770 protein-coding genes, 6 tRNA genes, 37 pseudogenes, 2 riboswitches and 1 other annotated feature (1 of these 816 running past the window's edge) are annotated in these 922,746 nt (G+C 44.6%); of the genes and pseudogenes, 494 read left to right on the forward strand and 319 right to left on the reverse strand.

Going from position 1 to position 922,746, the window contains the following annotated elements; translation table 11 throughout:
* Nucleotides 1–23 precede the first annotated feature (23 nt).
* Both KJB05_RS05595 and KJB05_RS05600 read left to right on the forward strand, forming a co-directional pair.
* Complete coding sequence (locus KJB05_RS05595) at nt 24–572, forward strand: NAD(P)H nitroreductase (RefSeq protein ID WP_038896083.1); 549 nt, start codon at nt 24–26, stop codon at nt 570–572.
* A gap of 102 nt (nt 573–674) precedes the next feature.
* Nucleotides 675–2,642, forward strand: a complete 1,968-nt coding sequence (locus tag KJB05_RS05600; RefSeq protein WP_208444929.1) for a DNA topoisomerase III — start codon at nt 675–677, stop codon at nt 2,640–2,642.
* 62 nt (nt 2,643–2,704) lie between these two features.
* On the opposite strand, the gene KJB05_RS05605 is transcribed toward KJB05_RS05600, so the two are convergent.
* Entirely contained in the window at nt 2,705–2,911 is a 207-nt protein-coding gene (locus tag KJB05_RS05605) for a hypothetical protein (RefSeq protein WP_208444928.1), read from the reverse strand.
* 150 nt (nt 2,912–3,061) lie between these two features.
* Complete coding sequence (locus KJB05_RS05610) at nt 3,062–3,751, reverse strand: SDR family oxidoreductase (protein ID WP_208444927.1); 690 nt, start codon at nt 3,749–3,751, stop codon at nt 3,062–3,064.
* 282 nt (nt 3,752–4,033) lie between these two features.
* Between KJB05_RS05610 and KJB05_RS05615 the strand changes: the two genes are divergently transcribed.
* From KJB05_RS05615 to KJB05_RS05625, 3 genes are all read left to right on the forward strand, one after another.
* Nucleotides 4,034–4,954: a histone deacetylase gene (locus KJB05_RS05615; protein ID WP_039986873.1), complete on the forward strand. Its 921-nt coding sequence runs from the start codon at nt 4,034–4,036 to the stop codon at nt 4,952–4,954.
* A gap of 532 nt (nt 4,955–5,486) precedes the next feature.
* Entirely contained in the window at nt 5,487–6,662 is a 1,176-nt protein-coding gene (locus KJB05_RS05620) for a YjgN family protein (RefSeq protein WP_208444926.1), read from the forward strand.
* The gene (locus KJB05_RS05625) at nt 6,662–7,657 is read left to right on the forward strand and encodes a M48 family metallopeptidase (RefSeq protein ID WP_208444925.1); all 996 of its coding nucleotides are present in this window, start codon (nt 6,662–6,664) and stop codon (nt 7,655–7,657) included. Before KJB05_RS05620 ends, KJB05_RS05625 begins: the two co-directional genes overlap by 1 nt.
* Nucleotides 7,658–7,718: 61 nt before the next feature.
* Here KJB05_RS05625 and KJB05_RS05630 read toward each other — a convergent pair whose 3' ends face one another.
* From KJB05_RS05630 to KJB05_RS05645, 4 genes are all read right to left on the reverse strand, one after another.
* A complete protein-coding gene (locus KJB05_RS05630; protein WP_213053070.1) occupies nt 7,719–8,912 on the reverse strand; it encodes an ISL3 family transposase in 1,194 nt (397 codons plus the stop codon).
* A gap of 497 nt (nt 8,913–9,409) precedes the next feature.
* Nucleotides 9,410–9,500 (reverse strand) — tRNA-Ser (locus KJB05_RS05635).
* Between the two features lie 139 nt (nt 9,501–9,639).
* Nucleotides 9,640–11,448 carry a DUF3413 domain-containing protein gene (locus KJB05_RS05640; RefSeq protein ID WP_005439714.1) on the reverse strand — a complete coding sequence of 603 codons (1,809 nt, stop codon included), beginning with the start codon at nt 11,446–11,448 and terminating at the stop codon, nt 9,640–9,642.
* 22 nt (nt 11,449–11,470) lie between these two features.
* A complete protein-coding gene (locus KJB05_RS05645) occupies nt 11,471–11,698 on the reverse strand; it encodes a YejL family protein (protein WP_009707299.1) in 228 nt (75 codons plus the stop codon).
* Between the two features lie 85 nt (nt 11,699–11,783).
* Between KJB05_RS05645 and yejK the strand changes: the two genes are divergently transcribed.
* From yejK to KJB05_RS05660, 3 genes are all read left to right on the forward strand, one after another.
* Entirely contained in the window at nt 11,784–12,782 is a 999-nt protein-coding gene (yejK, locus tag KJB05_RS05650) for a nucleoid-associated protein YejK (RefSeq protein WP_005432897.1), read from the forward strand.
* Between the two features lie 110 nt (nt 12,783–12,892).
* Nucleotides 12,893–14,251: an Hpt domain-containing protein gene (locus tag KJB05_RS05655; protein WP_208446292.1), complete on the forward strand. Its 1,359-nt coding sequence runs from the start codon at nt 12,893–12,895 to the stop codon at nt 14,249–14,251.
* A 112-nt stretch (nt 14,252–14,363) separates the two neighbouring features.
* Nucleotides 14,364–15,527: a chemotaxis protein gene (locus tag KJB05_RS05660; RefSeq protein ID WP_208446293.1), complete on the forward strand. Its 1,164-nt coding sequence runs from the start codon at nt 14,364–14,366 to the stop codon at nt 15,525–15,527.
* Between the two features lie 97 nt (nt 15,528–15,624).
* Here KJB05_RS05660 and nhaC read toward each other — a convergent pair whose 3' ends face one another.
* Nucleotides 15,625–17,061: a Na+/H+ antiporter NhaC gene (gene nhaC / locus KJB05_RS05665; protein WP_005439709.1), complete on the reverse strand. Its 1,437-nt coding sequence runs from the start codon at nt 17,059–17,061 to the stop codon at nt 15,625–15,627.
* A gap of 437 nt (nt 17,062–17,498) precedes the next feature.
* On the opposite strand from nhaC, the gene asd reads away from it, so the two are divergent.
* Nucleotides 17,499–18,614 carry an aspartate-semialdehyde dehydrogenase gene (asd, locus tag KJB05_RS05670; protein ID WP_009707295.1) on the forward strand — a complete coding sequence of 372 codons (1,116 nt, stop codon included), beginning with the start codon at nt 17,499–17,501 and terminating at the stop codon, nt 18,612–18,614.
* 126 nt (nt 18,615–18,740) lie between these two features.
* Nucleotides 18,741–19,253 (forward strand): type II secretion system protein, encoded by a 513-nt coding sequence (locus KJB05_RS05675; protein ID WP_045413087.1) that lies wholly within the window; start codon nt 18,741–18,743, stop codon nt 19,251–19,253.
* Between the two features lie 281 nt (nt 19,254–19,534).
* On the opposite strand, the gene KJB05_RS05680 is transcribed toward KJB05_RS05675, so the two are convergent.
* Together KJB05_RS05680 and KJB05_RS05685 are read right to left on the reverse strand one after the other, a co-directional pair.
* Entirely contained in the window at nt 19,535–20,383 is an 849-nt protein-coding gene (locus KJB05_RS05680) for an ion transporter (RefSeq protein ID WP_005439706.1), read from the reverse strand.
* A 62-nt stretch (nt 20,384–20,445) separates the two neighbouring features.
* Nucleotides 20,446–21,084: a YchE family NAAT transporter gene (locus tag KJB05_RS05685; protein WP_005439704.1), complete on the reverse strand. Its 639-nt coding sequence runs from the start codon at nt 21,082–21,084 to the stop codon at nt 20,446–20,448.
* Nucleotides 21,085–21,735: 651 nt separating this feature from the next.
* Between KJB05_RS05685 and adhE the strand changes: the two genes are divergently transcribed.
* Nucleotides 21,736–24,435 carry a bifunctional acetaldehyde-CoA/alcohol dehydrogenase gene (gene adhE / locus KJB05_RS05690; RefSeq protein WP_005439701.1) on the forward strand — a complete coding sequence of 900 codons (2,700 nt, stop codon included), beginning with the start codon at nt 21,736–21,738 and terminating at the stop codon, nt 24,433–24,435.
* Nucleotides 24,436–24,647: 212 nt separating this feature from the next.
* A complete protein-coding gene (gene tnpA, locus KJB05_RS05695) occupies nt 24,648–25,082 on the forward strand; it encodes an IS200/IS605 family transposase (RefSeq protein WP_033007908.1) in 435 nt (144 codons plus the stop codon).
* Nucleotides 25,083–25,195: 113 nt separating this feature from the next.
* Here the strand turns inward: tnpA (KJB05_RS05695) and KJB05_RS05700 are convergent, their stop codons facing one another.
* A complete protein-coding gene (locus tag KJB05_RS05700) occupies nt 25,196–25,939 on the reverse strand; it encodes an SDR family oxidoreductase (protein WP_020196362.1) in 744 nt (247 codons plus the stop codon).
* Nucleotides 25,940–26,073: 134 nt separating this feature from the next.
* Nucleotides 26,074–26,577: a VC2046/SO_2500 family protein gene (locus KJB05_RS05705; protein ID WP_208446523.1), complete on the reverse strand. Its 504-nt coding sequence runs from the start codon at nt 26,575–26,577 to the stop codon at nt 26,074–26,076.
* Between the two features lie 220 nt (nt 26,578–26,797).
* On the opposite strand from KJB05_RS05705, the gene KJB05_RS05710 reads away from it, so the two are divergent.
* Entirely contained in the window at nt 26,798–28,177 is a 1,380-nt protein-coding gene (locus tag KJB05_RS05710; protein ID WP_213053097.1) for an IS4 family transposase, read from the forward strand.
* Between the two features lie 71 nt (nt 28,178–28,248).
* On the opposite strand, the gene sodB is transcribed toward KJB05_RS05710, so the two are convergent.
* Nucleotides 28,249–28,833, reverse strand: coding sequence for a superoxide dismutase [Fe] (sodB, locus tag KJB05_RS05715; RefSeq protein ID WP_005439697.1), 585 nt, complete (start codon nt 28,831–28,833; stop codon nt 28,249–28,251).
* Between the two features lie 242 nt (nt 28,834–29,075).
* Between sodB and KJB05_RS05720 the strand changes: the two genes are divergently transcribed.
* Both KJB05_RS05720 and KJB05_RS05725 read left to right on the forward strand, forming a co-directional pair.
* The gene (locus KJB05_RS05720; protein WP_009707292.1) at nt 29,076–29,411 is read left to right on the forward strand and encodes a Grx4 family monothiol glutaredoxin; all 336 of its coding nucleotides are present in this window, start codon (nt 29,076–29,078) and stop codon (nt 29,409–29,411) included.
* A 75-nt stretch (nt 29,412–29,486) separates the two neighbouring features.
* Nucleotides 29,487–30,116: a DsbA family protein gene (locus KJB05_RS05725; RefSeq protein WP_208444830.1), complete on the forward strand. Its 630-nt coding sequence runs from the start codon at nt 29,487–29,489 to the stop codon at nt 30,114–30,116.
* An 88-nt stretch (nt 30,117–30,204) separates the two neighbouring features.
* On the opposite strand, the gene KJB05_RS05730 is transcribed toward KJB05_RS05725, so the two are convergent.
* Both KJB05_RS05730 and rnt read right to left on the reverse strand, forming a co-directional pair.
* Complete coding sequence (locus KJB05_RS05730; protein WP_208444831.1) at nt 30,205–31,530, reverse strand: Na+/H+ antiporter family protein; 1,326 nt, start codon at nt 31,528–31,530, stop codon at nt 30,205–30,207.
* A gap of 28 nt (nt 31,531–31,558) precedes the next feature.
* Nucleotides 31,559–32,203 (reverse strand): ribonuclease T, encoded by a 645-nt coding sequence (gene rnt, locus KJB05_RS05735; protein WP_208444832.1) that lies wholly within the window; start codon nt 32,201–32,203, stop codon nt 31,559–31,561.
* A 306-nt stretch (nt 32,204–32,509) separates the two neighbouring features.
* On the opposite strand from rnt, the gene KJB05_RS05740 reads away from it, so the two are divergent.
* Nucleotides 32,510–33,391, forward strand: coding sequence for an OmpA family protein (locus KJB05_RS05740; protein ID WP_208444833.1), 882 nt, complete (start codon nt 32,510–32,512; stop codon nt 33,389–33,391).
* A 103-nt stretch (nt 33,392–33,494) separates the two neighbouring features.
* On the opposite strand, the gene KJB05_RS05745 is transcribed toward KJB05_RS05740, so the two are convergent.
* The 11 genes from KJB05_RS05745 to KJB05_RS05795 form a co-directional block, all read right to left on the reverse strand.
* Entirely contained in the window at nt 33,495–33,929 is a 435-nt protein-coding gene (locus KJB05_RS05745) for a DUF2753 domain-containing protein (protein ID WP_005439686.1), read from the reverse strand.
* Between the two features lie 135 nt (nt 33,930–34,064).
* Nucleotides 34,065–34,481 (reverse strand): lactoylglutathione lyase, encoded by a 417-nt coding sequence (gloA, locus tag KJB05_RS05750; RefSeq protein WP_020196364.1) that lies wholly within the window; start codon nt 34,479–34,481, stop codon nt 34,065–34,067.
* A complete protein-coding gene (nth, locus tag KJB05_RS05755; RefSeq protein WP_208444834.1) occupies nt 34,481–35,161 on the reverse strand; it encodes an endonuclease III in 681 nt (226 codons plus the stop codon). Before nth ends, gloA begins: the two co-directional genes overlap by 1 nt.
* A 79-nt stretch (nt 35,162–35,240) precedes the next feature.
* Nucleotides 35,241–35,933, reverse strand: a complete 693-nt coding sequence (locus KJB05_RS05760; RefSeq protein WP_005439683.1) for an electron transport complex subunit E — start codon at nt 35,931–35,933, stop codon at nt 35,241–35,243.
* Nucleotides 35,926–36,564, reverse strand: a complete 639-nt coding sequence (rsxG, locus tag KJB05_RS05765; RefSeq protein ID WP_208444835.1) for an electron transport complex subunit RsxG — start codon at nt 36,562–36,564, stop codon at nt 35,926–35,928. Before rsxG ends, KJB05_RS05760 begins: the two co-directional genes overlap by 8 nt.
* 7 nt (nt 36,565–36,571) lie before the next feature.
* Nucleotides 36,572–37,618: an electron transport complex subunit RsxD gene (gene rsxD, locus KJB05_RS05770; RefSeq protein ID WP_009707287.1), complete on the reverse strand. Its 1,047-nt coding sequence runs from the start codon at nt 37,616–37,618 to the stop codon at nt 36,572–36,574.
* Nucleotides 37,618–40,461, reverse strand: a complete 2,844-nt coding sequence (rsxC, locus tag KJB05_RS05775) for an electron transport complex subunit RsxC (protein WP_208444836.1) — start codon at nt 40,459–40,461, stop codon at nt 37,618–37,620. The genes rsxD and rsxC overlap by 1 nt, the downstream gene beginning before the upstream one ends.
* A gap of 8 nt (nt 40,462–40,469) precedes the next feature.
* Nucleotides 40,470–41,063 carry an electron transport complex subunit RsxB gene (rsxB, locus tag KJB05_RS05780; RefSeq protein ID WP_005439677.1) on the reverse strand — a complete coding sequence of 198 codons (594 nt, stop codon included), beginning with the start codon at nt 41,061–41,063 and terminating at the stop codon, nt 40,470–40,472.
* Nucleotides 41,064–41,066: 3 nt separating this feature from the next.
* Nucleotides 41,067–41,645, reverse strand: coding sequence for an electron transport complex subunit RsxA (gene rsxA, locus KJB05_RS05785; protein ID WP_005425202.1), 579 nt, complete (start codon nt 41,643–41,645; stop codon nt 41,067–41,069).
* Nucleotides 41,646–41,957: 312 nt separating this feature from the next.
* Nucleotides 41,958–44,255, reverse strand: a complete 2,298-nt coding sequence (gene pflB / locus KJB05_RS05790; protein ID WP_208444837.1) for a formate C-acetyltransferase — start codon at nt 44,253–44,255, stop codon at nt 41,958–41,960.
* A 374-nt stretch (nt 44,256–44,629) separates the two neighbouring features.
* Nucleotides 44,630–44,705 (reverse strand) — tRNA-Asn (locus KJB05_RS05795).
* A gap of 559 nt (nt 44,706–45,264) precedes the next feature.
* Between KJB05_RS05795 and uvrB the strand changes: the two genes are divergently transcribed.
* The 11 genes from uvrB (at nt 45,265) to KJB05_RS05845 (ending at nt 61,481) form a co-directional block, all read left to right on the forward strand.
* The gene (uvrB, locus tag KJB05_RS05800; RefSeq protein ID WP_208444838.1) at nt 45,265–47,295 is read left to right on the forward strand and encodes an excinuclease ABC subunit UvrB; all 2,031 of its coding nucleotides are present in this window, start codon (nt 45,265–45,267) and stop codon (nt 47,293–47,295) included.
* Nucleotides 47,296–47,620: 325 nt separating this feature from the next.
* Nucleotides 47,621–49,024, forward strand: a complete 1,404-nt coding sequence (luxO, locus tag KJB05_RS05805) for a quorum-sensing sigma-54 dependent transcriptional regulator LuxO (protein ID WP_208444839.1) — start codon at nt 47,621–47,623, stop codon at nt 49,022–49,024.
* The gene (gene luxU, locus KJB05_RS05810) at nt 49,021–49,365 is read left to right on the forward strand and encodes a quorum-sensing phosphorelay protein LuxU (protein WP_039842196.1); all 345 of its coding nucleotides are present in this window, start codon (nt 49,021–49,023) and stop codon (nt 49,363–49,365) included. The genes luxO and luxU overlap by 4 nt, the downstream gene beginning before the upstream one ends.
* 190 nt (nt 49,366–49,555) lie before the next feature.
* Nucleotides 49,556–51,013 (forward strand): gamma-mobile-trio recombinase GmtY, encoded by a 1,458-nt coding sequence (gene gmtY / locus KJB05_RS05815; protein WP_208444840.1) that lies wholly within the window; start codon nt 49,556–49,558, stop codon nt 51,011–51,013.
* 4 nt (nt 51,014–51,017) lie between these two features.
* A complete protein-coding gene (locus KJB05_RS05820; protein WP_208444841.1) occupies nt 51,018–53,681 on the forward strand; it encodes an integrase family protein in 2,664 nt (887 codons plus the stop codon).
* Complete coding sequence (gene gmtX, locus KJB05_RS05825; protein ID WP_208444842.1) at nt 53,681–54,358, forward strand: gamma-mobile-trio protein GmtX; 678 nt, start codon at nt 53,681–53,683, stop codon at nt 54,356–54,358. The genes KJB05_RS05820 and gmtX overlap by 1 nt, the downstream gene beginning before the upstream one ends.
* Nucleotides 54,351–54,482 (forward strand): hypothetical protein, encoded by a 132-nt coding sequence (locus KJB05_RS28860; RefSeq protein WP_280528751.1) that lies wholly within the window; start codon nt 54,351–54,353, stop codon nt 54,480–54,482. The genes gmtX and KJB05_RS28860 overlap by 8 nt, the downstream gene beginning before the upstream one ends.
* A gap of 436 nt (nt 54,483–54,918) precedes the next feature.
* Entirely contained in the window at nt 54,919–55,374 is a 456-nt protein-coding gene (locus tag KJB05_RS05830) for a hypothetical protein (RefSeq protein ID WP_208444843.1), read from the forward strand.
* A gap of 17 nt (nt 55,375–55,391) precedes the next feature.
* The gene (locus KJB05_RS05835; RefSeq protein WP_208444844.1) at nt 55,392–59,834 is read left to right on the forward strand and encodes a PAAR-like domain-containing protein; all 4,443 of its coding nucleotides are present in this window, start codon (nt 55,392–55,394) and stop codon (nt 59,832–59,834) included.
* 11 nt (nt 59,835–59,845) lie between these two features.
* Nucleotides 59,846–60,778: a hypothetical protein gene (locus KJB05_RS05840; protein WP_208444845.1), complete on the forward strand. Its 933-nt coding sequence runs from the start codon at nt 59,846–59,848 to the stop codon at nt 60,776–60,778.
* A 61-nt stretch (nt 60,779–60,839) separates the two neighbouring features.
* Entirely contained in the window at nt 60,840–61,481 is a 642-nt protein-coding gene (locus KJB05_RS05845) for a hypothetical protein (RefSeq protein ID WP_208444846.1), read from the forward strand.
* Here KJB05_RS05845 and KJB05_RS05850 read toward each other — a convergent pair.
* A pseudogene (locus tag KJB05_RS05850) lies at nt 61,429–61,615 on the reverse strand (hypothetical protein); the annotation flags it as partial. The gene KJB05_RS05845 and the pseudogene KJB05_RS05850 overlap by 53 nt on opposite strands.
* A gap of 530 nt (nt 61,616–62,145) precedes the next feature.
* Entirely contained in the window at nt 62,146–63,039 is an 894-nt protein-coding gene (locus KJB05_RS05855) for a YvcK family protein (RefSeq protein ID WP_005439666.1), read from the reverse strand.
* 175 nt (nt 63,040–63,214) lie between these two features.
* A riboswitch (molybdenum cofactor riboswitch) is annotated at nt 63,215–63,348 on the forward strand.
* Here KJB05_RS05855 and moaA point away from each other — a divergent pair.
* The 13 genes from moaA to KJB05_RS05920 all read left to right on the forward strand — a co-directional run bounded on the left by moaA (nt 63,337) and on the right by KJB05_RS05920 (nt 75,604).
* Complete coding sequence (gene moaA / locus KJB05_RS05860) at nt 63,337–64,326, forward strand: GTP 3',8-cyclase MoaA (RefSeq protein ID WP_005439665.1); 990 nt, start codon at nt 63,337–63,339, stop codon at nt 64,324–64,326. Its footprint overlaps the riboswitch before it by 12 nt.
* 101 nt (nt 64,327–64,427) lie before the next feature.
* Nucleotides 64,428–64,940 (forward strand): molybdenum cofactor biosynthesis protein B, encoded by a 513-nt coding sequence (gene moaB / locus KJB05_RS05865; RefSeq protein ID WP_005433210.1) that lies wholly within the window; start codon nt 64,428–64,430, stop codon nt 64,938–64,940.
* 26 nt (nt 64,941–64,966) lie between these two features.
* The gene (gene moaC, locus KJB05_RS05870; RefSeq protein WP_005439664.1) at nt 64,967–65,443 is read left to right on the forward strand and encodes a cyclic pyranopterin monophosphate synthase MoaC; all 477 of its coding nucleotides are present in this window, start codon (nt 64,967–64,969) and stop codon (nt 65,441–65,443) included.
* A complete protein-coding gene (gene moaD, locus KJB05_RS05875; protein WP_208444847.1) occupies nt 65,443–65,700 on the forward strand; it encodes a molybdopterin synthase sulfur carrier subunit in 258 nt (85 codons plus the stop codon). The genes moaC and moaD overlap by 1 nt, the downstream gene beginning before the upstream one ends.
* A 1-nt stretch (nt 65,701) precedes the next feature.
* On the forward strand, nt 65,702–66,157 hold the full coding sequence (gene moaE / locus KJB05_RS05880) for a molybdopterin synthase catalytic subunit MoaE (RefSeq protein ID WP_009707279.1): 456 nt from the start codon (nt 65,702–65,704) through the stop codon (nt 66,155–66,157).
* A gap of 561 nt (nt 66,158–66,718) precedes the next feature.
* Nucleotides 66,719–68,350, forward strand: a complete 1,632-nt coding sequence (locus KJB05_RS05885; protein WP_208444848.1) for an ABC transporter substrate-binding protein — start codon at nt 66,719–66,721, stop codon at nt 68,348–68,350.
* Nucleotides 68,351–68,457: 107 nt separating this feature from the next.
* Complete coding sequence (gene oppB / locus KJB05_RS05890) at nt 68,458–69,378, forward strand: oligopeptide ABC transporter permease OppB (protein ID WP_005433208.1); 921 nt, start codon at nt 68,458–68,460, stop codon at nt 69,376–69,378.
* Between the two features lie 15 nt (nt 69,379–69,393).
* Nucleotides 69,394–70,296: an oligopeptide ABC transporter permease OppC gene (oppC, locus tag KJB05_RS05895; RefSeq protein WP_020196374.1), complete on the forward strand. Its 903-nt coding sequence runs from the start codon at nt 69,394–69,396 to the stop codon at nt 70,294–70,296.
* 30 nt (nt 70,297–70,326) lie between these two features.
* Complete coding sequence (locus KJB05_RS05900; RefSeq protein WP_039842198.1) at nt 70,327–71,298, forward strand: ABC transporter ATP-binding protein; 972 nt, start codon at nt 70,327–70,329, stop codon at nt 71,296–71,298.
* Nucleotides 71,295–72,287, forward strand: a complete 993-nt coding sequence (gene oppF / locus KJB05_RS05905; protein WP_005439644.1) for a murein tripeptide/oligopeptide ABC transporter ATP binding protein OppF — start codon at nt 71,295–71,297, stop codon at nt 72,285–72,287. Before KJB05_RS05900 ends, oppF begins: the two co-directional genes overlap by 4 nt.
* A 184-nt stretch (nt 72,288–72,471) precedes the next feature.
* The gene (locus KJB05_RS05910; RefSeq protein ID WP_045480723.1) at nt 72,472–73,416 is read left to right on the forward strand and encodes a glutathione S-transferase family protein; all 945 of its coding nucleotides are present in this window, start codon (nt 72,472–72,474) and stop codon (nt 73,414–73,416) included.
* A 135-nt stretch (nt 73,417–73,551) separates the two neighbouring features.
* Nucleotides 73,552–74,823: an MgtC/SapB family protein gene (locus KJB05_RS05915; RefSeq protein WP_208444849.1), complete on the forward strand. Its 1,272-nt coding sequence runs from the start codon at nt 73,552–73,554 to the stop codon at nt 74,821–74,823.
* Between the two features lie 160 nt (nt 74,824–74,983).
* Entirely contained in the window at nt 74,984–75,604 is a 621-nt protein-coding gene (locus KJB05_RS05920) for a hypothetical protein (RefSeq protein ID WP_005439641.1), read from the forward strand.
* 60 nt (nt 75,605–75,664) lie between these two features.
* Here KJB05_RS05920 and pta read toward each other — a convergent pair whose 3' ends face one another.
* Nucleotides 75,665–77,830, reverse strand: a complete 2,166-nt coding sequence (pta, locus tag KJB05_RS05925; RefSeq protein WP_005439640.1) for a phosphate acetyltransferase — start codon at nt 77,828–77,830, stop codon at nt 75,665–75,667.
* Nucleotides 77,831–77,968: 138 nt separating this feature from the next.
* Entirely contained in the window at nt 77,969–79,165 is a 1,197-nt protein-coding gene (locus tag KJB05_RS05930) for an acetate kinase (protein WP_005439639.1), read from the reverse strand.
* Nucleotides 79,166–79,510: 345 nt separating this feature from the next.
* Here KJB05_RS05930 and yfbV point away from each other — a divergent pair, with 345 nt between their 5' ends.
* From yfbV to KJB05_RS05960, 6 genes are all read left to right on the forward strand, one after another.
* On the forward strand, nt 79,511–79,963 hold the full coding sequence (gene yfbV / locus KJB05_RS05935; RefSeq protein ID WP_005439638.1) for a terminus macrodomain insulation protein YfbV: 453 nt from the start codon (nt 79,511–79,513) through the stop codon (nt 79,961–79,963).
* A 316-nt stretch (nt 79,964–80,279) separates the two neighbouring features.
* Nucleotides 80,280–81,245 carry an ABC transporter substrate-binding protein gene (locus KJB05_RS05940; RefSeq protein ID WP_208444850.1) on the forward strand — a complete coding sequence of 322 codons (966 nt, stop codon included), beginning with the start codon at nt 80,280–80,282 and terminating at the stop codon, nt 81,243–81,245.
* A 55-nt stretch (nt 81,246–81,300) separates the two neighbouring features.
* On the forward strand, nt 81,301–82,236 hold the full coding sequence (locus tag KJB05_RS05945) for an ABC transporter permease (RefSeq protein ID WP_208444851.1): 936 nt from the start codon (nt 81,301–81,303) through the stop codon (nt 82,234–82,236).
* On the forward strand, nt 82,233–83,027 hold the full coding sequence (locus KJB05_RS05950; protein ID WP_208444852.1) for an ABC transporter ATP-binding protein: 795 nt from the start codon (nt 82,233–82,235) through the stop codon (nt 83,025–83,027). The genes KJB05_RS05945 and KJB05_RS05950 overlap by 4 nt, the downstream gene beginning before the upstream one ends.
* Nucleotides 83,028–83,168: 141 nt before the next feature.
* Nucleotides 83,169–84,995, forward strand: a complete 1,827-nt coding sequence (malZ, locus tag KJB05_RS05955; RefSeq protein ID WP_208444853.1) for a maltodextrin glucosidase — start codon at nt 83,169–83,171, stop codon at nt 84,993–84,995.
* A gap of 114 nt (nt 84,996–85,109) precedes the next feature.
* Nucleotides 85,110–86,570 carry a GGDEF domain-containing protein gene (locus tag KJB05_RS05960; RefSeq protein WP_208444854.1) on the forward strand — a complete coding sequence of 487 codons (1,461 nt, stop codon included), beginning with the start codon at nt 85,110–85,112 and terminating at the stop codon, nt 86,568–86,570.
* Between the two features lie 77 nt (nt 86,571–86,647).
* Here the strand turns inward: KJB05_RS05960 and dusC are convergent, their stop codons facing one another.
* Entirely contained in the window at nt 86,648–87,607 is a 960-nt protein-coding gene (gene dusC, locus KJB05_RS05965) for a tRNA dihydrouridine(16) synthase DusC (protein ID WP_208444855.1), read from the reverse strand.
* 451 nt (nt 87,608–88,058) lie between these two features.
* Here dusC and KJB05_RS05970 point away from each other — a divergent pair, with 451 nt between their 5' ends.
* Complete coding sequence (locus KJB05_RS05970; RefSeq protein WP_208444856.1) at nt 88,059–88,667, forward strand: SEC-C metal-binding domain-containing protein; 609 nt, start codon at nt 88,059–88,061, stop codon at nt 88,665–88,667.
* 83 nt (nt 88,668–88,750) lie between these two features.
* Here the strand turns inward: KJB05_RS05970 and dsbB are convergent, their stop codons facing one another.
* Together dsbB and nhaB are read right to left on the reverse strand one after the other, a co-directional pair.
* Complete coding sequence (dsbB, locus tag KJB05_RS05975; RefSeq protein WP_032802976.1) at nt 88,751–89,287, reverse strand: disulfide bond formation protein DsbB; 537 nt, start codon at nt 89,285–89,287, stop codon at nt 88,751–88,753.
* 86 nt (nt 89,288–89,373) lie between these two features.
* On the reverse strand, nt 89,374–90,960 hold the full coding sequence (gene nhaB, locus KJB05_RS05980) for a Na(+)/H(+) antiporter NhaB (protein WP_005439621.1): 1,587 nt from the start codon (nt 90,958–90,960) through the stop codon (nt 89,374–89,376).
* A gap of 639 nt (nt 90,961–91,599) precedes the next feature.
* Here nhaB and fadR point away from each other — a divergent pair.
* On the forward strand, nt 91,600–92,439 hold the full coding sequence (gene fadR / locus KJB05_RS05985; RefSeq protein WP_005439619.1) for a fatty acid metabolism transcriptional regulator FadR: 840 nt from the start codon (nt 91,600–91,602) through the stop codon (nt 92,437–92,439).
* Nucleotides 92,440–92,524: 85 nt separating this feature from the next.
* Here fadR and KJB05_RS05990 read toward each other — a convergent pair whose 3' ends face one another.
* Together KJB05_RS05990 and metG are read right to left on the reverse strand one after the other, a co-directional pair.
* Entirely contained in the window at nt 92,525–93,331 is an 807-nt protein-coding gene (locus KJB05_RS05990) for a hypothetical protein (protein ID WP_038897685.1), read from the reverse strand.
* A 212-nt stretch (nt 93,332–93,543) separates the two neighbouring features.
* Nucleotides 93,544–95,604 carry a methionine--tRNA ligase gene (gene metG / locus KJB05_RS05995; RefSeq protein ID WP_208444857.1) on the reverse strand — a complete coding sequence of 687 codons (2,061 nt, stop codon included), beginning with the start codon at nt 95,602–95,604 and terminating at the stop codon, nt 93,544–93,546.
* Nucleotides 95,605–95,761: 157 nt separating this feature from the next.
* Between metG and apbC the strand changes: the two genes are divergently transcribed.
* From apbC to KJB05_RS06010, 3 genes are all read left to right on the forward strand, one after another.
* Nucleotides 95,762–96,838 carry an iron-sulfur cluster carrier protein ApbC gene (gene apbC, locus KJB05_RS06000; RefSeq protein ID WP_208444858.1) on the forward strand — a complete coding sequence of 359 codons (1,077 nt, stop codon included), beginning with the start codon at nt 95,762–95,764 and terminating at the stop codon, nt 96,836–96,838.
* Between the two features lie 181 nt (nt 96,839–97,019).
* Nucleotides 97,020–97,661, forward strand: coding sequence for a uridine kinase (udk, locus tag KJB05_RS06005; protein WP_005439612.1), 642 nt, complete (start codon nt 97,020–97,022; stop codon nt 97,659–97,661).
* Between the two features lie 189 nt (nt 97,662–97,850).
* Nucleotides 97,851–99,938: an AsmA family protein gene (locus tag KJB05_RS06010; protein ID WP_208444859.1), complete on the forward strand. Its 2,088-nt coding sequence runs from the start codon at nt 97,851–97,853 to the stop codon at nt 99,936–99,938.
* Between the two features lie 75 nt (nt 99,939–100,013).
* Here KJB05_RS06010 and cobO read toward each other — a convergent pair whose 3' ends face one another.
* Nucleotides 100,014–100,619 carry a cob(I)yrinic acid a,c-diamide adenosyltransferase gene (gene cobO, locus KJB05_RS06015; protein WP_039987832.1) on the reverse strand — a complete coding sequence of 202 codons (606 nt, stop codon included), beginning with the start codon at nt 100,617–100,619 and terminating at the stop codon, nt 100,014–100,016.
* A 117-nt stretch (nt 100,620–100,736) separates the two neighbouring features.
* Here cobO and KJB05_RS06020 point away from each other — a divergent pair, with 117 nt between their 5' ends.
* Nucleotides 100,737–101,186, forward strand: coding sequence for a low molecular weight protein-tyrosine-phosphatase (locus KJB05_RS06020; RefSeq protein ID WP_208444860.1), 450 nt, complete (start codon nt 100,737–100,739; stop codon nt 101,184–101,186).
* Nucleotides 101,187–101,266: 80 nt separating this feature from the next.
* On the opposite strand, the gene KJB05_RS06025 is transcribed toward KJB05_RS06020, so the two are convergent.
* The 3 genes from KJB05_RS06025 to rne all read right to left on the reverse strand — a co-directional run bounded on the left by KJB05_RS06025 (nt 101,267) and on the right by rne (nt 107,740).
* Complete coding sequence (locus KJB05_RS06025) at nt 101,267–102,826, reverse strand: SulP family inorganic anion transporter (RefSeq protein ID WP_005439600.1); 1,560 nt, start codon at nt 102,824–102,826, stop codon at nt 101,267–101,269.
* Nucleotides 102,827–103,127: 301 nt separating this feature from the next.
* Nucleotides 103,128–104,507, reverse strand: a complete 1,380-nt coding sequence (locus KJB05_RS06030) for an IS4 family transposase (RefSeq protein WP_213053078.1) — start codon at nt 104,505–104,507, stop codon at nt 103,128–103,130.
* A gap of 158 nt (nt 104,508–104,665) precedes the next feature.
* Entirely contained in the window at nt 104,666–107,740 is a 3,075-nt protein-coding gene (gene rne / locus KJB05_RS06035) for a ribonuclease E (RefSeq protein ID WP_208446253.1), read from the reverse strand.
* Between the two features lie 637 nt (nt 107,741–108,377).
* Here rne and rluC point away from each other — a divergent pair.
* Nucleotides 108,378–109,322, forward strand: coding sequence for a 23S rRNA pseudouridine(955/2504/2580) synthase RluC (gene rluC / locus KJB05_RS06040; RefSeq protein ID WP_208446254.1), 945 nt, complete (start codon nt 108,378–108,380; stop codon nt 109,320–109,322).
* 376 nt (nt 109,323–109,698) lie between these two features.
* Here rluC and KJB05_RS06045 read toward each other — a convergent pair whose 3' ends face one another.
* Nucleotides 109,699–110,280 (reverse strand): nucleoside triphosphate pyrophosphatase, encoded by a 582-nt coding sequence (locus KJB05_RS06045; protein WP_208446255.1) that lies wholly within the window; start codon nt 110,278–110,280, stop codon nt 109,699–109,701.
* 149 nt (nt 110,281–110,429) lie between these two features.
* Between KJB05_RS06045 and yceD the strand changes: the two genes are divergently transcribed.
* From yceD to KJB05_RS06120, 15 genes and pseudogenes are all read left to right on the forward strand, one after another.
* Entirely contained in the window at nt 110,430–110,954 is a 525-nt protein-coding gene (yceD, locus tag KJB05_RS06050; protein ID WP_005439592.1) for a 23S rRNA accumulation protein YceD, read from the forward strand.
* 59 nt (nt 110,955–111,013) lie between these two features.
* Nucleotides 111,014–111,184 (forward strand): 50S ribosomal protein L32, encoded by a 171-nt coding sequence (gene rpmF, locus KJB05_RS06055; protein ID WP_005396978.1) that lies wholly within the window; start codon nt 111,014–111,016, stop codon nt 111,182–111,184.
* A 10-nt stretch (nt 111,185–111,194) separates the two neighbouring features.
* Nucleotides 111,195–112,219 (forward strand): annotated as a pseudogene (plsX, locus tag KJB05_RS06060) (phosphate acyltransferase PlsX).
* Between the two features lie 5 nt (nt 112,220–112,224).
* Nucleotides 112,225–113,175: a beta-ketoacyl-ACP synthase III gene (locus tag KJB05_RS06065; RefSeq protein ID WP_009707029.1), complete on the forward strand. Its 951-nt coding sequence runs from the start codon at nt 112,225–112,227 to the stop codon at nt 113,173–113,175.
* A gap of 75 nt (nt 113,176–113,250) precedes the next feature.
* Complete coding sequence (gene fabD / locus KJB05_RS06070) at nt 113,251–114,174, forward strand: ACP S-malonyltransferase (protein ID WP_208446256.1); 924 nt, start codon at nt 113,251–113,253, stop codon at nt 114,172–114,174.
* Nucleotides 114,175–114,208: 34 nt separating this feature from the next.
* Nucleotides 114,209–114,942: pseudogene (gene fabG, locus KJB05_RS06075) on the forward strand (3-oxoacyl-ACP reductase FabG).
* Between the two features lie 245 nt (nt 114,943–115,187).
* Nucleotides 115,188–115,421, forward strand: coding sequence for an acyl carrier protein (gene acpP, locus KJB05_RS06080; RefSeq protein ID WP_004406112.1), 234 nt, complete (start codon nt 115,188–115,190; stop codon nt 115,419–115,421).
* Between the two features lie 93 nt (nt 115,422–115,514).
* Nucleotides 115,515–116,762, forward strand: a complete 1,248-nt coding sequence (gene fabF / locus KJB05_RS06085; protein WP_009707027.1) for a beta-ketoacyl-ACP synthase II — start codon at nt 115,515–115,517, stop codon at nt 116,760–116,762.
* 107 nt (nt 116,763–116,869) lie between these two features.
* Complete coding sequence (gene pabC, locus KJB05_RS06090; protein ID WP_208446257.1) at nt 116,870–117,685, forward strand: aminodeoxychorismate lyase; 816 nt, start codon at nt 116,870–116,872, stop codon at nt 117,683–117,685.
* Nucleotides 117,682–118,698 carry an endolytic transglycosylase MltG gene (gene mltG, locus KJB05_RS06095; RefSeq protein WP_208446258.1) on the forward strand — a complete coding sequence of 339 codons (1,017 nt, stop codon included), beginning with the start codon at nt 117,682–117,684 and terminating at the stop codon, nt 118,696–118,698. The genes pabC and mltG overlap by 4 nt, the downstream gene beginning before the upstream one ends.
* Nucleotides 118,695–119,327 (forward strand): dTMP kinase, encoded by a 633-nt coding sequence (tmk, locus tag KJB05_RS06100; RefSeq protein WP_208446259.1) that lies wholly within the window; start codon nt 118,695–118,697, stop codon nt 119,325–119,327. The genes mltG and tmk overlap by 4 nt, the downstream gene beginning before the upstream one ends.
* 24 nt (nt 119,328–119,351) lie before the next feature.
* Nucleotides 119,352–120,314 carry a DNA polymerase III subunit delta' gene (locus tag KJB05_RS06105; RefSeq protein ID WP_199460068.1) on the forward strand — a complete coding sequence of 321 codons (963 nt, stop codon included), beginning with the start codon at nt 119,352–119,354 and terminating at the stop codon, nt 120,312–120,314.
* Nucleotides 120,305–121,072 (forward strand): YchF/TatD family DNA exonuclease, encoded by a 768-nt coding sequence (locus KJB05_RS06110; protein ID WP_005439577.1) that lies wholly within the window; start codon nt 120,305–120,307, stop codon nt 121,070–121,072. The genes KJB05_RS06105 and KJB05_RS06110 overlap by 10 nt, the downstream gene beginning before the upstream one ends.
* Before the next feature lie 445 nt (nt 121,073–121,517).
* Nucleotides 121,518–122,948, forward strand: coding sequence for a PTS glucose transporter subunit IIBC (gene ptsG, locus KJB05_RS06115; RefSeq protein ID WP_005439576.1), 1,431 nt, complete (start codon nt 121,518–121,520; stop codon nt 122,946–122,948).
* 246 nt (nt 122,949–123,194) lie between these two features.
* Nucleotides 123,195–123,596 (forward strand): hypothetical protein, encoded by a 402-nt coding sequence (locus tag KJB05_RS06120; protein WP_208446260.1) that lies wholly within the window; start codon nt 123,195–123,197, stop codon nt 123,594–123,596.
* Nucleotides 123,597–123,632: 36 nt separating this feature from the next.
* Here the strand turns inward: KJB05_RS06120 and KJB05_RS06125 are convergent, their stop codons facing one another.
* From KJB05_RS06125 to KJB05_RS06140, 4 genes are all read right to left on the reverse strand, one after another.
* The gene (locus KJB05_RS06125; protein WP_213053074.1) at nt 123,633–124,970 is read right to left on the reverse strand and encodes an IS4 family transposase; all 1,338 of its coding nucleotides are present in this window, start codon (nt 124,968–124,970) and stop codon (nt 123,633–123,635) included.
* Nucleotides 124,971–125,106: 136 nt separating this feature from the next.
* Complete coding sequence (locus tag KJB05_RS06130) at nt 125,107–125,205, reverse strand: MetS family NSS transporter small subunit (RefSeq protein ID WP_005536518.1); 99 nt, start codon at nt 125,203–125,205, stop codon at nt 125,107–125,109.
* Entirely contained in the window at nt 125,205–126,665 is a 1,461-nt protein-coding gene (locus KJB05_RS06135; RefSeq protein WP_045411760.1) for a sodium-dependent transporter, read from the reverse strand. The genes KJB05_RS06130 and KJB05_RS06135 overlap by 1 nt, the downstream gene beginning before the upstream one ends.
* A gap of 481 nt (nt 126,666–127,146) precedes the next feature.
* Entirely contained in the window at nt 127,147–127,737 is a 591-nt protein-coding gene (locus tag KJB05_RS06140) for an outer membrane beta-barrel protein (protein ID WP_208446483.1), read from the reverse strand.
* Between the two features lie 127 nt (nt 127,738–127,864).
* On the opposite strand from KJB05_RS06140, the gene KJB05_RS06145 reads away from it, so the two are divergent.
* The 3 genes from KJB05_RS06145 to KJB05_RS06155 all read left to right on the forward strand — a co-directional run bounded on the left by KJB05_RS06145 (nt 127,865) and on the right by KJB05_RS06155 (nt 130,649).
* Entirely contained in the window at nt 127,865–127,957 is a 93-nt protein-coding gene (locus KJB05_RS06145; protein ID WP_005444835.1) for a YnhF family membrane protein, read from the forward strand.
* 18 nt (nt 127,958–127,975) lie between these two features.
* Nucleotides 127,976–129,121 carry a patatin-like phospholipase family protein gene (locus tag KJB05_RS06150; RefSeq protein ID WP_020196405.1) on the forward strand — a complete coding sequence of 382 codons (1,146 nt, stop codon included), beginning with the start codon at nt 127,976–127,978 and terminating at the stop codon, nt 129,119–129,121.
* A gap of 148 nt (nt 129,122–129,269) precedes the next feature.
* Nucleotides 129,270–130,649 carry an IS4 family transposase gene (locus KJB05_RS06155; RefSeq protein ID WP_213053078.1) on the forward strand — a complete coding sequence of 460 codons (1,380 nt, stop codon included), beginning with the start codon at nt 129,270–129,272 and terminating at the stop codon, nt 130,647–130,649.
* A 53-nt stretch (nt 130,650–130,702) separates the two neighbouring features.
* Here KJB05_RS06155 and pyk read toward each other — a convergent pair whose 3' ends face one another.
* The gene (pyk, locus tag KJB05_RS06160; RefSeq protein WP_009707016.1) at nt 130,703–132,145 is read right to left on the reverse strand and encodes a pyruvate kinase; all 1,443 of its coding nucleotides are present in this window, start codon (nt 132,143–132,145) and stop codon (nt 130,703–130,705) included.
* A gap of 319 nt (nt 132,146–132,464) precedes the next feature.
* Between pyk and KJB05_RS06165 the strand changes: the two genes are divergently transcribed.
* Both KJB05_RS06165 and KJB05_RS06170 read left to right on the forward strand, forming a co-directional pair.
* On the forward strand, nt 132,465–133,682 hold the full coding sequence (locus KJB05_RS06165) for an ROK family protein (protein ID WP_009707015.1): 1,218 nt from the start codon (nt 132,465–132,467) through the stop codon (nt 133,680–133,682).
* A gap of 231 nt (nt 133,683–133,913) precedes the next feature.
* Nucleotides 133,914–134,870 carry a chemotaxis protein CheV gene (locus KJB05_RS06170; RefSeq protein WP_005439567.1) on the forward strand — a complete coding sequence of 319 codons (957 nt, stop codon included), beginning with the start codon at nt 133,914–133,916 and terminating at the stop codon, nt 134,868–134,870.
* 316 nt (nt 134,871–135,186) lie between these two features.
* Here KJB05_RS06170 and KJB05_RS06175 read toward each other — a convergent pair whose 3' ends face one another.
* From KJB05_RS06175 to KJB05_RS06190, 4 genes are all read right to left on the reverse strand, one after another.
* Nucleotides 135,187–138,261 (reverse strand): error-prone DNA polymerase, encoded by a 3,075-nt coding sequence (locus tag KJB05_RS06175; protein WP_208444351.1) that lies wholly within the window; start codon nt 138,259–138,261, stop codon nt 135,187–135,189.
* 27 nt (nt 138,262–138,288) lie between these two features.
* Nucleotides 138,289–139,692 (reverse strand): DNA polymerase Y family protein, encoded by a 1,404-nt coding sequence (locus KJB05_RS06180; RefSeq protein ID WP_208444352.1) that lies wholly within the window; start codon nt 139,690–139,692, stop codon nt 138,289–138,291.
* Nucleotides 139,693–139,696: 4 nt separating this feature from the next.
* A complete protein-coding gene (gene imuA / locus KJB05_RS06185; RefSeq protein ID WP_208444353.1) occupies nt 139,697–140,389 on the reverse strand; it encodes a translesion DNA synthesis-associated protein ImuA in 693 nt (230 codons plus the stop codon).
* Nucleotides 140,390–140,520: 131 nt separating this feature from the next.
* The gene (locus KJB05_RS06190; protein ID WP_005439551.1) at nt 140,521–141,267 is read right to left on the reverse strand and encodes a YciK family oxidoreductase; all 747 of its coding nucleotides are present in this window, start codon (nt 141,265–141,267) and stop codon (nt 140,521–140,523) included.
* A gap of 274 nt (nt 141,268–141,541) precedes the next feature.
* On the opposite strand from KJB05_RS06190, the gene sohB reads away from it, so the two are divergent.
* The gene (sohB, locus tag KJB05_RS06195) at nt 141,542–142,603 is read left to right on the forward strand and encodes a protease SohB (RefSeq protein ID WP_005439550.1); all 1,062 of its coding nucleotides are present in this window, start codon (nt 141,542–141,544) and stop codon (nt 142,601–142,603) included.
* An 81-nt stretch (nt 142,604–142,684) separates the two neighbouring features.
* On the opposite strand, the gene KJB05_RS06200 is transcribed toward sohB, so the two are convergent.
* Nucleotides 142,685–143,728 (reverse strand): polysaccharide lyase family 7 protein, encoded by a 1,044-nt coding sequence (locus KJB05_RS06200; RefSeq protein WP_208444354.1) that lies wholly within the window; start codon nt 143,726–143,728, stop codon nt 142,685–142,687.
* Between the two features lie 292 nt (nt 143,729–144,020).
* Here KJB05_RS06200 and cmk point away from each other — a divergent pair, with 292 nt between their 5' ends.
* From cmk to KJB05_RS06235, 7 genes are all read left to right on the forward strand, one after another.
* The gene (gene cmk, locus KJB05_RS06205; RefSeq protein WP_005438973.1) at nt 144,021–144,701 is read left to right on the forward strand and encodes a (d)CMP kinase; all 681 of its coding nucleotides are present in this window, start codon (nt 144,021–144,023) and stop codon (nt 144,699–144,701) included.
* A 110-nt stretch (nt 144,702–144,811) separates the two neighbouring features.
* Nucleotides 144,812–146,482 (forward strand): 30S ribosomal protein S1, encoded by a 1,671-nt coding sequence (gene rpsA, locus KJB05_RS06210; protein ID WP_005438969.1) that lies wholly within the window; start codon nt 144,812–144,814, stop codon nt 146,480–146,482.
* Nucleotides 146,483–146,695: 213 nt separating this feature from the next.
* A complete protein-coding gene (ihfB, locus tag KJB05_RS06215; protein ID WP_005438967.1) occupies nt 146,696–146,980 on the forward strand; it encodes an integration host factor subunit beta in 285 nt (94 codons plus the stop codon).
* Nucleotides 146,981–147,120: 140 nt separating this feature from the next.
* A complete protein-coding gene (locus KJB05_RS06220; RefSeq protein ID WP_005431104.1) occupies nt 147,121–147,414 on the forward strand; it encodes a lipopolysaccharide assembly protein LapA domain-containing protein in 294 nt (97 codons plus the stop codon).
* An 18-nt stretch (nt 147,415–147,432) separates the two neighbouring features.
* Nucleotides 147,433–148,608 (forward strand): lipopolysaccharide assembly protein LapB, encoded by a 1,176-nt coding sequence (gene lapB, locus KJB05_RS06225; RefSeq protein WP_005438965.1) that lies wholly within the window; start codon nt 147,433–147,435, stop codon nt 148,606–148,608.
* Between the two features lie 83 nt (nt 148,609–148,691).
* Entirely contained in the window at nt 148,692–149,393 is a 702-nt protein-coding gene (gene pyrF / locus KJB05_RS06230; RefSeq protein WP_009707008.1) for an orotidine-5'-phosphate decarboxylase, read from the forward strand.
* A 424-nt stretch (nt 149,394–149,817) separates the two neighbouring features.
* A complete protein-coding gene (locus KJB05_RS06235) occupies nt 149,818–151,665 on the forward strand; it encodes an extracellular solute-binding protein (RefSeq protein WP_208444355.1) in 1,848 nt (615 codons plus the stop codon).
* Between the two features lie 70 nt (nt 151,666–151,735).
* On the opposite strand, the gene KJB05_RS06240 is transcribed toward KJB05_RS06235, so the two are convergent.
* The 3 genes from KJB05_RS06240 to KJB05_RS06250 form a co-directional block, all read right to left on the reverse strand.
* Nucleotides 151,736–151,975: a hypothetical protein gene (locus KJB05_RS06240; protein WP_005438959.1), complete on the reverse strand. Its 240-nt coding sequence runs from the start codon at nt 151,973–151,975 to the stop codon at nt 151,736–151,738.
* A gap of 158 nt (nt 151,976–152,133) precedes the next feature.
* Nucleotides 152,134–152,616: an SRPBCC domain-containing protein gene (locus KJB05_RS06245; protein ID WP_208444356.1), complete on the reverse strand. Its 483-nt coding sequence runs from the start codon at nt 152,614–152,616 to the stop codon at nt 152,134–152,136.
* A gap of 82 nt (nt 152,617–152,698) precedes the next feature.
* The gene (locus KJB05_RS06250) at nt 152,699–153,478 is read right to left on the reverse strand and encodes a hypothetical protein (protein WP_009707005.1); all 780 of its coding nucleotides are present in this window, start codon (nt 153,476–153,478) and stop codon (nt 152,699–152,701) included.
* 440 nt (nt 153,479–153,918) lie between these two features.
* On the opposite strand from KJB05_RS06250, the gene KJB05_RS06255 reads away from it, so the two are divergent.
* The gene (locus KJB05_RS06255; RefSeq protein ID WP_020197185.1) at nt 153,919–154,305 is read left to right on the forward strand and encodes a DUF4345 domain-containing protein; all 387 of its coding nucleotides are present in this window, start codon (nt 153,919–153,921) and stop codon (nt 154,303–154,305) included.
* A gap of 9 nt (nt 154,306–154,314) precedes the next feature.
* Nucleotides 154,315–155,817: an arylsulfatase gene (locus KJB05_RS06260; RefSeq protein WP_208444357.1), complete on the forward strand. Its 1,503-nt coding sequence runs from the start codon at nt 154,315–154,317 to the stop codon at nt 155,815–155,817.
* 118 nt (nt 155,818–155,935) lie between these two features.
* On the opposite strand, the gene KJB05_RS06265 is transcribed toward KJB05_RS06260, so the two are convergent.
* The 10 genes from KJB05_RS06265 to dsrO all read right to left on the reverse strand — a co-directional run bounded on the left by KJB05_RS06265 (nt 155,936) and on the right by dsrO (nt 168,260).
* On the reverse strand, nt 155,936–156,508 hold the full coding sequence (locus KJB05_RS06265) for a TetR/AcrR family transcriptional regulator (protein WP_208444358.1): 573 nt from the start codon (nt 156,506–156,508) through the stop codon (nt 155,936–155,938).
* A gap of 95 nt (nt 156,509–156,603) precedes the next feature.
* A complete protein-coding gene (locus KJB05_RS06270; RefSeq protein ID WP_009707000.1) occupies nt 156,604–157,173 on the reverse strand; it encodes an ABC-type transport auxiliary lipoprotein family protein in 570 nt (189 codons plus the stop codon).
* A complete protein-coding gene (pqiB, locus tag KJB05_RS06275) occupies nt 157,173–158,819 on the reverse strand; it encodes an intermembrane transport protein PqiB (RefSeq protein WP_208444359.1) in 1,647 nt (548 codons plus the stop codon). The genes KJB05_RS06270 and pqiB overlap by 1 nt, the downstream gene beginning before the upstream one ends.
* Complete coding sequence (locus KJB05_RS06280) at nt 158,812–160,143, reverse strand: paraquat-inducible protein A (protein WP_005438939.1); 1,332 nt, start codon at nt 160,141–160,143, stop codon at nt 158,812–158,814. Before KJB05_RS06280 ends, pqiB begins: the two co-directional genes overlap by 8 nt.
* Before the next feature lie 133 nt (nt 160,144–160,276).
* Nucleotides 160,277–161,281: a substrate-binding domain-containing protein gene (locus KJB05_RS06285; RefSeq protein WP_009706997.1), complete on the reverse strand. Its 1,005-nt coding sequence runs from the start codon at nt 161,279–161,281 to the stop codon at nt 160,277–160,279.
* Between the two features lie 150 nt (nt 161,282–161,431).
* The gene (locus tag KJB05_RS06290; RefSeq protein WP_244142887.1) at nt 161,432–162,493 is read right to left on the reverse strand and encodes a c-type cytochrome; all 1,062 of its coding nucleotides are present in this window, start codon (nt 162,491–162,493) and stop codon (nt 161,432–161,434) included.
* Complete coding sequence (locus KJB05_RS06295; protein ID WP_208444360.1) at nt 162,490–163,113, reverse strand: c-type cytochrome; 624 nt, start codon at nt 163,111–163,113, stop codon at nt 162,490–162,492. Before KJB05_RS06295 ends, KJB05_RS06290 begins: the two co-directional genes overlap by 4 nt.
* Before the next feature lie 175 nt (nt 163,114–163,288).
* Nucleotides 163,289–166,381 (reverse strand): tetrathionate reductase subunit A, encoded by a 3,093-nt coding sequence (locus tag KJB05_RS06300; protein ID WP_208444361.1) that lies wholly within the window; start codon nt 166,379–166,381, stop codon nt 163,289–163,291.
* Nucleotides 166,382–166,398: 17 nt separating this feature from the next.
* A complete protein-coding gene (nrfD, locus tag KJB05_RS06305; protein WP_208444362.1) occupies nt 166,399–167,496 on the reverse strand; it encodes an NrfD/PsrC family molybdoenzyme membrane anchor subunit in 1,098 nt (365 codons plus the stop codon).
* Nucleotides 167,493–168,260 (reverse strand): sulfate reduction electron transfer complex DsrMKJOP subunit DsrO, encoded by a 768-nt coding sequence (gene dsrO / locus KJB05_RS06310; RefSeq protein WP_009706991.1) that lies wholly within the window; start codon nt 168,258–168,260, stop codon nt 167,493–167,495. The genes nrfD (KJB05_RS06305) and dsrO overlap by 4 nt, the downstream gene beginning before the upstream one ends.
* Before the next feature lie 171 nt (nt 168,261–168,431).
* Here dsrO and KJB05_RS06315 point away from each other — a divergent pair, with 171 nt between their 5' ends.
* The gene (locus tag KJB05_RS06315; protein WP_208444363.1) at nt 168,432–170,324 is read left to right on the forward strand and encodes a sensor histidine kinase; all 1,893 of its coding nucleotides are present in this window, start codon (nt 168,432–168,434) and stop codon (nt 170,322–170,324) included.
* Complete coding sequence (locus tag KJB05_RS06320) at nt 170,317–170,916, forward strand: response regulator (protein WP_208444364.1); 600 nt, start codon at nt 170,317–170,319, stop codon at nt 170,914–170,916. Before KJB05_RS06315 ends, KJB05_RS06320 begins: the two co-directional genes overlap by 8 nt.
* A gap of 96 nt (nt 170,917–171,012) precedes the next feature.
* On the opposite strand, the gene KJB05_RS06325 is transcribed toward KJB05_RS06320, so the two are convergent.
* The 3 genes from KJB05_RS06325 to KJB05_RS06335 all read right to left on the reverse strand — a co-directional run bounded on the left by KJB05_RS06325 (nt 171,013) and on the right by KJB05_RS06335 (nt 176,382).
* Complete coding sequence (locus tag KJB05_RS06325) at nt 171,013–174,105, reverse strand: beta-galactosidase (protein WP_208444365.1); 3,093 nt, start codon at nt 174,103–174,105, stop codon at nt 171,013–171,015.
* A 90-nt stretch (nt 174,106–174,195) separates the two neighbouring features.
* Nucleotides 174,196–175,071, reverse strand: coding sequence for a MalM family protein (locus KJB05_RS06330; protein ID WP_208444366.1), 876 nt, complete (start codon nt 175,069–175,071; stop codon nt 174,196–174,198).
* 69 nt (nt 175,072–175,140) lie between these two features.
* Entirely contained in the window at nt 175,141–176,382 is a 1,242-nt protein-coding gene (locus tag KJB05_RS06335) for a carbohydrate porin (RefSeq protein WP_005438917.1), read from the reverse strand.
* A gap of 839 nt (nt 176,383–177,221) precedes the next feature.
* Between KJB05_RS06335 and KJB05_RS06340 the strand changes: the two genes are divergently transcribed.
* The 4 genes from KJB05_RS06340 (at nt 177,222) to KJB05_RS06350 (ending at nt 184,421) form a co-directional block, all read left to right on the forward strand.
* The gene (locus tag KJB05_RS06340) at nt 177,222–179,339 is read left to right on the forward strand and encodes an alpha-galactosidase (RefSeq protein WP_208444367.1); all 2,118 of its coding nucleotides are present in this window, start codon (nt 177,222–177,224) and stop codon (nt 179,337–179,339) included.
* 395 nt (nt 179,340–179,734) lie between these two features.
* Nucleotides 179,735–181,108 carry a melibiose:sodium transporter MelB gene (gene melB, locus KJB05_RS06345; RefSeq protein ID WP_005438913.1) on the forward strand — a complete coding sequence of 458 codons (1,374 nt, stop codon included), beginning with the start codon at nt 179,735–179,737 and terminating at the stop codon, nt 181,106–181,108.
* Nucleotides 181,109–181,286: 178 nt separating this feature from the next.
* Nucleotides 181,287–181,730: a hypothetical protein gene (locus KJB05_RS28525; protein WP_244142888.1), complete on the forward strand. Its 444-nt coding sequence runs from the start codon at nt 181,287–181,289 to the stop codon at nt 181,728–181,730.
* Nucleotides 181,731–181,742: 12 nt separating this feature from the next.
* Entirely contained in the window at nt 181,743–184,421 is a 2,679-nt protein-coding gene (locus KJB05_RS06350) for an HD domain-containing phosphohydrolase (RefSeq protein WP_244142889.1), read from the forward strand.
* A 66-nt stretch (nt 184,422–184,487) separates the two neighbouring features.
* Here KJB05_RS06350 and KJB05_RS06355 read toward each other — a convergent pair whose 3' ends face one another.
* Nucleotides 184,488–185,393, reverse strand: coding sequence for a LysR family transcriptional regulator (locus KJB05_RS06355; RefSeq protein WP_005438909.1), 906 nt, complete (start codon nt 185,391–185,393; stop codon nt 184,488–184,490).
* A 139-nt stretch (nt 185,394–185,532) separates the two neighbouring features.
* Between KJB05_RS06355 and KJB05_RS06360 the strand changes: the two genes are divergently transcribed.
* The 19 genes from KJB05_RS06360 to KJB05_RS06445 all read left to right on the forward strand — a co-directional run bounded on the left by KJB05_RS06360 (nt 185,533) and on the right by KJB05_RS06445 (nt 200,559).
* Entirely contained in the window at nt 185,533–185,931 is a 399-nt protein-coding gene (locus KJB05_RS06360; RefSeq protein ID WP_244142890.1) for a hypothetical protein, read from the forward strand.
* Nucleotides 185,932–185,997: 66 nt separating this feature from the next.
* Nucleotides 185,998–188,109: a protein-disulfide reductase DsbD domain-containing protein gene (locus KJB05_RS06365; RefSeq protein WP_208444369.1), complete on the forward strand. Its 2,112-nt coding sequence runs from the start codon at nt 185,998–186,000 to the stop codon at nt 188,107–188,109.
* A complete protein-coding gene (locus tag KJB05_RS06370; RefSeq protein WP_208444370.1) occupies nt 188,106–188,618 on the forward strand; it encodes a protein disulfide oxidoreductase in 513 nt (170 codons plus the stop codon). The genes KJB05_RS06365 and KJB05_RS06370 overlap by 4 nt, the downstream gene beginning before the upstream one ends.
* A gap of 106 nt (nt 188,619–188,724) precedes the next feature.
* Complete coding sequence (locus KJB05_RS06375) at nt 188,725–189,354, forward strand: class I SAM-dependent methyltransferase (protein ID WP_208444371.1); 630 nt, start codon at nt 188,725–188,727, stop codon at nt 189,352–189,354.
* 25 nt (nt 189,355–189,379) lie between these two features.
* Nucleotides 189,380–190,135 carry a class I SAM-dependent methyltransferase gene (locus KJB05_RS06380; protein ID WP_208444372.1) on the forward strand — a complete coding sequence of 252 codons (756 nt, stop codon included), beginning with the start codon at nt 189,380–189,382 and terminating at the stop codon, nt 190,133–190,135.
* Nucleotides 190,136–190,152: 17 nt separating this feature from the next.
* On the forward strand, nt 190,153–190,587 hold the full coding sequence (locus KJB05_RS06385) for a GNAT family N-acetyltransferase (RefSeq protein WP_208444373.1): 435 nt from the start codon (nt 190,153–190,155) through the stop codon (nt 190,585–190,587).
* Nucleotides 190,584–191,117: a GNAT family protein gene (locus tag KJB05_RS06390; RefSeq protein ID WP_102387008.1), complete on the forward strand. Its 534-nt coding sequence runs from the start codon at nt 190,584–190,586 to the stop codon at nt 191,115–191,117. Before KJB05_RS06385 ends, KJB05_RS06390 begins: the two co-directional genes overlap by 4 nt.
* A gap of 17 nt (nt 191,118–191,134) precedes the next feature.
* Nucleotides 191,135–191,527: a hypothetical protein gene (locus tag KJB05_RS06395; protein ID WP_244142891.1), complete on the forward strand. Its 393-nt coding sequence runs from the start codon at nt 191,135–191,137 to the stop codon at nt 191,525–191,527.
* Nucleotides 191,528–191,783: 256 nt separating this feature from the next.
* A complete protein-coding gene (locus KJB05_RS06400) occupies nt 191,784–192,632 on the forward strand; it encodes an MBL fold metallo-hydrolase (protein ID WP_208444375.1) in 849 nt (282 codons plus the stop codon).
* A 30-nt stretch (nt 192,633–192,662) separates the two neighbouring features.
* A complete protein-coding gene (locus KJB05_RS06405; protein ID WP_208444376.1) occupies nt 192,663–193,127 on the forward strand; it encodes an acyltransferase in 465 nt (154 codons plus the stop codon).
* Nucleotides 193,128–193,155: 28 nt separating this feature from the next.
* The gene (locus KJB05_RS06410; protein ID WP_244868317.1) at nt 193,156–193,695 is read left to right on the forward strand and encodes a GNAT family N-acetyltransferase; all 540 of its coding nucleotides are present in this window, start codon (nt 193,156–193,158) and stop codon (nt 193,693–193,695) included.
* A complete protein-coding gene (locus KJB05_RS06415) occupies nt 193,676–194,131 on the forward strand; it encodes a GNAT family N-acetyltransferase (RefSeq protein ID WP_199460006.1) in 456 nt (151 codons plus the stop codon). Before KJB05_RS06410 ends, KJB05_RS06415 begins: the two co-directional genes overlap by 20 nt.
* 75 nt (nt 194,132–194,206) lie before the next feature.
* A complete protein-coding gene (locus KJB05_RS28530) occupies nt 194,207–194,431 on the forward strand; it encodes a hypothetical protein (protein ID WP_244142892.1) in 225 nt (74 codons plus the stop codon).
* The gene (locus tag KJB05_RS28535; protein ID WP_244142893.1) at nt 194,431–194,667 is read left to right on the forward strand and encodes a hypothetical protein; all 237 of its coding nucleotides are present in this window, start codon (nt 194,431–194,433) and stop codon (nt 194,665–194,667) included. Before KJB05_RS28530 ends, KJB05_RS28535 begins: the two co-directional genes overlap by 1 nt.
* Nucleotides 194,668–194,946: 279 nt before the next feature.
* A complete protein-coding gene (locus KJB05_RS06425; protein WP_208444378.1) occupies nt 194,947–196,083 on the forward strand; it encodes an efflux RND transporter periplasmic adaptor subunit in 1,137 nt (378 codons plus the stop codon).
* On the forward strand, nt 196,076–197,347 hold the full coding sequence (locus KJB05_RS06430; protein WP_208444379.1) for a TolC family protein: 1,272 nt from the start codon (nt 196,076–196,078) through the stop codon (nt 197,345–197,347). Before KJB05_RS06425 ends, KJB05_RS06430 begins: the two co-directional genes overlap by 8 nt.
* The gene (locus KJB05_RS06435; protein WP_208444380.1) at nt 197,344–198,558 is read left to right on the forward strand and encodes an ABC transporter permease; all 1,215 of its coding nucleotides are present in this window, start codon (nt 197,344–197,346) and stop codon (nt 198,556–198,558) included. The genes KJB05_RS06430 and KJB05_RS06435 overlap by 4 nt, the downstream gene beginning before the upstream one ends.
* A gap of 2 nt (nt 198,559–198,560) precedes the next feature.
* On the forward strand, nt 198,561–199,844 hold the full coding sequence (locus KJB05_RS06440) for an ABC transporter permease (RefSeq protein WP_138942254.1): 1,284 nt from the start codon (nt 198,561–198,563) through the stop codon (nt 199,842–199,844).
* Nucleotides 199,845–199,866: 22 nt separating this feature from the next.
* Nucleotides 199,867–200,559: an ABC transporter ATP-binding protein gene (locus KJB05_RS06445; RefSeq protein ID WP_039842270.1), complete on the forward strand. Its 693-nt coding sequence runs from the start codon at nt 199,867–199,869 to the stop codon at nt 200,557–200,559.
* A 55-nt stretch (nt 200,560–200,614) separates the two neighbouring features.
* Here the strand turns inward: KJB05_RS06445 and KJB05_RS06450 are convergent, their stop codons facing one another.
* Nucleotides 200,615–201,229: a 3'-5' exonuclease gene (locus KJB05_RS06450; protein ID WP_208444381.1), complete on the reverse strand. Its 615-nt coding sequence runs from the start codon at nt 201,227–201,229 to the stop codon at nt 200,615–200,617.
* Between the two features lie 635 nt (nt 201,230–201,864).
* Here KJB05_RS06450 and KJB05_RS06455 point away from each other — a divergent pair.
* Genes KJB05_RS06455 through KJB05_RS06465 form a run of 3 tightly spaced genes read left to right on the forward strand, consistent with a single transcriptional unit; the run spans nt 201,865 to nt 204,560 of the window.
* Nucleotides 201,865–202,431: a hypothetical protein gene (locus KJB05_RS06455; protein WP_208444382.1), complete on the forward strand. Its 567-nt coding sequence runs from the start codon at nt 201,865–201,867 to the stop codon at nt 202,429–202,431.
* Nucleotides 202,432–202,444: 13 nt separating this feature from the next.
* Nucleotides 202,445–203,311 carry an aminotransferase class I/II-fold pyridoxal phosphate-dependent enzyme gene (locus KJB05_RS06460; protein ID WP_208444383.1) on the forward strand — a complete coding sequence of 289 codons (867 nt, stop codon included), beginning with the start codon at nt 202,445–202,447 and terminating at the stop codon, nt 203,309–203,311.
* Complete coding sequence (locus KJB05_RS06465; protein WP_208444384.1) at nt 203,301–204,560, forward strand: hypothetical protein; 1,260 nt, start codon at nt 203,301–203,303, stop codon at nt 204,558–204,560. Before KJB05_RS06460 ends, KJB05_RS06465 begins: the two co-directional genes overlap by 11 nt.
* A gap of 435 nt (nt 204,561–204,995) precedes the next feature.
* On the opposite strand, the gene eamB is transcribed toward KJB05_RS06465, so the two are convergent.
* Entirely contained in the window at nt 204,996–205,580 is a 585-nt protein-coding gene (gene eamB / locus KJB05_RS06470; protein ID WP_208444385.1) for a cysteine/O-acetylserine transporter, read from the reverse strand.
* 112 nt (nt 205,581–205,692) lie between these two features.
* Between eamB and KJB05_RS06475 the strand changes: the two genes are divergently transcribed.
* The 3 genes from KJB05_RS06475 (at nt 205,693) to KJB05_RS06485 (ending at nt 208,857) form a co-directional block, all read left to right on the forward strand.
* Nucleotides 205,693–206,568, forward strand: coding sequence for a LysR family transcriptional regulator (locus tag KJB05_RS06475; protein WP_208444386.1), 876 nt, complete (start codon nt 205,693–205,695; stop codon nt 206,566–206,568).
* Nucleotides 206,569–206,823: 255 nt separating this feature from the next.
* Nucleotides 206,824–207,798, forward strand: a complete 975-nt coding sequence (locus KJB05_RS06480; RefSeq protein WP_005443333.1) for a DUF1852 domain-containing protein — start codon at nt 206,824–206,826, stop codon at nt 207,796–207,798.
* 30 nt (nt 207,799–207,828) lie between these two features.
* Nucleotides 207,829–208,857, forward strand: coding sequence for a methionine synthase (locus KJB05_RS06485; RefSeq protein ID WP_208444387.1), 1,029 nt, complete (start codon nt 207,829–207,831; stop codon nt 208,855–208,857).
* A 257-nt stretch (nt 208,858–209,114) separates the two neighbouring features.
* Here KJB05_RS06485 and KJB05_RS06490 read toward each other — a convergent pair whose 3' ends face one another.
* Nucleotides 209,115–210,008: a DMT family transporter gene (locus KJB05_RS06490; protein WP_208444388.1), complete on the reverse strand. Its 894-nt coding sequence runs from the start codon at nt 210,006–210,008 to the stop codon at nt 209,115–209,117.
* A gap of 419 nt (nt 210,009–210,427) precedes the next feature.
* Between KJB05_RS06490 and KJB05_RS06495 the strand changes: the two genes are divergently transcribed.
* Complete coding sequence (locus KJB05_RS06495) at nt 210,428–210,946, forward strand: MarR family transcriptional regulator (RefSeq protein WP_244142894.1); 519 nt, start codon at nt 210,428–210,430, stop codon at nt 210,944–210,946.
* 333 nt (nt 210,947–211,279) lie between these two features.
* Here the strand turns inward: KJB05_RS06495 and KJB05_RS06500 are convergent, their stop codons facing one another.
* Together KJB05_RS06500 and KJB05_RS06505 are read right to left on the reverse strand one after the other, a co-directional pair.
* The gene (locus tag KJB05_RS06500; RefSeq protein WP_045412076.1) at nt 211,280–212,299 is read right to left on the reverse strand and encodes a DUF2955 domain-containing protein; all 1,020 of its coding nucleotides are present in this window, start codon (nt 212,297–212,299) and stop codon (nt 211,280–211,282) included.
* Between the two features lie 9 nt (nt 212,300–212,308).
* On the reverse strand, nt 212,309–213,373 hold the full coding sequence (locus KJB05_RS06505) for an HlyD family secretion protein (protein ID WP_208444389.1): 1,065 nt from the start codon (nt 213,371–213,373) through the stop codon (nt 212,309–212,311).
* A gap of 114 nt (nt 213,374–213,487) precedes the next feature.
* Here KJB05_RS06505 and KJB05_RS06510 point away from each other — a divergent pair, with 114 nt between their 5' ends.
* The 4 genes from KJB05_RS06510 (at nt 213,488) to KJB05_RS06525 (ending at nt 216,114) form a co-directional block, all read left to right on the forward strand.
* The gene (locus KJB05_RS06510; protein WP_208444390.1) at nt 213,488–214,348 is read left to right on the forward strand and encodes a LysR family transcriptional regulator; all 861 of its coding nucleotides are present in this window, start codon (nt 213,488–213,490) and stop codon (nt 214,346–214,348) included.
* A gap of 117 nt (nt 214,349–214,465) precedes the next feature.
* Nucleotides 214,466–215,008: a hydrolase gene (locus tag KJB05_RS06515; RefSeq protein ID WP_005435018.1), complete on the forward strand. Its 543-nt coding sequence runs from the start codon at nt 214,466–214,468 to the stop codon at nt 215,006–215,008.
* 51 nt (nt 215,009–215,059) lie between these two features.
* A complete protein-coding gene (locus KJB05_RS06520; RefSeq protein WP_208444391.1) occupies nt 215,060–215,536 on the forward strand; it encodes a GNAT family protein in 477 nt (158 codons plus the stop codon).
* A gap of 83 nt (nt 215,537–215,619) precedes the next feature.
* Nucleotides 215,620–216,114, forward strand: coding sequence for a GNAT family N-acetyltransferase (locus KJB05_RS06525; RefSeq protein WP_208444392.1), 495 nt, complete (start codon nt 215,620–215,622; stop codon nt 216,112–216,114).
* An 81-nt stretch (nt 216,115–216,195) separates the two neighbouring features.
* On the opposite strand, the gene KJB05_RS06530 is transcribed toward KJB05_RS06525, so the two are convergent.
* The 3 genes from KJB05_RS06530 to KJB05_RS06540 form a co-directional block, all read right to left on the reverse strand.
* The gene (locus tag KJB05_RS06530) at nt 216,196–217,647 is read right to left on the reverse strand and encodes a hypothetical protein (protein ID WP_208444393.1); all 1,452 of its coding nucleotides are present in this window, start codon (nt 217,645–217,647) and stop codon (nt 216,196–216,198) included.
* Between the two features lie 93 nt (nt 217,648–217,740).
* Nucleotides 217,741–219,093 (reverse strand): LysM domain-containing protein, encoded by a 1,353-nt coding sequence (locus KJB05_RS06535; RefSeq protein WP_208444394.1) that lies wholly within the window; start codon nt 219,091–219,093, stop codon nt 217,741–217,743.
* Between the two features lie 360 nt (nt 219,094–219,453).
* A complete protein-coding gene (locus KJB05_RS06540; protein WP_045412057.1) occupies nt 219,454–220,350 on the reverse strand; it encodes a 1-aminocyclopropane-1-carboxylate deaminase/D-cysteine desulfhydrase in 897 nt (298 codons plus the stop codon).
* Between the two features lie 221 nt (nt 220,351–220,571).
* Here KJB05_RS06540 and KJB05_RS06545 point away from each other — a divergent pair, with 221 nt between their 5' ends.
* On the forward strand, nt 220,572–221,810 hold the full coding sequence (locus tag KJB05_RS06545; protein WP_208444407.1) for a leucine-rich repeat-containing protein kinase family protein: 1,239 nt from the start codon (nt 220,572–220,574) through the stop codon (nt 221,808–221,810).
* Between the two features lie 94 nt (nt 221,811–221,904).
* Here KJB05_RS06545 and KJB05_RS06550 read toward each other — a convergent pair whose 3' ends face one another.
* Both KJB05_RS06550 and KJB05_RS06555 read right to left on the reverse strand, forming a co-directional pair.
* Complete coding sequence (locus tag KJB05_RS06550; RefSeq protein WP_041058243.1) at nt 221,905–223,203, reverse strand: HAMP domain-containing sensor histidine kinase; 1,299 nt, start codon at nt 223,201–223,203, stop codon at nt 221,905–221,907.
* On the reverse strand, nt 223,200–223,877 hold the full coding sequence (locus KJB05_RS06555) for a response regulator transcription factor (RefSeq protein WP_208444395.1): 678 nt from the start codon (nt 223,875–223,877) through the stop codon (nt 223,200–223,202). Before KJB05_RS06555 ends, KJB05_RS06550 begins: the two co-directional genes overlap by 4 nt.
* Nucleotides 223,878–224,029: 152 nt before the next feature.
* On the opposite strand from KJB05_RS06555, the gene KJB05_RS06560 reads away from it, so the two are divergent.
* The 8 genes from KJB05_RS06560 (at nt 224,030) to KJB05_RS06595 (ending at nt 233,864) form a co-directional block, all read left to right on the forward strand.
* A complete protein-coding gene (locus KJB05_RS06560; protein WP_208444396.1) occupies nt 224,030–225,070 on the forward strand; it encodes a glycosyltransferase family 2 protein in 1,041 nt (346 codons plus the stop codon).
* A 2-nt stretch (nt 225,071–225,072) separates the two neighbouring features.
* A complete protein-coding gene (locus tag KJB05_RS06565; RefSeq protein ID WP_208444397.1) occupies nt 225,073–226,479 on the forward strand; it encodes a glycosyltransferase family 39 protein in 1,407 nt (468 codons plus the stop codon).
* 4 nt (nt 226,480–226,483) lie between these two features.
* Complete coding sequence (locus tag KJB05_RS06570; RefSeq protein ID WP_208444398.1) at nt 226,484–226,906, forward strand: GtrA family protein; 423 nt, start codon at nt 226,484–226,486, stop codon at nt 226,904–226,906.
* A gap of 388 nt (nt 226,907–227,294) precedes the next feature.
* Nucleotides 227,295–229,391, forward strand: a complete 2,097-nt coding sequence (locus KJB05_RS06575) for a methyl-accepting chemotaxis protein (RefSeq protein ID WP_039842287.1) — start codon at nt 227,295–227,297, stop codon at nt 229,389–229,391.
* 551 nt (nt 229,392–229,942) lie between these two features.
* Nucleotides 229,943–230,611 carry a PAS domain-containing protein gene (locus tag KJB05_RS06580; protein WP_208444399.1) on the forward strand — a complete coding sequence of 223 codons (669 nt, stop codon included), beginning with the start codon at nt 229,943–229,945 and terminating at the stop codon, nt 230,609–230,611.
* Between the two features lie 24 nt (nt 230,612–230,635).
* Nucleotides 230,636–231,019: a RidA family protein gene (locus KJB05_RS06585; protein WP_208444400.1), complete on the forward strand. Its 384-nt coding sequence runs from the start codon at nt 230,636–230,638 to the stop codon at nt 231,017–231,019.
* Nucleotides 231,020–231,059: 40 nt separating this feature from the next.
* Nucleotides 231,060–232,466: a cation:dicarboxylase symporter family transporter gene (locus tag KJB05_RS06590; protein ID WP_020197900.1), complete on the forward strand. Its 1,407-nt coding sequence runs from the start codon at nt 231,060–231,062 to the stop codon at nt 232,464–232,466.
* 75 nt (nt 232,467–232,541) lie between these two features.
* Complete coding sequence (locus KJB05_RS06595) at nt 232,542–233,864, forward strand: CoA-disulfide reductase (protein WP_208444401.1); 1,323 nt, start codon at nt 232,542–232,544, stop codon at nt 233,862–233,864.
* Nucleotides 233,865–233,945: 81 nt separating this feature from the next.
* On the opposite strand, the gene KJB05_RS06600 is transcribed toward KJB05_RS06595, so the two are convergent.
* From KJB05_RS06600 to KJB05_RS06610, 3 genes are all read right to left on the reverse strand, one after another.
* On the reverse strand, nt 233,946–234,899 hold the full coding sequence (locus tag KJB05_RS06600) for a hypothetical protein (protein ID WP_208444402.1): 954 nt from the start codon (nt 234,897–234,899) through the stop codon (nt 233,946–233,948).
* Nucleotides 234,900–234,902: 3 nt separating this feature from the next.
* Nucleotides 234,903–238,424 carry a T6SS effector BTH_I2691 family protein gene (locus KJB05_RS06605; RefSeq protein ID WP_208444403.1) on the reverse strand — a complete coding sequence of 1,174 codons (3,522 nt, stop codon included), beginning with the start codon at nt 238,422–238,424 and terminating at the stop codon, nt 234,903–234,905.
* A gap of 287 nt (nt 238,425–238,711) precedes the next feature.
* Entirely contained in the window at nt 238,712–241,075 is a 2,364-nt protein-coding gene (locus tag KJB05_RS06610; protein ID WP_208444404.1) for a YgiQ family radical SAM protein, read from the reverse strand.
* 413 nt (nt 241,076–241,488) lie between these two features.
* Between KJB05_RS06610 and KJB05_RS06615 the strand changes: the two are divergent.
* From KJB05_RS06615 to KJB05_RS06625, 3 genes and pseudogenes are all read left to right on the forward strand, one after another.
* Nucleotides 241,489–242,256 (forward strand): annotated as a pseudogene (locus KJB05_RS06615) (PAS domain-containing protein); the annotation flags it as partial.
* A gap of 82 nt (nt 242,257–242,338) precedes the next feature.
* Nucleotides 242,339–243,676, forward strand: coding sequence for an IS4 family transposase (locus KJB05_RS06620; protein WP_213053103.1), 1,338 nt, complete (start codon nt 242,339–242,341; stop codon nt 243,674–243,676).
* A 9-nt stretch (nt 243,677–243,685) separates the two neighbouring features.
* Nucleotides 243,686–245,385: pseudogene (locus KJB05_RS06625) on the forward strand (EAL domain-containing protein); the annotation flags it as partial.
* Between the two features lie 68 nt (nt 245,386–245,453).
* Here the strand turns inward: KJB05_RS06625 and KJB05_RS06630 are convergent.
* A complete protein-coding gene (locus tag KJB05_RS06630; RefSeq protein WP_208445026.1) occupies nt 245,454–249,149 on the reverse strand; it encodes an Ig-like domain-containing protein in 3,696 nt (1,231 codons plus the stop codon).
* Between the two features lie 212 nt (nt 249,150–249,361).
* Between KJB05_RS06630 and KJB05_RS06635 the strand changes: the two genes are divergently transcribed.
* Nucleotides 249,362–250,072: a hypothetical protein gene (locus tag KJB05_RS06635; protein ID WP_208445027.1), complete on the forward strand. Its 711-nt coding sequence runs from the start codon at nt 249,362–249,364 to the stop codon at nt 250,070–250,072.
* A 184-nt stretch (nt 250,073–250,256) separates the two neighbouring features.
* Complete coding sequence (locus tag KJB05_RS06640; RefSeq protein WP_009706930.1) at nt 250,257–250,457, forward strand: DUF4250 domain-containing protein; 201 nt, start codon at nt 250,257–250,259, stop codon at nt 250,455–250,457.
* A 22-nt stretch (nt 250,458–250,479) separates the two neighbouring features.
* On the opposite strand, the gene metR is transcribed toward KJB05_RS06640, so the two are convergent.
* A complete protein-coding gene (metR, locus tag KJB05_RS06645; protein WP_009706929.1) occupies nt 250,480–251,391 on the reverse strand; it encodes an HTH-type transcriptional regulator MetR in 912 nt (303 codons plus the stop codon).
* A gap of 264 nt (nt 251,392–251,655) precedes the next feature.
* On the opposite strand from metR, the gene metE reads away from it, so the two are divergent.
* The gene (metE, locus tag KJB05_RS06650; RefSeq protein ID WP_208445028.1) at nt 251,656–253,938 is read left to right on the forward strand and encodes a 5-methyltetrahydropteroyltriglutamate--homocysteine S-methyltransferase; all 2,283 of its coding nucleotides are present in this window, start codon (nt 251,656–251,658) and stop codon (nt 253,936–253,938) included.
* 94 nt (nt 253,939–254,032) lie between these two features.
* On the opposite strand, the gene KJB05_RS06655 is transcribed toward metE, so the two are convergent.
* The 15 genes from KJB05_RS06655 to KJB05_RS06725 all read right to left on the reverse strand — a co-directional run bounded on the left by KJB05_RS06655 (nt 254,033) and on the right by KJB05_RS06725 (nt 268,987).
* On the reverse strand, nt 254,033–254,434 hold the full coding sequence (locus KJB05_RS06655) for a GspS/AspS pilotin family protein (RefSeq protein WP_005434979.1): 402 nt from the start codon (nt 254,432–254,434) through the stop codon (nt 254,033–254,035).
* Between the two features lie 3 nt (nt 254,435–254,437).
* Nucleotides 254,438–254,734, reverse strand: a complete 297-nt coding sequence (locus KJB05_RS06660; protein WP_005434977.1) for a YciI family protein — start codon at nt 254,732–254,734, stop codon at nt 254,438–254,440.
* 120 nt (nt 254,735–254,854) lie between these two features.
* Nucleotides 254,855–255,250: an acyl-CoA thioester hydrolase YciA gene (yciA, locus tag KJB05_RS06665; RefSeq protein ID WP_009706926.1), complete on the reverse strand. Its 396-nt coding sequence runs from the start codon at nt 255,248–255,250 to the stop codon at nt 254,855–254,857.
* A gap of 143 nt (nt 255,251–255,393) precedes the next feature.
* Nucleotides 255,394–255,966 carry a septation protein A gene (locus tag KJB05_RS06670; protein ID WP_005434973.1) on the reverse strand — a complete coding sequence of 191 codons (573 nt, stop codon included), beginning with the start codon at nt 255,964–255,966 and terminating at the stop codon, nt 255,394–255,396.
* Between the two features lie 128 nt (nt 255,967–256,094).
* Nucleotides 256,095–256,337, reverse strand: coding sequence for a hypothetical protein (locus KJB05_RS06675; RefSeq protein ID WP_009706924.1), 243 nt, complete (start codon nt 256,335–256,337; stop codon nt 256,095–256,097).
* A 94-nt stretch (nt 256,338–256,431) separates the two neighbouring features.
* Nucleotides 256,432–258,981, reverse strand: a complete 2,550-nt coding sequence (locus KJB05_RS06680) for a hybrid sensor histidine kinase/response regulator (protein WP_208445029.1) — start codon at nt 258,979–258,981, stop codon at nt 256,432–256,434.
* Complete coding sequence (locus KJB05_RS06685; RefSeq protein WP_208445030.1) at nt 258,974–260,173, reverse strand: acyl-homoserine-lactone synthase; 1,200 nt, start codon at nt 260,171–260,173, stop codon at nt 258,974–258,976. The genes KJB05_RS06680 and KJB05_RS06685 overlap by 8 nt, the downstream gene beginning before the upstream one ends.
* A gap of 162 nt (nt 260,174–260,335) precedes the next feature.
* A complete protein-coding gene (locus tag KJB05_RS06690; RefSeq protein ID WP_208445031.1) occupies nt 260,336–261,595 on the reverse strand; it encodes a dicarboxylate/amino acid:cation symporter in 1,260 nt (419 codons plus the stop codon).
* A 337-nt stretch (nt 261,596–261,932) separates the two neighbouring features.
* Nucleotides 261,933–262,739: a tryptophan synthase subunit alpha gene (gene trpA / locus KJB05_RS06695; RefSeq protein ID WP_208445032.1), complete on the reverse strand. Its 807-nt coding sequence runs from the start codon at nt 262,737–262,739 to the stop codon at nt 261,933–261,935.
* A complete protein-coding gene (trpB, locus tag KJB05_RS06700; RefSeq protein WP_064368599.1) occupies nt 262,739–263,929 on the reverse strand; it encodes a tryptophan synthase subunit beta in 1,191 nt (396 codons plus the stop codon). The genes trpA and trpB overlap by 1 nt, the downstream gene beginning before the upstream one ends.
* A 64-nt stretch (nt 263,930–263,993) precedes the next feature.
* A complete protein-coding gene (trpCF, locus tag KJB05_RS06705; RefSeq protein WP_199438066.1) occupies nt 263,994–265,433 on the reverse strand; it encodes a bifunctional indole-3-glycerol-phosphate synthase TrpC/phosphoribosylanthranilate isomerase TrpF in 1,440 nt (479 codons plus the stop codon).
* A gap of 13 nt (nt 265,434–265,446) precedes the next feature.
* The gene (gene trpD, locus KJB05_RS06710) at nt 265,447–266,457 is read right to left on the reverse strand and encodes an anthranilate phosphoribosyltransferase (protein WP_208445033.1); all 1,011 of its coding nucleotides are present in this window, start codon (nt 266,455–266,457) and stop codon (nt 265,447–265,449) included.
* Between the two features lie 37 nt (nt 266,458–266,494).
* Entirely contained in the window at nt 266,495–267,103 is a 609-nt protein-coding gene (locus KJB05_RS06715) for an aminodeoxychorismate/anthranilate synthase component II (RefSeq protein WP_208445034.1), read from the reverse strand.
* A 16-nt stretch (nt 267,104–267,119) separates the two neighbouring features.
* Nucleotides 267,120–268,685 carry an anthranilate synthase component 1 gene (locus KJB05_RS06720; RefSeq protein WP_208445035.1) on the reverse strand — a complete coding sequence of 522 codons (1,566 nt, stop codon included), beginning with the start codon at nt 268,683–268,685 and terminating at the stop codon, nt 267,120–267,122.
* Between the two features lie 126 nt (nt 268,686–268,811).
* Nucleotides 268,812–268,915: a sequence feature (Trp leader region), on the reverse strand.
* Entirely contained in the window at nt 268,862–268,987 is a 126-nt protein-coding gene (locus KJB05_RS06725; RefSeq protein WP_009706915.1) for a tryptophan operon leader peptide family protein, read from the reverse strand. Its footprint overlaps the feature before it by 54 nt.
* Nucleotides 268,988–269,082: 95 nt before the next feature.
* Between KJB05_RS06725 and KJB05_RS06730 the strand changes: the two genes are divergently transcribed.
* Both KJB05_RS06730 and KJB05_RS06735 read left to right on the forward strand, forming a co-directional pair.
* Nucleotides 269,083–269,961: a PHP domain-containing protein gene (locus tag KJB05_RS06730; protein ID WP_208445036.1), complete on the forward strand. Its 879-nt coding sequence runs from the start codon at nt 269,083–269,085 to the stop codon at nt 269,959–269,961.
* 38 nt (nt 269,962–269,999) lie between these two features.
* Complete coding sequence (locus KJB05_RS06735) at nt 270,000–270,620, forward strand: L-threonylcarbamoyladenylate synthase (RefSeq protein WP_005434958.1); 621 nt, start codon at nt 270,000–270,002, stop codon at nt 270,618–270,620.
* 96 nt (nt 270,621–270,716) lie between these two features.
* On the opposite strand, the gene KJB05_RS06740 is transcribed toward KJB05_RS06735, so the two are convergent.
* A complete protein-coding gene (locus tag KJB05_RS06740) occupies nt 270,717–271,427 on the reverse strand; it encodes a calcium-binding protein (protein WP_009706913.1) in 711 nt (236 codons plus the stop codon).
* Between the two features lie 346 nt (nt 271,428–271,773).
* On the opposite strand from KJB05_RS06740, the gene rluB reads away from it, so the two are divergent.
* Entirely contained in the window at nt 271,774–272,712 is a 939-nt protein-coding gene (gene rluB, locus KJB05_RS06745) for a 23S rRNA pseudouridine(2605) synthase RluB (RefSeq protein ID WP_005434955.1), read from the forward strand.
* 167 nt (nt 272,713–272,879) lie between these two features.
* Here the strand turns inward: rluB and KJB05_RS06750 are convergent, their stop codons facing one another.
* Nucleotides 272,880–273,200, reverse strand: a complete 321-nt coding sequence (locus KJB05_RS06750) for an HI1450 family dsDNA-mimic protein (protein WP_005431208.1) — start codon at nt 273,198–273,200, stop codon at nt 272,880–272,882.
* Nucleotides 273,201–273,202: 2 nt separating this feature from the next.
* Nucleotides 273,203–273,769, reverse strand: coding sequence for an elongation factor P-like protein YeiP (gene yeiP, locus KJB05_RS06755; RefSeq protein ID WP_005431209.1), 567 nt, complete (start codon nt 273,767–273,769; stop codon nt 273,203–273,205).
* Between the two features lie 187 nt (nt 273,770–273,956).
* On the opposite strand from yeiP, the gene KJB05_RS06760 reads away from it, so the two are divergent.
* On the forward strand, nt 273,957–274,724 hold the full coding sequence (locus KJB05_RS06760; RefSeq protein WP_208445037.1) for a nucleotidyltransferase domain-containing protein: 768 nt from the start codon (nt 273,957–273,959) through the stop codon (nt 274,722–274,724).
* A 39-nt stretch (nt 274,725–274,763) separates the two neighbouring features.
* Here KJB05_RS06760 and KJB05_RS06765 read toward each other — a convergent pair.
* From KJB05_RS06765 to KJB05_RS06775, 3 genes and pseudogenes are all read right to left on the reverse strand, one after another.
* A pseudogene (locus KJB05_RS06765) lies at nt 274,764–276,455 on the reverse strand (DNA polymerase II); the annotation flags it as partial.
* 543 nt (nt 276,456–276,998) lie between these two features.
* Entirely contained in the window at nt 276,999–277,241 is a 243-nt protein-coding gene (locus KJB05_RS06770; protein ID WP_208445039.1) for an MbcA/ParS/Xre antitoxin family protein, read from the reverse strand.
* 781 nt (nt 277,242–278,022) lie between these two features.
* Nucleotides 278,023–281,631 carry an ATP-binding protein gene (locus KJB05_RS06775; protein WP_208445040.1) on the reverse strand — a complete coding sequence of 1,203 codons (3,609 nt, stop codon included), beginning with the start codon at nt 281,629–281,631 and terminating at the stop codon, nt 278,023–278,025.
* 688 nt (nt 281,632–282,319) lie between these two features.
* Between KJB05_RS06775 and avs1a the strand changes: the two genes are divergently transcribed.
* The 3 genes from avs1a to avs1c are packed head-to-tail and all read left to right on the forward strand — an operon-like array spanning nt 282,320 to nt 289,522.
* Complete coding sequence (gene avs1a, locus KJB05_RS06780) at nt 282,320–283,498, forward strand: AVAST type 1 anti-phage system MBL fold metallo-hydrolase Avs1a (RefSeq protein ID WP_208445041.1); 1,179 nt, start codon at nt 282,320–282,322, stop codon at nt 283,496–283,498.
* Between the two features lie 2 nt (nt 283,499–283,500).
* Entirely contained in the window at nt 283,501–289,248 is a 5,748-nt protein-coding gene (avs1b, locus tag KJB05_RS06785; protein WP_208445042.1) for an AVAST type 1 anti-phage system protease Avs1b, read from the forward strand.
* Nucleotides 289,249–289,261: 13 nt separating this feature from the next.
* The gene (gene avs1c, locus KJB05_RS06790; RefSeq protein WP_108173272.1) at nt 289,262–289,522 is read left to right on the forward strand and encodes an AVAST type 1 anti-phage system protein Avs1c; all 261 of its coding nucleotides are present in this window, start codon (nt 289,262–289,264) and stop codon (nt 289,520–289,522) included.
* A gap of 395 nt (nt 289,523–289,917) precedes the next feature.
* On the opposite strand, the gene KJB05_RS06795 is transcribed toward avs1c, so the two are convergent.
* Nucleotides 289,918–291,804 (reverse strand): PIN-like domain-containing protein, encoded by a 1,887-nt coding sequence (locus KJB05_RS06795; protein ID WP_208445043.1) that lies wholly within the window; start codon nt 291,802–291,804, stop codon nt 289,918–289,920.
* A gap of 708 nt (nt 291,805–292,512) precedes the next feature.
* Between KJB05_RS06795 and KJB05_RS06800 the strand changes: the two genes are divergently transcribed.
* Nucleotides 292,513–293,439, forward strand: a complete 927-nt coding sequence (locus tag KJB05_RS06800) for an FRG domain-containing protein (protein WP_208445044.1) — start codon at nt 292,513–292,515, stop codon at nt 293,437–293,439.
* A 356-nt stretch (nt 293,440–293,795) separates the two neighbouring features.
* On the forward strand, nt 293,796–296,063 hold the full coding sequence (locus tag KJB05_RS06805; RefSeq protein WP_208445045.1) for a DUF2971 domain-containing protein: 2,268 nt from the start codon (nt 293,796–293,798) through the stop codon (nt 296,061–296,063).
* A gap of 184 nt (nt 296,064–296,247) precedes the next feature.
* On the opposite strand, the gene KJB05_RS06810 is transcribed toward KJB05_RS06805, so the two are convergent.
* From KJB05_RS06810 to KJB05_RS06820, 3 genes are all read right to left on the reverse strand, one after another.
* On the reverse strand, nt 296,248–296,637 hold the full coding sequence (locus tag KJB05_RS06810) for a hypothetical protein (RefSeq protein WP_208445046.1): 390 nt from the start codon (nt 296,635–296,637) through the stop codon (nt 296,248–296,250).
* A gap of 310 nt (nt 296,638–296,947) precedes the next feature.
* Nucleotides 296,948–298,981 (reverse strand): hypothetical protein, encoded by a 2,034-nt coding sequence (locus tag KJB05_RS06815; RefSeq protein ID WP_244142923.1) that lies wholly within the window; start codon nt 298,979–298,981, stop codon nt 296,948–296,950.
* Between the two features lie 471 nt (nt 298,982–299,452).
* Entirely contained in the window at nt 299,453–301,270 is a 1,818-nt protein-coding gene (locus tag KJB05_RS06820; RefSeq protein WP_208445048.1) for an ATP-dependent endonuclease, read from the reverse strand.
* A gap of 1,380 nt (nt 301,271–302,650) precedes the next feature.
* Between KJB05_RS06820 and KJB05_RS06830 the strand changes: the two genes are divergently transcribed.
* On the forward strand, nt 302,651–303,136 hold the full coding sequence (locus KJB05_RS06830) for a hypothetical protein (protein ID WP_208445049.1): 486 nt from the start codon (nt 302,651–302,653) through the stop codon (nt 303,134–303,136).
* A 281-nt stretch (nt 303,137–303,417) separates the two neighbouring features.
* On the opposite strand, the gene KJB05_RS06835 is transcribed toward KJB05_RS06830, so the two are convergent.
* Nucleotides 303,418–304,245: a restriction endonuclease gene (locus KJB05_RS06835; protein ID WP_208445050.1), complete on the reverse strand. Its 828-nt coding sequence runs from the start codon at nt 304,243–304,245 to the stop codon at nt 303,418–303,420.
* Between the two features lie 414 nt (nt 304,246–304,659).
* On the opposite strand from KJB05_RS06835, the gene tssI (KJB05_RS06840) reads away from it, so the two are divergent.
* Genes tssI (KJB05_RS06840) through KJB05_RS06850 form a run of 3 tightly spaced genes read left to right on the forward strand, consistent with a single transcriptional unit; the run spans nt 304,660 to nt 310,067 of the window.
* Nucleotides 304,660–306,918, forward strand: a complete 2,259-nt coding sequence (gene tssI, locus KJB05_RS06840) for a type VI secretion system tip protein VgrG (RefSeq protein WP_208445051.1) — start codon at nt 304,660–304,662, stop codon at nt 306,916–306,918.
* Entirely contained in the window at nt 306,900–307,493 is a 594-nt protein-coding gene (locus tag KJB05_RS06845) for a DUF4123 domain-containing protein (protein ID WP_052437596.1), read from the forward strand. Before tssI (KJB05_RS06840) ends, KJB05_RS06845 begins: the two co-directional genes overlap by 19 nt.
* Nucleotides 307,494–307,505: 12 nt before the next feature.
* Nucleotides 307,506–310,067 carry a LysM domain-containing protein gene (locus tag KJB05_RS06850; protein ID WP_213053105.1) on the forward strand — a complete coding sequence of 854 codons (2,562 nt, stop codon included), beginning with the start codon at nt 307,506–307,508 and terminating at the stop codon, nt 310,065–310,067.
* 35 nt (nt 310,068–310,102) lie between these two features.
* On the opposite strand, the gene KJB05_RS06855 is transcribed toward KJB05_RS06850, so the two are convergent.
* The 3 genes from KJB05_RS06855 to KJB05_RS06865 all read right to left on the reverse strand — a co-directional run bounded on the left by KJB05_RS06855 (nt 310,103) and on the right by KJB05_RS06865 (nt 315,293).
* Complete coding sequence (locus tag KJB05_RS06855) at nt 310,103–311,182, reverse strand: SUMF1/EgtB/PvdO family nonheme iron enzyme (RefSeq protein ID WP_208446314.1); 1,080 nt, start codon at nt 311,180–311,182, stop codon at nt 310,103–310,105.
* An 817-nt stretch (nt 311,183–311,999) separates the two neighbouring features.
* Nucleotides 312,000–314,360 carry a DNA polymerase II gene (locus KJB05_RS06860; RefSeq protein WP_208446313.1) on the reverse strand — a complete coding sequence of 787 codons (2,361 nt, stop codon included), beginning with the start codon at nt 314,358–314,360 and terminating at the stop codon, nt 312,000–312,002.
* 621 nt (nt 314,361–314,981) lie between these two features.
* Complete coding sequence (locus KJB05_RS06865) at nt 314,982–315,293, reverse strand: helix-turn-helix transcriptional regulator (RefSeq protein ID WP_208446311.1); 312 nt, start codon at nt 315,291–315,293, stop codon at nt 314,982–314,984.
* Nucleotides 315,294–315,397: 104 nt separating this feature from the next.
* Between KJB05_RS06865 and KJB05_RS06870 the strand changes: the two genes are divergently transcribed.
* Entirely contained in the window at nt 315,398–315,928 is a 531-nt protein-coding gene (locus KJB05_RS06870) for a hypothetical protein (RefSeq protein WP_208446310.1), read from the forward strand.
* A pseudogene (locus KJB05_RS06875) lies at nt 315,922–317,303 on the forward strand (DEAD/DEAH box helicase family protein). The gene KJB05_RS06870 and the pseudogene KJB05_RS06875 overlap by 7 nt, the downstream one beginning before the upstream one ends.
* A 255-nt stretch (nt 317,304–317,558) precedes the next feature.
* On the opposite strand, the gene KJB05_RS06880 reads toward KJB05_RS06875, so the two are convergent.
* The 5 genes from KJB05_RS06880 to KJB05_RS06900 form a co-directional block, all read right to left on the reverse strand.
* Entirely contained in the window at nt 317,559–318,146 is a 588-nt protein-coding gene (locus KJB05_RS06880; RefSeq protein WP_208446308.1) for a hypothetical protein, read from the reverse strand.
* Between the two features lie 259 nt (nt 318,147–318,405).
* Nucleotides 318,406–320,088: a hypothetical protein gene (locus KJB05_RS06885; protein WP_208446307.1), complete on the reverse strand. Its 1,683-nt coding sequence runs from the start codon at nt 320,086–320,088 to the stop codon at nt 318,406–318,408.
* On the reverse strand, nt 320,085–320,759 hold the full coding sequence (locus KJB05_RS06890; RefSeq protein ID WP_208446306.1) for a hypothetical protein: 675 nt from the start codon (nt 320,757–320,759) through the stop codon (nt 320,085–320,087). Before KJB05_RS06890 ends, KJB05_RS06885 begins: the two co-directional genes overlap by 4 nt.
* Nucleotides 320,760–321,246: 487 nt before the next feature.
* Complete coding sequence (locus KJB05_RS06895; RefSeq protein ID WP_208446305.1) at nt 321,247–322,248, reverse strand: hypothetical protein; 1,002 nt, start codon at nt 322,246–322,248, stop codon at nt 321,247–321,249.
* Entirely contained in the window at nt 322,245–323,126 is an 882-nt protein-coding gene (locus KJB05_RS06900; RefSeq protein ID WP_208446304.1) for a site-specific integrase, read from the reverse strand. The genes KJB05_RS06895 and KJB05_RS06900 overlap by 4 nt, the downstream gene beginning before the upstream one ends.
* A gap of 16 nt (nt 323,127–323,142) precedes the next feature.
* On the opposite strand from KJB05_RS06900, the gene KJB05_RS06905 reads away from it, so the two are divergent.
* On the forward strand, nt 323,143–324,063 hold the full coding sequence (locus tag KJB05_RS06905) for an IS5 family transposase (RefSeq protein WP_213053073.1): 921 nt from the start codon (nt 323,143–323,145) through the stop codon (nt 324,061–324,063).
* Between the two features lie 39 nt (nt 324,064–324,102).
* Here KJB05_RS06905 and KJB05_RS06910 read toward each other — a convergent pair whose 3' ends face one another.
* Both KJB05_RS06910 and KJB05_RS06915 read right to left on the reverse strand, forming a co-directional pair.
* Nucleotides 324,103–324,495, reverse strand: coding sequence for a site-specific integrase (locus KJB05_RS06910; protein WP_208445943.1), 393 nt, complete (start codon nt 324,493–324,495; stop codon nt 324,103–324,105).
* Nucleotides 324,496–324,594: 99 nt separating this feature from the next.
* Nucleotides 324,595–325,272, reverse strand: a pseudogene (locus tag KJB05_RS06915) (DNA polymerase II); the annotation flags it as partial.
* 433 nt (nt 325,273–325,705) lie between these two features.
* On the opposite strand from KJB05_RS06915, the gene uvrY reads away from it, so the two are divergent.
* The 10 genes and pseudogenes from uvrY to nspC all read left to right on the forward strand — a co-directional run bounded on the left by uvrY (nt 325,706) and on the right by nspC (nt 336,163).
* The gene (gene uvrY, locus KJB05_RS06920) at nt 325,706–326,350 is read left to right on the forward strand and encodes a UvrY/SirA/GacA family response regulator transcription factor (protein ID WP_005434947.1); all 645 of its coding nucleotides are present in this window, start codon (nt 325,706–325,708) and stop codon (nt 326,348–326,350) included.
* A 1-nt stretch (nt 326,351) separates the two neighbouring features.
* Nucleotides 326,352–328,183, forward strand: a pseudogene (uvrC, locus tag KJB05_RS06925) (excinuclease ABC subunit UvrC).
* Between the two features lie 46 nt (nt 328,184–328,229).
* Nucleotides 328,230–328,787, forward strand: a complete 558-nt coding sequence (gene pgsA, locus KJB05_RS06930) for a CDP-diacylglycerol--glycerol-3-phosphate 3-phosphatidyltransferase (protein ID WP_009706909.1) — start codon at nt 328,230–328,232, stop codon at nt 328,785–328,787.
* Nucleotides 328,788–329,188: 401 nt separating this feature from the next.
* A tRNA-Cys gene (locus KJB05_RS06935) sits at nt 329,189–329,262 on the forward strand.
* Between the two features lie 21 nt (nt 329,263–329,283).
* A tRNA-Gly gene (locus KJB05_RS06940) sits at nt 329,284–329,359 on the forward strand.
* Nucleotides 329,360–329,439: 80 nt separating this feature from the next.
* Nucleotides 329,440–329,526 (forward strand) — tRNA-Leu (locus tag KJB05_RS06945).
* 10 nt (nt 329,527–329,536) lie between these two features.
* A tRNA-Gly gene (locus KJB05_RS06950) sits at nt 329,537–329,612 on the forward strand.
* A gap of 916 nt (nt 329,613–330,528) precedes the next feature.
* Nucleotides 330,529–333,420, forward strand: a complete 2,892-nt coding sequence (locus tag KJB05_RS06955) for a pyridoxal phosphate-dependent class III aminotransferase (RefSeq protein WP_208445944.1) — start codon at nt 330,529–330,531, stop codon at nt 333,418–333,420.
* An 18-nt stretch (nt 333,421–333,438) separates the two neighbouring features.
* The gene (locus tag KJB05_RS06960) at nt 333,439–334,692 is read left to right on the forward strand and encodes a carboxynorspermidine synthase (protein ID WP_009706907.1); all 1,254 of its coding nucleotides are present in this window, start codon (nt 333,439–333,441) and stop codon (nt 334,690–334,692) included.
* Nucleotides 334,693–335,029: 337 nt separating this feature from the next.
* Nucleotides 335,030–336,163 carry a carboxynorspermidine decarboxylase gene (nspC, locus tag KJB05_RS06965; RefSeq protein ID WP_045416258.1) on the forward strand — a complete coding sequence of 378 codons (1,134 nt, stop codon included), beginning with the start codon at nt 335,030–335,032 and terminating at the stop codon, nt 336,161–336,163.
* 81 nt (nt 336,164–336,244) lie between these two features.
* Here the strand turns inward: nspC and KJB05_RS06970 are convergent, their stop codons facing one another.
* Together KJB05_RS06970 and KJB05_RS06975 are read right to left on the reverse strand one after the other, a co-directional pair.
* Nucleotides 336,245–336,757 (reverse strand): ACT domain-containing protein, encoded by a 513-nt coding sequence (locus tag KJB05_RS06970; protein ID WP_039987755.1) that lies wholly within the window; start codon nt 336,755–336,757, stop codon nt 336,245–336,247.
* A gap of 241 nt (nt 336,758–336,998) precedes the next feature.
* On the reverse strand, nt 336,999–337,901 hold the full coding sequence (locus KJB05_RS06975; protein ID WP_208445952.1) for a DUF3943 domain-containing protein: 903 nt from the start codon (nt 337,899–337,901) through the stop codon (nt 336,999–337,001).
* Nucleotides 337,902–338,100: 199 nt separating this feature from the next.
* Here KJB05_RS06975 and KJB05_RS06980 point away from each other — a divergent pair, with 199 nt between their 5' ends.
* On the forward strand, nt 338,101–339,333 hold the full coding sequence (locus KJB05_RS06980) for a CinA family nicotinamide mononucleotide deamidase-related protein (protein ID WP_039987757.1): 1,233 nt from the start codon (nt 338,101–338,103) through the stop codon (nt 339,331–339,333).
* A 77-nt stretch (nt 339,334–339,410) separates the two neighbouring features.
* On the opposite strand, the gene yfaE is transcribed toward KJB05_RS06980, so the two are convergent.
* The 4 genes from yfaE to ubiG all read right to left on the reverse strand — a co-directional run bounded on the left by yfaE (nt 339,411) and on the right by ubiG (nt 344,394).
* On the reverse strand, nt 339,411–339,689 hold the full coding sequence (gene yfaE, locus KJB05_RS06985; RefSeq protein WP_005443370.1) for a class I ribonucleotide reductase maintenance protein YfaE: 279 nt from the start codon (nt 339,687–339,689) through the stop codon (nt 339,411–339,413).
* Nucleotides 339,689–340,822 (reverse strand): class Ia ribonucleoside-diphosphate reductase subunit beta, encoded by a 1,134-nt coding sequence (nrdB, locus tag KJB05_RS06990; protein ID WP_208445945.1) that lies wholly within the window; start codon nt 340,820–340,822, stop codon nt 339,689–339,691. The genes yfaE and nrdB overlap by 1 nt, the downstream gene beginning before the upstream one ends.
* Before the next feature lie 81 nt (nt 340,823–340,903).
* Entirely contained in the window at nt 340,904–343,186 is a 2,283-nt protein-coding gene (gene nrdA / locus KJB05_RS06995; protein ID WP_005443373.1) for a class 1a ribonucleoside-diphosphate reductase subunit alpha, read from the reverse strand.
* 500 nt (nt 343,187–343,686) lie between these two features.
* Nucleotides 343,687–344,394, reverse strand: coding sequence for a bifunctional 2-polyprenyl-6-hydroxyphenol methylase/3-demethylubiquinol 3-O-methyltransferase UbiG (gene ubiG / locus KJB05_RS07000; protein WP_208445946.1), 708 nt, complete (start codon nt 344,392–344,394; stop codon nt 343,687–343,689).
* Nucleotides 344,395–344,703: 309 nt separating this feature from the next.
* Between ubiG and gyrA the strand changes: the two genes are divergently transcribed.
* From gyrA to KJB05_RS07015, 3 genes are all read left to right on the forward strand, one after another.
* Complete coding sequence (gyrA, locus tag KJB05_RS07005) at nt 344,704–347,343, forward strand: DNA gyrase subunit A (RefSeq protein ID WP_039838898.1); 2,640 nt, start codon at nt 344,704–344,706, stop codon at nt 347,341–347,343.
* Nucleotides 347,344–347,464: 121 nt separating this feature from the next.
* Nucleotides 347,465–348,100, forward strand: coding sequence for a tetratricopeptide repeat protein (locus KJB05_RS07010; RefSeq protein ID WP_208445947.1), 636 nt, complete (start codon nt 347,465–347,467; stop codon nt 348,098–348,100).
* Nucleotides 348,101–348,129: 29 nt separating this feature from the next.
* On the forward strand, nt 348,130–348,684 hold the full coding sequence (locus KJB05_RS07015) for a hypothetical protein (RefSeq protein ID WP_009706900.1): 555 nt from the start codon (nt 348,130–348,132) through the stop codon (nt 348,682–348,684).
* 129 nt (nt 348,685–348,813) lie between these two features.
* Here KJB05_RS07015 and nrfA read toward each other — a convergent pair whose 3' ends face one another.
* The gene (nrfA, locus tag KJB05_RS07020) at nt 348,814–350,241 is read right to left on the reverse strand and encodes an ammonia-forming nitrite reductase cytochrome c552 subunit (protein ID WP_208445948.1); all 1,428 of its coding nucleotides are present in this window, start codon (nt 350,239–350,241) and stop codon (nt 348,814–348,816) included.
* A gap of 451 nt (nt 350,242–350,692) precedes the next feature.
* Between nrfA and nrfB the strand changes: the two genes are divergently transcribed.
* From nrfB to KJB05_RS07100, 16 genes are all read left to right on the forward strand, one after another.
* Nucleotides 350,693–351,295 carry a cytochrome c nitrite reductase pentaheme subunit gene (nrfB, locus tag KJB05_RS07025; RefSeq protein WP_009706898.1) on the forward strand — a complete coding sequence of 201 codons (603 nt, stop codon included), beginning with the start codon at nt 350,693–350,695 and terminating at the stop codon, nt 351,293–351,295.
* A 1-nt stretch (nt 351,296) separates the two neighbouring features.
* Nucleotides 351,297–351,983 carry a cytochrome c nitrite reductase Fe-S protein gene (nrfC, locus tag KJB05_RS07030; protein WP_017636123.1) on the forward strand — a complete coding sequence of 229 codons (687 nt, stop codon included), beginning with the start codon at nt 351,297–351,299 and terminating at the stop codon, nt 351,981–351,983.
* Nucleotides 351,980–352,951: a cytochrome c nitrite reductase subunit NrfD gene (gene nrfD / locus KJB05_RS07035; protein WP_005443386.1), complete on the forward strand. Its 972-nt coding sequence runs from the start codon at nt 351,980–351,982 to the stop codon at nt 352,949–352,951. Before nrfC ends, nrfD (KJB05_RS07035) begins: the two co-directional genes overlap by 4 nt.
* A gap of 9 nt (nt 352,952–352,960) precedes the next feature.
* On the forward strand, nt 352,961–354,868 hold the full coding sequence (nrfE, locus tag KJB05_RS07040; protein WP_208445949.1) for a heme lyase NrfEFG subunit NrfE: 1,908 nt from the start codon (nt 352,961–352,963) through the stop codon (nt 354,866–354,868).
* On the forward strand, nt 354,846–355,379 hold the full coding sequence (locus KJB05_RS07045) for a DsbE family thiol:disulfide interchange protein (RefSeq protein ID WP_208445950.1): 534 nt from the start codon (nt 354,846–354,848) through the stop codon (nt 355,377–355,379). Before nrfE ends, KJB05_RS07045 begins: the two co-directional genes overlap by 23 nt.
* A complete protein-coding gene (gene nrfF, locus KJB05_RS07050) occupies nt 355,366–355,776 on the forward strand; it encodes a heme lyase NrfEFG subunit NrfF (protein WP_208445951.1) in 411 nt (136 codons plus the stop codon). Before KJB05_RS07045 ends, nrfF begins: the two co-directional genes overlap by 14 nt.
* A 146-nt stretch (nt 355,777–355,922) precedes the next feature.
* A complete protein-coding gene (locus KJB05_RS07055; protein WP_009706892.1) occupies nt 355,923–356,099 on the forward strand; it encodes a hypothetical protein in 177 nt (58 codons plus the stop codon).
* A 229-nt stretch (nt 356,100–356,328) separates the two neighbouring features.
* Complete coding sequence (gene ribA / locus KJB05_RS07060; protein ID WP_171371056.1) at nt 356,329–356,976, forward strand: GTP cyclohydrolase II; 648 nt, start codon at nt 356,329–356,331, stop codon at nt 356,974–356,976.
* Between the two features lie 157 nt (nt 356,977–357,133).
* Nucleotides 357,134–358,513, forward strand: a complete 1,380-nt coding sequence (locus KJB05_RS07065) for an IS4 family transposase (protein ID WP_213053077.1) — start codon at nt 357,134–357,136, stop codon at nt 358,511–358,513.
* Between the two features lie 154 nt (nt 358,514–358,667).
* Nucleotides 358,668–359,930: an imelysin family protein gene (locus KJB05_RS07070; RefSeq protein WP_020196502.1), complete on the forward strand. Its 1,263-nt coding sequence runs from the start codon at nt 358,668–358,670 to the stop codon at nt 359,928–359,930.
* A gap of 92 nt (nt 359,931–360,022) precedes the next feature.
* A complete protein-coding gene (locus KJB05_RS07075) occupies nt 360,023–361,405 on the forward strand; it encodes a di-heme oxidoredictase family protein (RefSeq protein ID WP_208445116.1) in 1,383 nt (460 codons plus the stop codon).
* 10 nt (nt 361,406–361,415) lie between these two features.
* A complete protein-coding gene (locus KJB05_RS07080) occupies nt 361,416–362,453 on the forward strand; it encodes an imelysin family protein (protein WP_208445117.1) in 1,038 nt (345 codons plus the stop codon).
* On the forward strand, nt 362,434–363,516 hold the full coding sequence (locus KJB05_RS07085) for a DUF1513 domain-containing protein (protein ID WP_208445118.1): 1,083 nt from the start codon (nt 362,434–362,436) through the stop codon (nt 363,514–363,516). The genes KJB05_RS07080 and KJB05_RS07085 overlap by 20 nt, the downstream gene beginning before the upstream one ends.
* A gap of 104 nt (nt 363,517–363,620) precedes the next feature.
* On the forward strand, nt 363,621–365,213 hold the full coding sequence (locus tag KJB05_RS07090; protein WP_032802896.1) for a L,D-transpeptidase family protein: 1,593 nt from the start codon (nt 363,621–363,623) through the stop codon (nt 365,211–365,213).
* 170 nt (nt 365,214–365,383) lie between these two features.
* Complete coding sequence (locus tag KJB05_RS07095) at nt 365,384–365,932, forward strand: DUF882 domain-containing protein (protein ID WP_038895173.1); 549 nt, start codon at nt 365,384–365,386, stop codon at nt 365,930–365,932.
* Between the two features lie 130 nt (nt 365,933–366,062).
* On the forward strand, nt 366,063–366,719 hold the full coding sequence (locus KJB05_RS07100) for an MBL fold metallo-hydrolase (protein WP_005430620.1): 657 nt from the start codon (nt 366,063–366,065) through the stop codon (nt 366,717–366,719).
* 12 nt (nt 366,720–366,731) lie between these two features.
* Here KJB05_RS07100 and KJB05_RS07105 read toward each other — a convergent pair whose 3' ends face one another.
* Nucleotides 366,732–367,400: a DUF2982 domain-containing protein gene (locus KJB05_RS07105; protein ID WP_039838926.1), complete on the reverse strand. Its 669-nt coding sequence runs from the start codon at nt 367,398–367,400 to the stop codon at nt 366,732–366,734.
* 271 nt (nt 367,401–367,671) lie between these two features.
* Between KJB05_RS07105 and KJB05_RS07110 the strand changes: the two genes are divergently transcribed.
* The 6 genes and pseudogenes from KJB05_RS07110 to KJB05_RS07135 all read left to right on the forward strand — a co-directional run bounded on the left by KJB05_RS07110 (nt 367,672) and on the right by KJB05_RS07135 (nt 373,616).
* Nucleotides 367,672–368,034 carry a hypothetical protein gene (locus KJB05_RS07110; protein ID WP_005438876.1) on the forward strand — a complete coding sequence of 121 codons (363 nt, stop codon included), beginning with the start codon at nt 367,672–367,674 and terminating at the stop codon, nt 368,032–368,034.
* Between the two features lie 415 nt (nt 368,035–368,449).
* On the forward strand, nt 368,450–369,544 hold the full coding sequence (locus KJB05_RS07115) for a TRAP transporter substrate-binding protein (RefSeq protein ID WP_020196510.1): 1,095 nt from the start codon (nt 368,450–368,452) through the stop codon (nt 369,542–369,544).
* A 131-nt stretch (nt 369,545–369,675) separates the two neighbouring features.
* Nucleotides 369,676–370,215, forward strand: coding sequence for a TRAP transporter small permease subunit (locus KJB05_RS07120; protein WP_208445119.1), 540 nt, complete (start codon nt 369,676–369,678; stop codon nt 370,213–370,215).
* A gap of 12 nt (nt 370,216–370,227) precedes the next feature.
* Complete coding sequence (locus tag KJB05_RS07125) at nt 370,228–371,514, forward strand: TRAP transporter large permease subunit (protein ID WP_005438870.1); 1,287 nt, start codon at nt 370,228–370,230, stop codon at nt 371,512–371,514.
* Between the two features lie 116 nt (nt 371,515–371,630).
* A pseudogene (locus KJB05_RS07130) lies at nt 371,631–372,985 on the forward strand (cache domain-containing protein).
* Nucleotides 372,978–373,616, forward strand: a complete 639-nt coding sequence (locus KJB05_RS07135) for a response regulator transcription factor (RefSeq protein WP_009706881.1) — start codon at nt 372,978–372,980, stop codon at nt 373,614–373,616. Before KJB05_RS07130 ends, KJB05_RS07135 begins: the two are co-directional and overlap by 8 nt.
* A gap of 53 nt (nt 373,617–373,669) precedes the next feature.
* Here the strand turns inward: KJB05_RS07135 and cosR are convergent, their stop codons facing one another.
* Nucleotides 373,670–374,146, reverse strand: a complete 477-nt coding sequence (gene cosR, locus KJB05_RS07140) for a MarR family transcriptional regulator CosR (RefSeq protein WP_005438864.1) — start codon at nt 374,144–374,146, stop codon at nt 373,670–373,672.
* Nucleotides 374,147–374,542: 396 nt separating this feature from the next.
* Here cosR and KJB05_RS07145 point away from each other — a divergent pair, with 396 nt between their 5' ends.
* Both KJB05_RS07145 and KJB05_RS07150 read left to right on the forward strand, forming a co-directional pair.
* On the forward strand, nt 374,543–376,114 hold the full coding sequence (locus KJB05_RS07145) for a BCCT family transporter (protein ID WP_005438862.1): 1,572 nt from the start codon (nt 374,543–374,545) through the stop codon (nt 376,112–376,114).
* Nucleotides 376,115–376,341: 227 nt separating this feature from the next.
* Nucleotides 376,342–378,225 (forward strand): methyl-accepting chemotaxis protein, encoded by a 1,884-nt coding sequence (locus tag KJB05_RS07150; RefSeq protein WP_208445121.1) that lies wholly within the window; start codon nt 376,342–376,344, stop codon nt 378,223–378,225.
* 101 nt (nt 378,226–378,326) lie between these two features.
* Here the strand turns inward: KJB05_RS07150 and KJB05_RS07155 are convergent, their stop codons facing one another.
* Together KJB05_RS07155 and KJB05_RS07160 are read right to left on the reverse strand one after the other, a co-directional pair.
* Nucleotides 378,327–379,046: a 3'-5' exonuclease gene (locus KJB05_RS07155; RefSeq protein ID WP_208445122.1), complete on the reverse strand. Its 720-nt coding sequence runs from the start codon at nt 379,044–379,046 to the stop codon at nt 378,327–378,329.
* An 8-nt stretch (nt 379,047–379,054) separates the two neighbouring features.
* The gene (locus tag KJB05_RS07160; protein ID WP_005438856.1) at nt 379,055–380,944 is read right to left on the reverse strand and encodes a DUF294 nucleotidyltransferase-like domain-containing protein; all 1,890 of its coding nucleotides are present in this window, start codon (nt 380,942–380,944) and stop codon (nt 379,055–379,057) included.
* Between the two features lie 218 nt (nt 380,945–381,162).
* Here KJB05_RS07160 and KJB05_RS07165 point away from each other — a divergent pair, with 218 nt between their 5' ends.
* Nucleotides 381,163–381,804: an outer membrane beta-barrel protein gene (locus KJB05_RS07165; protein ID WP_009706877.1), complete on the forward strand. Its 642-nt coding sequence runs from the start codon at nt 381,163–381,165 to the stop codon at nt 381,802–381,804.
* Nucleotides 381,805–381,923: 119 nt separating this feature from the next.
* On the opposite strand, the gene KJB05_RS07170 is transcribed toward KJB05_RS07165, so the two are convergent.
* The 4 genes from KJB05_RS07170 to KJB05_RS07185 all read right to left on the reverse strand — a co-directional run bounded on the left by KJB05_RS07170 (nt 381,924) and on the right by KJB05_RS07185 (nt 389,245).
* The gene (locus KJB05_RS07170; protein ID WP_009706876.1) at nt 381,924–383,114 is read right to left on the reverse strand and encodes an amino acid aminotransferase; all 1,191 of its coding nucleotides are present in this window, start codon (nt 383,112–383,114) and stop codon (nt 381,924–381,926) included.
* A 182-nt stretch (nt 383,115–383,296) separates the two neighbouring features.
* Complete coding sequence (locus KJB05_RS07175; protein ID WP_208445123.1) at nt 383,297–384,763, reverse strand: HD domain-containing phosphohydrolase; 1,467 nt, start codon at nt 384,761–384,763, stop codon at nt 383,297–383,299.
* Between the two features lie 524 nt (nt 384,764–385,287).
* Nucleotides 385,288–387,009, reverse strand: a complete 1,722-nt coding sequence (locus KJB05_RS07180; RefSeq protein ID WP_208445124.1) for a solute:sodium symporter family transporter — start codon at nt 387,007–387,009, stop codon at nt 385,288–385,290.
* A 133-nt stretch (nt 387,010–387,142) separates the two neighbouring features.
* A complete protein-coding gene (locus KJB05_RS07185; protein ID WP_208445125.1) occupies nt 387,143–389,245 on the reverse strand; it encodes an alpha-galactosidase in 2,103 nt (700 codons plus the stop codon).
* Between the two features lie 232 nt (nt 389,246–389,477).
* On the opposite strand from KJB05_RS07185, the gene KJB05_RS07190 reads away from it, so the two are divergent.
* Nucleotides 389,478–390,539: a LacI family DNA-binding transcriptional regulator gene (locus KJB05_RS07190; protein ID WP_208445126.1), complete on the forward strand. Its 1,062-nt coding sequence runs from the start codon at nt 389,478–389,480 to the stop codon at nt 390,537–390,539.
* Nucleotides 390,540–390,682: 143 nt separating this feature from the next.
* Here the strand turns inward: KJB05_RS07190 and KJB05_RS07195 are convergent, their stop codons facing one another.
* On the reverse strand, nt 390,683–390,982 hold the full coding sequence (locus KJB05_RS07195) for a hypothetical protein (protein WP_005438842.1): 300 nt from the start codon (nt 390,980–390,982) through the stop codon (nt 390,683–390,685).
* 200 nt (nt 390,983–391,182) lie between these two features.
* Complete coding sequence (locus tag KJB05_RS07200; RefSeq protein WP_020196940.1) at nt 391,183–391,413, reverse strand: hypothetical protein; 231 nt, start codon at nt 391,411–391,413, stop codon at nt 391,183–391,185.
* A 176-nt stretch (nt 391,414–391,589) separates the two neighbouring features.
* Between KJB05_RS07200 and KJB05_RS07205 the strand changes: the two genes are divergently transcribed.
* The 3 genes from KJB05_RS07205 to KJB05_RS07215 all read left to right on the forward strand — a co-directional run bounded on the left by KJB05_RS07205 (nt 391,590) and on the right by KJB05_RS07215 (nt 393,690).
* Entirely contained in the window at nt 391,590–392,993 is a 1,404-nt protein-coding gene (locus KJB05_RS07205; protein ID WP_208445127.1) for a PLP-dependent aminotransferase family protein, read from the forward strand.
* Nucleotides 392,994–393,077: 84 nt separating this feature from the next.
* Nucleotides 393,078–393,299, forward strand: coding sequence for a hypothetical protein (locus tag KJB05_RS07210; RefSeq protein ID WP_009706870.1), 222 nt, complete (start codon nt 393,078–393,080; stop codon nt 393,297–393,299).
* Nucleotides 393,300–393,330: 31 nt separating this feature from the next.
* Entirely contained in the window at nt 393,331–393,690 is a 360-nt protein-coding gene (locus tag KJB05_RS07215; RefSeq protein ID WP_033005870.1) for a hypothetical protein, read from the forward strand.
* A gap of 129 nt (nt 393,691–393,819) precedes the next feature.
* On the opposite strand, the gene asnS is transcribed toward KJB05_RS07215, so the two are convergent.
* Nucleotides 393,820–395,220, reverse strand: coding sequence for an asparagine--tRNA ligase (gene asnS / locus KJB05_RS07220; protein ID WP_208445128.1), 1,401 nt, complete (start codon nt 395,218–395,220; stop codon nt 393,820–393,822).
* A gap of 186 nt (nt 395,221–395,406) precedes the next feature.
* Nucleotides 395,407–397,032, reverse strand: coding sequence for a methyl-accepting chemotaxis protein (locus tag KJB05_RS07225; protein WP_208445129.1), 1,626 nt, complete (start codon nt 397,030–397,032; stop codon nt 395,407–395,409).
* A gap of 532 nt (nt 397,033–397,564) precedes the next feature.
* Here KJB05_RS07225 and queD point away from each other — a divergent pair.
* Entirely contained in the window at nt 397,565–397,927 is a 363-nt protein-coding gene (gene queD, locus KJB05_RS07230; protein ID WP_005376896.1) for a 6-carboxytetrahydropterin synthase QueD, read from the forward strand.
* A 130-nt stretch (nt 397,928–398,057) separates the two neighbouring features.
* Here queD and KJB05_RS07235 read toward each other — a convergent pair whose 3' ends face one another.
* Nucleotides 398,058–398,843, reverse strand: coding sequence for a LuxR C-terminal-related transcriptional regulator (locus KJB05_RS07235; protein ID WP_208445130.1), 786 nt, complete (start codon nt 398,841–398,843; stop codon nt 398,058–398,060).
* Nucleotides 398,844–399,108: 265 nt separating this feature from the next.
* Between KJB05_RS07235 and KJB05_RS07240 the strand changes: the two genes are divergently transcribed.
* The gene (locus KJB05_RS07240) at nt 399,109–399,246 is read left to right on the forward strand and encodes a hypothetical protein (RefSeq protein ID WP_009706865.1); all 138 of its coding nucleotides are present in this window, start codon (nt 399,109–399,111) and stop codon (nt 399,244–399,246) included.
* Between the two features lie 55 nt (nt 399,247–399,301).
* Here KJB05_RS07240 and KJB05_RS07245 read toward each other — a convergent pair whose 3' ends face one another.
* The 5 genes from KJB05_RS07245 to KJB05_RS07265 all read right to left on the reverse strand — a co-directional run bounded on the left by KJB05_RS07245 (nt 399,302) and on the right by KJB05_RS07265 (nt 405,481).
* On the reverse strand, nt 399,302–399,769 hold the full coding sequence (locus KJB05_RS07245) for a GNAT family N-acetyltransferase (protein WP_009706864.1): 468 nt from the start codon (nt 399,767–399,769) through the stop codon (nt 399,302–399,304).
* A 107-nt stretch (nt 399,770–399,876) separates the two neighbouring features.
* Nucleotides 399,877–401,592 (reverse strand): EAL domain-containing protein, encoded by a 1,716-nt coding sequence (locus KJB05_RS07250; RefSeq protein ID WP_208445131.1) that lies wholly within the window; start codon nt 401,590–401,592, stop codon nt 399,877–399,879.
* Between the two features lie 230 nt (nt 401,593–401,822).
* Nucleotides 401,823–403,184, reverse strand: a complete 1,362-nt coding sequence (locus KJB05_RS07255) for an L-serine ammonia-lyase (protein ID WP_005438813.1) — start codon at nt 403,182–403,184, stop codon at nt 401,823–401,825.
* Nucleotides 403,185–403,281: 97 nt separating this feature from the next.
* Nucleotides 403,282–404,535: an aromatic amino acid transport family protein gene (locus KJB05_RS07260; RefSeq protein WP_208445132.1), complete on the reverse strand. Its 1,254-nt coding sequence runs from the start codon at nt 404,533–404,535 to the stop codon at nt 403,282–403,284.
* A 346-nt stretch (nt 404,536–404,881) separates the two neighbouring features.
* Entirely contained in the window at nt 404,882–405,481 is a 600-nt protein-coding gene (locus KJB05_RS07265; protein WP_020196933.1) for a CoA pyrophosphatase, read from the reverse strand.
* Nucleotides 405,482–405,605: 124 nt separating this feature from the next.
* On the opposite strand from KJB05_RS07265, the gene KJB05_RS07270 reads away from it, so the two are divergent.
* Together KJB05_RS07270 and KJB05_RS07275 are read left to right on the forward strand one after the other, a co-directional pair.
* Nucleotides 405,606–406,145: a heme NO-binding domain-containing protein gene (locus tag KJB05_RS07270; protein ID WP_009706860.1), complete on the forward strand. Its 540-nt coding sequence runs from the start codon at nt 405,606–405,608 to the stop codon at nt 406,143–406,145.
* Between the two features lie 6 nt (nt 406,146–406,151).
* Entirely contained in the window at nt 406,152–407,852 is a 1,701-nt protein-coding gene (locus KJB05_RS07275; RefSeq protein ID WP_208445133.1) for an ATP-binding protein, read from the forward strand.
* Nucleotides 407,853–407,965: 113 nt separating this feature from the next.
* Here the strand turns inward: KJB05_RS07275 and pabB are convergent, their stop codons facing one another.
* Nucleotides 407,966–409,336, reverse strand: a complete 1,371-nt coding sequence (pabB, locus tag KJB05_RS07280) for an aminodeoxychorismate synthase component I (RefSeq protein ID WP_208445140.1) — start codon at nt 409,334–409,336, stop codon at nt 407,966–407,968.
* Between the two features lie 533 nt (nt 409,337–409,869).
* Here pabB and KJB05_RS07285 point away from each other — a divergent pair.
* From KJB05_RS07285 to KJB05_RS07320, 8 genes are all read left to right on the forward strand, one after another.
* Nucleotides 409,870–411,387: a fumarate hydratase gene (locus KJB05_RS07285; protein ID WP_033006433.1), complete on the forward strand. Its 1,518-nt coding sequence runs from the start codon at nt 409,870–409,872 to the stop codon at nt 411,385–411,387.
* A 174-nt stretch (nt 411,388–411,561) separates the two neighbouring features.
* Entirely contained in the window at nt 411,562–411,747 is a 186-nt protein-coding gene (locus tag KJB05_RS07290) for a hypothetical protein (RefSeq protein WP_009706856.1), read from the forward strand.
* Nucleotides 411,748–411,903: 156 nt separating this feature from the next.
* A complete protein-coding gene (locus KJB05_RS07295; RefSeq protein WP_208445134.1) occupies nt 411,904–413,280 on the forward strand; it encodes a YcjX family protein in 1,377 nt (458 codons plus the stop codon).
* Complete coding sequence (locus KJB05_RS07300; protein WP_208445135.1) at nt 413,277–414,317, forward strand: TIGR01620 family protein; 1,041 nt, start codon at nt 413,277–413,279, stop codon at nt 414,315–414,317. The genes KJB05_RS07295 and KJB05_RS07300 overlap by 4 nt, the downstream gene beginning before the upstream one ends.
* Nucleotides 414,318–414,417: 100 nt before the next feature.
* On the forward strand, nt 414,418–415,962 hold the full coding sequence (tyrR, locus tag KJB05_RS07305) for a transcriptional regulator TyrR (protein WP_009706853.1): 1,545 nt from the start codon (nt 414,418–414,420) through the stop codon (nt 415,960–415,962).
* Between the two features lie 65 nt (nt 415,963–416,027).
* A complete protein-coding gene (gene rimJ / locus KJB05_RS07310; RefSeq protein ID WP_208445136.1) occupies nt 416,028–416,612 on the forward strand; it encodes a ribosomal protein S5-alanine N-acetyltransferase in 585 nt (194 codons plus the stop codon).
* Complete coding sequence (locus KJB05_RS07315; RefSeq protein WP_208445137.1) at nt 416,613–417,200, forward strand: HD domain-containing protein; 588 nt, start codon at nt 416,613–416,615, stop codon at nt 417,198–417,200.
* Between the two features lie 13 nt (nt 417,201–417,213).
* Nucleotides 417,214–417,687: a DUF2947 domain-containing protein gene (locus KJB05_RS07320; protein WP_038896805.1), complete on the forward strand. Its 474-nt coding sequence runs from the start codon at nt 417,214–417,216 to the stop codon at nt 417,685–417,687.
* A gap of 58 nt (nt 417,688–417,745) precedes the next feature.
* On the opposite strand, the gene KJB05_RS07325 is transcribed toward KJB05_RS07320, so the two are convergent.
* Nucleotides 417,746–418,708: an integron integrase gene (locus tag KJB05_RS07325; RefSeq protein ID WP_208445138.1), complete on the reverse strand. Its 963-nt coding sequence runs from the start codon at nt 418,706–418,708 to the stop codon at nt 417,746–417,748.
* Between the two features lie 334 nt (nt 418,709–419,042).
* Here KJB05_RS07325 and KJB05_RS07330 point away from each other — a divergent pair, with 334 nt between their 5' ends.
* Nucleotides 419,043–419,798: a DUF2971 domain-containing protein gene (locus KJB05_RS07330; protein ID WP_213053106.1), complete on the forward strand. Its 756-nt coding sequence runs from the start codon at nt 419,043–419,045 to the stop codon at nt 419,796–419,798.
* A 177-nt stretch (nt 419,799–419,975) separates the two neighbouring features.
* Here the strand turns inward: KJB05_RS07330 and KJB05_RS28540 are convergent, their stop codons facing one another.
* Nucleotides 419,976–420,278, reverse strand: coding sequence for a hypothetical protein (locus KJB05_RS28540; RefSeq protein WP_244143002.1), 303 nt, complete (start codon nt 420,276–420,278; stop codon nt 419,976–419,978).
* 244 nt (nt 420,279–420,522) lie between these two features.
* Here KJB05_RS28540 and KJB05_RS07345 point away from each other — a divergent pair, with 244 nt between their 5' ends.
* The 23 genes and pseudogenes from KJB05_RS07345 to KJB05_RS07495 all read left to right on the forward strand — a co-directional run bounded on the left by KJB05_RS07345 (nt 420,523) and on the right by KJB05_RS07495 (nt 438,327).
* Entirely contained in the window at nt 420,523–421,080 is a 558-nt protein-coding gene (locus KJB05_RS07345; protein WP_208446400.1) for a nucleotidyltransferase domain-containing protein, read from the forward strand.
* 146 nt (nt 421,081–421,226) lie between these two features.
* Nucleotides 421,227–421,631: a DUF1801 domain-containing protein gene (locus KJB05_RS07350; protein ID WP_208446401.1), complete on the forward strand. Its 405-nt coding sequence runs from the start codon at nt 421,227–421,229 to the stop codon at nt 421,629–421,631.
* Between the two features lie 682 nt (nt 421,632–422,313).
* Nucleotides 422,314–422,727: pseudogene (locus tag KJB05_RS07355) on the forward strand (VOC family protein).
* 177 nt (nt 422,728–422,904) lie between these two features.
* Nucleotides 422,905–423,255 (forward strand): hypothetical protein, encoded by a 351-nt coding sequence (locus KJB05_RS07360; RefSeq protein WP_208446402.1) that lies wholly within the window; start codon nt 422,905–422,907, stop codon nt 423,253–423,255.
* Between the two features lie 168 nt (nt 423,256–423,423).
* Complete coding sequence (locus KJB05_RS07370; RefSeq protein WP_208446403.1) at nt 423,424–423,774, forward strand: nucleotide pyrophosphohydrolase; 351 nt, start codon at nt 423,424–423,426, stop codon at nt 423,772–423,774.
* Between the two features lie 137 nt (nt 423,775–423,911).
* Nucleotides 423,912–424,283 carry a hypothetical protein gene (locus tag KJB05_RS07375; RefSeq protein WP_208446404.1) on the forward strand — a complete coding sequence of 124 codons (372 nt, stop codon included), beginning with the start codon at nt 423,912–423,914 and terminating at the stop codon, nt 424,281–424,283.
* Between the two features lie 191 nt (nt 424,284–424,474).
* On the forward strand, nt 424,475–424,783 hold the full coding sequence (locus tag KJB05_RS07380; RefSeq protein ID WP_004413754.1) for a transposase: 309 nt from the start codon (nt 424,475–424,477) through the stop codon (nt 424,781–424,783).
* Complete coding sequence (locus KJB05_RS07385; protein WP_208446405.1) at nt 424,780–425,631, forward strand: IS3 family transposase; 852 nt, start codon at nt 424,780–424,782, stop codon at nt 425,629–425,631. The genes KJB05_RS07380 and KJB05_RS07385 overlap by 4 nt, the downstream gene beginning before the upstream one ends.
* Before the next feature lie 53 nt (nt 425,632–425,684).
* The gene (locus tag KJB05_RS07390; RefSeq protein ID WP_208446406.1) at nt 425,685–426,353 is read left to right on the forward strand and encodes a hypothetical protein; all 669 of its coding nucleotides are present in this window, start codon (nt 425,685–425,687) and stop codon (nt 426,351–426,353) included.
* A 4-nt stretch (nt 426,354–426,357) separates the two neighbouring features.
* Nucleotides 426,358–426,460, forward strand: a pseudogene (locus tag KJB05_RS07395) (DUF3265 domain-containing protein).
* Nucleotides 426,461–427,644: 1,184 nt separating this feature from the next.
* Complete coding sequence (locus tag KJB05_RS07410; RefSeq protein ID WP_208446407.1) at nt 427,645–428,121, forward strand: GNAT family N-acetyltransferase; 477 nt, start codon at nt 427,645–427,647, stop codon at nt 428,119–428,121.
* 1,191 nt (nt 428,122–429,312) lie between these two features.
* Nucleotides 429,313–429,894 carry a hypothetical protein gene (locus tag KJB05_RS07420; RefSeq protein ID WP_213053107.1) on the forward strand — a complete coding sequence of 194 codons (582 nt, stop codon included), beginning with the start codon at nt 429,313–429,315 and terminating at the stop codon, nt 429,892–429,894.
* A 715-nt stretch (nt 429,895–430,609) separates the two neighbouring features.
* Nucleotides 430,610–431,176, forward strand: coding sequence for a hypothetical protein (locus tag KJB05_RS07430; protein ID WP_038887977.1), 567 nt, complete (start codon nt 430,610–430,612; stop codon nt 431,174–431,176).
* A gap of 152 nt (nt 431,177–431,328) precedes the next feature.
* The gene (locus KJB05_RS07435; protein WP_208446544.1) at nt 431,329–432,003 is read left to right on the forward strand and encodes a hypothetical protein; all 675 of its coding nucleotides are present in this window, start codon (nt 431,329–431,331) and stop codon (nt 432,001–432,003) included.
* A 157-nt stretch (nt 432,004–432,160) separates the two neighbouring features.
* Complete coding sequence (locus KJB05_RS07445) at nt 432,161–432,790, forward strand: hypothetical protein (protein WP_208446473.1); 630 nt, start codon at nt 432,161–432,163, stop codon at nt 432,788–432,790.
* A 1,294-nt stretch (nt 432,791–434,084) separates the two neighbouring features.
* Nucleotides 434,085–434,516 (forward strand): hypothetical protein, encoded by a 432-nt coding sequence (locus tag KJB05_RS07460; protein ID WP_053340749.1) that lies wholly within the window; start codon nt 434,085–434,087, stop codon nt 434,514–434,516.
* A gap of 670 nt (nt 434,517–435,186) precedes the next feature.
* Nucleotides 435,187–435,753, forward strand: a complete 567-nt coding sequence (locus tag KJB05_RS07465; protein WP_208446471.1) for a hypothetical protein — start codon at nt 435,187–435,189, stop codon at nt 435,751–435,753.
* Nucleotides 435,734–435,860, forward strand: a pseudogene (locus tag KJB05_RS07470) (DUF3265 domain-containing protein). The gene KJB05_RS07465 and the pseudogene KJB05_RS07470 overlap by 20 nt, the downstream one beginning before the upstream one ends.
* A 609-nt stretch (nt 435,861–436,469) precedes the next feature.
* The gene (locus tag KJB05_RS07475; RefSeq protein WP_208446469.1) at nt 436,470–436,865 is read left to right on the forward strand and encodes an ACT domain-containing protein; all 396 of its coding nucleotides are present in this window, start codon (nt 436,470–436,472) and stop codon (nt 436,863–436,865) included.
* A gap of 2 nt (nt 436,866–436,867) precedes the next feature.
* Nucleotides 436,868–436,991: pseudogene (locus KJB05_RS07480) on the forward strand (DUF3265 domain-containing protein).
* A gap of 154 nt (nt 436,992–437,145) precedes the next feature.
* Nucleotides 437,146–437,409 carry a DUF4345 family protein gene (locus KJB05_RS07485; RefSeq protein WP_244868324.1) on the forward strand — a complete coding sequence of 88 codons (264 nt, stop codon included), beginning with the start codon at nt 437,146–437,148 and terminating at the stop codon, nt 437,407–437,409.
* A pseudogene (locus KJB05_RS07490) lies at nt 437,402–437,516 on the forward strand (DUF3265 domain-containing protein). Before KJB05_RS07485 ends, KJB05_RS07490 begins: the two are co-directional and overlap by 8 nt.
* Nucleotides 437,517–437,598: 82 nt before the next feature.
* The gene (locus KJB05_RS07495) at nt 437,599–438,327 is read left to right on the forward strand and encodes a hypothetical protein (RefSeq protein ID WP_208446519.1); all 729 of its coding nucleotides are present in this window, start codon (nt 437,599–437,601) and stop codon (nt 438,325–438,327) included.
* A 786-nt stretch (nt 438,328–439,113) separates the two neighbouring features.
* Here the strand turns inward: KJB05_RS07495 and KJB05_RS28555 are convergent.
* Nucleotides 439,114–439,416 (reverse strand): hypothetical protein, encoded by a 303-nt coding sequence (locus KJB05_RS28555; RefSeq protein WP_244143002.1) that lies wholly within the window; start codon nt 439,414–439,416, stop codon nt 439,114–439,116.
* A gap of 252 nt (nt 439,417–439,668) precedes the next feature.
* On the opposite strand from KJB05_RS28555, the gene KJB05_RS07515 reads away from it, so the two are divergent.
* The 8 genes from KJB05_RS07515 to KJB05_RS07570 all read left to right on the forward strand — a co-directional run bounded on the left by KJB05_RS07515 (nt 439,669) and on the right by KJB05_RS07570 (nt 444,559).
* A complete protein-coding gene (locus tag KJB05_RS07515) occupies nt 439,669–440,115 on the forward strand; it encodes a GNAT family N-acetyltransferase (RefSeq protein WP_208446551.1) in 447 nt (148 codons plus the stop codon).
* 308 nt (nt 440,116–440,423) lie between these two features.
* On the forward strand, nt 440,424–440,738 hold the full coding sequence (locus KJB05_RS07520; RefSeq protein WP_213053108.1) for a hypothetical protein: 315 nt from the start codon (nt 440,424–440,426) through the stop codon (nt 440,736–440,738).
* A 244-nt stretch (nt 440,739–440,982) separates the two neighbouring features.
* Nucleotides 440,983–441,282, forward strand: coding sequence for a WYL domain-containing protein (locus KJB05_RS07525; RefSeq protein WP_072036459.1), 300 nt, complete (start codon nt 440,983–440,985; stop codon nt 441,280–441,282).
* A gap of 133 nt (nt 441,283–441,415) precedes the next feature.
* Nucleotides 441,416–441,862, forward strand: a complete 447-nt coding sequence (locus KJB05_RS07535; protein ID WP_025543099.1) for a hypothetical protein — start codon at nt 441,416–441,418, stop codon at nt 441,860–441,862.
* Nucleotides 441,863–442,006: 144 nt separating this feature from the next.
* Nucleotides 442,007–442,366, forward strand: coding sequence for a hypothetical protein (locus KJB05_RS07545; protein ID WP_208446552.1), 360 nt, complete (start codon nt 442,007–442,009; stop codon nt 442,364–442,366).
* Nucleotides 442,367–442,500: 134 nt separating this feature from the next.
* Nucleotides 442,501–442,893 carry a hypothetical protein gene (locus KJB05_RS07555; protein WP_208446482.1) on the forward strand — a complete coding sequence of 131 codons (393 nt, stop codon included), beginning with the start codon at nt 442,501–442,503 and terminating at the stop codon, nt 442,891–442,893.
* A 142-nt stretch (nt 442,894–443,035) separates the two neighbouring features.
* Nucleotides 443,036–443,434, forward strand: a complete 399-nt coding sequence (fos, locus tag KJB05_RS07565) for a FosG/FosC2-related fosfomycin resistance glutathione transferase (protein ID WP_208446481.1) — start codon at nt 443,036–443,038, stop codon at nt 443,432–443,434.
* 159 nt (nt 443,435–443,593) lie between these two features.
* Complete coding sequence (locus KJB05_RS07570; protein WP_208446480.1) at nt 443,594–444,559, forward strand: type I restriction enzyme HsdR N-terminal domain-containing protein; 966 nt, start codon at nt 443,594–443,596, stop codon at nt 444,557–444,559.
* Between the two features lie 140 nt (nt 444,560–444,699).
* Here KJB05_RS07570 and KJB05_RS07580 read toward each other — a convergent pair whose 3' ends face one another.
* Entirely contained in the window at nt 444,700–445,197 is a 498-nt protein-coding gene (locus KJB05_RS07580) for a GNAT family N-acetyltransferase (RefSeq protein ID WP_017420533.1), read from the reverse strand.
* Nucleotides 445,194–445,466 carry a DUF1778 domain-containing protein gene (locus KJB05_RS07585; protein ID WP_017420534.1) on the reverse strand — a complete coding sequence of 91 codons (273 nt, stop codon included), beginning with the start codon at nt 445,464–445,466 and terminating at the stop codon, nt 445,194–445,196. The genes KJB05_RS07580 and KJB05_RS07585 overlap by 4 nt, the downstream gene beginning before the upstream one ends.
* Before the next feature lie 292 nt (nt 445,467–445,758).
* On the opposite strand from KJB05_RS07585, the gene KJB05_RS07595 reads away from it, so the two are divergent.
* The 8 genes from KJB05_RS07595 to KJB05_RS07640 all read left to right on the forward strand — a co-directional run bounded on the left by KJB05_RS07595 (nt 445,759) and on the right by KJB05_RS07640 (nt 454,547).
* The gene (locus KJB05_RS07595; RefSeq protein WP_208446478.1) at nt 445,759–446,193 is read left to right on the forward strand and encodes a hypothetical protein; all 435 of its coding nucleotides are present in this window, start codon (nt 445,759–445,761) and stop codon (nt 446,191–446,193) included.
* A complete protein-coding gene (locus tag KJB05_RS07600; protein ID WP_208446477.1) occupies nt 446,194–446,889 on the forward strand; it encodes a hypothetical protein in 696 nt (231 codons plus the stop codon).
* A 151-nt stretch (nt 446,890–447,040) separates the two neighbouring features.
* On the forward strand, nt 447,041–447,715 hold the full coding sequence (locus KJB05_RS07605; RefSeq protein WP_208446544.1) for a hypothetical protein: 675 nt from the start codon (nt 447,041–447,043) through the stop codon (nt 447,713–447,715).
* 156 nt (nt 447,716–447,871) lie between these two features.
* Nucleotides 447,872–448,648, forward strand: coding sequence for a choline kinase (locus tag KJB05_RS07615; RefSeq protein WP_208446437.1), 777 nt, complete (start codon nt 447,872–447,874; stop codon nt 448,646–448,648).
* Between the two features lie 160 nt (nt 448,649–448,808).
* A complete protein-coding gene (locus KJB05_RS07620; protein WP_208446436.1) occupies nt 448,809–449,504 on the forward strand; it encodes a restriction endonuclease PLD domain-containing protein in 696 nt (231 codons plus the stop codon).
* Between the two features lie 1,923 nt (nt 449,505–451,427).
* Entirely contained in the window at nt 451,428–451,694 is a 267-nt protein-coding gene (locus KJB05_RS07630) for a hypothetical protein (RefSeq protein WP_017188766.1), read from the forward strand.
* Nucleotides 451,695–452,330: 636 nt separating this feature from the next.
* Nucleotides 452,331–452,777: a GNAT family N-acetyltransferase gene (locus KJB05_RS07635; protein WP_208446435.1), complete on the forward strand. Its 447-nt coding sequence runs from the start codon at nt 452,331–452,333 to the stop codon at nt 452,775–452,777.
* A 1,176-nt stretch (nt 452,778–453,953) separates the two neighbouring features.
* Nucleotides 453,954–454,547, forward strand: a complete 594-nt coding sequence (locus KJB05_RS07640) for a hypothetical protein (RefSeq protein WP_208446434.1) — start codon at nt 453,954–453,956, stop codon at nt 454,545–454,547.
* Nucleotides 454,548–454,585: 38 nt separating this feature from the next.
* Here the strand turns inward: KJB05_RS07640 and KJB05_RS07645 are convergent.
* The 3 pseudogenes from KJB05_RS07645 to KJB05_RS07655 form a co-directional block, all read right to left on the reverse strand.
* A pseudogene (locus KJB05_RS07645) lies at nt 454,586–454,783 on the reverse strand (IS30 family transposase); the annotation flags it as partial.
* 51 nt (nt 454,784–454,834) lie between these two features.
* Nucleotides 454,835–455,753: pseudogene (locus tag KJB05_RS07650) on the reverse strand (IS5 family transposase).
* Nucleotides 455,754–455,832: 79 nt separating this feature from the next.
* Nucleotides 455,833–456,615: pseudogene (locus tag KJB05_RS07655) on the reverse strand (IS30-like element ISVa6 family transposase); the annotation flags it as partial.
* A gap of 361 nt (nt 456,616–456,976) precedes the next feature.
* On the opposite strand from KJB05_RS07655, the pseudogene KJB05_RS28575 reads away from it, so the two are divergent.
* The 9 genes and pseudogenes from KJB05_RS28575 to KJB05_RS07720 all read left to right on the forward strand — a co-directional run.
* Nucleotides 456,977–457,105, forward strand: a pseudogene (locus KJB05_RS28575) (DUF4345 domain-containing protein); the annotation flags it as partial.
* 128 nt (nt 457,106–457,233) lie between these two features.
* A pseudogene (locus tag KJB05_RS07665) lies at nt 457,234–457,348 on the forward strand (DUF3265 domain-containing protein).
* Between the two features lie 653 nt (nt 457,349–458,001).
* A complete protein-coding gene (locus tag KJB05_RS07675; RefSeq protein ID WP_208446476.1) occupies nt 458,002–458,331 on the forward strand; it encodes a hypothetical protein in 330 nt (109 codons plus the stop codon).
* 152 nt (nt 458,332–458,483) lie between these two features.
* Nucleotides 458,484–459,086 (forward strand): hypothetical protein, encoded by a 603-nt coding sequence (locus tag KJB05_RS07680; protein WP_005378539.1) that lies wholly within the window; start codon nt 458,484–458,486, stop codon nt 459,084–459,086.
* A 146-nt stretch (nt 459,087–459,232) separates the two neighbouring features.
* On the forward strand, nt 459,233–460,015 hold the full coding sequence (locus KJB05_RS07690; RefSeq protein WP_053319094.1) for a hypothetical protein: 783 nt from the start codon (nt 459,233–459,235) through the stop codon (nt 460,013–460,015).
* 180 nt (nt 460,016–460,195) lie between these two features.
* Nucleotides 460,196–460,666: a GNAT family N-acetyltransferase gene (locus KJB05_RS07695; RefSeq protein ID WP_038888886.1), complete on the forward strand. Its 471-nt coding sequence runs from the start codon at nt 460,196–460,198 to the stop codon at nt 460,664–460,666.
* A 148-nt stretch (nt 460,667–460,814) separates the two neighbouring features.
* Nucleotides 460,815–461,222 (forward strand): hypothetical protein, encoded by a 408-nt coding sequence (locus KJB05_RS07705; protein ID WP_208446475.1) that lies wholly within the window; start codon nt 460,815–460,817, stop codon nt 461,220–461,222.
* A 144-nt stretch (nt 461,223–461,366) separates the two neighbouring features.
* Nucleotides 461,367–461,843, forward strand: coding sequence for a hypothetical protein (locus KJB05_RS07715; protein ID WP_176247059.1), 477 nt, complete (start codon nt 461,367–461,369; stop codon nt 461,841–461,843).
* A 143-nt stretch (nt 461,844–461,986) separates the two neighbouring features.
* Nucleotides 461,987–462,664 carry a hypothetical protein gene (locus KJB05_RS07720; protein WP_208446474.1) on the forward strand — a complete coding sequence of 226 codons (678 nt, stop codon included), beginning with the start codon at nt 461,987–461,989 and terminating at the stop codon, nt 462,662–462,664.
* 788 nt (nt 462,665–463,452) lie between these two features.
* Here KJB05_RS07720 and KJB05_RS07730 read toward each other — a convergent pair.
* Both KJB05_RS07730 and KJB05_RS07735 read right to left on the reverse strand, forming a co-directional pair.
* Entirely contained in the window at nt 463,453–463,752 is a 300-nt protein-coding gene (locus KJB05_RS07730) for a type II toxin-antitoxin system RelE/ParE family toxin (protein WP_208446539.1), read from the reverse strand.
* A 7-nt stretch (nt 463,753–463,759) separates the two neighbouring features.
* Nucleotides 463,760–464,002, reverse strand: a complete 243-nt coding sequence (locus tag KJB05_RS07735; protein WP_005443875.1) for a type II toxin-antitoxin system Phd/YefM family antitoxin — start codon at nt 464,000–464,002, stop codon at nt 463,760–463,762.
* 229 nt (nt 464,003–464,231) lie between these two features.
* Between KJB05_RS07735 and KJB05_RS07745 the strand changes: the two genes are divergently transcribed.
* The 4 genes from KJB05_RS07745 to KJB05_RS07770 all read left to right on the forward strand — a co-directional run bounded on the left by KJB05_RS07745 (nt 464,232) and on the right by KJB05_RS07770 (nt 467,189).
* Nucleotides 464,232–464,678 carry a hypothetical protein gene (locus tag KJB05_RS07745; RefSeq protein WP_025543099.1) on the forward strand — a complete coding sequence of 149 codons (447 nt, stop codon included), beginning with the start codon at nt 464,232–464,234 and terminating at the stop codon, nt 464,676–464,678.
* Nucleotides 464,679–464,829: 151 nt separating this feature from the next.
* The gene (locus KJB05_RS07755; RefSeq protein ID WP_208446537.1) at nt 464,830–465,552 is read left to right on the forward strand and encodes a hypothetical protein; all 723 of its coding nucleotides are present in this window, start codon (nt 464,830–464,832) and stop codon (nt 465,550–465,552) included.
* A gap of 760 nt (nt 465,553–466,312) precedes the next feature.
* Entirely contained in the window at nt 466,313–466,582 is a 270-nt protein-coding gene (locus KJB05_RS07765; protein WP_208446538.1) for a hypothetical protein, read from the forward strand.
* Between the two features lie 154 nt (nt 466,583–466,736).
* Entirely contained in the window at nt 466,737–467,189 is a 453-nt protein-coding gene (locus tag KJB05_RS07770) for a hypothetical protein (protein WP_244142998.1), read from the forward strand.
* Here the strand turns inward: KJB05_RS07770 and KJB05_RS07775 are convergent.
* Nucleotides 467,186–468,720, reverse strand: a protein-coding gene (locus KJB05_RS07775; protein WP_208446524.1) for an IS3 family transposase whose coding sequence is annotated in 2 segments (ribosomal slippage) — nt 467,186–468,258 and nt 468,258–468,720 — 1,536 coding nt in all. Because the reading frame shifts where the segments join, the coding sequence is not laid out codon by codon here. The genes KJB05_RS07770 and KJB05_RS07775 overlap by 4 nt on opposite strands.
* A 69-nt stretch (nt 468,721–468,789) precedes the next feature.
* Here KJB05_RS07775 and KJB05_RS07780 point away from each other — a divergent pair.
* From KJB05_RS07780 to KJB05_RS07820, 6 genes and pseudogenes are all read left to right on the forward strand, one after another.
* Nucleotides 468,790–469,170: a hypothetical protein gene (locus tag KJB05_RS07780; protein ID WP_244142996.1), complete on the forward strand. Its 381-nt coding sequence runs from the start codon at nt 468,790–468,792 to the stop codon at nt 469,168–469,170.
* A 159-nt stretch (nt 469,171–469,329) separates the two neighbouring features.
* Nucleotides 469,330–469,536 (forward strand): hypothetical protein, encoded by a 207-nt coding sequence (locus tag KJB05_RS07785; protein ID WP_244142995.1) that lies wholly within the window; start codon nt 469,330–469,332, stop codon nt 469,534–469,536.
* A gap of 424 nt (nt 469,537–469,960) precedes the next feature.
* Nucleotides 469,961–471,495, forward strand: a protein-coding gene (locus tag KJB05_RS07790; RefSeq protein ID WP_208446524.1) for an IS3 family transposase whose coding sequence is annotated in 2 segments (ribosomal slippage) — nt 469,961–470,423 and nt 470,423–471,495 — 1,536 coding nt in all. Because the reading frame shifts where the segments join, the coding sequence is not laid out codon by codon here.
* A 506-nt stretch (nt 471,496–472,001) separates the two neighbouring features.
* Nucleotides 472,002–473,105 carry a hypothetical protein gene (locus tag KJB05_RS07795; protein WP_208446497.1) on the forward strand — a complete coding sequence of 368 codons (1,104 nt, stop codon included), beginning with the start codon at nt 472,002–472,004 and terminating at the stop codon, nt 473,103–473,105.
* Nucleotides 473,106–473,240: 135 nt separating this feature from the next.
* Entirely contained in the window at nt 473,241–473,768 is a 528-nt protein-coding gene (locus tag KJB05_RS07805) for a hypothetical protein (RefSeq protein ID WP_208446499.1), read from the forward strand.
* A gap of 761 nt (nt 473,769–474,529) precedes the next feature.
* Nucleotides 474,530–474,975, forward strand: a pseudogene (locus tag KJB05_RS07820) (GNAT family N-acetyltransferase).
* Between the two features lie 208 nt (nt 474,976–475,183).
* Here KJB05_RS07820 and KJB05_RS28930 read toward each other — a convergent pair.
* Nucleotides 475,184–475,487, reverse strand: a pseudogene (locus KJB05_RS28930) (hypothetical protein).
* 417 nt (nt 475,488–475,904) lie between these two features.
* On the opposite strand from KJB05_RS28930, the gene KJB05_RS07830 reads away from it, so the two are divergent.
* From KJB05_RS07830 to KJB05_RS07840, 3 genes are all read left to right on the forward strand, one after another.
* On the forward strand, nt 475,905–476,219 hold the full coding sequence (locus KJB05_RS07830; RefSeq protein ID WP_213053108.1) for a hypothetical protein: 315 nt from the start codon (nt 475,905–475,907) through the stop codon (nt 476,217–476,219).
* A 251-nt stretch (nt 476,220–476,470) separates the two neighbouring features.
* Nucleotides 476,471–476,815, forward strand: a complete 345-nt coding sequence (locus tag KJB05_RS07835; protein ID WP_208446489.1) for an antibiotic biosynthesis monooxygenase — start codon at nt 476,471–476,473, stop codon at nt 476,813–476,815.
* Between the two features lie 466 nt (nt 476,816–477,281).
* Nucleotides 477,282–477,896: a nucleotide-binding protein gene (locus KJB05_RS07840; protein WP_244142990.1), complete on the forward strand. Its 615-nt coding sequence runs from the start codon at nt 477,282–477,284 to the stop codon at nt 477,894–477,896.
* Nucleotides 477,897–478,057: 161 nt separating this feature from the next.
* Here the strand turns inward: KJB05_RS07840 and KJB05_RS07850 are convergent, their stop codons facing one another.
* Both KJB05_RS07850 and KJB05_RS07855 read right to left on the reverse strand, forming a co-directional pair.
* Nucleotides 478,058–478,753 carry a hypothetical protein gene (locus KJB05_RS07850; RefSeq protein WP_208446488.1) on the reverse strand — a complete coding sequence of 232 codons (696 nt, stop codon included), beginning with the start codon at nt 478,751–478,753 and terminating at the stop codon, nt 478,058–478,060.
* On the reverse strand, nt 478,753–480,003 hold the full coding sequence (locus tag KJB05_RS07855) for an ATP-binding protein (protein WP_208446487.1): 1,251 nt from the start codon (nt 480,001–480,003) through the stop codon (nt 478,753–478,755). Before KJB05_RS07855 ends, KJB05_RS07850 begins: the two co-directional genes overlap by 1 nt.
* Nucleotides 480,004–480,300: 297 nt before the next feature.
* On the opposite strand from KJB05_RS07855, the gene KJB05_RS07860 reads away from it, so the two are divergent.
* The 12 genes and pseudogenes from KJB05_RS07860 to KJB05_RS07925 all read left to right on the forward strand — a co-directional run bounded on the left by KJB05_RS07860 (nt 480,301) and on the right by KJB05_RS07925 (nt 487,448).
* Nucleotides 480,301–480,600 carry a WYL domain-containing protein gene (locus tag KJB05_RS07860; protein ID WP_072036459.1) on the forward strand — a complete coding sequence of 100 codons (300 nt, stop codon included), beginning with the start codon at nt 480,301–480,303 and terminating at the stop codon, nt 480,598–480,600.
* A gap of 144 nt (nt 480,601–480,744) precedes the next feature.
* Nucleotides 480,745–481,344, forward strand: coding sequence for a cytochrome c oxidase assembly factor Coa1 family protein (locus KJB05_RS07870; RefSeq protein WP_208446512.1), 600 nt, complete (start codon nt 480,745–480,747; stop codon nt 481,342–481,344).
* 713 nt (nt 481,345–482,057) lie between these two features.
* Nucleotides 482,058–482,504: a GNAT family N-acetyltransferase gene (locus KJB05_RS07875; RefSeq protein WP_208446511.1), complete on the forward strand. Its 447-nt coding sequence runs from the start codon at nt 482,058–482,060 to the stop codon at nt 482,502–482,504.
* Nucleotides 482,505–482,652: 148 nt separating this feature from the next.
* On the forward strand, nt 482,653–483,120 hold the full coding sequence (locus tag KJB05_RS07880) for a hypothetical protein (RefSeq protein WP_052036750.1): 468 nt from the start codon (nt 482,653–482,655) through the stop codon (nt 483,118–483,120).
* A gap of 176 nt (nt 483,121–483,296) precedes the next feature.
* Nucleotides 483,297–483,878 carry a hypothetical protein gene (locus KJB05_RS07885; RefSeq protein WP_213053109.1) on the forward strand — a complete coding sequence of 194 codons (582 nt, stop codon included), beginning with the start codon at nt 483,297–483,299 and terminating at the stop codon, nt 483,876–483,878.
* Nucleotides 483,868–483,985: pseudogene (locus KJB05_RS07890) on the forward strand (DUF3265 domain-containing protein). Before KJB05_RS07885 ends, KJB05_RS07890 begins: the two are co-directional and overlap by 11 nt.
* Before the next feature lie 44 nt (nt 483,986–484,029).
* Complete coding sequence (locus KJB05_RS07895) at nt 484,030–484,521, forward strand: hypothetical protein (RefSeq protein ID WP_208446533.1); 492 nt, start codon at nt 484,030–484,032, stop codon at nt 484,519–484,521.
* A gap of 136 nt (nt 484,522–484,657) precedes the next feature.
* Nucleotides 484,658–484,960, forward strand: coding sequence for a hypothetical protein (locus KJB05_RS07900; protein WP_208446532.1), 303 nt, complete (start codon nt 484,658–484,660; stop codon nt 484,958–484,960).
* Between the two features lie 64 nt (nt 484,961–485,024).
* On the forward strand, nt 485,025–485,945 hold the full coding sequence (locus KJB05_RS07905; protein WP_213053073.1) for an IS5 family transposase: 921 nt from the start codon (nt 485,025–485,027) through the stop codon (nt 485,943–485,945).
* Between the two features lie 130 nt (nt 485,946–486,075).
* Nucleotides 486,076–486,246 carry a hypothetical protein gene (locus KJB05_RS07910; RefSeq protein WP_155485622.1) on the forward strand — a complete coding sequence of 57 codons (171 nt, stop codon included), beginning with the start codon at nt 486,076–486,078 and terminating at the stop codon, nt 486,244–486,246.
* 5 nt (nt 486,247–486,251) lie between these two features.
* Entirely contained in the window at nt 486,252–486,479 is a 228-nt protein-coding gene (locus tag KJB05_RS07915; RefSeq protein ID WP_208446526.1) for a hypothetical protein, read from the forward strand.
* A gap of 177 nt (nt 486,480–486,656) precedes the next feature.
* On the forward strand, nt 486,657–487,448 hold the full coding sequence (locus tag KJB05_RS07925) for a pentapeptide repeat-containing protein (RefSeq protein WP_208446528.1): 792 nt from the start codon (nt 486,657–486,659) through the stop codon (nt 487,446–487,448).
* Here the strand turns inward: KJB05_RS07925 and KJB05_RS07930 are convergent.
* Nucleotides 487,390–488,924, reverse strand: a protein-coding gene (locus KJB05_RS07930; protein ID WP_208446524.1) for an IS3 family transposase whose coding sequence is annotated in 2 segments (ribosomal slippage) — nt 487,390–488,462 and nt 488,462–488,924 — 1,536 coding nt in all. Because the reading frame shifts where the segments join, the coding sequence is not laid out codon by codon here. The genes KJB05_RS07925 and KJB05_RS07930 overlap by 59 nt on opposite strands.
* Before the next feature lie 106 nt (nt 488,925–489,030).
* Between KJB05_RS07930 and KJB05_RS07935 the strand changes: the two genes are divergently transcribed.
* The 3 genes and pseudogenes from KJB05_RS07935 to KJB05_RS07945 form a co-directional block, all read left to right on the forward strand.
* Nucleotides 489,031–489,741, forward strand: a complete 711-nt coding sequence (locus KJB05_RS07935) for a tetratricopeptide repeat protein (RefSeq protein WP_208446507.1) — start codon at nt 489,031–489,033, stop codon at nt 489,739–489,741.
* Nucleotides 489,742–489,925: 184 nt separating this feature from the next.
* Nucleotides 489,926–491,281 carry a Fic family protein gene (locus KJB05_RS07940; protein ID WP_208446506.1) on the forward strand — a complete coding sequence of 452 codons (1,356 nt, stop codon included), beginning with the start codon at nt 489,926–489,928 and terminating at the stop codon, nt 491,279–491,281.
* Nucleotides 491,282–491,419: 138 nt separating this feature from the next.
* Nucleotides 491,420–491,665 (forward strand): annotated as a pseudogene (locus KJB05_RS07945) (GNAT family N-acetyltransferase); the annotation flags it as partial.
* Nucleotides 491,666–491,717: 52 nt separating this feature from the next.
* Here KJB05_RS07945 and KJB05_RS07950 read toward each other — a convergent pair.
* From KJB05_RS07950 to KJB05_RS07960, 3 genes and pseudogenes are all read right to left on the reverse strand, one after another.
* Nucleotides 491,718–492,026, reverse strand: a pseudogene (locus KJB05_RS07950) (transposase); the annotation flags it as partial.
* A gap of 29 nt (nt 492,027–492,055) precedes the next feature.
* Complete coding sequence (locus tag KJB05_RS07955) at nt 492,056–493,462, reverse strand: IS66 family transposase (protein WP_208446529.1); 1,407 nt, start codon at nt 493,460–493,462, stop codon at nt 492,056–492,058.
* A gap of 103 nt (nt 493,463–493,565) precedes the next feature.
* A pseudogene (locus tag KJB05_RS07960) lies at nt 493,566–494,189 on the reverse strand (IS5 family transposase); the annotation flags it as partial.
* 167 nt (nt 494,190–494,356) lie between these two features.
* Here KJB05_RS07960 and KJB05_RS07965 point away from each other — a divergent pair.
* The 6 genes from KJB05_RS07965 to KJB05_RS08000 all read left to right on the forward strand — a co-directional run bounded on the left by KJB05_RS07965 (nt 494,357) and on the right by KJB05_RS08000 (nt 497,892).
* The gene (locus tag KJB05_RS07965; protein ID WP_005448240.1) at nt 494,357–494,614 is read left to right on the forward strand and encodes a type II toxin-antitoxin system Phd/YefM family antitoxin; all 258 of its coding nucleotides are present in this window, start codon (nt 494,357–494,359) and stop codon (nt 494,612–494,614) included.
* Nucleotides 494,602–494,904, forward strand: coding sequence for a type II toxin-antitoxin system RelE/ParE family toxin (locus tag KJB05_RS07970; RefSeq protein ID WP_010448451.1), 303 nt, complete (start codon nt 494,602–494,604; stop codon nt 494,902–494,904). The genes KJB05_RS07965 and KJB05_RS07970 overlap by 13 nt, the downstream gene beginning before the upstream one ends.
* 260 nt (nt 494,905–495,164) lie before the next feature.
* A complete protein-coding gene (locus tag KJB05_RS07980; RefSeq protein WP_244142992.1) occupies nt 495,165–495,407 on the forward strand; it encodes a zinc ribbon domain-containing protein in 243 nt (80 codons plus the stop codon).
* 181 nt (nt 495,408–495,588) lie between these two features.
* Nucleotides 495,589–496,056 carry an Sbal_3080 family lipoprotein gene (locus KJB05_RS07985; protein ID WP_208446495.1) on the forward strand — a complete coding sequence of 156 codons (468 nt, stop codon included), beginning with the start codon at nt 495,589–495,591 and terminating at the stop codon, nt 496,054–496,056.
* Nucleotides 496,057–496,749: 693 nt separating this feature from the next.
* Nucleotides 496,750–497,295 (forward strand): DUF1643 domain-containing protein, encoded by a 546-nt coding sequence (locus tag KJB05_RS07995; protein ID WP_208446494.1) that lies wholly within the window; start codon nt 496,750–496,752, stop codon nt 497,293–497,295.
* A 114-nt stretch (nt 497,296–497,409) separates the two neighbouring features.
* A complete protein-coding gene (locus tag KJB05_RS08000) occupies nt 497,410–497,892 on the forward strand; it encodes a hypothetical protein (RefSeq protein ID WP_208446493.1) in 483 nt (160 codons plus the stop codon).
* Here KJB05_RS08000 and KJB05_RS08005 read toward each other — a convergent pair.
* Together KJB05_RS08005 and KJB05_RS08010 are read right to left on the reverse strand one after the other, a co-directional pair.
* Nucleotides 497,889–499,423, reverse strand: a protein-coding gene (locus KJB05_RS08005; RefSeq protein ID WP_208446524.1) for an IS3 family transposase whose coding sequence is annotated in 2 segments (ribosomal slippage) — nt 497,889–498,961 and nt 498,961–499,423 — 1,536 coding nt in all. Because the reading frame shifts where the segments join, the coding sequence is not laid out codon by codon here. The genes KJB05_RS08000 and KJB05_RS08005 overlap by 4 nt on opposite strands.
* 206 nt (nt 499,424–499,629) lie before the next feature.
* On the reverse strand, nt 499,630–499,932 hold the full coding sequence (locus KJB05_RS08010) for a hypothetical protein (protein WP_176310706.1): 303 nt from the start codon (nt 499,930–499,932) through the stop codon (nt 499,630–499,632).
* A 194-nt stretch (nt 499,933–500,126) separates the two neighbouring features.
* Here KJB05_RS08010 and KJB05_RS08020 point away from each other — a divergent pair, with 194 nt between their 5' ends.
* Both KJB05_RS08020 and KJB05_RS08025 read left to right on the forward strand, forming a co-directional pair.
* On the forward strand, nt 500,127–500,372 hold the full coding sequence (locus KJB05_RS08020) for a type II toxin-antitoxin system CcdA family antitoxin (RefSeq protein ID WP_038140558.1): 246 nt from the start codon (nt 500,127–500,129) through the stop codon (nt 500,370–500,372).
* Nucleotides 500,372–500,689, forward strand: a complete 318-nt coding sequence (locus KJB05_RS08025) for a CcdB family protein (RefSeq protein ID WP_038140554.1) — start codon at nt 500,372–500,374, stop codon at nt 500,687–500,689. The genes KJB05_RS08020 and KJB05_RS08025 overlap by 1 nt, the downstream gene beginning before the upstream one ends.
* A 114-nt stretch (nt 500,690–500,803) precedes the next feature.
* On the opposite strand, the gene KJB05_RS08035 is transcribed toward KJB05_RS08025, so the two are convergent.
* Nucleotides 500,804–501,163, reverse strand: coding sequence for a hypothetical protein (locus KJB05_RS08035; RefSeq protein WP_208446552.1), 360 nt, complete (start codon nt 501,161–501,163; stop codon nt 500,804–500,806).
* Between the two features lie 203 nt (nt 501,164–501,366).
* Between KJB05_RS08035 and KJB05_RS08040 the strand changes: the two genes are divergently transcribed.
* The 21 genes and pseudogenes from KJB05_RS08040 to KJB05_RS08180 all read left to right on the forward strand — a co-directional run bounded on the left by KJB05_RS08040 (nt 501,367) and on the right by KJB05_RS08180 (nt 516,868).
* Nucleotides 501,367–502,901, forward strand: a protein-coding gene (locus KJB05_RS08040) for an IS3 family transposase (protein WP_208446524.1) whose coding sequence is annotated in 2 segments (ribosomal slippage) — nt 501,367–501,829 and nt 501,829–502,901 — 1,536 coding nt in all. Because the reading frame shifts where the segments join, the coding sequence is not laid out codon by codon here.
* Between the two features lie 11 nt (nt 502,902–502,912).
* Nucleotides 502,913–503,110, forward strand: coding sequence for a hypothetical protein (locus KJB05_RS08045; protein WP_208446447.1), 198 nt, complete (start codon nt 502,913–502,915; stop codon nt 503,108–503,110).
* A 136-nt stretch (nt 503,111–503,246) separates the two neighbouring features.
* Nucleotides 503,247–503,546, forward strand: a complete 300-nt coding sequence (locus KJB05_RS08050) for a hypothetical protein (protein WP_033006601.1) — start codon at nt 503,247–503,249, stop codon at nt 503,544–503,546.
* A gap of 248 nt (nt 503,547–503,794) precedes the next feature.
* Nucleotides 503,795–504,106: a hypothetical protein gene (locus KJB05_RS08060; protein WP_213053110.1), complete on the forward strand. Its 312-nt coding sequence runs from the start codon at nt 503,795–503,797 to the stop codon at nt 504,104–504,106.
* A gap of 132 nt (nt 504,107–504,238) precedes the next feature.
* Nucleotides 504,239–504,748 carry a DUF4303 domain-containing protein gene (locus KJB05_RS08070; RefSeq protein WP_208446445.1) on the forward strand — a complete coding sequence of 170 codons (510 nt, stop codon included), beginning with the start codon at nt 504,239–504,241 and terminating at the stop codon, nt 504,746–504,748.
* Between the two features lie 146 nt (nt 504,749–504,894).
* Nucleotides 504,895–505,342: pseudogene (locus KJB05_RS08080) on the forward strand (GNAT family N-acetyltransferase).
* A 191-nt stretch (nt 505,343–505,533) separates the two neighbouring features.
* The gene (locus tag KJB05_RS08085) at nt 505,534–505,788 is read left to right on the forward strand and encodes a type II toxin-antitoxin system prevent-host-death family antitoxin (protein ID WP_208446444.1); all 255 of its coding nucleotides are present in this window, start codon (nt 505,534–505,536) and stop codon (nt 505,786–505,788) included.
* Nucleotides 505,781–506,050 (forward strand): Txe/YoeB family addiction module toxin, encoded by a 270-nt coding sequence (locus tag KJB05_RS08090; protein WP_069509627.1) that lies wholly within the window; start codon nt 505,781–505,783, stop codon nt 506,048–506,050. The genes KJB05_RS08085 and KJB05_RS08090 overlap by 8 nt, the downstream gene beginning before the upstream one ends.
* Before the next feature lie 261 nt (nt 506,051–506,311).
* Nucleotides 506,312–506,623, forward strand: coding sequence for a hypothetical protein (locus tag KJB05_RS08095; RefSeq protein WP_213053110.1), 312 nt, complete (start codon nt 506,312–506,314; stop codon nt 506,621–506,623).
* 708 nt (nt 506,624–507,331) lie between these two features.
* Entirely contained in the window at nt 507,332–507,688 is a 357-nt protein-coding gene (locus KJB05_RS08110) for a hypothetical protein (RefSeq protein WP_208446443.1), read from the forward strand.
* Nucleotides 507,689–507,690: 2 nt separating this feature from the next.
* Nucleotides 507,691–508,872, forward strand: a complete 1,182-nt coding sequence (locus KJB05_RS08115; RefSeq protein WP_191116413.1) for a PcfJ domain-containing protein — start codon at nt 507,691–507,693, stop codon at nt 508,870–508,872.
* Nucleotides 508,873–509,014: 142 nt separating this feature from the next.
* The gene (locus KJB05_RS08120; protein ID WP_244868318.1) at nt 509,015–509,419 is read left to right on the forward strand and encodes a hydrolase; all 405 of its coding nucleotides are present in this window, start codon (nt 509,015–509,017) and stop codon (nt 509,417–509,419) included.
* Between the two features lie 33 nt (nt 509,420–509,452).
* Nucleotides 509,453–510,987 (forward strand): IS3 family transposase gene (locus KJB05_RS08125; RefSeq protein ID WP_208446524.1). Its coding sequence is split into 2 segments (ribosomal slippage): nt 509,453–509,915 and nt 509,915–510,987, totalling 1,536 coding nucleotides; the frame shifts between segments, so codons are not numbered across the junction.
* Nucleotides 510,988–511,655: 668 nt separating this feature from the next.
* On the forward strand, nt 511,656–512,258 hold the full coding sequence (locus tag KJB05_RS08135) for a hypothetical protein (protein ID WP_208444461.1): 603 nt from the start codon (nt 511,656–511,658) through the stop codon (nt 512,256–512,258).
* Between the two features lie 156 nt (nt 512,259–512,414).
* Nucleotides 512,415–513,179, forward strand: coding sequence for an ATP-binding protein (locus tag KJB05_RS28935; RefSeq protein ID WP_208444460.1), 765 nt, complete (start codon nt 512,415–512,417; stop codon nt 513,177–513,179).
* Nucleotides 513,180–513,331: 152 nt separating this feature from the next.
* Nucleotides 513,332–514,444, forward strand: a complete 1,113-nt coding sequence (locus tag KJB05_RS08145) for a DUF4236 domain-containing protein (RefSeq protein ID WP_208444459.1) — start codon at nt 513,332–513,334, stop codon at nt 514,442–514,444.
* Nucleotides 514,445–514,583: 139 nt separating this feature from the next.
* Complete coding sequence (locus KJB05_RS08155; RefSeq protein WP_244142897.1) at nt 514,584–514,988, forward strand: hydrolase; 405 nt, start codon at nt 514,584–514,586, stop codon at nt 514,986–514,988.
* A gap of 214 nt (nt 514,989–515,202) precedes the next feature.
* A complete protein-coding gene (locus KJB05_RS08165; RefSeq protein WP_000086647.1) occupies nt 515,203–515,484 on the forward strand; it encodes a type II toxin-antitoxin system Phd/YefM family antitoxin in 282 nt (93 codons plus the stop codon).
* A complete protein-coding gene (locus KJB05_RS08170) occupies nt 515,481–515,768 on the forward strand; it encodes a type II toxin-antitoxin system RelE/ParE family toxin (RefSeq protein WP_182020508.1) in 288 nt (95 codons plus the stop codon). The genes KJB05_RS08165 and KJB05_RS08170 overlap by 4 nt, the downstream gene beginning before the upstream one ends.
* 151 nt (nt 515,769–515,919) lie before the next feature.
* On the forward strand, nt 515,920–516,378 hold the full coding sequence (locus KJB05_RS08175) for a GNAT family N-acetyltransferase (RefSeq protein ID WP_038898338.1): 459 nt from the start codon (nt 515,920–515,922) through the stop codon (nt 516,376–516,378).
* Nucleotides 516,379–516,478: 100 nt separating this feature from the next.
* Nucleotides 516,479–516,868: an MAPEG family protein gene (locus KJB05_RS08180; protein WP_208444457.1), complete on the forward strand. Its 390-nt coding sequence runs from the start codon at nt 516,479–516,481 to the stop codon at nt 516,866–516,868.
* 77 nt (nt 516,869–516,945) lie between these two features.
* Here the strand turns inward: KJB05_RS08180 and KJB05_RS08185 are convergent, their stop codons facing one another.
* Both KJB05_RS08185 and KJB05_RS08190 read right to left on the reverse strand, forming a co-directional pair.
* Complete coding sequence (locus KJB05_RS08185; RefSeq protein WP_005442035.1) at nt 516,946–517,176, reverse strand: PAS factor family protein; 231 nt, start codon at nt 517,174–517,176, stop codon at nt 516,946–516,948.
* 421 nt (nt 517,177–517,597) lie between these two features.
* Nucleotides 517,598–517,996, reverse strand: coding sequence for a helix-turn-helix domain-containing protein (locus KJB05_RS08190; protein ID WP_080641587.1), 399 nt, complete (start codon nt 517,994–517,996; stop codon nt 517,598–517,600).
* A gap of 140 nt (nt 517,997–518,136) precedes the next feature.
* Here KJB05_RS08190 and KJB05_RS08195 point away from each other — a divergent pair, with 140 nt between their 5' ends.
* The 4 genes from KJB05_RS08195 to KJB05_RS08210 all read left to right on the forward strand — a co-directional run bounded on the left by KJB05_RS08195 (nt 518,137) and on the right by KJB05_RS08210 (nt 520,747).
* On the forward strand, nt 518,137–518,616 hold the full coding sequence (locus KJB05_RS08195) for an ester cyclase (protein ID WP_208444456.1): 480 nt from the start codon (nt 518,137–518,139) through the stop codon (nt 518,614–518,616).
* Between the two features lie 115 nt (nt 518,617–518,731).
* Complete coding sequence (locus tag KJB05_RS08200) at nt 518,732–519,394, forward strand: peptidase E (protein WP_208444455.1); 663 nt, start codon at nt 518,732–518,734, stop codon at nt 519,392–519,394.
* Nucleotides 519,395–519,476: 82 nt separating this feature from the next.
* Nucleotides 519,477–519,893 (forward strand): tetratricopeptide repeat protein, encoded by a 417-nt coding sequence (locus KJB05_RS08205; protein ID WP_244868319.1) that lies wholly within the window; start codon nt 519,477–519,479, stop codon nt 519,891–519,893.
* Nucleotides 519,894–520,378: 485 nt separating this feature from the next.
* Complete coding sequence (locus KJB05_RS08210) at nt 520,379–520,747, forward strand: hypothetical protein (protein ID WP_208444453.1); 369 nt, start codon at nt 520,379–520,381, stop codon at nt 520,745–520,747.
* 134 nt (nt 520,748–520,881) lie between these two features.
* On the opposite strand, the gene KJB05_RS08215 is transcribed toward KJB05_RS08210, so the two are convergent.
* Nucleotides 520,882–521,343, reverse strand: coding sequence for a DUF417 family protein (locus tag KJB05_RS08215; RefSeq protein WP_208444452.1), 462 nt, complete (start codon nt 521,341–521,343; stop codon nt 520,882–520,884).
* A gap of 131 nt (nt 521,344–521,474) precedes the next feature.
* Here KJB05_RS08215 and KJB05_RS08220 point away from each other — a divergent pair, with 131 nt between their 5' ends.
* The 5 genes from KJB05_RS08220 to KJB05_RS08240 all read left to right on the forward strand — a co-directional run bounded on the left by KJB05_RS08220 (nt 521,475) and on the right by KJB05_RS08240 (nt 525,856).
* Entirely contained in the window at nt 521,475–521,954 is a 480-nt protein-coding gene (locus KJB05_RS08220) for a GNAT family N-acetyltransferase (protein ID WP_208444451.1), read from the forward strand.
* Entirely contained in the window at nt 521,951–522,427 is a 477-nt protein-coding gene (locus KJB05_RS08225) for a GNAT family N-acetyltransferase (RefSeq protein ID WP_208444450.1), read from the forward strand. The genes KJB05_RS08220 and KJB05_RS08225 overlap by 4 nt, the downstream gene beginning before the upstream one ends.
* A gap of 209 nt (nt 522,428–522,636) precedes the next feature.
* A complete protein-coding gene (locus KJB05_RS08230) occupies nt 522,637–524,055 on the forward strand; it encodes an SLC13 family permease (protein WP_171370927.1) in 1,419 nt (472 codons plus the stop codon).
* Nucleotides 524,056–524,058: 3 nt separating this feature from the next.
* Nucleotides 524,059–525,396: an ATP-binding protein gene (locus KJB05_RS08235; RefSeq protein ID WP_038896477.1), complete on the forward strand. Its 1,338-nt coding sequence runs from the start codon at nt 524,059–524,061 to the stop codon at nt 525,394–525,396.
* Entirely contained in the window at nt 525,383–525,856 is a 474-nt protein-coding gene (locus tag KJB05_RS08240) for a response regulator (protein WP_005442071.1), read from the forward strand. The genes KJB05_RS08235 and KJB05_RS08240 overlap by 14 nt, the downstream gene beginning before the upstream one ends.
* An 89-nt stretch (nt 525,857–525,945) precedes the next feature.
* On the opposite strand, the gene KJB05_RS08245 is transcribed toward KJB05_RS08240, so the two are convergent.
* Nucleotides 525,946–527,652 (reverse strand): EAL domain-containing protein, encoded by a 1,707-nt coding sequence (locus tag KJB05_RS08245; protein WP_208444449.1) that lies wholly within the window; start codon nt 527,650–527,652, stop codon nt 525,946–525,948.
* A 460-nt stretch (nt 527,653–528,112) separates the two neighbouring features.
* On the opposite strand from KJB05_RS08245, the gene KJB05_RS08250 reads away from it, so the two are divergent.
* From KJB05_RS08250 to KJB05_RS08265, 4 genes are all read left to right on the forward strand, one after another.
* The gene (locus KJB05_RS08250; RefSeq protein WP_208444448.1) at nt 528,113–529,324 is read left to right on the forward strand and encodes an HD-GYP domain-containing protein; all 1,212 of its coding nucleotides are present in this window, start codon (nt 528,113–528,115) and stop codon (nt 529,322–529,324) included.
* Nucleotides 529,325–529,670: 346 nt separating this feature from the next.
* Entirely contained in the window at nt 529,671–530,297 is a 627-nt protein-coding gene (locus KJB05_RS08255) for a LysE family translocator (RefSeq protein ID WP_208444447.1), read from the forward strand.
* Nucleotides 530,298–530,503: 206 nt separating this feature from the next.
* A complete protein-coding gene (locus KJB05_RS08260; protein ID WP_132699036.1) occupies nt 530,504–532,048 on the forward strand; it encodes a YjjI family glycine radical enzyme in 1,545 nt (514 codons plus the stop codon).
* Nucleotides 532,049–532,069: 21 nt separating this feature from the next.
* Nucleotides 532,070–532,951, forward strand: coding sequence for a YjjW family glycine radical enzyme activase (locus tag KJB05_RS08265; RefSeq protein WP_208444446.1), 882 nt, complete (start codon nt 532,070–532,072; stop codon nt 532,949–532,951).
* Nucleotides 532,952–532,971: 20 nt separating this feature from the next.
* Here the strand turns inward: KJB05_RS08265 and KJB05_RS08270 are convergent, their stop codons facing one another.
* A complete protein-coding gene (locus tag KJB05_RS08270) occupies nt 532,972–533,928 on the reverse strand; it encodes a LysR family transcriptional regulator (RefSeq protein WP_005442091.1) in 957 nt (318 codons plus the stop codon).
* A 603-nt stretch (nt 533,929–534,531) separates the two neighbouring features.
* On the opposite strand from KJB05_RS08270, the gene KJB05_RS08275 reads away from it, so the two are divergent.
* Nucleotides 534,532–535,299 carry a TerC family protein gene (locus tag KJB05_RS08275; RefSeq protein WP_020195945.1) on the forward strand — a complete coding sequence of 256 codons (768 nt, stop codon included), beginning with the start codon at nt 534,532–534,534 and terminating at the stop codon, nt 535,297–535,299.
* A 167-nt stretch (nt 535,300–535,466) separates the two neighbouring features.
* Nucleotides 535,467–536,069 carry a 2OG-Fe(II) oxygenase gene (locus tag KJB05_RS08280; protein ID WP_005442095.1) on the forward strand — a complete coding sequence of 201 codons (603 nt, stop codon included), beginning with the start codon at nt 535,467–535,469 and terminating at the stop codon, nt 536,067–536,069.
* 106 nt (nt 536,070–536,175) lie between these two features.
* On the opposite strand, the gene KJB05_RS08285 is transcribed toward KJB05_RS08280, so the two are convergent.
* Complete coding sequence (locus KJB05_RS08285; protein WP_208444445.1) at nt 536,176–537,441, reverse strand: HD domain-containing phosphohydrolase; 1,266 nt, start codon at nt 537,439–537,441, stop codon at nt 536,176–536,178.
* Nucleotides 537,442–537,734: 293 nt separating this feature from the next.
* Between KJB05_RS08285 and KJB05_RS08290 the strand changes: the two genes are divergently transcribed.
* The gene (locus KJB05_RS08290) at nt 537,735–538,367 is read left to right on the forward strand and encodes an SDR family oxidoreductase (RefSeq protein ID WP_208444444.1); all 633 of its coding nucleotides are present in this window, start codon (nt 537,735–537,737) and stop codon (nt 538,365–538,367) included.
* Nucleotides 538,368–538,405: 38 nt separating this feature from the next.
* Here KJB05_RS08290 and KJB05_RS08295 read toward each other — a convergent pair whose 3' ends face one another.
* Both KJB05_RS08295 and KJB05_RS08300 read right to left on the reverse strand, forming a co-directional pair.
* Nucleotides 538,406–539,833 (reverse strand): GGDEF domain-containing protein, encoded by a 1,428-nt coding sequence (locus tag KJB05_RS08295; RefSeq protein WP_005442103.1) that lies wholly within the window; start codon nt 539,831–539,833, stop codon nt 538,406–538,408.
* 8 nt (nt 539,834–539,841) lie between these two features.
* Nucleotides 539,842–540,339, reverse strand: a complete 498-nt coding sequence (locus tag KJB05_RS08300; protein ID WP_005442105.1) for a hypothetical protein — start codon at nt 540,337–540,339, stop codon at nt 539,842–539,844.
* A gap of 164 nt (nt 540,340–540,503) precedes the next feature.
* Here KJB05_RS08300 and KJB05_RS08305 point away from each other — a divergent pair, with 164 nt between their 5' ends.
* The 4 genes from KJB05_RS08305 (at nt 540,504) to KJB05_RS08320 (ending at nt 544,775) form a co-directional block, all read left to right on the forward strand.
* Nucleotides 540,504–541,697, forward strand: coding sequence for an iron-containing alcohol dehydrogenase (locus KJB05_RS08305; RefSeq protein ID WP_208444443.1), 1,194 nt, complete (start codon nt 540,504–540,506; stop codon nt 541,695–541,697).
* Nucleotides 541,698–541,870: 173 nt separating this feature from the next.
* Nucleotides 541,871–543,076, forward strand: a complete 1,206-nt coding sequence (locus KJB05_RS08310; protein ID WP_009704250.1) for an aromatic amino acid transport family protein — start codon at nt 541,871–541,873, stop codon at nt 543,074–543,076.
* A 258-nt stretch (nt 543,077–543,334) separates the two neighbouring features.
* A complete protein-coding gene (locus tag KJB05_RS08315) occupies nt 543,335–544,459 on the forward strand; it encodes an HD domain-containing phosphohydrolase (RefSeq protein WP_038896487.1) in 1,125 nt (374 codons plus the stop codon).
* 100 nt (nt 544,460–544,559) lie between these two features.
* Nucleotides 544,560–544,775, forward strand: a complete 216-nt coding sequence (locus KJB05_RS08320; RefSeq protein ID WP_005442113.1) for a hypothetical protein — start codon at nt 544,560–544,562, stop codon at nt 544,773–544,775.
* Between the two features lie 184 nt (nt 544,776–544,959).
* Here KJB05_RS08320 and KJB05_RS08325 read toward each other — a convergent pair whose 3' ends face one another.
* The 6 genes from KJB05_RS08325 to KJB05_RS08350 all read right to left on the reverse strand — a co-directional run bounded on the left by KJB05_RS08325 (nt 544,960) and on the right by KJB05_RS08350 (nt 552,934).
* The gene (locus tag KJB05_RS08325; RefSeq protein WP_020195938.1) at nt 544,960–545,508 is read right to left on the reverse strand and encodes a hypothetical protein; all 549 of its coding nucleotides are present in this window, start codon (nt 545,506–545,508) and stop codon (nt 544,960–544,962) included.
* A gap of 263 nt (nt 545,509–545,771) precedes the next feature.
* On the reverse strand, nt 545,772–547,550 hold the full coding sequence (locus KJB05_RS08330) for an ABC transporter transmembrane domain-containing protein (RefSeq protein ID WP_208444442.1): 1,779 nt from the start codon (nt 547,548–547,550) through the stop codon (nt 545,772–545,774).
* Between the two features lie 2 nt (nt 547,551–547,552).
* The gene (locus tag KJB05_RS08335) at nt 547,553–549,292 is read right to left on the reverse strand and encodes an ABC transporter transmembrane domain-containing protein (protein ID WP_208444441.1); all 1,740 of its coding nucleotides are present in this window, start codon (nt 549,290–549,292) and stop codon (nt 547,553–547,555) included.
* Nucleotides 549,293–549,562: 270 nt separating this feature from the next.
* Complete coding sequence (locus tag KJB05_RS08340; RefSeq protein WP_045411328.1) at nt 549,563–550,054, reverse strand: type II secretion system protein; 492 nt, start codon at nt 550,052–550,054, stop codon at nt 549,563–549,565.
* Nucleotides 550,055–550,284: 230 nt separating this feature from the next.
* Nucleotides 550,285–551,628 carry a sodium/glutamate symporter gene (locus KJB05_RS08345; RefSeq protein ID WP_208444440.1) on the reverse strand — a complete coding sequence of 448 codons (1,344 nt, stop codon included), beginning with the start codon at nt 551,626–551,628 and terminating at the stop codon, nt 550,285–550,287.
* 427 nt (nt 551,629–552,055) lie between these two features.
* Entirely contained in the window at nt 552,056–552,934 is an 879-nt protein-coding gene (locus KJB05_RS08350) for a LysR family transcriptional regulator (RefSeq protein ID WP_208444439.1), read from the reverse strand.
* Between the two features lie 103 nt (nt 552,935–553,037).
* Here KJB05_RS08350 and KJB05_RS08355 point away from each other — a divergent pair, with 103 nt between their 5' ends.
* Together KJB05_RS08355 and KJB05_RS08360 are read left to right on the forward strand one after the other, a co-directional pair.
* Nucleotides 553,038–553,325 (forward strand): antibiotic biosynthesis monooxygenase, encoded by a 288-nt coding sequence (locus KJB05_RS08355; protein ID WP_061008507.1) that lies wholly within the window; start codon nt 553,038–553,040, stop codon nt 553,323–553,325.
* Between the two features lie 11 nt (nt 553,326–553,336).
* Nucleotides 553,337–554,314: a Gfo/Idh/MocA family oxidoreductase gene (locus tag KJB05_RS08360; protein ID WP_208444438.1), complete on the forward strand. Its 978-nt coding sequence runs from the start codon at nt 553,337–553,339 to the stop codon at nt 554,312–554,314.
* A gap of 84 nt (nt 554,315–554,398) precedes the next feature.
* On the opposite strand, the gene KJB05_RS08365 is transcribed toward KJB05_RS08360, so the two are convergent.
* On the reverse strand, nt 554,399–555,085 hold the full coding sequence (locus tag KJB05_RS08365; RefSeq protein ID WP_208444437.1) for a DNA-3-methyladenine glycosylase I: 687 nt from the start codon (nt 555,083–555,085) through the stop codon (nt 554,399–554,401).
* Nucleotides 555,086–555,171: 86 nt separating this feature from the next.
* On the opposite strand from KJB05_RS08365, the gene KJB05_RS08370 reads away from it, so the two are divergent.
* Complete coding sequence (locus KJB05_RS08370) at nt 555,172–555,366, forward strand: hypothetical protein (RefSeq protein ID WP_005377692.1); 195 nt, start codon at nt 555,172–555,174, stop codon at nt 555,364–555,366.
* Between the two features lie 85 nt (nt 555,367–555,451).
* On the opposite strand, the gene KJB05_RS08375 is transcribed toward KJB05_RS08370, so the two are convergent.
* From KJB05_RS08375 to KJB05_RS08385, 3 genes are read right to left on the reverse strand one after another with little or no spacing between them, the layout of a single operon-like run.
* Nucleotides 555,452–558,262, reverse strand: coding sequence for an Hsp70 family protein (locus tag KJB05_RS08375; protein ID WP_208444436.1), 2,811 nt, complete (start codon nt 558,260–558,262; stop codon nt 555,452–555,454).
* A gap of 55 nt (nt 558,263–558,317) precedes the next feature.
* Nucleotides 558,318–560,282, reverse strand: a complete 1,965-nt coding sequence (locus tag KJB05_RS08380; protein WP_045401831.1) for an Hsp70 family protein — start codon at nt 560,280–560,282, stop codon at nt 558,318–558,320.
* Complete coding sequence (locus tag KJB05_RS08385) at nt 560,282–560,914, reverse strand: DUF2760 domain-containing protein (RefSeq protein ID WP_005442696.1); 633 nt, start codon at nt 560,912–560,914, stop codon at nt 560,282–560,284. The genes KJB05_RS08380 and KJB05_RS08385 overlap by 1 nt, the downstream gene beginning before the upstream one ends.
* 286 nt (nt 560,915–561,200) lie before the next feature.
* Between KJB05_RS08385 and KJB05_RS08390 the strand changes: the two genes are divergently transcribed.
* Both KJB05_RS08390 and KJB05_RS08395 read left to right on the forward strand, forming a co-directional pair.
* A complete protein-coding gene (locus tag KJB05_RS08390) occupies nt 561,201–562,742 on the forward strand; it encodes a sensor domain-containing diguanylate cyclase (RefSeq protein WP_208444435.1) in 1,542 nt (513 codons plus the stop codon).
* Nucleotides 562,743–562,824: 82 nt separating this feature from the next.
* Nucleotides 562,825–563,355, forward strand: coding sequence for a 3'-5' exonuclease (locus tag KJB05_RS08395; RefSeq protein WP_005442698.1), 531 nt, complete (start codon nt 562,825–562,827; stop codon nt 563,353–563,355).
* Nucleotides 563,356–563,577: 222 nt separating this feature from the next.
* On the opposite strand, the gene KJB05_RS08400 is transcribed toward KJB05_RS08395, so the two are convergent.
* The 4 genes from KJB05_RS08400 to KJB05_RS08415 form a co-directional block, all read right to left on the reverse strand.
* On the reverse strand, nt 563,578–564,018 hold the full coding sequence (locus KJB05_RS08400; RefSeq protein WP_005451837.1) for a TerB family tellurite resistance protein: 441 nt from the start codon (nt 564,016–564,018) through the stop codon (nt 563,578–563,580).
* Nucleotides 564,019–564,161: 143 nt separating this feature from the next.
* Nucleotides 564,162–566,102, reverse strand: coding sequence for an alkaline phosphatase D family protein (locus KJB05_RS08405; RefSeq protein ID WP_208444434.1), 1,941 nt, complete (start codon nt 566,100–566,102; stop codon nt 564,162–564,164).
* A gap of 22 nt (nt 566,103–566,124) precedes the next feature.
* Nucleotides 566,125–566,475, reverse strand: a complete 351-nt coding sequence (locus KJB05_RS08410; RefSeq protein ID WP_005442702.1) for a hypothetical protein — start codon at nt 566,473–566,475, stop codon at nt 566,125–566,127.
* 177 nt (nt 566,476–566,652) lie between these two features.
* Nucleotides 566,653–568,707, reverse strand: a complete 2,055-nt coding sequence (locus KJB05_RS08415; protein WP_208444433.1) for a M4 family metallopeptidase — start codon at nt 568,705–568,707, stop codon at nt 566,653–566,655.
* Nucleotides 568,708–568,963: 256 nt separating this feature from the next.
* On the opposite strand from KJB05_RS08415, the gene KJB05_RS08420 reads away from it, so the two are divergent.
* The 6 genes from KJB05_RS08420 (at nt 568,964) to KJB05_RS08445 (ending at nt 575,955) form a co-directional block, all read left to right on the forward strand.
* Nucleotides 568,964–570,277: a MipA/OmpV family protein gene (locus KJB05_RS08420; RefSeq protein ID WP_020195926.1), complete on the forward strand. Its 1,314-nt coding sequence runs from the start codon at nt 568,964–568,966 to the stop codon at nt 570,275–570,277.
* A 524-nt stretch (nt 570,278–570,801) separates the two neighbouring features.
* Nucleotides 570,802–573,249, forward strand: coding sequence for a DmsA/YnfE/YnfF family dimethyl sulfoxide reductase (locus KJB05_RS08425; protein ID WP_208444432.1), 2,448 nt, complete (start codon nt 570,802–570,804; stop codon nt 573,247–573,249).
* On the forward strand, nt 573,249–573,878 hold the full coding sequence (locus KJB05_RS08430; RefSeq protein ID WP_005433785.1) for a DMSO/selenate family reductase complex B subunit: 630 nt from the start codon (nt 573,249–573,251) through the stop codon (nt 573,876–573,878). Before KJB05_RS08425 ends, KJB05_RS08430 begins: the two co-directional genes overlap by 1 nt.
* Complete coding sequence (locus KJB05_RS08435) at nt 573,878–574,729, forward strand: DmsC/YnfH family molybdoenzyme membrane anchor subunit (protein WP_009703242.1); 852 nt, start codon at nt 573,878–573,880, stop codon at nt 574,727–574,729. The genes KJB05_RS08430 and KJB05_RS08435 overlap by 1 nt, the downstream gene beginning before the upstream one ends.
* A gap of 130 nt (nt 574,730–574,859) precedes the next feature.
* Nucleotides 574,860–575,471: a molecular chaperone TorD family protein gene (locus KJB05_RS08440; protein WP_208444431.1), complete on the forward strand. Its 612-nt coding sequence runs from the start codon at nt 574,860–574,862 to the stop codon at nt 575,469–575,471.
* Nucleotides 575,458–575,955, forward strand: a complete 498-nt coding sequence (locus KJB05_RS08445; RefSeq protein WP_208444430.1) for a 4Fe-4S binding protein — start codon at nt 575,458–575,460, stop codon at nt 575,953–575,955. Before KJB05_RS08440 ends, KJB05_RS08445 begins: the two co-directional genes overlap by 14 nt.
* Before the next feature lie 55 nt (nt 575,956–576,010).
* Here KJB05_RS08445 and KJB05_RS08450 read toward each other — a convergent pair whose 3' ends face one another.
* Nucleotides 576,011–576,595, reverse strand: coding sequence for an FMN-dependent NADH-azoreductase (locus KJB05_RS08450; RefSeq protein WP_038872312.1), 585 nt, complete (start codon nt 576,593–576,595; stop codon nt 576,011–576,013).
* A 196-nt stretch (nt 576,596–576,791) separates the two neighbouring features.
* Here KJB05_RS08450 and hrpA point away from each other — a divergent pair, with 196 nt between their 5' ends.
* The 3 genes from hrpA to KJB05_RS08465 all read left to right on the forward strand — a co-directional run bounded on the left by hrpA (nt 576,792) and on the right by KJB05_RS08465 (nt 582,234).
* Entirely contained in the window at nt 576,792–580,808 is a 4,017-nt protein-coding gene (gene hrpA / locus KJB05_RS08455) for an ATP-dependent RNA helicase HrpA (protein WP_208444429.1), read from the forward strand.
* Between the two features lie 215 nt (nt 580,809–581,023).
* Entirely contained in the window at nt 581,024–581,503 is a 480-nt protein-coding gene (locus tag KJB05_RS08460) for an outer membrane beta-barrel protein (RefSeq protein WP_009704276.1), read from the forward strand.
* Nucleotides 581,504–581,718: 215 nt separating this feature from the next.
* The gene (locus KJB05_RS08465) at nt 581,719–582,234 is read left to right on the forward strand and encodes an outer membrane beta-barrel protein (RefSeq protein ID WP_009704277.1); all 516 of its coding nucleotides are present in this window, start codon (nt 581,719–581,721) and stop codon (nt 582,232–582,234) included.
* Between the two features lie 108 nt (nt 582,235–582,342).
* On the opposite strand, the gene KJB05_RS08470 is transcribed toward KJB05_RS08465, so the two are convergent.
* From KJB05_RS08470 to KJB05_RS08490, 5 genes are all read right to left on the reverse strand, one after another.
* Nucleotides 582,343–582,750 (reverse strand): hypothetical protein, encoded by a 408-nt coding sequence (locus KJB05_RS08470; RefSeq protein WP_208444428.1) that lies wholly within the window; start codon nt 582,748–582,750, stop codon nt 582,343–582,345.
* Nucleotides 582,734–584,332, reverse strand: coding sequence for a S41 family peptidase (locus KJB05_RS08475; RefSeq protein ID WP_208444427.1), 1,599 nt, complete (start codon nt 584,330–584,332; stop codon nt 582,734–582,736). The genes KJB05_RS08470 and KJB05_RS08475 overlap by 17 nt, the downstream gene beginning before the upstream one ends.
* 357 nt (nt 584,333–584,689) lie before the next feature.
* Entirely contained in the window at nt 584,690–585,418 is a 729-nt protein-coding gene (pilW, locus tag KJB05_RS08480; RefSeq protein ID WP_208444426.1) for a type IV pilus biogenesis/stability protein PilW, read from the reverse strand.
* Nucleotides 585,419–585,567: 149 nt separating this feature from the next.
* On the reverse strand, nt 585,568–586,509 hold the full coding sequence (gene metA / locus KJB05_RS08485) for a homoserine O-succinyltransferase (protein WP_005442735.1): 942 nt from the start codon (nt 586,507–586,509) through the stop codon (nt 585,568–585,570).
* A gap of 1,046 nt (nt 586,510–587,555) precedes the next feature.
* Nucleotides 587,556–587,858 carry a DUF1330 domain-containing protein gene (locus tag KJB05_RS08490; RefSeq protein ID WP_005442737.1) on the reverse strand — a complete coding sequence of 101 codons (303 nt, stop codon included), beginning with the start codon at nt 587,856–587,858 and terminating at the stop codon, nt 587,556–587,558.
* A 352-nt stretch (nt 587,859–588,210) separates the two neighbouring features.
* On the opposite strand from KJB05_RS08490, the gene KJB05_RS08495 reads away from it, so the two are divergent.
* The 4 genes from KJB05_RS08495 to KJB05_RS08510 all read left to right on the forward strand — a co-directional run bounded on the left by KJB05_RS08495 (nt 588,211) and on the right by KJB05_RS08510 (nt 590,471).
* The gene (locus tag KJB05_RS08495; protein WP_208444425.1) at nt 588,211–588,612 is read left to right on the forward strand and encodes a hypothetical protein; all 402 of its coding nucleotides are present in this window, start codon (nt 588,211–588,213) and stop codon (nt 588,610–588,612) included.
* A 2-nt stretch (nt 588,613–588,614) separates the two neighbouring features.
* On the forward strand, nt 588,615–589,112 hold the full coding sequence (locus tag KJB05_RS08500; protein ID WP_039989251.1) for a GNAT family N-acetyltransferase: 498 nt from the start codon (nt 588,615–588,617) through the stop codon (nt 589,110–589,112).
* A gap of 192 nt (nt 589,113–589,304) precedes the next feature.
* Complete coding sequence (locus tag KJB05_RS08505) at nt 589,305–589,985, forward strand: hypothetical protein (protein ID WP_080642196.1); 681 nt, start codon at nt 589,305–589,307, stop codon at nt 589,983–589,985.
* A 132-nt stretch (nt 589,986–590,117) separates the two neighbouring features.
* The gene (locus KJB05_RS08510) at nt 590,118–590,471 is read left to right on the forward strand and encodes a multidrug efflux SMR transporter (RefSeq protein ID WP_009704286.1); all 354 of its coding nucleotides are present in this window, start codon (nt 590,118–590,120) and stop codon (nt 590,469–590,471) included.
* A gap of 94 nt (nt 590,472–590,565) precedes the next feature.
* On the opposite strand, the gene KJB05_RS08515 is transcribed toward KJB05_RS08510, so the two are convergent.
* Nucleotides 590,566–591,993 carry an APC family permease gene (locus KJB05_RS08515; protein ID WP_045481789.1) on the reverse strand — a complete coding sequence of 476 codons (1,428 nt, stop codon included), beginning with the start codon at nt 591,991–591,993 and terminating at the stop codon, nt 590,566–590,568.
* Between the two features lie 524 nt (nt 591,994–592,517).
* Nucleotides 592,518–593,147, reverse strand: a complete 630-nt coding sequence (locus KJB05_RS08520; RefSeq protein WP_020197651.1) for a LysE family translocator — start codon at nt 593,145–593,147, stop codon at nt 592,518–592,520.
* A gap of 338 nt (nt 593,148–593,485) precedes the next feature.
* Between KJB05_RS08520 and KJB05_RS08525 the strand changes: the two genes are divergently transcribed.
* The 4 genes from KJB05_RS08525 (at nt 593,486) to thpR (ending at nt 596,791) form a co-directional block, all read left to right on the forward strand.
* Entirely contained in the window at nt 593,486–594,424 is a 939-nt protein-coding gene (locus KJB05_RS08525; protein ID WP_208444424.1) for a LysR family transcriptional regulator, read from the forward strand.
* Between the two features lie 366 nt (nt 594,425–594,790).
* Nucleotides 594,791–595,738, forward strand: a complete 948-nt coding sequence (locus tag KJB05_RS08530) for an LpxL/LpxP family Kdo(2)-lipid IV(A) lauroyl/palmitoleoyl acyltransferase (RefSeq protein WP_208444423.1) — start codon at nt 594,791–594,793, stop codon at nt 595,736–595,738.
* Between the two features lie 122 nt (nt 595,739–595,860).
* On the forward strand, nt 595,861–596,259 hold the full coding sequence (gene fos, locus KJB05_RS08535; protein WP_208444422.1) for a fosfomycin resistance glutathione transferase: 399 nt from the start codon (nt 595,861–595,863) through the stop codon (nt 596,257–596,259).
* 10 nt (nt 596,260–596,269) lie between these two features.
* Nucleotides 596,270–596,791 (forward strand): RNA 2',3'-cyclic phosphodiesterase, encoded by a 522-nt coding sequence (thpR, locus tag KJB05_RS08540; protein ID WP_208444421.1) that lies wholly within the window; start codon nt 596,270–596,272, stop codon nt 596,789–596,791.
* 69 nt (nt 596,792–596,860) lie between these two features.
* Here the strand turns inward: thpR and KJB05_RS08545 are convergent, their stop codons facing one another.
* On the reverse strand, nt 596,861–597,295 hold the full coding sequence (locus tag KJB05_RS08545; protein ID WP_041059872.1) for a MarR family transcriptional regulator: 435 nt from the start codon (nt 597,293–597,295) through the stop codon (nt 596,861–596,863).
* A 96-nt stretch (nt 597,296–597,391) separates the two neighbouring features.
* Here KJB05_RS08545 and KJB05_RS08550 point away from each other — a divergent pair, with 96 nt between their 5' ends.
* Together KJB05_RS08550 and KJB05_RS08555 are read left to right on the forward strand one after the other, a co-directional pair.
* On the forward strand, nt 597,392–597,886 hold the full coding sequence (locus KJB05_RS08550) for a DUF2798 domain-containing protein (RefSeq protein ID WP_208444420.1): 495 nt from the start codon (nt 597,392–597,394) through the stop codon (nt 597,884–597,886).
* Nucleotides 597,887–597,906: 20 nt separating this feature from the next.
* Complete coding sequence (locus KJB05_RS08555) at nt 597,907–598,206, forward strand: DUF3861 domain-containing protein (protein ID WP_208444419.1); 300 nt, start codon at nt 597,907–597,909, stop codon at nt 598,204–598,206.
* A gap of 92 nt (nt 598,207–598,298) precedes the next feature.
* Here KJB05_RS08555 and KJB05_RS08560 read toward each other — a convergent pair whose 3' ends face one another.
* Entirely contained in the window at nt 598,299–599,777 is a 1,479-nt protein-coding gene (locus tag KJB05_RS08560; protein WP_208444418.1) for a carboxypeptidase M32, read from the reverse strand.
* Nucleotides 599,778–600,045: 268 nt separating this feature from the next.
* Between KJB05_RS08560 and KJB05_RS08565 the strand changes: the two genes are divergently transcribed.
* Both KJB05_RS08565 and KJB05_RS08570 read left to right on the forward strand, forming a co-directional pair.
* Nucleotides 600,046–600,681: a LysE family translocator gene (locus KJB05_RS08565; RefSeq protein WP_045481827.1), complete on the forward strand. Its 636-nt coding sequence runs from the start codon at nt 600,046–600,048 to the stop codon at nt 600,679–600,681.
* Nucleotides 600,681–601,247: a threonine transporter RhtB gene (locus KJB05_RS08570; RefSeq protein WP_208444417.1), complete on the forward strand. Its 567-nt coding sequence runs from the start codon at nt 600,681–600,683 to the stop codon at nt 601,245–601,247. The genes KJB05_RS08565 and KJB05_RS08570 overlap by 1 nt, the downstream gene beginning before the upstream one ends.
* Before the next feature lie 100 nt (nt 601,248–601,347).
* Here KJB05_RS08570 and KJB05_RS08575 read toward each other — a convergent pair whose 3' ends face one another.
* The 5 genes from KJB05_RS08575 to KJB05_RS08595 form a co-directional block, all read right to left on the reverse strand.
* A complete protein-coding gene (locus KJB05_RS08575) occupies nt 601,348–602,016 on the reverse strand; it encodes a ParA family protein (protein WP_009704307.1) in 669 nt (222 codons plus the stop codon).
* A gap of 221 nt (nt 602,017–602,237) precedes the next feature.
* Nucleotides 602,238–603,710: an aerolysin family beta-barrel pore-forming toxin gene (locus KJB05_RS08580; protein ID WP_208444416.1), complete on the reverse strand. Its 1,473-nt coding sequence runs from the start codon at nt 603,708–603,710 to the stop codon at nt 602,238–602,240.
* A gap of 517 nt (nt 603,711–604,227) precedes the next feature.
* Nucleotides 604,228–604,689 (reverse strand): hypothetical protein, encoded by a 462-nt coding sequence (locus KJB05_RS08585; protein WP_208444415.1) that lies wholly within the window; start codon nt 604,687–604,689, stop codon nt 604,228–604,230.
* Nucleotides 604,689–605,435 carry a winged helix-turn-helix domain-containing protein gene (locus KJB05_RS08590; RefSeq protein WP_208444414.1) on the reverse strand — a complete coding sequence of 249 codons (747 nt, stop codon included), beginning with the start codon at nt 605,433–605,435 and terminating at the stop codon, nt 604,689–604,691. The genes KJB05_RS08585 and KJB05_RS08590 overlap by 1 nt, the downstream gene beginning before the upstream one ends.
* A gap of 451 nt (nt 605,436–605,886) precedes the next feature.
* Entirely contained in the window at nt 605,887–607,263 is a 1,377-nt protein-coding gene (locus KJB05_RS08595) for a sodium:alanine symporter family protein (RefSeq protein ID WP_005446084.1), read from the reverse strand.
* Between the two features lie 116 nt (nt 607,264–607,379).
* Nucleotides 607,380–607,481, reverse strand: a riboswitch (glycine riboswitch).
* 530 nt (nt 607,482–608,011) lie between these two features.
* Here KJB05_RS08595 and KJB05_RS08600 point away from each other — a divergent pair.
* The gene (locus KJB05_RS08600; RefSeq protein ID WP_005434065.1) at nt 608,012–608,170 is read left to right on the forward strand and encodes a hypothetical protein; all 159 of its coding nucleotides are present in this window, start codon (nt 608,012–608,014) and stop codon (nt 608,168–608,170) included.
* 31 nt (nt 608,171–608,201) lie between these two features.
* Complete coding sequence (locus tag KJB05_RS08605; RefSeq protein ID WP_005443528.1) at nt 608,202–608,936, forward strand: chromosome segregation ATPase; 735 nt, start codon at nt 608,202–608,204, stop codon at nt 608,934–608,936.
* A gap of 122 nt (nt 608,937–609,058) precedes the next feature.
* Here KJB05_RS08605 and KJB05_RS08610 read toward each other — a convergent pair whose 3' ends face one another.
* Complete coding sequence (locus tag KJB05_RS08610) at nt 609,059–609,442, reverse strand: hypothetical protein (RefSeq protein WP_009704311.1); 384 nt, start codon at nt 609,440–609,442, stop codon at nt 609,059–609,061.
* A gap of 175 nt (nt 609,443–609,617) precedes the next feature.
* A complete protein-coding gene (locus KJB05_RS08615; protein WP_208444413.1) occupies nt 609,618–611,555 on the reverse strand; it encodes an LTA synthase family protein in 1,938 nt (645 codons plus the stop codon).
* Between the two features lie 395 nt (nt 611,556–611,950).
* Between KJB05_RS08615 and cysS the strand changes: the two genes are divergently transcribed.
* Complete coding sequence (gene cysS / locus KJB05_RS08620; RefSeq protein ID WP_208444412.1) at nt 611,951–613,324, forward strand: cysteine--tRNA ligase; 1,374 nt, start codon at nt 611,951–611,953, stop codon at nt 613,322–613,324.
* 71 nt (nt 613,325–613,395) lie between these two features.
* Here cysS and KJB05_RS08625 read toward each other — a convergent pair whose 3' ends face one another.
* Nucleotides 613,396–614,805: an MATE family efflux transporter gene (locus KJB05_RS08625; RefSeq protein ID WP_208444411.1), complete on the reverse strand. Its 1,410-nt coding sequence runs from the start codon at nt 614,803–614,805 to the stop codon at nt 613,396–613,398.
* A gap of 372 nt (nt 614,806–615,177) precedes the next feature.
* Between KJB05_RS08625 and KJB05_RS08630 the strand changes: the two genes are divergently transcribed.
* The 9 genes and pseudogenes from KJB05_RS08630 (at nt 615,178) to KJB05_RS08670 (ending at nt 625,508) form a co-directional block, all read left to right on the forward strand.
* Nucleotides 615,178–617,058: a DUF294 nucleotidyltransferase-like domain-containing protein gene (locus tag KJB05_RS08630; RefSeq protein WP_208444410.1), complete on the forward strand. Its 1,881-nt coding sequence runs from the start codon at nt 615,178–615,180 to the stop codon at nt 617,056–617,058.
* Nucleotides 617,055–617,804, forward strand: coding sequence for a 3'-5' exonuclease (locus KJB05_RS08635; RefSeq protein ID WP_208444409.1), 750 nt, complete (start codon nt 617,055–617,057; stop codon nt 617,802–617,804). Before KJB05_RS08630 ends, KJB05_RS08635 begins: the two co-directional genes overlap by 4 nt.
* Nucleotides 617,805–618,029: 225 nt before the next feature.
* Nucleotides 618,030–619,694, forward strand: coding sequence for a BCCT family transporter (locus KJB05_RS08640; RefSeq protein WP_009704320.1), 1,665 nt, complete (start codon nt 618,030–618,032; stop codon nt 619,692–619,694).
* 343 nt (nt 619,695–620,037) lie between these two features.
* Nucleotides 620,038–620,596: pseudogene (ectA, locus tag KJB05_RS08645) on the forward strand (diaminobutyrate acetyltransferase).
* A 10-nt stretch (nt 620,597–620,606) separates the two neighbouring features.
* The gene (gene ectB / locus KJB05_RS08650) at nt 620,607–621,872 is read left to right on the forward strand and encodes a diaminobutyrate--2-oxoglutarate transaminase (RefSeq protein ID WP_208444408.1); all 1,266 of its coding nucleotides are present in this window, start codon (nt 620,607–620,609) and stop codon (nt 621,870–621,872) included.
* 13 nt (nt 621,873–621,885) lie between these two features.
* Nucleotides 621,886–622,272, forward strand: a complete 387-nt coding sequence (locus KJB05_RS08655; protein ID WP_005393369.1) for an ectoine synthase — start codon at nt 621,886–621,888, stop codon at nt 622,270–622,272.
* 161 nt (nt 622,273–622,433) lie between these two features.
* Nucleotides 622,434–622,868: an IS200/IS605 family transposase gene (gene tnpA / locus KJB05_RS08660; protein WP_033007908.1), complete on the forward strand. Its 435-nt coding sequence runs from the start codon at nt 622,434–622,436 to the stop codon at nt 622,866–622,868.
* A gap of 99 nt (nt 622,869–622,967) precedes the next feature.
* Nucleotides 622,968–624,392: an aspartate kinase gene (locus KJB05_RS08665; RefSeq protein WP_208446388.1), complete on the forward strand. Its 1,425-nt coding sequence runs from the start codon at nt 622,968–622,970 to the stop codon at nt 624,390–624,392.
* Between the two features lie 267 nt (nt 624,393–624,659).
* Nucleotides 624,660–625,508, forward strand: a complete 849-nt coding sequence (locus tag KJB05_RS08670; protein ID WP_208446389.1) for an alpha/beta hydrolase — start codon at nt 624,660–624,662, stop codon at nt 625,506–625,508.
* A gap of 88 nt (nt 625,509–625,596) precedes the next feature.
* On the opposite strand, the gene dkgB is transcribed toward KJB05_RS08670, so the two are convergent.
* On the reverse strand, nt 625,597–626,397 hold the full coding sequence (gene dkgB, locus KJB05_RS08675; RefSeq protein ID WP_208446390.1) for a 2,5-didehydrogluconate reductase DkgB: 801 nt from the start codon (nt 626,395–626,397) through the stop codon (nt 625,597–625,599).
* 124 nt (nt 626,398–626,521) lie between these two features.
* On the opposite strand from dkgB, the gene KJB05_RS08680 reads away from it, so the two are divergent.
* The gene (locus KJB05_RS08680; protein WP_208446391.1) at nt 626,522–627,421 is read left to right on the forward strand and encodes a LysR family transcriptional regulator; all 900 of its coding nucleotides are present in this window, start codon (nt 626,522–626,524) and stop codon (nt 627,419–627,421) included.
* Nucleotides 627,422–627,495: 74 nt separating this feature from the next.
* On the opposite strand, the gene KJB05_RS08685 is transcribed toward KJB05_RS08680, so the two are convergent.
* Nucleotides 627,496–628,482 carry a cytochrome-c peroxidase gene (locus tag KJB05_RS08685; RefSeq protein ID WP_208446392.1) on the reverse strand — a complete coding sequence of 329 codons (987 nt, stop codon included), beginning with the start codon at nt 628,480–628,482 and terminating at the stop codon, nt 627,496–627,498.
* A gap of 633 nt (nt 628,483–629,115) precedes the next feature.
* Between KJB05_RS08685 and KJB05_RS08690 the strand changes: the two genes are divergently transcribed.
* The 5 genes from KJB05_RS08690 to KJB05_RS08710 all read left to right on the forward strand — a co-directional run bounded on the left by KJB05_RS08690 (nt 629,116) and on the right by KJB05_RS08710 (nt 634,416).
* On the forward strand, nt 629,116–630,720 hold the full coding sequence (locus tag KJB05_RS08690) for a S8 family peptidase (protein ID WP_208446393.1): 1,605 nt from the start codon (nt 629,116–629,118) through the stop codon (nt 630,718–630,720).
* Between the two features lie 407 nt (nt 630,721–631,127).
* Nucleotides 631,128–631,892 (forward strand): hypothetical protein, encoded by a 765-nt coding sequence (locus tag KJB05_RS08695; RefSeq protein WP_244142986.1) that lies wholly within the window; start codon nt 631,128–631,130, stop codon nt 631,890–631,892.
* A 71-nt stretch (nt 631,893–631,963) separates the two neighbouring features.
* Complete coding sequence (locus KJB05_RS08700; protein ID WP_208446517.1) at nt 631,964–632,602, forward strand: adenylosuccinate synthase; 639 nt, start codon at nt 631,964–631,966, stop codon at nt 632,600–632,602.
* A gap of 2 nt (nt 632,603–632,604) precedes the next feature.
* Entirely contained in the window at nt 632,605–633,927 is a 1,323-nt protein-coding gene (locus KJB05_RS08705) for an ISL3 family transposase (RefSeq protein ID WP_208446516.1), read from the forward strand.
* 12 nt (nt 633,928–633,939) lie between these two features.
* The gene (locus KJB05_RS08710; RefSeq protein WP_244142997.1) at nt 633,940–634,416 is read left to right on the forward strand and encodes a hypothetical protein; all 477 of its coding nucleotides are present in this window, start codon (nt 633,940–633,942) and stop codon (nt 634,414–634,416) included.
* An 86-nt stretch (nt 634,417–634,502) separates the two neighbouring features.
* Here the strand turns inward: KJB05_RS08710 and KJB05_RS08715 are convergent.
* From KJB05_RS08715 to KJB05_RS08755, 10 genes and pseudogenes are all read right to left on the reverse strand, one after another.
* Nucleotides 634,503–634,913 (reverse strand): annotated as a pseudogene (locus KJB05_RS08715) (hypothetical protein); the annotation flags it as partial.
* 19 nt (nt 634,914–634,932) lie between these two features.
* Nucleotides 634,933–636,312 carry an IS4 family transposase gene (locus tag KJB05_RS08720; RefSeq protein ID WP_213053097.1) on the reverse strand — a complete coding sequence of 460 codons (1,380 nt, stop codon included), beginning with the start codon at nt 636,310–636,312 and terminating at the stop codon, nt 634,933–634,935.
* 105 nt (nt 636,313–636,417) lie between these two features.
* Nucleotides 636,418–636,920, reverse strand: a pseudogene (locus KJB05_RS28615) (hypothetical protein); the annotation flags it as partial.
* A gap of 18 nt (nt 636,921–636,938) precedes the next feature.
* Nucleotides 636,939–637,274: pseudogene (locus tag KJB05_RS28620) on the reverse strand (AAA family ATPase); the annotation flags it as partial.
* Between the two features lie 365 nt (nt 637,275–637,639).
* Nucleotides 637,640–638,791: an ABC transporter permease gene (locus KJB05_RS08730; RefSeq protein WP_208446164.1), complete on the reverse strand. Its 1,152-nt coding sequence runs from the start codon at nt 638,789–638,791 to the stop codon at nt 637,640–637,642.
* On the reverse strand, nt 638,788–639,975 hold the full coding sequence (locus tag KJB05_RS08735; RefSeq protein ID WP_208446165.1) for an ABC transporter permease: 1,188 nt from the start codon (nt 639,973–639,975) through the stop codon (nt 638,788–638,790). Before KJB05_RS08735 ends, KJB05_RS08730 begins: the two co-directional genes overlap by 4 nt.
* 18 nt (nt 639,976–639,993) lie before the next feature.
* Nucleotides 639,994–640,974 carry a biotin/lipoyl-binding protein gene (locus KJB05_RS08740; RefSeq protein ID WP_208446166.1) on the reverse strand — a complete coding sequence of 327 codons (981 nt, stop codon included), beginning with the start codon at nt 640,972–640,974 and terminating at the stop codon, nt 639,994–639,996.
* Between the two features lie 3 nt (nt 640,975–640,977).
* Nucleotides 640,978–642,369 (reverse strand): TolC family protein, encoded by a 1,392-nt coding sequence (locus tag KJB05_RS08745; RefSeq protein ID WP_086369326.1) that lies wholly within the window; start codon nt 642,367–642,369, stop codon nt 640,978–640,980.
* Between the two features lie 152 nt (nt 642,370–642,521).
* The gene (locus tag KJB05_RS08750; RefSeq protein WP_012128083.1) at nt 642,522–642,749 is read right to left on the reverse strand and encodes a hypothetical protein; all 228 of its coding nucleotides are present in this window, start codon (nt 642,747–642,749) and stop codon (nt 642,522–642,524) included.
* A 466-nt stretch (nt 642,750–643,215) separates the two neighbouring features.
* On the reverse strand, nt 643,216–643,377 hold the full coding sequence (locus KJB05_RS08755; protein WP_208446167.1) for a hypothetical protein: 162 nt from the start codon (nt 643,375–643,377) through the stop codon (nt 643,216–643,218).
* Nucleotides 643,378–643,606: 229 nt separating this feature from the next.
* On the opposite strand from KJB05_RS08755, the gene KJB05_RS08760 reads away from it, so the two are divergent.
* The 7 genes from KJB05_RS08760 (at nt 643,607) to KJB05_RS08790 (ending at nt 651,827) form a co-directional block, all read left to right on the forward strand.
* A complete protein-coding gene (locus KJB05_RS08760) occupies nt 643,607–645,226 on the forward strand; it encodes a sensor histidine kinase (RefSeq protein ID WP_208446168.1) in 1,620 nt (539 codons plus the stop codon).
* Nucleotides 645,223–645,909 carry a response regulator gene (locus KJB05_RS08765; RefSeq protein ID WP_208446169.1) on the forward strand — a complete coding sequence of 229 codons (687 nt, stop codon included), beginning with the start codon at nt 645,223–645,225 and terminating at the stop codon, nt 645,907–645,909. The genes KJB05_RS08760 and KJB05_RS08765 overlap by 4 nt, the downstream gene beginning before the upstream one ends.
* Nucleotides 645,910–646,554: 645 nt before the next feature.
* A complete protein-coding gene (zwf, locus tag KJB05_RS08770; RefSeq protein ID WP_005426592.1) occupies nt 646,555–648,057 on the forward strand; it encodes a glucose-6-phosphate dehydrogenase in 1,503 nt (500 codons plus the stop codon).
* On the forward strand, nt 648,054–648,770 hold the full coding sequence (gene pgl / locus KJB05_RS08775; protein ID WP_208446170.1) for a 6-phosphogluconolactonase: 717 nt from the start codon (nt 648,054–648,056) through the stop codon (nt 648,768–648,770). Before zwf ends, pgl begins: the two co-directional genes overlap by 4 nt.
* Before the next feature lie 40 nt (nt 648,771–648,810).
* The gene (gene gnd / locus KJB05_RS08780) at nt 648,811–650,259 is read left to right on the forward strand and encodes a decarboxylating NADP(+)-dependent phosphogluconate dehydrogenase (RefSeq protein WP_005531010.1); all 1,449 of its coding nucleotides are present in this window, start codon (nt 648,811–648,813) and stop codon (nt 650,257–650,259) included.
* A gap of 199 nt (nt 650,260–650,458) precedes the next feature.
* Entirely contained in the window at nt 650,459–651,301 is an 843-nt protein-coding gene (locus KJB05_RS08785; protein WP_045381086.1) for a hypothetical protein, read from the forward strand.
* Entirely contained in the window at nt 651,294–651,827 is a 534-nt protein-coding gene (locus tag KJB05_RS08790) for a hypothetical protein (RefSeq protein ID WP_208446171.1), read from the forward strand. Before KJB05_RS08785 ends, KJB05_RS08790 begins: the two co-directional genes overlap by 8 nt.
* Nucleotides 651,828–651,841: 14 nt before the next feature.
* On the opposite strand, the gene KJB05_RS08795 is transcribed toward KJB05_RS08790, so the two are convergent.
* On the reverse strand, nt 651,842–652,048 hold the full coding sequence (locus tag KJB05_RS08795) for a hypothetical protein (protein ID WP_010448329.1): 207 nt from the start codon (nt 652,046–652,048) through the stop codon (nt 651,842–651,844).
* A 272-nt stretch (nt 652,049–652,320) separates the two neighbouring features.
* Here KJB05_RS08795 and KJB05_RS08800 point away from each other — a divergent pair, with 272 nt between their 5' ends.
* The gene (locus KJB05_RS08800; protein WP_208446172.1) at nt 652,321–653,841 is read left to right on the forward strand and encodes a DUF1254 domain-containing protein; all 1,521 of its coding nucleotides are present in this window, start codon (nt 652,321–652,323) and stop codon (nt 653,839–653,841) included.
* A gap of 91 nt (nt 653,842–653,932) precedes the next feature.
* Here the strand turns inward: KJB05_RS08800 and KJB05_RS08805 are convergent, their stop codons facing one another.
* Nucleotides 653,933–654,835: a LysR family transcriptional regulator gene (locus tag KJB05_RS08805; protein ID WP_182053179.1), complete on the reverse strand. Its 903-nt coding sequence runs from the start codon at nt 654,833–654,835 to the stop codon at nt 653,933–653,935.
* A gap of 342 nt (nt 654,836–655,177) precedes the next feature.
* Between KJB05_RS08805 and KJB05_RS08810 the strand changes: the two genes are divergently transcribed.
* Entirely contained in the window at nt 655,178–655,315 is a 138-nt protein-coding gene (locus KJB05_RS08810) for a hypothetical protein (protein WP_012128074.1), read from the forward strand.
* 63 nt (nt 655,316–655,378) lie between these two features.
* Here KJB05_RS08810 and KJB05_RS08815 read toward each other — a convergent pair whose 3' ends face one another.
* Nucleotides 655,379–657,142 carry a sigma-54-dependent Fis family transcriptional regulator gene (locus KJB05_RS08815; protein WP_208446173.1) on the reverse strand — a complete coding sequence of 588 codons (1,764 nt, stop codon included), beginning with the start codon at nt 657,140–657,142 and terminating at the stop codon, nt 655,379–655,381.
* Nucleotides 657,143–657,390: 248 nt separating this feature from the next.
* On the opposite strand from KJB05_RS08815, the gene KJB05_RS08820 reads away from it, so the two are divergent.
* Nucleotides 657,391–658,911: an aldehyde dehydrogenase family protein gene (locus KJB05_RS08820; protein ID WP_208446174.1), complete on the forward strand. Its 1,521-nt coding sequence runs from the start codon at nt 657,391–657,393 to the stop codon at nt 658,909–658,911.
* 66 nt (nt 658,912–658,977) lie between these two features.
* Here the strand turns inward: KJB05_RS08820 and KJB05_RS08825 are convergent, their stop codons facing one another.
* On the reverse strand, nt 658,978–660,315 hold the full coding sequence (locus tag KJB05_RS08825; RefSeq protein ID WP_213053074.1) for an IS4 family transposase: 1,338 nt from the start codon (nt 660,313–660,315) through the stop codon (nt 658,978–658,980).
* 166 nt (nt 660,316–660,481) lie between these two features.
* Between KJB05_RS08825 and KJB05_RS08830 the strand changes: the two genes are divergently transcribed.
* Nucleotides 660,482–661,495 (forward strand): IS110 family transposase, encoded by a 1,014-nt coding sequence (locus tag KJB05_RS08830; protein WP_213053086.1) that lies wholly within the window; start codon nt 660,482–660,484, stop codon nt 661,493–661,495.
* A 247-nt stretch (nt 661,496–661,742) separates the two neighbouring features.
* On the opposite strand, the gene KJB05_RS08835 is transcribed toward KJB05_RS08830, so the two are convergent.
* Nucleotides 661,743–662,282, reverse strand: coding sequence for a hypothetical protein (locus tag KJB05_RS08835; RefSeq protein ID WP_279612223.1), 540 nt, complete (start codon nt 662,280–662,282; stop codon nt 661,743–661,745).
* 98 nt (nt 662,283–662,380) lie between these two features.
* Between KJB05_RS08835 and KJB05_RS08840 the strand changes: the two genes are divergently transcribed.
* Nucleotides 662,381–663,589, forward strand: a complete 1,209-nt coding sequence (locus tag KJB05_RS08840; RefSeq protein ID WP_001352368.1) for an IS4-like element ISVsa5 family transposase — start codon at nt 662,381–662,383, stop codon at nt 663,587–663,589.
* A gap of 19 nt (nt 663,590–663,608) precedes the next feature.
* On the opposite strand, the pseudogene KJB05_RS08845 reads toward KJB05_RS08840, so the two are convergent.
* A pseudogene (locus KJB05_RS08845) lies at nt 663,609–664,181 on the reverse strand (alkene reductase); the annotation flags it as partial.
* A 282-nt stretch (nt 664,182–664,463) separates the two neighbouring features.
* Between KJB05_RS08845 and KJB05_RS08850 the strand changes: the two are divergent.
* The gene (locus KJB05_RS08850; RefSeq protein WP_208445484.1) at nt 664,464–665,435 is read left to right on the forward strand and encodes a TAXI family TRAP transporter solute-binding subunit; all 972 of its coding nucleotides are present in this window, start codon (nt 664,464–664,466) and stop codon (nt 665,433–665,435) included.
* A 98-nt stretch (nt 665,436–665,533) separates the two neighbouring features.
* Here KJB05_RS08850 and KJB05_RS08855 read toward each other — a convergent pair whose 3' ends face one another.
* The 4 genes from KJB05_RS08855 to KJB05_RS08870 form a co-directional block, all read right to left on the reverse strand.
* On the reverse strand, nt 665,534–666,304 hold the full coding sequence (locus tag KJB05_RS08855) for a sulfite exporter TauE/SafE family protein (RefSeq protein WP_208445485.1): 771 nt from the start codon (nt 666,302–666,304) through the stop codon (nt 665,534–665,536).
* 154 nt (nt 666,305–666,458) lie between these two features.
* Nucleotides 666,459–667,985 carry a tripartite tricarboxylate transporter permease gene (locus KJB05_RS08860; protein ID WP_005451899.1) on the reverse strand — a complete coding sequence of 509 codons (1,527 nt, stop codon included), beginning with the start codon at nt 667,983–667,985 and terminating at the stop codon, nt 666,459–666,461.
* Nucleotides 667,986–668,005: 20 nt separating this feature from the next.
* A complete protein-coding gene (locus KJB05_RS08865; RefSeq protein ID WP_005451900.1) occupies nt 668,006–668,500 on the reverse strand; it encodes a tripartite tricarboxylate transporter TctB family protein in 495 nt (164 codons plus the stop codon).
* Between the two features lie 228 nt (nt 668,501–668,728).
* Nucleotides 668,729–669,706 (reverse strand): tripartite tricarboxylate transporter substrate binding protein, encoded by a 978-nt coding sequence (locus tag KJB05_RS08870; RefSeq protein ID WP_038890064.1) that lies wholly within the window; start codon nt 669,704–669,706, stop codon nt 668,729–668,731.
* A gap of 284 nt (nt 669,707–669,990) precedes the next feature.
* Between KJB05_RS08870 and KJB05_RS08875 the strand changes: the two genes are divergently transcribed.
* Entirely contained in the window at nt 669,991–670,389 is a 399-nt protein-coding gene (locus KJB05_RS08875; RefSeq protein WP_039974401.1) for a GFA family protein, read from the forward strand.
* Between the two features lie 158 nt (nt 670,390–670,547).
* On the opposite strand, the gene KJB05_RS08880 is transcribed toward KJB05_RS08875, so the two are convergent.
* On the reverse strand, nt 670,548–670,997 hold the full coding sequence (locus tag KJB05_RS08880; RefSeq protein WP_009704384.1) for a GNAT family N-acetyltransferase: 450 nt from the start codon (nt 670,995–670,997) through the stop codon (nt 670,548–670,550).
* A gap of 92 nt (nt 670,998–671,089) precedes the next feature.
* The gene (locus KJB05_RS08885) at nt 671,090–671,578 is read right to left on the reverse strand and encodes a prepilin-type N-terminal cleavage/methylation domain-containing protein (RefSeq protein ID WP_005442162.1); all 489 of its coding nucleotides are present in this window, start codon (nt 671,576–671,578) and stop codon (nt 671,090–671,092) included.
* A gap of 517 nt (nt 671,579–672,095) precedes the next feature.
* Between KJB05_RS08885 and KJB05_RS08890 the strand changes: the two genes are divergently transcribed.
* Complete coding sequence (locus KJB05_RS08890) at nt 672,096–675,224, forward strand: HD domain-containing phosphohydrolase (RefSeq protein ID WP_208445486.1); 3,129 nt, start codon at nt 672,096–672,098, stop codon at nt 675,222–675,224.
* A gap of 208 nt (nt 675,225–675,432) precedes the next feature.
* Nucleotides 675,433–678,576: an HD domain-containing phosphohydrolase gene (locus KJB05_RS08895; protein WP_208445487.1), complete on the forward strand. Its 3,144-nt coding sequence runs from the start codon at nt 675,433–675,435 to the stop codon at nt 678,574–678,576.
* Between the two features lie 26 nt (nt 678,577–678,602).
* Here KJB05_RS08895 and KJB05_RS08900 read toward each other — a convergent pair whose 3' ends face one another.
* The 19 genes from KJB05_RS08900 to tssI (KJB05_RS08990) form a co-directional block, all read right to left on the reverse strand.
* Nucleotides 678,603–679,319 (reverse strand): protein kinase, encoded by a 717-nt coding sequence (locus KJB05_RS08900; RefSeq protein WP_208445507.1) that lies wholly within the window; start codon nt 679,317–679,319, stop codon nt 678,603–678,605.
* A gap of 2 nt (nt 679,320–679,321) precedes the next feature.
* Nucleotides 679,322–682,711 (reverse strand): type VI secretion system membrane subunit TssM, encoded by a 3,390-nt coding sequence (gene tssM / locus KJB05_RS08905; RefSeq protein ID WP_208445488.1) that lies wholly within the window; start codon nt 682,709–682,711, stop codon nt 679,322–679,324.
* Entirely contained in the window at nt 682,708–683,961 is a 1,254-nt protein-coding gene (gene icmH, locus KJB05_RS08910; RefSeq protein ID WP_208445489.1) for a type IVB secretion system protein IcmH/DotU, read from the reverse strand. Before icmH ends, tssM begins: the two co-directional genes overlap by 4 nt.
* 6 nt (nt 683,962–683,967) lie before the next feature.
* The gene (tssK, locus tag KJB05_RS08915) at nt 683,968–685,299 is read right to left on the reverse strand and encodes a type VI secretion system baseplate subunit TssK (protein WP_208445490.1); all 1,332 of its coding nucleotides are present in this window, start codon (nt 685,297–685,299) and stop codon (nt 683,968–683,970) included.
* Between the two features lie 26 nt (nt 685,300–685,325).
* Nucleotides 685,326–685,808, reverse strand: a complete 483-nt coding sequence (tssJ, locus tag KJB05_RS08920) for a type VI secretion system lipoprotein TssJ (protein ID WP_208445491.1) — start codon at nt 685,806–685,808, stop codon at nt 685,326–685,328.
* Complete coding sequence (locus KJB05_RS08925; RefSeq protein ID WP_208445492.1) at nt 685,808–686,746, reverse strand: type VI secretion system-associated FHA domain protein; 939 nt, start codon at nt 686,744–686,746, stop codon at nt 685,808–685,810. The genes tssJ and KJB05_RS08925 overlap by 1 nt, the downstream gene beginning before the upstream one ends.
* A gap of 3 nt (nt 686,747–686,749) precedes the next feature.
* Complete coding sequence (locus KJB05_RS08930) at nt 686,750–687,553, reverse strand: ABC transporter substrate-binding protein (RefSeq protein ID WP_240538044.1); 804 nt, start codon at nt 687,551–687,553, stop codon at nt 686,750–686,752.
* A 12-nt stretch (nt 687,554–687,565) separates the two neighbouring features.
* Nucleotides 687,566–690,172 carry a type VI secretion system ATPase TssH gene (tssH, locus tag KJB05_RS08935; protein ID WP_208445493.1) on the reverse strand — a complete coding sequence of 869 codons (2,607 nt, stop codon included), beginning with the start codon at nt 690,170–690,172 and terminating at the stop codon, nt 687,566–687,568.
* A gap of 57 nt (nt 690,173–690,229) precedes the next feature.
* Nucleotides 690,230–691,168, reverse strand: a complete 939-nt coding sequence (locus tag KJB05_RS08940; protein ID WP_208445494.1) for a type VI secretion system baseplate subunit TssG — start codon at nt 691,166–691,168, stop codon at nt 690,230–690,232.
* A gap of 12 nt (nt 691,169–691,180) precedes the next feature.
* On the reverse strand, nt 691,181–692,932 hold the full coding sequence (tssF, locus tag KJB05_RS08945) for a type VI secretion system baseplate subunit TssF (protein WP_208445495.1): 1,752 nt from the start codon (nt 692,930–692,932) through the stop codon (nt 691,181–691,183).
* Entirely contained in the window at nt 692,925–693,347 is a 423-nt protein-coding gene (gene tssE / locus KJB05_RS08950) for a type VI secretion system baseplate subunit TssE (protein WP_199458592.1), read from the reverse strand. The genes tssF and tssE overlap by 8 nt, the downstream gene beginning before the upstream one ends.
* The gene (locus KJB05_RS08955; RefSeq protein WP_208445496.1) at nt 693,347–694,741 is read right to left on the reverse strand and encodes a type VI secretion system contractile sheath large subunit; all 1,395 of its coding nucleotides are present in this window, start codon (nt 694,739–694,741) and stop codon (nt 693,347–693,349) included. Before KJB05_RS08955 ends, tssE begins: the two co-directional genes overlap by 1 nt.
* A 68-nt stretch (nt 694,742–694,809) precedes the next feature.
* The gene (gene tssC, locus KJB05_RS08960) at nt 694,810–696,288 is read right to left on the reverse strand and encodes a type VI secretion system contractile sheath large subunit (protein WP_041060079.1); all 1,479 of its coding nucleotides are present in this window, start codon (nt 696,286–696,288) and stop codon (nt 694,810–694,812) included.
* Nucleotides 696,288–696,791 carry a type VI secretion system contractile sheath small subunit gene (gene tssB / locus KJB05_RS08965; RefSeq protein ID WP_208445497.1) on the reverse strand — a complete coding sequence of 168 codons (504 nt, stop codon included), beginning with the start codon at nt 696,789–696,791 and terminating at the stop codon, nt 696,288–696,290. Before tssB ends, tssC begins: the two co-directional genes overlap by 1 nt.
* A gap of 20 nt (nt 696,792–696,811) precedes the next feature.
* Nucleotides 696,812–697,333: a type VI secretion system tube protein Hcp gene (locus KJB05_RS08970; protein ID WP_005443647.1), complete on the reverse strand. Its 522-nt coding sequence runs from the start codon at nt 697,331–697,333 to the stop codon at nt 696,812–696,814.
* Nucleotides 697,334–697,366: 33 nt separating this feature from the next.
* Complete coding sequence (locus KJB05_RS08975; RefSeq protein ID WP_208445498.1) at nt 697,367–698,815, reverse strand: type VI secretion system ImpA family N-terminal domain-containing protein; 1,449 nt, start codon at nt 698,813–698,815, stop codon at nt 697,367–697,369.
* Nucleotides 698,816–699,016: 201 nt separating this feature from the next.
* Entirely contained in the window at nt 699,017–699,319 is a 303-nt protein-coding gene (locus KJB05_RS08980) for a PAAR domain-containing protein (RefSeq protein WP_005426629.1), read from the reverse strand.
* Nucleotides 699,316–699,924 (reverse strand): hypothetical protein, encoded by a 609-nt coding sequence (locus tag KJB05_RS08985; RefSeq protein ID WP_208445499.1) that lies wholly within the window; start codon nt 699,922–699,924, stop codon nt 699,316–699,318. Before KJB05_RS08985 ends, KJB05_RS08980 begins: the two co-directional genes overlap by 4 nt.
* Nucleotides 699,924–701,906 (reverse strand): type VI secretion system tip protein TssI/VgrG, encoded by a 1,983-nt coding sequence (gene tssI / locus KJB05_RS08990; protein ID WP_208445500.1) that lies wholly within the window; start codon nt 701,904–701,906, stop codon nt 699,924–699,926. The genes KJB05_RS08985 and tssI (KJB05_RS08990) overlap by 1 nt, the downstream gene beginning before the upstream one ends.
* A gap of 134 nt (nt 701,907–702,040) precedes the next feature.
* Between tssI (KJB05_RS08990) and KJB05_RS28940 the strand changes: the two are divergent.
* The 10 genes and pseudogenes from KJB05_RS28940 (at nt 702,041) to KJB05_RS09040 (ending at nt 716,141) form a co-directional block, all read left to right on the forward strand.
* Nucleotides 702,041–702,932: pseudogene (locus tag KJB05_RS28940) on the forward strand (hypothetical protein).
* A gap of 277 nt (nt 702,933–703,209) precedes the next feature.
* Complete coding sequence (locus KJB05_RS09000; RefSeq protein WP_009696948.1) at nt 703,210–703,929, forward strand: GntR family transcriptional regulator; 720 nt, start codon at nt 703,210–703,212, stop codon at nt 703,927–703,929.
* Nucleotides 703,930–703,941: 12 nt separating this feature from the next.
* Nucleotides 703,942–704,838: a methylisocitrate lyase gene (gene prpB, locus KJB05_RS09005; RefSeq protein ID WP_088880852.1), complete on the forward strand. Its 897-nt coding sequence runs from the start codon at nt 703,942–703,944 to the stop codon at nt 704,836–704,838.
* Nucleotides 704,839–704,957: 119 nt separating this feature from the next.
* Nucleotides 704,958–706,100 carry a 2-methylcitrate synthase gene (gene prpC / locus KJB05_RS09010; RefSeq protein WP_005443640.1) on the forward strand — a complete coding sequence of 381 codons (1,143 nt, stop codon included), beginning with the start codon at nt 704,958–704,960 and terminating at the stop codon, nt 706,098–706,100.
* Between the two features lie 132 nt (nt 706,101–706,232).
* Nucleotides 706,233–708,842 carry a Fe/S-dependent 2-methylisocitrate dehydratase AcnD gene (acnD, locus tag KJB05_RS09015; protein ID WP_208445501.1) on the forward strand — a complete coding sequence of 870 codons (2,610 nt, stop codon included), beginning with the start codon at nt 706,233–706,235 and terminating at the stop codon, nt 708,840–708,842.
* A 23-nt stretch (nt 708,843–708,865) separates the two neighbouring features.
* Nucleotides 708,866–710,053, forward strand: coding sequence for a 2-methylaconitate cis-trans isomerase PrpF (prpF, locus tag KJB05_RS09020; protein WP_208445502.1), 1,188 nt, complete (start codon nt 708,866–708,868; stop codon nt 710,051–710,053).
* A 61-nt stretch (nt 710,054–710,114) separates the two neighbouring features.
* Nucleotides 710,115–711,995, forward strand: a complete 1,881-nt coding sequence (locus tag KJB05_RS09025) for a propionyl-CoA synthetase (RefSeq protein WP_208445503.1) — start codon at nt 710,115–710,117, stop codon at nt 711,993–711,995.
* A gap of 162 nt (nt 711,996–712,157) precedes the next feature.
* The gene (locus KJB05_RS09030) at nt 712,158–712,640 is read left to right on the forward strand and encodes a GNAT family N-acetyltransferase (protein ID WP_208445504.1); all 483 of its coding nucleotides are present in this window, start codon (nt 712,158–712,160) and stop codon (nt 712,638–712,640) included.
* 200 nt (nt 712,641–712,840) lie between these two features.
* Nucleotides 712,841–714,394, forward strand: a complete 1,554-nt coding sequence (locus KJB05_RS09035) for a trypsin-like serine protease (protein WP_208445505.1) — start codon at nt 712,841–712,843, stop codon at nt 714,392–714,394.
* Between the two features lie 307 nt (nt 714,395–714,701).
* Complete coding sequence (locus KJB05_RS09040; RefSeq protein WP_208445506.1) at nt 714,702–716,141, forward strand: bifunctional NUDIX hydrolase/phosphatase PAP2 family protein; 1,440 nt, start codon at nt 714,702–714,704, stop codon at nt 716,139–716,141.
* Between the two features lie 46 nt (nt 716,142–716,187).
* On the opposite strand, the gene KJB05_RS09045 is transcribed toward KJB05_RS09040, so the two are convergent.
* Together KJB05_RS09045 and KJB05_RS09050 are read right to left on the reverse strand one after the other, a co-directional pair.
* A complete protein-coding gene (locus KJB05_RS09045; RefSeq protein WP_213053112.1) occupies nt 716,188–717,525 on the reverse strand; it encodes an IS4 family transposase in 1,338 nt (445 codons plus the stop codon).
* Nucleotides 717,526–717,656: 131 nt separating this feature from the next.
* Nucleotides 717,657–718,466: a Cof-type HAD-IIB family hydrolase gene (locus KJB05_RS09050; protein WP_009704409.1), complete on the reverse strand. Its 810-nt coding sequence runs from the start codon at nt 718,464–718,466 to the stop codon at nt 717,657–717,659.
* Between the two features lie 165 nt (nt 718,467–718,631).
* Between KJB05_RS09050 and queE the strand changes: the two genes are divergently transcribed.
* A complete protein-coding gene (queE, locus tag KJB05_RS09055; RefSeq protein WP_038894142.1) occupies nt 718,632–719,282 on the forward strand; it encodes a 7-carboxy-7-deazaguanine synthase QueE in 651 nt (216 codons plus the stop codon).
* A gap of 14 nt (nt 719,283–719,296) precedes the next feature.
* Nucleotides 719,297–719,995, forward strand: a complete 699-nt coding sequence (gene queC, locus KJB05_RS09060; protein WP_208446468.1) for a 7-cyano-7-deazaguanine synthase QueC — start codon at nt 719,297–719,299, stop codon at nt 719,993–719,995.
* On the opposite strand, the gene KJB05_RS09065 is transcribed toward queC, so the two are convergent.
* The 5 genes from KJB05_RS09065 to KJB05_RS09085 form a co-directional block, all read right to left on the reverse strand.
* The gene (locus tag KJB05_RS09065; protein ID WP_208446467.1) at nt 719,952–721,919 is read right to left on the reverse strand and encodes a GGDEF domain-containing protein; all 1,968 of its coding nucleotides are present in this window, start codon (nt 721,917–721,919) and stop codon (nt 719,952–719,954) included. The genes queC and KJB05_RS09065 overlap by 44 nt on opposite strands.
* A 191-nt stretch (nt 721,920–722,110) precedes the next feature.
* Nucleotides 722,111–722,464 carry a DUF2750 domain-containing protein gene (locus KJB05_RS09070; RefSeq protein ID WP_208446466.1) on the reverse strand — a complete coding sequence of 118 codons (354 nt, stop codon included), beginning with the start codon at nt 722,462–722,464 and terminating at the stop codon, nt 722,111–722,113.
* A gap of 95 nt (nt 722,465–722,559) precedes the next feature.
* A complete protein-coding gene (locus KJB05_RS09075; protein ID WP_213053084.1) occupies nt 722,560–723,753 on the reverse strand; it encodes an ISL3 family transposase in 1,194 nt (397 codons plus the stop codon).
* Nucleotides 723,754–723,873: 120 nt separating this feature from the next.
* Nucleotides 723,874–724,488, reverse strand: coding sequence for an OmpA family protein (locus KJB05_RS09080; protein WP_208446274.1), 615 nt, complete (start codon nt 724,486–724,488; stop codon nt 723,874–723,876).
* A 3-nt stretch (nt 724,489–724,491) separates the two neighbouring features.
* Complete coding sequence (locus KJB05_RS09085) at nt 724,492–725,802, reverse strand: TolC family outer membrane protein (RefSeq protein WP_208446275.1); 1,311 nt, start codon at nt 725,800–725,802, stop codon at nt 724,492–724,494.
* Between the two features lie 402 nt (nt 725,803–726,204).
* On the opposite strand from KJB05_RS09085, the gene KJB05_RS09090 reads away from it, so the two are divergent.
* A complete protein-coding gene (locus KJB05_RS09090; protein ID WP_208446276.1) occupies nt 726,205–737,244 on the forward strand; it encodes a tandem-95 repeat protein in 11,040 nt (3,679 codons plus the stop codon).
* 101 nt (nt 737,245–737,345) lie between these two features.
* Here the strand turns inward: KJB05_RS09090 and KJB05_RS09095 are convergent, their stop codons facing one another.
* Both KJB05_RS09095 and KJB05_RS09100 read right to left on the reverse strand, forming a co-directional pair.
* Nucleotides 737,346–737,972 carry an OmpA family protein gene (locus KJB05_RS09095; protein WP_033007034.1) on the reverse strand — a complete coding sequence of 209 codons (627 nt, stop codon included), beginning with the start codon at nt 737,970–737,972 and terminating at the stop codon, nt 737,346–737,348.
* A gap of 1 nt (nt 737,973) precedes the next feature.
* Nucleotides 737,974–739,290, reverse strand: a complete 1,317-nt coding sequence (locus KJB05_RS09100) for a TolC family outer membrane protein (protein ID WP_005443787.1) — start codon at nt 739,288–739,290, stop codon at nt 737,974–737,976.
* A gap of 402 nt (nt 739,291–739,692) precedes the next feature.
* Between KJB05_RS09100 and KJB05_RS09105 the strand changes: the two genes are divergently transcribed.
* Nucleotides 739,693–747,447, forward strand: a complete 7,755-nt coding sequence (locus KJB05_RS09105) for a Calx-beta domain-containing protein (RefSeq protein WP_213053113.1) — start codon at nt 739,693–739,695, stop codon at nt 747,445–747,447.
* 51 nt (nt 747,448–747,498) lie between these two features.
* Here KJB05_RS09105 and KJB05_RS09110 read toward each other — a convergent pair whose 3' ends face one another.
* Together KJB05_RS09110 and KJB05_RS09115 are read right to left on the reverse strand one after the other, a co-directional pair.
* Complete coding sequence (locus KJB05_RS09110; protein WP_208445553.1) at nt 747,499–748,692, reverse strand: class I SAM-dependent methyltransferase; 1,194 nt, start codon at nt 748,690–748,692, stop codon at nt 747,499–747,501.
* Between the two features lie 186 nt (nt 748,693–748,878).
* Complete coding sequence (locus tag KJB05_RS09115; protein ID WP_009706143.1) at nt 748,879–750,282, reverse strand: methyl-accepting chemotaxis protein; 1,404 nt, start codon at nt 750,280–750,282, stop codon at nt 748,879–748,881.
* A gap of 88 nt (nt 750,283–750,370) precedes the next feature.
* Between KJB05_RS09115 and yccX the strand changes: the two genes are divergently transcribed.
* On the forward strand, nt 750,371–750,643 hold the full coding sequence (gene yccX, locus KJB05_RS09120) for an acylphosphatase (protein ID WP_033007078.1): 273 nt from the start codon (nt 750,371–750,373) through the stop codon (nt 750,641–750,643).
* Between the two features lie 45 nt (nt 750,644–750,688).
* Here yccX and KJB05_RS09125 read toward each other — a convergent pair whose 3' ends face one another.
* From KJB05_RS09125 to KJB05_RS09150, 6 genes are all read right to left on the reverse strand, one after another.
* A complete protein-coding gene (locus tag KJB05_RS09125; protein WP_005443942.1) occupies nt 750,689–751,018 on the reverse strand; it encodes a TusE/DsrC/DsvC family sulfur relay protein in 330 nt (109 codons plus the stop codon).
* A 353-nt stretch (nt 751,019–751,371) separates the two neighbouring features.
* Nucleotides 751,372–752,034: a Bax inhibitor-1/YccA family protein gene (locus KJB05_RS09130; RefSeq protein ID WP_005446774.1), complete on the reverse strand. Its 663-nt coding sequence runs from the start codon at nt 752,032–752,034 to the stop codon at nt 751,372–751,374.
* Nucleotides 752,035–752,388: 354 nt separating this feature from the next.
* Nucleotides 752,389–753,138: an amino acid ABC transporter ATP-binding protein gene (locus tag KJB05_RS09135; protein WP_005443945.1), complete on the reverse strand. Its 750-nt coding sequence runs from the start codon at nt 753,136–753,138 to the stop codon at nt 752,389–752,391.
* Between the two features lie 23 nt (nt 753,139–753,161).
* The gene (locus tag KJB05_RS09140) at nt 753,162–754,259 is read right to left on the reverse strand and encodes an amino acid ABC transporter permease (protein ID WP_039989208.1); all 1,098 of its coding nucleotides are present in this window, start codon (nt 754,257–754,259) and stop codon (nt 753,162–753,164) included.
* Nucleotide 754,260: 1 nt separating this feature from the next.
* Complete coding sequence (locus KJB05_RS09145) at nt 754,261–755,466, reverse strand: amino acid ABC transporter permease (RefSeq protein WP_039989207.1); 1,206 nt, start codon at nt 755,464–755,466, stop codon at nt 754,261–754,263.
* Nucleotides 755,467–755,546: 80 nt separating this feature from the next.
* The gene (locus KJB05_RS09150; protein WP_208445554.1) at nt 755,547–756,575 is read right to left on the reverse strand and encodes an amino acid ABC transporter substrate-binding protein; all 1,029 of its coding nucleotides are present in this window, start codon (nt 756,573–756,575) and stop codon (nt 755,547–755,549) included.
* Nucleotides 756,576–757,036: 461 nt separating this feature from the next.
* On the opposite strand from KJB05_RS09150, the gene KJB05_RS09155 reads away from it, so the two are divergent.
* Nucleotides 757,037–757,957: a bifunctional precorrin-2 dehydrogenase/sirohydrochlorin ferrochelatase gene (locus tag KJB05_RS09155; protein WP_122067573.1), complete on the forward strand. Its 921-nt coding sequence runs from the start codon at nt 757,037–757,039 to the stop codon at nt 757,955–757,957.
* A 135-nt stretch (nt 757,958–758,092) separates the two neighbouring features.
* On the opposite strand, the gene KJB05_RS09160 is transcribed toward KJB05_RS09155, so the two are convergent.
* On the reverse strand, nt 758,093–758,575 hold the full coding sequence (locus KJB05_RS09160) for a YajQ family cyclic di-GMP-binding protein (protein ID WP_005443962.1): 483 nt from the start codon (nt 758,573–758,575) through the stop codon (nt 758,093–758,095).
* A gap of 32 nt (nt 758,576–758,607) precedes the next feature.
* Entirely contained in the window at nt 758,608–759,660 is a 1,053-nt protein-coding gene (locus KJB05_RS09165) for a 3-deoxy-7-phosphoheptulonate synthase (RefSeq protein WP_005443964.1), read from the reverse strand.
* 396 nt (nt 759,661–760,056) lie between these two features.
* On the opposite strand from KJB05_RS09165, the gene KJB05_RS09170 reads away from it, so the two are divergent.
* The gene (locus KJB05_RS09170; protein ID WP_009706137.1) at nt 760,057–760,548 is read left to right on the forward strand and encodes a DUF4442 domain-containing protein; all 492 of its coding nucleotides are present in this window, start codon (nt 760,057–760,059) and stop codon (nt 760,546–760,548) included.
* Nucleotides 760,549–760,570: 22 nt separating this feature from the next.
* Here KJB05_RS09170 and KJB05_RS09175 read toward each other — a convergent pair whose 3' ends face one another.
* Entirely contained in the window at nt 760,571–761,923 is a 1,353-nt protein-coding gene (locus tag KJB05_RS09175; RefSeq protein ID WP_005443968.1) for a hypothetical protein, read from the reverse strand.
* A gap of 183 nt (nt 761,924–762,106) precedes the next feature.
* On the opposite strand from KJB05_RS09175, the gene KJB05_RS09180 reads away from it, so the two are divergent.
* Nucleotides 762,107–762,943: a S1-like domain-containing RNA-binding protein gene (locus KJB05_RS09180; RefSeq protein ID WP_208445555.1), complete on the forward strand. Its 837-nt coding sequence runs from the start codon at nt 762,107–762,109 to the stop codon at nt 762,941–762,943.
* A 336-nt stretch (nt 762,944–763,279) separates the two neighbouring features.
* Here KJB05_RS09180 and rsmF read toward each other — a convergent pair whose 3' ends face one another.
* From rsmF to KJB05_RS09200, 4 genes are all read right to left on the reverse strand, one after another.
* A complete protein-coding gene (rsmF, locus tag KJB05_RS09185; protein WP_208445556.1) occupies nt 763,280–764,716 on the reverse strand; it encodes a 16S rRNA (cytosine(1407)-C(5))-methyltransferase RsmF in 1,437 nt (478 codons plus the stop codon).
* Nucleotides 764,717–764,850: 134 nt separating this feature from the next.
* A complete protein-coding gene (locus tag KJB05_RS09190; RefSeq protein ID WP_208445557.1) occupies nt 764,851–767,505 on the reverse strand; it encodes an MlaD family protein in 2,655 nt (884 codons plus the stop codon).
* A complete protein-coding gene (locus KJB05_RS09195) occupies nt 767,498–768,745 on the reverse strand; it encodes a paraquat-inducible protein A (protein WP_208445558.1) in 1,248 nt (415 codons plus the stop codon). Before KJB05_RS09195 ends, KJB05_RS09190 begins: the two co-directional genes overlap by 8 nt.
* Nucleotides 768,746–768,769: 24 nt before the next feature.
* Entirely contained in the window at nt 768,770–770,566 is a 1,797-nt protein-coding gene (locus tag KJB05_RS09200; RefSeq protein ID WP_005440095.1) for an ABC transporter ATP-binding protein, read from the reverse strand.
* Nucleotides 770,567–770,658: 92 nt separating this feature from the next.
* On the opposite strand from KJB05_RS09200, the gene KJB05_RS09205 reads away from it, so the two are divergent.
* The 14 genes from KJB05_RS09205 (at nt 770,659) to rmf (ending at nt 791,820) form a co-directional block, all read left to right on the forward strand.
* Nucleotides 770,659–771,132, forward strand: coding sequence for a GAF domain-containing protein (locus tag KJB05_RS09205; protein ID WP_208445559.1), 474 nt, complete (start codon nt 770,659–770,661; stop codon nt 771,130–771,132).
* A gap of 98 nt (nt 771,133–771,230) precedes the next feature.
* Nucleotides 771,231–771,857, forward strand: a complete 627-nt coding sequence (gene proQ / locus KJB05_RS09210; RefSeq protein ID WP_020197434.1) for an RNA chaperone ProQ — start codon at nt 771,231–771,233, stop codon at nt 771,855–771,857.
* A 17-nt stretch (nt 771,858–771,874) separates the two neighbouring features.
* On the forward strand, nt 771,875–773,869 hold the full coding sequence (gene prc / locus KJB05_RS09215) for a carboxy terminal-processing peptidase (protein ID WP_005440088.1): 1,995 nt from the start codon (nt 771,875–771,877) through the stop codon (nt 773,867–773,869).
* A gap of 210 nt (nt 773,870–774,079) precedes the next feature.
* Nucleotides 774,080–774,745: a hypothetical protein gene (locus KJB05_RS09220; protein ID WP_009706130.1), complete on the forward strand. Its 666-nt coding sequence runs from the start codon at nt 774,080–774,082 to the stop codon at nt 774,743–774,745.
* A gap of 232 nt (nt 774,746–774,977) precedes the next feature.
* Nucleotides 774,978–777,584 (forward strand): aminopeptidase N, encoded by a 2,607-nt coding sequence (pepN, locus tag KJB05_RS09225; RefSeq protein WP_208445560.1) that lies wholly within the window; start codon nt 774,978–774,980, stop codon nt 777,582–777,584.
* Between the two features lie 66 nt (nt 777,585–777,650).
* Nucleotides 777,651–777,869, forward strand: coding sequence for a DUF2835 domain-containing protein (locus KJB05_RS09230; RefSeq protein ID WP_208445561.1), 219 nt, complete (start codon nt 777,651–777,653; stop codon nt 777,867–777,869).
* A 199-nt stretch (nt 777,870–778,068) separates the two neighbouring features.
* Complete coding sequence (locus KJB05_RS09235; protein ID WP_208445562.1) at nt 778,069–782,910, forward strand: NAD-glutamate dehydrogenase; 4,842 nt, start codon at nt 778,069–778,071, stop codon at nt 782,908–782,910.
* A 304-nt stretch (nt 782,911–783,214) separates the two neighbouring features.
* The gene (gene pyrD, locus KJB05_RS09240; RefSeq protein ID WP_208445563.1) at nt 783,215–784,225 is read left to right on the forward strand and encodes a quinone-dependent dihydroorotate dehydrogenase; all 1,011 of its coding nucleotides are present in this window, start codon (nt 783,215–783,217) and stop codon (nt 784,223–784,225) included.
* 164 nt (nt 784,226–784,389) lie between these two features.
* Complete coding sequence (locus KJB05_RS09245; RefSeq protein WP_005426674.1) at nt 784,390–784,932, forward strand: cell division protein ZapC; 543 nt, start codon at nt 784,390–784,392, stop codon at nt 784,930–784,932.
* 511 nt (nt 784,933–785,443) lie between these two features.
* Nucleotides 785,444–787,567, forward strand: a complete 2,124-nt coding sequence (gene rlmKL, locus KJB05_RS09250; protein WP_208445564.1) for a bifunctional 23S rRNA (guanine(2069)-N(7))-methyltransferase RlmK/23S rRNA (guanine(2445)-N(2))-methyltransferase RlmL — start codon at nt 785,444–785,446, stop codon at nt 787,565–787,567.
* Between the two features lie 18 nt (nt 787,568–787,585).
* Nucleotides 787,586–787,837: a glutaredoxin family protein gene (locus tag KJB05_RS09255; protein ID WP_082245649.1), complete on the forward strand. Its 252-nt coding sequence runs from the start codon at nt 787,586–787,588 to the stop codon at nt 787,835–787,837.
* Nucleotides 787,815–789,734 carry an ABC transporter ATP-binding protein gene (locus KJB05_RS09260; protein ID WP_208445565.1) on the forward strand — a complete coding sequence of 640 codons (1,920 nt, stop codon included), beginning with the start codon at nt 787,815–787,817 and terminating at the stop codon, nt 789,732–789,734. The genes KJB05_RS09255 and KJB05_RS09260 overlap by 23 nt, the downstream gene beginning before the upstream one ends.
* A gap of 7 nt (nt 789,735–789,741) precedes the next feature.
* Nucleotides 789,742–791,475 (forward strand): DUF3466 family protein, encoded by a 1,734-nt coding sequence (locus KJB05_RS09265; RefSeq protein ID WP_208445566.1) that lies wholly within the window; start codon nt 789,742–789,744, stop codon nt 791,473–791,475.
* Nucleotides 791,476–791,646: 171 nt separating this feature from the next.
* Nucleotides 791,647–791,820 (forward strand): ribosome modulation factor, encoded by a 174-nt coding sequence (rmf, locus tag KJB05_RS09270; protein ID WP_005532367.1) that lies wholly within the window; start codon nt 791,647–791,649, stop codon nt 791,818–791,820.
* 155 nt (nt 791,821–791,975) lie between these two features.
* Here rmf and KJB05_RS09275 read toward each other — a convergent pair whose 3' ends face one another.
* From KJB05_RS09275 to KJB05_RS09285, 3 genes are all read right to left on the reverse strand, one after another.
* Entirely contained in the window at nt 791,976–793,355 is a 1,380-nt protein-coding gene (locus KJB05_RS09275) for an IS4 family transposase (protein WP_213053077.1), read from the reverse strand.
* A 145-nt stretch (nt 793,356–793,500) separates the two neighbouring features.
* The gene (gene fabA, locus KJB05_RS09280) at nt 793,501–794,016 is read right to left on the reverse strand and encodes a bifunctional 3-hydroxydecanoyl-ACP dehydratase/trans-2-decenoyl-ACP isomerase (RefSeq protein WP_005440057.1); all 516 of its coding nucleotides are present in this window, start codon (nt 794,014–794,016) and stop codon (nt 793,501–793,503) included.
* Between the two features lie 70 nt (nt 794,017–794,086).
* Complete coding sequence (locus tag KJB05_RS09285) at nt 794,087–795,727, reverse strand: Lon protease family protein (RefSeq protein WP_208446428.1); 1,641 nt, start codon at nt 795,725–795,727, stop codon at nt 794,087–794,089.
* Between the two features lie 211 nt (nt 795,728–795,938).
* Between KJB05_RS09285 and matP the strand changes: the two genes are divergently transcribed.
* The 11 genes and pseudogenes from matP (at nt 795,939) to KJB05_RS09340 (ending at nt 805,518) form a co-directional block, all read left to right on the forward strand.
* The gene (gene matP / locus KJB05_RS09290; protein WP_208446427.1) at nt 795,939–796,388 is read left to right on the forward strand and encodes a macrodomain Ter protein MatP; all 450 of its coding nucleotides are present in this window, start codon (nt 795,939–795,941) and stop codon (nt 796,386–796,388) included.
* 10 nt (nt 796,389–796,398) lie between these two features.
* Entirely contained in the window at nt 796,399–796,710 is a 312-nt protein-coding gene (locus KJB05_RS09295) for a DUF3634 family protein (protein ID WP_009706121.1), read from the forward strand.
* Nucleotides 796,711–796,827: 117 nt separating this feature from the next.
* Nucleotides 796,828–797,151: a hypothetical protein gene (locus tag KJB05_RS09300; protein ID WP_038894164.1), complete on the forward strand. Its 324-nt coding sequence runs from the start codon at nt 796,828–796,830 to the stop codon at nt 797,149–797,151.
* A 130-nt stretch (nt 797,152–797,281) separates the two neighbouring features.
* Nucleotides 797,282–797,644: pseudogene (locus tag KJB05_RS09305) on the forward strand (hypothetical protein); the annotation flags it as partial.
* A gap of 503 nt (nt 797,645–798,147) precedes the next feature.
* Nucleotides 798,148–798,321 (forward strand): annotated as a pseudogene (locus tag KJB05_RS09310) (DUF3693 domain-containing protein); the annotation flags it as partial.
* 158 nt (nt 798,322–798,479) lie between these two features.
* On the forward strand, nt 798,480–799,457 hold the full coding sequence (locus tag KJB05_RS09315) for a hypothetical protein (protein ID WP_208446426.1): 978 nt from the start codon (nt 798,480–798,482) through the stop codon (nt 799,455–799,457).
* Nucleotides 799,458–799,509: 52 nt separating this feature from the next.
* On the forward strand, nt 799,510–799,701 hold the full coding sequence (locus tag KJB05_RS09320; protein ID WP_208446425.1) for a hypothetical protein: 192 nt from the start codon (nt 799,510–799,512) through the stop codon (nt 799,699–799,701).
* A complete protein-coding gene (locus KJB05_RS09325) occupies nt 799,685–801,337 on the forward strand; it encodes a hypothetical protein (RefSeq protein WP_213053114.1) in 1,653 nt (550 codons plus the stop codon). The genes KJB05_RS09320 and KJB05_RS09325 overlap by 17 nt, the downstream gene beginning before the upstream one ends.
* Nucleotides 801,240–802,433 carry an ISL3 family transposase gene (locus tag KJB05_RS09330; protein WP_213053070.1) on the forward strand — a complete coding sequence of 398 codons (1,194 nt, stop codon included), beginning with the start codon at nt 801,240–801,242 and terminating at the stop codon, nt 802,431–802,433. The genes KJB05_RS09325 and KJB05_RS09330 overlap by 98 nt, the downstream gene beginning before the upstream one ends.
* 87 nt (nt 802,434–802,520) lie before the next feature.
* Nucleotides 802,521–804,956, forward strand: a complete 2,436-nt coding sequence (locus KJB05_RS09335; protein ID WP_208446429.1) for a hypothetical protein — start codon at nt 802,521–802,523, stop codon at nt 804,954–804,956.
* A 118-nt stretch (nt 804,957–805,074) separates the two neighbouring features.
* The gene (locus tag KJB05_RS09340; protein WP_208446430.1) at nt 805,075–805,518 is read left to right on the forward strand and encodes a hypothetical protein; all 444 of its coding nucleotides are present in this window, start codon (nt 805,075–805,077) and stop codon (nt 805,516–805,518) included.
* 195 nt (nt 805,519–805,713) lie between these two features.
* On the opposite strand, the gene KJB05_RS09345 is transcribed toward KJB05_RS09340, so the two are convergent.
* From KJB05_RS09345 to KJB05_RS09375, 7 genes are all read right to left on the reverse strand, one after another.
* Entirely contained in the window at nt 805,714–806,361 is a 648-nt protein-coding gene (locus tag KJB05_RS09345; RefSeq protein ID WP_208446431.1) for a hypothetical protein, read from the reverse strand.
* Nucleotides 806,351–809,017, reverse strand: coding sequence for a DUF2235 domain-containing protein (locus tag KJB05_RS09350; protein ID WP_244142988.1), 2,667 nt, complete (start codon nt 809,015–809,017; stop codon nt 806,351–806,353). Before KJB05_RS09350 ends, KJB05_RS09345 begins: the two co-directional genes overlap by 11 nt.
* A 377-nt stretch (nt 809,018–809,394) precedes the next feature.
* On the reverse strand, nt 809,395–809,811 hold the full coding sequence (locus KJB05_RS09355) for a hypothetical protein (protein ID WP_208446432.1): 417 nt from the start codon (nt 809,809–809,811) through the stop codon (nt 809,395–809,397).
* Nucleotides 809,812–809,823: 12 nt separating this feature from the next.
* Nucleotides 809,824–810,744 carry an IS5 family transposase gene (locus KJB05_RS09360; protein ID WP_213053073.1) on the reverse strand — a complete coding sequence of 307 codons (921 nt, stop codon included), beginning with the start codon at nt 810,742–810,744 and terminating at the stop codon, nt 809,824–809,826.
* 50 nt (nt 810,745–810,794) lie between these two features.
* Nucleotides 810,795–811,673 (reverse strand): hypothetical protein, encoded by an 879-nt coding sequence (locus tag KJB05_RS09365; RefSeq protein ID WP_208446273.1) that lies wholly within the window; start codon nt 811,671–811,673, stop codon nt 810,795–810,797.
* 128 nt (nt 811,674–811,801) lie between these two features.
* Nucleotides 811,802–813,523, reverse strand: coding sequence for a GTPase domain-containing protein (locus KJB05_RS09370; protein WP_208446272.1), 1,722 nt, complete (start codon nt 813,521–813,523; stop codon nt 811,802–811,804).
* Nucleotides 813,523–815,649 (reverse strand): GTPase, encoded by a 2,127-nt coding sequence (locus tag KJB05_RS09375; RefSeq protein ID WP_208446271.1) that lies wholly within the window; start codon nt 815,647–815,649, stop codon nt 813,523–813,525. The genes KJB05_RS09370 and KJB05_RS09375 overlap by 1 nt, the downstream gene beginning before the upstream one ends.
* Before the next feature lie 794 nt (nt 815,650–816,443).
* Between KJB05_RS09375 and KJB05_RS09380 the strand changes: the two are divergent.
* The 11 genes and pseudogenes from KJB05_RS09380 to KJB05_RS09430 form a co-directional block, all read left to right on the forward strand.
* Nucleotides 816,444–816,575: pseudogene (locus tag KJB05_RS09380) on the forward strand (flavodoxin family protein); the annotation flags it as partial.
* A gap of 264 nt (nt 816,576–816,839) precedes the next feature.
* A complete protein-coding gene (locus KJB05_RS09385) occupies nt 816,840–818,744 on the forward strand; it encodes a 3-dehydroquinate synthase (RefSeq protein WP_208446270.1) in 1,905 nt (634 codons plus the stop codon).
* An 8-nt stretch (nt 818,745–818,752) separates the two neighbouring features.
* Nucleotides 818,753–819,661 (forward strand): UbiA family prenyltransferase, encoded by a 909-nt coding sequence (locus tag KJB05_RS09390; protein ID WP_208446269.1) that lies wholly within the window; start codon nt 818,753–818,755, stop codon nt 819,659–819,661.
* Nucleotides 819,662–819,688: 27 nt separating this feature from the next.
* Nucleotides 819,689–820,417, forward strand: a complete 729-nt coding sequence (locus KJB05_RS09395; RefSeq protein WP_208446268.1) for an EboA domain-containing protein — start codon at nt 819,689–819,691, stop codon at nt 820,415–820,417.
* 42 nt (nt 820,418–820,459) lie between these two features.
* The gene (locus tag KJB05_RS09400; RefSeq protein ID WP_208446267.1) at nt 820,460–821,350 is read left to right on the forward strand and encodes a TatD family hydrolase; all 891 of its coding nucleotides are present in this window, start codon (nt 820,460–820,462) and stop codon (nt 821,348–821,350) included.
* Nucleotide 821,351: 1 nt separating this feature from the next.
* Nucleotides 821,352–822,581, forward strand: a complete 1,230-nt coding sequence (eboE, locus tag KJB05_RS09405; RefSeq protein WP_208446266.1) for a metabolite traffic protein EboE — start codon at nt 821,352–821,354, stop codon at nt 822,579–822,581.
* Entirely contained in the window at nt 822,578–824,053 is a 1,476-nt protein-coding gene (locus tag KJB05_RS09410) for a nucleotide pyrophosphatase/phosphodiesterase family protein (protein WP_208446265.1), read from the forward strand. Before eboE ends, KJB05_RS09410 begins: the two co-directional genes overlap by 4 nt.
* Before the next feature lie 10 nt (nt 824,054–824,063).
* A complete protein-coding gene (locus tag KJB05_RS09415; RefSeq protein WP_208446264.1) occupies nt 824,064–825,062 on the forward strand; it encodes a hypothetical protein in 999 nt (332 codons plus the stop codon).
* A 1-nt stretch (nt 825,063) separates the two neighbouring features.
* A complete protein-coding gene (locus KJB05_RS09420) occupies nt 825,064–826,365 on the forward strand; it encodes a hypothetical protein (protein ID WP_208446263.1) in 1,302 nt (433 codons plus the stop codon).
* A gap of 12 nt (nt 826,366–826,377) precedes the next feature.
* Entirely contained in the window at nt 826,378–828,273 is a 1,896-nt protein-coding gene (locus KJB05_RS09425; protein WP_208446262.1) for a hypothetical protein, read from the forward strand.
* Between the two features lie 59 nt (nt 828,274–828,332).
* Nucleotides 828,333–829,394 (forward strand): hypothetical protein, encoded by a 1,062-nt coding sequence (locus KJB05_RS09430; protein WP_208446261.1) that lies wholly within the window; start codon nt 828,333–828,335, stop codon nt 829,392–829,394.
* Between the two features lie 468 nt (nt 829,395–829,862).
* Here the strand turns inward: KJB05_RS09430 and KJB05_RS09435 are convergent.
* The 4 genes from KJB05_RS09435 to KJB05_RS09450 form a co-directional block, all read right to left on the reverse strand.
* A protein-coding gene (locus tag KJB05_RS09435; protein ID WP_208446524.1) for an IS3 family transposase occupies nt 829,863–831,397 on the reverse strand; the annotation gives its coding sequence in 2 pieces (ribosomal slippage) (nt 829,863–830,935 and nt 830,935–831,397; 1,536 coding nt in all).
* A gap of 457 nt (nt 831,398–831,854) precedes the next feature.
* Entirely contained in the window at nt 831,855–833,585 is a 1,731-nt protein-coding gene (locus tag KJB05_RS09440; protein WP_208444060.1) for a response regulator, read from the reverse strand.
* The gene (locus KJB05_RS09445; protein ID WP_208444061.1) at nt 833,575–834,762 is read right to left on the reverse strand and encodes an FIST N-terminal domain-containing protein; all 1,188 of its coding nucleotides are present in this window, start codon (nt 834,760–834,762) and stop codon (nt 833,575–833,577) included. Before KJB05_RS09445 ends, KJB05_RS09440 begins: the two co-directional genes overlap by 11 nt.
* Nucleotides 834,763–834,875: 113 nt before the next feature.
* A complete protein-coding gene (locus tag KJB05_RS09450) occupies nt 834,876–835,232 on the reverse strand; it encodes a hypothetical protein (RefSeq protein WP_039840888.1) in 357 nt (118 codons plus the stop codon).
* Nucleotides 835,233–835,488: 256 nt separating this feature from the next.
* Between KJB05_RS09450 and ccoN the strand changes: the two genes are divergently transcribed.
* The 10 genes from ccoN to uspE all read left to right on the forward strand — a co-directional run bounded on the left by ccoN (nt 835,489) and on the right by uspE (nt 844,475).
* A complete protein-coding gene (ccoN, locus tag KJB05_RS09455; protein WP_009706109.1) occupies nt 835,489–836,916 on the forward strand; it encodes a cytochrome-c oxidase, cbb3-type subunit I in 1,428 nt (475 codons plus the stop codon).
* A 12-nt stretch (nt 836,917–836,928) separates the two neighbouring features.
* Complete coding sequence (gene ccoO, locus KJB05_RS09460; protein ID WP_005441610.1) at nt 836,929–837,549, forward strand: cytochrome-c oxidase, cbb3-type subunit II; 621 nt, start codon at nt 836,929–836,931, stop codon at nt 837,547–837,549.
* Between the two features lie 9 nt (nt 837,550–837,558).
* A complete protein-coding gene (locus KJB05_RS09465; RefSeq protein ID WP_208444062.1) occupies nt 837,559–837,735 on the forward strand; it encodes a CcoQ/FixQ family Cbb3-type cytochrome c oxidase assembly chaperone in 177 nt (58 codons plus the stop codon).
* Nucleotides 837,735–838,709: a cytochrome-c oxidase, cbb3-type subunit III gene (gene ccoP, locus KJB05_RS09470; RefSeq protein WP_208444063.1), complete on the forward strand. Its 975-nt coding sequence runs from the start codon at nt 837,735–837,737 to the stop codon at nt 838,707–838,709. Before KJB05_RS09465 ends, ccoP begins: the two co-directional genes overlap by 1 nt.
* A gap of 89 nt (nt 838,710–838,798) precedes the next feature.
* Nucleotides 838,799–839,275 (forward strand): FixH family protein, encoded by a 477-nt coding sequence (locus KJB05_RS09475; RefSeq protein ID WP_009706107.1) that lies wholly within the window; start codon nt 838,799–838,801, stop codon nt 839,273–839,275.
* Nucleotides 839,276–839,279: 4 nt separating this feature from the next.
* On the forward strand, nt 839,280–841,643 hold the full coding sequence (locus tag KJB05_RS09480) for a heavy metal translocating P-type ATPase metal-binding domain-containing protein (protein WP_208444064.1): 2,364 nt from the start codon (nt 839,280–839,282) through the stop codon (nt 841,641–841,643).
* A 14-nt stretch (nt 841,644–841,657) separates the two neighbouring features.
* Nucleotides 841,658–841,822, forward strand: a complete 165-nt coding sequence (gene ccoS / locus KJB05_RS09485) for a cbb3-type cytochrome oxidase assembly protein CcoS (protein ID WP_005429857.1) — start codon at nt 841,658–841,660, stop codon at nt 841,820–841,822.
* 9 nt (nt 841,823–841,831) lie between these two features.
* Entirely contained in the window at nt 841,832–842,509 is a 678-nt protein-coding gene (locus KJB05_RS09490) for a sulfite exporter TauE/SafE family protein (RefSeq protein WP_208444065.1), read from the forward strand.
* A 90-nt stretch (nt 842,510–842,599) separates the two neighbouring features.
* Nucleotides 842,600–843,346, forward strand: coding sequence for an FNR family transcription factor (locus KJB05_RS09495; protein ID WP_005429849.1), 747 nt, complete (start codon nt 842,600–842,602; stop codon nt 843,344–843,346).
* Between the two features lie 181 nt (nt 843,347–843,527).
* Nucleotides 843,528–844,475, forward strand: coding sequence for a universal stress protein UspE (uspE, locus tag KJB05_RS09500; RefSeq protein ID WP_005441604.1), 948 nt, complete (start codon nt 843,528–843,530; stop codon nt 844,473–844,475).
* Nucleotides 844,476–844,600: 125 nt separating this feature from the next.
* Here the strand turns inward: uspE and ttcA are convergent, their stop codons facing one another.
* The 4 genes from ttcA to KJB05_RS09520 all read right to left on the reverse strand — a co-directional run bounded on the left by ttcA (nt 844,601) and on the right by KJB05_RS09520 (nt 847,999).
* Nucleotides 844,601–845,494, reverse strand: coding sequence for a tRNA 2-thiocytidine(32) synthetase TtcA (gene ttcA / locus KJB05_RS09505; RefSeq protein ID WP_005441601.1), 894 nt, complete (start codon nt 845,492–845,494; stop codon nt 844,601–844,603).
* Between the two features lie 198 nt (nt 845,495–845,692).
* Nucleotides 845,693–846,355: a DUF2987 domain-containing protein gene (locus KJB05_RS09510; RefSeq protein WP_005441599.1), complete on the reverse strand. Its 663-nt coding sequence runs from the start codon at nt 846,353–846,355 to the stop codon at nt 845,693–845,695.
* Nucleotides 846,356–846,372: 17 nt separating this feature from the next.
* Nucleotides 846,373–847,209 carry a glucosaminidase domain-containing protein gene (locus KJB05_RS09515; protein ID WP_208444066.1) on the reverse strand — a complete coding sequence of 279 codons (837 nt, stop codon included), beginning with the start codon at nt 847,207–847,209 and terminating at the stop codon, nt 846,373–846,375.
* Nucleotides 847,202–847,999 carry a hypothetical protein gene (locus KJB05_RS09520; protein WP_005441595.1) on the reverse strand — a complete coding sequence of 266 codons (798 nt, stop codon included), beginning with the start codon at nt 847,997–847,999 and terminating at the stop codon, nt 847,202–847,204. The genes KJB05_RS09515 and KJB05_RS09520 overlap by 8 nt, the downstream gene beginning before the upstream one ends.
* Before the next feature lie 401 nt (nt 848,000–848,400).
* On the opposite strand from KJB05_RS09520, the gene potA reads away from it, so the two are divergent.
* The 5 genes from potA to KJB05_RS09545 all read left to right on the forward strand — a co-directional run bounded on the left by potA (nt 848,401) and on the right by KJB05_RS09545 (nt 853,550).
* Complete coding sequence (gene potA / locus KJB05_RS09525) at nt 848,401–849,516, forward strand: spermidine/putrescine ABC transporter ATP-binding protein PotA (RefSeq protein ID WP_009706100.1); 1,116 nt, start codon at nt 848,401–848,403, stop codon at nt 849,514–849,516.
* The gene (gene potB, locus KJB05_RS09530; RefSeq protein ID WP_005441590.1) at nt 849,497–850,357 is read left to right on the forward strand and encodes a spermidine/putrescine ABC transporter permease PotB; all 861 of its coding nucleotides are present in this window, start codon (nt 849,497–849,499) and stop codon (nt 850,355–850,357) included. Before potA ends, potB begins: the two co-directional genes overlap by 20 nt.
* Nucleotides 850,357–851,127: a spermidine/putrescine ABC transporter permease PotC gene (gene potC / locus KJB05_RS09535; protein ID WP_005389180.1), complete on the forward strand. Its 771-nt coding sequence runs from the start codon at nt 850,357–850,359 to the stop codon at nt 851,125–851,127. The genes potB and potC overlap by 1 nt, the downstream gene beginning before the upstream one ends.
* A 102-nt stretch (nt 851,128–851,229) precedes the next feature.
* The gene (locus KJB05_RS09540) at nt 851,230–852,261 is read left to right on the forward strand and encodes an extracellular solute-binding protein (RefSeq protein WP_009706099.1); all 1,032 of its coding nucleotides are present in this window, start codon (nt 851,230–851,232) and stop codon (nt 852,259–852,261) included.
* A 251-nt stretch (nt 852,262–852,512) separates the two neighbouring features.
* On the forward strand, nt 852,513–853,550 hold the full coding sequence (locus tag KJB05_RS09545; protein ID WP_005528441.1) for an extracellular solute-binding protein: 1,038 nt from the start codon (nt 852,513–852,515) through the stop codon (nt 853,548–853,550).
* A 196-nt stretch (nt 853,551–853,746) separates the two neighbouring features.
* Here the strand turns inward: KJB05_RS09545 and cobB are convergent, their stop codons facing one another.
* Nucleotides 853,747–854,478: a Sir2 family NAD+-dependent deacetylase gene (gene cobB, locus KJB05_RS09550; protein WP_208444067.1), complete on the reverse strand. Its 732-nt coding sequence runs from the start codon at nt 854,476–854,478 to the stop codon at nt 853,747–853,749.
* A gap of 120 nt (nt 854,479–854,598) precedes the next feature.
* On the opposite strand from cobB, the gene KJB05_RS09555 reads away from it, so the two are divergent.
* Entirely contained in the window at nt 854,599–854,781 is a 183-nt protein-coding gene (locus KJB05_RS09555; RefSeq protein WP_009706097.1) for a hypothetical protein, read from the forward strand.
* A 102-nt stretch (nt 854,782–854,883) separates the two neighbouring features.
* Here KJB05_RS09555 and KJB05_RS09560 read toward each other — a convergent pair whose 3' ends face one another.
* The 9 genes from KJB05_RS09560 to KJB05_RS09600 all read right to left on the reverse strand — a co-directional run bounded on the left by KJB05_RS09560 (nt 854,884) and on the right by KJB05_RS09600 (nt 863,789).
* A complete protein-coding gene (locus KJB05_RS09560) occupies nt 854,884–855,300 on the reverse strand; it encodes a membrane protein (RefSeq protein WP_045389662.1) in 417 nt (138 codons plus the stop codon).
* On the reverse strand, nt 855,284–856,336 hold the full coding sequence (locus KJB05_RS09565) for a formate dehydrogenase subunit gamma (RefSeq protein WP_009706095.1): 1,053 nt from the start codon (nt 856,334–856,336) through the stop codon (nt 855,284–855,286). Before KJB05_RS09565 ends, KJB05_RS09560 begins: the two co-directional genes overlap by 17 nt.
* A 13-nt stretch (nt 856,337–856,349) precedes the next feature.
* Nucleotides 856,350–856,958: a formate dehydrogenase FDH3 subunit beta gene (fdh3B, locus tag KJB05_RS09570; RefSeq protein ID WP_005427693.1), complete on the reverse strand. Its 609-nt coding sequence runs from the start codon at nt 856,956–856,958 to the stop codon at nt 856,350–856,352.
* Between the two features lie 11 nt (nt 856,959–856,969).
* Nucleotides 856,970–859,825, reverse strand: a complete 2,856-nt coding sequence (locus tag KJB05_RS09575) for a formate dehydrogenase subunit alpha (RefSeq protein ID WP_033006499.1) — start codon at nt 859,823–859,825, stop codon at nt 856,970–856,972.
* 10 nt (nt 859,826–859,835) lie between these two features.
* Entirely contained in the window at nt 859,836–860,036 is a 201-nt protein-coding gene (locus KJB05_RS09580; protein ID WP_005427585.1) for a twin-arginine translocation signal domain-containing protein, read from the reverse strand.
* Between the two features lie 73 nt (nt 860,037–860,109).
* Entirely contained in the window at nt 860,110–860,742 is a 633-nt protein-coding gene (locus KJB05_RS09585) for a molecular chaperone (RefSeq protein WP_005441574.1), read from the reverse strand.
* Between the two features lie 9 nt (nt 860,743–860,751).
* Nucleotides 860,752–862,413: a 4Fe-4S dicluster domain-containing protein gene (locus KJB05_RS09590; protein ID WP_038875053.1), complete on the reverse strand. Its 1,662-nt coding sequence runs from the start codon at nt 862,411–862,413 to the stop codon at nt 860,752–860,754.
* Between the two features lie 310 nt (nt 862,414–862,723).
* Entirely contained in the window at nt 862,724–863,347 is a 624-nt protein-coding gene (locus KJB05_RS09595; protein WP_208444068.1) for a DUF3306 domain-containing protein, read from the reverse strand.
* The gene (locus tag KJB05_RS09600) at nt 863,337–863,789 is read right to left on the reverse strand and encodes a DUF3305 domain-containing protein (RefSeq protein ID WP_005441569.1); all 453 of its coding nucleotides are present in this window, start codon (nt 863,787–863,789) and stop codon (nt 863,337–863,339) included. Before KJB05_RS09600 ends, KJB05_RS09595 begins: the two co-directional genes overlap by 11 nt.
* Before the next feature lie 315 nt (nt 863,790–864,104).
* On the opposite strand from KJB05_RS09600, the gene KJB05_RS09605 reads away from it, so the two are divergent.
* On the forward strand, nt 864,105–864,929 hold the full coding sequence (locus KJB05_RS09605; protein WP_208444069.1) for a formate dehydrogenase accessory sulfurtransferase FdhD: 825 nt from the start codon (nt 864,105–864,107) through the stop codon (nt 864,927–864,929).
* Nucleotides 864,930–865,213: 284 nt separating this feature from the next.
* Here the strand turns inward: KJB05_RS09605 and KJB05_RS09610 are convergent, their stop codons facing one another.
* Nucleotides 865,214–866,806 carry an ABC-F family ATPase gene (locus tag KJB05_RS09610; protein WP_208444070.1) on the reverse strand — a complete coding sequence of 531 codons (1,593 nt, stop codon included), beginning with the start codon at nt 866,804–866,806 and terminating at the stop codon, nt 865,214–865,216.
* Between the two features lie 400 nt (nt 866,807–867,206).
* Between KJB05_RS09610 and KJB05_RS09615 the strand changes: the two genes are divergently transcribed.
* Both KJB05_RS09615 and KJB05_RS09620 read left to right on the forward strand, forming a co-directional pair.
* The gene (locus tag KJB05_RS09615; protein WP_041055827.1) at nt 867,207–869,552 is read left to right on the forward strand and encodes an ATP-binding protein; all 2,346 of its coding nucleotides are present in this window, start codon (nt 867,207–867,209) and stop codon (nt 869,550–869,552) included.
* Between the two features lie 2 nt (nt 869,553–869,554).
* Nucleotides 869,555–870,433, forward strand: a complete 879-nt coding sequence (locus KJB05_RS09620) for a mechanosensitive ion channel domain-containing protein (protein ID WP_005427576.1) — start codon at nt 869,555–869,557, stop codon at nt 870,431–870,433.
* 100 nt (nt 870,434–870,533) lie between these two features.
* Here KJB05_RS09620 and KJB05_RS09625 read toward each other — a convergent pair whose 3' ends face one another.
* Both KJB05_RS09625 and KJB05_RS09630 read right to left on the reverse strand, forming a co-directional pair.
* Nucleotides 870,534–872,576, reverse strand: coding sequence for a cache domain-containing protein (locus tag KJB05_RS09625; protein ID WP_208444071.1), 2,043 nt, complete (start codon nt 872,574–872,576; stop codon nt 870,534–870,536).
* Nucleotides 872,566–874,017 (reverse strand): sigma-54 dependent transcriptional regulator, encoded by a 1,452-nt coding sequence (locus KJB05_RS09630; protein ID WP_039840901.1) that lies wholly within the window; start codon nt 874,015–874,017, stop codon nt 872,566–872,568. Before KJB05_RS09630 ends, KJB05_RS09625 begins: the two co-directional genes overlap by 11 nt.
* Nucleotides 874,018–874,360: 343 nt before the next feature.
* Between KJB05_RS09630 and KJB05_RS09635 the strand changes: the two genes are divergently transcribed.
* From KJB05_RS09635 to KJB05_RS09660, 6 genes are all read left to right on the forward strand, one after another.
* Nucleotides 874,361–875,179: a substrate-binding domain-containing protein gene (locus KJB05_RS09635; RefSeq protein ID WP_005441551.1), complete on the forward strand. Its 819-nt coding sequence runs from the start codon at nt 874,361–874,363 to the stop codon at nt 875,177–875,179.
* Between the two features lie 6 nt (nt 875,180–875,185).
* Nucleotides 875,186–875,884 (forward strand): ABC transporter permease, encoded by a 699-nt coding sequence (locus tag KJB05_RS09640; RefSeq protein WP_005427748.1) that lies wholly within the window; start codon nt 875,186–875,188, stop codon nt 875,882–875,884.
* 43 nt (nt 875,885–875,927) lie between these two features.
* Nucleotides 875,928–876,647, forward strand: coding sequence for an energy-coupling factor ABC transporter ATP-binding protein (locus KJB05_RS09645; RefSeq protein WP_005441550.1), 720 nt, complete (start codon nt 875,928–875,930; stop codon nt 876,645–876,647).
* Nucleotides 876,625–877,212, forward strand: a complete 588-nt coding sequence (mobA, locus tag KJB05_RS09650) for a molybdenum cofactor guanylyltransferase MobA (RefSeq protein WP_042605238.1) — start codon at nt 876,625–876,627, stop codon at nt 877,210–877,212. The genes KJB05_RS09645 and mobA overlap by 23 nt, the downstream gene beginning before the upstream one ends.
* Nucleotides 877,209–878,987, forward strand: a complete 1,779-nt coding sequence (locus KJB05_RS09655; RefSeq protein ID WP_208444072.1) for a bifunctional molybdopterin-guanine dinucleotide biosynthesis adaptor protein MobB/molybdopterin molybdotransferase MoeA — start codon at nt 877,209–877,211, stop codon at nt 878,985–878,987. The genes mobA and KJB05_RS09655 overlap by 4 nt, the downstream gene beginning before the upstream one ends.
* 74 nt (nt 878,988–879,061) lie before the next feature.
* Nucleotides 879,062–879,328, forward strand: a complete 267-nt coding sequence (locus KJB05_RS09660; RefSeq protein WP_005441547.1) for a DUF2960 domain-containing protein — start codon at nt 879,062–879,064, stop codon at nt 879,326–879,328.
* A 76-nt stretch (nt 879,329–879,404) separates the two neighbouring features.
* On the opposite strand, the gene KJB05_RS09665 is transcribed toward KJB05_RS09660, so the two are convergent.
* From KJB05_RS09665 to KJB05_RS09675, 3 genes are all read right to left on the reverse strand, one after another.
* Nucleotides 879,405–879,902, reverse strand: coding sequence for a hypothetical protein (locus tag KJB05_RS09665; protein ID WP_208444073.1), 498 nt, complete (start codon nt 879,900–879,902; stop codon nt 879,405–879,407).
* Nucleotides 879,903–880,119: 217 nt separating this feature from the next.
* Nucleotides 880,120–881,028, reverse strand: coding sequence for an N-acetylglucosamine kinase (gene nagK / locus KJB05_RS09670; protein WP_005445828.1), 909 nt, complete (start codon nt 881,026–881,028; stop codon nt 880,120–880,122).
* A 173-nt stretch (nt 881,029–881,201) separates the two neighbouring features.
* Nucleotides 881,202–881,951 (reverse strand): tRNA-uridine aminocarboxypropyltransferase, encoded by a 750-nt coding sequence (locus tag KJB05_RS09675; RefSeq protein ID WP_208444074.1) that lies wholly within the window; start codon nt 881,949–881,951, stop codon nt 881,202–881,204.
* A 183-nt stretch (nt 881,952–882,134) separates the two neighbouring features.
* Here KJB05_RS09675 and KJB05_RS09680 point away from each other — a divergent pair, with 183 nt between their 5' ends.
* The gene (locus KJB05_RS09680; protein WP_005441536.1) at nt 882,135–882,953 is read left to right on the forward strand and encodes a sterol desaturase family protein; all 819 of its coding nucleotides are present in this window, start codon (nt 882,135–882,137) and stop codon (nt 882,951–882,953) included.
* Nucleotides 882,950–883,174 carry a hypothetical protein gene (locus KJB05_RS09685; protein ID WP_050566735.1) on the forward strand — a complete coding sequence of 75 codons (225 nt, stop codon included), beginning with the start codon at nt 882,950–882,952 and terminating at the stop codon, nt 883,172–883,174. The genes KJB05_RS09680 and KJB05_RS09685 overlap by 4 nt, the downstream gene beginning before the upstream one ends.
* A gap of 6 nt (nt 883,175–883,180) precedes the next feature.
* Here KJB05_RS09685 and KJB05_RS09690 read toward each other — a convergent pair whose 3' ends face one another.
* The 6 genes and pseudogenes from KJB05_RS09690 to KJB05_RS09715 all read right to left on the reverse strand — a co-directional run bounded on the left by KJB05_RS09690 (nt 883,181) and on the right by KJB05_RS09715 (nt 887,623).
* Entirely contained in the window at nt 883,181–883,399 is a 219-nt protein-coding gene (locus tag KJB05_RS09690; protein WP_005441533.1) for a hypothetical protein, read from the reverse strand.
* A 42-nt stretch (nt 883,400–883,441) separates the two neighbouring features.
* On the reverse strand, nt 883,442–883,822 hold the full coding sequence (locus KJB05_RS09695; protein ID WP_020197396.1) for a hypothetical protein: 381 nt from the start codon (nt 883,820–883,822) through the stop codon (nt 883,442–883,444).
* 201 nt (nt 883,823–884,023) lie between these two features.
* A complete protein-coding gene (locus tag KJB05_RS09700; protein ID WP_208444075.1) occupies nt 884,024–884,350 on the reverse strand; it encodes a YceK/YidQ family lipoprotein in 327 nt (108 codons plus the stop codon).
* A 149-nt stretch (nt 884,351–884,499) separates the two neighbouring features.
* A pseudogene (locus tag KJB05_RS28945) lies at nt 884,500–884,969 on the reverse strand (hypothetical protein).
* Entirely contained in the window at nt 884,966–885,382 is a 417-nt protein-coding gene (locus KJB05_RS09710) for an NUDIX domain-containing protein (protein WP_208444076.1), read from the reverse strand. Before KJB05_RS09710 ends, KJB05_RS28945 begins: the two are co-directional and overlap by 4 nt.
* A gap of 207 nt (nt 885,383–885,589) precedes the next feature.
* Nucleotides 885,590–887,623: a methyl-accepting chemotaxis protein gene (locus tag KJB05_RS09715; protein WP_208444077.1), complete on the reverse strand. Its 2,034-nt coding sequence runs from the start codon at nt 887,621–887,623 to the stop codon at nt 885,590–885,592.
* Nucleotides 887,624–887,763: 140 nt separating this feature from the next.
* Between KJB05_RS09715 and KJB05_RS09720 the strand changes: the two genes are divergently transcribed.
* Nucleotides 887,764–888,252: an NlpC/P60 family protein gene (locus KJB05_RS09720; protein ID WP_208444078.1), complete on the forward strand. Its 489-nt coding sequence runs from the start codon at nt 887,764–887,766 to the stop codon at nt 888,250–888,252.
* Between the two features lie 34 nt (nt 888,253–888,286).
* Here KJB05_RS09720 and KJB05_RS09725 read toward each other — a convergent pair whose 3' ends face one another.
* The 3 genes from KJB05_RS09725 to KJB05_RS09735 all read right to left on the reverse strand — a co-directional run bounded on the left by KJB05_RS09725 (nt 888,287) and on the right by KJB05_RS09735 (nt 890,702).
* The gene (locus KJB05_RS09725; protein WP_005427720.1) at nt 888,287–888,631 is read right to left on the reverse strand and encodes a DUF3802 family protein; all 345 of its coding nucleotides are present in this window, start codon (nt 888,629–888,631) and stop codon (nt 888,287–888,289) included.
* 140 nt (nt 888,632–888,771) lie between these two features.
* Nucleotides 888,772–889,734, reverse strand: a complete 963-nt coding sequence (locus KJB05_RS09730; protein ID WP_208444079.1) for a GGDEF domain-containing protein — start codon at nt 889,732–889,734, stop codon at nt 888,772–888,774.
* The gene (locus KJB05_RS09735) at nt 889,734–890,702 is read right to left on the reverse strand and encodes a response regulator (protein ID WP_009706071.1); all 969 of its coding nucleotides are present in this window, start codon (nt 890,700–890,702) and stop codon (nt 889,734–889,736) included. The genes KJB05_RS09730 and KJB05_RS09735 overlap by 1 nt, the downstream gene beginning before the upstream one ends.
* Before the next feature lie 224 nt (nt 890,703–890,926).
* On the opposite strand from KJB05_RS09735, the gene KJB05_RS09740 reads away from it, so the two are divergent.
* Together KJB05_RS09740 and KJB05_RS09745 are read left to right on the forward strand one after the other, a co-directional pair.
* A complete protein-coding gene (locus tag KJB05_RS09740) occupies nt 890,927–891,793 on the forward strand; it encodes a fructosamine kinase family protein (RefSeq protein ID WP_009706070.1) in 867 nt (288 codons plus the stop codon).
* A 252-nt stretch (nt 891,794–892,045) separates the two neighbouring features.
* Nucleotides 892,046–892,240, forward strand: a complete 195-nt coding sequence (locus KJB05_RS09745; RefSeq protein ID WP_005427574.1) for a CPXCG motif-containing cysteine-rich protein — start codon at nt 892,046–892,048, stop codon at nt 892,238–892,240.
* A gap of 118 nt (nt 892,241–892,358) precedes the next feature.
* On the opposite strand, the gene KJB05_RS09750 is transcribed toward KJB05_RS09745, so the two are convergent.
* Nucleotides 892,359–892,970: a riboflavin synthase subunit alpha gene (locus KJB05_RS09750; protein WP_208444080.1), complete on the reverse strand. Its 612-nt coding sequence runs from the start codon at nt 892,968–892,970 to the stop codon at nt 892,359–892,361.
* 281 nt (nt 892,971–893,251) lie between these two features.
* On the opposite strand from KJB05_RS09750, the gene KJB05_RS09755 reads away from it, so the two are divergent.
* Entirely contained in the window at nt 893,252–894,622 is a 1,371-nt protein-coding gene (locus KJB05_RS09755) for an MATE family efflux transporter (protein WP_208444081.1), read from the forward strand.
* 105 nt (nt 894,623–894,727) lie between these two features.
* The gene (locus KJB05_RS09760) at nt 894,728–895,744 is read left to right on the forward strand and encodes a DUF3080 domain-containing protein (protein WP_208444082.1); all 1,017 of its coding nucleotides are present in this window, start codon (nt 894,728–894,730) and stop codon (nt 895,742–895,744) included.
* Between the two features lie 7 nt (nt 895,745–895,751).
* Here KJB05_RS09760 and KJB05_RS09765 read toward each other — a convergent pair whose 3' ends face one another.
* Nucleotides 895,752–896,594 carry a DNA ligase gene (locus KJB05_RS09765; RefSeq protein WP_005440958.1) on the reverse strand — a complete coding sequence of 281 codons (843 nt, stop codon included), beginning with the start codon at nt 896,592–896,594 and terminating at the stop codon, nt 895,752–895,754.
* A gap of 317 nt (nt 896,595–896,911) precedes the next feature.
* Between KJB05_RS09765 and KJB05_RS09770 the strand changes: the two genes are divergently transcribed.
* The 13 genes from KJB05_RS09770 (at nt 896,912) to KJB05_RS09830 (ending at nt 912,075) form a co-directional block, all read left to right on the forward strand.
* The gene (locus KJB05_RS09770; protein WP_005440957.1) at nt 896,912–897,232 is read left to right on the forward strand and encodes an STAS domain-containing protein; all 321 of its coding nucleotides are present in this window, start codon (nt 896,912–896,914) and stop codon (nt 897,230–897,232) included.
* A 28-nt stretch (nt 897,233–897,260) separates the two neighbouring features.
* A complete protein-coding gene (locus KJB05_RS09775; RefSeq protein WP_020198006.1) occupies nt 897,261–898,109 on the forward strand; it encodes an OmpA family protein in 849 nt (282 codons plus the stop codon).
* Complete coding sequence (locus KJB05_RS09780) at nt 898,106–900,205, forward strand: SLBB domain-containing protein (RefSeq protein ID WP_208444083.1); 2,100 nt, start codon at nt 898,106–898,108, stop codon at nt 900,203–900,205. The genes KJB05_RS09775 and KJB05_RS09780 overlap by 4 nt, the downstream gene beginning before the upstream one ends.
* The gene (locus tag KJB05_RS09785; RefSeq protein WP_208444084.1) at nt 900,205–900,894 is read left to right on the forward strand and encodes an AAA family ATPase; all 690 of its coding nucleotides are present in this window, start codon (nt 900,205–900,207) and stop codon (nt 900,892–900,894) included. The genes KJB05_RS09780 and KJB05_RS09785 overlap by 1 nt, the downstream gene beginning before the upstream one ends.
* Nucleotides 900,895–900,906: 12 nt before the next feature.
* Nucleotides 900,907–901,290, forward strand: coding sequence for an Hpt domain-containing protein (locus tag KJB05_RS09790; RefSeq protein WP_208444085.1), 384 nt, complete (start codon nt 900,907–900,909; stop codon nt 901,288–901,290).
* A gap of 213 nt (nt 901,291–901,503) precedes the next feature.
* Entirely contained in the window at nt 901,504–903,063 is a 1,560-nt protein-coding gene (locus KJB05_RS09795) for a sigma-54 dependent transcriptional regulator (protein WP_208444086.1), read from the forward strand.
* Nucleotides 903,038–904,114: a glycosyltransferase family 4 protein gene (locus tag KJB05_RS09800; RefSeq protein ID WP_208444087.1), complete on the forward strand. Its 1,077-nt coding sequence runs from the start codon at nt 903,038–903,040 to the stop codon at nt 904,112–904,114. Before KJB05_RS09795 ends, KJB05_RS09800 begins: the two co-directional genes overlap by 26 nt.
* A 152-nt stretch (nt 904,115–904,266) precedes the next feature.
* The gene (locus tag KJB05_RS09805; RefSeq protein WP_208444088.1) at nt 904,267–905,451 is read left to right on the forward strand and encodes a glycosyltransferase; all 1,185 of its coding nucleotides are present in this window, start codon (nt 904,267–904,269) and stop codon (nt 905,449–905,451) included.
* A 10-nt stretch (nt 905,452–905,461) separates the two neighbouring features.
* Entirely contained in the window at nt 905,462–906,634 is a 1,173-nt protein-coding gene (locus tag KJB05_RS09810) for a glycosyltransferase family 4 protein (RefSeq protein ID WP_208444089.1), read from the forward strand.
* On the forward strand, nt 906,627–908,048 hold the full coding sequence (locus KJB05_RS09815) for a lipopolysaccharide biosynthesis protein (RefSeq protein WP_208444090.1): 1,422 nt from the start codon (nt 906,627–906,629) through the stop codon (nt 908,046–908,048). The genes KJB05_RS09810 and KJB05_RS09815 overlap by 8 nt, the downstream gene beginning before the upstream one ends.
* Entirely contained in the window at nt 908,045–909,430 is a 1,386-nt protein-coding gene (locus KJB05_RS09820) for an O-antigen ligase family protein (RefSeq protein ID WP_208444091.1), read from the forward strand. The genes KJB05_RS09815 and KJB05_RS09820 overlap by 4 nt, the downstream gene beginning before the upstream one ends.
* Nucleotides 909,431–909,526: 96 nt before the next feature.
* Nucleotides 909,527–910,651: a glycosyltransferase gene (locus KJB05_RS09825; protein WP_208444092.1), complete on the forward strand. Its 1,125-nt coding sequence runs from the start codon at nt 909,527–909,529 to the stop codon at nt 910,649–910,651.
* A complete protein-coding gene (locus KJB05_RS09830; protein WP_208444093.1) occupies nt 910,648–912,075 on the forward strand; it encodes a chain-length determining protein in 1,428 nt (475 codons plus the stop codon). Before KJB05_RS09825 ends, KJB05_RS09830 begins: the two co-directional genes overlap by 4 nt.
* A 34-nt stretch (nt 912,076–912,109) precedes the next feature.
* Here KJB05_RS09830 and KJB05_RS09835 read toward each other — a convergent pair whose 3' ends face one another.
* Both KJB05_RS09835 and KJB05_RS09840 read right to left on the reverse strand, forming a co-directional pair.
* Nucleotides 912,110–913,618, reverse strand: coding sequence for an ABC transporter ATP-binding protein (locus KJB05_RS09835; protein ID WP_208444094.1), 1,509 nt, complete (start codon nt 913,616–913,618; stop codon nt 912,110–912,112).
* A complete protein-coding gene (locus KJB05_RS09840) occupies nt 913,615–914,679 on the reverse strand; it encodes a molybdopterin guanine dinucleotide synthesis B family protein (RefSeq protein ID WP_208444095.1) in 1,065 nt (354 codons plus the stop codon). The genes KJB05_RS09835 and KJB05_RS09840 overlap by 4 nt, the downstream gene beginning before the upstream one ends.
* A 394-nt stretch (nt 914,680–915,073) precedes the next feature.
* Here KJB05_RS09840 and KJB05_RS09845 point away from each other — a divergent pair, with 394 nt between their 5' ends.
* Genes KJB05_RS09845 through KJB05_RS09855 form a run of 3 tightly spaced genes read left to right on the forward strand, consistent with a single transcriptional unit; the run spans nt 915,074 to nt 918,040 of the window.
* Nucleotides 915,074–916,186, forward strand: a complete 1,113-nt coding sequence (locus tag KJB05_RS09845; protein ID WP_208444096.1) for a glycosyltransferase — start codon at nt 915,074–915,076, stop codon at nt 916,184–916,186.
* Nucleotides 916,183–917,391: a glycosyltransferase family 2 protein gene (locus KJB05_RS09850; protein ID WP_208444097.1), complete on the forward strand. Its 1,209-nt coding sequence runs from the start codon at nt 916,183–916,185 to the stop codon at nt 917,389–917,391. Before KJB05_RS09845 ends, KJB05_RS09850 begins: the two co-directional genes overlap by 4 nt.
* Nucleotides 917,392–917,401: 10 nt before the next feature.
* Nucleotides 917,402–918,040, forward strand: coding sequence for a sugar transferase (locus tag KJB05_RS09855; RefSeq protein WP_208444098.1), 639 nt, complete (start codon nt 917,402–917,404; stop codon nt 918,038–918,040).
* Between the two features lie 47 nt (nt 918,041–918,087).
* Here the strand turns inward: KJB05_RS09855 and KJB05_RS09860 are convergent, their stop codons facing one another.
* On the reverse strand, nt 918,088–918,477 hold the full coding sequence (locus KJB05_RS09860) for an ATP-binding protein (RefSeq protein WP_208444099.1): 390 nt from the start codon (nt 918,475–918,477) through the stop codon (nt 918,088–918,090).
* Nucleotides 918,478–918,790: 313 nt separating this feature from the next.
* Here KJB05_RS09860 and KJB05_RS09865 point away from each other — a divergent pair, with 313 nt between their 5' ends.
* Nucleotides 918,791–922,746, forward strand: the 5' portion of a protein-coding gene (locus tag KJB05_RS09865; protein ID WP_208444100.1) for an SslE/AcfD family lipoprotein zinc metalloprotease. 445 nt of this gene lie beyond the right edge of the window; 3,956 of the gene's 4,401 nt are visible here — the first part of the coding sequence; its start codon is at nt 918,791–918,793; its stop codon lies beyond the right edge, outside the window.

The raw sequence follows: 922,746 nt of genomic DNA on the forward strand, positions 1-922,746 counted from the left end.
TTCAATCAAATAAGGACTTGCTCATGGAAGCTCTCGATCTTTTGCTCAACCGTCGTTCTATTGCCAAGTTGTCTGAGCCTGCGCCAGAAGGTAAAGCGTTGGAGAATATTATTCGTGCAGGTCTGCGCGCGCCTGATCACGCGGGTTTAACCCCTTGGCGTTTTGTGATTGCTCAAGGCGATGGCTTAAAGAAACTGTCGGACATTCTTGTTAGAGCCGCTGAAGCGGAAAACAGTGAAGAAGCGGTGGTTGAAAAAGTAAAAAATGCCCCGTTTCGTGCGCCAATGGTCATCACGGTGATTGCGAAGGTGACAGAACATGAGAAAGTCCCTGCATTCGAGCAATACTTGTCAGCAGGCTGTGCGGCACAAGCGATGCAAATGGCAGCGGTAGCACAAGGGTTCCAAGGTTTCTGGCGCTCGGGTAAGTGGATGTTCCACCCAGAAGTGCATCAAGCTTTTGGCCTTGAAGGCGAAGATCAAATCGTAGGATTCTTATATCTTGGCACACCAGGTTGCACCCCAATGAAAGTGCCAGAGCGTGACCTGTCTCAGTTTGTTGAGTTTCAGTAAGCTAGAAAGTGACGCTATAACTGTTCATCTGTACAGTTTTCCTTGATTTGTTAGGGCTACATTAGATAATGTGGCCCTAATTATTATGATTTCCAAAACCTTATGTCTCGTCTGTTTATTGCTGAAAAACCAAGTCTAGGTCGCGCGATTGCGGCTGCACTACCAAACCCTCAAAAGAAAGATCAAGGCTTTATCCGTTGTGGTAATGGTGACGTCGTGACTTGGTGTATTGGTCACTTGTTAGAGCAAGTTGAGCCCGATGCCTACGATGAACGCTATAAAAAATGGAATATAGCTGACTTGCCGATTATTCCTCAGCAATGGCAATTAAGACCGAGAAAAAGTGCCAGTAAACAGCTCACGGTAATACGTAAACTCCTTAAAGATGCGACAGAAGTTATCCATGCAGGCGACCCGGATCGAGAGGGTCAATTGTTGGTTGATGAGGTGTTGGACTACTGTAAGCTCTCCAAAACCAAGAAAGAAGCGACACAACGACTTCTCATTTCAGACTTGAACTTACCCGCGGTCAAGCGTGCATTGAGCTCGATGCGCAGTAATCGCGATTTCATTCCTCTTTCTGTTTCAGCTTTAGCACGTTCTCGGGCTGATTGGCTTTACGGAATGAACATGTCTCGCGCTTATACGTTGCTGGGCCAAAAAGCAGGCTACCAAGGTGTCTTATCGGTAGGGCGAGTTCAAACGCCTGTACTTGGTTTGGTGGTACGTCGCGACGAAGAAATCGAAAACTTTGTCCCTAAAGACTATTTCACTCTGCATGCATTGATCCCTTATCAAGATCAAAATGGTTCGTTTGATATTCGCGCTCGTTGGAAGCCAAGTGAGGCATGTAAACCTTGGCAAGATGAAGAAGGTCGAGTTCTTAACCGAAAGCTCGTTGAGAACGTAGCAAATCGCATTGCTAACCAGCCTGCGAAAGTCACGGAATCCGAGCAAAAGCAAACGAAGCAGTCTGCACCACTTCCTTATTCATTATCAGCCTTGCAGATTGATGCTGCCAAACGCTATGGCATGAGTGCCCAACAGGTTTTGGATACTTGTCAGGCGTTGTATGAGAAGCACAAACTGATCACGTACCCACGTTCTGATTGTCGCTACTTACCTATGGAGCATTATTCGCAAGCGGGTTCCGTTACTTCGGCTATTGCTAACAATGCCAAAGAGCTACAAAGCGCGGTGCAAGGTGCGGATTTATCGATTAAGTCTAAAGCGTGGAACGACAAAAAAGTCGATGCTCACCACGCAATCATTCCAACGCCAAAACAAGCAAATGTGAATGCATTATCAGGTAATGAGATGAAGGTGTATCAGCTCATTGCACGTCAATATTTAATGCAATTCTATCCAGCTGCAGTTTACGCAGAAGCGAAGCTCGTCTTTGATATTGCTGGTGGTACGTTTATCGCTAAAGGTCGCCAGCTTGTTTCTCCGGGCTGGAAAGCGTTGATGGGGAAAACGGACAAAGAAGACGATGGTATCGATGCTGTGCCGCCGCTTGCTGAGGGCACCGTGCTGACTTGTCGTGAAGGTGAAATCAAAGATCGTAAAACAGAGCCCCCAAAGCACTTTACTGAGGCAACACTGCTTCAAGCCATGACGGGCATCGCTCGTTATGTGGCAGATAAAGAGCTAAAGAAGATATTGCGTGAAACCGATGGTCTGGGCACAGAAGCGACGAGGGCTGGCATTCTTGATACCTTGTTCAAACGCCAGTTGCTGACTCGTCAGGGGAAATCGATTTTGAGCTCACCAGCAGGACGTGGCTTGATTCATGCCTTGCCAATGGACTCGACGTACCCAGATATGACCGCGCATTGGGAACACCAATTACAAGGAATGGCAGAAAGAAATCAAGCGTATCAACCTTTCATGCAAGCGTTAGAACAACGTATAGACGGGCTGATGGGCGAAGTGAAATCGGGTCCGATTCCGGAATCTCTGCGTCATCTTCCAAAAGTAGAGCGACCAGCATTCAAGCGTAAGAAGCGCAGTTACAACAAATCTAGTGCATCAAAAACGACGACCACCAAACGTAAATCCTCTAAGTAACTCATGTTTACTTCCAATCAAGCGGCACCATCCAGTGCCGCTTTCTTATATTAAGGTCATGGCTAGTCGAACAAGTTATCGTTCTTGTCGATTGCGCCTCTGACGTCATCTTGAGTTAGCACTCGTTTACCTAAATCCTGTTTTACTTGTCGTCCTAAGTCGATCAGCGTATCGCGATTCGCTTGAGTTTGACGTTTACCTGCACTTCTTAAGCAGTAATTGAGCTCATGATCTTCACTGAAATTCACCAGATCTTTATCTGTGGCCATGGTTACTCTCCTTAGTGGGGTTAATACCTCACTAAGTCTGGATAGGAAATGGTGAAATTCAAGTTAAGTAATGAGATTGGAGAAGTTGAGAGTGGGCGACGAAACTAGGAACCTTTCGTCGCGTAACGTTAACTTATTGATAGTTGACTATTACCAAGGAAGTTCGGTGCCATCATAGTTGATAAACTGCCCCGACTTTTCTTGCGTGCTTTGCTCAATCACTTTTGCTAAACCATCAGCAGACGTTTGTGGGTCGATAAGCGCATTAGGCCCACCCATTTCAGTACGTACCCAGCCCGGATGAAGTGCCAAAACAGTGAATCCCTCATCGGTTAGGTCATTACTCAAACTTTTTACAACAGAGTTGAGCGCTGCTTTGGAAGAGCGATAGATGTAACCACCACCAGAGGTGTTTTCCGTCATGCTGCCAACTTTAGAGGAGATACACGCAATTTTTTTCGCTTTGCCTTGTTGTAGCAGCGGATAAAAGCTTTCCACTAACTTCAATGGAGCGATGGTATTTATCTCGAAAACTTGTCGCCACTCTTCGATGTCGGTATTACCAAAACCATAGCCTTTAGGCCCGTAGTAACCGGCATTGTTGATCAGTAGATCGATTGCTGGGAGTTCGCTTGTGAGTTGGGCGACTCCTTGGTAATCCGTCACGTCTAATTCATGTAGCACCAAGGTACTATAACGCGATGCTAATGCGTGTAGTGCTTTACTTTCTGTTAGGTTACGGCTTGTCGCGTGAACTTGAGCGCCTTGTTGCAAATAGAGCTCGGTTAAACTCAAACCGATACCGCGATTCGTACCAGTAATAAAGACTGTCTGACTCATGAGTACACCTATCTGTCTGATTCAATGGGGTTAAGTGGAAACAGAACCATTGTGTTAGCTAAGGGCGATAAAATCAACTAACCACCATGCACCTAACATCATAGACATGAACAAAGACATCGCGCAGAAAGAACCAAAGAAAGCGCCGAGTATCGTATATAAGGTTTTATTCATAACAGGTAGAAATTTAATTGATATTGAAAATCATTATCAATTAAATTTCTTTTTAATCAACTCTGGGAGTTGGTACTATTTCACAACGTTTTATGAAAAGAATGTCTCATGCTGCCACTGATTTACCACCCTATTTACTCGCAACTCGATCTACCAGATGGTCACCGTTATCCGATCATGAAATATCGTTATCTTTATCAAGCTGTGATGGAGAAGCTCGCGAGTGAAGATTGGGGAGGGCAAATTGAATGCTTCCAACCAAGCCCTCTAAGTATGGATGATATTAAACGCGTGCATGATGGGGAGTATGTCGACTTGTTGGTGACGGGAGCTATGCCTGCGGCCAAAATGCGTCGAATTGGGTTTCCTTGGAGTGAGGCGTTGATAACACGGACACTGACATCCACCGCCGGAACGGTACTGACCGCAGAAAAGGCATTAGAACATGGCGTCGCGATTCACCTAAGCGGTGGCTATCATCATGCGCACAAAAACTTTGGCAGTGGTTTTTGTCTGTTCAACGATCTGGCGATTGCTGCTAAGCACATGCTTGATCATGAACACGTCGATAAAGTGATGATCATCGATAGTGATGTCCACCATGGCGATGGCACAGCAACGATTTGTGAAAGTGAACCCGACATTGTCACCTTGTCTTTCCATTGCGATAAAAACTTCCCGGCGAGAAAGCCAGACTCTGATCTTGATGTCCCTTTGAGTCGCGATACCAATGATGAAACGTATTTGATGACGTTTAAAGAGGTCGTCGAGATGGCGATTAACTTGCATCGTCCAGACATGGTGATATATGACGCTGGTGTGGATATTCATGTCGACGACGAACTGGGTTACTTCAACGTGTCGACGGAGGGCATATTTGAGCGAGACCGTTTCTTAATGCAGTTGATGAAAGACAGAGGTATTCCTGTTGCGGCTGTCGTTGGTGGTGGTTATCGAAGTGAACACGCGGATTTGGTGCCTATTCATATGCAGCTGTTGAATGCTGCTGAATTCGTTTTTAAAGACTGAATCTAGAATGTTGAAAATCGAGGTAATGGACTCAGTTCTCGAATGAACATTTAGGGCTGGGAATCCTTTCCCAATTTTATTTTCCTAGCCTTTGACGTTGTCTAAAACAACAAATGGATGGATTTAGCTAATGCAGAAAGAAGATGCTCCTGCCTTATGCCGAGGCGAATATTAGGGGGCTTCGCGGTATTTAGATAGTTATAAACACCTTACAATTCGCCTGATAAAAAATGTAATCAGCAACTAACCTTTTGATTGGTAAGGTGACGTCTCAGGTTTTGAGTTTTTTAGTGATAATGAGCCATTGTCGATTAAATTCACTGAGTGGGTGGTTTCTATCACTTTAGATGCTTTCATTTGCGCGGAAATGACCATTAAATTATTTTGTCGGTGAATTTGAATTCATAATTAATATGTGTTTTATAAATAATTGATGTTTAGTTTGCTTATGGCAGTCAAGTTTATCAATTTATGAATGAGATAGGATAACGCCTTTAAATTCATAAAATTAAATAAACTATTCGGACTGTATATGAACCATCAACGCATTTCCAATACCATCTCTTTTAAAGGGCGAGGGGGAGAGTTTTTTGGCATCTGGATTGTCAATGTTCTACTTTCTATCGTTACGCTTGGAATTTACTCTGCTTGGGCCAAAGTAAGAACAAAGCGCTACTTCTACGGTAACACGTACATCGACGGTGATAACTTTGAGTATCATGCCGAGCCAATGCAAATCTTAAAGGGGCGTTTAGTCGTGCTGGCGATTGTATTGGTATGGGGTATCGCAAACTCATTCATTCCCCAACTGGCGCTTGTGCTCTTACTTCTGTTTTATGTCGCCCTGCCATGGTTGTTATGGAGCAACGCACGATTTGATTCTGCAATGACGAGTTACCGCAATGTTCACTTCTCTTTTAATTCGTCACTAAAAGATGCATACATCACCATACTTGGCCGAGGCTTTGGTGCTGCGCTGGCAGTCATGGTTTTCATTGGTATCTGTGTGGCGGTTGCAAGCGTTTCACAAGCTGCGTCGGTTATTTTAGGGCTTTGCTCAGTCGTCGTTATGGCTGCACTTTATGGTTGGGTTGTGGTTGGCGTTCAACGCTACTTTGTTAATGGCTACCGTTATGGTGATTGGCAGTTTAGTGGCGAACTTGAAACCAGTTTCTTTGTAAAAACCTATCTGAAAGCCGTAGCAATCGGTCTTAGCACAGCTATCGCGATTGCGATTGTAGCGGTCATTGTGATGGTTGGGAGCTCAGGGCTAATGGAAGCAGCAACGGGCGACTTGGCTTCACTGAATGAATCTAGCCCTGTCATTACAATGGTAGTTATGTACCTTGGTATGATTGGCTTAACCATCGGCTTGACGGCATACACAGCAACAAGAACTCGTAACTACTTGTTCTCCCAAATGAAGCTAGAAAAAGAAGGGCAAGAAGAAAACAACTTTACGTTTAAGTCTACCTATACAGTTGATGGCTACATGTGGCTGATTATCTCAAACTTCCTATTACAAGTTGTGACCTTGAGTATTGCGAGACCATGGGTAATGGTTCGTACTTCTCGCTATGTTGCTGATAAGACGGTCGTCGTTGGAGACATGAGCCAACTGAAAGCAGCAGACCAAGATTCAAAAGTGAAATCAGCGATTTCTGATGAAGTTGCACAAGCCTTCGATCTCGGTGTTGGAATCGGTTAATGCAGTTTGAAGGAACCGCGTTTCCACCAAAAAGCTCTGAGCGACATCAAGCCAGATTGGATGTCGCTCAAGCTAACTCGCTGAGTTTGGTTGTTGCTGACAATATTTTTAGCTGTGATCAGCAACATGCGGACATTACTGCTCCAGTAGGCAATTTACCCGTCAGATTTAAGCTGCCCAATGGTTGGGTTTTCGTTACCGAGCGTACTGAAGAAGTGTCTCGGTGGCTGGAGGCAAATAAAAGGTCGAGCTTTGTTGATAGAATTGAATCGAACTGGCTTGCTTGGGTCGTGTCTGCGATGGCATGTATTGCGGTTGTGCTTGGGGGGTATTATTACGCGTTACCTTGGGTGAGCGATAAAGTCGCATACGCGATTCCTGACAGTGTCTCAGTTGTACATGGCGAAAAGGTACTCGAAAGCTTGGATTCCCGTTGGAACCCGAGCGAGCTGAGTAAAGCCGAACAAGAAGCCATTCGAAGCAGGGTAGAGCAGCACTTAACACAGTTAGAGGCGTTGCCTTACCAAGTAGAGATTGTTTTCCGATCTTCTGAGCTAGGAGCGAATGCGTTTGCCTTACCTGGTGGAAAGATTGTGTTGCTCGATGAATTAGTCGCGTTGTCTAAAAACCAGCAACAGTTGGACAGTATTATTCTTCACGAGCTTGGTCATATTCATCATCGCCACATGCTAAAGAGGTTGGTGTATTCGAGTGTCCTTTCTGTTGGTGTCGCCCTGTTAACTGGTGAAAGTTCTGGCATCGTGGACAATCTTGCCGGCGCAAGTGTGTTTGTGTTGTCCAGTGGTTACTCCAGAGAAGCCGAAATACAAGCCGATGCATTCGCAAGAGAGGCGATGCTCAAGGTTTATGGCGACACAAAGCCGATGGCTGAAATGTTTGAGTTGTTCCGTAACCAAGGTTATGACGAGTTGCCTGAGTGGTTGAGTACTCATCCAGACCTCGATAAAAGGATTGAGGCAGCGAAAGGAAACTAACTCTTTCATACCAATACTTAACGAAGAGAGCTCACTAAATATTAGTGGGCTTTTTTCTGGTTCATCGCGGCTTTCCGGGGAAAGCCGCTTTTATCTTTAAGAAGAAGTAATCAGTATCTCGATAGCCATATCCCATCCGCTTAATTAACTTTATCTTGTTATTTATCCCTTCAAGCGTACAGGTATTCAGCGGGTAGCTTGCTGAAGCAGTGATCCCATGAAGGTATGGACGGAGCTTTCGAGCGAACTCTTTGAGCGGCTTAATTCCACTCTCATTCACTTGTCCCAACCATACCTGCCACAGGTTTTTAGCCTGAAGTTCAGAGCCGCAACGCCATAGCTCTTTTAATTGCGCACCCAGTAAGTAGGTTGTCATCAAGTCCTGATTCATATTCAATATTTCTGTGAGGTAGCTTTCCTGTTGTGTATTTAAATTATCCTTATTTTTCAATAATACCCAGCGCGAACGCTTGACCCATTGCCTTGCTTTTTTATCCTGTTTTAGCTTATTGGCTTGGTCGACTCTGACTCTATCCATCACTTCACGACCGAACTTAGCAACAACGTGGAACAAGTCATAAACGACACGGGCATTTGGGCAATGCTCTTGGACTTCAAGGTCAAAAGCCGTATTCATATCCATTGCTACTGCTTCGATATTTTTTCCGTGCTCGCCTAATTGTTCAAAGAACGGTCGAATATCCTTGCGGCTACGACCTAGCCCTATCCAGATAACCTGATGACTTTTCGCATCTGCAATGACTGTCGCGTAACGGTGCCCTTTAAAAATGGCGAACTCGTCCATGACGAGTTGCCTTAATTCACCCCATTTAACTGGCGGTACTACCTGTTGAAGCCGACGTTTATCTATCTCTTTGATTGTGTGCCAATGAACACCAGTCACTTGGGCTATATGTTTGATTGGTAGCAGGGGCAACAACTGTTCTATATAGCTTCGTAGGCGGTTAGTGATACGAGCATAGGGTTCCAACCAAGATAGTTGTTCTGTTTTAATGCCGCAGTGGCTGCACTTGATGCGTCGGGTTTGAACGGACAGTTCAACGGGAGCTCCTAGCAGTGTGGCTTCCTTCACGTTACGCCATTGATACTCATGTATGGCTTGAGCTTTAAGCCCGCACGGACACCTAGCGATAGAGTTAGGTTTGAGAGTGAGCTTTATTAATGATGGCGTCTGATGAGACTTTACTATATGAAAGCCTTCCCAGAATGAAGATAGGAAAGTATGATTCGACATGAAAACGGTAGTTTGTGTAGGTTTTGTTTGGCGATAAAACTCTATCACTTACTACCGTTTTTGTTTTCAGTTCCCGCTTATCCGCGATGAACCTTTTTTCTTGCGTATCGGAAAGTGCCTAGAGGACCAGACCGGCTTTTTCTGAATGTGGCTGAGTACGGTGACGCTTGGACTGAAATTAGCTGAGAGCCGGGGTTGCGCTCAACTAGGAGTGATTTAGAAATCCCGAAATTTTCTAAGCGCTAAAACGACGAAAGCTCGCAATGAATGCGAGCTTTCTAAATGTGGCGTGAGTGCTGGGCTTGCATTCAAGGAGGGATTTGTCTAAATCCCTCTTTAAGCCTCAGATACGAAAAAGCCCACTAATTGCTTAGCGGGCTTTTTCTAAATGTGGCTGAGAGCCGGGGTTGCGTTCAACTAGGGATTTACAAATCCCGTAATTTCCCAAGCACTAAAACGACGAAAGCCCGTTGATTTCTCAACGAGCTTTCTAAATGTGGCGGAGAGATAGGGATTTGAACCCTAGATACGCTATTAACGTATGCCGGTTTTCAAGACCGGTGCTTTCAACCACTCAGCCATCTCTCCGTTGTTGACGCGAATAATATAAGGCTTTGAAAATCTTGTAAACCCCAAAATGAACCGTTTGGATGTTTACTGCACGATTTTGTGTTGTTTGTGGAGAAAAGAAACGAAAAAGCTCTCCGAGTGGAGAGCTTTTGTTCAATTAATTGCTTTTTGAATAGAAGCGCTGAAGTTCTGTAAGCCCTTGCATTAGCACTGGGAGCTTCGGTGTCGATTCTCTCAAACGCTTATAATTGTCGTCATAGAGCTTATAGTTACCGAATTTGTCTATAACGGTTGTTTGTGAGCTAGTGATAAGCGCAATTTCACGCGTGTCACCAGCTAGAATCCAGCGGCGACGGCTCTCATCAAATAAGTTTCGGCCACTGCTGTAATCGTAAGGGTTTGAAGATACACCCAACATGTCTTGTAAAAGCGTTACAGACAAATCTAAGTGGCTTGTACTGTGCGTAAACTCGGCTGGTAGCATTCCCGGCCAGTGAATCACCATAGGTACTTGGAGTTGGTAACGGCTGTAGTTGCTGTTTGCTCCCCAGCTGTTGGTATTGGTTTCGTTAAACTCACTGCCGTGATTCGAGGTAATAACCACAATGGTGTTCGCCAGTAACTCATTCGCTTCCAAATCAGCAATAATTTCTGCAACGGTTTTATCTGCGGATTTTACTGACTGCTCATAAGCTTTCTTAAATCGTTCGCTGGCTGGGATCTCTTCGTTAGCAGCCATCGGCTCAGATTCAAAGTTGTCGACAGTGGTAACTTCGATGTAGCTAAACCAAGGCTTTTTCGCTTGTTCAGTTAGCCATGTATTCCAAGCTGCAATCGACTGCTTGTCGGTATGAGCTTGTGTGCCATCTAGCTCATTAGCCAGATTCAAGCCTCGGAAGATAACTTCTGAATACAGGTCATCTTCAAAACCATTACCGCTGAATAGACCAAAGCTGTAATCCTGATCTTTTAGTACGTCTAGTAATACTGGCGCACTGCCTTGCGCTTTGATGCTGCTTGCGTAACTGCTTGGCAAGCCATAGAACAAGCCAAATGCACCGTAAGTGTCATTGCTTGAGCTGTAATGATTCGTAAAGTTTTGATTGTCTTGCGCAAACTTGTACAAGTTCGGCATTTCGTTCTGGTTAAGTGCATCTGCACGAAGGTTATTCACGCTGATCATCAGCACGTTTAACTTGTTACCACGACGATTGAATTCAAGCTTCTCTAGCGGGTAGCTGACTAAATCGATGTTGCCTTGGTTCTCTGCTAAGCGTTTTAGGTACTCTTCACGGTCAAGAAGGCCATGTTTTTCCATAAAGCTCTTCGCCGTCATCGGGTATGACAATGGGAAGTTAGAGCGTTGGCTAGTAATCGGATTATAGAAGTAAGCATCAGCCCAAATGTAAACCAAATGACTGGTCATAAAGCTTAAGAAGAACACGGCAGCTAAAGGACGGCCAACGTGTTTATGGGAAAGTTTGCGTTGTTTGCGCCAAACCCACTCAGAAAGAGCAAGTTGCACCAGGAAAATAAGCGGCATCACCACAAAAAGGTGTTGGAGATCAGAGCTGATCGCGCTTTTGTCTTCGCTAAACAACAGCTCCCAAACCACAGGGTTCAGGTGCAAATTAATGGATTGATACGCTTGAGTATCAATTAATAAAACGGTTTGACCAACCGTTGCGAATATCACTGCCACCAAGCGGAAAAGTTTCCTTGATGGCAGGACAAACGTCAGCGGGAATAGAACTAATAAGTACAGGGCGAAAACAAGGAAGCCAAAATGACCAACCCAAGATGCAGCCAGATAAAATTGCCCCATAAGGGTTTCTGGCCAAGGCGATTGAACGATATAGCGTGTACCTATCAACATCGATGCAACGATGTTGAAGAATGCAAACCAGTGACCCCAACCTACTAGTCGAGATACGCGTTCGCCGTATGAGTTTCCGCTGTCTACCATGTACTTGTTCTATTATCCGTTATTAATGTGTTTTTGGCGCTTCAAGAGAAGACATCAGTGCCTGAGCAAATTTTTCAGCAATAACTTTGCGTTGTGAAGCAGCAACTTGTTGATTTAAGACATTGGTTGCGATATTTCCCGCAATCATTAGCGTCAACTCAGGAGAGGCAGCGTGTTTATCAAGTACAGCACCCACTTCAGCAAGAATTTTCTCTACTTGTTCGTCAGTATATTTAGATGTAATCGGCATAAAGACTCTAATAATGATAGTAAAAGCGGCTTATGATAACCTACAATGCCCAACAACTTAAACCTTGTAGCAAGATAAAATCACTATGAGCCTTCATCTTTCAAACGTTATTCTGCATCAATTGTGCAAAAACGATCAGGACGAACTGGTTGTTAAACTTCGCCCGGCGTCGTTAGAAAACGATACCTCTACTGAAAACCTTGTCGCGGAACTGCATCGCGTATTCCACTCGAAAGCAGGCAAAGGTTTCGGCTCTTTCCAATCAGACAGCGAATTTCAATTTTGGCTTCAAGAAATGCGCAAAGGGGAGAGAGATTTCTATGATTTCTCACAAATAAGTGCAAATCGCTTGAAAGAAGAGCTGATTAAGTACCCATTTGCTGATGAGGGTATCTTAGTCTTTGCTGAGTACCAAAGCTTAGCAACTGACTATTTGTTTATTGGTATCTTGCCAATGAACCAAAGTCTAAAAGTGACTGAAGGCTTGGATATTGATGCGACGGATTACCTAGACATCACTAAGATGGACATTGCTGCGCGCATTGATCTTTCAAGTTACGACACAGACCGTGAGTCAAATCGTTACCTTTCTTACATCAAAGGTCGCGTTGGTCGCAAAGTAGCAGACTTTTTCCTCGATTTCCTACAAGCGGATGTTGGTCTAGATACTAAGCAGCAAAACCAAGTGCTAATGCAAGCGGTAGAAGACTTTTGTGCGGATTCTAAGCTTGAGAAGCAAGAAGCGAACGAGTACAAAAAGCAGGTTTACAACTACTGTAACGAGCAAATCAAATCAGGCGACGAAGTACAAATTTCTGAACTGTCTGGTGAGTTGCCACCAAGCCAAGATGGCACAAGCTTTATGGACTTTACCAAAGAGCAAGGTTACGAGTTGGAAGAGTCTTTCCCTGGTGACCGCTCTACCGTACGTAAGCTAACTAAGTACGTTGGCGCTGGTGGCGGTTTGAATATCAGCTTTGATAGCTTGTTACTTGGCGAGCGTATTTTCTACGATCCAGAGACAGACACGCTAACGATCAAAGGCACGCCACCAAACCTAAAAGATCAGTTAAGCCGTAACTAATTGATAATAAGAGAGCATTATGCTCTCTTTTTTTATGTGAAGTGCGCACAGTCAGTGCGTGCTTCATGGTATATGCTTGTTATTAATAAGAAATAGTCGAGGGAAAAGCATTGCTGCAATTCAAAGAGGGAATTAGAAGAGCTGTCTGGCTTTTGTTTGCTGTGTGGTGTGCATTTGCCGTGGGTATTTGGCTGCAAGCGCAACAAACTATCCGCACGATCTCGACCATTGACGAACTCAGCAGCAAAGTGGACGAGGTGCGCAATATCTTCCACTTCGAATTGCCTTATCGTGCACAACACGTTGATCAAGTCTCTCTGAAGCTTCAGCTTGTTTACGCTGTTCGCTTACAACTCGAAAGCGAACATTCTGCCGGGTGGGGTTCCCCGGATTTAACTCAGCTGCTTTATTCCACAGACCGTTTTCTTGAAGGCGCTAGAACCTTTATTGGGAGCGATAGTGAGCTAGTTGCTCTCGCAGATCAGTTACACAACAGTCGCGAGTCTGCCAGCAATTCAGAGCAACTTCGCACCATGTATTACCGTTTGGGTGCTTTGGTACTGGAAGCCATGTTCAGCGACGCAGCAACAAGTGCTGACACATACCAAGAACTGGATTCTTTGTTTACTGAGTCACAAAACCTTGAACCCAAAGAACAAGCCTCATTTCAACGTCGATTAGCCCAGACTTCAAGCGTATTGGCCGCTCACGCGCAGGGTAGCCACCTTTCTAATCAACTGCTTAACCCCGAGTTTCCAAATCAACTCGCTTCAGTGATTAGTACCCTTGAGCAAAAGCTGACGTTTTACATCACTTTTCTTGCGTTAGTAAGTGGTTCCTTACTTGCGCTTATCTCTTGGGCTCTATTCTCTAAAACAGTGCTTGTGACGGAAGAATCGTCAACGCCAAATAAGAATGAAGAGACGCCAACCGTTCCATCTACTCCTGTTTTGGAAAAAGCGCATTTGGCAGAAACGAAACATGAGATGGTTGAAAAAGCAGAATCTGTGGTTCAGACAGACCCAACTCGTCCTAAAGAGGATGATGATGCAACGCCTCCGACTCAGAACATGGCTACCGAGAGCGAAGATTCAGACATCAAAGAGCCTTATATTGATATAGAGAAAATGCTCGACTCACTGTCTGGCGATGAAGAGTCAGTGCGCATGTTATTGGAAGTGTTCATCCAAGATCACGCTGAAGACAGCGAAAAGCTCAAAGGTCTTATTGCTGAAGGGAAGGATAAGGAGCACGCTCAACGTGTTGCGCACAGTTTGAAAGGGGTATCGGGCAGTATAGGTGCAATGCCTCTACACTATATCTCTGGGGATATCGAATCTTTAATCAAACAAGGCGAGCAAGTCTCAGACGATAAATTGGATCAGTTAGAAGATACGTTACAGAAAACGACACTTTTTGCTGAAAGAGTTCTCAATAGTGAAAACATTCGAGAAGTGCTAACGGATTGATATTCCTCTGACTTAAAATAGAAAAGATTAAGGTATTTAAGGGACGCTCGCGAACCTGATGCCTTGGTTCGTCACTGTTCCTGTTCTACACATTTTGACCATAGGTAATTTCATGTCCATCCGTCGACTGTCCTCATTGATGGTGGCTTGTTTGGTTTTAAGTCTTTCAGGGTGTTCTCTGTTAGAGGTGAAAATCGACAGCCAAACTGTACCGCTCACCAAACAAGAGCTGAACATGCGTATTATGACGCGTGAATATGCTCAGCAATTCTTTGCTCAAGTCGAGCAAGCCGCCGATGTGCTCCAAGAAAACTATGAGCCGAGCGATAAGGTAAACCAATCCTATATTCTGCTTTGGAAAATCAATGCGGAAGAGGGGCTTCAAGCTGCCGCTTACCAAGTTTCACCAATGGCTGCGTTGATTGATACGTGGGTGTTCACTCACCAGATGAACCAGTTCTACAGTGAAGGGGCGGGCAAAGACCTATTTGCGACTGGCGAAGCAAAAAAAGTGTCTGAACATTTGGCAAAAGAAGTCGATAAGCTAGCGAAATCGCTATTGAAGAAAGACGTGTACGAAAAGACCCAAGTATTCGTGGCAGACTTTGTCGAGAAGTATCCTTTTGCTGACTTAAGCATGATCAGAACGCCGGCTTACCGAGCATGGTTGCAAGCAAACCAAATCAGCGAGGAAGAAGCCGTTACCACGCTTGGTACAATGCCTGAAGCAATCGGTGATGTATCCGACCGTTTAAGTTTGGTCTCAGAACAAACACCTAAGATCATGACTTGGAAAGCGCAGTTGCTGGCACTCAATAGCTCAGCAAGTATTGAACAAGTCAACGCAGCGCTAAACAGCTTGAAGGTAACTTCTGAGTCGTTGAAGGACTTTATCGACAACAACCCTGAGTACATGCGTAACTTGGCAGAGCAGATGGCCGTTCAATTGCAGCCTCTAGTGGAAGACATTGACCAAAAAACAGAAGAGCGTTTGTCTCAGTTGAGTGATGAGCGTCAGGCTTTGGAATTGATGGTGGCGAGAGAGCGCCAAGAGATCGCTCAAATCATCACAAGTGAGCGTGAGAAGTTTGCTCAGGATCTAGACCATGTTTCACAAGAAGTGGTGAATCTGGCGATGAACAAATTGATTGAGCTTGTGAAGAGCACCATCATCTACTTTATTCTGTTTATCCTAGTGATCTTCTTTGCTCCTCTCGTACTTGGTTATGCCTTGGGTAAGCGCTCTGCGGTAAGAGCCAGCACTAAATCGGCGTAATTATTTAGAAGTCACAACACGAAATAGCAGACACAAAAAAGGACCGAATCATCGGTCCTTTTTTATTTATGGAAGGTTTCCATCTATAGCTGAAGCCTTAAGCTGTTTGTTGCTTTAGTTCAGCTTCTGTTTGTTCTTCTGTTGCTGGAGCCGTTGGTTCGCATTTATCAACAAACCAGCCCATGTAAGAAGTAAAGATGGTCACGATGATACACACGAAGCTCAGCCACATGAACGGTGCGTACGACAATGTTGCCACACCCAAGATGCTTGCCATGTAGATACCATTATCGCTCCACGGCACCATACCGGAAGTCAGTGTGCCACCAAACTCTGCGTTACGAGATAGGTTCTTGCGTTTGTAGCCAAGGCGGTCGTAGTTCTTAGCACAGATCTTAGGAGTAAGAATCAGTGATACGTACATCGCAGAACCGAATACGTTACCCATGAAGGCCGTACCAATTGTGCTGGTTGCCAGTGAACCTGCGCTTTGAACGCGTCGTTCGAACAGTTTTGCAATCGTTTCTAGTACGCCAACCTTATCTAGTAGGCCGCCAAAACCTAGGCCAAATACGATCACAGCAACAGAGCCCAGCATAGAAGACATGCCACCACGGTTTAGAATCGAGTCAATGAAATCCACGCCTGAAGAAATAGCAAATGGTGCCCAAGCGGTATTAAATGCCGTTAGGAAGTCTACATCCTGAATCATCACTGCCCAGATAATACCCAGTAGTGAACCGAAGCTGATCACAGGGAAAGAAGGCATGCGCATCGCCAATAGAGCCAATACGATGATCACTGGGACAAAGGAATAAGGCGTGATGAAAAATTGTTGTTCCATTGCCTGAATAACAGAATCCACTTGGCTCATATCCACTTTACCTGCGAAGTGGAAGCCAAATGCGGTAAACATGATACCTGTGATGATGTAGCTGATCAGCGCGATAGGCAGCATGCCCTTGATGTGCTCAACCACTTCTACATTCGACATAGAAGAAGCAAGGATCACGGAATCTGAAAGTGGAGACATCTTGTCACCAAAGTAACAACCCGATAGAACCGCACCCGCAGTGATTGGTGCTGGAACACCAAGACCTTGACCGATACCCATCATCGCAATACCTGCTGTACCCGCTGCACCCCAAGATGTACCTGTTGCCAATGCAGTCAGAGAACAAATGATCATGGTTGCCAGTAAGAAGATAGAAGGGTGAATGGCTTTCAGACCGTAGTAGATGATGGTTGGTACGATACCACCAGAGATCCAAGTGCCCACTAAGGCACCTACAGCAAGAAGAATAAGCACTGCGCCCAAACCATTAGAAATACCGTTTAGTGCTGCTTTTTCTAGGTCTTTGTATTGATGGCCGAGTCTTAAGCCCAATAGCATGATAATGAACCAGCCAATATACAGCGCGAGCTGAATTGGAAGGTCTAGTTTGGCAGTAAATGAAAATGCCAAAAGAAGAAACAAACCTAGTGAGATAAATACCTGTATCAGACTAGGAAGACGTGTTGTAACTTGCTTCATATGTGCCTCTGTCGTTCATGGAGCAATAGAGGAAGGCCGCTCCCTGTTTTAATCGCGCCTAACATACATTAACAAAAATTATATTTCGAACATTTGGTGATTTATCTTGACTTTTGTCCGCATAAACGTTTGCTTGTGAAATTAATAACTAAAAAACTTTAAGTTTAATAGTTTGAAATGTTTTGTGATGTAAAAAATATGTGCTGCAATTGTTGTTTTCTCACTGAGTGGTAGGACCTTATCGTGTGACGTTCACAGTTTTCTGGGCAGAATTAGATGGTTAATCAATAAGAAAAGAGAAGAAAATAACTGGGATTATAAAAATTCGCGGCAAACGTTAAAAAAGTTGTGTTTATTTGCAAATTAGGGCTTGAGATTTTGTGGCGAAAATTGAACTATGGAGAAAGTTTCAAAAATATACATGGAGAGTTAATGCGATGAGAGTAGGTTTAGTTGGTTGGCGCGGCATGGTCGGTTCAGTTCTGATGCAGCGCATGGTCGAAGAGAAAGACTTCGATCTGATCGAGCCAGTTTTCTACAGCACGTCTCAAATAGGTATCCCAGCTCCAAACCTAGGTAAAGAAGCTGGTCTACTTCAAGATGCGTTCGATATTGACAGTTTAAAACAACTTGACGCAGTGATTACGTGTCAAGGTGGCGGTTACACAGAGAAAGTTTATCCAGCACTTCGTCAAGCTGGTTGGAAAGGTTACTGGATCGATGCGGCTTCGACACTTCGTATGGCAGAAGACTCCATCATCACTCTAGATCCTGTAAACCTAGCGCAAATTCAACAAGGCATTCACGGCGGCACTAACACCTTTGTTGGTGGTAACTGTACCGTTAGCTTGATGCTCATGGGCCTTGGTGGCCTGTTCGAGAAAGGTTTGGTTGAGTGGACAAGTGCAATGACGTACCAAGCGGCGTCTGGCGCAGGTGCACAAAACATGCGTGAGCTGATTTCTCAGATGGGTGTGATCAACGATTCTGTAAGCTCTGAATTGGCTAACCCAGCAAGCTCTATTCTAGACATTGACAAGAAAGTTGCCGACACAATGCGCAGCTCTTCATTCCCAACAGATAAGTTTGGTGTGCCGCTAGCTGGCTCTTTGATTCCTTGGATCGACGTTAAACGCGACAACGGTCAGAGTAAAGAAGAGTGGAAAGCGGGTGTAGAAGCGAACAAGATCCTTGGTTTCCAAGATGCACCAGTGCCAATCGATGGTACATGCGTACGTATCGGTGCGATGCGTTGTCACTCTCAAGCATTGACTATTAAGCTTAAGCAAAACGTGCCAATGGATGAGATTGAAGAAATCATCGCAACGCATAACGATTGGGTTAAAGTGATTCCAAACGACCGTGACATCACGGCTCAAGAACTCACTCCAGCGAAAGTAACAGGTACACTTTCTATTCCAGTAGGCCGTCTACGTAAGATGGCAATGGGCGATGACTTCTTAAACGCATTCACAGTCGGTGATCAGCTTCTATGGGGCGCCGCAGAGCCACTACGTCGTACTTTACGCATTATTCTTGCTGAGAAGGCTTAATTTGTCTCAACTCTGAGATGTCTATTTTGAAAGCGCCCAACTGGGCGCTTTTTTGATATTTCAATGACAGTAAGCTGACTTTTGTTGCATAACGTTGCCGCGAATTTAATCAATTGGAGTGCGGTAATGAAACAGAATACAAAAGGTTTTACTCTCATAGAGTTAGTGGTTGTCATCGTAATTCTCGGCATTCTAGCCGTTGTTGCCGCACCTAAGTTTTTAAATCTTCAACATGATGCTAGAGCTTCCTCTATTCAAGGTATGGCTGCTTCTGTACACAATGCAGCGGAAATGGCATATGGGAAAGCAGCCGTTGAAGGAGAAGAAAACTCGCCGTCGTACCATGTAGAAGGTGCGGGTAACGTACACTTTGGCTATCCTGCAGTAGAGAATGATGGTTTGGAAGATTTCCTAGATGCAGATCTGGGTTACAAAGACGGTACAAAAGACTGGGTTTGGGATGCGTACAATACTGGTGGTAGCGTAGCCGACCCAGACTATAAAGTTATTACCCAATCAGAATGGGTTCAAAAGTATGACCGCGAAGCAATCAAAGCGAGTAACTGCTACGTGAAGTACACCGCGGCAATGGAGCCGGGAGATGAATACAAGGTGGAAGTGTTCACTGACGGTTGCTAAGTCGAGAATAGACCTTGTCCACAGGAAATGTTTGTTTCTTGAGAGCCAAAAGTTATGTAGAAGCCGATGTGAAGTCATCGGCTTTTTTGATCGTGGAGTTAGAAAGGGCGTTCAGAATGCAGCGCTCCAATAACCGGAAGCGCTACATTGGAAGGCAAGTGAAAGAAACTACGTTCTAAACGCGTTGACAGAATCTGTCCCCAGAAATACAAAATATCGCCGATTCCCGATTCCCGATTCCCGATTCCCGATTCCCGATTCCCGATTCCCGATTCCCGATCCTAATCTTCTTCGTCTGCGCTCACGACGCGATTGTCAGGATCCGCTAACTCACTACCACAATGCTTACAGTGCATCGCATCAGAATCATGGCCGGAGCGGTTACAGTTTGGGCATTTTACTAGCTCTTTATGAGCATTCATCTCATTACTCAATTCTGCGGTAATAATGCCAGTGGGAACCGCCAGTATCGAATAACCAAGCAACATGGTTAATGACGCGATCGCTTTCCCGAGGTGTGTTTGCGGCACCATGTCGCCGTAGCCCACGGTAGTGATCGTCACAATTGCCCAGTAGATGCTTTTCGGAATACTTGTAAAGCCATTGTGTGGGCCTTCAATAACGAAGATCAGCGCACCAAAAATGGTGACCAGAATACCCACAGTACTAAAGAAGATAAGAATCTTACGACGCGCCATTAACAGAGAGCGCAACAAGATGTTGGAATCTTGGAGGTAGCGTACAAGTTTTAGGATTCGGAAGATGCGCATGACGCGCAGCAATCGCACGACACCCATAAACGATGCGCCAGGGAAGAAGATCGCCAGATACGTTGGCAAAATAGCCAACAAATCGACCACGCCATAAAAGCTGGTGGCGTAAGACTTAGGCTTAGGAGAACAGTAAAGTCTTAATAAATACTCAACTGTGAATAGGGCAGTAAAAGTGTATTCAATATAACGCAGTTCTCGTGACCATTCTGTCATCACAGATGGTAAGGACTCTAAGATGAGAACCACAAGAGAAGTGATGATCGCAATAATCAGCGCGATATCGAAAATGCGCCCAGCACGGGTGTGCGTGCCGAAGATGATGACGTATAAATGATGCTTAAGAGACTTGCGAGGCATGATGTTGCACTGTCAGCGTTAAAATGAAACGGATTGCAACATCATACCAGAAGTTGGGAAAGTTAGGCTAAACCAGGGAATAGGTTTCTTAGGCCGTTAGCAATGAACTCAATACCTAATGCGCCAAGGATCAGGCCCATAATACGCGTGATCACGTTGATACCTGTCTGGCCAAGGAAGCGTACGATCAAAGGCGCAGAACGGAATAGCAACCAAGAACAGAAACAGAACAACATGATGGTGACACTAATACCAACGGTATCAAGAGCGCTCGGGTAACGCGCACCGTAAACGATGGTTGAACTGATGGCACCAGGGCCTGCCATTAATGGCATCGCCAGTGGTACTACGCCGATTTGCTCGCGGCTGACGTATTCTGATTTCTCTTGCTTGTTCTGCTTATCTTCACCCAACTTACCGCTCATCATCGAGAACGCGATACTAAGAAGTAGCAAGCCGCCAGCAACACGGAAAGAATCCAGAGAAATGCTGAACATATCTAGCAACAACTGACCAGCAAAAAGAGAAATGATCAAAATGACCGCAACCGCAACATTGGCTGTCGTGGCGGTTTTGCTTTTCTCTTCTGGTGTCATATGACCGGTCAGTGATACGAACACAGGCATGATACCAACAGGGTTCACTGCTGCGACCAAACCTAAGAAAAACTGTAGGAAAATAGCTAACTCTAAAGTCTGCATGTTGCTTACTCGTAAACGTTCACAATAGTGAAAAAGAGAGGGGGTAATTTTAGGCGGTAATGTAAGGCAAAAGTGCGGTCGGAAGAAATGAAAAAAACTAACGTATTTGGCCTAGTATTTGTGAGAAAAACTAATTATTGAAGAAAATGTATGCAATCTGGAAACGAATTGTTACGTAGAAGATTGGTGGCAACCTGAACTGATTTACACAAACGTTAACATTCGCACATTTTTCACAAAAAGAAAGGTGGTTTGTAGAGAGATATGACGCATTCGATATACTCTCAGTAGCACAAAAATTAGGGTCCACATGTAATTTTGTTGGCTAAAAATGAAACTTTTTTACAGATTATTGTTGTTTCTTTTAGTTTTTGGTTCGTTTGCTTCTTTTTTGCTCAATTAAAAATGAAGTTTAATTTATTTGTTTATCAATGATTTAAGTCGTTTTATTGTGGTAAACCACTACTTTGGGGGTATTTCAGTTGTGAGAAGTGATCCAAGTCAATTTTTTTCACACTCTGAAATATTATACTCAGCCCTGAAAGCAATTTACTAAGATGGTTGTTAGTTAAGTCGCTGATAAACAGTAGAAACGAAAGACAATAGCCTTACTAAAAAGTTTTTAATATTTATTATTTTAGGAGATCCACCATGCCTGTAACTAACTTAGCTGAACTAGATGCTCTAGTAGCACGCGTTAAAGCAGCACAAGAAGAGTTCGCAACATTTTCTCAAGAGAAAGTAGATGCAATCTTCCGCGCAGCTTCTCTTGCAGCTAACCATGCTCGTATTCCACTAGCACAACAAGCAGTTGCTGAATCTGGAATGGGTATTGTTGAAGATAAGGTAATCAAAAACCACTTCGCTTCAGAATTCATCTACAACAAATACAAAGACGAAAAAACATGTGGCATCTTGGAAGAAGATGACAACCTAGGCACGATGACTATCGCAGAGCCTGTAGGTATCATCTGTGGTATCGTTCCAACGACTAACCCAACTTCTACTGCAATCTTCAAATCTCTAATTTCTCTAAAAACTCGTAACGGCATCATCTTCTCGCCACACCCACGTGCGAAGAACTCTACTAACGATGCAGCTAAACTAGTTCTAGACGCAGCAGTAGCAGCGGGTGCTCCAAAAGACATCATCGGTTGGATCGACCAACCATCTGTAGAGCTTTCTAACGCTCTTATGAAGCACGACGGCATCGCTCTTATCCTTGCAACTGGTGGTCCAGGCATGGTTAAAGCAGCTTACTCTTCTGGTAAGCCAGCAATCGGTGTAGGTGCAGGTAACGTTCCTGTAGTTATCGATGAAACAGCTGACATCAAACGTGCTGTTGCTTCTATCCTTATGTCTAAGACTTTCGATAACGGCGTAGTATGTGCTTCTGAGCAAGCTGCAATCGTAGTTGGCGAAGTATACGACGAAGTGAAAGAGCGTTTCGCTTCTCACAAAGCTCACGTTCTATCTAAAGCTGACGCTGATAAAGTACGTAAAGTACTTCTTATCGACGGTGCATTAAATGCGAAAATCGTAGGTCAACCTGCTCCAGCAATCGCTGAAATGGCTGGTGTTAAAGTTCCTGCTGATACAAAAGTACTTGTAGGTGAAGGTCTAGGCAAAGTTTCTTACGATGATGAGTTCGCTCACGAGAAACTATCTCCAACTCTAGGTCTATTCCGTGCTGACGACTTCGAAGACGCAGTTGCTCAAGCGGTAACAATGGTTGAAATCGGTGGTATCGGTCACACATCTGGCCTTTACACTAACCAAGACGTTAACGCAGACCGCATCCGTTACTTCGGTGACAAGATGAAGACTGCACGTATCCTTGTAAACATCCCGACTACTCACGGTGGTATCGGTGACCTTTACAACTTCAACGTAGCACCTTCTCTAACTCTAGGTTGTGGTTCTTGGGGTGGTAACTCTATCTCTGAGAACGTAGGTCCTAAGCACCTTATCAACAAGAAAACTGTAGCTAAGCGAGCTGAAAACATGTTGTGGCACAAACTACCTAAGTCTATCTACTTCCGTCGTGGTAGCCTTCCAATCGCAATGAGCGACCTAGAAGGTAAGAAACGCGCATTCCTAGTAACTGACCGTTTCCTATTCAACAACGGTTACGCTGACGAAGTAGTTAAACTGCTTAAAGAGCAAGGCATCGAAGTTCAAACATTCTTCGACGTAGAAGCGGATCCAACACTATCTGTTGTTGAGAAAGGTGCAGAAGCAATGAAGAGCTTCCAACCTGACGTAATCCTAGCTCTAGGTGGTGGTTCACCAATGGATGCTGCGAAGATCATGTGGGTAATGTACGAGCACCCAGAAACTCACTTCGCTGAACTAGCAATGCGCTTTATGGACATCCGTAAACGTATCTACAAGTTCCCTAAAATGGGTAAGAAAGCTGAGCTTGTATGTATCACTACAACTTCAGGTACTGGTTCAGAAGTTACTCCATTCGCGGTTGTTACAGACGACAAGACTGGTGCTAAGTACCCACTAGCTGACTACGAAATCACGCCAAACATGGCTATCGTTGATGCTAATCTAGTAATGAACATGCCTAAGTCTCTAACAGCATTCGGTGGTTACGATGCAGTAACTCACGCTCTAGAAGCTTACGTATCTGTTCTTGCGAACGAGTACTCAGACGGTCAAGCTCTACAAGCACTTAAGATGCTTAAAGAGTACCTACCTTCAAGCTACGCGAACGGTGCAAACGACCCAATCGCTCGTGAGAAAGTACACAACGCGGCAACTATCGCTGGTATCGCATTTGCGAACGCATTCCTAGGTGTTTGTCACTCTATGGCGCACAAGATTGGTGCTGAGTTCCACCTACCTCACGGTCTAGCGAACGCACTACTAATCTCGAACGTGGTACGTTACAACGCGAACGACAACCCAACTAAACAAACTGCGTTCTCTCAATACGACCGTCCACAAGCACGTCGTCGTTACGCTGAAGTTGCTGACCACCTAGGCCTAAGCCAAGAAGGTGACCGTACTGCTCAGAAGATTGAACGTCTACTAGCATGGTTGGACGAGCTGAAAGGCGACCTAGACATCCCAATGTCTATCCAAGCTGCAGGTGTTTCTGAAGCTGACTTCGTAGCGAAACTAGACGAGCTAGCTGTTGAAGCGTTCGATGACCAGTGTACAGGTGCTAACCCACGTTACCCTCTAATCACTGAGCTGAAAGAAGTGCTAATGGCTTCTTACTACGGTAAAGCATTCGTTGAAGGTGAAACTTTCGAAGGTACTACTGTAATCAAGAAGAAAGCAGACCAAGTAGCTAAGCCAGCAGCGAAAGCAAAGAAAGAAAAAACTAACGCATAAGTAACACGTTAGTTATGAGATAGGTTTTCGCTAGCACGAAACCTACAATCGGGAAAAAGCAAAGCCCCAGTCGAGAGACTGGGGCTTTTTTTATTTTCAGCCCTAAACCACCTACTTCAGTAGGTGGTTATCATCCGTTTCGGCTTTGCCTGTAAAACTACTCATGCTAAATGCGTCTTTGATTTTTCCAGAAGTCAAAGAGGACAAATAACATGAGTAGATACAATCAAGCTTCCCACGTATTTTGGCGATGTCAATACCATATAGTGTGGACTCCAAAGTATCGATTTAGGATCTTGAAGAACAATATAGGTAAAGAAGTTTATCGATGTATTTATGTTTACTGTAATCAACTTGGATGTGAAGTAGTAGAGTTAAACATACAAGTTGACCACGTGCATTTAGTAGTAAAGATTCCACCAAAGCTATCGATATCCAAGTTGATGGGGGTATTGAAAGGCAAAATAGCCTTAAAGCTATTTAGTAAGTTCCCTCATCTTAGGAAGAACAGGCTTTGGGGTAATCACTTTTGGCAAAGAGGCTATTTTGTCGATAGTGTTGGAATCAATGAAGAAATCATACGCCGATATGTAAGACATCAAGAGAAGCAAGAGCGAGTAGAGCAGCACCAGTTGGCGTTGGATTAAACAAAGGCCCCCTTTTAGGGGGCTCACACAAAGCCACCTTCTTTAGAAGGTGGTAATTTACTTCTTAATTTATCCGCGTTACTGACGAAAGGTGGCCTAAGGTCGAGGGAGGATTAGACTTCAGTAGTGACGACGCGGCCGCTGAAGTACTCATTAGCAACAATGTAGGCTGTGTTTCTAACTAGCTCATCTTGGATCTGTGCCCAGTGTCTTTCGTCTAGGTCTTCACTGGTGTGATTAACTGAAGGGATCACACCGCCAACGCGAATATTGAATGGCGTCAGTTCTTTTGCCCAACTATGAGTAAAACCGGATACCAAAGCCGCCATGCTTTCTACGCCTGTCAGATCTTCATGATTATCGTGTGAGATAACGTTGACGATAACGCCTTTCTTTTCTCTTGAGCGGAAGCGCTCTGCACTCACTTGTCCGTAGGTATAGAGGAATCGTGCCGCCGAGGAAAGGTGGTCGATATAGGTGCTCATTGGCTCTGGCGCCATTAAGCTTGGCATTGGTGAGCTCGTCCAGCAATTTACGATAACGTCTGGCGTTGCCCCTAATTGTGATTCGATTTGGTCAAACAACAGATTAATGGATGTGGTGTTGTCACTGCACACATTCATCGCATAGACCTTGTCGGAGAAGGCACTGATTTGTTCGTAGCTTGCCTTTAAGGCACTAGGGTTCTGGTCACAGAGTACCAACGTCGCACCAAGATGGGCGAAGTGGTTAGAGCAAGTCCTGCCTAAGACAGAGCCTGCAGACGTGACGAGAATGATTGATTCTTTGATATCCATAGCACCTTCACTGTAATTTCTTGTGTTAAAGAATACATCAGTGGTTTGTGCTAATAGCATGGACGAATTTATTTGAGCTCAGTGTGAAAAGCTTCAAACTAACGCTTTCGAGCAACAACAATTGTTTTGGAATTTGTAAGGCGTCACATTTCTGACGTGTCGAGAATGTAAGCCGTTGGAGAAAAAGCTGATCTCTAAGCTTGCGTTTGAATTTGGTACTGACGTTGAGCTGTCACGAGTTGATTATACAACCCAGCTTCAGGGATCAATTGCTTGTTGCGTTCGCCCAAACTACGGCGCTCATGACCAGATAGGTTGTGATAAACCTCTTCTGGTAGATTGAAAGTATCTTCAGGAAGGTAGGTCAGTGCATCTGGTTTTAAGTAGTAGCTCAGTTTTGCGGAGGGCAGTCCTGCATCATGGAACTGTTTTGCTTGCTCAGCTGCAAGTTCGTAGCTGCTGCTATCAGAACGAAGCGCTTGAGGTTGAGATAACCCGAACTGTTGGCGAAGAATGTCATCACTCGTGAGTACTTCTTGGACTTCTTCAACCGGAACCACATCGCGAACATCATTCGAGAACATAGACAGAATAAGTGAGAAATCAGCGCGACGACCTTCGTGTACGGCATGGTTAATACCATTGCCGAACTGAAGTTCGTTGATGATTGCTGCTTTGTCTAAAGTATGGATTTGCATGATGTTCCTCGCTTGATGCACTTTTAACGGCAACAACGGAAAGAACTTTAGGAAAAAGAGGGGATTAATTGAATAAACTGGTTTTAGGAGCAATAAAAAAGCCCGCAATAGTGCCTGTCTCTTATACACAAATCCCCAAGCTTATAGCTTGGGGATTTTTTTTGAACTCTTTAACGTGTGTGCGCTCTGATCACTTAAGAATCCTTACTGAAACACTAAGATGACACACTCAGACGCTAAACTTTGGGCACAAGAACAATTTGGACAAGCACAACTTAAAGACCCTCGAAGAACACAACGCCTCATCAGTTTAGCGACTTCCATTGCTAATCAACCAGGAGTCTCCGTGGCTAAACTTCCTTTTTCTCCCGCCGATATGGAAGGGGCATATCGCTTTATCCGCAATGAAAACATCGATGCAAAAGACATCGCTGAAGCAGGTTTTCAATCAACGGTATCTCGAGCTAACGAGCATGAGGAATTACTCGCGCTTGAAGATACAACAACGCTCTGTTTTCCTCATCGAAGTATAAAAGATGAACTCGGGCACACGAATCAAGGCGACAGAATTCGAGCTCTCCATGTACATTCGACGTTACTTTTTGCACCACAAAGTCAGACCATTGTTGGTCTTATAGAGCAACAACGATGGAGCCGAGATATTACTAAGCGTGGGCAAAAGCACCAACACGCGACTCGTCCTTACGAGGAGAAAGAGAGTTACAAATGGGAGCAAGCTTCTCGCCGTGTCGTTGAGCGCCTAGGGGATAAGATGTTAGATGTTATCTCGGTCTGTGACCGAGAAGCTGACCTATTCGAATACTTAACTTATAAACGTCAACATCAGCAGCGTTTTGTCGTTCGTTCAATGCAAAGCCGCTGTCTAGAAGAGCACGCTCAAAAGCTTTACGACTATGCGCAAGCGTTACCAAGCGTCCAGACAAAAGAGCTTACCATCCCCCAAAAAGGAGGAAGAAAAGCGAGAGATGTAAATCTTGATGTTAAATATGGTCAGGTGACATTAAAGGCTCCAGCAAACAAAAAGGAGCACGCAGGCATACCTGTTTATTATGTTGGTTGCCTTGAGCAAGGGACATCAAAAGACAAGTTAGCATGGCACCTCTTGACGTCGGAGCCAGTAAACAACGCTGAAGACGCCATGAGAATTATCGGTTATTACGAGCGTCGATGGCTGATTGAAGACTTCCATAAAGTCTGGAAAAGTGAAGGTACGGATGTGGAGTCACTAAGACTCCAAAGTAAAGGTAACTTAGAGAGGTTAAGTGTCATCTATGCCTTTGTTGCGACACGTTTATTGGCGTTACGCTTCATTAAAGAGGTTGATGAGCTATCAACAGAAAGTTGTGAAAAGGTCTTGGGCAAAAAAGCTTGGAAGCTGCTGTGGTTGAAACTAGAAAGTAAGACGTTACCTAAAGAAACGCCGGATATGGGCTGGGCGTACAAGAATCTCGCTAAATTAGGCGGTTGGAAAGATACCAAGAGGACGGGCAGAGCTTCAATAAAGGCACTTTGGGAAGGATGGTTTAAACTACAAACCATCCTTGAAGGCTACGAACTCGCAATGTCTCTTGATCACTAGACTTGTGATCAAGAGACAGGCAATAGTGCGAGCTTTTAAATATGACTAAATTGAACTTAGGGGGAAGTAAATTACTTCGCTAGGTTCTCTGCTACGAAGTCCCAGTTTACAAGAGCCCAGAAGCCGTTCATGTAATCAGGACGTACGTTGCGGTAATCGATGTAGTAAGCGTGTTCCCATAGGTCAACAGTTAGAAGTGGAGTAGTACCTTCTTCTGTTAGAGGAGTCGCTGCGTTAGACGTGTTAACGATCTCTAGAGAACCGTCAGCTTTCTTAACTAGCCAAGTCCATGAAGAACCGAAGTTGTTGATTGCTGAATCAGTGAATTTTGCTTTGAATTCTTCGAAAGAACCGAACGCTGCGTTGATCGCGTCAGCAACTGCACCTGTTGGTTCGCCGCCTGCGTTTGGCGCTAGACAGTGCCAGTAGAACGTGTGGTTCCAGATCTGTGCTGCGTTGTTGAATACGCCACCAGTTGAAGTCTTGATGATCTCTTCTAGTGTTTTGCCTTCGAACTCAGTACCAGGGATAAGACCGTTTAGCTTAACAACGTAAGTGTTGTGGTGCTTACCGTGATGGAAATCTAGAGTCTCTGCAGAGATGTGTGGTTCTAGTGCGTCTTTCGCGTAAGGTAGAGCTGGTAGTTCAAATGCCATTGCTCAATTCTCCATAGATATGAAAGGGTTACCTTTCGATTGCTTCCAGTGTTTTTATTTATATGTAGTCTTTACGACTGACTTGAAAAGTATTTTAGCAAGTTTTTACTTTATTAAAACCCCGATATGAAAATATTTTAAGATAAAACCAATAAAGACTTACTAATTATATGGTTTTTATTCTGTGTTTATTGAGTAAAATGTGGCAATAATTAAAGTTCACATCCATGAATGAGGAAGCGATGGAAACTATCGATAAAATCAAACAGCAGATCTCTGAAAACACAATCTTGCTGTACATGAAAGGATCACCGAAACTGCCTAGCTGTGGTTTCTCTTCTCAAGCAGCACAAGCGCTAATGGCATGTGGCGAGAAGTTCGCTTACGTAGACATTCTACAAAACCCAGACATTCGTGCTGAACTACCTAAATACGCTCAATGGCCTACATTCCCACAACTATGGGTTGAAGGCGAACTGATCGGTGGTTGTGACATCATTTTGGAAATGTTCCAGAAAGGTGAGCTTCAGCCTCTTATCAAAGAAGCGGCAGCACGCGTTGAAGGTGACGCTGAGTAATTCGTAAATACTCACATTTGGCGATAGAATACAAAGGAGCCGCATTGGCTCCTTTTTCTTTTTTAGGTTAGTGGAATGAACTTGAAGCTTTACTACGTACATGATCCTATGTGCAGCTGGTGTTGGGGCTACAAACCAACCATCGAAAAATTGAAGCAGCAACTGCCGGGTGTGATTCAGTTTGAGTATGTTGTGGGTGGGCTCGCGCCAGATACTAATCTGCCTATGCCACCGGAAATGCAGCAGAAAATTGAGCAAATTTGGAAGCAAATCGAAGGTCAGCTTGGTACCAAGTTTAACTACGATTTCTGGACGTTGTGCACACCAGTACGTAGCACTTACCAATCTTGCCGTGCCGTTATCGCTGCAGGCTTCCAAGATTCTTATGAACAGATGCTAGAGGCGATTCAACACGCTTACTACTTACGTGCGATGCCGACTCATGAAGAAGCAACTCATCTGCAACTCGCAAGAGAGATTGGCTTAAACGTTCAGCAGTTTAAGAATGATATGGATGGCACTTTGCTGGAAGGTGTTTTCCAAGACCAGTTAAGCCTTGCTAAGAGTCTTGGTGTAAATTCTTACCCGAGTTTGGTACTGCAAATTAACGACGCTTACTTCCCGATTGAAGTGGATTATGTGTCGACAGAAAACACGTTGAAGCTGATTCGCGAGCGCATTATCGACAACATGCCAACGCAATAAGACGAAACCGGTTTTCAAAGCCCAAACAACAAAAAGCCGCTCAATGAGCGGCTTTTTCGTAACGAATTGTATCCATTCAATGGCGCGATTACAGCACCATTGCAGCAATCCAACCGAAGATGATCAGAGGGATGTTGTAGTGGATAAATGTCGGTACTACGGTTTCCCAAATGTGCTCGTGCTGACCATCGGCGTTTAGACCCGATGTTGGACCTAACGTTGAGTCAGAAGCAGGAGAACCCGCGTCACCTAGAGCTGCTGCTGTACCTACTAGTGCGATTGTCGCCATTGGTGAGAAACCAAATGCTAGTGAAAGCGGCACATAGATAGTTGCAAGGATTGGAATCGTAGAGAACGATGAGCCGATGCCCATTGTTACCAACAGACCAACGATCAGCATAAGTAGTGCTGCAAGAGGCTTGTTGTCACCGATGCTGGTTGATAGCGATTGTACCAGTGTTTCAACGCCGCCAGTTTGTTTCATTACTGCAGCAAAACCTGCCGCTGCAATCATAATGAAGCCAATCATTGCCATCATGTGTACACCTTTAGTGAACACGTCGTGCGTCTCTTTCCATGCGATAACACCACCGAAAGTGAACACCATGAAGCCTGCTAGTGCACCGATGATCATTGAGCCCGTGTATAGCTGTACGCTTAGCGCAGCAAGAATACCTAAGCCTGCAACCACGATATGTTTTTTGTTTAGCTTCTCTTCAGATTCTTGAACAACGGTCAGTTTAGTCTCTTTGTATTCACGAGGTTTACGGTAGCTAAAGAAGATCGCAGTTAGAAGACCAAACAACATACCTGCGCCCGGCAACAGCATTGCTGTCGGTACTTGGCTTGCCACGACATCTGTTAGACCGTTGTCATGTAAGTTCTTCAATAGGATGTTGTTTAGGAAGATGCCACCAAAACCGATTGGTAGAATCATGTATGGCGTGATCAAACCAAAGGTAAGCACACAAGCAACCAAACGACGGTCCAGCTTCAGCTTAGCGAATACGCCCAAAAGAGGTGGAATCAAAATTGGAATGAAGGCGATATGTACCGGAATCACGTTTTGAGATGACATGGTAACAAGTACAAGAGCAACCAATACTGCGTATTTTAGACCCGTAGTCGACGCAGAGCTCTCTTTACCATTTAGGCGCTTGATAACGCTTTTTGCCAGAAGGTCAGTGATTCCAGAACGAGAAATCGCAACAGCGAAAGTACCTAGCATTGCGTAGCTTAGCGCGATAGTCGCACCGCCACCCAGACCACTTTCAAATGCAGCAACCGTATCCCCAAGGCTCATGCCTGCAACAAGGCCACCAACGATGGCACTAAACGTGAGGGCAACCACCACGTTTACGCGCATCAATGCTAACACGAGCATGACGCACACAGATATAACGACAGGATTCATACTTTTCCTAATATGTTGTGTTTATTTATTATTCTTCGTCGACAAGCGGCCAACCGCCTAGGGCCTTCCATTTGTTGACGATGCCACAGAATAACTCTGCAGTTTGTTGTGTATCGTAAAGGGCAGAATGTGCCTCACGATTGTCGAATTCCATCCCTGCAGCTTTACATGCTTTAGCGAGAACAGTTTGACCATAAGCAAGCCCACTTAATGTTGCGGTATCAAAAGTGGCAAATGGATGGAAAGGGACTCTTTTTAGTTTGCAGCGCTCATTAGCTGCATTAACAAAACTTAAGTCGAAAGCGGCGTTGTGTGCCACCATGATGGCGCGCGAACAATCGGCCGCTTTTTGCTCTTTACGGATCAGCTTGTAGATTTCTTTGAGTGCTTCTTGTTCTGAAACTGCTCCACGTAAAGGGCTGAATGGGTCACGAATACCATTGAATTCAAGGGCTTCTTTTTCTAAGTTCGCGCCTTCGAAAGGTTCGATATGAAAATGAATGGTCGAGGCAGGATGCAAATCGCCATTTTCATCCATGCTAAGGGTAACGGCGCAGACTTCTAAAAGTGCATCAGTTTGAGCATTGAAACCTGCGGTCTCAACATCAACTACCACTGGAAAATAACCACGAAAACGTTTTTTCAGGGTCAGAGCTTCATTTTCTATTGTCATGTTGGCTTATATTTGTGTGACGAAGGCTGCATTATTGCAGATTCTACCGATGAGAAAAACCGCAATTTCGGAGAAATGTAGAATTCTATTCCTCCGTTAACCAGTAAGGGTTATAACCAAAAACAAGGTAGTCGGTCACCTGTTATTCTCGCGATGTTATTTACCATTTTATGCACTTGCCAAAGTGGGGGTTAACTCCTTATAACCCCTTAAAATTCCATGTTGGCGGGATTTTTGCATTGTTCTGCATGTTTTCAATTGATTCATGTAAGCGGCAATAGACTGCCGTTTGAGAGAAGTACTTAGATGAATAAATGGCTAGTAACCAGTGGTATCGTGATGTCTTTGCTTAGCGCGAACAGTTTTGCGTCGATGGGGAAGCGTTATGTTGCTACACCGCAGCAGTCACAATGGGAAATGGTGATGAACACGCCATTGGAATGCCAGCTTGTGCATCCTATCCCTGGGTTTGGTGACGCGGTATTTTCGTCTCGTGCGAGTAAAAAGATTAACTTGGATTTTGAGCTAAAGATGCGTCGCCCTATGGGTGAAACGCGTAACGTTAGTTTGATTTCTATGCCACCACCTTGGCGTCCGGGTGAGAATGCCGATCGTATTACTAACCTGAGGTTCTTCAAGCAGTTTGATGGTTATGTTGGCGGGCAAACCGCTTGGGGCATTCTGTCTGAGCTAGAAAAAGGGCGCTACCCAACGTTTAGTTACCAAGATTGGCAGAGCCGTGATCAGCGTATTGAAGTCGCGTTGTCCTCGGTATTGTTCCAAAGCAAATACAACGCTTTTAGTAACTGTATTGCTAACTTGCTGAAGTACAGTTTCGAAGATATCGCCTTCACGATTCTTCACTATGAACGCCAAGGCGATCAGTTAACTAAAGCCTCGAAGAAGCGTTTGTCGCAAATTGCTGATTATGTTCGTCATAATCAAGATATCGATTTGGTGCTGGTGGCGACTTACACCGATTCAACAGAAGGTAAGAGCGCAAGTCAAAGCTTATCGGAGCGACGTGCTGAATCGCTGCGTACTTACTTTGAGTCGCTGGGGCTATCTGGAGATCGCATTCAAGTGCAAGGTTACGGCAAGCGTCGTCCAATTGCAGACAATGGCTCACCAATTGGTAAAGATAAAAACCGTCGCGTGGTAATTTCGCTAGGACGCACTCAAGTCTAATTGAAGTTAACCAATAAAAACGCCAGAGTTTGACTCTGGCGTTTTTGTATCCGTTTGACGTTGTTTATTTTATTCGTTGCCACTTAGCTTTGTGTCATGTGTTTTAGTTTAGGCGGAACTTAGCAATGATTTCGCAATTGGTCGCAGTATCGATTTTCTCGACTTGTTTTGCGATTGCAGGGTTGGGGTGGCGCTTCATGAAATCAATCAGTGCTTTTGTGCAACAGCCAATGGAATCAATAAAGCTTGCACAATCTTTGTTTGGGCATTGAGGAATCAGAGTGAGTACTTTTTCTGAAGCCAGTTGAAGGTATTTGAGTTCATATTCGGTATCACCAGCCCAACGCCAGAATTGGGCGAGGTTATGGCATGAAATCACCGAAATCAATAATCTCTCGTCGGCTTCTATTTCCACGCATTCGCTAATATCTTCACTCAGGCTAAGGGCTTGCTGGTAATGAAGAATGCTGCGAACAGGGTCATCTAGTTGAAGTGCAGTATCGGCTAGAAGTGTGTGTTTTTCCCATTCACTGATCATTATCGTGTCCCACATATCGATGTTGCGGATAAATCTAAACGATAATTATTATCAAGTAAAGTGATTTGTTGATAAAAGAAAGGCAGGTCTCAGACCTGCCTGCAAAAATATAGCGTGTTTCAATAAAAGAACTTGCTAGCCTTCTAGTCCTGCTGACGCTTGTTTGTTTTGAATCAACTCAATCATGTAGCCATCAGGGTCTTTCACGAAAGCGATGTGCGTTGTACCGCCTTTTACTGGACCCGCTTCACGAGTGACATTGCCACCTGCTGCTTTGATTGCGTCGCAAGTTGAGTAGATATCGTCTACGCCAATTGCGATATGGCCAAATGCAGAGCCTAAGTCGTACTCGGTTGTACCCCAGTTGTAAGTCAGCTCAATGACGGCACCTTGAGACTCATCACCGTAGCCTAGGAATGCCAGCGTGTACTCGTACTCTTTGTTTTCATTGGTACGAAGTAGCTGCATGCCCATTACTTCAGTGTAGAACTTGATAGATTTGTCTAGATCACCCACGCGTAGCATGGTGTGAAGAATTCGACCGTTTGACATTATTTGCTCCTAGCGATTGTTTCAGACGGGTTTATTCGTCTGGGTACACTTTCTTTTGGTGGAGAGTATTCACAGAGATCTTCAATGATGCAGCTACCACAGCGCGGCTTTCTTGCCACACATGTGTAACGACCATGAAGGATCAGCCAGTGGTGTACATCAAGCTTAAACTCTTTTGGCACCACTTTTAGCAGTTTTTCTTCTACGTCATCGACGGTTTTACCCATCGCAAACTTTGTACGGTTAGAAACACGATAGATGTGCGTGTCCACTGCAATAGTTGGCCAACCGAAGGCGGTATTCAGTACTACGTTAGCGGTTTTACGACCTACACCCGGCAAAGCTTCAAGTGCTGCACGATCTTCTGGCACTTCACCGTTGTGCTTCTCTAGCAAGATCTTACAAGTTTTGATGGTGTTTTCGGCTTTTGAATTAAACAGTCCGATGGTTTTGATGTATTCCTTTAAACCATCGACACCCAAATCAAGAATGCCTTGTGGCGTGTTCGCAACAGGGTAGAGCTTGTCTGTTGCTTTGTTTACGCTTACGTCCGTCGCCTGCGCAGAAAGCAGTACGGCGATAAGCAACTCAAACGGTGTGCTCCAGTTGAGCTCCGTCTGAGGATTGGGATTGTTTTCTCGGAGTCGTTCGAGAATTTCAATTCTTTTGACTTTGTTCATTGCTGACTTCCAAACCCGTCTTTGCGGTTTATGAAAAAGGCCCTACGAGTGGTAGAGCCTTGATTTTAGTATTCTTATATTATGCGTTAGTTACGCGGGCGCGCTCAATGGCTGGTTTTTCTTCTTTCGGTTGACGTTCCTGAATTGAGCTGTCGATAACGTTTTTCAACGCAATCAAAAGTCCTACGCCGATAAACGCACCTGGCGGCAACAATGCTAGTAAGAAGCTGCTATCGAAGTGGAAAACTTGAATACGCAGTGCTGCAGCCCAGTCACCCAATAATAGGTCTGCACCATCGAACAAGGTGCCGTTACCGATAAGTTCACGCATAGCGCCAAGTACAACCAATACCGTTGTCATACCGAGACCCATCCAGAAACCATCCAATGCTGCTGGCAATGGATCATTCTTCGAGGCGTAAGCTTCCGCACGGCCGATGATAATACAGTTGGTTACGATCAGTGGGATGAAGATGCCCAGAGATAGATACAATCCGTAGGCATATGCGTTCATCAAGAGTTGAACACAAGTTACCAAGGCTGCGATGATCATAACGAAAACCGGAATACGGATTTCTTTTGGTACGTAGTTACGAATCAGTGAAACTGTTAGGTTAGAACCGACAAGCACCAACAAAGTCGCAATACCCAAACCAAGGGCGTTGGTAATGGTCGAAGAAACCGCAAGTAGAGGACATAAACCCAGAAGTTGTACTAGGGCAGGGTTGTTGCTCCACATGCCGTTTTTCATTAGCAGTTTATTTTCACTCATGGTTGCCTCCTGCGCAGTCTAGGGGCTGATTCAGAATCTCATCACGAGACTTATTTACGTAGTTTACTGTGTTTCTCACCGCTTTCACTACCGCACGAGGGGTAATAGTTGCGCCAGTAAACTGATCGAAATCGCCACCATCTTTACGAACTCGCCAAGAATTCCAGTTACTTTCTGTCACTTGCTTACCAGTGAAGCTCAAGATCCAATCCGTAACGCGTAAATCAATTTTATCACCCAATCCAGGCGTTTCTTGATGGCTTAGGATACGACTACCAAGGATCTTGCCTTGGTTATCGATGCCGGTGATGATTTTGATTTCACCGTTGTAGCCATCTGGTGCGATGGACTCAATTGCCATTGCCGTTGGTTGACCATCTTTGGTGGCAATGTAAGTTGGCATCGAGCGAACCGTACCTAGATCGGGCGCAGATACCATAGTACATGCCGCAACAAGGTTGTTGTCATGCATTTCTTCCGGAATCACTTGGTTAAGAACCGACAGCAATTGCTTTTGTTCCTGAAGCTTAATTTGATCTTTTGTTAGGTACTGAGTCAGTGCCACAAGACCGGTTGTTGCACAGGCGAAGATCGCCAATGTCAGACCATTTTTTCTAATAGCGGTTAACATGTTTACCTCAGTGACCGTAAGTTCTTGGTTTGGTGTAGTAGTCGATCAACGGTACACACATATTGGCAAGCAGAACGGCGAACGCAACGCCATCTGGGAAGCCACCCCAACTACGAATAATGAATACCAACGCGCCGATCAGAGCACCGAAAATCAAGCGACCTTTCACGGTCGTTGATGCTGAAACAGGATCGGTAGCGATAAAGAACGCGCCTAACATCGTTGCACCTGATAGTAGGTGGAAGATTGGTGACGCGGTTTCTCCCGGCATGATCAAGCTAAATACGGTACTAAACAGTGCCAAGCTACCTAGGAAACCAACAGGAATGTACCATTGGATGATGCGCTTTTTGATCATCACTAGGCCACCAACCAAGTAGGCTAGGTTTACCCATTGCCAACCGATACCCGCAAGTCCGCCAAACATTGGCTGTGAAAGCACCTCACTTGGCGTTGCACCAGTATGAATACCGGTTTTGAATGCATCTAATGGGGTTGCCATTGTTACGCCATCCACGCCGGCACGAACTTGTTGCAGAGACAAACCATCAAAATCATAGCCAGTGAAGATCAGAGACAACGCGTCTGCAAAAGTCACATGCTCAGACATCAACGAAACAGGTGCGCTCCAACTTGTCATTTGGACTGGGAAGGAGATAAGCAATACAACGTAAGCGACCATCGCTGGGTTAAATAGGTTTTGGCCAATACCACCGTATAAGTGCTTCGCAATAACGATGGCAAAAATCAAACCGATCACCATGATCCACCAAGGGGACCATGGTGGGATTGCTACGGCTAATAGCCATGCTGTCACGATGGCACTGTTATCACGTAGCGCACGCATTGGAGAACGCTTACGCACAAGCATGACTAATGCTTCAAGTGACACTGCGACCGCAATAGCGAACACAAGTTGAATGATGGTGCCCCAACCAAAGAAATAGGTTTGAGCCACTAAGCCAGGAATAGCGCACAATGCTACCCATTTCATCAAATCAGGCGTGCTGCGACGGCTGTGAGCGTGTGGTGAACTGGCAATAAAAAACGACATTACTCGTTCTCCTTAGTATTGTTCTTATTCGCTTCTTGCTGAGCTTTACGTGCTTTAGCGCGAGCAATGGCTGCGGCAACAGCAGCTTTCTTTGGATCCACTTCCGGCTCTTCAGAAGGCGTTTCTTCAACAGATTCTGTTTGTGCTTCCTGCTGCGCTTTACGTGCTTTGGCACGAGCAATAGCAGCGGCAACCGCGGCTTTCTTCGGATCCACTTCTGGTTCTTCAGAAGGAGCTTCCGCTTCAACCGATTCCGTTTGTGCTTCTTGCTGAGCTTTGCGTGCTTTGGCACGAGCAATAGCAGCGGCAACCGCGGCTTTCTTCGGATCTTCAGCTTGTTCAGCTGGCGCTTCCGCTTCTGCAGATTCAGTAGAGCTTTCTTGTTGAGCTTTACGCGCTTTAGCACGGGCAATGGCAGCGGCAACAGCGGCTTTCTTCGGATCTTCGGCTTGTTCAGCAGGCGCTTCCGTTTCTACAGATTCACTAGAAACGTCTTGCTGAGCTTTACGTGCCTTAGCGCGAGCAATGGCTGCGGCTACTGCAGCTTTCTTTGGATCTTCAGCTTGTTCAGCAGGTGCTTCTGTTTCTGCAGGTTCAGTCGAGCCTTCTTGCTGAGCTTTACGCGCTTTAGCACGAGCAATAGCTGCTGCAACAGCCGCTTTCTTCGGATCTTCAGCTTGTTCTGCAGGCGCTTCCGTTTCTGCAGATTCAGTAGAGCTTTCTTGCTGAGCTTTACGTGCTTTAGCACGAGCAATCGCAGCGGCAACAGCGGCTTTCTTTGGATCTTCAGATTGTTCTGCTGGTGTTTCCGCTTCTGCAGGTTCCGTAGAGTCATCTTGCTGAGCTTTGCGCGCTTTTGCACGAGCAATGGCTGCGGCAACAGCGGCTTTTTTCGGATCTTCAGCTTGTTTAACAGGTGCTTCCGTTTCTACAGATTCGGTCGAATCTTCTTGTTGTGCTTTTTTCGCTTTAGCTCTGGCGATAGCTGCCGCGACGGCTGCTTTCTTGTCACCAGTTTCAGCAGGTGTTGATGCGTCTGCTTGTTGAGCTTTCTTCGCTTTAGCACGGGCAATCGCTGCTGCAACCGCTGACTTCTTATCGTCAGCATTATCCGTAGATGCGTCGCCTTGTTCTTTTTGCGCTTTGCGTTCGCGAGCAAGACGTTTGCGTTCTTCGCGTAGCTTCGCCATTTCTGAGTTATCAGGCTCGGCTGCACCAGATTGAGCTGCTGCAGCTTGTTTCGCTTTTGCTTTGGCAATCGCGGCGGCAACCGCAGGTTTCACTGCTGGCTCGGCTTTCGCTTCAGTATTCTCTTTTTGTGCTTTCACGCGAGCGATGGCTGCAGCAATCGCATCGTCACCGCCAGAGGCTTTCATGTCTTTACGACGATCATCCGCGGCTTTCTTAAAGCGATTTTCACGTTCTGCTTTTTCGCGTTCCATACGCGCTTTCTTCTCTTCAAAGCGCAGCTTAGCTCGTTCAGCTGCTGCGGCTTCTTGAGCGCGTGTACGGATTTCAGCTTTCGCTTGGCGATAGTATTGAACCAGTGGAATTTCACTTGGGCACACAAACGCGCACGCGCCACATTCAATACAGTCTTTTAAGTTCAGCTCTTCGAGCTTTTCGTATTCTTGGCTTTTTGCATACCACTGAAGCTGCTGTGGCAATAGCGATGCAGGGCACGCTTCCGCACATTGGCTACAACGGATACATTCCATTTCGTATTGGTCAGAAGCGATCTCTCGACGCTTCGGTGCCAGAATACAGTTTGCCGTTTTAGTGATAGGAACCTGAGCGTGGGGTAGGGTAAAGCCCATCATTGGACCACCCATGATCAGGCGCTGCAGTTTCTTATCTGCTTTATAGCCAAACTCGTCTAAAAGTGCTTGTACTGGCGTACCAAGTAACGTCCAAACGTTACGTGGTTGCTTGAAGGTTTTACCCGTCAGAGTCACGATGCGATTTACTACAGGTTCGCCATCGATCACTGCACGTTTAATTGAGTAGAGAGAACCAACGTTTTGAACCAGGATGCCAATATCCGCAGGGATAGCGCCGCTAGGAACTTCTTTGTTGGTCAAAATCTTGATGAGCTGCTTCTCACCACCAGAAGGGTATTTGGTTGGGATAACGCGGATCACGATGTCTTTGTTCATCGCCGCTTGTTCCAGCGCTTTGATTGCTGCTGGCTTGTTATCTTCAATACCAATGATGGTCAGTTTTGGCTTAAGGATATGCTCGACGATCTCGATACCTTGGATCAGTTCGTCTGCATGTTCCTGCATGAGTTTGTCATCGGCGGTGATGTAAGGTTCACATTCAGCCGCGTTAACGATAAGAATTTCGGTACGTGCAATACCCGATTGGATCTTCTTCGCCGTTGGGAAGCCTGCGCCACCCATGCCCGAGATACCAGCAAGACGGATCACATCGATCAACGCATCTGCAGATTCTTGGGTGTAATCGGCAACTGGCGTTTTCTCACACCAAGTATCGTTACCATCTGGCGTAATCACTGCGCACAGTTCGCTTAAACCTGATGGGTGCGCAACAGTGCGTGGCTCAATAGTTGTTACTTGCCCAGAAGTTGGAGCATGAACAGGAACGGTGAAACCACTGTCTGACGCCGTCAGCTGTTGACCTTTCAACACTGTGTCACCAACAGCAATCAATAGATTACCTGCTTTACCGATGTGTTGTTTTAAAGGTAGGACGATTTCCGACGGAATGGCTGCATGAACCAATTCAGTTTTGTTGGATTGCTTTTTGTTTTCTGCCGGATGCACTCCGCCTGGGAAATCCCATAGCGAACCAGTACGAATTTGTTCAATCAAAGACAACATACGAAACCTTATTTAATTGAATCAGTCACGTTCGCTGCATTGGCAGCATCCGTAATGTTAACCACTGGAATGGCGTTAAGTTTCCATTTCCAGCTCTCTGTGGTGGTTTCCACAGGAATCATTTCAATACAGTCAGTTGGACAAGGCGCAACGCACAAGTCACAACCCGTACATTCGTCTTTGATCACGGTATGAAGGGCTTTAGTACCACCAACAATCGCATCCACAGGACACGCTTGGATACACTTGGTACAACCGATACACATGTCTTCATGGATGAAAGCAACCGTTTTGACTTTGCTGTCGAGATCGTGTGCCGACTCTTCCGCTTCAACGCCCATCAGATCTGCCAGTTTCTCGATCGTCGCTTGACCGCCTGGAGGACACTTATTGATTTTGTCGCCGTTAGCGATCGCTTCAGCGTATGGACGACAACCAGGGTAGCCACACTGACCACACTGAGTTTGCGGGAGAATAGAGTCGATTTGATCGACAATTGGATCCGCTTCGACTTTGAAGCGAATCGATGCAAAACCGAGTATTGCCCCGAATACAGCGGCGAGGGCAGCAAGAGCAATGATCGCAATTAAAATCGTACTCATCGTTTACTTCACCAAACCTGTAAAGCCCATAAAGGCAAGAGACATAAGGCCTGCGGTGATCATCGCAATCGATGCGCCTTTAAATGGCACAGGTACATCAGCTGCAGCAATACGTTCACGCATTGACGCAAATAGGATAAGTACCAAAGAGAAGCCAACCGCTGCGCCAAAACCGTAAATGATCGATTCGATAAAGTTGTGGTTTTCATTGATGTTAAGTAGAGCAACACCCAGAACCGCACAGTTCGTTGTGATCAGCGGTAGGAAGATACCCAACAGACGATAAAGTGTCGGGCTGGTTTTGTGCACGACCATTTCGGTGAACTGTACAACAACAGCGATCACCAAAATAAAGCTCATGGTTCGTAGATATTCGATGCCCAGTGGACGCAAAACATAGCTTTCCACCAAGTATGCACACACAGACGCGAGCGTTAGTACAAAAGTTGTAGCTAAGCCCATGCCAATTGCTGTTTCCAGTTTTTTAGACACGCCCATAAAAGGACACAAGCCTAAAAACTTCACCAGTACAAAGTTGTTCACCAGCACAGTGCCGACCAACAACAAAATATATTCGGTCATAGTTATTACGTTCTTAAAATCCGATCCCAATATTATCGTGTTTTGTGACACCAATAACAACCAGAGAACGGTGTGGTTTTATGCACCCGATGGAAAATTATACGTGTATGTGATGTGAGCGGATGAATTAATAAGAAATTGAAAAGTTTGGTGAATGGTTGTTAACAAAGAAAAACGCAATTACCGCCACTGATTTAACGCACGCGTTGTTGATGGTTTTGGTATCACTTCGTATGGTTCGCCAGAAACGACAAAAGCTCATACCCCTAATGAGTTAGAGGCATGAGCTTTGATTATTTTACAATCTCGCGATTACAGTTTTTCTGTGAAAGTTCGGCTGATCACGTCTTGTTGTTGCTCTCGAGTTAGCGAGTTAAAACGTACTGCGTAGCCGGACACTCGAATCGTCAACTGAGGGTATTTCTCTGGATGTTCAACCGCATCCAATAACATCTCTCGGTTAAGAACGTTGACGTTAAGGTGTTGGCCACCTTCAATCGCAATGCCTTCGTTGCTCGCTTCGTGATGGAAGTAGCCATCCATTAGCGCCGCTAGGTTTTTCTTCTGACTTAATTCATCTTTACCCAGTGCGTTAGGCACAATTGAGAAGGTGTAAGAAATACCATCTTTCGCGTAAGCAAACGGCAGTTTAGATACCGATGCCAAAGACGCAACCGCACCTTTTTCATCACGACCGTGTATTGGGTTTGCACCTGGGCCAAAAGGCATACCTGCGCGACGGCCATCTGGTGTGTTACCCGTTTTTTTGCCGTAAACCACGTTAGATGTGATCGTTAGGATCGATTGAGTTGGCACAGCTTCGCGGTAGGTGTGCATCTTCTGAATTTTCTTCATGAAGCGCTCAACCAGATCACAAGCAATGTCATCAACACGGGCATCGTTGTTACCAAATTTTGGATAATCACCTTCAATTTCAAAATCAACGGCGATGCCATCTTCATCGCGAACAGGCTTCACGGTCGCGTATTTAATTGCTGCCAAAGAGTCAGCGACAACAGACAGACCTGCAATACCACAAGCCATGGTGCGGTGCACGTCGCGATCCATCAATGCCATCAGTGATGCTTCGTAGCTGTAACGGTCATGCGAGTAGTGGATGATGTTCAACGCTGTGACGTATTGTGTTGCTAGCCATTCCAACATGTTGTCGAAGCGTGGCATCAAAGCGTCAAAGTCGAGAATTTCATCTTGAACTTTGTCTACGACTGGACCCACTTGCGCTTTCGATTTTTCATCGATACCACCATTGATGGTGTAAAGCAGCGCTTTTGCAAGGTTGGCACGTGCACCAAAGAACTGCATGTGTTGACCAACAATCTGCGGGCTCACACAACATGCAATCGCGTAGTCATCATTGTCGAAATCAGGACGCATTAGATCGTCGTTTTCGTATTGAACAGAAGAGGTATCAATCGACACTTTTGCAGCGTATTGCTTGAACGCTTCTGGCAATTGCTCTGACCAAAGAATCGTCATGTTTGGCTCAGGAGCAGGACCCATAGTGTGTAGGGTATGTAAGTATCGGAATGTCGTTTTAGATACGAGCGTACGGCCATCAACCCCCATACCTGCCATCGCTTCCGTTGCCCAGATTGGGTCGCCAGAGAACAATGAATCGTATTCTGGTGTACGAAGGAAGCGAACCATGCGCAGTTTCATGATGAAGTGGTCGATCATCTCTTGCGCTTGTGATTCATCAATCAAGCCATTTGCGATATCACGTTCTAGGTATACGTCTAGGAAAGTCGATGTACGACCTAATGACATTGCTGCGCCATTTTGTGATTTAACTGCGGCCAAGTAACCAAAGTAGGTAAATTGAATCGCTTCTTGCGCTGTTTTTGCAGGTAGCGACATATCAATGCCGTATTTCAAACCCATTTGACGAATGTCTTCAAGTGCTTGAACTTGGTCTGCAATTTCTTCACGTAGACGAAGCGTTTTCTCAAGATCGCCACCGCGCTCTAGGAAAGTCTGTGTCGAATTGTATTGCTCTTTTTTGTCTGCTTTTAAGAAGTCGATACCGTAAAGGGCGATACGACGGTAGTCACCAATGATGCGACCACGGCCATAGGCATCAGGAAGACCAGTGATGATGCCTGATTTACGACACGCTAGGATTTCTTTGGTGTAAAGGTCGAAACACGCTTTGTTGTGAGTTTTACGGTATTCAGTGAAGATCTTTTCAACTGTTGGATCCAATTCGCGGCCATAAACTTCGCACGAGTTTTTCACCATGCGAATACCACCATTAGCAATGATTGCACGTTTTAGAGGCTGATCGGTTTGTAAGCCAACGATCTTTTCTAGATCTTTGTTGATGTAACCCGCATCGTGAGAAGTAATCGTTGATGGCAGATCGGTATCGAAATCAACAGGAGCGTGTGTGCGGCTTTCTTGTTTAATGCCTTCAAGCACTTGGTTCCATAATGCTGAAGTAGATGCGCTAACCTCGGCTAAGAAGGACTCGTCTCCCTCATATGGTGTGTAGTTTTTTTGGATGAAGTCACGAGTGTTGACAGAGTTTTGCCATTCACCAGCAGTGAATCCAGCCCATGCGTCTAGCATATCAGTCGTCGGAATAGTCATTAGTAAATCCCTAAGTTATTGATAAATAGAATGGAGGCGACGAGTAGGACGGAACCATTCTTAACCCTGTCAATCGTATGGATTTACTATCTATGAGTAAAATGAATGCTTTTCATTTTTTGAATGATTAATTTGCATTAATCTGAAATTCAATGGCTTATGTATTTAAATTGCCTTGAGATATGCAAATTTATTGTTGATACAGTGAACTTGTGGGCGAATTGATAGTACAAGCTGCTGACGAAAGAGCTTAAGTTAGCCGGACTTGCAAAGATACGTATTGATGAAACGATACAGCGCCTATCTTGATGTTAACATTCAAGAAGGGCAGATACGAAAAAAGCCCAGTTTTTCAACTGGGCTTTTCGGGAATTTGGCTCCTCCTGCTGGATTCGAACCAGCGACCTGCGGATTAACAGTCCGTCGCTCTACCGACTGAGCTAAGGAGGAATTGCTTTGCTTGAAAGCGGGTCGAATCTTACCGAGCACCTATATTTCTGTCAACACCAAAAATACACATTTCTAGCAAAAAATAGTGCTTTTTTTTCTTTACTTTTTTGTATGCCTTATCAGTAAAGGGCTGGAGTTAGTTATCCACCAAAATTGTGGATAAGTATGTTGATGAGATCTGAGTAAAGATCTTTTATATGCAACAGTGCTAGTTTGTTTTGAGTTTTTAATCAGAAATATGCACTGAATAATCATATAAAACAGTGATTTATTTAATTCGACGCAAAATTGCTTAAAGTGGATAAGATTTGCTCTTTTGGGGATAAAGGATAATATTGGGTGTTTCTGGGGAAAAGTTGTGGAAATTAAATTGTGATGATTTGGGGACGTTCATCAACTAGGGCGAAAGACTATAACAGAGTCGCCTGACTAAGGCTAGATCAAAGTAAAGAAAGCGCAAAAATTAATTACAATGAGCTATAAATCTAAAATAGACGTAGATTTCATCTAACAAGGTGTATATATATACAGCTAAAGTGCAGTAAATTTAAGGAAGGGTATGAGTAAAGTTTATGAACTGGTCTCTGAATATCAACCATCCGGTGATCAGCCAACCGCGATTAAGCAGTTGTTAGAAGGGTTAGATGCAGGTCTTGCCCATCAGACATTATTGGGCGTAACTGGCTCTGGTAAAACATTCACACTGGCAAATGTTATCGCAGAAGCACAGCGACCAGCGATTCTTCTTGCCCCTAACAAAACCTTAGCTGCTCAATTGTACGGCGAAATGAAGTCTTTCTTCCCCAATAACGCGGTGGAATACTTTGTGTCGTACTACGACTACTACCAACCAGAAGCGTACGTTCCGACCACGGATACCTTTATAGAGAAAGACGCTTCAGTTAACGCGCATATTGAACAAATGCGTTTGTCCGCTACAAAAGCACTACTAGAACGTAAAGATGCCATTATTGTCGCGTCGGTATCGGCTATCTATGGCTTGGGTGACCCTGAATCGTATCTACAAATGATGTTGCACTTACGTCGCGGTGATGTGATTGATCAGCGCGATATGCTACGTCGTCTTGCAGAGTTGCAATACTCGCGCAATGACGTCGCATTTGAACGTGGCCAGTTCCGTGTTCGAGGTGAAGTGATTGACATCTTCCCAGCCGAATCAGACCAAGATGCTGTGCGCGTAGAGATGTTTGACGATGAAGTTGATTGCATCAGCGTATTCGACCCATTGACCGGTGTGGTCAAGCAGCGCGACTTGCCGCGTTATACTATTTATCCGAAGACGCACTATGTTACGCCACGTGAGCGTATTCTTGATGCCATTGAAAGCATTAAAGACGAGCTTGAAGTACGTAAGAAGCAGCTTCTGGATAACAACAAGCTTCTAGAAGAACAACGCATCAGCCAACGAACTCAGTTCGATATTGAAATGATGAACGAATTGGGCTTCTGTTCAGGTATCGAAAACTACTCTCGTTACTTGAGTGGACGAGCGGAGGGTGAGCCACCACCGACACTGTTTGATTATTTGCCTCACGATGGTTTGCTGATCATCGATGAGTCCCACGTGACAGTTCCGCAAATTGGTGCCATGTACAAAGGTGACCGTTCACGTAAAGAGACGCTGGTGGAGTTTGGTTTCCGCCTGCCTTCTGCATTGGATAACCGTCCGATGAAGTTCGAAGAGTTTGAAGCGATTTCTCCGCAGACGATATTTGTCTCGGCGACACCGGGTAACTACGAGCTTGAAAAATCAGCCGATGAAATTGCTGATCAGGTGGTACGTCCAACAGGTCTGCTTGACCCAGAGTTGGAAGTACGTCCGGTAGCGACTCAGGTTGATGATTTGTTGTCTGAAATTCGAATTCGAGCGGCGAAAGCTGAACGCGTTCTGGTGACGACGTTAACCAAGCGTATGGCAGAAGACTTGACCGAATACCTACATGAGCACGATGTGAGAGTTCGTTACCTGCACTCTGATATTGATACGGTAGAACGTGTTGAAATCATTCGCGACCTTCGTTTAGGCGAGTTCGATGTGCTGGTGGGGATCAACTTGTTACGAGAAGGTTTGGATATGCCTGAAGTGTCGTTGGTGGCAATCCTAGATGCGGATAAAGAAGGTTTCTTGCGCTCCGAACGTTCACTGATTCAGACCATTGGTCGTGCTGCTCGTAATATCGAAGGTAAAGCGATTCTGTACGCGGATTCGATCACTAAGTCGATGAAGAAAGCGATGGACGAAACGGATCGTCGTCGTGAGAAGCAAAAAGCGTATAACGCAGAGATGGGTATTGAGCCTCAGGCCTTGAAGCGCAATATTAAAGACATCATGGAATTGGGTGATATCACTAAGTCGAAGCGTCAGCGCAATACTAAGCAAGTGCCGCTATCGAAAGTGGCAGAACCTTCGCAAACCTACGAGATTATGTCTCCGCAGCAGTTGGAGAAAGAGATCAGCCGTTTGGAAGCAGCGATGTACCAACACGCTCAAGATCTAGAGTTTGAGTTGGCAGCCCAAAAACGTGATGAGATAGAGAAGTTGCGCGCTCAGTTCATTGCCAATAGCTAATTCAACGCGCCTTATAATGCCCAAGTGCTTGTGTCTACAGACGGTGCTTGGGCATTTTATTATTCCCTGTTCAACAGACAAAAAAGAAGCCAATAGGCAGTCGGGTCTATTGGCTCGTTTTGTGAACATGTCGTTCACTAACAACGTCAGTTGGCTAGGTGACCCGAGGGGTCATTATTTATACAGCATGGTTTGTGCCACTATTTAACCTGTTGATATTCGGTTTAATTTGGTTAGAATACCCACAATCCAACAAATGATTATTTGCAAAATGCAAAGCGTAATGCGATTATTATTTAAAACACAACAAAAAATCGGCTAGGCTATGCAACAAATAACAGAAGGTCAAAAGTCTCGTTATCTACTAATGGTAGAAGACACCGCATCCGTTGCGGCATTGTACCGTTCTTACCTGACGCCTCTCGGCATCGATATTAATATTGTTGGAACAGGCAGAGACGCCATCGAAAGCCTGAACCATCGAATTCCCGACCTGATTCTGCTCGATCTCCGCTTACCTGATATGACGGGGATGGACGTATTGCACGCGGTGAATAAAAGCCACCCAGACGTGCCAATCATCTTTATGACAGCTCATGGCTCTATCGATACTGCGGTAGAAGCGATGCGTCATGGTTCTCAAGACTTCTTAATCAAACCATGTGAAGCCGACCGTCTCCGTGTCACGGTGAACAACGCAATTCGCAAAGCAACCAAGCTTAAGAATGAAGCGGATAACCCGGGTAACCAAAATTACCAAGGTTTTATCGGCAGTAGCCAAACCATGCAGCAGGTTTACCGAACCATTGACTCCGCTGCGAGCAGTAAAGCGAGTATTTTCATCACAGGTGAAAGTGGTACCGGTAAAGAGGTGTGTGCCGAAGCCATTCACGCAGCAAGCAAACGTGGCGATAAGCCGTTTATCGCTATTAACTGTGCTGCGATTCCAAAAGATCTAATTGAAAGTGAATTGTTTGGTCACGTAAAAGGCGCGTTTACCGGTGCTGCGAATGATCGCCAAGGTGCGGCTGAGCTTGCCGATGGTGGCACGTTGTTCCTTGATGAATTGTGTGAAATGGACTTAGATCTTCAAACTAAGTTATTGCGCTTTATCCAAACGGGTACTTTCCAAAAAGTGGGCTCTTCAAAGATGAAGAGTGTTGACGTGAGATTCGTGTGTGCGACCAACCGCGATCCTTGGAAAGAAGTGCAAGAAGGCCGTTTCCGTGAAGATTTGTACTACCGTTTGTACGTGATTCCTTTGCACCTTCCACCGTTGCGTGAGCGCGGCGAAGACGTGATTGAAATTGCGTATTCGCTACTGGGCTATATGTCTCACGAGGAAGGCAAGAGTTTCATCCGTTTTGCACAAGATGTGATTGAACGTTTCAACAGCTACGAATGGCCGGGTAACGTTCGTCAGTTGCAAAACGTGTTGCGCAATATAGTGGTACTGAACAACGGCAAAGAAATTACGTTGGACATGCTGCCACCACCACTGAATCAACCAGTGGTTCGTCAATCGATTTCAAAATTTATTGAACCTGAAATCATGACGGTGTCAGACATTATGCCGCTTTGGATGACTGAAAAAATGGCCATCGAGCAGGCGATTCAGGCGTGTGACGGCAACATCCCACGCGCTGCGGGCTACCTAGATGTCAGCCCATCGACGATTTATCGCAAGTTGCAAGCTTGGAATAGCAAGGACGAAAAACAGAACGTATGAGTACGGACGTATTAAATCAGCAAAAAATTGAAGAACTCTCTGCCGAAATTGGCCGTGATAATGTTCCTGTTTTGCTTGATATTTTTCTTGGGGAAATGGATACCTACATCAGCAACCTATCCACTCTTGTAGGTACTGAGCAGTTGGTTTACTTAAAAGAGATAAGCCACGCGTTGAAGAGCAGCGCAGCGAGTTTTGGTGCTGATCGACTGTGTGAATTGGCTATTGCCATTGATAAGCAAGCCAAAGCAAATCAGTTGGCAGAGCAGGGGAGTGAAGTTGGTGAGATGCTCGATTTACTGCATGTGACTCGCGAGACTTACCGTTCTTGGACAAAGTAACCAACTCAGATAGCCATACAAAGCAATAACAGCCGTTTATAAACACGAAGCCCTTCCGATGTCTTATATATAGTGACCTAAAGGGTGTATATTGTGTATTAAAGGCAGAGAAATCTGCCTTTTTATTGCATAATGATTGGGCTAGGCATACAGTTAATTGTATGTATATAGTGTATGGAAAAAGAATGGTTTGTCATCAGTAAAAGTCAGAGCGACGATTGTAGAGGATAATACGGGCATCAAAAGCCAACTCCCTATCTTGCTAACTGAGGAAGGAGAGTTAGGTACGGTCACGGACTACCTGCTCAAGCTAGAGGCGGACGGTGTGAGTAACTCCGTCATGAATGGATTTCTTCAAGCGGTGTCCTTGTTGCTGGATTATATGGAAGCAAACAGAGGGTTGTTTGATGATCCGAAGTTGCTCTTCCAGACCTTTTCTAAGCGGTTGTACACAGGAACTATTGGTGAGGATGGACTTGACCCCTCTTATTTATATTGGGTGCCAAGCTCAACCAGTAACGTGAATAAGCATATTCATCGACTGACGGCATTCACCGATTGGTTGGCAGACAGGCAAGACATTGTGCCAATGAACCCCTTGCGTGATGCCACCCCTCATGAGCAGCGATTGAATTACGCTGCATGGTATCGTAAAAACCAGAATGATTTTCTCGGTCATATCGAAGATAAAACCGTCAATAAAACCATCCGTAAGGCGCGAACCATTAAAGGGCGCACACCACTCACTAAAACCGAGGATGATGCTATCGCCTTTCCTGAAAAGCATTGGGAAGATTTTTATATGAACGGTATTGGAGGCGCAACCGACCCACGAGTGGCACTCAGGGACAAATTAATACTCCTACTCATGCACGGTGGCGGACTACGCGAAAGCGAGGCTTTAACCCTTTGGGTGACAGATGTGTTTGAAGGCCCCGATAACCCAGATAGTGCAATCGTTCGAATTTACAATGAAGTCGATGGCAAAGCGCCAAATGACCCTGAAGTTCGCTCTAAAAGCCAGAATAGAGAAACGTACTTAAAAGAAAAGTATGCGCGTATCCCTCGCCAACGCATGAAAGGCACCGCACACCTCGGTTGGAAATGTCGTGTGGTTGACCATAAAGACAACTACATACAGGTTCAATGGTTTCCCACCGACTATGGCAAAGTGTTTATGTCACTTTGGAAAAACTATCAAAAGTATCGCGCCAGCATCGACTGTCACCATCCTTATGCGTTCATTTCTTTTCATCACAGCGCGTTAGGCAATCCTTATACTATCAACGCTTTCCATGACAACTACGCCAACGGCTTAAAGCGCATAGGTTTAGAAGCAAACAAGGCTGAAGGTAAAGACCCTCACGGGCATCGTCATAATTACGGTAGACGATTAGAACGTTCAGGGTTGAACCCGTTGGTGATTCGGCGCTGTATGCACCATAAGTCCCTAGATTCACAAACCCCCTACACAGGCAAAGGGCAGCAGGAAATCTCTGATGCATTGACCCAAGCAACACTGCAACTTGCAAATCCCGAATCGAAAGCCAAAGCACTGGATTGGAAAGCGCTGATTGAGCATGGTTTTGATGACATAGACCCGCAGGGGTGCTTCACTGGCAAATATCCAAAGCTGAGAGGTAAGTAATGTAATGCCGAAAAAAAGAAAATATGACGGACGTTCATCGGATTTAACTTTCTCTTGGATGCTCACCACTCTTGGTACCGAGTGGCAACAATGGCAAGAGTTGGCTGCTGAGTGGATGGCAGAACAAAACACAGGGGTTTGCTATAAACTAGAAGCTATGGCTCGATTCTTCGAATCCTATCTTGCTGAATATGCACCTTATGCCATCGGCAATATAGATTTGTTTTTTAAGGGCTACTGCGGTCATCAATGCTCTAGCGAAGAGTTGAAGATTCTTGTAACGAAAACACAAAATGCCCCAGAAGCCATAGTTAAAGGTGTGAATTTTCCTTGTGACTTTATCGATTTTGTTATTAAAAAAGTGTTCTCCGAGGAAGATGACAATGGCAAGCTAGTACCGCTGGTTCAAAACCCTCTCAGTAAAATCAAAGCGCAAGGTTCTGCTATAGAAACTGTGCGCAACCCTCTGCCATATCGCTACATTCAGGATTTACGGCAAATCCTTTGTCCGTTGCCTGATAAAACCGAACTTGCGGTCATTCAGCAAAACCTCAAGGACGGTGAAACCTTGTTGCCTGCCTATTGCTATCGGCACTTCAAACACTGGACATGGGCGCAGCAGCAAACAGGGCAAGGAGAAAGAGGAGGTGATGGTGACTGGTTTGAAGTAGAGCTTGAGATGATTGATAAAACCGACCCTGATTGTGTGTGGCGTAGCAAAGAAGTCACTCGAAATAACAAGAAAGTCACCGTTCACCAACTCTGGTCGCCCGTCAAAGCGATGGTGGTTTTTATAAAACTTCACCTACCACTGCGTATCTATCAGGTGCGGATGCTCGATAGTGGGGAAGCAGATACATGGCGCTATGAGCAAGGTCAATGGGTAGTGAATACCAAGCATGATTTTGCCCTTGGCAGTGAAAAGCGTCCGTTCGGAAAAGGCATCTTCCGCCGAATTTACGACCTTATGACAGGGTTGTATTCAACAGGTCTATATATCAACACAAACAAGACCGCTGACCAGAACAAAAATGAACTGGAGCGTGGTTACATCATCCCGTGGCAAAACGAGGAAGTGCTTTACTGGCTGGAAAAGCTGCGCAACTGGCAAGAAAAATACAACCCGATTGCAAAGCCCACTGACTGCACCACGCTACAGGTAAAACACACAAAACATAAAAAGTCGAGAGCATACCTAGAAAGTATGGGAGAAATTGCCTTTCTGTTTCGTGATGCATCAGCAAGGGGCGAGGATAAGCACAAACCCGTCATGGACAATTCGCTAGACTCTTTTTGGTATCAACTTCTATTGACATTAGAAAACCAACTCGCAGAGCAAAGCAACACCCTAGAAAACGGCGAACGGCTAAAACTGGTTGTGGATTACCCTGAAGGTACGGCTAAAGGTGCTATGCTTGCCACACACTTTCCTCTACACAGTTTGCGTGTTTCACTCATCACAGCGTATACAATGGATACCCAACTGCCATTACCTGTGATTTCTAAGCTATTGGCGGGGCATACGCGCCTATTGATGACCATCTACTACAACAAAATCACCCCGTCAGTGATGGCAGAAAAAATGGATGAAGCACATGGTGAGTTGGATTCCAAATCCAAACAATCGGTACGCAATTTCCTCAAAGACGCCTCAATGGAACAAATTCAGTGCAAGATGGTGTATCACAGCGATAACAGCATTCAGGCGGCACTGGTTAACCGCAACCCGATAGGTTGGGAAGAGCGTTCGTGTGGTTTGTGCTTGGTTGGCGGTAACACCGTAAAGTCGGATGAAGTCAGTACCCTTGGCGGCTGTTGGAACGGTGGCGAGTTGATTAAAAGTGCAAAATCTGCTGCTAATCGCATTTACGACAGCGTGTCGCACGGCCCTGAGAACTGTCCTCGTTGCCGTTGGTTTATCACCGAGGCTCGTTACCTCCCAGCGCTCAATGCCCACTTCAATCAACTGAGTTACAAAGCACATCAAGCGGCTAATCTCTCTGTGGAAATTGAGGGTGAGTTAGAAGCACTGAAAGACGAACAATTCTTTTGCGAAGAGCAAGGTAAGCCGTTCATCAAGCACGACGAGCTGCAAGCACTACAGCGCCGCTATGAAAAACAGCAAGTCGAAGCTGATGAATATGCAAAAGACCTCGTGGCTTGCTTTGAACTCATTATCAAAATCATGCGTGTCGAAGAAGCCAGAAATGAGAATGACACTAACGATAAACTTATTGCGGTTGGCTCTGAGCAAGATGTCTGTCATGCTTTAAAGTTTATCGAAACCGACTCAGAGTTACTGCACCTATCTCTTATTTGTGACGATGCGGAGTTCTATCCTGATTTGCAGGACGAACTGCGTAAAACCCCTGTAATAGAAAAGCGTTCACGTAAGCTCAGTCGTGTACTGATGAAAAAAGGCTTTGAGCCGATTTTCATGGAAATGGACGACAAACAACAGCTCATCGCCGCCAATGCCATGCTGCGCCAAATGGCGAAAATCGCTGCCCCTGACGACAAACTTGAAGGCTACCGCAAAGTGGCGAGCTACATCGAAGCAGGAGAATACCTGACTGATAACAAGCTGTTCTCTCAGGGTATTCATGCGCTGAAGGATAAAGCCATTAACCTAAATAGCATCGTACTACCGAACTTATTGGAGGACTAATGGAACTCGATATTGATGTCATTCTGGCTGACTTAAAAGAAGGGAAAGTACCTCGCACTCAGCAAAACCTCGATAAGCTCAACGACACGCTAAAAAACTATGCGGAATCAGGTCAGCGTGACTTCTCCATCACGCAAATTGGGCGGGTGTCTGCGGAAAATGGCGGATTGGCGTATGAGGCTTTGCGTGCTACCCGTAACAAGCACTACCGAATACTCATCGAAGCGTGGGCGGCAAAATGCAATACCAATACCAAAAAGCCGCTATCCAACACCTCTCGGTCTAAATCTATCCCTGCGGATAACAAGCTGTTAGAGCGCATCCCAGATCCTGCGGTACGCGCCTTGTTTGGTCAAATTATTGCCGAGCGAAACCGTTACCGCAAAGAGGTCAATTTGCTCAAGCAACACGCGAATATTACCATCGACAAACGCCCTGTGCGCCAGTTTGAGCCCACCGCTGAACCAAGCGTGGAAGTGCTGCCATCCCTATCAGGCCTACTCACCGAATCAGAGAAAAAAGCTGTAGCGTATGCCATTTCTGATGAATGCATGGACAAGAACGACTGGCAGTATACTCAGGCTGGTCAGGTAAAAGACATGGAATACAACAGCGAAATATTCCCTAGAGGCTTTATCACAGGACTTCGCAAGCTATTGGGTGAGGTAGATGACTAATGGCAAGTGGGCAATAGAAAGTGCAGCAAAACCTTGGACATTTGAGGTCTGGAAAACCACGCAGACGGACGATAGCTTTAAACAAATTGCTTCCAGAGAGTGTATTAAGAAGAAGATCGGGTAACAACCCTTGGGTTCGAAATCAAGGGTCACAAGTTCTTTCTGCCACTTTACGTGAGTGATGCCATGTTATTTAAGCAGAATCACTATGACAAAGGCATTTAGAACGGCTCACTTGATATGCTAGCCTGCGTCAAACCTTCTGGTAATAATTACCGTGAGATGACGATAGATACAGGTAAAAAGGTCGAGATAACTCAAACCGTTCTCGACTGAATGGAGTGCATTAGACCAATGTCACACTTTTGCCTTTTCTGACATTTTTAGTGTTCGAACGCAATAACTAGGGTATTCGCCTTATTGTCTAGCTCATAGGTTGTCATGACCAATCAAACAGACAGATTACCTGTATTTTCATCCGTACTTGCCAATAAACGCTGACGCTATCTTCCTAATTTCATTGTTAAAATCCTGCGTTATTTTCTGACAGGAATAGGATAATGCTTGATTCTAACCCCTCATCATCCCCCGTAGAACTCTACTCTCGAACAGGGTGGATCAATGAAGTTCACCCCGATAATCGTCATGTCAAAGTCGATTTTGAGGGCAACCCGCTTGGTCAGTCGGTGTGGGCGGTGCTTGGCCGTCTGTTCACGAAAGCGGATTTACAACTTGCGATAGATCACCGTCTGGATTGCCGTATTGAGTTCGTGGCAGGAGATATCTACACGCCGATGTTAACCAATATTTATTCTTCACTTTTGGATGAAGAGCTTATCGTACTGCGCGCGAAAAAGGTAATCATAGACGGAGAGGAATGTGTTGAACTCGGGGCTGGTGAGGCTAAGACCTCTATGATTGCGAAAAGTGGTACGGTTAAAACCACCGCCCAAAACATCAATACATCGGCAGATAAGCTACAAAAAATTCAAGCGACCAAAGTGCGCTTAAACTGATTGAAAAGGAAAAAATTATGGCATCAACCATCGGCGCTAATGGGCTGAGTATTGTACATAAAGGCTCAGGCGGTGAAGCGAATGCGTCTGTGCCGGACGTCTGTTTGACCAAAGTCGGAAAGCCTGTTGTTCCTATTCCGTACGGCAACAACGCTAAATCTGCCGATTTGGTGGACGGTTCAACCAGTGTCACAGCCGATGGTGGCAACAGTATTGCCTTGCAAGGCAGTAAGTTCTCAAAAAGTACAGGTGATGCCGCTGGCGATAAAAAAGGCGTGAGTTCAGGAACCATTGAAGGAGAAGCACAGTTTGTGACGTCTTCTCCGAATGTCCTTATCGAAGGAAAAGGAGTGGCGCGCCAGAGTGATCAAATGACCATGAACAATGGCAATACCATGTGCTTCGGCGTACAGAACCCATCTTTCTCGGTCGAAGAAGATCTTGAAGAGACCTTTATCATGGACGTTTGTGTGCGTCACCCAAACGGTCAACGGCTGGTGAATGCGCCATTTAAACTCAGTGATGAGCAAGGTTCGACGGTATATGAAGCCACTTTGGATGATAAAGGACGCAGCGATGCCGACCCGCTCAAAGGGGGGAAAGTCAAGCTGCTGGTCGAAGAGAGTCAAGACCCGTTTGTGGTGACTCCGGTTCGTCGCGAGAACCCTCGCCATGTAGACAGCCAGTCGGATGATGATTTTTTCAATATCGCTTCCAAAGGTCAGCGCGGCTTTTGGCAGCCAACCAGAATTGAGACCGTTGGCACGGCTTGGGGCAGTATTGGTCAAACGTTGAGTAGCGATCGCTATTTCCAAGACATGCTCAGTGCTGAGGTCATTCAGCACTTTACCCATTATCACCCAGATACGACATTCGATGTATCAAAGACCTGTGAGGCTCTTATTGGTAACCTTGACCAACCTTTGCCGCATACCACTGAATCGCTGCTCGCTTATACCCTGCCTCAAGTATTAGAAGAAGGGGAGTTACTGTCGGTATTGCTGAGGCTAGCACCGCATGAGACCACTGACCGAATGCTGGCGTACATGCGTGCGCGAGGTAAAGGCAACCCACAAACCTATTTGGCTGGCTATGATTGGCAAGCGGCAGAAAAGAGCATCAATAGTGAACTCGACGCGCTGCTTAACAAGGTGAAAAGTCGTTTAACCTTCTTACGTGATGAAGCCAGTAAACTGCAATACGCGTACCTGTCTGAGGATGTGTTCGATAAGCACATCGATACGTTAAGCTCGTACATGAAGTTACTACCCGACCTCATCTCAGGTGTGTTCAGTAAAATGCAAACCAAAGCCAGCGAGCTTCTGGCGAACACTGACAACGTAAAGGTCATCAAAGCGGCAGACGACTTACACTCGATTGAGAGTGAATCGATTGAAGCCGTGGTTAACACCACCAAAACCATCGACACGGTGGAGCCATTCATGAACGAAGTGGCTGGTGTGATTGAGAATGTCATTCCGATTTATCCGGTGCGTTATGGCTACGCAAACTTCTTTGATGAAGTGATGCCAGCGCAAGCCCCGCCAAGCATGTTAGAAATGAATGGTGCTACTGGGCTGAAAGACACCGGTGGCTACCTGCTTCGCCTTCTACGTGAGGGTTGGTTGTACATCAAAGAAGAGAGCGAAGACGAGACCGCGCCTTTCCACATATTCAAATATGCGCAAACCCAAACGCCGACCGGTGTGATTGAAAAGTTTGAGAAATACTATTTCACCAATGAAGAAAACGCTCAAGAGGGATTAACGCTCGATACCTCATCGGGTTCCACTTTCTATCCTTTTGCGTTTGTGACGCCGAAAGCGAAAAAGATTTCCATCGTTTACTCTGAGCACGAATGGTCTGCCGCCATCATTGATAACATGAACAGCGATGAAGAGCTGCGCAAAAAAGCGATGCAGCAGGTGGATTTGACTGCGCCGCAAACCGACTTTAGCCAAGCGGCTACACAAGATAACCTCAGCGCCTTGGTGGAAGACTATCGCCGTAGCGATGAAAAATGGCTGGCTCTTGAGAACAACAGTCAAGCCAATCCGATGGGGCTCGATGTGTTCACAACGGAAAATAACCACTACCTCTCCCCTTTAGGGATAGTGGAAACCATGCAAAAAAGTCACAGTGAAAAGAAAGATGGCACCTTAGTTGCGCTCTTCGATCCCGTTGGACGACAGAGTGACATTGCCTTCGTTCTTTCGATGTTATTTGGGGTTGAACAATCCGACCAAGCCAGTGAAATGTACCCGAAAACCATTGGTGAGTTCATTTTACAGCTGAACCACGGCTCGTCAGACGATGCGCAAATACAAGCGGCTATCAACGAAAATATCGATGTGGCAGCGCTGGCGGAGTTCTATCAACAAAGCCGTGAAAAGAGCGAAGCGCTCAGCGCCTTGCGAGTCGAATATCTGGATTTATTCTCGGCGTTTGCTTACCGAGATTTGGCAGATGGTAACATCGGCTCACTCGATGGTTATCTGGAGCTTTTCTTTGACTCTCAAAGCGCCGTGGAGCCTTTTAAAGAGCTGCAAAAGCTCAACGCGACCATGTCAGCCATGTTCGGTAGCCTTGGCGCCACAAAAGAAGGCCATAATACTGTTGTCAGCATGATCAATGCGGCCTACGAAGAAGGGGCAAACAATACCTATCTCACGTTTGAAGAGAAGCTGAAGCTTATCTTGCTTCAGTGTCAAAGTAGCGTGGATTGGGGAGAGTTGGCCACAGAACTGGCGGAAACTACACCGAGTGTCTTTCAGTTTCTCTGGAGTTGGACTGCCGCAGTCGCAAAATATGGCCAAAGTCATGTGGTCAACTCTGCGCTGCAATTAAAGCCGGTGGCGTATTCTGGGTTGCTGAACTTTATTCCTGTCTTTTTCGAAAAAGGTTTTGGGATCAAAGAACTCGATGGCACCGTCAGAGTGACGCTTGATGAGTTGGGCCGCATCTTAGCGAAGAACATCGACTCCAATGGAAAAAATCATTTCCCGATGTTGAAAGCGCAGAGCGCCTTACCATTTGCCCGAAAGTTGATCATTTGGGGAGAGCTAGAGAAAGCCTTGACGTTACCAGATTGGGAAAAAGTCGCGAAAAAATCCCCACTGCCCACGCTCACGATGCCGAACTACAGCCATCGTTACGTGAACTATGAAGCTGAGACCACTCAGGCCTTACTCGGAAAAACCCTTGATGGCGCCCTGTCGATGCTCTCTCTGAGAGCCAATATTGACGTGCTAATGCAACTAACGCAAATCAACGGATTTGAGCAAGCAGACCCAACCACTCCCCACAACTGGGTGGCGCCAACGCAAACACTGTCAACGGCCGTCGCGACGATCTCTGCTGCGATTGTCGATAGAGCGGGCGCGCAGCGCGCGCAGTTATTGCTGGCGAACAAAGCGTTAAATTCTCGCTATTTTTATTCTGCCGTTCGGATGGGGCTGCCTTCCTTACTCGCTGCGGCCACCAAAGGTGGGGCTAAATTAGCCAGTGCCAAGATAGATACAAAACTGGAGCATATGAAAGCCGCGAACTACGCGGCAGGGTTAACTCGTTTGATTGCGGTGTCTAACCTCGCGCTGTTAGTATCGTCCACCGCCGAGGCCGTAGACGCCTATGATTCTGGAAATCGAGGCTTGATGTACGCGAACATCAATGGAATGATAAGTTACTCTATGTTTGCTGCTGGTCCTATCTTAACCATGCGCAGTATTTCCTCAACGACGATACAATCTGGTTACTTTGCCTTGATTGGTTTTGCGCTCTTACTCGTTGCGGAGGGGATGAAGGTCAAATACAGCAAGTCAGCGCTCGAAAACCTGCTGTTTCGCTGCTTTTGGGGCAAGAGTGAGAAATATTCATTTTGGTATTTTTTGAACGAGGGTAAGCATACTATTGAGCAAAGGCTAACCCTTTCTCCCAAGTCTATAGTTCTCCCTGAGCTTCAGTTAGCTCTACAAGTGGAACAGCAAGAATTTATGAATCTCTTACTGTGCCCTGAGCTCAAAGTATGGATCAAAGAAGAGTTATCTCCGACAAGAAAAATCTACGGTTATCGTATGCGCCTACCTGGTTTTATACCCGGCGAATCGAATGTTGTCGGAGCCGTTTGCAGCACTCGGCAGCGACCAGTCGATATTATGCAACCGATTAACAAGATGGTGAGATACCACGCCGTTGAGAATAAATCAGCCACACAGGCGTTCCAACAAGCCCTCAATGATGCAGTGAACAGCAATGATTTCTTCAAAAGAGAGCTTATCGATGGCACGTTGCATCTAAACTTCGAGGTTGAAATGGAAAGTGAGGACGGAGAAGCATTGAATGTGCACTGGTACTACCAACAGAGCCCTGAGGTGATGGTGCCAAAACGTATGCTGACCTCTGAAGGCGTGTTAGAAAAAACGTATTATGGCATGGTTGATGATAAGCCAAGCAATATATGACAGGACGAAAAATGAAAAGAACAAACAGCCAAGGCTTTTTAGTTAGATACCAATACCCACAGAGGCTCAGTCAATGGCGAGAGACCTTTGCTTCCCAGTTTAAGCCTATTAAGCCCGCTCAAGATCCGTTAGAGCCTTTTATGACGGTGACCGATGATGTCCTGACGGTGCGTGATGCAAGGCACGGTCTACGATTTGCCTACCTTCTACCTTTGGTTGTAGGGCTTTGGATTTTGTCGTTTCTTTTTATCGGAGATTTAGGCCCTAGTACTGCGCAAATATCTTTTGCAAAAACGGTTTCACAATTGGATGAGCATGATAGAGATGGTCTAAATTCTGAATACTTTGAAGCCATGTTAGGTGAAAATGGCGATGGAACGTTTATTGACTATATCACTGCTGTTATTAAATATGGCCCAGAAAATTATAAGGAGCATGTATATTTTAAGCTTATAATTGCTTTGATCGTGAGCTTCCTTGCGGTATTGGCGACTGTCTTTTTCATCAAATCCCCGAAGCCGGCACATATATACTTCGACCGAAAGCGTGGCCTTGTTTACACTTGGTTTTTTGGACGACTGGCTGCTTGCCGTTTTGAGAATTTAGGGTTCTTAGAGCGCAAAACAGGCTTGCTTCTCTACTTATATTGCGAAAACAACAAGCGTAAAGGTGGCTATGACGTCTTTCCTATCACCATCCAACCGACAGGGAAAGTACACCTCAACTCAGAAAGGGATAATAATTACTTCTTCGCTCAAGTGTTTAATTTTATGGACAACGGAAAGAGTGCGGTTATAACCGGCGAGAGCTTCAATCGACCGGAATCAAAAACGTACTTTTTTGTCGATAAAAGACCAGAGCCATTTGAAGAGCGCTTAGAAAAACTCCTCGAACATGAACACGTGTTACCTGATCTGTATGAAAATCTTAAGGTCGTGAATTAAGAGCTAATCCCAAAGCTTTTCTAATATAGAAGGTTTTCCACAAAACCGTAATGGCATATTGATGATTAGTAGACGTAGTAAATATAAACAGAAAGATCTATCTTCAGAGATCCCCGCCAGCTTCATAGAACGCTCTTGGCATAGACCTATGGGTTGGTTTTTTACCATCGGTGTTGGTGTATTTGTTCCATTGGTACCCTTACATCCATTTCAATACTTCCTTGGCTTGCTAGGGTTGTGGTCCGTGATGAGGAAAAAGCAACTCACTTGGGATGTAAATCAACGTCAATGGTTATATCGTTCGCGAAATTTCTGGTTCTGGCGTGAAAAGCGCTATCCGATGAGCGCAAACGATATTATCGATCTTACTTGGGAGCGAAGAGCTGCTCATCCAGACAGTTTCGGCGGTGACCGATATGGGTTTAACCTGTCCTTTATACCTAACGCGCCTGATTTCACCAAAAAGAAGGCTCTTTTTGATCGTCTTACGCTAAAAAGATTCGCGAGTCATGAGGAGTTTTCAGTTGTGGCTCGCTACACAAAGCAGGTACTTAAGACGTATGACAAAGCAGGAATGAATGTCAATTTTGAATACGACTTTGGACGTCTAAATACGCAAAAATGCGATGAAATACGTCAAAATCTAGGAATTAAATGTCTTCATAAACCTGAACTTGACTCAGATATTTATTTACAGCTTTAGAACCCAAAAGGGATTTATTCCAAACAATTAGGTCACAAGCAAAATGCAACATGGCTTCGTAGATTGCTTGTTCTCTTCTCCCAATGAACAAGCAATCTACGATAACGGTTTAACCAGCTGTGGTGGCGCTCCACTTCACAATCAAACGATGACCCTTAAAATGATTGACAGGGGGAGCTACCTGTATTTTGAGCATGCTAGAAACGCTTTAGTTTGGCAGTCATCCATAGGCATAGAATGCCGATCAACACCCGAGTGAATAAACATTACGCATAGATAATTTGGCTGATGAGCGCTTACCTGATTTCGCTCCTAGCTAATAATTCTCCAGAAACTAGCGACAAGTGATGGTAAAAAAAAAATTATAAATGCTTAGCGAATAGTGAGCAGTGTGAACGTCAAGAGTGGCTTTATTATTTTTTACCATCATTTCCCTTAAATACCCTTTTGGCAGGGTGATGGATTCACGCAGTTAGGCAATCGCCTTGCTAAGCCTTCAGGAATAAAAAAGCGTACACACCAATATACATAGTGTGTACGCTTTAAATATCAAAAATAAGCATTGCCAACAAAGGGCTACCACTCACTCACACGCAAATAGACATAGTTTTTACTATAAACTCTGTTGTAGAAGGGCTTTTTTATGAACTTTGCTTAATGATGGTTAATCAGTGAGTAACTGGCTCTCAATCGCAAGCTTCAGCTTTTCACGGTCGTGACGCCAATCGCGGTTAGTCGACGCCAATGATTCAGTGACAACGTTCCAGTTATCTAGAACTTCTTGTTCAGTCTCTTCGGCTAATACGACATCTATTTTTCTGCCTTGGCAAGCGCGCTCACACCATTCAAGCTTTTGCTTCATCGTCATTCGACCTGCAGGGCCATATTCCGGGCTTAAGTTCGCCACAAAAATGACTTTTGCTTTTTGGTTAGCGGCAATCGCTTTACCAAGTTCTGGCAGCAGTAATGGCGGCATGATGCTCGTTAAGAAGCTACCAGGGCCAAGAATAATTACGTCTGCTTCTGCCAGTGCAGTCACGGCTTCTTTCGTTGCAGGAACTTCTGGTGACAGATCGAGGCGACGCAGATCGGTGTCCATCTCATCAACGTTGGTTTCACCCGTCACCCACTGCCCATCCACTGACAACGCGGTGAGATCGGAAGGGTGCTCAGACATAGGAAGAATGTGAACGTCCACTTTCAGCATATTGCGGATAAGGTTGATCGCATCGAGAGGGCGTACCGATAGGTTATCCAGTGCGGTCAGCATTAGGTTACCGAGGTTGTGTCCGTCGAGTTCACCAGTACCTTTAAAGCGGTACTCGAACATCATAGAACTGATCGATGGCTCGGTGATCAACTGGTTGATACAGTTGCGCGTGTCACCCCAAGCAATACCACCCTGACAATGGCGGATGCGACCAGTTGAACCGCCGTTATCGGTTGTTGCCACTATGCCTGTTGCATTGCTGCCAAAATCTTTTAACGCCGCCAACATACGGCCCAAACCGTGACCACCACCAACTGCGACCACTTTCTTATCGGTGTAGATATTCATTACGTTCTTCTAATAATCTTGTAAAAAACGACTACAATTTAACTTAATGAGTGCCAAAGGGGTACTCACTAAGCGGTAAATTGTGTTTCTAGAGAGTTTTTTATCACTCAAGTCTGGATTCCATTACAAATATTAAGTATTTTACACGGCAAAGCTATCAGGGGTTTACCTCCTCTGGTTGCCATAACTCCGAGCTCACTATGCTAAGTCCTAGGATAAGCGTCTTGAGCCAGTGACATTCTGTCACAAGGGCATAATTGGAAATGATTATGCCTCCCGTGTTTGGAAAGGTGTTCCGTGGCGCAACAATTCGAAGACAAATTTCATCGTAAGTTCTATTACTTGCGTCTGTCAGTGACTGACGTTTGTAATTTTAAATGTACCTATTGCCTTCCTGACGGCTACAAGCCATCGGGCAATAAAAACTCGTCATTTCTTTCTCTCCCAGAGATCAAACGTGTCGTAAAAGCGTTTGCAGATTGTGGTACCTCAAAGGTACGTATCACAGGTGGTGAGCCGAGTTTACGCAAAGACTTTACTGACATTATCCACTCAGTAGCAACCACGCCGGGTATCAAAAAGGTCGCGACAACGACCAATGGCTACCGTATGGCAAAACAAGTTGCTGACTGGCGTGAAGCTGGCTTGACCAACATCAACGTGAGTGTGGATAGCCTTGACCCGCGTATGTTCCATCAAATCACAGGTGAAAATAAGTTCACTGAAGTGATGAATGGTATCGAACGTGCATTTGAAGTGGGTTATGAGCAAGTCAAAGTTAATGTGGTACTAATGAAAGACCTCAACCACAACGAGCTACCTGCTTTCCTCAACTGGATTAAAGACCGTCCTATCCAACTGCGTTTTATCGAGCTAATGCAGACGGGAGAAATGGATGATCTGTTTGCTAAGCACCATGTTTCTGGTGTCGCTATCCGCAATCAATTAATTGCCAATGGTTGGTTACTCAAAGTACGTTCTCACAATGATGGCCCTGCGCAGGTATTTGTTCATCCAGATTACAAGGGTGAAATTGGCCTGATCATGCCATACGAAAAAGACTTCTGTGAGAGCTGTAACCGACTTCGTGTCTCCGCTTTGGGTAAACTGCATCTGTGTCTGTTCGGTGACCATGGCGTGGAACTGCGTGACCTACTAGAGCGTGACGAGCAAGAAAATGAATTGATTGAACGTATCCAAGCGCAGCTGCAAACGAAATCCGTGAGTCACTTCTTGCACGATGGCAACACAGGTATGACGCCACATCTCGCGTCTATCGGCGGTTAATTCCAATCAGATTTCACATCGGGAGCTGACGTGGCTTTCGATGATTTTTTCCAGAATCGATACTCTGCGTATCAAAGCAAAAATAGAGAATAGGTGAACAAATGGGTCACGCTGAAAGCAAATTTCAACCTGCAAACATTGCCGTTCTGACGGTATCTGACACTCGTACTGAAGAAAACGACACCTCTGGTGGTTACCTAGTTGAACACGCAAAAGAAGCGGGTCACAACGTAGTAGATAAGCAGATCGTTATCGATGACATGTACAAGATCCGTGCGATCGTTTCTCAATGGATTGCTGACGAAAATGTACAAGCAATCATGATCACTGGCGGTACGGGATTCACTTCACGTGACAGCACGCCAGAAGCACTTAAGCCACTATTTGATAAAGAAGTAGAAGGTTTTGGTGAACTATTCCGTTTGGTTTCTTACGAAGAGATTGGTACTTCAACCATTCAGTCTCGTGCGATTGCTGGTTTCGCTAACCACACTGTTATCTTTGCAATGCCGGGTTCTACTGGTGCGTGCCGTACTGGTTGGACGAAGATCATCAAGCAACAGCTAGATGCAAGCCATCGTCCTTGTAACTTCATGCCACACCTATCTGTATAACCTTTCCTAAAAGCGAAGGAAAAACAATGACCCAATTTACACATATCAACGCGTCTGGCGAAGCTAACATGGTGGACGTATCAGCAAAAGCGGAAACCGTTCGTGAAGCACGTGCTGAAGCGTTCGTGCACATGGCACCAGAAACACTGCAACTTATTGTTTCAGGCCAACACCACAAAGGTGATGTGTTTGCGACGGCTCGTATTGCTGGTATTCAAGCTGCTAAGAAGACATGGGATTTGATTCCTCTTTGTCACCCTCTGTTGCTTTCTAAGGTTGAAGTTCAACTGGAAGCCATCGAAGCAGAAAACAAAGTACGTATCGAATCTGTATGTAAGCTAGCGGGTAAAACAGGCGTGGAAATGGAAGCGCTGACGGCGGCTTCAGTGGCGGCGTTAACGATTTACGATATGTGTAAAGCGGTGCAGAAAGACATGGTTATTGAACAAGTTCGTCTCCTAGAGAAGACGGGCGGTAAATCTGGACACTTCAAGGCGGAATAATGATTAAAGTACTTTTCTTTGCTCAAACGCGAGAGCTAGTTGGTATGGATGGTCTAGAACTTGAAGGCCAGTTTGATAATGTAGAAGCTATTCGAGCTCACCTTGTTGAGTCAGGTGCTGGCAAAGAAGGCAAGTGGGATTTAGCGCTAGAACCAGGTAAGTTACTGGCAGCGGTAAATCAGTCTATCGTGCCTTTAGATACAGCTGTGAAAGCGGGTGATGAAGTTGCCTTCTTCCCACCGGTAACAGGGGGCTAATATGGATCCTCGTGTTTCTGTTCAAGCTGAAGACTTTTCGGTTGATCAAGAGTACCAACGCCTATCAGAAGGCACTTCTTCTGGTGCGGTAGTGACCTTCATCGGTAAAGTTCGTGATATGAACCTTGGCGATAACGTGATTGGTCTTCACCTAGAGCATTATCCGGGTATGACGGAGAAAAGCCTGATCGACATCTGTGATGAGGCGGAATCACGTTGGCCTTTGTTAGGCGTTCGTGTTATCCACCGTATTGGTGATCTCGATACTGGTGACCAAATCGTTTTTGTTGGTGTGTCTAGTGCACACCGTGGTGCGGCATTTGATGCTTGCGAGTTCATTATGGACTTTCTAAAGACCAAAGCACCATTCTGGAAAAAAGAGCGCACCACCAGTGAAAACCGCTGGATTGAGTCTCGCGATACCGATCATCAAGCTGCACAGCGCTGGGAAAAGTAGGGTAGTTTTTTATTCTGCTAGCAAATCGTTCAAAGCCAGATGTTAATAGCGTCTGGCTTTTTGTTTTTTTAGCGTAAAAAGCGAGCTCATTTTCTACTCTCAATTGCCGTCAAAACCACCATTTTTCCTCTCTTTCTCCTCTCGGTGACCTTGTTCACAATAAAAAATATCGAACGAGATATATGCAATTATTAATTAGACTCAATGTGTCATAAATGTTAATTTTTGTACATATATCTAGCATAAGATGCTATCAAAGAGTTTGAATTTAGATTTATCGAAAGTTTTGCCTGTCAAATGACCATGCGAATCTGTATTTCTCTACTCAATACTTTTTGTGCGGTATTTATTGCTAAATATGGGCACTATTTACAGAATTATTAGTTTTTTTGCTACATTTTTATGGCAAATTACTTCAATGGTTGCTAATGTGTGCCGCAGTCTTTGTAAGGTTTTAGTGTTTTGTGCTCAAAAAGTGCGCTAAAAAATTCTAAAATTCTGACCGTTCCAGTCCCTTGCAGAGAAGTCATGGATGCTAATGAAAAACTTGGAGTTTTACGCATGTATAAGAACAAAATCACCCAAGCCCTTCTTCTAGGTGCTGGTCTGGCAGTGGCTGCCTCTTCTACTACCGCTTTCGCTGCTGACGTTCCAGCAGGCACTAAACTTGCTGAGAAACAAGAAATCGTTCGCGGTAACGGTACCGAAGTTGCAACAATTGACCCGCACAAATCTCAAGGTGTTCCAGAGTCGCATGTGATTCGTGATCTCCTTGAAGGCTTAGTGAACCAAAATGCAGACGGCGACACTATCCCTGGTGTAGCTGAGAGCTGGGAAACCTCAGACAACAAAACTTTCACTTTCCACCTACGTAAAGACGCTAAATGGTCTAACGGCGATCCTGTAACAGCACAAGATTTCGTATACAGCTGGCAGCGTGCAGTCGATCCTGCAACCGCTTCGCCATACTCTTGGTACATGGAATACACCAAGATGAAAAACGCGAAAGACATCGTTGCGGGCAAAAAAGACAAGAGCGAGCTAGGTGTTAAAGCGACAGACGACCACACACTTGTGGTTGAGCTAGACACAGCGGTTCCTTACTTTGTAATGATGGCTGGTCACACAACAATGAAACCAGTACATAAAGCGACAGTTGAGAAGTTTGGTGATCAATGGACGAAACCAGAAAACTTCGTAGGTAACGGCGCTTATGTAGTAAACAACTGGGTTGTGAACGAGCGTCTAGAGCTTGTTCGTAACGAACAGTACTGGGATAACGGCAAAACCGTTATCAACAAAGTAACGTACCTTCCAATCGAAAACGGCGTTGCTGAAATGAACCGTTTCCTATCTGGTGAAATCGACTTCACGTCTAAACTGCCGACTGAGCACTTTAAGCGTCTGAAGAAAGAGCACCCAGAGTCAGTATCGGTTGAAGGCAGCCTGTGTACTTACTACTACTCATTCAACACTAAGAAAGAGCCTTTCAACGACGTTCGCGTTCGTAAAGCAATTTCTTACGCTATCGACCGTAACATCGTAGCAAACGCGATTCTTGGCCAAGGCCAGAAGCCTGCTTACTTCCTAACGCCTGAAATCACTGCGCACTTCAACCCTGAGCTTCCAGCTTACGGCAAGATGACGCAAAAAGAGCGTAACGAAGAAGCGGCCCGCCTATTGGCAGAAGCGGGTTACGGCAAAGACAACCCTCTTAAGTTCTCTCTTCTATACAACACAGATGAGAACCACAAGAAACTGGCAGTAGCGCTTGGTTCTATGTGGAAGAAAACTCTAGGTCTAGACGTAACGCTAGAAAACCAAGAGTGGAAAACTTACCTATCTACGAAAGATCAAGGTGATTTCGAAGTAGCACGCGCTGGTTGGTGTGGCGACTACAACGAAGCATCTTCATTCCTAACCCTTATGGTTAGCTCGAACACAACTGGTGGTCAGCACTGGGGTAACAAAGAGTACGATGCTCTGATCGACAAAGCGATCAAGTCGACTTCAGAAGAAGAGCGTACCAAGATCTACCTAGAAGCTGAGCAACTGATGGCTCAAGATATGCCTATCGCGCCTATCTACCAGTACGTTCGTTCTCGTCTACTAAACCCGCACGTTGGTGGTTTCCCTGCTAACAACGCGGAAGAAAAGATCTACACCAAAGATCTTTACATCAAAGCAGACTAATTAAAGTCGCTTCAAGACTATAAGAATAAGGCCCACACGTCCCTACAAGGGGACGTGCGGTGCCTATCATCAATTTTTTAACTGTCACAGACTGAAAGAGTGAGTTTATGCTTAAATTCATCGCAAAAAGGATATTTGAGGCGATCCCAACAATGTTGGTTTTGATCACCGTATCTTTCTTTCTTATGCGTTTTGCACCGGGTAACCCATTCTCGAGCGAGCGTCCATTACCGCCAGAAGTTATGGCGAACATTGAAGCCAAATACGGCCTAGATAAGCCAGTATTTGAGCAGTACACCACGTACTTGACTAACGTTGTCCAAGGCGACTTTGGTCCTTCATTCAAATACTTAGATTACACAGTAAACGAGCTAATCTCGGTAGCACTGCCAGTATCGGCGAAGGTGGGTTTCATTGCCTTTATCTTCACGGTCATCCTGGGGGTGACGATCGGGACCATAGCCGCGCTCAAACAAAACTCGTGGCTTGACTACACCATTATGTCTACGGCGATGCTTGGGGTAGTAATGCCATCCTTCGTGTTGGCGCCGGCTTTGATTTACTTGTTCTCGCTCCACTGGAATTTATTCCCTGCAGGCGGTTGGCATGATGGCTCATGGCAATATTTGGTGCTGCCAGTGATTGCAATGTCACTGCTTTATGTCGCCACGTTTGCTCGTATCACTCGTGGTTCAATGATCGAGACATTGAACAGTAACTTTATCCGTACTGCCCGTGCGAAAGGTCTAAGCTACCGTTACATCATCCTGAAACACGCATTAAAACCAGCCCTGCTTCCTGTAGTGTCTTACATGGGACCTGCGTTTGTTGGCATTATCACCGGCTCGGTAGTTGTTGAGACCATCTTTGGTCTGCCAGGTATTGGTAAGCTGTTTGTAAACGCAGCCTTCAACCGTGACTACTCGCTAGTAATGGGTGTAACCATTTTGATTGGTTTCCTATTCATCTTGTTCAACGCTATCGTTGATATTCTGCTAGCAATGATTGACCCGAAAATTCGCTACTAACAGGGAAGTATGGTTATGTTAACGAAAAAAGAGAATCTTGAAGCGGTCGAGAAATTTGCAGAGAACCTGGAAGTTGAAGGCCGTAGTTTGTGGCAAGACGCCCGCATCCGCTTTATGCGTAACAAAGCGGCGATGGTGAGCTTGTTCATTCTTGCATTGATGACCCTTGCGGTAATCTTCCTGCCAATGCTGGCACCTTACACATTTGACGATACAGACTGGTACGCAATGCACGTTGGTCCAAGTGCAGAGCACTGGTTCGGTACTGACAGCTTAGGTCGAGACCTTTACGTACGTACGTTGATTGGCGGTCGTATCTCTCTAATGGTTGGTGTTCTAGGTGCATTGGTTGCGGTTGTGATTGGTACGCTTTACGGTGCAGCTTCTGGCTTCATCGGCGGTAAAGTTGACCGTATCATGATGCGTATTCTTGAAATCCTATACGCGGTTCCGTTCATGTTCCTAGTTATCGTACTAGTAACATTCTTCGGCCGTAACATCGTTCTTATCTTCGTCGCTATCGGTGCTATTGCGTGGCTAGATATGGCTCGTATCGTACGTGGCCAAACGCTAAGTCTACGTAGTAAAGAGTTTATTGAAGCGGCACACGTTTGTGGTGTGAGCAAGTGGAAGATCATCACTCGCCATATCGTACCAAACGTACTGGGTATCGTAGCGGTTTACTCAACTCTACTTATCCCAAGCATGATTCTGACTGAATCATTCCTTTCATTCCTTGGTCTTGGTGTACAGGAACCAATGACAAGTTGGGGCGCACTTCTACAAGAAGGTTCGCAAACAATGGAAGTAGCAATCTGGCAGCTGGCTTTCCCAGCAGCATTCATGGTTGTGACTCTATTCTGCTTCAACTACGTTGGTGACGGTCTGCGCGATGCGCTGGATCCAAAAGACAGATAATTAAAAATAGAAAGAATAAAGGAAGCAATGATGAGTTTATTAGATGTCAAAGATCTGCGCGTCGAATTTACCACGCAAGATGGTATCGTAACCGCAGTAAACGATTTGAACTTCTCTCTGAATCAAGGTGAGACCCTAGGTATCGTAGGTGAGTCTGGTTCAGGTAAGTCACAAACTGTATTCGCAATCATGGGTCTACTGGCTAAGAACGGTATTATCTCTGGTAGTGCGAAATTTGAAGGTCGAGAAATCCTTAACCTTCGAGAAAAAGAGCTGAACAAGGTTCGTGCGGAACAGATCGCAATGATCTTTCAAGACCCGATGACGTCTCTTAACCCATACATGAAAGTTAGTGATCAGCTGATGGAAGTACTGATGCTGCACAAAGGTATGGGTAAAGCAGAAGCGTTCGAAGAGTCGGTTCGCATGCTTGAAGCCGTAAAAATCCCAGAAGCTCGTAAGCGTATTACCATGTACCCACACGAGTTCTCAGGCGGTATGCGTCAGCGTGTAATGATCGCAATGGCGCTACTGTGTCGTCCAAAACTGCTTATTGCGGATGAGCCAACCACGGCATTGGACGTTACGGTTCAAGCGCAGATCATGGATCTGCTGAATGAGCTGAAATCTGAGTTCAACACTGCAATCATCATGATCACGCACGACCTTGGTGTCGTAGCCGGTTCATGTGACAAAGTACTGGTGATGTACGCGGGTCGTACTATGGAGTACGGCACTGTGAACGAAATCTTCTACAACCCAAGCCACCCTTACGCGGAAGGTCTATTGAAGGCGATTCCTCGTTTGGATACAGAAGGCGAGATTCTACCAACGATTCCTGGCAACCCGCCTAACTTGCTTCGTCTACCACCTGGCTGTCCTTACCAAGATCGCTGCCACCGTGTGATGGATCGTTGTAAGCGTGAAGCACCAATTCTGACGCCGTTTGGTGATGGTCGTCAGCGTGCATGTTTTTCTGAATGGGAGGCTTGGAGCAAATGAGTACAGATAAAAAGCTAATTCTGGATGTATCTGATCTGAAAGTTCACTTCAGCATTGCATCAAAATCTGCATGGCCTTGGGCAAAACCTTCAAGCCTAAAAGCGGTAGACGGCGTAAACGTTCGTCTATACGAAGGTGAGACTCTTGGGGTAGTAGGTGAGTCTGGTTGCGGTAAATCGACGTTTGCTCGCGCGATCATTGGTTTGGTTGAAGCAACAGATGGCGAAGTAGTTTGGTTAGGCCAAGACCTAACGAAGATGAAAGACGTCCAACGCCGTGAAACGCGCAAAGAAATCCAAATGATTTTCCAAGATCCTTTGGCTTCTTTGAACCCGCGTATGACTGTGGGCGACATCATCGCTGAGCCGCTAGAGACGTTCTACCCAGAACTGACTAAGCAAGAAGTGAAAGACCGCGTTAAAGAGATGATGGCGAAGGTAGGTTTACTGCCAAACGTTATCAACCGTTACCCACACGAGTTCTCAGGTGGTCAGTGTCAACGTATTGGTATCGCTCGTGCGCTTATTCTAAAGCCGAAGATGATCATCTGTGACGAACCGGTATCAGCACTGGACGTATCGATTCAAGCTCAGGTAGTTAACCTATTGAAAGAGCTGCAAAAAGAGCTTGGTCTTTCATTGGTATTCATCGCGCACGATTTGTCAGTGGTGAAACATATCTCTGACCGCGTATTGGTTATGTACCTAGGTAATGCTGTTGAACTGGGTGAAGCGGAAGCATTGTTTGCCGATCCAAAACACCCATACACACGTGCGCTGATGTCAGCGGTTCCAATTCCGGATCCGGAAATTGAACGCAGCAAGAAGATTCAGATGCTAGAAGGTGATCTGCCATCACCAATTAATCCTCCTTCTGGTTGTGTGTTCCGTACTCGTTGTCCTCAAGCGACGGATGAGTGTGCTAAGACCAGACCACACATCGAAGGTTCAGACGTTCACGCAGTATCTTGTCTACACGTAGCAGTGTAATTAAATTCAGCCTGTGACGGGCTTAAGCGCGGCTCCTTTTATAGGGTCGCGCTTTTTTTATGCCTACGATATTGGCCGGAATCAGTTCATTCGAAATTCTTGAACAAGATGGACTAAGTAGCCGGATTATAAGCTTTGCGTGATTCGCTAATATAGTGGAAAACAAATTAAGAGGAGAGCAGTCATGGGTAAGTTAGTTGAGGGCGTTTGGCACGATGTATGGTACGAGACTAAATCTAATGGCGGTAAGTTCGTTCGTGAAGATGCGGGCTTTCGTAATTGGATAAAGAACAAACCTGATGCGACATTCCAACCTGAAACGGGCCGTTACCACCTTTACGTTTCTCTTGCTTGTCCATGGGCACACCGCACACTTATCTTCCGCAAACTCAAAGGTTTGGAAAAGCACATCGATGTCACGGTCGTTTGCCCAGACATGCTCAGCGAAGGTTGGCAGATGGGCTTACCTGAGCCACTGTTTGGCCATACTCGTATGCACCAAATCTACACTCAAGCCAAGTCCGATTACACTGGTCGTGTTACTGTTCCGGTGTTGTGGGACAAAAAGACCAACACCATCGTGTCGAATGAGTCGTCTGAAATCATCCGTATGTTTAATTCTGAGTTTAACGAACTCACCGGGAACAACGATGATTATTACCCAGAGCAACTTCAAAGCGTGATTGATGAGTGGAATGACTACATTTACCCGAACGTGAATAATGGTGTATACCGTTGTGGCTTTGCGACAACGCAAGAAGCTTATGAAGAAGCGTTTGATTCACTGTTTGCTGCACTGGATAAAATCGACGCTCACCTTGCAACGCATCGTTATCTAGCGGGCAATAAAATCACCGAAGCAGATTGGCGCTTGTTTACGACCCTTGTTCGCTTTGATGCGGTATACGTAGGTCATTTCAAATGTAATAAACAACGCATTGCCGATTACGCAAACATTCAAGGCTATTTGAAAGAGCTATATCAAGTTGAAGGCGTGGCAGAAACCACAGACTTCTACCACATTAAGCGCCACTACTATTTCAGTCATACTGGTATCAACCCAACCCAAGTGGTACCTAAAGGCCCTGAATTAGATTTGGATTCGCCTCATGGTCGAGAATCTATCTAAGTTTAAAACTTCTAAGAAAAGCGCCATTTGATGTGGCGCTTTTCTTTTTTCTCAATATCTTCTCACCATCACAGCTTCTTCCTACCGATCACATAAACTGATGATATAACAACCGATCTTTGACTGAGGTGGGGTATGGATATCAATGAGTTTGTCAGTGGCGAGCATCTAATTTGGAATCTGTTTGTTGCTCTGCTTTTGGGAGCGATTGTGGGAACACAACGCGGCTGGGTGATGCGCAACAGCGTCGAAGGCAGTCGCGTTGCTGGTATCCGCACCTTTTCTTTAGTCGGTTTGCTTGGTGGCTTGGTTGGGATTCTTGCCAATCTGTATACGCCTTTGTTACTCGGCTTTGCTCTTATTGCTTTGGTGATTCTCGCTTGCATTGCGTTTGTTATTCAGCAGAAAAGGAGTGAGGACATCAGCATTACCGGCGTGGTCAGTTTGGTGATCACCTTTGTACTTGGCAGCCTGGCTGTTTCTGGTGAGGCGGTGCTTGCTGCTGCGGCGGCAGTCATCACAGCTGTCGTGCTGGATAACAAGAAAGAGCTTCATCAGGCTTTGCAGCGCCTTCAAGAGTACGAACTCGATGCAGCTTTGCGTCTTCTGCTTATTTCCATCGTTTTATTGCCTCTTTTACCCAACCAAGCTTACGGTCCTTGGAAGGCTCTGAACCCTTATGAGATTTGGTGGATGGTGGTGCTGATCGCCAGTATTTCATTTGTCGGTTATTTCGCGATTAAGATCGGCGGAGCGAAGCGGGGCATATTGTTTACGTCTGTCTTTGCTGGCTTAAGTTCTTCTACCGCACTTACGTTGCAGTTCTCCCATCTTTCACGTGAGCAAGAAGGCATCAGTCCTCTGCTCGCAAGCGGAATCTTATTGAGCTGCGGGACTATGTTTCCTCGCTTGTTGATTGTCCTATCTGTTCTCAATCCTCAATTAGTCAGTCTGTTATGGCCGATTGTTTTAGTCATGATGATTGCGCTTTATTTGCCGGCTTGGTGGATATGGCGTCGAAGTGAAGTAGAGAAAATAGAGCAATCAAACAAACAGAGTAACCCTTTGGCGCTTCAATCGGCACTGTTCTTTGGTGTCGTGTTGGCGATCATTATGTTGTTATCTCATGCGCTTTCAGATTGGTTTGGTAGTGCAGGTATCTTAGTTCTATCTGCGGTGTCGGGGATTACGGATGTTGACGCCATTTCACTGACTTTAGGACGACAAAGTACTCAGTCATTGGCGATAGATGTTGCTGTGCTCGGGATATTTATCGCGGCTTCAGTGAATACCATTGTTAAGATGGGGATGGTACTTATGATAGGCGCTCGTCAACTGTGGGCTAAGGTTGTTCCACCTATGTTGAGTGCGGTTTGTTTGGGTGGGCTTGTCTATTTGGCGCTTTAGAACAAATAACCGTCTGATGCAAAAACAATTTATTAGGTCGCGAGCTAGGTTCCAATCTGTAATTATCAATCAAGTAAAACTCATTCCTTTTTCTATACTGATTCACCAAGTGCTGAGCTTTCGTTCTAAGCGCTAGGAATCTGAACAAGGAAGAAACGATATGATTACTGTATTTCCAGGAGTGGTCGAAGGTACGGGCTTTAAATGGAAAACCGTGGAACAACCTATCACTAAATATAACGACGCTGTGGCCTATTTACGCCAATCTAGTGCGGCCGCAGCACTATTAGATTTCCTCTCGGGAGGCGAAGAGGTCACGTTGCTTTGTACAACTGACACTACCAGCAGCTTTTTTCCTGCAGAAATCGTAAAACAAGCAGGTTGCAATGTTCGCGGCAGTTTAGTTACTTGGAATCCTTTTGATAGCTTGAATGTAAACGACATTAAGCGCAATAAACCCGTTGGGCGCAGTCGTGTGCCAAATAACAATGTATCTAGAGGGACGCAATCACCAGCGGTTGGACTTATTCATGAGTTCGGTCACGCGCGTCAATACATGTTGAAACGAGATTGGTTCATGACACACTATCGCGCAGCCTCAAGTGGTAGTGATAGCGATAGGCTCATCATAGAAAATGATAACTTGCTTACCGTAGAGTCCGTCGTTGCTCGCCAGCTCAATGAAGGTGTTCGTTGGAAGTATAGGGATATTGGATCGAGTAATACGAATTTGAACGTGCAGTATCAATTAAACCGTCCAATGGACCCGATTCTTGTCTAGCAACAAGAAATAAAAAACCTCGCCGTGGCGAGGTTTTTTCATTCAGAAAGATGCGGTTAATTAGTTAACAGCTTTTTCTTTTGCTTGGTCAGCTTGATCTGCCTGAATCGCAGTTAGAGCAACTGTGTACACGATATCGTCTACTAGTGCACCGCGAGAAAGATCGTTTACAGGCTTGCGCATACCTTGCAGCATTGGACCGATAGATACTAGGTCAGCTGAACGTTGTACCGCTTTGTAAGTCGTGTTACCAGTGTTTAGGTCTGGGAATACGAATACTGTTGCTTTACCTGCTACTGGAGAGTTAGGCGCTTTAGAAGCTGCCACGTTTTCCATGATTGCTGCGTCGTATTGTAGAGGACCGTCGATCACTAGATCTGGACGTTTCTCTTGAGCAATCTTAGTCGCTTCACGTACTTTATCTACGTCTGCACCTTTACCAGATTCACCAGTAGAGTATGAGATCATAGCAACGCGAGGATCGATACCGAATGCTGCTGCAGAATCAGCAGATTGGATAGCGATTTCAGCAAGCTGTTCCGCTGTTGGATCTGGGTTGATCGCACAGTCACCGTAAACCAATACTTGGTCAGGTAGCAGCATGAAGAATACAGAAGATACGATAGACGCATCAGGTGCAGTCTTGATGATTTGGAACGGAGGAACGATAGTGTTTGCTGTGGTGTGAACCGCACCAGAAACTAGACCGTCTACTTCGTCGTTCTCAAGCATCATTGTGCCTAGGAATACTGAATCTTGTAGCTTCTCACGAGCAACGACTTCAGTCATACCTTTCGCGCCACGTAGTTCAACTAGACGAGCAACGTAGTTTTCACGAACTTCATCAGAGTTGATGATAGTTACGCCAGCACCTAGCTCAACGCCTTGTTGTGCAGCAACGCGACGGATTTCGTCTGGGTTACCTAGAAGCACACATTCAGCGATGCCGCGCTCAGCACAGATAGCCGCAGCTTTAACTGTACGTGGCTCATCACCTTCAGGAAGAACGATACGCTTGCCAGCTTTACGAGCGAACTCAGTTAGCTGGTAACGGAATGCTGGTGGGCTTAGACGACGAGACTTCTGAGTGCCTTCAGTCATAGACTCGATCCAGTTACCGTCGATGTGACCAGCAACGTGCTCGTTGATGAACTCGATACGCTCTTTATCGTCCGCAGGTACTTCGATAGAGAAGCTCTGTAGGTTTAGAGAAGTCTGCCAAGTGTTACCTTGTGCTTTGAAGATCGGTAGACCAGTTTCGAACGCTGGCTTACAAAGACCAGTGATCTCTTCAGGGATGTCGTAACCGCCAGTCAATAGAACTGCACCGATATCAACACCGTTCATTGCTGCAAGTGCTGCTGCAACGATTACGTCTGGACGGTCTGCTGAAGTAACAAGTAGAGAACCTGGTTTGAAGTGCTCAATCATGTTTGGCAGAGAACGTGCACAGAAAGTGATGCTCTTGATACGACGAGTCGCAATGTCACCTTCGTTGATGATGTCAGCATTTAGGTGCTGAGCCATATCGATTGCACGAGTAGCGATAAGATCGATGCTCCATGGCACGCAACCTAGTACACGAATTGGAGAAGTGTTGAAGATTTCCATCACTTTCATTTCGTTTTGCTTCGCGCTGTCTGCATCGTCAAAGATTTCAGATAGGTCAGGGCGAGTACGGCCAGCTTCGTCAACAGGTGCGTTTAGCTTGTTGATGATTACGCCAGAGATGTTCTTGTTCTTAGTACCACCGAAGTTAGAACATGCTACTTCGATGCGCTCTTTAAGTTGAGCTGGGTTATCTGTACCAGGAGTTGCAACAAGAACGATTTCCGCACCTAGAGTTGCTGCGATTTCCGCGTTCACTTGGTTAGCGAATGGGTGCTTACGAGTTGGTACTAGACCTTCGATAAGCGTTACGTCTGCATCTTTGTTGATTTGGTTGTAACGCTCAACAACAGTTTCTAGCAGCTCGTCCATGTTGTCGTTACCGATTAGGCTTTCAGCAACAGACATCGCTAGTGGTTGACCGATCTTCATATCGCTGTTGTAACCAACGATAGTTGAAGTTAGATCAGGTTGATCACCGCCAGAACGTGGCTGTGAAATTGGTTTGTAGAAAGAAACCTTAACGCCTTTGCGCTCCATTGCGCGAAGAACACCCATGCTTACGCTAGTTAGACCAACACCAGCACTTGCAGGGATAAGCATAATAGTACGAGACATTCGTAGAGTACCTTTAGCTATTGGGGGATAAAAGCTCAACTCTTATTCCATGAATAATTCAGAGAATAGGAGTTAAGCCCCTAAGAAATTCTTTTGGAAGAAAAACTGGCTAGCCGAGTGGCTAGCCAGTTAAATCTATTAAAGACCTGCTAGGCGTGCAGTGTCTTCAGCAATTACTAGCTCTTCGTTAGTAGAGATAACCATTGCTGGGATACGGCTGTTAGCTGTAGTGATAGTACCTTCGCCGCCGAAACGTGCTTTAAGGTTAGCTTCACCATCAACTTCGATGCCGAAGATACCTAGACGGTTTAGAACCATTTCACGGATAGGACCAGAGTTTTCGCCGATACCGCCAGTGAAAGTGATTGCGTCTAGACGACCTTCCATAGAAGCAGTGTAACCAGCTACGTACTTAGCTAGACGGTGACAGAACACGTCCATTGCGCGAGTTGCTTCTTCTTTCTCACCGTAGTTGTCTTCAACGAAACGACAGTCAGAAGTCACTTCAGTTAGACCAGCAAGACCAGACTCTTTAGTTAGCATGTTGTTGATTTCTTCAACAGAGTAACCTAGAGCGTCGTGTAGGTGGAATACGATAGCTGGGTCGATATCACCACAACGAGTACCCATTACTAGACCTTCAAGAGGAGTAAGACCCATAGAAGTGTCTACAGATTTACCGTTCTTGATTGCACAAACAGAAGCACCGTTACCTAGGTGACAGTTGATGATGTTTACTTCTTCAACTGGCTTGTTTAGTAAGCCTGCAACTTCACGAGTGATGAATAGGTGTGAAGTACCGTGCATGCCGTAACGACGGATACCGTGCTCTTTGTATAGTTTGTATGGAAGAGCGTATAGGAAAGACTCTTCAGGCATAGTTTGGTGGAACGCAGTGTCGAATACAGCAACGTTTTGAAGCTCTGGGAAGTTGTGCTTAGCAGCTTCGATACCGATGATGTGCGCTGGGTTGTGAAGCGGTGCGAAAGTCGCAGCGTCTTGAATACCTTTTAGTACGTCATCAGTGATTAGTGCAGATTGAGTGAACTGCTCACCACCGTGTACGATACGGTGACCGATAGCGCCTAGGTTAGCTTTAAGCTCTGGCTTAGAAGCAAGAATAGTTTCAACCATGAACGCTAGTGCTTCTTCGTGTGCTGCACCGTTACCTAGTTGAGCTTCGTGTTTACCGTCAAGTTTCCACTTGATACGTGCTTCAGGAAGGTGAAGACATTCAGCAAGACCTGATAGGTGCTCTGCACCTGTTTCTGCATCAACAACAGCAAATTTAAGAGAAGAACTACCGCAGTTTAAAACTAAAACTAGCTTAGACATGTGTGACTACCTGTTATTCGTCTGATCAAAATCAGTTAAAGGATGAAAAATTAATCACAAGAATAGACGATACCGCCAAGGGTGCGTACTAATCTTGGTCAAAAATTGTTCTAATTCCGTATAAATGAATAGTGATGAACCCATCCACCACTATGAAGCGATCCGTGCAGAATAAAATCTCGGAGTTGCTTAAGTTGTAAATAACAGCAACAATGAGATTGAGGGTCTGCAAAGGATAGCGATAATAGGCAATGATAACAAAAAAATTTTGAAAGAATATTAACTTTCATCAATTTTTTGCGCCTTCAGTTGAAATGTTCAACTATTTTTTAGTGAGAGAGCGGTATGAGCAAACAAGTCGGATTGATCCATAGCCTGAAAGACGGCCAAAGTTACATGGAGATCTGGCCGGTTCGTAAAGAGCTGAACGCCATTTTTCCCGAACAACGCATTATTAAAGCAACGCGCTTTGGCATTAAAGTGATGCCAGCGGTCGCCGCGATCGGTGTGCTCACTCAAATGGCATTTAATAACTATGACGCACTTCCTCAAGCGATCGTAGTTGCACTGTTCGCAATCAGCATGCCGCTGCAAGGTATGTGGTGGTTGGGCAGTCGTTCCAACACCAAATTGCCACCAGCGTTGGCCTCTTGGTATCGCGAGCTGCACCAAAAAATCACAGAGTCAGGATTCGCACTAGAGCCAGCAAAAGCTCGTCCAAGATACAAAGAACTTGCGGTGATCCTAAACCGAGCGTTCCGCCAGTTGGATAAGACTGCATTAGAGCGTTGGTTCTAACTCCTCAAATCTACAATTAACTCATTGAAATGGAGTGTGCTTTCTAGCCGCTCCATTTTTTATGCCCGCAACATGACTTTTCGCCCTTATCTTAGTTTGCAATAACCGCCTCTCGTACCGATTGCGAGATCACAAATGTTACTTTGTTGTTAAATCTTGCTTTTCTTTCCCAACACTTAGCGTTAATAATGACAGTTAGATGCACAAAAAGTGCGCAGCAATAAACACAACATCCCATCTTCCTCATTATTTCTGTTAAGCATTCATTTTCGATGAGGCTTTCAGTTCAAGGACGAAGAGACATCAAGGAGTCATGATGAAAACGAAACGTTTACTCGCCACTGCTATTCTTGCCGCGACCACGGTTTTTTCCTCAGCTAATGTGCTTGCTAACACTGCGACGGTTGCTGTTTCACAAATCGTGGAGCACCCAGCGCTCGACGCGACTCGCCAAGGTTTACTAGATGGCTTGAAAGCGAAAGGATATGAGCAAGGGAAGAATCTAGAATTTGACTACAAAACCGCACAAGGTAACCCAGCTATAGCAGTACAGATTGCGCGTCAGTATGTGGGGGAGAGTCCTGATGTGCTTGTGGGTATTGCCACGCCATCGGCTCAAGCTTTGGTGTCAGCTACGCGTTCTATTCCAGTAGTGTTTACTGCGGTAACGGATCCGGTGGGCGCAAAGCTTGTGAAATCCATGCATCAGCCGGGCAAAAACGTAACGGGTCTTTCTGATTTGTCTCCGGTTGCTCAACATGTTGCTTTGATTCAAGAGATCTTGCCAGAAGCGAAATCCATTGGCGTGGTCTACAACCCTGGTGAAGCCAATGCAGTGACTTTGGTGCAACTGTTAAAAGAGAGTGCAGTTGCAAATGGACTTAAAGTGGTTGAAGCGACGGCTCTGAAAAGCGCAGATGTTCAATCCGCGACCCAAGCCATTGCTGCTAAATCAGATGTGATTTACGCACCGACAGACAACACGGTAGCCAGTGCGATAGAGGGCATGATCGTGGCTGCAAACCAAGCTAAGAAACCAGTATTTGGTGGCGCGACGTCTTATGTAGAAAAAGGTGCGATCGCAAGCTTAGGCTTTGATTACTACCAAGTGGGGGTTCAAACTGCTGAGTATGTCGCGGCAATTTTGGAAGGACAAGAGCCGGGTAAGCTAGACGTAAAAGTCGCAACGGGTTCAGACCTTGTTGTCAATGAAGGAGCGGCAACTAAGCTTGGTATCCAGTTACCAAGTTCAGTTGTAAAACGTGCGACCAGCATGCAGTAAGAGTGACGTTTAGGTCGGTGTAATGCCGACCTGATTTGTGCAGAAAGGAGCAGTTATGTCTGCATTTGCTTTTTTTGGTGCGCTCGAAATTGGCCTTATTTACGGCTTAGTGGCTTTGGGCGTTTACCTTACGTTTCGTGTTCTTGATTTTCCTGATTTAAGTGTCGACGGCAGTTTCCCGATGGGCGCCGCCGTTGCCGCGACTGCAATCGTCGCCGGCATTAACCCTTGGATCGCAACCGGAATGGCTGTGATTGCTGGTGGGATGACTGGGTGGGTGACCGCTTTTCTTGCGGTTCGATGCGGCATTCTCCACCTATTGGCTTCTATTCTCACCATGATTGCGGCGTTCTCTATCAATATTCGCATCATGGGTAAGCCCAATATGGCCCTGCTAGGGGAAGACACCATTCTTACTCCGTTTGAAGCCATGGGAGATTCTATGTACATCCGGCCGTTAGTTGTCGGTGTACTAGTCTTGCTCTCTGCTTTGTTTGTCGTACGTCTCCTTAACAGTGACTTTGGTTTAGGGCTAAGAGCGACGGGTGTGAACGCTCGAATGGTGGCCGCACAAGGAGCAAGTACCGCTTTTTACACTTACTTTGGCCTCGCGCTTTCTAATGGTTTTGTTGGTTTTGCTGGTGCTCTATTTGCTCAAACCAACAGCTTTGCTGATGTCACTTCTGGTGTGGGTACGATCGTAGTTGGTTTAGCTGCAGTGATCCTCGGTCAAACTCTGATACCAGGGCGTAAAATCTGGGTTGCGGTTTGCGCGGTAATTATCGGCTCAGTGCTTTATCGTTTGGCTGTTGCCTTTGCGTTGAGTTCCGGCATGTTTGGTCTGCAAGCATCAGACCTAAACTTAGTGACGGCGGTGCTCGTTGCTGTGGCGTTGATCGCGCCAAAACTGAAACAGAGCATGAAAGCGAAACAAAGCGCGACCAGTGCGAAACAAGCCGCCTCAAAAAATGGTTCAGGGGAGGCGCTATGATTGAATTAAACAACATCCAAGTGACCTTTAATCCCGGAACCATTTTGGAAAACAGAGCCTTGAAAGGTGTCTCGTTAGAAGTACCTGAACATCAGTTTCTCACCGTCATTGGCTCCAATGGCGCAGGGAAGTCGACCTTGCTTGGGGCGGTTACGGGGGAAACGCCGATGATTGGTGGTCAGGTGATCATTGATGGGCAAGACGTAACCCGGAAAACCGTGGCGCAACGAGCGACTCAATGTGCTCGTGTATTCCAAGACCCGTTAGCGGGGACTTGTGGGGATTTGTCTATCGAAGAAAACATGGCGTTAGCTTACATGCGAGGTAAGCGTCGTGGTTGGGGAATGGCGCTCTCTTCTCAACGTCGCAAGCTTTTCCAAGAGCGCATCAGCATTCTTGGGTTAGGGCTTGAGGATCGCTTGGGGGACAGTATTGGATTGCTCTCCGGCGGACAACGACAAGCGGTCAGTTTGGTCATGGCAACACTATCAGACAGTAAGCTGTTGTTGTTAGATGAGCACACCGCTGCGTTAGATCCACGTATGGCAGCTTTTGTTATCGACCTAACCAAGCGTATCGTCAGCGAGTTCAACCTTACAGTGATGATGGTGACGCACTCAATGAAAGATGCGCTGGCTTGCGGTGACAGAACGGTCATGCTGCACCAAGGTGAGATTGTTCTTGATGTCGCAGGTGAACAGCGTGCCAATATGCAAGCCCCAGACTTACTGGAAATGTTCTCTAAAGTGCGTGGTGAAGAGTTGGCAGATGACAGCTTGTTGCTGAGCTAATTTAAAGTCAGCGCGAAACTACGCCTACCAAACGTGATCCTCCTTGAGAAAATTGCATCTAAGGCAACGTCGAAAGGAGGATTTTTCGGTAAATACTCTTTATTAAAATAGTGGAATATTCCAATACTAAGAGCACTTATCATGACCCTTCCATTTATCTTCCATAGCCAGACCGAAGATGGCCTTGTATTTGATGGTGAACTGCTAACCGTCACTCTGACAACTGAAAACGTTAAGTTTGATAGCGTGCATGTACGCTGTGAGCCTGACAACGAAGAATATCTGATTGAGATGCTACCTCGCGGCAAGGCTGGTGAACTTCAACTATGGCAAGCGCAGTTCGCGGCGAACCGAGATCGTGATGTCACTCATTATGTATTCAAGCTCATCAAAGGCAATCAGCAACTTTGGTTAGATGGCAGAGGTGTACATAAACGGATGCCATCGAAAGAGTTCCACTTTAAGCTGAACACGCAGTCTCAGCCACCGAGTTGGGTGCAAGAACAAGTCTTCTATCAAATCTTCCCAGACCGTTTTGCAGCTAGTCAGGATGAGCAAGCAATCCGAAATGCTTACGCGCAATATGACCCAGATACCATGGTGAAATCTTGGGGAAAGGCGGTCGGCTCTCATCAAAATACGGGCGCGCGCGAATTCTTCGGTGGCGATTTGAAAGGCGTTGAAGAGAAACTCGATTACTTAGATGACTTAGGCGTGACGGCGTTGTATTTCAATCCTATTTTCACGGCGCCAAGCAATCATAAGTACGATACGAAAGACTACCTTAATATTGATCCTATGTTTGGCACTAACGAACAGTTTGCGCAGCTGTGTGAGCAAATTCGTGGCAAGCAGATGAAGGTTGTTTTGGATGCCGTATTTAACCACACATCCGTTCATCATCCATGGTTCGATATTAAACAAGAAGGTCAGGGGGCTTTTGGCAATCCGGACTCTGACTTCCGCGACTATTACTTCTTCGAGGGACAAACCAATAATTACATTGGCTGGAAAGGCATTGGCAATTTACCGGTTCTGAACTTTGAGAACGAGCGAGTTCGCGATCATATCTACCAAGGTGAAGAGGCGGTGATTAAACACTGGCTCAAACCACCATATTCAGTCGATGGTTGGCGCTTTGACGTTATTCACATGCTGGGTGAAGGCGACGGCGCAAAAAACAATGCGCACTATGTGGAAGCGTTCCGCAAAGCAACCAAAGCAATCAACCCTAATGCTTATGTGTTAGGTGAACATTTCTTTGAGGCGACACAATGGTTACAAGGTGGGCAAGAAGATGGCGCTATGAACTACTACGGCTTTGCTCATCCAGTTCGGGCTCTGATTGCTAAGCAAGATATCATGTATGACCCAATTGACATCGATGCGTTAGATTTTAAAGAGTGGGTGGATGAGGCGCGAGCTAAAGTCCCTTTTGCCAACCAATTGTCTCAACTTAATCAGTTAGATAGTCATGATACCGCCCGTTTTCTGACGATTTTGCACGGCGATAAAGAAAAAATGCGAATCGCACTGGCTTTACTCATGACTTACATCGGTACGCCTTGCCTGTATTACGGGAGTGAAGTGGGATTGGAAGGTGGGCTCGATCCTGACAACCGCCGTTGCTTCCCGTGGGATCAGGTTGCCGAGTCTGAGTGGCTGCCTTTGTATCGTGACTGGATAAGAATTCGCAAGCAATACAAGGCACTACAGTCCGGTAGTTTGCAATGGCTTCACTGTGATGATCAGGTCATGGTATATGCTCGACAATGGAAAGAAGAAACAATAGTTGTGTCATTTAACCTGAGTAAATACGAACAAAATGTTAACTTGCCTTTATGGCAACTTGGCTTAAATGCAACACACTTGCATCAAATATTAGACAAAGGTGAAGTCGAGGTGGCTGAACGTCATTTTTCTGTCAATATCCCAGCATTGAACTGCAAAATATGGCAAGTGAAGTGACACCTGATGCCTTATTTATTAAAATTTATGAATACATAAGTGAAAAACTATAAATAGCCCTTCGATAGTCAGTACTTTCGAAGGGCTGAAATTATTAAAAGCCAATGGTGTTCAATGGGTAATAAAAGGCGATTTAGCCTCAAGTTTGTCATCTTCTTCCCACTCTTCTTGTTCATTGTTGTCATGATCGTGGCTGCAAAGAACTACTACGATGCGATGAATCGTTACATCACTCTAGAGTACGCTCAAGTTGACCGTGCTTTGGGTCGTGCCATCAAAGTATTAACCGCCCTCGATTACAGCTTTGTAAACTATTCCAATCCGGCTCATCCTTTGTTCCAAGAACATAATCATATGCTAAGAGACGATTTGTGTTTCGTATGGCCAATTGATGTATTGCTGTTGGAAAACAAACACTCAGGTGGATTGCCTGCGGTCGAGCTCGATTACATGATTGTTGGGCAGAAGGAGTTATGCCAGCCAGGAACGAAATTGTTCAAATTGGCAGAACAAAAAGCGGGCTTTGCGCCATCACTGTCGTTTTTACACGATATTGAATCGCACATTATCGGTATTCATTACATCGACCAGCGCGGTTATGTAATTTCTTCACCGGACACCTACGCTCAATATTTCACTAAAGAGCTGTGGCAGACCCTCAAAGCAAGACCGTTTTGGCAAAAAACCGCACAAGAAACGGTGAAAGTAACCATGTCTGGCCCAGCCCCTATGCTGGATCGCCATGATGGGCAAGTGGTGAGTTTAACCGTGCCAATCTATGAAAAGGGGGTTCACCAAGGTGTCCTTTCCATTGACTTTGACGTCGATGACTTATTAAAAACAAATGAGAACCTAGCAGGTAAGCTACATATTATTTCTGGCATGATGGAGCTGCCTAACAACATCATGCGACTCAAATCTATTGAGCACGAACGCTTGAGCGCAAATCATCGTATTTTTTACGAATACAACCTGTGGAGCGAGTTTAAGAATCTGTTGGCGTTCGAGAAATACAGCGTTGCGGTTGCATTCTTTATCTATGTGTTGAGTACAGTTGCTTTATTCTTGGTGAATACTCAAACAGAGCGCCGTTATTTCAAAGAGTTGGCGGCGAAAGACCCTATGACGGGTTTACTCAATCGACGTGGCATGCAAGCGGTATGGCGTAACAAAATGACCAAGAAGCATGTCGCGCTTGCCGTTTTTGATATCGATGATTTTAAAGCGATCAACGATACCTATGGACATGATGTCGGTGATGATGCGATTCGTCTGGTGGCTAAGTGTATTCGTGACAATATTCGTCATTCGGATGTGGCATCGCGTTTTGGTGGTGAAGAGTTTGTTCTTGCCATCTACGATGAAGATTTCGATAGCATGCTACGTATATTGGAGCGAGTAAGAAGTGCGATTAGTAAAAACTCGAAAAGGGTGGTTGCTGGTGGTTTTACAGTATCAGGTGGTGTCGAGTTCAAGTCTTCCTCTCAATTAGAGAGCTTTGATAAACTGTTCAAAGTAGCCGATGAAAAGCTCTATGAAGCAAAGAGCACCGGTAAGAACAAGATTTGCTACTAAGACGCAGATAAAACAAAAGGGCGAATTCATCGCCCTTTTTTGATCTATAAAACTGCTTTAACTTGCTTTAACTTGCTTTACGCGACGCGAGACTGCAACTCGTCACGATAACGCTGAATGTGTTCAACGATTGGTGCCGCTTTGTTGAACGTGCGGATCTCGCGGAACAGCTCATTTGCTTCTGGGTAAGCTTGGCGTAAGTAAGAGAACCACTGTTTTACGCGGTTCGGATAGTACAAACCTTTGTCACCTTTCATTTCAAACTGAGAGTAGTAAATCAGTAGCTCTACGACTTCTGCCCAAACCATTGGCTTATGGTTGTATTTCACCATATTGCCCAGATTTGGAATATTGAATGCACCGCGACACACCATCAGAGAATCAACACCTGTGGTTTCAATACAACGTTGACCATCTTCGTAGTTCCAAATTTCGCCATTCGCGATTAATGGGATGTCAAAACGTTCACGGATTTGGGTGATGTATTCCCACTTGATTTCAGAGGCTTTGTAGCCGCCTTGTTTTGTACGGGCATGGACCGTCAGTTCGTTTACGCCAGCAGATTGAATGGCATCAACAATCTCAAAACAGTCTTCAGGGTTTTCCCATCCGAGACGAATTTTAGCGCTAACGGGAATATCGCTTGGAACAGCGTCACGACATGCTTTTACCACGTTATGAATCAGTTCTGGATGCTGAAGAAGCGCTGCGCCACCTTTACTCTTGTTCACCAAGCGAGCAGGGCAACCGAAGTTAAGGTCGATACCGCGCGCACCAAGCTCAGCGGCTTTGATTGCGTTTTCTGCCATCCAATTTGGTTCTTGACCAAGTAACTGTACGTGAACAGGTACGCCAGATGCAGTTTGTGAGCCTTGAAGAAGCTCAGGGCACAGACGATGGAATACGTGATCAGGTAACAGCTGATCGATCACTCGAACAAACTCTGTCACACACAGATCATAGTCGTTTATCTCGGTCAGGATTTGGCGCATCAAATGGTCCAAAACGCCTTCCATCGGGCCTAATACAACTCGCATAGCTTGCCTAATACAGTTTGGTGGTAAAAAGGAGGGCGATTGTAGCGATGTGAGTGAAGTTTGTCATTAAAAGACTCATCAGCATCGAGTGACATCAACTAGCATCCTATATACCCAAGTGACTTCAAGATGCTGGATTCAGAGCGTTGTCATTGATTCCTGTTTACCGAAAGTAAGCAAAGAAAACAACGCAGCGTAATAGCCGGCTCTTACCAAGTTGTTTGACGCAGCCATTGGTTTAATAAAAAAGCGAGTTCAATGACACGCTCCCAAAGGGCGAGTTGCCTTGGCTTGTATACTTTGTTGCCGATTCTTGATTTAGGCCCACTAGACCTTTAAATCGGCGTCGCGTCTACAAACCAAGTCATTCTCGCTGAACCAAACATCTCGAGGTTACTTGGGTATAAGCTCTGGGGTATAATGCCGCCAAATTCATGGGAAACCAGATATCATGCAATACACATTAATTGAGAAAGGTGAAGTTCAGCTAGACGAATCTTCACTGTTTTTAGAAGGTGCAGTATTTGCTGCAAACCTGATGACAAAACCGCTAACACCAGAAAGCTGGCTAGAGCCACTACTTGGTGAAGGTTTTAAAGCCATTCAGCCAGCTGTTGAAGAGCAGATTCACAAACAGCATAACTACATTCTGCGTAATGAGTACTCGATTCTGGCGCTGACTAATAATGATGCAGAGCAGCTAGCAGACTTTGCTGAAGGCTTTATGTCTGTGTGGCCAATGATTGAAGAGCAATGGCACGAGGTTGTGCTCAACGATGGTCTAGAGCGTATGCTGCAAGCATTATTGACCACCATGATGTTGGCGATTGATGAAGAGCAAACTCAACAGCAAATGCGTGATGCAGGTATTGAGAACCCGCCAGCGTTAGCCGATTTTGTTGATCAACTTGATCTCATGATCAACGAAGTTGCACTTGGTGCTGATGAGTTGATGGTAGGCAAGAAATCTAAGAGCTTGAACCCGTTTAAGGATGTCGGTCGTAACGACCCTTGTCCTTGTGAAAGTGGTAAGAAGTTCAAACAGTGTTGCGGTAAGTAATTGCAATATAAATAAAAAGCCGACCTTATGGTCGGCTTTTTTGATCTACTTGGTCGGTATTAAGCGTGAAAAGTTATTACCGATTACTGAATTGGATTTTTGCGCTTACCACTAAAGAACTGAGCAATCACAATGAACGCAAGTGCAACCAAGTTACCTGCGAAGATGACAACTAACCACTGAGGCATTGAAAGGCCAAAGAATTGCCAAACAATCTTCGCACAGTCACCATACGCTTCGAACATCCAAGGAGCCCATTGGTTTAGCGGAGCCCAACTCGGGAAAGTCACGAATAAATCACATGTTGCGAACGGTGATGGGTTGAACTGATAGTCGACGTGCTGCATCGCCAGCATCAAACCTTTATAAGCACTTGCTCCCCATGCAGCTAACGCTATCCAGCGCACGAGAGGGTTGTTTGGTGCAACAAGACCAATCATTGCCGCGACACCAATTCCCATCATAGCGACACGTTCATAAATACACATAACACACGGTGCTAGCATCATGACGTGTTGAAAGAATAGGGCGCAAGCTTCAAAAAAGACGATGGCCAAAAGGAGCAGGAGCCAAGATAAGCGTCCCTTCGAAAACTGGTTAAGTGATGCAAAAATACTCACGGTTACAATCCTGTCTGAAAATATAAAAAAGCTCTGATTACTCAGAGCTTTTTAACTTGGATAAGTTTCCTAATCAACTCAAATTTTTAGTGTCCACCTGACACAACTGGAGTTAGATCACCACTACTTGGCACAATCCAGCCCGCATCGTAGAAGAATGCTGTTGCTGGTTCTAGGAAGAACATGATGCCCATCAAGCCAACAAGCGCTAATACAACCGTGTAAGGAAGTGCCATGATAACCATGCGACCGTATGATAGACGAATCAAAGGTGCTAGTGCTGATGTAAGTAGGAATAGGAACGCAGCTTGGCCGTTTGGCGTTGCAACTGAAGGTAGGTTAGTACCTGTGTTGATTGCAACGGCTAGTAGGTCGAACTGTTCACGAGTGATAAGGCCTTCAATAAGCGCTGTCTTCACTTCGTTAATGTAAACTGTGCCCACGAATACGTTATCCGAAACCATCGAAAGCAGACCGTTAGCAACATAGAACAGAGCAAGTTGAGCGCCCTTATCTTCAACAGCAAGTACTGCATCGATAACAGGTTTGAATAGCTCTTGGTCGATGATAACGGCAACCACCGCAAAGAATACTGCAAGTAGTGCTGTAAATGGCAGAGCCTCTTCAAACGCTTTACCCATCGAGTGCTCTTCGATAACACCAGTAAACGAAGTCGCTAGGATAATTACAGAAAGACCAATCAGGCCAACAGCTGCTAAGTGAAGTGCAAGTGCGGCAATCAACCAAACAGCGATAAGGCTTTGAACCCAAAGTTTCGCTACGTCTTGGTTAGTACGAGTCTTGCGCTCTTCACGGTCGAAGTCGACTAGGATTTGGCGAACGTTATCAGGCAGTTGAGCACCGTAGCCAAACACTTTTAGCTTCTCTACAACCGCACACGTGATCAAGCCACAGATGAATACTGGCAAAGTTACTGGAGACATACGAATCAAGAACTCACCAAAGAACCAGCCCGCTTGGTCAGCGATGATCAAGTTCTGCGGTTCACCAACCATGGTCGTAACGCCACCTAGTGCTGTACCAACACCTGCGTGCATTAACAATGAACGTAGGAATGCGCGGTAGTTCTCTAGGTCATCACGCGTTAGCTCAGTGATGGTGTCATCTTGAGTGTGGTCGTGGTCACCGATAGGGTTTCCAGAAGCCACTTTGTGGTAAATCGAGTAGAAACCAACTGCAACACTGATTACAACGGCAATAACGGTCAGCGCGTCCAAGAATGCTGACAAAAACGCTGCTGCGAAACAGAATGCGAGTGAAAGTAACGTTTTCGAACGAATACCAAGCAGGATCTTTGTAAAAATGAACAGCAGAAGCTGTTTCATAAAGTAGATACCCGCAACCATGAATACCAACAGTAGAAGTACTTCGATATTCGCTACCAGCTCGTGCTTCACCTGTGCAGGGCTGGTCATACCGATAGCAACCGCTTCAATTGCAAGCAAACCGCCTGGTTGAAGTGGGTAACACTTCAGCGCCATTGCTAGCGTGAAAATAAATTCCGCTACTAGCAACCAACCTGCAACAAATGGGTCAATTAGGAAGAATACAATCGGGTTAATAATTAGGAAGGCTATAATGGCAACTTTGTACCAATCAGGCGCTTTACCAAGGAAGTTCTTGATAAAGGCATTTCCGAGCGACATCGGCATGATAATTCTCTTTATAACAAAATTATGAATAGACACTACAATAGTGCTTAAGTATCTGTTTGTTAGACTTATTATCTAGTCCTTTAAAACAATAACTTAGAAAAACAACAATCCATTGTTTTACTGTAGTCTTGCCAAGTTACTTCCCCTGAACTTAAGCACCGCTCACTTTCGACCGCAACTCTACACCTCGGCATTTTATAGTCAATAACAAAACGTGATGCTGCCGACTAAAACTGCTTTTTATTTGTAATAACGCGATCAAAACGGCGTTACTATACCACGAAAAGATTAAAAAAAATCACCTTGGAATTTAAAACAAAGTCAATTACGAGAAAAGATAAATTAAGAAAGAATATTAATCGTAAAACACAAATTTATTTTGCATATTTTGAGCAGAAAAATGTGACGAGGTAGGCTTTATTTTCCGTGAGTTTGTGGCTGTTCCAATTTTTGCAAAATATAAATTTTGCGCGTTTGGTTCCAAGTGATTAGGGTTTTAAATTAAGGATATATGTAGAGTATTAACTCTATATTGAGATTTCGTTTCATTTGTTGATCGTTAATTTTCGCAAATCGTTAAGTAGTGGTATGATGAGTCGCATCGACCCTTAGAAATCAATATTGGATAAAAACAGAATGGTCATTAAGGCTAAAAGCCCTGCGGGTTTCGCAGAAAAATACATAATCGAGAGCATTTGGAACGGCCGTTTTCCACCTGGCTCAATATTACCCGCTGAACGTGAGCTATCTGAACTTATTGGTGTTACCCGTACGACTTTACGTGAAGTGCTTCAGCGCCTTGCGCGCGACGGTTGGTTGACCATCCAGCACGGTAAGCCAACTAAAGTGAACCAATTCATGGAGACGTCAGGTCTGCATATTTTGGATACACTGATGACACTTGATGTTGATAACGCAACGAACATTGTGGAAGATTTGCTTGCTGCACGTACTAACATCAGCCCAATCTTTATGCGTTACGCGTTTAAAGCGAATAAAGAGGCGTCTGAGCGTACTATTCAAAATGTTATCGACTCATGTGAAGCGCTAGTGAAAGCACCTTCATGGGATGACTTTATTGCAGCATCTCCATACGCAGACAAGATTCTGCAAAGTGTGAAAGAAGACAACGAGAAGGATGAAGCGAAGCGTCAGGAAATTCTGATTGCTAAGACGTTCAACTTCTACGACTACATGCTGTTCCAACGTTTGGCGTTCCACTCAGGCAACCAGATCTACGGTTTGATTTTTAACGGCTTGAGAAAACTATACGACCGTGTAGGTAGTTACTACTTCTCGAACCCTGCATCGCGTGATTTAGCACTGCGCTTCTACCGCCAGCTTCTAGAAACCTGTGAAACAGGCCAGCGTGAGCAACTTCCAGTCGTGATTCGTCATTACGGTATGGAAAGTGCGCAAATCTGGAATGAGATGAAACAACAGCTGCCAACGAACTTCACAGAAGACGACAGCTAATCGATTGTTGAAGTCCAACGATTTCATATAAAAACCGCAGGTATCACCCTGCGGTTTTTTTGTGTTTGCTTTTCCGAAACTCGATTTAGGCTAAGGACAGTCTGGGTAATGGTAGGTAAAGGGTTTCTATGATGTCTGAGAGCATTTGGTCATAGGTATTGAACACAGTAAGGGACAAGTCAGAGGTAATGTCGTACAACTCCTCTTCACTCAGTGACAGTATTTCACCTTCTATATATTCATTTAGGGATTGAATCGACCTAGCAGACATCGGAGAGGCAACGCTCAAGGGGCTAATTACTGCCAATTGATTAAGCCTTCTAATCATTACTGAGGCGTAATTTCTCATCCGTTCAGGCCCACCTCTGTCTTGCATGTCTTGAATGCTGATACGGAGCTGTGTCAGCGTTTCTAAGCTATCAATCACGGTTTGCCAGTTCATATGGTACTCGTCATGCAACTCATCTCTCTGGGCAATAGCGAGCCATGCGATGGTAACTTCATCCATTAAGAACAAACTATGACGGATCAGTTTGCCATGCTCCATCTGATTCCGCGCTACCGTGTTGTCCTGCCATTGTTCCATCAACTTATCGATTTTGATTTGCAGCACGCGATACATGGGTTTGTTCTCAAAGCGAGAAGTTTCCACGAGCTGATGCAGTTTATAACCTAACTCCTGATGAATTTGCTCTATCTCTTTTTCATGATGTTGTTGGTATTGGATAGAGTAGTGGGTCACCGCTCGGTGACGGCGCAGTAGGTGAACCACATCGCGTAATAAGGTGAGTAATTGATATTTGCGAGCATGTTGCTTTTCTCGCTTCGCAGCCAAGTGATAGATCCCTGCCAGAATGGCAATTGAGATCAAAGTAGAAATCAAAACAAACATAACCAACTCCTTGTTAGTGCTTTTGACCTAGCAACGATGAAGGAGCAGTTTTGATGCCAATAATTAAAGTAAATTAAAACAATGGCTTATATTTATAACGAAAAAGAAGCTGTACGAATTTGGTGCGTGATCTCCCCAAAAGTGTGAATTTGGTCAAAAAAATCCCCGCCGAATCGGGCAGGGATTTTTTAATTTCGTCGCGAAGTAAAGAATTACATTACACGCATACCTGGTTGAGCACCTTCGTGTGGCTCAAGAATCCATAGCTCGCTACCACCAGGGCCAGCGGCTAGGATCATGCCTTCAGACATACCAAACTTCATCTTACGAGGTTTTAGGTTCGCTACCATAACAGTTAGCTTGCCTTCTAGCTCTTCAGGTTTGTACGCTGACTTGATGCCAGAGAACACCTGACGAGTTTCACCGCCGATGTCTAGTTGGAACTTAAGCAGTTTGTTTGCTTTTGGCACTTCTTCACATGAGATGATGCGAGCAATGCGCATATCAACCGCTGCGAAAGCATCGAACTCAATCTCTTCAGCGATTGGATCTTTATCTAGCTCAGTTTGGCTAGCTTTGTTCTTTTCTGCTTCCGCTTTCTCTTTTGCTGCCATTTCTGCCGCAGCGTCTTCTTTCGATGCTTCGATCATCGCTTCGATGTTCTTAGGATCGATACGGTTGAACAGTGCTTTGAACTTAGTGATCTCGTGACCAGTCAGTGGTGCAGCAATGCCTTCCCAAGTTAGCTCTTCGTTTAGGAATGCTTCAGTACGCGCTGCTAGTGCAGGCATAACTGGTTTCAGGTAAGTCATTAGAACGCGGAACAGGTTAATACCTACAGAACAAATTTCTTGTAGTTCTTGATCTTTACCTTCTTCTTTTGCAACAACCCAAGGTGCTTTTTCGTCAACGTATTGGTTTGCTTTGTCTGCTAGTGCTGTGATTTCACGGATCGCACGGCCAAACTCACGAGTCTCGTAAAGCTCTGCGATACGGTCTGCTGCTGCAACGAATTCGTTGTATAGCTCAGGCTCTGCAAAGTTTTCAGCAAGCTTGCCTTCAAAACGTTTAGAGATGAAGCCAGCGTTACGAGAAGCTAGGTTAACAATCTTGTTTACTACGTCAGCGTTAACACGTTGAGTGAAGTCTTCAAGGTTAAGGTCTAGGTCGTCGATACGGCTGTTTAGTTTTGCCGCGTAGTAGTAACGCAGACACTCTGGGTCTAGGTGGTTTAGGTAAGTGCTTGCTTTAACAAACGTACCTTTAGACTTAGACATCTTCGCACCGTTTACCGTTACGTAGCCGTGTACGAATACGTTGTTTGGCTTACGGAAACCGCTGCCTTCAAGCATTGCTGGCCAGAATAGAGAGTGGAAGTAAACGATGTCTTTACCGATGAAGTGGTAAAGCTCAGTTGTGCTGTCTTTCTTCCAGTATTCGTCGAAATCTAGACCTTCAGTCTTGTCACATAGGTTCTTGAAAGAAGCCATGTAACCAACCGGTGCGTCTAGCCATACGTAGAAGAATTTGTTCTTCTCGCCTGGGATTTCGAAGCCGAAGTAAGGTGCATCGCGTGAGATATCCCACTGTTGCAAACCTGATTCGAACCACTCTTGCATCTTGTTAGCGGTTTCAGATTGTAGAGAACCTGAACGAGTCCACTCTTTTAGCATGCTTTCGAACTGAGGTAGGTCGAAGAAGAAGTGCTCAGAGTCTTTCATTACTGGAGTTGCGCCAGATACTGCTGATTTCGGGTTAATCAGTTCAGTTGGGCTGTACGTCTCACCACAGTTATCACAGTTGTCGCCGTATTGATCTTCCGACTTACACTTAGGACAAGTACCTTTTACGAAGCGATCCGGTAGGAACATTTCTTTCTCAGGGTCGAACAGTTGAGAAATCGTGCGGCTAGAGATAAAACCGTTTTTCTTCAGCTCAAGGTAGATGTGAGAAGCCAGTTCACGGTTCTCTTCTGAGTGTGTGCTGTGGTAGTTATCAAAGCTAATATCAAAGCCAGCGAAGTCTTTTTGATGCTCTTCGCTCACTGCAGCGATCATCTCTTCTGGCGTAATACCCATCTGTTGTGCTTTTAGCATGATTGGCGTGCCGTGAGCATCGTCAGCACAGATGAAGTTTACAGTGTTGCCACGTAGGCGTTGGTAGCGAACCCAGATGTCAGCTTGAATGTGCTCAAGCATGTGACCTAGGTGAATCGAACCATTAGCGTACGGAAGGGCACAAGTTACCAGCAGTTTTCTTGGATCGTTTGCCATACTTAATAATCGCTTTTTGATAGGTATAAAAAATAGAGACTAATACTACCCCATGAGTTCCCTAACGCCAAGGCATCAAACCATGGATTGCCTTAGTTTTTTTGGGGTTCTGAATCTCGCCGCTGGGTGCTACGATTAGATGTATAAAGGAGGCCTCATGCATCAGTTCACTTCAAAACAAGATTTTTGTCATTGGCTTAACCAGTTTCAACATCCACAGTTGGTGGAAAACTGGGCAGATATTAATGGTATGGTTACGATCCCCGCACGAGGTGGCATTCAAATTACCTTACCGTTTGCGAGCAACGAACTCCAAGTGGCGTTGAGCAGTTGGATTAAAGGGCAGCAATCATCGGGTGATGTTCCAGCGTTTGATTTTCAAATCGAACTGAATGTCAAAGCGCTTGAGACGCAAGTTACCAATGCCGTCAAAGGCGTGAAAAATATTATCGCAGTTAGCTCAGCAAAGGGAGGTGTGGGTAAATCGACAACCGCGGTTAACCTTGCTTTAGCTATTGCACAGTCGGGTGCAAAAGTTGGCTTGTTAGATGCTGACATCTATGGCCCATCGGTTCCTATGATGTTAGGTCAAGAAGACGCAAAGCCTGAAGTTCGTGACGCCAAATGGATGGAGCCAATTTTTGCTCATGGCATCTATACTCATTCTATCGGTTACTTGGTGGATAAAGCGGAAGCGGCTATTTGGCGTGGCCCTATGGCTTCCAAAGCGCTATCACAACTGCTAACCGAAACGGATTGGCCGGAGCTTGATTATCTGGTTATCGATATGCCGCCGGGTACGGGTGACATTCAGCTAACGTTGTCACAGCAGATTCCAGTAACAGGTACTGTCCTTGTTACCACACCACAAGATCTTGCGTTAGCAGATGCACGTAAAGGTGCGGCTATGTTCCAGAAAGTCAACGTGCCAGTTGTCGGCGTCGTTGAGAACATGAGCTACCACATTTGTAGTCAGTGTGGAGCGGTTGAGCATATTTTCGGTACTGGTGGTGCAGAGAAAATGTCACAAGAATTTGGCTTGGCACTGCTTGGGCAAATTCCGCTTCATATCTCTATGCGAGAAGATATCGATGCCGGTATCCCAACAGTGGCGAGACGCCCTGATAGTGAGCATGCGGGCTACTACAAACAGCTTGCTGACCGAGTTTGTGGCACCATGTATTGGCAAGGTAAAGCCAAACCGGATGCAATCAGTTTTACTATGGTGAACTGAGTTTAATATCAGCGCTGGTTGAATATTACACATTTAAACGTTTGCTCGGAGGTTAATCCTCTGAGCTGACAGAAACTTATAACGAAACCCTAATTCCAGCTAGTCACGAGGGGGTGAACTCCCTATAATCAGGCAGTTTATCTTTTTATGTGACTAGAAAATCATCATCGGGTGCAAATTAATGTCTGATAATAATCAATGCGTCATCGTAGGTATTGCTGGCGCTTCTGCTTCGGGAAAAAGTCTGATCGCGAGCACAATTTACAATGAGCTTCGCGAGAAAGTGGGCGATCATCAAATTGGTGTCATCACGGAAGATTGCTACTACAACGACCAAAGCAACCTAAGCATGGAAGAGCGTGTAAAGACTAACTACGATCACCCGAGCGCGTTGGACCACGACCTACTCTGTGAACACCTAGAGAAATTGGTGCGTGGAGAAGCTGTAGAAGTTCCAGAATACAGCTACACAGAGCACACTCGTACAAGCAACACCACTCCAATGACCCCTAAAAAGGTAATCATTCTTGAAGGTATCTTGCTGTTAACCGACCCTCGTCTACGTGACCTAATGCACGCGACAGTATTTATGGATACACCACTTGATATCTGTCTACTGCGTCGTGTTAAGCGTGACGTCGAAGAACGTGGTCGTACTATGGAGTCTGTTCTTAAGCAATACCAACAGACTGTTCGTCCGATGTTTATGCAGTTTATCGAACCTTCTAAGCAATACGCGGATATCATCGTTCCTCGCGGTGGTAAAAACCGTATCGCAATCGACGTTCTTAAAGCGCACATTGCAAAACTTCTGAAAGCTTAAGCCTTTAGACGGCTATATCGCTTTATTTTTGTATGAAGAAGTGGCACCTTAGGTGCCACTTCTTTTTTTGTTTTTAAATTAGTCAGTTGCAACGGAAAACCGGACATTTTTCACGCTTTTGTGGAACTGTCGGCGATAAAACAAGTCTGCGCTTATAATTGTAAAAACACTCGAGCAAGGAAAAAGCGAATGAAGAAACTGCTCTTAATCATTGCCATCCCAATTGTGGCGATCTTGGCTGTTATTTTAGGGTTAGTGATTTTTGTCAATCCAAACCAGTTTAAACCACTTATTGTGGAGCAAGCGCAAAAGCAAACCGGTTTGGAATTAGTCATTGAAGGGGATATTAGTTGGCAGTTTTTCCCATCGATTGGCTTCGAATTGGGTCGTACTGAGCTAAGAAACCCACAAGGTTTTAGCCAGCCAAATCTATTTAAAGTTGAAACGGTCGGTGTTGATGTCTCAGTTACCCCGCTATTAAGCAAACAGCTAGAAATTGGTAACGTCACCCTTGATGGTGCAGAGTTCTATCTTGAAACACTTAAAGATGGCACCAAGAACATTGATGCATTAACCAAAGCACAAACTCAACAAGTTGAACAAACGACGGATGCAGCATCAGAGCAAGCCGCAGACTCACAAAGCTCTGCTTCTGACTGGACGATCAATCTTGCCGGTGTCAGCATCTCAAATGGTTATGTTGAAATCCAAGATAAGCAAGCCGGAAGCTACACCAAGCTTTCTGATATCTCACTAAACCTTTCTCAGTTTGCTTTCGATAACTGGACAACCGCAGACTTTAGCGTGAAAGGTGAGATGAATGAGCAAACCTTCACCGCGCAAGGTAAAGCTGATTTCAAATTGGCAAAAGGTCTTGCAAGCTACGCTTTGAAAAACATCAACTTTGATGCGACCTATTCAGATGCGACAAACAAGATTGAATCAGCAACGATTGGTTTGGATACGTTTGAATTCGATAAAGTCAACAACCTAAGCTATGCATTGAAAGGCGAAGCTGGTGGTATGAAGCTGGATATGCAGGGTGGCGGTGAATTAACTGTCGATAAAGCCATCAGCAAAGTGCAGTTGAACAAGTTGACGCTCAACTCAACTTTTGAGGGGGATGCACTACCGCAATCACCAATGAAAGTGGATATGGCTTCGGATCTTTCGTTCGACCTAACTAAGAGCCACCTGAGCTTTGTGTTGGAGAAGCTGACGGCGAACGCCATCGCACTAGATGGTAAAGCGGATGTCACTCTGGGTGATATTCCGAAAGTACGTTTTGCAGTGCATAGTCCTAATATCGATTTGGATGAATTCCTTGGCTTGAACAAACAAGCTTCTGCGGATGATAAACCAGCATCAGGTGGTAGCAAAGCACCAGCAGGGCCAGAAGTTGAACCAGACTTATCGGCACTAAAAACGCTTGATGTGAAAGGTGATATTACGATTGATAAGTTCAAAGCAGCGAACGCGAAGATGGAAGCGGTAAAAGCAAGCTTCTCTGTTAATCGTGGTGTATTTGATCTTACTTCATTCAGCTCTAAGTTGTACCAAGGCACGATCACCGCAACAGCCAAACTGGATGCGCGTAAATCGCCAGCCACTTACTCTGCGAAGAAATCTATCAAAGGCGTGCAAGTCCAACCGTTACTTGTTGATGTAGCAAATAACGACATGCTAGAGGGCACAGGTAACATTGATGTGAACGTCAGTGGTAAGAGCCTAACGCCAACAGGCATCAAGAAAAATCTAACAGGCACGGTTGTGATTAACTTTGCGGATGGCGCTGTTAATGGCATTAACGTCGCTCAGCTTATCCGTGAAAACTACGCGCGATTCAAAGGCCAGAGCGTAGATGGCACTGATGAAGTCAAGAAAACGGACTTCAGCGCGATGACAGCGACCTTGAAGTTGAACAAAGGTGTGGTTTCTACCGATAACATAAAAGCGCAGTCTCCACTTCTTCGCATTCGTGGTAAAGGTCAAGCTAACTACCTAAACGAAACGGTCGACTTTACCATCAGCACCTCGATTGTAGGTTCACTGGAAGGTCAGGGCGGTAAGAATATCGATGAGCTTAAAGACATCACTATTCCTATCAACGTTTCTGGCAAATGGGCTGAGCCTAAATTTAAGTTGGTCTTTGATGATGTGTTGAAGCAAAAAGCACAGAAAGAAATTGATCGTGGCGTAGAGAAGCTAACGGACAAGATCAAAGATGAGAAGACCAAAGAGGCCGTTGATGGTCTATTGAAAGGCTTGTTTAATTAACAGCGGTCTAAATCCAAAAGAGAAAGGGTTGGCAATGCGCCAGCCCTTTTTATTACTTATTACACGATGAATAGATTACCAATCCACACCTTTTAACGCTTTTACGCCGGATTCAAAAGCGTGTTTGACGTTCTTTACTTCCGATACGGTATCGGCCATTTCAATCAGAGTGCGGTGTGCTCCGCGGCCAGTGATCACGACAGACTGCATTTTAGGGCGGTTGTTTAGGGCTTCTACGACCTCATCCAACTCGATGTAACCATAACTCACCATGTACGTCAGTTCATCAAACAAGACGACATCAATTGATTCATCGCCAAGCATGCGTTTACATTCCTGCCAAACCAGTTGTGCGGCTTCAGTATCTGCGCTTTTGTTTTGCGTTTCCCAAGTAAAGCCTGTTGCCATCACTTGAAACTCAACGCCCAGTTTTTCGAGCAGGTTACGCTCACCGTTATCCCATGTGCCTTTGATAAATTGAGCAACGGAACACTTCAACCCATGACCAACTGCGCGAGCAATCGTGCCAAAACCTGAAGTCGATTTGCCTTTACCATTGCCAGTAATGATCAGCAGTAGGCCCTTTTCTTCTTGGGCGGCCGCGATTTTTGCGTCTACCTGTTCTTTTACTTTTTGTTGGCGAGCCTTATGGCGTGCTTCTTTGTTTTCTTCGATAGACATAGTACTTCCTCAATTCCGTTGTGTGCTTTGCCCGTGCTAACTTGGGTTCATCGAATTATCTCGCTATGATAGACCAACATATCGTGAAGAAAAACCATCGATAATTCAGGGAATAAAATGAAGAAACTACTCGTTGTTTGTATGGGAAATATTTGTCGTTCGCCAACTGGTGAAGCGGTATTAAGAGCAAAAGCTAAAGAGTTGGGTATTTCACTGGAAGTGGACTCGGCAGGAACGATTGGTTACCACGCCGGAAATCCGCCTGATGCACGCTCTATGCAAGCAGGAAAGCAGCGAGGTTATTCGTTCAAAGGGATGCGTTCTCGTAAGGTAACAATAGGGGACTTCGATGAATTTGATATGGTGTTAGCGGCAGATAAAGCGAATCTTGCCGATCTATTGGATATTTGCCCGGTAGAGCATCGTCATAAAGTGTCGTTATTTTTAAGTCATGGTGATTCTGACTATGACGAGATCCCTGACCCATACTATGGCGGCGATGCAGGTTTTGAATTAGTTCTGGATTTGATTGAAGACGCGTCGGAAACGATTTTAAAGAAGCTATAATCAAATAGTTTGGATAGGGCGAAGAGCCCGAAAGCTGGATAGTAAAAGGGATGAGTCATGCTCATCCCTTTTTAGTTTTATTAGCCTGCAAGTATGTCAGTCGCAACCTTGTAGCTTGGGTCTTCTTTCACGTTGATTTCAACCAAGCTGCCTGCTTTGTCGAGTAGCTTACGACAGTCTGGGCTCAAGTGACGTAGGTGAAGCGTTTTACCTAGTGCAGCGTAGCGTTCAGCCAGTGTTTCGATCGCTTCGATTGCAGAGTGGTCTGTTACGCGAGAGTCCGCGAAATCGACGATAATGTCTTTTGGATCGTCGTGTGCGTTGAACAACTCTAAGAAGTTAGCCGCAGAACCAAAGAAGATAGGACCGTGGATCTTGTACTCTTTTGAGCCTTCTTCATTTAGGCGTGTATCAGCGTAGATGTGTTTAGCGTGTTGCCATGCGAACATAAGTGCAGAGGCAATAACACCAACCGCTACAGCAACTGCTAGGTCAGTCAGAACAGTCACTACCGTTACTAGAACGATTACGAAGAAGTCTTGTTTAGGTACACGACGTGCAAGTTTGAATGTTGCCCATTCGAACGTACCGATAACCACCATGAACATCACACCAACAAGCGCAGCAAGTGGAATCATCTCAATCAGAGAAGATGCAAACAGGATGAACATCAATAGTGCAATAGCTGCAACGATACCTGATAGACGGCCACGACCACCTGAGTTTACGTTGATCATTGACTGACCAATCATCGCACAACCACCCATTGCACCAAACACTGAACATGTCATGTTTGCCATACCTTGACCGATACACTCACGGTTTGATTGACCACGAGTGTTGGTCATTTCATCTAGTACCGTTAGCGTCAGTAGAGACTCAATCAGACCGATAGCAGCAAGAATGATTGCGTACGGCAAAATGATCTGCAGTGTTTCGAGAGTGAAAGGAACTGCTGGGATTGAGAAGGTCGGAAGAGAACCCGCCAAAGTCGCTGCTTCGTCACCAGACATAGTACGTAGGAAATCGACTACCGTACGTGTTTCTAGGTCTAAACCAACCACTAGAGCCGTTACTGTTACGATCGCAACAAGTGAAGAAGGCACAGCTGTGGTGATTTTTGGTAAGAAGTGAATGATACCCATTGTTAGCGCCACTAGGCCAAGCATTAGTAGCATTTGGTCTTGTGGTAGCCAAGTCAGCATGCCGTTGATGTCTGGCGCTTTAAACTGACCTAACTGAGCTAGGAAGATAACGATAGCCAGACCGTTTACAAAACCGATCATTACTGGATGAGGTACGATTCGAATGAATTTACCCAGCTTGAATAGACCCGCTGCGACCTGAAGAATACCAGCTAACATGATAGCCGCGAATAGGTACTGAACGCCGTGAGTCGCAACTAGCGACACCATTACAACAGCCATAGCGCCCGTTGCACCAGAAATCATACCTGGACGGCCACCGAAGATAGAGGTGATAAGACCGACGATAAAGGCTGCGTACAGACCAACCATAGGGTCTACACCAGCAACGAATGCAAATGCTACAGCTTCAGGAACCAGTGCTAGTGCAACCGTAAGACCTGATAGCACATCGTTTTTTACGGAGTGCTTAGAAAATTGAGGAAATTCGAACATGTTTTGTATTGAGTTCTCTTGGCGATGAATTTCTCCCGACACATATTCGTATTTGCACGAGCGCTGAAGGGCAAAGTGTCTTTACTTTTATCAGCACAAACAGTAGTAAAAAAAGAGCAGCAGCAGAATGGTGTCGAAAACTTAAGTCGGCGAATGCTACCGAAAAGTGTGATTAAGTTCAACAATGAAGGGGATATTGACGCACAAATGTGATCAGTCGTTGATATTAATATGAACAATTATAGTTAACACTCACAGCAACAAAAAAGGCTGCCAATTGGCCTGTCTCTTGATCACAAGTCTAGTGATCAAGAGACATTGCGAGCTCGTAGCCTTCAAGGATGGTTTGCAGTTTAAACCATCCTTCCCATAGTGCCTTTATTGAAGCTCTGCCCGTCCTCTTGGTATCTTTCCAACCGCCTAATTTAGCAAGATTTCTGTACGCCCAGCTCATATCGGGTACTTCTTTAGGTAATGTCTTGCTTTCTAGTTTCAACCACAGCAGCTTCCAAGCTTTTGTGCCCAAGGCCTTTTCACAACTTTCTGTTGATAGCTCATCAACTTCTTTAATGAAACGTAACGCCAATAAACGAGTCGCAACAAAGGCATAGATGACACTTAACCTCTCTAAGTTACCTTTACTTTGGAGTCTTAGTGACTCCACATCCGTACCTTCACTTTTCCAGACTTTATGGAAGTCTTCAATCAGCCATCGACGCTCGTAATAACCGATAATTCTCATGGCGTCTTCAACGTTGTTTATTGGCTCCGACGTCAAGAGGTGCCATGCTAACTTGTCTTTTGATGCCCCTTGCTCAAGGCAACCAACATAATAAACAGGTATGCCTGCGTGCTCTTTTTTGTTTGCCGGAGCCTTTAATGTCACCTGACCATATTTAACGTCAAGCTTTACATCTCTCGCTTTTCTCCCTCCTTTTTGGGGGATGGTAAGCTCCTTTGTCTCGACACTTGGTAACGCTTGCGCATAGTCGTAAAGCTTTTGAGCGTGTTCTTCTAGACAACGACTTTGCATTGAGCGAACGACAAAGCGCTGCTGATGTTGACGTTTATAAGTTAAGTATTCGAATAGGTCTGCTTCTCGGTCACAGACCGAGATAACATCTAACATCTTATCCCCTAGGCGCTCAACGACACGGCGAGAAGCTTGCTCCCATTTGTAACTCTCTTTCTCCTCGTAAGGACGAGTCGCGTGTTGGTGCTTTTGCCCACGCTTAGTAATATCTCGGCTCCATCGTTGTTGCTCTATAAGACCAACAATGGTCTGACTTTGTGGTGCAAAAAGTAACGTCGAATGTACATGGAGAGCTCGAATTCTGTCGCCTTGATTCGTGTGCCCGAGTTCATCTTTTATACTTCGATGAGGAAAACAGAGCGTTGTTGTATCTTCAAGCGCGAGTAATTCCTCATGCTCGTTAGCTCGAGATACCGTTGATTGAAAACCTGCTTCAGCGATGTCTTTTGCATCGATGTTTTCATTGCGGATAAAGCGATATGCCCCTTCCATATCGGCGGGAGAAAAAGGAAGTTTAGCCACGGAGACTCCTGGTTGATTAGCAATGGAAGTCGCTAAACTGATGAGGCGTTGTGTTCTTCGAGGATCTTTAAGTTGTGCTTGTCCAAATTGTTCTTGCGCCCAAAGTTTAGCGTCTGAGTGTGTCATCTTAGTGTTTCAGTAAGGATTCTTAAGTGATCAGATCGCACACACTTGAAAGAGTTCAAAAAAAAATCCCTAAGCTACAAGCTTAGGGATTTGTGTATAAGAGACAGCCAAACGGAGCCTTTCGTTTCACTCTCGCGTTCGCGAGGCCAAATTCTAGCTTAGCTAAAGTTTGGTTTTGTCATCTGTGCTGATGCACGGTTTGTTGCAACTTGACTACCTGCGCCTTTTGGAGCGTAGCGGTCTGCTTTAAACGGTGCTGCTGAAACCGTGATTTCACGAAGCTCTTGAGGACCTGGTGCTTTAGTCATCGGAGCGCTAGCACGTGGCTTAGCTGCTACTTTGATAGCTGGTGTAGCGATTGGTGCTTCTACTGCAACTTGCTCTACAGTGTCTTCTACCACTTCAACCACTGACTCTTGAGCTGCTTCTGTAACTTCAACGACAGGTGCTTCAACCGGTTCAATGATTGGCTCTACTGGCGCTGCTTCTACTGCTGCAGGTTCCGCTTTTTGTGCAACGACTGTTTCAACCACTGGTGCTTCTACAACAGGCGTTTCTACCGCTGGAGCTTCAACTTTCGCTTCTACAGGCTGCTGAACTTTTGGTTCAACCACTGGCGCTTCAACTACTGCAGGTTGCTCGCGGCGAATGATTACTTTGCCCATTGCCATTTCTGGACAAGCAAAGCCACCTTGCATTGCAGGTACAGATGTCGCTGTTACTGCTACTTCTTCCTTCACTCGCTCTTCCTTTTTAGGCGCTGGTTTTGGAATGTAGCGTGGCATCACTTTACCCATAGCCATCTCAGGAGAGGCTACACCACCTTTACGCAGGCGGAATGGGTTAGGGCGACGATCGCGACCACGACGACGACGTTGACCACTTGCACGCAGGTGACGTGGTGAACGACGGTTGCGACGTTGTTTCGATTCAGCTTTGTCTTGTTGCGCTTCTGCTGCCGCCTCTACTGGCTTCTCAACAGGTGCTTCAACCGCTTCAATTGCTTGTACTGGTGTTTCCTGTTCAGCTTGCTCAGCCGCTTGCTGGTCTTTCACACGTACAGATTTGTTTAGTTTGCGACGTTGACGACGCTCTTTCACTTTCTCTGCTTTTGCGTTTGGCTTCGCTTTGCTTTCTTCAGGCTTCGCTTCTGAACCGGTGCGTGCTTCAGCAGCAAGCTGCAGGCCTTTTTCCGCTACCTTAGCATTTGCTTTTGGCTCTTGTGCTTTTTCAGCTTGCTGAGCTTTTGGCTTACGCTTCTGGTTACGGTTTTGCTGCTTGTTAGGTTGCTGCTGCGCTTCGTTTTGCTCAGTCGCTTGCTCTTCACGTGGCTTACGACGACGCTTGTTGTCGCGGTTGTCACGACCTTCGCGATTATCGCGTTGGTTGTTGTTACGACGACGGTCGTTGCGGTCACGTTTGTTGCGTTTGTTATCGCGGCTTGGTTTCTTCTCTTCTTCTTTCTTAGGCTCTTCTTTTACTTCTTCAGAACCACCGAATAGGAAACTACCAATCGCTTTAAATAGACGACTAAATAGACCAGGCTTTTCTTCTTGAACCACTTCTTTCTTCTTCGCTGCCGGAGCAGGCTTAGAAGTCGCGCTAGGAGCTGGCGCAGTTTGAGCTGGTGCAGCGAAACCTTTTAGAACTGGTTCTTCAATACGTTTAGGTTTGATGTCAGCTTCTGCAGGCTCTTTGCCTTCTGCTTCTTTCATTGCTTCCAGTTTCTTAGGAAGTAGGTAAGAAAGCAGATCGAACTCTTCACCTTCACGTACGCGAATCACTTCGAAGTGTGGTGTTTCCATATCAGAGTTAGGAACAACCGTGATCTTCACTTCTTGGATGCGTTCAATGTGGTTCACTGAGCGACGTTTTTCGTTCAGAAGGTAAGATGCAATCGGAACAGGTACAACGGCAAGAACTTGCGCCGTGTTGTCCTTAAGTGCTTCTTCTTCAATTAAACGAAGAACAGACAGAGCTAGAGATTCATTATCACGAACAACACCTGTACCACTACAACGAGGACAGATATGGTGGCTTGCTTCTGCTAGAGAAGGGCTCAAACGCTGGCGTGACATTTCTAGAAGACCAAAGCGAGAAATGCGACCGATCTGAACGCGAGCACGGTCTAAACGAACGGCTTCACGTAGACGGTTTTCTACTTCACGTTGGTGACGAACTGGCGTCATATCGATAAAGTCGATAACAACCAAACCACCAAGGTCACGTAGACGCAATTGACGAGCGATTTCGTCTGCTGCTTCTAGGTTAGTGTTCAGTGCTGTTTCTTCGATATCGCCGCCTTTTGTTGCGCGAGCAGAGTTGATATCGATAGAAGTCAGAGCTTCTGTTGGGTCGATTACGATAGAACCGCCTGATGGTAGGCGCACTTCACGTTGGAAAGCAGATTCAATTTGGCTTTCGATTTGGTAGTGGCTAAATAGCGGTACTTCGCCTTCGTATTTTTTAACGCGGCTGATGAAATCTGGGCGTACCAATTGAATGTGCTCTCGTGCACGCTCATAGATGGTGTTGCTGTCGATTAGGATTTCACCGATATCACGACGTAGGTAGTCACGGATCGCACGAACGATTACGTTACTTTCTTGGTGGATTAGGAAAGGAGCAGGATTAGAATCTGCCGCGCCCTTAATCGCACCCCAGTGGTTAAGTAGTACGTTCAAGTCCCACTCAAGTTCTTCTGCACTCTTACCTACGCCAGCAGTACGTACGATTAGACCCATACCTTGCGGCAGTTCTAGCGTGCTTAAAGCGGCTTTTAGTTGAGTGCGCTCATCACCTTCGATACGACGAGAAATACCGCCGGCACGAGGGTTATTAGGCATAAGAACAAGATAGCTACCCGCAAGAGAGATGAAAGTAGTAAGAGCTGCGCCCTTGCTACCACGTTCTTCTTTTTCCACTTGTACGATTACTTCTTGACCTTCAGTCAGCACTTCTTTAATGCTTGGGCGACCTTGGTAAGTGTAACCTTCTGGGAAGTATTCGCGGGCAATTTCTTTAAGAGGGAGGAAACCGTGACGCTCAGCACCGTAATCAACAAATGCGGCTTCTAAGCTTGGTTCGATACGTGTGATACGTCCTTTGTAGATATTCGCTTTTTTAGATTCATGACCTGGACTCTCGATATCAAGATCGAAAAGTCGCTGGCCATCAACCAGAGCGACACGCAACTCTTCTTTTTGAGTTGCGTTAATTAACATTCTTTTCATTGAAAATTTCTCGTTGTCTTTTCTTTATATTTCTTTGCAACTTGTCACTTTTGTTTCGCTCTTTCACGGTGCCTGATCCCATGGCTTATATTTTGCAGCCTCCCGGCTGGAAGGGGATGCTCTAGGGCACTTCAGTCATCACAAATTCTTTTGGGTTTCGTTGGAAACGGAAACTTGTGACCCGCTATATCGGGCGGTAGATACTCAACGTGAATATGCGAGGAGTAGAGTGACAAGTGTGTTGAACTCAATGTGTCTTACGCCAATGCTGCACCTGACATTCAACAACCTACTCACATTGCTTGGGGATAAATGATTGGTAATGAACAAAATGTAACCAAACCTTCCTTAGCAGCTGTGAACTATAGCAGCGCAGGTTGATATCAGCAATCTGCTTTAGCGCAAACGATGGAAAATTTGGCGCTAAATTCAAATTTTGTAATTTATAACTGGCTGTTTCATAAGCACTTGAGTCTCGCAAACTGAGAAAGACGAGAAACAAATAGAGAAGTTGATAAAGACTTTTAATAATCTAAACAAAAGCTTGGCGTGTTTTGGAACTATTTATGACAACAAGTGTTTCTTTTGCAGCAAGAATAATGTGAAGTCGTACAGATTTGAGTTTACAATAGCGCCCATGAGCGAAATAAGAACACAAGTCCAGTTCGTTGATATCGACGAAGATATGGCGGGTCAACGCATTGATAATTTCTTGCGTAACCAATTAAAAGACATCCCAAAGAGCATGATTTACCGAATCGTGCGCAAGGGGGAAGTACGCGTAAACAAAAAGCGCATTAAGGCAGAGTACAAACTAAAAGCAGGCGATCTTGTCCGTATTCCTCCGGTTACGGTAGAAAAGAAAGAGGACGACGTCGCGCCGAGCACGAAGCTAAACAAAGTGGCAGAGTTGGAAGACAAGATCATTTTTGAAGATGATCATCTATTGATTCTCAACAAGCCATCTGGCACAGCAGTGCACGGCGGCAGTGGTTTAAAGTTTGGTGCGATTGAAGCACTTCGAGCATTACGACCACAAGCTCGCTTTCTTGAGCTCGTTCACCGCATCGACCGTGATACATCCGGCATCTTGCTGGTTGCGAAGAAGCGTTCTGCGTTGCGTCATTTACAAGCACAGTTCCGTGAAAAGACAGTGAAGAAGTTCTACTTCGCGCTTGTCATGGGTGAGTGGAAAAACAGCTGCAAAGTCGTTAATGCGCCACTGCTTAAAAACGAAGTGAACAGCATTGTACGAGTGAATCCAAACGGCAAACCGTCTGAGACGCGTTTTAAAGTATTGGAGAAATTCGAACAAGCAACGTTAATTCAAGCAAGTCCAATTACTGGACGTACTCACCAGATTCGTGTGCACTCTCAATACACGGGGCATCCGATTGCATGGGATGACCGTTATGGCGATCGCCGTTTTGATGCGTACACAGGTCAGGTTGGTTTGAACCGTTTGTTCCTACATGCAGCGAACATCAAGTTCCAGCACCCATCGAATGATGAGTGGATGGAAATCAACGCGCCGATGGAAGCTAAGCTTGAAAAAGTGTTGGTAGGTCTACGTAAGAAGTAGAGGCGAGGGCGTCTACATCTTTGGGAGCGCAAAAAGTTATGTAAAAGCCGATGTTAAGACATCGGCTTTTTTGATCGTAGAAAGCTTTTTAGAGAGTGGCGGCAGCTTTGTCTGATGAGTTATGAGAACTTTGTGCTCAGCAGTACCGTTGAAAGAGATCCCCAACTCGCTCGTTCCTCACTCTTGAGGATGACGTGCAGTGAATTCTGAATTTAAGTGGGTTATGACTTACTTTTTGATGGATGAGCTTAAACGACGTCATTCCCGAAAGCGACGAAGGAGCGTTGTCGGGAATCTCTGGTTGAGATGCAAAGTCACTAGCTTGATGTTACTGCTTACACCGTCCATATCAGCCCTTTGGAGTCTTCTGTATTCCCTACAAAACCTCTAACCCTTGTTTTTGCAGCATGTCGATCAAATCAATAAGTGGCAGGCCGACTAACGTATTCGGATCTTTGCCGACTAACTTCTTAAACAGGCAAATTCCCATCCCTTCGCTTTTAAAGCTACCAGCACAGTAAAAAGGCTCTTCTCTGTCGACATAACGTTCGATTTGTTCACGCGTCAAATCTCTAAAGTGCACTTCAAAAGTATCGAAGCCGACTTCGGTATGATTAGTTACTGTGTTGTGGACAGCTAGTCCGGTATAAAAAGTGATGGTTTTACTGCTTTGAGCCAATAATTGTTTGATGGCGTTTTCTCGGTTTAACGGTTTACCTACGATATTGCCGTCAATGACACACACTTGGTCACTGCCAATGACCAAACTGTCATGGGTTGTGTCACAAGAAGTGGCTTTACCAATAGCAAGCCTTTGTACCAGTTCTAAAGGTGTTTCGTTAGCTAAAGGGGTCTCATCGCAGTTGGGTGACAAGCAAGTAAAAGACACTGCTAGTTTTTCAAGCAGTTGTTTACGAAAAGGGGAGGTTGAGGCTAAAACCAGTTGGTAATTTTTCATTTTGAATTACAATTCGCACAAGCATTTCCAATAGGATAATCGATCAAAATCGATTCTGGCTAATGCTCTCTATATTAAGCGTAAAAAAGTACAACTTTTTTGCCTTTTTCTTTGACTAATTTTGATTTGGAAGATAATATTCGCGCCCTATGCAAAAGGTAAAAATACCGCGAACGGTTGATCCGGCGAAGTCCGCACAGAAACGATTAGATTACGATGGCATCATCCAAGCTAGTCTTTTCAAGCGCTTAGCGGAAACAACTGAAGGCGTAAAACGCGACGCAGAAGTCTCATTGTCATTTGATATTGATGAACAGCGACTTGTTGTTATCTCTGGTAAAGCTAACATCGAAGTCGATTTAGAGTGTCAGCGTTGTAATGAGGTATTCACACATCCGTGTGAAGTTGAATTCCTTTACACTCCTTACTACGGTGAGAAGACAGAAGAGGAAGCACCAGAAATTTATGATTTGGTAGATCTAAATGAGTACGGTGAATTAGACCTTATACAACTAGTTGAAGACGAGTTCATCTTAACATTACCTCAAATCGCAATGCACGATGAAGCGGATTGTAGCGTTGATTCAAATAACATGGTTTTTGGTGAGATTCCTGAAGAAATTGAGGAAGAAAAACCGAATCCATTCGACGTTTTGAAAAATCTGAAAAAGTAACTGGTGTGGTAGCCGCTTCTTCTTTAGGTTTTTAACCCAATAGTATAGGAGTAGGGTCAATGGCCGTACAGAAAAACCGTAAAACTCGTTCTAAGCGCGGTATGCGTCGTTCACACGATGCGCTAACTACAGCTGCACTATCTGTAGACGCGACTTCTGGTGAAACTCACCTACGCCACAACGTAACTGCTGAAGGTTACTACCGTGGTCAAAAGGTTATCAACAAGTAAGGTTGAACCTTTGCAAAGTATTACCGTTGCACTTGATGCAATGGGCGGGGATTTCGGTCCACGCGTAACAGTGCCTGCCGCCGTGCAGGCACTGTCTCATTCCCAGAGCTAAAAGTGATTCTTATAGGTGATCAACCTCTGATCACGTCTCAATTATCTCAACTAGGTGCCTCTACCAGTTCTCGTTTAAGCATTCTTCATAGCGAGAAAGTAATTTCTAACTCAGAAAAACCGTCTTTAGCATTACGTAATAGCCAAAATAGCTCCATGCGTATGGCCATTGATCTGGTCTCTGATAACGAAGCCGATGCGTGTGTGAGCGGTGGTAACACCGGAGCCTTAATGGCGCTCTCACGATTCATTCTTAAACTGCTTCCTGGTATTGAGCGTCCTGCTTTAGTTTCCGCATTACCTACCATTAGTGGCAAACGTACTTGGATGTTAGATCTTGGTGCGAATGTATCTTGCGATGCAGACAGCTTATTTCAATTTGCAGTGATGGGCAGTGCGTTAGCCGAGGAACACCTCGGTCATCCACCTCGAGTGGCGGTGCTGAATATTGGTGCTGAAGAAATTAAAGGAAACGATTTAGTCAAACGCTGTGCAGAAATGCTTTCTCAAACCGACGCAATTAATTTTGTGGGTTATATTGAAGGTAATCAAATTTTGCATGACGTTGCCGATGTCATTGTTTGTGATGGCTTTGTCGGTAACGTATGCTTAAAAGCCAGCGAGGGAACAGCGCAACTCTTTATCGAAAAACTAAAAACCAGCATGATGGCATCAACGATAAAGGGATGGATTGCTAGAAAACTGTTTTCTCGGCTATTTAATGAACTAAAAACACTGAACCCCGACCAGTATAACGGCGCAAGTTTGCTAGGATTGCGCGGCATTGTCATAAAAAGCCATGGAAGTGCGGATGTATCTGCGATTGTCAATGCACTTGGCGAGGCAGTACACGAGGTCAAACGACAAGTACCAAGCCGTATTAGCGATCGTTTGGAAGCGGTTTTACTCGAGAGGCATTATTAGTCTTCATGTATAGCAAAATTTTAGGTACTGGCAGCTACCTGCCATCTCAGGTGCGTACTAACGCAGACCTAGAGAAAATGGTAGATACAAGTGACGAGTGGATCGTAGCTCGTACTGGTATTAAAGAGCGTCGAATTGCAGCAGAAGATGAAACTGTTGCGGACATGGCATTCTACGCAGCTGAAAACGCTATCGATATGGCCGGCATTGATAAAAATGATATCGACCTAATTATCGTTGCTACTACTAGCAGTAGCCATACTTTCCCTTCATCTGCGTGTCAGGTGCAAGGAAAGCTTGGCATTAAAGGTTGTCCTGCATTCGACTTAGCCGCTGCTTGTTCAGGCTTTGTATACGCATTATCTGTTGCTGACCAACACATCAAATCTGGCATGTGCAAAAACGTGCTTGTGATTGGTGCAGACGCATTGTCGAAAACATGTGACCCAACGGATCGCTCAACCATCATCTTGTTTGGTGATGCTGCGGGTGCCGTTGTTCTTGGTGCAAGCGAAGAGCCTGGCATTATTTCTACGCACATATATTCAGACGGCCAGTTTGGTGATCTATTGAGCCTTCCTGTTCCTGAACGTGGTAAAGATGCAAATAAATGGCTTCATATGGCCGGTAACGAGGTATTCAAAGTAGCCGTTACTCAGCTATCAAGGCTGGTTAAAGACACGCTTGAAGCGAACGATATGCACAAGTCTGAACTAGACTGGTTGGTTCCGCACCAAGCGAACTACCGCATTATTTCAGCGACAGCGAAAAAGCTTTCGATGTCACTAGACCAAGTCGTGATCACACTTGATAAACACGGCAACACATCAGCAGCAACCGTGCCAACAGCACTGGATGAGGCGGTACGTGATGGTCGTATTAAACGTGGTCAAACTCTACTTCTTGAAGCGTTTGGCGGCGGATTCACTTGGGGTTCTGCCCTGGTGAAATTCTAAGTTTCACAAGATTCAAAATTTAAGATGCGCTACGGTGCATCTTATTTCTTTTTACTTTGCTTAAAGGAAAACAACATGAGCAAGTTTGCTATCGTATTTCCAGGTCAAGGTTCACAAGCTGTAGGTATGCTTGCTGATCTAGGCGAACAATATGACGTAGTAAAACAAACATTTGCAGAAGCATCTGACGCACTAGGTTACGACCTATGGGCGCTTGTTCAAAATGGACCTGCAGAAGATCTAAACCAAACTTTCCGTACTCAACCGGCTTTGCTAGCGTCATCTGTTGCTATCTGGCGTGTATGGCAAGAGCTTGGTCGTGAGCAACCAGCAAACCTAGCGGGTCACAGCTTAGGTGAGTACTCAGCGCTTGTGTGTGCTGGCGTGATTGACTTTAAAGAAGCAATCAAACTGGTTGAGCTACGTGGTCAACTGATGCAAGAAGCGGTACCTGCGGGTACTGGTGCAATGTACGCGATCATCGGTCTAGATGACGAAGCAATTGCAAAAGCTTGTGAAGAAGCAGCACAAGGTGAAGTCGTTTCTCCAGTAAACTTCAACTCACCTGGTCAAGTTGTTATCGCAGGTAGTAAAGACGCGGTAGAACGTGCTGGTGCACTATGTAAAGAAGCAGGTGCTAAGCGTGCACTTCCTCTTCCTGTGTCAGTACCTTCACACTGCGCACTAATGAAGCCAGCAGCAGAGAAACTAGCCGTTGCGCTAGAGTCTATCGAATTCAATACACCACAACTTCCTGTTATCAACAACGTTGATGTGGCGGCTGAAACTGATCCGGCAAAAATCAAAGACGCACTTGTTCGTCAACTTCATAGCCCAGTTCGTTGGACTGAGAGCGTGCAGTTAATGAGCGAACAAGGCGTAGAAAATCTTCTTGAGCTTGGCCCTGGCAAAGTACTGACAGGTCTGACTAAACGTATCGTGAAAACACTAAGCGCAGCAGCAGTTAACGACGTAGCGTCGCTAGAAGCCGCTAAGTAATCTGTTCACGATAAGAAAAGGAAAACACAACATGATGAATCTAGAAGGTAAGATCGCTCTAGTGACAGGCGCGAGCCGTGGCATTGGTCGTGCGATTGCTGAACTTCTTGTTGAGCGCGGTGCAACGGTAATCGGTACTGCAACTTCAGAAGGTGGCGCAGCGGCTATCAGCGAATACCTAGGTGAAAACGGTAAAGGTCTAGCACTTAACGTAACTGACGTTGAGTCTATCGAAGCAACCCTAAAAACCATCAACGATGAGTTTGGCGCAATCGATATTCTAGTAAACAACGCTGGTATCACACGCGATAACCTACTAATGCGTATGAAAGATGACGAGTGGAACGACATCATCAACACAAACCTAACGCCAATCTACCGCATGTCTAAAGCGGTTCTACGCGGCATGATGAAAAAACGCGCTGGTCGCATCATCAACGTTGGTTCTGTTGTTGGTACAATGGGTAACGCTGGTCAAACTAACTACGCAGCAGCGAAAGCAGGCGTTATCGGTTTCACTAAATCGATGGCTCGTGAAGTGGCTTCTCGTGGCGTAACAGTAAACACAGTCGCACCTGGTTTCATCGAAACTGACATGACTAAGGCGCTAATGATGACCAACGTGCAGCAACGTTGTCGAACGTGCCAGCAGGTCGTCTAGGTGACCCACGTGAAATTGCATCAGCAGTTGTATTCCTAGCTTCACCTGAAGCGGCTTACATTACTGGTGAAACTTTGCATGTAAATGGTGGCATGTACATGGTTTAATGCACAGTTCGTGCAAAATAAGCTGTTTTACTTTGTGAAAAATAGCCTATAGTTGCTGTTAACTGTCATTAAGTTGTCATGCTCATGCGCAAGATTTGTGCATGATTTAAGTCAAAAATGTATTGAAATTCGGTTAAATTCGCTAATTTTGTGGTTTGACCAGCAAGGCCCCCCTTGCAACTTTCAATAGTTCGAATAAACTACGGAATCATCGCATTAGGCGAAATCTGTAAAGGAAAAGAAAAATGAGCAACATCGAAGAACGCGTAAAGAAAATCATTGTTGAACAGCTAGGTGTAGACGAAGCAGAAGTTAAAAACGAAGCTTCATTCGTTGACGATCTAGGTGCTGATTCTCTAGACACTGTAGAGCTAGTAATGGCTCTAGAAGAGGAATTCGACACTGAGATTCCTGACGAAGAAGCTGAGAAAATCACTACTGTTCAAGCTGCAATCGACTACGTAAACAGCGCTCAGTAATTATCTCTCCCAGGCGGTCTCCTAGACCGCCTGTGTTCTTTCTAACTTCTTCTATCCTCTCATAGAAACATTCAATTCCCGGAGAATTATATCGTGTCCAAGCGTCGTGTAGTTGTCACAGGCATGGGTATGTTGTCACCGGTAGGCAACACAGTAGAATCATCTTGGAAAGCCCTGCTAGAAGGTCAAAGCGGTATCGTGAACATCGAACATTTCGATGCAACGAACTTCTCGACTCGTTTTGCTGGTCTTGTGAAAGATTTTGATTGCACAGAGTACATGTCTAAGAAAGATGCTCGTAAAATGGATTTATTCATCCAGTACGGCATTGCAGCGGGTATCCAAGCACTGGATGACTCTGGCTTAGAAATTACCGAAGAAAACGCAGCTCGAGTTGGTGTGGCAATCGGCTCAGGCATCGGCGGTCTAGACCTAATCGAAACAGGCCATACAGCGCTTGTTGAAAAAGGTCCTCGCAAAGTTAGCCCATTTTTTGTTCCTTCGACCATCGTAAACATGGTTGCAGGTAACCTATCTATCATGCGCGGTCTTCGTGGTCCAAACATCGCGATCTCTACGGCATGTACTACAGGTCTACACAACATCGGCCACGCAGCGCGTATGATTGCATACGGTGATGCTGAGGCGATGGTTGCTGGTGGTTCAGAGAAAGCATCTACACCACTGGGTATGGCTGGTTTCGGTGCAGCAAAAGCACTTTCAACTCGTAACGATGAGCCTCAAAAAGCTTCTCGTCCATGGGATAAGGGCCGTGATGGCTTTGTTCTTGGTGACGGTGCGGGCATGATGGTTCTTGAAGAGTACGAGCACGCAAAAGCACGTGGCGCTAAGATCTACGCAGAGCTAGTTGGCTTTGGTATGTCTGGTGACGCTTACCACATGACTTCTCCAAGTGAAGATGGTTCAGGTGGCGCTCTAGCAATGGAAGCGGCAATGCGTGACGCAAACATCACTGGTACTCAAGTTGGTTACGTGAACGCTCACGGTACATCGACACCAGCTGGTGATGTGGCTGAGATCAAGGGCGTTAAACGTGCTCTTGGTGAAGAAGGCTCTAAGCAAGTATTAGTATCTTCAACTAAATCTATGACTGGTCACCTTCTAGGTGCTGCTGGCTCAGTTGAAGCGATCATCACAGTTCTTTCTTTGGTAGACCAAATCGTTCCACCAACGATCAACCTAGATGATCCAGAAGAAGGTCTAGATATCGATCTTGTTCCGCATACAGCGCGCAAAGTTGATATGGAATACGCAATCTGTAACTCGTTCGGCTTCGGCGGTACAAACGGTTCGCTTGTATTCAAAAAATTCGCTGAGTAAAAATCTCTAACACTGTTTTAGAGAAGCGATACTTGTATTCTGACGGCTCGATGCTTAGCATTGAGCCGTTTTGTTTTATATGTCGATCGGAAAGTAAAGGTATCTGAATGTTCTGGGTCAATGGATTGCCACAAACACACATTTCGCTTGGCGACCGCTCGTTTCAATATGGCGATGGCTGTTTCACCACTATTAAAACTAAAAAGGGTGAATTAGAGCACTGGCAAGCGCATGTTGAGCGAATGGAAGCGTGCCTAAAAACATTACACATCCCTTTCCCCAATTGGAGCCAGGTGTTCGATTGGGTAATGAAAGCGGTCTTGAATGACGAGCTTGCCGGAATCAAAATTCATATTAGTCGCGGCACTGGAGGGCGAGGGTATAGTCCTAGCGGTATTGAAGGGCCAGTCGTGACTATTTCGAATTTTGCATTTCCTTCTCATTACTCTTCATGGCAAGAAAATGGCGTGCCGTTAGGGGTTTGCGAAACCCGCCTTGGCATTCAACCCCTTCTGGCTGGTCATAAGCATAACAACCGAATCGAACAGGTTCTCGCAAAAGCGGAAATTGAAGGCACGGAATTTACCGATGCTGTGACGTTAAATGTGCAAAATCATGTCATTGAAACTACAATGGCAAACCTTTTTTGGGTTAAAGATAAAAAGGTATACACACCCGATTTGAGTTTGTCTGGTGTGGCTGGCGTAATGCGCCGTAAGGTATTGGAATTTCTCCAAACCAATGGCTACCCAGTGCAGGTAGCAACATTCGAACTCTCTGATTTGCTTAATGCAGACGAGGTGTGGATGTGTAATTCACTATTGGGTGTGGCGCCGGTCAGCGGTATTTCGACACCAGATAACAAGATTGACTTTCCAATTGGAAAATTGACTCGACGACTTCAAGGGAATCTAAATTCGTGATTAAAAAACTGTTTGCTTTTGTTGTAATGATTGCCGTTATTGGTGCAGCAGGTGTTTTTTACGTTGTTTCACAGACTAAGCAATATGTTAACTCGCCAATTCTTATAGAGCAGCCTCAGCTGTTTACCGTAGAAAATGGCACCAGCTTTCACCGAGTGATGCGTGATCTTGTAAAAGACGACATCATAGAAGCTTCTGATTACATTCGTTTAATGCCCCACCTTTACCCAGAGCTTCTTCAGGTGCGAGCAGGCACTTACCAACTTGAACCAAAAGTTTCGCTTTATCAAACGTTAGAACAGCTCAATACCGGCAAAGAGCATCAATTTGCGATTACTTTTGTCGAAGGCAGCCGTTTCTCTGAGTGGGTTGAACAGCTAAGGGCTGCACCTCATGTAAAACATGACTTAACTGGTTTGTCTGAAAAAGAAATGGCAGAAAAGCTAGGTATTGAGCGTGAGAAGCTTGAAGGTTTATTCCTTGCGGAGACTTACCATTACACTGCTGGCGCAAGTGAAAGTCAGATCTTAGAGCGTGCACACAGCAAGCTAAACAAGATTCTTGATGAACAATGGGAAGCGCGTCAGGAGAAGTTACCACTGAAAGATAAATACGAAGCGCTGATCTTGGCTTCTATTATTGAGAAAGAGACGGCAATTGATGCCGAGCGCGAACGTGTTGCGTCGGTATTTGTTAACCGCCTTAATAAACGTATGCGTTTGCAAACCGACCCAACCGTTATCTACGGGATGGGGGATGCGTACGATGGCAATATCCGTAAGAAAGATTTGCGTACACCGACGCCATACAACACATACACCATTAATGGGTTGCCACCAACGCCAATTGCCATGGCCGGTGAAGCATCGATTGAGGCTGCTCTCAACCCAGAAAACAGTAATTACCTATATTTTGTAGCAAGTGGAAAGGGCGGACATGTGTTTTCGAAATCCCTTGCTGAGCACAACCGTGCTGTACGTGCCTATTTAAGAGAACTAAGAAAGAACAAATGATGAAAGCAAACTTTATTGTCGTTGAGGGCCTAGAGGGCGCAGGTAAAAGCACAGCGATTAAAACCGTTTTAGATACGCTGAGAGCGGCAGGTATCCAAGATATCGTTAATACTCGTGAACCAGGCGGCACGCCGCTAGCAGAGAAAATGCGTGCATTAGTAAAAGAAGAGCACGAAGGCGAAGATCTAAAAGACATGACTGAATTGCTTTTGCTTTATGCAGCACGAGTTCAGTTAGTTGAGAACGTGATTAAGCCAGCGCTAGCAAACGATCAATGGGTAGTCGGTGATCGTCATGATTTGTCTTCTCAAGCTTACCAAGGCGGTGGCCGCCAAATCGACGCATCACTGATGAAGAACCTGCGCGATACAACTCTAGGTGAGTTTAAGCCTGCATTCACATTGTACATGGATATCGATCCTCGAGTTGGACTTGAACGTGCTCGTGGACGTGGCGAACTAGATCGTATTGAAAAAATGGACATCAGCTTCTTTGAACGTACGCGTGAGCGTTACTTAGCGTTGGCTAATGCCGATGATTCCATCGTGGTGATCAACGCTGAGCAGTCGATTGAAGAGGTTGCACAAGACATCAAAGCTGCGCTAAACGAATGGCTAGCGTCACTGTAAGCAGAATGTGGATTGAGGTCGCTCATGTTAAATGACTTTCCATGGTTACTACCCGTTTGGGATAACCTCAAAACAAGCTTGGATTCAGAACGAATTCCGGGCGCACTGCTACTGCAAAGTGAAAAGGGATTAGCGGTAGAGAAGCTGGTTGAGCTCTTTAGTCACTCGTTGCTGTGTCAAAATTACACCAGTGAAGCGTGTGGCTTCTGCCATAGTTGCCAGCTGACTCAATCTCATAGCCATCCTGATTTACACTGGATTAAGCCAGAGAAAGAAGGAAAGTCGATCACCGTTGACCAGATTCGAGCATGTAATCGGCTTGCGCATGAATCTTCACAACTAAACGGTTATCGCGTGTTCATCATAGAGCCAGCCGATGCGATGAATGAGTCTGCGTCCAATGCGTTGTTGAAAACACTCGAAGAGCCGGGGCAGAAATGCTTGTTCTTGCTCGTGACGCATAACCAAGAGCGATTGCTGCCAACTATCCAGAGTCGTTGCCAACAATGGGTGGTGACACCACCATCAACAGAGCAGGCGATGAATTGGATGAGCGAGCAGGGAGCATCACAAGTACCAGCTTATGCGCTTAAACTGAATTTAGGGTCGCCAATTAATACCCTAGAAGCGGTGAAAAGTGGTGAGCTTGATGAGTACCAAGCGTTTGAGCGTTGTTTTATTGAGACGCTATCTTCGCCGGTATCAGATGTATTCCAGTGTGCATCGTTAATGGCAAAGAACCCAGACAAAGCATTCGACTGGGCTTGGTATCTATTAACGGACGCTCAGAAAGCCCAATTTGGGGTGGCGGAAGCGGCTCAACTTCCGGGCGCAACTCTGTTCCCAACACACAGTTATGACGGTTTATACCTGGCGTCGAAGAAGCTGCTTGAGCTAAAAGGGCAAATTCAACGCTTTCCAGGCTTGAACCTTGAACTACTATCAATGAATTGGTTAATTGAATCACGAGAGGCATTATGTTCGTAGATTCGCACTGTCATCTAGACAAACTGAATTACGATGATCTTCACATCAATGTTGAAGACGTTATTAACAAAGCAAAACAAGCGAACGTAAAAGAGCTACTGTCGGTAGGCGTTACGTTAGATTCATTTCCAAAAATGTTGGAAATGATTACGCCATACGACAACGTTTATGCGTCTTGCGGTGTGCATCCGCTTGATGTGGAGAGCGCGTTCTCTATGGAGACCTTACGCCAACACGCTTCGCACGAAAAAGTGGTAGCGATTGGTGAAACAGGTCTGGATTATCACTACAAACCAGAGACTGCAGCGCTGCAAAAAGAGCGTTTTGAACAGCAGGTAGATTTAGCGGTGGAGTTTAACAAGCCGCTTATCATTCATACCCGTAACGCTCGTGAAGATACATTAGAAATTCTACGCAATGGTGGCGCTGAAAAATGTGGTGGTGTGATCCACTGCTTTACCGAAGATCTACCATTTGCAGAAGCTGCATTAGATTTAGGGTTCTACATCTCAATTTCGGGCATTGTCACCTTCCGTCAGGCGACAGAATTGAAAGAAGTCGTGAAAGCTTTGCCTTTAGAAAGGCTGCTTATTGAGACGGATTCTCCATATTTAGCGCCCGTTCCACATCGTGGAAAAGAGAACCAACCAGCCTATGTTGTCGAAGTTGCAGCCTATATTGCACAGCTAAAAGGATGCTCCATTGCTGAAGTAGGGCAAAAAACAACCGAAAACTTCCGAAATCTTTTTTTGCGATGAAAAATCAATAGGCGGTTTAAAAAAGGGGCTATTGCCCCTTTTTTGTTTAGAAATACGCCAAAAAGATCATTTAGTTTAATGTTTACTAAATTTGTTGATTTAACCGCAATCAAATCTCTCAAATGTAATTTTGTTACTAAAAATAACATCGGTCTTTATTTTATTTACGCCTTAAAATTAATTATGTTGATAATAAAGTCTTTATAAAACAGTAATATAAGTTTAATGCAAACCTTTTCATCTACTGTTTTTGGGTGTGATCTGCGGCTTGTTTTGAAACTAAATTTCGTAACTGTGTGGAAAGTTTGAGGGTCATCAATATATATTTAGAGCCGGAAAATATAATGCAACGTGTGGTTACATTTTCATTGGGTGCTAACATTTAGGCTACGGGGGTGTGCCGTTAGTGCCCAAATAATACTTATAATTTATCAGGAGCATAAACATGTTTAAGAACCTTTTTGCAAACCTGCAAAAAGTTGGTAAAGCTCTGATGCTACCAGTATCAGTGTTGCCAGTCGCAGGTATCCTACTAGGTGTTGGTGCTGCCCACCTAAGCTTCATTCCAGAGGTTGTTTCTAACCTAATGGAACAAGCTGGTGGTTCAGTATTCGGCCAAATGGCACTTCTATTTGCTGTTGGTGTAGCACTTGGCTTCACAAACAACGACGGTGTAGCAGGTCTTGCTGCAATCGTTGGTTACGGCATCATGACAGCAACGCTTGGCGTTATGGCTGGCATCATGGGTGTTGAGAAAATCGATACAGGTGTACTAGGTGGTATCCTTGTCGGTGGTGTTGCTGCTTGGGCATTCAACCGTTTCTTCAAAATCCAACTTCCAGAGTACCTTGGCTTCTTCGCTGGTAAGCGTGCTGTGCCAATCATCACTGGTTTCGCTGCGATCATCCTAGGTGTTGTACTATCTATCGTATGGCCACCAATCGGCGGTGCAATCTCTGCATTCTCTGACTGGGCTGCGCACCAAAACCCACAACTTGCGTTCGGTATCTACGGCGTAGTTGAGCGTTCTCTAATCCCATTCGGTCTACACCACGTATGGAACGTACCATTCTTCTTCGAAGCAGGTACTTGTGTGAACGCTGCTGGTGAAACTCAAAACGGCGTACTAACTTGTTACCTAGTTGCAGATGATGCTTCTCGTGCTGCTGGTAATGGCTTCGGTCAGCTAGCGGGTGGTTACATGTTCAAGATGTTCGGTCTACCAGCTGCAGCAATCGCTATTGCTCACTGTGCTAAACCAGAAAACCGCGCTAAAGTAATGGGTATCATGGCGTCAGCTGCTCTGACTTCATTCCTAACAGGTATTACTGAGCCAATCGAGTTCTCATTCCTATTCGTTGCTCCAGTACTATACGGTATCCACGCTCTACTAGCTGGTTCTGCATACGTTGTTGCTAACACTCTAGGCTTCGTACACGGTACATCATTCTCACACGGTCTGATCGACTTCCTAGTTCTATCTGGCCACGCTCAGAAGATGGGTCTGATGGTAGCTGTTGGTCTAGTTTACGCAGTAATCTACTACGTAGTATTCCGCACAGTAATCACTGCTCTTGACCTTAAAACTCCAGGTCGTGAAGACGAATCTGAAGAAGCTGTTGCAACTTCTGGTTCTGACATGGCAGGTGAGCTTGTTGCAGCATTCGGCGGCAAAGCAAACATCACTGGTCTAGACGCATGTATCACTCGTCTACGTGTAGCAGTAGCTGACACAGCTGCAGTTGACCAAGACAAACTAAAACAACTAGGCGCTGCTGGTGTTGTAGTTGTAGCAGGTGGTGTTCAGGCTATCTTCGGTACTAAGTCTGACAACCTGAAAACTGAAATGGATGAGTGGATTCGTAACCACGGCTAATCTCAGTCATTCATAAGAAAAAGGGGGCTTCGGCCTCCTTTTTGCTTTCTGTATCTTTCCTTTCATTCCTCTCAGTATTTATTCTTCTCTAATCTCACTAGCACTTACTTTTGGTGTTTTAGCCGTGATCTCACGCTCACCCTTACGTTTGTGGCTTTTTTCGTACGTCATTCTTACTCATTACTGACACAACAAAATGACATCATGTTTGAATTATGCACGCTGTTTTTTAAGTGGGGGAAGGCTGTGAAAAAGCGAATTTTATTGGCGGCAACAATGCTGCCGAGTGCCGTAATGGCGGCGGACGGAGCAAAGAATTTTTCTGTTGGTATGGCGGTCGATCAAGAGCTCAGCGTTGTCGTTGAAATTGATGACAAGTACCGCGGTATTATTGGTAACGATGGTATGGCGTTTGATTACATAGCGAAGCGCGGCACATTTGATCAAAGCATGCCATTAACTTGGTATGTCGGTGTTGGTGGCTGGTACGAGTGGGATGATGAATTCGGTGTTCGTGTCCCACTAGGTCTAAATTGGGAACTATCAAAAGGCTGGGATCTGTACGCGCAAATCCATCCTGAAGTGGACTTCTACAAAGGGCCTGATCTGCAAATCGGTGGGGCGCTTGGTATCAAGTACAATTTCTAATGGACACAAAAATGCCGGCACTGAGCCCAATGTAGTTCACTTAAGCGGAGTTGCTTTGCGATTAACAGGATATCGGGTCTTTGATATTTTTACCGCCCTAGGCCGATTAGGCTTAGGGCGTTTGTCTATAAAGAGGATGGATAAATCTCCCCTGAGACTCTTTAAACGCTTAGGTGTATTGCCTGGCGATATCGCTTTACTCATCACCTTCAGTTGGCTCGCTATAAACTGACAAGCATATTTAAAGCTAATTTCATTCGGCATTCTTCCATGCTCAACCGCGGCCTGACTCGCTTCACGTCTTACTAAGTTATAACCAAGCAACAGCCCCCAGAGTTCTTGATAAACAAGGTCTACTGTTTTGCTGCGTAATACTAAGGTATTGTGTTGCATTGAGCTTTTGATATCACGATAACCCAATTCGATTTCCCAACGCTCGTGGTAGAGTTTGGCTACTGCCTTCGCGTCGTAGTTTGTTCTAGGAAGGGAGGTAAAAACGGTTTTCTGCTTACCTTGTACTTCGTAGGTCACCGCTCTGACTTGCCATTTCTCAGGTAAGCTAGGGTTCTTTTTGCGAGCTTGCGGAGAGACTTTCATTTCTATGAGCATGTCATTACTTTCTTCTTCATCTAGAAGTGTGTATTTCAGCCCCTTCCTTGCTGGTATCAACCAATGCCTATTGATACCGCTATTTTGAAGAGAGAGAAGTAAGTCTGCACCGTAAAACCCTTTATCCAGTAACGTCACAGAGTTATCTGGCAAGGAGTCGATGAAGGGCATAGCAAGCGGGATTTCACCACGCCGATAGGGGCTTATAGCGGCGTCAACGATGACATGAGAGCGGACATTCATGATAGTCACAACTCTTAGCACTGGATGCGGTGTCTGTCTGTTGCTGGAGGTATTACCCGAGCCAAAGTGCTCTCTAAGTTCGGGGGTATCTGCGGTTCGAAAAAGAGCACCGTCTACAGCAAAAACTTGTAATCCTTGCCACGTATCATCACGGTATCGTTCAAGACCCCACGTCCGCCCACATTGTTTAAACAACCACTCTGGTGCAGCTCTACCTAAACGTTGTCTTGCCTGAGTTAAAGCACTTTTTGCTAATAACTCTTCATCAGCTAAGCCATCCGCACAGACATTCATTCTTCGTGCAACTTCGGCAATAGGTTCATTACGGAAGAAGGCCATGCCGACAATTAACCACAAGACCATGTCACTTGGTAGCCGACGTCGGCGAATAGTCGCCTTATCAGAAAGACTAGCTGCCTTAACAACCCATTCATCTGGGATATGTTCAGAGAAAGTGGTGAGTTGAGCTACATCAACAGGATTTTCTTCGAGGAAATCGGCAAAACAGTTTTGGATAGACATAAAAAATCGGAAGCCTAGAAACAGGCTTCCGATTATCTCTCAGCAGAAGGATCGGTCAACCGATCCTTATCTGATCTACATTGCGGCACTGAGCCGGCATTTTGTTTTTGAGCCTTAATTTCGCTGGCAGTTAGCTTTACTGCTGTTTATTCATTGCTCGTTTGATGCATACCGCAGCGCCACCCCAAGTGATGCCAAGTCCGATAACCATCATGATGATTGCACTTGTAGTCATTATGCTTTCTCCTTGCTCGCTACGTTAATCAATACGCCAAACACAAACAGTGCGGCAATCATTACCCAACCTAGAGTCAGGTCGTAGCCACCGTAACCTTCTGTTAGAAGTGCGTACAGCTTGGTTGCCAAGATAACTGCTAACATGATTGGTGTGACAAAGCGTAAACAGATTTCGAACCATTGACCAACAGAGAAATCAGAGCGCTCGTTTACGTAGTTACGAACTTCAGGTACTTGTTTCAACAACCAAGCCATCAGAACGATTTCTACTAGGCCGCCAACCATAATACCAACGTTGTTTGCGAAGTGGTCGACAAGGTCCAGAAGAAGCAATCCGCCGTTGGTCGCGAATGCCATCGAGACAACAAATCCAATACCAATCACTACGTTTGCAGCTTTCTTACGGCTCCATTTTAATTTGTCGATAACGGCTGAGGTTACCGCTTCCATGATTGAGATGTGCGAGCTTAAGCCTGCAACAACCAAAGCAAAGAAGAACAGAGGACCAAGGATGTATGGCGCTGGTAGTAGGTTAATTGCCGCAGGTAACGTCACAAATGCCAAGCCCACACCCGCAGAGACTACCTCAGTAAGCGGTTTGCCTTGTTCTTGAGCCATATAACCCAATACCGAGAAAATCATGATACCGGCAAGGATAGAGAAGCCACAGTTGATCAATACCGTCATGAAGGCGTTGTTGGTGATGTCTGATTTCTCTGGCAGATAGCTCGAGTAAGCCAGCATGATGGCAAAGCCGATACTTAGTGTGAAGAAGATCTGACCGTAAGCCGCTGCCCACACTTTTACGTCCCAGATTTTGCTGAAGTCTGGTTCGAACATGTAGTTCACACCGTCTAGCGCACCAGGAAGGAAAATCATGCGACCGATCAAGAAGATCACCATAATGAACAATATAGGCATCATGATCTTAGATGCGCGTTCAATACCTGATTTAACACCGCTCACAATCGCAGTATAGGTAATTGCCCAAGCAATAAGCATAGATACGGCGATCTTCCATTGAATGCTACCTAAATCCGTTGGAGAGTTATCACCAAGTTTTAGGTATTCACTAAAGAAGAAGGCGTTGGTATCGGAACCCCAGCTTTGAGTGAACGACATCCCAAAGTAAGAAATTGCCCAACCAATAACCGCAACATAGTAAACGGCGATGACGGCAGCAACACCAACTTGGAACCAACCAAGCCATTCAAATTTTGCGTGGATTTTTGCCAATGTTTTTGGTGCAGAACCACGGTATTTTTGACCCATACTGAACTCAAGGATCATGAATGGAATACCTGCGGTGATCATGGCGAAAAGGTAAGGAATAAAAAAGGCACCGCCGCCATTCTCATAGGCCATGTAAGGGAAACGCCAGATGTTACCCAAGCCGATGGCTGATCCGACTGCTGCTAAGATGAATCCCGCGCGGGATCCCCATTGTTCTCGCTTCATATTTGACTCCTGTACAACTCCCTAAGGAATGAAGCTCTTCTCGGCAACGTGCAACACCAGCAGAGCAAAGAGCAACTGTTATCCGTCAGTTTTCTGCTCGATGTTCGGTATTGTTATAAAATGCTGGTGTTTTGCTTTGTGTTACCTAACAAGAAATAGAATTAAATGCTTTAAATTTTGATGTGTGTTTGTAAAAGCTGAAATATTCTTCTGCTTTCTGTGTTCAGACTAACTTTTTACATTATTTAGCGCAATAGATTCTAAATGTTAATGTCGATATTTTATCTGGTTTAAATATTGTTAATTAGTGATTTGGTAGGCTATCTGATCGGTAAGGTTGGGTAGGTTTTGAAATAAATGACTGTATGGTCGATGTGATCTTGGTCAAATAAACTCTTTTCAGCTATTAGGGTGTATCTCTGTATTAGACACACCCAATAGAGAATATTTCGTTAAAACGACACATTAGAAGTGAAAGTCGTTAGAAACGGAAACGAAAGCCAATGTTGGATTGGAATTGGTTCATCCAGTCGGTTTCAAACTTGATGATACAAGACGAACCGTCCGTTGGTACGACGCAAGCTCCTGAGGTGTCGTTGTCAACAACTGTGCCTAACCAACGGATTTGAGCGGTCATTGCAAAGGTTTTCGAGAATTCGTACTCAAGGCCGGCGAATGCGCTACCAGAAAAGCCATACTTGTCGTTTACCCAGTCTACGTCGGCGTATGACGCGCCTATGCCCAATCCAACGTAGGTTTGCCACCCTTGAGCAAGAGGGTAGTAAATGCTGCTTTGAAATTGAAGATAGTGGATGTCTGCAGAGTTATTAATGTCTTGCAATTCTGACGACTGATTGGAATAGAAAAAGCCGATGCGACCCATCTCAAAAGGGGTTTCAACTGACAAAGCATAATTGATTGAAGGGTCCAAATCGTAGGTGCGGTCATTCTCATCCTCTACTTTACCGCCCCCTGTAAAGCCGACATAGGGCGTGACGATGACCGTCGCTTGAGCAGCCATAGAACCGCTCAATAATACACTCCCAACTAGCCAGCCAATTTTATAGTTCATTTGCTATCTCCTTATTATGACTAAGCTAATTGTGATGCCTTAGCCAAAATCGTGCGACTAAATTAGGCAATTCTTGAACATAATTCACACTGGTGTTATTAATTTGTTACAACTAAAGGAGGTGTCTATGGAACACGATCTAAAATCAGCCCTACTCATCGTCGTTACAGTATTCGCAGTTTTACTCTCTTTCGGCATCATTGCGATTACTACGGCTTAATGCATTGGCGATACGCCTATGACACGCAACAGCGGTATTATCACTGATCGCCATGCAGAGCTCGACATTGAGATGTATGAGCGCTACAGAAATGGCAAAACTGCCCTTGTCGCACAAGGAGGAGGGCAGAGAGGGATTTTTACCGCTGGAGTGTTGGATGCATTCCTTCTTTCTAATTTCGATCCATTCGATGAATTCTATGGCACATCAGCCGGAGCTCTGAATTTGTGTGCTTACCTTTGTCGTCAACACGGCATGGGCAAGGCTTTCATTACGGATCTCACTACTTCCAACGAATTCTTTAATCTTTTCCGTTATATCCGCAAGAAGCAATATTTGGGCTTGGAATGGGCCTTAGAGCGCATTCAAGATTACCCTTATAAACTTGACCTCGATATGGGGAAAACTGCGTTAGGTGCCCGTGGTGCGTTTGCTGCGGTGACAAATGTCGATACTCTCTCTGATCAATACTTGCCGATACTCGGTGGGGATTGGGTCAATACCATGGTTGCCACTTGCGCGATCCCTAAATTGTATCTGGGGCCTGTGGATGTAAATGGGCATCCTTACGTTGATGGTGGGGTCTCTGCCTCGATTCCTGTGCAAGAAGCATGGAGAAAGAATGCACGTAACATTATCGTGATTCGCACCGAGCCTTTTTCTGAAGCAGAAGCCAAAGTACAAGCCGAGATTGGTGAAGAGGGTATCAAATGGTACCGCGAGTCGATTAACTCTGTGCAAGAGTCTTGGCAACACAAAGTTCACCAATGGAAAGAGGATTGGAGTAGCTTCTTACAGCAGAAAATTAATGCGGCTCATCAATCGAAATTGTCGGGTAGAAAGCTGCTCAATGGCGGACGCTGGTTGTTTGGGGCGGATAATCTTTATCGCTTGAGCCACCTGATTGGTGAAAACTTCGATTCTGGATTGGCTGACATGTTGATGATTCACTACCAAACCTTCGAATTGACGCAAGCGTTCTTAACCGCTCCGCCCGATGACACCTTTATTTTGCAATTGGCACCTAAAGAAGAGTTACAGTCATCGTCTTTGTTGAGTGATCCAGAAGCGTTAGAGCACGATTATCAACTTGGTCTGCAAACGGGTTTCAATTTGATTCAACTCTATGACAAATTGAACATAGATGGCCGAGAAACGGCTTAGATTGAAATCAAGTATCCGAAAAAAGAAAAGGCTCCGTTTGGCTGTCTCTTATACACAAATCCCTAAGCTTGTAGCTTAGGGATTTTTTTTTGAACTCTTTCAAGTGTGTGCGATCTGATCACTTAAGAATCCTTACTGAAACACTAAGATGACACACTCAGACGCTAAACTTTGGGCGCAAGAACAATTTGGACAAGCACAACTTAAAGATCCTCGAAGAACACAACGCCTCATCAGTTTAGCGACTTCCATTGCTAATCAACCAGGAGTCTCCGTGGCTAAACTTCCTTTTTCTCCCGCCGATATGGAAGGGGCATATCGCTTTATCCGCAATGAAAACATCGATGCAAAAGACATCGCTGAAGCAGGTTTTCAATCAACGGTATCTCGAGCTAACGAGCATGAGGAATTACTCGCGCTTGAAGATACAACAACGCTCTGTTTTCCTCATCGAAGTATAAAAGATGAACTCGGGCACACGAATCAAGGCGACAGAATTCGAGCTCTCCATGTACATTCGACGTTACTTTTTGCACCACAAAGTCAGACCATTGTTGGTCTTATAGAGCAACAACGATGGAGCCGAGATATTACTAAGCGTGGGCAAAAGCACCAACACGCGACTCGTCCTTACGAGGAGAAAGAGAGTTACAAATGGGAGCAAGCTTCTCGCCGTGTCGTTGAGCGCCTAGGGGATAAGATGTTAGATGTTATCTCGGTCTGTGACCGAGAAGCAGACCTATTCGAATACTTAACTTATAAACGTCAACATCAGCAGCGCTTTGTCGTTCGCTCAATGCAAAGTCGTTGTCTAGAAGAACACGCTCAAAAGCTTTACGACTATGCGCAAGCGTTACCAAGTGTCGAGACAAAGGAGCTTACCATCCCCCAAAAAGGAGGGAGAAAAGCGAGAGATGTAAAGCTTGACGTTAAATATGGTCAGGTGACATTAAAGGCTCCGGCAAACAAAAAAGAGCACGCAGGCATACCTGTTTATTATGTTGGTTGCCTTGAGCAAGGGGCATCAAAAGACAAGTTAGCATGGCACCTCTTGACGTCGGAGCCAATAAACAACGTTGAAGACGCCATGAGAATTATCGGTTATTACGAGCGTCGATGGCTGATTGAAGACTTCCATAAAGTCTGGAAAAGTGAAGGTACGGATGTGGAGTCACTAAGACTCCAAAGTAAAGGTAACTTAGAGAGGTTAAGTGTCATCTATGCCTTTGTTGCGACTCGTTTATTGGCGTTACGTTTCATTAAAGAAGTTGATGAGCTATCAACAGAAAGTTGTGAAAAGGCCTTGGGCACAAAAGCTTGGAAGCTGCTGTGGTTGAAACTAGAAAGCAAGACATTACCTAAAGAAGTACCCGATATGAGCTGGGCGTACAGAAATCTTGCTAAATTAGGCGGTTGGAAAGATACCAAGAGGACGGGCAGAGCTTCAATAAAGGCACTATGGGAAGGATGGTTTAAACTGCAAACCATCCTTGAAGGCTACGAGCTCGCAATGTCTCTTGATCACTAGACTTGTGATCAAGAGACAGCCGTTTGGAGCCTTTATGGTTTTTTGGGAAAGTACTAAGCGGACAAAATACGCATGCAGTTGGTTGAACCTACTACATCCATCACATCACCTTGAGTGAAGATCACCAAGTCTCCTTCATCCAGTAACCCTTGCTCTTTCAGTGTTACGATTGCTGCGTGAGCCGTGGTTAAGCCTGCGCCGCCTTTGGAGTCAAAGAACACGGGAGTAACACCACGATACAATGCAGCTCGGTTTAGCGTTGATTCATTACGCGACAGTGCGAAAATCGGCAAACCAGAGCTTAAGCGAGACATCATCAAAGCGGTTCGACCGGATTCGGTCAGAGAAACCATCGCTTTAACACCTTCCATATGGTTGGCAGCATACATGGTCGACATAGCTATGGTCTCTTCTGCGGTCGCAAATGTGCGGTCCAATCGGTAAGTCGACAGGCTCGCTTCTGACATCTTCTCTGCACCTATACACACTTCAGCCATGGATTTCACGGTTTCCACTGGGTATAGACCCGCTGCAGTTTCACCGGAAAGCATCACTGCATCCGTGCCGTCGAGAACAGCGTTTGCTACGTCCATAACTTCCGCACGAGTCGGCATTGGCGCAGCCATCATCGATTCCATCATTTGGGTCGCAGTAATCACGATACGGTTTAAGCTGCGAGCACGGCGAATCAGCTTCTTCTGTACACCGATGAGCTCTGGGTCACCAATTTCGACACCCAAGTCGCCACGAGCAACCATAACAACGTCAGACGCTAAGATGATGTCATCAATGGATTCTGTGGTAGCGACGGTTTCAGCACGCTCCACTTTTGCCACGAGTTTCGCTTCAAGACCTGCGTCTCGCGCCAAACGACGAGCGTAATGCATATCTTCGCCATTGCGAGGGAATGAGATAGCGAGGTAATCGACTTTGATTTTGGCAGCGGTGAGGATGTCTGCTTTGTCTTTTTCAGTAAGTGCATCCGCAGATAGGCCGCCGCCCTTTTTGTTGATGCCTTTGTTGTTGGAAAGAGGGCCACCGACCGTTACTCGGGTGTGGACTTTGTTGCCTTCAACGCTAGTCACTTGCAATTGCACGCGACCATCGTCAAGCAGCAAGATGTCATTAGGAGAGACGTCTTGTGGGAGCTCTTTGTAATCTAAGCCAACGGAGTCTTGATCGCCTTCGCCTTTTGGTAGGTCGCTGTCTAGCGTAAATTTATCGCCGACGTTGAGATGAATTTTGCCGTCTTTGAAGGTGGAAACGCGAATTTTTGGACCTTGTAAGTCACCAAGTATCGCCACTTGGCGACCAAGCTTCGCCGCGATAGCTCTTACTTTTTCTGCACGTTGAACGTGGTCATCGCTGGTACCGTGTGAGAAGTTCATACGAACGACGTTTGCTCCAGCTTTGATTATCTCCTCAAGGACATTGTCTTTATCGGTTGATGGGCCAAGCGTTGTGACAATTTTTGTTCTTCTTAATATGGAAGTCATAGATTCTCCGAAGAATGCAGGTGTAGGACTAGATAACTCGAATTCTATTCTCGCTAAGTATATGCACAGTATGCGCAGATTGTTCGCATTTAGGTCAAAGTGCTGAAAAAACATTAAGGCGCAGGCTTTGTTACCTAATTTGATGAATAAAATAAGTTATTTTTCAAACAATTTAACAGGAGTAGATTTCTGGTTATTTGATTGAATACACAAACAAACATGTTTATACGTGATGCTTGTCACGGGGATTTATCAATTCACTTCACAATTACTTCGCAAAGTAAAAAAATTATCCCGTTATAGAATTTCGGAGTGCAAGATGTACATGGCTCAACCGGGCCATATTGATCATATCAAACAGGTCAATGCTGGTCGTGTATACAAACTAATTGACCTGAAGGGTCCAATATCTCGAATCGATTTGTCCAAGCAAAGTGAGCTTGCGCCTGCGAGTATCACTAAGATCACTCGAGAGTTGATTGAAGCCCATCTGATTCATGAAACTACTGTTCAGGAAGCGACGAGCCGTGGCCGTCCTGCAGTGGGTTTACAGGTCAATAATGAAGGTTGGCAATTCTTGTCGATGCGCTTAGGGCGAGGTTACTTGACCATCGCACTGCACGAGCTTGGCGGTGATGTTCTTATCGATACCAAAATCGATATCCATGAACGCGACCAAGACGACGTGCTTGAACGCTTACTCTACGAAATTGATGAATTCTTCCAAACCTACGCTGATCAACTCGATCGTGTCACCAGTATTGCGATTACTTTGCCTGGCCTAGTGAACTCAGAGCAGGGCATCGTATTGCAAATGCCGCATTACAATGTTGAGAACTTGGCGTTAGGCCCAGAAATCTACAAAGCAACGGGCTTACCTGTCTTTATTGCCAACGATACGCGTGCTTGGGCGCTGGCAGAAAAGCTGTTCGGACATTCGCAAGAGAACGATAACTCGGTGCTTATCTCCATCCACCATGGCTTAGGTGCGGGTATCATCTTAGATGGTCGCGTGCTGCAAGGTCGTCACGGTAACATCGGCGAACTTGGCCATATCCAAATCGATCCAAACGGCAAGCGCTGTCATTGTGGCAACATTGGTTGTCTTGAAACGGTAGCGAGTTCGCAGGCAATCCGCGAAGAGGTGGTTACTCGTATTGCCAACGGTGAAGCTTCTATTCTTGCTGAGCACGAAGAAATGAGCATCGAGAGCATTTGTGAAGCGGCGGCGAACGGTGATCCTCTTGCGGTTGACGTGATTGAGAAACTAGGTCGCTATTTAGGCTCTGCGATTGCGATTGTAATCAACCTATTCAACCCAGAGAAAATCTTGATTGGTGGGGTAATCAACCAAGCGAAAGATGTGCTTTATCCTGCGATTCGTCGTTGTATCGAAGAGCAAAGTTTACCTGTTTATCATCAAGACCTTGAGCTGGTGGAATCTCGTTTTTATAAGCAAGCGACGATGCCGGGCGCTGCGCTAGTGAAGCAGGCGCTATACGATGGACAACTGTTGATGAAGGTGATTGAAGGTTAATCTTTCTTGCATCAACTCAACTTGAAGAAAAGGGTGAACGTTACAGTTCGCCCTTTTTTAATCTTCTCAGTGCCGAAAACGCCAATCTGGGCGCTGTTTCATTGCTATATCTATAGCATTAATGTAATTTTCGTAAGTAATGTAGAGCACTCATACAAAAGGTTTACTTTGTTGTTTCAACACGGTTTTCTGTAAAGAGTGATAGGTTGTCGTTCAAAGTTAGGTAGTGGTATGTCCGGAGTGTTAAATACGGTAGATCAGCGTACGAATCTAGTGGGTGAAAACCGACTGGAGCTTTTGCTGTTCACACTGAATAGTCGCCAATTGTTTGCGATTAACGTTTTTAAAGTGAAAGAGGTGATTAAGCTGCCTCCACTGACGAAACTCCCGGGCTCTCATTACAACATCCGTGGTGTAGCGTCTTTGCGCGGCGAAGCCGTGCCTGTGATTGATCTGCGTTGTTCGATTGGTTTCCCACCACTGCGTGGCGAAGCAGAAGAAGAAAATTTGATCATCACCGAATACAACCGCTCTATTCAGGGTTTCCTTGTCGGGCCCGTGCGCAACATCATCAATACCGCTTGGACAGAGATTCAGCCGCCGCCATCGACATCTGGCCGCTCTAACTACCTAACCGCAATCACGCAAGTGAAGGACGGTGATTCATCACAAATCGTTGAAATCATTGATGTAGAAAAAGTGTTGGCGGAAATTGTCCATTACGACGTCACCATTTCTGATGGCATTTTAGATCAAGAGCTAGCTCAAGCCATGATTGGTCGTAATGTTCTGATTGTTGATGATTCTTCAACGGCCCGTAATCAGGTGAAAGATACCTTGTCTCAGCTTGGTTTGAACATCATTGAATGCCGCGATGGTCTAGAAGCATTGACGGTCCTTAAGCGTTGGTGTGATGAAGGTAAAGACGTCGAGAAAGAACTGCTGATGATGATCACGGATGCAGAGATGCCAGAAATGGACGGTTACAGACTGACGCATGAAGTGCGCTCTGATCCTCGAATGTCCAAACTGTTCATTACGCTGAACACCTCCTTAAGTGGTAGTTTCAACGAGGCCATGGTGCAGAAAGTGGGCTGCGACCGCTTTATTTCTAAGTTCCAACCGGACCTTCTCGTCGAAGTTTCACAAGATAGAATGCGTCAAGTTTTATATACGGGCGTTAATTAATCGGCGAAGAATTAATCCATAAGGGTAGGTGATTAATTGAACTGCGATTGCTATACTATTTTACATATTTCTGACAATGAAATATGTAGGTATATCACGTCACTTTTCACCTATTAACCTAGGGTACTTCCGTTTAATGATATGGCTAACATCTAAAGTCATTATGACTTTATCCTTGTTACTGTATAGGAAATACAAGAGTAAGCGTACGGAAACGATGGCTGAGGATTAATTCAGCAGAATCGAAAAAGGGAGGGTTTACCTCCCTTTACTTTTTTCGGCGAAATGTGTTTTCCAGCCCCCAAAATATGATGATTTAATGGAAGTCGCGCGACTTACTTTTTAGCTCAGCAAGGTTGTGTGTACAATCGATGAGCTTCCCTGCAATTATATGTGTCACTTCTCCTTCTCTTTCTAAAATCCCTTTGACCATCAAGACTTTTGATGTGAGATACGCTTGCTTTTGAGCGCGGGCGGTTGCTCGCCAGACCACCACATTAATATTGCCCGTATCGTCTTCTAAAGTGAAAAAAGTCACACCTGCTGCGGTGCCTGGAGATTGCCTACCTGTTACGACACCAACGACCGTCACTAAAGATTTGTGCTCCTTTTCAACTAACTGCTTCATCCGAGTAAAGCGCGGTAACTTACCTGCTTCTTCTAGCAAGGTTATCGGGTGGCGACTCAGTGACAACCCGGTACTGGCGTAATCTTCAATCAAGTTCTCGTATTCCGATGGTTGAGCTTGGTAATTCGCCATTGGTTCTTCCATGTGGTTGAACAAGGGTAAATCTGATAACGAATCCATCGCAGCCCAACGAGCGTTATAGCGATTACCTGAAAGGATCTGAAACGCATTGGCAGAAGCGAGCAGTTCAATATCACGGCGGTTTCTTAAGATCTGTTTTACCTCTTGAATAGAGCGATACCCAGTTGTTGGTCGGCGCTCAACCAATCGAGAAGCGCTTTCTTGATTAAAGCCCTTTACTAAACGAAAGCCCAGTTGTACGCCAAGACGGCCATTAGGACGTTTGACCAAATGATGCTGATACGACGAGTGATTGATGCAAACAGGCAGCACTTCAACACCGTGTCGGCGCGCATCTTGAATCAATTGCGAAGGGCTATAAAACCCCATCGGTTGACTATTAAGTAGGGCAGTATAGAACTCAGCAGGATAGTAAAACTTCAACCATGCAGAGCAGTAAGCCAATACTGCGAAAGAGGCTGAGTGGCTTTCTGGAAAACCGTATTCACCAAAACCGCAGATTTGGTCGAAGATTCGCTCCGCAAATTCTAAGTCATAACCACGCTCACGCATCCCGTCGATCAGTTTAGGTTTGAACTTGGCAAGATCGCCGTTCTTCTTCCATGCTGCCATCGCACGGCGCAGTTGATCGGCTTCACCACCACTGAACCCAGCGGCGACCATCGCGAGTTTGATCACTTGTTCTTGGAAAATCGGCACGCCCATAGTGCGCTCTAGTACGCTTTTCACTTCTTCAGATGGATAGCTAATCGGCTCTTCACCATTTCGTCGTTTTAGAAACGGATGCACCATATCACCTTGAATAGGGCCCGGGCGAACAATAGCAATCTGCACGACTAAGTCGTAGTAACGTGCAGGCTTTAAGCGTGGCAGCATGCTCATCTGCGCGCGAGACTCGATTTGGAATACGCCAACAGTATCGGCTTTTTGGATCATGCGGTATACGTGCAGATCGTCTTGCAGGCGCGTGATCTCAGCAATCGACAGGGATCGCTGGTGGTGTTTCTCGACCAATTGAAAGCACTTACGGATCGCGTTTAACATGCCGAGAGCAAGTACATCGACTTTCAATAGCTTTAAGCTTTCTAAATCATCTTTATCCCATTGAATAATCGTGCGATCTTCCATCGAAGCATTCTCGACAGGCACCAGTTCATACAAAGGGCCAGATGAAATCACAAAGCCGCCTACATGCTGAGATAAATGGCGCGGGAATCCGATGATCTCGTTCACTAACTGGATAAACTGTTGGCCTTTTAACGACTCTGGTTGTAATCCCAATTCGATGATTTGCGCTTGCCAACCTTGGCTACGATCACGGCGATTGACGTTTTTGATGAAGAAGTCTAGCTGAGTTTCTTCAATCCCCAACGCTTTGCCCACTTCACGCACGGCGCTTTTAAAGCGATAGCTGATAACGGTTGCTGCCAGAGCGGCACGCTCGCGCCCGTACTTTTTGTAAATATATTGAATGACTTCTTCACGGCGCTCGTGTTCAAAGTCGACATCAATGTCTGGTGGCTCTTTTCGTTCTCGGCTAATAAAGCGTTCGAACAATACTGAGATTTGTCTAGGATCGACGGCAGTGATTTCTAAGCAGTAACACACTACCGAGTTTGCCGCAGAGCCTCGCCCTTGATAGAGAATGCCTTGCTGCTTAGCGAACATTACAATGTCGTGAATGGTCAGAAAGTAATAATGATATTCCAGCTCTTCAATGAGGGTTAATTCATTCTCGATGGTCTGATGAATGTCTGCGGGAACACCTTCAGGGAAGCGCAGTTTTTTACCACGCTCTACCAACAGACGCAGATAAGAAGTTGGGGTGTGACCGTCAGGGATGAGCTCTGTTGGGTATTCGTATTTCAGATCTGAGAGGTTGAATTCGCACAAGCTCGCAATATGGGAGCTTTCTGCTAACCATTCGGATCTGTAAATTCGAGACAGTTTGTTCAATGGACGCAATGCTCGTTCGGCATTGGATAAACGACCAAAGCCGAGCTTATCAACGCTACAACCGTGTTTTACTGCTGTCAGGACATGTTGCAATGGTAAGCGTTCAACAGCATGCATCAAAACGCCACCACAAGCGGTAATCGGCAATTGGAACTCGTTTGCTAATAATTCACAGTGTGTGGTGTAAGCATCGTCATCACCACCTAAATGACGCTGAATCGCGACCCATAAGCGATGAGCGTGATGTTGCTGGAGCCAACGTCCCCAATAATGGTCATTCTCTTGATGAGTCGGGAGCCACAACACAAGGCAGTGACGAATCGACATCAAATCCCATTCAGACAGTTGATAAGTGCCTTTCTCGCTGCGTCGTCTTGCATTGGTGATGATACGGCACAGCTCAGCGTAAGCTTTACGGCAAGGGCAAAGCAGCACGACTTGGCACTCGTCATTGAGCCAAAACATGCTGCCGACGATTTGTTTGATGTCGAGTTTGTGTTGCTCGATGGTCGTATGAGCTTTTACTACGCCTGCAACTGAGCACTCATCGGTGATCGCAATGGCTTGATAGCGATAAAATGCCGCCTGCAGCACCAACTCTTCTGCATGAGAAGCGCCAGTGAGAAAGGAGAAGTTGGACTGACAAAACAGTTCTGCGTAACTCATAACGACCTAACAAAAATAACTGTCGATTTAACAAAAATAGCCATGAAGAAACCAATGCTTGTGTTGATCGCGAAACACCCATAACCAGCGACCTTGTTTGGTGTGCGCAATGTAGTAATCACGCATGATCTCGTCACCATCCCACCATCCAGAGACAATCCGCTCAGGCCCATGCACTAGAGATACTTGCTCTTGTAGCGCGATAGGGGCGGGTAATTGCATCGCTGGGCGCAGTAGAGCAGGGATGGTGTTAATCGGCACATCCGGCTCATCGGCTGGGCGATATTGACTGGCTTTCTCTGGTCTTGGATCGCAGGCTATATTGGGTTTGAGTACCGCGCTTTTGCCCAATTTAGCTTGCAGTAAAGAGAGCAGCTCTAACGCGTTCATTTGGCCTTTTTGCCCAGCAAAGAAATCGCGTGCAGAGCTTAAAGGTTCACCTTGACGCTCTACTTTTAACGTCAGGCCAATAACAGGACCGTTTAACGTGACGGATTCCAAACTCAAACTCGCCAATTGTTGCCAGCGTTGGCACAAGTAATCGCCTTGCGCGGATGTGAGCTGAAGGTGCTGTGCTTGTTTGTCCCGCTGATGCAGGGTTAAACACAGCTCAAACGCGACTTTATCGCGCAGTTTGAGAAAGGTTTCGAGTTGACGAAGCAATTTAGCCAGTGGCTTCTCCACCCATTGAACGTTTTCAATCTCAAACAACAGTTCCAAATAGACTTGGAAGGATTCGGTTGGATGATAAAAGTCGACAGGATGTTTAAATTGCCCTGTCAGGCGACCAACATAGTTCACCAAGTCAATGTCGAATCGACGCGCGATGTCTTGCAGTGGCAGTTCAAGTAACCCTTGCAGTGTGGTGACACCTACACGTTGTAGCTTCTCTACGGTAGTGCTTGATAAATCCGTTAATGTGAGCGGCAGCGGTGATAAGGCTTGTTGCATGACAGACCTATCTTCACTGATGATATTCGCTCCTGCTAATGCCATCAATTTGGCAGAAAAAGGCGAAAAGCCACATCCGAATTGAAAACTCAGTTTCAGCTCCGATAAATGAGCACTGACTTTAGTCCAATAGTTTTGTAGCCCTTCATACAGATTAAGCATCGGGGTTGCGCGTAGCAGAATGCCTTGGTTTGGCATCAATACGACATCAGACGTAATCAAATACAGCCATTGAGCAATTTCTTGTAACTTGCTCAGTTCGGTTTGCGGATGATAAGGATGCACTTGCAAATCTCGGCACAAAGAAGCCGCGCTACCCAAGCCCATATTTGGCTTAATGCCTTGTTGCTCGGCAATCTCGTTGTATTGAATGATCCGACAACGTTGGCTTTCTACAATCACCACGGGCTGCTCTTGGTTATCACCAAAGAGTGCATCTAACTGTAGACGAGGGAAGTGCAAATATATCCACAAAGCCATATCACTAACCTTGGTTCGCCAATGGGAAATTGACCACCGTGGATGGAATACGAGTTGTGCTTGGCATCACCAGTTGCGGATAGTGGTGCTGGAAGTTGATATCGACGTTACCTTTGCTCCAACCGCCTTTTCGTTTGAGAACTTCTACACTCACACCTTGCTCATGACCTTGTAGCTTCAGGCTCAATGAAACAGGCAAAGACAAGCGATTTGTCATGTTAGGTTTGAGCATAAACAGAGGGCAAGAGCCTTGCTCACTCGCCACTTGCAGGCGTTTTACTTGGTGGATCTCTAGCTCATCTTGCCATAGCAAAACGTTGGTACACACGCCGCTCTTGAGGCATTGCTCTGCTGCCCACAGCGCATCGCGTTGATGTTCAGGCGTGATTACCCATACTTGGTTGATGTCCAAGCCAATGCTGTGTAGGAACAATGAATTCATCAACGCTGGTGGTTGAATGAATGCCGTCACCCCTCTCGAAAGAGACGCTTCTAAATAAGGCGCAAGCAAGCGCAGTTCGCCAATGCTGCCAACAGATTCCATTTCCACCACGCCATGAGGAGGAAAGCCGCCGCCAAGCAGGGCGTCGAGTTCAGGGAAACCTGAGCTATTCAGGAACTGATGCTCGTCTGCTTTGGTCAAATTTGCTTGCCAAACAAGGTGTTGGCTTTTTAAGTGTTGGATGATGTCTTGCATAAATAAAATACCTGTATATATGTACAGTATATTTCTGTGATGGAAAGTCGCAAGGTTTTTATAGGCAGAAATACGAAAAAAGGCAGCGTTTGCTGCCTTTTCAATCGATTATGTGAGGTGACCTGAAGAGGTTACTTACGCTTGGGTTGAGCGTCGATGCACTGACCGTTTACATCTGTAACCGCTGGGTCCATCAAGTGAAGGTAAAGCGGCATGATATCCAGTGGTGTTTTTAGCGTGTTTGCATCTTCACCTGGATAAGCTTTTTCACGCATTCGAGTACGAGTTGCACCTGGGTTAATCGCGTTAACACGCATTGGTGTATCGCTAAGTTCATCTGCCAATACTTGCATCATACCTTCTACGGCAAATTTGGAGATGGCGTACGAACCCCAGAAAGCACGGCCAGAATGGCCCACCGTTGAAGACGTAAAGATAATACGACCTGCGTCTGAATTACGCATAATAGGCAGTAGCGCTTGAGTCATTAGGACTTCTGCTTTCACGTTAATCTGCATGATGTCGTCGAAGTCTTCTTCATTGATTTGCTCAAACGGGCACAGCGTGCTTAAAACGCCAGCGTTGTGTAGCAGGCCATCCAAACGACCAAATTGACCTTCGATGGTTTCTGCCATATCGATGTAGTGCTGTTTAGTTGCACCTTTCAGATCAAGTGGAATGATCGCGGGTTGAGGGTAACCTGCAGATTCGATTTCATCATAAATGGATTCAAGGTTTTGAACGTTTCGACCAAGTAGAATCACAGTCGCACCGTGCTGAGCGTAAGAAAGTGCCGCTTGGCGACCGATACCATTGCCTGCACCAGTGACAAGAATGACTTTACCTTTTAGGGCATCTGCTGAAACGGAGTAGTTCACGGTAGTTAATCCTTATTATTGTATCTAATTCCGACGAACAGACGTCATCTTGGTGTAGAAATGCGCCTGTTTCTCAATGGAAAATCTTGGTAATCGTGACAAGTTGGTTACAATACACCAATTCATGTGTTATACCAATTCCAGAACGGTTGTCCGGTATGTTATTTGAACGCCATCAATCAGAACAAGAGGTTACCGATTTTCTTGCCTTCTCTCTGATTTTTCTACGTAACATATTGATGACTATTACTGGTATGAGATAGAGGAACTCTCATTGGAATTTTTATTAGATTACGGTCTGTTTTTAGCCAAGATTGTCACCGTTGTTGCGGCAGTAGTTGTGCTGCTGATTATTGCAAAATCGGCGGGTGGTAAATCGGGTGCTGCAAAGGGCGAATTGGAAGTCACTAATCTTTCTGAACGTCACAAAGATGCAATCGAACAATTAGAGCATCACCTACACGATGACGCTTTCATCAAAGCTCGTGATAAAGCGGCTAAGAAGGAAGAGAAAGAAAAGAACAAATCTCGCGAGAAAGAAATCAAACAAGCGAGCAAAGAAGGTTCTCTTGATAGCAAGCGCGAACCGCATCTGTTCGTGTTGGATTTCAATGGAAGCATTGATGCAAAAGAAGTGGGTTCACTGCGTGAAGAGATCACTGCAGTATTAGCAGTCGCTCGTGAAGGCGATGAAGTGCTACTTCGTCTAGAGTCTGGTGGCGGCATGGTTCATGGCTATGGTTTGGCATCTTCTCAACTTGACCGAATCAAAGCAGCCGGTTTGCCTCTGACGATTTCTGTCGACAAAGTGGCAGCAAGTGGTGGCTACATGATGGCATGTGTGGCAGACAAGATTGTTTCAGCTCCGTTTGCAATTGTCGGTTCTATCGGCGTTATCGCGCAGATCCCTAACTTCAACAAACTGTTGAAAAAGCACGATATCGAATATGAGCAGCTAACAGCAGGTGAGTACAAACGCACACTAACGATGTTTGGTGAGAACACCGACAAAGCGCGTGATAAGTTCAAACAAGAACTTGAAGAAACACACGTACTGTTCAAAGACTTCATCAGTGAACGTCGCCCAGCGCTAGAACTTGAAAAAGTCGCAACAGGTGAGCACTGGTTTGGTACGCAAGCGAAAGAGCTAGGACTGGTAGATGAAATCAGCACTTCCGACGATCTAGTTGTTGCAGCATGCAAAGAGAAAACCGTACTAGCAGTGCATTACGTGCAAAAGAAAAAACTGGCAGACAAGCTTGCCGGAGTTGCAAGTAAAGTGGCTGATAGTGTCGTACTTAAACTTGCAGAACGCGGTCAAAAGCCAATTGTGTAATGCTTAAGAAATAACAAAAAAAACCAACTGTTTAGTTGGTTTTTTTATTTCAGCGGCGGGTTATTAGTTCAGCTCTAACCGTTATTGTTTCAGTTCTAACTGATAGAAGCTTGCTTGAGCATAATCACCCGCTTCCATGCCGCGCCATTCACAGTCTGAACTGCTTTTCTTCGTATTACATTGGTTGTAAGCACCGGCTTTGTAATACATCCAATCGTTACCATAGCCTTGGTCTACTTCATGACCTTGGTATTTGTCTTCTGCTAGATTCACATCAAATGTCTTAGTAACTGCATTTTTCTCACCAGGGTTCTTAGTGAAAGTCAGGTGCATGATGTCACCTTCCACATTCACGCTGTATGAGAAGATTTCACCCAGTTTGATGCCGTCTTGTGGGTCTGCGTCGCCTTTACGTAAGTTGTATTGTCCGAACACGTTGTGGCGGATGTCTTGGCGAAGCTTCTTACCATTTTCATCTTTCGCGTCTTGAAGTTCTTTGGTTGGGTTTAACTCGTAGTTCCATGAAAGAGAGCCGTATTCATGCTCCGGCAGTTTGCGGTAAGAAATCTTTAAAGGCTCATTGTCAGAACCATGAATTTGTCCAATAACAACAGCGAATGCACCATTCTTTTTGTAGTTGCCACTTGTACTGACTTGGTCAACAGACAGGGTCGCGTTTAGCTCGCCACCAATTGCACCGTACTCAGCAGCATTTGGGTGAGAAGCGACGACAAAGTTGTTTTTCGGCTCACCGTAGTGTGTAGCAAGCATGGCACGAAGTTCACTACGGGTGTTCTTGCTGTTAGGAGTGGTCGGTGCTTCATTTGGTGCAACAAAAACCACGGCACCTGTTTCTTTGTTGGTATAGAACCACTCAGGGTGAACATAAGGGATTTCTGTATTGCCCAACTCATCTTTGGCTATTTCTAATGCTTTACCTTTGCGTTCACCTTCTTTAGTCAGTTCAGGCAAGGTAATTTTCCAATTCGTCATATCAAAGTTTTGAGCAGGAGCCTTTGTCGGATCTAGCTCATATTTGCTTGCTAATTCATTAGACGAAGTTGCAGCCATAGCAGACGCAGAGGCAATGCTGGCAGCAAGAAAAGTAAGCGCTAATTTCTTCATATTATGTTCTCAATTTTTATAGGGTCGTCGATAAGATGATTTAATATACAATAATATTGTATTACTAATGTGTGATCGGGTCGGAAAAATGAAACTTAGAGAAAATTCATCATTTGATATTGCGCTTTAAGAGAAAGAATCAGAGCAGAGAAAGCGGCAAATTCTGAACCGAGGAGAGGGCAAAGAAATGGTATCCTGAGACTATTAGGTATATACTCCCGCACCGTAAAATTAAGAATGAAATGAATTTAGGTGGAAGCACCGAAATTCGCACATCAACGTGGAGAAAAACATGTCCTCTCAAACTCCGGTTGTTACCGTAGATGGACCTAGTGGTGCAGGTAAAGGCACTTTATGTATGTTGCTAGCGAAGAAGTTAGGCTTTCAACTTCTTGATTCTGGCGCTATTTACCGTGTTCTTGCACTCGCAGCGATTCACCACGGCGTAGACACTGAGTCAGAAGATGCGCTTGTTCCACTGGCTACTCACCTAGACGTTCAGTTTGTTGCTGAAGGTGACCTAGTAAAAGTGATTCTAGAAGGCGAAGATGTCTCTGGTGAACTTCGTAAAGAAGAAACGGGGATGGCAGCGTCTAAAGTGGCTGCACTGCCACGCGTTCGTGAAGCATTATTGCGTCGTCAGCGTGCATTTGAGACCGCTCCGGGTCTGGTTGCTGATGGTCGTGACATGGGTACGGTTGTCTTCCAAAATGCACAAGCGAAAATTTTCCTTGATGCGAGCGCAGAAGAGCGTGCAAATCGACGCCTTAAACAGTTGCAAGATAAAGGGTTAGATGTTAGATTTGCTGACCTTTTGAGCGAGATCCAAGAGCGTGACGACCGAGATCGTAACCGCCCAGTGGCGCCACTACGCCCTGCAGAGGATGCGCTTGTGCTAGATTCTACGTCGATGACTATCGACGAAGTAGTAGAAAAGGCACTACAATATATCGAATCGAAGCTAGCTGAGTAATTACGCTCGGCTAGGCTAAGAGCGTTGGTCGCAAGGATGATGACTGGCGAGTTTAATAACCCCATGCGGTAGGATACCCGTGGACGTTTAATTTATTGAAGATTAAATAAATGACTGAATCTTTTGCTCAACTCTTTGAAGAGTTTCTAAACGAAACAGAATTCCAACAAGGCAGCATCGTTAAAGGTACTGTAGTAGCTATCGAGAACGGTTTCGTTCTTGTTGACGCTGGTCTTAAGTCTGAATCTGCTATCCCTGCTGAACAGTTCAAGAACGCTGCTGGCGAACTTGAAGTTGAAGTTGGCGCTGAAGTAGACGTAGCTCTAGACGCTGTTGAAGATGGTTTCGGTGAAACTCAACTTTCTCGTGAGAAAGCTAAGCGTCACGAAGCTTGGATCGTTCTTGAGAAAGCTTACGAAGAAGCTGAAACTGTTGTTGGTATCATCAACGGTAAAGTTAAAGGCGGTTTCACTGTTGAACTAAACGGTATCCGTGCTTTCCTTCCTGGCTCTCTAGTAGACGTACGTCCAATCCGCGACACTGCTCACCTAGAAAACAAAGAGCTAGAGTTCAAAGTTATCAAACTTGACCAAAAACGTAACAACGTAGTTGTTTCACGTCGCGCAGTTATCGAATCTGAGAACAGCGTTGAGCGTGACGAGCTTCTAGAAACTCTACAAGAAGGTTCTGAAGTTAAAGGTATCGTTAAGAACCTTACTGACTACGGTGCGTTCGTTGACCTAGGTGGCGTTGACGGTCTTCTACATATCACTGATATGGCTTGGAAGCGCGTTAAGCACCCATCTGAAATCGTTAACGTTGGTGACGAGATCCAAGTTAAAGTTCTTAAGTTCGACCGTGAGCGTACTCGCGTATCACTAGGTCTTAAGCAACTAGGCGAAGATCCATGGGTAGCAATCGCTAAGCGTTACCCAGAAGGTCACAAACTAACTGGTCGCGTAACTAACCTAACTGACTACGGCTGCTTCGTTGAAATCGAAGAAGGCGTTGAAGGTCTAGTACACGTTTCAGAAATGGATTGGACTAACAAGAACATCCACCCATCTAAAGTTGTTAATGTTGGCGACGAAGTTGAGGTTATGGTTCTTGAGATCGACGAAGAGCGTCGTCGTATTTCTCTAGGTCTGAAACAGTGTAAAGCTAACCCATGGCAGTCATTCGCTGAAGCACAAGCTAAAGGCGACAAAGTTACTGGTAAGATCAAGTCTATCACTGACTTCGGTATCTTCATCGGTCTAGAAGGCGGCATCGACGGTCTAGTTCACCTATCTGACATTTCTTGGAATGTTGCTGGCGAAGAAGCTGTACGTGAGTACAAGAAAGGCGACGAGATCTCTGCAGTTGTTCTAGCAGTAGACGCTGAGCGTGAGCGCATTTCTCTAGGCGTTAAGCAAATGGAAAACGACCCATTCAATGCTTACGTTGCTGACAACAAGAAAGGTGTTCTAGTTAACGCTACTGTAACTGCTGTTGACGCTAAAGGCGCTACAGTTGAAATCGCAGAAGGCGTTGAAGGTTACATCCGTGCTTCTGAAGTATCACGCGATCGCGTAGAAGATGCTTCTCTAATCCTAAGCGCTGGTGATGTTGTTGAAGCTAAGTTCACAGGTGTAGACCGTAAGAACCGCGTAATCAACCTATCTATCAAAGCTAAAGATGAAGCTGAAGAGCAAGAAGCAATGGCATCTATCAACAAGCAAGACGAAGCTGCTTTTGGTAATGCAATGGCTGACGCTTTCAAAGCTGCTAAAGGCGAATAATTTACTCGCTTAAGCTAAAAAGGAGCCGCAAGGCTCCTTTTTTATGCTTGCTACTTTCCGAGTAGTAATACTAATGTTGATAAACTATGCTAAAAAAAGACATTTTTTGATTGCGCATTTTGTGTAAAATTTGTCTAGAATTGATAGCAAGTGTTTGTTGGAATTAGTATTACTTACTATAATGAGTGATAAAGATACTCAAAGAGGGCAACTATGACTAAGTCTGAACTGATTGAAAGACTCTGCGCTGAGCAAACACATTTATCAGCGAAAGAGGTAGAAGATGCTGTAAAAGATATTTTAGAGCACATGGCCTCTACACTAGAGAGCGGTGACCGTATCGAGATCCGTGGCTTTGGTAGTTTTTCTCTTCATTACCGCGAACCTCGCGTAGGTCGTAACCCTAAAACGGGTGATAAAGTGGAGTTGGAAGGTAAATACGTTCCTCACTTCAAACCAGGTAAAGAGCTTCGTGAGCGCGTAAATATCGATAGCTAAGGCTCTCTTATTAGTTTGAAAAAGCGGCATACTCTCGTGTATGCCGCTTTTTTATAACTAGATTATTGGTAATATACATGGTCTGAAGAAACATTTTACTGCATAATCTTACCTACTTACTCCTCGAAGGGTGATGTAACATGAAAATTATAAAAATCATTGCTGTTTTAGCTCTCTTTTTAATTGCACTGGCTTTAGGTTCTCAAAACCAAGAGATCGTAACCTTTAATTATCTTCTGGCGAAAGGCGAGTTTCACCTATCAACGCTATTGGGTGTGGTATTCGTGGTTGGCTTTGGTCTAGCATGGGTTATTTTTGCTAGCATCCAATTTAAGACTCAACTTCAAGTTCGTCGTCTGAAAAAGAAACTTAAAAAGTATGAGCCCGCTGAAGCAGAGAAACCTGCAAAACCAGCAGTAGAAAAACAGGCATAAGGATAAGGCTTAACTTTAATGCTTGAACTACTCTTCTTGTTATTGCCGATAGCCGCCGCTTATGGCTGGTACATGGGCCATCGCAGCGCTCAGCAAGACAAGCAGAAGCAATCTCATCAAATATCCCGTCAGTATGTGACGGGTCTTAACCTGCTCTTATCTGATCAGTCAGATAAGGCGGTTGACCACTTTATTGAATTGCTCCAAGTTGACAACGAAACGATAGATACACACCTAGCGTTGGGTAATCTTTTCCGTTCTCGTGGTGAAGTCGACCGTGCAATTCGTATCCACCAAAATCTCATTTCCCGTTCTGGGCTCACTCTAGATCAGAAAAACTTAGCGCTTCAACAGCTCGCGAAGGACTACATGGCGTCCGGCTTTTTAGATCGCGCTGAGAAAATCTTTGAGCAATTGGTGGAAGAACCCGATCACCGTGAAAGTGCACTTCAGCAACTTGTGACCATCTACCAGCAAACGCGTGAGTGGGAAAAAGCCATTCATTACGCCAACCAACTGGCTAAGATGGGTAAGAAGCGCACTCGTATTCGCGCCAATATTGCGCATTTTTGGTGTGAGTTGGCCATGCTTGACCAAGCCGATGGCAATACCAGTAAAGCGATTCAACACTTTAAAAAAGCACTATCAGAAGATCCAAAATGTGTGCGTGCAAGCATTGCGCTTGGTCGTATCTATCTTGAGTCAGAAGACTACAAACACACCATCAAATATCTGACGGGTGTGCTTGAGCAAGATAAAGATTTCATTAGTGATGTTCTACCGACCATTGCAGAGTGTTATCACCACTTAGGCCAAGAAGACGAGCTGGTGGAATTCTTGCGTGCGTGTATAGATAAGAAAGCGGGCGTATCGTCTGAATTGATGCTAGCGCAGCTTGTCGCGCATCATGAGAGCGTTGGGGCAGCACAAGAGCTGTTGACCAAGCAACTATTGAAAAACCCAACCATGAAAGGATTCTACCGTCTTATCGACTACCATATTGCTGAAGCAGAGGATGGTCGTGCGAAAGACAGCTTGTCGACTCTACAAGCGATGGTTGGTGAACAGTTAAAAGTTAAACCGCATTACCGATGCAGGAAATGTGGTTTCTCCACCCATTCTCTTTACTGGCATTGTCCATCATGTAAAGGATGGGGGACGATCAAGCCAATCCGAGGATTGGACGGTGAATAGTTTTAATGCAGCTGGCAGAGTTTCTGTCCGCTGCATTTTTTTGACCTTTATTTAATAAGAACCAAAAACAGTTAGGAGATGAAATGATCGACCAAAAAGTTATTGTCGCACTGGATTATGATAACCAAGCAGATGCGCTTGCGTTTGTAGATAGAATTGATCCTGCGTCATGTCGCCTAAAAGTAGGCAAGGAAATGTTTACGCTATTTGGTCCTGATTTCGTACGTGAGCTTCATCAACGTGGTTTCTCTGTATTTCTAGACCTGAAGTTTCACGATATCCCGAATACGTGTTCAAAAGCAGTTCGCGCTGCGGCTGAACTGGGTGTATGGATGGTGAACGTGCACGCGAGTGGTGGTGAACGCATGATGGCGGCATCACGTGAAATTCTTGAGCCTTACGGTAAAGACCGCCCGCTGCTGATTGGTGTGACTGTGCTTACAAGCATGGAGCAAAGCGACCTTGCTGGTATTGGCTTGGACGTTGCGCCTCAAGAGCAAGTGATTCGTCTAGCTACGCTGACTAAAAACTCTGGCCTTGATGGTGTGGTATGTTCAGCGCAAGAGTCTTCTTTGCTTAAGAGTGAATTAGGTAAAGAGTTCAAGTTAGTGACACCTGGTATTCGCCCAGCAGGCTCTGAGCAAGGTGATCAACGCCGTATCATGACGCCAGTCGATGCAATTCAAGCAGGCTCTGATTACTTAGTGATTGGCCGTCCAATTACTCAAGCGACAGATCCAGCGGCTGTGCTTAAATCTATCAACGACAGCTTAGCGAACATGTAAGACTAGTTTGGGGCTAAAACGAAAGGTGAAGTGGTAAAACACTTCGCCTTTTTTATTACCTGTAACACGAACATGCTCAACATAAAGACACTATATCGCAGGGCAGGAATGGCTTAGCGGATGGTACTGTTATGATCACACTTCTCTAACATAAATCGCTGTGATAGTCGGAATGTGCAACCATGTGTTATGGATGGGTTGCGTTACAAATGTGTAACGAATACTATGGAGTGGATGCATTCACTGCGTTGTAAGGTCAGGATGACCTAGTGAAACTCTCTGATATTAATACGGAAGTGGACAGGACTTCACTTTGTATTCGCTCCCTTTATTTTCTTTGCTGTGTATCGCGCGCAGTCATTCTGAGGTTCACTTGTTGTCGCTCTTCCTACCGCACTGCGCAAACACAACAAGGAAGAAAACAATGATAAAGACCCTGCCATTTTCGGCACTGGCAATGTTGGTTGCAGGAAGTTTTCAGCTAAATGCAGCTGAGTTACCTGCAGATATCGAATGGACTTCGAACAACAACGAACCACTTTTTGCTTCAGAAGAAGCGGTCCGTGGTGGTACTTACCGTACCTCTATCCGTAGTTTCCCTCAAACGCTTCGCAGTGTTGGCCCTGATGCGAACTCAGGTCTTCGTCAGTACCTAATGGATGGCACACCGAAGCTGGCGCAACGCCATCCAGACACAGGCAAATGGATTCCACAGCTTGCGAAAGCATGGGCATTTGGTGAAGATAACAAAACCGTTTACTTCCAATTAGATGAAACAGCGAAATGGTCGGATGGTGAAAAGATCACGGCGGACGACTACGTGTTCATGATGAAGTACTACACCTCAGAAGACATCATTGATCCGTGGTACAACGACTTCTTTAAAACGAGCATCTTAGGTGTCGAGAAAATTGATGATTACACCATAAAAGTAAATCTTGCTGTGGAACAGAGCCAAGATGCGTTGATGGTTCTGATCAATATGCCAAGTAATGGCTTCCAACCTCGTCCAGAGCACTTCTTCGAGGGTGAAAAAGACGCGAACAACGATGGTATGCCAGACAACTTCGTACGTAAGTTCAACTTTAAATCTGAGCCTACCGCTGCGCCTTACTACATTGATAAAGTGAAGAAAGGTAAGAGCGTGACATTCAAACATGTTGGTGAAGATTGGTGGGGCTACAACAACCGTTATTACAAAAACCGTTACAACGTAGACAAAGTACGCATCACAGTCATTCGTGATGAAGACATCGCAATGAAGCACTTTGAGAAGGGTAATTTAGATTACTTTGAGATGGTACTACCAAACTTCTGGCACGATAAAACAGACAGTGAAGTTTACAAGAAAGGCTATGTACAAAAATACTGGGGCTTTAACCAAGCTCCTCAAGGTGCAGGTGGTCTCTGGATGAATACCGCGATGCCGATGTTGGATAGTCTAGAAGTGCGTAAAGGTATCATGGCGGCGACTGATTACGACGGTATGATCGAAAACATCATGCGTGGTGACTACTCTCGTAAACCACATGGCCTTGGTTTTGGTCATGGTGATTACGATGATCCAAACAACAAGCCACCGAAGTTTGATCCTGCAGAAGCGATTAAGCATTTCGAAAAAGCAGGCTTTGACAAGGTCGGCTCTGATGGTATCCGTGTAAACGACAAAGGCGAGCGTCTAAGTTTTGCAATTACCTACGGTTACAACTCACACACGCCGCGTATTGCTTACCTAAAAGAGCAAGCGAAACTCGCCGGTTTGGAGTTTACTCTGAATCTAGTTGATGGCTCTTCGGCATTCAAATACATCCTCGAGAAGAAGCATCAATTGGCGTTCTTGAACATGGGTTCTGGTGAGATCCCTGCGTACTGGGAGTACTTCCACTCAGATAACGCTAACAAGCCACAAACGAACGCGCACACCAACTACAGCAGCCCAGAGTTAGATAAACTGATTGAAGCGTATGACAATGAGTTTGAACAGCAAAAACGTTACGATTTGTCGCGTCAGATTCAAAAATACGTGGGTGATGCGAACGTGATCGTTCCTGGCTACATGGTACCTTACACGCGTGATGCGCACTGGCGTTGGGTTAAGATCCCGAAAAATGGTATGACAAAGAATACTGAATGGATCCTGCACCCAATGGACATTGCGAACTTCTGGATTGATAAATCAGTGAAGAAAGAGACCGAGAAAGCAATGAAGGCGGGCAAATCGTTCCCTGAAGTGACGGTTATCGACGACCGTTATAAGCTTTCAGCGAATTAGTTGTTTAGTCGGTAGACAGTAAAAAGCCCCGATGCTTGATTGCATCGGGGCTTTTTTAGTTTTCAAAACATTAACTTACAAGGTAAGAAGCTTCCAGCAAGTAAGTTTTAACGTCACCAAGTGAAGCAAATGCTGTATCGATGGTCTTAAAACGTTCATCAATAGAACTACTCGAAACGATTTGGCTAAATGTATTTAGTGAGAAGGTCTCATTTGCTTTAAAAAACTGGTGTACGTTTTCCAATTGAACTTTGTGGATGTGCTCAACCTTGTTTAAAGCGGCGGTGAGATCGGAAATATTAATCGACATTGCTAATTTAACGCCTTTCTATCGACCAACAGGTCATAGGATTGGGGATTTATAATTTTGGCTAAGGGTATCTCATGCAATGTGTCTCAAATATGATTGAGATCAGGGAGGGAGCATTTATTGTACATATCTGGTCGGTAGGCGGTGGAAATTGGTGTTTATTTGCCGCAGTGACCATGAGACTGACGACATAACTCTTCTAGCCATTTGAGATGGTATTTTCTCAACCTTTTGGGTGCGAAGTATTTGGTAAGCCAAGTCATGCCACCACGTTGCGTGCTTTCGGTGACAATACTGCAACCGGTTTTGGTTGGTTCCAACACCCACGCGTGATACATATCAACGCCGCCTTTTTTCCCTTTCCAAGCCAAGCGCTGATGCTGTGTGTATTCGACAACCGTACAATGGAAGTCTAGCCAAGAGGCTTTCCAACGAAACATGGTGTTTTTGCACAATGTGCTGTCACCACTTAGGATCTGCACCATGGTTTTTCCGTCTCGCCACGCGGGCCATTCATGAGCACGAACTAAGTGCTGCCAAACAACCTCGGGAGGCTTGGGGATTTCGATTTGGCTACGCACATGAATGTGGGAATGTTTGGGATGATAATAATCCGGCCAGATAACTTCCGATTTGTTCATCTAAGCAACACCTTATGACACTCGTTCTTATTAGCTTAGGAGAATCCGGTACGAAGTGCCGAAACACTTCGCCCTAAAGTGATTAAAAGTACAAACCAAGACCGATTAAGAAGCCATGCGAAGCGGTATCGTATTCAAAGGTTCCTTCGTTTACGTAATCAACCCAAGTGGATTTATAAGCGAGGTTAACGTCTGACCAATCATTAATGTGGTAACGCAAACCAAATTGGGTCGCATAGGTAAAGTTGGTGTCTTTACCTAAACCGGCATCCAAGCTGGCATGAAAGCGCCAATCTTTGGTTAGGTCATTGATCCATCGAACACCCATTAGAAAATCAACCCAGTCTTCTTTGATGTTGAGCCTATCCACCAGAATGCGGTTATCGTTGCGGTAAACCTTGCCCTTGATGTCGTTATCCCACCAACGTAAGCCAAACATGTAATCGATCATGCCGAAGGAGTAGGTTTCACGCTGAAATGCTTTTGCTTCGAGAACGCCCTGACGGATCTCCAAATCAGCACGATAACTGACATTAGGGAGAATACCTGACAGGTTATTTACGTCACCACTGAGGTCCATAAAACTGTAATCGATGTAGTAACCCCATTTGTTTTGATATACCCCTTCAAGCCTTGCCATAGCGCCAATGTCGAGATGATCCATGATGAACTTTGGATCGACATCGAGACTAGAAGAGAAGTTACCCATGGTGGTATCACCATTGATATTTAGGGCGAGCATGTAGATCTCGACACTGTGTTGCCAGTTGCTTGGTGGGGATTGCGTATCTTCTGCTATTGCGTTTGGCGCCACTGCAAGCGAGGAAATAAGGGCGATAGAAGGGAAGGTCATCTTAGCCATATCAACGTCCGTGTTTGTAATCGTTATTAAATGAATTGCACAAAATTAGCGTAGAGCATGGATTGCAGTAATTCAAAATCTCAGGTTTATGGATAAGTTTCTTTTCAATTCAGCGTGATACCGATTCTCTATGATCGAGCTAAGATCTTTTTTGTAAATAACTCTAGACCGACCGGTTTGCATTGTGTATTCTTTAACCATCGAAGAGCGTGGTAACGCGTTCAACATTCAACGTCGATGGAATGACATTTGACGGAGAATCCCAGATGAAAATCGAAAACGTCATGCTATCCGGTTTGTGTATTTTGGCGCCTTTATTGATGTTTTCTTAAGGACACACAAGCTTCATCAAGCCTCTTTCAAAAACGCATTAGTTATGCAACTTGTTTAATTTGTTAATTTAACTACGCTGCATGTGAAACAGCGAATCAGGAGATGTCATGAAAATTCAAAGTATTTTTCTTCTCTTAGCTGCAGCAGGTCTTACCCCAATTGCACTTTCTTATGGTTTTTCACCGGTTGACTCGCTCTCATTTTTATTTGGGATTGATGCATCCTCGGTGAACGTTAGCCACATTTTCCGAGCGGTCATGGGATTGTATTTAGCGCTCGCTATGTTTTGGGTAATGGGGGCGATGAGCACCAAATATCGTCTACCTGCACTGTATAGCTTGGTCATTTTTATGTGGGGCTTAGCGATGGGAAGGCTCTTGAGTTTGCTAGTAGACGGAATGCCGCATTGGTTGTTAGTCGTGTATCTATTTTTGGAGTTCGGCTTTGGCTTGGTGGGGCTGAAGATGATCAGAAAAGAAGAGCAAACAGCATAAGGAAAATCTATGAAAGGGATACTTCGTCTTGTAGCGCTAGGATTGGCTTCATTGACGTCCTTCGCTGCAACTGCAGCGCAGGACCAACCCAATATCTTCGTGATATTTACTGATGATATTGGTGTCTCTAACGTCAGCGCTTATCACCGTGGGTTGATGAGTAGCCAGACGCCAAACATTGATAGCATTGCTGAAAAAGGCATGTTACTTACTGATTATTACGCCCAGCCATCTTGTACTGCTGGGCGTTCTGCTTTTCTAACTGGACAATTACCGGTAAGAACAGGCATGCACACTGTCGGCCTACCAGGTGGTCCTGTTGGGCTTAACCAAAATACTCCAACTCTACCTGAGTTACTTAAAGAGCTTGGCTACGTCACGGGGCAGTTTGGTAAAAACCATTTAGGTGACCGCGATGAGTTTCTTCCAACCATGCACGGCTTTGACGAGTATTGGGGCTGGCTTTACCACCTAAACGCAATGGAATACACCGAAGATCCTGATTGGCCGAAGGATGAAGCTTTCCAAAAGTTTGCGCCACGTAATGTCATTCATGCGAAAGCCGATGGAAAAGGTGGTCAGTCGATTAAAGATGATGGCGCTCTCACCATTGAGCGAATGCGTACTCTTGATGATGAGGTCAACAAGCATGCGATCGATTTTATTGAGCGTGCGGTGAAGGCTGAAAAACCGTTCTTTACTTGGTACTGCCCATCACGAGGCCATGTATGGACGCATCTCCCTCCGAAATATGAAGCGATGCTTGGTACTAACGGTTGGGGATTGCAAGAGGTCGTAATGAAAGACCTCGATGACCACGTTGGAGAAATGCTTGCGAAGCTTGAAGAGCTCGGCGTTGCTGACAAAACCATAGTGATCTTCACCGCCGATAATGGGCCAGAGATCATGACGTGGCCAGACGGAGGCATGACGCCTTTCCATGGTGAGAAAGGAACAACGTGGGAGGGTGGGGTTAGAGCCCCTTTCTTGATCAGTTGGCCTGAAAAAATCCCAGCAAATAAAGTCAGCAACGGTATGTTTGATGGGATGGATCTACTGCCGACGTTGGTTGAAGCTGCTGGTGGTCCTGCTGATTTAAAACAGCAAATGCTAAAAGGTTACAAAGGCCACAAAGCACACCTTGATGGCTACAACCAAATGGAAATGCTAACCAACAACGGCAAATCTAATCGCAACGAAATCTTTTACTACGAGCGCGATAAACTGCAAGCCGTCTGTGTAGGGGACTGGAAAGCACATTTTGTGGTACAAAACCACGGTTGGAGTGGCCCGAAAGAAGAGTTGAATGCGCCACTGTTATTCAATCTACGCCAAGATCCTTATGAGCGAGCGGAAGAAGAGTCCGGTATGTACTTAAAATGGATGGGGCAGAAAATGTGGGCCTTTGGTCCTGCCCAAGCCGCTGTTCAACAGCATTTGGAAACCTTCAAGAAGTGGCCTCCAGTGACGCCAGAAACACCTGCAGAAACCGTCGGTGGAGTCGGAAATTAGCATTACCCATCTAATAAACATAAAGCCAGCGAAATGCTGGCTTTGTTGTCTTTATCTTGATGGTTTATCTCGATATATGTGCTGCGCTGTGTTTTGCCGAGTATGTGAGAGGTTCTGCTTACTCGTTTAGCAGCTTGACGGTGGTTTGCATCGCATCATCTAAAATTGCGCGATCTTTTTGCATTGCCGCAAGCAACGTATAACCCAACCACAAGCTAAACAGTGTTTTTGCTGTTTGTTCCGGTGCAGACAAACTAATCGTACCTTCTTGATTGCAGCGCTCAAAGAAAGTCGTCATTTTCTCAATCATTTTCTTAGTGCCGGCTGCCATTTCACTTTGCATTTCAGTGTCGTGGCCAGAGACTTCACCTGCGAGTTTGACGACCAAGCATTGAATACGAAAGTCTTCGGTCAACTTAACGACGCACCAATCATCAAAGTAGGCTTGTACGCGTTCGCTTGGCGCTTTGGATTCGTCACTCAAAAAGCGTTCGAGACGCTCAAGGTGCGTTTCAAAGTAGTCGTGCAGCAAAATCGCACCGAAGTGTTCTTTTGATTTGAAGTAGTGATAAAACGACCCTTTAGTACCTTCTGCTTCGTTAATTATCTTCATTAAACCCACACCAGCAAAGCCGTGTTCATTGATCAAATGCAATCCGGCATCGAGCAACGCTTGTCGCATGTCTTTCATTCTTTATCACTCACTAAAAGGGCAGGGTTACAGTGTATCGGGAAAACAAGGGGAGAAAAAGCCGCCCACTCAGAGAACTGAATGGGCGAGGAATGTTATAGCTGCGCGGCGATTTGATCTGTCAGGTTGTTCAAACCTACCGATAGTGCATCGACAAGTGCATCGTAGCCTTCATCTTGTAAAGGCATGCTGATTTTGACTGGAGCACTGGTCTTCACTTTGCCGTTAGCATCAACAAGGAGCCATTCACCTTCGATTTCAGCGTTGCCTTCATAACTGCCATTGAACTTACTTAACGACAATTGAAGCTTGCTCTCGTCACTCTGGTCGAGCAGGTTATTCACTTCTACCGGCCAGTATTGGCTTTGCTTGCTACGCAGTTCGTCGATTACACGCGTCGTGATTTGCTCAGAGATACTGTGTGCCCACTGATTGTGTTTCGCTTGGATGATCTGAGTCTCTGAAGCGCGATACACAATACCACTGTCGGCAAGGTAGCTTGCCAATTCAACTGGGCGAACCACAAGTTGTGGGCGTTGTGCAATCATGGTATCGCTTACCTTGGCTGAGCTTGCTTCCGGTAAGACATACAAAGCGCCTGTGTCTTCAGGAGCACTACTACAGCCTGCCAATAGGGCAGAAATCAATAAAAGTCCGCGTTTCATTATTTTTGCCCTCTCGCTGGAATTGGATCGCTCACTTCATCTTCACCAAACACCAATGAGTTTGGTTTTTCATTCAATTGTTTCAACACTGGTTTGAACTCCGTCATTACTTTTTCAAGCTCTTTCAGCGTTGATTCCATTTCGCTGTACATGGTGGAGTTTGGACCGTAACCATCCAATGTTCTTTGAAGTTGCTCTAGGCTCTTGCGAATGTCCGCAGGAATCGCTTTGGTGTCGTCTTGGTTTAGGAGACGATCCACGCTGTTCGCAACACGCTCTGCCGAAGCCAGTGTTTTTTCTGAGTTCTTCAGTGTCTTATTCAGTGAATTCAACGTATCTTCCATCGGTAAGCTGTTTAGCTTGGATAGGAAGTCATTCACTTGGCGTTGAACCTGAGCAAAGCCACCTTGTTTGGTAGGGAATACATCGAAATCTTCGAACTTGCTTGGTACGTATGGGTCTTCATCTGGGTAGAAGTCTGTGTCGATGTACAGCGCACCTGTTAGTAAGTTACCGGTTTTCAGCGTACCGCGAAGCCCTTTGGCAAACTCTTCTTTGAGCTTCTCTTTGAATCTTGGTAGTTCGCTAGACGGTAGGTTTTCATAAACGCGACCGAGCTCAATACGCACAAGTACTGGGATTTTTTTCGCCGAGAAATCTTCTTCCGGTGTTGGCATACGCATTGGCACTTTCATTACTGTACCGATACGAAGGCCGCGATATTCCACAGGTGCTTTGCGTTTTAGACCACGTACCGATTCTTCAAACATCATGACGAATTGAATGTAGTCGTCGTACATGCCTTCGCGTACTTGCTTCACATCATCGAAAAGGCGGAAGTGCAACATATCTTCTTTGACTTCATCACCAGCGCCTTGACCTGGAAGGGTGTCAAAAGTGACACCGCCTGTAATGAGGCTTTCTAATGAGCCAAACTTCACTTCAAAGCCTTCTGCATTAAGCTGTAAATCGACGCCAGAGCTTAACCAGAAGTGGGTTTTGGTGCGTACTAAGCTGTCGTATGGTTTGAAAATGAACAACTGGTACAGTGCACGACGAGTTTCAACATCAAAGCTGGTTGTTTCCACTCGACCTACGGTAAAGCCTTTGTAGATAACGGGATCGCCAACACCAAGTTTTCCGGCTTCACGGTGAGTTAACACGATACGCAGGCCTTCTGCATCAGGGGAGGCTACTGGCGGCACATCGAGTACGTCGAAATGATCTTTCTCTATCTCAGAATTGCCCGGTTGTAGTTGAATATAAGCACCTGATAACAAGGTCTCTAAGCCAGAGACACCTTCACGACCGATGCGAGGTTTTACCACCCAGAACATTGAGTCTTCACGCAGCATACGCTTCGCGTCTTTGTTCATTTGCGCCGTGGCAATGATGTGGTCATAGTCTTCGCTAAGTTTAACGTCCGTAATCACGCCCACTTTTACGTTCAGAGCTTTGATTTCGGTTTTGCCGACTTCAATGCCTTCCGCTGTAGGAAGTTTTAACGTGATTTCTGGTCCAGTGCTGTTGATGTATTGGAACAGCATCCACGCTCCCATCGCTAGCGCAAGGATCGGGATGATCCAAATCGCAGAGACCTGCTTTTGAGGTTTTATTTGAGCGGTTGCGTTGTTCTCATCACTCATATTTGGCTTTCTCAGTTAAGTTATTGTTCATTGGCTCCTGCGCTTCGTTTTGTGGTAATTGCCACAACAAACGCGAGTCAAAAATCATTGCAGAGAGCATGGTTAGTATGACCACTGCAGCAAATGAGAGTGCAGCTGGACCAGGGTAAATCGCCATTAGGTTTTGCAACTGTACGAGCGCAACCAAAATCGCGACAACAAAAATATCAATCATTGACCAACGACCGATAAATTCTGTAATTCGATAGACTTTTAAACGGGAAATGCTTTCTTCCGGCGGTAAGTACTGTGCTTTTTGAGCGTTGTAGTAAAGCCACGCCAATGCCAGCATTTTTGCCATAGGGATAAACACGCTAGCAAAGAAGATAACCGCTGCAATAGGGTAAGAACCCAGTTGCCACAGGAGAACCACACCTTCCATGATGGTGGAACCTTCGGAATGACCAAGGCTAACGGTATACATCATTGGATATAAATTGGCAGGAATGTAGAAAATGACCGCTGCAAACAGCAAAGCCCAAGCTTTCTGCATGTTATCTTTTGGGTTGTATCTGTGCACAGGGCTATCGCAACGAAGGCATTTTTGGTGTTTTTTATCTTCAATTGGATTGAGTTGATGACACGTGTGGCAACCGATGTGGTTTTCGTTATGGTGTGTGTCACCTTCTTTAACGTTTGGTAATTCAATCGCAGGAATAAAGTGTCCCCATAGCCAACTCTTGTCGACCATCGAAATGCACTTCACGACCAGCACGGTGTACACACAGAATGCCCAGAATGAGCTGCCCATACCGATTTCTGCCAACGACGCGATCTTAATCAAGCTCACCAAAACGCCAATCAAAAATACATCAACCATCAGCCAAGGCTCGACTCGGAATAAGAGTCGACACAGCGTTTTCGCCATGCGGATTTGTTTTTTACCCAACGGATGTTTGAGTGATTTTAAGGCTTCAAGGTGAAGAAAGAGGATCAAACCAACATAGATAGCGGGTAACACGACCACTGTCGCGAGCAGCAACGCACCGAGTAGCGCGTTATGAAATTCCGCCAACATCTTCGCCGCGTGCATCAAGGTGATCTCTTGGGATAAACCTTGAACACTGAATGACATGAATGGGAAGGAGACACTTAAAACCAAGGTGATCAGGCAAGCCACCGACACAGCGATAACGCTTTGATACGGCTTGGCGTTGACTTTGGTTAGCGAATGCTCACAGCGAGGGCATTGGGCTTTTTGACCTTGTTCAATATCGGGGATACGAACGACCAAGCCGCACTCCTCACAGGAGATCAGTTGACGTGAATTTGGTTGAGTGCTCATTCAGTTATTATTTCGTACTTTTAATAACTAAGAATAACTCTTTTTCTTCTTAGGCGCTTGTTTTTGCGGGGATGTTTTACAAGCTTCTAACCTGTTTAGATGGAAAAACCAGTCTCGGAGACTGGTTTGAGCTTTATTTGATACTGCCAACGGAAGAGCGTCTGACCAAAATTGGCATGAATAATTTGTGTTCCGTGCGTTCTGTTTCTTCGTTATTGACCAACTGAAGTGAGAGCTTCACCGCCTCATTGGCCATGACTTGAATTGGGTAGCGAATGGTCGTGAGGCGAGGGTAAATGTAGCGCGCGATATGACCATCATCGAATCCAATCACTGACATGTCTTCAGGAATACGGATGCCATTTTCTTGCAGCAAGGTCATGCAGCCCGCAGCCATGTAGTCGTTGTAGGTAGCAACAGCAGTGATGGGTGTGTTCTTCGCCATCAGGTTAACCATAGCTTGTTCACCGCCGGTTTCATCTGGCTCGCCGTACTCGATGTATTCTTCACGAATCTTGATGCCGTTATCTCGCAGAGCATCAAGATAACCGTCGCGACGATCTCTCGCATCTTCAATATCATGACCTGAGCAGATATAGCCGATGTGCTCGTGTCCATTGCGAATCAAATGCTCAGTGGCAATGTAAGAGCCTTTGCGGTTATCCAACGCAATACAACGTGAAGCGATGTCTGGCACGATACGGTTGATCAGCACCATGCCCGGAATTTCATTGGCGAGCGTGGTTAGCTCGGCATCCGTCATGCCTTTGCTGTGTACGACCAAAGATTCACAGCGACTGTTGATCAGCAAGTTGATCGCGTTGCGCTCTTTCACGGCATCATGATAGCCGCTGCCAATCAGAAGCTGTTTCTCTTGTTCACTGGCAATGGTGTCGATGGCCTTAACCATGGTGCCAAAAAAGGGCGCAGAAACGTCGTTCACCAATACCCCAATCGCGTTGGACGATTTACTGACTAGCGCGCGTGCATTGGCGTTCGGGCGATAGCCTAGTTTTTTCATTGCTTCTTTGACGGCGACAATTGCGGATTCACTGGTGTGTGGGGCGTCATTGATGACGCGAGATGCGGTTGCAATGGATACGCCAGCTTCTTTTGCGACGTCTTTGATGGTAGCCATAGGGAACTCAGGATCTGAAATTTGCTTCATTTAACAATGCACAGCGGATGAACTCAAACACCCAATTGAGAATAGTGGCGGTGTATCAAGGTTTTAAAACAAAAAAGCGTGCTCAGGTGAACACGCTTTTAGTCGAATTGAAGCTCTTGCCTAATCTACCGTAGTTGGCGGGAAGGCTTTGCTGCCTAAAACATGACCATTCACTTCTTTGCCGTAGTACCCTTGGTGGTTGTGGTACTTCGCCGCGTTCGCTTTTAAATCACCTTTGTAGCGAGGGTCCTGTGGTCGTTCGTGGCTGTTGATATACGCCGCGACATCCCATGCATCTTGCTTACTCAATTGAACGCTTTTGCCCAAAGGCATATTCTCGTAAATGAAGTAAGCTGCGGTGTTGATGCGGTGCATGCCTGCGCCCCAGTTGTAAGCGTATTCGCCCCACAAAGGTGGAATGTAAGAGCGGCCGTTTTCATCGTGAATACCTTGACCACTTTCTCCATGACAGGCCGCGCAGTTGTCGACGTAAACTTGCGCCCCGCGCTCTGGTGAAGGCTCAAGCTCTGGGTTGTCAATTTTTGGGTAGCCACGACCTGCGAGGTTGCCACGTTTCTCCGCAGGCAAAGCGTTAGCGATTTTTTCTGGCAACGGGAAATCTTCTGCTTTACCGCCCGTCAATAATTGTTCAGTACTGATGGCAGGAACTGGCTCATCTTGCATACCGTATTGGTCCAATAAGCCTCCCATTGCTAACCAGTAGGCATAAGCGCTGAGCGCCTCTAGTTCTTTTGAGTCTTTTGCTGGTGGCTTACCATTCATCGAATAGGTGAAACAGCCTTGAATGCGGTCGGCGTAACTGTTTACTTTGTCGTTCTTTTTGCGATAAGCAGGGTAGGCCATATAAGCTGCCCACAGAGGTGCTGCGTTAGCTTTACGTCCGGCTTCCATGTGGCAATTCACACAGTTTTGCTCGTTACCCACATAACGTCCACGCATTTGCTGGGAGTTCACAAACAATGAGTAGCCGTATTTTACTTTCTGACCAAACTCGTCGTTTTCGATGGTGCTTAAATCGCGAGGTTTAAGGTACTGCGTGTCAGCGTGCTTTTGTACCGCTGGTAATTCGGTTTGGCGATCTGGCAGTTCATGGTTTGCTGCATCATTGGCGTGTGCAAGGGTTGAGATGCTTGCAAGCAGCAGGGAATAAATCAGTTTCATTTCGACTCCTCATAACGCAAAGAAGCGAAGTAGTAAGACAGGCTTTCGATTTCTTTATCGGTGAGTTTTTTCGCGATACTGCCCATCATATTGAGCGGGTCACCGCTGCGTGTGCCGTTCTTCCAAGTATGAAGTTGGTTTTGTAAGTAATCGGCTTGTTGGCTCGCAAGACGGGGAAATTTATCTACGCCCATACCACTTGCGCCGTGGCAAGTTGAACAAGCGGGAATGTTTCTATCCCAGTCTCCTTGATAAACCAATTTTCGATAAGGATTGCTGATATCCGCTTGATCACCGCGCTGCTCAAGGTCGGTAAATTCCCAAGTCGGCAATTGAGCAAAATATTGCAGAACTTCTGCACGAAGTGTCGGGTCGCTAAGCTCATCGGCCATGCCTTTCATGATGACATTGTGGCGCTTGTCGTTCGAGAACAGCTCGAGCTGACTTTCCATATAGTCGGCATTAAGTCCGGCAAGCATAGGTGCGATACCTGCTTGACCTTTACCGTCGACACCATGGCATCCGGTACAGATCTCGCCGTGTTCGGGGAGTGGGGCAGAATAAGCTGCGAAAGAGGCGGCACTCAAGCAAAGCGCAGCCAAAGATAAGTTACGAAACATGCTGACTCACATTTGATTATTATTTGAGCGCATTATTGTGAGTATTGTTATTAGTTGTGGCTATTGTGGAAATCCACATAAATCCTGTGGAGAGGCATGGCGGCTTACTGCAGAAATAAAAAAGGCTTCCACCCTAAAAGGTAAGAAGCCTAACGAATAAATGATGGCAGAATCGCTACGCTTTGCGAATCTTCGCAGGCAGAGATTGACGAGCTGCTGCACCAACCACCCAATCCAGCATCACACCTTTGCCTTCACGAGTAGGGTCAATCAAACCTACGTCGTTGATGTTGACGCCATCATGACCGCTGGTTTTCACTGGTTGTTGTTTATCACCAATCCAGTGCGCACGCTGACCTAACTCTGTGTGGCCAAAGCCATGCTCAAAACCGAGCGTCCCTTGGCGAATACCAGACATGACCATTGCAAGCGCTGTGGTGCTGGCTCCTGGAGTTTCAATCACGAAATGATCGCCAGTTTGAATGCCAACCGCAGCGGCATCCGCTGGATGGATGTAAACAGGGTTAACGCCTTTAATCGAGTTTAAGCGTGGTGATAAGTTGGATACCGCGCTGTGAATGTTCGATTTAAAGTTGGTCAGACTAAATGGCCATTCGGTTTTCGGGTACTGAGTCTCAAGTGGTGTGCCATCTGCGAGCTTTTGTGGATGCCAAGTCGGACAGCCACTGTAGAACTCGCCTGTCATGGTGTTTCTTGCACTGCCAACACGCTCGTTCCAAATCGCAACAGGACGTGTCCACTTGTACTTCATTTGCTCACCTTTGTAAGCTTCTGTGGCGTTTTCAAAACGACCACCGCGAGCAAAAATGTACGCCACGCGCTTCATCTCTTCTGGTGTTAGTGCTTTTTGCATGCTTGGTAGCAGGCGCTCAAGACCAGACCAAGCAATATCTTCTGCACTCACTTCCGGAACGCCACCTTTCACGTAGGCAAGGTTGGCTGCTGAGCGAAGATAGAAGTCTTCAGCAGAGTGAATACCGTGTAAACGACCTTGCGTATCTTTTATGGCGTTGTCACCAAAGCCGCCTAGCTGCATCTTTTTGGCGATATCAATCAGGAAGTTCTCCAGACAAATACTGCGACCATCGGCGGTTTTTTCTGTGCGCGCTTCCACGATTGGCCAGCGAGCCGTCACTGCTTTCACTGGAACATCATGCCAAGGCGATGCCATGCCCCAGCTTTCGTAAGTGACGGTATCAGGCACAATGTAGTCCGATAGTGCCGTTGTCTCATTGATGAAGGCATCGACAGAAACAATCAAACCGAGATGCTTTGGATCTTTTAGCTTGTCTTCAAGCAGCGTTTTTAAACCCGGCACGCCATAGATTGGGTTCGCCATATGGTTGATCCACGCTTTCACTCGGTATGGATAACCATCGATCGCCGCCGATAGATGCTCGGTAAGCAAAGGCGCTGCAAACGGATACCAAGGTGCACGAGTTGGGTAAGGGGATTCGCCTGCCTCCACGCGACGTTTGTATTCGCTGGTTTTTTGGTAAGGGAATTTGCTGCGCGAAAGGAACACACCTTTTGGTCCCACTTTGCCTTCAAATTGAGTGAAGTCGTAGCGAGGGCCTGCCGCAGATGTCGGATAACCGCCTGCTTTCGCCATCGCACCGCCTTTCATATTGATATTACCAATCAGAGCATTAAGCATCATGATGGTGAATGCGTTGTAGAAGCCGTTGGTGTGCATGTTGCCGCCGTGAGTATCGACAACCGCTTTAGTACCATGACTGGTAAAGCGTTTTGCTAGCGCGATGATTTGATCCACAGGGATCTCACATTGCTCGCTGTAGAAGTCCAGATCGTACTTAAACGCTTCTTCTTTCAAACGTTGCAAGGATGACTTAACGCGAACGACACCGGTTGTTAGCTCTACATCTTGGTCGACAAACAACGATGCTTCACCCGCCTGCTTGTGTACACTCAATTCGCCGCTTTGCGCATCGACAATCACGTATGGATCTGTCTCTGACAATGCTTCCCCTTCAAATGGCATACCCATTTCAGATGCACGTAAGAAGTGCCCGTGACGTGGGTGAGATTCATCGCTGATCACAAGGTGAGTGGCATTACACCAATGTGCCGTGCCCGCTCTTTGCATCGCCGTTGCTCCTGGCTGCGCAAGGAAGGTTTTGTTGTAGCGTTCGTTGGCGATGATCCACTGAATCATGCCAAGAACCAAGGCTGAATCGGTGCCCGGTTTGATAGGCACCCAATGGTTATTATCACCCGCAGCAAGGCTGGATGAACCTGCTGGCAAGCTCGGCGTGATAATGGTGTATTCCAATTTGCCTTCGGTACGTGCTTTGGCTAGCTGACGAGCCTGACGTTTGAACGGGTTACCCGCTTGTGCTGGTGACATGCCAATAAAAATAATGTATTCGGCATTATCGAAGTCTGGCTTTAAGTGGGCGTTCTTATCCAAATCGTTCATGAACGCGCCGCTGCCTGCACGGAAAGCGTAGCCACAATAAGAACCATGATGGCCAAAGTTACGCGTACCAAAGCTGTTAAAAGCAAAACGTTTGAAGATGTCGTCACGGCCTTCGTTACCAGCGTTGGTCATCAACAGTTGGTTGGCTTTCGGGCCGTATTCTGGGTTTTGCGGATCAACGGGCGTCGTGAGGTCGCGAATGTCTTTCAAACCTTCAACATGACCTTCGCCAAATAGATCGCCACCGTTGACGACTTCGTCCACCAATTGCTCGTAGCTGATCGGTTCCCATTTGCCTTCACCACGTTTGCCCACACGCTTCAATGGTTGGGTAATACGATAAGGGCTATTACGAATTTCCATCATGCCGTTACCACGAGCACACGCTGTGGAACGGCCCTCTAAACCGTTTTCCCCCGCCAAGCTCAAGTAAGCGTCTTTTACTGGCGTCTCAAATGGAATGTGCTGATGATGTGATAACGGATGGTATGGGTTGCCCGAAATGCGCAGGATCTCGTCGTTACGGTTGTCGATACGAACGCGCAAGCCACATAAGCTCCAACAACCAAAACACATTGATGGCGCAACACGCTGATTCGGATTCGGGATTAAGTTGCCCTTGTCGTTTACCTTGTATTCGGGCTCCAGTGAGTTGCCGTGGTGAATATCACGGGTTTTCTCACCCGCAGTGCCGTGAATAGCACCTTCTACCATGTGTTTGGTGGTGGTTGCGTAGCCCGCAGCAAAGGCACCAAGCCCTCCCACTGCAAGGCCAGATTTCAAAAACTGACGGCGTTTGTTATCCATAATGAAATCCTCTTAGATCAGTGTTGAGTTAGGGTTGAAGGTGTTGATTCATGCTTTGGTTGAACCAGCTCTGATCCAAGCAGAGCGAGAGCCATCCACAGACCAAACATGCCGATGATGCCGAGCAGACCATTGCTGCCAATTGGTAAGTCATATGGATATGAACCAACATCGAACTTAGCGATGGTTTGTACTTCCATCATGGTGATCCAACGAACAGTCCATGCTGTGGTGAGGGTCATCGCAGACATAATCAACAAGCGAATAAGGTTCGTGCTTGAATCGCGTAATATAAACAGCGAAAGCAACACGCACGCTAGCAGCAAGGCAGTAAGCAGTGCGATATGGTTGACCCATTCAGGCGCTGCGTAGAGCGAAAAGACGGTATTGTTTGAGGCCCAAATCGGGATCAGTAACAATGCCAATACACTGCTCATCGCTGTTGTTTGACGTAACAGACGAGTATCGCCAAAGCTCAACTTTTCAGTTTTAGATGGGATGAGTAACCAAGTAAGCAATGTAAAGCCGACGGCACCGATAAATGCCGTGACAAACCAAAGCACAGGCGATGCTGGTTGGTGCCACAATGAACGAGATTTCACGATGGCGATTTCAGCGCCAGTGTAGAGTGCAATGCTCAATCCAGACAGAACTGTTGCTACAGCGGCGGCCATCATCAATTTGCGGCTGGTTTGCCAGCGACCAAGTGACAACTTAGAAATTAGACGAAGCACTTTGCCCGGTTGGGCTTCAAGGCTGATCAAATCATGACGCAGATATAACCATGCTGTTGCCACAGCCAAGCCTGAGAACAGCGGTAAGAACAACGAACCTAATGACATCCAAGACCATGGCGTTAGGTGTGCGTAGAAATGCCACGCGCGTCCCGGCTGGTGTAGATCGCCTGTTAACGCGAGCGGGCCAACGATCGCGCCAATTGCCAAAGTCAGCACCAAGGCGGCGCGCAGACGATGGCTAGTGTGAGATTCAAACAACAGCGCGATTAAGAATAAGATAGCCGCCGCATAAGCTGAGCCGATGTAGAAGAAATATTGCACCGCCCACGGAAGCCAAGCGATGGCCTGAGGCTGTACGAGCACTTCGGTTATGTTCATGCTTTTTCTCCTTGTGGATCGTAAATCGCAGGCTGACCTTCAATGTGTTGCGTGAAGCGTTCATTCATGCCGATGTAGAACACGTGAGGTTTGGTGTCTTCGTTTGGTTTTAGCACCTTGATGTCGTCTTGGTGCTCTGTCATCAGGCGACGAACTTCGCTGTTCGGATCGTTGATGTCACCAATTACGCGAGCACCACCGACGCACGTTTCCACGCAAGCTGGCAGCAAACCTTCTTCGAGGCGATGTGCGCAGAAAGTACATTTGTCCGCAGTTAGGGTCTCTTCGTTGATGAAGCGCGCATCGTAAGGACAAGCCTGCACGCAGTAAGCACACGCCACGCAGCGACTGTTATCGACCATCACGATGCCGTCTTCTCGTTGGAAGGTGGCTTGCACCGGACAAACGGCCACACACGGTGGGTTATCACAGTGGTTACACAAGCGCGGCAGCATGAAAGACTTCACTTCTTCCGTTGCAGTTGAGCCATCATCGAGGGTGACTTCATACTGTTTTACTGTGGTTCGGAACTGACCAATAGGGGCTTGGTTCTCGATGCTGCAACCGACAGTACAAGCCTGACAGCCAACGCATTTACGCAAGTCGACAACCATGGCGTAGCGTTTACCGACTTGGCCTTTGCGGTCGGGTTCATTGTTGTTTCTGATCACTGTGCCTGCTGTGGCTGTGCCAATTCCGGCGATCGGAATCAGCGCAGCGCCTGCGGTAACGGCACTGAGAAAACGGCGTTTGGTGGAATCCATAACTCACCTGCTAAGATTGATTAGAGCTTGTTTTCATTGTCAGAATTGCAGCCCTTTGCCGATATAGTGGATTTCCACATACCGAGAGCAAAGTTGATCTAAAACAAATGTGGATTCCGCTATGTTGCTGTTATTCTGATGCTCCCAATACCGAGGATTAAGAAACAATTCATGCTGAAAAAATCGCTAAACTTCATTCGCTTATGGATTGTTTTTATCAGTCTTATGCTCGGCTGCTTCACGGTTTCTTTTGCACATTCAGCACCAACGCAGACATTGGATTCCAGCGCTTTCTCTAAACCGCAAGTCGATGTGGGTGTGCTAGCCATACGCGGCCATTTATATGCGGAGCAGCGTTGGCAACCGACGATTTACTGGCTCAATCAACAGATCCCTGAAGTGCGGTTTGTTCTCCATCCGCTAGATCTCGATGGCATGACCAAAGCAGTCGAAAACCAAAGCATGGACTTCATTCTCACTAACCCGGGACAAGCAGTGCGCTTGGGGCGTCAGTACGCGCTGTCTTGGATAGCGACGTTGACCAGCCAAGCGCCTGAAAACTCCAATTACGGCATTGGGTCGGCGCTGGTGGTGCGTTCTGATTCGCCTTATTCCACACTCAATGATGTTTCCGGTTTGCCGATTGCAGCAGTGTCAGAGAAAGCCTTTGGGGGTTACCTCACATTGCGTTATCAAGTGATAGAGAAAGGGTTAGATCCGAATGACTTCTTCTCGGACGTGCGCTTTTTGGGTTTCCCAATCGATGCCAACTTGTACCAACTGCGTGATCACAATGTGGAAGCCGCCGTGGTTCCAGCTTGTTTGGTTGAGCAAATGGAAGGTGAAGGGCTATTGGAAGAGGGGCAACTGCGGGTTTTAAGTCCGCTTAAACTTCCTCAAACCGAGTGTGCAGTGTCGACGCCCCTATATCCAAATTGGTCCTTTGCGAAAACGGAGCGTGGATCGTCTCAATTAGCCAAGAAGATCAGTCGAGCGTTACTTGCGATGCCTGCCGATAATCCCGCAGCGATTGCTGCCAAAGCATCCGGTTGGACATCACCAGTCAGCTTGTTGTCGATAGACAAACTCTACCAAGCGATGGACTTGCACCCATTGCAGCAGCCTTGGTGGAAAGAGGCGCTACGCTGGCTGCGTTTCCATCAAGAATGGGCGTGGGCGTTGTTTCTGTTTGTTATTGTGTTGAACATTTACCACTTCTGGCTGGAGTATCGTTTCAGCAAGAGCAAACAAGCGCTAGAGAAAACCTTACTGCGCTTAAAAGAGAAGAGCGAAATGCTAGAGCACTCACAACGAGTGGCTATTGTGGGCGAATTGGGCAGCAGTCTTGCGCACGAGATTAACCAACCTTTAGCGGCGATCCGAAACTACAGTGAAGGCGGCTTGTTGCGATTAGCTAAGAAGCGTCCTCATGAAGATATCGTGCCGGTATTAGAAAAGATCCAGACCCAAGTAGAACGCGCCGACGCGATCGTTTGTCGCCTACGAACCTTGATTAAAAAGCGCAGCGTCGACATGGCTGCGTGCGATGTGGAGCAACTGATTTCTGATACGGTTGAGCTGCTGAATTTCCGCTCGCAGAAGCAAGGCATTGAAGTGGTTCGCAGCACCGAAGGACAACCTCAATTAGTTGAAGCCGATGCCGTAGGTCTACAGCAAGTACTGGTGAACGTGATGAACAACTCGATAGATGCTTGTGTGATGTACGCAGAAAATCATCCTAACAATTATCAAGGCAAAATTGCGCTTCACACGGATTATCAAGCTCAAAGTATGTCGATTCGAGTGTTGGATAACGGTACGGGTTTGGAGCATGAGAACCCAACTGCCGCCTTTGTGAGTACAAAACAGGAAGGGTTAGGGCTGGGCCTAGCGATCTGTCGTGATGTGATGGAGATGCACGGTGGTGAATTCGTCATCCAATCTACTCAGCCACACGGTTGCTTGGTGGTATTGACCTTGCCGTATCAAACCATGAAAACCGCGAATACAAAACGCAACGAAGAAGAGCAAACAAAAAGAAACACAGGAGAAGTGAATGAGTGATAAGCAACTGCCCGTATTTGTGGTCGACGATGATGAGTCGGTGCGAGATTCGTTGGCGTTTATGCTCGAAGAACATGACTTCTCTGTGACGACGTTTGCCGATGGGCAGGAATTTCTCGATGGCGTGGATATCCATCAAGCAGGCTGTGTGATTCTGGATAGCCGTATGCCGAATTTGCGTGGCCAACAAGTGCATCAAATTCTCAATGAAGCCAAAAGTCCATTGGCAGTGATTTACTTAACCGGACATGGCGATGTACCAATGGCGGTGGATGCGCTACAAGCCGGCGCGGTGAATTTTTTCCAAAAGCCTGTAAAAGGGGATGAACTGGCACAAGCAATTGTGAAAGGCCAAGTTCAGTCTGCGGCGAACTTGGATATCGCGGATGCTAAAGCGGCCTACGAATCGCTGACGCCAAGAGAGAAAGATATTCTGCGTTTGATCATCGCGGGCAAGCGCAATATTCGCATTGCTGATGAGCTGTGCATTGCGATGCGAACAGTGGAAGTGCATCGCGCAAGCCTGTTGAAAAAGTTCTCGGCGAAAACGGTGGCAGAGCTCGCTTACATCTACGGCAAACTGGCTCAATAAGACAGGTATAAAACTTATACTCAAATAAAAAATCCCCAAGCCGAAACTTGGGGATTAAGCCACACTGACGTGTTTTGTGTTTAGGGTCTCAATCGATTACTGAGCGGGTTTAAACGTCACTTTGTAAGCGTATTGATTGTCCGTTAACTGGAATTCCTTGTGCACACTTGGGCTCCAAGAGTCATCACCGCCCACGCCCATGTGTTTATGGTCTAGGCGCACGTAAATCTTCTCTTCTGCGACCAAATCATTGGTGTGTTTCGCTGCTGCTAAGTGTTGCTGAGCGTACTGACTCACACTGAACTGGAAGTCACCCGTGATTTCTAACTCATTCACCTTCAACCATTGCGTACCACAACGCAGACCGCTATCGGTTGGGAAAATGTATGGCGTGTGCATTTGCTCAAGTGTTTGTGTGTGCTGGCCGAAGCGCGCCGCTGCCAAACGGTCAGGGTAGTTTTCAAATGGACCTAAGCCTTGCCATGTGATCGGCGCGTTTTGCTCATTCAACGGCAGTTTAAATTCCAAACCGATGCGTGGCATTGGTGGTAAATCATCAGCCAATTTCACGTCGACAGATAATGCCATCTCACCGTTATTGCTCAGTGTGTGCGTCCATGTCGTGATCGCTTGTACTTCACCATTAAAGTGGTAAGCGAACGTCGAAGTCACTTTCACCGCATGCGCAAGAATTTCACTGTGGCAAGCGACGCATTGGCGCTCCCACTGGCCGATACCCGCCATATCCCAACGACACATCCAAGCGTTTGGATCGACGTTGTCGATTTCGCTCACACCGATGTCGTTATCCAGTGGTGCACGGAAGAAGTTATCTTGTGGTGCCGCGAGCATTTGTGCTTCACCATCGACACGCCAATCGGTCATCAAGCCAGTTTGGCTATCCCAACGCCATTGATGTTTTTCATCCAAGCTAGACACCAAAACGGCGTTGTCTTGCTGCGTTAGCATTGGTGCTGGTTGCGTTTCCAATGTTGGTAGAACAAGGCCAGCTGTATTGCGTAGCACCATTTGCTCAGAAGCGACGACGTGTTCTGCGTCTGCCCAAGGTGTTGCAGCAATCAGAGTAATGTCGGTATTTAAGTGGTATTGCGCTTCCGCTTTTGGCGTGAAGTTAAGGGCAATCTCAATACTTGCTTGGCTGTCGGCTTCAACATTAAGCGTGAGCGAACCTGTTTGGATAACTTTGCCATCTTCCAACAGAGACCAGTTCAATTGCTCATTATCGGTCGCGCGGAACAAGTTCTCGTTAGTTACCAATAGTGTGCAAGCTTCTTTGGTTTGTTCTTGCAGTGATACGGTGATCATGCGTTGGCAGTATTTTGCTTCTTCCAACGTTGGATGAACCGTGCGATCTGGGAAGATCAAACCATTGATGCAGAACTGACGGTCATTGATTTCATCACCAAAGTCGCCGCCGTAAGCCCAGAAATGTTGACCGTTTTCGTCCCATTGGCTCAAGCCTTGATCGACCCAATCCCAAATAAAGCCGCCTTGTAGGCGAGGGTAATCGCGGAACGCATCCCAGTAGTCATTAAAGCTACCCAGACTGTTGCCCATCGCGTGTGCGTATTCACACAAGATCAAAGGACGAGTTTCGTTTGGTAGTGATACCCATTTCTTGATTGCCCATTTAGGCACAGCTTCGTCTTCAATGACTGTGTTCACACGCGCGTACATTGGCGCAATGATGTCGGTTGCCGTGGTGTTTGAACCGCCGCCTTCGTATTGCACTGGGCGAGAAGGATCGTAGTTTTTAGACCAAGCGTACATCGCATTGTGGTTGCTGCCGTGACCGGATTCGTTACCTAAAGACCAGATGATGATCGAAGAGTGGTTCTTATCGCGCATCACCATTTGGGTGTAGCGGCTCATGTAGGCGTGCGCCCATTGAGGATCGCTCGATAGGCGGTTCATTGGCTGCATGCCATGAGTTTCGATGTTCGCCTCATCGCACACGTACAAGCCGTATTGGTCACACAATTCGTACCAACGAGGGTGGTTCGGGTAGTGCGCTGTGCGTACCGCGTTGAAGTTGTATCGTTTCATCAAGCAGATGTCGCGGATCATGTCTTCTTCCGTCATCACATGACCAACCTCTGGGTGATGTTCGTGACGGTTCACGCCGCGGATAAGCAAAGGCTTGCCGTTTAGCTTCAATTGGCCATCGGTGATTTCGACTTTACGGAAGCCAACAGGGTACGCTTCGCTTTCTAAGTGCGTGCCGTTTTCATCCAACAGTGAAACAACTAGGCGGTAAAGGTTCGGTGTTTCCGCCGTCCATTTCTTTGGCTCGCGTACGTGCAATGTTTGGAATACTACGTCATCCCACGTGCCACGTTCGTCAATGCGACGGTTGTGCGGACGGTCGACGCGAGGCTCTGTCACGGCTTGTTCGCCATCAAACAGCTGCACTTGAACTTGGTAGGTGTCCGGCGCAGAAATCGAAGTCACAACCGACAGTGAACCATCGCGGTAACACGCGTCTAAATCCGGTGTGATGAACACATCTTCAATACAGTATTGTGGTTTAGACAGCAAAGTCACGTCGCGGAAGATACCACTTAGCCACCACATATCTTGGTCTTCTAGGTAGCTGCCATCACTCCAACGAATCACCATGACGGCAAGGCTGTTGTCACCCGCAACAAGGTAAGGCGTTAGATCGAATTCAGAAGGCAGGCGGCTATCTTGACTGTAGCCAACCCAAGTGCCGTTACACCAAAGGTGGAAAGCCGAGTTCACGCCATCAAAGATAATGCGCTGCGTATTGGCTAAATCTTCTGCTGAAAGTGACACGGTAGTGCGGTAGCAACCCGTTGGGTTATCACTTGGTACAAACGGCGGGTTTACTTCGAATGGGTATTTCACGTTGGCGTAGATAGGCTTGTCGTAACCTTGCATTTGCCAGTTTGAAGGGACAGTAATCTCATCCCAGTCTTTGTCATTGAATTGTGACTCGATGAACTCGCCGTCAACTTGCTCTGGCGTATCAAACAGTTTGAATTTCCATTGTCCGTTCAGCGATTGACGCTGGGCTTGAATACCGTCGCGGGCATGGTCAATATCGCGGAAACTGGAAAGAGGGCTGTGAGCCTTAAGACAGTGAATGTTCACTGATTGCGGGTTTTCCCAGTCGCGTCTTTGGAGAATTTCTGAAAATGCCTTCATGGTTTTCCTACTTAACTTTTTGTTTCTAATCTTGTTTCGCTACGGAGTTTGAGCCCGTAGCGAGAGTGTTTTTGTTCTTGTTGTGAAGCGTTATTTCGCTAATTGCTTCACGAGATAATCTTTTGCTTGGATAAAGCCTTGCTCAGCTGCTTGGTTGGCAATCGCCGCAGCTTGTTTTACGTCGTTGTCTTTGAGCGCTGCATCGATTTGAGATTGGTACAACGTCCATTCATCTTGTGCCTCAGGAGATGCGGCAGCAGTTAACTCTGCTTTTGCGGTGTCGTTGGTTTGTGTGCCCAATTCCGCCAAAAGCGTTAATACCGCGTTGTTGTCAGAGGCACTCGCCGTAACATCAATAACGCCAAAAGGTTGGAACTGAGCAGTGAGCGGAAGCTGTTTACTGCCAATAACGTTTTGTGTTTCTGCGTAAACTTCTTCTGGGTGCTTGCGAGTCAGTTCGGTGCCAAGCAGTGTCGAATCTGAAGCGATGACCACGTATTTCGCGCCATTAAGTTGTGGGTTCACCGTGATCACTTGTTCAACACGTTCTAAGCCGCGCATGCCCGTTGTGTGGTAGCTAAAGCCTTTTGCTGAGTAATCGGATAGAAGCTGCCATTTCGCGTCATAAATAAGAACGTTCGCAGCAAATAGCGCATTGTTATCAACATAAGAGCGAACAAGTAGCGAGAATGGCGCGTCAGAAGTGATTTGGTAGCTCATCACCGGGAGCGGTTTGGATGAAGCAGAATCTGAGGAAAGTAAAACCGCACTGCTCAAGCTCGGCAGATTTGCATCCATAACCACCTGCTGGTGGAAAGGAATCGATAGGGCGGTCAGAGGCAAAGCATCTAACGTTGAGCAACATTGTGGTTGGCTCAAATCGGTATTGAAGGTTTGCTCTGGTAATCCACTGCACGCGCCAAGAGACAGAGCCATGAATAGAGTTGCTAGCGGTTTTAGTTTCATCTGCGTTGTCCTTTGTGGGGTGAGCGTATTACTCACCCCGTTGGGTTCATAAATAGTAGCGGGTTTGGATTACCACCATGTTTCGACGTTAAAGCCGAAGGTGATTTCGTCGACGTTTTGTCCACCAGTGCTGCGAGCATGGCCGTAGACTTCGCCGCCACGGTTCCACTCATCGGTTTTCTCTGAGTAGGTCGCGAACAAGCGCAGTGATGGACGAGCCCAAACGCCTTTGCCTGCTTGGAACATTTGCGCCACCGTTACTTTGTACATGTCGTTGGTGCCAGCGCCGTTTTGTGCTTCTACTGATTCGTAGCCAACTTCAAGTGCGGTTGCCATGTATTCTGTCCAACTGTATTGAGGACGAGCGCCTACGCTGAACCATTTCTCACCTTCGTTGTTATCCAGGTTTTTGTCTTGGTAAGCGATGGAATACATCACTTGGAAATCTTCATTCACGTTAAGATCGCCAGAGTTGAAAATACGCCAGCTGTAACCATCGTGTTCAACGCCTGTGTTGTATTTACGGTTTGAGCCGCCTTCAGCACTCATCAAACCGCCCGCAAGGGCATCTGTACCGTATTGGAAAGCGAATGTGTTTGAACCATAGTTCCAAGCTTGACGGTAAAGTGCAGAAAGCATGGCGCCAGAAGTGGTGATGTCACTTTCGTCATAACTAGAGTTTTGCGTGAACACGTAGTTCAAACCGACCGTAAGATCTGCGCTGTCGCTCAGTTCAATGCCGCTCAAACGTGCGTCGATGTTGTGTAAGCTGCGGCCATCTGCGCTAGAGTTTGGCGCCATCCATGCGATGTGGCCTTTAGCAAAGCCAAGATCCCAGTTTTCAATACCGATACCTGTGCTTGATGTGTCCCAGTATTTAATGTCGATCATGTGCACTTCATGACGGCGGTAAAAACGTTCGCCCGCCCAAACAGTCGCATCTGCTTGGCCTTCAAACAGACCATGACCTGCTGACCACATTTGGATCAAGCTAACGTCACCCCAGCTTTCGCCACTACCAAGGTAAAGAGTGGTATCAAAGTACGCGTCGCCTTGTTGCCAAACGTCGGCTTTGAGGCCCGCTTCCCACCAGTTCAGTTCGTTACCCAAACGGTAGTTACCGTAACCTTGACCAGCACGAATCACATCGTTGCGTTCGCCTTTGCCACCATTGTGTTCATCGTTATCGGTGTAAATGTTGCCCCACTTGGCGTAGCCGAAGTAAGTGATGTTCTCCACTGCAGCCATACCAGCAAGCGGTGCTAGGGCGAGGGTTAACCCAAGCGCTCTTACAAGCGTCTTTTGTTTCATGAAGTGTCTCCATTCTATTTTTTATGGATTTATTTTTTATTGGTTTGAGTCCTAACTCGCTGCGCAGTGTAAATAAACTCTGGAAACGTTTTCATGATGAGGTTGGCATTTTTGTCGTAATGAGGGGTTTATTACTATTTTGTGTGATTGCGATCTCTTAAATTGAGGTTTTAAGCGCGATTTCAGATTAATTTCTGACCGTGCAAGTTGGAATCGTTTACTTTGGTTGGACGGTGTTTGAGTTGGATGGTGGAAGTTTATTTTATCTAAGTCGCTGATTTAAATTGGTTTTTATCTAAGGTGAGGGAGTTGTTAGGAAGAAGAGGAAAGAGAGCCCAATTGAAATCAACTGGGCATGTGAGACAAGGAAGCATATACAACAAGTGGTTCGCGGGCGCACTGCACACGAGCATTTGCGGTATCGTCAAACTGGGATTTTGAGTTAGGACCCAAGGGAGACACTTCATAAAGAATCTCGAAGCCTCAAGAATACGGTTGTCGGTTAACCACTTCAAGAGGTGAGGAGTTCAACTGAGCGGTCTGTAACCTTATTTATGATTTTGTTGTTGTAAGGTAATGAATTAAATAACGAAAAATTCTTTATAAATCAGTTTGGTATTCGAGTTTACGTGCAGTGCTTTAAAGAACTCGGTCACCAAAGAATCTGAGATTTTTGGAGCTGATCGTAGCGTAATATAAGAAGGAATAAGGCGTAGCGGGTGATGGCACAAGTTTGAAAAATTAACTGTAAACGTTTCCATTGTTTTGGTGTGGCTCACAGATTCTTTTGTTTTTTTCATTATGATGCAGCGTAATTTCCAGTTTCAAGGTAAGACAAGATGACGGACAAAACACTGATTGAGCTAACCGGTCAGCAAACTCAATTGATTGTAGAGTTGGGCGAATATGCAGAGATTCTGCATTGGGGACAAAAAGTGAGTGGTGACCTTAGTGGTTTCCGCATGGCTTTACATCGTCCCGTGCCATACGGTCGTTTGGACAGCGACGTATCCATGACTCTACACCCAGAGCTTGGTCGTGGCGTTTTCAGTAGCCCAGGTGTGGAAGGGCATCGCGATGGTCAAGATTGGGCTCCAGTGTTTGTCATCTCCCATATTGAACAACAGCAAGACAGTATCGTGATTGAGAGCGAAGATGCGATCGCAGGTCTTCGTTTACAAACCGAGCTTAAGCTTGATAGCAACGATGTGGTGAAAACGCGTCATACGCTCACCAATAAAAAAGCAGGCGTTTATCAAGTGAACCGTCTTGCCAATACGTTGCCTTTACCAGCTCGTGCGAATGAGTTGATGACTTATTACGGGCGCTGGGTTCATGAGTTCCAAACGGTGCGCCAGCCATTGCTGCAAGGCGGCTACCAACAAGAAAACCGTCGTGGACGTACTTCCCATGAGCATTATCCTGCGCTTGTTGCCGGTACGACTCACTTTGATGAAATGAATGGCGACGTATGGGGCTTCCATTTCGCATGGAGTGGCAACCACAGATTACGTGTAGATGTGAAAGCCGATGGCCGTCGTTACATGCAAGCTGAAGTCATTTACCTGCCTGGTGAAGTGGCGCTAAAAGAAGGTGAGAGCATTACAACGCCTTGGCTGTACGCGAGCCACAGTAATTGTGGTTTGAATGGTATGAGCCATCACTTCCACTCTCATGTACGTGAAACGATTTTGCCGAGTGACTTCACGGACAAACCTCGCCCGATCCACCTCAATACGTGGGAAGGCATCTACTTCGACCATGATCCTGAATACATCATGTCGATGGCAACTCAGTCGGCAGAGATGGGGGTTGAACGCTTTATCATTGATGATGGCTGGTTCAAAGGGCGCAACGGTGACAAAGCAGGGCTAGGGGATTGGTTCCTGTGTGAAGCTAAGTACCCAAATGGCTTGCACCCGATTGTGGAACACGTAAACAAATTGGGCATGGAATTTGGTTTGTGGTTTGAGCCGGAGATGATCAACAAAGATTCCGAATTGTTCCGTACGCATCCTGATTGGTTATTGGCTGTAAACGGTTACGACCAGCCAACCGGTCGCAACCAATACGTGATCAACTTACAAAACGATGATGCGTTTAACTTCCTGTTTGAGCGATTGGATCATTTCCTCTCGATTTACAATATCGCTTACATCAAGTGGGATATGAACCGTGAAGTCGTTCAGCCAGCGCACTTAGGTCAGGCTGCGGCGCACAATCAAACCCAACGTTACTACCAGTTAGTTGATAAAGTTCGTGAAAAGCACCCGAAAGTGGAGATTGAATCTTGCGCGGCAGGTGGTGGTCGTATTGATTTTGAGGTTCTGAAACGTACGCACCGATTCTGGGCTTCAGACAATAACGACGCGCTTGAGCGTCAAACCATTCAACGCGGTATGAGCTACTTCTTCCCGCCAGAAGTGATGGGAAGCCATATTGGCGCTAGCCACTGTCATAGTACGCGCCGTCGTCACAGTATCGAGTTCCGTGGGCTTACTGCGCTGTTCGGTCATATGGGGATTGAGCTTGACCCAGTGAAAGAAGAACAAGCAGAAAAAGAAGGTTTTGAACGCTACATCAAGCTGCACAAGATGCTGCGCCCATTGCTACACAGTGGAAGAACTTGGCGAATCCCAACGGACGATAAAGCGCATCAAATTCATGCGGTTGTTTCAAACGATCAATCGGAAGCGGTGGTGATGATCGCTCAGCTCGCGATGCCAACGAACTCTTTAAGTGGGCATTTGCGCGTACCGGGTTTGGATCCACAAGCTACATATCGAGTGACGGTATTGGATAAGCCGTCTAACTACGATGATATCGTGAATTACCAACCGCCTTGGACTGAATCGGGTTGTGAGTTATCTGGCGCATGGTGTGAAGAGGTTGGCCTGACTATGCCAATCCTTGACGCTGAAAGTGCCATGTTGGTGAAGTTCGAACGTATTCACTAAGCCATATCTATTTAGAACCTTGCCTATTTAGAATCATAGCTATTTAGACGATTTCATCGTTTCTCATTGGTTTTCGATCGCCGTACAGACATCAGGTTTGTACGGCTTTTTGCGTTGGTTTTAAATGGCCGTTTTGAAATCGTTCTCATGCTTAATGAGCGTAAAGTGTTGATAAAATGGCGTAAATAACACGATCTCCTCGCATTAATAGGTCTAAATATTGTTCGATGTCTCATTTTGAAAACTTGTCTGTAAACGTTTCCATAAAGCGGTTTTTGATCACAGTAAGGCATTCAGCGTGTGAGTAGCATTAGCATCGAAATATAAATAAAAGACGTCGACGTTATGAATTCTAGTTAGGGGAATGAATAGCAGTACGACACTAAGGAACTATTATGTCTGATAAAATTACGCTACAAACCAAGCTGTCCTACGGTCTTGGCGCACTCGGTAAAGACTTTGCCTGTGCACCTATCTACATCTTCTTAATGTTCTACTTCACTGACGTAGCAGGCTTGTCTGCTGCTTTCGTTGGTACCATCTTCTTAGCCGCTCGTATTATTGATGCGATTACTGACCCAATGATGGGTGTGATCGTGGACAACACGCGCTCAAAATTCGGTAAATTCCGCCCTTGGATTGTGATTGGTACGTTATTAAACGCAGTAGTACTGGTTGGCCTTTTCAGTACTCACATGTTTGAAGGTACTACGCTTTACATCTACGCAGCAGCGGCATACATCCTTTGGGGTCTAACGTACACCATTATGGATATCCCTTACTGGTCAATGATTCCGGCGCTATCAAGCTCTCGCCAAGAACGTGAAAAGTTGGTGGTATGGCCACGTCTATTCGCGAGTCTTGCATGGTTCATTACCGGTACTTACGGTCTGCACATTGTGGGCGAGCTAGGTAACGGCAACCAAGGCGACGGTTTCTTCAATGTTGCGATGCTGATTGCGGTTCTGTTTGTAATGAGTGCATTCTTGATTGCTCGTAACGTAAAAGAGAAAGCAGCACCAGCTAACGCAAAACCAGCAGAGAAATTCAGCTTCAAAGACGTTTTAACTATCATCGGTAAAAACGACCAGCTTAAAGCGCTAATCGGCACGGTTCTGTCTTTCCAAATTGCGAACCTATTGGTTGGTGGCTTCGCTATTTACTACTTCTCTTACGCACTGGGCAACGCAGAACTATTCCCAGTTTACATGGCGGTTGCAGGTGCAGCAGAAGTGGCGGGCGTGTTCTTGTTCCCTCGTATCGCTTCTCTACTACCACGTAAGCTTCTATGGCCTATCGCTTGTGGCTTCCCAATTCTGTCTTGTGTACTTCTTCTATTGATGGGCTTCATCGCTCCAGCAAATGCGCTAATGATTGGTATGGCGGGTGCGGCAATTAAATTTGGTGTGGGTATCGCGAACGCGCTGCAAACTGTAATGCTGGCTGATGTGGTGGACTACGGCGAGCACAAAACAGGTCGTCGTAGCGAAAGCGTTATCTTCTCAGTACAAACCATGCTTGTGAAATTCGCAGGCGCAGCAGGTGGCTTCATCGTGGGTGTTGGTCTGTCTGTTGTGGGTTACGTACCAAACGTAGAGCAATCAGCAAGCACCATTATGGGCTTAGAATTTATGATGATTGGTCTACCTGCAATCATGATGACCATCAGTGGCGTGATTTACCAACGTTACTACCATCTGCACGAAGGCTTCAACAAAGAAGAAGCTGAGCAACAAACTCAAGTTGAAAGCGTACCAGCACAAGCATAATCGTTGCGTTTTCACTTAAGTACCCCAACTCAATTTAGTCACTAAGATAAAGCGCCTCCAAATGGAGGCGTTTTTGTTTGCTTCGATAAAATATCTTGATTGGCTGAAATCCATTTTTTAGACAATAATTTCAGTTGGTTAAAGGATTAAGGCGCTTGGATTACTCCAAGGTAAAACGATGAAAAAACGTAAACGCATTTCGTTAAGGACAGTGCTAGGGTTGATGTTTGTCTTCTGTACCCTAGTGACAGCAGGTGTGGCGATAACTTTGCAATACCAGTTTGCAAGAAAAGCTGAGTTGCAACACACCCTCACTCGATATCAAGCCATCGCGACAGGGGGATCGAGTCATCTATCGAATTTACAACACTTAGCTGAGACCGTGACACGAAGTGGCGCGCAACTGGTGTCGCTCATCGGGGTAGATACACCCGAAGAGAGCATCATCATCCCGTTATCTAAGTTACTGGTTCGTGAGCCCAGTATTCACAGCATTTTTGTTGCAAAAGCGAATAACGATTTCTTCCAGCTGATCAACCTTTCTTCAGACGAAATACGTTCCCGAGTGGAAGCGCAACCCGGCGATAAATGGTTGTTGATTGTTCACAGTGGCGTGAAGTGAGATCGTCGTAAGGTGAGTATTTACTACGATGCAAACTTTGTATCACGCCATGCTTCTGATGAGTTCAGTAACTTCATCCCGACTCAGCGCAGCTGGTTTGAAAATGCCGATTACGATGACACTTATAACACCTCTCCGTATCTGTTTAACACGCTAAAAGTCTCGGGAGAAACCTTCTCTATCAAGGTGCCAGAATCCGATACCGTAGTTGGGGTGGACATTCTTCTCTCCTCGCTTGAGGCTCAACTCACCAGCCGTTTTATCGAAAATAAGCAAGCCTCAGAAGCGGAAGCGTTTATCTACCAAGCGAACGGTCGGTTGATTGCAACCAACAAGATGATCGACATCGAAGAGCGCTTGCCCTTGGTTTCTCCAGTGAACTTAACGGATGAGCAGCGAGCGCTGGTAGCACAAACGCCAGAGTTGAAAGTGTCGAACCAAAATAACTGGGCTCCGGTTGATTACACCGTTGGCGGTCGGCCAAATGGCTTCTCGATTGATCTGTTTAAGATGATTTCGGAAATGACCGGATTAAAGTTTAAGTTTGTGAACGGAAGAACCTGGAATGAGCTCGTCGCAGACTTTCGAAAAGGCAATATCGATATTCTTCAATCTATCGCCGATAAAGATGATCTTTCCAACTTCAGTGTTGTTGGCACCCCAATGTACAACGGGAAATTTGCCTTCTTAACCAAGGAGGAGAACCACCACATCACAACGATAGATCAAGTGAAACAGGACAAAATTGGCTTGTTGAAAGGTTGGAGTATCCAAGATGATCTCAGAGAAGCCTACCCAGAGATGACCATCATCTCATACAGCTCGCTTCATGATGCGATTGATGGGGTGCTGAACGATGACGTCGTCGCTGTGCTCGATCTTGAACAAATCTTAATGAATAAGGTGAGAGAGAAGTTTCGTCAGCATCTTACGATTAGCCAAATCACTGATGCTCATTTACCGACTGCTTTTTACTATTTGATGAATAAAGGGCAAGAGGCGTATGTCGAGATCATTAACCATGCGATTAAGTCGATTACGCCAGAACAACGCAAAGAGCTTCGCCATAAATGGTTTGAGGGCGGGGCAGCGCAATCCACCTATACCTTTATGCCTTATGAAGAGCTGGTGGCGTTCACGCAAGATCCAACATTCATCAATTCGGTACGCCTTGTTCGAGTGAATGGCATCGATAAGTATGTTTACGTGGCTAAACTGACCCACAAAGAAGAACGTTATTTTGCCGTAGTGATACCAGAAGCTTATGTGATGTCAGGGGTTAATGAGGTGACTTTGTACGCGGTTGGCGCTTCCCTGTTTGTGCTTGCGCTACTGATTCCTGTGGCATGGACGATGGCGAAACCGATCTCCGAGCCCATTAATGCCTTGAGAAAACAAGTCAGATTTGTGCGTGACCGCGAATACGACAAAGTGCAGCGTGTTCACTCACGCATTGAAGAGATTCACCAACTTGGTCTTTCAGTGATGCGAGGCAGCAACTCGCTTAAGCAGTTTGAGCAAAGGCAAAATGAGTTCTTTGAATCTGTCATTCAGCTTATTGCACGCGCGATCGATGAAAAGTCTCCGTACACGGCAGGACACTGTAACCGTGTGCCGGAGATTGCTTTGATGCTGGCGGAAGAAGCCGAGAAGTCAGATCAAGGGGCGTTTGAGTCGTTCGCTTTCGAAAGCGATGAAGAGCGTCGCGAGTTCCGCATCGCTGCTTGGCTTCATGATTGTGGCAAGATCGCGACGCCTGAGTATGTGGTTGATAAAGGCAGTAAGCTAGAAACCAACTACAACCGCATTCACGAAGTTCGCATGCGATTCGAAGTGCTGTGGCGAGATGCGCAGATTCAATATCTACTCAAAAAGCTAAAAACTATGGGTGTCGATGAGCAACCTGAGAAAGCATTGGAACAAGAATTTGCGGCGCTGAAAGAAGAGTTCGAATTTGTCGCCAATGCGAACGTTGGGGCGGAGTTTATGTCGGATCAAGACATCGAACGTCTACACAAGTTGGCTGAGAAAGAGTGGACGCGTTACTTCGATTGTGGACTTGGTTTATCGCCATTAGAAGAAACGCGTTATCAACCACAACCAACGCCAGCAACAGAGAAGCTGCTTTCTGATCGTCCTGAGCATGTGATTGAGCGTGAGCAGGCATTTGAGATAGACCCTGAATTTGGCATCAATATGACGGTGCCTGAGAAGCTCTACAACCATGGCGAGCTGTATAACTTGGCCGTGCAGCGCGGTACGTTGTCAGCAGAAGAGCGCTTTAAGATTAATGAGCACATGATCAGCGGAATCAAGATGCTCGAAAGCATACCGTTCCCACCCGAACTTGAGCGCGTTCCTCGTTACGCTACTACGCACCACGAAGCGATGGAAGGTTTTGGTTACCCGAGAGGTTTGATGGGAGATGAACTATCAATCCCTGAGCGCATTCTGGCAGTTGCTGACATATTTGAAGCGTTAACCGCAGCTGATCGACCTTATAAGAAAGCCAAATCATTGAGTGAGGCAATCAGCATTATGTCGAAAATGGCACTCGGTGGACACATTGATAAAGACGTATTTAAGCTGTTGTTAACCAGTGGTACTTACCTAAGTTACGCCAAGCGCTATCTGCCAGATGAGCTTATCGATGATGTCGATATTGAGGGCTACTTAGAGAAGCTATCTTAACCTTCATCAAGTTTGAAAAATGTGCGTAAGCGCTTCGGTTCTTACGCACTTTTTTATGCGCCAAACTTAAACATCAAAGTCTTGTTCAAATTTGGTTTTGACGAAATCGATGAAGGTACGAAGACGTTTAGGTTGGTAGCGATCACGATGGAAAATAGCGGACAGCGGCACAGACGGGATCTCCCATTCCGGCATCACTTTAACCAGTTGGCCTTGCTCGACTTCCTCGTCACAGTAACTCAATGGCACACGAATAATTCCGTTACCGTGTAGTGCGCCCATCACAAGTGCGCGGCCATTCTTACAGCGCAGATTGCCTTTCACAATTACGTCACTGTGCTCTTTTGGATTGGCAACGTTACGGTAACTCCAGCGAGTGACTGAGCCGGTTAGTGTGCGATGTTTCGCCAACTCTTTTGGGGTGACCGGCTCGCCGTAAGTTTTCAAGTATCTCGGGCTTGCTAGCGTCACCATGTCAATCATCATCAGCTTACGTGCGACAAAGCCTGCGTCCTCCAACTCGCCCATGCGAATAGCAACGTCGAACTGATCTTCAATCAAATCAATCCGCGGTGAAGAGAAGTCGAGATCGACCGTAATGTTCGGGTATTCCAACATGAACTCATTGACGTATTTGGCAATGATGTCCTCACCGATATAACCACCCACGCAGTTTACGCGAATCAAACCGCGCACTTCTTGAGTGTCGTCGACCGCGGCGATCAACGCTTGGTCGATATCGTGCAATGCCTTCTCACATTCTTGATAGAAACGCTCTCCGGCATGAGTCAGGCGTAGTGTCCTTGTTGTGCGGGTCAGCAAGGTCACGCCCATTTGCGCTTCGAGTCCACTGATTTGGCGAGACACATGAGAACGCGACACCGAAAGGGCTTCTGCCGCTTTAGTGAAGTTACCCAGTTGAGCGATCAAAACGAACGAGCGAATATCAGCAAGATTAACTTTATTGAGCATGTTGAATTATTTACGGAAACGGTAGTCATAAGACTATCATAATTAGTTACCAATGAGAGCGACGCAAAAAATCATACCACTTGAGGTTTATGCTAACTTGCGTATGATTTCCGGCGTTTCCACATTTATCGAAGTTAGAATGCATTCATCCACCTCACAATCTGCTGCGTCACGACAACAGGGCAAATGGCTCCTAGCGTTAATTGGCTGGGTGATCGTGGTGTGTCTGATGAAAAATTCTGGCTTGATGTTCAGTTGTGGCATGCAATATGACGCAAGCTCTACTTCTGCGGTCGTCGGTGATGAAGTCAAAATCGTAAAAGCAGAGAGCGGACACAAATCTGGCAAATGTGAGTTGTCTGAAAAGCTGATTCAATTTGCTCAGCAACAACTGGAAACCTTGGTCGTTGTTTTGTTTGTTGGCATTCTCGCACTTGTCGTGTGGCGCTGTTGTGCGTTCGCCAGCAAAAGGCAATGGACCGAACCGATAGCCCGAAAGTATCGAGTCCATCTCACCCTGTGTGTATTCCGTGAATGACAAGTGATTTCTGACGAGTTTCGAATCGTCAGTCTTTTTCTACACTTGTTTTAACTAGGAATAACTATGAACCACATGAAAAAAACGACTCAAGCCGCGTTGATGCTGATCATGACGTTGGCACTGAGCTTATTCTCACTGTTTGCCCAAGCACAAACGACGGACACAGGTTGGCTGACCAATCCTCAGCACCCACCTGTGCAGACACGCTTTGTCTTAACCGGACAGCAAGACCCGAATACCAACACCATCACAGGTTACCTTGATGTCAAACTGACCGGTGACTGGAAAACCTATTGGCGTTCGCCAGGTGAGGGCGGTGTTGCACCTTCCATTGATTGGGAAAAATCACAAAACCTGACCAAAGTGGATTGGCAATGGCCGTACCCGCAGAAATACGAACTGCTTGGCATCGAGACGCTAGGCTACAAAGGTGACACTGTCTTTCCAATGACGTTGCACGTCGAAGACATGAACAAGCCAGTGACGATTGATGCGACGCTGACGCTGTCTTCATGTACAACGATTTGTGTCCTGACGGATTACCACATTCAACTGTCTTTCCTACCTTCCGATCTACAAGTCGATGAAGGTGTGATGTTCACTTACGCGCAAGCGGTAAGCAGTGTGCCTCAAGCTTCACCATTTGTTGAAGTGACAGAATCGAACTGGGATGCAAACCAATCTAAGCTGCAAATCAAACTGACTAACTCACAAGGTTGGCAAAAACCAGAAGTGTTGGTTGATGGCGTCGACGAAGCAACCAGCGATTACAGCTTCAAATTAGAAGGGCTGCATCAAGAGGGCAACACGCTTACCGCCAACTACCTAGTGAATACTTGGTTGGGTGACGTAGAGCTGGATAACCAATCGGTTTATGTCTCAATCAAAGACAACAACTTACTGGCGCAAGAAACCGCGCAAGCCAAAGCGGGCGTGATTACTGAAGCCTTACCAAGTACATCACTGGTGAACATTTTCTTGTTCGCGTTACTGGGTGGTTTGATTCTGAACATCATGCCTTGTGTATTGCCAGTTCTCGGCATGAAGTTAAGCAGCATCGTAGCGGCACAAGGTGTTGAACGTCGTCAAATTCGCACTCAGTTCGTGGCTTCTTCGCTAGGTATTCTAACGTCGTTCTGGCTACTGGCTGGCTTTATCTTAGTGTTGAAGCTCACTGGTAATGCCATCGGCTGGGGCGTTCAATTCCAAAGCCCTTGGTTCTTAGGTCTAATGCTGTTGGTGACCGGATTGTTTGGTGCCAACATGCTTGGCTTGTTTGAAATTCGCTTGTCTTCGGGAACGAACACTTGGCTAGCTTCAAAAGGGGATAATTCACTGCTTGGGCATTACGTTCAAGGTATGTTCGCGACTCTACTAGCAACGCCTTGTTCTGCACCTTTCCTAGGCACTGCGGTGGCGTTTGCACTGGGTGCAGACGTGGTGACTCTGTTTGCTATCTTCACTGCGTTAGCTCTGGGCATGGCACTGCCTTGGATCTTAGTGGCTATCTTCCCGGGGATTGCACTCAAGCTACCAAAGCCAGGCCAATGGATGAATGTCGTGAAAATTGTATTCGGCATCATGATGTTGGCAACCAGTGCGTGGTTGTTGTCATTGATGGCGAATCACTTGCCGGTATTTTGGGTCATTCTGATTGGCCTAGTTGCGTTCATCGTCATTATGGCGCGTGTTAAGCGTATTTATGGCAATAAAGCGTTGGCGATTTCTGGCACGGTTTCGTTGATTCTGATTGCTGGTGGTTTGGTACTAGGCAGTGTGACTGCAAATCATTGGGCGACGCCATTGCCAGAAGATTTGGCTTGGGAAAAACTGTCAAACGAAGCGATTGCCGACCACGTGAAGAATGGCCGTGTGGTGTTCGTCGATGTGACCGCAGATTGGTGTGTGACTTGTAAAGCCAACAAGATCGGCGTGATCTGGCAAGATCCGGTTTACTCACTGTTGCAAAGCCCGAACGTGGCGACACTGAAAGGCGATTGGACACATCCGAATGGCTCAGTGACCGATTTCTTACGTGCGCACGGTCGCTTTGGTGTGCCATTTAACATCGTATATGGTCCTGCTGCGCCAGAGGGGATTCCTCTGCCAGTAATTCTGACTGACGATGTAGTGGTGAAAGCAATCGAACAAGCAAGTGGAGGCGCGATTAAGTGAACACAGTAAAAAAGCGCAAGTCGCTCAAATACTGGCTCAGTCAAGCGCTACAACTCGTCCTTATGGTGACCGTGATTTCGGTCGCCATGGATTGGTATCGCACCAAAGACATCCTTAAAGAGCAAGCACCGCCTCTGAGTGCGATCATGGCCGATGGTGAACTTGTCGATGTGATAGCCAAAAGCCATGAAGAACCCGTTGTGGTGTACTTTTGGGCAACGTGGTGTCCAGCGTGTAAGTTTGTTAGCCCAAGCGTGAGTTGGTTGAGTGATTACTATGAGGTGGTTGCGGTATCTGGCGCGTCTGGCCCGCAAGAACGGGTGCAAAAGTTCATGCAATCTAAAGACTACCAGTTCGATAACATTAACGATCCGAAAAGCGCCATCATGCAAGAATGGAGCATCAGCGTGACCCCGACCATCTATGTGTTAAAAGATGGAGAGGTGAGCTCAATCACCACGGGCGTCACAACGCCAATGGGCATTCTAGCAAGGATCTGGATGGCCTAAATCAATGCGTAGCACGTCGACTTTTTTCACGCTTTTACAATGATATAAGTGTGCAGGTGAGTATGGCGTGCTACATTGGCAAACGTTCAAAGATCAAGGAGGAATCATGGACGTTGCTAAAATGTATGACGAAGTATCTGAGCGCTATCAGAAATTAATCGAAGACAGCCAATACGTTGGTCCGCGCTGGATAGATGGAAAGTTAAAGACGCTCAATCTCCAACAAGTCTCTGCTCTTGATTTAGCTTGTGCCACAGGCAGTATCGGGGAGGTCATCAAATCTCACTATCCAGACGTTAATCTGCACGGCTTAGATATCTCATCCAAAATGGTCGATAAAGCACGCGAGACAAACCTCTATCAAAGCGTCAGCGTTCATAACCTAGACAAACCTTTCTCTCCAATTTTCAATCAAACCTTCGACATCATTACCGCTCTCGGTTTCACGGAATTTCTTACCAATCCGCAATCGCTACTTCAGTGCGTTGCCAACAAGCTCAATGCTGACGGACGCTGTTTTATCAGTTTCCAATATCACGACCCAGATGGAAAAGACCTGCCAAGAAATACCTACAGTGGCACGGTGGTACATACGGCTTACACCGAAAGTGAAGTCCGCGAATTCAGCCAAAATGCAGGGCTAGAAGTGGTGTCTTTAGAAAACCTCGTCGGTTACACATCAGGTGCAGGTTATGTATGTCGTTACTTGCTCTTAGAGTTAAGAAAGCCAAGTTAATCAATTAAATAAACAAGGACTGTTTTTGAATCTACAAGATCTCAGTGAGTTCGTATCAGGCATGGAATATGATGCTCAGTATGATAAACATTATGAAGATGATATCGCTCTGATACAAAAGCACATTACCGCGATGGGAGTTCGAAGTTTGCTGGATGTGTGCTGTGGTACGGGTATTGTCACCATACCTATTGCGAAGAAGCTCGATAATGCTGTCGGTATTGATATTGCCGAGGGTATGTTAAAACAAGCTAAACGGAAAGCGCAGGGATTAGATACCCTTTGTTTCTTGCAACAGGATGCCACTCAATTCTCTCTCGATAAACGCTTCGACATGGCGATTATGACGGGCAACGCTTTCCAAGCTTTCCTCTCCGATGAGATGCTGGTTGGTGTCCTTAATTCGATTTCTAATCACCTTAATAGAGGTGGGTGTTTCATCTTTGATACCCGTTTACCAACGCCGAATAACTTGGAAATTGATGCTGAAATGTCGCTGTGGCAAACCTATGAATTGCCCGACAAAGGCGAAGTAAAGTACATGGGAATGCGCGAACGTTATGACGCTGAAAGAACAGTACTTTATTTGAAGAAAGAACGTCACTACCAAGATGGGAGGATGGTCTACTCAAGCATTGACTTGAAGTATCGAAAGTTATCTGAAATTGAAGCGTTTCTTGCTCAGGCGGGTTTATGTATTACCGAAAAATACAGCTCGTGGACAGAAGATAAGTTTTCTGAAAACTCAAACAACCTAATTTGCGTCGCAGAGAAGCTTTGATTTATTGGGAGAACGCAATGCAAGGATATCGTATTAGCACAGCCTTTGAAGAGATGGATTTGGATTGCATTCATCAGTTCATCTCACAGAGCTATTGGGCGAAAGGAGTGCCAAGGGACACGCTAGATAAAGCGATACGAAACTCCTTTTGCTTTGGTGTGTTTACCGAGTCGAATCAGCAAATCGCGTTTGCTCGCCTTATTACTGACAAAGCCACCTTTGCTTATCTCGCCGATGTTTTCGTACTCCCTGATTACCGCGGCAGTGGCATTAGTAAGTGGTTGGTTTCTGAAATTGTGTCCCACCCAGACCTTCAAGGTCTACGTAGAATGATTCTTGCGACGCGCGATGCACATGGTCTTTATGAACAATACGGCTTTAAGCCTATCGAGCCTGCCGATAACTTTATGCAGATTTGGAACCCGGACGTGTATCAAGGTGAGAACCAATGAGGCTAGAAGCGCAAGAGATAGCAATCAGGTACCTTGAAGAAACAGATGCCGTTCCTTTGTTTGAAAACTACCTTGGTGATGAGCAAACGTGTTTGTATCTCAATCGACAAGCACATCAAAGCCCAATTCAAACGCTACAAGCGATCGGTCGATGGCGAGCTCAGTACGAGTTGGATCACCCTAATATCTTGGTACTCGCAATTGAAGAAAGCGCGACACACGTTCCCATTGGCTGTTTGGTCTTAATACCTGAAAGCAGTCATAGCGAAATTCACTTTGGGATCTCTAGAAATTATCAAGGTAAAGGGTATGCAACTCAGGCGTGTAAGCTTGGCATTGAGTATCTGAAAAGCATCGGAATCGAGGAGATTCACACAGCTCCTCATATTGACCATCAAGCCAGTATTCGCGTGCTCGAAAAATGTGGATTTAAGAAACAAGGTGTGTTGAAAGAGTATGCGGTATTTCCTGCCCTTAGCGACGAACTTCAGGATTGTTTAGATATGCAGCTAAAAGAGTTGAAAGCATGAAATGGCTAATATGCCTAATGACTCTCATCGGATCTGAAGCAGTAGCAAATGAGAGGCTTCAAACTGCCGTTGAAGAGACTCCATACTCGGCTGTTGTAGTACTAACTGGTTTTGAGGGGCCGGAGAAAGACGGTGGAGATAACTACTATAAGGTTCAAGCTAAGGTGCTGGATGGAGTTCGAGGCCACATTACTACCAACATTACTTTCGGTATGTACACAGAGATTGGAGATTCCCCTAAAATTGGAATTGACCCAATAATCATCACCCTTTGTCATGATGAGCAAGGGTACTACTGGCCGGGAACAGGCTCTGAATTCAAAGCTACCCAAGAACAAACTTTGTTAGCGAAAGAAGGCGCTAAAAACCTATCTGACAAGCAAAGAGTCTTTGCACATTGTGACCAGTAGAATCTTATTCACAAAAGCCCAAAACGGGTGTTTTGGGCTTTTGTGATTTAGGCGTTATTGAACCTGTTCGTCTGGATGACTCCATATCAATGGATCATAAAAAATCCCATGTTGGTGAGATAAAAATCAAGCACGACCGAAAACGTGTACCGTAAACCTCTGTCTAATCACACAATTACCATTACTTTTTTCTACAAGCATCAAACCTCGTTATTGTCTCATCCACTAAAGCGGTTCAACGTCATTAGGAGACACCATGATCGTTACCACTCTCGTTGATAATTCTCGTGTTGAGGACCGAGCCGATCTCTGTGTTGAGCGCGGTTTATCGCTGCATATCGATACAGAAGGAACCAAACTGTTGTTCGATATGGGCAGTGGGCGAACGTTTTGCGACAACGCGCCTTTACTAAACATCGATATCCAAGAAGTTGATCTCGCGGTTATTTCTCATCGACATCATGACCATTGCAACGGCACATCTCATTTTCTAGAGCAAAATGATGTGGCCAAAGTCTATTTAAAATCGTGTGGAGATCAGGATTACTACTTTCGAGCTTTTGGTTTCAAGAGTGATGTTGGTATCGACAAAGCTTTGTTAGACACAACCAATGACCGCATAGTGCAGGTAAGCGAAACGACGCAAGTTGCTCCAAATGTTCATGTGATTACCAAGATCAGCGACAAGTACCCACAGCCCAAAGGAAATCAGTACCTCTATACCCAATCGAAAGATGGCGGTTATGAGCAAGATGCTTTTGAACACGAGTTACTTTTGGTGATCAAGGAAGAAGATGGCTTGGTTGTGTTCACGGGATGTGCGCACAGCGGAGTATTGAACATGATTGAAACCGCCATTGAATTATTTCCGAACTGCAGAATCAAAGCGGTAGTGGGTGGCTTTCATCTTGTGGGTTTACCTGTATTTAATGGCATCGGCGGTACTAAAGACGACATAAAAGCATTAGGTAAAGCCCTGTCTGAATACCCTATTGAGAAGTTTTACACGGGCCACTGCACAGGCATGAAAGCGTATCATTTGCTGAAAGAAGTACTTGATGATCGTTTAGAGCACTTGCCAACTGGGCGTCGTGTTGAAATCTAATCAATGACTCATTTTTACTTTGGAGAATAGATGCACAGTCCAAAAGTCTTACATGCACAAATCAAAGATGTGACTTGTGGTGAAAACGTCACCATCATCGAACCTGCAAACGTCTATGGCTGCGAGCTAAAAGAAGGCGTATTCGTTGGCCCTTTTGTTGAAATCCAGAAGAACACAGTGATTGGTGAGCGAACCAAAATCCAATCTCATACCTTTATTTGCGAATACGTGACCATCGGCAGTGATTGTTTTGTTGGTCATGGGGTAATGTTTGCCAACGACCTGTTCAAAGACGGAAAACCAGACGCGAATCCAGACAGCTGGGGGCGCACCGTTATTGCCAATAACGTAACCATAGGCTCGAATGCCACGATACTTGCCGTGAAAATTTGTGAAGGTGTGGTTATTGGCGCAGGAAGCGTTGTGACAAAAGACATCACAGAGAAAGGCATCTATGCCGGGAATCCAGCGAAGAAGTTGAGAGATTTACCCTGACGAAGAACACGAGCATCCACGGAAAAAAATGAAGTTTAGAGAAGTGACAGCGTCGGATTTAGCGCTGCAAAAAGAGCTATTGTTGGTGGCGCTTTGGACGCCGGATGATGAACCTGACCACGATCCGAAAGTGCTCGAACTGGCGCACATCAAAGCCTATTTTGAAGAATGGGGCAAATCGGGCGACCTCGGATTATTCGCATTAAACCAATTCGATGAGCCAATCGGCATTGTTCAGATTCGCTATAAATCGAGCCAAACCGTTCAATATGCTGAGTATCCTGAATTGGCAATGGCGGTTCATGCCAGTCATCGCGGCAAAGGCGTCGCTTCTGCGCTCATGAAAGCACTATTACAGAGAGTCGAAGGCTCTTGTGATGGTATTCGTCTTGGCGTTCATCCTAAAAACGAAGCCGCTCAAAAGCTGTATGAGAAGTTTGGATTCGTCACCTATGAAATCGCGCAAAGCGGTTTTCCTCAATGGTACGAACGAAGTAAGCCGCTCTCGCTTAACACAACACTAAAAGCAAAAACACAAGGAAGAATCGATGCCACTGACATACCGTAGCGCGACATTTGAAGATTTAACCAGCTTGGTTGCATTACTGGCCAATGACCCGTTAGGTAGCAAGAGAGAAGACGCAAGCTTGCCACTTAATCAGGCTTATGTTGCTGCGTTTGAAGCGATCGACAAAGACCCAAACAACCAATTGCTGGTGGTGGAACTAGAAGGTGCTTTGGTTGGAATGTTACAGCTGACTTTTATCCCTTATCTGACCCACATTGGCAGTTGGCGTTGCTTGATTGAAGGCGTTCGTATTCATCAAGATTATCGCGGACGTGGTTTTGGTGAACAGATGTTCGAATACGCGATAAAGCAGGCGAAAGACAAAGGTTGTCAACTCGTTCAATTGACCAGTGATAAGCAACGTCCTGATGCGCTTCGCTTCTACGAAAAACTGGGTTTTAAGGCCACGCATGAAGGCTTCAAGCTGGCGTTGTAAATACTTACTAACCAGAGAGTTAAGCCTCGACGGTAGTGCAACCAAGCACAATCAACGGCGATAAAGAACAAAGTGATGAGATTCAGAACTTACACCCCACAAGACAAGCAAGCGGTTATCGACATTTTGCTGTCCAACTGTCCGAAATATTTCATCGAAAGTGATGAGGCGGATTTAGTCGATTTTTTAGATAACTACGCCGATGAAAACTACCTCGTAGCTGAAGAAAACGGACAAGTGATCGGTTGTGGTGGACACTACACAAAAGGTCAAACTCATGGCATGGCATTGCGTGGGTAATGTTTCGTCACGGCTCGATAGGGCATCGCGATCTGCTTTCGACGGCAGACCGTTTTTATCAAGAGATGGAATCGCGCATCAGAGCAGAAGGCCGTCTCTATGATATTCACATCAGCACCACACAATTGATGGAAAAACTCTTCAATCGATACGGATTCATCACGGTGAGCATTGCTGAAAAAGGTTTTGGTGAAGGGTTGCATCAGTACGATATGGTCAAGTCCTTCACACGTTAATCCGTGCGCTTGAGGTTTTCTTTATTCTGTCTCTTTATTTCTAGGTTCTAGGTTCTAGGTTCTAGGCTAGCGTCACCTCTGCGAGTTCCATCCTGTTCAAACAAGTACAAAATCTAAGCGTTTAACGCCGATTTCAGCTATTCATCCTGCTTATTGTCAAAGCGCCCTGACAAAACCTTACCAAATATGACAGTTTTAGCGGCTTCAAACCACGATATCCTTAGAACTTAATGTTCATGAGATGGTCACAAGACTACAAAACAATAATTGGAATCAATGATGGCAAAAACTTGGCTTGTCGCTGCTGTGAGCGTTGCATTGCTTGGCGGCGGTGCGTATTTCTATCTGCAATCTTCGGCTCAACCAGAGGCATTTCCGACTCTGGCAGTGGAAAAGGGAACCATTGAGAAACAAGCGGTCGCAGTCGGCAATATTGTCCCTGCACACTCAGTTTCGATTAAGTCGCAAATTGACGGCATCGTCGGCGAGATTTACGTCCAAGTTGGCGAGAAAGTGAAACAAGGCCAGCCATTGATTAAGGTTCGTCCGAACCCGACGCCACAGGCACTTACGGATGCGTCTACGGATTTGATGCGCAGCGAAGCAGACCTCGAATCCGCTAAGCAAAAGCTCGCCAACTTAGAGAGCTTGGTGAAGCAAGACATCATTCCAAGCAACTACGATGAATACGTTAGTGCGCGCTCAACGGTGAAATCAGCTCAAGCGAACGTGCTTCAAAAACGCCAGAACCTCGAATTGATCCGCAGCGGTGAAGCGTCGATTGGCAATGCGCGTCTGACCTCTACCATTTACGCGCCTATTGATGGCACAGTATTGAACCGCAAAGTGGAAGTGGGTGAACCAATCATCTCAACTGAATCCAGCCAAGCTGCAACAGAAATGATGTCTCTGGCCGACATGAACAGCCTGATCTTCAAAGGCAGCGTAAGTGAGCATGATGCAGCGCAACTTTCTCCGGGCATGCCGGTATTGCTGACCGTTGCGCCGTATCCTGATGTGGAAATCTCCGGCGTGTTGACCAAAGTTGCGATTCAATCAGAGAACCTAAACTCGCCAGAAGGCAACGCATCGGCAAAAAGTTTTGATAACGGCTTTGAAGTCGAAGTGGGCGAGCTGAAGATCCCACAAGAAGTGCTGCTTCGCTCAGGCTTCTCGTCAAATGCACAAATCACGCTGAAGAAGTCAGAGAACGTATTAACGCTACCTGAGCGTGCGCTGCAATTTGATGGCGACACACCCAACGTGCTGATTCCAGATAGTTCAGAACAAGGCTTCCACAAACAGAAAGTGAAGCTTGGTTTGTCAGACGGCATCAATGTAGAAGTATTGGATGGCGTTGAGCTCGACGAAGAGATCATCGATAACAGTATGATGATGGGAGCCGCGCATGGCTAAGCTACATCTGTATAAAATTGGTTGCGCGATATTAGCCGCGACACTCAGCTTACCAAGTTATGCGATTTCAATTGAACAAGCGTGGCAACAAGCGAAACAGAGCGACCCAAATTACGAGAAAGCCAAGATTGGCGTGCAACTCGGTGAAGTGGGTGTGGATGCGAGCCGCAGTTCATTACTGCCAGGTTTGAGTGCGACGGCATCGGCGGATTGGAGTGAATCTGCCGATAACACCAACAGCTACGGCGCATCGCTTTCTCAAACTATTTGGGATAGCAGCTTGTGGTCCGATCTAGACCAAGCCAATGCCAACTACATCAAGGCTCAATTAGAACTGGCTCAATCGCATAATGAATTAGCACAAAGACTACTGTCATCGTATTTGGATGTCGCGAGCGCACAAGGCGATTTGCAATTGGCGCAATCCAAATTGGAAGAGGGCAACAAACTGCTTAAGATCATCGAGAAGCGTTACCGCGCTGGTAAGGTGAAATCCGTTGATGTTGAAGAGATCCGTGCGACTCAAGTAGCTGACCGAGCGGGGATCTTGAGCGCAAGATCTGATTTGGAAGTCAAACGTGCCGAGCTTGCCGCGTTGATCAATCAGATCCCACAAAGCGTTGACCAAATTCGCACCGATTCTCTTATTCAACCGCCAATGATGGTGGACTCTCAAGAGCAATGGTTAAAGCTTGCCAAAGACAGCAGCCCAGAGCTGTTAGTGGCTGCGCAAAATGTGAAAGCCAGTGAGTTTGCCAAAGACTCAGCTCAAGGTGGTTACTACCCAACGGTAAAAGGGAACGTCGGCTACAACGATGATGACCGACGCAAGGACGGTGAATTCAACGCAGGCATTACTCTAAGTGTGCCGATCGATCTCAATGGTGCAACGCGTGCAAGAGTCGACGAAGCATCCTTGAATATCCTCAGTGCCAAACAAGATCTACGCAGAGTCGAAATCGACATTCAAAAGCGCGTTATCCAGCAGTTTACCCAAGTCGACATCAACTGGAACCAAGTCTTAATGGCTAACGAACTCGTTACCTCTCGTGAGAAAGTGCTACGCAGCAAAGAGAAACTTTACGATGCAGGTATGTTAGAAGTATCGGAAGTCATTAGCGCGCACAACAACTTGTTCGAGGCTAAAAATAGCCTACAAAGCAACTTGTACAACTACTGGCGTCAGCGCATCGGTCTGCTGCAAACCGCAGGTAAGCTAGACGACGACACCATGGCACTGATCTCCCGAGCTTTTAATTCATGACCAGTTTATTGCAACAAACATGGCAAACGCTGATGGCGCATCGCATGAAAAGTATGCTCGCCATCATTGCCATTGCTTGGGGCGTGATATCCGTGGTGGTGCTGATTGCACTGGGTGAGGGCTTTTATCGCCATCAAACTCAGCAGTTGTCGTTTATGGTCAACAACGTGCAAATCGCGTTTCCGTCGAGCACCAGCAAACCATGGCACGGCTTACCCTCAAGGCGTCAAATTCAGATCCCGCAAGACAAAGTCGATATGATTAAGCAGTCCGGCTTTGTCGAGGCTGCGTCGAGCGTTTATGCCAAATGGGATGCGAGCGTCACCAATGAAAAAGGGCAGAACCTGACCAGCAACGTTAGTGGTATTGACCCGTCTTACTTCTCCCTTATTCAACGTAAGTTGGAGTCTGGCTCGCGCAACCTGTCACCAACTGATATCGCTAACCATACACGTGTTGCCGTGCTTGGCGATCAAATTGCCAAGATGGGTGAGATCGGCATTGGACAAATGGTCAAAGTGAACGGTATTCCTTTCTTGGTGATTGGTATCATCAAAGATGAAGACGCAGGCATTTCATTCGGCGACAGCCGCAAAGTTTTCATTCCACAAACCACGTATCTCGATTTGTGGGATGCCAAACCGTGGATGTTGTTGCTTAAGCCAACAGAAGGCATGAATGGAGCTGCTTTCCGACAAGCCATCGTCAACTTCTACGCTAAGCAATTGCACTTTGATCCAACCGATAAAGAAGCGATCAACCTACCGGATTTTAGTGAAGGTGCTGCGTTAATCACGGGTATTTTCCGAGGCATTCAAATCTTCCTTGGGGCAAGTGGCGCAATGACCATGGCTGTTGGGGCGCTCGGTGTCGCGAACATTATGTTCCTCTCAGTGACAGAGCGAACGCGAGAAATCGGCGTGCGCTTAGCAATAGGCGCGACACAAAAATCCATTCTCAGTCAGTTCATTCTCGAAGGCTTGTTCTTGGTAGCTGTTGGTACGGCACTTGGCTTATTAGTCGCGTATATGGTGGTGGCGTTGTTAGGTTCCATCACCTTACCGGAGTGGTTAGGTTTTCCTGTTATCACACCGGATTCCATTGCTTGGTCACTGTTGGTGACGCTAGTGCTGGCGTTGTTGGCGTCTTACTTCCCGGCGAGACGAGCATCGCGACTCACTCCAGTAATTGCTTTGAGTGCGAGGGCATAATCATGTTGCTACCAATGAGACAAATCTTTCAAGAAATGGCGGCAGAAAAGCTTCGCTTAGGCTTAACCATTCTTGCTGTGGCATGGGCGACCTTGTGTATCGCCGCAATGCTGGCCGTGGGCGAGGGTATTCGTCAGGGCGTATTGAGAACCGCGCAAAATGGTAACGGGAACCTGATTTACCTAACGGGTGGTATGGCGACGGTCGATTATGGCGCTTTTCACCAAGGCAAATTCTTAACCTTAAAAGTTGACGATACCGATGTGGTCAAAGCCCTTCCTGAAGTGAAGAGCGTTGCACCGACCGCAATTTGGAATGAGCGCATTACTGTGGGCGACCGAGGCTCATGGCAAGAACCATTAGCCGTCACTACAGACTTTGCATCAATGACCAACCTAACACCAATGGATGGTGGACGTTGGCTAAATCCACTCGACCAAAAGCAGATGCGTAAAGTAGTCGTATTGGGTTATTCGCTCGCGGCTGACTTGTTCAATCCTGTCGATGACTTCAGCTGGTTCGCGCCAGTGACACTGCAAACCGATCCCGTGGGGGAAAAGGTCAAGATTGGCAGCGAAGAGTTCACCGTGATTGGAGTATTGAAGAAAAGCAGTGCTGAGATCGAGCAGGGCGACCAAATCAACTATTCCAGCTTTGTGCCGTTAGCAACGTGGCAACGCTTTCATTCCAATGGCGATATTGGTGGCATCAACGTGGAGCCACAAGCCAATACTGACCGCAAAAAGCTCGCAGAGACCATTCGCCAAGTCATTGCTCGCAAACATGGCGCTAGTGTCAGTGATGAGCAAGTGGTGCAAGTGGAAGACATGTTCCTCAAACAGAAAAGCATGCAGCAGTTTTTGATTGGCCTGCAAAGCTTCCTTGGCATCATCGGCTTTGTCACCCTTGCCGTTGCGGGCGTGGGGATCGCCAACGTTATGTACGCGACCGTGAAGCGTTCAACCCGAGACATCGGCGTGCGAATGGCGGTCGGAGCTACACCAACGGCGATTCGCTTGCACTACTTGGTGCAATCACTGATGACGATGATCTTAGGCGGCGTATTGGGGTTAGGCGTGACCTACGCATTGGTATCGGCAATCAGCGCCATCAACCTAGAAGGTAACGTATTTTATGAGCACCTCGGCAAACCAGTCCCAGAGCTGTCATGGATTGTCGTCGCGATTGTGATTACCACCTTGGTGATCATCGGCGTCGCATCCGCTTGGTTACCAGCAAACCGAGCTGCCAAAGTGAGCCCGTTGGAGGCATTGCAAAGTGAATAATAATAAGAATTCTGGAGAGAACATGTCGAACAAACCACTTGTTGAGCTAACCAACATCTGCAAATACTACTCAAGCGGAGAAGCGGAAGTACGTGCGCTAGACGGCGTTGACTTAACCATCAATCAAGGTGAGTTTCTTTCGATTCTTGGCCCGTCTGGTTCGGGCAAATCAACGCTAATGAACATGCTAGGCTGCTTAGATAAACCGACCGATGGCGAGTACCAACTGGGCGGTCAAAACGTGGCAAGTTTAAGCGCGAACGAGCTAGCGGGTATTCGCAACCAAAAGATAGGCTTTGTCTTCCAAAGCTTCAACTTGTTGGAATACGCGACGGCTTTGGATAACGTGGCGCTGCCGTTGGTTTACTCTGGCATCAAAGCCAAGGAGCGTCGCCAACGTGCCGCGAAGTTGTTAGAACAAGTGGGGCTAGGGGATCGCCTTGACCACAAACCTAACCAGCTTTCTGGCGGTCAAAAACAGAGGGTCGCGATTGCGAGAGCCTTGGTCAATGATCCGCAAATCATCTTAGCGGATGAACCAACAGGGGCATTGGATTCGAAATCCGGCGCAGAGATTGAAGCCTTGTTCAATCAACTCCACGCCGAAGGCAGAACCTTGATCATCGTAACGCACGATAACGCCCTAGCAGAGCGCACCAAACGCATCATCACCATTAAAGATGGCAAGGTGATTTCGGATAGAGTGCCGCAATAACGCTCCGGCGCTGGAGATAATCTCTCGAACGATGAAGCGTGAGTGCTCGAGTGGATTAAGCGCGGCTTTTAGCCAGTAGCTGATCCACTTTTCCTTTTGCTGTCTTACTTACCGTCTGCATAAACTTGAAGCTTGGCGCTGCAATGCCGGATTGCTCAAGCTCTTCTACCATCAGCAGCCATAGCTTTGCCGTTACCTGTGCATCGGCTAACGCGCGGTGGAATACACCGTCGTTTTCGATATTCTTGTAACGAACCAACTCACCCAACTTGTGTGACGGCGCATCTTGAATCAGGCGTCTTGCTACCAATAAAGAACACGCGAACTCGCCAGAATAACCGCAGTCGATTCGCTCTAGCTCCGCATCCAGAAAGCGCTTATCAAAAGACGCGTTGTGCGCGATAAGGTTCTCACCCTCAATAAACTCACTGAACGATGCCATCACTTCATCGCAGCTCGGCGCAGTGCGCAGCATGTTATTGGTAATGCCTGTGTAACCTTCAATAAATGAGCTCACACGAAAGCCAGGATTCATAAGTTGCTGAAAACTATCGACCACCTCACCATCAACGATCTTAACCGCACCGATTTCAATCGCGCGAGCACCCATATTCGGAGACAGACCTGTGGTTTCAAAGTCGAGTACGACAACGGAGTTAGCTTGAGGCATGAAGTTTTCCAACTGAACAATAGGGCGCAAGAGTATCGTTGAAAGTGGTGGAAAATGGAAGGAGTGGGAAGCGTTAGTTGCGTGAGAAATCAGGGTAAGTCGAGATAAACAATAGGTGCGCTGATGGATGGTACGTGACACGGAAATTCCCCACTATAAGCTACTAGAATCGTTTTCTTGACCTGCTTTTGTTATGAATGAAAGTGGCTGGAGATGCCAGTTACTTTTTCCCCAACTTGTTGTTGACCAACAACAAGCTGTAGTGGTGAATATCCTTTCACCCCAAGCACTCAAATGAATAAGTAATAATAATGTAGTTAAAAAAAACTAATAGAATGATGCGTGTCGATTTTTTTAACGGAAGGTGAGCGTTTACGTATTGTGTTGTTTACATGTTGTTTCCCGGTTGTTAAGTTTTTATTGCGCTGATTTCTTGCGCAATAACATAGAGGATAAATTATGGAAAATTTACTTAACTCAATTATTTTAGCAAATAAAACAAAAAATATTCATAATTATATGGAAGCATGTTGCGCAGAAATGCCAGATGAAAAAATTTCATAAAGGAATATTATAATACTATAGGTGTGAATACACCTATAGTAAAATAACATATCAATGTGTGGACGTTTTAAATGCTAACAGAAAAAGAAGCTAAAATACTATTCGAAGACCCTATAGATATAGATAAAATAAAAGACCAAATACCCAAAGAAAGTCATGATATCTTTAAACAAAGAGCAAAGATGGATGATGATAAATATAATGATAGCTTAATAGCATTTCTAAAATATATTGCTATCACATCTTTGCTTGATAAAGGGAGATTTATCCCCGTAAATATAGATGCAGATAACGTTTGGCATGAATTTATTTTGCAGACTGAGTTTTATAGAAATTTTTGCCATAACATATTACCAGGCAAAAGATTTATTGATCATTTGTCAGTTGGTTTTAATTACTATAAAGATAAAAAAGATTTTAATGAAGAAGAGACTGTTAAGCACCTAATAGAGTGGTTGGGATTTCATTACGGTTATTTTGGTCATTTTGTAGATAAGGATTTTGAATACTGGAGTTGTTTGGGTTTTTTGAAAAAAGAAATGAACATGAATTTAGATGATATAAATAAACATGCAGAAAAAGTCTATTTTGAAATGTATGATGAAAAATTAAAAATTCTAAAAAAAATTAACTGTTAGTTGCGGTGTGTCTATGGATAGGTGTGAATCTTTTTGGGATTGGGAAAAGAGCTTTAAAAATGAAGTGTTAGAAGAATTATCTTTAATTCCTTGGAATCGATATGATGAAATTCTTCGCCAGGAGGAAAAAACAAAAGAAGTAATATCAAGTTTTTTAAATTTGAAACCAACTAATATTACTTTAATGTGTGGTGGGTTTGATGCTATACAAAAATTCATTAATTTAAGAAGGGGTGAAATAATTGCGATACCTAACAATTCATTTTTTGCTTATAAAAGTTTAGCAAAAAACCTAGGCGTTAATGTTATTGAGCTTAACCATGAAGATTTATTTAATAGTACGTTGCCAAAAATAATTTGCACACCAGACAACCCTTCAGGATATAGGATTGAAGATCAAGAAATAATTGATTGCTGTGATTTTACTTCCCCCGTATTAATCGATAAAACTTACTTTTACTTTAACTTTCTACCACAAGATAAACCTGTTTATATAAGAAAAAACTTAATTACAAATATAAGTCTTTCAAAGTCTTTTTCTATGGCTGGTGTTAGAGCTTCATTTTTAATTGGTGATGAGGAAAATATAAATGAATTAGACAAAACGAAAGCTCCATTTCATATACCTATTATGACATCAATAGTAATAAGAAAGCTGTTTGATGAAGATTGGGTTAGGTGCTTCAGAGAAAAGTCACATGAGTTATCTAAACTACGACATGATGCTACCTACCTTCTTAAGGGATTAAAATATAATGATCCAAATTCCAATTACCTATCAATAAATAAAGGACAATGCGTTCCCGATGACATTGTAACCCAATCTAGAGAAATGTATGATTTTTATAGGCTTACATTGGGTAATTTTAATGAAAAATAATTTTATTTATTATTTGAAGCTATTTCTTAACAATTTTGGTTTTGCAATTTCACCTTTTATAGGAATGATTTATACTCTTATTGTTATTCCTATTTTGTCTAAGTCATCAATTGAGTATACGAGTAGTTTTGGATTGTACATATCTATATCAACTATGATTTCATTCTCTCTTTCAGGTATGACTCCATCAATAATCAAATATAACAAGTCAGGCATATCCTTAGAGAGACTCAAGATTATAATTTTTTCATGGGCTTCTTGTCTTTGTTTTTTTGTTCTGTTTTTAATAATTTTTTTTATAATATTTTATGGGGAGTTTAATATTCTTTATGGATATTTTGTTGTTCTTTCTCCAGTAATGTTTCTTTCTATGGTTAATAACTACTTTAATTGTGTTTTAGTTATGAGCAATCGTGGTTCTGAAGTTTTTAAAGTGTCAGTTTTTATCATTATTGTTCAATTTTTAGCTTTCTTTTTTGTATATGTTTTATTAGACAATGTATTCTTAAGTTTAACAGTGCCTTTGATTTTATCGTCTATGTTAAATTATTTTATTCTAAATAATAAGACAAGGCATATAGTCTCAAAAAATAATAATGAAAAGAGTGGAAGTTTTTTTGCTATAATAAAAGATATACACTTAAATAGTTTAGATGCCGTAGTAATATCGATAACATTTACTATCGTCGTCTGGTCATCTAGCCAAATTTCAGAGGCGTCAATAATAATCTCAACAATGACAATAACAATTTTGAGGTTAACTATTTTACCACTAAAAAGATTCGGCATTGCTTACGCAAGTCAAATTAATTCTTTAGACCTAGTAGGAAAAGAAAAATTTATATTGAATACATTGATAGTTAAATATATATATATTATTTTACTATTACCTATTGTATTGTATTTGTTTGCAGTTACAATATACAATGCTGGCTATAACAACTTAATGTATATTTTTATTATAATTGCACTACAGATGTTGATAGAACCCATCGCCTCTTACCTTACTTCTATTTCTAAATATTTAGGGTTTGGTAAGTTGAACCTGAAATATACTATTATATATCAATGGTTTTTTTGTCTCCCTCTTATTGGGCTGCTACTTTTTAACCAGTTTCTTACTGTTGAACTGTTATGGGGAGTTATGTTCTTTGGGCGATTAATATTTTCATTGTTATACCTAAATTTGTTATTAAATTTTAAACGTAATAAAAAGTTAGCTTTGTCGTCTGGTGGTGTAAGTCATTAATAAATTATAGTGCGGAGTTCTAATGTTACATCAATTCTCTGCGAAGATTATTAGCTATAATGAAATGTTTTATTTTTAATACGTGGTGTTCGATGTATATAATATTGTTACTGAACTGTAAGGTTGTTTAAATGAATGCCTCTCTTTGCTTGGGCATCCCAAGATTTATCACCTTAGTTATCCCAGAGGAGAGTTTGATTTAGTAATTGCATGGTTATGCAGAAAGAATCATGAAAACGTCCATAAGCTTGCGCGGTCCGGATCACACATAGGTACCGATTGTCATTTTGGAATACTAGAGCTTATCTGGCAGGTCGAATCGTTCTAGAGAGTCATACTTTTTTATGTCCAACTTCGAGTCAGCACACTCAAAGCCAACCACTTCTCCGCCTACAGTTTGAGACGCAGAAACAGCTGCGTCTCATCACTCCAACCTCAAGCAAACAACTGTACCGCGCAGTAAATCAGTGTCGCCGCTAAGGTCATATTGATCGCTTTGCCATACTTCTGGAATTGTGATTGAAGAAGTTTGCCTGCGATTGCCCAGATCAAGTTGCTGGCTAGAGCGATAAACGCGAGTACTAGGCTGGTGGCCAAGATCCAGTAGATGTTTTGTGTGTGAGGCAACACGAATGTTGAGATGGATGTAACGCCGTAAAGAATGATTTTCACGTTCACGAACTGCAAACCAAAACCTGTTAAGAAAGTGATGCCCTCAGAATCTTTTGATGTGGTTTTGATATCACTTGTCGCGATTCCCCAAGCTAACCAAATGATGTAAGCCGCACCCACCCATGTGAGCCAAGGTGTAATCACAGGAAGCAGGCTGACCATGTGGTAAGTGAAAACGCCACACAACAGCATCAAAACAATATAGCCGCAGAACATCCCAGAAATGACTTTGGTCGAACGCTTTAGCCCGTGTTGTGTTGCAACACTGAGCGACAAAATGTTGTTGGGACCCGGCGTGATCGAAGTAATGATGACGTAGGTGAAAAATGCGGTGTAGATGGCACTCATCTCTATCTCTCCTGTTTTTTGTGCACTATACTTCGCGTTAATCAATTAAAAAATTGAATATATTTAAACTAAGAGTTTTAAGTTTTCGCACTATGCAGTTAGGAGTTTGGTCATGAATCTAAAGCGTTTCCTTACGTTTAAAACCATTGTTGAGGAAGGCTCGTTTCTTAAAGCATCGCAAAAGCTTTATTGTACTCAGTCGACAGTGACCTTTCAGATCAAACAGTTAGAGCAAGATCTCTCATTGCAGTTGTTCGAAAAGATCGGCCGAAAAATGGTGCTGACTCAGGCAGGAGAAAAAATCCTTCCTTACGTTTATGAGCTCGCACGAGTGATGGAAAATATTGAAGGCACGGCACAACAAGAGAGTGCTGAGCCGACAGGAGAGCTGAAGGTTTTAATCGCAGAAACTCAGCTCGCTTATAAAATGGCAAATGTTTTGAAGGAATTCAGAATACGAGCGCCGAAGGTAAGGCTCTCTCTGCAATCACAAAATTGCTATAAGATTCGTGATGAATTGATTGCTGATAAAGCCGATTTGGGTGTGTTCTACCGTGTCGGCAATGATGATGCGCTCAAGGTGCATGAGTTCGAACAAGAGCCGTTAGTCCTTGTTGCTTCGCCGCTTTTAACTGGATTGGATTTACAGAAAAGGGATCAACACATTGATTTGGGATTCATCAGCAATGGTCCTAAGTGCCTTTTCCGTCAGACTTTTGAGAGCATCATCCAAGAGCGCAACATCAGCATCGATAACATGATTGAGCTGAGCAGCATTAACACCATCAAAAACTGTGTAGAGAGTAATATCGGTATCTCGTATCTGCCTCGTTTCACTGTTGAAAAAGAACTGCAAGAGGGCAGTCTGCAAGAGCTCGCGTTTACCGATGCACCGCAAATGATCAAGCCGCTGTGTGGCTACCATGCCGGAAAGTGTGTTACGCCCGCAATGGAAGTCTTTATCGACTGTATGCGCAACGCGCACTAGACAGGCTTTTTCCTCAAACCATGAAATTCCTTCATGTTCAACGTGAAGTATTACCAATGTTATTCAAGTAACGAAGCAAGTATAAAAAACAGACTGCTCTGGTGTTAGGCACTGTGACAGCTGTTTTTGAACTGAATTTTCGAAGTAAACGCTGCACACACTGACGATTGGGAAAATCAAAAAACACAACCATCCCCAAGAACAGAGTTAGGAATCAGTCAGCGTTTATCTAAGGAAATAGGATACCAACTCACCATGAATAACGATTTCAACTTTGCTATTAAGAGCATCCGTTTTGATGAGAACTACCAACCATCAGACAGCACGCGCATCACGACCAACTTTGCCAACCTAGCTCGTGGTGACAGCCGCCAAAATAACCTTCGTAATGCACTGCGCATGATCGACAATCGTTTTAATGCCTTGGCACATTGGGATAACCCGAATGGCGATCGTTACAGTGTCGAGTTGGAAATCATCTCTGTGGATATGGATATCCAAGGCAGTGGTGAAGCGTTCCCTTCTATCGAAGTGCTTAAAACCAACATTATTGACCGCAAAACCAACGAACGAATCGAAGGTATTGTGGGTAACAACTTCTCTTCTTATGTGCGCGATTACGACTTTAGCGTTTTGCTGCTAGACCACAACAAAGACCAGCCTCAATTTAGCATTCCTGCTGATTTTGGCGAGTTGCACGGCAAGCTTTTTAAAGCGTTCGTGAAGTCGGAATCGTACCAACAACATTTCCAAAAGCCGCCTGTTATCTGTTTGAGTGTGTCGGACAACAAGGTTTACCGCCGTACTGACAACCAACATCCGGTGTTGGGTTTTGAATACCAGCCAAACGAATCGTCATTGACCGAACAGTACTTCAAAAAGATGGGCTTACAGGTGCGCTACTTTATGCCGCCAAACAGTGTCGCTCCGTTGGCGTTCTACTTCTTCGGTGACTTGTTGAATGACTACTCGAACCTAGAGCTGATCAGCACCATCAGTACCATGGAGACGTTCCAAAAAATTTACCGCCCAGAGATTTACAACGCGAATGCGGTAGCCGGCCAGTGTTACCAACCGAACTTGAAGAATCTCGATCACTCGTTAACCCAAATCGTTTATGACCGCGAAGAGCGCAGCCAGCTTGCGAAAGAGCAAGGGAAGTTTGCTGAGGAGCACTTCATCAAACCTTATCAAGCGATCCTTGAGCAATGGTCTGCAAATTACGCGTAATCGAAAACGATAATCTAAAAGGGTATGACGATGAAAACACTATTACCGACTTCAACGGCGGGCAGCTTACCTAAGCCTTCTTGGCTGGCTCAACCAGAGACGCTTTGGTCACCGTGGAAACTGCAAGGCGAAGAGCTAATTGATGGCAAACGCGATGCGCTGCGAGTCTCTTTGCAAGAGCAAGAACTAGCAGGGGTTGATATTGTCAGTGACGGTGAACAAACACGCCAACACTTCGTGACAACCTTTATTGAACACCTTAGCGGCGTAGACTTTGAGAACCGCAAAACCGTGACCATTCGTAATCGCTATGACGCGAGTGTACCGACGGTTGTTGGCCCAGTTAGCCGAAGCAAACCTGTGTTTGTGGAAGATGCGAAGTTCTTGCGACAGCAAACCAAACAACCGATCAAGTGGGCGCTTCCGGGGCCAATGACAATGATCGATACATTGTATGATGATCATTATGGCAGCCGTGAAAAGCTGGCTTGGGAATTCGCAAAGATCCTTAACCAAGAAGCCAAAGAGCTTGAAGCGGCAGGCGTCGACATTATCCAATTTGATGAGCCCGCATTTAATGTGTTCTTTGATGATGTGAACGAATGGGGCATTGCGTGTTTAGAGCGCGCTATCGAAGGGCTAAAATGCGAAACGGCTGTACATATCTGCTATGGCTACGGCATCAAAGCCAACACGGATTGGAAGAAGACGCTAGGCACTGAGTGGCGACAATACGAGGAGGTATTCCCGAAGCTGCAAGAGTCCAATATCGATATTATCTCGCTTGAGTGTCACAACTCGCGTGTACCTATCGAACTACTTGAACTTATCCGCGGCAAGAAGGTGATGGTTGGCGCAATTGATGTGGCAACTAACGAGATTGAAACACCAGAAGAGGTTGCAGAAACACTGCGCGAAGCACTGAAGTACGTCGACGCTGACAAACTTTACCCATGCACCAACTGCGGCATGGCGCCTCTATCTCGCGAAGTTTCAACTGCGAAGCTGAATGCACTCAGCGCAGGCGCAGAGATTATCCGTAAAGAGTTGGCGGGTTAATATCAAAACTTAGGTTCGACACAATAAACTCAAGTCAGGGTCATTCCAGCGAGTTTAGACGAGACTAGGAATCTACTAACCACTCGCTGGGAAACGGCGATAGCCTTCGAACTTCATAGCGCTCGGTGGGTAGATCCCGAATCACGCTCGTCCCTCGCTGTTCAGGATGACGGATGTTGGGAAGTATGTCGTTCACAACAAACCCAAGAGTTCGGGTCTTGGGTTTTCTCTCTATAAGATCACGAAAATAGAAGATGCTAATAGTTGATCACTTCCTGCTCGGTCGGGAGCTTTTTACGATACTCGAAGAACTGAGCAATCAAGTTGCTGACAACCATCAATGCCATCACACCAATCTGCACGTGAGTCAGTGAATCTCCCATGAGCGTGACGCCTAAGATCATTGCCAGAATTGGGTTAAAGGTGCCAAAGAAACTGAGCTCATTCGTTGTAATTAAAGGGATGGTATAGACATAAGCCCCGTAGGCTACAGAGGTTAATCCGATAATAATCCAACCCATCGCTAGCCACTGTTCAAAGTTGTTTGGGACTAAAGGTACGACGGCTTTTCCACCTGAAAAAACATCCCAATAGGCGAGAGGTAATAAGATGATGCCGCCGAAGATGAGTTTCCATGTTAGTAATTTCCACCAGTGGATTTTTTTCATCACGTGTTTAGCAACAACACTTCCCGCAATCAATGCACTCATAGCACCAACCAAGAGTAATACAGCTGATGGGCTGATCGGTGCGTGACTAGTCAAGAATAGATAAGTAGAACATCCCAGTAGCACCAATGCCGACACCAATTGGATCATTGATGGTTTTACTTGATGCGCGATCCCCATGATTGCCAAGCTCACAACAGGCAAGGCGATCATACCCACGCCAACCAAAGTACTCGGTAGTCTCAGCGCAGCAGCGAACAATAAGCCAAAAAATAACGCGATGTTAAGGAAGCCAATTAGAAGTAGAGCAGGGAGCTCTGATAGCTTGGGCATTGTTGGCTTTAAAATCAATAGAATGAAGCCAGCAGGCAGGGCTCTCCATACCGCTAGCGCGAACGGTGACCAACCAACAAACTCCGATGAAACAACAGCGTAGGTGGTTCCCCATAGTAAGGGGGCTAATATCGCCAAGATGATTTTCATAATGCTCCTTCAACTTCATTTTTGTAAATGTGTTTATATAAACATAATTTACTTAAACATAAATTGAGCGTAAAGTCACCTTCGTTGATCTTTTCTTTGATCCTCTGGTGGTGGTTTTAGAAGGCTGGGATTTTCTTTGAGCTGTAGGTTTGATTCTAAAGTTAGTACTAGTGGATGCGGAGTTGGGCAGGAAGAAGGTTTTAGTCTCAGATACTTAGGAGATGGTGGGTTATGGAAGTGATGGGTTTAGTTAAAGTAGTGATTAAAGCTCTCATGGCTTTTTTCGTAGATGTTCTCGCAATTTTAGTAATGGTACTATTTGCGTTAGGTCTTATTCTTGAGTTTCTCTACTTGGATGCAAAGCTTAGTTTTAAGAGGTGGCATCGTCGGTCTTGGCAAAGTAGTAGTAAGCGACGAGAGTGAAATGGTATAGAGCGTTATTACATGGATTCATTATTTTGAAGATGACGAGCAAGCAAGTTGCTGAGCAGTGGCTATCAATAAACAAAGAGTTGGACGGAAACATCATTGAACTTGTGACGTTATTCGTTCGATTCGGTACGTCACTTTCAGACGCAAGAACCCACTTTTGCAAGAAGCATGGATTAAATCCGTCAGAGTTTGATGTTCTAGCAACATTATACCGTTCAGGCGAGCCTTATGAGCTGACGGCAAAAGCACTCAAAGAGCAGACATTACTACCATCATCAGGTGCACTATCAAACCGATTGGAGCGCTTAGAAGCAAAAGATCTTGTCGTCCGTAAACATGACTTAGTTGATAAGCGCTCAGTCAAAATATCGTTGTCAAAACAAGGGTTAGGGTTGGTTGCCGCGATGGGACCTCAGTTTTTTGGTGAAATGGCAACGCTATTCGAAGCTCTTCCTGATGAGCAGCGACAATCGCTCTTGAGTTTGATGAGCTCACTTCAGTCTTAGTGCCGCATAATCCAAGCAAAACGGAAAAAGGAAACGGGGGGCTAACACCATAGACTTTAAGGAAAGCCCTTTGTTCATTAGTAAAGAGTTGGCGGGTTAGTATCGAAATTTATCTTCGATACAGAAACTCAAGACAGGGTCATTCCAGCGAGTTTAAGCGAGACTAGGAATCTGCTAACCACTCGCTGGGAAATGACGATAACCTTCGAAGTTTAAAGCACTCGGTGGGTAGATCCTGAATCACGCTCGTTCCTCGTTGTTCAGGATGACCGTTTCTAAATAAAAATGCAGCTCACAGTAAAGTGAGCGGCATGCTTCGTTTCCCGGTTCCCGTTAATTCAATTCCACATTCTTCATCTCTGGATGCTTCAATAACATCACGCGAATCCAGTGGTGTACTACCCACATCACCATTGCGGTCAGCAGTACTGCAACGAATATCGAACTGAATCGGTACAAGATAGAGAAGAACGCGTCTTTCTGCTCAGGCACTAATGACGTGGTCAGTGGAACAGACAGGGCTGACATCGCCGAGAACGCAATGGCGGCTTTGACTTGTCCTTTCGTTAGCCACAAACAGAATGGTCCCATAGCGATAGTAAACGCCAGCCAGAACAGTAACCCATGACCAAACCAACTGCCCAAGATTAACTGCACCGTCATACCCGCAATACAACCTAGTGCTGTGCCGATGATACGGATTTTCGCCATGGCCATTGAGCCTGCTAGTGTCATTGGCGTTAGGATGATGAGGATCGAAGCTTGTGCTGAAAGCGAGTCGTACAAATCACCTATTTGGAACACCAAAAATGCCGCCATCGCTACTACCCAGCCCATAGCTACTTGGCTGATGTAGTCGATGTCGCTTTTTACTGGCGTGGTCATTTCTGTTTGTAAGATCTTCGATTCCGGCTCTGGGAATAGCCAATAGGCGAGGGCACAGACGAAGATATTACTGAACGAAATCACCCAAAGGTTGACGTTGAACTCTTCAATATCCATGAAATCGTAGCTCGCAAAGTTGAGCACGATCGAGCCAACCAACAATCCCATGTAACCAAACAAGTAGGTTTTTGGGTTCATCATCGCGATGCATTTAAACAGCATCATAATGCCCACTGCCGCGAACATCAGAGTGGGATGGAACTGTAAGTATTCGAGAATAAAGGTGGCTTGAACCGTAGTCCAAACCGCTGAGAACAGCACCATCAATACCAATGGTAGGCTGAAGTGATCCATACGGCCGAGCACGAACAGCGGCAGCATGACGGCAAAGAAACCGTAAGACCAACCAAAGATCATGCTCAATGCCAAACCCATTGAGCAGCCGAACCAAATGCGTAAGGTTTTCATCGCAGCCGCCTAGTAGATAAAGTGGAACCAGCTAGCTAGGTAGATTTGAACTTGTGCCATCATTGCCCAGAACGGACTGTTATCTGGGTAAAGAACGATGGTGGCACGAGAACCGACGAACAGAGAGGAAGGCAAGGCTTCTTCGCTGGTTAGGTTTACGCGAGTGCGCTGCGCATCTCGTACCCAACGGTTGTTCACTTCGACCTTGGTCAGTGCGCCGTTTGGGGTTTGTTGTGCGGCCGCAACACCGTAATCTCGGCTGGATAATTCGAAGTCGTACACAGAACCTGGGTTAGCATCGAATGCCACCATTGCATGGTAGTCTTTGCTTACTCCCGCCACAGACTTCTCACGGAAATCCGCTGCGACCCACATTGAGCCTGTTGGGACAAACGTAAGCAATGGCATGTTGGTGTTTGCCATGGTGCCGACTTCCAATTGCAGGTTCGTTACCACGCCGTTACTTGGAGCAAGGACTGCGGTGTTGGTTAGGTCTAGCTGTGCTTTCTCAATGCCGTTTTTCGCAATTCGAACTGCTGTGCTTTGGCCTTTTTTATCGCCAAGTTGTGCTTCAATCACTTTCAAGTTTTGTTGTTCTGCTTTGAGCGCAGCTCGTGACACTTGGTTTTGTGCGAAAGCGTTGTCCAAGGTGGATTGAGAAATCACTTTCTGTTTCGACAGCTTTTGCAAACGAGAGTATTCACGGTGTGCGTTATTGTAGGTCGCTTCTGCTCGTGCAATGTTCGCCAATGCTGCTTCACGTTGTGAGTAAAGGGTGGCTTCTTTTTCGTAAGCCGATTGCAGTGACAACTCCGCTTGCTCTAGAGCAATTTTGTATTTGCGGTCATCGATTTTGAATAGCACATCGCCTTTGTGAACCGACTGGTTGTTGTCGATAAGCACGTCGGTCACTTTGCCAGAGACCTCTGGCGCGACTTGCACTACGTAACCCTGAACTCGCCCTTCGGTGGTGATTGGCGCGTGACGGTCAGCAATGATGATGTAGAAAAAGAGTACAATGAACAGGACAATAAGTGTTCGCATCCAGTGTTTGAATTTATGATCCGCTGTCATAAGAGATACCTGAATTTATGGCGCTAACAAGCAAATAAGACAGGCGATTATAGAGAAGTTGGTCACAGTTCAGTAGAATGACATTAAGTGCATGAATGACCTAAAAGTAGGACAATGAACGTAAGTTTTGATGATCTTCACCTGTTTAGCCAAACCGTTGTACACGGAGGCATCAGTGCTGCCGCAGACGCTAACCAATTACAGCGCTCCAAAGTGAGCCGCAGACTACAGGAGTTGGAAAAAGCGCTAGGCTGCCAATTGCTGATTAGAACCACGCGAACCATTGAGTTGACCGAGCACGGCAAGCGTCTGTTTGAGCTGGTGGGACAACCGATTGAGCACATTCAGCAAGGTTTGAATGTGATGCACGAATATCAACAAGAACTGACGGGCAAGGTGCGCGTCGCGATTCCGTCTGCATTGATGAGCTCAGCCGCGTTTAACTGGATCATTAACGAATACACCACGCGTTACCCTGAGATGTCGGTGGAAATTGAAAACCATCAGGAGAGTGTCGATCTTAAGCGTCAGGCGTTTGATCTTCAGCTTCTTCCTAGCGTGGCGAAAGTATCGGACGACAGTTATGTTCAGTTCAGCTTGTTGCCTTATCGCAGTCATTTTGTGGCGTCTAAAGCCTACCTAGAGGCGCATTCACCATTAAAAACCATGGCAGACTTAAAGCACCATCGTTTGCTAACCAACCGTTACAACGCGGATTTACTCGACTCTGAACTGCATGTGGCATTGAAATCCGACGATTTGAATTTGCTTCGCTCTATGGCGATCGCAGGCAATGGCATTGCGTTTATTCCTCAAGTGCATTCCAAGCCAGCATTGGAAGACGGCATGCTGGTGGAAGTGCTGCCGGAGTTTACGCATCCTAAGCAGCATCTGACTTTGATTTATCCATCCAATCTATTTTTACCGAACAAGGTCAAAGTGCTGATTGAACTGTTTCGAGAACGATTTAAATAGCGTGAGCGGACAATAACTTTGCGAATTTGCCGATCTGATTATCCTGCGCTTCTGGTACATTCGTTTTATTCAAAGGCTTGAGCAGAGTGATGTTCAAGCCGCTCATAGGAGATGAGAATGTTATCGAAAAACACCACCGGACTGATTGTTGTCGATGTGCAAGGTAAGCTGGCAACACTCATGCACGAAAGCGAAGCCCTGATTGAAAGCACCACCAAGTTAGTCAAAGGCGCAAAAGCACTCAACTTGCCGATTGTTTGGTTGGAGCAAAATCCAGATCGCTTAGGGCCAACGGTTGAGCCGATTCGTGAAGTGCTAGCGAAAGATCACTTGCCCATCGCTAAGTACACCTTTGATGGTTGCAAAGAACCGACATTCAAACTCGCGGTAGAAAACGCCAAAGTCGACACTTGGCTAGTTTGTGGTATCGAAGCGCACATTTGTGTGTATCAAACCGCGGTATCGCTTCGTCAAATGGGTTATCGAGTGGAGTTGGTGACCGATTGTGTCTCTTCCCGAACGCCAGCGAACAAAGCGTTAGCGCTTGCAAAACTGACCGCGAATGGCGTTGGTCTAACGGGCGTCGAAATGTGTTTGTATGAAATGGTAGAAGATTGCCGAGCACCAGAGTTTAAAGAGATCTTAGGGCTCATTAAATAGCACAACCGCAGTCGTAGACAATTGTTACGGTGAAACATGGCAGAGGCAAAGATGGAACTGAGAGCATTTGAAAAGGAAGATTACGAGGCACTCATCCGCTGGATTGATTCAGACAAACTGAACTACCAGTGGGGAGGCCCAAACTTTCAATTCCCTTTGGATGAGGAACAAATCAGTGCTCACTGCTCCAAACCTAAAGTCTTCCCGTTTATCCTAATTTGCGACGGAAAGAAGGCGGGGTATGTTGAGCTATTCAAAGTCTCAGATGCACACTTTCGTATTTGTCGCGTGTTCATTGCCAACGCGTTTCGAGGGCAAGGGATTTCAAAGGTCATGCTCACGCAGCTTATCGAACTGTCTCAAACTCAGCATCATGCTCAAGTCTTGTCGTTGGCGGTGTTTGAGCGTAATACTGTCGCGAAGAACTGCTACGAGTCGCTGGGTTTCAAAGTAACTTCTCATGAATCAGGAACCCGTTGTTTTGATAACGAGGTTTGGGATCTTTTACTCATGGAAAAGCGACTTTAGAAAAGAGCTAAAAGCTGGCGAAAGGGTGTTGGAGTTTCGCTCCTACCTTGCTTTGGGGATGTGTTAGGGATTAAGGATGACGAATGGAAATTAGAGAAGTTAAAGACACGGATTCAGCTCAAATTGTTGAAATATATAATTACTATGTGGAGTCCACGTCGATTTCTTTTGAGGAAGAACCGATTTCCATCGAGGTGATGCAGCAACGAATAGAAGAAGTGCTGAGTTTAGGCTTACCTTGGTTGGTGGCCGAGGTCGACGGCCAAGTATTGGGGGACGCTTATGCCAATCGATGGAAGCCGCGCTCTGCTTATCGCTTTACCGTTGAACCTTCTATCTACGTGAAGCAGGGCATCACCAGCAAAGGCATTGGCAGCACTATGTATTCACACTTGCTCGACAACCTCAAAGAGAAACAGATTAAGAACGTGATTGGCGTGATTACGTTGCCTAACGAATCGAGTATCCGATTGCATGAGAGACTGGGCTTCAAGAAGGTAGGGGAATTTCCTAATATCGGGCTCAAGTTCGGCGAGAAGAAATCTGTCGGGTATTGGCAGTTGGAATTGAATGCGTAACCTCGAACTTTAAAATCTCCTCCCTTGGTAACCTGATTTTTTCAAACAGCTTACCAAGGGAAATCGTCTTCTTGTGCTGACTTAGGCATCCCTGTTCTTACTCGATGATCGCTTGCTAGAGGACAGCGCCGCTTGTGTTTCTTCCAGCCCTTCCGCTTTATATTGATAGCCGGAGTTCATGCTCATGTCTTTGTACTTCACCAGCATCTTTTCAATGATCAGAGATTGAATGCGAAGAGCATCTTTCCCAAGCTTTTCGGCAATAAATTCACTGAGCGCTTTCACCGTCACTTTGTGCTTTTGCGCGTTTGATTCGGTTCCGGTTTTGACTTCAATCACCATGTTCTGCTCTTTCTGAGCAATTTGAGTCAGATGAGCTGTGAACCGCTCGTTGTAAACCTGAGATGTTGGGCTTAAACGGAGCTTGTTGATTCTCGGGTACTGACTCGCCAATTCATCCTTGAGTTTTTGGTGCAGTTTTAAGTCTTTTAGAGCAATCGACTTCTGTTGGTTGATGCTGTTGAAGAACTTCATATCGTTAGACACATCAATGTCTTCGGAAGAAGAGATAAACGCAGGATCAAACAACACATTGCGGTTGAGCATGGTGAACTGCTCAATTGGTCGGCCCTTTACTGCGCCCTCGTTGAGCAACCCTTTTGGCGCTTTTGAGCCTTTCTCGTAGGTGTCTCCACTTGTCACACCAAGCGAGATATACAAGGTGGTGTCATCTTTTACTTCCGATGTGGCTTCTTCCGCTGCGGAGATAAGATCCATTTCAGACATCAACACATTGCAGTCCATCATGGTGACTTTTTTGAGTTGTTTGAGTTTGCAAAAATCGACGACGGCTTTTCTTGTTGCACCAAAACCAACGGTACCAGATTCGAACGCCCACCCAACCAAACCTACGCCAGCGGCTTGAAGTAGTGTCCCCACTTGCTCATGATATAAGTTCAGCTCGCTTTGGTGCACAAACAAGTACACGGGTCTGTCGCCGCCTTCTGTGTACCAATATAACTCTTCCAGTTTCTCTTTGATCTTAAACTCTTTCGGCATGCCGACGGAGGGAACGATTAAAGCAGTGCCTGTGGTGGATTGTGGCTCTATTCTTACTTCAAAATGGGAGGTGCTTGGTGACGTTGATTGTTGGTTTTGTTGTCGAGTTTGCACCGGACTTGGGTCGTGGATTTGTCGGCGGTAGTAAACACGCTCTAGTTCGCGGTAGTTATTCAAAATCTGATCGACACTGACAGGTTCATACTTGAGCGCGCCTGTGTTGTCGTTAACCACGTAGCGATAGTTAAAGCGTATCAGCGCTTCAGCGGGTTTGTCTGCGATGGTGAGATTGCTCTCTTCGACGTGGTTTTGCCAATCTCGTTGAAACGCTTCCCACTTGTCGGCGTTTTCTTTTGTCTGCTCCTCGCGCGAGCGCTTAGTTGCTGAGCCTCCTTGTGAGGAGTTGGAGGCATCGTTCTTTCTTTTTTTCGCTTGGCTTGAGGTAGCCGCCGAAGTGTTCGTTTCACTGTACATGCGTGTGTTCACTTATTTTGAATATGAGTGATGAGGGAGGTTCTCCCTCAAGTGGCATCTTGATTTGCCTTGTCGATCAGCAAGCCATAAAAACTAGACCGAAGACAGGCTGGTTATGTGCGTCAACTGTATGTCGTCATCGACGAAAGAAACGGCCACTCGTAATACGCGGCTTTCAATTTTTTGCACATTCAATACTGGCGTGTTTTGCGACAATCCTGCGTGATTAAATATATTGATCACTGAAGAGGGCTGCGATAAGTCCGAATATTCCCCCCACACATCGCGTTTTGCGTACTTTCCCCAAACGTCTCCGAGCGGGTAGGCTTGGCCAACCGCAAAGGTCTCTTGAGGGCACGTTTGCTCAGCATTGGTCGCTTTTTGTGGTTGTTGAGCCGCACTGACATTCAACACATCACTAACTTTGAGTGCGATAGGATCGCTTTCATAGCTTGGATTAAGCTTGAGCAATGCTTTTGCAGACAACCCATATTGAGGCGCAATATCCGTCCATAGTTCCGGCGTCCCATCGTCGTTGGTACTAACTTTATGGGTCTTCGCTTTGCTTGTTTCGTTGTTCGATTGTGTCGCTGTATTTTCTCTTGGTAGCAAAGACTGTTTCACAATCGCTTTAAGCGCAGCGATATCAATGAGCGTGGCATTTTGCTCCAACCAAGTTGGGTTAATCTCGGCAAGCTCAACGTTGGTGAGCTTCTCTTTACGGTAGAAAATATGCTGGGGTGCGGCTTTCTTACCCTCAATTGCGACCGGTACCAGTACGGTGTTGAATGTTTTGGAGCTAGCCAGTATTTCTGTAATGCCATGGGCGTTGGAAGTGGTCATTTGCCAAGAAAACTTGTCGTTACCAAGAATCGCCATTTCATGCATTAACTTTCCATCATGGAAATAATAGTAAAAGCCTTGCGCTGCCCAACCCAGTAGACCTTTGGTCTCGACGGCAGGAATAAAAGGAATGAATTCAGCATTGGTATATTCACTGCCGAGCGTTTTTGGCGTGACAGTGTATTTTTGTTGTAAGCCGACGTCTTGAAAAAGTTCGTGTAAAAGGGTTTTGTCTTCGGCTTCGAAACATTCTGCTGATAATACAGTACAGGGCGACGGTTGGGTTTTCTCTAATTTTCCCCAGCGTTTAATAAGTGGTTCTTTTGGCGTTTTCGCCAGAGAAAAAACTCCCGGTCGAAGAGTATTTAAATCGTCTTTTGGCGCATGGATTTTAATTCGACATTCGAATTCCGCCTCAGCCTGAGATTGATAGTCGTGGACTGACGAGCTGTAGCTTGCTGGCGCACTGTTCTGTGAACTGGATTGGTTACTTGTGTTCGAATGACGGCTAGCGGTTGAGAGTTTGTCTGACGTAGTTGACGTGGATTCGATAAGTGGCGAGTAGCCAGCTCCCCTCACACGTGTTGATGTTGGACGCTTCATTAATATCGCCTCTTGGATTTAATTGGTGATAGCTTAGCGGCAAATAAAAGAACGCACTATAGACAAAACAACCAATTCTTTTTGCTTAGTTACTAAATCTATAGTCAGAACGAAAGTCACGCAGGGTAAGGTATTTAGTGATAATAATGTTTATTAAAGCGAGGGGGGGGGCAATAAATAATATTAATGCGAAGGGTGGGTAGATATATTGATGGTTTATTTTAGGAAAGCGTGAAGCGCTAATTACTGGTTATTGATGATGAAAGCTTAATAACCAGCAGTTAAGAGCTGACAGTTAATAACCGATAGCCAATCATAACCATTAACCAGCGCCGTGATCTATTGGAAGAACCAATAAGCTTACTCAAACTCTCTTTGGTATCTCGGCAACATGGATTCATTGCCAAGCAACCCGCCTTGATGGATGTAAATCAACGTCTTATCTTCATTTTCTGCCAACCACGGCTGTAAGCATTGCCACATGTAAGGGTCATACAGCAGATCGAACTCTAGGTTGGTTTGATCGTAGAGTGCATTCCACGTCTCGTAATCGCTTTGATATAAACGACCGAAATGGTGCTTATCGCGTACCGACAAAATGGTTGGGTGATTGTCTGTTTCTAGCGTGTTGAATTGTTCAGTGAGGTATTGAGCATCACCGACACAAGCACAGGTAACAACCTCGATTCCGTGTGGTTTCAAATGTTTGCTCAAGTACAGCGCAGTGGTTCCGGTTCCTGATGGTAGTGCCACAACAAACTGTTTTTTGCCTTCAAGACGAGTCCAATCAAGCAGCTCGCGCGCTAATTGCTTTACTCCAGCTTCAGCAATCTTCGCTTTACCGCCTTCTGGAACCACCAAGGTCGTGTCGTCCAAGCCACGAACCTGTTCGATGTATTCGGTTGGATGCAAATCGGATTCAATGTCCTGCATCGCCGTGATACTCATACCCAAATCAAGCGCACCACGATAGTTGCCGATAGGGGAGTCTTTAAGCCAAGACGGAATGTGTTGAACATAGAACTCGAAATTCCAGCCTTTGATTTGCGCCAGAGCGGCAAGCGAATACATCGCGTTGGATTGAGCAGAGCCATAACTGATGAGGGTTTTGATGTCGCTGTTCTGCGTTTCCATCAACGCCATAAACTTACGTGCCTTGTTCCCAGAAAAGTGAGAATGCAGCATGTCATCACGCTTAAGGAAAAACGTATGACCGTTGAAGTTGTGTTGAGTTATCGGGCTTTCAGAGAGTTTCATGCTACTGCTGACGTGTCCAACCACGCGACCTTGCCGTTAAAAAGGGCGCGTAGTGTAACGCCATTAAACCCAGATAAAAAGTCTGGGTTTCAGTACATCCATTTCGGTTATTCCTGATGTTTTGACGCGCTTTTACTGGGGCTGTAATGCAATGGCTCGCCTTTCTGCTTCAAGCCACGTACACTACGCCGCTTATTTCAACTCAATCAGAAGGCTTGGTTTTGCAAACTCTAGAACAATTAAAAACAGGACAATTAGTAGGAACGAAACAACTGAAGTTGGCGCAAGGGCTAACTGAGTTTCCTATGGAAATTTTAGAGCTTGCAGAAACGCTTGAAGTGTTAGATTTGTCTGGTAACGCACTGTCAGATTTACCACCAGAGTTGGAACAGCTGACCAAGTTAAAAATCATCTTTGCTTCCAACAACCAGTTCACCCATTTGCCAAAGGTATTGGGCAAACTGCCAAACCTTGAAATGGTTGGGTTTAAAACCAACAAGATCAAAGTGGTGAGTGAAGCCTCATTACCAACTCAGTTACGTTGGTTGATTCTGACTGACAACGAGATTGAAGTTCTCCCAAACAGTCTGGGTGAAAGACCACGCCTAAGAAAGCTTGCATTGGCGGGCAATCGCATCAAGCAACTGCCAAACAGCATGGAAAACTTGGTCAATTTAGAATTGATTCGTCTCTCTGCGAACCAGTTAGAGCACTTCCCGGATGTGTTGATGAAGCTACCTAAATTGGCATGGTTTGCTTTCGCAGGTAACCCATTCTGCAAGCATCCATCTTCGTTAGATAGCGTGCCGAAAGTGACGACAAACAGTTACTCGCTTAATCATGTTCTTGGCCAAGGTGCGAGTGGTGTGATTTCTCATGCTAACTGGACTGACGCTCAATACGACTTCCCGAACGAAGTGGCGGTGAAAGTGTTCAAGGGCGAAGTGACCAGTGACGGTTACCCACATGATGAACTTGAAGCATGTTTACAAGCCGGGCATCACAACAACTTGGTGAAATCCATCGCGCAAGTAGACGATGGTAATGAGCTTGCTTTGGTGATGGAGCTGATCCCAAACCGTTACTACAACTTGGGTTTACCGCCAACACTGGAAACTTGCACCCGAGATACATTCCCACAAGGGTTTACGCTGACGGTCGAGCAAGTGAATTCTATTGTTGAACAAATGGTGGACGTATTTAATCACCTGCACGATAACAAGGTATGCCATGGCGATTTGTATGCGCACAATACTTTGGTGAATGACCAAGGTGAGATGATCTTCGGCGACTTTGGCGCAGCGAGCATTTACGGTTACTTATCTGACGAGCAGCAAGCGGCAATCAGAACCATTGAATCGAGAGCGTTGAAGTACTTTATCGAAGATATGTTTTCTGTGTGCGAAGCGTCAGAATCGGCATCGCAAGCATTCAATCGACTAGCAGCGCTTGCGGCATAAGGTTTCATTCAATTGAATCAAAAAGAGGTATCGAATTGCTCGTTTGATACTTAGCAAAGTAGATACCTCTCAATTGAATTAGGCGCTGGGGAAGTTACTCTGAGCAAGCCTCTTGATGCTCTGACGCAAGATCAATTACTGCCTCACAACCACCTTCTGGATGTGTACCAATCTTAAATTGCCAGCCATAGCGTTGGCACAAATCATCCACAATCATCAAACCTAATCCGTGCCCATCAGAGTGCGGAATGGTCGAAAAGCCTTCACCTTCATCACGTACCGAGATGGTGTTTTCATCCATATTGATATGAATTGATCCCGATGGTGTCGCGGCGATGCCGTTGCGAATCAGGTTGCCAAGAATAATAGTCAACACGGCATTGGTTGCGCGCGTTCTTGGGTTGCCGTCGATCTGAACATCAAAGCTGAGTGCTTTCTCATCCGCCTGAGCTTGGCTTTGGAAGATGATTTGGTTGAGTTCTTCTTCGGTGATGCTGCGCACTGGTGAATCATCTGCATTACGCTCGTAACGCACTAAGCCGAGTAGGGCATCCACCATGGTCGACATCTGCTGCGTCGCATCCTGAATTCGGTTCACTTGGCGGGTTTGGAAATCCGTGTTCGCACTTCTCGCCAGTAAGCTGCTTGAGCCTTTCATTACGGTTAACGGTGTACGCAGTTCATGGCTTGCGTATCGTGCAAAGGCTTGCTCACGCTTGATGACTTGGTTGATTTTGTGGCGGTACTCATTCAACTCATCCGCAAGGGTTTGGAACTCCTTGGCCGAGCCTTCGGGCACACTAAAAGTCTGTGTGGCATCGCCTTGATGATGATCGAGTTGGGTTTTAAGCGCATTGACGGGTTCAATTAAGCGCTGTGACAAACGCAGCAGCAGGCTACCAAACAGAAACACCAGCACGGCGACAATGGACAGCACCATAGCGACGACGAGAATGAATTCCTCTGAGGTGATCTCGATTTCATCAATTAAGGAAACCAGAATCACGGGATGCTCAACGCCTTTGTAGGTGTAAGTGCTCATGTAAACCATGCGCGAGTATTCACCGTCTTCTACTTCATCAAGAAAGTGCTTTTGACCAATCAGGTATTTTTGGTAGCGCTCGGCAACCAATGAGATGTCGTTATAAGCGGTGGTGAGCAGGTCAAGTTGAATGCTGCCTTGCTCTGGGTGGGATTGGAAATGTTCAATCGCTTCTTTTTTGTCGACCATAATACGACGCTCGCCCACGCGGTCTTCAGACCAAAGCAGGGAGCCGGTAATCAACAAAAAGCAGAAGATGCCAATCACGACCGACACAAAAGAGAAAAACAGAGCGAGTCGCCCTGTCATACTTTGTGTGCTTTGCGTGCTAGCAAGTAAGCGATTGATCATGCACCTGTCTCCAAGCGGAAGCCAACTTTCGGTACGGTGATCAGGACATGTTGTTCAAATGGCTTATCAAGTTGGTTGCGAAGTTGGTAAATGTGGCTGCGCAGAACGTCGTTGTTCGGCTCGTTCTCTTGCCACAGTTGGAAGGCGATTTCTTCACGTGTCACTACATCTGGTGCGCTTTTCACAAGCATTTCCAGAATGGTGTAAGTGGTGGGGTTTAGCGCCAGCAGTTTATCTTGGCGGTAAGCTTTACGCGTTTTTTGGTCGATAGAGACTTCGCCATATTCCAACTTGCTCGACGCGACAGTGCCGCGGTAACGGCGGATCAGTGCCATCATGCGCGCTTCAAGAATATCCAGATCGAAAGGTTTGGTCAGATAGTCATCGGCACCGTGTTGAAAGCCTTTGAGCATATCGTCGCGGCTATCGAGTGCAGTGAGCATAAGTACCGGTGTGTTGTTGCCCGAGTCGCGAAGTTTATTACACATGGTCAGGCCATCCATGCGTGGCAGCATGAGGTCGAGCAAGATGATGTCGAAGGTGTTTTCCATCGCCAGTTTCAGGCCGAGCTCGCCGTTGTCTGCATAATCGAGTTCCATACCTGCACACTCAAAATAATCGAACAGCATGCCTGCGATTTCTCGATTATCTTCGACTAAAAGTACGCGTTTCATGTATTTCTCTCCAAGTGGGCGGGTTTTCGAAAATAAGACTTCGTCTTAACCGAACATTATTCACTAAGAACGTGAAAAAGATGTCAACAACATCTCTTTCACATTGATGTTTGTAGACTAGATTCATTCATCGGATTTAGTGGAAGAGTAGCATGTCAACCTTCAACATTCACGCTGCAACCTTTTCAAAGGTGAGCCAACACACTGAGCCTAAAACAGTTTTGTCTGTTGTGGTGCCATTCTTTAACGAGCAAGAAGTCTTGCCTGAATTTCATCGTCGTTTAGCCGCCGTTTTGGATGAAATGCCAGAACGCTGTGAAATCGTCTATGTTGACGACGGCAGCAAAGACGACAGCCTAATGATCGCGCAAAACTTTTCTCAATCTTCTAGCGACGTTCGTTGTATTGCACTAAGCCGTAACTTCGGCAAAGAGTCTGCCATGAGTGCGGGCTTGGAACACTGTCAAGGTGAAGCGGTGATCGTGATTGATGCTGACTTGCAAGACCCGCCTGAGTTGATCCCGCAAATGGTATCAAAATGGCGTGAGGGGTATGACGTGGTGAATATGCAGCGCAGCGAACGCCACGGTGAAACTTGGTTCAAACGCTTTTCGGCCGCTTGCTTTTACAAAGTGCTTAACAGCATGGCGAAATTGGATGTGCCTGAGAACGTGGGTGATTTCCGTCTACTGAGCGCAAAAGTGGTTAAACACATCAATGCGTTGCCAGAGCGTAACCGATACATGAAAGGTATTTTCTCTTGGCCGGGTTTCAAGCAAGTGACGGTTCAGTTTGAGCGTGACGCTCGTTTCTGTGGTGAAACCAAATGGAACTACCTCAAGCTGATTGGCCTTGCAATAGATGGCATTACCTCGTTTTCCATTCGTCCTTTACGCTTAGCGACATTTGCTGGTGCGTTAGTGGCGTTCAGTGCCTTTATCTATGGCGCATTCATAGTGATGAAAACTGTTGTGTTTGGTGAGCCTGTCACTGGCTACCCATCCATGATGGTCGTCCAACTTGCCTTGGGCGGTGTGCAACTGCTGTCGATTGGCCTTTTAGGTGAATACATTGGCCGCATTTTTGTCGAGACCAAGCAACGTCCTCTTTATCTTGTTCAGTCTGTTTATGAGCAGCCTGCAAAACATCAATCCATCCAAACCATGAAGTTTAAACTTGGAGAAACCGCGTAATCATGAGTATTAATAAAACCCATCTGTGGTTGTTGTTGGCGTTTGCTCTTTTACTCCGTCTTATTTCACTTGCCGCTTACCCTTTGATGGACACCACCGAAGCCCGCTACGGCGAAATGGCGCGCTTAATGGTGGAAACCGGCAATTGGCTTACCCCACAGTTTGATTACGGCGTGCCTTTTTGGGGGAAGCCACCCCTGTTCACGTGGATGAGTGCTTACGGCATTGAGCTGTTTGGATTGAATGAATTTGCAGTGCGCGCGCCTCATTGGTTAGCGGGTGTTGCGACGATTGTTTTTGTTGCTTTCATGGCGCATCGCGCTGGCTTTAATGCAGTCATCGCAGCGTTGGTATTGGCAACGTGTGGCATCTTTTCCATTGCGGCGGGCACTGTGATGACGGACATGGCACTGACGTTGGCAATGACGATGGCGATGGTCGGCTTTTACTACTGCTGGCTTGGCAAAGACAAACACAGCCGATTGTGGGGTTACCTCGGTTTCTTTGGCTTGGCTTGCGGGCTGTTAGCAAAAGGTCCAGTGGCGATCGTGATTATGGGTATCGCAGTGTTTCCTTGGCTCGTGATTCAGCATGGTTTCTTTGGTGCCTTCAAAGCCTTGTGGCAGCGTTTTCCAATTGTATCGGGTTTGGCGCTCATGCTGGCAGTTGCTTTGCCTTGGTACATCATGGCAGAGATGGCAACGCCGGGCTTTATTGATTACTTCATTGTTGGCGAGCACTTTAAGCGTTTTGTCGTGAGCGGTTGGGAAGGAGACTTGTACGGCTCTGCTCATGATGAACCGCGCGGAATGATCTGGTTGTTTTGGCTGCAGTCGGCTGCGCCTTGGTCAATTGTATTGCCTATCTTGGCGTGGAAACGTCGTAAGGTGCTCAAAGCCATTGAAACCGATCATCAAGGTCTGTTTAGCTTCCTGATGTGTTGGCTGATTTCACCAATGATCTTGTTCACCATGGCTGGGAATATTTTGCCTGCTTACGTACTACCGGGTGTGCCTGCATTGGGTATCTTGATTGCAATGCTGGTGGATAAACACGATTTCAAATGGCTGACCGGAACGGCAGCGGTGTTGCCAGCCCTGCTTATGATTGCGATGTTGGTTTTGAATATGGGCAAAGCAGATAGTCGCAGCGACCGCATCATCTTCGCGCAAATTAATGACAACGCTCCGGTCTTTTATATTGGTAAGCGCCCGTTCTCAGGCCAGTTCTATAGTCATGGTCAGGCGAAAAAGCTTGAAGATAAGAATGACTTAAACAATCTGAAGAAATTCCACCTGATTGGTAAATCGCAGCAAGTGGATAGCATGATTCATGAAAATGCGTTGAGTTGTACCAACGAGTTTACAGCAAAATCGAAACGCTCACTCTACACCTGTGTGGTTGGATAACGGAATGCGCAAATTAACAAAATTTGCTTCGCTGGAAAGGTTTGCTTCGTTAACAAGGTTTGCTCTAGTAGGTGGTGTCGGCTTTATGGTCGACACCCTTATCTTTTCTGTGTTGTTCCATTGGTTTGGTCTGGAGCTGATGCTGGCTCGTGGGATAGCATTTTTGTTCGCAGCTACAACGACTTGGCTTGGCAATCGCTGGCTGACTTTCTATCAAGCAGAAAAAACCAACCCTTTCGCTCAATGGCAAAAATTTATGGCGAGTGCCTTTATCAGTGCTTTGCCTAACTTTATTGTGTTCAAAGGCGTAACGCTCGCGCTAGGAACGCAAGGAGTGATGGTCTATTTGGCTTTGATCTTAGGCATATTGGCAGGCATGGTGAGCAATTATTTGCTCAGTGCAAAATGGGTGTTTCGCCAAGGGTAAGTAGGTTTGGTTGTCGAGAGTGACGATAATTCCATTTAAAACAGGGAGATGGATGAAATTTAAGTGTGACCCATGTCACGTATTGAGTAATCTGTCTCTTTCTATCCATGCGCTCTGATATCTCTCTATTTTCATATAAAAACCATTTTATTATTAAGGGTAAGTTCTATAAATACAAGAGCTTAGGCTTTCTTCTGATGCACTTTATTTATTGTGCGGCTCATACTTAGAAAATATAAAACCGCTCTCCGCCGTAACTCTGTTAATAATGCAGATCTTTCTGTTCTCTTTCTGTTCATATTTTGGCGTCTTCTATTCACTTCTGTTGTTTAAAATCCACTAAATTTCAAAAGCTAACGCCAATTTATCATCAGTCATAGAGGCTATTATGTTTAACAGTATACGTACGCGAATTGCAGTGAGTGCGGGTGGAGCAATGGCTTTCACTTTGTTGATTGCAATGGGCATGACCACCAACGCTTTCACGGATGTGAACAAGCAAATTAACGAAAAAGTGAAAGCGCAATTGACCGATGCGACCAACACAGATCTGCAAAATACTGCGATTCAGCAAGGTTTGAATATCGCTAACCAGCTTGATCCTGTTTTGGCAAACCTAAAGCAAGCGCGCTCTATTATTGAGTTAAGCGCAGAACGTAACGCAAGCGCAGACCTTATTGTTAAACAGTTTACTGCCGCGCTAGAGGCTCAGAATAAAGCCGTATTTGCTGGCTACATGGTTTGGCAAGATAAAACATGGCCACAACAAGTGACGTTCAACGCAGAAGATGGGTTTAACAGCCAAGGTTATCTTGCGCCGTTTTTCTCGCCGAACGAGCACGACAGCTTTGATGCGGTCGCCATGGAAAGCTTCAGCAATACAGAACTCAACAGCAATGGTGAGCGCAAAGATGATTGGCACCTTATGCCTTACGAAACGGGCAAGACGTTTGTCATGGAGCCTTACTTCTATCCGGTAAGAGGCAAGCAAGAGCTGATCACGACCATCAGCCAACCAATTAAGCAGGATGGCAAAATCATCGGTTCTTTAGGCTTCGATTTGTCGCTGCATGAGCTGCAAAGCCAGAGTGAACGCTTTGCGCATAACCTGTTTGATGGCGAAGGCAAAATCCTTATCACGTCTTGGAAAGGCATTACGCTTGCGAACAGCCGTGCTGCCGATATGGTTGGTAAGAAAGTATCGTCTGAGCTTGCTGCAGAATGGTCAAACATCCAGTCTATTGCAAAACGTGATGGCGCAGGTTTGGTGACTTTTGGTGGTGATGAATACGCGATCACGGCTATCGATACGAGCGATGCACCGTGGGTAGTCATGGTGTCAGTTCCCAGCAACCACCTTACAAAAAGCGTCGACGACTACCAACAATGGAGTGATGACCAGAATTCAGAAGCGCTTGAAAAAGGTATCTGGGCGGGGATCATCGCTGCTCTTCTAGGCATTGCTGCAATGGCATTTATTGCAAGCTCGCTTGGTAAAGTTCTGAACAACTTGGTTGAACGTTTCAAAGACGCTGCACAAGGTGAAGGTGATCTGACTTACCGCATTGAAGTGAAAGGCAAAGATGAAACCGCGCAACTGGCGCATTGGTTCAATACTTTCTTATCGCGTATGCAAGAGATGCTGCTGACTGTTATGGCAACGGCAGACCAAGTCGATAAGAACGCCACAGAAGGCCAAACACGTGCCGCAGCTTCTCGTGACCAATTGAATGCTCAAGTAAATGAGGTGAACTCGCTAGCAACCGCAATCAATGAAATGAGTGCCACAGCACAAGAGGTCGCGAACTCAGCAGTTCAAGCGGCAGCGGCAGCAAGCCAAGTACAAAGCAACAGCTTGAACGGCATGACACGCATGGATAACGCCGCAAATGCGGTAGATAGCTTGGCAATGCAAGTGAACGATGCGCAGCAACAAACACAGAACTTGGTCGATTCCAGCACGGCGATTCAAGGCATTTTGAGCGAGATCGGTGGTATTGCAGAACAAACCAATCTATTGGCTCTGAACGCTGCAATTGAAGCGGCTCGCGCAGGTGAGGCAGGCCGAGGCTTTGCAGTCGTTGCCGATGAAGTTCGTAATCTGGCAAATCGTACTCAAGGTTCAACAGAAGAAATCCGCGCTATGCTGGCTCGACTAGAGCAAGAGACGCAATCTATCGTGGTGTTGATGGAGCAAAGCCAAAAACAAGCCATTGATACTAAGGGTGAGACTCAAGCAGCGCACTTGGCTCTGTCTGAAATCAACCAAGCGATTGAAGTCATCAATGACATGAACAACCAAATCGCTTCGGCAGCAGAAGAACAAAGCTCAGTATCGGAAGAGATTAACCGTAATGTCGTGATCATCAACGACACGGCGGTAGAGGTGATGGATACGATGACTTCTTCAGTTGAAATCAGTAATGAGTTAACGGTAAAAGCGAGCGATCTTCACGGCGAACTGAGTAAGTTCAAGCTGTCTTAATCGTTTCATTTATTGAGTCTCCCTTACAAGCCGAGTGCATTATGCGCTCGGCTTTTTTGTTCGTGCCAATAACACTAACCCAAACTATTCATTTCAACTTTTTCTTCTTTCGTTGCGTCTTTTTGAAAATGACTTCGTCTTATAGGCATGGAACGGAATTAAGTGATGTGTGCATGGTGATGTTTTATTCATCTAATGCCTTTTTGAGAGTGCTGTAATTGACGCCGATTTATAAATCAAGTTGCGCTTCAAATTGATTATTACCGTATGCGGTTTTTACTGGGTTTTGGAACTTGTTCTAGATCATTAAAGTGTTCAAAAACGCAATCTTTGATTTTAAATATTTAAACTTTGATGTGGTTTAAGAAATTAAACCTGACTCATATGTTTTTGGTGATCTTGTTCAACTATTGTGCGTGATTTCGATCAATTCTTAGTAATTTGTTGGTGTTTTAAGCGCATTTTTTAGGTTTACAGAAGTTTACTCTGTATTGCTGAACCCACCCGAAAGGAGTAGTTTGCAGTCATTGAGTTCAAAAATATAAACCGAAATGATGAGTGTAAAGCAAGTTCGATTCACCGACGAAGACAGAGAATGTTTAAGCAACTACTTTCGTTTAGCAGACACGATTGCCGATTTGATCGGACCGTACTGTGAAGTGGTTATTCATTCATTTGAAAGCCTAGAAAATTCAGTCGTGAAGATCGTGAATGGTCATCATACCGGGCGTGAAATTGGCTCGCCAATCACCGATTTGGGCTTGCGTATGTGGAGCACATTCGAGAAAACGGGCGAAGTCTCTCCGAAGAGTTATTTCACCAATGCTGCCGATGGCTCGCTACTGAAATCGACAACGTGCATTTTGGCTGGCCCAGAGCAAAAGCCGATTGGCATGCTGTGCATCAACATGAACTTATCTTTCCCATTCCCAGAAATCGTCAAGACGCTGATGCCACAGTGTCACGTATCGCAAACCTTGCTGAGTGAAACTTTCAGCAATAACGCGAACGACGTGATTAAGCAGGCACTGAGCGCTGCCATGCAAGAGGTGGAGCAAGACGAGACGGTTTCCGCAAAAGGTCGTAACAAAGCCATCATTCGTTGTTTATTTGATAACGGTGTATTTGAGCTAAAAGAGACGACCACACAAGTATCAGAGCAACTTGGGATCAGCCGTCAGGCGGTTTACAAGTTTATCCGTGAATTTAAATCAGAATAAAACTAATAACTTAGGAGTTATATCGTGAAACAGATCATTGCCACTGAACAAGCACCTGCCGCTATCGGTCCTTACTCTCAAGGTACGTCTTACGGCGACATGGTTTACACATCAGGCCAACTACCACTGGTTCCAGAAACCATGCAGTTTGTTGAAGGCGGCATCAAAGAGCAAGCTCGTCAGTCTCTAGAGAACTTAAAAGCGGTTCTAGAAGCAAGCGGTGCGGGTCTAGAGACAGTATTGAAGACGACATGCTTCCTATCAGACATGGAAAACTTCGCCGCATTTAACGAAGTGTACACAGAGGTATTTGGTACAGAAAACGCACCAGCTCGCTCTTGCGTTGAAGCAGCAAGACTACCAAAAGACGCATTGGTTGAAGTTGAAGCCATTGCATACAAAAAGTAACCGATTTTCGGACATAAATGGGTATCAATAGGAGATTCTCATGAGCGTTTCATTTATTGGATTGAGCATCCTGTTCTTTGGGTTCTACGCATTGCTTGCGAACTTCAAAAAACAAAAGAAAAGCTTTAACTTCCGCGTACTGAGTGCGCTTGCTGCCGGCCTGTTATTCGGCGGTGCGATTCAGCTCGTATTCGGTGTTGGCAACGTTGCAACGGCAGGTTTTGCTGAACTGATTTCTGTGTTCGGTAAAGGCTACATCAAGCTTCTACAAATGATCGTAATCCCGCTAGTATTTGTGGCGATGATCTCTTCGATCATGAACGTAGAAGGCGGTGGTGCACTATCGCGCATCGCACCAAAAATCATCGGTATTCTACTTTTCACTTGTGCTATCTCTGCGGCAGTGGGCATCGCAAGTATTTACCTATTCGGTATCGATGCTAACGCGCTAGTCAGCACTATCGGCACTAACAGCGCTATCGAAGCGCGTGGTGACTCTCTGATTGCAACACAAGATGCGATGGCAAGCAGCGGTCTGTCAGGTATGGCGCTGTCTATCATCCCAACTAACATCTTTGACATGCTAACGGGCTCTCAACGTACGTCGACGCTATCAACGGTATTGTTCGGTATGTTCCTTGGCTACTGTATCCTGCAAGTGAAAAACCGTAAGCCAGAGAAAGTGCAAAACTTCGTTGATTTCATCAACTCTGCAAAAGAAGTCGTACTTTCAATGGTACGTGAGATTCTGAAGCTGACGCCTTACGGTGTATTCGCTCTGATGACCACGTTCATGATGACAAACGATTTGTTCGCACTAGCAGAAATGGGTCGCTTCCTACTAGCAAGCTACGTGGCAATCGGTGTAATGTTCGCTATCCACTTCGTGATGGTGTCTATGTTCGGTCTGTCTCCTGCGAAGTTCATGAAGAAAATCTGGCCAGTGCTAGTATTTGGCTTCGGTTCTCGCTCAAGCATGGCGGCAATCCCACTAAACGTTGAAACTCAAACTCAACGTCTAGGTGTGGACGAAGAAACAGCAAACATGTCAGCAACATTCGGTACCAGTATCGGTCAGAACGGTTGTGCGGGTATCTACCCAGCAATGCTAGCTATCATGGCGGCTCAAGTAATGGGCATGCCAGTTGACCTAGGCTTCATCCTACAACTGATTGCTGTAATCGCGATTGCTTCATTCGGTATCGCAGGTGTTGGTGGCGGTGCAACGTTCGCAGCAGTAGCAGTGCTAACTATCATGGGTCTAGACATTACGGTTGTAGCGATTCTGGTTTCTATCGAAGCGCTTATCGACATGGCTCGTACCGCGCTTAACATCTCTGGCTCAATGTTGTCAGGTGTACTAACCGCGAAGAAGAATGGCTCACTAAACACTGAGCAATACAATGCTGACGTTACTGCAACAGTAACAAAAGAAGCAGCAGTGTAACTTCCAAACTTAATAAAGAGCACCCAACGCGGGTGCTCTCCGTTTTCCTGAGTTCAGGTTATCTAGGTAATAAATATGAAAGTTGTTGTCGTAGGCGGTAGCGCTGCAGGTATGAGTTTCGCAGCGAAATACAAACGTAATCAGCCATCGGATGAAGTGATTGTGCTGGATAAGCGCGATTACATCTCGTTCGGTGCGTGTGGTTTACCTTATTTTGCTGGTGGCATGTTTGATGACACTGAGCGCATGATTTCTCGTACACCAGAGCAAGCGATTAAATCTGGTTTAGACGTACGCATTGAAACCGAAATGGTGGCACTAGACCGCACTGAAAAGCAGATCAAAGTTCGCCACCAAGGTGAAGAAAGCACCATCGATTACGATATGTTGGTGATTGCCACGGGCGCGCGTCCAATCGTGCCATCGTTTGGCGAGTTCAACCCAGAGCACGTATACACGCTAACCAGCATGGAAGATGGCTTGGCAGTAAAAGAAGCGCTTGAGGACAGCAACAAACAACGCATTTGCGTTATCGGCGGTGGTTTTATCGGTCTTGAAGTGTTCGATGCCGCACACTTACTAGGTAAGCACGTCACCATCATTGAGCGTGAACAACATGTGATGAGTCGTCAGTTCAGCCCTGAGATGATTGAAGTGGTAGAAGGCGCGATTCGTGAGTCTGGCGCTGAGCTTAAAACCGGTTGCAGCGTATTAGCCATTCGCGACGCAGAGCAGGGCGGTTACATCGTAGAAACCGACAACGGCAATGTTGAAGCAGATGTTGTGATCATGTCACTTGGCTTCAAACCAAACACAGAAGCGTTCGAGCTACCAAAAGCAGCGAACGGCGCACTACTAGTAGATGAGTTTGGCGCAACAGAAGATGCACACATTTACGCTGCTGGCGACTGTGCCGTGGTTCACCACATGGCGCTAGGCAAATCAGTGTATGTTCCACTGGCAACCACTGCCAACAAGCAAGCGCGCATGATGGCTGACAAACTTGCAGGCAAAGACACTTACATGAGTGGCTTCTTGGGTTCATCTTGCTTGAAAGTGCTGGATTACGAACTGGCATGCACAGGCGTATCGGAACTTCTAGCTAAAGAACACGGTTTGGAAGTGAAGGTTTCAACCATTTCAGATAAGAACCAAACCGACTACTACCCAGGTCAAGAAGACATTAAAGTGAAGCTGGTTTACCACCCAGAAACCAATGTGCTGCTTGGTGGCGAAATCGTGGGTAAGAAGGGCGCTGTAGGCCGAATCAACGCACTCGCTGTTGCCATCACAGCGAAGATGACCACACAGCAACTAGGTTACATGGACTTCTGCTACGCACCACCATTCGCACGTACTTGGGATGCGCTGAACGTTGCAGGTAACGTAGCGAAATAATTTAGCTATCCAAGTTCATTCAGACAAAACAAAAGGGCTCCAGAGTTATCTCTGGAGCCCTTTTTTAATGTTCGTTTTGAACTATGAAGCAGGAGTGGTTTGCTGTTCACCAGTCGCTTTTAAGCGTTCAATTTCTGATTCAGTTTGCCACTTACCGTTGTAAAGGTACTCTCGCTCTGGGAGCGGGGCATTTGACGCCCTTAAATCAAATACCTCATCGGTTTTATATTCTCTATTACAAACAGGAATGTTAAACAGTCTAGCTTCTGGCTTCGATTCAAACAGCTTTTTGTGGTCATCTACCTCTGTACAATCCAGCTTATATTCCGTGGCTAACTGATTTACCATAGATTCTAAGTCCGTTTCAGTTTTGAAAAATACGTAGCAATCAGATCTACTATGTGAACGGACAATAGTGTTGTGTTCCATATCGATATATTCACACTTATCCTGCTTAAAGTAGAACTGGATCACTTTGCGCTTTTTGTTGTAGTCGGCAAACAACCAGTCTTCACGCTCTCCAACTCTCACTTCTGTTGGTTCATCGGGCTTGCGTTTTAACATACCAAATGAAAGCAAAATGAAGGCACCTGCTCCCGCTAATGCCATCGGACCAACCAGTGCTACCATAATCACACAAACCACTGCACCTATCCAGCCAACAGCTTGCGTAGCGGTATTTACCCATTTAGGCATATTGCGACGCTTTTTCATCACAAAGCCTTTGTCAGAAAAAATATAGTCATAGCGATAGTCGAGGCCAATCGTAAGATAAAAGATACCGGCCATCATTACTGACAAGATAAGGCCAAAAAAGGTCACGACAAGCGTATCACTTGAGTGTGTCAAAAATACAATTACAAATAAGAAGCTCATAAATGGCAAAGCCGTTAACTTGTAATGGTAGCGAAATGGCTCTTCTACATCATACTTATGCCATGTTGTTAAATTGTCCCCTGTGAGAATCTCTTGCTCTTGTGCTTCTTGATAAACCGCCAATTCTTCTGGGGTGATATAAAACGGTGAATATGCCAAGGGTTACTCCTGAAAACCTAGTGTGCCAACAGCGGGGGTGAGTGTTTTTTTAATTATGTCTTGTTTGATATTGTCTGAAATAATGCCATAAGTTGCACTCTGTTTTATGCCGTTTTGGAACCAATACTCACGCTTAGCAGGGGCATCATCTTCCACATCGTAAGCTACTTGCATTGCAAGGTAATGATCTGCTTCTTCAATTGGCAAGGTTACTTTGTACACCAGTGATTGTTTGCTCGCTTGATCTTGAGTTTGTAGCGTGACTAAATCTGCGTTTTGATGCCACGAGCCTGACATCAAATCATCTTCTGTTGCCTTGCTGTTAGTTCTCAACGTAATACCATTCGTTGCAGCACGCCTTGGCAGTTGAATATGCACTTCCAAACCGATTAACTCACGATGTGTGTAACCTGGGTAAGCTTGTACTTTTTCAATAGGTTGATGGTATACCGTAGGCTGTTGAATAATAGATTGTAAGTCAAACAGCGCTTGCTGAACCAATGCTGAATTATGCTTCTCTCTTTCGGGTAAGCTCGAAGATTGGCTCCACTGAGTGCGAGTCGGGTGATAACCCCAAGGCAGTTTATCTAACCATTTTTGGAAATCATCTTGTTTCAGTTTATTCAACTTATAATTGATGGCTAGGTATGCAATCGTGAGAATAACCAGGCCGGCCGTTATAGGCCCGCCAAAGGATAAGTTTAATGCAAATTGTCCAGTTAACCCTCCGTATACTTGGAATATACCGACAGCTGACATTGCTGTTAATACTAGGGAATTTGCTACATGCAGATATTTTTCTTGACCATAAACTTCGTCAGCACTCTGCCAAGAACGGTAAGCCTCAATACCCGAAGCTAACGCACCTAAAGCCCCTGTGATTGCTAGCCATTTATTGAATACCTTTAGGTCATCAAGGTTTAAGTTTTTAAAGGTATCTTCGTTTCTATTCACTAACTTTTTTAAGACATTATATGAATGTGACCTTAACCTAGGATCACCCTTCACTTTCTCCCATAACTTACCTGTACGAATACCTGTCCAAGCGTTGACTGTGTAAAATAACTTTTGTTGGATATCCAAAAATTCATCTGAGGACATTAACCCCGTGTCTTGAATACTGTTCATTGCATCAGCGAGTGCGATGCAGTTGAAAATCAGAGCTAAGAAGCCTAAACCACCCACATCTTCAAACCGTTGATTAAGATTGTTTAATCTGTTATCCCATATGTCTTTACGCATTTGAATTGTTGCCTTAAGTACGTCATCTGGAAGTTCTACGTACTGTGGGTATTCAAACGTCGCAACGGCTAAGCTTTTTTGAAGGTGCCGCTGTTGCTGGAGAGCCTTCTTATACTGCGTGTTTGATATAGTTTTATCACCCTTGTTGAAGGCTGCTAACACTTCCTTGTTTTGGTTGGATGCGATAAGTTTTTTATCATGATTGGATTTCCAAGAACCAAAATTTTGTGCGTAGCCTTTGTTGATATTGATTGGAGTGTCTATCGACAAACGTTCTACAACGGCAGCTCTTAGGTAAAAACTTGTTCGGGTGAGCGGTTTTGACAATAGAGATATCATTAAGATAGACGCTTGGGCTGTAAGGCTAACACCAACCTCTATTGCCCCCTTCAGTAAAGCACTGTTAGTCGCTTTGAATATGGTATCTAGCCCATCGAATCCTTTTGCTATATCTCTTAAAAACTCGGTTTCTGCAGTATTTGGGTTAGAAATAAAGTCCATTACTTTTGCATACATACCCACACGGTTACTTGCTGCCGAAACGTAGTCCATAAATTGTTTGTCTGAGCTTTCAGTGTCTGGAGCAATTTTGGCGACGTCTACTTCACCTACCTGATTTGAAACTTGTTCAGGAATTAACTTCTCCACTTGTTTAAAGAGGCTACGACTAAACCCGGAAGTGTAGAGAGCAAGTAAACTGGTTGGTTTCTCCCATTGGCTTTCAGCCCATTGGCGGTCTTCTTCTTGCATCACCAGAGTAAATGACTCAACCGCTTGTTTATGAAGTTGATACAAGCTGTACTGCGTATCTTCGCTGTATAGGTCGAAGGTTCTCTCGAGATGATGCGGTGTCAAAGATTCCATTACAGCAATAAAGTCCCTTTTTACCGAGACAACTTGGGCAAGCATGGTTTCTTTTTGTTCTGACAGCTCTTGCATCTCGCTCAGCATTTGCTTCCAGTTGAGCTGCTTACGCCAGCGTTCAGTCGCTATCCATTGTTCGTATTTACCAAATCGGCTTGCAGAAATCCGATATTTGTCCTGTATTGCTTTGGCAATGTCACTTTGGGTATGTTGGTGTGATTCAATCGCTCCAGCGGAAAATTTAGCAGGATAGCTTGATTGAACTGAGCTTTTGTTTTGTTCAGCCAAATTAAGTTGGTGAGAGGAATCATAATACTCAGCCATGTCGGTATAAAACGATAGCTCTTCTCCGTTACGCTTAACGTTAGCTGGCATGTCTATCTCGTCACTTGCCCCGAACATGCACAGTTGCATGGCGGTCTGCATCAAGCTCCACTGGTTTGAAAACTGGTCAGTGAAAAGGCGGTATGGGCTTGCAGCGCCAACAAAATGCAGCGACATATCTTGAATGTCTGCGGCGTAATCTTTTATAGCGACAAAGTAGCCCGACTCTTCTTCTGGAATCGCCGAGGTTAAGTCACCCTCCGCTGCGACAGGTTTAAAGATAGAACTATCTTCATCAGCTTTGGTAGCGATGCCAGAATCCGCAAAGCGGCCATCATCGACGGCAGAAGATTCAATATCAGCAACTTGGGTTAATTTATCTATTGATGCAATGTTGTGCTGATTCTCGTTTGCAGACAGAACAACAGTCTGCATGCGATCGATATGATTACTCGGATTGTTAAGGACGCGCATGAACATGTTCCATGTCCAGCGGTGTTCAGAGTAACAAATCGACAGCACGCTCCCATCTTCGTAAGTAAGGAAAGGTTTTGCACCTTCTGGTGTCCCACGCTGTTCGGATTCTGGGCTTTCCGACTCTCCCAACTTGTAGAGCGTGAATTGCGTTCCTTTGATTTCATATTCGTCTAGGCTTTTGTTGATTGCATCATAGACATACAACCAACCATCGCGAAGCTGACGCAGGGTGTAGCCAACGGTATTGAGTTTGGCTGGGCCTTGGCCTTTCCATTCTTCAGGCAAACCAAAAGGTTGTGTTTCTTCTGTTTCTAGCTGATCGATGGCGTAGCGAACAGGGATGAAATGTGCCGGTAAAGCCTCTGTTGGTTCTTTCTCGGTTTTTAAATTGAGAGGTTCTGGTTCAGACGGCGGTGGCGGATCGATTTTTTTGGTTTCTCCTTCCCAAAACATACTGCGCTCTGGAGGCGAGCCAGCCATATCATCGGATGCGGTGGTTGGAACGGTATTTAGAGATTTCAACGTGCCATCGCTTTCAAATGCCTGAACAGCTTCTTCGTGGGTATAGCTGTTGTCGTGCCAAAACATCGAAGTTTTTGGCGGAAGTGGATTACTCATCGTCAGCCTATGTTTAAGAGTTTTACTCCATTAGGCAAATATCGCACCAAAATAAAATGACTAAAAATCATTAGGTTATTTCTTACGTGATTCTGCTTTAACCAAAAAGTTGTTTGTTTTTCCAATAAGTTGGTTGGCGTATACCATTTTTTGTTTCGATATAGACCAAGTGTGGGTTGACAGAGCTCGCTCTAAAGAACAATGATTATCCAGACAAAACAAAAGGGCTTCAGAGTTACCTCTGAAGCCCTTTTACTATTCAAGTTTACTGTTCAAGCTCTATTGAATTAACGGCGCTTAGGTTTGCGTTGACCCGCTGGTTTGCCTTGTCCTTGAGGACGACCTTGGCCTTGTGAGCCCGCACTGTTGGAGCGGTTTTGGTTGTTGCTACCAGGACGTGATCCTGTATTAGGACGCTGACCGTTTTGGTTGCCACGACCTTGGCCGTTTTGTCCGCCTTGCGCTTTACCTGAACCGTTGCGGTTGCCAGATGGCTTGCCGTCTCGTGAGCCGCCTTCAGAGCGTTTGTTCAAGTGGCCACCGAAGCCCGGTTGGTTTTTGGTGTGTTTGGTTGCAAAACGGTTTGCACCGTGACGACCAGACTTACGACGCTGTACTGGAGTTTGCGCATCAATGTCTTCTGCTGGAACCAGACAGTTTGGTTTATCACCAATCAGGTGTTTTTTACCCATGTTGATCAGCGCTTCGCGGATCATTGGCCAGTTCGCTGGATCGTGGTAGCGAAGTAGGGCTTTGTGTAGGCGACGCTGACGTTCACCTTTCGCCACTGGTACATCTTCACGTTGTTTGTACTTCACGCGTTTCAGAGGGTTTGTCTCTGAGTAGTACATCGACGTTGCGTTACACATTGGCGATGGGTAGAAGTTCTGTACTTGGTCACACTCGAAGTTGTTCTTCTTCAGCCATAGAGCCAAGTTCAGCATGTCTTCGTCTTCTGTACCTGGGTGTGCAGAGATAAAGTAAGGGATCAGGTATTGTTTTTTACCTGCTTCCGCGCTGTACTTCTCAAACATCTCTTTAAAGCGGTCGTAAGTGCCCATGCCCGGCTTCATCATCAGATCCAGTGGACCTTTTTCTGTGTGCTCAGGAGCAATTTTCAGGTAACCGCCTACGTGGTGAGTTACCAGCTCTTTCACGTACTCTGGTGATTCAATCGCAAGGTCGTAACGTACGCCAGATGCGATCATAACTTTCTTCACGCCTTCTACTTTACGTGCTGCACGGTAAAGGTCGATGGTGTGCTTGTGGTCCGTGTTTAGCTTGTTACAGATACCCGGGAACACACAAGAAGGGCGACGACAGTTTGCTTCTGCTTTTGGATCGCTACAGCCAAGACGGTACATGTTTGCCGTTGGACCACCCAAGTCAGAAATTGTACCGGTAAAGCCAGGCACTTTGTCGCGGATTTCTTCCAACTCATTGATGATGGATTCTTGTGAACGGTTTTGAATGATACGGCCTTCGTGCTCAGTAATCGAACAGAAAGAACAGCCACCAAAACAACCACGCATGATGTTAACCGAAGTTTTGATCATGTCGTAAGCAGGGATCTTTGCTTTGCCATACATAGGGTGAGGAACACGCGCGTACGATAGGCCGAATACGTAGTCCATCTCTTCTGTAGTCAGAGGGATTGGCGCTTGGTTTACCCAAAGTTCACGGTCACCATGACGTTGCAATAGAGCACGACCCGAATATGGGTTGGTCTCTAAGTGCAGAACACGGCTGGCATGGGCATAAAGAATGCGGTCGTTGTGCAATTTTTCGAAGGCTGGTAAGCGCACCGCTGTGTTCGCTGCATCATGACGTGATGGACGAATCGTGATTGGCTGTGCAACAGGCTCTTCTTTTTTGGTATCGCACTGAGTTTCCACTTCGTAAGGGTTCTTTGGTACGAACGCTTCTTTACGAGGTTTCTCAATACGAGAAGAATCGATAACGGTGTAACCTTCAGGCTCTGCTGGCAGGTTAACCGCAGTACCGCGAATGTTGGTCATGGTCGAAATGTCTTCGCCATCAGCAAGACGATGTGCGACTTCTACTAGAGCACGCTCAGCGTTACCAAAAAGAAGAATGTCCGCTTTCGCATCGAACAGCACAGAGCGACGAACTTTGTCTGACCAGTAATCGTAGTGAGCCACACGACGCAAACTTGCTTCGATACCGCCAAGAATAATAGGCGTGCCTTTGTAGGCTTCACGACAACGTTGTGAGTACACCAAAGTAGCACGATCTGGACGCTTGCCGCCTTCGTTGTTTGGCGTGTACGCATCATCGTGACGAAGCTTTTTGTCCGCCGTATAACGGTTGATCATCGAGTCCATGTTACCCGCGGTTATCCCGAAGAACAGATTTGGCTTACCAAGCTGCATGAAAGCATCTTTGTTGTTCCATTCTGGTTGAGCAATGATACCGACACGGAAGCCTTGTGCTTCCAGAAGACGACCAATGATCGCCATACCAAAGCTCGGATGATCCACATACGCGTCACCCGTGACAATGATAATGTCACAACTATCCCATCCTAGGGCGTCCATTTCTTTGCGGCTGGTCGGCAAGAAAGGTGCCGTACCAAAACACTCAGCCCAGTATTTTTTGTACTCATGAATAGGAGTAATGTCGTTGGTCATATTTTGCTCTCTGTTCCAGGGAGCGCGAATTATAGCGATTTGATAATCAGGTATCTATACCCAAGTCCCCATATCAAGCTTAGTTCAGTAAGTTTTATTGCTAGATGAAAATAACTCGCAATTAGGCTGGTGGTTTTTACTACGTTATGTCCTTCAAAGCCTTATGGTTATTGGCTTTGCAGACGATGAAAATTTATTGTTGAGCAACAGTGTGCTTATCAAAAACTCTTTCTATAATTTAATTAACTGCATGCTAATGCACACGTCATTTTGACTTTGAGTATTGACCGAGCGTATCGACGTTCCAAATGGTGTTTGACCACTTTGCAATCATAAAACTACAGCAAAATCAGGCGACACCATGGGTAATCAGTACAAAGAGGCAATGGCTGATAAAAATAGGGGGCTAGGTAATGAGTGAACTATTGTCTATTGCACAAGGAGAAGTGCAGCCAGCGTCCGGTCATTCTCAGGTTATCGATTGGTCTTACGATATTCAGACCCGCGAATTTGAATGTGACCAGAATGGCATGATGGCCGCTTTCGGCTTAAAGAAACCCATTAGCGGATTAGACGACTTGCTTGAACATATGTTGTTAGGCCAACAAGATGTCGCACGGGAAAAAATAGCGCAAATTGAACGTGATGGCGGGCATGGCAATTTGTCGTGTTGTTTGATGCCGAACGAGGCCATGTTGGTTCATGTCGATATGAGCTTTGAACGCCTGAATGATCACATAGTTCAAGGCAATGTTATTCCACAATTGAGTATCACCGGTTGTGAGGAATTGGCAAAAATCCTCGAAACCATCTTCGATTTACCTAACGTAGGTATCTTAGTTGCTGATCAAGAGACGCGAATCCTTGGTTGTAACCGTGCTTTTGAGCAACAAATGGGATATAAAAATCGCGATATTGTCGGTTTGAAAACGAACATTTTTAGCTCGGACCATCACAGTAAAGCCTTCTACGATGATATCTGGGATCAGATTGGCCAAGAGGGTTACTGGAGTGGCAATCTATTAAGTCGTGCTTCAAACGGAAGTAATCAAGCCCACCATTTGTGTATCTATCGTCTTAACTTTACCTCTGGCCGAACGCTGTTCCTTGGCTTTTCAACGGATATCTCTGCCTCCCTGCTTTGGATGAAAAAAGCGGGAGAACAAGCTCAACAATGGTCCAATGTAGATCAGATAAGGATCGGTTGACCGATCCTTCTGCTGAGAGATAATCGGAAGCCTGTTTCTAGGCTTCCGATTTTTTATGTCTATCCAAAACTGTTTTGCCGATTTCCTCGAAGAAAATCCTGTTGATGTAGCTCAACTCACCACTTTCTCTGAACATATCCCAGATGAATGGGTTGTTAAGGCAGCTAGTCTTTCTGATAAGGCGACTATTCGCCGACGTCGGCTACCAAGTGACATGGTCTTGTGGTTAATTGTCGGCATGGCCTTCTTCCGTAATGAACCTATTGCCGAAGTTGCACGAAGAATGAATGTCTGTGCGGATGGCTTAGCCGATGAAGAGTTATTAGCAAAAAGTGCTTTAACTCAGGCAAGACAACGTTTAGGTAGAGCTGCACCAGAGTGTTTGTTTAAACAATGTGGGCGGACGTGGGGTCTTGAACGATACCGTGATGATACGTGGCAAGGATTACAAGTTTTTGCTGTAGACGGTGCTCTTTTTCGAACCGCAGATACCCCCGAACTTAGAGAGCACTTTGGCTCGGGTAATACCTCCAGCAACAGACAGACACCGCATCCAGTGCTAAGAGTTGTGACTATCATGAATGTCCGCTCTCATGTCATCGTTGACGCCGCTATAAGCCCCTATCGGCGTGGTGAAATCCCGCTTGCTATGCCCTTCATCGACTCCTTGCCAGATAACTCTGTGACGTTACTGGATAAAGGGTTTTACGGTGCAGACTTACTTCTCTCTCTTCAAAATAGCGGTATCAATAGGCATTGGTTGATACCAGCAAGGAAGGGGCTGAAATACACACTTCTAGATGAAGAAGAAAGTAATGACATGCTCATAGAAATGAAAGTCTCTCCGCAAGCTCGCAAAAAGAACCCTAGCTTACCTGAGAAATGGCAAGTCAGAGCGGTGACCTACGAAGTACAAGGTAAGCAGAAAACCGTTTTTACCTCCCTTCCTAGAACAAACTACGACGCGAAGGCAGTAGCCAAACTCTACCACGAGCGTTGGGAAATCGAATTGGGTTATCGTGATATCAAAAGCTCAATGCAACACAATACCTTAGTATTACGCAGCAAAACAGTAGACCTTGTTTATCAAGAACTCTGGGGGCTGTTGCTTGGTTATAACTTAGTAAGACGTGAAGCGAGTCAGGCCGCGGTTGAGCATGGAAGAATGCCGAATGAAATTAGCTTTAAATATGCTTGTCAGTTTATAGCGAGCCAACTGAAGGTGATGAGTAAAGCGATATCGCCAGGCAATACACCTAAGCGTTTAAAGAGTCTCAGGGGAGATTTATCCATCCTCTTTATAGACAAACGCCCTAAGCCTAATCGGCCTAGGGCGGTAAAAATATCAAAGACCCGATATCCTGTTAATCGCAAAGCAACTCCGCTTAAGTGAACTACATTGCAACAATGGTCGGCCTTTCTTCCTCCTCGTGACGAATTCGAATCGCAGCTCGCCAATCTAGCACGAGAAAATGGCAACAAAGATTTGAACATCGTCATGACGTTACGTCCTAATTTCTCGCGTAAAAACTTGCTTGAGCAACAGCTCGGTTTAGCGGATTTCATGATGCGTAGTCGACACGCGAGCATTGCCGGTCAATTATCCAAAGATGTATTTGTCGTTTGTTTGCAGACGCCTCGCTGTCAATGGCTTAGCCCTTTGAGGCTGATTCAGATTGCGCTGAGAGGCTTTTTTGTTGAACTAAGAAGTGAGCTGGGTTCGAGCATGCATGATGTGATTGTAGAAGGTCAAACAGGGGTATCAGTACTGGGTTACGATACCAATAATCCAAGACAAGCTTTGGTGCATGCCGCGCAAGCGATGGTCTCTGCACCGACAGGTGACCAAAGTTACTTTAGTTTTTACAACAGTGACTTGCATGATGAGTTGGTCAAGCGTCATCATTTGGAGGCGTTTTTAAGAACGCAAATTGAGAGCCAATTGGTGGATGTGTATTTTCAACCGATTATTGAAACGCGCACTGGTAAAATCGTGAAGTTTGAGGCGTTAGCTCGTTTCTACCATCAGAACAAAACCTACGACACACAAGAGATGATTTCAGTGGTGGAAGACCTAGAGTTGATCGCTGCACTGGACGACGTAGTGTGTAGAACTGCACTGAAGCAATTGCCTCATATTCAAAAGTCTATGGTGAGGAGATTGGCTTAACACTCAACCGCTCGTTAAATACCAAATTAGATTCTCTTCAAGTTCTTCAAAGCTCTTTAGACTTAATTGCAGAGAGCGGCGTAGACCCAAGCCGTATTACGATTGAGCTGACTGAAACAGCATATTTCGAACAAGACCACGAGCACACAGTCGCGTTGGAAGAATTGCGCGGGCAGGGCATTAAGATTGCGATTGATGATTTTGGTACGGGATATTCTTCGTTTTCCTATCTCGAAAAAGGCCAGTTTGATCTACTCAAGATCGACCGCAAGTTCGTCAAGAACATCGAAGAGGGCAGCACAAAATACAGCATCGTTAAGATGATCACTGAGCTCGCCCATAAGCTGAATGTCAAAGTGGTTGCCGAAGGGGTTGAGTCAGAAGAGGAGCTGAAAGTACTTACTAGTGTTGGCGTGGATTACATGCAGGGGTTCTTGTTTTCACAAGCCATTCCTGTGGTTTTATTGGACAAGCCGCAATGTCACAAGAAGCGTTTTAACGGGGTCGCCATCAAGCCAACACGTGATGAATCTTTACTTTCACTGAGTCATCGTGATGTAAGACGTTTAGACCCCGGTGAGCCATTGTCATTGGCGGTTGAGTACATGAATCTTAGCCCAGACGCGCCTTTAGTCGTGATCAATGAAAAGTGCTGTGTTGGTCTGATTACTAAAGAACAAGTCAATTTGCATTTAACAACTGCGATGGGGACGGATCTGGAATCAGAAAGAGAGAACCGCATTTGGAAACGTCCGGTTAACCAAGTGATGAATACGGAGTTTGAAAGAGTGGATGCAAACCTGCCGGTCTCTGAAGTGAAAGCTTTAGTAAAAGCAGGCACCAAGTTCCCTTGGATTTTATGTGACTCGCAAAACGAATATCGCGGTTTGCTGACGCAAGAAGATGTGTTGATGTACTTAGCAAGTACTTAACCTCCCATGTCGTTTGTTACTCAAGCAGTATTGAGCGCTTGCAAGCCAATACTGCTTACGTCCTCTTGTTACTTGCGACACACGATTACTGCCCCTTTTTCTACTTCTTTTATGGTATTTGGTCTGTAAGTAGTTGGCACAGAGACCGCCATCGGCGTCCCATTTTCGTAAGACAGCCCTACCTGAGAACCGTATTTTTGATATTTTGTTTGGAAATTCATCATCTCATTTGACCGAAATGGCTTTAGTGTTCCTAAGCTAAGTCCTTTATCTTTGCAGAACTGCTCCGCTTCGAGTGGAGAATGCGTATCTACTTCATTGATGAAGACGTCGTTCTCACTTTTCTCCCACTTTTTAGTTAGATAAATGAGTTGTCCGTCTTCGCTGACAAACCCACCAGAACCAGAGTAGTTGATCACGAGATTAGCTTGCTGTTTTGTATCTTCTTTACTTCCCCCAATGAAGATCATAGATGTGGGAACATTATCAGTAGTTGCTTGATCAGGCTTATCAAAAATAAAGGCAAGTCTTGATGTCGTAACGTTGGAGTTACTCTCGCTTAGGCTTTGAGGCCTTATGCTACCAATATCGTTGAATATATAGGTGTGATCATAACCAGAGTTGGGTTCTGGAAATATCTCAGTGACATTATTGTTATTGTCAATTGCATAGCTCTGTTTTAGTTTGGACAAAGAAGTGGTAAGCAAGATGAACTTATCAAGGTATCTGTTTGATGGCCTTGATGTGCTCTTATCTAAAAATGAGATCTCTAGCTTAAATTGTTCACCGAGGTCTTTGAGTTCATATTGGCTTGCAAGTGTTGGTGTTGATGCCTCAACCGCGCCATCTTCGTAAAACTGTGTCCAAGATTGATTCACATACTTGCCAGTCTCTGCGGGGTAGCCATAGGTCATCCCTCCTTTATGACCGAAGCCGTGGTTGTGCATCTTTTCGTGTAGGTAGGTTGTTTTAGGTGATGTAGCCCCTTCAGAAAACAACCTAAAATCACGTACGCTCAACCACCCATCTCCAACCGTTGCGACGCCGTTGGCTTCTCGGGTCAGCATCATGTAGGTCGCACTCGGCTTATTTGCGATAAGGCTTACGTGTTTCAATGTATGTGGTGAAGTATCGTTACCTTTGAATTTAGCAAAGTGGTCAGAACTGCTTTCTATTGAACGAGTTGATGTCAGTAGCGTTTCTACTTCACACCAATGATCTTCATGCCGGATCATGCGGGTTCTTGAACTCATATAGCTTTGAATGAAGCCGATAAACCGATGGTTATAGTCATAGTTATTCATTAACTGTTTAAAGCCACGCAACTCTTTTTCATATTGATAAACGTTTTCTGTCGTTGGCTGTGCGTATTTGTCGTCATTTTGTCTGACGTCGGCATAAGCTCGTATATGTGCTTTGAACAATGGTTGCTCATCAACGAAATAGGCCGAATTAATAGGTTCATCAAACCATTCTGGCAGTTCAAAATGTACGCTTTGAAAAGGCGAAATAAAGCCATCAAGACGAAAATGTTGACGGTTTATTTTAACTAAGGGATTGTTGAGGTAGCGCGGCGTAGCATTCAATAAGTCAAAACTTGTCAATCCGTTATGTCGAACCTTGACGTCATCAATGTCGTAGCCCTCGAATACTGAGCGCATTAATGGTGAGGCAGAATCCACTTCCAGTTGAATCCCATAGTTTTTTGGAATAACGGTAAACGTTCTATTGGTTGTAACTCTCGAAGGGAAAGACTCAGCGCTTATAGAGACGTTTACCTTACCTTTTTCTATTCCTGTAATAATGACTCCATCGGTTGATACAGTGAGTGAAGCCACATTAGTTTTATCGACGTCCCAATCCAGTATCGAACTGTTAGTGATGTTTACCTCAGTATCGTCGGTCATAGTCGCAATGACTTGTAGCATAAGAGGAAAGCCGGCTGTTATTTCTGTGTTTGTTGATTCTAGAACAAGCTCTTTTATGGCTGGTGGTATGATTTCCAATGTCATGTCACTTTGATGTTCTATTGAGTTGAACTTAGCGCTTGCTGTAATTGTTGTGGTACCAATATTCCGTCCGATTACTCGGTTGCTTTCTTCGTTGTCTAAATCGGCAATTTGGTTGTTTTCGATAAAAAATTGGAGCTCTGGGGAGTTAGATATATCAGTGGTACTTCCATCTGAAAATGAGGCGTTTATCTTGAAGTAGCGTCCAAGCCCTACAGGTAAGGAAAGGTCGGAATCATCGAAATTTATTCCTGTTGCGATAGCTTCTGTAACAGTCAACTCCGTAGTACTTTGCCATTTATCAAAAAGTGTTCCTGTGATGTTCACCTTTCCAGTGTTAAGGCCAGTCACCGTTCCTTTTTGAGTACTACGACCAAATGTTGCAATTTCAGCATTATCTACCGTCCATTCTAAACCTGAGCTCTCAGTTACCTCGCTAATAGATCCGTCGGACAGCGTAGCCCAAGCTTTGACAGAATGGGATAACCCAATAGGCAATGAATCTATGTCAGAAGATAAATTAAGTGTCGTAACGACTGGCTCGGAAACCACTAACGTTGCTTGAGCTCGGATTTTCCCATCGTTGAGTGAGGCTATGAGTGTAGCTTGACCTGATTTCAGCGTGTTGATAACAAGTTTGTCTTCCTTTGTCTCTAAGCGTGCGATGTCTGTTGGGACCAAAGACCAACTTACTTCTGGGTCTAGTGTTACATCAATACTTGAACGATCGGTAAGTTTGGCTGATGCGTGAACAATGGTAGAGAAGCCTGCCGGTATTTCAGCTTTTTCGAGCATTACATTGAGATCAGAAAAGATGGCGGGAGTAATGACTATTGAAGCTCTTTTTGAAATACCTTTGCTTTGAATTCTACCGGTTAAGGTTACAGTCCCTGGAGAGGCGGCAAATATTTTGGTTTGATTAGACTCTCTGTGCACAGATACCAATGAGTGATCGTTGATCTCCCATTCCACTTCATCTGCGTTTGTAATTTCTTCTATAGAGCCATCCGATAATTTGACGGACGGAAGGATGTTTGTACTTAAACCGACGGCAAGCGACAGATGATCTATGTCGATGAGTAACTCGACTGGTATGGCTTTACTGACGGAGATGCTTCTAGTTACTTTAATGTTAGTGTTCTTAAGTGCACAGTTAAGCGTTGTCTCACCAACACGCATTCCTTTAATACTGATTTCGGAGTTTTCTAGGTTTAGTTGGGCTACAGAAGAATCACTAATGTCACATAAGAGCGATGAAGAGTCAGTTAAGTTTACGTTGTTTCCATCTGAATACTCTCCTATGGCTTGAAAAGGGAGAGTAAGGCCTGCCGGAATTGAATTTTCATTCTCTAATACGAGGGTTAAACGTGAGAGCGTTACTTCCAAAACTGTAATTTCAATGCTTGTCGATAGCGGGGTATCACCTTCAGCCATTGATGCTGTGATCGTAGTGGTGCCTTTGGATTTGGCAAGTAGTTGACCGCTTGCGCTTATCGTAGCAATGTTCTCGTTTGAGCTTTTCCATACCACCGCATTTACATCGAGTGGTACATCATGATTTCCAGACTCTAATAGCTGAGCTGTAAAGTTGAGATTGCCTCCTTTGTGGACTGAAAGAGCTTCAGTATGAATAACCAACTCAAGAGAAACACTAGGTGTTTCGTACGCAATGGAGTGGGCTGGCTCTTTATCAAAACCACAGCCTGATAACGCTAACAGGCAAAAGAGAGCAGAGATGAGAGTTCTATTTTTCATTTTATTTTTGACTTTACGCTTTGACTTTTATGCAGAATGTAAAGTTCGTGCGTTCGAATTAAATAGCAGATTCGGTAGCTATTTGATGGCGATGCTAACATTAGGGAGTTAATGAGTATTTCGAGATATACCTACTTTTAAAGTCTGCGAGTCGACGATGAGGTAACGGGCTAGTCTGCCTCTAGGCGATTTGCTATTATCGCCACCCCAAAATGACTTTTGAGTTTGCATTCAACATGATTCAACAACTGCTGTTAACTTTTCCTCCAATGCTGTTTGGCGCACAAGCGCTGTTGACTTTGCTTTTGATTAAAGGCGATATCTGCCCTGGTCAACGTGGTCGTCTGCATAAGATGTTGCCATCAATTGGTATTCTTTGGTTGGCAGTGGCTTCACTCCGTATTGAAGCGTTTATGGTCGTGTTCACGCTCTTTTATTTCTATTCTCAAGTTCAGACTAAAAAGACTCGTGAAAAAGGTCCGCTATGGGCGCTGCATCTTGCAAATGGTTTGGCGTTTGCTTATGTGAGCATTCAAGTGTTTGAGCAACCGCATTGGGCTGCCTCGGCTTCGATGGCGCTGATGATCTTCTTCTTGGGTGCGGCATTTGCTCAACTGCTTCTGGTTATCGCACGCAGTCGTCTGCAAGCTTTCCACCGTATTTTGCCTGTGACTGGCGTGGTTTCAGGTATGTTGTTGGTCGTGATGACCTTATTCTCGGCTTATCAATTGGATGAAGCGACGCTAAACTCGGTGACGCAACACATCTTAGCGTCATTGGCGATGCTGATTATGGCCATTGTCGTTTGGTGCTGGCATATCTTTACTCACAAAGCGCCGAATAAAGTTCAATTGGCGGCGGCGCTATTACTGGCTCTTGCTTCAATGACCAGCCTTCAAGGTCTATTCTTGCTTGGCGCATAAGCCTAAGTGACCTTACACCCTCTCAGAATTCTGCTTAATGAGCTCGGGATTTAGACCGAGCTCACTTTCAAATCATCCGATTCAGTCTACGCTTTAGATATAACCTCTATTCGTTTAGAGTGCGCCAAGACGCATGTGCTCAACAGAATTGAGGTCGAATACCTTGTCTTAGAGGAGTGTCGCTATGGACTTAAGCAATGTTAGTAACTGGGACAGCATTATTTTGCTGGGTATCGTTAATGAAAAGCTGCGCTTAGAGTGCGACAGCTTTGAAGAGCTCGTTTCCATGTACGAAATGGATGTGGAATCGCTAGTGGGCAAGCTTGATATGCTTGGCTATCAATACGACCCACTCACTAATCAATTCAAATCTTACGAACGTTAAATTCGTCTCGCTTTCCGAATTTTTAAGCCATCTTGATGCCGTCAAGGTGGCTTTTGCATTGTTGGCGCGCGGTGGCAAAGAAGGCTTGTAAATAACGCTTATCTTTTTCTGAGTTTCGTGTTGCAGCAAACAAGCGACGCCATAACCCATCACCAAATGGCTTACTGGTAATGAGCCCTTGACGTGAAAACTCCGAAATAGCCCAGTTAGGCAATGCCGCGACGCCCAATCCTGCTGAGACCATTTGAACGAGCATTAGGGTGTTATCTGCTTGCTTCCATTTTGCTGGCTCTATACCTGCTGGCTGTAAGAAGTGCTTCACCACATCCAATCTTTGTTTCTGAACTGGGTAAGAAAGCATGGTTTGATCGGCAAGATCTTCAGGTTCAATGATCTCTTTATTGGCAAGGGGATGGCTGGTGGACGTGATCAAGCGCATTTCGAAATCAAACAGCGGTTCATAATGCACTTCAGAGCGTGGCTGAATGTCGGAAGTGATCACTAAATCAAGTTCTCCGGCGAGTAATGCAGGTAGAGGCTCAAAGCCAAAACCGGACGAGAAGTCGAGCGTCACGCTTGGCCACGTGATCTGATACTCCTTAAGCGCAGGCATCAACCACTGGAAGCAAGAGTGACATTCGATAGCCATGTGCAAACGGCCATTCACATCTTCTTTTAGACTCGCGAGTTCGTTCTCGGCTCTGGCAAGCTTTGGCAACACGTCATCGGCTAGTCGCAGCAAGATTTCACCTTCAGATGTAAATTTCACGGGGCGAGTTTTACGTAAGAATAGCTGACCGCCAATACGAGACTCGAGATCTTTGATTTGGTGAGAAAGGGCTGATTGCGTCAGATGCAAAGCTGTCGCTGTCGCTGTGAGTGACCCTGTATCTCGTAACGAGGTGAGGGTACGTAAGTGTTTCAACTCTATCATGAATCCCATTCATCCTTATGTGTCTGCCATGAGCTTTATTAACTTACCGATAAAAAATGGATATGTAAACGTCTAGACGTCCGTTTGTTTTAATTGAGTGCGAGTGAGATCCCTCACTATGAAATTATTTAATAAACAAGTTGAATAATTGGATGTTGTTCAATTCGCTTGTCAGAGAGATAGTTTTAGCCATCCAGACATCTTGGTGAGTTTCATACTCGATGCTCTGACTCAAACATCAGACACTGAATAAGGAATACGGACATGGCGACGACAACGCATATTCTTGGTTACCCACGCATTGGTGAAAAACGCGAACTCAAATTTGCTCAGGAGAAATACTGGCGAGGAGAAATAGATCAAAACGAACTCAAACAAGTTGGTGCTGCATTACGTGAGAAGAACTGGAACACGCAGACGGAAGCGGGTTTAACCTTCGCAGCTGCTGGTGACTTTGCTTGGTACGATCATGTGCTTACGACCACCTTGCTGCTTGGGCATGTACCGAAGCGTCACGCCAATGGGTTTCCAGATCTAGACACGCTATTCAAAGTCGGCCGTGGGCAATCTCAAGCTAGCTGTGATTGCAAAGGAGTTGCTGCCTCTGATATGACGAAGTGGTTCAACACCAACTATCACTACATTGTTCCGGAATTCAGTAAGGACGATTCATTTGAAGTCAGTTGGCCTCAATTGTTTGAGGAAGTGAACGATGCGATTAAAGCAGGGCATAAAGTGAAGCCGGTTCTGCTTGGGCCATTAAGTTACCTGTATTTAGGCAAAGAAGTGGAAGAGGGCTTTGACCGCCTAACGCTATTGCCGAGAATTTTGACTGCGTATCAAGCCATTCTCTCTAAGCTGGTAAGTTTGGGTGTCGAGTGGGTGCAGATTGATGAACCTATTCTTTCACTTGAACTTGAAGACAAATGGGCAGACGCATTCAAGCTCGGATATCAGGTGATTCGCAGTGATGTGAAAGTTTTACTGACGACCTATTTTGATTCTGTTAATGATACGCTGAATAAGATTATTGAGCTGCCAGTGGATGGCCTGCATGTTGATTTGTCTGCGTCACCAGAGCAACTGGATGAAGTTGTCACTAAGTTGCCAGAGGATTGGATATTGTCTGCGGGTGTAGTGAATGGACGTAATGTGTGGCGTACTGACCTAAGCAAACAGTTGGAACGTTTACAGCCCGTTAAAGATAAAATTGGCGACCGATTATGGGTTGCGAGCTCTTGCTCACTGTTACATAGCCCTGTTGACCTCGATCTCGAACCTTCTTTGAGTGAAGAAGTGAAAAGTTGGTTTGCGTTTGCGAAGCAAAAAGTGACGGAAGTGGCGCTACTTGGGCGTGCGCTAGATGGTGACCCAAACGCCATTCTAGCGTGCGATACTTACAGCCAGCCAATTAAGGACCGTAAAACGGCCACTCATGTGAACAAACTTCAGGTACAGGCACGTTTGAATAGCATTACCGCATCACTCGGTGAGCGAAGTGCACCGTATGTTGAGCGTGCTGCCCACCAAGCTGAGGTACTTGATTTGCCGCTACTTCCGACGACGACCATTGGCTCCTTCCCACAAACGGGTGAAATCCGTGTTCAGCGCAGCGCATATCGCACTGGCAAGCTTTCAGAAGCTGGGTATCACCAAGCGCTTAAAGGGCACATTGCTGATGCGGTAAAACGCCAAGAAGCGCTCGACCTTGATGTGTTGGTGCATGGCGAAGCAGAGCGTAACGACATGGTGGAATACTTTGCCGAAAACTTGGCTGGCTTCCAAACCACAAAGTTTGGTTGGGTACAAAGCTACGGCTCTCGTTGTGTGAAACCAGCCATTGTTGTGGCAGATATTGAACGCGAAAAGCCGATCACGGTTGAATGGTCTACCTACGCGCAGTCATTAACCAGCAAGCAGATGAAAGGCATGCTCACAGGCCCAGTGACGATACTATGTTGGACATTCCCGCGAGAAGATATCACCCGTAAGGAAATTGCAGACCAACTAGCGCTTGCTTTACGTGATGAAGTATCCGACCTACAAGATGCAGGCATCAATATTATCCAGATTGATGAACCTGCAATACGTGAAGGTCTACCTTTGAAGAAGCGCGACCACAAAGCGTATCTGCAATGGGCTGTTGATGCGTTTAAGATCTCTGCAGCAAGCGCGAAACCGGAGACTCAAATCCACACCCACATGTGTTACAGCGAGTTCAATGAGATTATTGATTCGGTAGCAGCGTTGGATGCGGACGTCATTACCATTGAGACATCTCGCTCGAACATGGAATTACTCAAAGCGTTTGAAGAGTTTAATTATCCAAACGAAATCGGCCCTGGCGTTTACGACATTCACTCGCCAAACATTCCAACACAAGAGTGGATTGAAGATCTGTTGAAGAAGGCAGCAGAGAAGGTGCCGGTGCAGCGCTTATGGGTGAACCCAGATTGTGGCTTGAAGACGAGAAACTGGGCTGAGACAGAAGCGGCGTTAGCAAATCTGGTCTCAGCCGCGAAAAAGTTACGCACTGAGCTCGCTTAATGATTACTAGCGAATGAAAATAAAAAAGCGAGGACATTGAGCCTCGCTTTTTTCTATCTGATTTCTTACTCATTCTAGTGAACGAACAAGCGCATTACTGTGGCTGTTGAGTCGCAGTACAAGTTTGTTCTGATACTAGCTCATCTGCCATTAATTGGCCGCGAGAGTTACGGATCTTAATGCGGTACATCAAGCCCATATCGATTTGCTCACGAACGGAAGGCGTGTTGCAGTAGGTGTAGATGCTGGTATTCAAAACTTGGTTCAACGGCTTAGCACCCAGTGCATCGTCGTTGTAGATCATCATCATCTCTACCACATTCTTATTGGATGAGATGCGTAAAATCTTAAGAGGACCGTATTCAAGCGGTAAGCCCGCAGAAAGAACACCCGCACGGTTTGAGGCCATCAATTCGAGCTGGCGCTGTTTATCATCGTTCGATGAACAGCCAGCTAAGGCACCAAATGCGAGGAATAGACACAGTAATTTTTTCATAACTTAAAACACTTTCTTGAACGGTTTTACGATGACATTTTCGTAAACACCCGCCGCGATATAAGGATCGGCATCAGCCCATGCTTGAGCATCTTCCAAAGAAGCAAACTCTGCTATAACGGTTGAGCCTGTAAAGCCCGCTTCACCTGGATTATCAGAATCGATCGCTGGCATTGGACCCGCTGTGAGTAGTCGACCTTCGTCTTGAAGCTGTTGTAAGCGCTCAAGGTGTTGCGGTCTAACACTCATACGTTTTTCCAATGAATTCTCGACGTCCTGAGAAAAGATGACGTACCACATAGCATATTTCCTTAATTGGTAGGGTAAAGTCTTAATTTAACGCCTTTTTTGTGTCACTCACAAGCGAACATGAAAAATTGTGAGGTTCTTCCTAGCATTTATTGGTTATGGCGTACTTGATTACTTCTGAATTGGGCGTGGTTTGCCTTCAGTATCGATCGCAACATAGTTGAAGGTGGCATCACAAACCATGAAACGGTCTTCAATGCCGTGTTCTTTGATTGGCTTAACCCAAACTTCTAAATCGATGCTCATTGAAGTGCGACCGATTTTAGTACATTCGCCGTAACAACATACAACGTCGCCGACTCGAACGGGTTTTTTAAAAGTGATACTTGATACTGAGACCGTTACGATTCGACCAGAAGAGATTTCTTTAGCAAGAATACCGCCCGCTAAATCGAGCTGAGACATGATCCAGCCACCGAAAATATCGCCATTGGCGTTAGTGTCGGCAGGCATAGCGAGGGTACGAAGCAGCAGTTGGCCGCGAGGGGATTGAATTTCCTGACTCATTTTGACATCCATTAACTCTAGCAAAGCTAGTCTGGGTGGAATGCAATAAGGCAACACCAAAAGTCCAGACAGCAAGAACAAAACAGCGACCCAAAGGTCGCTGTGAATAATCAATATGAGCGAATTATAGCAAAACTGAGTTTTTAATCATCAACCGATACATCGGATGAGTTCTCTTTTTGCTCTTTCTGTTCTTTTGGCATGTGTTTATAGATATAGAAGCCCGTTGCAATCATGTAAGCGAACGTCGCAATCAACAAACCAAACACTTTGAAGTTCACCCAAACATCCAATGGGAGTTCGAACGCAACATAAACGTTCAAGCCAGCGCAGAACGAAAAGAAGCCTACCCATGCCCAGTTAATCTTGGTCCAAACCGCATCTGGGAGTGTTATCTCTTTACCTAACATGCCTTTGATTGCTGATTTGCCCATTGCATGGCTTACAGCCAAGCCTACAGCAAATATCACGTAAACAATGGTCACTTTCCATTTGATGAAGTTCTCGTCGTGGAGGAAGATCGTCATCCCGCCAAAGATAGCCACCATGGCGAAAGTGATGAGCTGCATCTTCTCTACTTTTTTGTACAGTACAAACGTCAACACAATCTGGATGGCAGTCGCGGCAATAAGAGCACCAGTCGCAACGTAAATGTCGTACATCTTATAAAGTGCAAAGAAGACGATGAGTGGAATAAAATCAAGGATTTGCTTCATGCTGCAAAAATACCGAGTTGTTGAGTTGAGGACAGTCTAGCGAAATCTGAGGCAATGTGAACATTTATAGCTTAGTGGAAACAAAAATTGCCGTAATCAATACGGCAATTCTTTGAGGGGAGTCGTGGCTACGCAACGTTTTGGTAGCGCGTGATTAATGTCTTAACGTCTTCTAGGTAACCCTCTCTCAGAAGGTTATCTACGGTCGCCTCTAACTCATCATGAGACATGGTAAAACACGTTGATTTTCCGGTCATTAGGCTTAGGTACTGGTGGTATTCTTCTTCAGTGTAATGACCGACGCGATCAAGCAACAGTGTTTTGATACCGTGGTGAATCAAGCCGTAATATGTGTGTCGATGAAGCATCATGTTCACTCCTTATCAAGCTGCTCCTCCATCCTGTAGAGGACTTGAGTCTGTGGATAATTCGATTTGTACTTCAGCAATGCATATCAGATGCCAACTATTCGTTCTCTTTTTCAAAAGAGTTAGACGCGGCATCTTTATTCAACCAGTTGTTCAAAACATGACGCAAAGCGTTCAATGTCGTTGGCTTCTCTAGTCTCCCGTCCATTAGCTTTTTGATCATGTCTAATTCTCGCTCACCAGACTCGCCCGACAAAGCAATGATAGGCGTTTGGGGAGAGAGCTCCTTGATTCTTTGGCTTGCATCAAACCCGTTCATAACAGGCATTTGCACATCCATTAGAACCAAATCTACGTGGTTGTTTTTAAATACTTCTACTGCGTTTTCACCGTTATTCGCTTGTAAGCTGTTGACGCCCAATTGGTTCAAATACATTTGTACAAGCGCACGTTGCACCTCTTTATCGTCAACAATGAGCACTGTTGGTGCTTGGCTATCTATTTGTACGTTGGCCGTGACTTTATGTTCAGTGCTTCGTTTACTGTGTTTCCAGTCATTGAAGTAAGGCGTGCGTAAGGTTTCTGCTTTTGGTGCATTTGGCACAACAGGGAAGTACAAATGAAACTCGGTAAATTCGCCAAGCTTAGACTCACACTCAATTCTGCCGCCAAATGAACGCATTACACGCTGACAGTAACCTAAACCTAAGCCGCTACCACCGCTCTTTTGGTAAGAGAAAAAGTCATCAAAGATCTTGTGAGATATCGTCTCGTCGATGCCTGGACCAGTGTCACGGAAGACGAGAATGTTTTCGTAAGGACCCGTTTTGGTGCTTATCTCAATTTGACTGTCTGGATACGAATCAAAATAGTAAATTGCATTACGAATCAGATTGAAAATGACAAAGTTAAATAAGGTCTCGTTGAGTTTTGCAACAAAGTCAGTGTGTTGCGGTAAGCGAATTCTTTCAATTATCTTCTCATTTTCAAAACCGTAGTGACTGACGGCTTGGTCGACGGCTTTGTGAATCGAAGTCATCGCGGTAGGCTCATGCTCCGGAGAGCTGTCGCTCACTTCTCGCAAAATGATATCGATAAGTTGTCGGCCACGTTGAATCGCCGCTTGGCCATTCTCTATATCCAATTTGATCTGCTCGACGGAGGCTTGATCTTCGATATGCTGCTTTAGGGCCTCAAATTGTAATTGAACTTGAGCAAGAGGGTTACGCATCTCATGGGCAATCGAGTTCGCTAGAGCGCGACTTTGACGAATGCGGCGGTCGGCCTCAATAGTGCTTTGGACTCGCGTGAGCAAGGTCTGTAGTGCGGAGATCTCTTCATTAGAGAACATTTGATTGTTGCTCTTATGTGGAGAAACCAACAAGTGTGTCACCGATTTGCCTTGACCAAATAAAGGCATCACTAAAGCCGTGTCGTTCGAGCTCATCTTGTCGTAGAGGGCTTTGAGCGAGCCTTTTGTGGAAACCTTATAATCCAACTCTTCAGAAAGCTCATCAAGGACCAACACGGACTTGTTAGAGGAAAGGTAATCTTCGTAGAAGGTCTCGTTGTAGTTGCTGGTCACGAGGCGCAACTTGTCGTTTGGAATTTGCAGTAGATTCCCAAGGTGACGCATAGCCTCATCGATCGACAGTTTAAAATCTTCCTCTAGCGCTAGGATTTGTTGCACCGGAGTCTTTTTGTTGCCGTAAATCAGGAAAGAAGCGTAACGACTCACTCGTTTGTAGAGTAAATGCCATGTGATACCGATGAGCGCGCAGATAGGTGTGGCGATAAGCCATTGGTTGCTGTCCGTTAGCGGAATAAATATTGCCCCCAGCGGAAGAACAAATATCGCACAAACGAGCAATGCACTTAGACACATGTAGGCCAGATATTTCACGCTGTAGAAGCGAGAGGTCAATAATGCATAACCGACAAACAACATCTCACTAATAGACAAGGCTGGTGGTAACCAAGTGAGTGAGAAATCCCCCATGAAATAGGTCATTCCAAGGTGAATGGTTGCGGTAGACAGCATGAACACCAAGATACCGGCGATCATGTAATTCGTCTTCGCTAAGGTCAACTTGCTGCTGTTGGTTCTCATGGCAACAAGGTTTACTAGCGTGAGGACAACTAAGCTGACAAGACCAATAAAGAAGTACGAAGTATGAGGCCCAAACTCAATGACGAATTGGCTTGGCCCTACAATGTCCACATGTTCAACCGTCAAATCGGGACGCAAATTGATAAACAGGGAGTAGACCGTAAGGGTAACGAAAATCGCCTGCTGCCATAGATGGACTTTGCCTTTTCGCTGTTCTGCCGCGAGTTGGCAAGAGAAGTAGTACGCAAACGCAAAGGCAAAAAACGAGGCAAGGTTGGCAAACTTTGCCATGAATATGCCGGCCGTTGCGCCAAGTTGAGGCAATAAGTCCGTATGGAAGTATGCGTTACTGCTGATCCACGCAATGATACACACTGAATACGCAATATAAGGTGCGTGGTGTGTACCGAAGATCACTTCATTTTTTTGTTTTAGGCGATAGCAATAATAGAAGAGCCACATCATAACCACGGCTACGGTCGCGAGAAGCGTCACGGCCTTGGCGTAGATTATTGCCTCTAAGCTAAAATCAAACATGCTCATCTCTTTCTAAGGAACCACGTTTTCTGATCTCTCGAACGGCACGTTTATAGCCTCGAAAGTCGGTATCACTGAATGCTTTGACCATCATTTCAAAATTCCAGAATCCACGGTACGTCTCTTTGCCATCGTTATTTAAGTCGCAATAACCTGAATGGAAATACGCTTTTGCGTCAATGGCTTGATAAAAGTTGAGCATGAAAGGTTGCTCGATAATGGTGAAGCCGATTTTATAACCTGTTTGATGCAGCACGCTCATCAGTTCTTTTTGAGCGAGGTAGAGGAAGTAGAGTTTTTGTTGAGCATTTCCACTTACTGTCAGGCGCAGCACTTCACATACGGCTTGCGTATCAGCCAATTGTAACTTGAATTCACTATCAAATTCTGGGAGAGAGTAACATTTTAACAGTGCAGATGGTGTAAATAGCTGTAAACGCGTGAATTCGGAGTAGCCATAACTAGGAAAGCAGTAATTCCACTGTTCGTTACTAAACTGCGGCGCGTAGCTGAGCCAAGTATCATGAATGGACCAATCTTGGATAAGTGCAGAAGCAACAAGAGTAGGGCAAGGCTCGTGGTCTGGGTGCTTTAACACGATGAAGTGTTTACCAACTTGGGACAAAAACAACAGTGGCAGCATTTCGTACCACTTTTCACCTTGTATAAAAAGCTCAAGATTGCTGAGTGCAATTGCATCACTCAGTGGCATTGCCTGCGGATGGCTTGGAGCTTGTACCATAAGTTGAGCATCTTCTACGCGCTCAATTAGAGCACCGTAATAAGCGCTGTCTTCAAAGGGCAGTTTGGGCGCTGTTGATGCGTATCCTTTTAATGGAAACTTGGCTTTAATCGCAGCGATCTCACACTCACACCAAAAGTCCAACCAATGCATGTAGCACTGTCCCACAACGACTTCAAGTAGAGCAATTTCCTCTGATAGTGTGCTTGGATAGCGTTGAATAAGATCGCGATAATCCATTAACTCAAAGAGAACGGAATAGCTTTTGTGCTGATGCTCTGGGAAGAGAGAGGTGAGTTGATTTTTGCGATAATCCGTAATGGCTTGAAAAAGCGCAGTGCGCTCATGTGGTTCATAAGCGTTGATCACAAGGTCGAGCAGCGCTTGCTGTTTTTGTTCGATAGACAAACTGTTAGCCGACAGTGAGCCTAAAGATAAGGTTAATTTCATGGGACAACCTAGCCTAGGTCTATTGATTTTTTATGTTTGTGTCGTCCTTATATCACTAAAGAAAAAATATGCTACCGGTTTCTATTTAAACGGTTACGTAAGGCAAGTTTGAGATGAAAAAAAGCCGCTCTTTTGAGCGGCTTGTTTAAATTGCATTCAGGCTTAAGCTTCTTGCTTTTGAAGCTCAACTTGCTGTGCTTCTTCTTCCACTAGTGCATCAACGATAACGGCACATGCTGCGTCGCCGGTGATGTTTAGTGCGGTACGAATCATATCGAAGATACGGTCAAGAGCGAACAATAGTGGTAGACCTTCAATTGGGATACCTGCCGCTAGAAGTACAGCCACAACAAGGAATGAAGGACCAGGAACACCTGCTTGGCCTACTGCGCCTAGTGTTGAAGTTACGATGATCGCAATGTATGCGCCCATGCCTAGGTCGATGTTGAACAGTTGCGCGAAGAAAATGGCTACTAGACCGTAGTAAATCGCGTTACCAGACATGTTGATGGTCGCACCAAGAGGCAGAACAAATGATGCTGTTGAGTTGCGAACACCTAGCTCTTTCTCACACGTATCCATTGTTACTGGCAGTGTCGCCATTGAAGAAGCTGTAGAAAGTGCAACGGCTTGTGGCTTTTTCATTGCTGAAACGAACTTCTTCGCCGATGTCTTAGTGAACACGTGCACCATTGTTGGGTAAACCACGAAGCCGAACACTAGGATTGCCGCTACGTAAACAACGAACAGTTTGAATACCACCATCAGGGCACCAAAACCGAACGTACCTACCGCTTCAGCCATCAGACCAAATACACCGATAGGAGCAATGATCATCACCTTGTTGATCATCCAAACCATAGCGTCAACGATGCAGTTAACACCATTGATGATTGGCTCGCGACGTGATTTTTCTTGTTTTGAAATCGCGATACCGAAGAACATACAGAACACAAGGATCTGAAGGATGTTGGCTTCGTTTAGTGATTGGAAAACGTTAGTTGGGATCATACCAGTGATGGTTGCCCAGAAAGTAGGTAGCTCACCTTTTGAAGCGTATTCTGCTGAGAACATGCCCTCAACGCCAGAGACGTCGATGCCCATGCCCGGTTGGAATACTTCACCCATGACTAGCGCAAGTGCTACTGCTAGAGCGGATGTCAGACCAAAGTAACCTAGGGTTACCAAGCCCACTTTACCTGCAGATTGGCTGTTGCCTAGACCTGCTGCACCTGAAATAAGCGCTACTGCGACCAAAGGGATCACAAGCATCTTGATCAGGTTGATAAAGATTGCACCAAGTGGCGCGAATACAGTCGCACTTTGACCCATAAAGGCACCAACGGCAGTACCTACGATCATTGCAATGACGACTTGCACGCCAATGTTGTTTAGCAAACTCTTTTGTTTTAACACTTCCATAATCTCTGTGCTAATAAAATGTAAAATCCTAAAATTACCCACCAATCTAAAGTTGTTATTTGGATAATTATATCGCCTTGCTTTTTACACTTATCATTCACAATTAGCAATACAATTCCGGTACAAACTCACCTACTAATTGGGAATTTCTTGATTAATGATAGTTTTTCAATCAATAGCAATCGTTTGTCATTGTTCGAAGTAATGGTTTTGATTGGTGTTGTTTATAAAATGGATGGTAACGGTGGGGCGGTTTTAGAAAGTGAATGTTAAAAAAAAGATCGATTCCGAATGTTTAATAAGGAATCGATCTCATATTTTTCAAATCAGTGATACGTTATTTCTGTGTTGCAGCTTTCATTGCAGAAACGAATTCACCTAGCTTGTCGAGCATAATTTGTGGCTGCTCAACGTTCGCTTCAATGATCTTCACGACAGCCGAACCGGAGATAGCACCCGCCGCACCAGATTCTAGTGCTTGTTTCACCTGTGCTGGCTCTGAGATGCCAAAACCAAGTAGCGCTGGTGGCGCATCAAATTGGTTCAGTCTATCCAGCATATGACCTACAGGCATGTTTGCTTTGGTTTCTGCGCCAGTAACACCTGCACGAGAGAGTAGGTAAGTGTAGCCGCCACCTAACTCTGATACTTGCTTCAGTGTTTCATCACTTGCCGTTGGTGGTGCGATGAAGATTGGGTGAATACCAAACTTTTCTGCAGCAGCAACAAATTCGGCACTTTCATTAGTTGGTACATCTGCAATCAAAACAGAATCGATACCTGCTTTTGCACAACGCTCATAGAAGTTCTCGATACCACGAGAGTAAACAAGGTTCGCGTACATCAGAAGACCAATAGGTAACTCTGGGTATTTAGCTCGGATCTTACCAATTTGCTCAAAGCAGATATCTGGTGTTGCACCTGAGTCTAACGCGCGAATGTTAGCGCTTTGGATGGTTGGGCCATCGGCTAGCGGATCTGAGAATGGAATGCCAAGTTCTAGGGCATCTGCGCCCGACTCAACCAATGTTTCCATGATCTTGTAAGACTGTTCTGCGTTTGGATCGCAAACCGTTACGAACGGTACAAACGCGCCTTGGTTTTTCTCGTTTAGGCGCTCAAACATCTTTGCATAACGGCTCATTAGATCGCTCCTTTTTCTTCTAGGATGGCATGTACAGTGAAGATATCTTTATCACCACGACCTGATAGGTTCACAACTAACAATTGTTCTTTTTCTGGATTCTCACGAGCCATACGCAGTGCATGAGCCAGTGCGTGAGAAGATTCTAGAGCAGGGATGATACCTTCGTTACGCGCAATTTCCTGGAATGCTTCTAGTGCTTCATCATCCGTCACGTTGTCATATTCAGCACGGCCAATTGCGTTTAGATGTGCGTGCTGTGGACCAACTGAAGGGAAATCAAGACCAGCAGAAACAGAGTATGACTCTTCAACTTGGCCGTTTGGATCTTGCATCAATGGCGCTTTCATACCAAAGAAGATGCCAGTTTTACCATGCTTAAGTGGCGCACCGTGCTGGTCAGTATCGATACCTTTACCTGCTGGCTCAACACCAATTAGGCGAACACTTTCTTCTTCGATGAAGTCAGCAAACATGCCAATCGCGTTTGAACCACCGCCCACACATGCGATAACCGCATCAGGAAGACGACCTTCACGTGCCAAAATCTGATTCTTCGTTTCTTCACCAATCATGCGTTGGAAGTCACGCACGATCGTTGGGAATGGGTGAGGACCTGCCGCTGTACCTAGTAGGTAGTGCGCGTCTTCGTAAGTTGCAGACCAGTCGCGCAGCGCTTCGTTACATGCATCTTTAAGTGTCGCTGAACCCGAGTGGACAGGAATAACTTCTGCGCCCATAAGCTTCATACGGAATACGTTCGGGCTTTGACGTTCAACGTCTTTTGCACCCATGTACACGCGACACTTAAGGCCAAGTAGTGCACACGCTAGTGCGGTTGCAACACCGTGTTGGCCTGCGCCTGTTTCAGCGATGATTTCGTTTTTACCCATGCGTTTCGCAAGCAGTGCTTGACCTAACACTTGGTTGGTCTTGTGCGCGCCACCGTGAAGTAGGTCTTCACGTTTTAGGTACAGTTTGGTTTTCGTACCTTTGGTTAGGTTACGAGTTAGAGTCAAAGCCGTTGGACGGCCCGCATACTCTTGAAGAAGCGTCATGAATTCGCTGCGGAATTCTGGATCTTCTTGCGCGTCGATAAACGCTTGCTCTAGTTGCTCCAATGCTGGAACTAGAATTTGCGGAACGTACTGACCGCCGTATTCGCCAAAGTAGGCATTCAGTTTTGCCATCGTTATATTCCTTCTCGTATTTTTCGCTACGAATAGCTTTAAATTTTTTAGCTGATATCCAGCTTTAGTAGTTGCGAATGGCGGTGAAGGCCGCGAGCAACTTCTGTGAATCTTTTTTGCCTGGTGCGCTTTCTACACCAGAGTTTAAATCTAATCCCAAGCAACCTAGTGTCGCTGCTTGTTGAGCATTTTCTGGCGACAGTCCGCCCGCTAGCATAATTTGACTTGGGTCGCCGATCAGTGACCAGTCGAACACTTGACCGGTTCCGCCAGTTTGAGTGCCAACTTGCGCATCTAATAGATGGCGATCAATGTTGTCTGCTAGTAGTTCTGGCTTGGCATCAGTCACGCCGTAAGCTTTCCAAATTTCTACCGCTGCTGGCAGTTCGGCTTTGAGTTGGTTTACGTAAGCTTGGTCTTCTTGACCGTGCAGTTGCACCGCTTTTAAACCCAAAGAGGTCACGACAGAAGCAACGAAATCGATGTCGTGATTTTGGAAAACGCCCACGTAGTTCAGTGGAGCACCGCTCATGGTTAAGCGAGCACCTTCAAGGTCAACCGCACGCTTCGACTTCTCGACAAAAATCAGGCCACCAAATACCGCGCCAGCTTGATACGCTTTTGCTGCGTCATCTGGATGCGTTAAGCCACACACTTTGTTTTCGCCTAAGGTCACTTTACGTACAGCAAGTTCTAAGTTGTCTTCTGCCATCAGTGAACTACCAATCAAGAAGCCGTCTGCGTATTCCGCTAAATCACGAACTTGTTGATGCGTATAAATGCCAGACTCTGAAATTACCGTCGCGTTTGGTGCTAGTTCGCGAATTGTCGGTGCCAGTTCTTTAGTACGATTCAAATCAGTACTTAGGTCGCGAAGGTTACGGTTATTGATGCCGATAACGCGTGCGCCAAGCTTAACGGCACGATGAAGCTCTTCTTCGTTGCTGACTTCGGTCAAGATACCCATGTTCAGGCTGTGTGCTGCTTCTTCTAGCGCTTTGTACTCTTCGTCATTCAGGACAGAAAGCATCAATAGCACAGCATCAGCACTGTAATGACGTGCTAGGTAAACTTGGTAGGTATCTACCATGAAATCTTTGCACAGAACTGGTTGTTTGACTTGACCACGCACTTGAGGAAGAAAATCAAAGTTACCTTGGAAGTACTTCTCGTCTGTTAGGACTGAAATCGCATCTGCGTGGTTGTTGTAAACCGACGCAATGTAATCCAAGTCGAAGTGATCACGAATCAAACCTTTAGAAGGAGATGCCTTCTTACATTCGGTGATGAATGCCGTCTTTTCGCCACTCAGAGCATCGTAGAAGCTGCGGTCCGATGGCAGCAAATCAGACTGAAATGTGCTTAGCGGTTGAGACACCTTACGGTCTGCTACCCACTGATATTTGTCGCGGACAATTTTCGCCAGTACTTCTGCCATTTCTGCTTCTTTCTTAGAAACGTGTTCAGACAGGTTGTCAGCTTGCTGAGTGTTGAAGTCAGTCATGTTCTTCAATTCCTTAAGCGTGTGCGGCAAGTTGTTGTACCAATTGGTACGCCTTGCCTGAATTCATTGCCTCAATCGCTTGTTGCGTGTTGGCTTTTAAATCTTCGTGGCCGAATAGACGCATTAGCAGAGCAACGTTCACTGCCACTGCACCCAATTGTGCGTCTGTCCCTTTACCCGTCAGGATATTGGTAATGATCTCCTTGTTTTCTTCAGGATCGCCACCTTTGATTGCTTCTAACGGGTGCGCTTCTAGACCGAAGTCTGCTGGAGTTAGCGTGTACTCAGTGATCTTGCCGTCTTTGATTTCTGCAACCGTTGTTTCGCCATGAATCGCGACTTCGTCCAAGCCACTGCCGTGAACTACAGCGGCGCGCTTCATACCCATTTGTAGCATGGTTTCTGCGATAGGACGAACCAGTTCTTCACTGTAAACGCCCATCAATTCGATGTTAGGACGAGCAGGGTTAATCAGTGGGCCAAGAATGTTAAAGATGGTGCGTGTTTTCATGGTTTGACGCACTGGCATCGCATGGCGCACGCCACCGTGGTACTGAGGTGCAAATAGGAAAGCAACACCGATATCGTCGACCGCTTTGCGCGTATCTTCTGCGCTCATAGCTAGGTTGATACCAAATGAATCAAGAAGGTCAGAAGAACCAGATTTGCTTGAAACGCTGCGGTTACCGTGTTTCGCTACTTTTAGACCACATGCTGCAGCAACAAACGCCGCAGTGGTTGAAATGTTGATGGTGTTGTGACCGTCGCCACCAGTACCTACGATATCTGCGAAATCGTATTCTGGGCGAGGGAATGGGTTTGCGTTTGCCAGCAGTGCTTTCGCCGCGCCTGCAATTTCATCCGGCGTTTCGCCTTTGATTTTTAGTGCAGTCAGTGCTGACGCCATCAAAATTGGATCTAGTTCACCACGGATAATGATGTCGAATAGCTGTTGGCTCTCTTCCTGAGTAAGCGATTCTTGCTCGTACAGTTTGGTAATAATAGGGTTGATGATTGCTTCCATATTTCCTCTCCTAAATTTCTTATGTGCCAAGTGCTTTTTAAGCAGTGAGTGGGTTCGCTGAAGTTTGATCTTCAAGTGCCCATTCAATGGCATTGGCCAACAGTGTTGCTCCGTAGGTCGTCATAATAGATTCCGGGTGGAACTGGAACCCGCAAACTTTATCTTCTTCATGTACAACAGACATTACCAAGTCATCCACTTCTGCTGTGATGGTTAGGCTCTCAGGAACCTTGGTCGCAACCAGCGAGTGGTAACGTGCAATTGCAAGTGGTGATGGTAGGTTTTGGTAAATCGCATGGTTTTGGTGCTCCATCATAGAGACCTTACCGTGAATGATTTCGCCCGCGCCAGCAACGGTGCCGCCGTATGCTTCAACAATCGCTTGGTGACCTAGACAAATGCCGATCATCGGCACTTTGCCTTTCATGCGTTGGATAAGCTCAGGCATTGAGCCAGCCTCTGACGGTGCACCAGGGCCTGGTGATAGCAGGACTACTGGGTTTTCAAGCGCGTTTACCGCTTGTTCAATGGTTTCTGCTGGGATGTTGTTTCGGTAAATCTTGACTGAGTGACCTAGCGAGCGGAATTGATCCACAAGGTTGTAGGTGAACGAGTCAAAGTTGTCGATAAAAATGATATTAGCCATCTCTGAACCCTATTCCTTATTGTGACTTATGCGCTGCTTGGATAGCAGAGATTACCGCTTGTGCTTTGCCGCGCGTTTCGTCTGCTTCCGCTTGTGGATCAGAGTCAAACACCACGCCTGCACCAGCTTGAACTTGAGCAATACCGTTCTCAACGTACGCTGAGCGAATTACGATACATGTGTCGAGTGTGCCTTCACCAGTTAGGTAGCCCACAGCACCGCCGTAGCTACCGCGTCGTGCGCCTTCTACATCGCGAATCAACTGCATTGCACGAATCTTTGGTGCACCAGTGAGCGTGCCCATGTTCATACAAGCTTGGTATGCGTGCAGCGCGTCTAGGTCTTCACGCAGTTGGCCAACCACACGAGATACCAAGTGCATTACGTGGCTGTAACGGTCGACTTTTAGTAGGTCTGCTACGTGGCGAGTACCAGCTTGAGCAATACGAGCGACGTCGTTACGTGCCAAGTCAACCAACATCATGTGTTCTGCGTTTTCTTTCATGTCGGTGCGCAGTTCAAGTTCGATGCGGCTATCTAGGTCGAAATCGATCTCGCCGTTAGGGCGCTTGCCGCGGCGACGAGTGCCTGCGATTGGATAGATTTCAATTTGGTTAGTGTCGGTTTCGTACTTAAGCGCACTTTCTGGTGATGCGCCAAACAGAGTGAACAGCTCATCTTGCATGTAGAACATGTAAGGGCTTGGGTTACTTTGTTTCAGTTCTTTGTAAGCCGCTAGTGGAGAAGGGCAAGGTAGAGTGAATCGGCGAGATGGTACAACTTGGAATACATCGCCTTTCACTACGAACTCTTTTAAGTCGCGAACAGTTTGGCAGAAGTCTGCATCAGATACGCTAGGTTCTACCGTTACCTCAGCGATTTGTTTTGCGCTTGGCAGTAGTTTTGGCGCTGCACACTGAGCGCTGATTTCTGCAATACGAGTTTCTAACGCTGTTTTCTCTGAACCGTCAACAAACAACGTCGCTTGAAGCTGGCAAGATTCCGTTTGATGGTCGACAACAAGTAGTGTTTCCGCAACATAGAAAACGTAATCTGGACACTGATTTGTTGCTTCTGCATTACCAAGTGGCTCGAAGTTTGCGACTAAGTCGTAGGCAAACAGACCACCAAGGAAAATCGCGTGTTTGTCTTGCTGTGAAATATCAAAACTATGCTGAACCAAACGCAGCGCGTCGAAAGAAGAGGCTTCACGTAGGCGAGAGTCTTCATCCAACGTGTCGCATGGCTGGCTAAATTCCAAAGTTAGCGTTTCGCCATCGAACTTACTCTCAACATCACCACGGATGTTCTGGTTTAGGTGAGACAGTAGGTTTTTACCGTTGTTGGTCAAGGCGTGCATGCTAACAGTGTGGCCAAAGCAGACAATGCGAACCGCTGAATCTACGATCAGCAGGGATTTCAAATCTTGCTTCGAATCGATCTCAGCAGATTCCAGCAACAGGCTGTCAGTTTTGTTCTCACATAAAGTGTGGAACAAACGAGTCGGGTCTTGAGTATAAGGGACGGAAGCCGTTAGCACTTCAAGCTGTCCAAGTTTCTTAATTTCAATGGCCTTGTTCACAAGACCTCCTTATAGCTGTTTTACATCTTCCTGCCGTACATAGTCGCATAAAGCAAACGTTCACCCAATCAAGTTTTGGTCATATCCGATGAATGTTTGAGCAGTTGAATGTGAGATGGACGACAAAACAAAAAGCCCGCTGAAGTAGCGGGCTTTGTGACATTTAATTCTCTAAACTAGAAGTACACGTTCGCCCACCAAGAACTTGTCCAAGTGCGCCACCAAGCAAGGTCAGCAGATTTCATCTTATTCAGACGAACTGCAACTTTCGCTTCCTGGTTTTGGTTAAATTCTTGTAACATGGTGAGCCTTAAATTAGGTACTTTGTATTTGTGTACTAGTTAACTAGTGCAGAGATAAAAAGTCAACCCCAAAACAGCATTAAAACGACAAAAAGATGAGAATTGATTTACACAGTCACACCACCGCGTCAGATGGTCGATTTGCACCACACGATTTAGTGGATAGGGCATTGAGTTTTGATATCGAGGTTTTGGCGATCACGGATCATGATACGGTTGACGGCTTAGCTCCGGCCAAGCAATACGTTGAGGAGAACAATCTCCCGATCAAAATCATCAACGGTATAGAAATTTCGACTGTTTGGCAGAACAAAGACATCCATATTGTTGGATTGAACATCGATCCAGAAAGTCCTGCGCTGGCAGAGCTGATTCAACAGCAAAAAGCGCATCGTGTTGCCCGAGCTGAGATGATTGCTGAACGTTTACAAAAAGCGACCCGCGAAGGTGTGCTAGAAGAAGTTCAACAAATCGCGGGTGATGCGCCGATCACTCGTGCACACTTTGCCAAGTGGTTGGTGGATAATGGTTATGCCAAAAACATGCAGATGGTGTTCAAGAAATTTCTAACCCGCTCTAACCCAGGTTATGTACCACCAAATTGGTGCTCCATGAAAGATGCGGTTGATGCGATTCATGCTGCTGGAGGCTCTGCTGTTCTTGCGCATCCGGGTCGTTATCAACTGACTGCAAAGTGGGTAAAACGCCTATTAGCCGCGTTTGTTGAAGCGGGTGGGGATGCAATGGAAGTGGCGCAGCCTCAACAAGCGCAACAAGAAAGACGCAACTTGGCCGATTATGCTATACAATACAAACTATTAGCTTCTCAAGGCAGCGACTTTCACTATCCATCTCCGTGGATGGAATTGGGAAGAAACCTCTGGTTACCCGCGGGCGTAGAACCAGTTTGGAAAGATTGGGGTATTGATCCTTCGTTGGATAACGCTCAACAAGACGAAATCGAGAACCTATAAAAATATAGAGCCGAGAGGTTCGATAATGAGGAATTACAATGAGCCAGTTTTTTTACGTTCACCCAGAAAACCCACAGGCTCGCTTGATCAATCAAGCAGTAGCAATCATTCGTAGTGGCGGTGTGGTGGTTTACCCAACCGACTCAGGTTACGCACTAGGCTGTCAGTTAGAAAACAAACAGGCGTTGGAACGTATTTGTCAGATCCGCCGTCTGGATGATAAGCACAACTTTACTTTGTTGTGTCGTGATTTGTCGGAGCTTTCTTTGTACGCACGCGTAGACAACGCGGCATTCCGACTACTGAAAAATAACACGCCGGGTCCTTACACTTTCATCTTCAAGGGCACAAAAGAAGTACCGCGTCGTTTGATGAATGCAAAACGTAAGACCATCGGTATTCGTGTACCTGATAACCGTATTGCTCTCGATCTGTTGGAAGCGCTTGGTGAACCAATGATGTCTACGTCACTTATCCTACCGGGTAGCGATGTGACGGAATCGGACCCAGAAGATATTCGTGACAAACTAGAGCATGCTGTAGACGTGATCCTTAACGGTGGTTACTTAGGTGAACAACCAACAACGGTTATCGACTTCAGCGAAGGTGAAGCGGTTGTTGCTCGTGTTGGTTCTGGCGACCCGGCACCATTTGAGTAACTGGTTTTACTCTTAACAAAACAAGAAAGGGAGGCATGAATGCCTCCCTTTTTACTTTGAATCCGCTTATTTTTGATTCAATGGAATGGTGCCAGTTTAGGCGAAATCGAAGATGTCGATGCCGTGGTGCTCAATGTAGTTGATGTAGCCTGCATCAATACCTTTCAGTGTCACTTCTACATTAAATTCGTCACTTGAGTAGACTGCCCAACCAAAGTCGTTGTAAGACAGTGTTAAGTCGTCTGCCGAGTCCAAGAACGTATCGCGAATACCATCGTTGTTGGTATCTAAACCCATATCAAAGACAAGCTTGTCGTGACAAATGTTGAAGTCGAGAATTTCTGACTTCACTTCGATGTCGTTTGAAGAGACAGGCTGATCTGGAACGCCAACAGCAAGACGGTTGGTCATTACGAACGTGTCATCGCCGCAACCGCCAGCAATCACAGAATGACCATCACCGACAACTACAGTGTCGTCCCCCCATCCTGCATTGATAAAGTTGTTGCCTGAGTAGTCGAAAATTGTATCGTCACCACAACCACCAAATAACAGGTCATTACCTAAGCCGCCAGACAAGTAATCATCGCCTGAACCGCCTGAGAGTAGGTCATTCCCTCTGCCACCTAGTAGGGTATCGTCACCACGACCACCGAACACATAGTCGTTTCCACCAAAGCCAACAAACTTATCGTCGCCGCCAAAGCCGACAAAAATGTCAGTCGTGTCCGAGCCTTTTGTGCCGGTCATATTGTCATCTTCTGAGGTGCCAAATATCCAATTTAGGTCAAGATTTGTATGAGACATTTATTATTCCTTTTCATCTGATTAAGGGAGCTAGCAAGCTGTAGGGTTATCTTTCTTATAGCCCTGACAATTTTATCAGGTAGGGGATTTTTTAAGAGGTGGACACAGACCCATAATAGTGCGGTTCTAATGCCGATGAGTCTGGTACTAAGTTGGAGAAGATGATGAGTTTAGTGTGAGTTTCCGACGGACATTCTGCAGTGACAATATCGACGATTTTGCTTACATTAAATCAGAGAATCTCGTATAATGTCCGACCGAAAAAATCCCAATAGGTTGGGTAACTTGCACAATTGAAGACCAATTCTGGTCTCGACGTCTGTGAAGACGACACATAGGTAGATAAATGAGCGAAAAGTTACAAAAAGTATTAGCACGTGCTGGACACGGTTCTCGTCGTGAGATTGAATCGTTAATTAAATCTGGTCGCGTTAGCGTGAACGGAATCGTAGCTAAACTTGGTGAAAGACTAGAAGATGAGAACAGCGTAGTTCGTATCGATGGTCACATTGTGTCTGCAAAGGCACAAGAAGAAGTGATCTGTCGTGTATTGGCTTACTACAAGCCAGAAGGTGAACTATGTACTCGTCACGACCCTGAAGGTCGTCGCACTGTTTTCGATCGTCTGCCAAAAATTCGTGGCTCTCGTTGGATTTCAGTTGGTCGTCTTGATGCGAACACATCTGGCCTGCTGCTTTTCACAACGGATGGTGAGTTGGCAAACCGCCTAATGCACCCAAGCCGCCAGGTTGAGCGTGAATACCTAGTACGCGTATTTGGTGAAGTGAACGAAAAGAAAGTTCGCAACCTAGTAAGTGGTGTTGAACTTGAAGATGGTATGGCTCGTTTTGAAGACGTAGTACATGCGGGTGGTGAAGGTATGAACCACACGTTCTACGTAGTGATTAACGAAGGTCGTAACCGTGAGGTTCGTCGTTTGTGGGAATCTCAAGAATGTACGGTTAGCCGTCTAAAGCGTGTTCGTTACGGTGATATCTTCCTAGACAAGAAACTGCCTCGTGGCGGTTGGATGGAACTAGACCTGAAAGAAGTAAACTACCTGCGTGAGCTTGTAGAACTTCGTCCAGAGAAAGAAACCATGCTTGATCTAAACAAAGACAACACATCACGTAAGCGTGAACGTGCTCGTAGCCAAAAAATTCGTCGCGCAGTTAAGCGTCACGAAGAGCGTGTTAACACACCAAAAGGTCGCAGCAACAACCCTTCTCGTCGTAAGCCGAAGAAGGCTGCCGGTGACCAAGGCGCACGTAACAAGCATCGTTAATCGATAGCAGAAAATCAGAAAGGCTTGCCGCATTGGCAAGCCTTTTTCTTATCTAGCGTTTCGCGTTCACGATCTTTCGTGTTTGCCAATCAAAAGTAACTTTGACTTACAGACATAAAAAAAACACCAGCGCGAGGCTGGTGTTTTTGATCATGATGAGGAAATCGTTAATCACGTTTCCAAAGCATATGACAGAACTTATGTTCTGGGTCTCGACTGATTAGCATACGAGCAAAAACGTCATCAAGTACGTCATTTTCCTCGTTTACTAAGCCGATTCGAACTTCTGCATACACTTCTTTGTCGATATCGAAGCCAACGTGTTCAACCCAGTCATCACCAGTTTCAACAAGTTCTGCGGCACCACGATCTTCAAATTGCGCAGTAAACAGAATGACATCAGCTGGCTCTAGGTTATCTGGAGCCATCTCAAGGAAGATGTCGTACGCAGCGTCGATAACGTCGTCGTAAGAAATCAAATCAGACATACTTATGCTCGGCTCATGTATTTACGTTCAGTCGTGTTGATGATTACACGGTCACCAGTCGCGATGTACTCAGGAACTTGAATAACAAGACCTGAAGCAAAGCGTGCAGGCTTAGTACGTGCAGATGCAGATGCACCTTTAATTGAAGGATCAGTTTCTTCAATCACTAGCTCAACAGAAGAAGGAAGCTCGATACCAACAGCAGAGCCGTTGATTAGGATAAGGTGAATACCTTGAGTGTCTTCGTTGATGAACAGAAGCTCATCTTCAACTTCGTTGTGCTTGAATGTGTATTGTGAGTAGTCTTCGTTATCCATGAAGATGTGCTCATCGCCATCAGCGTATGAGTACACAACTGCACGTTTGTTCATTTCTACAGTTTCAACAACGTCATCAGACTTGTAACGCTCGTCTACACGCGCACCAGTGTTTAGATCTGTACAGCGCATTTTGTAGATTTTAGCGCCGCCACGACCACCTGGAGTGGTTACTTCGATGTCTTTTACTAGAAGAGTTTTACCATTAGACTCGATTGCGAAGCCTTTTTTGATTTCACTTGCCTTTGGCATTGTATTTTCCTATTTACACTTATTAAGCAAAACTTAGTGATTATAGCGCTAAGTTGCTTGTCTGGCATCAAAATTCCGCACAGTAATTTGCACGTCAATAAGGGCTTTAATGGGCTTGATTCAAACGCTAGGCTAGTGGATCATATAGCCCATCGTCCGTTAAAAGCTTGAGATCGCGTTTTCTTCAATGTCTCTCCCTGTCATCGACCCAAAGCATCCATTCCAACCTGAATTTGAACCTCTGCTCAGAGAAGTTCTGGCGTGCCTCAAAGGCGGGCTAGGGGCCAATCTTCATAGTGTCTACGTCTACGGTAGTGTGGCACGCAAGTCGGCGGTTGCAGGAAAATCGAATCTCGATATGGTCGTTGTCACTAAGTCGAACTTTGAAAACAATCGCGCTACTTTGTTGAACACCATCAAATGGCGTGCTCAACAGGGGCACCCTCACGTTAAAGGGGTATCGATTCGTACCGCTTTGGTGAGTGAAGTCGCGAACCTAGACAGCATTTTTACTTGGGGCTTTATGCTCAAACACTGCTGCGTGTGCGTCTACGGAGATGATCTGGCGGATTGCTTTGGCGATTATGTGCCAAGTTGGGAGATTGCTAAGCACTGGAACATGGATGTCGAAGACTGGCTATCGGTGTATCGCACTAAGATAGTACAAGCACAAAGCATTGAAGAGCTGGTCAGTGCCCAAGTAACTATCGCTAAGAAGCTTCTTCGTGCGTCGTACTCGCTTGTCATGTATCGAGACAAACGTTGGTTTGATGATCCACTTGAATGTGGGGAGCAATTTCTACAATACCACCCAGAAAAGCAGCTAGAGATAGAACGCCTTGGCATTTTGCTTTCTGGTCGTGCAATCCCAAAACGTTCTGTGATTGGTTTAATTGACGGTTTTGGCGAGTGGTTGGTGGCTCAGTACCAAAAGACCGAATTTCGCATTGGCTAACGTCAGCTTGCGTTAACTCCCTTCAATCTAGAATCTGATTTAGAACAGCCCCATCTGCGGCGCAGATAACTGCTCGAAGTCTGTGCCAATGAACGGCAATATCGCATCCGCAACCGGCTTTAGCTGTTTATCAATGTAATGCTGGTAGTCGATAGGGCTATTGAGATACTCGTGTGGCTCAGGCCCATTCACAGTAATTAAGTATTCGATTCGGCCTCGGTTTTGATACTGCAGAGGGCGACCGAGTTTGGCATTGATGTCGTCGGCTAAACGCGCAGCACGTACTTGTGGCGGAATATTTTTCTGATACTCATGCAATTTGCGTCGCAAGCGCTTTTGATACACCAACTGATCATCAAATTCTCCGGCATTGGTCTTCTCAACCATCTCTCGTACGTAATCACTAGGGTCTTCACCGTGGAAGATCATTTGGTACAAGGTGTTTTGGAATCGCTGCGCCAGCGGTGTCCAGTCTGTACGTGCGCTCTCTAACCCTTTAAAGATGATGCGTTCTTGTTCGCCTTCACCAATCAGACCCGCATAGCGTTTTTTCGAGCCCGTTTCTGCACCTCGAATGGTCGGCATCAAGAACTTGCGATAGTGGGTTTCATATTCTAGTTCAAGAATCGAGTTGAGGTTGTACTCACTGCGCAGATGGTTACTCCACCATTGATTGATGTAGTCGACCAGTTCATTACCAATCTTGTCAGCGTCTGCTTGGCTATACGCGCCATTTAAAGACACAAAGGTTGAATCGGTGTCGCCATAGATCACTTGATAACCTTTGTCCTCAATCAGAACTTTGGTTTGTTTCATGATTTCGTGCCCACGCATGGTGATGCTAGAAGCAAGGCGGGTATCAAAGAAACGACAGCCGGAAGAACCAAGCACACCATAGAAAGAGTTCATGATGATTTTGATTGCTTGCGAGAACGCTTTTTCGTTGTTCTTCTTTGCGACATCGCGCGCTGCCCAGAGCTTTTCGATCATCTTTGGCAAGAAGTGCTTTGAACGATGGAACTGACCGCCACGAAATCCCGGTACGGCTTCATCTTCTGCCTTGCCGATTTCAAGCTGTAAACCTTCGACTAAGCCCATAGGGTCAATCAGAAATGAGCGAATAATAGAGGGGTACAGACTCTTAAAATCGAGCACCAATACGGAATCATAAAGGTTAGGGATAGAGTCCATCACATAGCCACCAGGGCTGGCGATCCAGTTTTCTGGATGCAGATTTGGCGCAACATAACCGGCTCGGTGGATTTGCGGCAAATACAAATTAGTAAACGCGGCCACAGAGCCCCCGACACGATCCAGTTCTACACCTGTTAGGCGAGAGCGTTCAATCGCAAAGTCGAGTAGGTGAGTGTGGTCGAAAATCTTGTTTACCAACACGCAATCTTGCAGGTTGTATTTAGCCAGAGATGGCTTGTCTGAACGGTACATGCGATTGATTTCATCCATTCGGTCATGCACGTTATGGATTTCTTTGCCTTCGCCAAGCAGTTCTTGTGAAACGGATTCCAATGACCACGAGCGGAAGTGGTACGTCGCGGTCTTCAGCGTATCGATACCATCCAGCACCACACGACCGGGAATAGAGATAAAACCTTGTTGGCTTTGAGCTGAGCTGCGGAAAAAACTCGGTTGGTCTGCTCGGCCTAACATCAACTTCATGTTGTGCCACTCTGCGCGTTTATGCAGCAGGCGAAAATCGAAGTCGATAACGTTTTTATCCGCAGATGAATTTGTTGACTATAAAATCCACTCCGAGAAAAAACTTCTTGTTTTACAGTTTTTTGAGTTGTATTTGTTTTGAGGAAACAACGTGGAAAATAATAGTCAACGTTGACTTCACAAAGCGTAAATTATCATTACGATAGACTTAGTGCCAAGGTGTTGACTGTTGAAAATTTGTTGACTTAAGTGTAGTGATCGGAGACGCCTTTTGATTAGAATCCCTAGGCTCATACTAAAAAGACATACTATTTATCCAGCATTACTTCATTTAAAGGTGATATTACTAATGTCAGTTAGGCAGGACTTAGTGATGAAAGAACCTTATGGCGATTTTTCTTTATTGCTCGGTAAGAGTGACTTCACATCTTCATTTATTAGGATTGATGAAGAGTTGTGGATATGTTTACAGAGCATCAACTCCCATGCTCAAGGGCTTGTATCTACTGCGATATGCAGCTTACTCCTGACTTGGCACTTCCCATCTGTACCATGCTTTTTGGTTTAGCCCCATCGATTTAAGCAACAAAGTTTAAACTATGCTAAATCACCGAACTTCAAACGATTAATGTGCTCCATAACTAACTTGACCCCCTCAATATCACCACATACAGATGCAGGGGAGCGAAAATTAAAAGCTACATTAGGCTTACTTAGCCAAGCGACTGTTGAATCGCGATTACCAAAGTAAATGTCAACTTCTCCCAACATTTCAAGTAAAGCTACTCTTAACTCATTTGGAGTATCAGACGTAATGCTTAATAAAGTATCAATACCCATATCATTTAACTCTCAACAAATAACTCTTAACATGCTTACATCGAGATATAGTGTATCAGTTTCTCGATAGAGGAGTTTTACCTTTTATTTAACTATGAAATCCCAGATTAGGTCAAAATTAATACATTTTGTACCAGTCTTCTATAGAGTTACATCTAAATAACCAAGGCTTCAGCACCTCATCAATGAAAATAGTGACATCAGTAGTAGCGAATCGCGAGCACAGAAAGGCAGAGCTAATTATGACCGCCTCATTGAGCAGTATTCGCCAATTCATGTGGATCAGCATTTTAAGACACTTGCAGACACTAACGTCAGTTTTTGTAAGCGCTTGCAAAACGCGTTGGACAATAAAGATGAAGTAAAAGGCATCGCCCCATCATCAATACAGGAATTTAATGATGGGATGTATCCAGAAGACTACTGCATTTGGAACAATAAAACGGATAGAGCGATGGAAAAGCTGGAGTTCGATTAAACTAAAGACTCCCTAAATGAGTTTTAGGTCGAGGTGGCTTTTGCTACAAATTACAGCGAAGGGGCATACGCGTTTGCGATTTGCATTGACTCTAGCAAATGATGGTCACTTCTGAGTGACGATCTTCGAAGTCCTTTCACTATTCGGATTACTTCTAGTATTGCAATCATATAGCCAATCTACATGTAGTTACTCAAATATCCTTATCAATTATGGTGGTTTATCAGCAAGATTTGGAAAAATAGGGAATGTCAACTCGTAAGTAGTAAGTCAACATTCCAACACCGAAAAAGCATTCTCTTCTCAAGATCTATAGAGGTTAATCTTTATCTCTTTAAATACATCACTCATTTTCCAAGAGGAAATGATTTTTCTTGAGTCAAGCCAAGTGGCCAGCACTTGATTCTCCGGTGTGTCTTTTAGCCTTGGCGTATGGTAGCCGCGGGTTATTTCAGAATATGGCTTTTGTAGACTCGCCAATACATCACGGACTTCATCATTACTCAAATAAGAGTGATATTTATTGAAGAGTGAAATTTGTGTCACTATTGGCGAAGAGTACCTGATAAGTGCACTAGATATATTTCCATCAATGCTTGGCAGATTTGCATCAGTATTGACTATAACAGAGCCAATTATTGCAATATATTCCGGAACCTCTACGATCAAGTGTAAGTCCATAGACTCGACTACTTTCAATTTATTTCTATGAGAAATATCGTACTGGAGCAGCTCTATTTGAAAATCTTCATCTAACGCAAAGTTATCTGGCTCTGCCAGATATTTATCGATGTTTGTTGATAGGAATAGTAACTGCAAATCTCGGTGCTCACTTAGCTCGTCAAGGTTATCATCTGTGAACTCGATTTTTCTTTCTTTTATTATTATCTCAAGTTTTGCGGGCTCAAGCCCATTTGGAAACTTTTTAAAGAACTTAGGTAAAGCGCGAACGTACTCTTTGTAGTTAATACTAGACATTGCGTTGGCTTTGATCAGAAAAGAACGCAACTTATACGAATCTTCGTCGCTAGGAATAGACTGCTCAAGAATAGTTGAACGAACAACCTCATTATCGAGATAGCGCACTAAGCTTTCCGCTTCAAAGCCTTCGCTTTCTAAAAAGGAAAGACAGTTTTCCCAGCTTGGGGCAATCATATTTAACCGGAAGAGCTTTGCATGCAGTCTCGTAGGCACACTTTCTAACCTCGGTAACGGTTTAGTCTGCTGTTTAAGAAACTCGTCGATCGCAGTTGAGTCAATCTCCTCACGGTAAATTACGTCCAAGATGGCAGATATATCCTCTTCAGTATTGGTTGGGATAGTCAACAGGATATTACTTAAGTATTCATCAAAATTCCTTTCAATTTTGTCCATCAGGATGGTACTGTCCGCCATTCTTATGGTCGTGTAGTTTCTCGTACGCAGTGGTTCAAGGTCTGCTAAACCTAAAATAGTTAGATAGGCAAACTCTAAGTTCGCGACCGTAAGTTCAAAAAGACCTTGTTCAAACATTGTGTTTACAACGTCAGGGTGGTCTTGAATTGATTCGAAGTCTTTAACGTCAAAATTAAACCAAGTGAACCGTTCTGGATTGAGCTCAGGCGAACTAATCAAAATATCAGAGAGATTCTCTGCTACAAAAGCGGGTAGTTCCTCAAAATCTCTTGAAATAGACTTCAGTGAACTTTCGGTTAGTCCTCCAATTAGTTGGGTAACGTGTAAAAGACTGTTTGAACTAGAAAGTATGGTAGGTACAAAGTGATTCCAGATATTAGCTAATCCTTGGAGGAATTTAGAAATATAACTCCCGGTGGCGTAATAAATAATCAAGAAGTCCTCACAGTTGGGAAACTCTGCCATGATGTACCCAAAAAGCTTATCTAACTGAACTTGATATCGGCTATGATCACTCAGCAGAGCATCAACAAGCGAGATGTTTAAAATGTAGCTTTGTCCGAAGTCTTCGTCTCTCATCGCAGCAATAACTTCGTGTGGATTATCAGTCGGGAAATCAGGTTCTGGCGTAATAAATGCTCGAATTTTGATGAGATACTTATTATCATTTGGCGACATCCTCCCAGTGTGAAAGAGTGATGTATATTGGTAGTAAGTATCGTCAAGATGACCTTCCAGAATCAGAAAACGAGCTAGCTCCGCGTTCTTCCCTAAATCTTCAAATAGCTCATTGCCACGTTCACCATTCAAGCGCAACAGTTCATTGAGCTTAGCTGTGCGAAGAGTTGCGATCTTTGGTCTCAAGTCACGTACTTGTCGCAAGGTATTGTTTTTATTTTGCTCAGCCTTACTTTCTATTTCTGCCTTGCGTTGCTGATAAGTCCTGTGGGGATCTACCTTGTTTTGCAAATCGGAAATGTTTGTATGTTGAGAGTAATTACCTCCGTATCGGCAATAGACTTCTCGTTGCTCAATCAAGTCCTCGAACGAATCGTGGTTTGCTAATTGTGAAAGCTGAATCAAATTATTGTAATTACTCCCTACACTGAGCACATTCGACGGGAGCCTCTCGATAATCGCCATCGCATAAATTTGACGTAATTCTTTCAAGTCATTTGGAGTCTGTCGTTCAGCGATATCAAGTTGCTTTTCTAGTAAAGCGATCTCTGCTCGATACTTTTTCTCTCCAAGGCTTATTAGCTCATCTTGGAGGTTCAATATCGCTGCAAGGGTTCCTTCTCCTCGGTGTAGCTGTTCGAAATCCCGTGGATAAACATTTTTGTAAATTAAAACTGCAAGTAGCTTATTGGCATCGAGCAAATTTTCCCCATCTGTTTCCAAATTAGCTACATAAATGCTGTATTCATTAAAAATGTTCTGAATCAACCGCAGATCGTTTAGATAACGTGATACCTCTCTAAGAAACTGACGATCAAGACCTTCATCCAGCGCAAGTCTTGCGCCCTGTTTCAGGACCATATCAATTGAGTTTGATGTGTTTATGATTGGAATAACAGGAATGATAAATTCGAAGAACTTCGTTCGCTCTGTATTCACAAACATGTCATCGCGCAGTGCATATAAAAACCGAATGCGGCGTTTTACACCTGCATTTGCATTTACAAGGCTGTTAATTTCACGCAATGTAACGAAAATATCAGCATTATCGAATCGATCTAAATCCTCAATTATTACAAGGTCGTAACTGGTTTCTTGAAAAAAATAGACTATCTCGTCTAGATGACGATTCAGTATCGAGGATTCATCATCACATGCAGGCTTGATTTCGACATCTTTTAGCGAAATCCCCTTGAGCGATAAACCAAAGCTCATGACATAAAAGTGATGTAATACTACCCAGAGAAATATTGCAGCAAATACGAATAAACCTAGATTGACTGAGTTTTCGAGCGCTATCGGTGTAAAATAAGTACCGCTGATGACATCTTCTCGCAAATGAAACACATACCAAAATGCGAACATTCCACACATAATGTAGAGAGATTTAAAGATCGACCAAACACTAGGCGACTGAATTCTTTTAAAGCGAGATAACGGCAGTTTGTTTGCATCCGCACCGTATAGCATCTGCTGTAAAATACTTCTCTCGATCTCTTGACGACCTAACATCTCTGCCTTTATGTCAGTTCCGGCAATGAAGGTCGCGAGAGAAATATGAAGAGCTGGCCGTCGATATGTTTTCAGGAAAGATTGAATAATGCTGCTCTTTCCTGAGCCATAAGGTCCCGTAAGAGCAATATTAAAGATTTTCGGATTGTTCGTTGCAAACCCTAATGCTTCTGAGTAGGTGCCTGCTTTATCTGCATCATCTGTTGGGGCTAGATCTACAAATTTCGATTGCATATCGTTAGCGTGTTTTTTTCGTTCCAGCCAAGACACTGTTCTATCAAGCCCTTGGATGAGCCTGCATACAAATGAGGAAATGATTTTATTCATATACGTGTAATTATTATTTAAAAAATCGAGGAAATGTTGATGATAGTTGTACTTGGCTCGATATTGTGCAACTTTAGTCCAAAGTTATTTTAGCCAGCTCTACACAACATGACATTACTTAGGTGCAACTGCATCTGAAGTAAACTCATCGTCCATACTGCATATCATGCAAATCCCCTATCTCACGCACAACTTTATGATTCGCCACTAATCGATGGACACAATCCAAACCACGTTATTGTGCAATCAGAACCATACTGAAGCATTAGGAAAGCTTGGTCAAATACTAATGACAGGAAACGACATTAGTAGAAAATCTCAATTAAAATGGGGCAGAATCTTCATAGAACCGCCACATCCACAAAGTACCACGGGTAAAATTCAGCTAAAGGAAGCCTCTGGACAAAATCTTGTCCGCAAGCTTCCCAACTTAGCCAACGTTAAATTTACTAAGGTATAACAAAGATGTCTCTCTTCAAACTTTTGGATAAGTATTATACACCTCCTTGTAGCTCTTAAATTCGGCTTGCCACTACAAACTAAGTTCATTGTAAGCCATTAAGCTTTTTTATCGCCCTAACAAATAGTTAGAAGAAAACCTTTAAGTTAAGTAAAATGAAAAATATAAAACTATTTGCTTAGCTATTTGTTAGTTCTCTATATGCAGTTGTGATAAGAAGGATGTTCCATGAGAATCAAGATGTACCCCGCAGAGAACGGGGATGCTTTTCTAATAAGTTCAGACAAGACGAACATCCTTATAGATGCTGGATATGCCAGAACTTTCAACTCATACATAAGACAAGACCTAGAAGAAATCGCAAGTAGAGGTGCATGTTTAAATTTAGCTATCGTTACCCACATTGATGCAGATCATATTGGAGGCATCATTCGCTTTCTTCTATTAAACAGCCATTCAGAAACAAACAATATTGTTTCTGTTGAAGGTATCTGGCACAACAGCCTACGAAGTCTGACTTCATTGAATGAAACTGAATTATCACCTCAAGATTGTGAGGTCATAAATGCAATTAATAGACGAGGTCACCCCAAAGAGCTTAATGCAACCTCAACTTACGACGAAATCAGCGCACGTCAAGGCTCAACATTAGCATCTTTGATTCATGCTGGAGGGTATGTTTGGAATGACGGCGATGGAAGCGAAAGCGTTTGTATTAATAATGTGCAACACAAGCGATTTCAGGATGGTTTTGTAAAGGTGCTAACACCATCAAAAGAACGATTAGATGGTCTAGTTAAGTCATGGAAGCGGGATTTAAGACGCTATGGCTTCGTTGGTTCTATAGGTTCGGACCTTGCTATTGACGATGCTTTCGAGCTTAATTTTGAGCACAGCAGTGAAGGGCAAGCTAGAGGCAATAAACTCATATCTGCAGGACGTAGGAAAAATCTTGAAGACGTATACAAACCAGACTGCTCACCGACTAACGGAAGCTCTATTGCTACTGTTATCGAACTCGATGGTCTTCGAGTATTAATGCTTGCGGACGCGTGGGCTGAGGAGGTTTTGAAAGAACTTCTTAAAATGAAGTCACAAGGTGAGTCCATGATGTTTGATGCAATTAAAATATCTCACCATGGAAGCAACTATAATACTAGCCCAGAACTACTTTGCACTATAGATGCTCCAATGTATTTCATTTCCTCGAATGGAAGCAAACACAATCACCCTGATATTGAGCTTCTTCGAGCAATAGTCGATAGAGATGCGAGTTTTACGAGGACTCTCTATTTTAACTACTCGACTCCAGAATCGAGAGAGATTAAAAATTTCCAAACAACTACAGGCGCTACTTTCATTGTTGAAGAAGAAGCTACTAACTGGATAGAAATCACCAAGGAATAATCATGTTAGATACTGAAATGAAAGTGGCAACTTGTAAGATTGAATGTGGTGAAGAATCAGGTACAGGCTCACTAATTACATCGAAAATCGTATTAACTGCCTACCATTGCGTAGCCGAAGCAATTGAAAGTGATTCAGAAGTAAGTGTCACTTTTAATTTTAGTTCCCCCCCTTCAGTACTGAAAGCTCGTGTTCTTGGACATGACGCAAAGTTAGACATCGCTTTAGTAGAGTTAGAAGCTGTGTGTGACATCTCTCCAATCAAGCTTAGTGACTTATTACCTTTAGGAGGAAACCGCTTCTATTCCTATGGATGGCCTGCTAGCAAGCTAACTATGGGACATCGGTTAGAAGGAGCGATTGTTCAAACTTTCGAAAGCCTTAAGTTAGGCTCAGATATAGAAATAAGCATAGATGAACCGATATCTTTAAGCGACTATCAAGGCTTTTCCGGAGCGGCACTAGTTTGCAATGATGTTTGCGTTGGTGTTATTCGAGTTTCCGTAGAAAAAACCATCGGTGTTATATCTATATCTAGGCTACGTGACTTTTTGAAGAGCTTTGACATTGCTATTGAAACGAATAACAAACCTTCAATCAGCCAAAGCTTAGCCTCTAGGGAGGCATTCACTGAACAGTTCGATGATTTTATCTCTGCACAAACCGGTAGCTATATTTTCATTAACGGGGCTCATGGTATTGGTAAATCAACATTTTGTGAGGCTTATTCACCAGAAACCCCTTCTTTAGAACACTTCGGGACATACAGCTTTACTCCAAGAGTAAGCACCAAAAATGCAGCTCGATTAGCTCAACCTCAAGAGTTCTTCAACTGGCTTAACATGCAAGTTTCGATGTTCATTACAGGCACTCCTGGACGCATAGAAACGCTCGATTACCCAGAGCTCATAAATAAAACAGAGCAGCTATTGTTACAGTTAAGTGAAACATACTCTTCTAATGGGAAAACCGGGATACTATTTATTGATGGACTGGATGAAGTTGAACGACAAGATGCTGACACCTTGACTAAGTTCATTGGTCTATTACCTATGACACTACCATCAGGAGTGGTAATTGTTCTTTCTGCACCAAACTATGAACAGTTTGCGACTCGATTAGGTAATAGGCTAAATCGCGAATCATGCATTTCTATGCCTTCTCTCAGTGATAGTGCAGTTCAAAATTTTTGTTATGGTGCTCTTACTGCAGAGCACGCTAACTCAAAAACTGTAAGTCTGATTTGCGAACGAGTGCAAGGGCATCCACTATATCTTCGTTACTTAATTGATCTCGTGAATTCAGGTACAAGTAATGACGAACTAAAAAGTTTGCCATTAATAGACGGCAGCATTCGAAAGTATTACGACTTGTTGTGGCTAAAACTGAAAGAGGATAACGACGCCGTAAACTTGCTAGCAATAGCGGTTCGTTTGCGTTGGGGGATTTCTATCAGTCACTTTACAGAGATTTTGAACTCAAATGAACAAGCCATACTTTTAGGCACTCTTGGAAGAATACAACACTTGTTATTGAGCCCAACTGAAACGACGATATATCACTCTTCTTTTTCTGATTTTCTTCTTGAGAAGACAGCATTACGAGAACAGGATGTCCAGTTACGGTTAGCTGAACACTGTGAGAAGCAAATACAAAAAAAATACTGCTTACTCAATTTGATCTACCACGGTCTTAAAGCTGAAGGTACTGACAAAGCACAAGTGGTTGCTCTATGTACTCAAAAATGGATTGACGATTGTGTGTATCAAGGCATCGAGCCTGATACTCTCCTAGAAGATCTTAAAGGTGTTTTGAAAGCGGCAACAGAGCTTGGTAGCCTGGTTGAAACGGTTCGTATCCTTTTGCTTTGCCAAAGAATTCAGTTCCGGTATAACACATTGTTTGCTCAATCTGCTGATTTAATGGCAAGTGCTTTAATCTGTATTGGGAAAGAACAAGAAGCTTTGCAGCATGTAAGTCGGTATGGACAGTTAATTATACCGTTAGAAGAGGCGCTTGTCGTTGCATTGAAGCTTGTAGATTCAAACAGCCATGAGACAGCTTTAGAGTTGTTAGGCATCGTAGAGAAGTACTTAACAGAAGCTCTTGAACAAGTATCTAACGAAAATGGACTTTCTTATAAAGAGTTCCTAAATATCTATGACCTTCAAATACAGCAGTTCCTTCTAAAAATTCGTGCAGGGGATGATAGCTCGCGGTTATTACTTTCTAATTTCCAGTATTATTGGATGAAAGCTATAGACAAAAGTGTAAGAGATAAGGATGCACGCAACCTTGTTCTAAATGAAATGCTAACTTACACGCAAGCTGCATCGATGTGTTTTACTAGCAGTTATATGTCCATTTCTCAATTGCGAAAGTATTACTCCGGACCGTTAAGCGAGATAGCAGAACCAATCGTATTTGCAGTTCCGTTATATCAGGGCCTATGCGAAAGATACGAAGTAAATTATGACCAGGAGTTGCTTGACCAAGTTTTTTCTGATGTAGAAACTTTAGTTTCAGATGCTTGGAATGAGCAGAATAAAGTACATCCGAGTATCATTGATTGCTATCTATCCTTGGGTGCGCCGAAAAGCATTGTTTTGGCGCTAGGAGAGCCTGCGGATGACGTACCTTTACCCATATCATTTATTGCTGATGACAATGTTACTATTGATTATTCTGAATTAGAAAATGGTATGGCAGTATGGAAGCATAAAGCGTTTATTGAGCCTGAATTCACCTGCCCCAAGTTAATCCCCCTATCTTCAAGTTCATGGTTAAATGGACTTAGTTCAATATGTAGTGCCATTGCTTGGTGTGATGGTACCGCAAGGCGGTTCAAAGAAAATGAGGACACAATAGGGTTAGAAGTTGTCTGGAAAACTCTAAATCAAAATATTTTAAACCACTTAAGGTTCAGTCTCGCGCAGCGTGTTCAATGGGAAGACGCCTATGGCTTGCCAGAGGGCATTCTTCCTAATATATATCAATCAATTACAGAGTTAATTACTGATATATATCCTAGTGGAATTTGTGACTTACTCAATTTTATCGAGGAGCAATTTGACTGCCAATGTGGTATCTACTCAGAAGGCTTTAGAAGTATTCTAAACCAAGTACTAACAACTGTTGTTAGTAAGCCATTAGACGTAGAAGTAGAGGATCAAGCATTTCTATTGCTGGATCGTTGGAAAGAATACGTAACATCTAACCTAGAGAACAGATATGAGCTCATTCCGGAGCTGTTAAGTATAATTCCACTTTATACAAGGTTAGATGCTTCGGACCAAGCGAAAAAAACTTATCAACTTGTCTTATCATTCTCCATGGGACCTAGTTGGTACAAGGAAGATCAGCTAGGTTTAAGTATTACTGCACTAGAATCCGTTGATCAAGAACACATCGTTGAACCAGAAGTCATATGTCAAATAGCAGGACTACTAGATGCCGCGGATGGTGAGATGACTTTCCAGCGCTTTGTTAGATACGCTAAACGAGACTTCATTGGAGCTTTGTGTCAAAGAGGCTCCGTTCAAAGCGCTGTAAATTACTTTATTCGCCAAACCTACGGAACACTTGAACAAATGTATCAAGAAGTTACTCGTGGAGATATAGACAGAGTTTCAACGCTAAAAGGCACTCGTTTCCCTGGAGCTGCTCTGGATGAACAAGACTCAATTTTATCTCTCATTACCCCTCTGATTCCTAGGGCAGATTGGCAGCTATGTTGGGTTCTGTTGGAGTGCTTCCAATTTGGCGATTCACGCCACAGAGACAAGTTTGCGCATGCCTATAGCCTTTTAATCAACAAGTTAGCAAATGACAATGCTTTGCTAGACCTAGCTCTTGATAGGGTGGAGATTATTTGCGAGTCTGAATTTGATAGTTTAAATGGCCGTTTAGAGTTCATTTCATCGCTAGCCTCCAATCTAAATGAGCATGTCAAAAAAGTTTTCGCAGCAAGGTTTCCGGAGAGCATCGCCCAGCAAGGCCCAGACTTGACTAAAATTCCATCAAAAGAAGGCTCAAAATCTGATAATAGAGAAGCAGAAACAAAGGATTCCGATACAATTCACTTTCCAGGGACTTTTGGCAGCTCTAACTCTATTGAAGAGGCTAACGTAGCCTTATCTAATGCGTCTAGACACCTACGCCGTAGGAATAATTCAGAAGCAAAAAACGAAGTCATCTCAGCAATGAGTGCTATGCAGAGTGGTGGGTGGTCATTATGGAATGGAACTACATCGGTTGTTGAACAAGGAAAATCACTACTTCTGCAAACTGATAGTTCTGTTTCTGATTTAGTTAACCTACTTTCGCCTTTAATTGTGGATAAGCGTTATGCTGAGAGCTGGCGAATAGCAGAAAGTTTAATTACATGGTTAGCGAGTCATTGCCCTTATGACGAACAAGCCCAGGTCCTCAAACTAACAAATGAACATACTAGCTTAATGGTTGGAAGCCTAGAAGAGGTTGATAGATATACGTTTCTAGAGAATGACGATAGTTTATCTGATTGCTTAGCCAAACTAATTCTTCATGTTATCGATCACCCTACATGGCTAAGGCGCGAAAAAGCATCAGAGATGCTGATTTGGTTGTCAAAGAGCTACCCAGATTTTGTTCAATTATTTGGAGCTAAAGCTTTTTCCATGAACAGCGGCATTCATCCCGACTTAATTTGTGGTGCTCTTGAGCAAACATCTACATCACAAGAAGCCTGGGAAGCTCTGGCTCAAGAGCTTGACTTTAATTCGATACAAAAAAACTGCAAACATATCGGTAGATATTCAGTTTTAGTACGTATTACTAGACAAGCTGCAGTGCAAGGATCAAAGTCTGCTGACGAGGCTTTGGATACATTGGCGGCTCGCTTCAATGGTGCAACTAATAAAAGCACATCCGATGATGTTGAGTTACCTACATGGGCGGAATGTATTCGATCCAATTGGCCCAGATTAATGAAGCTAGGCGTGGTGAGTTCTTCTGTACTGGCTCAAGCAGAATCAATACTGCAAAAAATATGCTCACCACTATCTTTAGAGGCTAGCTTAGAATTAGAACAGTTGTTGGCTGAAGGGTATTATGGAAATGCAGAACGCCCTAACCGCTGGTCCGATAAAGTTCGCTACGCGTTTCATGTAGCTTTGCATAATGTTGCAAAGGAACCGGAGTACAAACATATCGAAGCCATTTTCAGAAAGTATAATCCAACTCGTTTGGATAACTTGAGAATCATAAATTTTGAATCCCAAGCTATAAATTGGATACGCTCTAAAGAACCAATACCGGCACATGGGGATAGTATTTATTTAGACTACTGTGAAAGAGTTTGGCTCAATGACCAACTGAGATTAGTTAGACTGACTGCGTACCTTACTGACAGTCAAGAAAATCTTCCTTTGCCTTCTGGGCGATTCTTATCAACAGATAAACCTTCACTAGATAATACTAGCCTGTTTGACACTTGTGCCAATGTTGAAGCTTTACCTGCGTATTTTGGTAGTTTTACACCGGCAATACCTACTACGCACTTCATGAGGATAACTGGGGCAAGCAATTCCAATTTGAAGCGAGGTTGGTGGAAGTCAGGGCGACTCAAAGAAACATATGAAGGAGCTCCGACCAATGAGGGGTGCTTCTTATCGATTGATTCTAACGCTCTCAGACTACCACATGGATTAAGTTTGATTTGGGTATTTGAGTTGGATCTAGAACCTGTTGGGCTAATTTCTTTCGGATAATATTGGAGGATTCATGAATTTTGAAGCATATGATACACCAGATACTAGGTCGGAATTCGAACTACGATTTCACTATCTGCATAATATTATTAAACAAGGCAAGTTTCATGTGAATGCTGATATATCTATGGAAGGAATACTCAAAGTAAGAAAGCTCCCGAATGGACGGATTGATTTTCTAAGTGTTAATGAACAAGCTCGCCTTAACGCAAACATGATGTATCATATGCGAAATTTCAAGCTACCCGATAATATTGATCTTGATGAAAAATAGGTTAGCACTGAATATCATCGATAAATTGTGGTGGTCAGTTATAACGGACCACCACATAATGGTTACGTGTACCGGTAGCCCATCAAGCTGAGCAATTAAATATAATATCTAGATGTTGTGCATAGTTCGGATAACTTCTGTTAGGGTAAGCATCCATAAACATTACAAGTATGAGCACTTACTCTAACTAGTAAAGGGGCACTTCTGTGTTACGAAGTGCCAACTGTGAAGGTTCTAGACAGAAGTGAGTTTGGGATATCGAACATTAGCAATTCATGAATAACTATAAGTATGGCAAATCGCTGGGTTCAGTGGCCAGTATTGATGTTACAGGCCACGTCTAGTTCTTGTTATTTATTCTGGTGAATATGTATCTAAAGTAATTCTTGCAATTCTTATTTTAGCTTCTTCCCTTCGGGAATTAGTAAGTTTTGAAGTGTAAGGTTATGTTCATTTTGAATTCTTAATGCCCATCTTGGTACTGAATACTCATTTGAAATATCTTCATAAAGATCTATTGCGGTATAGACTCTTCTTGACCAACTATTGTCGGGGCTTTCATCGTCGTCTTCAATTAATTCCTGATCATTAAATTGGACAGAGTTAAGTATAAATGAGTTTTCTTTAGTCTCATCTTCTGACACTTCTATGATTATGTCGTGTTTCGGTTCATTTAGGTCTCCTGGTATGAAGACTAAATCTAAAGTAGACGCTCGTACTTTTGTACTAATAAAGTTTTTCGCTGACTCATACCCATCAATAGTAATAACTTTCAAAACAGTCTCAGCATAGTCAAACTTAGTTTGCTGTCGAGGTTGTCCTAGTCCGTCAAAGTAGATCTCAAATGCCATTCCAGCAAGAACATGGTTAGCAATATCATTGTCAAATATTGATAGTTTTCTGGCTAAAGAAGTCATAAACTCAATAGCTTTTTGGGAGTTACCACAAGCGGCTTGATAGATATTCCTGCCAAGTACGAAGCTAGCAGAAGGGTCGAGGTCGAGGTGGGCCAACGACATTATTTTGATGATAGCTGGATTCTGTTTGTACCAGTTGTGTGTTTTGAGTTCTGTAATTATCTCGTTTATTTCCCCGGGACCGTCGCATTGATACAAACTGTCTTGTAAAGCTTCGAGCTCATATTCAAATACAGTGTCATTATCCAAAACAGGTGAACTCTCTATTTCGTATGGTTCATTGTTCGCTGCACCAAGTTCATTTCCAGTGTCAGTTGGTACATCTCCAACCACTTCAGGTGTAGATTGTACTTCATCTGACTCATCATTCGCAGCTTCGACTTCATCGTCATCGGATTCTATTTGAACTTCGATTTGGATAGCACCAGCAATATTTGTGAGGAGGGCTGGTTCTACTTTTGAAAGGCTCTCTACGAGGTCTGCAAGGGTGCATATCGTAAAGTTCTTATGCCCGACCTTAGTCTCAAATTCGTCTACTAATCTAGGGTGAGCGATCTTGAGTACTGGATTCTTGTTAGCAACAATCTTTCTTTGACCCTTATATTCATTTGCTCTTTGAATAGGCGCGTATACCCAGTCAGGTTTTTCATCATTGGAAACAAAGAGCACTTTGTCGAAAGTTCCTTCCAATTCATGAGCCTTAGTTAGTATTTCAAACCAAATGATAAGATCGCCAAATCGATTCTCACTTTTTGTATCATCTTTGAACCCAGGTGGAAGTCGGTGCTCAAACCTTGAAGGACCTTCTTGATCGGCTCTAGCACACAACTCAGGCAGATTTGACTCTAAAACGATGTCAGAGAAATTTTCTACGATTTCCTTATGGATATCCCCAACCTTAAACTGTGTTTTGAATGCACTAGTGTACGTGTCTAGTGAATTAATAGCGTTTTTGAATTCGTCAAGGAACTGAGTTCTATCTCCTGGAAAATTGCAAGATGCAAGAATTTCTTCGTCGACGAAGAGAGACGCCATCTCATACAACGTATCGTACATCTTCTTCGCTTTATCTGGGTTTACGTTATCACTACTTTTCTTGCGATTCGTATAGTCGTGTAACTTATTAGTAGTAACTCGATTTGAATACTCATTTGCAGCCCAGTGAGGTAAAAACAGTCTGTTTTGTTTTTTTATTGTTTTTGCCCAGTCGAAAAACTCTTTACGTGCATTGGCATGGAGCTTATACAAGTAGGCGAGGATGTTCGTATCCAGAAAAATTAGTGTTTTCTCATCGCTAGCTATTTCTTGCAGATTTTTGTGATGTTCTTCGACCGTTGTATCAAATTCGTAGTAACCTAAACGCATTATTCAACCTAAATATCATATTCGTTGTGCGCACGATAGCATAAGCATTCTGATTAATAAATGTATGCATTTATTAACTATGGCGATAGTCTTAGCTAAAATGTTAACTCTTCGCTCGGATCACTACAAAGCTACCTCTGGTATGAAGTTAGACATCATTTCTAACATCACCTATTGCCCGGTAGCGTAAATAGTTGACCCACAACAATGATATTATGAGGCTCTTATCCATTTCGGGTCTGTCCGCTTAGTGGGCTATGGAAGTTGACCTCATCTTTAGATACTTTTTGTCATGTGCATCTTTGTATTTAAGTTTAGGTTTTTCATTAGCTTTACTAAGGTAAAAATAGCTCTCTTTGAATCATGCTAAATACTACTGAAACTCATAAAGGGGCACTTCTGAGTTACAAAGTGCCAAGTATGAAGGTTCTGGACAGAAATGTGTCAGAAATTTACCTAACTTAGCAAAATGCGGATTAGTTGAGGTATGACATAGTTTCAATTAACAGAAGGGAAGATCTGATGCTATTACGATGGTACTTGGAGCTATTATGTAGAGTCAGATATATCGCTGTTGGTAGAGCTATCGATCTATTGAATGTACGTTCGTCACACTCTCACAAAGCGTTGCTCTCTGAGACTTGAAGTCTTTTGCCATAGTACCAATTACATCAGTATAAAACACCGAATTAATAACGAGAGAATGTAATGAAATTTCCAACGTTTGACTATCGAGCGTGGTACAAAACCGATGTCGATTCAATGGAGCAGGTCGAAGCACTATTTTTTAATGAAAAGGCATACAACGATTTTTACTATCGTGGAATGGCTAACTATGACTTTATTTGCATTTCAACGTTTTATCGCTATTTCATCAATAGCCGTAAGCTAGATTGGCGAGAAGTTGATGTAGGCTTCAATTCAATGGTTGAACTACCTGAAATCGACGAAGATGAATACAAAAACCTCTCGTTTAGCATCCTAGATGATTTTTACTCAAACCTGCTTTTCCTTGGTTCTAAAGAGATTTCGTATGAGTCAGTTGCTTACTTGGCACAGCACTATGGCTTACCAACTGATCTGATTGACTTTAGCTATGATCCAAAAATCGCTTTGTATTTTGCTTGCTGTGAGATGCCAGAAAGTGATTGTAGCCTTTATATGTTCGATATCTATGCACACGTCAAACGTATGATGGCTTTAGCTGGTCAGGGGCCGACGGCTAACATTGGTTACATGCTTAACGAAGATGGTACGCATATGATCAATGAAGAACGAGCGCAAACATTTAAAGACTACTGTACAACTTTAAGCAAAGACGGGGCCTCAACAGTGACACCAATCATTAAAGGCGATGACATTTGCTTTGGTGAGCGTATCATTAATCAGAAAGGAGCGTTCATTTATCATCGTAGCGAAGTTCCTATGGATCAGCTGATGTATACCGTTTCTAGTGACTCCAATTATCGTGGACGTAGAATCTATAAGATCGCTAAAGAACTAAAGCCACAAATTCTACAGGTTCTTGATGAACGCTTTGGTATTAACGAAGCATTTGTGTACCCGTCAACTGATCTGAACTTTGAAATCATTGATAAGGCATCAGTTATGACCAAAGAAAAGTTCGAACTTTAAACAAATATTTTTGGATAAGTTATGTATCGTTCATGAATGAGTTTTGGTAATAACAATGGTTGCTCTGTTTGGGTAAAAATACCTAACTGTATTAGGTTTTTAGTCCTTACTAGCAAGTAAGGACTAAGCACTGAGGCGTCATTTGTACTAGAAAAACTAGGTTAGATTCTGCTGAGTTCTATAAAGACTTATTCTGATATAACACATAATGGGGTACTTTCGCCCTAGTAAGTACCAAGTGTAACAAATCTAGATTGAAGGAAATCAGTAACTTTGCAAACTTGACAAGAAGCAAGACATTAGCCTGCTAGTTCTTCATAATCTTGATAATACAAGCGATTTAAAGAATAGATGACATGAGCAACATTGATGATAAAAAGATAATCAGTTGGATTAAAAACCAAGAATTTTCGAAGCTAACTTTTCTCGATAACTGCTGGCAGTCCGATGAGAATGAATGGTATCTAGGTTTTTATTACTTTATCCAATATTTAAAGCAAGAATGCTTAGATGATGTTATTGCCGAAGTAACTTCACGACACAGTGATGAGTCGTCCGCCTACTGCTACCTTGGGGATACCGCCAATAAGATTTACAGCTCATTCAATGAACAGCATATTCCTGCATGCTTCTATCGATATGCTATAAAACTAAATCCAAATAACGCTCACGCTCATTGGGGGCTTTTTATAACGGATGATGATACGAATTCATGCATCACATCTTTAAAACTCGATTATGAAAACAATGAGTTTGAGAAACTGGGCCGCACAATCGATAACCTGTTCTACCGCAGAAAACACTTCTCAAACTTTACTCTTCAAGACTGGCATTTTATCAAATCTTTAATTCAAGACAGCAAAATTACTTGCAGGAGAGATATGCTTGTTTTTGCGCTTTTCTATCTTGATGAAGTAGAGGATTGCTTAGCCCTAATAGAATCAATTGAGACAGTAAGCGTTGAAATCATTGAGGAGTATTTCGATCGCGGCTTAATCAGTAAAGAGTTTGCGCTAAGCAAGCTTAGCTTCTGGCAGGTAGATAAGTTCTTGGGTGACGACAATAAAGCGATTTATCAGGCTTATATTAAGGAATCAGAGAAAGGAGAAGCTAACCCAACTAGAAGGATTCTAATACAAAAAGCCTTTCTGGCGAGTGAGTATAAAGACGTCGTTACTTATTATGAAGAAGCTCCTACTGACGATCTACATAACCGACTCGATATAAACGTATGCCTGTATTACTTGCTAGCGTTGTCATACCTAAAGCAACCAGTGAACAAGCAAATTTTGGAGTTTATTAATAACAAGGCAGATACCTTGCGTGATGAATCTAAAATTCTATATCAAGCTGTTAGATGTAAACATAAAATAGATGAGTTAGAGCGGCTATTCCAAAAAGAAACACACTTCAATGATACGATTGAGAGATGGGGAATACATCAAGAAGTGATTGAAGCGTTTGACTCCCCCGACCTAATCAAACACCAAACCTATGAGCATTTGAGTAGTGAGTTAGAGTCATTAACAACCAAGTGGAACGATGCATACTACGATACACAGCTAGCAGAGATTAAAGTCAAGTTATCTAATGGAGATATGAGTAGTGACGACTTCCTACGTCTATATCACTTAGGCATAGAGTGCAATGAATTTGATTTCGTCATAGAAAATGTCACTAAGTTTCATGCTGCCAATCAACCAACCATGTCATCGTATAATTGTATTGGCGTCTGTCATGAACGCAAAAAAGAACTTCGTCATGCTTTCGAATACTACAAGCTTGCGATAGAGCTGATGCGCTCATCAAAAGACTACAATCACATTATCATTGGTAATTACATTAGCTGTGCGGAAAGATTGCCTGACGTAGAAATAGCAGAAGAAGAGTATATCGAATTGCGACACTGGTTTAATGCTGACTTAGTCAACCAGTTCAAATGGCACACCTTTACAGCAAAATCAGGCCGACTTTTTAAGTATTCTCCTTTTAACATCAATAGCATTGATGCACTTACAAACCAATACTTCTATTTAGCGTCAAAAAAACAGTTAAATGACCCTATTGAACTACCAACACTAAGTAAGCTTGATTCGAATAGCCTCATAGATACCAACTATCGCATCTGCTCGCTCTCAAGCAACAATAATTCTATGTTGATGTGGTCTCATTACGCCCAAGAGCATCAAGGCATAATGGTCGAATATTGGTTTGGCGGGGAATTTCCTTGCGGCGTTGGCATAGAAAAAGTGAGCTATGTAGATGAATCTAAAAGAAACTTAGAAAAAGATTTAGTTCCTTTTAATCAGTACCTTCTAACTAAAAACAATGACTGGGCTTACGAAGATGAAGTTAGAATATTCACTAATGTTAAAGAAAAAATCAACTTCGAGAGCTTTGAGTACCCGAATGCCGACCGTACCAAAATTAACGCTAGGATTTGCAGTATTACGCTAGGGTGCGATTTCCCTGACGATAAGAGAAAACTTATAGCAAATATAGCTAATACTATAAACTCCAAGAGAGAAAGCCATGTGCCCAAAGTAACTTTACGAGAAGCTTTTATCTCACAAGATAACTGTTTTGCTTTAGAGTATCGGGATATCGATATTTCAAAAATCTAACGGAGAACCTCGAGGGGATATTGTTTCTCGCCATCTATTACTTTTTGTATCTCAAAGCTAGCAAATTGTCTGAAACAACTATTCGAGCTATAAATCATAGTGGGGCAAAGGTGTGTTAAGCTCATTAGCCATAATAGGTCACGAGAATAACTTCTTGTACTTACCTTAATCACATTGGTTTAGGTCATAAACTCTGTGTTTGATTTAACCTGTTCAAAACTTTAATGCCTTCTTGAGTCAACATGTACCAAACAAATTGCCCATCTCCTACATAGTCTCCACCCTGACGTAAAAATGCGACATTGATTAGTTTTTTGCATGCAAGCGAGGCTATTTCGTCAGAAACATAAATGTTTGAGTCGTGCTTGAAGGGGGTCTGAACATAAGACCTTTTACTTAAACCACACACGAACAAAATCATATATGGATATCCATCATCAACTTTCGCTAACAACAGAACATCACGTTCTTTATCAGACAGTTTTATAGGCAACCAATCCCTAACAATTGGGATTGCAGCGATAACAGCTGCAACCATTGCTATGATTGTCACTATATCAATAATGCTCAGCATACATATAACCTATTAATTTTTACCTACACAAGCGTGTGCTGTCAGTATCTCTACAACTCGGAAAAATTGAAAGTGTATGTTCTCGTCAAAGGAATTTACTCATGTCTATCGATGATAGTCAGTACTAGCTTACAAAGGGGCACTTTTGAGTTAGAAAGTGCCACAGGTAAAAATTAACCTGTGAAGATTTTGGGCAAACCTGTGCTATACGCATTGCTAAATTAGTATTTAACGGATTACTTATGGTATAGCAAAACCTCTAATGTAGTGGTCAAATTTCCTTAGCCACTAAACCTTGAGTGAAAGTAAACTATTCATCTATATCCTCAAAGATACTTCTCGTACCGTATTTTTCTTCAGGGGTTGTCACCGTACCAAAGGAGCGAGGGCTGATTTTAGGTTCTGGAGCGGAAGACTCAGCAATCCATTCATTAGCGAACTCCAACTCCCGTTCAATGATCTTAATTGCGTCCTCATTTTCTCTAAATTTATCCTTCAGCGTGTTAAGCGACTCAATCATAGGTTCCATATGCTCATCCGGCTCATCAGTCTCGTTATAATTGCTCTGAACATTCACCCGCACATCTGCCAGATTAGGTAATAGGTTGCAACGAACGGTTTCCACAAGTTCATTAAATTCACTGTCAGTAAAAACACCTCTTACACCTGAGTCATCCAAAGCGTATAAGTCTTCACCTTCGATGGCATAGTTACTCACAGTTTCAACAAATTTTCTGCGATACTCTTCAGGAAGAAGGCCAAACTCATAAAGGCGGATAGCAAGACCAACTTCGGGTACTACACTTAGGTTTAAACCCGGATTAGATATACGCTGTAGGATTTCGGTGTTTTGCGTAAGATACATCTCTAAGAACTCTTTCGAGCAACGATTAGCAAGGAAGCGATAAAGTGCCCACCTAGCGCCCCACGACGATAACCATTGCACCTTGTATTTGGTACTTTGTGTGAACTCATTTAGTCTATCTATCATCATTGTGAACAATGACTTGGGAACAACTACTGCCTTTTCAATACCGACATTGCCACATGTTACCTGTGACAGTAGGTTTTCAGTTGAGCTACCACTCAAGAAAATTCCGAGCAGATCTGCGTTGAAAGATAGTGTTATCGCGTAAGCATCTCCAATCGTCGGATGCTTGAAGCGCCACTCTGGTTGGTCATCAGTATGTACTTGCGTTACAAGACTACCATTTAGTGCAGTCAATGCCTTGATACATTCCCCTAATGTACTGCCGAGGCGTTCCAATGCCGAAGGCTCAGATTCTTGTAACATGATAGGGCTTTCTAGTTGGCCTTTTCTCATATAGATTAAGCCGAGTGCGGCCTTGTCATTAACATCCAGCCCTTGGAGCACTTCAAGAAGAAGCTGTTCGCGCTTATCTACAAATTGCCCCAACTGATATTCACTTATATAGAGGTCCTTCGTAAATAAAGGCTCGGCGATTCGTCGTGCTGTTTCTGGAATGAAGCGTGAATGCGCTGCAATGTACTCAAGATACGGCTTTATCGAAGTGCGAAAAGCTGCGGGTTGTTTTCCGAGTTTCAAATGGTTGTAAAGGATCTGCTGCCTTTCAAGTTCTGATAGTTCATGAACATCGATTACAACTTGACTCTCATTGATTAGTGGAAAAGTACTCTCCTTTAGCTCTTGGCGAGCACGATTGTAGATATAATCCCTTGACGTCATAACGATCTTCACTCCTTGGCGCAACATTGCCTTAACCTGCGCTAGGGAATGGTTCCATCCGTGAACCAAAGACGACTCATACTGAGTAACACCAAAAGCATCATCAATCCAAAAGAACTGAGTGGGTTCCTCCACATTCCAATGTTCTACAACCTTGCCTGGGTCGTCTAGTTTGAGAACAGATGAGCCCCATTTATCTGCGGCCGCCATTGCTAACATCGATGCAATAGTCGTTTTACCCGCTGCTGGTTCGCCTATGAGTAATACAAATCCATGTTCATCAAGGGCATCAACCGCTTTTCGGTAGGAACCCGTAACTACAACCTTAGCCAAATCTTCTCGTAACGATTCCAGAACTGAGCGAGCCTGAGCGTAAGCTCGTTGATCCAAAATTTGACTGAGATCTCCCAAACCATATATGCGAGGGACGAGCATCCGAAGTCGTGTGTTTTCTTTGATTTGATCCTCGATCCAAGTAGAACCAAAAATCAGAATGTGTTTTACCCCGGCAGCAAGCAACTCTGATTTTATCAACGATTCTTGATTGGCAGATACCCCAGCGTTAGTCATCAAAATATAAACATCGCAAAAACCATCAGCGACTAACTTGCGAACTTTAGGTATTTCATCCGACATGCAGGACTTCGTAAGATAAAAAGAGGATCTATTTGTAAACTTGCATTGAATCACGAAATTCCCACTAAGATGCATGCCTGAGCAAGGAGCCCAACTACCAGCGAAAGCACCATCACGTCCAGCATCATTTGAGTCCAGAAAGGACTGTACAGTTTGCCCAAGCACTTCACGAGTGATTGTAAGGCAAAGCTGTTGGAAGCTATTCCATCCAAGAAGGTGTAAATCGTACATATTTATCCAAATCTATGCTGAAAACTTAAAGAGCTTAATAATCATTTTCTTTTTTTGGTGTTTAACGTTTAGTTTTGAAACACAGTGCTTTGACAAATCAGTGTTATGGTTCTGAGGCGTTGTTGGCTAAATCGGCTTGAAGATCAACGGCACCACGCTGTCACCAAAAGGCAATGAGAGTTAAGCTAATGTCCTTAAGTAAAAAGGCTCCAGAAACGAAGCCTTTAGGTATCGTTACATCTAATTCACAAAAGCAAATTCAATAATCTCTTTTAATGTTGACTTACATGCAGCATCAAGGTCGAGTTCGTTGTCTAAAAATTGTCGTGTGCGCTTCCATGAATGATAAGGTTTACTGCTAGACTTTATTGAATCTTTTTCAGCATTCCACAATACATGTTCAAACGTATCATTCACAAGAAATACGTTTTCTTCACCTGCAACTTCCGAAATTTTGGCATTGGCTCGATAAGGGTGCAAATTCCCAACTTGAACAAGTTCTTCTTCAGTTAAGCCCTTGGCATCGGTATCGTGAATAACTTTGTATCCAATACCAAGACCTTTAAGCACCTTTACAATCGCAGGAATTGTCCATTTTCCTCCCGCCGAAACAACCGTTATATCTTTATGTTTTGAGTTTTCAATTTCTAACTTGTTTACTAACTCATCGATCATTGAAAATACGGCAACCTCAGTATCACCTTCCACGACAACAACTTGTTTTGCAAATAGACTTTCACAAACAGTCGGATGGAAATCTAGTACCGCACGCAGTAGCACTTTTTCATCATATTCATCGCTTTGTTCGAACAACTCGTTTGGAAGCTGAGAAACAATTCGACTATTTCCTTCTCCCCTTTTAATTAATTTAATTGAGTCTGGCTGATTCGCTAAATCAATCAAAAATGGGGAATGCGTAGAGCATACTACCTGCCAGAGTGGGCTGTCTGATCGAGTTTGAAGCGTATTTTTTAAACGGCGCATAAGATGAGGGTGTATATATAGCTCAGGCTCTTCATATAAGACAATTGTGGTTCTTTGGGCACCTTCAACTTGTGCTTCAATTGCAGCGTTGCTTTCAAGCATAGCAAACGCCAATGCTCTTTGAACTCCGCTGCCTTGATATTGAAGACTTGTTTCTAACTCGTCATCGATAAGGAACGTCGCGGCATTCATAAACAATTTTTCGACATCAATATCACCTACGGCGAGTTTTACTTTTGTATCGAAATCCAAAATATCATTTAGAGTTTCCGAAACTGCTTTTAGAGCATCATCCAAACCATCGATTTCCGACCCATCTTCGGCTTGACCCTTTAGTTTTTGTTGTAACTTGCCCGCGATATCAATGTACTCGCTATATGACTTATCATCTTTAACTCGAGGGAATAACTTGTTCTTGAACAAATAAGCAAATGGTGACGTTCCTGTGGTCTTTAATTCATCTTCAATTTTAAAACTAGCAGGTACATACATAACATGCGGAATCGCTTGTTGTAAGGAATTTGCAAATGCCTTTTCATGCCAGTCGGTATCTTCTGTAACATGTTCAGGATGAGATTGGATAAAGTATTGCTCAAGCTCTTCTCTTTTCTCCTTGTACAGGTCAGCAGTGTTTGCACCTCGTTCAATTAGTATTTGTTTTGCTAAGTCATTTTCTCGTACTTTCGTTATCTTGGTCTCGGAAAATGGAGTGGTTTTTAGCGAGTGATGTACATAATACTTACAATTAGGTGCGTCTGCGTTCTCTTTCCAAGTGGCTTTCATACGTACAATTAACTCATCGCCATTCAACAACTTTGAAATAGCTGGCTTTACTCGCTCCCAATTCTCTAAATCACTAAAAGTGCAGGTAATAAGCATTTCATCATCGGATTGGGTTTGGTTAGGCCAATCTTCTACCTTTGGCTTTTTGTTATCCAATACTAAGTTTAATGCCGCAAGTATCGTTGATTTACCTATGTTGTTTGGACCGACGAGCGTCGTAAAGTTACTAAGGTCGATTACCGCTTTCGAAATTCCCCTGAAGTTTCGAATTTCCACTTTTCTTATTTTCATATGACTCCCTTGGTATAAGCGCAATGTATCATACTGAAAAAAGAAGTTCTGTTTAGAGCTTTGGATCAAATAAGTAAAGCAGGCTTTCCCTGTGTTACATGACGAGATATAAGAACCATCATCCCCCAAACACTAGCGAACTATGCTTACGGGGATTCACAACGAACAGTACTAGAAGAATGGATAAGTTTTAGTAGGGGAAAACTCATGAACAGGATGGGAATGAGTAAAAGGTCTATCCAATAATGGGGCATTTTGATTCAGGTTAATTTGTGCAACAGGCTGTTGCATACTTGGGGCGGTGAAAGTTGTTGCTAATTTTGCAACAGTTCCCGAATCCAACTGCCGAGGAATACTCGGTAGTTGATTTATTAACAATGCCCATGTTAGTCCTACAGCCAAAACGATGTATCGAGTAGACGATTCACGAAACAACTTGTTTCGCAATTTTGCAAGAGCCTCTTGCATAATTGGGTACGAAAAATTGTCCAACAGCCTATTGGACAAATTATCCCGATGACTGCTTGCTGCTAGAAGTTCATTTCAGGACTCTTTTAGGGAAAATACCGTCAACTATCTTCATTTTGATATCTGGTAAACTTGCGATTTTCAACGCTCAATTTTAGACTATGCTCGAGAGCCTCGGGTATCCCTGCTTTTTCTTTGAGTTACTATTTACTGTCTGGCCAGAAGTAATGGTATCTATTTGAACTTGGCATAACTGCAAAGCAGCCCACCGAGGACTTCCGATAAGCTTAGGTGTTTTCCCTCCCTATTGTGGTGATAAAACGCCCAGCGCTGCACACAGAATGCGTTCCCTCTTCAAATTGAATGAAAAACATTCTGTCGCTGTTATACAAAGCCACAGGTCCTGCCTGTGGCTTTGTCGTATCTGAGATAGCAAAAAATAGCTGTGCCGTTTGCCCAATAAAGCATTCCAATTCGAAATCAAAGAGTGGCTTAGCCCTGAGGTCAGAAGAGATACTCAAGCGCCGTCATTGAGCGCCATAGTTACGTTTTGTTTGTTTATTCGACGCATGTGGGTGCGTAGCGTACCTCTATTCAATCCTAGTATTCTTGAGGCTTTCGCTTGATTGCCTCGACAGTGTATGACGACTTCCTCAAGCACAACATCTCGAACAAATGGCAAAAGAGCAGACACATCCGGCGTGGCGGTTCGACTATCACGAGTGTGTGAAAGAAGCGCATTGAGGTGCTCTAGAAAAAGTTTATTATCAATAGGTTTACAAGGCATAATGGTATTGCTGTGTTATGACGATGAATGCCCTCATTATACGACACAACTCTCAAAATACTTGGTCAAGCTTGAGACGCAATATGGCAAAATGACGCTATCTGAATGCTGAACGTTGAGAATCGATGGGAAGACTCAATGATGCACAATTACAGCGTCGCATCGAACATATTTTAGAACGCCATCCTAACGCCTCGTCCTTAGTCGTGCGCCAGCGTCTAATGTCAAACCTAAAGCCATCGCACATATATCCGCACTTAGTGCCCTTCTACGAGCAGTACCGCATTGATGATAGTGCCGATATTCAGCGCGAGCTGCGAAAAATGATGTCAGCGCACTTGGGGTTGAGCATCATCGCTCAAACCTTGTCGACCGGTTGCTTTAACTACCGGCAAGTAGAAAAAGCCTTGTTAGAGTTGACGGCTGATTTTGACCATCTAACACAAGCTCAGCGTTGTAAAGAGTTACGCTTTGGTCATGGCGCTCCAACGGATGAACATCACCAGTCTCAAATTGTGATGACGTTACAAAGGCTAGGTCACCGCTTACCCGACATTTGGCAGGTATTGTGGCAAGTAACCGAAAGTAACAAGATAGCCAAACCAAGATAACAAACGTTATCCCTCGAATTATCAGTAGCCTACCCCTGTTTTGGGAGGCTCGCTATAACTTTAAAAGTATGACGACAATCCCCACTTGTTGGTGCTCTAGAAGCCTCTTAAACTAGCGATGCGGCTTTTCGAGCTGTGGGTTAAAGTGAGAGCATTGAGTACAGCTATAGGGACGTACAAGGATGTGAAAAGCCGCCCACAGACTGTCTTTATCCTTGTTTGTTTTTGAGCAAAACCCGTTAATTACCGCTCATTAATCAGACGCTTTTTAGGCAGCATCGCTAATTAGGCTTTGAGTAATCAATCGTGTATCGACACGTTGGAAACGAAGTGCAGCCATAGAACGCCTTCCCTTTATTTACTCCTCGTTTCGCCACTCGTTTTACAAGGACAGACTGACAGTTTGGACACACTTTCAGTACCGGTTTCGCGTCGCTCGTTGGCTTTGGTGGTTTATTTTCAAAGCTCCGTCCATCCTCAATTATATGAACAAGCTCTGAGCCGTTGACCAACCACAGGCGTTTATCTTGCGCGTAAGCAATGGCTTCCGATGTAAAGTCTCCTGACGTGACGATAATCATTTTGCTTGCGTGGTGCTCTATCATGACACCGTACATTTCTCGAAGTACCTGAATGCCAACTTTCTTGGCCTTCCAGTGTTTACATTGCACTAGGCTCAATTCACCATCTTTCGTCAACCAAATATCAATGCCGCCGTCAGGCTTTTGTGAAAAAGACTGCTTCACGGTATAACCTTGATGCTTAAAGTACTCGCCGACATAAGATTCAAACTCTAGCCAGCTTAATTGGTGAAATGGCGTGGTTACTCGTCTCGAGCGAATATGTGAAGTGGTCGTCCGATACCTCTGCCTTCTCTGAAATTGTTTAAAAAAAGCAATCGGCGCGGGAATGAAAAACAGCAACGCAAAATACGGTGCGAACATGGAAAGATTTGGGGCGATAGCATTGAAAACAAAGTTGTTACTGCTGACAGCAAGCTCTGGTAATACGTATGAAAGGGCGACATACACACCTATCGATAAAATCACACTTAACCACCACGGTGCATCCATCAAATGCCAGATGATGCCATCACTTTTCCTTGCCATTAATCTTTCCTTAAATATGCACTAAAGTGCATTTAATCATAGTTTGGCTGGCAGGCAAATCATGATGAGCATTAATCCATAAAACAATTCGTTACGGGCTCCAATTTTTATCTTCTTCTAGGGCAATTTCCTTAAAATATCGTGTCACTCTCAAATATTTTTGCGTACTAACGTCACAAAACTGAACTGTTAGAGATGGCCTAAATCCGCTCATATCACTATGCAAAGTGTGAACTTTCAGATTAGAACGTTTAATCTCGCTACCTACTCAACCAAATGCACTATTGAATGCTCAAATTTCCCGTCAAATCACCACAGTGATGAGTGTCATAGAGCTTGATACAGTTCGACTATTTAAGGTGTGGCGGTGAACCTTTTCCGCTCACTTCCTCGTTGTCATAAGAGCCGAATGGTATGGTTAATGATGTAAATTTCACCTTTGATGTTTCCGGGTTCTCTGGTGCATTTAAAGTCGAAAGCTTTCGAATAACAGAGACAGTCTCTTCCCCCTTTGAAATGAACCTGACGGTATTGTCCGATGACGACGCCATCACGTTTGATGCCTTAAGCCGAAAAATGGGTATCCTAAGCCTATTTGGTCAAGGTATGGGGACTGCTCGTCAGTTTAACGGCAGTATCTCTGAGCTTCGCTATTTAGGTACTGGCCGCCGCTTCTCGCGCTATCATATTACCTTGGTTCCACACCTTTGGTTTCTCACTCAGCGCCAAGACTGTCGCATCTTTCAGATGCAAGCGGCTCCCGACATCCTTCGTCAGGTTTTTGATGACGCAGGTATGAGCGATTACCGCTTTGACCTATCAGCGCAATACGAAGCGAAGGAGTACGTTCTTCAATACCGTGAGAACGACCAGCACTTTGTACAGCGATTAATGGCAGAGCATGGCCTTTGGTATTATTTCGAGCATAACGAAGCTGGACATACCATGGTCATTGTCGATAGCAACGATGCGATACCTGAGCTCATCAGTTCACCCACTAATGCTTCTTACCTAGGACCTGTGATTTATCATGCCCAAGGTGGTGGCACGCCAGACCGAGAACATATTTTCGACCTTGAGCAAATCCATCGAACTCGTACTGGGTTAGTGAGCTATGGCGATTACAACTATCTCACGCCAAAAATTCCGCAAGGAAAAAGCGCCGATGAAGGCCCGAACTTTGATTTGCAGCGCTACGACTATCTTGGCCGTTACACAACGCCAGAATTGGGTCAGCAGCGTGCAACAGAGTGGATGTCCGAATACACGGTGGATAGCCATCAGATTGAGGCCGCGAGCGATATCATGCGTCTCACCGCAGGCTACAGCTTCGATATCAGCCAACACCCTCGCGCAAACATCAACCGTGATTACCTCATGTTGACGGTGATGCACACGGGCTTTAACCCTCGTGTGCACGAAGAAGAATCGAGCGATGAACCTACAACTTATCACAATCAGTTTGTCTGCTTACCACGAGATGTGACATTCCGTGCACCTAAAATGGCGTCACCTGTCGTTGATGGTCCTCAAACTGCCGTTGTGGTTGGTCCTGCGGGTGAAGAAATCTACACCGATGAATATGGCCGCATCAAAGTTCAGTTCCATTGGGACCGCTACGCACAAAGCGATGAGCATAGCTCATGTTGGCTACGTGTCAGTCAGTCAATGGCAGCACCAAACTGGGGCGCTGTTTATTTGCCGCGCATTGGTCATGAAGTGATTGTGACCTTCCTAGAAGGCGACCCAGACCGTCCACTGGTGACGGGTGCGGTGTACAACGGTTTACACACGCCGCCATACCCATTACCAGAGAACAAAACGCGTACCGTTTTTAGAACCCAAAGCCATAAGGCTGAAGGTTACAACGAAATGTACTTTGAGGATGAAAGTGACCAAGAAGAGGTTCACTTCCGTGCTCAAAAAGACATGAAGACTAAAGTGCTCAATAACCGTTATCGAGACATCGGAAATGATGAAGAGTTAAAAGTCGGTAAAAACCAAGAAAACAACATCTTAGGCGACCGTAAAGAAGTCATTGATGGGCATAAAACTTCCATCACCAAGCAGACCTTTATGGAGCGAGTTGAGAAAGACGTTCACGTTACTTATAACGCCAACGCATCCGAGAAAATCGCCAACAACCGAGATTTGTACATCGATGAAAATCGTCAGACCTTGATTGGTAAAGACGATTCATTGGACCTAGGTCAAGACCAAAATACGGTCATCAAGGCATCACGTTCTATCGATGTGGGCGCAGATGATACGCACAGTGTCGGTAGTAACCTCAGTGTTGAAGTCAACGGCAATACCTCTATCCGCTCTGATGGCGAAACCGCGGTGGTCTCAGCGGATGAAATCAAGGTCCTCGTCGGCGCATCCAGTTTAGTGCTAAAGAGCAGCGGCAACATCCATTTAAACGGCACTTCAATCACAATTGATGGTTCAAGTAACGTTACCGCGACGGGTGGCAAGGTAGACATCAATCCGGGCGGCGCGGCAAACGGCAACAGCAGCGTTTCTACAAGGCGTCCTAAAGGATTATCTATAGCGAAGAAAACACCACCTGTTATGTCTCCGGCCGCTTATAAAGGGTTTGTTGAAGACGGTGGCTTAATGCAAGAACTGTGTGATTGTGGGAGCGGTAAAACATGTCAAATACACAGCTAAATCCAAACTGGCGAATTCAAGGTAATACCCAACCGAACCTAATTACGAACCAACAAGCGTACGCGATTATCGAACCTCTTCTTTGGCCTGAATGGAAAAAGAAATTGGAGGCGCATCTTGAGTCATTCGAGGTTATCCCGTTGATGGCTGGTACTCGTCTATCACACCTCAATGAGGGGCCTGTCTTAGTTTCTATCGGGTCATCAGAAGAGGCACTTCAGGCATGCGTAGCTAAGATGAGCCAGACCCCTTGTGGTTGTTTGGTTTGGAGTTCGCCATCTCACTCTTCTTCGGAGGTTGCAGCCTCATTGCGTCAGCGTCTCTTTGTGTCGCGCAATCAAGGAGAAGCATTGTTTCGATTTTATGAGCCCAGAACTCTAGTACCTTTAATGGCAGCATTAAGTGATGAGGAGCGACGACAAATGTTTCCTTTACTCTCATCTCTGCATTGGCATAGCAAACAATGGCTAAGTATTAACTTATCCCACGCTAGTGAGGCTACTACGTCAATTCAACCTTGGACACTCTCGCAAGAACAACTGAGCACAATGCAAAACATTGCGCAGCAATGGTAATGGACGCGTTTCATGAGTAACAAAACCTACGTAATTAAACCCGGTGACACCCTTATTGGCATCGGTATCGAACAAAGTGTTAACTTCAACATCTTGTTAGAGCTAAACCCCAAGTACCAACCAAATCCTGATTTAATCCAAGTTGGCGATACCTTAATCCTTCCTAGTCAGGAAGAGGAAGAGCCTATCCCTGTCGAGTTTCCGGTAGAGCCAATCGCCAAAATGTGTCCAAAAGAGAAAGGGACAATTGTGGCGGCGCCTTTGTGTGAACCAAAGGAAATTGAAGATATCATTTTTGCCACGGGTGAATCAGCGAACCGATTCTATTGCCTAACGAAAGAATCGGTGGAAAAGCTTGATAAGGAAATCGAAGAAACGACGAAGTTATTTCAATGCTACAGTGACCTAGTCCATCAAGCTCCAACGGGCAAAGAAACATGGGCTGAGTTGGAAAAGCATACGCAAAAGCGAGAAGCCCTATGCGCCGACCTGATATACGCAGGCATATTGCCAGATCCCAGCCGTAAGAATCCAGCAAGTGTCAAAGCAGAACAGTCTCGAAAAGAAAAGGCTGAGAGAGAAAAAGCTTTAGAAAACCAGCGAATGGCTAACGCTAAAGTAACCGAGTTGAAAAAGCGTATCCGCTACATTGAGGAATACTCAAATTGGTTTGGCTCCGAAGATTCAGCCATTGAGCTAAAAGAGCGTTTGACTGCGACAGTCGTACCAAACCTTAAGAAAGAGCTTGCGACGTGGGAAAAGATGGCCAAAGTCCCACCAACCAAAGAGAGCTCTTCTGGCAAGCCTGTTGATGCTAAAAAAATGGCGGTAAAAGAGAGAGCATTGGATGGCATTGTAACAAATACTGGGGTTAGAGAGTTGTACTCGATTAATCGCGGCGTTTACACCTATGTTCGAGAAGCATTCTTTCAAGAGGAAACTACCGTTCGTAACAGTTGGCGAAATACCTCGAATACCAACAACGCGAACCGAGCATTACGTACGGGAAATATCAAAGAATTTGGTAAAGCTATCGCTGATGACATTACAAGCGACCTTGAGCAGAAAAAGCTTGGCCCTGATATTAAAGCCAATCTTGCGAAGTGGCAGGCGCCCGGCGGAAAAATTGCTGAATGGAAATCGACGGATACACTCTTGCGCGACGATGAAGGCAATACAATGTTTGCGGTGAGTTCTGAGGCGCAACTTGGTCGCTGGGGAATGCAAGCGGCTGTCGATACTGAGTTAAACCCATTTGAGAAAGATGAGCACGGTAATGCGAAAGGAAACGTAGATTTAGGTGTAGGTGCTTCTGCGGGTTTTTCAGCCTTTGAAGCGGCCATTACGGCAGAAGTCTTCTTGCCTAGCGATGCGGGTTATACGCCATGCTTAAACTACACTGATGCGAATGGTCAGCCAGCCTTACACTCCTTTGGCAGTTTCCGATTTAATGCCAAAATGAAAGTGGGTTGCTTTGTGGGCGTAGTTGCTCAAGCAAAAGCAGGTATCAGTAACAGAAGACCGGAAACTGGTGATGATGTTGGGATATTGTTTGACCCTCATGTGAGCATGGGCAACGCAGGAGGCGGTCAAATAGGCATCAAGGCCAGTGTTTTTGGTGGTGGCCAGTTAAGTGGTGAGTTTGCAGGTGGTGTTCAATGGAAAGCGCCAGAAATAGATCAAATCACAAACTTTAACTCTTTGGCTGAAATCCAGACCGAAGGTAATGTTTCCGTTGGTGGTGGATATAATGCGGATTTTGAGCTCTATTTAGATGGTACAAAGTTCTTCCTTAAAATCTCAGCCAAACTGGTTTGGGGGGCAGGCGGCGGCGGTGGCTTTTCTGTCGCTATAAACGCAGAAGAAATTTGGAGTCTAGCGAAAGTAATCTGGCAAGGACTTCAATATGTGGATTATCGGATGCTACAAAACATTAATTCTCTGGCTTATGAATATTTAGTTGACGCTACTTACTTTGCGTTTGCCCTTGCCAAAGGTTTTGTTGCCCCACACGATGCATTAAAAAATGCCATTGCTAAAGGCGAGGACACTATAGAAAAAATTAGGGTTGCTCGGAAAAAAAGGCTTGACCTAGAAGCAGAGGCAATTACGTTAGCTGACAGAGTGTTGAACGATTTGGCACGTAGTGGGGTACCTTTTGATCAGCTTCTTCCCGAGGCGATAGGCAGAATGCTAGATACATTAACTCGGACCTTCACATTTAACTGGGAAGAGAAGCAAGAGGCGGCGATTTGTAAACTACTCGAAGAAAGTACCTATAGTTGGCACAAGTTTGAAGAAATTCTTGCGCGAATGAATGACAAAGGAGAAAAAGCTGCAGGTGAGCAGGTCCTCTTTGAAAACATTCAACGTATTAATGCCTTACTTGACGGTAAGCAACAAACTCAGTTCAATAATTGGGTAGCGACCTTAGCAGAAACGAACTCGGCAGATAAAGTTGCAGGGGCACCATTTACTCCCTACGATAACAGTGCCTTTACTCTAAAAAGGGAACGGGTACAGCAACAATATGCTTCGCTATTCGGTAGTAACGGTAGCTACCCTTACGCATAAACATAAACAAACTGGCCCCGTAGGCCAGTTTAAATTTACTTCGTTATTGGTTTCGGTTTCTGAATTGAACAACGAAAGCTCAAGCTTGGATTATAGGTATCCGACTCTATATCTTGTCCGCTACGTCCAAAGGTCATTTTGTTGCTTACGCTGTCACGTATAACTTTTTGGGTTCCTGTTTTTGGACCTAAAGGGTTCGCTTCCACTGAACTCAGGTAATAGTCTTTTTCGTACCAATCATTAACCCACTCATAAATCCCATTACTCATTCCATAAATACCAAGCGGATTAGATGGCCAACGTCCAATATATTCCTCGCTACTTCTGCCAGTATTTACTTCTGATGCCTTTACATCTACGTATCTCTCCGCTGTTGGAGAGAAATATTGCCCTTCAGAAAGAGAGCGGTAACCGTCATTGGTCGCATAATAGTAATGCTGTCCACGACTTCGTGCAGCATATTCCCATTGCGCCTCTGTGGGAAGATCAAAAGGCAAGCCTGAAACCTCCCCAAGCCACTGACAGTAGTCTTTGCTCTCTTGCCAAGTTTTTGTTTGAGCTGGTTTGTGGTTTTTATAATGCCATTTCATTAACTCAGAGTATTCTTCTGTGTCGCGTTGGACGATATCTTTAAGTTGTGCGTAGCCTTCCCATTTGTTCGCACCTACTGGTAGTTGATTAATCTGTCGCATCCACTCCATATCGATAAAGCTTGCTTCATACTTAGATATCGAATAGGAGTCGAGGGTCACTTTGTGTAAGTACTGAGCACCAAACATACTACTCGCAAAATGACTTAAACATTGCGCATCAGGAGACCAATCTAAACGGTTCTCAGATTTTGTTGGGAAATCACAATCCATCTTGAAATCGCCCATATCAAAGCTTCCGCCTTCGACGAACACCATGTTCTCGATAGCTCGTACCACCACTTCTGCCGCTTTCTGTTTCTGATCTGGAGTTGCTTCTGGGTAAAGCTCATTGATATTCGACACAATCGTATCGATTTGCTTTTGTGAGACCGTCTCGCTAGACACCTTAATTGCTGAACTTTCGCTATTGCACGCAACCAATAGGGGAAGCACACAAGCCATACCTAACCATCTGTTTTTCATTTGGTATTCCTTTTACTTTATGAGCATATTTTACGCAAAAATAAAAGGAGAGAACAGTTTCAAAGGCACTGTATGACTAGTTATAACGACTGTGGGCATCCTATTTGAGGGATGAGTCTGGTTGTCGCGAATTAGAAGATATCATGTGCTGTCTTCTTAAACTTCCTACCAAAAGCAGATATCTCTATCCCGAAATACTCTGTGACTTTGCCCATAGCATGAATAGATGCTTAAATCGTATTCAGAAACATTTATGTTGAAATGCAGAACAGTATGATTTTGTCCTATACTGGTTCGGTTATTGAAAGTGGAATAAGTTGCATCAGAAGATGTTCCAAAGAGTGATGTGAAAGAAGTAATTGAACAGCGCAGACTTAGTCAAATAATGATGGTTAACAAACTCCTCAAGCATACATCTAAAAAAACTCTGCAACTTACTCAAAAGTTACTGTTAGAAAAATGAAATTTCTCTAATACTGGAAATCAAGGTCATGAGAGTCTGTGTAACTCTTAAGTGCTTAAGATACCACTTTACTGTTACGCGATTGCGAAACAGCTTACTTCACGAATGCATTGTTCTGAATTCAATCAACAGGCTGCTGAGCGAATTGTATTTATGAGGGCTTGCTGCGTTCTAAATACATTTAGGAAATTTTAGTATGATACTTTAATGCTCAGTATGAATCTTTATTACTCTCCCACACGATTCTCCAGTGAAGGGGCATCCAGAATTTCAGGTGTTCGGATAACTACTAATACGCATTAGTCAAAGAGTTTCGGAAAACCTCCAAACCTGGGCAAACACAAATTGGTTAACTTAAAACAGCCCTAATTGAGGTTCGCTGAGTTGCTTAAAGTCATAACCCACGAACGGTAAGATAGCTTCAGCAACCGGTTTTAATTGTTTTTCGATATAATGTTGATAGTCAATCGCACTTTCCAAGTACTCTTTAGGCTCTGGCCCGTTGACAGTCATTAAATACTCGATACGACCACGGTTTTGATACTGCAACGGTCGCCCTAAGCGGGCGTTTTTCTCATCAGCAATACGCGCAGCTCGAACTTGAGGGGGAATGTTCTTCTCGTACTCGTGGAGTTGTCGACGGAGCCGCTTTTGATAAGTCAACATGTTATCAAACTCACCAGCTTGAGTTCGTTCCACCATGTTTCTCACGTACTCGGATGGGTCTTGGTCATGAAATACCATCATATAAAGTCTTTGCTGAAATTCTTGAGCAAGTGGCGTCCAGTCAGACCGCGCACTCTCGAGACCTTTAAATACAATTTTCTCATCGCTGTTTTTACCCACAAGACCTGCATAACGTTTCTTCGACCCAGTTTCTGAACCACGTATAGTTGGCATTAAAAACTTACGGTAATGCGTTTCGTATTCTAACTCCAAGTAAGAATTAATCCCGAAACGTTGTTTTAGTTCTTGTTTCCACCAAGCATTGATTTCTTCAACGAGCTTTTTGCCTATTTCGTCAGCTTGTTTCTCTGAATAAGCACTATTGAGCGCAACAAAAGTAGAGTCAGTATCACCATAAATGACTTCGTATCCTTGCTTTTCTATTAATTGCTTTGTGGTTTTCATGATCTCATGCCCACGCATCGTGATACTCGAAGCCAAACGGGTATCGAAGAACCGACACCCAGATGACCCCAACACGCCATAGAACGAGTTCATAATGATTTTTAGAGCTTGAGAAAATGCAGGATCATTATTTATCTTCGCCAAATCACGCGCTTGCCAAATATCATGAACCATCTTAGGTAAGAAGTGTTTTTCTCGATGGAACTGTCCACCACGGAACCCTTCAATTGCACTATCCTGAGTATTGCCCGTTGGCAATCGCTGTCCTTCTATAAGCCCAAGAGGATCTATAAGAAATGAACGAATGATAGCTGGATAAAGGCTCTTGTAGTCGAGAACAAGAACAGAATCATAGAGACCTGGAAGAGAGTCCATTACATAGCCACCAGGGGAAGCTATCCATTCTTCAGGGTTAATGTTAGGTGCAACATACCCAGCGCGATGCAGCTGAGGCAAATAAAGGTTAGTGAAAGCCGCTACAGAACCGCCTACACGGTCAAGCTCAAGCCCTGTCAGGCATGAGCGCTCAATGGCAAAATCTAGTAGGTGGGTTTTATCAAAGATTCGATTAACCAAAATACAATCTTGCAAGTTATACTTAGCCAAAGAAGGTTTATCTGCACGAAACATTTGATTGATCTCTTCCATTCGATCGTGAACGTTGTGAATGCTCTTTCCTTCACCTAACAACTCTTGTGAGACAGACTCAAGCGACCAAGAGCGGAAATGATAGGTCGCTGTCTTGAGCATATCTATACCATCAATAACCACTCGCCCTGGTATCGAGATAAAGCCTTGTTGGTTGCGACCAGAGCGAAAGATTGCACTTCGGCTATTACGACCAATGGCGAGTGGAACTTTATTCCACTGAGCGCGTCTATCCAATAAGCGGAAATCGAAATCAATAATATTCCATCCTACTATGACATCAGGCTCAAATTGTTGAAACCACTGATTGAGAGCGAGTAGGAGTTTTTTTTCATCAGAAACCCATTGAATCGGTGTCTCTGCTGGCTCAGGTTGGCCAACCATTATCACACGGCTATCTCGTTCACAATCAAGACCGATAGAATACAGCACCCCTTTCTCTGAGCATTCAATGTCGAGAGATACTACACATAAACTAGGCTTGAATTGACCAGGACGACACTTGGCCGTAGTCATATAGAACTGATTACGACGTGCGACTTGATGGCCTGTAAACTCGATACTACCTTTAATGAATCGTTCCATTAAATAGCGGTCAGCTAGGCGAATATCGCTTTCATAAGTGACAATTTCATTTTTTTCTAATAGGGTTATTGCCATATTTGCTTCTACAATTGTAGTGAAATAACAGGCTGTTACATTGCTATCTTGGAACGTCTTGAGTGGCAGAGATTTGAGTTCAAATTTTAGGTTTTGGCTAATAAATAATGTCTTAGCATTCTCGGTATTGCTGGTATCGATGAAAAAAGTTGGACGCTCACCCTCAATATCCAGTTGTACGGGACCTTGAGGGGTAGATACCCAAAGTTCGATAACGGTTTTGTTACCTCTATCTCTTGCTTGCCGTGTTAAAACAAAGCCCTGATTGATCTTCAATCGATTTCCTAAATTTTTGTGCTACATACCATGAATTTAATGATGGTATTAAAATTGTTGATATAAATGAGCTTAGACCTTTTCCATGTTTCAAATTAACAACGCTACCACCTTGGGGTTAAACTCTCCTTTGTCGCTGTACTCAGCAGAACAAAGGGTTAAATTCAACTCACGCTCTTCCATGGGCAAATAGGCTTTCATACTTAAATTTATCTAGTCAAAACAGTATTACGGATTGTTATAAATGATCCAAATGTCTCTGTTGCGATGCGTTGTTGCCATCAAACTTGCCTTCTGCACCTTTTGGTGCAGCCCAAGTACTCCAACGGTATTTTTTTCGATGATGTACTCGTAGGTTTCCATCATCATTTAAGCTTCTTGTTACTTGATGAACGCAAGACTATCAAGATACTTTAGAAACAGCATCCATGATGCTTGTTCTGTATAGTGGAGTTCCGACGAACAACTTGCGTCTTTATCGTCGACTTTTTTACGTACTTGTTCCAACATGCTTCGAATGTCCAGTTATTGCTGTGGTATATGGAGGGATGTTGATACACACTCATCTTAAGCTCACAGCAAATTGAACTCTGACCCTAAGGGTTATTGTCCCCTTTCTCTTTATTCTTTACTTAGACGTAGTGATTCAATGAGTTTCTTTTTCTCACTCTCAGTCATTTGAGAGACGATACATGCTAATTCAGCAGAACTTTCATCTTCACAAAAGAAGTAGTTTAGTGGCACACCAAGTTCATCAGCAATGAGCTTTAAAGTTTGAACATCTGGAGTGTGCTTACCTCTCTCGTATTGATTCATTCGAGCACTAGCTGAGCTTTCATCCATACCTATGCGTTCTCCCAAGGCTTTTTGGGAGATCTTTGCTTTTTTTCGAGCTTGTTTGAGTCGTTCTGTGATTGGGTTTTGGAATGACACTTAGGTTTCATTTCTATAATCTCGAGTTAACTAAGATTTTCTTAGTTTTAAGGAAATCTGTATACTAAGCAATCCTTAGTTTTTAGTGAGTGTTATTTAAGAAAATGAAGCGTTCTCGAAGGATCAGTGCAATCATGCACAAGTTATTGATTGAAAATGGTTTAGATGGATTTACCGTGCTAGAAGCTAGGGATCTGTGGCTATCCGTCGATGATAAAAAATATAATTTAAGTGAAGCTCGCAAAAAGGTATATCGAGCAATTTTTAACTTCGAAAAGAAAAACTGGTTACGATGTGAGGGTTCTGGTAGAAGCAAACGTTACTTTCAAACGGAACAATTTAAGGAACAACCTGACTATGGAATGTTAAACCATCAGTCAGTGGAAAACCGTGAAATCACTGCCCAGGATTACTCCGTTCTGCTCAATGAGCGTAATGAATATAAAGGTGAACTTGAAATCGTACTTGGAGAGGTTGATGAGTACCAGTCAATAGTATCTCGATTCCCTGATCTAGAAAACAGACTCGCTCCGATTCATCAACAAGCTAAGGAACGAGCTGCTTTACTACTCGGAAAAATAAATGCTCTGACAACGGTTCTGAATACTCTGGCTATAGGTAGTGAGTCATGCTAAGAAAATGGCAAAGTGAATGCTCAGACAGAGCTTTAGAAAAATACGCAATGAATCACTCTCATTTTTTTGCCAAGCTACACCGGGGGCTGGCAAGACAGCGCTTGCCGCTAATATCGCATCAAGACTACTGCAAAATGATATGGTAGATCTGATATTATGCTTCTCCCCATCTTTAACGGTTTCTGAAGGCATAAAAAAGACATTTTCTTCCATCCTTGATTGTTCCTTTAATGGTGGCATGGGGTCGATTGGCCAATCCCTAACGTACCAGTCTATCCAGTTCCTAAATGATGAGTTTTGGCAAACACTACGAAATCATAGGGTCTTTGTTGTATTTGATGAGATTCATCATTGCTCTGGTTCTGAAATGGAAAATGCGAACATCTGGGGCCAACAAGTTCTAACAAATATACAAGGTCTCGCTACTTTTACACTTGCGCTTTCAGGAACACCTTGGCGTTCAGACTCTTTGCCGATTGTACTAGGTGAATACAGTGATCCAGATGGAAAGCTTCTTGTCGATTACCAATACACTCTTAAACAAGCTATTGATGATAGTGTTTCTAGAGCTCCTAAAATCGTACTGATCGATAACGACCAGTTGTCTGTCAGCAATAGGGGGAAGATGGAGTCCTTTTCATCAATCTTAGAGATGCTTAAAAAGACGAAAGCGTCTTACCAGAGTATCATCCATAACAAAGAGGCTATCGAGTATGTACTTGGTTTAGGGTGTGAACGTTTAGCTAAATTACGCCTTGATACACCTAGTGCAGGCGGACTGGTTGTTGCAGCTTCAGTTCAACACGCACAAACGATCAAAGATATTCTATCTCAAAAATTCGGTCAAACCGTTTCAATTGTTACATATCGACATGAAGAACCGTTAGCAGAAATAGAGCGTTACAGGCAAAGTGACATCGAATGGATTGTGAGCGTCGGTATGATTAGCGAGGGGACTGATATCCCCCGCCTTCAAGTATGTTGCCACATGAGTTCGGCTAAAACTGAACTGTACTTCAGACAGGTACTAGGTCGTATCCTTCGAGTCAACTCTTCAACTCCCCAGCAAGCTTGGCTATTTACGTTTGCAGAGCAAAGCCTCATCAAGTTTGCAGAGCGAATTGAAGAGGATATCCCTGAGTCTTGTCTTTACGCACTTATGGGAAAACCAATGGAGTCTGAGTTCTCCCATCAACGAAATTATTTGAATTATGACGGGTCTTTACTTGACCACCCAAGCACCCAAGGTTCCAATATATCTTGGAGAAGTTGCACAGGTGTTATAAGCAATCAATACGGGGCTTTAGGGGAGGGAGATGAGCTGCAACTTGGGATGTTTAGGCAAAGGGTGATTTCGGCTTTTTCATCAATATAGGTCGCCCCTGATTGCTCTCGCTACAAAGTAGCTATTTTGAATGCTATGTTATGAATCCTTGGGGATGCACTTATATGTGTCGAATCATGAAAGCGGAGAGGCGCCGCTGAAGTAAGCTGACTTCGGTGGTACAACCTGCCACTTATGACAGTTCTCCGGTCTACCTTTGATACATCCGGCTGCAAAGAGTGCTAACACAAAAGATGGAACGACAAGAGTAAAATTTGCCCTTGGTCGTGGCGTTTTCCAAATTAGTTATATGCCGTCTTCACTACCTGATATATTGATTGATTTTATTAACTGCCTGTTTGTTTCGCGTAATTCAGCAATTTGATTTTGTAGAGTCTGGTTTTCGCGCCGTAATTCAGTTAGTTCATCAGATAGATTTTTGTGTGATTCAATTAGAGTATTACCAAGTAAGGCTTCAGCAATTGCAACGTAATCATGATTTTTTTCAGCCTTGATTTGATTCTTGATCATGTTGTTTTCTTTCCTAACCTCCTCGGCAGTTTTTCGGCGAGATACGATAGATTGACGCTTTGCTTGAGCTAAAGCGATTAATTGCTCCGTGTGATCTTCAATCCATTTATGAAGATCTGGATTTTTCCGTTTACTGATATTACTTTTGTCACACTTGGCGGCTGACGCAACTTCTGAAGCTACGATCTTTCGACATTTCCCCCCTGAGGCTTGTCCTGCTTCGATTAAAGCTTTTTTTACTTCGAACTGTTTTCTTGCTTCCAAATATAGTCTTTTTTGAAGTGCAGTTGCTGTAGTCAACCAATCTGGTTCTTGGTTGGAGGAATTGTTTGTTTTTTCGTACTTTAAAAGCCTACTCATCATCCATTGCCTTTAGTCGAAGTTCGCCTGTTCTAATATGTTTTCTGCTAGCGTCAGTTAGACGTGATAGTTCTGGAGGTAAAGATTCGATGAACTCTTCATGGGCAATTAGAGAGCGTTCTATCGCTTTCCTCTGCAATTTAGTGTTACAGCTATGTGGGCAAGTGCTACACACTTCAAAAGAGCGAGATTCTTCAATCATCGTTGTGCCTAGCTCTTTATTCCAACATTTTGCCAGCCTCTCTTCCCCCTTTCTAAGTAATCAGTACCCCCACTCATCAACGGTAATAACGATATTCTCAGCTAAGTTTGCTAATGCAAGGTCAAAATCATCGGTTGAGACAAGTACAGCTTTTTTTAGTGCAATTCGAGCGCGTTTAGCAGCAGGACCATAAAATCCTGACAAAGATTTATCGTTGCTACCAATCCGGCGCAGTATATCCTCGATATAAGCAATCTCTATATCATCACGCTCACGTTCACGAAGTGCATTCTCGTAATAAGATCTAATAAAATTGTCGGAATATCGATGTCTGAAGTGCTCGGTAATCAAATCTATGACCGCACCATCAAATCGACGAATAGCATACTCTGCCCAAAGGTGCCTTGCTTGATGTGGGGTAGTTGTATTGTGGATGTTAGCTAATTCAGGATGTTGCTTAATAGTGTCACCATAGAATTTATCAAATCCATTTCGGATAGTTGACTCAGGGTTTTCTCCCCAAACTCTCATGCCTAATACCTCGGAAAGTAAAGGCATTCTTTTGTAGTTACTAACAAACTTGTGGGTTTTGAATGAGCGGATAAATACAGGTGCATTTTCTGAGATTTTATCGAGATAGGAGCACTCGAGGAGAGTGTCAAGGGCAAGCGCTGCCATACCATGAAGATAACGTGATGACTTTATTGAGTGATTTGTTTTGTGTATTTCATTACGAAACTCCCAAGTGCCATCTGACAGTTTTTCAAAATCATTCGCCTTGAATGTAGTCCACTCACTTAGACGGAATCCACTTAAAACTAACAAGATGTAACTCGCGGCGTTGTAGAGTTCAATCACAAAATTGCTGAGATTTCCCTCTGTAAATATAGCTGGTGATTCACCATCTAGTTTCTTTTCTAATATCTCTTTGAGCTTTTTAGTATTACTCTTTCGAGGTCCTCGTATTGATGTAGCTCGGGGATAAATTCTGTTTTCTGGAAATAGATTCTCCCTCAAACATAATATCGAAGCTGGATTTGTAGGTTGGTTTTCCCTCATGAAATTGAAGAATGCTCGAGCAGCACTAGCTCTTTTCGATTGTAATAAGCTTACCGCATGAGCCAATACGACCATACCATTTTCGATAGGGATAGTTCCAAAAGTCCCGCCTTTCAGCCATGCAACTAAAGACGTATTAGATTTTTTTAAGTAGGGTTCAAGAAGAGCATCCGTAAATTGCCGATTAACAACTATTCTCAAGCCATCTATGATTGCTGAACTAGTGAAGTATTGATATGAACGATACAAAATGTGTCTATAACCCTCTTCTTGACCATGATGTTTGACGTGTTGATTACCGTCATCATCTCTATATATCATTACTTCCTTAATAAATTTAGCAACATCTCTTTTAGTCCACCTAGATAAAGGAGTTGTGGGGTGGTTGGATTCCCAGTACTCACAAAAAGATCGCAATTTTTTAATTATAGGATTCCAAGTTCCTAAATCACTTACTACGATTTTTTGTTCAGCATTAACATAACCATCTGCACGCTTGAGGATAAATGACTGACCCCACACCACTTTATCATCACTACACTTCCACGCTAAAAAGTTAATTTCCGCTTGTTTCCCGTCTTCGTCCTCTAGGCACCAAATAGGATCGCCAAAGCTATTCTGACGTTGAGTCTTTGTGGTATCGAGATGATTTTTATTCTTTTGAAGGTTTGGACTATTAATCATAAAATATCCATAAAGAAAGGTGGAGATGGAATATCAAATTGTTCCAACAGTTTCTTACCTTGCTCAATAATAGATGGCTCAAATTTATTTATAATTTCATCGATATATAAGTAATGAGAAAGAATGTAGGCTTTTCTACGATCTGAAATATACTTGTCATCTTTGAGTTTTGTTTCTACCATGGATTGGTAAGACAACATGAGTGCTACTGTAATGGGCATTTCTACAATTATTTTTTTGGAGCCAAGGGTTACTTCGCCAAAATAACCTGTCTTAAGTTCAGTATCAGCACAATCATTAAGAAAATCACCTAGCTTAGACATTTCATCAGAGTCTGATTTAATTCCTTTTAATCCCAAAATTTCTCGAGCTTCTGATAATGTAATTACTTTTGTCTCTGATTTTGAAAGAGAAGTCTTTATATTTAGTGCATCAGTGATCATTTCCTCACTGACTATTTCAGAAAACCATTTTCGTTCATTAATTCTTGTTATGGTTTCGCTTCTATTGATGTAAACATTTTTTTTAATCTCTGGTGTGTGTGCATCAAGTGCTGCATCTACAATATTTTGTCCATATCTCTCATATGCGTTTTGTTTTTCTCGTACATTTCGTCTTCTATAATTAATTGCTACAGATTGTGTTACATATGAGAGTGCGATACTTTTCATTCCTCTTTTATGTTTGCCGTAGCTATTATATAACAGATCATTCCGTGCACAGATTTTAGTTAAAAGACTAATGAAAGGTTGAGTTGTTGGGTGTGTTTTTAATAGCCAGTTTCTTAAATAAGAACCCTTGAGTACTACAGATAGATAAGGATCAAACTCCGTACAATTTCTGAAGGTTATCCTGGTTTGTGTTGACTGAAGCGTTCTTCCAACATTAAATTCATTGTAAGGCGACTGATTACATAGTTGTATGTATTTAGCATAAGCTTGATGAACCAAAGAGCTGCTATTATATAGCCTTGAAGAATATTCATTTGTAATAGAGCGATTTTTGCTAAAACTCCACGAACCGTTATTACCAGTGATGTAATAATCATCTATGGAAAGCTCAAATTGCCCCGATGGTTGTATTCGTTCACTTGCTAAGAGTAATGATATTAATATTTCTTCTACTTTGGATGGCTTGGATAAGGATTCATAAGAAAGGTTAGAAAACTTCGCAGCGCTGACAGTTTCTCTTTTTCTCTGTTCTGGAATAATAACTACTAATGTTGGATCTTAGAGAGCCATCTGCTTTTAAATGTTGCTCTAGAATTGTTTTTTGCTCTTCCAGCGTCATAGGTTCAACACGATTTTGTATGTAAGACCGAGTGTAACTACAATTTAATAACATGCGTTCTATCAGTATGCCGTCATTTGAGTACGATATTGCTTTCCATAATGGATTAAAATACTTTCTCCTTAAAGCAAAAGATACTTTATGCGAGTTATTGATTCCTCGTTCAATTAAACTTCTTACTTCATCGCTTAAGTTTGGTAGTGATGATTTAGCTTCTATTATTTCTGGAACTGAAAGTAAGTAATCCCTCTGTTCTCTCAATATTTTTAGCATGACAACAGAAAATTCCCTGAGTGATTTAATTAACGTTGCATCATCATACTCTATCGGTTCGATTAGCTCAGAAAGTGCAGGCTTGGGCTTGCCCGTATCGCGTGAAATTCTTGGTATTCTAGCTTGCGTAGCTTTAACTCTAGCGATATTTTCTAAATTAATATTGTCTTGCTTTGTGTACCACTTAAGAGCAACGTTAATTGAAGCGATATAATGGCTAATGCTTCGCCCCTTAGACTTTCGGTAATTAGTGTAGTCTGGATGAATGGCTGTTACATCAGATATATGTTGATGACCATAGCGTTTATCAAGGAACATAAATAAATTGCTGAAAATATCATATTTTCCTTTGCGAGTATGTGGTGACTGCGATAAAAAGTCTTTAGACTTACAATAAGCTATGATCGACAAACATAAAGGGTCAGTGATAAGGCTTGAGGGAATTGTCAGATTTTCAAACCTTGCCACCTGATCTACTCTACGGTTATGTGTACTAAGAACAGAAATTTGTACAGTCGTTGGATCACTATTTAATTGAGTAATCTCAGCAGGTGCATAGTCAGACAACCAATTTTTGTTTTGATTTATATCTTTCATTGTCCATCCAGCGTTGATATCTCATGCTCCGACTTACTAGTCTCTCGGTTTACCAAAATAGCTTCGATTGTTATGTAGACAGACAAGGTTGACTTATCAACATGCCCAAGACGAATTAAAAGAAGTTCCTTCGGATCTGTTCCTGCCTCATACGCTTCTCCTACAAGGTCTGTTGCATAACTATGCCTACCAGAGTGAAAGCTAAGATCCCTCAGCGATTTCTTTGAAATGATGAATCTTCGATCTGGGTTTGAGCAGAGTTCGTAGTATGAGGATAGCAATGTTGGCATCGCTTTATTTAGCGCATCTTTGAACCATTTCGTCGCGGGTGTGCTGCCGCTAGAAAAAGGGAGGCCATCCGAACGACATAAGAGATCGCCTTCGGGGAACTTTTGACGAGGACCTTTTAGAAAGCGCTCAATCAATGTTAAATCGTTTTTCTTAATAACAATTGGTCGTCCTTTATCTCCTTTTTTAGAGACAATATCGATCTCTATCGAAGACTCACCGCGAGAACGCATCTCAGCAATATCACTACGCAACCCACTAGTATTGAAATTCCCTGCTAGGGTGACTTCATGAGCCCTTAAACCACTGTTTCTCCCTAAACGTATCCCTATGAGGTTTCGTAAACGAACGAACTTACTTTGTCCATTTACATTTTCTTCAATGACCTTAAAAAGTAACCGATCTATATATTGTGACTTCACTCTTCTTGGGGTAAGGGTGTTTGTAACTATGCTTTTACGGGTTTTGTATTTGCCGTGTGGAAAAGAGTATGTTTTGTGAGAATATAGGATCGGGAGCGTGTCACGGGCTTTGTTGCTTAAATCGATGGAACTAAATCTAGAAGCTACGATCTGATCGGCTACACCCATCAATCGTCGTAGCCTCATGCCTAAACCTCGTTACAAAACAACTAACTGGAAGCAGTACAACAAAGCCTTAATCAACCGTGGTTCTCTGACCTTTTGGATTGATGAGGAAACGATAGCTGAGTGGAAACAAAACAAACAAGGCAAGCGTGGTAGACCTCGCCGGTTCAGCGACTTAGCCATTACTACTGCACTGATGGTGAAACGCATTTTCTCTATGCCATTGAGAGCGCTACAAGGTTTTCTAGACTCTGTATTTAAGCTAGCTAATATCCCGCTAGTTTGTCCACACTACACCTGTATAAGCCGTCGAGCCAAGGAAGTTGAGATTTCATTTAAAACTAAAACCAGAGGTGCGATACAACACCTGGCAATTGATGCCACTGGCCTCAAAGTTTATGGCGAAGGTGAATGGAAGGCTAAGAAGCATGGTACTGATGGGAAGCGCAGAGTATGGCGTAAGTTGCATATCGCAGTAGATACGAGCACCCACGAGATAATCGCAGCAGAGCTGAGTTTATCGAACGTAACCGATGCCGAAGTGCTCCCCAACTTACTCAAGCAGACACGTCGTAAAATCATCGAGATATCAGGTGATGGTGCTTATGACACAAGGAGTTGTCACGATGCTATACGAATCAAGGGAGCAGTTCCGCTCATTCCGCCACGAGAAGGGGCAGCCTTCTGGGAGCAAGGACACCCTCGAAATTTAGCAGTAGGTTGCCAGAAGCTCTACGGTTCCAACGAGAAGTGGAAAAAGCGGTATGGCTATCATAAGCGCTCACTATCAGAGACAACAATGCATCGGGTGAAACAGTTGTTAGGTGGAAAATTAAGCTTAAGAAACTACAACGCTCAGGTTGGCGAAACTTATGCCATGATCAAAGCGCTGAACAAGCTAACAGGGCTTGGTATGCCTGAAACTCAGTATGTTGTTTAAGAAGCGTTCAACATGGGACTGCCATGTCTTCTCACCGAATTAAGCAACAAAGCCCGTGTCACGAGCAAACAGATAAAATGGACGTAATGATGATATTGCTCTAAGAATCGTTGATTCGCCGTTTTTTCGTTCAGCTCTTAGATAACCTAGATATCCTGCTAGGTCATTATCAGTTAACAACTTCCAATCTAAAGGTGCCTGTCTTGGATTGTTTGGGAACTCAAGCGTATTAAAAAAGAGAACTAAGTCACTTGCCCGAACTTTTTGCGTGCTTAATTTCGCACCATTTGCTGAGCCTAGTAGAAGATATAAAGAGGCAGAAACGTGGAAGTGTCCCTCGGTTCCAAATGGAATGTCATCACGAACTACAAAATAGGTATCGATTGAACCAATTGAACTTTGAATTCCTGTGACTTTAATTTTTTTCCACATAGGCTTATGATCACACTTATACGATGAAGCACTATGTTGACTTAAGTAGAAGATTAAAAATTAGTCAACAAAAAGTTGTTAAACGTGGAGCTTCGGATAAACGTTCCAACCAACAATCACATCTGGGTCAAATTGCTTAAACCACGCGATTAAAGCATCGAGCAAAGCCTTCTCGTCTTTTACCCATTGAATTGGCGTGTCTGATTGTTCTGGCTTACCAATCATGATTACACGTGAATCGACAGGGCTGTCTAAACCAATGGAATAGAGGATGCCTTTTTCAGAGCACTCTAAGTCGAGGGAGACCACATGCAGCTTAGGTTGATATTCGCCTGTTCGACACTTTGCGTTTTGGACGCGTTGGAACCCGTTTCGAGATTGTAGATTCCCGGTAAACTCCATGCTGCCTTTGATAAAGCGTTCCATCAGATAACGATCGGCAAGTCGTACATCGCCCTCAAAATGGACGATGTCGTTTTGCTTAAGTTCATCTTGTAGGGCGAACGCGTCTTTTGTGGTCTGGGTATAACATGCAGCTAAAGGCGTGAGCTGGAAGTTCTTTAACTCTAGTTGGCGTATGTCGACAGCAATTTGCTTAGCAGCGGCAAATTGCTTGGTTTGTTCGATTTGCGCTTGTTCAATAAAGAAGACAGGTCTTTCTCCTTGAATCAACAATTGGGTCGGACCATTCTCGGTCGAAAGCCACAACTCGATTTGAGTTTGACCTTTGATGTCTCGGGCTTGGCGAGTGAGAAGGAAGCCTTGTTGGATGTTCAATAGAGAGAAACCTTGTAAATCAATGAAGAACGTATTCTATCATTAAGAACTGTAAAAATAACCAGTGAAAAGTAATGCTCTATTTTGCTGGTTAAATCGTGGTGCCTTGGGTGTACAAAAGCTGAGATAGGTCGCTTATGGAATAACCATTTATGGGTGATATTGCGTTTTGCTGAGCAAAGTGAAATCTAGCTGCTTGATTTATTGGAGCTTATGTTGTTAATTAGCTTGTCTTAAAATTCGGCTTTGCACAGAGCACACTCAAATAATAGAGTGGTTTATGAATAAGTTCTTGCCAAACTTTGCGTTTAAGCACATATTCATAGAAAGCAATTTTTTGCCATATGTGTTAGTATATAGGCACTCATACTGATATCCACATTTGACAAATGTTATGTGGGTGCAGAGCCAATAAAAGTGTGGAGATACAAGTTTGATAAATGTTTTCCTTGTAGATGATCACGAGCTGGTTCGCACAGGGATACGACGTATTATTGAAGACGTCCGTGGAATGAACGTAGCAGGAGAAGCTGACAGCGGTGAAGAAGCAGTAAAATGGTGTCGTAGTAATCATGCTGACGTCGTTTTAATGGATATGAACATGCCAGGAATAGGCGGCTTGGAAGCCACGAAAAAGATTCTTCGCGTGAATCCTGATGTAAAAATCATCGTACTAACCGTTCATACGGAAAATCCGTTCCCAACTAAAGTGATGCAGGCGGGTGCTTCTGGTTATTTAACTAAAGGCGCGGGTCCTGATGAAATGGTTAACGCAATTCGTGTGGTTAACAGTGGGCAGCGTTACATCTCGCCAGAGATTGCGCAGCAGATGGCATTGAGTCAATTCTCACCTGCCTCAGAAAACCCATTTAAAGACCTCTCTGAACGCGAACTGCAGATCATGATGATGATCACCAAAGGCCAGAAAGTAACGGATATTTCTGAACAATTGAATTTAAGTCCAAAAACAGTCAACAGTTACCGCTACCGACTGTTTAGCAAGCTGGACATTAATGGTGACGTTGAGTTGACACACTTAGCGATCCGCCACGGAATGCTGGACACCGAGACCCTTTAGTGTGAATCAACCCTTCGATTCGGCTTCCTTTCTCAAGACAGTAACTCATCAGCCCGGCGTTTACAGAATGTACAACGCCGAGGCTGTTGTCATTTATGTAGGCAAAGCCAAAGATCTCAAAAAGCGCCTCTCAAGCTACTTTCGTAAAAAAGTAGATAGCGAGAAAACGCGCGCCCTCGTAAGCAATATTGCTAAGATTGATGTCACGGTCACTCATACCGAGACGGAAGCGCTCATCCTTGAGCACAACTACATCAAGCAATACTTACCGAAATACAACGTACTTCTGCGTGACGATAAATCGTACCCTTACATTTTTATTAGTGGCCACAAACATCCGCGATTGTCTATGCATCGTGGTGCGAAAAAGCGCAAAGGTGAATACTTTGGGCCGTATCCTGATTCGGGCGCGGTACGAGAAACCTTGCACCTTTTGCAGAAAACCCTCCCTGTTCGCCAGTGTGAAGATACGGTCTATTCCAACCGAACGCGTCCATGTTTGATGTATCAAATTGGCGCTGTGCGGGACCGTGTGTGAGCACGATTATTTCGGATGAAGAATACGCCGAGCTGGTGGGCTTTGTTCGTTTGTTTTTGCAGGGCAAAGATAAGCAAGTACTTGAGCAGCTTATTGAGAAAATGGAAGTGGCAAGCCAACAACTTCGTTTTGAAGATGCGGCTAAATTCCGCGACCAGATCCAAGCGATTCGACGCGTACAAGAACAGCAATACGTTTCAGAAGACAGCATGGATGATATGGACGTGCTTGGTTTTGCCCAAGAAAACGGCATTGCTTGTATCCATATCTTGATGATTCGTCAGGGTAAAGTGTTAGGCAGTCGCAGTCACTTCCCTAAGATTCCACAGAACACCAGTCAGCAAGAAGTGTTTGATAGCTTCCTTACTCAGTACTACTTAAGCCATAACGAGGCGCGTACTATTCCTTCTCGCATTATCTTGAATCAAGAGCTAGGTGGCGATATCGAGCCTATTCAGCAAGCTCTGAGTGAAGTAGCGGGGCGTAAGGTTCAATTCCACACCTCACCGACAGGGTCGCGCGGTCGTTACCTCAAGTTGTCCAATACCAATGCGTTGACGGCGATTACCACTAAGATCAATCACAAGATGACCATCAATCAGCGTTTCAAAGCACTGAGAGAAGTCTTGGGTATGGAAACCATCGCTCGGATGGAGTGTTTCGATATCTCGCATACGATGGGCGAGAGCACTATTGCTTCCTGTGTGGTGTTCAACAGTGAAGGTCCAGTCAAGCAAGAGTATCGTCGCTACAACATCACAGGCATTACGGGTGGTGATGATTACGCAGCGATGGGACAGGCATTAGAGCGCCGCTATTCGAAGCAACTTGATGTAGAGAAGATACCTGACATTATTTTTATCGATGGTGGTAAAGGGCAATTGAATCGTGCTCATGAAATCATTTCGCAGTACTGGGGAGATTGGCCAAAGCGTCCGACTATGATTGGTATTGCAAAAGGGGTGACACGTAAACCAGGTCTTGAAACCTTAATTACCGTAGATGGTGAAGAATTCAACTTGCCAAGTGATGCACCAGCGTTGCACCTGATCCAACATATTCGAGATGAGAGCCATAACCATGCAATCGCAGGGCACAGAGCGAAACGTGGAAAAACGCGTCGCACCAGTGCTTTAGAGGGAATTGAAGGCGTTGGACCAAAACGTCGTCAAGCTTTGCTCAAATACATGGGTGGTTTACAGGAATTAAAGCGTGCAAGTGTCGAAGAAATCGCCAAAGTACCGGGAATTAGTCACTCTTTGGCAGAAATTATTTTCCAAGCATTGAAACAATAAGGAAAATCCCGCAACATTAAGCCGCAATGTGTAAGAGAATAATAAAATGCGTTTGAATATCCCGAACATTCTATCTCTACTAAGACTGTTCCTAATCCCAGTTTTTGTGGTTGTTTTCTATCTACCTTACTCTTGGGCTCCTTTTGCAGCAGCAATGGTTTTCTGGGTTGCAGGGTTTACCGATTGGTTAGACGGCATGCTAGCTCGTAAGTTAGGCCAAACCTCTCGTTTTGGTGCCTTCATCGACCCAGTCGCTGATAAGGTCTTAGTCGCCACTGCTCTGATTATGATTACGGAGCACTACCACACAATTTGGGTAACCATTCCTGCGGTAACTATGATAGCGCGAGAAATCATCATCTCTGCATTGCGTGAATGGATGGCAGAAATCGGTAAACGAGCCAGTGTTGCGGTTTCTTGGGTCGGTAAAGTAAAAACCGTGTCTCAAATGTTCGCATTGTGGGTGTTGATCTGGCGTTACGATGATTGGATGGTATGGCTAGGCTTTGGTGCTCTTTATATCGCAACCTTCCTAACGTATTGGTCAATGGTTCAATACTTAGCGGCAGCGAAAGATGATTTGCTCAACGAAGAGCACCATTAATCAAACAACACATAAATAGCATTTTAAGAAGCAGGCGATATAGCCTGCTTTTTTTATGCCTCGGATTTGTGATGAAGAAAAATGTGACGTGAGTCTTGTTTTTAATCCGACTAAACGCTTAGTGCGGTTTGTTCCTTTAATTATCGATAGTTAATACAAGAAGGAACGCCACAGAATAGGTGAAAGGTGTAGCTCGATATTCATGATAAACAAGAGTATTTGGGCTAATCTCAGTATTAAAACTAATCAATTTACCGTCTTTCGCACAAATTCTGGTCAAACGATTTAAAAAAATAAAAATAGTGTTGACTCGATCGTCCGAATCCGTAGAATGCACTCCGTACCCAAGAGAGCACTGCTTGAAAGGGTGGTGAAAGAAGCAATGCTTACTTCACAAATGAGGCGCCTTGGCAGAGTGGCTATGCAGCGGATTGCAAATCCGTGGACCTCGGTTCGACTCCGGGAGGCGCCTCCATTATTCTCTTGTAGAATGAATGCGACACTAGCTCAGTTGGTAGAGCGCAACCTTGCCAAGGTTGAGGTCACGAGTTCGAACCTCGTGTGTCGCTCCAAATAAAAATGATATGGCGTTAAGCGGTATCAGATGATGGTGTTTTACTTTTCTGTAAAGGCATCACAAAGAAATTTGTGTGCCCTGGTGGTGGAATTGGTAGACACAAGGGATTTAAAATCCCTCGACGTTCGCGTTGTGCCGGTTCAAGTCCGGCCCGGGGCACCATCTCAAATCTGCGACACTAGCTCAGTTGGTAGAGCGCAACCTTGCCAAGGTTGAGGTCACGAGTTCGAACCTCGTGTGTCGCTCCAGATTCGGAAAGCCCAGCATTTATGCTGGGCTTTTTCGTTTCTATCGATTCAACTTCAACGAGCTCAGTTTTCTCATCCCCAGAGCTTCACATCGCTGATCAGAATCGGTTTCTCACATCTTCAATATTATACCAATCGTAGTAAATAACTGGTCATTCTAGCTTGTTAAAATACTCGATAACTGCGTTGCAATTTTTGATTGTAGAATAACTACTTATCGAAAAATTGCGCCTTGTTCTCAAGCATTTTCCCTACGCTATTTCTGATCACTTATTTACTGTGATTGGTATTAGCTTTAGGGCTTCCTAAGTTTACTGAGTTGCTTCCTGACTCTTCCTTTGAGCATTTCAGATGATCCACTTCTGACGCTAATTTCTGCGATAGATATCAATATTACGGAAAATGAACTGAGTAAACGTTTGCTGTGATTGTGATCTCAATCAATATGCAACCTGTGAAAACATATTGCCAGAAGATTTTAGTTTGTGATAAATTCGCGCGCAATCTCGGAGCGTATTATTACGACTTTGATTCTCTGGGGGATACGCGTAGTGAACATTCAAGCTGATTGTGACACTACGTAGGGTAGGTATCGGCAAAGCCATTTGTCGATAGACGGGATACTAGTGCTGTAAGAAACAGCATGTTAATGGGAAACCCAACATTGAAACCTTTAAACAAACACACACTAATCAGCTTCATACTGCCGAAATGTCCTGTTTTACAAAACGGGTGCATTACGGAACCTTGATTACTCCCCAATCAAAATAAAAAGTCACGCTCGTCGTGACGGGTTATCTGTATTTGTCATTTAATCGATGACGAATGCGGAGGTGTATCTATATCTCCTGTTATTTAATACTAACGAGAATAAATACAGGAAAGAGAATCATTATAATTCAAGGGATTATGTAGTATGAGCACTGCCTTTGAAGTCGATAACACTATCGCAAATTACTTTTCCTCCCAGGTTCCTGTTGTTGAAGGAATCTACGATTTAACGCCTGATCAAGTTCTTATCGAACAAGCAGAGCATGAATCTGAGGTTCGTTCTTACCCACGTCGTCTACCAATCGCGATTAAGCAAGCTTATGGCTGTTTGGTTGAAGATACGCGTGGTCAAATTTTCCTAGATTGTCTTGCTGGTGCGGGTACATTGGCTTTGGGTTATAACCACCCAGAGATTAACCAAGCGCTAAAAGAACAATTGGATTCTGGTTTGCCGTACCAGACTCTGGATATCGCAACGTCTGCGAAAACGGATTTCATCAAGTCTGTTAAAGGCTTTTTACCGCAAGAGCTGAGCGACAACTGTGTGATTCAGTTCTGTGGCCCTTCAGGTGCAGACGCGGTTGAGGCAGCAATCAAACTTGCCAAACAAACCACAGGTCGTAACACCATGTTCGCTTTCCGCGGTGCCTACCACGGTATGACGAACGGCACCATGGGTATGATGGGGAACTTGGGCACCAAAGCTCGTCGTACTGGCTTGATGTCAGACGTGCACTTTATGCCTTTCCCTTACAGCTTACGTTGCCCGTTTGGCCTAGGTGGAGATGAAGGTGCGAAAGCAAGCATTCGCTACATCGAGCGTCTACTGAACGACGACGAAGCAGGCATCATGAAGCCAGCAGCAATCATTGTAGAGCCAGTACAAGGTGAGGGCGGTGTGATTCCTGCGCCTGCATTCTGGCTACGTGAGCTGCGCCGCATCTGTGACGATCACGGTATCCTACTGATTTTTGACGAAATTCAATGTGGTGTTGGTAAGTCGGGCTACAACTTCGCATTCGAAGAAGCGGGCATTGTTCCTGATATTTTGTGTTTGTCTAAAGCGATCGGTGGTGGCTTGCCAATGTCACTATTGGTGATCAACAAGCAACACGACACATGGAAGCCAGGTGAACACACTGGTACTTTCCGTGGTAACCAGCTTGCAATGGTATCAGGTGCGAAAGCATTGGAAATCATTCAACGTGACAACCTTGTTGAGCACGCCAATGTTGCAGGTCAATACCTTCGTTTTGGTCTTGAGAGCATTCAAAAACGCGTAAACTGCATTGCAGACGTACGCGGCAAAGGTTTGATGCTTGGCGTTGAGATTAAACATCCAAGTGGCGAGCTAAACAAGTTTGGTGAGCCGTTGTCAGATGGCCAGCTTACTCTTGCTATCCAACGTGCGGCGCTTGAGCGTGGATTGATGGTAGAAAAGGGCGGCCGTGACGGCTCCGTCATTCGTTTCCTTCCTCCGCTTATCATTTCTTTTGAGCAAATTGACTTTGCACTTCGTGTTCTGGAAGACGCAATTATCGCTGCAGGCGGTAGCCACGTTGAAGCAGACCCACAAGACGAGTGGAAAAAGCACTTCATTCAAACCGGTGAACTTGGTGGTACTGAGTTTGCGTCCGTGATGAATCACATGACTGCAGCAATGAAATCGGTGTTTGAGCAGGTGAATGCACCATACTCAGGAATGGAGCCTAAACTGCTGGAAGCGGCGATTAACGCGGTCGATCTGGACAACAAAAACGCATCGCTAAAGTCAGTGATTGATGAAGCAGCAGAGCTTGTTGCGAAGAATGCGATTTTCACTCAGCACCCAGATTGCATTGCTCACCTACATACGCCTCCTCTCATGCCTGCGGTAGCGGCAGAAGCCATGATTGCAGCATTGAACCAATCAATGGATTCATGGGATCAAGCATCGTCTGCGACTTACGTTGAGCAGAAGGTTATCAACTGGCTTTGTGACAAGTACGAGCTTGGTGATAAGGCAGATGGCATCTTCACTAGCGGCGGCACACAAAGCAACCAGATGGGCCTAATGCTGGCGCGTGACTGGATTGCTGACAAGCTAAGTAACCACTCAATTCAGAAGCTGGGTCTTCCAGAATACGCGGACAAACTTCGTATCGTATGTTCGAAGAAATCGCACTTCACGGTTCAAAAGTCAGCATCTTGGATGGGGCTGGGTGAGAAAGCCGTGATGACCGTCGATGCGAACGCTGACGGCACAATGGACATTTCTCAGTTAGATCAAGTTCTAACTCAGGCAAAAGCAGAAGGTTTGATTCCATTCGCTATTGTTGGCACCGCGGGTACGACCGATCACGGCGCAATTGACGATCTTGATTTCATTGCTGATATGGCAGCGAAACATGAGATGTGGATGCACGTGGATGGTGCTTACGGTGGCGCATTGATACTTAGCAGCCACAAATCACGCCTGAAAGGTGTAGAGCGTGCACACTCGATCAGTGTCGACTTCCACAAACTGTTTTACCAAACAATCAGCTGCGGCGCGTTGCTGGTGAACGACAAGTCGAACTTTAAGTTCCTGCTTCATCATGCTGACTACCTAAACCGTGAACATGATGAGCTACCAAACTTGGTCGACAAATCTATCGCAACGACGAAGCGTTTTGATGCATTGAAAGTCTTTATGACGATGCAAAACGTGGGTCCTAAGGCGCTTGGCGATATGTACGATCACTTATTGGTACAAACGCAGCAGGTTGCCGACATGGTTCGGAACCACGAGCAGTTTGAACTTCTTGCTGAACCAGCACTTTCTACGGTTCTATTCCGTGCAACCAATGTACGCACAAACAACGCATCTGCAGATTTAGATGAACTGAACAAAGCGTTGCGTCTTGAAGCGTTGACTCGCGGTATCGCAGTTCTTGGTGAAACCATCGTTGATGGTAAGACCGCTCTTAAATTTACGATTTTGAATCCTTGTCTAACGACAGCGGACTTTGAATCTTTGCTCTTGAAAATCAACACGCTAGCAGTTGAGCTAGTTTAATAAAGGTAACGGAAAACTATGGCAGTTCTACAGATTGGTGCAGGCGGCGTTGGCTGGGTTGTTGCACATAAAGCAGCACAAAACAACGACGTTCTGGGTGATATCACAATCGCATCACGTACTATCGGTAAGTGTGAGAAGATCATCGAATCGATTCAGAAGAAAAACAACCTGAAAGATTCAGCTAAGAAACTAGACGCGCGTGCAGTGAATGCTGACGACGTAGATTCTCTGGTTGCTCTTATTGAAGAAGTAAAACCGGATCTAGTGATTAACGCGGGTCCTCCGTGGGTTAACATGCCAATCATGGAAGCGTGTTACCGAGCAAAAGTTTCATATTTAGATACATCAGTAGCGGTTGACCTATGTTCTGAAGGCCAACAAGTGCCTGAAGCTTACGACTGGCAATGGGGTTACCGTGAGAAGTTCGAAGAGGCGGGTATCACGGGTATCCTAGGCGCGGGTTTCGATCCAGGCGTAGTATCAGTATTCGCGGCGTACGCAGTGAAGCATCTGTTTGATGAAATTGACACTATCGACGTAATGGACGTGAACGCGGGCGACCACGGTAAGAAGTTTGCGACCAACTTTGACCCAGAAACGAACATGCTTGAGATCCAAGGCGATTCGTTCTACTGGGAAAACGGCGAGTGGAAACAAGTACCTTGTCACTCTCGTATGCTAGAGTTCGATTTCCCGAACTGTGGTTCACACAAAGTGTACTCAATGGCGCACGATGAAGTTCGCTCAATGAAAGAGTTCATCCCTGCGAAACGCATTGAATTCTGGATGGGTTTCGGTGACCGTTACCTAAACTACTTCAATGTAATGCGTGATATCGGCCTATTGAGCCCAGACCCGCTAACGCTGCACGATGGTACAGTCGTACAACCTTTGCACGTATTAAAAGCGATGTTGCCAGATCCAACGTCTCTAGCACCAGGCTACACTGGCCTAACGTGTATCGGCACTTGGGTTCAAGGTAAGAAAGACGGTAAAGAGCGTAGCGTGTTTATCTACAACAACGCAGACCACGAAGTGGCTTACGAAGATGTAGAACACCAAGCGATCTCTTACACAACAGGTGTGCCTGCTATCACTGCAGCGCTGCAATTCTTCCGTGGCGAATGGGCAGATAAAGGTGTGTTCAACATGGAACAGCTAAACCCAGACCCGTTCCTAGAAACAATGCCAACTATCGGTCTTGATTGGCATGTTCAGGAATTAGAAGCAGGTCAAGGTTTGCCGCTGATTCACGAACTGAACAAATAAGTTTAACGTCAAACTTATTTAGATTACTCGAGCAGTCATGGCGTGAAGCCGTGGCTGCTTTTGTTGTATTTAAGGTTAACCCCTCCCAGCCTCCCCTTGAAAAGGGGAGGAGCAAAGAAAGGCCGAGCTTAGTTTCAAATCTTCCACTTTTAAAAGGGGGGAAGTTGAGGCAAACCGAGTACAGTTTCCACTTTCCTTTTTAAGGGGAGTAGCAGAAACAGACTGATCGTGGCTTCAATCTCTCCACTTTTTTGGCAAGAGTAGAGGTGGCTTGGTTTAATCCTCCCCCTTTCTAAGGGGGAGTTAGAGGGGGTTAATCGTTGATAAATGGTTAGTTATGAGTAAAGAACAACTGAAAACCCCGTACTTCATGATCAATGAAGACAAGTTGGTTGAGAACTTAGAGAAAGCAAAACAGCTGAAAGATATCTCTGGTGTGAAACTGGTGTTGGCACTGAAGTGCTTCTCAACATGGGGTGTGTTCGACATCATCAAACCTTACCTAGACGGGACAACCAGCTCTGGCCCGTTTGAAGTAAAGCTTGGCTACGAAACTTTCGGCGGTGAGACGCATGCATACAGCGTGGGCTACAGCGAAGATGATGTCCGTGAAGTAGCAGATATCTGCGACAAGATGATCTTCAACTCTCAATCACAGCTGGCGGCATACCGTCATATTGTTGAAGGTAAAGCATCGATTGGTTTGCGTTTAAACCCGGGTGTAAGCTACGCAGGTCAAGATTTAGCGAACCCAGCACGCCAATACTCTCGTTTGGGCGTACAAGCTGACCACATCAAGCCAGAAATTTTCGATGGTATTGATGGCGTGATGTTCCACATGAACTGTGAGAACAAAGACGTAGACGCATTTATCGGCTTGCTTGATTCGATCTCAGAGCAGTTTGGCGAGTACCTAAACAAGCTAGACTGGGTCAGTATGGGCGGTGGTGTATTCTTCACATGGCCGGGCTACGACATCGAGAAGCTAGGTCTTGCGCTAAAAGCTTTCTCAGAAAAACATGGTGTGCAAATGTACCTAGAGCCGGGCGAAGCCATTATTACCAAGACCACGGATCTTGTCGTGACTGTGGTAGATATCGTTGAGAACGTGAAGAAGACAGCGATTGTGGATTCGGCAACGGAAGCGCATAGACTAGATACCTTGATTTACAATGAGCCAGCGTCAATTCTGGAAGCGTCTGAAAGCGGCGAGCACGAATACGTCATTGGTTCGTGTTCTTGTCTGGCTGGTGACCAGTTCTGTGTGGCGAACTTTGAGCAACCACTAGAGATTGGTCAGCGTCTGCATATTCTGGATAGCGCGGGTTACACCATGGTGAAGCTGAACTGGTTTAACGGTCTACGTATGCCATCTGTGTACTGCGAGCGTTCAAGCGGCGAGATTCAAAAACTGAACGAGTTTGATTACTCAGATTTCAAACGTTCGTTGTCTCAATGGACAGTGAAGTAACCACCAAATTGTCCAAGACAAAACGAAAAAGAGCAGCATAACGCTGCTCTTTTTACTGGATGAAAGAGTAGGCACAGCGTGTTAACCTTCTACAATAACGCGCGTATCTTCACTTAGTGCTTCTAGCTCGTTCGCTACGTCATCAATGCCCAACTCACTTGGCAACTTAATCGCCATTTTTGCACTGAATAGACTTGAGCTAACACCGCCGCCGCCAGCAATAAACACACGTTGGCAGTCCATATCAAGAATTGAGATGCCTTGCCCGTCCAAGACATGAGTGATTTCATTGACGATACCAGCTCGGTCGTTGGCATCCAGACGCAATTGAAAAACCGTCTCTTGAGCGTGAGCATACGGTTCTGAATCAACAAATCTCACTACCAATGTTTGGCAAGCAGAGAACGCTTCTTTAACGATATCTACGTTCTTTTCAGGAAGTTCAACCTTGATAACACCGGCGACCTGATCCTCAATAAAATTCACTTTACTGATTAACCATTTGCCGTCGTTTTCATGTGTAACCGCTGCTAACTGTTTAATGGTTGCGGGTGATGCCTGACCAACAAAATTAACGATAAACACTGTGTTCATAATGTCCCCTCCCGGAATAAGGTTTGGGTGCGGCACGGTTAGACGTATCGCTGTAGTGATTTGAGCTTAAGGTTCAAGAACTTAAGTTATTGGAATTTTTCCTTAATTTCAGTGTAGGTGCTGGGGGAGGGTTATGTTTGACGAAGGTCAATTTTTGACGCTAATTCGTGATGCAAATAATGAAAACTATGCTTGGGGCACAAAAAAAGCAGCCCGTGAGCTGCTTCTTAAATGTTTGGTTTTAGAAGGTTACCTTCATTTCGAAACCGTAGAAGACGTTGTCGTAGCTTGCGCCAGCGTCCATCGCGAATTTCGCGGCATCTTGGTTGCCGAACCAAGGAGACGAGCTGAACTGGAATTCTGCGCTACCGCCCCAAGCATCGGATACCCAGTAGTGGATATGACCTACAGGGTTTAGGAAGAACAGAGATACATCACCCACTGTCTCTGAACCCATTACTTCACCGCCGCCAGCAATAATGTCTTGCTCGGCTGTTAGCATCATTTCCCCTACCACGGCACCAAAAAATGGAGTAATAAACAAGTCTTGCCATGATGGGACTTCAGCAAACGCTTCGACACCGTATTCCCAGAAGAAAGTCGACATGGTTGCTGAGTATAGGAACGATTCAAACTCGTTGTAACCCGCGTGACGCGCCGCTGTGTAGTAAACACCACCAAAGTAAGGGTGCATGATGTAGTTTAGGAAGTGTTCATCACGATCCCAAACTGGACCGTCTGAAACGTTATCTTTCCACTTACTACCGAGCTTACTCATGTCACGATCTTCTTCGTCCCATTTGGTAATGCTTTCTGGTAGTAACGTCATCAAACCAACAGTCGCCACACTCAAACCGAGAATGGTATAAGTTTGACCCATTAGGTAATCCCAATCTTTGTCTTTTGGCACGATCATGTGCTTTGGTTGAAGACCTGCGTCGAGATTTAAGGAATCATCGCTATCCAACCCCATAGCAAAGCTACGATTTTGTGGTTCGAAGCTATACAGAGTAGTCGTTTCGCAGTAACCTGACAGGCAATCAGGCGTGTAAGAGAACTCGATATGGTTACTCATATCGTACTGGCTCGCGTTCGCCGCAGCTGACGCAGTCAGAACAAGACCACTTAGAGTTTTCTTGAACATGGATGATTTTGACACAGAGGTCTCCGAGTTGTTGGTTTGATGATCGGGCTCACAATTATCCCTTAAAAGAACAGCCATTTAAATACTTGACCTACATTTAATCTCAACAAATTAACTAAGAGATTAGTCTAATAAAATGAAAACGATATAGGCACAATGTCGAAAAAATGTGGATTTTGCCTATTTTCAGGAGTCAGTTGTGAAAATTGCTATGCTTAGTACCGGTGAAGAAGTCCTTCACGGTGATATTGTTGATACAAATGCTGCTTGGCTGTCGAGCTTATTTTATCAGCATGGATTTGGCTTAACGAAACGCTCAACCGTTGGTGACAAGCAGTCGAGTCTAATTGAAGAATTCCTAATGCTCAGCTTCAATAACGATGTGGTCATCGTTAATGGTGGCTTAGGACCAACCACAGATGACATGAGTGCGGCGGCAGCAGCAAAAGCCGCTGAGTGTAAGCTTGTGTTGTTCAAAGATTGGTTAGAGCATCTAGAGGCAATGTATGCGCGTCGTGGTATTCCAATGCCAGACAGCAACCTAAAACAAGCTATGTTGCCAGAGACGGCAGAAATCGTAGATAACCCAATTGGTACCGCTTGCGGTTTTAAGATGCTGATCAATGATGCCGTCTTTTATTTTACCCCTGGCGTACCAAGCGAATTTAAGCTGATGGCAGAAACGCAAATTTTGCCAGATTTGAAAAAACTGTTCCCTGAAGTCGAAAGTTCGTCTTGCAGCCGAATTTATACGTTTGGTCTGTCGGAGTCTGGTATCTCAGATAAGCTTGACCAAATGAAACTGCCACAAGGCTATGAGCTTGGCTATCGCTCGTATTTACCTTTTATTGAAGTGAAGCTGTTTGGTCCATCCAATCAAGTAGAACAGCGCATGAAGCTCATGCAGATCATTCACAAGCACCTTGAAAGCAATACGGTGAGTGTCGATATGCCAATGGTCGATCACGTAGGTCAATTGCTGGTGGATAAAGGATTAACCTTATCCGTTTCAGAGAAAAGCAGTGCAGGGTACTTAACCTATTGGCTTAACGGTGATGAGAACGTTGAAAAGCAATTTGGTCATGGCTGGGTATTAGCAGGTCAGAGCCAAACCATTACAGACGAAGGTGATCCGTTAGCGGCGACGTTTGCGCTCGCGGGAGCGACGCGTGAGAAGTGTGGTACTGATTTAGCGTTAGTCACAGGTAAGCTTGATGAGGGCGTTTTCTCTGTCGCACTTTCCACTTCTACGGGTGAGTGGGGGGCGTTGTACAAGCTATCGAGAAAATATCAACGCGATGATCAAGTCAAAGTCATCAGTGCGGCAGCGCTAGATATGTTGCGCCGTTATTTAGAGCGGAAGCCAATGTCAGCACAATATGCTTTCTTAGAGAAAGTGAAAGAGATGCATATTCCGAGCAGCGCACTTTAATACTGTTGCTTTAAAACGGTAGATAACAAAAAGCCAAGGCACATGCCTTGGCTTTTTAGTATTCACTGCTGCTAAATCTACGCGCGTTTCTCTTTCATCGCGTAGTTCACACCACTGAGCGAAACACTGGATTTCGCTTTGCAAATACATGGCAGAATCTCATCTGGCTGAGTATAAGCCATAGCAAAACCAACATACTCCACTTCACCTGACTCTAACTTACAGCGGCAAGCACCACAGTGTCCGTCACGGCAGTTGTATTCAGGGAGTAAGCCAGCTTGTTCCATCGTCTCCAAAATCGTATTGGATGGGTTGGACTCAATGCTGACGAGTTTGTTGATTTTGATGCTTGGCATTACAGCTCAAATCCTTCGAAGTCGTCTGCGCTTACTTCGTTGTCAATCTGACCAACAAGGTAAGATGAAATTTCTGCCTCTTGTGGCGCAACCTGAACGTTATCCGATGACAACCAAGCGTTGATCCATGGGATAGGGTTTGAAGTTGCTTCAGGGTATGCCATTGGTAGACCTACCGCTTGCATACGGATGTTGGTGATGTACTCAACGTACTGGCTCAGGATGTCCTTGTTCAGACCGATCATTGAACCGTCTTTGAATAGGTATTCTGCCCATTCTTTTTCTTGCTCAGCCGCTTCTTTGAAAAGACCAAAACAGTCTTGTTTTGCTTCTTCAGCGATTTGCATGAATGTGAAGTCATCTTGGCCGTTACGTAGCAAGTTGATCATGTGTTGTGTGCCGTTCAGGTGAAGGGCTTCATCACGAGCGATCAGCTTGATGATTTTCGCGTTACCTTCCATTAGCTCACGCTCTGCGAACGCGAATGAACAAGCGAAACTTACGTAGAAGCGGATTGCTTCTAGTGCGTTTACTGACATCAGACACACGTACAGTTTCTTCTTCAGATCGTACAGGCTAACTTTAACCGTTTCGCCGTTCAGAACGTGCTCGCCTTCACCGTAACGGTGGTAGTCATTTGTCGCTTGGATTAGGTCATCGTAGTAGTGTGCGATGTCTTTTGCGCGCTTAAGGATGTGCTCGTTTTCAACGATGTCATCGAATACCACACTTGGATCATTCACGATGTTACGGATGATGTGTGTGTATGAACGAGAGTGAATCGTTTCAGAGAAAGACCAAGTCTCGATCCAGGTTTCTAGCTCAGGCAGAGAAACAAGCGGTAGCAGTGCAACGTTTGGGCTACGACCTTGAATTGAGTCAAGCAGCGTTTGGTACTTCAGGTTTGAGATGAAGATGTGCTTCTCGTGGTCTGGTAGCTTGTTGTAATCGATACGATCGCTTGATACGTCCACTTCTTCCGGACGCCAGAAGAAAGACAATTGCTTTTCGATTAGCTTTTCGAAGATCTCGAATTTTTGTTGGTCGTAACGAGCAACGTTCACTGATTGACCTAGGAACATTGGTTCCTTTAGTTGGTCGTTTTTGTTCTGGTTAAAAGTACTGTAAGCCATAATGCCTCAATTCCTTTTAGACCTCCCCAAGCGGGGAGGTGTTCGATTGTTTGTTTCTACGGATTGTTAGGGTGGGTAAGATTAAATCTTACAACCGCCGCCTGCACAATCGTCATCTTGTGGTTGAACTGCGTCTTTCTGGTCGTCTTTCGCGCCGTCACGAGTGTTATGGTAGTAAAGTGTCTTCACACCAAACTTGTACGCAGTTAGAAGGTCTTGAAGAAGTTTCTTCATTGGAACCTTACCGCTCTCGTAACCAGAAGGGTCGTAGTTTGTGTTTGCAGAGATCGCTTGGTCAACGAATTTCTGCATGATGCCCACAAGATGTAGGTAACCGTCGTTAGAACCGATGTTCCATAGCAGTTCGTAGTTGTCTTTCAGTTCAGTGAAATCTGGAACAACTTGCTTCAAGATACCGTCTTTCGACGCTTTAACAGATACGAAACCGCGTGGTGGCTCAATACCGTTTGTCGCGTTAGAGATCTGAGAAGAAGTCTCAGATGGCATTAGCGCTGTCAGTGTTGAGTTACGTAGACCGTGTTCCATGATCTCTTGACGTAGGCTATCCCAATCGTAGTGCAGTTCTTCTTCACAGATTAGGTCAACGTCTTTCTTGTAAGTGTCGATTGGCAATAGGCCTTTCGCGTAGTTCGTTTCGTGGAACGAAGGACACTTACCTTGTTCTTTTGCTAGCGCTACAGATGCTTTCAATAGGTAGTATTGAATCGCTTCAAACGTGCGGTGAGTTAGACCGTTAGCGCTGCCGTCAGAGTACTTAACGCCGTTCTTCGCTAGGTAGTATGCGAAGTTGATAACACCAACACCCAACGTACGACGGTTCATTGTCGACTTGTATGCCGCTGGTAGTGGGTAATCTTGGTAATCAAGCAGTGCATCTAGTGCACGTACTACAAGCTCAGATAGCTCTTCGAAGTCATCTAGAGACTTGATAGCACCAAGGTTGAACGCTGATAGCGTACACAGAGCGATCTCACCCGAATCATCTTCAACGTTTTTCAGAGGCTTAGTTGGCAGTGCGATTTCCAAACATAGGTTTGATTGACGAACTGGCGCTACTTCTGAATCGAATGGGCTGTGAGTGTTACAGTGGTCCACGTTCTGAATGTAGATACGGCCTGTTGATGCGCGCTCTTGCATTAGCAGAGTGAACATTTCGATCGCTTTAACCGTTTCTTTCTTGATTGAAGGATCGTTTTCGTATTTCACGTATAGACGTTCGAATTCTTCTTGGTTTTCGAAGAAAGCGTCGTACAGACCCGGTACGTCTGATGGTGAGAACAACGTGATGTTGCCACCTTCTACCAGGCGTTGGTACATCAGTTTGTTCAACTGAACACCGTAGTCCATGTGACGAACACGGTTCTCTTCAACACCACGGTTGTTCTTAAGAACCATTAGCGAACGAGCTTCACCGTGCCACAGTGGGTAGAACACAGTCGCTGCACCGCCACGAACACCACCTTGAGAACAACACTTAACGGCTGTTTGGAAGTATTTGTAGAATGGGATACAACCTGTGTGGAATGCTTCACCACCACGGATTTCAGAACCTAGCGCACGGATACGACCTGCGTTGATACCAATACCAGCACGTTGAGAAACGTAACGCACGATTGAGCTTGCTGTCGCGTTGATAGAATCAAGGCTATCACCACACTCGATAAGTACACATGAGCTGAACTGACGAGTAGGGGTACGTACACCAGACATGATTGGTGTAGGTAGAGAAATCTTAAATGTTGACGTCGCATCGTAGAAACGCTTGATGTAGTCAAGACGCGTTTCTTTCGGGTAGTTAGCGAATAGGCAAGCAGATACAAGGATGTATAGGAACTGCGCACTTTCGTAGATCTCACCAGATACACGGTTTTGTACGAAGTATTTGCCTTCTAGCTGTTTTACTGCTGCGTAAGAGAAATCCAGATCGCGCTTGTGGTCAAGGTACGCATCAAGCTCGTCCAGTTCAGCTTTCGTGTAGTCTTCTAGAATGTGTTGATCGTACTTACCCATATCAACAAGACGAGCTACGTGGTTGTACAGCGTTGGTGGCTCGTATTGGCCGTATGCTTTTTTACGTAGGTGGAATACCGCTAGGCGAGCAGCTAGGTATTGGTAATCCGGTGTCTCTTCAGAGATCAGGTCTGCTGCAGACTTGATGATAGTCTCGTGGATATCTGTCGTCGTAATGCCGTCGTAAAACTGGATGTGAGCGCGTAGTTCTACTTGTGATACCGAAACGTTATTCAGGCCTTCTGCAGCCCACGTAATAACGCGATGGATTTTTTCCAGATCGATAGTTTCTTTGCGGCCATCACGCTTTGTGACGGTAAGTTGTTGGTTCATTCTGCTTTATTTCCCTAAGAAAACTGATAAAAGCCGTGTTTTTGTTTGTTTATGTGCAAAACTTGTAAAATTTGCGGCGGCTTTGTGATCAAAGTCTATCTATATATTGTAGTCGAAACACAACATATAGGGGTTCATTTGTTTGCGAGTTACAAGATAGTGCTATTACCCTGAGTTTTCAAGGTACAGGTTTGGGATGACTTGTGGATAACTAACAAAATAAAAAAAATCAGTAAGTGAACACTAACCGATGAGAAAAGGGCTGACTTGAATGGGGAAAATTACGTTTTTCAGATCGGTTCATAAATAACCGCATGTAAAAATATTTTCCTTGATCTTTGACAGTTTTTGTTTGTTAAAAACAGATTGGTCAAAATGGAATCTAGAGCACTTTTTTTCTACAGAAATTGACAAAAAAAGCGGCGCTTCTGTGCTACCGCTTTTCAATAAATTTCATATTACTCTTCGCCAAACTGGCGAGGCAATAATGATTCTATTAATCAATATTTAACAGTGTGAACGATGTAGTTTACATCCACATTACGACCGAGTTTGTAGCTGTCGTTAAGAGGGTTGTAGTGCAAACCCGTAATACCCATTTCAGTTAGGTCGGTTTGGTCAATCATCTTCATCATTTCTGCCGGTTTGATGAACTTCTCATGGTCATGAGTTCCTTCAGGCACAATCTTGAGTAGCTTTTCGGCACCGACAATAGCAAATAAGTAAGATTTGATGTTGCGGTTTAAGGTAGAGAAGAATACGTGGCCACCAGGTTTCACCAATGCCGCGCAAGAGCGAATCACAGACAGTGGGTCAGGAACGTGCTCAAGCATCTCCATACAAGTCACGACATCATAAGTGCCTGCATTTTCTGCTGCGTGGTCTTCGATAGTGCTTTGGATATAAGTCAGCTTAGTGCCTGTCTCAAGAGCATGAAGACGTGCCACTTCTAATGGCTCTTTGCCCATATCAAGACCGGTAACGACGGCGCCTTCTTTTGCCATGCTTTCCGCAAGGATGCCACCACCACAGCCAACATCGAGCACTTTTTTGCCAAATAGGCCGTCAGCTTTCTCTAGGACATAGTTCAAGCGAAGCGGGTTAATTTGATGAAGTGGTTTGAACTCGCCTTCTAAATCCCACCAACGAGAAGCCATCTCTTCGAATTTCTTAATTTCACTTGGGTCGACGTTTTGTGCTTTTGTCATGATAGTTATATCGCTTCGCTAATAGTCCTTTGGAAGGCGTGATTATACTCCAATGGTACGATACGTTAAAACTGCTTCTTTTCTCACAATCGCTACAGGAGAGATTTTTGAGCGGTGTTGGTGGAAATATAGTCAGTTTTCATAAAGATATGGGATGAATGTGCAAATTCTCTTCATTTAACTCATAACGAAGCTCACAACCTGATAAAACGAGTGGGAAAGTGATGCCCCGTTGATGAATTGTGTGTTATATTTTTGCACCTTACACGTATCGTAATTACGATCAGATAATAGAGGGATAATGGCTCTATGAGCGATTTAGCTAAAGAGATCACGCCCGTAAACATTGAAGATGAGCTTAGAGGTTCATACCTAGACTACGCGATGTCAGTAATCGTGGGTCGTGCTCTTCCAGATGTGCGTGATGGCCTAAAACCAGTACACCGCCGCGTTTTATTCGCGATGAACGTACTAGGCAACGATTGGAACAAACCATATAAAAAATCAGCCCGTGTTGTTGGCGACGTAATCGGTAAATATCACCCACACGGTGATAGCGCTGTGTACGACACAATCGTACGTATGGCTCAGCCGTTCTCACTTCGTTACATGCTGGTCGATGGTCAAGGTAACTTTGGCTCGATCGATGGCGACTCTGCTGCGGCAATGCGTTATACCGAAGTACGTATGGCGAAAATTGCCCACGAACTTCTGGCTGACCTAGATAAAGAAACCGTGGACTACGTACCTAACTACGATGGTACGGAGCAAATCCCAGCGGTTCTTCCAACTAAAATTCCTAACCTATTGGTAAACGGTGCTTCTGGTATCGCGGTAGGTATGGCAACCAACATCCCACCGCACAACCTTGGCGAAGTGATCGATGGCTGTCTTGCGTTCATCAATAATGAAGAAATCACTATTGATGAGCTAATGGATTACATCCCTGGTCCTGATTTCCCAACGGCAGCGCTAATCAGCGGTCGTAAAGGCATTGTAGACGCGTACAAAACTGGTCGCGGTAAGATCTACATGCGTTCAAAAGCGGAAATCGAAGTGGAGAAGAATGGTAAAGAAACCATCATCGTCACTGAAATCCCTTACCAGGTAAACAAAGCTCGTTTGATCGAAAAGATCGCTGAGCTAGTTAAAGATAAGAAAGTAGAAGGCATCAGTGCACTACGCGACGAATCTGATAAAGACGGTATGCGTATTGTTATTGAATGTAAGCGCGACGCTGTGGGTGAAGTTGTTCTGAACAACCTTTACGCACAAACTCAGCTTCAAACGACTTTCGGTATCAACATGGTTGCGCTAAACAACGGCCAGCCACAGCTATTCAACCTAAAAGACATGTTGAAGTGCTTCGTTGACCACCGTCGTGAAGTTGTAACTCGTCGTACTATCTTCGAACTACGCAAAGCGCGCGAACGTGCTCATATCCTTGAAGCATTGTCTCTTGCACTTGCAAACATCGATGAAGTTATCGAGCTAATCAAAAACGCACCAACACCAGCAGAAGCAAAAGTTGGCTTGGTATCGCGTGGTTGGGATCTTGGTAACGTAGCATCAATGCTTGAGCGTGCTGGTACTGATGCAGCACGTCCAGAATGGCTAGAAGATCAATACGGTATCCGTGATGGTCTGTACTACCTAACAGAGACTCAAGCTCAAGCAATTCTAGAACTTCGCCTACACCGCTTAACTGGTCTAGAGCACGAGAAGATTCTTGATGAATACAAAGCACTTCTAGATGAAATCGCAGAGCTAATGCACATCCTTGCAAGCACTGAGCGTCTAATGGAAGTGATCCGCGAAGAACTTGAAGCGGTTCGTGATGGTTACGGTGATGTTCGTCGTACAGAAATCACAGCAGCAACCCATGACATCGACATGGAAGAGCTGATTGCTCGTGAAGACGTAGTAGTAACTCTGTCTCACGAAGGTTACGTTAAGTACCAAATTCTAAGCGACTACGAAGCTCAGCGTCGTGGTGGTAAAGGTAAGAGTGCAACGAAGATGAAAGATGAAGACTTCATCGAACGTCTACTTGTTGCAAATACTCACGATAACATTCTGTGTTTCTCAACTCGTGGTAAGACTTACCGTCTGAAAGTTTACCAATTGCCTCATGCAACTCGTACTGCACGTGGTAAGCCAATCGTAAACATCCTTCCTCTAGAGGAAGGTGAACGTATCACTGCAATTCTTCCTGTTGATGAGTTCTCACCAGAGAAATTTATCTTCATGGCGACAGGCGATGGTACAGTTAAGAAGACCCCACTGAACCAGTTTGCAAACGTACGTTCAAACGGCCTTATCGCTGTGAACCTACGTGATGATGACTCACTAATTGGTGTTGATATCACAAACGGCGATAGCGACATCATGCTGTTCTCTAAAGCAGGTAAAGTGGTTCGCTTCAGCGAAGACAAAGTACGTGCAATGGGTCGTACAGCGGCAGGTGTTCGCGGTATGAAACTAGCAGACGAAGACCAAGTTGTTTCTCTAATCGTTCCGTCTAACGAAGGCGATATCCTAACGGTTACACAAAACGGCTACGGTAAGCGTACTGAACTAGCGGAATACCCAACGAAAGGCCGTGCAACTCAGGGCGTTGTGTCTATCAAGGTTTCTGAGCGTAACGGTCCAGTTGTTGGCGCGGTACAAGTAGAAGAAGGCGACGAGATGATGATGATCACCGACGCTGGTACTCTAGTACGTACACGTGTAGCGGAAGTGAGCCAAGTTGGTCGTAACACCCAAGGTGTGACACTTATCCGTACAGCTGAAGACGAATCAGTAGTTGGTCTACAACGCATCGACGAAGTTGAAGAAGTTGAATTGCCAGAAGGCGAAGAAGCAGAAGCAACAGAGGCTAGCGCAGAAGGTCAAGCTCCTGAAGCGCCAGCAGCAGATGATGCAGCTGAAGGTTCAGAAGAAGAGTAAGCTTCTTCTTAATCGCTAAATTTGAAAGCCGAGCATAACGCTCGGCTTTTTTGTATCTGTATCAACGCAATGAAAGTCGGAAACCAGTACACTGGCGTTATCTTTATTCATAGGTTGCTTTATGTCTGTTTGGTTTTTCGTTGCCATCACCTTGATGGGCTTGTTCATCGTCCTCTTATCACTGAGTGCATCAAAAGTTAAACCGGCCCAATGGTTTGGCTTTTGTCTGTTAGTGCTTGTCATAACCAGTGCAAGCTTCTTATTGCTGCGTCAAACTCCGCCTCAACCGATGCAAGCAGAAATGTCACGTATGATGACTGCTCGTGACATCATGCAAGAGATTCAAGACCAGCTACGAGAGGACCCAAACAACGCTGAATTGTGGTTCCAACTCGGGCAGGGCTACCTACTAGAGGGTGAATTTGACGGTGCGTTGATTTGTTTTGATTACGCGATCCAACTGACTGAACCTGTCAGTGCCACGCAACTTGCTGCGAAGGCGACCACTCTATACTACATCCACCAACAATCTATGACGCAAGAAGTCAGCCTGCTTCTGGAACAAGCTCTACAGATAGAACCGCACAATGAAGCAGCTTTGTCTTTGATCGCAAATGACCATTTTCTGTCATTCCGCTTTCAGGAAGCCATTGATACTTGGGTACTATTATTAGATTCTAATGATCCAAACTTAGATAGAGTGCAAATCATTAACTCTATCAACAAGCAAAAGAGCTGTTGTAAGCGTACAATTTAATAAGCAGTAGAGGGAAAGGTGGGCAACGAATGAAAAATAAGGCACTAAGCATATTGGTTTTGCTGTGCGGCTCTGTATTAGCGGGTTGTAGCTCTTCCGATCATTCTGGTTCTTCCTCTTCGGTTTATTATTCTTCAGGTTATTACGATCCGTGGTGGTACGATCATGACGACTACTGGATTTATTACTATCCGGGTTGTTGCGACAATGACGACGAATACAAAGAGAAACTGGAAGAGTGGTGGAATGGTTTAGATGAAGACCAACAGCAATCCATCAAAGACAAAGTCGAGGATTGGAAGGACGATGATATGTCCGCCAATATCGATAACATGAAACGCCAACTCGACGATCATTGGCAATCATTGCCTGACGAGCAAAAGCAAGAGATTCAAACCAAATGGGAGAATCGTCCGGAGCGTATTGAGCCAGCGGCTTTACAAGACAAAGCGGTAAAAGAAAAGGTTCAACAAAGAAAAGCATTACCGGAAACGAAGATCCAGCGCCCAGTTGCTCGTCCAAATGTACAGATGCCAAAAGCACGTCCAAATATTCAACCTAGACCTAGGCTTCCTCGTCGCTAGTACGTTCGATTTTGTCTCTCGATAGAATCGGGGATGAAGAAATAAAGATAACAAAGAAACAAATAAACAAAAAAAGGGGCGTTCAGTACGCCCCTTGTTGTATCCATAGATTAATCTCTGAGAGTTAGACTAATACGTGGCTTCGCGTTCAGCTGCTGCTTTATCCCACTCTGGCGCTACTGTTTCGAGGAAGTGTTTCTTGTCTGCGTTCATCTTATCCATATCCATGCCCAGTGCTTGCTGAGCTTTCGCTTTGGTAGAGATATCTGGAATTTGAACAGGGTCAGTGATGCCTTTGGTTGCTAGTAAACGAACCAACTTGGTACGAGCGTCAGCGGCGCGATCAACTGCAGTACCTAGTACTTCAAGTGCTACCTCAGGAGCATGCATGTGAACACCGTGAGAAGCAATCGCGTAGTCCCAACGCCATTGTGCGTGGCGAATATCTTGTAGGATAGGTTCCATCTCTGCTTCTGTTGCACCTGCTTTCCACGCTGCGCCTGCTTCAAAGTGTGCCGCTACGATTTGCTTCTCGGCGGTTAGCTTCATGTTCAGTACTTGCGCTTTGCGAGTCGAAACGATCCCTTGTAGCTGCTCTTTAGTTTGGGTATGACATTGTGCACAGGTGTCATCGAAGCGATCAAACGGGTTACCCACTTTGTGGTCTGTGTACACCGTGCCATCTTCTTTGGTTACTTTAGGCATGTGACAGTCCACACACACCACTTTGTTTTTGCCATGGATGCCATCGCGCCACGTTTCGTAACCCGGGTGTTGTGCTTTTAGCATCGGAGCTTTAGATACTGCATGCGTCCAATCTTTGAAATTCAACGCGTCGTAGTATTTCTCCATGTCATTAACGGTGGTGCCCATATCCCATGGGAACTTAACCGCTTTAGTTGGACCGGTGAAGTAGTATTCAACGTGACATTGAGCGCAGACCGATGCTTGCTTATCTAGGCGAGATTGTTCATCAAAGTTTTTACCAATAGTATCAAAAGCACGTTCGACATAAGGGCGAGTTACCGCCAGTGCTGGTTCGCCTTTCTTAAATTCTTCAGAGCGAGTGTCGTGACAGTCAGAACAACCAATAGGGTTGACGATTTCTGAGCCCAATCGTGCCCATTTACCTTCGAAATAACCGTCTTCACCACGTTCATCAATCACGCGCGCAACGTCAGGGCTTTTACAGCTCCAACAGGCCATTGGCATAGGGCCGGATTTTTCATCAGTCGGTGCGCCGGTACGTAAGGTTTGACGAACATCATCAAGTGCGTAAAAGTGACCGCGCGCTTTGTTGTAGTCTTTTGCAAAGCCATAGCCAGCCCATAAGATCACCATGTTTGGGTCTTCACTTAGGGCGTCTTCAATGTGTTCGCTTTCGGATGTTGCTTTCCAAGAGTGGTATTGGTCGGGATGGTTCTGTTCAAAGGCGTCATTACGAGGATCGATGAGGCCTTTATCTTCTGCCGCCAACGGAGTGCCGACCAAAAATAATTGGCTGGCGAATAAGGTCGCAACCGCGATAGGTGCGCTCATCCAGTGTTTTATGCTCACGGTGTTATCTCCATATTCGTTTTTATTAGCAGCGTTGTGAGAAGCTATTCCAAATAAGAACTGGAGATCTACGATTAATAATATTGCTTAATTGGATAGATGAAATAGTGAGCGAATCTTGTCTTGTTTTAGATCAATTTACACCAGTGATCTCAGTCATGTTTGAATTTATATACCCCTAAAGTGGTAGTGATTAAGTCCTTGTCCGTCAATGTTTTGGGCTTTTAACCTTTTTAAAAATAGGGTGATTTAGTTCGCTTTTTGAACAGGTGTTTCTACCCCTTATGAATAATAGAGGTATTATAAATATAGGTTTAGCGTTGTGGCTTTCCGAAATAAGAATTGATGTCATTTGAAGATTTGAAAAAATATCTTCAGAGGAAATTAATTGTCGCTCAAATAAATAATTGAGAATAGTTATCAATTATTATCGAGCTAAGGAAAGAACAATATGGGCAATATAAAATTGACCATAGAGACAATGCTGAAACTTCTCTTCGTCTTTGCCATCTATGGTTTCTCCATCGCCGCCCATGCGACTTCTTCAGAGCCGATTGAAGGTGCTCAAGCTGAGCGTCATCAAGTCGAGTTGATCCGTGACCGAGACTACAAGTGTCTGCAATGTCATAAGGATGCCAAAGAGACTCTGAACCTTTCGCATGACCCGCAAGCTCTACTCAGCCAAGGGAAGCAACTTAATTGCACCAATTGCCATAGCAACATTGGTCCCGACCATCGTGAAGGCGCGCCTGATGTAATTAAGTTTTCTGCCGCGCAATCGAAAGAGGTACACGACAAAGTGTTCCTTGATCCAAGCATGATTCTTAAAGCTAACAGCCAATGTGTAGATTGTCATGCGCCCACACAGCTAAGAGAAAGCCACTGGACGCACGATGTGCACGCCAAAAACCTCACTTGTTCAAATTGCCACGATGTACACGCAGCGAAAACCAAAGCGTTGTCATACGACAGAAAACAACTGATCAAGCAGTGTGTGGATTGTCACTCTGAATTTGCCGTCGAACCTGAACTTGCCAAAGAAGAGGAGAGATAGCATGAAATGTTCAAGAAGAAACTTTTTAGCCGGCAGCGGTGCGTTGATTTTAACTACAGGCGTTGCAGGCACTTCCGTTGTTAGCTCCTCTCTTTATGCCAGCAACAGTGAACAAGCGAAACGCATGGGTATGGTTCATGATGAAAATGCCTGTATTGGCTGTACCGCCTGTACTGATGCTTGTCGCGAAGTAAATAAAGTCCCTGAAGGCGTGACCCGACTTAAAATTCATCGCAGTGAACCGATTGGCGAATTCCCAGATGTGGAATACCAGTTTACTCGCGAATCCTGTCAGCACTGTGATAACCCGCCATGTGTGTACGTTTGTCCAACAGGCGCTGCATACAAAGATGAAGCGACAGGCATCGTGGATGTACACAAAGAGAAATGTGTCGGATGTGGTTATTGCCTTGCTGCTTGCCCTTACCAAGTGCGCTTCTTTAATCCAGTCGATCACTCTGCGGATAAATGTAACTTCTGCCGTGATACCAACCTAGCGCAAGGTAAGCAGCCAGCTTGCGTGGAATCTTGCCCAACAAAAGCACTCATCTTTGGTGATTTAAATGATCCAACTAGCGAGGTGAGCAAAGCTATCGAAAGCCATGTTGTCTATCGCGATAAATCGCATTTAGGTACGCAACCTAAATTGTACAAAATTCCGCATAGCAAAGGGGAGGTGTCATCATGAACGGCTTCGAAAGTGCATTCCACTTTGACTCACTAGTCTGGGATTGGATCATCGCGATTTACTTATTCCTTGCTGGGATGTCAGCAGGTGCGGTGATGATTTCTATCTATTTAAAACGCAAAGTGATTGAAGGTGATCCCGCAAACAACGGCATCATGAAAGCGATGGCTTGGCTCGCACCATTTGGCATCATTGCTGGGTTGGTAATTTTGATTTTCCATTTAACCAAGCCTTTAGAGTTTTGGAAGATCATGATCTACTACAACCCAACGTCGGTGATGTCGATGGGCGTGATCTTGTTCCAAGTGTACATGCTAGTGCTGTTTGTTTGGATCGGCGTTATCTTCCGCCATCAAATCATCAGCTTCTGTGAAGGGAAGTTACCAAGCAAGCTGCTGGATTTTGCCGATGGTATTTTGATTAAGGCGGGAAAAGCCAACAACGCCATTGAATTGTTTTTGGGCTTCTTAGCCATCGTGCTTGCGGCATACACTGGCTTTCTATTGTCTGCGTTGAAGACTTACCCAATGCTAAACAATCCAGTACTGCCAATCTTGTTCCTATTCTCTAGTTTGTCCTCGGGCGCAGCAGCATGTTTGATGTTCGGCATCTTGGTGTTTAAAGAGTCGACCAGCAGCCCAAGTGTGTCTTGGGTACACGGATTTGAACGCCCGGTAGTATTGTTTGAGCTGTTTGTCTTAGTGACTTTCTTTACTGGACTGATCTTCAGCGGTGGTCAGAACGAAGTCGCGGCTTGGAATGCTATTTCGAGTGGATTCTGGGCTCAATGGTTCTGGGTTGGGGTAGTGTTCATCGGCATGATTACGCCTTTGACTCTCAATTGGTTGACGCCTTCTGAAGTGCGCCACAAAGGCAGTTATGTTTTTGTGGTCACGACGTTGAGCTTGGTCGGCGTACTTATGCTGCGTACTTTCATTCTCTATGCCGGTCAAATGACCATAGTGTAAGGGGGAAAAATGGAAGCTGAGCTAGGGTTCTTCTTACTGATATTAGTGGCTGTAACATCGACTTGTGCATCGCTGCTGCATTGGATACGTCGTGCTATAGGTAAGAAGGCAACATTGCCGCATCAAGTCGCGATGTCCCACATCATTAGCTTAGCTTCCATCATTTGTTTAGCACTTCTGATCATCTGCTTCGTGCAAGACAACTTCGCGTTGGAATATGTTGTTACGCATTCCAACAGTCAACTTCCCGTGGCGTTCAAAATTGCTGCCGCTTGGGGTGGGCACCAAGGCTCCATGTTGTTTTGGGTCGTCACCTTGAGTTTATGGGCGTCATTTATTGCATTTAAGTCACCGCTCAACGCCAAATATACTTGTGACTGTCTAGGAATCATGAACGTTCTGATTGGGACGTTTGCATGGTTCACGTTAATGACCTCTAACCCGTTCGAATATGCCCAAGTATTGGCGTCGGAAGGGCGAGATCTAAACCCAATGTTGCAAGATGTTGGGCTTATCATTCATCCTCCATTGCTTTATCTCGGTTATGTTGGTTACGCAGCAATATTAGCTTTTGCATTAGCGGCGCTATTGGGTAAACAACCGATGAGCGATTGGTATGTGGTCGCTCGAAGCGCAGCGTTTTTTGCATGGGGAACGCTCACGTTGGGTATCTTGGTGGGATCATGGTGGGCTTACAATGAGCTAGGATGGGGCGGTTGGTGGTTTTGGGACCCTGTGGAGAACGCTTCTTTACTACCTTGGCTTACGGGTACTGCTTTGTTGCACAGCGGTGTTGTCGCAACACGCAGCAGAGGCGCAATTTGGAGCACCTACGCACTGGCGTTTGCTACGTTCAGCCTAAGCATTTTAGGGACATTCGTGGTGCGCTCTGGTGTACTGACTTCAGTGCATGCTTTTGCGGTGGACCCAACTAAAGGTTTGGTGCTGCTTGGTGTATTGAGCTTGCTTGTCATCATCACTTTTGGCGTATTGATTTTGCGAGGAGAACAACTCCCTCGCTTTAAACTTCAATCTCTAACGAGCCGAGCTTACACTGCTTACGTCGCCAAAGGGCTGCTGGTTGTTGCGACTGCTATCGTTTTTCTTGGCACTTTTTATCCGATGGTTTATCAACTGCTCGGTTTAGGGAACATTTCAGTTGGCGCACCTTACTTTAATAGTCTGATCTTCCCATTAAGCATACTGGCTCTGATTACCTTAGCTTTGATGCCGGTGCTGAAATGGACAAAAGGCACAGTGCCGAGTGTAAGCGGTGATATCGCGATCAGTATCGCGTTATTTATAGTCTCTGGGATCGGGTTTATGTTCTCAGTGAATGCACTGCATTTCGAAGTATTGTTAACCATAACGTTGGCTACTTGGGTGATTGTGGCGCATCTCGTTATGCTGTTTCGCTGCTCCAATAAGCGTAAACTCATGCCAATCGTGATGGCACATATCGGTTTTGCAATGGCAGTGAGTGGGGCTGTTTTCAATAGTCACTACTCTTATGAATACAATTTACGTGTCGAACCCGGCAGTTCTCAACAAAGGGCGGGGATCACTATCGATTATCATGGTATCGAATGGCTGGTGGGGCCGAACTATACCGCGGAACAAGGACAGATCACCTTGCATTTGGAAGATGGCCGCATGCTCAATTTCAACCCGCAGAAGCGCCATTACCCTGTGCGAGTAATGAACATGACCGAGCCTGCGATTCGTTCACTATGGCATGGCGATTATTACGTGACATTGGGTGACAAAGTCGACACTCATGCTTATGCGATTAAAGTTCAGTACCGCGCAGGTATTTGGTGGATATGGTCTGGTGGGCTATTAGCGGTGTTTGGTGCGCTATTAACCGGCCTAAAGAAAAGGAGAGAGGCTATCAATGCGATCGAGAAATACGCTTAAACTCGCAGGTCTCGTTGTGGGTGTTGCTGTGTTTGCTGTAGTAACTGCGGTGGCCTTGTCTGAGCGACCACATGTTGAATTGTCCCCACAACGAAATTTAGAGACACCTAATTTTCGCTCTACTTCTCTGATCTCTGATGACATGGTTTCTGAGCAATTGTTCAAAAACGACGGATATAAATTATTGAATGTTTGGGCATCTTGGTGCGGGGTATGCAAACGAGAGCATGAAGAGTTATTGCAGTTAGCAGAACTCGGTGTGCCTATTATTGGGCTGAATTATAGAGATCAAAAACAAGCTGCTCGTGAATATTTGAGCTCTAAACGAAACCCATATATTGAAGTAATTAGTGACCCTAATGGAAAGCTCGCTGTGGAGCTAGGTGTTATAGGAACGCCGGAAACTTACTTGATTGATCAAAATGGTCGTATATTGATCAAATATCGTGGAGAGCTAACGGCAGATAAATGGAACGATATATTTTCAGGGTATTTGAATGTTTCGATTTAATAGTCTTCTCGTCACAATAATCCTATTTACACTATTTTCTTCTTTCACGAGAAGTGCGGATTTAGAACAGAATGTTGATCTGTTTGAGTTTCATTCTGTTGAAGTGCAACAGCGCGCAACCGCATTAGCCAAGACATTACGCTGCCCGCAATGCCAAAACCAAAACCTTGTAGAGTCCAATGCACAAGCCGCCAAAGACCTTAGATTGAAGGTGTACACCATGGCTAATCAAGGCAGTTCAAATCAAGAAATAAAAGACTACCTAGTCGCTCGTTATGGGAATATTGTTCTGTATCAACCCCCATTTAATTCTACCACTGCGTTACTGTGGATCTTTCCTGCTCTATTTTTGATCCTTTTTGTCTTATATTCGATCCGAATGGTAAAGCGCAATTAATGTGACCGTTATTCCACTATTAAAAATAAATTGTGCACATAACAAGCAGAATGTTATCATTTTCTCGAATTTATGAAGGCTCCAGTGAATAGCAGACCATAAAAATTGAGCTGGAGGAGTAATAAAAGAATGAATAGGTGTACGCAGTGGATTCAGTTATATCGCAATTAAAAAAGGACTTTTATTCGCAGATTCGTGCATTGCAGTCACCGAAGCTGCCACAAGTCACTTCTACACTCGCCGTTTTAACCGACGAAGAGATTCAAGAACTTGAAGCGGTTTGGATTGAGCTCGCCGTATGGAAGCGCAGCCAAACGCACTAAAATCAATTCTTCAACTAACGCTTTCGAAACCCCAGGCAAATTTGTCTGGGGTTTTTTTATTGTAGTTAATCACAAATGTTATATTATAACATTTGTAAAGTCGGCTAGCGGGAAGTGTCCGAACAGGATTTCCTAGCTTGTCATGAATAAGAATAGGGTTCTTTGTGATCTCAACATTGAAAAATGTGGTATCAATCCCCATAGTTGAAGAGCAAATGAGAGCAATCCCATGAATGCGATAACGAAAATGCATCAAGCAATAAATCGAGTGAGTGTAGATATGGCGGAAGTACGTGCCAGAGTAGATTTTAAAGTCGGGGCTAAAAGTAACATTGATGCCGAAATCCTGTCTTTCCATGGTCTGAAGACAGATAAAGAGCATGTAGCGATTATCTTCAAACAAGCAGACCAAACTCAGGACATGCCATTAGTTCGCATGCATTCTGAGTGTTTGACTGGCGATGTGTTCCACTCTTCACGCTGTGACTGTGGTGAGCAACTAGAAGAGACCATTAATCGTATGGGCGAATCAGGTGGCATCATCCTTTACCTTCGCCAAGAAGGGCGTGGTATTGGTCTATACAATAAGATTGATGCTTACCGCTTGCAAAGCCAAGGCATGAACACTTACGAAGCGAATAATCATTTGGGTTTCGATGATGACCTACGTGACTTCACAGAAGCAGCACAAATGCTAGAAGCATTGGGTGTTAGTAAGATTCGTTTGGTAACCAATAATCCTAAGAAGATCCGTGAGTTATCGGAATACGGAATCGAAATTTCAGAAGTTGTCAACACTTCTGCACACATCAAAGATGGCAATGAAAATTACCTGAAGGCAAAAGTTTCTCACGGGAAACACAACCTAAAAGTTTAATTATAAAGATAAAATTGACAATAAAGCATGTGAAAAGCCTCATTATTATGCTGTCTCTTATACACAAATCCCTAAGCTTGTAGCTTAGGGATTTTTTTTTGAACTCTTTCAAGTGTGTGCGATCTGATCACTTAAGAATCCTTACTGAAACACTAAGATGACACACTCAGACGCTAAACTTTGGGCGCAAGAACAATTTGGACAAGCACAACTTAAAGATCCTCGAAGAACACAACGCCTCATCAGTTTAGCGACTTCCATTGCTAATCAACCAGGAGTCTCCGTGGCTAAACTTCCTTTTTCTCCCGCCGATATGGAAGGCGCATATCGCTTTATCCGTAATGAAAACATCGATGCAAAAGACATCGCTGAAGCTGGCTTTCAATCAACCGTATCCCGAGCTAAAGAGCATGAAGAATTACTTGCGCTTGAAGATACAACAACGCTCAGTTTTCCTCATCGAAGTATAAAAGAAGAGCTCGGGCACACGAATCAAGGCAATAGAACCCGAGCTCTCCATGTACATTCGACGTTACTTTTTGCACCACAAAGTCAGACCATTGTTGGTCTTATAGAGCAACAACGATGGAGCCGAGATATTACTAAGCGTGGGCAAAAGCACCAACACGCGACTCGTCCTTACGAGGAGAAAGAGAGTTACAAATGGGAGCAAGCTTCTCGCCGTGTCGTTGAGCGCCTAGGGGATAAGATGTTAGATGTTATCTCGGTCTGTGACCGAGAAGCAGACCTATTCGAATACTTAACTTATAAACGTCAACATCAGCAGCGCTTTGTCGTTCGCTCAATGCAAAGTCGTTGTCTAGAAGAACACGCTCAAAAGCTTTACGACTATGCGCAAGCGTTACCAAGTGTCGAGACAAAGGAGCTTACCATCCCCCAAAAAGGAGGGAGAAAAGCGAGAGATGTAAAGCTTGACGTTAAATATGGTCAGGTGACATTAAAGGCTCCGGCAAACAAAAAAGAGCACGCAGGCATACCTGTTTATTATGTTGGTTGCCTTGAGCAAGGGGCATCAAAAGACAAGTTAGCATGGCACCTCTTGACGTCGGAGCCAATAAACAACGCTGAAGACGCCATGAGAATTATCGGTTATTACGAGCGTCGATGGCTGATTGAAGACTTCCATAAAGTCTGGAAAAGTGAAGGTACGGATGTGGAGTCACTAAGACTCCAAAGTAAAGGTAACTTAGAGAGGTTAAGTGTCATCTATGCCTTTGTTGCGACTCGTTTATTGGCGTTACGTTTCATTAAAGAAGTTGATGAGCTATCAACAGAAAGTTGTGAAAAGGCCTTGGGCACAAAAGCTTGGAAGCTGCTGTGGTTGAAACTAGAAAGCAAGACATTACCTAAAGAAGTACCCGATATGAGCTGGGCGTACAGAAATCTTGCTAAATTAGGCGGTTGGAAAGATACCAAGAGGACGGGCAGAGCTTCAATAAAGGCACTATGGGAAGGATGGTTTAAACTGCAAACCATCCTTGAAGGCTACGAGCTCGCAATGTCTCTTGATCACTAGACTTGTGATCAAGAGACAGCATTATTATGAGGCTTTTTTTGTATCTGGAGTTGCAAATAAATTGTAAATTTGTATTATCTCGGGACTAAAGTGCAAATAAGAATAATTAGCACTACCAATACGATAATTAAAATGCTCAACAAGGATGCTTCAGATGAATGCAAAAAAAGTTTTAGTCCAATCTATTGCTGCATCACTCCTCATTGCCAGTGGTTCTACCGTTGCTGCTACAGTAACTAAACAACAAGTTGTCGAACATTACGCGGATGTTGCCCATGCTGTGTTTGCTGATTCAGTAACAACAGCGAAAGCGCTTGATGTAAAAATCGACGAATTCCTAAAATCACCATCAGCAAAAAAGCTTGAAGAAGTAAAACAAGCTTGGCTCGATTCTCGCGTTCCTTACCAACAGTCTGAAGTTTTCCGTTTTGGTAACGCGATTGTTGACGATTGGGAAGGTCAGTTAAACGCGTGGCCACTTGATGAAGGTTTGATTGACTACGTAGCGGCGGATTACCAATACGAATTGGGTAACGAAGGCGCGGCTGCAAACATCATCGCAAACACTAGTCTACAGATTGGTGCTTCTAAACTGGACGTGTCAAAAATCACACCAGAATTGCTAGCGGATCTAAACGAAGTAGGCGGTTCTGAGGCAAACGTTGCATCAGGTTACCACGCGATTGAATTCTTGCTTTGGGGTCAAGACCTAAACGGCACTAACGCGGGTGCAGGTCAACGTGCTTACACTGATTTCGTTGTCGGTTCTGAGTGTACGAATGGTCATTGTGACCGTCGTGGTGAGTACCTAAAAGCGGCCGCTGATCTACTGGTTCAAGATCTTGAGTGGATGGAAAAGCAGTGGTCTGCTGAAGTGAAAGGCAACTACCGTGAAGAGCTACTAAACGAATCTGCTGATAATGGTCTTCGTAAGATGTTATTCGGCATGGGTTCTCTTTCTCTAGGTGAACTAGCGGGTGAGCGCATGAAGGTGGCACTAGAAGCGAACTCAACTGAAGACGAGCACGATTGTTTCTCAGACAACACGCACAACTCTCATTACTACAATGAGCAAGGCATCTACAACGTTTACACAGGTACATACAAAGGTGTAAACGGCAAAGAACTTTCTGGTCCAAGTATTGCTGACCTTGTTGCTCAAAAAGATAAGAAAGCAGCGACCGAAATTCAAAAGCAGTTTGATACAACACGTAGCCAAGTTGGTGAGCTAGTGACTTCTGCAGAGAAGAACAACCAGCACTTTGACCAACTGATTGCGGCGGGTAACGCACAAGGCAACGCGCTAGTAAACGACACCATCATGTCATTGGTAGCACAAACCGGTGCGATTGAGCGAGCGGCAAACATTGTCGGCATCGACAGCCTAAGCCCTGATACTGCTGACCACGAGTTTTAATAAGAAAACCATAATAAATAAGGGCTCTTTGTGAGCCCTTTTGCCGTTTGAGCTCGTTGTTATCACCCTTGTTGTATATGTAGAGCAATGATATGAAGCCATACCTAATTTCTGCGCTAGCCGCGATCCTTTCTTCTTCTGCCATGGCTTACGATGTTAAGTCTGGTGGCAAAACCAGTGTTAAAAAAGACGGCGCGAATGCCTATTCTCTTCCTGCTGCCAACCTGCCGATGAGTAAGCGCCTCGACTTTAGCGTAGGTAACAGCTTTTTCCGTAACCCTTGGGTACAAGCGCCAGCGTCAACGGACGCTCGTGATGGCCTAGGCCCGCTTTTTAACACCAATGGTTGTCAGAACTGCCACATCAAAGACGGTCGTGGTCATCCGCCAGAGAAAGATGATTTACATGCCGTGTCTATGTTAGTGCGCTTAAGCATTCCTGCGATGACGCCAGAACAAAAGAAAGCCTTCATCAAAGATGGTGGCATACCTGAGCCGACTTATGGTGGCCAGCTTCAAGATTTCGCCCTGCAAGATCAAACGCCAGAAGGCAAAATCGAAATTACTTACAGCGATGTGCCAGTGAAATTTAAAGACGGTACGACGGTGACACTAAGAAAACCTCATTTGAACATTACCGAACTAGGTTACGGCGATATGCACCCAGATACCGAATTTTCAGCACGTGTGGCACCGCCAATGATAGGTCTTGGTTTGTTGGAGAGTATTCCCGACGAAACGCTACTCGCTTGGGCTGATGAACAAGACTCCAACAAAGATGGTATCTCAGGCAAATTAAACAAGGTGTGGAATATTGAGAAGGATGACTTCTCGATTGGTCGTTTTGGTTGGAAAGCCGGACAACCGACGCTAATGCAGCAAAATGCGGCGGCATTCAATGGTGATGTGGGTCTTACGAGCCATTTATTCCCGAACGAAAACTGCACCTCGAAACAAAGCATTTGTGACGACATGCCAAATGGCGGCAAGCCAGAAGTGAGTGAGAATATTCTCGACTTCGTCGAGTTTTACAGCCAGCACCTAGCCGTACCTATTCGCCGTAATGTCAATGACCCTAACGTGAAACTTGGTCAGCAAATCTTTGCTGCGTCTGGCTGTGAAAGCTGCCACAAGACCAGTGTCAAAACGGCGAAACGACCAGAGTTGCCAGCGCTTTCTGAGCAGCTTATCCACCCATACACAGACATGCTTTTGCATGATATGGGTGAAGGCTTAGCCGATAACCGTCCGGAATACCTAGCAAACGGCCGTGAATGGCGAACGGCACCGTTGTGGGGCATTGGTTATACCGAAGAAGTAAACGGACACACTTACTTTCTACATGATGGCCGCGCTCGTAACCTGATGGAAGCGGTGTTGTGGCACGGCGGCGAAGCGGAAACGGCGAAACAAAACGTCTTAGCACTGAACAAAAAAGAACGTGACGCATTGATTGCGTTTCTGAATTCTCTATAAGGAAGCAACCATGAAAAAAACACTATTAGTGAGTGCGATTGCCGCAACGTTAAGTTTGGTTGGTTGCCAATCGACCAGCGGTGCGAGCGTTGCCAAGCCTGAGAGTACAAGTCATATTTCTCAAAGCGTGTACGAGGTCGAGTTTCAATCAGCTCAGACGTTTTTAGCGCAAACCACAGAACTTGAACAACGCTTCGCAGATTACTGCGCATCAGAGTCGAAAGATGATGCACAAGTAAAACAGCAGTGGCATCAAACTATGCTTGCGTGGATGGCATTACAAGGTCAAGAACGTGGCCCTGCTACGGCGTTGGAGCAAAGCTGGAATGTTCAGTTTTGGCCAGATAAAAAGAACACCACTGGTCGTAAAATGTCTGTACTGACGAAATCTGATCAAGCTTGGAGTGCAGGAGATATTTCCACCCAAAGTGTCACTGTGCAAGGTTTAGGGGCACTGGAATGGCTGCTTTACGATAAAGCGTCGACCTTATCTAGCAACAGCAATACCTGTGCGACAGGCGTTTCGATTGCGGAAAACCTCGATAACAAAGCGCAGATCATTGCGGATTCTTGGGCAGAAAACCCTTGGAAATCGCTAGAGATGACGGAATGGGAATCTGAGTACATTTCACTGCTCTCGAATCAGCTTGAATACAGCATGAAGAAGTTGAGCCGACCGCTAGCGAAGATTGGTAAGCCTCGCCCGTATTTTTCAGAGTCATGGCGTTCAGAAACTTCGCTTTCAAACCTAAAAGCCAACTTACAAGGGATGGAAGCGTTGTACTTTGCTAACGGAAATGGTCTAGATGCGTTATTAAGAGAGCAAGGCCATGCAGGCCTCGCAGACCGTGTTGTTCATCAGTTTGAAATGGCGTTAGAAACTTGGCCAGAAGATAAGAGCTTGTTTGCTGCACTACAAACAAAAGAAGGCTATCGCATGGTGCTTGCTCAATACAATAAGCTAGAGCAATTGAAGTACCTGATTCACGAAGAAGTGGCGATCGAGCTTGGTGTGGTTATAGGATTTAATGCAACCGATGGTGACTAATCAAACCCGCCGAAACTTACTGAAAGCCGCTCTATTCGGGGCGGCTACACCTATGATGCCATTTGGTTGTGCTTCAACAAGCTCACGTGAGCCTGCGTTGATCGGCTGCTCTATCATTGGCCGAGATAAATACGCCGCGGTGGTGGCAGATGAGCATGGTATACCGCTATCTTCATTGCCGATTCCTGAGCGTGGTCACGGTGTGGCAACAAACCAACAAGGCCACGCCGTCGTTTTTGGTCGTCGACCTGGTACTTTCTTCATGGTGTTTGATTATCGCTCAGAGCAGATGATCAAACTGCAACTAGCAAAACCAAACCGCCATTTCTATGGGCATGGCGTTTACTCCCATGATGGCACGTTGCTATTTGCCACAGAAGGGGAGAGGGGGACAAGTCGTGGGATCATTGGTGTTTATGATGTGCAGAAGCAATATCAAAAAATTGATGAGTTAACGGGTTTTGGCCTTGGCCCTCATGAAGTGATCATGATGCCTGATGGCGCATTGGCGATTGGCGTCGGTGGCGTACACACTAATGGCCGTGAACCTCTCAATCTTGATAGCATGAGGCCGAGCCTGAGTTACCTTTCACAGAAGGGTGAGCTACTGGATCAAGTGTCTTTACCGGATCATAAGTTGAGTATTCGCCACTTAGCCCATGATGGAGCGGAAACCGTGCTTTGTGGTCAGCAATATCGTGGTGAGCCGGACGAGTATCCTGCCTTAATCGCCATGCACACGCGTGGTGGTGAAATGCAAGATCTTCAAGCTGAGCCTGAAGAGTGGGCGCGTTTCAATCACTACGTTGCGAGTATTGCAGCAACCGATGAATGGATCTTAGCCACTTCGCCTCCGGGCAGTTGTTATGGTATATGGTCTAAATCTACTGGCAAATTGGTAGAGCTAAGTGCGTTACCAGACGCCTCTGGTGTTGTGATCTACGGTGATGAATTCCGAGTCAGTTCTGGCGCGGGAAAAGTGGTAGAGCAAAGGCCTGAAGAATCAAAAAATACCTTCGCAAGCGGTGTGCAATGGGATAACCATTGGTCGAGAATTATCTAGAAAGATCATTGAGTAAGCACTTATTGAGAATTTTGTTGTCGTTTTCGTCTTCAGATTCTTAATTTTAAAGCTGCAACCCGTGAGATATTTGCCATACTTTTTTTATGGCATGTAACGGAAGGATCGTTTCAGTGATTGCTAGACTCCTAATGATAACGGCACTTTTGGTGCCGTTTTGCAGCTTTTCAACAGTAGTTTCTCTCGATGCTTCTGCACAAACAGAGCAAGAGGGGGCGGTTGATCAGCTGTCTGTAGAAAAAATGATCCATTACCCAGATGTAATTGATCAACTGTATCAAAGCACTAATTATCGCTTGAACTGGGAAAACGAAAGCGATGTAGAACAACTCCTTTTTCAGCTTAAGCTCGTTGCATTGGCAGATGTGACTCAAGAGTTTGACAACCAACTGCGCCGCATAGAACAAGTGCGTGAACAAGGCGACAAGCTTGATTTCGATCTTGTAATGAGTGACTCACTGCTCATGTATCTTTCGTACCTAGAGCAGGTTCCAGCAGAGGGCATCAATTGGTTATTTGCGAACAAAGGTAATGTTAGCTTCCCTGCGCCGAGTATTGAGACGCTCTCGTTACTGAGTAATGAAATCACAGTCGGAAAGTTAGACGAGTTCCTTGCTGAGTTGCGCTCACCTTTACAAATGGACGAATCGTTCAATACTGCATATGCATCTTTGTCGACTTACGCCAAGTTTGAGTTCCCTCTTTATCAACAAGATCAACGTTTAGCCCGAGTTGGGGATGAGTTGTTTGATAAAGCCAGCATGATTGCTCGAATGCAGATTGTGGGTGTTGATGTTGGGCATTTGGATACTGAAACCACACTCTATGATGAAAACCTAGAGCTAGCGGTGATGGAGTTCCAACGTATTCATGGCTTGAAACAAGACGGCATCATCGGTCCCAATACGATTCGTTGGATTAACTTCTCACCTCAGCAACGTTTGCACTCATTAGCCTTGAACGCAGAGCGTTCTCGTATTTGGGCAAAAGAGCGCGACAATGTGGTCTTCGTGAACGTTCCAGGATATGAAGTGACTTACTGGCATGATGGACAGCCGCTGTTTGAATCTAAAGTCGTTGTAGGGAAAGCATCACGTAAAACGCCAATCATGACAGGTACATTGGACTCAGTGATCTTAAACCCTACTTGGAATGTGCCGTGGAAGATCATGGTGAAAGACATCATTCCAAAAGTGAAACGCAATCCGATGTATCTGATGCAACACAACATCCAGATCATTCGCTCTTGGACATCACGCGAGATCATTGATCCAACAACCATCAACTGGGCTACCGTGAACCCAAGAACTTTCCCATATCGTATGAGACAGTCATCGGGTTCACACAATGCTCTGGGGCTGTATAAATTCAATATGCCGAACCCACAAGCGATCTACTTGCACGATACACCAAGTAAAAACCTGTTCAATCAAGATCGTCGAGCGTTCAGTTCTGGTTGCGTTCGTGTCGAACATGCTGACCAATTGGCGGAGCTACTCTTCAAGACACAGGGTCTGGAAGAAAGGCTAGCGAAGAAGCGTCAAAATGGTCGTCGCTCTAACACTTCAGTACCGCTTAGTGAACGAATTCAAGTGCATATCATCTATCAAACCGCATGGTTAGAAGAGGGCACCTTGTACTACCGTGATGACATTTATCAATACGATGATCAAGGGTGAGATTCGTTCTCAATTTAAAAAAATTTACAATTCATAAAATCTGTTTTCTGTTCAATAAGTAAACAGAAAAACCAGCCTAAAAACGACAAGCCGGACCGATTTATGCATTTGACGCGTTAAATTGGTTTCGGTAATGTCCGCTGCTCGTACAGTAATTGAGCAGTATTTTCATGGTAAGTCGTAATTTTTCCCGTCGTGATTTTCTTAAAATGACCGCTGGTGGTGTCGTTGTTGCTTCAGCAATGCCAAGCATGTCTTGGGCATCTCTGCCTGATGAACCTCGTGTTCTCGCGATGAATAACCTCAATACTGGTGAGCTGTTGGAGTCGTGCTACTTCAACGGGACAAATTATGTTGACGAAGAACTGAAGCGTCTTGATCAGTTTTGTCGTGATCATCGCCGTAATGAAGTTCATCCAATGGATCGACGTCTGTTCGATCAGATCAGTCAAATCCAAAAGTTGATTGGTACAGAAGCAGAGGTGATTGTGATCTCTGGCTACCGCTCTCCATTGACTAACGCATCATTGCGTAATGGTTCTTCAGGTGTGGCGAAAAAAAGCATGCACATGGAAGGAAAGGCCATTGATTTCCGTTTAGATGGCGTGAAGCTTTCAACAGTTCGAGATGCGGCATTAAGTCTAAAAGCTGGTGGTGTGGGTTATTATCCACGCAGTAACTTTGTTCATATCGATACGGGTGCTGTTCGTTCTTGGTAGTGCTAAGTTACGACAGGGTTTCTCTTCTCAGAACGTCGCCTATTCCCCATGGTACAAAGCTTGAAGTCACTAGGGCTTAGTGTCATAGTTGCGGCAGTTTTCATGCAAATTTATTCGGTATAGGTTATCTATGGCTCTGAAATACCAAGTTGTTCCAGTAACATCTTTCTCTCAAAACTGTTCTATCGTCTGGTGTGATGAAACCATGAAAGGCATTGTGGTTGATCCAGGTGGTGATGAAAAGCAACTCGCAATGCTGATCAAAGAACTGGGTGTTGAAGTAGTAAACCTAGTGCTAACACACGGCCACTTGGACCACGTTGGTGGTACAGAGCCACTGTCTGCACTGTTAGGTGGTACTGAGATTGTCGGCCCACACAAGGCAGATAACTTCTGGTTGCAAGGGTTAGAAGGCCAAAGCCAAATGTTTGGTTTCCCACTGACTGAAGCGTTTGAACCGCATCAGTGGCTAAATGAAGGTGACAAGGTCACTTTTGGTAATCAAACTCTAAACGTGATTCACACTCCGGGTCATACGCCGGGTCACGTAGTGCTTTACAGCGAAGAAGCGCGTTTGGCGTTTGTGGGTGACGTTCTGTTTAACGGTAGCGTGGGTCGTACAGACTTCCCACAAGGTGACTTCAACACGCTTATTAGCTCAATCAAAGAGAAGCTATGGCCTCTTGGCAACGATGTTACTTTCGTACCAGGTCATGGTCCACAGTCGACATTTGGTCACGAGCGCAAAACAAACCCGTTCGTTGCTGACGAAATGCCGCTTTACTAAGGCGTCTTTGAATTAAGCATCTGGCTCGGCGGCCGCTAGGTAACGTCGAGCTAATCCCACAAACTCTTCCGCTTCTCTATCCAAATCACTGGCTGAGATAAACACGTCGTAGCCATAAAATCGTCTTTGATATTTCATTCTGTTCGCTAGCATTGCTTGTAGGCCCTCATAGTGCATCCCTTCTTTATTGATGTAAGGAGCGGGGTCTAACACCATGTCTTCAAACTTTGTTTCGCAATTATTTTGTCTCGCTCCTAAATAAAGCAGGGCTCTTTGCCCAAGCAAGATTTCTGTCGCGATACGTGGACAAATCGCGTTGAGATAAGGGGAGTAATGCTTCAGCCGAATCCCTATCCAAGGAAGGGGTTGGTGCCAGCCTTCTTGTTCGTATGTGCAAATGCCGATGGAGTCGATGTCTTTCCAGCGCACCACCCAGCCGCCTTTGAAGAGGTGTTGTTGAAAGTGGGAGGCGGTAAGGGTGAAGGAGACTTGACTCTTTTTTATCATGATGATGGCAAAGCCAACGATGATGGCCATCAGTACGACCGACAACATCGCTTGTTTCCATCCCGGCGCAATCAAAACCAGAAACATGGTGATGGTGACGACCATAAACATGATCAGTTTGTTGATTGGGGAGTCGGATTTGAAATGTGAGTTACTTAGATGCAGCGTTTCCATGCTTTCAACCTCAATGAACAATGGCGTTGAGACACATGTTTCTCGATATTCACTTATTTGCCTATCAAGAACAAAGAACCTCTGTTTTTATACCCAGTATTCAATAAATCCGTTCACAATTTATCTGATTAAATAGTAGACGTTCTATGCAGTGAGCGCATTTTTCATCGCGTTTCGCCGCTAAAACCTACAAATCGCTGATGAATTTTGGTATAAAACGCGCTTCAAATTTTCATCCCTGCTGAGATGCAGTGAACTGGAGAAATATTCAATGAGACTTGCTCATAAGCGTAAAGTGCAGATGAAACTGCAAAAACGCATTAAAGCGACAGTAGCAAACGTAGCTGCGGCACCAAAAGCGGCAAAACCTGTTGCTGAGAAAGCAGTAGCTGAGAAGAAAGTAGCTGCAGCGAAAACTGTTGAGGTTGCACTAACTCCTAAGCAACAACAAGTTCTAGATATCGTTGTAGCAAATGCTGAAGGTATCAACCCTAAAGGTATTGGTCTAGCTGCAGGTCAAGAAGACACTAAAGCGGCATCATGGGCTACTGGCGCACTGAAGAAGCTTCTTGAAGAAAACCTAGTTCAAAAAGAGCAGTTAGCAGGTAACAAAGTTATCTATAAAGCAGTTTAATTACCGCTGTAATTCTGTTTCTTAATTGAATACCTCGACTCCAGTCGGGGTATTTTTTTGCCCAAAAAACGCTTTTCGCTCATTTCTAACTGAGTATTCTAACTATACAATTCCGCCATTTGTCACATTTTATTAAATACTGTGTAAATTCTTTCGCAGTCAACTACGTACGTGCTTTATCAGATTATGATGTGACGGCTTGCTTGTTAACTATTTGAATAATAAAAATTCCTGCAATTTGATATTAAAAGGACTACGTATAACCACGTAATACTAATGGCTAAGGCTCGCGTTTAAGTGCATTTTTGTTGCGTGTTCATGCCCATTTCTTACTTCCATGTAATGTCCCATCTTCTATAGCGAATCCTTATGTAATGGATGACAACAATAACCTTGGTGACAAAGGACGTGAACGATGAGTCTTATCCAAAAATCTCTTAAACGAGTGCTCAAGGCGACAGCAATGGTCGCGACGATGGCATTCGTAGCAACTTCTGCTCATGCTGCTGATGACAAAGTATACCGCCTCAAACTCGCGGAGACGTGGGGGCCAAACTTCCCTATCTTTGGTGACGCAACAAAGAACATGGCAAAAATGGCAGAAGAAATGTCAAACGGACGCTTACAAATCCGCATTGACTCTGCGAACAAACACAAAGCACCACTTGGTGTGTTTGATATGGTGAAATCCGGTCAATACGACATGGGTCACTCGGCGTCTTACTACTGGAAAGGCAAAGTACCAAACACCCTTTACTTTACCTCTATGCCTTTCGGTATGTTGCCAACAGAACAATACGCATGGTTCTACTACGGTGGCGGTATGGAGTTGATGGAAAAAGTTTACTCCCCGCACAACCTATTATCTTTCCCTGGTGGTAACACGGATACCCAAATGGGTGGCTGGTTCCAGAAAGAAATCAAATCAGTCGATGACCTACAAGGTCTGAAAATGCGTATTCCGGGCTTCGCAGGTGAAATCCTTGCTGAGCTAGGTGCGAAGCCAACCAACATTGCACCGGGCGAACTATACACCTCGCTTGAGCGTCGTACGATTGATGCATTGGAGTGGGTAGGTCCTTCTCTTGATTTACGTATGGGCTTCCACAAAATTGCGCCTTACTACTACACAGGTTGGCATGAGCCGGGCACTGAACTGCAGTTCCTAGTGAACAAGCGTACTTGGGAGCGTCTACCTGATGATTTGAAAGCGATTCTTCAAGTGGCGATGAAAGCCGCAGCGTACGACATGTACACTCAGTCTAAGCACGAGAGTGGTAAGAACTGGGCTTCAATTCAATCAGAATACCCTGATGTTCAAGTAAAAGACTTCCCACCTGAAGTTATTTCAGCGCTACGTGAAGCGAACGAACGTCTACTGAAACAGCACGCAGAAAAAGATGCGCTAGCGAAAGAGATTCAAGAATCTCAAGCAAGCTACATCGAACAAGTGCGTCCTTGGTCTGATATCTCACACCGAGCTTACCTAAACAGCCAAGCTCAGCAATAACTTCGACATGCTGGCTAGTTCGAACGATTTAGCCAGCAAAAGAAGCCCAAGAAAAACTTCTCTTAGAGAAGACTATAACAAGTGCTCCGCGAACCAGCGGAGCCAATCCCACACGTTCCATGGAGTTCGGAATGAGAAGCCTTATTTATATTGAGCGAATCTTTAACCGCTTCGGTGATTTTCTGGGGTGGTTATCCAGCATCCTATTCATTTTGTTATTAGCGAACGTGGTGTACGACGTTGTTATGCGCTACGTGTTTAATGACGTATCCATCGCCTTCCAAGAAATGGAATGGCATCTATTTTCCGCTGTATTTTTATTGGGTGTGCCATACGCGATTAAATCCGGTGGTCATGTTCGAGTCGACATTTTCTATGAGCGCTTATCGTATAAAGCGCAATCCATCATCGATATCTTAGGCACGTTACTTTTTCTTTTCCCATTCTGCCTATTGGTTGCTTGGTTCGGTATCGATTTTGCCAAAGAGAGTTTCGCTCTCGGAGAAACGTCTGGAGACCCTGGTGGTTTACCATATCGATGGATCATAAAAGCCATGATTCCACTCTCATTCTTGTTTATGGCGATCAGTGGTATGGGCTTACTACTTCATTCCGTCAATAAAATTGTTAACCCTCATCTTATCTATGCCGGAAACAACGGTAAGTCGTAAAAGGAAGTCAGCATGATCGGTATAGTGATGTTTTTTGTAGCGCTGTTTGCGTTACTACTCGGTTTCCCTGTTGCCTTTACCTTTGGCGGCATTGCATTAATTTTCGGCGTATGGGCAGAAGGCATCGAGATGTTTGCATTCATGCCATATCGCATTCAATCCATCATGGAAAACACGGTATTGATGGCAGTACCACTGTTTGTCTTCATGGGGTTGGTTCTACAAAAGACCCGATTGGCAGAGCAGTTGCTTGAGTCGATGGGGCGTTTGTTTGGTGGTATTCGTGGTGGTATCGCTATCTCAACGGTTTTGGTTGGTGCGCTGCTTGCAGCATCGACGGGCGTGGTTGGTGCATCAGTAGTAGCAATGGGGTTGATCTCTTTGCCAGTGATGCTCAAGTACAACTACGACAAAGGTTTGGCATGCGGCACCATTTGTGCGTCAGGCACGCTTGGACAAATCATTCCGCCTTCTATAGTTCTAATTCTTCTTGGTGATGTGCTAGGGGTTCCTGTCGGAGACCTTTTCCAAGCCGCAGTTTGGCCGGGTTTAATGTTGGTTGGTGCGTACGTTATCTATATTTTGATTTACGCTAAGCTCAACCCAGAGGCAGCTCAACCTATCGAACGTGATGAATCCATCAGCCGTAAGGAAGAGGTGATTACCGCGCTCAAAGCCGTTTTGCCACCTCTAGCACTGATCATTGTGGTTTTGGGTTCTATCTTTGCTGGTATTGCGACTCCTACAGAATCAGCGGCGCTAGGCGGTGCTGGTGCGATTGTACTTTCGCTACTTTACAAACAGTTCAGCTGGTCGATGGTGTATGAAGCCTCAAAAGAGACGGTAAAAGTCACAGCGATGGTTTTCGCGATTCTACTTGGTGCAACGGCATTCTCGATGGCATTTACCTACACGGGCGGCGACTACTTGGTAGAAGAGTGGATGCTAGAGCTTCCGGGTGAGAAGTGGGGCTTTTTGATCATTACCATGTTGGTGATTCTTATTCTTGGTTTCTTTATCGACTTTGTAGAAATCTGTTTCATCATCGTGCCGATCATTGCGCCTGTAGCTGAGTTAATGGGCATCAACATGACGTGGTTTGCGATTTTGATTGCCATGAACCTTCAAACCTCATTCCTCACACCACCATTTGGATTTAGCTTGTTCTATTTGAAAGGTGTAGCACCAACGGGTGTGACAACTCGTGATATCTATCGAGGCGTTATGCCATTTATCGCGATTCAAATCGTGGTTCTGGCTTCCCTGTTGTTCTTCCCAGGCTTTTACGGCATGTCATAAAAGCCATGATGTCGTCGGGGAACGAGGTTTTTGTGACCTGAGAGTTTTTACCTTTTGAGACAAGTTGTTAAGCTGATTAGTTATTAAGCTAATCAGCGTTTCATTGGAGGAAAGGGATGCCTCTCAAAGCCAAATTAATCTTGCTGGCATTGATCCCAGTGGTGTTGGTGTCAGCAAGCATCAGTTGGATTTCCATCTACCAAGCGAAAACGTTGGGTCAACGCGAAGTGGAGATCTTTCACCAAAGTCTGATCCAATCAAAAGAAGTGGCATTGAAAGATACCGTTGATCTGGCTTTCGATGCGATTTCTCACATCTATAACGACTCTACTATCGACGAGCATGTTGCCAAAGAACGTGTAAAAGCCATTCTCAATCGCCTTCGCTATGGCTCAGATGGTTACTTCTTCGCTTACGATAAACACGGCACGAATCTAGTTCATCCGATTCTGCCTGATCTCGTGGGGCAGAACTTACTTCACATTCAAGATGAAAACGGCGATCACCTGATTGAGGCGTTGCTTTATCAAGCCCAACTCGGCGGCGGTTTCCACCAATACCTTTGGCAGAAGCCCTCTACAGGTGAAGTCGTGCCTAAATTAAGCTACGCCGCATGGCTTGACAAGTGGGATTGGATGATTGGCACGGGGTTGTACATAGAGGACGTGAGCCGTGAAGTTGCCAACATGCGCGCGGCGGTGAATCAGAATATCGAAACGACTTTCTTTACCGTAGTTGTGATTTTGGTCGTGACGGTCGCTGTGATTATTGTTTTAACCCTCGCTATTAACCTCCATGAACATCGTTTAGCGGATAAAAACCTTAAAGAACTGGCCCACAAAACGGTGATGTTTCAAGAGGATGAGAAAAAGCATCTAGCCAGAGAGCTGCATGATGGTATCAATCAATTGCTGGTTTCAAGCAAATGCCATCTTGATTTGATGGGGCATCGTATTGAAGATGAAAAGCTCAAATCCCACCTCGACAAATCTCAGCGCTCGCTGATCACGGCAATTAGCGAAGTGCGCCATATCTCCCATCAGCTTCGCCCGAGTGCTTTGGATGACATCGGTCTAGAGGCGGCGCTTTCTACGTTATTACAGGACTTTCATTCGCATTCTGGTATGGACATCGACAGCCATTTCGATACTGGGCAGGTTAAGCTGAAATCGGAAGTGGCGACCACGCTATATCGTGTTGCTCAGGAATCGTTGAACAATATTGAAAAACACGCCAAGGCAAAAAAGGTCACCGTTATTTTGCAAAAATGGGCAATATGCTGCAATTACTGATACGGGACGATGGTATTGGCTTTATGGTCAATCAATCGGTACATCGCCAAGGCATTGGTCTGCGTAACATGCGTGAGCGCGTCGAGTTTATTGGTGGTGAGTTTGAATTGATGAGCGAACCAGGGTTGGGGACGGAAATCACCGTATTGTTAGATTTGGATGGATTAGTTTATGGATAAACCAATTAGTGTGGTGATTGTGGACGATCATCAGGTTGTACTGGATGGGTTTATGGCACGTCTGGAATTGGAACCTGACATTGATGTGATCGGCACTGCAAGCAATGGGCTTGAGGCCATTGAAGTGTCAAAAGTGCTCAACCCTGATGTCATCTTAATGGATATCAGCATGCCAATCATGAATGGGATAGAGGCGACAGGCGTGATTAAGGAAGAACGCCCGGAAAGTAAAATTCTGATGCTGACTATGCACGACAATCGCGAGTACATTATGAAGGTGATGCAAGCCGGAGCGGTCGGTTATATGTTGAAAGAAATCTCAGCCGACAAGATGGTTCAAGCGATTAAAACCGTGAATCAAGGTTCGACGTATTTTTGTGAATCCGTCACCCAAACACTGTTTACTCAAGATGTTGTACCTGCGGCACAAAAGCCTAATCCACTGAGTCGCCGCGAAGAAGCGGTACTTAAATTAGTCGCACAGGGGAATAGTAGTAAAAAGATTGCTACGCTTTTGGATATCAGTTATCGAACGGTGGAAACGCATCGTCACAACATCAAACACAAGCTGGACTTACATTCGACTGCTGAGCTAGCGAAATATGCGTTTGAAACAGGATTGATAGAGTAAGAGAAGGGCAAACGCGCTCATCACGAATGCGAGTCATGAGCGCACAGAGAAGCTTATTCTGGTTTAGTGATGCTGCCTAGTTCAAGCATTGGCGCAACATCGATGTCTTCTGCGTTCATCATGGTAGAGATGCGCTGAACAGAAGATAACAGCAAGCTTTGTTCCCACTCTTCAAGCTTTTGGAAGCGACTGATGAAGTGCTCTTGCAATGGCGTCGGAGCTTGTTTAAGCGCTTCTTGGCCTTTCTCTGTTAAGACAGCATGAACTTTACGCTTGTCTTCTACGCTACGGCGTCGTTCGACAAGTTGATTGCGCTCTAAACGGTCAAGGATAGTCGTAGCCGTTGCCTGACTCATGTTGGTATGGCTAGACAATTGCTTGATAGTGACATTATCAAGTTCACTAATAGCACGCATTAGAATCAGCTGAGGAGCCGTCAAACCAGACTCTTTGCTCAACTTCTTTGAATGTAAATCAATAGCGCGGATGATCTGACGAATCGAGACCAAGACTTCTTCGTACTTTTCCAATTTCGTAATCCAATCATTAAGGGATCATGTAACGAGGCGACACTAACTCAAAAGCGTTGTTATTAAAAGGGCTTAGTTAGGGATCGCGACACCAATTTTCAATTATTTGCCTTGGCTCTCCTTATTGTTTTTAAGGGTATTCGGCGGGTAAAAAAGTAACGGCTAGAATTATTATAGTAATAAATGTTTGTGGTCTAATTATTGTCGTGGTTGTTTTCGCTTTTTTTGGTGGATTTTTCTGATTGAAAAGTAAGTTATTGGATTTTTTATCAGCAAAAGATAGACAAAAAACGCCTCAATGGTAGGATCTTCCACTTTCATGGAAAATAAAATGTATCGTGTTCGAATGAATTTTTGGTTTGCTGCCGAAAAACGAGAACACAAAAGAGAGGAACAATGACAAAAGGTATAGATAAGTACAGTATCGACAGTACCGACTATACGGTTGGTCAAGACAACGTCCAGAAATGGGGTTTTGACGTACATAATCCTGTTTTTGGTATCAGTGCTGGTTTCATTGCACTATTTCTTATCGCGGCGTTGGTGCTTGATGCACATACCGCAAAAACAGCGTTGGATGGCATTAAGCTAAAAATCATTAGCTCATTTGACTGGCTGTTCATCCTTTCAGGCAACATCTTCGTAATCTTCTGTTTAGCTTTGATTGTGTCACCAATGGGTAAGATTCGCCTTGGTGGTAAAGATGCGGTAGCGGATTACTCTTTCATGTCTTGGCTTGCGATGTTATTCGCGGCAGGCATGGGTATCGGTTTGATGTTCTGGAGTGTGGCAGAGCCTGTCGCTTACTTCACTGGTTGGTACGAAACGCCTCTCGGTGTTGAAGCCAATACCCCAGAGGCTGCAAAGCTTGCACTGGGCGCGACAATGTTCCACTGGGGTCTACACCCATGGGCAATCTACGGTGTCGTAGCACTTTCATTAGCTTTCTTTACTTACAACAAAGGCCTTCCGCTTTCTATGCGTTCGATCTTCTACCCATTGTTGGGCGATCGCGCGTGGGGTTGGGCTGGTCATATTGTTGATATCCTTGCAGTACTAGCAACGCTATTTGGTCTTGCAACGTCTCTAGGTCTTGGTGCGCAACAAGCAGCGAGTGGTATTCACCACGTGTTTGGTGTGGAGCCGGGTCTTGGCCTACAGATCGTCGTTATTACGATTGTGACGTTACTTGCGGTTGTTTCGGTAATCCGTGGTATCGATGGCGGTGTAAAGGTCATCAGTAACATCAACATGGTTATTGCGTTCCTACTGCTTATCCTTGTGGGTTTGATTGGTTGGGCTGTGAGCTTAGGTTCAATTCCTACCACCTTTATGGCGTACATAGAAAACTTGGTTCCACTGAGCAACCCGTTTGGTCGTACTGACGAAGCTTGGTTCCAAGGTTGGACAGTATTCTACTGGGCTTGGTGGATTTCATGGTCACCATTCGTAGGTATGTTCATCGCTCGCGTATCTCGCGGTCGTACGGTTCGTGAATTCATCACAGCGGTACTGATTGTTCCTACAGCGGTAACACTAATTTGGATGTCAGTATTCGGTGGTCTAGCTATCGATCAAGTGATCAACAATGTGGGTGAGCTAGGTGCAAACGGTCTAACTGACGTATCACTAGCGATGTTCCAAATGTTTGATGTTCTGCCATTCGGTAACATGCTGTCTATCATTGCTGTTGTGTTGGTATTGGTATTCTTCATCACTTCATCGGACTCTGGTTCACTGGTTATCGACAGCATTACCGCTGGTGGTAAAGTGGATGCGCCAGTTCTACAACGTGTATTCTGGGCATTTATGGAAGGTGCGATTGCGGTTGCACTATTGTGGATTGGTGGTTCAGAAGCGGTTCAAGCATTGCAAGCCGGTGCTATCTCTACCGCGTTACCGTTCACATTCGTATTGCTTGCAATGTGTGTCAGCCTATTGATGGGTATGAGAACAGAACGTCAATAATTGATGTGATTTATAAATATCGTTAGATATTAATGAGTTAAAAAGCCAGCGGAATGCTGGCTTTTTTTGTGCGATTTTTCTGACGCTTGCCAAAAAAATGGCGAAGTAAATTCTTTATTTTACAACGGGTTATTGTCTCAGTTTTGTGAATAATCTTCGTGATTACTTTGTCAGAAATGTGTAATATTCAGCCACCTTAACTGTTCTCCCAACCTCTTATAATAATTATGAAATTATCATTAAAACAAAAGCTAATTGGCGCAAGCCTATCTGCTGTTGTAGTGATGGCAACAGCACTGACTTGGCTGTCGGCTGGTCAATTGTTTGATCAGACGCGTTCAGGTGTCTATTCACGAGCACAAAGCCTAAGTAACGCAGCATCAGAAGGTATTTCTGACTGGGTTGCGATTCGCAAAGACATTGCAACGGCTTTCAACGACTACTCAACAGAGCAAAACGTGGTGCCTTTCTTACAACAAGCGCGCAAAGCGGGGGGCTTTGACGATATCTTCCTAGGTACTCCGGAAGGTGGCATGTACCGTTCTCATCCAGAACGTAACCGTGCAGACTATGATCCTCGTACTCGCCCTTGGTACACTGAAGCGAAATCAGCGGGTAAGCAGATCATCACTGAAGCGTATCAGGATGCGATCACTAACGCGCTACTGGTTACCATTGCAGAACCTGTAATGAAAAACGGTAAGTTTGTTGGTGTTGTTGGTGCAGACGTACTGATTGATCAGTTGATCAATGACGTTATCAGCTTAGATGCGGGTGAAAATGCGCACGCAATGCTGATCGACATGAATGACGGAACTTTCCTTGCGCATCCAAACAAAAGCTTAACGCTTAAGCCAATCACTGACCTATCTAAAGAATTTACGAAAGATTCTATTGAACGTGCAGCAAACACGGGTTCAATTGAAACGGCAACCATTCAGGGTAAAGATAAGCTTTATTACTTCAGTAAAGTACCTGGCACAAACTGGATGTTCGCGATTGAAATGGACCGCGCTACAGAAGAAGCAAGCCACGCGCAACTACTGCGTGAAATGCTGATTACTGCGGTACTGATTACGATCGTGGTGATTGTGGCAGTCTCTTGGCTGGTGGGTTTCTTGTTCCGCGACCTTGGCCGAGTATCACAAGCGCTTGAAGAGATTGCATCGGGTGAAGGTGACCTAACGCAACGTCTTGAACCACGCAGTGATGATGAAGTCGGTAAACTGGCAGACAACTTCAACCGCTTTGTGGGCAATATGCACACGATGGTAACCAAGTTAAGCCATGTTTCATCGGCACTTTCTGAGCAAGCACGCACAACGGCTCAACAAGCTGAAGAGCGTAGTCAGCGTATTTCTTACCAGCAAGACGAAATCAACATGGTCGCGACGGCTGTTAACGAAATGGCAGCAGCGACACAAGAGATTGCAGGCAACGCAGATAACACAGCATCAAGCTCTGAAGAAGCGGTTCAAGCATGTGTTCACGGTTCTGGCCAAGTGACTCAAACGCAAGGTTCTATCCAAAACCTAGCGCAAGAAGTACAAGTAGCAACCAACGTGATCCAAGAGCTAGAAGCACACGGTAACGCAATCAACACAATTCTTTCGACTATCCAAGGCATTGCAGAGCAAACTAACCTACTAGCACTAAACGCAGCTATCGAAGCGGCGCGTGCAGGTGAGCAGGGTCGTGGTTTTGCTGTAGTTGCGGATGAAGTTCGTGTTCTGAGCCAACGTACTCATGCTTCTACTCAAGAGATTCAAGAAACGATTGAGATGCTACAAGGCACAACAGCGAAAGCGGTCGGTATTATGGATGACAGTCGTCGTCTAGCAGACACCAGTGTTGATGATGCAAACTCAGCTGCAGTGAGCCTTACTCAAATTCACTCAGCGGTAGAGCGCATCAGCGACATGGCGACGCAAATTGCGTCTGCAGCGGAAGAGCAAGCGTCTGTGACAACAGAAATCACTCGTAACACTGAAGGCATTCGTGACGTGTCTAACGAGCTTTCTGTTGAAGCGCACCAAGCAGCAGAGCAAGCGGCGCATCTGTCTGAGCTTTCTCACGAGCTAGAGCAAGAGATCAAACGCTTCAAGCTGTAAGCTTAGAGTGTTAGTTAAGCGCTGATATTCGCGTTTAATGAAAAGAGAAAAGGAGCCAATTGGCTCCTTTTTGTTTATCTAGAGATAATATTTTCGCTTCGCTACAGCCACAAGCTACTGATTGGCTGCTCTTCACTGTAGTGGTGGGCGATTTGCGCTTGAAGTAATTCAGCGGTGGCAATGGCATCCGTTAACGCATGGTGTGGCGTGTAATCCGGGAGACCATAGCGACGTCGTGATTGTGCTAAACGTAAGGATTTCGGCTTATTACCTTTGAGCTTATTCCACAAACCACCAGATGCTCTTTGTTGAATGTCCTCTTCAATTTGCAACGTATCCAGCACAGGGAACTCAATGCCTTCACCGATACGAGTACGTAACGCTTGAGCGAGAAACTCTCTTTCAATACGGCGGTAATGCACCACGACAATCTTTCCCGCCAAGCTTTCAAGTAATGGTCCTAGAATCTCACCCAAATCCGGAGCGTCAATCAATTCACTGTGAGTGATACCGTGAATGATGACCGATTCTTCATCGAGTTTTTCTTGTGGGCGTACTTTCCAGTGCTTCGCTTGGCGCAAGAAAATTCGATTGAGATTAAAAGGCACCAAACCAATGGTGATGATGCCATTTTTCTGCGGATTTAAGCCCGTGGTTTCGAAATCGAGTGCCACGAATTCCACTTGGGAAAGCGGGGTTTCTGGCGTGGGTAACGCCTTACCATAAAAGGCAATTAACCGATCATCTTTCGCTTGCTCCAACTTGTGTTGAAACTTGGTATGCCATTGAATGGTCGGCTTCTGAAACAACTTTTTTATCATTCCACGCCTCACTTAAATTTGTTGCTGGCCTGATAACGGAACTTAAGGAAGTTCTGACCATTGCTGAGGATCTGGAACGCATCTTTTAGGTTACGGCGTTCGAAGTCCGACAGGTTTTCTGGCTCAATATTGTTATCTGGTTCAATACCCAATTCGACGTCGATCGCTTGGTGACGAATGCGCACCATAGAGATGAACTCCATCGCGTCTTTCAAATCCTGAGCACGGCCTTTCGGCAAAATGCCTGCATCAATGATGTCATCGAGTCGTTCAAATGAGTTCTGAGCGCGTGAGCCCACCGCTAAAGAGTGAACACGAATCAAGTCCACAAGAGGAGCTGTGCCACGACGTTTCAAGTTGATTGAGTTTTTGTGTTGGCCATCTTTTTCCATCACAAAGTCTTTAAAGAAACCCAGTGGTGGGGTTCGGTTCAACGCGTTGCGAGCCAAGCACGCGAGGAAGCGGTTGTTCTTACGTGCGCGTCGAACAATGAAGCTCGTTAATTGTTCTGCCCATTTTAAGCGACCATAAACGCCATCCAAATCGAAGAAGATAGATGCATTGAGCAAGGCTTTCGGGTTCGGGTCGTCAATCCAATCGGCGAAGCACGCTTCCCACTCTGAACGTGTCATGCGCCACTCTGGGTTGGTCGCCATGATGTCACCGGTACAATATTTGTAGCCACACACGTTCAAACCATCACTAACGTATTGCGCGAGTGCTTCGAAGTATTTCCCGTGTTTTTCCTCTTGATAGGTATCGTCGAGAATGATGGCGTTGTCTTGGTCTGTGACCAATAGCTGCTCATCACGGCCCATAGAACCAAGGGCAAGGAAACAGTATGGGATTGGCGGTGGGCCTAATTCTTCTTCTGCCATTTCAAGTAGGCGTTGCTTGAAGCTTCGGCCAATGACCGACATCGCGCTGCCGACCATGTGAGAGTTGGCGTCTTCGTTAACCAGACGAACAAAACTGCTTTTCACTTCGTCAGCGACAATGGCCAAATCTTCGATGGTTTGTTGTTGGAAGATGCTACTTACTAACAATAGTGAGTTTTGCGATTCGTAACGAACAATGTCGGTCGCTTCGATGATACCAATCGGCATTTGATCTTTTACAACCGGCAAGTGGTGAACGTTGTAACGAAGCATGGTCAGCATCGCCTCATAAACGTAAGCGTTGTGATCAAGAGAGATAACCTCGGTCGTCATGACCGTTGATACTTCATCGAGAGGCGACAAACCTTCTGCCAAGACGCGAGTACACAAATCGCGGTCGGTGATAATGCCGACGACTGGGGATTGTGGATCGTCTTCATCGAGCACAAAATCAGGATCAACGATCAGCAGTGATGACACATTATCTTGCGCCATTAACTGTGCGGCTTCTTGAATCGTTTGGCCACGCTCGATGGTTGGCGCGTCACGTGTGAGGAGCGTTTTTACTTTCGAGGTCGTTAGATCGTTCGCGTCGTTGTTCTCTGAAACCGCTTGGCGCAAACGAGCGCTGTTTTCTACTTCAACAAAATCTGCAAATGAATCGAAGTTATCGTACAGTTCTTGGAAGATATCTTGAGGAATGCAGTAGAGTAGGGAGTCTTCAATCGCTTTTACAGGGAAGCGAACTTTGTTGTTGGTAAGAAGACCCATCTGACCAAAAAGGTCGCCTTCGTCGAGCCGGTTATACAGTTCACCTTTACGTCGATAGACTTCAACCACACCGCTACGAACCATGTAAAGATCGTGGATCTGATCGCCGAAATGAATGATAGGAGTGTCTTGACGGTAGTAAGATATTTCGATGTTCTCTGTCACTTTGGTGAGCGTTTCTTCCGGAAGCTCGTTGAATGGGGGATACTTGGCGAGAAAGTTATATATCTCGAGAAGTTCTGCTTCCATTAAGGTGCCTTTTGGTTTGCAAGTGATAGGGTAATCTTAACTTAGTTTTAAAACAGAATCTTATCGGATCACTGTTTTTCGTGCGCAATGATAAGATTCAGACAAGTCGCACGGCAAATCCTAATTAATTCGGCTACGCTGTCATCAAGATGCCGAATTAAATCAATACAATGGCGTTTATAGAAGAGTTTTGGATGACACTCATGGAAGGAAGTAGAATGGTAAGACTATTACTCGCTGCACCTCTTGTAGCATTACCAATAATGAGCGTTGCCTCAGAAGCAGAACAAGCAGAAAAATTTGGCTACGAGCACATCAATTTAGATGTTGGTGCCGGAACCACAAACGAAGAATGGCTAGATAATTCCAACGCCACGACACTAGGGTTGGGCGGCAATTATTTGATTCGTGATAACTGGCTACTCAATGTGGATTATTCCGCACAATTTTTCCACCCAGACGATTTCACTTTGCGTATCGACCGTTTAATGTTTGGTGGTGGTTATCGTTATGGCATCAATGAGCAGCTTGATGTGTATGGTATTTACGGCCTTGGTGCGATCAAAGCGAAAGCAACGGATGACAACACTGACCGTACCATTTCATCTGACAGTGAGTTTATTCAAGGTGTCACCATTGGTGCAAATTATCTATTCAGCGAGAAGCTAATGGCAACGGCGGAAGTACATTTAAACCGCAGCGATATTGTTGACGAGAACAACTACAAAATTGGCTTCAACTACCAGTGGCATCATGTTATCGGTACTGGACTTTACTACCAATTCCGAGATACGGATTATGAAGGCCAACCCTCTGATCATATCAATGAAGTAGGCATTAGCTTCAAGTTTATTTACTAGTAGCAGAAGATAAAGACATCGTAATTTCTATCGCGGTGTTTTAAACAAAACAGCAGAAACTAAAAAGGTCAGCAATTGCTGACCTTTTCTCATTCTAAGCGGTTTTCGCTAGAGGGCGATTATAGAACCGCAGCGATACCTTTACATAGAGGACCCATGTTTGACTTCGTCATGCCTGCTACGCTGATACGGCCAGAGCCAACAATGTAGATTGCAAACTCTTCCTTCAGACGGTTCACCTGTTCTTTAGATAGACCAGAGAACGAGAACATACCGTTTTGGCGCTCGATGAAGCTGAAGTCCGCGTCTACGCCTTCTGCTTTCAGAGTTGCAACGAACAGCTCACGCATCTCTTGGATACGGTCACGCATTTCTGCTACTTCAGCTTCCCATTCTGCGCGCAATTCTGCATCGCCAAGAATGTGAGTCACAACTGCACTGCCGTGCGCTGGTGGGTTAGAGTAGATAGAACGAATGATCGCTTTCACTTGCGAGAATGCAGTTGTTGCTACTTCTTCTGATTCGGCAACTAGAGTGAACGCACCTACACGCTCATTGTAAAGACCGAAGTTCTTAGAGAAAGAGCTCGCCACTAGGATTTCTTTGTTGTATTTCGCGAAAATACGTAGGCCAGCCGCGTCTTCTTCTACGCCTTTTGCAAAACCTTGGTATGCAAAGTCAAATAGAGGAAGCAGTTTCTTGTCTGCTACTAGCTTAGCCAGTGTTTCCCACTCTTCTGGCGTTGGATCGATACCAGTAGGGTTGTGGCAGCAGCCGTGCAGAAGAACGACATCGCCTTCTGATGCAGCTTGCAGATCTGTCAGCATCGCATCAAAGTCTTTGTCTTTTGTTTCAGCGTTGTAGTAGCTGTATTGCGCGGTTTCAATGCCAGCAGCAGTGAATACGCCGTTGTGGTTTGCCCAAGTTGGGTTGCTGATCCAGATCTTCACTTCGCCAAGTTGACGCTTGATGAATTCGCCAGCAACACGCAGAGCGCCTGTACCACCTGGTGCTTGTGCTGTTTTAGCACGCTTACCAGCAACGATTTCAGCATCTGCGCCGAAAAGCAGTTTTTGCACTGCTAGACCGTATTCTGCTGTACCTTCGATTGTTAGGTAAGATTTGGTTTTTTCAGTTTCAATCAGTGCGGCTTCGGCTTTTTTAACAGTCGCAAGAACAGGGGTTTCGCCTTGTTCGTTCTTGTAAATACCAACGCCTAGGTTAATTTTTTCAGCGCGAGCATCTTTTTTAAACTCTTCAGTCAGTCCAAGAATAGGGTCGGCCGGAGCGGCAACTACTTTTTCAAACATAATCTTCATCCATGTTAATCGAAGGGGTCTGCTGACATTTATACCTTTCAGCAATATTCGTTACAACAGTTAGTGAAAAGAAAACTTAAAAAAGTTTTGATTTGAAACAGAAATCTAACATAACCAATGCTTTTGACATAAAAACCCCTCTTAAGATGCGTTGTAAGAGGGGGGATAAGTAACTAAGCGGCTATGTTTTGTTCATCTTGATATTGATGAGCGATATGTTGAAATTGTGTTTCGACCGCAAGAAAAGCATCGACGATTTGAGGGTCGAAATGTTTGCCACGGCCTTCAAGAATGATCGCTTTCGCCTTGTCATGACTGAACGCTGGCTTGTAAACGCGTTTCGAAATCAGCGCGTCGTAGACATCTGCCAGCGCCATGAGCCGACCAGATAGTGGGATTGCTTCTCCCAAAAGTTGGTTCGGATAACCGCTTCCATCCCACTTTTCGTGGTGTGTTAGCGCGATCTCTTTCGCAACTCGCAAAAATGAGCTACTTCCTAGCTGTTTTTCAGCAATTGACAACGCTTCGGCACCAATTTCAGCATGACCCTTCATGATCTCAAATTCTTCGTCGGTCAATTTACCCGGTTTGAGTAACACACTATCAGGCACGCCGACTTTACCCACGTCGTGAAGTGGAGCCGATTTATACAACAGTTCAATGTAATTGGGAGTCAGTAACATACGATGTTGTTCAAACTGGCTTAAGTGCTCTGCCAGCACTTTGACGTATTCCTGCGTTCGCATAATATGCGCGCCAGTTTCGTTATCGCGAGATTCTGCCAAGGCGGATAGGCTGACAATGGCAACGTTACGCGTCGTTTTCACCTCGTCTTGCGAAACTTGCAAGCTATCTAGCATTTGGTTGGTGAGACAGGCCATTGAACCAAGCTCATCATGTTGGAACACAGGGAGTCGTTGAGTCACCTTGCCTTGAGTGACTTCTAACAATGCTTGTTCTTGGCTAAACAAAATCTTCCGCATCAAGCGAGTCCAAAGAATCATTATCGCGATCACATACCCACCCACGACAAGGGCTATGTAAACTAGCTCCTTAATGAAGCTAATTTTCCCTAATCCATTGGCGATTTGTTCCGGATTCTGTTCTAGCCAATAAATGTCTTTTACAGCGACCATGGTCAAAATAGTCGTTAAGGTAACCAGTAAAGCGATCATCATCCCGATCATCTGTTTGACCATAGATTGGCGTTGCCCTGAGAGAACAAAATCGAATTGGTTTTGCTGGCGCAAGTCATTAAATTGAGACAATTTGCTTTGCAGTTGAAGGATAGAACCTGTCAGGAAGCCAAACAGTCCCATGCCAAACAAGACCTTTACATTACTATCGAACGTAAAGTCATACTGGAGGTTGTAATAAGCCGCGAAAGGGATGCTAACCGCAGTAAATAAAATCGTGTCTAGCTTAGCTTGGCGGTTTTGTGCAATTAACGGGTGTGTCGCGAGAATAAAGTGGCGCACTAAATAGATGAAGGTAAACACCACGGCGCAGTGCAAAATGACTTCGTAAACGCTGAGCGTACTGAGCATTGGACATACGCGTCCGCCATAGGTGCCAAAAAAGAATGCAGCGGCCAAATAAAGTTGCAATGTAAGCGGTGCGTTGTAGTTAGTATTCGCCATGATTAACCTTTCTAGGAACATCCTCAACATCATTATTTTCACTCTTGGTTGCGCTTCTGGAGAGGAATTTGGTTATGTTATCGATGCTGTTGATTGATCTGTCACTTGTAAAATCAAAGACCTGCGATTCTAGCGATAGATTTCATTAAGCGCTATAAGGACAGAGAAAGGGAAACGGGGTGCATCTTTAACTTGAAAGTAAAACCGCAATTAGACGCTGCCTAAAAGGGACTTCATTGATCTGAACAGGCCAGCGAAGAGATAATTGCATGAACAACGATATTTCTAGGTTTTATAAGGTCTGATGATGTATTTGTGTAATTTAATTAAAGTTGCATTTGAATTACATTGCTCTATGCATTTGTTCTTCCAATGTTGCGTTTACCTCGAAAAATCCGAAAGGTTAAAAATGACCTCGAGGAGACATTTCTTTCCTCAAAAGCTCTTTGTTGATGACGAAGTTTCGGTAGAAAACAAAAATCGGAGCCAGTGCTCCGATTTTTATGTGTGCAATCTAAGTCGACTTAAGGCATGTACATGTCATTGAGCTTTGACACTTCTTTGTGCTTTCTGCGTTTGATGAAGTAGTTAGAAACCACACCGAACATCAAGACCAGACCACAGAAGCCGTACACTTGCATGATGGTCGGATCGCTTGAGACAAAGCCAAAGTCTGAGAACATCACGTAAGCGCCCAATACCATGTAGATGATAACCGCTGATGCTTCAAAGCGGAATGACCACGGCGTCACATCGATATTCTCATTTACAGGCATTACGTAGTCTGTATCACGCGGCATGAAGTGACCAATCGCAAACATCAGAGCAGTACACACGACGAATAGAATCGCCAATTGGTGTAGGAAGTGGATTGGTGTACTAAAGACCAATTGCATCGCAGCGTAAGAGCTGACAAACACGACCAAAGCAACTTTAGCAGCAATAGCAGGAACACGTTTTGAAATGTAGCCCACAAACACGATAGTGAAGATAGGCACACTAAAGAAGCCAGCAACCATTTGTAGGTATTGGAACAAGCCTTCTGGTGCGTACATGATGAAAGGGGCGATACAGACTGAAATGATCGCAATGATAACGCCGAAGATACGACCTTTCCCGACTAACTCCTCATCCGATTTGTCTTTGCCAAATAATGGTTTGTAAACGTTCAAAGCAAACAAGGTGGTTGAGCTGTTCAATACGCCGTTAAAGGTACTCAAGATAGCGCCGAACATGACTGCAACAAAGAAACCAACAAGCGGCTTAGGCAATACTTCGTTCACCAAGCGTGTGTACATCGTATCTGGATTGCCCGCATCTGCGCCAAACATGTGGAACGCAATGATGCCCGGAATGATAAGAAACAGTGGAGAGATAACTTTTATCGCACCCGCCAGAATCACGCCTTTCTGACCTTCTTTCAGGTTCTTCGCGCCAAGTGCACGTTGGATAATAGATTGATCAGTACCCCAGTAGTACAAGTTTACCAACAATAGACCTGTGAACAGGGTCGAGAACGGCAGTGGGTCGGTCTCTTTACCTACGGATTGCAGCTTTTCTGGTGCGGCAGTCAGCAATACGTCTAAACCTTCCATAAAGTTACCGCCGCCTAATGCCATCAGACCAAATACAGGAATCATCAAACCGCCGGTGATCAAGCCTACGCCGTTGATCGTGTCTGCAATTACCACGGCCTTTAGACCGCCGTAAATCGCGTAGAAGAAACCCAGCAAACCGATAGTGGCAGAAATAAGGGCGATAGAGCTGAACTCAGAAATGCCCAGCAAACCTTGTACATCAAAGATTTCGCCCAGTACCACTGCGCCAGCGTAAAGAGTGGTAGGTAGAATGTTGATGACGTATTGGCACAAGAACAACAGGGTAACGAACTTCTTCACCGACATGTCGTAACGGCTTTCTAAGAAGTCTGGAATAGTGGTGATACCTTGCTTGAGGTAGCGTGGAACAAGCAGCAGCGCAATGATAACCAGTGTAACGCCAGATGCCACTTCCCAGCCCATCACACTCATGTTGTGGGTGTAGGATTGTGCACTCATGCCAACGAAGCTGGTGGCACTCAAGTTGGTCAGAATCAAGGAGCTGGCAATGAGCCCGCCTGTTAAGCTTCGTCCACCAAGGAAGAAGCCGTCTTGAGAGGTGTTTTTGTCGTTTTTAACTTTGCTGTAAGTGAACACCACAACAAAGCCTGTAAACAGCAAGAACGAAAGTAATACTGTAATAGACATTTTGTTTCCTTAACAAGTTAAGCAATTAAGTTTTGCTTGTTAGTTGTAGGGTGTCCCTCTAGCGCGTATAGGAGTGTTTTATCAGGAACAACGCGAAGTTGAAACCCGGTCGCTAGAGGGCACAGATAGAGGTTTAAATTTTCTTAAGATGAACAATGAGCGCCGATTCTGGATCGAGAATCGGAAGCGTAACCCCAATTTCTTTTAAGTTATCGCCACTTAGCGTCAGGGTTTTGTCTAGCCATTGCGGACGTTGCTTCATCAACTGGAAACTGGTTGTTGGCATTTCAACAATCTTGACTTCGTAACGCGCGTTTTCATCCGCACAGCTAACGCGAAGTGGAGATGGCAGCGCATGATTTGGCATGGCCAACTGACACACCGTAATCAGCATTTCTTGTCCGTTCTCAACGCCATAGATGTTCTGGTTTTGATCGGCAGGATCGATGCGGAAAGTACGTCCAGAATGAAGCAAATCGCGATACTGTTTGTGCAGTTGAATGTAATGAGCAAACGCTTGTTTTTCTTCCGCACTTTCTTTTACTGGATCGAGCTCCACACCCATGTGACCACTTAACGCCGTCACTCCACGCATGTTGATCGCATGGCGACGATTGGTTGAGTGACACTCTGCAGGACCAATGTGAGCGCCCATGACTTCAGGTGGGAAGAAGTAACTCATGCCACGTTGAATCGCTTGACGCTCAAGCGCATCGTTACAATCAGAAGCCCAGAAACGGTGAGTGCGTTTAAGGATTTCAAAATCAATACGACCACCACCCGAAGAGCAAGACTCAATTTCAACTGCAGGGTGTGCTGCTTGAAGCTCGTCTAGCAACCGGTAAAGCGCTTTCGTTTGGCCATGCACAGCAGGTTTACCTTGATGTCCTGGTTGAACCAATTCACGGTTCATGTCCCATTTCAGGTAGCCGATGTTGTAACGAGTCAGTAAGTCATTCAAACGCTCAAACAGGTAGTTGAAGCAATCTTGGTTTTGCAAATCCAATACGTATTGCCAGCGACCTGAAGGTTGGTGGTAGCCTTGCAGACTCAATACCCAATCTGGGTGTTTGCGATAGAGATTTGAGTCTTGGCTGACCATCTCTGGCTCTACCCAAAGACCAAACTCCATGCCTTTGTTGTTTACGTGCTCGATGACAGGCTCAAGACCATTCGGGTACTTCGTTTCATCCAAGTACCAATCACCAAGCGCTGCGCGTTCGCCATCACGACCAATGAACCAACCATCGTCAATGATGAAGCGCTCGACACCCATTTCAGCGGCTTCGGTTGCCATCTGCATGATGTATTCAGGTTTGTGATCGAAGTAGATGCCTTCCCACGTGTTTAAGTGAACAGGGCGAGGTTTGTTGTTCGGAAATTGAATAATATTGGCACGAACAAATTCGTGGAATCGCTCTGATATTCCATTCAAACCCGAGTTACTGTATGTCGCGTAAAGCCATGGTGATTGGTAGGTTTCACCGCTTTGTAGACGCTTTTCACCAGACAGTAGCAGTTCACCAGCTTGAACAAAGCGACGACCGTCACTGCGAACATCGGCACGAAGTTGGTGATTACCACTCCAACCAAGATGGAAGCCCCAAACTTGCCCCAATTGCTCACTAAAGCCATTAGTGCCCGCGAACAAACCTGGGAAGTTTTCGTGAGAGGTGCGACCGCGACGGTTTTCTTGCATAAAGCCACCATGCTCAAAGCTTAGACGCTGAGTTTGAAACTCATGACACCAACGCCCGTGGAACGTCATCAGCTCGTTTACATGGTTAGGAAGTGTTAGGGTAGAGGAGAGCTTACCCAAGCAATACTCACCGACAGTCGTGTTTGTTACGGTGATGCGTTTTTGTACCACATCACTGTTAAAATTCAGTTGTAGCTCAATCAATAATTCAAGACCTGCAATGTCATCTTGCAGGGTAAATGTCGCGCTGTTGTCATCGTGCTCAATGGATGTGGTTGTGAACACGGGAGCCCAGTCTTCGCCGTTGCGATGCCCCTCAATCCCTGGCGCATTAAAGTGACCGCTACCCAACTCAGGGCAGAGTGATAAGGGGACGTCGACATCAAGGCGAGCCTGCGAGATAGGACGTTCAGTTGAGAGCATTAAATCGGGATCGATTTGCGCGATCTTTGCGCCCCAATGAAGGATTTCAGGAACACGATCCACTTTAATGATCATGCTGTGATTCTTGGATTTTAAGTGAACAATTTTTTGCATGTTGTTTCTCTGTTTTCGCAAACATTTAATCTGCAAATAATCATGCTCTTGTTTGGTTTTATTTCGATTAAATAGCCGTTTAAATGTGACTTTGAACAGGTTTTAGAACTTGGTTTTGTGTGCTAGATCTGCTGTTTTCGGGAACATTTTTTCATGTTTTTTACGACATTGTTCACGAGAACATTCGAATGAATTTGGTAGAGTGAACAGCAAATCAGAATAGGAGAACGCAGTGGCAGTCACGTTTAAAGATGTTGCACGGTTAGCTGGTGTTTCGACGCAAACCGTATCGCGCGTAACTAATGGCGCAGATAACGTCGCAGAAGAAACACGAAAACGAGTTAACGACGCAATCAAAAAGCTTGGGTACGTGCCGAACAAAGGGGCACAGATGTTGAGCCGAGCGAAGTCGCGGATCATCGGTATTGTTTCTTTGGATATCTCACTGCATGGTGTGGCTCTTATTGCTAATGGCGTTCGCAACCAAGCACATGAGATGGATTATGCGACGGCGCTGGCAGTGTTAGGTGACAACTCCATTGAAGAGTTCCGTAGTGCAATCCGAGAACTCATTGCCCAGCAAGTTGATGCCATTATCATCAACGCCCCGGTGACCAGAGAGATGGCAGAGAACCTAGTGGAGCAGTTCAGTCAGCTCACGCTGGTTTTTATTGATGTACCAGAGGGGACACCCGTCAACTCACTCAGTTGTGATCATAAAGCTGGGGCAAATTTGGCGATCTCCCATTTGATCGAGCACAAGCGCGAATCCTTTGTCTGCATTTCTGGACCCAAGGCATCTACCGCTTCTCAGATTCGTTACCAAGAGTGGCAATCACAGATTCAGCAACATGAATTGGTGCAAGCGGCATACTATGAGGGGGATTGGCAAGCAGCCAGTGGCTATAACGCAGTTAAAGACGCCGTGTTAAAAGGTGTACCTTTTGATGCTGTATTGGTGGCGAATGATCAGATGGCGCTTGGCGTGTTATGCGCGCTTTCGGAGGCTGGGATTAATGTCCCTAAAACCGTGTCTGTTGTTGGGTTCGATGGCATTCAAGACAGCCAGTTTTTCTCACCCCCTCTGACTACGGTTAAGCAAGATTTCAATGAGCTTGGACGAAGGGCGGTCAAACTAGTACTGAGCCAGATGGAGAAAGGGCAAGGCGTTGTGTCAGAAGTTTTGCCTGTCAGCTTGGTTGAACGACAAAGCACATCAGCAAAGGCGGACACGCTTTATGACAAGCAAGAAATACTGGTGCACTTAGAGAACATTCGCCGTTTGTTACCATAGTGGACTTTTTTGTCACTGAGCCAGTCGATGAAAGTTCAATGTTGGCTGGAGTGAAACTAGGCCAAAAATGATATCGGCAGACAGAAGAAAGCCCCGACATTGCGGGGCTCTATTTTTGTCTCTGATGTTATCAAGCGCAGAGCTTATTTCTTCAGATTCATTTCAGATTCGTGTGCATTGGTTTCGATGTCTGGGTTAGAAGACAGCTTACCTGTTGCCCAGTCATTCATGTGTTTAAGAATCGCTTTTAGGGCATGCTTTTCTGTTGGCGCTTCAGAAGCTTCTACTTCTAGTTTTTGCTTAGGGTGAGAACCTGTTGCGTCTTCAGCTACGTGCAGCCAATCTGGGTGCCAGTAATAAGGCTGACCTGACGAAGTGCTCCAAGAGTGAACACCGTTAGATTCGCCTTTGTATTGGATATCGTTTTCGTTGTATTTCGTCATTATTATCGTCTCTCATAGTCATGAGTTGAGGTGTGCGTCACCATTACACTATAAATGTAACAGATGTTATCGGAATTAATGTGACTGCTATCGATTTATCTTGCTGATAAATAATCCAATCCGCTGCACAGCTCTCATTCAGATAGATTTATTGATTCTTCATGGCAATAACTACCTGAAAAATAGGTACTTAATTTACCCTATTGCCCGTTCAGATGTTTGATTATCGCCGCTTTCGCATGTTCTTCTGTCGCGGTTTCACCCTCTGGTACCTCTAACTCCGCCTTAGGGTGAACGCCCAGTGCGTCTTCTGCAATGTGAAGCCAGTCTGGATGCCAGTAGTAAGGGTTGTTACCTTCTGGGTGATCCCAACTGTGAACGCCTTTATGTACACCTCGATAAGAGAGGTCATCCATCGTAAACATTTTCATCATTTCCTCCCGCAGAATTTCATGCCTTTGAAAGTATGGAACATAAATTCTCATTTCGTAACGGGAATTGATATCACTAAGATTGATTAATTACGTTTCGAGTTTGATAAGTGTGATGTCGTTATAAAGGCGCGAAGTATGCTAATGTGCGCTCGATAGTCAGGAATGAGGGAAGCATGAACCGATATCGCCAACTGGCTGAGTTGTTTAAATCTCAGATCCAACAAAATACATGGAGAGCAGGAGAAAAACTGCCCTCGGTGCGAATGACGAGTCGTAACCATTCGGTGAGCGCAGGAACGGTACTGCAAGCCTATCAATTGCTCGAAGCGCAAGGGTGGGTGATCGCTAAACCTCAGTCTGGTTACTTTGTGACCGCTGAGTTGGATAGGCTAGAACCAAAGGGGGCAGAGAAAAACGCTTATCGTACCTCGGTTAATGATGAGCTTTATGATTTTTTGAAACATCAAGGGTCACCAGAGTCGATTAAGCTTGGTTCAGCTTTTCCGGATCCAGCCTTGTTTCCGTTGGAAGCGTTAAACCGTAACCTTGCCAGTTCTGGGCGAAAAATGGGGCCAAATACGCTGTTAGATAATCTTCCTCCAGGCAGTGAATCGCTACGCCGCTTGATTGCGCAGCGTTACATTCAACAAGGCTTGAACTTAACCCATGACGATATCGTGATTACTTCGGGCGCATTAGAGGCACTGAACCTTAGCTTACAAGCAGTGACTCGCCCTGGAGATACGGTTGTGATTGAATCGCCGACCTTCTATGGGGCGCGACAAGCGATTGAACGACTCGGTTTGAACGTAATTGAGATCCCTGTTGATGCGCAGTATGGCCACTCGATAGAGCAACTAGAGTGGGCATTTACCAATAGCGATGTACGCGCTTGCTGGTTAATGACGAACTTTCATAATCCGACTGGTACATCGCTTTCTGAACAGAACAAGCAGCGTATTGTCGAGCTTGCGAACCAGTATGATGTGTATCTGATCGAGGATGACGTCTATGCTGAGCTCTATTTCGCGGATAAAAAACCGGCATCACTGAAAAGCTTCGACACCCAAGAACGAGTGCTCCACTGTGGTTCACTATCAAAAAGCCTCTGTCCCGGTTATCGATTGGGGTGGGTGGTTAACAAACGCTTTAATGAACCGATTCAAAAACTGCAGTTAATGTCGACGCTTTCTGGCAGTGCGCCTATCCAACAGGGCGTGGCGCATTATCTTCAAAACGACAGTTACGATAATCATCTAAGAAAGTTACGTAGAACGTTGCAGCAGCGACAAGAACGCTTCGTTGCCCTCATCAAAACATACCTTCCTCAGACAGTGAATTATCACCTACCTTCGGGTGGGTATTTCTTGTGGCTAGAACTGCCTCAAGGTGTGGATAGTAAACAACTTTATCAAACACTCTTGAAAGAGCAGGTGACCGTGGCTTATGGAAAATTGTTTTCTGTCGACGAGAAGCTTGAGCACTATTTGAGGTTGAATACTTCTTTTGCCGATAGCGAGCATTTAGAGAGTGCGATCAAAAAGTTAGGCAGCCTTGTGCGCGAAGCAACTGTTTAGTGTTTTTTTGGTCAAACTGTATCAGCGCTTTTCCAACCAGCTGTGCTTCAATCATCACTAGAAACCTCTATACAAGGAGTGATGATGAAAAAGCAGTTGGTAAAACATGAGTTACGATTGATCGCAGTAGCGGTTTTTAGCGCTTTCTTGTTGGTGTTTGCTCACCTTATTTTAGCGAAATCTTTTTCTCATATGGCGTGGACGGAGTACACAGCCGCCGTTATTCCCTTTATTATGTTTGGCTTGTGCGTGTTAGGTGTGAAGTACGCGGCTAACGCTGATAAAGATGATGAGAGTGAGCCTTAACGACTCATTACAAACAATAGGGAAGAGCGGAATGAAGAGAGTGTTATCACTTGCGCTGTGCCTTGCGGCATTTGGTGCTTCAGCAAGCCAAAATAGTGAGCCCAAGTCAGTCACGTTGAACTACGACCAAACCCAGCTTGTTGCTGAGATTCAACCAGACAATCACTTTGAAGCACGAATTGACAATGAACAAGAACGCATCGACTTTTCTGGTTCCGTCGATAAGCTCCATCCAGACTACACGCTGGAAGTGTCCGTGAAACAAGCAAGTAAGCTTCAACGCTCTACCGCTCAGGTCAATACGAAAGTACTGATAAAGCAAGGTGAAAGACAATCGCCTTTGACCATCGGCAGCGTCAACGGCAAAAACGTGAGTGTGTCACTTAACTGATTTACTTTAATGAGTTACTTTCGCAGCTGAGAAAACAGCATTGAAAAGTACAGCAGTTGACGTTTGCCAAAGACAAAATAAAAGACCTCCACATGGGAGGTCTTTTTAATTCTGTATCACTCTAGGTGATTAGAAGTTCGCAGAGCGAGGAGTACGTGGGAATGGGATCACGTCACGAACGTTGCCCATACCTGTTACGTAAGATACTAGACGCTCGAAGCCTAGACCGAAGCCTGCGTGTGGCACTGTGCCGTAACGACGTAGGTCGCGGTACCAGTTCATGTGCTCAGGATCGATACCCACTTCACGCATACGTGCATCTAGGATGTCTAGACGCTCTTCACGTTGAGAACCACCGATGATTTCACCGATGCCCGGAGCTAGAACGTCCATCGCTGCAACGGTTTTACCGTCATCGTTAGCACGCATGTAGAATGCTTTAATGTCTTTCGGGTAGTTCTTAACGATTACAGGCGCTTTGAAGTGTTCTTCAGCAAGGAAACGCTCGTGCTCAGAAGACATATCGATACCCCATTCAACTGGGAATTCGAACTCACGACCTGAATCAAGAAGGATCTGGATTGCGTCAGTGTAGTCAACTTGTGCGAAGTCAGAAGAAACGAACTGCTCTAGGCGAGTGATCGCTTCTTTGTCGATGCGTTGAGCAAAGAACTCAAGGTCATCACGACACTCTGCAAGCACTGCTTTGAACACGAACTTCAGCATGTCTTCAGCCAGTTTAGCAACGTCGTCTAGTTCTGCGAACGCTACTTCAGGCTCAACCATCCAGAATTCCGCTAGGTGGCGGCTCGTATTTGAGTTTTCAGCACGGAAAGTGGGACCGAACGTGTAAACTTTGCTTAGTGCACAAGCGTAAGCTTCTGCGTTTAGCTGACCAGATACAGTTAGGAACGTTTCTTTACCGAAGAAATCTTCGTTGTAATCTACTTTGCCTTCCTCAGTGCGAGGTAGGTTTTCCATGTCTAGCGTAGATACGCGGAACATTTCACCAGCACCTTCAGCATCTGAAGCAGTGATTAGTGGCGCAGATACCCAGAAGTAACCTTGCTCGTGGTAGAAGCGGTGGATCGCTTGAGATAGACAGTTACGTACACGTGCTACTGCACCGATTACGTTTGTGCGCGGACGTAGGTGCGCTACTTCACGTAGGTACTCGATAGAGTGACGAGTTTTTGCCATTGGGTAAGTGTCAGCATCTTCAACCCAGCCTACAACTTTAACGTCAGTTGCTGCTAGTTCGAAGTCTTGACCTTTCGCAGGAGAGGCAACAATCTTACCAGTTACTTCAACAGAACAGCCAGTAGTTAGCTTTAGTACTTCGTTGTCGTAATTATTAAGATTATTAGGGACCACGGCCTGAATCGGGTCGAAACAAGAGCCGTCATAAATGGCAAGGAAAGAGATTCCAGCTTTGGAATCACGACGTGAACGGATCCAGCCACGAACAGTTACTTCACTGTCTACTGCTAGCTGACCTTTCAAAACGTCTGATACAGGCGCGTAAGTCATGTTTTCAATATTCTCCATTGAGGTAAAAATTCAACTCAACACTTAAAAGTGCCTGTCTCTAAACAAAATTGTGCAAAAAACAAGCGAAGTGTTGAGTTGGATAGAATTTTTTAGATTCATCGAAACATATTACCTGTCAAATCGTCAGCTTCAACCTTTATATTCATTTTGGAGGGGAGAATTTTCCTATTTATTCCTCCTTTGTTCCTCCGACAGGGTAAATTGGTTAAGTAATGACTCCAAACGTTCAGAAAGGTGCTCTAAATCGACGCTGATCTCGCGAGTATGCGATGCGGATTGAGAGGTCTCGTTTGCGTGCAAGGTAATCGTATCGACTTTGGCTTGAATGTGTTTACTCACACCGGAAGTGGTTTGAGTTTGCTGCTGGATGTTTTCGGCATGCTTCAATACTTGATGCATTTCATCCACCACGTTTCTCATTGTTGCCGACAACGCTTCGACATCGACAGAGCGTTGATGGGCAAATTCACACACACTATCGACCGAACTGAGGGATTCTTCGCTGCCTTGTTGGAATTGCGAAATGATGGTTTCGATATTGCTGGTCGCTTCCGCTGTACGGGAGGCAAGATTACGTACTTCATCAGCGACGACAGCAAAACCTCGGCCTTGGTCGCCTGCGCGAGCTGCTTCTATTGCGGCATTAAGAGCAAGTAGGTTGGTTTGCTCTGCAATGCCTTTGATCACGCCAAGAATAGAAGACACTTCTTCCGTTTGTTGATTTAACGTCGTTATCTTTTCACGCACTTTGTCGATGTCGGTGACTAAGCTCTTGATGTCTTCGCTGACATGATGCGCTTGGCCAGCGCTGCTTGTTGCGACATCAACGGTGTGATTGACTAACGTTGTGGCGTCAATGGTCGCTTGTTCAACAACCCCTTGTTGGTCAAGCATACCAGTGATGTTGGTCTGGACTTCGTTGGTTTCAACTTGTTGATTATCGGCGGCCTCATCAGTGGATTGAGCAACATCGGTGAGTCTATTTGCTGAACCTGCGAGGGAGTGTGAAGTCTCGCGAACCTGTTCAAGGCTTTCACAGACGGTATCCATAAAGGAGTTGATAGAATCGGACAGTTGTCCGACTTCATCCTTTTGACTGTGTTCCAAACGCTTAGAGAGATCTTTGCTGGCACTCACGTTAGACATAAATCGTGAGGTTTTCTGAATAGGGCGAACAATGATCTTTCGAATCAGCCCCATGGTGATCAAGAAACCGACAAACGCGATCACCGACATGATGCCCATTGCAAACATGGCTTGCTTGTTAATCAGCGAGTTGACGTGGTTCATATTGTACTCAAGACGAATCGCACCAAGAACTTCACCCTCCGGAGCGATATGGCAAGAAACACAGTTCGTACCACGGTAGTTTTCGCTCGACTTCATTGGTAATGCAACAACCAATCCTTTTCCCCAATCCGCACTGATTGGCTCAATCACTAACTCTCCGCTAAGTGCACGTTGGTCTATATCATCAACAGGCTTTTGATTGGCATCACCAGGCCCATAGAATTTGGAGACGGTATCAGCACGTAAGACGCGCACCTGCTCTATGCCTTCTTGAGCTAGGGCTTTTTGACGCAACGTTTCTTTCTGCGACATGGTGCCGGTTAGCATCATCATATTTAGGCTATCGAAGTAGTTGCTTGCCTTATCGTGGAGCTGTTCACTAAGGACATCATTGATGAGCGTTTTTTGTTGATAGTACTGGTAGCCCGTCGATACCGCGAGTACACAAGTGAACACCACGATAAGAGCGAGAAGGAGCTTGAAGGTTATAGTTGAGCGCATATTTTTATAAGTTTATTTGGAACGAACGCCGCAATATTAAGGGGTTAGCGAAATTTGAGCGATGAATAGCCCGAATGAATGTGACCCCAAACAGAGTAGGGTTATGTAAATGTGATGTAAGTAGTGTGTAATCAATTGTTTGGCGTGGTGCCAAAAATGCGACAGTGAAAAAAAGGGGCTTAAATTGAGCCAGAAATTTGCGCCTTTAACCCATCGTTAACCCGAAATAGGTTAGGGTAGCGTCCGTTTTCACACGTTTATTTCAAACGCGCGTGTGAGGGCACGGGTAATCTAACCACCGGCCCTGCGTTAGATTCCTAAACCATCACTTTTCTGGCATTTTCCAGACTTTGGCAATCATCTCCTCATAGGTGATTGCCTTTTTTATTTTTAAGTATTTTGTGTGATGGCATCACTCGCTGAGTGACTTTAACGATTGCGCTCGTAAGCTTTGTGGCAGCTATTGATAAAGGTTGTCATTAAAGGGTGAATTCCTTAGTATTGCGTGTCTTTTTAAAGCCTGAGAATCAAGATGAAAACAGAATTATACAAAGAGTTTATGTTCGAAGCGGCACACCACTTGCCACACGTACCAGAAGGTCACAAGTGTGGACGCTTACACGGGCACTCTTTCCTTGTTCGTCTTTATGTAGAAGGTGAAGTAGATCCGCATACAGGTTGGGTTGTTGATTTCGCAGAGATCAAAGCGGCATTCAAGCCAATTTACAATCGCCTAGACCACTACTACTTGAACGATATTGAAGGTCTAGAAAACCCGACTAGTGAAGTGCTAGCGAAGTGGATTTGGCAACAACTTAAGCCAAGCCTGCCTCTACTGAGCAAAGTAGAGATCAAAGAAACCTGTACAGCAGGTTGTATCTACAAGGGTGAGTAAGTTCCGTTTGCATTCCTATTAGAAAGGCAAGCCACGTGGCTTGCCTTTTCTTTATCTGTTTATCTGGATTGGTTCTTTTTTTGCAAGGCTAAATGGTTAAACAAAACCAAATATTGCAGAGTAAGGCGTGCTAGTAACCTATGCCGTTGCGAAGCGCGAACTGCACCAAATCTGCATGGCTATCGAGCTCTAACATATCCAACAGCCGGTACTTGTGTGATTCGATGGTTCGAGGACTGAGGTTCAACTCGGTGGCAATCTCTTTTGCCGATAAGCCTTTCGCCAGCAAACCCAGCACATCGCATTGACGGTGACTCAACCTTAGCATTCGATGGTTTTCGTTATCCGTCTTCATATCTGGGCGATGCAAACTGCGGTGAAGCTTGGAGTGCTGCCAGAAGGATAACCACATATGGGAAATGAACGTCACTTGCTCCAATTGCGTTTCGGTTAATCCACAGCGACCGCCACCAAACAAAGTAAAAGACAATCCGCCCCAACGTTGACCAAATTGAGTTAATGGAATCGTATAGTGGCAACATGCACCTTGGGCAGAAAGCATACGCAAAACGACAACATCACTAGTGGCGAGCTTGTCTTTGTCGAAGATTTGAATCTCTTCAGAGTTGCCAATCAGGCGCAGGTAGCGCTCACCGTCTTCCACACCGACCTGTTCAGCGGTCAGTATCTTGTGAGGTGCTCGCGCAACGGAAAGGGTTTTCCCTTGATTGAAGAAAAGCATGGAGTTAGGGAACATCGTCATGCGATCGATCTCAAACCAATCCATTGCTTCAAGCATGAATTGTTCGAGTTGGTTTTGACATTCATCTGCATGAGAAGTCGTCAAACTCTTCGCTTGACGCATCATGAGTGCTTCAAAACTGGTTCCTGTCGTTTTACCTATATCGCTGCCCATAAAAACTGGCTCATCTTATCGTTTTTTATAAATGCAGTAATTTTACTCTACATCCTGTTCATATCATTCTGCAGAATGGCTCCCGCATTAATTCGAAGTTTTTCGAATAACATACACTATATCCGTTTTATCTCAAGGAGAGAGTTCACGCACGTATGAGCAAAGAGCTCCAACTGCATGGATATCGTGGCTTTTTTTAAAATTATAGTTATTGGTGAATGGCGAGCAAGTCTCCGCCGCTTAATCATAGTCCGGAGAGGTTTTAATGAAAATGGTAAAACTGCGTTACCGCACAGGCTCGCACAGTAGGTGGGTTGAAGTGGTAGTATCAACGTTTGTTGCTGAAGAATTAGCAAAAGAATACACAGGTTACGGCTGGCAAGCGGAAGTAATGGCAGTATGACTTAGTAAATAGGCAGGCTCATAAAGAACCTGCCTATTTTCATTTAAGGGGCAAATCAGCTTAATGCGTGGCGCAAGATCAGCGCTTTTCCACTCTCTTCGTAAATCGTTTTTTGGGTGTTTTCAAACCCCGCCGATTCAAACAGTTTAATACCGACTTTATTTTGGTTTGCGACCGTTGCGCACACCGAGTTGCTCTCCGCATCAATCGCGTAGCCATACATCATCAACTTTTGCAGTGTCGATGTACCAATTCCTTGTTGTTGGAATCGTTTGTCGATCATGATGTAACTCAGGCCCAATTCATGACGCTTCGCAAAAGGGGCGTGTTGAGCAAACGCTTTATCAATCACCAAGTACCCGACAGTTAAGTAGTCGTGGAAGATGGTATAAAAGACTTCTGATTTCGTCCTATTTTGGTAAGCCTGTTCAAATGGCTTAAAAAATCCTTTTTGATTTTCATGCACTTCCAATTGCATCAAGCTAGCAAAATCCTTTAGCTTGGCAGGTTTAATGGCGATCATGTTCTGAATCTATTCAGAGGCGGTAAACACAATACCGCCATTATAGTTGTGGATATTAAAAGTACGCAATCTGGTTATGTACAGATTTTGTCAATAAATTGAGGGAACTAGCGGCAAAGTGGATAGTAGAAACCTTGATGGATGTGGGCGCCCAATGTGGTGAGGAGATGCGCACATTCTGCAGTTTCAACCCCTTCTACGATAACCGTGCAGTGATAGGTATGACCCATGGCAATTAGCTGGCGTAGTGTCTCTACCTTCTTGTCATCTTGCTTAAGGTTCATCACAAACAAACGGTCAATCTTAAGGTAGTTGGGCGTGATGTGGCTGATAAGCTCAACGTTGTTATTCCCAGTACCAAAATCGTCGATACTGATCTTACAACCCATCTCTTTGAGCTTGCTGATGTTGTCGAAGATTTCTCGGGTGTAATACATTGAGGCGTTCTCGGTGATTTCGATTGTCAGCAGTGAGCAATCGAGTTGGTTAAGCTGTCGATACAAACGGGTAAAGTTATGGCCTTCAAGCAGAGAAGGGCACACATTAATGCTCAATGGCGCAAGGAGCGATTTCGAGTCACCGAAGACGGTTTTAATCACCAGTAGCGTGTGGTTTATCAGCAATCCGTTCGCTATCAAACTTTCTATAAAACGTTGCGTGTTTTTAACTTTAAAACGGGACAATACCTCGTAATGGATATTCTGCCGGTTAGACGTATTGTGGATTGGCTCTAGCTTGAGATTAAATTCGCGGATTGCCCACATGTAAGTCAGCAGGGAGCGCGGCTTTTTATGCCTGATAGCGAACATTATTATGAAGCTCAAAATCAAGATGCTTGTAATAGGGCCAGAGACGTAATAGATCTCTTTATAGCCATTGTCGTTGACGTTATAGAGGAAGGACTGCCCACGAGTATCACCGATTTCTAACGCTGTGCCGGTGTTAGTACACACTTTCATCCCGGATAAGAACATGCGAGACATGTGGCTCTCAATGTTATTCGACAAATTGATGTTCTTCACTCGAACAAGAACTTGAGCTCCATCGAAAACAAAAGAGTGCGTGGTGTAACTGTCGTTGTTTAACCAAGTCTCACGGTCTCTTTCGTTGACCGGAACCACAGCTTCTGGCGTGACTAAGCAGCGAATATTGTGCTTGTCTGTCATTAAAGCAGACTCAACCAATTGCACGTTATCGAATAAACCACGAAGCTGGTCTTCATGTTCAAAACAGCTACGCTGAGCAAGGTCGTGGGCAAAGTCCATCGCGCCATCGAAATAGTTTTGTCTGACGATGGTACTGATAGTGTAAAAACACACGGCGACATAAAGCAGCATGGTAAACGTGATAAAAAACAGCAAATTGAAGTAGAGCGCACGGCTTCGCAAGCAAATACCTATCGCCATTCTAACGCTGTGCAGCGCGTGTTTGTGGATTCTCGATTGTTGCAGTAGTCCATCTTTTTGCGCGTGTTGGCTATCGTAAGGCACAAAATATCCCTTTCGGTGGATGTTTTCGATAAGAGACTTTTGCGTCTCGACGTGGTTCTTCGTCAGTTGTCTGAACTTCTTTCGTATCGACGCAACAGCGTTCTTAAATCCATTTTCCGGCAACATCAAGTGATGTTGCGATGACAACTTCTTTTCGATTTTCCTCTGACTGATAGGCGCGTTTAAGCTACCAAAAGCGGCAATGGTGCTGAGGATTAAATATTCAATTCTGTTGACGGGGATAGCGGAGTGAATGGAGTTATTGAGCTGTAATGAAAGTTCTTTTTCGGACAAGCAAACGCAGATTTGGTTTCCAAGTTCAAACCTAATCATGTGTTAAAGCGCTCCAGGATTATTTTTTGAATACGTTATCAATATTGGGTTAGCAGGTATGTGACCTTCTACGGGCATATCCTAAACTTCTGGATATAGTCGTAATTTTAGATTTTTTTATAAAGCTCAATCTAGAGGGAATTTTTCTTAGGCGAGGTTTTTAAGGAAAAAAGCAAATGAAAAAAAGCCCGAGCACATGGCTCGGGCTTTTCAATTCAGAGAGGAGGGGATTAGCAAATCACTTTGATTGCTAGGCCGCCTTGAGATGTCTCACGGTATTTCGCGTTCATGTCTTTACCTGTTTCTAGCATGGTTTCGATAACCTTATCTAGAGAAACAGTTGGAGCTGAAGAACGACGTAGTGCCATACGAGTCGAGTTGATCGCTTTTACTGCTGCGATACCGTTACGCTCGATACATGGAACCTGTACCTGACCTGCAACAGGGTCACACGTTAGACCTAGGTTGTGCTCCATTGCGATTTCTGCAGCCATACATACTTGCTCAGGGCTACCACCCATAAGCTCAGCAAGGCCTGCTGCTGCCATAGAACATGCCACGCCAACTTCACCCTGACAGCCAACCTCTGCACCAGAGATCGACGCGTTGCGCTTGTAAAGACCACCGATTGCGCCAGAAGCGGCAAAGTAACGGATGTAATCTTTCTCAGTCACAGTTTGGATGAACTTATCGTAGTAAGCCAGTACCGCAGGGATGATGCCACACGCACCGTTCGTTGGTGCTGTAACAACGCGACCACCGGCAGCGTTTTCTTCGTTTACTGCGAAAGCAAACATGTTTACCCAGTCAACAACCGACATTGGATCGTTTGTTGTCTTTTCAGAAGTAAGCAGTTGCTGACGAAGTGCTGCTGCACGACGAGGCACGCGTAGTGGACCAGGCAGAATACCTTCTTCGTTCATACCGCGATCCATACACTCACGCATTGTGCGCCAGATGTTTGCGAAGTATGTACGAGTCTCTTCATCAGAGTGAAGAGAGTGTTCGTTCTTCATTACCAATGCGCTAATAGAAAGACCGCTTTCTTTACACTGGTGAACAAGCTCTTCTGCAGTTGTGTATTCGTAAGGAACCTTGATTGGGTTCTCTACTTCTTTACCGAAGTTCTCTTCATCAACGATGAAACCACCGCCGATAGAGTAGTAAGTCTTTGAGTACACTTTTTCGTCTTCGATCCACGCGTGGATCTGCATGCCGTTTTCGTGTAGCTCAAGGTTAGTAGTATGGAAGTTCATACCACCATCTTTCGGGAACGATACTGTATGACAGTGCATGCCAACAGGTAGGCGCTCAGTTTCTTCTACGCGAGCGATAAAGCCCGGAATAGAGTCGATATCTACTTTCTCAGGGGAGTTGCCTGCAAGACCCATGATGATCGCGATATCCGTGTGGTGACCTTTCCCTGTCAGTGATAGTGAACCATAAACGTCAACGGTGATTTTAGTGATGTCGCGCAATTTTCCCATTGAGCGTAAATCATCAATAAATTCTTTACCCGCTTTCATTGGACCTACAGTGTGTGAGCTTGAAGGACCAACGCCGATCTTATAGATGTCAAAAACACTAATCATATCGATTACCTCAGAACAAAGCCTCCCAAGGGGAGTTGGGAGGCTTTTTATTATCGTTATATTCTTGAATTAATCACGCTTTTATAGAGAGCGGTGATTAAAGAGCGCCGTAGATTACAGAACTAATTGCTGCAAGACCACAGATTGCTGTGAAAATCTGTACAGGTGCTGAAGTTTTGTACTTCGCCATTGCAGGAACTTTGTTCATAGCGAATACAGGCATCAAGAATAGGATAGCTGCAATCATCGGTGCACCCATTGTTTCAATCATGCCTAGGATGCTTGGGTTAACGATAGCAACGATCCAAGTAGTCACAACGATGAAGATTAGAGATGCTTTCTCGATCTTGCTCTTAGGAGTTTCAGAGCGAGATTTGATTAGACCAACTAGACCTTCGTGTGCGCCTAGGAAGTGGCCGAAGTAGCTTGAAGTGATTGCTGCGAACGCCACTAGAGGACCCATGTAAGAGATAAGTGGAGACTCGTGAACGTTAGCTAGGTAAGACAGTACTGAGATGTTTTGTTCTTGCGCAGATGCTAGTTGCTCTGGAGAAAGAGAAAGTACTACAGAGAATACGAAGAACATTACAAAACCCATTAGCATCATCGCTGCACCGCCAGTGATCGCGTCAGTTTTCTTCACTGCGTCATCACCGTATACACGACGTTGTTCTTTAGAGAACTGAGAGATGATTGGGCTGTGGTTGAATGAGAATACGATGATTGGAATTGCTAGCCAAACGATTGAAGGCATTTCGCCCCAGTTTGGAGACACTTCCATCATTGATGTATTCCAGTCAGGAATTAGGTAGAAAGAAAGCGCTAGTAGGATGAATACTAGAGGGTAAACCATTGCTGATGTTGCTTTCAGCATTAGCTCTTTACCGAATACTACACCCGCTGTCATAGCAGCGATTAACGCGCCAGATAGTAGCCAACGAGGGATAGATTCCATACCCATTTGGTTAACTAGGAAAGAGTCAACCGTGTTTGTGATACCAACACCGTAGATTAGTACGATTGGGTAGATAGCGAAGAAGTAAGCAAAAGTAATAAGGTTTGCGCCAGTTTTACCGAAGTGCTCTTCTACTGTGTCAGTGATATCAGCTTCAGGTTTTTTCGCAGAAAGTACGAAACGAGCTAGAGATTTGTGTGCGAACCAAGTCATTGGTGCCGCGATTAGAGCTAGGATAACTAATGGCCAGAAACCGCCAGCACCTGCTTTAATTGGAAGGAAAAGTACACCTGCACCTACTGCTGTACCAAATAGGGACAAACACCAGGTGAAGTCTTTGTAAGAAAACTTACTAGACGATTGTGCGGTTGAAGCCGCAGAAGTAGTTGTATTCATTTTTGAGTTACTCATTTTGGGAACAGGAAATAAGTCGGGGCCAATTTTGCAAGATTTTGCACTAGGAAAATTAGATCTAAATCATGTATTGCTCGAGCTTATTGAATGATATGTCAAAAACCTGCTTTTTATCACGAAAATGGCGTGCTACACGTGATTATTGCTAATGAGTGGAATTAGAAAAACTTATCTGAAGCGGTTGGTGTATAAATTTTTCTCACCGCAAGCGTTTGCCTTATAAAAATCAAATTAAACTAATGTGAATTGATGTTTGAAAAATAACTTTTTATTAATATAGATGCACATAATGTTTGGCTTGATGGGTGAGTTGCCATTGATAAGACAGTTAGTTAGAAATGATGTGTTTTTGCATCGATTCGATAATTTGTGCTGTCATACCCCAGATAAAATGACGTTGGTAGGGGATTGCAAACACGCGGTGACTTGTCTTTCTTAGGTTGAATTTTGTACTGTAAAGCTTCTCTGGGTTCAAAATATGGTTGGCTGGCACTTCAAAAACTTCCGCGACTTCATTTTGGTCAATGCGAGTTGTGTAGTCTGGAGAAACGAAGGCCAAAAATGGCGTCACATTAAACTGGCTAATAGTAGGTAGCTTAGGTAACTGACCAAAAACCTGTATATGCGTTTGGTGAATACCAATTTCTTCTTCTGCCTCTCTAAGAGCGGTATTGACCAAGGTGTGATCGTCATTCTCATATTTACCCCCAGGGAAGCTTATCTGCCCCGGATGATGTCTCAGATGCTCGGCGCGCTTGGTCAAAATGACTTGAAGACCCTCTTCACGTTCAACAAATCCGATCAAGACAGCGGCATCTCGTAAGGTATTTTCTTTGAGGTGAGCTAAGCGCCCAAGAGACTCTCTGTGGTAGCCCGTTGGCAGTTGTAACTGGAAGTTCTGTAACAGTGTTGATTTATCAATGACCAAAGTGAAATCCTTATCCCCAAGTTGAGTGTGCTTTTGATGGCGTTGTGCGCATATTAATTTGAAACTTATAGAGTTATACACCATTCTTTATTTTAAGACGTCACTATAAGGTTAGTTGAAGACGATGAAAGGGATAATTTTCACAGAGTTCATGGAGTTAGTGGAGGACAAGTTTGGTCTGGAAGTGCTTGACCAAGTCTTGGACCTGTCTAACGATGAAGGCATTTACACCTCGGTAGGCAGTTATGACCATCGAGACCTTGTTAAGTTGATCGTTAACCTCAGCAAAGTGTCTGACATTCCGCCAGAAAAGCTTCAAGAAGTGTTTGGTGAGTGTGTATTTCAAAATCTACTTAAGTCCATTCCAAATCATGCCAGTCTTCAACAGTGCACCACCACGTTCCAATTTGTGCGCCATGTAGAAGACTTTATTCATGTCGAAGTGAAAAAGCTTTACCCAGACGCCAATCCACCGCAATTTGATTTTATTAATGAAACAGAATCAGAAATGGTGTTTGATTATCGAAGCGCACGTTGCATGGCGCATGTTTGTGTCGGTCTGATACAAGGCTGTGCGAACCACTTCAATGAGAGTGTCGTTGTTAAACATCAAAACCAATCGGATGACGGAAGCCAAGTACGTTTTTGGCTGGAGGCTCAATAAGGCAATATGACGGGAAGTTCCTCACTAGAAAGGAAACTCAAACGAGAAGTCGCGTCACGAAAAGCGGCAGAAACACTGTTAGAGCAAAAGAGCTTAGAGCTGTATGAGTCCAATCAGCAACTGAGTGTCGCATTGAAAAAACTCGAGATGAAGTCTGAGAACGACTTACGTAAGTTCGAGTTTGAAGAACAAATCGATGCAACGCTGATCAAGTTTGGACGAACGTTCCTTTCTAGCACCTTTGATGAGACCATGATTGCCAGTTTCTTGGAGCAACTGACATCAAACTCGGTGGTTTCCGGCGCCTACTTATCTCTGAGCCAAGAGCATCTCTCATCGTTGCGTCGCCATCAGTTTGGCCATCTCGTGCTCGCTCATGAAAACGCGATACAAACCAAGCCTCATTGGGTCGAGAATCGCCTCTATTTACCCATCATTATTGACTCAGCGATCTTGGGTGAGCTGATCTTTTCTGTCGCTCTTGATCAAGTCGATCAAGAGTTCACTTCCAAACAAATGGTGTTGGTTTCCGATCTAGTGCACGGCGTCATCAGCCGACATTTGAGCTTAGAGCGAGAGGTCGAACTGCGTAAGCGGGCAGAAGCGTCTGAAAAAGCAACCAAAGAATTTGTCGCGATGATCAACCACGAGCTTCGTACTCCGTTAAACGGCGTGTTGGGCAGTGCAGAGTTACTGAGCAAAACCGAGTTGGGGGAAGAACAGCAACAATACCTTGGTAACTTGATTCAATCCGGTGATTTACTTCGAGTCATCATTAATGACTTGCTCGATTTCAGTAAAATGAATGCGGGTATGATGGAAATCATCGATAAAGTCTTTGCTTGGAAGGACTTAGAGAGCGCATTAACTGGTGTGTTTGCTGCGAAAGCGGCGGAAAAGCGCATTCATTTTTCGATCGACAAAAAGCTCGGCATTCCAGAATTTCTTGTGGGTGACTTTGAACGCATCACCCAGATTTTAGTGAACCTAATAGGTAACGCGATTAAGTTCACTCATCTCGGTGGGGTGGTTCTGCGTGTTGAATGGGTCGATGGTTATGCGCATTTCGAAGTGGAAGACACTGGTATTGGTATTCCTCTAGAGGCGCAGAAAGCGCTGTTTGACCCTTTTGTGCAAGCTGACCGTTCCACCAAGCGAAGCTTTGAAGGCTCTGGTTTAGGTTTGGCAATCTGCAAGAACTTAGTCGATTTGATGGATGGTGAAATCAGTTTCGTCAGTGAGCCACGCAAAGGCACTACTTTTAAAGTTGTTGTGCCGCTCAAACAAGGCGAAGCGCAGGGAAGGGCTGCCGGTGACGTGTCTGTCGGTAAATATATCGAACTGGCAGGACGCTCGGTTTTGGTGGTGGACGACATTCGTATGAACCAAGTGATTGTCACGCAAATGCTCAAAAAGCTCGATATCAAACCAGATTTAAAAAACAACGGCCTAGAAGCGCTCGACGCGGTAAAAGAGAAAGACTATGAGCTAATATTTATGGATTGTCGTATGCCAGAAATGGACGGTTATGAAGCGACGGTACATTTGCGCGAAGACGGCTTCACTAAGCCAATCATTGCGCTGACTGCAGGGACAACCCTAGAAGAGAGAAAAAAGTGCATTGAATCCGGCATGGATGACATTCTCACCAAGCCTTATACCGCTGCTGATATAGAACAAATCATGTGTAAGTGGCTCGACGAATGATGCACAAGTTCCCTTGAGCAGCAACAAACAGTGATTAGCAAAAATAACGATTAAAAAAACGGCTCTGTTATTACTACAGAGCCGTTTTTCTGAGTACTTAAAAGCGCTTTAAGTTACTTTAGCGCCGGTAAGATCTTGGACAGTTTGTCTAGCGTCTCTTGATATTCTGCTGCGCAATCACTGTCTGCCACGACGCCGCCGCCGGCCCAAGCGTAGAGCTTGTTATCTTCTGCAACCAGAGTACGGATCGTGATGCTGGTATCCATACGACCATGGCGTGAGATATAACCGATACTGCCACAATATGCGCTGCGACGATGCGGTTCTAACTCTTCGATGATTTGCATTGCACGCACTTTTGGCGCACCAGTAATTGAACCACCCGGGAAGCAAGCTCGAAGTAGGTCGGCTGCGCTGTATTGTATATCCAAATCGGCGCGGATTGTGCTGACTAAGTGGTGCACCGCAGGGAAGCTTTCAATATCAAATAGCTTTGGCACATGAACGCTGCCTGGTGACGCAACACGGCCAATGTCATTACGCAGCAAGTCGACGATCATCAGGTTTTCGGCCTGATCTTTTTCTGCCGTCTGCAAGTCATGGGCGTTGGCTTGGTCGAGCTCAGTATTTTGGCTACGTGGACGTGTACCTTTGATTGGCTTGGTTTCAATGACGTTGTCTTTAAGCTCCAAAAAGCGCTCCGGTGACACGCTTACGATCGCCGACTGAGGCATGCGAATAAATGCAGAGAAAGGGGCTTGGTTCGCCGCTTCTAGTTTTGTGTAAGCTTGCCACTCGCTTCCTTGATAAGAAGCATTAAAGCGCTGTGCCAAGTTGATTTGGTAACAGTCGCCACTCAACAAGTATTCTTGAACACGGTCAAAACGTGAAGCGTAAGAGGCTTGCGTCATGTTCGATTGCCAATCGCCAATCAGCTTAAAGTCTTCAACATCAGCTGGAGATTGTGAATTAAGCCATTGCCACACTTGCTTAATGTTTTGGCCTACAACACACGCTTTTTCTAGTTTGTGGTCTACCACCAGTGCCCATTCATACAACCCAACAGCCATATCTGGCGTTTGAAGGTCTTTGGTTGCAAGTTCGGGCATAGATTCTACACGGCGACCTAGATCGTAACTGAAATAACCCAGCGCACCGCCGACAAACGGTAGATCCCACTCTGCGCCCAACTCAAGGTTTGGCAAAAGCTGTTGTTGGAGCTCGTCTAATAGCGAGAACGGGTCATCTTGAGAGACGTATTCTTGCGTGTCTGTTTTGATTTGCGTTTCGCCAGCGATGGTCTCTAGCGTTGTGATTGGATTGGCAACCAATACATCAAATCGGCTGTCGATGTGCGTCTCAGAAGCGGAGCGTAAAAGCATCGCCCAAGGCTGCTGTTCGATACGAGAAAATAGGGAAATAGCGAGGTCGTTGGCGTAATCCAATGCCTTAAAATCAAGCAATTGCGTATCCATGTTGTTCATTTGTTTAAATTGTGACAAAGAGTTCGTTCACTGCATGGCATGTCATGGGCAGCAAGAGTATCATAAACGCCACTATACCCAAATAATCTCTAGATACATGATTCAGCGAGAATGATTTGGTTCGCATACGCGACGACGATTCGCATGTTTTAGTGGGTCTAAATCAAGAATCGTCAACACTGTATGCGAGCCAAAGCAACTCGCCCTTTGGGAGCAAGCCACTGCTTTAAGAGTGGTTTGCGTTTGAACTTTCGTAAGTGTTTTAAAACGATTCACTGACTGAGTTCCCTAAGTGGCGCCGCTATGAACTTGTATATGGGGGTTATTTGGGTATAGCGCCAAACTACCTCTATACAAAGGCTTTGAGGTGGTTTTACTATATGAGAAGGCGACTTCAATAACTCGTGTGTCGATATCAGCCGTTCGACAATTGTTTACATAAAACGAAGCTCATTTAAGGGCAATAAGCTCAACAAACACGACAGAAGCCAAGCCAATAATGGAAGCAAAGCATAACAATAATGAGGCATGCAATGACGGTAATACGCACGCAGGATGTCATCAGCAGTGTTGCTGATGCGCTACAGTATATTTCTTACTACCACCCGCTAGACTTTGTTCAAGCCCTTGAAAAAGCCTACCACCGTGAAGAGAGCCAAGCAGCGAAAGACGCTATCGCTCAGATCCTAATTAACTCCCGTATGTCGGCAGAAGGCCATCGACCGATTTGTCAGGATACAGGCATTGTGACTTGTTTCGTGAACATCGGTATGGGCGTTCAATGGGATTCGACCGACATGACGGTTCAGCAAATGGTGGATGAAGGCGTTCGACAGGCTTACACGAATCCGGATAACCCATTGCGTGCCTCGGTTCTGATGGACCCTGCGGGCAAGCGAATCAATACCAAAGACAACACGCCAGCAGTCGTGCACATCAATATGGTGCCAGGCGATAAAGTGGAAATCCAAATCGCGGCGAAAGGCGGCGGCTCTGAAAACAAAACCAAGATGGTGATGCTAAACCCATCTGACGACATTGCAGAATGGGTAGAGAAAACCCTACCAGCAATGGGCGCAGGTTGGTGTCCACCGGGCATGCTTGGCATTGGTATCGGCGGTACCGCTGAAAAAGCTGCGGTATTGGCAAAAGAATCTCTGATGGGACACGTTGATATTCAAGACTTGATTGATCGTGGCCCTCAAAACGCAGAAGAAGAGCTTCGCCTTGATATCTTCAATCGCGTGAACAAGCTTGGTATCGGTGCGCAAGGCCTAGGCGGTTTAACAACGGTTGTTGATGTGAAGATCAAAACCGCGCCAACGCATGCTGCTTCTAAGCCAGTGTGTCTGATTCCGAACTGTGCTGCAACGCGCCACGTTCACTTCACACTTGATGGGAATGGTCCAGCAGAGCTAACGCCACCTAAGTTAGAAGATTGGCCAGACATCACTTGGGAAGCGGGCGCAAATACTCGTCGTGTTAACTTAGATACAGTGACCAAAGAAGAGGTTCAAGAGTGGAAAACCGGTGAAACGGTACTGCTATCTGGCAAGATTCTAACTGGTCGTGATGCGGCACATAAACGTATCCAAGGCATGCTAGAAGCGGGTGAAGGTTTACCTGCTGGCGTTGATTTCAAGGGTAAGTTCATTTATTACGTTGGCCCGGTTGATGCCGTCGGTGATGAGGCAGTAGGTCCTGCAGGTCCAACAACCTCAACACGTATGGACAAGTTCACAGACATGATGTTAGAAGAAACTGGCATTATGGGCATGATCGGTAAAGCAGAGCGCGGTCCTGCAACGGTTGAATCTATCAAGAACCACAAAGCGGTTTACTTAATGGCAGTTGGCGGCGCGGCGTACTTAGTTGCTAAAGCGATTAAGAAAGCTCGCGTGGTGGCATTCGAAGACCTAGGTATGGAAGCGATTTACGAGTTTGAAGTCGAGGATATGCCGGTAACGGTGGCTGTGGATTCAAATGGCGCGAACGCTCATCAAATTGGTCCTGATACTTGGAAAGTGAAAATCCAAGAGATGGAAGCGTAATCGACTTGGTCATCATTCGAACGTCTCAATTGAGAGAATGTGACAAAGTGCTGATTTACCTAGCAAACATTTGACAAAAGTGCAGCGAAAGCTGCACTTTTTGTCTATATAATCAAATATAAACTTATAGGCATAGCAAATCTCACTGTTATGCTGACATGATTAGGAGACGGCATGCCTCGTTTTATTCAAATTCTACAAATAGTTCTTGCTGTTGTGATCGGTAGCTTTGTTGGCTACGACTTGATTCTTCACGGCATCAGTATCTTCGATGAAAAATACGTCACCATCACTTGTGTGTTATGGCTGATTCTGGAAGTTTGCCTATTCGTTATCTACAAGTTGATCGAAGACGATTAGACTTCACGTAAAGACATTAAGATCGCTAAGCCTCTGAAATTCTCAGGGGCTTTTTCGTTTTTGGAAATAGGTTTTGCAGTGAATACTTTGTTCATCTTTGATTAAGGTTGGTAAAATTACACTGCGTAGCAAGAATTGATGAGATAAATAAAAACGATGAAAAGAATAACACAAGAAGTGAATGACTTTATAAGCCGTGGCATGGACTCTAATGTCCGTATCGCCGTAACGGGGTTATCGCGTGCGGGTAAAACCGCGTTTATTACTTCTCTGGTTAATCAATTGCTGCATACCGCTACTCACGACAACTTGCCGTTACTTAATGCGGCGCGCGATGAGCGTTTAATTGGTGCTAAACGTGAGCCTCAATCCAATATGATGGTTCCACGTTTTGCTTACGATGATGCGATGAACCAAATTCATGCCACGCCACCACAATGGCCAGTACCGACCCGTGACGTGAGCGAGATACGACTGGCACTGAAATACAAGCCAAACAAAACCACCAAAAAGCTGCTGAGTAAAACTGCCGTGTTGAATGTCGATATCATCGACTATCCGGGTGAGTGGCTATTGGATCTGCCTTTGCTTGATATGGATTTCGCGACGTGGTCACAAACCCAATTTGAGGCGTTAAAAGGGCAACGTAGTGAGCTTGCTGCCGACTGGTTAGCAGAGCTAGAAACGCTGGATTTAGCTGCGGAATTGAATGAAAAGCAGCTAGAAAAAGTCGCTAAAAGTTACACTGACTATTTGCATGCTTGCAAAGACAGCGGTTTACATTGGGTTCAGCCGGGTCGTTTCGTCTTGCCGGGTGAACTTGAAGGGGCGCCAGTATTACAGTTCTTCCCATGTCGATTTGATGCCGATGTGAAATCAGTTAAGGGTAGCAACTTGGCAATGCTAGAAGCCCGTTATCACGAGTATCAGCAGAAGGTGGTTAAGGCGTTCTACAAGCATCACTTTGCTACGTTTGACCGCCAAATCGTGTTGGTAGATTGCTTACAACCGCTAAATGCCGGTGATGAAGCCTTTTACGATATGCGCCAAGCGCTTGAACAGATCATGCACAGCTTCCGATATGGCCGAAGCAGTTTCTTGCGCCGTTTGTTCTCACCAAAGATCGACAGAGTATTATTTGCTGCGACTAAAGCCGACCACGTGACGCCAGATCAACATCCGCATTTGGTCTCTCTGCTTCAACAGATGGTGCATCCTGCGTGGCAGACCGCAGCGTACGAGAACATAGAAATGAGCTGTATGAGCATTGCTTCGATTCAAGCGACGACTTCAGGTTTCATCGCTTCGGGAGATAAAACCGTCCCTGCACTGCAAGGCACAACGCTTGATGGGGAGTCAATGACGATGTTCCCTGGTGAAGTGCCGAAGAAGTTACCTAACGCAGCTTATTGGCAAAACAGTGGCTTTGATTTTACTTCTTTCCGACCAATGCCTTCAGAAAGCGACGAGCCGATGAAACATATTCGCCTCGATAAAGCATTGGAATACCTATTGGGAGACAAATTGAAATGAGCGAATTAAAACAAAAACAAGTCTTCTCAGAAAAAACGATGCACAGCGATGAAGAGAGTGTTTCCCCTGAATTGACGGCTCAAAAGACGTTTTCAGAAAAAGAAACCTTCGTACCTGTCGCGATTGAAGAGCAACAGGAAGAAACAGAACAAGAGTTGCAGCTCGAACAGGTCATCCGTCCGAAATCGGGTCGAAAATGGCTGACAACGGGTCTCTTTGCCACCTTTGCCGGTTTAGTTGGTTGGCAAGTGGTCGATTCTGTCGTTACTGCAGTACAAACTGCCGATTGGTTGGCGCTAGGCTGGGCTGGCTTTATCGCCACTATTGCCTCTTTTGGTTTGGGCGCATTAGGCAAGGAGTTATGGAAGCTGCGCAAACTTCGTAACCACTTCAGTGTGCAAGAAGAAAGTGAAGCGCTTATCGATAGCCAAAGCGTCGGCAAGGGCAAAGCATTCTGTGAAAAGGTTGCAGAACAAAGTGGAGTGCTGGCGGAGAATCCTGGCTTTGATCGTTGGAAGAACAGTGTGAACCCTGCTCATAGCGATGCAGAAATCCTTGAGATGTACGATTCTATGGTTGTCAGTCAGCAAGACAAACTTGCAACCAAAATTGTTTCTCAGCACGCTACTGAGTCCGCAGCATTGGTGGCAGTCAGCCCACTAGCCGCCGCTGATATGTTGCTGGTGGCATGGCGTAACTTCAAAATGATCGACAATCTTTCTAAAGTGTATGGCGTTGAATTGGGTTACGCTTCCCGCATCAAGCTACTGCGCGCTGTGTTCGTGAATATGGCAGCAGCGGGTGCGAGTGAACTTGCTATTGATGCCAGCATGGATTTGATGTCGATGGATCTCGCCGGAAAAATCTCCGCGCGAGCAGGGCAGGGGTTAGGTGTGGGTATTTTGACTGCGCGTCTCGGTCTAAAATCCATGGCACTACTTCGTCCTTTACCTTGGTATCCAGAACGCCAAGTGAAACTCGGTGCCATTCGTAAAGAGGTAGTGGCGAAAGTTGCATCAATTACGATGAAACCGTAACCAATATCACCTTTGACGGTGAGGATTGCTTGACGCCATTCCAAGCTTGGTAGAAACTACTGTCAACTTTTCCTGACAGTTGTGAATTGGGATATTTTCAGTGCGTCTTGAAGTCTTTTGTGAAGATAGACTCGGTCTTACCCGAGAACTGCTCGATATTTTAGCGTCTAAAAGCATCGACCTACGTGGTATCGAAATTGATATCAGCGGCATCATCTACCTAAACTGCCCAGATATTGATTTTGATACCTTTAGTGAATTGATGGCCGAGATCCGCCGTATTCCGGGGGTCAAAGACGTACGTAAAATCCAATTTATGCCAATGGAGCGCCACAACACAGAGCTGCTTTCATTGGTGGATAATTTGCCTGACCCTGTGTTTGCTATCGACCTCAAAGGCGCTGTCGATATGGCAAACATGTCCGCACTTTCTCTTCTTGGTCAGCACAAACAAGATGTTATTGGCACGCAAATTGGTATGTTATTGCCTAGTGTCCGTTTTAACCGTTGGTCTGAAGGCGTGAATGCTCGCACTCGCGAAAGCCTAGTGATCGATGGCTTGGATTACATTCTTGAGTTGATGCCGGTCTACATCAAAGACGAAGCGCAAAACTCGACACTTGCTAGTACCTTGATGACGATTCGTTCGAGCCAGCACGGTGCGCAAATCGAAGAAATATTGCCTCTTCATAATCAACTTGGCTTTGAGCATTTTGTCGGCTTATCAAATCGCCACAAAGCGTTAATGAACCAAGCGAAGAAGTTATCTGTTCTCGATCAGCCTCTATTGATTGAAGGTGAAACGGGTACTGGTAAAGAGATGTTGGCAAAAGCATGTCACAGCCGCTCTGGTCGAGCGAGCAAACCTTTCCTTGTTTTAAGCTGTGCATCTATGCCTGATGATGTGGCCGAAACCGAGTTGTTTGGTCATGCGCCGGGTTCGTTTAATCACGAACAAGGCCACAAAGGTATCTTCGAACAAGCAAACGGCGGTACTGTCTTCCTTGATGAAATCGGTGAGATGAGCTCGCATCTGCAAATCAAACTGCTGCGCTTCTTACAGGATGGTAACTTCCGTCGTGTGGGTGCTGAAGATGAAATGCACGTTGATGTACGTATTATTGCCTCTACCAAGCACAACCTTGCAGAGCTTGCTGAAGCTGGCAAGTTCCGTGAAGATTTGTATTATCGCCTTAATGTTCTGACCTTGAATATTCCGCCTCTGCGTAAGCGCTCGAACGATGTAGCGCCGTTGCTGGACTTGTTCGTAACGAAACACGCTCAGCAACTTGGCATCGACAAGCCTGAACTGGATGAAGAACTGGTGGATGCATTAGCGAACTACCAATGGCCGGGTAACATGCGTCAATTGGACAATATGGTTTTGCGCGCTCTGACCGAGATGGATGGACATATCCTTAAGGCAGAAAACTTCAACTTGCCTCAGCCACAAGCTATGGGTGGTGGTAGCGCGACATTGAATCTTGATGGCTCGCTTGATGAGATCATGCGTGATTACGAATCGCAAATCTTAGAGCGTTTGTATCAATCATTCCCATCGAGTCGTAAGCTTGCTAAGCGTTTGAATGTTTCTCATACCTCTATCGCGAACAAGCTGCGTGATTATGGTATTCGTAAAGTCTAGAGTCGCGGTAGATACTGGGCTATCTGTCAAATGATCCCGAAATTAAATGGACGTTGTTATTCATAATGGAAGATAAAAGCTCTTCAATCGCCGTTCACAAGTTGGACGGCGACTTGCTTCTACGTACTGCAGAAATTGGCGATGCCGATATGATTGCAGAATATTTTCAAAGCAATCGCGACTACTTGAAGCCCTTCGAACCGAAGCGCGAAGAAGCATTCTACTCAGTCAATGGCTGGCTACAAAAGCTGATCAAATTGAATGAATTACATCGCATGGGACTGGGATACTATTGTCTGCTTGTTCATGCCGAATCTGGTAAAATGCTTGGCACGCTCTCTTTCAGCAACCTGACTCGTTTTCCTTTTCATGCCTGCAATGTGGGTTACTCCCTTGCAGAGGACGTACAAGGTCATGGCTATATGCGCCGCGCGTTAAAAATGGCCTGTGATTACATGTTTGAAGTTCAAAAGATACACCGCATTCAAGCGGGTTACATGCCGCATAACAAGCGCAGTGAAGCGGTGTTGCAGCACGTTGGGTTTGAGAGAGAAGGCTACGCTAAAGATTATTTGTTGATTGACGGTGAATGGCAGGATCATGTGCTGACATCGTTAACTAACCCAAACTGGAAAGCAGAGGCTCGATAAATGGAAAGATTGGAAAAGCAGTTAGCACTTCTTATTGAACTGGACCAACTAAAGAGCGTGCTTCGTCGAACTCGGGTAAAGAGTGCCGACCGACGCTTAGAGAATAGTGGTGAGCACAGTTGGCACGTTGCGTTGATGGCAGTATTAATGCAAGAACATGCCAATGCGCCAATCGATATTGCTCGAGTGATGAAAATGCTGCTTATCCATGACGTCGTAGAGATCGACGCAGGCGACACCTTTGTTTATGATGTCGCTGCTTCAAAAGAGCAAGAAGAGAAAGAACTGAAAGCAGCAGAGCGCCTGTTTGGTATGTTGCCAAGCGATCAGGGTGATGAGTTGTTCTCTCTGTGGAAGGAATTTGAAGCCGCCCAAAGTGATGATGCGAAATACGCCAAAGCGTTAGATCGCCTTATCCCGATGCTACTCAACTACCACAATGATGGTCAAAGCTGGAAAGAACATGGTGTAACGCGAGAGCAAGCGTTAACCATCAATAAAAGAATTGAATTTGGTTCTGTCACCCTATGGGACAAAGCCAAAGAACTGATTGAAGAAGCCACCGAGAAAGGTTGGTTGAAGTCGTAAGAAAGGAGACTGAATGTCTTATTTGCCTTTGGATGAATACCAAAGAAAATGGATTTTTACTCACCAGTCAATGCCAGTGCCTGAAGAGGACCTCGAGTTTATCAAGCCGATGAGTCAAGCTCGCGCCGCGCAATTCTGGAAAGAGAACATTAGCGCACAAAGTCCTGATATGGATCGTTTGAGCTCGTCCGATTGGCCAATGAAAGAGTCTAATTGGTCAGAAGAAGTTGATTGGATGGCAGCTTGGGAAGCCGATGAACCCGAGTTACCAGAAGAAATCGCGGCGTTTATTGATTGGCAAGATGATGTCACTGTGTACTTCTGTTATGAGAAATACAACGTAATCGAGACGAAGTGGTCAACGTTCAAAAAGTATTGGAAGAACTTCCTATTCTATGATGATGGCCCGATTCTGCTCGGTCGCCGTCGCGCTCAAGCGCTTTGGTTTGATTCCAAAGGCAACGTCAAATTGGGCGAGCGTCACTAAACCAATTAAATGTGAAAGCCACCGGAGTACTTACTGTCACTCGGTGGCTTTTTCTTTTTCATAAGCTAGATAATGGACTCAAGACTCCTCCGGCACCGCGCTCGATGACGTGCGTGTAGATCTGAGTCGTTTTCACATCAGTATGTCCTAGCTGTTCCTGAACGGTTCTAATATCAGCGCCAGATTCTAGAAGGTGAGTCGCGAAACTGTGTCTCAGAGTATGGCAAGTCACTGACTTTTCAATTCCTGCATCTTTTGCTGCTCGTTTAACAGCCCTCTGTATTGCGCTCTCATTGATATGGTGACGCCGAAACTCGCCGGTATCTTTATCAACGCTTAACTTGGTTGATGGAAAGAGAAAGTGCCAATTAAAGTCCAATTCAGCACCGGGGTACTTCCGACGTAGCCCATCAGAGATATAAACACCGGCATAACCGCCCATGTGACGGTCTTTCTGATAATAATCTCTCGCTAAACTGACTTGTGCTTTGAGTGGTTCATGTAACTCTTTGGCTAATGTGACCGTTCTATTTTTACCACCTTTTCCTTGCCATACTCTGAGCGCACCATAGTCGTAGTCAATATCTTGGATCCTTAATCGTAAGCACTCCATGATTCGCAAGCCAGAACCATATAAAAGCTGGATGTGGAGTTTGTATTTCGGGTCAATATGTTGAACAAATCGGCGTACTTCGTCTCTTGTTAGCACAACAGGTAGCTTTTTCTCAGTGAGTGATTTTTGAAACCTCATATTCAATGAGAGTGGCATCTGGAAGTACTCTCGATACAAAAATGAGATGGCGTTTAACGCAAGTGCCTGTGTTTTGACTGCAACTTTTTCATCAATAGCGAGGTGACTAAGAAAGCGTTCGACATCGTCTTCAGAGAGCTTGGAAGGGTGGGCAAGCTGGTGGAAGATGATATAACGCTTTATCCAAAACAGGTAGGTTTCAATGGTTTTCTTCGCATAGTGACGCGAGATCATATGCTCTTTAACACTCAGTAAAAACTGACTTTTCATAGTTATAATTTGACTGGTTGTTTATACAGTTTTTTAACTTAGCCCCTTATGAACAATTAGGCGCCAATGCACCGTCTAATTGCGTGTGTGAGCACACAGATTCATACTGATTTTCTATTTGTTTCATAAAGATAAGTGCTAGCATGCATACTTTCTTTTTGAATGAAAGAAGGCGGTAGCGTGCCTGAAAGGTGGCTGAAGGCCGTATAGAAAGCGTTATATTTTAAAGGACTATAATGAAACAACTATATAAATACGTTACACCAGACTCTATTGAAATTATTCTTCGTAATTCATCTATAAAAATTACGAATCCGTCGGAGTTTAATGATCCTTGGACTGCAATGTCCCTGAGTTTGAAGTTGACTCTAAACTATTGAAAAAAATATTTACTAAGAACTCTGGTATTCCTAAGCACGAAATAAGTGATCTTTCCTCAGAGATCGACAGAGATATTAGTGAGCTCAAATCAGAGTTGGAGCCATTGTCTAAAGAACTAGGATCCGCTTGGGAAGAGCTTATTGCGCAATTCAGGGTTTTGTCACTTACTGAAGATCCCAATAACATTTTAATGTGGTCTCATTATGCGGATGACCATAAAGGTGCGGTAATTGGATTCAAAAAGTTCGAAGATAAAGGATTTGTTAAAAATGCAAAATCAGTCGATTATAAAAATGGAAGAAAAAAGTTCAAAGAATTCTCGTCTAAATTGCTTGAAGTATTAGTTAAATATCTGATTAAAGAGCAGGATGCACATGTTAGTGATAATCGTGAAAAACTGGTCGTTAATGCATTGACGTCTTCAACCTTAAAGTTTTTTACGTCATATTTCTTCTTTAAGAAAAATGAATGGAACTACGAAAAAGAGCATAGACTAGTTCTAAGGTGTGACTCTACTGATATTAGTCAGAATGGGGGTGTCAATACTATATCATTTGATACTGGTGAAGTATGTGAAATCATTTTTGGTGTTAAAGCTGACCCTGAAATCGTCCATTCTTGCTCTCTTCTCGCTAAAGAAAAGTATCCGGAAGTACATATATATCAAATGGAAAAAGTAGGCTGGAGCTTAGTGCGAAAAAAAATATAACAAAGCATTTAAGAGTGATTCGCAACGCTTGGCAGTTTCGCTCCGCTCAAGTATAGCCAAGCGTCGCTCACACCTTAATGCGGCGTTAGTCGCCAGAAAAAGCTAGCAATCAAAATCATGTTTCTGAGCTCAAAATTTGGCAGCTGTTTGTTTGGTACACAGATTCATCGTCGATGGTCAAAACTCAGTTTCTGCTGTTCTAAGTCCAAAGTTTTGCAAGTGTCCTAGCGCTTGTTTTGTTCTTTGGTGCTGACAGAGCAGGGCAATCGAGAGTCTGTTTTTGGTTGCAACTCCGCTCGGTGAGTTTGTTGGTACAAAAGCCGATTTACTCGCTGAAATGACGTTTTCTCTGGTGTGGTTAGTTCCACGTGGTTTCAGTAACTTTGTTGAAAGTCCGCACTGTGAGATTGGTTTTCCAAAAGCGCTTGTTGGTGTTGCCAGTCCGTTTTCAGTGGCGCTGGTTGTTCCAAGTGGTTTCATTGAATAGCCGCTTTGAGACTACGCCTGACTTAAGTGCATCAAGCACATAAAATTTGTTGTTTGCAAAATTTAGTTCGGCTTAAAATTGTCGCTCGGTGCCTCGCGACTAACAAACTGCTCAAGAGGGATTCGCAACGCGTGGCATTTTTACTATGCGTTGAATTTAGTGATTAAGGTGGTATGCAGCGGCATCGGTATTGCGTTGCTCACCCCTTAGCAGGGCGTTATACAAACGGAGGTGGTTTTGAGTTCAGAAAAGCTAGATTTGGAGCATCTTCCCCTCCAAAGTGAGTTAGTTCGATCTGTGTGCTCAGCGTTTATTTCGGAAAATGACGTAGTAGCGGCGGTGTTATTAGGCTCATTGGCCGCTGGGAAAGGTGATCGTGTTTCGGATGCAGATATTATTGTTTTCACTAAGAACAACTTCCATAAGTCTGCAAATGAGTGCTTCTCAGCTTTTGAGTACGACAAGGAAATATTCTACCTACTTGATGGTTTCCACAATGATAATGCTTACTTTAAAAAGTACATCTTCGATGATTTAACGAGTGCTGAAATTCACTGCTTAGACCTGAGTGAATCGTTCAGTATTTCAAAGCCGTTTAAAGTGCTATTCGATAAAACGGGCATCATCGAGCAAAGGGTAACAGATGAACCAGCTCCAAAGCATGAGGACTTTCCTGCTTATACGAATGGTGATGAAGGTCTTACTTGGGAGCTTTTTGATTGTATCAAGTGGATGAGTCGTGGAAATCATGAGTTGGCTAAGAACCATTTAAAGAAGCTTGTCGATAAACTTTAATTGTTTGTATAACAATAAATTTAAGCAGATTCGTAACGCTGGGCACTTTTGGTTTGAATCAGCTTTAGTGTTTACGGCACAATGCTTTAGGTAGGTGGTAGCGTTACTCACTACTTAATTTGGCGTTATGTGAATAGGAGATTCTAATGAACAAGGTAGTCAAAGAACGCTTCGATGAATACCCAGAGAATGCTCGTGTTAGGTTAGCGGAGCTACGAAATCTAGTCTTTCAAATAGCATCTGAGTTGGAACTTGGTGAAATCGAAGAAACTCTAAAATGGGGAGAACCAAGCTACAATGTGAAAACAGGCAGTCCGCTAAGAATGGACTGGAAACTCAAGTCTCCTAACAACTATTACCTTTTCTTTAATTGCCAAACCAAACTCGTCGATACATTCCGGGAATTGTATGGTGAAGAACTGGTGTTTCAGGGAAATAGAGCAATAGTTCTGTCCTTATCGAAACCGATGCCAGAAAGAGTGATTAAGTCCTGTTTAGAATTGGCTTTGACCTATCAGCAGCGTAAAAAATTACCTCTTTTAGGCGCGTAACAAAATTCACATAACAATAAATTTAAGAGTGATTCACAACGCTTGGCGCTTTCACTTCAAGCCAGTTTAGTGTTTATGGCACAATGCTTTAACTCGGGTGGTTAGCGTTGTTCACACCTTAATTTGGCGTTAGTTGCCAAAGAAGAAAAAGTAACTAAATCAGCAAGTTTATGGCTAATGTTAGTGTGTTTTTGGCTGGGTTTCCGTGTTTCACCTTTTTGCTTCTCGAATCGGTGATAGTGTTGTTTTGGTTGGTGTTTCGCTGGATTTTCTGTTTCAGAATCTGATTCAATTGTTGAAAGTCTGCTCTGTTGCTAAGTCTTCCCAAAAGCTTTCTTTGGTGTTTAAGGTTCGTTTTCTGCGGCGTTGTAAATTTCAAGTGGTTTCAGTGACAGTCGCTTTGAAACTGCGCTTGACTTGGTTTCTCAAATCAGGAAAGGGCAGTGTTTGCAAAGTCTCAATGAATTTCAAAGTAAAGTCTTTGGGTAGGCAACTAACAAAGCATTTAAGAGTGATTCCCAACGCTTGGCATTTTTCATTCCATCGTTGGGTTTTGTGTTTACGCTGGTATGGTTGGGTTTCGTGGTAGCGTTGCTCACACCTTAATGCGGCGTTATATGCTCTCTCGGAAAGTCGGTAAAAGTAGGGTAGTATCAGTGTTTTAAGGTCGTTGGATTTACGTATGTCTAAGCCAGTTCAGCAGCAAATCGGTAATATAGCTTTAGTCGTTGAAAACTACGATGACGCTATTGAGTTCTATACCCAAAAACTTCAATTTACTTTGGTCGAAGATACTGATTTAGGTGGTGGTAAGCGTTGGGTTCAAGTTTCTCCTCCAAATTCAAATGGTACAAATCTGCTTCTTGCTCAAGCGAGCACAGAGGAACAATCTCAATTTGTGGGTAATTAGACTGGTGGTCGAGTCTTCTTGTTTCTCCAAACCAATGATTTCTGGCGTGACTACGAACTCATGAAATCAAATGGTGTCGTATTTCTAGAAGAACCACGAGTCGAAGAATACGGTACAGTTGTAGTGTTCCAAGACTTGTATGGTACTAAGTGGGACTTGTTGCAACTAAACAGTGCCACCAGTTAGCACGCATATAACAAGCAATTCAAGCTGATTCGCAACGCTCGGCACTTTCGGTTTCAACTTGTTTGGTGATTACAGTGCAGTGCTTTAGTAAAGTGGCAGCGTTGCTCACAACTTAATTGGGCGTTAGCCTTCTTAATGAATTTTTCGAATTAAATAAACTAGACGAAAGGAAACATTATGTCAGATATAAAACCGAGAATTAGTACATTATCTTTTGTAGGGTTCTATGTGAACTCGGCAATTGCCAAGGGTCACCTAGAGAGTGTCTCATTTGATGAACTTTACACGGCTCTAGAGCAAGGTCAGCTATTTGAATTTTTAGATTCGAAATTGCCTGGTGAATTCGATTTTAGTTTGTTTGAAGCTGGCTCTGATCAACATGTAGGTTTCCATCAGGTAATAAATAGTATTGCAGGTGGGCTTCAAGGACGTGAGCGCAGGAAGTTAGGGTTGTCAAATTCAAACCACGGCTTGTCTTTATTGTTGGCATTTATTCTTGAAGCATTGCAGCATCACGATTGGGTGTAACCAGAAGGCTAACAAACTGTTTAAGAGGGATTCGCAACGCGTGGCATTTTCACTATGCGTTGGTTTTAGTGTTTAAGGTGCTCTACGGCGGGTTCGGTATTGCGTTGCTCACCCCTTAACAGGGCGTTAGTGTTTACATCAAAATTTACGCAAAAATAGGGAAGCTGTATGAGTAAATCTGTCTATGTTGCTGGTAGTTTCAAGAATCTAGAAAAGATGCAGGCTATACGAGAAACTTTGGTCAGTGCAGGTATTGAAACTACTATCTCTGAGCCCCTTCAAGCTAGTGGCATTGATGGTTGCTTGCAGCGCATTGGAGAAGCCGACATTACCTATATTCTAAATTTTGGTGGTTACGTCGGAAAAAGTGTAGCAATGGATATCGGTTATGCTTTAGGTCTAGGCAAACCAGTTTATGCTCTTGAACCTATTGAAGACCCGGACATAACTCACTTGTTGGCACGTATTGTCACGCCAGATGAAATCATTGCTGAGCTCAGTGGAAATAGTAAAAACTAACAATAAATTCAAGCAGATTCGCAACGCTTGGCACTTTCGGTTTGAATCGGCTTTAGTGTTTACGGCACAATTATTTAGGTAAGTGGTAGCGTTGCTCACTACTTAATTTGGCGTTATATGCAATGGAGGACTAAGCGTTGGAATTTGAAAAACATATACAAGATACGTGCGAGCACCTTGAAGAATTAGTGTCTTTGATGGGCGGACATTTATCGAAAGATCTAGATTCGATATCAACGCTAGAAGAGGTCCTAACTTCTGTTGTAAATGAAAATGATGAAGAGGCAACTTCAGGTGCTAGATACCTGATAGCTGTTTATCTTGGTGAAATCGTAATAAGTGAAGCTGGCGGCGAGTGGATAAAAAGCACAATTAGCAACAACATGGCACTTAGTATCGATAATCAGCAATCTTTTCCCTTAGAGGCTGTAGAAGAGTTTATTAGGAACCCAAAGAATGGACAGTTGGAGTTTTTTGCAAAAGGGCTAATATCCGCGAATCGCATATAACAAGCAATTTAAGAGGGATTCACAACGCTTGGCATTTTTGCTTCTACTTCAAATTTAGTGTTTATGGCACAATGCTTTAGGTTTGGGTGGAAGCGTTGTTCACCCCTTAATTGGGCGTTATATTACCGAGTACCCCACGTTTAGTAGACACTTTACTAAGTTAGATCTAGGGTCTAATTGAGAGGTGATTTATGGCTAAACATCGTAATCCAGCGTACACCGAAGAGTTTCGCAAAGAAGCAGTCCGCTTGGCCAGTCTTCCTGGCCGAACAGCGGTCTCCGTTGCCAAGGAGCTGGGCATCAGTGCCCAGCAGATCCGAAACTGGAAGCGCCAGTTCACACGCCTATCTGATAAACAGTTTAACACCTTAGATGGTGTCGATTACTCGAAGAAAGAGTCCGAAGAGCTTCGAGCGCTAAGGCGCGAGAACAAGCGACTCAAAGATGAAATGGAATTTCTAAAAAAGGTCTCGGCGTACTTCGCGAAGCAGCAAGAGTGAAGTACGAGTTCATTGAAAGCTATGTTGGTGAGTATTCCATTAGCTTAATGTGTCGCACCTTAGACGTGAGTCGAGGCGGTTACTACAAGTGGTGCCATCATACGCCGAGTGAGCGTTCAAAGCGGCGAGAGCGCTTTGAAAAGCTAGTGATGTGTACCTTTGCCCAATATCGGGCACGTTACGGTTCAGTGCGAATAGCAGAAGAGCTAAACGAAGCAGGCTATGCCTGCTGCGTGAATTATGTGGCTGATATCATGAAAGAAAAAGGTATCAGGGCACGTAATGGTAAAGGGTTTAAATACAGCAAGGATGTGGCTGCGATGACGAATGTTGTTGACAATTTACTGCGTAGAGACTTTGAATCTGAGACACCAAATCAGAAGTGGGTTACGGACATCACGTATATCTGGGTGAAGAGCCGTTGGCTCTTCTTGGCGACAGTGATGGACTTGCACTCAAGGCGTATTGTGGGTTGGTCGCTAGGGACAACGATGACCGTCGAGCTCATCACCAATGCCCTAAAAATGGCGTTTGAATCACGTAAGCCGCCTAAGGGCGTCATCATCCATTCGGACCGTGGTGTACAATACAGAGCATATAAATATCAAGACTTCATGCGCAAGCATGGAGGTGTACCGAGCATGAGTCGGCAGGGCAATTGTTGGGATAATGCGGTGATGGAGTCGTTCTACAGTCGACTGAAAGTCGAACTGATATACGCAGAAGACTATCAAACTGTCGAAGAAGCCCGAATGGGCATCTTCGAATACATCGAGGTATTTTACAATCGCAGAAGAAGACACTCAGCGTTGGGGCACATCAGCCCAGTTGAGTACGAAAGTATGTAGTTATGTACTGTCTACTTTTCGTGGGGTACACCAATTAATTTTCGAGGTCGGATTTGAAGAAAGTTATAGGTTTTTTCTTAGTTGTTACTTTTATCGCATCAATTGGATGGATTGTATCGGATGCGTACAGTTATGAGCCTTGGATTGTTGCTATGGGGTCATTGATTTCATTGCTTTCTTCTGACTGGGGCGGCAACAAGAATAAGAAATCACCGCTGAAAAAGTTTCAAAAAAGGTTGGAGATCCGAAAGAGTAAACTAACGCCCGAAGCTATGTTTAAGTTCGATGCATTAGTAAATGGAAATGCCCAAAAACACACTATATCCGTAATGGCGGTTTGGGATGGAGATGCACCAACAACGAAAAAGCAAGTAATCCATCAAACTGATAATTTAAGCCCTCACACGATAATGTCATTAGATGGAGCTTTTAGTTTTTCGTTTCAAGAAGTGGATATTGACAACGATGGTCACAATGAAGTCATTATGATTTTTCATTGTGGTGCTCACTCTAGAGGAGTAAAAGTTTTTAAAGTCTCTGATGGGCATTTCTTAAATTTGTTCCCTGGAGGGGAGTTTGGTGGTGACCATGGTGATGTTCGCATTGAAAAACACGATGGTATCAACAAAATTTATGTTTGTAGCCGTGGTACCAGTCTAGAGGAAGTCATTGAAAGGTGCTATTTCGTTGACGATGGTATTCTGCAAGAAAAATTAATATAACAAACTGTTTAAGAGTGATTCGCAACGCGTGGCATTTTTACTATGCGCTGGTTTTAGTGTTTAAGGTGGTATGCGGTAGCTTCGGTATTGCGTTACTCACACCTTAACAGGGCGTTAGTACGGGTTTGACATCAAAGGTTATAAGTTTTGGTGTTTATCTGTTTTGGTGCTCGTATTTACACCTTACAGTTTGTACCTTTCACGTTCTTTCCGGTGGCACTATATGCGGAGTGTTTGCTTTGATTTCACCGTTTACGGCTTCTAACTCTTAGTCTATTTCTTTGGCGCTTCTTCATTTTCGTGGTGACTTTTGAGATCACCTTGATTACTTTTGGTGTGGCTGTAGAAGTACGAGGAAAGAATCCTTTTCTAATTTGAAGCTAGTGAAAGTAGGGCAGTTCAGTGCGTTTTTCTTCTAGCCAACTTTCGTCTTTCAATCGGGGTAAAGTTTTGTAGCTGCCCGTCTCACTTCAGTGTTCAAAGCCTTTCATATCATGCCACTTTTCAATATCTTGGAGCGCATAAATAGAAGTAGCGCATGTACTAACAAATTGCTTAAGAGTGATTCGTAACGCGTGGCATTTTTACTTTGCGGTGGCTTATGTGTTTAAGGCGCCGTGCGGTAGCTTTTGTATTGCGTTACTCACACCTTAGCAAGGCGTTAGTTTGCAAGAGGAAAAACGCGCCTATATCGTAAGATTTAGTGGTAAAAGCTTAAAGTCGAAATTGTCGTATCGGCACTCAACTTCAGTGTTAACTTGCGTGGTGTAAACTCAAAATTGGTATCGTTTCAACGGTTGATTTGTTCTTTGGTACAGTGACTTTGGGGTTAACTGAATCGAACTTTTTTGCTGAAACTCTGCTCGTTGAGTTTGTTGGTACAAAAGCCGATTTACTCGCTGAAATGGCGTTTTCTCTGGTGTGGAAAGTTCACGTGGTTTCAGCGGCTTTGTTGAAAGTCCGCACTGTGAGATTGGTTTTCCAAAAGCGTTTTTTGGTGTTGTGAGTTCGGTTTCTGCCACGTTGTTTGTTCCAAGTGGTTTCATTGAGTTGCCGCTTTGAGACTAAGCCTGACTTAAATGCATCAAAGCACATAAAGCTTATTGTTTTCAAAATTTAAAATAACGTAAAATCAACTCCTTGGGTTTGCAAACTAACAAACTGCTCAAGAGGGATTCGCAACGCGTGGCATTTTTACTATGCGTTCAATTTGGTGATTAAGGTGGTATGCGGCGGCTTTGGTATTGCGTTGCTCACCCCTTAGCAGGGCGTTATAACCTAAGAGGGAACAATGGAACTTAGAGCATTTGAAAAGGAAGATTATGACTTGCTTATTGGTTGGATCGACACGGATAAATTGAATTATCAATGGGGTGGTCCGAACTTCGAGTTTCCATTGGATTACGCTCAAATAGGCAAGCATTGCTCGCAACCAGAAGTCTTTCCTTTTGTTTTCGTTGTTTCAGGCGAGAGTGCTGGTTATGTTGAACTCTTCAAAGTATCTGAATCACACTTCAGAATCTGTCGTGTGTTTGTCTCGAACCGATTTCGAGGGCAGGGTATTTCCAAGTTGATGCTTGGTCAGCTCATAGAGCTAGCGAAAGAAGAATACAGTGCTAGCTTGTTGTCTCTGGCAGTGTTTGAACGTAATACTATCGCTAAAAATTGCTATGAATCGTTAGGTTTTTTAGTTGCTTTAGTTGAAAATGGTACTCGCTCTTTCGACGGTGAGGTTTGGGGTCTTCTACGCATGGAAAGACGGTTATAACAAACAATTTAAGAGGGATTCCCAACGCTTGGCATTTTTGGTTCTACTTCCAATTTTGTGTTTATGGCACAATGCTTTAGGTTGGGTGGTGGCGTTGCTCACCCCTTAATTGGGCGTTAGTTGCCAAAGAAGAAAAAGTAACTAAATCAGCAAGTTTATGGCTAATGTTAGTGTGTTTTTGGCTGGGTTTCCGTGTTTCACCTTTTTGCTTCTCGAATCGGTGATAGTGTTGTTTTGGTTGGTGTTTCGCTGAGTTTTCTGTTTCAGAAGCTGATTCAATTGTTGAAAGTCTGCTCTGTTGCTAAGTCTTCCCAAAAGCTTTCTTTGGTGTTTAAGGTTCGTTTTCTGCGGCGTTGTAAATTCCAAGTGGTTTCAGTGACAGTCGCTTTGAAACTACGCTTGACTTGGTTTCTCAAATCAGGAAAGGGCAGTGTTTGCAAAGTCTCAATGAATTTCAAAGTAAAGTCTTTGGGTAGGCAACTAACAAACAATTTAAGCAGATTCGCAACGCTCGGCATTTTGGGTTTGAATCAGCATCAGTGTTTACGGCACAATGGTTTGGTTGGGTGGTAGCGTTGCTCACTACTTAATTGGGCGTTAGTACGGGGTTGGCATCAAAGGTCATAAGTTTTGGTGTTTATCTGTTTTGGCATTCGTCTTTACACCTTTTAGTTTGTACCTTTCACGTTCTTTCCGGTGGCACTATATGCGGAGTGTTTGCTTTGATTTCACCGTTTACGGTTTCTAACTCTTAGCCTATTTCTTTAGCGCTTCTTCTCCTTCGTGGTTTTTACTGAGTCAAAATTGCCTTTCTTTGGTGTTGCCGTCGAAGTGCGAGGATCGAATCCTTTTCTAATTTGAAGCAAGTGAAAGTAGGCAGTTCAGTGCGTTTTTCTTCTAGCCAACTTCCGTCTTACAATCGGGGTAAAGTTTTGTAGCTGCCCGTCTCACTTCAGTGTTCAAAGCCTTTCATATCATGCCACTTTTCAATATCTTGGAGCACATAAATAGAAGTAGCGCATGTACTAACAAATTGCTTAAGAGTGATTCGTAACGCGTGGCATTTTTACTTTGCGGTGGCTTATGTGATTAAGGCGCTGTGCGGTAGCTTTTGTATTGCGTTACTCACACCTTAGCAAGGCGTTAGCTGCCATATTGTTTAACTTAATTACGCTTGGAAATGGAAGTTTTATGAAAACACTCTTATTACTTGTTGCGTTATTTCTATCGGGATGTACAACTGCTCTTTGGGCTCCTGAATATAAGCAAGAGATGATAGATGGCTTCTACGTAAAAAGTGATTCCGGAGAGCTATTTGTTACCGCCTCTAGTTCAGCTTATCTTTTCAAAATCAATAAAAATTTTGGAGATGCTCTTACTTTATCTAGAGAAGTAGATTTCTCCCCATCGTGTAACGAATTTGAACTAAGGAAAGACAATACAATTGTTGGCACTGTATCGCTAACACTGCTAGGCGGTGAGCCGACCGCAGAATTAGAAAATCAACTTTTGTCGCTAGGCTTCAAAAAGGATGCTTTGCTAAGAGAATTTAGACTTACGGAAAAAGTAAAAGGAAAGCGATTCACGGTAGAGGGTGATTTCCCGCTAGTAAAGCTAGAAAAGAGTCGGCGTATAAATATTGCACAACCATCTACCTTTTCTGAAGCGGCAGAAAAAATAGTTGCCACACCAGCTGCAATCATCATCGATTCTGCAGTCGTTGTGCCTGCTGTATTTGTAGGGGCTACGGTAATGGCGGCAGGTGGCAGCTAACAAACTGTTCAAGAGGGATTCGCAACGCGTGGCATTTTCACTATGCGTTGGTCTTAGTGTTTAAGGTGGTATGCAGCGGCTTTGGTATTGCGTTGCTCACCCCTTAACAGGGCGTTATGTTTACTTGAAATTCAAAGGCTTAAAGGTCTTAGGCTCTAGTTCTTTGTCCCTCTGGCAATTTGTTCCGAGTAGACTCAGCAAATTCGCATTGTCGGTCTAAGTTCTTGAATCTCTCAGCCCGTAAAACATGCCAATGTTCGTGGGTTGCTTCATTGTCAGGTCGAGTTGGCTAGGATTAAATCTCTCTGGTTTAAAGTCGCTTTTAGGTTCTTAGTCAATCAGCATTTCAGCTTGGCAGTTGCCTCGGCAATTTGTAATTGTTTTGCGCTTTGGTTGGAAAGAAAGGGCGCTCTTTGGTACTTAGTCGGGTTGCCTCATTGAGCAGGGAAGTGGACTTACTTGTTTTCGGTTGGTCGCCTTTGGCGGTCAAGTTGGTTTCAGCCTTGTGGTTTACTTCAGAAAACTAGTCAGAAAAAGTAGTCCTTTCTCAAGTAAATCATGTATTTGTGGTAAAACATAACAAACAATTTAACAGTGATTCGCAACGCTTGGCGCTCTCACTTCGGGTTGAGCTTAGTGTTTACGGCGCAGTGGTTAAGTTCAGTGGCTGCGCTGCTCACACGTTAATTGGGCGTTATGTGATTGGAGTAAGTAAATGAATTCTCGGTTGTTTCTACAATGGCTTGAGTATGCAATAGATCGGGTTGGTAATGGTTACTTTGGTCATGCGGAAAGGGTATATTGCTATGAGCTTTATCATTTTGTTCGCGTAGCAATGCATGCTTATGAAAGACAATATGGTCAAATTGAGAATGTGTTTTTACATTCTGAATTAGTAAAATCAATCGTACCCGATGAAGAGGCTCAAGTACTGGAAATTTTGCCACTTCAAAGTAGGCGAATGCCTGATTTTCTTTTCCATTCTCCCGGGAATACAGATCATCAGTTGGTTGCTATTGAAGTTAAAGTGACTTCACCATTGAGTCTTGATGAACTGGTAAGTGATCTGCAAAAACTTTCGGAACTAAGAGTTAACTATCGCTATGAAATGGTGATATTTCATTGTGTAAACACCTCAATTGATAGGATTTTCACCTTAATTGAAAGAGCCTTAAATCGAGGCATTGAGTTGGATCCACAGATTTTAGTCATATGTAAACCAGCATATGGGGAAGCAATTCAAAAAATGACTGTCGGTGCCATAGTTGAAGAAATCACATAACAAGCAATTTAAGAGGGATTCACAACGCTCGGCATTTTTGCTTCTACTTCAAATTTAGTGTTTATGGCACAATGCTTTAGGTTTGGGTGAAGGCGTTGTTCACCCCTTAATTGGGCGTTAGAATTACTACTGAAATAGTATTGGAGTGGAAAGTGAAAAATGTATTTTTAGCTCTTGCTTTCACCTTGACTACGGGTGCTTTTGCTCAAGATAACCTTGTGTTGGATGGTTCCATACGTCAATTGGCACCTGATGGATACATCGTACTTGAAACGATTTATGGTGATTTGAATAAAGATAGTCAAGAGGACGTTGTTTTAGTCATCAAAGGTACTGATCCAAAAAAAATTATTATTGATGAAATTCGGGGTGAATTAGACCTCAATCAAAGAGGTCTCGTAATTGCTCTAAAAAACAAGCAAAAATACGAGGTGATAGTTGAGAACCTAAGTTGTTTTTATTCGGAGGACGAATATGGGGGTGTATACTTTAAACCTGATATCTTAACTAGCATCGAAAAAGGGAACCTTCATATACTTTTTGCTCATGGTCGTTATGGGTACTGGTGCTACAATTTCCGTTATCAAAGCTCAGATTTTGAGTTGATTGGTTATGATTCAAGTGCTAACAGAGGACCAATAGTTGAAGAAGTAACTAGCATTAATTATCTGACAAAGAAAATGCTAGTAAAGGAAAATATTAATAGCGATGACGAATATGCAGACCCTGTGTTCAAAGAAAGGTGGGAGAGTTTTTCTCTCAATCATCGTTTTAGGTTAAGTGAAATTAAAGACTTTAGTGAGTTTGGTGATGGGGTGCTTAGATAGACTTTTACTGAAACGCAATTCTAACAAACTGTTCAAGAGGGATTCGCAACGCGTGGCATTTTCACTATGCGTTGGTTTTAGTGCTTAAGGTGGTATGCGTCGGCATCGGTATTGCGTTGCTCACCCCTTAACAGAGCGTTAGGATTTAGGAGTTAAAATGGACTTTGCTGTTCCAGAAATCGTTCAAAATAACCCGGTGGTATTTGGTTTTTGCCTTACGTTATCATTGCTAGGCGCAACCATCAAAATGGTCACCGCTTTAATTAGTTTCTATGAGGAAGTTGTAATAAAGCGATATTTTAATAGATTAGCGTCGCTAAGTGAGTATCTTCTAAGGTTAAAAGAAAATGAAGTTTTCCGTTTAGCCTCTGGAATAAGGGTTCCTCCAGAAAAAAGTGAGATGTTGATTGATGTCTATATGCGTGGTTTAGCTGATAATAGGGAGCTAAAGCGAATTCAACATTTTATGAAACCTATTCAAGGTAAAATACATATCGAAACTGATTTTATTGATAAAGTGCAAATACTTTACTCTTTTTGTGCAGCAATGTTTCTCTTTCTGTTCGCAGTTATTCTTGGGGCTCCGTCTTTCTTTTCAGAAAATAGTGCTGATGCTGTTGCTGGTATCTTCATTATGCTAGCTATGACCTTAACTGCTGCTGTCGTTGGCTCTGATTTTAGAACATACCGAACACTAAAGCGTATAAGAAAGAGGTTAATAGAATTAGAAATGGTATCCAATGCCCAAGCAAAGCTATTTTGGAGCGTGCCTTGGCATAAATCCTAACAAACTGTTTAAGAGTGATTCGCAACGCGTGGCATTTTTACTATGCGTTATGTTTGGTGTTTAAGGTGGTATGCGGGAGCTTCGGTATTGCGTTGCTCACACCTTAACAGGGCGTTAGGGCTCACACAAAATATGTATGAGCCACATGAACATTAATCTGAATTAATATTTATAGTAATCGTCAAACTTGGTTTTGGTATTTCTCGTACGATTAGCATTATGAGTTGAATGATTTCAACTGTTGTGAAGTCAGGTTCACTAGTTGCTAAGGCTAAAGTAAGGACGAATAAAATTAAAGTAGATAGATTGATATCTTTCATGGGCAGCACCCCTTTGGCTTACTGATCGAAGCAACAAACTTGTTGGTCTGTCACGTTTCGCTCATTTGCCAATGCATCCAGAAAACTGAGCAAGTTGACTGCTGCGACGTACAGATTTCGCTATCTATCATAGAAGTTAGTATCTGCTCGACAACTGCAATCTAATGTTAAGCAATATGTATGTCAATAGCCCAAGCTAAGCCCTAACAATAAATTCAAGCAGATTCGCAACGTTTGGCACTTTTGGTTTGAATCGGCTTTAGTGTTTACGGCACAATGCTTTAAGTAGGTGGCAGCGTTGCTCACTACTTAATTTGGCGTTAGTCGCCAGAAAAAGCTAGCAATCAAAATCATGTTGCTGAGCTCAAAATTTGGCAGCTGTTTGTTTGGTACACAGATTCATCGTCGATGATCAAAACTCAGTTTCTGCTGTTCTAGGCCCAAAGTTTTGCAAGTGTCCTAGCGCTTGTTTTGTTCTTTGATGCTGACAGAGCAGGGCAATCGAGAGTCTGTTTTTGGTTGCAACTCCGCTCGGGGAGTTTGTCGATACAAAAGCCGATTTACTCGCTGAAATGATTTTTCTCTGGTGTGGTAAATTCCACGTGGTTTCAGTGGTTTTGTTGTAGGTCCGCACTGTGAGATTGGTTTTCCAAAAGCGTCTTTTGGTGTTGTCAGCCCGTTTTCTACGGCGTTGTTTGTTCCAAGTGGTTTCATTGAGTAGCCGCTTTGAGACTACGCCTGACTTAAATGCATCAAAGCACATAAAGTTTGTTGTTCGCAAAGTTTAGTTCGGCTTAAAATTGTCGCTCGGTGCCTCGCGACTAACAAGCTGCTCAAGAGGGATTCGCAACGCGTGGCATTTTTACTATGCGTTGAATTTAGTGATTAAGGTGGTTTGCGGTGGCTTTTGTATTGCGTTGCTCACCCCTTAGCAGGGCGTTAAGCAACTTATTTGGATTTAAGGGATTAAAGAAATGTCGGAAGAAGTTAGACGAGAGTTCATTGTGAGAATTGATGATCTTAGGTCTCAAATATCATCGCGCTACAACACATTAAATCTTGAGGCTATATGGCTTTTTGTTGCGACATTAGGTTGCTGGAGTGTAGATCAGGTTTATGTTCAAATGTTAGCAATTCTTCTGGTGTTAATCTTTTTTTCGTCGAAGGTAGCCAAAGATCAAAACTACGACACTACATTTGCTCGTATTCTAAAAGATATTCGTAGAGATATCGAAGAGTCGGTTCTTGAAGGTGATACCAAAAAGGCGAGATTACATGAACTAGAAGAGATTGACAGAAACTTACTAGGTTTAAAGTCGATCTATAAATCTACACCAATGTTTCTAATGGGTTATGGTTTTTGGACTATCTCAGTATTGGTGTTTGGTTTTCGTGCGTTCGTGTGAACAGTTGCTTAACAAAGCATTTAAGAGTGATTCGCAACGCTTGGCATTTTCGCTTCGCTCAAGTATAGCCAAACGCCGCTCACACCTTAATGCGGCGTTAGTACGGGTTTGGCATTAAAGGTCATAAGCTTTGGTGTTTATCTGTTTTGGCGCTCGTCTTTACACCTTTCAGTTAGTGCTTTTCACGTTCTTTCCGGTGGCACTATATGTGAAGTGTTCGCTTTGATTTCACCGTTTACGGTTTCTAACTCTTAGCCTATTTCTTTGGCGCTTTTTCATTTTCGTGGTGGCTTTTGAGAGAACCTTGATTATTTTGGGTGTGGCTGTTGAAGTACGAGGAAAGAATCCTTTTCTAATTTGAAGCCAATGAAAGTAGGGCAGTTCAGTGCGTTTTTCTTCTAGCCAACTCTCGTCTCTCTATCGATTTTAAGTTTTGTAGCTGCCCGTCTCACTTCAGTGTTCAAAGCCTTTCATATCATGCCATTTTTCAATATCTTGGAGCGCATAAATAGAAGTAGCGCATGTACTAACAAATTGCTTAAGAGTGATTCGTAACGCGTGGCATTTTTACTTTGCGGTGGCTTATGGTGATTAAGGCGCTGTGCGGTAGCTTTTGTATTGCGTTACTCACACCTTAGCAAGGCGTTATGTTTCTGCTGGAGATGCCATATTGAAAGTATTTATAGACAATAACCTTTGGGATTACTTTGCGAAGCATAATATAGACCTTGAAGAGTATTTTCCTAAGGCAGATTTTCAGCTTTGCGTCACCAAACATTGCAGGTATGAAGTTCTACAAATGCCCGAACGTTGTGAAGCGATTAAAAACTACGCCAAACGAGCTATAGGGAGCTTCGTTGAAGAAGATTCATACTTTGGCTATCTGGACAGTTCGATCCCTGATGAGTATCAGCGAATGTCAGGTTATGGTGTCGGTCGTTATATTTCTAGTGAAGAGCAAGAACTGAGAAAAAATCTGGTTGAAAGGTTCGCGACACAATCTAAAAGAAAGCAAAATCAAATACTATTCAAACAAGAAGCGGATATTGAAATCGCAAGTCGTTCAGCTCTTTTTCCTATTGTAACTTTTGATACTAAAAAGAAAGGTCCAATATATTTCGCATATTCGAATGATTACAAAGTCATTTATCTGGACGTTGGTGAAGCAAATAGCCGAACTGTTCGAGAGTTTATGTGTTCACTTGTTAAACAGCTATATGTGTACAAACAAACATAACAAACTGTTTAAGAGTGATTCGCAACGCGTGGCATTTTTGGTATGCGTTGGTTTTAGTGTTTAAGGAGGTATGCAGCAGCATCGGTATTGCGTTGCTCACACCTTAACAGGGCGTTATGTTTACTTGTATTTCAAAGGCTTAAAGGTCTTAGGCTCTAGTTCTTTGTCCCTCTGGCAATTCGTCCCTAGTAGACTCAGCAAATCCGCATTGCCGGTCTAAGTTCTTTAATCTCTCAGCCCGTAAAACATCCATTGTTCTCGGGTTGCTTCATTGTCAGGTCGTGGCGGCTAGCTTCTTGTTTAACTGGCTCAAAGTCGCTTTGAGGTTCTTAGCCAAATAGCATTTCGGTTTGGCAGTTGCCTCGGCAATTCAGCATTGTTTTGCGCTTTGGTTGGAAAGAAAGGGCACTTGTTGTTTCTTGGTCGGGTTGCCTCATTGGGCAGGGAAGTGGAATTACACGTTTAAGGTTGGTCGCCTTTGGCGGTCAAGTTAGTTTCTGCCTTGTGGTTTGCTTCAGAAAATTAGTCAGAAATAGCAGTTCTTTCTCAAGTAAATCATGTATTTGTGGTAAAACATAACAAACAATTCAACAGTGATTCGCAACGCTTGGCGCTCTCACTTCGGGTTGAATTTAGTGTTTACGGCGCAGTGGTTTAGTTCAGTGTCTGCGTTGCTCACACGTTAATTGGGCGTTAGCAATATAAGAGGAAACAATATGTCAGGGATTACAGATTTAGACGAACTGCTACGTTCGATGAGTCCCAAACTAGTAGAAACTGAGTTTGTATTTTGTACTGTTTCAGGTCAGCTTGCAGACTACGTTCAGTTAAATCCAGTCGCTACGTTTGTTGAATCTGAGGGCTTAACTTTGGTTCTTGCAAAGTCAGTCGCAGAGAAAGCTGCTTTGTCGTTTGATGGTACGTATAGCCAAATCACTTTGACGGTTCACTCTAGCTTGGAAGCTGTCGGTCTTACAGCAGCAGTTGCGAGTAAGCTCACGTCAAAGGGCATTAGTGCTAATGTAATTGCAGCTTATTATCACGACCATATTTTCGTTCAAAGTAGCAAGGCTGAAGCGGCAGTTTTAGCGTTAGAAGAGTTCAGTGTTTAAGGCTGAGTCATATTGCTAACAAACTGTTCAAGAGGGATTCGCAACGCGTGGCATTTTTACTATGCGTTGGTTTTAGTGTTTAAGGTGGTATGCGGCGGCTTCGGTATTGCGTTGCTCACCCCTTAACAGGGCGTTAGGCATCTTTTCGAACCTAAAGGAGTAGGTATGTCGAAATTATTAGTTTACTTAACTGCGCTATTCTTTTTGCTCTACGGAGCTATCTTTGCTGTGTTCCCTGTAGATATGGACAGGCTCAAGCCCCAATTCTACCTCAGCAACTATTGATTTTAGGGCTACGTATGGTGGTGCCCAGTTTGCAATCGGTCTTGCTTTGATACTCGTCCTCAAGATTAAGCAAGATGTCACTTTGGCTTTAATCATTGTAGCTATTACATTGTTATCTATGGCGTTTGGTCGTCTAATTGGTATCTTGTTTGACGGTCAACCTAATACACTAATGTATGTTTATTTAGTTGCAGAGTTAGTTTTTGGGTTATTGGCCCTATTCCTGAGAAAGTCAGCGGCACTGGTAACCAATGCCTAACAAACTGTTCAAGAGGGATTCGCAACGCGTGGCATTTTCACTATGCGTTGGTTTTAGTGTTTAAGGTGGTATGCAGCGGCTTTGGTATTGTGTTGCTCACCCCTTAACAGGGCGTTATGTGTATCGTCACACCAAAGCGTTATGCCCATTGATATAATATGGATTTATGATCAGGTAGCGAGGAACCATATGACAAAATTAAAAAATGTAGGTGCCGCACTTGTAGAGTCAATCAGATCTGAACAGGTGAAAGATCTTGCGATTGATCTCGGCGATGCGGGAATCTCGGAGGTTTTTACCAAAGAAGCTCTTGAAAGCATACCAGGTTTAGGCATCGTTGTTAAAACATACAATGTTTTTTCAACTATTCAAGGGCAAATCTACGCACACAAGATCTACAACTTTTTCCTTAATATTCATGAGCTCAACCTTGATGAAAGGGTTCGTGTTATGGATGAAATATCGGCAACAAAAGGTGGTGTTGATGAGGCTGGCATGCTGCTATTAGATTTGATAGACAAATCTGATGACAATGAGAAACCGAGTTTAATAGGTAAGCTGTTTGTTGCATGTGGTTTCAAAGATATTAGTGCAAGGGAGTTCTTGAAACTATCCAATATCATTACGAGTACTTATATCGAAGATTTAAGAGCATTAAAAAATATAGATTCGCCTCAGAATTTAAGCGAGCAACAGAAGTCGATTTTTGCGGCAAATAGTCTAATGACTTTTGGAGTGAAAAAGCCGATGAAGTTAGAGGATGGCTATACCGTGGGCGAAATAGGTCGAGCTATCTTTGATAATGGTTTGTCTCTAGATTACGAATTCACGAGAGAAGCCGAGCTTATTGCAGAGTTCTGCTTTGACACCAAGAAAACTGATATGATTGCTTCTAATCCCGCATTTTCATCCACATAACAAACTGTTTAAGAGTGATTCGCAACGCGTGGCATTTTTACTATGCGTTGCTTTTAGTGTTTAAGGTGGTATGCGGCGGCATCGGTATTGCGTTGCTCACACCTTAACAGGGCGTTATGTTTACTTGAAATTCAAAGGCTTAAAGGTCTTAGGCTCTAGTTCTTTATCCCTCTGGCAATTCGTCCCTAGTAGACTCAGCAAATCCGCATTGTCGGCTTAATTTCTTGAATCACTCAGGCCGTAAAACATGCCAATGTTCGTGGGGTGCTTCATTGTCAGGTCGTGGCGGTCGGTTTCTTGTTTAGCTAGCTTAAAGTCGCTTTTAGGTTCTTAGCCAATTAGTATTTTGGCTTGGCAGTTGCCTCGGCAATTCAAAATTGTTTTGCGCTTTGGTTGGAAAGAAAGGGCGCTTGTTGGTGCTTGATCGGGTTGCCTCATTGAACAGGGAAGTGGAATTACTGGTTTTGGGTTAATCGCTTTTGGCGGCCAAGTTGGTTCTTGCCTTGTGGTTTAGCTCAGAAAACTAGTTGGAAATAGCAGTTCTTTCTCAAGTAAATCAGTCATTTGTGGTAAAACATAACAAACAATTCAACAGTGATTCGCAACGCTTGGCGCTTTCACTTCGGGTTGAGTTTAGTGTTTACGGCGCAGTATTCAAGTTCAGTGCATGCGCTGCTCACACGTTAATTGGGCGTTAGTCGCCAGAAAAAGCTAGCAATCAAAATCATGTTTCTGAGCTCAAAATTTGGCAGCTGTTTGTTTGGTACACAGATTCATCGTCGATGGTCAAAACTCAGTTTCTGCTGTTCTAAGTCCAAAGTTTTGCAAGTGTCCTAGCGCTTGTTTTGTTCTTTGGTGCTGACAGAGCAGGGCAATCGAGAGTCTGTTTTTGGTTGCAACTCCGCTCGGTGAGTTTGTTGGTACAAAAGCCGATTTACTCGCTGAAATGACGTTTTCTCTGGTGTGGTTAGTTCCACGTGGTTTCAGTAACTTTGTTGAAAGTCCGCACTGTGAGATTGGTTTTCCAAAAGCGCTTGTTGGTGTTGCCAGTCCGTTTTCAGTGGCGCTGGTTGTTCCAAGTGGTTTCATTGAATAGCCGCTTTGAGACTACGCCTGACTTAAGTGCATCAAGCACATAAAATTTGTTGTTTGCAAAATTTAGTTCGGCTTAAAATTGTCGCTCGGTGCCTCGCGACTAACAAACTGCTCAAGAGGGATTCGCAACGCGTGGCATTTTTACTATGCGTTGAATTTAGTGATTAAGGTGGTATGCAGCGGCATCGGTATTGCGTTGCTCACCCCTTAGCAGGGCGTTATACGCTTTCGAGGAAATAGTTCAATATGAACAAAGTAGTATTCAGAAATTGCGATAAAAATAGCCCGAATTGGTTCGAGCTAGAGAAGCTATTTCAAAGTGAATGGTCTGATTTTTCGTTCGCTGATACCTATAAACCCGGTGCCAATCTTCCACCCATATTGGTTGCTCTAAGAAATAATAAAGTCATCGGTGGCCTAGCGTATTCACGTTTCAAAGAACCACATGGTGACCCCGAGGTTATTTGGTTTAATGCTGTCTTTGTTTCACCTAATTACCGTAATCAGGGCATAGCTAGCGAATTGATTAACCGAGGAGTTAATCAAGTATCAGAAACAATTCAAACTAAACTGTATGCTTATACCAATGTAGCTCAGTTGTATCAGTCTTTGGGTTGGTCGGTAGTCGATATCGAGAGTGAGCCAAACCACAGTGTAATGAGTATCTCACTCAAGTCTCAACCACGCGTATAACAAACAATTTAAGAGGGATTCCCAACGCTTGGCATTTTTGGTTCTACTTCCAATTTAGTGTTTATGGCACAATGCTTTGAGTTGGGTGGTAGCGTTGCTCACCCCTTAATTGGGCGTTATGTACTTAGAGAAAAACTATATATTTGAGGGTGCAATGAGAGCAGTACTATTGGGGGCTTACGTTAGTGTTAGCTTGTCAATCAGCATTTTCCAGTGAAAAGCATCAAGCTCTTCAGGGGTTGGACAAGTTAATTAAATCTAGCGACGTTATAAATGATACGACTTCGAAAGAAACAACTAGAAACTCAATGTTAAGCAAAGACTTTGTATTATATCGATGTGTTCTTTCCGAGTTAGAGCGGCAAGGACAATATAGCAATGATAATGCAATTGTTGCTGTAATGACTAATAAGCCGAAGATCATCAATGTTACATCTGAAATACAATATTGGATACTTGGTTTAAGCAAGGCTGCTCATTCAGGATACTCCAAAATATGCTCAGCCGGTCAGTCTAATGAAGTGTCATTAGTTGTTTCAGGTTTTCTGAAAAGCTCTCAGTTGTACGAAAGACTGGCAATTTTAAACGAACATGGTTGGCGTGAGCCGTGGCAACCCAAATAAACGAAACACGTACATAACAAGCAATTTAAGAGGGATTCACAACGCTTGGCACTTTTTCTTCTACTTCAGTTTTAGTGTTTATGGCGCAATGCTTTAGATTTGGGTGGAGGCGTTGTTCACCCCTTAATTGGGCGTTAGGCTTTCCCCATATAAAAATTATGGATTTGCCAACAACTTCAATTATTTGAGTATCGAATTCTTGTAATGTGTCTAGTGGCATATTGCCGTTCTTTGAGGTATCAAAATGAACGAATCAGAAATTCGAAGAGCAATTCAAAATAAGTTAGTAATTGAGTTTACCTATAGCAATAGGTTACGCGTGGTAGAGCCTCATGTGCTAGGTGTCTGTAATGGCAATGTTCAACTCTTGGCTTATCAAATCGGTGGTCAAAGTAGCTCCGGAGGATTACCTGAGTGGCGTAGGTTTGACTTGTTCAGGATTAGTAATTTACGGGTGACTAGTCAGACTTTTGCTGGACGTAGAGCTTTCCCATCAGGAACACATAGTCCTTGGGATCGTGAACTCGAAATAGTACCAGCCTAACAATCTGTTTAAGAGTGATTCGCAACGCTTGGCATTTTTGCTATGCGTTGCGTTTTGTGTTTAAGGTAGTCTGCGGTGGCATCGGTATTGCGTTGCTCACACCTTAACTGGGCGTTAGCCATACGAGGTAAGTATGTCGGAATATAAATTAACAGAAGAAATAATTAAGCTGTCTCAATCGCAGCTATGGGATGTAGCTAAATCTGAATGGATTCTGTACGAAATATACGAAGCTGACGAACCCGAGCGTTGTTTGTGTGGGCACTTCCCTATCATTGAAATTTGTAATCTTAAGAACAAGTTAAATTCTAATTATGCGACCGTTGGAAACTGCTGTGTTAAGAAGTTCATTGGTTTACCTTCAGATAAGATTTTCCAAGCGATAAAACGGGTTAGAAAAGACGATGAGAAATCGCTAAATGCAGAGGCAATAACTCACGCTTACGACAAAGGCTGGATTAATGATTGGGAAAAAAGCTTTTACTTAGACGTTATGCGAAAGCGCAAACTTACTCCAAATCAGCTTAATAAAAAAGTTCAAATTAACAACAAGTTAGCAAACAAAATGAAGCGTGCCTAAGTATGGCTAACAAACTGTTTAAGAGTGATTCGCAACGCGTGGCATTTTTATCATGCGTTGGTTTTAGTGTTTAAGGTGGTATGCGGCGGCATCGGTATTGCGTTGCTCACACCTTAACAGGGCGTTATGTACTTGGAGAAAAATATGGATTTTCTCGTAGGTGTAGACCTTCAGGATTCATTTGTTTTGGGTTGGCACTACAATGATCAAGCTTTTGAAATTGAACTAGAGTTTAGCATCTGGCCTGAGTCTAAATATTATGAAGCTCCAAAAATAGGTGAGCATACTTGCTATCGTTTGGGGTCTCTTCTTTTTGAGGGTGTTTTAAGTATTAATGGGCTCTTGAATCAAAATGATATGCAGCCGACCATAGACCTTGACGGTTCAAAAGACTACGGAAACATCGACTACTTTGAAAAGAACCAATCATATTTCAAGGTGGTAGGTGGCTTTGGGAGCATAGAATTTGAAAGCTCAGGTGTTCATTTTAAACTACGTACATAACAAACTGTTCAAGAGGGATTCGCAACGCGTGGCATTTTTACTATGCGTTGAATTTAGTGATTAAGGTGGTATGCGGCAGCTTTTGTATTGCGTTGCTCACCCCTTAACAGGGCGTTATGCATTTGAGGACTTCAATGGATTTAGAGTACCAAAAAGCTTGCAAGAAATACTCTGTTAGATATATGAGTAATTCGAAGTGGTTTAAGTTGTTTGCAGCTTGGGCTAATGCTGGAATTGAGGTGGAAGTATCATATTGGAGGTTTATCGACTCTGAGCATGAAGAAGTTCACTGCTTACCCAAAAGCTATGACTTACTGCCACATAGGTTTGCAGACGGTAGGTTTCAACCATTCGAATACAAGTGGATATTGTCAGTAGCTATCCCACAGAAATATAAACCAAAATCGAATGTAGCATTTGAACGTAACCAAGATGTAGATCAGCTTAAATCAATAGCTAAAGAATTGGGGCACTTTCCAATCTTTGATCTCGAGAATGGTATCGAAGTTAGAGGCTACGAAGAATAATGCATAACAAATTGTTCAAGAGTGATTCGGCACGCGTGGCATTTTTACTATGCGTTGGTTTTAGTGGTTAAGGTGTTATGCGGCGGCTTCGGTATTGCGTGCCTCACACCTTAACAAGGCGTTATGTTTACGGGAGAAAATGGTGATTTTAGGGCTCAATCATATAACCATTGCAGTTAGTGACTTAGAGCGCTCTCTTAAGTTTTATCGGGAGACGTTGGGGTTCACTGCTCACGCTAAGTGGGACAACGGGGCTTACTTGTCGGTAGGTGAACTCTGGTTTTGCCTTTCTTACGATGAACCTTGCCCCAAAACTGACTATACCCACGTAGCTTTTGATATCGAACCAAAAGAATTTGAAGCCTTTGCGAAGCGTGTAGTTTCATTGGGTGTGGAAGTTTGGAAACAGAATAAGAGTGAAGGGCAATCACTTTATATCTTAGACCCTGATGGTCATAAACTAGAGATACACTCTGGCTCCCTTAAAAGCAGGTTAGAATCCCTAAGAACTAAGCCGTATAGTGGACTCGTTTGGCTTTAAACATAACAATAAATTTAAGAGTGATTCACAACGCTCGGCGCTTTCACTTCAAGCAAGTTTAGTGTTTATGGCACAATGCTTTAGGTAAGGTGTTAGCGTTGTTCACACCTTAATTGGGCGTTAAGTGTCTGGACGTAAGTTGTATTTGAGGAACACAATTTGAGAGAAGTTGATATCGTAGAGCTACTGATCAAGCAACTATTGGATTTGGGGTACCCTGCTGAAGCTATACGTAGAGAGGTTCGGATCAAATCGGGACAGAATCTTGATATGATTATAGACCTTGCTGTAGTAGACCTTACGACGAATGAAATACAAGCAATCGTTGAGGTCAAAAGAGGTCGTAAAGCTTTAACATCAGCGGCGAATCAAGTCATTCGATATGCTAAAGCTATATCGTCAAACGTTTTATGCTATGTCTATGTTGGAGATGAAAGCGGCACAGAAATGGCTCAGGTAAACCCAAGTGATGGTTTTGTAACTCCAATTAGATCTTTCCCAAGCTATGATACACTACTGGCAACATATCATGCCGTATACAATGCAACGAGGAAGCTGGAGAAAACGGTTAAAAATGTTAACTATGCTAAAAAGCTATCTAGTGTTATCGCAGGTCTTACTTCAACAGTAACTATTGGCATTATCGCTTCCATGCTTTTTAGTTGGAGCACTGATTCTCCTAAAGCTCTAAACCAGTCAGAGCTCACAGAAAGTATTGTCTTACTTGAAAAAGGCTTAGAGGTTCAGAAAACAAAGGTCATACAAATATCTAAATCTTTAGATCAAATGAACCAGAAGCTGGATTTGATCTCAGAAGTACCAGAATCGCATGGCTGGAAAATACAAGCATCTGACTTGACCAATCAGACCCAAGAAATAAAAGCAAGCTTGCAAGCATTAGAGAATGCTTTGACCGTAAACCCTGAAAAGGCACTAGCTGTTCCAATTTTGCGTAAAGATCTTGATAACTTAGAGAAAAGCTTAAGATCTGAGCTTCAACAAACTCGAAACGAAATAAATCGAATGTACGACTTAAATAAGTGGTTTATTGGTTTGATGTTTACAATGGCGGTGAGTGTTTTAGGTATAGCTATTAGTAGCTTCTTTAATAGAAACGACACTTAACAAACTGTTTAAGAGTGATTCGCAACGCGTGGCATTTTTACTATGCGTTGGTTTTAGTGGTTAAGGTGGTATGCGGCGGCTTTTGTATTGCGTTGCTCACACCTTAACAGGGCGTTAGTTTGCTAAAGGCTAGCGGTTAACTAGCCTAAGCTTGCTCTCACATCTGCAATGGTGATGAAGAGTTTGTTTTCGGCATCATGAAATGCTTGAAAACCATAGCGTTCATAGAAGTGTTTCGCACCGTCTTTGGCATCAACGATAACAACTGGAAATGCAACGCTATCACTAGCGGCTAATAGTTTTCTGAGTGCGTCGATAAGCAGCCACTCACCAAATCCTTTCCCTTTGTATCGGTCATCGACAGCAAGGCGGGCAATCAGACCACCAGAGGTGGATGATTGGTGCTTTTTTTGTAACTTATCAGGCAATGCCTTTAAGTCAATTGGTGTCATTGTTAGCGTGTAAAAGCCGATAACATGTGAGTTGTCGCTATCATCTTCCAAAACAAAAGTTCTGGTGTTGTCCTTCTTTGCTTGCTGACTCGCCATTACTTTTAAGTAATTATTGAGAGCTTCGATGCCACAGTTGAATCGGTTTCTATCGTGTTTAGCTTTATCTAAAAGTACCGTATTCATCATTGAGTTTTGCTCTCGTATCGATCAGCAGCAGCTTTTAGTTTTGAGTTCTGTGTTGCAGGACGATCTAAAGCTTCCATGAGCAACATCGCATCTGCTTGGCTCAGTTTTAAAGCCTGTTCACGTTCGATGACTTGTTTAGCTTTTTCGATTGCAGCGCTTAGAACAAACGAGTTGATGCTAGACATGCCGGCGATCGCGGCAGCCTTAGTAAGTAAGTCTTGTGTATCGACATCAACTCTAGCGGTGATGCGAGGCAAAGTAGTAGCCATAATGTTATCTCCTGTTGTGTCAAAATGTCACATGTGTATTATGGTCTTAAAGTGTGTAATAAGCAATATCTGTGTCACTTTGGCACGCAAACTAACAAACAATTTAAGAGTGATTCGGCACGCTTGGCATTTTTACTATGCGTTAATTTTAGTGATTAAGGTGGTATGTGGTGGCATCGGTATTGCGTTGCTCACACCTTAATTGGGCGTTAGTTGCTTAATTTGAACTTCGCGTTAGAACGAAAGTTTACATTGCTATACAATGCATAAAATTTTAAATGAGGATACGTAAGTGATTGAAGATGTGCCAAGTTTTCTCACTGCTATAACTACTTGGTTAATCAGTGAAGGGGTATGGTTTTTTCCGCTTATCTTGTTAGTTACTAACTTTGCATTGAAGTGCTATATAAACAATGTCCCAGACAAAGCGGATATTTGCCAGAGTATAGTTGCTGTTCCTGCTGAAGTTAAAGTAGTTGCTTCATCGTTTGTTTTCGCTGCGGCTATTGCATCAACAAATAAACCTAGCGAAGCGTTTGCTTTACAGGTGGTGGGATTCTTATACCTAATAATTTTGGCTGTATCTATAGGTTTCTTTAATAAATATGACGGCTCGGAGGCGCGAAGCATTGAGGGGCCGCTTTTTACATACTTAATAATTTCGTCGGCGGCCGCGTTGGTTATGCTCGGACTTTCAATTCAACTAATGATGCATACGGTGAGCTAAATGGATATTTATAACTTATTAACAGAGTCACTCATTAGTAGTTTACCAATTTATTTCGTAATTCTTGCTGGTATCTTTCTTCTGCGCGATGTGATGAGAAAGTATTTCGAAATGAAGCAAAAGTATGACTATAAAGAAGATCGTTATCGTCAAGATATTGAAGTTGAACTAGCGAAGTTAAATGAAAAAATTCAGATTAGTGATGAGCGTTTTAAGTCTGTAAACCACCTGATTCTAGATGGCGATGATATTAACAATAAAGTACTAAAGCAGTTTGGTGTTACAGGTGTCGACGCAAAAATTAAGCCGAATACGGCCTTCGTATTAACACCTTTTAATGACCGTTACTCAGATGACTACAATTGGGTGAAAAGCTTTTTTGTTGAAAACGACTATAAGTGCACAAGGGGAGATGACGTTAAAGTCATGAACAACATCTTAGGCCATATTATACGTCGAATGGTTACCGCTGAAATAGTGGTAGCAAATATATCAGGTAGGAATCCTAACGTATTCTACGAGCTAGGTATAGCCCATGCGCTAGGGAAAAAAGTCATAATAATAGCTAGAGCACCAGAAGACATTACGTTCGATATTTCAGGTAGCCAAGTGGTTTTGTATAACGATGAAGATACGTTAAAACGTGGGCTTAATAAGTGGTTAATCACGATCCTGAAAGGTGAAAAAAGCAACTAACAAAGCATTTAAGAGTGATTCCCAACGCTTGGCATTTTTGATGTCATCGTTGGGTTTTGTGTTTAAGGCGCAATAGTTTAGTGTCATGGCAGCGTTGCTCACACCTTAATGCGGCGTTAGAATTACTACTGAAATAGTATTGGAGTGGAAAGTGAAAAATGTATTTTTAGCTCTTGCTTTCACCTTGACTACGGGTGCTTTTGCTCAAGATAACCTTGTGTTGGATGGTTCCATACGTCAATTGGCACCTGATGGATACATCGTACTTGAAACGATTTATGGTGATTTGAATAAAGATAGTCAAGAGGACGTTGTTTTAGTCATCAAAGGTACTGATCCAAAAAAAATTATTATTGATGAAATTCGGGGTGAATTAGACCTCAATCAAAGAGGTCTCGTAATTGCTCTAAAAAACAAGCAAAAATACGAGGTGATAGTTGAGAACCTAAGTTGTTTTTATTCGGAGGACGAATATGGGGGTGTATACTTTAAACCTGATATCTTAACTAGCATCGAAAAAGGGAACCTTCATATACTTTTTGCTCATGGTCGTTATGGGTACTGGTGCTACAATTTCCGTTATCAAAGCTCAGATTTTGAGTTGATTGGTTATGATTCAAGTGCTAACAGAGGACCAATAGTTGAAGAAGTAACTAGCATTAATTATCTGACAAAGAAAATGCTAGTAAAGGAAAATATTAATAGCGATGACGAATATGCAGACCCTGTGTTCAAAGAAAGGTGGGAGAGTTTTTCTCTCAATCATCGTTTTAGGTTAAGTGAAATTAAAGACTTTAGTGAGTTTGGTGATGGGGTGCTTAGATAGACTTTTACTGAAACGCAATTCTAACAAACTGTTCAAGAGGGATTCGCAACGCGTGGCATTTTCACTATGCGTTGGTTTTAGTGCTTAAGGTGGTATGCGTCGGCATCGGTATTGCGTTGCTCACCCCTTAACAGAGCGTTATAACGCAGGAGAACTATGACAACACAAGATTTATCAAAAATGGGTTCAGCTAGGGTCTCAGTAGAGATTCTAGACGGGGTCGAGTGTGTGCTTAAGCAAGGTGCATCAAAAATAGAGCTATGCTTTTATCAAGAAGTTGCTCCCAAGCTGGTAGGCGTTAACTCTCCAGCGTTACTGAAAATTGAGGGAAGTAATCTCTATATAGAACGAATAGCAAACACTATTTCTTTAGATGAATTACGTAATCGATCTGACCTATATTTTCAGCTTGCAAGTATTCATCTTTCTAAGTATAGACCTGTAGTTCCTGTTAAGACGCATCGCTGGACAACTATCGATACTCACGAAGCTCTCGGTACACTAGGTTTTTCTGGGGAAGTTGCATCCGCAATAGAGCGACTTCAATCCATCTCTAGCCAGATTTTTGAATATGACACTTTAATATCTGGTGATACTAACGATGGTAACTGGGGAACACGAAATAACGGAGAGTTAGTACTGTTTGACTGGGAGCGTTTTGGTCAAGGTAGTCCTGCAATTGATTTAGCTCCGCTAGTCAAAGGGCTAGGCAGGATCAGTGACTATGAAAAAATAATTAGTCAATACATTGAACACAATACAGCCATATCAGAAACGAAGCTTTTAGAACATCTAATAATAGCCAAGTGCTGGATTGTCATCGAGGTTGTTAACATACTTGTTCGTCGTAATAACCCAGAGAAAAATAAATACATAAACTGGTTTCAGGCTAACATTCCTAAGTGGCTAACTTCAGTGGAAACTGCGTTATAACAAACAATTTAAGAGGGATTCCCAACGCTTGGCATTTTTGGTTCTACTTCCAATTTAGTGTTTATGGCACAATGCTTTAGGTTGGGTGGTCGCGTGGCTCACCCCTTAATTGGGCGTTATATGATCCGAGTGTAAAAAACGAAAATTAAGAGAGTTTATAATGAGCGTTAAAATTCAAAATACATTTATAAGCAGATTCACAAATATTTCCTATCAATCTGCATTAAGTCAAGTTATTGCTAGTAAAGGCTCTAAGCTAATTATCGCAACTGGATACATTAGTCAAAATGATTCGGTTGTAAATATTTATAAAAAGCTTAAAGAAGCCTTGGAAAGAAATGAAGAATTAACAGTGGATATATATATTGGAATTCTTTACAAGCCGAAAAATTCGAAAGGAGAAAAAATATTAGAGCATCATGAAACTTTGTTGCCTCACGGGCTTCTCACTATATCTCAAGCTAAACGATTAACTGTTCGAGGTATTACAGACTTTCATGCGAAATTTTCATTAATGCAACAAAAGAATGATGATGGAGAGTTTGTTGGGGTTGCTGGTACTATGGGTAGTTCCAATTTAACAGAACCTGGTTTGGCTCCCAAGTCTAGAATAGAATTCGACTTACTTATGTTAGGAGGAGAAGGTAATGAGCTGCTCCAATCCTATAAAAATGAAGTCGATTGCTTGTTGCACAAGATAGAAAATCAAGAAGTCTCAAATGTTAAGGATAAAGTGAAATGGAAAATATATGATCTTCCTGTGCTTGAAGAGTCTATAGAAAAAAGTGAAAAAATAGAGGCTTTAGAACAGGCAAGAACGCAGGAAGAAAATTGGCATAGTGGTTTACATGAGTAAAATAGACTTTGAGACTTCTGTATAATCATATAACAATCTGTTTAAGAGTGATTCGCAACGCTTGGCATTTTTGCTATGCGTTGCGATTTGTGTTTAAGGTGGTATGCGGGAGCTTCGGTATTGCGTTGCTCACACCTTAACAGGGCGTTAGTACGGGTTTGACATCAAAGGTCATAAGTTTTGGTGTTTATATGTTTTGGCGCTTGTCTTTACACCTTTCAGTTTGTACGTTCCTCGTTCTTTCCGGTGGCACTATATGCGGAGTGTTTGCTTTGATTTCACCGTTTACAGCTTCTAACTCTTAGTCTATTGCTTTAGCGCTTCTTCATTTTCGTGGTGGCTTTTGAGAGAACCTTGATTACTTTTGGTGTGGCTGTTGAGTGACGAGGAAAGAATCCTTTTTTAATTTGAAGCTAGTGAATGTAGGGTAGTTCAGTGCGTTTTTCTTCTAGCCAACTTTCGTCTTTCAATCGGGGTAAAGTTTTGTAGCTGCCCGTCTCACTTCAGTGTTCAAAGCCTTTCATATCATGCCACTTTTCAATATCTTGGAGTGCACAAATAGAAGTAGCGCATGTACTAACAAATTGCTTAAGAGTGATTCGTAACGCGTGGCATTTTTACTATGCGGTGGCTTATGGTGATTAAGGCGCTGTGCGGTAGCTTTTGTATTGCGTTACTCACACCTTAGCAAGGCGTTAGTACGGGGTTGACATCAAAGGTCATAAGTTTTGGTGTTTATCTGTTTTGGCGTTCGTCTTTACACCTTGCAATTAGTGCCTCTCACGTTCTTTCCGGTGGCACTATATGCGTTGTGCTTGCTTTGATTTCACCGTTTACGGCTTCTAACTTTTAGCCTATTTCTTTGGCGCTTCTTCATTTTCGTGGTTTTTACTAAGTCAAAATTGTCTTTCTTTGGTGTTGCTGTCGAAGTGCCGATGAACGAATCCTTTTCTAATTCAAAGTTAGTAAAAGTAGGTGAGTTCAGTACGTTTTTCTTCTAGCCAACTTTCGTCTCTCTATCGATTTTAAGTTTTGTAGCTGCCCGTCTCACTTCAGTGTTCAAAGCCTTTCATATCATGCCAATTTTCAATATCTTGGAGCGCATAAATAGAAGTAGCGCATGTACTAACAAATTGCTTAAGAGTGATTCGTAACGCGTGGCATTTTTACTTTGCGGTGGCTTATGGTGATTAAGGCGCTGTGCGGTAGCTTTTGTATTGCGTTACTCACACCTTAGCAAGGCGTTATGTTTACTTGAAATTCAAAGGCTTAAAGGTCTTAGGCTCAAGTTCTTTGTCCCTTTGGCAATTCGTCCCTAGTAGACTCAGCAAATCAGTATTGTCGTCCTAAGTTCTTGAATCTCTCAGCCCGTAAAACATGTCAATATTCGTGGGTTGCTTCATTGTCAGGTCGAGCAGGCTAGGTTTCAGTTTTTCTGGCTTTAAGTCGCTTTCAGGTTCTTTGCCAGTTAGCATTCTACCTTGGCAGTTGGCTCGGCAATTTGCCATTGTCTGGCGCTGTTGTGAGAAGAGACGAGGGCACTTGTTGAATGTAAGTCAGGTTGCCTCATTGGTCAGGGAAGTGTTCATACTTGTTGTTGGTTGGTCGCCTTTGGTGGTCAAGCTGGTTCTGCACTGTGGTTTGGTTCAGAAATCTAGTCCAAAATGGTAGTTCTTTCTCAAGAAAGTCAGTCACTTGTGGTAAAACATAACAAAGCATTTAAGACGGATTCTCAACGCTTGGCAATTTCGGTTTAGGTCATCTTCAGTGCTAAAAGTGGCAAGGTTTAGGTTTGGGTGGTCGCGTTGTTCACCACTTAATGCGGCGTTAGGCGCTTGGTTTACAACGTCAGATCAAGCTCTTGGAAGTTATGTCTTAAATCATTGATAATGTGTCCAAACTATCTAGTAACTGAGTTTGTATATGGAAACCTCAAAAAAAGAACTTCTAGCCTTATTAACTAAAGAGTGCGAATTGTACTCGTCTATTCCTGCAAGTGAGCAACAGCAAAAGCAGGATAAAAAGCACTTTATAAATGGTTTGATGACTGCTTGCCGAGTTGTCGGTATCAGTTTTGAAGAACTGAACGCGATAATAGAATTGATGCCTCAACAGCCAAAGTTCAAAGATATAGATGAGCAGTTGTCTATCCCTACATATGTACGGAACAAAGTTGAGATTCAGCTATAAAACGTGGCTACGCGCCTAACAATAAATTTAAGAGTGATTCACAACGCTCGGCGCTCTCACTTCAAGTAAGTTTAGTGTTTATGGCACAATGCTTTAGCGAAGGTGTTAGCGTTGTTCACACCTTAATTTGGCGTTAGTTGCCAATGAAGAAAAAGTAACTAAATCAGCAATTTTAGGGCAAATGTCAGCGTGTTTTTGGTTAGGTTTTCGTGTTTCACCTTCTAGCTCTTCGAATCGGTGATAGTGTAGTTCTGGTTGATGTGTCGCTGGATTCTCTGTTTCAGAAGCTGATTCGCTCGTTGAAAGTCTGCTCTGTTGCTTAGTCTTTCCAAGAGCGTTCTTTTGTGTTCAAAGTCCGTTTTCTGCGTCGCTGCAAATTCCAAGTGGTTTCAGTGACAGTTGCTTTGAAACTGCGCCTGATTTGAGCTCATCAAATCAGGAAAGGGCAGTGTTGGCAAAGTCTTAATGAGCTTCAAATTAAAGCCTTAGGGTAGACAACTAACAAACAATTTAAGCAGATTCACAACGCTTGTCGATCTGCATTCTAGGTTAAGTTTAGTGTTTTATGGCACAATGTTTCAGTTAGGTGGTGGCGTTGTTCACTACTTAATTGGGCGTTATGTGCTCGGAGGAAATATGCAATATATCGAAGTTAAAAGTAGCGAAATTCCACTGGATTTATTGCTTGAAGCTGATCCTTCTGAAGCTAGTATCGCTTCATATTTATCTGATTCATGGTGCTTTGCTGCAGTAGAAAATGGGCGAGTTTTAGCGGCTTGTATCGCTAAAGCTCAGACCAACAGCCTTGCTGAGATATACAATGTATCTGTATCTCCAGAGCTACAAGGTCAAGGTATTGGCTCTAAGTTACTAAAGCTTGTTCTATCTCTGTTGCCAAGCAAGGGGATCAATCGTGTTGAGCTTGGTACGGGTACATTTGGCTATCAACTGACTTATTATCAGCGTTTAGGTTTTCGAGTAGACTCGATAATTAAAGACCATTTTTTGCTAAACTACCCCGAGCCAATCTATGAAAATGGTATTCAACACAAAGACATGCTGAGATTGTACGTAAATATCTAGTACGCACATAACAAAGCATTTAAGAGTGATTCGCAACGCTTGGCAATTTCGCTTCGCTCAAGTATAGCCAAGCGTCGCTCACACCTTAATGCGGCGTTAGTTGCCAGAGAAGAAAAAGTAACTAAATCAGCAAGTTTATGGCTAATGTTAGTGTGTTTTGGGCTGGGTTTCCGTGTTTCCCCTTTTTGCTTCTCGAATCGGTGATAGTGTTGTTTTGGTTGGTGTTTCGCTGGATTTTCTGTTTCAGAAGCTGATTCAATTGTTGAAAGTCTGCTCTGTTGCTAAGTCTTCCCAAAGGCTTTATTTGGTGTTTAAGGTTCGTTTTCTGCGGCGTTGTAAATTCCAAGTGGTTTCAGTGACAGTCGCTTTGAAACTGCGCTTGACTTGGTTTCTCAAATCAGGAAAGGGCAGTGTTTGCAAAGTCTCAATGAATTTCAAAGTAAAGTCTTTGGGTAGGCAACTAACAAACAATTTAAGCAGATTCGCAACGCTCGGCATTTTGGGTTTGAATCAGCATCAGTGTTTACGGCACAATGTTCTGGTTAAGTGGAAGCGTTACTCACTACTTAATTGGGCGTTATGTGTGTAAAGTGTCGTATGCACCTTGGATATAGAAGGATCTACTTTTATGGGCGTTTTCGCACAAATATCGATGAGGGGGCGGATGGTTTCATTTTGCCTATTTGTAGCCTGTGTATTGCTATGGGCAGATGTTACTGGACAAACAGGTGAAAAAATAGAAGTTAAATCAACAACTTTGAAGTATATCGATTCTGGCTATATCGGAAGAGATAGTACGAAAAATTACTATTTTATTCTAAACAATGGTCTCAAAGTTCGTGCACCAAGCTCGAGCCCGAGAAATGGACAATTCTTAACTGAATATCTAAGTGATGAATTAGTATGTAATGTAACTTACTTTGAGAATAATAGTATTATAAACAATGATGTAAGTATTGTTCATACGATTAAGTGCAGTAATGACGATTTGACTTATTCTTACAATTAGTAAGTCTATTTGCGCTCAAAACAGGTTCGGTCTGTATGAGTCAACACACATAACAAAGCATTTAAGAGTGATTCGCAACGCTTGGCAGTTTCGCTTCGCTCAAGTATAGCCAAGCGCCGCTCACACCTTAATGCGGCGTTAGCTGGTTAGAGAATTTGGACGTTGCCTTGTCGTATTTCTTTTTATTAAAATGCTTTCTTATTGATAACTTAGGGGTAGCATCAGCAATGATAAAGATAGATAGTGAGCTTGGATTTTCCAACTATGTTGCTTTAGAGTACGAGAAGGATATTTGTTTCGTCCATAGCGATCCAATCGAAGTATGTTTGCCTGATTTTACCTATGCTGCTCTGGATGTAGATAAGTATGATTCTTGGTGGGGTGCTAATCATAGCGAAAGCTATATTCCTAGAGATTTAGATGAAATACTAGATTCCCCCTATCTTATTCAACCTTCTTTGCAATATAAGAAGTCAAAGACAAAAACTACCAGATTAGTTGAAAATTACAATTCTAGTGTAAAATTTGAGTTTATTTGCCCTGTGTTAACAGAGCACTTCCCTTCTTTGCAACAAGGGAGGCATAGGTTTTGGTTCGCAAGGTATTTGGAATTGCCATTTGTTGTAGTAGCTGTTAGTGCTCAAGCACTGAAATATTTGATTGAGCATGATTTGATATATTCAAAATCTTTACGCTCGCGTTATGTTTTCAACCGTAAGTTTGAGATTGTCCAAGACCTTACTAAACCTTTAGGAAATTAACATCACAACTTAGTATCAAGTTTGAAGTGCGACACTTTCTACAGATGCGCATGAATATACTCCGTTGGTGTCCTATACCCAAGTCTTTTGCGTGGGCGCGTATTTAATTTGTGTGCAATTTCATTACAGAGCTTCTGTGTCACGTGTGACATGGAAGTTCGTTTTGGTAAGTATTGTCGTATTAAGCCATTAGTGTTCTCATTAGTGCCTCGTTCCCATGAGTGGTATGGGTTGGCTTTGTTGCTTAATTCGGTGAGAAGACATGGCAGTCCCATGTTGAACGCTTCTTAAACAACATACTGAGTTTCAGGCATACCAAGCCCTGTTAGCTTGTTCAGCGCTTTGATCATGGCATAAGTTTCGCCAACCTGAGCGTTGTAGTTTCTTAAGCTTAATTTTCCACCTAACAACTGTTTCACCCGATGCATTGTTGTCTCTGATAGTGAGCGCTTATGATAGCCATACCGCTTTTTCCACTTCTCGTTGGAACCGTAGAGCTTCTGGCAACCTACTGCTAAATTTCGAGGGTGTCCTTGCTCCCAGAAGGCTGCCCCTTCTCGTGGCGGAATGAGCGGAACTGCTCCCTTGATTCGTATAGCATCTGACAACTCCTTGTGTCATAAGCACCATCACCTGATATCTCGATGATTTTACGACGTGTCTGCTTGAGTAAGTTGGGGAGCACTTCGGCATCGGTTACGTTCGATAAACTCAGCTCTGCTGCGATTATCTCGTGGGTGCTCGTATCTACTGCGATATGCAACTTACGCCATACTCTGCGCTTCCCATCAGTACCATGCTTCTTAGCCTTCCATTCACCTTCGCCATAAACTTTGAGGCCAGTGGCATCAATTGCCGGTGTTGTATCGCACCTCTGGTTTTAGTTTTAAATGAAATCTCAACTTCCTTGGCTCGACGGCTTATACAGGTGTAGTGTGGACAAACTAGCGGGATATTAGCTAGCTTAAATACAGAGTCTAGAAAACCTTGTAGCGCTCTCAATGGCATAGAGAAAATGCGTTTCACCATCAGTGCAGTAGTAATGGCTAAGTCGCTGAACCGGCGAGGTCTACCACGCTTGCCTTGTTTGTTTTGTTTCCACTCAGCTATCGTTTCCTCATCAATCCAAAAGGTCAGAGAACCACGGTTGATTAAGGCTTTGTTGTACTGCTTCCAGTTAGTTGTTTTGTAACGAGGTTTAGGCATGAGGCTACGACGATTGATGGGTGTAGCCGATCAGATCGTAGCTTCTAGATTTAGTTCCATCGATTTAAGCAACAAAGCCGTATGGGTTTGCAAAATAAAACATACAGTTATGATGTTTTTCTAGTTGTGCATAACCATGAAATTCAGTGCCGTTATCCGCAGTTATCGTCTTAAAAGGTAAGTCAGAGCGGGTCATGATTTTGCTCATTCTTACGTTGAGCGACTCGCTTGTTCTATCGTCCATTTGCCCAATAAAAGTGTAGCCAGTCATTCTGTCGACTAAAGTCACGATACAGTGCTTGGTTCCGCGGCCAACGACGGTATCAATTTCCCAATGGCCGGGTTCTTTTCTATGCTCAGCTTTTGCAGGTCTTTCGGTAATATGACGCTTTGCTGCCAGGCGGCCTCGGCTGTCTTTTGAGTTATACCTTTTACGCCTTTTCTTAGTGGATTGGCGTAGGTGTTTCCATAGGGTTCCACCGAGAGTTTTATCGTTCCAAATATGCTGATAAATGAGCTCGTGGCTCATTGTTGGATAGCCTCTTACTCGTAGGTATCCGACGATTTGGTCAGGGCTCCAATCCAGTCGTAGCAAGGCTTCAGGTAACCTGAAGTCGATTTCGCTGTAACGCTTATTTCTGCGCGAGCGGCTTAGCCGGTTGCGAGCCATCTGTTGGGCTCTCCATGCTTGATAGGAGTACCTTTTAAAATGTCTGTTGTATCGGGAATTACGTTCAATTTCTCGATAGATAGTAGCTTTGTGACGACCCAGTTGTTTAGCTATTTTAGCGGTACTAATTCCTTGCTTTCTGAGTGCAGAAATCATATACCTTTCAACCTCAGTGAGGTGCGTGTATCTCATGTTTTTTACTTCTTGGCGGGAGCAAAGTTCATGATTATCGCATCTCACTGTTTTTATGTTCAGAGGTGTCGCACTTCGTACTTGAATCCAAGCAAGCTAACAAACTGTTTAAGAGGGATTCGCAACGCGTGGCATTTTCACTATGCGTTGGTTTAAGTGTTTAAGGTGGTATGCGGTAACTTCTGTATTGCGTTGCTCACACCTTAACAGGGCGTTAGGCATCTTTTCGAACCTAAAGGAGTAGGTATGTCGAAATTATTAGTTTACTTAACTGCGCTATTCTTTTTGCTCTACGGAGCTATCTTTGCTGTGTTCCCTGTAGATATGGACAGGCTCAAGCCCCAATTCTACCTCAGCAACTATTGATTTTAGGGCTACGTATGGTGGTGCCCAGTTTGCAATCGGTCTTGCTTTGATACTCGTCCTCAAGATTAAGCAAGATGTCACTTTGGCTTTAATCATTGTAGCTATTACATTGTTATCTATGGCGTTTGGTCGTCTAATTGGTATCTTGTTTGACGGTCAACCTAATACACATAATGTATGTTTATTTAGTTGCAGAGTTAGTTTTTGGGTTATTGGCCCTATTCCTGAGAAAGTCAGCGGCACTGGTAACCAATGCCTAACAAACTGTTCAAGAGGGATTCGCAACGCGTGGCATTTTCACTATGCGTTGGTTTTAGTGTTTAAGGTGGTATGCAGCGGCTTTGGTATTGTGTTGCTCACCCCTTAACAGGGCGTTAGTCGCCAGAAAAAGCTAGCGATCAAAATCATGTTTCTTAGCTCAAAATTTGGCAGCTGTTTGTTTGGTATACAGATTCATCGTCGATGGTCAAAACTCAGTTTCTGCTGTTTTAAGCCCAAAGCTTGGCAAGTGTCCTAGCGATTGTTTTGTTCTTTGGTGCTGACAGAACAGGGCAATCGAGAGTCTGTTTTTGGTTGCAAATCTGCTCGGTGAGTTTGTTGGTTTAAAAGCTCATTTACTTGCTGAAATGACGTTTTCTCTGGTGTTGTAAGTTCCACGTGGTTTCAATGACTTTGTTGAAAGTCCGCACTGTGAGATTGGTTTTCCAAAAGCGCTTTTTGGTGTTGTCAGTCCGTTTTCTACGACGTTGTTTGTTCTAAGTGGTTTCATTGAGTAGCCGCTTTGAGACTACGCCTGACTTAAATGCATCAAAGCACATAAAGTTTGTTGTTCGCAAAGTTTAGTTCGGCTTAAAATTGTCGCTCGGTGCCTCGCGACTAACAAACTGCTCAAGAGGGATTCGCAACGCGTGGCATTTTTACTATGCGTTGAATTTAGTGATTAAGGTGGTATGCAGCGGCTTAGGTATTGCGTTGCTCACCCCTTAGCAGGGCGTTATGTTCACAAGATGGATAGTAAAAATGGATGAGAAAGTACTAATAGCTTTTGGTGTTTGGGGAGGTGTTTCACTCCTCGGTTTTGTGTTGTTCTATATGAATAAAAATGCACAGTTTAAGAGGAAATACCATCCATTATTCTCTGTCGTGACGGGTGCTTTATTTTTGCTCATTGTATACTTGCAGGGCTTTGTTAATCATCAATTCTGGATTGTAATTGTTCCCATTGTTTCTCTAATAACTTTTATGAACATACGTGGCGCTAAGTTTTGCGACAACTGTGGGAAATCAAACTTTGGGCAGTCATTAAGAGATAGAAAAATCGAATGCCCAAAATGTGGGCATACTATTTGAGTAATGTGAACATAACAAGGCGTTTAAGGCGGATTCACAACGCTTGGCGATTTCAGTTCCAGTCAGGTTAAGTGTTTAAGATACAATGATTTAAGTTTGGTGGTTAGCGTTGTTCACCACTTAACGCGGCGTTATACATTCGGAGTCAGTATTTGGAAACCAACGATCTTATAGCCTTAATATTTAGTGGTATCGGAGCTGTTTTTATATGCATATATTACATGGACAAAAAGCAGTCAGTTTGTTGTGAATGTAATGAAGTAATCAGTCATAGGAAACAGAATAGATATACTCTTGAAAAAGGTGGGGCTAAGCTTGCCCTATGTAAGAAGTGTTTTAACAAAATAAACAAACAAGCTTCGTTAAAAGCGCAAAACTGCTCTTGTTGTAAGAAGCCGTTTACGACTCGCATGAAAATCTCTGAATGGAAAGGAGAGTTTCAATCATACTTCTTGTGTGTTCAGTGTGAAAAGAAAGTGTCTAAAAGAGTTGAAAATACATTTCTACTCAATCAACTTTTGTCGCCCGACTTTATAAAAAAGCACTCTAACTTCTCTGATTTGGAATCAATGGTCGAGTACTCTGGTGTAGAACTGCAAACACAAGATGATCTTAACTCTGATGCATGGAACACGTTTATTGCTACCAATACTTCATTTTCCTGTTGGCATGAGATGAAAGTTGGTGCGGAAGTGCTAATGCTACAAAGGCAAAACGACATTATTGTTCAGAGCTTGCGGAAACAGAATGTATAACAATCTGTTTAAGAGTGATTCGGCACGCGTGGCATTTTTACTATGCGTTGGTTTTAGTGGTTAAGGTGGTATGCGGAGGCTTCGGTATGGCGTGCCTCACACCTTAACAGGGCGTTATAAGCTAATTGGAAAATAAAGGAGTATTCGTGAGCGTATTTATATCTCCAAGGCTCAAGGTCGAAAGAGCTTGCAAGCATATTCAGGAGCTTGAAAGTATTACTTTCCCATTATCAAAAGAGTTATACGAAATTAAAGTTGAAGCTGAGTTCGCGTTTCCGCGCCCTGATGCAATAGGAATGAGCTTGGTTTACCGACCTACACAGCCAATAGCAGAAACTCTTGGATTAATTATCGGAGATGTGATCAGTAACTTTAGAGCCGCATTAGATCACCTTGCTTCTGGTATTGTCAGAGAGGTTGATAGTACTAAGCGTCCGTATTTTCCAATGAGTGATTCAAGAGAAGAATTATCTAAGAACCGGTTTCTACCCATATTGGATGCTGCATTGCCAGGTGCGTCTGAGCTTCTTTTAGGTAAACTTCGCCCGGAGGGAGGTGGCGATGAGCTGTATTGGCTTTTTCATTCCATGGATAATGACAGTAAGCACAATATCATTCTTCCTACGGTATCTGCTGTAAATATTGAAAATATAAATTTAACCTCTGGTGGTATGACAATGACAAATTGCGGTGTAGGTGGGGATGCGACTAAGCAAATCAACTTACTTCGCACGGGTGGTGAGCCGATACGGATCCAAAACACATTCGACGTATCTGTCGAACTTAGTTTTCCAAGTGAAAGTATTTTCCCTAACCTCCCTGTGATTCGTACTTTGCAGAAAATAGGTGAAATTGTGACGCTGACGATTAATGAGTTTGAAAAGCTCTATACGACAAATAAAGCTGACAAGGTTAAAGAATTGGCTTAAGTACTCGGTGCAGGGCGCTTATAACAAATTGTTCAAGAGGGATTCGCAACGCGTGGCATTTTCACTATGCGTTGGTATAAGTGATTACGGTGGTATGCGGTGGCTTCGGTATTGCGTTGCTCACCCCTTAACAAGGCGTTATGTAGCCGCGAGAGGGCGGTAAGTTAAAAGGATTTATATATGTTAAATATTCGCCAAGCTTGCATTGAAGATATCAGTGTTATCAAGAAACTACAGTTTCAGCTTAATGAGTATCATCAAGCAAATTTACCTGACGACTTTTTATCACCGGAAGAAATTGAACAAAAAATAGACCTACACAAGATAATCGAAAGTGAAAGCTCAATTTTTCTAGTAGCCGAAATCAATGGGCAGTTAGTAGGTTTGGTTTTTGGTGAGCTATGGGTCCGTAAGTCTTGGACACTCAAACAGCGAAAAATCGCAAGCATTGAACAAATAGTAGTGGATTCATGTTTTAGAGACCAAGGCATTGGACTGGCGCTAATAGAGGCATTTGAGGAAAGGGCTATTTCTAACGGCGGGGAAGAGCTGTGGTTAGAAGTATACTCTTTCAATGAATCAGCTCTAGCTTTGTATCGCAAAGTTGGTATTGCGCCCAAAATCCAACTTGGACAGAAAGCGCTAGCCTGAAAGTCGGCTACATAACAAATTGTTCAAGAGTGATTCAGCACGCGTGGCATTTTTACTATGCGTTAGTTTTAGTGGTTAAGGTGCTGTGCGGAGGCTTCGGTATTGCGTGCCTCACACCTTAACAAGGCGTTAGCTGTTTGAGAAACAAATGAAAATAATCGATAAGCCGTTATTTTGGCTATATGTTAAAACGCGAGACTCAGTCTTTTCATCATTTAAAGGTTTTTCCTCTCTACTTTTAGTCATCATTATTGCGGCTATAGTTTCAGGTAACAAATCTCCCGAAAACACCTTCATGTCTTACATGATGTATCTGTTGATGCTTAGTGTACCTACCTCAATGGGTCTTATGCTTTTGAAGCTTAAGTTTCAAAAAGTTGCAGGCTCCATTCCTAGGGCAGAGTTAGCGTACTTTTTACAGAATAATAAAGGTATCGAGCTGGAAAATGCTGTAAAAGGGATATTTTCGCTCTACCTATCATTGATGATTTATCTCTGGTGTTTGATGATGGTTGTTGCAGTTTTGGGACCTTTGATTTTAATGCTAGTGTTGTAGTACACAGCTAACAATCTGTTCAAGAGGGATTCGCAACGCGTGGCATTTTCATTATGCGTTGGTTTTAGTGTTTAAGGTGGTATGCAGCGGCTTCGGCATTGCGTTGCTCACCCCTTAACAGGGCGTTAGTAGTGGAAATTTGGCATGGACAATATCTTATCAATTGCTGCAATCATTTTATCCATACTCAGTTTATTACTGAGCGTATATGTAACTTGGAAAGACCGTGGCAGACTTAAAATATATGCGCATCCGGTTAAACACCCAGATACAGATGAATATTCGTTTACCAGTATAAATGTGGTTAACACTGGTAGGAGAGTGGTGCTTATGAAGTATTTTGTTGGGGAATATTTTGACGGTTCAACAGCTCGATACTGCCTTAATTCAACCTGCGAGGCTGTCGTCTTAACGGAGGGACAAGACTTTAAGTATAAGCTTGGGAAGTTTGACGGTCCGATGGTTAATATGCGCGATGAGAATCAACATGAAGATTCTGAAATCAAAAACTGCTTGTTTGAAGATACTATGGGTAAAAAGTGGAAAGTGAAAGGTGCTAAATCAGCCTTGAAAACTGTCCGTATGAGCAGCCATAAGTTCGGTATTAGAACCCACTACTAACAAAGCGTTTAAGACAGATTCCCAACGCATGGCATTTTTCATTCCATCGTTGGGTTTTGTGTTTAAGGTGGTATGGTTAGGTCTCGTGGTGGCGTTGCTCACTACTTAACGCGGCGTTAGCTGTCTTCATTTATAGGTACGATATGATAAAGAAAATTCCATATTATTTTGCTCCCGAAGAGTTGCGTTTGGTGCAGGCATTTAACTCGAAGCAAGTAGAACTCACTGCAAATTTCGTAGAAAACATGGACGAGCATGTACAAACATATACAACCGAAACGTTCCAACAACAGTGTGCAGATGATCCTGGTGAAGTTGTTGAGGTCGAAGTATCACATATTGCTGGTGTAAGCGAAGATGAATACGATTTTAAAGCAGTGTTTACAGAATTGATGCCCATGTATCAACGACAGTCCATGTTAGTCACTAACTGGGCTGTATTTGAGTGTGAACTAAAAAAGTTTTATAGCATCATTGCCGAACAAATGGGACATTCTCCTGAACTACCTAAAAAGAAGGGAGGTAGTGACTTAAGTCATCTGATTAAAAACTTCAAAGCGATTGGCTTATTAACTGAGCCATCAGAACAGTTTGAGATAGCCTTCAACAAGCTAGACAATGAAGTTAGATGTATCCGGAATGATTGGGTTCACAACGGCGGTGTCCCAAAGAATACAGAGAACGTTGGTGATATCGAAGGTATTTCAATCAATGGACAACAGCTAGATATCTCTAGTGGCTATATAGAATCTGCAACAGACGCAATGTGGAAGTTATCGCATGAACTGACTGATTCAGCGAGAAAGGTGCAAAACAGCTAACAAACAATTCAAGCTGATTCGCAACGCTCGGCGCTTTCGGTTTCAATTAGTTTGGTGATTACGGTGAAGTGCTTAGGCAATGTGGCAGCGTTGCTCACAACTTAATTGGGCGTTAGTCGCCAGAAAAAGCTAGCGATCAAAATCATGTTTCTTAGCTCAAAATTTGGCAGCTGTTTGTTTGGTATACAGATTCATCGTCGATGGTCAAAACTCAGTTTCTGCTGTTTTAAGCCCAAAGCTTGGCAAGTGTCCTAGCGATTGTTTTGTTCTTTGGTGCTGACAGAACAGGGCAATCGAGAGTCTGTTTTTGGTTGCAAATCTGCTCGGTGAGTTTGTTGGTTTAAAAGCTCATTTACTTGCTGAAATGACGTTTTCTCTGGTGTTGTAAGTTCCACGTGGTTTCAATGACTTTGTTGAAAGTCCGCACTGTGAGATTGGTTTTCCAAAAGCGCTTTTTGGTGTTGTCAGTCCGTTTTCTACGACGTTGTTTGTTCTAAGTGGTTTCATTGAGTAGCCGCTTTGAGACTACGCCTGACTTAAATGCATCAAAGCACATAAAGTTTGTTGTTCGCAAAGTTTAGTTCGGCTTAAAATTGTCGCTCGGTGCCTCGCGACTAACAAACTGCTCAAGAGGGATTCGCAACGCGTGGCATTTTTACTATGCGTTGAATTTAGTGATTAAGGTGGTATGCAGCGGCTTAGGTATTGCGTTGCTCACCCCTTAGCAGGGCGTTAGTTTGCATGGATAAACTCTCACCCCAGTTATTATTTCTAGGGTGAAAGTCGTGTTATTTCAGATGATTCTGGGGTAGCTGTGATTGACCTAAGACAGCAACGACTAATATAAAGTCATCTTCTTTGGTGAAATAAGCTGTGTGTTTTCCAATCGGAAAATAAAAGCCATTTGGGTATAGCTCGTGACAGCTTCTTCCTAAACCTGGATTATCAGCTAGCATCTGAAACCCTGATAGCAAAGTGTCTTTATAGTTGCGCCACTGTAATTCAGAAAAGTTTTCAACAGTGTAGTTTTTGACCTTGCGCAAGTGGGATTGCGCTAAGTTACTTAGCTTGTATCTATTCTTTTGCATAAGTTAGTTACAGCGAATTTATAAAGCTTTCGCCGTCAACAGTGTTTCCATTGTTCAAGTCTTCTTTAGCTGACTTAAAGCAGTGTTTGAGGTACTCAACTTTCATAGCTTCTAGCTCTTCAAAGTCACGAATGGACATGACAACGACAGTATCTTTACTGTTTTTGCTGATTTTTACTGGCTCGCGTTGTGCGCTTAGAAGTAGTTCGCCGAAATTTCGTTTGGCATCATTGGCTGTTAATGTATGCATGGTCAGTTCCCAATTTAGTGTACAGTTAGATTATAATGCATCGCATGAAATGTTCAATTTAATTAAATCGTGCGATTTGTGCGAAATGCCAACTAACAAACTGCTCAAGAGGGATTCGCAACGCGTGGCATTTTTACTATGCGTTTAATTTAGTGATTAAGGTGGTTTGCGGGGGCTTCGGTATTGCGTTGCTCACCCCTTAGCAGGGCGTTAGCCATACGAGGTAAGTATGTCGGAATATAAATTAACAGAAGAAATAATTAAGCTGTCTCAATCGCAGCTATGGGATGTAGCTAAATCTGAATGGATTCTGTACGAAATATACGAAGCTGACGAACCCGAGCGTTGTTTGTGTGGGCACTTCCCTATCATTGAAATTTGTAATCTTAAGAACAAGTTAAATTCTAATTATGCGACCGTTGGAAACTGCTGTGTTAAGAAGTTCATTGGTTTACCTTCAGATAAGATTTTCCAAGCGATAAAACGGGTTAGAAAAGACGATGAGAAATCGCTAAATGCAGAGGCAATAACTCACGCTTACGACAAAGGCTGGATTAATGATTGGGAAAAAAGCTTTTACTTAGACGTTATGCGAAAGCGCAAACTTACTCCAAATCAGCTTAATAAAAAAGTTCAAATTAACAACAAGTTAGCAAACAAAATGAAGCGTGCCTAAGTATGGCTAACAAACTGTTTAAGAGTGATTCGCAACGCGTGGCATTTTTATCATGCGTTGGTTTTAGTGTTTAAGGTGGTATGCGGCGGCATCGGTATTGCGTTGCTCACACCTTAACAGGGCGTTAGCATTACCATATAGTAAGGTGTATATGAAACTAGAATATTGGCATACTTTTTCTCAAGGTCTTGTGTTTACTGGCGCTATTATTTCTGCACTAGGAGCACTCGGCGTATATTATTGGGGCGGGAAAGTTTCAGAGGCTGCACAAGTCAAGATGCAGACAGAGATAAAAAATGCGATTAGTGAAAAGTCTAAAGAGATTAAGCAGCTAACCGAACACAATTTAGAACTTTCCAAGATCAATGCAGATCTATCAAGGTCCATTCACTCTCAAACTGAAGAGTTGACTGCTAGAGGTAGTTATCCGTTTGGCAACATAGCAGGTGGAGATGAAAATGGGAATAAAACTCAAATTACCATAGACCTCATAGGGCAATATGCGATAACGAATTTAATGATAAGCATCACAACCATACCTGATTACAGTAATGTTAACGGACTAAATGTTAGTACGCTTGGTTTGAATTCAGAAGTTCTTGGTCCCGACATATTAAGAACGGGTGAATTTAAGTATTTTCTCGTCGATACACCTACAAAAGAAACTGCGATTTTACTGCAATATAAATCGAATAATAGAACTTGGAATCAATCGTTTAGAATTGTTAAAACTGAGAATGGTCGAAAAGTGCTCTCTGTTTTAAAAGACAGTAAAGGGGTAACTCTTAAGAAAAGGGTGGATTCTGGATTTCCTCAGAAAAACGGTAAGTATGTGCTTTGGTCAAATATTATAAGTAGTGAATCGGAATTGTAATGCTAACAAACAATTCAACAGTGATTCGCAACGCTTGGCGCTCTCACTTCGGGTTGAGTTAAGTGTTTACGGCGTAGTGGTGTAGTTCAGTTGTCGCGCTGCTCACACGTTAATTGGGCGTTAGTCGCCAGAAAAAGCTAGCGATCAAAATCATGTTTCTTAGCTCAAAATTTGGCAGCTGTTTGTTTGGTATACAGATTCATCGTCGATGGTCAAAACTCAGTTTCTGCTGTTTTAAGCCCAAAGCTTGGCAAGTGTCCTAGCGATTGTTTTGTTCTTTGGTGCTGACAGAACAGGGCAATCGAGAGTCTGTTTTTGGTTGCAAATCTGCTCGGTGAGTTTGTTGGTTTAAAAGCTCATTTACTTGCTGAAATGACGTTTTCTCTGGTGTTGTAAGTTCCACGTGGTTTCAATGACTTTGTTGAAAGTCCGCACTGTGAGATTGGTTTTCCAAAAGCGCTTTTTGGTGTTGTCAGTCCGTTTTCTACGACGTTGTTTGTTCTAAGTGGTTTCATTGAGTAGCCGCTTTGAGACTACGCCTGACTTAAATGCATCAAAGCACATAAAGTTTGTTGTTCGCAAAGTTTAGTTCGGCTTAAAATTGTCGCTCGGTGCCTCGCGACTAACAAACTGCTCAAGAGGGATTCGCAACGCGTGGCATTTTTACTATGCGTTGAATTTAGTGATTAAGGTGGTATGCAGCGGCTTAGGTATTGCGTTGCTCACCCCTTAGCAGGGCGTTATAAGCCATGGAGGGAAAATGGAATTTTACAATTGGATTGTTGTTCTTTTGGGAGTTAGCTTTATTAACTTATGCGGTTCTGTCTATGTCGCAACAAGGAGTGAGTTAAACTCATTTCAAAAAGTAGCGCAAATCACAATTATTTGGCTAATCCCTGTTATCGCAGCAATTGGGCTATACGTATTTCATCGTTCGCAAAGCGTATCGCATGGTCCATCGACAGAATTCGGTGGTGGGGTAAATCCAAATCTAAAAATCAAAACAACTGGTGAACGAGACGAGCCTTAAGTCATTGGGAAATGGCATATAACAAGGCGTTTAAGGCGGATTCCCAACGCTTGGAGGTTTTCGTTTGAATCAGCTTTAGTGTTTCGGCACAATGCGTTAGGTGCGGTGGCATGCGTTGCTCACCACTTAACGCGGCGTTATATGCTTGGAGAAAATGGTGCAATTAGAGAGTATCTTAAAAGAGATTGAACCGAAGCTAGCGAAGGGCATGATTCCTAGAACAGGTGATGATGGTAAATCGGTTGATTTATATACTGTTGGCTTCTACTTTGAAGGCGCACCGTTATATTTGCTAGAGAGTATAGATGGTAGCCAGCTTATTCTAAAAGCATGGGACGGAAGACGGTTTTCCTTAGATGCTACTTCGACATTTGAAATGGTCGAAAAGCTTGATATTCGAATAGATCATTATCATGGGTTAGTCAGTCATACTTATTGGTCGTTGTGGGATTATGTAGTCAATGAAAAGACAGGGTTGTATAAGCTTCGATCGCTGTACTCTTTATCGAAATATCATGTACCTCAGCTTTTCTTTAACCGTAAAAAGCTTCAATTCCCCCATAGCGGCGTTTTTCAAGGTAGTTGTCATCATTCGCTTACTTATTAAGCGGCTTCTTTATCTGGATTTAAGTGAACCACTCCAGCTGGCTCACAGTTCCTAATATCATCTGACCATCGCTCTGGATTCTTGCGCTTTGCTGCAAGTAACACCTTTGCGCGACGCTCTAAAATCTCTCGGTCTTTACCATTGTGTCGCTGTGAAGGTGTCACATAATTTATCTTGCTATGCTTGTGTTCCGTATTGTACCAACGTACAAAAGCCTCAACCCAACAGCGACTCGCATCCAACTGTTCAAAGCCTTTTGTTGGCCAACTCGGCATATACTTTACCGTTCGGAACAGTGACTCCACATACGGGTTATCATCGCTTACTCTTGGGCGACTATAAGATGAGGTAATGCCTAGCTCATCCATTTTTGCTTTGAACGTCAGTGATTTCATTGGTGCTCCATTATCCGAGTGCAGCACCAGCGGTTGATTAAAGCATTGTTCACGCATCAACGTTCGTTGCAATAACTGTGACGCTAGCTCACCACACTCACATTCATAGACATCATAACCAACGATTTTGCGGCTGTAGATATCTTCTATTACGTACAGATAGTAGTGCTGTCCACGAACTCTTGAAGGCAAGTAAGTAATATCCCATGTATAGACTTGGTTCGGTCCTGTTGCTGTATAACTTGTTGGCTTAGGTGGTTTTTGCCGACTTCTCTGACGCCCTCGATTATGAAGTTGACCTTGCGCTCTCAGAACCCGATAGTAGCTCGCTTCAGAGGCGATATACTCGCCTTTATCAAGAAGCGTCGGAACGATTTGAGTCGGTGGTAGACTAGCGTATTCCGAGCGATTACAGACCTCTATAATCGCATCCCGCTCTTGTTGTGATAGCTTATTCGCTGGCTCTGGCCTAGTACATATTGGCCTTTTGTCAGCTTGAACTTCACCTTGCTGATACCAACGCCGATAAGTTCTCAGGTCGATTTGGGCTTCATGGCAAGCTGGCTCTAAACGGCAACCACTTTGTCTAGCCTCGTGTATAAGACCAACCAAGCACTGCCTTTCATCGGTTGAGGTTAGTCGTCCTCTGGCTCTTCCCCGTAAAAGGCTCTCAGCTTTTTTCGCAGGACTAACAGAGCTGCGGTTTCAGCGAGCGCCTTTTCTTTGTGTCGTAGTTCTTTTTTCAGCTCTTTAATTTCAAGCTTGTCGGCTTTCGCTTGTTTCTTAGCTTCGGCTTCACGCTCTTTACTCGACATGAAGCCTTGCATACATTCGCTTCGCCAGTTTTCCACTTGCTCGGGGAACAGGCCTTTTTCACGACAATATTGGCTGAGTTCATTCTCGGTCATCGAGTAAGTTTCAGCGACGATGGCAAGTTTAGTTTGAGCAGACCACTGCTCTGATGAAGTATTGCTATTTGGCACAGCGGCTCCTGAACGTCTGAGTTGCTGTCGCCAATGATACAGGGTTGCTGTACTAATACCTTCTTCTTTTGAAACCTGGCTTACCGACATGGAGTATGGAGGCAGTAGTTTCTTCAATATAGCTTCTTTTCTTTCTGCTGGAATACGAGACAAAATTCATTCTTTACCGCCCAAACTGGTTAAATTTTAACAGTGACAACTATCCTGCCAGAGGGGGATAGAATGAAGTTACTGGGTACATTGATAGACTTCCAACTGAACGAGCCATCTAAAGCATTTTCGTCGCATGAAGTCATGACTCAACTGTACTCTCCTCGTTGGTATCTTCACCCTAAAGGTAGAGACAGCCGCAAAAGAATGGACTTGTACTTAAACTCTTTCGTTTCGTCTGGTGAGTTAGTGGTGGTAGAGCGAGGCGATTACAAAGTTACCGGCAAAGCTATAGCTACCCTAGAAAGTTATCAAATGGAGAGTGCTAGAGAAAAAGATGCGCAATATACACAGTATGCTTTAGTATTTTTGACGTTAATACTCGCAATTATAGGAGCAATCCAATCTGGAGTCGTGAAAGTTCCAACACTTCTAGATTTTACTCAATTTTAGTACGCATATAACAATAAATTTAAGAGTGATTCACAACGCTCGGCGCCATCACTTCAAGTCAGTTTAGTGTTTATGGCACAATGATTTAGGTAAGGTGGTTGCGTTGTTCACACCTTAATTTGGCGTTATATGCTTCCGTCAGTAGAAGGAATAGAACTTATGTCACTCTATGAGAAACGAAATAGCAATGTGCAGCAAGAAGACGCAATGTTAGTTGCTTCGGATTCTTGGTTTACAGTCAAATTTGCCCAAGAAGCAGCAAAGTCTTGGAAGCGTATTATCGTACTATTCGTTGTTGCCATTCTATGTCTGTTTGCACCAGCATTGGGCCTTATTGTATCTGCTATCAATGCTCTGTTTTCGTAAATACATAGGGAATAGTCTGAAAGGTAGGTAAGTGCCACTTAAAGAAGTCGTATTTTCATATTCAAGTACGCATATAACAATAAATTTAAGCAGATTCGCAACGCTTGGCATTTTCAGTTTGAATCAACTTTAGTGTTTACGGCACAATGGTTTAGGTCAGGTGGTGGCGTTGCTCACTACTTAATTTGGCGTTATGTTTACTTGTAATTCAAAGGCTTAAAGGTCTTAGGCTCTGGTTCTTTGTCCCTCCGACAATTCGTCCCTAGTAGACTCAGCAAATCCGCATTGTCGGCCTAAGTTCATGAGTTACTCAGGCCGTAAAACATGCCAATGTTCGTGGGTTGCTTCATTGTCAGGTCGCCCCCTCTGGCAGGATAGTTGTCACTGTTAAAATTTAACCAGTTTGGGCGGTAAAGAATGAATTTTGTCTCGTATTCCAGCAGAAAGAAAAGAAGCTATATTGAAGAAACTACTGCCTCCATACTCCATGTCGGTAAGCCAGGTTTCAAAAGAAGAAGGTATTAGTACAGCAACCCTGTATCATTGGCGACAGCAACTCAGACGTTCAGGAGCCGCTGTGCCAAATAGCAATACTTCATCAGAGCAGTGGTCTGCTCAAACTAAACTTGCCATCGTCGCTGAAACTTACTCGATGACCGAGAATGAACTCAGCCAATATTGTCGTGAAAAAGGCCTGTTCCCCGAGCAAGTGGAAAACTGGCGAAGCGAATGTATGCAAGGCTTCATGTCGAGTAAAGAGCGTGAAGCCGAAGCTAAGAAACAAGCGAAAGCCGACAAGCTTGAAATTAAAGAGCTGAAAAAAGAACTACGACACAAAGAAAAGGCGCTCGCTGAAACCGCAGCTCTGTTAGTCCTGCGAAAAAAGCTGAGAGCCTTTTACGGGGAAGAGCCAGAGGACGACTAACCTCAACCGATGAAAGGCAGTGCTTGGTTGGTCTTATACACGAGGCTAGACAAAGTGGTTGCCGTTTAGAGCCAGCTTGCCATGAAGCCCAAATCGACCTGAGAACTTATCGGCGTTGGTATCAGCAAGGTGAAGTTCAAGCTGACAAAAGGCCAATATGTACTAGGCCAGAGCCAGCGAATAAGCTATCACAACAAGAGCGGGATGCGATTATAGAGGTCTGTAATCGCTCGGAATACGCTAGTCTACCACCGACTCAAATCGTTCCGACGCTTCTTGATAAAGGCGAGTATATCGCCTCTGAAGCGAGCTACTATCGGGTTCTGAGAGCGCAAGGTCAACTTCATAATCGAGGGCGTCAGAGAAGTCGGCAAAAACCACCTAAGCCAACAAGTTATACAGCAACAGGACCGAACCAAGTCTATACATGGGATATTACTTACTTGCCTTCAAGAGTTCGTGGACAGCACTACTATCTGTACGTAATAGAAGATATCTACAGCCGCAAAATCGTTGGTTATGATGTCTATGAATGTGAGTGTGGTGAGCTAGCGTCACAGTTATTGCAACGAACGTTGATGCGTGAACAATGCTTTAATCAACCGCTGGTGCTGCACTCGGATAATGGAGCACCAATGAAATCACTGACGTTCAAAGCAAAAATGGATGAGCTAGGCATTACCTCATCTTATAGTCGCCCAAGAGTAAGCGATGATAACCCGTATGTGGAGTCACTGTTCCGAACGGTAAAGTATATGCCGAGTTGGCCAACAAAAGGCTTTGAACAGTTGGATGCGAGTCGCTGTTGGGTTGAGGCTTTTGTACGTTGGTACAATACGGAACACAAGCATAGCAAGATAAATTATGTGACACCTTCACAGCGACACAATGGTAAAGACCGAGAGATTTTAGAGCGTCGCGCAAAGGTGTTACTTGCAGCAAAGCGCAAGAATCCAGAGCGATGGTCAGATGATATTAGGAACTGTGAGCCAGCTGGAGTGGTTCACTTAAATCCAGATAAAGAAGCCGCTTAATAAGTAAGCGAATGATGACAACTACCTTGAAAAACGCCGGTCGTGGCGGTTGGCTTTTGGTTTAACTGGCTCAAAGTCGCTTTGAGGTTATTTGCCAATTAGCATTTTGGCTTGGCAGTTGCCTCGGCAATTCGGCATTGTTTTGCGCTTAGGTTGGAAAGAAAGGGCGCTTGTTGTGATTTGGTCGGGTTGCCTCATTGGGCAGGGAAGTGGAATTACTGGTTTTAGGTTAATCGCCTTTGGCGGTCAAGTTGCTTCTGACCTTGTGGTTTACTTCAGAAAACTAGTTAGAAATTGCAGTTTTTTCTCAAGTAAATCATGTGTTTGTGGTAAAACATAACAATCAATTTAAGAGGGATTCACAACGCTCGGCATTTTTGCTTCTACTTCAAATTTAGTGTCTATGGCACGATGCTTTAGGTTTGGGTGGTGGCGTTGTTCACCCCTTAATTGGGCGTTAAACGTTTTCTTAGCTTCAAAATGAGCAGAAATTTAAAGGATCATAAATGAGTCAGAGCGTTATTTCAGATAACTGGTCATTACAAAATATTGGTGGGTTACTGACAGGTGGTATTGATGAAAGTAAATCGCACTACATTGCAATCGACAAAGAGAACGATCGTTACTCTTATGAAGATAGCTTGAGTGCCATTATCAATACAGAAGCACTGTTTGATTTACTCACTGATATTATTTTACGTGATCAGATTTTAGTCGAAGAGAACTTTATTAGTGCTTGGAACTGTGAAGGAAACCCATTTCAAGAGGCGGTTTCTAAGGGGGTTATACGACCTTACCCATTTTTAGTCGACTATAAGAGGCTACAAGGACCGCGTGACGAGTTTATTGAACGCCTTAGTCTGACATCAGACTTAAAGAAAGATCATGAAGAAAACCGAGTAGGTTTTATTCAGAATAGATATGCTCCGCACGGGTACTTATCACAAACTCTATGGGGCGGTGCAGGCATGTTAGCTAGAGGTTTTGTTTACGAAAAAGGATATACGCCTCACCCAGTTAGAAAGCGCTTTTTTACTGATGCTGGAATAATGGTTTCTAACGAAGATTCAGTACTGAGACTAAACAACCTAGTTTCAGAGAAAAGAGCTTCTATAGCTGCGCTACATAACGCAGGTAGTGAACTATATGCACTAAATGTAAATATGCTTCCTTTACCGATACGAGTTATACAAGAGTCAAATTCTGCAAGCGATATGATTAAGGTAGCTCTTCAGTTAAGAGAAGAGTACCAAGAACTAAGAGATTGGTTAAACTGCTACCAGCAAGCATTAAGCGATGGTAGCTATAAAGATATGAATAAATTTTCCAAAATTCTTCAATCTATCTCTTTATACGTCGATTCGACTATAGGTTCTGTAGACTCAAATGCTCCTACGTTCACAGCAGGCATTGGTGTGCTTAAGGTTGCTATAAAAGGGCAGCCTTTAAACTCGCTCGTAAATCAGTTTGGTATTCGCTCTATGGTAAATAAACTAATTCTTAGTCGTAGTGGTACATCAGATTTGAAGAAATATTTAGGTTTCTTTGACCATAAAAATACTGTTGTTGGTATGAAGGTTGTTGAACATTTCTCACAAAAAAACGTTTAACAAACTGTTTAAGAGTGATTCGCAACGCGTGGCATTTTTGTTATGCGTTGGTTTTAGTGTTTAAGGTGGTATGCGGGAGCTTCGGTGTTGCGTTGCTCACACCTTAACAGGGCGTTATGTGATTTTGGGTAAAGTATGTTCAAAAGTTTAATTAAATATATTGTGATTGGAGCTCTTGTCGGTATAGGCTTTTCATCCGTTGATGAAATACATTATCAAATCACTAAATCTAGCCGGATAAAAGATCTAGCTGAGGCTCAGGAGCTAGCAGATCAAGTTCGCTCGACTTACATTATTGACTCTAAAGAACTATTTCCAAACAATCTTCCGGATCGCTATTACAATCCTGAAAATGATCTGTTTTTTAGTTTGCAGAGTTTTTCTGATTTGGGTTCGACGGTAGAGATGTCTGGTGTGTTAACCAATAGAGGTACAGATATATGGCGCAATGTCTATGTAGATTTTGAAGCTTTTGATGATGATGGAAATGTTATTTCAAAGTGTAATGTTCCGTCTGGAGAGTTACTACCTACATATAGCGAAGGTTTGATAACTCGATGCCCAAAAGTCGAAAAGTTCAAGGCAAAATCACCAAGTAAAATAAATATGCGCATAAAATGGAATTTTCATGGTCAAAGAGTTGTGATTGAAGGTGATAAATAATCACATAACAAACTGTTCAAGAGGGATTCGCAACGCGTGGCATTTTTTACTATGCGTTGAATTTTGTGATTAAGGTGGTTTGCGGCGGCTTCGGTGTTGCGTTGCTCACCCCTTAACAGGGCGTTAGTTTGCAAGAGGAAAAACGCAGCTATATCGCAAGATCTAGTGGTAAAAGTTCAAAGTTTAAGTTGTCGTATCTTCTTTCAATTACAGTGTTAACTAGCGTGGTAAAAATCCAAAATTGGCATCGTTTCAACGGTTGGTTTGTTCTTTGGTGTGCTGACTTTGGGGTTCTCTGAGTCGAACTTTTTTGGTGAAACTCTGCTCGTTGAGTTTGTCGATACAAAAGCCGATCTACTCGCTGAAATGGCGTTTTCTCCGGTGTGGTAAGTTCATGTGGTTTCAGTGGCTTTGTTGAAAGTCCGCATTGTGAGATTGGTTTTCCAAAAGCGCTTTTTGGTGTTGTGAGTTCGTTTTCTGCGGAGTTGTTTGTTCCACGTGGTTTCATTGACTAGCCGCTTTTAGATTACGCCTGACTTAAGTGCATCAAAACACATAAGGTTTATTGTTTGCAAAGCTTAAAATAACGTAAAATCAACGCTTTGGGTTTGCAAACTAACAAACTGCTCAAGAGGGATTCGCAACGCGCGGCATTTTTACTATGCGTTGATTTTAGTGATTAAGGTGGTTTGCGGCGGCTTCGGTATTGCGTTGCTCACCCCTTAGCAGGGCGTTATACGCTTTCGAGGAAATAGTTCAATATGAACAAAGTAGTATTCAGAAATTGCGATAAAAATAGCCCGAATTGGTTCGAGCTAGAGAAGCTATTTCAAAGTGAATGGTCTGATTTTTCGTTCGCTGATACCTATAAACCCGGTGCCAATCTTCCACCCATATTGGTTGCTCTAAGAAATAATAAAGTCATCGGTGGCCTAGCGTATTCACGTTTCAAAGAACCACATGGTGACCCCGAGGTTATTTGGTTTAATGCTGTCTTTGTTTCACCTAATTACCGTAATCAGGGCATAGCTAGCGAATTGATTAACCGAGGAGTTAATCAAGTATCAGAAACAATTCAAACTAAACTGTATGCTTATACCAATGTAGCCAGTTGTATCAGTCTTTGGGTTGGTCGGTAGTCGATATCGAGAGTGAGCCAAACCACAGTGTAATGAGTATCTCACTCAAGTCTCAACCACGCGTATAACAAACAATTTAAGAGGGATTCCCAACGCTTGGCATTTTTGGTTCTACTTCCAATTTAGTGTTTATGGCACAATGCTTTGAGTTGGGTGGTAGCGTTGCTCACCCCTTAATTGGGCGTTAGTCGCCAGAAAAAGCTAGCAATAAAAATCATGTTTCTAAGCTTAAAATTTGGCTGATGATTGTTTGCTATACAGGCTCTTCATCGATGGTCAAAACTCAGTTTCAGCTGTTTCAAATCCAAAGTTTTGCAAGTGTCCAAGCGGTTTTTTTGTTCTTTGGCGCTGACAGAACAGGGCAATCGAACGTCTGTTCTTGGTTGCAACTCCGCTCGGTGAGTTTGTCGGTACAAAAGCCGATTTAATCGCTGAAATTACGTTTTCTCTGGTGTTGTAAATTCCACGTGGTTTCAGTGACTTCGTTGAAAGTCCACACTGTGAGATTGGTTTTCCAAAAAGCGCTTTTTGGTGTTGTCAGTCCGTTTTCTGCGGCGTTGGCTGTTCCAAGTGGTTTCATTGACTAGCCGCTTTTAGACTACGCCTGACTTAAGTGCATCAAAGCACATAAAGTTTGTTGTTCGCAAAGTTTAGTTCGGCTTAAAATTGTCGCTCGGTGCCTCGCGACTAACAAACTGCTCAAGAGGGATTCGCAACGCGTGGCATTTTTACTATGCGTTGAATTTAGTGATTAAGGTGGTTTGCGGCGGCTTCGGTATTGCGTTGCTCACCCCTTAGCAGGGCGTTATGTACTTAGAGAAAAACTATATATTTGAGGGTGCAATGAGAGCAGTACTATTGGGGGCTTACGTTAGTGTTAGCTTGTCAATCAGCATTTTCCAGTGAAAAGCATCAAGCTCTTCAGGGGTTGGACAAGTTAATTAAATCTAGCGACGTTATAAATGATACGACTTCGAAAGAAACAACTAGAAACTCAATGTTAAGCAAAGACTTTGTATTATATCGATGTGTTCTTTCCGAGTTAGAGCGGCAAGGACAATATAGCAATGATAATGCAATTGTTGCTGTAATGACTAATAAGCCGAAGATCATCAATGTTACATCTGAAATACAATATTGGATACTTGGTTTAAGCAAGGCTGCTCATTCAGGATACTCCAAAATATGCTCAGCCGGTCAGTCTAATGAAGTGTCATTAGTTGTTTCAGGTTTTCTGAAAAGCTCTCAGTTGTACGAAAGACTGGCAATTTTAAACGAACATGGTTGGCGTGAGCCGTGGCAACCCAAATAAACGAAACACGTACATAACAAGCAATTTAAGAGGGATTCACAACGCTTGGCACTTTTTCTTCTACTTCAGTTTTAGTGTTTATGGCGCAATGCTTTAGATTTGGGTGGAGGCGTTGTTCACCCCTTAATTGGGCGTTATGTGAATGGCGAAAAATCACAGAATCTAATCTCTAACTTCTTGCTACAACTCATATTTACAGCAGCTCCAATTCGGTAAAATGCTCGAATATATTAGTCGTAGTCTGGTGAGTTATGATCGCAGTAATTTTTGAAGTACAGGTAGCAGAGGGTAAAACTTCTGAATATCTAGATATTGCAAGTGAACTAAAACCGCTGCTATCAGATATTGATGGTTTTATCTCAATCGAACGTTTCCAAAGTCTAACAAATGACAGCAAGGTTCTATCTTTGTCATTTTGGCGTGACGAAGAAGCAATTCAAGAGTGGCGGAATCTAGAATCTCATCGATTTGCTCAATTAAAAGGTCGTAGTGGTGTTTTTGAAAGCTACAGACTCAGAGTTGGGGGTGTCATCAGAGACTATGGCATGGACATACGTTCAGAAGCCCCAAAAGATAGTATCGACGCACACGGCTAAAATTCACATAACAAAGCGTTTAAGACAGATTCCCAACGCATGGCATTTTTCACTCCATCGTTGGGTTTTGTGTTTACGGTGGCATGGTTAGGTTTCGTGGTAGCGTTGCTCACTACTTAACGCGGCGTTAGATTTCATTTGAGTCCGTGAGAATGGAGATTGTATATTGTTTAACTTAATTATTTCCCATGACCCTGAAACGTGGGATCTCACTCCTTATCAGTGCGATCGTAGTAGAGCGATTGTAGAGTACACTGCCAATGAAATTAGTGAGCGGTATAAGTTCTTCGATCAGAATGCGATTGAAGAGCTAAAAAGTTTCCCCACGCTATTTGTAACTGAAAACGAATCGGTCGAAACTCGGATTGGCTAGATTACTGATATCAGGGTTAGAAATAGTTCAGTTGTACTCAGCTATGAATTTGACCCTATTTTTCCTAGCCTCCCAATTGGCGCAATTGAGTCTATGCGTGTTGACATTGACTTAGGGCGTTTCGAATTATCTCGTACGCATTGGGCAGTCAAAGATGAGCCTATTTTTGAAATTCTCATGAGGCGTGGATATTTAAACCAAGCTCAAGTAAATGCTGCCACACAGCGGCGAATGCCTCCTCCGCCTGTTGTTAAGCCTGATAGTCAAGATGATGCGGGGTTTAATAATTCTCAAGTATTCATTGTTCATGGACATGACGATATAGCAAAACTAGATGTTGCAAGTTTCATTTCTAGTTTAGGTTTACAGCCAATCATTTTGCATATGCAGGCAAGTTCTGGAATGACAATTATTGAAAAGATCGAACATTACTCAAATGTTGGTTTCGGTATTGTACTTTACACTCCATGCGATACAGGAGCTAAAGTGGGGGCTTTAAGTGGTCGGTATCGTGCGCGCCAAAATGTTGTGTTTGAGCATGGATACCTTATTGGTAAATTGGGTCGCCCACGAGTTTGTGCTGTTGTTAAAGGGGACATCGAAACACCAAACGATATTAGTGGCGTAGTTTACGTTGGGATGGATGCAAGCCTCAACTGGCAAGAGCAACTAAAGATAGAAATGAGAAATGTAGGCTACCACGTATAGAAATCTAACAAACTGTTTAAGAGTGATTCGCAACGCGTGGCATTTTTACTATGCGTTGGTTTTAGTGGTTAAGGTGGTATGCGGGAGCTTCGGTATTGCGTTGCTCACACCTTAACAGGGCGTTATAACGCAACGACCTCTGATGAGATCGTTACATTAAGTTAGACTAACTGGTTTTTGAATAGTTGAAAGCTCTCATCTACCTTACATAGATCGTCAACCGACTGAGCGCAAGTTTTACTATCGTAAAATTTTCTGCTCAATTTATCATAATTGTCATAGGTCTTGAGCATCAAGATCGTTTTGTTTTTTCCTGTTGTCGTAAATTGTGCTAGCTTTCGATCTTTTATTAACTCAGTAGCAAGTTTATTTTCACCGCTATTGATGACTTTTTTATTCGATGTGACTTTACAGTGGTGTTTAAATAACCATATCTCTAGTGAATGGACTGTTATTGCAAAAATAATTCGGTCTTTAACTTTTTCATAAAATCCAGTTTCACCAGATTCTATTTGCTCTATTAATCGATTTTTTACTTTCTCGAAGATAGAGGCAACTTCTTTAAGTGTTTTGCCTTCATCATCTCGAAGATCAACATCAAAACCTTTCATAGTTGCTACGTCAGTATCTATTTGTATAACAATATTCTCTACAGTTGAAAAAGATTGACGAAACTTGTGGTTACTAATGTAGTTGAGAACTCGCTCCCATCCACCTTCTTGGGTAGTATCTGACGAACCACCTGGTTGTAGTGGAGTAATCAGTTCATATAGCTCTTCATCATCAAAAATACCACAAAGCATATTTTCAATAGTAGCCTGATCGGTCGGCCCCTCACTAATTAGCCCGAATCTCATTAAAAGCCCCTTGGGATTGCGCCAATAAAGCCTTTAATCATTGCTTCAGATAAAAGAATTAATTCACCATTTTCTGTTTTAGGCATTCTATCAGAAGTAAACTGCCTAGCTGTTGTTTGTCCTCTTTTCTTTCTTGACACTACGAATAACTTTTGGTTATCTTCAAACACATTAATTCCGTCAAGAGTTGCAGGGTTTTGAGTTGTAAGGAAAATCTGCTTGTCATACTTTTCTGCTAACTCAACTAGATAACTCGTAATTTTTGCACACAGTTTTGGGTTAAGTGCAGCATCGATATTATCTATTGCAAAAATACGAGGTGTATTTTTCGATACAATTAATGCCATATAGAACATTACATAAAGAAAGCCTTCATTCGCACTTCGTTGTGTTAATTGAACCGGTAAGTATTTATCTTGAATAAATAATTCGTCTTCAGTTAATTCTGGCTCATTATCTAAATCCATCGATTTATACCAACTAATCAAACTTAAACCCTTCTCAATATCTTTAAGAGCTTCTGGTTGTTTGTCATGTATTTCACGAAGTAATTTAAATAGCCCTTCGCCATGTATACCCACAGGGCGTATAGCACCTTCTTCTTTTAAGTTTCGAAGTTGCTTATTTTGTGGTGCATAGATCACAAAATTCTTTAGTGAGGCTAGTTCTTCATTAACCGAATTTTCAACGTTTTTCACTGACTCTGAAAGGTCTGAAAACTTGTTTTTTAAATCATGCTCTTCTAATTTTTCGAGCACTTTCGATATGTCACTATCATCGCCGAAAGTGCCTTTCAGTTTTTCAAAAGCATTGCTCGATACAAAATCCATCATTTTCTTGTATTGCTCGAAGGTCTGATTGAACTCTTGTGTACTTACTGTCACTTCATTGGAAGTTAAAGTTGTATCAGTTTGAAGTTTCCACTCAGAGTAAGTATCGTTATCGTTATTAATTAGGTACTTACGCCCACTACCATCGCTATCTATAGATACTTTAATAGATATAGGTTCCTCAAGATGCTCTTGCGAAAAATTAGAGCGCATAAGTTTAGGAATCGTAACCCTTATGCCTCTATTTTCGAGAAACTCTGTATCAAGCTTGTCCGCTTCAGAGGCTGCTGCAAAAGTTAAGGCTTCTAAAATTGTACTTTTGCCAGAGCCATTTTCACCAATGAACAAGTTTACTCTTCCAAACTTTAGCTGTAAGTCTTCAATAGATTTAAAGTTTTTTATTTCAATAGCTTGTAACATGTAGCTAATCGTCCTTTGTACTTGCGATTCTTTCGGCATATGATAACACGCATACCGACAAAGCGTTATAACAAAGCATTTAAGAGTGATTCCCAACGCTTGGCGCTTTTCGTTCCATCGTTGAGCGTGGTGTTTACGGTGGCTTGGCTAAGTTTCGTGGTAGCGTTGCTCACACCTTAATGCGGCGTTAGGCTTTCCCCATATAAAAATTATGGATTTGCCAACAACTTCAATTATTTGAGTATCGAATTCTTGTAATGTGTCTAGTGGCATATTGCCGTTCTTTGAGGTATCAAAATGAACGAATCAGAAATTCGAAGAGCAATTCAAAATAAGTTAGTAATTGAGTTTACCTATAGCAATAGGTTACGCGTGGTAGAGCCTCATGTGCTAGGTGTCTGTAATGGCAATGTTCAACTCTTGGCTTATCAAATCGGTGGTCAAAGTAGCTCCGGAGGATTACCTGAGTGGCGTAGGTTTGACTTGTTCAGGATTAGTAATTTACGGGTGACTAGTCAGACTTTTGCTGGACGTAGAGCTTTCCCATCAGGAACACATAGTCCTTGGGATCGTGAACTCGAAATAGTACCAGCCTAACAATCTGTTTAAGAGTGATTCGCAACGCTTGGCATTTTTGCTATGCGTTGCGTTTTGTGTTTAAGGTAGTCTGCGGTGGCATCGGTATTGCGTTGCTCACACCTTAACTGGGCGTTATGTGCCCGAATAGGATTAGTGGAATATATGGATAATAGTAAAGAAGTCCCTGAACAGATTAAAGGTTGGAATTGGGGCGCGTTTGCATTCAATTGGATATGGGGTATTCGCTTTCGTACCTATCGAGCTTTGTTGGTTTTTGTCCCGTTAGTTAACATTGCGATGCCATTTATTCTTGGTTTCAAAGGCAATGAGTGGGCTTGGAAGCATAACCAATGGAGTAGTGTTGAAGAGTTTAAAAACTCTCAAAGGAAGTGGTCTGTTGCAGCTGCGATAATGCTGGCCTGTGGTGTTATCTTGGCATTCATCTTCTCTATAAGTATGAATAGCTCATTTGAAGAATCTGGTTCAACTAAGCTAGCGCTTAGCACTCTAGAGACCTCGGACAAGTTTCACGCAAATATTGGTACGCCTTACGACATTGACTTAGTTCAAGGAATCATTCGAGGGTATGAAGTTTCTGGTTCTGCTGATATGCAGTACGAGATCGAAGGTCCGAAAGGTGATGGCCTATTTGAGTTCAAAGCCGAATTAAGTGAAAGTATATGGCGGTTAACTTGCTTGGAAATTACATATTTACCTAGCCAAGAACTCGAAATTCTAGCGCCTTGTGAAAAAGGCACATAACAAACAATTTAAGCAGATTCGCAACGCTTGGCACTTTCGGTTTGAATCAGCTTTAGTGTTTGCAGCACAAGGGTTTAGGTTAGGTGACAGCGTTGCTCACTACTTAATTTGGCGTTATGTTTACTTGAAATTCAAAGGCTTAAAGGTCTTAGGCTCTAGTTCTTTGTCCCTCTGGCAATTTGTTCCGAGTAGACTCAGCAAATTCGCATTGTCGGTCTAAGTTCTTGAATCTCTCAGCCCGTAAAACATGCCAATGTTCGTGGGTTGCTTCATTGTCAGGTCGAGTTGGCTAGGTTTAAATCTCTCTGGTTTAAAGTCGCTTTTAGGTTCTTAGTCAATCAGCATTTCATCTTGGCAGTTGCCTCGGCAATTTGTAATTGTTTTGCGCTTTGGTTGGAAAGAAAGGGCGCTCTTTGGTACTTAGTCGGTTTGCCTCATTGAGCAGGGAAGTGGACTTACTTGTTTTCGGTTGGTCGCCTTTGGCGGTCAAGTTGGTTTCAACCTTGTGGTTTACTTCAGAAAACTAGTCAGAAAAAGTAGTCCTTTCTCAAGTAAATCATGTATTTGTGGTAAAACATAACAAACAATTCAACAGTGATTCGCAACGCTTGGCGCTCTCACTTCGGGGTGAGCTTAGTGTTTACGGCGTAGTGGTTAAGTTCAGTGGCTGCGCTGCTCACACGTTAATTGGGCGTTATGTGCTCGGAGGAAATATGCAATATATCGAAGTCAAAAGTAGCGAAATTCCACTAGATTTATTACTCGAGGCTGATCCTTCGGAAGCTAGTGTCGCTTCATATTTATCTGATTCATGGTGCTTTGCTGCATTAGACAGTGGGCAAGTTTTAGCGGCTTGTATCGTTAAAGCGCAGACCAACAGCCTTGCTGAAATATTTAATGTATCTGTATCTCCAGAGCTACAAGGTCAAGGTATTGGCTCTAAGTTGCTAAAGCTTGTTCTATCTGAGTTACCAAGCAAGGGAATCAATCGGGTAGAGCTTGGTACGGGTACATTTGGCTATCAACTGACTTATTATCAGCGTTTAGGGTTTCGAGTAGACTCAATTATCAAAGACCATTTTTTGCTAAACTACCCCGAGCCAATCTATGAAAATGGTATTCAACACAAGGACATGCTGAGATTGTACGTAAATATTTAGTACGCACATAACAAGCATTCAAGAGTGATTCGCAACGCTCGGCATTTTCAGTTTAAACTGGGACTTTAGTGTCTAAGGTTCAATGCGTTAGGTTATGTGCAAGCGTCGCTCACACCTTAATGCGGCGTTAACTGCCTATGGAGAACTTATGGATATTGCTACGATAACAAGTGCTTATACAGCGATTAAAAATATAAAAGAAATTAGCAAGTTAGCTTTAGATGCAAAAATTGATTCTGAGGTTTCAGAAAAAATTCAAGCTTCAATCGAAAGGTTGGGCGAGGTGCAGGATACTCTTTTTTATATTCGAGAGGAGCTTCTTACTCAGCAAGAAGAGAAAGAAAAGCTCAAAAAGGAACTCGCTGCTGTGAAAGCAGAGCTAGAGAAAGTTGAATCTGTCGTTTATCGTGCTCCCTCATATTGGGTTGTAAAAGAAGAGCAAGCAGATGATGGACCTTTTTGTCAGCCTTGCTTCGACGATGAGCGCAAACTAATTCGTTTGCAGGGTGGAAATAACGACTTTTGGAATTGTAGAAAGTGTAAAAATAGTTTCAAAGGTCCAAACTATGTTGCTCCACAGAAAAGAGTCAGAAGAAGCTCTACTTGGTCATTGTGAGTACGGCAGTTAACAAACTGTTTAAGAGTGATTCGTAACGCGTGGCATTTTTACTTTGCGGTGGCTTATGGTGATTAAGGCGCTGTGCGGTAGCTTTTGTATTGCGTTACTCACACCTTAGCAAGGCGTTAGCTGCCATATTGTTTAACTTAATTACGCTTGGAAATGGAAGTTTTATGAAAACACTCTTATTACTTGTTGCGTTATTTCTATCGGGATGTACAACTGCTCTTTGGGCTCCTGAATATAAGCAAGAGATGATAGATGGCTTCTACGTAAAAAGTGATTCCGGAGAGCTATTTGTTACCGCCTCTAGTTCAGCTTATCTTTTCAAAATCAATAAAAATTTTGGAGATGCTCTTACTTTATCTAGAGAAGTAGATTTCTCCCCATCGTGTAACGAATTTGAACTAAGGAAAGACAATACAATTGTTGGCACTGTATCGCTAACACTGCTAGGCGGTGAGCCGACCGCAGAATTAGAAAATCAACTTTTGTCGCTAGGCTTCAAAAAGGATGCTTTGCTAAGAGAATTTAGACTTACGGAAAAAGTAAAAGGAAAGCGATTCACGGTAGAGGGTGATTTCCCGCTAGTAAAGCTAGAAAAGAGTCGGCGTATAAATATTGCACAACCATCTACCTTTTCTGAAGCGGCAGGAAAAATAGTTGCCACACCAGCTGCAATCATCATCGATTCTGCAGTCGTTGTGCCTGCTGTATTTGTAGGAGCTACGGTAATGGCGGCAGGTGGCAGCTAACAAACTGTTCAAGAGGGATTCGCAACGCGTGGCATTTTTACTATGCGTTGGTTTTGGTGTTTAAGGTGGTATGCGGCGGCTTTGGTATTGCGTTGCTCACCCCTTAACAGGGCGTTAGCTCACTAAAGAAAACTATATTTTAGGAGAAAAAATGAAAAAAAAGAACGAAGTTAAAGATGAGCTACTAGAATATTATTACAATAATTCTATAAGCAATAAATGCGATGATATTGATGAATATAGAGGTTTTGCCACGAAATTGTTGAAGGTAAATGGAATATTCAACAAAGATAGCATAGTGATATCAATTAAAGATGACAAGGAAGACTTGACTGCCAAGTCAAACCAATTAGTGGTTATCTCATCTATTTTGGGGGCTTTAAGTGTATTGTTAGGTGTATATTCTTCGATGGGTTTTATTCCTTCCATTATATTTAATTTGGGGGTTTTGTTCTGCTTGATTACTACTTTTATTTTATTAAGTGAAAGAGAAAAAATAAACCAAAACATAGCCACTAAACAAAAGATAATTAATGTTCTTGATACGATATCAAATGAGGAGCTTACTGAATTTCAAAGGAAAAAAAGAAAGAATGTTAGTGCTAATGTTATACGTGTTAGTAACGAGTGTGAAATGAGCTAACAAAGCATTTAAGAGTGATTCCCAACGCTTGGCATTTTTATTCCATCGTTGGGTTTCGTGTTTACGGTGGTATGGTTAAGTTTTGTGGTAGCGTTGCTCACACCTTAATGCGGCGTTATGTTGTTTGAGGCTAACAATGAAATATTGGTTACTACTATTGGTATCAATTCTACATTCAGGTTTAAGTTTTTCGGGTGACGAAGTGAAGAGTAATCCAGTTTTATCCACTGATCTTTTATGGCAGAGGACAATTACCGAAGCTAAAGCGAGCATAGGATCCTTTCGTGAGCTCTTGTCTAAACCTGAGCTTGCATCTAGTTTTGCTCTTGTAAAAGTATACTTCCCAGAACAAGGTGCTTACTTATGGTTCATGGTGGTAGATGTAGATTCAAAGTCTTTCGTGGTTCAAGCTTTTGAAACACTCGGCTTTGTTGCTTAAATCGATGGAACTAAATCTAGAAGCTACGATCTGATCGGCTACACCCATCAATCGTCGTAGCCTCATGCCTAAACCTCGTTACAAAACAACTAACTGGAAGCAGTACAACAAAGCCTTAATCAACCGTGGTTCTCTGACCTTTTGGATTGATGAGGAAACGATAGCTGAGTGGAAACAAAACAAACAAGGCAAGCGTGGTAGACCTCGCCGGTTCAGCGACTTAGCCATTACTACTGCACTGATGGTGAAACGCATTTTCTCTATGCCATTGAGAGCGCTACAAGGTTTTCTAGACTCTGTATTTAAGCTAGCTAATATCCCGCTAGTTTGTCCACACTACACCTGTATAAGCCGTCGAGCCAAGGAAGTTGAGATTTCATTTAAAACTAAAACCAGAGGTGCGATACAACACCTGGCAATTGATGCCACTGGCCTCAAAGTTTATGGCGAAGGTGAATGGAAGGCTAAGAAGCATGGTACTGATGGGAAGCGCAGAGTATGGCGTAAGTTGCATATCGCAGTAGATACGAGCACCCACGAGATAATCGCAGCAGAGCTGAGTTTATCGAACGTAACCGATGCCGAAGTGCTCCCCAACTTACTCAAGCAGACACGTCGTAAAATCATCGAGATATCAGGTGATGGTGCTTATGACACAAGGAGTTGTCACGATGCTATACGAATCAAGGGAGCAGTTCCGCTCATTCCGCCACGAGAAGGGGCAGCCTTCTGGGAGCAAGGACACCCTCGAAATTTAGCAGTAGGTTGCCAGAAGCTCTACGGTTCCAACGAGAAGTGGAAAAAGCGGTATGGCTATCATAAGCGCTCACTATCAGAGACAACAATGCATCGGGTGAAACAGTTGTTAGGTGGAAAATTAAGCTTAAGAAACTACAACGCTCAGGTTGGCGAAACTTATGCCATGATCAAAGCGCTGAACAAGCTAACAGGGCTTGGTATGCCTGAAACTCAGTATGTTGTTTAAGAAGCGTTCAACATGGGACTGCCATGTCTTCTCACCGAATTAAGCAACAAAGCCTTTAAGGTTGTATGCGGGAGCTTTGGTATTGCGTTGCTCACACCTTAACAGGGCGTTATGTGCTAAGGAGATAAAAATGAAAGTCTTATCAATTATTGAGTCTGTTCTTCAAGCTAGAGCCAAGCGTAGAGAAGAAGCTAGAGCTGGTAGAATAAAAGATGACTTTGTGGAAGATGAGTTTCAAGAAACTTTACAAGCAGCTAAAAAAAGCGAGCCCAAAACATATGAAAAGTACAAGGATAAGTAAATAAAATGACATTGAACGAACTAGGTTCAATCCTAGAAGAAATGTATCAAAATGCTCCCGAAAATGAATCTGTCGCAATGATTCACCTGTTCGCTATCAAGTATGCAGAGCAGATAAAAAATTTAAATACCTCTTGTAAGTCAGTTGCAAAGGCTGCTGGTATTAATGAATCCTATGGGACAGAAATCAGCAAAGGCATTAAGCTGTCAAAGTACGTCAGAGTCATAACGTAAAAACGCACATAACAAACTGTTTAAGAGTGATTCGCAACGCGTGGCATTTTCACTATGCGTTGGTTTTAGCGTTTAAGGTGGTATGCGGTAGCATCGGTATTACGTTGCTCACACCTTAACAGGGCGTTATGCCGCACAAGTAAGTTGGGATTAATCGTCAAGGAGGAGTTCGACGGTATGGGAAAATGTGCATACATTCATAAAGAGATACTGGTTGGTGAGGAATCCTACGATCCTGAACATGATGGATCTAATACTTGTCAGTTCGAAGACTTAAATGGAGAGGTTGTCGAAATAGACTTTTACGAGGTAGATGGACTGCATTTTTGTGAATTTCATTGCCCGCTTACCGACGACAAGAATAATTTTACAGAGAAAGCTTCTTGGTCAAAAGAACGAAAAGAAGAGTTTTCGAATAAAATTAAAGTGATTGCGCAAGACGATGGGAAAAGAGTGTTTCACGGGCATGTTGATTTCAGTGGAACAGTTTTTAATGTTCCTTTGGAACTAGATGAAAGAGAACATAGCGGGTATCCCAATTTCTCATATTGTACTTTTCACGAAAAGGTAGATCTATCGTATTGTCACTTTAAAAATGATGTCGATTTTAGAGGGGCAGTATTTAACGAAGAAGTTACTTTTTACCAAACACGTTTTGATCACGGAATTGACTTTATGTTCTGTACATTCAAAGAAAATTTGATATTGCAGTTTTCACTTAAGTCAAACTTCAAAGATATTGAAGACAGGGAGCTTATAAAATCAATCGACTTTAGAGAATCTAAGTTCTTTAAGCAAGCTAAGTTCGATAATAGAAAGTTCAAAGGTCATTCGGATTTTACAGAGTGTATATTCCATAAAACACCACTGTCGGCGTTTTTCAAGGTAGTTGTCATCATTCGCTTACTTATTAAGCGGCTTCTTTATCTGGATTTAAGTGAACCACTCCAGCTGGCTCACAGTTCCTAATATCATCTGACCATCGCTCTGGATTCTTGCGCTTTGCTGCAAGTAACACCTTTGCGCGACGCTCTAAAATCTCTCGGTCTTTACCATTGTGTCGCTGTGAAGGTGTCACATAATTTATCTTGCTATGCTTGTGTTCCGTATTGTACCAACGTACAAAAGCCTCAACCCAACAGCGACTCGCATCCAACTGTTCAAAGCCTTTTGTTGGCCAACTCGGCATATACTTTACCGTTCGGAACAGTGACTCCACATACGGGTTATCATCGCTTACTCTTGGGCGACTATAAGATGAGGTAATGCCTAGCTCATCCATTTTTGCTTTGAACGTCAGTGATTTCATTGGTGCTCCATTATCCGAGTGCAGCACCAGCGGTTGATTAAAGCATTGTTCACGCATCAACGTTCGTTGCAATAACTGTGACGCTAGCTCACCACACTCACATTCATAGACATCATAACCAACGATTTTGCGGCTGTAGATATCTTCTATTACGTACAGATAGTAGTGCTGTCCACGAACTCTTGAAGGCAAGTAAGTAATATCCCATGTATAGACTTGGTTCGGTCCTGTTGCTGTATAACTTGTTGGCTTAGGTGGTTTTTGCCGACTTCTCTGACGCCCTCGATTATGAAGTTGACCTTGCGCTCTCAGAACCCGATAGTAGCTCGCTTCAGAGGCGATATACTCGCCTTTATCAAGAAGCGTCGGAACGATTTGAGTCGGTGGTAGACTAGCGTATTCCGAGCGATTACAGACCTCTATAATCGCATCCCGCTCTTGTTGTGATAGCTTATTCGCTGGCTCTGGCCTAGTACATATTGGCCTTTTGTCAGCTTGAACTTCACCTTGCTGATACCAACGCCGATAAGTTCTCAGGTCGATTTGGGCTTCATGGCAAGCTGGCTCTAAACGGCAACCACTTTGTCTAGCCTCGTGTATAAGACCAACCAAGCACTGCCTTTCATCGGTTGAGGTTAGTCGTCCTCTGGCTCTTCCCCGTAAAAGGCTCTCAGCTTTTTTCGCAGGACTAACAGAGCTGCGGTTTCAGCGAGCGCCTTTTCTTTGTGTCGTAGTTCTTTTTTCAGCTCTTTAATTTCAAGCTTGTCGGCTTTCGCTTGTTTCTTAGCTTCGGCTTCACGCTCTTTACTCGACATGAAGCCTTGCATACATTCGCTTCGCCAGTTTTCCACTTGCTCGGGGAACAGGCCTTTTTCACGACAATATTGGCTGAGTTCATTCTCGGTCATCGAGTAAGTTTCAGCGACGATGGCAAGTTTAGTTTGAGCAGACCACTGCTCTGATGAAGTATTGCTATTTGGCACAGCGGCTCCTGAACGTCTGAGTTGCTGTCGCCAATGATACAGGGTTGCTGTACTAATACCTTCTTCTTTTGAAACCTGGCTTACCGACATGGAGTATGGAGGCAGTAGTTTCTTCAATATAGCTTCTTTTCTTTCTGCTGGAATACGAGACAAAATTCATTCTTTACCGCCCAAACTGGTTAAATTTTAACAGTGACAACTATCCTGCCAGAGGGGGATAGCTATAAGTTATTTAGGCGTTTGTGATGAAAAAACTGCGTTGAAATTAGTCTCTGAAGCAATGGATGAGTATGTTGAAGAAGAAAGTAATTCATTATATAGCAAATTAATCTATGCGAGGTGCCTAAGTTTACGTGGTGATTTAAGTAGAAGTGGAAAGCTGAAAAGGTTGGCACACCATAAATTTGAAGAAATACTTAAGTGCAGAGACTTGTCGGAGCTTGGTGCTTCTGAAGTCTGGTATGAAATGGCTAGTTGCTTGTTTCATTTGGCAAAATTCGATGAAGCGATAAGCTCTTATCAACGAGCATATGAGGTCTCTGGAAAAGAAGTGATTAAAGTCTTTGTAGCAATGTGTATGGCAGAGAAATCGGATAAAGAAGCCTTAACAGTCTTGGCTTCTGTTGATTCTTCTTTCTTAAATAAATCCGAGTATTTTGATTTCGCCGTAAATTATGCTTATGTAGCAACTAAGTTCGAAAGTAGGACTGCTATTCAGTCTAGCCTAGAGTTGCTTAAGTCAGCAGTTTGCTCGGAACCTGTTTTTGAGCAACGCAGGCTAAAATCGATTTGTGAATTGAACGAATTGTTAGCAACTGGAAAGTATTCTAAGAAGCAATATTTGCTAGGTATGCTTAAAAATTTGAGTAAATATTTGGTGCTCCAACCAAATGTTGCAGGCATTGGACTAAACATAAATCAAATGTTTGAAGATAAAAAAACTAACAAAGCATTTAAGAGTGATTCGTAACGCTTGGCATTTTCGCTTCGCTCAAGTTTAGCCAAGCGTCACTCACACCTTAATGCGGCGTTATATTTTAAGGTATATTGTCTCCCATTGTTTTCTTATAACGCAAAATTTCAATTTTACGTTGAAAAAACGATGAGTGTCCCTTAAACTTAAAAATGAAATTTTAAGTTTAAGGGTGTATGAAATGGCAAGAATAAGAACTCCAAAGCCATTCTCCAAACTGATGGAGAACTTTCCTGCTGATAAAGTAATGCCGTTACTAGGGAAGTATGGTGCAACAGATGGTTCAGGAAATTACCTACATTGGGATAAGTTTATCTGGAGAGTTGAAAAAGGTGTAGATTCCGAGTCCGCGTGGATCGCCACTAAATTTGCCAGAAAAACACTAGCTAAAGAATTGCCGATACTAAAAGCAGATACGTTCCAAAGGCACTTTAGCTATTGTATTCCCGATTCATTGTTTGCTCAGTTACATCATATAGACAAAGTCACTGGTGGTGGGCATGCTATTGGCGACGGTTCTTTTATAACGGCTAGAGAAAAAGATCGCTATTTAGTTAGGAACTTAATGATGGAAGAGGCTATTACTTCGTCCCAGTTAGAAGGCGCCTCAACTACTCGTAAAGTTGCTAAAGATATGCTCGAGAACAATAGAAAGCCAACTGATAAATCAGAGCAAATGATCTTTAACAATTTCTTGTTAATGAAAAAAGCGGTTGAGCGGAAAGATGAGCCACTTTCAATAGACTTAATTTTGGAACTCCATGCGATAGCTACTTACAATGCAATCGATAATGAAGCTATTCCTGGTGAACTGAGAGACACGAATGATGTGACTGTGGCTAATATTTATAATGAAGTAGCTCATGAGCCACCATCTGCCGATTCTTTAAAAGAAAGGCTTCAAGACTTATGTAAGTTTGCAAATGAATGCGATGATGGCAGTGATTCTGACCACTTCATTCATCCCTTAGTCAAAGCTATTATCCTTCACTTTATGATTGGTTATATACATCCATTTGGTGATGGGAATGGAAGGACTGCAAGGGCATTATTTTATTGGTTTATGCTGAGATCTGGTTATTGGCTTTTCGAATATGTTTCCATCAGTAAACTTATCCAAGAAAAAAGGTCAGACTATGATACAGCTTACGTATATACGGAAACAGATGAATTTGATTTAACCTACTTTATATATCATCAGGTAGATATTGTTACTAAGGCGGTTAATTCCTTGCACGAACATATAGAAGCGAAGAAAAAAGAATTCTACCAATTTATGGAATGGATTGATAAAAGTCCCGTATCGAAAGGGTTGAAAAGAGGGCAGTTAGAAATTCTGAAGGACGCAGTCAAACAACCAGGTAAGACTTTTACAGTTAAGCAGGTTTCTCTTGATTTAGATATTAATGAGAATACAGCGCGCTCTTACTTAAATAAGTTGGTTGAGGCAGAATTACTGATGGCTTCTAAGCACAAAAGTCACAAAGCAGTCATATATCTAGCACCAGCAGGCTTAAGGGAGCGCCTAAAAATATAACAAAGCGTTTAAGACAGATTCGCAACGCTTGGCATTTTTGGTTTAAATCGGTTTCGGTGATTACGGAGCAATGGTTTGACTATGGTGCAGGCGTTGCTCACTACTTAACGCGGCGTTAGCCCTTTTCGAGGAAGTGATATGGAAATCGTACAAGAAATAGATGTTTCAGAATTGCATCATAAGGCAATCGAAGCATTAAGAAACCAAGCATTTCCAGACAGCCAAGTCAGTCGTTCTTACTTTAAGCAGTTACCTCATATGCGTGCTCTTCATTTTCAAGGTGAGCAGTTGGTTGGTTATCTTGGACTAGACTATCGAGTCGTTAGCGTCGGTGAAGAAATACATAAGGTTCTGGGTGTAATCGACTTTTGTGTTGATGAGCGGCTTTGTTGCTTAATTCGGTGAGAAGACATGGCAGTCCCATGTTGAACGCTTCTTAAACAACATACTGAGTTTCAGGCATACCAAGCCCTGTTAGCTTGTTCAGCGCTTTGATCATGGCATAAGTTTCGCCAACCTGAGCGTTGTAGTTTCTTAAGCTTAATTTTCCACCTAACAACTGTTTCACCCGATGCATTGTTGTCTCTGATAGTGAGCGCTTATGATAGCCATACCGCTTTTTCCACTTCTCGTTGGAACCGTAGAGCTTCTGGCAACCTACTGCTAAATTTCGAGGGTGTCCTTGCTCCCAGAAGGCTGCCCCTTCTCGTGGCGGAATGAGCGGAACTGCTCCCTTGATTCGTAACTATTCACCCATGAGCTATTGACGACGGTTTACGCTAAAAATACTGGCGCCTGATAATCAACTTTCAACATGTGATGTTCGACGATTTCACGCAGCCATTTATAAGCAGAGACCTGCTGAAGTTTGGCTGTTTCTATCAGCGAGAACATTCGTTCGCGGAACTGGTCGCCTCGATATGAGCGAGTCACGTAACAACACTTCCTCATCAGTATGTAATTACGGAGAACTCGCTCCGCTGCGTTGTTTGTTAACGGGCACTCGGAGTCGTCCATAAACCGCCAGACCATAGCATCATCAGCGATGAGATTTCGACATCTACCTCGATATCGTTTTGAGCATTGATAACTACCCAATTTGAGCCAATGAAGCCAGCTCTTTCGTAACCGCCTGAGTCGGCGGTAATATTGGCTTTCGGTAATTTCTTCTTCGATATATCGGTGATGACACCTGAATACGCTATGAGCGATTAAAGCGAGTTTGTCTCCGATTTTTTGGTTTTCAGGACAAACGCTTTCCTCGATAGCGATGACGTTCCTTAATATGTGAGCCCAGCATAATTGGCGCTTAGATTCGTCGATATATTTGTAGGCAGAATATTGGTCAGTCACTAAAAGGTGTGAAACCGCTTCACCAAGTAGTCGTTTGGCAGCATGTTGGTTTCTTCCGCTGTTAATTTGGAAAAAGGCTACGTTATTGCTGAGTGCGGCCCACATCCAGCGTTTATCATTATTGCGCTGATGTGAAGTCTCATCAGCCATAATCAGTTTAGATGCTTTTACTGTGTCATGGATTTGAGTATGAGTATCAGCTAAGTATTCAGTGACTCGTCCTTGCGCCGCAGATATTGCACCTGTTGAGAAGTTAAGCTGGAAGACGTCTTTCAGCATAGATTGTATTTTACCTATGCTTTGGTGGTGCTGCGTCGCTTGGATTGCGATAAAGCTATGTAGATTTGGCCCCATTTGAACATCGGGCACAGACTCTGGAAGCTCCGCTTGATGCTTATCACCACACCATGAGCACTCGCCTTTAAAAATTTGATGTTCAACAAGCGTGTATGAGATATCTGGCAAGTCAAAGATTTGGTGTCGTTTATAAGGTTTTCTATTTGGAATAACACACCCACCGCAGTGGCATATCTTATTCGGTAAATATTGCTCAACCGAGGCGCTCTCTTCAATAGGATGAAGCAGTCGGCGATTGCCTTTATGACCTGGTTGAGCTCCTTGCTTTTTTCCAGATTTCTTCCGATTCGGCGAAGTATTTTTAGCTTTATTATGCAGGGGTTGTTGAGATGATGGCACAGAAGAGTTGCGACTATTTTGGTTTAGCCTATCTTCAAGCTCAGCCAACTTATTCCATAAAAAGTGGATGATATCTTTCGCCTCTTCAGGCGAATCGAAATCTGGCGGTGGAGGTAATGTTTTCTTATTCATACCTCCAGATTGCCACCACAAAAAGATCACTCAAGTTGAATGTGGGATCAAGTTAACTCAGTCACATAAATTTGCTGTCAATAGCTCCTGGGTGAATAGTTACCTTGATTCGTATAGCATCGTGACAACTCCTTGTGTCATAAGCACCATCACCTGATATCTCGATGATTTTACGACGTGTCTGCTTGAGTAAGTTGGGGAGCACTTCGGCATCGGTTACGTTCGATAAACTCAGCTCTGCTGCGATTATCTCGTGGGTGCTCGTATCTACTGCGATATGCAACTTACGCCATACTCTGCGCTTCCCATCAGTACCATGCTTCTTAGCCTTCCATTCACCTTCGCCATAAACTTTGAGGCCAGTGGCATCAATTGCCAGGTGTTGTATCGCACCTCTGGTTTTAGTTTTAAATGAAATCTCAACTTCCTTGGCTCGACGGCTTATACAGGTGTAGTGTGGACAAACTAGCGGGATATTAGCTAGCTTAAATACAGAGTCTAGAAAACCTTGTAGCGCTCTCAATGGCATAGAGAAAATGCGTTTCACCATCAGTGCAGTAGTAATGGCTAAGTCGCTGAACCGGCGAGGTCTACCACGCTTGCCTTGTTTGTTTTGTTTCCACTCAGCTATCGTTTCCTCATCAATCCAAAAGGTCAGAGAACCACGGTTGATTAAGGCTTTGTTGTACTGCTTCCAGTTAGTTGTTTTGTAACGAGGTTTAGGCATGAGGCTACGACGATTGATGGGTGTAGCCGATCAGATCGTAGCTTCTAGATTTAGTTCCATCGATTTAAGCAACAAAGCCCACTTAATGCGGCGTTAGCCGTCATGGAGCTTGCTATACTCAAAGTGATAGAATAGTATCACTTTAGTATTCCTTTGGAGCAGCTCTCATGAAAGTAGAACTAGTTACATCACTCAAACGTCAAGCAACTAAGATCCTCGCCGATCTCCACGACACCAAAGAACCCGTGTTAATTACTGAGCATGGTAAGCCATCTGCGTATCTAGTTGATGTTGATGACTACGAATTTATGCAAAATCGTTTAGCTATTCTTGAGGGTATTGCACGAGGTGAGCGTGCACTAGCTGATGGTAAAGTTGTAAGTCATGATGAAGCCAAGGACAAAATGTCAAAATGGCTGAAGTAATCTGGACTGAACCAGCGTTATCTGACCTCAATGATATCGCTGAATACATCGCACTTGAAAATATCGTAGCTGCAAAGCAGTTAGTACAAACGATCTTCTCCAAAGTCGAACGCCTACAAACTTTCCCAGAGTCAGGTCGTATTCCACCCGAGCTAGAACATTTAAGTTATCGTGAAGTTGTCGTTAATCCATGTCGTGTTTTCTATAAACAAGACGGTGACAAAGTGTTTATTCTGTTTGTTATGCGTGCAGAGAGAGATTTGCGTAAGTTCTTGTTGGGTAAGCAATAGCCTTTGGGAATGAGCGGCTAACAAACTGTTTAAGAGTGATTCGCAACGCGTGGCATTTTTACTATGCGTTGCGTTTAGTGTTTAAGGTGGTTTGCGGCGGCTTCGGTATTGCGTTGCTCACACCTTAACAGGGCGTTATGCCTACAAGAGGAAATATGGATAGTAAATGGGAATGCTTTGGGTGCGGGCATAGCAATGAACACTCATCATTGAAGTGTGAAAAGTGCGGGTCTTTAGGCAAAGAGCTTGCAAACAAGCAGATGGCAAACCACCTGTTAGGAAATGACAAAGTGAAATCGAAGTTTGAATACTGCTGTGATAAATGTGGTTCAGAGTCATATGAGGTTGGTGAGCTAAGAGCCAGTGGTGGATTCTGGAGTACATTTTTCAATTACAACAAACACCGTTTTTATTTCTTATCATGCAGTAGCTGCGGTCACACTGAGTTTTACAAACGAGGTCTAGGTACTGAACAAAAAATACTAGATTTTCTTGGTGGTTAGCATGGGCATAACAAACTGTTTAAGAGTGATTCGCAACGCGTGGCATTTTTACTATGCGCTGTGTTTAGTGTTTAAGGTGTTATGAAGGGGCTTTTGTATTGCGTTGCTCACACCTTAACAGGGCGTTATGCAGCTACTTGAAATTCCCGAAAAATAATAGATGTATTGAAAGAGAAGTAACATGTACAAGAAACTATTTATCTTTAGTCTACCCGTTCTATTGGCAGCATGTGCTGCGCCAAAATATACAGCGGAAGCAATCTCGCAAGAGAACCAGAGTAAAGAAATCACTATCGTGAAAGATGACGCGACACGAGAAATTTTCTTAGATTCGATGCAAGAGTGGTGTTTGGATACTGCTCATAAATGTACTGTCGTAAGTGATGGAACTTCACCGAAAAGCTCGGAACTTACACTTACTTACGTATCACGTTGGAGCTGGGACTTCAGAACGTTTATCGCAGATGCCAAAGTTAAAGCGTATAGAAATAGCGAGAAAGTTGGTGAAGTTGAGTTCAAGGCACCAAATAGTGCAAATTCAGATAAGTGGGGAGACGACAGTAAACGAATCATCGCAATGATGGATTTGTTGTTTGGGAAGCAGACTGTAAGTGAGGCTCAGTCCAAAATAAAGTCAGGTGAAATGTAGCGGCATAACAATAAATTCAAGTAGATTCGCAACGCTTGGCACTTTCAGTTTGAATCGGCTTCAGTGTTTACGGCACAATGGTTTAGGTAGGTGGTAGCGTTGCTCACTACTTAATTTGGCGTTAGTACGGGTTTGGCATTAAATGTCATAAGTTTTGGTGTGTATCTGTTTTGGCGCTCGCCTTTACACCTTTCAGTTAGTGCCTTTCACGTTCTTTCCGGTGGCACTATATACGGAGTGTTCGCTTTGATTTCACCGTTTACGGTTTCTAACTCTTAGCCTATTTCTTTAGAGCTTCTTCATTTTCGTGGTGGCTTTTGAGAGAACCTTGATTATTTTTGGTGTGGCTGTTGAAGTACGAGGAAAGAATCCTTTTCTAATTTGAAGCCAGTGAAAGTAGGGCTGTTCAGTGCGTTTTTCTTCTAGCCAACTTTCGTCTTTCATCTGGGGTAAAGTTTTGTAGCTGCCCGTCTCACTTCAGTGTTCAAAGCCTTTCATATCATGCCACTTTTCAATATTTTGGAGCGCATAAATAGAAGTAGCGCATGTACTAACAAATTGCTTAAGAGTGATTCGTAACGCGTGGCATTTTTACTTTGCGGTGGCTTATGTGATTAAGGCGCTGTGCGGTAGCTTTTGTATTGCGTTACTCACACCTTAGCAAGGCGTTATATTTTCTTTGAGTGAAGACGGATGATTGAACATTTCTATAAAGTGGACATCACAAATATTGAGTCAGTGTTCTCTGAAGATAGGCAGCATAGAGTATCGCTAACACTGCCATTTATGAACCGAAATACAGGTAAACGGTTGTGTATCATTGGGCAAAACCCAAGTTTTGCAGATGAAAAATTAGCCGACAAAACGATTCATTTTTTGGCAAGGTATGTATATGAAAAAATGCCAGAATACTCTGAGATCGTAATGCTAAACCTGTACTCTCGAGTGGACACAAAGAAAGAGTTTAAAACGGACTTATTGCGACTTTCAAACGAAAGAACCCTCAGAAAAATCATTTCGGACAATGAAGATTTTTTGTTAGTTTTTGGTCGCTTAAAAAAGGAGCGGGCTTATAATTTTCCAAAAAAATTTCTTCAGCTAATCCCGTATTTAGCCGACAAAAATAACTATATCATTGGTATTAAAGATAATGTTGACTATCCACCGCATCCTGGCAACCCTTTATTGTACTATGGTAACTATAGCTATGATCCAATAGCTGTTGAATTAGAGTGCTGAAAATATAACAAAGCATTTAAGAGTGATTCGCAACGCTTGGCGTTTTCGCTTCGCTCAAGTATAGCCAAGCGTCGCTCACACCTTAATGCGGCGTTATATTGCAATCGAGATTTTATGAAAAAATATACATTTATAGATAGGTATTTTGAAAGTCAGCGAGTTCTCTTAAGACTTGATACAATAGAAGAACATGATGTAAACAGCTTGTTCACTTATCTGAACAATCTTCATTCCACAGCAGATAAACTGAAAGAGTTATTTGACTGTAATATAAAAGATTATCCAGATTTCAAATTACTTAGAATAATTAGAAATTACTTTCATCATGTTGGGGATGTAGATGACATTAGAATGCTCGTTTCTATTGAAGAAAATGTACACTTTGATCGTGTACAGCATTTGATTATACCTCTAGAAACCTTTGCTAGAAGTGTTAAGTCTTTTATTGATAATGCAATGGTTCCAGAAAACCATAAACAATATCAGAAGAAACTTAAGTTCGTTGCGAAAGAGATGGATGCCATATCAGAATGTTACTCTTACAACAGTGATATCGGCGTTTTTCAAGGTAGTTGTCATCATTCGCTTACTTATTAAGCGGCTTCTTTATCTGGATTTAAGTGAACCACTCCAGCTGGCTCACAGTTCCTAATATCATCTGACCATCGCTCTGGATTCTTGCGCTTTGCTGCAAGTAACACCTTTGCGCGACGCTCTAAAATCTCTCGGTCTTTACCATTGTGTCGCTGTGAAGGTGTCACATAATTTATCTTGCTATGCTTGTGTTCCGTATTGTACCAACGTACAAAAGCCTCAACCCAACAGCGACTCGCATCCAACTGTTCAAAGCCTTTTGTTGGCCAACTCGGCATATACTTTACCGTTCGGAACAGTGACTCCACATACGGGTTATCATCGCTTACTCTTGGGCGACTATAAGATGAGGTAATGCCTAGCTCATCCATTTTTGCTTTGAACGTCAGTGATTTCATTGGTGCTCCATTATCCGAGTGCAGCACCAGCGGTTGATTAAAGCATTGTTCACGCATCAACGTTCGTTGCAATAACTGTGACGCTAGCTCACCACACTCACATTCATAGACATCATAACCAACGATTTTGCGGCTGTAGATATCTTCTATTACGTACAGATAGTAGTGCTGTCCACGAACTCTTGAAGGCAAGTAAGTAATATCCCATGTATAGACTTGGTTCGGTCCTGTTGCTGTATAACTTGTTGGCTTAGGTGGTTTTTGCCGACTTCTCTGACGCCCTCGATTATGAAGTTGACCTTGCGCTCTCAGAACCCGATAGTAGCTCGCTTCAGAGGCGATATACTCGCCTTTATCAAGAAGCGTCGGAACGATTTGAGTCGGTGGTAGACTAGCGTATTCCGAGCGATTACAGACCTCTATAATCGCATCCCGCTCTTGTTGTGATAGCTTATTCGCTGGCTCTGGCCTAGTACATATTGGCCTTTTGTCAGCTTGAACTTCACCTTGCTGATACCAACGCCGATAAGTTCTCAGGTCGATTTGGGCTTCATGGCAAGCTGGCTCTAAACGGCAACCACTTTGTCTAGCCTCGTGTATAAGACCAACCAAGCACTGCCTTTCATCGGTTGAGGTTAGTCGTCCTCTGGCTCTTCCCCGTAAAAGGCTCTCAGCTTTTTTCGCAGGACTAACAGAGCTGCGGTTTCAGCGAGCGCCTTTTCTTTGTGTCGTAGTTCTTTTTTCAGCTCTTTAATTTCAAGCTTGTCGGCTTTCGCTTGTTTCTTAGCTTCGGCTTCACGCTCTTTACTCGACATGAAGCCTTGCATACATTCGCTTCGCCAGTTTTCCACTTGCTCGGGGAACAGGCCTTTTTCACGACAATATTGGCTGAGTTCATTCTCGGTCATCGAGTAAGTTTCAGCGACGATGGCAAGTTTAGTTTGAGCAGACCACTGCTCTGATGAAGTATTGCTATTTGGCACAGCGGCTCCTGAACGTCTGAGTTGCTGTCGCCAATGATACAGGGTTGCTGTACTAATACCTTCTTCTTTTGAAACCTGGCTTACCGACATGGAGTATGGAGGCAGTAGTTTCTTCAATATAGCTTCTTTTCTTTCTGCTGGAATACGAGACAAAATTCATTCTTTACCGCCCAAACTGGTTAAATTTTAACAGTGACAACTATCCTGCCAGAGGGGGTACCTTTCTCTATTTCGTATAACGCCCTGTTAAGGGGTGAGCAACGTATTACCGAAGCAGCAGCAAACCACCTTAATCACTAAAACCAACGCATAGTGAAAATGTCACGCGTTGCGAATCCCTCTTAAACAGTTTGTTATGTTTAGACTTTCTCATAAGTGGCAATTTCACTTAGCCACCAATTTAGTTTATCGTCGATTTGAGCATGATCTCGCAACTCATAGATTTCCGATATAGCATGCTGCTCTGATTCAATGTCAATGGCTTCTAGAACCAGGTTGCCCGTTTCCCACAAAGTTGCTCTAGATAGCAAGCCGTTTCCTTCAATTTCAATGTATTGAGCTTTTACTTCGTCACCAAGTTTCTCTGACAATTCAACAATTAAACTTTCACCGCTAAATATCTTGGATTTTGATGATGCCCATGAAGCTAAATATTCAAGCATATCTACACCTATAAACATAACGCGCAGTTAAGGTGTGAGGCACGCAATACTGAAGCCTCCGCATACCACCTTAACCACTAAACTTGACGCATAGCAAAAATGCCACGCGTGCCGAATCACTCTTGAACAATTTGTTATATGCTTAGCTTTCACCTATACTCTATACGCATTACTAATACGTATAGGATTACTTTATGAGAAATACATATAGCACACATGCACCTAAAAAGGCTACAAACCTTAGTCTAAACAGTGAGTTGCTTGCCGAAGCTAAGCGCCTAAACATCAACCTATCAGCAACAATGGAAAAGGCTTTGGAAAAAGAAGTAAAACAACAATTGAAAGCCGAATGGTTAGAACAAAATGCCGAAGCTATTGAAGCTTGTAACGATTTAACTGCAAAACACGGACTATTTTCCGATTCATACCGAGTATTCTAATGTCACAATTTACGCTTTATAAAAACAACGATAAGAGCACCGCAAGCGCTTACCCATATTTTGTTGATGTCCAAAGCGAGTTGCTAGATTCACTGAATACTCGCTTGGTCATTCCCTTAACTCCTATCGAGCTGCTAGAGAAAAAAGCCCCTAGCCATCTGTGCCCTACGATCCATATTGATGAAGGTGACTTTGTGATTCTTACTCAACAAATGGCTAGTGTACCAACTAAAATCCTCACGACTCCAGTCAACGAGCTAAGCACGTTTAGAAACGAAATTATCGCTGCTATCGACTTTTTGATTACTGGCATATAACGCCCTGTTAAGGGGTGAGCAACGCAATACAAAAGCTGCCGCATACCACCTTAATCACTAAATTCAACGCATAGTAAAAATGCCACGCGTTGCGAATCCCTCTTGAACAGTTTGTTATGTACGTAGTTTAAAATGAACACCTGAGCTTTCAAATTCTATGCTCCCAAAGCCACCTACCACCTTGAAATATGATTGGTTCTTTTCAAAGTAGTCGATGTTTCCGTAGTCTTTTGAACCGTCAAGGTCTATGGTCGGCTGCATATCATTTTGATTCAAGAGCCCATTAATACTTAAAACACCCTCAAAAAGAAGAGACCCCAAACGATAGCAAGTATGCTCACCTATTTTTGGAGCTTCATAATATTTAGACTCAGGCCAGATGCTAAACTCTAGTTCAATTTCAAAAGCTTGATCATTGTAGTGCCAACCCAAAACAAATGAATCCTGAAGGTCTACACCTACGAGAAAATCCATATTTTTCTCCAAGTACATAACGCCGCATTAAGGTGTGAGCAACGCTACCACGAAACTAAACCATTACACCGTAAACACAAAACCCAACGTTGGAATGGTAAATGCCAAGCGTTGGGAATCACTCTTAAATGCTTTGTTACCCCCTCTGGCAGGATAGTTGTCACTGTTAAAATTTAACCAGTTTGGGCGGTAAAGAATGAATTTTGTCTCGTATTCCAGCAGAAAGAAAAGAAGCTATATTGAAGAAACTACTGCCTCCATACTCCATGTCGGTAAGCCAGGTTTCAAAAGAAGAAGGTATTAGTACAGCAACCCTGTATCATTGGCGACAGCAACTCAGACGTTCAGGAGCCGCTGTGCCAAATAGCAATACTTCATCAGAGCAGTGGTCTGCTCAAACTAAACTTGCCATCGTCGCTGAAACTTACTCGATGACCGAGAATGAACTCAGCCAATATTGTCGTGAAAAAGGCCTGTTCCCCGAGCAAGTGGAAAACTGGCGAAGCGAATGTATGCAAGGCTTCATGTCGAGTAAAGAGCGTGAAGCCGAAGCTAAGAAACAAGCGAAAGCCGACAAGCTTGAAATTAAAGAGCTGAAAAAAGAACTACGACACAAAGAAAAGGCGCTCGCTGAAACCGCAGCTCTGTTAGTCCTGCGAAAAAAGCTGAGAGCCTTTTACGGGGAAGAGCCAGAGGACGACTAACCTCAACCGATGAAAGGCAGTGCTTGGTTGGTCTTATACACGAGGCTAGACAAAGTGGTTGCCGTTTAGAGCCAGCTTGCCATGAAGCCCAAATCGACCTGAGAACTTATCGGCGTTGGTATCAGCAAGGTGAAGTTCAAGCTGACAAAAGGCCAATATGTACTAGGCCAGAGCCAGCGAATAAGCTATCACAACAAGAGCGGGATGCGATTATAGAGGTCTGTAATCGCTCGGAATACGCTAGTCTACCACCGACTCAAATCGTTCCGACGCTTCTTGATAAAGGCGAGTATATCGCCTCTGAAGCGAGCTACTATCGGGTTCTGAGAGCGCAAGGTCAACTTCATAATCGAGGGCGTCAGAGAAGTCGGCAAAAACCACCTAAGCCAACAAGTTATACAGCAACAGGACCGAACCAAGTCTATACATGGGATATTACTTACTTGCCTTCAAGAGTTCGTGGACAGCACTACTATCTGTACGTAATAGAAGATATCTACAGCCGCAAAATCGTTGGTTATGATGTCTATGAATGTGAGTGTGGTGAGCTAGCGTCACAGTTATTGCAACGAACGTTGATGCGTGAACAATGCTTTAATCAACCGCTGGTGCTGCACTCGGATAATGGAGCACCAATGAAATCACTGACGTTCAAAGCAAAAATGGATGAGCTAGGCATTACCTCATCTTATAGTCGCCCAAGAGTAAGCGATGATAACCCGTATGTGGAGTCACTGTTCCGAACGGTAAAGTATATGCCGAGTTGGCCAACAAAAGGCTTTGAACAGTTGGATGCGAGTCGCTGTTGGGTTGAGGCTTTTGTACGTTGGTACAATACGGAACACAAGCATAGCAAGATAAATTATGTGACACCTTCACAGCGACACAATGGTAAAGACCGAGAGATTTTAGAGCGTCGCGCAAAGGTGTTACTTGCAGCAAAGCGCAAGAATCCAGAGCGATGGTCAGATGATATTAGGAACTGTGAGCCAGCTGGAGTGGTTCACTTAAATCCAGATAAAGAAGCCGCTTAATAAGTAAGCGAATGATGACAACTACCTTGAAAAACGCCGGGTTGTCTGAAGTCGGAAATTTAGCTGGTATTGACACCGATATCCAAATTTTCACACTTAGCAAAGATGTAGAAGGTCGAATAATGGATGATATAGATGGGTACTATGTCGACACAGATTCTAAACATCACTTTATTGGTGTTATCGTGATCTTTACGAAAAAAGCCTAACAAACTGTTCAAGAGGGATTCGCAACGCGTGGCATTTTCACTATGCGTTGGTTTAAGTGATTAAGGTGGTATGCAGTAGCTCAGGTATTGCGTTGCTCACCCCTTAACAGGGCGTTAGAGCGCAGGAGAAAAAAGTATGAACATGACCGATATAGTTGAATACATCTCATATCTTATCGCCGGCATTATTATCGCTCCCTTCGGCTTTATGTTGTTTAAAGAATTCATCGGTAAAGATCGCAAGACGGTCACAAATGAAGTCAAATCTACGGTAGGAGACGAATCGAGAAAGTTCCTGGGCGGTAGATATAGTGATGCAGTTGTAGGTCAGTTTGTCGAGTTTAAACTGATAATAGCGATAGGTTTGCCAGTAGTTCTATTTCTAGGGATCTCTTCCTTGGTAAATTCTCTTTTGAAAGTTCTGTTCAAACTTTGAGTTGCGCTCTAACAAACTGTTCAAGAGGGATTCGCAACGCGTGGCATTTTCACTATGCGTTGGTTTTAGTGTTTAAGGTGGTATGTGGCGGCTTTTGTATTGCGTTGCTCACCCCTTAACAGGGCGTTATGTGTTTAATTTGAGTTCAGTATATGAATCATGAGTTTTATTAGCACTTGATTGAGAGTGATGAATTTTGTTTGTATTTGGGGCGTTTAACTTTATTGGTTTCAAAACTTGAATCTAGATTGAAAGAAATAATTATTGCCTCAGAGGTTAAAGTTAGAATCAAGTTAGATAAACCGACATTAGGTCCTTTAATCGGTTGCTGCAAAGAACACCAACTTGTGAATAAAGACGTCGTTTTTTTGTTGGGTTACATATTGGAACGTCGCAATTACGTAGTTCACAATTTGTACCCATTGTTCGATGGTAAAATTGAACCGACCCTTTTACCAAATGACAATCTGGTTTCAGAAGATGCAGAATATCTTTTTGCTAAGTGTGTTCGAGAGTTGTCGGAAGAGGTGAAAGAAACTCTTAAAATGTTAAACACATAACAAACTGTTTAAGAGTGATTCGCAACGCGTGGCATTTTTACTATGCGTTGCGTTTAGTGTTTAAGGTGGTATGCAGCGGCATCGGTATTGCGTTGCTCACACCTTAACAGGGCGTTATACATTTGGAGCAATATGAAACTTAAGCAACTAGAAAGTATGCTCTACAAGGCGACCAAATCAATAATAGTAAGGTTGTCGTCTGAGTTTCCGCAGCATCACTTTTATTACGTAGCTTTGGTCACAACTGGAGAGGGGCATCGACCTATATTTTCGGCTTGGTCTGACGAACTGTTACAAACCGAAGCTTCATCCTTTGAAGACCGAGAAGAAATAAAATGGTCATATGCAGACTCACCGTTGTTTGGTTTCTGCGATGAATACTTCTCAGATGTTGAACTGCTTTTGGACAATGTGACCGCTGAATGTGGTTTTAGTGAAGAAACTACGGCAGTTCTTTTACCTGCGATGGAGTCGACTCTTAAGCGCTTGGATATTGAAGGTTATTTAGATAGCTTAAATTGTCGAAATAAACTTTATATCAACGCAGAAATCATGCCGCCAGACGTGACAAACGTTGAACGAGCATATAGGTTAAATCCGCGTGAGTCCTTAGATAGTTGGCTTCGAGAGGCGGCGGAATAAATGTATAACAAATTGTTCAAGAGTGATTCGGCACGCGTGGCATTTTTACTATGCGTTGGTTTTAGTGGTTAAGGTGTTATGCGGGAGCTTCGGTATTGCGCGCCTCACACCTTAACAAGGCGTTATGTGCTTTGGTGGAAATGAATATGGAAATCACAATCAGACGTATCGAAACAGAAAGCATTGAAGACAAAGGCATATTCGAGGCTTTGTTTAGAGAGTACCTATCTGGATTCACAGTCGAACTAGATCTCTCAGTAATTGCTCAGCTATTTGCGTTGCCTTATTTCCACGGATTTATCAGTTTTGTCGATGATAAGCCTGCCGGTTTTGCGGTTTGCTTTGAATCGTTCTCAACTTATCGTGCGCAAAGGGTGATGAATATCCATGATTTTATGGTGTCGGGCAACGTTCGTGGTAAAGGCGCAACTGAATGGTATAGAACGGTATTGTCGTGATAATGATTACCTCAAAATCACATTAGAGGTCGGTGATGATAATGTTGCAGCGAAAAAGCTCTATAGCTCATTAGGCTACGAAGATTACAGAGTAGTTTTGAAAGGGCAGCAACATTGGCAAAAGTACCTCAATTAGCACGCACATAACAAAGCATTTAAGAGTGATTCGCAACGCTTGGCAGTTTCGCTTCGCTCAAGTATAGCCAAGCGTCGCTCACACCTTAATGCGGCGTTAGTTGCCTTTTCAACACCGCATGTTCAATTTACTGTACAAGTATGTGGCTGAAGACTATACTTGTTCCATTAAATGTACATATGGAGGTTCTTATGAGAATCGTATCTTTTACTGAAGCTAGAAATGGTCTTAAAGCTGTTTTGGACGGTGTAGTTAATGACGCAGATACAACAGTCATTACACGCCGTGACTCTGAGGATGCTGTGGTTATGTCTTTAGATTACTACAACAGCCTTATGGAGACAGTGCACTTACTACGTTCTCCTAAGAATGCTGAACACCTAAACCGATCAATAGCACAGTACCGTGCTGGAAACACAACAGCACGAGAGTTAATTGATGAGTAGTAGTCAACGTTTACTATCGTGGACTGATGAGGCTTGGGGCGACTATCTGTATTGGCAAACCCAAGATAAGAAAACACTTAAGCGCATCAACAAACTTATCAATGATGTTAAGCGTTCTCCTTTTGAGGGTATTGGTAAACCTGAGCCGTTAAAAGAGAACTTATCTGGTTTTTGGTCTCGCCGCATCGACGACACTAATAGGCTTGTTTACGCAGTAGATGATCAAGCGATAACAATAATTTCATGTCGCTACCACTACTAAATCAGGTTTAGTGGCCGGGCATCTAACAAACAATTCAAGCAGATTCGTAACGCTCGGCGAATTTACTATGCGTTGGTTTTAGTGTTTAAGGCGTAATGCGGAGGCCTTTGTATTGCGTTACTCACACCTTAACGCGGCGTTATGTGTTTAATTTGAGTTCAGTATATGAATCATGAGTTTTATTAGCACTTGATTGAGAGTGATGAATTTTGTTTGTATTTGGGGCGTTTAACTTTATTGGTTTCAAAACTTGAATCTAGATTGAAAGAAATAATTATTGCCTCAGAGGTTAAAGTTAGAATCAAGTTAGATAAACCGACATTAGGTCCTTTAATCGGTTGCTGCAAAGAACACCAACTTGTGAATAAAGACGTCGTTTTTTTGTTGGGTTACATATTGGAACGTCGCAATTACGTAGTTCACAATTTGTACCCATTGTTCGATGGTAAAATTGAACCGACCCTTTTACCAAATGACAATCTGGTTTCAGAAGATGCAGAATATCTTTTTGCTAAGTGTGTTCGAGAGTTGTCGGAAGAGGTGAAAGAAACTCTTAAAATGTTAAACACATAACAAACTGTTTAAGAGTGATTCGCAACGCGTGGCATTTTTACTATGCGTTGCGTTTAGTGTTTAAGGTGGTATGCAGCGGCATCGGTATTGCGTTGCTCACACCTTAACAGGGCGTTATGTTTCTTAGTCGAGTGTAGAAAACTATAGTTAATATTCAGATGCTTATTGTGAAAAAGGAGAGTTGATGGATGTGTATTCGTTACTAGCATTTGCGGCTTTTCTAGTGCTCATATCTTCAATGATAGTGCTCCTTGGGAGTAGTATTTCCCTCGGATTGCAGATGAAAAGAATAGACCCGAGTAGATATAAAGCGATCTACTTTTTGTTTGTTCCTTTTTCTAGTGCGCTTCTCTTTAATTACGTAAGAAGTAGCGAAAATATCTCGAAGTATCCTGAAAGTAGCTCTTGGTTGTTTACTGTCATTCGATATTCTATGGTGTCACTCTTCATATCCTTTGTTTTTATGGGATTTTCTGCTTTTTTAGCAGCAGGTAAAAGCTAAGTTTTTAGCCGGTAAAATTGTTCTGCTCATTTACGGTAACGTACTGGCGGGTGGTAATAAACATAACAAATTGTTCAAGAGTGATTCGGCACGCGTGGCATTTTTACTATGCGTTGATTTTAGTGGTTAAGGTGTTATGCGGGAGCTTAGGTATTGCGTGCCTCACACCTTAACAAGGCGTTAGCTTTACAAAATAGGAGATAACATTGGATAATTTTATGCAAGTTCTTGAGCTGTTAGCTTCTTGGCCGGGCGTTGCCGTACTGACAGTACTAATGTTGCGCAAGCCGTTGACTAAACTTGTTGATAGGCTCATTACAGGCAATGAGTCCAAAATCAAAATAGGGCCTATAGAAGCTGAACTCGGTAAGTTGGCAGAAGAGGGCACTAAAGCTGTTGGCTCATTGAATGAAATAAATTTAATCGTAGCTCGTGGTAAGCTCTTAGAACTTGAATTTGCTGAACGTAGTGGTATCAGCTCAACGTTTACCGAGACCCAAAAAAGAGAGCTAAAGTCAGTTGTTAAAGAGCTTAGGTTAAAGCTTAGAGAACTAGAGTCATAGTTATGTTCAAAGGTTTAAAGGTTTATTCCTTACGGAATAAAACACTGGTTTCATTTCAGCCACTTACAGATATATACATAGCTTTTAAAGAGAAAAATGGATTAGTCTATGTTGATCGTATTTGTTCGTTCGAGCGAGATGTGAATCTATTCGATATCGACTTACCTGTTATCGAATTGTATGAGGAACCAGAGTTTTCGTGGCTATCAAATGTTATTTCCCCTAATCATATTGACTGGATAAAACGAATAGCACATAAACAAATTCTTTTGACTAACTCTGTGAACTCAAGTCGAGAGATACGAGAGTTATTTGATTCATTCCCAACCCTTGTATGGTTAATGGTATCTGAGTTAGACAATAACTGGAGCCATCACACTTTCAGCTACTATAGTTTAATAAAGCGTAGGGAAATTTTATCAAAAATCACAGGGCAGGAATGTACTGGTAAACACGTTAAGTTTTTAAAGAAGCTTGATGTTCTAAATGGCTCTGAAGAAGAAATTGCCATAATAAAGCAGTCTCTACAAAGTGAAGCTGTAGTGGACTCTTTCAAACATAGAGAGCAAATAAACTCACTTGAGCTATATCTCGTCCATGCTTATCCTTTTTTAATCGGCTCAGGACTTTTACCAGAATTATCTAGCACGAAATGTAACTACTTTGCTGCGGTTAAAGTCGGAATCGCCGAACTGTTAAAAACCTATCAAGATACAATAGAACTTGGAAATGCGTTGGATTTCAAAAACAGCAAAATGTTAGTTGCTGCGTGTGAAACGACAGAACAACTAGAGTCACTGCATAGAAAGTGGATCCGTCAGTTAAACAAAAGTCATACTTATTTAACTAATGATATTAACTTTGAGCCTTTTCCCGTCCAAAGTGATACGCAGTTTCAGTTCATTTCTTCTGTTAATCAGTTGATCCAAGAGGGTAGGGTAATGAAACACTGTGTTGCTACATATCGCGAAAAGGCCTTAAATAAGACGAGCTATATTTTTCGAGTCACTTTTCCTCAAAGAGCAACTATGGAGCTAGGTTTTAAAGCTGGAGTGTACTTTCTGAAACAGTTAAAGCTAGTGTCTAATGGGGAGCCGTCACGCGAAACCTATAAAGTTGTTACAGATTGGATTGAAGAAATAAATGTAAGCTTAGGCTTGAAAGATCGACGTAAGCAAAGCTAACAAGCAATTTAAGAGGGATTCACAACGCTTGGCATTTCTGCTTCTACTTCAAATTTAGTGTTTATGGCACAATGCTTTAGGTTTGGGGGAAGGCGTTGTTCACCCCTTAATTGGGCGTTATGTGCTTTGGGAGAAAATGGAAATGGATATTCCCGACAGATTCAAAAATGTAAGATACGTTTCATCCCGCATTCCGGGTTGCAAAGATGATTCAGACTTAACGCTTGGAGCTAACAGTCAGGTCTTTGCTTATAACCTGCTCAGAGACTTCGGTCTAAATCCACCTAACTACCGTTCTAGTGAATTGTGGGATGACTCGGAGTTTAGTGAGGTGGTTATTGAGTTTAAGCCGCTAGATATCATGATGTACAACGACTCTACTGACTCATACGGCGCACACGTTGGGGTGTATGTCGGTAATGGACTCGTCTACCACCTTTCTTTATCCAATGGCGTACCCATGTTTGAGCGCCATTTAGACTTACTTCAACAAAGTAGGTATCAGTTTTTTATTGGCCCCCTCTGGCAGGATAGTTGTCACTGTTAAAATTTAACCAGTTTGGGCGGTAAAGAATGAATTTTGTCTCGTATTCCAGCAGAAAGAAAAGAAGCTATATTGAAGAAACTACTGCCTCCATACTCCATGTCGGTAAGCCAGGTTTCAAAAGAAGAAGGTATTAGTACAGCAACCCTGTATCATTGGCGACAGCAACTCAGACGTTCAGGAGCCGCTGTGCCAAATAGCAATACTTCATCAGAGCAGTGGTCTGCTCAAACTAAACTTGCCATCGTCGCTGAAACTTACTCGATGACCGAGAATGAACTCAGCCAATATTGTCGTGAAAAAGGCCTGTTCCCCGAGCAAGTGGAAAACTGGCGAAGCGAATGTATGCAAGGCTTCATGTCGAGTAAAGAGCGTGAAGCCGAAGCTAAGAAACAAGCGAAAGCCGACAAGCTTGAAATTAAAGAGCTGAAAAAAGAACTACGACACAAAGAAAAGGCGCTCGCTGAAACCGCAGCTCTGTTAGTCCTGCGAAAAAAGCTGAGAGCCTTTTACGGGGAAGAGCCAGAGGACGACTAACCTCAACCGATGAAAGGCAGTGCTTGGTTGGTCTTATACACGAGGCTAGACAAAGTGGTTGCCGTTTAGAGCCAGCTTGCCATGAAGCCCAAATCGACCTGAGAACTTATCGGCGTTGGTATCAGCAAGGTGAAGTTCAAGCTGACAAAAGGCCAATATGTACTAGGCCAGAGCCAGCGAATAAGCTATCACAACAAGAGCGGGATGCGATTATAGAGGTCTGTAATCGCTCGGAATACGCTAGTCTACCACCGACTCAAATCGTTCCGACGCTTCTTGATAAAGGCGAGTATATCGCCTCTGAAGCGAGCTACTATCGGGTTCTGAGAGCGCAAGGTCAACTTCATAATCGAGGGCGTCAGAGAAGTCGGCAAAAACCACCTAAGCCAACAAGTTATACAGCAACAGGACCGAACCAAGTCTATACATGGGATATTACTTACTTGCCTTCAAGAGTTCGTGGACAGCACTACTATCTGTACGTAATAGAAGATATCTACAGCCGCAAAATCGTTGGTTATGATGTCTATGAATGTGAGTGTGGTGAGCTAGCGTCACAGTTATTGCAACGAACGTTGATGCGTGAACAATGCTTTAATCAACCGCTGGTGCTGCACTCGGATAATGGAGCACCAATGAAATCACTGACGTTCAAAGCAAAAATGGATGAGCTAGGCATTACCTCATCTTATAGTCGCCCAAGAGTAAGCGATGATAACCCGTATGTGGAGTCACTGTTCCGAACGGTAAAGTATATGCCGAGTTGGCCAACAAAAGGCTTTGAACAGTTGGATGCGAGTCGCTGTTGGGTTGAGGCTTTTGTACGTTGGTACAATACGGAACACAAGCATAGCAAGATAAATTATGTGACACCTTCACAGCGACACAATGGTAAAGACCGAGAGATTTTAGAGCGTCGCGCAAAGGTGTTACTTGCAGCAAAGCGCAAGAATCCAGAGCGATGGTCAGATGATATTAGGAACTGTGAGCCAGCTGGAGTGGTTCACTTAAATCCAGATAAAGAAGCCGCTTAATAAGTAAGCGAATGATGACAACTACCTTGAAAAACGCCGTTGGCGCTAAGCGTATAAAACAGTTTGGTGCATAACGTAAGCACGCACATAACAAACTGTTCAAGAGGGATTCGCAACGCGTGGCACTTTTACTATGCGTTGGTTTTAGTGATTAAGGTGGTATGCGGCAGCTTTCGTATGGCGTTGCTCACCTCTTAACAGGGCGTTATGTGTCTTGGTCAGGATTACGTCGAGCCAGCTACTTAAAATGAGATAATATCCGCTTTTAAATGAATTACAGGGAGTGTAAATGAAAAAAGTCGAGCGATTTGAGTCACTAATCAGAATCATGGATGTGGTTGTAACATGTCTAGCAGTACTAATAGTAGCAGTTGGTATCTTTTCCACTGTCTTGCATGGAGTTCAACTAGGTATTGGCGCTCTCGTATCTGGGATAATGTTATGGATAGCCAAATTTTTCATATGTGGCATATCATATACATTGATTCAGATAGCAAAGAATACTGCTCCAAAAGCTTCAGGTGAAAACACATAACAAACTGTTCAAGAGGGATTCGCAACGCGTGGCATTTTTACCATGCGTTGATTTAAGTGATTAAGGTGGTATGCGGCGGCATTGGTATTGCGTTGCTCACCCCTTAACAGGGCGTTATGTTTTCGGAGAGGTTATGGAAATCAAAGATTTGCTTCCTATTCTTGGGGTAGCTCTTGGTTGGGGGCTGAGTGAGCTTGGTGGTTTTATGAAAAACCGCGCGGCGCGAGCTAGAACTATAAAGCAAGCTATAGCTACTTTATACAAACTGAACTTTGATATGCTTCAAGTAAAGAGAGTCCAAGAGTATTATAAAAGTAACGCTCCAAGTGATCTTGCTACTTGGGAAAGGGGTAGACAGCGAAGTTTTCAAAAGCATCTCAACTTTTCAGAAAAGACGTTAGGCAAAATTAATGAATCAGTATCATTGATCTCACAAGAGTATCCATTACTGGCATTTAGGCTGGACGGTGCAATTAGCGCTTACACGTCGATAATTAATAGCAAATTGGACTCTGCTATTGATAACAAAGACCTTTATATGACTATGCTTGGCAAAATTGAAGTTAGCCAGTTAGCTTCTCAAGCGATAGTCGAGAAAACAATTTTTACGTTAGCATTCCGTGTGGATTTTCTGCTTTGGGTAAGCCTTAAGCTAGATATGCGAAAGTTCAAGCAAGGTATAAATAAAGGCGACCTAGTGCACTCAAGCCAAGTGTTTCGTGGCAAAAAAACATAACAAAGCATTTAAGAGTGATTCTCAACGCTTGGCATTTTTCATTCCATCGTTGAGTTCAGTGTTTACGGTGGTAAGGTTGGGTTTCGTGGTCGCGTTGTTCACACTTTAATGCGGCGTTAGTTGTTTTACCAAACTTCGGGATAATAGGAAGCAATTGTGATCATTAATAAGAACTGGGATTTAGATATCGCTTTTGAAGTAATCAACGATAGGTACTATCCCGGCGGTTTGCAAAGTGGTCCTCAACGGAATAGACAAATTGAAACTTGGGGTCAACTGGTTGGTAAAACTAGAGCACTTGAGCAACTAGATTCGTTGATCGCGAGTTGTGGCTCTATAAATAAAATGTCTCAGTCTGTCCGTATGAGTTCGGGGAGCATTAAAAAACTTAGAACGTTTTTTGAGTCTCTTCCTGATGAACTGGAAGTCATTGAAGATAATGTTCAACATAGATTCATTGAGGGTGAGGTTTGTTCTTTAGAAGAAGATTTGACCCATGAGTTTAAAGAAGTAAAAGGAAGTAATCCTGCTAAATCTATCCAGAACTTGGTTGACGAATACGTGGTTGCATTCCTTAACGGATCTGGTGGTAGTATTTTCTGGGGCATTTGCGATGATGGTAAGGTGAAAAGTTTACATCTATCAACGGCACAAAAGGACGAGATAAACAAAGTTGTTAACGCTAAGATTGGTACGATTCAGCCAGCAATAGATCCAACAAAAATCACTGTTAGGTTTCACTCAGTAATAAATACCGAGAATGGGTATGTTTTTGAAGTAAACGTCCCAAAATCAAACACCATTGGTTTGTTTTTCAATTCATCTGGTGACACTTGGGTTCGAGTAAATGGCTGCAAGCAAAAATTAAAAGGTTTAGCTCTGCAAGACTATATTCTAGAGCGTATGCAAAAAAACAACTAACAAACTGTTTAAGAGTGATTCGCAACGCGTGGCATTTTTACTATGCGTTGGTTTAAGTGTTTAAGGTGGTATGCGGGAGCTTCGGTATTGCGTTGCTCACCCCTTAACAGGGCGTTAAGCCGCAAGAGTGTCAATTTAAGTTCGGAGAAGATATGGGACTCTACATAAGAAAGAGTATCAGCGTTGGCCCATTTCGTTTCAATTTGTCAAAATCTGGATTTGGCGTTTCAGCTGGTGTTAAAGGTCTGAGAGTCGGAACTGGTCCAAGAGGTAACTATGTCCGTATTGGAGCGAATGGTATTTATTATCGTTCGACTATTCCGATTGGTTCTCAGGAACGAATTGTCGACGACACTATTCAGCCCAACTATCAAGAGTCCTTCGAAGCACCGACTCACGAACCACTGAAAGAAATTGAGTCAGCGCATGTTTCGCAGATAGTAGACTCTTCTTCAGCTGAGCTGCTAAAGGAGCTTAATGAGAAACAGAAAAAGTCTAGTTCATGGCCTTTTATTTTTATTCTATTTTTCGCTGTTGTTTTTGGAATTCATAATGCCGAGCTCCCTAAATGGGTTGTCGCTTTGACTGCTGTGTTGGGGGGTGTTTCTACTTGGGTTTGTTATACGAGAGACACGTTAGCTAAGACAACAGTACTTTTCTATGACTTTGACTCCGAAATGGAACTTGCTTATGACAAGCTGTTTTCGGCAGCAGAACAAATGGCAAAAGCTAATAAATGTTGGCATATATCAGCCTCAGGCAAAGTTCTTGATAAAAAATATCATGCAGGTGCAAGCAATCTTATAGATCGAAAGCTGACATCGATTATGATCTCAGAACCGCCACGATTAAAAACAAATGTGAAGACAGTCTCTATTGCAGTAGGTCGTCAAACATTACATTTCTTTCCTGACCGAGTGTTGGTCTATGACACTACAGGTGTCGGAGCTGTGAGTTACCAAGATTTGGTTGTGATGGTCGGAGACAAAAAATTTATCGAAGAAGAGTCAGTTCCTGCTGATGCATTGATCGTTGATAAAACGTGGAAATACGCAAATAAGTCCGGTGGACCAGACCGCAGGTTTAAAGATAACCATGAGCTACCAATTTGCCTATATCAGGAAATGTCATTCACAAGCCAATCAGGTCTTAATGAGCTAATTCAATTATCAACTCGAGGGCCAGCGGAAAAGTTTGAAGCCTCTGTAAATTGTTTAGCAGCAGTTCTTCCAAGAGAAATTGACAGCGATAAAATTGCGGCTTAACAATCTGTTTAAGAGTGATTCGCAACGCGTGGCATTTTTACTATGCGTTGCGTTTGGTGTTTAAGGTGGTATGCGGCGGCATCGGTATTGCGTTGCTCACACCTTAACAGGGCGTTATGCGCTTAGGGAGAAAATGGACATGGATATTCCCGATAGATTCAAAAATGTAAGATACGTTTCATCCCGCATTCCAGGTTGCAAAGATGATTCCGACTTAACGCTTGGAGCTAACTGTCAGGTCTTTGCGTATAATCTGCTCAGAGACTTCGGTCTAAATCCACCTAACCACCGTTCTAGTGAACTGTGGAATGACTCAGAGTTCAGTGAGGTGGTCACTGAGTTTAAGCCGCTAGATATCATGTTGTACAACGACTCTGCTGACTCATACGGAGCACACGTTGGAGTGTACGCCGGTAATGGACTCGTCTACCATCTGTCTTTGTCCAATGGCTTACCCAAGTTTGAGCGCCATTTAGACTTACTTCAACAAAGTAAGTATCGGTTTTTTATTGGTGCCAAGCGTATAAAGCAGTTTGGTGCATAACGTAAGCACGCACATAACAAACTGTTCAAGAGGGATTCGCAACGCGTGGCATTTTTACTATGCGTTGATTTTAGTGTTTAAGGTGGTTTGCGGCGGCTTCGGTATTGCGTTGCTCACCCCTTAACAGAGCGTTATAACACAGAATCAACTTCTTGCTCAAAAAGGACAGTTGAACTATTATTTGTACGTTATTTTGTACTAATGGGAGTTCAATATGAGTCGTATTCATTTCGATCAAGATATTCAGCCTTTGTCTGAGTTTCGTGCCGGTGTAGCTTCATACATCAAACAAATCAATGAGACTCGTCGTCCATTGGTTATTACGCAACGTGGCAAAGGTGTTGCTGTCGTTCTCGATGTTGCTGAGTATGAAGCAATGCAAGAGAAAATCGAATTACTGGAAGAAATGCGCACAGCAGAAGCTCAGTTAGCTTCTGGTCTCGGTGTTTCCAATGATGATGCGCGTGCTCAAGTACTTGGGCGTATTAAAAAATGAAAGTAGTCTGGTCTCCATTAGCACTTCAGAAACTAGGTGATGCAGCGGAGTTTATTTCTTTGGATAACCCACCTGCAGCAGAGAGGTGGGTAAACGAAGTTTTTGATAAAACTGAACTACTTGGAAGTATGCCTGAAATGGGGCGGTTTGTTCCTGAAATGCCCCACACGAACTATCGCGAAATCATCTTTGGTCACTATCGTGTTATCTACAGTTTAAGTCACGAAATCCGCGTACTAACAGTTCGTAATTGTCGTCAAATTTTATCGGAAGATGACGTGTAAAACTGTGTTATAACAATAAATTTAAGAGTGATTCACAACGCTCGGCGCTTTCACTTCAAGCCAGTTTAGTGTTTATGGCACAATGTTTTAGGTGAGGTGTTAGCGTTGTTCACACCTTAATTTGGCGTTATGTGCTTTGGTGGAAATGAATATGGAAATCACAATCAGGCGTATCGAAACAGAAAGCATTGAGGACAAAAGTATATTCGAGACTCTGTTCAAAGAGTATCTGTCTGGATTCTCAGTTGAACTAGATCTCTCAGTAATTGCTCGGCTATTTGCGTTGCCTTATTTCCACGGATTTATCAGTTTTGTCGACAATAAACCTGCTGGTTTTGCGGTTTGCTTTGAATCGTTCTCAACTTATCGTGCGCAAAGAGTTATGAATATCCATGATTTTATGGTGTCGGACAGCTTTCGCGGTAAAGGGGTTGGCAAGGCGCAATTGAATGGTATCGAACAGTATTGTCGTGATAATGATTACCTCAAAATCACACTAGAAGTCGGTGATGATAATGTTGCAGCTAAAAAGCTCTACAGTTCATTGGACTACAAAGATTACAGAGTAGTTTTGAAAGGGCAGCAACATTGGCAAAAGTACCTCAGTTAGCACGCACATAACAAACTGTTCAAGAGGGATTCGCAACGCGTGGCATTTTCACTATGCGTTGGTTTTAGTGTTTACACTTCAATGCAAACAAGGATGACACATGGACATTTTGATTTTTTGTTTAATCGTTGCTGTTTTGCTTCCTTACATTGCAAAAATCCCCCTTGTTGTAGCGATGCATAAAGCTGGTGGCTACGACAATAACTATCCTCGCGAACAACAGGCTGAATTGAAGGGGTTTGGTGCTAGGGCGTTAGCTGCGCATCAAAACGCTTTTGAATCTTTAATAGTATTTGCCTCGGCGGTTCTTGTTGCTATATCGACCGACACTATAAACGCGAATGTTCAGTTCCTAGCGTTGACACATATTGTTTTCAGAGTTGCCTACCATTTGCTTTATTTATTGAACTTGGGCATTTTACGTTCGATATCTTGGGCAATTGCGATGGGCTGCGCGTTTGGCATTATGGGGCAATGTCTTTCAGGTTAATCGTTCGAGAAGAATCATATTGAATTAAAGAAAAACGGCCCGTCAGGGGAGTTGGGCCGTTACAAGTGTAAAGCTGATTAACGTTCAGGAGTTGTTAACAGTCTCACTGCGCTGTCTACCGCATTGTCGATACCTTGACGGCTCTCCAACTTACCAGAACTCGCAGGACCAAGTGCGCATGCGTAGAGAGCAAGCTGTTTATCAAATGGCAAATCCAATTGCTCATAGAGATTTTGGCGAATCTTTGCGTGGTGTTCAGGTTCTTGGTTAGCAAGGTTGACAAGCGTGTCGTAAATAAGCGTTTTCATATAATTCCTTTTTTATTGCACGGGGTGCATATGTATTGTATTCGATTACAATCAGAAATTAAGAAGCACCAGTCACAGAAAAATGGTCTGATATAAATTCGCTAAGCGAAGTAACTTCGATATGGCAGGAAAATAAATATCAATAAAATCATTAATATAAATAAAATTCTGTGTTGGTTGTTTTGCTGATCTTATCTACGATAATGCTGTGAAAAAGAACACTAATTTTGCGAGGCGAATGGTCGTAATTCAACTCTAAAAAGCTTACTTTGTTGCAGTCTAAGTGGTTCAGTGATTGTCTTTTGTTATTGACGAATGCCTTAACAAAAACAGATGAATAATGCTCAAGTTTGATTTTGAGAATTTCGTACATTGAGAAAAAAGGAGCGGTCAATCGCTCCTTTTTCTATTTGTGGAAGTACTAACCATCCAGGCGCTTAAACACATCGTTAATCAGGCGCTCTCGGTCATTTATCGCTCTGTCGAGAAAGTCTTTTGGGGCGTTCGTTTCTGGAGCGTACTTACTACTCCAAATCATCATTTCTAGAAGAATAGGCAGCATATCCTTGCCTTTTTGTGTCAGAGAGTAGACCTTTTTTCGCTTGTCAGAAGGGTCTACCTGTTTCTGAACTAATCCCTCTTTTTCAAGATTTTCCAAGCGACTCGACAAAATGTTTGTGGCGACTTTTTCCTCTGAGCCTTGTAGCTCGGAGAAAGAGTGTTTACCAAAAAACATCAGATCTCTCAGCACAAGTAGGCTCCATTTATCACCAACGATATCCAGAACATTGGAAATTGGGCAGTCGGAGCGTCTAGACATGATATTCCTCGATTTAATCTTGATAACTGTGGTTATGATAATTGACTTGCAAAATGCAAGCAAATTATTTAACTTGCAAAGTGCAATCTAAATTAAAGCCACGAGGAAGTGGCCGACGAGAACCGAAATTGGAGTAACTTATGACTAATTCAAAGATTGAGTTTGAATCCTTTATCAAGGCTCATTGGAGTCAGGAAGACAAAGCGAATGCAGAGGCTGCGTTGACGTTTGTACAACAGATAATGAACGATCATAATTTTGACGCCATCCGAGATCGCTTCAAAGGTAAAAACTATAAACAGCACAATCGCAATATGGCAGATGGTATCGAGGGCGTTATCAAAACCATGAGTGATTTGGTGAAAAATGCACCAGAGTTTAGCTACGATGTGAAGTACGTTTTTGTAGATGGAGCACACGTCATTGTGCATTCTCATGCCACGCTTAAGGCAGCGCATCGTGATGATGATTCAAAAGGGATGAACATCATCGATACATGGAAGGTGGAAGATGGTGAATTAGTAGAACATTGGGATGCAGTTCAAGGAATCAGCATGGACATGCGACTGTATAACCTGTTTGCTGGTGGTAAGGTACGGAATACAAATGGGGTGTTTTAAAACGCTCGTATTTCCGTTTCCGAACATGGAGTGTAAAGGGTTTTAAGTTCTTGCGTTAACTCTCCATTCTGTTCATCACAAAGCATGTTTTTTAAAGGACTAAAAGAGCACTCGTATGGAGAAACATTGCGTCGTTCTGGGTGGAGGCGGCTGGATGATGGGAGAGATCCCAAGCCAACTCGACGAGTACATCTTGTATTTAACGGGCAAGAAGAACCCCAAAATCTGTTATCTCTCAACTGCTACTGGCGATGCGGAGGAGGTCATCACCCGTTTCCACAATGCCAAGTTGAGTGAACACCTCACACACTTTCCTCTGTTCAAGTTAGAGAAAGGCTGGCGAACCAGTTTGTTCGAGCAAGACGTGATTTACGTTGGCGGTGGCAATACCCGTTCTATGTTGGCTCTATGGAAAGAATGGGGCATCGATGAGATTCTCAAAGAGTGTTACAACCGCGGCACCATACTTTGCGGGATGAGTGCTGGCGCTATTTGTTGGTTCGATTATGGGATTACCGATAGTGATCCAGAGGCTTACTCCATCATCAAAGGGATTGGTCTTTTGAAAGGTTTAGCATCTGCTCACTTTGTTGAGAACGACGAGAAACACGACCTGTTCGAGCGCTTTGCTCGTAGTCATCTTGATGTGATCTGCTACGGTATCAGTGATTATGCCGCCCTGCATTTTGTCGATGGTAATCCAAGCAAAGCCATATATAGCGATGAGAATGCTCAAATCACAATCCGAAATGGCAATGATGAAATTTCAAAGAGATAAACCCAACTTAGATGCGCTTACACGACTGTGCAAAAGCGGGAGTAGATGTCTTCTCTTTTGGCTTCGAAGGCAGCCAGAGGCGTTGCAATGGCAACAGATTTTGTTATCTGACAGCTTAAGAGTGCTGGGCAACTACCAAACCTCAATAAACATCGGAGAGCGTGTCGCGAAAAGCGCTTTGAGTAACAAGCATCATTTTTGGGCTTTGCACGTTTTGGCAACATCAAAACAGTACATGGGCGACTATGATGAAGCGATAAGCTTGTTCATACAAAGTCAGGCGTCTGCCACTGAGCTGTATTTGAGCTTTAGTTATCAGCATTTGGGCAAGTTGTATGTAGAGCAGGGGCGATTGAAAGAGGCAGAAGCGCTGTTTAATGAAGCACTTAACATCAGACGAAAATACGATAAGCCGCTTCTGGAGTCATCGACGTTAAAAGCGCTCCAAGGATTGGAAGAGTTAAGGAAGAACAGTACAAGGAACGTATATGAACCGTAAGATATGGCTTTTCATTGCCATTGTATTGCTAAGTGGACCTACCGTGTTACCTATTAGCCTAGAAGCATTCTTCCTCGTTGAGCTCGTTGGCTTTCTAGGAATATGGTCAATTTGTTCCAGCTATGTGTATGCTATCTGTGCTAACCCTTATACACGACGCTTTTGGGCATGTTTTACAAGTCCGGAGCAGCATTGGCTTACTCATTTTCCAATGATGGAACTGAAACGTCATCCGTCTCTCCTCATTCACATGCTGCCATATCGAAGCGTTTTAGCGTGGTCCATCCCTACACTGGTTAGTGTTCTGCTTATGGCAGGTTTTCGCTTTTAGTACAGATTTGTGACCGGTTAGAAAGAGGCGATGTAATTGAACTAAATATCAGTCTGTTTCTAATTGCTAGTCTCTCCAAACTCTTTATATGTCCTTTTGATTAACTTATCGCTAGTGGTTTGATGAGGGCATAAGTAATTCAAGGAGGAGAGTAATGGAAGCACATTGGAAAGTAATAGAAGCCTTAGCGAATGGCACGAATCCAATAACAGGAGAGGTGCTGCCAAGTGAATCTCTTTACAACGATCCTATCGTTATTCGAGCAATGTTTGCTGTTTTGCAAGACTTAAAGCAATCATCAAAAGCGAACAAAACCAAAAGAACCATTGAGCAAAGACAGCGAGAAAATGAATTGAATGGTTTACCAAAGAACGCAGGATTGCCTTGTACACCGGAGCAGCGCGAGCGTTTATCTGAACAGTTTTCCTCTGGTACAGAAATAACCTCGCTCGCAGAAGAGCATGGTAGAACCCGTAATGCCATAACCGCGGAGCTAAAAAAGCAAGGACTGATAGAAGCTTAATGCCTCAATAAACAGTTTGGTAAATAAAGAAAGCCCCGTAAATAGTGCGGGGCTTTGCAGCGACAACCATGCTTTAAGAGGGGTCGATACTTTTGATGCTTTCGACTTTCTCTTTCTCTTTTCTATCTCTAAAACTACGCAATCGCCGGCGTCAAACTTGGTTTGTTTCGCTCAACCACGCTGATTGAAATCGCAAGGAACAGAATATCTTTCACAAGGAAAAAGTTCGCAATCAAAACACCGTCGGAAACTTTCCAAGTATTTGGTGTCGTAACTAGGAAGCTCAGTGTCGCGAGGAAGATAACACTTGCAGCGATACCCGAGTAGTAAGCAACCGTTGGTTTTTTCAATCCAACCAATAGGCCGATTGCGACGATGATTTCGGTTAAGCCAATGATATTAGATACAGCTTGAACGGAAATGATGCCGTATAGCCAAGACATGGCAGGGTGATTAACCACCAAAGGTTCAATTAATTTGGCTTTAGTTGGGGTGAATTTATAAATACCCAGCCAGATAAGAACAAGGGCAACGCCAAATACGCCAAGGTAGTAACCAAATTGTGTCGGTTTTTGGGAAACAGATGATGTATGCATAATAACTTCTCCTATAAAAGCATGTTTTCAAATGACCGACAGTTGAATTATAAAATTCTTGAATTTATGGTTATATAAAATAACTAATGTCTATATAGCAAAAAGACGAAGAATAAAAAGGATTGGCTTAGATGGAATTTATTCCTGTAGATTTATCACGTCATTTGGATTTGTGTATCGCGTTTCGAAAAGACGCTTATGAGGTCAGTTTTGGCCATCAGGATGGGTTTGATATTCAAGAAATCACTTCTTGGTTTCAATCGATCGTTAATGACAACGAAGCGGGATTCTTCCATGCCATTAAAGATGGTCAAATCATAGGGCAACTGGAGTGTCGACATCCGGTTTTGGACGATGAAGGGCTGCGATTTGGTTACATTAACCTGTTTTACTTGAAGCCAGAATTCCGCAATCAAGGACTGGGGAAGCAGTTACAAGACTTCTTATTGAAGCGTTTTGTCGATGGTGGTTGTGCCTACGCCAGATTACGCTGCATTCCGGGCAATGATGCCGGTGAACGTTTTTATCGAAAACATGGCTGGTATCCAGTAGGAGAACCAAGTGGGCGAGGGCAACTCATGCAGATTGATTTATTAAGAGGCATTGGATGATTATCCGTGAATTTCGTGAGCAAGATGCCCCGATACTGTGGGCACTTTTCTACAACACTATCCGCAACATTAATCTTAGAGATTACACCGAGCAACAAGTGAAAGCTTGGGCGCCGGACGAATTTGATGCACAACTGTGGCTAAAGAAAATGACCGCTATCCAGCCTTTTGTCGTTCAGCTAGATGGCGTCATCGTGGGCTACAGCGATGTACAGCCAAGTGGATTAGTCGATCACTTTTTCTGCCATCATGAATACCAAGGGCAAGGTGTGGGACGTGCATTGATGACTCATGTAATCAAGCAAGCAGAAGTAAAAGGGGTGGATAGGATCTATTCAGAAGTGAGTATTACCGCTCGTCCTTTCTATGAGCGCATGGGTTTTACTGTCGTGAATGAGCAGCAAATCGAAGTCCGTGGTGCAACGTTAACCAACTATGTAATGGAAAGGCTCTTAGACAAAAAGGATGTGTGATCAATAAATAATCCTCGCTCAATTAGTGAGCTTGAACACAGATACCGCATGTTTTCTGCAGTGAATAAGAGTTCATTGATCTAACACCAGAATTCCTCCTCAAAAGCGCGCGCATAATTTCTCTTCGGAGTGGCGAAAGGAAGCCAGTTAAAACAGCTCCTTACGTCAGTTATCTCACGGCAAACCATCTCAGGAAGAGAAGTAGTACTATGCGCCCTTATCTCAAATACATCATCCCAACGGTGATCCCTTTGCTCATTTTGCTGATGCCACTGTCAGCGTTTCCATTCGAAGGTATGACCATCATTCAGCAGCGCGTTATCGCGATATTTTTGCTTGCTGCACTCTGTTGGGTATTTGAACCGATCCCAATTTACGCCACCTCTGTGGTGATCATCGTGCTTGAGTTGTTGCTCGTTTCCAACAAGGGCATCATTTTCTTTCGGCTTGATGAGGGAGAACCTCATTTTGGTGAGTTGCTGCAATACAGTGACATCATGGCCACGTTCGCCAGCCCAATCATCATGCTGTTCTTAGGTGGATTTTTCCTCGCGATGGCGGCAACCAAGTATCGATTGGATGTGAACTTAGCGCGCGTACTGCTTAAGCCGTTCGGACAAAACCCGAAATACGTCATGCTGGGCTTAATGCTGATTACGGCAATCTTCTCGATGTTTATGTCGAACACAGCAACGACGGCGATGATGTTGTCCATCTTGACGCCGGTTATCGCGGTGTTTGGCCCGAAAGATCCAGGGCGCATTGCGTTTGCGTTGTGTATCCCTGTCGCGGCAAACATCGGCGGTATTGGTACTCCAATTGGTACGCCACCGAACGCGATTGCGCTTAAATACCTAGTGGGTGACAACCTTATTACCTTCGGAGAATGGATGGTGTTTGGCGTACCGTTTGTCATTGTGATGATGGCGCTAGCATGGTTCCTGATCGATTTTCTCTACAAAGCTGAGACGACAAAAATTGACCTCAACATCAAGAGTAAATTCTTGAAAACGCCGAAAGCCATCATTGTGTACATCACGTTTGTGGGCACGATTCTGCTTTGGTTGATGGGCTCAGCGCACGGTATGAACTCTTACACGGTAGCGTTGATTCCGGTCGCGGTATTTTCACTGACGGGCATCATCAACAAAGAAGATCTGAAAAAGATTTCTTGGGATGTGCTTTGGTTGGTATCTGGCGGTATTGCGTTGGGTCTTGCACTAGACAAGACAGGTTTGGCGAGGCTGGTGGTTCACAGCATTCCATTTGATGAATTCTCGCCTTATGTGGTGCTGTTCGGTGCGGCGTTCTTGTGTTTGCTGATGGCGAACTTTATGTCTCATACCGCGACAGCGAACTTGCTGATGCCAATTATGGCGGCGCTCGGCACCTCAATGGCATCGTTAACACCGCTCGGCGGTGAAGTGACGTTGATTCTTGTGGTGACCTTTGCGGCATCGCTTGGTATGTCTCTGCCAATCAGTACGCCACCAAATGCGTTGGCTCACGCTACTGGCCATGTGCAAAGCAATCAAATGGCGCGTGTTGGTGTCGTGTTAGGTGTGGTGGGTGTGTTGTTGAGTTTCTTGATGGTGTGGATCCTTCACACCGTAGGACACATTGGTTAAGCCATGTACGAGAGTAAATTAGATACGCTGGTAGAGCGTTACTTCAATCATATCGAGCGTCGCATTACGGTGTCGGCAGGCTCGGTATTGATTGAGCAAGACGGCTACAACGAGCGGCTCTATTACGTATTGTCTGGCGAGCTTGCTGGTTATTTCTCTGAGGATGGCAAAAAGCAGACTCAGGTGTTTGCGGCATCTAAGGGCGCGTTTATTGGTGTGCACAGTTTCTTCTCTGGAACGTGGACTGCCTCTTCAACGGTGATTGCCCAAACGGACGTTGAGTTAGCGTGGATTGAGCGCAATACGCCAGCGGTAGAAGCGGGTAAGTACGGCCCTTTAACCGCGCAGTTTATGCCCGTAATGGTTAACGAGCTTTCTCGCCGTCAACGCCGAGCGATGCAAGAAGCGTTGGGCAAAGAGAAGGCATTGCAAAAACTGCATACCGCAGAGCAAATGACGACACTTGGCCAACTTGCTGCAGGCATTGCGCATGAGCTTAACAATGCCATTGGCGTGGTGAGCAGTAAGTCAGAGCGCTTGGAATCCGTGATCATGGGATTGCTTGAAGAGGTGCATCCTGAAGCGAGCCAGTTTTTTGATTTTGGATTGATGCAAGGGCAAAAAATCTCTTCAAGTGAAGCAAGAACACGAGGGCGACATTTCGAGAAATATTACGGTCTGCCTAAAGATTTAGCCCGTGAATTAGCTCGCGCTGTCCCGACCGATTACCTTAACGAGCACTGGTTAAAGCGGCCAGAAGAGGCGATTCGTTACTGGCAGATGGGGCGGGATTTGCACGATTTGCGCATTGCCTCAAAACACACCGTTGGCATCGTGAAATCAGTGAAACAGCTAGGTCGTACAGACATAGACAAAGAAGAAGGACTTAGAGTTAATGACTCAATAAACCAAGCGCTTGCTTTGCTACAAAGCGATTTAAGACGTGTAAGTGTGCGCTTTAGTCCGGCTGATTTACCTTTGTTTGTTGGCTCACAAACCGAGTTGGTGCAGATTTGGGTCAACATTTTAAAGAACGCTTGCGATGCGATGAGAGAAACGGACTCGCCAGCGATAGAGATACAAACGCGTGTGAGCAAAAATAAGATCTTAGTAACCATTGCAAACAACGGTCCTGAGATTAATGAAGCGACACGCAGAAAGATTTTCCGACCAAACTTCACGACCAAGAAAGGTGGGTTGTCGTTTGGCTTAGGGCTAGGGCTGTCGATCGTGAAGCGCATTGTGGCGGGCTATAACGGTTCGATTGCAGTGAAAAGTGACAGCGAAAAAACCATATTTAGAATTAAACTACCGGTAGAGGACGAACATGGACAAGCTTAATTTAATTTGCGTTGATGACCAGCGAGAGGTGTTAAGCGCGGTTCTGCAAGACTTACAGTCGTTAAGCCAGTGGCTCAACATTGAAGATTGCGAGTCTGCCGATGAAGTACTTGAATTAATGGATGAGTTAGATGCGGAAGGCGAGATGATTGCGTTGATCATTTCTGACCACGTGATGCCGGGTAAAACAGGTGTTGAGCTGCTAACGGAGATTTCCAAAGACAGCCGATTCATTCGTACGCGCAAAGTGCTGCTTACCGGGCAGGCGACGCACACGGACACAATCAATGCGATCAACTCTGCGGGTATCGACCGTTACTTCGAAAAACCGTGGCAGGCAGAGCAATTGGTGGAATGTGTGAGAAACTTGGTGACGAAGTACATCTTCGATATGGGGTTAGACTACACCGAGTACCACGAGCATTTAGATCAGAATGTTGTGTTTGACCGTCTGAGATAACTGCTGAATACGATACAAACTGAGCTAGAAAACTCGCTAGCTCAGTTAGATTTTGTCGTTGTTTAAGAAGCTATTGGTTTAAAAAGAAACTACTGGCTTAACGTGTATCGGCTAGCACTGGCCACCGATAGGGGTTTCGAGAACCAATAACCTTGCAGGTAATCCACGCCCATTTCCGCAAAGAAATCACACATCTTGGCGTCTTCAATGCCTTCAATCACCACTTCGATATTCTGTTCACGACACATGGTGATCAAGAATTTCAAATACTCATGCGATGAGCGGTTGGTGAGGGTTTTCCACGCCATCGATTTATCGATCTTAATTTGCGTCATTGGCAAATCAAAGAAGCAGTTTAACGAGCTGTAGCCCGCACCAAAATCATCTAGGGAGAGAGAAAAACCAAGCTCTCGCAACGTATTTAATGGCGCGATGGCGGCTTGGTTGTTGTCGAGAATAAAGGTCTCGGTTAGCTCAAGCACAATGGCTTGCGGCTCTATGCCGACTGCATCTGTCATTGCTTTGATTTTGCTCGGGAACTCGCTATTGAGAAGCTGTAAAACAGACACGTTCACATTCACGCGAACTTGATTTTGATAGCGTTCGCGATAGCTCTTAATGAACTGACATGCCTTCTCAAACACTTGGTAGCCAAGCTCGACAATCAAGCCTTTGTTTTCCGCTACAGGGATAAACTCATCCGGGTAAATTTCACCAAACTCTTTGCTGCGCCACCGAACCAAAGATTCAAAACTCACCACTTGCAGATCGGATGCACTGACGATTGGCTGAAATTTTACGCTCAGCGTTCTTTCTTCCAGTGCGTTTTTCAAACCTTGCTCAATAAAGAAATAACGGTCCACTGCGTACTGCGTTTTCTGGCTGTACACCGCGATTCGATCTTTGTTCTTCTCGTTCGCGTATTGGCATGTGCGGGCTGCTTTACGCACGATCTCTTCGGCTGAATGTTCTGGGTCAACACATGGGTATAAGCCGATGCTGATGTTGCTGCCGAGGTACTGGCCTTCTTCCACCACTGCTTCGTGATAGTTTTGCTTGATGGTCTGAGCGTAGGCTTGTAGTGCTTCCAGCGGCACATCATCAAGCACGAGGATGGCAAAGTCATCATCGTGAACCCGATAAACGGTGCAGTTAGGAGAAGGGAGGTGGCTTAAGGTTTGCAGCAATTTCTCAACCAAGCCGTCAACAAGTTCACTGCCGTATTGGTTGAGGTAGGATTTAATCTCTTCAATCTGAATGTAAAAAATCGACGCGTGAGTGCTTTGCGATTTCACAAACTCATTAATGTTCAGCAGCAGGTGCGCGCGGTTTGCCATGCCAGACGCGTTGTCATGAAAGGCGACCTGATGGATGTAGCTTTCCATCAGTTTTCGCTCAGAAATGTCTCTGTGGCTGCCAACCATATAATGACCTTGTTCTGTTTCTTTGGTCATTGCGACGCCTTCAATCCAAACGTATTGGCCATTTGGTTTGCGCAGGCGGTAGGTTGTCGTTACACGTGTGTTGTCGGTATTGATGTGGGCGTCAACGCGTTTAGACAGGCGTTCTCTGTCTAACGGATGCACCAAATCTAACCATCTATCGAGGTTAATGCGGCCCGCATTGATACCAAATTGCTCATAGAAGCGCTGATTGTAGAAAACCATGGTGCCAAACTCATCCATGTAGAAGAGTCCTTCACTGAACACATCGAAGATATGGATGAAGCGTTGTTCAACGATCTGCAAAAACTCGCGATCGTGCTCAGAAATGGTTTGATCAACCTTGTTGGTCAAGATACTGCCCCCGCAATCCAAATTGCTGTGGAGATAAGTATATAAGTCGGGCTACACGCAAATGACATATTTTTGAAGTTTGTCCTTTTACACTGCAAACGAAGCTAGTCGAATCAGATTGGCAGTCTGTTGTGTTAATGAGCTTAAAAAGTTTCTGTGTAATAGAGTAATTATTAGAATAATGCGACTAATAATCGGTATTTATAAAACTTTGGTCAACAGTAAATACTATTTGTATTAAGTAGTTATTGATTCAACACCCAAATTATCGAAATTCTTACCACTTGTGATGATTATTTGAGCTAAGTCCATAAGTTAAAAGTGGTTTATTGAACGGTGAATGTCTCATATATTGACTGAATGCTCATTAATTTTAAATGATAGCGAATTCTTATAACAGTGAATGGTCAGATCTCTTATAATGCGTCTGCTAAATAACAGGTGTTAAAAGTTTCGCGATATGCAGTACAAACCAGAAGACTCAATAAAGATAGCCATTGCAGATGTAAGTATCGGTATGTTCGTGACTGCAATCGAACAAAATAAACGCGTTAACCTCGCCAATGCGGGGCGTGTCTCCACTGCGCAGGGTATTCAAAAGCTGCAAGCAAGTGGGGTGAAGTTCGTTTGGGTCGACCAGAAACTTTCTGCTCAAGAGTGCGTGTTCAAACCTGTTGAAGAAGAACACGATGTCACCTTAGCTGCCTCTGAGGTGATGACTACGCCAAAAATTCAACGCGCGTTTCGTTCTCGCGAAGTACAGCATAAACGTGCCAAAAAACTGATTGCGGAAGCGAAGTGTTTGGCGCAAAAACTGCTCAACCAAACCTTTGAAGGCAAGGTCATTGAAGTCAACGAGATTGAATCGTGGGCGGATGACATGATCGACAGCGTCTTTATCGACTCAGACGCGCTTCAGTGTGTGTCGGCGCTGCGGCAAAAAGACAGTTATTTGCTTGAGCATTCAGTGAACGTCGCTTGTTTGCTGGTTTCCTTCGGTAAGCATTTGGGCCTCGATAAAGACACGCTCAAACAGTTGGCGATTGGTGGCATTATTCATGATGTGGGTAAAATCAAAGTCGATGACGAGATCTTACATAAGCCAGCGCGTTTAACGCCGGAAGAATTTGAGCACATGAAGCTGCACCAAGTGTTCGCAGGAGAAATCATTCTTGGCGTAAAAGGCCTGAGTGATGTCAGCCGAGATGTGTGTTTGATGCACCATGAGAAGCTCGACGGTACCGGTTATCCATTGGGTTTGTCTGGCGATCAGATCCCAATGCACGGGCGCATGAGCTGTATCGTGGATATCTACGATGCATTAACGGCAGACCGCGTCTACAAAAAGGGCATGAGTTCGGCAGAAGCATTCAAAATCTTGTTGAGTTTGACGCCATTCCACCTCGATCCAGATTTGGTGTACAAATTCATCAACTGCATCGGTGTATACCCAGTCGGTTCGATTGTTCAATTGAGCGATGGTCGAGTCGGCATTGTTTGGACATCCAGCGATTCACAGCCGCTAAAACCAATTGTGAAGTGTTTCTACTCGCGCAAATACAAGCGTTACATCGATGTGGCGATGGTGGATTTGAAAAACAGCTCTCACTCGATAGAGAAAGCCATCGCACCTTCATCGTTAGAAGTGGACCCAAAACCTTTCTATGACTAACTTACAGTGACTGCTTATTTGATGCGATCTGCGAATGATCTTGTCGAATAAGTAATCACTTTACATGGTTGCATATTCCCAGTATGTTGAATGCATAACTAAACAGCTCAAAGTAGGTTAGGGGAGAGATAAACAGAGGTTTGTTACTCTGATTTCTGACTCTGACTTCCTGCCTTGACTTCAAAACCAGAACGCTTTTTGAGGATCTCGATTAACTTTGAGCTTGTTCGTTTGTGGTTAGAATGATGTGGTGTTTTGCTCTATTGCGTTTCATGGATCGAAGCGAGAGTAAGACGGCTATTCCACGTGATTCGCTTATTCATCAGCACATTGGAAAGGAGCGCCAATGCAACTCGATACTTGGATCTATTACACCCTCGCAATACTTGTCCTGACTGCTTCTCCTGGCCCGAGTTCGCTACTTTGTTTAAGCAAAGGTGTGAGCAGCGGGTTTCGCCACGCCTTTATGACCGCACTCGGCAGCCTAGCTGCGATTACTATTATTCTTACCCTGTCTTTCACCGGTCTTGGGGTTGTGATTGCTTCTTCGGAGCTGGTCTTTAACATCATCAAGTGGTGTGGCGCGGCGTATCTTATTTGGCTTGGTATCCAAGCATTACGCTCAAAACAACCCGATTTCTCACAAGCAAAACCAGAACAAGCATCGTCCGATTATTTAAGTGCATTTACCAGCGGCTTTATTGTCGGTTCGAGTAATCCTAAAGCGATCGTGTTCTTCACCGCACTGTTTCCCCAGTTTATTGACCCTTCTGCATCGCTATTCACTCAATACATCATTTTTTCTAGCACGTTTGTGGTGTTCGAACTGAGTTGGTTAACCTTTTACGGCTTGTTAGGTGTGAAGACATCGGACTGGTTATTTGTAAAAGGGAGAGCTAAGTTGTTCAACCGTCTGACTGGCGGCGTATTCATCAGTGCAGGTGTTGCTCTGTCGACGGCGCATCGAAGCTAAGTATCTGCAAGGTAAGCTAAGTTATTAAATCTTAGGTTAAATTAGAAAAACCTTATTTCCAAAATGGAAATCGTCGTTTTGGTTTTTTTCATTAGTGGCAAAGACTCTTGGCGCGTAGAATTCAACGCGTCCCTTCAAGATTGATTTGAAATCAACAAATGATTAGAAGGGGCGTATTCGTTGTATTTTCTCCAGGAACATCTTAGATGACTCAAAGCCTTTCTGATCTTCAGCAGCGTTTCCTTGCTATCGCGACTGATAGCAACTTGTCTCCAAAACAGAAATCAAACTTTCTTGCTTTGGAAGCCGAAGCCACTATTCCATATATGACCGTCTCTGACGAGGTAAGCCAAGCAATGCAGCAAGGTGTCATATGTGACATGTTTGAAGGTCACGCGCCGTTTAAGCCGCGCTATGTTTTGCCAGATTACGCAAAATTTCTTTCTCAAGGTTCTGAATACTTGGAGTTAGCTCCAGCAGAAGATTTCGATGATGCGATCAACATGTTGACCATCATTTACCATCATGTGCCGTCGGTAACCAACATTCCGGTTTACCTTGGTCAACTTGATGACGTGCTAATGCCTTACGTTGGTGACCTCACTGACGACCAAATCTACAAAAAGTTAAAGCACTTCTGGATCATGCTTGATCGCACGTTGCCAGATGCGTTTATGCACGTGAACATTGGCCCGACGGACAACATCATCTGTCGTACGATTTTGAAAGTAGACGCCGAGCTAAAACAGATCGCGCCAAACTTAACCTTCATGTACGACGAAACCGTCACTCCAGACGATCTGCTAAAGCAAGCAACACAAAACATTTGTGAGTGCAGCAAGCCGCACATCGCGAATTACCCAATGCACGCGAATGCGTACGAAGGTGGTCGTTTTGGTATCGTGAGCTGCTACAACTCTCTGCCATTGGCTGGTGGTTCAAACACGTTAGTGCGTATGAACCTAAAAGAAGCAGCAAACCGTGCAGATAATCGTGAAGACTTCTTCAATAACGTGCTGCCAGAATATCACGGCTTAATGGTTGAGCTGATGGATGCACGCGCTTCACATTTGCATGAAAAGTCTGAGTTCTTCAAAGGCTTCCTAACACAAGAAGGCCTGATCGAAGAATCCCGCTTTGCGCCAATGTATGGCATCTACGGTATGGCAGAAGCGGTAAACGTATTGCTAGAGAAAGAGGGCAATGCAAGTCGTTACGGCCAAGATGCAACGGCAAACGAGCTCGGTCATGCAATCTCTGCAAAACTGTCTGAATTGGTAGAAAGCACGCCAGTGAAGTTTGGTCTAGAAGGCAAAGCGCTACTGCACGCACAAGGCGGTATCAGCCTAGATTTGGATGTAACGCCGGGCGTTCGTATTCCTTACGGTAACGAGCCAGATCCCGTGTCTTACGTGCAAGCAACAGCAGGCCACCACCAATACTACCGTTCTGGTATCAGCGACATTCTGACCATCGACGAAACCGTGAAATCAAACCCAGAAGCGATGTTCAACCTGTGTAAAGGTGCGCTTAACGCGGGCTACCGTGAGTTTACGGCAAACGTCGCGTCAAACGACTTGGTTCGCGTAACGGGTTACATGGTGAAATTGTCTGATATCGCGAAATACGATGCAGAAGGTTCACGTACCAATACCACATTCCTAGGTGCAGAAGCGGCGAAGAACACCGGTATTTTAGAGCGTTCACCACGTGTGGTGAGCCACGAAATGTCACCGACTTACGCTAAGTAATTGGTGACGGATAAGAATAAGATGGCTAGACGATCGGAACACCTCTTGGCTAAGGTAACTCGTATCCTTCCGTTCTCTTGTGTTGATGGACCGGGAAACCGTCTAGTCATCTTTCTACAGGGTTGTAACTATCAGTGCATCAACTGCCACAACCCGCACACCATCAATCACTGTAATCATTGTGGTGATTGTGTGGGTGAGTGTCCGGCTGGCGCACTGAAGTTCGACGAAAGCAACAACGTTGTTTGGCTTAAAGAGGAGTGCACCCACTGCGACCATTGTATAGAGATATGTCAGCACCAATCTAATCCAAAAATTACTGACTACTCTGTGGAGGCAATGCTCGATTTGATACGCCAACAGCGCTTTTTCATTAGCGGTGTTACTGTATCCGGTGGGGAATCTACCTTACAGCTTCCTTTCATTACTGCGCTGTTTAAAGGGATCAAACACGATCCTGAATTACAGCATCTCACTTGCTTCATCGATAGCAATGGTTCTTTATCCATCGCAGGTTGGGAAAGAGTGTTGCCGTACATGGATGGCGCGATGATTGACCTTAAATCGTGGCAAAGCGAAACGCACCATTGGTTGGTCGGGCGAGATAACCACCGTGTATTCCAAACCATTCAGTATTTAGCGCAAGCAGGCAAGTTGTACGAAGTGCGTTTGCTTCATATTCCGGGTAAAAGCGATTTAGATACGGAAGTTGCAACGGTGGGGCATTATCTGCAAGCGTTGCCAGCATCGGTCAACATCCGTTTGAATGCCTTTCAGCATCACGGTGTAACGGGTGAAGCTCTGGAGTGGGAGAAATGTTCTCAGGATGAAATGGAACGCTTCCACGCTCAATTAAGTCAATTTGTCAGCAGACCAATGACCATGCCATCGGTCTACGTTTAGCGCAATAAAGATAAAACGGCTCAGAGTTTATTCACTCTGGGCTTTCGGCATCCACCGAGGGTTTCACAAGCCTTAAGCACTTGTTGTTGTAGCCATCTTAAAGCGGGATCGTTCAGGCTCGCTTTATTCCACACCAAACTATACGCCACTTGTCCGTACTCAAACGGCAAAGGTCTCTCTATCAATCCCTTGGCTTGCAGTGCCATTCGTGCCCAAAGTTTCGAGCAAGTAAACAGATAATCTGAGTGGTGGCACATGACCGCTGCCGAACCAAAATCGGCCACGTGCATGGCGACGCTGCGTTTAGCGTAACGCTGAGTTAAGTTCTGTTCAAAGTAAGGTTGGGATAGGTCTTTATCGTGAATACCAATGTGTCTCGCACACAAGTAGTTCTCTACTGACAGTTCTTCTTTCACTAGCGGGTTATTGCTGCCCATTAAACAGATCATTTCGTCTTCTAGAATCGTCTGCCAAACCAAATCTTTGTTGTGCGTCGGTGGTTGGCTGATGTCGTGCGGCAGAATCATAAAGTCGACTTGCCCGCGGATCAGAGAATCAAAACTCATTTGCTCTTTCGCGTACACGTTGAGTTGTGCGCGACTCCCCATTTGTTGAGACAAGTCTTGCAGCATAGGTGCGAAGATCTCGAAGGTACTTTCACGCATAGCCAAAGAAAAGCGACCTTCGTAATACGCGGGATTAAACGAGCCTTGGTAAAGCAAACCGTTCATGCTGGAAAGAATGCCATGGACAGAAGGGCCGATGTTCAAAGCAAACGGAGTCGGGACTAAACGCGTGCCATCGCGGTAGAAAAGGTCATCTTTAAGAATGTCGCGCAATTGGCTGAGCGTTTTGCTCACGCTGGAAGGGGTCACGCAGAGCTGTTCCGCCGCTTGAGTCACGCTGTGTGTCGTGAGCAGCATGTGCAATACAGTAAGGTGTTTAAGGCTAATGCGTGAGAGTGTTATGTAATCCATTCGCAAGACTAGGGTCTGTTTATCTTTCGTGGTTAAATTTTGTTCGAGATAAAAGCGTTTTAATCGCGGCGAGTCGATTGAAGCCTAGTGGCTCTAAGTAAAATTGACTCAACAAAGAATAAAACGCTTTTAGCCGAACCCTTTGGGCAGCGTTTGTAGGTGCTTTCTACTGCGTTATCGGCTTATCAGGTAGAATAGCTACATATCAAAGCCTCTGTCTTGCATAAAACATCTACAAACTGCTGCAAAAATCATCACGAAAGGTCAACAGACCCTAACTCGTGTGATTTTTCTCAGTATATCAAAATATTATTATGAAACATTTTTTTACGATTGTTGAAGCACGTAAAAAGAGGCGTTTCAATTCGAGCTCGATGCAATAGTTTGGCTCAACTCGGCACTTGATGGGGTGAGTATGGCTTATAACCCTTAGAGGACGAAAGATGCTTTACACAAGCCTGACAAAATAAGGGATTGCGTACAAAGGGAGGAGGTGATTTACTCGCGTTTCCTAAGTAACAGAGGTTTTAAAAACTTAATGGACGACCCCTTTAGTCGACTGAACAATTCACTGTATGGCTTCCAATCACCGGAGGCGTACTCATGTTAGAACTTTTCATGCAACCAGAAGCGTGGGCTATCTTCGCTACCTTGTTTGCTCTTGAAGTAGTCTTAGGCGTTGATAACGTCGTATTCATCTCCGTTCTGTGTGAACGATTGCCACAACACCAGCGTAAACTTGCCCGAAATCTAGGTATTGGCCTAGCGGTGATGGCGCGTATTGTTTTGGTGTTCTCGATCTCTTGGATCATGCAGCTTACTCAGCCATTAATCAGCTTCAGTGACTACGCGTTTACTGGTCGTGATTTGATTATGATTGCGGGTGGTGCATTCCTACTAGCGAAAAGCTTGAAAGAGTTGTGGAGTTGGTTAACCCACACTGAACACGGTCACTCGACTCATGTTCGTACTGGTCTGGCTGTGGTTCTGCTTCAGATTGTCGCGGTTGATGCTGTGTTCTCGATGGACTCGGTGATTACTGCGGTTGGTCTAACGAGCGAAGTACCAATCATGGTGGCGGCGATCATTTCGTCAGCGATTGTGATGGTGTTGACGGCGGAGAAAATCAACAACCTAGTGACGCGTTACCCGGGCTTTAAGACCCTTGCTCTACTATTCCTAGTATTGCTAGGTGGTCTGTTGATGGCAGAAGGTTTTGCTATTCACATCAACAAGGGTTACGTGTATTTCGCGATGGCGTTTGGTTTAGTGTTGGAAATGTGTCATATCCAACTTAAGAAAAAACAACGCCCAGTGATTCAACGAATTCGTCCAATCCAACCTCGTTCTATTGCGCTTCAAACGCGCTAATTTAAACGCAAACAGTAGACCTAAATAGCCGCTCACAAGAGCGGCTTTTTTACGTCTGAATCTCGTTATTTAAGTGGATTTGTCGTCTCGATAAAAAACGGAATTTGTTGTTGTAGCACGGATTTCTTATATAGACCGCCCAAACCCACACGAGTGAACAAAATAGAATGAACAAATTGATCGACGCGTTATCGACGCACGGATACTACATCTGGGATGATTTTATTTCTCAAGAGGAAGTGGCTGAGCTGCGTGACTGTATTCCTGACGATTGGAAGAAAGCACGTATTGGTCGTAACGACGACGTGACTCGTATTGAAACCATTCGTAGCGATAAGATCCAATGGTTAAAGCGTGACATGGGCGCGCCAGTGGCGTCTTTCCTAGACAAGATGGAAGAGATTCGTTTAGAAGCAAACCGCTACTTTTTCCTTGGTTTGTTCGAGTACGAAGCGCACTTCGCGAAATACGAGAAAGGTGACTTCTACCAAAAACACCTCGATTGCTTCAAAGGCAATGAAAACCGCCGTCTAACTACGGTGTTCTACATGAACGAATCGTGGAGTGAAGAAGACGCTGGTGAGTTGGTGGTGTACGATTTGAATGATAATGAGATCGCGAAGATTCCTCCGCGTTCAGGTCGTCTGTTCGTATTCTTGTCTGAGCAATTCCCACATGAAGTATTGCCGACAAACGCGGAGCGATTCAGCATCGCTGGCTGGTTCCGTATCAACGGTGTGAAAGACAACCAGTTGGACATCGCACACTAAGCCATCTACACGTGCTGATTTGCAGTGTTTACATGCTTTCAAAACAACAAAGGGACGCCGATACTGGTGTCCCTTTGTTTATTCTGCTTACTGACTTTGTTTGGCGCTAAACTTCCGTGGAGAGCTGATAGCACGCCTGCATGTCGGCAGATAAAACCTGATAAACATCGGAGCACAGTTTGCCTGCTTCAACCTGCTCATCCATGATGTTGGCAATCTCTTGCTGCGTCATGCGGCCTCGATATGGGCGGTCTTGAGAAAGCGCTTGAAAGACATCGACAACGGCAATGATACGAGAAGGCACATCCAACGCTTCCGCCGTTTTATGATAAGGGTAACCTGAACCATCTAAACGTTCATGATGGTTGGAAGCCCACTCAGCGATCTTGGCATTGGGGAACACCTTGTGCAGGGCTAGTTCAGTATCAATCGTATGGCGCTTGATGCGTGTGTATTCTTGCCTGTCTAACGGGCCTTCTTTGTGAAGAATCTCATCAGGGGTTTTGAGCTTGCCGATATCATGAACCAATCCCGCAATAAAAATCATCTCTTGCTCGTGTTCATCCAATCCCATTTTCTTCGCTAAGTAACGAGATAGTTCCGCCACTTTTTGAGAGTGCTGATAAGTAAAAGGGCTCTTGGCATCCACAATACGCGCCAAGAACAACCCTAAGCTGTTCATGTCTTCGATGGTGAGTTGCTTCTGTAGCCAATCAATGTTCTCAAACTGAAGTCCAATTGTTTCGATGTGTTCAGATTCCATCGCAAACCAAAATGCATCCGTCATGATCAGCTTAACCATGGCATCGCACATATGTGGGTTAAACAGTGTGCCTGCGTTAGCCATCACACACTCGGCGATCAACTCTTCGTGCAAAGTAACCAAGTCGCTATGACAGTTGGAAACGTAATGCGCGCGCATAAAATCGAGACGATCAGAAAGGTAGAGTAGAGCAGCGACGTCTTTTTCAAATGCTGGAATATCGATGTGTTCGAGGTCGATCCAATGAGTGTGGTGATAAAGAATCGGGGTTGCAAATTGGGTGAGTAATCGACACTGCTTAAGCGTGTGGTAGCCACGAATACAGTGCGCTTTGGCGTCTTGAGGAACGAGCTGTTCGAGTAGCATCATGTGCTCGCGAGTTTCTGAGACGCCACAGTCGTGAACCATGCCTGCAAAGTAACAGAACTCTGCTTTTTTAATGTCCCAACCAAGAGTGAGTGCACATTGATACGCGATGTACGCGACTCGATGGCTGTGGTGCGTATCATCAACACCTACGTAATCTAACGCGCGTGCCACCCAGATGAGGGCCTGTTTTAGATCGACTTCAAATCCCGAGGCAGATTGGGAGTAGGAAGATTGCTTCATTGTTAATACCGACGTTTCTACTGCCTATGCGTTGATTATTATGTTGTTTTTAAGGGAATGCGGCAGCGAACTGGAACCTAAAAACACGTGCATAAGGCTTAGTTATAGTTATGCCGAGAATGATACTGGTTGTCGCACGTAAATTTCATCCGTAGCTCGGAACTATCGATCATTTATTTGAACTACGTATTGATTTGGAAAGAATTTTCTCACTTCGATTGACATCTTTTGAAAACACCTTAAATAGTGATGTAAAGTATTCTCATTATCATGTTTGTAGTAAAAGGTAAGTTATGAAAAGAGTCGTAGTGTGGGGCGCAAGCAGCGGTCTTGGTTTGGCTATTGCAAAGTATTTTGCGGAGAAAGGTGCTGAAGTTGTCGGTGTGGCGAGAAATCCAGACAAAAGCCCAGAATTAAAGGCGATTTGTCAGTCAACGTTTGCATGTGATGCCACGATTGCTGAAGAGGTTGATCGCGTTGTTGAGCAACTCAATCAAGAAGACATTATCATCAGCACGATGGGCAGTTTCCGTGCAGACATTCCGGTAGATTACCTTGGTCATCGTCACCTTATCGATGCAGCCTGTAAAGCATCACTCAAGCGTTTTGTTTTGGTGACGTCACTTGGTTGCGGTGATAGCTGGAAATACCTTTCTGACCGTTCTAAAGCGGGTTTTGGCGGTGTTGTCCGTGAGAAGTCATTGGCGGAAGCATGGCTACAAACCAGCGACTTGGATTACACCATCATCCGTCCTGGTGGCTTGAAAGATGGCGAAGTGACAGGCAATGGTGTGTTGGTGGAACCTAAAGAAGTGCATGGTTTGGTATACCGTCAAGAATTGGCTCGTTTACTGTTTGAGATGCTGGAAAATGGTCAAGGAAGCGGTGAGATCTTCCATTGTATCGACCCAGAGCTGACTTACTAAGCTCACACGATAAACTGAATAATCCGCAGGGGCAGAGCTTAGGCGCTGTCCCTGCTTTCGTTTGAATAGAGTACGACTTGGTCCCGCCCTAGATCTTTTGCAGCATACAAGGCTTCGTCTGATTCATCTAACAGGCGGTTTGGGTCTATGATGTCGGCTTGTGCGCGCTCTGAAAGGCTAATACCAATAGATATGGTTAGATACTTGATGGTTGGTTCATCATGATGAATGATTTCTAATTGTTTAACCCGCCCGCGCAGTTGGTTGCCTCGCGCTAACGCTTCTCTCGCATCATGCACAGGAGCGAGAACTACAAACTCTTCCCCGCCTAATCGCAAAGCGTAGCCATGCGTTTGCACCGCGAACGATTCTAAAGTCTTGGCGACTTTTTGTAGCGCTTTGTCTCCTTGCAAATGCCCTCGGTGATCGTTGAACTCTTTAAAATGGTCGATATCAATAAAGAAGCAGGCGATGAACATCTTGTTGGATTGATAGCACAGCGAGCGGAAAGAGGCTTCAAGCGAACGACGGTTATACAAACCAGTTAAGGGATCGTGCTTCACCATGTCATCTAACTCCCGGTTCTTGCGGACCACCTTGTCGACAAGATGGCTAAAGGCGCGTGCTAAATCTCCGATTTCATCTTTCCTTTTAGTGTTAGGGACTTGAAACAGGCTAATGGTTTCAAAGTTCTGGCGCATAAAGGTCGACAGGTTATTGATTGGCGACGAGATGTGGTAAGACAGTAAAAGTAATAACGGGTATGAGATCGCCATGCCGAGGACGATTTCGCGAATTGAATCCACCACAAATTCATCACGAATCTCACGCACCAATTCGATGTCGTAAAGCAGTTCTATGTTGCCTTGAATGTCACCAGTTAATGGCAAAGTGATGTAGAGAATGTCTTTCTCAAAGCTCAGGTGACTTTTACCGATTACCCGGCAAGGATAGAGATCGAGAGTGAAATCTTCTTCGAGTTCCTTGCTCATATAATACTGCTCACGTGCGTCATTGAGGCGAGCCAATAAATACTTCACTTTCACATTGGCTTGGGAACCGGTTTTCTTTACCGAGGTAAGCCTAGCGATGCGCTGGTCTAGATCTTGTTCGAAGGTCGGAGGATAGTCAGAGCGCCAGATTTCTTTTGCGTCACGATTGTAAGTAACAGACACGGGGGAATTCGTCACGGAGGAATACCCGTTAACGTACAAATAACGCAAGTCGGTGTGCATCTCTAGCTCATCTTTAAAGCTGGGCAGCATGAGATTGGCGTAGTTACCGCCATGCACCGCATCACTTACATGATGAACCAGTGCGCTTGCGCTTTGCTCGCGAGACACAATCGTCGTTTTGATGATGGTATCCATTGAGTTATGAAAATTGTAATAACCCAAACCACCTATCATGAGAATGACGAGAACAAAGTGCGAGAGGAAGATCTTTATTCTTATTGATGTTCCCACGTAATGAACTACTCGTTAAACACATCAATGATGGGTACGGCACATGTCCCATTGATGCAAATGTCCTTATATCCGTTATGACAGCGGTAGCACGTTTCAATCCTCAATGACGGATGACGATCTGATATGTCGTTTCCCTGCCGATCATAACTCCCGTAAAGCACTTCACCAGCAAGATGCTCGGTGACAAAAATAATGTTTTCTTCTTCGTAAACTGCAACTGCCGTTAAGCCATCGGAATAGGGGCCGTGCTTTTTATAAGCATCTACTTTGTGTTTCGGAACATAAATACTCAGGTTGGTGCCTTTACCTTGATTCGTCCAGTTGTACATCTTGACGGTCTCTTGAACAAACGTGGGCGTATCTGGCGGCAATACCACGTCTCTTCCAGGGATAACACTTTGTTTAACAAGCACTAGTTTGTCGAGGTTTTCTGGGAAGCTCGCCAATGAGCCCGCAAAAACGGATCCCGAAAAGACCAACAAAGCAAATGGCTTGTATCCCATGGCTCGTCCTCAACCATTAGTACTTAAGTTATAGAATAGTAGATAAATATTGGTTTGGTCGGCTTAGGCGCGTAGATGGATGAATACGGAATTCTGTGAACCCACTATCTCGAATTGAAGAAAAAAGCATCTAGAATGAATACTCAAAAACAAAAGGACTTTGTATGTTGAAACATCTGCTTTATCGCGGTTACACCAATGGACTGAAGGTGGCCGCTTACGTTCTTCCTCTACCGAAACCAACGTTATTTTCAGGCCCCGGTAGCATTCATGAACTCACGGAAGCTATCGCCGATCTCGGATTCAAAAAGCTGCTCCTCGTCACCGACGAAGGGCTAGTAAAAATAGGAATGGCAGAGCAAGTAGCAGAAAGTGCCAGAACAAGAGGTTTGGACGTCGCACTTTATGCAGAGGTAAAACCTGATCCTACTTATGATCAAGTTGAACGAGGATTAAATGTTTACCTAGAATCCGGTTGTGATGCGATTTTGGCGCTTGGCGGCGGCTCTGCAATGGATTGTGCCAAAGTTATTGCGGCCAGAGTGACCAACAAGAAATCCATCAAGAGATTGGCCGGCTTGTTTCGCGTGTGGAGAACACCAGCACCGTTATTTGTGATTCCTACAACGTCAGGCACCGGCTCTGAAGTTACCGTCGCGGCGGTCGTTTCCGAGCCAGAGACTCACCATAAAACTCCTCTAATGGACCCGAAGTTAGTACCTTTAATGGCAGCGCTAGATGCCAATCTACTCGTTGATTTGCCTGCAAAGATAACGGCTGACACCGGTATAGATGCTCTGACTCATGCGATTGAAGCCTACATATCCCGCAACGCGACGACGGAAACCAAAGCGTATTCAGTTGCCGCGATCAAGTTGATATTTCAATATCTTCCTCGTGTCGTAGAAGAGGGCAGTGATGTTCAAGCTAGGCAAAAAATGGCGATGGCGTCTTACTATGCAGGCCTTGCCTTTACCAAAGCGAGTCTTGGTTATGTACACGCGTTCGCGCATAACCTAGGTGCCAAGTACGGTTTACCTCATGGAATGGCAAATGGCCTTGCTTTGCTACCAGTGCTCCGGTTCTCATTCTCTGAGATTGAGCCACAACTGACTGCACTAAGCGAAGCGTTAATCGATGCGCAAAGTGAAGCTATGCCAAATGCACAAGCGTTCCTCGACAGGTTGGAAGAGCTGTACAACGAGATTGGCATTGAACAAACGTCGTCACTGTTGAAAACCGCTGACACTGACGAGTTGGTGACTTTGATACTTAAAGAAGCGCATTGGAACTATCCAGTGCCTAAGTTCATGAATGAAGAAGAGTGCGCCCAATTGCTTGCGGAAATCAGAGTTTAACTACTGCTGTATAAAATAATTTACATATATGGATTTTTATCCTTACACTTTGCTTGATCTTATTAGAAAGATCCTACAGAATCGTCATCATTCCAAATATGGTGTTAGGTTTGGTGTGCTGTAGCCCGATCTGATGCTGATAAATCTTATTAAGCTGTAAAGATAAATATACAATGAGTCGATCTAAAGTGTTTGGTAGCACCCTGATTATCGCAGGGACTACGATTGGTGCGGGTATGCTGGCGCTTCCTCTTGCGTCTGCAGGTATTGGTTTCTCAACCTCTCTTATTATCATGTTGGGACTGTGGGCATTAATGGCGTTTACGGCGCTATTGATGCTTGAGCTTCACCAATATGCGGACAGCAGTGCAACCCTTCATACTTTGGCGAAGCAAATCCTTGGTCAGAAGGGCAAGTGGGTTGCGAGCTTTGCGATGCTGTTCTTGTTCTACTCATTGTGTGCCGCTTACATTGCTGGTGGCGGTGCTCAGTTTGGTGACCGTCTAACAGAGTGGTTTGGGCTGGATATTTCAGGCTCGACTTCTACCATCATCTTTACTCTTATTGTCACTATGGTTGTGACGGTTGGTACAGGAACGGTAGACAAGGTTAACCGCGTGCTGTTTGGCCTTAAGATGGTGACGATGATTGCAGTATTGTCATTCCTAGCGCCAAACGTGACCGAATCTTACTTGCTGAGCATGCCAATTGAACAAGGCCTTATCGTTGCAGCAATTCCAGTCATCTTCACCTCTTTTGGTTTTCACGGCAGTATTCCTGCGATTGTGAACTACCTAGATGGCGACACCTCGTCTCTACGTAAAGCCATCATCGTTGGTTCTACGATTCCTTTGGTTATTTACATCTTCTGGCAAATCGTGACGCTTGGTGTTGTGAGCCAAGATACACTGATTGAAAACGGCGGTTTAAGTGCGCTTATCGGTCAATTATCTCAAACGGTTCACCAATCAAACCTTGGTAGCGTCGTGGGTGTATTTGCTGACCTTGCTCTTTTGACGTCTTTCCTTGGTGTGAGCTTGGGTCTGTTTGAATTCTTGGGTGATACCATCAAAGGCGACAGTGAAAAACCAAACCGTTTGGTTGCAGCAGTGATCACTTTCACACCGCCATTAGGTTTTGCACTGTTCTACCCACAAGGTTTCATCATGGCTCTGGGTTACGCAGCGATTGCTTTGGCTATTCTTGCTATCTTCCTGCCATTGGTGATGGTGGTGAAAGTGCGTCGCTCCGATGAGTTTACAGGAGAGTACCGCGTGGCAGGTGGTCAGGGAGCACTATTAGTAACGGGTATTGCAGGTACAGGCATTGTGATGGCGCAGCTACTCATTACTCTGGGCGTGCTTCCTGCGCTGGGTTAATCACCAAGCTGATAGATAACGAACAACTCATCATGTATCGAAAAACCAGTGTGCGAAAGTACGCTGGTTTTTTTGATCTGGATTAAATTACCGTAGAATATTCGGTGAAAAGATTGGCGAAAATCTGTTTTTATTTCGTACACTTAAGTTGTGGTATGTCGATAATTTAGGTGGAGAAAAGCCGCTCTAATCACATCAAATACGCTGACTTTCATGAGCCTTTTCTTCTGGTTTCTCTACTTGGTGTGGAGGTGAAGTATGGCGCACCGGAGCTTTTACCCGTTTGCAAAACCGCTCAATGAGCAAATGCAAACACTGAAGAATAGGATGCAGGCACATTTACCGTGTGTCGATAGGGTGTCTTTTGCAAAATACCACCCAAAACAAGGCATGCTAAAATCCTTTGCTGAGAGTGAGTTCGACACTTGGTGTTTGGCTCATCATGAAGCGCCACTTCGTAAACTTCATAATTTAAGTATTGCTGCCGACAATGCCATTCCTCGTCTTGTTAACGATCTTTACGACATTAACCACTGTCCGCGTATTCAAACCTTATTGAAAGAAGGTTATCACTCATCTGTTGCGATCCCTTGTTACGATCGTCAAACCTTTACTGGCTTCGTCTTTCTCAATTCGATTCAACCGAACGCTTTCAGTGCAGAAGCTTTGAATGGGTTAAAGCCTTACTTTGAAATGGTGCAGTTCGCGGTGGAGTCTGAAGACCATGTTGTTAACGCTATCGAGCTGTTAGCGGAAAGAATGCAGTGCTTGATGCCAGGTTATTCACCAGAGGTCTACTCGCACAGCAAACGAATGGGCATGTACGCTCAATTGATTGCCACCCAACTTGCTGATACATACCAATTCAGTGACGAGGTTGTGGAGCAAATCGGCATGTTCACTCGTTATCATGCTCTAAGCGACATTAAGCTTCCGGCAGATATCGTATGCAATCGTCGCTGTGTGAATGCAGAACAAGAAGCGCTGTTAACGGAGCACATTGAGCAATGTGTGGAATCAGCCGATAACATTGTGGCAAGAATCGGTAATCCGGTTCATCCGAGTGTCACTTTGTTCCAACAAATCATTTCTTACCAACATGAAAACCTAGATGGCTCTGGTTATCCGCATGGGCTTGAGCATTCAGGTATTCCAATCGCTGCGCAAATAGCAGCCGTCGCCAATGTGTTTGATGTTATGACCACCCATCATCCATATCGTCAAGCGTGGTCAATTCCGTATGCCTTGTTAGAACTAGAGAAACGTGTTTATCAAGGCTTGTTATCCCGAGAGTGCGTGAATGCCTTGCGCGAACATCAAGGCTATCTAAAACAGATCATTCATAAGTACCCAGAGCACTACGCTGGTATGGGTTTAATGTGAGAGTAGAGGAGCAAACCGTGAAGGGAATCAAAATATTGACTAGGAGGTTAAGAATAAATAATACTGTATATGTATACAGTAACTCGTTTGGAGGTGAAGTATGTTGTGGGAAACCCTAGAAAGAGTAAACCGCTTACGCCAACAAGCACTTGCGAATGCTGAATTCGTAGAGTCTGCAAAGGAACATGAAGAAGCTTTGCAAGACCAAGAGTATCATTACCAACCAAGAAAGCGTTCAGCCAAGGACAAACAAGGTAAGAAGTCACTGGCCGATATCTATAAAGAAGTAGAGTTTGGCGCTGACGCTCGTCATTAACTGGTTCAACAATGCTGCGACTCTCATCCTACTTTTCTCACCGTCGCAGCTCGTCCGTCAGCGAGCGCTGGACAATTGCAACGCTCGCTGCGTTAATAACAATCCTGATTTAATCTCCTCGTGACAATGTCACTATTAACGTATCGAAAGCATAAAAAAATCCCCCGAACAGTCGGGGGATTTTTTAGAAATCTGCTTTGCGTACGTAATGGGGGTTTTTGTACTTTTTCTCGGGACCAAAAGTAGACACCACCAATTTATTCCACAACGCTTTATCAAACTCGCCTTTAGGAATCGAAGGGTAGAGGGTTTCTTCCTCTTCTCTTGCAAAGTTCATGTACTGCTTTTTCTTGATTTGGTTGTACTTCTTAGCAATTTGATTGTGCTTTCTTACCCATTCAAGTTTGTACTCACGCAGGACTTTTTCACCTTTCTCTGCATCCATACGAGACAAGAAAAGACGTTTGTACGACACTTTTCTATCCAGCATGGTACGCATGACGGTTTGAATGTACTTACCGTGATGAGTAATGGTGATGTCATTCTCATCGATAGGCGTGATGCACCAGCTCTTTGGCAAAAAGCTTGGTTTCTTAAATTGCTTATTACGTTCCATCAGCACCTGATGAAGAACTAAATCAGATGTGCCGCGGAAAGTCTTTTGCCACTTAGCGATTCGAATTTGTAACGAACCTGGCAAGCGATAGATGTTAGTAAACTTATCTTGGTCCATGGACTTCAGTCATGAAATTAATATGCAATAGAAAACGGTCCGACATGAGCTGTGAGCGAAACGAAAAACACTTTAGTGGGGATAGCTCGTGTCGATAATTAACGCGATTTTACAACGACCTCGCGGATAATAGCGAGGGGTTATGTCAATAATAGGTAAGAAATAAAGAAATTGTTTAGATTATGAATGGAACTTTCGTATAAGAAAAGCCCGCAGCATAGCTAACGGGCTTCAAGTCAGTGGTAGTGCATTATGCAGACTGTTTAAACAGCTTCCTCGAATTGCTTGTCGTCTTCCTCTTCGATTTGCTGAATATGGCGATTGGCTTGCTGAAGTTGATACATCTGTGCATATCGACCATTTTGTTTTAACAGCGCTCTGTGTGTGCCACTCTCAACTAAATCTCCGTGATGAAGAACGATGATTTGGTCGGCATCCAAAATCGTCGATAGGCGGTGAGCTATTACAACAAGCGTCATATCTTGACGAAGCACTTCAAGGCTTTTTTGAATTAACGCTTCTGTACCCGAGTCGATGTTTGCCGTTGCCTCATCCAAAATCAGAATCTTAGGCTTAGCGACAAGTACACGTGCGAGCGCAAGCAATTGTTTTTGACCTGCCGAAAGGTTCGTTTCACCCTGACCAAGTTGCGTATCTAATCCGTTCGGGTAACGACGAATCTGTTCAACAAGGCCGACTTTTTCCAGCGCATCCCAAATCTGCTCATCTTCTACCTTTCTGCCCAAAGAGATGTTCTCACGAACGCTGGCCGGGAGAATATGTGGGTCTTGCTGTACCATCGCAACGTCTTTACGCAGTACGTCTTTGCCTAAAGATTTTAATGGACGCCCGTCAATCCGTAGTTCACCGATTTCGGTTGGATAGAACCCCATGAGCAAAGAAGCGAGTGTGCTTTTACCGCTACCGGTGTGGCCAACAAGCGCAATAAAATCTTGATGCGACGCTTTCAGGGAAATGTCCTTCAATACGTCTTGTTTGCCATCGTAGCTGAAAGTCAGGTTGTTAAGCTCAATCGCACCTGTTTGCAGTGGCTTATGGTCATCGCCGTATGTTTGCTCTTGCGCATCGATCAACTCGAATACACGCTCACTCGATACCAATGCTTGTTGAAGCAATGCCAACTGCTGTGTCATCTCAATCAAAGGCTCGGTCACGCGCGCTAGATAACTGATGAAAGCGTAAAGAACACCCACGCCAATCAGCTCGACACCATTAAAGCCAAAGATAGCGACAAGAGAGAGTAGGGCAAGGCCAGCAAGCAAATCCATCAGAGGGCGCAATAGGTAGCCATTCAAGCGAATCACTTTCTTCGAGGCAACCAGATGGTCGTCAGTGAGGCCGTTAAACTGTTTGTTGAAGCGCTCTTCTTGCAGCATTAACTGCACCACACTCATACCTTGAATGGATTCGCTTAAATTGGCGTTAATGTCTGTCAGTAGGTCACGCATGTTTCGATAGCTTTCTGTACTGAGCTTTTTGAACAAGTACATAAAGCCGATTACGATTGGCAGCAGCACCAACACGACGATGGTTAGCTTCCAACTCATGTAAAACATGACGCCCAGCATCACCAAGATCATTACTGCGTTTTTCACCACAGTGGCGATCAATAACTCATAAAACTGTTGCAGCGATTCCGTATCGTTGGTGATACGAGAAACCAACTTACCCGCAGGAGTGTAATCAAATGCCGATAAAGGCTGCTTGATCACGCCAGAGAAAACCTGTTTACGAATCGTTTTGATCGTGTTGGTTGCCACAATACTAAATTGCAAGGATTGGAAGTATTGAAACACCGCTGAGATAAGCTGCAAAGCAATGTAACCTGCGGCAAGTGAGATCAATATGTCACGCGAGTAATCACCTTTCGCGATGTGTTCATCAATAAAATACTGGATCAACCAAGGTCCGCCAGCGCTGGCTAACGCCGCGATAAACAGTAGCGCCAAGCCTTTTAGCATAGGTTTTGGCTGCGAAAATGGGTAAGACATTAACCGTTTAAACGTTGTCGATTGCTTCATGATTAGTCCTCCATTGCCTGTTCTAGTTTCTGGTACTGGTACATCTCCGCGTACCACCCTTGACGTTCCAGAAGTGCACTATGTTGGCCACGCTCTGCTATGTGCCCGTGATTCAGCACCACAATCTCTTCTGCCGCTTCTAGAGCAGTGAGACGGTGGGCAATAACAATCAATGATTGCTCTCGATAGTAAGTCTCTAAGTTCTTCAGAATCTGGTGCTCGGTACGTCCATCAACAGCGGATAGGGCATCGTCCAATACCAATACTTGGGCATTGAGCAGCATGGCGCGAGCAATGGCGATACGTTGTTTCTGACCTCCAGAAAGGGTGATGCCTTTTTCGCCCACTTCTGTTTGATAGCCTTCAGGAAACTTCTCAATATCGTCGTGGATACAAGCCAGTTTCGCCGCTCGATAAACGTCTTCTTTTGAGGCGTTAGGGTTGCCCAGAGCGATATTGTCGAAGATAGATTTAGAGAACAAAAACGGGCTTTGATTAACAACAGCAAAACGGTCTCGCCACTCTGGCAGGACAGCGTCCTTGATTTTGACATCACCAAACTGAATCGTACCGTTATCCATATCGTGTTGGCGAAGCAGTAAGGTGAGTAAGGTTGATTTACCACTGCCAACTGGGCCTGCAATGCCGAGCATTTTTCCTGGCTCAAGGGTGATGTGAACATCAGTTAGTGCTGGTGGCAGATCTTTAGACCAGTGGAACTCGTCAATTTTGATCTGCAAAGGCAAAGGTTGAGTGCCCAATGACGTTTCACCACTGACGATCTCAGGCTTTTCATCGAAGATTTCTTGCAGACGGTTCCACGCAGCAGAGCCTCTTTCCAAGATGTTAAATAGGAACGCGAATGCCAGCATAGGCCAGATCATAAGACCCAAATACATAGTAAATGCGGTCAAATCCCCGAGTGTGATATCACCTTGGTCAACTAAATAGGCACCAGAAGCAACACTCAAAAAGAAAGACATACCAATAGTCAGCTGAATGGCTGGATCAAAGTGCGCATCGACACGGGCAACGGCAATGTTCTTCTCGCCTGTATCATCCACAACCTCTTCAAAACGTTGCTGCTCTTGGTTTTCTAACCCGAAAGCACGCAGCATACGTACGCCATTTAGTGACTCTTGAGTCATGTCTGACATCGTAGAAAAGGCTTCTTGTGCGATTTTGAATCGTTTATGCAGAATACGAACGATAAAGAAGATAATGATGGCAAGAAACGGCATCGGCAATAATGCCATTGCAGTCAGCTTCCAACTGATCTGCGTCACCATGATGATCAGTACCGCGATACCAGTGATCAGTGAATCGGCCGCAGTTAACACGCCTTCACCTGCGGTCATAACAATGTTGCGAACATCGTTCGTACCACGAGCCATCAGGTCGCCAGTTTTGTAGCGCTCAAAGAATCGAGGGGGCTGAGTAGAGACATGACGATAAAGGCGATTACGCAAAATGGTGCCTAGTTCCCAACTCGCGCCAAATAACCAGATCCGCCACAGTATTCGACAGCCATATATCGCAAAAAACAGCACGATAAGGCCTAATAACAACATCACTAAGGTGCTGGTTTCGAGGGTATTATCGACCACGCCATCGACAATAATGCCGACCGCTTTGGGAGGAACAAGCTGAAGGGCGGAAATGACGGCAAATAGCAGGATGGACCCCACATATTGTTTCCACTTTAGTTGGAAATACCAACGCAGCTGCCAGAATATTCTCATTTCGCCTCCTGCTTAAATTATTGAATTTGTTATGGAACCATTATTGAGCGAATTGATGAGTTTACAAGCATAATTTTTGAGCGAAATGAAAAACAACACAATGTGTCGATTTTATAGAGGCTCGATGAATAGCCGCCTTATGTATTGCTGAAAGGGGAGGATGTAACAAGATATTGTGAATTTAATGTTAATTGCAGTTTTGAGGGGTTCCATCTCAAACAGAAAGGAAAGCCTCAAAAGTATCACTCTTGAAGCTTGTTTTTACCGGTTTTAGCAGTCTCTGGTTTGAATTCCGTACTTTATTTGACCACCTGCTGTTTTTGGATAATAGACTTCTACGTAGCAAAGGTTGAAGATGTCGACAGGCTTATTAGCAAAGCCAATTAAGAAATAGGGTTCATTTTCATCGTCCACTCCGTACCAACGATTGATAGTCAGTTTTGGGTCAAACCCGGCGAGCTCTTTTGCTGGAATCACATTCTTGATATATCCGTAGTAGCCAATCAGATCGTTGACGCCATCGTTATTCAAATCAATGTTCATCAGTTCACCAGCGTCGACGTTCTCTTGCGATTGGAGCACGGCTTTTGCGTAGACTTGATTGTTGGCTGTCATCAGCGCCTCACGAGCACCATACAAGACAGCAATGCGGGCATCCTTCTGGATACCAAGAAATTTTGGGAGCGCAACGACACTTACCACCCCAAGAATGACGATACAAACCACCAATTCTATCAGTGTAAAACCTTTGGTATTACGCACAGCCAACCTCCGAATATGTATTTTTATAGTCTGCTATTCTGGAGCAAAATTATGGCTGGAAAGGTATTGAAAAAGAATGAAGTTATGCGATGAATAATTCGGTTCTAATATATAAAACAAGTTGCTTAAAATTGCATTCGGAATTTATTCAATCTCACACAAAAAGTAAGTGTAATCTCAATAAGAAAAAGCCCCAATCCTATAAAGATATGGGGCTTTAAATCATCGCTTTATGAGGTGCTTGTGGCTGCGTGTGAGCCTTGTTTGAAAACAAAACGCCAAATGAAAAGAACCACGGCTATGTAAGCTAGACCAACGCCAAGCGCTTGCCAGTGCATGCCGTTATACATTGCGATTGGCATCAAAGAGATGATGAAGATGTCAGTGATTGAGCCTGGGACATAAGCGATGGCGTAATCATCAAGTACCTTGCTGCGCATCTTTGGATCAACAATACGAAGTAGAGCAATACCCATAGCTACCGTACCGGTCAACCAACCCCAAGAGAAGATGCCTTTCTCAAACCAATCTTCACCCATGATTCGCGGCGCTACCCAAAAGATTAACCAAAGTGTGAAACTTACACCGCCAATTGCTAGTACTACCATAGGCATTAAGTACTGGGCTAAGACGGTAATCTTAATGGCTGAGATACCAAAGATAATCAAATAATCGGTACTGATGCCCGCAGTGTGTTTGAATGCACCGTCACAAAGATAGCGTGAAGCTTTGGTTTGTTTCGCGATGATTCGCACAAGCATGCCGCCAAGGAAGCCAGTTACAAACGTAGGAATTTGCACCTTATCGTGGAAAGAAGACAAGTAGTTGGCGGCGACATAAGAGAAAGCGGTTACGACAACCACTAGCGCAGCGTGAATCGCGAAAGAATCAACCGACAGGGAAGACATGGTGTCTTTCATTACCGGTTCTTGATCATCAGGCTTAACAAGGCCTTTGCGTTCGTGTTCGTCCATGCTGTCGAATGTCGTAAAGCTACGAATCCAACCCATCTTCAATGCGAATTGCAGCATGAGCATGCCGACAGAAATCGAAATGAAGATACCCACTGTTGCGAAGGTTAAGCCAAGTGTGAAGCCATCTTCCCAGCCAAGCCCCGTGAAGATTTCACCAACCACAGAGGCAGAGCCGTGACCGCCCATAAAGCCCGCAGACATTGTCACACCAAAGCCGGGATTAATCTCTGGCCAGAAGAAGGTAGTGATAGCGAGACCAAACATTGCCGCAAACAACCACTGAGAAACAGAAGCGATTTGGTTGAATGCCCACAATGAGCCAGCGCGCTGTGCGACGGTTTTAGGTGATGGAACATCCGTTGCCAGACCTAACGCAGAAAAAAGTGCAGCAGTTAACAGGCTTGCGTTAGCGGTAAAGGTATCGGTCCAAGGCAGTACGTCTAGCAGGGCTGGTCCAAAAATCAGACCGAATAATCCCGCGAGAACCGCCGATGGAATGTACATACGTTGCAGTAGTGGCATGTGAACGCGAATGACTTTTGCCAAAATCAATAGTAAGCCAGCAATGGCTAAGTCAGTCAGCATTAGACCTTTAGGCATTTTATCCTCCAGTAAATGCAGTCAAGGGGTAGCGTCCTTGTGACCAACCTTGATTGAAAAATCGCTCCCAACGAAAAAAGTCACATACGTGACCAAAAGTGTCGAGAAATCAATGTCGTTTTCATAAGCAAAGGAATGTGCTTATGCAGTTTGAAATGAGTGCAAATGTCGTGATTGCACACGAAATTGAAGAGAAATTAGATTAAATTTCTCGATGTTATTTTGATAGTTCACTCAGGAAAGGCGGCAATCCTAGTCACTTTGTCAGAGCAATGCAATTGATGGGAATCAATAAATAGTGTTCACTAAATGAGCTCTCTATACTAACGGCCTGAAAAATAAAGACAATTAACGAGAAATAATATTTGTCATATCGACAATAAAAGCTGATTGAATGGCTAAATTGTCGCCGCTTTATGAGGTGGTGTTACGGATTCACATGCGAAAGAACAAAATCAACCAGGGTGCGGTTTTTAAGGGAAAGCTGTTTTGAACGGTAAAGCAGGTGGATCGGTTTTGGCTTGGGAGCATGTTGCTGAAGAATTTCTACCAAGGCACCAGATTGGATTTCCTGCTCAACTAAGATCTTTGGTTGCAGAAGAACACCAGAGCCTTTTAACGCGGCAAACTTAAGTACATCGCCATTATTAGACGTTAATCGGGTGTTGCTGTTTCCAAAGGTATTAGATGGCATGTTCACCACTTGTTGGCTTTCTCCTTGGTGATACTGAAACCCCAAACAATTATGATGTTCAAGGTCATCAAGCGATTGGATAGGGGCATGCTGCTCAAGGTAAGAGGGTGAGGCGCAGTAAGTCATGTGGTACTCACCCAATTTTCTCGCGACTAACGACGAATCGACCAACTCACCGATTCGAATAATCACGTCAGCTTCGCTTCGATATGGGTCAATCAAATTGTTATCCAACATCAGCTCAACGTTCAAATCGGGAAATTCAGCTAAGAAGTCAGCCACGATAGGAGCAATGACCTTTTTGCCATACGTGACAGGGCAGTTAACTTTTACTGTTCCGGTTGGACGGTTGATCAGCGTCTGGATTAGGTTCTCTGCGTTGGTGATGTCTTCAATAATGCGGTGGCACTCTTGATAGTAGAGCCTGCCAGCTTCGGTCAGGGACTGTTTGCGCGTGGTGCGATGAATCAGTTGTGTACCTAAGCTTTGCTCAAGAAAGCTCACGTGCTTGCCAACCATGGTCGGTGAAATATCAAAGTGGTGTGCGGCGTTACGAAAGCTGCCATGTTCGACCACGTAAGCAAAAACTTTCATGCTTGTTAATTTGTCCATTGCACACCTAGAGTTGATAAAGAATTAACTAAAGCAGAGTTTATCAATCATATGAGGTTAATTACAGTGGCGGAATGATTAAGAATGGAGAAAGAGAGCCATCATGAGCGAGACGATTTTTGTTACCGCCGAACTGAAAATGAATGCCGATAAGCCAAGACAACAAGTGGTTGAAGCCATTGAACAATTTTGCCTTGATATGCAGAGCGAGGCTGGGTGTTTGCAAGCGAATGCGACCTACGATTCGAAAGACCCACTGCGTGTGATTCTTTGGGAGCGATATGAAAGCCGCACCGCGATTGAAGCGCATTTTGCTATGCCGCACACACAAGCGTTCATTGCGGCTGAAATGGCAGAGTTAGTCCAAGCATTCGAAACCCAAGCGCAATAGGAGACGTGAAGATGAAATGGGGCATTTTAGGCACAAGCTTTATCTCAGGTGTCATGGCTGAAGCAATCCAAGGTGATGACAAGAGTGAGTTGTACGCGGTGGCTGGGCGTTCGGCACAGAACTTAAAGGCATTTGCTGAGCAATATGGCATCGAGAATACGTTCACCGATTACGATGCGTTGATTGCCGATGAGCAAGTCGACATTATTTACATCGCATTGCCAAATCACCTTCATCATGACTTTATCGTTAAGGCGGCAGAGCAGGGGAAAGCGATTCTGTGTGAAAAGTCACTGTCGGTAGATATGGAAAAAACCGAGTTGGTACTAAAAGCAGTCGAAACGCACAAGGTATTCTTTGCTGAAGGCTTAATGTACTTGCATCACCCGTTGATCAGTGAGTTGGTTTCGGTGCTTAAATCGGGAGAGATTGGTGAACTTCGCTCCATCCATACGTCTTATATTGCATCGATTGCACAGTTTGTGAATCCAGACAGTAAAGGTGCTTTGTATAACTTAGGTTGTTATCCAATGTCATTGGTGCATTTGGTGGTGAAAACCATGTTGGGTGAACAAACCTTTGAGAACCGTTCAATGACAGCGATTGGCCGAAGAGGCCATGACGGTAATATCTGTGAATCGAGCTTGATGATGCAATTTGGTGAGCAACAAACGGTGAGCGTACACACTGCCGAAGATCATGGATTGAAACACCAGTTCACCATCCTGGGTAGCAAAGGCTGTATTACGCTAGATTCAAACCCATGGCTACCAACGCAAGATAACCAGTTTAGTGTGGAAATTTACGAGACGTCGAAGCGTGAAGTGTCTGTTCCCGCGGCAGGGGATGCTTTTTACTATCAAGTGCGCAATATTCGCCAAGCGGTTGAGGAGGGGCGTACCTCGTTAGAAAACCCTTGTGCAACATGGGAAGACTCTCACCGCATTATGCAGATACTGACTGAGTGGGAATCACTGGGTTCAAAGTAAGTCTGTACTTGAACCAATGAACATAAAAACGGCGCACTAAATCCAATGATCAGTGCGCCGTTTGTATTTTGGGTTTAATCTCGGTTAAATGCGATTATCGCCGGTGCTGAACGCAATAACTTGGCTTATTTCAGACAGGCTTCTACCACTTTCTTGTTGCCATTGCACAAATGCTTTGTTGGTGGCGTCGAGCGACTTTTTAGTGTCTTTGCCACCTTCAATGATCTTGCAATTACGCAGGTAAGCCTCGACGTCGCTAGACAAGATAAAGGTATCAACGCCCATTTGGCGAAGTGTGTAAGGACCGGTATTTCCACCTAGGCGATTACCGTGTTTCTTCAAATATGCCCATAGGTCGGTGATTTTATCTTGCGGCCAATCGGCAACCATTTTGCTAAACGAGCCGTATTCGATTTTTGCTTCGTGGATCATACGAGCATTAGCAGGGATCGACATGACTTTAGTGAGATGGCGAATGATGCGTTTGTCGGTTGCTTTGGTTTCCCATTGCTCGTCTGACAGCATTAACAAGGGCTCAATCTTAAATCCGAAGAATACTTCTTCGAAGTTCGGCCACTTGTTGCGAACCACGCTCCACGAAATCCCACTTTGGAATACCTTCATCGAAAAAGCGGCCAGCCAACGGTCATCGGGAATCGCTGCCAATTCTTCTTTGCTTAGTGGATGAGACAAAAGCGCTTCAAGTTGATCTTCACCACCTTTACGCTCAGCAGCGCGCTGATAAATCGCGTCAAATTTTTCGATACTCATAAAAGAAGTTAGTCCTAGTTTATGTCGATATTTGCGAAACATACTACGCTTAAGTGGCTGAATCGTAAATTGATGGAGTGTCACAAATGAAGAAGGTCACATTAACGTTTGTCGGAGAAGGTTCGGATCGTATTGCGGAAAAATTCTATGCGTGGATGACGGACGGTGGGTTAGAAGACAGCATGATTGAGAATTTATCTGACCGTGAAATCTCAGTGGTCGGCATCAGTGATATGGATAATGAAACGCGTGACGTGGTGATCAATACGGAAATGAACTAACGAGTCGTCTTTCGTCAGCTATTAGAATCAGATAAAACAAAGCCCTTCACGAGAAGGGCTTTGTTGCGTTTATAAGCGTGAGAGCCTAGTTATTTACCAGCGTCAGACCGCTTGGCAGTGCATCACCGAAGATACGCTTCGATTCGCTCTCAGATAGCTCTTTGACTTCTTCAACCAATGATACCCAAGATTCAGGTACCTTGCTTTGCTTCAACTTAGCCAGTACCTGTTCACGGTAGTCGTCTGAGATATCGAATAGGCGGTCGCCCGTCTTACGACAAATCATTACAGCTGCAAACGCGATCATTGGCTCTTTCTGCCAGTTCTGCTCTAACAGCTTAGGCAACCACTGTTCCGCTTGTTCACGAGGAACGACGTTATGCTGACTGCCATACAAAGGCGTACGTGATGCCAAGCGCCCCATTGCCCACCAGTGTGCTTGTTCGAACTGGTTATGGTTGATGGCTTTGCTCAAGAACCACGTTGCCAATAGAACTTTGTCTTCGACTTCTAGATGCTCTAGAGAGGCAGACAAGCGAACCATCGACTCGTAACCCATGTCTTGCGCTGCTTTGGCGGATTGTGGGTTTTTCATCGCACCAGGATGTAGGTATTTCGCGATGTCCGCCAAGATGGTCTCTTGCTGCTCTTGGCTCAAGCCACCTGCGATACGACGCCAGAACACCCACCAGTCGGTCCAACCTTGATGGTTCTTAAACTGAATGTTCTGTTGGTAGAGACCCCAAACTTGCTCAATACGCCATGAGTCGGTTGGATCGCCAAACCCCGGACGCAATGCAAAGCCCGCCAAACGAAGCCAGTTTTTCTCGTGTTGTTCAGAGCGGCGGCGACGTTTACGACCTTGTGCAAAGGTATCAAACAGTTGACGTAGGGTCGTGAAATCCCACTCGTCACGTTTGCCCAGTTTCTTCTCAAGATCTTTGGCTAAGGTTTTGATCTCTTTGCTTTCCGCGCTTTTCTTATTACCGCTGTAAAGGCGAGCGATCAGCTCCTTACATTCGTTCAGTTTAGGATGAAGCTTAACTTGCTCGCTGTCGTCGGTTTGCTTGTTACGAACTTCGAACTCAAGCTCCCAACGTTTGCTGTCGTCTTCTGCGCTGACACATTCCATCTTAAGCGTGCCGACTTCAGTCAACTGACACGCAAGTTGCACTTCTACGCGCTCTTTCTGATTGGCTTGCAGTTCGGCACCTTCACCTTCAAGGGTGGTGATATAAGGAGGCAGAGGAGCAAACAAGTCCGGATCAACGTCAACCATCACACCGTTTTGAATGGCAGTGTTATTGGTTAAGGTGTCGTGTGTAGAAGTCAGCAGGTTAAAGCGAACGGGCTCACCTAGGGTAAGCGAGAAGCGACGACCACTTAAGCGGATCTCGTGTCCTTCTTCTGTCCCTTTTGCAAGCAAACAGAGCGCTTTGCCCATCTTGTTCTTTTCTTGAAGATGCAAGAAGTAAGAACGGGCTGCACCACCACCAATTTTTAGCTGTGCACCACGACGTGCTTTACCAAACGCAACAGCACCTAGTGCAACAGAGCAATCTGGATGTGGGTTATCTAATACCGTAACCGGAGCGCTGCGCCAATCGGAAAGGAGGGTAGTGACTCGCTCAGTCACAAGTTCACTGTTGAACACACCACCGTTAAGTAGCAAACCGACTGGAATGGCATTTTGTTTGTCGTCTTCAATGCCAAGAGCGGCACGAGCAACTTGTTGGTGCTGAGTTAAGAACTCGGCAACGTGTTTGCTCACTGCTGGGTCAGCAACGTATGGAAGACCAAACTCGACAACGGCGCTGCGGCGTTTGTCTGGTACTTCACTGAAATCAGAAAGCGGGAAGAAGCCATCCAAAGCGATTTGGTGCACTTCTTGTTTGCTCAGCCCAATACTCTTTGTTCCGCCAAGAAGTTTTGAGCCACTGCCTAGCATGGTGATTTTTACTTCTTCAGGTGCACTCGCTGAAAGCAGGTTTTCTTTCGCCTTGCGAGTTTGCTGAATCAACTTAGTCAGGCTTGCGGCAGTGAGCTTCTTACTTTGGTTGAAGCGGCTTTCTGCAAGGTGTGCTAATGCTAAGTCGAGGTTATCACCACCAAGCATCAAGTGTTCGCCAACACCAATACGATCAAGGGCTAGTTCATCTTGAGAAGAGAAACTTGCTTCAATCAAGCTCAAGTCGGTAGTACCACCGCCCACATCACACACCAGAATCAGCGGCAACTCTTTGAGTTCATCAGCTGCGGTTTGCTGGTGGCGTGCGTACCAGTCGTAACATACGGCTTGTGGCTCTTCGAGCAGGACGATTTTCTTTAAGCCTGCCAGCTCAGCCGCTTCAAGCGTGAGCTTACGAGCGGTTTCATCGAACGACGCTGGAACGGTCACAACCACATCTTGATCTTCTAGCCTGTTGCTAGGGTGACGGTAGTTCCATGCTTGACGAATGTGGTTGAGGTAGCTTGCGCTGGCAATGACGGGGGATACTTTATCTACGTCTTGCGCGCCAGCCCAAGGAAGAACGTCTGAACTACGATCCACTGCTTGGTGCGATAGCCAGCTTTTAGCACTGGATACCTGACGTCCTTCCACCTTAGCGCCTAATTCACGAGCCCATTCACCCACGATCACATTGCTAATGTCGCCAGATACCGGTTCGTTTTCCCAAGGAAGTGTTAGGTCAGAAGGGGAGATTTGACCAACTGCAGGGTGATAGCGGAAAGAGGGCAGCAATGGTTTACGAACCACTTCACCCGGACCAATCAGTTGGTCGATGTCGAATAGGGATACTTCGGATTGTTCAAGGTTGTCGGTGATTTCACAATACGCCACCACAGTGTTTGTGGTGCCAAGGTCAATACCAACAAGAAAACGAGGAGATGCCATACAAACCTTCGTGTATTTAAAAACGGCACCCGATTGGATGCCGTTTGATTTCTATTTATTCTTCTTCGTTTGAGTTGCTTTTCGCGTCTTCGCGCACATCGAACTCAACATGCCATTTTTGACCGTTATCAGCAGCAATGGCTTCTAAGTAAAGCGTACCAAGCTCAGTGACGCGAGAGGCTAGGGTTACCGGAACCACTTCACCTTCACGGCGGCCTTCAGATACAGGCAGCGTTACTTGGATTTCTGGAAGCTCTTCAAGCTCTTCTGGTGCCCAGTAGTCTAGGTGAGTACCTGCTAGGTCATCACGACGAACCGTTGAGCCGAAGAATTGGAAGTTAACCGGCTGACCGATGATCAAACCAAACTCTTGGCTTGGTACGTCAACGCTTGAACCTTCTTCCATACCAAATGGTGCAACACAAAGTGCTTCCATTGGAGGCGCCATGCCCGGAATCGCTGGCATCGCACTTTCGATACCCACGTAGTACGCCGAAGCAATACCACCACGGATACGAACACCTTGACCACGACGAACAGAGCCGTAGTAAGCCGCACCGCTAGCAACTGCAAGGTCTAGATCCACACCTGTTAGGCGTTTCGCCATTTCAGCATCTGCTTCAATTAGCCATTCGTTGATCGTGTCTTCTAGACGAGTTGCTAGAAGTTTCGATTTCAGAACACCACCGTTGAATAGAATTGCGGTTGGCTTGATGAAGTCAGCTGATTGGGCTGCATCCGCACCTGGCATACCAGGCATGTTAGCGAATGGATTGAAATCTTGAGCTGCTGCTTCTGCGCCATTTCCTGAAGCAGAAAGGGCGTTAGCTTGTTTAGACAAGAACGCAGCAATGTGACGAGTAATGCCAGCATCTTGTGCGTAAGGCAGACCCATTTGCGTTAGTGCACCACGGTTACGTTGAACAGGGTGGTCAGTAATCGCAACTTGAGGGAAGAAGCCGTCAACCAGTGTTTGTTGTACTTCTTCTTGAGTCAGTTCTGTTTTCAGCGTTGCGCCAAGCAGTTTAGAGCCACGGCTTGGTACTACGATTGGCACTGACTGAAGTTCGCTGTCGTTCAATAGCGCTTCTTTCGCGTCACGACATGCGTGTGTCATTGCCTGAACTTGCCATGGCTGTAGCTCTTTGCCTTCTTGCGCTAGCTTCATCTTCAAGCGGTACGCAAGTGCAAGGTCCATGTTGTCACCGCCAAGTAGGATGTGTTCACCTACCGCGATGCGGTTCAGAGTTAGGTTGCCGTCGTCTTCAGTTACTTCAACCAAAGAAAGGTCGGTTGTACCACCACCGATATCGACCACAAGCACGATGTCGCCAACTTCAACTTCATCACGCCATTTGTCGTTACTGTTGTCGATCCAGTTGTAAAGCGCAGCTTGTGGCTCTTCTAGAAGCGTTAGGTGCACAAAACCAACGTTGCGTGCTGCTTCTGCTGTTAGATCGCGAGCAGCAGGGTCAAAAGAAGCAGGAACTGTAATAGTTACGTCTTGATCAGCAAGGTTGTGATTTGGATTGGTGTGATTCCAAGCGTCTTTTAGATGCTCTAGGTAAAGCTCTGTCGCGCGAAGAGGGGATACTTTTTCCACTTCTTCTGGGCTACCTGCTGGTAGGAAGGCATCACGACGGTTCACACCAGCGTGGCAAAGCCAAGATTTCGCACTTGCAACAAGGCGAATCGGTGTTTTTGAACCTAGGTTACGTGCAATTGCACCAACTAGAGCTTTTGGCTCGCTCGACCACGGAAGAACGCGTGATTGCGGGTTCATTTCGTGCTCGTGCGGCTGGTAAAGGAAAGAGCCTAATTGGCTGCGAGTCTCTACCGTGCCCGGCGCAGTAAGTTGCGGAATAGGCATTACTTCAACGCGAGCGTCTTCGTCGTGAGTATCAACAAAAGACATGACACAGTGTGTTGTACCTAAGTCGATACCAACACTGAATTTAGGCGTCTGTTGAGTTTCAACAGACGCTTCTTGAGAATGGTTTTCTTGGTTCATGTGTTCCATTACAGCTCAACCTCAGCTGGAGCGATCACAGATGCATCGTAGTTCTCAGCCAGTTTAGGCAACGTCATTGATGTTGCTTTCCAACCTTTGTGAACTAGCGTGCCGTTGAATGGCGCGCTGCCTGTTACGTTGCCAGTTAGGCGGATTTCTTGTGGGTTGAAGCCTTCTTCAACCGTAATGCGAGTTTCTTCGTCTTCGTTACGAACGTGCGCTAGCGTCACGTAGTCGTTCAGTACTTTCTGACCGCCAGTGTGGATTACGCGAGCGGCCGCGCCTACTTCTTCATCAGAGAATGACGTTAGGTCTTCTTTTAAGAAGTCAATTAGGCGAGCTTCTTGTTGCATGATAGAAAGCAGCTGCATTGCAGAGTCCGTTGATGCTGTTGCAAGTTTTGATTCAACTTCTACAACGCGCTCTACGACTTTCTCTACTTCCACTACTTTTTCTACTTCAACGATCTTCTCAACTGGCTTCTCAACCTCGACGATTTTCTCGACCGGTTTTTCTACCACTTTCTCGACCACTTTTGATTTGCGCGATACCGCGATCAGAAGAAGCAAAACACTCGAAGCTGCCAAACCAGCATGCAGCATATCGAACGTTTGAGGAATTAGGTTCAAATCAATGTTCATGACGTTTTTTCTCTTTCTATTGATTTATTGGTGCTCAGTATTGGCTCATGTGTTTACTAAAAGGATCGTCTTTGCGACCTGCACCAAGTTTAGACATTAAAATGATGGTGGATGGTAGCATATTCAAGGCTTAAGACTGTAATAATTCGTGAATATACCGCATGATTAGCATGAAAAATCAACGATTAGACGGAGCGGCAAACGTTGTTGCTTGATGTTTACCCACATGTGGCGCAGTATTTCCATCATTATCGAAGCATTGCACGCAAAAAACGTGGAACACGAAATGACATATAGCACGGCTCAACAGAGCATTTTCAAACGATATTCTGCTTCTATTGTAGCCTTTATTACGGTCATTATCGTTACCGCTGGCATGGTTGGTGTTGCCTATAAAATTCAACAGCGTTATACCATGACCATCTTTGATACCTTGGCTGACCGCCAAGCGGAGTCTCTTAAACTTGCCGTAGAAAACGATCTTGAGTTCATCGGTGCGGGTGCGAACTTTTTTCACTCCGTTGATAAGTCTTACTGGACGCAATTTCCTTACTATGCGAAGCAAGTAGTAGGCAGCTCAGAGAGTCTGATTGCTTTACAATGGATGCAACGTGTTAAGCCGAGTGAGTTAGAAAGTTACCTCGCTAAAACACGTCAAACTTTCCCGGACTTTCAGATCTTTACCGTACCCAAGGATGGCGAGAAGACATTCGGATACATCCTTAAAGACGATGCACCTGCTTATGTGGCGACCGATATCTATCCAAGAACCGCCACCAACCTGTCTTTGCTTGGCTTTTATTCCTCACGTCTGCGTTTTGAGTTGATCTTAGATGACATCATCACTCATGACAGAGCCAACATTTCAGACAAAGTTCGTCTATTACAAGATGGCTACGACCAGTCATTAGAGAAAACCGGTTTATTGGTTTATCACCCAGTATTCAGCTTCGACAAACAAGAATTGCTTGGTGTCGTTGTTGGGGTAGTGCGCAGCACGGCTTACTTCGATCAACTGATCACAAAGACGGCAACGGAACTGGATATGTCCGTCAAGGTTGAAGATAAGGGGTTTGATGCTTACGACGATCCTCTGTTGTTTAAGAGTGAAAACTGGGACGCTCTAAACGGTAAGATCATCAGCCGTACTATTCATTTGCCAAACCGAGATTGGGTCATCGAGTTTAAACTTTCTGAATCCGTATCTGCGTGGGAGCGTTCAGTACTGTATGGTACAGGCATCGCGGGTTTGGTTATCGCCTTCTTGATTAGCTATATCGTTAATCTACAGTCACGTGAGAAGGAACGCCTTGCGGTGATGCTTGACAATAAAACGGTGGAGCTAAAGCGCATGGCAGAGTTGGATCCGTTGACCCAATTACTGAACCGACGCGTATTTAACGATAACTTACTGCACTACATTAATAGTGGCATTAAGTTCTCTCTAGTGGGCTTCGATATTGACCGTTTTAAGCTTATTAACGACAAATATGGGCACTTGGCCGGGGATGAAGCGCTATTGCACGTAACCAAGTTGGTGAACGCAAATCTACTTGATGGCGACCGCTTTTACCGCGCCGGTGGTGATGAGTTCTGCATTTTATCGCGAGTGACGGATAAAGAAGAGTTGGCCGTCTACTTAGATAAGCTGCGTGGGATAGTGGCGAGCTCTCCGTTTGACTACGAAAATACGCCAATCATTTGTTCGCTGAGCATCGGTGCTGCGGTGCACAAAGATGAAGATCCTGAGAGCTTATTCCACAAAATGGACGTGCAGCTCTACCAAAGTAAGGAAAATGGTCGAAACTCTGTATCGATCGGCGATTAATTCAGCGAGCAAATTCGAGTTTTGAGATTGGTTACGGTAGAATCTCACGCTTTCAAATTTACGTTAGGAATCAAGACAAACTATGAACCATAACCGTATCGTCTGCTTCGATTTAGAAATGTGCTGCTGGAATGAAAACGGCGTGGGTCGCACGGGCGAGATCATTGAAGTTGGTTTGGCTGAAATAGATTTGTCGAAAGGTGAAATCGTAAAGCGCGCGCAATACTACGTGAAACCAGAACACGATGAAGTATCTCTGTTCTGTGCCGAGTTAACGGGTATCACACCACGCAAGATTGAAAAGCAAGGTCGACCACTAGAAGAAGTTCTCAAATCGATGCTGAAGAACTTCGGTGGCCGCAATAAGATTTACGCATCATGGGGACGTGATGACCTTATCTTGCTTGAAGAGTGCCAACAAAAAGGCATCGATGCGCCATTTACCGAGTTCATTAACTTAGCAACCTTGTACCGCATTCAAAATCGTCTTAAAGAAAAACGTATTGGACACAGAGCGGCGCAAGAAGCCAAAGGTATCGAGTGGGAAGGTCGTCAGCATTCCGGTTATGTGGATGCATACAACTTGGCAAAACTTGCACTGACCATGCTATAAGCTTCTGTTTTCATAAATCTTTCATTGGATTTCAGTCTGCTCGTCATAAGCCAGTTCTAAATTCGTTATTAATAAATAACAACAATGTTGGCTAGACTCTTGCGGAAATGATGATGTTTGATTCGGTCAAATCCAGACTAGAGATACAAAAAACGCGCTCATGAAGCGCGTTTTTTATTGGTTCTTATTTTTGTTGAGGCTGTATTTTATTGAGGCTGCACTTTACTGAGACTGCAATTTCGCTCGGATAAAGTCGCTGTGATCGACGTAGAGTAGCTCCGCTGTTTTGCGAATTACGGCATCTTCTAATGGGTCAATTTCACCGTCAGCGTACGCCACTTCCCACATACTCTTAATCAGTTCATAGCGGGTTTCTTGTGAAAGCTCACGCAGTTGAGACGTAAAGTCATAAAGGGAAGTCGATTCACTCGATCGGTTTTGAGCCTGATTCAGTAGTGTGTCGGTCTCTTCTTCCGTCAGGGAAAGCAATTTCATGATCAAAGAGCGTTTGGTTGCTTGCTCTCTTTCATCGATTTGATGGTCTGCACCAGCCACTTCACAAAGCAAACAAGCTATCGCCATGTTGGGTGACAGCGTGTTGGATTGGCTAAGGTCCGAGCCTTCTATAAGTTGTTTAAATAATGAAGTAAGCGAATTAAACATGTTGAGCACCAAGCTGTTATCTATTTATTTAAGATGGTAATGGTTTGAGCAAATCTCAAGGTCTTGATGAAATTCGATCAAGATCTCATACGATTGAGATGACATTTTTGCTCAATACAGTATTTGACCGCCAAAAAGCGGATTTATTCCTCAACCTTTGTCGGCGGGAAATCGATTGAATCACCTTCACTCGTTAAGATACTGATATTATTTGGCTTTCCGTCTTCATCCAATCTCAGCTCGCCAATCGCACTTTGGTTCACGAGTCGATAAAAATTGTGGTTGCTTGGTGCGCGTTTAAAAATCTTCAAACGCTTACGTTTGGTAAACAAGTTCAATGGTGATCGAGGGCTATACAGCAGACGATCCATTGCATCACATGCGCTCAGAAGTTGCGCTGGAAACTGGTTCTTAATCCCACTACAAGTGATCTGATAGATGTTTGGACTATTACGGCGAAAACGCAACTTGATGTCATAGGCGAAAGAGTAGTGTACATCGCCAGAGAGAATCACGAAGTTAGTTGGGGTTTTGGTGTGAGTGAAAATACTGATCAAAGTATTCGCACTGCCCGGATGCGCCATCCAGTTTTCCGCGTCAATCAACAGCGGCTGACCAAAACTGGTCATGATGCGTTGCAGCGTCTCAATAAACTTCACACCAAACATGGGCGCAGCAGAAACGATGATCACTTTGTCTTGATGCATCAACTCTTGTTGGAATTCAATCAAGGCTTCCCAATCCATCAAGCCCGACGGTTTATTCATGCGTGATTCTGAACGCCAACGACGAGTACGTGTATCCAGTACCACCACTTTTGGAGAGGTGTGAATCGTGTAGTGCCAATCTTCAAAACGATAGAGGTACTTTATGAACTCGTCTTGAGATTCTGCAGTCAGCTCTTCAAAGTAACGGCGCGCATGCTCCATAAACGGGGCGTTGAATTTTTCTGGCGCGTTTCCCCAACCTTGGCATAGCCAGTAAGCGATCAGGCTGTTACCGATGATGCGATGTGAGAAGAGGTTCTCATTGGCTGCTTTTTCCCAGCCAACCGTTAGGTTCCAATCGTCGGTCACGTCATGGTCATCAAAGATCATGTAAGTAGGAACGTGAGCTAGCAAACGCTGGACTTTATCCAAGCCTTCTACAAACGCATCGATATGGACTTTCTCATCACGCCAATGTTGTTGCCATTTCGGCTCTAACGCTTTTCCGCCCGTCGTAAACTCTCTTTCCAATAAACGTTCACGATTGACTAGCGTCCATGGCACTGGAGACCAAACGAGCAGGTACATCGCAAACAGTTCTGCAAAACTGATGAGATGGTTTTCGCATTCACGTGAACTGAAAATAGGGGTGCCACGATGGGGGAAGAACTTGCTAAGTAAGCTGCCATCGTCCACGTAGTGGGGCAGAATGTTATCTCGGCCATAAAAGCAATCTGGGCTTTGATACAGCTCTTGCGTGTTTTTAATTGGTGCTTGCGTGAACTCTTCATCAGGCAAGCCTAGTAACTCGACCAATTGCTCAATCGCATCCAGCATTGGACCTGCTACATGATCGGCATAGATTTGGTCACCGCTCATGATGAGCATATCAGGGCGGTCTTCTATCTGCTGGCTAGCAACTTTTGTGTCAGCTTGAACTAGTGTGTCTTTACTAAAATGATGTGGGTTACGACATGAGCCATGCAGGACATAATCGGCTTTTTCACTGATTAGGAACTCCACACCTTGTGCTGAATCTGTGTCTTCACCGTAGTCAAGGTGGGGCATCAACTCGGTTAGCAAACCGGATTGGGTATGGATTTGATAGTGCAACGCTTGATGGGTAGGAAACTCACCTTGCAGCGTGAGCATGCAAACCCAAGCGCGTTTACCAACTTGTAATAGATGCTCTGGCGATACTGTTTGAGAGTAATACTGTTCCCCAGTGGTTGCATCGCTGATTTCAACCAAGCCTTCGAGAGGTTGCGTCGTCACCAACCAAATGTTCACTTCCGTTGCGGTGACTTTTCTTAAAATCGGACCGGCAACAATCAGAGGAAGAGAGGAAAGTTCGTTGGTGTTGAGCGATGTTGGCAAAGCGGTTCCTTAATATTTTGAATCAGTGTTCTGAATCTTCTTCGAGTATTTCGATAACTTGCGAGCTACTAAGTTCATGTCCCATCAGAAATAAACCTAACATAGCATCGGCTTTAGATGCACTGTCGCTGTCTTCATCGAGAATTTGCTGTAGACGAGTACGGATCAGGTCGATTTCATGATCAACAAAACCGCGACCTTCTTCTTCGCCTTGGCCATCTTCTGGTGCGTTATCGAAATGCATAAACAGCATGTCACCATCAAGAGTGGTGCTTTCCAAGCGTTCTGGTAGCCATTCTTCACCCATCACGATATCGGGGTCGCTACCTTCCGGCAAGTTGTTGATTATGGAGATGAGTTCGGATGCTTTCACGATAAACTGCGGCTTTGGTCATTGGTTTTCTATTGTATCGGCGAATCTGGCAAAAATCTAAATCTCATTGCTGAGAGAAGAGAGAATTTTGACCGTTTCGTGTTTGATTGCGTGCAGAGTAATCAACCAAAGAAAAAGAGCTCGTTTCCGAGCTCTTTGTTAAAGGGGGAGGTTGGGTTATTGGCAGCTGCCTTCAAAAGTCCATAGCCAATAGTTATCGAATGGATTCGCACCCCAGTTATCTTGTGAGGCGACAAAGTGATTGCCCCAGTATTTAACCGCCGTGCCCGCAGGGTAGTAATAGTAAGGAGACCACTCTTCTAGGTCTGCGCATTGATCTTGTGGAATTGGTTCTGGTTGTGGCGCTTCTAACTCTGCGCTCACTGCCACATAAACGTCCGATGAGCCTTGAGTGTTCGCCGCGAGCACGTAGATATCAGCTCCTTTAATACCACTGAAACCGCAATACTCGTGGTTACCTTGGTTAGTCGAAACGCAGTCGTAGTCAGAAAGTGTTGCTGGACGGTCGATTGCAACATACATGTCGACATTGCCGTAGCCATTGTAAGTTTGCACCCATACCTCATCAGCCGGAGACTGACGCAAGACAAACTGTTGTTCGCCATTCGGTGTGATTTCAACAGGTGTTGGCATATTGATCTCCAGCTCTGTCGTCCCTTGCTCTGGCTCAGGATTCGGTGTTGGCGTTGGTTGTGTATCGCCGCAGTTCATTACTTGCACCCCAACTTCTGCGAACGCTGAGGTTACTGCAGAGCCATCGTATCCTAGTTTTTGTGCTGCTTTACAAACGCCTTCCGCACCTTGTTGGAAGTTCGAGTTAGGTTGCCAGTAAAGTTGGTTGGCCGTCGCATAAGCAACAAATGCTTTCTTGATGTCCCAATTTGGGCTCATTGCCAAATGGTAGAAGGCTTTGTTGAAAATGCCTGAGCTGTGGTGCACATCGATGCCATTGTAGTATTGGTTGATATGGTCGATGGAGGAACCGTCATGGCTTGGGTTGATGAAGTAACGCATAGCTGGCGAGTATTTCATCACGTGTTCGCCCATCTTCCAGTTAAAGCTGCCATGCACATATTGGCTAAGTGCTGCAGCGGCGACATCGGAAAATGACTCATTCATTCCGCCTGACATACCGCGATATTCCAACCCAGAGTTTTGCTCGGTAAAGCCATGGCTAACCTCATGAGCAATAACGTCCCACGTTGCCAGTGGGTACATTGAGTTATTGCCGTCACCAAAGGTCATTTGGCGTCCATCCCAAAAGGCATTCCCATAGTTCGAACCGTAGTGAACACGCATAGTTAGCTTCTGACGAATAGGGCGTGCACCAATCCAATCTTGGTACATATCAAACACGCGTTGACCAAAGTAGTGCGCGTCATTCATTGGAGCGTAGGCGCCATTTACTTCTCGATAGTTATTCACGTTACAGTCAAAACGATGAACTTGGCCACCCCATTGTTGGTTGTTCATGTTGAGGGTAATGACGTTTTCACTGTCCATTTGGCAGTATTGATTAACTTGGAATCCACCAAACTTGGTGTTGGGACCAAAGTAGTAACGGCCGCTTTTGCGGTTGCCTCCCGGTCCTTCGGCTTCCAAAAACGCGATCCCATCCCATTGGTCGACGATCTCGCCTGATTTTGCGTCCACCAAAGTGATAGGGCGAGAAGGGCGGAAATTCTTAATCTGGATTGCATCGACTTTGTAAATCAATCGCGCGATTTGTTGTTCGTCTAACCAGACCATTAGCTCTGCCTGAGCGTCATCACTTGGCGAGTTTTCATCACTTGGCGAGTTTTCATTACTTGGAGATTTGCTTGCTGCGACACCTTGACGGTTGCCCATTGCGATCTCAATGGCTTGCTTGCCACTGATCATGGGTAGGGTTGAATCAATATCGCTCTCAATGCCGACAACAACATCACCATCGACAGGCTGAGCAAATCCTCGAGTAGAAAGGTCGGCTACAACGGAGTGTCCGTAAACCGGTATGCCGTAATGGAGTTGCTGTTTGCGAATCAAAATTTGATTACCGATTTCGACTCGATTGATGTCTCGATAACTCAGCTTAGTGTTCGCCGCGGAATAAGACGCTCGTTGTGTGTTAGTGAGTGCCGTAGATAGATCCGTTTGTGAATGGTCCAGAATTTGTGCTGCATGTGAAGCAAAAGCGAAGGGCGCAAGCGTTAATAAAGTGACGTTTCGCATAGTTTACCTTTTATTATGTGTATTTATTTGCATAAGGAATGCGAGTGCAGAGTAAAGATAACTAAGCGATATGTTTAAGTGCAATTAATTGAATATTTGACGTTAATTCAAAATAAATTTATAAATTGCTCAAGGTTTGTACTGTGATATGAAGGGAGACGGAGTCTTGTAGGAATTTTTACCCGATCTTAGACCAAAGTCAGATATACTCTTTTTCAATCGAGACCTTCTCAAATTACAGTGACATAGGAGAGCTATGAAACACCTAGTAGGAGCATCGTTAGTATGTTCTGGTTTATTGCTGAGCGGTTCGGCGTTGGCTGAAACAAAGCACGCGGAGCAAGAGTGGGGCATTGCGGCAATGTACCGAACGGCATCGATCCCGTTTTATACAGCCAATGATGACTCAACGGTGAGCACGTTTGTGCCAATGATGTTCTTTGAAAACGAACACCTGTACATCGACGGTATCGAAGGCGGTGTGTTCTTATTTGATGAGAGCGATTCTAACTGGCGTACCAGTGCCATCATGCGATTACGTTTTGTTGATATTCCTAAATCCATTCAAAATGCGTTTGAAGGGGATCGTGTCGATTTCGGTGGCCAAATTCGTTATAACTTCGATGAAAACTGGCGCGCTGAATTTGAAGTCATGACGGATGACGAATTTCAATTTCACTCTAACTACCGTATCGCGGCTAACTATGAATTGGGCGATTGGGAGTTAGAACCCTCTTTTACCATTCGTTATAAAGATGCCGACTTCAACAGTTCGTACTATTCATTTAAAGACTCAACGGGTGAGAAAATTGGTGCGGGCATTGATGCGAACTTAGGTATCAAAGCACGTTACCACGTAATTTCTAATCTGTATCTATTGGGTGAAACCAGCATCACTCGTCTGGATAGTGAAGCGTACAACAGTCAAATCGTAGAAGACCGTTACCAGGGTGAAGTGTTCGTCGGCTTTGGCTTCTTCAACGATAAAGGCAAAGAGCGTAAGTCAGATTTGCGTAATCGTCCGTATCTTCGAATTGCACATGGCTGGGCAACACCTTCTAACATGGGTGACATCTTTAAGTTCAATGCTGAGAAAGACGAATACAACAACCAACTGACGTCGTTCTTCTACGGGCATCCGCTGACTGACGAGCTATTTGGCTTACCTCTAGATATCTATCTAACCCCAGGTCTTGTTCACCATTGGTCGTCAGACGTGCAATCTTCTAGCACTGAATACGTGATGGCGATTAAAGCGTATTACACCTTTAATTGGCCTACGAAATGGCGTTTTGGTGTTGCAGAAGGTATGTCTTACATCGATAACATTACCTATATCGAAGGGACAGAGATGGAAGAGAAGGGCTACACACCAAGCAACTTGCTCAACTATCTCGATTTCTCATTGGATGTAAACGTCGGTGACCTGTTCAACCAAAAAGACTGGGAGAACATGTGGGTCGGCTACTCACTGCATCACCGCAGTGCAATCTTCGAGAACGCCTCTCAGTTTGGCCGTATCAAAGGCGGCAGTAACTACAATACGATCTACTTCCAGTACGATTTTTAAGCTTAGCTAAAAACAAATATGAATAAGCCTCATCTTGACATGAGGCTTATTTATTTCCTGTTAATTGGTAATTATTCTTATTTCCATTCTTCTGTATTTGTAATTGTTATCCATTCAATTTAAAAACTATTCTAATATTTAATTGAATTGACACCTCTCTGACCTATTAATATTTCATTCATATAAAACGTTGAAATGAAATATAAGATTGCATTTTGTATTTTTTAATAATTGACTGTGGTCAAGATTATCACCCCTTAAATCTACAAGGATATTAATAGTGGCGGGTGGCCATGCCTTAGTTGCTCAAGGCCTGTGCTATCTAGCTTAATTGATGGTTTTGTAGAAATGTTGCTTTGATTTGTCTTGTGTATTAATTAAAGCGAAATTAGATATTTTCAATGAATGCCTATTTTGAAAATACAATCTCTATGTCTTTTATTTCTAACGAGTGTTCTTTCCCCACTTAAAGCCATTAATTAAGCGCCACGACCAAATTCAAAAACGTAATTTAGGAAAAAACCATGAGTCAAAATGGTAAGTTTAATATTACTCGGCGTGATGCTTTAAAGGGCGGCTCTGCACTTGGCGCTTTGGCGTTAGCAGGAAACGCGCTTTCTCTCCCGTTTGCAACTAAAGCGGTTGCCAAAGAAACACCAGCAAAACCAAACGAAAAAATTGTCTGGTCGGCATGTACCGTAAACTGTGGTTCTCGTTGTCCGCTTCGTATGCACGTGGTCGACGGTGAAATTCAATGGGTAGAAACCGATAACACGGGTGATGATGTGTACAACCATAATCACCAAGTTCGCGCTTGTTTGCGTGGTCGCTCTATGCGTCGCCGTGTTTACTCGCCAGACCGTTTGAAATACCCACTTCTTCGCGTTGGTAAGCGTGGTGAAGGTAAGTTCAAACGCATCACTTGGGACGAAGCCTTTGACCTCATTGGTGATAACCTAAAACGCATTATTAAAGACCACGGTAACGATGCGGTGTACCTAAACTACGGTACAGGTACGCTTGGTGGCACAGTAACTAAGAGTTGGGATCCGAGCGCGACATTGGTTGCTCGTATGATGAACCTTTGTGGTGGTTACCTAAATCACTACGGTGACTACTCTGCAGCAAACATCGAATGTATGTCGGAGTACTTCTACGGTTCGTTCGTTGATAACAACTCAATTGACGATGTTCAAAACGCAGACCTATGTTTGATGTTTGGTAACAACCCAGCAGAAACCCGTATGTCGGGTGGTGGCCAGGTTCACAACTATGTGGATGCGAAAAACATCAGTCACACTCGCACGATTTGTATCGACCCTCGTTACACTGACACCGCAGCAGGCCGTGAAGACCAATGGATTCCTATCAAGCACGGTACAGATGCCGCTTTAATTGCAGCCATCGCCCATGTATTGATTACGGAAGACAAAGTCGATCAAGACTTCCTTGACCGTTACTGTGTGGGTTACGACCGTAAAACGCTTCCGGCATCAGCGCCAGAAAACGGCAGCTACAAAGATTACATCATGGGTACTGGCCCAGATGGCATCGAGAAAACCCCTGAGTGGGCACAGCCTATTACGGGCATTCCAGCAGATGTGATTTTGAAACTTGCACGCGAAGTTGGCGATGCTAAACGCATTTACATTACACAAGGTTGGGGCTTACAACGCTCAGCAAATGGTGAGCAAGCGTGTAAAGCGGTAATGATGTTGTCATTGCTACGTGGTCAAGTTGGCTTGCAAGGTGGTGGTACTGGTGCTCGTGAAGGTAACCACTCATACCCATTCCAACGCTTCCCGAAAGTGCCAAACCCAATCAGTGCTTCTATCCCAATGTTCCTTTGGACAGACGCGATTTACCGCGGTACGGAAATGACAGACCTGACCGATGGCATTAAAGGTGTTCAGAAGCTACAAAACAACATCAAGTTTATCTGGAACTACGCAGGTAACTGTCTGATTAACCAACACTCAGACATCAACCGCACACACGAAATTCTTCAAGATGAAAAAGCGTGTGAAATGATTGTGGTGATCGACAACCACATGACGTCGTCTGCGAAGTATGCCGATATTGTATTGCCAGACTGCACAACGTCAGAGCAATCGGATTTCTGTATGGATGGTGCGGCTGCATCAATGCCTTACTTCATCTTTGCAAGCCAAGCGATTAAACCTCGTTTCGAATGCAAACCTATCTACGACATCATGTCTGGTGTGGCGAAGCGCATGGGCGTGTTTGATGAGTTTACTGAAGGTCGCACTCAAGAAGAGTGGCTGCAATGGATGTACGCTCAGACCGTTAAACAAAACAACGATCCAAACTTGCCGTCTTACGATGAGATGAGAAAGCAGGGTATCTATAAGAAGCAATTCGACCGTCCACACGTGGCGTACGAAGACTTCCGTCGTGATCCAGAAGCGAACCCATTACCATCGCCATCGGGCAAGATTGAGATCTACTCAGAGACGTTAGCGAAGATAAACGAAGAATGGGAATTGGACGAAGATGAATCCATCAAGCCATTACCAGAATACGTTTCGACGTTTAATGGCTGGGATTCTCCTGATCGTAAAGAGTACCCACTTCAACTGACGGGTTTCCACTACAAAGCTCGTGCGCACTCTACGTACGGCAACGTCGACATCCTAAAAGCAGCGGCACCACAGGAACTTTGGATTAACCCGATTGATGCAGCGTCACGCAACATCGATAACGGTGACTTGGTTAGCGTGCGCAGCAAGTTCGGTGAAATGAACGTTCGCGTAAAAGTAACCCCACGCATCATGCCACACATCGTTGGCTTAGGTGAGGGCGCATGGTACTCACCAAATGGTAAAGGTGTTGACCAAGCGGGTTCAATCAACGTACTGACGACACAACGTCCGAGCCCGTTGGCTAAATCGAACCCGAGCCATACCAACCTCGTTGAAGTGACGCTAATTAAGAAAATGGGGGCTAAATAATGAGCACAGCGAAGCAGTATGGCTTTTACATTGATTCAAGCAAATGTACTGGCTGCAAAACATGTCAGCTCTCTTGTAAAGACAACAAAGATCTGGGTATCGATCGTAACTTCCGTCGTGTTTACGAATACGTAGGCGGCAACTGGACAGAAGAAAACGGCGCGTTCCGTCAAAACGTGTTTGCGTACTACCTATCGATTTCTTGCAACCACTGTACTAACCCTGCGTGTACCAAGGTTTGTCCATCAGGTGCAATGCACAAGCGTGAAGAAGACGGCTTTGTTGTTGTTGATGAAAGCGTGTGTATCGGCTGTAAATCTTGTCACATGGCGTGTCCTTACGGCGCACCTCAATACAGCGAAGAAAAAGGTCACATGACTAAGTGTGATGGCTGTTACGAACGTGTCGCAGAAGGCTTAATGCCAGTGTGTGTTGATAGCTGTCCATTGCGTGCGATTGAGTTTGGTCCAATTGATGAGCTACGCGCGAAATACGGTTCAAACGCGGATGTGGCACCACTGCCAGATTCTCGCATTACTAGCCCGAACCTGATCGTGAAGCTAAATCCAAATGGTCGTCCAACCAACGACCGCACTGGTTTCCTACAGAATCCAAGAGAGGTGAAATAATGTTATACGAAGCACCATTAGTTGCCTTTACGGTTCTTGCTCAAACAGCGGTTGGCGCGCACCTAACGGTTAATGCGTTCGAGAAATTCGGCAAGCCACCACGCGTGACAGAACCTCGTATGAACATCGCACGTTTCGCAATTTTGGTTGTGATGGGGTTGGGTTTCTTGTTCTCAACCACTCACTTAGGTAGCCCACTCCGTGCATTCAACGCATTAAACCGTGTTGGTAGTGCGGCGCTATCAAACGAGATCTTAACGGGTGCCAGCTTTCTGTCTCTAGCGGGTTTGTACTGGTTGCTAACGATTCTAAAAATCGGCAGCGAAGGCGTTCGTAAAATCGTGAACTGGTTGTCTATCGCGGTTGGCGTGATTTTCATGTTCGCGATGGCAAATGTTTACCAAATCGAAACGGTACCAGCATGGTACTCACCAATGACAACGGTTGCGTTTTGGTTCACGGTCGTGACTTCGGGTCTGATGTTCGGTTACACGCTGATCAACGTATTGGACGTGACGGCTGAGAAAACCAATCGTCGCCTAATGTGGGCTGGTGTAAGTCTGATTGCGCTGAACCTAGCGTTCTCAGTAATGCAGACGATTTACTTCGCAGGTATCTCAACGGCGATTCACAGTGGCTTGGATCAAATCACCATGCTGTCTGGCTATGTTGCTGGTCATGTGTTGTTGCTTGTGGTTGCTGCTGCTCTTTGGGTATTCGCTGAGTTGTTTACCGCAGAAGGTCGTCAGAAGAACTTGCTAGTTATCGTGGCATTCGTTGCATTGTTCGTTGCAGAGATTCTAGGTCGCAATGTGTTCTACGGCATGCACTTTACATCTGGTCTGTACTGATAGCCGTTATTTGTGCTGATAACCATTATTTGTACTGATAACAATTAGCAGAGTGGGGCGAGTGTTCGTCCCACCTCTATTCCGTTTCATTTAATCGAAGAATAAAAACTCCAGTCATCAAAGGTACGTCATGCAAATTTTTCAACTTGAACCACAAGATACCAGCATCGTTCTTAAGCTGTTTGGTGCACTGTTTTACTACCAACCAAAAGATTACCCAGCGGCGAATCTCGATACGTTGCTAAGCAATACTGATACACCAATTGAAGCGCTTAATGACATGCTACGCAGCTTTCAAAACGAGAGCGAAGAGGCACTGCAAATGGAGCACGATCGCATGTTTGCCGGTATTGGTGAGATGCCAGCGCCACCTTGGGGTTCGGCTTATCTAGATAAAGAAGCGGTGTTGTTTGGTGAATCAACCATTGAATATCGTTACTTCTTGCAGCGTTGTGGTTTTGCTTTGGAATCTGACCAACGTGAACCAGAAGACCAGATCGGCTTGATGCTGATGGTGTTAGGCATGTTGATTGAAACTGAACAGCAAAAACTGGCGGCTGAAATGCTGCGCGAGCACTTGATGCCGTGGTTTGGCTTTTTCAACAAGCGCTTCAAAAAAGCAGTGACTCTTGCGCCTTACTCAAAACTGTCGAACCTTACTGAAGAATTACTTCAATCCTTGAGTGAGCAATACCAAGTCGTTGTGCCAGTAAAGAGAGATTACTCGGATGCGCCAGTCTGAATCGGTTGATCTAAGCAAGCGACGCCTGTTTTCGTTCCGTCGCGCGCCAGTGGAACAAGCTCAAGAGCCTCGTGTTAAAGCGAGACCGCCTTATGCGGTGGAAGAGTCGATGTTCACTCGGCTTTGTGATGGATGCGGAAAGTGCGCTTCTGCATGTCTGAGCCAAATCATAGAAATGGTTGATGGCGTTGCCGCGTTAGACATCAGTTACTCGGCATGTGATTTATGCGGCGCGTGTAAGTCGGCGTGTCCTACATTGGCGCTTTCAAACCAAACAGAGTCTACAGGCTTGATAGCAACTATCTCGAACAGCTGCGAAAACTTATACGGTTATTGCGGCAGTTGCGAGGACAGTTGCCCTTATGATGCCTTGCAATGGCAAGATGATGTCAAACCTAAAATTGACGCTGCCAAATGCAAAGGTTGCGGACAATGCGCGCAAAGTTGCTACAACAGCATCATTAGCTTTGACTTAAAACGATAAAAAAGGGATTGGCGCGAACCAATCCCTTTTTGTTTGTACTCAATTCTATTTAATCTTACGCCAAGGTTGCCAATTGGCTTTGCGCGTCTGAAATGCCTTTTGCTGCTGCGTCTTCGCCCATGTTTAGCGCTTCTGCGTAAACAAACTCCACATCCGTGATACCAACAAAGCCCAATACTGTGCGTAGGTACGGTGTCATGCTGTCGGTTGGTGAGTCTTTATGAAGACCGCCACGGGTGGTGACTACGATTGCTTTCTTACCTTCAATCAAACCTTGAACGCCATTTTCTGTGTATTTGAATGTCACGCCTGCACGAGCAATCAAATCAATCCAGTTTTTAAGCTGAGTTGGAATCGTAAAGTTGTACATTGGTGCTGCGATAACCAAAGTATCTGCTGCTTTGATTTCTTCAATTAAGGTATCAGATAGGTCAACCACCACTTGTTGTTCTTGCGAAAGATCTTCTGTTGCACGTAGTGCTGTCGCAACTGAAAAGTCTAAAACTGGCAGTGGATTTGCAGCTAAGTCACGAACAGTTAGCTTATCTTGGTCTACATTTTTGATGAAGTCTTCAACCAGTTTGTTTGATTGAGAGTAATCGCCAAGGATGCTTGATTTAAGAGCTAGTACACGAGACATATGGATTTCCTTTAATAAGTGCTTTCGGCTATGTGATGCATTATAGGCAATGCTCAGCGACTCAAAACCCGATGGATTCGCTTAAGTTGTTCGAAAAAATTGAATGATTGCCGGATGCTGCTTTCCGTTATCTTGTTCTAGCCCTTATGTGCTACAATCCGCGCAGTTTTATGTAATGAAAAGAATAGGAAACGCTTTGACTTCGTCACAGCCCCCAAAAAAGAATCCCGCTGAAGAGCAAGCGACACCGTCAAATGGTGCGCAAAATGCCAAAGCGAAGCAGGCTAATGCATCTCAAGCACAAGCTTCTCAGAATGCTGCGCCTCAGGCTCAAGTAAATAACGCGGCGTCACTGCGCAAGGCACTTAACCAATGCATGATGCGTGACCGCTTCCGCTTGAGTAAACGAATCTCTGGTGCAAGCAAAATCAAAAAAGACGCGGCACGTAACGCTGTGTTTGATGAAATCGCATTAGACATCGCCAAATCCATGATGGTTGTGGAGCAACGTAGTAGCTACAAACCAACGATTGAATACCCTGAAATCCTGCCAGTCAGCCAAAAACGCGACGACATTGCGAAAGCGATCGAAGAAAACCAAGTGGTTATCGTTGCGGGTGAAACTGGTTCAGGTAAAACCACTCAGCTGCCAAAAATCTGTGCTGAGCTTGGTCGCGGTAAGTTTGGTCTGATTGGTCATACTCAGCCTCGTCGTCTTGCGGCGCGTTCGGTTGCAAACCGTATTGCCGAAGAGATGGAAACCAAGCTTGGTGAGTTTGTTGGTTACAAGGTTCGATTCAACGATCAGATCTCTGAAAATACCCAAATCAAATTGATGACGGACGGTATCTTGCTGGCTGAAATTCAGCATGACCGCTTCTTGAATCAATACGACACCATCATTATCGATGAAGCGCACGAGCGCAGCCTTAACATCGATTTCATCTTGGGTTACCTGAAAGAACTGTTGCCACGTCGTCCTGATTTGAAAGTGATCATCACGTCGGCAACCATCGACCCTGAGCGTTTTTCAAAACACTTCAACAACGCACCAATCATTGAAGTGTCAGGTCGTACTTACCCAGTAGAAACGCGTTACCGCCCACTAAGTGGTGATGACGATAATGATCGTGACCAACTTGAAGGTATCTTCGAAGCGGTAGACGAACTGTGCGATGAAGGTTTAGGTGACATTCTGATCTTCATGAACGGTGAGCGTGAAATCCGCGATACCGCTGATGCACTGTCTAAACGTAACCTTAAGAGCACGGAAATTGTGCCGCTTTACGCGCGTTTGTCGGCGGGTGAACAGAACAAGATTTTCCAACCTCATGCAGGTCGTCGAATTGTACTGGCAACCAACGTAGCGGAAACCTCGTTGACGGTTCCGGGAATCAAATACGTTATCGATCCGGGTACGGCGCGTATCAGCCGATACAGTTACCGTACTAAGGTTCAGCGTCTTCCAATCGAGCCAGTTTCCCAGGCGAGTGCGAACCAGCGTAAAGGTCGTTGTGGTCGTGTGGAAGAGGGTATCTGTATCCGTCTGTACTCAGAGGAAGATTTTGAGTCACGTCCGGAGTTTACCGATCCTGAGATCCTGCGTACCAACCTAGCGTCGGTTATCTTGCAGATGACGGCACTTGGTTTGGGCGATATTCAAGCCTTCCCGTTTGTGGAAGCGCCTGACAAACGTAACATCCAAGACGGTGTTCGCCTTCTAGAAGAGTTAGGTGCAATCAATTCTGATGCGAAAGAATCGAAGAAACGCCTAACTAGCATTGGCCGTCAGCTTGCACGCCTTCCAATCGACCCACGTTTAGCACGTATGGTATTGGAATCACCAAAGCAAGGCGCATTGAAAGAAGTGATGATCATCGCAGCGGCATTGTCGATTCAAGACCCGCGCGAACGTCCAAGTGACAAGCAGCAATCATCAGATGACAAGCACAAACGTTTCTTCCATGAAGACTCAGATTTTCTGACGTTTGTGAACCTATGGAACTACATCCAGAAGCAGCAAAAAGCGCTGACGGGTAACCAGTTCCGCAAGCAATGTAAACAAGATTACTTGAACTACTTGCGCGTGCGTGAGTGGCAAGATGTGTACTTCCAAATTCACCAGTCGATGCGTGAAATGGAATTCAAACTGAACGATGAGCCTGCGTCTTACCATGGCGTACACAGCTCAATCTTGGTCGGTTTGTTGTCACACATCGGTATGAAAGACCAAGAGAAGAACGAATACCAAGGCGCGCGTAACGCTCGTTTCCATATCTTCCCTGCATCAGGTCTATTCAAGAAACAGCCTAAGTGGATCATGTCTGCTGAGTTGGTGGAAACCTCAAAACTTTGGGGCCGCATCATCGCTAAGATTCAGCCTGAGTGGATTGAGCCACTAGCGAAGCACCTGATTAAGCGCAGTTACAGCGAGCCGCATTGGTCGAAGAAACGTGCTGCGGTTATGGCACACGAGAAAGTGATGCTTTACGGCGTGCCAATTGTGCCGAAGCGTTTGGTGAACTACGGTAGTATCGATCCAACCGTCAGTCGTGAGCTATTCATTCGTAGTGCGCTGGTGGAAGGTGAGTGGGAAACCAAACACGCGTTCTTCAAGCAAAACCGCAAGCTTCTTCAAGAAGTGGAAGAACTTGAACACAAATCTCGTCGCCGTGACATCTTGGTGGATGACGATGAACTGTTTGATTTCTACGACCAACGCGTTGGCACTGAAGTGGTCTCTGGCAAACACTTCGATACATGGTGGAAGAAAGCATCGAAAGACAACAAAGAGCTGCTGAACTTCGAGAAAGAGATGCTGTTCAAGGGCGATGCAAGCCACGTTACCGATTTGGATTACCCGAACTTCTGGCATCAAAACAACCTGAAACTTAAGCTGAGCTACCAGTTTGAGCCGGGTGATGACAGTGACGGTGTGACGGTACACTTGCCGCTGCCGATCTTGAACCAAGTCGAGCCTGCGGGTTTTGACTGGCAGATCCCAGGTTTACGCCATGAGCTTGTGGTGAGCTTGATTAAATCGTTGCCGAAGACAGTGCGTAAGAACTTTGTTCCTGCACCAAACTACGCCGATGCTTTCTTAGCGCGCGCAACACCGATGGAAGCGCCACTGCTTGATTCATTAGAGAAAGAGCTGCGTCGAATGACGGGTGTGGAAGTTCTGCGCGAAGATTGGAATATGGATCAAATTCCGGAGCACTTGAAGGTGACTTTCCGCGCGGTTGACCATAGAAATCGCAAGTTGAAGGAGAATAAAAACCTTCACGAATTGAAAGAGAGCTTGAAAGACAAAGTCCAAGAAACCCTTTCAAAAGTTGCGGATGACGACATCGAGCAAGAAGGTCTGCATACGTGGAGCTTTGGCGAACTGCCTAAGGTATACCAACAAAAACGCGGTGGTTACGACGTTAAGGCGTACCCAGCGATTGTGGATGCCAAAGACAGCGTTGAAATCAAACTGTACGAGACGGAATACGAGCAGGTCACGGCAATGCAAGCGGGTCAGCGTCGTCTGATCTTGCTGAACGTGCCGTCGCCAATTAAATACCTGCACTCTAACTTACCGAACAAGTCGAAGTTGGGTCTGTACTTTAACCCTTACGGTAAAGTGCTGGATCTGATTGATGACTGTATCGCGTGTGGTGTCGATAAGCTTATCGAAGAGCAGGGCGGTCTGGTTTGGGAGCCAGAGAAGTTTGACGCACTGAAAGAACACGTTCGTGCTGAGCTTGGTGATACGGTGGTGGACATTGCACAGCAAGTGGAAACTATCCTGACGACCGCTTTCAACATCAATAAGAAGTTGAAAGGCAAGATCGATTTCACCATGGCGTTTGCGTTATCGGACATCAAAGCACAAGTCGAAGGGTTGATCTTCAAGGGCTTCGCGACAGAATGTGGCTGGAAACGCCTGCCAGATATTCTGCGTTACATGCGTGCGATTGAGCGTCGTATGGAGAAGCTGCCGATCGATCCAAACAAAGACCGTTTGCACATGCTGAAAGTGGAATCCGTTACGAGTGACTACAAAGAGCTGCTCAACAAAATTCCGAAAGGCATGGTGATTCCTGAGAACGTGAAAGAGATCCGTTGGATGATCGAAGAGCTTCGAGTGAGCTTCTTCGCTCAACAATTGGGGACTCCGTACCCAGTTTCTGATAAACGTATCAAAAATGCGATTGATGCTTGCTAAGCGATCGGTACAATAGCGGCAGTTTTTTTCTTGTGGGGTTTGCTGAGTAATCAATGGTTTGTCCAGTGGCAAGCTCGATTGGTACAGTAATTGCAGTTATTTACCCACAAGTGATTTTAAGTCACAAGGGAGGCAATGGTTCGCCTCCCTTGTGTTTGCAGTACCAACCTCTGCTTGATGCAGAAGTGGGTAATAATAAAGAGTAAAGGTTGATGATGAAGAAAACTCTATTGGCAGTGGCACTTCTAAGTGCTTCTTCTGCAGCAATGGCAGATTCATGGATTTATGGTGGTGCTTCTGTAGGTCAGTCTGACTACAAAGGCGAAACAGACACGTCTTACTCTGTACACGTAGGTACAGGTATTCTGCCAATCATCGGTATCGAAGCGGGTGTTACTCAACACGGTGAATTCAAGATCGCTGGTCAAGAAACTAAACTGACTTCTTACTACGCTGCGCTTAAACCAAGCATCGACTTCGGTCCTCTGCATGTTTACGCGAAAGGCGGTATCCACCAGTGGGATAAGAAAGTTTCTGGCGGCAAAGACGACGATGATGTGGATCTAATGTACGGTGTAGGTGCGGAATACTTCATTTTCGGCCCTATGTCTGTTGGCGCAAGCTACATGAACTACACAGCGGGCAAAGACGACATCGGTACGTTCTCTCTAAACGCGACACTACACTTCCTATAATCTTCGAACATTTCGAAGATTTATTTGATAAACACCGGCAACGCGCCGGTGTTTTTTTGTCTGTAAATCACACAAATAGATATTGAACAGAAATTATTCATTTCTTGTTCTTAAAACCTGCCACTTTTTGAATATAGTATTTACCTAGATACATAAGGAACGCGATGCAGTTCGCGTGATGTTCCGTTCAGGAATCGAACAGGAAAGGTATAACTATGAAAACAAAACTCTCGTTATTGGCTTTGGCGCTATGCTCAACATCTGCACTTGCTGACTCTTGGCTTTATGCTGGTGGTCAAATTGGTCAATCAGACATCGATAGCGAAAACGACACAACTTATGGCATTCATGTCGGTACGGGGATCTTGCCGCTGATTGGTATTGAAGTGGGCTATTTTAACCATGGCCAAGTGGATTTAAATCTTGCTGGTAACCGAGGTGATGTAGATTTCTCTTCCTTCTACTTAGCCGCAAAGCCAAGTATCGACTTTGGTCCTCTGCACGTTTACGCGAAAGGTGGTATTAACGCGTTTAACGTCGAATACAATGGTAATCTGAGTAGCTTGGACAAAGACGATGGCGTGTCTTACATGTACGGTGTTGGCGCGGAATACTTCTTGTTAGACAACATTTCTGTCGGTGCAAGTTATCAAGCGTTTGGGGTTGATATCGATGGGGACAGCGATACAGTAAGTAGCATCACAGGTAACGTGACGTTCCACTTCCTATAATATGGCTTTAGACTGAGTCGTTCGAATCGTAAGATTTTGTTTGATTTGAATACGAACAATGAGAAAAGCCCGCCGTTATTTTGAATAAAGTAACGGCGGGCTTTTTGTTTAGTCCTGAATCGGATTAGGTCGGCATTGTATGTTGGTTAGAGGGACAAACTTGTCGTCTTTCTCGTAATAAACGCCACATTCCTCTTCACGAAGTTGCAAGGTGTATTGATCGGGCAATTCTGTTTCTGCGCCGTTCAATGGCATGTTGTAACTCTCCATCAATTGCCCAGAAACAATCAACAAATGTGAGTTTGTTTCGAAGGTATTTGACGCAATTTTTGGCGGTACTTGGTTGCCTTGAATCGTTGTGATAGCTTGCTGGATTTCCGTAACGGTATCGCCAGAAGTCTTAATACTTAAAGCATTTACCATATCGTCATTGTGATTTGATGATGAACATCCCATTAGCACCATGCTAAAACCCGCACCGGTAAGCAAGGTCAATGTTTTAGTTAATTTTGACATGAATAGCCTCTTGTCGCAGTGGATCAAGCTGTTGATTTAGTGGAGTTCCACCCAGCATAGGCATCGCTCTAGGAGCTGCCGCCACGGCAGGCGCAGGAGGACAAGTACCTTCTGTAACCATGTAATTTAGTGCAGCTGAAAGCATGCCTTCAGAGGGATCTCCTAATGGTTTGCTTAAATCATCTGCTACAACACAGCCTTCCACTTTGTCATCTATACCAATATTAGACGATACTAGACTTTTTGCTGTCGGTGTAAAGCCATCGGCAAAATCACCAAAGCCTTTTGCGTTAGAAGACTTGAACTGAATGGTGTAGTACATGTTGCCGCAGTTTTGTTCTGGAGAGAAGCCGTATGGCTTACCTGTTGTCGTGGTACCAATTTGAACCACTTCAACATCAATACCGCGAAGACCGTTGATGAGAAGTTCACTCGAAGACGCCGTATTGTCTGTAGTCAGGACGTAAACGCGTTTCGCACTTAATGTCGGTAGGGCAATGTCAGTCAAGATCCCTTTACCCCAATCAATTTCGGTGTCGACAAACTTATAAACGTTATTTTCTAGCTTGTCAGAGTTCATGATCTTGTCGTTGTAAATCAGCTCAGCGAAGGTGGCATTAGAATGTGTGCCTGCCAACATGTAGCCGACTTGTGCAGACTGCCAAACTAAGCCACCACCGTTGTAGCGTAAATCCATCACGATCTCTTCAACGTTTGCTGCTGACAGCTGATTAAACGCATCGATAAGTGGCTGTTGCGCAGTCACTTCAAAAGCGTTGTATTGCATGTAGCCGACTTTTGTTCCGTTGTTGTCGATGACTTTTACATTGCGAACCGGGCTTGTTGCGACATCTGCCGATGTCAGAGTCACCACCTTCGGAGCGCCATCGACGGTTTCAAACGTGAAGGTGTAGTTTTGACCTAGCGCAGGAGAGAAAAGCGTATTGTTGATGAAATCAATCTCAGAGCTTGAAGAGGTGTTCACAACATCAACATCATTGATTTTCAATAGCTTGTCGCCTCGAGCAACGCCATTTGAAGAGGCTGGAGAGTTATCTTCCGTGTAAGAAATGATGATTTCTCGCGGTTCATAGCTTTGAACGAATTTCCAGTTAAAGCCGAAACCAGCAACAAGACCCGCTTGTTGTGATTTCATGAAATCGTCGTAAGAGCGAGTGAAGTGGAATCGATCCTTGTATTGGCCAGAAGCCGTTCTTTCTGTCGTTACCAGCGAATCAAAATAAGCCGCAACGGTAGGGAAGTTGTCCGGGTTGATATCTGGGATCTCGTCATACCAAAGATAGGTATCATTACTGAAGGCACGTAAGAACATTTTTTCTTGCAGTGCTGAACCTGTTTGGTCTGGATAATAATCCCCTGTGTATGGGTCAATACCTGTTCTAGCGATGCTACATTTATTCGCAAACTCGCTAGCCGGGGTAGAGAAGTCTCCTGCTGACCAGGTTATGTTATTGCCGACTGCTGTGCTAGAGCTATTTCCATTGTCACCGCCGCCTCCACAGCCTTGTAACAATAGAAGAGGGAGAGTTGCCACCAACGCTGTGTTCTTATACTTCAACATAAATTTCCTTATTTCTGTGACATTTATAGAGTTGAATTGTTTTTAATAAATTGCCTATAAGCCACTCGAATGTATAGATCTTGTTCGTTGTTGTGCAAACACTAAGCAAATTAGTGTGATTGGTGTCATATAAATTAGAGTAAAAATTCAGTTTACTAATTTAGTTAAATCTAAAAATTCATTAATAAATAGCAAGTTAGTGCTATTTTTGACGCGAAAATTCACGATGACACTTCTGTAATTTTAGACGATTGAAAGTGGCTTCAGAAAAGCATTGAACGACAGAAGAATGCTAGGCAAACAGTCCGAGCATGACGAGAGTCGACGCTTTGTGGTCGACTCTTTGAGTTTATGGAGTTAAGAAATTTGATCGAGTTGGTACTGATACTTTCGCTCTAAGGCTTCATTGCCCGCAGCGCGTTCTAGTTCCACCATTAAGCGGAGAGAGGGTTTCTTGACCCCGTACATTTGGTTAAAACGCATCAAGCGAATACGAGCATCGGTGTAGTTTCCGCTGTCGATCTCTAGCTTCGCCAACTGAAGGATAGATTTAGGACGGTGAGGGTCATGGTCGATAGCTCGAGCGAAGTAGTACTTTGCTTTTTCAGCTTGATTCGATTTTAGTGCACAAAATCCGGCGTTCTCGTAACTAGCAGGGATAAGGTAATAGTAAGGCTGTTCGATCGCACGATTGAACATTTTATCTGCTTGGCTGTATTCGCCTTGTTTACACAGGAAGGTGCCGTAATTGTTCAGCACATTACCATTTTTAGGATGCTGACGAAGAGAGCGTTTGTACATCTGTGCTGCTTTTGAATCTTCACCTACGGTTTCGTAGTAATGCGCCATCGAAAGTTGAGCACGATAGTAGCTAGGTGCGTGGGTAAGGGCTTGCTGCAGATTATCGTGTGCTCGGATCATACTGCCACTCTCTAAATAGCCGAGACCGAGAGCGATTCGTGACTCTGCCATAGAAACCGGATCGGCTTTCACAACTGGACTGTTTCCATCTTCATTGACGGTGACACACCCAAGCAAACCTAGCTGGCTTGCTAACACTAATACACCGAGTTTTCCAAGCTTCATATCTATGCCCCACATCCCTGATTCACACAGCATGATATGAATTACGATGCAAAAGCCTATTGGGGAAAAAATACTATGCGATCAGGTTAGCAAACTGATACAAAAAAGCCGCCAGTTGGCGGCTTAGTTCACACTCTAAATTCAGGCAGTTAGTCGTCTTTAGTGAAGGCGTCTTCGCTGAAATGATCCAGATCGTATGGCGTTTGTTGGTAAACGCAATAGTTCAACCAGTTAGAGAACAGCAAGTGTCCATGGCTACGCCAACTCGCACAAGGTGGATTGTCTGGGTTGTTATTCGGGTAGTAATTGATTGGAATCGCAGGTTCCATCCCTTCGCCCAAATCTCGAATGTATTCGTTATGGAGTGTGTGAGAGTCATATTCTGGATGACCAGTGACAAACACATTACGCTTGTCTTTTGTGGTTGCTAGATAAACACCCGCGACATCGGACGTTGCGAGAATATCGAGGTCCGTATGTTCTTCTAAAAACTCCGGCGAGAAATCTGCATAACGAGAATGTGGTGCTAAGAACGTATCATCGAAACCACGTAGAAGAGGGTGGTACTGATGATGGATAGAGTGATGGTACACGCCCGATAGCTTTTCTTTGCGTGTTTTCTTTGGCAGGTTGTATAGAAGCTTCAAACCCGCTTGTGCAGCCCAGCAAACATAAAGTGTGGACGTGACGTGATCTTTTGCCCACTCCATAATGGTCTTCAAGTGATCCCAATAAATCACATCTTCAAACTGGACCAAACCTAATGGAGCACCAGTAATGATAAGGCCATCGAAGTTCTTGCCTTTTACCATTTCAAATTGACGATAAAATGTGTCTAGGTGCTCAGTTGGTGTGTTCTTACTTGGGCGATTATCGATTCGTAACAGTTCCACGTTCACTTGAAGTGGGCTATTAGAAAGTAGGCGAAGAAACTGAGTTTCTGTCTCAATCTTCTTTGGCATCAAATTGAGAATAAGCACTCGCAATGGACGGATTTCCTGACTCGCCGCTCGACTTTCGCTCATCACAAAGATGTTCTCTGTCCTTAATACATCGCTAGCGGGTAACTGATCTGGAATTCTAATTGGCACGGCTTTCTCTCCCTAAGCTTAACTTTTTAGACGTCTATACTTCTAAAGCTAACGTAATTACTGACGGATGTCGACATGAAATGTGACTTTGAACGGGATTTCTTTTGTTCCTACTTTCATCTCACACAGGAGCCAAACACACCAAAGGGGTTCTACATATGAAAATGGCACTCTTTAGAATAAAAAAACTAAGTCGAACTGTTCTAATTTTAAATATTCCAATCACTTATTTTCAGCAAGTGAATACTTGATTGCGCTAATAATCCGGAAGGTTAAATTATGCCGATGTAAGATAATTAAAATTATTAATTCATTTAATTTAGTTGGATTATATTCTAACTCTTGTTTTTATGTGATGCCTTGTTAAAGGTTATGACAAGTTACTTTGTCTTTTATCGAATGATATGCTAACAACTAATTATTAATATCTCTAATTTGGCTGTGTACGATTGAAATTAATGAAGTAATAAATTAAAGTTTGAATTTATAGAAAATAACATCTCCTATAAAGTTATTGTAGGAAAAAACCGAATAATGGTCTTGTTCGCAAGCTGAGTCGGTAGAGAGCGCTGAGTTTTCTTGAAGTTTAATCAGTGTGGGGCAGGAGGTCTAAGCGCTAGAGGCCAATGAACTTGGATCTTATCATCAACACCTACTTACGTTGTTAGACACCGTTTTCAACGCTCTTATATCACAATTAGGATGAGCCTTAGATAGAACTCTATTTCGATATTGTGTGATTTAAAGCGAACAAAGATTGATAAGATTAAATTAGATATAAAATATAGGCTTGTAAGTTAGTTCTGAGATATAAACATATCAATGACAAAGTTTTTGATTCTTAACGTTGGAGCTATTTTGATGATTGAGAATCATACATTATGCATCATTCATTAACACGTCAGTTAGTGTAGGTGGTTTATTAAAAGGTGATAGCAGGAATAATATAATGATATTGAAACTATTTCTGTTGATGCAGTGAAAACTCACCTTGTTGATATAAACCGGAAAAAGCCCAGCGTTCGCTGGGCTTTTTTTTATGTGTCTTATGCCAGTTGGTCATTACCTTCGATCAAGTAGTGATTACTGATTGAACCTGCGGTTCTAGCGTTTAGGTGAGGTACATACTCTGGGTCATTCATAAAGTCGAGTGCTGCTTGGCGAGAAGGCCATTCGATAATGATGCGAAGTGCCGGTGCTTCACCGTTGCCTTCTAGTCGTTCGTGCACGTTGGTTCGTGCGATGTACTTGCCACCGTGTTTTTCCACCAGTGCGTTCGAGACGCTGACATAAGCAGGTACCCAGTCTTGGGCTGTAGGGGTTACATCTAATACTGAATAGTAAGTCACGGTATGCTCCTTGATTGCACGTTAGCCGATGAAATTTAGCTTAATGCAGTCTGGTCATTTCGATAAGAGAGAGCGGAATCGAAACACTTTTTAGATTCCATTGAAAATCCAAATTGATTAGGGGTTATTGCTCAATTGGTATGAATTATCGACTCAAACTGACGCTCTGCAATTGTGATTGCGGCAAGATTTCTGAGTACATTTTTGTGTAACGAATACGGTAGCGTTTGAAGAGAATTATGAGATCGAGTTAGTATAAATTTTGAGCCTTAATACCAATAAAGACACTAATTGGCTCGCCAGCACGTACTTAAATACGTTGTATGGAAAATCATCGTCAGTGGAGGACATTATGTTCGGTATGTTTAAAAGAAAAGAGACCATTCAGAGCATTGCACATCAAGTTCCTAACGTCTTGCTTAGGGAGTTTGGCGATAAGGACGTTTATCTGCCAGACGAAGTCGACAAAGCGTTGGCCGAACTTGGGCACGATAAGTTGGAAGACACGACGCGTTATCAATATGCTTACGGCATGTTCACCAGCTTGGCGAGCTATGAGCAGTTAGGTTTGACAGAGGAGCTTGGTAATTACGGCCACTTCCAGCGTGAGGTTGGTAAAATGCTTCTCAACACACCAGAACCGATTGATATGCATATCTACTTTGAGCTTTCACAGCAGCATCATTTTAACCATGCTAAAGCGGATGTTGGCAATGAAGCGACTGTGGTCGATAGTGCAGATGGTGGCTATTAATAGTGGCAGAAAGGGCATTCCAAATTCACTTTCTCGCTGACTTCCCCCATGAGTCTGATCTTATTGCACAATGGTACTTTGATGAGTGGGCTTACACTGTTCCTGGTGTGACGCCCGCTCAAGTTCGCGAGAAGGTTTTACTCAAAGCCAATAGCCGCCATGCATTTCCACTTTCATTTGTGGTTCATGATGAAAACAATGACCTTGTAGCAGTCGCTGAACTCAAGATCCGAGAGAACATTCATTTCCCTGAGTATGAGCACTGGCTAGGTGGCGTCTACGTCGATGCCTCATCACGCGGTAAAGGTTATGCTGCTGCGCTGGTCGTTCGTGCACAAAATCACGTGTTTCAACTTGGCATTCCAAAATTGTTTCTGCAATGCGAGCCGCATAATGAAGCCTTGTATCTGAAATACGGTTTCCGTCCTCTGCATAACGCTTCACACAACGGAGTTCAGACCATCATTATGGTTTGGGAATCATCCGAGCTAAGTTCTTGATATCTTTCATCCCCCTTACGTTAGTGCAATTTAAATCACAATTAGCTAAAAGATAATAACTTATAGGTAACTATGTGCATATTTTGACGTTGGTCAAAAATGTGCCACTTTCTCCGTCGTTTTTATTCAACTTGTTCAATACTCATTTGAAGTTGGATGTCGAGTTTTGGAATGAAGATCATGGAGAGGGATATGCGAAAGTGGCTAGGTGCACTCACGCTCACTGGGTTATCAGCGTGCAGTTTATCTGATGATATCTACATGGAAGGGCGAACACTTTACTTTAATGGCGAAATAACCGCGGAGAGCGTGCGAGAAGCCATCGAGCTTGCCAACGTTCAACCGCATGGTGTTGTTGCCTTGATGATAGACAGCGACTCAGGCGAGTATCGACCAGCGATGGAACTAGGACGCTGGGTTTACAACAATCAGGTTCATTTAATCGTCAATGGAACGTGCGCTTCTGCTTGTGCGAACTATGTTCTAACAGCGGCACCGAGTACTTTGGTTATGAAAGGCTCAGAAGTGCTTTGGTTTGGTGGCGCGATGCAAGATGAGTGGGACACCGATGGTTTTGATCAACAAGAACTCGAACAATGGCATCAATCCTTGAGTTTATGGCGTCAGCATGAAGAAGCCTTTTTTGCGTTGGTGGCGGTAAATCCAAAGATCACCATGTTTGGACACTTGAACAAACGTGAAAAATTACACAAAGCAGGTTGTGATACCAGCAACGCAGCTTGGATGTATCACATTGATGATATGCAAAAATTGGGGCTGGACAACATTGTGTATGCGGACCCAGATTCGTTACTCACAGCCAGAAATGACGCGTCTGCCTGCGTGATCAATTTGGAAGAAACCGACTTTTAACTGCGATTATTACGCTGGTGTAAATGTGAGTTGCATCACTTTTTTTAGCGTACTGACGGATTTTGATTATAATGCGCCGCTCAGAGATTCGTTATGTCATCGAGTTCAGGTTAATTGAGCGTTGTTTGCCTTATGTTCAAAATGCTTGTTTCTATGCCTCCACTGGTTGCGCTGTCTATTGCTATCGTGTGTGAGGTGATTGCGACTTCTTCTATTCCAAAGACAGAGCAGTTTACTAAATTGATGCCGAGCACCGTGGTTATCATCGGTTATGGTATTGCTTTCTTCCTACTGTCTGTGACCGTAAAAAGCATGCCAGTTGGTATTGTATATGCGATCTGGAGCGGCGCGGGGATTGTACTTGTGGCTGCTGTCGGTTACTTCTTATACGGACAAAAACTCGACCTTGCTGCGCTCGTTGGTATTGGTTTCATTCTTACTGGCGTTATGATTGTGAACTTGTTGTCTAAGACCGTCGGTCACTAATCCATAGATTTACCAACAAAAAGCCGCGAATAGTTCGCGGCTTTTTGCTATCTGAAGAAACACTCTTTGGCTATGTAAAGAAACATGGATGCGATTAATTCGCCATCGCCTCAATCAATTGGCCTTCTCGGCGACGCTTACGATTTCGGTACATTACGGCACCAATCGCTGGCAAACTAAAGGCGATAAAGCCAAGAATCAAAGCAGATGCGCCTGTTTGAGCGCTGATACCTGCTGGCACATCGAATGAAACGAAGATGGTCACCAGACAGCTAACCAAGCCTAGCGTCGCCACTAGCATCATACCGAACTTGCCACCAGGCACGCGGAACGGACGCTGAATATCGGCGTGTTTACGGCGTGAGACCAAGAAGCTGACAAAGATACAGATGTACATCACCATGTAGAGTTGAGTCATCAGAATATTCAACAGCCACATGCCTTGGTTCACGTTTGGCACCAAGATGAACACCAAAGAAAGCACACTTACAATCGCGCCTTGCAGCAACAGAAGTGGAACTGGCGCTTGGTTCTTGTTCTCTTTTGATAATGTCAGTGGCATGAAATGGTCTTTCGCAGCGACATGTAAGCTCTTAGTTGGTGCAATGATCCAGTTATTCAGGCTCGCTAAGCTGCCAAACACAATCGCAAGCGCGATAACTGGCAGCATAAATGACATGTTCAAATCATCGAAGAACGCTTTGAACGCTAGAATAACCCCTTCGCTCAAGCTTGAATGATCGCTCGATACTACGGAAGAGATCGAAAGCGAACACGCGGTTAGAGAAACCAGAATCAATACGGTTGAAGCGATCAGAGCTTTTGGATAAGTCTTTTGCGGGTTATCGACTTCACTCGCGTAAGAGGTAGTTATCTCAAGCCCTGTTAGAGAAAGCACAACCGCGGTAAAGCCAGCACCAATGCCATCTTGTGAGAAATCAGGTAACCAGTCGGATGCATGACGAAGTGAAATATGCGATTCACTTGGGTTGGTGTAGGCCCAGTAACCGCCTAAGCCGATGATCAGCAGGATAGGGAAGATAAGCCCAAGCGTACCGAACACATTGGTAATGAGCGAAGACAAACGCAGACCAAAGATGTTCACCAACGTCAGCGCCCAGAAAATCACGTTAATCATGATCAACATGAATATGTTGTTCTGAGCCAGTTCTGGAAAGAAGGGATACGCACCGGTTGCGACGATAAACGAGATGAGAGGTGGGTAGTACACGATGTTCTCAGCATACTGATACCACACGGTCGCAAAGCCAAAGTTTGGACCTAACGTCTCTTTACCCCACAAATACACACCGCCTTGTTGCGGGTAGGTGGTACTCAATTCTGCACACACTAATGCCGTAGGGACGAAGAAGCAAAGACCTGCCAGTAAGAAGAAAGAGATGGCGTGACTACCAAATAAGGCGGCACCCGGAATGTTCCTTATGCTGTCGACGGAAGTAACCGTAATCATGATGACAGAAAAGACACTGAGTTTGACGGCGGATTTGGCGATATTGCTCATTCGATACCTTTAATTATTGAGCCACGCGTCTCGGACGGAGAACCCGCGTGCTACAAGTAAGACGGGCGTATTGTAGGGCTGCACGAATCTGCCGGTATATAGCCAAAAATGGTATGTATTTACTCAAAAATGAACCGAAATCTCAGTGGTTTAATCGTAATCAATTTAAACGTTTGCTCTGGTCAAAAAACGCAAGATTGCGTTAAAAAATGCATATTAATAAATGTGTTTATAGCGAATTATTTATTACCAGAATCCTAGAAATTTGGTCGAAATACGCCATTGTTTGACTCTAACCTTGGGGGAAGGTCTAGATTGAGGGCAGTTAGAGTGATTTAGAAAGTGGAGAAAACCATGGGATGTTGTAATCAAGCGCCAAAAGGTGGCACCGGAAAACTCTCTTATTTGCTGGGATTGGTGGCGGTGCTATTTGTCGGGATCTTAGTATTGGCCGCGGTTTTTGGCTAATAGAGCAGTATTAAAAAACACGCCCTAGAGCGTGTTTTTGTGTCTGTCATTGGGTGCTAAAAACGGGTGTTAGCTAACCCAATACCAAAGAAGATAAACAGCCCACCACTCACGTAGTTCAGCCACTTACTGGTTTTGGAAGAAGTGAGCAGTGCTTTCACTTTGGTGGCAAAGAAGATCACAAACAAAAACCAACTCGCGACGATGCTTGCCTGTAGTGCACCCAACATCATGCTTTGCTCCAGAATGTGTTCAGGTTGCACAAACTGAGGGAAGATCGACAGGTAAAACAACACGATTTTTGGGTTCAGCAGATTGGTTAGTAATCCTTTCGCAAAAGCTTGTTTCAGCGTCTGCTCTTCTATCTTGCGGTCGAGCTTTAGCTTTTGGTCTGCCAGCTTAAGGCCACTTTTCAAGTTATTGATTCCCAGCCATACCAAGTAAGCGACGCCCATCCACTTTAGAATATTAAATGCTAATGCGGACTGAGAAAGCAGCAGGCTCAAACCTTTCGCCGATACAAACGCATGGATCAGAAAGCCTAGCGCCACGCCAAGGATATTGGCTATCGCAAAGCGGCGACTCTGCGTCAGGGCTGTAAACAAAATCAGCAAAGCGTTAGGGCCGGGTATCACGGCGAGAAAGAAAACGATGCCGCCAAACGCCAACAAGGTATCGAAGTTCATACTTGTTCCAATTAAAGAGAATATCTCATAGCTATTATGGCGAGACTTTACACCCGCATGTGTTGAAAAACAAACGATTAGAGTGCGACGTCATCGTCAGTTTTGACCGGATAAAAACGCTTCGATATAAGACTTTTTCTCTCTTATAAAATCGATAAACAGTTGCGACTTCTGCGGTAAGTGTTTTCTGTCCTGATATACCAAGAGCATGGTTAGAGATTTAATCTAAAGGGAGCCAAGTGCTCCCTTTGTCGTTTTTTGAATGTGAGATTTCAAACATGCTTATCTTCTCTAAAGCTTTATAATCATCAAGAGGTTATCAAATAGGATTAGATAATATGTTGCTTGAAGATCTTCAAGTAGTGCTCAAAGTCGCTGAGTTTCGTAGCATTACAGGAGCCGCGACCGCATTAGATATGAGAACCGCCACGGCCAGCGCGGCGGTAAAAAGAGTCGAAGCTTCTTTAGGGGCTGAGTTGTTTGTGCGAACCACGCGCCATTTGCGTTTATCCAGTGCGGGTGAGCGTTATCTTCCTCAGTGTGAGAAAGCACTCGAACTGTTAGAACACGCGAAACAGAACATGCGTGAAGATCTCGACATTATTGATGGGGAAGTGCGAATCGCGCTTTCTTCCGATTTAGGACGAAACATAGTTACTCCTTGGCTCGATGAGTTTATGGACAGTTATCCGCAGGTGACGCTGAGAAGCAACATCAGTGATAGCAACGTGGACTTCTATCGAGACTCTGTCGATATGGCACTGCGTTACGGTGCACCGACAGATTCCAGCATGTATGGGTTTAAAATCTGCAATGTGCCAAGGTTATTATGCGCAACACCAGAATATCTTGCGGAACATGGAACGCCTAAGCACCCACAAGACTTAATCGAACATAATGGTTTGTTGTATCAACTCCACGATACGTTGCAGGATGTTTGGGGATTCAATGACGGTGATAGTGAACACAAGGTCAAACTCAAAGGCAATCGAGCTTCCAATGACGGCGATTTAGTCCGACGTTGGTGTGTCTCAGGAAAGGGCTTGGCTATCAAATCGTGTTTGGATATGTCGCAAGATTTGCTTAAAGGCAATGTAGTGAATGTCATGAGTGAATACAAACCAACACCAACGGAACTGTGGCTGATTTGTCCGAGCAGACAATCAATTACGCCAACCGTAAGATTGTTGCGCGATCTGTTCAGAGACAAAACTAAAGTCATTCTTACTGATCTGGTGGAAAGTGGTTTATTGGAACAAAGCGTACTTAAAAACTGACTCAACAAGGGAGCCTTTTCGCTCCCTTTTTCCTTTTATTGGGCGATAGCCGAGAGGGCCACTCTCGGGACGCTCACTCTTTCAACATTCATATCTCGAAACGCAATTACTCGCTGCGGTGGAATTACCGTTTGCTGTCAGTATAGTAAGCCGCATTTTTATTACAATTCGACGAAAATCACGGCATTTCTCTTAGATTTGATAAAGTCGCCCGCAATCTCCGAAAGTTCTTATTGTGTAGCGTATCAAAGAGGCCTACACTCCGCGCGCTTTAGTTTTTAATAAGCACAGTCAATGATAATAACTTTTCGTATTTATCGTTGTTTTTAAGGATTTTTATAGACGAATTCGTCTGATGACACACTCATGAATAAGCACAAAGCACCAAAATTCAAGGCAGAATTTTTGGCACCTCGCTACTGGGGTACATTGATCATTATTAGCATCATGTACCTTCTTAGCCTCCTTCCATTTCGTGTACAACTCGCGCTAGGAAGCGGAATTGGTCGCATTGCGATGCGATTAATGAAAAAACGGCAAGTCACGATCAAACGTAATTTAGAGCTGTGTTTTCCAGACATGAGCGACCAAGAGCGTGAGGCGATAATAAAAGAAAACATCGATAACGCGGGTATCGCACTGTTTGAAACCGCGATGGCTTGGTTTTGGTCAGACAAACGTGTCAGCAAACATGTCAACATCGAAGGGATGGAACATATCGAAGCGTTAGAACAACAAGGCAAAGGTGTTCTGATGTTAGCGGTGCATTCCATGAATCTAGAACTTGGTGCGCGAGCATTTGGGATCCAAAAGTCGGGTTCTGGTGTTTACCGCCCAAACAACAACCCATGTTTTGACTACTTCCAATACAAAGGACGTTCTCGCTCGAATCGTACTTTGATTGATCGCAAAAACGTAAAGGGCATGTTGGAAGCACTGAAGACAGGCCAGCGTGTTTGGTACGCACCGGATCATGACTATGGAACACGTCGATCTACGTTCGCGCCTTTGTTTGCGGTAAAGCGGGCCTGTACAACAACGGGAACCAGTTTGCTGGTGGATGCTACGGATTGTGCCATTGTGCCATTTACTATGGTTCGTGAAAGCAATGGGCAATACACTTTAACCATTAGTGCGCCAGTTGAAGGCTTTCCAAAATACGACCCAGACCAAGCGGCAGCGTTCGTAAACAAGGTTGTCGAGAAGTCGATCATGGCATGCCCTGGGCAGTACATGTGGCTGCATCGTCGCTTTAAAACTCGTCCGGATGGGGAATGTTGTTTATATAAACCCCAACTTGTACCTGCGATGTAACCTACGAGCCCAGACATATGTTCTGGGCTTTATTTTATCTGTCGATTCATTTCTGATTGATTGATTGATTGATTGATTGATTGTTTGCCACAATAGCGACGTTTGATGACCAAGGATGAACCATGCTGACAGGATTGAACCACATTACGATAGCGGTGAGTGATTTAGAACGCTCGCTCGATTTCTATATCAACGCGCTCGGTTTTAAGGGACACGTGAAGTGGAAACAAGGCGCGTATCTTTCTTTGGGTGATCTATGGCTTTGTCTATCGGTCGATAAGCCAGACGAAAAGAGTGACTACTCCCACATCGCTTTTTCTATCTCACAGCAAGACTTCACGGACTTTTCTCACAAGCTTATTCAGTTCGATATTGCTCAATGGAAAGAGAACAAGAGTGAAGGGGATTCGCTGTATCTTCTAGATCCTGATGGGCACAAACTAGAAATCCACAGTGGTGATTTGTACTCGCGATTAGAGAGCATAAAGCATCAGCCTTATGAAGGTTTAGAGTGGTTGTAGGAGCATTTAGATGAGATTATTTTTCGCACTGACGTTTGATCAACGCAGTAAGTCACAACTCAAGCAGATTCAAGACAAGCTTCAACAGCAAGAGATAGCAGGGCGCTACACTTGCGAAGATAATTTTCATATCACGTTGGCTTTTATCGGTGAATCGACAGAAAAAGAAACGCAGCGTCTTATTGATATTCTTCATCAACTTAGCTGCCGTTGTGAGCAGATTACGGTCGATCACCTAGGTTCATTTCGCCAAAGTGGCAGGCAACTGGCTTGGTTAGGGATTAAAGATAATTTAGCGGTTACAACACTGCAAAACGAACTCATAGAAGCATTAGAACTGCATGGCTTTGTGACGGAGTCACGTGCCTATGTTCCTCACATCACACTTGCTCGCCACGTCGATAAACAAGCACCACTTGATACTATTGAGATGTCACCTTTACCACTCCCTGTTTACTCAATCGCTTTAATGGAAAGCAAAACGGTTGATGGGAAGTTCGTTTATCACGCGCTAGAAGAAGTAGTTTGCTAGCGCTTTCTATACATCAGTTCAGCCAGTAATCCATAATGGCTGAACTGATTTCTAAATGATTGCCGTTTTTTAGCTTGGCTTTTTCGACAGGTTTTCTGCCAGTTTCCCAGCGACAAGTTGGAACGCTTCTAGCTCTTCCTCAGACACATTTAACGTCATCTTTTGAAAGATCTCCGCATCGACGGCTTTGATCTTCGCCAACACCTCATTGCCTTTCTCGGTGGTCAACAAACACTGGCTGCGTTTATCTTCTGGATTTGGTCTCTTCTCAATAAAGCCTTCTTCAATCAATGTCTTAATTAAGCGTGTGACTTGTGCTTTATCTCGGTTTAAGAAGTTCACCACATCCATTGCCGTACATGGTGACTGTTTGCTAATGATTTTTATCACCCGCACATGCATAGGCGCGATAGGGAGTTCTAGTTGTTCAATTTGCTCGTGCAATTGACGCTTTAAAACGTGCACAAGATGGAACAGATTATCCAGTGATTTTGGATTCGACATGTAACACTCCAAATAAAAGTGGTTGACATTGTCAACTAAATAACTATAGTTGACATTATCAACTTGATTGAGAGTAACTTCAAGAGCGAGAATTGAATGACAGAGTCCTTGACCATGTCGAATGAACTGACACAACCGGCGAAGACGCCACTTATTCATAAAATTGCTGTTGTATTAGGGATGATGACACTCATGGGAGGGACACTGACAGGCGTAATGACTTACATGAACGTAGGCTATTCCGATTCTTTCTTCAGCGATTGGTTGCGCTCATTCTTGATGGCGATTGTCGTCCTTATGCCAACGGGTATGGTGATGATGACGCTAATGAGCAAACTGGTTGGCAAACTATTTAGCCGAGCCAGTGAAAAGCAGAAGAACCTTGTGGTTGGTGTCTTTATGGCGCTGATTATGGAATCCGTCATGGCATTTATCACCGCCGCTAACAACATAGGGTTTGAGGACGTATCCGTATTTGGAACTGCTTGGTTAAAAGGACTTTTCGCTGCGTTACCTGTAGCAATGGTGTTGATGACCATTACATCCATGACCATCAAACCAAAGATTGAACGCTTTCTAAAAAGCGAGTGAATATTGATTGGAGAAATGAGATGAGAAAAGACAACCACTACCGCATTACTATCGAAGAAGTAAACGTAGAAGAAGGCCGTGAAGCAAAAAGCTTGAGCTTTGAAGTCCAAGATCGCGAAGACATGTTGAATATCGTAGATAAGATCGGTCAGGGCAGCGGACTAGAACCTGTAGATGCGACACGCGTTGGTGTTGCTCTTCGTCTGCTTGGTCCTGTGATGATGAAAGATCGCAAGCATCCGTTATTCGCTGATTTCATGCCACACTTCAGAAACTTCATGCAAAACATGAAGAGTACGGTGAAACGTAATCTAGCTTAATTATAAGCTTCTGAGCGCTTTGAGTAGACTCTAGCGCAAATAAAAAGGCTGGTATTAAACCAGCCTTTTTTCGTGTGATGACTTGGCGAAAGTTATTTACCCAAGTATCGGCTTTCTAGATGCGCTTTGAAGTGCTTCGCGTTTAACACTTCACCTGTTGCCTGCGTCACCAAATCATCGGTCGAGAACAAGCTGCCTTTGCTCCAGATGTTGTCTGACAACCAAGTAAAGATTGGCGACAGATCGCCAGAGCGAATCGCGCCATCTACGTCTACGGTTTTCTGCATCGCTGCCATAAACTGCGCCGCGTACATAGCGCCAAGCGTGTATGATGGGAAGTAACCAAAAGCGCCATCTGTCCAGTGGATGTCTTGCATACAACCGTTCTTAAAGTTACCTTCTGTTGACAGACCTAAGTAAGCCTTCATCTTTTCATTCCAAAGCTCTGGAACGTCAGTGTGCTTGATCACGCCGTTCATGAGGTCGCGTTCAATCTCGTAACGTAGGATAACGTGAGCAGGGTATGTCAGTTCGTCAGCGTCAACACGGATGAAACCTTTTTCAACGTGCGTGTAGATTTTCGACAAGTTGTCTTGAGCAAACTCCGGACCTTCAAAGTGGTTAGAAGCCAGACGAGCAAGGTGCTCAACAAATGCTTGGCTGCGGCCCACCTGCATCTCGAAGAACAGAGATTGCGATTCGTGGATGCCCATTGAGCGAGCTTCGCCAGCCATTGTGCCTGCTAACGATTTTGGCAGGCCTTGCTCATAACGCGCGTGACCTGTTTCATGCACGATGCCCATCAATGATTGCACGAATTCTTTTTCATCGTAACGGGTGGTAATACGAACGTCGGTAGGAACGCCACCACAGAATGGGTGAACACTTTCATCAAGACGGCCGTGTTCAAAGTCGAATTGCAGCAGCTTCATGACTTCCAGACCCAGTGCTTTTTGCTTTTCAGCAGGGTAATGACCGTTCGGAAGCAGGATGTTATTGGCTTTTTGCTTTTCGATGGCTTCATCAATCATTGATGGTAACCAGGTTTTCACATCCGCAAATAGCACGTCTAGAGACGCGGACGTTGTGCCTGGTTCGTACAGTTCTAGCATTGCGTCGTAAGGTGACGTGCCAGCCGCTTCTGCGCGAATTTGAGCTTCTTCTTGAGAAAGCTTAACCACTTCAGCCCAGTTCTTTTCGAAGCCGGCCCAATCGTCATTGCCACGTTGGGTACGCCAAGCATGCTCACATTTAGAGCCAGCTAATGACTGTGCTTGCACCAAAGATTCAGGCAGCAGGTTTGCTTGTTGCCAATCGCGTTTCATTTCACGCAGCACGGCTTGATCTTGCGTTGATAATGACTCTTCTTCTGCTTGTGCAAACAGGTCACCTAAATGAGGTTGAGTCATAAGAGAGTGCATATGCACCTCTAGTTCAGCCATCGCGTTAGAGCGAGCTTCTGCACCACCTGATGGCATGACGGCAGCTTGATCCCAACCTACGATTGCAGATAGGTGACCAAAGTTAGAGACTTTTTTTGAATGTTCGACGAGTTTTTGAAATGCGCTCATGTGACTACTCTTTGTTATGTTCTTTCCTTAAACGCCCCAAATGGGGTCCTTGAACGTACGTTCGTATCTCTCGACACCGATGCAGAGAAAAAGGCAGCATCAAGACAATGCCGATAGAGAAGTGTGTCTAATTTACTATTTATTAACAAATAATGCAGGTCTATTGTGCACAAATTCAGTCACTTGTATAGCACACCGCAAAAGTTGCTTGCGAATCAAGCGGATTGACGGTATTGATGGGTGATACACAACAACTTATTAAAAGAATATGGATATTTTAAATTTTGAGGCATTTCTTATTGCCATTACGATTTTGACGCTCACGCCGGGATTGGACACCGCATTGGTGATTCGCAATACAAGCCGCGCAGGTCTAAAAGATGGTTGTACAACCAGCTTGGGGATCTGTTTCGGGCTATTTGTTCATGCGCTGTTTTCTGCTGTGGGTATTTCTGCCGTTCTTGCTCAATCTGCTGAACTGTTCCAAATGGTGAAAATGGTGGGCGCTGCTTACCTAATTTGGCTTGGATTGAGCAGCCTACGTGCACTGATGAAGACAAATGGCGGTATTGCGGTTTCTGAACAAGCGCATCAAGCTTACAGTGGCAAACGCTCATTCCGCGAAGGTTTCCTTTCTAATGTATTGAACCCAAAAACCGCCGTGTTTTATCTCGCTTTCTTGCCTCAGTTTGTTAACCCGGAAGGTTCTCCGTTGTTGCAATCAATGCTGATGGCTTCAATCCACTTTATTATTGCGATGGTATGGCAATGTGGATTGGCTGGTGCCTTGAACTCAGCAAAAACACTCTTGAAAAACGCGAGCTTCATGAAGTGGATGGAAGGGGCAACGGGTGCTGTGCTTGTGGCGCTTGGTATTAAACTACTTGTAGAAAAGCCAGCCTAATGCGTGTTCTTATTCGAATTGTCATCGCTTTAGTACTTTTCATCGTCGTTTTGCTCGGGATCGTCGCATGGAAGACGGTTCCCCAGTTGAACTTCGCCGAGAAAGGAATGAGGTGGGATTGGCACTGGGCTTACTTTGAGCCGTTTTCCAATGGCATCCAAGCCACGCGCACGCAAGATACTAAACAGCGGTTGTTACGCCGCGTTTACTTAAAAGAGTCAACCGCAGTGTTTGTCGGAACCACACTAGACAACAAATTTGAGATTGATGTGGTTAACCAAGAAGCGTGTAGGCCTGAGAGCAGCAAATGGGTATCTGTATCAGTTAATGGTCAACCTATGTCTCATGTCCCGATGCTTTGTGAAGATTCGGGAGAGAGCTACATCTATCGCTTTGTTGGCAGCAAGCTAAGAAGCCTAGAGTTTGGTATTGAGGATGACTTCATTCGTGAAGACTTTAGTCAATGGCCGATTTCAGAGATAAAAGCGGATCAGTTCAAGCAGCAACACTCTTCTTTCTTTAATAAGCAAGGTGATGGTGAAGAGCACCAATGGTTGCGAGATTAGGCTTCAGATTAAACTTTGAATAAAACAAAAAGAGACAAGCGTTGGTGCTTGTCTCTTTTTATTTGTCTGGAGGTTGAGTGCTAGATAGTGATGAAGCTTGTTACTCTAACCACTTAATCACGTTATCCCACAGGATTGGGTCGACGTTCCTTGCATCGACTAGTTCTTTGTCCATGAAAGGTTGTTGATACACTTCGGACTCGCTCATGATGCCTAGTGTTTTGAACTGGCGGAAGAAGCGCAAAAGACGCATAACGCGATCGAGCCGTTCGTCTTGATGGACACATCGATTGATGACAAAACCAATTTTGATTTGGCGAGACTTAAAGATGTGTTTCTCGATCAGCGTGTTGATGAATGGCAACGACGCGTGCAAATCGATGGGTGACGGTTGCATTGGTATGACTATGTAATCGACGTATCTAAGGTAACGCACTAAGTCGCTCTCTGAGAAGTTTGCTGGGGAGTCGATCACCACATAGTCTGTCGCATTACTGACCTTAAGCGTGACAGCGATATTAGACAAACTGCGAAGGGAAGGATTATAGCTCTGATTCGGTAGTGCATCGATGCCATCGGCCCAACGGTTGGTAGATTGCTGTTTATCGAAATCTATCAATTCTACCGTATGTCCATTTCCGATGAGTTTGCTGGCCAAACTGGCAGAGAAAGTCGACTTTCCCACACCACCTTTGAGATTTAAGACGATGATCTTTTTCGCTTTTGAGTAAGCGATACTGGTTTGGCGTTGTTTTACAAGCGGCAGCAAACTGTTTTCCCCAAATTACTAAATCAGGGCATTATGTACAAATTGTTAACTTAATTGGTTAGCATCCCATAAAATCATTCCTTGCTAATGCTTATTCTGAAGCTCGTTTTCCCTTATTTCATCAGTGCTCAAAGCAAAGAGTGTTCTGAAATGAGTAAAAAAGCCCGCGATGGGGAGTCGCGGGCAAGTTGTTGGTGATTCGTTGTAATTATTATTGAGGGTTAGTTTGCTGCCTGAACGGTCATCTCTGCACCTTCAAACCCAAGTGCGCTTAGCTCATTAGCATCAAAGTTGGTGGTAACTTCCACATCGCCCACACGCTGAGTGTTACCTTGCGGCAAATCGTTCGCTGAGCGAGTGCTGATTCCAAGTGGACTCGCTTGGCCAATTTCAATGGTGCCTGCGTATTGAGACTCTGCATAAAAATCACCGGATACGTAAGAGTAGAAAGGTCTTAAGCTCGCGCCAGTGGCGTATTGCATACTACTCAATCCTGCTTCTTTGATTGCCCAACTCCAATCCCACCATTTCACTTCACCCGGAATGTAGCGGTGATCCCATTGGTAACGAATATCCTCCAATTTATCGCTGCCGCGTCCCATGGTAAAGGTGTGGCTTCGGTATGGACGATTGTCAGGGTGTGTATGCCATGCGTTGCCGCCCCAACGAAGGAATCCGTAGAAGTTCACGTCATAGCTAACGTCGGCATTGAATCGATATGGGTAAGAGATGGTAGAGCGGTACAACTCAACACGCACTGGTAGCCCAGAGTTCGCAGGCACCATTGGGCGAGCTTGCAGTGTGACTTGCTCGCTGGTGGATGCGCCGTTTGAGTTTGAGAAACTTTGATTTGCTTCAAGCGTAATACTCAGCTTGGTATTCCCAACCAATGGCCATTTGAACTCGTTTTCTGTCTTCACTTGCTGGGCAAAGCCGTAGCTGTTGGTCTTCGACCAGTTGGTAGACTCGTCCAGTTTCAAATCCACTACGATTTGCTGCGGCGTGTTACTGTAGTTTCTCGCCATGGCAGTGATGGTTTTAACAAGCTCGCGATCCGATTCAACCACATCACCATGCCAGAAGTTTTTATCGTTTAGTGTGTAGGTAAAGTTGTCGACGGTGATTTTGGTTTTTTCACCACAACGGTAACCACTGCAAGAGCCACTGTTGTTACCTTGAATCACCCAGCGATCGCCCACGCGGTCAACTTTCATGTCTTCACCCACGTATTGGCTATTGTTGCCGCCAACCCATGCGTAACCAAGATTATGCGCAAGATAACTTAATGGGCGAACAAAGGCAGAGCGATCGGTGACTAACTCATATTGAACATCGATTTCATCGCCTTCTGGAATCGCTCGGGCTGGGTAGTTCGGGATTTCTGATTGTGCTTCGTCTGGGTAACAGAAGGTTTTGCCATTCGGAGTATCACGTTTGATTAATCCATGATAACCCGGTCCCATTATCACCCAATCACCTTTGAGGCCCGTGATCTGCCATTGACCCATACGAGCAAGTAGGGCACTTTTTTGCTCTTCAGCTTCATATCGATCAAGTGGACGATAACCGGTGCGACAGACATCTTCACCTAACTGGTCGAAGACGATTTGGTCTGGATATATCTTTGCATTTACACCACTTGCGAATGTAGACAGGATGGCGGCGGACAATAAACTAATGTTGATGTTTCGCATGAACGTTCCCTCATGGCTGTATTTTTATTTGTTTTATGTGCCCCGATCCTCGAGGACAGGTTTACTGTTCCATGCTGATAAGATTGATAGTACTGAAAATAGTTGAAATATTATTACTTTAACGAATCAGTGGGTTGTATTATTGCATCTGTCATTTTCAACTAATGAAATCGATTGCCTTTGGAAAATAAGTGCAATAAAAGGTGGGTATATTCATGAAGGATCAACGTAGAATATTTACTCAATGACGAAGCTGAATGTTGTCAGAATAAATTGGGAATTGATTTATACGATTTTAACGAAACTTAGACCTCAATTTATATAAGTGGAATCTAATCAAGATGTTTTTTAAATTGAATAGTGCAGACTTAAATATTAGTAATAATTAAATTTACTCATACTTAATTAGAAATAAATGAAGTAATAGGAAGTGAAGCCTTGTAATGCGTGACTGTTAAGCGAATAAAAATCACTCATTACAAGGCGAATATCTAGAGTTTTTTTTCAAGCGAAAAGCTTATCGCTTAGCCAACAGTTTAGTGCGGCCAGTTTGTTTATCTCGGATAAGAGAGAAGGTTTCAGTTTGAAGCAGTACTTCGATATCAAAATAGATAGGGTCATCGTTTAGCACGAGATAGGGCGAAAGAAACGAATCATTTAAAGCAGGGCGAATTTCTTGCACCGATAACAGGTTCATTTTGCCCGAGACTGACAAGCTCGTATCTGAATAAGGGCGCGATTTACCCTTAAAGCTAAGGATGATGGGGTTCGACATTGATTCGTCTTGTAACGAAGCGATATGAGTAACAACGCGGTGATTGACCCGGGTTAAGCCATCAATCCGAACAGTGTGCTCATGGGGGAGAATATCGACCACACTGTGGTGATAGCGTTTATCTTCGGTATCGTGATAGCAAGGTAGCTTCCAAGCGCCGAAAAAGACCACGCAAGAGAGTGCGACGGCAATATACGCCTTCATTAGCTTTCCTCCGCAATGAACTGACCGATCGCTTGAGAGGCTTGTTCGAACTGACCTGCCGTATAGAACACATTGATGGATTTTCGCGTGTGCTTATTCAACCAAGACAACTCAGAGAACTGCTCGTTTTCCTCGATATAAACCACGCAATGACACTGATGTTGAGCCAGTAACTGTTCGAGGTGCGTTGATAACTGCGTATTGGGATCGGTGTAAACCTCTAGTGTCCCGATAGTGTGTTCATTTAAGGCTTTGTTGCGTTGAGGGTGACTGTATTTGCTATGAAACTTACTCGCACTTACTAGACTGGCCGCAAATAGAATGCCCAATGAAACGATATAGCACGCTAAGTTTTTATAGTTGGTTTCATGTTTGTTTGGCAGTGTTGGTGTTGGCTGCTGCACTGATTTCTGTTGTGCTTTTTCATCTGGTGGAGTCGCAGCGACAAGGCATTCGTTCAACAAGACGCCTTCAACTAAACGATACCCGACCTTAGGGACAGTAACGATAGGGGACTCTTTCATTCCCACTTTGGTAAAGGTCTGCCTGAGTACACTAATGCTCTTCGCCAACGAAGTTTCACCAATGTATTCGTTCCCCCACGCAAATTGCACAATGTCTCGCTTTTCAACAACTGCGGGGGAATGTTCGAGAAGCAAAGTGAGGATTTGTGATTCACGATACCCAATTTTTACCGTTTTATTGCTGTTAGAAAGCGTGTTTTTAATAGGGTTATATAAGATCATACGATTATTTTTGTTTTTATTATAAACCGAAAGAGACGAGTAGAAAGAAACCACTCATCTCTGTTATATGAATAAAGATTAAAATTAGGTCACTTTTATTTTGATGGTTTTAATAGTTAGCTACCTATTGATAGAAGAAACCATAATCATAGTAAAACATCAACTTTGTGCCATGTTAATCTTTCATTTAGTGATATAGCTTCAATGAAAGAACCAAAATAATCACACAGCAATAATATGGTTTAGGATTTACTAAATAACAGTGATGCTGACATTTAATTTAATATTGTCACACATGTCATTATAAGTTTAATTATTTGATAACTTGGTGAGGGTTATTAGCCGAGTGGAAAATAAAAAGTGAAGAGCTAAATAGAATGAAAGGGATTACAAGAAAGGGAAGATATAAAAAAGCCCGCTGAGTCAGCGGGCTTAAAGTTTCTAGCTTGGATTATGCTTTCACTGCATCAAAATCATCCGATTGAGATGACGGCTTGAAGAACAGTTTTGTCTCTTCCAACACTACATGGCGCAAAGCAATCAAACCAATCAGGTTAGGAATTGCCATCAGACCGTTTACGATATCAGCCAGTAGCCAAATCATATCGAGGTGAAGGAATGCGCCAGATGCTACCAAACCAACGAAAATCAGTTTGTATGGAAGCACAGCTTTGGTACCGAATAGGAACACAACACAACGCTCACCGTAGTAGTTCCAACCAAGAATGGTGGTAAACGCGAAGAACATAAGACCGATAGACACCAGCATTGGGCCTAATGTCTCTGCGTTCAAACCAACGGCAAATGCGTGTGTTGTCATCGCCGCACCAGCAAGGTCACTTTGCCATGCACCCGTAAGGATCAAAGCAAGACCTGTCATGGTACAAATGATGATGGTATCGAAGAAGGTACCCGTCATTGAAATCAGACCTTGTTTAACACAAGAATCCGTTTTCGCTGCTGCGGCTGCCATTGGCGCACTACCCAAACCTGATTCGTTTGAGAATACACCACGTGCGATACCAGATTGGATTGCCAGCATAATGCTTGCACCCAAGAAACCACCGGTTGCTGCGGTTGAAGTGAATGCAGACACCAACACCAACTCAACTGCGTTTAGCAATTGGTCCGCGTTCATGATGATCACACTCAAGCACGCCAACACATAAAATAGCGCCATTGCTGGAACCACTTTACCTGCTACGCTCGCAATCGACTTGATACCACCCAATGTAACGAATGCCACTAGCAGTGTCAGGATGAAAGCCGACAGCTCACGGTTTACACCAAGAGAAATCTCGCTTGCATCAAGAATCGCATTCACTTGTGGGAAGGTACCGATACCAAAACAGGCAACGCCCAATGCAAATACCGCGAACATGATAGCCAGCGCTTTCGAGCCAACACCATATTGTAGGTAGTACATAGGACCACCAATCATTTGGCCTTTGTCGTCAACACGACGGTATTTCACCGCAAGAAGACACTCAGCGTATTTGGTTGCCATACCGAATAGGGCAGCAAGCCACATCCAGAATAGGGCACCAGGGCCACCAAGTTTGATTGCGGTAGCAACACCAACGATGTTACCTGTACCAATGGTTGCAGACAGCGCAGTACATAGCGCTGCAAAACTAGAAACGTCACCCTGTTTATCAGATGACTTATCTTTACTGAATACCATCGCTAACGCAGTTGGTAGGTGTTTAAATTGGATCAAGCCTAGGCTAAAAGTGAAGTAAACACCGGTACCCACGAGCAAAAGCAGCAGTGGTGGACCCCAGACAAAGTTATCAATGGTTTGAAGTAAAGATTGTAGGTCGTTCATGATTTCCCCTTAATAAAACAACTAATAAGGAGAAGAGGGAAAGGACGAGATCAAAGATCTCGAATAGCCATGCTATTCAAAATAAGGCGGGAACGCCAAATAGTTAGGTTGTTACTTTCCACTCCTCTGTCCTTTTGCCTGAGAGTTTCACCCCGCACACATGTGCAGGACTTGCTCCTTCGGCGACCGATTTAACGGTTCTCTCCAGAGGTTCCTCCAACTACAGTCCCCGCTACCAAGGTAGCACCTGAAATAGTTAATTCTTCGGCGAGTTACTCTAACCAAATGTTAAAATTTGGTTAATAACCACTCTCCTGCAGTCTTCATCGGAACATTTACTCAATCAAATGAGTAAAGGTTAGTTAATGATGCTGGTCACCATTAACGTGTGAACTCTATCATGTTTTGTTACCATTTCAACACCCAAATGAAGATTTATTTTCAACACATTATGCAGGTTTTGTTGTCTTAGTTTCATAGACTTGCTGATTAATTGAACAAATAACTCTCTATGTTGGTCATTCTTGGTATGTATGGAAGGGGAGAGACCAATGGTAGGATTTGATGAGAGTTCTCTAGTCTGGTGATAAGTTGTTCAGTTTAGAACAGAAAATTGATCAAAACGGGAGCAATCGCTTCAAAATCTACGCTAAGTTGACCGTAAGCTACGTAGAAATAGGTTACAATGATTCCTTGCGCAACTGTCTATGGAATCGGATAAGTTCTTATTATTGGACAAGGAGACGGTATGACCAGATTGTTAGCCATAGCGGTATTGATTGGAGTAGCGTTTGTGCTATTTCGTTATCGTACCAATGAAAAAGTCCAAAAGGCGACCGTGATTACCTTGATCGGCGCATTCTTAATTTATACCGCGTCAATCATGATTGCGGAACTCACTCGCTAGCAAACCAGTAGAGTCCTTGGAGTAAGATACGGTGACTTCTCAAAATAATATTGAAGACCAAGACGAAGTAGTTGTCATTGAGGAGCGTGATAAGCGTACTCACATTTATATCGCGATTGCGGCCGTGTTAGGTTTAGCGTTCGGTGGTTTGGCTGGTTCTGCAATGACAGCAAGCAAGTGGGAGTCGACCTATCAAGTGCTGGAAGAAAAGTACCAAGCACTGGCACAAGACAAAACGAACTTGGTCTCTCAAGTAAAAACACGTGAAGCGGGCTTAGATAAAGAAATCGACGCTAAAGTCGCGACACTGTTGGCAGAGAAAGAAGAAGCGCACAAAGCGGAACTTAAAGCACTTCAAGAGCAACTGACTGAAGTGGAGAAGGTGAACTTATCTCTTGAGTCTCAAGTGAAAGAACAGAAAGCAACGTTGAACACGACCAAGAGCGAGAACGACAAACTTAACCGCCAAGCAGACATGCAAGCGACCATGTTTGAACGTTCACGTGAAGTGTTCCGTAAAGAACTGCAAATCTCCCAAGAGCTTGAGTCACTAGAGAAAGAACGCCAAGCGCTGTTACCGAAAATCGAAACGCTGAAGAAAGAGTGTGATGTTTTCTTAGAAGGTAAGTCTTGGGATGTGAAATCTGACGCCTGTGACAAACACGATGAAGCGAATTCACGACTCAGCCAAGTTGACCAGCTCATCGAAGTTCACAAGATGGACTTGAAACAGATTAAAGAAATCACTGAAGACATGGGGCTGTAGCATCAAAGCATAGAGCGATTAAGATCTTCAAAGATTTAGAAACAATAAAGGAGCTCAATGAGCTCCTTTTTTATGCGCGATGTTTCGCTAGAACTGCTTGTCGTTGGGGCAATTGCTAGGGATCAGATGCGAGACGCGTCGTAGCCAGAAGCCAACAGCAATTCACGCTCGTGCTTGATCAGCTGAGCACGATCCTCAATCAGTTCGTTAAGTGCTTGAGAAGGTTTCCCTGCCAGCGTTTTAAATGCATCAAACGTCTCAGCACTGTCAATTTCATCAATCATGCTGCTGATGACGTTACGCGCTTCGCAAGGGTTATCATCGGTGGTGAAGTACTCTACTTGTTTTGCCGCAGACTTCATTTCGGTTAGCAGTTCTAACGGGCTACTTTCTTTTGCCACTGCCATGTAATTATCAAGTACACGCTTCGCATACAACAATTCTTTTAGTGGGATATCTCGGCCACTTACAATCAGCGATTCATTAAGGATCATACTTGAGCTCATTGGCATTCCTTTTTATCAATAATTCAAACTTCTTGGGCATTGGCTTGAGTCTAATTTATTGAAGTCTGAATGGGAATGCCTAAAAAGCACATTATTAAACGATTTTTCTGATTATTTACGCTTTGGCAGTGAGTAGATAAGCAAAAGGAGCGCATTGAGCGCTCCTTTGTTGTTTTTATTGTATTGCTTTTGAGTTGTACCAGTCGTTTTGGTAAGCCTTAGAGGCAAACAAAGCGTTGGCCTTAGCGCGTTCAACGATGGCCGGATCCACTTCAATAGGCTTCATGGTTTGGTTATCGAAGTTGTACTGCATGGTCGATACCTTTTCGCCCGGCGAGAACACAACGAGATTGTCTCGGGTTAAGTAACCAAAGTTCTTGTCGTATTGCATCATGGCACGTTCGTCTTTGCGTGCGAGAGGCTTAGTAAGATCACGGCCAATCATCGGCGTTTTCGCATCCACACCAATCAAAGAAAGTAGCGTAGGTGGCATATCTAGGTTATTAGCAATACGGTCGTCTTTACGTGGCTTAATGTCTTTACCAAGAATCAATGCAGGGATGTGGAAGTGTTTCACTGGTACTAAGTTAGCACCAGATACACGGGCATCGTGGTCAGCAATGATGATGAAGACCGTGTCGTCCCAGTAAGATGATTTCTTCGCTTTATCAAATAAAGTACCAATCGCGTAATCGGAATATTTCACCGCATTATTACGCGTCATGTATTCAGAGTCGTAGGGCTCAATCTTCCCTTGTGGGTATTCGTAAGGGCTGTGGTTGCTCGAACTGAATACTAAGCTAAAGAAAGGTTTACCGGTTTTTGATAGACGTTCGAACTCTTGATCTGCCTTGGTGTAAAGGTCTTCATCACTTACACCCCAAGAGCCAACAAACGATGGGTTCTCGTAGTCTTTTTCTTCGATGATTTGGTCAAAACCGTTACCAAAGAAGAATGTCTTCATGTTGTCAAAATTCGCTTCACCACCATAAATGAATTCTGTGTGGTAGCCATTAGCTTTCAGAAGATCCGCAATCGTGAAGAAGTTGGTTTGACTCTTACTCAGCTTTACAACCGCACGCGATGGCGATGGTGGGAAACCTGTTGTTACCGCTTCAATACCGCGAACAGAGCGAGTACCGGTTGCGTACAGTTGAGTAAAGCTCCAGCCTTCCGCCATTAACTTGTCGACGTTTGGAGTCAGTGGTAGTCCGCCTAGTGAACCCACGAACTGCGCACCTAAACTCTCTTGCAGCAAGATAACCAAGTTCTTTGGCTTGCCTTGATAGGTCGCTTCGTTGTTGTTCATGGTTGGCAGAACTGACGGATCGAAATTCGACTTAGCAGAAGAGGCACGAACGAGATCGAGCATCTTCTGGTTATCCATTTTTCCGTAGAACTCTTCCGCGCTCTTTTCTGATTTCATATTGTTTACAGCAAACAACAGAGAGTAAGAGGAGTTTAGTGCCAAATCATTCATCAGTGGGTCGTTAGAAAACGCAACCATTGCAGGGTTTAAAGGGCGATGTCCCAAAGAAGAACGTGCACCTGCAACACCAATCAGAACCACCAAAATGGCAAGAACAGGACGCCATTTCCAGTTTACTTGTTGAGCGTTGTCGGTGAGCTTTTTACTCCATTTCCAACCAAGGAAAAGAGTAATCACCGTGCCTACTGCGCCAATAAATAGCTCTAGTTTGTAACCGGTCCAAAGCATGCTGAACACTTCTTTTGGATAAATCAGGTATTCAACAAGCAAGCGGTTTGGGCGTAGGTCGTATTCTTGGATAAACGGGGCCGTGGCCAATTCCATGTAAACCAAGATCCACAAACCTGCGACCATCCAACAACGTAGAACCCATTTCCAGCATTCGCCGACCTTACCTTGAACAGGCAGTAGGGCAGAAAGTAAGCCCGGGAGAATGAACAGCCAGCAGATAGTGGCAAAGTCTACGCGTAGGCCCTGACCCAAAATATAGATAAGGTCGTTAAAAGATTCGATTCGGTCAGAGAGCCAAATGGCGAGTAAAATCCGCGAAACGGAAAGAAAAGCAAGCGAAAATAGCGCAAATACAGCAATAGGCTGCAAAGGCCCAAATGCGGGCTTCTTCATAAATATTCCCTAATTTACTGATGTAACTGATTTTTATGGCGTGTCTTTTATCAAAGAAAACGTGAAACAAACGTGAAATATAAGGCTTATTTATAAATTTAATTGTAATGATTAGTACGGCTTTGTAAGGGGGAGTAATGCCATACGGCATGCGCAGTTCGGTTTGTCGCCACGAAACGTGTCAAAATCGTAGGGTTGATTTCTATAGATTTCTTATTTAAGGTGTTGGGTATGAACTATTTAGCTATTTCTATCTCAACCAACTGTTGTTGTTGCACCTCCCAAGACGTGCGGCGGCTTTCGTGTAGCTATTAGTTAGCAAAAGATCATACAGACATATTAAAGGCCGCCGATGTTTTCATCCGCGGCCTTTTTGCATTTAAAGGAATAACAATATGAGTCAGCCAAAATTACAACTATTCAATACACTGGGGCGCACCCTTGAGCCATTCAACACCATCGAATCCGGTAAAGTTGGGTTGTACGCTTGTGGCCCTACGGTGTACGACTACGCGCATGCAGGGAATTTGAGAACCTACCTTTTTGTGGATGTGTTAAGGCGCACGTTGGAGCTCAATGGCTACGACGTAAACCACGTCATGAACATAACGGATGTTGGTCACTTGGTGTCTGATGCCGATACCGGTGAAGATAAAATGGAGAAGGGCGCGAGAAAGCAGAACAAGTCTGCTTGGGAGATCGCAAAGTATTTTGAAGACGCGTTTTTAGATGATCTTACTAACCTCAACATCACTAAGCCTTCCATCATTTGTCGCGCTACCGAGCACATTCAAGAACAGATTGAATTCGTCCAAGAGCTTGAACAAAAGGGCTTTACCTATCAAACCTCCGATGGCGTTTATTTTGATTCGGCCAAACTTCCAGATTACGGAAAACTTGCCAAACTGGACCGCGAGGGGTTAGAAGCGGGCATTCGTGTCGAAATGGCAGAGAAAAAGAGTCCAACCGATTTCGCCCTTTGGAAGTTCAGTGGTGACACACCAAGACAAATGGAATGGGAAAGCCCTTGGGGAGTGGGTTTTCCGGGGTGGCACATCGAATGTTCAGCGATGGCAGAGAAGTACCTTGGGGAGGTGTTCGATATTCATGTTGGTGGGGAAGACCATATCCCAGTTCATCACACTAACGAAATAGCTCAATGCCAAGCAAAGAATGGACACGTTCAAGCGAATTACTGGCTGCATGGCTTCTTCCTTCAATTGAACAAAGAGAAGATCTCCAAGTCCGGTACGTCACTTCGTCTTGATGCGTTAATCGAGAAAGGCTATGACCCGCTGGCTTACCGTTACTTGGTGCTGACCAGCCATTATCGCAGTCATTTGAGCTTTACGTGCGAGAGCTTGGATGCCGCACAAACGGCTCTAAAGCGCCTGAAAGCGAAAGTGTCGGCACTACCAGAAGGTGGCAAAGTCGACCAAACGTATGTTGAGCGTTTTATGTCACTCATCAACAATGATTTAGCCATGCCACAAGCGATCGCATTGATGTGGGAGTTGCTTGGAAGTGCATTAAACGATGCAGATAAAAAAGCAACGGCGCGCTATTTTGACCGTGTGTTTGGTTTGGAGCTTGATAAAGTAGAAGAAGAGGAAATCCCTCGCGAGATCTTGGAACTGGTAGAGTTGCGTTTACAAATGAAAAAGAAGAAGGAATACCAACAAGCTGACGAAATCCGCCAGAAAGTCGCCGAACTTGGCTACAGAATCAACGATGCTGGTGATGGCTCAACGGTAAGTAAACAAGGCTAGCAAGCTGGAAAACAAAAAAGGCTCACTGCGATAGTGAGCCTTTCTTATTGAAACGATCAACGCTCTCGTCGTTATTGAATTGCTAACTCAGGTTGCGAAGCCGTATTTGTTTCTACGGTTTGATTGTACTTCTTAATCACCAGCGTCAAGCGAATCAGCATTGCAATTGCTGCGGTGGTTAAGCCGGTTACGATACCAATCCAGAAGCCTTCTTCGCCCATTGCAGGAACGATTTCATCTGTGATACCCAGCAACATACCCAGTGGAAGCGCCAACCCCCAGTAGGCTAGAATCGCTAGAATCATCGGGATCTTAGTATCTTTGTAGCCACGTAGAGCGCCGTTTGCAGAGGTCTGTAGCGCGTCGCTGAACTGGTACATTGCAGTAAACATCAGCAGTGTTGCAGCGGTTGCTGAAACTACAGGATCTGTGGTGTATAAACGAATGATCCACTCTGGGAACAGCAGGAAGAAACCGACTGAAATCAGCGACAGTAGCGCTGCGGTAACAATACCCACCAAGCTGCGGTGAGAAGCTGTCTCAAGTTTTTGTTCACCCAAGGCATGACCAACACGAATCGTGATACCAAATGAAAGGCTCATTGGGATCATGTACGTCATGCTAGAGATGTTAAGTGCAATTTGCGCCGCGGCTACGTTCTCTGCACCAATACGGCCAATCAATAGCGCAATCACTGCGAAGATGCTGCCACAAACTGCGATGTTCAAACCAATCGGCATACCGAGTTTGAACAGCTGTTTGATCTCTTGCCATATCGGTTTTAACTCAGCGAAGTGCAGAATGTTTTTGTAATGATGATGGCGTTTGATGTAGCTAAACAGCAGGGCAGACATCAGCCAATAAACTAAGCTCGTAGCCCAACCACAGCCAACTGCACCCAATGCCGGCATGCCGAATTTACCGTAAATCAGAATGTAGTTAACAGGGATGTTTACCAGCAAACCAATCACTGAAATCAGCATGGGTGCGCGAGTGTTGTTCATCCCCTCGCAGAAGCCATTCAAGGTGTAGAAAAGCGCAATGCCCGGAACACCAAATGCCAATGCAACAACATAATCACTGGCGATAGGAATGATCTCAGGCGCAACGCCCAAGCCGATCAGAATGCTTTCACCAAGCAGCAAGTAAACAATCAAAATTGCGCTGACGAATGCAGACAACCAAAGCATCTGAATAAACGCGATACGCACCTTATCCAAACTTTGTGCGCCACGGTGGTAAGCCACGACAGGTGTTAATGCCATGATGATGCCGCGAAGCAATAGTGAAACGGGTAGCCATAAACTGGTGCCAAGTGCGATCGCAGCTAGGTCGGCAGCACTCACTTGGCCTGCCATTGTGGTATCGATAAAGCCCATCGACTGAGTAGCAAGTTGCATCAGAATGATAGGGAACGATAGGTGTAACAAAGCGCCCGATTCTTTAAAAAAGCGAGAAAAAGAGGAAGGTTTGTTTTGCATGGATGTAATTAAACACCAATATCAATGCACCAGTGGAAGCAGGATGGCGTTGTGCATTGTAGGGTGTGCCGCGTAGGCACGCGCAATATACGGATTTTTGTTATGAGGTTCAATGTGTAATTTAGATCACAAGAAAACGATTGCTTTGACTTTTAAATGCATTATTTGTCTTGTGAATGTATTGCATTTTTTACTGCTCATTTTTAGATGAAAACAAGCGATTATTGACACGCTCGTTTCAATAATAATCAGTCATTATTCCGCTTTTCGATGGTTACAAATCTTTTTATCTGACCTCTCGATTTATTTATTGTGTGATTATTTTCTTGGTGATATTTATCGCCTTAGTTTAGGCAATGCATGGAATAAAGAATGGAAGCCGAGCAATTAGAAGTACTCAATTTCATTAGCCAATACCCACCTTTTGATGACTTACCGGAAGAGCATCTAAGAAACATCGCAATGAATGCTGAAGTCGCGTATTACCGCGCAGGGACGGACATTCTCAAGAAAGGCGATGACATTCGCGATTTGTACATGATCCGCAGTGGTGTGGTGGAAATCTTCCGCCGCAAGGGCGAGTTGTACAACCGTATCGACGCTGGAGGCTTGTTTGGACAAATGGGGTTGTTGATGAACAACCGTGTCCGCATGCCAGCCAAAGCGATAGAAGACACCTTGGTTTACTGCATTCCAGAGAAGATTTTCACTGAGCTATGTGACGAGTTTGAGAACTTCGCCGATTTCATGGAGTTGGAAGACAGCGCGAGACTGCGCACTGCGGTATCAAACCACTCGGATGGGAATGACTTCACCACAGCGAAAGCGCGCAAGATCTTAAGTCGTGAACCAGTAACGTTAGAAGCCAGTGCTACAGTGCGTGAGGCCGCCATTTTGATGGCAGAAGAGGGCGTTACTGCGCTTTTGATTGTCCGCGCACAAGAAGACATTACTGAAGACGACGATGAACAATTGCTTGGTATCTTGACCGAGAAAGATCTGTGCGTGCGCGTTTTAGCTGAAGGGCGAGACAGCGACATACCTGTGAGTGAAGTGATGAGCTACGACGTTGTGTCGCTCGATTACAGTGCTTACGTGTTTGAAGCCATGCTGACAATGCTGCGTTACAACGTCCATCATCTGCCAATCTTAAAAGACAAAAAGCCGATTGGTGTGATCAGCATGACGGATATCGTCCGTTATGAATCGCAAAACAGTTTGTTGCTTGTGAGCTCTATCTTCCAACAAAACTCAGTCGAAGACCTCAAAGCGGTTTCTAAACAAGTGAAAGACTGCTTCGTGCGAATGGTAAGTGAAGACGCGAATGCCCACATGGTTGGACGAGCAATGTCGGTGATCGGCAGCAGCTTCAAACAAAGACTGGCAGAGTTAGCAGAGCAAGAATTAGGTTCTGCGCCAATCCCTTACTGCTTATTGGCGATGGGTTCTATGGCTCGTGATGAACAGCTTATCGTCACAGACCAAGATAACGCGCTGATTCTGGATAACAGCTACGATCCAGCTCTGCATGGTGAGTACTTTGCTCAGCTCGCAAAATTCATTTGTGATGGATTAGCCGAATGCGGTTACACCTACTGTACTGGCGACATCATGGCGACCAACCCAGAATGGCGCAAAACGCGTTCAGAATGGGAAGAGTGCTTTGCGAACTGGGTTGATGACCCAACGCCAGAGCGACTTCTGAACAGCAGTATTTTCTTCGACCTACTTGGCGTACATGGGCGTGTGAAATGGGCAGAGCAACTAAGCGGCTTCATTGTGCGTCGTGCTAAGAAGAACAATCGATTCTTGGCTTGTATGGCTTACAACGCGATTCGTCGCACACCGCCGCTTGGTTTCTTCAAAGACTTCGTGATGGAGAAAGACGGTCGTCATCGCAATTCCATAAACTTGAAGCGCCGTGGCACCGCGCCAATGGCAGATCTGATTCGTGTGCATGCTTTGGCAATTGGCTCCCGTTCGCAAAACTCGTTTGAACGTCTGGATGACATCAACAATGCGGGCATCTTACCGAAAGGCCGTGGCATGGACTTAAAAGATGCGATGGAGTTGATCTACATGGTGCGAATCCGACATCAAGCATTGGATATCGAAAACGGGGAAGAGCCGGATAACAACATCGAGCCAGAAGAAATGTCGGAGTTTGAGCGTCGCAACTTAAAAGCCGCTTTCCAAATCCTAAGCAACGCGCAGAACTACATTAAGTTCCGTTACCAGAGAAGTGGCAAATGATGTGGTTTTCAAAACAAAAGCTAGATATCACCGACTTGCTTGATACCAGTCAGACTCCTGATTGGCCGATCTTCTTCGAGCAACTTGCCGAGCAAGCGAACGATACTCGATTAAAACGTTATTACTCTACGCCTATTGTGAATGGTGATACGCCATTAAAAGAGGTACCGTTTGTCTCCGTCGATTTTGAGACCACGGGTTTAAACGCCGAGGAAGACGCCATTCTCACCATAGGTTTGGTGCCTTTTACGCTAGGGCGAGTGCATTGCAGCGGATCTCGTCATTGGGTGGTGAATCCAAATCGAGAACTGAATGAAGAATCAGTGGTGATTCACGGCATTACCGACTCTGAAGTGAAGAATGCGCCGCAACTTGAGCAAATTCTTGATGCCATTCTTGATGAGTTAGCCGGAAAGATTGTGGTGGTGCACTACAAAAATATTGAGCGTCAATTCTTCAATAATGCGTTGTTAAACAGCGTGGGTGAGGGGATTCAATTTCCAGTCGTTGATACATTGGACATTGAATACGCGATTCAACGTCGTGAGTGTGAAGGTTGGTTAAACAAACTCAAAGGTAAAAAGCCGGGTTCTGTGCGACTCGGCCACGCGCGTGAGCGCTACCATTTGCCTGCTTATCAGCCACATCATGCGCTGACCGACGCTCTTGCTACCGCTGAGTTGCTTCAAGCTCAGTTACAGTATCACTTTGATGGTGACATGCCACTGTCCGTGATATGGCAATAACTCATCCATATCGTCTATGAATTGGCGATAAATTTTATTAGTCGTCCTGATAACAAAATGCAATGCGATATCAGGACGATTAACGCTAAAATTACAAAGTAGAGCAACCCTTCTAAAAGCGACGTAACGATCGCAAATAAGCTTTGCAGTAAGTGACGCAAGAAAGCCATCACTCAAAGTCCTACACAGATTTTAATTTGGTCACGTATTTTAAGGAGATAAATCGTGAGCACCGACAACAATGGCGGTATCCAACGCCCCGACGGTAAAGTGAACCCGATCGATACTGATTACCAGATCGGTCAGGATAACGTCGCGCTAAAAGTAGGTCCTTTTGGACTTGATATTCACAACCGTGTGTTCGCTATTTCAGGTATGTCGATCATCCTGTTCGTAGTGTTAACACTGACATTCAGACAACAAGTTGAGCCGTTCTTCGCGGGTCTACGTGGTTGGCTTGTTTCTAACCTTGATTGGTTCTTCCTATCTGCGGGCAACGTGTTTGTCGTAGTGTGTTTGATCCTGATCGTAACGCCACTTGGTCGCGTTCGTATCGGTGGTACCGAAGCAACACCGGATTACACGTACGCAGGTTGGCTAGCGATGCTGTTCGCAGCTGGTATGGGTATCGGTCTGGTATTCTTCGGCGTATCTGAGCCTATGTCTCACTTCAGTGCTGCTCTTGGTGGCGTGAACGTTGAGAATGGTGTTCGTACTGACTGGGCTCCACTAGGCGCAGCAGAAGGTGATACATCAGCGGCGTCTGCACTTGGTATGGCTGCAACGATTTACCACTGGGCACTTCACCCTTGGTCAATCTACGCACTATTGGCACTTGGTTTGGCGATCTTCTCGTTCAACAAGGGCTTACCTCTAACGATGCGTTCTATTTTCTATCCTCTTTTTGGCGAGCGCGTTTGGGGTTGGACTGGTCACATTATTGATATCCTAGCGGTAGTTGCGACGGTATTCGGTCTTGCGACGTCTCTGGGTTACGGTGCATCACAAGCAGCAACAGGTCTAAACTTCCTGTTCGGTGTACCAATGACCGATATGACGCAAGTTGTGATTATCGTGATCATCACAGCACTTGCTTTGATCTCGGTAGTTGCTGGTTTGGATAGCGGTGTAAAACGCCTGTCTGAAATCAACATGGGTTTAGCGGCACTATTGCTTTTGTTCGTGATCGTTGTAGGTCCAACACTTGCAATCATGACTGGTTTCTTCGAGAACATCATGTCTTACCTAGCGAACGTTCCAGCGCTTTCAATGCCATTCGGCCGCGAAGACGTGAACTACTCTCAAGGTTGGACTGCGTTCTACTGGGCTTGGTGGATTTCATGGTCACCATTCGTAGGTATGTTTATCGCGCGTGTATCTCGTGGTCGTTCAGTTCGTGAGTTCATCGTGTGTGTAATCCTGATCCCATCAACCGTGTGTGTATTATGGATGACGGCATTCGGTGGTACGGCGATCAGCCAATACGTGAACGATGGTTACCAAGCGGTATTTGACGCAGAGCTTCCACTTAAACTGTTCGCGATGCTAGATGTGATGCCTCTTTCTCAAATCACGTCTATCGTAGGTATTATTCTGGTTGTGGTGTTCTTTATCACGTCAGCGGACTCTGGCTCTCTTGTAATCGATACGATTGCAGCGGGCGGTAAAGTAGATGCACCAACACCTCAGCGCGTGTTCTGGTGTACGTTCGAAGGCTTAGTTGCAATCGCGCTAATGCTTGGTGGTGGTCTAGCGGCTGCACAAGCTATGGCGGTAACAACCGGTCTGCCATTCACTATCGTATTGTTAGTTGCAACGGTATCTCTAGTGAAAGGTTTGATGGATGAGCCTCGCCCGACATCAAAATCAATGAAGAAAGCGAAAGCGTAATTTAAGCTTCCTTCATAACAACAAAAAAACGGCATGCTTCGGCGTGCCGTTTTCTTATCTGAATTCTTCATCTTTAGCCATCAATCTACTGCAACTTTCTTCCTGCTCGAAACAATTCCCCAGTGCGAAATTGACTATGTTTTGCTCATTTGGCTTCAATTTATTTTTTACCCTATAAATACATTAGAGCTCAAACTATTTTTAAAGTCATGTTCATTTGGTTTTAGTGCGACATAGATCAAATAAGTAGGGTTTTTAAGCGGCTTTGTTTGATTTCTATGCACAATCAGTGTGCATAATAAAAAGGAAATTTAATTAGTGTACGAAGGATATGTATCTACACATGATTACCTCAGCCCCTTGGGTTATGTATCCAGAGATTGGAGAAGACCCAAGCAAAAAATGGATTTTTCGTGAACCTGTCGTGTCTGATGGCGACGATATTTATGGTTTGATCGCAGATTGTCCTCCGCTCGATATGAACTCGTCATATTGTAATTTTCTTCAATCTAGCCATTTCAGCAAAACTTGTATTTTAGTCGAGCACAAAGGCGAGATTGCAGGGTTTGTTTCTGGCTATCAGAAGCCGGATGAACCTAATGTGCTGTTCATTTGGCAAGTTGCGGTTGCCCCTCGTTTCAGAGGAAATGGCTTGGCGTCTCAAATGCTTGAACGCTTACTAAAGCGAGAAGGGCTCGAAGACATCAACGCTATCGAAACCACAATCACTAAATCCAATGATGCATCTTGGGCGTTATTTAAAAAGCTCGATGCACAACATGGAAACGCTGGCGAAGTGACGACTTTCTTGGATGAAAAGGATCATTTCAAAGGTAAACACGATACCGAGTATCTGTATCGTATTCCCCTCAAGTAATCCCCACAAAATAGGAATCAAATAACGGTCTTATCATGGATATTTTCAAAAAGCAGGAATCCAACGTACGTTCATACTCGAACAGTTTTCCAGTCGTCTTTCGTAAAGCAAAAGGTACCTGGTTAGAAACAGAACAAGGCGAACGCTACCTCGATTTCCTTGCTGGAGCGGGATCTCTAAATTACGGTCATAACAATCCAGTACTTAAGCAAGCGCTCCTTGAGTACATTGAAATGGATGGCATTACACACGGCTTGGACATGCATTCAGAAGCCAAAGCCGCTTTTCTTGAAGCACTAAATCAATACATTCTTGAACCAAGAGGGCTGGATTACAAAGTTCAGTTCACAGGCCCAACCGGTACCAATGCCGTAGAAGCTGCAATCAAGTTGGCAAAAAAAGTGAAGGGGCGCAGCAGTATCGTTGCCTTCACAAACGGTTTTCATGGCTGTACGGCTGGCGCTTTAGCTGCAACGGGCAACCAACATCATCGCCAAGGAGCGGGTTCTAGCTTAAACAATGTTACTCGTATTCCTTTTGAAGGTTATGCAGATATTGATGGCCTCAAATTGTTTGAAACCATGTTGTCAGATAACTCGGCAGGCATGGATAAACCAGCTGCAGTTTTATTAGAGACGGTGCAAGGTGAAGGTGGCCTTAACGTTGCGTCGAACCAATGGTTGCAGCGTCTCAGCAAGCTTTGCAAAGCTCACGATATCTTATTGATTGTTGACGACATTCAAGCAGGCTGTGGTCGAACTGGCACTTTCTTTAGCTTCGAGCCATCGGGCATTAAGCCAGACATGGTAACGCTGTCAAAATCGATTGGCGGTTATGGTCTGCCAATGGCCATCGTTCTATTAAAACCTGAGTTGGATAAATGGAAACCAGGCGAACATAACGGCACATTCCGTGGCAACAATCATGCGTTTGTGACAGCGGCGAAAGCAATCGAAACATATTGGTCAAATGACCGTTTTGAAGCGCATATCAAACGTTGTTCGAGCATGGTTGATGAAGTCATTCAACGATCGGTAAAACGATTCCCAGAGATGTTTATACAGCTTAAAGGTCGCGGGATGATGATTGGCATTGAATGTAAGAACGGTGAAATCTCTGGTGATATTGCAAAAGCGTGTTTTGAGAACGGAATGGTGATTGAAACCGCAGGGCCAAATGATGAAGTGGTGAAGTTCTTTTGCCCATTGACCATTTCTGAAGCCGAACTTACCCAAGGGCTTAATATCTTCGAGGGCTCGGTAGAAGCCATCGCAAGCAAACTTTTCAAACAAGCATCATAGCAAGGAAAGAATTATGATCGTTAGAACACTCGATGAGTGTCGCAATAGCGAAAGACGAGTTGTGTCTGATAACTGGGAAAGTGTCCGTATGTTATTGAAAGACGACAACATGGGCTTTTCATTCCATATCACGACGATATACGAAGGAACCGAAACACACATTCATTATCAGAACCACTTGGAATCTGTATTTTGCATGAGTGGAGAAGGGGAAATTGAAGTCGTTGGTGGTGAAACTTACCCAATCAAACCGGGTACGTTGTACATCCTAGATAAGCATGACGAACATTACTTACGCGCCTATAAAAACAAAGAAATGGTCATGGCGTGTGTGTTCAATCCACCAATCACGGGTGCGGAAGTTCACGACGAAAATGGCGTTTATCCGCTGGTGGACTAGCCCATTGATGTTTTAAAGGGGTGATGTTTCACCCCTTTTTCTTTTTCAGCCCTAAACCACCTACTTCAGTAGGTGGTTATCATCCGTTTCGGCTTTGCCTGTAAAACTACTCATGCTAAATGCGTCTTTGATTTTTCCAGAAGTCAAAGAGGACAAATAACATGAGTAGATACAATCAAGCTTCCCACGTATTTTGGCGATGTCAATACCATATAGTGTGGACTCCAAAGTATCGATTTAGGATCTTGAAGAACAATATAGGTAAAGAAGTTTATCGATGTATTTATGTTTACTGTAATCAACTTGGATGTGAAGTAGTAGAGTTAAACATACAAGTTGACCACGTGCATTTAGTAGTAAAGATTCCACCAAAGCTATCGATATCCAAGTTGATGGGGGTATTGAAAGGCAAAATAGCCTTAAAGCTATTTAGTAAGTTCCCTCATCTTAGGAAGAACAGGCTTTGGGGTAATCACTTTTGGCAAAGAGGCTATTTTGTCGATAGTGTTGGAATCAATGAAGAAATCATACGCCGATATGTAAGACATCAAGAGAAGCAAGAGCGAGTAGAGCAGCACCAGTTGGCGTTGGATTAAACAAAGGCCCCCTTTTAGGGGGCTCACACAAAGCCACCTTCTTTAGAAGGTGGTAATTTACATCCACTCTTTTAAATTACCAATCATTAAGGCCCCCTCATGACATTTACCGTAGAAAAAATCGGCGGTACATCTATGACAGCATTCGATGCTGTACTCGACAATATTCTTCTTCGTCCACAAAACCCATATAACCGTATTTTTGTTGTTTCTGCTTATGGCGGAATGACAGACGCTCTATTGGAATGCAAAAAAACCAGTAAACCAGGTGTCTATCAGCTTATCGCTAAACGAGATGAAGCTTGGCAAGACGCACTAGCGTATGTTGAAAGCCGTATGCTGCTGACAAACGAACATATTTTTGCCGATCCGATGAATCGTATGCGTGCGGACAAGTTCATTCGTTCTCGCATTTCAGAAGCCAAAATATGCGTAACCAATATCCTAGAAACTTGCCAATACGGGCAGTTTTCTCTGCGCCAGTACTTACCGCAAATTCGTGAGTTTCTTTCATCCATTGGCGAAGCGCACAGTGCTTATAACACCGCCTTAAAGCTAAAGAACATGGGTATTAACTCGACCTTTGTTGACCTATCCGGTTGGGATAACCAACAACCTCGCAGTTTAGATGAGACGATACGTGAAGCGTTTGAAGAAATAGATGTGACTCAAGAGCTGCCAATCGTGACGGGTTATGCGTATTGCAAAGAAGGGCTGATGCACACTTATGATCGAGGTTACAGCGAAATGACCTTTAGTCGAATTGCTGCAACAACCAAAGCTGACTTGGCGATAATTCATAAGGAATACCATTTAAGCTCTGCCGACCCAAGGGTTGTTGGTGTTGAGCGTGTAAATCCAATTGGAACGACCAATTATGATGTGGCCGATCAGTTAGCGAATCTTGGTATGGAAGCGATCCACCCAAATGCAGCGGCAGGACTGCGTGAAAGTGGGATTGAATTACAGATCAAAAATACGTTTGAACCAGAACATAAAGGAACATTGATCTCTGCTGATTACCGCCCAGAAAGCGACCGCATTGAAATCATTGCCGGTAAGCAGAAGGTATTTGCGCTTCATCTATTTGATCAAACCATGGTTGGAAAGGTAGACAACGTTAGCTACGAGTTGATGGAGATAATCGCTGATGCTCGCGTCAATCTCATAGGGAAGGAGATGAACGCAAACTCTATCACCTATTATCTGGGCGGCAGTGCAGAGAGCTTAAACAAGGTGCGCTACAAAGTAGAGAAACGCTACCCACAAGCCTCAATTAATGGGCGTATGGTAGCGCTCATCTCTGCAATCGGTTCTCAAATCGATACTAATAAAACGTTAGCTAAAGGCGTTTTTGCACTGATGAATCGCGACGTGACACCCATTGCTCTCCACTCATCAATGAGAAACGTTAACGTGCAGTTTGTTGTGAGTGACGATGAGTATAAAGAAGCAATTTGCGCGCTACATGAAGAGTTCTTTGAACAAGGCAGCGATACAAATAAGTCGGCGAATGTTGCTTGAAGTTGATTGACGGCAGTTAACTGTTAGGCAACGGTTAGCTGCTAATAGAAAAGAAGGGGCGTGTTTATCGTCCCTTTTTTGTGTCCGTCAACAAAGATCAAGACACTTGAACATATAGGGTTAGGTAGATAGAATTTTTGTTCCTCAGTATTTACCTCAACTAACACATGAAACTTATTCGCTGACGACACTAACCTTATTTTTCAAACTTCGCGTTCTACTCTGATATTCGGAGGGAGCAAACTCGAATTAAATTAGGTAAACATCATGAATAAGAATCAAACCATTCAATCAGGTAGTTACCACCTTAAAACTATCGTTCGTGGCAACGGTATCCCTTTAATTATTATCGGCAGCGCAGATTACTATTTGCGTGTCACGCCAACTGCATTGTTCGACCATTTCCAATGTGTCTTTGTCGATCATCGTGGCTTTGCTGAGTGCGACGTTATTCCCAATGCATCTGACGCAACGTTAGAGGCCATCAGTGCTGACATTAAATTGGTCATGGATAAGCTCGGCATCGAAAAAGCGTGGATGTTTGGTCATTCTGGGCATGCATTAATGGCAACCCATTTTGCTGTGACGTTTCCTCAATATGTTGAAGGTTTAGTGCTTGCGAACACCTCACCAAATTTGTCACCACAAATGCAGGCGCTCCAACTTCAACGTTGGGAACAAGAAACGGACGAGGAGAGAAAGCAAGTTTTCGAACGTAATTTCCCGTTGCTTGCACGCGACATTGAGCAAAATCCGGAGCGAAAATTCGTCCACTTGTGTCATCGGTTAGGCGCGATGCGTTGGTATGATCCTGACTTTAATGAACTGCCGTTGTGGGAAGGGTTTCCGACCCATACTGCTTTGTTAGATAAGCTTTGGGGAGAAGTGTTCGCTGAATTTGATACGGCGATTTATCAGCAACTTCCCGCTGTACAGGTATTAGTGATCAGCGGAGAGAAAGATTTCAGCATTGCTCCAGCTTCAACATGGGATCAGATTGATTTTGGAGAGGCAGATATGAAGCTCGAAATCATTGCAGAATCGGCTCACACATCAATGCTAGAGCAACCAGAACGATTTGTGAAAGTGATGAGCGAAATGGTAGCAATGAGCTAATTCACATCTATCTATACAGGCAAACAAAAGCAAAGGAGCCAAAGCTGGCTCCTTTTTCTATTTTAAAATGAATTAACCTCGAGGAGAGTTATGCATCCCACTTAGGTGCTAGACCTTCTGGGTCAACCTCACGGCCATTGCATTCGAGCGCATCGATACGAGCCATCTCTTCATCAGTTAGCGTAAGCTCTAACGCTTTCAAGTTGCTCGCTAGGTTTTCGCGCTTTGTTGAAGACGGGATCACTGCGATACCTTTCTGCATTGCCCATGCCAGAGCCACTTGAGCCGCAGTCGAACCTTTCGATGTTGCGATGTCATTGATTACTTCATCTTTAAGAACTTTGCCATAAGCCAGTGTCATATAGGATGTCACCGTAACGCCTTTGTCATTCATGAACTCGACTAACTTGCGGTTTTGCAAGTACGGGCTCAGTTCCACTTGATTGGTAGCTATATTATCGAAGCCAACCAGCTCTGCAGCTTGTTCTAGTAGCTCGATATTGAAGTTAGAAACCCCAATCGCTTTGGTAAGGCCAAGTTCTTTTGCTTTTAATAGCTCTGGCATGTATTCATTCACGTCAGTGCCTTCGCCTGGCCAATGGACAAGTGTTAGGTCAACATGGTCAGTTTTAAGTTTCTTTAGGCTTGCTTTCAAGCTCGGGATAAGGTCTTGCTTGTTAAGCTTATCAACCCAGATCTTGGTGGTAATATAAAGCTCATTTCTCGCTACGCCACTTTCCTCAATCGCTTGACCGATTTCAGTTTCGTTGTCATAGATTTGAGCCGTGTCGATCACGCGGTAACCAAGGTCTAGTGCGTTCTTTACTGAATCGATTACAACCTGACCCTTAAGGCGGAAGGTACCCACGCCAAATGCAGGAACTGTCATACATATCTCCTAGTTTTTAGATTTATTTTAGTCGTTGAATTCGTTTCGATGACCCCAGTTTGCAAGATTCTAAAATTGATATAAAGTCACATAAAATGAAAATACTTTTGAATCAAACGCAATAATGAAAGCAACGTTAGATGAAATGAATGTGTTCGTGTCGGTGGTTGATACTGGCTCGATCAGTGCTGCGGCCGAGTTGCTCTCTTTGACAACCTCTGCGACTAGCCGCGCGTTGGCAAGGTTAGAATCTAAGCTCAATACCACCTTACTTAACCGAACCACAAGGCGAATTGAACTGACCGAAGAAGGGCAGTTGTACCTTGATCGCGTTCGTAAAATTCTGGCGTCGGTGGACGAGGCAGAAGATATGCTCGTCGGTGATAAAGGTAAACCATCGGGACTTTTGAGAGTCAATGCTGCTTCACCATTTATGCTTCATGTTGTGGCTCCATTGGTGGCGCAGTATCAACAAGAATACCCAGAGATTGAGCTCGAACTGACCAGTAATGAAGAGAACATTGACTTGCTTGGAAAGCGAACCGACATTGCAATTCGCATCGGACAACTTAAAGATTCCACCATGCGTGCCGCGCGTCTAGCGACCAGTAGCATTCGTGTTTTAGCAAGTCCCGAATACCTCGCGCAACATGGCAATCCAAAGTCGGTCAAAGAACTAGAACAGCATCGGTTGTTAGGCTTTAGTCGTTTCGAATTCTTAAATGATTGGCCGCTGCAAACCGAAGCGGGTGAACTGCTTCATATCAAGCCAGTGGTAAAGGCGGAAAGTGGAGAAACGCTTCGAGTGATGGCATTAAAAGGAGACGGCATTGTTTGCCTGTCTGACTTTATGACTCAAGATGACCGACGTAATGGTCGATTGGTTGAAGTCTTACCAGAGTCGCGCTTAGATATTCGACAGCCTATCCATGCTGTCTACTACGCTAACGCGGTGGCTTCTGCTCGAGTGCGTTCATTTATCGATTTCTTAAAACGTCATATGAATGATGAAGGTTTTGAATAGCGCGAATTCAGTTATTTGAAATGAAGAACAAAAGGAGCCAAGTAAGGCTCCTTTAAAGTATCTCATTTACCAACTTAGATATTTGGACGTGCCGTCTCGTTGGTTGATGGTGGAAGATGAGGAAGTGTTACCTCTGGTTGGTCACCCGTTAGCGAGCGTAAGAACTCAGTAATCTTGACCGACTCTTCTTTCGTCAGTTTCTGACCAAGTTGAAGATCCGCCATCATGGCGACCGCTTCTTCTAGATCCCAAACCGAACCGTCGTGGAAGTACGGGTAGGTCAGTTCGATATTACGTAGTGTCGGAACTTTGAAGACAAACTTATCGAAATCATTACCCGTGATCGCTTTACGTCCAACATCTGGGTTATCCGTTGCAAACGGCTTCACTAAGCCCATCTTTTGGTACATTTGACCACCGGCGAGAGGGCCGCTGTGACACGCTGTACAACCTTTCGCTTTAAACAAGTTGTAGCCTTCGACCTGCGCTGTTGTTAGTGCTTTATCGTCGCCCTTCAACCAAAGATCGAACGGTGCGTTTGGCGTACGTAAGGTTTGCTCAAAGGTCGCAATGGCATCAGTCACGTTATCAATGGTGATCGTCTCACTGCCGTAGGCTTGTTTAAACCACTCGCGATATTGAGGAATCGACTTGAGCGTGTCGATCGCAAGCTGGTGGCTAAAGGCCATCTCAAGTGGGTTTTCGATCGGGCCAGCCGCTTGTTCTTGCAAATCTTTGGCTCGTCCATTCCAGAACTGAACAAAGTTCAAATCCGAGTTAAACACCGTTGGTGAGTTGATAGGACCAATCGCCCATTTATGACCAATGGAACTTGGTAGGTTATCGACGCCACCTTTTGCGATGTTATGGCAAGAGTTACAAGAAATGGTGTTGGAGGCGGATAATCGAGGTTCAAACCACAACGTTTTACCCAGTTCTACCTTTTTCGCATCAAGACCAGCAACCGATTCAATCACCTTAATGGGTTCTGCGGATTGGCGCTCAGCATAAGCGCCGAAAGATAGGACTGACAAGACGCTCACTGCTATAAGAGTTTTCATAATAACTTCCTTTTTAAGTGATTTTTCACTCTCACTAGGGCGGCGTACTTCTTAATGGTACGCTCTGGAAGTCACGGTATAGCAATCGTTTTGTTCGATAAAATGCAAAAAATCGATGGTTTTTATGGCAAAAAACGATGTTAAAAACGCACAAACTTTGCACGATTTGATTTTGCTAGCTTCCCAAGCAGTTGGTCACCTTTCATTTACAAATATGCAAAGAATATAAACGACAGGTTCGTTGATTTAGGTCAATTATGCAATCAAATGAACCTTGGTAGGCGAAAAACCTAAGATATAAGAGAAGCTAGGTTTTTATTGCGTAAATTATCGGTAAGGGGAGGGTATATAACAGGCAATAAGTCAGGTGTGTAGAATTATTCTATTTTAGGGATTTTGCTCTAAGTCTAAATGAATCTTTGCATTTCAATTTCAATAAAGCTTGGTTATTGATCATGTTTCTGAGTGTGTGAATTATTATCAACTATGCATATGATTGCTCATTGTCTAGTTTGGTTTGTGTAACGTCACTGCAGCACGTATTGAGCGTACTACGCTGATTGTCTGTGTTTTCGTGTTGACAGTTTGGTACTAGGTAAAAATCAACAAGACTATGATTTCAAGGAACATTTTATGTTAAAGAAACTACTAAGTTGTTGTATCACCTCGGCACTCTGTTTTCATTCTTCTATCGCTTTTTCGCAATCTAATGAGATTGCGGACAGTGCAGAGTTACAACAAGCTCCCGACACATTGCCTGCCACTTTGATGCTTGCACCGGACGACATCGCCATTGCAGATCGCTACATAGTGGTATTTAAACAACCACAAATGATGGCGAGCAACTCAACGGAATTCGAGCAATTCACGCAACAGTCTGTAGACCGCATGTCTGGTTTGTATTCGATACAAGTGGAATCGGTTTTTGACCACTCGATCAGTGGATTTGTCGCTAACTTGAGTCCTGAGCAACTAAAAGATCTGCGTTCTGATCCTCGTGTGGATTACATTGAGCAAGACAGAATCCTATCGCTTGACCCAATAGTCTCGGCAGACGCAAATCAAACCAATGCCATTTGGGGACTGGACCGAATCGACCAACGTAACTTACCACTCGATAACAACTACAGTGCCAACTTTGATGGGACTGGGGTAACGGCTTATGTTATCGATACTGGTGTGAACAATGCACACGTTGAGTTTGGTGGTCGCTCGGTCTCAGGGTATGACTTTGTCGACAACGATGCAGATGCAAGTGACTGTAATGGACACGGTACACACGTTGCGGGCACCATCGGCGGCAGCTTGTATGGTGTTGCGAAAAACGTCAACCTTGTCGGCGTGAGAGTATTGAGCTGTAGCGGTTCGGGTTCTACATCTGGTGTTATCGCCGGTGTGGATTGGGTGGCTGCGAATGCTTCCGGACCATCAGTCGCCAACATGAGTTTAGGTGGCGGTCAATCTGTCGCTCTCGATAGTGCGGTGCAAAGTGCGGTTCAATCAGGTGTCAGCTTTATGCTTGCAGCAGGTAACTCCAACGCCGATGCGTGTAACTACTCTCCAGCGCGCGTTGCTACTGGTGTCACTGTCGGCTCGACCACCAGTACGGATGCACGTTCGAGTTTTTCAAACTGGGGCAGTTGTGTGGATGTATTTGCGCCAGGCTCACAAATCAAATCTGCTTGGTATGACGGTGGCTACAAAACCATTAGTGGTACTTCGATGGCGACGCCACATGTAGCGGGTGTAGCAGCTCTGTATCTTCAAGAAAACAGTTCGTTGTCACCAAGCCAAGTGGAAGCCTTGATCGTTAGCCGCGCAACAAGCGGAAAGGTGACGGATACAAGAGGCAGCGTGAACAAGCTACTTTATAGCTTAACCGATGCAGATTGTGGCCAAGACTGTGGTGGCCCTGATCCAACACCGGACCCAGAAGGCAAGTTAACCTCGGGTGTGCCAGTGAGCGGTTTAAGTGGTTCAACCGGTCAAGTCGCGTATTACTATGTTGATGTAGAAGCGGGACAGCGCCTAACAGTGCAGATGTATGGTGGCAGTGGTGATGCGGACTTGTATCTCCGTTTTGGTGCCAAACCAGCACTGAATGCATGGGATTGCCGACCTTTCAAATACGGTAACAATGAAACATGTACGGTCAGCGCAACACAAAGTGGACGCTACCACGTCATGATTCAAGGTTACTCAAACTATAGCGGTGTCAGCATTCAAGCGAGCTACTAGTTATTCTTCTCGTTATTAGAGCAGAGCTGCAAAACTCGCGAATGCTTAAGATTATTTGAAACCACCAAGGGACTCGTTTGAGTCCCTTTTTAAATATTAGAGCCTATTAATTATTACTTAGTTTATTAATGAAAAATAAATTAGATAATACTTATTTAGTTGCGAACTAAATTATTTATTACTCATGATAAATTAGAGTAAATATACAATAATTTATATTTAGTAGTATTTACCGTACTCGTTACCATTATATAGAAGAGAAAATAATGTGATTTTCCCCTTCATAATGAGCTTTTAATTAGTAATAATATCTTATTGAGCGGTTACTTCATCACCACTATTTATTCTAAGTGTCAAATTTATCATATTGTAACAAATTCTTACATTTGATAATTAGGGCCAACTTAATGCGATATCAATCTTCTCCAAGTGACCACACAGAACAAGTACAACAATCTGTTCAAGAACGTGCCACCCAACAACGTTTAGCTCGTGAGGAAGAGCTAAAAGTGACACAAGCAGACAATAAACGCTGGGCAGCAAATCGAGAAAGAGTCATTGCTGAACGCAGCAACGAAAACACCGACGTAGCGCTTACACCATTAAAAGAAAATAAGAAAAAGAGTGGACTGAGTTCTTTGTTGTGCGCGAAACCGAGTTTTTCCAAACTCCCAACCAAGGCCGTTGCATATTGTTGGGTTAATACAAAAGCGGAAAGTGGTGAAGACAATATTATTCCAAGTGTTGAAAAGGAACATGGCCTACTGAACGTCATTAGTAATGCCAAAATTACCCCAAAAGTAAAACACATTATCTATGTTGATAGACGAACTAAAGGGCGAACTTGTTACGACTCACGCGTTGAGCTTCCTGACAATGTTAAGTTCGTTTCAGTGGATGAATTGCTGAAGAAGAAAAACATGGAGTCGCCAGTCATTGCCGAGAAGATGACAGAATTGTACGAGGCAAGCATCAATCACGGTAGCCCAGCTTTTGTAAAGAACATGGTCTCTTTACTGGCTTTAAATGCCGGAGATTACTTCTTCGATATCGGTGTCAGCATCAAGCCCGATGGTAATTTAGCTAAGCACCTTAATGGCCAGAGCAAGTTTTCCGGCGGTGCAGTAGGTAACGGAAGTTATCTGATGGGTGGACACAATGGGTATTCGTAAAATGATGTGTACGCAAGTCGATAACGCTGATACAGTTTAAAGGTGTTTAATTCGTAAAAGAGTGTGTATTGATGGCAAAAGAAATTACCCATAACGACTTATGTAAAAAAGCAGTTGGCTGGCTAAAGCGCTCGCATAGTGCTGGCGGTTGTGGATGCCCTAATGCGTTTTCAGAGGTGCAATCTGGTTCTAATGGTGGTGAAATTGTTGACGCGATCGGATTAAGAACCGCTTATGGAACTGAAACCATAGTCATAGAGGCAAAAGTTAGTCGTAGTGATTTTTTAGCAGATAGAAACAAGCCGTTTAGGGCTAACCCAGAATTAGGTATGGGTAATTTTCGATACTACATCTGCCCAGAGGGGTTAATATCTGAATCAGAACTTCCGAATAAATGGGGTCTTTTATATGTTGGTTTGAGAGGAAAGATAACCGTTGTTCGTGGTCATAGGTTAGGTAAAAGTTCTGATTGGAAGTTTGAATGCAATCGTGATGCAGAGCTTGGGATGGCTTCTCTACTTCTTGCAAAATCGGGGAACTTTGAACAGTTAAACGATGTTTTTCGATATAATCAACGACTTGAAAAGAAAGTAAAGGAGTTAGAGGCGAAGGTTCATGAACTTGAGTTCCCGAATAAAATGGAACAAATGATTAAAGGGCTTGAGGACTTAGCCGTATCTCAAAAACCTATCCCTCGCGTCTCTCGATAACCATGTTAAATCTCGAAAACCTAAAAGTGATTGAGCGTGAAGAATATGACGATCACTGTATATTCCACGCTCAATCTATATCCCCTAACCGCACTTGTTCCGAGTGCGGATCAATCAATACAGTAATCGTCGGCAAGGTAAACCAACCTTACAACGACACTCGTATGTACGGCAAAACCATCAAGATTCAATTCGATAGAAAGCGACTTCGCTGCAAGGATTGTAGCAAGACTCGCTTTGAACAATTGGACTGGCTCTCTAATGATTTTCGTATGACTAAACGAGCAGAAGACTACATCATGCGAATGTGTGGGAAAGTGTCGTTTACACATGTAGCCACTGAAATGGGTATCACCGAAGGCACTATACGTAACGTATTCGCCAACTACGTGGATATTATCGAAGGTAAGCACGATTGGCTTGCTCCTCGCGTTCTTGGTATCGATGAGACTCATTTCAGCAAGAAGATGCACCTTGTCATGACGGATATTGAGCGTAGAACCCTACTCGATATGCGTAAAGATAGATCTCAGGATGCCACTCAGAAAGCCATTATGAGGCTGAATGGATGGAAAGATATTGAGATCGTCTGTATCGATATGTGGCGACCGTATTACCGCGCTGTGAAACAGCTATTGCCTAATTCAGTTGTAGTTATCGACCGCTTTCACGTTGCCAAGATGGCTGGTGAAGCTATGGAGAAAGCACGTAAGGCGATACGAGCCGAACTATCAGACAAGGAGCGTAAGAAGCTCAAGAATGACCGAAAGATACTGCTTAAGCGTAGAGCAAACATCAAGGGCTTAAACGAGCTGGCGTCATTCCATTTCTGGACAGAGGAATACCCAACGTTGATGGAAGTGTATAACGCTAAAGAGGCTTTTCTCGATATGTGGGATATGCCTACCAGAAAAGAAGCTGAGGACTACTGGGAGAACTGGAAAGCAGTATCTACACCACCTGTCAGAAAATACTTCAAAGACGCCATACGAGCCGTTGATAACTGGCATGAGCCTATCTTTAATTGGTGGGACTATCCTTACACCAACGCAGTTACGGAGAGTCTGAACAACACAATCAAGGGTGTGTTTAGGAATGGTCGTGGTTATAGCTTTGAAGTGCTTAGAGCGAAGCTGCTTTACAACAAAGGCGGCTTGGAAGTGTCAATGAAGTCCTTGAACAAACCAACCCATGATCCACTGTTCGAATTGTTGAAGAAAGACGATCCAAAAGTAACAATGCATGGCTTAAGACATAGAGCCTTTAAAGCTCTGTTTAGAGACATGGTTACTTTGCTTGAAAAACAACCAAATACACACGAATAGGGTTTGTGAAGTGTGGGTATCAATTCTGTATGTTTATTAATCGATACTCACACTATTTCGAATACCCGACACAATAAAGAGGATATAGAAACGGTTGTTGAGTACCTCTATGAAATGTATACCTGTGAAAGGCCCCCAACTGTACATCCCAAGAAAGCAGTAGAGGTCTTAGAAAGCCTCGATAAATCGTTGTCACCGGCAGATGTAATCAGCGCAGTAACAAGCAACTCGAAATTAGACGAAAAAATCACGCCAGCGGACTTCGTTACTTACTCTCGTAAGATGGAGAAGGGATTTGCTGAGCGGGGCGTTAAGACAACGGAATGCGAATATGCCCGTCACACGGACGTTGTCTTTGGTAACAACATTGCAGTACTCACTACTAAAGTGAAAACGGGCTTTAGGAGCGGAACAGACTTCGTTAACACTCATAAGATGAGCCACATTCACAAAACCAAAGTGGAAGCGCATCACGTGCCGGTTTTGTAGGGTGGGCAGCTCTAAAACACAGAAGGGACTCATTTGAGTCCCTTTATATTGAAATTAGATTGCGGGCTTTGGGCTAGAGGTTAAAGCTATTTCACTTCGTATCTCAGTAGAACTTCATTGTCCAATACAACGTTTGTTGACCAAATGAAACTTGCTCCAGCCCCACTGAATTTCTTGATGAAGTTCATATAAGATTTTTTGTTGTTCACACCAATGTCATCTTCTGAATATTCAGTCTCTTGAGGCCATGAAGCTGCGTCAAAGTCTTTTGCCATCCAGTTGTTTGGGGTTTCCCAGTGAGCTGCATAAGCATTTTCACCGTTATCCGTGCCTTCTGTTGTACAGTTCTCCGATAAGCGCAGTTTTTCAAGGTTATCGCCATCAACTTCACTTAGGCAGCTAAGATCATAGATTGGTGCAGTATAGAATGTCTGTGCTTGCCAGTCGGAACCTGTCACAGTACCGTCACTAAAGCTTGCGATAAAGCCACCATCACCCTGTCTCTTGATCACAAGTCTAGTGATCAAGAGACATTGCGAGTTCGTAGCCTTCAAGGATGGTTTGTAGTTTAAACCATCCTTCCCAAAGTGCCTTTATTGAAGCTCTGCCCGTCCTCTTGGTATCTTTCCAACCGCCTAATTTAGCGAGATTCTTGTACGCCCAGCCCATATCCGGCGTTTCTTTAGGTAACGTCTTACTTTCTAGTTTCAACCACAGCAGCTTCCAAGCTTTTTTGCCCAAGACCTTTTCACAACTTTCTGTTGATAGCTCATCAACCTCTTTAATGAAGCGTAACGCCAATAAACGTGTCGCAACAAAGGCATAGATGACACTTAACCTCTCTAAGTTACCTTTACTTTGGAGTCTTAGTGACTCCACATCCGTACCTTCACTTTTCCAGACTTTATGGAAGTCTTCAATCAGCCATCGACGCTCGTAATAACCGATAATTCTCATGGCGTCTTCAGCGTTGTTTACTGGCTCCGACGTCAAGAGGTGCCATGCTAACTTGTCTTTTGATGTCCCTTGCTCAAGGCAACCAACATAATAAACAGGTATGCCTGCGTGCTCCTTTTTGTTTGCTGGAGCCTTTAATGTCACCTGACCATATTTAACATCAAGATTTACATCTCTCGCTTTTCTTCCTCCTTTTTGGGGGATGGTAAGCTCTTTTGTCTGGACGCTTGGTAACGCTTGCGCATAGTCGTAAAGCTTTTGAGCGTGCTCTTCTAGACAGCGGCTTTGCATTGAACGAACGACAAAACGCTGCTGATGTTGACGTTTATAAGTTAAGTATTCGAATAGGTCAGCTTCTCGGTCACAGACCGAGATAACATCTAACATCTTATCCCCTAGGCGCTCAACGACACGGCGAGAAGCTTGCTCCCATTTGTAACTCTCTTTCTCCTCGTAAGGACGAGTCGCGTGTTGGTGCTTTTGCCCACGCTTAGTAATATCTCGGCTCCATCGTTGTTGCTCTATAAGACCAACAATGGTCTGACTTTGTGGTGCAAAAAGTAACGTCGAATGTACATGGAGAGCTCGAATTCTGTCGCCTTGATTCGTGTGCCCGAGTTCATCTTTTATACTTCGATGAGGAAAACAGAGCGTTGTTGTATCTTCAAGCGCGAGTAATTCCTCATGCTCGTTAGCTCGAGATACCGTTGATTGAAAACCTGCTTCAGCGATGTCTTTTGCATCGATGTTTTCATTGCGGATAAAGCGATATGCCCCTTCCATATCGGCGGGAGAAAAAGGAAGTTTAGCCACGGAGACTCCTGGTTGATTAGCAATGGAAGTCGCTAAACTGATGAGGCGTTGTGTTCTTCGAGGGTCTTTAAGTTGTGCTTGTCCAAATTGTTCTTGTGCCCAAAGTTTAGCGTCTGAGTGTGTCATCTTAGTGTTTCAGTAAGGATTCTTAAGTGATCAGAGCGCACACACGTTAAAGAGTTCAAAAAAAATCCCCAAGCTATAAGCTTGGGGATTTGTGTATAAGAGACAGCCATCACCTGGGTGGAATGCCTTACCGCGGTTATCTTCTGTACCTAAACCTAAGTTTTCTTCCCAATCAATTACTTTTACAGCAATAGTGTATGGTTTACTTACTTTGAACTTGACGATACTAGAGTTAAACGGTGTGAAAGGTACAGTGTCTACTGCAATAAGCTGGCCATTAATATATAACTCGAAGTAGTTGTCAGCAAAGATATAACCAGTGATCTCTTCACCGTCTGAATCAATAACAGCCACAGGTACAGAGTCTTCATCAACATCGGCAATGCTATTAGGAGTGATGTTGGCGCATTCCTCATAAAGGTCGGCTGCTTTTGGCGCAGTTGTGAAATGGTTTTGTGCCGGACGGTCCACACCTTGCCGTCAGCATCAGCAATTTCACCGATACCAGCAACTCGGCTTCTCCCGTTCTCACATTCAAAAAGATTTGTTTTTACTGTAGTTGCAAGACCTTGGGTAATGCTAGCTGAACCTTTGTAATCATCGAGGCTTTTATTCTTGGCTCCAGCAGCTTCCCATATAAATTGCTCTTTGATGAGATAGAATGTTTCGGGAGTTTCATCCTTTGCTTTTACATAGAATTTATCACTCGGTTTGTCTTCCCCTGAACACAGAGTGTGAATTTCTATGGTAGGTAAGTTATCTTTGTCAATTTTTCGATTATGGAAGTCATCTATAGTAAGTGACTCATGATTAACTGCTGCATGGTATGCCTTTAGAATTGTACTCTTACCGGTATTGTTGCCACCTACTAGTATTACGATATCATCAAGCTCAACTTCTACAGGTGTCGAGCCGATAGAACGGAAGTTTTTAATAATAAGTCTTTCGAGTTTGACTGCCATAAGCTTTCCTCAGATAGATATGGTACATATGATAACAGCTGCAACTAGTGTCTTATTGTGAAGTGTTTCAGTATTTTTGATATAGATGACTTTCGGCTCATCGAGAAATCTACTTGACTTATATTTTGCGCTTCAGCTTTGGATACAACTCTTCTGTGTATATTTTAACCTTCTAGGCTCAACACCACGCAAAGAAGTTTTAGAATACCTGAGTTAGTTCATGCCCAATCTTAATTAGGTAACTACTCTAAATGCTTTCTGTCCAAAAATAAGCCTATGACTCTCCAGCTAAGCTCAGTCACTAGAACACCCACACAAACAAAAAGGGGCTACGTGAGCCCCTTTCTTAATTGGATGTAAAGCGATTAACCTAAGCTTTCTGTTACCACTGGTTTGGTATTGCGTTTGGCAATCCAGTAAGCAACGCCGCCCCAAAGTACTGTAAGCACCCAAAGAGCAGTCCAGTGTTTTGCGACTTGCTGCCACGTTGCGCCCATTTGGTTGAGAGCTAAAAAGCCTTTGATTGCCCAAGTGCTTGGGCTTAAATCTGCAAACCAAAGTAGCGGGGCAGGGATCGACTCTACAGGCCAAATAAAACCTGCTAAGAAGATTAACGGCATTGAGCTAACCAGTACGACCAATGTCACCAACTCGCGTCTTGGTAACAAGTAACCGAGCCATAAACCTAAACCACAACAGCCAAGTAAGAATGGCAACAGCAAGGTCAGTAGCTCAACTGCGTTAGCAATGTGGTTGACGTTCAAGCGTTCGAAGCTAAAGCCAAAGTAGTAAGCGCTAAGCAGGTAGTAAATAGCAACGAAGACCAAGGTTCTGGCGAACAGCAAAGCGCCCGTTGGTACTTGCGACCAATAACCGCGACCATGGCGTTGAGTACCGGTCTGCAAACCAATTGCCATGATCAGTGTTTGTTGAAGAATCAACACAAACACCGCTGGCACCACGTATTCGATGTAGCCCATCGTTGGGTTGAAGGTTGGCTTCATGTTCAGCTTAATGGCGGAGTAATCATGGCTGGCCATACTTAGTGGCACACCATCAATCACCATCTTGCTCACTTTTACTTCTGCGCCAAGAGTCCCCCCAGCGGTGGCAAGGCCTTCTACTACGGTGCCGTACACCAAAAAGTAAGAAGCATCCGCGGCATACGCCAAAGTAGGGCTGCTGCCAAGCAACAAGTCTTTGTAGAAGTGTTCTGGAATCACCAAGAAGCCCGTGATCTCGCGGTTTAAGAACGCTTGTTTTGCATCGGCAATGGTGTGTAGGCGAGTCACGACTTTGACTTGTGGTGTCGCGTCTACCATACGTTCAAGCTTCAAGCTGGTTTGGCTACCATCGAGATTCACAATCGCAATCGGCTGTTCTCTTGGCGTTTGTTGCGCATAAGGAAGCGGGTACAAGAACGAATAAAACACCACGCCACCAAAGACAGTCAGAACCACGACAGGGTTGGTCATCACTGAGCGAAGTTCTGTTTTAATCAGTTGCCACAGTGTCATACAGCCTCCTGTTTGCTATCTGTTGAAGACGAGCTATTTAACAAAGCTGTGTTGCGATGTTTTGCCATCAGTGCTGCCGTCATTAAGAGCGGGATAATGTATCCAACCATTGGCCATAGCGAGCCAATAGATTGCGCGGCACTTGCACCGTAGTTCGCTTGATCTACCTGAACTTCGATGTAATGCGTAATTGGCAGCAATCCTCTCCATGCATGGGCGAGAGCATTCATGTCTGAAACCGGGAAGGTAATCCCCATAAACGCGAAGCTAGGTGCGGTAAACGCGCCAGCAAAGCTCATCGCGCGTGCAGGATCCATCGATAGAAAGAAGAACAAGGCCCCCATGATGATGCACGCGATGGTCGTTACGAACTGCGCTAACAGCATCACTAAGTAGCTGCCTTCCATCGGCCAATCCAGCAGTACATAAAACCAGATTAAGAACAGTGCGCCTTGTGCCATAAATAACGGAATATATTGGCAAAGGATTTTGCTTAATCGAGTGAAAGGGTGATCGCCTAAGAACGCGAAGCTGTTGTTGCCATTTCCATAAATACGAAAATGCGCTGCGAGGATCAAAATAGTGCTGACCACGACGCAGATCTGCCAGATCGCAGGAACAATCGCTGTCACCAAGAACTGAGCGTAGTTGGTGTTACGGTTAAACAAGGCCGTAATCTGAGTCGAAATCGGCACTGCTTGACCAATGGCGGCCAATGTTGTGGTATTTCCTTTTGCTAGATTACCCATGGCTTCGAGCTGAGCATCAAAATAGCCTTGAGATTGCGCAACCGCAGAGTTGATCAGTTTCGCGACCAAAATGTATTGGCTGTTGAAGAAGACCGATAACTGCGGTTGGCGATGCAAAAGTATGTCTTGGTCAAATTGAGGGGGAATCACAGCATAAGCGTAGATATCACCCTCGATCATCGCGTTCTTCGCTTCTGTCGCACTGGTGTAGTGGTAATCAACAGAGAGAGTCGAAGAAGCATCAAGAGATTGAATCATCTTGCGTGACAATTGTGAGTGCTGCAAATCAACCACACCTATTGGGAGATCTCTGGCAATGCCTGCCGAGAAAACGCCCCACATAGTGACGGCTAATAAGATTGGCACCCACGTTAGGCAAGAGAATAGCCATTTATCGCGTCGCAGGATTTGTCGTTGTGAGATTTGAATCGTCATAGTGCTAAACCAACGCGATTACAGCTCAACCACAACGCTCATGCCCATTCGAAGCTCAGGCTCTGGTTGGGTAGGGCGAGCTTCGACTTCGAAGGTACGAAGATCAAAACCTTTCGATGCGTCTGTTGCACGCCAAGTTGCAAAATCACCCATTACCGCAACGTGAGTCACTTTAAACTCAAGATCTTTGTCCAGTGCAGATAGGTAAGCTTTGAATGTGGTGCCTTTGGTGAAGTGCTTGAGCAAATCTTCGCGTACGTTCAGTGTTGCCCAAGAATCTTGAGTATCAATAACTGTCACAACCGGGAAGCCTTGAGGTGCCAGTTCGCCACTTTGCAGTAGAACTTGAGAAACTTCACCATCAAACCAGCTGTAGATTTGTGTGTCTTTTGCGTATGCTTCTACTTCCGCCACCGCGCCTGCTGCCATGCGCGCTTTTTCTGCCGCTGCGACTTTGGTTTCGCTACGCGCACCTTCTTTTGCCATGTTGTACATTTGGAACGCTGCGCTTTCGGTGTATTTCGAAGCTTGCCATTGTGTCATGGCTTCATCGCGTTTTTGCTCTGCGACTACGCCATCTTTGTATAGGTTGTTTACGCGTTGGTAAGTCTTTTCCATCAAATCTGCAGCTGCTTTTGCTTTCAACCATTGGTCTTTTGCAGCTTGGATTTGTTGCTCACGCGCGCCTTTTTCTGCTTCTAGTGCCAAGGCGCCAGCGGCCTTTTCTCCCGCTTTTGCCTGTTCCAGTTTTGCTTCGATTTCTGGGCTGTGAAGGGTAAAGATCAATTGGCCTTTTTCTACGTCATCGCCTTTGCGCACCATAACTTCATCAATACGACCTGGGACTTTAGAAGAGATGCTGTATTGCTGAGCTTCAATCAAACCTTGTAAACGAGCTGGTTCCGGTTGATACGCTTGGTAGAACTGATAACCAACCCAAGAAGCGACACCCAAAGCACAAAGTGATAGTAGAGCGGGTTTTAGAGATTTTGCTGCCATGACTTATTTTGCCTCTTTGGATGTGGATGCTGGAACGTAAGCAGTGTGTTGGTATTGAGCGAAGCTGTTCATTTCGCTGCTCAGTGCTAATAGTTTGGTTAAAGAAATCAGATAACGGAAACGTGCTGCTGATTGCTGTGTCTCTACACTCGCGACATACAGTTGCGCGTCGACCACATCTAAAGATGAGGATAGGCCTTGAGTGAACGCTTTCTCGCGTAGACGAAGGTTTTCATCGGCCAGTGCAATACTGGAATCCAGTCCTTGTACTTCATCAATGGCTTGTTGTGCTTCTAGGTAGGTCTTTTGTACCAGAAGGGACAAGTCTTGTTTCGCCTGAGATTTGAGTGCGTCAACCTGAGTGACCATGCTTTGCGCGGCTTTGACTTTTTCGCTTCGGCCAGTGGACTCGATCAGCGGGATGTTTACGCCCACACCCACTAACCAATCTGGTTTCATTTGGCTGGCAAGGGAGTCGTCTTCATACAGGCTGTAATCACCGTACAGGTAAACTTCTGGGTAATATTTACCTTTTTCAGCTTTGATTAAGCTCGATGCTTGTTTGTGTTTGGCATCCAACAAATCTAAGCCTGGATAGGTCAGTAGGGTTTGGTCAACAAACGCGCTCAACGGCGGTAGATTGTTGTTAATAAATAAGGTTTCTGAAGGTTCGACGGTATCGTTCTGCGCTAAGATTTTGCCTAGAGCCGCTTGAGCGATACTCAGATCACTGGCCGCTTTACGCGTCTCGACCTTAGCTTTGTCTAGCGAAGCTTCTGCTTGAAGGCGTTCAACACGGGCGATTTGGCCTTGCTCTTCCATCTTAATTGCAAAGTCACGGTGTTTGGTTAAGCCTTTTTCTACCGCTTGGCGAGTTGCCAATACTTCTTTGGCGAGCACGACAGAAAAGTAGTATTTAGAGAGATCTTCAAAGCGCGCTTGCTGCTCCATTGCGAGCTGGCTTTTGGCTTCATCCGTTTTACCTTCCGCTGCGGCTTGTGCTGCGTTGATTCGTCCACCAGTAAAAATGGGCCAGATAGCGCGAATAGAAGAAGAGAAGATGTCGCGCTCAGTAATGGTAGAAGTGACATTAAAAAGTGGAGGCAACGTAATGTGTGCGCCAGTACTGTCTAGCAATTGCTGACCAGAAACCGTCACATCGGTGTCTAAACGTGTGTAGTTCGCACCAATACTGACTTGTGGCAAATTGAGGTTATCGGTCGCGCTTTGTTGGTATTCATAGCTTTCAACGTTGGCACGTTGTGCTTTAAGGGAATAGTTGTTTTCTAACAACAAATTCCATGCATCATCAAATGTGATAGGAGCCGAGTGACAAGCAAGAGAAATCGAGCTGCTGAGAAGGCCCAAAATCCAGAGTTTTCCGGTTTTTTTCATAGTGGCTACTTTGCTTTTAGAGTATTAGCTCTAATATAAAGTATTCATTGGAAAGTGTTAAGTGCTTGAAGAAAAGAAATGTTGGAAAAATGTTGCGCCCAATTAAGAGTGGCTTAGCTGGGCGCAGCGTTTATGACGTTGTTTCTAGTGATTCACTTCATGGAAGGGCAGTGAAATTCTGCTCTCCACTCAAGCTGGCGAGAACCTCGCATCGTATTCAGTAGGTCTTTACCACTCATTTGTGGGAATGATAACAGCACCTTAAGGTCTGCGGAGCTCGTATCACTCTTTTCATAAGCTCTGACGTGCGTAAACGTTGAATACATATTCTCTGACAGCATGGCCTTATTCAGGCAAATTCCAAATGTATCGCGTTCCATGTTTTGGTGTTCCTTCTAACTATAAAAGCACCTCTGTTTATAGTTATCTCAGTGCAGATGGTGTCTAAGTGTTTGTCCTATGGTCAGTATTTGTATTTTTATCAATGTGTCTTCAAATTTTCTGACGCAAGTGTTGAGCGTTAAATAGACTTCCAATTAGCTGCTTTCTTTGTTCAAAGCTCTCGGTGGCTTCTTGACTAAAAATTATACGACGGAAAGTCTAAAAACGCCTCAAAAACCGCTAAATTTGGTGTGATCGCGTTCAAGGTTTAGATGGCAATTTATGTATGATGTTGAATAAATAACAACATTATTTAGCGGGTGATAGGATGCATTTTTTATATTTCACCGCAGCTATAAATAAGCTGAAGAGTCGAAGACTTGATGTGGTGAGGAGTATGAATATGAGGCAAGAGAGAGGCTTGCCTCAACTGGAAACAAATCTGTCTAGAGAGGTGACTCTGGGTTAGTCATCAGCTCCGCATTTTGTGCACTCTTCATAAGTGCGTTCTCCTTCGCTGATGATGACGTATTCTTTTACACACTTGTCGCACAATGCAAGCTTCGGGTAGGCGAGCTTTTGTTTTTTGGCGTTCTTATCGCCCTCTGTCACGTAGATCTTTCTCATCGGTCATCTTTTGGAATTTAAGAGTAGGCGAGATTTTACCGCGATTTTCGTTGGATGTTGAGTCAATGCCGCCACTTATTCAAAGCGTTTACGAATTAACCGTATGTTGACCAGTTCAATTCGTCCGTTCACAGAATTGTCATTTATTAAAAGCGTCGTTGTTAAGTCGGTGTTAATTTAGGGGCATCACCACAGTGACGTGGATCAGCAGTAGAGAAAAGGGATGCCAATGAGTTGGAAAACGATCAGCTTTCGTAAGCGTATGCTCATCATTATGACGCTGTCGGGTTTGATCGAGCTGCTCATTCTCGTTGCTGCAGGTTTTACTTACCTTAAATTCGACCAAGAGCAGGAAATGGGCGAGAAAGCCTTGGGCATCGCACGTTTCTTGTCTACTTCGCACATTGTGTTAGAGATGATTGAGTCGAAAAACGCCGAGCCATACCAAGCGCGTTTTCGTGAAATGACCGAAGCGATTGGTGCGGCATTCATTGTAATTGGCGATAAAGATGGCGTGCGATTGATTCATCCTATCGACGAGCGTATTGGCAAGCCGATGAAGGGCGGTGACAACCAAAGAGCGCTGGTGGAAGGGGAGTCGTATATCTCAACGGCGCAAGGCTCTTTGGGCTATTCCGTGCGTGGTAAAGCGGCGATCGTCGATCAGGATGGCAACATCGTCGGTGTTGTGTCGGTCGGCTACTTACTGGAGCGTTTGCAAGACCGCATTGAACCGTTTCTCGCATTCTTGATCTTAATGGCACTCGCGGTGGTGGCGGCTAATGCTATTGTCTCCAACTACGCTTCTCGTAAATTCCAACGTGCTATCTTGGGATTCGAACCAGAAGAGATTGGCCGCTTATATGGTGAGCTCGACGTGACCATGAGCACGATTAAAGAGGGCGTGCTGAGTATTGATGCTCAAGGTGTGCTGCGCTCTATCAACCGCAGTGCTTGTCAGATTCTAGGCATAGATAGAGACGCCGCGCTTAATAAGCCATTAACGGATACCCTTCGTGACAGTGATTTGTATACGGTGTTGGAAACCGGGCAAGAAGATCACGACATCGAAATATTCCTTAATCATAAGCGCCTTATTGCGAACCGTTCGCCGATCTTTGTGGATGGCAAAATTGTCGGTGCGGTATCGAGTTTTCGTCTGCGCGATGAAATCAATGAGCTGACCGAGCAACTTTCACAAACCAAAGAGTATGCCGATTTACTTCGCTCTCAGACTCATGAGCACAGAAACAAGCTCAACACCATCAGTGGCTTGGTTCAAATGGGTGAGCTAGAGGCGGTGCAGCAGTTGATTGGGCAAGAAACCGCGCATTACCAAGCGATGATTGAGTTCTTGCGGGACACCATTAAAGACCCGCTTATTGCTGGCATGCTTTTGGGCAAAACAGAGCGTGCACGGGAGCTCGGTTTACAGCTGATGGTAGAAGAAGGCAGTCGCCTAGAACCGCTACCGGAATGGCTTAACGCCGAAGATTTGGTGACCATTCTTGGCAACCTTGTTGATAACGCATTTGACGCAACTTTGTCTGCTATTCGCGAGGAATCGGCCTTTGCATTTGAGCGACGCGGCATTGATGTGTCCATCAGTGATTATGGCAACGAAGTGATTTTAGAGGTGGTCGACCAAGGGTGTGGGCTACCAGAAAGTATTGAGCCTCAAGAGCTCATGAAAAAGGGCATTTCAACCAAGTCTCGCCAAGGCCGAGGCGTCGGATTACATCTTGTAAGCCAACTGGCGACGCGCTATCACGGTTATGTTGAGATGCTACCAAATACAGAACATGGAACGAGAATTACCGTGTATTTGCCTAAGGAAGAACAAGTATGAATACGGCAACGCGAGTCATGATCATTGAGGATGACATTGCCATTGCAGAGCTTCACCATAAGTACCTAAGCCAACTCTCTGGTTTAGAAGTGGTGGGTATTGCCACAACCCGCATGGAAGCGGAAATGCAGCTTGAAGTGCTTAAGCCAGATTTGCTGTTAATGGACGTGTATTTACCTGATGGAACGGGATTAGAAATCCTCAATACGCTACGCACGAATAATCAAACCTGTGATGTGATTTTGATTACTGCCGCCCGAGATGTGGATACGCTACAACAAGCGATGCGGGGCGGTGTGGTCGATTATTTGCTTAAACCGGTGATGTTCCCTCGGTTAGAAGCAGCATTGCAGAAATACATTTCTCAGCGCCAACAATTGGATGTGGCAGAAAGCTTGGATCAGAATCTGGTGGATAAGATGCTGCAATCGAGTGTCTCAGCAGAAAATGCTCCGCAGCGATTACCCAAGGGCATTGATGGAGTGACACTGGATAAGATACGCGCTTTGTTTGGTAGGGAAGTCATGTTTACCGCTGATGAAGCGGGTGAAAAGATTGGTGCTAGCCGCACGACCGCGAGACGCTATTTGGAATACCTGATTAGTTCAGGTGAACTGGAAGCCGACTTAAACTATGGAACAGTAGGGCGACCTGAGCGCTGTTATAAAAAAGTGATGCGGTAATATGTGTTGTTTATAAAAGCAGCGAATATTTATTGTGTAAATAGGTGATGAGGCGGTGGCGATTATTCAGCCACCGTTTTGTTTTCTAGCACATGCTGCTCATTCTTTATCTTCAAACCGATAGAAAGCTCGGTTCAGCCTTCTCAAGTTTCACTCTCCGCAATATAGCGATTGAACGGTAAACTCCACGTAACGCACACTACTTATGTAATGGATTGCAAGTTTGAACAATTATTCTCCAATTTAGAGTTTTTGCTTAAATTTTATAACTTTCAATCTAATGATGATTACTTGTTAGTATTCAGTTATTTACTGTCATTTGTGTAAATTATTTAAACGTTTGCACCAGCAAGTGTTGATGTAAATCAAATAGTCGTAGACAATACGCCCCCGTGTCGGAAATCTCCTCCAGAGAGTGCAAGGTTGTACTCTAGAGACATAAGCGTCCTAAATGCGCTGTAATTGGTGAAATCCTGACTATGGTTAAGGTGCTCAGTTGTTGCAGAGATTTAGGTCTATAGGCTTTACCTATCAACGTAATAGGTAAGACCAATTTTCTATTTTGGGGTGCCATTGATAGGGTTGGCTCAATCCTTTAGCCGTATCCGGGCACACAATAAGTACCTCGTTTTTAAGGGAAAGATGATGGTAATACCAGAAAACAGCAGCATCGTTATTTTTGGTGCTTCAGGTGATCTTACATATCGTAAGTTGATTCCTGCTCTATACCACCTCTATGCGAACAAACAGCTTCCAGAGAATTTTGCCATTCTTGGCGTTAGTCGTACTGAATACAGCGACGATTCTTACCGAGAAAAGCTGAAGAAATCGCTTCAGGAAATGGAGAAAACCGAGCCAGAAACGCTTAATGCATTTATCAACCACCTGCATTACCAAGCAATCAATACTTCTGACACACAAGATTACAGCAAGTTGGCGACTCGTTTAGACCAACTAGCAGACGAATACCAATTCGAACAACGTAATACGCTTTTCTATCTTGCGACGCCACCAAGCCTATACAGCGTGATCCCTGCAAGCCTTGCAGCACACGGTCTGAACAATGAGGAAGATGGCTGGAAACGTCTGATCATCGAGAAACCATTCGGTTATGACCTTGAATCAGCACGCACGTTGGACAAAGAAATCCACGAGCACTTCCAAGAGCATCAGATCTACCGTATCGACCATTACCTAGGTAAAGAAACGGTTCAGAACCTGCTTGTCCTACGTTTCTCTAACGCTATGTTTGAGCCATTGTGGAACCGTAACTTCATTGATTACGTGGAAATCACAGGCGCAGAATTCTTAGGCGTGGAAGAGCGTGGTGGTTACTACGACGGCTCTGGTGCTGTACGCGATATGTTCCAAAACCACCTGCTACAAGTGCTAGCAATGGTTGGTATGGAGCCGCCTGCACAGATCAATGCTGACGCGATGCGTGATGAAGTCGTTAAAGTGCTTCAGTGTCTGAAACCACTGGATGAGAACGCACTGCGTAACGACCTTGTATTGGGTCAGTACACAGCATCGGATGTTCGTGGTCAGCACCTTCCGGGTTACCGTGAAGAGAACGGCGTAGCAGACGATTCTCGTACCGAGACTTACATCGGCCTGAAAGCTTACATCAACAACTGGCGTTGGAATGGCGTGCCTTTCTACGTACGTACAGGTAAGCGTCTACCGACTCGCGTGACAGAAGTGGTTATCCACTTTAAACAGACACCACACCCAGTGTTTGGTCAAAACGCACCAGAGAACAAGCTGATTATTCGTATTCAGCCAGACGAAGGCATCCAAATGAGCTTTGGTCTGAAAGAGCCGGGCGCAGGCTTTAAAGCGAAGGAAGTGAAAATGAACTTCCATTACGCTGATCTGCAAGAAACTCAAATGCTGACTGCTTATGAGCGTCTACTTCTTGATGCCCTAAATGGTGATGCAACGCTATTTGCTCGTAGCGATGCGGTTGAAGCGTGTTGGAAATACGTGCAACCGATTCTAGATTTCAAGCAAGACCCACAAGCGCTATTCGGATACGCGTGTGGTACATGGGGACCAAAAGAAGCGGACGACTTGCTACAGCGAGCTAACCGCGCATGGCGTTTCCCTTGTAAAAACCTAACAGATACGGACTACTGCGAACTATGATCAACCACAAGATCTACCAAACAGCAGAGCAGGTAGTAGAAAGCCTTGCTAACGACATGAAAGCGTTTAGCGAAATGGGCCGACCTGTTCACATCTCTCTTTCTGGCGGCAGCACACCCAAAATGCTGTTTAAGCTACTAGCAACAGAAGCTTACGCGACGTCAATTCAGTGGCAAAACCTACACTTCTGGTGGGGTGATGAGCGCTGTGTTGCGCCTGATGATGCAGAAAGTAACTATGGCGAAGCGAATGCTCTACTATTTACACCGGTGAATATTCCTGCTGAGAACATCCACCGCATCCGTGGTGAAGAAGAGCCAGAAGCAGAAGCACAGCGCTTTGCGAAAGAGATGGCAGAAGTGATTCCAACTGAAAATGGCACTCCTGTGTTTGATTGGATCTTGCTTGGCGTTGGCGCAGATGGTCATACCGCATCACTGTTCCCTGGTCAGACAAACTACGATGATGAGAACCTATCAGTATTGGCTTCTCATCCTGAGTCTGGTCAGATTCGTGTATCGAAAACGGCACGCGTACTAGAAGCAGCGAAGCGCATCAGTTACTTGGTACTTGGCGCTGGTAAAGCCGACATTATCGAAGAGATTAACAGCTCACCAGCACGTGTACTTCCATATCCGGCAGCGAAGATCCAAGCGAAAGCGGGTCTGACGGAATGGTATTTAGATTTAGACGCAGCGGCAAAAATCGCTTAATGCGGCCGCTAGTCGAATAAAAGACAATTGGAGAGAAACAATGAAAGGTGATATCGGTGTAATCGGCCTTGCTGTAATGGGTCAAAACCTTATCCTTAACATGAACGACCACGGCTTTAAAGTTGTGGCTCACAACCGTACTGCTGCAAAAGTAGACGAGTTCCTGGAAGGTCCAGCGAAAGGCACAAACATCATCGGTGCATACTCTCTAGAAGAACTAGTAGAGAAGCTAGAAACGCCACGTAAAGTGATGCTTATGGTTCGTGCAGGTGACGTTGTTGACACGTTCATCGACAACCTAATCCCGCTTCTAGACGAAGGCGACATCATCATTGACGGTGGTAACACTAACTACCCAGACACAAACCGTCGCGTAGCACACTGCCGTGAGAAAGGCATTCACTTCATCGGTACTGGTGTATCTGGTGGTGAAGAAGGTGCACGTTTTGGTCCTTCAATCATGCCTGGCGGCGCGGCTGAAGCTTGGGAAGCGGTTAAGCCTATCTTCCAAGGTATCTCTGCAAAAACTGATGCTGGCGAGCCATGTTGTGACTGGGTTGGTAACGATGGTGCAGGTCACTTCGTTAAGATGGTTCACAATGGCATCGAATACGGTGACATGCAGCTAATCACTGAAGCTTACCAGTTCATGAAAGACGGTCTTGGTATGTCTGCTGACGAGATGCAAGCAGTATTCGCTGATTGGAACAAGACTGAGCTAGACAGTTACCTTGTTGAAATCACGGCTGACATCCTTGGCTATAAAGATGAAGACGGTGAGCCTCTAGTTGAGAAGATCCTAGATACAGCAGGCCAAAAAGGTACTGGTAAGTGGACAGGTATCAACGCACTAGACCTAGGTATTCCTCTAACGCTTATCTCTGAGTCTGTATTCTCTCGTTGTCTATCTGCACTGAAAGACCAACGTGTTGAAGCTGAGTCTCTATTCGGTAAGACAATCACTCCAGTTGAAGGCGACAAGCAAGAGTGGGTTGATGCACTACGTCAAGCGCTACTAGCATCTAAGATCATCTCTTACGCTCAAGGCTTCATGCTAATGCGCGAAGCGTCTAACGAGAACGGTTGGGACCTAAACTACGGTAACGTAGCACTAATGTGGCGTGGTGGTTGTATCATCCGTTCTGCGTTCCTAGGCAACATCCGTGATGCGTACGAAGCGAACCCAGATATCGCATTCCTAGGTTCTGACGAGTACTTCAAAAACATCCTACAAGGCAGCCTAGCAGCATGGCGTAAAGTAGCAGCGAAATCTCTAGAGTCTGGCATCCCAATGCCATGTACGATTTCTGCGCTATCTTTCCTAGACGGTTACACAACAGCTCGTCTACCAGCGAACCTGCTTCAAGCTCAACGTGACTACTTCGGTGCTCACACTTACGAGCGTACTGACCGTCCACGTGGTGAATTCTTCCACACAAACTGGACTGGTACAGGCGGCGACACAGCGTCTACAACTTACGACGTTTAATCCGCAGTCAGTAAACGGATAAAAGCAAAAGGATGCCCAAGTGGCATCCTTTTTTATTACCTGCAATTCATGAGAGAAATACTACTAAAACTAACAGTTTCACAATGATTTGAAGTCAAACGCAGTTCTTACAAATGGAGAAGAACCTTTCAGCACTCTCCTTAAAATACTTCTCAACATCAGGATTGGGAATAAGAGTATGGCAAGCGATAGATTTCAGTGTTTGAGCGAGAGAAACAAAAGTAAAAGAGAGCAATGTTTAACGTCTTTAGACATGCATGAAGTAGATATTTATGTACTAGATCAAAAGGGACTCGTCGATCTTTGGCTATTTGAGAAGAAAATGAAAGGGTTAAATGAACAACAAATAACTGACTTAATAACGGGAATGGAGTTAGTAGAGGTTATTAGTGCAAAAGGAAGTTTAATACATGACTTATCTGCGTTTTATCTCTTAGCTGAGGACCTTAAGAAAGGTGGATCAATATTAGGGACGTATGAAGTCACAAAGAAGGGTGCACAAAGCTATATTAGTTTTTCTGGAAACCATAAGTTACGTAGTATTATCAAGCAGTCAAGATATTTATCCTCGAATGCACAGATGCTAGCACTGGGCATAGGAAAGCTTGGCTTAAAGACTGCTGCAAAAGGTGGTGTGATCTTAACGGTTATTTATTCTGTGCCTTTCAGAACACTAGAGCTTGCTCTCAAAAAAGACTACTTACTATCTAACTGGGTTGTAAATGTTTCAACTGATATTGTAATTGCTGCTATTTCTGGAGTACTGGGCTATTTTGCTGGTGTAATGATTTCTGCTGTGACAACTACGGTATTAGTGCCAATAGGATTTGGTATCGCTGTTGCTGCAACCTTTGGGTTATTTTTAGAGTATTTGGAGGGCGAATACCTAGTTAAAAAGAAGCTGATCGCGAAATTAAACAGTTTTGCTGAGGCTGAAGCAAAACATGAAACCGAGATGAAGATTCAAAGATATAAATCAGCTCGAGCTATGAATCAGTTTCTAAGGTTTAACAATGGATGATGCGCCAAGCATAAAAAAAGTTAGTCTGGTCGCTCTTGTTATCAGCTTGATTACATGTGGTATTGCTTTTACGTTGCTCAGTGCTCATTTCGAATTTCTAAGTGTAAAAGTTCAACTAGCTAAGCAATATCAAATAATCTATGTTAACACTCGCTACGTAATCGTCATTGGCGCTAGTATCACCATTCTTGTAGGTTGTGTTTATGCCATATATAAAGCAAAGATAGGCAAAGCCGTGTCGACGACATTAAGTCGTTCTCTTGAAGTTGTGTTGTTGTCAGTGATAGCTCTAGTGTGGCCCGTTTCTCTTATAGAGCAAGACAGGTTAATTTCACTCGCGACACATCAAGGTTACTATGAATGCCCGCCATTTTCTTTAGCATCGAGCAAGCCAAGTATCGAGGTCATGGTTAGAGAGCCTGAGTTATGCCGAGATGAGACAATGTTGAATATGACAGAAGACGGCAATTTATATCAACTCGATGAAATAAATGCTTATCTAAAGTCTAGGAGCATCAGTCACTAGTATTCAAAGAGCGCTTACGCGCTCTTTTCTTTTGTATTGCCTTTGTGGTGGGGACCGAATTTGTCATTCAAGTAGAGTAGTCCGCTGACGAAGAGCGCCACAACAGATACCGTAAAGAGGGCATACATACTTAATACCCAAGCGAATGTGGCTGTCAGAAAGGCAATGAAGGAAAACATTCTGCTGAATGACATTACATGACCTAATTTTTTACTTTTCATAACGCCTCCCAGAGCTTAGTGGGTAGAGTCAGAGTGTTTTCACTCCGCATTTATATTGTCTCTCTTTCGCTGGTAATATACCCAAAAAGTAGGCTAAAGATTTCTCAAAAAAGATTAAATATTGACCTGGTAGACAGTTTTTAATAGGGATTCATTGTTAGTTTTGTTGCATAAAAGCGTGTGTCGGCAATTTTGATTGTGGCGAGCATCAGAATTGATTCCTAACTTTAAGTAGAGTGAATGTATCGCAACTGATAACGCAGGAAATTCTTATGCTAAAGACTCAACTTAAACGTATCGCTGTGCTGACTGGCTTACTGGTTTCATCTTCTGTTCTGGCAAATACCAGTAACTACAACACAGATATTCCAACAAGCATCATGACGCCGAATACGGTAGAAACAAGCATCGGTACTTTGAATTTCAAGGATGGTGTGCCAAGTCAACAAACCATGGATACGCTCTATAACAATCTCGATACTATGCGAGCAACAGAAGTATTCATGAATGCCATCCCTATGGCGTCGTTAGAAGCGTTACGAATTGGACATGAAAAGATGGGATTGACGAAATCCAATCAGGTGATGCTATTTGATAACTTGATGGATTCAAATCCTTTATTTCTAACCGGTAACACGGATACCGTGTACGCCTCTGCTTTCCTTGACTTAGAACGTGACGGACCAACGGTTGTGGAAATTCCACCGGGCATGGGGCCTACTACGGTAAATGATGCCTTCTTCCGTTTCGTGACTGATATGGGCGTAGTGGGGCCAGATAAAGGTCAGGGCGGCAAATATCTTATCTTGCCACCAAACTACGATGGTCCAGTACCTGAGGGCTACCATGTATCTCAATCGACAAGTTACGTGAACTGGTTTATCGCGAGAGGCTTCCTGAAAGACGGTAAAACGGATGCAGCGGTCAACTCGTACCATACTGGTTTGAAGATTTATCCTTTGTCTAAGAAAGATGATCAACCGAAAATGGCCTTCACCTCAGGTAGTGGTAAAGCTTTCAATACTATTCACGCTAATGACGAGCACTTCTATGACGAGATCAAAGTGGTGATCGACAAAGAGCCTATTGATTTCATCGACCCAGAAATGCGCGGTTTGATTGCCACAATTGGTATTCAAAAAGGTAAGCCGTTCGAACCTGATGCGCGTATGCAGAAGATCCTGAAAGATGGTGCTGCAATTGGTAACGCGACGGCTCGTGCGCTGATGTTTAACCCACGTACAGAAAACGCGTACATTTGGGACGATCGTAACTGGAAAACTGCTTTTATCGGCAAAGATTATCAGTGGCTGATTGATGAAGGTAAAGGTGGACGTAATCTGGATGCACGTACTTATTTCTTCTACATGGCAACGGTAAACACGCCAGCGATGGCGCTTAAGATGATTGGCAAAGGCTCTCAGTATGCCATTGTTGATAAAACGGCAGAGGGTGAGTTCTTTGATGGTGGTAAGAATTACAAGCTGACGATTCCTGCGAATGTGCCAGCGAAGAACTTCTGGTCTGTGGTGGCTTACGATACGCAAACACGTTCAGAGCTACAAACGAGTCAACCGTTCCCAAGTAAGAACGATAAACGTGACCAGATGGTTGAAAACCCAGACGGCTCAGTAGACTTGTACTTCGGTCCAACCGCTCCGAAGGGGAAAGAAGCAAACTGGATTCAAACGGTTCCAAACAAAGGTTGGTTCAGTATCTTACGTATGTACGGTCCTCTAGAACCTTGGTACGACGGAACTTGGAAGCCAAGTGATATCACTGAAGTGAAATAAGGCCATCGCAAGATACGACAAACTGAAGATGAAAGCCGACCTGTTAATGGGTCGGCTTTTTTGTATTCATACGGCAATTTAATTTAGTGGCTTAGCTAAGTGCTCGTTTAATAAAGGTTTCTACCTGCGCGATGATCGGATGTTGGTAGAAGGCGCGATGGTACTGAATCCCGACATCAAACAACATTTGTGTTCCTTCTAGTTTCAACGGTAATCGACAAATTCCTGCGGGTAGTTCTTGATCATCGATATACATACCGACAAACACGTACGGGCTGACTTTGACACAATCGAGTGCGGCAGTCATTGAGGAGACGGTCAGCTTCTGCTCTAGATTTACTCCCGTCAATTTACGCATTCGTTCGTAATAAGCGCTCACATCGAGCGAACCCATGGAGACTCGCACCGTTTCAAGGTTTTCAATGTCACTGAGTTCAAGTTCGGTTTGTTGGTGAAGAGGATGTTGAGTGTTCACATACGCAAAGATGGGTACGGAAGCCACCTTACGTTCTACCATTCTCTCGTTGAGCTCATTAGGAAAACCACCAATCCCAATCGCGACAGCGCCGCGCTTTGGGTTCTCTATGCTTTCAATCGACCAATCGATAAAGGAAATCTTAGGCTTTTGTTCATCTGTGGTAAGGGCGGTAACCAAAGGAATCGTTAACATGCCAGAAAGAGGGTTGATGATGCTGAAGACGTACTCATTAGAGTGTTGGTTCGCATTAAAGGTTTTTGCCAACTGTGGTAATTGCTCAAGTTGCTCTAACGGCTCGCTTATCGCTTCACATAGCTGTTGGCAAAGCAGGGTTGGGGTATAAATGCCTTTCTCTGCATTGAACAGTTCGTTATCAAATCGCTGGCGGCATTCAGCCAGTTGCCGGGTGAATGTGGCCTTGCTGATGTCGAGTGTATGGCACACTTTTGCCTGTGACTTTTGCTGACTGAGCAGATAAAGAAAGCGATACAGATTTAAATCAATGGTATTTTTCACGAAGTTAGCGCCTCAAAACATTGAGCTTTAAGTATCAACGTGTCTCATCCTCTGTTCCAACAAAATCGCCAACAAATTTCTCTTTTGTGACATAGGGTTAGCTCAAAGTAAGAGCTTTACCAATACCGATATCAAATCTAAGATTGCGTAAAAAGGTGATAAAGAGTGCTAGGTAAGCCTTTGAACTCCTCCTATAATTAGGTTGCATATGGATGATGTTTGATGGTCGAACATCCTCTATTTTTTGAAACCTACAACAAGGAACCGGCATAAGTCGTTTTTGCTGGTGTTGTTTACATTTACCAAGAAGGTGACTTAACACTATAAATTGAGGTTCTTACGATGACTCTTAACAAGTACTTTGTTTTCATTCCGGCAGATTTGGATCAGGAAACGCACAAGGAACAGAAAGTGAATTCAGACACGGAAACTCAACGTCAGGCATTAGTAAAACAGGCGCAGCAAGAAGGCGGACTGTAAGGCTAGGTTTCAAAATGAGAAGAGCACCCAAAGAGGTGCTCTTTTTTTATCTCTCACACTTCATCATTTCAGCATACCAAGACTCTTGAGTTTGCGATAAATGGTATTGCGGCTCAGACCCAGCATGCGTGAAGTTTTGCTGATGTTGCCTTGGTTTGCTTGGTAGGTTTTCACCAACTTATCTTCCACAGTCGTACGCATGTCTCTGGTTTTTGACGTACCCACCTCTCCGATAACGCTTGCTTGGCTCAGCTTTTTGGCAAGATGGTTCGGTACGTGGCTAAGCTCGAGTTGCGCTTCTCCTTGCGCCATCAAGGCTGATACTTTTATTAAGCTGTCGAGCTCACGCAGATTCCCCGGCCAACAATAGTCCAACATTAATGACAGCAGGTGAGGGCAAATGCTTTGTTTAGACTCGGCGTGACGACGATGAATGTTCTCAATCAGTGCTTGTTTGTCGCTACGCTCTTGGAAACGAGGCAGCTCAACGATGAGTCCGTTTAGGCGGTAATAAAGATCCTGACGAAACTCACCTTGCTCAACCAATCGCTCTAAGTCTTTGTGTGTTGCGGCGATGATTTGTGTATCCACTTGGATGGTTTGGTTAGAGCCGACAGGCAACACGGTTTTGTCTTGGAGAACATGCAGCAGTCGGCTCTGTGCTTCTAATGGTAAATCTGCGATTTCATCTAAGAACAAGATGCCTTTGTGCGCTTGACGGATCTTACCTTGGTAGCCTTTGTTGCTTGCTCCGGTGAAGGCACCTGCGACATAACCAAACAGTTCGGATTCGACCAAGTCTTTTGGCAACGCACCGCAGTTCACAGAAACCAAGGGGCCGTTTTTTCTCTGGCTGTTTTTATGCAGAGCTTTAACGAACTCATTTTTACCTACGCCCGTCTCGCCAAGTATCAACAAGCTAATGTCTTTATCGATAACGCGATTGGCTTGCTGCCAACAGTGCTCGACGGTGGTATCGCCGTAATGCAGGTCATTCGAGGCAGAAATGGCACGGGATGATGCTTTTCGCTCCGATAGTGGCTGAGTTTTGAAGACTAAAGATTGGTTACTGGCAGAATCGTCGAGTATGGAGGCAAGTTGTTGTCCAACAACATTGGTTTGATCCAGCAGTTGTGAGGCAACTTGGTTATGAGCCAGAATTTGACCCTCTTCATTGGCAATGATGATGCCTTGCCAACCGCTATTCAGTAGACCTTGCTCACAAGCTAAATCAACTCGAATGTGCCCTTGAGGGATTTGGTTGAGTAGTTGGTTCTCCACTTGTTGAACCATGTTTTGCACTAAAACCTGTGTTGAAAAGTCATGCTTCTTTTGTTCACTGGTGATGTCCAGAACCCCAATTAAGTTACCCAAATGATCAAAGATAGGGCTTGCCGAGCAACTGATGAAACGATGATGTTGTATGAAGTGTTGATCTCCAATCACAGAGACAGGCTTTGCTTCCACTAATGCGGTACCAATGGCATTCGTACCTTTGAGCTTTTCTTGCCAGCATGCACCAGAACTGAGCGCAATCTCGGTCAACTTTTCACGGAATTTAGGTTGTCCCCAACTTCCAATGATCACACCCTCCGCATCGGTCAATATTAGGCGACTGTCGCTGTGAGCAAATAGTTGGTTAAACAATGGCAGAGCGAATTGTTTGACCGCATCGATCAAAAAATTGAGCTGGTGGCGTCTGCCTTCAAGAAACGCGGAAGTTACGCGAATATCGTCTGGCCGACGTCGCTGTTTTAAACCGGCTTGCTCACTTCTATCCCATGAAGTGGAAAGCCAATTGCTGTTGGTAATGTGTTGAAGTTCCATGACTGTACCATTTTGTCACAGTGAGGGTGTGCCATTTTGGAACACTTGAACACTGGTGTTCACACCATACATCCGCTCAAACGTCACTCACTTGGTTTGTTATCGCTTGGTAATCATAGTTTTACATTTAATTAACAACAAGACGCGCGTTGTTGGCATGTGACTTGAGTAATGAAGTGAACAACACAACAGAGTTGAACACTCGGTTGTTTAAAACAAAAAACTGAACGAGAACAAAAGGAAGAGTTATGATTTATGCACAGCCAGGTAGTGAAAATGCCATCGTTAATTTCAAATCGCATTACGACAACTACATCGGTGGCGAATGGGTAAAACCAACGGGTGGTGAATACTTTGACAATACATCGCCAATCAATGGCCAAGCGTATTGTAAGGTGGCTCGTTCTGGAGAAGCAGACATCAGTCTTGCACTGGATGCTGCACATGGCGTAAGAGCGCAATGGGCGAAAACCAGTGTGACTGAACGTTCGAACATCCTACTTAAGATTGCAGATCGCATTGAGCAACACCTTGAAGAGTTGGCTGTGGCAGAAACATGGGAAAACGGCAAACCCGTCCGTGAAACGCTAGCAGCAGACTTGCCTTTGGTCGTCGACCATTTCCGCTACTTCGCAGGTTGTATCCGCGCTCAAGAAGGCAGTGCGGCTGAGTTAGATGAGCATACCGCAAGTTATCACTTCCCTGAGCCGATTGGGGTAGTTGGGCAGATCATCCCTTGGAACTTCCCAATGTTGATGGCGGCTTGGAAGTTGGCTCCTGCATTGGCTGCTGGCTGTTGTGTCGTGCTAAAACCTGCCGAACAAACGCCGACTTCGATTCTCGTTCTGATGGAAAAAATTGGTGATCTTCTGCCAGCTGGCGTGGTGAATGTAGTCAATGGTTTTGGCTCAGAAGCAGGGCAAGCACTGGCGACGAGCAACCGAATCGCTAAGTTGGCATTTACGGGCTCAACGGAAGTCGGTAACCATATTCTGAAATGCGCGGCAGAGAACCTTATTCCATCGACGGTTGAGCTTGGTGGTAAATCTCCAAATATTTACTTCCCAGATGTGTTTGATCATGAAGACGAATACCTAGATAAGTGTATTGAAGGCACCTTACTTGCGTTCTTTAACCAAGGGGAAGTGTGTACCTGTCCATCACGTGTGCTAGTGCATGAGTCTGTGTACGACAAGTTTATCGCTAAAGTTGCAGAACGCGCGCAGACAATCAAGCAGGGTAACCCACTTGATACCGATACTCAGGTTGGCGCTCAAGCCTCGCAAGAGCAGTTCGATAAGATCCTGAGCTACCTAGAAATCGGTCGTCAAGAAGGCGCGAAAGTCGTGTTTGGTGGCGATGTAGCGAAACAAGAAAACGACTTGGAGCAGGGCTACTACATTCAGCCGACTTTGTTACAAGGTCACAATAAGATGCGCGTATTCCAAGAAGAGATCTTTGGCCCGGTCATCGCAGTGACCTCCTTTAAAGATGAAGCAGAAGCACTAGCGATTGCCAATGACACAGAGTATGGCTTGGGTGCAGGTGTGTGGACGCGCGACCAAAACCTCGCTTATCGCATGGGACGAAACATCGAAGCAGGGCGCATTTGGATTAACTGCTATCACGCATATCCTGCACATGCTGCGTTCGGTGGCTACAAGAAATCAGGTATCGGCCGTGAAACCCATAAGATGATGCTTGATCACTATCAGAATACGAAAAACCTACTCATTAGCTACGACGTCAATCCGCTAGGCTTCTTCTAAATAAATCGCCTTTTAAGGCAACAGAAAAAGCAGTAAAACAAAGCCCCGAGTTTTCGGCAATGTAGTTCACTTAAGCGGAGTTGCTTTGCGATTAACAGGATATCGGGTCTTTGATATTTTTACCGCCCTAGGCCGATTAGGCTTAGGGCGTTTGTCTATAAAGAGGATGGATAAATCTCCCCTGAGACTCTTTAAACGCTTAGGTGTATTGCCTGGCGATATCGCTTTACTCATCACCTTCAGTTGGCTCGCTATAAACTGACAAGCATATTTAAAGCTAATTTCATTCGGCATTCTTCCATGCTCAACCGCGGCCTGACTCGCTTCACGTCTTACTAAGTTATAACCAAGCAACAGCCCCCAGAGTTCTTGATAAACAAGGTCTACTGTTTTGCTGCGTAATACTAAGGTATTGTGTTGCATTGAGCTTTTGATATCACGATAACCCAATTCGATTTCCCAACGCTCGTGGTAGAGTTTGGCTACTGCCTTCGCGTCGTAGTTTGTTCTAGGAAGGGAGGTAAAAACGGTTTTCTGCTTACCTTGTACTTCGTAGGTCACCGCTCTGACTTGCCATTTCTCAGGTAAGCTAGGGTTCTTTTTGCGAGCTTGCGGAGAGACTTTCATTTCTATGAGCATGTCATTACTTTCTTCTTCATCTAGAAGTGTGTATTTCAGCCCCTTCCTTGCTGGTATCAACCAATGCCTATTGATACCGCTATTTTGAAGAGAGAGAAGTAAGTCTGCACCGTAAAACCCTTTATCCAGTAACGTCACAGAGTTATCTGGCAAGGAGTCGATGAAGGGCATAGCAAGCGGGATTTCACCACGCCGATAGGGGCTTATAGCGGCGTCAACGATGACATGAGAGCGGACATTCATGATAGTCACAACTCTTAGCACTGGATGCGGTGTCTGTCTGTTGCTGGAGGTATTACCCGAGCCAAAGTGCTCTCTAAGTTCGGGGGTATCTGCGGTTCGAAAAAGAGCACCGTCTACAGCAAAAACTTGTAATCCTTGCCACGTATCATCACGGTATCGTTCAAGACCCCACGTCCGCCCACATTGTTTAAACAACCACTCTGGTGCAGCTCTACCTAAACGTTGTCTTGCCTGAGTTAAAGCACTTTTTGCTAATAACTCTTCATCGGCTAAGCCATCCGCACAGACATTCATTCTTCGTGCAACTTCGGCAATAGGTTCATTACGGAAGAAGGCCATGCCGACAATTAACCACAAGACCATGTCACTTGGTAGCCGACGTCGGCGAATAGTCGCCTTATCAGAAAGACTAGCTGCCTTAACAACCCATTCATCTGGGATATGTTCAGAGAAAGTGGTGAGTTGAGCTACATCAACAGGATTTTCTTCGAGGAAATCGGCAAAACAGTTTTGGATAGACATAAAAAATCGGAAGCCTAGAAACAGGCTTCCGATTATCTCTCAGCAGAAGGATCGGTCAACCGATCCTTATCTGATCTACATTGCCGAGTTTTCGGGGCTAATTATATGGTCCGCCTCACTCTCAAGCCCTACGCTTAGAGTAGGCTCTCAGAACGAGGTGAACCATATGTCTACCATTCACATCTTAGGTATCGATTTAGGCAAGCACTGCTTTCATGCGGTTGGTAACAATCACACTGGCAAAGACGTTATTCGCCGTAAGTTTAGTCGAATCCAACTACTTCGTTTCTTATCTGTACTTGAACCTACCATCATCGCTTTTGAAGCCTGTGGTGGTGCTCACTGGCTTGCGAGAAAGTGTGAAGCCTATGGGCATCGAGTTCGACTTATCCCGCCTCAATATGTAAAACCTTACGTCAAAGGTAACAAGAACGACTTTATTGATGCAGCTGCGATAGCAGAAGCAGCGAGTCGACCAAGCATGAGATTTGTCTCTGCCAAGTCAGAGGAAGCTCAGGTAATCGCAGCTATCCATCGAGTGAGGGATGGTTATATCAAAGAACGAACGGCTTGTATGAGCCGAATTGGAGCAATACTACTTGAGTTTGGGCTGAGTTTTCCTAAAGGCCATGCCAAGATGAAAGCGCTATTTCAGTGGTTGGCCGAGCAAGATATAAAACTACCACCGAGTCTGGTCGCTGAGTTGCTCTCGATTCATGAGCACTATAAATACCTAAATGAGCAAGTATCTACTCAAGATAGAAAACTGAAAGCAATTACTGAAAATAATGAAAATGCCGAGCTTTTGAAGAGTATTCCTGGTATTGGTGATTTAACAGCAACGCTGTGTGTGGCTAATATCAGTTCTCCTTCAAACTTTGGTGGAGGTCGCGAGATGGCTGCATGGCTAGGACTCGTTCCAAGGCAGTATTCAACGGGTGGCAAATCAAAGCTATTAGGCATGAGTAAACGAGGGAACAAACACCTTCGCGCTCTATTTATACATGGAGCGAGGTCCGTGCTATCTAGGATAGAAACAACAGGAAAAGTGTTTGGAGATTGGTTAGTCAATTTACGAGCAACAAAGCCGTTTAATGTAGTGGTAGTCGCACTTGCCAATAAGCTAGCAAGAATAGCTTGGGCGGTGTTGTACCACCGCCAAGCTTTTAAGGCTGTATAGCCATAACCAAGTTTGCAACGCCAATGAACGTGATGACAAAAACGGTCGATCGGCCAGATTAGTAACCTGATACAAAAAATAGCACCTAGTTGCTTTGGGGCTTTTAAGGATAATCTGGCGCGGATATCATCGTGGAGCGGGAAGTTAATGTTCCCAACGTGGACTCCGAATACATTAGCGCAAACCAACTCCGTTATTACTAAATTGTAGTTGCAATAACGGGGCGGACCATACATTTTATGTTCATTTATGCGGTCGCGCAAGGATAATCGGTGTAACCTTTTTCATCACCGCCGTAGAAGGTGGAATGCGCATCGTAACCAACTGGCGTTAGCTCGATGCCGTTTTCCACGCGGTAGACGAAGTCTGGGTTAGTGATGAAGGGTTGGCCGAACGCTACTAAATCCACTAAGCCAGAATCTAACAACGCCTGGCCTTTTTCTGCAGTGAGTTTACCTGCAACCATGATTGGGTTCGGGTACACCTCGCGAACTTGTTTGCGAAAGGCATCCGTTGCTTCAGTGTAGTTAGAGATATTCTCACTGAAGTGAATGTAAGCAAGGTTCATCGGTGCAAGCTTCTCTAGTGCCTTCACTGTTAACTCAACAATTTCGTCATCAACGATGTTTGAACCTTCGGTAACGAAAGGAGACAGGCGGATAGCTGTTTTATCGCCGCCAATTTCTTTTGCGATCGCTTCGGTCACTTCCAACATAAAGCGCATACGATTCTCTTGAGAGCCACCGTATTGGTCATCACGTTGGTTAGATGCTTTGCGCTGATGAATCCCCTAATGATTTTTATCAAAATCATTAAGTTAAGGTAGATACACATCTTGTCATATGATCAAATGGTTTCGCCAAAAATCAATAATCAGACAACAAAATGTGCGAACTCGATATTTTACACGACTCTCTTTACCAATTCTGCCCCGAATTACACTTAAAACGACTCAACAGCTTAACGTTGGCTTGCCACGCCTTACTTGACTGTAAAACTCTCACTCTTACCGAACTTGGCCGTAACCTGCCAACCAAAGCGAGAACAAAACATAACATCAAACGAATCGACCGATTGTTAGGTAATCGTCACCTCCACAAAGAGCGACTCGCTGTATACCGTTGGCATGCTAGCTTTATCTGTTCGGGCAATACGATGCCCATTGTACTTGTTGACTGGTCTGATATCCGTGAGCAAAAACGGCTTATGGTATTGCGAGCTTCAGTCGCACTACACGGTCGTTCTGTTACTCTTTATGAGAAAGCGTTCCCGCTTTCAGAGCAATGTTCAAAGAAAGCTCATGACCAATTTCTAGCCGACCTTGCGAGCATTCTACCGAGTAACACCACACCGCTCATTGTCAGTGATGCTGGCTTTAAAGTGCCATGGTATAAATCCGTTGAGAAGCTGGGTTGGTACTGGTTAAGTCGAGTAAGAGGAAAAGTACAATATGCAGACCTAGGAGCGGAAAACTGGAAACCTATCAGCAACTTACATGATATGTCATCTAGTCACTCAAAGACTTTAGGCTATAAGAGGCTGACTAAAAGCAATCCAATCTCATGCCAAATTCTATTGTATAAATCTCGCTCTAAAGGCCGAAAAAATCAGCGCTCGACACGGACTCATTGTCACCACCCGTCACCTAAAATCTACTCAGCGTCGGCAAAGGAGCCATGGATTCTAGCAACTAACTTACCTGTTGAAATTCGAACACCCAAACAACTTGTTAATATCTATTCGAAGCGAATGCAGATTGAAGAAACCTTCCGAGACTTGAAAAGTCCTGCCTACGGACTAGGCCTACGCCATAGCCGAACGAGCAGCTCAGAGCGTTTTGATATCATGCTGCTAATCGCCCTGATGCTTCAACTAACATGTTGGCTTGCGGGCGTTCATGCTCAGAAACAAGGTTGGGACAAGCACTTCCAGGCTAACACAGTCAGAAATCGAAACGTACTCTCAACAGTTCGCTTAGGCATGGAAGTTTTGCGGCATTCTGGCTACACAATAACAAGGGAAGACTCACTCGTGGCTGCAACCCTGCTTACTCAAAATCTATTCACACATGGTTACGTTTTGGGGAAATTATGAGGGGATCTCTCAGTGCTTTGCGCATAAACTGATCAAGTAAGTAACCGTGAGCACCATGGATCTCAACGCCATCAAAGCCAGCTTCCATTGCGTTTTTTGCCGCTTGCACAAAATCTGCAGTGGTTTGTTTGATATCATCTTCACTCATTGCGCGCGGCATTGAGGTTTCGATCATACCAAACCCGCCTTCTGGAAGAGGGCCAAATACCATGTCTGGTTCTTTGATTGCAGAGGCCGATACAGGTTGTTCTCTAGCGATCGTGTCGTGGCTGCGACGACCAACATGCCAAAGTTGAATAAAGACTTTACCGCCAGCCTTATGTACCGCGTCGGTGGTCTTTTTCCAGCCTTCAATGTGTTCTTGAGTGTAAATACCCGGTGTCATTGAGTAGCCGCGACCAACTGCTGAAATTGGTGCGCCTTCAGTAATGATCAAACCTGCTGTGGCGCGTTGTTGGTAATAAGTCGCCATCATATCGTTTGGCACGTCGCCCGGTTGTGAAGTGCGTGAGCGAGTCATTGGTGCCATTGCGATGCGGTTGTTTACAGCAAAATCGCCGAATTTGAATGCGTTGAAAAGTGCGTTGCTCATAAGAAGCTCCTATTTCGAATTGCCCTCAGTCTACTCTTTTGATGATTTGCAATTAACGGCAGTAATGGCAAAAGGCTTTTGTTAAAACAACAAAAGTCAAAAAACTTCGCGAGCTTTTTCATACAATTAAAACTAAAGTCGTACGCGGTTCATAATTGCTTACCGATCAAAGCCTTTTACGACGTGGTGATAATTCTCAGGATGTGATCTCGAACGTTATCAACTTGTTAACGGTTGCTATACTTATCTGGCCATAAACAAAGGAAAAAATAAGGACGTTCAATGTTAAAGCTCAAGCAAATTGCTGTCGCGGCTTCTCTGGCTGCACTAAGTGCAAGTTTTTCAGTTTCTGCTAAAGATACGTTCGTAACCATTGGTACGGGCGGTGTAACTGGCGTGTACTACCCAACGGGTGGTGCTATTTGTCGTTTGGTGAACAAATCACGTGCTGACCATGGCATCCGTTGTTCAGTAGAAAGTACTGGTGGTTCTATCTACAACATCAATACCATTCGTGCAGGTGAGTTGGATTTAGGTATCGCTCAGTCAGACTGGCAGTACCATGCTTATAACGGTACGAGCAAATTTGAAGATAAAGGACCATTCAAAGAGCTCCGTGCTGTGTTCTCTGTTCACCCAGAACCGTTCACCGTTGTGGCTCGTAAAGACGCAAACATTAAATCGTTTGATGATTTGAAAGGTAAACGCGTTAACATTGGTAACCCAGGCTCAGGTCAGCGCGGTACGATGGAAGTGCTGATGAAAGAGTACGGCTGGACGAATGACGATTTCAAACTGGTGTCTGAGTTAAAAGCATCAGAGCAGTCTAAGGCACTGTGTGATAACAAGATCGACGCGATGATCTACACTGTAGGTCACCCAAGTGGTGCGATTAAAGAGGCGACTACGTCATGTGACAGTAACATCGTAACTGTTGCGGGCCCACAAGTTGAGAAGTTGGTTTCTGACAACAGCTTCTACCGTATCGCAAATGTACCGGGTGGCATGTATCGCGGTTCAGAAAGCGATGTACAAACCTTTGGTGTAGGTGCGACGTTTGTTTCTTCAACGGCAGTGCCAGACGAAGTAGTCTACAACGTAGTGAAAGCGGTATTCGAAAACTTTGATGATTTCCGCCGTCTACACCCAGCATTTGCAAACTTGAAGAAAGAAGAAATGGTGAAAGATGGTCTATCTGCGCCGCTTCACCCAGGTGCTGAGAAGTACTACAAAGAAGTAGGTTTGATTAAGTAATCTCTAGTCAGAACCAATGAAAACGCCATCGTAATTTGCGATGGCGTTTTTGTTTGTGAGCAATGAGCGCTTGGCTTTGGTTATATCGTGGTATTGAGTTAGGCATAGACATCTACGAAGAAGTAAATGGTAATCGCGATAGAAGAGAGGGCAACGAAGCCTTTTACGTGGCTGGGATTCAACTGGCGAGATACACGCGCGGCTAAGTAGCCGCCAACCAATGTGCCAACCATCACAACACTGCCTTTGGTCCAATCGATTGAACCGTTGGCCACAAAAATCATGATGGCAATCAGGGAAACACAGGTCGAAACCAGCAGCTTAAGCCCGTTCATTAAGTTGATGTCTTGGTGTCCTGCAACCACTAAATAACTCAACACGATCACGCCCAATCCGGCATTGAAGAAGCCACCATAAGCAGAGACGCCAATCAAAAGAAGACTCAGTGCAATCACACCTAGAATACCGGCGTGTTTGGTCTCTTTGGTCAGAGACTTAATCAACGCAGTCATGCGTGAGCCAGTTAAAAAAAGTACGGTTGCGAATAACAATAGCCATGGAATCGCTTCAAGAAAAACAGATTCTGGCGTGTTCAGCAAAAGGTAAGCGCCGACAGCGCCACCAATCAAACTGAAAGAGATAGTGAAAGCCAGTTCTTGCTTGTTCTTCATGATTTCTTCGCGAAAGCCGATTGCACCACTGATGTAGCCTGCGCAAGAAGCATAGGTATTCGTCGCGTTCGCCATAATGGGAGGCACGCCAACCGCCATCAAGGCAGGGAAGGTTATGAAGCTACCACCACCGGCGACGGAGTTCATGATCCCACCAACGACGCCCGCGGCAAACAAGAGAGCAAATTCCAGCAGCATAAAAAGTCCTTTTTTGTTCTTATAATTTTTGTGTCTGAACGGTTAACACTACGCAACTCACCCAAAGAAATAAAGTAGCGATTAGTCCAAGAAAAAAGCCACCGCAAAGGGTGGCTTGGTTTCAAAGGTCTATCTTGAGGGAGAGATAGAATGCTTATTGCTCAACTTTCACTGGCTGTGCTTTAAGCTTTTGAAAGAGTTTTACAAACAGTGGACTGCCAAGTACCAATACCGCGAGTACTGTAAATGTCAGTGTGATTGGGCGTTCCCATAAGAAGCTCAGTTCACCGTCGGAAATCATCAATGCACGGCGCAGGTTTTCTTCCATTAATCCACCAAGGATAAAGCCAAGCAATAGCGGTGCGAGAGGGAAGTTTGCCAGCCTTAGTGCGATGGCAGCCATTGCCACAAGCAACATCACAAACACGTCCATGGTGTTGAAAGAAACCAGATACACACCGGTGATAGAGAAGAACAGAATCATCGGCAACAACACGGTTCTTGGTACGGCCAACAGTTTTGAAATGTATGGGATCAGCGGTAGGTTAAGAATCACCAACACAATGTTGCCGAAGTACATGGAGATAATCACCGACCAGAACACATCTGGATGCTCAACAAACAGACGAGGACCCGGCTGAATACCGTAAGCGATTAACGCTCCTAGCATGATTGCGGTTGTACCAGAGCCCGGAATACCAAGAGTAAGCAGGGGAACGAAAGAACCACTTGATGCTGCGTTGTTCGCTGACTCCGGAGCCACCAAACCTCGGATGCTGCCTTTACCAAACTGTTCTTTTTTATCCTTTGGAGCAAGGTTACGTTCCATGCCGTAGCTTAAGAAGGCGGCAATGGTTGCACCTGCACCCGGAAGCACACCAGTAAAGAAACCAAGGATTGAAGAGCGAATAGAAACCGGCGCTACTTCTTTGATTTCTTCCTTGGTGACTTTCATCGAACCAATGTTGCTCAGCTTATCTTGTTCTTCATCACGTGTGTCCTCGGAAGGCTTCAAAATGCCCATCAAAGTTTCGCCAAGCGCAAAGGTCGCCATCGCCAACAACAGGAAGCTGAAACCATCCATCAAATCTGTAAGACCAAAGGTGAAGCGTTCAACACCGACGCCTTTATCAATACCGACGGTAGATAGCATCAAGCCGAGAATGGTCATCATCCACGCTTTGATCACTTGTCCTTTACCTGCAAAGGCTGCCACTGCGGATAAGCCAAGAAGCATTAGCGCAAAGTAGTCAGAAGATTGAAAGCTTAGCGAGACGTTAGCCAGTGCTGGCGCGGCTACAAGTAGCATGATGGCTGAAAGCGTGCCGCCAGTGAAAGAAGAGTAAGCCGCCAGCGCAAGTGCTTTACCTGCTTGTCCTTTCTGTGCCATTGGGTAGCCATCAAACGCGGTGACTACGGTTGAAGAACAACCCGGCGCGTTGATAAGAATAGAAGAAGTTGAACCACCAAATACCGCACCATAATAAACACCAGCCATCAGAATCAGACCTGAAGACGGATCCAACCCATAGGTGATAGGTATCATCAGAGCGATGGCAGAAATAGGACCAAGCCCCGGTAGCATGCCGATAAATGTACCGACAAAACAGCCAACAATCACCATCATGATGTTCATTGGCATCACGGCGGTGGATAAACCTTGTAGAATTCCATCTAACATAATTCAGTCCTTTCTTTTGACTACCAGATGGTGAAAATCAGACCAGGCTCAAGGTAGATATCTAGACCCTGAGTGAGCAGCAAGTAAAACGCGATAACGAACGGAAATGAGGCTCCAAACAACACCGATTTACGTCGTTCGCCAAGAAGGTAAAAGCCCGCAAGTAGGAAGAATCCTGTCGCTAATACAAAGCCGATGTAAGTCAAACCCAGACCATAAAGCGCCATCAAAACTAAAAACGCGATCAGCAATTTCCAGTTGAATGACATCACAGCGCCGCTTTGTTTATCGGGCTGACCAGTGACCAATAGCATTAGCGCTAAACCAATCCCGACGTAGGTCAGAATGGTTGGTAAGGTGCGAGCTGTGAAGGGTTCGTATTCATCCCCGGGAAAGAGAGGGATTTGCGTAGTTTGGTAGCCGTAGCACAGGCAAAACAACAAAAAGATCATCGCACCGACACGATCGCGGCACAGCAAATTCTCTTTGGTAAAAATATTGGTTGAATGAGACATATCCAACTCCTAGAACAACAGGAAAAGACCGTATATGGGCGTTAATGAAGAAGGACTAAGTCATTAACAATTAAGCGCATCGCTGCTAGTCGAGTTACTTAGTGTTTACCAATCAATAAACAAAGGAGTTTTTACTTGTCGATTATCGACAATGCCCATATACGGTGAAATTAGAGTGCAAATACAACTGGGGCTAGGGATAGCTAACCCCATAAACTCGGATGGGAGTTATTGCTTCTTAAGGAAACCTAATTCGCGCATTAGATCGCCCATTTGCTGCTCTTGCTCTTCTAGGAACGCGAAGAACTCTTTATCCGCTTTGTAGTTGTCAATCCAGCCGTTGCGGTCACGAACAACTTGCCATTCGTCCGTTTTGTACATCTTGGTCAGAGCTGCGTTCCATTCGTCGAGCTTGGCTTGGCTTGTGCCAGGAGCGGCAAAGAAACCACGCCAGTTCGCGAACACAGTCTCATTGCCATATTCTTTCAGGGTAGGGATGTTTGGTGCAGCGTCTAGACGTTTTGGTGCCGTAATCGCCAGTACTTTTACCTGACCAGATTTCGACATCTCTAGCACTTCGCCAAGACCGGTTGAAAGCAATTGTGTTTCGCCAGATAGAAGTGCTGCCATTGCTTTACCGCCAGCATCGTACGCGATGTAGCGAACTTTACGCGCGTCAAAACCTTCGCCTTTAAATGCGGCTGCGACGACTAGGTGATCCATCGAGCCTCGTGCAGAACCGCCAGCGATTTTTACTTTACGTGGGTTAGATTCGAAATCTTTGACCACATCTTCCCATGTGTTGTATTTCGAATCCGCGGAAGTCACGATAGCGCCGTAGTCAGCAATCGTTGCGGCTACTGGCGTCAGATCTCGGAAGGATTGCGGGAAGATACCCGTCAGTGAACGAACAACGATTGGGGTTGAGTTGACCATCAGCGTGTCAGGTTGGCGCTCAGCGGTTTCGATGAGGTGCGCAATGGCTTTACCACCACCGCCACCAGAGAGGTTTTGGAAAGAGACATTCTCAACGATGTCTGATTTAACCAGAACATCACCTGTGCCACGAGCTGTCATATCCCAACCGCCACCAGCACCACCAGGGATTAGGAAATGGATTTTTTCAACATCAGCAGCAAAAGCGTGGAAAGAAAATGAGGCTGCAATGATAGATGCGGCGAGCGTTGGTTTGAGTACCTTTAACATGTTTCACGTTCCTTATGTTGGTGACTCTCTTGTTTTGAAGAGCCTTATTATTTGTTCTCCTAACGAGGTAGGGAGACTCGCTAGTGATGAGCTAAAGGTTAATAAGGTGTTAACGCGATGTCTCTAATGCGTAGATAAAGAGAATATTGAGAATAAGCGACATTTTGTTCATAAAGTTCACGCAAACATGCCGGCCGGAGAATGTGGTGAAAGACTAGGTTGGTCACATCAATTGAGAGTCTAAAACCGCCATAATGATGGAGGTTGAATAGGGAGGAACAGCGATGAAAGGAACATGTTTATGTGGCGCTATTGAAGTGACCGCACCTAAACACAATGAAGTGAGTTTGTGTCATTGCGATATGTGTCGAAAGTGGTCAAGTGGACCTCTGCATGCGGTGCATTGCGGCCCCGATGTGACATTTAGTGGTGCAGAGCCCAAACGCTATCAATCATCCCAATGGGCAGTACGAGGTTTTTGTGCTGAATGCGGCACAAACATCTATTACCATTTATTGGCAACGGATGAATACATTCTTTCAGCTGGGTTATTTAATGAGCCAGATTTCAAATTGAGCTTAGAGATCTTCACGGATGAGAAGCCTGCGTACTATGATCTACAGCCACACAGCAAGAAAATGACAGCTCAAGAAGTGTTTGACCAATACGCGCCAGAAGAGTAGATAATCATGAAGTTTCTTTGGTTAAAGGTATTACTGACGGTAGCGGTATTTGCTGGTTTGTTTTTGATTGTGTATCAGCAAGTACAAAGTGGCGTAAGTTGAACATAAAAAGCCGAGTACAACTCGGCTTTTCGCTTTTTGTTCACGTGTCGGTTTGATTACTTAAGCATGTGAACATAGTTATAAAACTCGACATCGCGTACGTAACCGTGTTTCTCATACACAGATTGAGCGGCTTTGTTGTCTATGCCTGTGCTTAACATAACAAAGGCAGAGTCGGTCTCTTTCGCCAGTTGGTCTGCTTGTTCCAATAAGCGTTCACCAATTCCTCGTTTTCTCTGGGATGAATCCACATACAAATCGTAGAGAAGCCAAATCTTTTTCATTTCTAACGAACAGAAGAGTGGATAAAGCTGCGCAAAACCGAGCGTTTGCCCACTTTCATCAGTCGCGTAGTACACGACTGATTCTTCATTCTCAATACGAGCTTTGATAAAAGCCTCGGGATCTTTACCTGAAACATCGACTTGGTAGAACTCAAGATACTTCAGGTAAAGAGGGGCAATTTTCGCAACGTCAGAGGCGTCTGCTTTTTTTACAACGATCATAATAAAACCTCAAAGGCATATAGGACGTTAGCAAGCATACGCCTAATGTGCAGTAAGGCTTTCCGGTAATCTAATCTCTCTAAAATGATGAGCTAGCAATAGTCGTAGAATTTAATCACTCTCAGTTCATCCATGGCCACGATGCCTTCTCCATCGAAAGCCGTGAAGGGGCGATTAATATTGATAAAGCAGCCCGAGTCTCGGATCTGTTGTAAGGATTTTTCCTTACCTAAATAGACCAGTAATGAGGGTGTTTCCGTAGAGCCTGTATTGGCAAGGTTGAACCCGTCAATTTCCATTGCATTCGCCACGTTAAAATCATCCAACGCGAGCGAACCCATACGAATATAAATGTCATGGTCTGACAGTTTTGCCAACGGTTCCTTTTCAACGCCTTGTATTTTGGCCTTGGTCATCACGACCTCATTGGTAGCATGAAAAGCACCAACGAATGCTTCTAGGGTATTGATTCGAGCCTCGCGTTGCATTTGCATCATCTTAGGTGCAGAAAACAGTCCAATGATCGCCAGTACTACAACCGCAACCACCACTTCTGTTAGGGAGAATCCTTTTTGTTTCATAGAGATTTCTTATAAATGGGGTGTAACACAAAAGAGGTGACATGGTAGCGAGCGAAGTGCTCAGGATAAATTTGAGATGAACGATTGTTTCAACAGATAAAACCTATCAGTGCTTATTCTCATCCAAATACAAGCGATGCTTTTTTCTTATTTTCACGACAAGCAGTGTGTATTGATTCCCACTAGAATAAACATTGAGCTTATTAGAAAGGTGGTGTCTATGCGGGTGTTGTCAGGTTTTGTGAATGCCTTTTGAAGAATGGATTTGCTTGCGATATGCATCAAAAAATAATCGCTGTTAACCATCAATTTGAGTCAATTAACAAGTAATAAATTTGGTTCTGTGAAGGACAATCTTATTTATCGGATCGTTTTAAACATAGGTTTTGCAAAATTGATAGCAAATATTACGTTGTATAAGTCTACGCTTATGTATGGGGTTATTTAGTATTTTGATAGTAAATGGTGATGTAAAGCCGACAGTTTTGGCACTTTATGGTGATGCCGGGGCGCAAGAATGAAACGCAGTTCTGAGCTAAAAAGTAAATATTCAATCAAGTTCATTGTAAGTAGCATGTTCATGTTAGTGACGGCACTTACGGCGATCTTTGCTATGGGTATGCAGTATTACTTTGGGCAGAAAATGTCGCAGGAGCACGTCATCTCAAGGTTGAGTACGGCGGCGGCAGATGTAAGTGAATACATTCACCAAGTCGATAGCAATGCGATCAGCAGTACAAGAATGCTCAAGAGCTTTCTTTCTATGTCTGACCACAACTTTTCTGAAAAAGAAATTCTCACTTTGTTTGCTCAGGTTTTGGATGAAAACCCGTTCATTCAAAGCTTGTATGTGGGTAGCGAGAATGAAGATTTCTTTCAAATCATTAACCTAAAAACCTCGGTAACGATTCGCGATAAGATGAGCGCCGATGTGGTAGATCGCTGGGCTATCGCTAAAGCCACTGGCATTGGTCCGGATAGACAAATGATCGTGTCGTACGTGGACAGCAGCTTTAATGTGAATCGAACCGTTGCGAGCAAAACGTCATTTTATCCTACACGCAGACCATGGTTTATCGGGGCGACAGAAACAAACGTCTATAAGACCGAGCCTTACCTGTTTAAAAATATGAAGGTCACGGGTCAGAGCTATGCGATCCGCAGTGGTAAAGATGTTATCGGTATCGATATTGAACTGTCGACACTGAATTCTAAAATTGCGTCAACCGCACTGGGTATGAGTTTAGAAAGTGGGGCAGAGTCTTTTATCTTCAACCATAAGGGTGAAGTGATCGCGTCGAACATCGATCTAGAACGCGATATCGAAGTGCCACCGTCTGAACCATTGACGCTGACTGAGCCTCAGCGTGCGCTTGTGATGAACTCACCGGCATTATTGGTTTCGAACCAAAACGACTGGGGACCTTATGACTTTTCTCAAGCTGGTGAACCTCAAGGTTATGCGGTCGATTTGTTGAGAATTCTCTCTCAGCAAACCGGCTTAGAGTTCGATTTTATCAATGGTTTTGAATCGATCACGCTGTCGAAAAAGTACTTGAGAGGCACCATTGATGTTTTGCATTCCGTGTCTGGTGAAGTACCTGAATACGGCGAGCAAAGCGCTACCATGTACACCGCAGACTTGGCGATAGCAGGGAAAAGCCAACGCTTCATTCCTACTTCACTTAAAAACTTCCCTGAGGAAGTGGGTGTTGTTTGCGGGTTTGGAATGAAGGAGTGGTTACAAGAAAACTACCCTAAGCTGAACATCGTTGAATTTGAAAGCTTAAGTGATGCAAAGGAAGCACTAGAGAAAGGCGAGATTCCTTATTTGGTTGATACCTATTTGACGTTGGATGAACTGAATGGCTTGGAGAGAACATCGACCGTCACGGTAAGAAAACTGGATGCGAAGCCAGTGCCTTATCACATTTACATAAACCAAAAGCACGCGGGCTTATTAGAGGTGCTCAACCTTGCTATCGAGTCGATTACACCGGAGCAAAGAGAAGCGTTAACGCAAAAATGGCTGGAATCAAACCATTGGCGCGGAACGTTTGTGCCATACCCTGAAGTATTTCAATTGTCGAAAGACACGTCTAACTACAACACCATGGTGAGACGAAGTATTGAAGGACAAAACTACTTTGTTTATGTCACCCCGATCTCAAGTTCCAGTGGCGGTGATGATTACTTCTCGGTAGTGATTCCGAAAGAAATCGTCACCGATGCAGTAACAGAGCGTTTGTTTAACTCGTTGCTGTTTACTGCGTTAGTTATGTTAGGCCTTTTCCCTCTGGCTTGGCGACTCGGCACACCAATGACTCGTTCAATCTACGCACTGAAAGCGAGAACGAGAAAGATTCGTGCTCGAAATTTCGATCAAGTGTGGCCGGTGACTACAAGAGTAAAAGAGATTGATGAACTCTCAGATGCAATGATGGAAATGGTGGCCGAGATTCAGTCACACGAGAAGCAGCAAGAAGAGTTTGTTGAAGCCTTTATTCGACTTATCGCACAAGCGATCGATGACAAGTCACCATACACTGCAGGGCATTGTAACCGAGTGCCAGAAATCGGCATGATGCTGGCGGAAGCGGCTGAAAAATGTCAGAGCGGTAAATTCAAAAACTTCGCCTTCCAAAATGACGCAGAACGAAGAGAGTTCCGTATCGCGGCTTGGTTGCACGACTGTGGCAAAATCACCACACCAGAGCACATCGTTGATAAAGGCACCAAGCTAGAGGCAAACTACAACCGAATTAATGAAATTCGCACTCGCTTTGAAGTGTTACGCAGAGACCTCGAAATCGAATACCTCAACACCTTGTTACGCGGCGAGGTTGGCAAAGACGTAGCAAAAGCCGAGTTTGAAGAAAAAGTACGTCAACTCAACGATGACTTTGAGTTTATCGCCAATGCAAACATTGGTGGTGAGTTCATGAGTGAAGACAAGATCGAGCGCGTGAAGCAAATTGCTGAGATAACGTGGTTACGATACTTTGACGACCGCTTAGGTTTGTCACCATTTGAGGAAATGAACAAGCCAACGTCCAACACGCAGTTGCCGGTTAGGGAAAAGCTGTTGGAAGACAAGCCAGAACATATCATCAAGCGTATTCGCCCTGTTGAGTTTGCGCCGGAACATGGCATTCAAATGCAAGTGCCGGAACATCAGTACAACATGGGTGAAGTTTATAACCTGACGATTTCTCGCGGTACGCTGACACCAGAAGATCGCTTCAAAATCAATGAACACATGATAAGTGGCATTAAGATGCTTGAGGCCTTGCCGTTCCCACCAGAGCTAAGCAATGTTCCGCGTTATGCGTCTACTCACCACGAGACGCTGAAAGGGACAGGATACCCCCGTAAGTTGAGTGCGGATGACTTGTCGATTCCAGAGCGCATCTTAGTGATTGCGGACATTTTTGAGGCATTAACGGCGGGAGACCGACCTTACAAGAAAGCAAAGCCAGTGAGTGTGGCTATCGATATCATGTATAAAATGGCGTTGGACGAGCACTTGGATATGGACCTGTTCTTGTTGTTCCTAGAGAGCGGCGTTTACCTCGAATACGCGAAGAAGTTTATGCCAGAAACGCAAGTGGACGAGGTTGATATTCAAAAGTATCTCTTCCACTGAGTCGCAATGATTTAACCCTCCCAAACACATCAGCAAAGAGCGGTACTTCGGTATCGCTCTTTTTATTGTGTAAAAGTGATCTGCGCTCTAACGCAATGCAAGTGTATGAAAAATATGTACTAGACTTGAAGTGCATGTAACTCAAGATGTTCTATTTTAAAAAAGAGTTACTTAGTTTGCTGTTGAAGCCATCGGAGGGCTTTATTACGTGAAAACTAAATCAGGTACTCCTCGCAAGTTTTCCATCAAGTTTACGGTAGGTAGCTTATTTATCATCGCTACGGCAGTGACTGCATCACTTGGTCTCGGGATGCAGTATTACTTCGGCAAGCAAATGTCGGAAGAACATATCCTGACGCACTTAACCATGACAGCCAAAGACGTCAGTAACCATATTCATCAAATTGATGCGAGTGCGACGAGTAGCGCGGGAATTCTGCGAAGTGTGGCGGATTTTAGTGATTCCGAGTTTAGTGAAACTGAAATTCAACGGGTATTCATCCAAACTCTGATCGACAACCCAGTCTTTTACAGTATTTATTTTGCTGACAATGAAGAGTTTTTTTATCAGGTCATCAACTTAGAATCTTCCCCGATTGTGCGTGGACAAATCGATGCATCAAATGAAGAACGTTGGGTTGTTATCAAAGTAACGGGCGAAGGTGAGCAGCGTTCAAAACAGACATTTTACTACTCTGAGGGACTGGATCTCGTTCGTCAATCTGAAGAGAAAAGTAACTTTTATCCATCACGAAGACCTTGGTTTGATAGTGCTTCAAGAGATAGCGTTTACAAAACGAATCCTTATCTGTTTCAACACTTAAAGATCACGGGGCAAACCTACTCTGTCCGTAGTAAAGGAGCGGTAATCGGTGTTGATACGGTACTGTCATCATTGAGCGAGAAAATTAGTGCAACCGAGCTTGGGATGAAGAAAGAAGATGGTGTTGAAGCCTTCATTTTCAATGATCGCGGTGAAGTGGTTGCCTCAAGTGTTAATGTTTTTCACGAGGTTAAGATCCCGGACTCGTCCCTCTTGGCACTGAATGAACAGCAAAAAACATTATTCAACCAACGAGAGTTTGTGATTTCCAATCAAAATGATTGGGGGCCTTACGACTATACGCAAAGTGGTGAACCTGGAGGGTACGCAGTTGATGTGCTCAACTTAGTCTCTCAGAAAACAGGCATGATTCTAGAATTTGTGAACGGTTTCAGCTCTGAAGATCTAGTGAGAAAATACCGTCAGAGTGAAATCGATATTCTGCAGCCTGTACTCGGAACACCTGATGGCTTAGGTATAAAGAGCACTCCAATTTTTACCGGCCAACTTGCGATTGCGACTAAAACAGAAAACCCGATGCCTACGTCCTTGAATGAACTTAGCAATCAAACGGTTGGCGTCGTCGCTGGTTTTGGCATGAAAGAGTGGCTACTTGAACGCTATCCAACACTCAACATTATTGAGGAACCCAATTTAGATCTGGCTAAACGGGCTTTACATATGGGGGAGATAAAGTATCTCGTTGATAGCTATTTGACCATGGTTGAAATAAAGCGATTGGTCAGACTCACTCATGTACATGTTGCTAAACTGGACGCACCGCCGCTCGAGTATTCACTTTTTATGAAAAACAAAGACAAAGCAGTCGTCGAGGTGATCAACCAAGCTATTGCTGCTATTACTCCGGAACAAAAAATGGCGCTAAAAGAGAAGTGGCTTAAGCCTCACCAGTGGCGAGGTAGCTTTGTTCCATATCCTGAAGTTTATGAACTCGTGATTCAGGAAGAAAAACATGATGCGATGAACAAGGTAAACATCGAGGGCGAAGATCGCTTTCTCTACATTACAAAGCTGCAGTCGACACGTGGCACGAACGATTACTTTGCGGTGCTTGTTTCTGGCAAAGTTATCACTGATGCCGTAACCAGTCGTTTGTCGAAAGCGATAGTGATTACCGCTTTTGTGATGCTTATTTTGTTTCCATTGGCATGGAAGGTTGGTGCTCCAATCGTTCGTCCTATCTTGGCGTTACGTCGAGAGACAATAAAGATTAAAGAACGCCAATTTGATCGTTTGGTTCCAGTTGAGACGAGAATCAAAGAAGTCTCTGATTTGTCCGATTCGGTCACTGAAATGACGCAAGAGATTCAACATCACGAGCAACAGCAAGAAGAGTTTGTTGAGGCCTTTATTCGCCTTATCGCGCAAGCGATCGATGACAAGTCTCCTTATACTGCGGGGCACTGTAATCGTGTTCCAGAAATTGGCTTGATGCTGGCAGAGGCAGTAGAGAAGTGCGACACCGGTAAGTTCAAAGACTTTAAGTTCAACAATGAAGACGAACGACGTGAATTCCGTATCGCGGCTTGGTTACACGACTGTGGCAAGATCACCACGCCAGAACACATCGTTGATAAAGGCACTAAGTTAGAAGCCAACTACAATCGCATCAATGAAATTCGCACTCGCTTCGAGGTGTTAAGGCGAGATGCTGAAGTGGAAATGTGGAAGTCGATATCTACTGGTGAACTGTCAAAAGAAGAGGCGCAAGCCAAGTTCGACCAACGAGTTGCGCAGTTGGATGAAGACTTCCGATTTGTTGCCAACGCCAACGTGGGTGGTGAGTTCATGAGTGACGAGAAGATTGAGCGCATTAAACAAATCGCCCAACAAACTTGGTTGCGTCACTATGATGATCATCTTGGCCTTTCTCCATTTGAAGAAATGATTAAGCCAAAATCTGACGTGACGCTACCCGTGGTTGAAAACCTTTTGGCGGATAAGCCTGACCATATTATCGAGCGCGTTCGCCCAATGGAATTTGCACCAGAACATGGCATTAAGGTGCAAGTGCCAGAGCATCAATATAACTTGGGTGAAGTGTACAACCTGACCATTTCCCGCGGGACGTTAACACCAGAAGACCGTTTCAAGATTAACGAGCACATGATCAGTGGGATCAAAATGCTGGGGGCACTGCCATTCCCTCCGGAGTTAAGTAACGTGCCGCGTTACGCTTCGACTCACCATGAGACGCTGAAAGGCACAGGCTATCCGCGTCGGTTGAGTGCAGAAGATTTATCGACCCCAGAACGCATTTTGGTGATTGCCGATATTTTCGAAGCATTAACGGCGGGAGATCGACCTTACAAGAAAGCCAAGCCAGTGAGCGTTGCTGTTGACATCATGTACAAGATGGCACTGGACGAACACTTGGATATGGACTTGTTCTTGTTGTTCTTAGAAAGCGGGGTTTACCGTGACTATGCTAACAAGTTTATGCCAGCCGAACAGGTTGATGAGGTGGATATTGAGAAGTATCTGAAGTCCAAATCATCAGACGCGTAAGCCAGAGAGCTTAGATCGTTGAATCTCTACAACTTCAAAGAGTGGCGCATTCGTTGCCACTCTTTTTGTATCAAGACTTGGTAGCGCGTTGGTAAATCAATGTTGCTTGGGGTAGGTAGCAGTTCTGCCGCTTCTTGTAGCGAGAGACCGGTAAAGGGATGTTGATCGTGGCAGCTGAGCAAGGTCATAGCCAAGGCATAGAAATCATCGTTCTTACTTGCCTGACCGATATGCAGAGAGGGGCGGGTCGCACTATAGGCTCGGCTAACGGATGCATGTGAATGCTCTCGGTATTTAGCATCAACACGAATCACACTGCCAAAGTCGATAAGCCGAACTTGGTTGTTCGGCGTCACGATGACGTTGTGTGGCTTGATATCGCCATGCAGATAACCCGTTTTGTGTAGATTTAGCAAAGCGAATTCAAGCTTGGTTATTATGTCTTGAGGTAATAAATCAGGTTCTATTGTGTTAAGTGTTTTACCTTCCAGATATTGGCTCATTAACCAGTCGGCGTGGTTTTGCGAGCCGTAACCATGAAAGTTCGCCCAGTAATCCGACGCGTATTTGGATAGAAAGTCCGCTTCCGCCATCAAAGCTCGTTTCTCAGCCAAGCTGCGTGCTACCTTGATGACCACAGTGCCATAAAGTTTGTGCTCGCACTGAAAAACGTTTTCGCTCAGAGGCGCTACATAAGTAACGCCACAGGCTCTAAACAGGGTTTGATTGGCGAACGTATTCATCACTAAATGCTCGCCGGTAACACAAAGCCCGCAAAGAAGTTCGGTACGAACGGATTGTTCTGACCTTGAGTTTTAATCGTTAAGCGAACCTTATCGCCATTGTAATCAAACTCAAGCTGAGTGCTTTGCGAAGAGGTTGAAGTGACGCGCGGCTCAATCAAGCGGAACCATGCCCAACTGCCTTTAAACTGTTCATTGGCAATCGGCGTTGCTTGTTTTTGTAGACGCACCGTTAGTGCATCTTGTGCGACAGAATCACCTTTCCAGCTTTGTTGTGTCCACAGCATTGGACCGTGTTGATAAGTGAAAATCGGTTTTTCAGCACGAATGGAAAACTCAGTCAGCGCCGAGCTCATTTCTGTTGGTTTCATCTGGAATTGAATCGCGACGTTTTTCGGGTCAGCTAAAAACAGGGCAGAGCGAATGTCTTTGGCTTTATCAAACATCAGCCAAATCGCAGGATCTAATGCAAAGCTAGTATTTGGCAACAAGCCGGACATAAACGGCGCTCGTTGCTCTGTCGAAAAGCCTTTCAACATGGTTTGATAGAAGGTGTCCAACGTGCCATCGGTTTTAAAGAAGGCAGCAACATCCGCTGTGCTTGCGTCGCTGTTGGCACTTTTCTTAAACGGGTAGAAAGCCGCGATGGTGTTTTCATAAGGCTGGTAGACTTCGCTGTTCCACATACTATTAAGGTATTGGTGAGCTAAGTTCATTACCAATTCGTTAGTTTGCACTGTCACGTAGTCGATCACTTCACCGGATAACGGTGGCTGGGAATCGGTCAATGACGCCAACTGTGCGACCGGATTTTGCGCTTTTAAACCGGCAGATAAAGTCTCGTAAGCCACTTTGTCTGGCGTGTTGGACTTGTAGAACTGATCGAGCCATTTGGCCGTGTTCGCAAAACCTTCCAGAACGGTATCTATTGGTTTTTTACCCTGATCGTCTGGCGTCACTTGTTTGTGGAAATCATTAAACGTCAGTGTGACTTGGCGAGCTGATTCCTTTTTCTCGTTGTCTTGCGCAGCATCGGCAATCTCTTCATCGGTCTTCTTCTTCGCATCTTTTGGCTCAGGTAGAAGAACCGAAGTGTAGTTGCTGATGGTGGTAAACAGCTTAGACATTGGATTGTTTGAGGCATTGTTGAGCACGTTCAAGCTGGCATTCAACTGCTCAGAACCGGAAATGGTTTTCACCTCGATGCTGTTAATAAAATCGCGCCAATAATTGATGTAATCGTTCTGGTACATGCGTTTTAAATCGTGGCTGATTCTATGCATCTCTAGCGCGCTTGGTGCTTGCCCTGCGATGCCTTCATAAGCGGATAACGCTTCGATCAGAAGAGGGGATTCCACCGAAAGATCGAGCTCGTTAAAGCCAGTCGGTGTGTACAAGTAAGGAACGAAATAGCCAACGTAGCCAGGTTTGAATTGGTATATCTGATTGAAGTTGGAACCAAGTTCTTTACGCACATCAATGCGCTTCTCGTACGCATGATCGTTCAAAATGTGTTGGTAGAGTAGCGTCTCGATATTGGATTGATTGATGACTTGCTTCGCCAACCCTTCAAGCTCTTGATTGGCAGTTGTCGCCACTAAGTGCTGGTTAAACACGTCGTCGAGCAGCACTTTAAGCTGAGCAACGTTGGTTTTGTCCGCTTCGCCTTGGTGCTCTAAGTTTGCTAGGAAATAGCTTTTGAGCTCTTCAATGTTGGTACGATTTTTATCAAACAACAGTCGATAGTCATTCAACAATTCGAGCGTTCTGGCTTGATCTTCCAAGTTCACATACACATACAAGTCGCTCTCAATGGTGTGCGCCATAGAAGGGATCAGCACTTGTTGCAGCTCTTTGGTGTAAGCCGCTTCAACTTCTGGTTTGATGGTCGCATTCGGTAGGAATGGCAATGTATACCAAGGTTCAGGCTCCTGATATAACGCGTAAATGCGATGCATGGTGTACAGGTTTGGAATATTGCCCACCAAATCTTCTTTGCTGTATGGCTGTGCTGCGATCGCTTCTTTGTAACGTTCTAACATGCCATCAGCTTTGGCTTCACGATTAGTTTGATAATCGAAGTCGAGCTTAAGAATCGTCAGTGTGCCAACCAGTAGACCGAGCCAAATTAGGGTGTAGGCGGTTTGGCTGAACCACAACCAATTCTCTTTATGGCGGTTAACACCGACTAAAGTATTTTCATTTAGCACAACATGAGACATCAAATGCTGAGCAAATAAGGTTTGTTGAACGGGCATTTGTTGGTGTTGCTGATATTGCTCATTGCCAAGGGATTGATTGACCACGTTCGCCAGTAAATCATGCTGTGCGAAATCACTGCCACTGTGGGTAAAGTAGAAGCCGCGGAAGTTGAGCCCATCTGTGTATTGGTCACCTCGATGCAAACGCTGTAAGAAGTGCCACAAATTCTGTTTAAGCAGACCAAATTGGTATGGCGCACCACAAATGGCATTGCGGAAATCTTGGTTGAGCTGCGCTCCCAACGCATTGCTCATGTTCGAGATTAACTGACCGATGAGGTGGTCGTATTCGTCATTGAACCAATCGGCATCAATGCCACCATGTTTTTGCACTGGGCTGGTGGCGCCGAAAACTTCATTGCGTCTAGCTTCATCAAACGCAGAAAAGAACTGACAGAAATCGCTCACTTGACCCATGTTAGTTAGGACATTGTAGACAGGCAGGTTCAAACCAAATGAACGATTGAATGCTTTGATTTGCGATTTCAATTGGTCGGCTTTTTGTGAAAGGGTTTCACTATTGCCAACTAACTGTTCAATTTCTGTGGTGAGCAACAAGCCGTTAATCGCTTGTCTCGGACGCCATTTATTTAGGCACTGGCACAGCGTTTTTAAGTAAAGCGGTTGTTGATCTTCGCCCATGCTGATGGAAATCAGAATTGAGTGTTCACTGAGCCAAAATAGAATCGGAAACTCAATGTCGTTACCAAAGTCATCCACCTTATAAGCTTCGTAACCCATCTGCGTGATGATGCTTTTGTCTTTGCTTGGGTTATCACTGAGCAACAGGTAAATCGGCTGATCGTAACGGCTGGTTAAGCGCTTTTTACGCTTTTGTACACCGAGCATTTTCTTGAAGTGGAAGGCGAGTAACTTGGATCGTTTGATAATTAGTGCACGTTCTTGGTCTTGCTCAAGACTCTTTTTCACCTTGCGGTTGATTAACCAAAAGCAAAGCCCTGCGGACAGCAGTGCCACAATGGTTGTTACGATAACACCTGTCCATAAGAAATCAGGATACGCAACAAGCCAAGTCAGTAAGCCGCCTAAGATTGCCAGAAGCAGAAGGGTAACAAGGCTCCAAGTGATTGCCTTTTTTCTTGTTGGTGTGTTTGGGTTGTCTTGCATCATTGTGACTCAACCTCGCTTTGTTTATTTTTGTTATTCACCACTAAGCCGTTGACGTTGGCATTCTCTCGATACCAGTTATTGATGGTTTTAGCTTGTTCTGAGTTGTCACATCGAACAATGACGCGAACGTATGAATTGATGTTATCCGCGACAGGTTGATAGTTGGATGTCGGCAGTTGGGCGATAAACTTCTCGGCGTTTTTGAGGTTAGAGAAGGTTGCAAGTTGGACCAGCCAATCAGTGTCCGCTGCAGGACTCGTGACTAGAGCGCTCTTCGTCTCTGGCGTTGAAGTTTTCGCTTGTGGCGTCACGGCTTTTGGTTGGCTCGGCACTGGACGAGGTGGTTGAGTGGTATTTACCGCGACTTTATTGCCTTTTAAATCGTCGTCAGTGCTGACATAAACGATGTCATCCGCACGACCAGATTCAATATAGCGCTGGCTGTACTCACCAAGTTGGACAAAATCACGTGCCCGCTGTGGTTTGGTTTTGTTGTACCAGAAATAGGTGAGTGCAACACTCAAACCAATGACAGTTAAGAAAAACAATGTAGTGACAAGGTAACGTTTCTTGCGCGTAGGCTTACGTGTTTTAGGTACCGAAACCTTAGTATGACAATAGATTCCACCAGCTTGTCGGTACTGACTTAAAATCTGTTCTAGACGGTAGGTAAAGCGCTTTAGCTGTTCGCTGCCTGTTTCGCGGTACTGACCTTTAAAGCCGATATTGAGAAACAGGTAAACCACTTCTAATAAGTCGATCAGCTTGTGCGGTTGGCGCGCTGCTTTCTCTGCCACAGTAAAGAAAAGCTCACCACCGTTGCGCATACCAAACAGTTCACTGAGTAAGGTTTTGTTCTCCCATCCGCGTTTTTCACCCCAATCGGTGTAGACAATCAATTCATCCAAAACCACGGCATACAGGAAACAGAGCTTGTCGATCACGGCGACTGGGTAGGTCAGCTCGGCGCCTTTGGTTTTGATCTCATTAATAGAAGCCACCAGTTGATGCCTGAGCGTAGTGATGTCTTCGGGCTCCGGCAAGGTGTTGATCTTGAGCGTGACAGCCAGTAATTCAGAACTGATGTTGATCAGCTGATTCTCGGCTTTGTCGAAATGATGCAAGAACCCAATATTGGCTTGCGCAGCATTGACCGAATGCCACTTTACGTCTGGCATGTCGGTGTCTTTACTCACGAAGTCGTTTTCGCTGCTGTCCCAAACTAAGGTGTTTTCATCCAAATAGTTCATAACTTACTACCTCAGTGCGTACAGCATCACTTCTAGGTCGCCAACACGTGTATCGACGTGCAGCGCCAGTGCATCGCGGTTTTCAATCATTTCTAACCAATTGCGGTCTGACGTATCCACTTCAAAATACGCTGTACCTTGCATTGGTTTTAGTTCACTTGGCGCAACAGGAAGCGGCGTCAGCTGAACGCCAGAAAGGGCATTACGCACAATCTCGACAATCTTATTATTGCTGCTCAGTTTGGCTGCCGCAGGGAACAATTCGTTAAGCTCGGTGCTGCTTATATTGGAACGGACACTGAGAACGAATCGGCGATCGGACAGGTTGTGACCATCTTTTACCAGAGTGCGAAGCAAGCGGCGTCGTTCAAACAACGAAGTGTCGAACGCAAACTCAATCACCGAGTCTTGTTGAACCAACGTGAGCATATTGCGCAAATTCGAAAAAAGCGGGTTAAAGCAATCGTACAGACGATGGAAATCCAACGGTTGGCAAGGCTCTGGGATCGCAGGTGTGGACGCCATGACTTGCGCTTCAAACTTGCGTAGCTCCAAATAAAGCTGATGGGTTTGAAACTTTGGATTCGACAAAGATAAATCAAACCACGGAAGCCAAGTGTTGAGTGTTTGCAGCCACAGGTAGTCTTGCATCATCGACTGTGGACTCTTTTGTCCTTGTCCGGCTTGAATACGTTTGAGCAAGCTTGTGGCACGGTTGGACGTGAGGGCATGAATCTCTTTCAAACGTTCAACCAATAGCTGTGATGCACCATAGTGCAAACACGCAGGAATAAAGGAACGGTCTAGCATCACTTCGCCCGTTTCGCTGCATTCCAACACCTTGGCGAAAGGAATGAGGGTAAAGCCTGAAGCGTCTTCGCCTTCTAGTTTAATCGCTATATTGAGCTGTGCGACGTCCACTTCAACACTGGCATTTTCAGAGGTTGAAGTATCAAACACATTGATGGTGCGTGTAAGATAGCGGCTTTGTTCCGATTCATCATTGGCGTAATCATTATTGCCTTGCAGAGAGACAGGCAGCGCTAAGTAAGCCATTTTCTCAATCGTACCGTGCGGCACATCTCTGGCGACTTCGCGTTTCAGTTCGAAATGCGTGCCATCTGGGAACAATCCCGCGCTAGAAGAGACGGAAAGCTTGCCAATTTTAAGTAGATCATGATTGATCACCAAGTCGGTCACACCATAGTAAGGGGCATAACCAGCAAGCGTTTCGACGTTTTGTCTGACGTAGTTTTGTGTGTATCTGTCTTGTTGTTGAAAGTGTTGTGGGGCAATGAACATGCCTTCTTGCCAAACGACTTTTTTATATGCGTCCACGAGATTTCCCTATCTACTGAATCGAGTTAAAAAACATCCCACCAAGGCGAATCTGGTGTCACGGTTTGCAATGCTGCTTTGTTACCGCTGATCTTTAACTGGATATATTGTTCTTCTTCCTGAGGCGTGGTTGTCACTACCGTCGCCGTGCTTGCATCATATTCGGCAAATTCCACCAATACGCCGATGTATTGAGTGGTCTTGTTGATGTCTAAGGTTTGTTTGCTGGTGCTGTCTGGCATTACCACAGGCAGCACTTGTTTCGACACCAAGTTTGCGCCTAATAGGCTCACGTCATCGTTGTACAAATCAATAAACGGTAATTGCTTAAACTGTTGGGCATCGGTCAGTTGATACAAGCGCACCACCACAGGATTGGTACTGTTGTTAACGCTTGGGTTAATCGTTTTCTCGGCGCTTACCGCCAGTTGATATTGCGTCACAACCGGTGTTGGGTCGGATGAACACCCCACCAAAGCGAAAGCGAGTAAACTAAGCCAAATCTTCATCAGCTTTCCTCGCTTTGCTTTTGCATATTTTCCATAAACATCGCTTTAAATTGACGGCGAAAATCACCGTTGTCCTGTCGATGTTGGAAGTGTTTGCGGTAGATTTTCCAATACTTCTTGTCTTTGCTGCTGAACAGTCCACCAGACACAAATTCGCTAAATTGATTCTCTAGTTGGTTCGGCGCAAATTCGTTGAGGAACTGATCGAGCGTTTTGTCCAACGCATCAAACAAAGCATCATGTGCAAGCGGTGGGTTGCGAAGGTATTGTTGATTCTTCTCGGTAATCGTAATCAGCTTTTCGATGGAGGCTTCCAGCTCTGACGTTGGAAGGTGGTCTCCCGGAAGATACTCAATCTCCGTAGAACGCTCCATTGCTTGCTGCTGTTTCGACACTTCATCCACTTCAAAGTGACCCGCCAGTTCATCATCATCGATGTCTTCAAAAGGGTCGGAGGAGAAGGGGTCATCGCTCATTACATTTTGGTGAGAGTAATGGACTTCCGATTTCACGGGTTCGACGATATCTCCTTCATCGAGAAAATCGACATTGTCTTCCAGTTGCAGGTCGAACTTGGTCGCAAAGAGGTCATCAGGTTGCTCTTCGGCAGGCGCTTTGCTCGACGTGAGTGTTGATACCAACATCGAATAGCTTTCGATCTTTAAAATGTCGCCATCGTTGAGTGGGTAATCTTTATCTCTCACCATGGCTTTATCGTTGAGGCGAGCCGGGTTCTTGCCGGTACTCTTCACCAAATAACCTGTTTCAGTGAGACGAATTTGTCCGTGAATACGCGAGATGCGTTTTGATTGATCGGGCAATGCCACTTCACAAGAAGCAGAACGCCCAAACTGCCCACCAGACTCGGGCAGATAGATGACTCTTGAAGTCACCACCTCTTCAGAGGGTACAGAAATCAAATGTATGCTGATCGCCACTTGTTATCCCTCGCATTTAGCCAACGCTGTGTTGAAAGCGGTTAAGAAACCAGAATATTTGTCCAAAAAGCGGTTAGAGAAATACACGCCCATTGGCTTGGTTTCGAATACTTGAGAATAGAAGTAATCGCTTGGAAGAGAGGCTTGGCTGATTTCCGTGTGGAACACCCGTTCATCTTCCAGTGCGACGTCAATTTCTCTTTGTTTTAAAAGCCTTAGTAAAACCTTAGCATCTCGTGGCTGCTTAACGACGTTGTATCCATTACGTTTCAGCCAAAACCATGTACTTGAGCCAAATTCTGCCGAGAACTTAAGGTTCAACTTTGACAAATCATCAAGCTTAGGCTCTACACCGGGACCAAAATACCAACGCAGTTTTTGCTCGGTAATGGGAGCAGACAACGTTGCGTAGCTGTCGTGTTCTCTGGTTTTCGGCGAGACGAAAAATCCATGTTGTTGACCACTGTGCACGTGAAGCTGTGCGTCAGACCATTCCGTCATGGTCAGTTGGTAAGGTTGTCCCATTTCGCCCAGCGCGCATTTGACGCGGTTGAGCGCAAACCCATCCATGTTTTGATTCTGGTGAGTTTGGTACGGTGCCCATTTGTGAGTTGCAAGCAGCAATCGGTCGGGACCAATCCAAACTTGCGCCCATACTTCGAACGAGAAGAGGGCACCAAGCAAAATAAACAGCGATGAAACCAGCTTGGTTATTTTGCGGAAAAAGCTCACCCCACAGCTGACCGCCGCCTCTTGAACAAGAATCGAGGTGGTGACGAGATGGGGCGAATGTACGCTTCTAAACATCATGATTCGTTACTACTGAATATCCAGTTCAAAGCCCTGTGGCGTCGACGCAGCGGTGACCGTCACTTGGCTAATTGGTTGTTGTGTGCTCAGACGCGCGATGCATTCTTCTGCCAACTTCGGCATCAAAGAGCGGTTAATGATTTGCTCAACCGCGCGACCACCTGTCGTAGGGTCGGTGTTTTTGCTGACAACCAAATCCACGAAACCTGCATCCCACGTAAAGCTCGCTTGATACTGTTCTGCCAGTTTTTTGCGAATGCGGTTTAGCGCGATTTCGGTGATCTTCGCCAGCTCATCATCGTTGAGTGGGTAATAAGGCACGATGGTGGTACGCCCTAAGAATGCAGGTTTGAAGTAGCGTTGTAGATCGGGACGAATTGCTTCGAGCAGTTCATCGTTGCTGATGCGTTCGGCGTTTTCATCACACACATCGCAAATTGCTTGATCAGCGGCGTTAGAAGTCATGATGATTAAGGTGTTTTTGAAATCGACCGTGCGACCTTCGCTGTCTTTGATGTGTCCTTTATCGAAGATTTGATAGAAGAGGTCATGAACGCCCGGATGCGCTTTTTCCATCTCATCCAAAAGCAAGACAGAGTAGGGATTGCGGCGAATCGCCTCGGTTAACACGCCACCTTCACCAAAGCCAACATAGCCAGCAGGCGAGCCAAGTAACATGGAGATTTTGTGTTCTTCTTTAAACTCGGTCATGTTGATAACCGTGAGATCGTTGCTGCCTCCGTAAAGTTGCTCAGCCAGCGCCATGGCGGTTTCCGTTTTACCGACACCACTTGGACCACACATCAAGAACACACCGATTGGCTTGCGATTATCAGTTAAGCCAGCGCGCGAGATTCGAATCGCTTTTGCCAGCTCTTGCTTTGCTACGTTTTGACCGATAACGCGTTTATCCAGCTCTGATTCTAGTGACAATAGGCGAGCTATTTCATCACTCATCATGCTGCCGACAGGAATGCCTGTCCAACCGGAAATGACTTGAGCGATGGTCGCGTCATCCACCATCGCATTAACTAACGGTTCTTCGCCTTGAAGCTCACGTAATTGGTCGAGAAGGGCATTCAACTGGCTTTGCTGAGTTTCGTCCGGCGTTTCACTTTCTGTGATGCTTTGTTGAAGCGCTTTAATCTCATCAACCAATGTAATCTCTTGTTCCCAACGCGTTTGGTAGTCCGCTAATTGAGATTGATTGGTGGTGATTTCTTGCTTCAATTCGGCAATCTCTTCTGCGCCTGTGCCGAACAAATCAAACTCTTTCTCCAAAGCAGACTGCTCGTTTTGTTGATAACGAATGGTTTGCTCCAACGCTTCAATCACTTCTGGTTTTGCACCTTGAGTTAATGCAATACGCGCACTAGCGGTATCGAGCAGGCTGATCGCTTTATCTGGCAATTGGCGAGAAGGTAAGTAGCGAATGGATAGGTTGACCGCGGCATCGATCGCGGATTCAGTGATAAACGCGCCGTGGTGCTTTTGCAATGAAGTTGCAATGCCACGCAGCATTTGTTTGGCATCTTCTGCGTTTGGTTCTTCTACCGTGACGACTTGGAAACGGCGAGTCAGAGCTGGATCTTTCTCAAAGTACTTTTTGTATTCTGCCCATGTTGTTGCGGCAATGGTTTTGAACTCACCACGCGCAAGAGCCGGTTTCAATAAGTTGGCAGCATCATTTTGTCCTGCTGCACCGCCAGCGCCGATCAGCGTATGTGCTTCATCAATAAATACAATGATTGGCACATCACTGTTTTTCACCTCATTGATGACATCTTTAAGGCGGTTTTCAAATTCGCCTTTTACGCTGGCACCTGCTTGTAACAAACCTAAATCAAGTGAATGGAGTTGAACGCCTTGCAACGCACTTGGCACTTCATCTGCTGCGATTCTCAGCGCTAAGCCTTCAACGACAGCGGTTTTACCCACGCCCGGCTCACCAACGAAAATAGGGTTGTTCTGGCGTTTACGACAAAGAATGTCGATAGCTTTTCTCACTTCAGAATTACGCCCAGAAATCGGGTCGATATTGCCTTCAATCGCTTGTTGAGTCAGGTTGATGGTGTACTTGCTTAATGCGTCGTTCGCGCTTGCTGTATTTGTGGCTGAACTTGCTTCACCTGTGCTTTGTTGTGTTGCTCGCTTAACCGGCGTTTTGTTGATTAAACCTTGCAGGGACTCGGTCGACACGTTCTGTAGTGATTCGAGATTGTTGGTCGATACGCCCATGACGTTCTGCTGCAACAGCGCTTGAACGAGATGCAAGCTGATGATTTCGCCATGACCATAGTTAACGGAGGCAATCATCCAAGCGTCTTTTAGAAGTTCAGTCAGTGCGTGGCTGAGCGTTGGTTGGCTGTCTTGCACTTTTGGTAAGCGTTCGATGCGATTTGATAGTTCACTGGCAAGTTGATCTTGGTTGATCTTCTGACTCTCAATCAGAGTTTTTAAGTGCGTGTCTTGCTGATTCAATAGCGTGAGCAGCCAATGTTCCGGCTCAATGGCAGCAACGCCTTGATTCATAGCTGCACCCGCAGAGGCTTCCAATGCGCGTTTTAATTCTGGCGATAACTTGGCGACTAAATTTGTCAGCGTTACTTGTGTCATAACCTTATCCTTGTCTTTTGCGCGATAACCTTCTTTGTCGTCGCGGTGTCTACCTAGCTATTTCAGAAGAATCCGAATCCGCTCTGTAGGTTTACGTTCTGGGGCGAGGCAATCCACTTCACCCAATTTCGCGGCTTGATCTGGTTGAGCAGACAGCCTTGGTTTTTCGAGATACGCACGCTTAACGTTGAGATAAATAGAAATCGGCGTGGCGTCTCGTAAATAATGTTGAATGAGCTGGCGCATGTGGCTCGCCAACTGAGTATCTCTATGAATTTGATGCAGCTCTTTGCGGTTGGCAGGCTGGATGCTCACTACAAGATGTTGGTTGTAAGTCATGCACGTTTTGCCGATGAGGAAGCCTTGTCCGATTCCGCTGTTATAGTCATCTCTCAGTCCTAAACGGGTAAGAGAACTCGCGGGTAACTGACGACGTTCATGGCTCTTAGTCGACACATCGATTTGGTAAGGGAAGTAGTCGTTAAGGATCTGCTCTAACGTTTCTAAATTACGATGCCCTTGAGCGAACAGCAGTGAATACTGGAACAGCGCACCGTGTTCGCGTTTCAGGTTCGCCAGTTGTTTGAGTAAATCGGTTTTTTCTTTTGCCAGCTCTTTCTGCACCAAAAGGTGAGGAGCGAGTTCTAGCTGCGCGGCAAGTTCAAAATGGCGTTGATTGAATACGTCTAAAAAGTCTTTCAGTGCGTGATCGTCGTTATGCAGTGCAAACAACAATTCTTCATAGATATAGTTTGGGATAACCCCTTGTGCGCCAGATAGTGCTTGCTGAGCAATGCGAACCTTGGCGCTGTGGTCACTGAACGAGAAGTATTGAATATCGTCGGCATCACCATGAGGCATGGCTTCCGCTTTAAGCTCTAACTTCAGCTTGTGCCCAGACTGTTTTGCCATTTGCATCAGCAATCGCATTGCTTGAGCAAAGTCATACTCATGTGGGTTCGCCTTTAAATCGTTAATCAGTGACATCGACATCATCTATCTTCCACGCTACATCGAGCGCTGGCTCCCGTGGATTTTTGGATAACGCCTCGCAATGCCATCTTTGCCATAAAGACGAATTGTGAGCTGAATGTAGCGATCAAAACTACAGAACTGTTGGAAGAAGCGATTCAACACATCGGTGAAAGTCAGATAGTTGCCAGACGTATCGAGAGTGATTTCAATCTCTGTGCCCGGAGAGAAGACGTTCTTGCCTAGAATACGCATCGATGAAACTTGCGAGCGCACTTTAACTGACTGAATCATCTGAATTTCATCGCTTACTAACTGATTGCGACTACACAATTGCAGCATTTGCTTAAGCTGCTGAGTAGGATCTTCAGAGTGCAAAAGTGACGAGAAATTACTGTTCAGAAGCCCAATAAATTGCCAGTGCATATTAGCGTCAGATTCACGTTCTATCGGAGCTGAAGGTGGGTAGAGCGAATGAAAATCGCCGGGTAAATCGATCGGCTCTAAACATGTCATCTCACCACTGATGGTGCATGCTTGTTTGCCATTGGTACAAAGAAGGCGAGTACCGTAGAGTTTGTTGAATTCGAGCTCTTGGTTGGCGTTTAGGCTGATCGCCAATCGCAGCTCACCAGTGGAGTCTTTGCGGCTTTGCCAGTAATCACAATGTGGGTCGCTTTGGTAACTGTCTTTAAACAATGGCGTCAGCAGTTTTTGACCGCTCGATGTAATCTCAAACACATCCAAAATGTCGACCACTTGAATCTCATTATCGGTATGTGTATCGGCATTAACGGGAATGGTGAGGCTGCGTTGGTCATAGCTGGTTGGTTCGCCCGTTTGCTCGAAGAGGTTCACCGCAGGCACGACATTGAGCTTAAACACTTGGTTATCGAAAAGACGGATAAACTCCATCGGCAAAGAGTGCATGAACAGGTTTAATACCACAGTGGAGCAATCATGTTGCTGACAGGCTTCACCAAAGCCTTTAAGACGGAAGAACTGACGTTTCTCTTTGAAGAAGAAAAATTCGTTCATCAAATGGTAGCCAGAAAATTGATTGCCTTTTTGTGGCAGAAATTGAAACTGTTTATCGCTGATTCGGCTCTTGAGCTGATTGGCAGCCAAGACCGCGTGATTCTCGCCATTTATGTCGGAAATCGATATTGCACGCGCTTCACTAAGCAGCAGTTCAACTAAGGAATCCGCATTGTTCTCGAAACCTTGAACGAAGAAGTCGAGATCTTCTAACGCGAATTGACTGAAGTGCACATCATCATCGCCAGTAGACAGAGTGAGTTGAATAACGGCGGTAGTTTGTTCACTACCTTTTGGGCGATTGAAGTCAAAAGGCGCGCTGCTTGCCTTGGTGTCAATCAGTGTAAATGGTGTCGTTTTGAGTTCATCCGTTGTGGTGAACAAACATGTTTTGCCTTGTGACTCGGAAGAAAAGCGTGTGCCTTTTGGAAGCGTCGTGCTGTCTGTGGAAGGCGCGTCTGTGCTCATTTCTAGATACGCCACACTTGGTACCGTTTGAATGTAACTTGGGTAGAGTACGCCAAGTAGTCCTTCGACAACTTCAGGGATTTGCTCAGATAGACGTTTTTCGACGTTGGCATTCAGTAATGCCACGCCATCCAATAAGCGAGCCAAACTTGGATCTTCGATTTGTCCCTGATGGATATTGAGACGTTGTGCGTGTTCTGGATGTTCAGAGCCAAATTGACCGAGAGCACGGCGAACAAAAGTCAGTTCTTGCTCGTAATAACGCAGTAGAGGATCACTCATACAAATCCTCCTTCATATCGGTGGTCATGTCGCTTAATGAAATCTTGGAATCAAAAATCAGCTCTTTTTCGCCCTGTGCCGTTTTGGCTTTGGCGACAATATTGAACGCGATGGTGTTTTCTCCCGCTTTACGCTCAACCAGTTCAACCATGACTTGGCTAAGGCGTGGCTCGAAATGTCGAATGTAGTTTTCTAGTTTGAGGGCTAATTGCTGGTGGTCGAGACTAGCACTCAACAGATGCACATCCTCGATGCCAAAACGATAGTTAGAGCGCTGCACTTCGGTTAACCGATCATCAATGCTCATCAGTGACGCTTCTGAATCAAACAGGTGAGTCAGGTGATACTTGATGTCCTCGATATCATCTCGACGAGTCGTAGGGGCAGTTTGCACAAAGGTACGCCAAAAACTCATTACGCCACCTCATCCAATTCTGTTGTCAGCACCACTTCGCCACTGAAATGGTCGTATTGATACTGCGGGACGATACGCAATGTACAGACGAAATTGCCCGGATGATGGTCAGAGTCGCACACGCTGATCTTTGCAAAACTCAATGGGTATTTTGATAGGGTTTCTTCATTGGCGTACGCAACGTTACTAGAGAATTTTTCAACCCATTGGGAGAGGAATAACTCACACTCAGCAGCTGTTTTGAAGCTACCGATCATTTCGCGTACTTGTACTTTGAGATAATGTGCAATACGGCAAGACATCAACGAGGTTTGGATTTGAGTGAGGACTTTCTCGTTATCAGACTCACTGTTGTGCCAAATCGAATTGTTACCATTGAAGTAAAACTTATCGCTCAAAGGACTCTTAGTAAGAGGGATAAAACCGCTGCGACTGTAGAAGGTCGACAGTTGCCCAAACAAGGTCACTTTGGTTTGTGGTTGAATCAGAAAATGGCTATCGCTTTGGCTTTGATTGACCACGGCACCTTGGTTGTTGTCGTTCCAACGAGATTTCAAGAAGCCAAACCAACTCACCCGTTGATGCTCTCGCATAATGGTGGATACAAACGCAAAGCCCGCATTGCCCCAAAGCCCGTTTTGCTTCTCGTTGTAGATGAATCCCACTTTGGCGTTTAGATAACGTGTACGCATGCACATTTCTGGCATCACTAAACCGACAAAACGCGCAGAGGACTTACTGCGTAAAGACTGCCACGATTGGTAATCAGGGCTGGCAAGGATCTTCTCGATTCGGTTGATATCAGACAGCCAGTCTGCGCCGGATTCGACAAAGAAATCGCGATTAGGAGCAAATAGCATTGGGCATAACGTCGCTTCACCCAAGCGGCTCAATAGTTCTACGGTGAATAAATCATCGTAGTCAGATTCGAAATCCATATCTGCCGCTACTGGCTGCGTGAACAGCAAGCAACCGAATGGATGTCCGCCTAAGGTGTTTAACTCTTGGTTGCCGATCTTGTTGTACAGCTCAGACGTTTTGGTGCTGTAGGCTTGATTGACGTCGGAAGACACTTCTTCCCAACTCATATTGAGTAGCTTGAGTTGAGTACGTTGGTAATTAACGGGCAGGGTGGCTAAGCCTTGAAGCCCAAGCCAATTGGTTTGCAGTGCCTCAAATTCTGGATGATGCAATAACTCATCCATCTGTTTCGAGAGCTTATTGTCAATCTCTGCAATCAAGCGCGAAACATGTGTGATAAGCGCATCGGGATTGTCTAGCGCGGAGCGAGACACTTGAGACAGTAAAGAGAGCGCCTCTTGTAAAAAGTCGCTGTCTTTATCGTCTAGCTGTGTAAATTGGGTCTGCCAACCTGAGTGATAAATCTTACTCATACTATCCTTGTGACCTAAATCGAATTGGCTTGGTCGAAGCATCCTACTTCGACCAAGCTCTATCATGCTTAACCTGGGATCTTCGCTACCATACGAACCGACGTAGTCAGCTCTTCAAGTTGTAGCCAAGGTCTTAGGTGAGCAACGGCTGAATACGCGCCCGGTTTACCCGGTTGTTCAACCACTTCAATGCGAGACTCCGCCAATGGTGTTTTCGCTCGTTGATCATTACCAATTGCACCTGCGTTGGTGTATTGATCGATCCACAGTTGAAGTTCACGTTGAATGTCTGGCGCTTCTAGGTTTGAACCTAGCTTGTCGCGACCCATGACTTTCAAGTAGTGAGCGATGCGACCACTTGCCATGATGTAAGGAAGACGCGCTGAAATCGCTGCGTTTGCTGTTGCATCTGGATCTGTGTACGTCTTCGGTTGCTGTGTTGTTTGACCACCGATGAACACGCCGTAGTTTGAGTTCTTGTAGTGAACCAGTGGCAGGAAGCCTAGGTCACTTAACTCTTTCTCGCGTTCGTCGGTTAGGTTCACTTCTGTTGGACATTGTTGAACCAAGTCGCCAGCTTCGGTCTTGTACGTTAGGTTTGGTAGGTTTTCCACTTTACCACCGTTATCCAGACCGCGAATCGCTGTACACCAACCGTACGCAGTGAACGCTTGCGTCATTTTCAGACCTAACTCGTAAGCGGCATTTGACCAAACCAACTCATTGTTGCTAGATGGATTCGGATTGCCATCTTGGTCAGTGTTTAACTCTTCGTAGCTAAACAGTTTGGTGCCAAGACCTTTCTCACCGTAAGGAAGGCGAGCGAGTGTGCGAGGTAGTGTTAGAGTTACGTAGCGCGCGTCGTCACTCTCACGGAACGAGTTCCATGCAGCATAAGCCGGAGAATCAAAACCAGCCGCGACAGGTTTGCCTTCTTCGAAGGTAGTGAAGTCATTGAACTCAAACATTTCAGCGTTTGCTGCGGCAACGAACGGAGCGTGACACGCAGCGGCTACTTCACCCATGTAGCGTAGTAGGGCGACGTCTTCATCTTTTGCGCTGAACTCGTAGTCGCCGATGAAGGTGCCGTATGGTTCACCACCTGCTGTGCCGTATTCGCCTTGGTATACCGCGTTAAACAATGGGCTACGGTCGATGGCTGGGGCATCTTCAAACTGATCAAGCAGTTCGTCTTTGGTGTAGTCGACCATTTTGATTTTCAGTGAGCGTCCTAGGTCGCTCTCTTTAACCAGTTTTTGCAGACCACGCCATGAACCTTCTAGCTTTTGGAAGTCATTTTCTTGCATGACTTTCGATAGCTGTTTAGAAAGCTTTTTGTCGATCTCTACAATGGCGTTTTCAATCGTTTTGGTGACGTTCTTGTCCCATGTTACCGTGCCGCTTAGCGCTTGCTCTGCCAACACTGAGAACAGTTCTTTTGTTGTGTCCGCTGGCGTTTGTGTGGTCGCTTCGATTGCACGATCCAGAAAGCTCAACGAAGCTTCAGCCGCTTCTGCTTGTGGTTGGTTTTCAACTTCCGTCGTCATTATTCTGCTCCTTCTTTCTGGATGCCTAGCTCATCGGAAAGGGCGTTGATAGTGTCTGCGCTTTGCAGAACTTCCTTGAGTAGCTTCTCTAGATCACGAGAACGGTCCGCTTTTGAAAGCAGTACTTTGAGTTGGTTACGAGTCTCAACAAGCTTCTTGAGCGGTTCAACTTGTTCAACGATGGCTTCAGGCTCGAAATCTTTCATTGATGAGAATTTCAGACTCGCTTCGATTTGGCTGTCGTCATCAACCAAAACGTTGTCCACTTTGAGTGATAACTCAGGGCCAACACGCTTCATAACAGTATCGAAGTTGTCTTTGTCGACGTCATAGAAGGTGCGATCTTCCACGTCTTCTTTGTCTTGCTTGTGACCCGAATAATCACCGACGACTCCCACCACAAAAGGGAGTTCTTTGGTTTCTACTGCGCCATTCGTCTCGACATCGTAAGTAATACTTACACGGTTTTTGCTAACTCGCTTGTGTTGGGAGTTCAGTGCCATAATGGTATCTCCTTATTCCATTAAGAAGCTGTCGAAGTAACTTTCGCTGTCGTCGCGTCAAAGCCCACTTCAGGACCTTTCTCGATTTTGCCGCCTTCGCCTTCGATGTAGTACGCTTTCGAAATCTCGGTGTATGTCAGGCTGAATGATTCATTTGGCAGGTGACCATCCGACGCGCCCATGTTGTAGCTCGACATGCGTGCTGCGCTTAGTGTCAGGATTAGGTATGGATCTGCACCAGAACCTTCACGGTTTGGTTTGGTCATTACGATCTCGATGGTTTTACCTTCACCACCTGGCGCGTATAGGAACGTTGTTAGGTAAGGCGTTGCACCATCACAGCCACGAGTGATGTTCACTTCACCTAGCGCGACCATGCCTTGGTCTGCGTTGTTTGCGTTACCGACGTCGATGCCAACGCCACGAACGGCACTCCAGTTCACTGTATCAATAGCAAAAAATCCATCCTTGCCACCGATCTTATCTACCGTTGCAGCACCTTTTGGTGTAGTGCCATCAATTCTCATGTAAATAGAAGCCATTTGGTTCTCCTTTGCTTATTAGCATTTTTTGCTTCACCACTCGAAATCGGTAATACCGCTCGACGATTGAGTAGTTTTTACTTCTGGTTGGTTGGTTGTATTAGGAGTGTCGCTTTGCTCTGACGTTGTAGGTTCAATTGACGTTGCACTTTGAGACTCCTCATTAGAGGTGTTTTGAACCTCAGGCGCAGAAACGGTTGGAATCGACTCTGGCACTGATTGTGGTTCAGGAATTGTCTTCAGAATGGTTTGTTCTAAGTTGTCCATTCCGGTGAGTTGATTGATATGACTCAGAACTTGGCTGTTGCCGCCAGTCATTTCTTGGAGTAGTTCTGGCAAGCTTAGATAACCCCATCGAATCGCGCGCTCTAACAAGAACGGAACAGGGCTGTGTGGCTCGGTTTGTTTGAAGTAATCGGCGAGCTTTCTAAGTTCATGAAAAGCGTGGTCGCGATTTTGGATCTGACCAGCGATATTCATCGTAGTGGGTGCAGCTGGCTGGTGTGTTTCATTTGCAGGAATCGAATCTAGCAACGGTGTCGTCGTAATTTGCTCTGCTTCTGGCTCTGATGAGGTTGGTGCTACTTCTGCATTTTCAGTTGCCTGATAGGTTGTTTCAGGAGAGTTTGATACGACGGGGGGAGCCTGGGCTTCTTCGGCAATCAATCTAAATTGATCATCTAGCGGCCATTTAGAAAACTTGTCTTCAGTGAGATAACGGATCGCGTTAATCAGCTCCGCAATGTTTTCTTTGATGAATTTGAAACTTACAGGAGTTGCATTAACGGGTTGGCACTGTTGAGCGATGGCTTGTTCTATAGCATCAAGATTTTGATAAGTTTGCGCCAAATCCATTAAGGTGTCTTGCGTGTCAGCGTTGAATAGGTTTTGCGCTTTAGTTTTGATTTCGCCAAGCGAACCGTTGCGCTCTGCACGTAGGTAATCGCCAAAGGTGACATCGTCAATCAAGCCAATCAACTGCAAAGGCATATACAGGGCAGTGGTATCGTGAGTTTCGCCGACAAGCTGTAGCAGAGGTTTCATCCGGAACTCAGCTCGCTCTCTAGCGATGCCAGATTCTTCTGCGCTTTTTAGTTTGTCTTCAGGAAGGAACGGATTGAGCGAGTCCCAAAACTGCTCCACGGTGCTTAGAAGCACTTGCGTTGCGTCGGCAAGATTTCGATAAGGAGCGTCGGTGAACAACTGACTGGTGATATACCAACCTAGCAGCTCTAGGTCTTTGCTTGACTGGGTGAGGGCGTGGTATGTCGCAGTACGCAACTGTGCCCAGTTGTCATCGTTGCTTTCAAGCAGTGCTTGATCGCTAGATGCATCAGGCGTTTCAACCAATTGGCGAAACGATGATTGCGCGGCATTGTAACTGTTTCTAAGTGCTCGATAGGCACTTCTATCAAGCTTCAGATAGACACCACTTGGCGAGCCATCTGTGATCGGAGCCAAAAGACTATCAATATTAACCATATTCAATCCATGAATTATTGTTTTATTAAGTCAGAGATAAATCCATTACTCTGGTTTCATAGTTTGTAAACTTGAGTCTAGTGAGAATTTTCTGAAATAGCTGAGAAAAATTAACTATTTAATAAAAAGTAAGAGGTTGATCCAAAAAATTGGTCGGAGGAATACATCTATCAATATAATGTCCTGATTTATAAAGGGGTTTTATCCCCCTATAAGTACAGTGGGCATTCCTGCAACGATACTTCCGCCGTGAGACGTAGTGTCTCCCATTCGGGCTGCAGGCTTATTGCTTAATAGCACGGTCGTGCTTCCCATCGCGATAGAATCCGGGGTTCCAACGCAAACACAGACATCACTCACTGTGGCAGCAGGTAAGCTGCCGATCAGTACGGTTGGAGCTCCAGGACCGGTGACCGGACCACCCACATGAGGAATTGGAGGGGTTGCTGGTGTCTGCATTGGGCATACATGCATGTCAGTGATACGAGCAGCAGGTAACGTCATCGTACCTCTCCTTGTACTGCAGTTTGTGATTGGTTATCTGCAGTGCCTTGACCGCCTGCAGCGATATCAAGCGCCATTGCGATTGCGGCTTGATAGTAAGGTTTAGTTTTGTCCCATTCAGGAAGGGCAGCTGCGTGATTGATCGCTCCCGCAGTCGCTTTGGCGTACAGAAATGGATCAGGCATAACGGGTGGAATATCTGGTGCAACGATGCTGCCAGAACCATTCCAAAATACCGCTTGAGCAAGCCAAGATGGCCCACAATTCAGTTCCAATCGATGAGAGAGATGTTCGGCTTTGCGGCGCAATTCTTCGGAGGGTGACCGCACCCACGCCATGCAAGTTTCGACACTCTGCTTTTGAAGTGGTGACCATTCCTCATTGCGTTGATTTAAACACAGTGCTCCCCACCAGATGGCTTCACGGACGGGTAGAGCGTGAGTCAAAAACTGAACGAGATCGTTGTAGAGCTCTTTGTCTGTGAGTGATTGAATTGCATCGCTGATGCTGGTTTCTTCGTCGAGCAGTGCCTTTGCTTCGTCACTGGCTTTGAATCTCGGTAATATTTGCCCAGCCGTTTGGTATGGAATCTTCTTATATTTCATTAGTTAACCTTTACAATTGCGCCTTTCACTTCACCCATTACACCGCCATCAAATGTCGCTTTGAGACCCGATTTAAACTCCGCACTCAAAGAGCCTTCAGCAGAAAGCGTGGTGTCCGCTTTGATGGAAATACTCAGGCCAGAAATGCTGTTTGAACTGGTTGCTTCAAGTGCCGTCGTGGTGCCTGAAACCTTGTTGGCTGAAGTGGCTTTGCTGGTGACGTTGGTACCTTCCAAATTCAGTGCGCTGCTCGCTTTGATGTCGATATTGGTTGCTTCAATAGCAATGGATGATGAGGACAGGGTTATTTTGCTTGAGCCAACTTTGAGCTCGATAGAATCGTCAGCTTCAATTGAAATCGATTTAGCTTTTTCGCTTAATGCTTTAGTTACGCTCAGCGAGTAGTTGTCTTCTGTCGATACTGATACCGCTTTGGTGACTGTTTGGCTCAATTCACCCTTGATGGTTTCGGTTTGGTTGTTTTCAACTTCTTGCGTCAGGTCTTTGGCTGCATGAAGGTAAAGCAGTTCATTGTCTTTTTTATCATCGAAGTAGAGCTCATTGCTTTCACCAGAAAGCTGGGTTTTGATGCCAGACTTTGTTGTATTGGCTTCTGCGTATGGCGGGGCATTTTTGCTGTTGTAGACGCTGCCCGTGATGATTGGTCTATCTGGATCGCCATCGATGAAAGAGACCAGCACTTCTTGCCCGACTCGTGGCACAAATTGAGCACCGTAACCACTTCCCGCAAGCATTTGTGCGACACGAACATAACAACTGGTTTTGTCGCCGCTTGCGTCTGTATCCCATTGGAACTGAATACGCACGCGACCTTGTTCGTCCTGATTAATATCACCTGCGGTTGAGCCGGCAACGACTGCGCTCTGTAAACCCTGAACCACTTGTTTTGAGCGAGGTCGCGGGTAGTGAGGAGTATCTTTTGGAATCACTTTCAGTCTGGTGCTGCTCTGTGCATTTTCAGTGTATTCCACTTCCATACTGATGACCGAAAAGTCACCAAGTTGATCTTTATCTAAATGGCTTGAAAGCGAGAAGTAAGTACCGAGCTCGAAGAGATCATGTTTGGCGCTGGCAATGACACTTTGGTAATCCTGCTCAACATACTCGATTCGACGCTTGGCAAGATTACTAGAGAGATCCGTCATGTCCCCGCTGATACCCAAAGTCGGGTAACGCGTGTTGGCAAGTTTAGTGTTGTTGGCAATGGTATTGCTGGAGGTTTTACTGCCGCTGGTGATGAGTTTCGTCTGCGAATAATCGTAGCTTGATAGCTCGACACTCGCGCCATGAAAAGCAACGGTAGGGCACCAATCTTCAAGCAAAGGAAGTGAGCCTGTCGGCGTTTCCTTCATGTCAAATTTTGCAGTGCTGGCTTTATCAAATGGAGTTTGAGCATCTTGCAAAATCATAGTGTGTGAACCACTCGCATGCTCAAAATAATAATGAACGCCTTCTTCAGCGAGCAGGCGAGAAACGAAGTCAAAATCCGATTCGTTATATTGCAAACAATATTCACGCTTGGTCGAAGGCATGCTGGATATTTTATAGTTACCTTTGAAACCTGCGTTATCGAAAATATCACTGACAATTTCTTGTGTGGATTGATTTTGATAAACCCGGAAAGAATGTGTGTGTTTTAATAACCAAAACCACGGTTTAAGCGTTATTTCGTATTGGTGATTCTGCAAATTAGAATCCATTCCTAAATGTTGGATCAATGTCACAACTCCATTGTAGGAACGATTGAGTGTATTGCTGCCAGATTCGTTGAAATAACGGTTTATGGTAAGGAACTGACCTAGTTGATCTTGCATGTCAAAGCCACTGGATACCAGCATTGCTTTGATTTCAAAAGGCTCTGACAAGGTTTGCTTTATTGTTGCATTACTTATGATATGTTCTTGATTACTTGAGTCTTTTGCAGACATCAAACTAGCCGAACTGCTGTATTTATCAGCCATTGCATATCCTTATGCTTGAACTTTTCAATAATAAAAATTTGAAATATAAATACTATTATTAATCAAATTACTCAAAAAATAGCAGTATTAGATCTTATTCGCTATTCGATTTATTAAAAGAAAAGGAGTTCTTTATGGCGAGTCAAAATGCAAAAAAGATGGCGAAAGAATTTTTGCAAAATGTAGAAAAGGACAGTAAGTCATATCACAAAAGTTGGGCGAGAAAATTCGGTAACAAATACCAATCTGCCAAGAACTGGGTAAAACGTGACAAGAAAATGGTCGCGATGGATATTGCGCAAAAAGGGGTAAGGACTGGTATCGGGATGATTCCATTTCCCGGCTCGAAAGAGGGGGCAGCCCTTTTGGAAGTCGCAGGTGGGGCAGCGTTAAAAGCCGCTTCTCGCAAAGCGTGGGAAGAAGGCTCAAAGAAAGGCGTTAAATCTCTTCTTAACAAAAAAAATTGAATCTGCTCGCAAGCAACTTAAAACTAACTCGGTAGGAAAAGTCGATCACGAGTTCTTGGCGCTTTCGGCGCGTAAGCGTGATGAACACATTCATGCGATTCGTAAGCTAGTGAAGTACGAGGTGAAGTTGTTACCAAAGCGTTCTGATGAGCTCAGTTTGCGTTTATTCAAGCTTAAAGAGGCGATCAATGAATCCCGTGTGAAACTCAACAAAACCACCATGTCTTCCACATCGGCTATCGATAACATGCAAGCTTGGACGGAGTTCTTTTCTGCCATCAAAGAGGTGGAGCACTACCAAGCGAAATTGCGTGAAAGCCTGATTCAAGTGCAAGAGATCACTAAAGATGTGGAGTGGTTTTTAGCGGCTTCTGAGGCGACTACCGACCAGATGAATGCACAAAACTTACCGCAACTGGAAGAAGCGTTTGACCAGATCCGCCGTAGTTACGGCAACATCAACTCGCTGAAACAACTGCAAGACATGATGTTAGAGCGAAACCTGGTTGAATCCGGTTTGTTGGATGAAAAAGACTTAACCTACAAGCTAGTCAACTAGGCAAATCCGACCGTTCGTTAGCAAATTAAACCCAAGTAGGGAGCTGTTGTGCTCCTTTATTCTTTTTACTTGCTGAATTTATTGGGTTTTTATTGTCGACAATTTCAGCTTACTCTTATCGAACTGAATGTTTTTCCACCCATAAATCACTCAATAACACTATACCTTAGTCTAAATTGTCGACAATTTGCTTGATTGTCGACAATCTGATCGTCTATTTTATATTCAAGTTAACAAATTGTTGACACTTTGGTTTCTAAATACGAGTGCCTTGAATATGAATACAGAATTGAAAACTCGTCATAAAGTGATTGTCTCTGAGAAGGAGCACACTAAATCTGAATCGCTGACCGAATCGTTAGTGGAAGCGATTGTGAGTGGTGAAATTGAACCGGGCAGTAAAATCTCAGAGCCTGAGTTAGCCAAGAAATATCAAGTGAGTAGAGGTCCTCTACGTGAGGCCATGATGCGTCTTGAAGGGCTTGGGTTGATTGAGCGCATTCCGCATGTTGGTGCTCGTGTTATTACTTTCTCGCCAGAAAAGCTCATCGAATTGTATTCCGTCCGTGAAGCGTTAGAAGGCATGGCTGCAAGGCTCGCGGCTCGCTATATCACTCAAGAAGAGTTACTGAGTTTGGAAATGCTATTGTCGACACATTCCAAACATATTGATGAAGTCGAAGGATCGTCTTACTTCCACCAGCATGGTGACTTCGACTTCCATTATCGAATCATTCAAGCGAGCAGAAACAGCAAGCTTATCTCTTTGCTTTGCGACGAGCTGTATCACTTGTTGCGCATGTATCGTTACCAATCACCACGTGCGCAATCTCGCCCTAATGAAGCACTCAACGAGCACAAATTCATTCTGCAAGCGATTCGCAACCGTGATGAAGAGTTGGCAGAAATGCTGATGAGAAGGCACATCTCAGGCAGCCGAAAACTTATCGAATTACAGATTTTACATTCTGAAAGTAAAGATAGAGAACAAGACTAGAAGGAAATTGTCATGAGCTTATCTCCGGGGGCGAAGTTCAGACTCGCCATTGAGCAAAATAACCCACTGCAGATCGTCGGTACCATTAACCCATACTGCGCCATGATGGCGAAAAACTTGGGTCACCAAGCTATCTATTTGTCGGGTGGCGGCATCGCCAATGCATCTTACGGTTTGCCAGATCTTGGCATTACAACATTGAACGATGTTTTGGTCGATGTAGACCGTATCACCAACGCGTGTGATTTGCCGTTATTGGTTGATATCGATACGGGCTTTGGTGGTGCTTTTAACATTGCACGCACTATCAAAGCGATGGAAAAAGCGGGTGCGGCGGCAGTGCACATGGAAGACCAAGTGGCGCAGAAGCGTTGTGGTCATCGCCCAAACAAAGCGATTGTTAGCCAACAAGAAATGGTCGATCGAGTGAAAGCGGCCGTGGATGCGCGTAATGACGAGAGCTTTGTCATTATGGCTCGTACTGATGCGTTAGCGGTTGAAGGCATGGACAGTGCGATTGAACGTGCGATTGCATGTGTTGAAGCGGGCGCAGACATGATCTTCCCAGAAGCCATGAACCAGCTAGACCAATACCAGCAGTTCTCAACAGCGCTTCAAGACGCAACAGGGAAGCACGTGCCGATTCTTGCCAACATTACTGAATTTGGACAAACACCTCTGTACGGCTGTGAAGAGTTAGCTCAATCCAAAGTGGACATGGTTTTGTACCCACTGAGTGCATTCCGTGCGATGAACAAAGCGGCTGAGATGGTTTACAAACACTTGCTTGAAGTTGGCAACCAAGAAGCGTTGCTTGATTCAATGCAGACACGAAAAGAGCTGTATGAGCACCTTAATTACCACGACTACGAGAATAAGTTAGACAAGCTGTTCTCGGAGGGTAAATAAGGTCAACAAAGAAACAAACGGAAGCCCAAGAAAAGAATCTCTAATCCAATAACGTGAAAATTGTCTGATTCAAAAGAGCCCATTAAGAGAGCCAAATCAGACAGAAAAGGAGTTCAACAATGCCTCATTCTGTAGAAAAGAAAGCTGAGATAGGTGGCGCAGGTCTACGCGGTCAAAGCGCGGGAAGCACAGCTTTATGCACTGTCGGTAAAACGGGGACGGGTCTAACGTATCGTGGTTACGATATTACGGACTTGGCAAATCATGCTCAATTTGAAGAAGTGGCGCATTTGCTGTTACGTGGTCACTTGCCTAATCAACAAGAGCTAGACGCCTACAAGACACATCTATTGAGCTTGCGTGGCTTACCAGCGGAGCTTAAGCAAGCGTTAGAGCTGATCCCTTCTGATGCTCACCCGATGGACGTTATGCGCACAGGTTGCTCTATGCTGGGTAACTTAGAGCAAGAAATGGACTTTGAGCAACAGCTCCATGCTACTGAGCGAATGCTGGCGCTTTTCCCTGCCATCATTTGTTACTGGTATCGCTTCAGCCACGATGGTGTGCGAATCAAAACGCACGATAACAGCGAAGACTGCATTGGCGGCTACTTCCTAAAACTTCTTACTGATAAAGCACCAAGCGAAACGCACAAAAAGGTGATGCACTGTTCTTTGATTCTTTATGCAGAGCATGAGTTTAATGCCTCAACATTTGCGGCGCGCGTGTGTGCTTCTACGCTTTCTGATCTTCATTCTTGTATTACGGCTGCTATCGGTACGTTGCGTGGTCCACTTCATGGCGGTGCAAACGAAGCAGCGATGGAGATGATTCAAGATTGGCAAACGCCAGATGAAGCAGAAGCCAATATTCTGCAAATGCTAGAGAACAAAGACAAAATCATGGGCTTTGGTCATGCGATTTATCGTGAAAGTGACCCTCGCAATGCACTGATCAAGCGTTGGTCAGAAGCGTTATCGAAAGAGGTGGGTGACACGCATCTTTACGCGGTTTCTGAGCGTGTGGAATCCGTCATGAAGCGTGAGAAAGGTCTGTTCTGTAATGCCGACTTCTTCCATGCTTCGGCTTACCACTTCATGGACATTCCGACCAAATTGTTTACACCAATCTTTGTGATGAGTCGACTGACAGGTTGGGCGGCGCACGTGTATGAACAACGTGCGAACAACCGAATCATTCGCCCAAGCGCGGATTATACCGGACCGGATCATCAAGACTGGGTGCCAATCGAACAACGCTAGCGCGTGACGCCTCTTTGTGAGTTTTGTCTTGATGGTATTCACAGAGGGCGTCTCTTTCACCGCGAATCCATTTCAAAAACAGTATCGCGGTGCGTTCAGGCACAAGATGTACACTAAAGCGGAAGCAAGCCCATGAGCATCACCACAAACATAAATACTCAATATCGTAAGCCGCTCCCGGGAACTCAACTCGATTATTTTGATACCCGAGAAGCGGTCAACGATATTTCTCCTGGAGCCTATGAAAAGCTCCCTTACACCTCACGCGTTTTAGCAGAGCAGTTGGTTCGTCGCTGTGACCCAAATACGCTCACTGATAGCTTAAAACAGTTGATTGAACGCAAGCGTGACCTTGATTTTCCTTGGTATCCCGCGCGTGTGGTTTGTCATGACATCCTTGGACAAACCGCATTAGTCGATCTCGCTGGTCTACGTGATGCGATTGCCGAACAAGGCGGTGACCCAGCGAAAGTAAATCCTGTGGTTGAAACGCAATTGATTGTCGACCATTCACTTGCGGTTGAACATGCAGGCTTTGATCCAGAGGCGTTTGAGAAAAACCGCGCGATAGAAGAGCGCAGAAACGAAGACCGATTCCATTTTATTGAATGGTGTAAAACGGCGTTTGAGAACGTCAGTGTTATTCCTGCGGGTAACGGCATCATGCACCAAATCAACTTGGAGAAGATGTCTCCGGTTGTGCAAGCCAAGCAAGGCATTGCTTATCCCGATACCTGTGTCGGTACGGACAGTCACACTTCTCACGTTGATTCACTTGGCGTTATTGCGATTGGTGTCGGCGGCTTAGAGGCGGAGACGGTTATGCTTGGTCGCCCGTCGATGATGCGTCTTCCGGACATTGTCGGTGTGAAGCTGACTGGTAAGCGTCAACCGGGTATTACCGCCACCGATATCGTACTAGCGATTACCGAGTTTTTGCGAAATGAACGCGTGGTTTCATCCTATCTCGAATTCTTTGGCGAAGGGGCGCGAGACCTAACCATTGGCGACCGCGCAACCATCTCAAACATGACGCCAGAATACGGCGCAACCGCCGGGATGTTCTACATTGATGAGCAGACCATTAATTACCTCAAACTGACAGGGCGCGATGATCAACAGGTCGACTTGGTAGAGAGGTACGCCAAGCAAACCGGTCTGTGGGCGGATGATTTAGATACTGCCGTTTACGAACGCGTGCTTGAGTTCGATTTGTCCCAAGTCGGGCGCAATTTGGCAGGTCCATCTAATCCTCATCGTCGTTTGCCAACCTTAGAGCTTGCTGAGCGCGGTGTATCTGGCGAGTGGCAAGAGAAGGAAGGCGAACTTCCAGATGGCGCTGTGATCATCGCGGCGATTACTTCTTGTACCAATACCAGTAATCCAAGAAACGTTGTGGCAGCAGGTCTGGTCGCTAAGAAAGCGAATGAGCTTGGATTGATGCGTAAACCTTGGGTGAAGTCTTCATTTGCACCGGGTTCTAAAGTGGCTCGACTATACCTTGAAGAATCTGGCTTACTCCCTGAACTAGAGAAACTTGGTTTTGGTATCGTCGCTTATGCGTGTACAACCTGTAACGGTATGAGTGGTGCACTTGACCCGAAAATTCAACAAGAAATCATCGATCGAGATCTGTATTCAACGGCGGTACTTTCTGGGAACCGCAACTTTGATGGTCGAATTCATCCTTACGCAAAACAAGCATTTTTAGCATCGCCACCTTTGGTCGTTGCTTATGCGTTAGCTGGGACGATTCGCTTTGATATCGAACGTGATTCTTTGGGTACAGACAAAGACGGCAAGCCGGTTTATCTCAACGACTTGTGGCCAACGGATGAAGAAATTGATGCTGTGGTGGGTGAGTACGTTAAGCCAGAGCAGTTTAATCAAGTCTACATTCAAATGTTTAAACTGAATGATGAGGCTCGTAACCCGAATCCGCTCTACGATTGGCGTCCGATGAGTACGTATATCCGAAGACCTCCCTACTGGCAAAAAGAGGGGGAGGGAGCACTGACTGGTGAGCGAACTCTGTCTTCAATGCGTACTCTCGCCGTTTTAGGCGACAACATTACAACCGACCATTTGTCGCCATCAAACGCAATTTTGGCAAGTAGCGCCGCAGGTGAGTACCTCGCGAAGATGGGCGTGCCAGAAGAAGACTTTAACTCATACGCGACTCACCGAGGTGATCACTTAACCGCGCAGCGAGCCACTTTCGCTAACCCGAAGTTGTTCAATGAAATGGTCAAGGAAAATGGCGAAGTTGTGCAAGGATCGTTGGCGAGAGTCGAACCTGAAGGCAAAGTAACACGCATGTGGGAGGCGATTGAGACTTACATGAATCGCAAGCAGCCGCTTATCGTGGTCGCAGGTGCGGATTATGGTCAAGGCTCTTCGCGAGATTGGGCGGCGAAAGGCGTTCGCTTGGCAGGTGTAGAAGCCATTGTTGCTGAAGGGTTTGAGCGTATTCACCGTACCAATTTAGTTGGCATGGGTGTACTTCCTCTGCAATTTAAAGATGGCGTGAACCGAAAGACACTCGAATTAGATGGCACTGAGCTTTATGACGTTATCGGCGATATCACTCCTGGTGCTGATTTGGCGTTGGTGATTACTCGTGCGAATGGCGACAAGGTTGATGTGCCGGTGACTTGTCGACTCGATACCGAAGATGAAGTTCACGTATACAAAGCGGGTGGTGTGTTACAGCGCTTTGCTCAAGATTTCCTCTCGCAATAGATAGCGCAATAACGGAGCAAGATATGGATAGCAAGATGCAAAGCCAAATCAAAGTCCCGGCGACTTACATGCGCGGCGGTACGAGCAAAGGTGTGTTCTTCAACCTTGAAGATTTGCCACAGCCAGCTCAAGTCGCAGGCGAGGCAAGAGACAAACTGCTACTTCGTGTGATTGGTAGCCCTGACCCGTATGCCAAACAAATTGATGGCATGGGCGGCGCGACTTCCAGCACCAGTAAAACTGTGATTGTGTCGCGCAGTGAGCGAGCCGACCACGACGTTGATTACCTGTTCGGACAAGTATCGATAGATAAGCCGTTTGTCGATTGGAGTGGTAACTGTGGCAACCTTTCTGCCGCAGTCGGGCCTTTCGCAATTCATGCAGGGTTGATCGATGAAGATCGTATTCCCGAAAACGGCATCGTTACCGTTCGTGTATGGCAGGTAAATATTGGAAAAACCATTTTGATTCATGTACCAATCGTAAATGGTTTCGTTCAAGAAACAGGGGAGTTTGAGCTTGATGGAGTGACGTTCCCCGCTGCTGAAATCCAAGTTGATTTCGTCGACCCTGCTGATGGCGAAGGCAGCATGTTTCCAACCGGCAATCTAGTCGACGATTTGGTCGTGCCAGATGTTGGGACGTTCAATGCCACCTTCATCAACGCTGGTATACCTACAATCTTCGTAGACGCAGAAGCACTTGGCTACCAAGGCACTGAGCTTCAAGATGACATCAATAACGATGAATCAGCCCTTGCGAGGTTTGAGTCCATTCGTGCTCATGGCGCTTTAAAAATGGGGCTTATTGATTCGCTCGAAGAGGCTCAAACACGCCAACACACGCCAAAGATTGCGTTTGTTTCCCAGCCTAAACCCTATTTATCGTCGAGTGGTAAAGCCGTAGAGGCAGGTGAGGTCGATATTCTCGTCCGAGCTTTATCTATGGGCAAACTTCACCACGCGATGATGGGAACCGCAGCGGTCGCCATTGCCTCGGCTGCATGCGTCCCGGGTACTCTAGTCAACTTGGCCGCTGGTGGCGGAGAGAAAGGGTCTGTGACGTTTGGGCATCCATCAGGAACGCTTAAGGTGGGGGCAAAAGCCAAACAAACAGAACAAGGTTGGGTGGTTGAGAAAGCCATCATGAGCCGCAGCGCGAGAATACTGATGGAGGGCTTTGTGCGTGTTCCCTCCAATGTCTTTGAATAGCACAATTGCATGGTAGTGATACTTAAGAAAAGCAATGTCAGGACATACTGGAGGAAGCAATATGTCTGCATATCAAAAAGAATACCTTTGGGCACAAAATGAACCGGAAAACTTTTGGCGTGCTCAAGCTGAAAACATCGATTGGTTTGAAGCGCCAAATACCATCTTACAAGCTGACGAACATGGGATTGAACGTTGGTTTCCTGATGGCGTATTGAACACGTCATGGCTCGCGCTCGATTATCATTGTGAGCAAGGGAGAGGCGATAAAACCGCACTGATTTATGATTCGCCAGTGACGGGTCAAAAACAAACTTACAGCTATCAAGCTCTGCGTGACCAAGTGGCGAAAATCGCGGGCATGCTTTCTAATCAAGGCGTAACCAAAGGCGATCGTGTGGTCATCTACATGCCGATGATCCCAGAAGCAGCAATGGCGATGTTAGCGTGTGCTCGATTAGGCGCGATTCATTCGGTGGTTTTTGGCGGTTTTGCCCCGAATGAGCTCGCCGTTCGAATTGAAGATGCAGAACCCAAAGTCATCATGACGGCGTCTTGTGGCATCGAAATCAATAAGGTGATTCCATACAAACCCATGGTCGATAAAGCCATTATGGACAGTCGTTGGAAGCCAGAGAAAGTCTTTGTTCTTCAGCGCCCACAGTGCGAAGCCGAACTCAATTTTGAGCGTGATTTAGATTGGCAGCAAGAATACGCGCAAGCTTTGCCTCATGCATGTGTCCCTGTGCTTGCGACAGATCCTCTTTATATTTTGTATACCTCTGGCACAACAGGTAAACCAAAAGGCGTGGTGCGTGATAATGGTGGTCATGCCGTAGCGATGAAATATTCGATGACGTCGATTTATAACATCCCTCAAGATGGTGTGTTCTGGGCTGCATCGGATGTAGGGTGGGTCGTTGGTCACTCTTACATTGTGTACGCGCCGCTGATTCATGGCTGTACAACTATTCTATTCGAAGGCAAACCGGTGAGAACACCGGACCCGGGTGCATTCTGGCGTGTTTGTGACGAATACAAAGTGGATGTGCTTTTCTCCGCGCCAACCGCTTTCCGTGCAATTAAGAAAGAAGACCCAGAAGGCGAGTTCATTAAGCAATACGACTTGTCCAATCTCGACTCTATCTTTATGGCGGGCGAACGCCTTGACCCACCAACGCTAGAATGGGTCGAAAGCAAAGCAGATAAGCCGGTCATTGACCACTGGTGGCAAACGGAGACCGGATGGGCGATCGCGGGCAATCCGACCGGTATCGAGATGATGCCGGTAAAAGCAGGCTCCGCTACCAAGCCGATTCCTGGCTATCAGGTCGAGATTCTGAACGAAATGGGCATGCCAGTGGGCGCAAATCAGCAAGGTTTTGTGGCTCTGAAGCGCCCATTACCACCAAGCTGCCTACCGACTGTCTGGCGCAACCATGACCGCTTTGAAACTGGTTATCTAAGTCAATTTCCGGGTTACTACGTATCGGGAGATGGCGGTTACCTAGATGAAGATGGTTACCTGTTTATCATGGGTCGTATTGACGACGTAATTAACGTTGCAGGTCACCGCCTGTCTACTGGCGAGATGGAAGAAATCGTTGGTGGCCACCCAGCGATTGCGGAATGCGCGGTGGTTGGTATCCACGATGAGTTAAAAGGTCAACTACCACTTGGCTTCGTGGTTCTTAAAGATGGTGTGAAGATTGATGATCTAACGCTAGAAGGTGAGTTGGTGGGCAAAGTACGCAACGAAATTGGCGCTGTGGCTTGCTTTAAACATGCACTGGTTGTTGATCGTTTGCCAAAGACTCGCTCAGGTAAAATTTTGCGAAGAACCATTCGTCAAATAGCCGATGGCGAGCAATACGTGGTGCCATCAACCATTGATGACCCATCCAGTCTAGGCGAAATCGAAAGAGTGCTTAAACGCGGCTAGTTAAGTAAGATCTTAATTAAGTGTGCCCCCTTAGGTTACCTAGGAGCAAGCACAAACACCGAAGCCTCTTGCTTTGTCGGCAAGAGGCTTTTGCATTCCTACTTGCCTAAATGCATGTTTAAACACACACTATATGAATTCCTGTTATTGGCTTCTTTTCCTATGTCTACTTTTGTAATCAAACCAGCGCTTTTTGACGATCTTGAACAACTTAATGATTTGATGTTCGAGCTACATGATGAGCACCATATCCAATCCCCAGAGCTGTTTAAAACCGCAGAAGAAATCGAACAAGAAAAGAGCATTGCTCGTTATCTCGATAATCCTGAATGTTTGGTGTATGTCGCTAGAATAGAGGATGAGATCATCGGCTTTGTATCAGGGCATTTCTGCGAGCTTATTTCTACGGTTAGTAAACCTGTGATGATGGGGAGCGTTGATGAGCTCTACGTCTTACCCGAGTATCGCAAGCAAGGTACCGCGAAGGCTTTGATTGAAAAGATAGAGGCGACATTCGTCGATTACGGAGTGAAACAGATGTTTGTTGAGGTTTGGGACTTTAACCAGACAGCGATTTCTCTCTACGAGAACCAAGGTTTTGGACATCATATTCATTGGCTAAGAAAGTCGTTATCTGAACGTTAATTAATGCGTAGCTAAGACGGTAACTTAGTGACTTATGTAATCTGACGATGCAAAAGTTGAGTCTACTAGTCAGTATTTGCTATTAGTTTCGTCGCAATGTGCGGCGACTCATTCTCATCCAAATTGGTGATGTTGTTTTTGTTTGCTTGTTTTGTAAGTGGCACATGAATAGTGCCTCATAAAACAAGAGGAAAATAACATTGAATCTATCAAAAACCTTACTTGCAACGGCGTTATTGCCAATGTTGGCAAGTGCAGATCAAGTCACGCAAACACAAAACAATGAAATTCAGCCGGATATCGTGGGTGGTATCACGGCAAACCCCAATGACTGGAAATTTTATACGCAGATAGTCAGCCGCAATGGTAATCGTTCTTTTTGCGGGGCGAGTTATATTGGGGATGGTTTCGCACTTACTGCTGCCCACTGTGTTGACGGTGACACACCAAATCAAATAGCGGTAAAAATTGGTGGTGTGATTTATAACGGCACTGATGGCGTGCGTTCCAACGTCAGCCAGATCTATATTCATCCTTCTTACAATGCTTCTACGCTTTCTAACGACATCGCATTGCTTAAGCTCACTTCAATTCCTTCTGGTGTTGCGAAAGTGGATATAGCCGCAGGCAGTGTCTCACAATATGCAGGCGTCGGTGATTGGTTAACCGTCGCTGGCCTAGGCCGAACTTCGGAGGGGGGGAGTTCACCAACCGCGCTGCAAGAAGTGGGTGTTCCTCTGGTCTCTGATGCGACTTGTCGACAAGCTGGCGGTAATTACACCACAGTTGGCTCCGTATCATTCTGTGCGGGTGTTCCGCAAGGTGGCATTGATTCTTGTCAGGGAGACAGTGGCGGTCCCATCGTTGTTAAGAACAACGGTCTCGTCACTCAGCTAGGTATCGTCAGTTGGGGTATAGGCTGTGCCCGACCGGGTAAGTACGGCGTGTATAGCGACATTGCGGCGTTACGCAGTTTTGTTGATGGCGTAGTAGGTACGACAACGCCTCCGACAGATAATGTTTCTGTTGGCTACACGGCAAATCAGAATTTGAGTTCTTTTAAAGTGGGCGAGCTGAAGCAACACAGTTTCAGTATTCAAAATATCGGTAATGTGGCGTTTACTGTAGAAAATGTGGGACTGCAAAGTTCTGGAGTCACGAAATCTGCGATGATCACCAGAGACCAATGTGCACAATCGACACTCAATGCAGGCGACTCGTGTCGTGTCGATGTGGAGTTTGGCGCTTCTCAAGCAGGTGAGGCGAGTGTCGCTTTGGCTTTTGGTATCGATAAAACCAGTACTACATACCAAGCAGTGGCTACAGCTTCCGCCACTAGTACAACGACACCGCCATCAGGTAGTTGTGACAATGAATGGAAAGCGAATAGTGTATACAACACGGGTGAAACCGTTACTTGGGCTGGTCAATTATGGCAAGCGCAATGGTGGACTCAAGGCGATAACCCATCCGATTCGGGGCCTTGGGGAGTATGGCAGTCAATAGGCAGCTCAGATTGTTCTGGGACTAATCCTCCTGTAGAGCCACCAACAGAGCCTACACCACCAACGCCGCCATCTTCAGGTGATGCTTACCAAGCGGGTACGAATTACTCTGCAGGGGACGTGGTGACGAATAATGGTGCAAGTTACCAATGTAAGCCTTGGCCAAACAGTTTGTGGTGTGGCTCAACTCCAAGTGCATATGAGCCGGGTGTGGGCTCAGCTTGGACAGATGCATGGTTAAAGCTGTAAAAGCATAAGTGAACCATAAAGAGAGTTTATTTGTTGTCGACAATAAGCTCTCTTTCTTGTTTCAATTCTGAGAAGGCGTAAAATCCACGTAAATTCCTCTGACGTTAACTTAATATAACTGGCAAAATCGCAGCCAATATTTCGAGTTATGTCTGATTTTTGTCAGAACTATTTTGAAGAGTGTCGCAAAGCGTTTTTTGACATGTGTGCTAAATGTACAACTGGTTACTTAATTTATGTCGAAAAATATTGGTAATCCTGCCATCATAGCTGAGTGATTCTTCTTTTTTGTTAAAGGTCGTATTTTGTGCTGAGACAGCTGTTTTTTCTCATCCTGTATTCCATTTCTTTGTTTGTATCTCCTACATCTGCCGCGAATCCTCTTCCTGAAGACGTAAAAGGGGCGCTTTGTATTGTCCGCGCAGATGACAAACTGGTTTTAATCCATGAAATATTAACCAATAAGATCTCTCTTCCTGGTGGCACTGTTATTGAAGGTGAGTCACCAAAACTCGCGGCTCAACGAGAAACTTGGGAAGAAACTGGCTTAGTTGTCACTGTCGGCGAGGAGCTAGGTAGAACGGATACAGCTGTATTCTATGATTGTGTCTCTGATTCAGAAGTGATTGCGTTTTCGATGACCAACACGTTAGATGGGAACGAGCTTCCAATTTGGTTTGCGCCGCATTATGGCGTAGAAGTCGCCTCTGCAATGATTGCAAACCCGAGCAACATGTCTGCTTCTCTTTATCGTTATCCTTCGCAGTGGAAAGAGGTGGCTGAATTTTATTCGCGAGCAACAGATCAATCAGTCGTCTATGTTGATCAGTTGATAGACTCCGCACCGGGTTTTCGTCAACTTGAGCTTTCTTGGATGGTTGATCTACAAAGCTGGATCGCGTCATTTTCGTCAGCAAGCCGTGAAACAACCTGTGAAGTTGCGAAATTGGTAACGAGCATCAGCAACCCGACGTTCCTGCTGTTCTTGTTCCCGTTTGTCATGATGAAGTTTGATAGCCGTTTCGTTTACCGTCTATTTTTCTCAATCACTGCGACTTCTCTGATGGTATTGGTTGCGCAGCAGGGGTTCTCGCTACCAAGGCCGCACGTTTATATGCCGATCACAGAGTTAACGCATAGCTTTGGCTTTAGTTTCCCAAGCTTGCCGATCGCGATTTGGTTCTGTGTGATGACCTTCTTATTCCAAAGAACGAAGAGTTTTGGATTAAATCGAGTCACTTTGTTGACGGGCTTGGTCACTTTAACTGTAATGTTCTGCAAGTTCTTCTTGGGGACTGTGTTTATTCTGGATATGTCTGTTGGTGCGTTGCTGGGCGTTCTAGTGGCATGGCATGTTTTACGTTTGGAAGATAATCCAGAAATAGACGTCGATAGACTGCTCACCTCGAAAGGGGTTTGGTTCACCATGACAGCCATTACGGCGGTGATCTCTGTTATCTGGCCATTGCCTGTGTTCACCAGTTGGTTAGCGATTTTAATTACAGCGTCTGCACTGGTTATGACATTTAAAGAGTCGGATATTCGATTTGAGCGCCAGCAGATGTTGTTCGTTATTTTGGCCTTGTTGTTGGTTGATCAACTTTACCTCTACTTGGGAACAACGGTTTCGTTCAGTGGGTTCTGGTCTCTGGTCTTTAATACGTTCCATTATCCGTTGCTAATGCTGACTTTTATTACGTTAGCTAGAAAACTGACGTGTGGAAAGCGTGCGAAACAGAGCGCTTAGCTAGAAAATGGATAACAAAAAGCCTCGTTCAAATGCGCAATGTAGTTCACTTAAGCGGAGCTGCTTTGCGATTAACTGGGTAGCGAGTCTTTGACATTTTTACCGCCCTAGGCCGATTAGGCTTAGGGCGTTTGTCTATAAAGAGGATGGATAAATCTCCCCTGAGACTCTTTAAACGCTTAGGTGTATTGCCTGGCGATATCGCTTTACTCATCACCTTCAGTTGGCTCGCTATAAACTGACAAGCATATTTAAAGCTAATTTCATTCGGCATTCTTCCATGCTCAACCGCGGCCTGACTCGCTTCACGTCTTACTAAGTTATAACCAAGCAACAGCCCCCAGAGTTCTTGATAAACAAGGTCTACTGTTTTGCTGCGTAATACTAAGGTATTGTGTTGCATTGAGCTTTTGATATCACGATAACCCAATTCGATTTCCCAACGCTCGTGGTAGAGTTTGGCTACTGCCTTCGCGTCGTAGTTTGTTCTAGGAAGGGAGGTAAAAACGGTTTTCTGCTTACCTTGTACTTCGTAGGTCACCGCTCTGACTTGCCATTTCTCAGGTAAGCTAGGGTTCTTTTTGCGAGCTTGCGGAGAGACTTTCATTTCTATGAGCATGTCATTACTTTCTTCTTCATCTAGAAGTGTGTATTTCAGCCCCTTCCTTGCTGGTATCAACCAATGCCTATTGATACCGCTATTTTGAAGAGAGAGAAGTAAGTCTGCACCGTAAAACCCTTTATCCAGTAACGTCACAGAGTTATCTGGCAAGGAGTCGATGAAGGGCATAGCAAGCGGGATTTCACCACGCCGATAGGGGCTTATAGCGGCGTCAACGATGACATGAGAGCGGACATTCATGATAGTCACAACTCTTAGCACTGGATGCGGTGTCTGTCTGTTGCTGGAGGTATTACCCGAGCCAAAGTGCTCTCTAAGTTCGGGGGTATCTGCGGTTCGAAAAAGAGCACCGTCTACAGCAAAAACTTGTAATCCTTGCCACGTATCATCACGGTATCGTTCAAGACCCCACGTCCGCCCACATTGTTTAAACAACCACTCTGGTGCAGCTCTACCTAAACGTTGTCTTGCCTGAGTTAAAGCACTTTTTGCTAATAACTCTTCATCAGCTAAGCCATCCGCACAGACATTCATTCTTCGTGCAACTTCGGCAATAGGTTCATTACGAAAGAAGGCCATGCCGACAATTAACCACAAGACCATGTCACTTGGTAATCGACGTCGGCGAATAGTCGCTTTATCAGAAAGATTGGCCGCCTTAACAATCCATTCATCTGGAATATGTTCAGAGAAAGTAGTGAGTTGAGCTACATCAACAGGATTTTCTTCGAGGAAATCGGCAAAACAGTTTTGGATAGACATAAAAAATCGGAAGCCTAGAAACAAGCTTCCGATTATCTCTCAGCAGAAGGATCGGTCAACCGATCCTTATCTGATCTACATTGCGCTCAAATGCGAGGCTTTTTTACATCAATTCAGTTCGATTCAGAGGATTACGCGTTAAGCACAAATTTCTCGATCGATTTTGCTACACCGTGCTCGTCGTTGCTTACCGTGATGTAGTCTGCGATTTGCTTGGTTTCTTCCATTGCGTTCGCCATTGCGATACCAAGACCTGCGTATTCAAGCATGTGGTGGTCGTTCTCGGCATCGCCCATACAAATCACTTCTTCAGCTTTGATGCCTAAGTATTCTGCGATGGCTGAAACACCGACGCCTTTGTTGCTTGATGGATTCAAAAATTCCAAGAAGAAAGGCGCACTTTGCACAACGGTAAACTCTTGTTTTAGCTCTGCTGGTAGTGCTGAGATAACTTCAGTTAGTTTGCTTGGCTCTGCAACCATCATTGCTTTAATGATCGCGTGATCATCTTCTAGCGCATCAAAGTTCATCTCAGTGACTTCTACGCCATTGATTTTTGCTTCGATGTCGGTGTAAGGGTTGTTTTCTTCTGTGATCAGACCATGCTCTTGGCTGAATGCGTGAACATAAGCGCCAAGCTCGCGTGCTTTGCGTGCAATTTTCTTCGCAGCTTTGCCATCAATGATCTGCTGGTGGATGATTTCATTGGTGCCAATGTTTTTCACCATAGAACCGTTGTAGTACAAAACAAAGTCTTTGTCAGAGTTGATGTTTAACTCGTCTAGCTTGTCTTGCATTCCCTCAAGAGGGCGGCCAGAAGCAAGGACAACGGTAACACCCGCTTCGCGTGCTTTTGCAATGGCTTGCTTGTTCTCTTCAGAAATTACTTTATCGCTGTTTAGCAACGTGCCGTCCATGTCTAGGGCGATCAGCTTGTACATCTTTACTTACCTTAAAAAATGGGGAACCTGCGTATGAAACTACAAAACGACCTATTTTAACAATTTATTTTTGGTTTAAATTGACCTGAGTGCGCCTCTCCATTAAGGTCTTCGCCTCGAAGTATAATGAGTTGAGTGAGTTCTACGTTGTATAAGCTAAATGAGATGTTTGAAACCATCCAAGGGGAAGGGGTTTTCACTGGTGTGCCAGCGGTTTTTGTGCGTTTGCAAGTATGTCCGGTTGGATGTTCTTGGTGCGATACGAAACAGACTTGGTACGCAGAAGAGGAAGACCAGCGCCAGATCGGTGATATCTTGGTGAAAACAGAAGATTCTCCAACGTGGTGTTTCGCATCGGCAGAAGACATCGTAGCTGAATACAAAAAGCAGGGCTTCAATGCGAAGCATATTGTGATCACTGGTGGCGAACCATGTATTTATGATTTACGAGCGTTGACGGCTGCATTTGAAGAAATGGGTTGCCAATGCCAAATCGAAACCAGTGGTACTTCAGAGGTGGTAACTTCAGAAAGCACATGGGTGACAGTGTCACCTAAGGTTGCAATGAAAGGGAAGCTACCAGTCCTCAAAAGTGCATTAGAACGCGCAAATGAGATCAAACATCCGGTGGGCACCCAAAAAGACATCGATCAGCTTGATGCATTGTTGGCCTCTGCAGAAATCGCTGAGAAGACAGTAATCGCACTTCAGCCTATCAGTCAGAAGCCTCGCGCTACACAACTGTGTATTGATACCTGTGTTGCTCGCAACTGGCGTTTGTCGGTTCAAACTCATAAATACCTAAGTATTGCTTAAGCTCGGAGAGAAAGATGAAAAAAGCAGTCGTTGTTTTCAGTGGTGGACAGGACTCTACAACATGTCTGGTTCAAGCATTAAAAGAGTTTGACGAAGTACATGCCATCACATTCGATTACGGTCAGCGTCATAAGCTGGAGATTGAAGTGGCAGAGAAAGTTGCAAAAGATCTTGGCGTAGCTGCACACAAAGTGATGGATGTTGGTTTACTGAATGAACTGGCCATTAGTTCTCTGACGCGTGACGACATTCCAGTTTCTCATGAACTTCAAGAAAACGGTTTGCCGAACTCTTTCGTTCCTGGTCGCAATATTTTGTTCCTAACGCTTGCTGGCATCTACGCTTACCAAATTGGCGCAGAAACGGTAATTACTGGTGTTTGTGAAACAGACTTTAGTGGCTATCCAGATTGTCGTGATGATTTTGTGAAAGCGATGAACAGTGTCTTGGTTAAGGGTATGGATCGTCAGTTTGAAATCAAAACTCCGCTAATGTGGTTGAACAAAGCAGAAACCTGGGCACTGGCTGATCAATATGATGCGTTGCAACTAGTTCGTGAAAACACGCTAACGTGTTACAACGGCATCATCGGTGATGGTTGTGGTGATTGCCCGTCTTGCGACCTGCGCAAAGCGGGCTTAGATGACTATCTGAACAACAAAGATGCCGTTATGCAGTCGTTGATTCAAAAGCAGAAGACGGAAGGTCAATAGGCTCGTTATACGCATCAATCACGGCATTATGTCTGTTCTTTTTAGATTGATACAAAGCTTGGTCTAGTATCGAATACAACTCATCGAAGTTACTGAGTGGCTTAGACGTTGAGAGGTAGGCCAAGCTTGCTGTCACATTGAGAGTCTCGTCGTTAGTGCTCTTAATTTGTTTTTCAGAGATAGTTTTGTGTAGGCTCTGGATACGAAATGGCACATCAATCTCATCCACGTTCTTCAACAACAAGATAAACTCTTCACCTCCCAAGCGACCAAGGTATTCGCCTTTATTCAATTTAACTTGAATCTCTTTACACACATGCTTTAACACCAAGTCGCCAGTTGGGTGTCCGTGCTTGTCATTGAGCAGTTTAAAGTTGTCTAAGTCGATCAGGGCTAATACATAGCGCATGTCTTCTGGAGCGCTGACTGTCTGATTTCTTATTTTTTCTATGATTGTGCTTCGGTTTAACGAACCAGTAAGCCTATCTAAGCGTGATTTGATCTTGGTATTGCGTAATACGAACAGCACGACTAGTAAAAAAGTAAGCAAACAGAAAATCACAAAGTTATAAGCTCGTTGCTGTTCACCTAACTTCTCAAGCTCTAAGAGCTTAAGGTTTCGCTCATTGTCTATTTTGACGAGTTGAAGTTCATATTCGTACTCGCTTTTTGTTAGATCCAACGCCTCAATTGCTTTTACGTTGTTGGCATCTCGGCTAGCAAGTTCGAGCTTTGCGTATTTTTGATAGTGTGAGAGGGCGTTAGAAAAATCATTCTGCTTTTGATAAATCTGCGACAACAACAGCTGAGCTTTGGCTTGTAGTGCTGATGTGGAATTTTTATTGGCGAGTTCTAACGCTGCTTGCGCGTGTTCCAAAGCCTCACGCAGAGAATCATGCTTCAAATAAGCAAAGCCCGCGGTAAGATGGCTTTCAGTTTGCAAACGCTTATTTTCGTATTGCTTACCTAATGCAAGCGCACTTTTAATGTAAGGTACTGCACTTTTTAAATCGCCAGAATCAACATAAGCGGAACCAAGTCCAAGATAAGTTAACCCTTGACCGTAGGGATAGTTAAGATCCTCAAGAAGCGTCAATGCGTTCTTGTAGTGACTGACTGCTTTTTCATAATCCATAGATTTGCTATACATCGCCGCCAAGCTATGCTCGACCTGTGCGACTTCTAGCGGTGTTGATTCAAGTTGGCGTGCCAACAAGGCCTGTATTAAGTACTGTTCGGATTGCTCGAACTGACCTAACTCGCTCAGTAAGTTACCAACGTCATTGTAGACGCCAGTTGGGTCACTCTGAGTCGGCATTTGAGTCAGCAATCGACGGTACAAATTCAGTGCAATTTCATACTCGCCGCGAAAGTCAAAGTTGTTCGCGATTACACGTAAAGCAAGATCCGAAGGGATATTTTGTTGATGATCGCCCGATAAATGATTGTTTAATGATGAACAAAAGAAGCTTGCTTTGTGGTACTGGCCCTGTTGATTCAACGTGTAACAAAGCTGATAGTTCATTAATGCTTTAGTTTCTTCATCACTTCGCTGTTTTGCACTTTGTAGTAAGGAAGTAAAAACGTTTACCGATGTATCGTAGTTGCCATTTTTTCGTTCTGTCAGTGCAAGAATGTATTTGGACTCAAGCTTGGCAAAGCGGTTTTCTAATATTTGACTGCTTCCATAATACGGTTGATCAATGTTAGACATGTATTCGTAAATCAAGCCACTAACGTACAACTTTTCGCTATTAGAATCAGCGCTATGATACCGATCTTGTAGCATGCTGAGCGCAGACTTAGCGTTTGTTTTCATCGTAGCTTGATAGACAGCATGCCATTGGGTGATATTTTGAGTGTCACTTGCGCTTGCCTGACCGCCGATTAGGAGTGACGCAAGCAAAGAAAGCAGGGTACGCATAGTGATGTAACCTTATGTTATTTTTATATTGTTTGCTCAGAATGATATACCAATTAGGTACAGTTCATTGTGACAAAAGCCGAAGGGTATAGATAATAGAATGAAGAAAATTATGCGCTCGGTCGAGCTTTACATCGAAAAGGTAAGTAACAATAAAGCAGACCCCAGCACGATGCTGAGGTCTTTAGGAATTAGCCTACGTACAGTTTAGCTAGATCTTGAGGTTCAACCTCTTTACCTTCTAGCTGAGCGTTCCAGTTTGTACCAACAAGCACGCCGTCTTCTGCAAGAGTTAGAAGCCAATCTTCAACAAAGATATCTAGAGGGATTTCTAGTACTTCGAAATCTGCCCATTCTTCAACGTTGTGTGTTTGTGCATCTTCCTTAGTAGACCAGAAAGGCATAACCTCGCTGTTTTCGAATTCAGTTGATTCACAAGATAGCCAACCTTCTTCATTGCGTAGACCCCAAACCAACTGGTTTTCTTTGGTTTCAGCAACGAAAAGGTCAAGGTTTACTTGGATATCTGATGTAAGTTTGCTCATTTCAAAACTCTCATTGTTATGACGCGAGTAGATTACCACTAAAGTGCCGATTCCTAAAGCATAATACGGTTTAGCAAGGTTGAAAAAGAAAAGGTTCATCGCGGCTTTCCGGGGAAAGCCGCTTTTATCTTTAAGAAGAAGTAATCAGTATCTCGATAGCCATATCCCATCCGCTTAATTAACTTTATCTTGTTATTTATCCCTTCAAGCGTACAGGTATTCAGCGGGTAGCTTGCTGAAGCAGTGATCCCATGAAGGTATGGACGGAGCTTTCGAGCGAACTCTTTGAGCGGCTTAATTCCACTCTCATTCACTTGTCCCAACCATACCTGCCACAGGTTTTTAGCCTGAAGTTCAGAGCCGCAACGCCATAGCTCTTTTAATTGCGCACCCAGTAAGTAGGTTGTCATCAAGTCCTGATTCATATTCAATATTTCTGTGAGGTAGCTTTCCTGTTGTGTATTTAAATTATCCTTATTTTTCAATAATACCCAGCGCGAACGCTTGACCCATTGCCTTGCTTTTTTATCCTGTTTTAGCTTATTGGCTTGGTCGACTCTGACTCTATCCATCACTTCACGACCGAACTTAGCAACAACGTGGAACAAGTCATAAACGACACGGGCATTTGGGCAATGCTCTTGGACTTCAAGGTCAAAAGCCGTATTCATATCCATTGCTACTGCTTCGATATTTTTTCCGTGCTCGCCTAATTGTTCAAAGAACGGTCGAATATCCTTGCGGCTACGACCTAGCCCTATCCAGATAACCTGATGACTTTTCGCATCTGCAATGACCGTCGCATAGCGGTGTCCTTTAAAAATGGCGAACTCGTCCATGACGAGTTGCCTTAATTCACCCCATTCAACTTGCGGTACTACTTGTTGAAGCCGACGCTTATCTATCTCTTTGATTGTGTGCCAATGAACGCCTGTCACTTGGGCTATATGCTTAATAGGTAGCAGAGGTAACAACTGTTCTATATAGCTTCGTAGGCGGTTAGTGATACGAGCATAAGGCTCTAACCAAGATAGTTGTTCTGTTTTAATGCCGCAGTGGCTGCACTTGATGCGTCGGGTTTGAACGGACAGTTCAACGGGAGCTCCTAGCAGTGTGGCTTCCTTCACGTTACGCCACTGATACTCATGTATGGCTTGAGCTTTAAGCCCGCACGGACACCTAGCGATAGAGTTAGGTTTGAGAGTGAGCTTTATTAATGATGGCGTCTGATGAGACTTTACTATATGAAAGCCTTCCCAGAATGAAGATAGGAAAGTATGATTCGACATGAAAACGGTAGTTTGTGTAGGTTTTGTTTGGCGATAAAACTCTATCACTTACTACCGTTTTTGTTTTCAGTTCCCGCTTATCCGCGATGAACCAAAGAAAAGGAGCCGAAGCTCCTTAAATTAACTTTTTGGAAGTGTGGTGAAAATGGTCCATTCTTTCTTGATTTCACCCTTGTAACCAATGACTGAAGCAGTCACTCGACGGTTAAGAGCGTGGCTCACTTCATCGGTACCTTGTTGAGCTAGGTGCGTATCACCAAATCCAACAATTCGAACTCTATCTGAATCGATACCATACCCAAGCAGTGCCGTACGAACGTTGTTCGCTCGACGTTTTGACAAGTCTAAATTGTGTTGTGAACCACCGACTTTGCTAGCGTAACCTTGCAACTCAATGGATGTATTAGGGTACTCTTTTAAGAATTCTGATAATTCACGAATTTGGCGACGGAACACCGAGTTAATTTCATCAGAGTCATTTGCAAATAGTACTCTTACTTGCATTTTTTCAGACGATTTTACGTACTCACCACAACCGTCGTTGTCGATCTCTGAAGTCGCGGGCGTTCCAGGACACAGATCTCGCGCATTAATTACGCCATCATTATCATCGTCCAGAAGGTCTGCAATTTGCTCGGCGTTAGGCGTTTCTACATACTCGTATTCATCCTCAGCTACTGCAAAATGGGTAGTGAGCAATACACCTAGCGCTAAAAGAATTGTTGTTGCTCTCATGGTCTAGTACTCCACCTTCTGATTCCACTCGACCGGAACGTCAACACGGAGTGCGTTGAGTAACTGACCTGTCGCGTTCATTACACGGTACTTCGCGTATTGCTCAGCGTATTTCGCATCTAAATAATCTTTACGAGCTTCAAACAATTCGTTTTCAGTGTTCAATAAGTCGAGTAGGGTACGTTTACCAATTCGATACTGTTTCTCATAAGCGATAACGGTTTGAGAGGCTGAATCAACGTGATCAGATAAGAACTGTTTTTGCTGCTGTGTGAGATCTAAAGCACTCCAAGAGAGTCTTAATCCTTCTTCTACGTTTCGGTACGCTCTCTCGCGCAGATCTTTCGCTTTGTTTAACTGGTACGCAAAGCTCTCTGCGTTGGCTACATCACTACCACCATTGAAAAGGTTGTAACGCATACGTAGCATCGCAGTGGTTTCGTCACCACGCCCCTCAATACCACCTGCATCATCTCGCCAGGTTTGCGCAGCTTCAACAGATAGCGTGGGGTAGTAAGTCCCTTTCGACTGTTTATACTGGAACTTCGCTGAATCGACATCTGCCATTGAAATCTGAATTACCGGATGGGCTTGAAATGCCAAGTCGACCGCATCATCTATCGTGTAAGGGATGAAGTTTTGATCTGCACGAGGAAATATTAGCCCTTGAGGTGATTGACCAACAATTCGAGTAAACATGGTATGGCTGTCGAATAAGTTGTTTTGTGCAGCGGCTAGATTTCCATGAGCTTTGGCTAGACGTGCTTCTACTTGTGTTAAATCAGCCGTTGAGCCGATACCAGAATCAACTCGCTTTTTGATATCTTGATAGATTTTCTTATGCACTTTCAGGTTGTTTTCTGAAAGCGTTAAGATTTCGTATGCTTTTACAGCGTCTAGATATACTTTTGATACTTCAAGTGCGGTGTCTTGCGCATCTGCAAGTAATTGAAATCGAACAGACTCAGCATCTGCTGCGGTTCTGTCTATGTCATTGAGTGTAGCTGAGCCATCCCAAATCAACTGAGTGAGTGTGACGGTCGCTTCTTTTCTAGTCAGATCTGTAGACTCTCTTCCGGATTCTGCAGGGTCGATACCTTCATATCCAATTCCTGCATCAAGATCTACCGAAGGGAGGTAAGCGCCGCTCGAGGCTTCATTCACGTACTGCTTACTTACGAATTCATTAAACGCGCTTTTTATATCGGGGTTCGTTTTAAGTGCATTTTCGACTGCTTGCTCTAGCGTTTGCCCTATTGCAGGGCTAGTCGCGAGCACACCTAAGCAAAAGGCGTTGGCACGAGTCCACTTCACTGTGATTCTCCTAATTAAGTAATTTTAGAGGCGAGAAATTGTTCTTATAAATTAATATGCCTCCATTGGCGTCAATAATTTAACGCACAAAGCTATTAACAATCAACTATGTAACTAGTTGCTATACTTGTTGGTGTGTAACTGAGTGTTTCCTATTGGTATGGCGTTCTCATTATAGTTTGAACTAATATCATGTTTTTTATTGCTTAATTGGTATAGGTGCCCATATGTTCGTGATTTTTGTCACTTTGAGCCGCTATATACATTTGTATAAGTAATATGTGACTTATAAGTTGTAATTTAGTGTTAATGCACTGTTATTGCGATATATATTCGGGCAATATATAGCAAATAAGTATCATTGGTCAAAATATTGACAGTGTTTAAAGGTCAGGGGTTTATATGGATCGTACATCCTTAGTTTCACTTGGTGGTCAGATCGTAGTAATAGGTTTGGATGGGCAATTAAAGACGTTAGCTCAAAACGAACAACCATTACCGGGTGAGCTTGTTGTTACTAGAACTGCAGCCGAACCAGAAAAGCTTCAAGTTCAAGTCTCAAGAGAAGAAGGGTTGCAAGACGTCACAGACGATGTCGCTCAAATTATTGACGCACTTCAAAACGGGCAAGATCCAACGTTGCTCAATGAAGAATTCGCACCAGCAGCAGGCGAGAGTAATGGTTCCAGTTTGCAGGCTAGCGGCACTGTAGAGCGCACGGCAGCAGAATTGCTAGCCGACACTGTGTTTGAAACAACGGGGTTAGCTGCGCTTGGTTTCTCCGAGACTCAAAGCCTATCTCTTACAGAGCTGTATTTAAGCCTTTCCAACCCCTCTCAAGCTGTCACGCCAATTGCTCCAGTTGCTGAAGATGACAACATTCAAACAGACGAAGACGTTTCGATTACCATTGATGTACTAGTTAATGACGATGATGAAGATAGCGACTCTCTTACGATCGACTCAGCTACAGTGCCTGAAGAGCAGGGAAGTGTTGTAATCGTTGATGGTGAGTTAGTTTTTACACCGGCTGAAGATTTCAACGGCGAAGCAACCATCACTTATGTTGTTACCGATGGTGAGCTAACAGATGAAGCAACGGTTTCGGTTACTGTTAATCCTGTAAATGATGCACCAGTAGCAAATGATGACAGTACTGCGACGGATGAAGATACGCCTGTTACCATTGATGTACTTCTAAATGACACCGATGTTGACGGTGACACACTTACCATCGTGAACGCGTCTGTTCCCGCAGAGCAAGGTACGGTTGAAATCGTAGACGGTAAGCTTGTATTTACTCCAGCAGAACACTTCAACGGTGAAGCAACCATTAGCTACACGGTTTCTGATGGCACATTAGAGGATGAAGCGGAAGTTTCGGTAACCGTAAATCCGGTAAACGACGCCCCAATTGCGAGTGATGACAGCACTACGACGGACGAAGATACGCCTGTTACCATTGATGTACTTCTAAATGACACTGATGTTGACGGTGACACACTTACCATCGTGAACGCGTCTGTTCCCGCAGAGCAAGGTACGGTTGAAATCGTAGACGGTAAGCTTGTATTTACTCCAGCAGAAAACTTCAATGGCGAAGCAACCATTAGTTACACAGTTTCTGATGGTACATTAGAAGATGAAGCGGAAGTCTCGGTAACAGTTAATCCACTTAATGATGCTCCAACAACCGAAAATGTTATCCCGCCCCAAGTTCTACAAGAAGACTTTGCTGAATACACCATTAACTTGAATGAGGCATTTGGCGATGTAGACGACGCAGATAGCGAATTGACGTTTGCCGTTTCTGGTAACTGCAATATCCAAGTATCGATTGTCGATGGTATCGCAACGATCACACCAACCGCAGACTGGAATGGCTCAGAAGAGTTAACGTTTACCGCGACAGATCCTGATGGTGAAAGCGTTAGCCAGACTGTTGATTTCACGGTTAACGCCGTTGCCGATATTGTCGCTGATAGTGCAGATATCGTTGAAGATACGCCAACAATTTTGGATGTGTTAGACAACGATAGTTTCGGAGGACAATCACCAGTTGTATCGGTAGAGGCGGGCAATAGCCCTGAAAACGGTAGTGTAGTTGTTAACAACGACGGCACGATCACCTACACACCAAACCAAGATTATAACGGTGCTGACAAGTTCACTTACACGGTAACCTCTGGCGGTGTCACTGAGACTACGACGGTTACGCTAAACGTTACACCAGTTAACGACAAGCCACTTAACGAAGACTTTGACCATAGCGCTGACGAACTTATAACTAACGTAATTTTTGATACTGATGATAAGCCTTTGGACCAAGGCTCAGAAAGCGATCATATTTCTGACGTTGAGGATGACTTAAATGGTGATGATCTTCAGATCCAAATAACAGAGCTACCTACATTTGGCACTTTGTATTTCAAAGATGAAAATGGCGATCTTCAAGAAATCACACCGGCTGATGGCTCGTTGTACAGCAAAGACAGCATCTACTACGAAGCGGATAATGTTGGATTCTTGCTTGGTATTAAAGACAGACCTAGTTCTCCAAATGGAGAAGAGTCAACGACGGATTTCTACAACTGGGGTTTAAGTGCAGACGGTGGTGAGTCACACAGTCGAACCGAATATCTAGTAAATGGAGCGTCTATTGATATCTCCTCTGATAGTGGCGTGCTAGCTCAATACAACCGAGAAGTCTCACATATTGGTCATGGTATTGCTGATAACGATGGCCAAGGCATTCAGCGCGGCGAAACCATCAGCATTGATTTGTCTGAGAACCCTGTTGGCAGCGTGAATCTTGGCCTGGATGGTCTAGGAGGCTTGTTTGAGCACGGCGACAACAATGCTGCTCTTATCACGGTTACATACCTTGATGCTAACGGCACAGAGCAAACTCAAGTTATTGAGTTCTTGAAGCCAGAAGGCAACAACATGCTATTCCAGGAGACCAGTATTGGCTTCGGTAAGGATTACCCTCTACCTGAAGGGGCGGTAATTACTCAATTAGACTTCTCGACCAAAACATCTGGGAATTGGGAGTTGCGTTATGTAGAGGGCTTCCCACCTGAAGATAGCTTTGACTACGTTGTAGTTGATTCTGGTAACGCTGAAAGTGACCCTGCAACGGTTACTATTGCTAATCAGGTTCTAGACGGCAACGTGTCGGAAAACGGTCCGGATCTATCTTTAACAGGGAACATTGTTACAGAAGGAGAAGACGTTACGTTTTCTGTAGTACTGGATGAGGCGACAGAAACGGCGGTTAAGTATCCAATAACAACATTGGCTCCAGGCTCATCGGCAGATGACTCGGACGTCAACCTGCCTAATGCAACCTACACAAATGGTGTTGTTTTTGCCGGGGGCTACCTGATTGTTCCTGCCGGTGTTAGTAGCTTCGAAATCATTGTGCCGACGATTGATGACTCAAAAACTGAAAACCTTGAGAGCATCGTTGTCGAAGTCGGGAATGCGAGTGGTATTGGTTATATCCAAGATGATCAAATAAACAATGTAGACGAAGACGCAACCGCAGCGCTGACGGTGAGTGCAGGAGCCGATGTCACCGAAGGTGATGATAGTTACCTTGAATATACGATCAGCCTAAGTGAGCCTGTGAGTGAAGATGTCGTACTTAACCTCTCGACTGGTGGTACGGCAACTTCTGATGTTGACTACGATGCCACATACCTTGTTGCTGATGGCAATGGTGGTTACCGTGAAATTACGGCTGATGAATTGAAGATCGTCGTAGGAGAAACGGAGCTCAAAGTTTACCTTCAAGTAAAAGACGATGCGGTGACTGAGAGCGCTGAAAGTGTTGAACTGACCGCATCGACGACCAGCGGTAAAGTCAACGGCACTAAGACTGACAGTGCGACAGCGAACATCCTTGATGACCAAGCGAATGGTGTTGACGAAGACGCAACCGCAGCGCTGACCGTCAGTACTGGAGGCGATGTCACCGAAGGTGATGATAGTTACCTTGAGTACACGATCAGCCTCAGTGAACCAGTCAGTGAAGATGTTGCGCTCAACCTATCAACGGGTGGCACTGCGACTTCTGATGTTGACTACGACGCCACATACCTTGTTGCTGATGGCAATGGTAGCTACCGTGAAATCACGGCCGATGAATTGAAGATCGCGGCTGGTGAAACTGAGCTCAAAGTTTACCTTCAGGTGAAAGATGATGCGGTGACTGAAAACTCTGAAAGCGTTGAGCTCATTGCATCGACGACCAGCGGTAAAGTCACCGGTACCAAGTCTGACAGTGCGACAGCGAACATCCTTGATGACCAAGCGAATAGTGTTGACGAAGACGCAACCGCAGAGCTGACCGTGAGTGCGGGCGGCGATGTCACCGAAGGTGATGACAGTTACCTTGAGTACACGATCAGCCTCAGTGAGCCAGTGAGTGAAGATGTCGTACTGAACCTATCAACGGGTGGCACTGCGACTTCTGACGTAGACTACGATGCCACGTACCTTGTTGCTGATGGCAATGGGGGCTACCGTGAAATCACGGCTGGTGAATTGAAGATTGCCGCAGGAGAAACTGAGCTCAAAGTTTACCTTCAAGTAAAAGACGATGCGGTGACTGAGAGCGCTGAAAGTGTTGAATTGACGGCATCGACGAGCAGCGGCAAAGTTACTGGCACCAAGACTGACAGCGCGACAGCGAACATCCTTGATGACCAAGCGAATGGTGTTGACGAAGACGCAACTGCAGCACTGACTGTCAGTGCGGCCGGCGATGTCATTGAAGGTGATGACCGTTACCTTGAGTACACGATCAGCCTCAGTGAGCCAGTGAGTGAAGATGTCGTACTTAACCTATCCACGGGTGGCACCGCGACTTCTGATGTTGACTACGATGCCACGTACCTTGTTGCTGATGGTAATGGTGGCTACCGTGAAATCACGGCTGATGAATTGAAGATCGCCGCAGGAGAAACGGAGCTCAAAGTCTACCTTAAAGTGAAAGACGATGCTGTCACTGAGAGTGCTGAAAGTGTTGAACTGACGGCATTGACGACCAGCGGCAAAGTTACTGGCACCAAGACTGACAGTGCGACAGCGAACATCCTTGATGACCAAGCAAACGGTGTCGACAAAGACGCAACCGCAGAGCTGACCGTGAGTGCGGGAGGCGATGTCATTGAAGGTGATGACCGTTACCTTGAGTACACGATCAGCCTCAGTGAACCAGTCAGTGAAGATGTCGTACTGAACCTATCGACTGATGGTACCGCGACTTCTGATGTTGACTACGATGCCACGTACCTTGTTGCTGATGGTAATGGTGGTTACCGTGAAATCACGGCTGATGAATTGAAGATTGCCGCAGGAGAAACGGAGCTCAAAGTTTACCTTCAAGTAAAAGACGATGCGGTGACTGAGAGCGCTGAAAGTGTTGAACTGACGGCATCGACGAGCAGCGGCAAAGTTACTGGCACCAAGACTGACAGCGCGACAGCGAACATCCTTGATGACCAAGAGAATGGTGTTGACGAAGACGCAACTGCAGAGCTGACCGTGAGTACGGGCGGCGATGTCACCGAAGGTGATGATAGTTACCTTGAGTACACGATCAGCCTCAGTGAACCAGTCAGTGAAGATGTTGCGCTCAACCTATCAACGGGTGGCACTGCGACTTCTGATGTTGACTACGACGCCACATACCTTGTTGCTGATGGCAATGGTGGCTACCGTGAAATCACGGCCGATGAATTGAAGATCGCGGCTGGTGAAACTGAGCTCAAAGTCTACCTTCAAGTGAAGGACGATAGCCTCATAGAAGATAAGGAGTCCGTTACGCTTAATGTTGAAACAGCCTCGGCATTGATTACTGGTGACCGTACAGATAGCGCGACAGCTCATATTCATGATGAAGACAACCCTCCTAAATCTGAGGATTTCACTGTCGAAGTGTCGAGTGGAAATCGCACTCAGGTTATCTTTGATCACGAAAGTGAAGGGAAAGACCATATCTCTGACGAAGAAGATGACGCAGCAAATGAGCAACTCCACGTTGTGATCACTGAGCTACCTGAGCATGGGACGCTTTTCCACAATGGCGTTGAGATTAAAGAAGCCGATCTTTATCAAGGTGAAGGCGATACGACATACACCAAGTTTGACCCTGATCTCATTGAATATCAGCCAGATAGTTATTCAGAAGGCTTCTCACTTGGCATTAATAGTAATGCCGATACTCAACCTTTAGGTCAACCGGATAGCGGCTCGAGTACCTCTGACTTTTATAACTGGGGAGAAAAGGTAAACGCGAATACGCGCGAGCTTAAGTTGGAAGGTGGTGACATTGTCACTATTCGCAGTGAAGGCGGAAAACTTACTCAATACAGTGGTGATGAGATCGCAAATCATGTCGGTTATGGTCTTGGTGTGGGTGGCAAGCAGGGTGTCAACGAAGGCGAAAAGCTCATTATTGAATTTGATAGCCGACCTGCAGACAGCGTAACTCTTGGCCTCGATGGTTTGGGTGGTTACTTTGAAAAAGAATTAGGTAATGCCAATGAGTCGAGTGTCGTTATCACCGTGAACTACGAAGGTGGTAGCAAAACATTTGAATTCCAAAAAGAATCTTCGGGCAATAGTGACCTGTTCCATTCATTAACGATTCCATCTGAAGGGTTTGACCTTCCTGAAAATGTAGAAATCACCAGTATAGAATTGACCACAGAAGGTAAGGGAAACTGGGAGCTTCGCTCAGTTGAAACGAGCTTGAGTGATAGCTTTGATTATCGAGCGCTAGACAGCGATGGCAACTTTAGTGATGTCTCGACTGTTACGTTTGAAGAGACAAACCAAGCTCCAGACGCACAAAACGATCCAGTAGGCTTTGAGGTTAAGCTAGGTTCATTCAATGAAGGCTCATGGACGTCTCAAGGTGCAGCTATCAGTGCAAATTATGCCGGTGAATCGAGGCTTGTTACTGAGGACGGAGATAAGCGTGGTGTGGCTGGTCATGAAAATGGTGGTGAAGAGGCTCAGCTACAGTTTAATCGTGAAACGGGTAAGTCTGAGCAGTTCGTTATTGATCTCGATAAACCAGCGACTGAGTTCAGCTTTACGGTTTCAAATTTATACAAAGATGAAGGTGATCAAGCCGGAAACCATGAGCAAGGTAAGTGGGTGGCTTACCTTAATGGCGTCGCCGTTGCGAGCGATACCTTTGTGGCAAACGATGGAAACCACAAGGGAGAGTACTCGGTTGACCTAACTAAAGATGGGAAACCTATTGCTTTTGATAAAATTGTCTTTGAAGCAACTGATTTTGTTGATGTTCCTGCAAAGGGCAACGACTCATCAGACTACTTTGTTACTGGATTCCAAGCTTCTAGTGAAGGGGCATATGCGGTCAACCAGGGTGGTGTGCTTGAAATTCCAGTGTCAGAACTTCTTGCCAACGACTCGGATTTAGATGGTGATAGCATCCGTATTACCTATGTATACGGCGAGTCACAAGGCGAAGCGTACATTAAAGAAGGCGTTGTTTACTTTGATTTAGATGACGACTTTGTCGGACAGACCGATTTTCAATACCAGATAACTGATGACAAAGGTGGTTTTGATACCGCATCAGTGAGCGTTATTGTTAATCCAGAGCCAGTAAAAGTGGTGCTTGAAAGCATTGATTTGTTATCGAACCAAGTTGTTGAAGGTGACAAATTAGCATTTAAAGCCAGCCTAGATTCAGGTGCTCTTGAAGAGACGCGCCTAGATATTGAGTTTGGACAGCTAGGTGATGACGCCAGTGAAAATGATGTCAATCTTACTGATGTCGTGTTCACCAACGGTGTTAAGTATGACAAAGATGCAGGTGAACTCATTATTCCAGTTGGCGTGAAAGACTTTACAGTGCTTATTCCAACTGTTGTTGATGGCGTACACGAACTTGATGAAGGCTACAGTATAAAAGTCGGTGATGTATCGAGCAGTGGCACTATTGTCAATGCTGAGGCTTTGAACCTGAGTGTCACTAGTTTAGGCGACGTTGCTGAAGGTTCTAAAGCAGTATTTTCAGTTGCTCTAACCAACCCATCGAGTGAGGATATCAATATCTCGCTAAACCTAGCACTTGATGGTTCTGAAAACTCAGCAGAAGTTGAAGATTTTAAAGCCCTTTCTGAATTGTTTACTGCGTATTATCTAGATCCACAACCAACTGGTGATGATCTGCGAGTTGAAGTTCCCGTAACTATTGATTCGATGACAGGTAAACCTATCGTTGAAATACCAGCAGGCGCATCGGAAATTTTCATTGAAGTGGCGACGCAAGATGACGTGGTGTTTGAAGGTAGTGAAGACTTCACATTAGTCGTAACCGATGAAAGTGGCTATGTAGCGAATAATTTTGATTCTGCTCACTCGAGCATTGTCGATGATGGAACCGATCCTGATATTGATGGCCCTCAAACTGGTAACGACGATCGTCCAATTGTCGAGAGTATTTCTAGCTTTGACGTCGAAGAGGGAGCCGTAGGGCAATTCATCGTCGAGCTATCCAATACAAGTGAATCAGAAACTACAGTGGCAATGTCTCTTAATGACGATTCAGCAAAAGGTGGTGAAGACTTTAATGTCTCAAGTGTCACCGTCGTATTTGGTAGTGGCGATGATAAACAAGTTGATACTGTCGAAGTCATTGATGGCAAATTTGTTGTTACAGTGCCAGAGGGTTTGGGTTCTTTTGCAGTTGAAGTAGCAACAATACAAGACGAGCATTCTGACAACTTAGAGCAATTTAGTTTATCTGGAAAAACCTCTTACCAAGAACAAGCTGAGTCAGGGATTGCAACAATCCTAGATAATGAGGCGCCGCTTGTTGACTTAAATGGTGCCCAGAGTGGTGTTGGTTACAGTTCAAGTTACGTAGAAGGTGACGAAGCTCGACTTGCAACTATTGATGCTGATGTTTTTGACGACAAAGACACCATTCGAACAATGACAATCACTCTGACTAACCCAAAAGAAGGTGATGACCTTACTTGGGACGAAAACAGTGTGTTTACAGTAAATAAAGCGATGATTGACGGAGAGGTCGTTCTGCAAATCACGCATCCTTCGGGAGATGTTTCTGCAGCTGAGTTTGAATCATTCTTGCAATCGACTCGTTTTATTAACACTAGCGATACCCCTGACGAAGAAGAGCGTGTTATTGAAGTGCTTGTTTCAGATGGTATTAACATTTCTGCACCGGCGATAGTTTCAGTTGCAGTCACGCAAGAAGAAGAGCTTTCGCTACAAAACGTTGTAGGCCTTGAAGATAAGTTTATTGATCTTGGTATTGTCATTAATGATGCTGAAACCTCAGTTACAACTGTAGAGTTAAGTGGTATTCCGCAAGGTTCTACTATAGAAATTGATGGACAAGCATCCGTGGTTAATAGTGCTGATGCAATCGTCGTTAGCATTGACGACATTAGCTCCGTGAAAGTCAAAGCTCCGGAGCATAGTGACGTTAACTTTGATATTTCAGTTGTTGCGAAAGACGACAGCAATAATATCGTAGAGACGGGCAGCATAAGCGTTGACGTTCATCCCGATGCGGATAAGCCGATACTAAACATTGGCGGTTTTGCACAAGTAGCGGCGATTGACTTTGAAGATGTCACCATTAAGTCAGGCTCATGGGATAGCGATATTGAGATCAATAAAGTAGAGGGTGCTGGCACAGTTGGCCAATGGTTTACTTCAAACCCTGGTCAACATGTTGAAGTTGGAACCGAAGGTACATACCTGCCAGGTAATTCAACAAACCAAGTAATGGAAATTGAAGGCGAGGTGGGAGACAAGATTCTATACACCGATATGGACCTTGTTGCCGGACGTTTTTACAACTTTGAATTTGATATTGCGACCAGAACGAATAAGGCACATACGTCTGATATGTCGGTGACTCTAATTAAGTTGGATGATCAGGGTAATCCGATTGATGGTAGTGAAGTAGAGCTCTATGACTTCGACCCGACGACTCATGGTTGGTATCAAGGTGAATCGATCACGCTCCCAGTCGAGGAGTCAGGTAAGTATCGCTTATTGTTTGAAGCCGATGAAGCCGACTCGACAGGCGCCATCATGGATAATATCAAGTTCACGGCAGTAGATAACTTGGGGTACGAAGACTCGTTCATTAAGCTCAGTGAAATAGACGCATCACTTCAAGATAGTTTGGACCAATCCGAAAGTTTGAAAGTCGAGTTAACAGGGATTCCCGTCGGCTCAGTACTTAAAGACGGTGAAGGTGACAGTGCAAATATCTATGTTGTTACACAAGAGAACAAAGACAATCGCATAGACGTTACGGGATGGGATTTGTCTAACCTACAAGTCAAAGCGCAAGATGCTGGGGTGTTTGCCATTACTGTTATTGCGACTTCAACTGAGCGTGATACCAACAAAGATGATGAACATGGCGATCATAGTGATGTTGGCGGCAGTTTAACGGCTGAGACCACCGCTAGTATTAATGTCGAAGTTATCGATAAGCTTGATTTTGTTGCTGGCGACGACATGATTGATTCCGTTGCTTACCGCGCAGGGCATGGCGACGTTAACTGGCAGCAGAGCGCGGCGTATTCCAACGCCGGTAGGCCCGAGCAAAATGGGTTGTATGACTACGATCCAGATACTGGTATTAGTATTGATGTAGGGAATGGTAACGATAAAGTCTTCTTAGGTGATGGCGATGACACCATTTACTTGGGCGAAAGCCATGTTCAAGAGCAAGATGGTGACATTCCAGAAAATGAGTTTGCATCAGTCTTAGATGATTTTGCTAACACAGCTCTTAATAACCTTACCTATACTGCTAACGATCAAGATCAGGCATTGAAGGCTGAGATACAAAGCAAACCTGGTTTGGATATAGGTCATGGTGGCGCCGGAGATGATGTTATCTTTGGTGAAGAAGGTTCTGACATAGTGTTCGGAGGAACAGGGCATGATATCTTAGATGGCGGAGAAGGCTCCGATGCTGTGCGAGGTGGGTCTGGTAATGACGTACTTATTGGAGGCTCGGGTGATGATATTCTAATCGGTGATGATGGCGAGGATATCTTCAAATTCATCGATGATGGCTCAGGCATTCGTGATGGCGAAGTAGATACGATCAAGGACTTCACGAAAGGTGAAGATAAGATCGATATCTCTGATTTACTTCATACTGACGACTCAGACTCGATTGATAGTTTGCTTGCAAATAACGAGATTGGTCTTGAAGCAGATGGTGATAACTTGATTCTGACCATATCTGAATCTGATGGCTCAGCCAGCCAAAAAGTGGTGATTGAGGGGGGCTCTAGCCAATACAGTGAATTCTTAAGTGATGGTTCTTTATCATCGGCAGATGGTAGCGCCATTCTTAACGATCTACTGAAAATCAACAACGATATGAGTTAGTCGATTTAAGGAAGGGGCGAGTGTGTTCCTTCCGCTTTGTATCACTAACTAAAAAGGTCTAGCAAATGCTAGACCTTTTTATTAATGATTAGAACAAGACACTAACTCTTAGGTAGGGTTGAGAAAATAGTCCATTCCTTCTTGATTTCGCCTTTATAACCAACCACTGTCGCTGTTACACGTCGGTTTAACGCATGACTTGTTTCATCAGTACCTGTTGACGCTAGGTTGGTTTCACCAAAGCCAACAATACGCAGACGGTCTGGAGATATGCCGTTGTTAATCAACTCTTGTCTTACACTCTCTGCCCGGCGTTTTGAAAGAGCGAGGTTATACTCATCAGTGCCAGTAATGCTCGTATAACCTTGCAACTCGATTGATGTTGTAGGGTACTCTTTTAAGAAGTCAGAAAGATCACTGATTTGTTTAGCAAAAACAGGGTCAATCTCAGAAGAATCGTTTGCGAATAAGACTCGTATCTGCATTTCTTGAGACGATTTCGCGTATTCACCACAGCCATCGTTATCGATCTCCGCACCTTCCGGAGTTCCTGGGCAGAGGTCTCGTGCGTTGATAACACCATCGCTGTCATCGTCGATTAAGTCGGCAATCTGGTTAGCGTTCGGCGTTTCTATGTATTCATATTCATCGCCTGTTACTCTGTTTGAGTTAGAACCGCTGCATGCTGAAATCAAACAAACCGTGAAAAAAATAGGTATTATCTTCATATTAATACTCCACTTTCTCTAGCCACTCTTGCGGAATATCGATGCGCAATGAGTTAAGCAGTTGTCCAGTTGCGTTCATAACACGGTACTTAGCGTATTGCTCTGCGTATTTCGCATCCAAATAATCTTTACGAGCTTCAAAAAGTTCGTTTTCCGTGTTGAGTAAGTCTAGTAATGTACGCTTACCGATGCGGTATTGCTTCTCGTAAGCAATGACAGTTTTTGCTGCAGAGTCTACATGGTCTGATAAGAATTCTTTTTGTTGCAGGGTTAAGTCCAAAGCACTCCAAGAAAGTCTCAATCCTTCCTCTACGTTTTGATATGCTCCTTCACGTAAGTCTTTTGCTTTGTTTAGTTGGTATGCAAAATTTTCAGAGTTTGCTGCGTCGCTACCACCATTGTAAAGGTTATAACGAAGTCTCAGCATGGCGAGTGTCTCATCACTTCTGCCTTTTAAACCGTCTGCATCATCACGCCACGTTTGTGAAGCCTCGATAGAGAGTGTAGGGTAGTTAACCCCTTTTGATTGTTTGTATTGGAATTTCGCTGAGTCAACGTCTGCAAGTGCTACCTGAATCACAGGGTGCACCTCAAAAGCTAAACCAATGGCATCGTCAATTGTGTATGGAAGAAAATTTTCATCAGCTCTTGGGAAAATCAAACCTTGAGGAGTTTGCCCGACAAGTCGTGTGAACATGGTGTGAGAATCAAAGAGGTTATTTTGTGCTGCCGCTAAGTTACCATGCGCTTTTGCCAAACGAGCTTCAACTTGGGTTAAGTCTGCTGTCGACCCAATTCCCGAATTGACGCGTTTCTTAATGTCCGCATAGATTTTCTTGTGTACCGCTAAGTTGTTCTCAGAGAGAGTTAGAATTTCATACGCTTTGACAGCATCAAGGTACACGTTTGTTACCTCAAGAGCCGTATCAGAGGCATCTGCCAAGAGCTGAAATCTAACGGATTCTGCATCCGCAGCCGTTCGGTCTATATCGTTGAGTGTCGCGCTCCCGTCCCAAATTAATTGAGTTAACGTCACCGATGCCTCTTTCCTTGTGTAGTCAGTATCCCCTCTACCGCCTTCATCAGATGGATCAAGACCTTCGTAGCCAATCCCCGCATCAAGATCGATTGAAGGTAGGTAAGCACCCGAAGCCGCCTCATTTACGTATTTTCGGCTGTTGAACTCATTAAATGCACTTTTAATGTCTGGGTTGTTTTTGAGTGTTAGTGCTACCGCTTGCTCTAAAGTTTGACCGAAAACGGATGGAGATAGTATCAAACTACAGCAACAAGCTATTTTCAGTTGATTCCATTTCACGGTGGTTCTCCTAGAAAATTCGTATTTCTTTTTTGATATTTCATCTCAAGAGTGAGACAAAACGTCATAAATAACAGTCGTGTGTCGGTTTAATGATCAACTTCCTGCTAACCCTAGGCTTTTATTCAGAAAATCCAGTAACTCGCCTTATAAAACCTTAGCACATATGAGAAATGTTGCTCATTCGACTAATGGTTCTTTTAGAAAGAAAAGCTTGAATTCTTAATATCATAGCGTTCTTCACCGTAATTTGACGCTCCAGCAAAGCAAACTCCGCCCCCAGAGTTTCTACTTACGTCTACGTGTTTACGTACAACGAAAAACAAATGATTTGACTAAACTATAGTCGTATTTGTTGGGGTGACAAACTTTTGACGTCTTCTGGCGTCGGTGAGGTGATTTATGGATAGAGTGGCCTTTAGCTCGTTATTTACCAATATTGTGGTTATTGGAGTCGATGGGGAAATCAAGACTTTGGAACCAGGGCAGTTACCAGCACCTGGGGAGTTAATAATTACTGAAGTCTCGGATACTTCAGAGCTTAATTTCGAGCAGGTGACCCCTGATGGTAGCTCAATAAATGTCACGGACGACATCACTGCACTGATTGAGGCAATCGCAGCGGGTGAAGACCCAGCGCAGTTAGAAGGAGACTTTGAAACGGCGGCTGGTGAATCATCGGGCTCCAGCCCTCAAACTACAGGGGCAGTTGATCGGACGGGTGCTGAATCTTTGGCCAGCACAGACTTTGAAACTGTCGGTACCGCGATTGCTTTGTCTGAGACACAAGAGCTCTCGCTCTTGGAGTTTATTCGTGAGCAAATCATTCCTGCACAAGCCATTGTTCAAGAGATATCTAGTCCAACGATAAGTGAAGGACAACAAGCCACTTTCGACATAACACTTGATCAACCATTGCCGCAGCAGACCGATATTGTGTTTTCACTTAGTGAGGATACTGCTACGGGTGGAACTGATTACAACGATACCGCTGTGACCATTACGTTCGAAGATGGAAGTTCGGAAGCAGTAAACGTGGATGAAAATGGTACTTTCACGGTTACGATTCCTGCTGGCAATGATTCTTTCAATATCTCAGTAGATACGATCAATGATGACCTTTTTGAAGGCAGCGAAACTTTTACCCTAACTGGAGGAACGCAGGGGCAATCAGAACCCGCGACTGGTGTCGCCACGATCATAGATGACGGTTCTGGCCCTGGTTCAAACCCAGATGATGACAGACCTACTGTCGCATCCATCACTGACACAACTGTAAACGAAGGTGATGCCGCCACTTTGGACGTTACACTTTCAAACCCAAGTACAACAGATACGACGGTAATCATGAACCTAGCAGACGGTACTGCAGAAGGTGGTATTGATTACACGAACACATCGGTCACAATCACATTTGCAGATGACAGTACGCAGGTGATTGCTGTAAATCCAGACGGTAGTTTTGAAGTCTCCGTTCCTGCGAATGACACCTCTTATAGTGTGACTATCAATACAACGGACGATGACATTTTTGAGGGAGCAGAGACCTTTGAGTTGTCTGGTTCGACACTCAATCAAAATGGAGAACAAAGCGGCGCGGTAACGATACTGGATGATGGTACAGGGCCAGGCTCTGACCCGGACGATGACCGTCCAACGGTATCTATCAGTGATGCAGGCACAATCAACGAAGGTGACATTGCCAATTTCGTTGTCTCGCTCACTAACGCTTCTGAAGCGCCAGTTGATGTTCAACTCGACCTTAATTTCGGTGATACCGAAGCTGGCGATTTAGGCACACTAGAATACAACACTGGCTCAGGTTGGTTAATGGTACCAAACGATGGTGTGGTAACTGTACCTGCAGGACTGACAGAGTTTGATGTCCGTATCGCGTCGATTGACGATGAAGTGTTTGAAGGTCCAGAGAACTTTACGGTAGATGTCACTGGCCTTGGTGCAGTTCAAGGAGCAGATACTGGCACCGCGACTATTGTGGATGACAATACAGGTCCTGGTCCCGATCCAGACGATGATCGTCCAACGGTATTTATCAGTGATGCCGGCACCATTAACGAAGGTGATACTGCCAATTTCATTGTCTCGTTGACTAATGTTTCTGAAGACGATGTTCAGGTAGAACTTGGTCTTAATCTTGGCGACACAGAAGTAGGTGACCTTGGTACACTCGAATACAACACTGGCTCAGGTTGGTTAGCGGTACCAAACGATGGTGTGGTAACTGTACCTGCAGGACTGACAGAGTTTGATGTTCGTATCGCGTCGATTGACGATGAAGTGTTTGAAGGTCCAGAGAACTTTACGGTAGATGTCACTGGCCTTGGTGCAGTTCAAGGAGCAGATACTGGCACCGCGACTATTGTGGATGACAATACAGGTCCTGGTCCCGATCCAGACGATGATCGTCCAACGGTATTTATCAGTGATGCCGGCACCATTAACGAAGGTGATACTGCCAATTTCATTGTCTCGTTGACTAATGTTTCTGAAGACGATGTTCAGGTAGAACTTGGTCTTAATCTTGGCGACACAGAAGTAGGTGACCTTGGTACACTCGAATACAACACTGGCTCAGGTTGGTTAGCGGTACCAAACGATGGTGTGGTAACTGTACCTGCAGGACTGACAGAGTTTGATGTTCGTATCGCGTCGATTGACGATGAAGTGTTTGAAGGTCCAGAGAACTTTACGGTAGATGTCACAGGCCTTGGTGCGGTTCAAGGAGCAGATACGGGCACCGCGACTATCGTGGATGACAATACAGGTCCTGGCCCCGAACCAGACGACGACCGTCCAACGGTATCTATCAGTGATGCTGGCACCATTAACGAAGGTGACATGGCGAACTTCATTGTCTCGTTAACTAATGCTTCCGAAGACGATGTTCAAGTTGAACTTGGCCTTAATCTTGGTGATACCGAAGTCGGTGACCTTGGAACCCTTGAATACAACACGGGCTCAGGTTGGTTAGTTGTACCAAATGATGGTGTGGTAACTGTACCTGCAGGCTTAACTGAGTTCGATGTCCGAATCGCATCGATTGATGATGAAGTCTATGAAGGTCCAGAAAACTTTACGGTAGACGTAACCGGTCTTGGTGCAGTTCAAGGTACTGACACTGGCACCGCGACTATTGTAGATGATGGCTCCGGCCCAGGCCCTGACCCAGATGATGATCGCCCAACTGTTACATCAATTACCAGTACCACTGTAAATGAAGGTGAAGTTGCGACTTTAGACGTCACCTTAAGTAATGTAAGTACAACCCCTACAGTGGTGAATATGACCCTAGCAGATGGAAGCGCGGAAGGTGGGGTTGATTACACTAATACGCTGGTTACGATTACTTATGAGGACAATACCACTGAAGTTATTAATGTAGAGCCTGACGGTAGTTTTGTTGTAACAGTGCCAGCAAACGATTCTGCATATAGCGTCACAATGAGTACGACTGATGACGAGCTTACAGAAAATACAGAAACATTTACCTTATCAGGTGCTACGGATGTTCAAGGTGTCCCGGCAATAGGTACTACGACTATTATCGACAACGATGCCCAACTTGTTGCTTCTATTTCTAACGAACTCATTAATGAAGGCGAAGCAGGAGCATTTGATGTAACGCTAAGTAATGCCAGTGATACAGACTCTATAGTCAGCATGACACTTACCGATGGCACAGCAGACGGCGGTGTGGACTACACCGATACGCAGGTGACGATCACTTATGCGGACAACAGCACCGAAGTTGTCGCGGTAAACCCTGACGGCTCATTTAATGTCACTGTTCCTGCCAACGACACTACATACAGCATCACAGTTAGCACAACGGATGATGATTTGTTCGAAGGCCCAGAGACCTTTACGCTGTCTGGTGCAACTGCCGTACAAACCACGCCAGCAGAAGGTACGGGCACAATTGTTGATGATGGCAGTGGCCCAGGTCCCGATCCAGATGATGACCGTCCTACCGTGGCGTCGATCAGCTCAACCACCGTCAACGAAGGCGACCCAGCGACACTTGATGTGACCATGAGTAATGCCAGTACAACAGATACTGTTGTCAGCATGACACTCGCCGATGGCACAGCAGACGGAGGTGTGGATTACACCGATACACAGGTGACGATCACTTACGCGGACAACAGCACCGAAGTTGTCGCGGTAAACCCTGATGGTTCATTCGATGTTACCGTACCTGCCAATGACACCACATACAGCATCACCGTTAGTACAACGGATGATGATTTGTTCGAAGGCCCAGAGACCTTCACACTAAATGGTGCAACTGCTGTACAAACCACGCCAGCAGAAGGTACAGGTACGATTGTGGATGATGGCAGTGGCCCTGGTCCCGATCCAGATGACGACCGCCCAACCGTGGCATCAATTAGCTCAACCACGGTTAACGAAGGCGACCCAGCGACACTTGATGTGACCATGAGTAATGCAAGTACAACGGAAACCGTTGTCAGCATGACACTCGCCGATGGCACAGCAGACGGCGGTGTGGATTATACCGATACGCAGGTGACGATCACATATGCGGATAACAGCACCGAACTTGTAGCGGTAAATCCTGATGGTTCGTTTGATGTCACCGTGCCTGCCAACGACACCACATACAGCATCACCGTTAGCACAACGGATGATGACCTATTTGAAGGCCCTGAGACCTTTACATTGTCTGGTGCAACTGCTGTACAGACTACGCCGGCAGAGGGTACAGGTACGATTGTTGATGATGGCAGTGGCCCGGGTCCCGATCCAGATGACGACCGTCCTACCGTGGCATCGATCAGCTCGACCACCGTCAATGAAGGCGACCCAGCGACACTTGATGTGACCATGAGTAATGCAAGTACAACGGAAACCGTTGTCAGCATGACGCTCTCTGATGGCACAGCAGACGGCGGTGTCGATTACACCGATACACAGGTGACGATCACTTACGCGGACAACAGCACCGAAGTTGTCGCGGTAAACCCTGACGGCTCGTTCGATGTTACCGTACCTGCCAACGACACCACTTACAGCATCACTGTTAGCACAACGGATGATGATTTATTCGAAGGCCCTGAGACCTTCACACTAAATGGTGCAACTGCTGTTCAAGCCACGCCAGCAGAAGGTACGGGTACGATTGTTGATGATGGCAGTGGCCCAGGTCCCGATCCAGATGATGACCGCCCAACCGTGGCGTCGATTAGCTCAACCACCGTCAATGAAGGCGACCCAGCGGCACTTGATGTGACCATGAGTAATGCAAGTACAACGGAAACCGTTGTCAGCATGACGCTCGCCGATGGCACCGCAGACGGTGGCGTGGATTACACCGATACACAGGTGACGATCACTTATGCAGATAACAGCACCGAAGTTGTAGCAGTAAATCCTGATGGTTCATTCGATGTCACCGTGCCTGCCAACGACACCACTTACAGCATCACTGTTAGCACAACGGATGATGACTTATTCGAAGGCCCTGAGACCTTTACATTGTCCGGTGCAACTGCCATACAAACCACGCCAGCAGAAGGTACGGGTACAATTGTTGATGATGGCAGTGGCCCAGGCCCTGATCCAGATGACGACCGTCCTACCGTGGCATCGATCAGCTCGACCACCGTCAATGAAGGCGACCCAGCGACACTTGATGTGACCATGAGTAATGCGAGTACAACTGATACCGTTGTCAGTATGACACTCGCTGATGGCACAGCAGACGGTGGCGTGGATTACACCGATACGCAGGTGACGATCACTTATGCGGACAACAGCACCGAAGTTGTAGCGGTAAACCCTGATGGCTCGTTCGATGTTACCGTACCTGCTAACGACACCACATACAGCATCACCGTTAGTACAACAGATGATGACCTATTTGAAGGCCCTGAGACCTTTACATTGTCCGGTGCAACTGCCGTACAAACCACGCCGGCAGAGGGTACAGGTACGATTGTTGATGATGGCAGTGGCCCTGGTCCCGATCCAGATGACGACCGTCCTACCGTGGCATCGATCAGCTCAACCACCGTCAATGAAGGCGACCCAGCAACACTTGATGTGACCATGAGTAATGCAAGTACAACAGATACCGTTGTTAGCATGACACTTTCTGATGGCACAGCTGACGGTGGCGTGGATTACACCGATACACAGGTGACGATCACTTATGCGGACAACAGCACTGAAGTTGTCGCGGTAAATCCTGACGGTTCCTTTGATGTCACTGTTCCTGCAATGGATACAACATTTAGCGTTACGATGGAAACATTAAATGACGATATCTATGAAGGTGATGAAACATTCACACTATCGGGTTCGACGTCTGTTCAAACTACGCCTGCGGTCGGTACGGTAACGATAGATGATGAAGCTGATAGACCAAGCGTTGCAGATATCACAGATATACAAGTTACCGAGGGTGAGGACGCGACCTTTAATGTCACATTAAGTAACGCGAGTACGGTCGCGATTTTAGTCAGCATGTCACTACTTGATGGAACCGCTTTAGCAGGGGATGATTTTAATGCGACATCCGTGACAATTACTTATGCCGACAATACGACCGAAGTGGTAAATGTGGCGCCTGATGGAACGTTTGATGTCTCAGTTCCTGCAAACGATACGACATTTAGCGTTACGGTTAATACTCTTGAAGATCAAGTTTATGAGCAATCAGAAAACTTCACGTTGACTGGCGAAATCCAAGGCCAAAATGTCGCAGCTTCCGGTATTGGTACAATTCTTGACGATGACAACACACCTCCAACCGTAGAAGATTTCAATATCATTATTGATTTGAATAACCCCGGTGAAGATGCGTTGATTGATTTTGGTCCTTATGCGCAGGACTTGGAAGATGACTTCGATCCTTTCGATGATAAAGAAACCAGCATTTGCATCACGACGCTCCCTGAGTATGGGTATCTTTACTACTTTGATGACCAGAATAATGAGGTTGTACTCGAAATAGGAGATGTTATCCCTGAATCAACAGAGGTGCGTTATGCGCTTACTGAAGACTTCTTCGACGAACAAAGTTTTGATTCACAAGACTTGTTGGATGAGTTTGATAAAGACTTTATCGCGGACACTGTTGACGTTAATGGCTTGAGTTTCTTTGGTGGAACCATCGATAGCAACGGAGATTTTGTTAACAACGCTCAAATCAAAGTGGACTTTGCAAACCAACAAGTTGGTTTGGTCGTTGTATCTCCGGGAGAAACCGGACAAGGTGATGAGATCAGTACGAGCGAGTTCATTGCGATTGAGCTAGACGAAGGCCTTGAGGCCGAAGAAGCTCGCCTCGATCTAGCGAGCTTAAATGACCGCTTTAATAGTGGAGCTGCTTGGATCAATGTTTATTTCTACATGGATGGTGTTCTAGCAGGAACGCAGGTCATTCAAACCTCTGACATTGTGTTTACCGGTAATCAAGAAGGTTTTGCCACAGTGGCTATTACTAACGGTAGTTTCGACGAAATTCGCTTGTTCCCAGAGACGAACAGTGCGAGTGACAAAGCGAGTTTTACTCTCGTTGGTACTCAGATTACCAGCTTTAACAATGTAAACGACTCCTTTGATTACAAGGCAATAGATTCAGATGGTCTCACCAGTGCAGATACTGCAACCGTGGATATTGATTTTACCAATGTGTCTGTTGATGCGGTCGAAGCGTTTGGTGTTCAAGTGGGAGCGTTGCAAGTTAATACTATTCAAGGAACTGACCAGAATGACAACTTAGTCGGAACGGACAGCAATGACATCCTGATCGGTGGACTTGGAGACGATGTACTCACAGGTGGTGAGGGTAACGATGTATTTAAGTGGACAGAAATGGAAACGGCAACAGATACGGTCACCGATTTTGAAAGCGGAGATTCATTAGACTTTACGGACTTGTTTGATGACGTGAGTGACAGTGATATATCTGTTCTGCTAGATGACCTGAGCTCGGGTGACTATGCTGGGCAGGTGGACGACATCTCAGTTTCTGTAACGGAAGATGGTGGAAATTCAACATTGACCATCAACAAAGATGGTCAGCAGCTTGAAGTGAACTTTGACGGCGCATCGGCGGCTGATATCGCAAACAGTATCATCACCAACCTCGAGCAATTGAGAGAATAAAAAAACGGAGCGAAAGCTCCGTTTTCTTTTTGAGTTGGTTTTAATCAGCAATTATAGAACCTTACACGCAAAACCTTTTAGGTAGAAACCTTCTGGGCAAGCCGTATCTGTTGGGTGATCGGCAGCTTGCTCAAAACGCTCTACAAACTTAACTTGGCGGTTTGCATCTACTGCGGCGTCTGCAATGATTTTTTGGAACAGAACTTGGTCCATCAAACCTGAGCATGAGTAGGTCAGTAACGTGCCACCCGGGTTTAGAATTTGCATCGCCAACATGTTGATGTCTTTGTAGCCACGACATGCACCGTTTAGCTGTGCTTTACTTTCTGCAAACTTCGGTGGGTCCATGATCACAACATCGAACTTCGTACCTTGGTCACGGTATTCGCGTAGTAGTTTGAACACGTCAGCGTTTAGGAACACAGCGCGTTTTTTCGAGATATCAAACTCGTTCAGTTCTGCGTTGAACTTAGCAGTGTCTAGAGCCGGTTGTGATACGTCCGCATTGATAACGCGTTTTGCGCCGCCTTTTAGTGCGTACAGACCAAAACCGCCGGTGTACGAGAAACAGTTCAGAACTTCTTTGTCTTTCACGTACTTCATCGCTTGTTGGCGGCTGTCACGTTGGTCTAGGTAGAAGCCCGTTTTATGACCACCAACGATGTCTACGCTGATTTTCACGCCGTTCTCTTCAATCACCACTGATTTTGGTGGCTCTTCACCGTGCAGTACGCCAGTGGTTTCTTTCAAACCTTCTTTCTTACGTACCGCGACGTCTGAACGCTCGTAAACGTTGCAGTCTGGGAAACACTCAACCAAAGCATCAACAATCGCTTGCTTGTTGTATTCTGCGCCCGCACTTAGAAGCTGGCACACAAAGAAGTTTTGGTAACGGTCGATGGTAACCCCAGGCATACCATCAGATTCTGCCGCGATAAGACGGTAGCCAGTTAGGCCATCGCGCTCGATGATGTCTTCACGAAGAAGCTGAGCGTTGTTGAAACGCTTAACGAAGAAGGCTTTGTTGATTTCTTCTTTTTCAAAACTCCAGATACGAGCACGAATTTGAGAAGCTGGGGAATATGCCGCTTTAGCTAGCCATTTTCCGTCGTGAGTGAATACATCAACGGTTTCGCCAAGAGCAGGTTCGCCCTCAACTTTACTGATGCCTCGAGAGAAGATCCAAGGGTGCTTGCGCTTAACCGATTTCTCACGACCTTTAACCAAATAGATAGCAGCTGTCATTTCTTTAGCTCTTGTTGAATTTTGAAAGGGGCGTATTGTCCGGGATGTTGCCCGCAAAAGCAATATCCATCGGCAATCCAATCATTTGTAGAGGCTTTAATTATAAACTGATGAGTGGAGTAACGGATGGGTTTTTCAGATACAAAAAAGGGCCACCGAAGTGACCCTAGTTATTCGTTTAAGCGATCAAGCTTTCAAGCCAGTCAGTAGCGACTCCATGGTGTCACTTTGAGCTCGAAGCTGCTCAACGTTTTGCGACGTTGTGCTGATCATCGTACATACATTGTTTGCTTGTATGCGAATCTCTTCAACGCTTGATGCAATATTGTCTGCCACCACGCCTTGCTCTTCAGCTGCTGTCGCAATTTGAATGCTGCTGTCTGAGATAGTTTGGTTCTTGTCTGCTAGTGAGCCGATTTCGTGGTTCACTTCAGCCATCAGAGTTTGGCCTTCGTTCGCATTGTGAACCGTGACTTCCATCAGTTTAGTCAGTGATTGGCTGTTACGTTGTAGCGCTTCAATCATTGCTTGAATCTCAACTGTCGCTTGTTGAGTGCGGCCTGCAAGAGCACGAACTTCATCAGCAACAACCGCAAAGCCACGGCCTTGTTCACCTGCACGAGCCGCTTCAATCGCAGCGTTCAAGGCAAGTAGGTTAGTTTGCTCAGAGATACCGTTGATGGTTGTGACCACTTCATCAATCTGCGCTGCGTTTGCATCTAACTCTTCAACTGCTTGAGATGCAGATTGGATCTCAGTAGAAAGGTTCGAGATAGAATGAAGGGTATTTTCCACTTTCACCTGACCTGATTGCGCGACGCTGCGAGCATCATCAGTTTGTGTGCTTGAGTCATGAGCCAGTGTTGCCACTTCACGAATCGTGGAAGCCATCTGCTCTGTTGCACTTGCCAGTGAGTTAAGGTGCTCTTGTTGGGTATTTGAGATCTCAGAGCTGTTGTGGATCGAAAGGTTAAGGTCAGAGCTGATTTGCTGCATCAGCGCTACGGATTCTTGAATCGACTGAACCATCTTTTGTTCGCGATCCGCTACTTTGTCGATAGTAATCGCGATTTCGCTGAACTCATCACGAACACGGAAGAAATTCATACGCGCTGTTAGATCACCATCTGCCAGCGTGTTGAGCGCTTTGTTCATCGTAAACATCGCACCACCAATGAAAGTCATGATGTAGTAAACACCAATCGCGATAATGAACAGAGTCACAAGAATAATACTGACTTGCGCTGTAGAAAGTGCAGTCCATAAAGACTGCTCATGGTTTGCAACTAGGCTAAATGCGCCATTCAATACAGAAACAGAGTCGGGACCAGTACCAAGGGTAATTGTCTCTGAGCCAGCAATAAGGTTTGCAACTTGAGATTGCGAAAGGTTGCCAGCCTCAATAAGTCCCTTCATTAACATCAACTCTTCCTGATACAGACCAGAAATCATGGCGTCAGCGGCACTATTCAGGACTAAAGTGAGAATGACTAATGCAAGAAGAGGAAGGAAGAAGAGTAAATAGAACTTTTCTTGAATTTTTAAATGGATGAGATACTTATCAATCCAACGGAAGGGAATTTCTTTCATAATTATTATAACCATATAAAAACACTATCCTTAGTGGGGTAAATAGACGCAATTAATATATCACTCAAATATAGGGAGCGGTATACGGATGGTACTAAAGTGTGAGAAGTTTCTGATAGTAGGTCACGTACAAGGGGTAGGATTTCGATACCACACATCGCATCAAGGATTGAAGCTCGGTCTAACGGGCTATGCGAAGAACCTAAACAACGGAGATGTTGAAGTGATTGCCTGTGGTACAGAAGAGCAAATTGCCGCGTTTTCGAAGTGGTTAGAAGAAGGACCACGGACAGCGAGTGTGGACAGTGTCACTCAGGAAAGTGTGTCTTACAAACCTTTCCGCGGATTTAAGATCTTATAGCGTTATAAGCTGTCATTTTGTAAGTGGTATTTTTAAACCAGAGCCTTACAAACATTTCGCTGGTTTAGGAAGGCCTGCCAATTTGGTTGCCTGTTTCGCTGGGCCTTTCTTAAACAGTTTGAACAGGTACTTGCTGTTACCTTTCTCAGGGCCGTGCGCTTTTTCCATCGCTTTCACAAGCATTCTTACCGCAGGTGAGGTGTTGAACTCCTCATAAAAGTCGCGTACGAAGTGAACCACTTCTAAGTGCGCATCGGTAAGCTCGATCTCTTCATCTTTTGCTAGAAGCTCAATCATGCCTTCTTCCCACTGAGTGTGGTCAAGTAGGTAGCCTTGAGCGTCGGTTTCAATTTCTTTGCCGTTGTAAACGAACATAGCTCTATTTCCGCTAAGTAACCATTGATAAGTATAGGGTAGCGTAGAGGCTGGCTTGTGCTCAACAAAAGAATCTGTTAAGTCGACTGAGCGAATTAAATTCATACGATTCAAAATATTAAACTGTGGGAGACAATCGTTAAGCTTACACCTTTCGAGTTATGCAAGAAAATGTAAACCTATGCAGGTTGTTAGAAAATTCTCGGGGTGAGTATTTCTATTTTTGCATGAGTATTCAATTTGTTGTTTGAGGGGCGGTGTAAAAAGGAAGGTAACATCCACAAGGTAAGGTGCAAAGAAAAAGCCCGAAGTACAACTTCGGGCTTTTTGGAGCTTCAATTCAATCTGACGGTTTAGTCGTCGTTCATGATACCTAGAATGCTTAGTAGGCTGATGAAGATGTTGTAGATTGAAACATACAGCGTAATTGTCGCAGAGATGTAGTTTGTTTCGCCGCCACGGATGATGCCTTGAGTAGTCATCAGGATTGCCATGGTAGAGAAAACAATAAACAAGCTGCTCATTGCTAGGTGCAGGATAGTAGATTGGATGAAGATACTCGCAATCATACCCACAACTAGAACAACGAACAGTGACAGCATTAGACCACCCATCATAGATAGGTCACGCTTAGTTGTCAGTGCGTAAGCAGAAGCTGCCATGAATGACAGAGCAGTACCGCCAAGTGCTGTTAGCACAACGTCGCCCATGCCAGCACCGATGTACATGTTTAGAATTGGACCGATGGTGTAACCTAAGAAACCCGTAAATAGGAATGTAAATACAAGACCCATGCTGTTGTTACGGTTCTTTTCAGTCAGGAATAGTAGACCGTAGAAACCGACCAACATTAGGATGATACCTGGACGTGGTAGGTTAAACGCCATCGATACGCCAGCAACCAGTGCTGACCATAGTAGGGTCATAGAAAGTAGTGCATATGTATTACGCAATACTTTGTTGGTTTGTAGAGCACTCTCTTGAGTAGTAGTGCGAGAAAACATAGGACTGTTCATAATCTTCCTCTATAAGGGACTGTCTTATCTTTAATATATAGACATATATGGGCCCGATAGTTCAAAAAATCAAGCCCGCCACATGTACATCTAGAACAAAATAATAATAGAAATAATGTGTTATGTATGTGGCAACTTGTAACACAATATTACCGCCTTGCCTAGCGGAGAAAGGCTTATTATTCAAAGCTCTGAAGACCAGTTCACGCAGAATGTTGTAACGTTGCGCAAATTTACAACGCGTTGAATCAACTGGACTTTCGTAACATGGTCTGTTTGCCAATATGAGAGTAAAGAAAAAGCGCTGATATTAAGCTCAGCGCTTTGTCGGTTATCCCGGTGTTCAGAATGCGTTTAATGGTGAAGAATCTGAGCCAAGAAGTTCTGTGTACGATCCGATTGCGGGTTCTCAAAGAAATCGACAGGATTGTTTTCTTCGATGATTTCCCCCGCGTCCATAAAGATGACTCGGTCGGCGACTTCTTTTGCAAAGCCCATCTCGTGCGTTACACACAGCATGGTCATGCCTTCTTCCGCCAGTTCTACCATTACGTCCAGTACTTCACGCACCATTTCTGGGTCCAGTGCAGAAGTTGGTTCATCAAACAGCATCACTTTAGGGCTCATACACAAAGAACGAGCAATAGCTACACGTTGCTGCTGACCACCGGAGAGCTGCCCCGGATACTTGTCCGCTTGATCAGGGATCTTAACGCGCTCCAAATACTGCATTGCGATGGCTTCGGCTTCTTCTTTTGGCATTTTCTTCACCCAGATAGGGGCAAGCGTACAATTCTCTAAAACCGTTAGATGAGGGAAGAGGTTAAAGTGCTGAAAACACATTCCCACTTCACGACGAACCGCCTCAATGTTTTTCAGGTCTTCTGTAAGTTCAGTGCCCGATACATAGATGCTGCCGGCTTGATGCTCTTCGAGACGGTTGATACAACGAATCATGGTCGATTTACCTGATCCCGATGGTCCACAGATAACGATTTTTTCGCCTTTCTTTACGTCTAGGTTGATGTTCTTTAGTACGTGAAACTCACCATACCACTTATTCATGTCCTTCAACTGGATCATATAATCTTGTTGTTGCGTCATAATACGTCCTTGATCTTGATGAGTTATCGTTTGTGACCGGTATGCAATTTGTTTTCAAGCCATATCGAGTAACGTGACATGCCAAAACAAAATACCCAAAACACTAACGCGACAAATACATAACTTTCTGTTGCGAAGCCTAGCCATTCAGGGTCGGTATTCGCAGCTTGTCCAATGCCCAGTACGTCAAACATACCAATAATAAGCACAAGACTGGTGTCTTTAAAGAGACCGATAAAAGTGTTCACAATAGAAGGGATAGTGATCTTAAGCGCCTGTGGCAAAATGATCAGTCCCATCTTCTTCCAATAGGTAAGACCGAGGGCGTCTGCCGCTTCATATTGTCCTTTCGGGATCGCTTGCAAGCCGCCACGTACCACCTCTGCCATGTAAGCCGCACTGAACATAACCACACCGATAAGTGCACGGATTAGCTTGTCAGTTTCTGAGCCTTGAGCCAAGAACAGAGGTAACATCACTGATGCCATGAACAGTACAGTAATGAGTGGGACACCACGCCACACTTCGATGTATACAGTACAGATACTGCGGATGATTGGCATATCTGAACGTCGACCCAGGGCAAGCGCAACACCGATTGGAAGGGAGACGACGATACCAACGAGTGCAATGATCAAGGTTACTAGTAGACCACCCCATTTATGCGTTTCAACCACTTCAAGACCAAATACTCCGCCATAAAGCAAGGCTGCGATAATGAATGGGTAAATGTTTACGAAGAACAACCAAATCCAAATGCGTTTTGGCGTTTTCTCATAAGCAAGTAGCACTGTAAAGATCGCCAATGTGATGTAGAACAGGCGAGGGCGCCAGAGTTCAGCTTCTGGATAGAATCCATACATGAACTGTTCCCAACGGACGCTGATAAAAACCCAACATGCGCCTTCGCGTGTACAGTCATCTCTTGTTGTCCCGACCCAATCAGCATTAACGAACGCCCAATCGACGATATTCCAGAGTGCAGAGAAGACGATGTAAGCCAGAATCAGCGTCACAATCGAGTTGATTGGTCCATTGAATAGATTTTTGCGTAACCAACCTACGACACCAACCGTATTTGCTGGCGGCGGGAGATCTGGCTGAAATTGATGTGTGCTCATATTATCTCTCCACCAGTGCCACTTTACGGTTGTACAAGTTCATCAACGCTGAAGTAATCAAACTCAACGTCAAGTAAACGCCCATGGTCATTGCGATGATTTCAATCGCTTGTCCGGTCTGGTTCAACGTGGTACCAGCGAATACAGAAACCAGATCAGGATAACCAATCGCCATCGCCAGCGAAGAGTTCTTGGTGAGGTTCAAGTATTGGCTAGTAAGAGGAGGGATGATGATACGCAGTGCCTGAGGAATCACGACCAGCTTAAGCGTTTTTGTGCGTGGTAAACCAAGCGACATTGCTGCTTCAGTTTGACCATGGCTCACAGCGTTAATACCAGAGCGCACAATCTCAGCAATGAACGACGCGGTATAGACACTCAATGCCAATAGAAGTGCAGCCAACTCAGGAATGATGCTGATGCCACCTCGGAAGTTAAAACCTTTTAACTCTGGGTACTGTAAAGAGATCGGCATGCCAGCAAGGAAGTAAACCACTAAAGGAAGCACAACAACTAATCCAAGCGCAATTCGGCCCATTGGCGTTTGTTGACCTGTTAAACGCTGCTTATTGTTTGCCCACACGTTAATCAAAACCGTCGCAATGACGCCAAAGATAAGTGCAGCAATAACCAAGCCGCTCCCTGCTTCCATCACAGGCGCTGGGAAATACAAGCCACGAACGTTCAAGAAGATCGCTTCACCAAGGCTCATACTCTGTCTTGGTGATGGGAGCGCTTGAAGAACCGCGAAATACCAGAAAAAGATTTGTAGAAGAAGTGGGATATTTCGGAACGTTTCAATGTATACCGCAGCTAATCGACTCACCAGCCAGTTGGAGGAGAGACGCGCGATACCCATAACAAAACCAATAACGGTTGCGAGGATAATACCAAGCACAGAAACCAGTGCAGTATTAAGAAGGCCAACGACAAAGGTGCGTCCATAAGAGAACGTTTCGTCGTATTCGATAAGAGTTAGGCCGATCCCAAAGCCTGCTTCTTGATTAAGGAAACCAAAACCTGTTGCGATACCACGAGCATCAAGGTTGGTCAGTGCATTGTTGATGATTGTGTAAAAGAAAAATACCAGTGCGGCTACGGCAATGATCTGGAAAAGAGCGGAGCGAAAGGCTGGATTGTAAATCAGGCTCTTACTTCCGCTTGGTTTGGACATCGTACTTGGCGATGCATCATTCGTCGGTTTCATACAGCGATAACCTCAAACCCTTATTTATAGATTCACTCACGAAAAAGGGCGGCATAAACCGCCCTGTGATAATCGTTGTATTAGCGGATTGGTGGCGCGTACATGAAGCCGCCTGCATTCCATAGTGCGTTTACACCACGAGAAATTTTCAGAGGCGAACCTGTACCAACCGTGCGCTCGAAGCTCTCACCGTAGTTACCGACTTGCTTGATAACTTGGTAACCCCAATCGTCACGGATACCTAGACCTTTACCTTTAGGGCCGTCCACACCAAGAATACGTTTGATGTTTGGATCTTTCGATTTCAACATCTCATCTGCGTTCTTAGAGGTAATGCCGTACTCTTCGGCGTTCACCATCGCAAATAGAGTCCACTTCGCGATATTGAACCATTGGTCGTCGCCTTGACGTACAACAGGACCTAGTGGTTCCTTAGAGATGATCTCAGGAAGAACGGTAGCAGAAGAAGGGTCTTTCAAATTCAGACGTAGCGCGTACAGACCAGATTGGTCAGTGGTTAGTACGTCACAGCGGCCAGCATCAAAACCTTTAGAAGTTTGCGCAGCAGTATCAAATACCACTGGTTTGTATGCCATGCCTTGGTTACGGAAGTAGTCTGCAAGGTTTAGCTCGGTTGTTGTACCTGATTGAACACATACTGATGCGCCATCAAGCTCTTTTGCACTTGAAACACCAAGGTCTTTCTTGACCATGAAACCTTGACCGTCGTAGTAGTTCACGCCGACAAAGTTCAGACCAAGAGCCGTATCACGGTGTAGTGTCCAGGTGGTGTTACGTGAAAGCACATCGATTTCACCCGATTGTAGTGCAGTGAATCGTTCTTTAGCGGTTAGGGGTACATACTTAACTTTCGTTTTATCCCCAAGAACGGCTGCAGCCAGTGCTTGGCAATATTCTACGTCGATACCTTCCCATTCGCCTTTTGAGTTAGGGTTTGAGAAACCAGGTAGACCGGTACTAACGCCACAAGTAATAAAGCCTTGTTTTGTGACTTTGTCCAGAGTAGTGTCTGCTGCTTGAGCTGAAGTAGCCATCATGGTAGTAGAAGCCGCTACGACGGAAGCAAGAACTGTGAGTTTATTTGCCATTTGTATCCTTCCTGTATGATCCATGTTAAATCAGGAGCGACCTGATACAACGTGTCCTGTTCATTTGTATTTTCGTCCTACGTGATTGATTTTAGAAGAAACGGTCATCGTCAAATCAATCAGTTATAAGCGTAGGAAAGGATCTGCTAATTCTCAAATATATAATTTAAAAAGAGTTTTGGAGAGAAGTCACAACGTTCCTTGCGATTTAGAATGACGAAATGTTAATTGTTTGTAAATAGTGCAACTAATTGTCAGATTGGTGCATCAGAACAATCGATAAAAGATGGATTAAAACAAGAGGATAATAATTTGTTATTAAAAGTGTCATTAGTGTAGGGTGGCTATGTAAGCCGAAAATTTGAACAAATATTATTTGTGAAGTCGAAACAAGGTGAAGTGATTGCCCCATTTTTGGTAGCATGAATTTCGATAGTTATTTGAAGTGATCATGGATTGAAATGCGATATTTTCCTCTGTTCTTAGATTTAGTAAATAAACCCGTGCTGGTTGTCGGTGGCGGTGAAGTGGCGAGCCGCAAAGTTGAGGCGTTACTTAAAGCTGGCGCAGATATCACCATTGTCTCCCCAAGTCTTGTCGACTTTCTTGATAAACTTGCTCAAGAGCAGCAAGTGCATTGGATTCAACGTTTTTATTCAAGTGACCTTGTCACAAAATCTTTCATTCAAGTGTGGGCAACCACAGATAACCCAGAACTGAATCATCAGGTCTATAAAGACGCAAAAGAGTTGGGCATCTTAGTCAACGTTGTAGACGACAAGCCTTACTGTGATTTCATAACGCCTTCAATGATTAATCGCGGACGTATTCAAATCGCTATCTCGAGTGGCGGCGCGTCTCCTGTATTGATCCGCAACATTCGAGAAAAGTTAGAAGCGATTCTGCCGCAAAACATGGGATTGATGGCGGAGTTTGCTAATTCAAAACGTAACTCTATTAAAGAAGCGCTACCAAGCGTCGATTTACGCCGTAAGTTTTGGGAGAACTATTTCTCTCACCCTGAAGTAGAAAACGCACGTGATAATCGTGAGCTTGAAACCATCTATCAAGAAACCATGGCAAAGCCTCTGGATGAAACAGGAAGCTGCACTTGGATTCAAGTGGGTAAAGATGTAGAGATGCTGCCGATCAAGGCTGTACGATACATGCAGCAAGCAGAATTGGCTCTTTACTCAACCAAATGCGAAGCAGATGTAATGGAGCTGGTAAGAAGAGATGCGGAACGTGAGGCATTTTCTAGCGCAACCGAGCTTTCTGACATGCTTAGAAAGGCCAAAGAAGAGAAACTTCGTGTTTGTGTATTCGTCCCTCAAGGAACAAGTGAGTTTTCTCTCCTACAAGGACAGGACCTTGTAATCTAATAAGAAGCGCAAGTTCATAGCTTCTTGTAATAGGTAGAGGTTCAAAACCGACATACAAAAACGCGACGAACATTTCGCCGGCGTTTTTTATTCCACTGTTCTCATTCTCTTCATTAAGAGAATAGGAGAGCGCAATTAATCACGGAAGTTGTTGTACTGAAATGGGATACCCATCTCTGCTTCACGGATCGTTGCAATCGTCGCTTGCAAGTCATCACGTTTCTTACCCGTTACGCGCAGTTTGTCGCCTTGGATAGACGTTTGAACTTTAAGCTTCGCGTCTTTGATTAGTTTAACTAGCTTTTTCGCTGTTGGCGTATCAATACCTTGGCGGAAAGCAACGTTTTGGTGCCAGTTCTTACCCGTTGCTTCTGGATTTTTTGCATCCATAGCGTTCGCATCAATGTTACGCTTCGCCAAGTGGCTACGTAGGATGTCACGCATTTGCTTAAGCTGGAACTCGCCTTCTGCTGACACTTTTACATTTTCTTCTACTAGCTCAAAGCTCGCATTCACATTGCGGAAATCGAAACGAGTAGACAGTTCACGGTTAGCATTATCAACCGCGTTACGTAGTTCAACGGTATCGATTTCTGAAACAATATCAAACGATGGCATGAAGATTCCTTGATTATCTTGTTATAGGGAAATTACTTACTGGATTTTACTGCTTCTGCCAGCATATCTAGCATAGTCACAGTATCATCCCAACCTAGACATGGGTCAGTAATCGACTGGCCGTAAGTTAGGTTGTGAATATCAGTCATTGGCTGATTGCCTTCTTTAATGAAGCTCTCTGCCATGATACCCGCAATGCGAGTACTGCCTGATTTAATTTGTTCACAAATGTCTTGTGCAACTTCAATTTGCTTGCGGTGCTGCTTCTGACAGTTTGCGTGGCTGAAGTCTACAATCAAACGTTGTGGCAAGTCGAATTCCGCAAGCGCTTCACACGCTTGTTTCACGGACGCTTCATCAAAGTTTGGACCTTTCTCACCACCACGAAGAATGATGTGACCATATGGGTTACCACTTGTGCGGTAAACTGTCATACGACCATTCTTATCTGGCGAGTAGAAGTAATGTGATGCTTTAGACGCACGAATCGCATCAATCGCAATTTTCACGTTACCGTTTGTACCGTTCTTGAAGCCAACTGGGCAAGATAGGGCAGACGCCATTTCACGGTGAATTTGTGACTCTGTTGTACGAGCGCCAATCGCGCCCCACGTAATCAGATCAGCAATGTACTGGCCTGTGATCATATCAAGAAACTCAGTAGCCGTTGCAAGACCAAGCTTGTTGATATCCAGTAGCAGTTTACGAGCTTTGTGAAGGCCAGCTTCAAGTGCATATGAACCATCTAGGTTAGGGTCGGTGATAAGACCTTTCCAACCAACAACGGTACGAGGCTTCTCAAAGTAAGTACGCATAACGATGAACAGTTCATCTTTGTACTTATCTTGAATGTCCGCAAGACGAGTTGCGTAGTCAATTGCCGCTTCAGTGTCGTGCACTGAACATGGGCCAACGATAGCAAGGATACGGTCATCCTCACCAGTCAAAATCTTCTCAATTTGTCGACGAGATTGAGCAATACGGTCTGCTACATCATCAGTGATTGGATGTACGCTACCTAGCTCTGCGGGTGTCGGCATTGGACCCAAAGGTTGGGTTCTCAATTCATCTGTTTTAATAGGCATGTTATAGCTTTATTCTCTATTGCGAAGCGGTAAAGATAACGGAATTATAGTTAGGAATAAACCGTTTCACGGGATTCTTATCTAGTAAATACCGAAATGTATGTAATGCTGTGGCTTATCATAAATGATAGTTATGTATAAATGACAAAAACGGCGGCAGAGATCAATACATAGTCGTTTGAATTTATAACTAGTTTTTCTATTTAGTAACACGCAAATTTGGCATTTTAAGCGTTAGAGCTAGATGTGGTGGGTGTTTCATATTCAACTTAAAGCCTTACAGGAAAGAAACCGATTGCTAAATTGCCTACGTAGATCGATTTCTTGTTAACATTTCTTTGACATTTTAGCGCTTCATTGATTAACTGGTCTGACTAGTCTGGTAAGGAGACCAAGATGTTATCTGCTGTTCGCCGTGCAAATCTCTACTTAAACCTTTTTGGCTTTTCTAAAGTTCCACTTATTTGGTTGTGTAGACCAAAGATCCTTGCCATCGATGATCAACACGTTGAAGTTAAAATTCCATTAAAGCGAAGAACGAAGAACCATCTCAATAGTATGTACTTTGGTGCGCTTGCTGTTGGTGCCGATGTCGCTGGTGGCTTTCTTGCTATGAGTAAAGCAGAAGAGCAGGGAGAGCGTATCTCTCTTGCTTTTAAAGGCGTGACAGCTGAATTTCTGAAACGTCCTGAAGGCGACGTGCATTTTGTGTGTCACGATGGTCCATTGATTGATGAAATGTTGCGAATGACATTAGAAACTGGCGAACGGATCAATCGGGATGTGAAGATCACCGCCTTGTGCCCAAGCATTAATGGTAATGAACCGATGGCCGAGTTTTCTCTTACGCTTTCCATTAAAAAAGCAGCTAAAAAACAAGCTGCTTAATTTCAGAATTCATATTGTGGGCTTAAACCAGTTCGATTTTCTCAAGAGAGACGATCTTTGAACGGTTAAGCACGACCTTCCAACGGTAATAAACGGGCTCATCAGTGTGGTTGTCTTCTTTGACAATCACATTGAGAAGGTGGCGTTTCTCTACTGACTCTTTACTTACTTGCCCATCATTCAAACGATAGACTCGGTTCGAGCTCTTATCCATTAAACGAATAATAGGGCGCAAACTAATGTTCAGCGTCTCACGTGTTTGCTCGTAACCACTCAAGAACAACGACGTCGCCATCTCAGTCTTAGCATGGTAATGCAGGATTTGTTCTTCACGCTGAACCACACGCTTCTTACGAATGTTTTGTATACGATCCGGCAAACTTGAAAGTGAACGATAGTCTAGCCATTCCAGCTTACGGCCAACGACTTTCTTCGTCGTCGGATCCATGTACTTCTTGCGCCACTTTGGCTTACCTTTACGAATCCAACGCCACATTGCGTCACGCAAGTCGTCTTTAAAGATTTCACGTAGCGCATAGATAAATGACATCGCAATAATGAAAGACGCTGAAATCTCACCTAGGTAATCTCGCGCAAGAATAACGGTACTCGTCACAACGACCATCACTAAGCCTGTCGCTATACCTTTGATCGCACGTTTGATGTTGTTACCCATCGACATCGTTTTTTCACGCAAAACAATTGGGTGCTCAATCAAACGTCTCAATAAGCGCATTTTGTTCGACAGACGTGTCACATCCTCAACGACGCTCGCTGAGTTGTAGTTATTCAACTTACGGTGCGCTTGCTCTTTTTCACACAGAGTAATCAAACGTTCTTTAATCGTACTGTAATCGCCTTCACGGGGAAGATGAGCGACAAGGGATAGGAACTTTTGCTCGGTGTACCAAGACAAGTAGTTATCGATGTTAACGTAGTAACGCTTGAGGTTTTCTTCGTAAGGAATCGAACGACGCAGACGCTTCAGAATGTCGAGCGTCAATTCAATAACCTCATCCACTTCTTCTGCTGTTACGCTGTCACTATCATGTTTATTTAACGCAGCGACGGCTTTATCAAGCGCAATAACGTATTGATACGCAAACAAACTCAAACTGACGCGGTACTGGCGATTGGACAGACGACCACGTTTAGCAAGACGGCTGTGCACCAAAGGCAAAAGCACCTCTGTACTGTAGTAAGAACGTTTTTGCGTGATTGAAGTGTAGTAGAACTCGGATTCGCTAATGATGTCGGAATTTAAACCCAACTCTCCGGGTACGAAAACATAGATATCAAGGTCGAGCGTTTTACTCTTTGCCAATGCATGGCTAATTTTTAAAGTTACCGAGTCTTGTTTGTCGACAGTGACCAAGGAAAGCTCCTGATTTTGCTAAAGCATCCTATATCCAAAAGCGTCCGTTCATTGAAATAACTTAAGGGCGGGCTAGGATAAATTGTTGAACGAGCACAGCATAACAGAGAGGTTTGGTTTTCTCTCTGATTTTCTTGTTAGTTTGGGTATAATTCCCAGTAAATTTAAAAAGAGACAAACTCAATGATTAAAATTGGTCAAATTAACAGCTTAGAAGTCACTAAAACGGCTGATTTTGGCGTATTTTTGGATGGTGATGATTACGGCTCTGTCATGCTGCCTAATAAATATGTACCAGAGGGTACAAACGTAGGCGATCATATTGACGTATTTCTTTACTTTGATTCAGAAAGTCAGCTAGCTGCGACCATTGATAAACCCATCGCTCAAGTTGGCGAGTGGGGCCTAATGCAAGTTGAAGGTGTGAGCAGCACTGGTGCATTCGTCAATTGGGGTATTAAAGAAAAAGATCTTCTTATCCCGTTTAGTGAGCAACGTGCTCGCTTTACTGCTGGTCAAAACATTCTGGTTTACGTATACACAGACAAAGCATCTGGTCGTATCGTAGGTACAACCAAGTTCAATAAGTGGCTAGATAAAACGCCAGCAAACTATGAAGTAAACGAAGAAGTTAACCTCATCATCGCAGAACGCAGCCAACTTGGTTACAAGGCGATTGTGAACGGCGAGCACTGGGGCATGATCTTCCCATCTGATGTATTCGGAAAGCTGTTTATCGGTAAAAAGCTAAAAGGTTACATTAAGCAAATTCGTGAAGACGGTAAGATTGACTTAGCGCTACAAAAAGTTGGTGTCGCTAAGATGGATGACCTATCTAGCAAGATCGTTGAGTTACTAGAGAAGAAGGGCGGGTTCTTGGCTCTTAACGATAAATCTTCTCCAGAAGCGATTTTTGACGCATTTCGCACGAGTAAAGGCACGTTCAAAAAGACCATCGGTGGTCTATACAAAGCAGGCAAAATCGTTATTGAGAAAGACGGAATTCGTCTCGCTGAATAAAGACTAAAGATGCAATTTGGCTGGTGGATCGCGTCTTAGTCGAAAAGATTTGAACGCGAATTGAAAAGTACCAGCCAAAAAAATGGCCCAAACTCGTCCTTATTTTGGGCCTAGGGGAAACGGCTCCTTTATAGAGCCTGCGCTAAACTTTTTTGACCAACAATATGGTTGGTTAAACATAGAGAGAAATGCCGTTTCAAAGCGATGCTTTGATAACTTCAGTTTAGTACAGCGCACTCGGATCGCTAGTGAACCCAGTTCCAATCATGCTTTAGAACCAAAAAGCCATCGTAAATACGATGGCTTTTCATTTATTTATAGCATTTCACTTTGCTACTAAAATAAGTTCTTATCTCGCACTAATTCGCGTGGAAGACCGTTTTTGATGCGGTTGCTTACCCATTTCCCAAGGCCGATAATGGCACCTTCATACTTGACAAGAACTTCGCCTTTACCCGTCTTCATCCCAGCTGGAATGTTTTGAGGACGAACATCACGACCCATATACCATTCACGCGCTTCTTCGATGGTTAGTTCAATCGCATTACTCTCATTACCTGTAGCGAGAGCTGTCGCAACTTGGTGCTGCCAGCGGTAACCGTTTTTATGGGCTTCAGCAATCTTGATGCCCATGCGAGAGAAACGCAGTTCACCAATCATCGGTTCTAGTGCGTCTGGGAAAAGCCACACATCTTTTTCACGAATCCAAACCGTGCTGTCTTCAGGCAATTTGATGTCCATTGCGTTTTGTAGTTGCTTAGCGATCTCTGCAGATTCTTTGTTTGATGCTTTTACAAATGGGAATTTACCCATGCGCTTCTTCACTTTTGGCGCTTCTACCGCTGCAAGTTTACGAATTCGAGCGACGAAGAAGCCTTCACAGTCATAAACTTGAGGGAAGATGTGCAAGAACCCTTCTTCGGTCAGTGCCGCTTCTGCATTTTCAAACAGATCTTTTAAGCTTTCGAATTCAACAGCGTCACCAAATGTCTCTTTTAGATGGTGACAAACTTGCTGGTTCTCTTCGGTGCTTAACGTACAGGTTGAGTAAACCATTACGCCACCTGGTTTTAGAGCATGGAACGCACTTTCAATAAGATCTTTCTGCGTATCGGCAATTTCAATGACGGACGCTTGCGTCCAGTTCTTCATTGCATCTTCATCTTTACGAACCGTACCTTCACCAGAACACGGCGCATCGAGTAGAACGGCGTCAAATTGCTCTGGGAGCCAGCCACCAAACACACGACCGTCGAAGTTGCTTAGTGCAGCGTTACGCACGCCACAGCGCTCAATGTTTGCATGAAGCACTTTCACTCGGCTTGCCGCGTATTCATTCGCAACCAAAACGCCTTCGTTATTCATCAACGCAGCAATTTGAGTTGTTTTTGAGCCTGGTGCAGCCGCCGTGTCGAGAACCGCGTCGTGCGATTCATTATTCATAAATAGGGCAGAGACAGGCATCATTGAGCTGGCTTCTTGGATGTAGAAAAGCCCTGACATGTGTTCAGCGGTGTTACCAAGTGGTACAACCGATTCATCCGCATCAATCCAAAAGCCCGTTTCACACCAAGGTACAGGAGAAAGCTTCCAGCCTTTTGCTTCTGCGCGCTCTAAAAACGCTTCAACGCTGATCTTAAGCGTATTAACACGAATACTTTTTCGCAGTGGCTTTTGACACGACGCGATAAAGTCTTCCATGTTGAGGTGAGCAGGAAGGATGGTTTGGATTTTTTCCAAAAAAGCTTCTGGGATGTAAACGTTAGGATGCAAAGTGAAATCTCGATTGCAGAATTTGCCGCAAATGATATACGAAAGCGAACCAGAAACGAATAGTCACAAAGGTTTGAGCAATAAAAAAGAGCAGCGATTGCTGCTCTTTAAGTCGTTATGGTAAATCTACCGCATTATGGTTTTGGTATTGCTGTGCGCCACTGTGTCCAGCTTTCTTCCGCTTGCGGATATAAGTAGAAAGATTGACCGCGTTTCGCCGCTGGCGGGATTTTCGATTGCTCAGGAGTAGAGAAAGCGATACCGCCACGCACTAAGCTGTCAAAAGTTCCTGCCTTTATGTTTGCGCCACCAAGACCGATGGAAACATCGACGCCAGAGACATTCCAGAACACGCTGTTTTGACGAACTAAGTAGGCATACTCTGGTTGAATCTCGATTTTCGTTACCACTCGATCCGCAAATTCACCCAAACTTACATCCGTCACAGTACCGACTTCCATTTGACGATATAGGATAGGGGTACCAACTTGAACCGAGCCACGCTGTTCACTCTGTAGTGTGAAAGAAATACCTTGTTCAGCTTGCTGGCTTTTCGCTAATTCAAACTTGAATTTCGCTGCGCCATTGCCCGGCTCGACACTGATAGATTTCGACACTAAAGCGCCTAAATTCTTCACCCCACCTAAGCCAATTTCTGGTTCTGTTAACCAGAAGTGTGACCCGGTAACGGCAATGTTGTCGACGTATTCAGGAAGGATGCGAGCCGTAACCTCAACCATTTCTCGATGGAAGTTTGGAACAACCAAAGTAACTTCACCGACCTTAACACCTTGGTATTTGATAGGTGTTCCTTTCGCGACTTCTTGGCTTCCGTCGGTTTCAAGGGAAATCACACGGCCAAACTTACGTGCTTGGTTTTGGTCATTGTAAAGCTTCCAACGCTGGCCAATTTTATTCTCAATTCCCGGAATGGAATCAAATGCGATACCACCTTTAATAAGGGTCTTAAGAGGGTGCGCCTTTACGCTAATGCCAGCGAGCGATGCGTCAATTTCAACACCTGAGCGGTTCCAGAACACGGTTTGATCTGTAAGAAGGTGTGCATAACGATTTTCAATTGTCGCTTTTACAATGACACCACCATCGACCAAATTGAAATCGGAAATACTGCCCACAGGCAAGTTACGGTAGAGCAGTGGACTGCCTTTTGAAATTGGTGGCAATTCAGAAGCAAATAGAGTCAGCGTTTTTGACCCTGTTTGGTTGTATTGAGCAAGATCCGCCAAAGAGGCACTTTGGAACAGTTGGTACTCTTTTTGGACCTTTTCTTGCCCTTGGCTCACAAAGCTAATTGAACCCGTTAGAAGCTGTTTTGCAGGCGGAACGGTAACGCTAAGTCCCGATTCAGTCAGTTCGGCAGAAGCACTGCCGGTGACATAAAAGCGGTTATTCGATTTGATCAGATGCTTGTATTCGTTGTCGATTAGGACATCCATGAATACTTCATGCTTCGCTGCTAGTGCTTTTGCTTCATCTAGCAAGCCAACTTTTATGATGGAGCCAACAACAATACCTTTGTAAAGCACGTTTGCACCGCTGTCTAAACCAAAAGAGTTGTCTGAGACGAGGCGAATGGCAATCGACTTCTGCTGTTGTTGGTTGAACACATTTTTGCGAATGGCGGTAAAGCGTCTTGAACGTTCACCTTCGCCCGGCACGATCGTTAAAAAGTTACCGCGCACAAGGTTTGCAATGTTCTCTACACCGGATAACGAGACTTTTGCTTCTTCTAGAACAAAGCGGGTTCCTGACGTTAGCATATCGCTAAACGCAGGCTGAATGGCTGCAGAAGCCAGAATCACTTCTCGACCTTCAGAGAGTTTTAAATCGGTGATTTGGCCAACTTCTAGGCCGCGATACATAATAGGCGCGCTTTCGCCACTGATTTTATTATCATCAGGAAGGGCGATTTTAATTAGGATACCTCGACCCGCTGTTTTCAGATCTTTGTATAAACGGAATTCGGTGTTCTCTTTGACTGGCTCACCATCGTCTGGCGAATCTACCGCAATCGCGCCGCCAAGTAGGGCACTCATGCTCTCAAGCTGAACATCGACGCCATCGAAACCGATACTCGCACCAATACCACTCACATTCCAGAAACGGCTGCGGCTGTTAATGATGTGTTGGTACTGTTCTTGAATGTTTGCTTGGATAGTGATGGATTTAGCGTCTTCATTTAACTGATAGCTGAACACTTCACCGATCGGGATCTTTTTGTAGACAATCTGAGAACCAATGGAAACGCCGCCCAAGTCTCGGCTCTTCAATTTAATGTTCAAGCCTTGTGTCACGCGCAAATCTGTTGGTGCAGATTCAAGGGCATGGAAGGTAGTTTCGAACTTCTCGCCATCACCCGGCTGAATAGAAATGTAGTTACCAGAAACAAGAGCATCAAGACCAGACACGCCAGTTAAACTCGCTGTCGGTTTGACCAACCAAAAACGTGTTTTGTCGTTCAGTAATTTAGCGGCTTCTGGATAGATGTCTGCATCAACATAAATGCTGCCCAAGTCTTCAGACAAGTTGATATCTCGCACCATGCCGACTTCTAAACCCTGATAGCGAATGGTGGTTCGCCCAGCGACTAAACCAGCCGCATCGGAGAAGTAGATTTGTACGCGTTGCCCGGCGTCATGAATCGATTTCACCACGAGCCAACCGGCTAACACCATGGTCAAAATCGGCAACAGCCAAAGGGGAGAGATACCTTTACTCCTCTTTACCTCTGGCACATATGACGTTTGAGAACTGTTCTGATCACTCATTAATTGACTCTTTTTCTGATTGTGTTGGGGCTTGGTCCCAAATAAGCCTTGGGTCAATGCTCTCCGCCGCGAGCATTGTAAGTATGACAACAACACCAAACGCAACAGCGCCATAACCCGGTGTGAAGTCGAGAATTTGTCCACGATCGACCAATGTCATCATGATAGAAATAACAAATAAATCCATCACAGACCATTTACCGATCCATTTTACTGCAAAGTAAACCATCATTCGTTGTCTTCTGAACACCGAACGTTTGAATTTGATACATAACAAGATGTAGGCAAGGCCAAGAATCTTTGCGACAGGCACGACGATACTCGCCACAAAAATGATGATAGCAATGCCGTACATACCGTTGTTCACTAATCCTGCAACACCAGAGAAGATCGTGTCTTCCAGACGTTTCCCGTTTGTCAGCAGAATGGAGATAGGAATTAAGTTAGCAGGGAAGATGGCAATCGTTGCAGCGATTAAATAAGCCCAAGTTTTCTGAATAGAATTTGGTTTGCGATGATACAGTTCGTGATAGCAACGACGACAACGTGAGCCTTCGGGTTGTGAAAGGTGACACTCATGACAATGAACATCTTTATGCTCGAAGTCGAAACTGAGCTCTGATTCCCATGACTCCCAGTAGCGACGGACGCTAATCCGAGAAATCAACAAAACAGTGAAGATTTGCAGTAGGACGAGGCCAATGAGGCCCGGCCCAACAAAAATATCTGAGTAATCTTGCAGCTTGAAACAAGAGATAGCGATACTGACAAGGAAAACGTCCAACATCACCCAGTGTTTGAGGTGTTGAATCAACCATAGTGAAACACGAAGTCCCTTAAACCAACGTTTGTGTAATGACCAATGCGCTGTCACTACCGAGCTACATACGATTAATGGAGCCAACGAGCTACAAAATAGAATAAGAATAGAAAGAAGAACGAACCCTTCCTGAAACAGTGTGATCATTCCTGATGGCAGTGTTGCAGGGATCATCACTCCAAACAGACGAATACTGATGAAGTTAAAAAAGTGCGAAGGAATAAAAAGCAGAATACAGGTGACAGCGATCGCTAGGTTGCCAGATAAACTCGGACTACCACCACGGTACAGTTGTGTGCCGCAACGAGGACAGTGTGCATTTTTACCACTAGGCAGATCGACAATATCGACAGGCAATTCGCAACCTTGGCACAAGCGAATGCTACTCGGTTGCATGGCGTGTTTAGACAGAGAGGTCACAACGACCTCTCTAAATAGAATGGTTTAAGCGTGGGACTGAATGCCCCCATACAAGGTTTGATATAAGCCTTCTTGCTCAACGAGCTCACCATGGGTTCCTGTTTGCGTCACTCTTCCATCTTCAAGCACATAAATCAAATCGGCTTGTTTCACCGCAGATAAACGGTGGGCAACGATTAAAGTAGTTCGACCGCGTAAGAATTCAGTTAACGCCTTATGTAATGCCGCCTCTGTCGCGGTATCCAATGCAGACGTTGCTTCATCTAGGATAACAAATTGTGGGTTACTCAGCACCATGCGTGCAATCGCTAAACGCTGACGTTGGCCGCCTGACAAGCGGATACCATTACGCCCAATCTGTGTATCCAAACCGTGGCTAAGTTGAGAAATGACGTCTTGCAGCTGCGCCACTTCTAGGGCACGCCACAGTGACATTTCATCGAAGTCGCCACCGAGGGTGAGATTATGCCTCAAGGAGTCATTAAATAGTATAGGTTGTTGTAAAACCACGGCAATTTTGTCGCGTATCACTTCAAAACTAATGTCATCGGTCAGTTCATCATTAAAACGGATAGAACCTGCGTTTTGACGGTAAACACCAATCAACAGTTGAATCAAAGTGGATTTACCACCGCCACTTGCACCGACTAGGGCCACCTTCTTACCGGCAGGAATGTGCAAAGATAGATCGTCCAACACTTTGTTTTCGTTGTTGTATGAAAAATCGACATGTTCAATTTTTACATCAACTTCTCGATTTTCTTTGAAAGGATTTACTTTCGAAACAGGTCTATGTTCTTCTTCCAATTCCAATAGGTCGTTAATACGCTTAAGTGCCGCTTTTGCACTGTACCAAGAGAATTGGATGCCCAAGAGTTCTTGTACCGGAGATAGCATAAACCACAGGTAACCAAACACAGCGAAAATTTGACCAATGGTGAGGTCACTGAACATCACCATTAGCATGGCAACGGCGCGGAATAGCTCAAAACCAATTAGAAAAAGAAGAAAAGAGACACGACCAGCAGCTTCTGATTGCCAAGCGTATTTGTCGGCGTCGATACGAACTTGGTCGGCACTGCCTTTGAGCTGCTGTAAGAATTCGCGTTCTTTGTTCGCTGCTCTCAATTGGTAAATGCCATCAAGCGTCTCAACCAGACGATTTTGGAAAATCTCAAAAGAATGGTTTTCCTTACGCTTTAGGTGTTTCACCATACTTCCCAATTTACGAGAGAAGTAGATAACAATAGGGTTCACCAGAAGGATAAATAGACCGAGTCGCCAATCGAGCCAAAGCAGAACAATGGCAGTACCAATCACGGTTAGAAAGCTAATAATGAATTTCGCTAACGTAGAACCAATAAATTTATCAATGGTCTCAATGTCGGTGATAAGGTGAGCGTTGATGCCGCCGCTGCCTTTGGTTTCGTACTGACGAATGCTAATACGACCAAGTTTGTCGATCATCTTGCTGCGCATTTCAAAGGTGATGGTCTTTGAAACCAGTGTGAATTGTCGACTTTGAAGAATGTTGAAAGCTTGGCTGCCTGCTCGCATGAGTACAACCAAAAAGAGAGTAAAGAAGATATAACCCGTAGGTGTATGCCACGCCTCAGGTAAAACCGCGTTCATCGCTGCAAGGCCAGATGCCGGTTTGTCCAATAAGACTTCATCCACCATCAGAGGCATAAGAAGAGGGATTGGAACACTAATCAAGGTCGCAAGTACGGCTATCAAGTTCGCTAGAATCAGCTTGGACTTGTGCTTTTTCACTTGTGTTATCAACCAAGAACGGCTAATAGTGTCGTTTTTCGGATTCATTGTAATTGAGAATAAGTCCTATTAAAAAGTAGGGCTGCATTGTAACGCCATACGATAAGAATGGAAGCCTAAATAAAAAGTAGGAAGTTAATATGAACATAGAACAATACCAAAGACTTACCAAGCAAGCTGTTGCGCTGATCGAATCAGAAAAAGACTACATCGCAAACTTAGCAAACATTAGTTCTCTACTATTTATGGAGCTAGACCATCTAAACTGGGCTGGCTTCTACCTTAAGAAGGGAGACGAACTGGTTCTTGGTCCTTTCCAAGGCAAGCCAGCATGTGTTCGCATTCCAATGGGGCGTGGTGTCTGTGGTACGGCTGCACAAACTAACAGCGTACAAAGAGTATACGATGTACATGAGTTTGAAGGTCACATTGCTTGTGATGCAGCGAGCAATTCAGAAATTGTGATTCCTTTTACTATCAATGGGGAAGTGGCTGGCGTGTTGGATATTGATAGCCCAAATATCGGCCGATTCAATGAAATTGACGAAGAAGGTCTCACTCATTTTATGGTTGAAGTAGAAAAGCTGCTTAATTCGCACGCTAACGACGCATAAATTCGCCCTCGAGTGTGGTTTTTCCTTGGCATGTCACTATAATACGAGAATATTTTTTCTTAATGCTTCGCGGAAATCCGCTCAAACCAGGAACCCTCATGACTGAAAAGTTAAAAAACAGCAAAGAAGTTATCGCATACATTGCTGAATGTTTCCCTAAGTGCTTTACTTTAGAAGGTGAAGCAAAGCCTCTGAAAATTGGTATTTTTCAAGATCTTGCGGAACGTCTAAATGAAGACGAAAAAGTAAGCAAAACTCAGCTTCGTGCAGCGTTAAGACAGTACACTTCATCATGGCGTTACCTACACGGTGTAAAACCAGGTGCAGTACGTGTTGATCTAGATGGCAACCCATGTGGCGAGCTAGAAGAAGAACACGTAGAACACGCTAAAGCGACACTTGCTGAAAGCAAAGCGAAAGTTCAAGCTCGTCGTAAAGAACAAGCTCAGAAAGCTCGTGAAGAGGGTAAGGCGAAAGCGAAACCTGCGGCTAAAAAGCCTCAACAGCCTCGTCGTGCTAACAAACCAAAAGTACAAAAAGAAAGTAAGCCTGTAGAAACACGCGCGCTAAACGCTGACGAGATCACAATCGGCAACGCAGTAAACGTGAACATGGGCAAAGGAAACATGGCTGCGACCATTGTTGAAGTCAATAAGGAAGATGTACGTGTTCAACTTGCTAACGGCCTACAAATGGTTGTGAAAGCGGAGCACTTGCGCGCATAAGGGAGATACTCCTACGCATGAATTGCCGTTCAAAAGTGACACTGATTGCTGCTAGCTTCTGGCTAGCAGCATCAGCTCAGGCTCTAGAAGCCAAACTAAACAAAGATGATTTGCCGGTTCTTGCTCCTGAAGTTCAGCATGAAACAGCCAGCAAACGAGTGACTTCTCGATTTACCCGCTCTCATTATAAGCACTTCAATCTGAATGATGATTTCTCAAAAGCGATCTTTGAACGCTATGTAGAAATGCTTGATTACAATAGAAATATTTTTACTCAAGCCGATATCGATTCTTTCAAAGATTGGTCAATTAGCCTTGATGATCAGCTTAAAGCTGGCAACAACAAGATTGCATTTGATGTTTATAACCTTTCGATGCAGAAGCGTTTTGACCGTTTTGCCTACGCACTGACTCTACTCGATAAAGAAATCAAGTTTGATACTGATGAATCTATCGAACTGGATCGTTCTGAAGCCGCATGGCCTAAAAACGAAGCCGAGCTAAATGAGTTATGGCGCAAACGCGTTAAGTACGATGCTCTAAACCTTAAAATGACTGGTAAAGAATGGCCAGAAATCAAAGAAGTTTTAGAGAAGCGTTACAACAACGCGATGAAACGCATTACGCAAACTCGCAACGAAGATGCTTTCCAACTTTACATGAATGCTTTCGCTCGTGAAGTTGATCCGCACACTAGCTACTTATCTCCTCGAAATGCAGAACAATTCCAATCAGAGATGAATTTGTCTCTTGAAGGTATTGGTGCCGTACTTCAAATGACCGATGACTACACAGTGATTCGATCTTTGGTTGCCGGCGGTCCTGCTTCTAAGAGCAAACAGTTGGGCGAGGGTGACCGCATCATCGGTGTTGGTCAAGATGGCGAAGAAGTTGTCGATGTCATTGGTTGGCGTCTTGATGACGTCGTTCAGTTAATCAAAGGCCCTAAGGGAACCAAAGTTAACCTGCAAGTCTTGCCAGAAGGCAAAGATGCAAAGAGTTACGTTGTCACTATTGTTCGTGACAAAGTTCGCTTAGAAGACCGCGCGGTTAAATCTGAAATCATCGAAAAAGACGGTAAAAAGATTGGTGTTCTTGAAGTTCCAAGCTTCTACGTTGGTCTCTCGAAAGATACAGACAAACTGCTTGCTGAACTAAAAGCCAAGAACGTTGATGGCGTGATCGTTGATTTACGAAACAACGGTGGTGGTGCACTGACTGAAGCAACCGCTTTAACAGGTCTCTTTATTAAAGAGGGCCCGGTTGTTCAAGTTCGTGATAGCTACGGACGTATCAAGGTAAATGCAGATACCGACGGCCAAATAAGTTACGACGGCCCGCTAACTGTATTGATCAACCGTTACAGTGCTTCAGCGTCTGAGATCTTTGCGGCAGCAATGCAGGATTATAACCGTGCGATTATTCTTGGCGAAAACTCTTTCGGCAAGGGTACCGTTCAGCAACATCGTTCACTGAACCATATCTACGATCTTTTCGATAAAGAGCTTGGTTATGTTCAATACACGATTCAGAAGTTCTACCGCATTGATGGTGGCAGTACTCAGAACCGTGGTGTTGCACCAGACATCGCTTATCCAACACCAGTTGAGCCAAGCGAAACAGGTGAAAGTGTTGAAGATAACGCGTTGCCGTGGGATAGCATTGATAAAGCAAAATATCAGACGTTCCCAAGCAATGACGCTCTTGTGACTCAACTGACTGAACTTCACAACAAACGTATCGCAGACGAAATGGAATTCCGTTTCATCAAAGAAGATATTGAGAAGTACCGTAAAGAGAAAGACGATAACTTATTGTCTCTTAACGAGAAAGTTCGTGAAGATGAATCGGATAAAGCCGAGGCTCTACGTCTAGAGCGCATCAATGAACGTCAAGCTGCAATGGGTAAAGAACCATTCAAAACGCTTGATGATGTGCCAAAAGATTACGAAGCACCAGACGTTTATCTAGATGAATCCGTTGCTGTTATGGTCGATATGCTGAAAAGCTAATAATTCAGTCATAATGACTAACAATTCTGTGTATTAAGAGCGAGTCATAGCGATTCGCTCTTTTTTTTATGTGTATTTACCACTATGTTCAAACTGAATTCGGTGAATCCTACGCTTAATTTTCTCCAACAAATTACGTGATGTAGATCAAATATTTCGCAAAAACGAGATCTAGCACCTAAGCTAAAAGAAAACGATAAGGATACCGTTATGAAATGGTTCATTATTTTACTTAGCTTTTGCTGCTTTAGTGTTTCTAGTGCGGAAACCAACAAGGAAGACGAACTCAGCCACTTCGACACCCCGTTTTTGATAGGCGATTGGTACTTGATGAATCCCAACCCGGAAGAATCCTCAGAGAACTTTCGTGCGATCAAATTGACCTTGGGTTCTGATTACACCTTCTCAATCGATATACAGAAAAAAGACTATTCAATAGACCATTGGGAAGGGATGTATAACGCCAATGAAGACACCATTGTTCTTGGTTTGAATACAGATGAACCGCAAATTTATGCATATCGAAACAATCACAACACATTAGATTTGAACGGTGTGACCTTCACAAAAGGACTCTCAAATGCGCTTGCCGGCATTTGGTCCAGTTCACAAGTCGGTGGCGATGGTATGCTCGCCAATAACATCAATCAGATGGATTTGATTCTACAACCTGACTTTGTGTTTATGTTCCGTGTCGCGAACGATGAAGGTGAGGAGTCTGTCAAGCAGGGCGTGTTCTACACCGAGGGGGAACATTTAGTTCTTTTGTATGAAAACGGTGAACATGGTACTCGATATGTACTCAATCAAAATGAGCTTACGATTAAGGATTCCAACGGTGATATGTACGCGGTTCTCAACCGAGTGACACCCTAAATGATTCATCATCATTATTTCACGCTAGTTTATTAATAGTGAAATGTTCTGATGTTGATTAAATGTTAAACAGAAAGCGGAGCTAAGCCACTAAAAGCTCCGTTTTTTTATAGAAAGACTTGTATTCTGATACCACAACCCCTAAAAATAGCTTATATCGTGATACCAGTAAGAGGTGTTTGAGCCTCTAGTCCTGGTATTTTTGTGGTTCTATATACAAGGATTTATGGACATGTCTCAAGCTCCCCAAGCGAAATATCGCAAAGATTACAAATCGCCATCTCATGCCATCACGGACATTGACTTGACGTTTGATCTTTATGACAACGACACGATCGTTACAGCAGTATCAAAAGTAGTTCAAAAGGGTGAATCCACCACATTGGAACTCGACGGTGAAGGGCTAGAGCTACGCTCCGTAAAAGTGAATGGTGAAGATTGGGCTCACCATGAAGTAAAAGAAGCCTCTTTAGTGCTTACCGATTTGCCTGCGGAATTTGATTTAGAAATCATTACCAAGATCGATCCAGAAGCAAACACGGCACTTGAAGGTCTTTACAAATCAGGTGGTGCGTTTTGTACGCAGTGTGAAGCAGAAGGCTTCCGTCGCATTACTTACTATCTAGACCGTCCAGACGTTCTTGCGAAATACACAACAAAAGTGATCGCAGACAAAGCTGTGTATCCATACCTATTGAGCAATGGTAACCGCGTCGCTGAAGGTGAGGCAGAAAATGGTCGTCATTGGGTTCAATGGCAAGACCCACATCCAAAACCAGCTTACTTGTTTGCGTTGGTAGCCGGTGATTTTGATGTACTACGTGATAAATACACAACCACATCAGGCCGTGAAGTAGACCTAGAAATCTTTGTCGACAAAGGCAACCTAGATCGTGCTGGTCATGCGATGACTTCACTTATCAACTCAATGAAGTGGGATGAAGACCGCTTTGGTCTTGAGTATGATCTAGATATCTACATGATCGTGGCCGTTGATTTCTTCAACATGGGTGCAATGGAAAACAAAGGTTTGAACATCTTCAACTCGAAGTTTGTGCTTGCGAATGAAAAAACCGCGACTGACCGTGAGTACCTTGGTATTGAAGCGGTAATCGGTCACGAATACTTTCACAACTGGACGGGTAACCGCGTTACTTGTCGTGACTGGTTCCAGCTGAGTTTGAAAGAGGGCCTAACGGTATTCCGCGATCAAGAGTTCTCATCTGATCTTGGTTCACGTGCAGTAAACCGCATCGACAACGTTCGCATTATTCGCGGTCCGCAATTCGCGGAAGATTCAAGCCCAATGTCGCATCCAATTCGTCCGGATAAAGTTATTGAAATGAATAACTTCTACACGCTAACCGTGTACGAAAAGGGCAGCGAAGTGATCCGTATGTATCACACACTACTTGGCGAAGAAGGTTTCCAAAAAGGTATGAAACTGTACTTCGAGCGTCATGATGGTACTGCAGCAACGTGTGAAGATTTCGTTTCTGCAATGGAAGACGCAACGGGCGTTGACCTTAAGCAATTCCGCTTATGGTACAGCCAGTCTGGTACACCAACACTTCGTGTAAACAGTGAATACAATGCGGAAGCAAAAACTTACGCACTAACGGTTGAGCAATTTACTGAAGCAACGCACGACCAAGCAGAAAAACAAGCGCTACATATTCCATTCGATATTGAGCTATACGCGCAAAACGGTGACGTGATTCCACTGGTTATCAACGGTGAATCGGTACACAACGTTCTGGACGTGAAGCAAGACAAGCAGACTTTCGTATTCGAAAACGTCGCAGAACAGCCAGTGCCATCATTGCTTCGTGAGTTCTCTGCACCGGTTAAATTGGAATACGATTACAGCGATGATGAACTGATCTTCTTGATGAAGCACGCAACAAACGATTTTGCTCGTTGGGATGCAAGCCAAATGCTGCTAGCGAAATACATTCGTCAAAACGTAACTAACGTTCAAGCGGGTGGTGAGGTTAAGTTGTCTGAAGACTTAATCGATGCATTCCGTGGCGTGTTACTTGATGCGAATCTTGAGCCAGCGTTTATCGCACAAGTTCTGTCTTTACCTTCAATTAACGAAATCACTGGCTGGTACAAGCAGATTGATATTGATGCGGTGGATACGGTACTGAATAGCATTACAGTGTCACTTTCTAAAGAGCTAGAAGATGAACTGAGTGCTACTTACCACGCATTGAACCAAGCAGAGTACAGCATTGATCACGATGCTATTGGTAAACGAGCTTTGCGTAACCAATGTCTGCAGTTCCTAGCTCACACTGAAAAGGGTAACGAACTAGCGAAAGCGCAGTACGAGTCATCAAACAACATGACTGATACGATTGCGGCAATGAGTGCAGCAAACAATGCGCAACTTGCATGTCGTGAAGCCCTAATGGCGGACTACAGTGACAAGTGGAAGCACGATGGTCTGGTTATGGACAAATGGTTTGTTCTTCAGGGCAGCAACCCAGTTGAAAACGCACTTGAGAAAGTGAAAGAAACCATGAGCCACGAAGCATTTAGCTTGAAGAACCCGAACCGTACGCGTAGCTTGATTGGTTCTTTCTTAAACGCAAACCCAGTGCGCTTCCATGATAAATCAGGCTCTGGCTACCAGTTTGCTGGCGAGATCCTTCTTCAGTTGAACGATACCAACCCACAAGTGGCGTCTCGTATGATCGATCCTCTATTGAAGTTCCGTAAATACGATGAAGGTCGCCAAGCCCTTATCCGTGCAGAGCTTGAAAAGCTTAAAGCGATGGACAATTTAGCGAAAGACCTATTCGAAAAAGTGACTAAAGCACTAGACGAATAATCGACAAAAGAATAGGGTGGTCGTTATGATCACCCTAGTTTTTTGTTCTGACAATAATCCATTCTCATGAACCAGTATTACTTCTCTCTCAACATCTCTTATCAAACATTTCTTTCACACTATTCCGGTGCCGCAAGCTCGATACAAGTCATAACTGACAATGGTTTGAGAGTGCAACTCGATGCATCAAAATTTAGACCATTTCTTAGTCAATTAGGCGTTAGAGGCCGTTTTAGACTCACAACTGACCAAAATAATAAGTTTCTAAAGTTAGAAACTCTGTGATGCCTGATATTCCTAGTGAGTTAAACAGGAATCTTAGTCACATAATCAAACATTTCACCTCTTACCACTGCGAATTTTTGTTAAACATTTGTAATTATGCTTTTACAATAAGTGCATGCATTACCTATGCTTAGTTTCGAGGCTAAAACCCGAAGTTAAGTCCCCCTACAAAACAACAATTCTAATGTGGAGTGTGAATATGACCGCGCGTGAAAATGTAGTGCCGGTTCTGCTTGAAAAGGTATACCAACTAATTCAAGACAAACTCGAGCTTTCTCACCAACCGCTTGTAACTAAACTTGCTCAACACCTATTTAGCAACATTGCTGATGATGACTTGATTCAGCGAAATGAATCCGACCTGTATGGTGCCGTTGTTAGCCTGTGGCATCATATCAATGAAAAGAAACCAGAAGATATTTCTGTCAGGGTATTCAACCCGACTGTCAGCCGCCAAGGTTGGCAATCAACTCACACTATTGTTGAAATTGTTGTACCGGATAGCCCGTTTTTGGTGGATTCCATCAAGATGGCGCTAACGCGACTCGACCTTGTTTCTCACTTGATGCTCAACAACCCAACGCAACTAGAACGCGATAAGAAAGGGCAAGTGACGGATGTAAATGGTGAGGGCGGCGTTCTTCAATCTCTATTCCACATCGAAGTAGACCGTTTAACCAGTAAAGATGAAATGCAAGCGTTGAAAAATGAGTTGCTAACCATCTTATCAGACACGCGCTTAGTCGTTGATGACTGGAAGCAAATGGTTGAAAAACTTAAGATCGTTACCAACGACCTTGAGAAGAATAAAGATCGTGTTTCAATGAAAACAGATCGTTTAGATGAAACGATCGAATACCTACGCTGGTTAGGGGATCATAACTTCACCTTCATGGGCTATAAAGAATATGATCTTGTCAGTGTCAATGGTGACACTGAACTCCAGCCGGTGAAAGAGAAAGGCCTTGGCATGTTTGCTGATGACAGTCGTGTTCGCAGCATCAAGCTTTCTGAACTGTCAGACTCTGCGCGCCTTGAAGCGAAAAAACCTTATGCGCTGATCATCACTAAGGGCAATCAAGCCTCTCGTATTCACCGCCCAGCTTACACTGACTACATTGGTGTTAAGAAATTCGATAAGAACGGCAAAGTGATTGGTGAGCACCGTTTCACAGGTCTTTACACTTCTGCGGTATACAACCAAGCGGTACAAAGTATTCCTCTGATCCGCGAGAAAGTGGATCGTATTCTAGAAGCAAGTGGCTACCGTAACGGATCGTACTCGTATAAAGCCCTGCACAACATCCTAGAAAACTACCCACGTGATGAACTGCTTCAAGCTCGTGAAGAAGAGCTATTAGAAGTGGGGATGGGCGTAGTACAAATGCAAGACCGTGACTTGTTACGTCTGTTTGTTCGTAAAGACCCGTTTGGCCGATTCTTCAGCTGCATGGTTTATGTGACAAAAGATCGTTACAACACCGAGCTTCGCCGCCAAACACAACGTATTCTTAAGCAGTACTTTGGCTGTGAGCAAGAGGTTGAATTCACAACCTTCTTCTCAGAGAGTCCGCTTGCGAGAACCCATTACATTGTTCGTGTAGACAATAACAACATTGATGTAGACGTGAAAAAGATTGAGCAGAACTTAATGGAAGTATCGACTTCATGGGATGATCGCCTAAAAGAATCTATCATTGCTAACTTCGGTGAAAGCAAAGGTCTTCCGCTTTCGAAAGAGTACATGAGCGCATTCCCACGTTCATATAAAGAAGACATGATGCCAGGTTCTGCGGTTGCAGACATCGAACGTCTAGAAGCGTTAAGCGATGACAACAAACTCGGCATGCTGTTCTATCGTCCGCAAGAAGAAGCGGCTGAATCGAAAGCAGTTCGCTTGAAGCTATACCACCGCGACGAGCCAATTCACCTGTCCGACGTGATGCCAATGTTGGAAAACCTAGGCTTACGTGTGATCGGCGAATCTCCATATGAGATCGAAACCAACAATGGTCAAACGTTCTGGATCCTTGATTTCTCAATGCTGCATAAGAGCGACAAGACCGTTGATCTTCGTGAAGCTCGCGATCGTTTCCAGCAAGCATTTGCTGCAATTTGGGCAGGAAATTTAGAGAGTGATGGCTTCAACCGCTTGTTGCTTGGCGCTTCACTGTCTGGTCGTGAAATCTCAATTCTTCGTGCATACGCTCGCTATATGCGCCAAGTTGGCTTCCCATTCAGTCAACAATACATTGAAGATACCCTGAGCCATTACCCAGATTTGGCAACAGGTCTGGTGAATCTGTTTGCTAAGCGATTCGATCCAAAACACAAGGGCAGTGAAAAAGGTCAGAACGATCTTATCAAGAAAATAACCGAGCAATTGGATCGTGTCGAAAGTCTAGATGATGATCGTATCATCCGTCGCTACATGGAAATGATCACGGCAACGCTACGCACTAACTACTACCAGTTGGATGAAAACAAGCAGCCAAAACCTTGGTTATCGTTGAAGATGAAACCAAGCGAAATCCCAGACATTCCTCAGCCAGTGCCAGCGTTTGAAATCTTCGTGTACGCACCGGATATCGAGGGTGTACACCTACGTGGCGGTAAAGTCGCGCGTGGTGGTCTACGTTGGTCGGACCGTCAAGAAGATTTCCGTACGGAGATTCTTGGCCTAGTTAAAGCACAGCAAGTTAAGAACACGGTTATTGTCCCTGTGGGTGCAAAAGGTGGCTTCGTATGTAAACGTCAGCCAACTCTAACTAACCGTGATGAAATCTTTGCTGAAGGTCAACGTTGTTACAAACGTTTTATTCGTGCGCTTCTTGATGTTTCCGATAACATCATCGAAGGCGAAGTCATTCCGCCGAAGAGTGTTGTGCGTCATGATGAAGACGACCCATACTTGGTTGTTGCAGCCGATAAAGGTACAGCGACGTTCTCTGATTTGGCGAACTCTGTATCGGATGAGTACAACTTCTGGCTAGGTGATGCGTTTGCATCAGGCGGGTCTAACGGTTACGACCACAAAGCAATGGGTATCACTGCGAAAGGTGGTTGGGAATCGGTGAAACGCCACTTCCGTGAAATGGGCATCAACTGTCAAACCACTGACTTCACGGCAATTGGTGTTGGTGATATGGCGGGTGACGTATTTGGTAACGGTATGCTGCTATCTAAGCACATTCGTCTACAAGCTGCGTTCAACCATATGCACATCTTCATTGATCCAAATCCAGATTCAGCCACCAGCTGGGAAGAGCGTAATCGCTTGTTCAATCTACCACGATCAAGCTGGGAAGATTATAACGCCGAGTTGATCTCACAGGGCGGTGGTATTTTCTCTCGACGCTCTAAATCGATCCAACTGACGCCTGAAATCCAAAAAATGTTGGGCACTAAGAAAGCGTCTCTTGCGCCAAACGATCTGATTAAGATGATCCTACAAATGGAAGTGGATCTGCTTTGGAATGGTGGTATCGGTACTTACGTTAAAGCTTCTAGCGAGACACACACCGATGTTGGCGACCGTGCAAACGACGTACTTCGTATCGATGGACGTGATTTAAAAGCGAAAGTCGTTGGTGAAGGCGGTAACTTGGGTATGACACAGCTTGGCCGTATCGAGTACGCAACCACAGGTGGTCGTGTAAATACTGACTTTGTTGATAACGTTGGCGGCGTAGACTGCTCGGACAACGAAGTAAACATTAAGATCTTCTTGAACGGCCTTGTATCAAATGGCGATTTAACGGTTAAACAACGCAACCAGATTCTTGAATCGATGGAAGACGAAGTGGGCGAAATCGTATTGGACGATGCATATCGTCAATCTGAGTCGATTTCGGTGACTGAGCAGCAAGGTGTTGGCATCGTTAAAGAGCAAATCCGCTTTATCCACACTATGGAGAAAGCAGGGTACTTGGATCGTGCTCTTGAGTACATTCCAGACGATGAAACCTTGATTGAGCGAGAAAAACAAGGTCTTGGTCTGACACGTCCTGAGCTTTCAGTGCTTGTGGCTTACGGCAAGATGGTTTTGAAAGAACAATTAGTTGCTGACGAAATCGCAAATGACGAATTCCATGGAAAACAACTGGTGGCTTACTTCCCAGGCGAGTTACGCCGTAACTATAAAGATCAAATGGTAAACCATCCGCTGCGTGCTGAAATCATCGCAACAGCGCTAGCAAACCAAATGGTTAATGAAATGGGCTGTAACTTCGTGACTCGTCTTCAAGAAGAGACAGGCGCGAGTGTGGTGGATATTGCGAACGCTTACAGCGCGACGCGTGAAATCTTCGAACTGGAAGATATTCTTAAGCAAACCCGTGCACTTGATAACATTGCAACTGCAGAGGCACAGTATGAGATCATGTTCTACGTACGTCGTGCATTGCGCCGTATCTCTCGTTGGTTACTTCGCAATCGCAGCGGTAAGAGCACAGTAACTGAGCTCGTTGCACTATATAAAGACGATGTTCACACTATTACTGAAACGCTAGACACCATGCTAGTTGCATCAGAAGTGGAAGAGCATAACGAACTTGCCCAGAAATGGATTGAGCGTGGAGTAGAAGAGAAACTTGCGCACCACGTAGCTCGTCTCTCTAGCTTACAATCAGCACTGGATATATCTTCAGTAGCGTGCGAAACGGGTAAAACGGTTGAACAAGCATCTAAGCTTTACTTCAATCTTGGAGACCGTCTATCACTTCATTGGTTCTTGAAACAGATCAATAGCCAAGCAGTCGATAACAACTGGCAAGCCTTAGCTCGTGCGGCATTCCGTGAGGATCTTGATTGGCAACAGCGTCAACTGACTGCTCAAGTTCTCACTTGCGGTTGCTCAACAGAAGATCTAGACGTGATGCAAGCACTCGAAGATTGGATGACAACGAATGAACTGTCATTGCATCGTTGGGAGAGTATCTTGAATGAATTCAAAGTTGGTTCCGTCCATGAATTCGCTAAGTTCTCTGTTGCTCTTCGAGAATTGGTTCTACTTAACCTGAATTGTTCTTCGAACGAATAGGGTAAGTGACTTTGACAAAGGCCTCGCAACAGCGGGGCTTTTTTATATTTAAACCATTTCAATCAACCAAAATTAGTGACATTGTAACTTTTATTTTAAGTTTTCATGACGTGAAATCGTTTGCTTTTAATGAAAAAGCTAGCAATTTTGCATAGGAGAACTAGCGCTAATCGACTGTTTTTAAGAATAAAACTAAAATAAGAGGCTCAATTTTGCTGAATTCATTCATTTTCATTGAATTGCATTGGAAAACAGTAAATAATATTGACCCGTTTACACGGGGCTTTTTTCTTTCGGAGGCACAATGCTTTACCGTCTAGCCAGAACTGGCTTTTTCCAACTTGATGCCGAAAAGGCACATGATCTTGCAATCAAAAACTTCCAACGCTTTAACGGCACTCCTCTCGATCTTTTCTATCGTCAACAATTACCAAATCGTCCAGTAGAATGCATGGGGCTTACATTCCGTAACCCAGTGGGTCTTGCTGCTGGTTTGGACAAAAACGGCGAATGCATCGAAGCGTTTGACGCTATGGGCTTTGGTTTTGTCGAAGTTGGTACTGTTACGCCTCGTCCGCAACCAGGTAATGACAAGCCACGCTTGTTCCGCCTAGTTGAAGCGGAAGGTATCATCAACCGTATGGGCTTTAACAACCTAGGTGTGGATCATCTGGTTGAGAATGTGAAAAAGGCAAAATACAACTGCGTTCTTGGTATCAACATTGGTAAGAATAAAGACACACCAATTGAGAACGGGGCAGAGGACTACCTGATTTGTATGGAAAAAGTGTACGAGTACGCCGGTTACATCGCCGTGAACATCTCGTCACCAAATACACCAGGACTTCGTTCGCTTCAGTACGGTGAAGCGCTAGATGAATTGCTAGCTGAACTCAAAGCGAAACAAGCCGAACTTGCTGAAAAACACGGTAAGTACGTACCACTTGCGCTAAAAATTGCACCGGATTTGAGCGATGATGAAATCAGCCAGATCTGTGAGTCTCTAATTAAGAACAACATTGATGGCGTTATTGCAACCAACACAACACTGGATCGCACAGTCGTTGAAGGTATGAAGCATGCAAACGAAGCGGGTGGTTTAAGTGGACGTCCGGTTCAATCTCGTTCGACAGAGGTTGTTCGTAAACTTCACGAAGAACTCGGCGACAAACTTCCGGTCATTGGTGTCGGTGGTGTTGACTCTTACGTTGCTGCAAAAGAGAAAATGATGGCAGGCGCGCAACTTGTTCAGGTTTACACTGGTTTTATCTACCACGGACCTGGTCTCGTACGCGATATTGTTAAAAATCTATAAGATCAATCGCTAAATCGTTGAGAAATCGACGCTTGTTACTAAAAAAGAGGAATTCGTTTCCTCTTTTTTTTTGTCCGTTCGTTTGTAAAATTTAAAAATCATGAGTAGGTAATTAAGCGTCTTACCTCTTATTACTGTTTAACTAGTCACAAGAGAACGGAATAATGCTTAAACCCAGCGACAAATGGAATTGGTATTTTGACGAGCAGAAAGCTTGCCTAATGCTGGATTTAGGGGAGGAAATGATTTTCCAAACCAATCTATGCCGAAAGCTGTTGGTCAATTGTGCCTTCTCAGACAATGAATTCACCGTTGATGACGCAAGCGCGTTCCAAACGTACAACGAACGAATCCGTTGTCTCGACATCAACGAATACCGTCAAGCCGAGCTTACGCTTTATTGTGTAGCCGCCAAACGCTTTCATAAGCCAGTCCAGCCTAAGAGCTGGTTCTTCGATGCCCAATGCGATGGGCACGAGCCAGAAGAAGGGGACATGGTCTTCCTAACAAACCGATATTCAGAAGGTGTGTTCGTCGTCCTAGAGCCAGGTGAAACATCAAGCCTGTGTGCTTATGTTGGACAGGAAGAGTTTCTGCTAGACGGCAACAAAACGCTCCAGTTTGGTCAACCGATTAAAGTAATGCATGATCGCATGGTCTGTGCTAATCACTTATTCATGATGGCACCGATGGCGATGGTGGGTTAGTTTCCTTTTGATTTTTTCTTTAATTTCGTTCCTTTGTTTGCATTAATCGACCGTACTAGGTCGATTTTTTTTGCCTAGAATTTCCCAAATCTCTCCCAATACACGCTCCAAACTCACCCTTAGGTTAGGGGATTTCGTATCTCATATATGAAGCAGCTCACTTTTATTTCACTTTTTTCATTTTAGCATCTCCTTAAATTAGGCAACTTGACGCCTAATATTTCACCTTTTATTCCCCTATATATTCATTTTGTAAGTAAATTACACACTCCAAATGGATTTGGTATAGACCAAATTTGCAGTAAATAAGTATTCACTTCTTCTATAGGGCTTGTTTTTATTAGGTAATGAAAAAGAGACGTATTTCTTGGTGACAGACGTTGTGTTTTTACTTTCAGCAGGATGGGTTGGTGATGGATTGCGCTAACAAATCGAAAAAGCCTTTAAAAACGAGGCATTGATCGTAAAGTCAGGTATAATCAAAGCCATTTTTTATCGACGAAAGAACACTATGAATCAATATCTCGCGGTAACTTCAAATGGCATGGAAAACCTGCTTGTTGAAGAACTGACTAAACTAGGCATTGAAAACGCCAAACCAGTACAGGCAGGCGTAAAATTTAAAGCAACGAATGAACAGATTTACCGTTGCTGTTTGTGGAGCCGCTTGGCGTCTCGATTTGTACGTGTTTTATCGGAGTTTACCTGTAACGACGACATGGACCTTTACCTGTCAACGTCTGCAATCAACTGGGTAAACCAATTCCATAGCTCAAAGCGCTTTGTGGTTGACTTCAACGGTACTAACCGCGAAATCCGCAACAGCCAATATGGTGCAATGAAAGTAAAAGATGGCATCGTAGACTGCTTTGAGAAGAAAGGGCTTCCTCGTCCAAATATCAGCAAAGAGCGTCCCGATATCCGCGTTCACGTCCGTCTACACAAAGATAAAGCAATTCTTGGTGTGGACATGGTGGGTAGTGGTCTTCATCAACGTGGCTACCGTCCAGAATCTGGTCGAGCTCCGCTGCGTGAAACACTAGCAGCAGCTATCATAATGCGTTGTGGCTGGGATGGTTCTCAACCACTTCTAGATCCAATGTGTGGTTCTGGTACGTTGCTGATTGAAGCGGCAATGATGGCAGCGAACATGGCACCTGGCGTTAAACGCAAACAGTGGGGCTTTGAAGCACTAGAAGACTTTGAACCAGAGCTTTGGGCAGAGATTAAATCAGAGGCAAATGTACAGGCTCGACGCGGTGTCAAAAAAGTTGACGCTAAGTTTTTCGGCTTCGATAACGACCCGAAAGTACTGAAGGTTGCACAAGACAACGCTCGTAGAGCTGGCGTGGAAGAACTGATTACATTTGCACAAGGTGATGCAGCAACTATTACTCGTCCAGCTGGTTTCGAAGCCGGCGTTATCGTTTCTAACCCGCCTTATGGTGAGCGTCTTGGTACTGAGCCTGGTCTGATTGCCCTATACACAGCATTTGGTGGCCAGCTAAAAGCAGAGTTTGGCGGTTGTAAAGCGTCTATCTTCTCTAGTTCAGATGAGCTACTAAGCTGTCTTCGTATGCGTGCGGACAAACAATTCAAATTGAACAATGGTGCGTTACCGTGTCACCAAAAGAACTACAGCATTGCAGAGCGCAGCGCTGACGAAGTGAAAGGCGCAGACACTAGCGTTCAGATCGCACCTGACTTCTCAAACCGTTTGAAGAAAAACATTGGTAAGATTGGTAAATGGGCTCGTAAAGAGAAACTAGACTGTTACCGTATCTACGATGCGGACCTTCCAGAATACAACGTAGCGATCGACGTGTACGGCGATCAAATCGTGATTCAAGAATACGCAGCACCTAAGAATATCCCTGAAGAAAAAGCCAAACGCCGTCTAACGGACATTATCCGTGCAACGATTCAGGTAACAGGCGTAGAAGCGAACAAAGTTGTACTGAAAGTTCGTGAGAAGCAGAAAGGCCGCAGTCAGTACCAAAAGCTGGGGCAAGTTTCAGAGACGCTTGAAGTGAACGAGTACGGCGTGAAGCTGATCGTAAACCTGCATGACTACCTAGACACTGGCTTGTTCTTGGATCATAAGATCACTCGTCGTCGCCTTGGCGAAATGGCACAAGGTAAAGATTTCCTTAACTTGTTTGCTTACACTGGTAGTGCGACAGTACACGCAGCCGTTGGTGGTGCTCGTTCTACAACTACAGTAGACATGTCTAACACGTACTTGAACTGGGCTAAAGACAACATGCAACTAAATGGCTGTGTGGGTCGCCAGCATCGTTTTGAGCAAGCTGACTGTCTACAGTGGCTTGAGAACGCGAAAGGTGAATACGATCTTATCTTTATTGATCCACCGACGTTCTCTAACTCTAAACGCATGGAAACCTCGTTCGATGTACAACGCGACCACATTAAGCTTATGACAAACCTTAAGCGTCTGTTGCGTGCTGGCGGTACGATTGTTTTCTCGAACAACAAACGTCACTTCAAAATGGACGAAGCAGGGCTTGCAGAGCTGGGCTTAAAAGCGCAGAACATTTCTTCTCAAACACTGCCTTTGGATTTCTCTCGTAACAAACAGATTCACAATTGCTGGTTAGTTACTCACGCAGAATAGGGACGGAACACTAAAAGGATGTTGAACGTGCTAACACTTTACAGCACTGAAGGATGCCATCTCTGTGAGATGGCGTTTGATCTCGTTGGTCAGATTGGCCTCGCCGAACAAACTCACGTCGTCGACATTGCGTTCGACGATGTTCTCTTTTCTCGTTACGGCGTCACGATTCCCGTATTAAAATATCAAGATTCTGAGTTGAACTGGCCGTTTGACTTAGAACAACTCACACATTGGTTGGATAATAATGGCATTACTTACCATTCATAACGCGCAACTTGCATTTGGTGATCACCCATTGCTAGACAAAGCGGAGTTCGCTCTTCAAGAAAACGAACGCGTTTGTTTAGTTGGTCGTAACGGTGCAGGTAAGTCCACGTTAATGAAAGTGCTTGCCGGCGACATTTTGTTGGACGATGGCAAGATTCAAATCACTCAAGACGTAGTTGTTTCTCGACTTGAACAAGATCCACCACGCAATCAAGAGGGTACGGTTTACGAATACGTATCTGGCGGTTTAGCTGAAATCGGCGAACAGCTGAAGATCTACCATGATCTTCTCGATCTTGTGGCTCAGGACCCAAGTGAAAAGAACATTAATCGTCTTGCTAAAATTCAAGAACAGTTGGATCACCTAAATGCTTGGCGCTTTGATGACCGTGTTAAGAACGTACTTGGGGCGCTAAAGCTAGACCCAGAAACCAAACTGACGGACTTATCTGGTGGTTGGCAACGTAAAGCAGCTCTGGCTCGTGCACTTGTTTGTGACCCCGATGTATTGCTTCTCGATGAACCGACTAACCACCTTGATGTGACAACCATCGAATGGCTAGAGAATTTCCTAAAAGATTTCAAAGGCTCAATCATCTTTATTTCTCACGACCGTGCGTTCATCAAATCGATGGCGACACGCATCGTAGACTTAGATCGCGGTCAATTGGCTTCTTTCCCTGGTAATTACGATCAGTACCTGAATGACAAAGAAGAGATGCTTCGTGTTGAAGAAATGCAAAATGCTGAGTTCGACAAAAAGTTAGCTCAAGAAGAAGTGTGGATTCGTCAGGGTATCAAAGCGCGTCGTACCCGTAATGAAGGTCGTGTTCGCGCCCTTAAAAAGCTTCGTGAAGAACGCCGTGACCGTCGTGAAGTTCAAGGCAAAGTTAACCTTAATATCGATGATGCATCGCGTTCAGGCAAGATCGTTTTTGAAGCAGAGAACGTCTCTTTTGCTTTTGAAGGCAAAAAGATCGTGGATGACTTTAGCTTCAACATCATGCGTGGTGACCGAATCGCCCTGATTGGACCCAATGGCTGTGGTAAAAGTACGGTTCTTAAATTACTTCTAGGGCAGTTAGAGACACAAGGTGGTCGTCTACATTGCGGCACAAAACTTGAAGTAGCTTACTTCGACCAGTACCGCGAAATCCTCGATCCTGAAAAGACGGTTATCGATAACTTAGCGGATGGTAAGCAAGAAGTAATGGTGGGTGGCCGTCAACGTCATGCGTTGAGCTACCTGCAAGATTTCTTGTTCGCCCCAAAACGTGCTCGTACGCCAGTAAAAGCGTTATCCGGCGGTGAAAAAAACCGTTTGTTGTTGGCTCGTATCTTATTGAAACCTAACAACTTGCTTATTCTTGACGAACCAACCAACGATTTGGACATCGAAACGTTGGAACTTTTAGAAGAAATGCTTGCCAATTATCAGGGTACGTTACTGTTAGTGAGTCACGACCGTGAGTTCGTAGACAATACAGTAACAACCAGCTGGATTTTTGAAGGTAACGGCGTAATCGAAGAGTTCGTTGGTGGTTATCACGATGCTAAACAGCAGCGTGATCAAGTTCTTGCTTCACGCAGTCAGGTTGAAAAAGCAACGAAGAAAGAGAAAGTGGTTGAGGAAACTCCCAAAACTACGCAACCTAAGAACAATTCGAAGAAGTTATCGTATAAGCTGCAAAGAGAATTAGAGGCTCTTCCAGCTAAACTAGAACAATTAGAGTCGGATATTGAGACGCTACAAGAACAAGTGAATGACCCAGAGTTCTTCACTAAACCTGTGGAACAGACTCAACCGGTATTGGAACAGCTCGCTGCAGTAGAGCAGGAGTTGGAAATCGCATTCGAGAGATGGGAAGAACTCGAAGCAATGCAACAGGACAGTTAAGAATTCAATGAATTGTAGTAACAAATTCAAATTAACCGCCGTCGCGATGATGGTTGGTACAGCAATGAATGCTAATGCAGCATTGTATCAAGTGCTTGAAGTAGAACCGGAATCAAACGGTGACGTCGTTAATTACGAAACCGCTTATGGTGTTGCGATCCAGCAAGGTGATGTTCAGGATGTTGGAACTGGAGCACCATTTGTCCATGGTTGTTTTGATTCTGCAGCAGGCTGTACGCCGGAACAGTTTAAATTGGCGATGGAAACCCGTACAACACCAATCTCTGCAGGTGAGGCGGTAGACGGTGTTAGTTATCGCGAAGAAGTTCCTTTTGCAATGGACTCAGGTTTTTACTACGTACAAGAATACGATGATTTTGAGCGCTACTGCTACAATGAGCGCCGTTACTCAACGTGTGAATCTTGGGCTTCTGTTCATTGGCAACCTTGGAGTAAAGAACTAGGTAAAGATTTCACGACAAATGCACTAGCGTTTGTTGAAGGTGACTCAAATGCTTACGATAACAAGTACAACAACGTTATCAACAGCCTTACTGCTGAAGGTGAACCAGTTGGTAACCAGAGTGTAGTAAGCGATGCTGACTCTTCTGAATTGGAAACAAGAAACACGGTAGTAGCTCCAGTGCCTCCAACTATCGTACCAAGTAGTGATGAGGCTGTCGTTGTTGCGAGCCGAGCATGGCGCACCGATGGCACATTTACAGTGGGTAGCATCTCAGAACAAGCAACGAACGATAATGGTACACACCATACATCTAAAGCGGCAATTTGGGACTCAACAGGAACGGTAAGTCAGGTTGATTGGCCTAGCAACACTTCAAAAGACGGCGAGCGTTTAGCGCAAGGCAGCATGCGTGGTGTTGTTGAGGATGGAATTACTGTATACGGTGTCGGTTACAACACTTACTCTGATGACAACTACATGAACGCAACAGTCTTTGTTGGACAGTTGACAACGCCTGGTGAAATAACTGGCGTCGAATGGACCAACAAACTCGTTAGCGGTGCTCAACAGCGTATTGATGGCGATACAGTGCATTCAAATTCACGTTTGACAGATGTTAACTCTAACTTTGTCGCTATTGGTGAAGCTAAACGTTCAGGTGCTTATTTGATGCCAACGGGCGCAGCTCCAAATCGTCTGTTTGTTGTTGACGATGTGACAGCAGAGTCAGTAAGTGCGTTCTACCCAACTACTGATATCTTTTTCAGTGGTGCAGGTGGCCATATGGGCGCTATCAACTCATATAATGAGATTGTTGGTCAGCTAGACGCAGAAACAACTCGAGAAGATGAAGGTAAACCTCGTCGTAAACGTGGATTTATTTACCCATACACGAAATCAGGTGACCCTGTTAGCGCTCGTGCATCTGATTTGTTCGAAGGTAAACCTTGGTTCTTGGATAATCTAACGAACGGTGGTGATTTCTCTGCAGACAACAACGCGTTCCGCATCATTAATGCGACAGACATTAACGATGCTGGCGTTATCTCAGCCACCGCAATGAAGTGTGAAGGTGGGTATAAGAGTACCGACCATAACGCGTCTTGTGATGGTACTGAAAAGATCGTTGCTGTTAAGTTGATGCCTATTGCCGGTGCCACTTCGGCAGATATCCAGCAGAGAAGTATCGAAGACGAGGCTTCTGAGCGCGAAGGTGCTGGCCTTGGTTGGTTGGCTTTGACCATGCTTGGCTTGTTTGGGTTCCGTAGAAAATAGTCAGTAATTTTTAAATCAAGCAGAGGCTCACAGAAATGAACCTCTGCTTTTTTTATGCCTTGAGAAAACGCGTAATTTGATCGATTCTTATAAGTGGGGTCATAAAAACTCCATCAAAGTTTCACAGTAACAGTAGTACGTTTGTAAATGGACCTGTATGAGGAATTAACTATGAAGAGACAAAAGCGTGATCGCCTAGAACGAGCTCAATCTCAAGGCTATAAAGCTGGGTTGAATGGAAGGTCTCAAGAGGCTTGCCCATATCAACAAATTGACGCTCGGTCGTATTGGTTAGGTGGTTGGCGTGATGCCAGAGATGAAAAACAATCTGGTCTCTACAAATAACTCTCCACATACAAACATAAGGATTTGAAAGGGCTCGTTAAGAGCCTTTTCTGCGTTTGGTCGATAGGAGTATAGGTATCTAGATAAAGATAAAGATAAAGATAAAGATAAAGATAAAGAAAAGGCCCCTTAAAGGCTGTCTCTTGATCACAAGTCTAGTGATCAAGAGACATTGCGAGCTCGTAGCCTTCAAGGATGGTTTGCAGTTTAAACCATCCTTCCCATAGTGCCTTTATTGAAGCTCTGCCCGTCCTCTTGGTATCTTTCCAACCGCCTAATTTAGCAAGATTTCTGTACGCCCAGCTCATATCGGGTACTTCTTTAGGTAATGTCTTGCTTTCTAGTTTCAACCACAGCAGCTTCCAAGCTTTTGTGCCCAAGGCCTTTTCACAACTTTCTGTTGATAGCTCATCAACTTCTTTAATGAAACGTAACGCCAATAAACGAGTCGCAACAAAGGCATAGATGACACTTAACCTCTCTAAGTTACCTTTACTTTGGAGTCTTAGTGACTCCACATCCGTACCTTCACTTTTCCAGACTTTATGGAAGTCTTCAATCAGCCATCGACGCTCGTAATAACCGATAATTCTCATGGCGTCTTCAGCGTTGTTTATTGGCTCCGACGTCAAGAGGTGCCATGCTAACTTGTCTTTTGATGCCCCTTGCTCAAGGCAACCAACATAATAAACAGGTATGCCTGCGTGCTCTTTTTTGTTTGCCGGAGCCTTTAATGTCACCTGACCATATTTAACGTCAAGCTTTACATCTCTCGCTTTTCTCCCTCCTTTTTGGGGGATGGTAAGCTCCTTTGTCTCGACACTTGGTAACGCTTGCGCATAGTCGTAAAGCTTTTGAGCGTGTTCTTCTAGACAACGACTTTGCATTGAGCGAACGACAAAGCGCTGCTGATGTTGACGTTTATAAGTTAAGTATTCGAATAGGTCTGCTTCTCGGTCACAGACCGAGATAACATCTAACATCTTATCCCCTAGGCGCTCAACGACACGGCGAGAAGCTTGCTCCCATTTGTAACTCTCTTTCTCCTCGTAAGGACGAGTCGCGTGTTGGTGCTTTTGCCCACGCTTAGTAATATCTCGGCTCCATCGTTGTTGCTCTATAAGACCAACAATGGTCTGACTTTGTGGTGCAAAAAGTAACGTCGAATGTACATGGAGAGCTCGGGTTCTATTGCCTTGATTCGTGTGCCCGAGCTCTTCTTTTATACTTCGATGAGGAAAACTGAGCGTTGTTGTATCTTCAAGCGCAAGTAATTCTTCATGCTCTTTAGCTCGGGATACGGTTGATTGAAAGCCAGCTTCAGCGATGTCTTTTGCATCGATGTTTTCATTACGGATAAAGCGATATGCGCCTTCCATATCGGCGGGAGAAAAAGGAAGTTTAGCCACGGAGACTCCTGGTTGATTAGCAATGGAAGTCGCTAAACTGATGAGGCGTTGTGTTCTTCGAGGATCTTTAAGTTGTGCTTGTCCAAATTGTTCTTGCGCCCAAAGTTTAGCGTCTGAGTGTGTCATCTTAGTGTTTCAGTAAGGATTCTTAAGTGATCAGATCGCACACACTTGAAAGAGTTCAAAAAAAAATCCCTAAGCTACAAGCTTAGGGATTTGTGTATAAGAGACAGCCTTAAAGGAGCCTTCTAAAATAATTCAGAGTAGGAGACTAGAAGCTTGAAGTGTCTTGGAACAAGCCCACTTTCAGATCTTTTGCTACGTAGATTTCTTTGCCATCTACACAAACACGACCATCAGCTAGACCCATCACCAATTTACGGTTAACGACACGCTTCATGTGGATCTCATAAGTCACTTTTTTCGCTGTTGGTAGGATCTGACCAGTAAATTTCACTTCGCCAACCCCTAGAGCACGGCCTTTACCTTTACCGCCAACCCAACCTAGGAAGAAACCAACAAGCTGCCACATTGCATCAAGGCCAAGACAACCAGGCATTACTGGGTCACCAGGGAAGTGACAATCGAAGAACCAAAGGTCTGGAGTAATGTCCAACTCTGCTAGGATCAAACCTTTACCGAAATCACCTTCAGTCTCAGACATTTTTGTGATGCGGTCCATCATCAACATGTTTGGTGCTGGTAGCTGAGGACCTTGTGGCCAAAGTTCACCTTGGCTAGAAGCTAGAAGATCGTCACGGTTGTAAGAATCACGTTTGTTTTGCATTATCAATTACTCCAATTTTTGATAGCTGCATCTTAGTGAACACGTGTACGCTAAACAACTCCGATCAGTACTAGACAAACCAGTTTTTGATGCGCTCCACAATTCCGACTGGATGCTCATGTCTTTCAAAGTTTTCAATACGTTCAGCAATTTTACCGATGATGCTATCGTCTTCACCACGGAACGGTTTAGACATCAGAATAGGAATCGCCTCATCAACAGTAGAAACTGACCAAATATGGAACTCACCATTCTTAATGCTTTTTATGACATCTTTATGTAGAGCGAGATGTTTTAGGTTGGATTTAGGCATGATTACGCCTTGCTCACCCGTAAAGCCCTGGTGTTTACATACTTGGTAAAAGCCTTCAATCTTCTCGTTCAAACCGCCAACGGCCTGTACACGACCAAATTGGTCGACCGCGCCAGTAACAGCGATCTGCTGGTTGACCGGAGACTCAGATAGGGCACTCACCAAACAACAAAGCTCTGCTAACGAGGCGCTGTCTCCGTCGACTTCACTGTATGATTGTTCGAATACGATCGATGCTGAGTAAGGTAGAGGCTCATCTAGGTTCAGAGCAGAGCTTACAAACGCTTGCATAATCATCATGCCTTTAGCATGCAGGTTGCCACCAAGCTCTGCTTTACGTTCAACATCTGAGATATCACCATCACCGAAGTGAATAACACAGGAAATACGTGCAGGCTCACCATAAGAGACAGGGTGTCCAGCCATATCAATGACAGTGAGGCCATTAATTTGACCGACTTGCTCGCCAGTTGTTTCAATGATCACTTGTCCATCAAGGATATCGTCTACTGCGCGTTGTGGTAGGTACGATTCACGATAATATTTGTCATCAATTGCCTTATCAATATCATCAAATTCGATCACAGAAGCATTTGAATACTGACTAGCAAGTGCCAGCAATTGGCTATGCCACATGACTCCTAGTGGTAAATAGTGTTGATCTTCGGTGTAACGCATACCAGCGAGAATAAGCCTTCTAAACGCTTGAGAGCTCAACGCTGGATATTGATAGTGTTGACATACCCAATTAACTAGACCGATGTAACTACGCAGGCTTTCTTCGGAAAGATGGATATCTTCTTCAACCTCGGTATACATGGTAATACCAGCCGAGAAGTCTTCGTCAACGTACTCAATTTCCGCTAACTGATTGCGATCCCCCGTTATAACAAGCTTTACATCGTACACTTGGCTGCCAAGCGGAGAAGACGCGATACGATTAGGTGTCAAATTAGCAGGTGCAAAGCTTCCACCTTGAATGGCTGCTTTAATACTTGGCCATCGAGCAGCATTCGCCAAAACTAAGTTTGCTGGAACAATAAGGTAACCACCATGTGCTTTGGCGATTAAACCTGATTCAAATGTTGTTTGTCCATCTAGATTGACGCTATAACGATCGAACAGCTCTTTTGCGTCCAACGATTCTGTAACAACGACAGGAGTATCTGTCGTCGTTTGCAAAGCGTCACGGATAAATCCGCGATAAACCGAGTTATCCGTGCAGTTAACTAGCAGTATGCGAGTTAGGCCTCTCACATTGACGAATCGACGGATAGTCGCTTCCAGTCTTGGTTGTAAATCAATAAATGACTTTAGCGGGAGTGAAGGAGCGTTGCTCAGAATTTCTTCGTACTGCTCAAAATAGGGGGTGACATCTTGCCAGTTAACTTGGTTCATTCAAATTCATCGTAATTTAGTCTTGTGCGCATTATAGCGAAACGATGATCAACTCCCTAGTAACAATTTGACCTATCCAAAAATTCTGCAAATTCAGTTGATTAAACCTTCGATAAATGAGTGATCAACATCGATACTTTTATGAGTTTTAATTGCTGAATCTGTGCATCTGGGTTACGCTGTCACCATATGCGCACTAAGGGTCGGAAGGATGAAATATCAGCAGCTTGAGAATTTAGAATGTGGTTGGAAATGGAAGTACCTCATCAAAAAATGGAAAGATGGTGAAGCCATCACTCGATACATTGATACGAGTGAAGCTGATGCTGCTATTGCCAAACTACGAAAGTTAGAGCATGAGCCAACACAAGTGCTAACTTGGATAGAAAATCACATGTCAGAAGAGCTTAATAATAAGCTCAAACAGGCAATTCGTGCAAAGCGTAAACGTCACTTTAATGCTGAGCAAGTACACACGAAAAAGAAGTCAATTGATCTTGATTACCGAGTGTGGGAAAAGCTCTCAAACCGAGCCAATGAGTTAGGGTGTACATTATCAGATGCCATCGAATACCTTTTATCAGAAGCTTCACGAAGTGAGAAAGCAAGTATGAAGGTATCATCTTTGAAAGAAGATTTGAGTAAATTGTTGTCCAGCTAAGGAGTATCAAATGCTTTATGTAATATTGATTGCTGCTGTTGTCATTTTTTGGCTTATCGCTGTAGATAGACCCGTCTTAAAGGTTAAATTCGAGAAAGGGCACATATCTAACGTGAAAGGTCATATTCCACCTTCTTTTAAACACAACCTGCAAGACATCGCTGAGCATGATCCCTTCGATGGTGAGATGAAAGTCTACAATCAACGTACTGGTATGCGGTTAACTTTCTCTAAAGAGGTCCCTAAGAAAGTCCAACAGCGTATTAGAAACGTATTCCCTCACCAAGGTTTTAAGTCGACTAAAGGCAAAAAACGAGCTTAAGCATACTATCAGTTACTTGTTCATGTTAAACGGGGCGCATTAATTGCGCCCCGTTTTTATATTAACTAAGTCAGTGAGTTAGAGTTTTAGCTTTGACTAACTATAAAAGGTAACTCTATGCGATACACTGTCACGTTTTTGCTTGTGTTATTTAGTACATCTGTTGCTAAAGCTGACGACTCACAGACCAATCCCGTAGCGAACAAAATCAAAATAGAACTTCAAAAGAAAACCAACAGAAAGTTTGATGGTTATTACGGTTATTGTGACTTGATGATTGAAATGGAGCACAAAGGCAAGAGCGCCAAGATCAAAAAAGTAAACGGAAGTGGCGATAAACGCGTATGCCAGTTCGCTAAGTCAAATGTGAAAATTGGAAAACGTTATCGCTATAAATTCTCTGAAAAGTACATACGATTACACATAACAACGGGGGATTAGTATTTGCTAATTACATTTCGATAAGTTCGAATCGTTTATAACTGGAATTAATATCACATTTCGTTTACTGCATGTGGCTTTATAGATAAACTTGCCGACAGGAAAATAAAACAACGTTAGGAATATCAGTTTGTTGCTCACACAAAAAAATTACACACAAGAAGCAATGGACATCGCAGCCAAAGTATCGAAAGAAGTAGAACTTAGGCATGCAAAATGGCTAGCAAGCATGAACCACCAAGTGGACCAGTCACAGGTGGACAAGCTTCTCAGTTTACAAGGACGCTATTGCGACGACGTCATCTTCAGTGAGGAAGACCGAGTTACACGTAACCAAAGAATACTTCTCATGTGTGAACAAGAGAGAGTAAAAGAAAAGCGGCAGGTTGTTGAAGATAGGCAGAAAACACTGCAAACAGTGATCAATGACGTATCTAAAGTTGCCGAGCGAATGTTAGGGAAAAAGCTAGAAGCTCTACCTATTGATAAATTAAAAGATGACGCTTTTGATGTGAAAGAGTTACGACGTCACATATATATTTGAAGCGACCACGTTTGGTCGCTTTTTTATTGCCTGAAAAAGAGAAACCCACAGATTATAAATCCGATTTCGTTGGTTTTTTAAAAATGACTAAGCCTTTAGTGACAATGTCACTTAAAGAAATGAGCAATGTTAGAAGAACTGACGCCAAGTTTTAAAATTATGACGGAGCTACTTATCTAATCTTGAAAGCATGTTTCTAAGGCGATGGATTCCCAAGGTGCTTCCAGAATCTTGAAATTGTTTACTGACATGAGTGATACAACATAGGACGTGAAAAATAAAGTGCACCTTCAAACATCACCGATGATACCGAATAACTACCAAAAGAACAGATAAAGAATAAGTTGGCTAAACAAACTAGTGCAAGGTCAGCATAAGAACAAATAACGAAGAACTAGAACAATTGGTAAATTAGATTTAGTGAAACACAAAACAGAAACAGAGCTGTTAGTTGTCACGCTGATCGCAACGAGAACCCAGCGATTCGTGGTATGTGGGAAAACATAGCAAAAAAGTATAACGGGCTTGGATTGACTGGAATTTCAATGGTTTGTGATGGCTTAGCTATGGTGATTTCGAGTCCGTCAGAATCATTATTACAGTGCGCATTATATGTGTTATGTTAAATTTAAAATGATTTGTATTGTGTACACGCCTGAATTCTTGCCTACCAAATATCAATAAGTTAGATGAGTTGCCAAGAAAGTTGACATGGCGAAACATGGCGAAATCTCTGCATCTAATATTGTACACACAAGTCAAATCTATGTATGGCAATTTGTTCATGTACAAAGTTGAGAATTGCGATGGTGAGTTTTATTGCTTACTTGATGTCATCACCACTATGCCCCCTCTTTTGGCGCTAAGGTGGACAGAGGAACAATTAATTGAAAAATCTCTCGGAACACAAAAGAGTTATCTTGACTCGCTGAAGTTGTTCTACGATTTCTGGTTAGCAAAATTTGGCGTTTCTCTCGATTTTACGTTTCATAGTAATGATTATCAGGATGTCGAAGCCTTAGTCGAAGAACTGATGTCTTTCTGGGACTATTTATTGGCGGATAAGCAAATTAACAATGTGATCATGCTGCCATCACCTAGCGCGAAACAGAAAGACTTGACTAAAAAGAAGCGCACCGCTGCAAAACACTGTCAGGTCGTCTGTCAGTTCATTGATTACCTTTCCAATACTTACCTAAACGTATCTTATCGTGATGAAAGCCCAATTGTATTAAGACGTTACCGAGCATCGGTGAAATCGAAACTGAAAGAAGCGAAGAAAAAATTTTCCAAATGGAAGAAATCTAATCAAAAAGTTGCTGCTTACAGTACGCTCCGTAGTTTGACCTCAGAGCAATATCAGGATTTTATTCGCGTTCTCACACCTGATATTAAGAAACCTATTCCGATTAAATTGCCAGATGGCAGTGTGCAAGTGAACTTTGAAATGATTAAGGAGAATCCTCTCAATCCCATCGTCAGTTACGAAGTTCAGATGCGTAATTACCTGCTTACTACCCTGTTGGTTCGCTATGGATTGCGCATTGGTGAGTCACTGTTACTACGCAAGCAGTCCTTCTTACCTTCAAGGGTTGATCCAAGTAAGGTGATCATGCGAGTTCGCAACTTAGAGGACGACGAATTTAGTGATTCTAAAATGGAGGATGCGCGAAATTACAAGCCCCAAATCAAGACGTTAAAAAGTTACTCCCCACTGGCTTCGTCACACATGGGCTTACGCAACATTAGCGGCCATCCATGAGAAGAAAAAAAGTCAGTACATCCAATCTGGCGTGGTGAATGTTAAAGGGTTAATGGAAGATGCGCAGGATGAATTAAGGGTGATTGGTGGCTGGTCTAAGAAATCCATCATGCCTGCAAAATATGCGAAACGATTTGTTCAAGAAGAAGCTAATCGAACGCTCATGGAAGTGTATCGAAATCACTTTAGCTCTGAAATAGAAACCGATTTACAAGAGGGTGAATGGTATGCTGCATTCGGTTAAGACTACCCTTATCGACAATAATCTCACCCAAGAACAAGCTGATTTTATTAATAAAATGTCCCTTCCGAGTGTGATGGAGATAACGCAAGCTTCTGAGTTTGATACCCCTTTAGTACAAACGAAGAGTGATCGCTGGGAATTTATCCGACTTGGACAAAAACATGTTCTTATATTTGACTTAGACGAATATCGTAACAAATTACTCAAATCCTTATCCGTAATATACGCAGAGTCTCACATGGCTCCCTTGGGTAAGAATAGCTTCAATATAATCAAAAAAGTCCTAAAAGAGTCTAATGAAATATCATTCAACGCTTTCCGTGCCTATCTTGAGCGAAAAGCAAAGACAGATAAGTCTACGGGCTATTTCGAAGTTAAAGCAATCACTAAATATCTTATTCGTTTAGGGTTCCCTTGCTTTGATATTGATGACGAAGAAGAATTGCTTCGTGTAGCTACCCCGAATGTCACCGACCCCTTCCTTCGCTACCAAGAAGTCGAAGACACAATGCCAACACACTTTAAAAGTCTGATTGCGAATCGCTTGGTTGAGTTCAGCACTCACGAAGGTCTCCAGTCGTTGTCGGATGAAGAAGTAAAGAACCTCTCTATTTTAGGTCTATCGTTTAACATTGGCCCCCGACCACAACAGTTTGCAATGATGAAGGGGCTGTCCGTCAAACTCTTAGCTGCTAATCACAAGACTTCATTGAAACGATATGAGGTGGCAGTACCTTTAGCTAAACAGCAAGAGGTGCCAGTGGATGAACCCAAAGTCGCTTTGAGTCAGGAAATTGGTGTGATTGTTGATGAATACAAAAAGCGTTTTGCAATTGGTGATAATGAACCACTGTTTCCTTATAACAGGAACAGTGGCACCCCATCGTCAAAAGCCATTCACTATGCGTTAAATGATGCGCTGCTATTCATTCAAACGGAGGAAACTAAGGAAAAAATTAGGCTCAACAAAATGCATCGCCCTATCTACACAGCATACGACTTTAGACACAACATTGGACATTCTATGGCTATGGCAGGAGCCAGTGCAGAAGAAATCGCGATGGTATTGGGGCAAACCACGACAGTTGCTGCTCAGTTTTACATCATGTCTACCCCCGACTTAGCGTTGCTGAAACACAAGTCTCTAGGTCAAAACCCCGTTTGGAAAGACATGATGGGGTTACTACTTACAGGCTATCTCATTGATGAGTCTGAATGGTCAGGAGAAACAGTGTCTGGAATGCTCAAGGGTAAGTTGATTCTCCGAATCGGTGGCTGTAACCGTACACAAAGTAAGTGCCATCTTGCGAAGGTACGATCATGCTATGGGTGCTTTTATTTCCGTCCATTCAAAGATTTGAGTAAACATGAAGTCGTCCTTGAAGTAATTAGCCGAGAATTGATTGAACAAGTCAAGATGTCTCACGAGACAGGCAATAAAAAAAGGTTCATCGCGGATAAGCGGGAACTGAAAACAAAAACGGTAGTAAGTGATAGAGTTTTATCGCCAAACAAAACCTACACAAACTACCGTTTTCATGTCGAATCATACTTTCCTATCTTCATTCTGGGAAGGCTTTCATATAGTAAAGTCTCATCAGACGCCATCATTAATAAAGCTCACTCTCAAACCTAACTCTATCGCTAGGTGTCCGTGCGGGCTTAAAGCTCAAGCCATACATGAGTATCAATGGCGTAACGTGAAGGAAGCCACACTGCTAGGAGCTCCCGTTGAACTGTCCGTTCAAACCCGACGCATCAAGTGCAGCCACTGCGGCATTAAAACAGAACAACTATCTTGGTTGGAACCCTATGCTCGTATCACTAACCGCCTACGAAGCTATATAGAACAGTTGTTGCCCCTGCTACCAATCAAACATATAGCCCAAGTGACTGGTGTTCATTGGCACACAATCAAAGAGATAGATAAACGTCGGCTTCAACAGGTAGTACCGCCAGTTAAATGGGGTGAATTAAGGCAACTCGTCATGGACGAGTTCGCCATTTTTAAAGGGCACCGTTACGCGACAGTCATTGCAGATGCGAAAAGTCATCAGGTTATCTGGATAGGGCTAGGTCGTAGCCGCAAGGATATTCGACCGTTCTTTGAACAATTAGGCGAGCACGGAAAAAATATCGAAGCAGTAGCAATGGATATGAATACGGCTTTTGACCTTGAAGTCCAAGAGCATTGCCCAAATGCCCGTGTCGTTTATGACTTGTTCCACGTTGTTGCTAAGTTCGGTCGTGAAGTGATGGATAGAGTCAGAGTCGACCAAGCCAATAAGCTAAAACAGGATAAAAAAGCAAGGCAATGGGTCAAGCGTTCGCGCTGGGTATTATTGAAAAATAAGGATAATTTAAATACACAACAGGAAAGCTACCTCACAGAAATATTGAATATGAATCAGGACTTGATGACAACCTACTTACTGGGTGCGCAATTAAAAGAGCTATGGCGTTGCGGCTCTGAACTTCAGGCTAAAAACCTGTGGCAGGTATGGTTGGGACAAGTGAATGAGAGTGGAATTAAGCCGCTCAAAGAGTTCGCTCGAAAGCTCCGTCCATACCTTCATGGGATCACTGCTTCAGCAAGCTACCCGCTGAATACCTGTACGCTTGAAGGGATAAATAACAAGATAAAGTTAATTAAGCGGATGGGATATGGCTATCGAGATACTGATTACTTCTTCTTAAAGATAAAAGCGGCTTTCCCCGGAAAGCCGCGATGAACCTAAAAATAGCCCACTGATAGATGCCGCAACTCAGACGAAAAATGAAGTTGAAATGGTCATTAATCGCCTCAAGGGGGGCTTACAATGAAAGATAATTATATTGCATTTCAAGAGTTTGTTGCGGAGCAAAAGTCCTTCTTCGAAGATGCCCTCTTACCCGAGGTTAACGCTGGTATTAATGACCCTAAAGACCATTATTCATGGGAGACAAATAACTGGACTTACAGCTCTTCAGCTCACGGATTTTTAGCAAAAGCAACTAAACATATAGGCTTTGATGAGATCAAGTGTTCGACAATCAAAGGGCTATTTAAGCCAAACGAAGAAAAAGCAAAGCGGTTTGAAATTAAGCAACCTTATATTGACTTCATGAAAGCTTATTGTATTTCACTCAACAAAAGTAGTAGTCCATCAGGTGCATCAGTGGCTGCGCAGCAATTGATTTTAAAAAGAATTTATGTGCGTATGGTCATGGTTGGAGTTGACCCGCATCCAGTTAACATTACTTCCGAGTTTCTCCAAGACGCAACAGATTTACTTGCTCAATCTCGCACAGGTTCAAGTGCAATCACAAATGCGGCACAAGATTACGACTATGCTAACGTCATTGCGGATAACCTAAATCATATCGGCTTTACGTTGACGCAAGTCGAAATCAAAAAAAAGCAGAAAGGTGTTGCAACAGGTTCAACCAAAGCGAGCAAAAAGGCCAAAAAAGCACAATATGCCGAAGATTTAGATCAGGAAGAGCATGAAAAGAATTTGAGCATTCAAACGTTCTTAAATGTGGTGGCGCTGCGTGGGATGGTGCAACATGATGGTGAGCGCATAGTATTAAACCTCGTACTGCTCCTCATGGTCACGGGGTTCCGCCATATGGAAGCTGCCCTCATTCGCTATAATAGCTTTAAAGTCGTAGAGATCGAAGACCTGACTATTAAGGCGTGCATGGAAAAGCGAGGATTACCCACGTTTTATCTGGGTATTGTCTACCTTGGAGAGAAAGGTGCTGGTCATCGTACCCACTGGATTGAGCCACTTGCCGTGGATATTGCCGAGGAACTCTGGGTAGACACCATCGTGTTAACAGAAAAGTTACGCTCACAGATTGAATATGTGCGTGAAATTAGCTTTAAGTCCCTTCTTCCTAAGGCGTGGCTCAGTCACCCAAGCAATGATAATGTTGTGCTATCGATTAACCCTTTGGTTAATCTGGATGACATTGTTGATGAAGTCTATGAATCGACCTCATCAACGGTCGCTAGTCGCGGACGCGGCACCGCACGGGATTATGCTAAGAAGAAAATCTGCAATAGCGGTCTAGATATAGAACCAGATTCCGTTATTGAACTTGGCGGTAACAAGAAAGACATTCGTTATAAACAGCCCGACATTGATCGTTTTATTCGCAATGAAGTCAAAAGTGACCCTGTAATATCGAACGATTTCATTTATCGCCACACAGATTCCAAAACCCAAGCCGTAATTGAATTTCCGTATGAGGACTTACTTTTTATTATTCCGCAAGGCAGTGCCGCAATGAAGCGAACAGGTGCTTTAAAGGTCGTGCCTGAGGTTATACACCGAGGTGTCTTAAACCCCTTCCTTGGGTACGGGGGTGATGGTAATCGTGAACGTAGTGTTTTTGCCAAATACAACCTCACCGATGAAAATGGTGAGATAACTATGATGTACAGTCATACCCCAAGGCATGGCATCAACACATTTTTTTGTATCGCTGGGGTGTCCGAGCATCTGCAAGCTATGTTCATGGGACGTAAAGACTTCACTCAAAATGAAAAGTATCAGCACCTTGCCATCGAAGAAAAAGCGGTTTCGTCGGCACTTGTGACGGTAAATAATACGGAATTGTTCTTTAAAGAAGGCTCCGCTCTTGAACGCATCAAAAACGATGGTGTCATGGGACTTAACCCTAATCTATCTCCAGCTAACGCCTGCGCTCAGACAATGCACACGCATACTACCGCTGAAGATAAATCCTCTTTCGTGGTGGATATGGTAAATAACTCTGAAACCGAAATTTTCTCGGAGTTTGATGAGCTATTTGCCATGATGGATAATACCGAAAAGGAAACAACCGCATCGCCTCACTCTGACCTTGACGCAATGGATATTGGCAGCTGCATGCGCAAATTGAGCATATTTCAGTGCCCATATAATATGAAGTGTCAAGATGGTACACCATGCCCTTACTTCACGCTCACAGGGCGTGATGATGAGCTAACCAAAATTGAAAAACTGTCAGGCTGGGTAGAATCCGAAATTGCGGTTATCAACCGCATGGAAATGACGGGTGACATAGAGGTGGATGAGGCTGACGACATACTGGAGGAGTTAAATATCCGTCGAGACAATATTAAGTACCATTTAGGTCAAGCTCAAAAGTCTGATAGTGAAAAGGTGAAGATTAACTTACTTGAATTGGATAACATGAAAAAGCCTACAATGCTTTCTTCCTTATTCACATTAGAGCAGCGTGAAAGCGCAAAGCAGATGTAAGTTAAGTGTAGAAACAAAGCCAATCCATAAGTAGTGGATCAACCAATTATCTTGAACCACATAAGAATAGAGCAACCATATTTTATCAATACCTTTATAAGAATTTCAGGAGCTAAAAATGAGTGTGAAGCTAAAAGGAATCGAATTAGATAAAGCGATTGAGAAGGAACTAATCTTGATGTGTGACGAGGGATTTGAGAATGCGCCGATCACACAAGCTAACCTATTTAGACGATTAAAAAAGAAAGACCTAATCAATACCAGGTCAACGTTAACAAGTCGTAAAGAACTAATTGACGCCTTTAGTAAGCAGCAGAAAGATGCGGTCAAAGGTACTCTCGGGGAAACATTGAAAAAAACCACATCAATGACAAGAGCGGATTTAGAGAAAGCAAATGCGCGGTTGCATGAGCGAGTGGAAGAATCTCGCAAGATGTTACAGGTGAACACTAAGTCCATCATTGGTATGGTTAAAACCATCCGTTTACAAACCAAAGTTCGAAATGTTGAGCTTTGCCTCTCTCCATACCTTATTCGAGAACTGCACGAAAATAAGGAATAAAACGTAAGTTTTAAAAGTTTCCTAAAGAATTCTTAGAAAAACTCGTTGTGATTGTGGGTTGAGAAATTTATCTAATTTAACCGTAATCTATTTACCATAAACTACGTAATCAGAAGAACTATTTAACTAAAGTTTAATAGTTCTTCTGATTACAACTGCATGTAATTACTTTAACTTTTATGAGAGTTAGGGAATCTAGTCCATAATGAACGGTTTATCAGATACTTCCCCCTTCCCTTTATAAAGAACAACAGCGGTCGCCCCCTTGTGCTTACTGTGTGGTGAAGTGGTTAGCCAGCCGTTGGGATCGGCACCTTCACGTACAGTGCAATCATCATTGAGTTCGGGGGTACAACTCAGTGAATAGAGTAATGTCACTTCATCTTCGTTGACTAGAACTCGCATAACCGAATTGCCAGAGTGGTTTTTGTAGTAGTTATTCATGGCCAGGATTTTTTTCTTGGCCAGTTCACTATCTACTTCATCCTCAAGGCGATACCAGGTTGCTTTCTCGGGGAATTCGCCCCAAGACTCTACCCATTGCTTGCGCCAGTTCTCTTTGTTTTTCTCATAGCCTTCTGGCCAACCACTGCGCCATTCTCCTGATATTGATGAAGGGACTCCGATCGCTATGGTTGAACTAGCGCAGCATCCGCTAACCGCGCCGTAACCAAAATTTGCACCACCACCATTGATATCACCGACGTACATTTTGCTGACGCCATAGTGCCCGCCTATGCTTCCGGATTGTCCGATGGAGGCTACCTTTTTAGGTAACGGTTGCTCTAGGCATCCAGTTAGCGCAAAGCTAAGTCCTAGTGCTAGCACGCCTTTATACTTCATTGTCAAATACCACTCGTTTCAATTGGTTGCCTTCTTTGGTTACGTCGTTGACCACTCTATCGTACAGGGTTTCGCAGCCTGGGTTGATTAGAGCATCGTGTGGTCTGTGGATCCAGTACTTACCATTTTTCGCTATTTCGCGCTGCCATAATGCCGGTTGAATAGAGCCTGCAGGATGTGAAAGTAACTTTTCACGCAAAGCGTGCAGTTCGCTGTCGATGCCGTTAGGGTTTGCGTAGTCCGATGGCAATTCGTAATCGGGGTCTTCCCAGATGATACCTGCCTCGCTAGCCTGTTGTTTCATTCTTTCAAGTGGAAGTGCTGACAGTCCGTTGCTGATCGGCTGTAGTTCGTAATAATACAAAATACCATTAACAAGTGTAACGGTTCCGTGGACGCCTTGAGAGGTGCATTCCACTTGCCACTTTTCTATCGCGCTATTGTGCACTCTTTCGCTGATGTACGACGCTTCATGCGCCGACTGTGCTTGCCTTACGGTTTCTCTGATGGATTCTGTCTTAATGAGTTCTCGGTTATAGGTTGCGACAGGTGGTATGCCGTAGCGTTCATGCAAATTTGTGTTGTTATATTGATGTTTGGATGGGTAACCACCACCAATATCGGTGTGACATCCTGGGAATGTTTCCTGTTTGAAATGACCCGCGATAATGCCGTCACTTCCAGTAAGCGATGTTAATGGAAAGTTTTTCCTGTACTCATGGTGCGCACAAGCTTGATAGACGTGCTCCGCGCAGTTCATGTCTAGACCAAGTTGAAAGTTGCCGTCATCCGAGTTGCCAGCTAGATAAAAGCTGCCAACGGTGTCAAAGAGGCCTGTGAATCTTACGCTGCAAGTTCTGCTTGTTTCGGGTTGGTACCCGTTTTTAGGATCGAAGCAATCTGTTGTTTCGGTTCCGAGCAAGTTTGGGTATACCTCTCCTACCTTCTTTTTTGTTCTTGGTGATGTGAAATCAGGAATGCCGTCTTTCACTGCATTGACAAAATGTCTTGCTAGCGCCGCGCCGCGGCTAAATCCAAAAACATCGAATTCGATGTGCGTGATTTCTTTATACTGGCCGTCTTGGACTAGCTGCTCGATAATTTGATGGTACTGCACGATCCAGCTTTGCCACTTGTAGAATGCACCTGTTTCAGTAGTTTCGCTTAAGCTGTCGTTGTAAACCGAGTTTAGGGCACTATTGCTTGTTGGTGTGTTCATGACATCAACACCAAATGCTTGTGCTAATCCGCTTTCATCTGCGCCTTCATCGATTAAGGATGGTGTTTGCCATGCTTCGTCGACTGTCCCTACGCCAGAGACATAAATCTTTTGGTGTATGCCGGGTTTTAGTGGGTAGGCTTCGAACAATCGAGCTACGTTAGTTCGGGATTTAACTCCGTGCGTTTCTTTGTAGACATCATTCTTATAATTCTGCCCTGTGCCGTCAAAGAACACCCCTATCCTCATGACTCTCTCTTCTACCCGCTTAACGTTTAGGATTGGAGTGGATTGGGCGTATGCTGTTGTTTTGAAAATATTCTTAACTGATGGTGTTAGATTTGCAGATTGATAACTTCCCCAAGCGTCACCAAGGCTGTAACACTCACCAGTGCAGAGCTCTTCTAAAGGTGATGGTTGTTCTGTCAGGGAATGATTGTTCGGTCCTTCTGTCACTGCTTCTTCAACAACCAGAGTGTCTCCGGCTTTTAATGCGAGAGGGTCGGTTTCGAAAGATGGATTAAGGTTGAGTAATGATTTGGCCGAGAGTCCATAAATCGCCGCAATTTCTGACCATGACTCGTGACTTCCGCTTTCTTTTGAACGAACTTTATGCTTCTTGTTGTTTAAGCTTGCGATCGATTCGTCTTCTTTCGGGGCGGGTCTTGGTAGTGGCGTTTGCTCTTGTGACTTGATGGCCTTTTCGGGATCAATTAACGTCGCATTTTTGTCGAGCCAGCTTTCATTGACCTCGGCGAGTTCGTCATTAGTTAGTTTTTTTCTTGTGTAAAGAATGTGCTGTTTTGCCGGTTTTTGTCCTTCTATCTTGACCGGAATTAATAGTGAATTGAATGTTTGCTCGCTCGTATACTCGCCAGTAATACCAGACTGGTTTGATGTGGTTATCAGCCAACTCCACTTTCCGCCGCCAGATATGTCACATTCGTAAGTGAGTTTGCTTTCGTAGAAATAGTAGTAAAATCCAATCGCAGCCCATCCCAGTGAGTCTTCTGATTGAACTGCTAGCATTAATGGCACGAACTCTGCGTTTATGTGCTCTGACCCGACAGTTTTGGGTTCTATATCAAATGTATTGGTGATCCCAAAGTTCAAATGGTATTCGTGATTAAGTTTCTTGGTTTCCTCACGAAAGCACTCTGCTGTTAGGACGCAGTGTCTTGTCTTATCCACCAACTCGGAAGTTTTCCATCTGTTAATAGGCCCTTCACTGTCTGACTTTCCGAGTGAGAATATGCCGAGTTTTAAGCCCGCCAAATCAGCTTTTTGGGCGTAGACTTTTATGCGGCACTCAAAGTTTGCGCTTAATGCCGACTCGATAACAGGCATGGATGCAGGTGGAGTCAATTTTACATCGTCTTGAACTGGCGCATACCCAGCGCTCGTTAATCTTTTTGGTTTGGGAAATTCTAGAGGCATATTGGTGCGCCTTATCAATGCTCATCTAGTTTCATTAACATCGAGAACAATACCAACTTAAAGACCTAGTCGCACCTGTCAAAGCATCTAATTTAGCCAGTTAAAACGATGAAAATCACTGCCAAAATAACTATTTGCGAAACCCTATGGCATTTAAGGGTAACAAACAGCGCGAGTTCGCATCGTAAAAATAAACACTTTGAAGATAAGGCATGTTAATACAGTATTGTGGTGTTTTTTGATGATGAGATATCTTGGAGTTGATTAATCAGTCTACTCAACCTTCATCAGAGTAGACTGATTGTTATATTTTTATACAGGCGACATCGCTTCTCGTTATCGCTATGTATAAGAACAACGTGAACTTGGTAGCGGATTTACTCAGAGCACCACACGCGTAACTCAGCTAATGTTGTTTTCTTTATGAAAAGTTCTGTTGTTCCAAGTAATTTGAGCATTTCTTCTGTAATTTGCTCTTTACTCACACCCGGTTGCACCACTGCGACCTGAAACTCGATAGGAGTGGTACGCGAGCGATTCTTTATGCTCTCCAACTGAGCCATATTGCCTTTCAAAAAACGGCTTTGACCTCGCCCTTTCCAAGCTCCCTCACGCTTTTGAATATGTTTGTATAAATAAGGAAGACCAACATGCTTCCAACGCACAGAACGTTGAGCTTGCCCGCAGACTTCATAAAGATCACTTAGTCGTCTTCCTGGTTCACTACCATGAGAGTATTTGCAGTGGTATAGGGCTTTGTTGCTTAATTCGGTGAGAAGACATGGCAGTCCCATGTTGAACGCTTCTTAAACAACATACTGAGTTTCAGGCATACCAAGCCCTGTTAGCTTGTTCAGCGCTTTGATCATGGCATAAGTTTCGCCAACCTGAGCGTTGTAGTTTCTTAAGCTTAATTTTCCACCTAACAACTGTTTCACCCGATGCATTGTTGTCTCTGATAGTGAGCGCTTATGATAGCCATACCGCTTTTTCCACTTCTCGTTGGAACCGTAGAGCTTCTGGCAACCTACTGCTAAATTTCGAGGGTGTCCTTGCTCCCAGAAGGCTGCCCCTTCTCGTGGCGGAATGAGCGGAACTGCTCCCTTGATTCGTATAGCATCGTGACAACTCCTTGTGTCATAAGCACCATCACCTGATATCTCGATGATTTTACGACGTGTCTGCTTGAGTAAGTTGGGGAGCACTTCGGCATCGGTTACGTTCGATAAACTCAGCTCTGCTGCGATTATCTCGTGGGTGCTCGTATCTACTGCGATATGCAACTTACGCCATACTCTGCGCTTCCCATCAGTACCATGCTTCTTAGCCTTCCATTCACCTTCGCCATAAACTTTGAGGCCAGTGGCATCAATTGCCAGGTGTTGTATCGCACCTCTGGTTTTAGTTTTAAATGAAATCTCAACTTCCTTGGCTCGACGGCTTATACAGGTGTAGTGTGGACAAACTAGCGGGATATTAGCTAGCTTAAATACAGAGTCTAGAAAACCTTGTAGCGCTCTCAATGGCATAGAGAAAATGCGTTTCACCATCAGTGCAGTAGTAATGGCTAAGTCGCTGAACCGGCGAGGTCTACCACGCTTGCCTTGTTTGTTTTGTTTCCACTCAGCTATCGTTTCCTCATCAATCCAAAAGGTCAGAGAACCACGGTTGATTAAGGCTTTGTTGTACTGCTTCCAGTTAGTTGTTTTGTAACGAGGTTTAGGCATGAGGCTACGACGATTGATGGGTGTAGCCGATCAGATCGTAGCTTCTAGATTTAGTTCCATCGATTTAAGCAACAAAGCCGTTTGGCTTCTCCACCATTTAAGTTCTTGATTTGAGTTTGTTCGTCAACGTCTAGATATTCAACATTTAGTTTTTGACCTAGGCGTTTAATTAGTGTGGTTGTTTTGCCCGTTCCAGGCGGCCCTAGAATGATTAATTGGCTATCTAAAGGTAAGCGAAAAATAGCTGACTGAAATTTATCTAAGACTGGCTGGTCTCTAAGACTCATGGCTGTACGAACTTGGTGCTTAACACCCATAGTAAAGTCAGTTGAAGAATCTCCACCATTAAGTAACGAATCTAAAAAAGACGTATCGGATAGATCTTTTTCCTCTTCAAACAATCGACGTAAAGAAGGCTCATACGTTCTACATTCCTCATCTTCTGATGTAAAAATAGAAAATGAAGAATCCCAGCCATTGGTGCTTTTTTGAGGTTTAAGTGTCAAAGTTTCTAACACTTCTAATAATACTGATTTACCACCAATATTTAATGTTGCCTCATCCCCAACTTGTAGAGAAGCTAAATGGCCTAATGGGGAATCATAACTGGCAAGTGCTATGTCTCCATCTAAATTGAGAGCGCTTTTACGAGATATGTAGAGTATTTTAGAGTCAACCCCGTCATGATACAGGACTCTTGCAATAGCTGGCTCATTCTCAAGAGCACGATACCCTGCTTGGATAGAACTTGATATTTCACACATATTATCAACAGCATGCGTATCAGTGAATGCGTTAATACTTGCTAGTTGAGCGTATCCACTTGAAGCTTTAGATCTGTTTGCTAACTTTTCAGCAGCATTGGATACACTCTCCATTACATCGACAGCCTCACTAGCAATCAGCTTTATTTGTTGTGCATTATCCATTATTAATTCTCTATATAATTAGCTAGTGCTTTCTTGATATCAGAAGTCGTCAGATTAACTTTACGGCCTCTGACTCATGTAGCCTTTAACCATGCTTTGGTTCGTTCAGAGATAAACAGTTCGTAACTCTACCCAAGGACCAATCTATCGCGCAGATTGTTTAATTCAGATATCGCCTTTTCAATTTGTTGTCGCTGTTCAATATTCGCTTCTGATGTGCTCTGTAAGTCTTGCAATGCTTCAGAAACATGGCGAATTTCAGTCGTATAGAAAGATGTTGATAACTCATCCATACGTTTAACAAATTCATTTTTCAACTCAAGAAATATTTCCCGATAATTCTTCCTAATATCGCGTCTAGCAGCTATTCGGTCTGCAGCGCATTTCTCTTGTTGAATGTCGTCATTGATTTGTACGATTACGCCGATTAACGCCATAACCGGTCCGATAAACTTCGCAACTGAGCCAATCTTTTCAGCAATATTAATAGCTTGATAAGGTTTAAATTTGGCGCCAAAAAAATGTCCTACCTCCAGGACTGCTTTGTGGAGGTTACTGCCCGATGCTGCTTTCATCCCTTCTTTAGCTGTCTTATTGATTGCCTGATTTGATAGCCATGAGAATCCTTTCTCTGCAGACTTAAGAGTCTGCTGTGTTTTTACCGAACTCTCATGTTTATCGCCGATATTATGCGTTTCAATATCAATATCTGCTCTAGCATTAAGTTGCTCTGTAGCTTGAAAATGATCGCTCAAAGCGGCTTTGAGTGACTCTGCTAGCGGGCTTGTATCCAACTCTTGCAGATCAGATTCAAGAGTACTTAAAGCTGAATCGACGATTTTCTCAAGTTTCAGTTGGGTTTGCTTAACTTGAGTAAGAACATCATCTGCAGAGCGCTGCTGTATTTGCTTAAAATCCGCCTCATTGAGGCCATCATCCACTGACTCCGCCAGCTCATCACCAATAAGTAGAATATTTTGCTCCATTTCAGCTAGATTGCCATCAAACTGCTCTTGAAGCTGCTTTTGACTAGACTTTAATATTCTCATCTTTTGCTGAAGCAGTTCAACCAGCACTTCCTGCGTCGGATCTTCAGCTGCCAACTTGCCTAGTAACTCTCCTAATTGAGTGTGCATAGCGGCTAATGGTGTAGTCACCTTACCTAGCAAACCTCTCTCTTGGGAGAATTTGTCAATAGCTTCGATAAAGCCACTAAAGTTGGATAGAGCCATTAACTCTGCTTTATCTTCTTCATCCTCTTCTTTTAATGACTCGAAATATGACTCTGCATCAACAAATACAATAGGAAAGTCTTCCGGTATTCTAGGTTCTAAAACCTCAGCAATCCCATTTAATTTGGTCTCTACAGTACCTGAATCGCGTTGAGATTTATTTACTACCAGAAGAATTTCTTTTTCTCTTCCTTTTGTAAAACATAGATCTCTAAACGCAGCCCCGACAACATCATCAAACAGTTCATTTGTAATCACGTAAATCAACAAATCCGCTTGATCCATCGCTGCAAATGATGCTTCATCATGCTGCTCCCTTTCACCAGCAAGTATGCCTGGGGTATCCCATACAACCAGATCTTTGTAGTTATACTTAGTCACTTGATCGGTTGTGACGCCTGAGCCAATGGGAATGTCATCAAGTCCTGTTAACCCTTTAATTAGAGAGGATTTCCCAGAGCTATATTGGCCTACAAAAGCGATATTTAGCTTTGAATTTTGATACTCGTCTTGATTAGGAAAACTGAGACCCAGTTCAGTTATCTTATTTCTATTAGACAAATTAACGATAAATGCCGCTACCATCTGTTTAGCCTGATTAAACTTCAACTCTTCCATTAATGACAAACCTCACTCATTTCATGCATTGGTTTTGCTGATAACTTGATATTACAAATAGCAGCAGCCAACATAATATTGCGTCCCTGCTTTCCAATAATCCGTCCAAGATCTTCTTCTTTAGCAAAAATGAAATACTCTCCATTTTCACCTTCTACTCGAGCCCTAACTTTTCTAAGATCCAACATATGAGAAAGCATCTTTTCTACCGAGTTTTCATATACCACTCTAACCCGCTCACCCAAAAGTGTCTGCAACGACGAGAGCAGCTCAGGCTCTTTGAAATGATTGGTGACGGTGAAATAGCAAGCGTAACCGGGTTGGCGGACTATGCGTTTAAACTGTGGTTTTTGATACTTATCGGAAGCCACGATATCCATAGACCGCAGCAAGTACCTTTCGTTTATGTCATGTTCTAATTGGTCAAGCTGGAGAAACGCTTTTTCGAGAGACTGAATAAACTTCTCAAGCCCCATGCAGACCTCATTTAATTCCGATTTAACCTGCAATATCTGCTTTCGTTCGATATCCTTGTGAAACCATTTTGTGATTTCTTTAATCGAATTATTCCGTTGCACTTCTATTTCATCACGAATCTCTTTAGTTCGACTACGTTTTTCCATTTGTAGCTTCTTGGTTTTTGAATCAGAGAGCATTTGAAATAAACCAAACACGAAACCTGCCGCTGCTAGTCCCCAACCAATGGGATTCCAGCTATTTGCAAAAGCAATGGCAGAAAGAACACCTAACCCGGCTGCTGTCCAACCATTCATGCGTTTATAATCGAAAGGATCAAATGACCTTTTACTTCCCTCCATATTGAGCTTGCCACCAAGCTCAATATTCTTAGCCATATCCCGATTGAATTGTTCAAGATCAGCAGCAAGCTCTTCAGCTATATTATTTGCCACATTTTTGCAGCGTTCTTCTAAATCAAAAGAAGCAATGTGATCGTCAAGTCTATTGCCAAAAGACTTAGACTGAATATTGTCATCAACAAAACTTGATATTGACTTCATTAACGGAGCAAAAGCGCGTCCGACATCTTTTTCAATCTTATCCGGCACCCTTTTTGACTGGCGTTCGTGCCATATATATACACGCTTCTGGGTATTAGCATATTCCTTGAGCAGCCCTTTCACTGATTCTTTTTGGGAACGAATCAATGTCTCAAGATCATCCGTATGGGTTAATGTCGATCCTAATAGCGTTTGAACTCGCCTAGTACGGCCTTTATGTGTAATTTCATCTGTTAATAGCGCCAGAAGGTTATCCATTCGACTGACTCGATAAAGATCTTCTTTTTGATCGCTATAGGCTTCCTGAGTCGACAAAAAAGCTGCTTGAGCATGTATAGGTACAATATGGATGTATCTTGGGTTCATACCCAGCTTTGAAGCTTCATTTCGCAACCTTTCCTTGTGCCCTTCAAGGTCTGAAGCATTGTAGATATAGCTATCGGGATCTTTTATCGCCTTTTTTCGATGAACATTCTTCTCCAGGTTTTTCTTCACGTTCACAACAAATATTAAAGGCTTGTTCAACTGATAGGCGTATTTCAGCTCGGTAAATGTAGACTCCTGAATACTGTCATCGCTGAGTAAAAAGAGAACCACATCTGATTGCTCAAGAATGCTGTGTGCTATCTCTGTATCTTCCTCACCGTTATAAGCGCCAAACCCTGGTGTATCAATAATACGAAGATGATTCCAGTCATACTGACGCACGTCTCGGGTCGTTCTTTGCGCCCCCATCCCTATAGTTGAACCATCTCCTCTAGTAATGGCTTCACGTATAGTGCTTTTACCCGCCATAGTGCGACCAAACAACATAACGCTAAAGCTTTTTAGTGACTCTTTCTGCTGTTCTAAAGCCTTTGCTTGCTTAGCCCTGAGCAACTCATAACCGGCACCCAAGCAGCTTTGAATATCAGCCAATCCCTTTGCTGCAACCTGCCCCTTGGCGGTAACTTGTTCTGCCTTCCATGCAATATCGCTAAATTCATTGTTTAGGTTGTTAACAATTTGATCGCAACGCTTACTAAACTTTACCGCCGCTTTGAATTCTTCCTGAGCAATCTTTTCGCAATCCTTCAATGCTTTGCGATAAGCATCCGGCTTCTTCATATATCTATTCTCACAATGAATGATTCACTCAATTTTGTATGTTTAATGCTTGATGGACGGACTTTTCCGTCTTTGTATTCCGTCTATGTTGATGCCATTTATTATGAAACTCAACAGATATCAACCAGTTATGTGAGTAGGAATTTAATTACGGAGGCAAATTACAGAAAAGTTACGTACAAGAGCTTAAAGTACGGATTAGGTTAACTTAGTTTATTGGTGTCTGGTCAGGTGTCCCATTCGCAGGTCCTGAGAAGATTCGGGACAGAAATGAGCTTTTCAATATAACCTCAATCAACAAAGAAAGTAGTGCTTCTACAAGAACTATGTTTTCTTTAAGTAGATTCACATAACCTTAGATGTTAACCATTGCAATGAGTGGTGCGAATTTTACTAGTGTGCCAGGGCATCGTGCCAATAAATTAGAAGCGGCGATATTTTCCTATCTTGTTATTGATTCCATATATAAAAGACAAATCCACTGTGTGATTGCAATAGTCACTTCATAACTGAGATGGCAATGCCTAACATCACTGATAACCCCTACAAACGAACAATTATGACGTTATTACTTAGTGTACATGTACAAATATTGGAAGATCCGACAGATCGGATAGCATAAATTATCGTTATTAATTGAGTTTCTTCTTTATTTCAAACGGTATACAAGGTCTAGATCATAGATTTGTTAAATTTGATTTGATTGTAATCTTGTACACGCTTTAATAGACGTCTATTTAATATCATTTACCCTTACCCAAATAAATGGGTTTATTCTTTAAAAGGAAAATATCATGCACGGCAACTTCCGCTACTTTGGTATGACAACCGTGCCAACCTTTGCGGCTTCTTATGACGTGATGAAAAATGGCAACATCAACAATGACTTTGCTCGATTTGAAGCGCACTTGAATCAGCACTTCTAGCTGCATTATCAGGGGGGAGACTCTTTCTTCCTCCTGCTTTGTCTTAAACTTCACCTCAAGAAGTAATGTTTGTGTGACTTTTATCACACAAACACCAATGCACCACCAAATTGATATGCATCAGATTGAAATGCAACAAGCGTAAGCTAAGCTTGGTTTTGTATTGCAATTATGCTTTTCACTGATGAATAAGTCTGATTTTGATTGCATTTAATCAGCCGTAATAACTTTGTACCTAAACATTATTATTCATTGGATTAGAGCATGTTGAGAAATCACTATTTAGTTCTATCGTGTGTTTTTATATCTACAACGATACTGATCAGTTTTTTGATGCTGGATAACACGATAACTCAGGTATACACTGACTTTACTCGCACCGCTTCAAACAACCAAAACCAACTTGTTGCCATCGCTCTATTATTGGTACTACTTTTAGCCTTAGATATATTCCTCCCTGTGCCATCTAGCTTAATTTCAATTTTCGCTGCCACATATTATGGCTTTGCTTACGCTACCCTGATAGTATTCTCCGGCATGTGTTTGGGCGCCATCATAGGTTACTTCTTAGGAAGTGGCTTACTGTCAATTGCACCAAGTCGATGGTTAAAGGAAAAAGATATTGCAAGCGCTTCGAAACTATCGCTGTGTATTAACGACCTGGCACTAGTTACAATGCGTGGCGTACCTATCTTGGCTGAAACCTCTGTCGTCGCCTCAGGCATGAGACGATATCCATTCTGGCGATTTCTATTTATTACAGGAGCTGCCAACCTTGGGATCGCGTTAATTTATGCATCTGCCGGTAGTAGTATCCAGTATCTAGACTCTATTGGATATATTATTTTAGCGTCTATTTTAGTTCCTATTTTGGCTTGTTCATTTCGCATTTTAATCGAATACTTCCGTTCGAGCCCGACAGCTATAAGCGAAGGTCAATATGAGTCCCCACACACACTTTGCGAAAACTTAATAGAGGAATCCGATACTAAACCAAATTCAAATAATCATAAAACTTATCATGCTAGTTTTGCGATTAACTATTCTTATGACGTAATTTATAACGACCATATATTTTCACCTATAAACTCTTGTTTAAGCGACACTATAGATGGACTTTTTAAGTGTAATACCCAAAGCCCTGCTCTAGTTATTATTGATTCAGGGGTTATCGATGCCATACCTCAGCTTAAAGACGGTATTGTCACATACTTCGCTTCCTACCAAAAAGCTGCCGTCCCTTTTATTTTGAGCAATGGCGAGCTTAATAAAACTCAAACTAACATTGACAAATGCATCAATGCAATGCTGCAAAATGACCTAGACCGCCAAAGCTGCGTTATTGCTGTTGGAGGAGGCGCTCTACTCGATACTGTTGGTTTCGCCTGCTCTATTTTCCATCGGGGAGTTCGTTATATTCGCGTTCCGACAACCACGTTGGCACAAAACGATGCTGGCATAGGTGTAAAGAATGGTATCAATGGGTTTGAACATAAAAACCTACTTGGCTGCTTTGCTCCTCCTGCCGCTGTTATCAATGATATTGAGTGGTTAAAAACACTAAGTGAAAGGGACAAACGCGCAGGCATGGCAGAGGCAATAAAAGTCTCACTGATAAAAGACAAAGAGTTCTTTCTTTGGCTAGAAGATAACCGAATGGCTTTAGCTCGCTTCGAAACCAACGCTATGTCGAAAATGATAAAAACTTGCGCAGATTGTCATCTCGATCACATCGTGAAGTCTGATGACCCTTTTGAAAGGGGCAATACTCGCCCACTCGACTTTGGTCATTGGAGCGCCCATAAACTGGAAAAGCTATCAAATCATCAGCTCAAGCATGGTGAGGCGGTTGCTATTGGCATTGCGATAGATCTTACTTACGCCTTGTTAAACAATCTTATTGACAACACAGTCTATCAACGCTGTATCAACGTGCTTTGCGATGTAGGCTTCAAGTTATGGCATCCATGTCTAAGCTTATTGGACGAAAAAGGCAATCTCGCCGTTTTGAATGGCATAGAAGAGTTTCGTCAACATCTTGGTGGGGAGCTGTCCATTCCTATTGTTCATGAGATTGGCAGCCATCAAAGCCACAATTCGGTCGATTTTCAGCGCTTTGAACAGGCGATCGTATTGTTGAAGAAAAAACATCAAAACTTGGCGACATAAGTGAAGCTATGATCAGTCTTATCGACAAAAAGTCACCATCACTTCATACCTTATTGTGCTTAGGTAGAATATCCAACCTGCCTACCGTCTGGAGCAATGTCCTTGCAGCATGTTTTTGGACTGCGTGGGTCACGCAAAAACCTATAGAAGGATTGGTGCTGCTTTGGCTATGTGTTGCTTTCTCTTTACTCTATTTAGGTGGTATGTACCTCAATGATGCCTCTGACGTCGATTGGGACCGCATTCACAACCCTGAGCGCCCCATCATACAAGGACAAATATCGCAAAGACTCGTTCTTTGTTACTCATTGGTCCTGCTAACTTCAGGATTCATTCTATTGTTAGCGCTCGCTTTTCAAACAAGCGTTCAGTACGTTGGCCTATTAACTAGCTTGGCTCTACTGCTGCTGTTTTGCATCGTCAGCTACAACTGTCTTCACAAACGCTATTCTTTGTCTCGATTCCTCATGGGCGCATGTCGTGCCTTGATTTACCTTATTTGCGCACAGATGATGGCCGACTCTTTTAGCGATGCATTAGCTATTACTCTACCTTTAGCTGGCTATATTTCTGGCGTTACGTTGCTCGCTCAGTATGAGCATACTACCCAAAAAAGTCACTGGTATAGTTTAACGCTTCTATTGTCGCCTTGGCTGCTTACGCTTGCACTTCCAGTTTCACTGCCTCTAATAATAATGTTGGCAATGTGTACCTATCCAACTCTGAAGCACTTAATTCTGCGCTTCATCAAAACAAATCAACAGCCCTCGACTCCGTCAATTGGTGCATTACTTAGCAGAATACCACTCTATGACGCCGCCATACTCCTTGCCTGCTCCCAGTGGTGGGGGGTGTTGTTTTGCATTGGTTATTTCTCAATTGCCCCCAAACTTCATCGCTGGATAGCGCCGAGCTAATTGTCAGGCTAAAAGGGAGTGTCACATATGAAACTCAATGAGATTTTACTTAAAAAAATACAATCGGAAGTAGACAAGGCAACTGATAAAAACTTGATGCTACACGAAGATTTAGGTCGATTTTGTAGCCGTACGCTCAATGCACAAAGTAAAGACTCGCACCTTGAACATATGGCGCTTGCATGGGTGCGACTAAGTGCGGACTCAATGCAACATAACTATCACCAACAAAACAGCAGCACACCCTTTGAGGCTTATTGGTACAAGCATTTTCTTCAGTCGGCCCTCTGCTATGCTTTACTCCTTTTAGAAGAAGACGTGCGCTTTGAGCTACTTAGACTCTGTTTAAGTTTCGGCTCTGATGCCGAAAAACAGATACTAATGGAAGGAATGTGTCTTTTTGATGAACAGGGAGATTGCGTGGAGCTTGTGTTAGAACAATGCCGAACCAACAACACCCAATTGCTTGCCTCCATAGCGCTAAATAACCCTTGGCCAGCGCAGCATTTACCCACAGAATCGTTTCATCGCATGGTTCTAAAGTCGCTTTTCTATCAACTCGATATCAGACTCATCGCAGACTTCGATCGCCACCACAACGCGACACTCAATCGACTTATCTGCGACTTTATTCTTGAGCGCCTCGCAGCTCAAAGACCTTTCCCAAATTATCTGTTTCATTTGATCGAGCCCGATCACCTTACTGAGCAACAACGAATTTCTTTAACACAGTATCAGTCGTTTCAAACCGATTAGACAAAAACAAATATGATTCACCAAGCAAGGAGTGCATAAAAGATGAATTATTTTGATCCTCATATCCATATGGTATCAAGAACCACCGACGACTACGAAAACATGAACCATGCTGGCATTGCCGGTGTCATAGAGCCCGCTTTTTGGCAGGGTGAGCCTCGTAAGCATATAGGCAGCTTTATAGACTACTTCGATACTCTGCTTGGTTGGGAGCGTTTTCGAGCCAGTCAGTTCGGTATCCATCATTTCGCGACCATAGGTCTCAACCCAAAAGAAGGCAACAACAAGCCCCTAGCAGAAGAGGTTCTGAACTTGCTGCCACGATATTTACTCAAGCCTGGTGTTGTTGCCGTCGGTGAGATTGGTTATGACGACATTACAGAGCAAGAGCACTATGTCCTATGTCGTCAGCTCGAAATGGCCAAAGAATTCAAACTGCCCGTGCTCATCCATACCCCGCACCGAGACAAAATAGGTGGCACCATAAGAACGATAGAAGCGATTCGCGAAGTTGGTCTGGATGAGTCTATGGTGGTCATCGATCATCTCAACGAACTTACTCTTCCAGTCGTCTTAGAGACGGACTGCTGGCGTGGGCATTCTATTTATCCAGACACCAAAATGTCCGAACAAAGAATGGTGGCATTGTTAAAACAATACGGTACCGAAAAGATGATCGTCAACAGCGCTGCTGATTGGGGAAAAAGTGACCCTCTAAAAGTACCTAAAACCGGATTGGCGATGGAGCAAGCAGGCTTCAACAAAGAGCAAATAGAGACGGTTTTGTTTAATAACCCGATTGATTTCTTTGCACAAAGCGGTCGGATTAGCCGCCAACAGGTACTCACACCTATCGATATTGACCAAACTCAACTCTATCAGGAAAGTTCCACACTGCGCGGCCAACAACCTATTGTGACAGCAGGGAAATAGCATGTTAAATGAGCATTTCAATCAAAGTCACATTGGCTATTGCACTAACGTGCACCCAGGTGAATCGCTTGAAGAGATCAAAACCAACCTAATACGGTTTAGTGCAAAAGTAAAAGAGATGCGAGGACTCAACGAGATGGATATTGGGCTTTGGCTTAGTCACCAAGCCGTTGTGGAGCTAAAACGAAATCGAAATCTGAAGCAGCTGCAACAATTGCTCAAAGAATTAGGATTAAACGTTCGCTCGCTCAATGGCTTTCCTTACGGTAGCTTCAATCAATCTAATCAATCGCTGGTTAAAACTGCCGTTTACCACCCAAACTGGTATACACAAGAACGACTTGAATACACGATAGACCTCATTGATATATTGGCAGCTCTGCTCCCTAACGAGGTGACGACAGGCGTCATATCCACATTACCACTAAGCTACAAATCCGACTCTAGTGAACAGTACCTCAACCCCAAACTATTGAACCAGCTACAGAAAACACTGAATCACTGTGCCTTGATTGAGCAGCAAACGGGAAAGCGAGTATTGATCGCTATTGAGATGGAACCAGACTGTTCATTGGAGTCGGTCGATCAACTGATCGCTTTCTTTGACAACATACAGCCCATGCTCGCCTCTAATCATTACTTAACCGCGTGTTTAGATATCTGTCATCAGGCTGTCAATTTAGAATCCATATCGAAGACAATAGAGAAGTTACAACAAGCCAACATTACTATCAGCAAATTCCAACTATCAAACGCATTAAAAATAGACCTAAAGCAAATGCCACTCGCTCAGTTGGCACAAGTCCCTTTCTTAAAGAAACTCATTCACTCACCTTGGTTGCATCAAACTCGACTTCTTATAAATAGTCAGGAGCGACTGCGCTTTGACGACTTCAAAACCTTATTTGATCATCATTCCACTAGTCTTCAGTCCAAACTAAACCAAGCTCAAAGCGCCGAGGCACTGGTGCACTGTCACATTCCAATAAACTATGCACAAATTCCACTTGCGAACGACCTTAACCTAGAAACAACACAGCCGCAGTTATTGTGCGCCATAGAGAAACTTAAAACGATGTGGCAATCAGAGAACGTCGATCCGGTTGTGGAAGTGGAAACCTATACTTGGACACTCCTCTATAACTTAACAACAGATGAACTGTGCCAAGCCATTGCTGAAGAACTGGTATGGCTTGAGTCACAACTTACACCGAACGCGGAGTTCGCATGATGAAACCGCTTTTTGTCATCAACGCCGTTGGCCTTACCCCTAGTCTGCTAGGCGAAAACACACCCAACCTCAATCTACTGATCCAACGCGGGGCCATGTACCCACTCAAAGGCGTGTTTCCAGCATTAACCACCAGTGCTCAAGCAACAATGTTGACAGGAAAAGCCCCTAGCGAACATGGCATTGTAGGGAATGGCTGGTACTTCAAAGATCTGAGCGAAATCAAGTTTTGGTTGCAACCCAATCAGTTGATTCAAGGCTCAAAAGTTTGGCAGTTACTCAAACAAAATCACCCAGAAATCACGGTTTCGCAGTTATTTTGGTGGTACAACATGTACGCTGACGTCGATTTTTCTATTACACCTCGCCCGCATTATCCGGCCGACGGGCGTAAGATTCCCGATCTTTATTCTCACCCAAGCGAGTATCACAAAAGTATTGAGAGCAAGATTGGATGCTTTCCGTTCTTTAACTTTTGGGGGCCAAATTCAGATATCCGTTCCTCTCGATGGATTGTCGACTGTGCTATCGAGCACTTTACCCATAACCCCACTGACTTGCAGTTCGTTTACCTGCCTCACCTTGATTACAACTTACAAAGACTTGGACCGAGCGATCCCGCAATTTCCGAGGATGTCATTCAACTTGATCATGAGATAGGCCGACTGATTGAGTTTTGTAATGCCGAAGGCGCTGAAATACTTATAGTCTCCGAGTATGGGATCCATGATGTCGACACCCCTATCGCGCTCAACCGTGAGTTACGTAAAAAGAACTGGTTATCGGTGCGAGAGTCATTGGGCTATGAGCTTCTGGATGCCGGTGCTAGCGATGCCTTTGCTGTAGCAGATCATCAAATTGCACACATCTATGTGAACGATCGCTCTAAGGTAGAGGAGATAAAAGCTTTTGTAGAACAGATCAGTGGGGTTGAGCAGGTTCTCGATAGTCAATCAAAGCCTCGTTGGGGGATTGATCATTCTCGCAGTGGTGATTTGATCGCAATAGCAAAGCCAAATGCATGGTTTAGCTATTACTATTGGCTAGAAGATACCAAGCGTCCAGATTTCGCAAACAGTGTCGATATTCATCGCAAGCCAGGCTATGACCCTGCCGAACTTTTTATTAATCCTAAGCTGCGCTTTCCCAAACTGAGAATCCTAAGCCGCTTACTCCAAAAAAAGCTCGGGTTCCGAATGTTAATGGACGTCGTTCCCGATCACGCTGACATGGTAAAAGGCAGTCATGGCAGACTCGCAAGTACTCCCGAGAGTGGGCCACTCATGATCAGTTCTTACCCAATACCCGACGACATCGCTCGCAATACCACTCAGGCGGGCCTGCCGATGGAATGCATTTTTCAACTTATCTTGTCTCATTTTGGTGTTAACCCATCAAGCGAGAGTCTATCACCCAATAACATCTGCGCTAGGGAGGAGCGCACCCAACTCAACCATCACTATAACGGCTAGGAATCAAGCAATGAAACTAATAACAGCAATGGTCAGCAGCATTGCGTTATTGACTGGCGCAAGTTCGCTGTATGCGGCCGGACTCAATACCAATGACCAAGAAAACACTCCCCCTTGTGGAGACGACTGGATTTATCCGACCAACGGCGTTCACAGTGACTGTCTCTGCACGGAACAGAACAACTACTGTGTTGCCGAACGAAATGACAATGACCCCATTGACCCCAGCTTCCCAGATTACTGGATGAGTGAATGGACTATGTACACCATCACCAACGAAGCAGCATCCAAGGCGAACCCACCACCCTACTCAAGCCCACCATCGACACTAACACCTTCCGACTACATCGTCTCATATGGTGCGAGCTATTACGACAGCAAGTGGCGGCCAGAAAAGCCGACAGACAAAGAAGATGTGGGCGCAATGCTGGAATATTACGATAAGTTCTGCCTACCTATTTTTGGCCGAACGATTGAAGACAATCAGCACAGCTGCGCCTTCGTCTCTCTGGGTAAACAAGCCTACTACTTGACCTTTCCAGATGGCGACAACATGCAGACAAACTCAAGCAAGCAGATGCTAAACCAACTCAAACCGGATTGCTGTATGTTCTCACCGAGCAACCATCCCCCTCGAACAGACTTTATTAAACATCTAGATTACTGGCCACAGGCTAGCCAAAACCTCAACAGTAGCGTGCAAGCCTATTACTGGAAGCAAATGTGGGAAGAAGTAAAGCCTCCTATTTTGTTCGCTTACGCCTTTTATAAACCAGTACCGGCTCAACTCGCCTCGACCTTTAGCAAACTAGAGCAAAATCCACAATCGTTTTTCTTCACTGGAAGCTTGGAGATCGAAGGTGAACCCTTAGACCCAATGGTCAGCCAAAACTACGTAAATTTTCAAAGAAGAAAGCCAAATACTGAACTTTGGGACAGTGTCAAAAAATGGTGCCCAATCGATACTACTGAAAAGTGCCGCCTGTTCTCGGACCAAAGGAGTGAATAGCATGAACATTGATAAAAAAACCGCATTGGGCGCAATTGCTACACTGCTTTTGATTGTTTCTGTGGATACATTGGCCAAAGAAGTAAAACATCATGAAGCGCTACCTTGTGAGGTTCCAAAGCATTCATTTTCTGGCTCCCCCACACAGGCAGAATTCGATGTTTTCAGTTGGAAAACCTTTATCGCCCTTAACCAAAGTGCAAGTACTTCAACGCGCGGTGAACCAGCTAAGCCTTGTAAGTTGCCGAGTGTAAGTGAGCGACCTGTTTGGCTTACATATAAAGATTCACAACAAGTCTTTCTAGCCGATGGGCAAGATCCCGGTTCGTGGAACGATGGCTACAGCGGTTACGGCGACCAAAAAGGAAAATCCCCATTTGCCACCTCTCAAATCGCGAAAGCAAGCGCTAACGCTGCGATAAAAGCACATGAAGAAGCAGTAGGTGGCTGGCTCATCGACCAAATGGATGAACCAACTTATTTTCAAATGTGGGTCAACGAAACATGGTACGACTACGTCCACGGCAACAAGCTCTACGATAAAGCGAACTTTGACGATGTAAGCAGCATTTCATTTCCAAACTGGTCCATGGAAATAAAGTCTGCATGGCGAAAATTGCCAGAAGACAATGCAGATCTAGCAAAACGCTATATTACCCAGCGGGCTCAAGTGGTGGTCTTTGACAAAGAGGGGAATCCAATACCGGACGGCGACACTGGTCAGTACAAAACCAAACCGGCTCTGCTTGGCCTAGTGGGTTTTCATCAAATAGTCAAAGTGCCAGGCTTCAAACAGTGGATATGGGGTACATTTGAACATATCGACAATGTTCCTCCCGCTCTGTACGACAAGGATGCAAAAAAGGTAGTAAGCCAGCCAGAGGAAGGGATGAAGTACACCTATTTTAATGCAGAAGCCAGCGCCAAGGAGACCAACCAACCACCTTGTGGATTGAGCAACACCACAAATTGTCTACCATTTACCACCCCTAATCCACTCGCGCGTTACACGCCGATATACGCCAGTGCAGCCAAATTAAACTCTGAGTTCGAACTCAAACTTAAAGGCACTGTGTTAGAAAACTATCAACTGATCTCCACACAGTGGCCAACCGACCCCAATAACCCAAGTAACCCATTAGGCACCCCCACACCCACACCACTCGCCAACACCACAATGGAAAGTTACATCCAGAGCAGCAGTAACTGTATCAACTGCCACAGCACAGCCACCTTGCCTGATAACGGCATTAAGGCTGATTATTCATTCCTGTTTTTTGAAGCACACAGCTCTGACAAATAAAGGACTATTGCAATGAGTATTCTAAATAACTATCGAATCAACTTTTTTGGGGGCATCGAGGTCGATGTGAGTGTGCCCAATAACAAGGCAACCTACCCTGTTGATGGTCAAAAGCATGACATTTTCAATCCAGCGACATCTACACTGACAGATTTTATCTATAAACATGGCATCTCAGATGAAGAAATCATCGATATGTTCCAGACGCCGACAGAAGAAGGTTATTTCACCAATGGAGGATGGAATGTATATGGGCAACATAGTGTCACCACTCAAAAAGTTAAGGTTTATACATCAGGCCACCCTGGCGCGGTTACAACCGACACCCCTTTAGCAAACTTTGACTTCTCTTTACTGGGGTCTGTCAACCCAGACACAAATCAAGCGTATACCTCAAGCCCTGTAATGGTTGACTTGAATCCTTTAGGGCAAACCTACTCACAAATCGCTGTAGGCGGCCTGCTCCTTGGTGACCCCGACAAACCTTTGCTTTATATCCAAAGTGATCAAATCTGCGGAAACATTGGCAATTCATCGGGTGGCTTGTCATTTAAGACTCTGATTGGCGCAAATGATGCCCCAGGTTCAAGTAATTTTGCCGGCACTTGGCAAGTGACTTTTCCAATAACGGAAGATGTAAAAAAAGCATCCGCGCTGAGTGGAAATGATGAAGCAGACCAGATCATTCGAGGTCTTCTCAATACCAAAGGCGCGACTGGGATTGTTGTCAATTTCAGTTTCTTTGAAATGTGCCCGCAAATGACAACTGAAGAATACAATACAAAACTTGCCCAGCGTCAAACACCTCGCAATCCAAGCGTCGGCCGTATAATAGGCACACTCTCTGTCGCATGCGAAGGTGAGACAGCGAACAACCCAGATGGAAGGCTACTCATTAGTCATATCGACAATACCGAACGCGAGAATCAAACCGCACCAGCTTTTGCATGTATCAGCAAAGTGCAAGAACAGGAGTTCCTTTCCGTCAATATGTCCCTTGCGTTCCTTCAAAGTACGTTCAGAGAAGACCGAGCGGGCTTTAAAACAGTTCCGCCAAAACCCGCCATTGATTTTGGTAAGTTAACGATTGTAGGCGGGAAAGAGAGCACCACTTATGGTCCCGATTACATTAACTACTATCAATATGGCGGCATCATTGATATCCCCCTCGATAAACAAACTTCTCAATCATTCGCTTCTAACCCACTGGTAATCAATGGTGAAAAGGTGGTTCACAACAACCACCTACTCCTAAAAGAAACCAGTTACCGGCTTTACTCAAGTGATATCGACGTATACGTGGGCGATAAAGCAGGTGATAGCAAAGAGATCACCATACAAGTTCGCTATTTAGGAGGAGCGCTAGATACCGACCAAACCATCTTATTGTCAACAAATGAAAATACTCCTGGCTTTGCCGACTATCTCGACCTCGACTTAGACGAAGGGAAACCAACTAGGGCGATACCCGTTAAAGCCGGGGCAACATCGTTCAAATACACCATACAAGTTGCTGATAACTCGCCAGGCAAAAACGACCTCGATGAGATGGCAGGCTTCTATGACATCAACTTTAATCTTGGCGAAGCGCAACAAACCATCAACACCCGAAAATTCCAATACACCAATTTTGACCTCGTTGAGGGAGACCCCGTTACATGGGAACTCGTGTATCAACATGCCTTACGGTATCACTACTTAAACTTCTTAGGCATGTCGACGGTGTTTCCGCTGAATGACGCCGAAACCATCCTTAAGCATCGTGAAGGCATCAAAACACGGATGTCTAGCCGATACTGGCCAACTACCTTGTATATGCCAATCGTACGCTCCATGTCACCAAGTCAAGTTCGACTCATTAACGCCTTTGCTTTTAGTGAACCTTGGGATCCCAATAAAGCTATCTAACTCCCCAAAATCGGCACTCTCTGCACAACAGTGAGTGCCCGCATCAGACAGGAACTAAAATGAAGACCGTTATTCATATAGATAAGACTGAAATCACTCAACAGCCTTTGGCATCGCAAATCCTTTGCCGAAACCTACTTAACCCGAGAGGGATGACATTTAACGAAAATGGAGACCTAATTGTCGTAGAAGCAGGCAGCGGCCAAGAAACGATATCCCATAATGGCAAAGTTACCGTGCGCGACAAAGACACAGGCGAGCTTAAACATAATCTGCTCAGCGGTTTAACTGCGATGAATATGCAGCCCAAAATGTGTCGTGATGAGATTATGGGACTTTCAGACATCATTAATGTTACCAATACCGAACAGGAGCAGTGGCTTGTCAGTTTCACAGACTATATTCACGGCTCGAAAGTGTTTCATTTAACCGAGGCAGGCACAGAACCCTTGTTTGAAACACAGGGCAATATCAACAGCTTATGCTTTCACCCTCAGCAAGAAGCTTGGTATGGCATAAAGCCCGACACGAACCAAGTGATTGAGTTTCGACTAAACCAAAAAGAAAAAGTCGTTTGCGCTCTGCCAACCCTTGATCAAGGCCAAGAAGCTGTACCCGTCAACGTCATTTACTGCCATGACAATGATCGCTTATTGATTAGCCTGTTTTCAGGTGAATTCCAAACGGACAGTAACAAGCAGGGCGTCAACTTTCTGAAACAGCAGGGGAAAATCGTCGCCCTAGACGTGGGGAGCGGTGCACTTACTACCGTAGTAGAGGGGCTAACGCTTCCTACTGGCATTGCCATCGACCAAACCGGGAACTTGCTCATTACAGAGCTATGTAAAACGACTCTGGAACCACTACCCAGAGATCATATCCCTGATAGGGCAATACACGGAGGGTATCAAAGATTCAGTGGAAGGCTTTTAAGTGTTGATTTTGCTAATAAGAAAGTCAAAGAACTGGCATCGCAGTTAGACACCCCATCTAACATCGCTATTCTAGGGTCAAACATTTATGTGTCGCAAGGAATGGGAGCACATGGTAGAAGAATTCCTCACCCTGACGGAGAGAGAGCTCTCGACGGATTTATTCAAATCTTCCAAGGAAATTTCTGACCTTAAAACTCATGAAATTAGTATAGTTTGTGCAGTTAGCTAAATATCAGCAAGTAAGCATCAATATAGATGGACTTTGTCAAACCACGGTCTGCTGTATGCGATTACGCTGGCTCAAAGTTAGGTATCAGCGGCAACTCATCATGAAACGCCCCTTGTGCCCCCATAAAACCAAACGTGTAAGGACGCACATTGAGTCCTTTTCTTGACTGCTGATTTTGGCTATCGCCAAGCAATGCTTTGCTTGTAAATGTGTAGGTTTAGTTTCAGAAAATGATGTAGTTCAATTGCTAATGACCGGGAGATAGCCAACGTCCATTAATTTCAGAGCTTCTTCTATCTAAACACTTCTCTGTTTTTCATACGCAACTCCGAGGCCTGTAAGAAAGAACGACACTGACTCTTTATCAGGCCGCAACGAGAGCATAGCGGCGTTTTTCAAGGTAGTTGTCATCATTCGCTTACTTATTAAGCGGCTTCTTTATCTGGATTTAAGTGAACCACTCCAGCTGGCTCACAGTTCCTAATATCATCTGACCATCGCTCTGGATTCTTGCGCTTTGCTGCAAGTAACACCTTTGCGCGACGCTCTAAAATCTCTCGGTCTTTACCATTGTGTCGCTGTGAAGGTGTCACATAATTTATCTTGCTATGCTTGTGTTCCGTATTGTACCAACGTACAAAAGCCTCAACCCAACAGCGACTCGCATCCAACTGTTCAAAGCCTTTTGTTGGCCAACTCGGCATATACTTTACCGTTCGGAACAGTGACTCCACATACGGGTTATCATCGCTTACTCTTGGGCGACTATAAGATGAGGTAATGCCTAGCTCATCCATTTTTGCTTTGAACGTCAGTGATTTCATTGGTGCTCCATTATCCGAGTGCAGCACCAGCGGTTGATTAAAGCATTGTTCACGCATCAACGTTCGTTGCAATAACTGTGACGCTAGCTCACCACACTCACATTCATAGACATCATAACCAACGATTTTGCGGCTGTAGATATCTTCTATTACGTACAGATAGTAGTGCTGTCCACGAACTCTTGAAGGCAAGTAAGTAATATCCCATGTATAGACTTGGTTCGGTCCTGTTGCTGTATAACTTGTTGGCTTAGGTGGTTTTTGCCGACTTCTCTGACGCCCTCGATTATGAAGTTGACCTTGCGCTCTCAGAACCCGATAGTAGCTCGCTTCAGAGGCGATATACTCGCCTTTATCAAGAAGCGTCGGAACGATTTGAGTCGGTGGTAGACTAGCGTATTCCGAGCGATTACAGACCTCTATAATCGCATCCCGCTCTTGTTGTGATAGCTTATTCGCTGGCTCTGGCCTAGTACATATTGGCCTTTTGTCAGCTTGAACTTCACCTTGCTGATACCAACGCCGATAAGTTCTCAGGTCGATTTGGGCTTCATGGCAAGCTGGCTCTAAACGGCAACCACTTTGTCTAGCCTCGTGTATAAGACCAACCAAGCACTGCCTTTCATCGGTTGAGGTTAGTCGTCCTCTGGCTCTTCCCCGTAAAAGGCTCTCAGCTTTTTTCGCAGGACTAACAGAGCTGCGGTTTCAGCGAGCGCCTTTTCTTTGTGTCGTAGTTCTTTTTTCAGCTCTTTAATTTCAAGCTTGTCGGCTTTCGCTTGTTTCTTAGCTTCGGCTTCACGCTCTTTACTCGACATGAAGCCTTGCATACATTCGCTTCGCCAGTTTTCCACTTGCTCGGGGAACAGGCCTTTTTCACGACAATATTGGCTGAGTTCATTCTCGGTCATCGAGTAAGTTTCAGCGACGATGGCAAGTTTAGTTTGAGCAGACCACTGCTCTGATGAAGTATTGCTATTTGGCACAGCGGCTCCTGAACGTCTGAGTTGCTGTCGCCAATGATACAGGGTTGCTGTACTAATACCTTCTTCTTTTGAAACCTGGCTTACCGACATGGAGTATGGAGGCAGTAGTTTCTTCAATATAGCTTCTTTTCTTTCTGCTGGAATACGAGACAAAATTCATTCTTTACCGCCCAAACTGGTTAAATTTTAACAGTGACAACTATCCTGCCAGAGGGGGATAGATAAAAATTTTAAAGACTCCCCAATACCCTTTTATTGTAGTGCTTCCACAACTGAATTTATGACTAAGGCTAAGCAGGATTAAAGTGGAGCCTTGCTAACTGTGGCGCTTTCTAAAAGTGATTGATTCCACACGCCATTTTCGTCAATTGATGCTTGCGTGTCTTTATAGATTGGAAGAGTCGTTGAAGTTTTGACTAGCCTTAGCATTTTCTCTCCATTGAAAGTTCTGTATAACGACACCAGTACTTAGAGAGGTTCCGTTCACTATTTTTATTTTAAGATTGTGTCAGTTTTCTAAAACGGATTTCAAAACGAGACATCTAGGGTGCATAAAATACTTAATATAGATCTTAATAATCTTACGATTGTTAAGATCTATATTAATGCGCTACGCGAGTTCTACTAGTGATTGGATTGCTTCGTAGATATCTTGCCTTCGTACTGGCTTCGAAACAAAACCGTCCATGCCAGCTTTCATACATGTGATTTTGTCACTCTCAAGCGCATGCGCGGTCAAAGCAATAATTGGTGTGCTGATTCCTTTTTGTCTGATCAACCTTGTTGCAGTTATCCCATCCATTACTGGCATTGAGACGTCCATTAAAATGATATCGATACTTTGCCGTTGTTCTTCCAAGAACGTTAAAGCTTCTGCACCATTACTGGCGATAAAAACGTTATGCCCGAGCTTGTTTAAGATAAGTTTAATCACTAGTTGGTTTGATTCAGTGTCTTCTACGACAAGAAGATTCATCGCTTTTGAAGGATGATTTTGCTCTATCTTTACGGGCCTTTCTTGATTATTCCTGGTTAACACGGGAATCTTGATGTTGAAATGTGAGCCAACGTTCTCTTCACTTTTTACGCTGATTGTTCCGCGCATCATCTCAACCAGATGTTTGGTTATAGCGAGCCCCAAACCAGTACCACCAAACCTTCGTGTTATTGAACTGTCGCCTTGATGAAAAGCCGTGAAAAGATGGCCAACCTTAGCTTTTGGAATCCCGATGCCGGTATCAGCAACAGAAATGACAAGCTCGCTATCTTTTTCAATCACAGAGATATCGATGCCACCAAAGTCAGTAAATTTGCTTGCGTTGCCAATCAAGTTAAAGAGAATTTGAGACAAGCGTGTTGAATCAATCCAATATTGCTTGTTTTTATCAAGGTTACAATCGAACTCAAAACTCAAATTCTTAGCTGTAGCCACTTGTTTTTGTTGAGAAATAATAAGGGTTACGGCGTCACTTAAATCGGTCCACTGTTCATTCAAATGAAAGCTACCCGACTCTATTTTTGACAAGTCGAGAATATCGCTAATGATTGCGAGAAGCAGATCAGCTGAACGCTCCATCTGATTAAGAACTTCTGATTGGTCTTCGGTTAAAGTCGATTGTCTCAATATATCGAGCATGCCTAAAACCGAGTTTAATGGAGTTCGAATCTCATGGCTCATCATGGCCAGGAACTCGGACTTAGATTGGTTTGCTCTTTCCGCTTCTTCTCTTGCTTTTGCAAGTTGCGAGGTGCGGACTTCTACGATACGTTGTAACTTTTCTTTAGTTTCAATATCGATAACAGCCCTTTCAATCAAAGGTCTGAAACGTCGGAGCGTCTCTTTGTTTTCAATACTGAAATGCCCTTTTTGAGCGCCGACAAGTATGATGATTGTTTGCGTTACTTCAGACCTAATGCCAGTTAAAAGCATGGAGCTTACCTGACTTTTTATAAAGGAGTTTAGGCTCTCAAACTCCTTTAAACGCATAGGTTCGAACAACAAAATACACTCGCCATTAAGCGCTCGCTCTGTCGCGTTACCTTGTAACCAATTTACTCTATCAAATACACTATTGGTTGATAAAAGAGTCTTGAAACTTTGGCGATGGCTGTCACGTGTGATTACGATAAAGTCATCAAAATCAATATATTTTTTCAAAACATTGTTCAGCCCTGAAAAAATCTCATGCCGGTTTCTGGCTTCACTCATTGCGGAAATTGCAGATAAGATTGCTTTGTTCTCGTCTGCTAGTAATTTCTCTCTTTGCCTCGCTTCTTTTAGCTCGACAAGTGCCTCTTGTAACGCTTCTTGTTGGTATATCTCTAAATATTTATCTTTCATAAGGTTTATGGAAAATTGCTGAAGATATCATCAAGTTTCCATGTCCATTTTCGCCACCTATAAATCTTCCTTGCTCACCAAAAGTAAACGGGCAAATAAAAGGTAGGTTCTCTAATTCCTGGTTAATTTGTTCACAAACACTATTAATAACCTGCTTTAAGTGCAGCATAGGACCGGCACAAAAGATATTGATCACCCCTATTTTTCGAGACTCTTCTAACTTTTGATTAAAAGCCGCGTTCACTACTCTCGCCGCTCTAGCCACGAGGTGCTGGCGACTTCCTTGCATGAGGGTTAACACTTCACCTTCTTCAATATTTGTGAAAAGCTCGATACCACCCTGCTCTGTTTCTCTTATTGGGTGAGACAGCTTGTAGTAAGGCCGTTCGTAAAGATGCCCAGCAATGCGCCCCAGAGGGTAAGCACTAGAGTTTGTAAATAGGAAGCTTTCTTCATCGGATTGCGTTTCTTGGTGATTGGTCCACTTACGGTAGACATCTAATGCGGGTTGGTTGTCTATTTCTAAAAGGCAGCGCCCTTTCGTTTTTGTTGCGATGCCAGTGATGCCTGTTGGTGAGTGCCCTGCGCTAAAAGCGATATCAACTGGTTGGGATGAATAAAATAGTGTCAGACTTACGCCGTTTTGCTCGTATCCTTGTGAAGTGATTACAGACCAATTCCCTTTAACATTATTGTCGGCTGACGAACCGCCAATAATGGGAACCAAAGTGCCAAAGCGTTCATCGATACATTCAATAATTGATTCTTCATTTCCTGGGGTTGCGTGAAGAAGGATAAGATTCGGTACTTCACCTACTCGATTCGCATGAAGAAGCGCCATATTAAGTGCGTCATCAACGCTTGTTTCTATATTATCCCCATAGGTTGCAATGCCCGTCCCATACGCGTGTTGACCGGAATCATAAATCGCAAGTACTGCAATAACAGGCCCTTGATGGTACCCATGATTGGTCATGATAGCTTGACACGAGCTAGCTCCGTGGACGGTTACCTCAGGAAAGAGTTCAACGAACGCGTTTTGGATTTTTCTGAAATCATACTCCTCTGTGTAATAACAGATGAGATGGGACAAGTTGTCCGGACTCAACTCAGAGCGAAATTTCTCTATTGCTAAACATTCATCAGTAATATGAGTAAATAATGATTGGCACTGCATACGGTTTTATTATTGTTTATCACTTTACTGTTATACCATTGCGAAAATTAAGCGCTAGGCAAGAAAGTATTAATTGCACAAAGAAGATACAATTATCTCGCGTCAGATCTGATTTATAAATGAACTCGGACAATATTTTCGTTTATTTTGAGATTAATTGCTTTTGTCTCAGAAATAGCGCTCCAATCAATCTCCTTATATTTATCATCCAAGTTAATAAAATTGCCAGATTGATTTAGATCAATTTTTACACTATCAGTTTCCGAGCTTTCAATCGAAAATCCTTCTGAAGCCTTGTTTATAGTGATCTTTGCTACCCCAATTGTTACATCACATCGCTGTTTTTGTGAACAATCGACCTCTCTATCTTGCTCATAAGTAAAGGTGCGCCAGAAAAAGGCACCGATTAAAAGACTGAGCATGATTAAGATTTGTGCAAGTCTTGCCTTTGTTAACTTTTGTGCAGCCATAATTCCTAATATCCTTGTTACAAACTTCAAACTTTTTAAATAAAAAATGATTTCCAGAGGCCTTGTAAGGTTACTACTCTGTCATTGAATTGTTAATTCAAGTATAGTGTCACGCTGAAAATGCCACTTTTTATTAAAGTCAGCAATGGAAATAAAGTGATGATAACACTTGAATTCTAGAGTTTACTTGGGTGGTGTTACGACGCAAGTCGTGTTGGAAGTAAAGTGTAGTTAATTAGAAATTGGAAGCATGCAAATGAGCCAAGTAAAGCAGCTTGAACAAAACTACAACTATACAGTCGTTCGCCAATTTACCCTTGTGACCATTTTATGGGGCATAGTTGGTATGGCTGTTGGTGTTTTGATTGCCGCTCAGTTAGTTTGGCCACAGCTAAACTTTGATACGCCGTGGTTGACGTACAGTCGTTTACGTCCATTGCATACTAATGCGGTAATTTTTGCGTTTGGTACCAGTGCCCTGTTCGCGACATCTTATTATGTTGTTCAGCGCACCTGTCAAACTCGTCTTTTTGGTGGCCCACTCGTTGCCTTCACCTTCTGGGGTTGGCAAGCAATCATCTTAGCCGCAGCAATCACCCTACCTCTAGGTTTAACCTCTGGTAAGGAATATGCTGAGCTAGAATGGCCTATTGATATCGCAATCGCGATTGTATGGGTGTCTTACGCGGTCGTGTTCTTCGGAACATTGGTCAAACGTAATACCTCTCACATCTACGTAGCTAACTGGTTCTTCGGTGCCTTTATCCTCACAGTAGCAGTACTTCACATCGTGAACAGCATGGCTATCCCTGTGTCACTTGGTAAATCTTACTCGATTTACTCTGGTGCAGTGGATGCGATGGTTCAATGGTGGTATGGACACAATGCGGTAGGTTTCCTACTGACCGCTGGTTTCCTAGGTATGATGTACTACTTTGTCCCTAAACAAGCTGAACGTCCTGTTTACTCTTACCGTTTATCTATCGTTCACTTTTGGGCACTGATCTCTCTATACATTTGGGCTGGCCCTCACCACCTGCATTACACAGCACTACCAGACTGGACTCAGTCTCTAGGTATGGTGATGTCTTTGGTTCTATTCGCTCCATCTTGGGGTGGCATGATCAACGGTATTATGACGCTGTCTGGCGCATGGCATAAGCTTCGCTACGACCCTATCCTACGTTTCCTAATTGTTTCATTGTCTTTCTACGGTATGTCTACTTTCGAAGGTCCAATGATGTCAATCAAGACTGTAAACGCGCTATCGCACTACACAGACTGGACCATTGGTCACGTTCACTCCGGTGCATTAGGTTGGGTTGCAATGGTTTCAATTGGTTCTGTATACCACCTTGTTCCACGTCTATTCGGTCAAGAGCGCATGTACTCTGTAAGTCTAATCAACGTTCACTTCTGGTTGGCGACTATTGGTACTGTTCTTTACATCGTAGCAATGTGGATCTCTGGTGTAATGCAAGGTCTAATGTGGCGCGCAGTTAACTCTGACGGCACACTAACTTACAGCTTTGTTGAATCTGTAGAAGCATCTTACCCGTTCTACTTCGTACGTTTCCTAGGTGGTTTCATCTTCCTATTCGGTATGTTCTTAATGGCATACAACACGTACAAGACGGTAACTGCACCTAAAGAAAGCCTAAAAGCTATCCCTCAACCGGCATAAGGAGATTAAAGAATGAGTAATAATTCGAATAATCGCCACGAAATCCTAGAACGTAATGTCGGTTTGTTGGCAATTTTCATCGTCTTTGCAATCAGTTGGGGTGCGCTTGTAGAAATCACTCCTCTGATTTTCCAGAAGCAAACGACGGAGCCTGTAGAAAACCTACGTGCTTATACTCCTCTGGAAATGGAAGGTCGTGACATCTACATCCGTGAAGGTTGTAACGTTTGTCACAGTCAGATGATTCGTCCTTTCCGCTCTGAAACAGAGCGCTACGGTCACTACTCTGTTGCTGGTGAAAGCGTTTGGGAACACCCATTCCTATGGGGTTCTAAGCGTACTGGTCCAGATTTGGCTCGTGTAGGCGGACGTTACTCTGACGAATGGCATCGTGTTCACCTTATTGATCCACGTGAGCTAGTACCTGAATCAAACATGCCTGGTTTCCCTTGGCTTGAAGAGAATGTACTAGACGGCAAACTAACGCAGAAGAAACTAGAAATCTTCCGCAACCAGTTTGGTGTTCCGTACACGGATGAACAAATCGCGAATGCGGCTAAAGAAGTAGAAGGTAAAACAGAGATGGATGCAATCATCGCTTACCTTCAGTCTCTTGGTCATGCAATGAAGTAAGGGGGTCACATGGATTTCGGTACAATTCATAGTATTTATACCGTTGTACTCTTCGCGAGTTTTATAGGCATCGTTTGGTGGGCATTTGGTAAGAAGCGCAAAGCACGCTTCGAGGAAGATGCTAACTTGGTGTTTGCCGACGAAGAGCAAAAAACGACCCTAAATAACCAAGGAGTGAAGAAGTAATGACTACATTCTGGAGTCTCTGGATTATCGTGATTACTGTCGGTACGCTGGTAGGCTGTGCGATTCTCCTAACTTGGTGCGCAAAAGATAAAATGGGCGTCGAGGAAGGGGAAGACATGGGCCACGAGTACGATGGTATTCGCGAGCTTAACAATCCTCTACCTAAATGGTGGACATACTTATTTGTGAGCACATTTGTGTTTGCAGCTGTATATCTGACCTTATTTCCAGGTCTAGGCAGCTTTAAAGGTGTCCTTAACTGGCAGAGTTCAGATCAAACCGTACGTACGTTGGAAGAATCAAAAGAAGCCATCGCACGAGCACAAGAAAACAAACAACTTAACCAATACGCTAAAGAGCTTGATGATGCTGATGCTTACTTCGGTGAAGCATTCCGCGCACTTGCTCACAACGCAGATGGTCTACGCCCTATCCCTGAGATTGCGCAAGACCCTGAAGCGATTAAAGTTGGTCAGCGTTTGTTCCTACAGAACTGTTCGCAATGTCACGGTTCTGATGCTCGTGGTCAGACAGGTTTCCCTAACCTAACTGACGACGCATGGTTATATGGCGGTGAGCCAGCGGCTATCGTGACTACTATCATGCAAGGCCGTATCGGTCAGATGCCAGCGTGGAAAGATGCACTTGGCGAACAAGGTGTTCAAGAAGTTGTAAGCTACACGCTAAGCCTGTCTGGTCGTAAGGTGAATGCACGTGAAGCAGAAGCTGGTAAAGCTCGCTTTGTCGTGTGTGCAGCTTGTCACGGCACGGATGGTAAAGGTAACCCTGCTGTGGGCGCACCTGACCTAACTGACCAAGACTGGTTATTCGGCGATTCACGCGCTGCAGTAACAGAAACAGTTATGAACGGTCGCTCTGGTGTGATGCCAGCTTGGAAGGACATTCTAGGCGAAGACAAAGTTCAACTTGTCGCGGCATACGTCTGGAATTTAAGCAACTCTGACAATAAGTAACATTTCAATAACAGCCCCTTTCATAGGGGCTGTCTTTCCTTTAAATTTAAAGCCTTACATTTTTTCATTTAGCTGTTGAGAACTTTTTTATGGTAAAGCCTTGGTATAAACAATTTTGGCCGTGGTTCCTGATCATCCTGCCTTTAACCGTTGTGGTATGGACAATCGTTACAGTGGTCGTATTCGCCAACAACTCTGTTTCTTTGGTCGCCGAGGATTACTATAAAAAAGGCAAAGGTATCAACATCGACATCAGTAAAATGAATGTCGCTCGAGACCTTGGTCTTAACGCTACCGTTTCGTCAGATGACAACACAGTGGTTATCTCCTTCAACAAAGGAGAACTTCCACACTTCCCTGCACTAACTGCAACGTTTACACACCGCACTCTACCAGATCGTGATTTTACTAAGCTTCTTACAGCTGATGCGACTGGTAATTACCGTTTAACGCCTGAAAGTTCCATTCAAGGCCCTTGGTTTGTCGAACTTGAACCACATAACAAAGAATGGATGATTCAAGGTCGAGTCGAGTTCCCAGCACAACCAACAACTTTGATGAAGTAAGTCTATGTGTAAATCCTGTTATCACTGTGGTGAAGATGTACCAGCCAACACGGATTTCAAAGTAGAAATATTGGGTGAAATTCGCGACATGTGTTGTCCGGGCTGCGAAACCGTGGCTCAAACGATTGTCGATAGTGGTCTTGTCTCCTATTACCAATACCGAACTGCACCAGCAGAAAAGGCGGATCTAGTTCCTGAGCAACTCCAAGCCCTTATCCATTATGACAACGAGGACGTTCAGTCAGAGTTTGTTCGTAACCATGAGAACACCTCTGAAGTCACGCTCTCATTGGAGGGGGTCTCGTGCGCCGCTTGTGCTTGGTTGATTGAAAAACAAGTGTCGGGTGTTAAAGGCTTGGTTTCCATTCGTGTTAACACCACGACCAACCGCGCTCTACTCGCTTGGGATAAAACTCAAGTTCGACTTAGTGAACTGCTGTCTGTCATTCACAAACTCGGTTACAAAGCCGCCCCTTTTGAAGCAGATAAACAAGAAGCAGCTTACCACCATACGATGAAGCAGTACCTCTATCGTTTGGGTATCGCAGGTCTTGCAACCATGCAAGTAATGATGCTTGCAGTCGCGCTGTATTTGGAAGTCTTTGGCGATCTAGAGCCCGAGTTTAAAAACTATTTCCGCTGGGTGAGCTTAATTTTTGCAACCCCTGTGCTCCTCTATTCCGCGCTTCCTTTTTATCTCAATGCATGGCGAAGCATTAGAGGCCGAACCCTTGGGATGGATGTTCCAGTCTCTATTGCATTGATCTTCGCTTATGTGGCGAGCTTAGTTGCAACAGTGACTGAACAAGGCGAAGTTTTCTTTGAATCTATCTCGATGTTTACCTTTTTCTTGTTGGTTGGCCGATTCTTAGAAATGCGAGCTCGTCGTAAAGCGGCGGCAGCGAGTGGTAATCTCCTTAAACTCATCCCTGCGATTGCCACGACGTTAGATGGTGAACAAATCCCAGTGAAAACGTTGAAGATTGGTGATCGTATCCGTGTTCTTCCTGGCGAGCACATTCCTGCCGATGGCAAAGTGATTTCTGGCCGCATCCATATCGACGAGTCGATGCTTACCGGTGAGTCGGTTCACGTGGTTAAGAAAGCCGGAGATGCGGTTTACGCTGGCACATTGAATGGCGAGGAGTCGTTTGAGTTAGAAGTTACGAACTCGAAAGCAGACTCAATGATTTCTAACATTGTTCGTCTTCAAGATGAAGCCCAGCACTCCAAGCCTAAAATTGCTGAAATCGCTGACGTCGTGGCACGTTATTTCGTAGGCGCGATATTAATCATTTCGGCAGGCACTTGGTTCTACTGGCATCAGACTAAACCTGATGATGCGTTCTGGATTATGCTGTCTGTCTTGGTAGCCACTTGTCCATGTGCCCTATCCTTGGCAACTCCAACCGCGCTAACTTGTGCTACTTCTCGTATGGGTAACTTTGGTATTTTGCTGCGTAAAGGACATGTATTCGAAACGCTATGTAAGATTAATCATCTTGTCGTGGATAAGACAGGCACCCTGACTAAAGGGGACATAGAAATTAGTCAAACCCAGACCTTCGCTGACTTCAATGAAACTGAAGCACTTGCGATTGCATCGGCACTTGAAGCACACGCAAACCACCCGATTGCTCGCGCATTCTCAGGGTTTGGTCAAGAAAACGTTACCGTGAGCGATGTTCAAAACATCATTGGTTCTGGTATTCAAGGTGTATGGAACAACAAGGCGGTAAAAATTGGTAGTGCCACCTTCGTAGTTGGTGAAAACCGAGATGAGAGTAACGCTGTATATCTTTCTGTAGCCGAAGAGCACGTTGCGACCTTCTATTACCGCGACCCTATTCGTAAAGAGAGTAAAGCATTCATTCAACGCTTTGCAGACGCCGGTATCAAAACAACCTTGTTGACAGGCGACTCACTGCAAAATGCGCAGCCTGTTGCGAATGAAATGGGTATTGACCATGTGATCGCATCGGCAAAACCAGAAGACAAACTCGCGTATCTTAAAGGGCTAGATAAAAACGACATCACCATGATGGTTGGTGATGGTATCAATGATGCACCAACGCTAGCTGGAGCTCACCTATCCGTGGCGATGGGCGGTGGTACGGATGTCGCTAAAGCTTCTGCAGATATGACACTGCTTGGTGACAACTTAGAGAAGCTTTTAGAGGCTAGATTGCTTGCAATACGTACAAGAAAAATAATCAGAGAAAACTTGGCTTGGTCTTTGGGCTACAACCTGCTAATTTTGCCACTAGCAGTTGCAGGCTTGGTCGCTCCGTACGTTGCTGTAGTGGGTATGTCAGCAAGCTCTATTATTGTTGTATCCAATTCGTTGCGATTGCTTAAAGAGAAGTAAGTGAGAGATCAAACATGGAAAGTCTTTACATATTAATCCCTATCGCCATTGTATTGGTCTGTGTCGCCGTTGCCATCTTCCTTTGGGCCGTTCGTAGTGATCAGTTCGAAGATCTAGAGCGACAAGGTCACAACATTCTTCTTGATGAAGACGAAAAACCAAATAACAAAAAACAATAGCGTTACTCTATGAGTCCAGATTTTATTGGCGCGTTCATGATCGGTCTCGTTGGGGCCGGTCATTGTATGGGAATGTGTGGCGGAATTGCCTCGTTACTCTCCATGGGTGCACCGAACAACAAACCATCTTTTTCTATTCCTCTTTTCTATAACTTTGGCAGGCTTTCCAGCTACGCTTTGATTGGCACTATTGTTGGTGGTGCCATATCAGGCCTTTCAGAATTGAGCGGTTTAACCCAATCTCTCGCTTGGCTTCGATTTGTCGCGGCAATTTTCATGATCTTAGTTGCGCTCTACATTGCCAAATGGTGGCAAGGACTGCTTGTTGTTGAAAAAGCAGGTCAGTATATCTGGAAGTTTATCTCCCCTGCAGGCAAGCGCCTGTTGCCGCTAAAACATCCGACGCATGCGTTCCCATTTGGTTTCATTTGGGGATGGCTACCATGTGGCTTAGTTTACTCAGCACTCACATGGTCTGCTGTTTCAGGGAGCGCATTGAACGGTGGATTAATCATGTTGGCGTTTGGCTTGGGTACTCTGCCCTCAATGCTCGCGATCGGATACGGTGCCACTCATTTTCAGAAACTGCAAAAGTCGTTAATATTTAGAAACATCTCAGCATTAATCCTCATAAGTTATGGCGTGTATACTGCCGCCGGAGCTATGCGAATGCTTGGTTTCATATAATATGAAAGTCGTTTTCGATAATTTTTTTGCTACCCTTTAGAAGTAAGCAGTGATAAAATATTGATGTATATCAAATAGTGAAAGGTTGTTATGATTTCTGAAAAACCTGCAACAAAGCGTATCCAATCAGGTGGTTGCGCGATTCATTGCCAAGATTGTAGCATTAGCCAACTGTGTATTCCGTTTACTCTTAACGAGTCTGAACTGGATCAGTTGGATCAAATCATCGAGCGTAAAAAGCCAATCCAAAAAGGCCAAGAGCTTTTTAAAGCAGGTGATGAACTAAAATCTCTGTACGCTATCCGCTCTGGTACTATCAAGAGCTACACCATTACAGAACAAGGCGATGAGCAAATCACTGCGTTTCACTTAGCGGGTGACCTTGTAGGTTTTGACGCAATCACAGGCGATCTACACCCTAGCTTTGCTCAAGCACTTGAAACATCAATGGTGTGTGAGATTCCTTACGAAATCCTTGATGACCTATCAGGAAAAATGCCTAAACTTCGCCAACAGATCATGCGTCTGATGAGTAACGAAATTAAAGGCGACCAAGAGATGATCCTTCTGCTTTCTAAAAAGAATGCTGAAGAGCGTCTTGCGGCTTTCCTATACAACCTATCGACACGTTTCTCTCAACGTGGCTTTAGCCCAAGAGAATTCCGTTTAACCATGACTCGTGGTGACATCGGTAACTACCTTGGTTTGACGGTTGAGACCATCAGTCGCCTACTTGGCCGCTTCCAGAAATCTGAGATTCTGAGCGTAAAAGGTAAGTACATCACCATCTTAGACCATGATGCATTGATGGAACTTGCAGGCGTCAGCAAAGACTAATTTGCCCTATCAATTGATGTAGCTCGAAAATGAGCTACATCATATTTCTTCTAAAATCCCTTCGAAAGTCCTCAAATTCTTCCTCAAACTGAGCTACAGTAAAAATGTACCTTGTGTACTCCAATATACTGATTTACCTTATATTCGGTATTTGGTTTTACAATAATAAGTGGGCTTAGATATGAGTATATACAGTAAGATCCTTGTTGTTGCTGACATCAATAATGATGAGCAGCCAGCACTTGCAAGAGCAGTTCAACTCGCTCGAAAAAGTGTATCCAGAAGCCGAATCACTTTCTTTCTGTCAATCTACGATTTTTCGTATGACATGACCTCAATGCTGTCGGTCGATGAAAGAGATGCTATGCGTCGCGGTGTTATCCACCAACGTGAACAATGGATGCGTAAGATAGCCCAACCGTATTTAGACGATAGCTTCGACTTTGATGTTTGTGTTGTTTGGCATAATCGCCCTTATGAAGCGATCATTGCTGAAGTCTTTGCTGGCGGTCACGACATCGTTATTAAGGGAACGCGTAAACACGATGTTCTAGAATCCGTCATTTTCACTCCTACAGATTGGCATTTGTTGCGTAAATGCCCTATCCCTGTGCTTCTAATTAAGAACTCCGATTGGCCAGAGCACGCGAAGATTCTGGCGTCTGTTCATGTTGGTTCGGAAAACCCAACGCACATTGATTTGAACGATTCAATGGTCGAGCGCCTTAAAGAAATCACCAATCGTCTCGATGCTGAACCGTATCTCGTTAATGCCTATCCGGTTACTCCGGCGAATATTACGATTGAATTGCCTGAGTTTGACCCAACGACTTACACAGATGCAGTTCGCGGACATCACCTAACCGCAATGAAAGCACTTCGCCAAAAGCACGGTTTGGATGAAGAGCAAACAATCGTTGAACAAGGTCTACCAGAAGACATTATCCCTGCAACGGCAGAAAAGCTAAATGCAGCAATGGTTATTCTTGGCACGACTGGTCGTACGGGGCTTTCTGCGGTGTTTATTGGTAACACAGCGGAGCATGTGATTGATAAAATCAATTGCGACGTACTGGCATTAAAACCAAACGGTTACATCAGTCCGCTCGATCCGAATACAGCGACATAACAGCGCTTGTTTTTGAAATAATATAGAAATGAAAATCCCCCAATTGTTGGGGGATTTTTTTATTCTGTTCACGGCCCTAAGCACGCAAATTAAAAAGGAGGCTAATTTAGCCTCCTCTTTTCGAATTAGATGTTGGTTACATCTATAAACATTGATTCGTCGATGTTTGTCGAAGAAACTACAGCTTCACTGAATTCGTATTCTTCGCGATTTCCTTCACGGTCCAGTGGAAGGTTTTCAAAGTCAAACAATTCACGGTCAGCAAGCTGGCTTGGACTAACGTTCTGGATCGACTTGAAGATAGCTTCTACGCGACCAGGTGTTTTCTTGTCCCAATCGATCAACATTGCTTTAATCGATTGACGTTGAAGGTTCTCTTGAGAGCCACACAGGTTACAAGGAATGATTGGGAACTCTTTGTGCTCTGCGTATTTGATCAGGTCTTTCTCACGACAGTAAGTCAACGGACGAATTACAACGTTACGGCCATCGTCTGAACGAAGCTTTGGCGGCATCGCTTTAAGGCGTGAGCCATGGAACATGTTCAAGAACATAGTCTCAACAATGTCGTCCATGTGGTGACCAAGTGCTAGTTTGGTCGCTCCGATCTTCTCAGCGAAAGAGTAAAGCGTACCACGGCGAAGACGCGAGCATAGGCCGCAAGTCGTTTTGCCTTCTGGCACTTTTTCTTTAACCACTGAGTAAGTGTCCTTGTCTACGATGTAGTAAGGAATGTTCAGTGTTTCAAAGTAATCTGGAAGAATGTGCTCAGGGAAACCAGGCTGTTTCTGGTCAAGGTTAACCGCAACCACTTCAAACTTGATTGGTGCAGCCTTTTGTAGATTCAACAGGATATCAAGCATCGCAAATGAATCTTTACCACCACTAATACATGCCATCACAACATCGCCTTCTTCGATCATGTTGTAATCAGTAATGGCATTTCCAACATTTCTTCTTAGACGCTTCTGAAGCTTGTTGAATTCTAGGGTTTCTTTTCTTGTATCTACTTGGTTCATTGCGGGCTCTCACATCGCCGATAAATCGACTAGGGCTTCCTAACATGGGTTTCTATGGGGCGTGGATTATACGAGCTTTTTACGCAGGATTAAATGTTTGTGTGACCGAGTCGTCAATAAATGCACTCTAAAACAGCGCGATGGGCGATAAAAATAGAAAAGAGCCGCAATTGCAGCTCTTCAAACATCAAATCACGATTACTTTTTCGCGTTTGGCAGATAAGGTAGGACACGAGTCGTTGGCTGAGGCAAAGTCATATGACCTCCTACCCCAATGTCACTCAAAGCCACCTGAACTTTACCATTCACAATGGCTTTTTCTGTGCCATCGGAGAATGTGATAGTGTCATTCAAGTTATCTGCAAATTCCATAGTCACACCTTGTACCTCTGGAGTGAACCAACCTGCAAACATACCGCCTAGATCTTCAAGTAACGCCTGCATTTGGGGCATCAAAGGCGTAAGTTGTTCGTAAGATACGTTACCCTGTAATGGCTCTTTGGTCATCACAACTAAAGAGTAATCACATCGTGTGTCTTTCGGCGTTTGGACGAAGACAAGTGGGTTCGCAGACTTCAAGTTCTTGTCGATCGGAATAGGTAGTTCTTTAGAAGCCGGAATCACAAACTCTTCGTAATGCTCTTCTTTTTCCATCCATGCTTTTTCTATCTCACACAGTTGCTTGGTATCCGCATCGACAAAAAAGACACCGACTTTAACGTCGTCATGTCCTTCTTTCGCATTGTTCTTCAATTGTGTGTAGAGCTTAGAATACGTAAACATGTATTCTTGCGCGTGAGTTGCAGGCGATGCTAAGACCAGTACCGCACTGCCTAGTAAACTTAGGCTTAACTTCTTCATCCGATCCGTTATTTCTTCTATTGTGTCCAGTAAGCGTTATTGTGACGAATCATCGCACGTAAGTCATTAACGTAAGCGATGCCACGTTCGGAATACGCGAGCAAACCATGAGTTAGCTCCGATGCCGTCGCCACAGATAACAAATCCTTGTGTTTCCCTGCTAAGTTAGCGCGAATGTCGCGTAAATCAGCGTAAGCACGGTTGCGATTCACATTCATAAAGTAGCCGTGCACCGACTCTTGTACTGTGTCGAATTTTTCTACTTCATGCGTTTTTCCTGCCCCACGATGTGCCGGGACAATTCCGCAGCCCTTCTTATAACACCATTGACCAAACAAGTTGTTTGCTTGAGTGGCAAAACGAGAGGTTCCCCACGCAGATTCATTGGCGGCTTGGGTTAACACCAGCGCCTCCGGTAACACGTTGACACGCTTGAACATTTCATCTAGCCAAACTTGTGTCACCGTGCCTTCTTGCAATGGGTAAGAGTAAAGCGAAGCCAAACGTTCAGCGTAAGAGGTTTGCTCAGCGCTCACCTCACCGATTTTTAAAGACGTTAGGAATGCTCGCTCTTTCTCGATTCGTTGATTTTCTAACGCTATTTTCGGTCGAAGGAAGTCGAAGAACGCTGTCTTCTTAACTTTCGTGTCCTTAATCGAGTTGAAATCAGGAATGTCACCAATATAAGGGAGGTTTGACAAGTCTGGGTGTGTTACCGGGCCGTGCACTACCTGCGAGTCAATCGCATTGCGATATTCGCGATCGTAGTGCAAATATGGTCCTACAGAAACAAAAGTGGCGGCTATTGTGATAGCCGCCACTCGTAAACTCATTGATTTTAAAGATTTAGGCATCAAACACCTGAGAGTTACCATCGTGATCGTTATCATTTTGCTGTGTCGCTACGATCTTTAACTTGATACCAAACATTTCGCGGTACAGGATTCCCTTCAAATGGAAGAAGAACGGTAGCACGAAGATCAAGCCAATTCCGTAGAACATTGCAGCAACAATAAACATCAACATCACGCCTAAGTAAAGCCCTGCGACGACAAAAAGCTTCTTGTTGATTGCACGAAGTGACAAAAGAAGTGACTGCATTGGCGGCACTCTTTTCTCACAAATCAATAAGATAGAATGACTAAACGCTAAAGAAAGATACAGAGACAGCAATGGGAAAATCATTCCCGCTACACCCTGCATCATCAAGCTAAACAGCGTTGCTAGAATCACTGGTACCGTAAACTGAAGGCCTTTGCCCACATGACGGATCTTGGTTCGTAACCCAGCAACGTGGCTCATCGCCATTAAGCTAATACCAGCATAAATCGGCGCGCTGATCACTTCGTAACTAAAGTTAGCCACATAAATAGCGGAAACGATGTCAGTGGTGAAAGATTCTGGGTCTTGAATAGCATCAAGGATTACGCCTGGATCACCCAGTTGAAGTTGCAGTGCGATATAGAAGATACCCAACTGTACGAAAAGCAAAAGAATAATCGCTGGTGAGAAGGACAAAAACTGTTGAATGGTGGTGCGCCAAGCTTCACTAAAAACGGCTGCTGCTTTTAGTTCATACTTGCCAGAAAGAGCTCGCTCTACACTCCCTCCAAGATTGAAATCTTTCTCAAAATCGTTGTTCATATTTAATCCAAGGCTAACTTGTAAGATTTTTTCTGGAAAACCAGTTAATTAATAAGGGCGTCATTATAAAGAAATCTTTCCACGTCTAAAATCATAAGTCGGCCTCAATACTTGCAAAATCTGCTATTTGGTCGATAATTAACCACTCGCAAATCCATGAAATTGAAAACATTTGCTGAAGAAATTAATGCCTTGCTTATGTATAGCGGAAAATTGAATACCCCCATAAAAACAGTATGGTAAGGAATGTTTACTTTTGCCTGCAAAATTTTTTCTGTTTCAAGATAAGAAAATGCTTTGATTTCACAATTTTGGTGATTATGATGCGCGCCTCAAAAGTGAATGACTAATGTCACATCAATTGGTCGAAACCCAATTTGAACGTGGGAGAAATACAGACGTTGAACGCTAAACAGCAAGCAGGAAAGCCAGTAGTTCGTCTATCTGGTATCAGCAAAAGTTTCGATGGCAAGGAAATCATCGGTAATTTAAATCTGGATGTTAATCATGGTGAGTTTCTGACGATTCTTGGTCCTTCTGGTTGTGGTAAAACAACAGTTTTACGCATGATCGCGGGCTTTGAGACGGCAGATAACGGTCAAATCGTATTAGATGACCAAGATGTAACACAGGTTCCTGCAGAGCAAAGGCATGTCAACACGGTATTTCAGAGTTACGCACTCTTCCCTCATATGACCGTATTTGAAAACGTTGCTTTTGGTCTTCGCATGCAGAAAACACCTGCTGCAGAGATCGAGCCACGAGTAATGGATGCGCTACGCATGGTTCGCCTAGAAAAAATGGCACAGCGTAAGCCTCACCAACTTTCTGGTGGTCAGCAACAACGTATCGCCATTGCGCGTGCGGTTGTGAACAAGCCAAAGGTACTGTTGCTAGATGAATCTCTATCTGCACTTGATTACAAACTACGTAAGCAAATGCAAATCGAGCTTAAACAGCTTCAGCGTCAACTTGGTATTACCTTTATCTTCGTTACGCACGATCAGGAAGAAGCCCTATCGATGTCTGACCGTATTATTGTTATGCGCGACGGTGTTATCGAACAAGATGGCTCTCCACGTGAGATCTACGAAGAACCTAAGAACCTATTTGTTGCTCGCTTTATCGGTGAGATCAACGTATTCAACGCAACCATGCTAGATCGTATCGACGAGAAACGTATTCGTGCAGAGATTGAAGGTGTTGAATCTGTTGTTTACTACGATCAAGAAGCACAAGCCGGTGACAAACTACAAGTACTACTTCGCCCAGAAGACTTACGAATCGAAGAGATCAAAGAGTCTGAAGAAAAAGGCATCGTAGGTCACGTAACCGAGCGTACCTATAAAGGTATGACGCTTGATTCTGTTATCCAGTTGGATTCAGGCATGCGCGTGATGGTAAGCGAATTCTTTAACGAAGATGATCCAGATGTGGACCACTCTCTCGGCCAGAAAGTCGCTATTACTTGGGTTGAGAGCTGGGAGGTAGTACTAAATGATAAGCAAGAAGCTTAATCTTCAGAACGCGATCATTACCCTAATCGTTGGTTGGTTAACACTGTTTGTGTTAGTACCAAACCTAATGATTATCGGTACAAGTTTCTTGACGCGTGATGAAGCGAACCTCATTGAATTAACGTTTACATTCGACAACTATCTTCGCCTACTCGATCCCTTGTACGCAAAGGTGCTGATGCACTCTTTCTACATGGCGATCATCGCTACCTTGTTGTGTTTGGTGATTGGTTATCCATTTGCTTACATCGTAGCGAAAATGCCTGAAAAATGGCGTCCGTTCATGTTGTTCTTGGTGATTGTACCGTTCTGGACTAACTCTCTTATCCGTACTTACGGTCTGAAGATTGTTCTAGGTACTCAAGGCATTTTGAACAAGTCTTTGATGGCGATGGAAATCATCGATAAGCCGATGCGTTTAATGTATACCGAAACAGCAGTAATGATTGGTCTTGTGTACATCTTACTTCCATTTATGATTTTGCCGCTTTACTCAGCGATCGAGAAGTTAGACAACACATACATCGAGGCAGCAAAAGACCTTGGTGCGAACAAGTTTCAAACCATTACACGCGTTATTCTACCTCTGACAATGCCTGGCATTATCGGTGGCTGTTTGTTGGTTCTGTTACCTGCACTAGGTATGTTCTACATCTCTGACCTTCTTGGCGGTGCGAAGAACCTACTGATCGGTAACGTAATTAAGAGCCAAGTATTGAACGCTCGTGACTGGCCATTTGGTGCTGCGACCAGTATCGCCCTCACCTTCGCAATGGCTGTGATGCTTTACGCTTACTATAGAGCAGGCAAACTATTGAATAAGAAAGTGGAGCTAGACTAATGGGACGCACAGTTAGATTTAGCTTTATGGCGCTGGTATATGCATTTTTGTATCTGCCAATCATCGTCTTAATTGTTAACTCATTTAATGCCAACAAATTTGGTATGAAATGGGGCGGTTTCACCACGAAATGGTATGAAACTTTAGTAAATAACGACAGCCTAATGCAGGCTGCATGGCATTCATTGAACGTAGCGGTATTCTCAGCGACAGCAGCAACCATTATTGGTAGTTTGACGGCTGTTGCCCTATTCCGTTACTCGTTTAAAGGTAAAGGCGCGGTAAACGGCATGCTATTTGTCGTAATGATGTCTCCAGATATTGTAATGGCGATTTCATTACTTGCTCTGTTCCTTGTATTGGGCGCACAGCTTGGCTTCTTTACTCTATTGATTGCTCACATCACCTTCTGTCTACCGTTCGTTGTGGTAACAGTGTACAGCCGCTTAAATGGCTTTGATGTGAAAATGTTGGAAGCTGCAAAAGACCTTGGTGCAAGCGAATGGGTTATCTTGAAACAGATCATCCTTCCTCTTGCTAAACCAGCGGTTGCTGCAGGTTGGCTACTGAGCTTTACCCTGTCTCTGGACGATGTAATTATCAGCTCGTTTGTAACAGGTCCAACTTACGAAATCTTGCCATTGAAGATTTACTCAATGGTTAAGGTGGGCATTTCACCGGAAGTGAACGCCCTAGCAACGGTGATGTTGATTGTTTCTTTGGTCTTGGTAGTAATTTCTCAGTTGCTAGCAAGAGAAAAAGTGAAGTAGAATCCGCACCCGTTAACATCACGAAACAGAATGGTTACATGCCATTCTGTTTTTCTATCTATCGTCCAAAATTGGACAACGTTTGGTTTGGAGCTAACGTCAATGAAAAAATGGGCTACTCTATTAGCTGGTAGTGCATGTGCGCTTTCTCTGTTCTCTGGTACAGCGGCAGCGGATGATAAAGAATTAGTATTTATGAACTGGGGTCCTTACATCAACAGTAATATCCTAGAGCAATTTACTAAAGAAACTGGCATCAAAGTGATCTACTCGACTTACGAGTCGAATGAAACTTTGTATGCAAAGCTAAAAACTCATAACCAAGGTTATGATCTAGTAGTACCTTCAACGTACTTCGTAGCGAAGATGCGTGACGAAGGCATGCTACAAAAGATCGACAAGACTAAGCTGAAAAACTTCGGCAACCTAGATAAAAACTACCTAGACAAGCCTTACGATCCAAATAACGACTACTCTATTCCACACGTTGTTGCGATTACAGGTCTAGCGGTTAACGCAGACATGTACGATCCAAACGACTTCCAAAGCTGGGCTGACCTATGGAAGCCTGAACTTGAAGGTCAAGTAATGCTGATGGACGACACTCGTGAAGTGTTCCATATTGCACTACGCAAACTGGGTTACTCAGGTAACTCTACGGATCCAAAACAAATCGACGAAGCGTACGCAGAGCTACAAAAGCTAATGCCAAACGTTCTAGTATTTAACTCTGACAACCCAGGCGCACCATACATGTCTGGCGAAGTTGGCGTTGGTATGCTTTGGAACGGTAGCGCAGCAGCTGCTCAAAACGAAGGCATGAACCTGAAACTTGTATTCCCTAAAGAAGGCGGTATCGGTTGGGTTGATAACTTCGCAATCTCTTCTGGCGCGAAGAACGTAGAAGCAGCTCACAAGATGATCGACTTCCTACTACGTCCAGAAATCGCAGAGCAAATCTCAGCGGATACGGGTTACCTAACGGCGGTTGCAGAATCTAACGCTAAATTCAAAGACGTTGCACCACTGTTCCCTTCTCAAGAAGACCTTGACCGCGTTGAATGGCAAGACTCTGTTGGCGACATGACAGTGAAGTACGAAGACTACTTCCTGAAGCTAAAAGCGGGTCAATAATCTGATCTTGCTTAATAAGCCATCTACTAAATGAAAATAGGCAGCAATACGCTGCCTATTTTTGTAATTGACTGATATAATTGTATGTTGCTAGGTTTATTTGACTCGAGTTCAAGCATTACTGCCTATTTTGGTCGTAATGTTGGTTTTCGTCGCTCAAATAAACAGGATTGTGCTTATCGCAATTTGGCTCAAACCAGTATTTGTTACTAGTATTGATTTGTCCTGTTGCTGAACAAAACGGAAATAAAATGAAAAGTAAATTCTACGCAAGCGCACTGTGTGCGGCGACGCTAATCGCTACCCCTGCAATGGCTGCTGATCAAGAACTGTATTTCTACAACTGGTCGGAATACATTCCAAACGAAGTTCTTGAAGACTTTACAAAAGAAACCGGCATCAAAGTTATCTACTCTACGTACGAGTCTAACGAAAGCATGTACGCGAAGTTGAAAACTCAAGGTTCTGGTTACGACTTGGTAGTACCGTCTACCTATTTCGTATCTAAAATGCGTAAAGAAGGCATGCTGCAAAAGATCGACAAAGAGAAACTGTCTCACTTTGCTGATCTAGACACTAACTTCCTGAACAAGCCGTTCGACCCGAACAACAACTACTCTATCCCATACATTTGGGGTGCGACCGGTATCGGTATCAATGCTGACATGCTAGACAAGTCATCGGTTTCTAAATGGGACGATTTCTGGGATAGCAAGTGGGAAGGTCAACTAATGCTGATGGATGATTCTCGCGAAGTATTCCACATTGCATTGACTAAGCTTGGTTACTCACCAAACACGACTAACCCAGACGAGATCAAAGCGGCTTACGAAGAACTGAAAAAGCTAATGCCAAACGTATTGGTATTCAACTCAGATTTCCCAGCGAACCCGTACTTAGCAGGTGAAGTATCACTTGGTATGCTTTGGAACGGTTCTGCTTACATGGCTCGTCAAGAAGGCGCGAACATCGACATCATCTGGCCAGAAAAAGGCACTATCTTCTGGATGGACAGCCTAGCAATTCCAGCAGGTGCTAAGAACGTTGATGCTGCTCATAAGATGATCGACTTCCTACTACGTCCTGAGAACGCAGCTAAGATTGCGCTAGAGATTGGTTACCCTACTCCAGTGAAAACAGCTCACGATCTACTACCGAAAGAATTTGCTAACGATCCAAGCATCTTCCCACCACAAGAAGTGATGGACAGCGGTACATGGCAAGACGAAGTTGGTGAAGCTAGCGTGCTTTACGATGAGTACTTCCAAAAACTAAAAGTAGACAACTAATCAGTCTGTCGAAATAGTTAAGAAAAGCGGCTTCGGTCGCTTTTCTTGTATCTGAAGGTCGCTGTTTGTATCTCAAGCTACAACGTTCAAATTACAGAGGGCCAGAATACAAAGTTTCAAAATACAAAGCACCAAAATACAAAAAAGCATCGAATCACTTCGATGCCTTTCTTATATGGATACTCTACCAACTTGTTTAAGCGCTAGTTTCGTTTTCCAGAGCAAGAATCTCGTCAACAAGCTTCGGTACTTCGATGCTTGCTTTACCGTAACGCTTCTCTTCAAACTCACTCTCGACGGCACTTGGCTCCAAGTTGATTTCAATCGTATGTGCGCCGTGCATCTTCGCGTCATGTACAAAGCCTGCGGCTGGATATACCACGCCAGATGTACCAATAGAAATAAACAAGTCTGCTTCTTCCAATGCCGCGTATATCTCACCCATACGTAGTGGCATTTCACCAAACCAAACAATGTGTGGACGCATTTGAGCTGGAATTTGGCAGCAATGGCACAACTCGCCAGTTTCAATATCTTCTGAATGCTCGATGACTTGATTGGATTCACTACAACGCGCTTTAAGCAATTCACCGTGCATGTGAATAATATTGGCGCTACCACCTCTCTCGTGCAGATTATCGATGTTTTGAGTGATGATAGTCACTTTACCTTCCAACTGCTCCTCTAAGCGCCCTAGCGCGATATGAGCAGCATTAGGCTTGATATCTTCGCCTTGTAGCTTTTTACGACGTTGATTATAGAACGATTGAACAAGATCGGGATCGCGCGCAAACCCTTCTGGTGTTGCGACGTCCTCAATGCGGTGATTCTCCCAGAGACCATCTTGAGCTCGAAATGTTTGAATACCAGACTCAGCCGAGATGCCTGCGCCAGTAAGTACTACAATATTTCTATAAGGGAAATCCATAACCTATCCTTGTTGTTCTTTTTCATTAGCTTAACACTGAACGAATAACAACAGTAGTAATATGGATTAGACCATGGTCGTAGTGGCCCTAATTAGAATGATAAATTGAGAGGCAAAGCAATGAGACGTGTATCTCTTGTCCTTATATTATTGGGTACTTTAGCAGGGTGTCAGCTTACAAATGTTGAGGGTGAATTCGATGACGTAAAAGTCAAAGTGAGCACCAATGACAAAGATAATGACCACCCAGTTCATGGTGGTGATTTCTGTCCGCCGGGACAAGCTAAAAAAGGAAACTGCTAGGTCAGTATTTCTTGTAAAGACGATATAAAAAACCCTCGAACTGTGTCGAGGGTTTTGCATTTTTACAGGCTGTTTTTTTGATTTTTCCGCAACGCCATAGACTTACAGGTTTGGACCTGTAGACGGTCTGTGCGGCATATTGTTGCGCAGTTGGTTCATACCTTGGTACATACGTAGGAACCACACTAAAATCGCCAACGCGGCGAACAGCATACCAATCCAAGGGATAAAGTACGCAACAGAGTCTAACAACGTACTATGCATCCAATAATCACTCACACCAATCAACACACCGTTTGATGTTGCTACCGTAACGATAAGTACAACAAAGAACGTTAGGTATAGGAAGAAAGTACGAATCAAGCCGTAGTAATGTGAGTTCACTACGTCGCTGTCTTCGCCTTTATCCAAACGGTACCCAGCGTAAATGATTGCGATAACGCCTGAGATCAAAAACGTAAACGGGGTCAAACAACTCAGGATGTACGCAACCCAAATCCCGTTATGAGGTTTGTTCATTCGCTTTCGCTCCTTTTGGTTCCGTGTTTGCCGTATCTGTTTCGCCCATCGCTTCTTTGGATTTCACTTCTTCATACCAAAGATCGTGGTGTTCTTTCGCCCATGTTTCGTCAACTTCACCAGTCACCATACCTTCTAACGCGCCTTCCATACCGAATAGACCGATGTAGATGTGGAAGATAAAGCCACAGATAAGAATCAGTGCCGAAATGGCGTGAACAAGGTTAGACAATTCCATATCGCGACGAGTTTGGCCGAAAATTGGGAAATCCAGAATTAAGCCACTCACTGCAGCGATAGCACCGAAGAAGATCAACAACCAGTAGATCGCCTTTTCACCACCGTTCGAGAAACCAGCCGATGGGTGCGTACCTTTATGCTTACCAACCATGCCACCCATTTTCATGAACCAACGGATGTCTGTCATGTTAGGGATAGATTTGCGCCACCATTTCAGTAGAACAAACATCAGCAAGATGAAGAACAGCGGACCCATGTAGTTATGGTACTGCTTCGCCAACATAACGATGAAGCCCCAGAACTCAGTTGGTACGTACGGCTTCAAGAAGTGCTTACCGTAAACCAGCATCAAACCACTGAACGCCAGCGTTAAGAAGGTAAACGCCATGCTCCAGTGTAGTGCGCGGTCTAGTCGAGACCAGCGTTTCATCTTCTTGCCAGTACGTGGCTTGCTTAGCATCAGAGGACCAACGAATACGTAAGCCATGATAACCATTGCGATACTGCCGAAAATCGCGACAGCACCCGCAGGAGACATCCATTTCTCTTTAAGAATGTACCAAGTCTCACCCGGAGTACTGATCAGCACACCGTGTTCCGCTGATTTCGACGTGGTATAACCTTCTTGCCCCTCTTTGACCTGACGCCAGAAGTCTGCACCCGCAAGTTGCGTCATCTCCTGTTGGACCACTGGAGATGTGTCTTCTTGCGCAGACGCTGGCATCGCGAAGGTCAGCAGTAATGCTGTCATCATTGACAGCATTACAAGAGACGCACGTTTAAGAGTATTTAACATGTGTCTCTCCTACTTAGCTTTTGGTTGCGTCGTAAGAAAGATCGTTACCGTCTGTCCAACCTGCGTTTTTCGCACCGCGCTCAACCACACGTTGACGGAAGATGTCAGAAACTTTCTCTGCATCACCCGCTAGCAGTGCTTTTGTTGAACATAGTGACGCACACATAGGTAGCTTACCTTCAGCAATACGGTTCGCGCCGTACTTCTCACGCTCTTCTAGAGAACCTGGTTCTGTGTTTGGACCACCTGCACAGAAAGTACATTTGTCCATTTTGCCACGCTCACCGAATGACGCTTGTTTCGGGAACTGAGGCGCACCGAATGGACAAGCGAACAGACAGTAACCACAACCGATACAAAGATCTTTGTTGTGAAGAACGATGCCGTCTTCTGTGTGCTCAAAACAGTCAGCTGGACAAACTGCCATACAAGGCGCATCTGTACAGTGCATACAAGCAACAGAGATTGAGTTTTCACCTGGTTCACCGTCGTTCAGTGTTACCACGCGACGACGTTGAATACCCCACTCAAGTGCATCATCGTTTTCGTTCTTACATGCAGTAACACAGCCGTTACACTCAATACAGCGTTTGGTGTCACATAGGAATTTCATTCGTGCCATTGTCAGACTCCTTACGCTTTACGAATGTTACATAGGGTTACTTTAGTTTCCTGCATCAAAGTAACAGGGTCGTAACCGTAAGTGGTTGCCGTGTTGGCTGCTTCACCAACAACATAAGGATCCGTACCTTCTGGGTACTTAGGACGTAGGTCTTCACCTTCGAACTTACCGCCGAAATGGAACGGAATGAACGCCAGACCCGGTTTAACACGACGAGTGACCATCGCTTTAACCTTGATGCGGCCTTTTTCTGCACCTTCAACCCAAACATCATCGCCATCTTTGAAGCCAAGATCGTTTGCGTCTTTCGGGTTCACTTCAACGAACATCTCTTGTTGAAGTTCAGCGAGCCATGGGTTTGAACGTGTTTCTTCACCACCACCTTCGTACTCAACCAAGCGACCAGAAGTCAGGATGATTGGGTATTCGCCAGACTTGTCTTCTTTCTGGATAGACTTGTAAAGCGTTGGTACACGGAAGATTGCTTCTTTGTCGTCCCAAGTTGGGTAATCCGTTACAAGGTCACGACGAGGCGTGTATAGCGGCTCACGGTGTAGCGGTACGCGGTCTGGGAATGTCCAAACAATCGCGCGCGCTTTTGCGTTACCAAACGGGATACAACCGTGCTTGATTGCTACGCGTTGGATACCGCCAGACAGGTCAGTTTTCCAGTTTTTACCTTCCGCTGCTGCTTTTTCTTCAGCCGTTAGGTCGTCCCACCAACCAAGCTGCTTGATTAGCTTGTCAGAGAACTCTGGGTAACCGTCTTTGATTTCACAGCCTTTTGAGTAGCTGTCTTCAGCAAGTAGGCTTTGGCCTTCGAATTCAACACCGAAGCGCGTACGGAAGTTACCGCCACCTTCTGCGACCGTCTTAGACGTATCGTACAGAATGTGTGTGCCTGGGTGTTTCATCTCTGGCGTGCCCCAACATGGCCAAGGTAGACCGTAAGTCTCACCATTCACAGGACCACCCTCTGCTTCCAGAGATGTCTTGTGGAATGTGTGCCAGTTTTGTTGGTGCGCTTTCAGACGCTCTGGGCTTTGACCTGTGTAACCGATGGTCCACATGCCTTTGTTGAATTCGCGAGTGATGTCTTCGATCACTGGCTGGTTGTTCTCTACGCGTACATTTTTGAACAGCAGATCTTCATAACCTAGCTTCTTAGTTAGTAGGTACATGATTTCGTGGTCAGGTTTAGATTCGAACAATGGCTCGATAACCTGATCACGCCACTGAAGTGAGCGGTTAGATGCTGTCACACTGCCGTGCGTTTCAAACTGAGTCGTTGCAGGAAGCAGGTAAACGCCGTCAGTACGATCGTTCATTACCGCTGCAACTGTTGGGTATGGGTCAACAATAACCATCATATCCAACTTCTGCATCGCTTTCTTCATCTCAGGACCACGAGTCTGAGAGTTTACTGCGTGACCCCAGTAGAACATGGCGCGGATGTTTTCACGTTGACGAATGTTGTCTTTGTTTTCAAGAACACCATCCACCCAACGAGATACAGGGATACCTGCACTGTTCATTGGTTTTTGACCACCGTAAGCGTTGTCATCGAAACGACCTTTGATCCATTCGTAATCGATTTCCCACACTTTCGACCAGTGACGCCAAGAACCTTCAGACAAGCCGTAGTAGCCTGGTAGCGTGTCAGATAGTACGCCAAGGTCAGTTGCGCCCTGTACGTTATCGTGGCCACGGAAGATGTTTGCACCGCCGCCTGATTTACCGATGTTACCTAGCGCAAGCTCAAGTACACAGTAAGCACGCGTGTTGTTGTTACCAGTAGTATGCTGAGTACCACCCATACACCACACGATACAACCCGGACGGTTTTCAGAAAGCAGTTTCGCTGTTTGGTAAACTTCAGACTCAGGAACGCCAGTTACGCGCTCAACTTCTGCTGGTGTCCACTTAGCCACTTCTGCACGGATTTCATCCATACCAAATACACGTTGACGGATGAACTCTTTGTCTTCCCAGTTGTTCGCGAAGACATGCCATAGCACGCCCCAAATGAACGCAACGTCAGAACCCGGACGTAGCGATACGTAGTGATCCGATTTTGCTGCTGTACGAGTACGACGAGGATCCGCAACAACGATCTTACAGTTGTTCTTCTCTTTCGCGATCAAGATGTGCTGCATCGCAACAGGGTGCGCTTCTGCAGGGTTTGAACCAATGAACAGCATTGACTTACAGTTGTGCATGTCATTGAAAGAGTTGGTCATCGCACCGTAACCCCAAGTGTTTGCTACACCTGCTACGGTTGTTGAGTGACAGATACGCGCTTGGTGGTCAACGTTGTTGGTACCCCAAAGCGACGCCATCTTACGGAACATGTACGCTTGTTCGTTGTTGTGCTTCGCACTACCCAACCAGTAAACGGAATCTGGACCCGACTCTTTGCGGATGTCCATCACCTTGTTACCGATTTCTTCGATCGCTTGATCCCAAGAAAGCTTCTTCCACTTACCGTTTTCAAGCTTCATTGGGTATTTCAGACGACGCTCACCGTGACCGTGTTCGCGCAATGCTGCACCTTTTGCACAGTGTCCACCAGCGTTGAATGGGTGGTCGAATGCAGGCTCTTGACCTGTCCATACGCCGTTTTGAACTTCAGCGTAGATACCACAACCTACAGAACAGTGAGAACAGATGGTACGTTTTACTTCTGTTTTCGCTTCTGGATCCACCGATTTAGCTTGTGCTTTCTTCATCATGCCCGGTGCAAAAAGACTTGCGCCTACAACCGCACCACCAGCAGCAAGCGAGGTGTTTTTCATGAATGCACGGCGAGAAACGCCAAGCTGATTGGTTTCTTTGCTCACACTGTCGGAGCGTTTGACAAGTTTCATCCGTTATCTCCTAAAGTGTGTCGTAGTAATCGCGAATGTGTTGAGTTTCACGATACCCTTTCTTCTTCACGTCTTTTTCAGAAGGCTCAACCGTTTCTGAAGCGCTTGCCACTTTTGTTGTTCCAGCGACAACCGCACCAGCTACGGCTGCAGTCGTTAAGCCTTTCAGGAGATCCCTACGGCTTGTGTTTATTTCTTTATTATCTTTCATCATTGCTTCCTTACCTTACGGTAGATCTTTGGAGGCTATTGCCCCTCTATCGATATGACCAAGTACTGCTCGATTACTCGTAATCAGTGACGTTTTTCACATCAATTTTTAATTTGTGCTTACTGCTTTTGGTGTTCACGCTAAAGCGCACTTGTTCCAGTGTTAAGAACGCCTCACACAGTTGAGCTGCTGGCTTATAAAAGTTCGCGCTCTCTGCGTTTTCTAGTTGCTGAGTGAAAGAGTTGAACCAAGGTGCGATGTGTTTGTTAAACACCGCTTGTTGAAGATCTTCTTCTTCACCCGTTAGCATCGACATCACTTCACAAAGTGCTGCGATGTGGTCTTCCGGCTCTTTCACATTCTCATCACGCTCGAAACCAAGCAGTTCCAAATCGTGACGAATTTCAGCCAGTGGTTTTTCCATCATTGCGCCTGTCATGTGCCATGAGCCAAATGGCATCACTTCACCACGACCGATACCAATGAAAAGATCTTGGTATTCATCTTCGAGCGCTTCGCGGTTGGAATCTTTCGCCGCTTGCTGAAGCGCAATCCACGCTTTTTGCATTGCGCTTTCTGATGGTTCAACTTCTAGAGAAGTCAGGAACTCGATCATCTCTTCACTTGGTGCGCTACGGAAAAGCGCTGACAAAACCAAGTAGATCTCTGTTCTCAGTGTTTGTTCTTGTTCTCGTTGTGTATCCACTGCGAGCTCCTAGTATTTCAGTTGTTTCATTGGGTCTTCTGCCATCGACTCAAACATGTCGATCACACGGCAGTCTTCACACATCGCGATACGATTGATCGCCGCTTCATCAGAGAAATGAGAGTGACCGCGTAACTTATTTTGTAGCATGTCGATCATAGACTGAGGTGCGAATGGCTTATGACAGCGAATACATTCCGCAGCTTTCTCTTCGTGAATCACAACCGCTTTTTGGCGCTCTTCTTTCACCCAGTTCATGCGTGGCGTTAGAGTCAGAACTTTCTCTGGACATGCCTTTTCACACAAACCACATTGAATACAATCTTGTTCAACGAATTTAAGTGATGGAGATTCACCATCGGTATGAAGTGCACGCGTCGGACAAACCGCCACACAGCTCATACACAACGTACAATCTTTGCTTTCACAAGAAACATTGCCGTAAGGCGCGTTCGCAGGCAGTTCAACAATGTTCTCAACCGGAATACGAGAAGAAGACATTGCATCAAGCGCAGTAAACAAACGTTGACGCTTGTTACCTTGAAGGTCGCCAAGGGCAAGATCGAATGAATCTGTACATAGTGTTGGAGGACCTTCACGAAGCGATTCCAAGTACAGGATATCGATGGTCTCTTTTGCGATGCCAAGTTGATCCAATAGCTCTTGCGCGATACCTACTTCGTTATTTAGAACACGAATGATGGTTGCAGGCATAAAACGAGAAGCTGCAAATAGCACTTGCGTCGCGCCATTAACTAGAGCTGCAAACCATGTATCGATACCGATAGAAGGCAGCTCTTCAACCACGATTGGAATCACGTTATCTGGTAGCGCTTTCAGTGCCATCACGTTGTAAGTCTCGTGACGAGAGCTACAGATAAGAACGATAGGATCTAGGCCGCCCGCTTGCTCGTAGTTCGCTAGCGTGCGTTCAATGAATTTTTGCGTATCTTCAGGATTAGGTAGCGCGTAGTGAATCGCTTCTGTCGGGCAAGCCGTTGCACAAGTACCCACGCCCTGACATAGGTATGGGTTAATCTCGATGCGATGACCGGTTTTATCGCTGCCTTCACTTGATAGTGCACCAGCAGGACAAGCATCCACACAACGCTCACAACCTTTTACGCCACGAGAACTGTGCGCACATAGGTCAGTGTCCAGACGGAAGAATTTTGGCTTATCAAACGTACCCATTAATGTTGGGATTTCTTCTAACGCTTCTGCCAGTTTTGGATAGCCGCGTCCTACTGGGTAGTAACCCGGAACCGGAACCTCTTCTGACATGCAACTGTTTAGACAAAGATCGAGAACAACATCGAAACAATCACTATTAATAGCGACTTTTGCTAGGTTGCTTGTTAGACCGTTATTTTCGATAAGCACTTCAAACGTGCCTAGGAAACCAGAAACCTGAACTGAGTTTGCAAAGTACAGTTCTGGATTGGTGCCTTTCTCTCCGTCTGTAGAAAGAAGTGTCAGGCTGTTCATTTGAGATAGCTGCGCGGCTGCACTCTCAATGATGGCGGTCGGTCCAACAATCAGTGTATTACCGCCACTCTCGTAGCTCACCGTTGGTGGAATAAGATTGGTCAACTCTACGGTATTCTCAAACGCATACAGACGCGCTTTACCGTTATTGGAAGTTGCTTGTTCTAATAGTTGTTTCAACATTGCTCAGTTCCATTTATACGCATGGATAGTTTCTTCCATCTTTCATTGTAGTTAGCGCAGGCGATTCTGCTGATTAACTCGTCAGTAACTACCCCTTTTAGGTAGTCCCACCCGGGTTATCACTGCCTGTTAGGCAAATGGTCTAACTTCAACAAGAATGGTAATGAGCAACAGATAGCAAATGTCGTGCCAATTAAATATCAGCGAATTTTCAATAGGTTAGCTATTTATCTTAGAAATTGTAGGGATAAAAAAACCGACTGGGACATTTTGTCTCAGTCGGTTCATTGAGCGTTTAGTCAAAATGTACCTATTCTTTGTGTGGTATATTTTGTCCCACCTCTTCAGGGGCTAGTTCTGTCTCTAGAACATCGCTTTCATTAGATGCTGTATTTATATCCAGTACTTTTTGTTCTTCGGGAATTTCGGCACCTTCAGCAAGTTCTACATCATCCGATTCAATATCACTTTCTTCATGAGATTCAGTTGGTTGCGTGGTTTCTTCTGCTGGTTCTTCTTCCGTTTTCTCTTTCACCCAATCACGAAGTGTTTCAGCCACCCCTTCAGAAAGCGACTTGAGGTTACTGTAGTCATCGTCGTAATCATCCAAACCATCGCGAACGTTAAACTCTTCTGATAAGAACATCTTACGCAGTGCAGCTTTCTTAACGCTCTCTGAAGCCTCAGAAACCAATAACTGCGCTACGGACATCTCTTCAGGATCAGTGGCTTCGCTTGATGCTTCTTGAGATTCAGTCTCTGTCGCAGAAGCCTCAGTAGCCAATGCTTGCGCTTCAGTGCTTAATTCTTCATGAGCTTGTGCGGTTTCTGGTTCAGTAGATTCAACAGACTCCACGGCCTTAGCGTCTGTAGGCTCGGTAGTGGTTTCTTCTAATTTACGTTTCGACCAACGGCTAAAAAAACTAGTTGCCATTTGCTCTGCCCGCTCCTTTGCGTTTCTTACGTCTTACTTCTAACAACTCACCGTGGCGCCCAATAAAGGCTTCCATCCAAGCTTGAATGGCTAACGGCATATCATTAGATAATACTAGGTTATCGCCATCCATATATTGCGCAGCGACAGTTTGAGACGCCGTAAGCAACTGAATCGTCGGTGTATCACCAGAGTCGACATTGTCCATAACCAAGAAAAGCTTTGGCTGTTGCGAGCTCAGGTTAAAGCGGTAATCGGTGCGCTCGTCTTTGTGCAATTGCAGCAAGCACACGTGTTGAGTGTCTTCGGTTGGGTTAATTTCAAATCCCGTCAGTTGCCATTGGGTCGTAACCCAAATACCGGTACTGATCTCATGCTCTACAAGATCCACACCTACCGGCCATGAATCTTCATTTTTCTCGAACTGTTTCTTATCCGACATAACTCACCCCATTTGTTCTATGTTGGCTTTAAGACAGAAAAGGACATTTTGTACTTTGCTTTCAACCATTTTAGCGGTACAAAGCAATAAACGCGCCAAATCAAACTCTCCTCAAGATCAAAACTAGTCGATACGCAAACCGATATCTGTGTCATTACTGCGATATCGCGGTTTTTGCATTGAATTGACCTAAAGCCTCGCAATTTCTCGCATAACGGCTATTTTGGAATGAGAATTGCTTTGTAAGCAGAGTTAAGACGAATAGACCCATTAATGAGAGCGTGTATCGGCTCTCTCATTCATTAGGACATGACTGTGGTAAAACCAAACATTATTAAAACCAGTGAAAATCCCCTACAGACCATCGAAGTAGAAGTGTTTGACGAATACGGTGAGAAGCTGACTAAGCAAATCGCCTGTGAACGCCCTCTTACGGTGATGTTGAACTGGAAGGAAGTCGTTACGCTAATGACACTTGGCTCTCGCCCTGAAGCGCTTGTGTTGGGTTATTTAAAGAACCAGAGCTTCTTGTCTGATCCTGAAGCGATTGAATCGGTCATTATTGACTGGGAAACACACTCAGCTGCGGTTATCACCAAAGAAAATACTGAGCACTTAGAAGGCGCGCTGAAGAAGAAGACGGTGACGTCTGGCTGTGGTCAAGGCACTATGTACGGCAACGTGATGAAGCAGCTTGAAGATTACCAAGTGCCACAAGTGCCTTTGAAGCAATCTGAAATCTACGCGGCGCTTGAAGCGTTGACGCATTACAACGATACCTACAAAAAAGCGGGCGCTGTGCATGGCTGTGCAGTGTGTAAAGGCAACGAAGTGCTGTCTTTTGTGGAAGATGTTGGTCGTCACAACGCAGTTGATACGCTAGCGGGTGAAATGTGGCTTAACCAAGAAACCGGTGAAGATAAAATTTTCTACACAACTGGTCGCCTTACATCAGAGATGGTGATTAAAGTGGCGCAGATGGGTATCCCTGTTTTGCTTTCTCGTTCAGGCGTAACTCAAATGGGTTTGGATCTGGCGAAAAAGTTTGGCATCACCACCATCGCTCGTGCGAAAGGCTTACGCTTCCAAGTCTTTACTGGTGCAGAGAAGATGGATTTTGACGTGAAAGGCAATCAATAACCTCTCACTAAGTCGTCAGATGAGTTAGACTTAAACTATCATGTGGATTCACAAAGGATGTGAACTATGAACAACGATCAGCTGTGGAATTATCTACTCACCCCAAGCGGCATCATCGTTTCGATGATCATTACCTTCGGGCTCGTTGGGATTTATGCTTATCTAATGAGGCAATTTAAGGATTGAACGCCACAACCTAGCGCTAGCAAAGAATTATCGCTCACAAAGAATAGACATAAAAAAAGACCTCGCGATGAGGTCTTTTTCTTTATTCGGAAGAAGGATTAACCTTCGATACCACGAGATTTTAGGAACTCAGAGTAAGTGCCTTTAAAGTCTGTGATTTTACCATCGCGGATTTCGATGATACGTGTTGCTAGCGAGTCTACGAATACACGGTCGTGCGATACGAAGAACAATGTGCCTTTGTACTGCTCTAGTGCCGTGTTCAATGATTCGATCGATTCCATGTCCATGTGGTTGGTTGGTTCGTCCATCAGCAGCATGTTTGGTTTGTGCATCATTAGCTTACCAAGCAGCATACGACCTTGCTCACCACCAGACAGCACTTTTACTGACTTCTTAATGTCGTCTTGGCCAAACAACATACGACCTAGGAAGCTGCGAACGACTTGCTCGTCATCGCCTTCTTGACGCCACTGACCCATCCAATCTGTCAGGTTCATGTCTTCAGCAAAATCGTGGGCGTGGTCTTGCGCGTAGTAACCGATGTTCGCGTTTTCAGACCATTTGAACTCACCAGTACGTGGTTCTAGTACACCAGCAAGTGTGTTTAGTAGGGTTGTTTTACCCACACCGTTCTCACCGATGATTGCAACGCGCTCACCCACTTCAAAAATTGCATTAAAGTTAGCAAACAGGTCGTCTTCAAAACCTTGGCTTAGGTTTTCAACAATCAGAGCGTTACGGAATAACTCTTTAGACTGTTCAAAACGAATGAACGGGGTTTGACGGCTGGACGCTTTTACTTCGTCTAGTTTGATCTTGTCGATTTGCTTCGCACGTGAAGTTGCTTGTTTTGCTTTCGATGCGTTTGCAGAGAAACGTGCAACGAACGTTTGTAGCTCAGCGATTTGTGCTTTCTTCTTCGCGTTGTCGTTCAATAGACGCTCACGAGCTTGAGAAGCCGCTGTCATGTACTCATCGTAGTTGCCTGGGTAAACACGTAGCTCACCGTAATCCAAGTCAGCCATGTGCGTACATACTGAGTTTAGGAAGTGACGGTCGTGCGAGATGATGATCATTGTGCAGTTACGCGCGTTTAGCGTGTCTTCCAACCAACGGATAGTGTCCATATCCAAGTTGTTGGTAGGTTCGTCAAGAAGCATTACGTCTGGGTCTGCGAATAGAACCTGCGCTAGAAGCACACGAAGTTTCCAACCCGGTGCAACTTCACTCATTAGACCGAAGTGTTGCTCCATTGGAATACCTACAGCAAGAAGAAGCTCACCCGCTTTTGCTTCTGCCATGTAACCGTCCATTTCCGCGAACTGAACTTCTAAATCAGCCACTTTCATGCCGTCTTCTTCGCTCATTTCAGCAAGTGAGTAGATGCGGTCACGCTCTTGCTTCACTTCCCATAGCTCTTTATGACCCATGATTACTGTATCGATTACAGTGAATTCTTCGTACGCGAACTGGTCCTGGTTCAGTTTTGCAACGCGCTCGTTTGGATCGTAGCTTACGTTACCGCTTGTTTGTTCAAGCTCACCGCTCAGGATTTTCATAAAGGTTGATTTACCACAACCGTTAGCCCCGATTAAGCCGTAGCGGTTACCTTCGCCGAACTTAACTGAGATGTTTTCAAATAGCGGCTTAGCGCCAAATTGTTGAGTAATATTCGCTGTGGAAATCAAAACCTTTACCTTAGCAATTCAAGTTTATTGGGAAAAACCGCGCAACGTTACTGCTTAAGGCTACACACTTCAAGTTTTGTTTTTATTAATTAATGAGAAAAAGCATTCTTTCGCGGGCTGAATTTTGAGATTTGGCTAACATAAACCTCGCCATTTTTAAGGTTTCTAACTCTAACCGACTCAAAACTGAGACACAAATCCGTCATGACTAACCATTGACATACCCCATGAAATTGGGTTTATAGTGCGTCCCCTTTTATCAATTCCGTACGTTATTCCTTTATTAAGCATTCGTTTCTCAAAGGAAATCGCAACATCACGCATGGTCATTGGGTAAAACTCGCATATCGCGATAAAGCAACTACACTAACTCTAACCTTATAAGTTTTAAGAGAATTTTATGCATTTCATGGCGCGCATTTTAATGCTAGTCGGTCTCGTGCTTTCTTTACCTGCTCACGCTGAGTGGGAGTACGAATTCCAACCTGAGCCTCAAATCCTCCCTGTGGCGCAAGAGATCACTCAGGAGATCAACAAGCTGCCAGAGCCTTTGTTTATGTCTGACCAAGACAAACGTAAGGTCAACCAACTGCTCAATGCAGTAATGAGTGAGCAGCGCAAACAAACCCTTATCTTTGATCAACACTTAAAGACATTCCGTGAGTCTGGTGAAGACAAAGAATGGTTTGAGACGCAATCCAGTTACCTGACGGTCAACAGCTTAGGTCAAAGCAAAGAACGTTTATTAGAGCTGACCGATCCTATAACGCATGACAAGTTGACCGGTTTTGGTCCTTATGGTGTCACGCAGTTTAAGCAAGAGTGGCGTCAAACTCAGCTTAACGTTGAATACTTGGTGTTCTTCCAGATTCGTTCTTTCCAATCTCTGATTAAAGAAATTCTGATTTCACCGATTCCGGTCGTTTGGGCTGGCATCAAAGTGTTGTTTATCTACTTCGGTTTGGTGTGGTGGCTAACGAATAGCAAGCGCATCATTACCCTATTCCGCGAAACGCAGCTAGATAACGTCGCTAAACCGCCAATCTGGGTTCGTTTGATTTGGTATATCAGCCGCGCGCACAGAGCAATTGCTTGGTTGATTGCGATTACGCTCTCGCTTCGAGTGCTATCAGAAATCCCAAGCTTGCAGCATTTGATCATTCTAGAAATCTTCACTTGGTGGGTTCTAGGTGGTTCTATCGCGATTAGCTTTATTCTGGAATTCACTTATCGCAACAGCCGCAGCACTAGCCAAGAGGTGATTGCCCTACGTCTTTCAACCATTCGTCGTTACGTTTGGAGCGCCATTGTTGCTGGCGTCATTCTGCAAATCTCGATTCGTACGCTGGGTAAAGGCACCATCTACTCGTGGATCTACAGCGCGCTGTTCTTCTGGTTTGTATTGGTGACACTGTCGGTATTGCGCCTATGGCGTAAGAAGGTATTTGAAGTCGCGGAGAAGCTCTCTGATCGTCCTGTTTGGGTAAACTGGTCAATCCGTCGTAAAGATACCTTGTTGTTAAGCATCATCGGTACGGCTATTTGTGCTGTGTGGATTATGCTGCACAGCTTTAAACACCGCATTGTCGCAATGTTGTCTAACTATACCATGTTCAGCCAAGCGTTGGCGTACTTGTTCCGTATCGAAGTAGCCAAACAAACGGGTAATAACGGTGGTGATACCAATCTAGTAAGAATCAAAGGCGAGCAAACATTCGAGTATATTCTCCCTGGTAGCGAAGACAGCGAGTTGGTCGAGTATGCCTCTGACGAAATCAAACAACTGTCTAAATACCTACTGACAGATAGCCCTGCTGTGTGCGTGATTTCTGGTGAGCGTGGCGTTGGTACAACGACCTTCCTTCGCACTATCCTGAACAAAGTGAAGAACGCCGAGCCACTTTATTTGAACTGCCCATACGCAGGTTACAGTGAGCTACTAAAAGAACTGGCTTTACAACTTGGGTTGGAAGAAGACGCGTCTGAGATTCAGGTTCTTGCGCATCTTCGTAAAAGTGATACGCCTTACCTTATCGCAGTTGATAACGCCCAGCGCTTGGTTAAGCCAATGGTAGGCGGTTTAAGCGGTTTGATTAAGCTAACTAACCTACTTCGTCGCTCGAAGAAGAACCACCGCGTTGTCATGGCGATTGAGAAAGCAAGTTGGCGTTTTGTCGACCGCGCTCGTGGCGAACGTTTGTTGTTTGACTGGGTCGCGTTTATGCCGCGTTGGAGTGAGAAACAACTCTCTGCGCTGTTTGACACGCGTATTAACCAAGAGATTGAGAACCCAGTAACGTTTGATGGTCTTGTCGTACCTAAACAATGGGACCAAGAAGACATCACCGAAGAAGAACGTGCTAAACAAGGTTTCTACCGTATTCTGTGGCATTACTCTGATGGTAACCCGACAGTTGGCTTGCGCTTTTTCCGCTTGTCTCTACGTCAGGATAAAGAGACGCAGCAAGTGGTGGTTCGATTATTCCACGCACCGGAGTCGCAAGAGCTAGAGAAAATGCCGAAGCCAATGCTGGCCGTGCTGCGCTCAATTGTTCAGCTTGAGGTGGCATCGCCGGAAGAGCTTTCTGAGTGTACTCAGCTGAGTATTGCGGAAGTGATTGGTACTCTGCGCTACTTCCAAAGCCGCGGCTTTATTGAGTGGAGCGAAGACAAAGCTCGCGTGTCGGATCACTGGTTCCGTCACATTACCAACGTTCTCGACCGTCAACATTTATTGGTGAAATAACGATGAAAAAACTACTCACCGTATTAGCGTTATCGCTATTAAGCACCTCTGCATTGGCGACTGAAGAGATCGCGAGTGTGGATAATATCTCGCAAATTGCCAGCCTAATTCGTTGGAGCGGCGTGTTCTTCTCCATCATTGTTATTGCATCGACTTGGCTATTGCTTAAGTTCATGAACTCAATGGTAGAAAGTATTGGTAGCCAGTTCGTGCAATACCGAATGGTGCTACAGAAGCTTCAATCTTTCTTGCAGTTCTTTATCTACTTAACCGCTGGCTCTGTCGTGTTTATGATGAGCTTCCGTATTAACGATCAAATCCTTGCTTTGATTGGTGGTACGTTAGCGGTTTCGGTTGGTTTCGCATTGAAAGACCTAGCCGCATCCTTCATCGCGGGCATGACGGTTATGGTGGATCGCCCGTTCCAAGTCGGTGACCGCGTCACGTTCGAAGGTAACTACGGCGATATTATTGCGATTGGTTTGCGCTCTGTGCGTATGCGTACCCTAACCGACGACATCATTACAATTCCAAACAACAAGTTTTTAAGTGAAGTGGTCGTCAGCGGTAACTATGGTGCGCTGGATATGCAGGTGGTGATCCCGTTTTATGTCGGCATGAATGAAGACATTACGTTAGCGCGTGACTTGATTCAGGAAGCGGCGTCTTCAAGTCGTTATATCCACCTACCTAAGCCAGTAACGGTTCTCGTCAAGCAGACCATTACGGATAACTACTTGGCAATTCAGTTAACGTGTAAAGCTTATGTGGTAGATACCGCGTACGAGAAGCTATTTGAAACCGACATTACTCTGCGAGTGATGAAAGAGTTCAAGAAGCATGGCATCAATCCACCAAAGATTGCAGTGCATACGGGTTAAATCGATGCACTCCTGTAGCGGCTAAAAAGAAGCAAATACAAAAAGGGTCAGTGATTACACTGACCCTTTTCTTTACGCGTTGCCAGATTGGAATCGCCGATTAAGCGATATTCGTGACCTCAAGAAGTAACTCGGCTTTCTTTGGCAGGTAGATACTGAACGTACTGCCTTTGCCCCATTCCGATTCAGCTTTTAGCTCGCCGCCTGTTTGACTAAGAATACTTTGCGAAACAGAAAGCCCTAGACCTGTACCATCGCGCTTAGTGGTATAGAACGGCGAGAATATACGACTTAAGTTTTCTGGCTTAATACCACAACCTTCGTCAGTGACATGAATCGCTGCACCTTTTAGTTCGCCGTCTTCAATCCAATCTTCACTCACGACAGTTAGCTTGCCTTTGCCGTCCATCGCGTGAATGCCATTCATTTGCAAGTTCACCAGAATCTGCAATAAGTGGTGGCGATTGATCTCGACCGAAGTATGAGCTTGTAAATCGGTGACAAACTCGATGTCGCGCTTTTTAGTGCCAGTTTTAACCAGCGTAATACTCTCATCGATGATTGGATTCACGTGTTGCCACGTAATTTCGTCTTGTACACCACCCTGACGGCTGTATTGCAGCAAGCTGCGCGTGATATTGCGAATACGGTCAATCTGAGCGTGAATCGCATCAATCTCTTCCTGAACTCGGCTCGCTTCTTCACCGAGCTCAAACTGAATCAATTCAACGTTACCCAGAATCACTGCGGTTGGGTTGTTAATCTCATGGGCAATCCCCGCAGTTAACTCACCCAGTGCAGCAAGCTTTTCGTTGACCACCAGTTTGTCACGGGTTTGGTTAAGCAATTGAATATGAAGTTCAAGCTCTTCAGTTTTGTCTTTCAAACTCGCCGTACGTTGTTGAACTTTACCTTCCAGCTGCATGGCAGAGTTCTTAAGCTCGACTTTACGATCTTCCAAAGCATCAAGCATGTTGTCGAACTGGCGCGCTAACTGAGCCAGCTCATGGTGTTCATCCAGCCCTAATGGACCAATGCGCTTTTCTTTGCCCAACTGGACAAGCTTCACGACCTTGTAGATGCGCTCGATTGGACGGAATAGATCGCGAGAACCGCGATACACCATCACGCCAGAAACTAAGAGCAACATTAAGGTGATCAAGCTGATCTCAACGATATTGGTCATATACGCTTTGACGAATGGCCACATCAAGTAACCGGTGTAGAGCATACCAATGACGTTATCGTACTGGTCTTTGATTGGTTGATAAGCGGTGATGTACCAAGCATCGTAAACAAACGCGCGGTCGACCCATTGCTCGCCTTCCGCCAATACCTTGTTGTACACCTCAGAACTTACCCGCGTACCGATAGCGCGCCCCAAACGTTGGTCACTGTCTAACGGAACGTTGGTACTGACACGAAGATCATCCAAAAATACCGTCAGAGTCCCGACTGGACGGAGGGTGTCGTTATCACTCAGATAGATAAGATCACGAATTTGATCGACCAATACCGTGCTGTTGTTAAGCAGCAGACCGCCATCTAAAAAGCCAATTAAGTCATTTTGCTGGCTGTAAACCGGGATCACGGTTCGACTCACCAAGCCGCGAGCTTCCACTCCACCATTCTTTAGAATCGGTACTTCAGCACGTTTGGCGAGTTCGGGGTCTAGCTTTTCCAGTTCTTTTCTGTCGAGAACATCGAAGAAAGATTCGCGCTTGGTTAAATCCATAAAGCGGAATTTGTTTTCCATCGAATTAACACGTTGGAAGGACAAAAAGTCCAAACCGTAGCGTTTTTTCTGCGCCGTCACCCACTTTTGCAACTCTGCTTGTGGGACATTTTGATTCACTCGGGTACGGAAGTCATAAGAGTCCGCGAACGATTTGACGTAGTTCGCCTGCTTTTGTTGCAGCAGCGTAATGCTGTTATTGGCGATACCCAAACGCTCCGACACGTCTAACAATGCGTTTTGCCACGTATAGTGAATCGACCAATAGATCGTAATGCCAATAAGGGCTATCAGCGTTAAGAAGATTGGCGCAGATGTCAAAATCAACAGTCGATAGCGCACCATGGTTTTGAATCGGTACGTCCATTTAGACAATCCTTTGTGTTGCTGCCAACTACTACTCGGCATAATCCTCGTCCTCAGAATCCCACTCTTTGTATTTGCGCTCTAGCGTTTTTCGTGCCACTCCTAAATCTCGAGCCGCCGCCGACTTGTTGCCTTCGTGCAAATTAACCAATTGTTGGATATGCGCTTTTTCCACTTCTTTTAGTGTCCAAGTGTTTGGATAGCCTTCACCAGAGAACTCTTTGCCCTCTTTGAAGGTTGGCAATTCTTCACTGTGTGACACAGTAATGGAGACGTTAGGTAAAGCATGACCGCCATTGAGTTCGCGCCAGTGATGCGCAGGCGGTTTACCTAACAAAATACAACGCTCGATAAGGTTTTTAAGTTCGCGAATGTTACCTGGCCACTCGTACTCGCTCATCGCTTCCATGTCTTCATGCGCCCACTTCGGTGCTTGCATGCCAAGTTCACTGGTCAGCATGTTGCTGAAGTATGGAACCAGTTCAAACAAGTCAGTTTTGCGCTCACGCAGAGGGGTAACTTCGATCTTCAATACGTTTAAACGATAGTAAAGGTCGCTACGGAAGTTACCTTTATTGACCTCTTCTTGCAGATTGCGGTTGGTCGCCGCGACAATACGAACATCAATGCTGATTTCACGCTCAGAACCTACCGGACGAATCGTACGTTGCTCTAATACACGCAGCAGTGACGCTTGCATGGACAAAGGCATCTCACCGATTTCATCAAGGAATAGTGTGCCGCCATTGGCTACGCGGAAAAGACCTTCGCGAGATTTCTTAGCGCCAGTAAAAGCCCCCGAGGTATGACCGAATAGCTCACTCTCTAAAAGCTCTGGTGCAATCGCGCCACAGTTAAGTGGAACGAATGGACCTGTTCGACCACTTGCTTGGTGAATGCCTCTCGCTACCAGTTCTTTACCCGTGCCCGACTCGCCTTCTACTAATACAGACGCACGAGACGGCGCAAACTGAGTGATCAGCTGTTTGAGCTGGCGAGTTTTTTCCGAGCCGCCAATAATCTCTGAGGTGTTGTGACGCTGATAGTCGCGCTTCATCGCATATTGCATGCGCTCGTTCAAACGGCGATCCATGCAACGACTGACCGCTTTCAGCATCTGTTCTAGGTTAAACGGCTTGAGGATAAAGTCCGACGCACCAAGCTGCAGTGCTCGAATCGCAATTTCCAAATCCGCGTAGCCAGTCATAAAGATGACATCTGCGCGTTTGTCGTCATCTTCAAACGCCTCTTCCCATTCAATCCCTGAACGCCCCGGCAAGTTGATATCCAACAGAATCAAATCGTAGTGGCGTGAGTTACGTAGCTCTTCCGCTTCTTCAATGCTGCCCGCTGTATCGACTTGAGAAAACAGTTTGCCCAGCGCCTTTTTAAGGATGGCTTGCATACCGAGTTCGTCATCAACGACCAGTACTGAAAAAGCGTTGTATTGTTGGTTTGTACTAATATGGGATTGAGTAGACATATTTACCCCAGTTGGATTGGAATGGGACAGAGTGTACCAAGTTTAAACAGAGATACCCTACAAAAAGTGCGACATTTTGTACCAACGCAAATTTTTATGCAAATAAGTCCATGAATTAGCGCATAAATCAAACATTTTGAGCTTGTAAAATGTTGGCATCTTGTTTGCTATATGGAGTGTCCAAGTGACCTCAGGATGTGGGAGACATCAATGCAATACCATCGCTTCTCGCTCCCTCACCCTAAGGTGGCTTGTGATTTGAGCGCTCTCTGACGCTCTGGCGACTTCTTTAGTAACCCAAGACTTAAGAAGCCAAAGAATCATTGGAAAGGAAACAACTAAAATGAAAAAAATTGCGCTGACTCTAGCTGCAACGTCAATCACTCTTGTAAGCTACTCTGCTTTTTCAGCTCAAGATGGCGAACACATTCGTCTGGCGACAACAACAAGTACTTACCATTCTGGCTTACTGGACTACCTACTTCCTCAATTTGAAAAAGACACTGGCTACAAAGTGGATATCATCGCTGCTGGTACTGGTAAAGCGCTGAAGATGGGTGAAAACGGCGACGTTGATTTGGTTATGACACACGCACCTAAAGCAGAAGGTGTGTTTGTTGAGAACGGCTACGGCGTCCTTCCTCGTAAACTGATGTATAACGATTTCGTTATCGTTGGTCCTAAAGCTGACCCTGCGCAAGTAAAAGACGATGCGTCAGTACTAGACGTATTCAAAGAGATCGCAAACAAAGACGCGACATTCATCTCTCGTGGCGATGATTCTGGTACACACAAAAAAGAACTAGGCATCTGGGCGCAAACTAAGATGGAACCAAACTTTGGTGGCTACCGTAGCGTAGGTCAAGGCATGGGTCCTACTCTAAACATGGCGTCAGAAATGCAAGGCTACACCATGACTGACCGTGGCACTTGGTTGGCTTACCAGAACAAATTGGATCTTGCGATTCTATTCCAAGGCGACGAAAAACTGTTTAACCCGTACCAAGTGATTTTGGTTAACCCAGAGCGTTACCCAACCATCAACTACCAAGGTGCGAAGGCTTTCAGTGACTGGTTGGTGAACCCACGCGGCCAAGAGCTGATCAATGGCTTCCGTCTGAATGGTAAACAATTGTTCGTTGCGAATGCTGAGAGCAAATAACGCAATATGAATCTTGCTGATACAACACTAGAAGCCCTGCGCTTACTGGTGAATTTTGATGCAGACCTATGGGAGATCGTTGCGGTCTCCTTTAGTGTTTCTATTACGGCAATATCTTTGGTGGTATTGCCGTCTATTTTGATGTCCTTTGTCCTCGCCTACACCGACTTCCGTGGTAAGTGGTTCTTGCTGTCCATTGTGAACACCTTACAGGCGGTGCCAACGGTCGTGATTGGTTTGCTGCTGTACATGATGCTTTCAAGAGCAGGCCCTTTGGGTGATTGGCAAATGCTGTTTACTCAAAAAGCCATGATCTTAGGACAAATGATCGTCTGTTTTCCGGTTCTGGTTTCCATGATGCACGGCGCGCTTCAATCGAGTGACCGTCGCGCAGTTGAAACAGCGATTACGTTAGGTGCGTCAATACCTCGTATCGCTGCTACTATGATCTGGGAGACACGTTTTCCTTTATTGGCGGCTATCATTGCGGGATTCTCACGAATCGTCACAGAGGTAGGCTGTTCAATGATGGTTGGTGGCAACATTATGGGCGTAACCCGTAATATTCCGACTGCCATTGCTATGGAAAGTAGTAAAGGTGCTTTTGCGCAAGGAGTTGCATTAGGAATTGTATTACTATCGTTAGCGTTAGCGCTCAACTTCCTCTTATCGAGCATGAGAGGCAAAGGCTATCTAAGAACATGAAGCAAGCAATCGACTCGCCATCGACCCAATGTAAGGGTGAATTATGACTATAAAAATTACCGCCGAGCAATTGTCCATGCGCTTTAAAGAGCGTGTGCTTTTCCACATCCCTGAATTGGCCATTGGTCCAAACGACGCGATTTACCTAAAAGGTGACAATGGCGTTGGTAAAACCACCCTACTCAAGATCCTTGCAGGTTTGCTCAAGCCTTCAACGGGTAAAGTGGTGGCACCGAAAGATACTTGGTTGAAGAAGTGGACACGCCGCAATGGTCGTGTTGACGTGATTTATCTCCATCAGTCTCCTTACCTTTTTGACGGCACTGTGTATGAAAACGTCGTTTATGGAGTTAAATATCAACAAGACACGGCAAAAGATAAGCGAGCTCAAGTTATTAGTGCGCTACGCATGGTAGGGTTAGAAACCTTAGCCGACGAACACATCTCTGTATTGTCCGGCGGTGAAAAGCAACGCGTAGCAATGGCACGAGCTTGGATCTTAAAACCATCGATTTTGTTGATGGACGAACCAAGCGCCTCTCTCGACCAAGAGTCGATTGAACGTCTGGTTATCATGGCAAAAGATCTGCTTGATCGCGGCTCTAGTATTGTCGTGACCAGTCACCAAGCCAACGCGTTGACGGATTTATGTAAAAAACAGTGGTGGATTAAAGACAAGACTTTGGTAGAGTCTCCACTCTTGTATGTCATACCAAAAGAAACATCCCAAGAGAACGCATATGCTTCAGCCAACACAAACTAGTTGGGTCATTTTGGCTGGTGGTCAAGCCAGCCGTATGGGTGGAAAAGACAAAGGTCTGATCGAACTGAATCAGAAGCCACTCATCGAACACGTTATCGAACGTTTATCTCCGCAAACACCACGCATTCTAATCAATGCGAACCGAAACCAAGACGCCTACCGTGCGTTTGGTTTCGTCTTCAGCGATCAATTTAAAGATTTTCCAGGTCCGATGGGCGGTATCCACGCGGGCTTGGTTCATGCAGAAACCGATTGGGTTGGCTTCGTCCCTTGCGACAGCCCTCAAATCAACACTGATCTTGTTAAGCGTTTTTGTAATGCAGTAGAAGAAGACACCGATATTTTGGTTGCTCATGATGGCGACCACCAGCAGCCTGTCTTCACGCTTTACCACAAGCGCGTACTGCCAAAGCTGACCGCGTTTTTAGAACGTGGCGATCGTAAGATCATCCTACTCTACAAAGAGTGCAACACCAGTTACGTTGACTTTAGCGACTCACCAAACTGTTTCGTCAACTTAAATACGCCTGAAGAATTGGCGCAATTTGGACAACTTGAATCATGAAACACACGCTAAACATCCCTATTCTTGGTTTTGCTGCCTACTCTGGTACGGGCAAAACTACGCTACTTGAAGCATTGCTACCAAAGTTGACCGAAGCAGGTTTACGCATCGGTATGCTAAAGCACGCACACCATAACTTCGATGTCGACCAACCGGGCAAAGACAGCCATCGCCTACGTAAAGCGGGCGCATCGCAAATGCTGATCTCTTCTCGTAACCGCTTCGCACTGATGACAGAAACACCAGAGTCAGAATCGGAGTTTGATTACCTACTGACACGTTTCGATGAAGACAAACTAGACGTGGTTTTAGTGGAAGGCTGCAAAAACATTGCCTTTCCCAAGATCGAATTGCACCGTGAAGAAGTCGGCAAGCCTTGGCTTTATCCAAACGATGAAAACATCATCGCGATTGCTTCAGACAGCGGCGAATTGGATTCTGAATTGCCACAAATGAACATCAACGATCTTGAAGCGATTGCCCAGTTCGTTATTCAGTATGTTCAAGAAGCGAAAGCACCAAAGAGTAAAGAGAAAGAAGCCGCTTGCTGCGATACCCTTTCTCCAGCTTTCCTTTCTGTCGTTCAAGGACAAGAAAAAATCCTATCTTTGGTGAACACGGTCGCTGAAACCGAAGCATGCAAGATTGAAGATGCGTATGGTCGTGTGCTTGCAGATCATGTGGTGTCACCAGTGAATGTTCCGCAATACACCAACTCAGCGATGGACGGTTACGCGATTCGCGGTGATGACGTCGAGCGTGAAAGCTACCAAGTGGTTGCTGAAGTGATGGCGGGTCATGCTTACGAGCAACCACTAAAAGTTGGTCAAGCCGTGAAGATCATGACGGGCGCCCCAACACCTATCAATGGTGATACCGTTGTTATGCGAGAACAGGCAACACAGGATGGCGATACTGTCACGTTCAATGGTGCGAGTATCAAAACTGGTCAAAACGTTCGCCAAGCGGGTGAAGACTTAGCAATTGGTAGCGATGTGTTTACTGCGGGTACTCGCCTAGCCTCTCCTGAGATGGGTATGATTGCTTCTCTTGGCTTTGGCGAAGCGAACGTGTTCCGCAAGTTGAAAGTTGCTGTGTTCTCGACCGGTGACGAAGTTCAAGCGCCTGGTACAGTACAGAAAGCAAATTCAATCTACGATTCAAACCGTTTCACTATCATGGGCATGTTAGAGAAGCTAGGTTGCGAGATTTTGGATTTCGGTATCCTAGAAGATAACGAGCAGTTGATGATTGAAGCGCTCGAAAATGCTTCTGCGCAAGCCGACGTAGTCATGACTTCTGGCGGCGTTTCCGTTGGCGATGCAGATTACATTAAGCTGGCATTGGATAAGCTGGGGCAAATTGATTTCTGGCGTATCAACATGCGCCCTGGTCGTCCGCTTGCGTTCGGTCAAATCAACGATAAGCCTTTCTTTGGTTTGCCGGGTAACCCTGTGGCTGTGATGGTTTCATTCATCAACTTTGTTGAGCCTGCTCTGCGTAAGATGCAAGGTGAACAAGGTTGGAAGCCACTTAAAGTCAGTGCGATTGCGACAGAAAATCTGCGCTCTCGCCAAGGTCGTACCGAGTTTAGCCGTGGTATCTACGAGCTAGACGAAACAGGTCGCCTATCCGTTCGCACAACAGGCAAACAAGGCTCTGGTATTCTGCGCTCAATGAGTGAGGCAAACTGTTTGATCGAAATCTCCCCTGCTGTTGATACAGTAAAAGTGGGAGAAAGCGTGACAATTATCCCACTTCAAGGCAGAATCTAAGCCGATTCAGAATTCAAAGGTCAGCGTGTCTGACCTTTTTATTGATAACAGAAAAATTTTTCAGAGAGACAGCTATGGCTCGCACCATTCTTTACACTTACAAAGACCAAGACAAAGAACTGACGTTCTCATACCAGCAACACCGCAACATTCAAGAGGCGGTTGCAGAGGCGGAAGGTATCGATATCACTGAGTACCTAAAGATGGAGCAGCAAATCGAAGCAGTATCTGACACCAAAGCTGTGCGCAACTACCGCGATAATCATTTCAGAAAACTTGGCTTTAGCAAAATCACTCTAGCTCAAAAAGAAAACTTGGGCGTAGGCAAAAAGAAAAAATAAGCCAAGCTATACAGACCAAACAAAAACTCGCAATTCGTCGCGAGTTTTTTTATGCATGCATTCTAAAGGCAACACACTATAGCTGAGGCTCTACAATCACAAACTGATTGGTTCCTGCAATTGGCGCATACCAGTCACTACCTTGAACGTAGAAAGTCGTCCCATTAACGGTCACCGTAGTTGCTTCATTCGGCAACACATCGACTATCTTACCCACCATCCCCTTATTCGTTACGACGGTGGTACTCGCTGTATTCACTTCGCTCTGCACAGATACCGGAGGTTGCTCCACGTAAATATACTGATCGCCACTTCGCTTGTAATAGACATTATCAACGACGGCATAAGTGATCCCCGCAATCACTAGGTAAGTCGCGGTTCTCGGAATTTTCTTGTAATGGTATACGCGATGAACTGGCGCTTTATAAACGGGACGGTAGACAGGCTTTACCACCACCACCTTCTTCCCATGCTTTGGTGGCTTAGGTGCCGGAGGCTTGGCAAATGTCGGTGAAACCATACCAACTAAGGCGATGCTAAGAACGCCATAGCGTAATTTTGATGAGTTGAACATCTTCATTCCTACTGTTCGTGGAAGCAATACAGACAGCTTATCAATCGAGAGTTCAAGGGACGTAAACGAAGCGTAAAGCTGGGTAAAGATGGCAGCTCAGCAATACCAAGCAGCAGTATGGTCCGACAAAAATAAAAAAAGCCTCGTTTCACATTAAAGGAAAACGAGGCTTTCAATGTTGGTCTTATGTGTTTTGGCTTACCGAAAACTCAGACGACTATTTGATGTTTAGGAACGCAGCACCACGCACGCCGCCTGAATCACCGTGTTTTGCTTTGATGATCTTCGGACATTTCGCGACAGAAAGCAGGTACTTAGGAATACGTTTTGGCATCTCTTCGTAAATCAGTTCGAAGTTAGATAGGCCGCCGCCTAGAACAACAACGTGTGGGTCAGTCGCAGTAAACAGGTTCGCAAAGCAGATTGCTAGAAGCTCCATAAAGCGCTCAACGTGCTCAACCGCTTTTGCTTCGCCTTCTGCGTGTGACTTAATGATATCGATCGCTTTCTTCTCTTCGCCGTAGTAATGCGCGTAAAGAAGCTCGAAACCACGACCAGATAGGTAACTATCTAGACAACCTTTCTTTTCACAACCACAACCTAGTAGAGGCGCGTTTTCGCCTAAGTGGAACCATGCGTCAATAGGAAGACGTGTATGACCTACCTCACCCGCTACGTGGTTACGGCCAGAGAATACTTTACCTTCGTAGATAAAGCCGCCGCCAAAACCCGTACCAAGGATCAAACCTAGTACAGATGGTTCATCTTGAAGGTCTTCATCCCATGCTTCAGAAAGCGCGAAACAGTTTGCATCGTTTTCAATTTTTACGCTGCGACCGATTTTAGCTTCAAGATCTGCACGAAGTGGTTTGCCTTTTGCTGCAGGTACGTTAACCGTTAGTACAGTTGCATCATCAGCGTCTTCCATCCCAGGAAGACCAAGGCCAATCGTACCTTCACAACCAAATTCCGCATCGTATTTGTTAACCAGACCTGCAATGGTTTCTACCAGCAAATCGTAGTTGTCTGTTGGTGTTGGTACACGTTCAGTTGCTACACGCTCAAGTTTTTCGTTAAACGCACCAAACTCAATTTTAGTGCCACCGACATCAAAGCCGTAATACATGCAATTCTCTCCTAAAAAGCTCAAACGACTCCCAAAAAATGCTGGAGTCAAAAAAGATAAACTCCGAGCATTATCCATATCTGTACGCCTGCAAACCGTGACCGAATGCAGATTTATCCCCTCATTGAAGCCATTTGAACAACAAGCCATCAACAAAAGTTCATTCCTTAGAGTTAGCTCTCGATTTTAGCCCACTCTTTGAAACGTTTCAGATGCGGTCGAGACCAGTCGGTTTTTACGCGAGTTTTCGTCAGCATGTAGGTTTCACGGAAGGCTTCAAACCATAATTGCAGACACTCCGAAGCTTGCTCTTCACCTGCTTGTTTGAACACTAACGTCGCGACTTCTGCAGTAGACAGATGCTGCTCATTGTCCGAGCGGCGCATGATGTATTCAGACAATGATTCCGGCTCAATAGAAAGCACAGGTAAAGACTTCAAGAACTCTGAACGGCGGAAGATCTTGCGCGCTTCACGCCAACTGCCATCAATGAAGATCAGTAACCATTTTTTGTCTGAACCATCGGATGCCTTCAAACGCTCTGGATTCAAACCACCCAATAAACGCTCAGGCTCATCCACGTAATCTGCTGGGAAGACAACCACAGGTTGATAAACATCGTTTTCTAGCAGTGCGAGCATCTCTTGAGAAGGCTCAGTACGATTCCATTGATACACGTAGGTCTCTTGAATCGTATCAGCAATTAGACGCCCGGTATTACTCGGCTTGAACACTTCGTTTTCCGATACGATCAGCATGCAGGCAATATTGGATTCTATGTTCGGCTGAATGTCGCACAAACAATATTGCTCAGAAACCTGACAATATGGACAGCGAACCACTTTACAGCCACGAGCGTTAAACGGCTTCGTTGAGATAGATTGACGGTGCTGGTATAAACGATGGAAAGCGTGGATTCTCATGGATAGAAAGTGCCAGTTGGAATAAGTGCATGTATAAAGTAGAGCGCGATTCTACTTGCATCGCCAGTGAGTCTCAAGAAATGCTCGTAAACGGACGGACATTCACATTCCTTTCTTCTCGGTGAAAGATACGGTGGAGTCTTAAGGTCTTAACAAATAAGCGAATCAATCAAGGAAATTAGCGTGACCGAAACAGCATTTAACGACCCTTCTTGGCTACGACTCAGCATCTTTATTGGTGTTTTGTTGCTGTGTACCCTGTGGGAGAACAAGCTACCGAGAAAGCAGTTGACCGTCGACCGTTCATTTCGCTGGTTTAACAACCTCACACTGGTCGCGCTAAATAGTGTCGTTATTGCCGTTGTCATGCCTATTGCCGCTTTCCAAGCTGCCATCATTGCGTATGAAAACCAATGGGGTCTACTCAATGCACTCGCCTTGCCGACTTGGTTAAATGTGCTGATAGCCGTTGTGTTACTCGATCTCATCATTTATCTACAGCATTTAATTTTCCATCGCGTTAAACCGCTGTGGAAGCTTCACCGCATGCATCACGCTGATCTGGATATCGATGTCACAACCGGAACACGATTCCACCCGATAGAAATCATTCTCTCAATGATTGTAAAAATCGCTGCTGTTTTCGCTTTGGGCGTGTCTCCTGTTGCCATCGTGGTATTTGAAATCGTATTGAATGCCAGCGCGATGTTTAACCATAGCAATGCAAAGCTGCCACTACCTTGGGATTCGAAGTTACGTAAATTGGTTGTGACGCCAGACATGCACCGCGTGCACCACTCTGTCATCGTGCGCGAGACACATTCAAACTTTGGTTTCTTCTTGTCGATCTGGGATCGTTTGTTTGGCACTTACCGAGCTCAACCGGAGTTAGGTCATGATGATGTTGTGATTGGTGTTCCAGAGATTCGCGACAAAGACGAGCAAAGATTGGATAAACTTATCACCCAACCATTTCGTTACAAGGAAAAGTCTTCCTCATGAGCAGTTCAATGAAAGTGAATGTGTTTGGAAAAATCATGCTTGCTGAATGCAAAGATGGGATTTGGACGCTTTATATCGATTCAGAAACTTCGATAAAGCGCCCAATCAGAGACTTTGTAGTGCCGCCCTTTCTCGATGAGGACGAGTTACTGACCTACCTAGATGATATGTATCACGAGCACGCGACCGCAACTCATCCCAATGTATTTCGGATTGAATAAAAACCGTTAGGCTTTAATCAAATCGCGTTTTTTGTTTGATTGGGTCACACCAACAAACAAACCGATAATCCCAAGAACAATTGAAGAGATGGCGAACACGCTCACATCTTGTTGCTTGTTGATGGCCGCGTACACAAACGCAATGCCAAAAAAGATTGCGCCAAAACTAAAGCCCGATAGCGCGGCAAAAACACCGAAGCTCGCCAGCTCCTTAAAGTTATCCATAACACTTCCCTGTTTAAAAATACGTAATATCGAATAAAACATTTACCGGAATATCTGACGTGAGTGGCGATGCTTTTGCGAATTCCACAGCCAAATTGATACTCCAATAGAAAACCCTAACAACAACGTTTGCCATTGCAGCTGTCCACTGCTCTCCAATACGCCCAATCCATAGTGCGCATAAGAGTTAAAGCCTACGCTGCTCAACATAATCAATAACAGTAAAACCAGCCCAGTCCGGCGGTGCCTAATCAGCAAATAAACGGCGAGTAAATCAAGGAGGCCAAGGGCGCTCCAATACATGTTTAACCAGCCTGGGGCAAAATCGTAAGGCAAAAAGCCATCGACAATATTGTCGTAAATGTGGATGACACCACCCACTGTCAGGCAAAGGCATAGGAGAAACAGTACGAATTTATCCATTATCGTTTCCTTTCCTTATCTGAATGAATGCGCAAAGCATATAGAAATCAGCTAAATAATTGTAATTTCGACGCCATTTTTGAGAGCGACAGTGCCTTTAAACCGTACGTGAGAGGTTGAAAGAACAACAATGGCTGTTCTTCCTTATCATTTCGCTCCTGATAAAAGCATAGCGTTTGGTTTGATGGTTCGCTTGAAAGCTTAGTTAACCTCTATTGGCCCTTTCTGTGCCTGCATCGTTATTGTGTATGGTAGGAATAAAGTATCAGCCAACGCTGAAAAAGCAGTATCAAACACAAAAAAAGGCACCCCATCCAGTTTGGACCCCGTGTTTTCTGAATAGCTAGGCTCACCATTCAACAAACACATGTTGTAATTCACTCCACTATAAACTCTTGGAATTTCCTTGCAGTAGCTCTGCTTCCCCTCATGAGCGATTCTCACATGATTGTTTGTTGGGTTTAGGGTCTCTATCGTTGCACAACCTTGCAACACAATGGCTGCCAATATGACGAGTCGTTTTTTCATGAACTTTCCTTGTTTGTACTTCCTTCGTGAGAATGATTTACGTATTTCTTTGCTTACTGCTGATACACGTGAGATGTGACGTTTGGATGTGGTTTAGAAGCTGCAACAATTCTCCAGTGAAATTGTCGGGAACGAGTAATAGTCGAACGTCAATCTTGTTCCCCCTCTTTAGCCTTCGCATCAATGAACACAAACTTCATCGAAGGCGGAAAGATAAAGGCATCATCACATCGATAACCTCTCAGCCACACACCATCATCCCGCTTACGCAGATACAAACCTCTGGGATAGGTCTCTTCCTGCTCAAGAGCCGAAGAAGCGAGCGTTATGTATTCGTCTTTTGTGAGCGAAATACCTTGAAGTAACAAGTATGGTGCGACGGCGAGCGGACAAGGCTCTAGCCCTTTCAGGCCAGCATGAGCAAGAAGCTCAGCCAGCGTTGCGCCCCCCCCAATTCCGAAGGCGTTGTTACCAATACAGACACTATCTGGCCACGTTGTTTGGTTTGTATCATTTGGTCTTCAAACAGCTGTAAGGCAAACGGATTTAATTGAATACGTTGTTCTTTGAGTTCTTGAAGCAACTCTGCATTCGTGCGATTACCAATTTCAACGTTCACTTCATTGCTCCAAGGCGGATAAACTCACGAACCTGCTCTAACGCACGTTGAAAAACAGGGTGCGCACAAGAAGAAATATCTTTTGTCACCTCATGCCAAAAGAATTCGAAATCATGCCCACCATCATCTTGAGTGTGGAAGACCCAATGTTCCGGCAACACTTCACATTCACACAAAACGAAATGCCAACGCTGCTCTTGAAACCCACTCTCCCAAGCCCCTAAGTAGATTGTGTGATATACCAGTTCGATGCCCGACTCTTCTGCCAATTCTCTTTTTGCCGCACTCAAGAAGTCGCAATCGAAGAGTTCAACAGTGCCTTTCACCAACTGAACGCCCGCAAGAGGATGTTTGAAAAGAAGAATCTCACAGTTTTGTTTTCGCAACACCAGAGGACACACTTTATCGACCAAAGAACCATTCCTCATTTTGTTGGCATTTTTGTGTTGCGGGATATTCTAACAACCCTAAATTGACAACAAAGCATTAACAAATGCTAATGACATATTTATCCCGTATCGTTAATCAATTTGCGATTTGGGTCACTCACTCTTGGCGTCAAAAAATAAAAAGGCAGAGCGATTGCCCTGCCTTTGGTCGTATTGGAAGTTCGTTTGGTCTCACCTAATGCTGGAGCAACTCACTTTATGCAGTTCGTATTTATGCAGCATCGCTTGTTGATGCCCTGCGATGTCTGCAACTTGCTCTGAGCTTTCGACCATGGATTCTAATTGGAGTTTGGTGTGCTCACCTTGGTCAGAAATGTGTGTAATAGCTTGCGACACGTCTGCCGTTGCTCGCTCTTGCTCTTCTGTCGCAACAGAAATCTGTTCGACACGTTGTTGGATATGCTGAACCGCTTCGTTAATGTCTGAGAATGCCGATTTCACTTCATCACTCGATTGCATTGCGTAAGACATTTCCTCACGTGAGTCATTTACCGCTTTACGTGAGCGTTCTGCCGCAGCGACTAACTCATTCATCATTTCACGAATATTGGTGGTCTGCTGCGAGGTATCACTGGCTAGCTTGCGAACCTCATCGGCGACTACCGCGAAACCTCGCCCTTGCTCCCCTGCACGCGCCGCTTCAATCGCCGCATTCAAAGCAAGTAAGTTGGTGTTATCGGCAATGCCGCTGATCATATCCACCATCTCACGAATCTGTTTTACTCGTTGGTCGAGTTCAATCATGGAGTGTTCATTGATGTTGAGTGAGTTTTCTAGTGATTCCAAACGCTGACGGTTTTGCTCTACCACAGCAACGCCTGTCACTGTGTGTTCCGTCGCTAAATACGAATCTTCGGAAGAGGCATTCGTCACCGTCGCGATCTCTTTAATCGATGCTTCTAACTGAGTAATGGTCGTCACCATGCTCGCCAGCGCTTCATTCTGCACAGTTAAGCTTTGATTGGTTTGCTCAGCCGCATCGTGGCTTATCTCAGCGGTTTGGTACAAGGTTTCGCAGTTACGCGTAACGGTTGAAATCGAATCGTGTGTTGAGTCGATAACTTGGTTAAGTTTGCGTGCGACTTCTTTAAGTTCAAACGGGCCAATCTCTTGCGCTTTATCTCGGAAATCATTTTCCGTTAACGCGGAAAGACGAGTAAGGATGTTTTTCAAACCTCGATTGATCCAAGTGCGAAGGCCAAACCAAGTCACTAACACTACGAGCGAGATAACGCCAGCGGCAACAACAACCATCAAACTGACGTTTTGAATGGTGCTGTGGACAATGGTTTCACGCTCATCAATCAGAGCAGAGGCGGAATTAGATACTTGGTCGAGCAAATACATGGTTTCGTTTGAGAGTTGAGAGGCACGTTGAAACTCGACCTTTTGCTGTTCGCTCTGTTCAAGTTTCGCCAAAATCAAACGCAAAACCCCTTCATCTTTGAAGCCAGCCTGTACCATCTCATAAGGCGCAGTTAGGCTGGCGAACTCTGTCACTTCCGGATGCCATTCTTTGAAGTCATCGTAAGCGAGGTTAATACCAGCGATACGGTTTCGCATTTCTCTGTATTCTTGCTCCGCTTTCTCTAGCTCGGTTTGCATCATCATGACCAAGAAGGTGCTTTCCATCGAGCTTGCAGACGCAATGAAGCGATTTGCCGCATCACTCGATTCAGGGTTGTCGTTGCTTAGAAAGGAGCTGATACGGTTCATCTCTGGGCCAATCGAACTTAAGCCATATCGAAACCCACCAACGGCCGAGTTAATGTCGCTTTGCATCTGAATCACCGCAGACTGTTTCGATAAAATGGAATTGGTGACTTGATGCAACTCAGCAACGTTTTCTTTGAGCATGCTTGATAGGTCTTCAGCTACACCTGAAGTTTGCTCTATGAGCCCGTCACTTTGCTGTGCTAACTCTTCAATTTGAGAAGTGATAAGAGGAAGTTCATTCGGGTCGGTGATTTGCATTCCATAGTTAAGCAGTTTGACCTGCTCTAAAACGTTCCTTGTGAGTGTCGCATTTGCCATTGCCATGGGTAACGCTTTTTGAGACAACTCTTCAAATTGTTCGCCAATCTGTTCCATTCCTTTGAAACTTGAGACAGAAAGGGCTATAACAAGTGCGATGATAGTTAAAAATGTTGCACTGATAGTCTGAATCAGTGAAAGAGAAAGGCGTAAACGTTTGCGCTCTGTCATAATCAATTTATGTTCTTTCTTGGTTTTGAATCAACTTTCCGTTTGTTCGTCACATAAGTGAGACAAAAACGTGATTTTCAGCCCATAGTAGGGATTGGTTATGACACTAATATTTCAGTTTTAAGTCATGGAGATGACCTGTGTACAAAGTACGTCGTATATTTTTCCCTTTAATAATCAGTACGCTACTTAGTGCGTGTTCTTCTGGCCCAGCCCCAGAAACACAAGTAAACGCCTCCCTTCCAGTCAACCAACTTCTGTCCGACAATCAGGACTTGTTTCAGTTTTTTAATGAATGGGAAGGCACGCCCTATCGTTTAGGCGGTACAAAGAAATCAGGCATAGACTGTTCTGCGTTTGTACAAAAAGCCTTTGTCGAGGCATACCAAATGTCATTACCGCGAACAACGCGCCAACAGTCTAAGCAAGGTGTTGAGATGAGTTGGTCTGATGCGCAGCAAGGCGACTTGGTGTTTTTCAAGACCCGTAGAAGCACATACCATGTCGGTATCTACTTGGGTAATAAGCAGTTTATGCACGCTTCCACATCGAAAGGCGTGATCATTTCGAGAATCGACAACCCGTATTGGGCATCGAAATTTTGGCAAGTAAGAAGAGTTACAATGTAACCCTTCTTTGAATAGGAATGACGAGAGATTGGAATCAGTCGTAGGTCGCGACAGCTGTATCGAACAAGTTCTTCACCAACGCGATGTATTCATCTAAAAAAGCGATCTGCTCATTGGTCGCTTTTTTCGTCCACACACCCGCAAGCACTTCACCCAAATCTTCTACTACCGCATCAGCTTCTTTTAGTAACTTAAAGCGCACACTTGAATGCAATTCTGGGTTTTGTTCGAATATCGCCATGATGTTCGACGCAACCATGTCAGTCACGACATCTTCAATGCTTTCTGATCCTGTGTCACCGATTTCAGACGTGAAAATATCTAAGTTAAGTGACAAGTGCTCGATTAGAGCGAGATATCCATCGGTTTCTACAACCACTGTTTTTCTCCGTTTAGTGCAAGCCTTCGAAGCTGAAAGCGAAATAGTTTCAATAGTAAGACATGCCGAGAAAATTTCATTAACTTATTTCATATTAATAAGCATTGATGCGTTAACTGAATGGTTTTCAACCAATTAGGTTAGTCATCTTCGTGACAACAGGTTTGATTTCGTCCATTTTCTTTAGCGCGATATAACGCAGCATCGGCACTCTTAAGCCATTGTGTGTGACTCTCGAAGTACGATTTATACTCGCAAACGCCAATACTTATCGTGTAGTTAATCAAAAAGTCTTCAACTTTCACGATTTCTTGCTCGATTCGCTTTCTTAAACGCTCTGCAAAATAGCTCGCCTGTTCTTGATTGGTATGCGGCAGAAGAACGGTGAACTCTTCCCCACCGAAACGCCCACAAACATCACTACTGCGTGCCGTTTTACGCAATAAGCTAGATGTACGACGAATCACTTCATCGCCAGTGTGGTGGCCATAGGTGTCGTTGACCTTTTTAAAGTGGTCAATATCAAAGATCACCAACGAACTTGCCCCTTCAATGACTTTAAGTTGGGCAAACTCTTCTTTCAATGACTGCTCCCAGTACGCACGGTTAAACAATCCCGTGAGGCCGTCTTTACGACTGATTTCAGAAAGATGTTGGTTAGTTTCTCTCAAGTGAATACGGTTACGCGCGGTTTCTGAGACATCGTTGATTTGAATCGCAATGTGGCTCACTTCTCCTGAGAGGGAGCGCAATGGCGTGATCACAATGTCTTGGAACATCAGGTTGCTGCTGTTTGAAACCGGCGAGAAGTTGTTGAACTTAAAAAGATATGGTCGGTTTTCCCAGCTAGAGAATGAACGCGCCTCTAAATCCGCCGACGTTTTCAGCTTGGTCTCTAGCCATGTTCGGGGGAGATCTTCAAAGTGATCAAATAAGCACTCACCTAAGATGTTTTGCGACAAGATACCGCTGTAAGACTGCATGAAACTGTTCCACACACAGACTTTATACTCTTGGTCGAGTACGATAAGTCCAGAGTCCATGGTATCCAGAATTTGGGTAACCCAGTGAAAGTCTGCTATGTCCAGCGTGATTTCGGACATTAGATTAACTCCATGATTTCATAGATGATTTCTACGGATGATTTATCTATCAAAAACAGAACTTCACACTCAAAGTCGAGTGCCTCTGCCATGTAGGTGTATTCGATGGTAAAGAGTTGGCCAGCTTCGCCCTTTTCTTCACTAAAAGGCGTAATGGTTTCAATGATACCTGGCTGACGTAGAGAGAATTGCTTATCCAGTTGGTTACCTAAAGACGTTAGGAAAGAAGAAACCAACAAGTTAGACACGTTTAAGATGATTTCATTGTGTGGCGTAAACTCTAGTAAATACCCCAACCGCTCACCGATTTGGTTGATGTCTTTACCGCGCAAACAAACCAATGCTTCACCGTGGATACCGCCACCGACAAATCGCTGGGCAACCGCCACAGAACTATCACGCCCGATCACATCCACCAGCGTCATATGAAGCTCGCCATAAGACAGCGGCCCGACATGAGGCACAGGAAGTTGAATAAATTCGCGCAGATGGTCCGCCATGATTGCCGCGCCTTTACCTAGCGCAATATTGGCTACCTCTCGGAACTTAGACAATGGGGTAATTTCTATGTTTGGCGTTGGTTCAATTTCAACACTAGAACTGAAGGCGTAATGCAACCCCAGACTTTCATACAAAGGAACGACTTGTTCTTCAGAGAGTGGTTTTGCAATAAAGTCTATTGCACCAAGATCCAAACAACGTTGTTTAGCTTCTTGCTGGACGTCACCCGAAACAATGACAATCTTGGTTTGATGTTGGCTAACAGGCAGAGACTCTAGTACCTCGAATCCGTCCATTATCGGCATCGTCAAATCGAGAAACAAAACGTCAATATTTTGTTCCGCTAGGATTTTTAACGCCTCGTGACCATCTTGGGCTTCGAGAAGGTGCAATGATGTATCTTGTACGATGGATCGGGAAATCAACTTTCGTGCGACTGCCGAATCATCACAAATCAGTATTTTCATGCCACCAATGGAACTAAAGTCAAAAAAATAATAATACTCGTTGTATCTCAATAGCTCCATATGTTAAGTCGATAAATCATAGAGTTATAGGCGACATGATTCACACTTATGCACATTTTTCACTATGACCGACGTATTTATTGTCGAAGTTTGCTCAAGTGCGCGTCAATCTTCCGCCGTTTATCCTAAACTATTGTTGGTCAAATAGATGAGCGAGGTTTTGTATGTGGCAAGCAATATCGCAACAGCTTTCTGATACCTTAATGTTTGAATATCAAATCACCGAGAAAGTGAAACTTTCAGGCGGCGACATTAGCGAAAGCTATATGATCAATGACGGAGAGCAGCGCTATTTCGTCAAACTTAATGATCGGGATTTCTTAGCCAAGTTTGAAGTAGAAGCGGAAAGCCTTCACCTTTTGCGTGAAACCTCTACTCTATTTGTCCCTGAAGTCGTTTTAGTCGGTAAAACTAAAACGCACTCGTTTATTATTCTTAATTACCTCCCAACCAAACCGCTTGAAGATGCCAGCAACAGCTTTAAGTTTGGCCAACAACTGGCTCGCCTTCATTTGTGGGGTGAACAAAAAGAGTTCGGTTTCGACAGCGATAATTATATCGGGTCGACACTCCAGCCAAATCAATGGCACAAGAAATGGTGCGTCTTCTTCGCAGAGCAGCGTATCGGGTGGCAATTGCAATTGCTGAAAGAGAAAGGCGTATCTTTGGTTGATATCGATGACTTTATTGACGTCGTGAAACAGCTTTTAGCAAATCACTCACCTCAGCCTTCTCTTCTGCACGGTGACCTGTGGAATGGAAACGTTGCACTGACCCCTGCAGGACCTATTAGTTTTGATCCAGCCTGTTACTGGGGAGACAGAGAATGTGACCTCGCCATGACCGAGTTATTTGGAGGCTTCCAACCAGATTTTTATCAAGGATATGAATCAGTTGCACCACTTTCAGCTGGCTATGAAGAACGTAAAGATATCTATAATCTCTATCATGTTCTTAACCATTGCAACCTGTTTGGCGGACATTATCTGGAACAAGCGCAATCGATAATTAAGAAGATAATTTCTTATTGATTTGGAAGGAAAAGATCATTGCTGAGTGTAAATTTTCGACGCACATCACTCTAGAGAAAGACCCCAAGCCCAACGTTGGGTTTGGGGTCAACTTTTGTACTTATTTCGACTCAATTAGCAACAAGACCACCTAATATTCTAAGTAACTCGGCTTACGTTGTATCTCTAACCCTAAGAGACAAGCGAGTAAATAAGGGCTGTATTTTCTCTACAATAAAGTATTAAAAGCCCTGCAATACTAGGAGTTTTTGTATGCAAAATTACACTGAAAGACATGTGAAATGTCCCCACTGCGGGCACTCAATCGGCATCACTCTCGATGCAAGTAATGGTAACCAAGAGTTCTATGATGACTGTCCGGCTTGTTGTCATGCGATTCACCTCAACATGAAAGTTGATGAATTGCAGCAAAAGGTCGAACTGTTCATCGACGACAACTACGAGTAGGAACTCACATCCCCCCCCTAAAAACAGAAGAAACAAAAAAGGAGCCTAAAGTGCTCCTTTATTATTTTTACCCTGTTACTTTTGCCTAGTTAAACAGAGTTAGCTATTCCTGGCAGAACTAAAGCTGTTTCGCTGCCAATACACGTTCTACCGTATCAACGATGGCTTGTGTTTGTGGATCGAATTCAACGTTGATTTTTTCACCCACTTGGCGACGACCAAATAAGGTTCTTTCGAGCGTTTCCGGAATTAAGTGTACTGAGAAACGGTTGTCTTCAACTTCACCAATGGTCAGTGAACATCCATCTAAGCCAATGTAACCTTTCGCAAGCACGTACTTCATCGACTCTTCTGGCAGCGTAAACCAAATTGTTCGGTTGTTTGGCGTATCAATGACATCTGCAATTTCTGCCATCAAGCTAATGTGACCAGACATGCTGTGACCGCCGATCTCATCACCGAACTTTGCTGCGCGCTCAATGTTGACGCTATCGCCTGCCGCCAATTCGCTTAGGTTGGTCAGCGCAAGTGTCGCTTGCATTAGGTCAAAGCTGATTTGCGATCCTTCGATTTTCGTTACGGTGAGGCAACAACCGTTGTGCGCAACAGACGCGCCAATTTCAAGACCTTCATTTAATGCGCCTTCTATTTCAACTACGTGAGTTTGAAAGCGATCTTTCTTGTCGATATGAACGACTTTAGCCGTACCCTGAACGATTCCTGTAAACATTCTTTTTACCTATTTGTTAGAAGCGACTGATAGCCAAGCTAAACGACCGCCGAGTGTTTTTACAATCGTCTATCAATTAACCAGAAATCCACATCTTGTGGGTATGGTATCTGAGCATACAATTGTTTATCATCTGCGCGGAGTTCCACCGAGGCATTTTTTCACCTTATAGTGACTAAAATCAACCATCAGATCAGTTCATCACATCTTTTGTCCTCGAGCACTCTCTTTCGATTCAAATTATTTCTTTTACAATATATTGTTCCGCTCTGGAGTATTTCGTGCATCGCTATAAAGAAGAAGCATCGAGTCTTATTAAATTAGCTACCCCTGTGTTGATCGCTTCTGTCGCGCAGACGGGGATGGGCTTTGTCGATACCGTAATGGCAGGTGGCGTCAGCGCGACCGACATGGCTGCGGTATCTGTGGCTGCAAGTATCTGGCTTCCATCAATTCTATTTGGTGTGGGTTTATTGATGGCACTTGTACCAGTGGTTGCTCAACTTAACGGTTCAGGTCGCCGCGTTAAAATCCCATTCGAGATCCAACAAGGCATTGTGCTTGCCCTACTGATCAGCATTCCAATCATCGGAGTGTTATTCCAAACCCAGTTCATTCTTGGGTTAATGGATGTCGAAGCAGCAATGACAGAGAAAACCATTGGCTATATCCATGCGGTTATTTTTGCTGTTCCAGCGTTCTTGCTGTTCCAAACTTTACGCAGCTTTACTGATGGTATGTCGCTAAAGAAGCCTGCGATGTTCATCGGCTTTATCGGCTTGATGCTGAACATCCCACTTAACTGGATTTTCGTTTACGGTAAATTCGGCGCACCTGCACTAGGCGGTGTGGGCTGTGGTGTTGCAACCGCGATCGTCTACTGGGTGATGTTTGGCTTACTGCTTCTTTATGTAACCACTTCTGCACGACTAAAAAGCATTAACCTGTTTGGCGAGTTCCACAAGCCTCAACTGAAGGCTCAAATTCGTCTATTCAAGCTGGGCTTCCCTGTCGCAGCGGCATTGTTCTTTGAAGTGACGTTGTTTGCGGTGGTTGCGCTTTTGGTCTCTCCACTCGGTTCGATCATTGTTGCCGCGCACCAAGTTGCAATTAACTTCTCTTCACTTGTTTTCATGCTACCAATGAGTGTGGGTGCGGCAGTGAGTATCCGCGTTGGTCACCGTTTGGGTGAAGAAAACGTTGATGGTGCACGTGTTGCTTCTCGCGTAGGTGTGATGGTTGGTCTTGCTCTTGCGATGATGACGGCAATTCTAACTGTTGTGTTCCGTGAGCAAATTGCCCTGCTTTACACCAATAACCCTGAAGTTATCGAACTGGCAATGGTGCTACTGCTGTTTGCAGCAATTTACCAATGTACCGATGCGGTACAAGTTATTGCGGCAGGTGCTCTGCGCGGTTACAAAGACATGCGCGCGATCTTCAACCGTACCTTTATTGCGTACTGGTTACTTGGTCTGCCAATCGGCTACGTATTAGGTCGTACAGACTGGATTGTTGAGCCTATGGGCGCACAAGGCTTCTGGCTAGGCTTCATCATTGGTCTATCGTCGGCAGCGTTCCTACTAGGTATTCGCTTGCGTTGGATGCACCGCCAAGACCCAGAAGTGCAGTTGAATTTCTCTCAGCAATAATTCAAACTTCGACTATCAAATTTTAAAGCCAGCGAACGCTGGCTTTTTTGATCTCTCCCGCGCGTCACAAAGTATACTTATCTAAGTGATTAAAAAGGAAATGCTGTGAGAAGTTCACTTGTTGCTACGGCGCTTTTATTATCGACAAGCTTACTCACTGGGTGTAACGAATGGTTTAACCCAGAGAAAGCGGTATTCGAAAAATACAATCAACGCTTGGCTAACGTGTTAGACGCATCAGAATCTGACCTAAAAGCTTCCCCTGCTGTCACTGTTCCTGAGAAAAGAGAACTGTTTCAAGAACTCCCTCGCCTGTCACTTGGCTTACTAGAAAGTTATCAATTGCGTCAATGTGGCCTGTTCAACTTGCTTGCAGAAAAGAACTCGCAACTGGGTAAAGTTCAAGACGCCTTTTACGATTTCGACTATCAAACCAATCTACTCAGAACGCTGAATGGTTGTTTGAATGATTATCCATTAAGTGATGAAGAAAGCACAAAACTTAACGGTTTGTACGATCAGAAATGGCATCACCTCACCGTACATCTCGACAATATGTTGCTGACTAGCGATGCCATGCGCAAGCAATTAACCGGGTCTGAATGGTTGCCGATGGAGAGCAAAGACCAAGTTGCCCACGTACGAGACGCTTTCCTTGCTTTGGATGAAATCTACCAAACGCCCTATCGCACTCTTTCTCGCTTACCCGACGTAACCATAGTGAACTATCAAGAAGAGATTGAAAAAACACGTCTCGTTGGACGACTGTATTACACCTTGATTGATGCGACCCATTGGCTAGAACAAACCACACAAATGCTCGAAGCAAACCAAGACAAAATTATTTGTGGTGCTAACCGAGACACCACGCAGTTTCGCTATTTGAGAAACGTATTTCAGTCGATTTATGTCGGCGAGGTACAACCTTACATGGCGTTTGTCGACAGTACTTATCAGCAGCTCGATGGCGGGATTAACTTAGTCGAACAAAGAATGGCCGCACATGGTGCAAATTACGGTATTGAAAAAGCACATGACCAATTTCGACAAAAGACATTGGAGCATGTGCAATTCTGGAAAGACTTATTTAAACGCTGCGGTGTGAGTGTTGGCAATCAGTAGCTTCCGTTTATTGAGGAACTCGCTCTCTTAAGAATCGGGCAAATCGTGGTTTTCCATTATGGGTATAGCCGTTAAAACGAAATGTGATTGTCGAGCCGATTCGTGGCGGCGACTTTCTTACATCATCGGTAAAGCCACTGCCAATGTAAAACTCTGTCCCATTGCTCAAACGCACCAATAACGCTCCCATCATTCCCAGTAAACGTCCCGTCCCTGGTTTGTAACCGACCACTAAGGCTTCTGCATCTTCAAAACGTTTGAGCTTGAGTAAATCACTGCCTCTTCCTGCCTGATAACGGCTTGATACCTTTCTCAACATGACACCCTCACCGTCAGATTGCGAAATTTGGTCGAGTTGTTCGAACAAATGTTTCTCATCTTGAATTGCACGATGCTCAACGTACTTAATGTGGGGCGCGTCAATCGCAAACACCAAGTCCTGAATGTTGTAGTAACGTTTTCTATAATCACCCGCCGAATAAGGCATATCAAACAGCATGAAATCGATTCTTTGCCATGCACTGTCTACCGGTGTTCTGTCTAAAACCGTCTGCTGAACAAGATGGAAGTTACCTCGCCCCGCCCACAATTCGCCATCTAAAGGGTAATCAGGTAACACGCGGATAAACCAATCTGGCGCGTAGATACGATTCCCATTTCGTGTCACTAGATGTTGTCCCGTCCAGTACGCCCGAATGCCGTCAAGCTTTTCGCTATACCAGTATTGGGATACGTCTATTCCGTCTTGATAGGAATCGGCAAGTGAAACAGGTGGTAGTAAGTTGGGATCAGCTTGAGGCTGGGCGGAAGCTATTACAGCGAGGGCAATCAATGTCATTCTTAATGGCATGCGGGAACCTTGTACGAAAAAGCACCTCCATTGAACCGTACCTCTCTTTAAACGCCTAACCCACATTTTACGTTCTACGACTCAACGCAACACTCATAAGCAAATAAATGCAACTACATACATAAAGATCGGATCGAATTAGCATTTATAAACCCCTAAAACGATTCACTTTTTTGATTCTCATATTGAGAAAAACCAGATTCTCAATATGAAACATCGTTCTACGGTTATTTAATACCCTGTAATTAAAGGATTTTTTATTTGGCACGTTCCCTGCTCTATCCAAATCAGGAAATCGAATAAATGGAGAAAGCATCATGGAACTACGTAAACTTGAAACTACCCCAAATACGCTAACTATCGAATTTTTTGGTGACCTAGATGCAAAAGGCTGCCGTCAAGCACAACATCAAATTGATGAGGTGATTCACAGTGACGATCACAAGGAAGTAGAAATCAACCTGCAACACGTCCAATTTCTTGATTCTTCAGGGATTGGTGCCATTGTTTATCTATATAAGCGCCTAGTTGAACGTGAGCGTAGCATGATTATTGAAAACGTATCAGGACAGCCATTGGAGATCATGAGCCTGTTACGCATCAATCACGCTATCCCGGTCAATTCAAAAGGTCATTAAAAAAATACCGGTTAATACGGAGGTTGGCATGGTGAATCTTTTACGACAAAGTGTGTTTTGTAGTCTCGTTGTCGGCATGTTTGGTTGCTCAACGTTTAACTACCCTGATCACGGCAAGGGTGGCATGGCTGAAAGCTACCAAGATATTTCTATCGAGAATTATCAGTTTTCACCAGTGATGCCCGACGAGCCTCTTGGCCCTGAGCACGGTTTACGTTTCGATTGGCAGTTAACCAAGCTGCACTTGGATGCTTTGATTCAAGAAGGCGCACGCTGGTGTTTCCCTGCAGCCGTCGTGCAGGCACTTGAGAAACAAAACCGTATCGCTCGTGAGTTGGAAGGTGGACTACTCCTTGATGCAGCTAACGACATCGTGATTCAGCGCCGACGCCTAAACCAGCTTGAGCAACAGCTCGATTACGTATTGTCGCAAACTACGTGCAAACCACCACAAGACATAGAAGCATTGCGCAGTGACCTAAACATCGTTGCGGACATCTATGACCTTCTGAATGTAGACAACCAATTCGCTGTCGACTCTGCGGAGATCAACCCAAAATACATGGGACATCTTGCTGAGGCGGCTTATATCCTTCGTGACCATCCATCTTTATCTCTGGTCGTAACCGGACATGCAGATGCAACGGGCACACCGGAATACAACCAAAAATTGGCTCAAGACCGAGCTGAGCAAGTTAAGCGTTACTTGAACGTATTTGGCATCACCTCTGACCGTGTGCAAACCAAATCTGTGGGCGAAACACTGCCCCTTTACGAAGGGCAAACACCAGCGGTTCGTTTGACTAATCGCCGCGTAAGCATCGAAGTACTGAACGCCAATTCAGACACAAGCGCAGAAATGGGAGGCACACTATGAGAATCCTCAAAGCCATTACCACCCTACTGCTGCTGTGCTTAATCACCATAAATACAGCTTGGGCTGCGGAAGATGACGTGGTTAAAGTCGGCGACTTAGTACAAATCAACCTACCCGGTGAAGCATCTCTGAATAAAGGTTTTCAAGTTGATAAACGTGGTCGCATCAATCTGCCAGAAATCGGTCAGGTTTTTGTTGCGGGTTACAACGAAACTCAGCTTCAAAATGTCATCACCGATAACCTTAAAACTGTCTTCCGCGATGTAAGCAGCGCACGTGTGTTCATCAAACAACAACAACTTTTGATTTCAGTACAGGGTTACGTGGTTAAACCGGGCGAATATACGCTTCCATCTGGCTCCAATATTCAAATGTTCCTGTATGAAGCTGGCGGTCTACGTGCTGGTGCTCAGCTTGATAAAATCATCGTAAAGCGTGGCAACAAGAACATTGAGTTCGACTACAAACGCTTTCTCGATACCGGTGACGATTCTAAACTGCCAACTCTAGAATCATTGGACGTACTCTTCGTGCCTGCTTCACCATTGGTCGGTAATATTGAACAAGAATTCGATGCAGCGAAACTGGCAAACTCCGGCGACAGTGCCGATTCTGCTCGCGCAATTAAAGTGTTTGGTGAAGTAAACGCACCGGGCTCATTTACCTACAAACCCAACACAACACTTGTCGATGTGGTTATGCGCGCTGGCGGTGTGACTCGTTACGCTAGTGTTGAACAAATCCGTGTTATCACCAACAACACACCAATTATGTTTAACTTAAAGCGCTACCTAGATACAGGTGACCAGAGTCTGCTGCCTGAGATCCTTCCGGGTGCAACCATCTTTGTGCCAAAGCAGGAAGAAGAAATTAAAGCGGGCGCGAACGTGGTTTACGTGATGGGTGAAGTAGCTCACCCTGGCGCCTACGAAGGCAAAAAAGGCGCGAGCTTTATGGACATTCTTGCCAACGCAGGTGGTCCAACACGTTTTGCAGAATCTCGTCAAATCCGCGTTATCAAAGCGGATGGTGGTATCATCAATTTCGACTTAACCGCTCACACCGAAGGGCTGTCTAAGCAAAAAGTACCGACGGTTGGCCCGGGTGACGCGATCTTCGTCCCTGAAAAAACCGACATGAATGAAAAGTCATGGTTGAAGGTTGCACCAAGTCGTGCGGTCGCTGTAATGGGTGAAGTGGTTCGTCCCGGTCGTATCGAATGGTCAGACGAAATGGACTTGATCGATCTAATTGCCCATGTGGGCGGCCCTACTCGCCGTGCGGACACCAGTAAGATCGAAATCTCCAACAATGGTAAAGTGACCAAGTTTGATTTGGATAAATACATCCTACAAGGCTCACCACATTCTAAGTTGCCAAGGGTTTCAGCAGGCACAGTGGTTCGTGTTCATGCGTTACCAGACGATCCATCAGACAACAAATCACAGTGGGTCAGCCAAAGCTCTGATGCATCGATTTACGTGTTTGGTCAGATCAACGCGCCGGGTCGCTACCGCTTTACCAAAGAGATGCATTTCCTAGATATCTTGTCTGCGGCTGATGGCCCTACCAAAGATGCTGATATTCATAACATCCGAGTGACGCATCGTGGCTTGGGTTATGCGAAAGTGAGCAAACTTAACCTGTCGCTTTACTTTGAAACTGGCGACGAATCGATTCTGCCAGATGTGCGCCCTGGCGATACCATTTACATTCCAGAGAAAGACAAGAACTGGCTTGATCGCTCTAAAGAATCCACAGTTCGCGTGCTGGGTGAAGTACATGCACCGGGTCGCTATGTCTTCAATGACAACATGACCATTCTGGACCTACTTGCTGAAGCTGGTGGACCGAGTGACAGTGCCTACGTTGAGAAGATCAGTGTGGTTAACATGTCTTGCTGCCAAGGTCAGGCGCGTGTGTTTAACTTGGTTGAATTCAGCAAAACCGCCAACATATACGACCTGCCCGTGATTCGTGCAGGTGATACGATTTATGTTCCGCACAAAGACGAAAGTTTTGCCGAGAAAGCCCGTGCTGGTTTGCGTGACTTGCTACAAATCACCACCACCATCGTGTTAATAGGAGCGCTGTAATGACTATTCCTGCAACACATGCTGAGATTGAGCAAATCTATCTTCAAAGCGAACTCAAGGGCTACAGGTCAATTAGTGTGGTGGCTTGTCAGTCTGAAGATGGGGTTACATCTGTGGCTTCCGCACTGGCAGAGCGTTTGATTCTTGCAGGTCATAAAACACTTTATGTCGATCTGAACCTGTTCAAGCCCGCTTACAGCACGGTTCATGCTTTTGAAGAAGAAGAGGAAGAAGTTGGCCAACTGATCTCTCGTGAGGAAGACCATCAAACGCTGGTAGGGTTAACCGTCCCTTCCCTTGCGAGCACACAACTTGCCTATCGCGACCCAACCATGTTGCGAAAAGCGGTCGATAAGTGGCTTGAGCAATATGACCGAGTGGTCATTGATACTTCACCACTACTGAGCATGAACCGTAACAACATTCCAGCTCAAGTCGTTGCAGGCGTTTGCGATACGTGTGTACTGGTTGCCAGTTACGGTTCCACCACTACGAGCCAAATCGACCAAGCTAAAAAGCTATTAGAAACCAGCAATGCCAATCTGCTAGGCGCTGTGCTCAACATGAAGCACAACGCAGGTTTAAAAGACGAACTGATTCGTCATGTGAAAAAACTGCGATTTTTGCCAGAGAAGCTGAAAGCGAAAATATCGAAACAAATAAAAAATAGCGAATTATTTACCTTATAGGGAGCGCGCACTATGAATACTCAAACTGATGTAACGTTGGAGCAAGAATTGGTCGATGAGTTGATTCTTCAGCAAATGATCAAAGACACCTGTGCGGAAATCATGCCTACCTTAATCGAGCACTATATTGAGGAATCTCGTGAGCGTGTCGAAAAGATCCAGCAGGCACTCAACAGCCAAGACAAAGAAGCAATGGAGTTTGAAGTCCACACGCTTGGTAGCTCTGCACTTGCCTTGGGTAATCGCACTCTATCGCGTCACGCTCGCATCATCGAGAAATACTGTGTTGAAGGTGATGTAAAACAAGCCTTCGAGCTTTGCCAATCATTACCAGAATTGGCAGAACAGTCTTTTACCGCGCTAAACCAAAGAAAAGAACAAGGGTTTGAAGACTAACAACAAATTTCAGGGATTTAATTAACTAAAAAATAAAGAATTTTCTGCAATCCTCACAGCGTGTGCTAATACTTAAATATAAAGATTCTCAAAATGAGAATCGAAAAGAAGCCATCAGCTTGAGGCAAGAAAAACGAACTGATCATGACAGCATGAACCTCAAGCCGACTTTACGCATTAAAACAACGAATTGAAGAAAGTTGGGAAAGGATTATGAGACCAAGGGTGTTACTGGTAGAAGACTCTACTTCACTAGCCATACTTTATAAGCAGTACGTCAAGGACGAGCCTTACGACATCTTCCACGTAGAGACAGGGCGTGAGGCAATTCAATTCATTGAGCGCAGCAAGCCGCAACTTATCATTCTCGACCTTAAACTTCCGGACATGTCGGGCGAAGACGTATTGGACTGGATTAATGAAAACGAGATCCCTACTTCCGTCATCATCGCAACGGCGCACGGCAGTGTCGATCTCGCGGTCAATCTTATCCAGAAAGGCGCGGAAGACTTTCTAGAGAAGCCCATCAACGCTGACCGTTTAAAAACCTCAGTCACTCTTCACTTAAAACGCGCAAAACTAGAAAATCTCGTCGAGAACATTCAATCGACCTTCGATCGTCACAACTACCATGGTTTTATTGGCTCTAGCCTGTCGATGCAAGCGGTATACAAAACCATTGATGCGGTTGCCCCAACCTCTGCAAGCGTGTTTATCGTTGGTGAAAGTGGTACGGGTAAAGAAGTGTGTGCAGAAGCCGTTCACAGACAAAGCGATCGCCGAGACAAACCTTTCATTGCCATTAACTGCGGTGCTATCCCTCGTGATTTAATGGAAAGTGAAATTTTCGGTCACGTTAAAGGCGCATTTACTGGCGCAACCACCGACCGTAAAGGTGCAGCAACGCTTGCCCACGGCGGTACACTGTTCCTAGACGAACTGTGTGAAATGGAACTTGAGATGCAGAAAAAACTTCTACGTTTTCTGCAAACAGGAACCTACACCCCGCTTGGTGGCACCAAGGAAATGAAGGTGGATGTTCGGATTATCTGTGCAACCAACCGAGATCCATTGACCGAAGTGGAAGAAGGACGTTTCCGCGAAGACTTATACTATCGTGTGCACGTTGTTCCAATCGATATGCCGCCACTTCGCGAACGTGGTAGTGACATTGTCACACTTGCTAAGCATTTCTTAACCACATACGCGAAGCAGGATAAGAAGAAGTTCAGCAATATCGACAGCGAAGCCCAACATGTGATTAAGCACTATGACTGGCCAGGCAATGTGCGTCAGTTGCAAAACATCATTCGCAACATTGTCGTGTTGAATGACGATGATAAAGTGACGCTGGCACACCTACCCGCTCAACTGACTCGCAAGCCGTCGAAAGCACGCACTGTCACTCCACCTCATGTTGAAAGTGCTCAAGTAGCCGCGATAAATCCAGTCTCCACTACAACGCCAATGCAAGCACAACCATTAGAAAGTGCGCCTGTAGAAACATCTGCGCAACCGGAGTTCTCCTCAACTATGGTTACGAACGAAGCGCCTCCAGCAAGCCCTGCGGCGCAAGTGTCATCACCTTACTTCAATTCCGATGGCACCATCCGTCCAATGTGGAAAGTTGAGCGAGAGGCGATTCAAAACGCCATTGCGTATTGTGATGGTAACGTGCTTAACGCAGCGGTGATGTTGGAGCTTAGCCCTTCCACTGTGTATCGCAAAAAACAAGCGTGGGAAGCGGATGAAGCTAATCTCGAACAATCTTGAGATCCCGGTTGTCGGCGAAGTTTGGATTCTGCTGGATAGCCGTATTTACGGTGGTATTGAGAGCCATGTAGTCGAACTCGCCACTGGGTTGCAGTCCTTTCATGTTAACGTACGAGTTGTGTTGGTGGTGGAATACGATCCACCAGCACCACTTATCGACAAATTAAATCAGGCTCAAATCCCTGTGAGTTATTTGTGGCACCTATGCCCAAAGTCAGAGCGGTCAAAAACCATTCCAGTCAAACAAATCACTGGCGCGGTGGCCGAGCATCAACCCAGCGTTATTCACACCCATGGTTACAAAGCGGCACTGTTAGCTAGAAGCGCAAAGCTATTCACTCGTACTTTCCCCCGTTTAATCTCCACCTACCACGCCGGTGAAACACCAACGGGCAAAGTTTGGGCGTACGACTGGCTCGACCGATATTCCGCGCGGCTCTCTGATCACAGCTTTGCGGTGAGTCAGGCTATTCAAGACAAGCTCCCTACTCAATCAGAATTGCTCAATAACTTTGTTACGATTCCCGAACAGCATTGTCGCTACAAAGAAATCGCATTTGTTGGTCGCCTAAGCCATGAGAAAGGCGCAGACCGCTTCATCGATATTGCCCGCCAAATTCCTGATATCGAGTTCTCTATTTATGGTGACGGACCAGAAAAACCGAGACTCGTAGAAAGTGCCCCTAACAACGTGATATTTCACGGTCATCAAAGTGACATGGATGCCGTTTGGCGTAATATCAGCGTTCTCGTCATTTCATCGCGCTATGAGGGCTTGCCAATGGCGGCATTAGAGGCGATGGCTCGTGGTATCGTTGTGATAAGCCTTGACGTTGGTCGTCTTCCTGATTTGATCCAAGATGGTCAAAATGGATTCCTCGCCCACGATATTCCAGCGCTAACCGACAAGATCAATAACTGGTTGGAAATGAGTCATAGCGAACAATACCCAATGCGCCACAAAGCGATTGAAACCATCAAAGCGCACTATTCCTCTCGCAGCATCATTCCTATTCTGATTGAACGCTACCAAATTGAGAATCACACTTGATGCATAACCATTCTCAATTTGAGAAGTTTCGTATCTGATTTTCACACCCATTGCATTTCCCATTCAAAAACAGACACTTAAATCAATGGCATATTTTGGCATCTCGGTTGCAATAGCTAATCCAAACAGATTGGCTAACCGAGGTAACGACTATGACTACTCCAAAACGCATTCTTTACGTTCATTATGGTGATAACTGGATTCGCGGCAGCGAAGTAGTACTGCTTGACCTCATCACAAATATTGACCGCAACCAGTACCAACCAATTGTCTGGTCAAACTGCGAGCCTTTGATTGAGAAATGCCAATCTCTAGGCATCGAAGCGGAACATTCGAACTTCAGCCTTGTTGGCGGTTGGAACACACCTCGCTGGGACATCAGCGGCTGGAACGATTTGATCAAACAAGGCACAGCATTGATCGAAAAACACAACATTGACCTTGTCCACGTTAACAGCGGCGGCCCATGCCAATGGATGTGCCTAGCTGCTCGTATGAATCACATCCCTTTGGTAACGCAACTTCACTGCCACTACACCTTGCGTGACCGCTTCTCACTGGGTCTGCACCTGTCCCCAAAATTGATTTGTGTGAGTAAAGATGTGGGTCACGAGATTCTCAAAGATGGCTACCCAGAAGAACATCTTCATGTCGTTCATAACGGCGTGTCGTTGGAGAGTCACGATGCACCTATCGATGTCAAAGATCGTTTGGGCATTCCCCACCAAGCGTTCACCTTTATTTCGGTTGGGTCTCTCATTAAACGCAAAGGCTTTGACCGCTTAATCCAAGCCATGCGTATGCACAACTACCACCAACATAATCCACATTTGGTGATTGTTGGTGATGGTGAAGAACGTATCGCGTTGAAGCAGTTAGCCGTTGATTTAGGTGTGGAGGATCGTGTGCATTTTGTTGGGGAACAACACAACGCCGGAGACTGGATGAAAGGTAATGTAGATGCCTTCATCAGTGGTGCTTACGAAGAGGCATTTGGTCTTGTTCTTGGTGAGGCGGCACTCGCGAAGTTGCCAATCATTGCACCAAAAACAGGTGGTATCCCGGAGCTGTTTGAGCACAATCACAGTGCCCTATTGTTCGCCAATCACGGTATGGCGAGTCTGTTAAATGCGATTCAACAAATGATTCAAGACGCGCCGCTACGAAATAAGCTAGCCGAGAATGCGCATCAACACGCGAATCAGCATCTGACGGTTTCTGCTTCAGTCAAAGCGATTGAAGACATTTACCACGATGAACTGACTCAGAAAGAACTGACACCCATGCCTGTCAACCACTGCATGAAACCAATTTCGCGCTGGTTAAACATCAACTAAGGAGCTCACCATGAAACGTGTATTGATGTTTGACGCCATCCCAATGCAAGGCGGCTCGAAAATTGCCAACGCTGAGTTGATTAAACAGTGTGACCAACGTGATGTGATTAGCTATGTCGCGACGACAAATCCAGAACACTGGACTGCCACATTCAGCTCAAACCCTCGCGTACAGGTATTGAAAATCAAGCGTTCTCCAATCACGTCTCATCATGGTATCGCTTATTGGTTGATGAACTGTTTTTACCTGGTGCAACTGATTTTGGTCACGTTCAAACTACCAAAACTCGACTGGTTTATGGGTTTGTCTTCACCAAACAACGACATGCCTTTGTACCTGCTTCGTCTGTTCAATCGCAAACCTATCGTGCAAATGGTGCATGGTCCAGTCGGCGTGTCTCGCTCATCTGGCTACTGCTTAGTAAAAGCGTCTGCGATTCATTATTTATCGAACACTCGTGCTTCCATGATTGATGCGCTTGCTGCCTATCTAAAAATGCCAAAACCGGCGGTAGAGCGTTTTTGGACAACCTTAAACACCTCTTCTTTTGTGAACGGCTTGTCTTCAGAACGCGCACCAAAGCAAGCGAACCCAATCTCTAATCGAGTGTTCTGGGCTGCCAGCCTCTTGAAATGGAAGAATGTTGATTTGTTGCTCGACGCGATGAAGTTGGATGAGTCAGCGAACCTAAACGCGACCATCTGTTACATCAAACCTAACATCGAAGGCGTTGAATGCTCGCAGCCAGATTTTACTCAGGCAAACATCGAATGGCACGAATCACCAGACAACCTTGACGAGCTGCGAGCGCAGTCTGGTGTGTTTGTGTCGACCAGTGAGAACGAACCGTTTGGGTTATCAATTTTAGAGGCGTTAGCCGCTGGTATGTGTGTCGTGATTCCACATGACGACAGCTATTGGGATCGAGTGTTAACCCACGGAAAGAACTGCATTAAATACACACCAAAAGACGCCGCTTCTCTCCACAATGCCATTCGACTTTTAAACGAAGCACCTTGGCTGAAAGTCACCATGGGGATGGAGGCACTGAACGTTGCGAGTTTATACACCGCAGAACGTTGTTACTTCGATATTACCCAACAGCTTTGTACTGACCCGAATAATAAAGCTCAAGACAGCGCAAAGAAGCGCGACAACGTCAAAGGATATGACCATGTCTAAAGCCATGACCAATATGTCACTGTTCGCCATTGCGTTGGTGATCAACAAAAGCATCAGCTTAATTATGCTGCCAGTGCTTCCTCAATTTCTATCGCCAGAGCAAATGGGCAAACTTGAATTACTAACTTCTTTCGGTGTTGTCACTGCCCTACTTGCGAGCATGGCAATGCACGAGGCGCTGTACCGCTTTGTTGGTGTAGAGAAAGACGGCGAGAAGAAAGTGACCATGCTTAACCAGATCTACTCGCTTTCTGTTTGGATCGCAGCGGCGATTGGTTTGGTTTTACTGCTTGCGATTCTAGTTGCTCCGATACCTAGCCCGTTTTCTCAGTTTGAATTTATCGTACTGATGCTAGCTATTATCTTGGAGGGCGCGATTGGTATTGGTACTGCTTGGCTGCGCATGCAAGATGACAAAGCAAAAACGCTGCTTAGCGTGATGGTCACCACCACCGTGCTTCAAGTTGTATTCATTGTTGCCGCTCTGATGATTCACCCACACGTCATTTCTGTGTTACTTGGTGGCCTACTGGCCGCTGTTATCCAATTTACCTGGCTGCACATTATCAATAAATACAGAGTGGTCATGCCTGACATGGCGATCGCAAAGCAACATCTGCATTACTGCATTCCTGTCATGATGTCTGCGCTGGTTGCTTTTTGCTTGAATGGCGCCGAGCGTTGGTTCATTGGTGCGAACGCTTCACTAGCAACACTTGGTGTTTACGCGATTGCAGTAAAGTTTGCCATTGGCATGTGTATTTTGGTTCAACCATTCGGTATGTGGTGGATGCCACGTCGATTTGCGTATCTAGAGCATAATCGTGGTAAAGAAGCCGTTAGAATTTCTCACTTCGGCATGATTTATATTGCAGCACTCACGGTCTTAGTCGGGACCCTTGCCTTCATTATGATCAGCCAGTTTTTACCAGAAACGTATCAAGAAGCCGCGCTTTACACCTTGTTCCTTCTGCCAATCGCTATGATCAAAGAATGGAGCGAACTGCTGAACATCGCGATTCTTTACAAACGTCGCACTCGCTGGTTACTGGGAATCAACGTCGTTGCCGCTGGCGTCGCAATTACTCTTCTATTTTCGCTTTCTTCTCTTGGTATTTATGGCGTATTCATCGCGCTTTACTACGCGCAACTAGCCAAACTGGCGATGACATTCGTGATTGGACAACAGTGCATGCAGCTTCCTTTCCACCTAAGTTTGATGGTCGCATTACAAATCATCTCAGGAGTGGCATTGTTCCTGCTTTACTCTACTCAATCCATTGGAAGCGCGATCGTGATTTGCATTTTGACATGCACACTGCTTGCAGGCATCGCCTTCCGATACATCTCTAAGGAAACACGTAACAATCTTGTGATGAGATTAAGAACGGAAGCGAAAAGAGTGACGTTATGAATGCCACGGATGTGAGACCAACCCAAATCATCGCTGCGATAACCATTACTGTGGTTATCGCTTTAGCGTGGTTGGTGATGCCGCATCCGATTTTGATTGTCGCAATTTGTTTTGCTCCGCTTGCCATCTTGTTTGTGCTCAACCAAACCTTTTGGCTTGTGACTCTGTTCGTCATCTTCTCTTTCTTTCGAATTCACGAAGCGTTTCCGGTTATCTACAACTTCAAAATCCCGCTGTTGTTGTCTTTGGGCGCACTTGGCGCGTTATCTTTTCATCTATTGATCAGTCGTCAGCTATCGGTCTTTTGGCATCCTTCTTTAAAGTGGCTGTTCATCTTCTGGGCGTTAGTCATCATCGGTATTGTGTTCGCCTCAGCACGCGACATCGCGATTACCGTGTTCAAGAATACGTACTGGAAGATCATTGTGATGACACTGGCGATCACTTGGCTTATCACCACACCCAAACAGCTCGCACAAATGTCAAAAGCGATTATCGTTGCTGGGCTGTTGGTCGGACTCGTGGCACTTTATAACGCCGCTAACGGCATTGATATTGTGGAAGGAACGCGTGTGTCGATTGGTCGCTCGTTCGGCTCGGTATTAGGCGACCCCAATGACTTGGCGCTGGTTTTGATGTTCCCCCTCGCCTTTACAGTGAGCCAATTGGTCGAGAAACGGTCGTCCATGTGGCTGCGAGGGTTCGCGCTGCTCACTTGTATCATTCTGTTTATGTCTATCCTTGAGACACAAAGCCGCGGTGGTCTATTGGGAGCACTGTCAGTCTTCGCGTATTTCGCGTTCAAACACATCAAGAGTAAGGCATTGGTTGTCTTCCTAGGCTTAGTTGCGGCTTTGATTCTGTATACTGTCGCTGGGATCTCTGGGCGAGCATCGGGCGGCGCAGCAGAAGCCGGTATTGATGCCTCTGCAATGGGACGTTTGTACGCTTGGGAAGCGGCTTTCAAAATGGCACTCGACAATCCGATAACCGGCGTTGGTTTAGAGAACTTCTACTACAACTATTTCTTCTATAGCCCGCATTGGGATGGCATTAACCACGCGGTGCACAGTACTTGGTTTGGTGTACTGGCTGAAACCGGTTTTGTTGGTTTAGCGGTTTTCATTACTCTGATTGTTTCTCTGGTAAAAACGTCATTAAGTTCCATTTCACTTCTGACTGAGAAGTCGCACTTCACCTTATCTGTAGGTGCAAACGCCGTATTGAGCGGACTTATCGGCACCATAGTCTCGGGGACCTTCCTCACTCAAGGCTTCACTTGGCCGATTTACATACTTGCCGCACTAACCATTGTGATAAATCGCATCGTTCAAACTGATTGTCAAAATGAGAAATCTTCACTCTCTCAAATTAAGAGATAACCTAAATTATTGTTTTAATAATACTTAATTCCTTGGCACGCATCGTGATACGTCTTTGAGTAACAACAACGAATCAATTGGCTCAAGGAGAGAACGATGACAGATATCGTAGTATTTGGAGAAGACTTCGGCGGCTTGCCATCTTCCACTCAACATCTGATAAAGCACCTAGCGAACAACCATCGTATTCTTTGGGTCAACTCGATTGGCTTAAGACAGCCAAAGTTCACACCGAAAGACGCTAAACGCCTCGTAACTAAACTGACTGGCTCGGTCAAACAACAAGACAAGGTCCAAACGCCTCTCGGTCGTGAAGAAGACGCAAACATCCACACCATTACTCTGTTGACGATTCCCGCTCCCAAATCGAAATGGGCACGTAGCGTAGCGACGAAAATGATGAAACATCAACTGAGCAAAAAGCTGAATGAGCTCGGCTTTCAACATGCCATTTTTTGGACATCACTGCCTACCGCTGTGGATATTTGCCGAGAAATGAGCACCAAAGGCATTGTTTATTACTGTGGAGACGACTTTGGCGCACTAGCAGGTGTGGATCATCAAACCGTTTTGGAACATGAAGCAGACCTGATTGATAGCGCAGACCTCATTCTGGCCGCGAGTGACAAACTTGCCGCTGAGTTTCCACAAGAGAAAACCGTCACCCTACCACATGGCGTGGATTTCAGCTTGTTCTCAGAGCCAGCGGCAAAAGCGCAAGATATGCCAAACAATGGTCGTAAGGTCCTTGGTTTTTACGGCAGCCTATCAGAATGGTTAGATTACCGTTTGATAGAGCAAGTGGCCGATCAAGCGCAGGATTGGGACTTGGTCTTTATTGGTCCAAATGAATTTCCTCACAACCCGTTGCCACAACGAAGCAACGTCCATTACCTAGGACTTCGAGCACATCAAGATTTACCTAGCTACTCACAGCATTGGGATGCGAGCTGGCTTCCATTCGTTGATAACGCGCAAATTCAAGCCTGTAATCCGCTTAAACTGTTGGAATACCTCGCAACAGGTACACCAGTCATCAGTACGGCTTTCCCAGCACTTAAGCCTTACCAACACATGTTGCATGTTGTGGCGGACGTAGATGATGTTTGTGCAAGCCTCAATCATTTACTCCCACCACCAGAAGGATCACTCTCGATCATCCAAAAACAAAGTTGGCAATCAAGAGCACGTCAAGTTGAGCAATTAGTGAGGGCGTTATGAACGATTTAAGAGACAACATCACCCTATTACTGCACGGTGCGTGGCGACGTCGTTACCTGATTGTCATTCCGATGTTGGTGTTACCAATCTTGGGGTTTGTCGTCAGTAAAATGATGCCGACGAAATATGTGGCGCACACGAGCATGTTGATTCAAGAAACAGCGAAAATGAACCCGTTCCTTGAGGACCTTGCCGTCTCGACCATGCTGAAAGACCGCTTAAGTGCATTAAGCACCCTACTGAAAAGCCGTCATGTACTGTATTCGGTTGCTCAGGAACAGGGCTTGATTGACGACACCATGGGCCCGAAAGAGCAAGAGTTCATCATTAAAGATCTTGCCAATCGCCTCACTGTGCAACAGCTTGGCAAAGATTTCATTCAAATCCAGTTAACCAGTGGTAAATCTGAAGGCATGGAAGAAGTGCTTGGTTCCGTCAGTGATCATTTTGTTGAGCAGTTGCTTGCGCCAGAGCGCTCTTCAATTAAAGACTCAAGCCACTTTCTTACCATTCACATCGATAAACGTCGTGAAGAACTGGATAAAGCAGAGCAAGCTTTTGCCGAGTACAAAAACGCTTACTCGCACGCGACACCAGAGATGCAAGCACAAAGCCTGACTCGTTTAGCGAGCCTAAAGCAGACATTGGCAGAGAAAGAAGCGGAACTAGCAGGTGTAAAACGAAGCTTGGGTAGCTTGGACCAACAGCTTTCAAAGACCAATCCAGTGATTGGTAAGATTGAGGAGCAAATCATCGAGATCCGCAGTGAATTAACCCTACTTCGCGCCAAGTACACAGAAGCACACAGTATGGTTCAGGGTAAGCTGCGCGAGCTAAATCGCCTAGAGCAAGAGCGTTCAATTCTACTCAACTCAAAACAACCAGAGATGAACAGTAATCAACTTTGGGATATCGCCAGTACAGCAACGGTAAGTAATATTGGTGATGCGCAACCTCTGCTTGTTTCTCAGCTTCATCAATTGCAAATCATGCGCGGTCGATACGAATCGCTTCAGGAAGAAGCCATTAGCCTGCAAAGTATGATTCAGGAGCTAGAAGTCAATGCAAACCGTTTTGGTAGTACCGCAACTGAAATCAACCGTCTAGCTCGCGACGTGACAGTAAAACGCGAGTTGTATGACGAACTGGTTGAACGTTATGAAATGGCACAGCTCACCGGATCTTTAGGTGTGTTTGAGGAAAACAAACGTGTAAAAGTCATTGATGAACCTTACACTCCAACGATTCCTTCCAACCTGCCTGCGTTTGTATTTGTCATTTTGGGATTCATTGGCGGCGCAGGCTTGGGAATTGGCTTAGCAACCATTGCTGAATTAGCAGACAACTCCATTCGCTCTCGTAAAACACTCGAGAAACACCTTGGGGTGCCAGTGATTACGACCATTCCAAAAATAGCCTTTTAGACCGAATACTTGATTGCTCCTTGGTGCGATGGTGTTACTCCATTCGCACCAAGCTGAGCAAGGTGTAGGTTTCAACACTCGCATTCACCTTAAGCAAGCGCATCAATACGACATCTTGCCCTATACTGTGATGATTCAACACGATGAGCTTAGGTTTCGACAACAAAACACGTGCAATCAGAATCTGGTTATACAGCGTTTTATCTAAATGATTTCCAAACTCAGCAACTGCACAATCCAAGCGCTCTGGACTGATGCCGACAAACAAACACACACTGCTCACCTCCTCTTCTGTGGCTCGACGATTGCCATATCGAATGTTGGTCAAAACCGTACCTCGAAACAGCTGACATTGGTCATCGATGATATAAACATACCTACGTAATGAAGAATTGTTTATGGTTCGAATGTCCATTTTCTCCAGCGCCACGTCCCCCATGTAGTCGGTCACGATCCCACTCAATACAGTGCAAATCGCGGTTTTGTTGATTGGGTCGATGCTCGACAGATCAATCGAACGCCCTTTAAAGATATTGACCGATAAGTTTTCACCGGAGAACGGAACGGAGAAATTCTTAACGCACAAACACAGAGCAAGGTCAGTATCGATTTTATGAATCTGACGCTTGTAATTACCCCGCGTGCGACTCATCGCCAACTCCAATCGCTCCTTGGCGACATAGTAAGTGATGGCATAGCCCCAACTGATGGTGATGTCTCTTAGCGCGTTAAATAACAAACCGATGATCAGCATCAAAGTGCCAAAGTTTTGCTCCACCGGATGCTCTTGCCAAACTTGGTGAGTGAACAATAACGCAAGAAGAATACAGAACCACATTGCCGTTTGCTGGGTGAGAACAGCTTGGAAAACGCTATTTTGCTTTGATGTATCACCCAACATCTCGCTGCAGCGATTAAGGCGTCGCCCTTCGCGTTTAATCTGACGAAACTGATTCACACTTTGGTAGCCCATAATGCGCTCGCATAAATGCCCGCTCAAGCGACCTCGGTCAGTACGCAGTGTTAAAGCAAGCTCGGTTAAGCGTGGCGTCAGCGCCAAAGACAACGAGAAAAGCCCAGCAACCACCCAAGACACTTGCCAACTGAAACTCGGCCACAGGTAGAAGATAAGCACGAGATAGCCAATAAATGAAAATCCGCTGGTGACTAACGTCGCCGCCCCTAAACTCGCCCAGTTTTTGATGTTGTTACTGTCGGTGATCATTCGACTCATCGACACACCAAGCCTTCTTGGAGGTTGCTCGTTCTTAGGCGACATCAACTCGGTATAGAGTTGATGTCGTATGTCTTTTAAGTAATGCTGACCAAGCTTCTCGCCTAAATAGCTTTCGACTATCGTCAACAAGTACGCCCCAATTCCCAACAGCAAGAAAAGCACTAGGTTGTTAAATTCCGCATGATGCCAAAGCGTGTCGAGCACCAAAACATTACCGACATTAAGTGCGGAAATGATCAATCCTAGTATCACTAACTGAACCAGCCAGCGTTTTCTCACGCCGGAAAAAAGGGCGTGCAGCTTCATGCGAGTTCGAGCTCCGGTGTCATGCTTGGAAAGTGCAGTAAAGACTTCGAAATACTGGGTTCAATAAGCAAATCTAAGCCATAAACCGGTGTGTCTATATGTTGTGTAATCTCACGGGTAGACAAGGGTGACGCACACACAATACCGCTAACGGCGGAGACGGAATAACCTTGATTACTCAACCACTGGACACCAGCCGTTGCACCTAATGACTCTCTCGCAGCAAAAACGACGTTTGGGAAGCGGGCTTTAAACTCTCGATTCTCAAGTAATTCTCTGGTTTCTTTCTGAAAGATCCCATCGGCGATCTCAACCACAATGGCGTTACAACCAAATCGAATCAACTCCTGAGACAGACGATCGACAATATTCATCAGGTCAAAACTGTTTACTTTAAAGGTGGTGGCGTGACCTGCATCTGTGAAATCAAGCGCAATATAAGCACCGGAGTCTTTCATTAACCAAAGGTCGCCGCCTGCCCCAGTTCCCGTTACCTTCATCGCGCCAACACGATAACCGGCCTTGTTCAGACCTCTGATGATGTGCGCGGCAGAAGTCGTTTTGCCTGCGTTCATAGAAGTACCAACCACCGCTACGCTCGGGACGAGTTCAACTAAGTTCGATTCATCCACAGCGAAATCAGACACATTAATGATTTTGCCTGAGTAGTCCGCAATAAGACCGACAGGTTGAATGACAGTTGGCGATTTGGTCTTCGAATGCCAAGATATCGCTTGGGCAGCAATCCCACCCGCTGCCACCATATGGCACTCTTCGAGTGAACCTGGAACAACAGCTTCAAACTGATCGGGCGCATAACGATGCCCATACGCCAAGATAATCTCGTCCCCTTCAAACAACGCGGCACGTCGTCCGTCCGTTCTCTCTCCAAATTTGTGATGACCAACCTGCACAATTTTCGCCAATACAAGATCACCAGATTTTGGCTTGCTTACCCCATTCCCTCCAACGAGAGATTGCATAAGCTCAAGGGGAACACGACGGGTTACAAAAGTTCGCTTAGCCGAAGCAATACGGTAAGCCTGACTCAACATAATCATAAGAATTCTCCATTTCTACCATCTGTAGAGATGCATTTTTTCAACTCGATTTCCGACTTAGTGGTATCAACGCCCTGAGTATTTGGTCAGGTTTTGCGCTGACAGAAAGCACTGTAGAAAACTAAATGTGAAGCAGTTGTGAAGAACTGATGATTTGAAATAAAAGATTCACAAAACTTATTAGTTAGATTCCGAATAGCTGCTAACCAATTGAATTCTCGCTCCTCTTGGTATGACGAAATTTGAATCTCAATTTGAGAATCGACCCTTCTCGTTTTGACTCACTTTGAAAGATAAGATTTAAACCACTGAATTTTAATAGGTTTATTTCTGGCATACAGACTGCAATGAACTGGATAAGCAAAATTAAGGGAAATGCGCCGAGGGCTCAGGAATGAAAAACTCAGAGACTAAAAACTCAAGCAATAATGGCAACGTGATCGTTCACATCGTTCAGCATCTTGCTCCAGGCGGTTTGGAAACTTTGGTGCTTGAGATGCTTCGCTTTGCCAAAGCCGAAGACTCCGTTTTTGTTATCAGCCTAGAGGGAAACAAACAAACTGCGCTAAATCATTGGGAGAAGTTGGCGGACTTTGAAGACCAACTCCACTTTCTAAACAAGCCGTCTGGTTTGCATCTATCAACCTTCAAGGTTTTGAAAGCAAAATTAAAACAACTGAATGCAAACGTCGTCCATACACATCACATTGGGCCTTTGCTGTACGGTGGCACCGCAGCTCGTTTGAATGGCATCAAAACCTTGATCCACACTGAGCATGATGCGTGGCATTTAAACAATAAAAAGGCCGCGAGACTGCAATCGACGCTTCTTAAAGTGCTTCGCCCTCAAGTCGTGGCAGATGCAGACTTTGTCGCTGACCAAATCACGAATAAGTTGGGATATCAGCGCGTAAGCACCATCCACAATGGAATCGACTGCGAGAAATTCACCGATGGTAATCCACAAAAAGCGCGTGAGTTTTTCGCTCTTCCTACAGACAAGTTCATTGTAGGTACAGCGGGTCGCTTAGAAACGGTGAAAGGACAAGAGATCCTCATCAAAGCCTTTTCTCATCTTCCACAAAACACCCATCTTGCAATTGCTGGTTGCGGCAGCCAAAGAGGCATTCTAGAAGCACAAGTTCGCACACTTGGGTTAGAAGACCGAGTGACTTTCCTCGGGTTAGTAAGCGACATGCCTCGTTTTTATCAGAGCCTCAATGTGTTTTGCCTTCCTTCACTGCAAGAGGGCTTCCCTTTATCCACGTTAGAAGCACAGGCTTGTGGTGTCCCTTGCATTGCAAGCGATGTTGGCGCGGTAAAAGAGACATTGTGTCCACAAATCGGCGCGCTCGTCGAACCGAACAAAGTACCAGTGTTAGCAGATGCACTGTCGCAGCAATTACGACAAACACCACAATCACCAAGAGCACACATTCTTAAACATTTTGATATTCGCAATATGGTAAATCGCTACTCAACATTGGCTCAGGGAGAGAACGCATGATTGATCTACTATGGACGGCTGGTTTTGTTTTGTCTGCGCTACTGATTATCTATCATCACGTCGGTTATCCTTTGGTTTTGAATTGGTTATCGGCACGCAGAGAACAACGAAAAGCGAAAAAGAATGCAAGAAAACAAAACGCAAAAGAGCGCTGCTACAAAGCTTCAAAACATGACTGCACACTGCCAAGTGTCACGGTGATCGTTCCTGCTTACAATGAGGAGCAATGGATAGCAGAAAAAATCCGTAACCTAGCAAGCCTAGACTACCCGAGAGATAAACTGGCCGTCGTCATTGCTTGCGATGGCTGTACAGATAACACCGCAGCGATTGCACAAGATACGATTCAAGAAGCCATCTGCGCAGACACTCTGTTCATTGTGCATGACTATGAGGTAAACCGCGGTAAAGTCGGATTAATCAACGTGGAAATGGAGAGCGTCACTTCAGATATCACCGCATTAAGTGATGTGTCTGCCCTCGTCTCTTGCGATTCGCTTTTGTTAGCCAGTCAGCATTATCAAAATGAGAAAGTGGGAGTGGTGAACGCAACCTATCAAATCATGGCGACACAGAACCAAGGCGAAGCAGCTTACTGGCAATATCAATCGAACGTGAAATACAAAGAGTCATTGATCGGCTCAACCATTGGTTCTCACGGCGCATTCTATACCTTCAGAACCAAACTGTTTTCACCATTAGAGCTTGAGATCATTAACGATGACTTCATTTTGCCAATGCGCATTGTGCTTCAAGGTTATGACTCCGTTTATGAACCAAAAATGTTAGCCATCGAACTGGAAGAAAGCTCGGACAGTTCAGACTTCAAACGTCGCCTACGTATCTCGGCGGGTAACATGCAGCAGTTCTTGAAACTGAAAAAACTGTTATTACCTCGCTATCGTGGCACTGCATTTGCATTTCTATCGGGAAAGGTACTGCGTCTTGCGACACCTTACTTAATGATTATGTGTTTGGTGAGTTCGTTACTGCTGATTCACTACCCAGCGTTTCAATTTCTGATGCTGGCACAACTGGCAGTCTACTCAGTTGCTCTCATCACTTACTTAGTACCAGTATTAAATTTGTTTAAGCCATTTAAGTTAATCAATTACTTAGTGGTTGGACACATAGCTAACTTCGCAGGCGGACTACGCTACCTACTTGGAATGGAAAACGGACGCTGGAAGCGCGTTAATCAATAAGGAAAGCATCATGAAAACTTCACGCTACGACTCAAATATTCATCTAGCAAAACGCGCTTTCGATGTGGTTGTTTCACTGCTCATCTTGCTCGTCACCATGCCGATTATGCCTTTGATTACGTTAGCAATTGTGATGAACTCAAAAGGCCCTGTGATTTATCGTCAGCTTCGTGTTGGACGCTGCACACCGGAAAAAATGGATCTGTTTGAAATTATGAAATTTCGAACCATGTATGTGGATGCAGAGCAACGCTCTGGTGCGGTATGGGCTTCTGAGAACGACCCACGTATCACTCCGGTTGGACGCTTCCTACGCAAAACTCGCTTGGATGAGCTTCCACAACTGTTCAATGTGCTAAAAGGTGAAATGTCTTTGATTGGCCCTCGTCCAGAACGCCCTGCTTTCTATCAAAAGTTGGAAGACGAAATTCCTTATTTTGTTGAACGCACATACGGAGTGCTACCTGGCATCACAGGTCTAGCGCAAGTAAACCAAGGTTATGACTCTTGTATTGAAGATGTTCGTCGCAAGGTAGGTTTCGACCACAGTTACGCACTGAGCTTGAGTTCTTTTTACTCGTGGATTTCCATGGACATTGCCATCATGAGCAAAACACTAGTGGTGATGATCGACGGTCGCGGTCAGTAAACCATAGAGGCTCAACTAATTAGAAAGAAACAAAGAATGAAGAACCGTTACTCTTGCCATTGGCGGCGCATATTCTCTACCGTCGCTGATGGCACACCATGAATGCTTTCATACTCACCCCGGCAAACCTGCACTTCCACTTCAATCTGCTTTTTCTCACAGTACTTCAAATACCGTTTCATCTCCCAATGGCGCACAAACGTGTTACTGACGATCACAGTTTTTCCTTTGCTTAGCCATTTGCGAGTTTGTTGAAAGCACCACTCATGCGCATCAGCCAGCTTTGTGCCATCAAAATGGTATTCGCCAATTTCATTCTCAAAATACATGTCAGCTTCAAAATGTTTTGCTTTGAGCTGTTTGGACAATTTCTTGGCAAGTGTCGTCTTACCAGAGCCCGGTAAACCACGGATTAGAAGAAGTTTCGCGTTAGACATAATGGGATGATTTCAGTGAAAAACCAGCAAACTGTACGCTATTTTTATAGAAAAGAAAGCGAAAGCAACCACACGGTTTTAGCATTCTCGGAATCCTGCTCTCATTTGTGTAAATAATCGCGATTCGCCATTAATTTTTGTTCCCTCCTGCCGCATTTGAAACTAGAATGCGCGCGCATTTATTGAGCCCTAAAAAGTCACTAAAAGTTAGGCACTTATAAATTAAAACTCAATATCTGTGAGCTTTTAGATAAAGTTAATCTCAACCAACTCGCCATCCAGACGACGATGGCATTTCATAAGGGTTTAGTCTTTGAAAAGAAGTCTTCTTTCAATCCTTGTCGCATCGCTGCTGTTTGGCTGCGGTGGCGATGAAAACAAACACTCAACAAGCACCACACCTCCAACGGTCGAACCAGATTTACCGCCTGATCAACCAGATATTGGCGTGACTACCTACCAAGGTAAGCTGTTCATTAACGGTAAACAGATCACTGGTGATATTCAGTTTGATGGACAAGACATCAGTGAGTCTGGTTACTTCACCTATGCAGCTTCAGAAGGCCAGTTTGATTGTCAATTTGGTGGTGTGACGTTAGGTGAGTTCAGTTACCAGATCCCTGAGCAAACTCGTATGGGTTCACAGCCAGCTGAATTAACGCAAGCCTATGACCTAAAAGACGTACTCGGCCAACACGCAAACAACGCCACTAAGCTGTTGAACAAGATCGACACGTGCCCTACTCAGGACGCACAAGTGTGTTTGGATGAAATCAACAGTTATGACATCCAAGGCTTATACGAAAGTGACGATCAAGTTGCGATTGATGAGTTCCTCAATCCAAGTGTTGCAAACGAAGGTGAACAACCAAGCGCGCACGTTGATCCAGAACTTCAACCAGAAGTCACTCCGGGCGCAAGCAACAACTTAACGGGGCCGTTTGTGTCTGCCAATGCAGAGGCGACTTACGAATACAAACCAAGTGCTTCCAACAAACCGTTGACCAAAAGCCGTTTGACCGACTCGCAAGGAAATGCGCTTGCTGGCGTCGAGTTCTTTAGCCAATCCGCACGCGGAATCACGGATGCCAACGGTGAATTTGAATACCTTTGGGGTGAGAACCTGATCTTTGGTATCGACACCTTTACTCTAGGCCAAGTGAAAGGCAATAAGGTCAATTACCAACTTGCGGATTTAAGCGACAACCCATTGGTGAAACAGAACCTTGATGCGTTCGTTCATCGCTATGGTGTGTCTTCTGGCAACCACATTGAGATCAGCGATACCGTTCGTCAGGTGTTTGCACAATACCCGAACGTTATTAACGAGCTGATCAATTTGAGCCTACCAAACGGCGCAAAAATTGAAGGCACGAACTTCACCACGCCAAATGAGTTCGAAGCACAATTCAGCCAAGGTTTAACACAAATCATTGATGGGCAATTAAAGCAGACGCCTCAATGGTCAGGCTTTGCTGCGCCTATGCTGCGTACGGTTAGTGCTTCTGGTAGTAATTATGTCACGCAGTCTCTGCATCAGATTTATGCTGGTGTGGATAGCGTGCACATCTTCCATGATAACCATGGTTGGGGTGGCTCTGGTTACACACGTGCAATGCGTAACTTCAACCTAACTAACGAAGCCTTCCCTGTTCTGATGCCACGTAACGACAACAGCTACTGGCTCCCGTTTGGTGAAGAAGCGGCATGGACTCGTGGTTCGGGCAAAGATCAAAAAGCCTACATTGTGGATGCCACAACCATTGATGAAAACGCAACGGTCGTGATGCAGCGCCCAGAAGTGATTTCCAAACAAACCGCGACCTTTAATCTACCAACCATGACGGCAGGTATGATTGGTTCGGGTAAAGTGGTGTTCTTGGGTAATGCGATGTACACCTCTATCTTCTCTTGTCCAGAAAACTACTGGGCAGGCGCAGATCTAGGCATCGACAGCGAAGCGCAGCAATGTCGTTATAGCACGCCTCACAACCAAGAAGCGCAAGATGCGGATACTCGTACCGATCGCGGCAGCATGCAAATCATGTTCAGCAACTTGATCGATTGGTTAGTGCCGAATGCAACGCAAGAATCTGTCGCGATTGCCACCAATATCAACAAAGGTCACGCATTCCGTTGGGATCGCAAAGAAGGTCAAATCTACGATTTCTTTGTCAATCCAAGCTATAAATTGGGTGAAATGGACGTACTAAGCAGCGGCCAGTTTGACTCATTAGATCCAACCTCTACACCACTGCTTTTGCTTCAGTCTTACGAAATCAAAACCGATGGCTACGCGACAAAATCCGTCGTGTCTGACATCAACCAACCTAAGTTGGACGCAGATGACGTTACAGCGCTGATCGAATACGTAAACAACGGCGGTAGCATCATCTTCTTTGACGCTTTGGAAGAAAGTAACCCAGAGCCGATTGCTCGTTTAGCGGATGCGGCAGGTGTTTCGGTTGGCGGAGCGAACGTTGCCAAAACATTCCAGTCTCTGTGTACGGACAGCTATTGGTGTCACAGCACATCAGGCCCGAACGTACCTAACTTGCATGCGGTCGCAGAGCACGACCTCGTGGTTTATGAACGTTATGCAGACACGACTAAGATTGAGATTAATGACAACGGTACGGTGACATGGCCGGGTAATATCGACATGCCTACCCTTGAGATACCGCTATACAACGTCTCCATCGATGGACAAGAGCATCAACGTTATGCATTCCACATGGTGAAGTCGGAACAAGAGAAACAAGCAGCAATCGCAGAGCTTCAACGCGAGTTCCCTGGCGTTCCGGTTTGTAAAGACAATTACCAATACGAAGTAAACTGTATTGAAGTGCGCGAAGGTCATGGTATTCCTAGCCGCGGTAACCACCATCGCCCAGACTTTACCCGTTACGAAATGAGCCCTGAAGTCGTGGATAGCATGGTAAAAGCGGCGAACTTAGGTGCCAATATTGATCGTCTACTTTCTCACGAGCTTTACTACCGCAGTAAAGGGGAAATTGGTGAACGCTTGTCGCAGGCTGAGCTAACTTCAACCTACGATAACCTATCCGTTTGGTTGTGGAATGACGAGCAATACGAGTTCAATCCAAACGTACAAGATGAGCTTGGCTTCGAACGTGCGGTCGAAATGCTGAACTGTTACACAAGCAACGCACATCAAGGCGGTAATGTTTGTAGTCAAGATACACGAGATCAGCTTGCTAAATGGTCAATGATTACCGAATCAGGCGAGCTGAACCCGTCCTACCCTCTGAACTGGATGGAAAAACCGTTAACACGCATGATGTTGGGTCGCTCTTACTGGGATTTAGAGATCAGTGTTGATACGACTGGCTACCCGGGTCGCCCTGTTCAATCAGGCAGTACAGCGAGCGTTGCGATTCATACCGACAACAAAACCGTGATTGGTACGGCAGGCAGCATGCAATCGACGGGCTTGTGGGCACCGCAACTTGAAGAAGTCACCATCTCTGGTGGTGTAAAAGCGTCTATCAATGTTGCATTAGTGGATGACCTGACGGGCCGTGCAAACCACGAACTGAGCTTGAAACGCCCGCCACGCGTGCAAAAGACCTTCCAATATGATGGTTCGTCTTTGAGCTTCAAAGTACCTTACGGTGGTTTGATTTACATTCAACCGTTAGAAGTGGATTCTCGTGACGTTGTGACGTTTAACTTCACTGGTGTGCTTCGTGCGTCTTGGTGGAAAGACGGTGCTTGGTTAAGCCCAATCAACACTGACGTCCCATTGGCAGAAATCGATTCTGGTCATTTCGTCTACACGACGCCAGTGAAAAACGTATTGGACACAGACGTACCTAAGTTTGCCGATGAGCTGAACGCATTCGCGAACCATGCGAGTGATTTTTACGGACGTGATCAAGTCACGGCAGAAGGAAAACACCGTCGATTTACTTATGATGCTCTACTCGCCAACCGACATCGCTTCGTGAATGATGTACAAATCTCGATTGGTGCGGCGCACTCAGGCTACCCAGTTCAAAGCAACAGCTACTGGCCAACATGGACTGTCGTTCCATCAAACCCAACCAATGACTGGTTGCTATGGCATGAAGTCGGACACAACCTTGCTTCTGCGCCGTTTATGATGGCAGGCTCTACCGAGGTCACCAACAACATTCTTGCGCTTTACATGCAAGAACAGCGTGAATCAAAGCCATACATGGACCGCATTGCGAGTGATCTATCCAAGTCACCTTTATGGCTTGATCGCTTCGAAGGCCATGCTTG

This window comes from Vibrio sp. B1ASS3 (assembly GCF_905175355.1).
In the GTDB taxonomy this organism is placed as follows: domain Bacteria; phylum Pseudomonadota; class Gammaproteobacteria; order Enterobacterales; family Vibrionaceae; genus Vibrio; species Vibrio owensii.

Bases quoted from the DNA above. Each gene is read 5' to 3' on its own strand.
- KJB05_RS05595 (WP_038896083.1), top strand. From the start codon at position 24: ATGGAAGCTCTCGATCTTTTGCTCAACCGTCGTTCTATTGCCAAGTTG.
- KJB05_RS05600 (WP_208444929.1), top strand. From the start codon at position 675: ATGTCTCGTCTGTTTATTGCTGAAAAACCAAGTCTAGGTCGCGCGATT.
- KJB05_RS05605 (WP_208444928.1), bottom strand. From the start codon at position 2,911: ATGGCCACAGATAAAGATCTGGTGAATTTCAGTGAAGATCATGAGCTC.
- KJB05_RS05610 (WP_208444927.1), bottom strand. From the start codon at position 3,751: ATGAGTCAGACAGTCTTTATTACTGGTACGAATCGCGGTATCGGTTTG.
- KJB05_RS05615 (WP_039986873.1), top strand. From the start codon at position 4,034: ATGCTGCCACTGATTTACCACCCTATTTACTCGCAACTCGATCTACCA.
- KJB05_RS05620 (WP_208444926.1), top strand. From the start codon at position 5,487: ATGAACCATCAACGCATTTCCAATACCATCTCTTTTAAAGGGCGAGGG.
- KJB05_RS05625 (WP_208444925.1), top strand. From the start codon at position 6,662: ATGCAGTTTGAAGGAACCGCGTTTCCACCAAAAAGCTCTGAGCGACAT.
- KJB05_RS05630 (WP_213053070.1), bottom strand. From the start codon at position 8,912: ATGTCGAATCATACTTTCCTATCTTCATTCTGGGAAGGCTTTCATATA.
- KJB05_RS05640 (WP_005439714.1), bottom strand. From the start codon at position 11,448: ATGGTAGACAGCGGAAACTCATACGGCGAACGCGTATCTCGACTAGTA.
- KJB05_RS05645 (WP_009707299.1), bottom strand. From the start codon at position 11,698: ATGCCGATTACATCTAAATATACTGACGAACAAGTAGAGAAAATTCTT.
- yejK (WP_005432897.1), top strand. From the start codon at position 11,784: ATGAGCCTTCATCTTTCAAACGTTATTCTGCATCAATTGTGCAAAAAC.
- KJB05_RS05660 (WP_208446293.1), top strand. From the start codon at position 14,364: ATGTCCATCCGTCGACTGTCCTCATTGATGGTGGCTTGTTTGGTTTTA.
- nhaC (WP_005439709.1), bottom strand. From the start codon at position 17,061: ATGAAGCAAGTTACAACACGTCTTCCTAGTCTGATACAGGTATTTATC.
- asd (WP_009707295.1), top strand. From the start codon at position 17,499: ATGAGAGTAGGTTTAGTTGGTTGGCGCGGCATGGTCGGTTCAGTTCTG.
- KJB05_RS05675 (WP_045413087.1), top strand. From the start codon at position 18,741: ATGAAACAGAATACAAAAGGTTTTACTCTCATAGAGTTAGTGGTTGTC.
- KJB05_RS05680 (WP_005439706.1), bottom strand. From the start codon at position 20,383: ATGCCTCGCAAGTCTCTTAAGCATCATTTATACGTCATCATCTTCGGC.
- KJB05_RS05685 (WP_005439704.1), bottom strand. From the start codon at position 21,084: ATGCAGACTTTAGAGTTAGCTATTTTCCTACAGTTTTTCTTAGGTTTG.
- adhE (WP_005439701.1), top strand. From the start codon at position 21,736: ATGCCTGTAACTAACTTAGCTGAACTAGATGCTCTAGTAGCACGCGTT.
- tnpA (WP_033007908.1), top strand. From the start codon at position 24,648: ATGAGTAGATACAATCAAGCTTCCCACGTATTTTGGCGATGTCAATAC.
- KJB05_RS05700 (WP_020196362.1), bottom strand. From the start codon at position 25,939: ATGCTATTAGCACAAACCACTGATGTATTCTTTAACACAAGAAATTAC.
- KJB05_RS05705 (WP_208446523.1), bottom strand. From the start codon at position 26,577: ATGCAAATCCATACTTTAGACAAAGCAGCAATCATCAACGAACTTCAG.
- KJB05_RS05710 (WP_213053097.1), top strand. From the start codon at position 26,798: ATGACACACTCAGACGCTAAACTTTGGGCACAAGAACAATTTGGACAA.
- sodB (WP_005439697.1), bottom strand. From the start codon at position 28,833: ATGGCATTTGAACTACCAGCTCTACCTTACGCGAAAGACGCACTAGAA.
- KJB05_RS05720 (WP_009707292.1), top strand. From the start codon at position 29,076: ATGGAAACTATCGATAAAATCAAACAGCAGATCTCTGAAAACACAATC.
- KJB05_RS05725 (WP_208444830.1), top strand. From the start codon at position 29,487: ATGAACTTGAAGCTTTACTACGTACATGATCCTATGTGCAGCTGGTGT.
- KJB05_RS05730 (WP_208444831.1), bottom strand. From the start codon at position 31,530: ATGAATCCTGTCGTTATATCTGTGTGCGTCATGCTCGTGTTAGCATTG.
- rnt (WP_208444832.1), bottom strand. From the start codon at position 32,203: ATGACAATAGAAAATGAAGCTCTGACCCTGAAAAAACGTTTTCGTGGT.
- KJB05_RS05740 (WP_208444833.1), top strand. From the start codon at position 32,510: ATGAATAAATGGCTAGTAACCAGTGGTATCGTGATGTCTTTGCTTAGC.
- KJB05_RS05745 (WP_005439686.1), bottom strand. From the start codon at position 33,929: ATGATCAGTGAATGGGAAAAACACACACTTCTAGCCGATACTGCACTT.
- gloA (WP_020196364.1), bottom strand. From the start codon at position 34,481: ATGTCAAACGGTCGAATTCTTCACACCATGCTACGCGTGGGTGATCTA.
- nth (WP_208444834.1), bottom strand. From the start codon at position 35,161: ATGAACAAAGTCAAAAGAATTGAAATTCTCGAACGACTCCGAGAAAAC.
- KJB05_RS05760 (WP_005439683.1), bottom strand. From the start codon at position 35,933: ATGAGTGAAAATAAACTGCTAATGAAAAACGGCATGTGGAGCAACAAC.
- rsxG (WP_208444835.1), bottom strand. From the start codon at position 36,564: ATGTTAACCGCTATTAGAAAAAATGGTCTGACATTGGCGATCTTCGCC.
- rsxD (WP_009707287.1), bottom strand. From the start codon at position 37,618: ATGTCGTTTTTTATTGCCAGTTCACCACACGCTCACAGCCGTCGCAGC.
- rsxC (WP_208444836.1), bottom strand. From the start codon at position 40,461: ATGTTGTCTTTGATTGAACAAATTCGTACTGGTTCGCTATGGGATTTC.
- rsxB (WP_005439677.1), bottom strand. From the start codon at position 41,063: ATGAGTACGATTTTAATTGCGATCATTGCTCTTGCTGCCCTCGCCGCT.
- rsxA (WP_005425202.1), bottom strand. From the start codon at position 41,645: ATGACCGAATATATTTTGTTGTTGGTCGGCACTGTGCTGGTGAACAAC.
- pflB (WP_208444837.1), bottom strand. From the start codon at position 44,255: ATGACTATTCCGACGACTGATATGCTAGACGCATGGGCTGGATTCACT.
- uvrB (WP_208444838.1), top strand. From the start codon at position 45,265: ATGAGTAAAGTTTATGAACTGGTCTCTGAATATCAACCATCCGGTGAT.
- luxO (WP_208444839.1), top strand. From the start codon at position 47,621: ATGCAACAAATAACAGAAGGTCAAAAGTCTCGTTATCTACTAATGGTA.
- luxU (WP_039842196.1), top strand. From the start codon at position 49,021: ATGAGTACGGACGTATTAAATCAGCAAAAAATTGAAGAACTCTCTGCC.
- KJB05_RS05820 (WP_208444841.1), top strand. From the start codon at position 51,018: ATGCCGAAAAAAAGAAAATATGACGGACGTTCATCGGATTTAACTTTC.
- gmtX (WP_208444842.1), top strand. From the start codon at position 53,681: ATGGAACTCGATATTGATGTCATTCTGGCTGACTTAAAAGAAGGGAAA.
- KJB05_RS28860 (WP_280528751.1), top strand. From the start codon at position 54,351: ATGACTAATGGCAAGTGGGCAATAGAAAGTGCAGCAAAACCTTGGACA.
- KJB05_RS05830 (WP_208444843.1), top strand. From the start codon at position 54,919: ATGCTTGATTCTAACCCCTCATCATCCCCCGTAGAACTCTACTCTCGA.
- KJB05_RS05835 (WP_208444844.1), top strand. From the start codon at position 55,392: ATGGCATCAACCATCGGCGCTAATGGGCTGAGTATTGTACATAAAGGC.
- KJB05_RS05840 (WP_208444845.1), top strand. From the start codon at position 59,846: ATGAAAAGAACAAACAGCCAAGGCTTTTTAGTTAGATACCAATACCCA.
- KJB05_RS05845 (WP_208444846.1), top strand. From the start codon at position 60,840: ATGATTAGTAGACGTAGTAAATATAAACAGAAAGATCTATCTTCAGAG.
- KJB05_RS05855 (WP_005439666.1), bottom strand. From the start codon at position 63,039: ATGAATATCTACACCGATAAGAAAGTGGTCGCAGTTGGTGGTGGTCAC.
- moaB (WP_005433210.1), top strand. From the start codon at position 64,428: ATGGGTCACGCTGAAAGCAAATTTCAACCTGCAAACATTGCCGTTCTG.
- moaC (WP_005439664.1), top strand. From the start codon at position 64,967: ATGACCCAATTTACACATATCAACGCGTCTGGCGAAGCTAACATGGTG.
- moaD (WP_208444847.1), top strand. From the start codon at position 65,443: ATGATTAAAGTACTTTTCTTTGCTCAAACGCGAGAGCTAGTTGGTATG.
- moaE (WP_009707279.1), top strand. From the start codon at position 65,702: ATGGATCCTCGTGTTTCTGTTCAAGCTGAAGACTTTTCGGTTGATCAA.
- KJB05_RS05885 (WP_208444848.1), top strand. From the start codon at position 66,719: ATGTATAAGAACAAAATCACCCAAGCCCTTCTTCTAGGTGCTGGTCTG.
- oppB (WP_005433208.1), top strand. From the start codon at position 68,458: ATGCTTAAATTCATCGCAAAAAGGATATTTGAGGCGATCCCAACAATG.
- oppC (WP_020196374.1), top strand. From the start codon at position 69,394: ATGTTAACGAAAAAAGAGAATCTTGAAGCGGTCGAGAAATTTGCAGAG.
- KJB05_RS05900 (WP_039842198.1), top strand. From the start codon at position 70,327: ATGAGTTTATTAGATGTCAAAGATCTGCGCGTCGAATTTACCACGCAA.
- oppF (WP_005439644.1), top strand. From the start codon at position 71,295: ATGAGTACAGATAAAAAGCTAATTCTGGATGTATCTGATCTGAAAGTT.
- KJB05_RS05910 (WP_045480723.1), top strand. From the start codon at position 72,472: ATGGGTAAGTTAGTTGAGGGCGTTTGGCACGATGTATGGTACGAGACT.
- KJB05_RS05915 (WP_208444849.1), top strand. From the start codon at position 73,552: ATGGATATCAATGAGTTTGTCAGTGGCGAGCATCTAATTTGGAATCTG.
- KJB05_RS05920 (WP_005439641.1), top strand. From the start codon at position 74,984: ATGATTACTGTATTTCCAGGAGTGGTCGAAGGTACGGGCTTTAAATGG.
- pta (WP_005439640.1), bottom strand. From the start codon at position 77,830: ATGTCTCGTACTATTATGCTTATCCCTGCAAGTGCTGGTGTTGGTCTA.
- KJB05_RS05930 (WP_005439639.1), bottom strand. From the start codon at position 79,165: ATGTCTAAGCTAGTTTTAGTTTTAAACTGCGGTAGTTCTTCTCTTAAA.
- yfbV (WP_005439638.1), top strand. From the start codon at position 79,511: ATGAGCAAACAAGTCGGATTGATCCATAGCCTGAAAGACGGCCAAAGT.
- KJB05_RS05940 (WP_208444850.1), top strand. From the start codon at position 80,280: ATGAAAACGAAACGTTTACTCGCCACTGCTATTCTTGCCGCGACCACG.
- KJB05_RS05945 (WP_208444851.1), top strand. From the start codon at position 81,301: ATGTCTGCATTTGCTTTTTTTGGTGCGCTCGAAATTGGCCTTATTTAC.
- KJB05_RS05950 (WP_208444852.1), top strand. From the start codon at position 82,233: ATGATTGAATTAAACAACATCCAAGTGACCTTTAATCCCGGAACCATT.
- malZ (WP_208444853.1), top strand. From the start codon at position 83,169: ATGACCCTTCCATTTATCTTCCATAGCCAGACCGAAGATGGCCTTGTA.
- KJB05_RS05960 (WP_208444854.1), top strand. From the start codon at position 85,110: ATGGGTAATAAAAGGCGATTTAGCCTCAAGTTTGTCATCTTCTTCCCA.
- dusC (WP_208444855.1), bottom strand. From the start codon at position 87,607: ATGCGAGTTGTATTAGGCCCGATGGAAGGCGTTTTGGACCATTTGATG.
- KJB05_RS05970 (WP_208444856.1), top strand. From the start codon at position 88,059: ATGCAATACACATTAATTGAGAAAGGTGAAGTTCAGCTAGACGAATCT.
- nhaB (WP_005439621.1), bottom strand. From the start codon at position 90,960: ATGCCGATGTCGCTCGGAAATGCCTTTATCAAGAACTTCCTTGGTAAA.
- fadR (WP_005439619.1), top strand. From the start codon at position 91,600: ATGGTCATTAAGGCTAAAAGCCCTGCGGGTTTCGCAGAAAAATACATA.
- KJB05_RS05990 (WP_038897685.1), bottom strand. From the start codon at position 93,331: ATGTTTGTTTTGATTTCTACTTTGATCTCAATTGCCATTCTGGCAGGG.
- metG (WP_208444857.1), bottom strand. From the start codon at position 95,604: ATGGCAAACGATCCAAGAAAACTGCTGGTAACTTGTGCCCTTCCGTAC.
- apbC (WP_208444858.1), top strand. From the start codon at position 95,762: ATGCATCAGTTCACTTCAAAACAAGATTTTTGTCATTGGCTTAACCAG.
- udk (WP_005439612.1), top strand. From the start codon at position 97,020: ATGTCTGATAATAATCAATGCGTCATCGTAGGTATTGCTGGCGCTTCT.
- KJB05_RS06010 (WP_208444859.1), top strand. From the start codon at position 97,851: ATGAAGAAACTGCTCTTAATCATTGCCATCCCAATTGTGGCGATCTTG.
- cobO (WP_039987832.1), bottom strand. From the start codon at position 100,619: ATGTCTATCGAAGAAAACAAAGAAGCACGCCATAAGGCTCGCCAACAA.
- KJB05_RS06020 (WP_208444860.1), top strand. From the start codon at position 100,737: ATGAAGAAACTACTCGTTGTTTGTATGGGAAATATTTGTCGTTCGCCA.
- KJB05_RS06025 (WP_005439600.1), bottom strand. From the start codon at position 102,826: ATGTTCGAATTTCCTCAATTTTCTAAGCACTCCGTAAAAAACGATGTG.
- KJB05_RS06030 (WP_213053078.1), bottom strand. From the start codon at position 104,507: ATGACACACTCAGACGCTAAACTTTGGGCGCAAGAACAATTTGGACAA.
- rne (WP_208446253.1), bottom strand. From the start codon at position 107,740: ATGAAAAGAATGTTAATTAACGCAACTCAAAAAGAAGAGTTGCGTGTC.
- rluC (WP_208446254.1), top strand. From the start codon at position 108,378: ATGAGCGAAATAAGAACACAAGTCCAGTTCGTTGATATCGACGAAGAT.
- KJB05_RS06045 (WP_208446255.1), bottom strand. From the start codon at position 110,280: ATGAAAAATTACCAACTGGTTTTAGCCTCAACCTCCCCTTTTCGTAAA.
- yceD (WP_005439592.1), top strand. From the start codon at position 110,430: ATGCAAAAGGTAAAAATACCGCGAACGGTTGATCCGGCGAAGTCCGCA.
- rpmF (WP_005396978.1), top strand. From the start codon at position 111,014: ATGGCCGTACAGAAAAACCGTAAAACTCGTTCTAAGCGCGGTATGCGT.
- KJB05_RS06065 (WP_009707029.1), top strand. From the start codon at position 112,225: ATGTATAGCAAAATTTTAGGTACTGGCAGCTACCTGCCATCTCAGGTG.
- fabD (WP_208446256.1), top strand. From the start codon at position 113,251: ATGAGCAAGTTTGCTATCGTATTTCCAGGTCAAGGTTCACAAGCTGTA.
- acpP (WP_004406112.1), top strand. From the start codon at position 115,188: ATGAGCAACATCGAAGAACGCGTAAAGAAAATCATTGTTGAACAGCTA.
- pabC (WP_208446257.1), top strand. From the start codon at position 116,870: ATGTTCTGGGTCAATGGATTGCCACAAACACACATTTCGCTTGGCGAC.
- tmk (WP_208446259.1), top strand. From the start codon at position 118,695: ATGATGAAAGCAAACTTTATTGTCGTTGAGGGCCTAGAGGGCGCAGGT.
- KJB05_RS06105 (WP_199460068.1), top strand. From the start codon at position 119,352: ATGTTAAATGACTTTCCATGGTTACTACCCGTTTGGGATAACCTCAAA.
- KJB05_RS06110 (WP_005439577.1), top strand. From the start codon at position 120,305: ATGTTCGTAGATTCGCACTGTCATCTAGACAAACTGAATTACGATGAT.
- ptsG (WP_005439576.1), top strand. From the start codon at position 121,518: ATGTTTAAGAACCTTTTTGCAAACCTGCAAAAAGTTGGTAAAGCTCTG.
- KJB05_RS06125 (WP_213053074.1), bottom strand. From the start codon at position 124,970: ATGTCTATCCAAAACTGTTTTGCCGATTTCCTCGAAGAAAATCCTGTT.
- KJB05_RS06130 (WP_005536518.1), bottom strand. From the start codon at position 125,205: ATGACTACAAGTGCAATCATCATGATGGTTATCGGACTTGGCATCACT.
- KJB05_RS06135 (WP_045411760.1), bottom strand. From the start codon at position 126,665: ATGAAGCGAGAACAATGGGGATCCCGCGCGGGATTCATCTTAGCAGCA.
- KJB05_RS06140 (WP_208446483.1), bottom strand. From the start codon at position 127,737: ATGAACTATAAAATTGGCTGGCTAGTTGGGAGTGTATTATTGAGCGGT.
- KJB05_RS06145 (WP_005444835.1), top strand. From the start codon at position 127,865: ATGGAACACGATCTAAAATCAGCCCTACTCATCGTCGTTACAGTATTC.
- KJB05_RS06150 (WP_020196405.1), top strand. From the start codon at position 127,976: ATGACACGCAACAGCGGTATTATCACTGATCGCCATGCAGAGCTCGAC.
- KJB05_RS06155 (WP_213053078.1), top strand. From the start codon at position 129,270: ATGACACACTCAGACGCTAAACTTTGGGCGCAAGAACAATTTGGACAA.
- pyk (WP_009707016.1), bottom strand. From the start codon at position 132,145: ATGACTTCCATATTAAGAAGAACAAAAATTGTCACAACGCTTGGCCCA.
- KJB05_RS06165 (WP_009707015.1), top strand. From the start codon at position 132,465: ATGTACATGGCTCAACCGGGCCATATTGATCATATCAAACAGGTCAAT.
- KJB05_RS06170 (WP_005439567.1), top strand. From the start codon at position 133,914: ATGTCCGGAGTGTTAAATACGGTAGATCAGCGTACGAATCTAGTGGGT.
- KJB05_RS06175 (WP_208444351.1), bottom strand. From the start codon at position 138,261: ATGAGTTACGCAGAACTGTTTTGTCAGTCCAACTTCTCCTTTCTCACT.
- KJB05_RS06180 (WP_208444352.1), bottom strand. From the start codon at position 139,692: ATGGCTTTGTGGATATATTTGCACTTCCCTCGTCTACAGTTAGATGCA.
- imuA (WP_208444353.1), bottom strand. From the start codon at position 140,389: ATGCAAGACATCATCCAACACTTAAAAAGCCAACACCTTGTTTGGCAA.
- KJB05_RS06200 (WP_208444354.1), bottom strand. From the start codon at position 143,728: ATGAAGAAATTAGCGCTTACTTTTCTTGCTGCCAGCATTGCCTCTGCG.
- cmk (WP_005438973.1), top strand. From the start codon at position 144,021: ATGTCCTCTCAAACTCCGGTTGTTACCGTAGATGGACCTAGTGGTGCA.
- rpsA (WP_005438969.1), top strand. From the start codon at position 144,812: ATGACTGAATCTTTTGCTCAACTCTTTGAAGAGTTTCTAAACGAAACA.
- ihfB (WP_005438967.1), top strand. From the start codon at position 146,696: ATGACTAAGTCTGAACTGATTGAAAGACTCTGCGCTGAGCAAACACAT.
- KJB05_RS06220 (WP_005431104.1), top strand. From the start codon at position 147,121: ATGAAAATTATAAAAATCATTGCTGTTTTAGCTCTCTTTTTAATTGCA.
- lapB (WP_005438965.1), top strand. From the start codon at position 147,433: ATGCTTGAACTACTCTTCTTGTTATTGCCGATAGCCGCCGCTTATGGC.
- pyrF (WP_009707008.1), top strand. From the start codon at position 148,692: ATGATCGACCAAAAAGTTATTGTCGCACTGGATTATGATAACCAAGCA.
- KJB05_RS06235 (WP_208444355.1), top strand. From the start codon at position 149,818: ATGATAAAGACCCTGCCATTTTCGGCACTGGCAATGTTGGTTGCAGGA.
- KJB05_RS06240 (WP_005438959.1), bottom strand. From the start codon at position 151,975: ATGTCGATTAATATTTCCGATCTCACCGCCGCTTTAAACAAGGTTGAG.
- KJB05_RS06245 (WP_208444356.1), bottom strand. From the start codon at position 152,616: ATGAACAAATCGGAAGTTATCTGGCCGGATTATTATCATCCCAAACAT.
- KJB05_RS06250 (WP_009707005.1), bottom strand. From the start codon at position 153,478: ATGGCTAAGATGACCTTCCCTTCTATCGCCCTTATTTCCTCGCTTGCA.
- KJB05_RS06255 (WP_020197185.1), top strand. From the start codon at position 153,919: ATGAAAATTCAAAGTATTTTTCTTCTCTTAGCTGCAGCAGGTCTTACC.
- KJB05_RS06260 (WP_208444357.1), top strand. From the start codon at position 154,315: ATGAAAGGGATACTTCGTCTTGTAGCGCTAGGATTGGCTTCATTGACG.
- KJB05_RS06265 (WP_208444358.1), bottom strand. From the start codon at position 156,508: ATGAAAGACATGCGACAAGCGTTGCTCGATGCCGGATTGCATTTGATC.
- KJB05_RS06270 (WP_009707000.1), bottom strand. From the start codon at position 157,173: ATGAAACGCGGACTTTTATTGATTTCTGCCCTATTGGCAGGCTGTAGT.
- pqiB (WP_208444359.1), bottom strand. From the start codon at position 158,819: ATGAGTGATGAGAACAACGCAACCGCTCAAATAAAACCTCAAAAGCAG.
- KJB05_RS06280 (WP_005438939.1), bottom strand. From the start codon at position 160,143: ATGAGCACTCAACCAAATTCACGTCAACTGATCTCCTGTGAGGAGTGC.
- KJB05_RS06285 (WP_009706997.1), bottom strand. From the start codon at position 161,281: ATGGCTACCATCAAAGACGTCGCAAAAGAAGCTGGCGTATCCATTGCA.
- KJB05_RS06290 (WP_244142887.1), bottom strand. From the start codon at position 162,493: ATGAAACTGATTTATTCCCTGCTGCTTGCAAGCATCTCAACCCTTGCA.
- KJB05_RS06295 (WP_208444360.1), bottom strand. From the start codon at position 163,113: ATGTTTCGTAACTTATCTTTGGCTGCGCTTTGCTTGAGTGCCGCCTCT.
- KJB05_RS06300 (WP_208444361.1), bottom strand. From the start codon at position 166,381: ATGGATAACAAACGCCGTCAGTTTTTGAAATCTGGCCTTGCAGTGGGA.
- nrfD (WP_208444362.1), bottom strand. From the start codon at position 167,496: ATGAACATAACCGAAGTGCTCGTACAGCCTCAGGCCATCGCTTGGCTT.
- dsrO (WP_009706991.1), bottom strand. From the start codon at position 168,260: ATGGATTCCACCAAACGCCGTTTTCTCAGTGCCGTTACCGCAGGCGCT.
- KJB05_RS06315 (WP_208444363.1), top strand. From the start codon at position 168,432: ATGCTGAAAAAATCGCTAAACTTCATTCGCTTATGGATTGTTTTTATC.
- KJB05_RS06320 (WP_208444364.1), top strand. From the start codon at position 170,317: ATGAGTGATAAGCAACTGCCCGTATTTGTGGTCGACGATGATGAGTCG.
- KJB05_RS06325 (WP_208444365.1), bottom strand. From the start codon at position 174,105: ATGAAGGCATTTTCAGAAATTCTCCAAAGACGCGACTGGGAAAACCCG.
- KJB05_RS06330 (WP_208444366.1), bottom strand. From the start codon at position 175,071: ATGAAACTAAAACCGCTAGCAACTCTATTCATGGCTCTGTCTCTTGGC.
- KJB05_RS06335 (WP_005438917.1), bottom strand. From the start codon at position 176,382: ATGAAACAAAAGACGCTTGTAAGAGCGCTTGGGTTAACCCTCGCCCTA.
- KJB05_RS06340 (WP_208444367.1), top strand. From the start codon at position 177,222: ATGACGGACAAAACACTGATTGAGCTAACCGGTCAGCAAACTCAATTG.
- melB (WP_005438913.1), top strand. From the start codon at position 179,735: ATGTCTGATAAAATTACGCTACAAACCAAGCTGTCCTACGGTCTTGGC.
- KJB05_RS28525 (WP_244142888.1), top strand. From the start codon at position 181,287: ATGAAAAAACGTAAACGCATTTCGTTAAGGACAGTGCTAGGGTTGATG.
- KJB05_RS06355 (WP_005438909.1), bottom strand. From the start codon at position 185,393: ATGCTCAATAAAGTTAATCTTGCTGATATTCGCTCGTTCGTTTTGATC.
- KJB05_RS06360 (WP_244142890.1), top strand. From the start codon at position 185,533: ATGCATTCATCCACCTCACAATCTGCTGCGTCACGACAACAGGGCAAA.
- KJB05_RS06365 (WP_208444369.1), top strand. From the start codon at position 185,998: ATGAACCACATGAAAAAAACGACTCAAGCCGCGTTGATGCTGATCATG.
- KJB05_RS06375 (WP_208444371.1), top strand. From the start codon at position 188,725: ATGGACGTTGCTAAAATGTATGACGAAGTATCTGAGCGCTATCAGAAA.
- KJB05_RS06385 (WP_208444373.1), top strand. From the start codon at position 190,153: ATGCAAGGATATCGTATTAGCACAGCCTTTGAAGAGATGGATTTGGAT.
- KJB05_RS06390 (WP_102387008.1), top strand. From the start codon at position 190,584: ATGAGGCTAGAAGCGCAAGAGATAGCAATCAGGTACCTTGAAGAAACA.
- KJB05_RS06395 (WP_244142891.1), top strand. From the start codon at position 191,135: ATGACTCTCATCGGATCTGAAGCAGTAGCAAATGAGAGGCTTCAAACT.
- KJB05_RS06400 (WP_208444375.1), top strand. From the start codon at position 191,784: ATGATCGTTACCACTCTCGTTGATAATTCTCGTGTTGAGGACCGAGCC.
- KJB05_RS06405 (WP_208444376.1), top strand. From the start codon at position 192,663: ATGCACAGTCCAAAAGTCTTACATGCACAAATCAAAGATGTGACTTGT.
- KJB05_RS06410 (WP_244868317.1), top strand. From the start codon at position 193,156: ATGAAGTTTAGAGAAGTGACAGCGTCGGATTTAGCGCTGCAAAAAGAG.
- KJB05_RS06415 (WP_199460006.1), top strand. From the start codon at position 193,676: ATGCCACTGACATACCGTAGCGCGACATTTGAAGATTTAACCAGCTTG.
- KJB05_RS28530 (WP_244142892.1), top strand. From the start codon at position 194,207: ATGAGATTCAGAACTTACACCCCACAAGACAAGCAAGCGGTTATCGAC.
- KJB05_RS28535 (WP_244142893.1), top strand. From the start codon at position 194,431: ATGTTTCGTCACGGCTCGATAGGGCATCGCGATCTGCTTTCGACGGCA.
- KJB05_RS06425 (WP_208444378.1), top strand. From the start codon at position 194,947: ATGGCAAAAACTTGGCTTGTCGCTGCTGTGAGCGTTGCATTGCTTGGC.
- KJB05_RS06430 (WP_208444379.1), top strand. From the start codon at position 196,076: ATGGCTAAGCTACATCTGTATAAAATTGGTTGCGCGATATTAGCCGCG.
- KJB05_RS06435 (WP_208444380.1), top strand. From the start codon at position 197,344: ATGACCAGTTTATTGCAACAAACATGGCAAACGCTGATGGCGCATCGC.
- KJB05_RS06440 (WP_138942254.1), top strand. From the start codon at position 198,561: ATGTTGCTACCAATGAGACAAATCTTTCAAGAAATGGCGGCAGAAAAG.
- KJB05_RS06445 (WP_039842270.1), top strand. From the start codon at position 199,867: ATGTCGAACAAACCACTTGTTGAGCTAACCAACATCTGCAAATACTAC.
- KJB05_RS06450 (WP_208444381.1), bottom strand. From the start codon at position 201,229: ATGCCTCAAGCTAACTCCGTTGTCGTACTCGACTTTGAAACCACAGGT.
- KJB05_RS06455 (WP_208444382.1), top strand. From the start codon at position 201,865: ATGCTAACAGAAAAAGAAGCTAAAATACTATTCGAAGACCCTATAGAT.
- KJB05_RS06460 (WP_208444383.1), top strand. From the start codon at position 202,445: ATGGATAGGTGTGAATCTTTTTGGGATTGGGAAAAGAGCTTTAAAAAT.
- KJB05_RS06465 (WP_208444384.1), top strand. From the start codon at position 203,301: ATGAAAAATAATTTTATTTATTATTTGAAGCTATTTCTTAACAATTTT.
- eamB (WP_208444385.1), bottom strand. From the start codon at position 205,580: ATGAGTGCCATCTACACCGCATTTTTCACCTACGTCATCATTACTTCG.
- KJB05_RS06475 (WP_208444386.1), top strand. From the start codon at position 205,693: ATGAATCTAAAGCGTTTCCTTACGTTTAAAACCATTGTTGAGGAAGGC.
- KJB05_RS06480 (WP_005443333.1), top strand. From the start codon at position 206,824: ATGAATAACGATTTCAACTTTGCTATTAAGAGCATCCGTTTTGATGAG.
- KJB05_RS06485 (WP_208444387.1), top strand. From the start codon at position 207,829: ATGAAAACACTATTACCGACTTCAACGGCGGGCAGCTTACCTAAGCCT.
- KJB05_RS06490 (WP_208444388.1), bottom strand. From the start codon at position 210,008: ATGAAAATCATCTTGGCGATATTAGCCCCCTTACTATGGGGAACCACC.
- KJB05_RS06500 (WP_045412076.1), bottom strand. From the start codon at position 212,299: ATGAAAACCTTACGCATTTGGTTCGGCTGCTCAATGGGTTTGGCATTG.
- KJB05_RS06505 (WP_208444389.1), bottom strand. From the start codon at position 213,373: ATGACAGCGGATCATAAATTCAAACACTGGATGCGAACACTTATTGTC.
- KJB05_RS06510 (WP_208444390.1), top strand. From the start codon at position 213,488: ATGAACGTAAGTTTTGATGATCTTCACCTGTTTAGCCAAACCGTTGTA.
- KJB05_RS06515 (WP_005435018.1), top strand. From the start codon at position 214,466: ATGTTATCGAAAAACACCACCGGACTGATTGTTGTCGATGTGCAAGGT.
- KJB05_RS06520 (WP_208444391.1), top strand. From the start codon at position 215,060: ATGGAACTGAGAGCATTTGAAAAGGAAGATTACGAGGCACTCATCCGC.
- KJB05_RS06525 (WP_208444392.1), top strand. From the start codon at position 215,620: ATGGAAATTAGAGAAGTTAAAGACACGGATTCAGCTCAAATTGTTGAA.
- KJB05_RS06530 (WP_208444393.1), bottom strand. From the start codon at position 217,647: ATGTACAGTGAAACGAACACTTCGGCGGCTACCTCAAGCCAAGCGAAA.
- KJB05_RS06535 (WP_208444394.1), bottom strand. From the start codon at position 219,093: ATGAAGCGTCCAACATCAACACGTGTGAGGGGAGCTGGCTACTCGCCA.
- KJB05_RS06540 (WP_045412057.1), bottom strand. From the start codon at position 220,350: ATGAAACTCTCTGAAAGCCCGATAACTCAACACAACTTCAACGGTCAT.
- KJB05_RS06550 (WP_041058243.1), bottom strand. From the start codon at position 223,203: ATGATCAATCGCTTACTTGCTAGCACGCAAAGCACACAAAGTATGACA.
- KJB05_RS06555 (WP_208444395.1), bottom strand. From the start codon at position 223,877: ATGAAACGCGTACTTTTAGTCGAAGATAATCGAGAAATCGCAGGCATG.
- KJB05_RS06560 (WP_208444396.1), top strand. From the start codon at position 224,030: ATGTCAACCTTCAACATTCACGCTGCAACCTTTTCAAAGGTGAGCCAA.
- KJB05_RS06565 (WP_208444397.1), top strand. From the start codon at position 225,073: ATGAGTATTAATAAAACCCATCTGTGGTTGTTGTTGGCGTTTGCTCTT.
- KJB05_RS06570 (WP_208444398.1), top strand. From the start codon at position 226,484: ATGCGCAAATTAACAAAATTTGCTTCGCTGGAAAGGTTTGCTTCGTTA.
- KJB05_RS06575 (WP_039842287.1), top strand. From the start codon at position 227,295: ATGTTTAACAGTATACGTACGCGAATTGCAGTGAGTGCGGGTGGAGCA.
- KJB05_RS06580 (WP_208444399.1), top strand. From the start codon at position 229,943: ATGATGAGTGTAAAGCAAGTTCGATTCACCGACGAAGACAGAGAATGT.
- KJB05_RS06590 (WP_020197900.1), top strand. From the start codon at position 231,060: ATGAGCGTTTCATTTATTGGATTGAGCATCCTGTTCTTTGGGTTCTAC.
- KJB05_RS06595 (WP_208444401.1), top strand. From the start codon at position 232,542: ATGAAAGTTGTTGTCGTAGGCGGTAGCGCTGCAGGTATGAGTTTCGCA.
- KJB05_RS06605 (WP_208444403.1), bottom strand. From the start codon at position 238,424: ATGAGTAATCCACTTCCGCCAAAAACTTCGATGTTTTGGCACGACAAC.
- KJB05_RS06610 (WP_208444404.1), bottom strand. From the start codon at position 241,075: ATGACCAACGACATTACTCCTATTCATGAGTACAAAAAATACTGGGCT.
- KJB05_RS06620 (WP_213053103.1), top strand. From the start codon at position 242,339: ATGTCTATCCAAAACTGTTTTGCCGATTTCCTCGAAGAAAATCCTGTT.
- KJB05_RS06630 (WP_208445026.1), bottom strand. From the start codon at position 249,149: ATGAAAAATAGAACTCTCATCTCTGCTCTCTTTTGCCTGTTAGCGTTA.
- KJB05_RS06635 (WP_208445027.1), top strand. From the start codon at position 249,362: ATGACTTTTGAGTTTGCATTCAACATGATTCAACAACTGCTGTTAACT.
- KJB05_RS06640 (WP_009706930.1), top strand. From the start codon at position 250,257: ATGGACTTAAGCAATGTTAGTAACTGGGACAGCATTATTTTGCTGGGT.
- metR (WP_009706929.1), bottom strand. From the start codon at position 251,391: ATGATAGAGTTGAAACACTTACGTACCCTCACCTCGTTACGAGATACA.
- metE (WP_208445028.1), top strand. From the start codon at position 251,656: ATGGCGACGACAACGCATATTCTTGGTTACCCACGCATTGGTGAAAAA.
- KJB05_RS06655 (WP_005434979.1), bottom strand. From the start codon at position 254,434: ATGAAAAAATTACTGTGTCTATTCCTCGCATTTGGTGCCTTAGCTGGC.
- KJB05_RS06660 (WP_005434977.1), bottom strand. From the start codon at position 254,734: ATGTGGTACGTCATCTTTTCTCAGGACGTCGAGAATTCATTGGAAAAA.
- yciA (WP_009706926.1), bottom strand. From the start codon at position 255,250: ATGAGTCAGGAAATTCAATCCCCTCGCGGCCAACTGCTGCTTCGTACC.
- KJB05_RS06670 (WP_005434973.1), bottom strand. From the start codon at position 255,966: ATGAAGCAAATCCTTGATTTTATTCCACTCATCGTCTTCTTTGCACTT.
- KJB05_RS06675 (WP_009706924.1), bottom strand. From the start codon at position 256,337: ATGATGCTTCATCGACACACATATTACGGCTTGATTCACCACGGTATC.
- KJB05_RS06680 (WP_208445029.1), bottom strand. From the start codon at position 258,981: ATGTTTGATTTTAGCTTAGAGGCAATAATCTACGCCAAGGCCGTGACG.
- KJB05_RS06685 (WP_208445030.1), bottom strand. From the start codon at position 260,173: ATGAAATTAACCTTATCTTTAGGCTCACTGTCGGCTAACAGTTTGTCT.
- KJB05_RS06690 (WP_208445031.1), bottom strand. From the start codon at position 261,595: ATGGAAGTGTTAAAACAAAAGAGTTTGCTAAACAACATTGGCGTGCAA.
- trpA (WP_208445032.1), bottom strand. From the start codon at position 262,739: ATGAGCCGTTATGCAAAGATGTTTGAGCGCCTAAACGAGAAAAACCAA.
- trpB (WP_064368599.1), bottom strand. From the start codon at position 263,929: ATGGCAAAACTGAATGCCTACTTTGGCGAATACGGCGGTCAGTACGTT.
- trpCF (WP_199438066.1), bottom strand. From the start codon at position 265,433: ATGACTGACTTCAACACTCAGCAAGCTGACAACCTGTCTGAACACGTT.
- trpD (WP_208445033.1), bottom strand. From the start codon at position 266,457: ATGGAAGCAATCATCAACCCTATTATTACCAAACTGTACGAGCAAGAA.
- KJB05_RS06715 (WP_208445034.1), bottom strand. From the start codon at position 267,103: ATGGCTAATATCATTTTTATCGACAACTTTGACTCGTTCACCTACAAC.
- KJB05_RS06725 (WP_009706915.1), bottom strand. From the start codon at position 268,987: ATGTTACAAGAATTTAACCAAAACCAGGAAGCGAAAGTTGCAGTTCGT.
- KJB05_RS06730 (WP_208445036.1), top strand. From the start codon at position 269,083: ATGAGAATTGATTTACACAGTCACACCACCGCGTCAGATGGTCGATTT.
- KJB05_RS06735 (WP_005434958.1), top strand. From the start codon at position 270,000: ATGAGCCAGTTTTTTTACGTTCACCCAGAAAACCCACAGGCTCGCTTG.
- KJB05_RS06740 (WP_009706913.1), bottom strand. From the start codon at position 271,427: ATGTCTCATACAAATCTTGACCTAAATTGGATATTTGGCACCTCAGAA.
- rluB (WP_005434955.1), top strand. From the start codon at position 271,774: ATGAGCGAAAAGTTACAAAAAGTATTAGCACGTGCTGGACACGGTTCT.
- KJB05_RS06750 (WP_005431208.1), bottom strand. From the start codon at position 273,200: ATGTCTGATTTGATTTCTTACGACGACGTTATCGACGCTGCGTACGAC.
- yeiP (WP_005431209.1), bottom strand. From the start codon at position 273,769: ATGCCAAAGGCAAGTGAAATCAAAAAAGGCTTCGCAATCGAGTCTAAT.
- KJB05_RS06760 (WP_208445037.1), top strand. From the start codon at position 273,957: ATGTCTCTCCCTGTCATCGACCCAAAGCATCCATTCCAACCTGAATTT.
- KJB05_RS06770 (WP_208445039.1), bottom strand. From the start codon at position 277,241: ATGGGTATTGATACTTTATTAAGCATTACGTCTGATACTCCAAATGAG.
- KJB05_RS06775 (WP_208445040.1), bottom strand. From the start codon at position 281,631: ATGAATAAAATCATTTCCTCATTTGTATGCAGGCTCATCCAAGGGCTT.
- avs1a (WP_208445041.1), top strand. From the start codon at position 282,320: ATGAGAATCAAGATGTACCCCGCAGAGAACGGGGATGCTTTTCTAATA.
- avs1b (WP_208445042.1), top strand. From the start codon at position 283,501: ATGTTAGATACTGAAATGAAAGTGGCAACTTGTAAGATTGAATGTGGT.
- avs1c (WP_108173272.1), top strand. From the start codon at position 289,262: ATGAATTTTGAAGCATATGATACACCAGATACTAGGTCGGAATTCGAA.
- KJB05_RS06795 (WP_208445043.1), bottom strand. From the start codon at position 291,804: ATGCGTTTAGGTTACTACGAATTTGATACAACGGTCGAAGAACATCAC.
- KJB05_RS06800 (WP_208445044.1), top strand. From the start codon at position 292,513: ATGAAATTTCCAACGTTTGACTATCGAGCGTGGTACAAAACCGATGTC.
- KJB05_RS06805 (WP_208445045.1), top strand. From the start codon at position 293,796: ATGAGCAACATTGATGATAAAAAGATAATCAGTTGGATTAAAAACCAA.
- KJB05_RS06810 (WP_208445046.1), bottom strand. From the start codon at position 296,637: ATGCTGAGCATTATTGATATAGTGACAATCATAGCAATGGTTGCAGCT.
- KJB05_RS06815 (WP_244142923.1), bottom strand. From the start codon at position 298,981: ATGTCGGATGAAATACCTAAAGTTCGCAAGTTAGTCGCTGATGGTTTT.
- KJB05_RS06820 (WP_208445048.1), bottom strand. From the start codon at position 301,270: ATGAAAATAAGAAAAGTGGAAATTCGAAACTTCAGGGGAATTTCGAAA.
- KJB05_RS06830 (WP_208445049.1), top strand. From the start codon at position 302,651: ATGGGAAGACTCAATGATGCACAATTACAGCGTCGCATCGAACATATT.
- KJB05_RS06835 (WP_208445050.1), bottom strand. From the start codon at position 304,245: ATGGCAAGGAAAAGTGATGGCATCATCTGGCATTTGATGGATGCACCG.
- tssI (WP_208445051.1), top strand. From the start codon at position 304,660: ATGGTTAATGATGTAAATTTCACCTTTGATGTTTCCGGGTTCTCTGGT.
- KJB05_RS06845 (WP_052437596.1), top strand. From the start codon at position 306,900: ATGTCAAATACACAGCTAAATCCAAACTGGCGAATTCAAGGTAATACC.
- KJB05_RS06850 (WP_213053105.1), top strand. From the start codon at position 307,506: ATGAGTAACAAAACCTACGTAATTAAACCCGGTGACACCCTTATTGGC.
- KJB05_RS06855 (WP_208446314.1), bottom strand. From the start codon at position 311,182: ATGAAAAACAGATGGTTAGGTATGGCTTGTGTGCTTCCCCTATTGGTT.
- KJB05_RS06870 (WP_208446310.1), top strand. From the start codon at position 315,398: ATGAAGCGTTCTCGAAGGATCAGTGCAATCATGCACAAGTTATTGATT.
- KJB05_RS06880 (WP_208446308.1), bottom strand. From the start codon at position 318,146: ATGATGAGTAGGCTTTTAAAGTACGAAAAAACAAACAATTCCTCCAAC.
- KJB05_RS06885 (WP_208446307.1), bottom strand. From the start codon at position 320,088: ATGATTAATAGTCCAAACCTTCAAAAGAATAAAAATCATCTCGATACC.
- KJB05_RS06890 (WP_208446306.1), bottom strand. From the start codon at position 320,759: ATGAAAAGTATCGCACTCTCATATGTAACACAATCTGTAGCAATTAAT.
- KJB05_RS06895 (WP_208446305.1), bottom strand. From the start codon at position 322,248: ATGAAAGATATAAATCAAAACAAAAATTGGTTGTCTGACTATGCACCT.
- KJB05_RS06900 (WP_208446304.1), bottom strand. From the start codon at position 323,126: ATGGGTGTAGCCGATCAGATCGTAGCTTCTAGATTTAGTTCCATCGAT.
- KJB05_RS06905 (WP_213053073.1), top strand. From the start codon at position 323,143: ATGCCTAAACCTCGTTACAAAACAACTAACTGGAAGCAGTACAACAAA.
- KJB05_RS06910 (WP_208445943.1), bottom strand. From the start codon at position 324,495: ATGTGGAAAAAAATTAAAGTCACAGGAATTCAAAGTTCAATTGGTTCA.
- pgsA (WP_009706909.1), top strand. From the start codon at position 328,230: ATGCGTTTGAATATCCCGAACATTCTATCTCTACTAAGACTGTTCCTA.
- KJB05_RS06955 (WP_208445944.1), top strand. From the start codon at position 330,529: ATGAGCACTGCCTTTGAAGTCGATAACACTATCGCAAATTACTTTTCC.
- KJB05_RS06960 (WP_009706907.1), top strand. From the start codon at position 333,439: ATGGCAGTTCTACAGATTGGTGCAGGCGGCGTTGGCTGGGTTGTTGCA.
- nspC (WP_045416258.1), top strand. From the start codon at position 335,030: ATGAGTAAAGAACAACTGAAAACCCCGTACTTCATGATCAATGAAGAC.
- KJB05_RS06970 (WP_039987755.1), bottom strand. From the start codon at position 336,757: ATGAACACAGTGTTTATCGTTAATTTTGTTGGTCAGGCATCACCCGCA.
- KJB05_RS06975 (WP_208445952.1), bottom strand. From the start codon at position 337,901: ATGTTCAAGAAAACTCTAAGTGGTCTTGTTCTGACTGCGTCAGCTGCG.
- yfaE (WP_005443370.1), bottom strand. From the start codon at position 339,689: ATGCCAAGCATCAAAATCAACAAACTCGTCAGCATTGAGTCCAACCCA.
- nrdB (WP_208445945.1), bottom strand. From the start codon at position 340,822: ATGGCTTACAGTACTTTTAACCAGAACAAAAACGACCAACTAAAGGAA.
- nrdA (WP_005443373.1), bottom strand. From the start codon at position 343,186: ATGAACCAACAACTTACCGTCACAAAGCGTGATGGCCGCAAAGAAACT.
- ubiG (WP_208445946.1), bottom strand. From the start codon at position 344,394: ATGACAAAAGCACAAAACGTCGACCCAAGTGAAATTAAGAAATTCGAA.
- gyrA (WP_039838898.1), top strand. From the start codon at position 344,704: ATGAGCGATTTAGCTAAAGAGATCACGCCCGTAAACATTGAAGATGAG.
- KJB05_RS07010 (WP_208445947.1), top strand. From the start codon at position 347,465: ATGTCTGTTTGGTTTTTCGTTGCCATCACCTTGATGGGCTTGTTCATC.
- KJB05_RS07015 (WP_009706900.1), top strand. From the start codon at position 348,130: ATGAAAAATAAGGCACTAAGCATATTGGTTTTGCTGTGCGGCTCTGTA.
- nrfB (WP_009706898.1), top strand. From the start codon at position 350,693: ATGGGCAATATAAAATTGACCATAGAGACAATGCTGAAACTTCTCTTC.
- nrfC (WP_017636123.1), top strand. From the start codon at position 351,297: ATGAAATGTTCAAGAAGAAACTTTTTAGCCGGCAGCGGTGCGTTGATT.
- nrfD (WP_005443386.1), top strand. From the start codon at position 351,980: ATGAACGGCTTCGAAAGTGCATTCCACTTTGACTCACTAGTCTGGGAT.
- nrfE (WP_208445949.1), top strand. From the start codon at position 352,961: ATGGAAGCTGAGCTAGGGTTCTTCTTACTGATATTAGTGGCTGTAACA.
- KJB05_RS07045 (WP_208445950.1), top strand. From the start codon at position 354,846: ATGCGATCGAGAAATACGCTTAAACTCGCAGGTCTCGTTGTGGGTGTT.
- nrfF (WP_208445951.1), top strand. From the start codon at position 355,366: ATGTTTCGATTTAATAGTCTTCTCGTCACAATAATCCTATTTACACTA.
- ribA (WP_171371056.1), top strand. From the start codon at position 356,329: ATGAATGCGATAACGAAAATGCATCAAGCAATAAATCGAGTGAGTGTA.
- KJB05_RS07065 (WP_213053077.1), top strand. From the start codon at position 357,134: ATGACACACTCAGACGCTAAACTTTGGGCGCAAGAACAATTTGGACAA.
- KJB05_RS07070 (WP_020196502.1), top strand. From the start codon at position 358,668: ATGAATGCAAAAAAAGTTTTAGTCCAATCTATTGCTGCATCACTCCTC.
- KJB05_RS07075 (WP_208445116.1), top strand. From the start codon at position 360,023: ATGAAGCCATACCTAATTTCTGCGCTAGCCGCGATCCTTTCTTCTTCT.
- KJB05_RS07080 (WP_208445117.1), top strand. From the start codon at position 361,416: ATGAAAAAAACACTATTAGTGAGTGCGATTGCCGCAACGTTAAGTTTG.
- KJB05_RS07085 (WP_208445118.1), top strand. From the start codon at position 362,434: ATGCAACCGATGGTGACTAATCAAACCCGCCGAAACTTACTGAAAGCC.
- KJB05_RS07090 (WP_032802896.1), top strand. From the start codon at position 363,621: ATGGCATGTAACGGAAGGATCGTTTCAGTGATTGCTAGACTCCTAATG.
- KJB05_RS07095 (WP_038895173.1), top strand. From the start codon at position 365,384: ATGGTAAGTCGTAATTTTTCCCGTCGTGATTTTCTTAAAATGACCGCT.
- KJB05_RS07100 (WP_005430620.1), top strand. From the start codon at position 366,063: ATGGCTCTGAAATACCAAGTTGTTCCAGTAACATCTTTCTCTCAAAAC.
- KJB05_RS07105 (WP_039838926.1), bottom strand. From the start codon at position 367,400: ATGGAAACGCTGCATCTAAGTAACTCACATTTCAAATCCGACTCCCCA.
- KJB05_RS07110 (WP_005438876.1), top strand. From the start codon at position 367,672: ATGAGACTTGCTCATAAGCGTAAAGTGCAGATGAAACTGCAAAAACGC.
- KJB05_RS07115 (WP_020196510.1), top strand. From the start codon at position 368,450: ATGAGTCTTATCCAAAAATCTCTTAAACGAGTGCTCAAGGCGACAGCA.
- KJB05_RS07120 (WP_208445119.1), top strand. From the start codon at position 369,676: ATGAGAAGCCTTATTTATATTGAGCGAATCTTTAACCGCTTCGGTGAT.
- KJB05_RS07125 (WP_005438870.1), top strand. From the start codon at position 370,228: ATGATCGGTATAGTGATGTTTTTTGTAGCGCTGTTTGCGTTACTACTC.
- KJB05_RS07135 (WP_009706881.1), top strand. From the start codon at position 372,978: ATGGATAAACCAATTAGTGTGGTGATTGTGGACGATCATCAGGTTGTA.
- KJB05_RS07145 (WP_005438862.1), top strand. From the start codon at position 374,543: ATGACAAAAGGTATAGATAAGTACAGTATCGACAGTACCGACTATACG.
- KJB05_RS07150 (WP_208445121.1), top strand. From the start codon at position 376,342: ATGAAATTATCATTAAAACAAAAGCTAATTGGCGCAAGCCTATCTGCT.
- KJB05_RS07155 (WP_208445122.1), bottom strand. From the start codon at position 379,046: ATGATAAAAAAGTTGTTTCAGAAGCCGACCATTCAATGGCATACCAAG.
- KJB05_RS07160 (WP_005438856.1), bottom strand. From the start codon at position 380,944: ATGGAAGCAGAACTTCTCGAGATATATAACTTTCTCGCCAAGTATCCC.
- KJB05_RS07165 (WP_009706877.1), top strand. From the start codon at position 381,163: ATGGTAAGACTATTACTCGCTGCACCTCTTGTAGCATTACCAATAATG.
- KJB05_RS07170 (WP_009706876.1), bottom strand. From the start codon at position 383,114: ATGTTTGAAAAAGTAGTTGCCGCTCCGGCCGACCCTATTCTTGGACTG.
- KJB05_RS07175 (WP_208445123.1), bottom strand. From the start codon at position 384,763: ATGGCGAATACTAACTACAACGCACCGCTTACATTGCAACTTTATTTG.
- KJB05_RS07180 (WP_208445124.1), bottom strand. From the start codon at position 387,009: ATGTCTATTACAGTATTACTTTCGTTCTTGCTGTTTACAGGCTTTGTT.
- KJB05_RS07185 (WP_208445125.1), bottom strand. From the start codon at position 389,245: ATGCAAAAAATTGTTCACTTAAAATCCAAGAATCACAGCATGATCATT.
- KJB05_RS07195 (WP_005438842.1), bottom strand. From the start codon at position 390,982: ATGACGAAATACAACGAAAACGATATCCAATACAAAGGCGAATCTAAC.
- KJB05_RS07200 (WP_020196940.1), bottom strand. From the start codon at position 391,413: ATGAAAATGTTTACGATGGATGACCTCTCTTATCGAGGTGTACATAAA.
- KJB05_RS07205 (WP_208445127.1), top strand. From the start codon at position 391,590: ATGAACCGATATCGCCAACTGGCTGAGTTGTTTAAATCTCAGATCCAA.
- KJB05_RS07210 (WP_009706870.1), top strand. From the start codon at position 393,078: ATGAAAAAGCAGTTGGTAAAACATGAGTTACGATTGATCGCAGTAGCG.
- KJB05_RS07215 (WP_033005870.1), top strand. From the start codon at position 393,331: ATGAAGAGAGTGTTATCACTTGCGCTGTGCCTTGCGGCATTTGGTGCT.
- asnS (WP_208445128.1), bottom strand. From the start codon at position 395,220: ATGACTTACGCGCCTGTATCAGACGTTTTGAAAGGTCAGCTAGCAGTA.
- KJB05_RS07225 (WP_208445129.1), bottom strand. From the start codon at position 397,032: ATGCGCTCAACTATAACCTTCAAGCTCCTTCTCGCTCTTATCGTGGTG.
- queD (WP_005376896.1), top strand. From the start codon at position 397,565: ATGAAAACAGAATTATACAAAGAGTTTATGTTCGAAGCGGCACACCAC.
- KJB05_RS07235 (WP_208445130.1), bottom strand. From the start codon at position 398,843: ATGGGCAGCGATATAGGTAAAACGACAGGAACCAGTTTTGAAGCACTC.
- KJB05_RS07240 (WP_009706865.1), top strand. From the start codon at position 399,109: ATGAAAATGGTAAAACTGCGTTACCGCACAGGCTCGCACAGTAGGTGG.
- KJB05_RS07245 (WP_009706864.1), bottom strand. From the start codon at position 399,769: ATGATCGCCATTAAACCTGCCAAGCTAAAGGATTTTGCTAGCTTGATG.
- KJB05_RS07250 (WP_208445131.1), bottom strand. From the start codon at position 401,592: ATGATTAGGTTTGAACTTGGAAACCAAATCTGCGTTTGCTTGTCCGAA.
- KJB05_RS07255 (WP_005438813.1), bottom strand. From the start codon at position 403,184: ATGATTAGTGTTTTTGACATCTATAAGATCGGCGTTGGTCCTTCAAGC.
- KJB05_RS07260 (WP_208445132.1), bottom strand. From the start codon at position 404,535: ATGAATACAACTACTTCTGCGGCTTCAACCGCACAATCGTCTAGTAAG.
- KJB05_RS07270 (WP_009706860.1), top strand. From the start codon at position 405,606: ATGAAAGGGATAATTTTCACAGAGTTCATGGAGTTAGTGGAGGACAAG.
- KJB05_RS07275 (WP_208445133.1), top strand. From the start codon at position 406,152: ATGACGGGAAGTTCCTCACTAGAAAGGAAACTCAAACGAGAAGTCGCG.
- pabB (WP_208445140.1), bottom strand. From the start codon at position 409,336: ATGAACAACATGGATACGCAATTGCTTGATTTTAAGGCATTGGATTAC.
- KJB05_RS07285 (WP_033006433.1), top strand. From the start codon at position 409,870: ATGACGGTAATACGCACGCAGGATGTCATCAGCAGTGTTGCTGATGCG.
- KJB05_RS07290 (WP_009706856.1), top strand. From the start codon at position 411,562: ATGCCTCGTTTTATTCAAATTCTACAAATAGTTCTTGCTGTTGTGATC.
- KJB05_RS07295 (WP_208445134.1), top strand. From the start codon at position 411,904: ATGAAAAGAATAACACAAGAAGTGAATGACTTTATAAGCCGTGGCATG.
- KJB05_RS07300 (WP_208445135.1), top strand. From the start codon at position 413,277: ATGAGCGAATTAAAACAAAAACAAGTCTTCTCAGAAAAAACGATGCAC.
- rimJ (WP_208445136.1), top strand. From the start codon at position 416,028: ATGGAAGATAAAAGCTCTTCAATCGCCGTTCACAAGTTGGACGGCGAC.
- KJB05_RS07315 (WP_208445137.1), top strand. From the start codon at position 416,613: ATGGAAAGATTGGAAAAGCAGTTAGCACTTCTTATTGAACTGGACCAA.
- KJB05_RS07320 (WP_038896805.1), top strand. From the start codon at position 417,214: ATGTCTTATTTGCCTTTGGATGAATACCAAAGAAAATGGATTTTTACT.
- KJB05_RS07325 (WP_208445138.1), bottom strand. From the start codon at position 418,708: ATGAAAAGTCAGTTTTTACTGAGTGTTAAAGAGCATATGATCTCGCGT.
- KJB05_RS28540 (WP_244143002.1), bottom strand. From the start codon at position 420,278: ATGAAACCACTTGGAACAACCAGCGCCACTGAAAACGGACTGGCAACA.
- KJB05_RS07350 (WP_208446401.1), top strand. From the start codon at position 421,227: ATGAACAAGGTAGTCAAAGAACGCTTCGATGAATACCCAGAGAATGCT.
- KJB05_RS07360 (WP_208446402.1), top strand. From the start codon at position 422,905: ATGTCAGATATAAAACCGAGAATTAGTACATTATCTTTTGTAGGGTTC.
- KJB05_RS07370 (WP_208446403.1), top strand. From the start codon at position 423,424: ATGAGTAAATCTGTCTATGTTGCTGGTAGTTTCAAGAATCTAGAAAAG.
- KJB05_RS07380 (WP_004413754.1), top strand. From the start codon at position 424,475: ATGGCTAAACATCGTAATCCAGCGTACACCGAAGAGTTTCGCAAAGAA.
- KJB05_RS07410 (WP_208446407.1), top strand. From the start codon at position 427,645: ATGGAACTTAGAGCATTTGAAAAGGAAGATTATGACTTGCTTATTGGT.
- KJB05_RS07420 (WP_213053107.1), top strand. From the start codon at position 429,313: ATGAAAACACTCTTATTACTTGTTGCGTTATTTCTATCGGGATGTACA.
- KJB05_RS07430 (WP_038887977.1), top strand. From the start codon at position 430,610: ATGAATTCTCGGTTGTTTCTACAATGGCTTGAGTATGCAATAGATCGG.
- KJB05_RS07445 (WP_208446473.1), top strand. From the start codon at position 432,161: ATGGACTTTGCTGTTCCAGAAATCGTTCAAAATAACCCGGTGGTATTT.
- KJB05_RS07460 (WP_053340749.1), top strand. From the start codon at position 434,085: ATGTCGGAAGAAGTTAGACGAGAGTTCATTGTGAGAATTGATGATCTT.
- KJB05_RS07475 (WP_208446469.1), top strand. From the start codon at position 436,470: ATGTCAGGGATTACAGATTTAGACGAACTGCTACGTTCGATGAGTCCC.
- KJB05_RS07495 (WP_208446519.1), top strand. From the start codon at position 437,599: ATGACAAAATTAAAAAATGTAGGTGCCGCACTTGTAGAGTCAATCAGA.
- KJB05_RS28555 (WP_244143002.1), bottom strand. From the start codon at position 439,416: ATGAAACCACTTGGAACAACCAGCGCCACTGAAAACGGACTGGCAACA.
- KJB05_RS07515 (WP_208446551.1), top strand. From the start codon at position 439,669: ATGAACAAAGTAGTATTCAGAAATTGCGATAAAAATAGCCCGAATTGG.
- KJB05_RS07520 (WP_213053108.1), top strand. From the start codon at position 440,424: ATGTTAAGCAAAGACTTTGTATTATATCGATGTGTTCTTTCCGAGTTA.
- KJB05_RS07525 (WP_072036459.1), top strand. From the start codon at position 440,983: ATGAACGAATCAGAAATTCGAAGAGCAATTCAAAATAAGTTAGTAATT.
- KJB05_RS07535 (WP_025543099.1), top strand. From the start codon at position 441,416: ATGTCGGAATATAAATTAACAGAAGAAATAATTAAGCTGTCTCAATCG.
- KJB05_RS07545 (WP_208446552.1), top strand. From the start codon at position 442,007: ATGGATTTTCTCGTAGGTGTAGACCTTCAGGATTCATTTGTTTTGGGT.
- KJB05_RS07555 (WP_208446482.1), top strand. From the start codon at position 442,501: ATGGATTTAGAGTACCAAAAAGCTTGCAAGAAATACTCTGTTAGATAT.
- KJB05_RS07580 (WP_017420533.1), bottom strand. From the start codon at position 445,197: ATGATGAATACGGTACTTTTAGATAAAGCTAAACACGATAGAAACCGA.
- KJB05_RS07585 (WP_017420534.1), bottom strand. From the start codon at position 445,466: ATGGCTACTACTTTGCCTCGCATCACCGCTAGAGTTGATGTCGATACA.
- KJB05_RS07600 (WP_208446477.1), top strand. From the start codon at position 446,194: ATGGATATTTATAACTTATTAACAGAGTCACTCATTAGTAGTTTACCA.
- KJB05_RS07615 (WP_208446437.1), top strand. From the start codon at position 447,872: ATGACAACACAAGATTTATCAAAAATGGGTTCAGCTAGGGTCTCAGTA.
- KJB05_RS07620 (WP_208446436.1), top strand. From the start codon at position 448,809: ATGAGCGTTAAAATTCAAAATACATTTATAAGCAGATTCACAAATATT.
- KJB05_RS07630 (WP_017188766.1), top strand. From the start codon at position 451,428: ATGGAAACCTCAAAAAAAGAACTTCTAGCCTTATTAACTAAAGAGTGC.
- KJB05_RS07635 (WP_208446435.1), top strand. From the start codon at position 452,331: ATGCAATATATCGAAGTTAAAAGTAGCGAAATTCCACTGGATTTATTG.
- KJB05_RS07675 (WP_208446476.1), top strand. From the start codon at position 458,002: ATGGATGAGAAAGTACTAATAGCTTTTGGTGTTTGGGGAGGTGTTTCA.
- KJB05_RS07695 (WP_038888886.1), top strand. From the start codon at position 460,196: ATGTTAAATATTCGCCAAGCTTGCATTGAAGATATCAGTGTTATCAAG.
- KJB05_RS07705 (WP_208446475.1), top strand. From the start codon at position 460,815: ATGAAAATAATCGATAAGCCGTTATTTTGGCTATATGTTAAAACGCGA.
- KJB05_RS07715 (WP_176247059.1), top strand. From the start codon at position 461,367: ATGGACAATATCTTATCAATTGCTGCAATCATTTTATCCATACTCAGT.
- KJB05_RS07720 (WP_208446474.1), top strand. From the start codon at position 461,987: ATGATAAAGAAAATTCCATATTATTTTGCTCCCGAAGAGTTGCGTTTG.
- KJB05_RS07730 (WP_208446539.1), bottom strand. From the start codon at position 463,752: ATGCAAAAGAATAGATACAAGCTAAGTAACTTAGCGCAATCCCACTTG.
- KJB05_RS07735 (WP_005443875.1), bottom strand. From the start codon at position 464,002: ATGCATACATTAACAGCCAATGATGCCAAACGAAATTTCGGCGAACTA.
- KJB05_RS07745 (WP_025543099.1), top strand. From the start codon at position 464,232: ATGTCGGAATATAAATTAACAGAAGAAATAATTAAGCTGTCTCAATCG.
- KJB05_RS07755 (WP_208446537.1), top strand. From the start codon at position 464,830: ATGAAACTAGAATATTGGCATACTTTTTCTCAAGGTCTTGTGTTTACT.
- KJB05_RS07765 (WP_208446538.1), top strand. From the start codon at position 466,313: ATGGAATTTTACAATTGGATTGTTGTTCTTTTGGGAGTTAGCTTTATT.
- KJB05_RS07770 (WP_244142998.1), top strand. From the start codon at position 466,737: ATGGTGCAATTAGAGAGTATCTTAAAAGAGATTGAACCGAAGCTAGCG.
- KJB05_RS07780 (WP_244142996.1), top strand. From the start codon at position 468,790: ATGAAGTTACTGGGTACATTGATAGACTTCCAACTGAACGAGCCATCT.
- KJB05_RS07785 (WP_244142995.1), top strand. From the start codon at position 469,330: ATGTCACTCTATGAGAAACGAAATAGCAATGTGCAGCAAGAAGACGCA.
- KJB05_RS07795 (WP_208446497.1), top strand. From the start codon at position 472,002: ATGAGTCAGAGCGTTATTTCAGATAACTGGTCATTACAAAATATTGGT.
- KJB05_RS07805 (WP_208446499.1), top strand. From the start codon at position 473,241: ATGTTCAAAAGTTTAATTAAATATATTGTGATTGGAGCTCTTGTCGGT.
- KJB05_RS07830 (WP_213053108.1), top strand. From the start codon at position 475,905: ATGTTAAGCAAAGACTTTGTATTATATCGATGTGTTCTTTCCGAGTTA.
- KJB05_RS07835 (WP_208446489.1), top strand. From the start codon at position 476,471: ATGATCGCAGTAATTTTTGAAGTACAGGTAGCAGAGGGTAAAACTTCT.
- KJB05_RS07840 (WP_244142990.1), top strand. From the start codon at position 477,282: ATGCGTGTTGACATTGACTTAGGGCGTTTCGAATTATCTCGTACGCAT.
- KJB05_RS07850 (WP_208446488.1), bottom strand. From the start codon at position 478,753: ATGAGATTCGGGCTAATTAGTGAGGGGCCGACCGATCAGGCTACTATT.
- KJB05_RS07855 (WP_208446487.1), bottom strand. From the start codon at position 480,003: ATGTTACAAGCTATTGAAATAAAAAACTTTAAATCTATTGAAGACTTA.
- KJB05_RS07860 (WP_072036459.1), top strand. From the start codon at position 480,301: ATGAACGAATCAGAAATTCGAAGAGCAATTCAAAATAAGTTAGTAATT.
- KJB05_RS07870 (WP_208446512.1), top strand. From the start codon at position 480,745: ATGGATAATAGTAAAGAAGTCCCTGAACAGATTAAAGGTTGGAATTGG.
- KJB05_RS07875 (WP_208446511.1), top strand. From the start codon at position 482,058: ATGCAATATATCGAAGTCAAAAGTAGCGAAATTCCACTAGATTTATTA.
- KJB05_RS07880 (WP_052036750.1), top strand. From the start codon at position 482,653: ATGGATATTGCTACGATAACAAGTGCTTATACAGCGATTAAAAATATA.
- KJB05_RS07885 (WP_213053109.1), top strand. From the start codon at position 483,297: ATGAAAACACTCTTATTACTTGTTGCGTTATTTCTATCGGGATGTACA.
- KJB05_RS07895 (WP_208446533.1), top strand. From the start codon at position 484,030: ATGAAAAAAAAGAACGAAGTTAAAGATGAGCTACTAGAATATTATTAC.
- KJB05_RS07900 (WP_208446532.1), top strand. From the start codon at position 484,658: ATGAAATATTGGTTACTACTATTGGTATCAATTCTACATTCAGGTTTA.
- KJB05_RS07905 (WP_213053073.1), top strand. From the start codon at position 485,025: ATGCCTAAACCTCGTTACAAAACAACTAACTGGAAGCAGTACAACAAA.
- KJB05_RS07910 (WP_155485622.1), top strand. From the start codon at position 486,076: ATGAAAGTCTTATCAATTATTGAGTCTGTTCTTCAAGCTAGAGCCAAG.
- KJB05_RS07915 (WP_208446526.1), top strand. From the start codon at position 486,252: ATGACATTGAACGAACTAGGTTCAATCCTAGAAGAAATGTATCAAAAT.
- KJB05_RS07925 (WP_208446528.1), top strand. From the start codon at position 486,657: ATGGGAAAATGTGCATACATTCATAAAGAGATACTGGTTGGTGAGGAA.
- KJB05_RS07940 (WP_208446506.1), top strand. From the start codon at position 489,926: ATGGCAAGAATAAGAACTCCAAAGCCATTCTCCAAACTGATGGAGAAC.
- KJB05_RS07955 (WP_208446529.1), bottom strand. From the start codon at position 493,462: ATGAATAAGAAAACATTACCTCCACCGCCAGATTTCGATTCGCCTGAA.
- KJB05_RS07965 (WP_005448240.1), top strand. From the start codon at position 494,357: ATGAAAGTAGAACTAGTTACATCACTCAAACGTCAAGCAACTAAGATC.
- KJB05_RS07970 (WP_010448451.1), top strand. From the start codon at position 494,602: ATGGCTGAAGTAATCTGGACTGAACCAGCGTTATCTGACCTCAATGAT.
- KJB05_RS07980 (WP_244142992.1), top strand. From the start codon at position 495,165: ATGGCAAACCACCTGTTAGGAAATGACAAAGTGAAATCGAAGTTTGAA.
- KJB05_RS07985 (WP_208446495.1), top strand. From the start codon at position 495,589: ATGTACAAGAAACTATTTATCTTTAGTCTACCCGTTCTATTGGCAGCA.
- KJB05_RS07995 (WP_208446494.1), top strand. From the start codon at position 496,750: ATGATTGAACATTTCTATAAAGTGGACATCACAAATATTGAGTCAGTG.
- KJB05_RS08000 (WP_208446493.1), top strand. From the start codon at position 497,410: ATGAAAAAATATACATTTATAGATAGGTATTTTGAAAGTCAGCGAGTT.
- KJB05_RS08010 (WP_176310706.1), bottom strand. From the start codon at position 499,932: ATGCTTGAATATTTAGCTTCATGGGCATCATCAAAATCCAAGATATTT.
- KJB05_RS08020 (WP_038140558.1), top strand. From the start codon at position 500,127: ATGAGAAATACATATAGCACACATGCACCTAAAAAGGCTACAAACCTT.
- KJB05_RS08025 (WP_038140554.1), top strand. From the start codon at position 500,372: ATGTCACAATTTACGCTTTATAAAAACAACGATAAGAGCACCGCAAGC.
- KJB05_RS08035 (WP_208446552.1), bottom strand. From the start codon at position 501,163: ATGGATTTTCTCGTAGGTGTAGACCTTCAGGATTCATTTGTTTTGGGT.
- KJB05_RS08045 (WP_208446447.1), top strand. From the start codon at position 502,913: ATGATGACAACTACCTTGAAAAACGCCGGGTTGTCTGAAGTCGGAAAT.
- KJB05_RS08050 (WP_033006601.1), top strand. From the start codon at position 503,247: ATGAACATGACCGATATAGTTGAATACATCTCATATCTTATCGCCGGC.
- KJB05_RS08070 (WP_208446445.1), top strand. From the start codon at position 504,239: ATGAAACTTAAGCAACTAGAAAGTATGCTCTACAAGGCGACCAAATCA.
- KJB05_RS08085 (WP_208446444.1), top strand. From the start codon at position 505,534: ATGAGAATCGTATCTTTTACTGAAGCTAGAAATGGTCTTAAAGCTGTT.
- KJB05_RS08090 (WP_069509627.1), top strand. From the start codon at position 505,781: ATGAGTAGTAGTCAACGTTTACTATCGTGGACTGATGAGGCTTGGGGC.
- KJB05_RS08115 (WP_191116413.1), top strand. From the start codon at position 507,691: ATGTTCAAAGGTTTAAAGGTTTATTCCTTACGGAATAAAACACTGGTT.
- KJB05_RS08120 (WP_244868318.1), top strand. From the start codon at position 509,015: ATGGATATTCCCGACAGATTCAAAAATGTAAGATACGTTTCATCCCGC.
- KJB05_RS08135 (WP_208444461.1), top strand. From the start codon at position 511,656: ATGGAAATCAAAGATTTGCTTCCTATTCTTGGGGTAGCTCTTGGTTGG.
- KJB05_RS08145 (WP_208444459.1), top strand. From the start codon at position 513,332: ATGGGACTCTACATAAGAAAGAGTATCAGCGTTGGCCCATTTCGTTTC.
- KJB05_RS08155 (WP_244142897.1), top strand. From the start codon at position 514,584: ATGGATATTCCCGATAGATTCAAAAATGTAAGATACGTTTCATCCCGC.
- KJB05_RS08165 (WP_000086647.1), top strand. From the start codon at position 515,203: ATGAGTCGTATTCATTTCGATCAAGATATTCAGCCTTTGTCTGAGTTT.
- KJB05_RS08170 (WP_182020508.1), top strand. From the start codon at position 515,481: ATGAAAGTAGTCTGGTCTCCATTAGCACTTCAGAAACTAGGTGATGCA.
- KJB05_RS08175 (WP_038898338.1), top strand. From the start codon at position 515,920: ATGGAAATCACAATCAGGCGTATCGAAACAGAAAGCATTGAGGACAAA.
- KJB05_RS08180 (WP_208444457.1), top strand. From the start codon at position 516,479: ATGGACATTTTGATTTTTTGTTTAATCGTTGCTGTTTTGCTTCCTTAC.
- KJB05_RS08185 (WP_005442035.1), bottom strand. From the start codon at position 517,176: ATGAAAACGCTTATTTACGACACGCTTGTCAACCTTGCTAACCAAGAA.
- KJB05_RS08190 (WP_080641587.1), bottom strand. From the start codon at position 517,996: ATGTCTAGACGCTCCGACTGCCCAATTTCCAATGTTCTGGATATCGTT.
- KJB05_RS08195 (WP_208444456.1), top strand. From the start codon at position 518,137: ATGACTAATTCAAAGATTGAGTTTGAATCCTTTATCAAGGCTCATTGG.
- KJB05_RS08200 (WP_208444455.1), top strand. From the start codon at position 518,732: ATGGAGAAACATTGCGTCGTTCTGGGTGGAGGCGGCTGGATGATGGGA.
- KJB05_RS08210 (WP_208444453.1), top strand. From the start codon at position 520,379: ATGGAAGCACATTGGAAAGTAATAGAAGCCTTAGCGAATGGCACGAAT.
- KJB05_RS08215 (WP_208444452.1), bottom strand. From the start codon at position 521,343: ATGCATACATCATCTGTTTCCCAAAAACCGACACAATTTGGTTACTAC.
- KJB05_RS08220 (WP_208444451.1), top strand. From the start codon at position 521,475: ATGGAATTTATTCCTGTAGATTTATCACGTCATTTGGATTTGTGTATC.
- KJB05_RS08225 (WP_208444450.1), top strand. From the start codon at position 521,951: ATGATTATCCGTGAATTTCGTGAGCAAGATGCCCCGATACTGTGGGCA.
- KJB05_RS08230 (WP_171370927.1), top strand. From the start codon at position 522,637: ATGCGCCCTTATCTCAAATACATCATCCCAACGGTGATCCCTTTGCTC.
- KJB05_RS08235 (WP_038896477.1), top strand. From the start codon at position 524,059: ATGTACGAGAGTAAATTAGATACGCTGGTAGAGCGTTACTTCAATCAT.
- KJB05_RS08240 (WP_005442071.1), top strand. From the start codon at position 525,383: ATGGACAAGCTTAATTTAATTTGCGTTGATGACCAGCGAGAGGTGTTA.
- KJB05_RS08250 (WP_208444448.1), top strand. From the start codon at position 528,113: ATGCAGTACAAACCAGAAGACTCAATAAAGATAGCCATTGCAGATGTA.
- KJB05_RS08255 (WP_208444447.1), top strand. From the start codon at position 529,671: ATGCAACTCGATACTTGGATCTATTACACCCTCGCAATACTTGTCCTG.
- KJB05_RS08260 (WP_132699036.1), top strand. From the start codon at position 530,504: ATGACTCAAAGCCTTTCTGATCTTCAGCAGCGTTTCCTTGCTATCGCG.
- KJB05_RS08265 (WP_208444446.1), top strand. From the start codon at position 532,070: ATGGCTAGACGATCGGAACACCTCTTGGCTAAGGTAACTCGTATCCTT.
- KJB05_RS08270 (WP_005442091.1), bottom strand. From the start codon at position 533,928: ATGGATTACATAACACTCTCACGCATTAGCCTTAAACACCTTACTGTA.
- KJB05_RS08275 (WP_020195945.1), top strand. From the start codon at position 534,532: ATGTTAGAACTTTTCATGCAACCAGAAGCGTGGGCTATCTTCGCTACC.
- KJB05_RS08280 (WP_005442095.1), top strand. From the start codon at position 535,467: ATGAACAAATTGATCGACGCGTTATCGACGCACGGATACTACATCTGG.
- KJB05_RS08285 (WP_208444445.1), bottom strand. From the start codon at position 537,441: ATGAAGCAATCTTCCTACTCCCAATCTGCCTCGGGATTTGAAGTCGAT.
- KJB05_RS08290 (WP_208444444.1), top strand. From the start codon at position 537,735: ATGAAAAGAGTCGTAGTGTGGGGCGCAAGCAGCGGTCTTGGTTTGGCT.
- KJB05_RS08300 (WP_005442105.1), bottom strand. From the start codon at position 540,339: ATGGGATACAAGCCATTTGCTTTGTTGGTCTTTTCGGGATCCGTTTTT.
- KJB05_RS08305 (WP_208444443.1), top strand. From the start codon at position 540,504: ATGTTGAAACATCTGCTTTATCGCGGTTACACCAATGGACTGAAGGTG.
- KJB05_RS08310 (WP_009704250.1), top strand. From the start codon at position 541,871: ATGAGTCGATCTAAAGTGTTTGGTAGCACCCTGATTATCGCAGGGACT.
- KJB05_RS08315 (WP_038896487.1), top strand. From the start codon at position 543,335: ATGGCGCACCGGAGCTTTTACCCGTTTGCAAAACCGCTCAATGAGCAA.
- KJB05_RS08320 (WP_005442113.1), top strand. From the start codon at position 544,560: ATGTTGTGGGAAACCCTAGAAAGAGTAAACCGCTTACGCCAACAAGCA.
- KJB05_RS08325 (WP_020195938.1), bottom strand. From the start codon at position 545,508: ATGGACCAAGATAAGTTTACTAACATCTATCGCTTGCCAGGTTCGTTA.
- KJB05_RS08330 (WP_208444442.1), bottom strand. From the start codon at position 547,550: ATGAAGCAATCGACAACGTTTAAACGGTTAATGTCTTACCCATTTTCG.
- KJB05_RS08335 (WP_208444441.1), bottom strand. From the start codon at position 549,292: ATGAGAATATTCTGGCAGCTGCGTTGGTATTTCCAACTAAAGTGGAAA.
- KJB05_RS08345 (WP_208444440.1), bottom strand. From the start codon at position 551,628: ATGCCTAAAGGTCTAATGCTGACTGACTTAGCCATTGCTGGCTTACTA.
- KJB05_RS08350 (WP_208444439.1), bottom strand. From the start codon at position 552,934: ATGGACAAATTAACAAGCATGAAAGTTTTTGCTTACGTGGTCGAACAT.
- KJB05_RS08355 (WP_061008507.1), top strand. From the start codon at position 553,038: ATGAGCGAGACGATTTTTGTTACCGCCGAACTGAAAATGAATGCCGAT.
- KJB05_RS08360 (WP_208444438.1), top strand. From the start codon at position 553,337: ATGAAATGGGGCATTTTAGGCACAAGCTTTATCTCAGGTGTCATGGCT.
- KJB05_RS08365 (WP_208444437.1), bottom strand. From the start codon at position 555,085: ATGAGTATCGAAAAATTTGACGCGATTTATCAGCGCGCTGCTGAGCGT.
- KJB05_RS08370 (WP_005377692.1), top strand. From the start codon at position 555,172: ATGAAGAAGGTCACATTAACGTTTGTCGGAGAAGGTTCGGATCGTATT.
- KJB05_RS08375 (WP_208444436.1), bottom strand. From the start codon at position 558,262: ATGGCATCTCCTCGTTTTCTTGTTGGTATTGACCTTGGCACCACAAAC.
- KJB05_RS08380 (WP_045401831.1), bottom strand. From the start codon at position 560,282: ATGGAACACATGAACCAAGAAAACCATTCTCAAGAAGCGTCTGTTGAA.
- KJB05_RS08385 (WP_005442696.1), bottom strand. From the start codon at position 560,914: ATGAACATTGATTTGAACCTAATTCCTCAAACGTTCGATATGCTGCAT.
- KJB05_RS08390 (WP_208444435.1), top strand. From the start codon at position 561,201: ATGACATATAGCACGGCTCAACAGAGCATTTTCAAACGATATTCTGCT.
- KJB05_RS08395 (WP_005442698.1), top strand. From the start codon at position 562,825: ATGAACCATAACCGTATCGTCTGCTTCGATTTAGAAATGTGCTGCTGG.
- KJB05_RS08400 (WP_005451837.1), bottom strand. From the start codon at position 564,018: ATGTTTAATTCGCTTACTTCATTATTTAAACAACTTATAGAAGGCTCG.
- KJB05_RS08415 (WP_208444433.1), bottom strand. From the start codon at position 568,707: ATGCGAAACGTCACTTTATTAACGCTTGCGCCCTTCGCTTTTGCTTCA.
- KJB05_RS08420 (WP_020195926.1), top strand. From the start codon at position 568,964: ATGAAACACCTAGTAGGAGCATCGTTAGTATGTTCTGGTTTATTGCTG.
- KJB05_RS08425 (WP_208444432.1), top strand. From the start codon at position 570,802: ATGAGTCAAAATGGTAAGTTTAATATTACTCGGCGTGATGCTTTAAAG.
- KJB05_RS08430 (WP_005433785.1), top strand. From the start codon at position 573,249: ATGAGCACAGCGAAGCAGTATGGCTTTTACATTGATTCAAGCAAATGT.
- KJB05_RS08435 (WP_009703242.1), top strand. From the start codon at position 573,878: ATGTTATACGAAGCACCATTAGTTGCCTTTACGGTTCTTGCTCAAACA.
- KJB05_RS08440 (WP_208444431.1), top strand. From the start codon at position 574,860: ATGCAAATTTTTCAACTTGAACCACAAGATACCAGCATCGTTCTTAAG.
- KJB05_RS08445 (WP_208444430.1), top strand. From the start codon at position 575,458: ATGCGCCAGTCTGAATCGGTTGATCTAAGCAAGCGACGCCTGTTTTCG.
- KJB05_RS08450 (WP_038872312.1), bottom strand. From the start codon at position 576,595: ATGTCTCGTGTACTAGCTCTTAAATCAAGCATCCTTGGCGATTACTCT.
- KJB05_RS08460 (WP_009704276.1), top strand. From the start codon at position 581,024: ATGAAGAAAACTCTATTGGCAGTGGCACTTCTAAGTGCTTCTTCTGCA.
- KJB05_RS08465 (WP_009704277.1), top strand. From the start codon at position 581,719: ATGAAAACAAAACTCTCGTTATTGGCTTTGGCGCTATGCTCAACATCT.
- KJB05_RS08470 (WP_208444428.1), bottom strand. From the start codon at position 582,750: ATGTCAAAATTAACTAAAACATTGACCTTGCTTACCGGTGCGGGTTTT.
- KJB05_RS08475 (WP_208444427.1), bottom strand. From the start codon at position 584,332: ATGTTGAAGTATAAGAACACAGCGTTGGTGGCAACTCTCCCTCTTCTA.
- pilW (WP_208444426.1), bottom strand. From the start codon at position 585,418: ATGAAGCTTGGAAAACTCGGTGTATTAGTGTTAGCAAGCCAGCTAGGT.
- KJB05_RS08495 (WP_208444425.1), top strand. From the start codon at position 588,211: ATGTTCGGTATGTTTAAAAGAAAAGAGACCATTCAGAGCATTGCACAT.
- KJB05_RS08505 (WP_080642196.1), top strand. From the start codon at position 589,305: ATGCGAAAGTGGCTAGGTGCACTCACGCTCACTGGGTTATCAGCGTGC.
- KJB05_RS08510 (WP_009704286.1), top strand. From the start codon at position 590,118: ATGTTCAAAATGCTTGTTTCTATGCCTCCACTGGTTGCGCTGTCTATT.
- KJB05_RS08515 (WP_045481789.1), bottom strand. From the start codon at position 591,993: ATGAGCAATATCGCCAAATCCGCCGTCAAACTCAGTGTCTTTTCTGTC.
- KJB05_RS08520 (WP_020197651.1), bottom strand. From the start codon at position 593,147: ATGAACTTCGATACCTTGTTGGCGTTTGGCGGCATCGTTTTCTTTCTC.
- KJB05_RS08525 (WP_208444424.1), top strand. From the start codon at position 593,486: ATGTTGCTTGAAGATCTTCAAGTAGTGCTCAAAGTCGCTGAGTTTCGT.
- KJB05_RS08530 (WP_208444423.1), top strand. From the start codon at position 594,791: ATGAATAAGCACAAAGCACCAAAATTCAAGGCAGAATTTTTGGCACCT.
- fos (WP_208444422.1), top strand. From the start codon at position 595,861: ATGCTGACAGGATTGAACCACATTACGATAGCGGTGAGTGATTTAGAA.
- thpR (WP_208444421.1), top strand. From the start codon at position 596,270: ATGAGATTATTTTTCGCACTGACGTTTGATCAACGCAGTAAGTCACAA.
- KJB05_RS08545 (WP_041059872.1), bottom strand. From the start codon at position 597,295: ATGTCGAATCCAAAATCACTGGATAATCTGTTCCATCTTGTGCACGTT.
- KJB05_RS08550 (WP_208444420.1), top strand. From the start codon at position 597,392: ATGACAGAGTCCTTGACCATGTCGAATGAACTGACACAACCGGCGAAG.
- KJB05_RS08555 (WP_208444419.1), top strand. From the start codon at position 597,907: ATGAGAAAAGACAACCACTACCGCATTACTATCGAAGAAGTAAACGTA.
- KJB05_RS08560 (WP_208444418.1), bottom strand. From the start codon at position 599,777: ATGAGCGCATTTCAAAAACTCGTCGAACATTCAAAAAAAGTCTCTAAC.
- KJB05_RS08565 (WP_045481827.1), top strand. From the start codon at position 600,046: ATGGATATTTTAAATTTTGAGGCATTTCTTATTGCCATTACGATTTTG.
- KJB05_RS08570 (WP_208444417.1), top strand. From the start codon at position 600,681: ATGCGTGTTCTTATTCGAATTGTCATCGCTTTAGTACTTTTCATCGTC.
- KJB05_RS08580 (WP_208444416.1), bottom strand. From the start codon at position 603,710: ATGCGAAACATCAACATTAGTTTATTGTCCGCCGCCATCCTGTCTACA.
- KJB05_RS08585 (WP_208444415.1), bottom strand. From the start codon at position 604,689: ATGAAGGCGTATATTGCCGTCGCACTCTCTTGCGTGGTCTTTTTCGGC.
- KJB05_RS08590 (WP_208444414.1), bottom strand. From the start codon at position 605,435: ATGATCTTATATAACCCTATTAAAAACACGCTTTCTAACAGCAATAAA.
- KJB05_RS08595 (WP_005446084.1), bottom strand. From the start codon at position 607,263: ATGAACGACCTACAATCTTTACTTCAAACCATTGATAACTTTGTCTGG.
- KJB05_RS08600 (WP_005434065.1), top strand. From the start codon at position 608,012: ATGACCAGATTGTTAGCCATAGCGGTATTGATTGGAGTAGCGTTTGTG.
- KJB05_RS08610 (WP_009704311.1), bottom strand. From the start codon at position 609,442: ATGAGCTCAAGTATGATCCTTAATGAATCGCTGATTGTAAGTGGCCGA.
- KJB05_RS08615 (WP_208444413.1), bottom strand. From the start codon at position 611,555: ATGAAGAAGCCCGCATTTGGGCCTTTGCAGCCTATTGCTGTATTTGCG.
- cysS (WP_208444412.1), top strand. From the start codon at position 611,951: ATGAGTCAGCCAAAATTACAACTATTCAATACACTGGGGCGCACCCTT.
- KJB05_RS08625 (WP_208444411.1), bottom strand. From the start codon at position 614,805: ATGCAAAACAAACCTTCCTCTTTTTCTCGCTTTTTTAAAGAATCGGGC.
- KJB05_RS08630 (WP_208444410.1), top strand. From the start codon at position 615,178: ATGGAAGCCGAGCAATTAGAAGTACTCAATTTCATTAGCCAATACCCA.
- KJB05_RS08635 (WP_208444409.1), top strand. From the start codon at position 617,055: ATGATGTGGTTTTCAAAACAAAAGCTAGATATCACCGACTTGCTTGAT.
- ectB (WP_208444408.1), top strand. From the start codon at position 620,607: ATGGATATTTTCAAAAAGCAGGAATCCAACGTACGTTCATACTCGAAC.
- KJB05_RS08655 (WP_005393369.1), top strand. From the start codon at position 621,886: ATGATCGTTAGAACACTCGATGAGTGTCGCAATAGCGAAAGACGAGTT.
- tnpA (WP_033007908.1), top strand. From the start codon at position 622,434: ATGAGTAGATACAATCAAGCTTCCCACGTATTTTGGCGATGTCAATAC.
- KJB05_RS08665 (WP_208446388.1), top strand. From the start codon at position 622,968: ATGACATTTACCGTAGAAAAAATCGGCGGTACATCTATGACAGCATTC.
- KJB05_RS08670 (WP_208446389.1), top strand. From the start codon at position 624,660: ATGAATAAGAATCAAACCATTCAATCAGGTAGTTACCACCTTAAAACT.
- dkgB (WP_208446390.1), bottom strand. From the start codon at position 626,397: ATGACAGTTCCTGCATTTGGCGTGGGTACCTTCCGCCTTAAGGGTCAG.
- KJB05_RS08680 (WP_208446391.1), top strand. From the start codon at position 626,522: ATGAAAGCAACGTTAGATGAAATGAATGTGTTCGTGTCGGTGGTTGAT.
- KJB05_RS08685 (WP_208446392.1), bottom strand. From the start codon at position 628,482: ATGAAAACTCTTATAGCAGTGAGCGTCTTGTCAGTCCTATCTTTCGGC.
- KJB05_RS08690 (WP_208446393.1), top strand. From the start codon at position 629,116: ATGTTAAAGAAACTACTAAGTTGTTGTATCACCTCGGCACTCTGTTTT.
- KJB05_RS08695 (WP_244142986.1), top strand. From the start codon at position 631,128: ATGCGATATCAATCTTCTCCAAGTGACCACACAGAACAAGTACAACAA.
- KJB05_RS08700 (WP_208446517.1), top strand. From the start codon at position 631,964: ATGGCAAAAGAAATTACCCATAACGACTTATGTAAAAAAGCAGTTGGC.
- KJB05_RS08705 (WP_208446516.1), top strand. From the start codon at position 632,605: ATGTTAAATCTCGAAAACCTAAAAGTGATTGAGCGTGAAGAATATGAC.
- KJB05_RS08720 (WP_213053097.1), bottom strand. From the start codon at position 636,312: ATGACACACTCAGACGCTAAACTTTGGGCACAAGAACAATTTGGACAA.
- KJB05_RS08730 (WP_208446164.1), bottom strand. From the start codon at position 638,791: ATGACACTGTGGCAACTGATTAAAACAGAACTTCGCTCAGTGATGACC.
- KJB05_RS08735 (WP_208446165.1), bottom strand. From the start codon at position 639,975: ATGACGATTCAAATCTCACAACGACAAATCCTGCGACGCGATAAATGG.
- KJB05_RS08740 (WP_208446166.1), bottom strand. From the start codon at position 640,974: ATGGCAGCAAAATCTCTAAAACCCGCTCTACTATCACTTTGTGCTTTG.
- KJB05_RS08745 (WP_086369326.1), bottom strand. From the start codon at position 642,369: ATGAAAAAAACCGGAAAACTCTGGATTTTGGGCCTTCTCAGCAGCTCG.
- KJB05_RS08750 (WP_012128083.1), bottom strand. From the start codon at position 642,749: ATGGAACGCGATACATTTGGAATTTGCCTGAATAAGGCCATGCTGTCA.
- KJB05_RS08755 (WP_208446167.1), bottom strand. From the start codon at position 643,377: ATGAGAAAGATCTACGTGACAGAGGGCGATAAGAACGCCAAAAAACAA.
- KJB05_RS08760 (WP_208446168.1), top strand. From the start codon at position 643,607: ATGAGTTGGAAAACGATCAGCTTTCGTAAGCGTATGCTCATCATTATG.
- KJB05_RS08765 (WP_208446169.1), top strand. From the start codon at position 645,223: ATGAATACGGCAACGCGAGTCATGATCATTGAGGATGACATTGCCATT.
- zwf (WP_005426592.1), top strand. From the start codon at position 646,555: ATGGTAATACCAGAAAACAGCAGCATCGTTATTTTTGGTGCTTCAGGT.
- pgl (WP_208446170.1), top strand. From the start codon at position 648,054: ATGATCAACCACAAGATCTACCAAACAGCAGAGCAGGTAGTAGAAAGC.
- gnd (WP_005531010.1), top strand. From the start codon at position 648,811: ATGAAAGGTGATATCGGTGTAATCGGCCTTGCTGTAATGGGTCAAAAC.
- KJB05_RS08785 (WP_045381086.1), top strand. From the start codon at position 650,459: ATGGCAAGCGATAGATTTCAGTGTTTGAGCGAGAGAAACAAAAGTAAA.
- KJB05_RS08790 (WP_208446171.1), top strand. From the start codon at position 651,294: ATGGATGATGCGCCAAGCATAAAAAAAGTTAGTCTGGTCGCTCTTGTT.
- KJB05_RS08795 (WP_010448329.1), bottom strand. From the start codon at position 652,048: ATGAAAAGTAAAAAATTAGGTCATGTAATGTCATTCAGCAGAATGTTT.
- KJB05_RS08800 (WP_208446172.1), top strand. From the start codon at position 652,321: ATGCTAAAGACTCAACTTAAACGTATCGCTGTGCTGACTGGCTTACTG.
- KJB05_RS08810 (WP_012128074.1), top strand. From the start codon at position 655,178: ATGACTCTTAACAAGTACTTTGTTTTCATTCCGGCAGATTTGGATCAG.
- KJB05_RS08815 (WP_208446173.1), bottom strand. From the start codon at position 657,142: ATGGAACTTCAACACATTACCAACAGCAATTGGCTTTCCACTTCATGG.
- KJB05_RS08820 (WP_208446174.1), top strand. From the start codon at position 657,391: ATGATTTATGCACAGCCAGGTAGTGAAAATGCCATCGTTAATTTCAAA.
- KJB05_RS08825 (WP_213053074.1), bottom strand. From the start codon at position 660,315: ATGTCTATCCAAAACTGTTTTGCCGATTTCCTCGAAGAAAATCCTGTT.
- KJB05_RS08830 (WP_213053086.1), top strand. From the start codon at position 660,482: ATGTCTACCATTCACATCTTAGGTATCGATTTAGGCAAGCACTGCTTT.
- KJB05_RS08840 (WP_001352368.1), top strand. From the start codon at position 662,381: ATGTGCGAACTCGATATTTTACACGACTCTCTTTACCAATTCTGCCCC.
- KJB05_RS08850 (WP_208445484.1), top strand. From the start codon at position 664,464: ATGTTAAAGCTCAAGCAAATTGCTGTCGCGGCTTCTCTGGCTGCACTA.
- KJB05_RS08855 (WP_208445485.1), bottom strand. From the start codon at position 666,304: ATGCTGCTGGAATTTGCTCTCTTGTTTGCCGCGGGCGTCGTTGGTGGG.
- KJB05_RS08860 (WP_005451899.1), bottom strand. From the start codon at position 667,985: ATGTTAGATGGAATTCTACAAGGTTTATCCACCGCCGTGATGCCAATG.
- KJB05_RS08865 (WP_005451900.1), bottom strand. From the start codon at position 668,500: ATGTCTCATTCAACCAATATTTTTACCAAAGAGAATTTGCTGTGCCGC.
- KJB05_RS08870 (WP_038890064.1), bottom strand. From the start codon at position 669,706: ATGTTAAAGGTACTCAAACCAACGCTCGCCGCATCTATCATTGCAGCC.
- KJB05_RS08875 (WP_039974401.1), top strand. From the start codon at position 669,991: ATGAAAGGAACATGTTTATGTGGCGCTATTGAAGTGACCGCACCTAAA.
- KJB05_RS08880 (WP_009704384.1), bottom strand. From the start codon at position 670,997: ATGATCGTTGTAAAAAAAGCAGACGCCTCTGACGTTGCGAAAATTGCC.
- KJB05_RS08885 (WP_005442162.1), bottom strand. From the start codon at position 671,578: ATGAAACAAAAAGGATTCTCCCTAACAGAAGTGGTGGTTGCGGTTGTA.
- KJB05_RS08890 (WP_208445486.1), top strand. From the start codon at position 672,096: ATGAAACGCAGTTCTGAGCTAAAAAGTAAATATTCAATCAAGTTCATT.
- KJB05_RS08900 (WP_208445507.1), bottom strand. From the start codon at position 679,319: ATGAATACGTTCGCCAATCAAACCCTGTTTAGAGCCTGTGGCGTTACT.
- tssM (WP_208445488.1), bottom strand. From the start codon at position 682,711: ATGATGCAAGACAACCCAAACACACCAACAAGAAAAAAGGCAATCACT.
- icmH (WP_208445489.1), bottom strand. From the start codon at position 683,961: ATGAACTATTTGGATGAAAACACCTTAGTTTGGGACAGCAGCGAAAAC.
- tssJ (WP_208445491.1), bottom strand. From the start codon at position 685,808: ATGAAGATTTGGCTTAGTTTACTCGCTTTCGCTTTGGTGGGGTGTTCA.
- KJB05_RS08930 (WP_240538044.1), bottom strand. From the start codon at position 687,553: ATGTTTAGAAGCGTACATTCGCCCCATCTCGTCACCACCTCGATTCTT.
- tssH (WP_208445493.1), bottom strand. From the start codon at position 690,172: ATGACACAAGTAACGCTGACAAATTTAGTCGCCAAGTTATCGCCAGAA.
- KJB05_RS08940 (WP_208445494.1), bottom strand. From the start codon at position 691,168: ATGATGTCGATGTCACTGATTAACGATTTAAAGGCGAACCCACATGAG.
- tssF (WP_208445495.1), bottom strand. From the start codon at position 692,932: ATGAGTGATCCTCTACTGCGTTATTACGAGCAAGAACTGACTTTTGTT.
- tssE (WP_199458592.1), bottom strand. From the start codon at position 693,347: ATGAGTTTTTGGCGTACCTTTGTGCAAACTGCCCCTACGACTCGTCGA.
- KJB05_RS08955 (WP_208445496.1), bottom strand. From the start codon at position 694,741: ATGAGTAAGATTTATCACTCAGGTTGGCAGACCCAATTTACACAGCTA.
- tssC (WP_041060079.1), bottom strand. From the start codon at position 696,288: ATGACGACGGAAGTTGAAAACCAACCACAAGCAGAAGCGGCTGAAGCT.
- tssB (WP_208445497.1), bottom strand. From the start codon at position 696,791: ATGGCACTGAACTCCCAACACAAGCGAGTTAGCAAAAACCGTGTAAGT.
- KJB05_RS08970 (WP_005443647.1), bottom strand. From the start codon at position 697,333: ATGGCTTCTATTTACATGAGAATTGATGGCACTACACCAAAAGGTGCT.
- KJB05_RS08975 (WP_208445498.1), bottom strand. From the start codon at position 698,815: ATGGTTAATATTGATAGTCTTTTGGCTCCGATCACAGATGGCTCGCCA.
- KJB05_RS08980 (WP_005426629.1), bottom strand. From the start codon at position 699,319: ATGACGTTACCTGCTGCTCGTATCACTGACATGCATGTATGCCCAATG.
- KJB05_RS08985 (WP_208445499.1), bottom strand. From the start codon at position 699,924: ATGAAATATAAGAAGATTCCATACCAAACGGCTGGGCAAATATTACCG.
- tssI (WP_208445500.1), bottom strand. From the start codon at position 701,906: ATGGCTGATAAATACAGCAGTTCGGCTAGTTTGATGTCTGCAAAAGAC.
- KJB05_RS09000 (WP_009696948.1), top strand. From the start codon at position 703,210: ATGAATACAGAATTGAAAACTCGTCATAAAGTGATTGTCTCTGAGAAG.
- prpB (WP_088880852.1), top strand. From the start codon at position 703,942: ATGAGCTTATCTCCGGGGGCGAAGTTCAGACTCGCCATTGAGCAAAAT.
- prpC (WP_005443640.1), top strand. From the start codon at position 704,958: ATGCCTCATTCTGTAGAAAAGAAAGCTGAGATAGGTGGCGCAGGTCTA.
- acnD (WP_208445501.1), top strand. From the start codon at position 706,233: ATGAGCATCACCACAAACATAAATACTCAATATCGTAAGCCGCTCCCG.
- prpF (WP_208445502.1), top strand. From the start codon at position 708,866: ATGGATAGCAAGATGCAAAGCCAAATCAAAGTCCCGGCGACTTACATG.
- KJB05_RS09025 (WP_208445503.1), top strand. From the start codon at position 710,115: ATGTCTGCATATCAAAAAGAATACCTTTGGGCACAAAATGAACCGGAA.
- KJB05_RS09030 (WP_208445504.1), top strand. From the start codon at position 712,158: ATGTCTACTTTTGTAATCAAACCAGCGCTTTTTGACGATCTTGAACAA.
- KJB05_RS09045 (WP_213053112.1), bottom strand. From the start codon at position 717,525: ATGTCTATCCAAAACTGTTTTGCCGATTTCCTCGAAGAAAATCCTGTT.
- KJB05_RS09050 (WP_009704409.1), bottom strand. From the start codon at position 718,466: ATGTACAAGCTGATCGCCCTAGACATGGACGGCACGTTGCTAAACAGC.
- queE (WP_038894142.1), top strand. From the start codon at position 718,632: ATGTTTGAAACCATCCAAGGGGAAGGGGTTTTCACTGGTGTGCCAGCG.
- queC (WP_208446468.1), top strand. From the start codon at position 719,297: ATGAAAAAAGCAGTCGTTGTTTTCAGTGGTGGACAGGACTCTACAACA.
- KJB05_RS09065 (WP_208446467.1), bottom strand. From the start codon at position 721,919: ATGCGTACCCTGCTTTCTTTGCTTGCGTCACTCCTAATCGGCGGTCAG.
- KJB05_RS09070 (WP_208446466.1), bottom strand. From the start codon at position 722,464: ATGAGCAAACTTACATCAGATATCCAAGTAAACCTTGACCTTTTCGTT.
- KJB05_RS09075 (WP_213053084.1), bottom strand. From the start codon at position 723,753: ATGTCGAATCATACTTTCCTATCTTCATTCTGGGAAGGCTTTCATATA.
- KJB05_RS09080 (WP_208446274.1), bottom strand. From the start codon at position 724,488: ATGAGAGCAACAACAATTCTTTTAGCGCTAGGTGTATTGCTCACTACC.
- KJB05_RS09090 (WP_208446276.1), top strand. From the start codon at position 726,205: ATGGATCGTACATCCTTAGTTTCACTTGGTGGTCAGATCGTAGTAATA.
- KJB05_RS09095 (WP_033007034.1), bottom strand. From the start codon at position 737,972: ATGAAGATAATACCTATTTTTTTCACGGTTTGTTTGATTTCAGCATGC.
- KJB05_RS09105 (WP_213053113.1), top strand. From the start codon at position 739,693: ATGGATAGAGTGGCCTTTAGCTCGTTATTTACCAATATTGTGGTTATT.
- KJB05_RS09110 (WP_208445553.1), bottom strand. From the start codon at position 748,692: ATGACAGCTGCTATCTATTTGGTTAAAGGTCGTGAGAAATCGGTTAAG.
- KJB05_RS09115 (WP_009706143.1), bottom strand. From the start codon at position 750,282: ATGAAAGAAATTCCCTTCCGTTGGATTGATAAGTATCTCATCCATTTA.
- yccX (WP_033007078.1), top strand. From the start codon at position 750,371: ATGGTACTAAAGTGTGAGAAGTTTCTGATAGTAGGTCACGTACAAGGG.
- KJB05_RS09125 (WP_005443942.1), bottom strand. From the start codon at position 751,018: ATGTTCGTTTACAACGGCAAAGAAATTGAAACCGACGCTCAAGGCTAC.
- KJB05_RS09130 (WP_005446774.1), bottom strand. From the start codon at position 752,034: ATGAACAGTCCTATGTTTTCTCGCACTACTACTCAAGAGAGTGCTCTA.
- KJB05_RS09135 (WP_005443945.1), bottom strand. From the start codon at position 753,138: ATGACGCAACAACAAGATTATATGATCCAGTTGAAGGACATGAATAAG.
- KJB05_RS09140 (WP_039989208.1), bottom strand. From the start codon at position 754,259: ATGAGCACACATCAATTTCAGCCAGATCTCCCGCCGCCAGCAAATACG.
- KJB05_RS09145 (WP_039989207.1), bottom strand. From the start codon at position 755,466: ATGAAACCGACGAATGATGCATCGCCAAGTACGATGTCCAAACCAAGC.
- KJB05_RS09150 (WP_208445554.1), bottom strand. From the start codon at position 756,575: ATGGCAAATAAACTCACAGTTCTTGCTTCCGTCGTAGCGGCTTCTACT.
- KJB05_RS09155 (WP_122067573.1), top strand. From the start codon at position 757,037: ATGCGATATTTTCCTCTGTTCTTAGATTTAGTAAATAAACCCGTGCTG.
- KJB05_RS09160 (WP_005443962.1), bottom strand. From the start codon at position 758,575: ATGCCATCGTTTGATATTGTTTCAGAAATCGATACCGTTGAACTACGT.
- KJB05_RS09165 (WP_005443964.1), bottom strand. From the start codon at position 759,660: ATGCCTATTAAAACAGATGAATTGAGAACCCAACCTTTGGGTCCAATG.
- KJB05_RS09170 (WP_009706137.1), top strand. From the start codon at position 760,057: ATGTTATCTGCTGTTCGCCGTGCAAATCTCTACTTAAACCTTTTTGGC.
- KJB05_RS09180 (WP_208445555.1), top strand. From the start codon at position 762,107: ATGATTAAAATTGGTCAAATTAACAGCTTAGAAGTCACTAAAACGGCT.
- KJB05_RS09190 (WP_208445557.1), bottom strand. From the start codon at position 767,505: ATGAGTGATCAGAACAGTTCTCAAACGTCATATGTGCCAGAGGTAAAG.
- KJB05_RS09200 (WP_005440095.1), bottom strand. From the start codon at position 770,566: ATGAATCCGAAAAACGACACTATTAGCCGTTCTTGGTTGATAACACAA.
- KJB05_RS09205 (WP_208445559.1), top strand. From the start codon at position 770,659: ATGAACATAGAACAATACCAAAGACTTACCAAGCAAGCTGTTGCGCTG.
- proQ (WP_020197434.1), top strand. From the start codon at position 771,231: ATGACTGAAAAGTTAAAAAACAGCAAAGAAGTTATCGCATACATTGCT.
- prc (WP_005440088.1), top strand. From the start codon at position 771,875: ATGAATTGCCGTTCAAAAGTGACACTGATTGCTGCTAGCTTCTGGCTA.
- KJB05_RS09220 (WP_009706130.1), top strand. From the start codon at position 774,080: ATGAAATGGTTCATTATTTTACTTAGCTTTTGCTGCTTTAGTGTTTCT.
- pepN (WP_208445560.1), top strand. From the start codon at position 774,978: ATGTCTCAAGCTCCCCAAGCGAAATATCGCAAAGATTACAAATCGCCA.
- KJB05_RS09230 (WP_208445561.1), top strand. From the start codon at position 777,651: ATGAACCAGTATTACTTCTCTCTCAACATCTCTTATCAAACATTTCTT.
- KJB05_RS09235 (WP_208445562.1), top strand. From the start codon at position 778,069: ATGACCGCGCGTGAAAATGTAGTGCCGGTTCTGCTTGAAAAGGTATAC.
- pyrD (WP_208445563.1), top strand. From the start codon at position 783,215: ATGCTTTACCGTCTAGCCAGAACTGGCTTTTTCCAACTTGATGCCGAA.
- KJB05_RS09245 (WP_005426674.1), top strand. From the start codon at position 784,390: ATGCTTAAACCCAGCGACAAATGGAATTGGTATTTTGACGAGCAGAAA.
- rlmKL (WP_208445564.1), top strand. From the start codon at position 785,444: ATGAATCAATATCTCGCGGTAACTTCAAATGGCATGGAAAACCTGCTT.
- KJB05_RS09255 (WP_082245649.1), top strand. From the start codon at position 787,586: ATGTTGAACGTGCTAACACTTTACAGCACTGAAGGATGCCATCTCTGT.
- KJB05_RS09260 (WP_208445565.1), top strand. From the start codon at position 787,815: ATGGCATTACTTACCATTCATAACGCGCAACTTGCATTTGGTGATCAC.
- KJB05_RS09265 (WP_208445566.1), top strand. From the start codon at position 789,742: ATGAATTGTAGTAACAAATTCAAATTAACCGCCGTCGCGATGATGGTT.
- rmf (WP_005532367.1), top strand. From the start codon at position 791,647: ATGAAGAGACAAAAGCGTGATCGCCTAGAACGAGCTCAATCTCAAGGC.
- KJB05_RS09275 (WP_213053077.1), bottom strand. From the start codon at position 793,355: ATGACACACTCAGACGCTAAACTTTGGGCGCAAGAACAATTTGGACAA.
- fabA (WP_005440057.1), bottom strand. From the start codon at position 794,016: ATGCAAAACAAACGTGATTCTTACAACCGTGACGATCTTCTAGCTTCT.
- KJB05_RS09285 (WP_208446428.1), bottom strand. From the start codon at position 795,727: ATGAACCAAGTTAACTGGCAAGATGTCACCCCCTATTTTGAGCAGTAC.
- matP (WP_208446427.1), top strand. From the start codon at position 795,939: ATGAAATATCAGCAGCTTGAGAATTTAGAATGTGGTTGGAAATGGAAG.
- KJB05_RS09295 (WP_009706121.1), top strand. From the start codon at position 796,399: ATGCTTTATGTAATATTGATTGCTGCTGTTGTCATTTTTTGGCTTATC.
- KJB05_RS09300 (WP_038894164.1), top strand. From the start codon at position 796,828: ATGCGATACACTGTCACGTTTTTGCTTGTGTTATTTAGTACATCTGTT.
- KJB05_RS09315 (WP_208446426.1), top strand. From the start codon at position 798,480: ATGTACAAAGTTGAGAATTGCGATGGTGAGTTTTATTGCTTACTTGAT.
- KJB05_RS09320 (WP_208446425.1), top strand. From the start codon at position 799,510: ATGGAAGATGCGCAGGATGAATTAAGGGTGATTGGTGGCTGGTCTAAG.
- KJB05_RS09325 (WP_213053114.1), top strand. From the start codon at position 799,685: ATGCTGCATTCGGTTAAGACTACCCTTATCGACAATAATCTCACCCAA.
- KJB05_RS09330 (WP_213053070.1), top strand. From the start codon at position 801,240: ATGTCGAATCATACTTTCCTATCTTCATTCTGGGAAGGCTTTCATATA.
- KJB05_RS09335 (WP_208446429.1), top strand. From the start codon at position 802,521: ATGAAAGATAATTATATTGCATTTCAAGAGTTTGTTGCGGAGCAAAAG.
- KJB05_RS09340 (WP_208446430.1), top strand. From the start codon at position 805,075: ATGAGTGTGAAGCTAAAAGGAATCGAATTAGATAAAGCGATTGAGAAG.
- KJB05_RS09345 (WP_208446431.1), bottom strand. From the start codon at position 806,361: ATGAAGTATAAAGGCGTGCTAGCACTAGGACTTAGCTTTGCGCTAACT.
- KJB05_RS09350 (WP_244142988.1), bottom strand. From the start codon at position 809,017: ATGCCTCTAGAATTTCCCAAACCAAAAAGATTAACGAGCGCTGGGTAT.
- KJB05_RS09355 (WP_208446432.1), bottom strand. From the start codon at position 809,811: ATGGGACTGCCATGTCTTCTCACCGAATTAAGCAACAAAGCCCTATAC.
- KJB05_RS09360 (WP_213053073.1), bottom strand. From the start codon at position 810,744: ATGCCTAAACCTCGTTACAAAACAACTAACTGGAAGCAGTACAACAAA.
- KJB05_RS09365 (WP_208446273.1), bottom strand. From the start codon at position 811,673: ATGGATAATGCACAACAAATAAAGCTGATTGCTAGTGAGGCTGTCGAT.
- KJB05_RS09370 (WP_208446272.1), bottom strand. From the start codon at position 813,523: ATGGAAGAGTTGAAGTTTAATCAGGCTAAACAGATGGTAGCGGCATTT.
- KJB05_RS09375 (WP_208446271.1), bottom strand. From the start codon at position 815,649: ATGAAGAAGCCGGATGCTTATCGCAAAGCATTGAAGGATTGCGAAAAG.
- KJB05_RS09385 (WP_208446270.1), top strand. From the start codon at position 816,840: ATGTTGAGAAATCACTATTTAGTTCTATCGTGTGTTTTTATATCTACA.
- KJB05_RS09390 (WP_208446269.1), top strand. From the start codon at position 818,753: ATGATCAGTCTTATCGACAAAAAGTCACCATCACTTCATACCTTATTG.
- KJB05_RS09395 (WP_208446268.1), top strand. From the start codon at position 819,689: ATGAAACTCAATGAGATTTTACTTAAAAAAATACAATCGGAAGTAGAC.
- KJB05_RS09400 (WP_208446267.1), top strand. From the start codon at position 820,460: ATGAATTATTTTGATCCTCATATCCATATGGTATCAAGAACCACCGAC.
- eboE (WP_208446266.1), top strand. From the start codon at position 821,352: ATGTTAAATGAGCATTTCAATCAAAGTCACATTGGCTATTGCACTAAC.
- KJB05_RS09410 (WP_208446265.1), top strand. From the start codon at position 822,578: ATGATGAAACCGCTTTTTGTCATCAACGCCGTTGGCCTTACCCCTAGT.
- KJB05_RS09415 (WP_208446264.1), top strand. From the start codon at position 824,064: ATGAAACTAATAACAGCAATGGTCAGCAGCATTGCGTTATTGACTGGC.
- KJB05_RS09420 (WP_208446263.1), top strand. From the start codon at position 825,064: ATGAACATTGATAAAAAAACCGCATTGGGCGCAATTGCTACACTGCTT.
- KJB05_RS09425 (WP_208446262.1), top strand. From the start codon at position 826,378: ATGAGTATTCTAAATAACTATCGAATCAACTTTTTTGGGGGCATCGAG.
- KJB05_RS09430 (WP_208446261.1), top strand. From the start codon at position 828,333: ATGAAGACCGTTATTCATATAGATAAGACTGAAATCACTCAACAGCCT.
- KJB05_RS09440 (WP_208444060.1), bottom strand. From the start codon at position 833,585: ATGAAAGATAAATATTTAGAGATATACCAACAAGAAGCGTTACAAGAG.
- KJB05_RS09445 (WP_208444061.1), bottom strand. From the start codon at position 834,762: ATGCAGTGCCAATCATTATTTACTCATATTACTGATGAATGTTTAGCA.
- KJB05_RS09450 (WP_039840888.1), bottom strand. From the start codon at position 835,232: ATGGCTGCACAAAAGTTAACAAAGGCAAGACTTGCACAAATCTTAATC.
- ccoN (WP_009706109.1), top strand. From the start codon at position 835,489: ATGAGCCAAGTAAAGCAGCTTGAACAAAACTACAACTATACAGTCGTT.
- ccoO (WP_005441610.1), top strand. From the start codon at position 836,929: ATGAGTAATAATTCGAATAATCGCCACGAAATCCTAGAACGTAATGTC.
- KJB05_RS09465 (WP_208444062.1), top strand. From the start codon at position 837,559: ATGGATTTCGGTACAATTCATAGTATTTATACCGTTGTACTCTTCGCG.
- ccoP (WP_208444063.1), top strand. From the start codon at position 837,735: ATGACTACATTCTGGAGTCTCTGGATTATCGTGATTACTGTCGGTACG.
- KJB05_RS09475 (WP_009706107.1), top strand. From the start codon at position 838,799: ATGGTAAAGCCTTGGTATAAACAATTTTGGCCGTGGTTCCTGATCATC.
- KJB05_RS09480 (WP_208444064.1), top strand. From the start codon at position 839,280: ATGTGTAAATCCTGTTATCACTGTGGTGAAGATGTACCAGCCAACACG.
- ccoS (WP_005429857.1), top strand. From the start codon at position 841,658: ATGGAAAGTCTTTACATATTAATCCCTATCGCCATTGTATTGGTCTGT.
- KJB05_RS09490 (WP_208444065.1), top strand. From the start codon at position 841,832: ATGAGTCCAGATTTTATTGGCGCGTTCATGATCGGTCTCGTTGGGGCC.
- KJB05_RS09495 (WP_005429849.1), top strand. From the start codon at position 842,600: ATGATTTCTGAAAAACCTGCAACAAAGCGTATCCAATCAGGTGGTTGC.
- uspE (WP_005441604.1), top strand. From the start codon at position 843,528: ATGAGTATATACAGTAAGATCCTTGTTGTTGCTGACATCAATAATGAT.
- ttcA (WP_005441601.1), bottom strand. From the start codon at position 845,494: ATGAACCAAGTAGATACAAGAAAAGAAACCCTAGAATTCAACAAGCTT.
- KJB05_RS09510 (WP_005441599.1), bottom strand. From the start codon at position 846,355: ATGAAGAAGTTAAGCCTAAGTTTACTAGGCAGTGCGGTACTGGTCTTA.
- KJB05_RS09515 (WP_208444066.1), bottom strand. From the start codon at position 847,209: ATGCCTAAATCTTTAAAATCAATGAGTTTACGAGTGGCGGCTATCACA.
- KJB05_RS09520 (WP_005441595.1), bottom strand. From the start codon at position 847,999: ATGAACAACGATTTTGAGAAAGATTTCAATCTTGGAGGGAGTGTAGAG.
- potB (WP_005441590.1), top strand. From the start codon at position 849,497: ATGATAAGCAAGAAGCTTAATCTTCAGAACGCGATCATTACCCTAATC.
- potC (WP_005389180.1), top strand. From the start codon at position 850,357: ATGGGACGCACAGTTAGATTTAGCTTTATGGCGCTGGTATATGCATTT.
- KJB05_RS09540 (WP_009706099.1), top strand. From the start codon at position 851,230: ATGAAAAAATGGGCTACTCTATTAGCTGGTAGTGCATGTGCGCTTTCT.
- KJB05_RS09545 (WP_005528441.1), top strand. From the start codon at position 852,513: ATGAAAAGTAAATTCTACGCAAGCGCACTGTGTGCGGCGACGCTAATC.
- cobB (WP_208444067.1), bottom strand. From the start codon at position 854,478: ATGGATTTCCCTTATAGAAATATTGTAGTACTTACTGGCGCAGGCATC.
- KJB05_RS09555 (WP_009706097.1), top strand. From the start codon at position 854,599: ATGAGACGTGTATCTCTTGTCCTTATATTATTGGGTACTTTAGCAGGG.
- KJB05_RS09560 (WP_045389662.1), bottom strand. From the start codon at position 855,300: ATGAACAAACCTCATAACGGGATTTGGGTTGCGTACATCCTGAGTTGT.
- KJB05_RS09565 (WP_009706095.1), bottom strand. From the start codon at position 856,336: ATGTTAAATACTCTTAAACGTGCGTCTCTTGTAATGCTGTCAATGATG.
- fdh3B (WP_005427693.1), bottom strand. From the start codon at position 856,958: ATGGCACGAATGAAATTCCTATGTGACACCAAACGCTGTATTGAGTGT.
- KJB05_RS09575 (WP_033006499.1), bottom strand. From the start codon at position 859,825: ATGAAACTTGTCAAACGCTCCGACAGTGTGAGCAAAGAAACCAATCAG.
- KJB05_RS09580 (WP_005427585.1), bottom strand. From the start codon at position 860,036: ATGAAAGATAATAAAGAAATAAACACAAGCCGTAGGGATCTCCTGAAA.
- KJB05_RS09590 (WP_038875053.1), bottom strand. From the start codon at position 862,413: ATGTTGAAACAACTATTAGAACAAGCAACTTCCAATAACGGTAAAGCG.
- KJB05_RS09595 (WP_208444068.1), bottom strand. From the start codon at position 863,347: ATGGCAACTAGTTTTTTTAGCCGTTGGTCGAAACGTAAATTAGAAGAA.
- KJB05_RS09600 (WP_005441569.1), bottom strand. From the start codon at position 863,789: ATGTCGGATAAGAAACAGTTCGAGAAAAATGAAGATTCATGGCCGGTA.
- KJB05_RS09615 (WP_041055827.1), top strand. From the start codon at position 867,207: ATGCATTTCATGGCGCGCATTTTAATGCTAGTCGGTCTCGTGCTTTCT.
- KJB05_RS09620 (WP_005427576.1), top strand. From the start codon at position 869,555: ATGAAAAAACTACTCACCGTATTAGCGTTATCGCTATTAAGCACCTCT.
- KJB05_RS09625 (WP_208444071.1), bottom strand. From the start codon at position 872,576: ATGCCGAGTAGTAGTTGGCAGCAACACAAAGGATTGTCTAAATGGACG.
- KJB05_RS09630 (WP_039840901.1), bottom strand. From the start codon at position 874,017: ATGTCTACTCAATCCCATATTAGTACAAACCAACAATACAACGCTTTT.
- KJB05_RS09635 (WP_005441551.1), top strand. From the start codon at position 874,361: ATGAAAAAAATTGCGCTGACTCTAGCTGCAACGTCAATCACTCTTGTA.
- KJB05_RS09640 (WP_005427748.1), top strand. From the start codon at position 875,186: ATGAATCTTGCTGATACAACACTAGAAGCCCTGCGCTTACTGGTGAAT.
- KJB05_RS09645 (WP_005441550.1), top strand. From the start codon at position 875,928: ATGACTATAAAAATTACCGCCGAGCAATTGTCCATGCGCTTTAAAGAG.
- mobA (WP_042605238.1), top strand. From the start codon at position 876,625: ATGCTTCAGCCAACACAAACTAGTTGGGTCATTTTGGCTGGTGGTCAA.
- KJB05_RS09655 (WP_208444072.1), top strand. From the start codon at position 877,209: ATGAAACACACGCTAAACATCCCTATTCTTGGTTTTGCTGCCTACTCT.
- KJB05_RS09660 (WP_005441547.1), top strand. From the start codon at position 879,062: ATGGCTCGCACCATTCTTTACACTTACAAAGACCAAGACAAAGAACTG.
- KJB05_RS09665 (WP_208444073.1), bottom strand. From the start codon at position 879,902: ATGTTCAACTCATCAAAATTACGCTATGGCGTTCTTAGCATCGCCTTA.
- nagK (WP_005445828.1), bottom strand. From the start codon at position 881,028: ATGTATTACGGCTTTGATGTCGGTGGCACTAAAATTGAGTTTGGTGCG.
- KJB05_RS09675 (WP_208444074.1), bottom strand. From the start codon at position 881,951: ATGAGAATCCACGCTTTCCATCGTTTATACCAGCACCGTCAATCTATC.
- KJB05_RS09685 (WP_050566735.1), top strand. From the start codon at position 882,950: ATGAGCAGTTCAATGAAAGTGAATGTGTTTGGAAAAATCATGCTTGCT.
- KJB05_RS09690 (WP_005441533.1), bottom strand. From the start codon at position 883,399: ATGGATAACTTTAAGGAGCTGGCGAGCTTCGGTGTTTTTGCCGCGCTA.
- KJB05_RS09695 (WP_020197396.1), bottom strand. From the start codon at position 883,822: ATGGATAAATTCGTACTGTTTCTCCTATGCCTTTGCCTGACAGTGGGT.
- KJB05_RS09700 (WP_208444075.1), bottom strand. From the start codon at position 884,350: ATGAAAAAACGACTCGTCATATTGGCAGCCATTGTGTTGCAAGGTTGT.
- KJB05_RS09715 (WP_208444077.1), bottom strand. From the start codon at position 887,623: ATGACAGAGCGCAAACGTTTACGCCTTTCTCTTTCACTGATTCAGACT.
- KJB05_RS09730 (WP_208444079.1), bottom strand. From the start codon at position 889,734: ATGTCCGAAATCACGCTGGACATAGCAGACTTTCACTGGGTTACCCAA.
- KJB05_RS09735 (WP_009706071.1), bottom strand. From the start codon at position 890,702: ATGAAAATACTGATTTGTGATGATTCGGCAGTCGCACGAAAGTTGATT.
- KJB05_RS09740 (WP_009706070.1), top strand. From the start codon at position 890,927: ATGTGGCAAGCAATATCGCAACAGCTTTCTGATACCTTAATGTTTGAA.
- KJB05_RS09745 (WP_005427574.1), top strand. From the start codon at position 892,046: ATGCAAAATTACACTGAAAGACATGTGAAATGTCCCCACTGCGGGCAC.
- KJB05_RS09750 (WP_208444080.1), bottom strand. From the start codon at position 892,970: ATGTTTACAGGAATCGTTCAGGGTACGGCTAAAGTCGTTCATATCGAC.
- KJB05_RS09765 (WP_005440958.1), bottom strand. From the start codon at position 896,594: ATGCCATTAAGAATGACATTGATTGCCCTCGCTGTAATAGCTTCCGCC.
- KJB05_RS09770 (WP_005440957.1), top strand. From the start codon at position 896,912: ATGGAACTACGTAAACTTGAAACTACCCCAAATACGCTAACTATCGAA.
- KJB05_RS09775 (WP_020198006.1), top strand. From the start codon at position 897,261: ATGGTGAATCTTTTACGACAAAGTGTGTTTTGTAGTCTCGTTGTCGGC.
- KJB05_RS09780 (WP_208444083.1), top strand. From the start codon at position 898,106: ATGAGAATCCTCAAAGCCATTACCACCCTACTGCTGCTGTGCTTAATC.
- KJB05_RS09785 (WP_208444084.1), top strand. From the start codon at position 900,205: ATGACTATTCCTGCAACACATGCTGAGATTGAGCAAATCTATCTTCAA.
- KJB05_RS09790 (WP_208444085.1), top strand. From the start codon at position 900,907: ATGAATACTCAAACTGATGTAACGTTGGAGCAAGAATTGGTCGATGAG.
- KJB05_RS09795 (WP_208444086.1), top strand. From the start codon at position 901,504: ATGAGACCAAGGGTGTTACTGGTAGAAGACTCTACTTCACTAGCCATA.
- KJB05_RS09800 (WP_208444087.1), top strand. From the start codon at position 903,038: ATGAAGCTAATCTCGAACAATCTTGAGATCCCGGTTGTCGGCGAAGTT.
- KJB05_RS09805 (WP_208444088.1), top strand. From the start codon at position 904,267: ATGACTACTCCAAAACGCATTCTTTACGTTCATTATGGTGATAACTGG.
- KJB05_RS09810 (WP_208444089.1), top strand. From the start codon at position 905,462: ATGAAACGTGTATTGATGTTTGACGCCATCCCAATGCAAGGCGGCTCG.
- KJB05_RS09815 (WP_208444090.1), top strand. From the start codon at position 906,627: ATGTCTAAAGCCATGACCAATATGTCACTGTTCGCCATTGCGTTGGTG.
- KJB05_RS09820 (WP_208444091.1), top strand. From the start codon at position 908,045: ATGAATGCCACGGATGTGAGACCAACCCAAATCATCGCTGCGATAACC.
- KJB05_RS09825 (WP_208444092.1), top strand. From the start codon at position 909,527: ATGACAGATATCGTAGTATTTGGAGAAGACTTCGGCGGCTTGCCATCT.
- KJB05_RS09830 (WP_208444093.1), top strand. From the start codon at position 910,648: ATGAACGATTTAAGAGACAACATCACCCTATTACTGCACGGTGCGTGG.
- KJB05_RS09835 (WP_208444094.1), bottom strand. From the start codon at position 913,618: ATGAAGCTGCACGCCCTTTTTTCCGGCGTGAGAAAACGCTGGCTGGTT.
- KJB05_RS09840 (WP_208444095.1), bottom strand. From the start codon at position 914,679: ATGATTATGTTGAGTCAGGCTTACCGTATTGCTTCGGCTAAGCGAACT.
- KJB05_RS09845 (WP_208444096.1), top strand. From the start codon at position 915,074: ATGAAAAACTCAGAGACTAAAAACTCAAGCAATAATGGCAACGTGATC.
- KJB05_RS09850 (WP_208444097.1), top strand. From the start codon at position 916,183: ATGATTGATCTACTATGGACGGCTGGTTTTGTTTTGTCTGCGCTACTG.
- KJB05_RS09855 (WP_208444098.1), top strand. From the start codon at position 917,402: ATGAAAACTTCACGCTACGACTCAAATATTCATCTAGCAAAACGCGCT.
- KJB05_RS09860 (WP_208444099.1), bottom strand. From the start codon at position 918,477: ATGTCTAACGCGAAACTTCTTCTAATCCGTGGTTTACCGGGCTCTGGT.